Here is a 922746-nt window from a genome sequence, read left to right on the forward strand (position 1 = left end):
GCGCGGGCGACTTGGTGGTCTTGGCCGGTGCCGGACGGGGGGCGGCCGGCTTGTCCTGGGCGCTCGGACGCGGTTCGGCGGCAACGTCTTTCGCGGTCGCCTTCGCGGCCGGGGCGGCGGCGGGCTCGGCGCGGCCCGCCGCTCGCACGGGGGCGGGGCTCGCGGGGGTCGCGGTCGACGGCTGGGTCACGGGGGGTTCCTTCCTCGGCGCCGGCTTCGACCGGCCCGACGCGGCGGCCTGCCGCTCGCGCGGCGGCTTGGTCAGGGTCACTTCGACGGGGGAGAACGACAGCGCGTCCTTGGAGCCGGTGGGCCGCACCTGCAGGAAGTCGCCCTCGGCCGGATCGCCCAGCGCCACAACCTTGCCCGAGCGGCCTTCGGGCACGCCCACCGCGGCGGAGGTGAACCACACCATCGGCGGACGGCCTGCGGCGATCTCGGCGGCGATGTGCTCGATCTCGCTGTCCGACAACGGCTTGGGTTTGGTGCGGGAGGACGGCATGGGGAGCTCCGGACGATCATCGGGGGACGACTGCGTGCCCCAGATGATGCCGCACGCCACCGACACCACGCACAGGCGGCGGGGGCCACCGGCGCGGGCGGCCCTGGCGCGGCACTCAGAAACGCTGTTAACTTATTGCCTACGTCACAATCGGACGAGGACGAACCGCTTTGATGCACGCACTGCAACTGACCGGCCCCGGCAGGCTCGAACTGCGCACGGTTCCGGTGCCCGGGATCGGCCCCACCGACGTGCTGCTGCGCGTCGGCGCCGCAGGTATCTGCCACTCCGACCTCTACGTCCTCGGCCTGCCGTTCCCGCTGCGGGAGGAGCCGCTCACCCTCGGCCACGAGATCGCGGGCACGGTCGAAGCGGTCGGCGCCGAGGTGGACGGCCCGCGGCCGGGCGACCGCGGCGTGGTCTATCTGTGCTGGTCGTGCGGGGTGTGCCGAGAGTGCATCCGTGGCAACGAGAATGTCTGCCTCGCCGCGGGCCGGTCGGCGATGCCGCCCTGCCCCGGACTCGGGCCCGACGGCGGCATGGCCGAATACGTCCGCGTTCCGGCGCGTGCGTTCGTGCCGATCGGCGAACTGGATTTCCTGCAGGCCGCTCCGCTCGCCGACGCCGCGCTCACCAGCTACCACGCGATCGCGGGGGCGCGCGACCACCTGCTGCCCGGTGCGACCGCCGTCGTCATCGGCATCGGCGGGCTGGGGCACGTGGCGGTGCAGATCCTGGCCGCCACCACCGCGGTGCGCATCATCGCGGTCGACGTGAGCGAGGACAAGCTCTTCCTGGCCGCCCACTACGGAGCCGACGAGGGCCTGGTGATCGGCGCGGACACCGCGGCGCGGATTCTCGAACGCACCGGCGGCCGGGGCGCGGAAGCGGTGTTCGACTTCGTCGGCGTCGACGAGACCGCCCGCCTGGCGGTGGAGACCGTCGCCCCCAACGGCGCCTACCGGATGGTGGGACTCGGCGGCGGTGCGCCGGAGCTCACCGCGGGCCCGGCCGGCGGGCCCGGCTGGCCGTGGGGCGCCTCGGTGCGCAAGTCCTACGGCGGCACCCGCTCGGACCTCGTGGAGTCCATCGCCCTGGCGCAGGCGGGCAAGCTGCGGGTCGAGGTCGAGCCGTACGAACTGGCCGACGGCCGCGAGGCGCTCGACCGGCTCGACCGCGGCCTGGTCCGTGGCCGGGCGGTACTCGTGCCATGACAGTGGAAGGACGGGGATGACCACATCCGTTGACCGGCAAGCGCTTCGGGCCGAGGCCGTCCGGCGGCTCACCGCGGCGGGCGCGCCCTTCGAGACGACGGTCGAGGAGGTGCTCGGCGCACCGGTCACGGTCTTCCGGCACCGCAAGCCCGCGCTCCGCGCGCTGCTGGCCGAATCCGCGCGGCTGGGTGAGCGCGAGTATCTCGTCGACGGCGAGCGGCGCATCACCTACGCCGCGCACCTGGCCGCCGTCGCCGCACTGGCCGAGGGCTTGCGCACCCGGTTCGGCATCGCGGCGGGCGACCGCGTCGGCATCCTCGCCGCCAACAGCGCGGAGTGGGTGCAGGCGTTCTGGGCCTGCCAGTGCCTCGGGGCGATCGCCGTGGGCTACAACGCGTGGTGGATGCCCCGCGAGATCGACTACGGCCTGGCCCACACCGCGCCGAAGGTGCTGATCGCCGACGACCGGCGGATCGAGCGGCTCGCACAGGTCGAGCACACCGTCCCCGTGCTGTCGATCGAGCAGCAGCTGCCCGCGCTGATCGCCGAGTTCGCCGGGGCCGCGCTGCCGGAAACCCCGGTCGCCGAAGACGATCCGGCCGTGATCCTCTACACCAGCGGCACCAGCGGCAGGCCCAAGGGCGCCACGCATTCGCACCGCAACCTGCTCGCCGTGGTCGACCAGCACCGCTTCAACGACGCGGTGGCCGCCGCCTGCGCCGGCCGCACCGACGACGGTGGCCCCAAGGGCCGCCGCTTCCTGCTCACCTCCCCGCTGTTCCACATCGCCAGCCTGCACAACCTGGTGCTGCCACGGCTGGCCACCGGCGACACCGCCGTCGTCTACCGTGGCGGTTTCGACGGCGAGCGGGTGCTGAGCCTGATCGAGCGGGAGCGCATCACCAACTGGGGCGCCATGCCGACGATGATCCACCGGCTGCTCGACGCCGACGTGGAATGCCACGACCTGTCCTCCCTGGCCGCGCTGTCGCTGAACTCGGCACCGTCCTCGGCCGCCTTGCAGGAGGCGCTGCGCGACCGCGTCCCGGCCGCGCGCACCGCGCTCACCACCAGTTACGGTATGACCGAATGCAGTACGGCCGCCACCCTGGCCACCCCGGCCGAGCTGGCGGAGTTCCCGGACACGGTGGGCAGGCCGATCATCGGCGTGGAGTTGAGCATCCGGGACGCCGAGGGTGAACCGGTGGCCGACGGCGTCGAGGGCGAGGTGTGGGTGCGCAGCGCCTACGTCATGCTCGGCTACTGGAACGATCCCGCCGCCACCGCCGCCGCGCTCACCCCGGACCGCTGGCTGCGCACCGGCGACCTCGGCGTGTGCACCGACGGCAGGCTCCGATTGTCCGGCAGGCGGTCGGATCTCATCCTGCGCGGTGGCGAGAACATCTACCCCACCGAGGTCGAGCACTGTCTCGACGAGCATCCCGCGGTTCGCGAATGCGCGGTGCTCGGGCTACCCGATCCCGACCTTGGCCAGCGGGTGGGCGCCGTGGTGGTGGTCGAGGACGAGGCCGCCACCGATCCCGGGCAGCTACGGGCCTTCACCGCCGAGCGGCTGGCGTACTACAAGGTGCCCGCCGACTGGCGGATCACCACCGAACCGCTGCCCCGCAACGCCACCGGCAAGGTGATGCGCGCCGGCCTGGCCGACCTGTTTCCCGACGGGTGAGGACGGAAAACTCGTGTACGACACCATCATCAAGGGCGGACGCTGGTTCGACGGCACCGGCGCGGCCTCGGCGATCCGGCATCTGGGCATCCGGGACGGCCGGGTCGTCACGGTGTCGGCGGCCCCGCTCGACGAACAGGGCTGCACACGGGTGATCGATGCGACCGACCGGTGGGTGCTGCCCGGCATGATCGACATCCACACCCACTACGACGTCGAAGTGCTCGGCAGTCCGCAGCTGAGCGAGTCGCTGCGGCACGGCATCACCACGGTGCTGCTCGGCTCGTGTTCGATCTCCACCGTGCATGTCGGCCCGGAGACCGCGGGCGACCTGTTCGGGCGGGTGGAGGCGATCCCGCGCAGGCACGTCATCGACGCGGTCGCGCGGGGCAAGAGCTGGAGCAGCGCCCACGAGTACGCGCAGGCGCTCGAGGAGCTGCCGCTCGGGCCGAATGTGGCGGCGTTCATCGGGCATTCGGACATGCGCGCGGCCGCGATGGGGCTGGACCGGGCCACCCGCGCGGGCGTGCGGCCGGATGGCGCGGAGCTGGACACGATGGCGCGCTGGCTGACCGAGGCGCTGGACGCGGGCTTCGTCGGCATGTCCTCCCAGCAGTTGCGCTTCGACAAGCTCGACGGGCAGTACTGCCGTTCCCGCACGCTGCCGTCCACGTTCGCCACCGCACGGGAACGCCGCAGGCTGGGTGACATTCTGCGGGCGCGGGGCCGGGTGTTGCAGGGCGGCCCGGACGCCTCGCGCCCGCACACGGTGGTGACGATGGCGGCCGCCACCCTCGGCCTGTTCCGCGCGCCGCTGAAGGTCAGCCTGCTCTCCGCGGCCGACCTGAAGGCCCTTCCCGCGGTGATCCACCTGTTCTCGCTGCTGGCCCGCACCCTGAACCTGCTGGGCGGGAACTTCCGCTGGCAGCACCTGCCGGTGCCGTTCGAGGTGTACGCCGACGGCATCGACCTGGTGATCTTCGAAGAGTTCGGGGCGGGCGCGGCCGCCATGCACTTGGCCGATCAGGTCGAGCGGCGCCGGGACATGCTCGCCGACCCGGACTACCGGCGCCGCTTCCGCCGCGACTACGACCGCAGGTTCGGCCCGCGGGTGTGGCACCGCGACTTCTTCGACGCCGAGATCGTCGACTGCCCGGATCAACGCGTGATCGGCAAGACCTTCGGCCAGGTGGGTCTCGACCGCGGCGGCCTGCATCCCGTGGACGCCTTCCTCGACCTGGTGGTCGAGCACGGCGACAAGGTGCGCTGGCGCACCACCATCTCCAACCACCGGCCGCACGTGCTCGACCGCCTCGCCGCGCATCCGGGTGTGCACCTGGGCTTCTCCGACGCGGGCGCGCACCTGCGCAACATGGCCTTCTACAACTTCGGGCTGCGGTTCCTGCGCCGGGTGCACGAGGCCGAGCGGGCGGGCCGGCCGTTCCTGTCGCTGGAACGCGCGGTGCACCGGATGACCGGCGAGCTGGCCGACTGGTACGGCCTGGACGCCGGGCACCTGCGCCAGGGCGACCGCGCCGACGTCGTTGTCATCGATCCGGCGCACCTGGACGCCGAACTCGACCGATACGCCGAGGCGCCGGTGGCGCAGTACGACAACCTCTCGCGCATGGTCAACCGCAACGACGCCGCGGTGACGGCGGTGCTGGTCGGTGGCGAGTTCGTCTTCGGCGAGGGCAGGGCCGGGGACTCGGTGGGGGTCACGCGCACCGGCCGGTTCCTGCGCGCCCGCTGAGTTCGGCTCCTCGACCGGCACGGTGGCGCGCATCGCCCCGGTGTTTGGGTACCCCGGTCACGGGAACCCGCCCGAATAAGCCATCGAGGAAAGGGTTGACGTCCATGTTGCTGCGCCGACTTGCCCGACCACTGCTGGCGACCGCCTTCGTCGCCGACGGGGTCGACACGCTCATGAATCCCGAACCGCGCGCCAAGGCCGCGGCCGCGCTGCCCGCCGAGGTCGCGAGCAGGCTGCCCGCCGACCCGGACACCGTCATCAAGGTCAACGCCGTCGCGCAGGTCTCGGGCGGCGTGCTGCTGGCCCTGGGCAAAGCACCCCGGCTCGCCTCGATCGTGCTGGCCGCGTCCGTGCTGCCCGCCACGGTCACCCAGCAGAACTTCTGGGCCGAGCCCGACCCGGACAAGAAGCTCGCCAAGCGCACCGCCTTCCTCAAGGACGTGAGCCTGCTGGGCGGACTGCTGATCGCCAGCGCCGACACCGCGGGTAAGCCGTCGCTGGGCTGGCGGGGCAAGCGCGCCGCGCGCAACGCCGCCGCGACCGTCTCGGCGGCGTTGCCGTTCGGCGCGGCCGCGAGCGACGGCACCGGCGAGGCGCTGCGCCAGCACGCGCAGGAGGCCGCCGAGCGGGCCAAGGAACTCGGCACCGTGGCCGCCGCCAAGGGGTCCGAGCTGGCCGAGACCGTGCAGACGCACGGGCCGGAGTGGGCGGCCACCGCCAAAGAACGCAGCGCCGCCCTCGCCGCGGCCGCCAAGGAACGGGCGGTGCCGCTGGCCGCCGCCGCCAAGGAGCGCACCGCGCCGCTGGCCCTGACCGCCAAGGAACGCAGCGCCGTCCTGGCCGAGCGCGCCAAGGAACGCGGCACGCCGCTGGCGCTCACCGCCAAGGAACGCAGCGCCGTGCTCGCCGAACGGGCGAAGGAACGCGGTGCGGAGCTGGCCGACACCGCGCGGGTGCGCGGCGCCGAACTGGCCGAACTCGCGAAGGAACGCGGCGACGAGTTCGCCGACGTGGCCAAGCACCGCGGCGCGGAGTGGGCCGACCTCGCCAAGCACCGCGGCGCGGAATTCGGTGACGTGGCCAAGCACCGCGGCGTCGAATGGGCCGAGGCGGCGCGCGCCCAGCGGGCCGAACTGGCGGCCGCCGCGCGCAAGAAGGTCGAGAAGCAGCAGCAGCCCAAGCGCTGGTTCCGCTAGGAAAGGCCGGTCCCCGGTTGCGGCGCTCGCGCCGGGGTAACCGTCGGCCATGACACAGACGCACGAGGAACTCACCGACATCGTCACCTCCGCCGACGGCGCGGCCTCCCGTCTCGTCCCGGCCGCCGACCAGGAGATCGCCGAGGCCGTGCACCTGGCCAGGACGGCGCAGCCGGAGTGGGCCGCGGTCGCACCGGCCGACCGCGGCGCCGCGCTGCACGCCGCCGCCGCGGCACTGCGCGACCGGGCCGACACGCTCGCCCAAGTGGTGCACGAGGAGACCGGCAGGCCGGTGGCGAGCGCGCTCGAGGGCATCGGCGCGGGCGCGGGCACCCTGGTGCAGTACGCCGAACTCGGCCCGGTGCATCGCGGCAAGACGCTCCAGGGCCCCTCGGACGCCACCGATTTCATGATCCACGAGCCCCGCGGTGTGGTGGTGGCGCTGACGCCGTGGAACGATCCGGTCGCCATCGCGTGCGGGTTGCTCGGTGCCGCGCTGGTCACCGGCAACACCGTGCTGCACAAGCCGAGCGAACGCTGCCCGCGCACCGGCGAGTTGCTCGGGCAGATCCTCGCGGAGTGCTTCCCGCGCGATGTCGTGCAGACGATCACCGGCGACGGCCGGGTGGGCGCGGTGCTGGCGGGCGCGCCGGTCGACGTCGTCGCCCACGTCGGCGGCACGGCGACCGGCCGCGCGGTGGCCGCGGCGGCCGCCCGCACCGGGGCGAAGGTGCTGCTGGAGAACGGCGGCAACGACCCGCTGATCGTGGACGCCGACGTGGATCCCGCCTGGGCGGCCGAGCAGGCCGCGCTCGGCGCATTCGCCAACGCGGGCCAGATCTGCGTCTCGGTCGAGCGAATCTACGTGGTGGAGACGATCGCGCGGGAATTCCTCGCCGCGTTGTGCGACCAGGCCCGGCGGTGGAACAGCGACCCGCAACCACTGGTGGACGAGGCCCAGCGCGATCTCGTGCATGCCCACGTCCGCGACGCGGTCGAGCACGGCGCGCAGGTGCTGGTCGGTGGGACCGTCCCCGACGGACCCGGTGCCTACTACCCCGCGACCGTCCTGTCCGACTGCACCCGCGGGATGCGGGTGTTGCGGGAGGAGACCTTCGGCCCGGTGGCGCCGGTGCGCACGGTCCCCGATTTCGCGACCGCGTTGGCCGAGGCCCGCGACGACGAACACGGGCTCGCCGCGACCGTGCTGACCGGGTCGATGGCCAACGCGCAGCGGGCCTGGCGGGCGTTGCCGGTCGGCACCGTCAAGATCAACGCGGTGTTCGGCGGCGCGCCGGGCGGTGCCGCGCAACCGCGCGGGCGCTCCGGCGCCGGATTCGGTTACGGCCCGGAACTATTGGACGAGATGACCACGGTGAAGGTTGTGCACTGGCAGGCGCCGCCGGAGCGGCGGACGTCCTGACCTCCTCAGTGCTCACCGTTTTCGGCACGGCGGTCACCGGTTTTCGGCACGGCGGGCCGGGCGCGCAGATGCGCCCGCTCGCCCTGCTTGCCGAACAAGCTCAGGAACTCCACCGGCCGGTCGTCCGCGGCGCCGAACCAATGCGGCACCCTGGTATCGAATTCGGCGGCCTCGCCCGGCTCCAGCACCAGATCGTGCTCGCCGAGGATCAACCGCAGCCGCCCGTTGAGCACGTAGAGCCACTCGTAGCCCTCGTGTGTCTTCGGGTCGGGGGTGCGGCGGGTGTCCGGCGGGATGATCAGCTTGTAGGCCTGGATACCGCCCGGGCGGCGGGTCAGCGGCAGCATCGTCATGCCGTTGCGGGTGACCGGACGCAGGTGGACGCGGGGATCGCCGGTGGGCGGGGCGTCGACGAGTTCGTCGAGGGTCACGCCGTGCGCGCGGGCCAGCGGCAGCAGCAGTTCCAGGGTGGGTCGCCGTGCGCCGGACTCGAGCCGCGACAGCGTGCTCACCGAGATCCCGGTGGCGGCGGAGAGCTCGCCGAGGGTGGTCTCGCGCTGTTTACGCAGCGCGCGCAGCCGCGGGCCGACCGCCTCGAGCGCCTGATCCATGTCGTCGTCCACGCACCCCAGTTTGCCATACCGGCAAATTGCTTTGCCGATAATGCCGGAGCTGGGGCACAGTGTCCGGCGAGGAGGTGGTCATGATGACCGAAGAGTCGACCGAATACGACGTGGTGGTGATCGGCGGCGCGGCCGCGGGATTGAGCGGCGCGCTGACGCTCGCCCGTGCCCGGCGCTCGGTGCTGGTGATCGATGCCGGCGAGCCCCGCAACAGCCCGGCCGAGGGCGTGCACGCCCTGTTCGGCATGGACGGTATCGCCCCCGCGGAACTGCTCGCGCGGGGCCGGGCGGAGGTCGCCCGCTACGGCGGCGAGCTGGCCGACGGCGAGGTGGTGAGCGCCCGGCGCTCCGGCGACGGGTTCGAGGTGCGCACGGCCGCGGGCCGCACCGTGCGGGCCAGGCGGTTGCTGGTGACGACCGGCCTGGTCGACGAGTTGCCACCGATCCCGGGGCTGCGCGCCCGTTGGGGCCGCGACCTGGTGCACTGCCCGTACTGCCACGGCTGGGAGGTGCGCGACGAGCCGATCGGCGTGATCGCCAGCGGACCGAACTCGATCCACCAGGCCCTGCTGTTCCGGCAGTGGAGCCCCGACATCGTCTACTTCACCCACACCGCCGAACCGCCGTCCGCGGAGAAGGCCGAGGAACTCGCCGCCCGCGACATCCGGGTGGTGCCCGGCGAGATCACCGGCGTCGTGGTCACCGACGACCGGATCACCGGCGTCCGGCTGTCCGACGGTTCCGTCGTCGAGCGGACCACACTCACCGTGGCGCCGCGCATGATCGCGCGCGCCGGATTCCTGGCCGAACTCGGCCTGCACCCGGTCGAGCACCAGTCCGGGATGGGCATGCACATCCCGTCGGACCCGGTCGGCGCGACCGACGTGCCCGGCGTGTGGGTGGCGGGCAACGTCACCGAATTGTCCGCGCAGGTCGGTGGGGCCGCCGCGGCGGGCACCATCGCGGCCGCGCACATCAACGCCGATCTGGTCGCCGCCGACACCGCGGCCGCGGTCGAGGCCAGGAGGGTCGGGGTCTGACCGCCGCGCGCCGCGTCCGGAGACGGGACCGATCCGGACCGGGCGCGGCGCCGAATGTGAGATGGGCGCACACCCCGATCCCAGCCACGGCGGGGTGACGCCCGGTTGGGGTGCGACAGCACCACCGGGGCGAGGCGCAGCGATGCTCTCGCCCCGGCGGTGTCTCGCCGGACTATGCTGTCCGGACATGCGGCGGAGACCGAGCCCGCTCGAGCGGACTCACCCGAGAGCGAACACACATCGGCGTGACGCGAAATACGGTGCCGCGCAGCGACATCTGGGGTACGACTATCGCCGAACTCCGACGGTGCGCACCGTCGTTCCCCGCCGCCAGAATGTGAGCCCACCCGTGGACCTCGAGCCCCACGACCGCACCGCCGCATCCGATCTCCGTCTCGCGCGCGACGTCCGCTGCGCCCGGCTACGCCGTCTGTTGCGCACCACGATCGGCCTGTCCCAGGAATCGGTGGACCTGCTCACCAGCATGGCCGACCGGTTACGCGCCGCCGAGGGAGCGTTGCCCGACCCCGCGTACTACTGACTCACCCGCGCCGCACCACCGCCCCCGCGAGGTCGCAGAGGCGGTGTGCCCGTGCGGTTTCGGCGGGCGTGAAGGGCTCGTCCGGCCGGACGAAACACAGGGTGGCGTCCGCGTGCACCACCTCGAGCCGGGCCTCCGCCGCGACCGGCGGTCCGTGATCGGCGCCCGGCGCCAGATACCGGGCACCCAGGAGTTCGGCGAGCGCCAGGGGCAACTCGTCCGGATCGGCGGCCACGCGCGCGGCGATGCCCAGCGCCTTGGTCTGGCCGTCGACGAGAGTCAACGGCGAGGCGGGCCACACCCGCACCCCGGCGCCGCCGGCCTGCCGCACCGCCCCGGTGAGCGCCTGCGCGGTCAGGCCGTCGGGGGCCGACACCACGAGTTCGTCCAGCACACCGGATTCCAGCCGATGCACATGTACGGCCAGAATGTTGACCGCGTGGTCGGCCAGTCGCGCGGTGAGCGCTTCGAGCCGGCCCGGTCGGTCGTCGAGCCGCACCCGGATGCGCCACAGCGCGGGCGCACGTCCCACCGCGTCGCGGACGCGCAACTGCGGGCCGTGCAACCACCGGCCGAGCAGTCGCATGGCAGAGGGCTCGACCACCCAGATCACCAGGACGGTCGTGGTGACCGTCAGCGTCAGCACGGTCAGCAGATACTGGTCGGCCACATGCCCCGACCATCGCGACCGGTCGTTTCCATCCGCGTGTCCGCTCGTAACAGCCGCGTGACAGACCCGCACACCCCCGCTGACCTGCGGTGATTATCCGGTGAATGCGGCCACGGCCGGGGCAGGTCCGTCGGGTGCACCACACCCGCTCGCGGCCGGCGGCACCGCGTGCTATCCGCGCGTGCGTGATTGAACGAGAGAGACTTTCGCGCACGGCTGCTACCGTGAGAGCGTCGCCGAGCGGGAAAACACTCCGCTGCAACGGAGTTGGCTCGGCGACGCCCCGTTCGCGGGGCAGTTCCTGGTGGCACGAACAGGGGGGCCACCGCGTAGTCCGCTCGATCGTTGGGAGACGACTCCTTGACCAACCCACCGTCGCTCGCCGCCGTCGCCGAGGACACCGGGGGCTGCCCGGTGCGCCACGGCTCCCCCATCGACACCGACGGCCCGCGCGTCCCGCTGTACACCCCCGAATTCGCCGCCGACCCGCACCGCTTCTACCGTGAGATGCGCCGCGACTACGGCTCGCTGGCCCCGATCGAACTCTCCCCCGGCGTGCCCGCCACGCTCGTCGTCGGCTACGACACCGCGGTCCGAATCCTCAACGACCCCGAGCATTTTCCGGCGGATCCGCGCGTCTGGCAGCGCGACATCCCCGCCGACTGCCCGGTGCGGCCGATGATGGAGTGGTATCCGAACGCCCTGCGCAACAGCGGTATGACGCACCTGCGCTACCGCCAGGCCTATACCGCCGCCATCGACGGCATCGACCTGCACTCGCTGCACACCACCGTCGAGCGGATCGCGGTGCCGCTGATCAACGAGTTCTGCACCACCGGCTCGGCGGATCTGGTGTCCCAGTACGCCTTTCCGCTGGTGTTCGAGGTGCTCAACCAGATGGTCGGCTGCTCGACCGAACTCGGCCAGCGGGTCGCCACCGGGATGGCCGCCCTGTTCGACACCGTCAACGCGGCGTGGGGCATGCAGACGCTCAGCGAAGCGCTGATGGAGTTGATCCACCTGCGCCGCGCCGAACCCGGTGACGACGTCACCTCGCGGCTGGCCCACCACCCGGCCGAGTTGAACGACGAGGAGATGCTCTCCCAGCTGATCAGCTTCTACGGCGCGGGCATCGAGCCGCAGACCAACCTGATCGTCAACACCCTGCTGCTCATGCTCACCGACGACCGGTTCGGCGGCAGCATGCTCGGCGGCGCCCTGTCCACCCGCGACGCGCTCGACGAGGTGCTCTTCAACGACCCGCCGATCTCCAACTTCTGCACCAGCTATCCGCGCCAGCCCATCCTCATCGACAACACCTGGTTGCCCGCCCACCAGCCGGTGCTGATCGGCCTGGCCGCGGCGAACACCGATCCCGCGGTGCGCGGCGGGGACCGCACCGGCAACCGCTCGCACCTGGCGTGGGGCGCGGGCCCGCACGCCTGCCCCGCGAGGTCGGTCGCCTACCTGGTGGTGCAGGAGGCGATCGATCAACTGCTCGACGCGCTGCCCGAACTGAAGCTGGCGGTGCCCACCACCGAATTGACCTGGCGCCCGGGCCCGTTCCACCGCGCCCTGGCCGCGCTCCCGGTCGTCTTCCCGGAATCACCTCGTTTGCCCATGAACCAAGGAGCGTTCCCCCGTGGCTGACCCGACACTCGAACCGATCGCGCTGGACCTCACCGGCGCCGACATCCAGGGCGAGTCCGCACGCATCCGCGCCCGTGGCCCCGTCGCGCTGGTGGCCCTGCCCGGCGGCGTGCCCGCCTGGTCGGTGACCGACGCGGCGGTGCTCAAGAGCCTGCTCGCCGACCCCCGGGTGTCGAAGGACCCGCGCCAGCACTGGGCGGCCTTCCGCAACGGCGAGATCACCGAGGAATGGCCGCTGCTGCCGTGGGTGGCGGTGGACAACATGTTCACCGCCTACGGCCGCGAGCACCGCAGGCTGCGCAACCTCGTCGCGCCGGCGTTCACCCACCGCCGCACCACCGCGCTGCGTCCGCGCATCGAACAGCTCACCACCGAACTGCTCGACGCGCTGGCCGCGACCCCGCCCGGCACGCCCGCCGATCTGCGCGAGGGTTTCGCCTACCCGGTGCCGATCCAGGTGATCACCGAGATGATGGGCGTGCCCGACCATCTCGGACCCGGCCTGCGCCGCTGCGTCGACGGCTTCTTCGACACCTCCTTCGGCCCCGAGGAAGCCCAGGCCAACTACGCCGAGATGTACCGGCTGGTCAGCGAACTCGTCGCCTACCGGGCCGAGCACCCGGGCGAGGACGTCACCAGCGTGCTGATCTCCACCCGCGACGAGGACGGCTCACGGCTCACCGAGAAGGAACTCGTCGACACCCTCATGCTGGTGATCAACGCCGGCCACGAGACCACGGTGAACCTGCTCGATCAGGCCATCTTCGCGTTGCTCACCCATCCCGAGCAGCGGGCCGACGTGCTCGCGGGCCGGGTGAGCTGGGAGGAGGTGATCGAGGAGGCGCTGCGCTACGAGGCGCCGGTGGCACACCTGCCGCTGCGCTACGCCGTCGAGGACATCGAGATCGGCGAGCACACCATCGGCAAGGGCGAGGCCATCCTCGCCTCGTACGCCGCCGCCGGCCGCGACCCGAAGGTGCACGGCGAGACCGCCGACCGCTTCGACATCCACCGGGCCAAGAAGGACCACGTCTCCTTCGGCCACGGCGCCCACCACTGCATCGGCGCTCCGCTGGCCCGCCTGGAGGCCGCCATCGCCCTGCCCGCGCTGTTCACCCGCTTCCCCGAGCTGCGCCTGGCCCAGGATCCCGCCACCCTGAAACCGGTCGGCAGCTTCGTCTCCAACGGCCACCAGACGTTGCCGGTGTATCTGCATCCGGAGTCCGCGGGGAACTGAGGGGCCGGCCCGGGTCGGTGCGGCCGCCGCGGTGACGAGCACGGGCTCGTCACCGCGGCGCCGCTCACCCGGCGAGCGGCGTCGTCAGATCACGAAGGGGATCAGGGCTTTCCGGTTCCGGGGATAGTCGGCGAACTTCTCCCGGTACCAGCGGTGGGTCGCGAACGCGCGGGGGACGAGGTTGCCCGCGGTGATCAAGAAGATGACCACGCCCGCCAGCGACCATGTCAGCAGGGCGAAACCGGCCCAGGCGACGAGTTCACCCAGATAGGCGGGGCTGCTGACGAACCGGAACCCGCCGCCGTAGGGGATGCGGTACTCGGCGGCGCCGGGGTCGCGCTTGTCGCGCAGGTTGCGCACGATCGACTCGGAGCGCACGAGCAGGGCGAAGCCGCACAGGTAGACGGCGAGCCCGATCAGGAAGCGCGGATCGGTCAACCACTCGGTGCCGTACTGGTGCTTGTAGTCGTGGCTGAAGAAGGCGCCGTTGAGGTAGCCGTGCAGGCTGGTGACGAACATGCCCGCGGCCAGCACCGAGACGTTGAAGGTGCTGCGCTTGCCCGGCACCTGACGAATCGCCAGCGGGAAGAACCAGCCCCGATTGGCGTAGTGCAGCAACCAGATTCCGGCGAGGACGAGCGGCACGGGCTCGAATCGGTCGGGACCGGTCAGAAAGAACACCGCGAACACGACGGTGGCGGGCAGCTCCATCAGCCACCAGCCCAACTTCGGGGAGAGATTGAAGCCGAGCGAGGCCGGCGCGAATCGGCCGTACGGGCTCTGCGCGAACAGCCCGCCGACGATCACGAACGCGGCGAACGCGAAGCCGATCGTGAGCACGGTGTCGTAGCCGGTGTTGCCGGTGTACCAGTCCATCGTGGTCCTTCGTCGCACTGAAATTAGAACATGTTCTACCATGGGCGGTGCCGGGCCACAGCCCCGCGAGCGATGACGACCACCGAGGAGCCCCATGCCGCCGGAGCCGACCGCCGCCGACCTGCTGGCCGCCGTGCAGGCCTCGCCGCGCGCCGTGCTGGCCCACGACAAGACCGCCTGGGTGCGGCTGTTCACGCCGGACGCGGCGGTCAACGATCCGGTCGGCGCCGACCCGCACATCGGCACCCGCGCGATCGAGCGTTTCTACGACACCTTCATCGGACCGAACACGATCGTCTTCCACGTCGAGCGCGACCTGATCGCCGGCCGGACCGTGGTGCGCGATCTCGCCATCGAGACCACCATGTCGACCGGCGCGACGGTGCTGGTTCCGATGCACCTGCGCTACGACCTCATCGACGCGGACGGACAGTGGCGGATCGCCCGCCTGGCCGCGCACTGGGAACTCGCCACCATGGTGCTGCGACTGCTGCGCACCGGCCTGCCCGGCCTCGGCGCCGCCGCGAAACTGGGCCCGCAGCTGGTACGCAACCAGGGCATCGGCGGCGCGTTGGGCATGGCCAAGGCCTTCACCGGCGTCGGCCGCGCGGGCAAGTCGGTGACCAGCAGGCTCTTCGCCGCCGCGGCCGACACCGACATCGCGCACGTGCGCGAACTGCTCGGCGATCGCGCCACCATCACCCTGCCCGCCCACCAGCGGGTGACGGTGGAGGAGTTCACCAACCGCTGCCGCAACATCCGCTGGGACAAGATGATCGCGGCCGGGCGGTGGGTGACCACGTCGGTGGAGATCGGCTCGGCACGCGGGGTCGCGATGATCGAATTCGCCCCGAAGGCACCGCGGATCGTCCGACTGGAGATCTTCCTCGACAGCGAGGTCTGAACCCGGGAACCCGGGACGGCGCCTCGCTCGTTGGCTTCCTCGTCTCGACTGAGGGAGGTTCGACTGTGCAGGCATATTCGGTGGACGGCATCCGCTACGACATCATCGGCGACGGCACACCCCTGGTGCTCGTCCACGGCGGCTCGGGGCGACGGCAGTGGTTCGATCCCATGACGCCACTGCTCGAGCGCGATGCGCGCATGCTGCGGGTGGATCTCCCCGGCCACGGAGACTCCGCGCCGACCCCGGGCCACTACCGGCTGGAGGAGTCCGCGGCGGCACTGCACCGGGTGCTCGACCACGCGGGATGGGAGCGATGCGTGGTCTTCGGGCATTCGCACGGCGCGCACGTCGCGGCCGTGCTGGCCGCCGACCATCCCGACCGGGTGGCCGGGCTGGTCATCGGCGACGCCCCGTTCGATCGCGAGCGGATGCGCGCACACCATCGCGCCACCGCGCCGATGAATCGGGCGTGGCGCGCGCTCACCGGCGCCGCGCGGCCCCAGGCGCACACCCTCGCCGGGTTCCTCGCGCTGGAGATCGCCGGACCGGGCAGTCCGTCCATCGAGGACGTGTTCGGCCGCGAGCACCCCTACGTCCGGGAGATGGTCGCGAGTCTGCGGCACCACGACGGCGACTTCCTCGACGCCGTCCTCGACCGGTTCGACGACACCTACCACCGCCTCGACGACGCCCTGCTGCGCGCGGTGACCTGCCCGGTCGTGCTGCTCGCCGCCGACCCGGCCGCGGGCGGGCTGGTCGGCGACGCGGACATCGCCTACGTGACCGACCGGGCCGCGGGGGCGCGGGTGCACCGGTTGTCCGGCGTCGGCCACGGACTCCAGTTGCAGGACCCGCGGCAGGTCGCCGAGGCGCTGCGCGACCACGTGCGGCCTGCGCGGTAGGACCTCGCGGGTACGACCCTGCGGGTAAGACACCGCGGGTGAGACACCGCGGCAGGACAGCGAAAAGGCCCGGAACCTGAGTTCCGGGCCTTTCGTAGTAGCGGGGACAGGATTTGAACCTGCGACCTCTGGGTTATGAGCCCAGCGAGCTACCGAGCTGCTCCACCCCGCGTCGGTGAACACCACATTACACACGGATACGCACAGAAGGCAAATCGCTGACCGAGCGGCGCGGGGAGGCGACGAGCGGCCGCGCGCGGGGCGGCACCCGGAGGCGCCGGATCGGGGCGAATCAGCAGGTCGCCTTCGCGGCACCGCCGCTCGACCCGGACAGAACAGCCATTTCACCCCGGCCCAGAGCTGCCCCCGGCCACCCCCGGAGTCCGAGAAGGGCGGAATAAACGTGACCGGTGTCACCATTTCGGAGTGATCTCCTGCACATAACGGGCAGATAACAAGATCGCGCATGTTCTCCGATTCCATGCATTCACCTGCCCGAACAGCAATTACCCGGCCATTCGTTTCAGACAATTATCGCAGTTATCAAGATGTGATCTATCGAGATTGCTTCGTTACCGTCGTGCAGCGGCCCGGATCAACCGAGACGGGCACGAACTCGGATCGTCGAACGCCGACACCCTGCCCCGCGGTCCGAGGATCCCCGACGACCCGGGGGCAGGGACCGGCGAACACCTGCCGGGCAGGCGGGCGCGGGGAGGGATCCACAACCATGACGCAGAACCGGAAGATCAGCACTCGCGCCCTCGGCTTCGTGGCTGCCACGGGCGCCCTCGTTGCCATCCCGTTCGGACTGTCCACCGCCACCGCCTCGGCCGCCACCCACAACTGGGACGGCGTCGCGCAGTGTGAGAGCGGCGGCAACTGGGGCATCAACACCGGCAACGGCTACTACGGCGGCCTGCAGTTCTCGCACAGCACCTGGGTCGCCAACGGCGGCACCGGTTACGCCCACCAGGCCAGCAAGGAAGAGCAGATCCGGGTCGCCGAGAACGTCCTGCAGACCCAGGGTGTCGGCGCCTGGCCGGTGTGCGGTCAGTACCTGACCGCGGGCACCTCCGCCGACGTCGCGCCCGAGCCCGCCCCCGAGCCCGAGGCGCAGCCGGAGCCCGCCCTGCCGATCCCGGCTCCCGAGAACAGCCGCGAGGTCTTCGAGCAGGTCAAGAGCGCCGGCGCCGATCTGGCCCGCCAGTACGGCGTCGAGGGCCAGTACCAGCAGCTGCTCGAGCAGCACAGCGTGCTCATCGACTCGCTGGGTCGCTGACGCATCGGTCGCACCGACGACAACGGCGCCGCCGTCCCGAGGGACGACGGCGCCGTCTGCGTCTACCGACCTACCTGCCCGCGTCCTGGTAGGTCTTGACCGCGGCCTCGAGTTCTTCCAGTGCCTTGCCGAAGTCCTGGAAGTTGCCGCTGCGCATGGCGTTGCGCACGGCCTCGATCTTGCGGTCGAGTTCCGCGGCGGCCGCGTCCTTGGCCGCCGAACCGGTGGGCGGCGGCGTGGTCTGCGGTTGCGGTGTGCCGCCGTCGGCGGGCGGCTGCGTGCTGTCGACCACCGGCGGCGCGGTGCCCGGTTGCGGCCGGGTCGCCGGATCACCGCCGAACGGCGTCGCCAGCGAACCCGCGCCGGGCAGCACCTGGTTCAGCGCCTCGGCCAATGTCGAGGCATAGCCGACCTTCACGCTGCCGGCCTGGTCGCGGTAGCTCACCAGCACGCGCAGCAACTGCGGGAAGGTGGCGGTGTTCGGGCCGGTGTTGCGCTCGTTGTAGAACGGCTCGACGTAGAGGATGCCGCCGTCGGCTATCGGCAAGGTCAGCAGGTTGCCGTATCTGATCTTGTTCGAGTTGGACAGCAGCGTCTTCTCCTGCGAGACCTGCGGCGCCGTCGTCATCGTGTTCTGCGTCTGCTGCGGACCCTGGGTCTGGGTGTCGGTGGGCAGCCGCAGGATCGTGAACTTGCCGTAGTCGTCGGGATCGGAACGCACCGAGATGTAGGCCGAGAGGAACTGGCGGTTGTAGCCGACCATCGCGCTGGTCAGGTTGAAGACCGGTCGATTGGTCTTCGGATCGCCCAGCAGCACGTAGTACGGCGGCTGGTTGAAGCTGCCGCCCTCGATGGTGGGATCGCTGGGCACCGACCAGAACGCGTTGTTGGTGAAGAACTCACGCGGGTTGTCCACGTGGTACTTGGTCAGCATCTCGCGCTGGACCTTGAACAGGTCCTCCGGGTAGCGGAAGTGCGCGCGCAGTTCCGGGCTGATCTCGCTCTCCGGCTTCACCGCGCCCGGGAACACCCCGCGCCAGGCCTTCAGCACCGGATCGGTGGAGTCGACCTCGTAGAGGGTGACGGTGCCGTCGTAGGCGTCGACGGTCGCCTTCACCGAGTTGCGGATGTAGCTGACCTCCTTGCGGGGCAGCAACCGGCCGGTCTTCTTGTCGATGCTGTCCTCGACCGCGCCCTCCAGCGAGGTCTTCTGCGCGTACGGGTAGTTGTCGAGAGTGGTGTAGGCATCGACGATCCACACGATGCGCTCGTCGACCACCGCCGGGTAGGCGTTGCCGTCGGTGGTCAGCCACGGCGCCACCTTCTGCACGCGCTCGCGCGGGCTGCGGTTGAAGATGATCTTCGAATCGTCGCCGATCGCCGAGGAGAACAGGATGTTGCGCTCGGCGTACTTGGCGGCGAAGGCCAAGCGGTTGAACCAGTTGCCGATCGGGACGCCGCCCTTGCCGGTGTAGGTGTACTGGGCGGTGTCGGAATCGTATTCGCGCGGCGCCTGGCCGTCGGCGCCGCCGACGATCGCGTAGTCCGGGTCGGACTGGGAGATGAGCTCGCCGAAGTAGATACGCGGCTGCTCGACCGGGATCCGCTGGCGGTCCTTCGGCGTGAACAGGTCGCTCACCAGGAAGATCGGGTAACCGCTGTCGGACGAGCCACCCGCGGCCACGTCCTCGGACTGCGGCTTGTTGACCCGGTTGGCCGGAGCGGCGACGAAGCCGTTGCCGTGGGTGTAGACGGTGTGCTTGTTGATCCAGTCGGTCTGGTTGCCGGTCAGCGCCGCGGGCGAGAGCTCGCGGGCGGCGACGATGTAGTCCTGCAGGTTGCCGTCGAGGTTGTACCGGTCGATGTCGAGCGACTCCGGGAACCCGTAGAAGTTCTTCAGCTGTCGCAGCTGGGTGAACGTGGGCGAGAGGATGTTCGGATCGAGCAGACGGGCGTTGCCGATGGTGGCGGCGTCGACCGGGACGTCGAGCGGGTTCTTGTCGCTCTCGCCCTTGTAGTCCTTGTACTCGATCTTGTCGGAGGTGATGCCGAACGCCTGCCGGGTCGCGGCGATGTTGCGCTCGATGTACTCCGACTCCTTGTCCGCGGCGTTCGGGCGCACCGAGAACTGCTCGACCACCAGCGGATACACCGCGCCGACCAGCACCGAGGACAGCACCAGCAGCGCCGCGGCCATCGCGGGCACGCGCAGATCGCGCAGCACCACACCGGCGAAGAAGGCCACCGCGCAGATCACCGCGATCGCCAACAGGATCAGCTTGGCGGGCAGCACCGCGTTGATGTCGGTGAACGAGCCGCCGTAGAAGGTGGGCTCCTTGCGCGAGCTGGAGAGCAGGTCGTAGCGGTCGAACCAGTACGCGACCGCCTTGAGCAGCACGAACAGTCCGGCGATCACCGCGAGCTGGATGCGGGCGGGCCGGGTGAGCGTGCCCTCGCGGCCGCTGAGCCGCAGCCCGCCGAAGATGTAGTGGGTCACCAGGCTGGCGAAGAACGCGATCACCACGGCGACGAACATCCAGTTCAGGACCATCCGGTAGAACGGCAGGTCGAAGGCGTAGAAGCCGACGTCGAGGTGGAACTGCGGATCCTGCTCGCCGAAGTCGCCGCCGTTGAGGAATAGCTGCACCGTCACCCAGTTGGACTGCGCGACCAGGCCGGCCAGCAGGCCGAGCAGCACCGGGATGCCGATGCCGAAGGTCTTGAGCCTGCTCATCACGGTCGTCCGGTAGCGGGCGATCGGGTCGTTCGGCCCGGCCATCGGCACGAACACCGGCCGGGTCCGGTACGCCAGCAGCAGCGCCAGCCACACCGTCGCGCCGACGAACAGCGCCACCGCGGCGAACAGGATGATCCGGGTGACCACGACGGTGAGGAAGACCTCGCGGAAACCGACCTCGCCGAACCACAGCCAGTTGGTGTAGGCGTCGGTGAACCGCGGGCCGAGCAACAACAACGCCGCGAGGACGACAGCCGCCACCAGCAGCACGCGGCTGCGTCGCGACAGCGAAGGTAAGCCGGATGGGGGCCGCATGCCCACGATGCCACTCTCCAAGGTCCGGCGGCGCCCGCACCGATACCGGCGGGGACACCGCAGTCCGACGTTGCGGTAGGTCCTTGCGGACCGTCCGCGCCCACTCTACGGAAAAACGGACATCGGTACGTCGTGCGGGTCACGACCGGCACGTCGGCGTCTCGGTTGCGCGGCTCCGCGGCCGCCGGCCGGCCGGGAGTGCAAGGATGGCCGGGTGACCGCAGATCTGCACGCCGAACTCGTTCTGTCCCGTGCCGTCCGTGAGGTGGCGGAGTTCGCCGACGCCGAGGGCTGGGGCCGACCGCCGCAGATGTTCGCGCTGGTCCCCACCGCCGACCTGGTGGCTGCCGAGCCGAACCTGCTCGACGAGCTCGACCAGGGCAACGAACTGACCCCGATCGCGCAGGAGCCGCTGCCCGCCGACATCACCGGCGGGTCGATGGCCCTCGACGAGTTCCTGGCGACGACCACCTGGCCGCCCGCGGTGCGCGGCTGCGTGCTGGTGCAGGAGATCGTGGTGCTGCCGCCGGATGCGGAGAGCACCCTCGACGACGCGCTGGCCCCGCTGCTGGCCGACCACGACGCGGCCGACGCCGCCGCCCGCGCCGCGGCCGAGGCGCATCCGCAGCGGCGGGAGGCGCGGCTGTTCGCCGCGGTGTTGCGCGAGGGCACCTCGCTGTCGCTGCTGCAACTGCGTCCCGACGACGACGCCGACGACTTCGGCGACCTCGAGCTGCGCACCTACCCCAACCTGGCGCCGAACGTCATCGAGGCACTCCACCACACACTCGACTGAGCGGTCAGCGGCCGGAGGCGGTAGCGCAGCGTCACCACGCAGGCTGCCCGCTCAGGCGACGAACGACACAGCCTGAGCGGTCAGCGGCCGGAGGCGGCAGCGCAGCGTCAGCCGCAGGTCGGCGCTTCCCCTCCACTGCCGAGGGCGGCCAGCGACTGCACGGCGCCGTCGAGGGTCTCCACCTTCACCAGCCGCAGCCCGTCCGGGATGCGCTGCCGTGCCTCGTTGCAGTTGGCCGCGGGCACCAGGAAGGCTTCCGCGCCCGCCTCGCGCGCGGCCATCATCTTGTACTGGATGCCGCCGATCGGGCCGACCTTGCCGTCCTGCTCGATGGTGCCGGTGCCCGCGATGAACTTGCCGCCGCCGAGTTCGCCGGGGCTGAGTTTGTCGATCAGCGCGAGGCTGAACATCAGGCCGGCCGAGGGGCCGCCGATGTCGGCCAGGTTGAAGGTCACGTCCATCGGCGGCCGGGCGCCCTCGCCCGGGGTGACGCCGAGGAAGCCCTTGCTCGCGTCGTCCGGGCGGGCGGCCAGCGTGACGGTGGCGGTCTGCTCGGCGTCGTCGCGGCGGAACACCACGGTCAGCGGCGTGCCGGGGGGCTGCGAGGAGACGGCGTTCACCACGTCCTGCGGCGAGGTGACCGGCGCCCCGTTGATGCTCACGAACTCGTCGCCGGGCCGCAGCACGTCCTTGGCCGGGCCCTCCTCGCCCACCTGGCGTACCAGCACGACCGTGGGCAGCCGCAGGTAGTGCAGCGCCGCGACTTCGGCGGCGCCCTCGGAGTCCTTGAACTCCTGCTCGTTGGAGCGGTCGATCTCCTCACGCGGGACTCCGGGCGGGTACACCTCGGCCCGCGGGACGATGCCGTGCCTGCCGCTGGCCCAGAAGCCGAACGCCTCGAACAGGTTGAGCCCGTCGCGCACCGACACGGTGGTCATGTTCAGGTGTCCGGTGGTCGGGTCCAGCTCGGCGCCGCTCACCTCCACGACCTGCTTGCCGTCGAACTCGCCCAGGGTGTCGAAGGTGGGCCCGGGCCCGAGCGCGACGAAAGGCACCGTGAACACGGTGCCGAGGACACCGAGCACCAGCACCGGGACGAGGGCGGCCAGCAACGTGAGGATCCGACGATTCACCCCGCCCACCCTAAAGGTTTCGCTGTCCGCGTAACGGCCCGGCACGGCCCCGGATACGTGCCCGTCCCAGCGCACACGTCGCCGCGGCCCGCGTAACGTTGGGAGTATGAGTGACTACCCGTTCGGATTCTCGAACCGCGACGATGACGACGACGCGCGCAAGCGCGGCGGCGAAGAACCGATCGGTCCCGGGGCGAACAATCCGTTCGGCTTCATCGTCGGCGGTCCCGGCGGCGCCGGTTTCGATCCCGCGCAGCTGGGTCAGATGCTGACCTCCCTCGGTCAGATGCTCAGCGGCATGGGGGCGCCGGGCGGTGCGCAGTCGGGGCCGGTGAACTACGACGTGGCCAAGCGGCTGGCCCGCCAGCAGCTCGGTTCCGCGACCGGGCCGGTGTCGCAGGGCTCGGCGAAGGCGGTCGCCGACGCCGCGCACCTGGCGGAGCTGTGGCTCGACGGCGCGACCACGCTGCCCGCGGGTGCGGCGAAGACCGTGGCGTGGACGCCGGTCGACTGGATCGAGCAGACGCTGTCGACCTGGAAGCGTCTCTGCGACCCGGTCGCCGAGCAGGTCTCGACCATGTGGACCGCGCAGCTGCCGGCGGAGGCGCGCGAGTTCGCCGCCCCGATGGTGGGCATGCTCGGCCAGATGGGCGGGCTGGCGTTCGGCTCGCAGCTGGGGCAGGCGCTCGGCCAGCTGGCCAAGGAGGTGCTCACCTCCACCGACATCGGCCTGCCGCTGGGTCCCGCGGGCACCGCGGCGCTGCTGCCGTCGGCGATCTCGGAGTTCAGTGCCGGGCTCGAGCAGCCGGAGAGCGAGATCCTGGTGTTCCTGGCCGCGCGGGAGGCCGCCCACCAGCGGCTGTTCGCGCACGTGCCGTGGCTGCGCCAGCAGGTGCTCGGCGCGGTGGAGGACTACGCGCGCGGCATCAAGATGGATTTCTCCGCGTTGGAGGAGGCCGCCCAGAGCATCGATCCGATGTCGCTGACCGATCCCTCGAAGCTGGAGGAGCTGCTGGCGCAGGGCACCTTCGAGCCGCAGACCACGCCGGAGCAGAAGCAGGCGCTGGAACGGCTGGAGACACTGCTGGCGCTCATCGAGGGCTGGGTGCAGGTGGTGGTCGGCGAGGCCGTGGGCGACCGGCTGCCCGGGGCGGGCGCGCTGGCCGAGACGCTGCGCAGGCGCCGCGCCACCGGCGGACCGGCCGAGCAGACCTTCGCGACGCTCGTCGGCCTGGAGTTGCGCCCGCGCAAGTTGCGCGAGGCCGCGGAGCTGTGGCGCAGGCTGACCTCCGATGCGGGCGTGGAGAAGCGCGACGGTGTGTGGGCGCATCCGGACCTGCTGCCCGACTCCGACGACCTCGACTCCCCGGCCGGGTTCATCGATTCGGTGATCGGCGGCGGCGCGACCGCCTTCGACGATCCGCTCGCGCAGCTGGCCGAGACCGAGGCGCGCGAACGCGCCGAACGCGAGGGCGGCGCCGACTCTCCGGAGACCGGCGAGGACACCGGCAAGTCCTGATCCGCTGTCCTGTGCACAAGCCGAAACCCTGTGGATAACCAGGGTTTTCGGAACGGTTCGCGGCATCGGCGTTGCGCATACTGCTGGGCATGACGCTGACGACGACCCGCCCGCTCGGCCCGATGCTGCACCCGCGCGTGACGGTGCTGGTGCGCCCCTCCGGTGTGGTGCAACTCGGGTGGGATCCCGAGCGCGCGCTGCTGCTCGACCCGCCCGGGCTCGACACCGCCGCCGTACTCGGCTTCCTGCGATTGCTGGACGGATTGCGGACCCGGCCCGAAATCCTGTGGGAGGCCGAGCGCGGCGGCATCGCCGCCGAGCGCGCCGGTGCCCTGCTCGACGAGATCGATGCCGCCGGGCTGTTGCGCGCGCCGCGCGAGCGGCCCCGTGACGTCCGAATCGTGCGTGTGCACGGCCTCGGACCGCTTTCCGACGCCGTCACCGCCGGCCTGCGCGGCCTCGGTGTGCGCGCGGCACGCTCCCGCGGCTACCGGCCCGAGAAACCGGCGGGCGGAACGCACGCCGATCTGGTGGTGCTCACCGACACCGTCGTCGTCGATCCCCGCCTGGTCGCCGATCTGGTGATCCATCGCGTTCCGCACATCCACGTGCGGGTGCGCGACGGCAAGGGCATCGTCGGCCCGCTCGTGCTGCCCGGCGCGACCAGCTGTCTGCGCTGCGCCGACCTCACCAAGGCGGACTACGACCCGGACTGGCCACACCTGGCGGCCCAGCTGCTCGACCGGGTCGGGCACGCCTCCCCCGCGGCCGTCGCCGCCACGGCCGCGCTGGCGCTGGGCGAACTGGAGGCGATCGTGGAGGGCTCGGCCCGCCGCGCCCCCGCCACCCTGGACGCGACCCTGGAACTGGACCTCGACACCTATCAGCTGCATCACCGCCCGTGGGACCCGCACCCACGCTGCGGCTGCCGCCGGTTGCGGCTACTGGCGGCGACGTGAGCGGGGCGCCCCGCGCCGGCAATCCCTCCGCCCGGGTGTTGGCGGCGGATTCGCGTTTCGCTTCTTGCGCGAGGCGCTGGTCGGGCATCTGGTCCGAGGGATCGCGCGATGGTGTGACGTGGCCGACGTGACCGAACGGACAGCCCCGTGTGCCGGGAAAAACTCCGGATTGTCGTGGCAGAGCCGGGGGTGCGTCCGCCATGATGGGGTGGTGTCAGAGATCGCGCGCCGTGGCTCGTCCCGAAACGCCAAGTTAGCCAAGATTCCGCTCGGTATCGCCGGACGAGCCGCCGTCGGCTTCGGCCGGAGGCTGGCCGGTGGCGATCGGACCGAGATCAACGCTCAGCTCAACCAGAAGGCCGCCGAGCAGCTGTTCACCGTGCTCGGTGAGCTCAAGGGCGGTGCGATGAAGTTCGGCCAGGCGCTGAGCGTGATGGAAGCTGCGGTGCCCGAGGAATTCGGTGAGCACTACCGCGACGCGTTGACCAAGTTACAGGCCGCCGCGCCGCCGATGCCCGCCGCGACCGTGCACCGGGTGCTGGATCAGCAGCTGGGCACGCAGTGGCGGCAGCGGTTCCGCTCCTTCGACGACACGCCCGCCGCGTCCGCGAGTATCGGGCAGGTGCACAAGGCGGTGTGGTCGGACGGCCGCACCGTCGCCGTGAAGGTGCAGTATCCGGGTGCCGACGACGCGTTGCGCGCCGATCTGAAGACGCTGTCGCGGATGACCGGCCTGATCTCCTCGGTGATCCCCGGCGCGGACGTCAAGCCGATCCTCGCCGAGATCACCGAGCGCACCGAGGAAGAACTCGACTACCGCAACGAGGCCGCCAATCAGCGCGCCTTCGCCAAGGCCTACGACGGGCACCCCGAGATCGTGATCCCGAAGGTCGTGGCCAGCGCCCCGAAGGTGATCGTCAGCGAATGGCTCGACGGCACACCGGTGTCGGCGATCATCAAGGCGGGCCAGGCCGATCCGGCCGGCACCAGAGACCTGCGGAACCGGGTCGCGCTGCTGATGGGGCGTTTCCACTTCTCCGCGCCCGAGGCGGTCGGCCTGCTGCACGCCGACCCGCATCCCGGCAACTTCATGATGCTGCCCGACGACAAGCTGGCCGTCATCGATTTCGGTGCCTGCGCACCGCTGCCGAACGGCTTTCCCGAGGTGCTCGGGCAGATGCTGGCGATGGCCGTCGAGGAGGACTACGACGGGCTGACCCGGTTGATGAAGGAGAACGGCTGGGTGAGCCCGGGCCGCACCGTCACCGAGCAGGAGATCGCCGACTATCTGCGCCCGTTCTCCGACCCGATCCGCACCGACTCGTTCCATTTCACCCGCCGGTGGATGCAGCGGGTCGCGGGCAAGGCCACCGACTTCTCCAGTGCGGAGATGAAAACGGCTCGCGCACTGCAACTTCCCGCAGATTACGTGATGATCTTCCGTGTCCTCGGCGGCTCCGTCGGCATCCTGGCCCAGCTCGACGCCGAGATCCCGTTCATGCAGCTGGCCTACACCTGGCTGCCGGGCCTGCGCGAACACCGCTCGGCCAGCTGAGGTTTCGAGCACGCAGTCGAGCCGCTCACCGGGAAACAGGGGTGAGCGGCTCGTCTGCTTTCGCGTAGCTGGGCCGGGCGGTCCGGGGTGGACGGCCGGGCCGCAGTGCACGGAGGGAGGGGCGACATGCCCGGCCTCACGCCGGGACCGCCACCTTGCGGGGCCTGCCCCGGGGGCGCTTGCGCGCGATCACGACGCCCTGGTCGAAGATCTCGCCGCCCCAGACACCCCACGGCTCACGCCGGTCGATGGCCGCGCTCAGGCAGCCCTTGCGGATGGGACAGGACGCGCACAGCGCCTTGGCCTGCTCCAACTGGACCGGGCTCTCGGCGAACCACAGGTCGGGGTCCTCGACACGGCACGGCAGCACCGTCGCGATGTCACGGGCGGGGGTCTTCCCGGCCACGGTTCGGCATGTCACGTCAGCAGTGGCGGAGGTCATTCGCTCTGCGGTGAACACGTCGTTCTCCTTCAGCTCGTTTGCAGCGGTCGTTCTCGTCGGGCGAAACCGGTGCCTGCCGGCTGAAGGGCCGAAACAGAAAAATGGCCACGGTTTCGCGTCGTGCGATCCGTGGCCGGGAGGTCGGGGCGTTCCCCTACCTATGTCGACATCTGTGTCGACTCCTGATCACGGACGCGGGATGGTCGGCATTGCGCAGGCGTGCCGAAATGGGTGCGGCGACACCGGCTGCTGCCTCGGCAACGGCCGGTCGCCAGCCTGCGGCGGGCTTGTCCACAGCGATCACGCCGAACGCGTGCATCTCGGACAGACCGGTCCCCTGCTGCGCGCCGAAACGGTGCGCGACAAAGCGCGGGGAGGCCGCGACAGGGCTGTACACCGCAACGCCATTGACAGCGAATTCGGTGATGCCGTTCATCGTCGAGCCTCCCTTCCGTACTGGTCGCCGATCGTGGATCAGGTGTCGAAACTGGCGCGCCGGAATACCCTCCCGGTGCGTGAAACCACCATATGCGTTGTCCGCGAAACCGACAACCTATTTTCTACCTGCGGTTTTGTGATCCCGACCGTACTCGCGACGCCACGATCGCCAGTACCTCGGCTCCGTAGTCGACGATCTTCTTCGCGCCGATGCCCGCGATACCGGCCAGTGCCCGGTCGTCGGCGGGCAGTTGCTCGGCGATCGCGGTGAGGGTGGTGTCGGTGAACACGACGAACTCCCGCACCCCCAGTTCGCCGGCCTTCTCGGCGCGCCATTCCCGCAGCGCGGCCAGCAGGTCCGCGTCCACCTCGGCCGGGCAGCGGCGGCACCGGCCGAGCATGGTCGCGTAGGTGCCGATCAGCGGCTTCGCGCACACGCGGCAGCGCGGGCGGTTCACCTCGGAGGGCCGCATGGCGGGCGCGGCCACGCGCGAGGCGGGCGAGTCGTCCGGGACCAGGCCGTTGAGGAAGCGCGACCGCCTGCGCGAGCGTCGGCCGCCCTCGGTGCGGGACAGCGACCAGGACAGCCGCAGGTACTCCCGCGCCCGCGTGACACCGACGTAGAGCAGCCTGCGCTCCTCCTCGAGGGCGGCGACATCGGCGACCGAGCCGTCGTCGGCGAGCACGTGCGCGATCGGCAGCGTGCCGTCGGTGAGACCGACCAGGAACACCGCATCCCATTCCAGGCCCTTGGCGGCGTGCAGCGAGGCCAGCGTGACACCCTGCACCGTCGGTGGATGCCTGGCCTCGGCGCGGGCGGCCAGCTCACGGAGCAGGCCGGTCAGGTCGAGCGCCGCGTCGTGGGCGACCAGTTCCTCGGTGAGGGTCACCAGGGCCGTCAGCGATGCCCAGCGCTCCCTGGCCTGCGCGCCCGCCGGTTCGGTGGCGGTGAGCCCGACCGGGGCCAGTGCCGCGCGCACCAACCGCACCAGGGCCGCACCCGTGCGCGCCTCGTCGGGCAGATCGTCGCGAGACGCGGCCTGCCGCAGCGCCCCGAGCGCCTGCCGCACCTCGGCACGCTGGTAGAAGCCTTCGCCGCCGCGCACCTGGAACGGGATGCCGCGTTCGGTCAGTGCCTGTTCGTAGGCCTCCGACTGCGCGTTGATCCGGTACAGCACCGCGATCTCCGCGGGCGGGGTGCCCGCCGCGACGAGCCGCTCGATCTTCGCGGCGACCGCGGCGGCCTCGGCGGGGGCGTCGTCGTATTCGGCGAACTCCGGTTCCGGCCCGTCGGGGCGCTGGCCGACCAGTTGCAGCCGGGTACCGGCGATGCGGCCGCGGGCCGCGCCGATGACGCGGTTGGCCAGCGAGACCACCTGCGGGGTGGAGCGATAGTCGCGCTCGAGCCGCACCACCGTGGCGTCCGGGAAGCGGCGGGAGAAGTCGAGCAGGTAGGACGGGGTGGCGCCGGTGAAGGAGTAGATCGTCTGGTTCGCGTCGCCGACGACGGTGAGGTCGTCGCGCTCGCCCAGCCAGGCGTCGAGTACCCGCTGTTGCAGCGGGGTGACGTCCTGGTATTCGTCGACGACGAAACTGCGGTACCGACCGCGGAATTCGTCGGCGACGGCGGGGAAGTCCTCCAGCGCCGCGGCGGTGTGCAGGAGCAGGTCGTCGAAGTCGAGCAGCAGGCCCTCGGGTGTGGTCTTCAGCGATTCGTAGGCGGTGTAGACCGCGGCGATGCGCCCGGCGTCGTAGGGGATGTCGCGGTGGTGGGCGGCGGCCGCGGCCGGATAGTCCTCGGGGGCGACGAGGGAGGACTTCGCCCACTCGATCTCGGTGAGCAGATCGCGCACGCTCTCGGTGGCCGTGGACAGGCCGACGCGGTGCGCGGCCTGGGCGACCACCGGGAACTTGGCCTCGAGCAGCCGCCACGGCACCTCGCCGACGACCTGCGGCCAGAAGTACTTGAGCTGACGCAACGCGGCGGCGTGGAAGGTGCGCGCCTGCACCTGGTTGGCGGCGCCGCCCAGGCCGAGCGCGCGCAGCCTGCCCCGCAACTCCCCCGCCGCCCGTGCGGTGAAGGTGACCGCCAGCACCTGATCGGCCTTCACGTGGCCTGCCTCGACCAGGTGCGCGATGCGGTAGGTGATGGTCCTGGTCTTGCCGGTACCCGCGCCGGCCAGCACACACACCGGCCCGCGCGGTGCGCGGACCGCGGCGGCCTGCTCGGGGTCCAGGGCGGCGAGATCGAGGGCGGGCACGGTCACCATCATGGCAGTCCGCCCCGACACCACCGGGGCGGCGGGATGTGGAACAGGACCGGACCACAGCGCGTTGTATCGGCTGTGACCGATGTGAACCCCGCCGTGACGATGTACTCCACCACCTGGTGCGGCTACTGCCGCAGGCTCAAGAAGCAGCTGGAGGAGTCGGGCATCAGCTATGTGGAGATCGATATCGAGCAGGATCCGGCCTCGGCCGAATTCGTCGGCAGCGTGAACAACGGCAACCACGTGGTGCCGACCGTGAAGTTCGCCGACGGTTCGACCGCGACCAATCCCTCGCTGGCCGCGGTGAAGGAGAAGCTCGCCGCCCTCGGCTGACCCATCGGAGCCACCTCGACCGATCCCGCGCCGCGCCGCGCGGGATCGGCCGTGTCGGCGGCCGTCCACCGCGGGCGGCTCAGTCCAGCGCCGCCCAGGATTCGACGATGGTGCGGGCGATGGAGATCGAGCCGGGCAGCAGCAGCCGCGCGCCCTCCCGTTTCGCGCTCCAGTCCCCCAGCTCGAGCGCCTCGCGCACCTCGGCGCGGGTGAACCAGTGCGCCTCGGCGATCTCCCCGTCGGAGAACACCAGCTCCTGCTCCGGGTCGCCCACCGCGGCGAATCCGAGCATCAGCGAGCGCGGGAACGGCCACGGCTGGCTGCCCAGGTAGTGGATGTCGCGCACATCGATGCCGACCTCCTCGCGCACCTCGCGCTCGACGCAGCGTTCCAGCGACTCGCCGACCTCCACGAACCCGGCCAGCAGCGAGAACATGCCCGCGGGCCAGACGGCCTGGCGCCCGAGCAACACCCGGTCACCGCCGTCGTGGATCAGGCAGATCACCGCCGGATCGATGCGCGGGAATTCCTCCTGCCCGGCTTCGGTCAACCGCGACCAGCCGCCCCGCGACACCGTCGTGACGGTGCCGTCGTGCGCGCTGTAGGCCGCCTTGTCGTGCCAGTTCAGCAGGGCGAGCGCGGTCGCGAGCACGCCCGCGGTGAAGTCGTCGAGTTCCAGCGCCGCGACCCGCAGATCGGTCAGCGGGCCGGACAGCTCGTCGGCGCGCACCGCCCACAGGTGCCTGCCCTCGGTGACGCCGAGGAACACCGCGGCGGGGTGCGGCTCGGCCGCGAATTCGACCGCCGGATCGAGGACGAGCGCCCCGTCGGCGAACCGGACCCGCCCGCGCTTGTCCACCCGCAGCAGCAGCGCTTCGGCCCAGCCCTCCTTCAGCGCGCGTTCGTCGGAGCGCAGCGTCTCCGCCCGATCCCCGGCGAAACGCGACAGCACGGGCACACCGTTGAGTTGGAACGACACGCCTAGAGACTACTTCCGTCCGGAGACGAACGCCCCGGCGTGTGTCATTTGCCCGCGCGGCGGATGTAGAGCAGCTTGTCGCCGGCCTCGATGGCGTCGACCTCGGGCTCACCGACGCGGATCAGTTCGCCACCGCGCACCACGCCGAGCACGATGTCACGCAGGTGCCGGGGCGAGCCGCCGACCTCGCTCGGTTCCACCTCGCGCTCGGCGACGGCGAAACCGGCCTCCGGCGTGAGCAGATCCTCCATCATCTCCACCACCGTCGGGGTGGTGGTGGCGATGCCGAGCAACCGGCCCGCGGTCTCGGAGGACACCACCACCGAGTCGGCGCCGGACTGGCGCAGCAGGTGGATGTTCTCCGCCTCGCGGATGGCGACGACGATCTTGGCGGTCTTGTTCAGCTCCCGCGCGGTCAGGGTGACCAGCACCGCGGTGTCGTCGCGGTTGGCGGCCACGATCACCGAGGCCGCGTTCTGCACGCTGGCCAGCCGCAGCACGTCGGATTGGGTGGCCGAGCCGTGCACCGTCACCAGGCCCGCGTTGGCGGCGGCCTCCAACGCGATCGGGTCGGTGTCGACGACCACGATGTCGGCGGGCTGCACGCCGTCGCCGACCATGGCATCGATCGCGGTGCGGCCCTTGGTGCCGTAGCCGACGACCACCGTGTGATTACGCACGCTGCGCCTCCAACGCTGAATCTTGAACGCCTGCCGGGACCGCTCGGTGAGCACGCTGATGGTGGTACCGACGAGCACGATGAGGAACAGAATCCGCAGCGGGGTGATGACGATGATGTTCACCAGTCGCGCCTGCGGCGAGGCCGGGGTGATGTCGCCGTAACCGGTCGTCGACAGCGAGACCGTGGCGTAGTAGAAGGCGTCGAGGAACGACAACTCGTCGCCGGTGTTGTCCCGGTAGCCGTCGCGGCCGATGTAGACCACCAGGGCCGCGCCGAACAGCAGCAGGACGGCGGCGATGATCCGCCTGGTCAGCGAAACCCACGGGCTCACCGCACCTTCCGGGATACGCAGCACGCCCACCAGCGTGAAGTCGGGGCGGCTGGTGAGGCCGGCCCGGCTGCGGTCCACGAAATCACCCAGCATGGCACTCACCCGCGGTCATCGGCGCCACGCACCGTCGTCCACGGCACTGTTCTCCCTCCGGCACACGACCGGAGCCTACCGGGTCGGGCCGAGGGGGAAGGGACTCGACGCGAACACCGGGTGAATGGGAAGGTGACTGCTCATGACAGACCATTCGATTCCGTCCGGCGACGGCCGCGGGCCCGCGCTCACCCTGGCGGCGATCCTCTTCGGGGCGGGCGTCATGCATTTCGTCCGGCCGGGCTTCTTCGACGCGATCGTGCCGCGCGCCCTGCCCGGGCGCGCCCGCGACTACACCTACGCCTCCGGGGTCGCCGAACTCGGCGTGGCCGCCGCCCTCGCGGTGCCGCGGACCCGCCGGCTCGGCGGCAGGCTGGCCGCGATGCTGTTCGTGGCCGTGTTCCCGGCCAACGTGCAGATGGCCGTGGACGTGCTCGGCAACGAGAAGGCGCCGCGGGCATTGAAGATCGGCAGCCTGGTGCGGCTGCCGTTGCAGTGGCCGCTGGTCGCCGCGGCCCGCCGGGTCGCGCGCGGCTGAGCCGTCACTCCCCCTAGCGGGGCGGGGCGGCGGCCCGGATGAGTTCGGCGAGTTCGTCCGGGCCGGGCAGGTCCTCGGGCGCGATGGTGCGGCCGCTGCGCACGTAGTGGAACGCGGCGTCGACCCGGTGCAGCATCGCCTGCTCGTCGCCGCCGGTCCTGGCCGCCATCAACCGCGCCCAGGCCAGCCGGTAGATGGCCAGCTGCATGGCGACCGCGGGTTCGTCGCCGGGGTCGGGCTCGGCGCCGGTCTTCCAGTCCACCACCACCCAGCGGCCGTCCGGCTCGGCGAACACCGCGTCCATCCGGCCGCGGATCACGGTACCGGCGATGGAGGTCTCGAACGGGACCTCCACATCGATCGGGCTGCGGTGCGCCCAGGCGGAATTCAGGAACGCGTCCTGCATGCGCGCCAGCTCGGCGTCCGCGGCGGCCTCCCCGGGATCCGGCTCGCCCGCGCCGGGCAACTCGTCGAAGCCGAGCAGGCGGGTGCCCGAGAACCAGCGCTGCACCCACGCGTGGAAGGCGGTGCCGCGCCGCGCCAGCGGGTTCGGCGGATACGGCAGCGGCCTGCGCAGCCGCCGCGCCAGCTTCGCCGGATCGGCGCGCAACTCCACCAGCGCGGTCGCCGGGAGCTGCCCGGGCAGTTCCACCTCGCGGGCCGCCCGCGCGGTCGCCTCGTGCTCGGCCAGCAGAGCGTCCACGTCGGCGGCCCAGCCCTCGGGGTCGTCGGGATCGGTGGGCACGTCGGTGACGACCGGGTCGAGGTCGGGTGACTGCGGTTGCGGCACACCGTCGTTCGGCGCCGATGGGAGCGCGCCGTTCGTGTCGGTAGGGGGCGGTACCGTCGGCGTATGACGGGGCGCGGGGCGGGGCACAGCGGGGGCATGGGGCACAGCGGGAGCACGGGGCCCGGTGGGCGCACGGAGTTCGGCGAGGGCGGCGCGGACGAGGGCGGCGCCCTGTTCCACCGGGTCGCGGCGAGGGCCGAGGGGGTCGCGCGGCCATTCGGCGGTGGCCGGGTTGTCGGCGAAGGGGTTCACGGCGTCGACCGGCGGTGGGTCGTCCCAGCGGGCGATCTCGACGGCGCCGTGGGCGGGGCCGTCGGGGGTTTCCGCGGCGCTCTTCAGCTCGAGCAGGAAGTCGGAGGGGCCCTTCGGGTCGCCGGTCTCGGCCCAGTGGTGCGCCGAAACCAGCAGCACGCGTTCGGTTCTGGTGAGGGCGACGTAGAACAGGCGGCGTTCCTCGTCGATCCGGCGGCGCTCGAGGGCCGCCTTGTGCGCGGCGAGCGCACGTTCCAGGTCGGCGCGGTCGTAGAGATCGGTGAGGTCGAGCACCGGCACGCCCTCGGCGGCGTCCTCGGCCACCCGGTCGCCGCGCAGCGCGGTGGGCAGTTCGGGCAGCGCGCCGAGCCAGGTGGCGCCCGCCGTGCCGGAGGGGAACACGCGCCGCACCACGTGCGGGACGGCGACGATCTCCCATTCCAGCCCTTTGGCGGCGTGCACGGTGAGCACCTGCACCCGGTCCTTGGCGACCTCCACCTCGCCGGGCTTGAGCCCGTTCTCCACCGATTCGGCCGCGGTCAGGAAGGCGAGCAGTCCGCCCAGCGAGGCGCCGGGGTCGGCGGCGTAGCCCGCGACGACCTCGGCGAAGGCGTCCAGATGCTCGCGGCCCGCGCCCGCGCCGAGCACGGCGCGGCGCGCCTGGGTCTCCACGCCGACGCCGATCGTGCGTTCCACATCGGCGACCAGTTCGGTCAGTGGCTGGCCGCTGCGCTCGCGCAGGGCGGCCAGTTCGCGGCCGAGTGCCTCGATGCGCTGATAGCCGGCGGCCGAATAGTTCTCCGCCGGACCGGGATCGGCGATGGCGTCGGCCAGCCCGGCCTGCTCGACCGGCTCGGGCGCCACCTCGCGCAACGCGGCCTCCAGCGCGGCGCCGTCGGTGATCTCGGCGCCCACGGCGGTGTCGGTGCGCACGACCGACAGTTCCCTGGCCCGCCGGGACAGGGCGGCCAGATCGGCGACGCCGATCCGCCAGCGGGCACCGGTGAGCACCCGCAGCGCGGCGCTGCCCGCCGCCGGTTCGGCGATCAGTCGCAGCGTGGCGACGATGTCGGCGACCTCGGGCGTGGCGAGCAGACCGCCGAGTCCGACGATCTCGACCGGCAGACCCCGCTCGCGCAACGCCTCGGCCAGCGGCGCGGCGTCGGCGTTACGCCGCACCAGCACGGCCGAGGTGGGCGGCGGCTCGCCCGCCGCGCGCCGGGCCGCCCATTCGGCGGCGATCCGCTCGGCCACCCACCCGCGTTCGTCCACCACGGTCTCGGTGAGTGCCAGTGCCACCACACCCGGTTCGGCACCGGGTTTGGCGCGCAGCGCGTCGACGGTGGCGCCACCGGCCTCGCGTGCCGCCTGCCGCAGCGGCTCGGCCACCAGGTTGGCCAGCGCCAGCGCTTCCGGCGGGTTCCGCCAGCTCGTCAACAACGGCAGGATCGGCGCGGGAACACCTGGCGCACAGGGGAAGTCGGTCGCGAACCGGGGCAGGTTGGCCGCCGAGGCGCCGCGCCAGCCGTAGATCGACTGCATCGGATCGCCCACCGCGGTCACCGCCGGCCGGGGCGCGCGCCCACCGGCCGTCCCCTCGGGATCGCCGGCGGCACCGCCGAACAGCGCCGCCAACAGCACCCGTTGCGCGTGGCCGGTGTCCTGGTACTCGTCCAGGAGCACCAGCCGGAACCGGCCACGCTCGGTCTGGGCGACCTCGGGATGCTCGGCGGCCAGCCGCGCCGCCAGCGACATCTGCGCGCCGAAGTCCAGCGCCCCGCGCCGGCGCAGGGCATCGTTCAGCGCGCGGACCAGCGGCAGCAACGCGACGCGCTCGTGCTGCACGCGCACGATGTCGCGCAACGCCTTGCTCGGCCCGCCGCGCTGCCGCGGTCCGGCGGGCAGGGTGTTGATCAATTTCTCCAGTTCGGCGTGCGCTTCGGCGAGTTCTTCCGGCTCCACCAGATGTTCGGCCAGCTGACCGGAGAGCGCGAGCACGGCCTCGGTCACCGAGACCGGCGTGCGTTCGGTGTCCAGGTCGCCGTCCCAGTTCCGCACCACCTGGTGCGCGAGCTGCCACAGCTGGGTCTCGGTGAGCAGCGTCGCCGAGGGTTCCACCGGCAGCAGCAGGCCGTGTTCGCTCAGCAGGCGGCCGGCGTAGGAGTGGTAGGTACTGATCTCCGGTTCGGCGCCGGCCAGTTGCGCGCGCAGCTCACCGCCGGAGTCGAGCTCGCGCAGCAGCGCCGATCCGGCCAGCCGGGCCAGCCGGGTGCGGATGCGGGCGGTGAGCTGCTGCGCGGCCTTGCGGGTGAAGGTGAGGCCGAGCACCTGCTCGGGCAGCACCAGCCGGTTGGCGACCATCCACACCACCCGCGCGGCCATCGTCTCGGTCTTGCCCGCGCCCGCGCCCGCGACCACCAGGGTCGGGCCGGGCGGCGCGGCGATCACGGCGGCCTGCTCGTCGGTGGGCGGCGGCAGGCCGAGCGCGTCGGCGATGCGGTGCGGCGAGACGGTCATTCGTCGGTCACCTGCCGGCCCGCGTCCTGCACCGGGCAGCAGCCCGCGACGGCGCAGTGCCGGCAGCCGTCGTTGCGCATGGCCAGGTAGCTGGGGCCGCGGGTGGCCGCGGCAGCCTGGTGGATGGTGTCGCGCCAGCTGTCGAGCGCCGCCGCGTCGAGCGGGTCCTGCATGCGCTGGGTGGCGCCCTCCTTGGTGTGCGGTTTGGCGACGTAGACCAGCCGCGCGCCGCCGGGTTCGCCCTCGGGGTCGAGTGCGCCCGAGGCGGCCGCGACCTGGTAGGTGGCCAGCTGGGCATGGTCGGCGGCCGCCTGCTTGCTGATCGGGTTCTTGCCGGTCTTGACGTCGACGATGACGAACCGGCCGAACTCGTCGCGTTCGAGCCGGTCGATACGGCCGCGGATGCGCACCGGCCGGTCGTCCTCGCTGCGCGCGGGCAGCACGCAGTCCACCGGCACCTCGACCCCGGCCTGGGTGAGTTCGCCGCGGGTGTTGCGGACCCAGGCCAGGAAGGTCTCCAGCATGGCCTCGGTGCGGCGGCGTTCCTGACGCGAATGCCAGCCGTCGCCGGGATCGATGGCGCGCCATGCCTTGTCCAGCGCCGCGCGCACCTGCGCCTCGGGCACCCGCCCGGCCAGCGCCTGCACCAGCGTGTGCACCAGACTGCCCTTCACCGCGTGCGGGTTGTCGCCGTCGGTGCCGCCGTGCCGCTCGAGGGCCCACCGCAGCGGGCAGGTGCGCAGTTGCTCGACGGTGGACGGGGACAGGGCGACGACGGCGTCGTCCTCCTCGGACCACAGCGGGTCCGCACAGCTCAGTTCGGCGGTGCCGTACCACTCCTCGGGCGCGGTGCCGCGCACACCGGCGTCGGCGAGGCGGGCCAGCTGGAAGGCCGCGCGGCGCCTGCGTTCCGGGTCGGCGGTGGGATCGCAGACCGCGCCGCGCAATTCGGCGACCAGCGAATGCATGACCAGGGCGCGGCCGGGGTCGACGACCGGCAGGACGCCCGGTTCGCCGTCCTCGTCGTGGCCGAGCAGTTCGGCCAGGAACCGGGAGGGCACCAGATCCCGGTCGCCGGTGACCGATTCCACCGCGGTCACCAGCAGCGAGCGCCGGGCCCGGCTGCACGCGACCAGCAGCAACCTGCGTTCCTCGGCCAGGATCGGCGCCGACCGGCTGACGTGCTCGCCCGCCCCGCCGACCCCGGCCAGGAGATCCACCAGATCCTCGGTGTGCAGCAGGGTGCCGCGCGGACGGGGGTTGGGCCAGATGCCCTCCTGCACGCCCGCCACGGCCACCACGTCCCATTCGCGTCCGGCCGCCGCGTGAGCGCTGAGCAGCGCCACTTCCTCACCGGGGGTGGTCAGCGGGCGGGTGTCGTGCGGAATCTCCTGCTGGGACAGGTATTCCACGAATCCCTCGATGCCCGCGCGCGGGAGCCGGTCCACATACGCGGCGGCCGCGTCGAACAAGCCGACGGCCGCGTCGAGATCACGGTCGGCCTGCATCCCCACCGCACCGCCGCGTTCGGACTGCGCCACCCAGCGGCGCTCCAGCCGGGAGGCGGTCCACAGCGCCCACAGCACGTCTTCGAGACCCGCGCCGCGCCGCCGGGCCGCGCGCGCCCGGTCGAGCGCGCGCAGCACCCGGCGCAGCGGCGCGGACTCGACCTCGGTGAGACCGTCGAGCAGTGCCGGGTCGGCAACCCCGACGAGCAGGCCGCGCAGCACCTCGGCGGAGGACTGGTCGATGAGCCCGCGGTGATCGTCGGCGGCGGGCCCGGCCGGGGCGGGGTCGTCGGTGGAGGCGATGCGTCCGCCCGCCTGCTGCCAGGCCGCGCTGTCGTCGGCGACCTCGGCGACTTCCAGCCCCCACTCCAGATCGGTGTCGCGCCAGTCGCTTTCGTCGGTGAGCAGATCGGGACGGGCGTCGGCGAGGCCGTCCGCGCCGTCGACCTCCGACCCGCCGGCCGCACCGCCGCCGTCCTCGCCGTCCCACCCGTCAGCCGCGCCGGGCACGCCGCCATCCCACCCGTCGGCCGGCCCGGCCGCGCCGTCGACCTCCGACCCGTCGACCACCCTGACCACGCCGCCGTCCCGCCCGTCGGCCATGCCGGCCACCCCGGCCGCGCCGCCCATGTCCGGTCCGCCGGCCACGCCGCCCGATGGAACCGGGGGCGCGCTCGTGTACCCGTCCGCATCCGGCTCTGCCGGAGTTTCGGCGCGCCGCCGCGCATCCGCGCCGGCGGAACCCCCTGTCGACTCCGGCAATTCGAACAGCGCCGTCTGCCCGGTCGCGCCGGACGCGAGCCCGGATCCCGCGGCCCCCCGCGATCGTTCCCGGGCCAGCACCGTGCGCCGGATCCCGCGCCGCAACCGGCGCAGGCTGATCTGATCCGCGCCGCCCAGCGGTCCGGCGAGCAGGTCGAGCGCGTCGTCGGCGGTGAAAAGCGTTGCGCTGCCCGCGCGTTCGCCGGCCAGCAGCGCCCGCAACGCCAGCAGCAGCCACGCCGCCCCGCGGCGCCGGGCGAGCGGCACGTCGATGGCCGGCTGATGCACCGGCACCCCGGCGGCCAGCAGCGCCCGGCGCAGCGGCGCGAGCGAGAGCGGCACCGAGCGCACGATCACCGCCATCCGCGACCACGGCACCCCGCCGGTGAGGTGCGCCCGGCGCAGGTGGTCGGCGATGAGGGCCGCTTCCTTGGCGGGGGTGGCCAGCACCCGCACCCGCACGGCGACACCGTCACCGCCGCCGGACTCCGCCGCCACCGCGGGCCGATGCGGCGCGGCGCCGGGCAGTTTCGCGGCGATCCTGGCGGCGGCCAGCCGCACCGACGGTCCGCTGCGGTGGTTCTCGCGCAGCACCACCCGCCGGTCCGCGGGCGCGCCGGGGTCGGCGGCGAACCGGGCGTCGGCGCCGCGGAAGGTGAACACGGCCTGGTCGGGGTCGCCCGCGACGACGGCGGTGTGCGCGGCGGCGCCGACCACCCTGATCAGGGTGGCCGCCTGCGGATCGAGGTGCTGGGCGTCGTCGACGAACAGGTAGCGGATCCTGGCCCGTTCGGCCGCGAGCAGTTCCGCGTCGGTGGCCAGCGCGTCCAGGCAGGCGCCGAGGAGTTCGGCGGCGTCGAGGGCGGGCGCGGTCGCCTCGGGTGCCTCCACACCGACCGACCAGCGCAACAGCAGCGCCTGTTCGTATCGCAGCAGGAACCGGCCCGCCGCCACCCATTCGGGCCGGTCGTGCTCGCGCCCTAACCGCTCCAGATCCTCCGGGCCCAGCCCGCGCTCGGTGGCGCGCAGCATGAGATCGCGCAACTGCTGGGCGAATCCGTCCAGGCCGAGTGCGGCGTGCAGGCGCTGCGGCCACAAGCCGGTGGCGCCCTCGGCGATGTCGGCGAGGTCACCGCGCAGCATCTCGCGCAGCACGGCATCCTGCTCGGCACCGGTCAGCAAACGCGGCGGCGGGTTGCCGTGCGCACTCGCGTGCCTGCGCAGCACCGAGAAAGCGTAGGAGTGCAGGGTGCGCACCAACGGTTCGGTGGTGGCGCCGGGCACACCGCCGGTCGGGCCGTCGTGCCCGGCCAGCCGCACCGTGACGGCGTCGCGCAGGTCGGCCGCCGCCTGCTTGGAGTGGGTGAGGACCAGCACCGACGCCGGGTCGGCGCCCGCCGCGATCCGGCCCGCGGCCAGGTCGACCAGCAACGCCGTCTTGCCGGTGCCCGGTCCGCCGAGCACCTGCCAGGGCCGCCAGCGGGGCCGGGCGGGCGGCGGGCCGGCGATCGCGGCGAGCAGCGGGCGCACCTCGGCGCCCCAGAGCCGGGCCCTGGGTGCTGTGACGTTCCGGCGAACCAGTCGCACCGCGCTATCCGATCGCACCACGCGGGCTATTGCAACAGACCGGGCCGACACGATCGCCGGCACGGCCCACCGGCGGTCGCCCCGGTCACCACCGGGCCGAGCCCCGCCGCGCGCCGGCGGACACAATGGTTCGCGTGTCGACCCTTCACGTTCACCGCTTCGGGCCACCGGACGCGCCGGTGGTGCTCGCCCTGCACGGCCTGACCGGACACGGCGCCCGCTGGGCGGCGCTCGCCGAGGAACACCTGCCCGACGTGCGGATCATCGCCCCCGACCTGCGCGGTCACGGACGCTCCACCGCGCTGCCGCCGTGGGATTTCGAGACCGTCGTGGCCGATCTGGCCGAACTGCTGCGGGCCGAGACGGACGAGCCCGTCCTCGTCGCCGGCCACTCCTTCGGCGGCGCGACCGGCGTGCACCTGGCCGCGCGCCATCCCGACCTCGTCCGCGCGCTCGTGCTGCTCGACCCGGCGATCGCGATCCAGCCCGACCGGCTCGCCGGCATCGCCCAGCGCACCCTCGACGAACCCGACTATCCCGACGTGGCCGCCGCCCGCCGCGACAAGCTGGCCAGCGCCTGGCACGACGTGGCACCGCGGCTGCTGGACGCCGAACTCGACGAGCACCTGGTGCCCACGCGTCCTGGCCGGGTCGGCTGGCGGCTGAGCCTGCCCGCGGTCACCTCGTACTGGGGTCAGCTGGCGCGACCGTTCGTGCTGCCGCCCGCGGGCCTGCCCACGGTGCTGGTGCAGGCGATGCTGGTGCAGCCGCCGTTCGTCACCCCGGCCTTCCGCGCGGCACTGGCCGAGCGGCTCGGGCCCGCGTTGACCATCCACGAGTTCGACTGCGACCACATGGTTCCGCTGGCCCGTCCCGCCGAGACCGCGGCCCTGATCCGCGGGCTGCTCTGAATGCCCACCTCCGAGGCGCAGATCGAGCGGGTGCGCGAGCTGGTCGCGAGCGTCCCGACGGGCCGCGTGGTGACCTACGGCGACCTGGCCGCCGCGGCTGGGCTCTCCACCCCGCGGACGGTCGGCTGGATCATGCGCACCGACGCCGCCGACCTGCCCTGGCACCGGGTGGTCGGCGCGGGCGGCAAGCCCGCGGCGCACCTGGCGCACCGGCAATTGGGCCTGCTCGTCGCCGAGGGCGTCCCGGTCCGGGACGGCCGCGTCGACCTGCGCGCGGCCCGGTTCCCCCTCGAGTGACCCGTTCTCGAAACGCGGACCGGGCGCTACCGTGGAGTGATGTCGGTTCGAGTGGCGGGTGTGGCCTTCGACGCGCGGCAGCCGCGTCGGCTGGCCGGATTCTGGGCCGAATTGCTCGGCTGGACAGTCCTGCTGGACCGGCCCGGCCTGGTGGAGGTGGCCGCGCCGGACCCGGCCGGGGTGGATCTCGCGCTGACGTTCCTGGCCGCCGAGCGCCCCGTGGACCCGGGCAAGAACCGCATCCACGTCGACCTGGTGAGCCGCTCGCGCGCCCATCAGGAGCTGCAGGTGGACCGGGCGTTGGCGCTGGGCGCGCGGCGCGTGGACATCGGACAGGGTGCGGTGCCGTGGACGGTGCTCGCCGATCCCGAGGGCAACGTGTTCTGTGTGCTGGAGCCGCGCGAGCAGTTCGTCGACACCGGCGCGGTGGCCGCGATCGTCGTCGACACCGTGAATCCGGTTGGGCTCGCGGAGTTCTGGGCCACGGCCTGCGGCTGGCCGGTGCGCTACCGCAGCTCCGCGACGGTGGCGCTGCGCGCCGCGACCGACCTCGGTGCCTGGCTGGCCTTCGTCCGCGGCGACGACGCGCACGGCCGCGGCAGTCGGGTGCACCTGGACCTGGCCGCCTTCGCCGACGACCACGAGGCCGAGCTCGACCGGCTCCGCGCCGCGGGTGCCACCGCGGTGATCCCCGCCCCGCGGGCGCCGCACGCCGTTCTCGCCGATCCCGAGCACAACGAGTTCTGTCTGCTGCGCGCCGCCGCCGACTACACGGGCGTATGACGCAGCGCTCGGCGCCGCGACGGCCGATAGCATGGGCCACCATGTCGTGCTACGCGCCGGAGCAGTCCCGGTGACACCCGCGGACGCGATCGTGCTGGCGGGCGGGCGCGCCAGCCGGATGGGCGGCGTGGACAAGCCCGGCCTGATGGTCGGTGGCCGCTCGATGCTCGAGGCGGCGCTCGCGGCCGTCGCCGGGTGCGCGGCGCGGGTGGTGGTCGGGCCGCACCGCCCCGGCCTGGATCCGGATATCCGCCAGGTACGTGAGTCACCGCCGGGCTCGGGGCCGGTGGCCGCGATCGAGGCGGGGCTGCGGGCACTGGCGGACTCGGCGGCGCCGCTGGTTGTCGTGCTCGCCGCCGACATGCCCTTCCTCACCGGCGCGACCGTCGCCGAATTGCTGCGCGTCGCAGCCGATTCCGATGCGCAGGCGGTGTTCGCCGCCGACCGTTCCGGGCGGCCGCAGTATCTCGCCGGGGTGTGGCGGCGCCCGGCCCTGCGCGCCGCGCTCGACGGCCTCGACTCGGTGGTGAACCAGCCGATGAAGGCGCTGGTGCCCGCGGGCAGCGTGACCGTCGAACTCGACGGCGTGACCGACTGCGACACCGAGGACGAGGTGCGGCGGGCCCGCGTGCGGGCGGGCGAACCGCTCGACCTGGCGCAGGCCCGGGCCGCGCTGCGGGCGGAACTGACCGCGCTGCCCGTCCACCGCGGTGTGCTGCGCGACGCGCGGGGCGCCGCGCTGGCCGAGCCGCTGACCGCTGCCGAGGCGCTGCCACGCTTCGACGTCTCCGCGATGGACGGGTACGCGGTCGCCGGGGATGGGCCGTGGCGCCTGCGCCGCGACATCGGCTTCGCGGGCGGGCAGCGGCCCGCGGGGTTGCGGCCCGGCGAGGCCGTGCGCATCGCCACCGGTGCGCACGTGCCGGAGGGCACCGACCGGGTGGTGCGCGACGAGTTCGCCGAGCTGTCCCCCGACCAGCTGCTGCACCGGCTGCCCGACACCCCGCTGCGCGAGGACATCCGCCGCCGCGGCGAGGACCGCGAGGTCGGCGACCCGGTCGCTCCGGCGGGCACCCCGGTCACCCTCGCGCTGGTGTCGGCCGCCGCGAGCGTGGAGGTCACCGAGGCCGCCGTGCGCGGGCCGGTGCGCGCCCGGATCGTGATGACCGGCGACGAGATCCGCAGCGCGGGCCCGCTGCGCGCCGGACAGACCCGTGACTCGATCGGGCCGGTCCTGCCCGATCTGCTCGCCGCCTGCGGCGTGCGCACCGTCGACCTGGTGCACCTGCGCGACACCCCGAACGGTTTCGACGAGGTGCTGGCCGCCGCGGACGACTGCGATCTGCTGGTGGTGGTCGGCGCGACCGGGCGCGGCGCGGCCGACCAGCTGCGCGGTGCGCTGGACCGGGCGGACGCGACGATCGTGGTGCCGCGCCTGCGGATGCGCCCGGGCGGATCCACCATCGTCGCCGAAACAAATTCCGGCACAACAGTTCTCGGGCTGCCCGGGAATCCGTTCGCCGCCGTGGCGACCGCACTGGCGCTGACCCCCGCGCTCGTCGCCGCCCGCACCGGGGCGCAGCCGCCGCGGCCGCTGCTCGTTCCGCTCGCCAACGCGGCCGCGGTCGCCGCACCCGTCACCCGCGTCGTGCCCGCGCGCGCCGCCGAGGGCGGCTGGCTCGGCGACGCCGCGGTGCGCACCGCCCATCTCGGCGGCCTGATCGATCGCGACGGATTGGCCGTCGTCCCGCCCGGCGCCCGCGACGGTGATCCGGTGGAGATCCTGCCCCTGCCCCGCTGATGCCCGGTTGCCGTCCCGAACGGCCGGGTCGCTAGGCTGTGGCCGGTGATGCGCCCGATCGATGACAGTTCGCTGACCTGGGATGACGGTGCCCTGGTCACCGTCGACCAGCGCGGCCTGCCGCACGAGGCGCGCCCGTTGCGCCTGCGCACCGCCGATCAGATCATCGACGCGATCAAGACGCTCGCGATCCGCGGCGCCCCCGCCATCGGTATCGCGGGCGCTTTCGCGGTGGTGCTGGCCACCCGCGCGCACACCCGCGACGGCATCGTCGACGTGGCCGCCGTGCGGGCCGAGGCCGACCGGATCGCCGCCGCCCGCCCGACCGCGGTCAACCTCGCCTGGGCGGTGGACCGGGTGCGCCCGCGCATCGCCGAAGGCGCCGACGCGGTGCTCGCCGAGACCCTCGACATGCTCGCCGAGGACGGCCGGGTCAACCGGGCGGCCGCCACCCACGCCGCCGACCTGGTGCAGCGCCTGTGCGGACCACGCCCGCTGCGCGTGCTCACCCACTGCAACACCGGCCGGCTCGCCACCAGCGCCTTCGGCACCGCCATCGGCGCGCTGCGGGTGCTGGCCGAACGCGGAGCGATCGAGGAGGTGCTCGTCGACGAGACCCGCCCGCTGCTCCAGGGCGCCCGCCTGACCACCTGGGAGCTGGCCGAGGCGGGTATCCCGCACCGGCTCACCATCGATTCCGCGGCGGCCTGGGCCATGGCGACCGGGCTGGTGGACTGCGTACTGGTGGGCGCCGACCGGGTGACCGCGCGCGGCGACGTGGCGAACAAGATCGGCACCTATGCCGTCGCGTTGGCCGCGCACCGGCACGGGATTCCGTTCGTCGTGGTCGCCCCCGAGTCGACCCGCGACCCGGCGACGGCGAGCTGGCGCGACATCGTGGTGGAGGAACGCGCCGCGGAGGAGGTCACCGCGTTCGCGGGCACCGCCACCGCGCCGGTCGGCACGGCCGCGTTCAACCCGGCCTTCGACGTCACTCCCGCCGACCTGGTCACCGCGGTGGTCACCGAGCACGGCGTCGTGCACGGCACGGTCGCGGCGGAACCGGGCGCGCGGATCGCCGCCACCGCCCGTGAGCTCTACGCGCGCGGCTGGATGCCGGGCACGGCGGGCAATCTGTCCGTGCGCACCGGCGACACCGCCGTGGTGACCGCCAGCGGCCTGGCCAAAGGCGAACTGTCGGCGACCGACATGGTGCGGGTGGCGATCGCCGATTCGACGCCGTTGCCCGGTCAGGACCGCAGACCGTCCGCCGAGACCTCCATCCACACCGCCGTCTACCGCGCCACCGGCGCCGCGGCCGTGGTGCATGTGCACTCGCCGTTCGCGACCGCACTGGCGACCAGGGCCGGCGCCGCCGACGAGGTACGCGTCCTCCGGATCACCGACTACGAACTCATCAAGGGTCTGGGCGGCACCGATCGCACCGCGATCGACCTGGCGATCTTCCCCAACTGGCGGGACGTGCCGCGCATCGCCGCCGACATCGAGCGCCGACTCGCCGAACATCCCGGCGCGCCGCCTGTGTTGTGTATCGCCGGGCACGGCATCACCACCTGGGGGGAGAATCTGACCCAGGCACGTGATCGCGCCGAGTGTCTGGAGGCCCTGTGCGAGTTGGTACTTCGCACGGGCCGAGAGCACGCGTTCGCCCCGCAGACCCACGTACTCGAGATGGGACCGACATGACCCTGTTGCAGGTGATGGCCGCCGACGACGCCGCCCGGGTGCGGCTGCGCACGACCGAGGAGGCCGCCGTCGCGGCGGAACTGGCCGCGCACGGCATCACGTTCGACCGCTGGCCGGTGCTCGACGACGCCGCCGCGCTGTCCTCCGACGACCTGCTCGCCCACTACGCCGACCGGATCGCCGCGCTGAACGCCGACGGCCGCTACCGTCACATCGACGTCGCCCGCATCCACCCCGACGACGCGGACCCGCAGTGGCCGCAGACCGCGCGGGCCGCGCGCACCAAGTTCCTCGACGAGCACCGGCACGCCGAGGACGAGGTGCGCTTCTTCGCCGCCGGTCGCGGGTGCTTCTACCTGCACCTCGGCGCCGAGGTGTTGGCCGTGGTGTGCGAGGGCGGCGACCTGATGTCGGTGCCGGCGGGCACGCTGCACTGGTTCGACATGGGCGAGCGCCCCGACTTCATCGCCGTGCGGTTCTTCGAGGAGGCCGACGGCTGGGTCGGCGACTTCACCGGCGACCGCATCAGCGCGGGCTTCCCCACCCTCGACGACCTGCTCACCGCGCCGTGACCACCGCGATCGTTCTCGACATCGAGGGCACCACCAGCCCCACCAGCGCGGTCCGCGAGGATCTCTACGGGTACACCCGGGCCAGGCTGCCCGAGTGGCTGGCGCGGCACCGCGACGACGCGGCCGCGCCGATCCTGGCCGCGACCCGGGAGCTGGCCGGACGGCCCGACGCCGATACCGACGAGGTCGCCCGGATCCTGCGGGAGTGGCTGGGTTCCGACGTCAAGGCCGAGCCGTTGAAGGAGGCGCAGGGCCTGATCTGTCACGAGGGCTTCGCCACCGGGGCGCTGCACGGCGAGTTCTTCCCCGACGTGCCGCCCGCGTTGCGCGCCTGGCACGCCGCCGGGCACCGCCTCTACGTGTACTCCTCGGGTTCGCTTCGCAATCAGCGGGATTGGTTCGCCCATGCCCGCGGCGGCGAGCTGGGCTCGTTGATCAGCGCGCATTTCGACCTGACGACGGCGGGCCCGAAGCGCGAGGCGGGGTCGTATCGGCGCATCGCCGAGGCGCTCGGGGTCGAGGCCGGGCAGCTGCTGTTCCTGTCCGACCATGCCGACGAACTCGACGCCGCGGTGGCGGCGGGCTGGTCGGCCGTGGGGGTCCACCGGCCGGGCGAACCCAACCCGCCGCGACCACCGCACCGCTGGATCGGCTCCTTCGACGAGCTCGACCTCGCGCGGACGCCCGTGTCCTGACGCGCCTAGGCGCCGAACACGCGGGCCTGGGGCAGCACCGCGCCGAGGCGGCCGGCGGGTACGGCGTCGAAGATCCGGCGGGCCTGCACCGCCGCCGGGTTGGTGGACCACGGTGCCAGTGCCGTGGTGAACATCAGCTCGCACCACGACAGCGCGGGCACGTCGCCCGCGGCGAGGGTGGCGATGAGCGACATCTCGGTGTCGTGGCCTGCCCACGCCGCGATCAGCCACGACGCGTCGAGCCTGCCGAGGAATTCCTCGGCGTCGTCGGGCGGGCCGTGCGGGGTGTCGACCGCCAGGTGCACGGTCGCCGCGATCGCGTGGCGCATCTTGGCGTCGATGCCGACGGCGTCGTGCAGGAGCAGCGCCTCGAGCGCCGAACGCAGTTCCATGCTCGCGTCCTGCTCGACCGGTCCGGCGCCCTCACCTGAAGTGCGGATCATGGGAAACGCCTCCTTCGGTTCATCGTTCGCATACGGGTAGCTGTCCACCGCCCGCAGATGCCTGCCCAGCCGCCCGTCCGGCGCCTCCGCGTCCACCAGATTCACCAGCGCGCCCGGATTCCAATCGAGGCTGCCGAAGACCTGGCACCAGTCCAGGGCCGGGTTGTCCTCGGAGATCACCAGGTCCAGGACCAGGCCGGACATGGCGGCCGCACAGGCCAGGGTGACGGTGTCGACGTCGGGATCGGTCAGCACCAGGTGTAGCGTCGCCTCGCTGTGCCCCGCGTCGGCGCGGGCGCGGCCGGCCAGCCAGACCGCGCGCGCCGCGGCGGCCATGGTGCCGGCGAACCGGTCCCCGTGCGGGTGGTCGGCGTCGCTGTCCAGGAACGGGCCGTACCAGAGGGCGCGGCCCTCGTCGCCGCAGACCGCGAAGGTGCCGTTGGTGCAGTCGGCGGCCGCCGCGAGCGAGATGTGGGGTACCAATCCGATGTCATCGACCATGAAGCACTCACTCCCCGCAATGTTCGCGCAATCCGTCGCCGCCCCCGGTGCCGATCCCCTGCGCTGCCGCCCAATTCCCGGTGCCGGCGATAAACGGATCGAATACGTTTCGTTGCCTGATGTCCAGTTGATCCATTCGATCTCGCGTGCCCTGCGAAGTACTTACACCGGCCAGTGCAACTGCCCGCGGGGCGCGGCACGCATCCGGTTCCGCATTTCTCCGGCAACGCATTTCGTCACCATATCCGCCGGGACAGCGAAGCATCGTGACATTCGTGCGATCCGCGCCCGGGTTTCCTGTGATCCGGCACGGAAACCGCCTCTGTGCTGCGCAATTGCCGGGTAACGAATAGGTATCGGAACGGCGGCGGGGGCTAACCCGCCGCGGCGGGATGCGGGGCGCCGGTGTTCGGGCAGGCGTTGCGGATGCCGAGGAAGAACTGCACCCGGCCGGGATGGCTGCCCGAATCCAGCCGGAACATCTGCACGGCGAGGGTGAAGCACTCGCCGGTCCGTACGTCACGCAGGTGCATGTCCGGGCTGTCGCGACCGTAGACGGTGCCGCCCGCGGCCCAGATGGCGCGGAACTCCGGGAACCGGCCGAGGTCGGCCAGCAGGTCGGCGGACCACCGCGTGTCCCCGGACTGCCCGATGAGGCCGCGCAACCATTCCACCGTCAGCACCGCTTCCCGCTGCCATTCGACCAGTACCTGCCGGGAGATCTCGTTGCCGAACAGCCAGTGCAGGATGTTCACGTCCTCGGCCAGGCCGGGAAAGGTGGCCGCGTAGGTGTCGTTGCAATACAAGAGGTTCCAGCGGGTGTCGAGGTAGGCGGCGGGGTTCGGCTCGTGCACGGCCAGGCCCGCCCTGGTGGCCTCGCCGATGTCGGCGCGCAGCTCCTCGACGCTGGGGTAGGCGTCCTCGGACAGGCCGGCCAGGTCGTAGAGGTGCCTGCGTTCGGCGGCGGTGAGCGGGCTGATCCGATCCAGGTAGCCGACCAGCGCTTCCACCACCGCCTTGGTGGGGTGCTCACGGTCGCCGCCCTCCAGGTGGGTGATGTAGCTGGCGCTCACCCCGGCCGCGAATGCCAGCTTTTCCCGGGAAATACGGCGCTCGTCACGCAGCTTGCGCAGCAGGCCGCCGAAGCTCGGCGGGCGCAGCAGATCTCCGGGTCCGGCGTCGATCGACTTGTGTGCCACAGCAATCCGCTCCTCGAGGACCGTAGACGTATCGTGTTGTGCGTTGCTCCACCCGGCAGGCCCGCCGCGCGACGGGAATCGCGGCCACTCGAATCAGACGGGTATCGGACGAATGCCCATGAACGGGGATTTTAACTGATTGATCTCCAAAATATTCGGCAGCAATTAGCCAAATCAGCAAACTCTCGGCAATGCTCCCCGAACGAATGGGACCGGCGGACACGGATATACGAACGGGCGGCTCACGCGGACGCCCGGGAGCGGTCGGCGCACCGTGCACCGTCTCGTCGCGCCCCTCCGCGACGACTCCCGCGTCCCGCACCCAACGCTCCTGAGCCGAACCGAACAGTCCTCGATCTACGCGCCGCTCACCCTACCGTAGCGGCCGGTGGAGAGCTATTACCCAGCCGTTTTCGAAACAGAGCCATTACCAGCGAAATTCAGCCGACAACCCGTACCGTGGGGCGAGTGGCAACTTCGGCGCGGAAACGACGCGACCGGATCGCGTGCGCACTCGCGTGCGTCTACTCGGCGGCGAGGGCGCGGGCCAGGACACCCGCGCGGCGGGCCGGTCGCGGCGGCGAGCGCGGGTCTTCCCGGTGCCCGCACACCGTCGGGTGAACACGCGGCGAACTTCCCGTCGCGGTGCGCCCGGCCACAGCGGGTGTCCCGAGCCGACCGCCCGGATTGTGTTAACGATTGTAAAGTGCCCGAGAAGCCCCGGTTTCCAAAGCTTCACCGGATCGGGGCGCCGGGTACCGCACCCGCCCCGGACAACCCCGTTCCCCGGCGATAACCGCAGGTCGCGCCCCACCCGGTGCGAGCGGCGCCGCCGGGCCCGGTGACCACGACGTTGCCGCGATCTCACAGCTCACCCGCGCCCCGAGCGCGGTGTGAGAGATTCGTTTGGACGCGCCTGCCGCCCTCCTTACAGTCGGTGCAACCACCCGATCTCACCGCTCGAAGGGGGCGTCGTGGTTCATTCGCGCACTTCACATTCGGCATCCGCGGACCGGGTGCCGTCGCGCCCGGCCGACGCGGGCGATGCCCTGCTCCGGCTGGGCCGGTACTTCCAGCGCGGTGAGGTGTCGGCGGATCAACGCTCCCTGCACAAGGTCGGCGGCCGCGCCGCCGACGAGTTCTACCGCGACCGCTGGGCACACGACAAGGTGGTGCGGTCCACCCACGGCGTGAACTGCACCGGCTCGTGCTCGTGGAAGATCTACGTCAAGGACGGCGTGATCACCTGGGAGTCGCAGCAGACCGACTATCCCTCGGTGGGCGCCGACAAGCCGGAGTACGAGCCGCGCGGCTGCCCCCGGGGCGCGTCGTTCTCCTGGTACACCTATTCCCCTGCCCGCGTGCGCTACCCGTACGTGCGCGGCACGCTGCTCGAGCTCTATCGCGAGGCCAAGGAGCGGCTCAAGGACCCGGTCCTGGCCTGGGCCGACGTGGTCGAGGACCCGGAGAAGGCGGCGCGCTACAAATCCGCGCGCGGCAAGGGCGGTTTCGTGCGCGCCGAGTGGTGGGAGGCGGCCGAGATCGCCGCCGCCGCCCACGTGCACACGATCAAGAAGTACGGACCGGACCGGGTGGCCGGTTTCTCGCCGATTCCGGCCATGTCGATGGTGAGCCACGCGGTCGGGGCGCGGTTCATCTCGCTGCTCGGCGGCTCGATGCTGTCGTTCTACGACTGGTACGCCGATCTGCCGGTGGCCTCGCCGCAGGTGTTCGGCGACCAGACCGACGTGCCGGAATCGGCGGACTGGTTCGACGCCGGATACCTGATCATGTGGGGCTCCAACGTCCCGGTGACCCGCACCCCGGACGCGCACTACATGACCGAGGCGCGCTACCGGGGCCAGAAGGTGGTGGTGGTCTCCCCGGACTATGCCGACAACACCAAGTTCGCCGACGAGTGGGTCGCGGCCCGCCCCGGAACCGATGCCGCCCTTGCCATGTCGATGGGGCACGTGATCCTGCGGGAGTTCTTCGTCGAGCGCGCCACCCCGCGGTTCCTCGACTACGTCACCCGCTACACCGACCTGCCCTACCTGGTCTGCCTCGACGACCCGCGGGGCTGGGACGCCGAAGGGAACTACCACCACGACGGCGCGCTGGCGGGCAAGTTCCTCACCGCCGCCGATCTGGGCCGCGCCGACGACAACGCCGCGCACAAGCCGGTGCTGCTCGACGCCGACGGCATGCCGGTGGTGCCCAACGGTTCGCTGGGCCACCGCTTCACCGAATCCGACGCGGGCCGGTGGAACCTCGACCTCGAGGGCGTCGAACCGCTGCTGACCCTGTACGGCCGCGCCGAAGCCGAACCGGTCGCGGTCCGACTGCCGCGCTACGACGCCGACCAGCCGGGCGTGCTGGTGCGCGGCGTGCCGACGGTGACCGTCGCGGGGCGGCGGGTGACCACGGTGTTCGATCTGTTGCTCGCCCAATACGGCGTGGGCCGCGCGGGTCTGCCCGGCGACTGGCCGACCGGTTACGACGACGCCACCGCCCCCTACACCCCGGCCTGGCAGGAGACCATCACCGGTGTCCCGGCCGTGCAGGCCGCGCGCATCGCCCGCGAATTCGCCGACAACGCCGAACGCTCCGGCGGCCGGTCGATGATCCTGATGGGCGCAGGCACCAACCACTGGTTCCACTCCGACCAGATCTACCGCGCGTTCTTCACCCTGACACTGCTCACCGGCTGCCAGGGCGTCAACGGCGGCGGCTGGGCGCACTACGTCGGGCAGGAGAAGTGCCGTCCGGTGACCGGCTGGGCGACGCTGGCCTTCGGTCTGGACTGGCAGCGGCCGCCGCGCCAGATGCAGGGCACGGTGTTCTGGTACCTGACCAACGACCAGTGGCGCTACGACCCGTTCACCGCCGAATCGTTCGCCTCGCCGCTGGGCACGGGCCGCTTCGCCGGGCGCACCGCCGCCGACAACATCGCGCTGGCCAGCCGGCTGGGCTGGATGCCGAGCTACCCGACCTTCGACCGCAACCCGCTCGACCTGGCCGACGAGGCCGAGGCGAAGGGCGTGGCCGCCGCCGATCACGTGGTGGCCGAACTGAAGGCGCAGAACCTGCGTTTCGCCTGCGAGGACCCCGACGCCCCGGAGAACTTCCCGCGCTGTCTGACGGTGTGGCGCGCCAATCTGCTCGGCTCCTCCGGCAAGGGCAACGAGTACTTCCACCGTCACCTGCTCGGCGCGGACGCCAACCTGCAGACCACCGACGCCACCGGCGTGCGCCCGCAGGAACTGGTCTGGCGCGAGCAGGCCGCCACCGGCAAGCTGGATCTGCTGCTGAGCCTAGATTTCCGGATGACCAGCACCACGCTGTTCTCCGACATCGTGCTCCCCGCGGCCACCTGGTACGAGAAGCACGATCTGTCCTCCACCGACATGCACCCGTTCGTGCACGCCTTCTCGCCGGCGATCTCCCCGCCGTGGGAGGCCAAGACCGATTTCGAGGCGTTCCACCGGATCGCGCGCGGGTTCTCCTGGATGGCCGAGAAGCACCTGGGGGTGCGCAAGGACATCGTCGCGGTGCCGTTGCAACACGACTCGCCCGACGCGCTCGCCCAGGCCGGTGGCCGCGTGCTCGACTGGAAAGCCGGCGAGTGCGAGCCGATTCCGGGCAAGACCATGCCGAAGCTGGTGGTGGTCGAGCGCGACTACCCGAAACTGGCCGAGAAGATGGCCGCGCTCGGCCCGCTGGTCGAGCAGCTGGGCCTGACGACCAAGGGCGTCACGACGCTGCCCGACGCCGAGGTGGAGTACCTGGCCGGGGTGAACGGCACCGTGGTGTCGGGGGTGGCGCGGGGCCGCCCCTCGCTGGCCAAGGACACCCACGCCGCCGAGGCGATCCTGGCGCTGTCGGGCACCACCAACGGCCGGCTCGCGGTCGAGGGCTTCCACGCCCTCGAGCGGCGCACCGGCACTCGGCTCGCCGATCTGGCCGCCGAGGCCGAGGGGAAGCGGATCACCTTCGCCGACACCCAGGCCCGGCCGGTGCCGGTGATCACCTCCCCGGAGTGGTCGGGCAGCGAAACCGGCGGCCGGCGGTACTCACCGTTCACCATCAACACCGAACGGCTCAAGCCCTGGCACACCCTCACCGGCCGCCAGCACTTCTACCTCGACCACGACTGGATGATCGAACTCGGCGAGCAGCTGCCGATCTTCCGGCCGCCGCTGGACATGACCGCGCTGTTCCGGGAGCCCGGCGTCGGGGAGGTCTCCGAACGCGGTGTGACGGTGCGCTATCTGACCCCGCACTCCAAGTGGTCCATCCACTCCGCCTACCAGGACAACCTGCACATGCTGACGCTCTCGCGCGGCGGGCAGACGATCTGGATGTCGGACCGGGACGCGGCCAAGATCGGCGTGCGCGACAACGACTGGATCGAGGCGGTCAACCGCAACGGCGTCGTGGTCGCCCGCGCGATCGTCTCGCACCGCATGCCCGAGGGCACCGTGTTCATGTATCACGCCCAGGACCGCGCGGTGGACGTGCCGCGCATCGAGGGCACCGACCCGAGCGGATTCGACTGGCCCACGCCCACCGAGCGGGTCGGCAAGGGCAAGCGCGGCGGCATCCACAACGCGCTGACCCGGATCATGATCAAGCCCTCCCATCTCATCGGCGGTTACGCCCAACAGTCCTTCGCGCTGAACTACCACGGACCCACCGGTAATCAGCGCGACGAGGTGACGACCATTCGCCGCCGGTCCCAGGAAGTGGAGTACTGACATGCGCGTCATGGCACAGCTGGCGATGGTGATGAACCTCGACAAGTGCATCGGCTGCCACACCTGCTCGGTCACCTGCAAACAGGCCTGGACCAATCGCGGCGGCACCGAGTACGTCTGGTTCAACAACGTCGAGACCCGGCCCGGGCAGGGCTATCCCCGGCAGTACCAGGACCAGGAGAAATGGAAGGGCGGCTGGACGCTCACCAAGCGCGGCAAGCTCACCCTGAAATCCGGGTCGCGGATGAAGCGGTTGCTCAACATCTTCGCCAACCCCGATCTGCCCACGGTGTCGGACTACTACGACCCGTGGAGCTACGAGTACGACAACCTGCTGTCCGCCCCGCCCACCGACACCACCCCGGTGGCGCGGCCCAAGTCGCTGATCACCGGCGCGGACACCCAGGTGACCTGGGGCGCCAACTGGGACGACGACCTGGGTTCGGGCCCGGAGCAGGTGGGCCGCGACCCGCTGCTGAACCGGCTGTCCGAGCAGGTGAAACTCGAGTTCGAGCAGACCTTCATGTTCTACCTGCCGCGCATCTGCGAGCACTGCCTCAACCCCTCGTGCGCGGCCTCGTGCCCCTCCGGCGCGATCTACAAGCGCGCCGAGGACGGCATCGTGCTCGTCGACCAGGACGCCTGCCGCGGTTGGCGCCAGTGCGTCACCGGCTGCCCGTACAAGAAGATCTACTTCAACCACAAGACCGGCAAGGCCGAGAAGTGCACCTTCTGCTACCCGCGGGTGGAGGTCGGCATCCCGACGGTGTGCTCGGAGACCTGCGTGGGCAGGTTGCGCTACATCGGCGTGATGCTCTACGACGCGGACAAGGTGCTCGAGGCCGCTTCCGTCACCGACACCGCCGACCTGTACCCGGCGCAGCTGGGTGTGTTCCTCAACCCGCACGACCCGCGCGTGATCGCCGAGGCGGAGCGGGCCGGTATCTCACCGGATTGGCTTCAGGCCGCGCAGGATTCGCCGGTCTACCGGCTGATCGTCGACTACCAGATCGCGCTGCCGCTGCATCCGGAGTACCGGACCATGCCGATGGTCTGGTACGTGCCGCCGCTGTCGCCGGTGGTGGACGTGCTCACCGAGACCGGCCACGACGGTGAGGACGCGCGCAACCTGTTCGGCGCGATCGACGCACTGCGCATCCCGGTGGAGTACCTGGCCGAACTGTTCACCGCCGGTGAGGTGGGTCCGGTGCGGGCGGCGTTGCAGCGACTGGCGGGCATGCGCTCGTTCATGCGCTCGGTGAACCTCGGCGAGGAGCCCGATCCGGCGATCGCGCCGTCGGTGCGGCTGGAGCCGGAGGAGATCGAGGCGCTGTACCGGCTGCTGGCCATCGCCAAGTACGAGGACCGGTACGTCATTCCGCAGGGCGCCACCGCGCGCGCCCACGAACTGGACTCACTGGCCACCGGGTGCAGCCTCGACACCGACGGCGGGCCGGGGATGACCGCCTTCGACCAGATGGTGGAGAAGTTCCATCTCACCGACACCAACGAGGCCGCGCCCGCGGGCAAGTCGGGGCGGATCAACCTGTTGAACTGGGACGGCAAGAGCACCGCGGGGCTGGTGCCCTCGCCGAACGGTTCGGCGGACGGGCACGGCAGCGCCGCCGGGCACGGGGTCGGTGGCGGCAACGGCGCCGCCGCCGGCTCCGCCGCGCACTCCCCCGACGTGACGGGAGCGCCGTCGTGAGCCTGCTGAAACTGCGCCGCAGGCCCGAGCCCGCGGTGGCGATGTCCGAGCGCGATCGGCGGTTGGTCTGGCGGCTGGCCGCGCTCGCGCTCGACTATCCCGGCCCGCCGCTGCTCGGACTGCTCGACGAATTGACCGCAGCGGCAACGGAATTGCCCGATCCGGTGCGCGGTCCGTTGGACGCGCTGCTCACCCACCTGCGGGTGACGCCGCCGCTGGACCTGGCCGCCGACTACGTCGCGACCTTCGACCTGCGCAAGCGCGCCAGCCTGCACCTGACCTTCTACGCCTACGGCGACACCCGCAAGCGCGGCATGGCGCTGCTGCGCTTCAAGCACGCCTACCGGCACGCCGGGGTGGAACCGGGCGAGCAGGAGCTGCCCGATCACCTGCCGGTGCTGCTCGAATTCGCCGCCACCGTCGACCCGGTCGGCGGCGAGCGGCTGCTCGGCGAGCACGTACCGGTGCTGGAACTGCTGCGACTGTCGTTGTCCGACAACGGTTCGCCCTATGCGGGCGCGCTGGGCGCGGTGCTGGCGACCCTGCCGCCGCCGACCACCGCCGACCGGCGGCGCATCGCCGAACTCGCCGCGCAGGGCCCACCGGAGGAGGAGGTGGGGCTCGAACCCTTCGCGATGGACCCCACCCTGTTCACGCACTCGGAAGGCCGCCGATGAACGCCAGCCCCAACCTGCCCGCCGAACTGTGGCTGATTCTGCCCTACATCGCGATCACCTCGTTCGTGCTCGGCCACATCTGGCGTTACCGCAACGACCAGTTCGGCTGGACCACCCGTTCCTCGCAGATCTACGAGTCGCGGCTGCTGCGGCTGGGCAGTCCGCTGTTCCACTTCGGCATGCTCGGTGTGTTCTTCGGGCACGTGCTCGGCGTGCTGATCCCGGCGTCGTGGACGAGTGCGGTGGGGATCTCCGAGCACACCTACCACGTCATCGCCGTGGGGGCCGGATCGATCGCGGGCGCGGCGGTGCTGGCCGGAGTGGCGATCCTGCTGTACCGGCGGGTCACCGTGCCCGCCGTGCGCAAGGCCACCACCACCAACGACAAGGTGATGTACGTCCTGCTGGCCGCCGCCCTGGTCACCGGCCTGCTCAACACCTGGGGCAGCAACCTGCTGTGGGGCACCTACGACTACCGCGCCACCGTCTCCCCCTGGTTCCGCAGCCTGTTCACCCTCGACCCGCAACCCGAGCTCATGGTCGACACGCCCTGGACCTTCCAGCTGCACGGCCTGGTCGTCCTCGCCCTGGTCGCCGTCTGGCCCTACACCCGCCTGGTGCACATGTTCAGCGCCCCCGTCGGCTACCTCACCCGCCCCTACATCGTCTACCGAGCCAAGGAGACCAACGCCCCCGACACCCGCCGCTACGCGCGGGCCTGGGACGCCCCGGTGACCCCGGAGCACTGGCGCTGAACCATCGGTGGGCCCCGCCGAAACCCGACGGAGCCCACCGATGTTCACCCCTCGGCCGCGTCCTGGAGGGTTTTCAGGTCGATCTTGGTCATGGTGCGCAGGGCGGTGGCGACGGCGGGGGCGCCGGGGCCGGACAGGAGGGTGGGGAGGGCGGCGGGGACGACCTGCCAGTGCATGCCGTAGCGGTCGACGAGCCAGCCGCAGGGGCCGGGGGCGCCGCCGTCGGTGAGCGCGTCCCAGAGGCGGTCGACCTCCTCCTGCGTGTCGACCACGATCTGCAGGGACGCGGCGTCGGTCTGGGGGTGGCCGGGGCCGCCGTTCATGAAGGTGACCGGGTGCCCGTCCAGTTCCAGGGTGACGATGAAGGCCGAGCCGTCGGGATTGCGGGTCACGTCGATGACGCGCGAGCCGGGGATCAGCCCGACGTAGGTGTCGGCCGCCTGCTCGGCCTGCGAGTCGAACCAGAAGAAGGTGGTGACGCTCATGATGTCGCTCCTCGTGTCAGGGTGGGTGGGCGTTGCCGCCCGTGCTGTCACCCTTCGGTCGGAGCCACCACCGGCCCCTCGACACATCTCCGCGATTTTTTTCCGGCGATCGTCTCGCGGCTACTTCGGGGGCAGGGATCGCGCGTAGAACACGCCGCGGTCGACCCAGGCCCGCAGGGCCGCGTCGGTGTCGACGGCGGCGGGCGCGACCCGCAGCCAGCCACGCATCTCGCGCCCGCCCATCACCATCGGCATGACGCGCCGGTCGTCGAGGAGGCGCTCCCCCTCGGCGGGGTCGACCCGCACCAGCAGACCGCCGTCATGGCTGGCCGCGACCGCGAGGTTGCCGCCGACGAGGAAGGCCAGACCGCCGAACATGCGCTTCTCGGCCAGGGCGGGCGTGCCCGCGAGCACGGCGCGCAGCCGCTCGGCGAGGTCGGGATCGAAAGGCATGGGAGTCCTCGCGCGGTGTGGTCAGGCGCCGATGGCGGCGGCGAACATCGGCCAGGAGTCGTGCAGGTCGTCCTGCCAGTACGGCCACGAATGGGTGCCGGGACGCAGCGCGAGCGTGGCGGGGATGGCCAGGCTGGTGAGGCGGTCGACCAGCGGGCGGGTGCAGCCGCCGATCACCGTCTCCATCAGGCCACCGACGACCATGCGGTCGAGCAGGTCGATCGGGTTGCCGTCGATGCCGGGCGCGGTGAGGGTTTCGTGCCTGCCCGGTCGGCCGTCACCCGCGGAGACGTAGATGGCCAGTCCGCGCAGTTCTTCCGCGCGCAGCACCGGGTCGTGGGCGGCCCACAGCGGGCTGTCGGGGCCGCCCCACATGTTGGTGGCGTTGGCGCCGAACACGGCGAGTTCGGCGTAGATGAGGGCGCGACCGGCGGGGTCGCTGGTGCGGGCACAGCCGCTGTAGGCGCCGACCGCCTGGTAGCGGCCGGGGGCGTCGAGCGCCAGGTTCAGCGCGGAGGTGGCCGACATCGACAGTCCGGCAACGGCATTGCGGCCGGTCATACCGAACCGCTGTTCCAGCAACGGCGGCAGCTCGGCGGTGAGGAAGGTGCTCCACTTGTTGCGGCCGAGCACCGGGTCGTCGGCGACCCAGTCGGTGTAGTAGCTGGCGCGGCCGCCCATCGGCACGATCACGTTGACGTTCTTGTCGGCGAAGAACGCGGCCACATCGGTGCGGTTCATCCACGGGCCGCCGTCCTCGCCGCCGTCGACCGCATTGAGCAGGTAGAGGGCGGGTGCGCCGGGACCGGGGTGCGACATCCACAGGGTGATCGGGCGGTTCATCGCCGCCGAATGCACCACGACCTCGAGCTGCCTGCCGCCCAGGGGGCGCACGTCGAGGATGGCCGAGCCGGGCGCGGCGGCGGCCGTGGGTGCGGTGAGGAGGGCGGCGCACAGCGCCAGGACAGCAATCGAACAGCTCACGAGCCGACGCATGCCACCAGTCTCGCGCACCGGCAGACGGTGTGTCCGGCTTTCGTCATCGCCGCTCGTCGGCTCGGCGTGTCAGAGCGCGGGCCCGTCGGGGCGCTCGTCGCGCGCGGCCAGGGTCAGGGCGTGATCGAGCCGGGGCCGCAGGGATTCGGCGTGCGGCACCGCGACCCGCAGCCGGGCCCAGTCGGGGCAGGATTTTCGCCGCGGCGCCAGCACCGACAGCCGCCTGCCCGCCACGGTCACCTCGCATGCCGCGCCCGAGGCCACCCGGCGCGCGACGGTGCGCGCGTGATCGCGCAGTATTCGCTCCCGTGCCCGCTCCGGCACGCGCTCCCGCTCGGCCATGTCTCCGAGGGTAGTCCGCGCCGCGCCGGAAAGGGGCGAACCGCGAGGAGAATTCAGCGCACCCGCACCGCGACGGATTCGGCCGCGGCAGTGCGGTAGCGCTCGGCCAGCAACCGGACGACGGCGGGATGCACGCCGATCGGCGCCGCCACACCGTCCGCGCCCGCCTCGTGCAGGCGCTGCTGGAACAGCCCGTGCGCCAGCAGATAGGAGGCGACGAACACCCGGTCGGCGCCCGAATCGCGAAGATCGGCAACCACTTCCGGGACCCGCGGCGCGCCGGTGGCCACGTAACCGATCCGCACCGGCGCGTGCAGCTGCTCGGCCAGCAGCGCGGCCGCGCGGCGCACGTCGGCCCGCGCGCGCGGATCGGAGGATCCGGCCGCCGCGACGACGACCGCGTCGCCGGGCCGCCAGCCGGCCGCCCGCACGCGCAGCGCCATGATCCGGGCCAGCGCGGGATCGGGCCCCATCGCCGGGGTCACCGTCGCGGCCGGATGCGCGCTCTCCGCCACTTCCCGCGGAACGTCCTGGTAGACGTGATAACCCGAGGCCAGGAAGGCCGGAATCACCACGGCGGGCGTGCCCGGCGCGGTGGCGCGCAGGTCGCGCAGCACCTCGGCGGGCGAAGGGCCGAGCACGTCGACGAACGCGGTGCGCACCACCGGTCCGCGCAGCTCCCGCGAGACCGCCTCGGCGAGCGCGGCGATCATCTCGACCCCCCGGGTGCTCCTGGTGCCGTGCGCGACCAGCACCAGGGCGGGCGCGTTCACCACGACCCCAACGGCTGCGCGTACCGCGCCGACCGCAGCGGGGTGCCCACCGACGGGGTGCGAGCGGGCGCGCGCGGCGGCACGGCGTTGTCGTCGGCGCAGTCGGCGGTGTCGAGCGCCAGCCGGTAGCCGCGCTTGACCACGGTCTGGATCGCCTTGGGCGTGCCGAGTCCGGCGCGCAGGCGGGCGATGGCGGTCTCCACCGCGTGCGTGTCCTCACCGCCGCCGGGCAGCGCGGCGAGCAGGTCTTCGCGCGAGACCACGCGGCCGGGCTGGCGGGCCAGCGAGCGCATCAACGCCATCGGGGCAGGCGCGAGCTGGCGCACCTGTCCGTCGACGACCACGCACCCACCGCGCACACTGATGGTGTGTCCGGCGGCCTGGATGCGGTTGGCGCGGCGCGGCAGTTCCTCGGCCACATGGCGGGCCAGCGCGCCCAGCCGGGCCCGGCCGGGCATGGAGGTCGGCACGCCGAGTTCTTCCAGCGGCGCGGCGGTGATCGGGCCGACGCACGCGGGCAGCACCCGGGTGCGCAGGGCGTGCAGCACGCCTTCCAGCAGCCCGGTTTCCTTGGCGCGCATCAGCATCGAGGCCACCGCGGGCGCGCTGGTGAAGGTCACGCAGTCCAGGCTCGCGGTGACGATCGCCTCGATCAGCTGATCCATCGGACCCTGGTCGGCGGGCGGAATCCAGCGGTACACCGGCACCGGCACCACATCGGCGCCGGCGCAGCGCAACACCTCGCAGAAGTCGGGCACCGGCTCCCATTCGGTGGTGGCCCCGTGCAACTGCACCGCGATCCGCACCCCCTCCACGCCTTCGGCGAGCAGGTGGTCGAGTACCTCGGCGGAGGATTCCGAGGCCGGCGACCACTCCTCGCGCAGTTCGGCGGCCCGGATGGCGCCCTTGGCCTTCGGGCCGCGGGCCAGCAACCTGGTCCCGGCCAGGGTGCCGCGCAGGTCCTCGGCCAGCCCCCAACCCTCGGCGGCCTCCATCCAGCCGCGGAAACCGATGCCGGTGGTGGCCACGGCGATCTGCGGCGGTTCGGCGACCAACGTGCGGGTGACCCGCTCGAGTTCGGTGTCGTCGGCCAGCGGAATGATGCGGATGGCCGGTGCGGACACGATGGTCGCGCCCCGCCGGGTCAACAGGGTGGCGAATTCCTCGGCGCGCCGCGCCGCCGTGATGCCGACGGTGAATCCGGCGAGGGGGGCGCCCGCGTCGATAGTGCTCATAGGTGGTTCATCCGTCCGAGGATTCGAGCGCGACCGGCTCGTTGGATACCGAGACGATGCCGTCGTCGACGCGCACCGCATACACCGGCAGCGCCGCCGATTCGTCGTCAAGGCAGTGCCCGTCGAGCAACGAGAACGCCTGCTTGAGCAGTGGCGAGGCGACGACGGGCACACCGCCGCGATCGCCGACTATCCCGCGCGACATCACCGCCGCGCGGCCGAACGGATCGATGTTGCCGACGGCGTAGAGCGTGCCGTCGGGCAGCAGGAACAGCGCGGCCTGCCGTCCGCCGCGCAGCAGCACCGCGACACCGCGGCCGGGGATCAGGAAATCGAGTCGGCAGGCTTGCGTCCAACCGGTGGCCGTGGCGGGCGAGATGCTGGGTGTGTCGATTACGGTCATCGGGTTCCTCCTCCGAACGCCTGGTTCATTGGTACCGGCGTCCTGTTTCCGCGTCGTTAAGCCGTTATTTCGCCTGCGCGGCTGTGACGGATTCCACGCGGGGCGCCACCTCCGGCATGCCGAGCAGCACCGGCACCTTGCGCTCACCGCTGTCGTCGAAGGCGATGGTCGGGTCGGCCTCCTCCGGCGCGTTGACGAAGGAGACGAAGCGGGCGAGCTTCTCCTCGTCCTCGAGCACCGCGGCCCATTCGTCCTTGTACCCCTCGACGTGGCGGGCCATCGCCGCCTCCAGCTCGTCGGCGATGCCGAGGCTGTCCTCGCAGATCACCTGCTTCAGGTAGTCGATGCCGCCCTCGAGCGCCTCCTGCCAGGGCGCCGTGCGCTGCAGCCGGTCGGCGGTGCGGATGTAGAACATCAGGTAGCGGTCGATGTAGCGGATCAGCGTCTCGTCGTCGAGTTCGCCGGCCAGCAGCACCGCGTGCTTGGGGGTCAGGCCACCGTTGCCGCCGACGTAGAGGTTCCAGCCGTTCTCGGTGGCGATCACGCCGACGTCCTTGCCGCGGGCCTCGGCGCATTCGCGGGCGCAGCCCGACACCGCCAGCTTCAGCTTGTGCGGGGAACGCAGTCCGCGGTAACGCTTTTCGAGCAGCACCGCCATGCCCACCGAGTCCTGCTGGCCGTAGCGGCACCAGGTGGAGCCCACGCAGCTCTTCACGGTGCGCAACGACTTGCCGTAGGCGTGGCCGGATTCCATGCCCGCGTCCACCAGCCGCTGCCAGATCCGCGGCAGCTGCTCCACCCGCGCCCCGAACAGGTCGATGCGCTGGCCGCCGGTGACCTTGACGTAGAGGCCGAACTCCTTGGCCACCTCGCCGATGGTGATCAGCTGCTCGGCGGTGACCTCGCCGCCGGGCATCCGAGGCACCACCGAGTAGGTGCCGTTCTTCTGCAGGTTGGCCAGGAAGTGGTCGTTGGTGTCCTGTAGCGCGGCCATCTCGCCGTCGAGGATGTGATCGCTCGAGGTCGAGGCCAGGATGGAGGCCACGGTCGGCTTGCAGATGTCGCAGCCGCTGCCCTTGCCGTACTTGGCGATCAGGCCGGAGAAGGTGCGGATGCCGGTCACCTGGACGATCTGGAACAGTTCGGCGCGCGACTGTTCGAAGTGCTCGCACAGCGCCTTGGACATCGCCACGCCGGACTGCTCGAGCAGCTTCTTCAGCATCGGCACGCAGCCGCCGCAGGAGGTGCCCGCGGTGGTGCAGCTCTTGATCGCGGGGATGTCGCAGGCGCCCTCGGCGATCGCGCCGCAGATCGCGCCCTTGGAGACGTTGTTGCAGGAGCAGATCTGCGCGTCGTCGGGCAGCGCGTCGGCGCCCAGTTCCGCGCCGGCGGGCGAGATCAGCGCCGCCGGTGCGGCGGGCAGCGGGCGGCCGACGAGCGGGCGCAGCGCGGCGTACTGGCTGGCGTCGCCGACCAGGATGCCGCCCAGCAGGGTCGTGGCGTCGTCGGAGACGACGAGCTTGGCGTAGGTGCCCTTGGCGGCGTCGTGCAGCACCACCGAGAGCGCGCCCTCGGTGACACCGTGCGCGTCGCCGAAGCTGGCCACGTCCACGCCCATCAGCTTGAGCTTGGTGGACATGTCGGCGCCCGGGAATTCGCCCCGGCCGCCCAGCAGGCGGTCGGCGACGATCTCGGCGGTGGTGTAGCCGGGGGCGACCAAGCCGTAGCAGGTGCCCTCGACCGCGGCGCATTCGCCGACGGCCCAGATGTTCGGGTCGGAGGTCTGCAGCGACAGGTCGGTGACGATGCCGCCGCGCGGGCCGACCTCGAGCCCGGCTTCGCGGGCGATCCGGTCGTTGGGGCGGATGCCCGCGGAGAACACCACCATCGAGGCATCGATGGTGGAGTCGTCGGACAGCGTCAGCCGCAGCGTGCCGTCCTCGGCGCGCTCGATGGACTGCGTGCCCACGCCGGTGTGCACGGTCAGGCCGAGATCGGTCACCAGGCGCTCGAGGATGGCGCCGCCGCCCTCGTCGACCTGGGCGGGCATCAGGCGGTTGTTGTATTCGACGACGTGCGGGGTCATCCCGAGCAGCTTGAGCGCGTTGGCCGCCTCCAGGCCGAGCAGGCCACCGCCGATGACCACGCCGTGCGCACCGGGCCCGGCCGCCTCGGCGGTGGCGCGGATGCCGTCCAGGTCGTCGATGGTGCGGTAGACGAAGCAGCCGTCGAGGTCGTGGCCGGGCACCGGCGGGACGAAGGCGTAGGAGCCGGTGGCCAGCACCAGCGCGTCGTAGCCGATGGTCTCGCCGGTGGAGGTGGTGACCTTGCGCGCCTGCCGGTCGATGGCCTCGGCGCGCTGGCCGAGCCGCAGCTCCACCAGGTCGTCACCGGCGTAGTCGTTGCCGGGCAGCGCCAGCGCGGCCGGGTCCCAGGCGCCGACGTAGGACGAGAGCCCGACCCGGTCGTAGGCGGGCAGCCGTTCCTCGCTCAGGATCACGACCTGCCAGGTGCCGGACTCGTCGCGGGAGCGAAGCGCCTCGACGAAGCGGTGCCCGACCATGCCGTGGCCGACGACCACCACGGTCTTGCGCTCGGTGGTTGCGGGGTTCATGTGGACCTCCCAGGAATGGATGCGGGCGTCAGGCGCGGGCCGACGGGACGGACGAGGTGGCGGGAACGGCCTGTTCGGCGCGGCGAACGAGGGCCTCGGCCTCGACGACCACATCGTCGTCGGCCACCGAGCGCAGGCTCGGACGGCGCAGGAAGACCAGCCAGGTGACCGCGGCGCACACCACGTAGAAGGCCAGGAAGACCCAGAACGCGGTGGTGGCCGAGTTGGTCGAGGCGTAGGAGGAGCGCAGGACCAGGTTGATGCCGACCCCGCCGAGCGCCCCGATGGCGCCGACGAAACCGATCAGCGCGCCGGAGGTGTTCTGCGACCAGGCGGCGCGATCGGCGGGGCTCAGGTCGAGGCTGCGCGACTTGGCGTCGAACACCGAAGGGATGATCTTGGTGACCGCGCCGTTGCCGATGCCCGAGAGCACGAACAGGGCGACGAAACCGATCACGAGCACCGCCATCACCGCGCCGCCTGCGACGCCGCCGTTGCCGTCGGCCACAGTGCTGGCCCCGATCACCAGCGCGGCCGCGGCCATCATCGCGCCGAAGGTGACCAGCGCGACGCGGCTGCCGCCGATCCGGTCGGCCCACTTGCCGCCGTAGGGGCGGGCCAGCGAGCCGAGCAGCGGGCCGATGAAGGCGATCTGGGCGGCGTGCAGCGCGGCCTGTGCGGCGGTGTCGCCACCGGCCTTGAAGCTGATCTGCAGGATCTGGCCGAAGGCGAAGCTGTAGCCGATGAACGATCCGAACGTGCCGATGTAGAGGAACGCGATCGCCCAGGACTGCGGCACCTTCAGCGCGGTCACCATGTCGGACAGGTCGGCCTTCTGGTTGCGCAGGTTGTCCATGTACAGCGCGGCGCCCAGGCCGGTGATCGCGATCAGCACCAGGTAGATCGCGCAGATCAGGCTGGCGTACTCGTTGCCGAGGGTGGCGATGACCAGCAGGCCGATCAGCTGGATGACCGGCACGCCGATGTTGCCGCCGCCGGCGTTCAGCCCGAGCGCCCAGCCCTTGAGCCGCTGCGGGTAGAAGGCGTTGATGTTGGTCATCGACGAGGCGAAGTTGCCGCCACCGACACCGGCGAAGGCCGCCACCACCAGGAAGGTGGTGTACGAGGTGCCGGGCTGGTTGATGAAGTACAGCGTCAGCAGCGTGGGCGCCAGCAGCAGCAAGGCCGAGAAGACGGTCCAGTTGCGGCCACCGAAGCGGGCGGTGGCGACGGTGTAGGGAATGCGCAGCACCGCACCGACCAGGGTCGGCACCGCCATCAGGAAGAACTTGCCCGCCGCGTCGATGCCGTACTTCTCGGCGGGCATGAACAGCACCATCACCGACCAAATCGACCAGATCGAGAATCCGACGTGCTCGGCGAAGACCGACCAGATCAGGTTGCGCCGGGCGATGTGCTTGCCACCGGCCTCCCATGCCTCGACGTCTTCGGCATCCCAGTGCTCGATGTTGCGGTTACGCGTCAGCGTGCTCAACAAGGGCCTCCCAAAATCGGTTGGCCCCAACGGTAGGGAGCGGGTATTGCCGAAATGCTGCCGTACATGACGGCCGAATCAACGGTTGCTCACCCGCGACGGCGCGCTCGGGTGAGTTCGGCGCCGATGTTTCGCCCGTGTGACACAGCGGTTTTCAGCGCGTCACGAACGGGCGCGAACCGCGGTCGCGCGGCTGTGAGTGTGACCTGGACAGCATGCGCGCTCGGGCACGGCCGCGCAACCGCTGTGCGCGGTCGCGCGGCCCGCGGGGTTCTTCAGGTGCGCAACGGCTCAGTGCCAGGTGTCCTCGAGCATGCGCGGCTTGCACGCCTGCCAGGCGCCGGCCAGCAGCACCAGGACCGCCACGGTGAGCATCCCGAAGGGCGCGAGCCAGCCGCCGGTGGCGGTGTGCAACATGCCGAACAGCAGCGGGCCGACGCAGGCGACCGCGTACCCGACGCCCTGGGTGAACCCGGACAGCGCCGCCGAGCCCTGCGGCGTCTTGGTGCGCATGTTGATCAGCGTCAGCGCCATCGGGAAGGTGCTGGGTCCGAGTCCGAGGATCACCACCCAGAGCACGGGCGCGCCCATCGGCGCCACCAGCAGACCGGTGAAGGCGATGAGGAACAGCGCCGCACAGCCCACCACCACGGGGAACGGGTTGGCCAGCCGCGCCACCACGGTCGGCGCCGAGAGCGCGGCGACGAGGCCGACGAGCGCGAACAGCGCCACCATCGTGCCGCCGAAGGCATCACCGGCGCCCGCGTCGGCGAGCACGCGCGGCAGCCACGCGAACACCGCGTAGGTGGTCAGCGAGGTCATGCCGAACATGCCCGCCATGCCCCAGGCCACCGGCGAGCGCCACACCCGCCCGGGCGCGGGCCCGCCTGCCGGCAGGGCCGTGGTGTCGGCGACGTCGTGGCCCTTGCGGCCGCGCAGCACCCCGAGCCAGGGCAGCGCGGCGGCGAAGCCGAGCAGGGCCCACAGCCCGATGGAGATCCGCCAGCCGTGCGAATCGGCCACGGGGACCGCGATCAGCGCGGGCACCACGGTGCCGATCTGCACCATGGTGATGTAGAGCGAGCTGAGCACCGCGAGCCGGTCCGGGAAGTAGCGCTTGACCAGGGGCGGGATCACCACGTTGCCGATGCCCATGCCACCGAGGGCCACCGCGGAGAAGACCAGCAGCCCGGCGGTGCTGCTCATCAGCGCGCGCACGAGCATGCCCGCGCCGGCCAGCAGCATGGCGATCAGGGCGGTGCGCTCCAGGCCGATGCGGCGCACGAGCGCCGGGGTGAGCAGGCCCGAGACGGCGAACATGGCGGTGGGGATCATGCCGAAGACGCCGACGACCGCGGTCGAATAGCCGATCTCCGCGCCGATGCGCTCGGCGAGCGGACTGAACGCGGTGACCGCGACACGCAGTACCGAGGCCGACATCACGATCGCGGCCAGCACCAGCAGGCGGCCTTCGAGCAGGGCGCGCTTGCGTTCGCGGGTGGTGTCGGGGGTCGCGGTGTCCGGAGAGTAGGTCGCTGTCACCGAGAAATCATAGGATGACCGGACGACAAGAGCAAGCTGGTCGTTCCGGGCTGTACCCTGTTCCAGTGCAACCCGTTCGGCGCACCAGCCTCATCGCCCAGGTAACAGAACAGCTGCGTGCCGAGATTCGTTCCGGCCGTTGGCCGATCGGCTCGCGCATTCCCACCGAGCCCGAGCTCACCGAGCTCACCGGTACCGGCCGCAACACCGTGCGCGAGGCCGTCCAGGCCCTGGTGCACGCGGGCATGCTCGAACGCCGCCAGGGCTCGGGCACCTACGTCATCGCCGCCTCCGAGGTCGGCGGCACGCTCGGCAAGTACTTCGCCGACGCCGAGGAACGCGACGTCCTCGAGCTGCGACTGGCCCTGGACACCACCGCCGCCGCACTCGCCGCCCGCCGCCGCGACGAGGCCGACATCACCGCCCTGCGCACGCTGCTCGACGAACGCAGCGGCCAGGCCTGGGACGAGGACAACCACCCCGCGATCACCGCCGACGTGGAACTGCACCGCGCCATCGTGGTCGCCAGCCACAACGCGGTGTACCTCGAGTTCTACGACTCGCTGCTGCCCACCATCGAGCAAGTGATCCGTTCGCGCACGTCCCGATCCGACGCCTCCTACGATGCCGAGCACCGCGAACTCGTCCAGGCCGTGATCGACGGCGACGCCGACCGCGCCGCGCAGGCGGCGCGCTGCTTTCTCGCCGGACTGATCGCCGAGTACCCCGACCGCTGAATGCCGACCGGTCCCGCGGTGCGGCACCGACGTAACCAACCGGTCACCGAGCGCGCGCCCGCGATGTGAGTGGGAATTGCCGGGAACGCAATCGAAGGCCACGGGCCCGCAACAACCGGCTTCTACCGTCGACTCGACCGATCACGAGGCGTCGAGAGGAAGCCGATGACCGCCACAGCCGCAGCCACCGGCCGGCAGCCGGGCACACCGGTGTTCACGCACCACACGCGCGGACGCTGGCTCGAACACTGGGAGCCGGACAATCCCGAATTCTGGGAAGCCGGCGGAAAGCGCACCGCGCGAAAGAATCTCGCCTTCTCGGTGTTCGCCGAGAACCTGGGCTTCAGTGTCTGGGTCATCTGGGGCACCGTCGTCACCAGCATGGGCGCGGCGGGCTTCCCGTTCCTGGCCGGACTCGGCCAGGGCAACCCGGTCGCGGTGAGCAACGCACTGCTGCTCACCTCGACACCGACGTTGGTCGGCGCGGCCCTGCGCATTCCCTACACCTTCGCCATCCCACGGTTCGGCGGCCGCGCCTTCACCGCGTTCAGCGCGGCGATGCTGCTGGTACCGACCCTGGGCCTGGCCTGGTTCGTCAACCAGCCGGGCACCCCGATGTGGGTGTTCATGGTGCTGGCGGCGCTGGCGGGATTCGGCGGCGGCAACTTCTCCTCGTCGATGGCCAACATCTCGTTCTTCTTCCCCGAGGGCAAGAAGGGCGCGGCGCTCGGAATCAACGCCGCCGGAGGCAATCTCGGCGTCGCGCAGACCCAGCTGGTGCTGCCGCTGCTGATCACCCTCGGCACCCACCTCACCGCGAAGGACCCCGCCGGCTACCGTTTCGGCATCACGCTCTCGGTGCTGGTGTGGGTGCCGTTCATCCTGATCGCCACGGTCGGCGCGCTGCGCTACATGGACAGCATCGCCACCGCGAAATCCGATGGGAAGTCCTACAAGCTCGCGCTGACCAACCGGCACACCTGGGTGATGTCGTTCCTCTACATCGGCACCTTCGGCTCGTTCATCGGCTTCTCCTTCGCCTTCCCGACGCTGATCAAGGCCAACTTCCCGAGCCTGGCCGGAATCGGCTGGATCACCACGCTGGGCAACCTCGCCTTCCTCGGCGCGCTGGTCGGCTCGTTCAGCCGTCCGTTCGGCGGCTGGATCTCCGACAAGGTGGGCGGGGCACGGATCACCGTGTTCGTCTTCGGCGGCATGGCGGTCGCGGTGGCCGCGATCATGGCGGCACTGGAGCTGAAGAGCTTCCCGCTCTACCTGATCGCCTTCCTGGTGCTGTTCGTGCTCACCGGCATCGGCAACGGCTCGACCTACCGGATGATCCCGTCCATCTTCAGCGCCGAGTCCAAGAAGTACGCCGCCGAACACGGCATCGACCCGGCCGACGCGGCGGCCTCGGCCAAGCGGCAGGCGGGCGCGGCGATCGGCGTGATCGGAGCGATCGGCGCCTCCGGCGGCTACCTGCTCCAGCAGGCACTGCGGTTGTCCAACATCAACTTCGGCAGCATGGCGCCCGCGTTCTGGGCCTACGCCGCGGCGTTCCTGGTGATGGCCGGGGTGACCTGGTTCTACTACCTGCGCTCGTCGTTCGCGATCGGCCGGTTCACCTCGCTGGCCTACGCCAACGTATGACCTCTCATCAGGCTCGACGGCCGCCGCTCGGCTCCGGACGCGCGGCGGCCTTCGGGCATTCCGGGGCGCCGGACGTCAGAGCAGGAAGCGCACCATGTCCGCGGTGCGCGCCAGGCCGGGGAAGGCCTGCGGCGTCGACCGCGGATGCAACGCGTGCACCGCGAGCCGGAACATGACCGCCCGCAACAACATCTGCGGCCACTCCGGCAGGTCCGACCACCGCTCGAGCAGACCGTCGTCGGCCCCGCCCCAGGACAGCGCGTCGACCACCACCACGCCCGCCGCCCACGCGGCCGGACGCCAGTAGGGGGTGATGTCGGTCAGTCCCGGCGTCGCCGCACCCTCGAACAGCACGGTGCCGAACAGATCACCGTGCACCAGCTGCGCGGGACTGCGCACCGGCTTGCGCAGGGTGGCCAGCTGACCGATCAACTCCAGGCTGCGGTGCCCGTCCGGGGAGGTCGGCGTGGCCATCCCGCCCGCGCGCAGGGTGCGCAACGGCACCTGCTCCCAGGCGGCGCGGTCGGCGGCGACGAAGATGTCCACATCCACCCAGGGCGCGATGGGTGGCTGTACCAGGAACCGCGGGCGCTCCAACCGCGCGGTGGCCTGGTGCAGGCGCAGCGACACCGACACCACCTCGTCGTGGCGGGGTTCCGGGCTGCCCGCCAGATAGGTGTCGGCACGCCAGCCCGACACCACGTACCGGCCGTCGGTGGCCCGCACGGGCCGGGCCAGCCGCACGCCGTCCACCCGCAACGTCTCGCGCACCCGGGCCGACCACGCCGCCCTGGCGTGATCGGCGACCGGGGACAGCACCACGTCACCGCAGCGCCAGCCACCGTCCCAGTCGCCGAGATAGCTCGGCGTCACCTCGCGCAGACCGAACGTGGCGCGCACGTGCTCGGGAGGTTCCACAGAAGTCACAACCGGTACGGTAACGCCGCTCCGGTGCCCGATTCGGGCGCCGCGCCGAGACGCAGCGTCCGCGATCGGCCGAGGTACAGGGCCGTGCCGGGCGACTCAGTAAACCGGCAGCGACGGGTCGATCTGGTTGGCCCAGGCCACGATTCCGCCCTGCACGTGCGTGGCGTCGGTGAAGCCGGCGTTCTTGAGCACCGCCAATGCCTCCGCGGACCGGATGCCGGTCTTGCAGTGCAGCACGATCGGCCGGTTCTGCGGCAGTTCGGACAGCGCCTCCCCGGACAGGATGCGGTCCTTGGGGATCAGCTTCGCGCCCTCGATGTGCACGATGTCCCACTCCACCGGCTCGCGCACGTCGATCAGCTCGATCTCCTTGCCCGCGTCCAGCAGCTCCTTGAGCTCGCGGGCGGTGATGGTCGAGCCGGCCGCGGCGGCCTGGCCTTCCTCCGACACCACGCCGCAGAACGCCTCGTAGTCGATCAGCTCGGTGATCGGCTGCCGGTCCGGGTCGCGGCGCAGCTTGATGGTGCGGTAGGTCATGTCCAGTGCGTCGTAGACCATCAGCCGGCCCAGCAGCGGGTCGCCGATGCCGGTGATCAGCTTGATCGCCTCGGTCACCATGATCGAACCGATGGACGCGCACAGCACGCCGAGCACGCCGCCCTCGGCGCAGGAGGGCACCATGCCGGGCGGCGGGGCCTCCGGGTACAGGTCGCGGTAGTTGATGCCGCGCCCGTCCGGGGCGTCCTCCCAGAACACCGAGACCTGGCCCTCGAACCGGTAGATCGAGCCCCACACGTAGGGCTTGCCCGCCAGCACGGCGGCGTCGTTGACCAGGTACCGGGTGGCGAAGTTGTCGGTGCCGTCCAGGATCAGGTCGTACTCACGGAACAGTTCGACGGCGTTCTCCGGCTCCAGCCGGATCTTGTGCAGCCGCACGTCGACGCCGGAGTTGATCTCCAGGATGGAATCGCGCGCGCTGTCGGCCTTGGGACGGCCGATGTCGGACTCACCGTGGATGATCTGGCGCTGCAGGTTGGAGGAATCGACCTCGTCGAACTCCACGATGCCCAGCGTGCCGACACCCGCGGCGGCCAGGTACAGCAGCGCGGGCGAACCCAGCCCGCCTGCGCCGATCACCAGCACCTTCGCGTTCTTCAAACGCTTCTGCCCGTCCACCCCGACGTCCGGGATGATCAGGTGACGGCTGTAGCGGGCGATCTCGTCCTTGCTCAGTTCCGCGGCCGGCTCGACCAGTGGCGGCAGGGACTTCGATGATGACACGTCCAGGACTCCTCGAATCGAATTGGCCGAATCCCGATGTGCAACGTCGAGACGCGCGCCGTTCTTCCCCAGTATGGTCGCGCACCGCGGGCGAGGTCAGCCGCGCGGGTACGGCCAGGGATTGAACCGGCAGCGTTTGCCGTCCATCGGCACCACGCCGTCGGGGTCGAGGGCGGCGATCGCGTTGTTGTCGGTGCCGAAGGTCTGCTGCATCATGATCGGCGCCAGCCCGCCGTCGGTCTCGCACGGCTGGTGCTGGTGGTAGCCGATGGCGTGGCCGACCTCGTGGTTGATCAGGTACTGGCGGTAGGAGCCGATGTCGCCCTCGAAGGCCAGCGCCCCGCGCACCCAGCGCGCTTCCGACAGCACCACCCGGTCCAGGTCGGCGTTGTAGCACGAGGAATCGATGGGGATCTCGAAGCCGCAGGCGGTGCGGGTGGTCTGGCGCGAGGTGAGCGAAATGCGGAAATCCGGGTTGCCCGCATCGATGCGGCGGAAGGCGAACTTGGGGTCGTGTGCCCAGCTCTTCGGGTTGGCCAGGGTGCTGTCCACCATCGTGGCCACCGCGGCGTCGCCGCCGAAGCCGGTGGTGTCCACGCCGTCCTCGATCTCCACGGTGTAGGTGAAGTGGTATTCGGTGCCCGCGCCCACCTCCGGGCTGGTCCCGGGAACGACCCGCCAGGTGCCCGCGCCGCTCTCGGTGAACGGGCCGCCGTCGGGCAGCGCGCCGGTGGGCAGATCGGTGGGGAACTTCCCGTCCCCCGGCGGCGCACCGATGACACCGCCGCCGACCGCGGGCGGGCTCAGCTGGCCGAAGCCGGGCACCACGCTGCCGCCCACGCCGTCCGGGCCGCCGCGCACCGCGTCGACGCCCACCAGCACGGTCACCGCCAACAGCACCGGCAGCGCGTAGGCGCGCCAGCCGTAGGTGGAGACGAACCGTCCGAAGGCACTCTGCTTCTTGGCCGCGCGATCCGGGCGCGGGCCGCGACGGTGCTCGTCGGCGGCGGTGGGGTCCCAGCGGGCGCGCAACGGCTGATGGGAGCGGTCCGGGCGCTGGTAGAGGCCGAGCGGGTCGTAGACCTGGACCTGCTCGCGTCCGCGCGCGTCCTTGCGCGGGTCGTTCGTGCGCGGATCCCTCGTATGCGGGCCGTCGGTGCGCGGGCCGTCGGTGCGCGGCCACGGTTCGGTCGAGGAGCTCGGCGATCGGCCGTTGCGGGCGGCCGCGCCCGGCCGCGATGCCGCACCCGCCGTCGTCACAGGGTCGGACACCACGGAACCGGACGTGCCGGTGCCGGCGGGGCGGTGCGCATCGCGCCCGCCGCCGGACGGTCTTTCCGGTCGGTCGGTCACGAACACCAGGTTCTCACAGTGCGCAACCCGGACAAGTCGGCGCACACCACTGCGCCCGGGGCACTGCGAGATATCTCACCGCGTGGATCACATCGCGCACCCGGGTCGGCGGCGACGGCGCAAGCGGGTATCGTGCAGTGGATACCCGGTGTACAACCCCTGTCTTGCCCCGGGGAATCGACTGGGAGAGCGAACATATGACCGACCTCGTGGACCGGATGACGGCACGCAGACTGTCGTCCGATGCCCTGCCACCGGCCAAACGCGGCACCCGGCTGCCGCGCGACGAACGGCGGCAGCAGCTACTCCATGCGGCGAGCGAGGTCTTCGTGCTCCGCGGCTACCACGCCGCGGGCATGGACGAGATCTCCCAGGTCGCCGGGGTCAGCAAGCCGGTGCTCTACCAGCACTTCACCAGCAAGCTCGAGCTCTACATCGCGGTGCTGCAGAACTACGTCGACATGCTGGTGTCGAGCGTGCGCCAGGCGCTGCGCTCCACCACCGACAACCGGCAGCGGGTGCGCGCGGCCGTGCAGGCCTACTTCGACTTCGTCGACAACGAGATGCAGGGCTTCCGGCTGGTGTTCGAATCCGACCTCACCAGCGAGCCGCAGGTGCAGCGCCGGGTCGAGCAGGCCACCGAGGCGTGCGTGGACGCGGTGTTCGATCTGGTCGCGCACGACTCCGGTCTCGATCCCTACCGCGCCCGCATCCTCGCCGTCGGCCTGGTCGGCGCCAGCCAGTTCACCGCGCGCTACTGGCTGGAGGCGGATCGGCCGATCCCGAAGGAGGAGGCGGTCGACACCACCGTCGCGCTCGCCTGGGGCGGCCTGTCGCACGTGCCGCTACAGGCGGACGGGTCCGACCGGCGGCACTGAACGCCCACCCCACGAAACGAGCCCTCGACGTTCCGGTTCCGGAACATCGAGGGCTCGGTGGTTTTCGACAGTCAGACGGCGGCGAAGCCCACCCGGCCGACGGTCGAGGTGCCGATCTCCACATAGGCGACCTTGGCGGCCTGGATCAGGAACTTGCGCCCCTTGTCGTCGGAGAGCTTCACGACGCCAGTCGAGCCGCTCAGTGCCTCGGACACCAGGGCCTCGACCTCGTCGGGCGTCTGCGAGCTGGTGATCACGAGCTCGCGGGGGCTATCCGAAATACCGATCTTGACCTCCACGGCCAACCTCCGAACCTTGAGTTCTGTGCTGTCCGGACCAGGCTAGTGCAGCGTGTGTCCGGCCCGGCACACCGACCGCTGCGCTCTGAGCGAACCCGGCGCCGCTCAGATGCCGAGCACCGCCATGCGCTGGGCGTGGCTGGCCTGCATGCGCTCGAACAACGCGGCGATGCCGTTGAGATCGCCGGTCGCGGTGAGCACCAGTTCGGTGAGCTCGTCGCGCTGGGCCATCACGTACTGCGCCTGGGTGATCGCCTCACCGAGCAGGCGCCTGCCCCACAGGGTGAGCCGGTCACGCTCGGAACGGTTGTCGCGGACCGCCCGGCGCACCTCCTCGACCACGAACTCCGAGTGGCTGGTCTCGGCCAGCACGTCGCGCACCACCGCGGTGACCTCGGGGGTGAGCGCGCCCGCGATCTCGGTGTAGAAGTCCGCTGCGATCCCGTCGCCGACGTAGAACTTCACCATCGACTCGAGCCAGGTCGAGGGATCGGTGGAGGCGTGGTAGTCGTCCAGGGCTCGCACGAACGGCGCCATCGCGTCGAACACGTCCACCCCGCGCTCGGCCATCGCCTGCTGCAGGGTCCGGAAGTGCGCCATCTCCGCCGCGGCCATCTCCGCCACCGCGACCTTGCCGCGCAGCGTCGGCGAGAGCTTGGCTTCCTCCGCGAGCCGGTAGAAGGCCGAGATCTCACCGTAGGCGAGCACCGCGAACAGTTCGGTCACGCCGGGATGTTCGGCGGGAATGGCCGGACTCGCGGACTGCTGCGACGACGAGACACCGACCGCTGCGGATGACTGTGCTCCCATGTCGCCAAGAGTAGCGGCGCGCGAAGGTCAGCGCGGGTCAGGACACCGATTCGCGCACGGCGGCCGCCTCGGTGAGGAACTCGTCCAGGTAGGTCCAGGTGGTCTCGCGGGCGGTTTCGCCGGTGAGGATGCCCAGGTGGCTGCCCGGCGCCGTCTCGTAGCGCACGAACGCCGCGCCGGTGAGGGTGCGGGTGCCCGCTTCGACCGCCGGTGCCGGGGTGATCACGTCGGCGGGCCCGCCGACCAGCAGCACCGGCGCCGTCACCGCCGCCAGCGCGATCTCGCGTCCGCCCAAGCGCAGCACGCCGCGGCCGATGTCGTTGTTCAGGATCAGCCTGCCCCACAGCTGCCCGTAGAACCGGCCGGGATAGCCGGGCATCTGCGCCATGAAGCGGTCGATGGACTCCATCTTGGCCAGTGCCTCGGTGCGGGCGATGTTGCTCGCGACGAACAGCGGCCGGGTCAGTTCCCGGTTCCACGCGGTCACCCGGTAGGCGGCCCGGGTCAGCGGCGCGGGGATGCCGCCCGCGGCGCGGACCGCGGTGGAGACGGCCAGTCCGCCGTCCAGCTTGGCGACCGCGCGCACCTGCGGCATGCCGGTCATCCGGTCGTAGTCGAGCGGCGAGCCGACCGCGGTGATCGAGCCGATCGGCAGCTGCGGATGCGCGGCGGCGGTGAGCAGGGCCAGGGTGCCGCCGAGCGACCAGCCCACCAGGTCGACGGCGGCGCCGTCCCGATCGGCGCTGGTGCGCAGCACGGCCTCGGGCAGGATGTCGTTGATCCAGTCCTCGAAACCCATCCGGCGGTCGGCGAAGGTGATCTCGCCGTAGTCGACCACGTACGGCGTGCGGCCGGTGCCGAGCAGGAAGCGCGCCAGGCTCTGGTCGGGGCGCAGGTCGAAGCAGGAGGCGGGGGCGGCCAGCGGCGGCACCAGCAGGACCGGGTCGGTGCCCTCGGCCGCGGCGCCGTCGCGGGCTTCGTCGCGCTCGAAACGGCGCAGCTCCCGGTGTGGGGCGTCCCAGAGGACGGTGGACCGGGTCGGTTCGGGTGCTTCCACCCCGGGACCGAAGGTCAGCGCCCAGGCGTTGCGGGCGGCGAGGGTGAGAGTGTCTGCGAGGCTCACGGCAAGAATCTCTCACAACCCGCTACCGAGGGTTACAGCAAGCCCCCGTCCCGGCGGTGTCGCGGACCGGCCGCCGTGGTCGCGCGGCGCGGCCGAAACGGTCTGTCGCACACCGGAAATCGAGGACACATCAGCCGGGGCGGAACTTTTGCGGGGAAATGACCGGACCGGGAATTCGGGCGGAGCACATTATCACGCTACAATCAAGGTGGACAACGGAGAATTTCGCTCCCGCGCCCACCTCGAAGAGCACGCCGGGACGGCGGTCCGCACACGGATGACCGCCCGGTCGCACCAGGTGGCCGGACCGCTGCGTTGTCCGGAAATGTGCGCGCACCAGATCCGCATCACCCCCGCGCCGCGCCGATTGCTCAGGGCCGACAATGCCCGCGCAGCTGCCGTCCACCACGGCACGCGAGTACATCCGGCAGCGGCCCCGGTGAGTATCACAGGCGGATACGTGGTCGTCGTGGACCGACCGGTCCGCCCCACGCCTCGTGCGCGCGTGACGCGATGACGAGGAAAGGCACGACCCTGAGCAAGATCACCATCGAGCAGGAACCCGGTCTGACGGACACGATGCTGACCGCCGAACTGGACACGACTCACACTCCCCCGACTTTCGCCGAATTGGGGGTCCGCGACGAAATCGTGCGCGCGCTCGCCGAGATCGGCATCGAACGCACTTTCGCGATTCAGGAACTCACCCTGCCGCTGGCGCTGGCCGGCGAGGACCTCATCGGCCAGGCCCGCACCGGCATGGGCAAGACCTTCGGTTTCGGCGTGCCGCTGCTGCACCGCATCGCCACCGCCGACTCCGGCACCACGCCCCTGGACGGCACCCCGCGCGCGCTGGTGATCGTGCCGACCCGGGAGCTGTGCATCCAGGTCACCGACGATCTGGTGCGAGCGGGCAAGTACCTGCGCAACCACAAGGGCGCGCTGAAGGTGACCGCCATCTACGGCGGCCGGCCCTACGACTCCCAGATCGCCGCGCTGCGCGAGGGCGTCGACGTGGTCGTCGGCACGCCCGGCCGCCTGCTCGATCTGGCCAAGCAGAACCACCTCATCCTCGGCAAGATCGGCGTGCTGGTGCTCGACGAGGCCGACGAGATGCTGGATCTGGGCTTCCTGCCCGATATCGAGCGCATCCTCACCATGGTCCCGGCCAAGCGACAGACCATGCTGTTCTCGGCCACCATGCCGGGCCCGATCATCACCCTGGCCCGCACGTTCCTCACCCGCCCGACCCACATCCGGGCCGAGGAGCCGCACGATTCGGCCGTGCACGACCGCACCGCGCAGTTCGTCTACCGGGCGCACGCGCTGGACAAGGCCGAACTGATCGCACGCGTGCTGCAGGCCGAGGGGCGCGGCGCCACCATGATCTTCACCCGCACCAAACGCACCGCCCAGAAGGTGGCCGACGACCTGGCCGAGCGCGGTTTCGCCGTCGGCGCCGTGCACGGCGATCTCGGGCAGGTGCAGCGCGAGAAGGCGCTGGACAAGTTCCGCAAGGGCGTCATCGACGTGCTCGTCGCGACCGATGTCGCCGCGCGCGGCATCGACATCGACGACGTCACCCACGTCATCAACTACCAGTGCCCCGAGGACGAGAAGACCTACGTCCACCGCATCGGCCGCACCGGCCGCGCGGGCCGCACCGGCGTCGCGGTGACCCTCATCGACTGGGACGAGCTCAATCGCTGGGCCGCCATCGACGCCGCCCTCGGCCTCGGCATCCCGGAACCGGTCGAGACGTATTCGCGCTCCCCGCACCTGTTTTCGGATCTGGGCATTCCCGAAGGGGTCACCGGCACGGTCCGCCGCGCCGCCCCGGCACGCACCGCGGACGAGACCGTCGCCGAGCGTCCGGCCCGCACCCCGCGCAAGCGCAACCGCAGGCGCACGCTGCGCGGCAAGCCGATCGATGCGACGCAGAACGGTGGCGCACCGGACGGTGTGTCCCCGAACGGTGCCGCCGAGAACGGTGAACCGCAGGACGAGACCCCGGCGGTAGCGGACGCGGCCCCGACACCGTCGCAGAGCCAGGAGCACGGCGGCGGCGAAGATGGTTCGTCGTCGCGGCGCAAGCGCAGGCGTCGGCGGCGCGGGTCGTCGTCCGAAGCGAACGCCGTTGTGCAGCAGGGCGATTCGACCGCCGCCTCGGCGGCCGGCGATACCGGCCGGGCCCCGACGGAGACCACCCCGGTCACCGCGGCCGACGAGGCGGGCACCACCGCGACCTCCGCCGGCCTCGATACGGAACCGACGGTCGCCGAGCCCACGGGGGCGACGGAACGTCCCGCCCGACGCCGGACCCGGAAGGGCACCGCGACGGCCGACGACAGCCGCCCGGCCGACTCGGCCGAAGGCGCCGCCACCGACCCCACCGCTGCGGTTGCCGCAGCCACCGCGGAGGAAGCAACCGGCGCGCCCGCGGCTCCCCGCCGCCGCACCCGCACCCGCGCGGCCACCGTCACCGCAGGCACGGCCGACGCGACCGCACCCGAGGCGGGCACCGCGACAACGGTCGACGCCGGCACCATCGCGGCCCCGGCGGCCACCGGCAGTGCCGCGGCTCCAGCCGACAGCGGCAGCGGCACGGCATCCGCCGACAGCGCCCCGGCAGCGGGTGACATCGGCACCGCTCCGGCGGCGGGTGACATCGGCACCGCTCCGGCGGCGACCGAGGCCGCTCCCCGCCGACGCACGCGCAAGGCAGCCACGGCCGCCTCGGCCGACGCCGCCTCGAACGACTCCGGCACGCCCGATGCCGCCTCGGCAACGGGGAGCACCGGCGCAGCGGCGACATCGAGCGAGGAAGCACCGGCACCGCGCCGACGCACCCGCAAGGCCACCTCGGCGACTCCGGCCGCGGACACGACCACCGGGGCCGCGGCCTCGGCCTCGGACCCGGTGCACGCCGGTGACGCGGCGGCGCCGAGCGAGGAAGCACCCGCACCGCGCCGACGCACGCGCAAGGCGGCCACCGAAGACGCCGTCGCGGCCACGGCCACCGCTGATACCGGCGAAGCGGCGACATCGAGCGAGGAAGCACCGGCACCCCGGCGACGCACCCGCAAGGCCACCACCGCAACTCCGGCCGCGGCCACCGCGACCGACGAGGTCTCGGCGACAGCGGCCGCGAGCACCGGCGAAGCGGCGGCACCGAGCGAGGAAGCACCGGCACCCCGCCGACGCACCCGCACGGCCACCACCGCACCGGCCGATGTGACCGCTGCCCAAGCGGCAGGCACATCGACGGCCGACGTGACCGCCCCGACGGCGAGCACTGCGGCTGATGGCGGAGCGGCAAGCAGCGCGGCCGCCGCTCCGGCGGATACCGCCTCCGCCGACGCGGCACCGGCCCCGCGGCGCCGCGCCACTCGGAAGTCGGCCGCCGCGACGGCCGAGACCGGTGCCGCGACCGTCTCGACCGCCGACCCCGCGGCCGCGACGGTTGATACCCCGGCGTCCGGGCAGGTTTCCGCCGATGACGCGACGGCAACCACCGACGCCGAACCGGCACCACGCCGCCGCACCCGGAAGACCGCCACCACGACCGCCGACACCGAAGCGACGGCAACCACCGACGCCGAACCGGCACCACGCCGCCGCACCCGGAAGGCCACTACCACCACCACGACCGCCGACGCCGAAGCGACGGCAACCACCGCCGACGCCACGCCACGCCGCCGGACGCGGAAGACGGCTGACACCGAGGCGACGGAGTCGGCGGAGGGCGCTGCCCCACGGCGGCGGACCCGCACGGCCGGCGAGCCCGAATCGGGTGCGCAGCCCGCTCCGAAGCGGACCAGGAAGAAGGCGGCGGGCGAGCAGCAGGTGGAGGTGACGGCGGGGTCGTCGGCTTCGGCGTAGCTCGCCGGATCCGCTAGTCTCGCAGTCGTGCTCGCACCCGAGCGGCGAACGCGCGCCGACATCATCGCCGCCGTCGCCATCGCCGTCGCGGTGGCGCTGGCGGGGGTCGTCGTGTGGGCGCGGGGCGACGCCACCGGCACCGAGTCGGTGACGGCGTCCCAGCCCGCGACCACCCCGCCCGCCGCCGAGCAACTGCCCGCCGCGCTGCGGGAGCTGTGGCACGCCCCCGACGACGCGACCGGCCGCGCCCTGGTGGCGGGCGGCACGGTGGTCACGGCGGCGGACGGCACGGTGACCGGTCGCGATCCGGCGACCGGCGCCGAGGTGTGGCGGTATCGCCGCGACATGCCGTTGTGTGGGGTGGAGTCGCAGTTCGGCATGGTCGTGGCCGTGTACCGCGACCAGCGCGGGTGCAGCCAGGCGACGATGCTGGCCGGCGACAGCGGTGCGCGCCGCACCGCCCGCAGCAGCTACATGGACGACAGCGTGCGCCTGTCGGTGGACGGCACCTATGTGCTCGCCCAGGGCGATCGACGGCTCGAGGTGTGGCGTTCCGATCTGGTCCGTACCTTGGAGTACGGCTACGTGGACGCGCCGGTGAATGTGAAAACCCAGCCGCGCAAGGATTGTTCGCTGCTGTCCGCGGCGTCGAGTTCCTCCCGGCTGGCGGTGCTGGAACGCTGCCCGGAAGACGCGGGCGCGCGGCTGACGGTGTTGAATCCGGCACCGAAGGACAACACCGTGCCCGAGGAGTACGGCTCGCGGGTGCTCACCGGCGCCGACGCGGACGCACCTGGCACGCGCGTGATCGCGGTGTCGGACACCAAGATCGTGCTGTATCAGCCGGGCGCCACGCTCGGCGCCGACACCGTGCCGCCGCGGCTGTCGATCTTCGACGGCAGCGGCAATCCCCTACTCGTGCACCAGCTTTCGGCTCCGCTGAGTGAGCACGCACAGGCCGTCCGGATCGGCTCGGCCTATCTGGTGTTCACCGGCACCGAGGTGTTGGCCCTGCAGGCGGGCTCCCTGCAGCCGATGTGGACGGTGCCGGGTGCGCTGGGCACCCCGGCCTCGATGGCGGGACGGTTGCTCATTCCGGTGGCGGACGCGATCGTCGCCGTCGATCCCGGCACCGGGGCGGAACTGGCGCGCCTGCCGGTCGAGCGCCCCGGTTACGACAACTCCCCCATCTCGCTCGCCGTCCTCGGCACCACCGTGCTCGAACAGCGCGGCACGACCATGTATGCACTCGGCTGACGCCGGGCACGGGTGCCGCCGCCCGGCCGCGACCGGCGGGTGATCATGATGGAGGGCATGCCAACACGAGAGAACGCCCGGCTGGTGCTGCTGCGGCACGGCGAGACCGAGTGGTCGGCGCTGGGCCGGCACACCGGCCGCACCGACCTGCCGCTGACCGAGCGCGGGGAGGCGCAGGCCAGGGCCGCCGGAGCGTTGCTGGCGCGCCTGGACCTGCTGGATCCGTTCGTGCTGACCAGTCCCCGCCTGCGCGCGGTCCGCACCGCCGAACTCGTCGGCTTCGGCGGCAGCCCGATCGACGACGATCTGGCCGAATGGGACTACGGCGACTACGAGGGCCGCACCAGCGCGGAGATCCAGCGCACCGATCCGGGATGGACCATCTGGACCGGCACCGTTCCCGGCGGTGAGACCCGCGCGCAGGTGCGGGCCAGGGCCGATCGGGTGCTGGCCGCCGTCGATGCCGTGCTGCCGGAGCGCGATGTGCTGCTGATCGGCCACGGCCATTTCTCCCGCAGCCTCATCGCGCGCTGGGCGGAGTTCGACGTCGTCGAGGGCCGCCGCTTCGCGATGAACACCGCCGCGCTGAGTGTGCTGGGCTTCCACCACGACGCCAGGGCCGTCCTCGCGCACAACTGGATTCCGACCACCGAGGGAGCCGCCCCGTGACCGCCGCGCAGATCCGCCGCGCCACCCCCGCCGACGTGCCCGACCTGGTCCGGCTCGTGCACGACCTCGCCGAGTACGAGCGCGCCCGGCACGAGTGCACGCTCACCACCGAGCAGCTGCACACCGCGCTGTTCGGTCCGGCGCCCGCGCTGTTCGCGCACGTGGCCGAGGACGGCGGCCGGGTGGTCGGTTGCGCGATCTGGTTTCTCAACTTCTCCACCTGGGACGGCGTGCACGGCATCTACCTGGAAGATCTGTACGTCGAGCCGGGCACGCGCGGGCAGGGCCTCGGCAAGGCGCTGATCGCCGCGCTCGCCAAGGAGGCGGTGGACAACGGCTACAGCCGGGTGGCGTGGTCGGTGCTGACCTGGAACACGCCCTCGATCGAGTTCTACCGGTCCCTGGGCGCCCAGGAGCAGCACGAGTGGGTGGGCTACCGGCTCTCCGGCCCCGAACTCGCCGCGCTCGCCGCGACCGCCTGACCGCCGTGCAGCTCACCCCGGTCACCCTGCCCACGACCGCCGAGGAGGCCATGGCGGTGCAGGACGACCTGCGCGCACGGGTGGTGGCGGCGAACCCGCGCCCGCCCGTCTTCGCCACCGTGGCCGGGGTGGATTCGGCCTACGACGACGCGGCGGGCCTCGTCGCGACCGCCGTGGTGGTGCTCGACACGGCCACGCTGGAGCCGATCGAGTCGGCCGTCGCGCACGGCCCGGTGCGGTTCCCGTACGTGCCGGGCCTGCTCGCCTTCCGCGAACTGCCCACCACCCTGTCGGCCCTCGAACAGTTGCGCACCACACCCGACCTGCTGGTCTGCGACGCGCAGGGACTGGCCCATCCGCGCCGCTTCGGGCTGGCCTGTCACGTCGGTGTGCGCACCGGCCTGCCGACCATCGGAGTGGCGAAGAACGCCTGGGGTGCGTGGACCGAACCGGGCCGGCGGCGCGGCGACGCCGCCGAGCTCGTGCTCGACGGCGAGGTCGTCGGGCTCGCGCTGCGCACCCGCGACGACGTCAAGCCGGTGTTCGTCTCGGTCGGCCACCACATCGACCTGCCCACCGCGCGGGAGCAGGTCCTCGCGCTCACGCCCCGGTATCGCCAGCCGGAGACCACCCGGCAGGCGGACCGGCTGTGCCGCGCGGCGCTGCGGGCGGCGACGGGCGGCTAGCCGGTGCCGTCGGCGCCGCCGTAGTCCTGCGCCATCCACCGGTTCGACGGCGGCGCGAACAGCAGCACCAACGCGCCGACGACCACGACGCCGAGCAGGCTCCCCCACAGCGGCTGATGCGAGTCCGTCAGCAGCGACCACACCACCGGTAGCAGCAGGACCTGCGCGATCACCGCGATCGCGCGACCCCAGCGGTGCCCGAGCAGCAGGCCCACGCCCGCGGCCAGCACCGCGCCGCCGAGGATGCCGAACCAGGCCGCGGTGCCGTAACCGCTGGCCTGGGACTGATCGTGGCCGAGCAGGCCGCGCACCACCAGGACGATCGCCACGGCCACCGCGACGCCGCCCTCCAGCGCCACCAACGCCCCCGCGCCGCGCACCGTGGCCGGTGTCACGTCCGCCGAAATCTCACCTTTGCCGCTGTCCGCCACGCGGCCAAGCCTACGATGTCCGGCGCCGCCGACCGGTCCGCGGGCCGTCGGCCGGATGCCCGGCGCGGCCGTACCCGCAACTAGGCTGCCTGGCGTGCGCACGCTGCTGATCGTCAACCCGAACGCCACCTCCACCACCCCGGCCACGCGCGACCTGCTCGCCCACGCGCTGGAGAGCCGCACCCAGTTGACCGTCGCGCACACCCAGCACCGCGGCCACGCCGCCGAACTCGCCCAGTGGGCCTCCACCAACCAGCTGGACCTGATCGTCGTGCACGGCGGCGACGGGACGGTCAACGAGACCATCAACGGCTTCCTGCCGCTGCCCGCGCTCGACGACGACCAGATCTGGCGGCCGCGCCTCGGCGTGATCCCCGGCGGCTCGGCCAACGTCTTCGCCCGCGCCCTCGGCATCTCCCCCGATCCGGTCACCGCGACCAACCAGCTGATCGACCTGCTGACCCTCGACCGCGACCGCCGCATCGGCCTCGGGTTGGCCGACGACCGATGGTTCACCTTCAGCGCGGGCGTCGGCCTGGACGCCGACGTGTGCGAGGCCATCGACGCCAGCCGCGCCAAAGGCCACGCCGCGACTCCCGCACGCTATCTTCGAACAACAGTTCGACAATTCTTCCGCGCCCGGAGACATGCGCCACAGGCCCGAATCGAAATTCCCGGACACGATCCGGTCGACGACGTGCATTACGCCTTCGTGACGAACACCAATCCCTGGACCTATCTGAACTCCACGCCGGTGCGCACCAATCCCGGCACCACGTTCGAGTCCGGCCTCGGCGTGTTCGCCATGCGGTCGATGGCACTGGCCCCGACCCTGTTCGTGGCCGGGCAACTGCTGGCCCCCGAGGGAAACCCACACTCCCGCAAATTGTTTCGCGAGGACGACGTCCCGGCGGTGCATATCGAGGCCAAGGAGCCGATCGGCCTGCAAATCGACGGCGACTTCATCGGGAAACGCAACGTGGTGGATTTCACCGCCGTCCCCGGGGTACTCGACGTGGTGGCCCCGCGGCCACGCGAGTGACCTCGCAAGTGTGAAAAAAGTCCCGGTTGTGCTGCACGAACCGGGCGGAGCGAGTACAAAGGAGCGGGCGGGAACCCCATGCGGGGACCCCGATCGCGTGAGCTTCCCCACGGTGCACCGGAAACCTATTGACATCTACGGTGTTCGTGAAAGCATTCACAAGCAACCGTGCGGAAACATTCAGGTCGCACAAGTAAACGATCCACAAACGACAGGCGCCCCTTGCGGCGCCCAGCAAAGGAGCAGAGGAATGGACTGGCGCCACAAGGCCATCTGTCGCGACGAGGACCCCGAACTGTTCTTCCCGGTGGGAAACAGTGGTCCGGCGCTCGCGCAGATTGCCGATGCCAAGCTGGTCTGCGCTCGCTGCCCCGTCACCGCCGACTGCCTGTCCTGGGCCCTGAAGTCCGGACAAGACGCGGGCGTCTGGGGTGGAATGAGCGAGGACGAGCGCAGGGCGCTCAAGCGGCGTAACGCCCGCACCCGCACCCGCACCGTCGTCTGAGCCGACGACACGGAGCTACCGGGCCGGTGGTGGAGGCCCGGTAGCGCGATAGAGCCCGGCACTCGCGTACGAAGTGCCGGGCTGTTGTATGTCAGTGCCCGTTTCTAGCGGCCCGATCGGCGGCCGAGGGGGACCCGCAGGACCGCGTCGGTGCCGACATCGGCACCGGGGTGCAGGCCGATGGAACCGCCCAGTTCCGCGGTGACCAGCGTGCGCACGATCTGCAGGCCCAGGCGGTCGGAGGCCTCCAGGCTGAAGCCCGGCGGCAGGCCACGCCCGTCGTCGCTGATGATCACGTCCAGCCAGCGGGCCGACCGCTCCGAGCGAATCGTCACGGTACCGGTCTGGCCGGAGTCGAAGGCGTGCTCGATCGCGTTCTGCACCAGCTCGGTGAGCACCATGACCAGCGGGGTCGCCCGCTCGGCGGAGAAGACGCCCAGTGAACCCGCGCGGCGCACCTTGATGCGGGTGGTGTGCACGGTGGCGACATCGGCCATGATCGGCAGCAGCCGGTCGACGACCTCGTCGAGATCGACCTCCTCGTCCACCGACATCGACAGCATCTCGTGCACCGACGCGATCGAGGTCACCCGGCGCACCGACTCGGTGAGCGCGACCTGGGCCTCCTCGTTCTCGGTGCGCCTGGCCTGTAGCCGCAGCAGCGCGGCGACCGTCTGCAGATTGTTCTTGACCCGGTGGTGGATCTCGCGGATCGTCGCGTCCTTCGACAGCAGTGCCCGGTCGCGCCGCTTCACCTCGGTGACGTCACGGACCAGCACGGCGGCGCCGGCCAGCTTGCCGTGCGGGCGCAGCACCAGGGTGCGCAGCAGCACGGTCGCCCCGCGCGCCTCCACCTCCATGCGGCGCCCGGTCCGCCCGGCCAGCGCGGCCTGGATGTCGCCGACCACTTCCTGGGCGTCGAAGGGATCGGTGATGAGCGAGCGGGTGGTCTCGGCCAGATCCTGCCCGGCCAGATCGCTCTGCAGCCCCATCCGGTGATAGGCCGACAGCGCGTTCGGGCTGGCGTAGACGACGATGCCCTCGGTGTCCAGCCGGATGAACCCGTCCCCCGCGCGCGGGCTGGAATGGGTCGCCGCCCGGTCCTCCGGCGTGGGGAAGGTGCCCTCGGCGATCATCTGGCACAGGTCGTCGGCGCAGGCGACGTAGGCGATCTCCAGCGTGCTGCGCACCCGGGACCGCTGCATGTCGGTGTCGCGGGAGAGCACCGCGATCACGTTGTCGCCGCACCGCACCGGCACCGCCTCGCGCACCGCGTGCACCGGGTGCGGGTGGTAGACCCCGGTCGCCTCCCCCGCGCTGTCGGCGCGCACCACCTTGCCGGTGAGCAGTGCCTCGAACACCTGCGGATGGTCCGCGCGCGAGGCCACGGTGCCCACCATGTCCTCGACGTGCACGGTCGCGGCGGTGGTCGGGCGGCACTGGGCGACACAGACGATGTCCGCCCCGTCCTCCACCGGTCCCGCACCGACCCACAGCAGCAGATCGGCGAAGGACAGGTCCGCGAGCAGCTGCCAGTCGCCCACCACCCGTTGCAGGTGGTCCACGGCCAGGCCGGGTAGGTCGGTGTGCTCGGCGAGGAGTTCGCTCAGTGTCGCCACGTGGGTCTACCGCCCCGCGTGCTAGGAGATGACGGCGATCAGGTCGCCCGCTTGCAGCACCTGGCCCGGCTCGACCTCGACGGCGGTGACCTCGCCGCCGACCTCGGCGATCACCGGAATCTCCATCTTCATGGACTCCAGCAGGATCAGCGTCTGATCCTGTTCGACCTTGTCGCCGACCGCGACCTCCACGGTCAGCACCGTGGACACCATCTCCGCGCGCACTTCCTCAGCCATGACACCCCATTCGAATCGGTTCGCCTAGTATCCGCCGACGGTACAGCCAACCACACATGAAACAATGGGCTTCAATCAGAGAGGAGATACCGATGGGTAAGCGCGGACGGAAGAAGCGCAGTCGCAAGGGAAACGCAGCCAACCACGGCAAGCGGCCCAACGCCTGAGCACGCCGGCGGCCGGATCTCGGCCGTTGCCGGTATCGATACCGAGCGGCACGCCTCTCCCCCGGAGAAGGCGTGCCGCTCGGTTCGGTTCGGGGGCGCTCAGGCCTCGGTGGTCTCGATGCCGGTGATCGTCACCGACCTGCGGATCTCGATCTTGAGCCGATCGCGCAGCGAATCGGGGGCCTTGTCACCGCCGCACTTGCGGCTGAGCAGGCTCTTGAGCTTCTCCTCGATGCCGTAGGCCTCGATGCACGGCGAGCAGTGGTCCATGTGGTGCTGCAGCCGGGCCCGGGTGGCGTCGTCGCATTCGCCGTCGAGCATCAGCCACACGTCGGCCAGCACGGCCGTGCAGTCCAGCTCCATATCGGGGTCGCGCTCGACACTCACTGCTTGACCTCCTGGCGCTCACTGCGGTTGAACCCCCGTTCGCGCGCCACGTCGGCGAGCAAACCCTTGAGTTGCTTGCGGCCGCGGTGCAGCCGGGACATCACCGTACCGATGGGCGTGCCCATGATCTCGGCGATCTCCTTGTAGGGGAAACCTTCCACGTCGGCGTAGTACACCGCCATCCGGAACTCTTCGGGCAGTTCCTGCAGCGCCGCCTTGATGTCGTCGTCGGGCAGCGCGTCCAGCGCCTCCACCTCGGCCGAGCGCAGGCCGGTGGAGGTGTGCTCGGCGGTCGCGGCCAGCTGCCAGTCGGTGATCTCGTCGGTCGGGTACTGGGCGGGCTGGCGCTGCTTCTTGCGGTAGGAGTTGATGTAGGTGTTGGTCAGGATCCGGTAGAGCCAGGCACGCAGGTTGGTGCCCTCCTTGAAGGACTTGAAGCCCTGGAACGCCTTGACGTAGGTCTCCTGGACCAGGTCCTCGGCGTCGGCCGGGTTCCTGGTCATGCGCAGCGCAGCGCCGTAGAGCTGGTCGAGCAGCGGGAGCGCGTCACGCTCGAACCGCTGCGCCAGCTCGGCTTCGTCGACGGGGGTGCCGGCCGTCTCGGCGTCCGCCGTGCCGGCGTCGGACACCACGTCATCGTCGCTCGTCACACCTGTCCCTTCGATCGGCGTCCTTGCCAAATCTACCGGCAAGTCACCATCGAGCGGGAACCCGGCGTCCGTCGGTGACACCGCGGTCCACAGCGGGCGCTCGTCGAGCAGTACCGACACCGGCATCTCCTTCGCATCGTCCAACGGTTTCCGGCACGATTCCGGGCGGTCCCGGCGCCGCGGCCGTATCGCATGCAACATGATCGGTCCGCGCGGTGTTCCCGAAACCCGGACGGCGGCCGCCGAGACCGAAAGGCGGACGTGGTCGCGTCGCGTACCGCCCCTCGCGCGTGCGCGCGGCGGAAAACGAGTTGCGGCGGACGCGCGGCGCGCCCCTAAGGTGTCGGCATGGCAGGCGCGTCGACCCCCGCGATCCGCACGCTGACCAAGGCCGGTGTGGCCCATCGCGTGCACTCCTACAAGCACGATCCGCGCGCGGAGTCCTTCGGCACCGAGGCGGTGGACGCGCTGGCCGCCGACCTCGGCGTCGAGCCCGCGCAGATCTTCAAGACCCTGGTCCTCGAACTGTCCACCGGAACGCTCGCGGTGGCCGTGCTCCCGGTGCCGCAGACCCTCTCGCTCAAGGCCGCGGCCGCCGCGCTGGGGGCACCGAAGGCGAGCATGGCCGACCGGGCCAAGGCCGAGCGCAGCACCGGCTACGTGCTGGGCGGCATCTCCCCGCTCGGCCAGCGCAAGGCCCTGCCGACCGTGATCGACGAGTCCGCGCTGCGGTGGGACCGGGTGCTGTGCAGCGCGGGCAGGCGCGGCCTGGAGATCGAACTGGCACCCGCCGAGCTGGTGCGCCTCACCGAGGCGGTGACCGCGCCGGTCACCGCCTGACCGACGGCGCCAGGCACCGCCGCACCCGTGCGTCCCCGCGCAGGCGAATCGCCGCGCGACACGCCGCGCGGACGCGACGTGCCCGCCTCGGTGTGCGTTACTGATTCCGCGGTAACCCAGCATGGTCCGAGTCGTCCGACCCGAGGATGTGATGCGAATGTCCGCCCGTCTGTCCCGCCGTTCGCGGCGCGCGCTCGTCGTTCCTGCTCTCGCCGCGGCTCTCGCGCTGGCCCCGGTCGCCGCGCCCTCGGCCCTGGCCGTGCCGGGTGGCCCCGCGGCGGTCCCGGTGGACATGCCCTTCGACGGTCAGGGTGCCGACGACGCCCCCGGCGGCACCGACCGGGCCGAGGACGAGCGGGCGCGCAAGGCCGAGGATCTGGGCGGCGCGGTGGTGACCGAGGTGATCGACCTGGTGACCGGCGTGGTCAAGTGCGGACTCAATCTCGCCACCGAATCGGTGCCCTGCCCGCTGTAGCCGCACCCGGCCGGGCGGTCACAACAGGCTGATCTGCCCGGCCGGCTCCGCCGCGGGCTCGTCGACCGGCGCCAGCAGTTCGGGTCCGTTGTTCTTCACGCTGTTCACCAGCGGCGACACCGGCCGCGCGACGATGTCGCGCACGACGTCCTCCCCCGGCGTCGCCAGCAGTTCGGCGGGGGCGGGGTGATCGGGGTCGAGCCAGGCGTCCCAGTGCGCGCGCGGCATCGGCAGCGGCATCCGGTCGTGGATGCGGGCGAGGTCGCCGACCGCGTCGGTGGTGAGGATGGTGCACGACAGCAGCGGCTCGCTCGCAGGCTGCGCGCGATCGCGCCACACCGACCACAGACCCGCCATGTACAGCCGCCCGCCGTTGGCGTCGGTCATGAAGTAGGGGCGCTTGACGACCTTCTTCCCGCCCGCCGGGTCCGGCTCGACCAGCCACTCGTACCAGCCGTCCATCGGGACCAGGCAGCGCCGGTACTTCACCGCGTCGCGGAACGACGGCGTGCTCGCCGCCTTGTCGGCGCGCGCGTTGAACAGCGGTTTGCCCTTCGCGGGCACGCCGGGCTCAGCCGCCTTCGTCCACGCCGGGATCAGGCCCCAGCGCATCCGCCGGATCCGCAGGGTCGGGTCGTCGTCGGGGTGCTCGCGGTCGTGCCGGGACACGATGGTCAGCACCCGGTTCGTCGGCGCGACGTTGTAGTTGGCGAAATCGCCTGTCGGCGTGGCTCCGTCGCCGCCGGTCTCGTCGATCGCGTCCAGTTCGACCGCGAGCCGGGCCGGGTTCGTCGTGGTCGCATATCGTCCGCACATATTTCCGATAGTGGCACCTCCCACCGACAGCCGCGAGGACAATGGAGGGATAGTGGGTGACCTGGTGAGAGTTTTGCCTTAGCATTCTCTCAACGGATGGGCTGCAGATCACACCCTTCCGCTCCGGCACGCGCACCGACCGGCCAACGCACGAGGCAAGAGGAGAGCCCCCACGTGACAACCACCGAGACCGCCCCAGCCGCCCCCGACACGACGCTGAAGTCGGTGAACCCGGCCACGGGCGAGGTCATCGCCACCTACCCGATCGCCGACGAGGACGCGGTGCGCGCGGCCGTCGCCAAAGCCCGCGAGGCCGCCGAGGTGTGGGGCGCGCTGAGCTTCGACGAGCGTCGCAAGCACTTGCTGCGCTGGTCGAGCCGGCTCGTCGCCGATGCCGAGGAGTTCACCGAGCTCATCCACAAGGAGAACGGCAAGCCGCGCGACGACGCCTTCCTCGAGCTGATGCTGGCGCTCGAGCACATCGCCTGGGCCGCCAAGAACGCCAAGAAGGTGCTCGGGCCCAAGAAGATCGCCCCCGGCGCGCTGATGTCGAACTTCGCCGCCCGCCTGGAGAGCCGCCCGCTCGGCGTGGTCGGCGTGATCGGTCCGTGGAACTACCCGGTCTACACCCCGAACGGTTCCATCGGCTACGCGCTGGCCGCGGGCAACGCCGTGGTGTTCAAGCCGAGCGAGTACTCCACCGGCATCGGCAACTTCCTGGCCGAGGCGTTCAAGAAGGCCAATCCCGAGCTGCCCGAGGGCGTGTTCGAGACGATCAACGGCTACGGCGCCACCGGTGCCGCGCTGGTGAAATCCGGGGTGGACAAGATCGCCTTCACCGGCTCCACCGCCACCGGCAAGCGGATCATGGCCGCCGCCGCGGAGAACCTGACCCCGGTGCTGCTCGAGTGCGGCGGCAAGGACGCGGTCATCGTCGCACCCGACGCCGACGTGAAGGCCGCCGCCGACGCCATCGCGTGGGGCGCCACCGGCAACAGCGGCCAGACCTGCGCCGGTGTCGAGCGCGTCTACGTGCACAACTCCGTCAAGGACCAGCTGGTCTCCGAGGTCACCCGCATCCTGCGCGACGTCAAGCCCGGCTCGGACGACAAGGCCGCCTACGGCCCGATGACGATGCCGAGCCAGATCGACATCGTGCGCCGCCACATCGAGGACGCGCTGCAGAAGGGCGGCAAGGCCGTGCTCGGCGGCCCCGACTCGATCAAGGGCCCGTTCATCGAACCGGTCGTGCTGGTGGACGTGGACGAGAACTCCGAGGCCGTCACCGAGGAGACCTTCGGCCCCACCATCACCATCACCGGGGTGAACTCGGTGGACGAGGCCGTCGAGCTGGCCAACAAGTCCAAGTACGGCCTGTCCTCGTCGGTGTACTCCAAGAAACAGGGCCTCGAGATCGCCCGCAAGCTGAAGGTGGGCGCCACGTCGGTCAACTCGGTGCTCGGCTTCGCCGCCATCCCCGGCCTGCCCTTCGGCGGCGTCGGCGATTCCGGCATCGGCCGCATCCACGGCGAGCCCGGCCTGCGCGAGTTCGCCCGGCCGCACTCGATCGCGATCCAGAAGTTCACCATCCCCGGCATGGCACTGCTGAGCTACTCGCGCACCGACTCCACCATGAAGCTGCTGCGCAAGATGGTCCCGTTCCTGCACGGACGCAACAAGTAGCCCCCCGAACCCGGCGAGGCGCACCCCGCCTCGCCACCGACGCACGGCACCGATGACGCGGGGTCGGTGCCGTGCGTCGAATGGGCCACAGTTCGCATCCGCCCGCGTGTCCGACGATGCGATGGGCGAAGATGGACCCCGTGACTCATTGGCCAGCGCCCCACGTCGATGTCCCTGTACACGCGACCGTGACCCTGCCCGGGTCCAAATCGATCACCAACCGCGCGCTGATCCTGGCCGCGCTGGCCGACGGCCCCTCCACCATCACCGGGGCACTGCGCAGCCGCGACACCGACCTCATGATCGCGGGCCTGCGCGCGCTCGGCACCGAGATCACCGGCGAGGCCGACACCCTGACCGTCACCCCCGCGGCGCTCGGTGGCGGCACCGTCGACTGCGGTCTGGCCGGCACCGTGATGCGTTTCCTGCCGCCGGTCGCGACCCTGGCCACCGGCTCGGTCGCGTTCGACGGCGATCTGCAGGCCCGGCTGCGCCCGCTGCGCACCATCCTGGACGCGCTGCGCGGGCTCGGCGCCGACATCGACGGCGACACACTGCCGTTCACCGTGCACGGCAAGGGCGGGCTGCGCGGCGGCACCGTCACCATCGACGCCTCCGGCTCGTCCCAGTTCGTCTCCGGCCTGCTGCTGTCGGCGGCCCGGTTCGCCGACGGCCTCACCGTGCACCACGAGGGCAACCCGCTGCCGTCGCTGCCGCACATCGAGATGACCGTGGAGATGCTGCGCCGCGCCGACGTCCGGGTCGAGGCGCCCGAGAACCCGCGCGCGGAGCAGACCTGGGTCGTGCATCCCGGTGAGATCCGCGCGGTGGACTGGGAGGTCGAGCCCGACCTGTCCAACGCGACGCCGTTCCTGGCCGCCGCGGCCGTCACCGGCGGCTCGGTGAGCATCCCGCACTGGCCGCGGCTGACCACCCAGCCCGGTGACGTCATCCGCGAGATCCTGGTGCGCATGGGCGCCGAGGCGCGCATCTTCGACGGCGTCCTGACCGTGCACGGGCCGGATCGGCTGGCGGGCATCGACATCGACCTGCACGACGTCGGCGAGCTGACCCCCACGGTGGCCGCGCTGGCCGCCCTCGCCGACTCGCCCTCGCGGCTGCGCGGCATCGCGCACCTGCGCGGTCACGAGACCGACCGGCTGGCCGCGCTCTCCACCGAGATCAACCGGCTCGGCGGCAAGGTCACCGAGACCGAGGACGGGCTGGAGATCGTGCCCGCGCCCCTGCACGGCGGCACCTGGCACTCCTACGCCGACCACCGGATGGCCACCGCGGGCGCGATTCTCGGACTGGCCGTCGAGGGCATCGAGATCGAGGACATCGGCACCACCGCGAAGACGCTGCCGAACTTCGTCGAGCTGTGGGAGGAGATGCTGGCGGCCACGGACGAGGGCGGAGCCGCACACTGAGCCGCCCACGCCGTTCCGCCGCAGGCTACGACGAATCCGACGTGCGGGTTCGACCGGGCCGAGCCTCGCGTCCACGCACCAAGATCCGCCCGCAGCACACCGACGCGCAACAGGCGATGGTGGTGTCGGTGGACCGCGGCCGCTGGGGCTGCGTGCTCGACGGCGACCCGCAGCGGCGGATCGTGGCCATGCGCGCCAGGGAGCTCGGCCGCACCCCGATCGTGGTGGGCGACCAGGTGGACGTGGTGGGCGACCTCAGCGGCCGACCCGACACGCTGGCCCGCATCGTCCGGGTGGCCGAGCGGCAGACCGTGCTGCGCCGCACGGCCGACGACACCGACCCCTTCGAGCGGGTGGTGGTCGCCAATGCCGAGCAGCTGTTCATCGTCGTCGCACTGGCCGATCCGCCGCCACGCACCGGTTTCGTCGAGCGGGCGATGGTCGCGGCGTACGTGGGCGGCCTGCACCCGGTGCTGTGCCTGACCAAACGTGATCTCGTCGCCGACTCCGCCTTCGCCGAGGCCTTCGACGACCTGGATCTGACCATCGTGCACGGCGGCATCGACGATCCGCTCGAGCCGGTGCTCGACCTGCTCACCGACCGCCTCACCGCCTTCATCGGCCATTCCGGGGTGGGCAAGTCGACGCTGGTGAACCGCCTGGTGCCCGACGCCGACCGCGCCGTCGGCGAGGTGTCGGGGGTGGGCAAGGGCAAACACACCTCCACCCAGTCGGTCGCGCTGCCGCTGCCCGGTGGCGGCTGGGTGATCGACACCCCCGGCGTGCGGTCCTTCGGTCTGGCCCACATCACCCCCGACGACGTGATCGCCGCGTTCAGCGACCTGGCCGAGGCGATCGAGGACTGCCCGCGCGGCTGTACCCATCTCGGGCCGCCCACCGACCCGGAGTGCGCCCTCGATCAGCTGCCCGGCAAGGAGCGCCGGGTGGCCGCCATCCGGCTGCTGCTGGTCGCGTTGAACTCCAACGACCCGTGGTGAGCGCGGCTCGCCGCGTCCGCCGAGTGTTCGAGACCGTCCCGTATATCCCGGCCTGCCGGACCCGGTGGAGGTGTCGCGCGGCGAGTCCGGACCCGGAGTTCGCGCACCCCCGAAAGCTGCCGCGGGTGCGGCGGGAAACCCTTCGCGACGAGCGCGGATGCCGCTAGCGTTCACGCCCGGCGCCCGCGGTCTCGGGCCGCTCACCGACGAGTGACCGCGGGAGCCGGCGCGACGCGCGTCGCCGCCGCGCCCGCCCCGCTCGCTCGCCCAGCAGTCGGAAGGACCCATGCGCACGCATCTCGTCACCCTCGGCGTCATCCTCACCCTCGCCGGCGGCACCGCCTACGCCCTCGCCGCTCCCGACCTACCTTCGGCCGCAGCCAATTCCGCCGCCCGCAGCGCCACCGACATCCAGTTCCTGCGGGAGAGCTTCTTCGACGACGAACCGGCGGAGGTGCAGAACGCCGCCATCAAGCTCGCCCGCAGCCAGTGCGCCTACCTCGACACCGCGGGCAACAGCCCGGCCGATCACCGCTATCTCACCGAAAGCGCCGTCGGCACAGTCGAATACCCGCACCTGTTCCTCGATGCCGCGATCCGCGCCTACTGCCCGCACAACCGCCTCTGAGCCCGGAAGGACGCTCCCGTGACCGATCCGCAGCAGCCCCGGCAGCCAGGGCCCGTGCCGAAGGGCACGGTGCCCGCGGCCGTCGAGTTCCACGATTCGGCCTTCTCCGGTGGCGTCCGGGTGGCGTCGCGGTGACGGGATCTTCCTCACCGCCGGTCGCGCCGCGGTGTGAGACAGCGCACTTTTCAGACCGACCGGTGCGTAAGGGGGTGGAGGCGGGGAGGAAGATCGCCCGCATGGCTGTCTTGGACGAGAAGCTGCACGAGGTCTACGAGGAGATCCTGCGGCGCAACCCCGGCGAGATCGAGTTCCATCAAGCCGCCTTCGAGGTACTGGAAAGCCTCGGCCCGGTCGTGGCCAAGCACCCCGAGTACACCGACGGCGCCGTCCTGCGGCGGTTGTGCGAGCCCGAGCGCCAGATCATCTTCCGCGTGCCCTGGGTCGACGACCAGGGGCGCGTGCAGATCAACCGCGGTTTCCGGGTGGAGTTCAACTCCGCCCTCGGTCCGTACAAGGGCGGCCTGCGCTTCCATCCCAGCGTCTACCTGGGCATCGTGAAGTTCCTCGGCTTCGAGCAGATCTTCAAGAACTCGCTCACCGGCATGCCGATCGGCGGCGGCAAGGGCGGGTCCGACTTCGACCCCAAGGGCCGCTCCGACGGCGAGGTCATGCGCTTCTGTCAGTCGTTCATGACCGAGCTGTACCGTCACATCGGCGAATACACCGACGTGCCCGCCGGCGACATCGGGGTCGGCGGCCGCGAGATCGGCTACCTGTTCGGCCAGTACAAGCGCATCACCAACCGCTACGAATCCGGCGTGCTCACCGGCAAGGGCCTGACCTGGGGCGGCTCCCAGGTGCGCCCGGAAGCCACCGGCTACGGCACCGTGTTCTTCGTCGACGAGATCCTGCGCTCGCGCGGTGACAGCTTCGAGGGCAAGAAGGTGGTGGTGTCCGGCTCGGGCAACGTCGCCGTCTTCGCGATCGAGAAGGTCGAACAACTCGGCGGCACCGTGGTGGCGTGCTCCGATTCCGGCGGCTACGTCGTCGACGACAAAGGCATCGACCTCGACCTGCTCAAGGACCTCAAGCAGGTCCGCCGCGGCCGCATGTGCGACTACGTCGAGGAACGCGGCGGCACCGCCCGCTACGTGGAGAACCAGTCCGTCTGGGACGTGCCCTGCGACATCGCCCTGCCGTGCGCGACCCAGAACGAGCTCGACGGCGAGGCCGCGGCCACCCTGATCCGCAACGGTGTCCGCATCGTCGCCGAGGGCGCCAACATGCCCTGCACCCCCGAGGCCGCGCGCGCCTTCACCGAGGCCGGTGTCACCTTCGCCCCCGGCAAGGCCGTCAACGCGGGCGGCGTCGCCACCAGCGCCCTGGAGATGCAGCAGAACGCCTCCCGCGACTCCTGGTCGTTCGAGCACACCGAGGAACGCCTCGCCGAGATCATGCGCGGCATCCACGACCGCTGCCTGGAAACCGCCGACGAATACGGCTCCCCCGGCAGCTACACCGCGGGCGCCAACATCGCCGGCTTCACCCGCGTCGCCGACGCCATGCTGGCCCTGGGCATCATCTGACCCCGGCTGATCCCCTGCCCCACCACGAGGCAGGGGATCACCCGCCGCCACAGCCCGAATTACTTGCGGGTCAACAGATTTGCACCCGCTTCCCGCCGTGATGCGGTATACCCTTCGCATGCCGCGCACAGTATCCATGCTCCCCGACCATCGGCTGGGCGCGTGCGCCCTGGTCGACCTGGAGACGAGCGGCCTCGCTCCCACAGTCCACCGGGCGTTGTCGGTCACCGTGATCACCGTCGAGGACACCGGCGTGGTCTCGGGTGAATTCCACACCCTGCTCGACCCCGGTTGCGACCCGGGTCCGGTCCACATTCACGGACTCACGCCCGAACGACTCTCCGGCGCCCCGAAGTTCGAGGACGTGCAGCAGACCCTGGAGTCACTACTGCGCGACCGCTTGCTGATCGCACACAACGCCGGTTTCGACTACGGCTTCCTCGACCAGGAGTTCCGCCGGTGCGGCGGCAAACTGCCGGTGTCGCGCCGGATGTGCACCCTCGCGCTCGCCCGCCGGGTCGCGCCCCCAACTCCGGATCGGCGCCTCGCCAGCCTCGCAGCACACTACGGGGTGGTCCAGCGCCGCTCCCACGATTCCCTCGATGACACGCGGGTGCTCGTCGGCGTGCTGCACGGTCTTCTCGGAGACGCCCGGCGAATGGGGATCGACCCGCCGGTCCTCCCCTGCTCACCCGCGCGCGCGACCACCGTCCGCTACCACCGCGCCCGCGTCGGCCCCAAGCCGCCTTGCCCCTACGTGAATCCGGAGCGCTTCGAGCCCGGGAAGCCTCTCGTCCAGGGCATGCAGGTGGCGATCACCGGCTCTACCCGCCGCACCCGTGCAGAACTCGTCGCGTGCGGTGATGAAGCCGGACTCAACATGGTCGGCTCGGTCAGCCGCCGCACCAGTCTGCTGGTTACCAACCAGCCTCTCGGCTCGTCCGCCAAGGCCCGCCGCGCAACAGAGCACGGCACGCCGACCATCGATGAAGAGGAGTTCGTTCGACTGCTGAGCGCCGTGCAACCCGGCGACACCGCTGCGCCCGTCACCCGAGCTCGATCGGCCCCACGCAGGACGCCGCCGACTGCGCCGGGACCACTGGCGGGCCGCCGCATTCTGGTCGTCGGCGGCGCGCACGAGGAAGCGGCGCTGGCGCGCACAAGGATCGGCGAACTGGGCGGGTCGGCCGCGGTCAACCTGTCCGCTACCGTCACCGATATCCTCGCGCTGGCCAACGCGACATCGGACCGGCGGTTCCCGAGAATCCTCGAACTCGGACTCCCCATTCACGGACCCGAGCTGTTCACCGCGAACGGGACCGCGTCGGTCGGACGCCTCGACGATCCCCAGAACTTGGTGCGCGGTCAGGTCATCGATCTTCCGATCGAAACCTCGGGTCATGAGTGGACGTTCCAGTTCTCGTGGTCCCAGAGCGTCACCCGGGAGGTCGACCTCGTCGCCTTCGTTCTCGGCGAATCGGACCGCGTTTCTGCCGACGAGGATTTCGTCTTCTACAACCAACCGCAGAACGAGTGCGTCCTCCTCACCACCGACGGCCCGAACGAGCAGCTGATCACGCTTCGTCTCGACGCCGTCCCCGGTCACTGCCGCCGCATCGTCCTCGCGGCTGCCCTGGACGAGGCCGAGGCCACTTTCGCCGACCTGGGTCCCATAGAAGTCGAAGCAGCCCCGGGCCCCGATGCTGCCCCGATCGCCCGAACAACGCTCGATGCGGCGACGACCGAGCGCACACTTCTCTTGCTCGAGGTCTACCTGCGCGGCGAAGCGTGGCGCCTGCGGTCGGTCGGCCAGGGCTACGACACCGGTCTCGCCGCACTGGCTACCCGCTTCGGCGTCGACGTGGAGAACTGACCGGACACATCTCCTCGCACATGAAACCACTACGGCGACCCGGGGCACACACGGGCAGCGTCATGATGGACCCGACCGCCATGTCGTCCGCTCAAGGCGACGCGCTCAGAGTCGCTTCGACAGGTCGACGCGACCGGGCAGAAGCATCGGAAGATCGGTCGTCCAGACAATCTTGCGCTTTTCCGCGCGCACGACTCGACTTCCAGTAGCCAGGTCGTGAAGCGCCCGTCGGCCGTTGACCGGCATCGCAGCCAGGATCAGACTCAGCAGCAGGCTCAGGAGACCGACGAGAGCGATCGTGTCGAGCGCGCCGGACTCGGGAATGCTTCCGGACAGGGAAAAGAACACGAACGGCAAGAAGATGATCAGCATCCGCGCGGTAGCCGCCCGGAGGGAGAGCTGCGGGCGCGCCCACTCGCCGGCTGGTACCACACGAAGTCCGAGCAGCCCCTTGCCCAAGGTCTGCCCGCCCCGTCGAGCACGCGGAGACCCTCGGTACGGACCGCGCCGGAGCACACAGTTCGGGTCAACCACCGTCCCCCGAGCGCTTTTCGATGAGGACTTCTATGCCGTCGAGCAGGCGTTCGAGGCCGAACTCGAATGCCTCGTCGGTCCAGAACCGGCCGTTGCGGGCGGATTGCGCGGCGAGTCCGATGCGCTGCGCCAAGGGGAACGGGTCACCCTCGGCGATCGGCTCGAGTGTCGGCATGACCTCCTGCCACCACTGCGCGTCGTCGAGGCCGGTCGCGTCGCGTTCACGCCGTAGCGAGTTCTCGATCCGGGTCATGCCCGCCACGTGGAGCAACAGCTGCGTGAGGACTTGATCCTTTTCGACGTCGCTGAGCGGCGTCGCCTCGAGCGGGGCGAGTTCGTGATCGCGCTTGCGCAACTCGTGGGGTCCCATGAGCGAACGAACGACCTGGAGTTCGTGCAACCAGGGGTGCGCGAGACCGAGGGCCCGATTCGCGTGCGCGACCTCGGTCAACCCCGGCCGCCACGCCAGCCGTCCGGGCCGCTTGTCCGACGGGTACATGTCGCGGTAGGCGCGGTCGACGACGAGCGCGACGAGGTCGTCCTTGTTGCCGAACGTATAGGTCGCCATCGTCCGCACGCCGAGCCGATTCGCCACGGCGCGCATCGAAAGCCCTTCCGCGCCTTGCTCATCCAGAATCGCCGTCGCGGCCGCGACGAAATCCGCGATCGTCGCGCCGGAGCGGCCGACCCGCGTCGCGTCCTCGCCCCAGAGCAGCGCCAGCGTCCTGTCGAATCGCACGTTGTCGAACACCTCCGCGTTGACAGTAGCCGAGCCGAAACGATACGGTGTATCGATACATTGTATCGTTTTGGGAGTTCGCATGGAAGCAACCCACAGTCCCGCCTACCGCCTCGCCCGCACCGGGCAGGTCGACCTCGACGCCCCCGCCGTAGCGGCGGGGACGATCGACATCGCCGCACCACGAGCGCGGGTGTGGCAGACACTCGCCGACGTCCGGAAGTGGCCGGACATCCGCGGTGACATCTCCCATGTCGCCACCACCGGCCCCGCGGCCACCGCGCGCTCCTTCACCTGGCACGCCGACGGCGCCCCGGTCGTCTCGACCTTCGCCGTGGTCGAGCCGCCCACCCGACTCACCTGGACCACACACGACGCAGACCACGCGGGATTCTCGGCAATCGCGGTCTACGAGTTCGACGAGATCGACGCCGGCCACACCCGCATCCGCTGCCAGGAATCCATGGACGCCACCGCCATCGGCCTCCCCCTCGACAACGAAACACTGACCGGCCTCATCCAGTCCTGGCTCGACGGACTGAAATCGCTCATCGAACAGCGAGCTGCTATGGAGCCGGATAGCGGGTCAGCCGAATACGGAGTTCAGTAGCAGGGCGGTCATATTCTGCTGAACCACCTCGACGTTGGCCGGTGCCGCCGCAGCCCCAGCACGACACCCAGGTGCCCACTTCGTAGTGGCCTCCGCTGCCGCCGCAGCGGGGGCACGGGGCAATGCGGAGTAGCAGTGCGGTGATTCGCATCATCGGTGGTCCCCTCCCTCGGAGCGATCGTGGCTCCGGGAGGATGCTCCCACGGCGGCGGTGTGTTGTCCCGCCGGGTGCGGCACGAGAGGACGCACGGCCCCATCGCGGGGACCTGCCTGTGGCGCGCCGGTGGCCGGAAGACTCTTGCGGGAGGCACCGGTGACACCGGCGCCTCCCGACCCCTCGAAGTCGTTGCTAGAGCGCGTGATTGGCGACGAAGACCGCGGCGGGCGCGAGTTCGTCGCGCAGGTGGCACAGCTTCGCCCAGTCCTCGCCGTCGAACATGCGGCCGCTGTCGACGCGGTTCTCGGTGAAGGTGGGGATGAGGTTGTGCCGGGACCAGGGGGCCATCGCCCGGACGACCGCGAAGGCGGCGGCGCGGCCCGCGACCGCGGCCTGCGGGGTGGGGGCCACGGCCACGCAGAGCAGGCCGTAGGTGCCGGGGATGTGGGAGAGGGCCCCGCCGTCGACGGCGGGGCGGGCGAGGGCGCCGCCGATGTGGCGGAGTTCGGCGAACATCAGTCCGTGGGTGGTGCCGTCGCCGACGTGGTCGAGCAGGGCGGTGACGGCGGCGGTGTCGAGGTCGCCGAGAACGCTGTGGTCGCCGACGGTGGGCGTGGGGGCGGGCGGGTCCATGTGGACCTGTAGGAGCGCGTCGGCGGGAATGCGGCCGAAGGTGTCGAGTTCGGGGGCGAGGGCGCGCAGCGGGGCGAGCAGTTCGGCGGCGTGCTCGTCGGTGGCCAGGATCGCGCCGTCGACGATGACGACGTCGCGACCGGACAGGAACGGCGGGAGTTCGGGCAGCGGCGGGAAACTCATCACCCGCAACGCGGTGGTCACCGATTCGGGCGCGGTCTCGGTCCACGCCACCCAGGCGGGCACGACGTCGGCGGCGCGGGCGCGGTCCCACAGCAGCATGCCCGCGAACACGTCGGGGTAGGGCAGCAGCTCGAGTTCGAGGGCGACGACGACGCCGAAGTTGCCGCCGCCACCGCGCACGGCCCAGAACAGATCCGGGTTCTGTCGCGCGGAGGCGTGGACGAGGGTGCCGTCGGGGCCGACGATGTCGAGCGAGCGGACGGAGTTCACGGCCAGGCCGTGGGCGCGGCCGTAGAAGGACAGGCCGCCGCCGAGGACGTAGCCCGCGACCGCGACATCGGGGGCGCTGCCGTGCAGGGCGGTGAGACCGTGCGGTGCGGTGGCGGCCAGGACGTCCTGCCACAGGGTGCCGCCGAGGACGCGGGCGGTGCGGGCGGCCGGGTCCACGGTCACCCCGGTGAGTTCGGAAAGCCGCAGCAGCACGACGTCGTCCATCGAGCGCTCGCTCAGCGCGCCCGCGCCGTGCCCGGTGCTCTGCGGCGCCACCCGCAGGCCCGCGGCGACGGCGGCGCGTACCACGGCCGCCACCTCCTCGGCCGTGCGGGGGACGGCGACGGCGGCGGGGCGCTGGTCGACGGCGGCGTTCCAGGGCATGCGGGCGGCGTCGTAACCGGGGTCGCCGGGCAGGTGCAGGGTGCATTGTGCGCGCAAGGGTTCGAGGGTGACGGTCATCGGAGGGCCTTTCGGTCGGTGGGGATCCAGCAGGTTCGGACGGGGCCGGTGGGCGGCGGGTCGATGCGGCGGAGCCGGTCGACGGCGAGGAAGCCGTGGCGCAGCGCGGGATTCATCGCGTCGAAGGGCGGCACCTGGGAGGCGTGCGCGCGGATCGCGCGTTCCCGCAACGGCAGCAGGTCGGCGACGTCGACGACGTGGGTGATGTCGGCGTCGGGGGTGCCGTAGCGGTCGTCGCCGGTGAATTCGGTCATCAGCGAGCGCGCCAGGCAGAACAGGTAGGTGGCTGCCGGGCGGTGCGTCGCGATGTCGAGCGCGGCGAGGGTGGCGTCCCGCATGGCGGCGTGGTCGCGGTGACCGTCGCTCGCGTCGAGGGTGACGACCACGTCGGGGCGGATCTCGTCGAGGTAGCCGGCGACGCGGTTCGCGAGCTCGGCCGGATCGGCGGCGGCGAGCGCGCCGGGGGCGGGTGCACCGTCGGGGCCGGAGTCGCGGTAGCCGAGCACCTCGACCCGGTCGACGCCGAGCAGGGCGCAGGCGGTGCGCAGTTCGTGCTCGCGGACGGCGGGGAGTTCGGCGCGGGTGAGGCCGGAGCCGGGCGCGGGTTCGCCCAGTTCGCCGCGGGTCGCGCAGACGACCGTGCTGCGCAGGCCGCGCCGGGTGGCGTGGGCGAGAACCGAGCCGCAGCCGAACGCCTCGTCGTCGGGGTGCGCGACCACGACGAGCAGGTGGGGAGCGGGGGAAGTCATGGCGACAACACTGCGGGCCACGCCCTCACTCCGCCCATCCCCGCGGACGGGGGAATCACGGCCCGGCGGTTCTGGGCCCCCGCCCACCCAGACATCTGGGATGGTGCGCGGGCGGGCCGGGGCGCACAATCGGTGCATGGCTCGAGGACTGACGGCGGCGCGGGTGCGACAGGATGTCGACGTGGTCGCGCGCGCCGGCCTCGACCTCGACACCTTTCTGGAGGAGGCGGTGGCCTCGGTGGCGCGGGCGGTGCCGTGGGTGAGCGCCTGCATCGCCACCCACGACCCGGTCACGCACATGCTCACCAGCGCCAGGAAGTACGGCGACCTGCGCGACAAGAACAGCCACGACCACGAGTTCGGGCTCATCGAGTACGGCACCGTGGAGCCCACCGCGTTCACGGAGCTGGCTCGCGCCGAGGTGCCCGCGGCGGGTGTGTCGCTGATGACCAACGGTGTGGTCGAGCGCTCCGGCCGGATGGCGAGCTTCATGAAGCCGCGGTTCGGGTTCGCCGACGAAGCGCGGCTGGCGTTCCGGGACGGACGCGACGTGTGGGGCGCGATGGCGCTGTTCCGCGGCGCGGACGACGCACCGTTCGACGAGGCCGAGGTGGATTTCCTCGCCTCGCTGGCGGCCCCGTTCGCGCACGGGGTGCGCACCGGGATGCTCTCGCGGCTGGCCGAATGCCGCCCGCCCACCACCGTCACCGGCCCGGCGGTGGTGATCGTCGGTCCCGACGACCAGATCGCGCAGATGAGCCTGGGCGCCGAACAGCGCCTGGCCGACCTCGACCTGGGTGTCGCGGGTGGCGATCCGCTGGCGCCGGTGGCGGCCCTGATCGGCGCGGCCCGGCGCTACGGCCGCGGAGAGACGACGGTGCCGCCGCGGTGCCGGTTACGCACCGGCAGCGGAATGTGGCTGGTGCTGCACGCCGGGCCGCTGATCTCCCGCGACGGCAGGCAGGGCGAGGTGGTGATCACCATCGAGGAGGCCAGGCCGCCGGAGATCGTGTCGATCGTCGTCGCCGCCTACGGCCTGTCCCCGCGCGAACGTGACGTCGTGCAACTGGTCCTCCAGGGCGTGGACACCAAGGAGATCGCCGCGACCCTGCACCTGTCGACCTATACCGTGCAGGACCATTTGAAGTCGGTGTTCGACAAGGCGAACGTGCGGTCGCGCCGCGAACTCATCTCGCGGGTCTACTTCGACCAGTACGTGCCGCGCATGGGCGCGGAACTCACCCCGACGGGCTGGTTCGTCGGAGCCGAGCACGTGGCGATCCACCGAGCCGGCGCCTGATTCGGCCGACGACCGCGCGGTCCTCGGCGCGGCGCCCGGACCCGCCGACGATCTCCTTCGGACGGGACATACCGGGCGCCACCGCTGCCCGACCTCCGAGCACCCGGCACGAGCGAAGGCGCCCGGGAAACTCCCGGGCGCCTTCGGACGATTACCGCGTCAGTGCTTGCGGCGGGACTTCGGGCCGCGCTTGCCCTTGCCCTCGGCGCGGGCGGCCTCACGACGTTCGCGCCGGGTGCCCGCGGCGGCCGGGGTGCCGCCGCCGTACTCCTCGGCGTCGCTGTGCACGGACGCCCGCCCGCCCTCGTCGGGACCGATGTAGTTCAGTCCGCGGGGTGCCTGGTCGGTGATGCCCTTGGCCAGCAGCGGGGCCGGCGCCGCGGGGGCCGGCGCCGGGACGGCGGCACCGACCGGCGAACGCAGGCCGGGGTCGACGGACACGCCGGTGGGCTGGGGCTGCTGCACCTCGACCTGGAGGTTGAACAGGAAGCCGACCGACTCCTCCTTCAAGCCGTCGAGCATCGCGGTGAACATGTCGAAGCCCTCGCGCTGGTACTCGACGAGCGGGTCGCGCTGCGCCATCGCGCGCAGGCCGATGCCCTCCTTGAGGTAGTCCATCTCGTAGAGGTGCTCGCGCCACTTGCGGTCGAGCACCGAGAGCAGCACCTGGCGTTCGAGGTTGCGCATCGAGCCCTCACCGGCCAGCCCGTCGATCTCCTGCTCACGCTTGGCGTAGGCGGAGTGGGCGTCCTCGAGCAGGGCTTCGCGCAGTTCCTCGCGGCTCAGGTCGCGCGGTTCGCCGTCGAGTTCGCCGGTCAGTTCGCGATAGTCCAGGCTCACCGGGTACAGCGTCTTCAGCGCGGTCCACAGCTTCTCGAGGTCCCAGTCCTCCACGTAGCCTTCGGCGGTGGCGCCGTCGACGTAGGCGGTGATCACATCGGTGATCATGTTCTGGACCTGGCCCTCCATGTCCTCACCGCGCAGGATCCGGTTGCGCTCGCCGTAGATGACGGTGCGCTGCTGATTCATCACCTCGTCGTACTTGAGGACGTTCTTGCGGATCTCGAAGTTCTGCTGCTCGACCTGGGTCTGCGCGCTCTTGATCGCCTTGGAGACCATCTTGGCCTCGATCGGCACGTCGTCGGGCAGGTTCAGCCGGGTCATGATCGCCTCGAGCGCGGCGCCGTTGAAGCGGCGCATCAGCTCGTCGCCCAGCGACAGGTAGAACCGGGACTCACCGGGGTCGCCCTGGCGGCCGGAGCGGCCGCGCAGCTGGTTGTCGATGCGGCGCGACTCGTGGCGCTCGGTGCCGAGCACGTAGAGGCCGCCCGCCTCGCGCACGGTGTCGGCGTCGGCGGCCGTCTGGGCCTTGACCTGCTCGAGCGTCGGCAGCCAGGCGGCCTCGTACTCCTCCGGCGTCTCCACCGGGTCCAGGCCCTGCTTGCGCAGCAGGATGTCGGCGATGATGTCGGGGTTGCCGCCGAGCACGATGTCGGTACCGCGGCCGGCCATGTTGGTGGCGACCGTCACCGCGCCCGGGCGGCCCGCCTCGGCGATGATCTGGGCTTCCTGCTCGTGGAACTTCGCGTTCAGCACGCTGTGCGGGATCCCGCGCCGGGTGAACTGCTTGGACAGGTACTCCGAGCGCTCGACGCTGGTGGTGCCGATCAGCACCGGCTGGCCCTTCTCGTGCCGTTCGGCGACATCGTCGACGACGGCGTTGAACTTGGCCTCTTCGGTCTTGTAGATCAGGTCCGACTGGTCGACGCGGATCATCGGCTTGTTCGTCGGGATCGGGACCACGCCGAGGTTGTAGATCTGGTGCAGCTCGGCGGCCTCGGTCTCGGCGGTGCCGGTCATGCCGGAGAGCTTGTCGTAGAGGCGGAAGTAGTTCTGCAGGGTGATCGTGGCCAGCGTCTGGTTCTCCGGCTGGATCTCCACGCCTTCCTTGGCCTCGATGGCCTGGTGCATGCCCTCGTTGTAGCGGCGGCCCACCAGGATGCGGCCGGTGAACTCGTCGACGATGATGACCTCGCCGTCGCGGACGATGTAGTCCTTGTCGCGCTGGTAGAGCTCCTTGGCCTTGATGGCGTTGTTCAGGTAGCTCACCAGCGGCGAGTTGGCGGCCTCGTAGAGGTTGTCGATGCCGAGCTGGTCCTCGACGAACTCCACACCCGCCTCGTGCACGCCGATGGTGCGCTTCTTGATGTCGACCTCGTAGTGCACGTCCTTCTTCAGCAGCGGGGCGATCCGCGCGAACTCGGCGTACCACTTGGAGGAGGCATCGGCGGGGCCGGAGATGATCAGCGGCGTCCTGGCCTCGTCGATGAGGATGGAGTCGACCTCGTCGACCACGGCGAAGTTGTGGCCGCGCTGCACCAGGTCGTCCAGCGAATGCGCCATGTTGTCGCGCAGGTAGTCGAAGCCGAACTCGTTGTTGGTGCCGTAGGTGATGTCGGCGGCGTAGGCGACGCGGCGCTGCGGCGGGGTCATGCCGCCGAGGATCACCCCGACCTCGAGGCCGAGGAAGCGGTGCACGCGGCCCATCCACTCGGCGTCGCGCTTGGCCAGGTAGTCGTTGACGGTCACCACGTGCACGCCGTCGCCGGAGAGCGCGTTGAGGTAGGCGGGCAGCACACAGGTCAGGGTCTTGCCCTCACCGGTCTTCATCTCGGCGATGTTGCCCAGGTGCAGCGCGGCGCCACCCATGACCTGGACCTTGTAGTGCTTCTGGTTGAGCACCCGCCAGGACGCCTCCCTGGCCACGGCGAAGGCCTCGAGCAGCAGGTCGTCGAGGGTCTCACCGTCGGCGTAACGCTGCTTGAACTCGTCGGTCTTCGCGCGGAGTTCGGCGTCGGTGAGCTGCTCGTAGTCCGAGCCGAGCGCGAGGACCTCGTCGGCGAGATGGGCGAGCCGCTTGACCGTGCGACCCTCACCAATCCGTAGCAACCTCGTCAGTGTCAGCGCAGGCACGGGTCTTTTCAGTCCTCTGGTCGGTGTGTCAACTTGGCCCCCCTACAGGTCTCCGCCGGGCACGGCGGAATCCGCAGCACGGGTTCATCGTAGTCGCGTCGCCGCGCCGGGCGCGGGTGACCAGCGTCGACCACGCGGGCGGCCCGTTTCTCACCGTACCCTCGGTGGGCGTGGGACGCGCCGGACCGGGGCTCGCCCGGCGGTCCGGCCGATCGCGCGCAGTGCTATGCAGGCGGGTGCTCGCTGTGATCGAATCGGAGCATCATGCCACCACAGCGGGCCCTGGTGACGGTGTACGCGGTGACGGTGTGCGCGGATCAGGCGTGGCACGGCATCGGAAGGAGCATCGGGCAGCGTGATCACGAGACTGACGCCGCAGGACGCGGCGTTCTACCGGCTCGAGTCGAGCAGCAATCCGATCCACATCGGCTCCCTCGCGATCCTCGCCAGCCCCGAATCCGGCGACGACCTCGACTACGACCGCCTGGTCGACCTGGTGGAGAGCAGACTCCCGCTGGTCCCCCGCTACCGGCGCAAGGTGCGGGAGGTGCCGCTGGCGCTGGGCAGGCCGGTGTGGGTGGAGGACAGCCGCTTCGACATCACCTATCACATCCGCCGCTCCGCGCTGCCGAGCCCGGGCACCGAGGAGCAGCTGCACGAGCTGGTGGCCCGCCTGGCGTCGCGCCCGCTGGACCAGAGCAGGCCGCTGTGGGAGATGTACCTGATCGAGGGCCTGGCCGGTGGCCGCAGCGCGATCTTCACCAAGAGCCATTCGGCACTGGTCGACGGCGACGAGGCGCTCGAGATCGGGCACGTCATCCTCGACACCAGCCCCTCGCCGCGCGAGCTGGCCGATTTCGCCTGGGAGCCACCGCGCGAACCCACCGACATGGAGTTGCTGCTCGGCGCGCTGTCGCGGCTGGCCGCCAAACCGCGCGAGGCGGTGACGGTGGTCCGCGAGTCGAGCGCGCAGGCGTTCGCGATGGTCGGCGCGGCGGGCCGGGCGGTGGACTCGGTCGTCTCGGCGGTGCGTTCGGTGGCCGCGGGCGCACCACACAGCCCGCTCAACGCACCCACCTCGCGGCACCGCCGCTTCGATGTGGCGCGCACCGATCTGGCCGACCACCGCAGCATCCGCAAGCGGTTCGACTGCTCGATCAACGACGTCATCCTGGCGGTGGTGACCGGCGCGCTGCGCAATTGGCTGCTCTCGCGCGGCGAGGGCCTGCTGGAATCGAGCACGCTGCGCGCGGTGGTGCCGATGTCGGTCTATGTCGACGACGACGGAGCCGACCGCGTCGCCCCGGCCAGCGAGGTGTCCTCGTTCCTCATCGACCTGCCGGTCGGCGAGCCGAATCCGGTGATGCGGCTGTCGCACATCTCGCACGCCACCGAGGCCAACGGCAGGCACCACCGCGGGGTGCGCGCCCGCACCCTGGTGCACCTGGCCGGATTCGCACCAGCGAGCCTGCATGCGATGAGTGTGCGGGCGGCGAGTACGTTCGCAGAGCACACGTTCAATCTGGTGATCACCAACGCACCGGGTCCGCAGCAGCCGATGTACATCGGCGGCGCGCGGATGCTGGAGATGTATCCGGTGTCGCCACTGCTGCGCAATCAGGCCTCGAGCATCGGGATCACGTCCTACGACGGACGCGTCTTCTACGGGCTCAACGGTGATCGCGACGCGATGGCCGACATCGGCGTACTGGCCGCCGCGGTGCACGAATCCTTGGAGGAGATGCTCGGTGCCTGCGCCTGAGAAGAACACCCTGCGCGTCTACCTGCCCGCGACGGTGCCGATGCTGCGCCGCCTGGTCACCGAGCGCGAGATCTTCCCGTTCGGCGGCACCGCCTTCGCCGTCACCCCGGCGCTGCGCGAGGCCTACGCCTCCGGTGACGACGAGGAACTGGCCGAGGTGGCGATGGGCGAGGCCGCGCGGGCCGCGCTGCGCCTGCTGGCCGCCGAGCGCGAGGACGCCGCCGAGGCGCCCGAGGACGGGTCCGGCGACGCCCCCGGCAGCCCGGTGTACCGGCGCGCGGTGGTGGCCGCGGACGTGACCGGGGCCAAGCTGCGCCCGGACCTGGACGACGCGGTGGTCAAGCTCGCCGGCCCGGTCGGTTACGACCGGATCGCCTCGGTCCACGTCGACCTGGCCGAGGCCGAGCCGGCGGTGGCCAAGGCCGTCGATGTGATCGATGCCGCGGATCTGGGCGACCCCGACGCGGAGTTCGTGCTGGGTGACGCCGAGGACCACCAGTTGGCCTGGTACGCACCCCAGGAGCTGCCGTTCCTGTTGGACCTGCTCTGAACGGGACCGTGTAGCTGCTGCGAACGACCACAACGCCGCGTAACCTACGATGCCGTAACCTGGCTGGAGACGGGGCCGACGACGAGCGGCTGGACGAACAGAAAGACGAAACGGCACCGATGGTCCTGAAGAATGTCCGTGACTGGCTGGAGGCTCCGGCGGCGAGTGTCGCCGAGCGCGGAGGTCGGCTCAACGTGTTGCGCGGCGCCGTCGCGCGGGTGACCACGCCGCTGCTGCCCGACGACTACCTGCACCTGGCCAATCCGTTGTGGTCGGCGCGCGAGCTGCGCGGTCGCATCATCGACGTGCGCAAGGAGACCGCGGACTCGGCCACCATCGTGATCAAGCCGGGGTGGGGTTTCGACTTCAAGTACCAGCCCGGCCAGTACATCGGCATCGGTCTGCTGGTGGACGGGCGCTGGCACTGGCGGTCGTACTCGCTGACCTGCCCGCCGGACTGGAGCTCGCCCGAGCACGGTGGCAAGAAGGTCATCTCCATCGCGGTGAAGGCGATGCCCGAGGGCTTCCTGTCCAGCCACCTGGTCGGCGGTGTCGCACCGGGCACCATCGTGCGGTTGCAGGCGCCCCAGGGCGGCTTCGTGATGCCCTCCCCGCCGCCGCCCAAGGTGCTCTTCCTCACCGCAGGGAGCGGCATCACCCCGGTGATGTCGATGCTGCGCGCGATGGACCGGCGCGGTGGCATGCCCGACGTGGTGCACCTGCATTCCGCGCGCACCGAGCAGGACGTGATGTTCGGCGCCGAGTTGCGCGCCCTGCACGAGCGCCGGCCCGGCTTCACCTCGCACCTGCACCTGACCGGCGAGCACGGCAAGTTCGCGCTCGCCGACCTGGACACGAAGTTCCCGGACTGGCGCGAGCGCGAGACCTGGGCGTGCGGCCCCGCGGGGCTGCTCGACGAGATCGAACAGCACTGGCAGGCCGCCGGCCTCTCGGATCGGCTGCACGTGGAGCGGTTCGAGGTGGAACGCTCGGCGGTCGGCGAGGGCGGCACGGTGACCTTCGGCAAGACCGGGCGCAGCATCGAGGTGGACGGTGCGACCAGCCTGCTGGAGGCGGGCGAGCAGGTGGGCGTGCAGATGCCGTTCGGCTGCCGCATGGGCATCTGCCAGACCTGCGTGGTGACAGTGGCTTCCGGGCACGCGCGCGATCTGCGCAACGGCGAGGAGCGCCGCGAGGGCGACAAGGTGCAGACCTGCATCTCCGCCGCGGCCGGTGACTGCACCCTCGACGTCTGAGCGGCGCGTACCCTCGACAGCAACGTCCAGCCACAGAAGGGACTGGCGGTGGCCATCACCGATATCCAGGCATTTTCCCACCTCACCGACGCCGACATCGAGGCGCTCGGGCACGAACTCGACTCCGTGCGCCGCTCGATCGAGCTCTCGCGCGGCGAGCGTGACGCGAAGTACATCCGCCGCACCATCGCGGCCCAGCGCGGTCTGGAGGTGGCCGGTCGCGCGGTGCTCTTCGGCAGCCGCAACCGGTGGGCCTGGCTCACCGGCACCGCCCTGCTCTCGGTCGCCAAGATCATCGAGAACATGGAGCTGGGCCACAACGTCAGCCACGGCCAGTGGGACTGGATGAACGACCCCGAAATCCATTCCACCACTTGGGAATGGGACATGACGGGCCCGTCGGCGCAGTGGCGGCGCGCGCACAACTACTCCCACCACACCTACACCAACGTCCTGGGCAAGGACGAGGATCTCGGCTTCGGCATCCTGCGGATGACCAGGGACGAGCCGTGGCGCCCGATCCACCTGGTGCAGCCGCTGGCCAACCTGGTGCTGGCGGCCACCTTCGAGTGGGGCATCGCGCTGCACGACTGGAGCATCGAGAAGGTTCTGACCGGGACCCCGCCGTGGGAACTGCGCTCCAAGCCCAATCGTGATTTCGCGCGCAAGATCGGCCGCCAGGTCGCCAAGGATTTCGTGATCTACCCCGCGCTCACCGGCCCGGCCTGGAAGTCGACGCTGAAGGCGAACGCCACCGCCAACCTGATCCGCAACCTGTGGGCCTACGCGGTGATCTTCTGCGGCCATTTCCCCGACGGCGCGGAGAAATTCACCATCGAACAGCTCGAGGACGAGACACCCGCCGAGTGGTATCTGCGCCAGATGCTCGGCAGTGCCAATTTCAAGGCGGGCCCGGCGATGGCGTTCATGAGCGGCAATCTCTGCTATCAGATCGAGCACCACCTGTTCCCCGATCTGCCGAGCAACCGGTACCCGGAGATCGCCGAGCGGGTGCGCGAGTTGTGCGACAAATACGACCTGCCCTACACCACCGGCTCGCTGGGCAAGCAGTACCTGCTGGCCTTCCGCACCATCCACAAGCTGGCCCTGCCGGACCGCTTCCTCAAGCGCACCGCCGACGATGCCCCGGAGACCTCCTCCGAGCGCAAGTTCATCGGAATCACGTTGCCGCACACCGAGCGATGGGGCGAGCACAACCGGCTGATCACCGATCCGGTGACCGGCAAGCGGCGCGGCCTGCGCTCGGCACTGCACGAGGCGAAGATCGCCCTCGAGGAGAAGGCGCGCCACGAGAAAGAGGTGTTGCGCGAGGCCAAGCGGGCACTGAAGGACAAGGCCGCTCACGAGCGCGCGGCGCTGCGCGAGGCGGGCACCGCGCTGCGCGACAAGGCACGCGAGGAGCAGGCGACGCGCCGGGCGAATCGGCGCGGGCGCGGCCGGATCCGCCTGGGCGGCTTCGGGATGCGCGGCCGCCCGGCCTGAATTATCATTCGCCGATCACAATCGCAATGCGGGATTTACCACAGACGTCACAACCTACGGTCTCGTAACTTACGGTAGTGTAACCGGCATGGCGATCTCGGATGTCAAGGAGTACGCACACCTCACCGAGGCCGATGTGGAGGCCCTCGGTGCGGAGTTCGACGCGATCCGACGGGAAATCGAGAGTTCACGCGGCGAATCGGACGCGCGCTACATCCGCAATGTCATCAGGCTGCAGCGCGGCCTCGAGATCAGCGGTCGCGCCATCCTTTTCGCCAGTCCCTTCCGTCCGGCGTGGCTCGCCGGAACCGCCCTGCTCGGCGTGGCCAAGATCATCGAGAACATGGAGATCGGCCACAATGTCATGCACGGGCAGTGGGACTGGATGAACGATCCGGAGATCCACTCGACCTCGTGGGAGTGGGACAACACCGGCCCGTCCAAGCACTGGAAGCACACCCACAACTACCTGCACCACAAGTACACCAACGTCCTCGGCATGGACGACGACATCGGCTACGGGCTGCTGCGGGTCACCCGCGATCAGCGGTGGAAGCCGTTCAACCTCGGCAACCCGGTCTACAACCTGATCCTGCAGCTGATGTTCGAATACGGCGTGGCCATCCAGCATCTGGAGCTGGGCAAGCTGGCCGCCGGGCGCTACAAGCCGGGCACGCCCGAGCGCGCGGAGTTCGAGCGCAAGCGCCGCGAGGTGATCAACAAGGTCGGCAAGCAGGTCCTCAAGGACTACGTGATCTTCCCGGCGCTCACCGGCCCGGCCTGGAAATCGACGCTCACGGCGAACCTGGCCGCCAACATGATTCGCAACGTCTGGTCCAACGCGGTGATCTTCTGCGGCCACTTCCCCGACGGCGCGGAGAAGTTCACCAAGGAGGACATCGACAACGAGACGCAGGCCCAGTGGTACCTGCGCCAGATGCTCGGCAGCGCCAACATCTCCGGCGGTCCGCTCATGCACTTCATGACCGGCAACCTCAGCCACCAGATCGAGCACCACCTGTTCCCGGACCTGCCGAGCAACCGGTACGCCGATATCGCGGTGCGGGTGCGCGAGCTGTGCGACAAGTACGACCTGCCCTACACCACCGGCTCGCTGCCGGTGCAGTACTTCAAGGCCTGGCGCACCATCCTGAAGCTCTCGCTGCCGAACAAGTACCTGCGTCACACCGCCGACGACGCCCCCGAGACCGCCTCGGAACGCCGGTTCGGCGGCAACACCACCCCGACGATCGACCCGGTCACCGGCAAGCGCCGCGGCCTGCGCACGGCGCTCGCCCAGGGCAAGCGGCGGCTGCGCCGCCGCGCGGTCACCGCCTGAGCCGGGTCAGCGCCCGGAGCCGGCAGCGCACGCGTCACCACGCAGGGCGCCCCGGCTCAGGCCGATCCGACACCGCCTGAGCCGGGTCAGCGCCCGGAGCCGGCAGCGCACGCGTCACCACGCAGGGCGCCGGTGCCGACCGGCGGTCCGCTTCGCCGGTCGGCCTGGTTGACTGGCAGCCGTGAGTGCGGATCAGGTCAGCGTCTACGACGCCATCGCGCGGCGGCGGGACGTGCGGGCGGAATTCACCGGGGAACTCGTCGACGACGCGGTGCTGTGGCGGATACTCGAGGCCGCGCATCGGGCGCCGAGCGTCGGCAATTCCCAGCCGTGGGATTTCGTGGTGGTGCGCGAGCCTGCCACGCTGCGGCGCTTCGCCGATCATGTCGCCGAGAAGCGGGCGGAGTTCCGCGCCGCGCTGCCGCCCGAGCGCGCGGCCACGTTCGATCCGATCAAGATCGAGGGCATCGTGGAGAGCGGCACCGGTGTGGTGGTCAGCTACGACCACGACCGCGGCGGCCCGCAGGTGCTCGGCCGCGCCACCGTGCCCGAGACCGGCCTGTTCTCCACCGTCCTGGCCATCGAGAACCTGTGGCTGGCCGCCACCGCCGAGGGCGTCGGCGTGGGCTGGGTGTCGTTCTACGATCCGGCGTTCCTGGCCGAGCTGGTCGGGCTGCCCGCGGACATCCGGCCGGTGGCCTGGCTGTGCGTCGGGCCGGTGCACGAGTTCCAGACCGTGCCGGATCTCGAGCGGTTCGGCTGGCGGGCCGGACGGCCGCTGGCCGAGGCGGTGCACCGGGAGAGCTTCGGCGGCGCACCGGCCACCCGAGCCTGACCCGACGGCCGCGGCCGTGCGGCGGTCCGGTGGCGTGCGTGCTACGCCCGGCCCGCCGCCCCGCTCGCCCGGACCGGCTCAGACGCGTTCCAGTACCGCCGAGGCGCCGATGCCGCCCGCCGCGCAGATGCCGAGCAGTGCGGTCTGCTTGTCGGAGCGGGCGAGTTCGTTGGCCATGGTGGTGACCATCCGCGCACCGGTCGCCCCGAACGGATGGCCCAGCGAGACCGAGCCGCCGTGCACGTTGAGCTTGTCGATGTCGACTTCGCCGACGGCGGTGTCGCGGTCCAGGCGGGTCTTGGCCCACTCGTCGCTGGCGAGGGCGCTCAGCACCGACAGCGTCTGCGCGGCGAACGCCTCGTGGATGTCGACCAGGTCCACGTCGGCCAGCGTCATGCCCGCTGCGTCCAAGGCCCGGGGCATCGAGATCGCGGGGCCGATGAGCACTTGGTCGGCGGGATCGACGCTGACATAGCTCCAGGACCGGAAGGCGGCCAACGGGCGGTAGCCGAGGGCGCGGGCACGTTCCTCGCTCATCAGCAGCACCGCCGAGGCGCCGTCGGTGAGGGGGCTGGCATTGCCCGCGGTGACGGTGCCGCCCTCGGCGAAGACCGGCTTCAACCGGGCCAGCTTCTCGACGCTGGTATCGGCGCGCACCAGCCCGTCGCGGCTGATCTCGGCGCCGTCGGGGGTGCGCACCCGCAGCACCTCGTCGTCGAAGCGGCCGGATTCGATCGCGGCGGCGGCCCGATGGTGCGAGCGCGCGGCGAACTCGTCCTGTTCGGCGCGGCCGATGCCGTGGATGCGGGCCATCTTCTCGGCGGACTCCCCCATCACCTCGCCGGTGGTGCGTTCGGCGATGCGCGGCCTGCTCGGCAGGATGTCGGTGAACGGCGCCAGCTGCGCGGCCGCCGACAGATAGTCCTTGAGCTTGGGCTTGCCGAGCGCGATCGGCGCCCCGGCGTGCACCAGCTTCTGCGGCAGCTTGATCTCGGCGTTGGAGGTGGAATCGCTGCCGCCGGCGATCATCACGTCGTATTCGCCGCGTTCGATGGCGGCGGCCGCGGTGGTGACAGCCTGGAGTCCGGACGCGCACGCCCGCGTGACGGTGTGCCCCTCGCAGCCGGGGTCGAGCTTCAGGTCCAGGGCGATCTCGCGCGCGATGTTGGGCGCGGCGCTGGGCAGGATCACCCCGCCCCAGACGATCGCCTGCACCTGGTCGCCGGGCAGTGCGGTGCGCTCGAGCAGGCCGCGCACGGCGGCGTCGGCGAGCGCGATCGAGTCCATCTTCGTGAAGTCGGTGAAGGCGCGCACGAACGGGGTGCGCGCACCCGCCACGATCACGGCGCGCCGAGAGGCGGTGGAAGCCATCGGAATTCCCTTTCCCACATCGAACAGCTCCCCCTGAACTTACTCTGAAGTAAGAAGCGCGGCCAGGGTTTGCCCGGAACCCGGACATGCGACCGGCCCGCCGCCGGGTGGCGGACGGGCCGGAGGGGCGAGCGACCGGGCGACTAGGCGAGTCGGATCAGGCCGTAGTCGAAGGCGTGCCGCCGGTAGACGACGGACGGCCGGTCGGTCTCCTTGTCGTGGAAGAGGAAGAAATCGTGCCCGACGAGCTCCATCTGGTAGAGGGCGTCGTCGACGGTCATCGGGGTCGCCGAGTGGACCTTGGTGCGCACGATGTGGCCGGGGCCCTGGTACTCGGGCTCGGCGGGCTCGAACTCCCGCTCCTCGTCGTGCCGGTGCGCCGGCTCGGAGCCGTTGCGCGCGAACAGCGTCTCGTCGACGAGGTCCGCGGTGGCCTCGGCGACCGAGACCGGGGTCTTCTCCCCGTAGTGCACGCGGCGGCGGTCCTTGGTGCGGCGCAACCGGCTCTCCACCTTGGCCGTCACCGACTCGAGTGCGGCGTAGAAATTGTCCGCGCACGCCTCGGCGCGTACGACCGGGCCCTTGCCCCGAGCGGTGATCTCCACCCGCTGGCACGCCTTACGCTGGCGGCGGTTGCGTTCGTGGAAGAGTTCGACGTCGAAGATGAAGATCGTCGGATCGAACCGCTCGAGCCGAGACAACTTGTCGGCCACGTGAATTCGGAAATGGTCGGGTACCTCGACATTGCGGCCTTTCACCACAACCTCGGCGCGGGTGGCCCGTGGCCGCTCCGCGGCCTCCTCGGGCACCGAAGGATCTGTCACTGAAGGTCGTGAAGAAGTCGTCACGCGTACCTCCCGGATCTGGCCGCACAGACCTTTTCGCGTGCGGCGGGGTTGAGCCGTGCCGAGCTGAACCGATTCCGGCGAACACGGGCACCCGAGGTGCTGATGCGGGCTCCTTCCTGCCCGTCGACGCCGGGAAATCACACGGCACGAAGTTTCCGAGGCGCCACCTCCAAACTCCCGGTTCGGGTGTGTGACCGCGACGGTAGTACGACCGCGAGCCGTCCGCCACTGTTCACGCAAATTTCCCCGAGTCAAGCAGCACACGTCACCAAAATGGCCCGCACGGGCAGGCCTGAACACTCGAGCGCGCGCACCGACTCCGCGGCCGTCGCGCCCGTGGTCAGCACGTCGTCGACCACCACTACCTCGGCATTCGCGGCCGATCGGGCCGCGCCCGGTGCCGCACGCGACACCCATATCCGGCCGCGCAGGTTGTGCCTGCGCTCACCCGGCGACAGGCCGACCGAATCCTGTACACCACGCCACACCCGCAACACAGGAACGAGCTGGCAACCATCCAGCGATCAAACGGCAACCGCCGCCGTGCGCACCACCGGATCACCACCACGCCTGCGTGCCGCGGCCCGGCGGCTGGGCGCGGGCACCAGCAGCAACGGCACGCCCGGTGTCCGCAACCGGCGCAGGGCACCCGCCATGGCATGTCCCAGCGGCGCGGCGAGATCGGTGCGGCCACGTTCCTTGAGCGCCAGGACGGCCCGCCGCGCCGGCCCGGCATATCGCGTCACGGCCCAGCACGGCACGCCCGGATCGGTGCGGGGACGCAGCCTCAGCGGCGGTCCGGCCAGCGCGGTCGCGCACGCATCGCACCACGGCGTGCCGGGACGCCCGCAACCGCCACACGCCACCGGCAGGACCAGATCGAGGAGGGTTCGCATGGGCACCAGCGTGCCCGGAACGGCGGTTGCCCGCGCTGCGCCACGACCGTGTTGTGCACAGTTCGGCCGTTGTCCACAGCCGCGCGCACGGCGGAATCAGCCGGGCAGGACGGGTGCGGCGTCGGTGCCGACGAGGCCGGGCATCTCGGTCCAGTAGTGCAGTTCGCTGGTGGTGTTGCTGGTCAGTTCGAGCACGCCGCGGGAATCGGCCACGTACTGGGCACCGGGCGCGGCGGTGATCACCCGCACCGGCGGTGTGAGATTCTGCGAGGTGACCGGCGTCCATTCCGAGCCGTCGATCAGCACCGTCGAGACCGGGTCGATGTTGCCCTCGCGCGCGATGAGCAGGGTGTCGCCGCCGATCCAGCTCAGCGACGTCGCCTTGGTGCTCAGGCCGACCGCCACCGGCACCGGGGCGGTGAGCGCGTAACCGCCGTCCGGCCGCCGTTCCACCACCGCCACATAGACCTTGCCGTCGGCGATCAGCGCCGCGCGCACGCCGGTGCGGGAGATGCGCAACTCGGTGATGGGCAGCCGCAGAGCCGGTCCGGCCGGATCCGCGGTCAGGCCGGAGATGTCGACGCCCTGCACCGACACCGTGCCGGTGGCGCGATCGTTGACGGCCCGGATCACCCGGTCACCGTCGATCACCGCCCAGGCGGCACTGCCGTCACCGGTCCACGACGGGCGGGTGATGCTACCGCCCTCGGCGACCGGGAAGGCGGGACCGCCGTAGGTGCCGACCATCAGGGTGCGCGGCGGTTCCGGCGCGGGGCGGCCCGCATCGGCCACCGCGGCGACGAGCTGACCGTCCGGCGAGAGCGCGGCGGACTGCAGGTTGTTCACCGACCCGAAGTAGCCCGGCGTCTCCACCACGCCGCTGTCGGTCACCTGAGTCAGCGCGCCATCGCGCAGCGCGTGTAGGCCGATCCGGTTCTGCGCCTGCACCGAGGGGCTCAGGTACTGCACGTCGGCGGCCGACCAGCCGTTGGTGGCGTAGCGCTCGTCCAGCGGCCTGCCGTCGGCCAGCAGCATGTAGGGTCCGGGGATGTCGGCCTGGGCCAGGGTGAGCACCACCTGGCCGGCGAGCAGTTCCTTGTCGCGCTGGCTCAGTGCCGCCGCACCCGCGAAGTCCAGTCGCACGCCGCCGAGGCCGACGCCCACATCGTCCGGGTCGCCGTTGGCCTTGGTGATCGGTCCGCGCAAGGCCACGGGCGCGGCCAGCTGGTTGCGCACCACGGCGCCGATGGCGCCGTGCGGCCCCTCCGACAGCAGCGACAGCAGGCGCTGGGTGAGCTGATTCTTGGGCACCGACAGCCAGCGCAGGTCCGGTACCGCGGTGTTGCCGGACGGGTCGGCGAAGTACAGCACGTAGCGCCGGTAGGACTTGGTGAACGCGGTGATGTCCATGACGACGCCGTCGGGCAGTTCGGCGATCCGCCACTCCCCGTCGACCTTGACCATCTCGATCTTGTTCTCGAGGGTCGGCTCGTTGACCGCGCGGTAGGCGCCGTCGGCGGACAGTTCGGCCATCCGCTGCGCCCGGATGCGATAGGTGGCCCGGTCACCGTCGCGGGATTCGAGCAGCGTGTCGGGCTTCTCCACGATGGTGGTGCTGGTCGAGTCGTCCCACTGCGCCGAGGCCGCGGGCGTCATGTACTGGCGCGCGGCCAGGTGCCGGTTGGTCGGGTCGGCCGTGGCCTGCAGGAAATCGCGCAACAGCAGATCGGGATCGCGGCCGGCGATGGGCGGGGTGGGGCCCTCGCTGGTCGGCTCGCGATCGATGGTGCCCAGCGCCTGCGGCGCCGACGACTCGGGCAGGCTCGCGCACCCGGTGAGCACCAGCAGCACCGCGACCAGCGCCGCGGTGAGGCCGGTGGATCCGGACAACCTGGCAGCACGCATCGTCATGACTGTTCGTCTCCCGGTTCGGTGAGCACCGCGCCGCCGGTGCCGCCGGAATCCGGCTCGGCCGCGGGCGCTCCGGACACGGCGGCGGAGCCCGCTCCGTCGGCGGGCCCCGGCTCGGTGCGCAGCACCGGCATCGTGGGGGCGTCGCCGTCCACGGCCTCGGGTTCGGCCGGGCGCGGCGGCGCGGCCTTGCGCACCGCGGGCTCCAGCGGCAGCGGGCTCGGTCCCATCTTGCGCCCGCGCACCAGCGGCAACGTCAACCGGAAGCTGGCCCCGACACCCGGCTCGCCCCACGCCTCCAGCCTGCCGTCGTGCAGGTTCGCGTCCTCCACACTGATCGACAGACCGAGACCGGTGCCGCCGGAGCGGCGCATGCGGGAGGGGTCCGAGCGCCAGAACCGGTTGAAGACCAGCTTCTCCTCGCCCGGACGCAGCCCGACGCCCTGGTCGCGCACCACGAACGCGACCGCGTTGGCCTCGCTGTCCCCGCGCATCCGGATCAGGACCGGCTTGCCTTCGCTGTGGTCGATGGCGTTGGCGAGCAGATTGCGCAGCACGCGTTCGACACGGCGCGGATCGACCTCGGCGACCAGCGGCTCCTCCGGCAGGTCGATGACGACCTCCACGCCGGCCTCCTTGGCCAGATGCCGCACCGTGGAGATGGCGGCCCGCGCGCACATCCGCACGTCCAGCGACTCCACCTGCAACTCCGCCACGCCCGCGTCGTGGCGGCTGATCTCGAGCAGGTCGTTGAGCAGCCCTTCGAACCGGTCCAGCTCGGTCACCAGCAGTTCCGCGCTGCGCGCCAGCGCCGGATCGAGGTCCTCGCTGGAGCCGTGGATCAGGTCGGCGGCCATGCGCACCGTGGTCAACGGCGTCCGCAGTTCGTGGCTGACGTCGGAGGTGAACCGGCGTTGCAGGTTGCCGAATTCCTCGAGCTGGGTGATCTGGTTCGACAGGCTCTCGGCCATCTCGTTGAACGCCTGCGCCAGCCGCGCCATGTCGTCCTCACCGCGCACCAGCATGCGTTCCTTGAGGCGACCGTCGGCGAAGCGGCTGGCGATCCGCGCCGCCGACCGGATGGGCAGCACCACCTGCCGGGTGACCAGCGCGGTGATCGCCGCCAGCAGCACGAGCAGGACCAGCCCGCCGATCATCATCGTGCCCCGCATCAGCGCCAGGCTGCGCTCCTCGTTGACCAGCGGGAAGACGAGGTAGATCTCCAAGGTGGGGATCTCCGCGCTCGGGCTGCCGATGATGAGCGCGCGTCCGTGATAGCCGTCCGGGTCGGCGACCGTGGCGAACTGGTAGCTGACCTGATTGCGCTGCACGAACCGGCGCAGTTCCTCGGGCACCTCCTGAATCGGCCCGGTGGCGATCTGCTGCTGCGGCGTGCCGCCGACCATGCTCAGCGCGGAATCGAAACTGCCCGCGGCACCCGTGGAACGGCCGGAGCCGCCGCGATTGGACAGCGCGCTGCGCGCGTCGGCCAGCCGCTGCTGCTGGGTGCCGAGGTCGTGCACACCGGCCAGCTGGCTCTCCACCGTGTTGCGCGCCCGGCCCATCTCCTCGACCGCGGCGTTGATCTTGGCGTCCAGCAGCCGGTCGGTGATCTGGCTCGTCAGCACCACCCCGAGGATCGTGATGACGATCAGCGAAAGCGTCAGCGTCGAGACGATGACGCGCAGTTGCAGCGAACGGCGCCACAGGTGGCCCAGCGCGGTGCCCAGATCCTTGAACCAGACACCGACGGGCGCCAGCGACCGCTCCAGACGGGGAATCGTCCCGCTCGGCTCGGCAACGCGGGAGGCCGCGCTGCCCTGCTCGCCGCCGGGACGCTCCGCATCCCCATCGGTCACGGCGGTCCGGCCTTGTAGCCGACCCCCCGAACGGTCAGCACGATCTCAGGATTCTCCGGGTCCTTCTCCACCTTCGCGCGCAGCCGCTGCACGTGCACGTTCACCAACCGGGTGTCCGCGGCGTGCCGGTAGCCCCACACCTGCTCGAGCAGCACCTCGCGGGTGAACACCTGGCGCGGCTTGCGGGCCAGCGCCACCAGCAGATCGAACTCGAGCGGCGTCAGCGAGATCTGCTGGCCGCCGCGGGTCACCTTGTGCGCGGGCACGTCGATGACGATGTCGGCGATCGAGAGCAGCTCCGCGGGCTCCTCCTCGGTGCGGCGCAGCCGGGCGCGCACGCGGGCTACGAGTTCCTTCGGCTTGAAGGGCTTGACGATGTAGTCGTCGGCGCCGGACTCGAGCCCGAGCACGACGTCGACGGTGTCCGTCTTCGCCGTCAGCATGACGATCGGAACGCCGGAATCGGCCCGCAGCACCCGGCACACGTCGATGCCGTTCATGCCGGGCAGCATCAGGTCCAGCAGGACCAGATCGGGGCGGATCTCGCGGACCGCCGCCAGGGCCTGTGTGCCGTCGCCGACCACGTGCGGGTCGAACCCTTCCCCGCGCAGGACGATCGTGAGCATCTCCGCGAGTGCCATATCGTCGTCGACGACCAGAATCTTCGGCTTCATAGTTACTATGTTGTCATCTCCCAGGCGAGGATCGGGCCGCCACGCCAAACACCGCGGCGAACCCGCTGCGGATCCAACCCTAGCGGCCGATCAGCTCGGCGAGCCGCCCGGCCAGGGCCGCGGGCTCGTCACCGGAGCGATACCGCCACCACGGCCCGTGCCAGTTGCGTTCGGCCAGCTCACGGTACACCGCGAGGGTGCGCCGCTGTAGCCCGCCGTCGCGCTCGTAGGCGTCCAGCGGCCGGTCGGCGTCGAGTTCGGTGCGCCTGCGCGCGCGTTCGGCCGCGACCTCGGTGTCCACGTCCAGCAGCAGCTGCACATCCGGCTCGGGCAGGCCGAACCGGCCGAACTCCAGATCCGCTGTCCAGCCGACGATCTCGCCCGTGGCCGACTGGTGCAGCCGGGCGGCGTTGTAGGCGGCGTTGGAGGCGACGTAGCGGTCGAGGATGACGATGTCGTTGTCGGCCAACGCCTTCGACAGCTCGTCGCGGGCCTCGGCGCGGTCCAGCGCGAACAGCAGCGCCATCGCGTACACCGAGGACGCCAGATCACCGTGTGCGCCGTGCAGCGCCTCCGCGGCCAGGTCGGCGTGCACCGATCGGCCGTAGCGCGGGAAGCCGAGCGTCGCCGCCCCCACTCCCCGCGCGCCCAGCGCGGCGACGACGGCGTCGGTCAGCGTGCGCTTCCCGGCGCCGTCGAGTCCCTCCAACGCGATGAGCAGGCCCATCAGTAGCGGTAGTGCTCCGGCTTGTACGGGCCCTCCACGTCCACGCCGATGTACTCGGCCTGGTCCTTGGTGAGCTTGGTCAGGGTGCCGCCGAGCGCCTCGACGTGGATGCGGGCGACCTTCTCGTCCAGGTGCTTGGGCAGCCGGTAGACCTCGTTGTCGTACTCCTCCGGCTTGGTCCACAGCTCGATCTGGGCGATCACCTGGTTGGAGAAGCTGTTGGACATCACGAACGAGGGGTGCCCGGTGGCGTTGCCCAGGTTGAGCAGGCGGCCCTCGGAGAGCACGATGATCGACTTGCCGCTCTCACCGAAGGTCCACAGGTCGACCTGCGGCTTGATGGTGAGTCTCGTTGCGCCGGAACGCTCCAGCGCGGCCATGTCGATCTCGTTGTCGAAGTGGCCGATGTTGCCCAGGATGGCCTGGTCCTTCATCGCCTTCATGTGGTCGAGGGTGATGATGTCCTTGTTGCCGGTCGCGGTGATCACGATGTCGGCTTCGCCGATGGCCTGCTCGACGGTGACCACGTCGTAGCCGTCCATCAGCGCCTGCAGCGCGTTGATCGGGTCGATCTCGGTGACCTGCACCCGGGCGCCCTGTCCGGCAAGCGATTCCGCGCAGCCCTTGCCCACGTCGCCGTAACCGCAGATGAGCACCTTCTTGCCGCCGATGAGCACATCGGTGCCGCGGTTGATGCCGTCGATGAGGGAGTGGCGGGTGCCGTACTTGTTGTCGAACTTGCTCTTGGTGACCGAGTCGTTGACGTTGATCGCCGGGAACACCAGCTCGCCGGCCGCCGCGAACTGGTAGAGCCGCAGCACGCCGGTGGTGGTCTCCTCGGTGACGCCGCGCACGCTCTCGGCGATGGCGGTCCACTTGCCGCGGTCGGTCTCGAAGCGCTCGCGCAGCAGGTTCAGGAAGACCTTGTACTCGGCGGAGTGGTCGGCGTCCTCCGGCGGCACCACACCGGCCTTCTCGAACTGGGCGCCGCGCAGCACCAGCATGGTGGCGTCGCCACCGTCGTCGAGGATCATGTTGGCGGGCTCGCCCGGCCAGGTGAGCATCTGCTCGGCCGCCCACCAGTACTCCTCGAGGGTCTCGCCCTTCCACGCGAACACCGACACGCCCTTCGGCTCCTCGACGGTGCCGTGCGGGCCGACGACGACCGCGGCCGCGGCGTGGTCCTGGGTGGAGAAGATGTTGCAGGAGGCCCAGCGCACCTGCGCACCGAGCGCGGTGAGGGTCTCGATGAGCACCGCGGTCTGCACGGTCATGTGCAGCGAGCCGGAGATGCGGGCGCCCTTCAGCGGCTGCACGTCGGCGTATTCGCGGCGCAGCGCCATCAGGCCGGGCATCTCGTGCTCGGCCAGCCGGATCTCCTTGCGGCCGAACTCGGCCAGCGTCAGATCCGCCACCTTGTAGTCGATGCCGTTGCGGACATCGGGGGTCGGGGACGTGCGAGCGGGAAGTTCTGAGGTCGTCATATGCCTCTCCTGGTTCGGCTGTTCGCAAGCAAGGCTAGTCGCCTCGGCGGCGCCGGTGGACATGCGGGAGCCACCCGCGCGCTCAGGCGGGCAGGCCGTTGGCGGCGAGGATTCTGGCGCGCTTGCGGGGCACGATGTTGGCGCGGGTGATGTCACCGCCGTAGTGGGCCAGCACCCGGTGATCCATGACCGCCCGCCACAGCGGCGGGATCGCGGCGAAGACGATCATGCTCGCATACCCCGCCGGCAACTGCGGAGCTACATCACAGCTGCGCAGCGTCTGATAGCGACGACCCGGGTTTGCGTGATGATCGCTGTGGCGTTGCAGATGGAACAGGAAGATGTTGGTCACCAGCCGGTCACTGTTCCAACTGTCCCGCGGCGAACACCGCGCCCACCGCCCATCGGGGCGACGCTCCCGCAGCAGCCCGTAGTGCTCGACATAGTTGACCGTCTCCAACAACGCCGCACCGATCACCGCCTGCAACACCAACCAGCCCAGGATGTGCCAGCCGAAGACCAGCATCAACCCACCGAACAGCACCACCGTCATCGACCAGGCCTGCAGGATGTGATTGTGCGGGCTCCACCACCGCTTGCCCTTACGCGCCAACCGCTCGGACTCCAACGCCACCGCCGACCGGAAACCACCGGCCACACTACGCGGCAGGAACTCATACAACGACTCACCCAACCGCGCACTGGCCGGATCATCAGGAGTGGCCACCCGCACATGATGACCACGGTTGTGCTCGACGAAGAAATGACCATACGCCGACTGCGCCAACGCGATCTTGGCCAACCACCGCTCCAGATGCTCGACCCGATGCCCCAGCTCGTGCGCAGCGTTGATACCGATACCGCTGACCAGCCCCAACGTCGTCGCCAACCCCAGCTTGTCGACAAAACTCAGCTCGTCACCGGCCCACATCGCCGCCGCGATCACCAACCCGATCAACTGCACCGGCAAGAACAGATACGTACACCACCGGTAGTAGCGATCGTTGGACAACAACTCGTAGTCCTCATCCCGCGGATTCGTGCCATCCTCCCCCACCAGCCAATCCAGAACCGGAATGATCACCAACACGATGATCGGCCCGACCCACCACAACACCTCCCACCCCGTCCGCAACACCAGCTGCGACGGCAGCAACGCACTGGCCGGGGCGATCAACCCCAGAACCCACAGGTGGCGTTTGGGATCGGGCACTGTCGCCGATTTGCCATCCGTTTGCACGTTTGCCCCGCTAAAAAGAACCACTGACTCCGATGTATGAAAATACTTACAGGGTCAAGGGGCGTTACACCGCTCCCAGCCGTTGAAACGTGGCCACGGTTACATTCCGCACGGTTGGTATGTCAAATCCGCGTTCTGTGATCGAGTGCACGGCATCCGGCCAGCAAACCCTGATGGGCGGTCGGAGAAACCCCTAGCGCACTCCCCTGGCGGCGAGGATGCCCTCCACATAGGGGGCCAGCAACTCGGCGAGCTCGGCGGGCGCGTTGCGGCCGGGTCCGGGGGGATTCGGGATGTAGCTCAACGCGATGCGCACCAGCGCGTGCGCGACCACCTGGGACTGCGCCGCCGTCGCCGCGACCCAGCTGTGCTCGAAGACCGCCGCGAGCCGGTCGGTGGCGTGCTCGACCAGCGGACCCGCGTCGAGGGTGATCAGCCGCAGCAGGTCCGGCTTGGCCTCACCGGCCAGCAGCGAGCGCACCAGCGGGTCGGCCGCCGAATCGAGGAAGAAGCCGGACAGGCCCTCGCGAAAGGCGGCCCTGGCGTCGCCGACGTTGCCCGTCACCGCCGCGCGCACGTGATCGACCAGATCGTCGGCGAGGCGCAGCGCGTAGGCCTGGGCCAGCCCGGCGCGCGATCCGAACTCGTTGTAGAGCGTCTGCCTGCTCACCCCCGCCCGGCCCGCCACGTCGGCCAGGGTGATCTTGGCCCAGTCCCGCTCGGTGAGCAGGCCGCGCATGGCGTCCAGGATCGAGGCGCGCAACAGTTCGCGCGCCGCCTCCTGGTACGGCATGCGCGGCTCGGGGGCGCTGCGGCCTGCGCTCGGCATACCCGCGAGCGTGGCACGGGCGCCCTGCGCAGTCAAAACGTCACGACCGTTCGATCTCGACCATGAAGAAATCCGACTTCGCCGCACCGCAATCCGGGCAGGTCCAATCGTCGGGGATGTCGTCCCAGCGGGTGCCGGGCGCGATGCCGTCCTCGGGCCAGCCCTCGGCTTCGTCGTACTCGAAGCCGCACTGAACGCATTGGTAGAGCTTGTATTCGGTCATCGGGTCACTCCCACCGGTTCGAAATCGATCTTCTCGCGCACCCCGCAGTCCGGGCAGCACCAGTCGTCCGGCACCGCCGACCACGGCGTGCCGGCCGGAAAACCTTCGTGCGGTTCACCGTTCGTCTCGTCGTAGACGTAGTCGCACACCGGGCAGCGGTAGGCGCTCATGACCGCGCCCCGTCCGGTGCGCCGTAGCGGGCCAGCACCGCGGCACGCTTGCGCGGGTGGATGCTGGCGCGGGTGATGTCGCCGTCGTAGTGCGCGAGCACCCGCTTGTCCATCACCTTGCGCCACAGCGGCGGCACGTAGGCGAGCATGATCATGCTGGCGTAGCCGCTCGGCAGGTTCGGCGCGCCCTCCCAGCTGCGCAGGGTCTGGTACCGCCTCGTCGGGTAGGCGTGATGATCGCTGTGGCGCTGCAGGTGGTACAGGAAGATGTTGGTGACCAGGTGGTCGCTGTTCCAGCTGTGCACCGGTGCCGGGCGCTCGTAGCGGCCCGAGGCGGTGTGCTGGCGCAGCAGACCGTAGTGCTCGAGGTAGTTGACCGCCTCCAGCAGGCTGAAGCCGACCACCGCCTGCAGGATCAGATACGGCAGCAGCTCCAGACCGAACACCGCAAGCAGGGCGGCGTACAGCACCGCCGACATCAGCCAGGCGGAGAGCACCTCGTTGCGCAACGTCCACGGCCCGGAGCCCAGCCGCTCGAGCCGGGTCTGCTCCAGCCGCCACGCCGACTTCAGGCTGCCCCACACCGTGCGCGGCCAGAACTCCCAGAACGTCTCGCCCACCCGGGAACTCGCCGGATCCTCCGGCGTCGCGACGCGCACGTGGTGACCGCGGTTGTGCTCGATGTAGAAGTGCCCGTAGAACGATTGGGCCAGCGCGATTCTCGACAGCCAGCGCTCCAGATCGACCTTCTTGTGGCCGAGTTCGTGCGCGGTGTTGATGCCGATCCCGCCGATCATGCCCACGGTGATCGCCAGTCCGATCTTGTCGGCCACGTGCAGCCCGCCATCGATGCCGAGCCAGCTCAGGTCGCCCGCGGTGATCAGGTAGCAGGCCGTGATCAATCCCGCGTACTGGAACGGCAGGTACAGGTAGGTGAGATAGCGGTAGTACTTGTCGTTCTCCAGGTACTCCATCACCTCGTCGGGCGGGTTGTCGCCGTCGGGCCCGAAGAAGATGTCGGCCACCGGAATGATCAGGTAGACCAGGATCGGCCCGAGCCAGAACGGCACATGCGCCGCCCCGTGCCAGCCGATCTCGTTGAGCGCCCAGATCAGCGGCAGCCCGATCGTGAACAGCCCGGTCGGCGCGAACAGCCCCCACAGCCACAGATAGCGCTTGCGGTCCCGCCAGGCGGGCACCTGCACCGACCGCCCCGCCGCGTCCGTATTCGTCGACATCGTCGTCGTCTCCCATCAGTGTGACGCATGCAACACCTTCGATTGGACAATAGGGCCAGCGTTGTCGTCTGTCTAGACAAATCAGCCGATTTGTAAAGCTGTTACCCGGGCGGGGCTCCGACACCAGCCCGTGACGCACCCCGGAAATGCCGTCGAGCCCCGTACCGGACCCCGCCCAGCCTGAGCGCGCGGGCCGGCCGCCCGAGGCGAGCGCGCAGCGTGACCCGACGTCGCGATCGATTCATCGCTGCCGCTGGAGCCGACGGAACGGGCGTCGACCCTGGTGCTGGACGAGTTCGAGGCCGCGGTGGGCGCGGCGGGGCGGACCTTCGAGCCGCACCGGGCGGTGTTCGAGGCCGAGACGACAGCACCCGGGCAGGGGCCGCGGGGATACCGCGGCGCCCGCCCGGGCAGCGGTCAGCGCAGCAGGACGTCGGCGTTCGGGGGGAGGGCGTCGGTCGGCCACCAGCGCAGGTCGGTGGACTCGTGGCTGCGGACCGGGACGGCGCCGGGTGGGGCGGTCAGACGGAAGAGGAGGTCGAGGTGGCGGGTGGGACGGCCGAGGGAACAGGTGATGGGGTGGGCCTGGGCGCCGTAGAGGCCGGGCTCGAGGTGCAGTCCGGCGACGCCGGACTCCTCGGTGGCCTCGCGCAATGCCGCGGCCGCCACCGTCGCGTCCGGCTCCTCGCAGTGCCCGCCGAGCTGGATCCAGCGGCCGACCCGCGGGTGCAGGGTCAACAGCACCTCCCGGCCGTCGTGCGAGAACACCACCGCCGAGGCGGTGATGTGGCCGGGGGCGTGCTCCCGCAGACACCCGCGCGGCGCCGAGCCCAGAAAGGCGAGCATCGCCTCGCGCACCGACCGCTCGGGTCCCGTCGGCGGCGACCAGCTCTCCAGCAGGGCGGTGGCGGAGGCGTGCAGCGATTCCGCGCTCACCGTTCGACCAGCCCGTCGCCGGGATCGCGCGGCGGACGAGGTGCGAGCTCTTCGGTCGGGTAGCCGACCGCGATGGCGCCCAAGGGGTTCCAGTCCGCGGGAAGGTCCAGCTCGGCGCGGGTGACCTCGGGGGCGAAGATGGTCGATCCGATCCAGCAGCTGCCCACGCCCTCGGTGGCGAGTGCGACGAGCAGTCCCTGCACGGCGGCGCCGACCGCGACAGTGAACATGGTGGTTTCGGCCGCCTGCCTGCGCTCGTCCGGGTAGGAGTGCGCGCCGTCGGGCACGCAGCACGGGATGAGCACCTCGGGGGCGTCGAACAGGATGCGGCCGCGCCCGACCCGCCGTTCGATCCGTTCCGGGTCGAGTCCGTCGGCGCGCAGGTCGGCACGCCACTTGTCGGCCATCGCGGCGAGCAGCCGCTGCCGTCGCTGCGCGTCGCGCACCCACACGAACCGCACCGGGCGGGTGTGGTGCGGGGCGGGCGCGGTCAGTGCGACCGACACGGCGGCGCGGATCGTGTCGGGCTCGACCGGGGTGTCGGCGAAGGTCCGCACCGAGCGGCGCAGCAGCACCGCTTCGCGCCTGCCGCGCTCGACGGCCTCGGCGGTGCCCAGCCAGAACAGGTCCTCCTCGCCGGCGCGCACCAGATCGGCGGCGGTGGAACCGTCCTCCTGCGTCGGCAGTCCGCGCACCACCGCCACCGGAACGCCGCGCAACTTGCCCTTCACCAGGTCGGCGGCGGCGGCCAGTTCGTCGGCGACGGCGACCTGGGTGACGTGCAGTTCGTTGCCCTGTCCGTCGACCGCCCCGGCATAGTCGTGCAGCACGCGCAGGCCGGCGGCGCCGATCGCGGCGTCGGTCTGGCCGTTGCGCCAGGCCCGGCCCATCGTGTCGGTGACGACCACCGCCACCCGCACGCCGAGCCGCTCGGCCAGGCCCGCGCGCAGCGCCGCGGCGCTGGCGTCGGGATCGGCGGGCAGCAGCACCAATTCGTCCTTCTCGACGTTGGATCCGTCGACACCGGAGGCCGCCTGCACGATGCCGAGCTTGTTCTCGGTGATGAGGGTGCGGCCCTTGCGCGCCAGCACCCGCACGGCCTCCTGCTCGACCAGCGCCCGGCGCACGGCGTCGCGTTCCTCGGGGTCCACCGGTGCGGGCACGACCCTGCCCTCGGCCTTGGCGATGATCTTGCTGGTGACCACGAGGATGTCGCCGTCGGCCAGCCAGGGCGCGGCGGCGGCGATCCGCTCGGCCACGTCGTCGCCGGGACGGAACTCGGGGAGGCCGGTGACGGGCAGGATCCGCAACCCCTCGAGACTCACGCCCGCGTGGTCGCCGGGCGCGCTCACCACTTCACCCCCGCGAGATCCAGGGCCTCCCCGACGATTTCGGCGGTGGTCGGCGGGTCGGTCATGAGCAGCGGCACGCTGCGCACCTCGACGCCGGGCACCTCGGCGGTGTCGGTGGTGTGGATCAGCCAGCCGTCCAGGATGCCGGTGGCCGAGCGTGCGCCGTAGTGCCTGCCGACCGCCTCGGCGGTGGTCTCGACTCCGATCACGGACAGGCACTCGTCGGCCATGCCGCGCAACGGCTTTCCGTCGATCACGCCGGACACGCCGATCACCTTCGCCCGGGTGGTCCGCAGCGCGCCCCTGATGCCGGGCACGGCGAGGATCGCGCCGATGCTGACCACGGGGTTCGAGGGGGCCAGCAACACCGCATCGGCGGTCTCTATGAGATCGATCACATTCGGCGCAGGTTTTGCTTCATCCGCTCCGATTGTGGCGAATCCATGAGTTTCGACGTTTGCGCGGTACCGCACCCACCACTCCTGAAAATGGATCGCGCGGCGTTCGCCAGGGTTCTCCGGATCAGTCACAACAACATGCGTTTCACACCTGTCGTCGGTTGCCGGGATCAGTTTCACGCCAGGTTGCCAGCGGTTGCACAGTGCTTCGGTCACGGCCGACAGGGGGTAACCCGCTCGCAACATTTCCGTGCGAATGAGGTGGGTGGCGATATCGCGGTCCCCCAACCCGAACCAGTCCGGCTTGGCGTGGTATGCGGCGAGCTCCTCCTTGGCGTGCCAGGTCTCGCCGACCCGGCCCCAGCCGCGCTCGGTATCGATGCCGCCACCGAGGGTATACATGCAGGTATCCAGGTCGGGACAGATTCGGAGGCCGTGCATCCAGACGTCGTCTCCGACGTTCACGATCGCCGAGACCTCGGCGTCGGGCAGCAGTTCTCGCACGCCCTGCAGGAAGCGCGCGCCGCCGACGCCGCCGACGAGCACGACGATCCGGGGGCCCGCTGCGGGCGCGATGTCCGCGTGTTGTCCAGTCACATCCGCACAGCCTATGCGTTGGCGCGGCGGCGCTCCCGCAGCAGCATATTTGCTGCTCATTTGCTATTCTGCGTCTCCAGCGCCACGCAGAAAACGGTCCCGGATAGTAACGGAATAGCGACGGCGGCTTGACCATCGATACATCCGGCGTGTCTAATCACAGACATGTCATTCCGAGTTCGCGCGAGAGTGCAAGGCGCGAACGGATTTTCGAACAGATGTTCGCATCGGGGTGACGTGCTCGGGGATGTCCGCGGGACAACGTCGCGGGGTAGGGCCGTCGGTGTGCGTGTTGGTCCGACGGAAAGAAGCATTCTGCGCTAACACACAGTGAGGAGGCGGAGCGATGACCGGAGACATGGTCGCGCGAACCGATTCCACAGCAGGCGCAGCACGTGGCGTCTGCGCAGACATCGGCCGCGAACACGACGGGGGTGAGGCGGTGTCGGCTCCTCGACTGAGCCTGGTGGTCACGGGCTTTGACGAGTTGTTCGAATCCATCGAAGAGCAGTGGCAGGAGCGTGCCCTGTGCGCGCAGACCGATCCGGAGGCGTTCTTCCCCGAGAAGGGCGGCTCGACGCGGGAGGCGAAACGGATCTGCATGGGCTGCGAGGTGCGCGACGAATGCCTGGAGTACGCGCTCGCACACGACGAGCGTTTCGGAATCTGGGGCGGGCTCTCCGAACGGGAGCGCCGTCGCCTCAAGCGTGGCATCAGCTGACCCGCGCGGCCGGCTGACGGAGGACGACGTGGCACCTCGCACCGACCTCGATACCGGGGTCGGTGCGAGTTCACCTAGATTTCAGTCATGGCACGTTCTCGCAATCGACGACCGCCGACCGCCCGGTCGGTGATCCGCCGCGGCCGCGGTGTGCGCGGTCCGATGCTCCCGCCGACCGTGCCCGCCTGGCGCACCCGCGGCCAACAGTTCGACCGCCTCGTCCTCGAGGCCTTCGCGCCCATCGATTCGCGCTGGCACGACCGGCTGACCAAGCTCGACATCGCCGTCGACGACGTGCCGAAAATCCGCCCGCTGCATCCGGATTCGGTCTCCTGGCCGGACGAGGTGGTCGCCGACGGGCCGGTACCGCTCTCGCGGCTGGTGCCCGCCGGGCTCGACCGCCACGGCGCCGCCACCCGCGCCAGGATCGTGCTGTTCCGCAAACCGCTGGAACTCCGCGCCGGGGATCCGGACGATCTGGTCGATCTGCTGCGCGAGGTCCTCATCCAGCAGGTCGCGACCTACCTCGGGGTCGACCCGGACATCATCGACCCGGACTCGGCGTAACGGGATGGTCACCGCCACCCGGCCCCGCGTGTCTGTGCACATCCTGAGGATCGGCGCGATACTCTCATCCGCGTGATCCCCATGCGTCGTTGCTGCCGACCCGGCTGCAAGAATCCGGCCGTCGCGACGCTCACGTATGTGTACTCCGACTCGACGGCAGTGGTCGGGCCGCTGGCGACGGTGGCCGAGCCGCATTCCTGGGACCTGTGCGAGACCCACGCGTCGCGCATCACCGCGCCCAAGGGCTGGGAACTGGTCCGCCACGAGGGTGGTTTCTCCACCAGTCCCGACGACGACGATCTGACCGCGCTGGCCGAGGCCGTGCGCGAGGCCGGGCTGCGGCGGCGTCCGCCCGAGGCCGACCAGCGTGGTTACCGGGAGTACGTACCGCCGCCGCAGCGGACCACCCGCACGGGGCGTCGTGGGCATCTGCGCGTGCTGCCCGACCCGCCGAGCTGACCCCGCCACGGCTGGGGTGGGCAGTGGTCCGGCCTGTGGTGCGGGCACATTAGGGTGTGGGGCATGACTGTCGCCCGCTCTGCCGAGTTCGTGAACGCGGTGATCAAGGCCTACGACGTTCGTGGTGTGGTCGGTGACCAGATCGACGCGCGGTTCGTCGAGGACGTGGGGGCCTCCTTCGCGCGGTTGATGCGCGGCGAGGGCGCGACCCGGGTGGTTGTCGGGCACGACATGCGCGAGTCCTCCCCCGAGCTGGCGGCGGCCTTCGCCGAGGGGGTCACCGCGCAGGGCCTCGACGTGGTGCACATCGGGCTGGCCTCCACCGACGAGTTGTACTTCGCCTCGGGCCGATTGGGCTGTCCGGGCGCGATGTTCACCGCCAGCCACAACCCGGCCCGGTACAACGGCATCAAGCTGTGCCGGGCCAACGCGCTGCCGGTCGGGCAGGACACCGGCCTGGCCACCATCAAGGACGAACTCGTCGCGGGTGTGCCCGGCCACGACGGCGCGCGCGGCACCACGAGCACGATCGACCTGCTCGACGACTACGCCACCTTCCTGCGGGAGCTGGTGAACCTCACCGACATCCGCCCGCTCACCATCGCGGTCGACGCGGGCAACGGGATGGGCGGGCACACCGTGCCCGCGGTGCTCGGCGCGCTGCCGCAGGTGACCATCGTGCCGCTGTACTTCGAGCTCGACGGCAGCTTCCCCAATCACGAGGCCAATCCGCTCGATCCGAAGAACCTGGTCGACCTGCAGAAGCTGGTGCGCGAGTCCGGCGCGGACATCGGCCTGGCCTTCGACGGCGACGCCGACCGCTGCTTCGTGGTGGACGAGAACGGCGAGCCGGTCTCCCCCTCGGCGATCACCGCGCTGGTGGCCGAGCGCGAACTCGCCAAGGAGCCGGGCGCCACCATCATCCACAACCTGATCACCTCGCGGGCGGTGCCGGAGCTGGTGCGCTCGCTGGGCGGCACGCCGGTGCGCACCCGCGTCGGGCACTCCTTCATCAAGCAGCAGATGGCCGCCACCGGCGCGGTGTTCGGCGGCGAGCACTCCGCGCACTACTACTTCCGCGATTTCTGGGGCGCCGATTCGGGCATGCTGGCCGCGCTGCACGTGCTGGCCGCCCTCGGCGAGAAGGACCGCCCCGTCTCCGAGCTGATGGCGGCCTACAGCGCGTACGCGGCCTCGGGCGAGATCAACTCCACGGTGGACGACGCGCAGGCCCGCACCGCCGCCGTGCTCGACGCGTTCGCCGACCGCGCCACGTCGGTGGACCGCCTCGACGGGGTGACCGTGCAGCTGGCCGACGACGCCTGGTTCAATCTGCGCGCCTCCAACACCGAGCCGTTGCTGCGGCTCAACGTGGAGGCCAGGTCGGCCGAGGAAGTAGACGCACTCGTGACCGAGATTCTGACCATCGTGCGCTCCTGACTGGGATAGTGGAACTACGACGGAGTGGAATCACACGTTCGGGATTCGACCGGGCGCGGCCGTGCCCGCGACCGGATTCCGAGCGTCGGCCGCTCCCGGCTGGAATAGTGGAAACACAGACAGAGGATTCGCCCGACCAGGGCTGGGTGTGGACGATCCGGACGCAGCGCGATGAGGGGAGGTGGGACGCCCGATGATCGCTGGGACACCGGTGCTCGACCTCGACGATGCCGCTTCACTCGAGGCGGCCGACAGCGGCGGCGCATTGCGCTCGGCCGCCTCGGGCGGTGCGCAGGTGCGTGCCACCGCCGCGGCCGTCGGTGAGAACGCGCTCGCCAGGCTCGCCGATCTGCGACCACGCAGCGTGGTCTTCGTGTCCGGTTCGGGCCGGGCGGCGCGCGCGGCCGGACTGCTGATGATGGCGCTGGGCGACCGGGCCGGGCTGCCCGTCGTGCACGCGGCCGGGTTGCCGCCCTGGGTGGGCCCGTTGGACGTGGTGCTGGTGGCCGGCGACGACGCGGGCGATCCGCGGCTGATCGACGCGGTGGACCGAGCGCTGCGCCGCGGCGCCGAGGTCGTGGTGGCCGCGCCGAACGAGGGACCGTTGCGGATGGCGGCGGCCGGCCGGGCCGCGCTGCTGGAACCGCGGGTGCCGGTGCTCGACCACAATCGCCTGCTGCGCTTCCTCGCCGCGGGCATCGCGGTGCTGCGCATGGTCGACCCCGCCCGCAGCGGCGCCGCCGTGCCGGAGCTGACGGCGCTGGCCGACATGCTCGACGCCGAGGCGCTGCGCGACGCGCCGCAGAACGAGGTCTTCCACAATCCGGCCAAGACGCTGGCCGCGCGCATGCAGCAGCGCGGCCTGGTACTGGTCGGCGACTCCCCCGCCGCCGCCGAACTGGCCGACCACGCCGCCGAGGTGCTGTTGCAGGCCGCGGGGCGGGTGGCGAGTTCGGCCGATCTCGCCGAAGCGGTGGCCGCGGGTCCGCAGCTGACCGCGGCCGCGGGCGAACAGGCGCCGGACTTCGATCCGCTGTTCCACGACGAGGAACTCGACGGTCCGGCACCGGTCGACCGGATCCGGGTCTTCGTGCTGAGCACCGACCCGGACCAGACCGCCGCCCGCCGCAGGCTCGCCGTGTTCGGCACCGGCGGGCTGGTCGACGCCGATCTGGTGACCGCCGACATCGACCTGCTGCGGTCCGCGCTGACCGATCCGGCCGCGCTCACACCGCAACCGGAGGACCGCACCGCGACCGGCGACCACGGCACCGAGCTCGAACAGCTGGCCGTGCTCGCCCTGCGTCTCGAGATGGCCGCCGCCTACCTGCGCCTGATCGGCGGGCACGGCACGGCCGACGCGACGCCGGACTACCGCTCCGACGACTACCGGGACGAGGACTACACCAGCGCCGACCAGTACGACGGGGGACGTTTCTAGTGCACGAACTCGTTGGTGCGCTGCGTTCCTATGCCTGGGGTTCGCGCACCGCGCTCGCCGAGCTGTGCGGCAGGCCGGTGCCGTCGGCCCATCCCGAGGCCGAACTGTGGTTCGGCGCGCACCCGGCCGACCCCGCGTATGTGACGCTCGCCGAGGGCACCACCAAATCGCTGCTGGATCTGGTGGCCGCCGATCCCGAACGCGAACTCGGCGCCGCCGGTGCGCAATTCGGCGACAAGCTGCCCTTCCTGCTGAAGATCCTCGCCGCCGAGGAACCGCTGTCGCTGCAGGCGCACCCCTCCGCCGAGCAGGCGCGCGCCGGGTTCGAGCGGGAGAACCGCGCCGGGGTCCCGCTCGACTCGCCGATGCGCAACTACCGCGACGACAACCACAAGCCGGAGCTGGTGGTGGCGTTGGACCGCTTCGAGGCGCTGGCCGGGTTCCGGGCGCCGGAGCGCACCGTCGAGCTGTTCCGGGCGCTGGCGGTTCCCGAGCTCGAGCAGTACGCCGATCTGCTCGCCGCCCAACCGGATTCGGCGGGACTGCGGACGCTGTTCACCACCTGGATCACCCTGCCGCAGCCGGTGCTGGCGACGCTGTTGCCCGCGGTGCTGGACGGCTGCGTGCGCTATCTGTCCGGCAAGGGCAAGCGTCCGTTCGTGGCGGAGGCGCGCACCGCGCTCGAACTGGCCGAGGTCTATCCGGGCGATGCGGGCGTGCTGGCGGCGCTGCTGCTGAACCGGCTCACCCTGGAACCGGGCCAGGCGCTGTTCCTCGACGCCGGCAACCTGCACGCCTATCTGCGCGGTGTCGGCGTGGAGATCATGGCCAACTCCGACAACGTGCTGCGCGGCGGGCTCACCCCCAAGCACGTGGACGTGCCGGAACTGTTGCGCATCCTGGACTTCGAGCCGATCGAGCTGCCGGTGGTGTTGCCGGAGCCGGGCGGCGACGGCTCGGTGCACTACCGCACCCCGGCCCCGGAATTCGCGCTGCGACGCTTCGACCTGGTCGAAGGGGCGGGTCAGGTGCCGCTCACCGACGCCGGGCCCGGCATCGTGCTGTGCACCGCGGGCACGGTGCTGCTGCGGCACGGCGACGACGAGCTGACCGTGGGCCGCGGCTCGGCGGCGTGGATCTCCGCCGCCGACAGCGACATCCGCGCCCGGGCCGTGGACGGACCCGCCCAGGTGTTCTGCGCCTGCGTCGGCGGCGGGGCCTGAGCCGCCCGCACTCGGACAACGCCGCCGCGACAGGCTAAGTTAGCCGGGTTCGGTGAAACGAGAGAGGACATCCACGACATGTCTGCTGGTGGCGGCAAGAAGGCGATCCTCGCCGCGTTGACGGCCAACGCGGGTATCGCGACCGCGAAGTTCATCGGCGCGGCGATCACCGGGTCGGCCTCGATGCTGGCCGAGGCGGTGCACTCGGTGGCCGACACCTCCAACCAGGGCCTGCTGCTGTTCGGCCAGGCGCGCGCGGCGAAGGAAGCCGACGAGCTGCACCAGTTCGGGTACGGGCGCAGCCGCTACTTCTATTCGTTCGTGGTGGCGCTGGTGCTGTTCACCCTCGGCTCGATCTACGCGATCTACGAGGGCATCCACAAGATCCAGCATCCCGAGGACCTGACCTCGCCCATCGTCGCCATCGTGATCCTGCTGATCGCGATCGGCCTGGAGACGTTCAGCTTCGTCACCGCGATCCGGGAATCCCGCCCGCTCAAGGGCCGGGCGAGCTGGTGGCGGTTCATCCGCAACTCGCGCAGCCCCGAGCTGCCGGTGGTGCTGCTCGAGGACCTGGGCGCCCTCGTCGGCCTGATCCTGGCCTTCCTCGGCGTCGGCCTGACCATGGTCACCGGCGACGCGATCTTCGACGGCATCGGCACCCTGTGCATCGGTGTGCTGCTCGGCATCATCGCGATCATCCTCATCATCGAGATGCACAGCCTGCTCATCGGTGAGGGGGCGACCGCCGAGGAGGACCGCGCGATCCGTGCCGCACTGGTCGACGGCGAACGCATCGACCGCGTCATCCACCTCAAGACCCAGTACCTGGGACCGGAGGAGATCCTGGTGGCCGCGAAGATCGGCATCGTGCCGGACATGGACATCGCCGCGGTCGCCGCCGCCATCGACGGCGCCGAGGCGCGGGTGCGCGCGGCGGTGCCCGCGGCCAGGATCATCTACCTCGAGCCCGACCTCTACCGCACGCCCGTCGCCTGAGCGGGAGCGGGTCAGCGGCCGGCGATTTCAGCACCGCCTGAGCGGGTCAGCGGCCGGAGGCGGCAGCGCAGCATCACCACGCAGCCCGCCCCGCCCAGGCGAAATCCAACACAGCCTGAGCGGGTCAGCGGCCGAAGGCGGCGCGCTCAGGTGCGCACCGCGGTGCCGAGGAGTTCCAGTGGGTCGGTGGTGATGTCGAACTCGCGGCGCAGGACGTGCCGGGCGGCGTTGAGGCCGTTCATGCCGTGCACGCCCGGACCGGGCGGGGTGGCGGAGGAGCAGAGGTAGGCGCCGGTCAGCGGTGTGGCGTAGGGATTCCACCGGGGGGCGGGGCGGAACAGGACCTGCGGGAGGATCATCGCGCCCGCGGAGATGTCGCCGCCGACGTAGTTGGCGTTGTGGGTGGGCAGTTCGGCGGCGGTGCGGGTGTTGTGCGCGAGGATCAGGTCGCGGAAGCCGGGGGCGAACCGCTCGACCTGGGCGATCACCGCGTCGGTGACGTCGAGGTCCGAGCCGTGCGGTACGTGCGCGTAGGTGTAGAAGGTGTATCTGCCCGCGGGAGCGCGGGAATCGTCGACCACGCCGGGCTGGATGGCCAGTACGTAGGGGCGTTCGGCGTGCCTGCCCGAGGCGACCGCGCCCTCGGCGGCCATCGCCTCGGCCCGGCTGCCGACCAGGTGCAGGGTTCCTGCCTGGGCGCAGTCCGGGGCAGCCCACGGCACCGGGCCCGACAACGCGAAGTCGACCTTGCAGGCGGCGCCGCCGTAACGGAATCGGCGCAGCCGCCTGGCATATCCGGCGGGTAGCCGGTCCTGCGCGAGTCGCAGCAGTTCGGCGGGCGAGGTGTCGAGCACGATCGCGCGGGCGCCGCCGAACTCGTCGAGGGAGTCCACCCGGTGACCGGTGTGCACGCTGCCGCCGAGGCGTTCGAGTTCGGCGATCAGGGCGTCGGCGATGGCCTGGCTGCCGCCGCGCGGGATCACCCAGCCCGCCGCGTGCGCCAGGGTGCCCAGCAGGACGCCCGCGCCGACGGCGGGTAGCGCGCGCGGTGAGGTGATCGCGTGGGTGGCGACGCCGGTGAGCAGCGCGGGCGCGACGTCGCCACGGAAACGCAGATTCCACAGCGGCGAGCCCTGTTCCAGCAGACGCAGGCCGAACCGGACCGCGGTCGGCAGGTCCGGCGGCAGATGCCGCAGGTCGGACATGGCCACGCCGACCACGCCCGGCCAGTCGCGCACCAGCGGCTCGAAGAACGAACGCCAGGCGGGACCGTCGGGCCCGAGGTCGGCGACGGTGCGGTCGAGGTCGCGCCAGGCGACGCCGGCCCGGCCGCCGTCGAGCGGATGGGCGTAGGAGGCCGGGGGCGCCAGCAGTTCCACCCCGTGCGCGGCGAGGTCGAAGGCACGGAAGAACGGGGACGCCGACGCCATCGGATGGGCTCCGGCGCAGACGTCGTGGTGGAAGCCGGGCAGTGTCAGCTCGGCCGTGCTGCATCCGCCGCCCGCGGTCGCCGCCGCCTCGAACACCTCCACCGACAGCCCCGCCGACGCGAGAACCACCGCCGCCGCGAGACCGTTCGGCCCGGAACCCACCACCGCCACATCCGCCATGCCACCCACGGTAGGCGGCCGGGCACGTCCCGGCCACGACGCGCCGGGATCGCCTCGCTCAGGCGGCCGTCGCGTGCTCGCGTCGCGGCCACCGCGGGTGCGCCGCATCGATCTCGGTCGAACGGCTCGCCGCGACGTAGACGTGGGTGTGCTGGACGTAGCGGTCGTTCACCCGGATCGCGTCGGCGAGCAGCGCGGGGTCGACGGTGCCCGCCTCGTGCAGGTGGGTCAGCTCGGCCGGGTCGTGCCGCGGCCAGAGCCGGGCGGCGAGGACGGCGGCGCCGCTGGCGATCACGGCCAGCGTCAGCCAGGTGGTGGTGAGCCCGGCGGTGGTCGACAACCACCCGGTGAGCGGGTAGGTGAACAGCGAGGCCAGGTGCGAGAGCGAGAACTGCGCGGCGAAGAGGGCGGGGCGGTCGGCGGGCCGGGCCGAGCGGCGCAGCACCTGCCCGGTGGGCGTGAGCACCGCCGCGGTTCCCGCGCCGACGAGCGCCCAGACCGCGAGTGCCGCGCCCCACCGCCAGGTCCCGCTCCCGGCCGCCGACAGCGCGACGGCGGCGGCCAGGCCGGTCACCAGGACGCCCGCCCCGGCCAGCAGCACCGGGCGGGCGCCGCGCCGGTCGAGGACGCGGGGCAGCAGCAGGGCGGCGAGCATGGTGCCGAATCCGTTGGCCGCCAACAGCACCGCCACGTCGGCCTGGTCGCCGCCGAGGGTGTCACGGGCGTAGTTGACGGTGTTGACCATGACCACCGACCCCGCCGCGGCCACCACGACATTCAGGGCGAGCAGTCCGCGCAGGCGCGGTGTGGCGAGGAAGATCCGGGCGCCCGAGGCCAGGCGGGCGCCGAAACCCGCCGCGGTGGCGGCCTTCGCGTCCGGGATCCGGGTGCCGAGCACGAGCGCGGCCGAGATCGCGAAGCCGACCGCGGTGCCGAGGAACAGCCAGTGGAATCCGATGACGGCCAGGGCGGCCGCGGCCAGCAGCGGGCTCAGCAGTGTCTCCATGGTCGCGGCGAGCTGCGCGGCCGACAGCGCCCTGGTGTAGTCGCGTTCGTCGGGCAGGATGTCGGGGATCACGGCCTGGTAGGTGGGGGTGAACGCGGCCGAGGCGGTCTGCAGCACCGCGATCAGGACGTAGATCTGCCAGACCTGGTCGACGAAGGGCAGCGCGGGCACGACCGCGGCGCGGATCATGTTGAGCGCGACCAGGAACGACCGCCGCGGCAGCCGGTGGGCCACGGCGCCTGCGACCGGGGCGACCGTCACGTAGACCAGCATCTTGACCGTGAGCGCGGTGCCGAGCACGACGGCGGCGTCGGCGCCGGCGAGTTCGTAGGCGAGCAGACCGAGCGCCACGGTGGTCGATCCGGTGCCGAACAGGGCGGAGATCTGGGCGGCGAACAGTCGGCGGTAGTCGCGGTGGGTGAACAGTGCGGCGAACATGGTTGCTCCTCGACCGGCGTGGGGTGGGCGGCTCGGGCGGGCATCCGGGTGGGCTGCCCGCCCGAGTCCGGCTCATTCGGGTTGTGGCGCGGCGGCTTTCGCGGGGCTGGAGAGGGTGGCCGCGGCCACTGCCGCGCCGACCAGGGCGATGGCGGCGGCGCCGAGGAAGGCCGCGGAGAAGCCGTCGGTCAGCCGGGGCAGGTCACCGAGCCGGTCGGCGCCGAACGCCGTGGCGACGGCGGTCATCGCGGCCAGCCCGAGCGCCGAGCCGATCTGGTAGCTGACGTTGACCAGGCCCGAGGCCAGGCCGCCCTCCTCCGGCCGGGCCGCGCCGATGGCGATGCCGAGCGAGGGGATGAAGGCCAGCGACATGCCACCGGCGGCAACGAGCGAGGCGGGCAGGACGTCGATCCAGAAGGTGCCGGTCGGGCGGATCAGCGACATGATGCCCAGGCCGAGTCCGAGCACCGCCAGGCCGGTCACGATCATCGGCTTCGCACCGAACCGCTGCATCGCCCGCGGTGCGAGCACGATCATGCCGAGCATGATCAGGGTCGTCATCGGCAGCAGCGCCGCGCCCGAGGGGAAGGCGCTGTAGCCGAGCACCTGCTGCAGGTACAGGTTCAGGAAGAACCACATCGGCACCCATGCGGCGCCGAGCAGCAGCTGGGCGAGGTTGGCGGCGGCGAGGTCGGGTGCGCGGAAGATGCGCAGCGGCATCAGCGGTTCGGTGCGGCGCGACTGCAGTGCCACGAACCCGGCGAGCAGCGCGGCGGCCACCGCGAGCACGCCCCAGGTCTGCCCCGACGCCCAACCCACCTCGGGCGCGCGGACGATGCCGTAGACGGCGGCGGCCAGGCCCGCGGTGGCGGTGACGGCGCCGAGCAGGTCGAGCGAGCCGGAGCGGGCCGGGGCGGCGGGCATCAGCGCGGGTGCCGCGAGCAACGCCAGCACGGCGATCGGGATGTTGATGTAGAACACCCAGGGCCAGCTGATGTATTCGGTGATGACACCGCCGAGGAACACGCCCGCGGTGCCGCCCGCGGGTGCCGCGGCACCGTAGATCGCCAGCGCCTTGGTCAGTTCCTGCGGCGAGGACCCGAACAGCATCATCAGCAGGGTCAGCGCCGACGGTGCGATCATGGCCGCGCCCGCGCCCTGGATCGCCCGGCCCGCCAGTTCGACGCCGACGGTGCCCGCCGCGCCGGCCAGCACCGAACCGACCAACAGCACCACCCAGCCCGCGGCGAATACGCGGCGGGCGCCGAACAGGTCCGAGAGCCTGCCGCCGAGCAGCAGCAGGCCGCCGAAGGCGATGACGTAGGCGTTGAACACCCAGGTCAGGTTCTCCTGCGAGAAGCCGAGATCGGCCTGCATGCGGGGCAGGGCGATCCCGATGATAGAGGTGTCCATGATGACCATGAACTGGGCGGTGGCGATCACCGCGAGAGCCCACCACTTCCGAGTGGTGGTGGTGTGTACCTGCGTACTCATGACAATGTCCGTCCTATTTACCTTACCCCGGTAGGGTATTTGCCTATGCAGCGGTCGGCCCGGTGATTTCCGGTTACCGGATCAGCGCGGGGTGGCGAGGGTGAAAGCGGCTGTGCGGACGACGCCTTCGTGCTGGAAGTCGAGGAACAGCCGGTAGGTTCCCCGGCCGGGCACCACGGTGCGGAAGCCGATCTCGGGGCCCGCCGGGGTGCTGCCGTCACCCGGCTCGCCGGTCGGGTGGACGTGCACGTAGGCGAGATCGCCCGCGCGCAGGACCACCAGGTGGCCGTAGGCGCCGAGGTAGGGGTCCAGGTCGGTGACCGGCGCGCCGCCCTTGCCGACCGTGAGGGTCAGCGTGCGCCCTTCGCCCGCGGCGAGTTCGCCGTCGAGGGTGACGGCGTAGCCGTCCACGTGGGCGGTGCGCTCGGGCGCGGGCAGCGGTAGCGGATCGTAGTGTCCCGCGACCGCGAGGTCGGCGCCCAAGGTAATGGTGCGGCCGAGGGCGCGCGGCTCGATGTCGATGAAGACCCGGTAGGCGCCGGGCTGGATCGGATCGATCCGGACGGTCCAGTCGCCCCGCTCGTCGCGCACCGGGTGCACGTGCTGGAAGCCGGTCAGTTCGCGGCGGGCGAGGATGAGGTGCAGCTCGCGCTCGTGAATGGGGGCGAAGTCGGTGACCGCGGCGCCGTCCGGGCCGAGGATGCGGAACCGCAGCTCGGCCTCCCCCGCCGCGAGGATGGGCGCGTCGAGCTCGAGCGTGTAGCCGGCCTCGGTGATCTGTAAACCGCCGGGGGCGGCGGCATGCTCGGCGTGGCCCTCGATCCGCGGGTCGACCGCGTGCGCGGCGTGACCGGCGGCGGCGTGGTCGGCGTGGTGGTGCGCGTGCGCGGTGGCGTTCATGGCGACTCTCCTCGGTTCGTTGTCCGTTCGACTCCCGAGAGAGTAATACCCCCTGGGGGTATACGCAACAGGGGAAGTGGACCCGAGGCCGCCACGGCCGGTACCGCGAGAACAGCCGAAGGGCCCGTGGATCGTCCACGGGCCCTTCGGTCTGGCTCGGTCAGGCCGAGACCAGCTGCTTGGGAGCGGGTTCGGCGGTGGTCTCGGCCGGACGGTCCCCGGCGTGGTCGTCGACCATCACGCTCTCGTCGAAGGGCAGCTTCCGGTCGAGCACGGCGGCGACGCGGTCGGCGTCCACGGTCTTGGTCCAGGTGCCGATCAGCAGGGTGGCCACCGCGTTGCCGGAGAAGTTGGTCAGCGCCCGGGCCTCGGACATGAACCGGTCGATCCCGACGATCAGGCCCACGCCGTCGAGCAGTTCGGGACGGTGGCTCTGCAGGCCGCCCGCCAGCGTGGCCAGCCCGGCGCCGGTGACGCCCGCCGCGCCCTTGGACGCCACGATCATGAACACCAGCAGGCCCAGCTGCTCGCCCAGACCCAGCGGGTTGCCCATCGCGTCGGCGATGAAGATCGAGGCCATGGTCAGGTAGATCGCGGTGCCGTCGAGGTTGAACGAGTAGCCGGTGGGCACCACCACGCCGACGGTGGTGCGCTGCACGCCGAGGTGTTCCATCTTGGCGATCAGCCGCGGCAGCGCCGACTCCGACGACGAGGTGCCGACGATGAGCAGGTATTCCCTGGCCAGGTAGCGCGCCAGCTTGAAGATCGACACCCCGGAGACCACCCGCACCAGCACGCCGAGCACGCCGAAGACGAACACCAGGCAGGTCAGGTAGAAGGCGACCATCAGGGTGCCCAGTTGCAGCACCGCGTCCAGACCGGTCTTGCCGACGACGTTGGCGATCGCGCCGAACGCGCCCACCGGCGCCAGCCACAGGATCATCGACAGGATGCGGAAGACCAGCTTCTGCAACACGCTCACCCCGCGCAGCACCGGCTCGCCCGCACTGCCCATCGCCTGCACCGCGAAACCGACCAGCAGCGCGACGAACAGCGCCTGCAGCACGCTGCCCGCGGTGAGCGAGGACAGCAGCGAGGTGGGCACGATGCCGTGGATGAAGTCCCAGGTACCGCCCGCACCGTGCGCCTGGTCGGCATAGGAGGCGCCCGCCCCGGCGTGCTCGGCGATGTTCATGCCGGTGCCCGGGTCGAGCAGGTTGCCGACGACCAGGCCGATGCCCAGCGCCACCGTCGACATGGCCAGGAAGTAGCCGAGCGCCAGGCCGCCGACTCGGCCGACGGTCGCGGCGGTGCGCACCGAGCCGATGCCGAGCACGATCGTGCAGAAGATGACCGGGGCGATCATCATCTTGATCAGGTCGACGAACAGTGTGCCCAGCGGCGCCAGCGAGACGCCGACCCCGGGCGCCAGCCAGCCGACCAGGATGCCCGCGGCGACGGCCACGAGCACGGCCAGATACAACCAGTGGGTGCGGTCGCGCCGCCGGGTGGGGGTGGGGTCGCTCATCGTCGTCTCCTCGCAGTGATGCCGAACTGCCTGCCGTCGAGGCCTCGTGTGGAGAATGATTGCCGCAGGCGTGACGCCGGTCACTGTTTGGTACATAACGTTCAGCGGAGGTTGCGGTGCGACGAGTCCGGTCGACACTCGCCGGACAGGCCTTCCTGCTCCAGCTGGTGGTGCTGTCCCTGGTGATCGGCGGCCTCGCGGTGCTCGCGGTGTTCGACGCCCGCCGCAGCAGCGACGCCACCATCGAACAGCGCGTGACCGACGTGGCGGTGAGCGTCGCGGCCGCGCCCTCCACCCGCGCCGCCGTCGCCGCGCCCGACCCGACCGCGCTGCTGCAACCGGTCACCGAGGAGATCCGGCGGCGCACCGGGATGGACTTCATCGTGGTGATGGCGCCGGACCGCACCCGCTACACCCACACCGACCCGGCCCGGATCGGGCTGCCGTTCAGCGGCACCATCGACCGCGCGCTGGCCGGGGAGACCTTCACCGAGACCTACACCGGCACCCTCGGGCCCTCCATCCGTGCCGTCACGCCGGTGCGCGACGGCGACCGGGTGGTCGCGCTCGTCTCGGCCGGGGTGACCCGCGACCGCATCGCCGACCAGGTGGCCCGGCGGGTGCCGACGATTCTCGCCGTGGCGGCGGCGGGCCTGCTGGTCGCGGCCGCGGGATCGTTGCTGCTGGCGCGGCGACTGCGCAGGCAGACCCTGGGCCTGGCGCCCGACGAGCTGCGGGTGATGTACGAACACCACGACGCCGTCCTGCATTCGATCCACGAGGGCCTGGTGGTCTTCGGCCCGGGTCAGCGCGCCGAGGTGGTCAACGACGAGGCGCGCAGGCTGCTCGACCTGCCCGACGGCGTGGTACGCCGCGCCGACCTGCCGCCCTCGCTGCGCGCGCTCGGCACCGGTGTGGTGCGCGACGAGACGCACGTGACCGCCGACCGCGTGCTGCTGGTCAACCAGGACGTGGTGACCTCGCAGGGCCGCCCGCTGGGCACCGTGCTGACCCTGCGCGACCACACCGAATTGCGCGGCGTGGTGGGCGAACTCGCCTCGGTGCGCGGTTTCGCCGAATCGCTGCGGGCCCAAGCACACGAGGCCGCCAACCGGCTGCACACCGTGGTCACCATGGTCGAGCTGGGTCGTCACCGGGAGGCCGTCGAATTCGCCACCGCCGAGCTGGAACTCTCGCAGGCGTTGATCGACCGGCTGACCGGCGCGCTCGGCGATCCGGCACTGGTCGCGCTGCTGCTCGGCAAGGTGGACCAAGCCGCCGAACGCGGGGTGGAACTCACCGTCGCCGAGGACACCGCACTGGACTCGCTCGCCCCGCTCACCCCCGGTGAAGCGGTGACCCTGCTGGGCAACCTCATCGACAACGCCATCGACGCCGCCGCCGACAGCGCCGACGCCTGGGTGGAGGTCTCGCTGCGCCGCGACGAACCGGGCGCGCAGCTGCACGTGCGGGTCGGCGACAGCGGGCCGGGGCTGTCGGCCGAGGATTTCGCGCGCGCGGCCGAACGCGGCTACACCACCAAGGACGACCACCACGGCCTCGGACTGGCCCTGGTGCACCGGCTGGTGACCCGCCACGGCGGCACGATCACCGCCGAGCGCAGCCCGGAAAGCACGGTGACGGTGCGCATTCCGTATGGTGGCCCGTCGTGATCCGGGTGCTCATCGTGGAGGACGAACCACTGATCGCCGAGGCACACCGCGCCTACGTCGGCCGGGTGCCCGGGTTCACCGCGGTCGCGGTGGCGGGCAGCGGCCGCGAGGCCATGCGGGCCGCCGCCGACGCGGCGGCCGGCGGCACACCGATCGACCTGGTGCTGCTCGACCTCGGGCTGCCCGACAGCACCGGGCTGGAGCTGGCCACGGCCCTGTCGACGCTGCCCGCCGCCCCCGACATCATCGCGATCACCTCGGCCAGGGACCTGGCGATGGTGCGCGCCGCGGTCGCCAGCGGTGTGGTGCTGTATCTGCTCAAGCCGTTCACCTTCGCGGCCTTCCGCGACAAGCTCGAACGCTACCTGGAGTTCCGCGCGGCCCTGCCCGCGGGCGAGACCGCGGTCTCCCAGCAAGACATCGATCGGGCGCTCAACGCGCTGCGCACCCCGGACCAGCGCGCGAGCGCGCCGAAAGGCGTCGCACCACAGACCCTGGCGGAGATCTCCCGGGTGGTCCGCGACGCCACCGCCGATGGCGTCACCGCGGCCGAAACGGCCACCGCCGTGGGCGTTTCCCGCATCACCGCGTGGCGGTATCTGGAGAAGCTCGCCGAGGACGGGCTGGTGACCCGCCGGTCGGAATACGGTCGCGCGGGCCGGCCGAAGACGCGTTACGTGTGGAAACGCTAGACGTCGGTGGAGAAGCGGATGCCGCCGTCGGGGATCTCCACGCCGGGCCAGATCCGGGCACCGCGCAGCAGCTCGCAGCGGGCGCCGACGTTGGCGCCGTCGCCGATCACCGCGTCGCGGACCAGCGCGCGCGGACCGATGCGCGCGCCGAAGCCGATGATGGACCGCTCGACGGTGGCACCGGCCTCCACGCACGCGCCGTCGAAGATCACCGCGCCGTCCAGCCGCGCGCCCGCGCCGATCTCCGCACCACGGCCGACCACCGTGCCGCCGATCAACAGCGCGCCCGGCGCGACCCCCGCGCCGGGATGCACCAGCGATTCGCCGCGCTGACCCGGCAGCGCGGGCGAGGGCGCGATCCCGCGCACCAGGTCGGCCGAGCCGCGCACGAAGTCCTCGGGAGTACCCATGTCGCGCCAGTAGGAGGTGTCCACGTGCCCCTGCACGCGGGCGCCCTCGGCCAGCAGCGCCGGAAACACCTCGCGTTCCACCGACACCGGCCTGCCCGCGGGGATCTTCTCGATGTACTCGCGGCGGAAGACGTAGCAACCGGCGTTGATCTGGTCGGTCGGCGGGTCCTGGGTCTTCTCCAGGAACGCGGTGACGCGCCCCTCCTCGTCGGTGGGCACGCAGCCGAACGCGCGCGGGTCGCTCACCCGCACCAGGTGCAGGGTGACGTCGGCGCCGGTGCTGTGGTGGGTGTCGAGCACCGCGCCCAGGTCGGTGCCGCCGAGCACGTCGCCGTTGAACACCATGACCGTGTCGTGGCGCAGCTTGGGCAGCACGTTGCGGATGCCGCCGCCGGTGCCGAGCGGCTCGGACTCGGTGACGTATTCGATCTCGAGACCCAGATCGGAGCCGTCGCCGAAGTGTTCCTCGAACACCTCCGCCTTGAAGGCGGTGCCCAGCACCACGTGCGTGATACCGGCCTCGGCGATGCGCGCCAGCAGGTGCGTCAGGAACGGCAGGCCCGCCGTCGGCAGCATCGGCTTGGGCGCCGACAGGGTGAGCGGACGCAGCCGCGTCCCCTGACCGCCGACCAGAATCACGGCGTCGGTGCCTTGCTGTCCTGCCATCGTTGTTCCCCTGTTCACACTGGTACTACCGACCGCGCTCGCGCGCTTGCTGGCGCAGCGCAGATCGAACCGCAAGACGGGAGCGGATCGCAAGTCCGGCCCGCAACGCCAGCCGCAGCGGCGCCTGCCACCAGTGCGGATGCCGGTCGGCCTGGAAGCGATAGGCGCTGGCGTGGTGTGCGGGCAGCATCCGTTCCGGATGGCGTCCCGCGGCATGTCCCTTGGCGTGGGTCACCTCGGCGGCGGGCACGAACACGTTGTGCCAGCCCGCCCGGCCCAGCCGGTCGCCGAAGTCGACGTCCTCCATGTACATGAAGTAGCGGGAGTCGAAGCCGTCGATCGAGTCGAAGGCGGCCCGGCGCACCAGCAGGCACGAGCCCGACAACCAGCCGACGGCGCGCTCGGCGAGTTCCTCGTGCTCCTGCCGGTAGCGCCGCGTCCACGGGTTGCCCGGCCACACCGCCCCCAGGATCGCGTGTCCGGCACCGTCGAGCAGGCCGGGCACCGCGCGTGCGGAGGGGTAGACGCTGCCGTCCGGTTCACGCACCAGCGGGCCGAGCGCGCCCGCGCGTGGCCAACGGGCGGCGGCCGCGAGCAGGATGTCGATGGCGCCCGCACCCCAGCGGATGTCCGGGTTGGCGATGACGACGAACTCGATCCCGGGGTCGAGCTCGGCGACCGCCCGGTTGATCGCGGCGCCGTAGCCGATGTTGCCGCCGGTGCGCAGCAGCCGCACGTTCGCCGACGCCTCGGCCACCGATTCCGGCACGCCGTCGACCGAGCCGTTGTCGGCCAGGATCACCTGCGGCGTCGCGCTGGTCGCGGCGGCCAGCGTGGTGACGAAGTGCTCGAGGTGCTCCCCCGGTGAATAGGTCACCGTGACCACGGCCAGGCCACCGGAGGCGGCGGAATCGGAAACGCTCACGACAGCCCAGCGTAGGTGTCGGTTCAGCGGTTGCCCAACGCCTCGTGCAGCGCCGCCCGCCAGGGTCGCAGCGGGGTCAGACCGGCCGCGACCCAGGCCCGGTTCGACAGCACCGAGTAGGCCGGCCGCGGCGCGGGCCGCGGGAAGGCCGAGGACGCGCACGGCCGCACCCGCTCGGGATCGGCGCCGATCTCGGCGAACACCGCCCGCGCCAGCTCGAACCAGCTCGCCGTCCCGGCGTTGGTGGCGTGCAGCAGCGGCGGCGCCGCCGGGGTGGCGGCGAGTTCGAGCAGGCCCGCGGCCAGGTCGGCGGCGTAGGTGGGCGAGCCGATCTGGTCGTCGACCACGACGACGGTGGGACGTTCGGCGGCGAAGCGGCGCATGGTGGCGACGAAATCGCCCCGGTCGCCGGTGTAGACCCAGGCGGTGCGCACCACGTGCGCGGCGGGGGCCAGGTCGAGCACCGCCCGCTCCCCCGCCAGCTTGGATCGCCCGTACACCGAGGCCGGGGCGGTCGGATCCGTGGGTTCGTACGGGTCGGTGTGGGTACCCCCGAAGACGTAGTCGGTGGACAGATGGATGAGCCGGGCGCCCGCGCGTGCGCAGGCCGACGCCAGCACGGCCGGACCGGTCCCGTTGACGGCGAAGGCGGCGTCGGGTTCGGTCTCGGCCTTGTCGACGGCGGTGTAGGCGGCGCAGTTGATCACCACATCCCCCGGGTGGACGACGGCGCGGACGGCGTCGGCGTCGGTGATGTCGAGGTGCGCGCGGTCGTATCCGCGCGCGTGCGGGGCCAGGCGCATCAGGTGGCGGCCGACCTGCCCGGCCGCGCCGGTGACGACGAGACGGGCGGGCGAACGGTGCGGTACGGCGTCGGTCACGGCCGCAAGTCTGGCACGCCGGTACACGTGCGGGTGCGGTCGATGACGGTAGCCGTTGGTTAGCCTGGAGCCACGAATCCGCCCCGGGGCGGGGAAGGGACCCGGGGGTGACGGCGGGAGGCGGGGGCGTCCCGGGGGCGTAGTCGGGTAGTCGAGAGGATGCGCAGTGCCACGCAGAAGGGAACCGGTGCCGTCGCGGCCGTCCGGGGGCGGGCCGACCGGCCTGCGACCCGTGCGGATCGCCGTCGCGGCGGTGGCGGCGATGGTGTTCGTGGTCACCGGCTTCGCCTGGCACAGCGTCGACGCGCTGATCGGCAACATCGAACGCATCGATGACCTCGGCCTCGGCGGCGCCCGCGACGGCGCGGTGGACATCCTGCTGGTCGGCGTGGACAGCCGCACCGACGCGCACGGCGACCCGCTGTCGGAGGACGAGAAGGCGATGCTGCACGCCGGTGACGAGGTGGGCACCAACACCGACACCATCGTGCTGGTCCGGGTGCCCAACGACGGCAGCTCCGCCACCGCGATCTCGCTGCCGCGCGACTCCTACGTCGACATCCCCGGTCTGGGCAAGGGCAAGATCAACAGCGCCTACGGCGTGACGAAGGAGACCGAGCGGTTGAAGCTGCTCGATCAGGGGGTGTCCGAGGCGGAGGCCGAGAAGCGCTCCACCAGAGCGGGCCGCCAGGCGCTGATCAAGACCGTGGCCGACCTCACCGGCATCACCGTCGACCACTACGCCGAGGTCAGCCTGCTCGGCTTCGTGCTGCTGACCGACGCGGTGGGTGGGGTCGAGGTGTGCCTGAACAATCCGGTGGACGAATGGATGTCGGGCGCGCGGTTCCCGGCCGGCCGGCAGCGGCTGGACGGCCCGCAGGCGCTGAGCTTCGTGCGCCAGCGCCACGACCTGCCGCGCGGCGACCTGGACCGGATCGTGCGCCAGCAGGTGTTCATGGCCCAGCTGGTCAACCAGGTGCTCAGCGCCAAGACGCTCAGCAACCCGAACAAACTCAACGAACTCAGCGACGCGGTCGGGCGCACGGTGGTGCTCGACGAGAACTGGGACGTGCTGGCCTTCCTGCAACAGCTGCGCGACCTGTCCGGCGGTCAGGTGAAGTTCGAGACGATCCCGGTGGCCGACCTCAACGGCATGACCAGCAACGGCGAGTCCGTGGTGCGGGTCGAACCGAAGGAGGTGAAGTCCTACGTCGCCGGGCTGGTCGGCGAGGATGCCGACGAGCCGCAGTCCCCGCGGGTGGACCCGTCGACGGTGACGGTGGACGTGTTCAACGCCAGCTCGGTGGGCGGCCTGGCGGGTCAGGTGTCGCAGGCGCTGGCGGGCAAGGGTTTTCAGCCGGGCCGGGTGGGCAACTATTCGGGTGCGGGCGTCACCGGTTCCCGGGTGCTCGCGGCGGACACCTCGAATCCGGGTGCCGAGGCGGTCGCCGAGGCGCTCGGCGGGCTGACGGTCGTCGCCGACTCCTCGATGTCTCCGGACGCGGTGAGCGTGGTGCTGGCGAGCGACTATTCTGGCCCGGGCTCGGCCGCGGGATCACTGTTCGACTTCTCCGGAACGTCGACCTCCGCGACGCCCGTCCCGCCCGCCCCACCGATCGACGCAGGCCAGAACGGACCGAAATGCGTGAACTGACCCAGACCATGACGCTCACCGAGGCGCTGCTGGACCCGATCCTCAGCCGCGACCCCGCGGCGCCGCGCATCACCTACTACGACGACGCCACCGGCGCCAGGATCGAGCTGTCCGGGGCGACCCTGGCGAACTGGGCGGCCAAGACCGCCAACCTGATTCGCGACGAGTTCGGCCTCACCGCGGGCGCGCGGGTCGCGGTGCTGCTGCCCGCGCACTGGCAGACCGCCGCGGTGCTGCTCGGCTGCTGGTGGGCCGGTGTCGAAGTGGTGCTGCGCCCGGATCCCGACGCCGAGCTGGCGCTGGTCGCCGCCGACCGGATCGACGAGGCCGACGGCATCCCCGAGGTCGCCGCGCTGTCACTGGACCCGATGGGCGCGCCGGTGCGCGACCTGCCGATCGGCGTCACCGACTTCGCCACCTCGGTGCGGGTGCACGGCGACCAGTTCCTGCCGCGCGGCGTCGGCGCCGCCCTGGACGGGATGCCGGTGGCCGACGTGGTCGCCGCGGCTCGCAAGGCCGCGCTGCGCCAGGGCATCGGCGAGGGCGACCGGGTGCTGTCGAGCCTGCCGTGGGAGACCGCGGCCGAGCTGATCGACGGCCTGCTCGCGACCCTGGCCGCCGGCGCGGGGCTGGTGCAGGTGGTGAATCCCGACCCGGCGCAACGACCGCGGCGAGTGGAGACCGAGCGAATCACGGTGCAACTCGCCTGAGCGGGTCAGCGGCCGAAGGCGGCAGCGCAGCATCACCACGTAGGCCGCCCCGCTCAGGCGAAATCGGACACCGCCCTGAGCTCCTACTCGGGTAGGAGCGCGGGTCCGACCCGGGGCCGTTTCGCTACCGGCCCGCGATCCGTACCGTGGTGTCCATCACACGACGACGGGTGGGTGGGATATGAGGCTGCGGTACTGGTTCCGATGGCTGTCCGCGCAAGGCGCGCCGCGACTGGTCCTGCGCACGCAGGCGCGCCGGGGTGATCCGTTCGCCCGGCTGGTGGGCGGGCGCGAGGGCATCGAGGACCCCTATCCGCTGATCGAGCAGTTGCGCGGCGACGGCGGCCCGGTGCGCACGCCGCTGTCGTGGGCCGCCTTCGACCACGAGTTGTGCCGCGCGATCCTGCGCGACAACCGGTTCGGGGTCCGCTCCCCGCAGAGCTTCACCGCGTTCGAGCCGTTGAAGCGGCTGGCGGCCCGGTCGCCGCTGCCGCCCAACCCGGTCGAGCCGCCCTCGATGCTGGTGATCGATCCGCCCGAGCACACCGCGATGCGCAAACCGGTGGCGGCCGCGTTCACCCCGCGCGCGATCGGCAGGCTGCGGAACCGGGTGGCGAGCGTGACCACCGAGCTGCTGGACGCGCTCCCCTCGCACGGCTCGGTCGATCTGGTGGCCGCCTACGCCTCGCAGGTGCCGATCGCGATCATCTCCGAGATGCTCGGCTTCCCCGACGCCGACCGGCAGATGTTCCTCGGCTGGGGCGACCGGATGACGCCGCTGCTCGACATCGGCATCCCGTGGCGGGCGCACAAGCGGGCGCTGCTGGCGATGGAGGTGATGAACGACTACCTCGACCGGCACATCGCCCGGCTGCGCCGCGAACCGGGCGACGACATCCTCAGCGCCCTGGTGACCGCGGGCGACCTCGACGACCACGCGCTGAAGGCCTCGGCCAGCCTGCTGATGGGCGCCGGCTTCGAGACCACGGTCAACCTCATCGGCAACGGCGTGGTCCAGTTGCTCGCCCACCCCGACCAGCTGGCCCGGCTGCGGGAGGAACCCGACCTGTGGCCCAACGCCGTCGAGGAGATCCTGCGGATCGATTCACCGGTGCAGAGCACCGCGCGCACGGCGCTGACCGATGTGGAACTCGACGGCGCCCTGCTGCGCCGCGGGCACACGGTGGTGCTGTCGTTGGCCGGGGCCAACCGGGATCCGAAGGTGTTCGCCGACCCGGAGCGCTTCGATGTGGCGCGGCCCAACGCCAAGGACCACCTGTCGTTCAGCAGCGGCATCCACGTCTGCCTGGGCGCCAGCCTGGCCAGGATGGAGGGCGTCTACGCGCTGCGGGCACTGTTCGAGCGGTTCCCGGATCTCGCGCTGGCCGAGCCGCCGCACCGCCGCGCGCTGTTCACCCTGCACGGCTACGAACGGATGCCGGTGCACCTGGGCAAGCGCGCGGCCGCGCGGGAGATGAGCCCGCTCAGCTGAAGCCGACCGCCTGGTCGCCCCAGGCCGTGTGCAGGTCGCGGTCGGGGTCGTCGACCACCCGGTCGATGGCGTCGATGAGCAGAGTGTGGCGGGTGTCCCGGTCGTAGGGCGGCCAGTGCTTGGATCCGTCCAGCGCGGCCGGGACGCCGTGGCGGGCGAAGGCCAGCCAGCGCCGCATCATCCGGCCCGACACCTCGGTGGCCTGCTTGCGCCCGCCGAGCCAGAAGGTGGGGTCGTGGTTGAGCGTGCCGAAATTGCCGAACACATACGGCAATTCGGTGGCGTGCCCGGCGCCCACGCGAGCCGCCCGCAGCATCGGGGTGGCGTGGTCGAACCGGTAGACCCAGGTCATCGAGTGGGTGCAGTGGCCGTCGGCGACCCAGTGCGCGGGCATGCGGAAGGCGGCGTCGGTCGACATCGCCAGCGCCCCACGGGCCTTGCCCAGGTCCGGGTAGGCGGAGGCGATCTCGGCCACCCGCTCGGGCGACATGTCCGGATGACTCTCGGCGACGTCGCGCAGCATGATGGTCACCGCTTCCGGGGTGACCGGCATGATCGGCGAGCGGAACAGCCGGAACAGCGAGGCCTCGTCCTTGTTGGTGCCGATGATCAGCGGCACCCGGTGCGAGCGGCCCTGTTGGAAGCGGGTGATCGGGTAGTCGGGCAGCAGCTCCCCGTCGACCACCGGCGCGGCCGCCAACCGGCCGGGTTCCCTGAGCGGCACCTCGTCGAAGAGCACGCCCGCCGCCTGCACCAGCCGCTCGATGGGCAGCTCACCCACCTCGGCTGCGCGGTCCGGTGACAGGTCCAGCAGCTCGAGGAAACGGTGGGCGACCAGTTCGGCGCGTTGCCTGCCGAACACGGTGGTGGCGGGCGGGCTCTGCGCGATGGCCTTGTGGAACAGGCCGGCCGCGGCGGGCGCGGTCAGCAGCGCGGTCACGCACCCGGCGCCGGAGGACTCGCCGAACAGGGTGACGTTGTCCGGGTCACCGCCGAACGCCGCGATGTTCTCCCGCACCCATTCCAGCGCCCGGATCTGGTCGTGCAGACCGAGGTTCGGGGTGCAGCCGTCCACCACCGAGGAGAGGTCGAGGAAGCCGAGGACGCCGATGCGGTAGTTGACCGTGACCACCACCGCATCGCCGGTCTCGGCGAGCTTGCGGCCGTCGTAGATCTTCTGCGCGGCGGTGCCGAGGCAGTAGGCGCCGCCGTGCAACCACACCAGCACCGGGCGCGGTTCCTCGGGTTCCCGCGGCTCGGTGGGCGCCCAGACGTTCAGCCACAGACAGTCCTCGCCCATGCGCAGCTCGGAGTCGACCGGAACCATCGTGCCCATCGTCTGCGGCGCGATGTCGCCGAACCGTACGCAGTCGCGCACGCCGTCCCACGGTTCGGGTGGCTCGGCGGGCCGGAACCGGCGGGGACCGGTCACCGGGGCGGCGTAGGGGATGCTGCGCCAGACCGCGATCGGCCCGTCCATGACGCCGCGGACCCGGCCGTGGGTGGTGTGGGCGACCGGCCCCGCGTCGTCGATCTCGACGGTGGTGTCGTATCGGGTGGTCATGGCCGCACCTCCTGGTCGTGTCCGCGGTGCCTCCGCGACCCGTCGGAAGTGCGCCACGTCCTCGGGGTCGGCACTGGTGGTCCTCTTTCGAGAGTACGTCCGGTTACGGACATCAACCGTTACCCCGCATCCGGCGCGCTACCGCAGGCCGGTCCGGCCCGCTACCCTGTGGCCGTGCCGAACTACAGCTTTCGTTGCCGCAGCTGCGGCGACACCTTCGAGGTGAACCGCCCGATGGCGCAGTCCGGCGACCCCGCCAGCTGCCCCGCCGGGCACGACGACACGGTCAAGCTGCTGACCACCTTCGCGACTGTGGGCAAGGCCACCGGCCCCGCCCAGGCCGCCCCCGCCGCGCCGGCCGGGGGCGGGTGCTGCGGCGGCGGGTGCTGCGCCTAGTCGGAGCCTGATCCGCTCACGTGGCGGTCGGCGTGGCCGAGGTCACGGTCCGGCGCGACCCGGTCGCGCACGCGCTGCTTGAGCACGGTGATCTCGGGGAAGCCGCCGTCGGCCTTGCGCTCCCACACCTGCTCGCCGTCGACGGTGATCCGGAAGACCCCGCCCGTACCGGGCACGAGCGCGACCTCGGTCAGGTCGGTGCCGAAGGTGCTGAGCAGTTCCTGCGCCATCCAGCTCGCGCGCAACATCCAGCGGCACTGCGTGCAGTACTCGATCGCCACCCGTGACATGCTCGCCGACGCTACCGAATCGGCGAACGGTACGCCGGGGCGGTCCTCGGTGCCGGTCAGTCCTCGATGTCGCCGTCGAGGTACCGCCACTGCCCGTCCTCGCGGGCGAACCGGCTCACCTCGTGCAATTCGCCGCGGCCCTCATCGGTGCGGTAGTGGGCGACGAACTCGACCACGCCGGTGTCGTCGAAGGGGCCGCCGCGCTCGGTGCGCACGATCTCCAGGAAGCGCCAGCGCAGGCCGTGGTCGAGGGAGAGTCGTTTCGGCCGGGTCCGCGAATGCCAGGAGCGCAGCAGATAGTCCGCGTCGCCGACCGCGAAGGCGACATAGCGCGAGCGCATCAGCGCCTCGGCCGTGGCCGCCTGCCGCTGCCCGGCCAGGACCGGGCCGCAGCAACGATCGAACGGCTCACCGTGGCGGCAGGGACAGCTCGAGGGCGCGCTCATACCGCGATTCTCACACCGGCCGCGCCCGGGAGTGGCACCGCGGGGCCAGCGGGGTATTTCGCACCGAAATTCGGCGGGGACTTGACGACGGCCCACCCGCAATGACAATATCGAAGTGGGAAGACACCGAATTCCGGTGTTTATTTTTTCTTGCCTCTCGACATTCGTCGTTTCCCCGTGTAATTTGGGACCTCGCGCTCCGCGTCGCGTGCTGTCCGACTCTCGAGATATGAAAGACCGTGGAACACGGGCTGCGTCCGGCCCCGTTGTTTTCACCGGTGTTGTCGAGTCGTGTCCGAGACGGTGTCCCCCCGCGGTGTGCCTTTGGAATACCCGGCCACAGACCAGAGCACCGCGACCGCCCGCAGCAACGGGCGGCATACGGTGCTGGAAGGACGCATCGTGACAGTCTCGAGTCGGACCGAGTCCCCGCTCGCCGCGCCCGGAGTCCCGGGTGCGCCCCGGCGGCTCTCGTTCGCCAGAATCCGCGAACCCCTGGCGGTTCCGGGCCTGCTGGACATCCAGACCGAATCGTTCGGGTGGCTGATCGGCGCACCCGACTGGTGTGCCCGCGCGGCAGCCCGCGGGACGGAACCGGTCGCCGGGCTGGCCGAGGTGCTCGCCGAGATCAGCCCCATCGAGGACTTCGCGGGCACGATGTCGCTGACGTTGTCCGATCCGCGGTTCGAGGAGGTCAAGGCCTCCGTCGAGGAGTGCAAGGACAAGGATCTGACCTATGCCGCGCCGTGGTTCGTCACGGCGGAATTCGTGAACAACAACACCGGCGAGATCAAGAGCCAGACCGTTTTCATGGGTGATTTCCCGATGATGACCGCGCACGGGACATTCGTCGTCAACGGCACCGAACGGGTGGTCGTGTCGCAACTGGTGCGCTCGCCGGGTGTGTACTTCGACCACGCGATCGACAAGGGTTCGGAGAAGGACGTGCACAGTGCGCGGGTGATCCCGTCGCGCGGTGCCTGGCTGGAGTTCGACGTCGACAAGCGCGACACCCTGGGCGTGCGCATCGACCGCAAGCGCCGTCAGCCGGTGACGGTGCTGCTCAAGGCGCTGGGCTGGAGTGCGGAGCGAATCGCCGAGCGATTCGGGTTCGCCCCGCTGATCATGGCCTCGCTGGCCAAGGACAACGTGGCGGGCACCGACGACGCCCTGCTCGAGATCCATCGCAAGCTGCGTCCCGGCGAGCCGCCGACCAAGGAGTCGGCGCAGAACCTGCTGGCGAATCTGTTCTTCACGGAGAAGCGCTACGACCTGGCGCGGGTGGGCCGTTACAAGATCGACAAGAAGCTCGGGCTGCGCGCTCCGGGGGCACCGCGGGTGCTCACCGAGGACGACATCGCGGCCACCATCGAGTACCTGGTGCGCCTGCACGCCGGTGACAAGACGATGATCGCGCCCGGCGGGGTCGAGGTGCCGGTGGAGGTCGACGACATCGACCATTTCGGTAACCGCCGGGTGCGCACCGTGGGTGAGCTGATCCAGAACCAGATCCGCGTGGGTCTGTCCCGGATGGAACGGGTGGTGCGGGAGCGCATGACCACCCAGGACGTCGAGGCGATCACGCCGCAGTCGCTGATGAACATCCGGCCGGTGGTCGCGGCGATGAAGGAGTTCTTCGGCACCTCGCAGCTGTCGCAGTTCATGGACCAGCGCAACCCGCTGGCGAGCCTGACCAACAAGCGGCGGCTGTCCGCGCTCGGGCCGGGCGGGCTCTCGCGCGAACGGGCCGGCCTGGAGGTCCGCGACGTGCACTACAGCCACTACGGCCGGATGTGCCCGATCGAGACGCCGGAGGGGCCGAACATCGGCCTGATGGGGTACCTGTCGGTGTACGCGCGGGTCAACCCGTTCGGTTTCGTCGAGACCCCCTACCGGCGGGTGGTGGACGGCCGGGTCACCGACGAGGTCGATTACCTCACCGCCGACGAGGAGGACCGGCACGTGGTGGCCCAGGCGAACGAACCGCTGGACGCCGAGGGCCGCTTCCTGGCCGCGCGCATCCCGGTGCGCCGGAAGAACTCCGAGGTGGAACTCGTCGATTCCGCCGCGGTGGATTACATGGATGTGTCGCCGCGGCAGATGGTGTCGGTGGCGACGGCGATGATTCCGTTCCTCGAGCATGATGATGCCAACCGTGCGCTGATGGGTGCGAATATGCAGCGTCAGGCGGTGCCGTTGATTCGGTCGGAGGCGCCGATCGTGGGTACCGGTATGGAGCTGCGTGCGGCGGTGGATGCCGGTGATGTGGTGGTGAACGAGAAGGCCGGTGTGGTCGAGGAGGTTTCGGCCGATTACGTCACGGTGATGGCCGATGACGGGACTCGTAAGTCGTATCGGATGCGGAAGTTCAACCGGTCGAACCAGGGGACGTGTTCGAATCAGCGGCCGATCGTGGACGAGGGTCAGCGGGTCGAGGCCGGGCAGGTGTTGGCTGATGGGCCGTGCACCGAGAACGGTGAGATGGCGCTGGGTAAGAACCTGTTGGTGGCGATCATGCCGTGGGAGGGGCACAACTACGAGGACGCGATCATCTTGTCCCAGCGGTTGGTGGAGCAGGATGTGTTGACCTCGATCCATATCGAGGAGCACGAGATCGATGCTCGTGACACCAAGCTCGGTGCCGAGGAGATCACTCGCGACATTCCGAATGTCTCCGATGAGGTGTTGGCGGATCTGGACGAGCGTGGCATCGTGCGGATCGGTGCGGAGGTGCGTGATGGTGACATCCTGGTCGGTAAGGTCACGCCCAAGGGTGAGACCGAGCTGACGCCGGAGGAGCGGTTGCTGCGGGCGATCTTCGGGGAGAAGGCGCGTGAGGTGCGTGATACCTCGTTGAAGGTGCCCCACGGTGAGTCGGGCAAGGTCATCGGGATCCGGGTGTTCTCCCGGGAGGACGATGACGATCTGCCGCCCGGTGTCAACGAGTTGGTGCGGGTGTATGTGGCGCAGAAGCGCAAGATCCAAGACGGTGACAAGCTGGCCGGTCGGCACGGGAACAAGGGTGTGATCGGCAAGATCCTGCCCACCGAGGACATGCCGTTCCTGCCCGATGGCACCCCGGTCGACATCATCCTCAACACCCACGGTGTGCCGCGGCGGATGAACATCGGCCAGATCCTGGAAACCCACCTCGGCTGGATCGGCAAAGCCGGCTGGGACATTCGCACCGTGGACGGACAACGGCCGGACTGGGCGGCGCGCCTACCCGACGAGCTGCTCGCGGCGGAGCCCGGAACGAACCTGGCCACCCCCGTGTTCGACGGTGTGCGGGAAGAGGAGCTCACCGGGCTGCTCGGCGCGACCCGGCCCAACCGCGACGGTGACGTGCTGGTGGGCCCGGACGGGAAGGCGACCCTGTTCGACGGGCGTTCCGGCGAGCCGTTCCCGTACCCGATCGCCGTGGGCTATATGTACATCCTGAAGCTGCACCACCTGGTCGACGACAAGATCCACGCGCGCTCCACCGGCCCGTACTCGATGATCACCCAGCAGCCGCTCGGCGGTAAGGCCCAGTTCGGTGGCCAGCGCTTCGGTGAGATGGAGTGCTGGGCGATGCAGGCCTACGGCGCGGCCTACACCCTACAGGAACTGCTCACGATCAAGTCCGACGACGTCGTCGGCCGCGTGAAGGTCTACGAGGCGATCGTCAAGGGCGAGAACATTCCGGAACCCGGTGTGCCGGAATCGTTCAAGGTGTTGTTGAAGGAACTCCAGGCACTGTGCCTCAACGTCGAGGTGCTGTCCGCCGGTGCCGCGGTCGAACTGGCGCACGGGGTCGACGACGATCACGAGCGGACGGCCGCGAACCTGGGCATCAACCTGTCCCGCGCCGAATCCATCACGGAGACCGAGCTGTCCGGGTGACGGTCCCGAGGACCTGGCCACGGCGGCGCCGCACGGCGGCGGCCGAGTCAGTCCAGTTCCCTACGTACCCAGGCGAATTCGGGTGCGCGACCGGTCGTGGCCAGCTCGGCCGCGAGGTCGGCGGTCTGCTCCCGCCAGCGGCGCAGGTCCGCGACGGCCGGGGCGAGGTCGTAGTCGTGATGGTGGGCCGCGCGTGACAGCGCGGCCCACAGGGCCCCCACCCGGGCGGCGGTGGCGGGGGTCGCGTACACCCGCAGGGCCAGCAACTGGGCCCGCATCGGACAGCGCACGAGGTCGGGGGCGACCCGGCGCCACAGGTCGTCGACGGCCTGCTCGAGCGCGAGGCGCAGGATCCAGGCGGTCGCGCGCGACCACACGCCACCCGCGTCCGACACCTCCCCGTCGAGCAACCGGTCCACCGCCGCCAACCGTTGCGCGACCGTCGGCCGGGGCGCACGCGCGCGGCGGGGCCGGCGGCGCGGCCGGTGCCCGAACTGGTCGCTCATCGGCGCAACCAGGCGATGAAGCGCTCGGTGTCGGCGATCAGCGCGCGCATGCCGCGGTCGATGGGGACGTGCGCGCCCGCGGTCACATCGCGCAGGGCCTCCACCAACCACCGGCCGTCCCGGGCCAGGTGCTTGTTGAGGTGGTCGACGTTGTAGTCGACGCCCATCACCGCCAGCGCCACCATCGCGCGGGTGGTGTGCGCGCCCGCCACGTGCCGCTCCACCGTGCGATGGTCGAGCCCGGCGGCGAGCAGCTCGCGCCGGGCCCTGGCCAGCGCGGCCGCCTCCACCGCGGACCGGCAGCAGGTGGCGACGAGTTCGTCGGCGATCGCGGGCGGCAGCTGCGGGGTGCGCACCAGCGAGCGGGCGTCGTCGAGGTAGCGGCGCACCGGGTCGCCGACGGTGCGCACCTCGACCACCGAGCGTTCCCGGCGCTGGACCTCGAGCACGTGGGCGTCGAGTTCCATCCGGCGCACCGCCTCGGCCAGCCGCTCGTCGTGGGTGAACACCACCACCTGTCTGGTACGGGCGACGGTGGCGAGCACGGTGGCCAGGCCGTCGACCTTCGCCGGGTCCATCGCCTGTACCGGATCGTCGATCATGACGAACCGGAACGGACTGTCGGCCACGGTGGCGCGCGGCAGGAACAGCGACAGGCCGAGTGCGTGCAGTTCGCCCTGGCTCATCACGCCGAGCGCGGCGCCGTCGACCTCGTCCACGGTCACGTCGAGCAGCACCCGCCGTGCGCTGCCCGCGTTGCCCTGCAAGCGGATTCCCCCCAGCTCCACGTTGCTCTGCTGGCGCAGGGTCTGCCACACCCAGCGCGCCTGCGTCTCGAGCGGCGCCATCCGCTCGTCGCGCAGCTCGGCGGTGATCCCCTTGAGCCACTCCTCGGCGCGCCGCAGCGTGCGCAACTCCCCCGCCCGCGCCGACACCTCCCGCGCGAGATCCAGCCACGCCGCCAGCCGCGGCGTCAACGGCGCCCAGACCCCCTCCACCCGCTCGAGTTCCTTGACGGTTCGATTGCGCAAGGCCGCCAGTTCGTCGGCCAGCTGCGTGTACGCGCCGAGCAGCTCCTCGGCCAGGGCCAGGGCCGCCGTCGCCGAGGGACGCGCTCGATCCGGCCACCCCTCGCCGGCGGCCGGGACACCGGCCCACCGCCGCCACGCGCGCAGCGCGGCGGTGGTGTCGACGGTGAGTGGGACGGCGGGGCCCGGGACGAGCTCGGGTGGCGGCGGTTCGGGCAGGGCGCGGGCCGCGCGCAGAGCGGCGCGCAGGTCGGCGTAGGCGGCGAGCAGCGGCGCGCACCGGGTGGACAGGGTCGCGAGGGTCTCGTCGGTGGCCGCGGCCCAGTCGGCGTCGAGGGCGCCCTGCCCGCAGACCGGGCACGGGCACCCGCGCGCGGCGCCGACGTGGTCCCGGGCGCGGCGCAGCAGCTCCGCCGTGCGCAGGTCGGCTTCGGCCGCGGGCGTGGACAGGCCGAGGACGGTGCGCGCGCAGGCGGTGAGGCGGTCGGTCACCGCGGCGACCGCCGCGGCGCTCGGCACGGTCAGCGCCACGATGGCGCGCAGGTCGGCGGCGCCGTCGGCGCCGGGCGCCCCGCCGCGCACCTCCCGGTCCACCGCCGCCAGGTCCGGGCGCTCGGTGTCGAGCAGGGCCAGGAGCCGGGCGGCGCGGTCGTCGGCGACCGCGGCGAGATCGGTGCGCAGCTCGAGGCGCTGCTGCCTGCACTGTTTGACGGCGCGTTCCTGCTCCAGCCTGCGCCCGCGCAGGCGGGTGTGCGCGGCGATGAGATCGTCGAGGCCGAGGAGCTGGTGCAGCGCGTCGAACAGGTCGCTCGGTTTGCCGTCGACCAGCGCTCCGAGCTCGCTGTAGGACAGGAAGGGCCGGTAGAGCTCGAGCACCGGCGCCCACCCGTCGGCGTCGAACTCGGCCGGGTCGCCGTCGGCGCCGCGCATCACCCAGCGCGCCTCGTGCAGTTCGGCCCGCGCGGTCCACTCCTTCACCACCACGGGAGCGGATTCGGCTGCGCCGGTGAGCAATTCGAGTTCGATCCGAGGATTCGCGCCGTCGTGCAGATTGCGCCAGCCCTCCCGCCACGCCGCCGAGCGGCCGTCCCATCGGCGATTTCCGCCGGTCAACGCCAGTTCCGCGGCCTCGGCGAAGCTCGACTTACCGCATCCGTTGCGCCCCACCACCAGGGTCAGGCCGGGCCCGGGCCGCAGGGCCAGTTCGGTTTCCGCGCCGATGCCGCGGAAACCACGCACCCGGATCGCGCGCAGGAACACATCCGACAGCCCACCGACGGCGGGCTCGGGCGGCGGATCGGTCGCGCCCAGCGCATCCAGCACCGCGGCGCGGACATCGGGCGGAACGGCCGGATCGTCGGCGATCCGGCGCGCGACCATCGCGGCCGGAGCCGTGCCCGCCACGCGCTTCCAGCCCACGCGCCGATCCCCCTCCACCGCATCGCCGGACGCGCCCCCCGCGCGCCCGGCGTCTGTTGTCGAAAACCGAGCGAAACGGTACCCGATCCGGCGGGTTCCGCCCACCGGTCACCGGCGGCGACGAATACACGCGAACCTGCCCGCGGGGATCGCTATGGTCATCGAAGCGGTGCCGCGGCGCCCACCCGTGGCCCGAAACGATGTCCACCCCTCGACCGACCCCGGCGGGCGGCTCGACGCGTAGCACCCGTTGGGGTGGTCCGGCGGAGCCGAACAGGACAGAATGCCAGACCGGGTGTTCCGGCGCAAGATCAGAATCGGCCCGAATCCGCGCCGGGCACAGCGAATTCCGTGGGCGGCCGCCGGTGCTGTCGGTGAGCTCGGGTAGAAATCGAGGCGAGGAGGAACGAACGGACGAGATGAACGCACCGTGGCCCGAAGAACGGGTGAGCGCTGTCGCGCCGGATGCCGCCGCGCTGTCCGCCGCCCGCGGGCTCGCCGACCGCTGGCGCGACACCGGCTGGTCGCAGGCACTGGTGTGGGGCCGGTGCCGGGGCAGTTCCGCCACGCCCTACACCACGGTGGTCGACGTGTCCGGCCCGTCGTACCGGTGCGACTGCCCGAGCCGCAAGGTGCCGTGCAAGCACGCGTTGTCGCTGCTGCTGCGCTGGTCGCAGGGCGCGGTACCGGAGGTCGCGCAGGCGCCCGAGTTCGCGCTCGCCGCGCAGCCCGCGGTCCGCGCACCCCGGTCGGCGAAGACCGGCACCCCGGATCCGGCGACCGCGGCCCAGCGCAGGCAGCGGGTGACGGCGGGGCTGGAGGAACTCGACATCTGGCTCGCCGACCAGGTACGCACCGGGCTGGCCCAGGCCGACCGCTCCTATGGCGCGTTCGAGGCGATCGCGGCCCGGATGGTCGACGCGCAGGCACCCGCCGTCGCGTCCCGGCTGCGCCGTCTGGCGGGCACCGCGCGCGCCGACGCCGACTGGCCGCGCCGCGTGCTCGCCGAGTACGCGGCGCTGCACCTGCTGGTCGCCGCCCACCGCAGGCTCGACGAACTGCCCGAGGGGCTGCGCGCCGCCGTCCGCACCCACATCGGCTATCCGATGCCGGCCGAGCGGGTGCGGGCCGAACCGGCCGTGCGCGACCGATGGATGACCCTCGGCACCCGGGTCAGCGAGGAAGACCGCCTGCACACCCGGCGCACCTGGCTGCTGGGCAGGCGCACGCGCCGGTGGGCGCAGCTGGTCGAGCACAGTTTCGGCGCGCCCACCTTCCCGGTGACCGCACCGCCGCCCGGGCTGATGGTCGAGGCGGACGTGCACTTCTACCCCGGCGCCGCGCCGCTGCGGGTGCTGTGGGGCGCGCGGCACGGCACCGAGGAGCCGTTCACCACACTGCCCGCCCCCGACGAGACCGGCGGCTGCCGCGCGGCGCTCGCCGACTACGCCGCCGCGCTGGCCGCCGATCCGTGGCTGCGTTCGTGGCCGGTGCTGGTACGCGAGGTCGTCCCGGTGGCCGAGGAGGACGTGCGCGCGGTGGTGGACAGCACCGGCGCCGCGCTGCCGCTGGTGGATTTCGCGCGGCCCTGGCGGCTGCTCGGCATCTCCGGCGGCCATCCGGTGACGGTGGTCGGGGAATGGACACCGGACGGGCTGATCCCGATCTCGGTGTTCGCCCTGGGCGAGATCCATGCCGCCGACGACGCCGACGCACCGCCCGAACCGCTGCGGGTCACCGAGACCGCGCCCGCACCCGACGACCTCACCTCGGTCGCCCTGCTCGGCACCGCCCGGCGGGCGCCGGATCCGGCGAGCCTGCCCGCACCGGTGGCCGCCGTGGCCGCCCGGCTCACCGTCGATCCGCCGCTGACCGTGCTGGAGTCGGCCGCGCTGCGCGAGGTCTACCACCGGGCGGGCCGCCTGCCCGGCACCGCGACCCCACCCGCGCCCGCCCCGGACGATCCGCGCCCCCTGCTGCCCCGCCGCGCCGCGCAGCGGCTGTCGGACATGCTGCGGGCGCGTTCACCGTTCCTGCCCGAGTGGTTCGCCGCCGCCGCACCGCACGACTACCGCGCACCGGAGGCACTGTCGGCGCAGCTGCTCGAGGTCGCCATGGTCGACCCGGGCCTGCGCGGGCCGCTGTTGCGGCTGGCCGGTACCCGGGGCCGGTGGCTGGCGCGGCGGAATCCGGCGTGGCGGGAGCTGCCGGGCACCGAGCCGGACCACACCGACGCGAGCGCGGACACCTGGTTGTTCGGCACGCAGGCCCGCCGCCGCGCCTGGCTCGCCGACCTGCGCCGCCGGGACCCCGCCGCGGCGCTGGACCGGCTGAGCGCGGCATGGCCGAAGGAACCGGGATCGAGCCGGGCCGACCTGCTGGCCATCCTCGCCGACGGTCTGGCCGAGCGCGACGAGCCGCTGCTCGAGTCCGCGCTGGACGACCGTCGCGCGGAGGTCCGCCGCACCGCCGTCGGACTGCTGACCCGCCTCCCCTCGTCCCGGTTCGCGGGGCGGATGCGGGCCCGGGCCGCCGCCTGGGTGCGGGTCGCGGACACCCGCCTGGACATCCGGGTGCCCGAGGATCTCGACGACGCCGCCCGCCGCGACGGCATCACCGACCGCACCGTCGAATTCAGCTACCGCTGGAACGGCGTGCCCGACGTCGGCGCGGGCCGGCTGCGCCAGGTCGTTGCCGCGACGCCGCTGAGCCACTGGACCGACCTGTTCGACGACCCGCGCGCGGCGCTGCGCGTGACGGTGGCCGACCGCTACCGGCAGCCACTGTTCGACGGCTGGCTGGATGCCGCCCTGCACCAGCGCGACCCGGACTGGGCGGCGGCGCTGTTCGCCGGCGGCGTGCCCTCCGACACCGCGCTGCTGCGCCGCCGCGAGCTGTTCGCGCTGCTGCCCCCGGGGGGATCGGGTCCGGCACCTGCAACGGCTGGACAGCTCCTGGCTCTCCGAACTCGAGGCGCTGCTGCCCGCGATGGAGCACCCGTGGCCGCGCGCCCTGGGCGAGCACGTGATCCTGTTGTTGCTGGAGCGGGCCCGGATCGCGGCCCAGGGCGGCGGCGCGCACGGCACCGGTCCCGCCGCGCACCGGTCGCTGCTCACCGCGGCGGCCACCCACCTGCCGGTGGATCTGACCGGCGCCCTCGCGTCGGCGGCGGGCCGCTGCGCCGACCCGTCCTGGCAGCGGGCGTTCGACCAGCTCGCCGACGACCTCACCCACCGCTCGATGATGCTCGAGGAGTTGCAGTGACCACCACCGACCCGGCGCCGGAGCTGTTGCGCCCGCACGCCGAACAGGCCTACGCCGCGGAGCTGAGCGCGCTGGCCGCGGCCGACGACCGTCCCCGCCCGCCCTCCTGGCGGCTCTCGCCGTGGGCGGTGGTCACCTACCTGCTCGGCGGCACCCTCGACGACGGCACCGTCATCACCCCGAAGTACGTCGGCCCGCGCCGGTTGATGGAGGTCGCGGTGGCGACCCTGGCCACCGACCGCGCGCTGCTGCTGCTCGGCGTGCCCGGCACCGCCAAAACCTGGGTGTCGGAACACCTTTCGGCGGCCATCTCGGGCACCTCCACCCTGCTCGTGCAGGGCACCTCCGGCACGGCGGAGGAGGCCGTGCGCTACGGCTGGAACTACGCGCGGCTGCTGGCCGAGGGCCCGACCGAAGGGGCGCTGGTGCCCTCCCCCGTGCTGACGGCCATGCGGCTCGGCGCGCTGGCCCGCATCGAGGAACTCACCCGCATCCCCTCCGACGTGCAGGACGCGCTCATCACGGTGCTGTCGGAGAAGACACTGCCCATCCCCGAGCTCGGCACCGAGGTGCAGGCCGCCAAGGGCTTCAACGTGATCGCCACGGCCAACGACCGTGACCGCGGCGTGCACGAACTGTCCTCCGCGCTGCGCCGCCGCTTCAACACCGTGGTGCTGCCGCTGCCCGCCGACGAGGACGACGAGGTCGCCATCGTCGCGCGCCGCGTCGAACAGCTCGGCGCCGCACTGGAATTGCCCGCGGTGCCCGCCGCGGCCGAGGAGGTGCGGCGGGTGGTGCGGGTGTTCCGCGAGTTGCGCTCGGGCATCACCGCCGACGGCCGCACCAAACTCAAGTCGCCCTCGGGCACGCTGTCCACCGCCGAGGCGATCTCGGTGCTCACCAACGGCATCGCGCTGTCCACCCACTTCGGCGACGGCGTGCTGCGCCCCACCGACATCGCGGGCGCGCTGCTCGGCGCGGTCGTCAAGGACCCGGTCGCCGACACCGCGGTGTGGACCGAATACCTCGAGGCCGTGGTGCGGGAGCGGCCCGACTGGGCGGACTTCTATCGCGCGTGCCGCGAGGTCACCGGTTAGGCCGATGCGAAACACTGTGCCGGACCGCGCGACCGCCGTCACCGAGGTGTTCGGCATCCGCCACCACGGGCCGGGCTCGGCGCGTTCGCTGCGCACTGCGCTGGAACAGTTCGCGCCCGACCACATCCTCATCGAAGGCCCCGCCGACGCCGACCCGCTCACCGCCTTCGTCGCCTCCGCCGACCTGCGCCCGCCGGTGGCGCTGCTGGCCTACGTACCGGACCGGCCCGACCGCGCCGCGTTCTGGCCGTACGCGGTGTTCTCCCCGGAATGGCAGGCGCTCGACCACGCGATGCGGCACGAGGTGCCGGTGGGCTTCTGCGATCTGCCCGCGACCGCGGTGCTGGCCGCCGACCACGAGCCGGGCGACCGCGACGACCCGCTGGCCGAGCTGGCCGCCGCGGGCGGCTACGACGACGCCGAACGCTGGTGGGACGCCGTCGTCGAATCCACCTCCGACGCCGCCATTTTCGGTGCCCTGACCGAGGCGATGGGCGCGCTGCGCGACACCGCCCACATCGACGAGCACACCCTGCGCCGCGAGGCCTACATGCGGCAGGCGATGCGCAAGGCGCTCAAGGGCGGCGCGCGGCGGCTCGCGGTGGTATGCGGGGCCTGGCACGCCCCGGCGCTGGCCGGGCCGCTCGGCCCCGCCGCCCCGGATGCCCGGCTGCTCAAGGGCATGCCGAAGATCAAGGCCACGCTCACCTGGGTGCCGTGGACGCATTCGCGACTGGCCACGGCCTCCGGCTACGGCGCGGGCATCGACTCCCCCGGCTGGTACCACCACCTGTTCACCACCCCCGAGCAGCCGATCGCGCGGTGGCTGACCAGGGTGGCCGGGGTGTTGCGGGCGCACGACCTGCCGGTGTCGAGCGCGCACGTCATCGAGGCCGTCCGGCTGGCGCAGACGCTGGCCACGCTGCGCGACCGGCCGCTGGCCGGACTGTCGGAGGTCACCGAGGCGGTGCGGTCGGTGATGTGCGGCGGCGACGAGACGATGGTGCGGGTGGTGACCGCCGAACTCGTCGTCGGCGAGGCGCTGGGCACCGTCCCCGACGACACCCCGACGGTGCCGCTGGACGCCGACCTGCGCGCCACCGCCCGGCGGCTGCGGCTCAAACAGGAACCCACCGCCCGCACCGTCGACCTGGACCTGCGCAAGGAGCGCGAACGCGAACGCTCCCAGCTGCTGCACCGGCTGGCCCTGCTCGGAATCGGCTGGGGCACCCGCACCACCGGCGACGTGCGCGGCACCGGCACCTTCCGCGAGACGTGGACGCTGCGCTGGCGCCCGGAATTCGCGGTCGCGGTGATCGAGGCGTCGCGCTGGGGCACGACGATCCGCACCGCGGCCGCGGCGAAGGTGCTCGACGCCGCCGCGGCCCCGGACCGCACCCTCGCCGACCTCACCGAAGCCTTGGAGCAGGCGCTGCCGGCCGATCTCGCCGACGCCCTGCCCGGCCTGATCGACCGGCTCGCCACGGTCGCCGCCCTGGACCACGACGTCACCCATCTGCTGGCCGCGCTGCCCGGCCTGGTGCGCACGCTGCGCTACGGCGACGTGCGCGGCACCGACACCAAGGCGCTGGCCGGGGTGGCCGACGGCCTGCTGGTACGCGCCTGCGCGGGGCTGCCGGGCGCGGTCACCGGCCTGGACACCGAGGCCGCCGAGCAGCTGCGCGGCCTGCTCGACGCCGCCCACCTGGCCATCCACACCCGCGACGACGCCGCCGCCACCGACACCTGGCTGGCGGCACTGGCGCGGCTGGCCGACCGCGACGACGTGCACGGCGCCCTGGTCGGACGGGCCGTGCGGCTGCTCACCGACGCGGGCCGGATCGCCGCGGACGCGGCCGCCACCCGGCTGGCCGCGGCGCTCTCGGTCGGCAACACCGCCGCCCAGAAGGCCGCCTGGATCGACGGTTTCCTCGGCGGGCGCGGGCTGCTGCTGGTGCACGACCGCGACCTGCTCGCCCTCATCGACGGCTGGCTGCGCGGGCTCGACGACGAGCAGTTCCTGGAAACCCTGCCGGTGCTGCGGCGCACCTTCGGCGCCTTCGAATCCGGCGAGCGCCGCGCCATCGGCAACGCGGTGCGCGACACCGCCCCCGTCCGCGTGGCCGCCGCGACCGTCGACCCCGAGCGCGGCCGCCGCGCCCTGCGCACGGTCGCCGACATCCTGGGAGTCCCGTCATGACCGCACCCGACGAGCACGACGAATCCGCTTCGCGCCGCTGGCGTCTGGTGCTCGGCGCGGCCGCCGAGCCGGAACTCGGCGGGCTCGGGTCCGCCGACGACGTCGCCGTGGACCGCGCCCTCGGCGCGCTCTACAACACCGGCGACGAGCAGGGCGCCGGACCGCGCGCGGGCGGACTCGGCGGGTCGGCGCCGCGGGTGGCGCGCTGGCTCGGCGACATCCGCACCTATTTCCCGTCCACCGTGGTGGAGGTGCTGCAGCGCGACGCGATCGACCGCCTGCACCTCACCGAACTGCTGCTGGAACCGGAGCTGCTGGCCGCGGTCGAGCCGGACGTGCACCTGGTGGGCACCCTGCTGAGCCTGAACCGGGTGATGCCGGAAACCACCAAGGCGACCGCGCGGGCGGTGGTGGAACAGGTGGTGCGCCGTATCGAGGAACGGATCGCGACACACACCCGTACCGCGGTCGGCGGCGCGCTCAACCGGGCCGCCCGGGTCGCCCGGCCGAAGCTGCGCGACATCGACTGGGATCGCACCATCCGCCGCAATCTCGCCCACTACCTGCCCGAACACCGGACGGTCGTGCCGGAGCGGCTGGTCGGCTACGGCCGCAACAGCCAGGCGGTGCGCCGGGAAGTGGTGCTCGCGGTCGACCAGTCCGGGTCGATGGCCGCGAGTGTGGTGTACGCCTCGGTGTTCGGCGCGGTGCTGGCCTCGCTGCGGTCGCTGCGCACCTCGCTGGTCGTCTTCGACACCGAGGTCGTCGATCTCACCGACCTGCTCACCGATCCGGTGGACGTGCTGTTCGGTACCCAGCTCGGCGGCGGCACCGACATCAACCGGGCCATCGCCTACTGCCAGTCGCTGATCACCCGCCCCGCCGACACCCTGTTCGTGCTCATCTCCGACCTCTACGAGGGTGGTATCCGCGCCGAGATGCTGCGCCGCATGAACGCCCTGCGCGACGCCGGCGTGCAGGTGGTAGTCCTGCTCGCGCTCAGCGACGACGGCGCCCCCTCCTTCGACCACGACAACGCCGCCGCCCTGGCCGGACTCGGCATCCCCGCCTTCGCCTGCACCCCGGACAAGTTCCCGGATCTGCTGGCGGTGGCGCTCGATCGCGGGGACGTGCACGCCTGGGCCGATGCCAATGCCGGACGGGCGGACCGGCGACCGGGATAGCCACGGGTGTCCTGCGTCGGGGGATGTTCGTCGTTTCGGTCACTTCGGGGTGGCGGTCGCCATACGATGGCAATCGATCCGCAATCATCCGGATCAGTCCCGGTCGAGGTATGGGGACCGACCATCAGCCCCCTGAACGGCAGCCGACGCCGGGACGGCGGTGCCGCCGGTCCCCCTCACACCGGCGGCACCGCCACTCGAACCGGGACGCCGCTCGACGACGGCGGCGCGTTCGCGTCCACACCGCATCTGGAGAGGTGATCGACCGATGGATCTGCCGCGCCCGGTGGGCGCCGTCGACCATGCCCGGACGGCGGCCCCGCGCCGCACGGGCACCGGACGCACGGCCGGGCCGGTGTGCGGAGGCAGCCGATGGTGGACGCTGGCCCGGTCCGGCGAGCAGGTGCTGCTGTGCTGCGACGAGCGCGTGGTCGGTGTGGAACTGCCCGCCGGGCTGGCGCCGCGCGCCGAGCGCTATCTGGCGCGTAACCGGCTCACCGGCCCGGTACTCGAATTCGGCCCCGCCGGGCCTGCGCGTCCCGGCGGCGGCGCCGCGCCCGTGCGCCGCATCCACCTCGCGGTGGTCTCGGCGCGAACCTCGTTGGCGCTGGGCGCATTACAGGCCGCCGGTGCCCGCATCCACGCCGACGGCGCCGAACTCGGCCCGATCGCCGACCTGATCGACCCGGGCGCCGCCTGGGCGGCGGCGCTCGACGAGACGGGCGCGTTGCCCGCCGTGGTCGCCCTCGCCGCTGCCGTGCGCGCCGTGGGTGGCCGCGCGCGTGATCTCACCGCCGCGCACGCGACCTGATCACAGGTCCGCGATCGCGGCGAGCGGTGGCGTGCGGGCCGCACGGATGCCCGGCCACAGCGCGGCCAGCACGCCCACGATCGCGGACGCGACGAGCACCGCGACCAGCTGACCCCACGGCACCGCGATCTGGTCGATGCCGAAATCGCGCAGCGTGCGCAGGAATCCGACGCCGATGCCGAGCCCGAGCAGCACGCCGACGATGGCGCCGAACACCGCGATCAGCACCGACTCGAGGTAGATGGTGCGCCGGATCTGCGCCCGCATCGCGCCCACCGCGCGCAGCATGCCGATCTCGCGGCGCCGCTCGACCACCGACAGCGCCAGCGTGTTGATGATGCCGAGGATCGCGATCACCACGGCCAGTGCCAGCAGGCCGTAGAGGATCGCCAGCAGGGTGTTGATCTGCTGGCCCTGCGCGCCCTTGAACTGTTCGCGGTCCTGCACCTGCACCACCGCGAACTGGGCGGTGGCGTTCTCCAGGTCGGTGCGCAGCGCGGCCAGGTCGGCGCCGGGGGCGGCGTTGACGAGCACGAAGAAGTTGCTGCGGAACGACGGCGGCGTGACCTCCTCGAAGATGGTCGGGGAGACCACCAGGTCACCGAGCAACGGGGTGTCGCGGAAGACGCCCGCGACGGTGACCGGCACCTTCTGGTTGCGGTCCAGCCCGGTCAGCTCGACCTGCTGCCCCGCGCGCCAGCCGTGCTCGTCGGCCTCGTCCGCCGAGATCAGGATGTCGCGCTCCCCCAACGTTCCGGTACCGCTGAGGATCTCGTAGTTCAGCGCGCGATCCATCGGCCCGTCGGGCGCCACCCCGGCCATCCGGTCGTCGCCGACCTGCACCGCGACACCGCGGAAGCCGACCACCTCGGCGGCGGCGGGCACCTCGGCCCGCACCGCGTCCGGCACACCGAGCGGCAGCCCGATCAGCTGCGACTGCTGCGGACCGGCGAGCACGTAGTCCGACACCACGCCCTTGTCCACCAGCACACCGACGCTGGCCTTCGCCGAGGCACCGAGCATGCCGATCGCCGAGACCAGCATCAGGCCGAGGGTGAGCGCGAAGGCGGTGGCGGCGGTGCGGCGCGGGTTGCGCACGGCGTTGTTGCGCGCCATCCGCCCCACCGTGCCGAAGGGCCGCACCAGCACCCCGAGCCCGCCCAGCACCGGACGCGACAGCGCGGGCGAGGCCAGCAGGACCGCCAGGATCAACCCGAGCGCACCGACACCGACGGTCGCGGCGGCGCTGCCACCGGTCGAGCGCGCGCCGAGCACCACCAGCACCACGCCGAGCACGGCCAGCACACCACCGGCGAGCGTGCGCAGCCGCAGCGAGTCGCCCGCGCTGGCGAACTCCTCGCGCATCGCCTCCACCGGTGGGATCCGGGCGGCCCGCCGGGCGGGGGCGTAGGCGCTGATCACGGTGACGGCCAGGCCGACCAGCAGCGCGACCAGCACCGTGCGCGGCAGCACCGCCATCGACCCGGTGGGCAGGCCCAGGTCGAAGGCGTTGAGCAGCGCGGACAGCCCGAACGCCAACCCGATGCCCGCGGCGAGGCCGATCACGCTGCCGATCACGCCGATCACCAGCGCCTCGGCCACCACCGAGCCGCCCACCTGCCGTCTGCTCGCGCCCACCGCCCGCAGCAACGCCAGCTCCCGCAGCCGCTGGGCCACGATCATCGAGAAGGTGTTGTAGATGATGAAGGTGCCCACGATCAGGGCGATCGCACCGAAGGCGAGCAGGAAGTAGTTGATGAAGTTGAGCGCCTCGGAGATCTGCGATTTCAGGTCCTCGCGGACCTGCTCACCGTTCTGCACCTTGAACGTGGGCAGCGCGGCGGCGATGCGGTCGCGCAGGTCGTCGGCGTTCACGCCCTCGGCGGCGGCGATGTCGATGTAGGCGACATGGGTGCCGTCGGTGAACAACTCGCGGGCCTGGGCGTCGTCGAACAGCACGCCGATGAAACCGCCGGTGTCGGCGGGCACCTCGTAGATGCCGGTCACGGTCACGTCGAGCACGGGCTGCCGCTGGGTGCTCTGCGAGGGGATGAGGATCTTCGTGCGGTCGCCGACGTGCAGGCCCGCCCGTTCGGCGCCGCCGGTGTTGATGGCGACTTCGCCCGGGCGGCTGGGCGGCACGCCCGCCACGAACGTCTCGGCGTCGGCCACCGCGCGCTCGGGCGGGATGTAGGACTCGCCCATGCTCGGCGCGCCGCCGGTCTGCACCGGCTTCTTGCCCTCGGGGTCGAGCAGCACCAGCGGCCCGTTGACGCTCGGCGCCACCGCCCGCACGCCCTCGGTCCGGCTCACCTGATCCACCACACCGAGGGGGACACCGAACGACTGCATCTGTTTCGGGCTCACCCGCACGTCCACGCCTTTGGCCTCGTCGGCGAAGATGCCGTCGAAGGTGCGCTGGAGGGTGTCGGTGAACACGAACGAGCCGGCGATGAAGGCGGTGCCGAGCACCACCGACAGCAGGGTCAGCGCCAGCCGCACCTTGTGCGCGGCCAGGTTGCGCAAGGCCACCTTGCGCATCGGACGGGCCGCCATCACACCGTCTCCAGTGCCTTCATCCGATCGAGCACGGATTCGGCGGTGGGCCCGCGCAATTCGTCCACGATGCGGCCGTCGGCGAGGAACACCACCCGGTCGGCGTAGGCGGCGGCGTGCGGTTCGTGCGTGACCATGACGACGGTCTGGCCGAATTCGTCCACGGCCGCGCGCAGGATCGACAGCACCTCGGCGCTGGAACGGGAATCGAGGTTGCCGGTCGGCTCGTCGCCGAAGATGATGTCCGGCTTGCCTGCCAGCGCCCGCGCGCACGCGACGCGCTGCTGCTGGCCACCGGAGAGCTCGCTGGGGCGATGGGTGAGCCGGTCGCCGAGACCGAGCCGCTTGATCACCGTCGCCAGCCACTCCTGGTCCGTTTTGCGGCCGGCGATGTCGAGCGGGAGCGTGATGTTCTCCAGCGCGGTGAGTGTCGGCACCAGATTGAACGCCTGGAACACGAAGCCGATCCGGTCCCGGCGCAACATCGTCATCTGCTTGTCGGTCAGCTCGGTGAGATCGGTGTCGCCGATGCGCACCGTCCCCGAGGTGGCGCTGTCCAATCCCGCCAGGCAGTGCATCAGCGTCGACTTGCCCGACCCGGACGGGCCCATGATGGCGGTGAACTCGCCCTTGGCGAATTCGGCGGAGATCCCGTCCAACGCCCTGACCTGCGTGTCCGCCGACCCGTACACCTTGGTCAGGTCGATGGCGCGGGCCGCGACCGCCGCTGCTGGAGAAGTCATGTCCACCAGTCTGTCGTCCCGGCCCGCGCCGCGCCATCGGGGAATTCCCGGAACCGTGCCCGGCGCGGGTACGCCGGGCGGCGGGGGCGCGGCCGCCCGGCGCCGACCTCCGCTCAGGCGAACGGCCAGCGGGCCAGCCGATCGGCCGCGCGAGCCGCATACGGCCGCGCGCCCGACGTCCTGGCCCGCTGCTCGGCGGCACGCACTTCGTCGGCGGCGCCGGGCAGCCCGAGCAGGGCGCGCACGGTGCCGCGGTAGAGGCCCGACGGGCCGAGACAGACCAGGCCGGGCCACTGCACCAGCAGGGTGTCGGACCAGCCGCGGGTCAGTGGTTCGAGCGCGGCGGCGAACCCGGCCACCCGGGCGCGCTCGTCCGGCGCGCGCTGCCCGACCGCGAGCAGCGCCTCGGTCAACAGCGGCACCCGCACGGCCACGCGCGGGCCGTGCAGCCTGCCCGGCAACGCCAGGATCGATTCGACCGCCGCCAGCGCCCGGCGGTGGTCGCCGGCCTCGGCGGCGGCCAGCGCGACCACCAGCGCGAAATCCTCGTCGAAATCCTCGGCCATGCGGTCGACATCGGCCAGCACCTCGGCGAGCCTGCCGCGGTGCCACAGCTCGATCGAGCTGCTGGTCAGCATGGACGCCTCCGCCAGCAGCCGGGCGCGCTCGTCCACCGCGCCGAGATCGGCGGCGAAACGCGCCATCAGCGTGCGGGATTCGGCGTAGTCGCCGCGCAGGACGGCCAGCATCACCTGCCACCACAGCTGGGTGGCGGCCAGGTCGGTGCCGCCACCGTCGGCGAGCCGGGCGAACTCGGCCGAGAGCCGGCGCACCAGCCGCAGGTCACCGGATTCCAGCGCGCACACCCGCCGCAGATGCAGGGCGGTGGCGCGGGCCATCCGGTCGTGCCCGGCCAGGTCCTCTAGCTCCTCGGCGATCTTGCGCCGGTCGGCCACCGTCGCCGGGTCCCACAGGCAGAGGAATTCCGCGAGCAGCACCTGCGGCCACGACCTGCTGCCCGGCGCACTGCGGGCCCGCGCCTCGGCGAGCGCGTCGAGATCACCGTCGCTGCCGTGGATCGCGCGATCGGCGGCCTCGATCGCCTGCACCTGCGCGACGACATCGGTGTCGAGGTCGTGCCGGTGCGCCAGCACCTGCGCACGCAGCGACGACGAACCGGCCTGCACCACACCGTATCCGGAGAAGTACCCGCCGACACCGTGCGGCGCGGCCAGCAGCGCGGTGCGGGCCAGCGCGGGCCAGTCCGCGCGGTCGGCGCAGTGGCGGCCTGCGCGGTCGAAACAGGCGGCGGCCGCGTCGTAGTGGCCGAGCCGGTGGTGCGCCCGGCCTCGCAGCAGGTCCAGGTCGATGGCCAGGGCCACGTCGGCGGGGTCGGCGTGCCGGGCGCCGCGTTCGGCGAGATCGACGCATTCGCCCGGGGAGTCGCGGCGCAGGGCGTCGCGGGCCGCGTCGAGGCAGGCGCGGGCGGCGGCCGGGTCGCGTCCGCCGAGGGCGGCGGCACTGCGGTGCAGCGCCCGGGCCGACAACGCCTCCGGGCGCAACTCGGCCAGGACATCGGCGGCGCGCCCGTGCAGGTCGGCCCGGCGCCGGTCGCCGAGGGCGGCGAGCACGGCGGCGCGCAACAGGTCGTGGCCGAAGGTGACGTGGGCGTCGCGGACCACCGCGATGCGGGCGGCGACGAGCTCGGCCAAGTGTGCGTCGAAAAGGCCGCTGTCCGACTCTTTTCCGGCAGCGGCGAGCAGACCGAGCGGGGTGTCCGGGCCGAGGACGGCGAGCAGTTCGGCCAGTGCGCGGGCCTCGGGCGAGACGGTGCGCAGTTTGGCGGCGGCGATCTCGGCGGCGGCCGCGGCGTCGAGCGGACGGCCGGCCCGGACCAGGTCGCCGAGCTGGGCGGCGACGAAGGGACTGCCCGCGCTGAGCGCCACGATCCGGTCCCGGGCGGCGGGGTCGGTGGACCCGATGGCCGCGGTGACGAGATCGGCGACGGCCGCGTCCGGAAGCGGGCCGAGCTCGACGGTGACATGGGTTCCGGCCGACCGCAGCACTCGCAGCGCCGTCTCGACCTCGTCGGGGTAGGGCCCGGGGCGCAGGGTGAGCAGCAGCAGGACGGGGTGGGCGCGCAGGGTCCGCATGGCCGCCGCGATCAGCCGGAGCGAATCGGCGTCGGCCCACTGCAGATCGTCGACGACCGCGACCGCGCGGCCGGCCTCGCGCACCACCTCGGCGAACAGAGCGGCCAGGTCGCGGGCGGTCGGCGCGTCGGGGACCGCGTGCCCGGCGAGCGCCGCCTGATCGAGCCACGGCGTCAGCACCGGGACCGCGGGCGCACCGCGCACCCCCGCGGTGACGAAGGCGCGGTGGCCGTGCCTGCGCAGCGCATCCTCGACCAGGGCGGTCTTTCCGATGCCCGCCGGGCCGTGCACGGTCACGACGGTCAGCCCGTGCCGGGCGCGTTCGTCGGCGCGGTCGAGCAGGGCCGCCGCCTCGGCGCGGCCGACGAGCAGAGACGGCGCGGCGACGGGCGCGGCGGTCGCGGGCGCGCGGCGCAGTTGCTCCTCGACGCGCACCGTGGCGGGTTCGGGGTCGAGGCCGAGATCCTCCCGCAACCGACCGCGCAATCCGACCAGCACCTCCAGCGCCTCGGCGGTCCGGCCACAGCCGCGCAGCGCCAGGGCCAGCAGCCTGCCCAGCCCTTCGCGGTACGGATGGCGCCGATGCTCGTCGGTGAGCACCGTGACCGCGTGCCGCTCCCGGCCCAGCACCATCAGCCCTTCGGCGCACAGTTCCACCAGTTCCGCGCGCAGCTGCGTGAGCCGGGCCCGCTCGGGGGCCAACTCGGCGATGTCGGCGACGTCGGCCAGCGGTTCACCGCGCCACAGCGCCAACGCCCGCTCCAGCAGCGCGACGGTGCGCGCGACGTCGCCGTCGGCGTGGGCGGCCCTGGCGTCCCTGGTCAGCACGTCGAGCAGGTCGAGGTCGGTACCGGAACCGTCGCAGCGCAACACGTAGCCGTTCGGGCCGGTCTCGATCCGCACGTCCGGCAGCGGCCGCAGCGCGCGGCGCAGCCGCGCCACATAGCCCTGGAGGGTGACCAGCGCGCTGGCGGGCGGGTGACCGCGCCAGAGGAGTTCGCACAGGTGGTCGGCGCTGCGGGTGGTGCGTTCGGCGGCGAGGATCACCAGCAGGTCGGCGTGCTTGCGCGCGGGCACGGGTATCGGGGTGCCGTCCGGACCGCGTACCTCGAGCGGTCCGAGCACCGCGATGGTGGGTCGGTCGCCGGACCCGCCGCGCACCAGCGTCACACCAGCGCCCTCGTCGACGCTGACCTCATGACACACACTCGAGCACTCCTGCCAACCCCGGCCGCCGCCCCGACCGTCGCCGCCGGCCCCTCTCGCGAGACTGTACTGCGCCTGTGCGGTGCGGCGCTGGCCATCGGCGGTGTCCTGTGCATCGCCGGCGGCACCCTGCACCCCATCGTCGACGGCAAGGGCCATTCGGTCGAAGCCCTCACCAGCCCCGGCACCCCGATCGCGCAGAGCCTGCTCGCGCTCGGCACGGTGGGCCTGATCCTCGGCCTGCCCGGCATGTACGCATGGATGCGGCCGCGCCTCGGCACCGCCGGGTTCGTCGGCATCGTGCTGTACCTGCTCGGCAATGTCACCACGGCCGCGGGGCACCTGGCGATCGAACTGTTCGTCGCGCACCCGCTGGCCGAAGACCCCGCCACCGCGCACCTGATCGCCGACAACGACAACATGGTCGACACCACCGCGTTTCTCGTCTTCAACCAGGGCGGCGGCCTGGTCATGCTGCTCGGCATGGCGCTGTTGGGCGTGAGCATGCTGCGCAACCACACGGTGCCCCGCTGGATCGCGGTGCTGACCCTGATCGGCATGGTCGCCTTCTTCCTGCCCATGCCCGCGGTGCAGCATCTCACCGGCTTCGTCTGGGAATCCCCGCGCGGCATCGCCGTCGCCGCCATCGGCCTGCTGATGCTGCGGCACCCGGCCGGGCTCCCCCGCCGGCGGGAGTCCGCGTGATCGGTCGCCGGCCGTGTCGGCCGGACCTACCGCAGGATCATCAGCGCCGATTTCTCGATGCGGTCGGCGATCTGGGAGTAGGAGCCGTAGCCCATCCCCGCGCGGACGAGGGCGCCCGCGTAGAGCAGTTCGAGGGATTCGACGACGTCGGGGTCCGGATCGGGGCCGAGGGCGCGCAGGATGCGTTTGCGGATCTCGGCGCCGATCCGGTCGCGCAGGTGGGCGACGTCGGGGTCGCGGCCGAGCAGGGCGCTGGTGACCGCCCCCGAGAGTTCCTGTTCGTCGGCGACGAGCAGGGCGATGTTGCGCAACTCGGCGATCACCCGCGCCACCGGGTCGTCGGAGTCGCTGGCCGGGGAGGGCGAGGCCACCAGCCTGCGCCAGAAGATCTCCGCGACCAGATGTTCCTTGGAGGAGAAATAGGTGTAGGCGGTCGCGGTGCCCACCCCGGCCGCCGCGGCGACCAGCCGGATCGTCATCCCCGCGAATCCCTCGCGGGACAGCACCTCCACCGCCGCCCTGGTCAGCTTGTCGACGGTATCGGCCTGCTTGCCGCTGAGCCGCCGCCTGGTCGCCTCGACCGCCCTGGATTCTCCTTCGGACATGTGTCCAGACAGTATCAGGCGGTGATCAATTCTTGGCGGCGGCGACACCCGCTCGGCGGCCGTAGAAGCTGCCGTCGCCCAGGGAAGCACCGCTGACGTAGCCGCCCGCGGCCAGACCGGAGGTGCAGCGGCCCGCGGCGAACAGACCGGGGATCGGCTCGCCGGACACGTGCAGGACCCGCGAGTCCAGGTCGGTGCGCAGGCCGCCGAGGGTGAAGCCCGCGGTGAAGTTGCGCATGTCGAAGCCGGCGAGCGGACCGCGCAGCGGACGCACCCACTGCGGCTTCTTGCCGAGCAACGGGTCGGCGCCGTCGGCGGCGTGCCGGTTGTAGGTGTCGACGGTGGCTTGCAGCGCGCCCGCGGGCAGGCCCATCTCCGCCTCCAGCTCCTCGACCGATTCGGCGGCCCAGGTCGGCGGCTGCCGGAAGAACGGCGTCGCGGTGACGGTGCCCAGCGCTTCCTCGTAGGACTGCTCGTCGATCACCAGGAAGGCCTGGTTGTCCTGTTGGATCAGGGTGGCCTGGCCGATCCGGCCCGGGTAGGTGTCCTCGGGGATGTAGCGCTGGCCGCGGCCGTTGACGAGGATGCCGCGGGCCAGCAGCTGCGGGTCGGCGAAGAAGGCGACCTCGGTGGCGTCCATGTGGGCGAGGTCGGCGCCGAGCGCCTGGGCGATGCGGATGCCGATACCGTCGTGTTCCTCGATGGCGGCGGCCGGGCGCCCGATCAGCCGCGGCGCGAACCCCTCGACCATCGCGTCGGCGTAGGCGAAGCTGCCGGTCGCCAGCACGACCCCGCGCTCGGCGCGCACGAAGATCTCGGAGCCGAACTGCGTGGCGGCGATGCCGACGACCCGGCCGTCGTCGTCGACGATCAGCCGGCGGATCCTGGTGTCGTAGCGCACCTGCACGCCGAGCGATTCCGCGGTGTCGGCCAAGGGCTTCATCAGCATGTATCCGCCGCCGCGCTGGCCGATCCGCTTGTCGGAGTACTGCGGCACATGCCCACGCGGCGCGGGCGGCACGAGGGTGTTGAACGGCGCGGCGTTCTCACCGCCGGAATACATCAGCCCCTCGTCGTGCGGCGGCTCCCAGCCCGGCTCGCCCCAGAACTCGGCCTTGAACGGCACCCCGCACGACACCAGCCAGTTGTAGTGCTCCACCGAACCGCGGCAGTAGTCGGCGATCTTGGCCTTGTCCACCCCGGGACCGAGGGCGGCCACCAGGAACTTCTCCATGTTCTCCGGGGTGTCCTCGAAGCCGAGCTCCTGCTGCAACGGGGTGCCGCCGCCGAGATAGACGAAGCCGCCCGCCATCGCGGCCGCACCACCCCAGCCGCCGGTCCGCTCGAGGATCAGCACGCTCGCCCCGGCGCGCGCGGCCTCGATGGCGGCGCACACTCCCGCGATGCCGTATCCGGCGATCACGACGTCGGCGGTGGCGCCCCACTCGGTGACCTCGGCGGCACGCAGCGGACGAATGGACTTGGCATCGGGCATGGTTGCTTCCTCGGGGTCGTCGTGAATCGGTCAGCTCTGCGCCGCGGTCGCGGCCTTGCGCCAGCGCGCGACCACGCCGCCGATGCGCATGTCGAGCTTGGTGCCGCGCGGCCAGCCGGTGTAGTGGCACAGGAAGATCGCGATCTCGTGCAGCTGCGCTTCGGTGAGTTCGCCCGCCTCGAGCGCGGCGCGCATCTGCTCGGCGGCGTCGTCGATGCGGTCGAGCTGGGTGAAGGCGCCGAGCAGCAGCAGCCGGCGATCGCGCGCGCTCAGTTCGTCGACGTCGTTGTCGCTCACGGTGTCCGCCTTTCCGCGACGGCGCCGGGGCCGACGCCGAGTCCCGCGCCCAGGTCGCGCAGGGCGAGCCGGGCCAGCGGCAGGTCCAATCCCAGCCGCTCGCCGAGTCCCAGCGCCAATCCCAGATCTTTCTCCCCCAGGTCCCGCACGTGGGCCAGAATCGGCGACCAGAAATCGCCGTCCGCGATCGGCCCGGTGCGCTCGCGCAACATGATCGCGCCCGGCCCGCCGGTCACCGCGTCGGAGTGCCGTACCACCTTGCCGAGCGCGGTGATGTCGAGTCCGGCCGCTTCGGCCAGCCGCTGCGCCTCGGTGGCGGCGGTGAAGGCGACGAAGTGCAGCAGGTTGCGCGCCAGCTTCATCCGCGTGCCCGCACCCACCGGTCCGGCGTGCACGACCAGGTCGGCGAAGCAGCCGAACGGCTCGCGGACCCGCTCGAACGCCGTCTCGGTGCCACCGACCATCACCGCGAGCCTGCCGCTGTTCGCCCCCGGCGCCCCGCCGCTGACCGGCGCGTCGACCAAGGCCACCGCGCGCTCGGCACACACGGCCGCCAGGTCCTCGGCGGTGCTGTCGGCGATCGTGGCATGCACGGCGATCACCGTGCCGGGCCGCGCCGTGCTGAGCACCCCGTCCGGACCGGTGACGACCGCGCGTACCTGGGCGTCGTCGAGCACCGCGACCGAGACGATCTCGGCGCGCTCGGCCACCGCGGCCGCCGAATCCGCCGCCTCGGCGCCGGCGTCGGTGAACGGCGCCACCGCCTCGGCGCGCGTGTCGCAGACGGTGAGCCCGCCCGGCCAGGCCAGCAGCCGCTGCGCCATGGGCGCGCCCATGTTGCCCAATCCGATGAATCCGACCCGGATGTCGCTCATGACCGGATGATCTGTCCGCCGTCGATGTTGAAGATCTGCCCGGTCACCCACGATGCCTCGTCGGAGAGCAGGTAGAGGCAGGCCCCGACGAGGTCCTGCGGCGTGCCCATCCGCTTGAGCGGCAGCCGCTTCACCATGTCGGCCACGATGCTGCCGGGGGTGACGGTCTTGGTGGCGTCGGTGTCGATGGGCCCGGGCGCGATGGCGTTGACGCGGATGTTGCTGCCGCCGAGTTCGACCGCGAGTTGCTGGGTGAGGCTGTTGAGGCCCGCCTTGGCCACACCGTAGAACCCGGAGTAGACCCAGGCCGCGGTGGAGGACTGGTTCACGATCGAGCCGCCCGACCGCTGCATGTGCGGGTACACCGCCCGGGTCACGTTGAGTGCGCCGTCCATGTTCACCGACATGAACTTCTTGTAGTAGTCCCAGGGCACGGTGATGAGCAGGTCCAGCTTCATGTCGCCGTAGATGGCGGCGTTGTTGACCAGGTGGTCGATACGGCCGAAGCGCTGCATCGTGGTCTCGGCCAGCGCGGTGGCGGAATCGGGATCGGCGACGTCGACCTCGCAGAACACCGCGCTGCCGCCGGAGGCGGTGATCTCGGCGGCGACGGTCTTGCCCGCGTCGATGTTGCGGTCGGCCACGACCACGTCGGCGCCCTCGGCGGCGAGCGCGGCGGCATAGGCCGCGCCGATCCCCTGCGCGGCGCCGGTGACGACGGCGGTTCGGTCGGTGAAACGCCCCATGGTGGGCTCCTCGGAAGTCGTTGGGTGGGAAGGGTTCAGACCGCGGTGGCGATCAGCTTGGTCTCCAGGTATTCCTCGAAGCCCGCAGTGCCCATCTCGCGGCCGATGCCGGACTGCTTGTAGCCGCCGAACGGCACGTCGGCGCTGTACCAGATGCCGCCGTTGACGCCGAGCGTGCCGGTGCGGACCCGCTCGGCCACGGCGGTGATCCGCGCGGGATCGGTGCCGTAGATGGAACCGGACAGGCCGTAGGGCGAGTCGTTGGCGATGGCGACGGCCTCGTCGTCGCCCTCGTAGCCGATCACCACCAGCACCGGGCCGAAGATCTCCTCGCGCGCCACGGTGGCGGTGTTGTCCAGTCCGGCGATCAGGGTGGGTTCGACGTAGTAGCCGCGCTCGCGCTCGGCGGGCCTGCCGCCGCCGACCACGATCCGGCCGCCCTCGGCGCGGGCGATGTCGATGTAGTGCAGCACCCGGTTGCGCTGGCGCGCGGAGATCAGCGGGCCGCACACGGTGCGAGGGTCCGCGGGGTCACCGGGCCGGATGCCGCCCATCGTGGCGGCGGCCAGCTGCACCGCCTCGTCGTAGCGGGCGCGCGGCACCAGCAGTCTGGTGCTCAGCGCACAGCCCTGGCCCGCGTGCACGCACACCGAGAACGCCGCCATCGAGACCGCCGCCGCCAGGTCGGCGTCGTCGAGCACGATGAACGCCGACTTGCCGCCCAGCTCGAGGAAGGTCTTCTTGACGGTGGCGGCCGCCGTGGCCATGACCGTGCGACCGGTGGCGGTGGAACCGGTGAAGCTGACCATGTCGACCCGCGGGTCCGCGCACAGCTGGCTGCCCAGCTGATGATCGGCGGAGGTGACGATGTTGACCACGCCGGGCGGGATGTCGGTCTCCTCGGCGATGATCGGGCCGAGCACGCCCGCGCACCAGGGGGTGTCGGGCGCGGGTTTGAGCACCACGGTGTTGCCCGCGGCCAGTGCCGGGCCCAGCTTGGCGAAGGTGATCTGGTGCGGGAAGTTCCACGGCGTGATCGCCCCGACCACGCCGACCGCCTCGCGCCGCACCCGACGGTGGGTCGGGATGCCCATCGGGCTGGCGGTGCCGAGGTCGGTCTCCCACGCGTAGGAGGCGGCCAGGCCGGTGGGAAAGGCCAGGTCGGCGACCGGCCCCTCCAACTGGGGTCCGCTGGTGAGCATCACCGGCGCCCCCGCCTCCGCCACGGTGACCGCACGCACCTGTTCGACCCGCTGCTGCAGTGCGGTGCGCAACTGCTCGAGGCAGCGCACCCGGAACGCGTGATCGCGCGACCAGCTGGTCCGGTCGAACGCGGTCCTGGCCGCCTCGATGGCGGCGTCCATGTCCGCGCCCGAGCCGTTGGCCGCGGTACCGATCGCCTCCTCGGTCGCGGGGTTCACCGTCGCGAACTCGCCCGCACCGCCGGGCAGGAGTTTGCCGTCGATGAACAGGCGCGTGCCGTCGGTGGGCAGAAGTCCGCTCATGGTCGCTCCGTTGCTGTCTGGACAGGTGTACGGAATATAGTCCAGGTGGTTACGCCGTCGCAAGAACATGTTTCACTATTGCCGCCTTCCGCGCAGGACAGCTGTGCGATGATCGCGGTGAAATCGGTTGCCATACGCCGCCGTCCCGGTCACCGGACGGGCGCGCACGACGACGACCGAACGGCCGGTGACCAGCTTGCGAGCACCCCACCTCCGGAGAGAGCCGATGACCACCACCGAGTCCACCGCCACGCTGCCGCCGCGGATCACCCCCGCACTGCTCACCCGCCTCACCGCGCGTGTGTGCGCGGGCGACGGCGCCGACGCCCGTGCACCGTTCCAGCTGATCGAGGTCTACACCGGCGCGCGGGTCGGCGAGCTGCCGCAGTCGCGGCCCGCCGACGTCGCCGCCGCCTTCGCCACCGCCCGCGCCGCGCAACGGGACTGGGCCGTCACCCCGCTGCGCCGGCGCCTCGCGGTGTTCGCCCGCGCGCACGAACTCATCCTCACCGAACGCGAGACCATCGCCGACCTCATCCAGATCGGCTGCGGCAAGACCCGCCGCATGGCGTTCGAGGAATCCTGCGACGTGCCGATGGTGATCAGCCACTACCTCAGGACCGCGCGCCGGGTGCTGAAACCGCGCAGGCACGGCGGGCCGATGCCGCTGCTGAGCACCTCGATCGAAGAACACCGGCCCAAGGGCGTGGTCGGGGTGATCTCGCCGTGGAACTTCCCGTTCGCCCTCGCGCTCTCCGACGCCGTCGCCGCGCTGGTGGCGGGCAACGGGATCGTGCTCAAACCCGACAACAAGACCGCACTGTGCGCGCTGTTCGGCGTCGAGCTGCTGCACCGGGCCGGGCTGCCGGAGGGGTTGTTCCAGGTGGTGTGCGGCGAGGGTCCCGACATCGGCGGCGACCTGATCGACCACAGCGATTTCGTCATGTTCACCGGGTCCACCGCCACCGGCAGGGTGGTCGGCGAGCGCGCAGGCCGCAACCTCATCGGGTGCAGCCTGGAACTCGGCGGCAAGAACCCGATGCTGGTACTCGACGACGCCGATCTGGACGCGGTGCTGCCCAGCGCGCTGTTCGCGGTGTTCGCCAACTCCGGCCAGGCCTGCATGCACATCGAACGGATCTACGTGCACGAGCGGCTGCACAACGAATTCCTGCGCCGCTTCACCGAGGCCGCCGCGGAGTTGGGCGCCAAGGCGGGCGCGCGCTACGACTACACACCGGAATTCGGTTCGCTGGTCTCCCCGGAGCACCTGGCCAGGGTCGCCGCGCACGTGGACGAGGCCCGCGCCCAGGGCGCCACCGTGCACACCGGCGGACGGGCCCGCCCCGACCTCGGCCCGGCCTTCTACGAACCGACCGTGCTCACCGGCGTCACGCCGGACATGGCGATCGCGCGCAGCGAGACCTTCGGGCCGGTCGTCAGCGTCTACCGGTTCTCGACCGAGCAGGAGGCCGTCGCGGCGGCCAACGACACCGACTACGGACTCAACGCCAGCGTGTGGAGCCGCGACCGGGCCAGGGCGCTGCGCATCGCCGAGCGGCTGGCCGCGGGCAACATCAACGTCAACGACGGCTTCGTCACCAGCTACGCGGCCAAGGCCACGCCCTCGGGCGGGGTCAAACAGTCCGGCATCGGCGCCCGCCACGGCGACCAGGGCCTGCTGAAGTACACCGACACCGTCAACGTCGGTGTGCTGAAGAGCCAGGTGATGACCGCGCGGGCGCAGCTGCCCTACCCGAAACAGATCGCCTCCACGCTGACCAGCCTGCGGCTCATGCGCCGCACCCGGCTGCGCTGATCCGGTACCGTGGCCGAAATGAGCATTCGCGACATCCCGCTGCGTACCCTCTCCGGCGCGGACACCACCCTGGCCGAGCTGGTCGGCGACAAGGCGGTGCTGCTGGTCAACGTCGCCTCGAAATGCGGTCTGACGCCGCAGTATTCCGGCCTGGTCGAGCTGCACCGCAGCTACGGCGAGCGCGGTTTCAGCGTGGTCGGCGTGCCGTGCAACCAGTTCATGGGCCAGGAGCCGGGCACGGCCGAGGAGATCGAGCAGTTCTGCTCGACCACCTACGGGGTGGACTTCCCGCTGCTGGAGAAGACCGAGGTCAACGGCGAGAACCGGCACCCGCTCTACGCGGAGCTGACCCAGGTCGCCGACGCCGAGGGCACCGCGGGCGACATCCAGTGGAACTTCGAGAAGTTCCTCATCGACCGCGACGGCAAGGTGGCGGGCCGGTTCCGGCCGCGCACCGAACCGCAGGACCCGGCGCTCGTCGCGGCCCTCGAAGGGGTGTTGTAGCCGATCAGCTCAACGGTGCGGCATGCCACCAGGCCAGGAATTCCTCCCTGGTGGCGATGAATCCGACGCTGTAGAGCAGAAAGCGCGCACGCTTGTCGTCGCCGGTGAACTGGGTGACCATGCGCGGGCGCAGGCTCGACGGGGAATCGTCGAGCAGATAGTTGGTGTAGACGGCCTTGTCGCCGTGCCGGGCGGTGGACCTGGTGTGCGCGGGTAGCGTCGCCAGGACCGCCGTCGCGGCCTCGGCGTCGTCGTAGACGAACAGCTCGTAGTTGGCCTTGTTGCCGTCGCTGCCGCCGAAGCAGTACCAGTAGGCGCGGAAGGCGCCGAAATCCGGTGCGGTGGAGTCCATCGCGTTCGAGGCCCCGGCGCCGCGGGAGAAACACGTGGTGCCGTTGTGGCCGGGACCGACATGCATGAGGGCGCGCTTGTCCACCTCGGGCGTCATGCCGGGGAACGCCTTGGTCACCGCGGCCAGATCCGCGGCGTGGGGCTCGTCGTCCTCGTCGTCCTTGCCCGGGGCCGGACCGGGCATCGCGGTGCTCGGCAGCACGGGCGCGGTGGTCTGGCGCGCCTGCGGCACACCGGCATCGGAACCACGGTCGATGGCGACGACCACGGCGGCCACGAGCACCAGCGCCACGACCGCGATCCCCAGCAGCGCGGCGACGGGCGCGCGGGAGCGCCCCGACCCGGGCGGAACATAGACGACCGGTGGGACGTCCGACGGCGCCGGTCCGTGCGGCCCGCCCCGGAAGGCCGCGGCGCTCGGCTGGGCGAGCGGCGTCGCGGCGGGCGGGGTGGCCGGCTGCGGCCGACCCGGGAGCAGGGCGCGCCAGGCGGCGTCGACGAACTCCAGGCAGGTGGCGAAGCGGTCCCGGGGGTCCTTGGCGAGAGCGCGCGCCAGCACCGCGTCGATGGCGGCGGGCAGGCCGGGGCGGAGTTCGGCGGCGGCGGGCGGCGGCCGGTGCAGGTGCCCGCCGATGACGGCGACCGGGTTGTCGGCGGCGAACGGGACGGTGCCGGTCAACAGGCGGAACAGGGTGCAGGCCAGCGAGTACTGGTCGCTGCGGTGGTCGAGCGGCGCGCCGGAGAGCTGTTCGGGCGAAGCGAAGGCCAGGGTGGCGGTGAAGGTGCCGGTCCGGGTGAGGTGGCCGGTGTCGTCGCGCAGCCGGGCGATGCCGAAATCGGTGAGATACACCCGCTCCCCCACCCCGGGTTCGGCCCGTTCGAGCAGGATGTTCGCGGGTTTCACATCCCGGTGCAGCACCCCGCGGGCGTGCGCGAAGTCCAGCGCCTTGGCGGTCTCCCCGACGATCTGCACCGCGCGCCACGGCGGCAGCGTCGCCACGTCCAGCGCGGCCGCGTCGGTGCCGTCGATGTAGCGCATGGAGATCCACAGCTGCTCGTCCTCGACCCCGCGATCGAACACGGTGACGATGTTCGGGTGATCGAGCTGGGCGACCAGATCGGCCTCCCGCTCGAACCTCGCCCGGATCTCGGTGTCGTGGAACAACTCCCGGTTCAACAGCTTCAACGCCGTCCACCGGGGCAGGCGCGGGTGGCGCGCCAGGTACACCGATCCCATGCCACCGCGGCCGAGCAGCCGCTCGATGGTGTACCCGGCGAAGACCGATCCCTGCTCGAGCATCGGTCAGTTCAGCGGGGCCGACCGCCACCAGCGCAGCACCTCGTCGATGGTGCCGACGATGCCGTCGGTGTACATCAGGAACTGCGCGCGGTCGGGCTCCCCGGTGAAGACGGTGACCATCTTCGGGCCGTTGTCGTCGAACTTGTAGTTCGTGTAGGTCTTGCCGCCGTTGGTGTCGGTGGACTTCTGCGCGTCGGCGGGCAGGTTGTTCAGCGCCGCCTGCGCGTCGGCCGCGGACTTGTAGACGTAGATCGTGAAGAACGGGTCCTCGTTGTTGCCGCCGCCGAAGCAGTCCCACTGATAGGCCCAGGCACCGAAATCCGGCGTGCCCTCGGTCGGCACCGACGGCCGGTCCGGGGAGTACGCGCCGCAGGTGGCGCCGTTGTAGCCGGTGTCGCCATCGGCCTCGGCGGGCACCATCCGCGGGAACTCGTTGCTGATCGCGGCGGCGTCGGCGGCGACCGGACGCACGGTGGTGCTGACGCTGGTACCGGTGTCGGAGGCGCTGGTGTCGTCACCGGCGAGCGCGCCGATGATGCCGAGGGTCACCAGGATCAGCACGACCACGCCGATCGCGAGCGCCACGATCAGGCCGGTGTTGGACTTGCCCGGGGGACGCCCGGCCGCGGTGGCGCCGGCGAACCCGTAGGAACCCGGCGGGGTGTACTGGGGGGCACCGTGCCGGGGCATGGCGGAGGTGCCGTGGCCGCCGGTCATCGGGTGCTGGCCGCTGGTCGGCTGGCCGTGGTTCACCGGATACGGCGCGCCGGTCATCGGACCGGCGGTCATCGGAGCGCCCGTCATCGGACCGGCGACCTGGTGCGGGCCGGAGGAGACCGGGATGGGCGGGCCGGTCACCGGCCGCCCGCCCGCCAGCGGCATCGACGGCGAACTCTGCCCGCTCAGCGCGGCCTGCGCGGCGGCGGCGAACTCCGAGCAGGAATCGAAGCGGTCCTCCGGGCGCTTGGCCATCGCCTTGGCCAGCACGCCGTCCAGGGCGTACGGCAGGCCCGGCCGCGCGCTGCTCAGCGCGGGCGGCGGCGCCTGGAGATGGCCCTGGATCACCTGCGCCGGATTGGTGGCCGCGAACGGTCCGCTGCCGGTGAACAGCCAGAACAGCGAGCACGCCAGCGAGTACTGGTCGCTGCGGTGATCCAGGCTCGCGCCGGTGAGCTGTTCGGGCGAGGCGTAGGCGAGCGTGGCGGTGAAGGTGCCGGTCTGGGTGAGGTGGCCGGTGTCGTCCCGCAGCCGGGCGATGCCGAAGTCGGTGAGATACACCCGTTCACCGCGGCCGCCGGTGGAGCGGGCGAGCAGGATGTTGGCCGGTTTCACGTCGCGGTGCAGCACACCCATGCTGTGCGCGTAATCCAGCGCGTCGGCGGTCTCCTTGACGATCTGCACCGCGCGGGCGGGCGGCAGCGTCTGCGGGTCGACCGAGGCGGCGTCCACACCGTCGATGTACTGCATGGAGATCCACAGCTGCTCGTCCTCGAGACCGCGGTCGTAGACGGTGACGATGTTGGGGTGGTCGAGCCGGGCGACCAGATCCGCCTCCCGTTCGAATCGCGCCCGCACCTCCTTGTCGTTGAACATCTCCCGGTTCAACAGCTTCAGTGCCGTCATCCGCGGCAGCCGCGGATGTTTCGCCAGGTACACCGAACCCATGCCACCGCGGCCGAGTTGCCGCTCGATGACATAGCCGGCGAAAACCTCACCGCTGGCCAGCATGTCTGCTCCAATTCCCGCCCAGCCCGGGACCCACCGGGAGGCGTACGAAAACATCGAAACCATAGCAGTCGTCGGGCGCCGGCTCGGCCGCTCGACGGGCGAGGTCGGGACAGGCACGGCGGTGTGCGCGAGCTAGGGCGGCGGGCGCGGATCACCGGTGGCCGGACCGGTCGCGCCGCCGGTGGCCGGGGCGGGCGGACGGCCGCGCCGGACCCGATCCGGCAACGCGATGACGATCGGCCGCGGGGAGCGCCCCGAGGACCGGGCCGCCGCCCCGGCCGCCGTGGCCGGGCGCGCGGTGGGCGGATGACCCGGGCGCGACAGGTCGACGGACCCGGTCGACGGACCGGGCTGGACCCGATGCTCCGACCCCGACAGCGGCGACCGCCCCGGCACCGGACCCGGTGCGTGCACCGTGGGATGGGGTGCGGAGGAGTATCCGGGGTGCGCGACACTCGGGCCCGGCCCGGGATCACCACCCGCACCGGCGGGCTGTCCCGGCGGCTGCGGACCCGCGGGCTGCCCGGGCAGCGGTGGCAGACCTGTCGGCTGCGAACCCGCGAAACCCCCCGGTGGCTGTCCATGACCCGTCGGCGGCGAACCCACGGCGTACCCGGGCGGCTGGGCCTGGCCCGGCTGCGCGCTCCCGGTGTATCCGCCCGGCGCCGGGGCGGTCGGCGGCGTACCCGGCGCATGGCCGTGTCCCGGCGGCGGGTAGCCGGTCGGCTGCCGGCCCTGGCCGTAGCCGGGCGGTGTCGGCTGGTGGATCGGGTACGGGCCGTACCCGGTGGCCGCGGGCCGGCGCGGATAGGGGCCCCCGGTGCCCGGGGGCGGGACGGCACCGGGCGGCAGGTGCGGCGGGCGGCCTGCCGGGTGGGGAGCTGTCGGGCGCGGCGGAACGGAATAGGCCGGGCCCGCGGCGGGCCCGGAGAGGTAGGGCGCCTGCGGGATCGGCGGACCGGCGGGTCGCTGCGCCACGGCCAGGGCGTGGCGGGCGGCCCCGGCGAATTCGGCGCAGGAGGCGAAGCGGTCCGCCGGGCGTTTGGCCATGGCGCGGGCCAGCACGGCGTCGAGCGCGGGCGGCAGGGCGGGGTTCAGCGCGCGGGCCGAGGGCGGCGGACCGAACAGGTGGCCGTTGAGCACCACGGCGGGGTTGGCGCCGGGGAACGGGACGCTGCCGGTGAGCAGCCAGAACAGCGTGCAGGCCAGCGAGTACTGGTCGGCGCGGTGGTCGAGGGTGTGCCCGCTCAGCTGTTCGGGCGCGGCGTAGGCCAGCGTCGCGGTGATGGTGTCACCGGAGGCGAGCGTGGTGTCGGCGTCGCGCACCCCGGCGATGCCGAAGTCGGTGAGCAGCACCCGCTCCGGCTGGCCGATGGGCGCCTTGGCCAGCAGGATGTTGGCCGGTTTGACGTCGCGGTGCAGCACCCCGTTGGCGTGCGCGAAATCCAGCGCGGCGGCCACCTCACCGATGATCTGCACCGCCCGCCCCGGCGCCAGCACGTCGATGTCGGCGGCGGCGGCATCGGAGCCGGGCACGAACTGCATGGAGATCCACAGCTGTTCGTCCTCGGCGCCGCGGTCGTAGACGGTGACGATGTTCGGATGGTCGAGCTGGGCGACCAGATCGGCCTCGCGCTCGAACCGCCCCCGGATCTCGGCGTCGGTGTAGAGCTCGCGCGCCAGCAGTTTCAGCGCCGTGAGCCGCGGCAACCGCGGATGCCTGGCCAGATACACCGTGCCCATGCCACCCTGCCCCAGCACGCGCTTGATCTCGTACCCGGCAAAGGTGTCGCCCGTACGCAACACAGTGGAATTCACCCCCCGTCGAGGTCGAAGCACGCGATCCTACCGATGTATCTCGCCGGAGCGCGCGGGTGCAACAGTCCCTCGAATTGTCGGCCATCGCGGGCCGCGGCGCGCCGGGTCCGGGACGATCGGCACCGCGACCGGGCTGTCGGTGCGAGTCGTTACGCTGACCGCATGCGCATTGGAGCACACGTCCGGCTCGACAGCGATCCCATCGGCTTCGGCGAGAAACTCGGCGCCGACGTCATCCAGATGTTCGTCGTCGACCCGCAGAGCTGGGACAAACCCGTGCCGCACCCGCGGACCGAGGAGATCCTGGCCAGCCCGATCGATGTGGTGGTGCACTCCTCGTATCAGATCAACGTCGCCAGCCTGAACAACCGGCTGCGGATGCCCTCGCGCAACGCCGTGGCCCAGCAGGCGAAAGCGGCGGCCGACCTCGGCGCCTTCGGATTGGTGGTGCACGGCGGGCACGTGCGCTCCGACGCCGAGATCGAGACCGGTATCGACAACTGGCGCAAGCTGTTCCAGCGCCAGGAGGACAAGGGCGGCTTCGCGGTGCCGATCCTCATCGAGAACACCGCGGGCGGCAACCACGCGATGGCCAGGCACTTCGACATGATCGGCCGCCTGTGGGACGCGGTCGGCGAGTACGGCGCCGGCTTCTGCCTGGACACCTGCCACGCCTGGGCGGGCGGTGAGGACCTGGTCGGGGTGGTCGAGCGGATCAAGGGCATCACCGGCCGCATCGATCTGGTGCACCTGAACTCCTCGCGCGACGAGTTCAACTCCGGCGCCGACCGGCACGCCAACTTCGCCGACGGCACCATCGACCCGCAGTTGCTGGCCGAGGTGTGCCGCACCGCGGGCGCGCCGGTGGTGCTGGAGACCCCCGCCGAAGGGGTCGCCGACGACCTGGCCTACCTGCGCGAGCACGTCGGGTGAGACGCCCGGCACCCCGGCCGTCGCGGGCGGCGCGCGGGCGATGGTCCACACTGGTGGCCATGAGAAGACAGCCCGGCCGGGCGGCGGCACGATGAGGCGGCGGCGCAAGGAACGGCGGCGGCCGAGCGGGCGCGACCGGTGGGAGCTGCGCGCGCCGGGCCACGTCCGCCCGACCGTGCACCCCAATCCCGCGGGTGCGAATCAGAAGTCCTGGGCCGGGGTCATGTGCGTCCCGCCGCAGGCCAGGGAGGAGCAGGGGCGATGAGCGGCCAGGCGGTGCTGCGCGATGTGACGCTGCGCGACGGACTGCAGCTCACCGGCAAACCGCTGCCGACGGCCCGCAAGATCGAGATCGTGCGCGCCCTGCTCGCCCTCGGCGTGCCGGAACTCGAGATCGGCTCGATGGCCCGGCCCGACCTGGTGCCCCCGATGGCCGACACCCTCGACCTGGTCGCGGCGCTGACCCCGGCGGAGCTGGCCCGCTGCTGGGTCTGGGTCGCGACCCCGCGGCACGTCGAGAAGGCCGCCGCCGCGGGCGTGCGCAACTTCCAGTACTGCTTCTCGGTGTCGGACGCGCACAACCGGGCCAACATCGGCCGCGACACCGAGACCAGCGTGGCCGCCATGCCCGACGCGCTGCGGCTGGCCGAACGGGTGGGCGGTCGCGTCCAGCTGTGCCTGGCCACCAGCTTCACCTGCCCGTTCGACGGCGACATCGACCCGGAGCGGGTGCTGGCCATCGCCGCCGACCCGCGCACCGACGGCGCGACCGACATCGTGCTCGCCGACACGCTCGGCCAGGCCCATCCCGCGCAGGTCCGCTCGCTGGTCACCGCGGTACGCGAGCACTCCCCGGCCCGCCGCATCGTCTTCCACGGGCACGACACCTGGGGAATGGGCGTGGCGAACACGCTGGCCGCGATCGAGGCGGGCGCGACGATGGTGGACGGCTCGCTCGGCGGCCTCGGTGGCTGCCCCTTCGCCCCCGGCGCGAGCGGCAACACCTCCACCGAGGACATCTTGTTCGCCACCCGGCCCGGTTGGCTCACCCCGGCCGCGCTGGCGGAGCTTGTCGACCTCGCCGGTGGCCTGCTGACCGACCTGGACGAGCCGAACCGCTCCCGCACCGCCGAGGGCGCGCGCACCGAATCCACCCCGTTCGCCTGGACCACCCGCGTCGCGACAGGCCGGCCGGTTCAGTCGAACACGTAGGTGGCGAAGTCCCGCACCGGGAGGTACCCCACCCGCGGATAGATCCGGTTCGGCACCGGGTCGTCGAGGTCGGTGAACAGGCAGACCCCGCTTCCGCGCTCGGCCAGCAGCACCGAGACGTGCGCGGTGAGCGCCGCGGCATAGCCGTGCCCGCGGGCGTGCGGCGGGGTGTAGACGGGCGCGATGCGCGACCAGCCGTCGGTGGGCGCCTGATGGGCGACCAGCGCGACCCGCTCGCCGTCGTGCTCCCACAGCCACCAGCGCCCCGACCCGATCCGCGCTGCCAGTTCCGCGCGGTCCGGCAACGGCCCCGACATGCCGACCTCGGTCCGGAACGCCGCGAGCCACTCCGCGCACAACGCCACGTCGGCCGGTCCCGCGCGCCGTGGCGCACCGGGGACACCGACCGGTCGGCGCGGTGCGCCCAGCCGGTACAGGCGCAACCGCCGCTCCAGGCGATACCCGCCCCCGCACACCCCGACCCAGTGCCGGGCGAAGGCGAGCGCGTCCTCGGCGGCGCCTTCGACACCGTCGTTGTCCGGCACGGCGGCGAGCACGGCCTCGGCGACGGGTCCGATCGCCACGGACGGCATGGCACCGAGGTAGGCGTGGTAGCCCGGGGTGTGCATCGCGACCCCGACGACGGTGCCGTCGTCGGCACGCACCGTGAGGAACAGCGGGCCCGGCCGGCCAGGAGCGGCCCCGGCCGCGGCGGCAGTGCCGATCACGGTGTGCCGCAGCGGATCCTCGGCCAGCAGCGGACCCGCGGCGGCCCGGAACGCGGTGGCGTCGGCGGTCGTCTCGATGCGCACGCCGCCAGGCTAATCGGCGGATGCCGCTGGGACATCGGCTTTTTCGCCGCTGACCCGCTCAGGCGGTGTGGGATGCGCCCGAGCGGGGCGGCCTACGTGGTGACGCTGCGCTACCGCCTCCGGCCGCTGACCCGCTCAGGCGGTGCCCGATTTCGCCTGAGCGGGGCGGCCTACGTGGTGACGCTGCGCTACCGCCTCCGGCCGCTGACCCGCTCAGGCGGTGTCCGATTTCGCCTGAGCGGGGCGGCCTACGTGGTGACGCTGCGCTACCGCCTCCGGCCGCTGACCCGCTCAGGCGGTGTCCGATTTCGCCTGAGCGGGGCGGCCTACGTGGTGACGCTGCGCTACCGCCTCCGGCCGCTGACCCGCTCAGGCGGTTTCGGCGGCGATCGCGCGGTCGGCGCGGATCTTGAGCAGGACGAGCCCGGCCGTGCAGGCCAGGATCAGCCCGGCGACGGTGATCTCGACGTGCAGGCTCGCGATGCCGAGGACCGCGCCGACCAGGCCGCCCAGGAAGAACAGCCAGGCCAAGGTTTTCGACACGATCGTGGATGTCGCGCGGGCGGGTCGGCCGGCGGATTCCGGTGCGTGGGTCACGGGTTCCTGCGTCGGTGCGGGCGCAGGGGTCTCGGCGACCGGATCTGCGGCGGACAACCGAGATGCCGAGTAAGCTCCCATCATCAACTCCTCGATGACGCCGTGCGGGTAGTGCCTGTCGCGCATGGGGCTCAGCGCGCCTTCGTCCAAGTTCTGGCGTCTCACGCGTAACTTCGATCACTCACGCTACGACCACGTGGCGTCGCCCACCACGACACGTGCCCGCGACACGCCGACGAAATCATTCCGTGATGTGGAGTGTCAACATTTCAAAATTGCTGTTCGCGGGCCGTTCCGCCGCCTCCCGCGTGGCTTCCATGGCGGACCTGCATTACTGTGAGGCACTCGAGAGACGCACGAGGAGTAAGCCCCGATGGAGAGCAGCAGGACCAAGCTCGCCGGTCCGGCCATCGCCGTAGGCGCGGTCTCCCTGGGTCTGATCGTCATCGGGTCCTGCGGCATCGGCAGGCAGGACACCTACGTGCCGCCGCCCCCGCTCAAGGAGGGTCCGGCGGCCGCCGCGGTGGTGCACGACGGTTCCAGCGTCACGGCCTCGCCCGTGCTCATCCCCCCGTCCCCCACCTGGCAGGTCGCGCCGAACGGGCCGCCGCGCAGGCCACCCGGCTACCGCACGATGACGACGACGCCCGAGGACGACACCGCGACCGGCTACACCCGGCCGCCGCGCACCACCACCGAGCGCCCGGACGCACCACCCGTGGATCAGGACGAACCACCGACCACCACCCGCACCAGAACCCTGTCGGCCACGCCGACGACCACCGCCGAGGACGAGGAGGAGACGACGACCAGGCGGCCCGTCGTCACCCGCACCGAACCGGTCACCCGCACCGAATCACCCGACGAGACCGAGTGACCGGACACGCGACGGGCGGCGGCACGCTCGCGCGCACCGCCGCCCGGATCGCCCGCCGCTAGAGCTCGACCAGGTCGTATCCGCTGGTCGCCGTCCGCAGCACGGTCAGATGCTCGAGCTCGCCGCCGAGCGTGCGACCGATCGCGGTGAGCCGGGCGACGTAGTGGCCGACCGGGTACTCGGCGGTGACGCCGATACCGCCGTGCATCTGGATCGCCTCCTGCCCGACGTGGCGGGCGGCCTTGGCCACCTGGAGCCGGGCGCGGGAGATGATCACCGGGTCGACCACCCCGTCGGCGACCGCCGCGGTGAGGTACAGGCTCATGCTGCGCGCCAGCTCCAGCGAGACGTACATGTTCGCCGCCCGCTGGGTCAGGGTCTGGAACTTCGACAGCGTGACGCCGAACTGCTTACGGGTGCCGAGGTATTCGGTGGTCAGCCGCAGCGCCTCCGCCATCGCGCCGACCGATTCGGCACACAACCCCGCGTGCGCGTACCCCAGCGCCTCGCGGATCGCGGCGGCCGCGTCGGCGCCCGGCTCGCCGAGCAGTTCGGCGGGCGCGGACGCGAATTCGAACTGCGCGCCGCGACGGCTGTCGACGGTGCGGTAGGCCGTCCTGGTGACGCCCGCGCCGTCGGGCGCGACGAGGAACAGACCGACGCCGCCGCCGGGCAGCACCGCGCTGACGATCACGCGATCGGCGCAATCACCGTGCGGCACCGGGTTCTTCACGCCGGTCAGCGTGTAGCCGTCGCCGGACTGTTCGGCCCGGGTCGACAGGTCGGTGGCGGGCCAGCGCACCCCGGGCTCGTCGTGCGCGAAGGCCAGCAGCTGTTCCCCGCCCGCGACGGCGGGCAGGATCTGCGCGCGCTGGGCGTCGGTGCCGAGAGCCGCCACCAGGGTGCCGGGTACCACGACCGCGTCCAGCAGCGGCTCGGGCGCGAGCCTGCGCCCGATCTCCTCGAGCACCACCAGCGTCTCGACCGCGGTCGCGCCCGCGCCGCCGAACTCCTCGGCGAAACCGAGGCCGAGCACCCCGAGTTCGGCGAGCTGGCGCCACACGTCGCGGCTCCAGCCCAGCTCGGTGTCGGTCACCTTCAGCCGGGTCTCCGGGTCGTAGGTGCGGGCCAGCAGATCGCGCACGGTGTCGCGCAGCATGACCTGTTCATCGGTGAGATCGAAATCCATGACCTGGCCTCACAATCCGAGGATCGTGGAGGCGATGATGGTGCGCTGCACCTCGTTCGAGCCTCCGTAGATGGTGGTCTTGCGGTAGTTGAGGTAGCCGGGGCCGCTGCGCTGCGCCCAGCCGGGCGAGGCGATGCCCTCGGCGCCGACCGGGATCGCGTCGGCCCCCGCGATGTCGAGCAACAGCTCGGTGGCGGCCTGCTGTAGTTCCGAACCGCGCAGTTTGAGCACCGAGGAGGCCGGGTTGGGCTTGCCGTCCGAGGAGTTGGAGACCACGCGCAACTGGGTCAGCTCCAGCGCGATCAGTTCGTTCTCCAGTTCGGCGATCCTGGCCGCGAACACCGGATCCTCGAGCAGCGTGCCGGAACCGGACTTCACCTGGCGCGCGTACTCCTTGGCCACGCCGATCTTGACCTTGGTGCGGCCGACGCCGGTGATGCCGGTGCGCTCGTTGCCGAGCAGGAACTTCGCGTAGGTCCAGCCCATGTTCTCCTCGCCGACGAGCTGGTCGGCGGGCACCCGGACGTTCTCGAAGAACACCTCGTTGACCTCGTAACCGCCGTCGATCAGCTTGATCGGGCGGATGGTCACGCCGGGGCTCTTGACGTCGAAGAGCAGGAAGGAGATGCCCGCCTGCTTCTTGGGCGCGTTCGGATCGGTGCGCACCAGGCAGAAGATCCAGTCGGCGTGCTGGGCCAGCGTGGTCCAGATCTTCTGGCCGTTGACGATGTAGGAGTCGCCGTCGCGCACGGCGGTGGTGCGCAGCGAGGCCAGATCGGAGCCCGCGTCGGGCTCGGAGAAGCCCTGGCACCACCAGATGTCGAGGGCCGCGGTCGGCGGCAGGAATCGCTCCTTGAGCTCCTGCGAGCCGAAGTGCGCGATCACCGGGCCGACCATCTGGGCGTTGAACGTCAGCGGCTCGGGCACCGAGGCGAGCTGCATCTCGTCCTGCCAGATGTGGCGCTGCATGGGGGTCCAGTCCTTGCCGCCCCACTCGACCGGCCAGTTCGGCACGGCCAGCCCGTGGTCGTTGAGGATCTTGTGCGCGGTCACGATGTCCTCGCGGGACAGTTCCTTGCCGTGCTTGACGCGCTCACGGATCTCGGCGGGGATCTGGGTGCGGTAGAACTGCCGCAATTCGTCGCGGAAGGCCACCTCGTCAGGGGACAGGGATATTTTCATACGCAGCTCCCGTTGTGTCTCGTACGTCCGAGTAGAACCTACCCCTCGGTAATCCGGCACTGTCGAGTGGATCACATCACGTGTACCCGATGGGGCAAGACACCACCGATGGCTCCGCGGATCGGGGCCAATCGGACACAAAGGACAGCGCCCGGCGCGGCGGCACCGGCCCTCAGCTGGTACGTTGCGACCGAAGGTCGGGCAAGCCAGAGATCTATCGAGGAGTTCAATCGGTGAACGGCAGAACCATCGCACGCGCCGCGGCGGCCGCCCTCACGATCGGCCTGGGCGCGGCCGTCCCCCTCGCGCCCGCGAACGCCGTGCCGGACACCGCCGCGCCCGACAGCGTCGTCGACGCCGCGATCGCTCAGCTCACCGAACGCGCGGGCGAGGACGCCACCGCCCGCGAGGGCGTCGGCGCGCTGGCGAAGTACACCGAGTTGGTCGACGTGGCCCAGCTGCGCGACATCGCGGGGGCATGGGCGCCGTTCGCCTACGCCGCGCCGACCTTCGGGTGCGGCAGCAACGGTCCGATCACCACGATCGTCGCCGCGGCCACCACCTACGGCAACGCTCCCGACCAGGCGGCCAACCCCGAACCGGGCACGCTGCGGTTCAGCGCGACCCCCGCTCATTCCGGCGCGCCCCTGTCCTCTGGCCTGGTGGTGGCGTGGGTGAACGTCAACAACGGGCGCAGCGGCATCGACGCCCTCGACGACCGCACCGAGTACGGGCTGCCGTCGCTGTCCAAGACCGTCGCCAGCGGACCGGGCACCGTCATCGCCTCGATGTGGGGGGTGATCGGCTACCCCGGCGCGCACTGTGTGATGACCCCGACTGTGGGCACTTTCACTGTCCCGGACGCTCCCGCGCCGCCGGCTCCGGCCGAGCCCGCGCCGCTGCCCGCACCGGCACCGGCCGCCCCCGCACCGGCTCCGGCCTAGTCAACGGTGGTTACCCGCCGGTCACCCCGGTGACCGGGGCTGGAGTGTAATCGGTTCTGCGCCGAAATGGTGAAGTACCCTGAGGCGCAGAACTTTTGGCACTATCGACGCATGGTTTTCTTCGACGGCGCGCGCGGCCGGATGCACTATCGGCGGTGGCCGGTCGACTCTCCCCTGGCGGTCACGGTGCTGCTGCACGGGCTCGGTCAGCACAGCGGGCACTATCACCGATTCGCCAGGACACTGCGCGCCGTCGACGTGGAGGTGTGGGGGCTGGACTTCGCCGGACACGGCCTGAGCGAGGGCGATCCGGAGCAGCCGGGCACCCTGGCCGAGCTGGTGGCCGACGCGACCGCGCTGGTGGAGCGGGTGCACGCCGCGCATCCCGACCGCCCGCTGCTGCTGATGGGGCATTCGCTGGGGGCGGTGACCGCGCTGGGCATGTTGGGCGCGGCGGTGCCGGACACCACCAGCGAATCCGATCTCAACGCGGTGGAGGCCAGCTACCCGCTGACACCGAGCCTGCCGGTCGCGTGGCTGGCCGGGCTGGTGCTCTCCGGCGTGCCGCGCCGCGCGCTCGGCGGCGGTGCACCCGGTGCGCCGGGAACGCCGCTGCCCGCGCAGCTGCCGGTCCTGGCGGTACACGGGGTGGAGGACCGGCGCGCGCCGGTCGAGGGCATCCGGGGCTGGACGGCACGCCACGAATCGGTAGATTTGCGGGAGTACGCCGAGGCCGGGCACGATCTGCTGCACGAACCCGTGCAGACGCGCGTCGCCGCCGACATCGCGGAGTGGATGCGGGCGATCGTGGCGGCGGAGGCGGTCGTGGGGTCGGGGCGACGGCACTGATCCCGGCGTGAGAGGGGCGTGGGGGAACCCGCGCGGCGGCACGACGAAGTAAGGGGGACGATGCGGTGCGGCCACAGGTGGCGGCCCTGGCCCAGGCGGCCGAGCAGGGCTCACTCCGGATCGACGGTGTACTGATCGCCGAGGGCGCGCACGAGCGGTGCGCGCGCCGCTACGAGCAGTTGGCCGAGCAGGTGGAGGCGCAGCTTGCCGTGCTCGCCCCGGCCCGGTCGCTGCCCGGCTTCGGCGGCTTCGACTCGGGCGCGATGCTGCGCAGCGGGTTCGAGGACAAGGCCGGTGCGGCGCTGCGGCAGTTGCGCGAGTACGCCACGGCGGCACGGGAATTGGCGGCGGTGTTCCGCGCCGCCGCGGCCGCCTACACCGCCGCCGACACCGGACTCGCCGCTGCCGTGCGGGCGGTGGACCCGGCCGAACCGCAGCAGCATCCGGCGGTGGCCGGTGCGTGAACTCCCCTACCAGGCGCACCGCGCCCCGCACACCCGCACCGATCCGGCGTACGCGCCGCGGGCCGAGGTGTTCGACAGCCTCGAGCACGACGAGATCCACCGCAAGGTGCAACTGCTCGACCCCGCGGTGCTGAACGCGGGCGGGCAGGCCTGGCAGGCGAGCGCCACCGGGCTCGGCGAGGCGGTGGCGCAGGCGCACACCGAGATCCGCGCCGCGATCGCCGACGGCTGGCGCGGCGCGGCCGCCGAGACCGCGGCCGCCGCGGTGCTCGCCTTCGAACAGCGTGGCCAGCAGCTCGCCGACGTGTTCGGTGCGGTGGCCCAGCGGCTCACCGCGGCCGCCGAGGCGGCGGAGACGCTGCGCTCGGCCGTCGGGGAGCCCGCCCGCGCGCGTCCGGACCTCGCCGCCGCGCTGCTCGATCCCGCCCAGGCGACCGCCAACATCGCCACCCAGAAGGCCGCGGAGAACGACCGGCAGGACGTCGTGCGGGTGATGGACACCATCTACACCGGGGCGTTCCTGGCGAGCGGCACCGATGTGCCCGCCTTCCCGGACGACGCCGACACCGGGTTGCCCGGTGTGCCGGTGGCGGCGCCCTCCGCGGGGGCGCCGAGCCACACCGCGACCGGCGGCGAGAGTGTCACCGCGCAGTCGCTCACCGGGACGACGGCGACCGGCGGCGACCGGCCGGCCCAGTCCACGCCGCCCGCACCCGCCACCCCCGGTCCGGCGACGTCCGCGCAGCCGACCGGCGCCGGTGTTCCCGTCCCGGGTTCCGTGACCGCCGGCGGTGGCGCTCCCGCGACGACGACCAGCACGTCCACGGCAACGGCTGCCGTCTCTGCCCCGACCGCCCCGGTGGCGCCCACCGGCGTGACGCCCCAGCGGCCGCCGACCGGTGCCGAGGCGACCACGCCCGGCGCGACCGCCGTCCCCGCCGGGGCCGGACCCGCCGCCACACGGCGCAAACGCGACGACCACTCCACCTCGTCGACCGGCGAAGCCGGCACCGCGGCGACCGGACACGTCACCGGCTCCACCGCGACCGGGACGGCGCCGGGCGACGAACCGTCCACCGCGCGCGAGCACGAGCGCACCTCCGAGCAGGTGACCGGCGCGGGCGCGGGCGCCATCGGAGGCCTCATCGGTGGTGCGGCGCTGGCGGCCGGTGACACCGCGCGCACCGGCTCGTCGGTGGCGGCCAACGCCGCGCGGGCCGAGCGACACGACGACCGCGAGGACGACGACGAATTCCGCTGGGAGGACGACGACTTCGACTTCGGTGACGAACCGTCCGGCGAGCCGGACGCCGACGCGCTGATCGGGGAACTGGATCCGGCGGCGCCGCCGGTGGTCGGCGAATGGACCGAGCGGGAGTGAACTGGACGCTGGCCCCCGACGAGTTCGCCGCGGCGTGGGCGCGGGCGGACGGCGACCGCATTCCGTATCCGCTGGCGGTGCGATCCGCGGCGGGCGATGCCGCCGAGCACGCCGCGCGGCAGGCCGAACTGGCGCGGTGGTGCGACCGGGTGGTGGATGCCGACATGGCGGCGGCGCTGCGCGTGCTGGCCCGGCCCACGGTGCTGGTGGAGGTCTACGGCGAGCACGGATCCGGCGACGCCGGGGCCGCCGGGCCCGAGCCCGAGCACTGGCCGCCCGCCATCGCGCCGGTGTCCGACGAGCCCGCCCCGGTCGCCGCGGGCGAGACCAGGCCCGTGCGAGTCCTCGGCGCGGCCTCCGGGAATGTCGCCGTCGTGGCCGCCCAGCGGCCCGGCCCGGACGCGACCCGGGGCGGTCCGGTACGGCTCTACGTCGGCGGTCCGGCGAACCTGGCCGCTCGCGTGGTCTCGGTGCTGCCGGAGAACCGCCCGGGCACGGGTGAGCGGCTCGGCGCACCTCTCGCGCGGGTCAAGGAGGACAGCCGCGACCTGGTGACCGTGCCGGTCTCGGGACCGACGACCCCGGCTCGCATCCGCCGCCTGCTCAACCGCCCGCGCCGGGGCATCGGGCAGATCGTGGTGTCGGCCCGCCGGGGCGACCGGCTGCGGCCGTTCGGGGTGCTGTGCTGGATCGACGTCGACGGCGACGGCCGGTACGCGGTGCGCACCGGCACGGACGTGCACGTCACCCCGGTCACCGCGGAGACGTTCGCGGCCCAGCTGCGGCCGATGGTGGATGCGGCCGAGCAGGCGGCCGCCCGCGCCGAACAGTGGTGATCGGCTACAGCAACGCGGTGACCTCGGTGTCGGCGAGTTGATGGAAATCCCGGTAGGCGGCCCCGACCCCGCCCAGGTCCTCCGGCACCCACGGGCACACGACCTCGTCGGCCTCCACGGACACCCGGGCCAGCGCCTCCGCCGAGGACACCGGCACCGCCACCACCAGCCGCCGCGGCCGGTGCGAGCGCACCACCCGGCAGGCCGCCGCCACGGTGGCCCCGGTGGCCATGCCGTCGTCGACGACGATCACCGTGCGGCCGGTCGTCGACAGCGGCTCGCGGTCGCCGCGCCATGCGCGGGCACGCCGCGCGAGTTCCGCGGTCTCGGCCCGTTCGACCTCGGCGAGCTGACCGGGTCGCACCCCGGTGTGGTACAGCACATCGTCGTTGAGAACCCGGATGCCGCCTTCGCCGAGCGCGCCCATCGCCAACTCCGGCTGCCAGGGCACCCCGAGCTTGCGGACCAGCAGGATGTCCAGATCGCCGCCGAGCGCCGCCCGCACCGCCGCCGCCACCGGCACACCGCCGCGGGGCAACCCGAGCACCAGCGGGACCGCCTCGCGCAGGTGCTCGAGTTCGGCGGCCAGCACCCGACCGGCCGCGGTGCGATCGGCGTAGCTCATCTCCCCTCGAACGCTACTCCGCTGCGCGCGCGGTGACCGCGAATCGGCGCAGCGCCAGGCTCGGGTTGCGGGTACGCACCGCGGCCAGGTGCTCCAGGTCGACGGTGGCGGTGAGCACCCCCGGCGCGTCGCCGAGTTCGGCCAGCACCGCGCCCGCCGGGTCGACGATCATCGACGCGCCCGAGCCGAGCGGGGCGGCCTGGTCGGCGGCGGCGACGTAGACGGTGTTCTCGATCGCCCTGGCCCGCAGCAGCGTGGTCCACTGGTCGACCTTGGCCGGTCCGGGAATCCACTGCGCGGGCACGGCCAGCACGTGCGCACCCGCCGCGGCGATGCGCCGGAAACCCTCCGGGAACCGCAGATCGAAACAGGTCTGCAAGCCGATGGTGACACCGTCGACGGTGAACAGCGCGGGCTCGATGATCGGGCCCGCTTCGATGACGTCGGACTCGCGATGCCCGAACGCGTCGTAGAGGTGCACCTTCCGGTAGATCGCGATCCGCTCGCCCGCCGGACCGGTCACCACGAGGGTGTTGCGGATGCGCTCCTCGCCCGGCTGGCCGGTCTCCACCATGCCCGCCACCAGGTACACCCCGGCATCGCGGGCGAGGTCGGCCAGTCCGGTGGCGAACGGCCCGTCCAGCGGCTGGGCGACGGCCACCACCCGCTCGTCGAGCTTGCGCACCGCGTACATCGCGTACTCCGGGGCGATCACCACCCGGGCGCCGTGGCGCGCGGCCTCCTCGACGTGCTCGCGCAGCGTCGCGAGGTTCGCCGCGGGCTCGACGCCCGGGGTGAACTGGACGACCGCGATCTCCACCGCCGGCTCGCGCCGGTCCCGTTTCTGCGCACCGTGCTCGAGTTGCATAGGTCTCACCGTATTGGCCCGGTGACCCGGGAGGCCACCGGCAGGCAGTAAACTCCTGGTCAATGAGCACCAATCAGGTCGACAGCGTTCCTGGCGACGACGACAGGGACTCGGGCGGAGCCGAATCCGGTTCCGGCTCGGCCGGCCCGTCCTTCGCCGACTTGGGCATCGATGACCGCATCCTGCGGGCGATCGCCGATGTCGGTTACGAATCCCCCTCGCCGATCCAGGCGGCGACCATTCCCCCACTGCTCGACGGCGCCGACGTCGTCGGCCTGGCGCAGACCGGCACCGGTAAGACCGCCGCGTTCGCCATCCCCATCCTGATGGGCCTCGAAGTGACCGGCAGGCAGCCGCGCGCGCTCGTGCTCGCACCGACCCGGGAACTGGCCATCCAGGTCGCCGAGGCGTTCGGCCGCTACGCCGCGCACATGCCCGGCCTGCATGTGCTGCCGATCTACGGCGGCCAGAGCTACGGCGTGCAGCTGTCCGGGCTGCGCCGCGGCGCGCACGTCGTGGTCGGTACGCCCGGCCGGGTGATCGATCACCTGGAGAAGGGCACCCTCGACCTGTCCCAGCTGCAGTACCTGGTGCTGGACGAGGCCGACGAGATGCTGAAGATGGGCTTCCAGGAAGACGTCGAGCGCATCCTCGCCGACACCCCGCGCGAGAAGCAGGTGGCCCTGTTCTCGGCCACCATGCCCGCGGCGATCCGGAAGATCTCCAAGCAGTACCTGCGCGAGCCGGTCGAGATCACCGTCAAGGCCAAGACCCAGACCAACACCAACATCACCCAGCGCTGGGTGCAGGTGTCGCATCAGCGGAAACTCGACGCGCTCACCCGGGTGCTCGAGGTGGAGCCGTTCGAGGCGATGATCATCTTCGTCCGCACCAAGCAGGGCACCGAGGAACTCGCCGAGAAGCTGCGCGCCCGCGGATTCTCCGCGGCGGCCATCAACGGCGACATCGCGCAGAACCAGCGCGAGCGCACCATCGGCCAGCTCAAGTCCGGCGCGCTGGACATCCTGGTCGCCACCGACGTCGCCGCGCGCGGCCTGGACGTCGACCGCATCTCGCACGTGGTCAACTACGACATCCCACACGACACCGAGTCCTACGTGCACCGCATCGGCCGCACCGGCCGCGCCGGGCGCAGCGGGCAGGCGTTGCTGTTCGTCGCCCCGCGCGAGCGGCATCTGCTCAAGGCCATCGAGCGCGCCACCCGGCATCCGCTCGAGGAGATGCAGCTGCCCAGCGTGGAGGACGTGAACGCGCAGCGGGTCAGCAAGTTCGGCGACGCCATCACCGAGAATCTGTCCTCGGCGAACCTGCCGCTGTTCCGCAAGCTCATCGAGGACTACGAGCGCGAGCACAACATTCCGCTCGTCGACATCGCGGCCGCGCTGGCCGTGGGCTCCTACGACGGCGACAACTTCTTCATGGAGGCCGAACCGGAACCCGAACGGCGCGAACGTGTTCCGCGGGAGCGGCCGGCCCGGCGGTTCGACGAGGAACGCGGCGGCGGCTCGCACCATCGGGCCACCGGCACCGAACTGGCCACCTACCGGATCAGCGTCGGCAAGCGGCACCGGGTGGTGCCGGGCGCGATCGTCGGCGCCATCGCCAACGAGGGTGGCCTGCGGCGCAGCGATTTCGGGCACATCAGCATCCGGCCCGACCACAGCCTGGTCGAACTGCCCGCGCAGCTGCCCCCCGAAACGCTGGAGGCGTTGCGGCGCACCAGGATCAGCGGCGTCCTCATCCAGTTGCAGCTGGACCAGGGACCGCCCGCGCAGCGCGCGTTCAGCCGCGGGCCGCGGCGCGACCGGGACGCGGGCAAACGACCGGAGCGACGCAAGCCCCGATCCTGAACGGGCGAGACGCCCAGGTCACGCTGCGCTACCGCCTCCGGCCGCTGACCCGGTCAGGCGGTGCCATTTGCGCCCGACCGGGGCGGCCTCCGTGGTCACGCTGCGCTACCGCCTCCGGCCGCTGACCCGGTCGGGCGGTGTACCATTCGCCCGAGCGGGGCGCCCCGGCGCGTCGGCCGCTGGTGTCCCGGTAGCCAACGGGAGGGGCGCGTTTGTTCGTGTTCGGTGATCGTGTCGTGTGCACCGCCGCCGACCTGGTGCGCACGGCGCGGTGCGAATTCGCGCTGCTGCGTGCCCTGGACGCCGAACTCGGCGCCGTCGACGGTCCGGTGGCCGACAGCGCCGCCGCCGTCGCGCCGGACGATCGGCTGCACGAGCGGATGCGGGCCCGGCACGGCGCCGCGATCGTCGACATTCCCCGGACCGACGGCGTAGCCGGGCATTCGGAGGACCCGGCGGCGGCGGATCTGCTGCGCGCGGCGCACGCGGCGACGGTGCGGGCGGTGCGCGCGGGCGCGACGGTGATCCGTGGCGCGGCGGTCTTCGACGGTGGGTTCGCGGCGCGGTGCGATTACCTGGTCCGCGAAGGACATTCGGCGGTGCTGCACGCGGTCGCGCCGACGCCGCGGGCGCGGTTGACCGCCCTGCTCGAACTGGCCGGCTGCGCCGCGATCCTGGTCGAATCCGGCCTTCTGCCCGACCCGGCCGCCGCGCGGCAGGCCCGCGCCGACGCGCCGACGATCACCCTCGTGATCCACTGCGGCGGCGACGCGTCCACCCACTCCTACCCGGCGGCCGCCGCCGTGTACCGGGAACGGCGGCGCCGGGTCGCGGCGATCCTGGAGGACAAGCTCGCCGAGCTGTTGCCGGTGCAGTGGGGCGATCCGCGCTACCTCGCCTGCGGGCAGTGCGCGACCTGCCGTCCCGCGCTGACCGCGGCACGGGACCTGTTGCTGGTGGCGGGCATGTCCCGGCCCGCCCGTGCCCGGCTGCGGGCCGCCGGCGTGCACACCGTGGATCGGCTGGCGACCGCCACCGAGGTGCCCGGCCTGTCACCGCGCACGGTGACGGCGCTGCGCAGGCAGGCCGAGATGCAGACCCGGGCCGAAACCGCGGGCGGGCCCGCCTATGCCCTGCTCGATGCCGACGCGCTCGCCGCCCTGCCGCCCGCCGCACCCGGCGACCTGGCGCTGACCGTCGACCTCGACCCCGACGGTCTGCCCCGCCGCGTCGAACTCGGCGATGCGGACGGCGTGCTGCTCGCCGTCGACGGCCCGTTCGGTACCGCCGCCGCGGACACCCGCACCGCCGTCACCCGCGTCCTCGAACGGGCCGCCGCGCATCTGCGCGAACACCCCGGCGCCCACCTCTACCACTACACCGGCGCGGTCCGCGCCACCCTGCTTCGGTACGCGGGCGGCCCCGCCGACGAGGAGATCCTCGACGAGCTCCTGCGGGCCGGCGCGCTGGTCGACCTCTACCCCATCGTCCGCAACGCCCTGCTGATCGGCGCGGGGTCGTACCGCCTCGACAGTGTGCGTGCTCTCCTGCCGGGCGCGTCCACCGGCATCGAGACGGTGCTGCGCCTGCCGCCGTGGCTGCGCGGCCTGGCGCCGCGGGCGCGGGCCGATGCGGCGAGCGCCGCGGCCCAACCCGATTCCTGGTACGCCCCGCCGCGTTCGGCGGCCGACCCGGCGCCGCCGCGGCCGTCCTCGCTCGAGGCCGCGCTCACCGAATACGCGGCGGGCCAAGGCGATCCACAGCATCCCGCCGGTGTGATGGCGGCCGTCCTCGGCTATCAGCGCCGGGAGCGGCGCGCGTCGAGCTGGGCGCACGCCGACCGGCTGACCCATCCGGTGCACGAGTGGGCCGACGCCCCCGGCGTGCTCATCGCCGAATGGGGTGCGGTGGACACGAAGTGGCATCGCAGCCCCGACCACACCACCATGCGCCGGTTCCTGACCTTGACCGGCCGGATCGGGGCGGGCGGCGGCGTGGGCGGAGCGAGCGGCGTCGGCCCGGCCGCGAGCGGCCCGCTGGCGCCGGGCACCCGGGTGCACACCTTCTACGACCGGCCGGTCGCGCTGGGCAGGCGCGCCACCGCCACGGCCGTCGTGCTCGGCTGCGCGGTGGACGCCGACTTCGACGACACCGTGCGGCTGGAGGAGATCCTGCCCGAGGGCTGGGAGCCGGTCGACGAGTTGCCGACCGCGATCGCGCCGGGTGTCCCGGAGTGGGACGAGCACATCGAGGCCGCCGTCGAAGCGCAGGCCCAGCGCCTGCTGATGACCCTGCCCGACCTGCCCACCGGCGCCTTCTTCGACATCCTCGCCCGCCGCGCTCCCCGCCTCCGGAACGGCGGGCCGCTGCCGCCGGTGCACGGCGACCACGCCGCCGCCCTCACCGCCGCGGTCGCCGACCTGGACGGCTCCTATCTCGCGGTGCAGGGCCCGTCCGGCACCGGCAAGACCTCGACCACCGCGCGGACCGTCGCGCGGATGGTGACCGGGCGGCACTGGCGGGTCGGGGTGGTGGCCCAGTCGCACGCGACGGTGGAGAGCATGTTCGACGCGATCGTCGCCGCCGGGGTGCTGCCGGAGCTGGTCGGCAAGGCCGACGCCGTCTCGGTCGCGCCGGAGTGGGTGGTCATCGACGCCGACCGCTACCCCCGCTTCCTCGACAACGCGGTCAACGGCTGCGTGATCGGCGGTCTACCGAGCGATTTCGCCGACAGTCGCCGGGTGCCCGCCGGCGGCCTGGATCTGCTGGTGATCGCCGATGCGGGCCGCTTCCCGCTCGCCGAGGTGGCCGCGGTCGCCGGCACCGCGCGCAACCTGCTGCTGCTCGGCGACCCGCAGCCGGCCACCCCGCGCGCCGCCCATCCGGCCGCGGCCGCGGAGTCGGTGCTCGGCTGGCTGTCGGAGGGACGCGACACCGTGCCCGCCCACCTCGGCTACTTCCTCGACAGCACCTGGCGCATGCACCCGCGGGTGTGTGAGCCGCTGGCGCGGCTGTATTACGACGGCAGGCTCGCCGCGAACGAAACCGTCACCACCGCACGGCAACTCGACGGAGTGACACCGGGCATCGAGACGGTCACCGTGACCCATCGCGGCGACTCCACCGAGTCGGTGGCCGAGGCCCGCGAGGTCGTCCGGCAGGTGCGCGGGTTGCTCGGACGCCCGTGGACGGCGGGCGGCGCGACCAGGCGGCTGCACCCGCACGACCTGTTCGTGGTCGCCCCCTACGATGCCCAGGTCGGCCGGATCCGCACCCTGTTGGCGCGGGCCAAGATCGACGACGTGCTGGTGGGCACCGTCGACCGGTTCCGCGGCCGGGAGGCCGCCGTCGTGCTGGTCTCCATGACCACCTCGGCACCGGAGGACGCCCCGCACGGGACGGCGGCCCTGTTCTCCCCCGGATTGATCCGCGCCGCCGTCGGTCGCGCGATGTGGAAGGCGATCGTCATCCGCTCGCCGCTGCTGACCAGCTACCTGCCGGACACGCCCGAGGAACTCACCGACCTCGCGCGCTTCCTGCGGCTGGGCTGATCAGCCGAAGTTCCTGCGGCTGGGCTGATCAGCCGAAGTTCTTGCCCTCGCCGCGATAGGTGGGCACGGTGGTGCGCGTGCCGTCGGCCTCCACCAGGTGCAGGTCGTCGAAGCGCTCGCACAGTTCGCCCGCCTTGGCGTGCCGGAACCAGACCCGGTCCCCGATGCGCAGCTCGCTCGCTCCCGACAGCGGCGTCTGCACCTCACCGGCGCCCTCGGTACCGATCAACCGCAATCCCTTGGGCCACACCGGTTTCGGTACCCGGGAGGCGCCCGCTGGACCGGAGGCGATGTACCCGCCGGCGAACACGGTGGCGATGCTCGGCGCCGGCCTGCGCAGCACCGAGGTCGCGAAGAACAGCGCGGGGCGCGGGGTGAAGGAGCGGTAGTGGTCGAACAGGGTCGGCACATACAGGCCCGACCCGGCGGTCACCTCGGTGACCTGCGTGTCGCCCACGCTGACCTCGATGGAGCCGGTGCCGCCGCTGTTGACGATCTCGAGCGGGCCGACCACCGACCGCACCGCGTCGAGCACCGCGGCGCGGCGGCGGCCGATCTCGGCCGCGGAGGCCTTCTTGACCAGCCGCACCGCGGGGTTGCGGTCCGGCAGGCCCGCGATCTGCGCCTCGTAGGTCATCACGCCGACCACGTCGAAGTTCGCGGCACGCGCCGCGCGGGCGAGGTCGGCGGCCTGTTCGGGGGTGCGCACGGGCGAGCGGCGCACGCCCAGGTGCAGCGGGCCCAGCCGCAGCGAGGCGTCCACGTCCAGGCAGACCCGCGGACGGACCCGGTCGGTGCCCATCGCCGCGCGGGCCAGCTCGAGCTGGGCGACGTCGTCGACCATCAGGGTGATCGCGCGTAGGGCGGACTCGTCGGCCGCGAGTGCGGCCAGCGCGGCGCGGTCGACGCTCGGATAGCCCAGCAGCACGTCCCCGGCCCCGAGACCGGCCAGCCAGAGTGCCTCGCGCAGCGAATAGGACATGATCCCGGCGAAGCCGCCGGATCGGGTGAGGCCGGCGCCGAGCACGGTCTCCAGGACGGCCCGGCAGCGGACGGATTTCGCGGCCACCCGGATCGGGGTGCCGTGGGCGCGCCGCTCGAGGTCGGCGGCGTTGGCCCGCAGGGTCGGCAGATCGAGGGCAGCCAGCGGCGGATCGAGGTCGGCGGTGGCCGCGTGCAGACCGGGGATCGGCGTGGTCTCGCTCACGCCTTCCACTCAACCACCTAACTGGTCAAACGTCCAGCATCGCCGGCGCGCGCGATCGGGCGCGCGCGGGCTCAGGCGGACCTGAACGGCGCTCAGATTTCGACGGCGCGCGAGGTCAGGCCGCTCACCAGATCGTCGAGCACCACCAGCGTGGTCTCGTCGTCACAGCAGGCCAGCCAGCGCAGCATCGTGCCCTGCAACATGGACACGCAATAGGCGGCGATCGCGTCGACCGGCTCGAGCCACTGGGTGCCGGACAGGTCCGCGCACAGCTCGAGGAAGGTGACGATCTCGGCATCCATGCGATGGAAGGTGGTGGCCGCGACCGGGTCGGGCACGCACTCGGAGCTGACCTCCCAGCGCTCGCGGATCGTCTTCACCGTCGACTCGTAGGCCCGGATCTGCTGGTACGGGGCCTGCTTGATCTGCGGCCAATGGGCCGAGACGCCCGCGTGAAGCAGCACCCGCAGTGCCCGCACTCCGGTGTGATCGAGCGACGCGGCCGCCTTTTCGACCGCCTCGCAGATGGTCGGCCGCAACCGACCCTCTACAGTTTCTCCACGTGCGCTCAACGACGACTCTCCCTCGGCGAAAGAACTCGCGCACCTGCGTCGGCGCGACTCGCTGAACTTGGCGGACTGTCCGGGAATCCCCAGGCTGCCCGGTCCAACGTTCATCAATGGTAGAGGGTTTCCAGGATTTGAGAACGGGTAAGCGACTAACTTTCGGACTGCAAGATTGTTTTGTTACCCGACCGGGACTCCACCGCGACGTTGCGACGGCCCCGCAAAATCCCCGTTGGCGGCGGCGACTTCGGACCCTCTCGAACCGAGATCCACGCCTTGATCCACCTTACGGACACCTTTCGGCAAATCGCCCGGCTGTGGCGGATCGCACATCCGAGCCGGGCAAATCGGTCGATCGAGCGCACCGCGGCGGCCCGCCGCGCACACCCCGCGCCCGTTAGCCTGAACCGGTGACTTCCCCGCCTCCGGCCGACCAGTTCCACCTCTCCGGCACGTTCAACTTCCGCGACACCGGCGGCCTGCGCACGGTCGACGGCGCCAAGGTCCGCCCCGGCGTCCTGCTGCGCTCGGCTCAGCTCAGCGGCCTGGACGACCGCGGCCACGCGACCCTGCGCGAGCTGCGCGTCACCGATGTGCACGACCTGCGCGGACTGCGCGAGATCGACCACATCGGCCACGACAACCTGCCCGCCGACGTGCGCCTGCGGGTGACCCCGTTCGACTCGCGCATGGGCGAGGCGCCGCCGCACGACTCCGGCGACACCGACGCGTTCACCCACATGCTCGAGGTCTACCGGGCCTTCCCCGCCCTGCCCGAGGCCAACGCGGCCATCGTCGAACTCGCCGAGTCGATCGTGCGCGGCGACGGCGCGGTGCTCGTGCACTGCGCCGCTGGCAAGGACCGCACCGGCTGGGCGGTGGCGACGCTGCTGCGCGCGGTGGGCGTCAGCGAGGAGGACGTGCTCGCCGACTACCTGCGCAGCAACGAGGCGGTGCCCGCGCTGCGCGCCATGCTCACCGCCACGATGGGGCCGGGCGCCGAGCCCTCGCCCGACCTGCTGGGCGTCCGGGAGGAGTACCTGCGCATCGGCACCGAATCGGTGCGCGAACTGCACGGCGACCACGACAGCTTCCTCGCCGCCGCGGGCCTGGACGCGCGGCTGCGGGAACGGCTGCGCGAACGGCTGCTCGAGTAGCGCCTACGCGGTGGCCCGGTACACCAGCCCGTCGGGGGCGATGCGTACCTGGTCGCCGGTGTGGAACCAGCCGCCGGTGAACCGGTCGGCGGTCGATTCCGGGTCGTTCCAGTACCGGCGGCTGACATTCGGGCCGCGGCACAGCAGTTCCCCGTAGCCGGTGTCGGCACGCGGCCCGCACAGCGCCAGTTCCGTTCCGCCGAACGGGAATCCGAGCACGGTCGCGGTGGCGGTGTCGGTGGCGGCGGTGTCTACGGCGGTGGCGGTGCGGTCGGCGTCGGTGACGTCGAGGGCGAGACCGATACCACTGGTCTCGGTGGCGCCCCACACCGACCAGTGCCGGGCGGCGGGGAACAGCTCACGCAGCGCGGCCGGCAGCTCCGGGCGCGGCGCGCGGCGGCGTTCGGCGCGCTGACCGGCACTGCTGACCCGCAGGACACCGTCGGTGCGCACCCCGTCGGCGCGCAGTTCGGTGAGAGTGGGCAACAAACCCGCGAAGATCTCCGGCGTGGCCGAGACCATGTCGACCCGCTCGGCGACGAGCGCCCGGGCGAGCCCGGCCCGGTCCGGCGCGAGCACCACCGTGCCGCCGACGGCGAACGTGGGCAGCAACTGGTCGACGCAGCCACCGGCCTCCGACAGCGGCAACAGCACCAGATTGCGCACGCCGTCGGTGGGCAGATCCAGCGCGGCGACCACCGAACGCACCGCCGACAGCAGGTTCTCGTTGGTGAGTTCGACCCCCTTGGGCTCGGGGGTCTCGCCGGTGTAGCAGAGCACCGCGAGATCGCCCAGTGCGGCGCCGTCGTCGATGAACGCCGCGCCGTCGGGCAGGCGGGTCCCGGTGCCGAGCACGAAATCGACCGCGCTGTCGGCGATCACGCGCTCGGCGATGCCCGGCGCGAGCCCGTCGGGCACCAGCACCGGCACCGCGCCGCTGAGCAGCGCGCCCAGGAACGCCTGCACCCACCGCACCCCGGCGGGCATCCGAATCGCGACCCGGTCGCCGTAGCCGATGCCGTGCTCCTGCAGGCCACCGGCGATCCGCGAGGCCGAATGCCACATCTCGCGATAGGTGAGCCGGGGCCCGCCCGGCTCCACCACCGCTTCCCGGGCGGCGAAGGCATGCACCTGCAGGTCGAGCAGCTCGGTGAGCGCCGGGGTGAGGTTGCCGTACCGGAGCACGCCGTCGGCGCCGCGCGCCAGCGGGTTGTCGCACAGGCGCGCACGGGTGAGGGGATATTCGACGACCAACTGCTGCGACATTCGTCCTCCGCGTGCCTAGAGCCAGCAGGCCCCTGCACTATATGACGCGGATCACAATCGCGCGGTGTTGTTGTCGGACTGTGTCCCTCCGGCGGGTCCCCGTCAGCGGCCGGTGTAGGTCGCCTTGCCCGGCCCGTTCTCCAGGAAGCTGCGCACGCCGCCGCGCAGGTCCTCGGTGTCGAACAGCACGCCGGAGACCTTCGGGGTCACCGCGTCGGCGTGCGCGACGCCGCCGGAGCGCCACGCCTCGATGATCTGCTTGGTCGCCGCGTGCGCGCGCGTCGGGCCGTCGGCCAGCTTGTGCGCCAGCGCCCGCGCGGCCGGGTCCAGATCGTCGTGCACGTAGTTGACCACGCCCCAGTCGGCCATCGTGGCGGCGTCGTAGAGGTCGGCGGTCATCACGAACTCGCGCGCGCGGCCCGAGCCCGCCCGCTCGGCCAACCGCTGCGGCCCGCCCATCGAGGGGGTCAGCCCGACCACGGTCTCCACCAGACCGAACTTGGCCTTGGGCGCGGCCAGAATGATGTCGCAGGCCAGCGCGATCTCGAACGCGGCGGTGAGGGTGAGCCCGTGCGCGGCGAACAACACCGGGCACGGCAGCGCCTCGATGGGATGGATGATCTCGTCGAACAGCCGCTGCCACAGCGCGGCGCCCTGCTCGGTGCTCAGCCCGTCGAACACATGCACGTCGACACCACCGGAGACGACCTTGCCCTCCGCGCGCAACAGCACCGCCCGCGGCGGCGCGGCGGTCAGCGCCGCGATGTCGGCGACCAGGCCGTCGAACATGGCCTGGTCGAACAGGTTCAGCGGCGGGTTGGCCAGGGTCAGGATCGCGACCTCGGCACCGGCCTCGGTGGTCTCACGGTCCAATCGGGTCGCCTTGTTCTCGCTCATTGCAGCAGCCTAAGCGGTGCGTCTGCGACACTGGGAGAGTGAGCGAGGCGGAAACACGAAGCTCGTCGGCGGCACCGGGCTCTTCGGAAGCACCGGGCTCTTCGGAAGCACCGGGCTCTGCGGAAGCACCGGGCTCTGCGGAAGCACAGGGCTCGCCGGGAACCCAGAACGGCTCCTATGTCGAGCCGGGCGAGTTCAAGCGCGACACCAACTACATCACCACCCGGATCACCGCCGACGGACGTGACGGTTATCCGGTCGAGCCCGGCCGATACCGGCTGGTCGCCGCGCGGGCGTGCCCGTGGGCCAACCGGACGCTGATCGTGCGCAGGCTGCTCGGGCTCGAGGACGTGCTCTCCCTCGGCCTGTGCGGCCCCACCCACGACAAGTACAGCTGGACCTTCGATCTCGACCCCGGCGGCGTGGACCCGGTGCTCGGCATCCCCCGGCTGCGCGATGCCTACCTGGCCCGCTTCCCCGACTACCCGCGCGGCATCACCGTGCCCGCCGTCGTGGACGTGCCGACCGGCCAGGTGGTCACCAACGACTACGCGCAGATCACCCTGGACTTCTCGACCGAGTGGACGGCCTACCACCGACCCGGCGCCCCCGACCTCTATCCGGAGCGGCTGCGCGCGGAGATCGACGAGGTCGCCGACGTCATCTTCCGCGACGTGAACAACGGCGTGTACCGCTGCGGCTTCGCCGGGGCGCAGGACGCCTACGAGCGGGCCTACGACCGGCTCTTCGCCCGGCTGGACTGGCTGTCGGAGCGGCTGGCGGACCAGCGCTACCTGGTCGGTGACACCATCACCGAGGCCGACGTGCGGCTGTTCACCACCCTGGTCCGGTTCGACCCGGTGTACCACGGCCACTTCAAGTGCAACCGGCAGAAGCTGAGCGAGATGCCGGTGCTGTGGGCCTACGCGCGCGACCTGTTCCAGACCCCCGGCTTCGGCGACACGATCGACTTCGATCAGATCAAGACGCACTACTACGTGGTGCACGCCGACATCAACCCGACCAGGGTGGTGCCCAAGGGCCCGGATCTGTCCGGCTGGCTCACCCCGCATGGCCGGGAAGCGTTGGGCGGCAGGCCCTTCGGCGACGGCACACCGCCGCCCCCGCCCAAACCGGACGAGCGCGTCCCGGCGCTGCCTGCGCCCGCCTGAGGCGGCTGTTTCGTCGTCGCCGGACCCGGGAACCCGGCCCGCGGCACGGTTCGTTGCCGTGTTGGGCCGACGCGTGTTCGGTGCCATAGAGTTCAGCCGAGGCCGAGTTCAGCCGAGGCCGAGACGAAGGGGTGTCATGAAGCACGGCGCGTTCGAGAAGACCGTGATCAGCTTGCTGGAGAACGGTGCCAAGCTGCAGGGCCCGGCGGTGGACAAGTACATCGAGCGCATCCGTCGCGCGCACCCCGAGGAGTCCCCGGCCCAGATCATCGACCGCATCGAGCGGCAGTTCCTGCTCGCGGTCACCGGCAGCGGCACCGCGGCGGGCGCGACCGCGGCCATGCCCGGCGTCGGCACGGTGGCCTCGCTGGCCACCATCACCGCCGAGACCGCGTTCTTCCTGGAGGCCAGCGCGCTCTACACGCTGGCGGTGGCCGCCGTGCACGGCATCGCCCCCGAGGCCAAGGAACAGCGCCGCGCACTGGTGCTCGCGGTGGTGCTCGGCGACAGTGGCATGCAGATCGTGGAGCGCTCGGTCGGGCGGTCCGCGCAGAACTGGGGCACGCTGATGGCCAACCGGATCCCCGGCCTGTCGGGGATGAACGACTCGCTGATGAAGCGCTTCGTCGTCCGGTTCCTCACCAAGCGCATGGCGCTGATGGCGGGCAAGGTGATCCCGATGGGCATCGGCGCGGTGATCGGCGGTGTCGGCAACCGGGCCCTGGGCCGCACCACCGTGGACAACGCCCGCAAGGCCTTCGGCCCGCCGCCCGCCACCTGGCCCGCGCACCGGCCACGCGTGATCGAGGCCGACCCGCTGCCCGCGATCGATCCGACGAAGCCGGGTCCGCCGCGATGACGGCGAAGCCGCCCGCGATCACCGTCCGCGCGCTAGCCAAACGCTACGAGAGCGGGATCGGTGTCGAGGACGTCAGCTTCACCGTCGCCCCGGGTACCGTCACCGCACTGGTCGGACCGGCCGGTTCCGGGAAGACCACGGTGTTGCGGGTGCTGCTCGGTCTCGTCGAACCGACCGGGGGGACGGCCACGGTGCACGGGGCAGGCTCGGTCGGCGCGGTGCTCACCCCGCGGGGACTGCATCCGGGCCGGGCGGCACGCGAGCATCTGGCGGTCTACGCCGCCGCGGCGGGCGTCGGGCGCGACCGGGTCGCCGACGTGCTCGAGACCGTGGGGCTGAGCGACGTGGCCCGGGTGCGCGCCGGTGACCTCTCCCCCGGCCGGCAGACCCGGCTGGCGCTGGCCACCGCGCTGCTGACCGATCCGCGGGTGCTGCTGCTCGACGACCCGACCGATGGGCTCGACCACACCGAGCGGGGCTGGCTGCACGACTTCCTGCGCAGGCACGCCCGCCGCGGCGGCAGCGCGGTGGTTACCGGCGCGAGCCTGGCGGCGGTGGTGGCGACGGCCGATCAGCTGGTGGTGCTCAGCGAGGGCTCAGCGGTGTACCAGGGCACGCCCGCCGCGCTGCGGCGCAGCAACCCCGACCGGCTGGTCGTGGCGGCCGGGGTGCCGGTCGCGCTGGCGACGGCACTGGCCGCGCGCGGCCACACCGACGCGGTGATCCGGCCCGACGGGCGGCTCGCCGTCGCCGAGGCCACCGAGGCGCAGATCCGCGACGCCGCGCGCGCCGCGGGGGTCCGCATCGACAGCATCGTCGCCGACCCGATCCACCCGGACCGGGTGCTCGCCTCGCTCACCAGACCGCGGGTGCGGCCCCCGGCCCCGAGCACGTTCGTACCACCCCCGCCCCAGCCCACGCCCTACGGAATCCCGCGATGACGCCGCTGCCCACGGACCTGATCCCACCCGTCACCTCCGAGGTCCGCAAGGTCGCCACGCTGCGCTGGTGCCTGCTGCTGGCCGCGCTGCTGCCCGCTGTCGGGCTCGTCGCGAGCGCGGTCACCGCGGGCATGGCCGGGCCGCTCGACCCGCGCGGCCAGCCGGTCACCGGTGCCGCCACCCTCGGCCTCTACCTGGCGATCCTGGCCACCGTGCTGGGCGCGGGCGCGTTCGGCGCGGCCACCGCGGGCGGTGAGTTCCGGTACGGCTCGATACCGCTGACTGCGGTGTTCATCGCCGACCGGGATCGGCTGATGGCCGCGAAACTGCTCGTCGCGGGCGTCGCCGCGCTGGCGGTGGCGCTGCTGACCGAACTCGTCGCCGTCGCCTGCCTGTTCGGTTTCGGGCGCGGGAAGTTCGAGTTCGGCGCGCGCCTGGTCGCGGTGTTCGGGGCCGGGTTGTTCGCCGCGGTGTGCTGGGCGCTGATCGGGGTGGGGCTCGGCGTGCTGCTGCGCCAATCCACCGGTGCGGTGGCGCTGCTGCTGGGCTGGCTGCTGGTGTTCGAGCCGCTGGTGTGGCTGGTGGCCGAGGGCATGGGCATCGGTGGCCTCGCGGTGCTGCTGCCCGGCTCGGCCACCGTCGGCACCGTGTTCGTCGGCTCCTTCGACGACAGCGGACTGTTCGCACCCACCCCCGCCGCGCTCGTGGTGCTGCTGCTGTGGACCATCGCCGTCGGCGCGGCGGGCTGGTGGCGCCTACGCGAACGCGATCTCTGACCGCCACCCCCGACCGTCTCGCCCCGGTGTGGCCGGGGGAACAGCCGACCTGTCGGCGGACATGATTACCGTCGGATGCGGTGGTTGTGTGTGGAACGGGACGGTGAGAGCGTGAGCGGGCGGCGTACGGCGGGCTGGATCAGGCGGCTGTGGGCCGAATGCCTGCGCCATCCCGGCACGCTCGCGGGCATCGGCGGCGCCATCCTGGCCGGCGCGCTGGTGGAGGTGAGCGCGCCGCTGCTCACCAAACGCGCCCTGGACGCGGCCGGTGTCGGCGACACCGGCGTCATCGGCACGGTCGCGCTGCTGCTGGCGGTGCTGGCCGCGGGCCGGTTCGTCGCCGCCTTCGGCCGCCGGTTGCTGGCCGGGCGGCTCTCCCTCGACGTGCAACACGGCCTGCGGGTGCGGGTGCTCGGCGCGCTGCAACGGCTCGACGGCGCCGGGCAGGACGCGCTGCGCACCGGTCAGGTGGTGTCGCGGTCGATCACCGACCTGCAACTGGTGCAGGGCCTGCTGGCGATGGTGCCGCTCTCCGGCATGGCGCTGCTGCAATTCGTGCTCGCCGCCGCGGTGATGCTGTGGCTCTCGCCGCCGCTGGCGGTGGCGGCGCTGCTGGTGGTGCCCGGCATCGCGGCGGTGGTGTACCGGATGCGGCCGCGGTTGTTCGCGGCCACCTGGTCGGCGCAGCAGCGCGCCGCCGATCTGGCCCAGCACGTCGAGGAGACGGTGACCGGCGTGCGGGTGGTGAAGGGCTTCGGGCAGGAAGCCAGGATGGTCGACGTGCTCGAACGGCACGCGCGCCGGCTGTACGCCGAACGGATGCGCGCGGCCCGGATCGATTCGCGGTTCGCGCCGGTGGTGGCGGCCGTCCCGCAGGCCGGACTGGTCGCGGTGATCGCCTTCGGCGGTTGGCTGGCACTGCACGGCACGATCGGCGTCGGCACCTTCCTCGCCTTCGCCGCCTATGTCGCGACGATGACCTCGGCGGCGCGCGCGATGTCCTCGGTGGTGATCCTGGCCCAGCTGACCAGGGCCGCCGCCGAGCGCGTCTACCAGGTGATCGACACCGCCCCGGTGCTCACCGACCCGCCCGAACCCGTCCCGTTGCCGGCGGGCCCGCTCGGCGTCGAGATCGAGGGGCTGAGCTTCGGCTTCGAGCCGGACCGGCCGATCCTGCGCGACTTCGACCTCACCGTGCGCCCCGGCGAGACGGTCGCGATCATCGGGCCCGCCGGGTCCGGCAAGACCACGCTGTCGCTGCTGCTGCCGCGCTTCTACGCCCCCGACGCCGGCCACATCCGGCTCGTCGGCGCGGACGGCACCCAGCGCGTGGACCTGGCCGACGTGCGCGCCGCCGACCTGCGCGCCGCGGTCGGCGTGGTCTTCGACGACCCGTTCCTGTTCTCCGACACCATCGCCGCCAACATCGCGCTCGGCCGACCCGACGCCACCGACAGCGAGATCAGGCAGGCCGCCGAGCTCGCCGCCGCCGACGAGTTCATCGGCGAACTGCCCGACGGCTACGACACCGTGGTCGGCGAGCGCGGTCTCACCCTGTCCGGCGGTCAGCGCCAGCGCATCGCCCTGGCCAGGGTGCTGCTGGCCCGCCCGCGCATCCTCGTGCTCGACGACGCCACCTCCGCGGTGGACGCGGTGACCGAGGCGGCCATCTTCGACACCCTGCCCGACCGGGGCGGGCGCACCACGATCATCCTGGCGCACCGCGAGTCGACGCTGGCGCACGCCGACCGGGTGATCCGGCTGCCCGCCGCGCCGCGCGCGCTGCCCGCCCCCGACCCGGCCGGACCGGTGCCGTTGCGCAAGACGGTCGGGAAACCGGGCGGTGGCTTCGGGCGGGCCGCGGCCGCCGACATCGCCGAGACGCCGGAGCTGCGCCGCACCATCGAGAAGCTCCCGCCCGCCACCGAGGCGCCCGGCCTCGACGACGCGCGCCTGCGCACCCCCGATCCCGGCTTCCGCCTGGCCCGGCTGCTGCGCCCGGTGCGGGCACTCGTCGGCGCCGTCGTCGCGCTGCTGGCCCTCGACGCCGTGCTCGGTGTCGCCTTCCCGCCGCTGGTGCGCTATGCCATCGACACCGGTGTGGGCACCGGTGACTCCGGCGCCCTGGTGCGCGCCGCGGTCCTCGGCACGCTGCTGGTGGGCGCCGGGCTGCTGGTCGGCGCGGTCACCATCGTGCTCACCGCCCGCACCGGCGAGCGGGTGCTCTACGGCCTGCGGGTGCGCAGCTACGCGCATCTGCAACGGCTCGGGCTCGACTACTACGAGCGGGAACTGTCCGGCCGGATCATGACCAGGATGACCACCGACGTCGACGCGCTGTCGAGCTTCCTGCAGACCGGTGTCGCCACCACCCTGATCGGGCTGCTGACGGTGGTCGGCATCGCGGTGGCGCTGCTGGTGATCGACTTCTCGCTGGCGCTGGTGGTGCTGGCCGCCGTGCCGCCGCTGATCCTGGCGACGGTGCTGTTCCGCCGGGTCTCCTCCACCGCGTACTCGATCTCGCGCGAGCACGTGTCCGCGGTGAACGCCGACTTCCAGGAGAACGTCACCGGTCTGCGGGCCGTGCAGGCCAACCGGCACGAGCCGGTCGCGGCCCGCCGGTTCGCCGAGTACTCCCGGCGCTACCGCAACTCCCGGATGCGGGCGCAGCGGGCGATCGCGCTGTACTTTGCGTTCGTGGTGGCCTGGGCGGATCTGGCGCTGGCCGCGGTGGTGTTCGTCGGCGCCCGCGAGGTGGCCACCGGCGCGACGACGGCGGGCACGCTGGTGGCGTTCGTGCTCTACCTCGAACTGCTGTTCGGCCCGATCACCCAGCTCTCCCAGGTCTTCGACGGCTACCAGCAGGCCCGGGTCGGTTTGCGCCGCATCGGCGACCTGCTGCGGACCCCGTCGTCGATCGCCGCCGACCCGCCCGACGCCGTCCCGATCACCGACGGCCTGCGCGGTCAGGTCGCGGTCGATCACGTGCGGTTCCGCTATCCGGGCACCGACACCCCCGCGCTGGACGACGTCGCGCTCGACATCCCGCCCGGTTCCACGCTCGCCCTGGTGGGCCCGACCGGCGCGGGCAAGTCCACCATCGTCAAGCTGCTGGCCCGCCTCTACGACCTGCCGCGCGACCCCGGCGGTGGGCGTATCGCGGTGGACGGGGTGGACCTGCGCGACTACCGGCTGCGCGACTACCGCGCCCGGCTGGGCATCGTGCCGCAGGAAGCTCACCTGTTCACCGGCGACGTGGCGAGCAACATCGCTTTCGGGAAACCGTCCGCGAGCGAGGACGAGATCGCCGCGGCGGTCGCGGCGGTCGGCGCGACCGAGATGATCGAGTCGTTGCCGCAGGGGCTGCGGCAGCCGGTGGGCGAACGCGGGCGCGGCCTGTCGGCCGGGCAACGTCAGCTCATCGCGCTGGCCAGGGCCGAGCTGGTGCGCCCGGATCTGCTGCTGCTCGACGAGGCCACCGCCACGCTGGATCCGGAGACCGAGGCGTCGGTGCTGGTGGCGAGCGCGTCGGTGGCGCGGGGCCGCACCACGGTGGTGGTCGCGCACCGATTGGCCACCGCCGCCCGCGCCGACGCCATCGCCGTGGTGGAGCGTGGCCGCATCGTCGAGCACGGCACCCACGAGCAGTTGCTGGCCGGTGGCGGAACCTACGCGCGACTGTGGTCGGCCGGGTCCGCGACGGTGGTCGGCGAGCCGTCCGCGTAAGGGTGAGGCGGACGACACACCGCGGCGCGGAGGGAATAAGGTCGATGCCGGACGGGTCGAACACACACGGGTTCGGTTTCCGGCGGGTGGTGGTGACACCGCCGATTTGCTGCTGGGCATATCCTCGACAGAGGGCGCATCGGCGCGCATCCGCCGATCCCCGTGCCGGGCACGTCACAAACGTCGCAGCGCGAAGAACGAAATGAGGCGAACACCTGCTGTGAGCAGCTCAACTTCCCAGTTCGGTCAGAACCAGTGGCTGGTCGACGAGATGTATCAGAAGTTCAAGCAAGATCCATCTTCGGTCGACGAAAGTTGGCACGAATTCCTCGCCGACTACACCCCTGACACCACCACCGACGCCAGCGACAACGGGCAGCAGCCGCCCGCGCCGACGACCGCCTCTCCGCCCGGCCAGGCCCCCGCGCGACCCGCGGCCGCCCCGTCGGCTCCCGCCTCGCAGCAGGCCGCTCCCGCGCAGTCCACCGCCAAGCCCCAGCAGCCCGCCGCCAAGCCGCAGCAGCCCGCCGCCAAGCCGCAGCAGCCCGCCGCCAAGCCGCAGCAGGCCGCCCCGAAGGCCACCGAGAGCAAGGCCACCGAGAGCAAGGCCGCCGCCCCGAAGGCCACCGCCGCCAAGGGCACCGCGCGCACGCCGCAGACCACCCCCGCGCCGACCTCCAACGCCGCGCCGACCTCCGGCGGACCCAAGTCCGCCGAGGCCGCCGACGAGTCGAAGGTGCTGCGCGGCGCCGCCGCGGCGGTCGCGAAGAACATGTCGGCCTCGCTGAGCATCCCCACCGCCACCTCGGTGCGTGCCATCCCGGCCAAGCTGATGATCGACAACCGCCTGGTCATCAACAACCACCTGGCCCGCACCCGCGGCGGCAAGATCTCCTTCACCCACCTGCTCGGCTACGCCATCGTGCAGGCGGTCAAGGCGTTCCCGAACATGAACCGCCACTTCGCCGAGATCGACGGCAAGCCGCACGCGGTCACCCCCGCGCACACCAACCTGGGCCTGGCCATCGACCTGCCCGGCAAGGACGGCAGCCGCTCGCTGGTCGTGGCCGCCATCAAGGGCGCCGAGGAGATGACCTTCGCCCAGTTCCACTCCGCCTACGAGGACATCGTGCGGCGGGCGCGCGAGGGCAAGCTCACCACCGAGGACTTCTCCGGCGTCACCATCTCGCTCACCAACCCGGGCACCATCGGCACCGTGCACTCGGTGCCGCGGCTGATGCCCGGCCAGGGCGCCATCATCGGTGCGGGCGCGATGGAGTACCCGGCCGAATTCCAGGGCATGAGCGATGAACGGATCGCCGACATCGGCGTCGGCAAGCTCATGACGCTGACCTCGACCTACGACCACCGCATCATCCAGGGCGCGGAGTCCGGCGACTTCCTGCGCACCATCCACCAGCTGCTGATCTCCGACGAGTTCTACGACGAGATCTTCCACGGCCTCGGGGTGCCCTACGAGCCGGTGCGCTGGCGCAAGGACATCAAGGAGCGCGGCGTCGACAAGAGCACCCGCGTGCTCGAGATGATCTCGGCCTACCGCAACCGCGGTCACCTGATGGCCGACACCGACCCGCTGCACCTGGTCAAGGACAAGTTCCGCAGCCACCCCGACCTCGACGTCACCCAGCACGGGCTGACCCTGTGGGACCTCGACCGCGAGTTCAACGTGGGCGGCTTCCACGGCCAGGAGCGCATGAAGCTGCGCGACGTGCTCTCGGTGCTGCGCGACGCGTACTGCCGCCACGTCGGCGTGGAGTACATGCACATCCTCGATCCCGAGCAGCTGCAGTGGATCCAGGAGCGCGTCGAGCAGAAGCACGTCAAGCCGACCGTCGCACAGCAGAAGTACATCCTGAACCGGCTCAACGCCGCCGAGGCGTTCGAGACCTTCCTGCAGACCAAGTACGTCGGCCAGAAGCGTTTCTCGCTGGAGGGCGCCGAGTCGGTCATCCCGATGATGGACGCCGTCATCGACCAGTGCGCCGAGCACGCCCTCGACGAGGTCGTCATCGGCATGCCGCACCGCGGCCGGCTCAACGTGCTGGCCAACATCGTCGGCAAGCCCTACTCGAAGATCTTCACCGAGTTCGAGGGCAACATGAACCCGGCCGCCACGCACGGCTCGGGCGACGTGAAGTACCACCTCGGCGCCGAGGGCAACTACCTGCAGATGTTCGGCGACAACGAGATCAAGGTCTCGCTGACCGCCAACCCCTCGCACCTCGAGGCGGTCGACCCGGTGCTCGAGGGCCTGGTGCGCGCCAAGCAGGATCTGCTGGACAAGGGCGACGGCCCCGAGGGCTTCTCGGTCGTGCCGCTGATGCTGCACGGTGACGCCGCGTTCGCCGGTCAGGGCGTGGTCGCCGAGACGCTGAACCTCTCCGGCCTGCGCGGATACCGCACCGGCGGCACCATCCACATCGTGGTGAACAACCAGATCGGCTTCACCACCGCCCCGGAGAACAGCCGCTCCACCGAGTACTCCACCGACATCGCGAAGTTCATCGGCGCGCCGATCTTCCACGTCAACGGCGACGACCCGGAGGCGTGCGACTGGGTCGCGCGCCTGGCGGTCGACTTCCGGCAGAAGTTCCGCAAGGACGTGGTCATCGACCTCATCTGCTACCGCCGCCGCGGGCACAACGAGGGCGACGACCCGTCGATGACCCAGCCGTACATGTACGACGTCATCGACACCAAGCGCTCGGTGCGCAAGAGCTACACCGAGAGCCTGATCGGCCGCGGCGACATCTCGCTCAAGGAGGCCGAGGACGCGCTGCGCGACTACCAGGGCCAGCTGGAACGGGTGTTCAACGAAGTCCGCGAACTGGAGAAATACCCACCGGGCCCGAGCGAATCGGTCGAAGACGACCAGCGGGTGCCCGGCACCGTGCACACCGCGGTGGACAAGTCGGTGCTGCAGCGCATCGGTGACGCGTTCATCAACGTGCCCGAGGGCTTCAACGTGCACCCGCGCGTGAAGCCGGTGCTGGAGAAGCGCCGCGAGATGGCCTACGAGGGCAAGATCGACTGGGCCTTCGCCGAGCTGCTCGCCTTCGGCACGCTCATCGACGAGGGCCGGGCCGTGCGCCTGACCGGCCAGGACTCCCGTCGTGGCACGTTCACCCAGCGGCACGCGGTGATCATCGACCGCAAGACCGCCGCGGAGTACACCCCGCTGCACAACATCGGCAGCGCCAACCCGGGCTGGTTCGCCGTGCACGACTCGGCGCTGAGCGAGTTCGCCGCCGTCGGTTTCGAGTACGGCTACTCGCTGGGCAACCCGGATGCGCTGGTGCTGTGGGAGGCGCAGTTCGGCGACTTCGTCAACGGCGCGCAGTCGATCATCGACGAGTTCATCTCCTCCGGTGAGGCCAAGTGGGGCCAGCTCTCCGACGTCGTGCTGCTGCTGCCGCACGGCCACGAGGGGCAGGGCCCGGACCACACCTCCGGTCGCATCGAACGCTTCCTGCAGCTGTGCGCGGAGGGGTCGATGACGGTCGCGGTGCCGTCCACCCCGGCCAACTACTTCCACCTGCTGCGCCGGCACGCGCTCGACGGCATCCGCCGTCCGCTCATCGTCTTCACCCCGAAGTCGATGCTGCGCAACAAGGCCGTGGTCTCGGATCTGAAGGACTTCACCGAGTCCAAGTTCCGGTCGGTGTTCGACGAGCCCGCCTACGAGCAGGGCATCGGCGACCGCAGCAAGGTCAAGCGCATCCTGCTGACCAGCGGCAAGCTCTACTACGAGCTGGCCGCGGAGAAGGCCAAGCAGAAGCGCGAGGACGTGGCGATCGTGCGCGTCGAGCAGCTCTACCCGGTGCCGAAGTTCCGCATCAACGAGGCGCTGGGCGGCTACCCGAACGCGACCGACATCGCCTGGGTCCAGGAGGAGCCCGCCAACCAGGGCGCCTGGCCGTTCTTCGGCCTCAACCTGCCCGAGATGCTCCCCGACCGCCTGGGCAAGCTGCGCCGCATCTCCCGCCGCGCCATGTCGGCCCCGTCCTCGGGTTCGTCGAAGGTGCACGCCGTCGAGCAGGCGGAGATCATCGCCGAAGCCTTCGAGCCGACCAGCTAATTCCGCATCGCGACGCGCCGGGGCCGGGCAGCACGCACGCTGCCCGGCCCCGCGCCGTCGGCGGGGTCCTCGGGCAGGTTGGAGATCGAGACCGCGGGGGCCGGAATCCTCGTGCGCGTGATGGCGGATGAGGCGCGGTTCAGCGCGCAACCATTCGACGCGCGAAGCTCGAGCAGTCGCGCTTCCGCCGGGGACAGGCACCGCAGCAGAGCTGAACCCCTGAGGCTACGGAAGACCGACGGTGGTCGACCTGTGGACGAAGCCGGACGGCTGCCCCTGGACCGGTATAGCGTGGGTGGCGCGATGCCCACCGGCGTCGCGTGGTTCGGCGAGAGGGTGCGGGTGTCCGAGACGGGGTTGTCGTTCGTGACGATGGGGCTGGGGTGGGACCCGGCCGACCGGAGCCGCTGGTTGCGCGGGCGACGCGAGATCGATCTCAACGCCGCGGCGTTGCTGTTCGCGGGGGACGCGCTGGCGGATGTGGTGTACCACGAACAGTTGTCCTCCCAGGACGGTGCGGTGCGCCTGCTCGGCGACAGCACCAACGGTGAGGGCGACGGGGACAACGAGATCATCACCCTCGACCTCACCCGCATCGCCCCCGCGGTGACCACGGTGGTGCTCCTGGTGACCTCCTACACCGGCCAGACCCTGGATGAGGTACGAAACTCCTTCTGCCGCTTGGTGAACGGCGAGACCGGCACCGAATTCGCCCACTACGTCCTGGGAGATCCAGCGCACGGTTTCCTGGTGGGCACCCTCGACCGCACCGAAACCGGTTGGGCCTACCACGAAATCGCCGCCGCGATCGACGCCGAACACCCGGCCGAAGCCGTCCCGCACCTGGCCGCCCACCTGCACTGAGCGTCACGCCCGCAGTGCCGCCGCCAGTTGTGGTTCGAGGGCTGCGGCGAGGTTGAGCAGGGAGTCGACGAGTAGGTCGATGAGTTGTTCGCGGGGAATGGGTTCGGTGCGCAGCCAGGTGAGGGTGGTCTCCTCGACGAAGGCGATCCAGCCGCGCATGCCGAGCAGCAGGCGGGGGCGGTCGGGCTCGGCGACCTCGATCGGGGCCTCGGTGAGGATGAGCTGGACGATGGCGTCGCGGGTGGATTCGACCAGCGGGCCGAGGTCGGGGTTGACGCTGGTGGGTCCGCGCAGCAGTGCCAGGTACGAGGTGCGGTTCTGGCTGACGTAGTCGACGTAGCGCTCGATGGAGTCGCGCACCATGTCGGTGATGCCGAGCGTCCGGTCGGGGGTCACGCGCTCGAGCAGTTCGGCGTTGGCGTGGCGGACGATGGCGAGCTGGAAGTCCTGTTTGGTCGGGAAGTAGTGGAACAGCAGGCCGCGGGAGATGCCCGCTTCGGCGGCGATCTCGCTGACGGAGATGTCCTCGATGGCGCGCTCGCCGAGCATCCGCGCCCCGAGCGCGATCAACTGCTTGCGGCGCTCCTCGGGGGTGAGCCGGGTTCGTTTCGCGGTTCCGCCGGGGCTGCTGCTCTTCACGGTACTCATGTTACTGAACGTCGTTCAATACTGTTGACTCCTGCTCAATAGCGCCGTAATCTGGGTTACATGAGTCGCAAGGTTACAGACAATGCTGTCGGCGACCGGCCCACCCGCCACGCCAAGACGATCATCATCGGCAGCGGGTTCGCCGGATTGGGCCTGGCCATCCGCCTCAGGCAACAGGGCCGCACCGACTACCTGGTCCTGGAGCGCGGCAGCGATGTCGGCGGCACCTGGCGGGACAACACCTATCCGGGTGCGGCCTGCGACGTGCCCTCGCACCTGTACTCGTACTCCTTCGCGCTGAACCCGGACTGGTCGCGCTCGTTCTCCCGCCAGGGCGAGATCCAGCAGTACATCCGCTCGGTGGCCGAGAAGTACCAGGTGCTCGACAAGCACATCTTCGACTGCGACGTCACCGGCGCCCGCTGGAACGCCGAGACCGCGCAGTGGGAGATCGCCACCAGCCAGGGCTCCTTCACCGCCGACACCGTGGTCTCCGCGGTCGGCGCGCTGTGCGAGCCCGCGCTGCCCGATATCAAGGGCATCAACACCTTCGACGGCGAGATCTTCCACTCCGCCCGTTGGAACCACAGCGCCGACCTCACCGGCAAGCGGGTGGCCATCATCGGCACCGGCGCCTCGGCCATCCAGATCGTGCCCGCCATCGCGCCGCAGGTGGGCCACCTCGACGTCTATCAGCGCACCGCGCCGTGGCTGCTACCGCGCTTCGATCGGCCCTACACCTTGCCGGAACGACTGGCGTTCAAGCACATTCCCGGCGTGCAGCGACTCTCCCGCGCCGCGATCTACGCCGCGCGCGAGACCCAGGTGGTCGGCCTCGCCAAGTTCCCGCCGCTCATGCAGGCCTTCGAGCTGATCTCGAAAGCCAAGCTGCGCTACGAGATCAGCGATCCGGAGCTGCGCCGCAAGGCCACCCCGAACTACCGCATCGGCTGCAAGCGCATGCTGATCTCCAACGACTACTACCCGGCGCTGGACCGCGACAACGTCGACCTGATCACCGACGGCATCGCCGAGATCCGCCCGCACTCGATCGTCACCAAGGACGGCACCGAGCGCGAGATCGACGCGCTCATCGTGGCCACCGGCTTCCACGTCACCGATTCGCCGACCTACGAGACCATCGTCGGCAAGGACGGCCGCACACTGAGCGAGGTGTTCGACGACATCGGCCAGCAGGGTTACAAGGGCTCGGCCGTGGCGAACTTCCCCAACATGTTCTTCCTGCTCGGCCCGAACGTCGGCCTGGGCCACACCTCGATGGTGTACATGATCGAATCGCAGATCAACTACATCGCCGACGCGCTGGCCACCGTCGACCGCCTCGGCCTGCGCACCGTCGAGGTGCGCCGCGAGGTGCAGGACGAATACAACCGCGAACTGCAGGCCAAGCTGAGCAAGTCGGTGTGGAACACCGGCGGCTGCGCCAGCTGGTACCTGGACAAGCACGGCAACAACACCACGTTGTGGCCCGATTTCACCTTCCGGTTCCGTAGTCTGACAAGGAAATTCGACGTGTCGGCCTACGCGACCAGCACCACCCCCGACAAGAACACCGCCCCGGAGCCGACCACCGCGCCCGCCGAACTGAAAGTTGTGTGACCGTGAGCAACGACGCTTACTTCAAGGACAAGGTCTGTGTGATCACCGGCGCGGGTTCCGGCATCGGCCGGGCCCTGGCCGAGAACCTGGCCCGGCGCGGCGCGCGCCTGGCGCTGTCCGACATCGACACCGAGGGTCTGGCCGAGACCGTGCGTCGCTGTGAACAACTCGGCGCGCAGGTGAAGTCGGACCGGGTGAACGTGGCCGAGCGCGAGGCCGTGCTGCTCTACGCCGACGCGGTGAAGGCGCACTTCGGCGTGGTCCACCAGATCTACAACAACGCGGGCATCGCCCACCACGGCGACGTGATCAAGTCCGAGTTCAAGGACATCGAGCGGATCATGGACGTCGACTTCTGGGGTGTCGTCAACGGCACCAAGGCGTTCCTGCCGATGCTCATCGAGTCCGGCGACGGCCACGTGGTCAACGTGTCCAGCCTGTTCGGGCTCATCGCCGTGCCCGGCCAGGCCGCCTACAACTCGGCCAAGTTCGCGGTGCGCGGCTTCACCGAGGCGCTGCGCCAGGAGATGCTGGTCGGCAAGCTGCCGGTCAAGGTCACCTGCGTGCACCCGGGCGGCATCAAGACCGCCGTGGCGCGCAACGCCACCTACGCCGAGGGCATCGACGAGAAGTCGGCGGCCTCGATGTTCGACAAGAAGCTCGCCATCCACACCCCGGAGATGGCCGCGCAGACGATCGTCAACGGCGTGCGCAAGGGGCATGGCCGGGTGCTGATCGGCTGGGAGGCCAAGCTGCTCGATCTGTTCGTGCGCGTCACCGCCTCGGGCTACCAGCGCATCGCGGCCGCGGTCAGCGGCCCCTACCTGCCCTGACCCGAGTCCGGTTGCCGAGCGAGAGCGAACGACCTTGCGCGATCTGAACATTCCGCTGCCCGTCCTGCGGGCGGCGATCAATCCCCTGTTCCGGGTGATGCTCAACGCCCGCCTGCCGTTCACCGTGCAGCGCACCCTGATGGACGCGGCCTCCCGCATCCAGTTCGTGCCCGCGGGCACGACGGTGCGCCGCACCCGGCTCGGCGGCAGGCCGGCCGAGCAGCTGACCGCCGGGCGCGCCGAGCCCACCACCGCCGTGCTCTACCTGCACGGCGGTGGTTACGCCGTGGGATCGATGGCCACGCATCGCTCGCTGGCGGCGCGGCTGGCGCACGAGACGGGCGCGGCGGTGTTCCTGCTGGACTACCGGCTGGCGCCGGAGCATCCCTTCCCCGCCGCGCTCGACGACGCGGTGGCGGCCTTCGACGAGCTGGTCGCCGCCGGGTACGCGCCCGAGTCGATCGCCATCGCCGGTGACTCGGCGGGCGGTGGGCTGAGCCTGGCGACCGCGCAGCGCCTGCTGGCCGAGCAGAACCGCCGCCCGGCCGCGCTGGGGCTGATCGCGCCCTGGACGGACCCGACCGGCACCCCGGCGCGCGAGCGCGATCTCGTGGTGAGCAGGCCGTGGGCACTCGCCTGCGCGGCCGCCTACCTCGGCGACGGCGATCCTGGCGTGCCCGGATACGCGCCGCTGCGCGCGTCCATGCACGGGCTGCCGCCCACCTATGTGCAGGCCGATATCGATGAACTGCTGCATGAGCAGTGCGTAGAGTTGGTGCAGGCATTGCGCGACGCGGGCGTGCACGTGCGGTTCACCGAGAGCCGTGGGCTGTGGCACGTCGCGCAGCTGCAGGCGTCGCTGGCGGCGCCGGCGGCCGCGGCGGTGCGCGAATTGTCGGAGTTCCTGCGTGAGGCACTGCAACCGGTGGACATGCGCCACCTGGGTTGATCCGCTGCCGGGATTCGGCGGCCGGACTGACACCCCGGATCAAGGTGTCGTAGATTACTGGCGAGTAAACACACGTGGAAGGGCACTGATGCGAGAGTTCGAAGTCCCGGCTTCCTACACAATCCCGGATGACGCGAACAATTCCGACAACGTCTTCCGCCATGCCGAACAGTCGCCGAACGCCGTGCTGTTCAACGTGCCGAACGGCAGTGGTGGCTGGAAGGACGTCACGGCGTCGCAGTTCGCGAAGACCGTCACCGGTGTGGCGAAGGGCCTGATCGCCGCGGGCATCGAACTCGGCGACCGCGTGGCCATCATGGCACCGACCCGCTACGAGTGGCAGGTGCTCGACTTCGCCGTCTGGGCCGCCGGTGGCTGCACCGTCGCCATCTACGACAGCTCCTCCGCCGAGCAGGCCAAGTGGATCCTGCAGGACTCCGCCACCAAGCTGCTGGTGGTCGACAGCGACAAGCACCGCGCCGTGATCGACGAGATCGAGACCGGCGCGCTGCCCGACCTCGCCGAGATCGTGCAGATCGACAAGGGCGCCGTCGACGACCTGATCGAGCGCGGCAAGGACCTCGACGACCAGGTCGTACACGAGCGGCGCAAGCAGGTCGGCGCGAGCTCGCCCGCCACCCTGATCTACACCTCGGGCACCACCGGGCGGCCCAAGGGCGTCATGCTCTCGCACGCCAACCTGTGGGCGGAGTCCACCGCCGATCGCATCGCCCTGGGCAAGTACGTCACCGAGGGCAAGAAGACCCTCATGTTCCTGCCGCTGGCGCACGTGTTCGCCCGCGCGGTGGCGCTGGCGGCCTTCGACGCCAAGGTGATCGTCGCCCACACCTCCGACTGGACCACGCTGGTGGACCAGTTCGGCGCGTTCAAGCCGCACTTCATCCTCTCGGTGCCGCGCGTGTTCGAGAAGGTGTTCAACGGCGCCAAGCAGAAGGCGCACGACGGCGGCAAGGGCAAGATCTTCGACGCCGCCGCCGCGACCGCGATCGAGTACAGCGAGGCGCTCGACAACGGCGGCCCCGGCCTGGTGCTCAAGCTCAAGCACGCCCTGTTCGACAAGCTGGTCTACAGCAAGCTCAAGACCGCGCTGGGCGGGCAGTGCGAGGCGGCCGTCTCCGGCGGCGGCCCGCTGGGCGCGCGGCTCGGCCACTTCTTCCGCGGCGTCGGCGTGACGATCTACGAAGGCTACGGCCTGACCGAAACCACGGCCGCGTTCAGCGTGAACACCCCCGAGCACATCCGGGTCGGCTCGGTCGGCCGCCCGATCGAGGGCCACGCCGCCAAGATCGCCGAGGACGGCGAGCTGCTGCTGCGCGGCCCGGTGGTGTTCAACGGCTACTGGGGCAACGAGGCCGCCACCGAGGAGGCATTCGCCGACGGCTGGTTCAAGACCGGTGACCTGGGCGCGATCGACGCCGACGGGTTCATCACGATCACCGGCCGCAAGAAGGAGATCATCGTCACCGCGGGCGGCAAGAACGTCTCCCCCGCGCTGCTCGAGGACTCGCTGCGCGCGCATCCGCTGATCAGCCAGGTGATGGTGGTCGGCGACGGCCAGCCGTTCATCGGCGCGCTGATCACCCTCGACCCGGAGGCGCTGCCGGGATGGAAGGAACGGCACGGCCTGGCCGCGGACACCGCGATCGAGACGGTCGTCGAGCATCCCGAACTGGTCGCCGAGATCGATGCCGCGGTGGCCGAGACCAACAAGAAGGTCTCGCACGCCGAACAGATCAAGAAGCACCGCATCCTGACCGTGGACTGGACCCAGGAAGGCGGCGAGCTGACCCCCAAGATGTCGCTCAAGCGCGCGGTGGTCATGAAGCAGTACGCGGCCGAGGTGGAGAAGATCTACGCCTGAGCAGCCGAGGTAGGGCTTGGTCGGCCGGCGGGGCCGGGGCGGCAGTAGGCTCGCGGCATGGTACTGCGGTGGCGGATCGCCGCCGGGCTGGTGAGCGCGGGGCTGGCGCTCGCCCTGGCCGAACTCCTCGCGGCCCTGCTGCGGCCGGGTAGCGCCCCGCCCTACGTACTGGGCGCCGCGGTGGTCGACCACACCCCGGACGGGCTGCGCGAGTGGGCGATCCAGACCTTCGGCACCGCCGACAAGGCCGTGCTGTTCCTCGTCATGGGCGCGGTCGCGGTCCTGCTCGCCGGGGTCGCGGGCGCCGTCGAACGCGACCGACGGACGTTCGGCTCGGCGCTGTTCGCGCTGTTCGGCGCGGTCGCGGCGGTGCTCGCCGCCGACCGGTACGGTCTGCTCGCCGCGGTGCCGACGCTGCTGGGCGTGGGCGCCGGGATCGGGGCGTTGCGCTCGTTCGCGCGGCGGATCGACGCGGCAGCCGCGGCCGGAGCCGGCGCGCGCGGCGCGGAGACCGGGCAGCACAGGCCGGGCGCGTCGGCGTCTCGGCGCCGGCCGGACGAGCAGGTGCCCGATGTGCGACACCCCACCGGCCCGGTGGACGACACCCGCGGCGAGGCAGGATCACAGCCGCGCCGGACACCCGCCGCACAGACCGGGAGCAGCGACACCGGCCTCCCGGGACCATCGCGCGACGAGACGCACCGACCCGATCCGGCCCCCGGCCGACTCCCGCGTCGTACGCCTGCGCCGGAGTCCCAGCCGAGGGCGGCGGGCACCTGGAGAGAATCGCGCGGGACGCGGCACGAGCGGGGTCTCGCAGCCGCCGACCGCCGAGAACTGTTGCGCGGCCTGGTCATCGCCGGTGGTGCGGCGGTGGCGGCGGGCGCGGCGGGCCGGGTGCTCGCGGTGCGGCGGGGGGATGTGACGCAGGAACGGGCGGCGGTGCAGCTGCCCGCGCCGGGTGAGCCGCCGGTGGCGATCGACCCGGCGGCCGATCTGCGGGTGCCCGGACTGACCCCGTACCTGACGAGCGCCGACGACTTCTACCGCATCGACACCGCCCTGGTGTTGCCGCAGGTGTCGGTGCGGGATTGGTCGTTGCGGATCCACGGGCTGGTCGAACGCGAGATCCGGATCGGCTGGGACGACCTGGCCCGGCGCACCGCGGTGGAACGGCTGGTCACGCTGACCTGCGTGTCCAATCCGGTCGGCGGCGACCTGGTCGGCAACGCGCTGTGGCGGGGGTATCGCCTCGACGAACTGCTGGCCGAGGCGGGCCCGCTGCCCGAGGCCGACATGGTGCTCTCGCGCAGCAAGGACGGCTGGACGGCGGGCACGCCCCTGGCCGTGCTGACCGACGGACGCGACGCGCTGCTGGCGATCGGCATGAACGGCGAACCGCTGCCGGTGCGGCACGGCTACCCGGCCCGGTTGGTGGTGCCCGGCCTCTACGGATACGTCTCGGCGACCAAGTGGGTGACCGAACTGGAGGTCACCCGGTTCGATCGCGCCACCGCGTACTGGACCCGCCGCGGCTGGTCGGCCCTCGGCCCGATCAAAACCGGCACCCGCATCGACACCCCCGGCCCGCGCTCGCGCCCGAGCCCCGGCCCGGTGCCGGTCGCCGGTGTCGCGTGGGCACAGCACCGCGGCATCGCGGCGGTCGAGGTGCAGGTCGACGGCGGGCCCTGGCAGCAGGCCCGCCTGTCCGCCGAGCAATCGGTGGACACCTGGCGGCAGTGGGTCTACGACTGGGACGCCACGCCCGGACCGCACACCCTGCGCGCCCGCGCCACCGACGGCACCGGCGCGGTCCAGACCGCCGAGGTCGCCGACGTCCTGCCGGACGGCGCGACCGGTTATCCGAGCGTCACCGTGCGGGTGAGCTGACCACCGCCGCGCCGGTCAGGCGGAGACGGCGTCCGCGGCGGTGGGCTGATCGGCCGTGGTGCGCGGGCCGTGGCCGATGAACAGCGCCGAGGCAAGCACGCCGATGAGCAGGACGGCGGCGGGCAGGATCATCGATTCCGACAGCGCCGCGCTGAATTCGTCGAGCACATGCGGCGGGATCGGGCCCTGACCGACGCCGCCTTCGGCGACCCGGCCGCCGCCGAGCCCGTGCGCCGACATCCGGGACGCGATCAACGCGCTGATCGCCGCGCTGCCGAGCACCGAACCGACCTGGCGGGTGGTGTTGTAGATGCCCGAGCCCGCGCCCGCCTGCTGCACCGGCAGGTTGTGCGTCGCGGTGGCCGCCAGCGGACCCCAGATGCAGGCGTTGGCGAAACCGGCGAAGCCCGCCGACACCAGGAACAGGACCAGCTCCGAATCCGGCGTCATGATCGCCGCCCACCAGAAGATCACCGCGGCGAACAACGCGAACCCGATGGTGGGCAGGATGCGCGGCGCGAGCCGGTCGGCGAAGCGGCCGAGGACCGGCGCCGCGAAACCGGTGACGACCGCCATCGGCGCCAGCACCAGCGCCGACTTGGTCGGCGACATGTCGCGCACCGCCTGGAGGTAGAAGTAGACCGGCACCATCAACCCGGTCACGGCCGCGCCCATGGCGGCGATGGCGATGTTGGACAGCGCGAAGTTGCGGACCCGGAACAGTCCGAGCGGGACCAGTGGCTCGCCGGTGTTGCGCGCCTGGTTGACCACGAACAGCCCCAGCACCACGATGCCCGCGGCGATCAGCAGCCAGATGCGCACCGACCAGTCGTAGGTGTTGCCCTCCTGGATGCCGAACACCAGCAGGAACATGCCGAGTCCGCTGTGCACGACGCCGGGGATGTCGAACTTGTGCTCGTGGGTGGGCAGGGCGGGCACCAGCCACACCGCCAGCGCGAAGGCGAGCACGCCGACCGGCACGTTGACGATGAAGATCCACTCCCAGCTCAGGCCGTCCACCAGCACGCCGCCGAGGATCGGCCCGACCAGGGTGGCCAGGCCCGCGACGCCGCCCCAGAGCCCCATCGCGGCGCCGCGCTTGTCCGGCGGGAAGGTGCGGGTGATCACCGCCATCGTCTGCGGGGTCATCAGCGCCGCGCCGAGGCCCTGCACGGCGCGCGCGGCGATCAGCATCTCGATGCTGTTCGACATGCCGCACCACAGCGAGGCAGCGGTGAACACGGCCAGACCGGCCAGGTAGATGTTCTTGGGGCCGAAGCGGTCACCGAGGCGGCCGGTGATGAGCAGCGGCACGGCGTAGGTGAGCAGGTAGGCGCTGGTCACCCAGATGACCTGGGAGATGTCGGCGCCGAGGTCGGTCATGATCGCCGGGTTGGCGACCGCGACGATGGTCATGTCCAACAGGATCATGAAGAAGCCGACGACCAGCGCGAACAGCGCCAGCCACGGATTGCGTTGGGTCGACACGGAAATGCTTCCTATCTGGGGGCGATCGGGACGATCGAGGGGGATGGCGGCTGGGCGGCGTGCGCGCGGCGCGGCGCCGGGGGCGGGTCGGCCTCGTCGCCGTCCCACGGGGTGGCCGGCGCGGGCGTGCGGCGCGCGCCGGTCGGCTCGAACTCCTCCCAGGCCGGCTCGCCCGCGGCGAGCTCGGCGGTGAAGCCGGCCAGCCAGTCCCGCTGCGCCCGCACGGTCGCGCGCAGGTACGGCAGGACGAGCCAGTAGCGCCGGGCGATGCCCTTGCGCTCGGCCCAGGCGATCATCGCGTCCAGATCGGCCAGGTCGTGGTCGAGGTGGGCGATGCGCTCACCCAGCAGGGCGAGCACCTCCTCGGCGGGCAGGTTGTGTGCCTCGGCGAGGGCGAGCGGGAACTCGGGGTACTCGGGCACCGGGGCACGCAGGATGTCGGTGATCCGGTCGCGCAGCGCGGCGCGGCCCCGCGGAGTGATGCGATAGGTGGTGCGCTCGGGACGGTTGCCCGCACGGTCCACGCCCTCGGCGCGCACCAGTTCCTGATCGGCCAACCGCGCCACCGTGTGGTAGAGCGAGCCGGGGCGGACCTTGACCAGCATGTCCTCCCGGCGCTCGATCAGCGTCTGATACATCTCGTAGGGATGCATGGGCCGCTCCTCGAGCAGCGCGAGCACCGAGACCGCCAGTGCGGTCGGCTTGCCGCGCCCCTGCCCCATTCTCGCCACCTTCCGTCTCGTCCGCGCCGGATGCGCCACCGATCATTCCGCGGTCCACCGACATACTCCACACGAAATACTCCACGTGGAATATACGGCGACGGTGGATGCGGCGACAAGGGGACTGACTGTGATCCGGGCCTCGCGCCCCGGCGGCGATGCGTCGATCAGAGTCCGTGCGCGTCGAGCCACTGGCGGGCCGACTCGGCAGGGGCGCTGCCGGTGCCGACGGCGCGGACCAGCTCGACGAGTTCCGCGGTGGTCAGCTCACCCGCGACGTAGTTGAGTTTCCGCGTCCGCTGGTCGTCGAGCACGCCCTTGCGCAGCAGGGGGACGACGTTCTCCGCGCGCACCGCGAAGTCCTCGTCCGCGAGCACGGTCAGTCCCTCGGCGGCGGGGACGAGTTCGGGCGGGCCGGTCAGGACGCCGACGCCGACCACGCCGGCGCGCAACGCCTGCACCAGCGCCTCCGGTGACGGGAAGGAGGTGACGGCGGCGAACTCGCACCCCGCCACCCGGATCGCGGCGCCGGGGGGCAGCAGGCCGGGCACCGTCGCGACACCGGCCGTGGTCGCCGGGCAGCGCGGGATCAGCGCGCGCACCGAGTCGAGGCCGTCACGACGAGCCGCCACCGGCTCGACGAGCAGGCGGGGGCGCAGGTCGGCGCTCTCGGCCGGGTCGGCGACCACCAATCCCTCGGGCAGGGAACGATTCAGCGCGGTGCCGACCTCGGCCGGAGTCGTGGCCTGCGCGGTGCCGTCGAACGCCGCGAGCAGCGCACCGGTGTGCTCGCCGACCAGTCCGACGGCGCCCGCGTCCAGTGCGGCCAGCGTGCCCGCCCGGTCCCCCAGTCCGGTCTGCACCCGCACCGGCAGGCCGGTGCGGGCGAGCGCGCCCGCGTAGATCTCGGCCAGCACCCGGGATTCGGCGCTGTCCCCCGCGCCGACCACGAACACCGGTTCGTCCTCGGCGCTCCCGCACGACACCGCGAACACCGCCAGCGCGGCGACGAGCATCCGGGCGAGCACCCGCCGCGGCGCGGTGGAAGGCATACGGCGACACCAACTCTCCGTAGTCGGGAACGGCCAAGGACCCGCCCGGCCGGGGACGGGCTCGTGCAGAATCTACCGCCGCCCGGCCCGGACAGCACCGAGGCGCCTCGCTCACCATCGAGCGGGGCGCCTCGTTCCGTGCGTATTCAGCTGTTACGCAACGCCTTCCGCACGAGCGGCGGCCGCGACGGCCTCGGCCACGGCCGGGGCGACCCGCGGGTCGAGCGGGCTGGGCACGATCTTGTCCGGGCCGAGCTCGTCGGCGACCACACCGAGGATGGCCTCCGCGGCGGCGATCTTCATGCCCTCGGTGATGCGGCGCGCGCCCGCGTCGAGCGCGCCCTTGAACACGCCGGGGAACGCGAGCACGTTGTTGATCTGGTTCGGGAAGTCGCTGCGCCCGGTGGCCACGATGGCCGCGTACTTGCGCGCCACCTCGGGGTGGATCTCCGGGTCCGGGTTGGACATCGCGAACACGATCGACTCCGGCGCCATCGAAGCGATCAGCTCCTCGGCGATCAGGCCCGCCGACAGGCCGAGGAACACGTCCGCGCCCGCGAGTGCCTCGGCGGCGCCGCCGACCAGCCCGCGCGGGTTGGTGCGCGCGGCCAGCTCGGCCTTGACCGCGTTGAGGTCACCGCGCTCACGGCTGAGGATGCCCTTGGAGTCCAGCACCGTCACGTCGGCGACACCGGCGGCCAGCAGGATGTTGGTGCACGCGACACCCGCCGCGCCCGCGCCCGACACCACGACCTTGAGGCCCTCGATGCTGCGGCCCTGCACCTTGGCCGCGCCGTTGAGGGCGGCCAGCACCACGATCGCGGTGCCGTGCTGGTCGTCGTGCATGACCGGGCAGTCGAGGGCTTCGATGACCCGCTTCTCGATCTCGAAGCAGCGCGGCGCGGAGATGTCCTCCAGGTTCACCGCACCGAAGCTGGGGCGCAGCCGGATCAGGGTCTCGACGATCTCGTCGACGTCCTTGGTGTCCAGCACGATCGGGATCGAGTCCAGCCCGGCGAACTTCTTGAACAGCGCGGCCTTGCCCTCCATCACCGGCAGCGAGGCGCGCGGGCCGATGTCACCGAGGCCGAGCACCGCGGTGCCGTCGCTGACGACGACGACCAGTCGGTCGGTCCAGGTGTAGCGCTTGGCGAGCGCCTCGTCCTGCGCGATCGCGCGGCTGACCTGCGCGACGCCGGGGGTGTAGGCGATGGACAGGTCGCGCTGTGTCTCCAGCGGTGCGGAGAGTTCGACCGAGAGCTTGCCCCCGAGGTGTCCGGCGAAAATTTCGTCGTGGGTGATTTCGGACAAACTCGCGGTGGCATTCGGTGCGTCAGTCACAGGTGACACGATTTCACTCCTGCTCGGGTCGGGCTCAACCGGGGGACGGTTACCGCCGGGTAGTTGATTTGTGATGCTTGTTACCGCTCATCGGGCGCGCCGACCGGGACGTTTCGTCGTCGCGAACCGCACGAAAAATCGGTCACGGGAAATGTCGAGAGGTGGCGCTGCACTGATCGCGGAGCGGGAGCCGGACGGGTGGGTCCGGACGGAACAGACAGGGTGATCCTCGCTGCGACGGTACGTCGGGCGGCGGGGTCACCGGGATTCACGAACCCGGCGGTGGCGTAGGTACGGAATCCGCAACATTCTGCCAGCCGAGCAGACGACTTGCCAAACCGGTGTGTCGGATCCCGGTTGCTCGCCATGCTTGGAGCCTAGAACCGCGGAATTACCTCCGGGTTAGGGGAAACTCGCCGCCGCCGCAGGCGCACCGGTGAGCTGTCACAACGGCACCGCGCCGCCGGGCGTGAGGCCGGGGCCGCTCGACCCGCGCACGCGCGCCGAACGCGGGGTGGTGCTGCCCCGGCCGCGACCGGTCTCGCGCGCGGCGGGCGGGCGCTCGCGCTCGACCCGGATCTCGTCGAGTCCGCCGACCAGCAGCCGGACCCGCCAGTCCGGCGCGGCGCCCGGATGATCGGTCCTGCGGTGCATCCCCCGGCTCTCGGTGCGCGCGAGCGCGGCGTGGTCGGCCCAGCGCGCGACGGCCAGCAGCGCGGCGGCCTCGCGGGCGCGGACCCGCCCGTGCCCGTACCCGCCGAGTTCGAAGCGGGCGCCCGGCCACAGCGCGTCGAGTTCGGCGATGCTGTCACGCAGGCTGTCGGCGCTGCGCAGATAGCTGCGCCGCAAGGGCAGCGTGTGCTCCTGCACCAGGCCGACCACGGCGCGCGGATCCAGGTTCGCCCGGGCGGCCAGCCCGGCGCCGGGCACGGGGAACGCCGCGGCGGGGATGCCGCGGCCGCGCGCGTATCCGGCCGCCGCCGCGCCCGCCCACGCGCCGGAGGCGATGGCCCAGGCGGCGTGGTGGCCGCCCGATCCGCTCACCGCGCCGCTGATCTGTTCCCGGTCGGCGACGTCGCCCGCGGCATAGAGCCCCGCCACCGTGGTCGCGCAGTCGGCGCCGGTGAGGCGCAGGCCACCGGTACCGCGCACGGTGCCCTCCAGCACCGCGCGCACCGGCACCCGGCCCGCCGCGTCGATGAGGCCGAGGCGTTCGAGCCGTTCGCGGGTGGCGACGAGCAGCCCGGCGGGCAGCGCGTAGACCCGCCTGCCGTCGGCCAGGGCGGCCAGCGCCGCGGACCGGTGCCCGGCGAGCGGCGCGCCGTCCTCGTCCACCAGGGTGGCCGACCGCAACGCCGGTTGCAGCGCCCGCGCCGACCGCAGCACCGGCCCGGCCGGATGCGCGGCCACGGCCAGGCCGTAGCCGCAGGAGAACTCCATGCCCGACAGCCGCGCCCCCGCCTCGGCCGCCATCAGCAGCCCCTCGCCGGTAGCGCCCGCGGTGCCCGCCGCGCCGGAGCCGAACGCGCAGCCGCCGATGGCCAGGACCACCGCCCCCGCGCGGGCGGTCCACGGCCGGCACCGGTCGCCGGTGCGCACGCCCGCCGCGCCGGCGACCACGCCGTCGCGGTCGGTCAGCAGGTGCAGGGCCGGATGACGGTCGAGCACCCGCACGCCGAGCAGCCGCAGCGTGCGTCGCAGCAACCGCAGGTAGCGGGCGCCGTCCAGGTGTGCGAGGGCGGGCGTCGCGGAACGCCGCGCGCCGGGCACCCGGTATCCCCATCGGGTCAATTCCGTTGTCCGACGGTATGTTTCGTCGAGCACGCGATGCATCCAGGTGGGATCGCCGAGGCCGCCGCCGTGCAGCAGGGTGCGCCGCACCGCCTCCTCGCGACCGGGACCGGGCGGCAGGTTCCACAGCGTGTGCACACCCTCGGCAGCCGGACCGCTGCCCGCGCACCGCGCCTTGTCGACGAGCACCACCGCGGCACCGCTCGCCGCCGCCGAGAGGGCCGCCCAGATCCCGGCGGGGCCACCGCCCAGGACCAGCACGTCCGTCTCGATATCGGTCATGATCGAAATGTTCGGCCACAATTCACCGGGCCGCAACCATTATCGAACTGTCAACTCCACCACTGTGTCCACAGCAATAATGCCGCGACCGCGAAAACGATCGTGCTCGCGAAAAAGGCACGCACGCCGGTGGTTCTGTCCGAAAACAATTGCGCCGCCACGGCGACGATCGCGACCACGATGTGCCACCGCACCGATTCGGCTCCGGGGCCGGGAAATCCGCGTTGCCCGCCGATCACCGACGCCCCGACCACCACCAGCGCCAGCAGCACCGTACCCGCCGCGACCACCCCGCTGAGCGCGCGGACCGGTCTCACGAGACGACCACCGGCACACCCGTCGCCCGCGCCACCAACCGCTCGAACTGCTCGGGGTCGGTGGTGAATTCACCGAGCCGGATGGTCTTGTTGGTGCCGTGGTAGTCCGAGGACCCGGTGGTGATCAGGTCCAGTTCGGCGGCGAGGTCGGTCAGCAGCGCCCGATCGGCGGCCGAGTGGTCCGGGTGGTCGATCTCGAGACCGCCGAGCCCGAGCCCGGCCAGTTCGCGGATGTCGTCGAGTGCCAGCAGGCGGCCGCGCTTGCGGGCCCTGGTGTGCGCGAGCACGCTGACGCCGCCCGCCGCCGCGATCATCCGCACCGCGCGGTGCAGCGGCGTGTCGGCCTTCTCGGCGTAGTAGCGGCCGTGCGGGGCGAGCAGGTCGGTAAAGGCCGCATCCACCGTCGGCACCACCCCCGCGGCGACCAGCGCCCTGGCCAGATGTGGGCGGCCTGCCGAGGGACCGGCCGAGGCCAGCACCGCGTCCGGGTCGATCGGCAGTCCGTCGGCGGCCATCCGTTCGGCCATCGCCCGCAGCCGCTCGACCCGCTCGGCCCGCAGCCGCTCCCGCTCCTCGGCGAAGGACCGGTCGGCCGGATCGAACAGGTAGGCCAGCAGGTGCACCGGCACCGGCCAGCCGTCCTCACCCAGCCCGATGCACGACATCTCCATCCCGCGCACCAGCGTCATGCCCTGCGGCAGCGCCGCGACGGCCTCCGCCCAGCCGGAGGTGGTGTCGTGGTCGGTGATCGCCACGACGTCGAGCCCGGCCGCGGCGGCGTGGCGCACGAGTTCGGCCGGTGTGTCGGTGCCGTCGGAGGCGGTCGAGTGGGTATGCAGGTCGATGCGCACGCATCCAGTCTTACAGTGCATGATCATCGGCCCGCACCCCCGGCCGACGTAGCATCGTCGGCGTGCCCTCCCTCCCGTCGTTCCGTGGCCCCGGCCGCCCACCCGCGCCGCTGCCGCGCATCCCGGTGCCGACCGCGCGCGCCATCGTCGACTGCGGGGTCTACGTGGACGGCGCCCGCATCCCCGGCCGCTTCTCCCACGCCGAGGCGTTGGCCGAGGTGCGCGCACGCGGCACCGGTTTCGTGTGGATCGGCCTGCACGACCCGGACGAGGCGCAGATGGGCGACATCGCCGCGACCTTCGGCCTGCATCCGCTGGCGGTGGAGGACGCCGTGCATGCCCACCAGCGCCCCAAACTGGAGCGCTACGACGACACCCTGTTCCTGGTGCTGCGCACGGTCAGCTATGTCCCGCACGAGATGAACAGCATCAGCGAGATCGTGGAGACCGGCGACATCATGGTCTTCGCCGCCGCCGATTTCGTGATCACCGTCCGGCACGGCGAGCACACCGGTCTCGCGGGCGTACGCCGCGACCTGGAATCCCGGCCGCAGCAGCTCGCGTTGGGGCCGGGCGCGGTCTTGCACGCGGTGGCCGACCACGTCGTGGACGCCTACATCGATGTGGCGGCACTGGTGGAGAACGACATCGACGAGATGGAGGAGGCCGTCTTCACCCCGCGGGACCAGGTGACCATCGAAACCATCTATCAGCTCAAGCGCGAGGTGGTGGAGCTGCGCCGGGCGGTGAACCCGCTCCAGGCGCCGTTGCAGCAACTCGCGGAGAAGACCGATCTGCCGCTGCCCAAGGAAGTGCGCCGCTACCTGCGCGACGTGCTCGACCACCACATACTCGTCGCCGAGCGGATCGCCGACTTCGACGAATCACTGAGCGAACTCGTCAGCGCGGCGCTGGCCAAGATCAGCGTTCAGCAGAACACCGACATGCGCAAGATCTCGGCCTGGGTCGCGATCGCGGCGGTGCCGACGATGATCGCGGGCATCTACGGCATGAACTTCGAGCACATGCCGGAGTTGAAGCAGACCTGGGGCTATCCGGCGGTGTGGATCGTGATCCTGAGCGTCTGCGGCGCGCTGTATGTCACCTTCCACCGCAACAACTGGCTCTAGAGCGAGGCCGCGCCCCGGTTCGGGTCGCGCACGTCGATACCGGCCTCGGCCCAGGCGTCGCGCAGTGCCTGCGCACCGCGGACCCGCACCCACGCCGCCTCCGTGGCCGTCACCGGGGTGACCGCGAGGCAGCGCACCGGATCGGCGGGCTCGGGCAGCACCACGTCGGGCACCGCGCTCTCGCCCAGCAGGGCGGCGGTGAACACCGAGCCCTGCCACATCGGTTCGCCGAGATCGAGCAGCGCGTCGGGCTGCAGCACCACACCCTCCACCGCCGGGCTGGCCACCAGCACACCCAGTGACTTCGGCAGGCCGGGCAGCGCACTCGCCCGCAGCGTCAGCACCAGTTCGGCCCGCGGCCCGCGCACCGGGTCGGCGACGAGATCGGCCGGGTCGCCCATCGGATGACGCGCGCCGCCCAGCGTCACGTAGTGCACGAGATCCCCGTCGGGGATTCGCAGGATGTCGATCGGCTCCAGGCCGAGGAAGGTGACCGACGCCGAGTCCACGCGCGCGCCGTCCACGCCGAAGTGGTCCAGCACCGCGGTGCGGACCCGCTCGAGCACGTCCATCGATCAGATCGCCAACCGGGCCAGCATGTCCCGCGCCTGCTCGGCGGTCTTCGGGTTGCACAGCACGTCGTAGCGCCCGGCCACCAGCTGCATGCTGGACGCGAAATCGCGCTGCCCCCTGGTCGCGGCGTACGGGATCGAGGTGGAGATGACGCCGAAGATGATGCCGCCGACCAGGCCCACCGCCAGCGGGCCGAGGGCGCCGCCGGTGGTGAACAGGCTCAGCAGCAGGCCGAGGAACAGGCCGAGCCACGCGCCCGAGACCACGCCCCCGCCGATCACCTTGGCCCAGGTGAGCCGGTACAGCACCCGCTCGACCTGCATCAGGTCCACACCGACGATGGTGACGTCCTGGACCGGGAACTGGTTGTCGGCCAGGTAGTCCACCGCCCGCTGCGCCTCGGCGTAGGTGGGGTAGGACCCGACCGGCCAGCCCGACGGCGGGGTGGGCAGACCCGTCGCCCGCGGGTTGTTCGCGTTCCCCAGTGGGTTCGTCATAGGTCCATTATGGGCGCAGGCCCGTCGCCCGCGGTGGTGCAGGCGGTGATCGGGGTGTCCGATTCAGTCACGGGGCGGGGTGAACGCGGTGGTGCGCCGCATCCCGGCCGCGCGCCCCTTCTCCGCGATGACGGCCGCCATCTTGGCGCTCGCCTCGTCGATCATCTCCTCGCCGAGCATCACCGCGCCGCGGGCACCGCCCGCGCCGGAGGTGTAGTAGGCGTAGGCCTCGAGGATCTCCTCGGCGCGGTCGTAATCGGCCTGGCGCGGGCTGAAGATCTCGTTGGCGGCCTCGATCTGGGTGGGGTGCAGCACCCATTTGCCGTCGAAGCCGAGCGCGGCGGTGCGGCCGGCGGCGCGGCGGAAGCCGTCGAGATCGCGGATCTGCAGGTACGGCCCGTCGATCGCCTGCAACCCGTGCGCCCGGGCGGTGAGCAGGATGGTCATCAGGATGTGGTGGTAGGCGTCGCCGGTGTCGTAGCCCTCCGGCTGCTCGCCGACCACCAGCGTGCGCATGTTGATGCTGGCCATGAAATCGGCGGGCCCGAAGACCAGCGCCTGCACGCGCGGGCTCGCGGTGGCGATCTCGTCGATGTTGCGCAGGCCGAGGGCGTTCTCCAGCTGCGGTTCGATGCCGATGCGGCCGACCTCGAGCCCGCAGGTGCGCTCGAGCTGGCTCAACAGCAGATCCAGCGCCCGCACCTGACCGGCGTCGGTGACCTTGGGCAGCAGGACGGCATCGAGCGCCGCGCCCGCGCCCTCCACCACGGTGATGACGTCGCTGTAGGTCCACTGGGTGGTCCAGTCGTTGACCCGCACCACCCGCAGCTGCTCGCCCCAGCCCGGCTCGTTCAGCGCCGCCACGATGTTGGCCCGCGCCGCGGCCTTGGCGACCGGCGCGACGGCATCCTCCAGATCGAGGAACACCTCGTCGACGGGCAGTCCCTTGGCCTTCTCGATCATCTTCGGATTGCTGCCTGGCACGGCCAGGACCGAGCGGCGTGGCTTCATAAACCCTCCTGTGTCACGGCGACCACCGGCCCGCAAACCTCTAGCCTGGCAAGCATGGCAGCTACCAGGGTGTACGTCGCCAGGCTTGCCGGCCTGGTGGTGCTGGGACCGGACGGCGAGTCTATCGGCCGGGTGCGCGACGTCGTCGTCGCCGTCCGCTACGACCGCCAGCAACCCCGCGTACACGGCCTCGTCGTCGAATTGCCGAGCAGGCGCCGCATTTTCGTGCCGATGTTGCGGGTCACCTCGATCGAGCCGGGCATGATCACGCTCAACACCGGCACGGTGAGCCTGCGCCGGTTCCAGCAACGTCCCGGCGAAATGCTCGCGCTGGCACAGATCGTCGACTCCAAGGTGCGCGTCGACGACCCGGATCTGCCCGACCTCACCGGCGTCGACGTGTTCGTCGTCGACCTGGGCATCGAACGGACCCGCACCAGGGACTGGGTGGTGTCGCGGGTCGCGGTGCGCGGGCACCGCAGGATCGGGCGCAGGCGCGCGGTGCACGTGGTGGACTGGCAGGCGGTCACCGGTCTCACGCCCTACGAGCTGGGCAGGCCGGGGCAGGACGTCACCCAGTTGCTCGGCCAGTTCGAGGGGCTGCGCGCGGCCGACGTCGCGCACCTGTTGCGCGAGCTGCCGGAGAAGCGCCGCATCGAGGTCGCCGAGGCGCTCGACGACGAGCGCTTGGCCGACGTGGTGCAGGAGCTGCCCGACGACGACCAGGTCGACCTGCTCGGCCACCTCGAGGTGCGCCGGGCCGCCGACGTGCTCGAGGCGATGGATCCCGACGACGCGGCCGACCTGCTCGGCGAGCTGCCCACCGGGGAACGGGAATCGCTGCTGGCGCTGATGGACCCGGAGGAGTCCGAGCCGGTGCGCAGGCTGCTCGAGCACTCCCCCGACACCGCGGGCGGCCTGATGACCACTCGCCCGGTGGTGCTGACGCCCGCCACCACGGTGGCCGAGGCGCTGGCCCGGGTGCGCAATCCGGATCTCACCCCGGCGCTGGCCTCGATCGTGTTCGTGGTGCGCCCGCCGACGGCCACCCCCACCGGCCGGTACCTGGGCTGCGTGCACATCCAGCAGTTGCTGCGCGAGCCGCCCGCGCACCTGGTGGGCGGGCTGCTCGACACCGACCTGACCCCGCTGCGCCCGGACGCGACGCTCTCGGCGGTGACCCGGTACCTGGCCACCTACAACCTGGTGTGCGGCCCCGTCGTGGACGAGGAGAATCACCTGCTCGGCGCGGTGAGTGTGGACGACGTGCTCGATCACCTGCTGCCGGAGGACTGGCGGGAACAGGAACAGCGGGAGGGGGTGGCGACCCGGTGACCGACAAGACGCCGGTCGCGCGCCAGCGGCTCGAGACCCCGATGCAGAACCGCTTCCGGTTCGACTGGGACGCCGAGGCACTGGCGCGTAGCAGCGAGCGGGTGGCCCGATTCCTCGGCACCGGGCGCTATCTGGCGATCCAGACCGTGGTGGTGGTCGTGTGGATCGCGCTCAACGTGTTCGTGGTGGCGTTGCGCTGGGATCCCTACCCCTTCATCCTGCTGAATCTGGCCTTCTCCACCCAGGCCGCCTACGCCGCGCCGCTGATCCTGCTCGCCCAGAACCGCCAGGACAACCGCGACCGGGTGGCGCTGGAAGAGGACCGGATGCGGGCCGCGCAGACCAAGGCCGACACCGAGTTCCTGGCCAGGGAGCTGGCCGCGCTGCGGATCGCGGTGGGTGATGTGGCGACGCGCGACTATCTACGCCGCGAACTCGACGAGGTCCGTGAGATGCTCGACCGGATCGAAGCGGCCACCGTGGGAGACGATTCCGGTTCACGCGGCGGCAAGGCGGGTAAAGGGAATCGGAAGAAGGGTTCCGGCGGGAAGCAAGCAACAGTTCAGCTTCCCTCGCAGGCGCCCGAGGAATGAACGGAAACGCCCGACAACATACTGACTCCTGGGTAACCTGGAGTCCGTTGTCCGAAGCGCGCCGGGACGGCGGTCTCGTCCGGCCCGCTCCCACGACATAGAGGAATGGTGTGGCCGAATGCGTGTTTCTGCTCCGATAACCATGTCGGCCCTTGTCGTCGCCGGTCTGGTCGCCTCCGGTTCGGCGGCGCACAGCACCACGGCGAGCGAGCCGCCCAAGGCGCCGGAGGCGCTGCTGGCCGCCTCGACCGGCACCACCGGTGGCGGTGGCGCGGGCACCGGAAATCCGGACTCCCCTTCGGCGACCACGGTTGGCCTCTTGCCGGTCACCCCGGACAGTCCCCGCAAACTTCGAGCTATGACGCCGCCCGCCGACGGGCTGCCGCCGTTCGGCGGCACGGTCCCGCTGCGCGACATCGCCCTGCCGAACACCGGGGGCGTGCTCGGCATCCCGGAGATCGTGCTGGCCGCCTACCGCAATGCCGAACTGGCCCTGGCCTCCTCGATGCCCGGCTGCGGACTGAGCTGGAACCTGCTCGCCGGCATCGGCCGCATCGAATCCGCACACGCGAGCGGTGGCCGCACCGACGCCGCGGGCACCACCGTCTCGCCGATCTTCGGTCCCGCGCTGGACGGCACGCTGCCCGGCAACGAGATCATCAAGGCCGCCGACGGCGGCTACGTCCGGGCCGTCGGCCCCATGCAGTTCCTGCCCAGCACCTGGTCGCTGTACTCCGCCGACGGCAACGGCGACGGCGTCGCCGACCCGCACAACGTGTTCGACGCCTCGCTGGCCGCTGGCAAATACCTCTGCTCAGGGGGCCTGAACCTGCGTGATCCGCAGCAGGAACTGCGCGCGGTGCTGCGCTACAACAACTCGATGGCCTACGCCGCCGACGTGCTGAGCTGGTCGGCGGCCTACCGCACCGGCGGCACCCCGCGCCAGGTCACCGTCGACCCGAACCTCGTCCCGCCGGGCTCGGCGCCGGTCGTCGCGGCCGGTCCCGCTCCGGACATGACCGCCGTCGACACGACCATCCCGTCGACCACCGTGCCGGACAAGCCGACCGAACTGCCGCCGGGCACCACCGTCACCCCCGGTCCGACGCCGCAGGAGACGATGATCCACATCCCGGGCCTGCCGCCGATCCCGTGCGGCATCTTCTGCCCGCCGCCCAAGCCGGTGGATCCCTGTGTGCAGGCCGCGGTTCCGGCCCCGATGCCGGCGCCCGGCGCGCCCGCGCAGCCGATCGCGCCCGCGCGGGAGTTCGGCACCGCCGAGGGCGAGGCGGCACCGGCCGCACCGGTGCAGCCGGGCAAGCCCGCGCCGCCGGACCCCGCCTGCGCCCTGCCGCAGCAGCCGGAGGCCGCGCCGCAGCTCGCCCAGACTCCGCCACCGCCTGCCCCGCCGGTCGAACAGACGCCAGCCCCGGAACCGGCGACGACACCCGAGGCACCGGCCGAACCTGCGCCTGCCGCCCCGACGCCCCCGCCTCCGCCCGGGATCACCCTGCCGTTCGGGATCGTGATCCCGCTGCCGCCCGCCCCCGCGCCGCCGCCCGCCTGAGCGGGTCCGGCGGCCGACGGCCGAGGCGCGCAGGCAGCGCCCGGACGCGAGTCCCTTCCGTGACCCAAACCTGGTGACACATCACGAAGGCGTAACAAAAAGGTCTCGGATGCGGTAATCTCTCCTTCGTTCACGAAGGAGGCTCGCCCGACCCACCGCGCATCGGTTTCCGAATCGCGTTGTGTCGCATGAGCTTCCCCTGCCGTGTCGTTGGAGGAGGGTCACCACACCGTGGGGCGTCACCGTAAGCAATCCCCCGCGCCGGTCCGGCGCGGCTCCGTCATCGCACTCACCGGATTGGTCCCCGCGGGACTGGTCGCCTGCGCCGCGGCATCGAACCTCGACAGCGGCGAGCAGCCCGCGGTCGCGCCGCTCGCCGACGGTCAGGACGTGCTCGGCGCCGCCACCGCCGATCCCGACGAGCACCTCACCCACGCACTCGCCGCCCAGCACACCGCCACCCCGCCGGTCGTGAAAAGCGTTGCGCTGTCGAGTGATCGAGCGCCTGCCGACCTGCCCGCGGGGCCGTTGGGCATGCCCGGCATCGCCGAGGCGGCCTACCGCAACGCCGAGGAGAAACTGCACGCGGAGAACCCGCAGTGCCACATGCCCTGGACCATGCTGGCCGGTATCGGCCGGGTGGAGTCCACGCACGCGTTCGGCGGCAAGGCCGACGCCGACGGCAACCCGATCAAGCCGGTCTACGGCCCGGTGCTCGACGGCTCGCTCGCGGGCAACAACGTCATCCACGACAGCGACAACGGCGCGCTCGACGGACTCGACGGCTACGACCGCGCGGTCGGCCCGATGCAGTTCCTGCCCGAGACCTGGCAGCGCTACGCCGCCGACGGCAACGGTGACGGCATCGCCGACCCGCAGAACCTCTTCGACGCGGCGCTGACCGCGGGCAAGTACCTGTGCGACGGCAATCTGGATATGCGCGATCTCTCCCAGCAGAGCCGCGCCATCCTGCGCTACAACAACTCGATGGCCTACGTCGCGAATGTCATGGCGTGGGAGAGCGCCTACGCCACGGGGGTCGCACCGCAGCCCGCGCAGTTGCCCCGAATCTGAGACGCCTAAAATTTCCGTCATGCCAGTGGTAACGGAATCGGACGTGCGGGGCGCGCTCGCGAAGGTCGACGACCCGGAGATCCGCAAGCCGATCACCGAACTGGGCATGGTGAAAAGCGTCGCGATCGACGCCGACAGCAATGTCCATGTCGAGGTCTACCTGACGACGGCGGGTTGCCCGCTGCGCACCGAGATCACCCAGCGGGTGACCAAGGCGGTGGCCGACGTCCCCGGCGTCGGCGCGGTCTCGGTCGACCTCGACGTGATGGACGACGCGCAGCGCACCGAGCTGCGCAAACAGTTGCGCGGCGACTCGGCCGACCCGGTGATCCCGTTCGCCCAGCCCGGCTCGCTCACCCGCGTGTACGCGGTGGCCTCCGGCAAGGGCGGGGTGGGCAAGTCCAGCGTCACCGTCAACCTGGCGGCGGCGATGGCGGCGCGCGGGCTCTCGGTGGGCGTGCTCGACGCCGACATCTACGGCCACTCGGTGCCGCGCATGCTCGGCACCGACGCCCGCCCCACCCAGGTGGAGCGGATGATCATGCCGCCGATCGCGCACGAGGTGAAGGTCATCTCGATCGCGATGTTCACCCAGGGCAACACGCCCGTGGTGTGGCGCGGCCCGATGCTGCACCGGGCGCTGCAGCAGTTCTTGGCCGACGTGTTCTGGGGCGATCTCGACATCCTGCTGCTCGACCTGCCGCCGGGTACCGGCGACGTCGCGATCTCCATCGCCCAGCTGATTCCCAACGCCGAGATCCTGGTGGTCACCACCCCGCAGGCCGCGGCGGCCGAGGTCGCCGAGCGCGCGGGCTCGATCGCGTTGCAGACCCGCCAGCGCATCGCGGGCGTGGTGGAGAACATGTCGTGGCTGGACCTGCCCGACGGCACCCGGATGGAGCTCTACGGCTCCGGCGGCGGGCAACAGGTGGCCGACAGCCTGACCCGCGCGGTCGGCGCGAACGTCCCGCTGCTCGGGCAGATCCCGCTCGAGCAGGGCCTGCGCGAGGCCGGTGACGAGGGCACCCCGATCGTGCTGCGCGATCCGGACAGCCCCGCCGCGACGGCGCTGCGCGAGGTGGCCGACAAGCTGGCGGTGCGCAGGCGCGGCCTGGCGGGCATGTCGCTGGGCATCGACACCACCCGGCACCTGTAGCGCGCCATGCTGACGCTGCTGGGGTACGTGCTGATCGTCGGCGTGGTCGCCGCGGTGCTGTTCCTGCTGGCGAGCGTGGTCTTCGGGCGGGGCGAGGAGCTCGGTCCGCTGCCCGAGGGCACCACCGCCACCGTGCTGCCCGCCGAGGGCATCACCGGCGCCGATGTGCGCGCGCTGCGGTTCCAGCAGGTGGTGCGCGGCTACAAGGCGGGCGAGGTGGACTGGGCGCTGGCCCGGCTGGCCGCCCGCATCGACGAACTCCAGGCCGAGCTCGCCGCGGCGCGCGAAGCGGCGGCCGGGCAGACCGCGAACCCGGTCACCACGCCGCCGGCGGTGCCGGACCGGGCCGAGCCCGCCTGGCCCGCGCCCAACGGCCGGGACCGTTCGTGACCGTCGACGACGGGCGCATCCGCTGCCCCTGGTCGCTGGCCTCCGAGCCCTATCGCGACTACCACGACTTCGAGTGGGGTGCTCCGCTGCGCGGGGTGGACGCGATGTTCGAGCGAGTGTGCCTGGAAGCGTTCCAGTCGGGCCTGGCGTGGATCACCATCCTGCGCAAGCGGGAGGGTTTCCGCCGCGCGTTCGCCGGCTTCGCCGTCGAGCGGGTCGCCGAGTTCGGTCCCGCCGATGTGGACCGGCTGCTCGCCGACCCCGGCATCGTGCGCAACCGCGCCAAGATCGACGCCGCGATCGCCAACGCCCGTGCGACGCTGGCGCTGGACGTGCCCCTCGACGAGCTGGTGTGGTCGTTCGCGCCGCCGCCGCGCCCGCGGCCGCGCAGCCTGGCCGACGTGCCCGCGACCAGTGCCGAATCCGTCGCTCTGGCAAAAGAATTGAAGCGGCGCGGCTTTCGGTTCGTCGGCCCGACCACCGCATACGCACTGATGCAGGCGACCGGAATGGTCGACGATCACCTGGCCGACTGCTGGGTCGGCAGCACCGCGCACCGGGACGCCACCGCGATCACATTTCGAACTCAGGTATCCGTCCCGAACGGCGATAGGGAAGAATAGGACAGGTGTAGCTCACCAAATGCCGGTGGGCTACCTGGTTGGTGACAACTGTAGTTCCAAGAAAGTGCGCAGAAAACCGCGCAGATCTGGAGGGAGCAGAGGATGGCGGCCATGAAGCCCCGCACCGGGGACGGTCCCCTCGAGGCAACCAAAGAAGGGCGTGGAATCGTCATGCGGGTTCCACTCGAGGGTGGCGGGCGTCTGGTCGTCGAGCTCACGCCGGATGAAGCCGCTGCGCTGGGTGACGAACTGAAGAGTGTCACCAGCTAGTACCTCGGCCCTGGCCGATGTGGCCTGTCTGCTGGCCTGCCCCGAATGTGGGCAGGCCTTGCAGGTTCAGGAGCGGGCGCTGCGGTGCGCCCGCGGCCACAGTTTCGACATCGCCAAACAGGGATACGTCGGCCTGCTCACCGGTGCCTCGACCAAGATGACCGGTGACACGGCGGACATGTTGGACGCCCGCGCTGCCTTTCAGCGCGGGGGCCATTTCACGCCCATCGCCGACGCGGTGGCGGCGGCGCTCCCCACGGGTGCCGCGACGCTGCTCGAGGTCGGCGCGGGCACCGGGTACTACCTCGCCCGTGCACTCGACGCCGTGCCGCGCGCCACCGGCATCGCGCTCGACGTCGCCAAACCGGCGGCGCGGCGCTGCGCCCGCGCGCACCCGCGGGCGGCGGCCGTGCTGGCCGACGCCTGGCGGGGGCTGCCGGTGCGCGACGGCGTGCTCGACGCGGTGCTCACGGTGTTCGCGCCGCGCAATCCGGCCGAGGCGGCGCGGGTGCTGGCGCCGGACGGGCGCTACCTCGTGGTGACGCCGACACCGGCTCATCTGCGCGAAGTCGTCGGCCCGCTCGGCATGGTCGGGGTCGACCCGGACAAGGACCGCCGCGTCGCGACGGCGATGGCGGGGCATTTCGACCCGGCCGAGCGCGTGGTGGTCGAGTACCCGATGGCGCTGGGCCGTGCGGACATCGCGCAGCTGGTGGGGATGGGCCCGTCCGCGCACCATCGCGACGACACCGACGCCGCGCGCCTGGCGGCGCTGCCCGACCGGATGAGCGTCACCGCCTCGGTCACCCTCGCGGTCTATCGGCCGCGGCACTGATCACGCGGCACTGATCAGCGGGCCCGCTCACGCCTTCCGGACGTGCTCGTACACCTCGATCGTGCGGGCGGCGATCCGGGTCCAGTCGAAGTCCGCGATCGCCCGTGCCCGCCCGGCCTCGCCGTAACGGGCGGCCAGCGCCGGGTCGCCCGCGACCGCGTTGACGGCCTCGGCCAGCCCGCGTTCGTACTCCTCGGCGGCGAGCGCGTCGTAGTGCACCAGCCGCCCCGTCACGCCGTCGTCGACGACCTCGGGGATGCCGCCCACGTCGGACGCGACCACGGCGGTCGCGCAGGCCATCGCCTCCAGGTTCACGATGCCGAGCGGCTCGTACACCGACGGGCACACGAACACCGCCGCCGCCGCCAGGATCTGCCGGATCTGCTCGATGGGCAACATCTGCTGCACCCAGAAGACGTTCTCGCGCCCGGCCCGCAGCCGCTCCACCGCCGCGGCGGTCTCGGCGGCCAGCTCCGGGGTGTCCGGCGCGCCCGCGCACAGCACGACCTGGATGTCGGGATCGAAGTTCCTGGCCGCCGCGAGCAGGTGGCCCACCCCCTTCTGCCGGGTGATCCGCCCGACGAAGGCGACGATCGGCAGGTCCGGCCGCACCCCCAGTTCCTCGAGGACCGGGCGCTCGCCCGGCACCGGCGCGCCCGGATGCCAGAGGGTGGGGTCGATGCCGTTGTGCACCACGTGGACCCGGTCGGGGTCGATGGCCGGGTAGGCGTCGAGGACGTCGTGGCGCATGCCCTCGCTCACCGCGATCACCGCGTCGGCGTGCTCCATGGCGTTGCGCTCCGACCACGACGAGATCCGGTAGCCGCCGCCGAGTTGTTCGGCCTTCCAGGGTCTGCGCGGTTCGAGGGAGTGGGCGGTGAGCACGTGCGGGATGCCGTAGAGCGTCGCCGCCAGATGCCCGGCCAGGCCGGTGTACCAGGTGTGCGAGTGCACCACATCGACCTCGCCCGCCGCGTCGGCCATGCGGAGCTGGGCCGAGAGCATCCGGACCGCGGCATTGGCTCCGGCCAGGGCCGGATCCGGTTCGTGGACCACGGCATCGGCACGCGGGGCACCCATGCAGTGCACGGTCACCTCGCTCAGGGTGCGCAGCCGCGCGGTCAGTTCGGTGACGTGGACACCCGCGCCGCCGTAGACCTCGGGGGGATATTCGCGGGTGAGCATCGCGACGCGCAACCGCTCCCGGGACTCGCCCGTCTCGCCGGATCCCGCCGCCGAGCGCCCGTCGTCCGTGCCGAAACTCACCGGTCCAAACTAGACGCTGCACCCGCGACGGGCCACCCGCGCCCCGCCGACACTGTAGTTTGGGCAGTGTGAGGAGCCAGCCGCACGTACTCGGGATCGTGCTCGCCGGTGGCGAGGGAAAACGCCTCTTTCCGCTCACGGCTGACCGGGCGAAGCCGGCCGTCCCCTTCGGCGGCGCGTACCGCCTCATCGATTTCGTGCTGAGCAATCTCGTCAACGCGGGCTATCTACGGCTGTGCGTGCTCACCCAGTACAAGTCGCATTCGCTGGACCGCCACATCTCGCAGACCTGGCGACTGTCCGGCTTCGCCGGTGAGTACATCACCCCGGTGCCCGCGCAGCAGCGCCTCGGCCCGCGCTGGTACACCGGCAGCGCGGACGCGATCATGCAGTCGCTGAATCTCATCTACGACGAGGACCCCGATTACATCGTCGTTTTCGGCGCGGATCACGTGTACCGGATGGACCCCGAGCAGATGGTCTCCCACCACATCGATTCCGGGGCGGGTGTCACCGTGGCGGGCATCCGGGTGCCGCGCAGCGAGGCCAGCGCGTTCGGCTGCATCGACTCCGACGAGTCCGGTCGCATCACGCAGTTCCTGGAGAAGCCCGCGCACCCGCCCGGCACCCCGGACGACCCGAACATGACCTTCGCCTCCATGGGCAACTACGTGTTCACCACCAAGGTGCTGGTCGACTCGATCCGCGCGGACGCCGAGAACTCCGATTCCGACCACGACATGGGCGGCGACATCATCCCCGCGCTGGTGGAGGCGGGCGAGGCGGGGGTCTACGACTTCGCCGACAACCAGGTGCCGGGCGCCACCGACCGCGACCACGGCTACTGGCGCGACGTCGGCACCATCGACGCCTTCTACGACGCCCACATGGATCTGGTGTCGGTGCACCCGGTGTTCAACCTCTACAACAAACACTGGCCCATCCGCGGCGCCGCGGAGAACCTGCCGCCCGCCAAGTTCGCGCAGGGCGGGCTGGCCCAGGAGTGCATCGTCGGCTCGGGCAGCATCCTGTCGGCGGCCACGGTGCGCAACTCGGTGCTCAGCTCCAACGTCGTGGTCGACGACGGCGCCACCGTGGAGGGCAGCGTGCTCATGCCCGGTGTGCGCATCGGCCGCGGCGCGGTGGTGCGCCGGGCCATCCTCGACAAGAACGTGGTGGTCGGCGAGGGCGAGATCATCGGCGTCGATCTCGACCGCGACCGCGAGCGGTTCGCCGTGAGCAACGGCGGTGTCGTCACCGTCGGCAAGGGCGTCTGGGTCTGAGTCGGGCCGACGCCCGGCGGCCGTGCGGACCATGCGTCCCGGGCGCGGTCAGGGCGCCGGGGTGGCCGGACAGAACGGTTCGCACGGGCCCGGGGTACGCGGCGCGGTGGTCGCCGGGTCGTCGCCGTCGAAATCCGCGGTGACCACCAGCGCGGCCAGCACGATCGCCGCCAGCAGCAGCAGCGCGAACACCACTGTGGCGCCGCCCCATTCGACGCGGCGGCGGTCGTCGTCGTTGTCGAGGAAGAACACGGACCCGTCCCTTCCGTGGGCCGCCGCCGCATCGGCTCACTGCGGGGGTGGCGGAGTCCCGGTGCAGAAAGGTTCGCACGGGCCGCTGGTCGGCACCACCTTCGCCGGCCCGGTGTCGAAATCGGCATTGCTGACCCAGACCAGCACACCGATCGCCACCAGCACGGCCAGCAGGAAGAAACCCACGCCGACCAGCAGCCAATTGACCGTGCTCTTTTCCTTCGCCACATCGGTGACATGGCCGTAATAGATGATTTCGGACGCCCGATTCCACATCATCGCCGCCGCTCCTCTCGAATTCTGCGCGGCGCCGGGAATTCCCGGGCACCACACGCGATCCGAGGAACGCCGAGGCGTCCCGGCCCGGCTCGTCGTCGGATACCCGGCGACCTCCCGGCGAATCAGCGTGGGTGAGATGAACGGTGCCACAGGGCAATTCGCCGCGCGAGCGGGGACAGTCGCGCGCGCTCCGAGAATCCGCGTGGGCGACGAGAACTCGCGTCGGCGCAGAACCGCGGCGCAGGATTCAGCCGCGTGAGGCGCAGAGCAGGCCGTCGCCCACGGGAATCAGCACGCAGGTCAGCCGCGGGTCCTCGGCGATGGCGCGGGTGGCCGAGCGCACCGCCTGGGTGACCGCGTCGCGCTGGGTGGGATCGGGCACCCGGCCGCCCAGCAACGCGTTGTGCAGGATGATCGCACCGCCCTCGCGGAGCAGCCGGACGCCCTGGGCCACGTACTCGGGATGTTCCAGCGGCGCGGCGTCGACGAAGACCAGATCGTAGGCGCCGTCGGCCAGCCGCGGCAGCACGTCGAGGGCGCGGCCGTTGATCAACCTGGTGCGCGCGGGTGGGATGTCGGCGGCCCGGAAGGCCTCCTTGGCCGCGCGCTGATGCTCGGGTTCGGAATCGATCGTGGTCAGCGTCCCGTCCTCGCGCATGCCGTCCAGCAGCCACAATCCGCTGATGCCCGCGCCGGTGCCGACCTCGACGACCGCCCGTGCGCCGAGCAGCTGGGCGTACATGCTGAGCAGGGCGCCGACCGAGGGCGGCACGGGTGCCGCACCGAGTTCGGTGGCCCGCTCGCGCGCGCTGACGAGGATCTCGTCCTCCACGACGGATTCCTCCACGTAGGCGAGATTTCGCTCCAGGTTCGATGCCACGGGTATGAGGCTAATGGGACGGACGCGCGATCGGCGTCACGACAACAGCAAACCGGTGCCGCCGGTTTTCTCAGCTGTCCCTCAGTATCTCCATATCCAGGGCATATCGGGACAGGAAAGAGTGGACCCAGGCAAGACCAGACGACCGCGGACACCGGCGGCGGGAACAACGGCACACCCGATGTTCGTTGTAAGCCGTACGCGACGGTTCGAGATCCGGACCGCAGCGGGAGCCGCGTGTTTACGGTCCCGAGTAGGAGGTAGCCCCATCCACATGGTCAAGGGTTCGTTCGCGACACTACCGGGGCACGAGGCGGCCGAGGCAGCCGCTGCCGGTGTGCCCACCATCCCGGCCGACTATACGGTGCCGACCGCCACCACCCCGATCGACGACGAACCGGCCGCTTCCGACGCCGACCCTGCCACCGCCGACCTTGCCACCGCCGAGGAACTCTCCGGCACCGCCGCCTTCGACGCGACGGGTGACCGCTCGGTCATGCCCTCCTGGGACGAACTGGTCCGCGAGCACGCCGACCGGGTCTACCGGCTGGCCTACCGCCTCTCCGGCGACGCGCAGGACGCCGAGGACCTCACCCAGGAAACCTTCATCCGGGTGTTCCGCTCGCTGTCGAACTACCAGCCCGGCACCTTCGAGGGCTGGCTGCACCGCATCACCACCAACCTGTTCCTGGACATGGTGCGCAGGCGCAACCGGATCAGGATGGAGGCGCTGCCCGAGGACTACGACCGGGTGCCCGCCGAGGGTCCCGGCCCCGAGCAGGTCTACCACGACGCCCGGCTCGACCCCGACCTGCAGTCCGCGCTGGACTCGCTGGCGCCGGAGTTCCGCGCCGCCGTCGTGCTCTGCGACATCGAGGGCCTGTCCTACGAGGAGATCGGCGCGACGCTCGGCGTCAAGCTGGGCACCGTGCGCAGCCGGATCCACCGCGGCCGCCAGGCACTGCGCGAGTACCTTGCGCATAATGGATCGCAGCAGCGGTACACCGCTGACGCGAACATCGGGTGACCGCCGGAATCGGTCGGCACCCGTCCGGTGGACGACGGTCGGAAGGTGAGCACCGTATGAGTGGCGAGTCCAGCACGTCCGGTCGCGCGCGCGGCGCGGGCCGTCCGGGCCAGGGCAGGCCCCCGCGATTCGCTCCGACCGAGCATCTGGCCAGCGAAGCCGTCGTCGCCTACGTCGACGGCGAACTCCGCATGAACGCCTACCTGCGCGCGGCCCAGCACATCTCCGTGTGCCCGGAGTGCGCGGCCGAGGTCGAGGCGCAGCAGCAGGCGCGTATCGCGTTGCGGCAGTCCGGCCCGATCGCGGTGCCGCGCAGCCTGCACGACAGCCTCTCGCGCATCCCGCTCGCCGAACTGCCCGGCCCGGTCGAGAACTCCGGCCCCCGGCAGGCCGGGAATGCCCGCCACGAGGCAGTTTTCGGTTTTCTCCCCGATTCGTTCACCGCGACCCGGTGGACCACCTGGTGGCGCAAGTAGAGTTTGGCGCGTGACCACCGAATCGCAGCACAACGGACCTGTGTCGGACACGCGAACCGCTGCCGGCGACACCTCCGATTCGGCGGCTGACAGGGGGAACCTGAGGCCGCCGGACGCGCCCGTGCTGGGGCCGCGGCCGGTCTATCGCCCCCACGTCGACTCACACACCGCGCACGCCTTCCGCCGCCCGGCCGGCCAGCGCGGCTCCTTCGCCGAGCGACCACCCGCCCCGCAGACCGGCGATCAGGCGGGCGACCGGCTGACCCAGAACCGCCCGCCGGACGCGGTGCTCGCCGAGGCCTTCGGTCGTCCCGAGGGCTCCGACGAACTGCTCCAGCGCGACCCCGATGCCGCCGACGCCGCCCCGGCGCCCCCGGCTCCCGCCGACCCGTGGCGCGATCCGAACTCCGGTGCCCGCCTCGGCGCGCCCGCGGTGGCCACCCCGCAGCCCGAGCCGCTGCCCGCCTCCCGCAAGCTGACCGCCCGGGAAGTGCTGTTCGGCGCCCGGGTGGCGCCCAAGGCGCTGGCACTGCTGGCCGCGGTCGCCCTGGCCATCGGTGTGGTCGGCGGACTGGTCGGCAGGCTCACCGCCGAGACGAGCACCAACCTCACCTCGCGCAAGGTCACCCTGGAGCAGACCGAGAGCACCGACCAGCCGCACGGCCAGATCGCCCAGGTGGCCAACGCCGTGCTGCCCTCGGTGGTCTCCATCCGCACCACGGTCGGCGAGAACGGCTCGACCGGCTCCGGCGTGGTCATCGACGGCGCGGGCTACATCGTCACCAACAACCACGTGATCTCGATGGCCGCGCAGGACAAGAGCGGCCGGGCGAGCATCCAGGTCACCTTCTCCGACGGCAGCCGGGTGCCCGCGAACATCGTCGGGCGCGACCCGAAGACCGATCTGGCCGTGCTCAAGGTGGATGTGAAAAACCTCACCGTGGCCCGGCTCGGCCGCTCCGACGACGTGCAGGTCGGCGACGACGTGCTCGCCATCGGCTCGCCGCTCGGCCTGAGCAAGACCGTGACCTCCGGCATCGTCAGCGCACTGCACCGGCCGGTGAAGCTCTCCGGCGAGGGCAGCGACACCAACGCCGTGATCGACGCGGTGCAGACCGACGCCTCGATCAACCCGGGCAACTCCGGCGGTGCGCTGGTGGACATGGACGGCCAGGTCATCGGCATCAACTCCGCCATCCGCAGCGAGACGGGCGGCTCGGTCGGCCTCGGGTTCGCCATTCCGGTGGACACCATGACCGAGGTCGCGCAGAGCCTGATCCGGGACGGGGTCATGCACCACCCGATGATCGGGCTCTCGGCGCGCACCAAGACGGTCGCCAACGAGGTGATGAGCGGCGCCGCGGTGGCCGACGTGGCGCCCGGCGGGCCCGCGGACAAGGCGGGCATCGTGGAGGGCGACGTCATCGTGAAGGTGGGTGACCGGGAGGTCACCGGGCCCGAGGAGCTGACGGTGGCGGTGCAGGCGCGCGAGATCGGCGAAACGGTGACGGTGACCCTGATCCGCGACGGCAGGCAGGTGGACGTGCCTGTGACGTTGGAATCCGACTGACACGGCCGCCGAATCCCCAGGTAGCCTGGTTTCGTGTTCAGCAACATCGGCTGGGGCGAGATGATGATCCTGCTCGTCGCCGCGCTCGTGATCCTCGGCCCGGAGCGTCTGCCCGGGGCCGTGCGCTGGACCACGCGCAGCCTGCGCCAGCTCCGCGACTACGCCAGCGGCGCGACCGCACAGCTCAAGGAGGAGCTCGGCCCGGAGTTCGACGATCTGCGCAAGCCGCTGGCCGAACTCAACGAGCTGCGCGGGATGACGCCGCGCGGTCTGGTCACCAAGCACCTGCTCAACGGCGACGACACGGTGCTGCGCGATCTGGAGAAGGCGGTCCCCACCACGGCCGATCTCTACGGCACGAACAGCGGGATGCCGGACTTCCCGAAGCCGAAAATGGAAAAACCTTTGGCGCGCAACGAGCATCCCCCGATCGACACCGACGCCACGTGAGTCACAGGTCCTCGGCGTGTCACGCGCGGCACGCCGAGTGATCGCCAAACCGACTGGGCTGTAGGAAAGTACGGCCGTCAAGCCGGATTTACGCCGTCGGCTGTCGAGCTGTCTAAACTTCGGACATGTCGGCCGATGACGTGGCGCGGGTCTTCGCGATCGAGGACAAGGTCGAAAGACTCAAGGCGGCCACCGAGGGGGTGGCGGCTGCGCAGCAGACGATCAACGAACTCACCAGAATTCGCCGTGCGGTGATCAGGGAACTGCACGCCGAAGGCTGGACCTTCGCCAGAATCGGTGCGGCCGCCGGACTTTCCCGCGCCCGCATCCACCAGGTGAGCACCCAGGGCCCCGCACCAGAGGGCCTGTTCTTCGGGCACGGCGCGCTGACCGTGCTCACCCCGGAGGCCCGTGCCGGTCGCCTGCCCGGCGCCCCCGACCCGACCGCGGCCGACCGGCTCGCCGAACTGTTGCGGGAGTTGGGCTTTCCCGCCACCATCGAGTACTTCGCGCCGGGCCGCCCGGTCGACCTCAATCGCGACGGTGTGATCGTGCTCGGCGGACCGGAGCTCTCCCCCACCCTGCGCCGGTTCGTCGCCGCCGATCCGCGCCTGCGGCGCACCGTGGCCCGGCCCGGCGATTCGCGCCGCGCCATCGAGGACCGCGCCGCCCGCCGGGTCTACCGGCCCGCCGGACCGGAACCGCACGACATCGCCTACCTGGCCCGATTGCCGCGCCCCGACGGCCGGGGCAGCTGCCTCATCATCGACGGATTGCACCCGCCCGGTTCGCTCGGCGCGGTGCGTCTGCTCGCCACCCGCCTGGCCGGCTTGCACGAACGCGCCGAGCACCACCTGTTCTCGGTGCTCATCGCGGTGCGCTACGACCGCTCGACCGGCGAACCCGTCGACGCCGACCTGCTCACCCCCGTCTACCGGCACCTGGGCGACCCCCGCCCGAACGGCCAGCGGCCCCGTTGACCGATCGGTAACTGGAAACCGTCCGAAGGCAGGGTTTTTCGTGCGCTCACCGCCGTTGTGTTCCTGCTCACGCCACCCCTGAACTCGCGACACCCCGCACGGTGCTTAGATTGCCGACAGATAACTATCCTCGGATAGGGTGGACACCGGACTCTGCGAATCCGGCGTCCGCACTCGGCATCCGCCACGACGGCGCGGCGGCAGACACTGCGGGAAGGCGACGATGAACCTCATCGTGATCGTGGGCATCGCGGTCTTCGTGGCCGCCTTCGTCGGCGTCGTCGTCGGCGTGATCCGTCGCACCGAGGGGCCGGGACCGCAGATCACCGTCGCCGAACTCCAGGCCAGATTGGCGGAGGAGGCTCGCTCGCCCGGGCACACCGGGGAGATCCCGCAGGTCGCGCGGACGGCGGAGGACGGCACGCCGGCGCAGGAGCCCGGCCGCGCCATGGACGCGGCGGCCGAGCGGGTGGACGGCGGTTCGCGTTCCGAGACCCGCGAGGCGGACACCGCCGGAGCTGCCGCTGTCGCGACGACCCCGCAACCCGACCCGGACCCGGCAAGCCGCCGGCCCACCGCGAGCGCGACCACCCCGCAATCCGCAGCGAACCCGGCGAAGCCGATGTCGGCCGCGAAACCGAGCCCGCAGAACACCGGCGGCGGTGCGGCCGCGGCCCCGGCCCCACGGAACACCGGCGGTGACGCGGCCGCGGACCCGGCCCCGCCGAACACCGGCGGCGCCGCGGCGAGCGAGAACGATCCCGCAGACGACGGTGGTGCCCGCAAGCCGGCCGAACGCGAATCCGCCGCCGGCTGACGACTCGCCCCGGCGCAGGCCGGGCACCGGAAACCCGTGCGGCGCCGGCGACTTCCCGCGGCGCACGGCGACCAGAACCCACTGGTTCGAGCAACGATTCCGCGTCGCACCGACCCGAAAATCCAGCGCGGCCCATCGATTTGCCGCGACGGCGGCCGCCGCGCTGGATAGCATCACAGCATCGGTTGGTCGGGGCGGGACGGCCGGTCGGAAGGGGTGGTTGCCGTGCGGGAGATGGTGGAACGGCTGCTCGAGCTGGTGCCGCGCGGACCGACGGTGCTGGCCCGGGTGGTGGGCACGAGCGGGCCGGGGCCGCGCGAGCCGGGGGCGGCGATGATGCTCGGCCCCGACGGCACCGTGTTCGGCTCCCTGTCCGGCGGCTGTGTCGAGGCCGCGGTGGTCGCGGCCGCGCAGCCGGTGATCGCGGGTGGTCCGGCGACCCTCGAGCGCTTCGGATACGTGCGGGAGGACGCCGTCGAGGTCGGGTTGCCGTGCGGTGGCGAACTCCGCGTCTTCGTGGAACGGGTCGACAGCTCCCGCCTGCCGGTACTCGAACGCCTGCGCCGGGCCCTGGCCGCGGGCGAACCGGTGGTCCTGGCGACGACGCTCGACGCCGACGCGGCATGGAGCGTGCTCGACGATGGCGAACCCGGCGACGGGCTCCGGCACGAGGCCGCCGCGCTGCTGGCCGAGGGCCGTAGTGCCGTCGCCGCGGCGGCGCCCGTCTTCCTGCACGTCGCGCCCGCTCCGCCACGCATGATCGTCAGCGGGGCCAACGACTTCGCCCGCGCGCTCACCGGCGTCGGCGGCCGACTGGGCTACCGGGTGACCCTGGTCGATGCCAGGGCGGCCTTCGCCCAGCCCGCCCGGTTCCCCGCCGCACACGAGGTGGTCGTGGACTGGCCGCACCGATATCTGGCGGCCGAGCAGGCGGCCGGACGGATCGATGCCCGCACGGTGGTGTGTGTGCTCGGCCACGACGCCAAGTTCGATGTGCCGATGCTGCGGACCGCGCTGACCCTGCCCGGCGTGGGGTTCGTCGGCGCGCTCGCCTCCCGGCGCACCCACGCCGCACGGCTGGCCCGGCTGCGCGAGGACGGACTCGACGAGGCCACGCTGGCCCGCCTGCACAGCCCCCTCGGCCTGGACCTCAACGCGCGTACACCGGAGGAGACGGCGATATCCATCGTCGCGCAGATCCTGGCCGAACGCTCGGGAGCCACGGGCCGGGCGCTGGACCGAATGAGCGGCCCCATCCACCGCTGACCCGCTCAGGCTGTGTCCAATTCCGCCCGAGCGGGACGCCCTACGCGGCCACACTCCGCTCCCACTCCGGGCGCTGACCCGCTCAGGCTGTACCCGATTCCGCCCGAGCGAGACGCCCTACGCGGCCACACTCCGCTCCCCCTCCGGGCGCTGACCCGCTCAGGCGGCGGCGCGGGTGGGGCGGAGGGTGTTCATCGGGGGGCGGTCGGTCAGGGAGACCTCGGTGCTGCGGGCGGTGAAGGTGTCGTCCACCAGCGGGAACTGGGTGAGCGCCGCGCCGGAGTCGACGACGCCGCTGCGGCCGAGCACGGTGCCCAGGATCTGCCTGCTCATCACCCCGAGGTCGGACAGCGGCCGGTTGCGGTGGGTTCGCACACCCAGGTTGACCTGGCCGATGGCCGACAGGCCGAGCCGGTCGTAGGTGTCGAGCAGCAGCCCGATCTCCACGCCGTAGCCGGGAGCGAACGGCACGGAGGTAAGCAGTTCCCTGGTGCCCGCGTATTCGCCGCCGAGCGGTTGCAGCACCGCGCACAGTTCCGGCCGCAGGGCGGCCAGCAGCGGCCGCGCGACCAGTTCGGTGACCCGGCCGCCGCCGTGCGCCTCCACCGCCGAGCCCTGCCGCAGCGGGCGCCGGTAGTAGGCCTTGACCAGGTGCATGTCCTCGACCAGCAGCAGCGGGCCGAGCAGCTTGGGCACGAAGGCCGGGTCGGGGTCGATGAGATCGGAGTCGACGAAGGCGATCAGGTCGCCGCTGGTGACGGCCAGCGAACGCCACAGCACCTCGCCCTTGCCCGGCACCGGGTCGAGTTCGGGGACCGCCTGCTCCCGGGTGACGACCTCGGCGCCGGCCGCGCGCGCCCGTTCGGCGGTGGCGTCGGTGGAACCGGAGTCGAGCACCACCAGTTCGTCGACCAGTGTGCCCACCAGCGGGCGGATGCTGGCGACGACGTCGGCGACGGTGCGCTCCTCGTTCAGGGCGGGCAGCACCACCGACACGGTGCGCCCGTTCTTGGCGGCGATCAGCTCCTCGACCGCCCATTCGGGGTTGTCCCAGGTATTCGTGCTCGCCCAGGCGGACTCGCGGTGTTGGATTTTCATACCAGACCTCGCAGGGTTCGTGCGGGGGGCCGGATGCCCTGGATCGCGGCGATCATGTCCACCACCCGCCGCGTGTGCGCGACCTCGTGAACGCGGAAGACCCGGGCGCCCGCGGCGGCGGACCACGCCGTTGCTGCCAATGTGCCCTCCAGTCGTTCGGAAAGACCGACACCTAGAGTCTCCCCGATGAAGTCCTTGTTGCTCAGCGCCATCAGGACCGGCCACCCGCTGTTTACAAGAACGTCCAATCCCCGCAACAGTTCGAGCCCGTGATAGGTGTTCTTGCCGAAATCGTGGGTCGGATCGATGAGGATCGAGTCCGTGCGCACGCCCGCCGCGGCCGCCCGCTCGGCGGCGGCCACGACGGTCTCGGTGACCTCGGCCACCACGTCGGCGTAGCGGACGCGGTGCGGGCGGGTGCGCGGAACGGCGCCGCCGGTGTGGCTGCACACGATGCCTGCACCGTGTTCGGCGGCCACCCGCACCAGTTCCGGGTCGGCGCCGGCCCAGGTGTCGTTGATCAGGTCGGCGCCCTCGGCCACGGCGGCCCGCGCGACCTCCGAACGCCAGGTGTCGACGCTGATCAGCAGGTCGGGATAGGCGGCGCGGATGGCGGCCACGAACGGCACCACCCGCCGCGTCTCCTCGGCGGCGTCGACCTCGCTGCCCGGGCCCGCCTTCACCCCGCCGATGTCCACCAGGTCGGCGCCCTCGGCGACCGCGCGGTCGACGGCGGCCATCGCGGCCTCGTCGGTGAAGGTGGCGCCGCGGTCGTAGAACGAGTCCGGGGTGCGGTTGACGATGGCCATCACCAGCGCCCGGTCCGTCGCGACCGGCTTGCCGCACAGGGTGGGCAGCGGCGCTGCGGGCGGGCTGAACATGACCACGACTGTACCGAGGGCCCCGATCAGTTCTTCGGCGCGCGCCCGGCCGCCACCTCGGCGGGGTAGTCGTCGTAGGCGGGCACGTAGCCGTCGGTCCGTCCGGCCAGCACGTACAGCTCGCTGTGCTCGTCCGGCTGGTAGCCCTGCTTGCGCAGTTCCACCTTGCGGCTCTTGAAGGTCGAGGTCTGCTCCAGCTCGGGCACGACCCGCACGAACAGCGGCACCGCGTAGGAGGGCAACTGCTCGTAGGCGACCCGGGCGAGCCCGCGGCCGTCGAACTCGGCGTCCGGGTGCAGGGTCACCGCCGCCATGCCGGCCTTGCCGTCGGTGCCGGGCACGTCGACACCGAACACCACGGCCTCGGCGATCGAATCGTGGTGGGCCAGTGCGTTCTCCACCTCGGTGGTGGCGACGTTCTCGCCCTTCCAGCGGAAGGTGTCGCCGAGCCGGTCGACGAAGGCGATGTGCCACCAGCCCTGATCGCGCACCAGGTCACCGGTGTCGAACCAGACGTCGCCGGGGCGGAAGGCATCCCGGACCAGTTTGGCCTCGGTGGCCTCGCGGTCGGTGTAGCCGTCGAAGGGCTGCCTGCCGGTGACCTTGGCCAGCAGCAGGCCGACGCCGCCGGAGCGCACCCGGCGCAACCTGCCGTCGGGGCCGCGGCGCGGGGCGCCGGTCTCCTCGTCGTACTCCACGATCGCGTAGGGCAGCGGCCCGAACCCGGCGGTGTGGCTCACCCCGAACGCGTTGACGAAGGCGATGGGCGCCTCACTGGCGCTGTAGAACTCGACCACCCGGTCGATGCCGAAGCGGGTGGTGAACTCGTCCCACAGCTGCGGGCGCAGCCCGTTGCCGACGGCCAGCCGCACCCGGTGCTGCCGGTCGGTCGGCCGCGGCGGCTGGTTCAGCAGGTACCGGCACAGTTCCCCGATGTAGATGAACGCCGTGGCGCGTTCGCGGATCACCTCGTCCCAGAACGCGGACGCCGAGAACCGCCTGCCCAGTGCGTAGGTCGCGCCGGCGGCAAGCACCGCGGAGAGGGCGACGGTGAGGGCGTTGTTGTGGTACAGCGGCAGGCAGCAGTACATGACGTCGTCGCCGCGCAAGCGGATTCCGAGACCGCCGAGGCCGTGCATGCTCTTGGCCCAGCGGTGATGGGTCATCACGCTGGCCTTGGGCAGGCCGGTGGTGCCCGAGGTGAAGATGAGGAAAGCCCGTTCGCGCGCGGTGATCTCGGCGCAGACCGCCGGATCGCTCGCCTCGGCGCCGCGGGCGGCCTCGTGCAGTTCCTCGGCGGCCAGGACGTTCGGCAGCGGCTCGGGCAGCGACTCGAGCGCCTCCCGGCATTCGGCGCCGACCACGTTCAGCACGCTGTCGAGCAGGCCGAAGCTGTGCGCGAGCACCTTCTCGCGCTGGTTGTGGTTGAGCAGGCCGACGGTGGCGCCGAGCTTCACCGTCGCCAGCACCACGAACAGCGTCTCGGGCCGGTTGGTCATCAGTACCCCGACCACGTCGCCGCGGCCGACCCCGCGCCCGGACAGCACCGCCGCGTACCGGTTCACCTCGGCATTGGCCTCCCGGTAGGTGTAGGCGGCGCCCTCGAAGCGCAGGAAGACGCGGTGCGGGTGCCGGTGCGCGGTGCGCTGGAAGAACAGCCCGACCGATGCCTTGGCGCCGGGCCCGGTGAGCATGCCGAGGGCGTTGCGCGCCATGACCGGGGCGTCGAGGGCCATGCCGGGCAGGGCACGGGCGAGATCGAGCAGGCCGACCGTGGTGCGGGTCTGGGTGGTCACGTCTGTGGTCTCCTCGGGGTGTGCCGTTGTCTGCTGCTCATCCGGATTCCCTCAGGACGCCGCGGCACTCCCCCGTTCGGCCCGGCACAGTGCGGCGAAGGCGCTGTCGAGGTCGTCGGCGACGGTGATCCGCTTGCGCGCCGCCGGGGCGACCAGCATGCGCTCGGCGAGTTCGTCGAGCCAGCGGAACAGGCCGGTGTAGAAGCCGTCGTGGTTGAGCACGACGACCGGCTTGTCGTGCTGGCCGAGGTAGCCACCGGTCCAGGTCTCGAAGAACTCCTCGAGGGTGCCGATCCCGCCCGGCAGGGTGAGGAAGGCGTCGGCACGGTCCTCCATGATCTGTTTGCGCTGGCGCATGGTGTCGGTGACGATCAGCTCGTCGGCGTCGACGTCGGCGACTTCCTTGTGCACCAGGTGTTTCGGGATCACGCCGACGGTGTTGGCGCCGCCCGCGCGGGCCGCGGTGGCGACCGCGCCCATCATCGAGACGTTGCCGCCGCCGGAGACGAGTTGCCAGCCGCGACGGGCGATCTCGGCGCCGACGCGGGTCGCCAGCGCGAGCTGTTCGGTGTCGGTGGTGCTGGCCGAGCAGTAGACGCAGACCGCGAACGGTGCGCGAGTCACCACTGATCCTCCGTTCCGTAGGTGTCCAGCTCGGCGCGCTGCTCGGCGGCGCGCACGATGATGTCGACCACCTCGTCGACGTGGTCGGTCACGTGCAGCAGATCGATGTCGCCGGGCGAGATCTTGCCGAAACCCTCCAGGGAGCCGCGCATCCAATCCACCAGGCCCGCCCAGTAGGAGCTGCCGAACAGGATGATCGGGAATCGGGTGATCTTGCCGGTCTGCACCAGGGTGAGCGCCTCGAACAGTTCGTCGAGTGTGCCGAAGCCGCCCGGCAGGCAGACGAACGCCTCGGAGTACTTCACGAACATCGTCTTGCGGACGAAGAAGTAGCGGAAGTTGATGCCCAGGTCCACCCAGTCGTTGAGGCTCTGCTCGAAGGGCAGTTCGATGCCGAGGCCGATCGAGTAGCCGCCGGCCTCGCTGGCGCCGCGGTTGGCGGCCTCCATCGCACCCGGGCCGCCGCCGGTGATCACCGCGAAGCCGGCCCGCGCCAGCGCCGCGCCGATGGCGTAACCGGCCTCGTACTCGGGGTGGTCGACCGGGGTGCGCGCCGACCCGAAGACGGTCACCGCGTGCGGCAGTTCGGCCAGCGCGCCGAAGCCCTCCACGAACTCGGCCTGGATGCGCAGCACCCGCCAGGGGTCGGTGTGCACCCAGTCGCCGTCGGCCCTGGTGTCGAGCAGGTTGCGGTCGGCGGTACGCACGCCGGGCTTGCGGTCCCGGCGGAACATGATCGGGCCACGGAACTTGGCGGTCGGCTTCGGTTTGGCGGCTGCCCGGTTGCGCGGTTCGGCGCCTACCTCGTTCTCGGGGACATCGATCGACATGCTTTCACGCTACCGGTCCGGTGCCACCGCACTCGGCCGCGGCGGTGAACGCCGAACGGATGCTCGGTGACGCTCAGACCGCGCCGGTGAGGTAGGCGCGCAGCATCGCGGTGACCGCGGTGATCTGCGCGGTCGGCACATGCTCGTCGCGCTTGTGCGCCAGGTTCGGGTCGCCGGGACCGAAGTTCACCGCGGGGATGCCGCGGGCGGCGAAACGCGACACGTCGGTCCAGCCGTACTTGGCCCGCACCCCGCCGCCGCCGTGCGCGTTCACCGACTCGATGAGCGCCTTCGCCGCGGGCGCGGTGAGGCCGGGCAGCGCGCCCGGTGCGGCGTCGGTCACCTCGAACTCCACCTCCAGCCCGGCGAACACCTCGCGCACGTGGGCGATCGCCTGGTCCAGGTCACGGTCGGGGGCGAAGCGGAAGTTGACGTCCACCTCGGCGACATCGGGGATCACGTTGCCGGCCACCCCGCCGCGCACCGCCACCGCGGACAGTCCTTCGCGGTACACGCAGCCGTCGATGTCGACCTGCCTGGCCCGGTAGTCGGCCAGCCGCGCCAGCACCGGCGCCAGCCGGTGGATCGCGTTGTCGCCCATCCAGGCCCGTGCCGAATGCGCCCGCACGCCCGCGGTGCGCAGCCGCGCCCGCAGCGTGCCCTGGCAGCCCGCCTCGATCCAGCCGCCGGAGGGTTCGCCGAGCACGGCCAGGTCACCGTCGAGCCATTCGGGCAGGTCGCGTTCGATGTGGCCGAGGCCGTTGTACTCGGCGGCGATCTCCTCGCCGTCGTAGAAGATCAAGGTGAGGTCGTGCACGGGGTCGGTCACCGTCGCGGCCAGGTGCAGGAACACCGCGTCGCCGGACTTCATGTCGACGGTGCCGCAGCCGTGCAGCAGCTGCTCACCGTCGGGGCCGGTGCCGAAGCGGCTCGGCACGTTGTCGGCGATCGGCACGGTGTCCAGGTGCCCGGCCAGGATCACCCGGGTCGGCAGGCCGCGCTGGGTGCGGGCGAGCACGACGTTGCCGTGCCGCAGCACCTCGAACCCGGTGGTCTGCTCCCGCAGTGCCCGTTCCACGACATCCGCGATGGCGCGCTCGTCCAGTGAGACGCTGGGGATGTCGACGAGGGCGGCGGTGAGGGCGATGGGATCGGCGGACAGGTCGATGGTCACCGGGCCAGCCTACGACCGCGAGGTAGCCCACCACGGGCGCCGGGCGGGTGGGTAACCTCTGACGACGTGAGCACTCAGGGAGCAACAGCAGTCGGCATCGCCAACGTGACCACGGACGGCACCGTCCTGGACACCTGGTACCCGAGCCCGGAACTCGGCACGTTCACCGAGACCGGCACCGAGCGCCTCACCGAGGCGCCCGAGGGCTACGCCGCGCTGCTCGGTGTGGACGAGGCCCGCGGCGTCGAGGTCGTCGCGGTGCGCACCACCATCGCCGACCTGAGCGCCGCGCCGGTCGACGCGCACGACGTCTACCTGCGCCTGCACCTGCTCTCGCACCGCCTGGTCAAGCCGCACGAGGTGAGCCTGGAGGGCCAGTTCGGCCTGCTCGCCAACGTGGTGTGGACCAACCACGGCCCGGCCGCCGTGGACGGCTTCGAACAGACCCGGCTGAAGCTGCGCGCCCGCGGCCCGGTGACCGTCTACAGCGTGGACAAGTTCCCCCGCATGGTCGACTACGTCGTGCCCGCGGGCGTGCGCATCGGCGACGCCGACCGGGTCCGGCTCGGCGCCCACCTCGCCGCGGGCACCACGGTCATGCACGAGGGCTTCGTCAACTTCAACGCGGGCACGCTGGGCGCCTCGATGGTCGAGGGCCGCATCTCGGCCGGTGTCGTGGTGGGCGACGGTTCCGACATCGGCGGCGGCGCCTCCACCATGGGCACGCTCTCCGGCGGCGGCACCACCGTCATCTCGATCGGCGAGCGGTCCCTGCTCGGCGCCAACTCCGGCCTCGGCATCCCGCTGGGCAACGACTGCGTCGTCGAGGCGGGCCTCTACCTGACCGCGGGCACCAAGGTGACCACCGCCGACGGGCAGGTCGTCAAGGCCGCCGACCTCAGCGGCCGCGACAACCTGCTGTTCCGCCGCAACTCCACCACGGGCGCGGTCGAGGTGGTGCACCGCAAGGGCACCGGCATCGAACTCAACGAGGACCTGCACGCCCACAACTGAGTCCGTGCCCGCCGGTGCTCAGCCACCGGCGGTCAGGGCCTTCTTCTGGACCTTGCCCATCGCGTTGCGCGGCAGCGAGTCGACCACCCGCACCTCGCGGGGGCGTTTGTGCACCGAGAGCTGGTCGGCCACATGGCCGATCAGCGCCGTCGGCAGGTCGTCCTGGTCGTGCCCGGCCCGCGCGACGACGAAGGCGACCACCCGCTGGCCCAGGTCGTCGTCGGCGAGGCCGACCACGGCCGCCTCCGCCACCGCGGGGTGGCCGAGCAGGGCGGTCTCCACCTCGCCCGCGCCGATGCGGTAGCCGCCGGACTTGATGAGGTCGACGGACTCGCGGCCGACGATGCGGTGGAATCCGTCCGGGTCGATGGCGGCGACGTCGCCGGTGCTGAACCACCCGTCCTCGGTCCAGCTCGCGGCGGTGGCGTCGGGGCGGCCCAGGTAGCCGTCGAAGAGCATCGGGCCGCGCACCTGCAGGCCGCCGATGCTCTCGCCGTCGTGCGGCACCGGCGCGCCGGACTCGTCCCGCAAGCGGGTCTGCACGCCGCGCACCGGCACGCCCACCCAGCCGGGCCTGCGTTCACCGTCGGCCCGGGTGGACAGGGTGATCATGGTCTCGCTCATGCCGTAGCGCTCGACCGGCGCGTGGCCGGTGAGTTCGCGCAGCCGCTCGAACACCGGCACCGGCAGCGGCGCCGACCCCGAGACCAGCAGGCGCGCATCCCGCAGCGCGCGGGCCGATTCCGGATCCTCCACGATGCGCGACCACACCGTCGGCACCCCGAAGTACAGCGTGCCCTTCGCCTCGGCGTAGGCCCGCGGGGTCGGCTTGCCGGTGTGCACCAGCGGGCTGCCCACCCGCAGGGGGCCGAGCACCCCGAGCACCAGCCCGTGCACGTGGAACAGCGGAAGCCCGTGCACGAGGGTGTCGTTCGCGGTCCACTCCCACGCCTCGGCCAGCGCGTCCAGGCCCGCGGCGATGGCGCGACGGCTGAGCACCACGCCCTTGGGCGGGCCGGTGGTGCCGGAGGTGTAGAGCACGAAAGCCGGTGCGGCAGGGTCGGGTTCGGGATAGGTGTGCCAGGAGCGGGCGTGCACCCGGACCGGGATCACCGGCAGATCGGTGTCGTCCGGTGCGTCGCCGAGCCATGCCTGTGCGCCGGAATCGGCCAGGATGTGGGCGAGTTCGGCCGCGCCGGAATCGGGCGGCACCGGCACCACCGTGACACCGGCGAGCAGGCTGCCGACCACCGCGAGCACGGTGCGCACCGTCGGGCGGGCCAGCACCGCCACCCGCTCCGCGCGCGCCACTCGTTCGGCCACCGAGGTGGCCGCACCGAGCAGATCGCTGCGCGAGAGGGTCACGCCGTCGATGGTGACGGCGTCGGGGATGTCGGCGCCCGCGGCGACCGCGGCGGGATTCAGGGAACTGAGCAGCAGGGGTGCACCGAACGCCATGGGGTCAACCTACTGCGCGGGGCCGCGGCGGCCGCCGTCTCCCCCGTCGCGTCACGAATCGGACGAGGCCCGCTGGCGACTGTTGACACGCCTGCGACACGGTGAGAGCGTCGAAGCATATCCCTCTCAACGACGAGAACGGGGCCGTGATGACCAGCCCGTTGCGCACGCCAGCCCGGCACGAGCCGCCCGCCTACTACATCCGCGACCACCTCGACGGCTCGGCCGCCTTCTTCGGCGCGGCCGCCAACGTCATCATGCAGTTGAGCCTGCCGCCCGTCGGCTACGGCGTGCTCGAGAGCACCGTGGACAGCGGCAAGATCATGCTGCACCCGATCAAACGCACCCGCACCACGCTCACCTACCTCGCCGTGGCCATGCTCGGCAGCGACGACGAGCGCGCCGCCTACCGGGCCGCGGTCGACACCGCGCACCGCGCCGTCCGCTCGGGCCCGGACAGCCCCGTCCGCTACAACGCCTTCGACCGCGAACTGCAACTCTGGGTCGCGGCCTGCCTGTACTGGGGCGCGCGCGACCTGTACGAGCGGATGCACGGCCCGATGGACCCCGGCACCGCCGACAGCTTCTACCGCGCCGCCGAACGGCTCGGCACCACCCTGCAGATGCACCCCGCCCAGTGGCCGCCCGACCGCGCCGCCTTCGACACCTACTGGCGCGAGCACCTGGCCACCACCCGCATCGACCCGCCCGTGCGGGAGTACTTCTGGGACCTGGTGAACCTGAAGATGTTCCCGCGCCCGGTGCGACTCGCCGTCGCCCCGTTCCACCGCTGGATGGTCGCCGGACTGCTCCCCGAACGCCTGCGCGAGCAGATGGGCATGCGCTGGAGTCCCCGCGACGACCGCCGCCTCGCCCGCCTGCTGACCACCGTCGGCGCGGTCGAGGACCGGCTGCCCCGCCCCGTGAAGACCTTCCCCGTCAACGCGTTCCTCTGGGACATGCGGCTGCGCCGCCGCCTGGGCTTGCCCCTGGTGTGAATGGATCCGGCCGCACCCGGGAGGTTTGAAACCGGCGTACCCGGTGATTACCGGTGCATCAGCGAGCCAGCCGGAGGTGCGCCGTGCGGAACCGGACGATGGTGGCCGCGCTCGTCGCGGGGACGTGGCTGACGGTCACGGCGGGGTTCGCCGCGGCCGAGCCGGCCGAGGACACCGAGCAGGTGCCGCCGCGGACCGCGATCTCGGTGCGCACCGACATCGGGATGACCTGGGGCACCGGCAACGAGCACGAGCGGCGCGGGGCGCTCTCGCTGGCCAAGCTCTACCTGGTCGACTACGCGCTGCGGCACGGGGACGGGTCGGCGCAGGATCTGGAACTCGGCGAGCGGATGATCCGCTACTCCGACGACGGCGCCGCGAGCACGCTGGCCGCGAAGTACCCGGGTGCGATCGAGGCGATCGCGGCCGAATACGGCCTCACCGAGACCGCGGGCGCGGACTGGACGACATCCAGCACCAGCACCGCCGACGTCGCGACCTTCCTGGCCGCCAAGACCCGGACCGACCCGGCCTCCCCGATCCTGGGCTGGATGGCCACCGCCGCGCCGACGGCCGCCGACGGCACCCCGCAGGACTGGGGCACCGCGCAGATCCCCGGCGTGCTCGGCACCAAGTGGGGCTGGTCGGATTTCGGTGTGCCCGAGGTAGCTTCGGCCTCCTTCGGCCCCGGATTCACCGTCGCCGCCCACACCTACGGCAGCCCGGACGAGCAGACCGCCGACGTCCTCGGCGCGCTGGTCGAGCTGCCGACGCTGCTCACGGGGCCTTGACCTCGGCCTGCGGCACCCGGAACGACACCACGACGTGGTCGCGGGCGAACCGGCGCGCCTGTTCGTCGTCGCCGAGCGGGATGACCGTCTGCGGGGTGAGCGCCATCGAGACCGCGGTGCGGGCGATCATCTCGGCCAGCGGTTCGGGATCGTAGGCGGGCAGTTTGCCCTCGTCCTGGAGCCGGCGGATGAACTCCGAGAGGTAGTCGCGGCCGAGCTCGATGATCGGGGCGCCGCGCACGGTGAGGAAGGGCAGCACCAGTTCGGGCTCGGTGGCCAGCAGACGATGCACCAGCTGGTTCTCGCGCAGCCCCTTGAGGAAGGCGACGAACAGCTCCACGATCTGGTCCTCGGCACCCGCGTCCCGGTCGACCTGGCGGGCCAGCACCTCGTCGACCCCGGTGATGAAGTCGCGGGTCTGGCGTAGCGCGACGGCCTCGATGAGATCGTTCTTGCTGGCGAAGCGCCGGTAGAGGGTGGCGAGGGAGAGCCCGCAGCGGCGCGCGACCTCCACCATGCTGGTCCGCTTGATGCCGAAGTCGAGGAACGCCAGCAGGGCCGCGTCCAGGACGCGGCTCTGATTGGTGTCCTCGGGGCCGCTGTTGCGGACCAGCGGGAGCAGTTTGGTCAACCTCGCCATGTCTTCCTCACCTCATCCGCCTGCGCGAAACGATGACACTGCCAGCATCGCATACCGTCAGCGTCCGCCCGGCCGTTGACAGCGGCGACGGCCGATGAGAAGGTTCACCGACATTCCTCTCATTCCGCCGCCATCATCTCCTTTGACAGGGGACCGTTGCAGTGAGAGTCTGAGGTGAGAATCTTCTCATCCTCTCACAGACGGAAAGACGAGGACGACGATGAGCGCGCCCCTTCGTGCAACGACGCCCGAACCGACGCCGAGCAGCCGCTACGGTACCGGCGAGGACTTCCACATGGAAGAGTTCTGGAGCGGCATCGCCGCCTTCCTCGGCGGTACCGCCAATGTGATCATGCAGCTCAGCCACCCCCCGGTCGCCTACGGCGTGCTGGAGAGCACGGTCGACTCCGGCAAGGTGACGCTGCACCCGTTCAAGCGGCTGCGCACCACCCTCACTTACCTCGCCGTCGCCATGATGGGCACCGACGCCGAGCGCGAGGCCTACCGCGAGGCCGTCAACACCTCGCACCGCAGCGTCCGCTCCACCTCCGAGAGCCCGGTCAAGTACAACGCCTTCGACCCGAAGCTGCAGTTGTGGGTGGCGGCCTGCCTGTTCTACGGCATCCTCGACACCGAGGAGCGCCTGCACGGCCCGCTCGACGACGCCACGGCCGACGCCCTCTACGCCTACTCCGCCCGACTGGGCACCACCCTGCAGATGCGCCCGGAGATGTGGCCCGCCGACCGGCAGGCGTTCCAGGAGTACTGGACGGCCGAGCTCGCGACCAAGTCCATCGACGCGCGCACCCGCGCCTACTTCGACGGCCTCATCGACTTGAGGATGCTGCCGCTGCCGCTGCGTCTCAACGCGCCGTTCCACCGGTTCGTCGTCACCGGCCTGCTGCCGCAACATCTGCGCGACGAGATGGGCATGACCTGGTCGCCGATGCGCGAGCACGCGCTGCGACTGCTGCTGCTCGTGATCGGCGCGGTGCACCGGCGGCTGCCGCGGGCGCTGCGCCTGTTCCCGATGAACTTCTACCTGTGGGACCTGCGCAGGCGCCTGCGGGCGGGCAAACCGCTGGTCTGACTAGGTCCGCATGTGCGGGTAGCGGTGGTCGGTGGGCGGTGCGAACGTCTCCTTGACGGTGCGCGGCGCCACCCAGCGCAGCAGGTTCAGCGGTGAGCCCGCCTTGTCGTCGGTGCCCGAGGCCCGGGCGCCGCCGAAGGGCTGCTGGCCGACCACCGCGCCGGTGGGCTTGTCGTTGATGTAGAAATTGCCCGCCGCGAAACGCAGTGCGGTGCACGCCTGTTCGACGGCCTTGCGGTCCTGGGCGAACACCGCGCCGGTGAGCGCGTAGGGCGCGGCCGACTCCACCTCGGCGAGGATCGCGGAATAGGCGCCGGGCTCGCCGTCGTCGTAGACGTGCACCGACAGGATCGGGCCGAAGTACTCGGTGCGGAACGATTCGTCGGCCGGGTCGTCGCAGACGAGCACCGTGGGCCGCACGAACCAGCCGTCGGTGTCGTCGTAGGTGCCGCCGACGGCGACGGTCACCCCCGCCGACCTGGCCCGCTCGATCGCGGCCACGTTCTTGTCGTAGGCCCGCCGATCGATCAGCGCCCCACCGAAATTCGACAGGTCCGCGATATCGCCGTAACGCAACTCCTCCACGGTGGCCAGGAACTGCTCCCCCATCTCCCGCCACACCGAACGGGCGATGTAGGCGCGGGAGGCGGCCGAACACTTCTGGCCCTGGTACTCGTAGGCGCCGCGGATCAGCGCCGTGCTCAGCGCCGCCGGGTCGGCCGAGGGGTGCGCGAGAACGAAGTCCTTCCCGCCGGTCTCTCCCACCAGCCGCGGATAGCCGTGGTAGCGGCCGATGTTCGCGCCCACTTCCTGCCACAGGTACTGGAAGGTCGCGGTGGAGCCGGTGAAGTGGATGCCGGCCAGCCGTGGATCGGCCAGCGCGATCTCCGAGAGCTGCACCCCGTCGCCGGTGACCATGTTGATCACGCCCGGCGGCAGGCCTGCGGCCTCGAGCAGGCGCATCGTGTAGTAGGCCGACAGGGTCTGGGTGGGCGAGGGCTTCCACACCACGGTGTTGCCCATCAGCGCGGGCGCGGTCGGCAGGTTGCCCGCGATGGCGGTGAAGTTGAACGGCGTGATCGCGTACACGAACCCTTCCAGCGGCCGGTACTCCATCCGGTTCCACACCCCGGGCGAGGACTGCGGTTGCTTGGCCAGGATCTCGCGGGCGAAGGCGACGTTGAACCGCCAGAAATCGACCAGCTCGCACGGCGCGTCGATCTCGGCCTGCGCGACCGATTTGGACTGGCCGAGCATGGTCGCCGCGGCCAGCGTCTCCCGCCACGGCCCGGCCAGCAGGTCGGCCGCGCGCAGGAACACCGCCGCGCGGTCGTCGAAGGGCAGCGACCGCCAGTCCGGGGCCGCCGCGAGCGCCGCATCGATGGCGGCTTGGGCTTCGGAGTGGGTGGTATCGGTGTAGGTCCCCAGCACCAGGTCGTGCCGGTGCGGCGCGCGGATGTCGTGCCGCTCCCCGATCCCCGGCCGATGCTTGCCGCCCACCACCAGGGGCACATCGAGGGTTTCGGCGGAGATCTCCGACAGCCGCGCCAGCAACCGCTCCCGCTCCGGACTCCCGGGAGCGTAGGAATGCACCGGCTCGTTGGCGGGCGTAGGGACAACTGTGACAGCGTCCATAACCAAGGCTAGCCCGAACCCCGGCCGCACCGCCGCATTACGCGCCCGCTCGGAACGGCCGACCAGCGGTCGCGCGTCCCGTCGAACGTGCGCGGCCGCGTCGGCGGATGCGACCGGCCCCGGCGCGGCCGATGTGGCGGAGTCGGCGTTGTCCGAGGACACTGGGGAAACAGCACTCGACGAGTCCCAGGAGTACATGCGATGCCAACCAACGGACCTTTCGGCATCGACCCGGAAGACTTCGAACGCGCACTACGCGAAGCGGGCACCGAGCTGCGCGACCTGCTCGGCAAAGCCGGCGTCTATCTCGATCGGGTGGATCACGCGAGCGTCGCCGGGCTCACGTCGCTGCTGGCACAGTTCGTCCCACCGCGGCCGGCGCGGCCACCGGAACCCGAGGGTGAGATCACCGGTGAGAGCGGCAGCGGAGTATGGGTGATCTACCGCCTCGACGACGGCGGCGAAGCCAGGGTCGACCAGGTCTTCCCGAGCGAACTCGAGGCCCTACGCGCACATCGCGACAACACCGACGAGCGCCGACGGGTGCGATTTCTGCCCTACGGCGTGCCGGCGAGCGTGCTGGACGCACCCTGAGACGACCGGAGCACTGTCACCCTCACAGGCATGGACCTGACAACCACGACGCGGCACGTGGCACGGACACTCGTGCCGTCAGTTCGTGGTCAGGCGGGCGACCGCGGCGGCGATCCGTTCGTCGGTGGCGGTGAGGGCGATGCGCACGTGCTCGCCGGAGGCCGGGCCGTAGAAGTCGCCGGGGGCGGCGAGGATGCCGCGCTCGGCGAGCCAGTCCAGCGTGGTGCGGGCGTTCTCGCCGCGGGTGGACCACAGGTACAGGCCCGCCTCGGAGTGGTCGATGCGGAAACCGGCGCCGGTCAGCGCGGCGCGCAGCTGCTCGCGGCGCACCCGGTAACGCTCGCGCTGCTGAGCCTCGTGGGTGTCGTCGGCCAGCGCGGCGGTCATCGCGGCCTGGATCGGGAAGGGCACCATCATGCCGGAGTGCTTGCGCACCTCGAGCAGCTCGGCCACCAGTTCCGGATCACCGGCGACGAACCCGGCACGGTAGCTGGCCAGGTTGGAGGTCTTCGACAGCGAATGGATCGCGAGCAGGCCGGTGTGATCGCCGTCGCACACCTGCGGATCCAGGATCGACAGGGCGCGCGCGTCCCAGGACAGGCCGAGGTAGCACTCGTCGGAGGCGACGACGGCGCCGCGCTCGCGGGCGAAGGCCACCACCTTGCGCAGATGCTCGACACCCAGCACGCGCCCGGTCGGGTTCGACGGGGAGTTGAGGTAGATCAGTGCGGGCGACTGCGGCCCGAGCCGGGTCAGTCCGTCCGCGCGCAGGATCTGCGCGCCCGCCAGCAGCGCGCCCACCTCGTAGGTCGGGTAGGCGATCTCCGGGATGACCACCAGGTCGGCCGGGCCGACGCCGAGCAGCCGCGGCAGCCCGGCGATCAACTCCTTGGTGCCGATGACGGGCAGCACCGCCGCCGGGTCCACGCCGGTCACGCCGTAGCGCCGTTTGAGCGCGTCCACCGCGGCGGCGCGCAGTTCGGGGGTGCCGTGGGTGGTCGGATACCCCGGCACCTCCGCGACGGAGTCGAGCGCCGTGCGGATCACCGGGGCGACCGGGTCGACCGGCGTGCCCACCGACAGATCGACGATCCCGCCGGGGTGGGCCGCCGCCTTCGCCTTCACCGCGGCGATGGTGTCCCACGGAAAATCGGGTAGCAGACTGCTGACCCGGCCACGCGATACCACCGGTGGTCTCACTCCCCCATCGGGGGAAGTTCCTTGATGAACGGCGGGTCGTAGTCGACCTTGCCGACCTTCGTCGCGCCGCCCGGGGAACCCAGCTCGTCGAAGAAGTCCACGTTGGCGTTCACGTAGCCACTCCACTGGTCCGGGGTGTCGTCTTCGTAGAAGATCGCCTCCACCGGGCACACCGGCTCACATGCACCACAGTCCACGCATTCGTCGGGATGGATGTACAGCATGCGGCCACCCTCGTAGATGCAGTCCACGGGGCATTCCTCGATGCATGCCTTGTCCTTCACGTCAACGCACGGTTCAGCGATGATGTACGGCACTGCCGTTCTCCTAGTCTGTCCTCACCTGCGGGGATGATCCGCCACGCGAAACCCTATCCCGAGCACCCACGTTACTCCGGGTCAGCCTGCCCTAACTCACCCGGATTCACGTGGGTCGCTTCGGTTCAGCCGACCGGCACGATCGGCGCGGGCCGCCGGTCCACCCGGCCGTAGACGGTGGTGCGTTCGCGCACCGGCCTGCCGATGCCCTCGGCGATCTCGGCCAGCTCGGCCACGGTCTTCGCCGAACCGTGCTGTGACCCGGCCATGCGCGAGATGGTCTCCTCCATCAGCGTGCCGCCCAGATCGTTGGCGCCACCCTGCAACATCACCCGGGTACCCGCGATGCCCAGCTTGACCCAGCTGGTCTGGATGTTGTCGATGCGCCCGTGCAGCATGATCCGCGCCAGCGCGTGGGCGGCCCGGTTGTCGCGGATGGTCGGGCCGGGCCGGGCCGCGCCCGCCAGATACAGCGGCGCGCTCTGGTGCACGAACGGCAGCAGCACGAATTCGGTGAAACCGCCTGTCTCGTCCTGGATTCCGCGCAGCACGCGCAGATGGCCGACCCAGTGGCTCGGATTGTCCACGTGCCCGTACATCATCGTCGAGCTGGACCGCAGCCCGACACGGTGCGCGGTGGTGATCACCTCGATCCAGGCCGAGCTGGGCAGCTTGCCCTTGGTGAGCACCCAGCGCACCTCGTCGTCGAGGATCTCGGCGGCGGTGCCCGGGATGGTGTCCAGGCCCGCCTCCTTGAGCGCGGTCAGCCAGTCGGCGATGCTCTCGCCGCCGCGGGAGGCGCCGTTGACGATCTCCATCGGGCTGAAGGCGTGCACGTGCATCGAGGGCACCCGCCGCTTCACCGCCCGCACCAGATCCGCGTACCCGGTCACCGGCAGGTCGGGGTCGATGCCGCCCTGCATGCAGACCTCGGTGGCGCCGTCGACGTAGGCCTCCCAGGCGCGGTCGGCGACCTCCTCGGTGGACAGCGTGAACGCGTCGGCGTCGCCCTTGCGCTGGGCGAACGCGCAGAACCGGCAACCGGTGTAACAGATGTTGGTGAAGTTGATGTTGCGGTTGACGACATAGGTCACGTCGTCGCCGACGGTGTCCCGGCGCAACTGGTCGGCCAACGCGGCGACCGCGTCGAGTTCGGCACCGTCGGCGGTGGCCAGCGCCAGGTATTGATCGTCGGAGAGCCCCGCCGGGTCGCGTTCGGCGGCGCGCAGCGCGGCGAGCACGTCGGAGTCCAGCCGTTCGGGCGCGTTCACGGCCAGGTCGCGGACCTGCTCGCGGATGGTGTCCCAGTCGCCGAAGGCGCCGACCACGTCCTGTCCGAGGGCGGCGTCGCTGCGCGCCTCGGTGTTGCGGCCCTCGGTGTCGATGGCGGTGTTGAGGTCGGTGCGGCCCGCCGACTCCCACGACTCGTCCGGCTCCTGCCAGGGCAGACCCACCGGCAGCGCGTCGGCCTTCGCCAGGCCGGTCACCGGGTCGGTGAGCGCGGCGACGTGGGCGCCGATGCGCGGGTCGATCCACGGATTGCCCGCCCGCACGTACTTCGGGTGCGCCGAGGTGCGCTCGACCAGGGTGAAGCCGCTGGCCGCGGTGAGCTCGCGCAGGGTGTCCAGGTTCGGCCACGGCCGCTCCGGGTTCACGTGGTCCGGCGTCACCGGGGAGACCCCACCCCAGTCGTCGATGCCCGCCTCGATCAGCGCCAGGCACTCCTGCCGGGAGACGAGGTTCGGCGGCGCCTGCACCGGCACGTCCGGCCCGAGCAGCAGGCGGGTGACGGCGATGGTGGCCCGGAACTCGTCGAAGCCTGCGTCGGGGGCATCGCGCATGGCGGTGTCGTCCTTGGCGCGGAAGTTCTGGACGATCACCTCCTGGATGTGCCCGAAGGCCTTGTGCTGCTTGCGGATCGCCATGATCGACTCGGCCCGCTCGGTGAGCGTCTCGCCGATGCCGACCAGGATGCCGGTGGTGTAGGGCACCGAGAGCCTGCCCGCGTCGGTGATGGCGCGCAGCCGCACCGCCGGGTCCTTGTCGGGGCTGCCGTGGTGGCACTGCCCCTTCTCGGTGAACAGCCGGGTGGCGGTGGTCTCGAGCATCATGCCCATCGACTGGGCGACCGGCTTGAGCCGCGCGATCTCCGCCCAGCTCATCACGCCGGGGTTGAGGTGGGGCAGCAGGCCGGTTTCCTCGAGCACCAGGATCGAGACGGCGCGCAGGTAGTCCAGCGTGGAGTCGTAGCCGCGTTCGTCGAGCCACTGCGCGGCCTCCGGCCAGCGGTCCTCGGGCCGGTCGCCGAGGGTGAACAGCGCCTCCTTGCAGCCGAGGGCGGCGCCGCGGCGGGCGATGTCGAGCACCTCGTCGGGCTCGAGGAACATGCCCTTGCCCTCGGCCCGCAGCTTGCCCGGCACCGTGACGAAGGTGCAGTAGTGACAGCGGTCCCGGCACAGCCGGGTCAGCGGGATGAAGACGTTGCGCGAATAGGTGATGGTGCCGGGCCGGCCCGCCGACTCGAGCCCGGCGTCGCGTACCCGCGCGGCGCTGCGGCACAGGTCGGCCAGGTCGTCGCCGCGGGCGTGCAGCAGCACGACGGCTTCGTCGAGATTGAGGCTCACCCCGTCGCGGGCCCGGCGCAACGCCCGGCGCATCGCCGACGGGGAGGGCGGAGCGGGCGGGACGTTCGGGGTCGCTAGCTCGGTCACGCCCTCGATCATGCGCTAACCATCCTGGACTGTCTCCCTCCAGTGCGTCCGACCGAGCCTAGCGGTGCCGATCCCCGGGGTGGGGGCGGCGCTCACGACCGGCCGGTCACGGACTCGTCGTGAGCGTTCACAACCTCGCCGCCGCGTGGCCTATTCCACCCGTGTGGGCGACCCGCCGGTTTCCGGCCTCGTGCGACGATGACAGGCATGTCGCAGCCGCGCACGATCATGGCCGATCCGGCCTGGCGTCCCAGCCCACGGGCGAAACTGCTCTGGACCGCGCAATCGGTGCTCGGGTGGGTGATCCCGTTCGTCGCGTTGATCGTCTGGGCGGCCGTCGATTCGGAGCGGCGCACACTGCAGGTGCTCGCGCTCTGCGCCGGGCTGGCGCTGGCGGTGTTCAGCGCGCTGGTCGTCCCGTGGTGGCGCTACGCGGTGCACCGCTGGGAGATCACCGACGAGGCCGTCTACACCCGGGTCGGCTGGCTCTCCCAGGAGAGCCGGGTCGCGCCCATCTCGCGGGTGCAGACGGTCGACATCGAACGCGGACCGCTCGAGCGGCTGCTCGGCCTGGCCACCGTCACCGTCACGACCGCCTCCTCCGCCGGGGCGGTCACCATCACCGGTCTGGATCTGCCGGTGGCCGAGGAGACGGTGCGCAGGCTCACCGAGATCGCCGCGCGCCACCGCGGGGACGCGACGTGAACGCACCGCAGACCGATCGGCCGTGGTCGCGGTTGGATCGGCGAATGCTGTTGGTGCATCCGGTGAACGAGGTCGCCAAGTTCATCCCGGTGCTGATCGGTTCGGTCATCCTCGGCACGAGCAGCGGCAACCACGGCTGGAGCCTGGTGCCGCTGGCGCTGATCGTCGGATACGCGCTGAGCCGCTGGTTCACCACCACCTACCGGGTCGGGCCGACGCATGTCGAGTTGCGCACCGGGCTGCTGCAACGCCGCACGCTGTCGGTGCCGCGGTCGCGCATCCGCTCGGTCGACATCGAAGCCGACCTGCTGCACCGGGTGCTCGGGCTGGCCGTGGTGGTCGTCGGCACCGGGCAGGCCGCCGACAGCGGCGAGAAGTTCCGGCTCGACTCGCTGGCCGCCGGAACCGCACCCGCGTTGCGCGCCGAACTGCTCGCGCACACCGCCGAACAGCTTCCCGCCGAAGGTGATTCGGCCGTGCCGACGACCCGCGCGCCGCAGGGCCGCGAGATCGGGCACTGGCAGCCCGCCTGGGTGCGGTACGCGCCGCTGTCGCTGACCGGATTCGCCGTCGTCGCGCCGATCGTCGGCCTGGCCTTCCAGTTCGGCCTCGGCGAGGTGGTGATCACCTCCGAGACCGCGCACGCGGTGGAGGGCCGCGCCGTCGCCGTCGTCGTGCTGATCGGACTCGCGGTGCTGGCCTGCGTGGTCGTGCTGGTCAGCCTGGCCGCCTGCGCCCGCTACCTGAGCACCTATTTCGGCCTGCGGGTGCTCGACACCGGCCGCACCCTGCACCTGAGCCACGGGCTGTTCACCACCCGCCAGATCACCCTGGACCTGGCCCGATTCCGCGGCGCCACCGTGAACGAGCCGCTGCTGCTGCGGCTGGCGGGCGCGGCCGAACTCGAAGCCATCATGGTGGGCGAGAACCCGCGCCAGAAGATCCTGCCGCAGGCGCCGCGCGCGGCGGTCGAACGCACCCTGGCCGAACTGCTGGGCAGCAGGCACCTGTCGACGGTGTCGGCCGAGACGCCCGCTGCGCTGGCGAAAACGCCCGCACCGGAGGTGGCATCGCCCGGCACGGCGCAGTTGTCGGCGCCGCTCACCCCGCACGGCCCCGTGGCCCGCCGCCGTCGCTACGTGCGCGCGATCGCTCCGGTCGCCGGACTGGCGGCGGCGCTGTTCGCCCTGCCGACCTTCGGCTGGGCGGCCGGGGCCTGGTGGTGGCTGGTGCCCGCCGTGCTCTTCCTCCTCGCGCTGGCCTTGGCGGAGGATCGGTATCGCGGGCTCGGGCACACCGTGCTCCCCCGCTCCGGTACCGGCCCGGCCTGGCTCATCACCCGATCCGGTTCCCTCGACCGCGACCGCGACTGCCTCGAAGCGCCGGGCATCATCGGCTGGACGGTGCGCCAGACCTTCTGGCAACGCCGGGCCGGGATCGCCACCGTGGTCGCCGCCACGGCGGCCGGCAAGAAGGCCTACCAGGTCGTCGACGTCCCGCTCGCCCGGGCGTGGGCGATCATCGAGGCCGCGACACCGGGCGCGCTCGGGAGCCGAGACGATCCGACCCACGTCGAGGGAACCGCGCCGGGCCGGTCGAGGTCGGGACCGGGCGGAGCCATTGCGCGGAACCCGGGCTGACGAAGCGGGTTCGCGCGCCGGCGACGACCGATGCCGTCGCCGAGCGGCACCCTCACGCGCTCAACGCCCCGCGACCCCCGTCGCCCGCTGGAACACGTAGATCAGCGGCGCGCCCACACCGCAGACGAGCAGCAGCAGGGTCGGCCATTCGCTCATGAGCACCAGGTCGCCGCCGGGCCCGGGGAACGTGCACACCAGGAACCCGAGCGTCCACGCCATCACCGGCAGCATCGCCACCCGGACGCTGTCGGTGAGCGTGCGCATGGCCGCCACCAGCGCGATGTTGACGACCGCGGCGAGCACCGCCGTGATCGGCACCGGGACCGCTCCCGACCCCGGCTGCGCCGCCAGCGGCGCCGCGACCAGCTCAGGTCCCGCGCCGGCCAGCTGCGAACTGCCCAGGTAGATCGGCAGATACAGCACTTCGACCGCGAGTGTGAACAGCGCCGCCAGGATCAACACCACCATCGTGCCCACGCGGGCGATCGCGCCGATGCGGGTGGGTTCGGCCTGCGCATCGGCGCGCGTGTCGAGGGCCGTCACGGCACCGGCGGGTAGCCGAGCAGCGTCAACAGATGGCTCTGCATGTCGACGAACGCGTAGAGCACCGACATGTACAGCTCGTGCTGCTGCTGCGCGCTCGGGCGCAGGCTGTCGACGAAGGCCACGATGGCGTTCTGGAGATCCCAGTTGTACACGTCATGGAGTCTAGGCGGCGTCGCCGTCCAGCCCGGCGAACAGATCGTGTTCGCGCCCGTCCGGCCCGGCGGGACCGCGCCTGCCGCGCACCAGCACGTAGTGCTCCTCGGGCAGCACCGGCTGGGCGATGTTGTTCGACAGCGCGAACTCCCGGCCCGAGGGCGCGACGGTGATCTGGGTGGCGTGCGCGCGCAGCGCGGCCCGCTTGGCCGCCAGCACCTCCGCGACGTCGACGGTGGTGGTGACGGTGTCGCTGGCGACGCAGGCCAGCTCGTCCGCCGCGGGCAGCCGCCAGCCGCGCGGCAGTGCGCCCGGCAGGCCCGCGGCCGTGCGCCGGGCGAGTGCCTCGGTGTGCAGGCGCAGCATGTCGGCGTCGGTGACGGTCCAGTAGAACTTCGGCACGTCCCAGCCGCGCTCGGCGGCCGCCCGCACCGCCTCGGTGGTCACCCGGTGCGCGCGGATGTGGTCGGGATGGCCGTAGCCGCCGTTCGGGTCGTACCCCACCACCACCCGCGGCCGCAGGTCGAGCAGCACCTCGACGAGTGCCTCGACCGCCTCCGGACCGGAGTTGACGAAGGCGCGCGGATGCTCGGCCGACGGGGTGCCCGCCATCCCCGAGTCGCGCCACCGCCCGGCACCGCCGAGGAACCGCGGCGGTCCGGCGTCCAACGCGTCGAGCGCCCTGGTGAGTTCGAGGATGCGGTAGCCGCCCAGCTGGTCGGCCCGATCCGCGGCCAGCTGCGCCCACTGCTCGCCGATGACCTCGCCCTCTTCGCCGAGCGTGCAGGTCACCACGGTCACCGGGACGCCGCGGGCGCGGTAGCGGGCGATGGTGCCACCGGTGGTGATGGTCTCGTCGTCGGGGTGCGCGTGCACCAGCAGCAGCCCGCCGGTCGCCGTACTCACGGGATCCTCCGCCACATCGCCGCGTCCCCGAAGATGCCGACCTGGATCGCTCCGTTCAGCGCGGCGCCGTCGACGCCGGGCCCGGCGGCGGCCACCAGGTTGTCCTGCACGATCGGCAGCACCGTCGACAGGCCCCACAGCGCCGGTTCCGCGTCGGCGAGCACCTTGGGCACATCGATGCCGCGCAGGGCCGCGTCGATGGCGGGCTGCAACGCCACGTCGCACAGTCCGGACAGATTGCTCGGCGCCCGGCGCGCCGCCTCCAGCACCGCCTCCGCCTCGCCGTCCGGCACCGGCGCGCCGCTGGGCGGGCAGCCGTACCGCGAGGCCAGCACGGTGGCCGGATCACCGCCGGCGACCTCCCAGCCGACGACGGCGTCCACGCCGCCGTCGACCAGTTCCTTGCCGTAGAGCGCGTCGGCGGTGAGCGTGCGCACGCTCGCATCGATGCCCGCGCTGCGCAGTTGGTCGGCGGCGGTGCTGGCGACGGCGTGCGCGGTGGCATCGCCCACCACGGCCCCGATCCGCACCGCCAGCGACCGGCCGTCACGGGCCAGCGGACGCGGCTGCGGCGCGGGTGAGGTCGGCGAGACCGCCTGCGGCGGCTCCGGCGCCCGCGCGAACCCGGCCTCGGCCAGCAGCGCGAACGCCTCCTCCGGGCTCGGCCGCGGCGGCTGGGTGGGGGTGTAGCCGGGGTCGGAGGGCGAGAGGATCTGGGCGCGTACCGGTTCCACCCAGCCGCCGGTCTGCGCGCCCACCGTCGCCAGCAGCGCCGGATCGAGCAGCGCCAGCACGCCGCGACGCACCCGCGGGTCGGCCAGGTCCGGGTTGCGGCCGTTGAGCACCAGCTGCAACGTGCGCGACTGCGGCATGATCGCGGTCCGCACCGACGGGATCGCCGCCAGCTGCGCCTGGGTGGCGACGCCACCGTGCACCAGCGCCATCTGGGCGTCGCCGGTGCGCAGCGAGTCGGCCAGCTGCGCGGGAGTCCCGCCGCGCCGCAACAGGATCTGGTCCGGCGCGGCCGGGGTGCCCCAGTAGCGGTCGTTGCGTTCGAGCAGGATCTCGTCGCGGCCGGGGTCCACCGACTTGATCGAGAAGTTGCCGCCGGAGACCGGAATGCCCTCGGCCAGCCCGTTGACGAACCCGCCCGGCTGGTCCTTGATCAGGTGCGAGGGCAGCAGGTTGGCGAACAGTTCCCGCCACGCCGGATACGGCTGGGTCAGCACGACCGTCACCGTCTTGCCGCCGCCGGAGGAGCTGACATCGGAGATCAGCCGGTAGGCCGCCGAATCCACCACCCCGGGCTGGGTGATCATCTGCTGCCACAGGAACCGGAAGTCCTCCGCGGCGATGGGTGCGCCGTCGGACCAGTTGGCCTGGTTGCGCAGCGTGTAGGTGATGGTGAACGGCTCCTGCGCGGTGACCTCGGCCGCCGTCACCAGCGCCGTGTCCGGCACCCACTGCGTCGCACCCGGTACCGCCGGATCCGGCACCGGGCGGAACGGGCTGGGCAGCACCATGGCGCTGACCGCCGAGGTGGCGGGCGACTGATCGGCGCGCAGATGCGGGTTGAACCCGATGCCGATGTCGTCGATCGCCACCACGACGGTGTTCTTGCCCGGTTTGGCCGGTGTCGTCTTCGGGCTGTCGGTGCTCTCGATCGGCGGGGGCGGATTCGCGGTGCATCCGGCCACCACCAGGACGGAGGCCGCCAGCAGGATCTGCAGCACGCGCAGCATCGCGCGTCGTCTCGCCCCCGAATTCACGTCCCGCACTCTACAACGCGGCCCGGTCCCGTGCCTTCCGCCGCGACAGCTCGCGGGCGCGCTCATTGGCGTTGAGGATGACCTTGCGCACCCGCACCACGTCGGGGCCGACCTCGACGCACTCGTCGGCCGCGCAGAACTCCAGCGCGCCTTCCAGATCCAGCACCAGCGGCCGCGCCAGGGTCTCGAGCACGTCACCGGTGGAGGAGCGCATGTTGGTCAGCTTCTTCTCGCGGGTGACGTTGATGTCGAGGTCTTCCGCGCGCGGGTTGATGCCGACGACCATGCCCTCGTAGGTCTCCGCGCCCGGCTCCACGAAGAAGGTGCCGCGGTCGGCCAGCTGCAACATCGCGTAGGCGGTGACGCTGCCCGCGCGGTCGGACACCAGCGAGCCGGTGTGCCGGGAGCGGATCTCGCCCGCCCACGGCGCGTAGCCGTGCGCGACGGCGTTGGCGATGCCGGTGCCGCGGGTCTCGGTGAGGAAGTCGGTGCGGAAGCCGATCAGGCCGCGCGAGGGCACGATGAACTCCATCCGCACCCAGCCGTGACCCTGATTGGTCATCTGCACCATCTTGCCCTTGCGGGCGGCCAGCAGCTGGGTGACCGCGCCCAGGTGCTCCTCGGGCACGTCGATGGTCAGTTCCTCGAACGGCTCGTGCACCTTGCCGTCGACCATCCGGGTGACCACCTGCGGCTTGCCGACGGTGAGCTCGAAGCCTTCCCGGCGCATGGTCTCCACCAGGATCGCCAGCGCCAGCTCACCGCGGCCCTGCACCTCCCAGGTGTCGGGGCGGTCGGTGTTGAGCACCCGCAGCGAGACGTTGCCGACCAGCTCCTGGTCCAGGCGCGCCTTGAGCAGCCGGGCGGTGAGCTTGGTGCCGCCGTTGCGGCCGGCCAGCGGCGAGGTGTTGATGCCGATGGTCACCGAGATGGCGGGCTCGTCGACGGTGATGCGGGGCAGCGCGACCGGGTTGTCCGGGTCGGCGAGGGTGTCGCCGATCATGATGTCCGGGATGCCCGCCACGGCGACGATGTCGCCGGCCTCGGCCTCCTCCGCCGGGTTGCGCTCCACGCCGACGGTGGCGAGCAGCTCGGTGATCTTCACCGTCTTGGTGCCCTCGGCACTCATCCACGCCACGTTCTGACCCTTCTTCAGGGTGCCGTTGTGGATGCGGACCAGCGCCAGCCTGCCCAGGAACGGCGAGGCGTCGAGGTTGGTGACATGGGCCTGCAGCGGCGCCTGCGCGTCGCCCTTGGGCGCGGGCACGTGCTTCAGCAGCACGTCGAACAGCGCGTCCAGGTTCGGGGCGTCGGGGGCGTTGCCGTTCTCGGGGCGCTCGGTGGAGGCCTTGCCCTCGCGGCCGGAGGCGTAGAGGACCGGCAGGTCCAGGGCCAGCTCGGCGGCTTCGGCGGCCTCGTCGTCGAGGTCGGAGGCCAGGTCGAGCAGCAGATCGTGGCTCTCCTCGACGACCTCGGCGATGCGGGCGTCGGGGCGGTCGGTCTTGTTGACCACCAGGATCACCGGCAGCGAGGCGGCCAGCGCCTTGCGCAGCACGAAGCGGGTCTGCGGCAGCGGCCCCTCGGAGGCGTCCACGAGCAGCACGACGCCGTCGACCATGGACAGGCCGCGCTCGACCTCGCCGCCGAAATCGGCGTGCCCCGGGGTGTCGATGACGTTGATGACGGTGACCGAGCCGTCCGGGTGGTGCCGGTGCACCGCGGTGTTCTTGGCGAGAATGGTGATGCCCTTCTCGCGCTCGAGATCACCGGAGTCCATCACCCGGTCGACGGGTTCGGCGCGTTCGGCGAAGGCGCCGGACTGGCGGAGCATGGCGTCGACAAGTGTCGTCTTACCGTGGTCGACGTGCGCCACGATGGCGACGTTGCGAAAATCGCGTGCAGACGACACGCTGGATCCTCCTGCTGATAGGTATTGGTGCCGGCCGACCCCTGCAAACAGGTGGAGAATGAAAACTCACCGGGCATCGCGGCCATCGCACACACTACCGGCAATCCGAGGGCCCGTATTCCCCAGCCACGAGTTAGGTTACGCTAACCAATATGGGCAAGGTCAAGGCGAAGAAGGTTTCCAGCCTCAAACCGAAGAAGAAGTGCTGCCGTAAGAAGACGCGCTGCGTGAAATGCCCTGTCGTCATCATGCGGATGAAGAAGGCCGAGGCCGCGGGCGTGTGCGGCAAGGATCTGAAGAAGGCGCTCAAGCAGGCACGCGCGGCATAGGCCCGCGCGGCGATGGGCCGGTGTCTCCCGCCTCGATCGGGTAGTACCGGTACATGACCACCGAGCTGCTCTCCGACGAACAGATCGCCACCGCGCTGCAGGACCTGCCCGACTGGACGCGCTCCGGCGACGAGATCTCCCGCACCGTGCAGGCCGAGTCCTTCCCCGCCGCCATCGCCCTGGTCGACCGGGTCGCCGAGGCCGCCGAGCGGGCCGGTCACCACCCCGACATCGACATCCGCTGGCGCACCGTCACCTTCACCTTGTCCACCCATTCCGCCGGCGGACTCACCGACCGCGACATCGATCTCGCCCGGCAGATCGACGAACTCGCGCGCTAGTCAGCGCAGCCCGGCCCGCTCCGGCTCGGGCGCGGTGGCCCGCGCGCGCCTGCCCGCCACGATCACCCAGACGTAGCAGGCCAGCACGCCGAGCACGTCCACCGCACCCAGCCAGGACAGCAGGCCGGGCCGGGAGATCTCCCAGATCGTCGGCTGGAAGAACGACAGCACCCACGGCACGCCGACCAGCATGGTCAGCAGCCAGTAACCGGCCAGCACCCGCGCGCCCGGCGCCTGCCGCAGTGGCCCGTACACCAGCCACAGCACCAGCGGCAGCAACCACACCCAGTGGTGCGACCACGAGATCGGCGAGACCAGCAGCCCGAACAGCTGCACCACGAGCAGCGTGCCGAGCAAGTCGTCGGGGCCGAGCGCCCGCCACGCGAAGAACGCCGGCACCGCGACCAGCAGCACCGCCGCGATCCAGATCGGCCCGGTCTCCACGTCGTAGCCGAGGATCCGGCTCAGCGTCCCGCGCAGCGACTGATTCCACACCGAGGCCACCGGTCCGATGCGGTCCGCGTCGCCGAGCAGGGTGCCGAAGTAGCGGGTGGCCTCGTGATTGTTGAGCAGATAGCTGATCGCCACGGTGCCGCCGAAGGCCACCGCGGAGAACACCGCGGCGCCCCAGCGCCTGCGCGCCACGAAGTACAGCCCCGTGATCGCCGGCGTCAGCTTGATACCGGCGATCAGCCCGACGAGCCCGCCGGAGACCCACCAGCGCGAGCTGCGCACCGCGAGCATCGCCCCGAGCACCAGGAAGACGTTCACCTGCCCGTAGTCCAGGGTGGTGCGCACCGGCTCCAGCCACACCCCGACCGCCGTCCAGGCCACCGTCGCGGTGCGCCAGCCCGGCTCGCGCAACCGCTCGCGACCGAGCAGCAACTCCAGCGAGATCCGCACCACCCCGTACAGCGCGGCCACGGTGGCCAGCAGCCAGCCGACCGCGATGACGGTGAAGGGCAGGAAGTGCAGCGGCGAGAACACCAGCGCGGCGAACGGCGGATACGTGAAGGGCAGCGGGAAGTCGGGCGTCTTCTCCGCATAGGTGAAGTCGTAGAGCCGGTCGGTGAGCACCGAGGCCGAGCCGTCCACGTAGACGTGCAGGTCGACCAGATTCATCCCGTTGTCGGACAACAGCATCCACAGCAGCCGGGCCAGCACCGAGAGGCCGAGCAACGCCAGCGCCGTTCGCAGGGGGGCAGCGGCCGGACGTGCGTCCGTCCGAGCGCTCTCTCGGTTCAAATCGCAGGCTTTCGGAGGTGGTGTGCGGGTCGCCGGCGCGGCCGGGGGTGTTTCGGAGTGTTCGGCGCACGCGAGCCGAAGGTGATGACTAGATTAACCGGAGTGCCGCGCACGGCAGTCGGTGGACCGGCGCCATCGGCGTCGGCACACCGGTAACGTTTGCATCAACTTTCACTCCAGTAACATCGAATCGCAGTACTGTCTGGTAACACTGATCGTCCACAGCACCAACAAAGGACTACGGCGGCTGTACAAGCCGGTCCCCATGTCCTTAGAGTGACCCCCGATACCAACGGGTCCGCTCCCGTTGACCAGATGTACCCGAGGTAAGGACGGCTAGACCAGTGCTTCGCACCCGAGGATCGCGGATCGCCTTGACCGCACTCGCCCTGGCGGCGAGCGCTTCGCTCGCCATGCCGACCGCAGTAGCGGCACCGGCCCCCGCTCCCGCCGCCGTTCCGAACAGCGTCCCGATGGTGCCCGAGGGTGTGCCGGTCGACGCGATCGCCGCGCTGACCCCCGCCATCGTCGGCGCCATCGCGGGTCCGGCCGACATCGCCGAGGGCCCGCAGGCGGGCATCCTCGCCCAGGCGCGCACCCTGCTCGCGACGCTGAACCTGCCCCCGCAGATCAAGGCGACGCTCGAGCGGATCATCACCTTCCTCGACGGCAGCGGCGGCGGTGGCCCCGACCTGCCCGAGGACGGCCCCGCCATCGCGCAGTTCCTCTACCCGACCATCGGCAAGGGCTGCATCGGCGATTCCAGCGACTCGGTCGGCACCGCCCTCGCCGTGCCCGGCCCGGCCCAGCTGCCGCCGCCCGGCCCGGCCGCGGGGCAGACCGGTTTCGTGTTCACCGCGCTCGGCACCAAGTCGCCGACCCCCGTACAGAACCCGCCGATGACGGTGCAGTGGCTCAACCTCGACACCCGTCAGTCGGGCGTCGTGCCGCTCACCGACGAGGCCAAGATCAACCCGGACGGCCCGGCCACCCTGTCGGCCATCGTGGACACCGGCCGCGGCCGGATCGTGGCGGTCGTCGGCGGTTCGCTGACCACCCAGGCACCCGACGCCGCGCCGCGCACCTGCTCGTTCCTGCCGACCCTCGGCTTCTTCACCGTCGCCTGAGCGTCCGGCCGACACCACCGAGCATTCGAGGCCCGGTCGCCGATTCCGGCGGCCGGGCTTCGTCGTTCCCCGACACGCACGGCGATGCCGCGAACCCCTCCGGGGCACGCGCGACTGTGGTAGACCGGGAGCATGGCGACTGTCGAACTCACGGCACGCACGACCCGCTCGATCCGGAGCAGGCGCTCTCGCCGCTCGATCCTGTCCATCCGTTCGGAGGGCTCGATCCTCTCGATCGGCTCGGCCTATTCGATCCTGTCCATCGGCAGCGTGGGCTCGGTGCTGTCGATCGGGTCGATCGGCTCGTTCGGGTCGATCATCTCCACCAGCTCGTTCGCGAGTCTGGGTTCCGCGTTCTCGGGCCTGTCACGCTGGTCGCTGTTCTCCTGGCGCGGCGATCACGAGGCGCCGGACTCGCGCCCGAGCCTGCGGGTGGTGCCCGACGACGAGCCGGACCTGCGGATCACCCCCGCCGCGCACTGTCAGACCTAGCTCCACTGCCCGTACTGGGGCTTCAGGATGTCGTTGACGTCGACGCCGATGCCGTCGACAGTGCGCTTGTCGATCTCGAACTGGTGCAGGTGGGCGCCGGGATGCACGAAACCCTTGGGCGTTCCCCAGTTGTGCTGCCAGTACCAGGCGCCGAGTCCGGCGACCCGCGCCAGTTCGATGGTGGGCGCGTTGGCGTAGACGCCGACGTTCTGCTTGCCCAGCACGGTCTGCCAGCCGACCAGGTAGGGCGCGATCATGGTGGCGAATTCCACCGGGGTGGGGTTGTCGTCGATGGAGGCGTAGATCGGGGAGTCGTCGGGGCCGCCCGCGGCCAGGTGCAGTTCCAGACCGCGCTCGGCGTGCTTCTTGCCCGCTTCGAGTCCGCCGCGCCAGTCCGCGGTCGGTCCCTTGCCGAATTGGTAGCAGCTGACGATGCTCAGGCCCTGCTCCCGCAGCGCCTCGACCTCTCCGGCGAGCAGCGGTTTGCCCGCCATCCATTCCGCGCCGGGCCGCCGGTCGGAGACGTAGCGGATGACCCCCGCATGGCCGGCCTCGCGAATGGCCGCGGCCGAGGGCACGCCCGCGGCGTAGTCGAGCAGTGTGCCGTAGCGGGGCGCGGCGGCGGCGGGGGTGGCGGAGGCGGTGACGCCCAGGGCGGCCGCGGCGGCGGAGTAGGCGAACAGGGCGCGCCGGGACATCCGATGAGAACGCATTCGCAGGGCTCCTTCGACGAATTCCCCCGGACCGACATGCAGCGTGCCCGGCGCACCTTCCCCAGGTCGATCTGCGCGCCGGGAGCCTCGAACGTGATCACATTTCACCACATTCACACTGGAACCGCTAGGCCCCAGGAACACCACTGATCCCACTGATCACAGCGCGCGTTCACACCAGGCTGTCGATGCGGGCGGCGACGTCGATGATGCGCCCCTCCCCACGCGCGAGTTCCTGCCGCACCACGGCGAGCACCTGGGCGATCACCTGCTTCTTGATACCGGCCAGCGCGCCCAGCGTCGCGGCCCGCACGCCGTGCGCCTTGAATCGCAAGCGCAGATCCTCCGGTTCGGGGGGAGTCACGTCGATCACCACCCGCAGCGGGTCCGCGGCGCGGGCGGTCAGTTCGAGCGGGATCTCGACGTCGGCGCGGTAGCGGTTGGCCTTGAACACCTCCACGGTGATGTCGAGCCCGACCGGCAGCAGCAGGCCGAATCGGCGCGGCGTCACCGCCTCGCGTTCGCTCAACAGTGGCGTGCCGATCGCGCCGCGCACGGTCACCGTCGCGCGGTCGCGCGGCCCGGTGCGCAGCGGCCCGATCTCGATCGGCCGGCCCGCCATCCGGCCGACCACCTCCTCGATCCGCTGCCGGGTGACCACCCGCTCGAAGAAGCGGTGACCGAATTCGCCGTAGTCGATCCAGTCGAAGTGCTCCCGGCCCCGGTGTTCGGAGCGCGTGCCCGCCACCATCGCCTCGATATCGAAGACCCGCCCGCGCCGCGCCGCCGGTTCGGCGAGGATGGCGTTGACCCGATTGGCGACCTCGCGCTGCACCAGGCCCGCGATCGGGTCCAGCATCCACTCCCAGGCGGAGTCGACGGCGGAGGCGCGCAGCACGAAGCTCACGTTCTCGGCGGCGATGGGTGGCACGTCGATGACGATGAGCACCGGCTCGGCGGTGCGGGCATGCAAGGTCAGGTCGATCTCCACGATCGCCTCCAACCGCAACGGCTTGCCGCCCAGCAGGATCTTCAGCGCCAACGTCACCGGGACGGTGACGTGGAAGACGAGATTGCGTTCGTGGCGGGACACCGCGGGCGTGCCGACCTTGCCTTCGGCGAGGAAGCCCGCCATTCCGCCGGGCGCCAGGTTCACCGGCCCGATGCTGACGCCCTGGCCCACCATGCCCGACACGGCGGCGATGATGCGGTCCTCGGTCACCGCGTGGGTGACGAACCGCTCGCCGAACTGCGCGTACTCGATCCAGCCCGGTTCCTGCGGGCCTTCCTCACTCGGCTGCATCAGCTCTCGCCAACCCTCACCTCTCCACGGACATCCGACACGCTACGCGACGGGGATTTCGGGAGAACGGCACGATCGGCGGAACCCTGTCCTGCCGATGAGGGGAGAGCAGGACAGGGTCCCTGTCGACAGCGCTGCCGGGCACTGTCGATTCCATAGTACGGCGAGGTCACCCGCGGACCCGCGCCCGCACCGGCCATTTCAGCTGAACAACAATGATTTTCAGAATCGTCCGTAGCCGACCACATCCCGCACGTCCGCGAGGCGGAAGCGGTGCACCGCCACCCGGTCGAACTCGTTGCCGCCGATGGTCGTCACCTCCCCGTCGGCGGCGGCGAGCACGATGTTGGTGTGCTGGCCGAACTGGCTCGACGGGCCGTAGAGCAGCACGTCGCCGGTGCGCGGCCGGTAGCCGTCGGTGGCGGGGACGAATCGGCCGACGCTCTCGTAGTACTCCTGGAGCGTATACACCCCGGGAATGCGCCACGAGCCGGAGTTCGGGTTGGCCAGCGGGCGGCCGGCTTCGCGCATGGTCCAGCTGACGAAGTCGGCGCACCAGGACTCGCGCACCCCCTCGGCATACGCCGTCCCCGGCCGTGGGTCGGCGAATTCCCGCTCCAGCACGGCGAGCAGCGCGCGCTGATCGGGGTCGAGCACGGTGTGGTCGATCGCGGGGAAGGCGCTCAGCCGTTCGCCCACCACGGCCGGTTCACCGCCCTGCCACCAGCGCACCCCGACCACCGCGAGCCCGGCCACCACCGCCAGCGCCAGCGCGGCCACCAGCCACCGCCCGGCCTTGGTTCCCGAGTGTCGTACCGTCATCCCCCACCTCCACGCCGCCGTCTTCTCCTCTATAGACGCGCGGGGCGGCGATCCGGTTCCCGTCATCGGGCGATCCGGCGAGCACGGGATCGGCCGGAATTAGAGTGGTGTGGGTGAGTGCAACCCGCCGCGCCAACCGAGGTCCGAGCGCCGCCGCGGGCAACCGCGCCGCGCTGATCGCCGCGGCACGAGAAGTCTTCGCCACCAACGGTTTCGACGCACCACTGAGCCTCATCGCCCGCACCGCCGGGGTCGGGCAGGGCGTGCTCTACCGGCACTTCCCCACCAGGGCGGCGCTCGCGCTGGCCGTGTTCGAGGAGAACCTGACCGAGGTCGAGACGCTGGCCGCCGATCCGGGTACCACCGTGGCGGATGTGCTGGCCGTCATCGTCGATCAGGTCACCGCCTCGGCCGCCTTCATCGCGATGCTGGATCCGACCAGCGACGATCCGCGCGTATTGGAGCCCGCCTGTCGCCTGCTGACCCTGCTCGACACCAAGCTCGCCGACCCGGCGCAGCGCGGCGGCATCCGCGCCGGGCTGGGCGCCACCGATCTCGTGCTCGCGGTCGCCATGCTGGCCGCGGTGCTGGCGCGCACCGACGTCGCATCCCGGCAGACCACCGCCGAGCACGCGTGGGCACTGCTGCTGCACGGGCTGCTGGACTGATCGAACCCGTCGGGCCATCCGCCCGAGGTCGAGGCGTCGCTCGTTAACCTCCCGCGCGCCGCGCGCGATCCGGATGCAGGCCCGCGCCGGGCGTTCCCGGCCGGACGAGCATCGACGGAAGGACGCCCCGTGACCACCATTCCCGCACCGCCACTCGACGCCGACCGATTCGCCGAGCGCATGCTCACCGCCGCGCTGGGTGCGGTCGACCTGCTCGCGGTCCACCTCGGCGACCGGATGGGCTGGTACCGCGCGCTCGCCGAGCACGGTCCGGCCGACCCGGCCGAACTCGTGGCCCGCGCGGGCGGCGGACCACGGTATGCCCGGGAATGGCTGGAGCAGCAGGCCGCCGCGGGCATCCTGACCCACCTGGACGGCCGGTTCGCCCTGCCCGCGGGCGTGGCGGAGGTGCTCACCGACCGGGACAGCCTGAATTACCTGGCGCCGCTGGCACGGATGTTCGCCGCCGCGGCCGTCCAGCTGCCCGCGCTGCTCGACGCGTACCGCACCGGCGGCGGGGTGAGCTGGGCGGAGTTCGGCACCGACATGCGCGAGGCGCAGTCGGACATGAATCGCCCCTGGTTCCGGCAGCGGCTGGCCGCCGCTTTGGGCGAGGTCACCACGATGACAGACCTGCTGAGCAGGCCGGGCGCGCGCGTCGCCGACGTCGGATTCGGCGGGGGCTGGTCGAGCATCGCCCTCGCCCAAGCCTTCCCGGAGCTGATCGTCGACGGTTTCGACGTCGACGGACCCTCGGTGCGGATGGCGACCGAGCACGCCGCCGCGGCGGGCGTCGGCGACCGGGTGCGGTTCCACCTCGCCGACGCCGCCACGGCACTCACGGAACACGCTTACGACGCCGTCTTCGCCTTCGAGTGCCTGCACGACATGCCGCATCCCGTGCGGGTGTTGGAGGGGATGCGCCGGGCGTTGCGCCCGGGTGGGGCGGCGATCGTCATGGACGAGGCCGTCGCCGCCACCTTCGACGCGCCCGCGAGCGACATCGACCGGCTGATGTACGGGTTCAGCCTGCTGATCTGCCTGCCCGACGGCCTCTCGCACCCCGGCTCCGCGGGCACCGGCACGGTGATGCGCTACGACACCCTGCGCCGTTACGCGCGCGAGGCCGGTTTCGCGGAGGTGGAGATCCTGCCGATCGAGGATTTCGGCTTCTGGCGTTTCTACCGCCTGTCGGCGTGAGCGCTACCGGTGAGCACTAGATCTCGAGATCTTCTTCGATCCCCTTGAGCCGGTGCCGGGCCAGCGCCAGGTTGGCCCGGCCGCGATCGAGCGCGAGGTAGAGGAACAGGCCCTTGGACTTGCGCCCGGTCATGGGCCGGATGATGTGGTACTGGCCGGAGAGGGTGATGAGGATGTCCTCGATCTCGTCGCTGAGGCCGAGCTGGTCCATGGTGCGCATCTTCGCGCGCATCACCTCGGTGTTGCCCGCCGCGGCGATCTGCAGGTCCAGCGATTTGGAGCTGCCGAGCATGCCGAGCGCCATGCCGGAGTTGTAGTCGACCACCGCGGCACCCACGGCCCCGTCGATCACCATCATGTCCTTGAGGGCCAGATCCATATTGGTCATTTCCGTTCCTTTCAATCTGTTTTCGTCGGCTGCTTGTGTCTCGGCCCGTTCGCCAGCACGGCCAAGTGGTCGGCGATGGCGCGGGCCACCGGCCGCGACTCCAGGTGGAGGCGACCGACGTTCACCGCGGAGTCCGCGAGCACGGTCAGCGACGCCCAGCCCGCGGTGTAGATGACGACGTAGCCACCGGTGCCGTGCACCACGACCTCGTCGAAGCCGCCCCCGTGCGCGGTGGTGGCCAGGCGATACGACAGCGCAAGGTGCGAGGCGGTCAGCGCCGCCATGCCGTCGGGCTCGATGTGGCCCGGCAGATCGTGTGTGATGAGCAACCCGTCACCCGACGCCACCAGGGCGCCGGTCAGCCGTGGGACGCGTTCACGCAGCGCCTTCAGCTCCGCCAGCACCACCGCGTACGGTTCGGGTCCGGACATCGCCACCTTGGTCAACCTTCCCATCCAATCGCCGAGCAGTTTCTTCCGCGCGGTCACGCAAGCTCCTCCAATGCCGCCCGCACGCGGACGAGCACGTTCACATCCACCGGCTCCCATCGGTCCGGGCCGGGAGCGGGTACCGGCTGCCGCACCCGACGTCGAAGTGGTGGCGGCGGTGCGGATTTCGGTCCGATCGGGCTGTCGGCGGCGGTGTCCGGTGCGGTCCGGGCGCGGCGAGAGTCGCCGCCGGGCAGCCGCACGCGCGGTGGGGCATGACGGGCGGCCTCCATCGCCGCCGCGACGGCGTTCCGGACCGTCTCCTCGGCGGCCCGCTCGGCGGCGACCGGGGACAGTGCCGTCGCGCGGGACGAGCCCGGATTCGTCCGGACCCGATCGATCGAGTGCCGTCCGGTGGACCGCTCGGTGCCCCGGCCCGGCGACTGCTCACCGCTGACCTGCCCGCCAGGCCGGAGCTCCGGCCCGGCATCGGCGGATGCCGTTTCCGATCGCGCCCCGGGAGCTTCGAGTAGTCCCGCGGCGGTCAGCTCGCGCACCGCCGCGAGACACCCGTAGGTCGTGCGCCCGAGATCCCGCGCGATGTCGGTGATGCTGCGGCGGGCGTCGGCGGCCGCGAGCACCTCCACCTGTCCCGCGGTGAGCACCACCCGGCGGCGGTGCACCCGGCGCACCGGGACCACCGGCACCCGGTCGACCAGTTCGGCGGGCCACGGCCCCGACTCCGGATCACCGCGCCGGGCACACTCGCGCACCAGTTCGCGCGGCCGCACATGGCAGACCCCGGCCAGCCAGTGCGGGGGCGCGGGCCGGAACTCCGGTTCCGCGGTCGAGGCGAGCAGGAAATAGGCGGCGTCGTAAACCGACAGCAGCGCAAGGGTTTCCAGTTGTGGTTGCGCCAGCACCCGGCTCGGATCGCCCGCCCCCGCCCGCTGCCAGTCCTCCGGAGTGGCGACGCCCGCCGCCACCACCAGCCGGTCCAGCCCGGTGGCGCGACGGCAGTGGGCCGAGGCGATGACCCCGTCGGCGAGGTGGAATTCGCCGTCCCCCGCCCGCAACACGCCGGTGCGTCCCTCCTGTTCCAGTCGGCGCAGCGCGACGGCGAGGTCAGCGCTCATCGTCGCCCTCGACGAATCGGGTGAGAATCGTCGTCAGCTGATAGCGCGCGAGCCCCAGATTCCCGGTAGCCTCGTCACACACCACGTGCACGAAGATTCGCCCGTCGAAATCCCCGTTGACCAGATACAACAGGTGATATCCGCTGCTGCCGCACACGATGATCTCGCACACGTCGTCGCCGCCCGGCCCGCTCGCCAGCGCCGGACAGCCCAGCACCGCCCGCACCACATCCGTTGTGCCCGCGGCGTCTTCGTGCTGATCCACCAGATCGTGCCGACCCGCCGCCGCGATCGCCAGACCGCTCGCACCATCCACCATCGTCACGCTGCGCGCACCGGGAATGTCCATGATGCGTTTCAGGCAGCCGTCAATACCGAGCACCGCGTCACCGCTTGTCATCCGAGGATTTGCCCCCGCTTGTCGCACAAGGGCTTACAGGTGCCAGACGCTACACACGGCGGGCGAAAGTTGCACGGCGAACGCCAGGAAAATCTGAGCGATCACGCGTTTTCCCCGCTCGCGCAACAAACTATACCTAGCGGTATTTAAACCGGGTGGTATTCCATACCTTTCGGTGTTGTTTGCGGGCGGGTTCGCCGAGCACAGATTGAAAGTTTCACAATGCACGATCCAGCGGTGCTCGGCGAGACGTCGGCACATATCACAAGCCGGCAACAACGAATAGGGTACTTATTCCCTACCGCACCACCGGGGAGCTCCCGTACTCGCGAACGCCGTCGTCCAGGAGCGAGCCGCCCCTGGTGAGCGGACGATCGGCCGCACTCCGTCGCACAGCACCTCCCCACCCCCCGCACCCGGTCACGGCGCGCCCTCGTAGGCGGGTCGGCCCGACCAGATCAGTACCCGGACACCATTTCCACGCCCCGAGAATTGTGGGCACACAATCGTTTGTCCGGGCTGCCGGGCGGCTGTTCTCAGCCCCCGATCCGCCGCTCACACTCCACGAAATCCACGCCGGATTCCAGGCAGTCGTTCAGCCCACTCTGGACATCCCCACTGGTCGGCGGCTCCCCGCACAGCACGCCACACCGTTGATAATTCGGCACGATCGACCCGTCCGGCCAACGGCATACATCGGTGCAGGAATATCCCCGTTGATTCGGATCGAACGCCATGGGCCGGGGACTGTACGACCAGACGAAGGCATCGGTCTGAAAGACCTGCACGCAATAAACTGTGCGACCGTTCGCCACGTGCCCCACCCCGCCATGATCCCGGCAGTACGCGTTCAACTCGACCAGCGGACCGGGCGGCCCCTGCACCGGCGCCGCAGACCCACTGCCCGGTGACGCCCCGGCCACCCCGAGGGCGGTCGCGGCGAACGCGGTGATCGCGGCACCGCAGATCAGCAGCTGACGAACGATTCGGTATCGGCTTGTCGCCATGGCGACTCCTATCGACTCCGTAGCTGATCGATTGCGCCCGTCCGGCGCAACCGAGGTACCGATCCGGCCCCGACACCGATTCCGCCATTAGAACAGAACCACAACCCCGTAATTCGAAGAACCAAGCAGTAGCCAACGCACGCGGTCAGGAAGGGGCTCGAGATGCACGCGCTCGGTTGGATCGATCCGTCATCGCCGATATCGGCGTGGGATGCCGCGCAGGTGCGGCGGATCGCCCGACGGTTGGGATATGCGCTGCACTGGGCCGATCCATCGGTCCAAGCCGCCCGCACGAGCGGGCGGCACGTCCTCGAAGATCACAACTGAACGCCGAGCCAGCTGGCGAAGCTCGAAACGCTGTTCTTCTGTCGACGCTGAGCTGCAGCGATTCCGAAAACAGTCTCACGGACGCTCGGGTGCATTCTCGTCTGTTGGGGCGCGACCCGGCGCGCCCGGTTGAGGGCATCCAATGCGAGGTCGGGTTTCCCGGTGAGCAGCCAGGCGCGTGCAACGTCCTGCCAGTGATGGCCGATCCGGGGACGTGCCACCACAGCGTCCGGAATCACCAGTGACGCGCCTTCACGGGCAGCTCGTCCGGGATCGCCGGAATCCAGGGCGACTGCCGTGGTGTGGATACCGACATTCACCGGCCCGAAAAGAGTTCCGTACAAGCTGGTTTCGCTACGCATGGGCGCAGCGAGGCGACGCGCTTCGCGCAAGTGTTCCTCGGCCACGTCGGGACGGAAACCCCGGGCGGCAATGACCGCGCCGGTCAGATGGGCGGACCCGCGCAAAGCCCGCTCTCCCGCGCCGTCACCGTGCACACTGTCGAGCGCACGTTCGATCAGATCCAGGCTGACAACGTGCTGGTCCAAGTACATCAACCGTCTAGCGCGCTTGACGAGCGCTTGAGTCCGGTAGAGAGGGTCGTCGCCGCGTTCGGCAGCATGATCGAGGCGGTCGAGGACCGTGGGACCGAAGCCTGCCAGGTTGTATTGCAGCGTCGACCGGTCCACGGCGGCCCACGCCTGCGCGAGCATCGTCCACACCCTGGTGGTGTCCCTGGTTTCCCGCAGCGCTCCGTGCAGTTGGCGGATCAGCTCGGGCAGCCGCGCCAACGCATCCCGGCCCCGGTCCTGCAGATACGCCTGGTCGACCTCGTCGAGCTCCCTTTGCAGTTCGTCGAGCGGCGCGGGCTCGAGTGCGGCCAGGTAGGGCCCCTCCGTGAGGATCGCGCGTAGCTCCGTCACGCCTTCCAGCGGTCCGTCGGTCTCGATCAGATCCCGGTAGGGCTCGCCGGTCAGCCGCTCGGGTTCGACGCGCAGGACCCTTGCAGCGGCGGCCAGAAAGGCGGGGCTCGCAGGTTCCCGGCCTTGCTCGACCGCCTTCACCAAACCGAGCGAATAGTTTGCACGACTTGCGAGTTGGCGCTGTGTGAGGCCGGCGAGCTTTCGCTCCGCCGCGACGCGCTGACCGGCGTGGAGAGCACCCATGCATCCACGATAGGCGGACTGGCCCCGGCTTGGCCCTTCATCGATGAACAGCCCACGAATCTAGGGCGGTACCGCCGCCGGTTCGATTGCGGTTCTCCGGCTGGGATCGGTTACGCCACTGCGAGGGGACGGAGGGGATCAGGTGCACGCGTTGGGATGGATAGATCCGTCATCACCGACACCGGAATGGGATGCGGCCCAGGTGCGGCGGGTTGCTCGTCGATTGGGTTACCCGCTCAGATGGGCCGATCCTTCCTCTGTCCTGGGTCTGGCGGAACAAGTCGAGGCGTCCGGCGCCGATGCCGTGATCCTGCCGTCCTCCGCCCACGTCGACGCGATCACGTTGGACCGCCTGCTGGCCGTGGCCGACGTCGAATGCGCCGCTCCCCGGGTGTCATTCGCTCGATGGACGCTCTTCGGCGGGCTGCACCGGTGACGGGCGCACAACTCGGCCTCGTGTTCGTGATCGCTGTGCCGCTGGCGGTTGTGCTCGCGATGATCTTCTGGCCGTCGGACTACGGGGATTAGCCGAATGCCCATCGACGGGTCATCAGGCGGGCGGCGACGGCCTGGTCAGTTCGCCCGGAGTGCGCACGGCTACCTCGCGACCCTATGTGCTCGGCGGCAACAACCGCACGGTCTGAACAACGTGCGCGCAGAGCTCACCGCTCGCGTCGCGCACCTCGACGGTCACGACGACCTGCCGGGCGCTCACCCGCATCGGGACCGCCGTGGCGGTGGCGGAATCGGTGATCGGGCGCAGGAAGTGGGTGGTCGAGTCGGCCGTCGCAGGCGCCACGCCGGGGCTGCCGTTCAAGGCCGCGCACACGGCGGCGGTGGCGTCGGCCAGTCCCATCACCGCTCCCCCGTGCAGTCCGCCGCCGGTGGTCGAGAGCGCCGCGGAGTGCGCCAACCGAGCGACCACCCGGTCCGGCGCGATCCGATCGAAGCGCACTCCCAGGGTGCGCACGTATGGCGCGAATGCGTAGATGTCCTCCGCGGTCACGGTCATGATCGAATCCCTTCTAGATAACCCTCTCTAGAGAGGTGACTCTAGAGCGTGGTGCCCAGTAGTGTCCAGGCATGGCCCGCCTGGTTCACGACACCGACCACATCCTGGACACCGCCGCCCGACTGCTCCGCGACACCGGACCGGCCGGGGTGACCGTCAGCGCGGTGGTCCGGGCGGCCGGGGTGTCGAGCGGTTCGGTCTATCACCGCTTCCCCGACCGCGCGGCCCTGCTCGGCGCGCTGTGGACGCGCACCCTCGCCCGCTATCACACCGCGGCCTATCCCCTGTTCGACGGCGACCCGGTCGAGGCGGCAACAGCGCTGGCCGAGTACACCGTGCGCTGGTGCGCGGACAACCCACTCGACGCACACGTCCTGCTCACGGGCGCGGCACGGTTCGGCGCCGACGCGTGGCCCGAGGCCGTGCGGGCGGAACGCGAGGCCGAGAACGAACGATGGAACGCCGCGATCCGCGACCTGGTCCGCCGGCTCTGCGACCGGACCGGACGCAGCCGCACCGCCGTACTGCTGGCAGCGGTGGACCTGCCGACCGCCGCGGTCCGCCGCTACCTCGTGTCGGGAACTCCCATCCCCGACGACCTGCCCGCCGTCACGGCGCAAACCGTGCGCGGCGCGCTGAATTGACCCGAGCGACCACGGCGGGCGCACCTCGGGTACGGCGAACTCGACGGGACGATGAGTTCACCCGACCCACCCCGTCTACACCGGGAACGACGAAATCGTGACCCGACCCCCAGCCGGGCACGCCCGCACGAACTGGAGGTCATCGCCCCGTGCCGAAGGACAACTCCCGCGCCCGCCTCTGGACCCTGGCACACGCCGAACGCGCCGCGCTGGCCGACGACCTGGCCACCCTCACCGACGACCAGTGGGCGCACCAAACCCTGTGCGGCCGCTGGACCGTCGAGGAAGTCGTCGCCCACCTCACCGCCGCCGCGAGCACCGGCCGCTTCCGCTGGATCGCCAGCGTCCTGTCCGCCCGCTTCGACTTCGACAAACACAACGACCGCCGCCTGGCCGAAAACCGCGGTGCCACACCGGCTGAAACCCTCGCGCGCTTCCGGTCGATCATTCCCAGCACCACCGCCGCCTCCGGGCACACCGCCGCCTGGCTCGGCGAAGTGGTCGTGCACGCCCAGGACATCCGGCAACCACTCGGCCTGACCACCGCGCCGTCGGTGGAAGCGGCCACCGACGTAGCCCGCTTCTTCGCCACCACGAATTTCACCGTGCCGAGCAAGAAGAGCATCGAAGGGTTGCGGCTGGAGGCCACCGACGGACCGTTCGCCACGGGAACGGGCCCGCTCGTCACGGGGACCACGGTCGCGTTGGTGATGGTCATGGCGGGGCGGGTCAGCTACTGCGACGACCTCGGCGGGGCGGGTGTGACCACTCTGCGAGATCGTGTTGCCGCAGCGGCAGCGTCAGCGAAAACCGAACGTGCATCGAACCTGTCAGCGCCGCCCTCGGACTGACCGCACTTCACCAACAGCAATGTCAGTAACCCTGATGTTAGTAACGTTGGTGTTAGTAACGTTGGTGTTAGTAAGTCGGCTGACGGCCTTGCGCGGGCCGACACCGGGAGGGTCGAGTCAGCGAGCCCGATACCGCAGATACGCCATGCCGTTGTCGAAAATCCGGTGCTCGACGAGCGTCACGTCGAGATGAACGCCGTCGGGCAGGGCACGCACACCGCCGCCGACCAGTTTCGGCACCACGAAGAACCGGAACTCCTCGACCAGCCCCGCCCGAATGGCCTCGGCGGCGGTCGTCGGCCCGAAGATCTCGACCACCCCCGGCGCGGCGTCGACGATCCGTCGCAGCTCATCCAGGCTCAGGTGGGGCACGAGGCGATCGCGATCGGAACCGAGTTCTCCGCGGGTCAACGTCGTCGACACGGCGACCTTCTCGATCCCCCGCCACCGCCGGGCGAACTCCCGCTCGGCCGCCGGCCGGTCCTCGTCGTCGGGATAGGTCTCCCAGTACTGCATCAGCCCGTAGGTCTTGCGGCCCAGCACCTCGGTCGACACCTCGCCCATCCGATCGACATGGACCGCGAAGACCTCATCGCTCGGACCCGACCAGTTGAAGTCACCGGTCGCGTCGTTGACATAGCCGTCGAGGGAGATGGTTGCGACAAAGATCAGAGTTCCCATGGGACTACTGACGCCCGCCGGCCGGAGAACTCATCGGTGCCGGATCGCCGCGTCGGGAACCTTGCGCACCCGGGCCGTCACCGCGGTGACCGGCTGTCCTTCCCGGTTTTCGATACGCAGCGGCGCGACGGGGCTGCCGTCCCGATCCACCAGGACCGAGCGCGGTTCGTTCGCCACGAAGGCGTGGCGCTCACCCCACTGCCGTAACGCCACGATGGCGGCGAAGAGGTCTTGACCTGCTTCGGTGAGGGCGTAGGTGTGCCGCTTGCCGCCGGGCGGCGTGCTGGTGGTGAGGATGCCGTTGTCGACCAATCGGCGCAGTCGATCCGACAGGATGTTCCGGGCGATCCCGAGCCGCTGCTGGAACTCGGTGAAGGTTCCCGCGCCGTCCATGGCGTCGCGCACGATCAGCAGGCTCCACCGATCACCCACGAGATCGATGGTGCGCGCCACGGGGCAGGTGGGATCGGTCCACTCCCGCGCAGTAGGCACCACGGCCATCAGCCCTCCATTGGTTGCAATTCGAAACCATTATGCCCTACCGTCGAATGGTTGCATTTTGCCACCGATTCGAAGGGCACGGTGACCGAAGTGGCGGGAACGCAGCGATTCGTCTTGGCGTTGGTCTGCGCCGTCGCGGTGTCGACGGTCTACGCGGTGCAGCCGGTGCTGGCGGCGGTCGGAGCCGACTTGGCGGTCGCGCACGAGACGCTGGGTGTGCTGGCCGCCGCCGGTCAGGTCGGCTACTTCATCGGCCTCGTCCTGCTCACTCCGCTCGGCGACGTGATGAATCGGCGTCGGCTCATCAGCACGCATCTGGTACTGACCGGCGGGGGCGCCGCGGTCGTCGCCGCCGCCCCGAACAGTGTCGTGGCCGTGGCCGGATTGGCGATCGCGGGGCTGTTCGCGGTCGTTGTCCAGGTGACCGTCGCCTATGCCGCGGCCGTGTCCGCACCGAGCGAGCGAGGGCGCACCATCGGCGCCATCACCTCCGGTGTGGTGCTCGGCATCCTGGGCGTTCGCGTCCTGGCAGGCGTGCTGGGCGACACGGTCGGCTGGCGCGTCGGCTACGCCCTGCTCGCCCTGTCGTGCGCGGTCCTCGCCTACACCGTCCACGCCACACTCGACCCGGATCACAGAACGCCCGGCCGGCGATACCGGCAGGTGGTCGGCTCGATGGTGCGACTCGCGAGCACCGACCGGCTGTTCCTGAGCCGAGGGCTGATCGCCTTCTTCCTGTTCGCATCCTTCGGCACCCTGTGGAGCGGGCTCGCCCTCCCGCTCGGCGCGGAGCCGTGGAACCTCGGCACCACGCAGATCGGCATGTTCGGCTTGGCCGGTTTGGCCGGAGCGCTCGGCGCGGCCCGCGCCGGCCGATGGGCAGACTCAGGTCACGCGCAGGCGAGCACCGGGTGCGCACTCGCACTGCTCACCGCGTCCTGGGCGCTCACCGCCCGGATCGAAGGAACGCTGTGGCTGCTCGTCCTCGGCGTCATCCTGCTCGACTTCGCCGTCCAAACAGTCCATGTCAGCAGCCAACATTTGCTGACCACCGCCCATCCCGACCGCGCCACCGCCGTCATCGGGGCGTACATGGCGTTCTACTCCCTCGGATCCGCCCTGGGCGCGATCACCACGACCTGGGCATACAGCGCGTGGGGCTGGGCGGCGTCGTGCTGGCTCGGCGCGGGCTATGCGGCGTCGGGGCTGCTCCTGTGGGCAATCGCCCGATTCACCGCACCATCGGACTACACGTTGAAGCGGAACTCCACGACGTCGCCGTCGGCCATGACGTAGTCCTTACCTTCCATCCGCACCTTGCCCGCGGCCTTGGCGGCCGCCATCGACCCCGCCTCGACCAGGTCGTCGAACGCCACGATCTCGGCCTTGATGAAGCCGCGCTCGAAGTCGGTGTGGATGACGCCTGCGGCCTTCGGGGCGGTGTCGCCCTGGTGGATGGTCCACGCCCGCGCTTCCTTGGGCCCGGCGGTCAGGTAGGTCTGCAGGCCGAGGGTGTGGAAGCCGGCACGGGCGAGGGCGTGCAGGCCCGGTTCGGTCTGGCCGATGGATTCGAGCAGTTCGGCGGCGGATTCGTCGTCGAGTTCGAGGAGCTCGGCTTCCACCTTGGCGTCGAGGAACACCGCGTCGGCGGGGGCCACGGAGGCCTTCAGCGACTCCTTGCGTGCCTCGTCGGTGAGCACGGACTCGTCGGCGTTGAAGACGTACAGGAACGGCTTGATGGTCAGCAGCGACAGTTCCTTGAGCAGGTCGGTGTCGACCTCGTTCCGGGCGGCGAACAGGGTCTTTCCGCTGTTGAGGATCTCCTGGGCGGCCTTGGCGGCGTCGGCGACGGGCTTGCGGTCCTTCTTGACCTTGGCTTCCTTGTCGAGACGGACGACGGCCTTCTCCAGGGTCTGCAGGTCGGCGAGGATGAGCTCGGTTTCGATGACCTCGATGTCGGCGGCGGGGTCGACGCGGCCGTCGACGTGCACCACGTCGTCGTCGGCGAACACGCGCACCACCTGGCAGATGGCGTCGGCTTCGCGGATGTTGGCGAGGAACTTGTTGCCCAGGCCCGCGCCCTCGGAGGCGCCCTTGACGATGCCGGCGATGTCGACGAACGACACGGCGGCGGGCACGATGCGCTCGGAGCCGAAGATCTCGGCCAGCTTCTCCAGCCTCGGGTCCGGCAGCGGGACCACGCCGACGTTGGGTTCGATGGTCGCGAACGGGTAGTTCGCGGCCAGCACGTCGTTCTTGGTCAGCGCGTTGAACAGCGTCGACTTTCCGACGTTGGGCAGGCCGACGATTCCGAGGGTGAGACTCACAGGTCGGAAAGTCTACGCGCCGGGCCGCGGGCGCCGAGCGGCGCCGTCGCTCGTGCCGGTCGGTGGGCGGGCGTAGCGTGAACGCATGGAGCCGACCACCGAGGTGGTGACCGCGCGGCCCGCCCCCGCGCTGGCGGGATTCATCGATCACTACACCGGCTACCGGATGACCGGGTACCCGCCCGGCCTGCACCGGGGGCTGCCGTCGCGGCACCTCACCTTCATCGTCGCCATCGGCCCGACCATCGACGTGATCGAGCAGACCGACCGCACCCAGAGCCCGGGCGACTACCGCTGCGTGCTCAGCGGACTCCAGGCGAGCGCGGCGGCGATCGCGCACAACGGGCACCAAGAGGGTGTCGGGATCGAGTTGACCCCGCTGGGGTGCCGGGTGCTGTTCGGGCTGCCCGCGGGAGCGCTGTGGAACACGACGCTGGAATGCGCGGAGATCGCGGGACCGGCCGCGGACGAGTTGTGGGAGCGGTTGCAGGGGCCCGCGTCGTGGCGGGAGCGGTTCGCGGTGTGCGACGAGGTGCTGACCAGGCTCGCCTGCCCGGACCGGCTGGTGGTGCCGGAGCTGGCGTGGGCCTGGCGGGCGGTGGTCGACAGCGGCGGCGCGGTGCACGTGGGCGCGTTGGCCGAGCGGATCGGGTGGAGCCGCCAGCATCTCACCCGGCGGTTCGCCACGGAGTTCGGCCTCGGCCCGAAGCTGGCCGCGCGCATCACCCGCTTCGAGCGAGCCAGGCGGATGCTGGAGCGCACGCCGTCGTTCGTGACGATCGCCCAGGTCGCGGCGGCCTGCGGCTACTACGACCAGGCACACCTGAACCGTGATTTCGCCGAACTGGCCGGGTGCAGCCCGACCACGTGGCTGGCGCAGGAGGTTCCATCCGTCCAAGACGAGAACACCGCGCGCGGATGACCCTGGAGTCATGACCGATTCGACGACCACTCCGGCAGCAACCCGCACCCGCACCGCCGTCTGGCCGTGCCTGACCTTCCGCGATGCCAACGCCATGAGCGCGTTCCTGGTGAACGCCTTCGGCTTCGAGCAGACCGCCGCCTACACCCGCGCCGACGACCCCTCGATCGTCGAGCACGGCGAACTGCGCTGGCCGCTCGGCGGCGGCGTCATGTACGGCTCGGCGGGCAAGGACGACTCCGTCTTCGGACAGCGCACACCGGGCAACGACTCGATCTACCTCGTCTGCGACGACCCCGACGGGCTGTTCGCCCGCGCCACCGCCGCCGGCGCCGAGGTGGTGCTCGGGCTCCGCGACGAGGACTACGGATCGCGCGGCTTCACCGTGCGCGACCCGGAGGGCAACATCTGGAGTTTCGGCACCTACTGGGGCGACTGAGCGCCGGGGCCGGGGCACCACCCGGCCCCGCACAACGCTGCGGCGACGATGCCCCCAAACCGCTCAGCGCGCCCGGACCATCCGATACGTTGTCATCTGTTTCATGTCCTGCGTCACCAGGAGTAGCAGATGGCGACAATCGAATATCTGCGGACCGACCCCGACCTGCCCCCGGTGGGTGTGGTCGACCGATCCCCCATGACCCCGGCCAAGAAGGCCGTCCTCGCCGGGATCGCGATACTCGGCGCCGTCGCCTGGTCGATCCTCGCCCTCGCGCGCGGCGAGAACGTCAACGCGGTGTGGATCGTCATCGCGGCGGTGTGTACGTATGTGATCGCCTACCGCCTCTACGCGCGGTTCATCGAATGGAAGATCACCAAGCCGCGCGACGACCTCGCCACCCCGGCCGAAATCCTGGAGAACGGCAAGGATTTCATGCCGATGGACCGCCGCGTCCTCTACGGCCACCACTTCGCGGCCATCGCGGGCGCGGGCCCGCTGGTCGGTCCGGTGCTGGCGGCGCAGATGGGGTATCTGCCCGGCACCATCTGGATCGTGGTCGGCGTCTGCCTGGCCGGTGCGGTGCAGGACTACCTGGTGCTGTGGGCTTCGACGAAACGGCGCGGGCGCAGCCTCGGGCAGATGGCGCGCGACGAGCTCGGCGTGGTCGGCGGTGTCGCGGCCATCGCCGCGATCATCGTGATCATGATGATCCTGCTGGCGGTGCTGGCGCTGGTCGTCGTGAACGCGCTCGGCGAGAGCCCGTGGGGTGTGTTCTCCATCGCCATGACCATCCCCATCGCCCTGTTCATGGGCATCTACCTGCGGTTCCTGCGGCCGGGCAAGGTGGGCGAGGTGTCGGTGATCGGCATCGCGCTGCTGCTGCTGGCCATCGTCGCCGGTGGCTGGGTGTCGGAAACCGACTGGGGCACCGACTGGTTCACGCTCTCGCGCACCACCATCGCCTGGCTGCTGATCGGCTACGGCTTCCTCGCCTCGGTGCTGCCGGTGTGGCTGCTGCTGGCGCCGCGCGACTACCTGTCGACGTTCATGAAGATCGGCACCATCGGCCTGCTGGCCATCGGCATCCTGGTCACCATGCCGGTGCTGAAGGCGCCCGCGATCTCCGAATTCGCCACCAGCGGTACCGGTCCCGCCTTCGCGGGCAGCCTGTTCCCGTTCCTGTTCATCACCATCGCCTGCGGCGCGCTCTCGGGCTTCCACGCGCTGATCTCCTCCGGCACCACTCCCAAACTGCTGGAGAAGGAATCGCACGCGAAGATGATCGGCTACGGCGGCATGCTGATGGAGTCGTTCGTCGCGGTGATGGCCATCATCACCGCCACCATCATCGACCAGCACCTCTACTTCGGCATGAACGCGCCGCTCGGGCTCACCGGCGGCACCCCCGAGAAGGCGGCCCAATACACCAACTCGCTCGGCCTGTCCGGTCCGCCCGCCACCGCGGAGACCTTCGCGGGAGCGGCCGCCGACGTCGGTGAGAACTCCATCATCTCCCGCACCGGCGGCGCGCCGACCCTGGCCGTCGGCATCTCCGAGGTGTTCCACCGCTTCCTCGGCGGGGAGAGCATGAAGTCGTTCTGGTACCACTTCGCGATCATGTTCGAGGCGCTGTTCATCCTCACCACCATCGACGCGGGCACCCGCGTCGCGCGGTTCATGGTCTCGGACGCGTTGGGCAACTTCGGTGGTCCGCTGCGCAAGTTCAAGGACCCGTCGTGGCGGGTGGGCGCCTGGGTCTGCTCGGTGGTCGTGGTCGCCGCGTGGGGCTCGATCCTGCTGATGGGCGTGAACGATCCGCTGGGCGGCATCAACGCCCTCTACCCGCTGTTCGGCATCGCCAACCAGCTGCTGGCCGCGGTGGCGTTGACCGTCGTGCTGACCATCATCGTGAAGAAGGGCCTGGTGAAATGGGCCTGGATTCCCGGCATCCCGCTGGTGTGGGATCTGCTGGTGACGATGACGGCCTCCTGGCAGAAGATCTTCTCCGCCGACCCGAAGGTCGGCTACTGGAAGCAGCACAGCCTGTGCCAGCAGGCGCAGGAGGCGGGCACACTCTGCCTGACGGCCAAGACGCCGCAGGAGGTGGACGTGGTGGTGCGCAACACCTTCATCCAGGGCACGCTCTCGATCGTGTTCGCGGTGCTGGTGCTGGTGGTGGCCGTCGTCGGCACCATCGTGTGCCTGCGGGCCTGGCGGGCCGGGGAGAGTCCGACCACCGAGTCGCCGGAGGAACCGTCGAAGATCTTCGCGCCCAGCGGCTTCATCGCCACCCCCGCCGAGCGGGAGGTGCAGAAGGAGTGGGACGCGCTGATCGCGGCGGGCAAGGTGCGCGCGCCCGGCGCGGCGCACCAGGCACCCGACAAGGCGGAATCGAGGGCGTGATGGGCGCGGGGCAGCGGCTGCGCGACGGGGTGCGCGCGGTGCTCTGGTGGTGTGATTCGGTGGTCGGCGGGCAGGACTACCAGCGCTACGTCGCGCACCTGCGCCGCAGGCACCCGGATCTGCCGGTCCCCAGCGAACGGGAGTACTGGCGCACCCGGCACGCCGAGGCCGAGCGCAATCCGGCCAGCCGCTGCTGCTGAGCGCGTAGGCGTCGAGCGCGGGGGTCGTCGCGTCCGATTTCCGCTAGCACCGCCGTCGGGCAGGTGCGATCGTGGACTGCGTGACGATCACCGCGCTGGATTTCGAACGCTGCTATCGAGCGGTCTCCACCAGGGACTCCCGCTTCGACGGCCAGTTCTTCACGGCGGTGCGCACCACGGGGATCTACTGTCGGCCGTCCTGCCCGGCGATCACCCCCAAGCGCGCCAACGTGACGTTCCTGCCGACCGCCGCGGCCGCGCAGCAGGCGGGCTACCGCGCCTGCCGCCGCTGCCTGCCCGATGCCGCGCCGGGCTCCCCGCTGTGGAACACCCGCGCCGACCTGGCCGCGCGGGCGATGCGGCTGATCGGCGACGGCGTGATCGAACGCGGCGGCGTGCCCGCGCTGGCGGCGGCACTGGGCTACTCCCAGCGGCAGCTGACCCGGGTGCTGACCACCGAACTCGGCGCGGGCCCGCTGGCGTTGGCGCGCGCCCACCGCGCCCACACCGCGCGGCTGCTGATCCAGACCACCGACATGCCGATGTCGGATGTCGCGTTCGCGGCCGGATTCGCCAGCATCCGCCAGTTCAACGACACGGTGCGCGAGGTGTTCGCCGTCAGCCCGACGGTGATGCGCGCCGAGGCCAAGCGGTCCCGGCGCAGCGCACCGGCCACCAACGGCACGCTGACGCTGCGGCTGCCGTTCCGGGAACCGCTGGACCGCGCCTGGCTGGAGTGGTTCCTGAGCGCGCACGCGGCACCCGGCATGGAGTCGTGGGCGGACGGCACCTACACCCGCGCCCTGCGGACACCGCACGGGCACGCGATCGTGCGGCTGGGGTTCGGCGACGACCATGTGCGGGCCCAACTCGCGCTGCACGACATGCGCGATCTGGCGCCGACGGTGGCGCGGGTGCGGCACCTGCTCGACCTCGATGCCGACCCGATGGGGATCGACGAAGTGCTGGGGGTCGCGCCGGGCATCCGGGTGCCCGGCTGCCTGGAACCGGCGGAGTTGTTGCTGCGCACCATGATCGGGCAGCAGATCTCGGTGGGTGCGGCGGCCACGCACACCGCGCGGCTGGTGGCGGCGCTGGGCGAGCCCGTGGACGGGGCCGCGCTGCGACTGTTCCCCACCGCCGCCACCCTCGCCGAACACGGCGCCGACGTGCTCACCGGACCCGCCCGCCGGGTGCGGTCGATCGTGCGGGCCGCCGACGCCGTCGCCTCCGGTGAACTGGCGTTGCATCAGGGCCGCACGGCCACCGACCTGCGAGCCGACCTGTTGGCGCTCGACGGCGTCGGCCCCTGGACCGCCGACTACGTCACCATGCGGTTGCTCGCCGACCCCGACATCCTGCTCAGCACCGACCTGGTCGTCCGGCAGGGCGCCGACCTGCTCGGCCTCGACCTCACCGACACCGCCCGCTGGGCGCCGTGGCGGTCCTACCTGTCCATGCACCTGTGGAAGACCGCGCTGGCAGCCCGCGTTCCCGGCCGCCGCGCGGGCTGACCCGAACTCCCGACGAAAGCGAGCCTCTCCCATGTCCATCACCACAGCCGACTACGCCATCACCGACACCCCCATCGGTCCGTTCACCGCACTCGCCGATCGCGACGGCGCCGTCCTGGCCGCGGGCTGGACCGCCGACCCGGCGGAGCTGCGCCTGCTCGTGCATCCGGCGCTGCGCCCCGCCGAGCTGCGCGAACGCGACGACCTCGGCGCGATCACCCGCGCGGTGCTGGCCTACCACCGCGGCGACACCGCCGCGATCGACCCGGTGCCCGTCCGCCAGCGCTCCGGGGAATTCCTCACCCACGCCTGGGACGTCCTGCGCAAGATCCCCGCCGGCGACCCGGTGACCTACACCGAGTTCGCCGCCCTCGCCGGACGCCCCGCCGCCACCCGCGCCGCCGCCAACGCCTGCGCCCGCAACGCCGCCGCCCTGTTCGTCCCGTGCCACCGGGTCCTGCGGATCGGCGGTGCGCTGGGCGGCTTCCGGTGGGGACTGCCCGCCAAGCGGTGGCTGCTCGACCACGAGGCCCGCGGCCGACGGTGAGAACGTTCCCGGCGCGGCGTCAGGCGACCGTCGTCTCCAGCCGCGAACCGTCACGTCCGCGGATGACGTGCAAGCGGCTGGGGATGCGCTGGCGCATCTCGTCCACGTGGCTGACGATGCCGACCACCCGGCCGCCCGCCCGCAGTTCGTCGAGGACGCCCATGACGGCGTCCAGAGTGTCGGCGTCGAGGCTGCCGAAACCCTCGTCGATGAACAGGGTGTCCAGCACGACGCCGCCGGATTCGGCGGCGACGGTGTCGGCCAGGCCGAGGGCCAGCGCCAGGGAGGCCATGAAGGTCTCGCCGCCGGACAGGGTCTTGGCCGGGCGGACCGCGCCGGTGTAGTCGTCCCGAATGTCCAGGCCCAACCCGCCGCGGCGGCCACGCGGGCCCGCCTTGTCGGAATGCACGAATTCGTAACGCCCGCCCGACATCCTGCGCAACCGCACCGAGCCGGCGAGCGCGACCTCCTCGAGCCGGGCCGCCAGCACATAGGAGCGCAGCGACATGCGGCGGTTGTTCTCGCCGCGCCCGGCGACCACGTCGGCGAGGCGGTCGAGTTCGTCGTAGGCGCGTTGCAGCGGGGCGAGGCGGTCGACCTCGGTCCACAGCTGGGTGCCGAGTTCCTCGAGCAGTTGCACCCGCCTGCCCGCCTCCGCCTTGGCCGCCACCGCGGCGTTCGAGCGCTGCTGCGCGTGGGCCAGCGCCTGCTCGACCGCGACCAGGTCGCCCGGTTCGGCCGCGGCGGCGGCCTGGATCTCCGGCTCGGCCAAGACCGCTTCGGCGGCGGCGCGGGCGCGGTCGGCGGCGGTCAGTTCGGCCTCGATCTCGTCCTGCCGCGGCCGGGGCCGGGCGGCCGCGTTCACCACGCGGGCGAACGCGGTGAGCCGGGCGACCTCGTCCTCGGGCACCTCATCCGGCACGAACCCCGCCGCGGCGGCGAGGTTTTCGACGCGCTTGGCGACCACGGTGACGTGCTGGCGGGCCGTGGCGACGGCGGCGCGGGCCCGGAGCAACACGGTCGCGGTGTCGATGAGCGCTTCCAGGCGCGTGCGCCGTCGCTCGACATCGGTGTCCGCGCCCGCGGCCCGGCGCAGGCTTTCCGTCGCCCGGGCCAGGCGATCCTCGGTGGCGGCGATCCGGGCGGCCACGGCGCTGCGCCGGGCCTCGGCCGCGCGCAGGTCGTCGTGGCTGCGGGCCTCCTCGCCACGCAACCGGTCCAGCTCCGCCTGGGCGGCCTCGCGCTGCGCCGCCGTGTCGGCCGCATCCTCGTAGCGGGCAGTGGCCGAGCGCAGCGCGGCGGCCAGCTCGACGCGGTCGGTGTCGCCGCCCCGGGCGATGAGCGCTTCGATCTCGCGCTCCAATCCCGCGATGCGGGTGCCGATCTCGTCGCGGCGCTGCTCGGCCGCCCGTTCGGCGGCGACGGCGGCGTCCTCGGCCTCTTTCGACACCGCGCGGTCGGCGGGTTCGGCCGGGGCGGGATGCTCGTGCGACCCACACACCGCGCAGGGCTGCCCGTCGACCAGCGCGCCCGCCAGCTCGGCGGCCATCCCCGCCAGTCGCCGCTCCCGCACCTCGAGCACCTGCTCGCGCGCGTCGTTGTGCGCGGCGCGGGCCGTCTCGAATTCCACGCGGGTCGCGTCCAGCGCGGTGCGGCGCTTGGCCAGCTCCACCGCGGCGGTCGCGGCGGATTGCAGACGTTCGCACTCGGCGGCCAGTGCGGGCAGCGCGGCGGCCGCGTCACCCGCTTCCCGCAACCGGCGGTCCGCGGCGGTGATCGACTCCGGCAGGGCCGCCCGGCGCTCGATCAGTTCCGCGGTCCGACGTGCCAGGTCGCCGTCCTCGGCCCGCAGGTTCGCCAGCTCGGCCGTCGATTCGGCGGCGATCGTCGCGTCGGCGCGGACGGCGTCCAGTGCGCCGATCAGGGTGCTCCACCGGCGCACCGCGGCGTCGAGGTCGGCGTCGTCGCGCAGGTGGGGGTCGGTGGTCTCCGAGCCCGCCGCCGCACGCCCCGCCGCGGCGACCTCCGGCTCCTGAGAGCCGAGATCCGAAGCCATGCCGATGGTTTCGGCGACGGGCGCGCCTTCGCGTGATGAATCCCGCGCAACCGAACCGTCATCCGAGACCAGCAGGTCGGCGCGGAGGTCGGCGGCCTCGGGGACGGCGAGCGCGGTGGCGAGCGCTCGGGCGGCCGTGCGGGCTTCGTTCTCGCGGTGGCGCGATTCCATGACGGCGGCGCGGGCTTCGTCGATGGCTTCGGTGACCGGCTGGGCGCGGCGGGCGGCCTCGAGTTCGGCTCGGCGGGCGCCACGCTGATCGGCGGTGGCGTGGTAGCGGGTGAGCTGGTCGTGGGCGGCGGCCATCCGGCGGCGCAGGTCGTCGAGGGTGCGCAGTTCCTCGGCTTCCTTGCGCAGATGGGCGCATTCCTGTTCGCGCGCTGCGGCGTCGGCGGTGGCGGCGGCCAGCTCGTCCCGGGCGGTGGCGAGCAGTTCCTGGGACCAGTCCACGCACTCGAGCACCCCGACCGATTCGGTGACGCTCAACCCCGCCGCGCCGCGGATCTGGGCGATCAGCCGCTCGATGCCCTGCTTGCGCTGTTCGAGATCGGCGGCCGACGCGCGGCGCCGCTCGGCCAGCCACTGTTCGGCCACACCGAAACGGCGGGTATCGAACAGCTTTTCCAGCAGCTTCTCGCGGTCTTCGTTCTCCGCGCGCAGGAACCGCGCGAAATCGCCCTGCGGCAGCAGCACCACCTGGAAGAACTGGTCGGCGCTCATGCCGAGCAGCCGCACGATCTCCTCACCGATATCGGGGATGCGGGACAGGTTCTCCCCGCGCCCGTCCAGCCACTCCAACGTCGCCTTCGGCTGCTCGGTGCGCATGCCGCTGCCGCGCAGCTTGGGCCGCTCGAACTCCGGCGAGCGGGTCAGCCGCAGCCGCCGGCCACCCAACGTCGCCTCCAGCACCACCCGCGGCGGCGTCTGCGCGGGCGCGTGGTCGGAATGCAGTCGTTTGCTCTCCCCGCGCGCGCCGGGCACCCGCCCGTACAGCGCGAACGCGATGGCGTCGAGCACGGTGGTCTTGCCCGCGCCGGTCTGGCCGTGCAACAGGAACAGCCCGTCGGCGCCGAGCGCGTCGAAATCGACCACCGTCGGCCGCGCGAACGGGCCGAACGCCGTCATCTCCAGCCGATGCAGCCTCATCCGGCCACCTCACCCACCCCCGACTCCCTCACGCCGACAATTCCTCGGCCGCATCCGATCCGGCGAGCACCGCGGCACCCTCCGGCTCGGTGACGCCCGCGGCCAACGCCCGCTCCAGCCACCGCAATTCCGCCGTCGACGGCTCACCCCGCACATCGGTGAGAAAACTGCGCGCGACCTCCGCGTCATCGCGCCCGCGCACCCGCTCCCGATAATGCAGCACCGAATCGGCGTCCGGCCGAACCCATTCCACGTGGACCGCGTGCGGGAACCGGTTCCGCAGCCGGCGCATCGCGTCGATCGGGCGCGCCGTATCGGTCAACGTCGCCGACACGTAGTGCGCCACCGCGTCCTCGTGCGCCGGATCGGACAGCAACTCCTCGAGCGTGCCGGTCAACCGGCTCAAACCCCGCACCACCGGCAGATCCCGACGCCGCACCTCGGCCACCCCCGACTCGTCCAGATCAATGATCCACACCGCCTTGCGGTGCGACGCCTCCCCGAACGAATACGGCAGCGGCGAACCCGAATACCGCACCGACGCCGACAACGTCTGCGGCGAATGCAGATGCCCGAGCGCCACGTAGTCGACACCGTCGAACGCCGACAACGGCACCGTCTCCACGCCGCCCACCGAAATCGAGCGCTCCGACCCCGTCGCCGCCCCACCGACCACGAACGCGTGCGCGAGTACCACCGACCGCACTCCCGGTCTGCCCGCCAGATCCGCCCGCACCCGATCCATCACCACATCCAGCACCTCGGCGTGCGAGCGAGCCCGCGGCACACCCAACTCCCCGCGCACCACCTCCGGCTCCAGATACGGAATGCCGTAGAAGGCCACCTCACCCGCATCGTCACGCAACACGATCGGCCGGTCCGCCTCCGCCAACCGCGTCCGCAGATACAACCCGCCCGCCGCCGCGAAACTCGCCCCCGCCCCGAGCCGAGCAGGCGAATCGTGATTGCCCGACGTCGCCACGATCACCGCACCCGCGGCCCTGATCGCCTCCAAACCCCTGGTGCACACCGCGATCGCGTCCGCACTGGGAATCGAGCGGTCGTAGACGTCACCCGGCACCACCACCACGTCCACCGACTCCTCGGCCACCAGCTCCGCGATCGCCGCCAGCGAGCGCGCCTGATCGACGAGCAGATCGACGCCGTGAAACGTCCGGCCCACATGCCAATCCGAGGTGTGCAGCAGCCGCATGGTTCGACACCGTAAGCCCTCCCACCGACAGGGTTCGATTTGCCCTCCTTCGTCGGGCGGGTCGCGGCTGTGTCTTCTTGCCGCTCCTTCGTCGCGGCGGGTCGCGGCCCCCTGGTGTCTCGCGTGGGGGAGCCCGCGGCTTGCTCCTTCGTCGCTTGCGCCGCGGGCTCCCCCACGCGAGACGGGCCGCGACCTTTGTGTGTTGTCTCTCGCTTCGCTCGAAACGGAGGTATTCCGTTTAGGTGGGAGGTGGGTGGGGGCGAGTGCAACCAGGCCCCATCGGCGCTGGATGACCCGGACGGCCCAGAGGCCGGGCGGTGCGACGGCTGGGCGGGGCGGAGGCCGGGCGGCCCCACAGGCTGGACGGGGGCGGAGGCGGGACAACCCGAACGCTGGACGGCCCACAGACTCGCCGGAGGCCCGGGCCGGACGACCCGAACGCTGGACAGCCCACAGACCCGCCGAAGGCCCAGACCGGACAACCCGAACGCTGGACAGCGCACAGACTCGCCAGGGGCCCAGGCCGGACAACCCGAACGCGGACGGTGGCGGAGGCCGGGTGATCCGGAGGCCGGACGGCGTGGAGGGTGTACGGGGCCGAGTCGGGCGTGGTGGGCTCGGTGCGCTGTGAGCTTGCTTTCGGGGGTTGTGGAAGTGCGGTGCCGGGCTCGAGTCAGCGGCGACGGGCGACGCCGGCGCAGCCCGGCAAGGGCGTGCTGGCCGTGCCCCACCGGCGTGAGGGCAGGACACCATCGCGGTTCGAGCGAAGCGAGAGGCGGCACATAATGGTCGCCGCGACGAAGGAGCGGCAAAACAAGCCCAGCGCGGCAGATCGACGGCACAAAAGCAACACAGTTAGGGTCTTTGTGTGGCTGCTTCCCAACGTGTGCGATCCCGGGTGCCCGCGCTGCAGCGCTCGATCCTGCCGACGGTGCCGGGTGTGCCGGCATGGTCGGCTGTCCTGATCGCGATCGGCTGCACGCTCCTGGGCTTCCTGCTCGACGCGCGCGGCGACGCCGTCGACCTGACTTCCACGTTCGCGGTGCTCTATGTCGTCGGCTGCGTGGCGGCGGTGCTTGCGGTGCGGATGCGGGGGTTGTTCACCACTTTGGTGTTGCCGCCGTTGCTGTTGTTCGTCGCGGTGCCGCTGGCGTATCAGCAGCTCAGCGGGGGTGGGTCGACCGGACTGAAGGACATCCTGCTCAATCTGGCGATTCCGCTGGTGAACCGCTTCCCGACGATGATGCTGGCCACCGTGCTGGTGCTGTTGATCGGTGGCTACCGGATCGTGAGCTATCGCAGGGAGACCGGTGCCGGCCATCGCGACGAGGTGAAGCGGGCGACCAGTTGGGGACGCACGCCGGCCCCGAAGAAGAAGCCTGCCCGGAAGGCGCCCGAGCCGGTGTCGGCGCGGAAGAAGGTCAGGCGACCGCGTCCCGAGGTCGATGAGCCCGAGACGGACAAGTACGAGGCGCCCCTACTGGGCAGGCGCCCGCCGCGCGATGTCGCGGACGTGCCGCCGCGGGTCAACGGCAGGCCGCCGCGGGAGGGCAGGCCGCCGGTGCGGGGTGCGGCGCGGCCGGCGGCGGCGATGTCGCGCGCCGAGGCGGAGGCCGCTCCGCGGCCGCGGGCGCGCGGCGCGGTGCCGCCGCATCCCCAGCCGAATGTCCGGTACCGCGATCGCGAGCCGGGACGCCCGCAGCGGCGTAAGCCGGAGAGCCTGTGACGACGACGGCCGCCCCGCGGGATGCGGGGCGGCCGTTCGAGCGGATGGGCAGGGTCAGCGGCGCGTGGTGCGCAGTTCCCGCGGCAGGGCGAAGACCAGGGTCTCGTTGGCGGTGGTGACCGGCTGCACGTCGGCGTATCCGTGCTCGGCCAGCATGTCCAGCACGCCGCGCACCAGGATCTCCGGCACCGAGGCGCCCGAGGTGATGCCGATGGTGCGCACGCCCTCCAGCCAGGCCGGATCGACCTCGCGGGCGTAGTCGACCAGGTGGGCGGCCTTGGCGCCGGCGTTGAGCGCGACCTCGACCAGGCGCACCGAGTTCGAGGAGTTGCGCGAGCCGACCACGATCACGAGATCGCATTCGGGGGCCATCGCCTTCACCGCGACCTGGCGGTTCTGGGTGGCGTAGCAGATGTCGTCGCTGGGCGGGTCCTGGAGCGAGGGGAAGCGCTCGCGCAGCCGCTGCACGGTCTCCATCGTCTCGTCGACGCTCAGGGTGGTCTGGGACAGCCAGATCACCTTGTTCTCGTCGCGCACCCGCACGCGGTCCACCGCGTCGGGTCCGTCGACGAGCTGCACGTGCTCGGGCGCCTCACCGGCGGTGCCTTCGACCTCCTCGTGGCCTTCGTGGCCGATCAGCAGGATGTCGTAGTCGTCGCGGGCGAAGCGCTTGGCCTCCTGGTGCACCTTGGTGACCAGCGGACAGGTCGCGTCGATGGTGTGCAGGTTGCGGGCGGCGGCGGCCTCGTGCACCGCGGGTGAGACGCCGTGCGCGGAGAACACGACGACCGCGCCCTCGGGCACCTCGGCGGTGTCGTCGACGAAGACGACGCCGCGCTCGCGCAGGGTCTCCACCACGTGCCGGTTGTGCACGATCTCCTTGCGCACGTAGATCGGCGCGCCGTGCTTCTCCAGCGCCTTCTCCACGGTCTCGACGGCGCGGTCGACGCCCGCGCAGTAGCCGCGTGGCTCGGCGAGCAGCACGCGCTTGGCGGTGTCGGCGTCGACTGTCGCGGTGCCCGCGGAGCGGGCGATTCCGACGTTCAAGGGGATGGCCGAAGACATGCCCACAGCTTACGTGTGCATCCGGTGCCGGGTCGTCCGGCGGCGGTGCGGTCTTTGCAGATCACAGCCCATCGGGCAGGCTAGGAGCATGTTTCGACCACCGTTCCTGGCCCGGGTGGCCGCCGGCGCCGCCGTCTATGCCCTGGAAGAAACCCGTCGGCTACCGACCGCCGCGATGAACTTCCCGATCACCGCGATCAGCCAGATCCTGCAGACCAGCATGCACGTCCAGCAGTTCGTGACCAGCCTCGCTCTCAAGGGTGACGCGGTCTTCGACCGACTGTCCCATACCACGCAGGAACAGCCGGAATGGGCGACCTTCGACGAGGACCTCACCGATCAGCAAACCGGCGGCAATGAGTTCGCCGCCTGGGCCAGCCGTTTCGACCTCTACACCGCCGACGAGCCCGCCAGCGGTAACGGCCATCACAACGGCAGCGATTCCACCGCGCAGCGGGCCGGGTCCGACGAGCAGCCCGCGACCGCCGTCGATACCGCGGACGCGCCGTCGGAATCCGAAGAACCCCAGCTCAGCGTTGTCCCCGAGGCCGAAGTTGTCGAGGCCGAAGCGCCCGAGCCCGAGGCGGCCGAGCCCGAGGTGGACGAGCCCGAGGTCGCCAAGCGGTACGACTACGCGACCATGACGCTGGCGCAGCTGCGGGCCCGCCTGCGCATGCTGACGGTGGAAGATCTGCAGGCTCTGCTCGACTACGAGCAGCGGACCCAGGCCAGGGCGGCGTTCGTGACGATGCTCACCAACCGGATCGCCACCGTCCAGGCCCAGTGACACCCGGCCGGGCGCGCCGTGGACCGGCCGTGCGGCGTATCGGTCGGTCCCGGCGCGTATACCTGTGCGCATGACACAGGACGGTTCGGCGCCCGCCAACTCCGCCGAGCACCCGTGGCCGGTGCGCTCGGTGTCGGTCAAGGTGATGCAGTGGATCGATCGCCTGGGCAGCATCTGGGTGGAGGGCCAGATCACCCAGATCAACCTGCGCCCCGGCGCCCGCACCGCGTTCCTGGTGCTGCGCGATCCGTCCGCCGACATGTCGTTGCAGGTCACCTGTGATCCCGAACTCATCCGCCGCAGCCCGGTGCCGTTGCAGGAGGGCAGCCGCGTCGTCGTCTACGGCAAGCTGGTGTTCTTCCCGGCCCGCGGCAGCATCTCGCTGCGGGTGCTGGAGATCCGGCCGGTGGGCGTCGGGGAGCTACTGGCCCGGATCGAGCGGCTGAAGGCACTGCTGGCCGCCGAGGGCTTGTTCGACGAGCGGCTCAAACGGCCGATCCCGTTCCTGCCGAAGGTGGTCGGGCTGATCACCGGCCGCGGCGGCGCAGCCGAGCACGATGTGCTCACCGTCGCGAGGAACCGGTGGCCCGCGGTGCGTTTCGAGGTGCGCAACACCGCGGTGCAGGGGCCGACCGCGGTGCCGCAGATCCTGTCCGCGCTGGCCGAACTCGACCGGCATCCCGAGGTCGAGGTGATCGTGCTCGCCCGCGGCGGCGGCAGCGTGGAGGACCTGCTGCCCTTCTCCGACGAGGCGCTGTGCCGGGCCATCGTCGCCGCGACCACCCCCATCGTCAGCGCGATCGGCCACGAACCGGACAACCCGCTGTCGGACTACGTCGCCGACCTGCGCGCGGCCACCCCCACCGACGCGGCGAAGCGCGTGGTGCCCGACGCCGCCGCCGAACTCGCCCTCGTGCGCGAGCTGCGCGCCCGCTCGGCGGCGGCCCTGCGCGGCTGGGTGGACCGGGAGGCCAGGGCGCTGGCGCAACTGCGCTCGCGCCCGGTGCTGGCCGACCCGCTGCGCGAGATCGACCGGCGCGCCACCGAGATCGAACGGCTGCGCGCCGACGCCAGGCGCTGCGTGCGGCATCTGATCCGCACCGAATCCACCGCGACCGCGCACCTGCGGGAAAAGCTCACGGCGGTGGGTCCGGCCGCCACCCTGGCCCGCGGTTACGCTGTGGTGCAACGGGTCACCGGCCCGGAGCGGCACGTGGTGCGCAGCATCGCCGACTCGCCCGCGGGCAGCCAGCTGCGCATCCGCGTCGCCGACGGCGCGGTCTCCGCGGCCGCGCTCGGCACCACCGCCGCGGGCACCCGCACCGCCGACGACACAGGAGGGAACTGACCTTGGCCGACTCGGACAAGGACGAGCTGGCCGAGATCGCCGGCTTCGGCTACGAACGCGCCCGCGACGAACTGGTCAACGTCGTGAAGATGCTCGAACAGGGCGGCATGGATCTGGACGAGTCGCTGGCGCTGTGGGAGCGCGGCGAGGCGCTGGCCAACCGGTGTGAGGAGCATCTGGCCGGGGCGCGTAAACGGGTCGAGGACGCGCTCGCCCGATCCGAATCCGACGAGTCCTGAATCCGGCGAGTCCGAGCCGAGTCCCCCGGTCCCGGCCGGCGGGCGTCAGCGGGCGAGCGGCTGCGCGGCGGTGACCGCCCGCGCGAGCGTGGTGAACGCCGCCTCGTCGCCCGCGCCCGTGATCAGCACCCGCACGTCGCCGAAGTCGGCGATCCAGGCGGTTTCCTCGGTCGGTTCGGCGTAGACGATCCACTTCTGCTCGCCGATCTGCTGGGCTCCGCCGGCGTAGCGGGAGCCGAGCACGAAGCGGGCCAGCGATTCCTCGGTGGCGCTGCTCTGCGTCAAACGCATGTAGGTGCCCTGCTCGGTGATGTAGCCAACCGTGCTGACCGGGCCGCCGCCCTCGCCGGTGATGGTGTCGCGGCTGCCGGAGTTCGACGTCCACGAGTCGGGCACCTCGGGGTTGCGGATCGGGAACGGCAGCGAGCGCGCGTCCGACTGCAGTGCCGCGTCGACGTCGAAGTGGGGGATCTGTCCCTGTGTCGGTCCCTGCGCGGAGAAGCTGCACTGGCTGGCCAGTCCGGCGAAGACCACGGCGATCAGCACGAGCGGGATCAGCGAGAAGAACAGATCCCGGTAGTCGTGCAGGATGCGTGGCTTTTGGTAGGACACGCTCCCAGTATCCACATCCGCGGGCCGGCCCCGGGCACGCACCCCGGCCGCCCGGAGGGGTGCACGGACCGGCGGCCATGTAATGAGACAATTGTCCGGTAACACACAACCCGAGGAGGCACCCCGCTATGACGGCATCTTCGCCAGCACCCAGCCGCCGCGAGGCCCCGGACCGCAACCTTGCGCTCGAGCTCGTCCGCGTCACCGAGGCGGGCGCGATGGCCGCGGGCCGCTGGGTCGGTCGCGGTGACAAGGAGGGTGGCGACGGTGCCGCCGTCGACGCGATGCGGCAGCTGGTCAGCTCGGTGTCCATGCGCGGCATCGTGGTGATCGGCGAGGGCGAGAAGGACGAGGCGCCCATGCTGTACAACGGCGAGGCGGTCGGTGACGGCACCGGGCCCGAGGTCGACTTCGCGGTCGACCCGATCGACGGCACCACGCTGATGTCGAAGGGCTCGCCGGGCGCCATCTCGGTGCTCGCGGTCGCCGAGCGCGGCGCGATGTTCGACCCCTCGGCCGTGTTCTACATGCACAAGATCGCCGTCGGCCCGGAGGCCGCCGATGTGATCGACATCTCCGCCCCCATCGGCGAGAACATCCGCCGGGTGGCGAAGGCGAAGAGCCTGAGCGTCTCCGACGTGACCGTGTGCATCCTGGATCGTCCCCGCCACGCGGAGCTGATCCAGCAGGTCCGCGACGCGGGCGCGCGCATCCGCCTCATCTCCGACGGCGACGTGGCCGGCGCCATCTCCACCGCGCGGCCGGAGTCGGGCACCGACATCCTGGTCGGCATCGGCGGCACACCCGAGGGCATCATCGCCGCGGCCGCGCTGCGCTGTATGGGCGGCGCGCTGCAGGGCATGCTGGCGCCCAAGGACGACGAGGAGCGGCAGAAGGCCATCGACGCCGGGCACGACCTGGACCGCGTGCTCAGCACCGAGGATCTCGTCTCCGGCGACAACGTCTTCTTCTGCGCCACCGGCGTCACCGACGGCGACCTGCTGCGCGGCGTCCGCTACTACGGCGGCGGCGCCTCCACCCAGTCGATCGTGATGCGCTCCAAGTCGGGCACCGTGCGCATGATCGACGCCTACCACCGCCTCACCAAGCTGCGCGAGTACTCCTCGGTGGACTTCCACGGCGACGAGGACGCGGTTCCGCCGCTGCCCTGACCCGTGCGTACACGGCGGCCGCGTCCGGCTCCCCGGGCGCGGCCGCTGTCGTGTGTCGTGGCCCATTCCGGCGTGCGTGGCGGCCCCACGCGTCGGACTCGCGGCATAGGGTCGAAACCATGACCGAGGAGACGCAGTACCGCATCGAACACGACACCATGGGCGAGGTACGGGTCCCGGCGCACGCGTTGTGGCGGGCGCAGACCCAGCGGGCCGTGGAGAACTTCCCGATCAGCGGCCGCGGTCTCGAGCGCGCGCAGATCCGCGCGCTCGGACTGCTCAAGGCCGCCTGCGCGAAGGTGAACAAGGATCTGGGCCTGCTCGATCCCGTCAAGGCCGACGCCATCATCGCCGCGGCCACCGAGATCGCCGAGGGCAAGCACGACGACCAGTTCCCCATCGACGTCTTCCAGACCGGTTCGGGCACCAGCTCCAACATGAACGCCAACGAGGTGATCGCCTCCATCGCCGCCGCCAACGGTGTGCAGGTGCACCCGAACGACGACGTCAACATGTCGCAGTCGTCCAACGACACCTTCCCCACCGCCACCCACGTGGCCGCCACCGAAGGCGTCATCAAGGATCTCGTGCCCGCCCTGGAACACCTGCGGCTGGCGTTGCTGGACAAGGCGACCGAATGGCGCACCGTCGTCAAGTCCGGCCGCACCCATCTGATGGACGCGGTGCCGGTGACCCTCGGCCAGGAATTCGGCGGCTACACCCGCCAGATCGCCGCGGGCATCGACCGCCTGATGGCCACCCTCCCCCGCCTCGGCGAACTCCCCATCGGCGGCACCGCGGTCGGCACCGGCCTCAACGCGCCTGCCGGGTTCGGCGCGAAAGTCGTTGCCGAGCTGGTGAAGTCGACCGACATCGACGCCCTCTCCGAGGCCACCGACCACTTCGAGGCCCAAGCCGCCCGCGACGGTCTGGTCGAACTCTCCGGCGCCCTGCGCACCGTGGCGGTCAGCCTCACCAAGATCGCCAACGACATCCGCTGGATGGGCTCCGGCCCGCTCACCGGCCTGGCCGAACTCCAGCTGCCCGATCTGCAGCCCGGCAGCTCGATCATGCCCGGCAAGGTCAACCCGGTGCTGCCCGAGGCGGTCACCCAGGTCGCCGCCCAGGTGATCGGCAACGACGCCACCGTCGCCTTCTCCGGCGCGAGCGGCGCGTTCGAACTCAACGTCTACATCCCGGTGATGGCCCGCAACGTGCTCGAGTCGATCCGCCTGCTGGCCAACGTCTCCCGCCTGTTCGCCGACAAGTGCATCCGCGGCCTCACCGCCGACGTCGACCGCCTGCGCACCCTCGCCGAATCCTCCCCCTCCATCGTCACCCCCCTCAACTCCGCCATCGGCTACGAGGAGGCCGCCGCGGTGGCGAAGGAGGCGTTGAAGGAGAAGAAGACGATCCGCCAGACCGTCATCGACCGCGGGCTGATCGGCGAGAAGCTGACCGAGGAGGAGCTGGACCGACGGCTGGACGTGCTGTCGATGACGAAGGTGAACGAAGCGGAATAGGGCGCGACGCGTGGAACGACCGGTAACCATCCGGTCGTCCCGTCCCAGGTCGGCGAGCCGGTTTCAGCCCAGGATGGCTTCATGTCCCGTCCGAGGATCGAGGAACCGGACCTCCCCGAGTACATGACCTGGGAGGAGCTGGAACAGCTCCCGGCCGAGATCGCTGACCAGATCGAATTGTGGGACGGCCGGGTCATGTGGGTCCGACGCGGCCCGGCCGAACACCAGATGTTCACCGTCCGCATGCGCAACGAGATCGAACGTTGTGCGCGCAAGAGCATGTCGGAGCACCCGGAAACCTGCTGGAAGGTCAACGTGGAGACGAATGTCTTCCTCGGCACCAGCGGCAAATCCGACTTCCTGACGCCCGACTTCCTGGTGCACCGGTGCCTGGGTGCACCGTTCCAGGACGTTCGCGCCGCGGACACCCTGCTGGTCGGTGAGGTGTTGTCGCCCGCCGACACGCACACCGATATCGAGGCGAAAAAGGGCCGCTATGCCGGGGCCGGTATTCCCTGGTACTGGGAAGTGGCGATCGCACGGACGGCGAGCGCGATCGCGACGGTGCGGGCGTATGTCCTCGAGACCGGACACGGCCGGATTCCCGAGGGCGTGCGCCCGCTGCGTCCGGCCAACTACCTGCTGGTCGGCGAATGGGCGCCGGGTGACGCGGCGGGTGTGCGGATCGAATTCCCTTTCCCGATCGACATCCCCTGGCCGGAACTCGAATACTGAACGCCTCCGTTCGGCAGGCTCCCGGCGGCCAGGGATGAGCCACCGGACGCCGAGGCCGTGCGGAACGCTACCGGGCGAATTTCGCGAATTCGGGCGCTGTGGTGTTGACAGCTGTTCACAACGGATTCCACTGCCCGCGAGAGCATTTGGGTAACGGCCATGAGGCGTAGCGTGGCCGTATGGGGTCTGAGATCGATGGCGCCGCCTTGCGTGCCGCGCGCGAGGCCGCAGGTGTCTCGCTGTCGGTGCCGGCCGGGCGTCGGGTGGGGGCCGGGCTCGCCGCGGCGATGGAGCGGCGGGTGGCCCAGCTTCGGCGGTTGGACGACGAGGTCGGGTCGGGCGCGCTGTACCCGCTGGTGGCGGGTGAGTTGTCCAGAGCGAAATCCCTTGTCTGCGAAGCAACCTACGGACCGGAGGTGGGACGGCGTCTCTTCACGGCCGTGGCCGAACTCTGCCAACTCGCCGGATGGGTGGCCTCGGATGCGGGTAGGTACGGCGAGGCGCAGCGGACCTACCTGGAGGGTGTGTCGGCGGCCGGCCGAGCCGGTGCGCGCACCCTCGCCGCCCAACTGCTCTCGTCCCTGAGCTACCAGATCGCCAACGTGGGCGATCCCGCCGACGCGCTGCTTCTGGCGCGGACCGCGGTCGCCGGTGCCGAGGGGGCGACACCGGCGGTGCGTGCGCTGCTGCTCGAACGAGTCGCGTGGGCGGCGGCGCGAGCCCGTGACACGGCCGCCACCCGACGCGCCTTGGACGCCGTGGACGACGCCTTCGATCACCGCGGCACGGAACCTGACCCGGACTGGGTCTACTGGCTGAACCGAGACGAGATCGACGTCATGGCGGGCCGCTGCCACGTCGAGCTGGGCGATCCCGTGCGGGCCGAACCGCTGCTGGCGCGCGTGATCGAGCGGTATCCGGCCCATCACGAGCGGGAGCGGGCGCTCTATCGCACGTGGCTGGCGGAGGCGCTCGCACGCGCGGGCAGGCTCGCCGACGCGCGCGAGGTGCTCGCCCTGATACCCGGCCAGATCGACTCCGACCGGGTGCGGCGACGGCTCGCAGTGCTGGTCGGGCTGATGACGGGCCGAGCGTCGGCCGTCACTGTGCCCACAGCCGGGCACACGGCAGGGGCGGCAGGTCCGCGCTGACGTGGTCGTCGACCGTCACGATCAGGTCCAGTCGCGTGCGCCTGGCGATCTCGGCGGCCACATCCCTGGCCTGTTCCGCGCACGCCTGGAAGTCGAGGACGAGAGTGCCGAGCACGATCCGGATATGGCGCATCGCCGGGCGCGGCGGCGGAGGTGCCCACGGCTGACCGTCGGGGGGACGGCGTGCGATGACGTCCATGCGAATACCTCCGTCGCGGGCGCCCCCGGCCCGGCGCGATTTCACCGCACGTCGCCGGAGACGTGCGACGAGGTCGCCTCAGAACCGGATAACGCAATCGACGGTACGAACCGCGGCGGCGGCGCGGCACCCTCCCGCCCGAATACTGGTACTTCTGACGAAATATGGCCCCCTGCCCAGTGAGATCGGGTCATCACCTCCGCAGCCTTCGGTTCGGGACTGCCGGTGCGCGAAGGGCAGCGGTGGGCGGCCAGGGCGAGCAGCAGTTGGAGGACGGTGGCCACCTACACCACCCCAACGGACTTGACCGACCACCGCGCGCGCCTCGGCCGAGATGTTTCGGGACAGCGGATGCGCGTCGATCACTTCTCCCGATCAACGGAATCGGCACTGTCGAACAGCTCGATCGCCTCTTACCGTTGCCCGGCGCCGCCCCGAGAGAGGACCCAGATTCATGTCCGACCGTTCCGACCACCAGGCCATCATCGATGTGCTGAACCAGTACAGCTACGCACTCGACACTCGCGACTGGCCGAAGCTAGAGAACGTATTCCACCCGAACGCCACCGGCGACTACGGCGGTTTCCGGGCCGAAGGTCGGGCCACCCTCATCCAGACCATCTCCGGATACCTCGACCCCTGCGGGCCCTCACAGCACCTGCTGGGGAACTACCACGTGACCATTGATGGCGATGAGGCGGTCTCGAGCTGCTACGTCCGTGTAGTGCACGTCGGCCAAGGTGAGCGCGCCGACCTCCAGCCCTACGAGTCGATCGGGACCTATCACGATCGCCTACAGCGCACTTCCGATGGCTGGAGGATCACGCACCGGCGTTTCGACGTCCGAATCGAGCTGGGCGACATCGGCGTTCTCGGAGCACCGAAGAGCTGAGCGTTGCCGGGCGCACCGATGACCGCTCCGCCAGATGTCGATCGGGCGTTGGGGCCGGGCTTTCAGGTCAGGGGTCCCCGAACTCGATCTGTGCGCACCGGCAACCACCCGGACGCGACCAGTGGACACCTCGGCTTCCGCCGCGCACGAGATCGAGCGGTCATCACGGCAGAACCTGCCGTGATGACCGCACCGTAAACGAACGGGCGGGGCCTCAGTAGCCTGGGCCGGCGAGCAGACCACCGTCGACAAGGACTTCACTACCCGTGCAGTAGCTGGCGGCATCGGAGGCGAGGAACACCACCACATGGGTCACCTCGGCGGCCCGTCCCCATCGCGCGATGGGCAGCGACGGCACGAACGGTTTGTCCGGATCGAGATCGGGCGCGAACTCGGTGTTCATCGGGGTGACGATCCCACCGGGATGGACCGAGTTCACCCGGATGTTACGGGCACCCAGCTCGCGAGCGGCCACCTTCGTCAATCCACGGATGCCGAATTTGCTGGCGGCGTAGGCGGACAGACCGGCGGCACCGGCGTATCCCTCGACAGACGACATGTTCACGATCGACCCGCCGTCCGACATGACCGGCGCCGCCGCCCGGATCCCGAGCCAGGCGCTGGTGAGGTTGGTGTCCAGGATCAGGCGGAACTCATCGAGCGACTGCTCGCAGATGGGAGCGAACCGGTTGATGCCCGCATTGTTGACCAGGATGTCGAGCTTGCCGAACCGGTCGATCGTCGCGGCGACGACCTCGGACCATTCCGATTCACTGGTGACATCGTGGTGCAGGTAATGCGCGTCATCACCCAACTCGGCGGCCAGCGCCTCGCCCTCCTCGTCACGCACATCGCCGAACACCACCCGGGCCCCTTCGGCGACGAACTGCCGCGCGTGCTCGGCACCCATTCCGCGGGCGCCGCCGGTGATCAGGGCCACCTTGCCGTCCAGTACACCCATCTTCGTCCCTGCCTTTCCTCGCCTGGACGGGACCGTATGCGCGCTGGGCCAACGTATGAGTCCCCTTTCCCAATGAACGGAATATGGCGCGCTTCACCACCGGTTTGCGCATTCGAGCGCAGTGATGGGGTGCCGTCTGTGCCCTGCTCGGCGGAGACCTGGAGGTCACACGCGGTGCGCTGCTGCTGGGTGCGGGCACGGCGGCTGCGCTTGGCCGGTGGCCCACAGTGTCGCGAAATCGTCGCTGCGCGTGGCGAGTCCCGCAATCAGGTTGGCGAGTTCGGCGTACCACGTCTGGCTCCAGCCGGACAGCCCCGACCACCGGCTCGAGATGTACACCCCGGCAACCGGACATCCGCGGACGCACTGCGACTCCTCACCCAGCGGGTGTCGCGAGACATCCTGTGCGGTAGAGGAATTCGCTGAGTCTTCCGCCTGGGTCGTACTCGTCGGCGACCGTGCCACATTCCGCTGGGCACGCGGCGCCCGGGCATTGTGCAAACTCGGCGACCTCGAATGGCCGCGATGGTCGGCGGCATCGTCGCTCGCTGGTCGGCGCGGGCGACAGGGCTGGAACGGTCCGTGCGCCCGTGACATCGGCAGACAGAGCACCACATCACCGGCCCCCGGCGTTGTCCTCACCGATTACCGGCGGGACCGTCGCCGGCGGGTCCCCGAGTAGTTCCTTTTCGTGGCGGTTGCGGTGGGACACGGAGGCAGGGTGCGAGCGGTGGCGGCGGGCCGTTGGGAGGGTGAGGCCGACGTTGCCGGTACGGGTCGGGGGCGCCGGGCATAGCGGGGTCCGGCGGTGGGGGCGAGGCGGCGGCGGTGCGTCGTCGGCGCCCAGCGCCGGGGGCAACACCTTTCTCGGCTTGCCGAGAAGTTCGGTCCCGTGGTCGGTGGTTCGCAGGTAGTCGGGTAGCCGGCGGTCCGCGCGGGACTGGTCCGCGGGCGGCGGGAACGTCAGGACACCGGTGTGGAGGGGGTGGTCGGCGGCCGGAGGGCGGGGCGGGGTGGTGGGATTCTGCCGGCGGGCGTCGGACGCGTCGGTGGGATGGGCAGGAACCGGCATGGGTGCACCCGATGGCGCATCCGTGGCACCAGGGGCGGTGGGTGGGACACCGGAATTCGCGGGGCCACCGGAATTCGCGGAGACAGCGGGGACGCCGAGCACAGGGGGCAGGCCGGCCACGGCGGGTACCGCGGGCATCGCAGGCACAGCGGGCAGGCCGGGCACAGCTGGCACCGCAGGCACAGCGGGTGGGCCGGCCACGGCTGGCATCGCAGGCACAGCGGGTCGGGCGGGCACCAAAGGCACATTGGGCACAGCGGGCAGGCCGGGCATAGCAGGCACAGTGGGACCAGTCGGCAGGGCGGGCAGGCCGGCCACGGTGGCGGCGGATGTGCCCGCCGCCACTACTGCGCCCGGAGCGGTCCCGGCCCGATCGGCATCGAGGACAAGTGCGCCCTCGCCGGGGCGGACAGGACAGGGTGACCCGTCGACGACCTCGCCCTGGTGGGCCAGGGTGCCCGCCCCGGTCGGACGGGTTGCGTCGGCCCACTCTCCCGCCGGGGCGCCGCCACCCTGCATCGAACCGGAGCCCGTCGGTTCCTGCCCCGTTGGAACGCGATCCGGCACCCGGTCGGGCGACGCGACCGGGTCCGAGACCACGCCCGGCCGCGCAACCCCGTCCGACACCACACCCGACTGCACAACCTCGTCCGACACCACACCCAGCCGCGCAACCTGGCCCGACACCGCACCCGATTGCGCATCCAGGCCCCACACCCGTCGCGGCGAGCCGGCCCGATCCGACACCCCACCCGACGAGACACCTCGATCTGTCACCAGTCCGGGGGATGCCGCACCCCCACCTCTCCCCGGGGCCGGACGATCCTCCACGCCACCGTCGCGCGCACCGGTGCCCGGACCATCCGTAGCGGCGGCGCTCGAACCGCCCGCGATGGGCAACTCACCGGCCGCGACAACCCCGATTCCTCCCGCGAAGAATGCACCGACACCCTCCGCGTGAGACGCGCCTACCCCGGCAACCTCGCCGGAGTCGGTCATCGGCAGTTCCGGAAACGACCTCGCGATCTCCGCGTACGCCCGCACATACAACTCCCCCATGTCGATCCGCGCCTGTTCCTCCGCACGCTGACGCTCCCGCGCGTCTGCGCTGTCATCACCGACCTCGGGTATCGCCGCGCGGAAGCGGGCGGCTGCCTCGGACGCGGCCCGGACCGCCTCCGACTGCGCCCCCACCGCTGTGACCAGTGCGTCGAGCCGGGCGAGATAGTCGTGCGCCCACCGGCGCGCGGCCGCCGCGGCGGCGCCCTCCCAGTGATCCGTGAACACCCGGCGCGCGACCCCGGCGAACCGGTCCGCTGCCGTGGCGACCAGCGCTGCCACCGCGGACCAGGTGTCGGCCGCGTGCGCCACCTCCGCGGGCCGTAGCTGGCCGGCCGCCGTCCTGATCCGAGCGTGGGTGAAACTGTGCGGGTTCTCCGCCCCCGCGAAACCTGCCGTGCCCATCGCGTCCCCCTCGCGTCGCAGTTGATCGATATAGACGCGACATGCCGCCCGACGGTTCCCGCGGATTTTCCGGCCGCGGAACCTGCCGGAACACCGCGTCGGGGGCCTACAGTCGAGGCATGTCCGAAGAAGTCGAACTGCGGCAGGACGCGGTCACCACGGTGCGCGAGTTCTTCGCGGCGATGGAGCTGGGCGCGGTGGGTGAGGCGCTGGAGCTGCTGGATCCGCAGGTGGTGTGGAAGAACACCTCGTTGCCGGATCTGCGGGGGGCGCGGGCGCACGCGGTGTTGCGCGGGCTGAACCGGCCCTGGGTCGGGTTCGCGGCCGAGATGCACCACATCGCCGCCGACGGGGACGTGGTGCTCACCGATCGCACCGACATCCTCCGGTTCGGGCCGGTGCGGATCGCGTTCTGGGTGATGGGCACCTTCGAACTGCGCGACGGCCGAATCGTGCTGTGGCACGACCACTTCAGCTGGGAGAACGTCCTGCGCGGCACGGCCGTGGGCCTGGTCCGCGCGCTGCTGCCGGGACGCTGAGGGGTCGCGCCGGGGGTGCTCGGCGCTGTCGGGTCAGGAGTGCTCGGCCAGGTACTGGATGTAGAAGGGGCGCAGTTGGTCGGCCACCGCGCCGTCACCGGCGTGGATGTAGTCGTCGATCAACGGCAGCACGTATTTGATGTCGGCCTCGCTCTCGCCGACATTGCCCGCGGCGGCCTCGGCGGCGGGGATGCGGGTGAGCAGATCCCACAGGTATTTGACGTCGCCGTGCCGCACGGCCGTCTTGACCGCGCGGTCGTGCAGTTCCTTCGACGACAGCTTCTCGAGGTCCTCGTAACCGGCCATGTCCGCGACTCTAACCGGCGCCGCCGACCGCCGCCGCGAGTTCTTCGGCACAGCCCCGATGAGCTGCGCGTTAACGGGAACTTCACCGACACGCCTACCCGATCGCCGAGCGCGCACCGGGCACCGGCCTGTAGCGTCGGTGGTGCGGACCGCGTCGGTGTGGTTCGTACGGGAGGTCCTGACCGTGACTGAGCTACTCAGTTCGAGGGGGCCGGCACCCGGCCCTCGTGGCCGCGACTGACATCGCGCCATCAGGACGGACCGGTCCAGCGAGATCGTTCGCGCGGGTGCCGGGCGAACGCAAAAGGAGCCCACCGTGACTGCTGCACGCTCCGTTTCCGCCTCCTCGGCGACCTCCCATTCCACCGGCACCGGGAAGACCGCCGCTGTCTCGTCCGACTCCAAGGGGGCCCGCTCCTCGCACTCCCAGGCATCCGCCAAGACCTTCGTCATCGACACCTCGGTCCTGCTCTCCGACCCGTGGGCCTTCACCCGGTTCGGCGAACACCACGTGGTGCTTCCGCTGGTCGTGATCAGCGAGCTCGAAGGCAAACGGCATCACCACGAACTGGGCTGGTTCGCCCGGGAAGCCTTGCGCAACCTGGACGATCTGCGTCTGCTGCACGGTCGCCTCGACCAGCAGGTGCCGATCGGGACCGAGGGCGGAACGTTGCAGGTGGAACTCAATCACACCGATCCGTCGGTCCTTCCGGTCGGCTTCCGCACCGAGACCAACGACTCCCGCATCCTGGCCTGCGCGCTGAACCTGGCCGCGGAGGGACGCCGGGTCGTCATGGTGTCCAAGGACATTCCGCTGCGCGTCAAGGCCGGCGCGGTCGGCCTGCACGCCGACGGGTACCACGCCCAGGACGTGGTGACCTCCGGCTGGTCGGGCATGGTGGAGCTGGATGTGGCGTCGAGCCAGATCGACCAGCTCTACGCCGAGTCCGTCATCGACCTGGACGCGGCCCGGGAACTGCCCTGCCACACCGGGATTCGGCTGCTCGGCGGCAGTTCGAGCGCGCTCGGCCGGGTGACACCGGACAAGCGGGTGCAGCTGGTGCGCGAACGCGAAGCCTTCGGGTTGCACGGCCGTTCCGCCGAGCAGCGCATCGCGCTCGATCTGCTGTTGGACGAGAGCGTCGGCATCGTGTCCCTCGGCGGCAAGGCGGGCACCGGCAAGTCCGCGCTCGCGCTCACCGCGGGGCTGGAGGCGGTGCTGGAGCGGCGCACCCAGCGCAAGGTGGTCGTCTTCCGGCCGCTCTACGCGGTGGGCGGGCAGGAGCTGGGCTATCTGCCCGGCAGCGAGAGCGAGAAGATGGGCCCGTGGGCGCAGGCGGTGTTCGACACCCTCGACGGCCTGGCCTCCCCCGAGGTGATGGAGGAGGTGCTCAGCCGCGACATGCTGGAAGTGTTGCCGCTGACCCACATCCGCGGCCGCTCGCTGCACGACTCGTTCGTGATCGTCGACGAGGCGCAGTCGCTGGAGCGCAACGTGCTGCTCACGGTGCTGAGCCGGCTGGGGTCGGGCTCGCGGGTGGTGCTCACCCACGACGTCGCCCAGCGCGACAACCTGCGGGTCGGCAGGCACGACGGTGTCGCCGCGGTGATCGAAAAGCTCAAGGGACACCCGCTTTTCGCGCACATCACGCTCACCCGCAGCGAGCGGTCGCCGATCGCGGCGCTGGTCACGGAAATGCTCGAGGAATACGGGCCGAACGCCTGAAACGGGCAAACTTCCAGAGTGTGTTTCATTCCATATTCGGACGGGTAATATCCGCCGAGTTACCTGTTCGGTACAGATTCGGCGTGTCACAGCGTGATTCGCCGGATCGTTGCCGAGTTTCGGCCTAGGCTACGCGCGGCGTCGGCAGGGACGCCGCGCGTAGCAACACGAGAGGGGATGGAATGCACCACCACGCTCGACGTTCGGCTGGATTCATCGCGGCATTGGCGGCAGGCACGCTCATCGTGGCGGGCTGCACCGACGACAGCGACAACGACAACGCGGCGGCCACCGCCACCACCGGTCCGATGGCGACCATGACCACCACCGCGGGCGCGGACGAGACGACCACCGGGGCCGAGGGTGGCACGACCACCGGCACCGCGGGCGCCACGACCTCCCCGGGCGGCGAGGACTCCGAGGCGGGTGAGCAGACCAGGATGGCCACGCCCGACGGCACCGAGGTCACCGTCTCGGGCGACATCTACGACAAGTACATGGCGGTGGGCGGGCCGAGCAGCCCGCTGGGCGCACCGTTGCAGGCCGAGGAGGCCGGCCCCAACGGCGGCAAGTACCAGGACTTCGTCGGCGGCACCATCTACGAGCCCGCCGAAGGTGAGCCGCACATCGTGTGGGGCGAGATCCGCAAGGCGTGGGAGGCCAACGGCGGCGCGAACGGCGAACTCGGCTACCCCACCTCCGACGAGACCGATATCCCCGGCGGCAAGCAGAGCACCTTCACCGGCGGCACCATCACCTGGGTGAACGGGCAGACCAACGTCACCATGCGGTAGTGACCGGTCACGAAACGCCCGGGCGCGCGCTGCGGCGCGGCCCGGGCTTTTCACTGTTTGTCGACCGTCCGCCCCACGGGTTTTCCCGCAGCGGCTAGGTTGTCGGTGTGCAAACACTCTTGACCGATCGCGAGTTGTTGGATTCGCTCGCCGACGAGGTGGAACTGAATCTGCATCGTCATGTCGCCGCCGCCGACGAGTGGCAGCCGCACGACTACGTGCCCTGGGACGACGGACGGAATTTCGCGTTCCTCGGCGGTGAGGACTGGGATCCGGCCCAGTCCTCGCTGGGCGAGGTCACCGCGCTCGCGCTCACGGTGAGCGTGCTGATCGCCGACAACCTACCCTCCTACCATCGCGAACTCGGCAAGTACCTGCGCAAGGGCCCGTGGTGGCGCTGGGTGGGCCGCTGGACCGCCGAGGAGAACCGGCACGAGATCCTCATCCGCAACTACCTGATGGTGACCAGGGCGGTGGATCCGGTGGATCTGGAACGTGCCCGGATGGCGCACATGACCGCGGGCTTCCGCCGTCCGCCGCTGCACCTGCTCGACGTGCTGGCCAACGCGGCGTTCGAGGAGAAGGCCTCGGCGGTGCGGCACCACACGATCGCCGCGATGGACGAGAACCCGATGGTCACCGCGATCGCCGAGCGCATCGCCGTCGACGACGAGCTGCAGTCGGTGTTCTTCGCCGAACTGGTCTCGGCGGCCTTCGCACTCGTCCCCGATCAGACCATGCGGGCGGTCGCCGACCGGGTCGCGGCGTTCGAGGTGCCGCGGGTCGACCTGCCCGACGGCCGGTCCAGCGACGCGGTGCTGGCCGAGGCGGGCATCTACGACCGCGCGGCCGAGAACGAGAAGGTGTTCGCGCCGCTGCTGCGCACCTGGAACGTCTTCGGGCGCACGGATCTCGGCGATGCGGGCGAGCAGGCTCGCGCCGAACTCGAGCACCTGCGGGCCCTCGCCTCCTGACGGGCCTTCCACCGACGACGAACGGCCGGGTCACATCCCTCGGACGAGGGGTGCGGACCCGGCCGTTCGCGTTGTCGAGCTGCCCGAGCGGGGCGGCAGTGGCGCCGCCCGGCCTCGGACGGCGGTCGTCGGTGCGTGCTCAGCCGAGCAGGTGCCAATCCTCCAGGCCCTGGTAGAGCGGCACGCGCTGGGCCAGCGCGCGCACCCGACCGCGCAGCGTCTCCGCATCGGAGCCGCCCGCCAGCGCGGTGGCGATGATGTCGGCGACCTCGGTGAACTCGGCGTCGCCGAAACCGCGGGTGGCCAGGGCGGCGGTGCCGATCCGCAGACCGGAGGTGACCATCGGCGGCCGGGGGTCGAACGGCACGGCGTTGCGGTTGACGGTGATGCCGATCTCGTGCAGCAGGTCCTCGCCCTGCTGACCGTCGAGCTGGGAGTTGCGCAGATCGACCAGCACCAGGTGCACGTCGGTGCCGCCGGTGAGCACGCTGATGCCCTTGTCGGCGACGTCGGCGCCGGTGAGCCGCTCGGCCAGGATCTTCGCGCCCGACAGGGTGCGCTGCTGGCGGTCGCGGAACTCCTCGGTGCCCGCGATCTTGAAGGCCACCGCCTTGGCCGCGATCGCGTGCATGAGCGGACCGCCCTGCTGTCCGGGGAAGACCGCGCTGTTGATCTTCTTGGCGAACTCCTGCTTGGCCAGGATCAGGCCGGAGCGGGGACCGCCGAGGGTCTTGTGCACGGTGGAGGAGACGACATCGGCGTAGGGCACCGGCGAGGGGTGCAGGCCCGCGGCGACGAGACCGGCGAAGTGTGCCATGTCCACCCACAGGTAGGCACCCACCTCGTCGGCGATCGCGCGGAAGGCGGCGAAGTCCTGGTGACGCGGGTAGGCCGACCAGCCCGCGACGATCACCTTCGGCTTGGCGCCGAGCGCGATCGTGCGCACCTCGTCCATGTCGACGCGGTGGTCTTCCTTGCTCACCCCGTAGGAGTGCACCTCGTAGAGCTTGCCGGAGAAGTTCAGCCGCATGCCGTGGGTGAGGTGGCCGCCGTGCGCGAGGTCGAGGCCGAGCAGCCGGTCGCCGGGATCCATCAGCGACATCAGCACCGCCGCGTTGGCCTGCGCGCCGGAATGCGGCTGCACGTTGGCGAATTCGGCGCCGAACAGTTCCTTGGCGCGCTCGCGCGCCAGGTTCTCGACGACGTCGACGTTCTCGCAACCGCCGTAGTAGCGACGCCCCGGGTAACCCTCGGCGTACTTGTTGGTCAGCACGCTGCCCTGGGCCTGCAGCACCGCGCGCGGCACGAAGTTCTCCGAGGCGATCATCTCGAGAGTGTCGCGCTCGCGGGCGAGTTCGCCTGCCATCGCGGCCGCGAGCTCGGGATCGAGCTCACCGAGAGACTGGGTATTGACAGAGGCGGTCGTCTGCGTCACGGCCTCAGTCTATGGGGGCGCCGGTGGCGTGCGGCGCACGGGGTTACCGGCCCGGCCCCGCCGTCTCCGCGGCCAGCAGCGCGCGCAGATTCTCCGCCACCTCGTCGAGCGGGCGGATCGACTTGCTCGCCCTGGCCAGCACGATCGCGCCCTCGACCGAGCTGAAGGCGAACCCCGCCAGCGACCGCGCCCGGTCCGCGGGGATGCCGGTGCCGGCCAGCGCGGCGGCGAGCTTGCCGGTCCAGTCGGCGAAGGCGTCGGCGGCGGCGGCCTGCACGCCGGGCTCGGATTCGGCCAGTGCCGCGCCGACCACCGGGCAGCCCGCGGTGAACTCGCTGGACTCCAGCAGCCGCTTGCCCCAGGCCACCAGTGCGGTCACCCAGTCGGCGGGCGTCCCGGTCGCCGTCACCCGCTCCAGGTAGGCGGACAGGCGCCCGGCGGCGACCCGGGTGGACACCTCGACCAGTTCGCTCTTGCCCGCCGGGAAGTGCTGGTAGAGCGAGTTGCGCGAGGTGCCGGTGCGTTCGAGCAGGGCGGCGAGTCCGGCGCCCTGCACGCCCTGCTCGCGCACCAGGGCGATGGTGCCTTCGATCAGCCGGTCGCGCGGTCCCACGGTCATCCGCCGTCCTCCTCCGCCGTGCCGGGCGCTTGCGTGAACCGATCGGTCCATGTTGCAATCATCGCAGATGTGGACCGATCGGTTCACCGAAAGGACGTGACTGCCATGACTTCCTCCGTCGATCTCGCCGGCCTGTCCGGCCTTGACCTGCTGCGCACGGCCATGACCATGCCGGACCGCCCGCCGTTCATCGGCGACCTGCTCGGCATGGAGGTCGACGAGATCGAACACGGCCGCGTGGTCTTCGCGGTGCGGACCCGCCAGGACTTCGCCAACCCGCTCGGCACCACCCACGGCGGGATCTGCGCCACCCTGCTGGACTCGGTGATGGGCTGCGCGGTGCACACCACCCTCGAGGCCGGGGTGGGCTACACGACTCTCGAACTCAAGATCAACTACATCCGGGCGGCCCCGACCGACGGTCGCCGGCTCACCGCCACCGGCACCACCATCCACGTGGGCCGCACCACCGCCACCGCCGAAGGACGGGTCGTCGACGAGGACGGCAGGCTGGTCGCGCACGGCACCACGACCTGCGTCATCTTCCGCTGACCGGTAACACCGGGCCCGCCCGCCACGGTTGACCGGGTGACCGACTCCCCACCGAGAAGAGGCGCCATGCTGCACCCGGTCTCCGTGCCGAACAACCCCGTCGAAGCGCTGCTACGGCAGCTGTCCCTGCTGCTGTGCGGCCTGTCGTCCGGCGAAGGCTGCGCCGTCATCCAGTAGGACGCCGGACCCCCGACCACGACCTCAGACCGAGGCGCTCAGTTCCCGCCGCACCGCCGCGGGCGTGAGCGGCTCGTCGAGCAGCCTGCGGAACCGCTCGCCGCGTTCGGCCGGGTCGCCCGCGCGGTCGAGCCAGTCGCCGAGCAGCCGGTAACCCTCGACGTAGGTGCTGATGTATGCCCGCCACAGCGGCGAGGACAGGAAGCGCAGCTGCTGGCGCGCGCGGTCGGGCGTCACCAGGCTCCAGCGCTGCAGGAACTCCGCGACTTCGCGTTCGTCCCGGCGCCGGTCGTGCAGCAGCAGCGCGGCGTCCTGGCGCACCGACAGCAGCTGCGCCGAGGCCTGCGCCAGCCGCTCGGCCCGCTCCCCGTCGAAGCGCAACCCCAGATCCGCGTAGATCTCCTGCGCCCACCGGCCCCAGCCCGGGCCCACGATCGAGCGCAGCGCCAGGTCGGCCAGCCCCTCGGCCATCAGGCACTGCGGGGTGTTGACCAGGAACAGCGTCTGCTCGGCCTGTCCGGCCGCCACCAGCCCGGCCTCCTTGCGGCAGTGCTCGGTGTGATGGCCGGGGTAGGACTCGTGCGCGATCAGATGCGGCAGGTTCGCCATGTGCTGTTTGAGATCGGAGTTGATCGCGACCCGGGAGTGGAAGTTGCCCAGGTAGTAGTTGAAGCCGGACCAGGGCTTGTCCCCCACCACCTCGTAGGTGACGTGCTCGTGGTCGGGCAGCGGGTAGCGCTCGCGCACCTTCTCCCGCAGCGCGCTGGAGAACGCCTCCACGCAGGCCGAAAGCCGTTCCGGGGAAATCTCGTCGGCGCGGCGGTGGGCGGCGATGCGTTCGGCCAGCATGCCGTCCCCGGCCAGCACCTCGTCCATGCGGCGGTGCGCGTCCAGGTAGTCCTCGACGTTGCCGGGGGCGATCTCGACGTCGAAATAGGCGCGCACCTCGTCGACGAATCCGATGTCGTCGCCGGCGAATTTCCGTCCCGAGCATTCCAGCGCGCGCAGATGCGCGTCGAGGAATTCGACCCGCTCGGCGGGCAGGCCGGAATCCGGTAGGGCGGCGCGCAATTCGGCGGCGCGGCGGGCCAGCTCACGCGGCTGCGGCGCGGGCGCGTTCGCCACCTCGCGGCGCAGCGCGGGGTCACCGGTGTAGGCGTCGACGAAGCCTTCCTCGAGCCGGTCGAAGGCCAGGCCGAGGCGCAGATATTCGGTCACGAGCGGATGCGCATCCATGTCCGCGACCCTACTGCGCGCGGCACCGCCCTGTCCGCCGGTGTACCAGCGGTTACCAACCGGTAGCGGTACCCCCTGTTTCCCGTCCCGATACCCGGGAGGACAATCCGATCATGCGGCGAGAGCTGGTCCGGATGTCACAGTGCCGACCCGGCATGTGTGCGTGTTTGCCGAAACGGAGCGTCGGGTAAGTGGCACGAATGAGCGAGCCGAGCCCCTATGTGGAATTCGATCGCAAGCAGTGGCGAACACTGCGCAAATCGACTCCCCTGGTGCTCACCGAGGAAGAGCTGATCGGCCTGCGCGGTCTCGGCGAACAGATCGACCTCGAGGAGGTCGCCGAGGTCTACCTCCCTCTCGCTCGACTGATCCACCTCCAGGTCGCCGCGCGGCAGCGCCTGTTCGCGGCCACCGCCACCTTCCTCGGGGAGAAACACCCGGATCGGCAGGTGCCCTTCGTGATCGGCGTGGCGGGCAGTGTGGCGGTCGGCAAATCGACCACCGCGCGCGTGCTGCAAGCCCTGCTCGCGCGCTGGGAGCACCATCCGCGTGTGGATTTGGTCACAACGGATGGATTCCTCTATCCCACCGCCGAACTCACCCGCCGCGGCATCATGCACCGCAAAGGATTCCCGGAGAGCTACGATCGCCGCAAACTGCTGCGGTTCGTCACCGAGGTGAAATCCGGCGCCGAGGAGGTGTGCGCACCGGTCTATTCGCACATCTCCTACGACATCGTGCCGGGCAAGCTGCACTGTGTCCGCCAGCCCGACATTCTCATCGTCGAGGGACTCAATGTGCTGCAGACCGGTCCGCGGTTGATGGTCTCGGATCTGTTCGACTTCTCCATCTATGTCGACGCGCGTATCGAAGACATCGAGAAGTGGTATGTGCAACGCTTTCTCGCGCTGCGCAAGACCGCGTTCGCCGATCCCGACGCGCACTTCCACCACTATGCGAGCCTGACCGACGAGCAGGCCACGCTCGCCGCGCAGGAGATCTGGAACTCGACCAACCGGCCGAATCTGGTGGAGAACATCCTGCCGACCCGCCCGCGCGCGACGCTGGTGCTGCGCAAGGACGCCGACCACAGCATCAACCGGTTGCGCCTGCGCAAGCTCTGACCGCCGCCCGGCCGCGGCGCGGAAGGCGCTGCCTCACACGCCGAATCGCCGGTGCCGTGCCGCGTAGTCGCGCAGGGCGCGCAGGAAGTCCACGCGCCGGAACTCCGGCCAGTACACCTCGGTGAACCAGATCTCGGAGTAGGCGCTCTGCCACAGCAGGAAACCCGAGAGCCGCTGCTCGCCGGAGGTGCGGATGACCAGGTCCGGGTCGGGCTGGCCGGAGGTGTACAGGTGCTGGCCGATGGCGTTGACGGTGATCGACTGCACCAGGTCCTCGCCGGTCTCCCCGGCCGCGATCTCCTGGCGCACCAGCGAGCGGACCGCGTCGGCGATCTCCTGGCGCCCGCCGTAGCCGACCGCCACGTTGACGTGCACGCCGCGCCTGCCCTCGGTCTGCTCGGCGGCGGTGCGCATGCGTTTGGCGATCAGTTCGGGGAAGCCGTCGAGCGAGCCGACGATGCGCACGCTCCAGTCGCGCTCGGGCGCGGACAGTTCCTCGACCACGTCGGTGATGACCTCGAAGAGGGTCTCGAGCTCCTCCGGGTCGCGCTGCAGGTTCTCCGTCGAGAGCAGGTAGACGGTGACCATCTCGATGCCCGCCTGCGAGCACCATTCGACCAGTTCGGCGATCTTCAGCGCACCCACCCGGTGCCCGTGGCTGACGTCGGTGAAACCGTTCTCCCGGGCCCAGCGTCGGTTACCGTCGCACATCACCGCCACATGGCGGGGATGTTGTCTGCCGGCCAGCTGCTTGACCAGCCGGGCCTCGTAGATGCGGTACGGCAGGCCACGCACCCGGTTCCGAAACTCCACGGCGACCAACAGTACGCCTCGTCACTGTGAAACCGGCAGCGACTGCGTTACCCCGTGGAGGAGTGGTTACCCGCCCAAACCTACGGTACCGTAGGTTACTCACCGGTCTCCAGGAGGTACGTCCGTGTCCGAAGCAACCGGGGCCGCCGACGCCGCCCTCGAGGCGGCCTCACCGGCCGAGGCGCTCGACGCGCTGGTGAAACCGCGGATGCGCGGCTGGATCCACACCTGGGCACTCGCCGTCGCCGCGGTCGCCGTGGCGGTACTGGTGGCCACCGCGGCCACCGTCTCCGCCACCGCCGGGTGGTCCACGCTGATCTACGGCGTGACCGTGTGCGGACTGTTCGGCATCAGCGCGGTCTACCACCGCGTCACCTGGCGCACCCCGCGCACCCGAATCCGCATGAAACGCGCCGATCATTCGATGATCTTCCTGTTCATCGCCGGAAGTTACACCCCGTTCGCGCTGCTCGGCCTGCCCGGGCGCACCGGTCAGGTGCTGCTCGCGGTGGTGTGGGCGGGCGCGCTGGCCGGGGTGGCGCTCAAGCTGCTGTGGCCGACCGCGCCGCGCTGGGTGGGGGTGCCGCTGTACCTGCTGCTCGGCTGGGCCATCGTGCCCGTCGCCGGGCAGCTGCACGGCGCCGTCGGCTGGGTGCCGCTGCTCCTGCTGCTCGCCGGCGGCCTGATGTACAGCGGTGGCGCGATCCTCTACGCCACCAAGTGGCCGAACCCGTGGCCGGAGGTGTTCGGCCACCACGAGTTCTTCCACGCCGCGACCGTGCTGGCCGCGCTGTGCCACTACGTGGCGATCTGGCTCGTCGTCCTGGGCTAGCGGGGTGCGCGGCGATTAAGCTGCTGAGTCGTGTCCCCCGTGTCCCGCACGCCGCGTCGACGGCGAACGACCCGAGCAGGTGTGCTCCGGTCGTGATCGCCAAGCTCGTCGTCTGGGCGCTCAAGGCCCGGTGGGGGCTGGCCGCAGTGGTCATCACCGCGAACATGACCGGCCTCGCGGTCATCGTCACGCAGCTGTGGCTCAGCGGCTTCCTCGGCAGGCTCGGCCCCGACTGGCGGCACACCCTGACGATGGTCGCCGTCTACCCGATCATCGGTCTGCTCATCGGCGTCGGCCTGGCCGTCCGCGACCGCAACGTCTACTTCCGGTGGCTCAACGAGGCGCGCAAACCCACCCCGGAGGAGGCTCGCAAGGTCCTGCGGCTGCCGATCGCGATCACGGCCAGGGCACTGGCGCTGTGGATCCCCGGCGTGATCATCGCGACCTCGATGTTCTCCCAGTTCACCCCGCACAACAACACGGCGGTGACGGCGGCGCTGTTCACCCTGGGCGCCTTCGAATCCGCCGCCGTGACCTTCCTCATCGTGGACCGGCTGATCCGCCCGACCATCCCGGTGGTGGCGCGGGTGCTCGGCGCAACCATGCACTGGAGTTCCTCGGTGCTGGTGCGGGTGGTGGTCACCTGGGCGGTCTCCGGGGCCATGCCGCTGGTCATGCTGATCGTGGTGCTGGCCGACCCGGCCGCCGGCGCGCCCGACCGCATCCGCACCGCGATCTACCTCTCCGGTGTCGGCATCGCCGTGGGCGCGCTGGCCACCACCTTCCTGGCGCGCTCGGTCGCCACGCCGATGCGGACGCTGCGGCTCGCACTCGACCGCATCAGCAAGGGCGAGACCGACGTGCGGGTGCCGGTCGGCAGTGCCAGCGAGGTGGGCCGGTTGGAGCACTCGGTGAACGAGCTGGCCGCCAACCTGCGCGAGCGCGACCGGATGCGCGACGTCTTCGGCAGGCATGTCGGCGCCGAGGTGGCCGAACGCGCGCTGGCGGGCGGGCTGGACCTCACCGGGGACGTGCGGGTGGTCTCCGCGCTGTTCGTGGATGTGACCGGGTCGGTGGCGCTGTCGACGGAGCTGGCGCCGCAGGAGTTCGTCGCCAAGCTCAACCGGCTGCTCTCGATCGTGGTGGCCGCGACCGAGGACAACAACGGCCTGGTCAACAAGTTCGAGGGCGACGCGGCGCTGTGCATCTTCGGCGCGCCGATCGCGCTGCGCGACAACGCCACTCCCGCGCTGCGGGCGGCCCGGCGGATCCGGGACGAGGTGACCGCGATCGGCGAACTCGACATCGGCATCGGCGTGGCCCGCGGGCAGGTGTTCGCCGGTGACGTGGGCACCGACACCCGGCTCGAGTACACCGTGATCGGAGACGCGGTGAACGAGGCGGCGCGCCTGACCGCCGAGGCCAAGCGGGTGCCACGGCGAATCCTGGTCAGCCGCGCGCTGATCGAGGCCGCCGCCCCGCACGAACGGGTGAAGTGGACCGCCTACCGGCACATCCTGCTGCGCGGCATGCCGGTGCCCACCGCGACCTGGACCGACATCGAGACGCCCGCCCGGCCGTCGCCTTGCGAGGACCGGTGGAAGACCACGGGCGACGGCGCGGAGTCGGGTACCGGCCACGGCTCACGGCGCCTGCCGATGAGCGGGATGACCGAGATCCGCGCCGCCACCCCGCAGCACGAGCAGCCCGACGGGCCGCCCTGACGGCGGGCTCCCGCGCCGGCGCCGACGGGCGCACTCAGACGCGGGCGAGAGCCTCCCGCAGCGCCTTCTCGTCGGTCACCGGCAGATCGCAGACCGAGCCCCGGCAGACGTAGGCGGCGGCCGCTCCCGAGACCGGCGCGCGATCGGCCAGCAGCGGCGCCGAACCGCTCTCGCCGGCGAGGATCACCGATCCGCCCGGCGCGGCCCGCCGTGCGGTGCCGAGCAGGGCCTCGGCGGCCGACGACCGCTCGGCGGGCACCGCGACCGCCACCTGGATCGGCCCGCGCACCGCCGCCTCGGCCACCGCAAGCCACTGCCCGGCCGAGCGCGGGGCCCTGGCCAGCACCAGCGCACCGCGGGTGAGGGTCTGTTCGGCCGCCTCCCGGTAACGCACGGCGCGCTCCGGGTCGGCCAGCGCGGCGGCGGTGAGCAACGCCTCGGCCAGCGCGGAGGCACCCGCCGGGGTGGCGCCGTCGATCGGATCGCGCGGGCGGGCCACCAGCGTCTCGGCGTCGTCGGCGGTGTCGAACCAGTTGCCCGGCGCCTCCGGGTCGGCGAAATGGGCGATGGCGCTGTCGAGCACCACCTGGGCCGGTTCGAGCCAATCCGCCTGGCCGGTGGCCTGATACAGCGCCAGCAGGCCGGTGACCAGCCACGCGTAGTCCTCCAGCACACCGGGTGAGGTGCCCGCGGTGCCGCCGAGCGAGGCGCGCCGCACCCGCCCGTCGCGGACGTGCTCGGCCAGCAGGAAGCGGGCACAGGCGGCGGCCGCCTCGATCCAGGCGGGCTCGCCCAGCGCCGCGCCCCCTTCGGCCAGCGCGGTGATCGCCATCCCGTTCCAGGCGGTGACCACCTTGTCGTCGCGGGCGGGTTGCGGGCGCCGGTCGCGGGCGGCCCGCAGTACCGCGCGGACGCGCTCGAACCGCTCCGGATCGTCGGGCTCGGCCCGCCGGGTCAGCACCGAGGTGCCCTGCTCGAAAGTGCCCGCCGTCGTCACCCCGAAGACCTCGGCGGCCCACGCGCCGTCCTGCGGGCCGAGTTCGGCGACGAGTTCGGCGGGGGTCCACACGTAGGTGGCGCCCTCGACGCCGGGACCGTCCGGCTCCAGGTGGGTGTCGGCGTCCAACGCGGAGGCGAAGCCGCCGTGCTCGGTGCCCAGATCGTCGAGCAGGAAGCCCGCCGTCTCCCGGGCGACCCGCGCCGCCAGATCGGACCGGTCCGGCACCGTGCGGCGGGCCAGGTGGGCATAGGCGCGCAGCAGCTGCGCGTTGTCGTAGAGCATCTTCTCGAAGTGCGGCACCAGCCAGCGCTCGTCCACCGAGTACCGGGCGAAGCCGCCGCGCAACTGGTCGTAGATGCCGCCGCGGGCCATCGCCTCGGCCGTGCGGCTCACCACGCCGTACACGGCCGGGTCGCGGGTGCGTTCCCAGCTGCGCAGCAGGCCCTCGAGCAGCGCCGACGGCGGGAACTTCGGCGCGCCGCCGAACCCGCCGTGCTCGCGGTCCTCCTCGCGTACCACCGCCGCCACCGCGTGATCGAGCAGCTCCGGGGCGATCCGCAGCTCCCCCTCCGGCAAGCCGGAACTCTGCGCCCGCAGCGCCTCGGCCACCTGAGCGGAGGCGCGGTCCACCTCGTCGCGCCGGTTACGCCAGGTGTCGGTGACGGCGGTGAGCAGCTGGGTGAACGACGGCATGCCGCCGCGCGGGGTCTTCGGGTAGTAGGTGCCGCAGTAGAACGGCTCGCCGTCGGGGGTGAGGAAGCAGGTCATCGGCCAGCCGCCCTGCCCGGTCATGGCGACCGTGGCGTTCATGTACACCGCGTCGAGATCGGGCCGTTCCTCCCGGTCGACCTTCACGCACACGAAGTTCTCGTTCATCAGCGCGGCGGTCGCGGGGTCGGCGAACGACTCGTGCGCCATCACATGGCACCAGTGGCAGGAGGCGTAGCCGATCGACAGCAGGATCGGCACGTCGCGTTCCTTGGCGGCGGCCAGTGCGGCGGGCTCCCACTCCCACCAGTGCACCGGGTTGTCCGCGTGCTGGCGCAGATACGGCGACGTCGCGGCGGCCAATCGATTCATGGTTCCAGCCTTCCACACCCGCGCGGAAACGGGTCAGGACACAGAGTGCCCGGCGACCGCCGATCCACGCGGCCGCCGTGCCGGTCCCCGGGCCGGCTGCTACCGGGTGCGCCGGCCGGTCACCACTTCCGGCCGGTGTAGGCGAGCAGCTTGCGGTGCGCGGGCGCGTCGTCCTCGACCGGCAGCTCCGCACCGAAAGCGCCCAGCGCCCGGTAGGGGTCGATGCCGTGGTAGGCCAGCATCGTCTCCAGCAGGTGCGCGCACATCTCCTCGTCGACGAGGTCCACCCGGTCCACCGCCACCGCGACGTCGAGGCCGTGCACCACGAGTTCGGTGAGGTGCACCAGCGCCGCCGCGGGCGCGGGCACCGGGCCGATCGGTAGGTGCAGGGTGGCGGTCGGCACGTCGGGACGGCGCCAGGCCGCGCGATCGATCTCCGCCGCCGCGGCGTAGGCGGCCTGCGGGTCCGAACCCAGCCAGCCCTGCGCGGTGCCCGCACCGGAGTCGTTGTCGCTCAGCTTCGCCGCGAAGGTGTGCATACCGCCGACGAGATGGTTCAGCACCGTGCGCACGTCCCAGTCGGCGCACGGTGTCGGTGCGGTGAGCCGGTCGTCGTCCACCGCGGCGACGATCGCGGCGGTGGTGTCCAGAGCGGAATCGATCCGGCCGAGCACAGTGTCCATGGGCGTCCTTCGGTCGTGCGGAGGGCGGCGGCGGTCGAGCGGCGGCGCCGGTCGAGCGGGCCCGCCCGTTCGAGTGGCAGCATCTAACCACGGGCGGGCGACCGGCGACAGGTGCCGCGACGAGCGTGGTGGCGGGTCGAAAAGGCTTGCGGCGCACCGTTGTGCGCCGTCAGCAGGGGAATCAGCCGCGGTCGGGCTTCGGCGAGCGATCGGTGCCGGTGTCGGGTTCGGCGGTGTCCTCCAGGCGCACCGCTCCGGGGTCGGTGCCCTCGTCGGCGGCCTGATCCGGCTCGGGATGCTCGGGTTCGAAGGTGGGCGGCAGGTTCTTCAGGTGCCGGTTCATCGACCGCACCAGCAGGAAGGTGCCCACCAGCAGGAGTAGCACGATGGCCAGCCCCAGCGGCGACGCCTTTCCGAACTCGGGCCCGGTCGGCGTGCCCGGTGTCTGCGCGAGAAGCTCGAGAATCACCGCTGCGCGTCCTCGATACCGGCGAACAGGTCGGTCTCCGGGATGGAGGTGCGCACCCGGGTCTTGGCCAGCTCGAACTCCTCGGTCGGCCACAGCCGCTGCTGCATCTCCAACGGGATGGCGAAGAACGCGCCGTTGGGATCGATCTGGGTGGCGTGCGCCCGCAGGGCGTCGTCGCGCTGCGGGAAGTACTTGCCGCACTCGATCTGGGTGGTCACCCGGCCCATGATGTCGCCGCGGTCACCCGCCCGTTCCTTGATCCGGTCCAGCCAGCCCTGCAGCGGGAACTGCTGCCCGAGCCGCTCGTACTCCTCGGCGAACACCTCGAGGCGGCGCCTGCTGAAGCCGTGGTCGTAGTAGAGCTTGAGCGGCGTCCACGGCTCACCGGCGTCCGGGAACCGCTCCGGATCGCCCGCGGCCTCGAACGCCGCGACCGACACCTCGTGGCAGCGGATGTGGTCCGGATGCGGGTAGCCGCCGGTCTCGTCGTAGGTGGTCATCACGTGCGGCTTGAACTCGCGCACGACGCGCACCAGCGCCTCGGTGGCCTCCTCCAGCGGGACCAGCGCGAAGCAGCCCTCCGGCAGCGGGGGCAACGGGTCGCCCTCGGGCAGGCCGGAGTCGACGAAGCCGAGCCAGGTGTGGCGCACGCCGAGCGCGCGGGCGGCCGCGGCCATCTCTTCGCGGCGGATCTCGTGGATCCGCTCGAGCACACCCGGGGTGTCCATCGCCGGGTTGAGGATGCTGCCGCGTTCGCCGCCGGTCAACGTCACGACCAGGACCTCATGGCCCTCGTCGGCGTATCGGGCGGTCGTCGCGGCACCCTTGCTCGATTCGTCGTCCGGGTGGGCGTGCACCGCCATGAGGCGAAGGCCACTCACGTCTCGTTCACCATCGCTCTCGGTCGCGGGTGTCTGGTCTTCGTTACCTATAGTTCCATTCGAGTCTCCGTTGTTCCGACCTACCCCCCGGGAGCGAGCCGTCATGAGCGATCCGGTGCCGACCAGCGTCACCGCGCGTCCCGCCGATCGCTACGGCACCCGCCCGCGCGGCCCGCGCCGGTGGCTGGCCCCCGTCCTGGCATCGGTGGTGCTCGCCGCCGGTCTCGTCGTCGCCTACCTGGGCTTCCAGAAGTACGGCCCGGACGAGATCCAGGCCGAACAGCTCGGCTACACCGTCGTCGACGACTCCACGGTCTCGCTGCGGTTCAAGCTGACGCGCGCGCACCCGGACCGCGCGGTGGTGTGCTTCGTGCGCGCGATGGACCGCGACACCGCCGAGGTTGGCAGGCGCGAGGTGCTCGTCCCCGGCTCCGAGCACGGCACGCTGGAACTCACCACCACCATCCGCACCTCGACCCGGGCCGCGTCGGGCACGGTCTACGGCTGCAGCGAGGACGTTCCGGCCTATCTCCGGGTCGGCTGAACCGGCGCCGCGGACCCGCGAAATCGCCGGCCGACCGGGCAAAAATAACTTCCTACCTGCATATTTTCGATTCATGCTAAAATAGCGTGATACACGGTTCCGTGCCTCGGAGCCGTGTTTGCTGCATTGGCGGCCGGCGCAACGCGGTCACGGGTTCACGGGTTCATCCGAGACCGGGCCTGGCGGGGTAGGAAGGACCACCCCCGGGTATTGCTCCAGCCGCCTGCTGGTGCATGTCCACCTTCGGGTGGGTAATGCCCCGGTTATCAGGGAATCCCGGCGCGCCGGGAACAACTACGAGGGAGTGATCGAGATGACCGAGACGAATGTGACCTGGCTGACCCAGGAGTCGCACGACAGGCTCAAGAGCGAACTCGACGCGCTCATCGCCAACCGTCCGGTCATCGCCGCGGAGATCAACGAGCGTCGCGAAGAAGGCGACCTCAAGGAGAACGGCGGATACCACGCCGCGCGCGAGGAGCAGGGCCAGCAGGAAGCCCGCATTCGTCAGCTGCAGGAGCTGCTGAACAACGCCAAGGTCGGCGTCGCGCCGACCAAGTCCGGCGTCGCGCTCCCCGGCTCGGTCGTGAAGGTCTACTACGACGGTGACGAGAACGACACCGAGACGTTCCTCATCGCCACCCGCGAGGAGGGCCTCGGCCACTCGGACCTCGAGACCTATTCGCCCAACTCCCCGCTCGGCGGTGCCCTGATCGATGCGAAGGTCGGCGAGACGCGCGAATACACGCTGCCCAACGGCAACACCATGAAGGTGACCCTGGTCAGCGCGGAGCCCTACCACGGCTGATCCGTCACAGCCCCCGAACCCGGCCCGTACGCAAGCGGCCGCACTCGGTGTCGAGTGCGGCCGCTTCGTCATCTCCGTGGTCCCCTACTTCGCCAGCGCCTGCTCGACGTCGGCGAGCAGATCCGCGGCGTCCTCGATGCCGACCGACAGCCGCACCAGGTCCGCGGGCACTTCGAGCTGGGAGCCCGCGGTGGAGGCGTGCGTCATCGCGCCGGGGTGTTCGATCAGCGACTCGACCCCGCCCAGCGATTCGGCGAGGGTGAAGATCTTCGTCCGCGAGCAGAAGTCCAGTGCCGCGTCCCGGCCGCCGTGCAACCGGACCGAGATCATGCCGCCGAAACGACGCATCTGCTTGTCGGCGACGGCGTGGCCGGGATGCTCCGGCAGGCCCGGGTAGATCACCGTGGACACCGCCGGATGCTTCGCCAGGAAACCGGCGATGGCCTCGGCGTTGTCGCAGTGCCGCTCCATCCGCACGGCCAGTGTCTTGGTGCCGCGCATGGTGAGGTAGGCGTCGAACGGGCCGGGCACCGCGCCCGCGCCGTTCTGCAGGAAGGCGAAGGCCGCGTCCAGCTCCGGATCGTTGGTGATCAGCGCGCCGCCCACCACGTCGGAGTGCCCGCCCAGGTACTTGGTGGTCGAGTGCACGACCACGTCGGCGCCGAGCACCAGCGGCTGCTGCAGATACGGGGTCGCGAAGGTGTTGTCCACCACCAGCTTCGCGCCCGCGGCGTGCGCGATCTCGGCGAGGGCCGGGATGTCGCCGATGCTCAGCAGCGGATTGGTCGGCGTCTCCACCCACACCAGCTTGGTGTTGGGGCGGATGGCCGCGCGCATGGCGTCGGTGTCGAAGACGTGGGCCGGGGTGTGCTCGATGCCCCACTGGCTGAAGACCTTGTCGATCAGCCGGAAGGTGCCGCCGTAGGCGTCGTCGGGGATGACGATGTGGTCGCCGGGGCGCAGGGTGGCGCGCAGCACGCAGTCGGTGGCGGCCATGCCGGAGGCGAAGGCCCGGCCGTGCGCGCCCGATTCGAGGGCGGCCAGGTTGGCCTCCAGGGCGCTGCGGGTCGGGTTGCCGGTCCGGGCGTACTCGAAACCACCGCGCAGGCCGCCGACACCGTCCTGGGCGAACGTCGAGCTCGCGTAGATCGGCACGTTCACCGCGCCGGTCTGGGGATCGGGATCGAATCCGGCGTGCACGGCCCTGGTGGAGAATCCCAGCTCGCTCATGCGACCAGCCTAGAGGGCGGCCATCGGCGCCCGACGGCGGAGGGGCCACTCTAGGCTCGGGGCATGGTGACGGTGGAGGAACTCTTCGCGATCGACAGCCTGCTCGACGACGAGGAACGCGAGATCAGGAAGACCGTGGCGGCGTTCGCCGCGCAGCGGCTGCGCCCGCACGTGGCCGACTGGTTCGAGGCCGGGACCTTCCCGGCGCGCGAAATCGCGCCCGCGCTCGGTGAGCTCGGCCTGCTCGGCATGCACCTCGAGGGTTACGGCTGCCCCGGCCTGTCGGCGACCGCCTACGGGCTGGCCTGCCACGAGCTGGAAGCGGTGGATTCCGGCCTGCGCAGCATGGTCTCGGTGCAGGGCTCGCTGGCCATGTCGGCGATCCACAAGTTCGGCTCGGAGGAGCAGAAGCAGCGGTGGCTGCCGTCGATGGCCGCGGGCGAGGCGCTGGGCTGTTTCGGCCTCACCGAACCCGATTTCGGCTCCAACCCGGGCGGCATGCGCACCAGGGCGGTGCGCGACGGCTCGGACTGGGTGCTGAACGGCTCGAAGATGTGGATCACCAACGGCTCGGTCGCCGATGTGGCGGTGGTCTGGGCCTACGCCGTCGAGGGTGGGGACGCCAAGCCGGTGGTGCGCGGATTCCTGGTGCCCACGGACACACCGGGCTTCACCGCCCGGGAAATGCGCCGCAAGCTCTCGCTGCGCGCCTCGATCACCGCCGAACTGGATCTGGACGAGGTGCGCCTGCCCGCCGACGCGGTGCTGCCCGGGTCGAACGGGCTGGCCGCGCCGCTGGCGTGCCTGAGCGAAGCCCGCTTCGGCATCGTGTTCGGCGCGCTGGGCGCGGCCGCCGACTGCCTGGCCGCCACCATCGACTACGCCCGCTCCCGTGAGGTGTTCGACAAGCCGCTGGCCGCCTACCAGCTCACCCAGGCCAAGATCGCCGACATGGCGCTGGAGTACGGCAAGGGCATGCTGCTCGCGCTGCACCTGGGCCGGGCCAAGGACGCGGGCCGGATCACCGCCGAGCAGATCAGCGCGGGCAAGCTCAACAGCACCAGGACGGCGATCGCCATCGCCCGTGAATGCCGCACCGTCCTGGGGGCCAACGGCATCACCCTCGACTATCCGGTGCTGCGCCATGCCAACAACCTGGAGTCGGTGCTCACCTACGAAGGGACCTCGGAGGTGCACCAGCTGGTGCTCGGCCGCGCCCTGACCGACGCGAATGCCTTTCGCTGACAAACTCTTTCGACATCGGGTTTGCCGGCTAGCCGGAGACCACCGCGAACGCAATCGGTGAAATATCACAGTTCGATAAATGCGCGCCGATTGCTAGCATGTCCGAGTGTTTCTGCTAGGCCCCGCGTTGCTCGAAGTGTCGGCGCGCCGCATGTTGAACCGCCTGCACCGCTCGCACGGGGCACCGGCACTGGCCGCCGCGGCGGCGTACCCGGCCGTCTCGGCGGCACTGGATCAGCACGCCGCGGCCGTCCGCGACATCCTCGAATTCGGGGTGGACGACGCCCACCGCGTACCCGTGCCGGTCCTGCTCGCCGGGTACGCCCGCGGCCTGCTCGACCACTGCGGCGCCACCGTCGCCACCGTGCTCTCCGGCGCCACCCCGATGACCGGTGAAGCCCCGGCCGACCCCGCCGCCTGGCTCGACGCGGACTGGCTGCAACTGCGCCTGGCGAGCATCTGCCTGCACGCCCGCCCCGCCGCTCGGTGAGAACCGGGCACCCTCCCCGCGAGTAGCCCGACCAGTCGGCCGACGGCCGTGCGCACGGCTCGACAGCCCGACCGCGACCGCACAGCGGGCCGGTCGGGTCGCGGGGCTACTCCGCCGGCGCGGCGCCGACCTCGCCGTCGAGGGTCAGCACGACCAGCGGCATGGGCCGGTCGATCTTGGACTGGAAGTCCGCCAGCAGGGGGTTTTCGGCCAGCACCCAGGCCGCGAACTCGTCGTACTCCGCGCCTTCGAGCACCCTGCCGGTCGCCCGGTAGGTCTTGTCCCGGAGCTCGACGGTGACCTGCGGATTCGCCTTGATGTTGTGCCACCAGTCCGGGTACTTGTCCTCGACGAACGAGCTCACGTACATGGTCTCGCCCCGGTACAGCGGCCCCAGCGGCGTCGTGTGCCGTTTGCCGCTCTTCGCTCCCGTGGTGGTGAGCAGGATGAGATCCCCACCCGCGTAGGCACCGCCCACCTTGCCGGAGTTCTCCCGGAACTCCTTGATCACATCGTCGTTCCAGCCCGCGATGCCGGCGTCCTCGTCCCACGCCTGGTTCCACGGCGCGTCGGGATCGTCGTAGTCGGTGATGTCGTGCTGACCGGTGGTCGCTTCGGATTCGCTCATGAGTCGAGTCTGCGCGGCATACCGGTCACTTTCCGGCCGCAATCGACAACGTCCGCCGCGAAGTTTCGCGGCGGACGTGGTTTCGATGTCGAGGTGCCCTAGCGGCGATCGCCTTCGTCGCCGTACCGGGTGTAGCCACCGCCCTGCGGATACTCACCGCCCTGGCCGTAGCCCTGCTGGTAGCCGCCCTGGGCGCCGCCCTGCGGGTACTCGGTGCCCTGCGGGTAGGCGCCACCCTGGGGGTAGCCGCCGCCCTGCTGCGGGTAGCCGCCCTGCTGCTGCTGGTAGCCGCCGGTCTGCGGGTAACCCGCACCCGACGTGGCCTCCTGCCACTGCTCCTGGTTGCGGGCGGCCTGCTGGTCGACGTACTCCTGCTCGCGCGCGATGTCCTCGCGGCCGCGCTGGTAGGCCTGCGCCTGGCCGCGCATCGCGGGCATGTCCTGCTCGAGGCCGTTGAGCCAGTTCTCCCACCGCTGCTGCATCGGCCGGATGAGACCGCCGCCGACGCCGACGATCAGGATGCCGCCGATGGTGGCGAGCACGGTGACCAGGATCGGGGTGGTGACCGAGGTGGCGACGCCGATCTGGTTCAGCGCGGCGATGATGCCGACGCCCCAGATGAACACCGCGGCCAGCTTGCCCAGCAGCGAGCCGTAGGACAGGCCACCGAGCATGTTGGTGACCATCTCGCGCACGGCATGGGCGATCGCGCCCGCGACCACGATGATGACGATCGCGACCGCGGCCCTCGGCAGCCAGGCGACGATGCCGTTGAGCATGGTGCTGATCGGGTTCGGGCCGAAGACGCCGAAGCCCAGCTGCAGCGCGATCAGCAGGATCGCGTAGTAGGCGAGCTTCGCCAGCAGGTCGGAGGCATCGTATTTGCTCTTGTCGAGCATCGTCTTGACCCCGCCGCGCTCGACCAGCCGGTCGAAACCGACCCGTTCGAGCACTTTGTTCACGATGGTCGCCACGGCTTTCGCGATGATCCAACCCACCAGGAGGATGACCAGGAAGCCGACCAGCTTGGGGACGAACGTCGCCACCGAACTCCACGCGTCCGATAGCCCCTGCTGGAAATCGATAGCCAAACTGGAGGTGTTCACGGCCCTTCCCTTCGCTATCCGGTCCGCGCCAGGGCAGTTTGCCGAGGCGATTCCTACGGCGGGTTGTACCCGACTGATGCTGGGCTAACCCTCGGATTGCGAACAATTAGCCGAAATCAGTAGTAGTATTTCCGCGCGGAATTCACCGTCCGGAATGGAAAGGGCCGTCGAGCCTCAGTGGCCGACGCTGCCGGTGCTGAGGAAACCGAGCAGATCGTGCCGGGTGATGACGCCGACCGGCTTGCCGTCCTCGACCACCATCAGCGCGTCGGTGTCCGACAGCGCCTTGGTCGCCGCCGAGATCGGCTCGCCGGAACCGATCAGCGGGAACGACGGGCTCATGTGCTGGGCCACCGAATCGGTGAGATGCGCGCGGCCCTCGAACACCGCCGAGAGCAGGTCGCGCTCGGTGACGCTGCCCTGCACCTCGCCCGCCATCACCGGCGGCTCGGCACCGACCACCGGCATCTGCGAGACGCCGTATTCGCGCAGGATCTCGATCGCGTCGCGCAACGTCTCCGACGGGTGGGTGTGCACCAGGTCGGGCAGCTCGCCGGACTTACCGCGCAGCACGTCACCCACCAGCGGCTCGGGGCTGCCGTCCAGGCGGGTGCGCAGGAAGCCGTAGGAGCTCATCCACTGGTCGTTGAAGATCTTCGACAGGTAGCCACGGCCGCCGTCGGGCAGCAACACGACCACCACGGCGTCCGGATCCCGCCGCGCGACCTCGATCGCGGCCACCACGGCCATGCCGCAGGAGCCGCCGACCAGCAGGCCCTCCTCCCGGGCCAGCCTGCGGGTCATCTCGAAGGAGTCGGCGTCGGAGACGGCGATGATCTCGTCCGGCACGGCCGGGTCGTAGGCGGAGGGCCAGAAGTCCTCGCCGACGCCCTCCACCAGGTAGGGCCTGCCGCTGCCGCCGGAGTAGACCGAGCCCTCCGGGTCGGCGCCGATGACGCGCACCTTCCCGCCGGAGACCTCCTTGAGGTAGCGGCCCGCGCCGGTGATGGTGCCGCCGGTGCCGACGCCCGCGACGAAGTGGGTCACCCGGCCGTCGGTGTCGCGCCAGATCTCCGGGCCGGTGGTCTCGTAGTGGCTCTCCGGGCCGCCCGGGTTGGAGTACTGGTCGGGCTTCCACGCACCGTCGATCTCGCGGACGAGCCGATCGGAGACGCTGTAGTAGCTGTCCGGGTGATCCGGCGGGACCGCGGTCGGGCAGACCACGACCTCGGCGCCGTAGGCGCGCAGCACGTTGCGCTTGTCCTCGGAGACCTTGTCCGGGCAGACGAACACGCACTTGTAGCCGCGCTGCTGCGCCACCAGCGCGAGACCCACGCCGGTGTTGCCGGAGGTCGGCTCGACAATGGTGCCGCCCGGCTTCAGCTGGCCGGACTTCTCCGCGGCGTCGATCATCTTCACCGCGATCCGGTCCTTCGAGCTGCCGCCGGGGTTGAGGTACTCGATCTTGGCGGCGACCAGGCCCGCGTTCGGGCCGACGACATTGTTGAGCCGGACCAGGGGCGTGTTGCCGATGAGGTCCACGACGTGATCCGCGATGCGCATAGCCCCATCGTTGCAGAAGGCCCCGCTGTGAGTTCGCGCACGTCGCCTCAGCGGGTCGGCACGACACCCCGCGGCGGCGCGCCGGAGGCCGGGCGCGTGCAGGCGTACCCGTTCTAGGATCGGCAACCATGAGGCAGACCCACAGGGCCCGGATCGCCGCCGTGCTCGCCGGTGCCGCGGCGAGCGTGGTGCTCGGATCGGGCGCGCAGGCCGAGGCCGAGACCATTCCGTTCCCCGACGTGCCGACGATGGCGCGCGGCGGGCTGTGCTGGACCAGCGTCCAGACCTGGGCCGACACCGATCCGCAGTGGCCGGGGCGGGCGGTGCTCAACATGCGCGCGACCCCGGTCGGCGGCATCGGGCCCGGCAGGTACCCGTTCGCCCCGCTGTGCGAGGTCCGGGCCACGGCGGCGTGGCGCAATCTCGACACCGGCGCGACGGGCGCCTTCGACAACATCGTCGTCACCGGCATCTACGGCAGCATCCAGTACGCGCTGTTCCAGGACACCGGGCCCGGCCGGGTGGAGGTCACCGTGACCACCGACGCGCCGAGCATCCCGGCGAAGGGGCTGTTCGTCGTTCCCGCCTGACCGGCGTTCGCGGCCCCGCCGCGGCCACCTTCGGCCCGTAAAATCGGGCGGCGTGGGAGCACCTCGGATCAACAGGCGTACCGCCGCGGTGACGGGTGCCGCGACGTTGCTGGCCGGCTCCGGGGCGGGCACCGCCTCCTGGCTGGCGTACCGGATGCTGATGGCGCAGGCGGGTATCGCCCGCGGCGTGATCGGCCGGGACACCTCGAAACCGCCGGAGGCGGACGGCATCTACACCGCGGGGTGCGTCGAGCCCGAGCCGTGGCGCACCGGCGGGCAGTTCGACCTGCACCTGATGATCTTCGGCGACTCGACCGCCGCCGGGGTGGGCTGCCTGACCGCCGAGGGCGTGCCGGGCGTGCGCATCGCCCGCGCCCTGGCCGAGGCCACCGGACAGCGAATCCGGTTGAGCACCAAGGCCATTTCCGGCGCCACCTCCAAGGGACTGGCCGGCCAGGTGGACGCCATGTTCGTGGCGGGACCGCCGCCGGACGCCGCCGTGGTGTTCATCGGCGCCAACGACATCACCAAGAAGCACTCCATCAGCGCCTCCGCGCGCCGGCTCGGCGCCGCGGTGGCCCGGCTGCACCGGGCGGGCAGCGTGGTGGTGGTCGGCACCTGCCCGGACCTGGGCACCGTGTCGGCGATCCCGCAGCCGCTGCGCACCATCGTGCACAACTGGAGCGCCCGCCTGGCCAAGGCACAGTTCGCCGCCACCACTGCCGCGGGCGGCCATCCGGTGCCGCTGTCGGATCTGGGCCCGGAGTTCCTGCACGCCCCGGACCGGATGTTCTCCGCCGACGGCTTCCACCCCTCGGCCGACGGCTATCAGCTGGCGGCCGCGCGCATCCTGCCCACCCTGCTCATGGCGCTCGAGGGTCGCGGGGTCGACACCGACCACGGACCAGGGCCGACCCTGCGCGGGCTCGCCGCCCGGTTGCGGGCGCTCATCGCGCAGAAATCCGGTGTGCCGGCGGCGTCGCCGAACGGCCGGGCCGACATTCCCTCCGCCGGACCCGTTCGGTACACATAGTGGAGCCGGTAACAAACTGAGCAGTAAGACCAAAGGAGCCCTCATGCCAGAGGCAGTTATCGTTTCGACCGCACGCTCTCCCATCGGTCGTGCCCGCAAGGGCTCGCTGGTCGACATGCGTCCCGACGATCTGGCCACCCAGATCGTGCGCGCCGCACTGGACAAGGTTCCCGCGCTCGACCCCACCCAGATCGACGACCTGATCCTCGGCTGCGGCTCGCCCGCGGGTGAGCAGGGCTTCAACATCGCCCGCAACGTCGCGGTCATGCTCGGCTACGACACCCTGCCCGGCACCACCGTGCACCGCTACTGTGCCTCGTCCCTGCAGTCGACCAGGATGGCCTTCCACGCCATCAAGGCGGGCGAGGGACACGCCTTCATCTCCGCGGGCGTGGAGACGGTGTCGCGCTACGTGCACGGCTCGGCCGACAGCTGGCCGAACACCCAGAACCCGATCTTCGCCGACGCGCAGGCGCGCACGGCCAAGGCCGCCGAGGGCGGCGCGGGCATCTGGCACGACCCGCGCGAGGACGGCCTGCTGCCCGACGTCTACATCGCGATGGGCCAGACCGCCGAGAACGTCGCCAGCTTCACCGGCATCACCCGCGAGGACCAGGACCGCTGGGGCGTGCGTTCGCAGAACCGCGCGGAGGAGGCCATCGACAACGGCTTCTTCGAGCGCGAGATCACCCCGGTCACGCTGCCCGACGGCACGGTCGTCAGCAAGGACGACGGGCCGCGCGCCGGCGTCACCTACGAGGCCGTCTCCCAGCTCAAGCCGGTCTTCCGGCCGGACGGCACCGTCACCGCGGGCAACTGCTGCCCGCTCAACGACGGTGCGGCCGCGCTGGTGATCATGAGCGACGTGCGCGCCAAGGAGTTGGGCCTGACCCCGCTGGCCCGCATCGTGTCCACCGGCGTGTCCGGCCTGTCGCCGGAGATCATGGGCCTCGGCCCGATCGAGTCGGTCAAGAACGCGCTGGCGCTGGCGAACATGAGCGTCGACGACATCGACCTGTTCGAGATCAACGAGGCCTTCGCGGTGCAGGTGCTCGGCTCGGCCCGCGAGCTGAAGATCGACGAGGACAAGCTCAACGTCTCCGGCGGCGCGATCGCGCTCGGCCACCCGTTCGGCATGACCGGCGCCCGCATCACCGCGACGCTGATCAACAACCTGCAGACCTACGACAAGCAGTTCGGCGTCGAGACGATGTGCGTCGGCGGCGGCCAGGGCATGGCGATGGTGCTCGAGCGCCTGAGCTGAGCGCTCCCCCGGTTACGACGAAGGGCGGCCACCGGAACTCCGGTGGCCGCCCTCTGTCGTCGCGCCCGCGGCGCCGCGGACTAGTCGTTCTGGAAGTAGCTCAGCAGTCGCAGGATCTCGACGTACAGCCACACCAGGGTGACGGTCAGGCCGAGCGCCACGCCCCAGGCCGCCTTCTCCGGCGCCTGCGCGCGGATCAGCTGGTCGGCGGCGTCGAAGTCGAGCAGGAAGCTGAACGCGGCGATGGCGATGCAGACCAGGCTGAACACGATGGCGAGCGCGCCGCCGTCACGCAGACCGAAGCCGCCGTCGGTGAAGAAGCTGGCGATCAGGTTGCCCAGCATCAGCACCACGACGCCGATGGTGGCGCCGACGATCATGCGGGTGAAGCGCGGCGTCACGCGGATGGCACCGGTCTTGTAGACCACGAGCATGCCGGCGAACACACCGAAGGTGCCCAGCACCGCCTGGGCGATCAGGCCGCTGCCACCGACACCGCCGAAGCTGACATCGGTGAACATGAACGACAGCGCACCGAGGAACAGCCCCTCGGCGACCGCGTAGGACAGCACGATGACCGGGTTGTCCATCTTGTTGGCGAAGGTCGCCACCAGCACCAGCACCAGGCCGACCAGGCCGCCGACGATCACGAACAGCGGGGCGAGGCCGGTGTTGGCCGAGGTGAGCGCGTAGGCGACGATCGCCGAGATCGCCAGCACACCCAGCGTGATGCCGGTCTTGGTGACCACGTCGTCGATGGTCATCGCCCGGGTGGTGGTGGGCGGCGCGGGCTGCTGGTACGGCTGCTGCTGGTACTGGCCGTACTGGTTGGGGTACTGGTGACCGAACTGCTGCCCGAACTGTCCGGCACCCGCCACGCCCGATCCGAAGTTGGCGTAGCCACCGCCCTCTTGCTTCGGGAGGTTCTTGAATATCGGATTGCTGGATGTGCGCACCGTGAGTGCCTTTCTGGAGTCGTTGCGGCTGTCTGATCGAGCTGGCGCTCGAGCTCCAACTTGTTCTGTTCAACGTGCGGCTCCGCCGCCGAGTTCCCACAGGAACCACGAGGCGGACATTTCGGACTCTACCGTTGCCGGACGTCGTGCAGCCCACGCACCGACCGAGTCACCGTGAACTTCCGGTTGCGCCCGACCACGTCGGTCCGGCCGACCATCCGCTCCACCACACCCCGGTAGTCGAGGTGTGAGTTGTACACCGTCCACAATTCCCCACCCGGCCGCAGAACGCGACCCGTCTCCGCGAACATCTTGATCGCGGCCCCGGTGTGCACCGCCGCGCCGACGTGGAAGGGCGGGTTACACAGCACCAGATCGGCGCTGTTGTCCGGGGCCGAGGACATCGCGTCGTCCCGGACCACCCGCACCCGGTCGGCGACGGCGTTGGCGGCGGCGGTGGCCTCCGCGGAGGCGACCGCGGCGGCGGACTGGTCGGTGCCGACCACGCGCAGGCCCGGCCGTGCCTTCGCCAGCGCGACCGCGAGGATGCCGGTGCCGCAGCCCAGATCGATGGCATCGCGGGCGTCGGGCTTCATCAGCTTGAGATGTTCGAGCAGGAAGCGGGTGCCGATGTCGAGTCGCGGACCGGAGAAGGCCGCGCCGTGCGCGACCACCTCCAGATCGATCTCGTCCAGCCGCTCCCGAACCGGGAACGGCGGCGCCCCCACCGGTTTGGGTCCCGAGGCCAGCAGCGTCCGCGACTTCTGCCTGCCCCGGCTGGCCCTGACCTCGGCGAACGACTCGCCGAGCACGTCGTTCATCGTCTTGGTCAGGTACTTGTCCCGGCCACCGGCGATCACCTGCACGGCGGGGTCGGCGTACCGGGCGATGGCGTCGGCCACCTCGGACAGTCCGGCCAGCGCCCGGGGCAGCCGCAGCAGCACCACGGTCGCGTCGGCGAGCAGTGCCTCGGTGAGCGGCTGGGGCACGTAGCGGTCGGTCAGGCCCACCGCGCGTGCGTTGTTGGCCAGGGCCAGCTCACCGGTGAGCAGGTCCTGGTGCACGCGCACCTCGCGCAGGTCGTGGCGGGCGATCGCGCCGAGCGTGAGCGCGCCGTAGCTGTCGCCGATCACCGCGACACGCCCGCTGCCCGCTGCCTCGATGGCGTCGGCGGCCACGTCGAGGATCAGCCGGTCGGCGGCGTCGACGGCATAGAGGTTGACCGCCTCCACGTCCGGATACCGCCGCAGGCGACCGAGTACGTCCTCCACATCGTGCACGGCTCAAGTGTGCTAGATCGTTGCCACGGCGATCACGACCACCCCCGCCGGAGACGATTAACATCAGCCTCATGCGCAACAGACTGGCAGTGCTGGTGGCGGTGGCCGCGGCGGTACTCGTGGGCTGCGACGACGCCGGACCGGCCGCCACGCCCCGCACCACCACGACGACGGTGGCGGGCACCCTGGCCGAGGCACCCGCGCCCGCACCCGTCGACGCCCAGCCCAAGCGCGGCACCGCCTCGCCGGACGCGGCACTCACCGTCGCGGGCATCCGGATCGGCCGCCAGCCCGGCTTCGACCGCATCGTCTTCGACCTCGGCGGCAAGGGCACGCCCGGCTGGACCGTCGAGTACACCGATCGCGCCGTACAGGACGGCAGCGGACGCGAACTCGACATCCCCGGTCGGTCGGTGCTCGAGGTGCGCATCACCGGCTCGGCCTACCCGTTCGACAGCGGCGTCTCCCCCTACGCAGGCCCCGATCCGGCCACCGACCCGGACGTGCCGGGCATCGCCGTCGCCACGCCGTTGGTGTTCGAGGGCGTCACCCAGTCCTTCATCGGTGTCGACGGCGACCGCCCCGCCTTCTCGGTGAGCGCGCTGAGCGGCCCCACCCGGCTGGTCATCGACATCGCCTCCTCCTGAGCGCGGCACGAACTCCGATATCGGTTGATCAACGAAGCCCCTGTCCGGCCTGCCGGTCGGCACGACACCGAGTAACGTCGGAAGGTCCGGCGCCCCACCTGTTTCCTCCCGGCCGGACGGAACGAACGGAAGGGCGAGAAGGACATGCGACGACTCGAACGCACCGGCCTGATCGCGGCGGTCGCGGCCACCGCGAGCGGTCTGCTGCTCATCGGCGCCTGCTCGCAACAGATCGCAGGCCGGGCCCAGGTCGACCAGACCGAGCTGGCCGCCTACGCCTCCGAGGTGGCCGCCTCCTCCGCGGCCGCGTCGTCCTCGCGGGCGGCCGCGATCGAGCGCGCGGCCGGCGCGGCCTGTGACGCCTTCGCCGCCGCCAACGACACCTCGGTCGACACCTTCAACGCCTACATCGACGCGGGCAACAACAACGCTCCCGACGCCGAACCCAAGGCGGACGCGGCCGTGCGGGCCCTGCGCGACGGCGCCCGCAGCGTCGACCAGAAGCTCACCCGGGACGTGCCCGCCGCGGTCGCCGAGCCGCTGCGCGCCTACCGCGACGACACCAACGCCCTGGCCGACACGCTCGAACGCCGCGCCGACGTGGACACCCTCAACGCCGCGATCGACAAGTTCAACGCCACCAAGGACGGCGCGCGCGACGCCTGCCGCGCCTACTGACCGGGCTCACCAGCTCAGCGCGCGCACCCGCTCGCGCAGATCGAACCGCCGCGCCGCGCCGAGCACCTCGGCCAGGAACGCCCCCGGCTGCGGCAACTCGTAGCCCGGCGGCCACAGCCAACGCCGTTCGTCGCCCGGCCCGGTGCCCGATTCGCTGAGCAGCGGCAGTGCGATCTCCTCCGCCCGCGCCGGGATCCGCACCCCCACCTCGCCGAGGATCACCTGCTGGGCGGGCGAGATGCCGGGCACGCCGTCGACGAGGAACACCCAGCGGCCCGCCTTCGGGTCGGCGAACACCGGCCCGGCCAGCTGGGCGGGCTGTAGCAGGTTCTGCACGACACTGCCGACCGGTTCGGGCATGGTCACCACCCCGACGGTGCCGACCTGTAGCACCACCTGACGCCCGGTCAGTGTGACCGGGAACCCGTAGGTCTCCCGGTAGGTCAGAAAACTGTGCCGCGCCGCCATCGTCGCCCCTCGCTCGGATCGATTGGTGATCTGTACCACACTCATCGTGTGCTTCGATCGTGAACGGCGCGGGGTCGCCCGGCAACGGCTCGCCCCATCAATCGGACAATCACCAGTGAACTCGCGCCGAGGCGGGGACATCACACAACGCCGTACCCCTGATTGGCGGCGCCGATCACGGGTACGCACCCGGCATGGAGATACTCGTGATCATCGGAATCGCCGTGCTGGTCGGTGCGGTGATCCTGTCTCGCAAAGCCAAGGGGCAGCGGCCGAACGAGCCCGAGACCCCCGGCAACGACGGGGAGTAGCGCGATGTCGATGGATCCCGATCCCGCCCGCACCCCGGACCTCGAACCCGGCGGCGGTGTCCGGCCCGGCGACACTCCACCGGACACCCCGCAGACCTCGGGGCTGTCCGCACCGGAACCGCGGACGAGCAAGCACTTCCCGCCCACCGGTGTCGCCGCGGTCGCGGTGATGGTCCTGCTGGTGGCGGTGTTCGTCGCGGTCGCCGTCGCCCTCATCGTCTCGATGTTCTGACCCACCACCGCGCGTTCCGACCCGCGCGTTCCGCTGGCGCGGGTGGTCGATCCCACAGGAGGGAGCCGCAGGCGCGCCGCTAAGATACAACTTGTGTCTAAGACGTATTCATCGGCGGAGCACGCCTACCGCGCGGTCAAGGAGCGCATCCTCAGCGGCGGACTGACCGGCGGAGAGCTGATCAGCGAGGGCGAGATCGCCGCCGAACTCGGTACGTCGCGCACCCCGGTGCGCGAGGCCTTCCTGCGCCTCGAGACCGAGGGCTGGATGAAGCTCTACCCCAAGCGCGGCGCGCTGGTCGTGCCGGTGCCCCCGGACGAGGCCGAGCACGTCGTGCACGCCCGCTACGTGGTGGAAACTGCCGCCGCACGGTCCGTCGCGGCAGCCCGGCCGGGCGGCCTGGCCGACGCGCTGCGGGCGAACATCGAGCGCCAACGCGACCTCGCGCGCGACGGCGACCTCGAGGGCCTGGCACTGGCCGACACCGACTTCCACCGCGGATACGTCGTCGCGGCGGGCAACCCGCTGCTCACCGGCTTCTACGATTCGCTGCGCGAGCGGCAGCGCCGGATGAACAGCCTGGCATTGCGCCGCGGACCGCTCGACAGCGCGCAGATCATCGACCAGCACGCCCGGCTGGCCGAACTCCTCACCGCCGGCGACGTCGAGGGGTTCGCCGCCGCCCTGGTCGAGCACCTGTCCGGGGTGCACCAGCTGGAAATGCGGGGTCTGTGATGACCACCGCCGTGCTCACCGAGCCGGTCGCCCGGCCCCAACCGCACACCAGGGCCTGGTGGGGCGTGGCCGCCGCCGTCTTCGCCATCGCCTGGGGCGGCAACGAGTTCACCCCGCTGCTGGTGCTCTACAAGGCCGACGGCTTGAACACCACCGCCGTCGACCTGCTGCTGTTCTACTACGTGCTCGGCATCGTGCCCGCGCTGCTGATCGACGGCCCGCTCTCGGACCGCTACGGCAGACGCGCGCTGCTGCTGCCCGCACCGCTGATCGCCGCGCTCGGTTCGCTGTTGCTGGCCTCGGGCGCCGATCTGGTGCCGCTGCTGGCGGCGGGCCGGGTGCTCTCCGGCGTCGCGCTCGGCCTGGCGATGGCGGTCGGCGGCAGCTGGCTCAAGGAACTCTCCCCGCCCGGCACCGGTCCCCGCCGCTCGGCGATGAGCCTGACCGGCGGTTTCGCCCTCGGCGCCGGGGTGGCGGGCGTGCTCGCCCAGTGGGGCCCGCTGCCGCATACGTTGCCCTACCTGATCAACGTGGCCCTGTGCCTGGCGGCGACCGGGTGGCTGATCTCGGCGCCGGAGACCGTGCCGCGCCAGCAGCATCCGGGCCGGCTGCGCGACGACCTGAAGATCCCCGCCGCCGGTCATCACCGCTTCGTGCGCGTCGCGCTGCCCACCGCGCTGTGGCTGTTCGCCTGCGGCGCCACCGCCTACGCCGTGCTGCCGACGCTGATGGCCGCCCGTCTGCCCGGCGCGCCGATCGCGTTCTCGGCCCTGGTCACCGTGGTCACCCTCGGCTGCGGTTTCGCCATCCAGTCCGTCGCGCGCCGCATCGACCGGCCCGGCACGGCGCGGGCCGCCGTGGTGGGCCTGACGCTGGTCACCGGCGGCATGGTGCTGGCCGCGTACGCCGTGGGCGCGCTGACGCTGTGGGCGGCGCTGCTCACCGCTGTCGTGCTGGGCTCGGGTTACGGCATCGCGCTGGTCGCGGGGCTACAGGAGGTCGAGCGCCTGGCCCGGCCGGACGACCTGGCCGGGCTCACCGCCGTCTTCTACTCGGTCAGCTACCTCGGGTTCGGCCTGCCCGCGCTGCTGTCGTTCCTGCACGACGCCACCGGCCTGGGCTACCCGGTGATGTATCTCGGACTGGCTGCGCTGGCCGGCTGCTGCCTGGCCGTGGTGACGCGCAACTACCGCGACCGCACCGCCGCCGTTTCGTAACGTTCCCGGCCTCGCCCCGATGTGCTTGGCAAGTCGATCGAGCCGAGGGGCGGGCGCCTTGAAACCAGCCAAATACGTTGCGACACTGTGGATCACACTTTTGCTGTGCGCGGTAGCCGGTACTTTCGGGGGCACCGCGCAGGCGGCGGAGTGGAAGCACTGCGCGCCGCCGCAGGGCAGGCAGTTCGAGACCGCCACCCCGGAGGAGGTCGGCCTCGACCCGGCCGCCCTGCAGAAGGTGAGCGAGCTGGTCGCCAACCCGACGCGCTTGAACTTCAAGATCTTCCGCAACGGCTGCCTGGTGGTCACCGGCCCGGCCAACGAGCGCACCGGCGCATTGCCGTGGAATCTGTGGAGTGCCACCAAGAGCGTGGTGTCGCTGGTGGCGGGCATCGCCGCCGACGAGGGCAAGCTGGACCTCGACGCCCCGATCGGCGAGTACCTGCCCGCCGGACTCGGCGACGAGGCGCACCGGGCCATCCTGGTGCGCAATCTGCTCACCGAGTCCTCCGGTATCGACGTCGCGATCATCGCCGAAGGCGTCACCGGTGTCACCGGCCTGGACGCCAACGTCGTCGCACAGGCACTGGGCACCCCCATCGAGGCACCGCAGGGCACCAAGTACGGCTACAGCCAGCGCGGGGTCGACCTGCTCGCCTACGTCGTCGCGCAGGCCGTCGGCGAGGACCTGCAGGACTACGCTCAGCGCACCCTGTTCGACCCGCTCGGCATCGACCGCGCCGACTACCACTGGGCCCGCGACCGCAGCGGCAACACCTACGGCCACGCCCACCTGGTTCTCGCCCCCGACGATTTCGCCAAGCTCGGCCTGCTGGTCGCCGACCGGGGCCGCTGGGGTGACCGTCAAGTCGTGTCCGCCGCGTACCTGGCACGCGCGAGCGAGCCCTCACCCGCGATGAAGTGCTGGGGCTTCCTGTTCGTGGTCAACGGCCCCGGCTGCGGTTCGGAGTTCGCCGGGCTACCGGCCGACGCGGTGAAGATGTCGGGCATGCTGCGCCAGGACAACTACATCGTCCCCAGCCTGGACCTCGTGGTGAGCTGGACCGGCGTCACCGTCCCCGGCAGCGCGGTCAGCTACCCGCACGACGTGCTGCGCGCGATCGGCGCCGCGTTCCGCGACCCGGTGCTGCCCGACCCCGGCCCGTACGTGCCACAGCCGGACGTGAGCCTGTCCGACCCGCGCATGTCCGACCCGACCGCCACCTTCGCCGCGCTCGGCCTCGGGCCCTACGCCTACCCCGGCTGTGACCCGGTGGTGTGCCTGGGCAAACCGCTGCCGCCGCCGTTCTCCGACTGGCCGAGCGGCTGCATCATCCTCGGCTGCTTCACCCCGCGCCCGGGCGACTGAGCTTCACAGGTCGAACACCCGCTCGGCCGGGTCGATCCGGCCGAACCGCCCGGAGATCCGCGCGACCAGGCGCCACGGCCGGTCCCCGTCGGTCCTGGCCTTGCCGCTGGTCAGGACCGCACCGGCCAGCCCACGCGCGGGATCGGCCCAGCCGTACTGGGTGGTGAGCCCGCTGCGCCCGAAATGCGCTTCGGTGTGCGCACCGAACTTCGACCGCCGCCCACCGAGCTCGTAGCCCGCGCGGCTCACCCGCCCGGCCACCCCCGGCAGCCACGGCGCGGGCCGCACCGCCGCGCGCACGGTCTCCGGCCGCATCACCCGGACACCGTCCAATTCCCCGCCGCGCGCGAGGATTTCGTAGAAGCGGGACAGTTCGGCGGCCGTGGTGACCAGATTGCCCGAGGGCAGCTCCGCGGTGAGGAAGTCCCGCAGCGCCTGCGCCGACACCGCGCCGTCCATCCGTCCGCCCAGCGCCCGCCGCGCCAGATACACCGACACCTTCGACGCGGCCGGGCCGGTCTTCACGCTCGGCACCACCCGGTCGACGTCCTGCGCCGCCACCCCGAAGTTGTTCCAGCGGAAGCCCAACGGCGTCAACACCCGCTCGGCGAGGTGGTCACGCATCCGCTTGCCCGTCGCGGAGCGCACCAGCGCCCGCTGGATCAGGCCACCGGTCAGCGCGTGGTAGACCCGGAAACGGCCCGGCGGCCAACTCGGCTTCAGATCGGCCAGCGCCCGCAACGCCAGCTCCTCGTCCACCACCAGCTCCGAGCCCCGATAGGGCGGGGTGACGAACGGGATGCCTGCCGAATGCGAGAGCACATCCGCGATGGTGATCCGCTCCTTGCCGTTCGCGGCGAACCCCGGCAGGTAGTCGGCCACCCGGTCGCCGGGGGCGAAGGCGCCCTGCTCCATGAGCATCGCCATCACCGCCGCCGCCACCCCCTTGGCCGTGGAGAACCCGCAGAACGGCATGTCGGTGGTGATCAGGACTTTCTCGGCGTCGGGCCCGTCCTTCGGCGCGTTCCCCCAGCCGTGCCCGATCGCCCGATTCAGCACCACCCTGCCCTGTCGGCGCAGGCAGATCTGGATGGCGGGCGTGGTGCCCATCCGGTACCAGTCCTGCACCGCGGCCCACACCGCGGCCACGTCGGCGTGGGTGAGCCCGGCATCGGCGGGGTCGTCCTCGGGTCCGAAACAGGTCACCGAGTCGAGATCCGCGGCGACCGAGATCAAGGCGGGAGCATTCACCTGCGCCAGCCTAGCGAGGGCGGATGTGCGCACCGGCGGAGTCGGCTGAGGGTTTCGTGAGCGGGGTTTCGTGAGCGGGGTTCGGTGAGCGCACGTTTCCGGAAGCGGGGCCTGCCGTGCGCCGTGATGCTCACAGCACCGGGAACACCCGCCGCTCCCGGACTCGGCGCAGGCGCACCGTTCGCCCCGCCGTGCCGCGATCAACCATCAACCGGAAGGACGCCCCGGACGTGTACCTCCTCACCTCGGCCCTGCTGCTCGTCGTAGGCGCGATCCACCTCGCCCCCGGCATCGTCGCCCTGTCTCCGCACCGCGCCCGCGACCTCTACGGCACCGCCGCCACCGATCCCGACCTCGCGCTGCTGCTCCGGCACCGCGCCGTCCTGCTCGCGCTGGTCGGCGCCGGCCTGATGTACGCGGCGTTCACCCCCTCCGTGCGACCGGCGATGATCCTCGCCGGCTTCCTCAGCATGCTGTCCTTCCTCGCCTTCGCCGCCCGCGACCGCGGAAACCTCGGCCCCCGCACCCGCCGCGTCGCCCGCATCGACCTCGCGGCGACCGTGCTGCTGCTACTCGCCGGAGGACTCGTCGCCGCGACCTGACACCGACCAATCCTGTTCCGGCGCACGGTTATAGGCATCGATCACCGACTTCGCGGTGGACGGATTCCGCAACACCAACTCCCACGGCCCGGAATTGATCTCGAAGTCCTTCCCGAATCCGACCCACTTCCCCGCCATCCGCCTGCCGGTCAACTCGATCAACAGCTGGATCGCCCCGTGGTACCGAGCCCCGCCGTAGTACCCGTCGGAGGCCGTGCGCTCACTCCACGTGCCCGTCGCGACATGGCCGTCGACGGTCAGGTCCATCTCCATCGCCGAGTGTGCCGATCCCGGGAGGCTGCGAACAGTGAGGCGATCGTCGTGCTGCAGGACGACCACATGGTGTGCCGCCGTGAACGTCGCGTCACGCCCGCTCGAGTAGTATTCGTACCGCGAAAGCCACACGCCCGCATAATTTCCGGGCAGGCGCGATCGGGTGGCGCTCGTCGCGCGCTGCTCGGCCGCGACTTCCCCGATCGCCGAATCCACCTCGTGGCTGCCGTCCTGTGCTCCGGACAGGTCACGCCCCGCCATCACCGCACCGAAACCGAGCGTCTCGATCGGCAATCCCATCACCCGCTCCAGGGCTCGCGCGTGCGCCGGACGCGGATGCACGGTGTGCCCCGCCTCCCACCGCTGCACGAGACGCTTTGTGGCACTGGGACACCCGCCGCGCGCAAAGCCCGGGCCAGGTCGTCCTGGCTCATGAGACGCGCATTCCTAGCCGCTCGCAGCGCGGTGTTCGGCGTGGCACCCATGCGGGCAACAGTAGCCGTTTCGACGCCGAAATGTCGCCCTCAATGCGTGCGAATCGACGCCGGATTCGTCGTCGTGGCAGTCGTTTCGGTAGCAGAGGCTGAAAGCCGACCCGACCGCCTTCGAGGGGAGACAACTTTGTTCGGCAAGCCGCCCGCCATCGCCTACCTGCGCCGCGACATCTCCGGTGTTCGTCAGCAATGGCATGAGAACGCCCTGCGCGGCACCGCGCTGCGTCTCGGCTACAACCTGCGCAAAACCATCGTGCTCGGCCCTGGCTCAGTAAATCCGACGGCGGACCTCGTCGCCGTCGTGCACCGCCTCCGAGTCGAGGCCGTGTTCGTCCCGGGTCTCGAACACTTCGATGCGGTGGTGCCCCGTGAGCTGGTCGCCATCGCCGACGTCATCACCGTCTGGCAGCCGCGGACATTCGCCCGCTGGTCGAGCGGCCGCCTGCCCGACAACCTCTGACCAGGGGACATCCTCCTACTCGTGTTCCCCTCGACGGGAGAGGTCCGCTGCGGAAAGATCGGTGCATGCCGAGCGATCGCGCCCTCAAACTGCAGAACACCGTTCACCGCGGACTACTGGCCATTTCCGGCGGCCGGATCGGCCGGAGCATGGCCGGCATGCCGACCCTCGAACTCACGACGATCGGCCGCAAGACCGGCCGCAAACACAGCGTCCTGCTCACCGCCCCCATCGTCGACGGCGACACCCTGGTCGTCGTCGCCTCCCGCGGCGGCGACCCCACCCACCCCGCCTGGTTCCTCAACCTGCGTGACAACCCCTCCGTCGAGGTCTCGGTCCAGCAGGGCCCGACGACGAAGATGACCGCCCACATCGCGACCCCGGAGGAACGCGCCGAACTCTGGCCGAGAGTCGTCGCCGCCGCGAAGTTCTACGAGGGATATCAGCGCAAGACCACCCGCGAGATCCCCTTGGTGCTCCTGAAGCCGTAGTTTCGGCGGGTCGGTCCCGGCCAGCGCGCGGGGCAGCCGAGCCGCTCGGTCACAAGCGCTTACTCCGTGCCCCACTGTGACTCGAACCCAGACTGAACGGATTTTAGGTTCGATCACCGGCATCGTTGCAGGTCACGGGACCGTTGGTTGACGTGGGCACTGTGAGCCGACCTGGGAAAACGGCGGTTTGGACCGTTGGCGCGATTGGCTGAGGTTGGGTCAACTGCGGACTGAATGCGGACCCATCCAGGCGGGCGAGACTCGAACCCGAATCCTTTGATACTTGCCGACGTAACGAGCGCGGACTCCATTGCGACGAACAACGTCGACTGCATGGACAAAGGAGGACAAGCGCAATGAGTGATGAGGCTGAGCTGTGGCGCCACCATTTTGGTCAGATCAGGTTCTTCGTCCAGGTTGCACGGGACAACCTGGAGGCATCTCCTTACTCGAAGGGCGTAGCCGAGCGAACAACCAAGGAGGGCCTGAAGGAGGGGGTGTTTCCCCATCTCTTAGAGGAGCGCGACCGGAAGGCGATCTACAGCTCCCGACTGAAGGAGATCGTCCAGCCAGTCCTCGATGCAGTGATAGCGTTCCTAAACTCTCCGTTTACGACCCCAAAACTGCTGGTGGATAGCCTGAACGACATCGATTCGCTCGCGGGCACGGCGATCGCCGCGATCGACAGTATGCCTGACGATGAAGAGGTCGAGCAGGTCATCGAGGAGTTCGAGACTCGATACGTCGCAACTTTGGCTACTGCCTTGTCGGCGCACAGGACGCTGGCACAAGTGCTAGCGGCCCGTCGGCCCACAGACGGTGAGTACTTCGATGTGGGCAAGTACGCCTTCACGAAGACTGCTGGACCCGGCAGAATCCATGTGGCCGACCTCAACAATGCGATGGACAGTGGCATGAACTCGGTATCCATGAAGCGCGGTTGGGTTACATACGAACGGTTCCCCCCGATCCAGATCATGACGTACGGGCAGTGGTTCGCTTACATCCAGGCGATCTGGGACGAGTGGTATCGGCCGCGGCTGGCCGATGCATACTCTCGGCGCCTCGGTGAAAACTTCGTGAAGAGCGACATCAAGAGCCAGTTCATGGCGGAGCTGAACAAGATTCGAAATGATGTGATTCACAACAGATCACGGGTCAAGCAGAGCGCCAACAACAAGATTCTGAACTGGGCCAACAGCGACGGCCTCGTCGGGATGACGACCGAACGGATGGTCGGACTGCGAACGATGTTCCCTCGTGCAGACCTCCTGACGGCGCCAGTCCACGGCGACGCCCCGAAGTCGCAAAACATGCCGTGGACCGCCGACGTGCAGCTAATCGATTCGGTGAAAAAGCGCCTAGCCGACCTGGGCCTGACCAAACGCCAAATGAAGGACATAGGAGACGAGATGATAGCGCTGTGGCTTGCAGCGCATCCTGCTCCGGATGGCTCTTCGGGGTCCTGAGATCGGTCGCAATCGCGCACTCGTTGCATGCGTTGCCACCAAGCGCCCTGGCCGCCGTGCATGCGACGAGTGAAAGCGAAAGGTCGCCGGGCTCAATCCCGGCCTGGCACCGTATCCTCATGGCCTATCACCTGGTCAGGGCGATTTTCCATGTTCGGTTTCCGTCGGCTGAGGGGGGCCCAGAATTGACCGGCGGATACCACCGAGATCCGGTCGAAGGTGCACGTATGCTGCACGCGGACTCACCACGGGTTGGCCCTGCTGGGTGGTGGCGTGCGCATAGGTGGGGCTGGCTACCTGCCTGCCCCGATAGGGCCTGCCCTTCTCGCGTAGAGGCTCCGGGGTCAAGGGTGGCGATAGCCATCAGCGGAGCTGACGCCGTAGGCGCCCTTGACGCTGGAGGGGCGCGGGAACCAATGCAGGCCACCAGTACCTCACCAAGTCGGTCGCCGAGATTCTGACCGCAGACAGCACCCGGGTGGCGGTGCATTACGACCGCCTGGAGGAGGAGTTGAAGCATACTCCGTGCTCCCCGACCTGGGAGTGTGGCTGCGGTTCGGGATCGTTCCGAAGGGCGCCAAGGCCAAGATGGTGCCCGGCCAGTGCAAGGGCTAAGCCCATCGCCGCGACACCCTCGGCCTGCCCGGCCAGCGCGTGCTGGCGTCGAACCTGTGGACCGGCAAGTCCGTGGCCGACCAGAAAGCCGACCGCGCCGAGTTAGTTTCAAGCTCGGCCCGCGCCGGCGGGTGTGGCGCAAGTCGGTAGTGCTGGCCTGGATCGCCGAGCAGGAGCCGCTGACCGGCACGAGCGAGGTTGCCTGATGGGCACTCGACGCAAGCCGCGGTCCGGGATCGAGGATCGCTGGTATCCCACGGTCGTCGTGACCGACCCGGTGACCGGCACGAAGTCGAAGAAGAAGGTCAAGTCCGCGGAGCGGTTCGGGAAGGGCAAGCGGTGGCGTGCCCGCTACGTCGACCCGAACGGGGTCGAGCGCCCGCTAGTCCTTCGACATCGAGGTCGAGGCTCAGTGCTGGCTCGACAGCGACGTGACGACAAAGGTCGTGACTGGGACATGGGACGATCCTGATCGCAGCGGAGTCCTGTTCTCGGCGGTCGCGGAGAAGTGGTTCGCAACGAAGAAGCTCCGGAAGCCGAAGGCCGTCGCCGGGGGTACCGCTCGCTGCTCGATACCCTCGTGCTCCCCGCGTGGGGCTCGAAACCATTGCGAGACATCTAGTTCGAGGATGTGCAGGCGTGGGTGGTGGTGTTGTCGGAGTCCGGCGGCTACCGGTTCAAGGGCAAGGGCTTGTCGGCGTCGCGGGTCGTGCAGGCGTACCAGGTGCTCGACCAGGTGTTGCGGTTTGCGATCAAGGCGAAGCGGCTGGCGGTGAATCCGGCCGAGGGATATCGACCTGCCGCAGATTTCGCCGGGCGAGAAGCGGTACTTGACACATGCGCAGGTGCGGCAGTTGGCGTTGGCGGCTGGCCGATTCCAGACGCTGGTGTTCACGCTCGCCTACACCGGAATCCGCTACGAAGAACCACACCACTCGGCCGGTGTCGATCCCGCTGTTTCTGACCGAGCGATTGGCCGTCCTGCTGGATGAGGGTGCGCCGAGCGAGCGGGTGTTCGAAGGTCGCGACGGCGGATTCCTGTCGCTGGGTCAGTTCCGGTGGGCGTTCGATCAGGCGGTGACAGCGACGGGCCTGACCGGGATGGTGCCCACGGGCTGCGTCACACTGCGGCGTCACTGGCGATCAGCGCGGGAGCGAACATCAAGGTTGTGCAGAAGATGCTCGGACACAAGGCCGCGACGCTGACGCTGGACCTCTACGGGCACCTGTTCGATGACGACATGGACCCGGTCGCGGACGCGACGAACCGCGGTGCACTCGAAGCTGCTGCGGACTGCCTGCGGACCGACAGGACGGACAGAGTGCCCAATGGTGATCAGAACCGGGCGCAACCTGCGTGAACGCGGTGCCCCCAGTGGGACTCGAACCCACACTTGGCGGATTTTAAGTCCGCTGCCTCTGCCAATTGGGCTATAGGGGCGTTCGGGTCAGACTACCGAGTCGTACGGCTGTACCGGAATCCGGCGGGCGCGGGGCGGGTGGTGCGGGAACGGTCCGCACCACCCGCGCGGGGCGGCGCGTTCACTCCTTGCGGAGGCTGACTTCCTCCTTGCCGAGCAACGAGTTCCGGCGGCTGTAGGCGAAGTAGATGATCAGGCCCAGCGCCATCCAGATGATGAAGCGGATCCAGGTTTCGACGGTGAGGTTGACCATCAGCCACAGGCAGGCGAGGACGGCCAGGATGGGGACGAGCGGGACCAGCGGGACGCGGAAGCCGCGGGGCAGGTCGGGGCGGGTGCGGCGCAGGATGATGACGCCGATGGCGACGAGGACGAACGCGAACAGGGTGCCGATGTTCACCATTTCCTCGAGCGCGCCCATGTCGACGAATCCGGCGAGCACGGCGCAGGCGACGCCGACGATGATGGTGAGCCGCACCGGGGTGCCGTGGCGGCCGGTGTGGGCGAGCGGGCGCGGGAGCAGGCCGTCGCGGGACATGGCGAACAGCACGCGGGTCTGGCCGAGGTAGAGCACCATGACCACGGTGGTGAGACCGGCCAGGGCGCCGACGGCGATGATCTTCTCCGCCCAGGTGACGCCGTGCAGCCCGAAGGCGGTGGCCAGGGTGGCGTTCTCGCCGGAGAGTTCGGTGTAGGAGACCATGCCGGTGAGCACCAGGGAGACGGCGACGTAGAGCACGGTCACCACGGCCAGCGAGCCGAGGATGCCGCGGGGCACGTTGCGCTGCGGGTTCTTGGTCTCCTCGGCGGTGGTGGCGACCACGTCGAAGCCGATGAACGCGAAGAACACCAGGCTGGCGGCGGCGAGCAGGCCGTACCAGCCGAAAGTGCTGTTGCCGGCGCCGGTCAGGTAGGAGAACAGCGACTGGTGGATGCCCTCGCCGCCCTGGCCTGCCTCCGACGGCGGGATGTAGGGCGAGAGGTTGTCGGTGTCGAAGTAGGCGAGGCCGACGGCGATCACCAGCGCGATCACCGCGAGCTTGATCGCGACCGCGATGGCCGAGACGCGTGAGGAGAGCTTGGTGCCCATCGCCAGCAGCACACACAGCACAGCGATGAGAAGCACCGCGCCCCAGTCGAAGTCGAGCCCGCCGAGGTCGACGATCGGGGTGATGTTCAGTACCTCGCCGAGGTACTGCGACCAGCCCTTGGACACCACCGATACCGCGAGGGCGAATTCCAGGAACAGGTCCCAGCCGATGATCCAGGCGGCCAGCTCGCCGAAGGTGGCGTAGGAGAAGGTGTAGGCGCTCCCCGCGACCGGCACGGTGGAGGCGAACTCGGCGTAGCAGAGCGCGGTGAGACCGCAGGCGATGGCGGCGAAGACGAAGGCCAGCGAGACCGAGGGGCCCGCGACGTTGCCCGCGGTGCGCGCGGTGAGGGTGAAGATGCCGGCGCCCACGACGACCGCGACACCGAAGATCGTCAGATCCCAGGCGGTCAGGTCCTTGCGCAGCTTGGAATCGGGTTCGTCGGTGTCGCGGATCGATTGCTCGACCGACTTGGTGCGTAGCAGGCTGCTACGGCGGCGCGGACTCGAGATCGCCATCTGGTCACTCCTTCTGCTAATGGACGCCGGCCATGTAACGGCTGATCCACGGACCGAGGGCCGCAACGATCAGGCCGATCACAATAGCGACGGCACCGGTGACGCCGAAATAGACCGCCTCGTGCTGCGGATCGTAGAAACGAGCGAGGACACCGGACATAGACGTACCAATACCCACGGAGAAGAAATACAACGCCATCATCTGGGCGCGGAACGCCTCGGGCGCCAGCTGGGTGGTGACGGCCAGTCCGATCGGGGACAGCAGCAGCTCGGAGATCGCGAAACCGGCCAGTACCAGCAGCACGAGCACGGCCGGAACTCCGCCGTCGGAGAACCCGGCCAGCGGCATGAACAGCAGGAACGAGGCGCCCATGCCGATCACGCCGAGCGCGAACTTGCGCGGGGTGGAGGGCGCTCGATTGCCCAGCCGCGTCCACAGCAGCGCGAACAACGGCGAGAGCACGATGATCCACACCGGTTCCACCGAGCCGATCCAGTTGCTGGGCGCGGTCCAGCCGAAGATGCTCCAGTTCATCCGCTCGTCGGAGTAGACGGCCAGCACCGTGAAGATCTGCTGGAACAGGCTCCAGAACACCGCGTTGGCGAGGAACAGCGGCAGGAACGCGCGCACCCGGCTGCGCTCGATCGGGGTGACCTTCGCGCTGGTGAGCATGACCAGGAAGTAGGCGGCCGAGGCGACCACGATGACGCCGGTGGTCACCTCCGGCAGGTTGTCGAGGGTGACCCAGCCGACCGCCCAGGTGAGCGCGACCACCGCGGCCGCGCCCGCCACCGCCGCCAGGATCGGGCCGTAGGCGCGGCGCGGCAGCGGGTTGGGCACGGTCTTGCCCGCGGTGCCGAGGTTGCGCCGGAAGATCACGTACTGGGCCAGGCCGAGGGTCATGCCGACGGCGGCCGCGCCGAAACCGAAATGGAAGCCCCAGTGGGTCTGCAACACGCCGGTGAGCAGCGGGCCGGTGAAGGCGCCGAGGTTGATACCGAGGTAGAAGAGGGTGAAGCCGCCGTCGATGCGGGCGTCGTCGGCGGGATAGAGGGTGCCGAGCAGGGAGGAGGCGTTGGCCTTGAGGGCGCCGCTGCCCAGCGCGACCAGCGTCAAGCCGACGCCGACGCCGGTCAGTCCGGGCAGCACGGCCAGCGCGAGATGCCCGGCGACCACCACGACGCCGCCGTAGAACACGGTGCGCTCCATGCCGAGCAGCCGGTCGGCGACCCAGCCGCCGAGCACGGTGGACAGGTAGACCAGACCGCCGTAGGCGCCGACGATGCCGACGCCGGTCTCCTGCGCGAGCCCTAGCCCGCCCTCGGTCACCGAGTAGTAGAGGTAGTACCCGAGGATCGTGAGCATGCCGTAGAAGGAGAACCGTTCCCACAGCTCCACACCGAACAGGTTGGTCAGCCCGATCGGATGGCCGAACAGCGTCCGGCCCGGGATCGGTGGATCGGATTCCACGACGTGCGACATGAGCAGACCTTGACACATTCCGCTACCGCGTGGCGAACAACTCGCCGGATTCGTCGGCCGCCCACCGGCGCGGGTTTCGGTCCGCGCAGGCGGGGAAAGTCGGGGGCGAGAACGGGACGAAGGGACAGGCCATGAGCGACGCGGAGATCATCGTGCCCGCCGACATCGAGCGCGCCTTCGCGGTGCTCAGCGACGGCTGGCTGTATGCCGGGTGGGTGGTCGGCGCCTCCCACATCCGGGACGTGGATCCGGACTGGCCCGCGGTGGGCTCCCGCATCCACCACAGTGTCGGACCGTGGCCGTTCACCGCCAAGGACGTCACCGTGGTGCGGGCCGCCGAGCCGCCCCGGCGCCTCGAACTCGAGGCCCGGCTGTGGCCGGTCGGCTCGGCGCACATCATCCTGGAGCTGACCGCGACCGGGCCCGAGACCACCCGCATCGTCATGCGCGAACACGCCATGCGCGGGCCGGGCACACTGCTGCCGAACTCGCTGCAGCACGCCGCCATCAAACCGCGCAACCAGGAGTCGTTGGCGCGGCTGTGCCATCTGATCGTCGGACGGGCACGCACCCGCGATTGACCGGGGTGAACGCCGACACAGCCGGGTAGACCCGCGCCGGCCGGGGTATTCGCCGGTCATGATCGAGATCGGGAAGACGGGGCTGTCCAGGTTGCCGGAACCGCGCGGGGAGCTGTCGGCCGCCGTCGTCGACGCGTTGCGCGGCGAACCGGGCTCGGCCCTACCGCGGGTGGGCGACTCCGTCGATCCCTACGGCGAGGACCTGCACCTGGCCCTGCACACCTGCTACGAGCTGCACTATTACGGCTTCGACGGCGTGCATCCCGGCTGGGAATGGGACCCGGGTCTGCTCGGCTTCCGCGCCGGATTGGAACGGCCCTACCTGGCGGCGCTGCGGGCGGACGTGCCCGGCGGCGCGGACCTCGGCGGCGAACTCGAGCAGCTGCTGGTCGAGCCGATCGACGGGGCCGGGGTGAGCCGCTATCTGCGCGACGAGGGCCGGTGGTGGCAGGTGCAGGAGTACTTCGTGCACCGCTCGATCTATCACCACAAGGAAGCCGATCCCTATGTGTGGGCGATCCCGCGGCTGCGGGGCCAGGCCAAGGCCTCGCTGGTCGCGGTGGAGTTCGACGAGTACGGCGGCGGCCACGGTGACCGCGTGCACGCCCGGCTCTACGCCGACCTGATGGCGGGCGCCGGACTCGACGACGGCTACCTGCACTACCTGGAGCACGTGCCGGCGCCGATGCTGGCGATCGTGAACATGATGTCGCTGTTCGGACTGCACCGGGAGCTGCGCGGCGCGCTGGTGGGCCATTTCGCCGACGTGGAGATCACTTCCCCGCCCGGATCGCGGCGGATGGTGGAGGCCTTGGACGCCTTCGGCGCCGACCCGGCCTGCGTGCGGTTCTACGCCGAGCACGTCGAAGCCGACGCCGTGCACGAACAGGTGATGCGCCGCGACGTGATCGGCTCGCTGGTCCGCGAGGAACCCGCGCTCACCGAATCGGTGGTCTTCGGCATCCAGGTGACGAACCTGCTCGAAGATCGCTTCGCCACCCAGGTACTCGACAACTGGACGGCAGGCCGCAGTTCGCTCCGCAAGGAATTGCCGGTCCCCGCCTGAGCGGGTCAGCGGCCGGAGGCGGTAGCGCAGCGTCACCACGCAGGCCGGTTCACTCCGGCGCCGGCCGTACCCGTTTGCGGTGGCTGGTGTCGCACAGCGGATAGGTCTTGCTGCGACGGCACATGCACAGGGCGACCAGGAAGCGGTCGCAGGTGATCACCTCGCCCGCGGGCGAGACCAGTTCGACCGGTCCTTCCACCAGCGCGGGGCCGTCGTCGGTGTAGGTGATGCGCCGCCGCTCCGGTTCCGCGCGGACCACCCGGCGATCCGTCACCGATCCGGTCCCGGCACGGTCGTTTTCGGTGTGTGCGTCAGCGTTCGATGCGGTCGGCACGGATGACCACCAGTTCCTCGTGACGTTGGCCGGGCGCGATCAGCCCGACCGATTCGAGCCAGGCGGCGCGCTCGCGCAGCACCGGCCCGAACGGGATGATGTGGCGGGCGACGGTGGAGGCCTTCAAGCCGTTGTCACGCAGCCGCCGCAGCGACGTCTCCTCGCCGCACAGCTCGGAGTGCACGATCAACGCGACGCCACGCGGGGCGAGTAGCCGCGGCAGGTGGTCACAGAGCCGGTCCAGCACCGCGCGGCCGTCGTGGCCGGCGTCCCAGGCGCGGTCGGCGCCGCGGGCGGGGTGCGGGTCCGCGCACGGCACGTACGGCGGGTTGGCCAGCACCACATCGAAGGTCCGCTCCCCCAGCACGGCCGCGAAATCACCGCGCAGCAGTTCGATGGGGAGCCCGCGCAGGCGGCTGTTCAACCAGGCGGTGGCGACGGCGCGGCGGGACAGGTCGACCGCGGTGACGGACTCGGCGCCCGCCTCGGCGGCGGCGATGGCCAGCGCCCCGGTCCCGGTGCACGAATCGAGGACGCGCGGCCGCTGCGGCAGGGTGGCCGCGGTGGCCGCCTCGGCCAGCAGCCGGGTGTCGGTTTGCGGACGGTAGACGCCCGGGGCTCGGAGGAGTCGCACGAGGCGGGAATACCTCGATCATCTCGACCGAAACGAACGCCGGCGTTCCGGCGGCGGATCAGGCGATGGACAGGGCGATACCGTCGAGGATGTCGTGCTCGCTGACGACCAGTTCGGTGATGCCGGCCCGGCGGGACAGCTCCTCGGCGAGCAGCTCGGTGATCACCGCGCCGCCGCCGATGACGTCCACCCGGCCCGGATGCATGGGCCCCAGCGCGGCGCGTTCGTCGTGGGTCATCGCGATGAGCCGGTCGCAGGCGGCGCGCACCCGGTCCAGCGGCAGCGCGGTGAGGTGGATGCGGGCGGGGTCGTACTCGGGCAGGTCGAGCGCGACCGCGGCCAGCGTGGTCATGGTGCCCGCGACCCCGACCCAGGTGTGCGCGCGGCTGACCGGGACGCGGACGAACGCCTCGGCGAGTCGCTCGGCGGCGAACTGCCTGGCTTCGGCGATCTGCTCTCGGGTGGGCGGGTCGTCGTGCAGGCAACGTTCGGTGATCCGCACGCAGCCGATGTCGGCGGAGAACGCGGCCTCGACGCCGTTCGCGTCACCGAAGACCAGCTCGGTCGAACCGCCGCCGAGATCGACCACGACGAACGGCCCGGCGCTGCCGCTCAGCTCGCCCACCGCGCCGGTGAACGACAGGCGGGCTTCCTCGTCACCGCTGATGACCTCGGCTTCGGCGCCGGGGACCGCCCGGCCCAGTTCGGCGCGCGCCATCGCGAAGAAGTCGGCGCGGTTGGCGGCGTCGCGGGTCGCGGAGGTGGCGACCATGCGGACCCGCGCGACACCCGTCTCGCGCATGATGTCGACGTAGTCGGCCAGCGCCGCCCTGGTGCGTTCGATGGCGTCGGGGTGCAGCGCGCCGGTAGCGTCGACGCCCTGGCCCAGGCGCACGATCCGCATCTCGCGGTGTACGTCGGCCAGCCGTCCGTCGGGTCGCACATCGGCGATCAGCAACCGGATGGAGTTGGTGCCGCAGTCGACCGCGGCGACCCGATCACTCATGTGCTGCTCCGCCTTTCGGCTCGTAGGTCGGCCAGTCGGCCGGAACGACGGTGCCGCGCAACCCGTGCTCGGCGGCCAGCGCGACGGCCTCGTCACCGAGCGGGTTCACCCCGGGCCCCTTGGCCAGCGAATGCGCGATGAGCACGTGCAGGCATTTCACCCGCTCGGGCATCCCGCCGCCGGTGAAATCGGTGCCGAGCGGTTCGATCGCGTCGCGCTCGGCCAGGTAGCTCTCGTGTGCGGCCCGGTAGGCGGCGGCCAGCTCCGGATCCCGGGCCAGCCGTTCGGTCATCTCCCGCATCACCCCGGCCGACTCCTGCCTGCTCGCCTCGGCGGTCAGGCGCGGGTCGGTGAGGTAGTACAGCGTCGGGAACGGGGTGCCGTCGGGCAGTCGCGGCGCGGTCTTCACCACCGCGGGCACGCCGTCGGGCGTGCGGTAGGCGATGGCGAGCACGCCGCGCGGGGTGCGGCCGAGTTGTTCGGCGACGATCTCGAGATCACGGTCGGTCGGTGCGCTCACCGTGGTCCTTCCGGTGCGGGCTGGGGCGGTGCGGTGGGCGTGGGGACGGCGGACGGCGGGGTGGCCGGTTCGGCGGGCGGCGGCTGGGCGATGGTGCGCCACAGGTCGGTGTACCAGGGATCCGGGGTCCTGGACTGGGTCGGGCCGGACGGGCGTGGTGGTGCCTCGATGCCGGGCACCTGCACGATGTAGGGCGTCTCGCCGGGCATCACCAACCGCAGCCGGTCCTTGGCCTCGGACCGGATGAACGCCGGGTCCTCCTGCTGGGCACGGCGATCGCGCAGCCGGGCCAGATCGGCCTCGAGCTCGCGACGCTCCTGAGCCAGCTGCGCCGCCTCGGCACGCTGACTGAAGTAGGTGCGCATCGGCACCGACAGGGTGAGCGCGAGCGCGCAGATCACCACCGCGAGGATGACGGCCTTGCCGGTGGACAGGCCGAGCACGGTGCGCTCGGTCTTGTCCTTGGCCTCGCCGCGGCGGACCGCGATCTTGCGGGGTTCGGCGCGCTTCTTGTCCCCGGACTCGACCCGCCTGCGCGGGCGGGCCGCGGCGGGCCGGGCGGCCGCTTCCGCGTCGGCGCCCGCCCGCGGTCGCGACCGGGCCGCGCGCGACGTGCGGCGGTCACCGCGTCCTGCCGGACTGGTACCGCGCGCGCGTCGCTCCGTCATGGATCTCCTCGCCTCACCCTTCGAACACGAGCCTTACCCGTCGAACACGAAGCGCGGGAACGCCACGTCGCCGGCGTACCGCGCGGAATCGCCGAGCGCGTCCTCGATGCGCAGCAGCTGGTTGTACTTGGCGACACGCTCGCTGCGCGCGGGGGCGCCGGTCTTGATCTGGCCGCTGCCCACGGCGACGGCCAGGTCGGCGATGGTGGTGTCCTCGGTCTCGCCCGAGCGGTGCGACATCATCGTCTTGTAGCCGTTGCGGTGCGCGAGCTCGACGGCGTCGAGGGTCTCGGTGAGGGTGCCGATCTGGTTGACCTTCACCAGCAGCGCGTTGGCCGCGCCCTTGGCGATGCCGTCCTCGAGCCGCTCGGGGTTGGTGACGAACAGGTCGTCGCCGACCAGCTGGATCTTGTCGCCGATCTGGTCGGTGAGCGCGACCCAGCCGTCCCAGTCGTCCTCCGAGAGCGGGTCCTCGATGGAGACCAGCGGGTAGGCGCCGAGCAGTTCGCTGTAGAACTGCGCCATCTCCTCGGCCGAGCGGACGGTGCCCTCGAACTTGTAGCCGCTGCCGGAGGTGTAGAACTCGGTGGCCGCGACGTCCAGCGCGAGCGCGACGTCACTGCCCAGCTTCAGGCCGGTCTTGGCGATGGCCTGGGCGATCAGGTCCAGCGCCTCGCGGGTGCCCGCCACGTCGGGGGCGAAGCCGCCCTCGTCACCGAGGCCGGTGGACAGGCCCTTGGACTTCAGCACCGCCTTGAGCGCGTGGTAGACCTCCGCGCCCCAGCGCAGCGACTCCTTGAAGGTGGGCGCGCCGATCGGGGCGACCATGAACTCCTGCACGTCCACCCCGGTGTCGGCGTGCGCCCCGCCGTTGAGGATGTTCATCATCGGCACCGGAAGCACGTGCGCGTTCGGGCCGCCCAGGTAGCGGAACAGCTCGAGGCCCGAGGACTCCGCGGCCGCGCGCGCCACCGCGAGCGAGACGCCGAGCAGGGCGTTGGCGCCGAGGCGGGACTTGTCGGGGGTGCCGTCCAGGTCCAGCAGCACCTGGTCGACGGTGCGCTGCTCGACCGCGTCCAGGCCGATCACCGCGGGCGCGATCTCGTCGAGGACACCCTCGACGGCCTTGAGCACACCCTTGCCGTTGTAGCGGTCGCCCCCGTCGCGCAGTTCGACGGCCTCGTGCTCACCGGTGGAGGCACCCGACGGCACGGCGGCCCGGGTGAGGGTGCCGTCGTCGAGGGCGATCTCGACCTCGACGGTGGGGTTTCCGCGGGAATCCAGGATTTCGCGCGCTCCGACCTGTTCGATGATGGCCACGAAAACGACTCTCCTTCGGCTGCTGGCACGGTGGGTCTGACGGTTGGGCCGTGCGGTGCCGAGCCTAGCGTCCCCGCCGCGTCCGAGGTAACCGGCACTCCGGGCGGCCTGTCACACCCGCCGGCCCACGCTGTAGGCGGCCGCGCGGTGCCGGACGGTGTGGAGATAGCTGGTCGACTGGTTGTAGGTGAGCAGCGCCTGCTGCCAGCCCTCCCGGGAGGTGAGGTCGCCGCCGCTGGCGCACAGGTACCGGGCGGCGGTGAGCGCGGCGTCGTCGATGCTCTGCGGGTCGAGCACCCCGTCACCGTTGGCGTCGACACCCCAGCGCTGCCAGGTCTCGGGAATGAACTGCAGCGGTCCGACCGCGCGGTCGTGCTCGGGGTCGCCGTCGAGCGCGCCGCCGTCGGTGTCGCGGATGACCGCCACGCCCGGCGAGCCGTCCAGCGCCACGCCGATGATGGGCGGGCGCACCACGCCGTCGGCGTGCAGATCGGATTCGCGGTGGGTGCCGTGCTTGCTCTCCACACTGGCGATGCCCGCCAGCGTGGTCCAGGCGATGCCGCAGCCGGGCCGGGAGCGCGCCATCACCGCGGCCGCGTAGCCGTAGGCCTCGAGTGCGACGGTGGGGATGCCGAGCGTGCCGGACTGTGTTTCGGCCCAGTCGCGCAGTTGCAGGGCGGCGCGGCCGGGCGCGTCCACGTCGATGACGGGCAACGGGGCCCCGGGGCCGGGCGGGATGCCCTCGGGAATGGGTGGCAGGTCCTGTCCGAGACCGCACCCGGCGACGACCAGGGTCACCAGCGCGGCGGCCAGGACGCCGGTTCTCTTCGACAACACCACTCCATCATCCAGACGCCGCCGCGTAACCCGGCTTGACGGCGCCGCGCCGCCGACGCGACCCGCGCCTGCGCCCCCGAAAAGCGCTCTCACCGGCGACGGAAGCTCTAGCCTGTCATGCGATTCGGCTATTTTTCCCCGACTCGCTTAGGTAAGGCTTGCTTAAGTCGGTCTGACCGGATAGCTTCGCAGTTCGATTCGCCCCCACCGCTTTTCGATCCGATGCGAAGAAGGGAATCCCTGGTGAAAAGCGTTCTCCCGGAACGTAAGACGCTTCACCCACTGGACATCGAACACCGTGAACTCCCCGCGGCCGCCGCGCGGGCCGTGCGCGAGCTGGCCGACGAGATATCTACCACACTGGCGCGCCTGCCCGGCCCGGCACGGCACACCACGACCCTGACCGACCCGGCGCTGCTCGAGCTGATCGACGCGCGCGCGGGCGAACTGCCCGACGCGGTACGCCACGCCGTGCGCCCGCCCGAGGGCGACGCGGGCGCCGCGGTGCTGCGTCGCCTCCCGCTCACCGACGCGGAATTGGGCCCCACACCGGCGAATTGGCGCGCGGCGGCGCGCAGTGCCGCCGCGGATCCGCACTCGGCGTCGTTACGTCTCGACCTGGCCGTGCTGCTGCTCGCCCGGTGCGCGGGCGAGCCGTTCGGCTGGGTGGGCCAGCAGGACGGCAGGCTGGTCAACAACATCGTGCCGAGCCCCGGCCACGAATTCGAACAGTCCGGGGCCAGCAGCGCCACGCTGCTCAGCCCGCACACCGAGGACGCGTTCCACCCCGAGCGCGCGAATCTGCTGATGCTCGCGTGCCTGCGCAACGTCGACGCGGTCGGCACCACGGTGTCCTCGATCCGCCGGGTGGACCTCGACCCCGCCGATCGCGCGCTGCTGACCACACCGACGCTGCCGATCCTGCCGGACGTCTCCTACGGCGACGGGCACGAGCGGCACACCGCCGTACCGCTACCGACCATCTGGGACGCGGCCGAAAACACCGGAGCCGCATCGTTTCCCACGCTGCGCTACGACCCCGCCTACACTCCGCTCGACGACGCCGACCCGGCCTTCCGGCTCGCCTACGCCCGCCTGGGTGCGGAGCTGGAACGGGTCTGCGTCACCGTGGCGCTGGCGCCCGGCGAAATGCTGTTGGTGGACAACGATGTCGCGGTGCACGGTCGGGTACCGTTCACCGCGCGGTACGACGGCACCGATCGCTGGCTCAAGCGGGTGAACATCCGCCTGCCCGAACGACGGCGCCGGGCCGCCGAAGCCGACGAGAATGGGTACGGGCAGCGCACAGTCGCCCCGTTCCGGAAACGGATCGGCCGAGCGGGAGCAGAGCGGGAAACGACACCTGATGAACGAGGACGCCGTGAACACTCGTGACCGGAGCACGCCGCTGCGCGTGCTCAGCCGCAGCGATCTCGCCGACGTGCCGATCACGCCGGGCGAGGTGGTGCGCGCCGTGGAGGACGCGTATCTCGCCTTCGCCGCGGGCGATTCGGACAATCCGCGCAAGCTCAGCGTGGCCAATCCGGACGGCTGGTCGGTCGCCTACGCCATGCTGGGCCGCGACGGCCGGCGCCGGGTGGTCGCCATGAAGACCAGCTACAAGTTCGACCCCGGCCACGACCGCAGCACCAAGCGCTACTACACCACCATCACGCTCTACGACGACACCACCGGCGCACCCATCGCGATGATGGACTGCGCGCGCGTCGGCGCGCTGCGCACCCCGGCGGTGTCGGCGCTGCTGGTGCGCGAGACGATGCGCCGCGGCGCGGAGAGCGTGCTGCTCATCGGCACCGGCACCCAGGGCCGTAACGCGCTGCCGCACCTGCTGGCGGCCAATCCGCAGCTGCGCAAGCTGATGGTCTACGGCACGCACGCCGAGGGGCTGGCGGCCGTGCACCGGCACCTGGCCGAGCACAACCCGCACGCGCTGCTCGAGACCGTCGAGGATCCACGTGCCGCGGCGGCGGGCGCGGACGTGGTGCTGGCGACCGCGGGCCCCGGCACCGAGGTCGCCCTCGAATCCGCCGATCTGGCACCGGGTTCCACCGTCGTCCTGGTCGGCTACGGCCTGGCGCCCTCGACCCTGGTCGAGGCCGACCGCGTGGTGGCCACCAGCGCCGAGCAGATGCGGCTGACCGGCACCGACATGGCCGGGCCGGACGGCACACTGCGCGGTGTGGACGCCGAACTGCCGCACATTCTCACCCGGCGCGCGGTGGGCAGGCGCTCGGACGAGGAGAAGATCTTCGTCTACAACAGCGGTCTGGTGCTCACCGACATCGCCGTCGCCCACGCCCTCGCCGAACGCGCCATCGCCGAGGGCCGCGGCACGGAGGTGCCACTGTGGGATTAGGGCACGGAGGTGCCGCTGTGGGAACAGAGGTGGGCGTGGACCTGCCCGGAGCGGGCGAGATGGTGCTGTTCGAGGTCGACCCGGCCGCATACGTCCCGCGGGCGGCCGACGAGAGCGCCGAGGCGCCCGCGGACGTCGCGCCCGCACCGGCGCTGCCCGACGAGACCGTGCCCCTGCCGATCCCGGGCTGGCCGGAACGGCCGGGCGACGACGCCTCGATCGCCGCCGTGCCCATGCCCGCGCACCTGGGCGACTGGGAGCGGCGGGTGCTGGCGGACCCGGACCTGTTGGCCGACATCGCCTTCGCCGTCGGCACGCCGTTCCATCTGCTCGCCCCGGCGCGGGTGCGGGCCAACATCGCCGCGTTCCAGGACGCCTTCACCACGGCCGGGGTCGACGGATACGTCTACTACGGCAAGAAGGCGAACAAGGCCGTCTGCGTCGCGCGGGCGTGCGCGGAACAGGGCGCGGGCGTGGACGTGGCCAGCGTCGGCGAGCTGACCGCGGCGCTGGCCCAGGGCGTGCGCGGCCCGGAGCTGATGGTCACCGGACCGGCGAAATCCGACGAGTTGCTGTGGCTGGCCACCCGGCACGGCGCGGTGGTCGCCGTCGACGCCGTCGACGAACTCGAGCGGATGGTCGCCGCCGGATTCGACACCCGGGTGCTGCTGCGCGTGCTACCACCGGCATCGGACAGCCGCTTCGGCATGACCGACGAGGAACTGGACCGGGCGCTCACCCTGCTCGCCGGCACCCGGATCCGGTTGGCCGGATTCAGCTTCCACCTCGGCGGGTACGAGGCGAGCGCCCGCGCCGAGCTGGCGGCCGTCCTGGTCGAGCGGTGTGTACGCGCCCGCGCCGAGGGCCACGCCGCCGACACCATCTCCATCGGCGGCGGTTTCGGTGTCGACTACGTCCCGGCGCAGGCGTGGGCGGCGTTCACCGCGGCGGCCGGGCCCGCCTGGTTCCACGCGGGCAAGAGCTTCGACTCCTACTACCCCTACCACTTCCCCGTTCCCGGCGCCGCCATGCTCGCGGAGATCCTGCGTCACGGTGGCCTCGCGGAGTTGCTGCGCGGCAACGGCATCCGGCTCGCGATCGAGCCGGGCCGCGCGCTGCTCGACCGGGCGGGCTGCACCGTGTTCGGCGTGCGCGGCGCCAAGACCCGCCACGCGCACGGGCGGCCGTACCGGCTGCTGACCGTCGACGGCACCAGCCTGAGCCTGTCCGAGCAGTGGTTCGCCAGCGAATACCTGCCCGACCCGCTGCTGTGGCCCACCCGCCCCGGTGCGCCCACCCCCACCTGCGTGGGCGCCACCAGTTGCCTGGAGTCGGACATGCTCAGCTGGCGGCGCATCCCCCTGCCGCGCGCCGCCGAACCCGGCGACCTGCTCGTCTACCCGAATACCGCCGGGTACCAGATGGATTCCAACGAATCCGCCTTCCACGAACTACCGATCCCGCCGAAGGTCGTACTGCACGAGACCGACGGCGGCCGACTGCGCTGGGCCCTGGACACCCGCTGACGCGCCGTCACCCCACCATCCACACCACCACGCGGGCCCCGGTACGCGCGCCGGACGGCCGTGCCGCGGCCCGCCCCCGTACCCGAGGAGACCACCCATGCTCGTCACCCGTGTGACGGATCTGATCGGCCGCACGCCACTGTTCGAACTCGCCACCACCGACACCGGCACCCGCCTGCTGCTCAAGCTGGAGCAGTTCAACCCCACCGGCGCCGCCAAGATCCGGATGGCGCGCGAAATGGTGCTCGACGCGGAGCGGCGCGGTTTGCTGGAGGTTGGCGGGCATATCATCGAGTCCACGTCCGGCAATACCGGGCTCGGCCTCGCGGTGGTTGCCGCCGAACGTGGGTATCGCTTCACCGCGGTGGTCGATCACCACGCCTGTAAGGACAAACTGCGCGCGATGGCAGCGATGGGTGCGGAACTGGTGTACGTCGCCGACGAGGGTGACGACGGATTGGCGACCTCGGCACGGGAGGACCTGGCCGAGGCGATGGCGGCCGAATGCGGGGGGTACTTCACCGAGCAGCACGACAACGACGCCAACGCGGTCGGCTACTACCCGGTCGCCGAAGAATTGCTGGAAGATGTCGAGCGGGTCGACATCCTGCTGTCGGCGGTGGGCACCGGCGGCTCGCTCTTCGGCACCGCGACCCGGCTGCGCCAGCTCGGCTGCCCGCCGCATGTGATCGGGGTGGAGCCGGTGGGCTCGATCGCCTTCGGCGGCCCGGGCGGCCCGTACTGGCAGTCCGGCACCGGCACGCCGCCCGGCGCCACCATCGGCACCGCCGTCGACTACTCGCTGCTCGACGAGGGCGTGAAGGTGTCCGACACCGATGCCTTCGCCACCGCGCGCGCCGTCGCGGCCGAACTCGGGCTCATGCTCGGCGGCTCCGCGGGCGGCTCGGTGTATGTCGGCCTGGAGCGGCTCGAGCAGTTCCCGCCCGGGTCGACGGTGGTCACCATCGTGTGCGACGGCGGGGAGAAGTACCTCGACACCGTCTTCGACGACGACTGGATGCGCGCGCGTGACCTGCTCGCCCCGGCCGTCGAGGACCGCGTGCGCGAGCATCTGCGCCGGTACGCACCCGCCGCCCGCCGCCCCGCCCTGGCCCACGCGCGATGATCACCCCGCCGTATCGCCCTGCGCACACCGAGGTGCAGCCATGACTCCGTTCGGTCCGGACACGCGCAGGCTGGCCGCGCTGGCCACGCCGATCGCGCTGACCCAGCTGGCCCAGATCGCCGTGTCGACCACCAACATCGCGCTCATGGGCACCCTCGGGGTCGGCGCGGTCGCCGCGGGCGGACTGGCACTGGTGCTGTTCAACCAGATCCGCACGATGTGCGTGGGGCTGGTCACCGGCACCGGTAACCAGGTGGCGGCCGCGGTGAGCGCCGCGGACAAACGAGGTGACTCGCCCGCGGGCGAGGTGCGCGAGATCGTGCGCGCCAGCTTCCTCGTCGCCACCCTGGCCGGACTCCTCGGCGGTGCGGTGCTGATCGGGCTCGGCTGGTCCCTGCAATGGCTGGGCCAGGACGCGAGCGTGCTCGCCGAGGCGCGCCCGTTGCTGGTCGCGCTCGCCCCCGGCCTGCTGCCGTGCCTGTGGTTCCAGGTGCTGCGGCAGTACACCGTCGGCATGCAGCGACCGCAGGCCCTGCTGCTGGTGACGCTGGCATCGATCGCGCTGAACCTGGTGCTCGCGCTGGCCTTCATCCACGGCTGGGCGGGTGCGCCCGCACTGGGGCTCACCGGCGTCGGCGTGGCGACCTCGCTGGTCTTCCTGATCACCTTCGGTGTCTTCTGGGCGATGGTGCGCCACGACGAGCGGCTCGGGGCGATGCTGTCGGTCCGGCCGTGGCCGGTGCGCGGGCGCACGGTCCTCGCCGAGCTGCGTCTCGGCACGCCGATCGCGTTGACCTACGGCTCCGAGGCCGGGATGTTCTCGGTACTCGCGCTGGTCATGGGCAGCCTCGGACCCGCGGCGCTGGCCGCGCACAACGTCGTCTACCAGATCATCTACATCGTGTTCCAGGTCGCGATCGGCCTCTCGCACGGCGCCTCGATCCTGGTCAGCCACGCCGTCGCCCGCGACGAACACGCGCACGCCCGCCACGTCGCGTGGCTCGCGCTGCGCTACGCGGGTGTGGTGGCGGCGGTGACGGGTGCGCTGTACGTGCTGGCGCCGCAGCTGGTGCTGCGCCCGTTCTTGGACCCGGCCGACACGGCGACCCTCGACATCGCCCGGGTGCTGCTGCTGATCGGCATCGTCCTGCAGTTCTTCGACGCCGCCCAGAACATCGGTACCGGGCTGCTGCGCGGGCTGAAGGAGACCGGTGCCGGGTTCCGGCTGTCGCTGATCGGGTATTGGCTCGTCGGTCTGCCCACCGCGCTGGTGCTGGCGCTGCCGGTCGGCCTCGGCGCACCGGGCGTGTGGTGGGGGCTGACCGCGGGCCTGGCCGCGACGGCGATCCTCATGGTGCGCCGGTATTTCGTCCTGCTCGACGGCCTGGCCCTCCCGCGGCCGCGGCCGCTGCCGCAGACCGTGGGCACCGCCTGAGCGCGGTGCCCACGGACTCGGCGGTCTAGACGTTGACCCCGTAGTCGCGGGCGATGCCGGCCAGGCCCGAGGCGTAGCCCTGGCCGATGGCGCGGAACTTCCACTCGCCGCCGTGCCGGTACAGCTCGCCGAAGATCATCGCGGTCTCGGTGGAGGCGTCCTCGGTCAGGTCGTAGCGGGCCAGCTCGGCGCCGGTCTGCTGATCGACGACCCGGATGAAGGCGTTGCGGATCTGGCCGAAGGACTGCCCGCGCGCGTCGGCGTCGTGGATCGACACGGCGAAGAAGATGTTGGTGATCGTCGGCGGCGTGGCGGCCAGATCGACGTTGACCACCTCGTCGTCACCCTCGCCCTCGCCGGTGAGGTTGTCGCCGGTGTGCTCGATGGTGCCCTCCGGCGAGCGCAGGTTGTTGTAGAAGACGAAGTGCTGGTCGGACAGCACCTTCAGGTTCGGCCCGCACGCCAGCGCGCTGGCGTCGAGGTCGTAGTCCGCACCGGTGGTGGTACGGACGTCCCAGCCGAGTCCGACCGCGACCTTCGTCAGGTTCGGCGCCTGCTTGGACAGCGAGACGTTGCCGCCCTTGGCGAGTGTGACGCTCATGATCCCCTTCCGTTCGGCGCACGGCGGCGCCGCCTCTCTCGTTGTGTGCGGGTCAGTTCGGGTGCTCGGCCCAGTCGCGCAGCGTCGCCACGCGGCCCTTCAACGCGTTCAACTCGGACTCGTCGAGCACGGTGCGCTGGATGCCCTGCGCGACCGCGAACGCGGACTGGCGGTGATCGTCGATCACCGCGACATCGATCTGGACGGCGACGTAGTCCGGCGCCCCCGGCATCTCCTCGGCGATCACCTTCGCGGTGCCGCGCGCGCACAGCGCCACGTCGCCGCCGCCCAGGATCAGCAGCGCCACGTCCGGGCGCTGCCGCAACCGTGCCAGTGAACCGCGGTCGGACTTCAGGCTGATCAGGATGCGTCGATCGCCCGCGCGCACCGGCCACGAGACCGGGATGGCATGGGGCGCAGGGTCGGTCGTGACGAGCACGGCGATGGTCTCCTGCGGCCACTGCGGTAGCACGTCGAGCTCGGGATGATCAGCTGTCAACTTCGTCACCTCGCGGATCTCGTGCGCGGCGGGCTGTGCCGCGCCCCTGCCAGTCTAAGGTGCTGGCGCACATGCCCGCTGGTGCAACGGTGGTCCCCGTCGCCCGCTCCGGCCGCCCGCGCCGCCCTGCTACGCCCCGGTAGGGTCCGATTGACGGAATCTCGCCACGGGGGCATCATTCCTATGCAACGTCCTGTTCACCAGGCGTTCTTCGTTTCGCCGGCCGATGACTGTCCGGCCCTGCGTGCTGTTCCACGGTCGCGCTCGGTCGCCACCTCGGAACCGCGCTCTCCTGTTGACGACGCGTGACGCGTCCGGTGCGTGAGTGAGGTGAGAACGAAATGGTTTACCACTCGTCCCGAGTTCGGCGGATCACGACGTTCCGGCACTACGGCACCGCTCCCCACGTCTGACTCCGCACCGCACCGGGCCGGACCGCACCGCGGTGACGCATCGGCGTCGCCGCGGCGGTCGCCCGACTCCCGGTGCGGTGAGAGCGAGGTGCGGGCAAATTCTCTCGGACAGCGAACGTGTGGAGGCAGACATGGATACCGGCATGGGTGGAATGGATTTCGGCACCGTGGACGCGGTCGCCGGGCAGGTGGCGGGCAACCTCGCCGTCTCCGAGGCGACGATCGCCGACCTGGGTTATCTGCGGGCGCAGCTCGCCGCGGCCGAGGTGCCGTTCCTGCTGGTGCGCGACCGCGACCACCGGCTGGTGCTGGCCGCCGACGCGGCCCATCGCGCGATGGTCCGGCGGGTCACCTCGGCCGCGGCCGCGGCCGGTTTCGTCTGCACGCAGCCGCAGCCCGACGTCGTCCGGCTCGGCCGCGACCGCGACCCGGCCCACCACGTGGAGCTGGAGCTGTGGGAGTACCACGGCGACACGGTCGAATGCCCGCGCCCGAACGCGTTGACCCGCACCGTCTTCGACCTGGCCGACGTGGAGTTCACCGAGGTCCGGCTGTTCGACCGCAGCTGGCCGACGCTGGCGCAGATGTTCGCCCCGCAGCCCACCGACGTCGGCTTCGACATCGACATCGTCTTCTCCTGGGTGGACGGCTCCGACCCCGAGTTCCGCGCCCGCCGGGCCGGGATGATGGCGCAGGTCGTGGTCGGCGAGGGCGACGACGCCGACGCCCGCATCCGCCAGATCGACGAACTGAAGTACGCGCTGCGCTCGGTGCACAAGAACGCGCCGTGGATCCGACGGATCTTCATCGCCACCGACTCCCCCGCACCCGCCTGGCTGGCCGAGCACCCCAAGGTCACCATCGTGCGCGCGATCGACCACTTCAGCGACACCTCCGGGCTGCCCACCTTCAACTCGCACGCGGTGGAGAGCCAGCTCCAGCACATCGAGGGGCTCAGCGAGCACTTCCTGTACTCCAACGACGACATGTTCTTCGCCCGCCCGGTGCGGCCGTCGATGTTCTTCACCCCGGCCGGCATCAGCCGCTTCATCGAGGCCGACGTGCGGATCGGCCCCGGCCGCAACAACGAGCGCCGCAGCGGCTACGAGAACGCCGCCCGGGTGAACCGGGCACTGCTGGCCGAGCGGTTCGGGCACGTCATCACCCGCCACCTCGAGCACACGCCGGTGCCGCTGCGCCGCAGCGTGCTGCGGGAGATGGAGGAGGAGTTCGCCGCCGACTTCGCCCGCACCAGGACCAGCCGCTTCCGCGCGGCCACCGACATCTCGGTCACCAACTCGCTCTACCACTACTACGCGCTGCTCACCGGCCGCGCGGTGCCGCAGGAAGCCGCGCGGGTGGCCTACGTCGACACCACCAGCCGGGCGGGGCTCGCGGTGCTCGACGACATCGCCGCACACCGCGACCTCGATTTCTTCTGCCTCAACGACGGCAGCTTCCCGGAGATCTCCGAGTCCGAGCGGGTGCGCGAGGTGTCGCGGTTCCTCGCCGGCTACTTCCCGGACCCGGCGCCCTGGGAACGGGTCAGCGCACCGTCTCGTCGTCCGCTTCCGGAGTCGACTGCCGGCGCCGCATGACGTGCGGGATACGGGCCGCGGGCGGGATCACGATGCCCTCCGCGGCCAGCCGCGCCGCGGCCTCGTCCGGCGTGGCCGGGGAACCGACCGTCGGGCCCGCGTCGATGGGCACCACCGAGTGCACCACGGTGTCCGGGTAGACGTGGACGAAGTTGAACGCCTGCGCACCGTCGCGGCCGCGGATGCCGCCCTCGGCGACGGCCAGATCCTGGGTGTAGCAGCTGGAGGAGGCCACCGACACCGGGATGCCCGCGAAGGTGGCGTAGGTGGAGAAGTGCACGTGCCCGGCCAGGATGGCGCGCACGTCGGTGCCGTCGAGCACGTCGGCCAGCCTGCGCTGGTCGCGTAGCTCCACGGTCACCGCCAGGTCGAGCACGCACGGCACCGGCGGGTGGTGCATGGCCAGGATGCTGCCGAACGGCGCGGGCTCGGCGAGCACCTCGCGCAACCACGCCAGCTGCTCGTCGCTGATCTCGCCGTAGTGGTGGCCGGGCACCGAGGTGTCCAGCACCACCAGCCGCAGCCCGTCGATCATGTGCACCCGGTCGAACGGCTGCCCGGAGGAGCGCTCGTCGAGCAGGTGCCTGCGCAGCGTGCCGCGGTCGTCGTGGTTGCCCATCACCCACACCACCGGCGCGCCCAGATCCTCGGCGAACGGCTCCACCAGCGCGCGCAGCTTGTCGTAGGCGCCCGGCTCGCCGCGATCGGCGAGATCCCCGGTGAACACGATCGCCGTCGGCCTGATCCGGCTCGCGGTGGCGTGCTCGAGCAGCTGGCTCAGCCGCCGCTCGGCGTCCACGTCGCCGTACAGATCCCCGTCACCGGCGACGAGGTGGGTATCACTGAAATGGAACAGAACATGATCCGGACGCGGATACTCCGCGACTCTGCTGATCGGCACCGGACCGAACACCCCTCCCGGCAGAACGACCGCCATCGACTTCGGAGTTCGACGCCAGAATATCGAACCCCTATCGACGGAGTTCCCCCGCGCGGGTGACGACACGCTTGCGAGCGGGTGAGGGTTCGGTGTCGGCGCCGGTCGGCCCGGCCCGCACCCGCCCGCCACCTGGCGTTGCGACGCGACCGGGGCGGTTGTAGCGTGGCGGCGTCCGGGCACGGGAGACCCGGACAGGTCGCTGCCGTCGCGCAGCCACACGAGGGGGATCACCGATGCCATCCAGCCACATCGCCGACACCGCCGCATCGTCGGCACCGTCGGCACCGTCGCCACGGAGAACCACATGACCACCGGTGACCGCCCCGCGGCCGCCTTCGCGCCGCCGCCCAAATCCGCTCTGGTCCGCGTCGAGCTCGGCGCCGACCGCCTGCCCACGCGCATCGAACTGAGCCGTAACTGGAAGAACGCCTTCGAGCCGCCCGAGTACGGGCGCTCGATCATGGACGCTTACGAGTACGCGCTGTACGAGTACGCGGCGCATCTTGTCGCCACGAACAGCCGTCCCCGGAAGGTGCGACCCGACCTGCGCGAGGCCGCCCCGCTGCTGCTGCAACAACGCACCTACGAGGACTACAACGCGACCTACGCCCGGATCTACGGCGTCGCCACCTACACGATGCACGGTCCCGACCTGACCGAGTACGACGAGCCGACGCTGACGGTCAGGGCGACCGCGCATCGCCTGCAATCGGTCACGATGGATTTCGCCTGGGCGGCGCGGACGGAGTCGAACGTCATCGCGCAGGACATCCTGGACTGCTGCGACAAGGTGCGGGCCGCCGTGCCGCGTTTCGTCCACGACGTCTACCTGGACCGGGAATCCGACGAGCAGCTGATGGCACGGCTCGTCCGGCACGAACACCATCTGCTGCGAAACGAGATCTGATGGCTGATCTGAAAGTCGAACTGGACCGGCTGCGCAGTGCTTCGCGGTCGTGGAGCACCGAGGTCGCCACCGGCCTACGCAATGCCGCCACCTCGATCGACGAATTGAAGTACTCGGCGATCCAATTCGGGTTGTTCCTCGGCGCCTGGCAGTCGTATTCGGCCGCCGCGGTATACGTGCAGGACCGGCTGCGAGAGGGTGGCACTGAGGCCGATGAGGTCGCGGCGGCACTGCTGAAAGTGGCCGACACCTACGAGCAGCAACAGGCCGGGCAGAGCCGGGCGACCACCGAGCTGACCGGGGACATGGAGTTCACGATCTGATGGGCGATCCCGTTTCCAAGACCGACCTGGACAAGATCGTCGAAGACTTCAACGCCAAGTCCGACGAATGGCGCAAGAAGCCCGACGAACTCAACGATGCCTTCGACAAGCTCAAGTGGGCCTGGCCGCAGATGTATTGGCTGAAGACCGACGAGCGCGACCGGATCCAGGAGAACCTGAAGAAACTGTTCGACAAGATCGAGGAAGCGGCCGAGGGTATCGCGGCACCGTTCCTGTTCATCGAATACGCGGCCAAATGGCAGACGGTGGGCAACGCGGTGGGCGCGGTGAACGGCCAGCAGAACAGGCCGGAGATCAGCCTGGAGGGCCACTGGGACGGAGCTGCCTACAAGCGGTTCTCGGCCTCGCGCACGGCGCAGAGCACCGCGATGACCACCACGTCGGACATCGCGCAGAAGATCCACACCGAGCTGCTGAACCTCGCCGCCGAAGGCCGGGCCTTCTACAAGGGCTTCGTGGATCGTTGGACGGTGCTGATCGCCGAAGCGGCGGTGGCCATCGCCGAGATCGCCTCCGTCGTCGAGGCCTTCTGGGGTGTAGACCGCCTGGCCGGTGTGATCACCGCCGCGGTCGACCACGCAACCCAGACGATCACCAGTTTCCTCGAACTGCAGTCGAAGGTGGTGATCGCCTCGAACGAGCTGCGGAACATCATCATGCATCCGCCGGCCTTCCCGCTGGGCGCCGACGGGCAGGATCACTGGCCCAGTTCGGTCTCGACGGACTTCGAATCGCCCGCCGACTGGAAGCTCGACGAGGGATGAGCGCCCGGGTGCGGATCGGGGCGGCGTTGATCGCCGCCGTGGCGTCGGCCACGGTGGTGGCGGGGTGCGGTAACGGGGAGCCCGCGCGGTTCGGTGGGGTGCCGCAGTCCTGTGCGCGGTTGCTCGCACCGGCGGTCGCGGAGATCCGGGCGTTCGCGGGCGCGCTGTACACCGAGGGCGATTTCGAGCAGCCGCAGACCGCGGCGGCGACGGACCCCGACCGTCCGTCTCGGGCCTGCGGGGGCGCCTATCCGCAGCGGCCGGTCGCCGCGCCCGCGCCGGGGGCGGCACTGAGCCGGATCGTGAGCGTGGTGTTCGCCGTCCAACGCGGTGACGACCCGGTCGCCGGGGCGGCGAAGTATCTCGACGTGGCGGCGGGCAGTGCCGAGGGCGTGCGCGGCCGCGAAGTCGGCGACGAGTCCTATTCCGGGACACCGCCGTTCGCGGAGACCGGCGCCGTGCAGATCGGGTTCCGGGTGAGCAATGCCGTCGTCACCGTGTCGGTGGTGGGCACCGACGCGGCGCTTCGCGAGGGCGGGGCGCCGGAGCCGGTCCCGACTGCCGAGCTGAGCACCGTCGCCACCGGCATCGCGCGGACGCTGGCCGCCGACCTGGACTCGGTGCTACCGGGCTGACCGCGGGTTCAGTTCGGCCAGTACCGCCGCCAGTCCGCCTCGGCCAGCGGCGCCCGCGCCCCGCGCTCGGCTTCGGCGGCGTCCTCGGCCGCGCGAATCCGTGCGGCGAAGGCCAGCGTGTCCTTGCGCAACCGTTCCTCGGCGCTCTCCGGCCCACCGAGGTGGACCACGCGCAGTTCGCCGGGCACCAGGTCGTCGGGCAGCCCCGCGGCGCGGCTGCGCGCGACGACCTTCTCGGCGAGGGCGAGGGCGGGCTGCGCCGGCGCGATCCCGTCGAGGCAGGAGCGGCGGGTCTTCTCCGCGGACTTGCGCTCCTGCCAGGCGCGTTCCTGCGCGGCGATCTTCTCCTCCCGCGACGCGCCGGGGTCGATGGCGGCTCCGACCAGGTGCGGGCTGCGGTTCACCAGCTTGGCGACCAGCGCGGCGGCGACGTCGTGCACGGTGAATTCGCCCGCGGCCTCGGCGATCCGGGAGTGGAACAGCACCTGCAACAGCAGATCGCCCAGTTCCTCCTTGATGGTCTCGGTGTCGCCGTGGCCGATGGCGTCGAGCAGTTCGTAGGTTTCCTCGAGCAGGTACGGGCGCAGCGAGTCGTGGGTCTGGGTGACCTCCCAGCCGCCGAAGCTCCACAGCCGGTCCATCACCTCGACGGCGCCCGCGAGCCCCGCGGACACCAGGTCGACGTCGGCGCGTTCGGTGCTCATCGGTGCGCCGTGGCCTCGGTCGCCACCGTCAGGTCCACCGCGCCCTGCGCCTTGCCGTCCAGTGCCAGCAGCAGATCGGCGACGAACTGGAGCAGCTGCACATCGCGCACCCGCTCGGCGCCCACGCTGTCCTCCACCCGCGGCAGCGGCAGCTGGACCACACCGCTGGCCGCCTTGTAGCCGGCGCTCGGGTAGAGCCGCTTGAGGCGCAGCTGCTTGGAGTCGGGCAGGTTCAGCAGCGGGGAGATCTTCAGCGTGGTCCCGGTGACCGCGATCTCGGTGATGCCGTATTCGCGGGCCAGCAGCCGCAGCTTGGCCACCGACACCAGCCTGCCGACCTCCACCGGCAGCGGCCCGTAGCGGTCGACGAGTTCCTCCACCACCGACGCCAGCGCCGAATCGTCCTGCGCGGCGGCCAGTTTGCGGTAGGCCTCCAGCCGCAGCCGGTCGCTGGCGACGTAGTCGGGCGGGATGTGCGCGTCGACGGGCAGGTCGATGCGTACCTCCTTGACCTCCTCGGTGGTGATCGGCTTGCCGTCGGCGGCGGCCCGGTAGGCCTCCACCGCCTCGCCGACCAGCCGGACGTAGAGGTCGAACCCGACACCGGCGACATGGCCGGACTGTTCGGCGCCGAGCACGTTGCCCGCGCCGCGGATCTCGAGGTCCTTCATCGCCACGGCCATGCCCGCGCCCAGATCGGAGTTCTGCGCGATGGTGGCCAGCCGGTCGTAGGCGGTCTCGGTGAGCGGCTTCTCCGGCGGGTAGAGGAAGTAGGCGTAGCCGCGTTCCCGCGACCGGCCGACCCGGCCGCGCAGCTGGTGCAGCTGGGACAGGCCGAGGGTGTCGGCGCGCTCCACGATGAGGGTGTTGGCGTTGGAGATGTCCAGGCCGGTCTCGATGATGGTGGTGCAGACCAGCACGTCGTATTCGCGCTGCCAGAAACCCTGCACGGTGCGCTCGAGGGTGTCCTCGTTCATCTGCCCGTGGGCGACCACCACCCGCGCCTCCGGCACCAGATCGCGAATCCGCTTGGCCGCCTTGTCGATCGAGGACACTCGGTTGTGCACGTAGAACACCTGGCCGTCGCGCAGCAGCTCACGGCGGATCGCGGCGGTGACCTGCTTGTCGTTGTAGGCGCCGACGTAGGTGAGCACCGGGTGACGTTCCTCGGGCGGGGTGAGGATGGTCGACATCTCGCGGATACCGGCCAGGCTCATCTCCAGGGTGCGCGGGATCGGCGTCGCCGACATGGTCAGCACGTCGACGTGGGTGCGCAGCGCCTTGATGTGTTCCTTGTGCTCGACGCCGAAGCGCTGCTCCTCGTCCACGATGACCAGGCCGAGGTCCTTCCAGCGCACACCGGTCTGCAGCAGGCGGTGGGTGCCGACGACGATGTCGACGCTGCCGTCGGCCATGCCCTCGAGCACCGCGCGCGATTCGGCCGGGTCGGTGAAGCGGGACAGGCCCTTCACCGTGACCGGGAAACCGGCGACCCGCTCGGTGAAGGTCTGCAGATGCTGCTGGGCCAGCAGCGTGGTCGGCACCAGCACGACCACCTGCTTGCCGTCCTGGACGGCCTTGAACGCCGCGCGCACCGCGATCTCGGTCTTGCCGTAGCCGACGTCGCCGCACACCACGCGGTCCATCGGCACCGGCTTCTCCATGTCCGCCTTGACCTCGGCGATGGCGGTCATCTGGTCGACGGTCTCGGTGAAGGCGAAGGCGTCCTCCATCTCCTTCTGCCACGGAGTGTCCGGGCCGAAGGCGTGGCCGGGGGCGGCCTGGCGGGCGGCGTAGAGCTGCACCAGCTCACCGGCGATCTCGCGAACCGCCTTGCGCGCCTTGCGTTTGGTGTTGGCCCAGTCCGACCCGCCCAGTTTGGACAGGCTCGGCATCTCGCCGCCGACGTAGCGGGAGAGCTGGTCCAGCGACTCCATCGGCACGAACAGCCGGTCGCCCGGCTGGCCGCGCTTGCTCGGCGCGTACTCGATGACCAGGTACTCCCGGCGCGCGCCACCCACGGTGCGCTCGATCATCTCCACGAACCGGCCGATGCCGTGCTGGTCGTGCACCACCATGTCGCCGGCGCTCAGCGCCAGCGGATCGACCTGGTTGCGGCGCTTGGCGGGCAGCCGCTTGCCCTCCCCGGGCGCGGTGACGCGGTTGCCGGTCAGATCCGATTCGGCGACCACCACCAGGGCGGCGTCGGCAAAGACCACGCCGTCGTGCAGGGTGCCGCACAGCACGCCGACCACGCCCGGTGCCGGCTCGGCGCCCGCCGTCAGCGCGGTGGCCGGTACCTCCGCGTCGGCCAGCCGTTCGAGCACGCGCTGCGCGGTGCCGTGTCCGGCGACCACCACCACGGCGCGGCCGCCGGTGGTGACGTGCGCGCGCAGCGACGCGAAGATGGTCGCCACCAGCTCGTCGGAGCCGCGCGCGGTCGGCGCCTGCTGCAGCGGCAGCACCACCTCGGCCGGGTCACCGGAGGCCAGCGGGCTCAGCGTCCACCAGGCCAGCCCGTGCCGGTCGGCGTCCTCGCGGATCTGCGGCAGCGCGCGGTAGGAGGAGGCGGCCAGGTCCAGGCCGTTGCCGCCCAGCGGCGCGTCGGCGCCGAAGGAGGCGGCCGTCCAGGAGGCCTCCAGGAACTCCGCGCCGGTGCGCACCAGGTCGGCGGCACGGGTGCGGATCTTCTCCGGATCGCACAGCAGCACGTGCGTGCCCGCCGCGAGCTGCTCGGTGAGCAGGGTCAGCTCGCCGGGTTGCAGTACCGGCAGCAGCGCCTCCATGCCCTCCACGGGGATGCCCTCGGCGAGCTTGTCCAGCATCTCCACCAGCGCCGCGTCGGCGGCGTTGGCCGCGGCGACCTGGGCGGCGCGCTCGCGCACCGGCGCGGTGAGCAGCAGCTCCCGGCAGGGCGTGGCGACCACGGTGTCGATCTCGATCTCGGGCAGCGAGCGCTGGTCGGCCACCGCGAACGCGCGCACCTGGGTGACCTCGTCACCCCAGAACTCGACACGTACCGGGTGGTCGGCGGTGGGCGGGAACAGGTCGAGGATGCCGCCGCGCACCGCGAACTCGCCGCGCTTGCCGACCATGTCGACCCGGGTGTAGGCGAACTCGACCAGCCGGGTCAGCAGGTCGTCGAAGTCCAGTTCGGCGCCCTCGCGCAGCACGATCGGTTCGATGTCGCCCAGACCCGCCGCCATCGGCTGCATCAGCGACCGCACGGTGGTCACCACCACCCGCAGCGGCACCGGGAAGACCGGATCGTCCGGGTGCGCGAGCCTGCGCAGCACCGCGAGCCTGCGGCCGACGGTGTCGGCGCTCGGCGAGAGCCGCTCGTGCGGCAGCGTCTCCCAGGACGGGAACTGGGCCACCGAATCGCCCAGGATCTCGGTCAGCTCGACGGTCAGGTCGTCGGCCTCGCGCCCGGTGGCCGTCACCACCACGACCGGCCGCTTCCCGGCCACCGTCGCGGCCACGAACGACCGGGCCGCCGCCGGCGCCACCATGTCGACCGTGGTGGTGCCGACCAGGTCGGCGACGGTCCGCAGCGCGGCATCGGCACCGGCCACCGCGGCCAGTCCCGCGAGCGGTGGACGAGAGGAGGACATCGAGGACTCCTGAACTCAGGGCGGGCGCATGGACAGCCAACCGAGTCTAATCACCGCCCCCGGCCCCCTTGCCACCCCGCTCCCCCACCGTCCGCGTCGCACGCGGCGTCTCCGCGCCTACCCGGCCTGCGGGTCCGCGGCGGCTCAGGGGACGTAGCGCCGCAACCGTCGCGCGGCGAATTCCCGGAAGTACGACAGCTTCTCGGCCGGAACCAGGGCGGGCAGCAGGTAGTGCCATGCCCGTTCCATCCGGGTGGCCATCTGGTCGATCGATTCGGTGCCGACCGCGACGATGTGCACACCGGCGGTCACCTCGTGCAGCAGCAGCCCGACCACCTCCGGGTCGAGATCGGGCTCGAGGTCGCCCTGGGCGATGGCCCGCTCGGCGAGCAGCCGGTAGGTCTCGCCCCAGGTCTTGGAGATGTTGTCGCCCTGCGCGCCCCGGTAGTCGCCGATCTGGTGGGTGAGCTTGAGCATCGCGCCCACCATCGGGTCGTTCATGGACAGATCGGCCACGACGTAGGTGATGCCGATGCAGGCTTCCAGCGCGGGCACCCGGGGATCGAAGAATCCCTGGCAGGAGCTGATCAGCCGCTCGTTGCCCTGGTCGACGACCGCGCGGGCCAGTTCTTCCTTCGAGCCGAAGTGAAAGTACAAGGCGCCCTTGGTGACATTGGACTGCGCGATGATCTCGCTGAGGCTCGCGTTCGCGTAACCCAAGCGCAGAAAGACATCGGCAGCGCCCGCCAGGACGGAATCGCGGGTGATCTCCGCGCGCGCTTGCCTAGCCATCAGATCCGCCTGTCATTCCTGAAACCAGCCATCCTGAAGTAGACCGACATCCCGAAGTAGACCGACATACCGCCCGAACAGCACCCAGAGGATGGGTGAACCGTACCACCAGGTGAACGCCCGACGACCAATTCGAGCATCCGTCCGGACCCACATCGCAATTCGCTGGTTATCACCGTCCGGTCAGTCCGCCGCCGCTCCGGTGGGCCATTCGGAACTGAGCCCGGGGTCGGCCTCGAGGTGGCTCAGACCGTTCCAGCACAGGTTCACCAGGTGCGCGGCCACCACTTCCTTCGACGGGACCCGCACGTCGAGCCACCAGGTCGCGGCGGTGGAGACCATGCCGACGAGTGCCTGAGCGTAGAGGGTGGCCAGGCTGGTGTCGAAACCGCGGCGGCCGAAATCACCGGCCAGGATGTGCGCGACCTGGTTGACGGCCTCGTTGAGCAGGCTCGAGTAGCGGCTCTCCTCGGCGGTGGCGGTGGCGGCCTGGTCCCGCACCAGGATGCGGAAGCCGTCGGTGCGTTCCTCGATATAGGTGAGCAGCGCCAGCGCCACCTGCTCTAGCCGCACCCGGGACCGGTTCTGGGTGAGCGAGGAGGTGATCATGTCCAGCAGCATCGACATCTCGCGGTCCACGACCACCGCGTAGAGGCCCTCCTTGCCGCCGAAGTGTTCGTACACCACGGGTTTGGACACCTGGGCCCGCTGCGCGATCTCCTCGATGGAGGTCGCGTCGTAGCCCCGCTCGGCGAACAGGGCGCGGCCGATCTCGATGAGTTGCTGACGCCGTTGGGTCCCTGTCATCCGCGGTCGGGACACCCGGTGCGGCTCACCCGAAGACACTCGTCCCCTCTTTTCGCGTCCGGTGGCCGACCGGCGGGCTCGCCGGTCCTGGCTGCCCGTCGACACTACCGCCCCCACCGAGGTGTCCCCGGCCGCCCCGCCGGGTACTCCACGCTCCGTGCGGCGGTTCGACGCGGGGCGGGTTCTCGTGCGAGTATTCATCCCGTGCCGAGGCACAGCGGCGGGTACGCCAGCATCCGCCGGTGTGACGGTCCGCCGTGGTGTAATGGCAGCACCTCTGATTTTGGTTCAGATAGTTCAGGTTCGAGTCCTGGCGGCGGAGCACACCGGCACCGTGACTATCGTTGGCCCCGCACATCGCTGACCAAGCACACGCAAGCACGATGACAGGCAGCCGAGGGAGATCCATGCCACAGCAGACCGCCGTCGTCGTTCTCGCCGCCGGAGCCGGGACGCGAATGCGGTCGAAGACCCCCAAAGTGCTGCATTCGCTTGCCGGTCGGAGCATGCTCGCCCACGCGCTGCATGCCGCGAACGAGATCGACCCGACCCATCTGATCACGGTGGTCGGCCACGACCGGGAACAGGTCGGCGCCGCGGTCGCCGCGGTCGCCGGGGAACTGGGCCGCGAGATCGTCCCCGCCCTACAGGAACAGCAGCTCGGCACCGGCCACGCCGTGCAGTGCGCGCTGCGGGCGCTGCCCGCCGACTTCGCCGGTGACCTGCTGGTCACCTCGGCCGACGTGCCGCTGCTGGACGGACACACCCTGGGCGCCCTGCTCGACGAGCACCGCAGCTACCAGGAGCGGTCCGCGGTGACCGTGCTGACCTTCGTTCCCGACGACCCCAACGGCTACGGGCGCATCGTCCGCGACGCCGACGGCCAGGTGGTGGAGATCGTCGAACACGCCGACGCCACCCCGGAGCAGGCCGCCATCACCGAGGTCAACTCGGGTGTCTACGCCTTCGACGCCACCGTCCTGCGCGCCATGATCGGCCGGTTGTCCACCGCCAACGCCCAGCACGAGCTGTACCTGACCGACGTGCTGCGCCTGGCGCGCGAGGCCGGGCATCCGGTGCACGGCGCGCGGCTGCTGGACGCGGCCAAGGTGACCGGCGTCAACGACCGGGTGCAGCTGTCGATCGCGACCCGCACGATGAACCGCTACATCCTCGAGCGCCACATGCGCGCCGGGGTCACCATCATCGACCCGGCCTCCACCTGGGTGGACGCCGGTGTGCGCATCGGCAGGGACGCCGTGCTCCGCCCCGGCGTGCAGTTGCTCGGCAGCACCGTGATCGGTGAGGACGCCGAGATCGGCCCGGACAGCACCCTCACCGACGTGCGGGTCGGCGACGGCGCCAAGGTGGTGCGCACGCACGGCGAGGGCGCCACCATCGGCCCGAACGCCTCCGTCGGGCCGTTCGCCTACCTGCGCCCCGGCACCATCCTCGGCGAGGCGGGCAAGCTCGGCGCGTTCGTCGAGACCAAGAACGCCGACATCGGCGCGCACTCGAAGGTGCCGCACCTGACCTACGTCGGCGACGCCACCATCGGTGAGCACAGCAACATCGGCGCGTCCAGTGTGTTCGTCAACTACGACGGGGTGAAGAAACACCACACCGTGGTCGGTTCGCACGTGCGCACCGGCAGCGACACGATGTTCGTCGCGCCGGTGACCGTGGGTGACGGCGCGTATACGGCAGCGGGTACTGTACTGCGCAGAAACGTTCCGCCCGGTGCGCTCGCGGTGTCGGGTGGGCCGCAGAAGAACATCGAGAACTGGGTGCAGCGGCACCGGCCGGGAACCGCGGCGGCGACCGCGGCGGCGCAGGCCCTCGCGGCCGACGAGAAGTCGAGTCAGGCAACAGAGCAAAAGGATGGCGAACAGTAGTGACCGCATCATGGATCGAGAACCAGAAGAACCTGATGCTCTTCTCCGGACGCGCCCATCCTGAGCTGGCCGAGCAGGTCGCCAAGGAACTCGACGTCCACGTCACCCCGCAGACCGCCCGCGATTTCGCCAACGGTGAGACCTTCGTGCGGTTCGAGGAGTCGGTGCGCGGCTCGGACGCCTTCGTGCTGCAGAGCTTCCCCGCCCCGGTGAACCAGCACCTGATGGAACAGCTCATCATGATCGACGCGCTCAAGCGCGGTTCGGCCAAGCGGATCACCGCGGTGCTGCCGTTCTACCCCTACGGCCGGCAGGACAAGAAGCACCGCGGCCGCGAGCCCATCTCCGCCCGCCTGGTCGCCGACCTGCTCAAGACCGCGGGCGCGGACCGCATCATCACCGTCGACCTGCACACCGACCAGATCCAGGGCTTCTTCGACGGTCCGGTCGATCACATGCACGCGCTGTTCCAGCTCTCCGAGCACGTGCGGTCGAACTACAGCATGGAGAACATCACCGTCGTCTCCCCCGACGCCGGTCGCGTGAAGGTGGCCGAGAAGTGGGCCAACGCCCTCGAGGGCGCGCCGGTGGCGTTCATCCACAAGACCCGCGACCCGCTGGTGCCCAACCAGGTGAAGTCGCACCGTCCGGTCGGTGACGTCGACGGGCGCACCTGCATCCTGATCGACGACATGATCGACACCGGCGGCACCATCGCCGAGGCCGTGCGGGTGCTGCGCGAGGCGGGCGCGGGCGACGTGGTCATCGCCGCCACCCACGGTGTGCTGTCCTCGCCGGCCGCCGAGCGGCTGGCCGCCTGCGGCGCCCGCGAGGTCGTGGTCACCAACACCCTGCCGATCACCGAGGACAAGAAGTTCCCGCAGCTGACGGTGCTGTCCATCGCGCCGCTGCTGGCCCGCACCATCCGCGAGGTCTTCGAGAACGGTTCGGTCACCGGGCTTTTCAACGGCAACGCCTGAGCCGTCGCTCGTTCGGCCGCTCCCAGCGTTCTGGGATGGGCACGCGGCTCGTCCGCGTGGTACGCATGGGAGAGCCGAATCCATGTGTCCGGAGTTCCCGGCTCGTATCCTCCGCCCGGCGGCTACCCGGGGCCGCGGTTCGGTCCCGCCGCCGCGCCGCCGCCCGGTCCGTTCGGTCGCCCGGGGCCGGGTACCTACCCGTCACCGGTGTACACGCCACCCGGCAGGCTCGGCCCGGCCGGGTACGAGCCGACGCAGACGCAGATCTACTCGATCATCAGCTTCTCGTGCGTCGCGGCCGGGCTGGCGTCGGTGTTCCTGTTCTGTGGTTTTCCGATCCTGGTCATCGGACCGGTGGGGATCACCCTCGGCGTGCTCGGGCAGCGCCGGGGTGAATCGCTGGGCATGGCCGCCACCATCGCCAACATCGTGGTGTTCGCCTTGCTGTTGGTGCTGCTGATCTTCCTGGCGGGCAGCTTCGGTCTGGCGTTCTGGTCGAGCTGATCCGTCCGCGAATCCCCGGCGCCGGTTCCGCACGCCGCGACGCCGACGCGACGATACTGGGGTTCATGAGCCGTGAACCACTGGACCGGGACATGGGCGACGACGAGCAGGCCGACGAGATCCGGGCCTACCAGCACGGGATCGAGGATCGGCCCGCCGACGAGCGCATCCGCTACCGGGAGAACGACGACGACGGCAGGCTCGGCATCGACGCCGAACTCCGCGAGGAGTGGAGTCCCCGCGCTCAGCGCGCCGAGGACGCCGAGGAGGACGAGCGCCCCGCCGAAGTGCAGGCGGTGGAGATCGTCGACGACTCCGATCTCTGATCCGTCGTCGTCTGCGCCGGGCCCGGGGCGCGGTCCGGCGGTACAGAAGCGTGTGAGGTGGTACCCGCAGCGTTGGTGAGGCCGACACGACCAGGAGGGCGTCGATGACCAATCCGAAGAACCCCGACGATCCGCAGCAGCCGCCGAAGGACAGCGGTTCGACCGGCGGCGCCTCCCCCGCGGGCGGCCCCCCACCGGCCGATGACCCGACGGGCGGCGCGTCCGGCGCCGACACCCCCGCCACGCCCGGGTCGGCCCCGCCGCCCAACCGGCCCAGCTGGGGCGAACCCACCGAGACCACCTCGTATCCGAGCGAGATCCCGCCGTACCCGGGCGGCGGCGCGCACTACCCCGCCGGCGACCCGACCTACGGCACCGCGCCCGGCGCCGGCTATCCGGGCCAGGGTGGCGGGCAGCCCGGTCCGGGCGGGTACCCGCCCCCGCCCGGTCCGGACCAGGGCGGCCATCCGGCGTACCCGCCGCAGTACCAGACCTACGGCACCGACGAGCCGGAGCAGCATCAGGGCCCGCAGACCATGTCCATCGTGGGGTTCGTGTGCGCGGCGGTCGCGCTGTTCTTCTGCCCGATCCTGTTCGGCCCGGTCGGCATCGTGCTCGGCGTGATCGGGCACGGCAAGGGGGAACGGCTGGGCAAGTGGGCCGCGATCGCCTCCGCCGTGGCATTGGTCGTCGGTCTCGTCGCCGGGTTGGCGTTCTTCAACACCGACATGATGCCCGACCAGAGCTGACCCGGACCGTCGCCGTAAGGTCGGCGCATGGCTGGATTCGGTGGTTTCCCGCTGGCGGGACTGGATTTCTACGAGGACCTGGAGGCCGACAACTCCAAGGCGTTCTGGACCGCGCACAAACACGACTACGAGCAGGCGGTGCGCGAGCCGATGACGGCGCTGACCGCCGAACTCGAGGACGATTTCGGCCCGGCGAAGATCTTCCGCCCCTATCGCGACGTCCGCTTCGCCAAGGACAAGTCACCCTACAAGACCGCCCAGGGCGCGGTGGTCGGAACCGCCCCGGGCGTCGGCTGGTACGTGCAGATCGGGGCGCCGGGCCTGTTCGTCGGCGGCGGCTTCTACAGCGGGTCGGGTGAGCAGGTGGCGCTGCTGCGCCGCGCGATCGACGACGACGTCCGCGGTGCCGAGCTCGAGTCCGTGCTCGCCGCCGTGACCGACGCCGGCTTCACCGTCGGCGGCGAGGTGCTCAAGACCAAGCCCAAGGGCTACGACGCCGACCATCCGCGGATCGCCCTGCTGCGGCACAAATCGCTGACCTGCTCGCGCGAGTTCGGCGCACCCGACTGGCTGCCCACGCCACGCGCCGCCGACGAGGTGCGCGCGGCCTGGGAAGCCTTGCGACCGCTGGTGGAGTGGCTCACGGCCGTGGTCGGGCCGGCCAACGCGTGAGTGGGTGAGCCGTCTCGTTCACACCCGCGTCGCGAGTACCAGCGCGAACCGCTCGTCGGGGTCGGTCCACACCTGCTCGGCACGGAATCCGGCGGCCGCCAGCTCGGCCGACAGGCCGGGGACGCGGAACTTGGCGGAGATCTCGGTGCGCATCTGCTCACCGCGGGCGAACGACACCGTGAGCCCGAGGTCGGCGACGGTGACCGTCATGTCGCGGGTCGCCGCCAGCCGCATCTCGATCCACTCGTGCTCGGCGTCCCACAGCGCGACGTGCGCGAAGTCCTCGGGCACGAAGTCGGCGCGCAGCCGGTGGTTGAGCACATGCAGCACGTTGCGGTTGAACTCGGCGGTGACGCCGGCGGCGTCGTCGTAGGCGGGCACGAGCACGGCCGGGTCGATCACCAGGCCCGCGCCGAGCAGCAGCCGCTCCCCCGGTTCGAGCACGTCGTGGATGCCGGTCAGGAATTCGGCGCGTTCGGCGGGGACGAGATTGCCGATGGTGCCGCCGAGGAAGGCGATCATCCGCCTGCCGCCGCTCGGCAGGTTGTGCAGCGTGTCGGTGAAGTCGCTGACCACCCCGTGCACGGCCAGGCCGGGGAAGTCGGCGGCCACCTCCGCCGCCGCGGCTCGCAGCGCCGCCGAGGACACGTCCTGCGGCACGTAGGTGCGCAGCGGTCCGGCGCCGGTGAGCGCGTGCAGCAGCAGCCGGGTCTTGGCCGCCGAGCCTGCCCCGAGTTCCACCAGGATCTCGGCCTGCGCGAGCCGGGCGATCTCGTCGACGACGCGCTCGAGCAGTGCCCGCTCGGTGCGGGTCGGGTAGTACTCGGGCAGCTCGGTGATCCGTTCGAACAGCTCACTACCGCGGGCATCGTAGAACCACTTGGGCGGCAACGTTTTCGGCTGTGCGGTGAGGCCGCGTTCGGCGTCGGCGCGCAACGCGGCGGTGAGATCGGCGTCGGTGAGGTGCACTTCCAGGGTCGGTGCGGTCATGCGAGCGGCCTTTCGGTGTGCGCGGCGGGGACGCCGGTGAGTGGTTCGACGGCGAGCCGGCCCGGCTCCGCCCGGACCAGGCAGTGATCGGGGATCGGCTGCCAGCGCGGGTCGTCGTCGTAGGGCTCGGAGGACAGGATCGCGAACTCGTCGGTGACCAGCGCCGACAGCGAGTGGTAGACGGTGGTGGCGAGCAGCCGGGTGCCGTCGCAGAGCAGGAAGTTCAGCCGCGCGGCCGGTTCGTGCCGCAGCACCGCTTCGACCAGCAGCCGCACGGCGGTCTCGGGGTCGTCGCCGTACCCGCCGGATTCGGCGGAGGTGATCAGGTCGGCCAGCAGCACCCACAGCGTCGCGGCGTCGGTCGCCGCCTCGGCGTCGAGCAGGCGAGCCGTCTCGAACAGCCGCGTCGCCCCCGAACGGGTCGCCGCCACGTCCAGGTCGGCGGAGACCGCGCTGAGCACCTGCCGCCAGCGCGGCACCACACCGTTGTGGCTGAATGCCCAGCGGCCGGTGGTGAACGGTGCGCAGGCGCTGCGCTCGATGGGCATACCGACCGTCGCCGACCGCACCGAACCCAGTACGGCCGGGGAGACCAGCTGGCCGAGCACCTCGGTCACCGCCGGGTCGCTCCAGATCGGTTCCCGGTTGCGATAGCGGCTCACGGCCACGCCGTCGGTGGCGGGGCGCCACCACGCCGCGCCGAAACCGTCGGCGTTGATGGTGCCGCCGCCGCGCATCTCCCGCGGCGCCCAGGACTGCTCGCGCAGCGAATGCGTGCCCCGGGTGAGCAGTTCGCCGACGGCGACCGGCGCACCCACGTAGCCGAGATGACGGCACATCAGCGTTCGTCCGCTCGCAGGTCGCGCGCGAGCCGGAATCCGGCGAAGATCTGCCTGCGGATCGGGTGGTCCCAGTTGCGGAAGGTGCCGCGGCAGGCGACCGGGTCGGTGCCGAACGAGCCGCCGCGCAGCACCCGGTAGTCACCACCGAAGAAGACCTCGGAGTACTCGCGGTAGGGGAAGGCGCGGAAGCCGGGGTAGGGATCGAAGCCCGAGGACGTCCACTCCCAGACATCGCCGATCAGCTGGTGCGCGCCGGTGGCGGAGACGCCCGCGGGATAGGCGCCGACCTCGGCGGGCTCGAGGTGACGTTGCCCGAGATTGGCTCTGGTGTCGTCGGGTTCGTCCTCGCCCCACGGGTAGCGGCGCGAGCCGCCGGTCGCCGGATCGAACCGCGCCGCCTTCTCCCATTCGGCCTCGGTGGGCAGTCGTTTGCCCGCCCACCTGGCATACGCCTCCGCCTCGAACCAGCACACGTGCACCACCGGCTGCCGCGGCCGCACCGGCGACAGCACGCCGAACACCCGGCGCCACCATCGCCCGTCACCGTCGCGCTCCCAGAACCGGGGCGCGGTGAGACCGGCCGAGACCCGGTGCGCCCAGCCGCGTTCGGACCACAGCTCGGGCCGTTCGTAGCCGCCGTCCTCGAGGAACGCGAGGTACTGCTCGTTGGTCACCGGCGCGGCGTCGATGGCGAAGGCGGGCACGTGCACCGGGTGCGCGGGCCGTTCGTTGTCCAGCGCCCACGGGTCGGCGGAGGTGCCCATGGTGAATTCGCCGCCGGGGACGATCACCTCGCCGCTCACCCGGACGCGGGCGGGCGGCGGCGCGGCGGCCGACAGCACCGGCTCGCCGGCGCGCAGTTGGTGGGTGGCCAGCATGGTCTCGTCGTGTTGCTGTTCGTGCTGGGCGATCATGCCGAAGGCGAAGCCGTCCTCGATCAGCCTGCTGCCGCGCAGCGCGCTGCGCTCGAGCACGTCCCACACCTTCTCCCGCACCGTGCCGACGTAACCGCGGGCTTCGGCGGGATTCAGCAACGGCAGGGCCGGGCGGTCCTTGCGCGCGTGTTTGAACGCGTCGTAGAGCTCGTCGATGTCGGCGCGCACCGGCTCACGCCCACCCACATCGCGCACCAGCCACAGCTCCTCCTGATTGCCGATGTGCGCGAGATCCCAGACCAGCGGGCTCATCAGCGGCGAGTGCTGGGCGACGAGATCGGCCTCGTCGACGGCCGCGGTGAGGGCCGTGGTGCGGGCTCGGGCGGTGGTGAGCACCTCGGCGATCCGCTCGCGCAGCCGGTCGGTGGCGGAATGGTCGGAGGGGGCGAAGGACTTCGTCACGGTAACGCTCTCCCGGGGAGAAGGGTCGCGAGCGGGCTCGCGGCGGATCGGTCGGCGGGACGGTCGGTCAGGAATGCACGCGCGCGGGCTCCTCGGTGGGGGTGCGCCCGGCCCGGCAGCGGCGCGCGGCGCGGTCGAGCTCGGCGCCCGCCTCGGGCGTGCGGGCATGCGCGGCCGCCAGGTCGAGCAGTTCGGCGGCGACGGTGCGCACGACGCCGTCGGCGAGCCCGCAGCGCGCGGCCTGGGACCACTGGTCGGCCAGCGGCGCGGCCAGCGCGGTCGCCTCGGCGACCACGGCCGGGTGCGCGAGCAGGGCGTCGAAGGTGTGGATCGGCACCGTCCAGTCCTCCCCCGGCTGGGCGTCGAGGTAGCGCACCTCGAGATGCCCGGACGGGCGGACCGGCGGGAACAAGGTGGTCAGGTGGTAGGCGAGATCGGCAGGATCGGGGCGGCGGCCGATCTCGTCGTCCAGCGCGCCCGCCATCCAGTCGGCGAAGGTCGCGCCCGGCGGCGCGGTCCAGTTCTCGCCCGGGTCACCGGCGCAGGTCGTCGTGTCGTCGACCGAGCGCACGCACAACAGCGGCACGTCCAGCGCCCACCGCGCGTAGCCGGTGATCGGGTCCGCCCAGTCCGCGACCGGTGGCCGGGTGCGCAGGGTGTCCAGGCGCAGCCAGGTCCGCATCCGCTGGGAGGCCCACCGCCCCGGCGGCGCGCCGCGCAGCGCCGGTGAGCAGGCGAACGCGGCGACCAGTGCGGGGCCCATCGTGTACAGGGCGGTCCAGCGGGCCCGGACCTCGGCGGGGTCGGTCCCGGCGTCCACGCTGACCTGCGTGGCGGCCGTATTGCACATCATCAGCTTGCCGAACGGGCCGATGCCGGCGAAGGACTGCTCCATCGCCCGGTATCGGGGCGAGCGGAGCAGGCGTTTGGCGCGGCGGTCGGCGTCGGCGGCGAGGGCGAGCGGCCGGATCGCGGCGGCGGCCAGCATCTCGCGCAGCACGATCGCGTCTTCGCGCAGGCGGGCGCACAGTTCGGCGGCCTCGGCATACGGCGCGCTGGACAATTCGATCTGACCACCGGGTTCGACGGTGATCCTGCTGCCGCCGGGCAGCGGCAGCGCGGGCGAGTCGGGGGCGATGGACCGCGGGGCGTGCGGTCCGAGGGCGGCGGCGAGGGCGGACAGTTGCGGACGTGGTGCCGCGACGGTGGCGGACGCCGACGGCCCACCCTGCACGGTGAGCCACTCGAGTTCGGCGCCGATCAGCGCGGGTGGCCCGAGCTTGAAACACACGCCGCCGACGAAGGCCTCGGCGGCCGCGCGGGAGGACAACGTCGCGGGATCGACCCGGCCGGTGGACCCCTGCTGTTCGAGTGTGACCGCCATGCAAGCCTCCGCTGCCATGCAAGCCTCCGCTGCCCGAGGAACTCGACCCAAACCAGCGTAGCGATCGATACCGACAAGAAAACGGCGCGAAGCCGAACTCCGCACCCCGATAAGGTCGTCTGCATGCTGGACGACACACGCGTGCGGGCCGACACCCCCGGGCTGGCCGCCGACCCCGACCTGGTCTTCCTCGACAGCGCCGGCTCCTCGCTCCCGCCGCGGGTGGTGCTGGACACCCAGGTCGCGCACCTGCGCCGGGAAACCGAGATCGGCGGCTACCGCGCCGCCGCCGAACGCCTCGACGACCTGGCCGGGGTGAAGACCGCGATCGGCGAGCTGATCAACGCCGCCCCGGATTGCGTGGCGCTCAGCGACAGCGCCAGCCGCGCCTGGGCGGACTTCTTCTACTCGGTGCCGCTGCGTCCCGGCGACCGCGTGCTGATCAGCGGCGCCGACTACGCCAGCAACGCGATCGCCGCGCTGCAGCGAGCCCGCGCCACCGGCGCCGTCGTGGAGCAGATCCCCAGCGACGACACCGGCCAGCTGGACCTGGACGCGCTGGAGCGGATGGTCGACGAGCGGGTCGCGCTGGTCTCACTGCTGCATGTGCCGACCAACGGTGGGCTGGTGAACCCCGCCGCCGAGGCGACGAAGATCGCGCACTCGGCGGGCGCGATGGTGCTGCTGGACGCCTGCCAGTCGGCCGGGCAGCTGCCCCTCGACGTCGCCGAGCTCGGTGTCGACGCGCTCTCGGCGACCGGCCGCAAGTGGTTGCGCGGCCCGCGCGGCACCGGATTCCTCTATGTCCGACCGGAATTGGCGACGACGATGGAACCGCAGCGGCTGGACCTGCACAGCGCCGCCTGGACCGGCCCGCAGGACTACGAACTCGCACCCGACGCCCGCCGCTTCGAATTCTGGGAGTGCGATGTCGCCGCCCGGCTCGGCCTGGGTGCGGCGGTGCGCTACCTGCTCGACCTCGGCCCGGCCGACGTGTACGCCGCGATCGCCGAGCGGGCCGGGCACCTGCGCGAGGCGTTCGCCGCGCTGCCGCGGGTCACGGTGCGCGACAACGGCGTCCGTCGCGGCGGCATCGTCTCCTTCACCGTCGACGGCGTGCCCGCCACCGAGGTGCGCGACCGGCTGGCCGCCCAGAACATCACCGTCACCGTGAGCTTCGCCGGGTCCACGTTGCTGGACATGAGCGCCCGCGGGCTCGACGCCGTGGTGCGCGCCTCGCCGCACTGCTTCGTCGGCTTCGACGAGCTGGACCGGTTCGTCCGCGCGGTCGCGGAGCTGTAGATGTCGCAGCGGGAACTGGTCGTGCTCGGCACCGCGAGCCAGGTGCCGACCAGGCAGCGCAATCACAACGGCTACCTGCTGCGCTGGGGACGCGAGGGCGTGCTGTTCGATCCGGGCGAGGGCACCCAGCGGCAGATGGCCTTCGCCGGCGTGGCCGCCACCGACATCACCCGCATCGCCCTGACCCACTTCCACGGCGACCACTGTCTCGGTCTGCCCGGCATCGTGCAGCGCATCAACCTCGACCGCGTCGCACACCCCGTCGACGCCTACTATCCGGCCTCCGGCCAGGAGTACTTCGACCGGCTGTGCTCGGCCAGCTCGTTCTACCGCCGAGTCGACCTGCGCACGCATCCGATCGCCGGGCCCGGCCCGCTGGACGCACCCGACGCCCCGTTCACGATCGAAGCCGTCGCGCTCTCGCACCCCGTCGAAGCGTTCGGGTACCGGTTGACCGAACCCGCCGGGGTGCGCATGCTGCCCGACCGGCTCGCCGCGCTCGGCATCCGCGGACCCCGCATCGGCGAGTTGCAACGCACCGGCAGTCTGCTGGTCGACGGCCGCACGGTGACCGTCGCCGAGGTCAGCGAGCCGCGTCCCGGCCAGAGTTTCGCCTTCGTCATGGACACCCGCCTGTGCCCCGGCGTCGCGGAGCTGGCCGCCGGCGTCGACATGCTCGTCATCGAGGCCACCTTCCTCGACGCCGACGCCCACCTGGCCGAGGAATACGGCCACCTCACCGCGGGCCAGGCCGCCCGCGTCGCCGCCGACGCCGACGTCCGCACCCTCGTGCTGACCCACTTCTCCCAGCGCTACCGCACCCTCGACGACCACCGCGCCGAAGCCGAAAAACACTTCTCCGGCGAGGTCGTGGTCGCCGAAGACCTCCACCGAATCCCCCTTCCCCCACGGCGGTGATGCCACCGACCGGGACTCACCGGCGCGGCGGACCCTGGAACGCCGACCTCGCGGTGTCCGGCTCCGCCTCGCCGGGATTCCGACGGAACCAGGCGATCGGGCCGATCAGGGGGAGGAACCAGACGGCGAGGAGCCAGGCGAGGCGGTGGCTCGGGAGTGGCCGAAGCTCCGCCTCCCGCGCCGCCGGCCTCGACGCCGCCGACCTCCGGTGCCGCTGGTACGCCCCGGTCCGGGCCTGGTTCCCCACAGCCGATCGCCGGTCCCGCGATTGGATCGGGTGGAAAAGGGTTAACGCCGGAGGGTGGGGGCGGGATAGTTGGGCAGGGTTGATTCGCGGCCCCACGGCGTGGAGGAGTCCGACGTTGAGCAGGTTCACCGAGGAGATGTACGCGACCGCCCGGACCTCCGCGCGCGGGCTGGTGACGGGCGAGCCGGACGCGCCGGTGCGGCAGACGTGGGGTGAGATCCATCGGATCGCGCGGTGCATGGCCGGTGCGCTCGCCGAGGCGGGGATCGGGCACGGCGACGCGGTGGGGGTACTGGCCGGGATGCCGGTCGACATCGCGCCGGCCTGTCAGGCGGTGTGGATGCGCGGCGGGTCGATCACGATGCTGCACCAGCCCACCCCGCGGACCGATCTGGTGGTGTGGGCCCGCGACACCGAGACGGTGTTGCGCATGATCGAAGCGCGGGCGGTGGTGCTCGGTGCCCCGTTCGAGGCGGCCGAACCGCTGCTGCGCGAGCGCGGCATCACGGTGGTGCGCATCGACCGCATGCGCGAGGGCGCCGACACCGATCCGCTGCCCACCACCGAGGACGACGTCGCGTTGCAGCAGCTGACCTCGGGCTCGACCGGCTCGCCGAAGGCGGTGCGGATCACGCACGGCAACTTCTACGTCAACGCCTACGCCATGTTCGACCGGGTGAAGTTCCAGCTCGACAGCGATGTGATGATCAGCTGGCTGCCGCTGTTCCACGACATGGGCATGGTCGGATTCCTCAGCGTGCCCATGCAATTCGGCGCCGAGGTGGTGTGCGTGACGCCGTTGGACTTCCTGCGCAGGCCGCTGCTGTGGGCCGAGCTGATCAGCAAGTATCGCGGGACCGTCACGGCCGCACCCAATTTCGCGTACTCACTGCTGGCGCGACGGTTGCAGCAGGCCGAGGAAGGCTCGCTGGATCTGAGCAGCGTTCGCTACATGTGGAACGGCGCCGAACCGGTGGATCCGGACACCATGGAGGCACTGGCGGTGGCGGGCAAGCGATTCGGGCTCAGCCCGCTGGCGCTGACGCCGGTCTACGGGATGGCCGAGACGACACTGGCCGTCTCCATCCCCGACCCGGACCGGGGCCAGGTGCTCGATCTGGTCGACGCCGACCTGCTCGAGGCGCTCGGTAAGGCGGTGCCGGTCACCCCGCACGGCCACCACGGCACGATCCGCAGGCTGCCGACGCTCGGCTACCTCGTCGACGAGCTGGAGGGGCGGGTGGTCGACGCCGACCGCCAGCCGTTACCGACCCGCTCGGTCGGGGTGATCGAACTGCGCGGGCCCGCGGTCACCGCCGGGTACGTCACGGTCGACGGGTTCCGGCCCGCCCAGGACGCCGACGGCTGGCTCGACACCGGCGACATCGGCTACTTCACCGAGGAGGGGCTGGTGGTGGTCTGCGGCCGGATCAAGGACGTGATCATCATGGGCGGCCGCAACATCTTCCCCACCGACATCGAGCGCGCCGCCATGCGGGTGTCCGGGGTGCGGCCGGGCAACGCGGTGGCGGTGCGGCTGGACGCCGGACAGAAGCGGGAGAGCTTCGCCGTGGTGGTCGAATCCAACGATCACCAGAACGCCGAGGCGGTGAAGCGGATGGAGCGCGACATCGCGCACGCGGTGTTCGCCGAGGTGGGCGTGCGGCCGCGCACGGTCGCGGTGCTGGGGCCGGGCGCGCTGCCGAAGACCTCCTCGGGCAAGTTGCGCCGCGCCGCCACCGCCGCGCACCTGCGATGAATCCGCCGGGCGCGGACCGTCTACTCCGGTGACCGCTGTTGCCCGGAAGGAGGCCGCCGTGCCCGACACCGAACCGACCGTCCACCTGGATCCGCGTTTCAGCAGCCCGGACGCCACGCCGCCGACCTGGTCGGCCGTGCGCGACGCGCTCGACGCGGCCGCGCTGTTCTGGCTGTCCACGGTGCGCCGGGACGGGCGGCCGCACGTCGTTCCGCTGCCCGCGGTGCTGCACGACGGCGCCCTGCACTTCTGCACCGGCGAGCAGGAACAGAAGGCGGTGAACCTGGCGGCCGACCCGCGCTGCGCGCTGAGTCACGGCAACGGCCGCGACGACGAGGGCCTCGACGTCGTGGTCGAGGGCACCGCCGTCCCCGTCACCGACCGCGCCCGCCTGGAGACGCTGGCACAGCTGTGGAAGACGAAGCTGGACTGGGATTTCGAAGCCACCGACCGCGGCTTCCGCGAGGTCCACGGCAGCGGCGAGGCGGTGGTCTTCGCGCTCACCCCGGTCAAGGTGCTGGCCTTCGCCAAGGGCGAGTCCTACAGCCAGACCGCTTACCGGTTCTGAAAGCCGGTGCGGCTCAGGACAACTCCCGGCTCAGGACAACTCCCGACTCGGCGACAACTCCCGACTCGGCGCGGTCCCGGGTCGGCGCGGTCCCGGCCCACGCGGTCGGTGGCTCAGTGCAGTTGGTTCTGCGCGGCCTCGAGACCGACGCGCAGCAGCAGCTCCACCGCGTCGGCGGCCTGCTCCACGATCACCGGCACCTCGTTGCGCTCGGCGGCCGCGAACGGCTTGAGCACGAAGTCGGCCGGGTCCTGCCGACCCGGGGGGCGGCCGATGCCGATGCGGGTGCGCAGGTAGTCCTTGGTGGTGAGCGCGCTGGAGATGGAGCGCAGTCCGTTGTGACCGCCCTCGCCGCCGCCGCGCTTGAGCCGCACGGCACCGAACGGCAGATCCAGTTCGTCATGCACGACGATGACCTCGGTCGGCGGCACCGAGAAGAACCGGGCCAGCGCCGCGACCGGCCGACCGGACAGGTTCATGTAGGAACGCGGCTTGGCGATGAGCACCTGCCGCCCGTCCAGCCGGGCCTGCAGCAGGTCCGCGCCGGATTTCTTGTGCACGGCAAAACGGTCGCCGACGCGCTCGGCGAGCACGTCGGCGACCAGAAAACCGACATTGTGCCGGGTGCGCTCGTATTCCGAGCCCGGGTTACCCAGGCCGACCACGAGCGCGGGCCCGGTCGAAGGACCGGTCATCGGCGAGTTATTCGGCGCTCTCGCCCTCGCCCTCGGCCGCTTCCTCACCCGGGGCGGGCTCGGCGGCGGGCGCGGCGATCACGTTGACGACCAGCAGCTCGGGGTCGCTCGCCAGGGTGACACCCTGCGGCAGCGCGATCGAGCCCGCGGTGATCTGGGTGCCGATCTCGGCGTCCTCGACGGAGACCTCGATGGCCTCGGGCAGGTTCAGCGCCTCGGCCTCGATGGAGATGGTGGTGGCTTCCTGGGTGACCAGGGTGCCGGGGGCGGCATCGCCGGTGACGGTGACCGCGACGTCGGCGGTGACCTTCTCGCCACGCTTGACGATCAGCAGGTCGGCGTGCTCGATGTAGCGGCGGATCGGGTGCACGACAACCGACTTGGTGAGCGCCAGCTGCTTCTTGCCCTCGATGTCGAGGTTCAGCACCGCGTTGGTGCCGTGCTCACGCAGGATGGCGGCGAAGGCCTGGGCGTTCAGCGACAGGTGCTGCGGCTCGGACTGGTGGCCGTACAGCACGGCGGGCACGTTGCCCGCGCGGCGGGTGCGGCGCGCGGCGCCCTTGCCGAACTCGGTACGGACGGACGCTTCGAGAAGGTTGGCGTCGGACATGACTGGATCTACTCCTACGGCTCTTCCGGGCTGTCAACGGTGCCCAACAGGGTGGGTGGCGCCCTGTGTGGTGGGGTTGGTCTACTCGTCGGGGCGAAGACCGAACGAGGACGGCCGGAAGCCGCGCCGCGTCGATCACGGTGTCGCATCACACGTCTGTTGCGTCACACGTCTGGAGGACACCCTCGCCGAGACAACCCGAACACCATACCTCGAGGTCAGCACCCGGCTTGAATCGGGTGGTCAGCGCCCTGCGGCCGTCGCGGCCGCCACCCGGCACCGGTCGCGACCGGCCGCGCCGCGTACGCTGGAGCGGTTGCCCGTTCCCCTCGCCGTGCGAAAGGCTCCCCATCGTGACCGCCCCCGAAGACGTCGTCGCGCCCACCCCCCGCGGGCTGCCCGCCGAGGTCGCCCGGCGCCGCACCTTCGCGGTCATCTCCCACCCGGACGCGGGTAAGTCGACGCTCACCGAGGCCCTCGCCCTGCACGCGCGGATGATCTCGGAAGCGGGCGCCATCCACGGCAAGGCGGGGCGCAAGTCGACGGTCTCGGACTGGATGGAGATGGAGAAGGCGCGCGGCATCTCCGTCAGCTCCACCGCGCTGCAGTTCAACTACCGCGCCGCGGGCAGCGACGTCGACAGTGTCATCAACCTGGTCGACACCCCCGGCCACTCCGACTTCTCCGAAGACACCTACCGGGTGCTCACCGCGGTCGACGCCGCGGTCATGCTCATCGACGCCGCCAAGGGCCTCGAGCCGCAGACCCTCAAGCTCTTCCAGGTCTGCCGCCACCGCGGCATCCCGGTCATCACCGTCATCAACAAGTGGGACCGGCCCGGCCGCGCCCCGCTGGAACTGCTCGACGAGATCGAGGAGCGCATCGGCCTCACCCCGACGCCGCTGTTCCTGCCGGTCGGCATCGCGGGCGACTTCCGCGGACTGCTGCGTCGCGGACCCGAGGGCGCGCCGGTCGAATACATCCACTTCACCCGCACCGCGGGCGGCGCCACCATCGCGCCCGAGGACTCGCTGACCCCCGAGCAGGCGCAGGAGCGCGAGGGCGAGGCATGGACCACCGCGGCCGAGGAGAGCGAGCTGCTCTCGGCCACCGGCCAGGACCACGACCAGGAGCTGTTCCTGGCCGGACAGACCTCCCCGGTCATCTACGCCTCGGCGATGCTGAACTTCGGTGTCCGCCAGCTGCTCGAGACCCTGGTGACCTTCGCGCCGCCGCCCGGCCCGCGCAAGGACGTCGACGGGGTGCCGCGCCAGACCACCGACCCGTTCAGCGCGGTGGTGTTCAAGGTGCAGGCGGGCATGGACACCGCACACCGCGACCGGCTGGCCTTCATGCGCATCGTCTCCGGCGAGTTCGAGCGCGGCATGGTCGTCACGCACGCCCAGACCGGACGTCCCTTCGCCACCAAGTACGCGCTGACGGTGTTCGGCCGCGAGCGCTCCACCGTGGACACCGCCTACCCCGGCGACGTGGTCGGCCTGGTGAACGCCACCGCCCTGGCGCCCGGTCACACGCTCTACGTCGAGAAGAAGGTCGAGTTCCCGCCGATCCCCTCCTTCGCTCCCGAGCACTTCGCGGTGCTGCGCGCCCAGAGCGCGGGCAAGTACAAGCAGTTCCGCAAGGCCATCGACCAGCTCGACTCCGAGGGCGTGGTGCAGGTGTTGCGCAACGACATCCGCGGTGACGCCGCGCCGGTGCTGGCGGCCGTCGGCCCGATGCAGTTCGAGGTGGTCACCGCGCGGATGCTGGCCGAGTTCAACGTCGAGACCACGATGGAACACCTCGGCTACTCGCTGGCCCGCCGCACCGACGCCGCCTCGGCCGACGAGCTGGGCCGCCAGCGCGGGGTCGAGGTGTTCACCCGCAGCGACGGCGCACTGCTCGCGCTGTTCAGCGACAAGTGGCGGTTGCAGTACATCGAGAAGGAACACCCGAACCTGACCCTCGAACCGCTGGTCGCCGCCGCGGACTGAACCGCCCCTGGATCGCCCGTCAGGCGCTGTCGGGTTCGCGGTAGGCCTGGGCCGCGGCGCCGGGTTCGCGTTCGACGGAGGCGATGCCGTCCTCGCGGGCGATGAGGCCCCAGCGGCTCGAGGTCAGACGCAGGCTGGGCAGGTCGCTGAGCGAGAGCACCACCTCGTAGGTGCGTTCGTAGCCGGTGTGGGCGATCCGCCACCGGCCGTCGTCGCAGCGCACGTAGCGGTCGGAGTAGTAGGCCGCGCCGCGCAGCAGCATGTTGTGCTCCGGGATGAGGACGGTGTCGGCCAGGTACCAGGTGCCGGTGGCGGTGTCGCCGTCGACATCGATCTCGGGGTGATCGCAGCGGTGCTCGGTGATGACGTGCGGCCCGAGCGTGTTGCGCAGGAAGGCCAGAAATGCCTCCCGGGATTCGAATTGCAGGTATTCGCTGTAGGTCGCGGTGGCCTCGGGAACCATCGTGTCGGCGAACTCGTCCCAGGATTTGGTGTCGAGGGTGCGCAGGTAACGGAATTTGAGCCGGTTGATGGCCGTGACATCGTCCATGGCCGGTCCCCCTCGCGCGCGCGACCCCTTCGCCTCCCCTTGATTACCACGGGCGAACAGGTCGGAAACCACGCGAGGATCGAGTGGATCGGCCCGGCCGCGCGCGGCGTCGTCGCGATCCGGGCGCTCCGCCGTGGCGGATTCGGCGCTCGAATCGGCACGCTCCTGCTCGCCGCTGCGCTCCTGCATACCTTTCACGATCCCATCGTGGGAGCGCGGCACCGAGAAATTTTCCAGATCTGTATCAGATCGCTATCACCCGCGGACCGGAAACCGGCCGGAAAATCACTGCCCGAGGGTGAAGCAGGTGTGGCAGAAATCCTCGCCGAACTCGGTCAGCCGGAAACTCTTGCGCACGATCTTGGGTGCGCGGCCCGCCTTCTTCAGCGCCGCCTCCACCACCGGCTGCACCTCGAGCACCATGTACCGGCTCAGCACCACCGGGTCCTCGGAGGTGCGGGTCAGGCCGAGGCGGTTGAGGTTGATGAGGTACGAGCGGGCGCGGTCGGGGTAGCGCACGCCGGCCTGCTCGGGCACCGAGGTCAGATCGCCCTGCACCAGCTCCGAGCCGATGCCGAGCGGGCGGTTGGTGCGCACGTCGACCGAGGGTTGCGGGCCGTTGAGCGCCATGAACCGCAGGATGCGCGCCTCGTCGGGGGCGAGTTCGTCGAGGATGCGGTCGTAGGCCGGGTGCACGTCCTCGGTGAAGTAGACGTCGGCCGAGCGGGCCAGCAGGGCGTCGCCGCGCCTGCGCAGTTCCTCGGAGGTGGCCGAGCGCAGGTAGGAGCCCACCGGGATGGCCTGCTGGTTCGGCCCGGTCGGGGTGGGCACGTAGCTGACGATCTCGCGCACCGACCCCTCGGTGACACCGAGCGCGCTGCGGGCGATCGAGCGCAGCGCGTTGCCGGTGCGCTCGGCGATGTCGGCCGAGGACTCACCGTCGAGGGCGGCCTTGGTGAGCTCCTTGGTCACCTCCAGCGACGTGTTGACCGCCCACTGGCTCCCGCGCACGGCCGTGCCCGCGGCCAGCCCGGCGGCGCGGAACACGCCGCGGATCAGCCGGGCCTCGTTGCTGATCTGCCGCTGTTCGACGTCCGAACTGCGTTCGACCGAGCGGGAACCGGCCCGGGCCACGTCCTGTCCGGTCCTGTCGTCTGCCACGTCTACTCCGAAGTATCGCCAAGTGAACGAATCCGCCCACAGATTATTGCCCGACGGCACGGCGTCGCGAACCCCGACCGTTCGCATCCGAACCGGACATTACCCTGTGCAGCGGCCCGTCGATCTCCCGACACCGGGGGACGGCGCACAATGCGGCCGGTTTGCCGGGCTGGTGCTACTTTGATGTCCCGGTGAGGCGGCGGTCACCGGTTTTCGGCAGGAGGGTGTCGTGTTGGAGAGCGTTTTCGGTGTTCACCCGACCATCCTGCTCGAACTTCTGACGATTCCGCTTTTCACTGGCGTCATCGGTTACATCACCAACTGGACCGGTGTGCTGATGTTGTTCCGCCCGCTGTCCTTCCACGGCGTGCACGTGCCCGGCCTGCGGGCGCTGTACCCGTTCCTGCCCAAGCGCATCCAGGTGCTGCCGTTGCTCAGCTACGACGGCAGGTTCGGCTGGCAGGGCATCGTGCCCTCGCGGGCGGACAAGATGGCCAGCATCGCCGTCGACAAAGGGCTGTCCAAACTCGGCAGCGTCGCGGACTTCTATCGCGAGCTCGACCCGGACAAGCTCGCCGAACACCTGGCGACCATCGCCGACGCGCAGATCACCGACATCGTCGAGGAGATCCTGCGGCGCGAGCATCCGCAACTCTGGTACAACCTGCCCAGCCAGGTGCGCGAGATGGTGCACGCGCGGGTGCGCCAGCAACTGCCGGACATCCTGCGCGAACTCACCGACGAACTCGGCAAGAACATCGATCAACTCATCGATGTCAAGCAGATGGTGATCCGGTATTTCCAGGCCCGCCCGCATCTGCTCAACACCCTGTTCCAGGTGCTCGGCGCCAAGGAACTGCGTTTCATGCAGAACTTCGGCTTCTATTTCGGCGCGCCGATGGGTGTGGTGCTGGTGGCGGTGCTGCACCTGACCGGCTGGTCGAGCTGGGTGGTGCTGCCGATCGGCGGGGTGATCATCGGCTGGGTGGTCAACTGGATCGGCATCAACATGATCTTCGCCCCGGCCTACCCGAAGTGGTGGTGCCCGTGGCGGCAGGGCCTGCTGATCAAGCGCCAGCCCGAGATCACCGCCGGCTACGCCGAACTCGTCTCCACCCAGGTGATGACGGTCGCCAACATCGGCGACGAACTGCTCAACGGCCCGCGGTCGGACCGCACCCTGCAGATGCTCGAGGACACCCTGCGCCCGGCCGCCGACCGCGCGCTCGGCCCGGCCCGGCCCGCGGTGAAGTTCATGCTCGGCAGCCGCGAGTACGACTCGCTGCAGCAGACGCTGACCAGCGAGGCGATGTCGATCGCACCGATCGCGTTCGCCGACCCGGACTTCAACGTGCAGCAGGGCAAACAGATCAACGACTACATCGCCAAACAGATGTCGGCGCTGGCTCCCCCGGACTTCGTGGATATGTTGCGATCGGCCATCAAACAGGACGAATGGCTGCTTTTCGTGCATGGCGGCGCATTGGGCCTGCTGGCCGGATACGCTCATATCCTGATCTTCGGAACGGGAGTGGCGACGACATGGCTATGACGGAATCATCCGACGAGGACCATACTCCGTCGAAGGAGCTCGCCCCGTGGCCGCTGGCCGAGGACGCCCCGGCCGGGCGCTCGCGTCGCGCGCCGATCTCCCCGGTCCGCACCGTCCGCGCCGCGGGCGGCGTCGCCAAGGTCGCCCTGACCGCGGCCGGTGAGGTCACCGCGTGGACCGTCGACACCGCGCTCGGCGTCACCGGCACCGTCGTGAAGGGATCGATGGCCGGCCTGCCGCCGCGCGAGGTGCTCGCCGAGGCCGAAGCCGAGGTGCGCGACGCCGTCCGCCGGGCGCTGCGGTTGCCCGCCGCCGCCGACGCCGCCGATCCGGCGCTGCCCACCCTGCGCGAACAGGGCGCCGCGCTGCTGCGGCTGTCGGCCAGCCCGACCCAGGAACAATCCGAGACGCACCCGGCCTTCGCGGGCATCCTCGCCGAACTCACCCCCGACGAGGCCCGCGTCCTGCGCCTGCTCTACCGCGACGGGCCGCAGCCCGCGATGGACATCCGCGCCGGGCGGCGCGGCCTGCGCAGCGAACGGCGGGTGGAGGGCGCGAGCGTCATCGGCGAGCACGCCGGGGTGCGCTTCCCCAACCGGGTACCGCAGTACCTGACCAACCTGCGCAGGCTCGGCCTGATCGAACTGGCCGCGGAACCGGTCGACAACCCGCACCGCTACCAGCTGATCGAAGCGCAGGCCGCGGTGCGGGAACTGTTGAAGCGCTCCGGTTTCGGCACCAAGGTCAGCTACCGCAGCATCGTGCTCACCTCGTTCGGCAGCGACTTCGTGCGCACCTGCCTGCCGGTCGTCGCGCCGGGCGAGCAGGCCGAGACCAGCTAGCCCCGCTCAGGGGGTGTCCTCGGCCAGTTCCAGCCAGCGTTCCTCGGCGGCGTCCTTGTCCGTCAGCACCTGTTTGAGTTCGGCGCCGAGGGTCACCAGCTTGTCCGGATCGGTGGCGGCATCGGCCAGCGCCGCGTGCAACTGCTGCTCGCGCTGGGTGAGCTTGTCGATGGTGCGCTCGAGTTTGGCCAGTTCCTTGCGCGCGGCGCGGTAGGCGGCGGCGTCGGTGGTCGGCGCCTCGCTCGCCGATCTGGTCTGGCTCGCCGGCCGCGCGGCATTCGCGGCCCGCTTGCGCAGGTACTCCTCGATACCGCCGGGCAGGTTGGTGAGCTTGCCGTCGCCGAACAACGCCCAGGTGGAGTCGCAGATGCGCTCGATCAGGTAGCGGTCGTGACTGATGACCACCAGCGTGCCCGCCCAGTTGTCGAGCAGATCCTCCAGCTGCTGCAGGGTGTCGATGTCGAGGTCGTTGGTCGGCTCGTCGAGCAGCAGCACGTTCGGCTCCGACATCAGGATGCGGGTGAGCTGGAGCCTGCGCCGCTCGCCACCGGAGAGGTCGCCGACCGGGGTGCGCTGGCGAGCCGGGCTGAACCCGAGCCGCTCGGCCAGCTGCCCGGCCGAGATCTCCTTGTCGCCCAACATGATCCGCTGCGCGACCTGCTGCACGGCCTCGAGCACCCGCAGGTCGGTGGGCAGGTCGTCGAGTTCCTGGCGCAGCCAGCCGATGCGGACGGTCTGGCCCTGGATGCGCGTGCCCGCGCGGGGCTCGACGTCTCCGGCCAGCGCGCGCAACAGGGTGGTCTTGCCCGAGCCGTTGACGCCGACCAGGCCGACCCGCTCCCCCGGCGCCAGCCGCCAGGTGAGGTCGCGCACCAGCTCGCGCCCGTCGGGCGTGGTGAGGGTGGCGTCCTCGAGTTCGATCACCACCCGGCCCAGCCGTTTGCGGGCGAAGGCGGCCAGGCTGACGCTGTCGCGTGGCGGCGGGACGTCGGCGATCAGCGCCTCGGCCGCCTCCACCCGGTAGCGCGGCTTGGAGGTGCGCGCCTGCGGGCCGCGGCGCAGCCAAGCCAGTTCCTTGCGGGCGAGGTTGCGCCGGCGCGCCTCGGTGGCGTCGGCCTGGCGCGCCCGCTCGGCGCGGGCGAAGATCCAGTCGCCGTAACCGCCCTCGTAGCTCTCCACCTTGCCGCCGACGACCTCCCAGGTGCGGGTGGCGACGGTGTCGAGGAACCAGCGGTCGTGGGTCACCACGACCAGGGCGCTGCGGCGCTCGAGCAGATGCCGGGCCAACCACTGCACCCCCTCGACGTCGAGGTGGTTGGTCGGCTCGTCGAGCACCAGCAGATCCAGGTCGCGCACCAGCGCGGCGGCCAGCGCGACGCGGCGCCGCTCCCCGCCGGAGAGATTGGTCACCGGGGTGTCGTGGCCGAGATCCTGGATGCCGATGCCCTCGAGCACCGCGCGGATGCGCGCGTCGGCGGCCCACTCGTGCTCGGCCAGTTCGCCGCCCGCCGCGTCGTCGGTGAGACCCGCCAGCACCACCTGGCCGACGGTGGCGCCGTCCGGCAGCACGCCGCGCTGGGTGACCACCGCCATCCGCAGCCCACCCAGCCTGCTCACCCGCCCCGAGTCGGGTTCCTCCAGGCCGGTCAGGACCTCGAGCAGCGTCGTCTTGCCGCCGCCGTTGAGGCCGACCACGCCGATCCGCTCGCCGGCGTGCACGCCGAGCGAGACGTTGTCGAGGAGCGGGGTGATCCCGAAGCTCTTGGAGACCTGTTCGAGATTGATCAGGTTGGACATGGATCCTTCCGACATACCGGTGCCGCGGGCCCGGCAGGGCCCCGAGCCAGGGTACCGAGGCGGGGTCGGGGGCCGGTTCGTCGGACCTGGTCAGCTCTCCGGATCGATGACGCGCGCGCCGGGCACCGGCCCGCTCGCGGTGCGCACGCTGCGGGCCACGCCCGCCCCGGCCAGCTCCGCCGCGACCGCGACGGCGGCGTCCGCGCTCTCGCACAGGAACGCACAGGTGGGTCCGGAGCCGGAGACCAGCCCGGCCAGCGCGCCCGCGGTGACGCCCGCGCGCAGCGTACGGCGCAGCTCGGGCTTCAACGAGACCGCCGCGGCCTGTAGGTCGTTGCCGAGCAGCGGCGCGAGCTGGGCGGGGTCGCCGGAGGCCAGCGCCTGCATCAGGGCCTGCGGGTCGCCGAGGCGCGGCGGGTCGCCGTGCTCGCGCAGCCGGTCGAGTTCGGCGAACACCGCCGGGGTGGACAGCCCGCCCTTGGCGAAGGCGAGCACCCAGTGAAAGGTGTTGCGCGACAGCACCGGAAGCAATCGCTCGCCCCGGCCGGTGCCCAGCGCGGTGCCGCCGTGCAGGGCGAAGGGCACGTCGCTGCCGAGTTCGGCGGCGAGCGCGGACAATTCGTCACGGCCCAGGCCCATGTCCCACAGCTCGTTGAGGCCGACCAGCGCGGCGGCGGCGTCGGCGCTGCCGCCCGCCATCCCGCCCGCCACCGGGATGCCCTTGTCGATGACGATCTCCACCAGTGGCGCCCGCCCGACCAGGTGGGCCAACCGCACCGCGGCCTTCCACACCAGATTTGTGCGATCGGTGGGCACCTCGGCGGCGCCCTCGCCGTTCACCTTCACCGTGAGCGCCGAGGCGGGCGAGATCCGCAGGTCGTCGCCGAGGGACAGCGCCTGGAACACCGTGGTCAGGTCGTGGTAGCCGTCGGGGCGCAGGTCGCCGACACCGAGGTGCAGGTTCACCTTCGAGGGCGCGCGCACGAGAACCGGACTGGGCACAACTGACAGCACGAGGCCCAAGCCTATCCGCTGGCCCCGACACCCGCCGGGCTCACGAGCGGCCGGGACGGCGGTGTCCGCCGCGTCCCGATGCGCGCACCGCCTTGCGTACCATACCCCCCAAGGGTATGTTCGTGGTGTCGGCGGACATCGGATCCGCCGCTGTCCCACGAACCGGAGGAGTCGCCACCATGACCACCACCACCTACACCGTCAAGGGCATGACCTGCGGCCACTGCGCGAGTGCGGTCGAGACGGAGATCGGCAAGATCGACGCGGTCACGTCCGTCCAGGTGGACCTGAAGGGCGGCGCCGTGCGCGTGGAGAGCACCGCGCCGCTGGCCGATGCCGATGTCGTCGCCGCCGTGGACGAAGCGGGGTACGAGGTCGTCCTCTGAGGGCAGCCTGCGGGTCGTCCGCGGCGGACGACCACACCGGCGGCGGCCGCCGGGTTCGTTCGGCGGACCCGGCGCCGCCGCCGCGACACCGATCGCTCGACGGCCCGGGCGAATACCGTTGTCCTCCTGGACAACGCGCGGTCAGGCCTGCGCCGCCAGCCGCACATAGGCGGCGGTGTCGAGCGTCTCGCCCCGGGCCGTCGGATCGATCCCCGCGGCCAGCAGCCGCCGTTCGGCCTCGGCGGGACTGCCCGCCCAGCCCGCCAGCGCCGCGCGCAGCGTCTTGCGCCGCTGCGCGAAGGCCGCATCGATGATCTCGAAGACCCGGCGGCGGTGCTGCTCGTCCATCGGCCACGGCGGCTCGACGTAGCGCTCCACCCGCACCAGTCCCGATTCCACCCGCGGCACCGGCCAGAAAACCTGCGTGCCCACCGCACCGGCCCGCCGCACCGTGCCGAAGAATCCGGCCTTCACGCTGGGCACACCGTAGACCCGGCTGCCCGGCTCGGCAGCCAGCCGGTCGGCCACCTCGGCCTGCACCATCACCAGCGCCGTACGCAGGCCGGGCAACTCGGCCAGCAGATGCAACAGCACCGGCACGGCCACGTTGTAGGGCAGATTGGCCACCAGCGCGGTCGGGCTCGCGGGCAGGTCGGCTGCCCGCACCCGCAGCGCGTCGTCCCGCACCACCCGCAACCGCCCCGCCAACGCGGGCGCGCGATCGGCCACCGTGCGCGGGAGATGCTCGGCGAGCACCGGATCGATCTCGACGGCCACCACCGAATCGACCACGTCGAGCAGGGCCAGCGTCAGCGAACCGAGGCCGGGACCGACCTCCAGCACCGTGTCGGCGCGGCCGACGCCCGCCGCGGTGACGATGCGGCGCACCGTGTTCGCGTCGTGGACGAAGTTCTGCCCGAGCTGCTTGGTCGGCCGCACGCCGAACCGCTCGGCCAGCGCCCGCACCTCGGCGGGCCCGAGCAACGCGGCATCGCCGCGGGCGGTGACATCGGCTTCGGACACCGGACGAACCTACCAATCCGCCGGACCGCGCGGCCCGGCACGGGCACGGAACGGGGCGCCACCCCCGACGGATGGCGCCCCGCTGCGGCCTCCGTGGTCACGCTCCGCTACCGCCTCCGGCCGCGATCAGCTCAGGCCCAGCCTGCTGGTGCAGGCGGGCCAGGCTCCCCAGCCCTGGCGGGCGCGGGTGACCTCGGCGATGGCGATCTGTTCCTCGCGGGTCGCCAGGTCGGCGCGCGGGGCGTAGCGCAGGCCGCCCTGCCGTTCCCAGGTGCTCTGGTCGAACTGGATGCCGCCGTAGTAGCCGTTGCCGGTGTTGATGGCCCAGTTGCCGTTGGATTCGCACTGCGCCAGCGCGTCCCAGATCGCGCCGTCACGCACCGGGGGCACCTCGGTGCCCGGCTTGGCGCCCTTGCGGACGGTCTTGGGCTGGGCCGGCACCTTCACCACCGACTCGACCGGCGTGCGCTCCACCTCCGCACCGTTGACCTTGGTGATCGAGAAGGTCACGTCGTGCACACCCGGCACGCCCTCGCTCTCCACCACGGTGCGGCTCATGTTCATCGTCGGATCCTCGATGACGTTCTCCGGCGGATCCAGCGGCAGTGTCTCGGTGAGCTTTTCGACGCGCTTGCGGGTGACCACCACACGCAGGCCGTCCGCGAGCGGGGTGTCCGGGGCGGGTTCGACGGTGTCCTGCTCGACCAGCGGCACACCGGCGACGGAGAGGAATTCCCCGACGGTCGGCGCGGCGAGGCGCACGTCCACCGGAGCGCCCGCGCCGTCGAGCAGCGAGACGGTGCGCGGCGTGGCCACGGTCAGCGCGGCGCCGCTGAGCGGCAGCGGCTTGTCCCGGCCGGGCGAGACGTAGGCGTCGGCGGGCAGCTTCAACTGCTCGAGCGCCTCGCCCGCGGTGAGACCGGTGGTCCAGACCTTGCGCACGGCGCCGTCCACGGTGAGCGCCACCTCGCGCGCCCGGTTCAGCACGATCGTGGCGCCGTCGACCACGGCCGCCCCGAGGCCGGGACGGACCAGATCGCGGTCGGTCACCTCGAAGCCCGCGGCGCGCAGCACACCCGCCACGTTGCGGGACATGGTGGTCTGCACCGTCTGCTGGCCGTCCACCACCACGGTGACCGTCTTGCGGTTCACGATGGCCATGGAAGCGCCCACGATCAGCGTCAGCAGCAACGCCGCCACCGCCGCGTACAGCAGCGGCGAGCGTGACCGGTTGATCTTCGCGATGGGGGACATGGTCACAGAACCATAACGAGGCGGGCACGGCGGAACAACCGCGGGCGCGCGATCAGCGGCGTTCCACATCACGATTCGATATCGACCGCCCTGCTAGAGGACATCTATCGAGGCGAGAAGTGACCTGAGACACACTTACGTTTTCCGACCTGCGGGGTCGGGTAACAACCGCGCGCGCAATCCCCGTCAGATGCCGTACACCCGCCGCGCGTTGGCGGTGGTGATCTTCGCCAGCTCGACCGGATCCTGTCCGCGCAGCTCGGCCAGCGCACGGACGGTGTAGGGCAGGCAGTACGGCTCGTTGGGGGCGCCGCGGAACGGGTGCGGGGTGAGGTACGGCGCGTCGGTCTCCACCAGGATCTGACCGTCCGGCACCACCGTGGCCGCCTCCCGCAACTCGTGGGCGTTCTTGAAGCTGACCGTTCCGGAGAAGCTCAGGATGTAGCCCTCGTCCACGCACGACAGCGCCATGTTCGTGTCGGAGGAGAAGCAGTGGAAGATCACCGTCGGCGGCGCGCCCTCGTCCAGCAGCACGGTGAGCAGGTCGTGGTCGGCTTCCCGGTTGTGGATCATCAGCGGCTTGCGCACCCGTTTGGCCAGGTCGATGTGCCAGCGGAAGGCCTCGATCTGGGTCTCGACGTCGGCGCAGCCCTCCAGCTTGCCCGGCCAGTAGTAGTCCAGGCCGGTCTCGCCGACGGCCACCGTGCGCGGGTCGGCCGCCAGCCGCTCCAGTTCCGCCTGCGCGGCAGTGTCCAGCGCATCGGCCCGGGTCGGGTGCAGCGCGACCGCGGCGAACACGCGCGGGTCGGCGTGCGCGGCCCGCACCGCCCACTGCGCGGCGGCGAGGTCGTCGGCGACGGTCACGACCTGCCCGACGCCGACCGAGGCCGCGCGGTCGAGGATCTCCGCCGTCGACGCGGCATCGGTCGCGCCGCAGGCGTCCAGGTGGGTGTGGGCGTCGACCAGCGGCGCGAGCGGCTCGGGTAGGTCCGGCGCCGGACGTCGGGCACTCACGAACGATCACCTCCGCGTGTCATCGCACACGCGCCGGTGGAATGGGACAGCACAGGCACGAGCATTACAGTAGACAGCACCATGAGCGCGGACGCACCAGCCTTCTACGTCACCACGGCCATCGCCTACCCGAACGGCGCGCCGCACATCGGGCATGCCTACGAGTACATCTCGGCGGACGCCATCGCCCGGTTCAAGCGGCTCGACGGCTACGACGTGTTCTTCATGACCGGCACCGACGAGCACGGTCAGAAGATGCAACAGGCCGCCGCCGCCGAGGGCATCCCGGTCCAGGACCTGGCCGCACGCAACTCCGACGTGTTCGAGCGGCTCGACAAGGCCCTCGACGTCTCCTACGACCGCTTCATCCGCACCACCGACGCCGACCATCGGGCGGCCAGCGTGGCGATCTGGGAGCGGATGCTCGCCAACGGTGACATCTACCTGGACAACTACGCGGGCTGGTACTCGGTGCGCGACGAAGCGTTCTACACCGAGGAGGAGACCACGCTGCTCGAGGACGGCAGCCGCATCTCCACCGAGACCAAGACGCCGGTCACCTGGACCGAGGAGTCGAACTTCTTCTTCCGGCTCTCCAAGTACCAGGACCGGCTGCTGGCCCACTACGAGGAGCACCCGGAGTTCATCGCGCCCGCCACCCGGCGCAACGAGATCGTCAGCTACGTCAAGGCGGGGCTGAAGGATCTGTCCATCTCGCGCACCACCTTCGACTGGGGCGTGCCGGTGCCCGGCCACCCCGACCACGTCATGTACGTGTGGGTGGACGCGCTCACCAATTACCTGACGGGCGTGGGCTTCCCGGACACCGATTCCCCGGCGTTCCGCAAGTTCTGGCCCGCCGACGTGCACATCATCGGCAAGGACATCACCCGCTTCCACACGGTGTACTGGCCCGCCTTCCTGATGTCGGCCGGCGTGCCGCTGCCCAAGCGGGTCTTCGTGCACGGCTTCCTGTACAACAAGGGCGAGAAGATGTCGAAGTCGGTCGGCAACGTGGTCGACCCGCTCGAACTCGTCGACGAGTACGGCCTGGACGCGGTGCGCTTCTTCCTGCTGCGGGAGATCTCCTACGGCCAGGACGGCAGCTACAGCCACGACGCGATCGTCGCCCGCATCAACGCCGACCTGGCCAACGAATTCGGCAACCTGGTGCAGCGCAGCCTGACGATGGTGCACAAGAACTGCGACGCCGCGGTGCCGACGCCTGGCGAGTTCACCGCGGAGGACCGGGCGCTGCTCGATCGCGCGGCCGGCCTGCTGGACCGCTGCCGCGCCGAATTCGACGCCCAGCAGATGCATCTGGCGCTGGAAGCGATCTGGCTGACCCTCGGCGAGACCAACCGGTACTTCTCCGCGCAGCAGCCGTGGGCGTTGCGCAAGTCCGGCACCGAGGCGGATCTGGCCAGGATGGCGACCGTGCTCTATGTGACGCTCGAGGTCGTGCGCATCGTCGCGATCCTGGTGCAGCCGGTGATGCCGGGCTCGGCGGGCCGCATTCTGGACCTGCTCGCCCAGCAGGGCCGCACCTTCGCCGACCTGGCCACCCCGCTCACGCCCGGCACCCCGCTGCCCGCGCCCGAGCCGGTCTTCCCGCGCTACGTCGAACCCAAGGAGTGAGTGCCCGCCGCCCGTGGGACGTCATTTCCACCGGGCGAGCAGGCGTTCGGCCTCCTTGGCCAGCGCGGCCTGCAGGAAGGGCCCGAAGCTGATCCTGGCCACGCCCTGCGCGGCCAGCTCGGCCTTGTCGGAGACGTCGGGCAGGCCGATGGCGTTGACCGGCAACGGCAGCTCCGCGGTGAGCCTGCGCATATCGGCGTCGGAGTGCCTGCCGACCGGGTAGAGCACGTCGGCGCCCGCCGCGGCGGCCAGCCTCAGCCGCTCGATCGCGCGGTCCACCCGGTCGGCGTCGTCGCCGTCGCCGCGCAGGAACAGGTCGGTGCGCGCGTTGACGACCACGTGCACGCCCGCGGCGTCGGCGAATTCGCGCAGTCCGCGCACGAAGTCGGCGTGTTCCTCGGCGCCGCGCAGCCTGCGGCCCTCGCCGTGCACGGTGTCCTCGATGTTGAGCCCGACCGCGCCCGCCTCCAACAGCCCGTCGATGAGCTGGGCGGGCGCGAGGCCGTAGCCGGATTCGATGTCGACCGAGACCGGCACGTCGGTGGCGGTGGTGACCTGGCGGACCCGGCCGAGCAGTTCGGTGAAGGTCATGCCCTCGCCGTCGGGGCGGCCCAGCGAGTCGGCGACCGGGTGGCTGCCCATCGTGAGCGCCGAGAAACCCGCGGCGACAGCGACGTTCGCCGACCACGCGTCCCACACCGTCGGCAACACGACGGGGTCGCCGGGCCGGTGCAGGGCGAGCAGGGTCTTGGCCTTGTTCTCCAGAGTGGTCATGACTCGATCATGGTCGCCGCCCGGGCCCGCCGCACCCTGACACGCGCCCGGATCAGCAGGACGCCTGTTTCGTGGTGCAGTTGAGGTGGGTGTCGAGGACGCGAGCGCCCGGTCCTTGTTCGCCGAGCCGGTCGTGTTCGTTGACCAGCTTGCAGGTGCCCAGCGACAGACAGCCGCAGCCGATGCAGCCGGTGAGGTTGTCCCGCAGGCGGATCAGCTGCTCGATCCGGTCGTCGAGGTCGGCGCGCCACGCGGTGGACACGGTCTCCCAGTCGCGGCGGGTGGGCGTGCGTCCCTCGGGCAGCCGGTCGAGCGCGGCCTTGATCTCGCTGAGCGGAATTCCCACGCGTTGCGAGATGCGGATGAAGGCGACCCGGCGCAACGTCTCGCGGGCGTAGCGGCGTTGGTTGCCACTGGTCCGGCGGCTGGAGATCAGCCCCTCGCGCTCGTAGAAGTGCAGGGCGGACACGGCGACTCCGCTGCGCTCGGACAGTTGGCCCGGGGTCAGTTCCTTGGCACGCCAGTCGGCTGTCGACATCACACTCCTTCGTTCCGGCTGAACCATACTTCAGGTTAGGGTCACCTCGGAGCGTTTCGTACACATGCGCATGTGTGTGTCTTTCCGGCGGCGGGCGATCCGCCGCCGCGATCGTTCCCGGCCACGAATTCCGTGCCCGGCGGGCCCGGGCGAACTACGGTCGGAGCATGGACCACGGCTGGACGAACGCGGGTGGGTACGGCGTCACCTCCGAGGTGGGCGTGCTGCGCACGGTGCTGCTGCACCGGCCGGGTGGCGAACTGCGCAGGCTCACCCCGCGCAACAACGACCAGCTGCTGTTCGACGGCATCCCCTGGGTCGAGCGGGCGCAGCAGGAGCACGACATCTTCGCGGGGCTGCTGCGCGAGCGCGGCGTCGAGGTGCTACTGCTGGCCGATCTGCTGGCCGAGACGCTCGACGTCAGCGGCGCGGCCCGGATCCAGGGCATCTCCGCGGCCGTCGACGCCCGCAGGCTCGGGCACACCCTCGCCGACGAGCTCGCGGCCTTCCTGCGTGGCGTGGCCGCCCGGGAACTGGCCGAGATCCTGATGGCGGGCATGACCTTCGACGAACTGCCGTTCGGCCCGGACGGCACCTCCCTGGTCCGGCGGATGCACCACGGCGGCGACTTCGTCATCGACCCGCTGCCGAACCTGCTGTTCACCCGCGACTCGTCGTTCTGGGTCGGCCCGCGGGTGGCGATCACCTCGCTGGCCCTGCCCGCCCGGATGCGCGAGACCTCGCTCACCGACCTCATCTACGCCTTCCACCCGCGCTTCCTCGGCGTGCGCCGCGCCTACGAGTCGCACACCGCGCCGATCGAGGGCGGCGACGTGCTGCTGCTCGGTCCCGGTGTGGTCGCGGTCGGGGTCGGTGAGCGGACCAGTCCGGCGGGCGCGGAAGCCTTGGCGCGCAGCCTGTTCGACGACGGCCTCGCGCACACCGTGCTGGTGGTACCGATCGCGCAGAGCCGGGCGACCATGCACCTGGACACCGTGTGCACGATGGTCGACACCGACGCGGTGGTGATGTACCCGGCGCTGCGCGACGAACTGACGGCGTTCACCATCCGCCGCGACGAGGACTACGGCGGGCGCGAGGACCAGGGCGGGGTCACCATGAGCGGACCCGACCCCTTCCTGCCCGCCGCCGCCGAGGCGATGGGCATCGGCAAGCTGCGGGTCATCGACACCGGGCTCGACGTGGTCACCGCCGAGCGCGAGCAGTGGGACGACGGCAACAACACGCTGGCGCTGGCGCCGGGCGTCGTCGTCGCCTACGAGCGCAACGAGATGACCAACGCACGGCTGCGCGATGCGGGCGTCGAGGTGCTCACCATCCCCGGCTCCGAACTCGGCTCCGGCCGCGGCGGCCCGCGCTGCCTGTCCTGTCCCCTGTCCCGCGACACCATCTGAGCTGCCCGTGCTGAGCGTCACCATCGATCCCACATCCGCCGAACCACCCTACGAACAGCTGCGGCTGGCCGTCCTCGCCCGGGTCCGCTCCGGTGAACTCACCGCGGGCACCAAGATCCCGACCGTACGGGCACTGGCCGCCGAACTCGGGCTGGCGCCGAACACCGTCGCCCGCGCCTACCGGGAACTCGAGGCCGACGGCGTGCTGGAAACCCGGGGCAGGCAGGGCTCGTTCATCGCCTCCTCGGGCGACCCCACCCGCGATGCCGCCGGGCGGGCGGCCGCGGCCTACCTCGCGGCGATCCGCAGGCTCGGCCTCGACGACGAGGACGCGCTGCACTACCTGCGGGCCGCCCTTGGCCGCCCCAGCGGGTCGGCACCCGGTGATGAACGCCGCGGCTAGCGCCAGCTGGGCAGCCAGAGCCGGACGTGCCACTCGTCCGGGGTGATCGCCATGGCCGACATGATCGGCCAGAACCACACGAACGCGGCCACCACCAGGCCCAGATACAGGCAGACCGCGAGCAGGCCCAGGCTGTGCCGTTCATCGGGCAGGGCGAAGGCGTGCGGGTCGGCGACGCGGCGCGGAGCCGCGCGGGCGGGGCCGATCACGTCGCCGAGCATCAGCGCCACCGCCATCATCAGGAACGGGGCCAGCGGCACCGCGTAGAAGTAGTACATCTGCCGGTCCAGGGTGAGGAACCAGGGCAACAGCGCGGCGGCGTATCCGGTGAGCACCGCGGCATAGCGCCAGTCACGGCGCACCACGCTGCGCCACAGCGCCCAGGCCAGCACCGGCAGCGCGATCCACCAGATCGCCGGATTGCCGATCAGCATCACGGCCTTCACGCACTGGCCGGGCTCGCACCCGTTGACGTTGTCGGCGTAGTAGTACAGCATCGGGCGCAAGCCCATCGGCCAGGTCCACGGCTTGGACTCCCACGGATGATGGTTGCCCGCCGAATTCGTCAGGCCCTCGTGGAAGTGCAGTGATTCGCCGCTGTAGAACCACAGCGAGCGCAGCGCGTCGGGCAGGAACGACCACCGCCCGTCCGTGCCGATCTGGTTGCCGACGGCGTGCCGGTAGACGCCGGTCTCGCTGGCGAACCAGGCCCAGTAGGTCGCCAGGTACACCCCGAGCGGGACCACCACCAGCGCATACAGCGCCGGACCCACATCACGCAGCGCGGTGCCCCGCCACGGGCTCGGCACCCCGTAGGCCCGCCGCGCGGCCAGGTCGAAACAGACGCTGAGGATGCCGAACGCCGCGACGAAATACAGGCCCGACCATTTCGTCCCGCACGCCAGCCCCAGCAGCACGCCCGCACCGAACCGCCACCAGCGCACGCCCAGCCGCGGCCCCCACGCCGTGAGCGCGGCCCGGCCCTCGGCGTCGGCGCGGGCCAGCCGGGCCCGCACGTCGTCGCGGTCGACGATCAGACAGCCGAACGCGGCGGTGAGGAACAACGCCATGAAGATGTCCAGCATCCCGATGCGCGAGGACACATACAGCAGGCCGTCGGCGATCATCAGGATGCCCGCGATCGCGCCGATCAGTGTCGAGCGGGTCATCCTGCGCACGATCCGGATGACAAGCAGCACCAGCAACGTGCCCGCCAGCGCCGCGGTGAACCGCCACCCCCAGCCGTTGTAGCCGAACAGGAACTCGCCGATGGCGATCATCTGTTTGCCGACCGGCGGATGGACCACCAGCCCGTAGCCGGGGTTGTCCTCCACGCCGCCGCCGGTGAGCATCTGCCAGGCCTGCGGGGCGTAATGCTTCTCGTCGAAGACCGGGGTGCCCGCGTCGGTCGGGTAGTTCAGCGCGCTGAACCTCGTCACCGCCGCGAGTGCGGTGAGTACCAGCGTGACCAGCCAGCCGCGCAACCGGTCGGTCGGGCCGAAATCCGGTGTCGGGCGGAGCGGGGCGGGGCTCGACCAGGTGGCCACGGCCCCGGGTGCGGTCGCGCGGTCGGTCACCTGGGTCACGACCCCGATCGTATGCGGTCGGGGTGTCCGCGCGTCGTCCGGCGCTCGGGCGGAGTCACCCGTTCGCGGTACTCGTCGGCCCGATTAGGCTGGCGGTGATCCAGCGACGACGGCGAGACAGGAGCCCGGTGACAGGCGAGTCCGATCCCAGCGGCCCGACCACCGGGCGGCTGGTGCTCGCGGCCACCCCGATGGGCGACATCGGCGATGCGTCGCAACGCCTACGCGACGCACTGACCACCGCCGACGTCGTCGCCGCCGAGGACACCCGCCGCACCAGGGCGCTGGCCAAGGCGCTCGGTGTCGAGATCACCGGCCGGGTCGTCAGCTTCTACGACCATGTCGAGAACGCCCGCATCCCCGCGCTGCTCGACGACATCGCGGCGGGCCGCACCGTCCTGCTCGTCACCGACGCCGGCATGCCCTCGGTCAGCGACCCCGGCTATCGGATGGTCGCCGCCTGCGTCGACCGCGACCTCCCGGTCACCTGCCTGCCCGGCCCCTCCGCCGTGACCACCGCGCTCGCGCTGTCCGCGCTCCCGGTCGAACGGTTCTGCTTCGACGGCTTCCCACCCCGCAAATCCGGCGCCCGCCGCGCATGGCTGCGCACCCTGCGCACCGAACCCCGCGCCTGCGTCTTCTTCGAAGCACCCCATCGCCTCGCCGACTGCCTCGCCGACGCCGTCGAGGTCCTCGGCCCCGACCGCCGCGCCGCTGTCTGCCGCGAACTCACCAAAACCTACGAGGAAGTCGTGCGCGGCACCCTCGCCGACCTGGCGACCTGGGCCGTCGACGGCGCCCGCGGCGAAATCACCGTCGTCCTCGCAGGCGCCACCCCCACCGCCACCGACCCCACCACCCTCGTCCCCGAGGTCGAAGCCCTCGTCGAAGACGGCCTCCGGTTGAAAGACGCCTGCGCCCAGGTGAGTTCCGCCACGGGCGTGTCCCGGCGAGAGCTCTACGACGCGGTCTTGAGCGCCCGCACCGAGGGGTGAGCTTCGCGCCGGAGGCGGGTCCGTCACATCATGGCGCAGCGTCCCGGATGTCGGGGCCGACGTACTCCGCGGCCGGCGGACACAGGTACTCGACGCTCGCACCCGCCACGATCTTCACCGGGCGAGGAGGTTCAGCATTGCGGATACCGCTCGTCCCCAGGTGAATTGTTCGGCGCGGTGGCGGGCGGCGCGGCGGCGGGTGGCCGGGGGGCGGGCGAGGATGTCGGTGACGGCGGTGGCGAAGGCGGCGGGGTCGTCGTCGGCGATGGCGCCGCAGTCGGCGGTGACGATGTCGGCGAGGGCCGAGGAGCGGCTGGCGACGACGGGGGTGCCCGCGGCGAGGGCTTCGAGGGCGGCCAGGCCGAAGGTTTCGTGCGGGCCGGGGGCGAGGGAGACGTCGGCGGTGGCGAGCAGGGTGGCGACCCGGTGGCGGTCGGAGATGAAGCCGGTGAAGTGGACGGCGGGCCTGCCGTCGGGCAGGGCGGGCACGCTGCGGGCGCGTTTCTCCAGCGCGTCGCGGCGAGGTCCGTCGCCGGCGACGACCAGGCGGACCGGTGCACCGGCCCGGTTGAGTTCGCCGACGGCCTCGATGCTGCGGTCGACGCGTTTCTCCACCGACAGCCGTCCGCAGTGCACCAGCAGCGGGTGGCCGGGTGCGGCGAGGTCGGCGCGCAGGCGGCCGTCGCGGCGGCGGGGGCTGAACAGGTCGAGGTCGACGCCCAGCGGCACCAGTTCCACGTTCGGCGCGCCGATGCGGCGGAATTCGGCGCGGGCGAATTCGGTGGTGCACACGACGATGTCGTAGTCGGCGGCGGTGCGGCGGTTGGCGATGTCGGCGCAGCGGCGGGCCAGCGGGCCGGGCAGTACCTGGCCGAGCAGCCGGTCGAGGCGTTCGTGGGAGATCATCACGCCGGCCACGTCGCGGCGGCGGGCCCAGCGGCCGAAGCCGCGCAGGGTGAGCCGGTCGGAGACCTCGAGCACGTCGGGCCGCAGGCCGGTGAGCACGTCGGCGACGCGGCGCGGATCGGCGGCGCGGTAGCCGCCGGTCCACGGGATGGGCAGGGCGGGCAGGGTGATCCGCACGGCGCCGCCGGGCAACACCTCTTCGCGCCTGCGCGGTCCCGGCACGATCAGCACCACCTCGTGCCCGGCGGCGACGTACCCGGCGCCCAGGTGGTGCAGCGCGGTTCGCAACCCACCCGAGCGGGGGCCGTAGAAGTTGGCCAGCTGCACGATGCGCACTCCGCCGATGGTGGCGGGCACCGGAACCCAGCCGGGCAACGCCCGGTGAACAGTCGGGAAAGAACGCGGGAAGCGGCGGTCAGCGCTTGGCGACGCCGCGGACCGCGCGCGGCAGGTCGAGGTCGAGCGGGATGCGCCCGGTCACCAGATGCGCCTCCACTTCGTCGGCGGGCATGGGGCGGGCGATGAGGAACCCTTGGGCGCGATAGCAACCCAGGCCGACCAGGGTGCGGGCCGCGACGGCGGTCTCCACGCCCTCGCCGACCACACCGAGACCGAACGAGCCGGCCAGGCCGATGATGGACTTCACGATGGCCAGGTCGTCGGTGCTGGCGCCGAGCCGCTGCACGAATCCGCGGTCGATCTTCACCGCGTCGACCGGCAGCGCCTTGAGGTGGGAGAGCGAGCTGTAGCCGGTGCCGAAGTCGTCGATGGCGATCTGCACCCCCATCCGCTTGAGTCCGCGCAGGGTGACCTGGGTGCGCGCGAGATCCTGCACGACGACGTGTTCGGTGATCTCCAGGCAGACCGAGCTGCCGTCGATGCCGAACAACCGCAGGATGTCCTCGATCCGCTCGACGAAATCCAGGCTCACCAGCTGCACCGGTGAGACGTTGATCCGCATCACGGTGTTGGCGGCCAGCCCACGCCTGCGCCACTCCGCGAACTGGGCGCAGGCGGTGCGGATCACCCAGCGGCCCAGTTCCCCGGCCAGGTTGGTGGCCTCGGCGACGGTGACGAACGCGGCGGGCGGCAGCATGCCCCGGGTGGGGTGCATCCAGCGCACCAGCGCCTCGAGCGCCACGATCCGGCCGGTGCGCAGATCCACCTCGGGCTGGTAGTGCAGCAGCAGGGAGCCGTCGGACACCGCGCCGCGCAGGTTCAGCTCCACGTCGTCCTGGAGTTCGAACTGGGCACGCATCGCGTCGGTGAACACCGCGACGCCGTTGCCGCCGCCGGATTTGGCCGACAGCAGCGCGTGGTCGGCGCGGCGCAGCACGTCGGCCACCGTCGTCTGGCCCGGAATGCCCACGGCGACACCGACACTCGCGCCGCGGCTGACCGATTCCCCGCCGACGGTCACGCGCCGCCCGATCAACTGCTGCAACCGGGTGGCCTCGAGTTCGGCCGCGACGGCGTCCATCGGCTTGGCGGGCACGATGACGAATTCGTCGCCGCCGAGCCGGGCGATCATGTCGTTGGGGTCCAGGTTCTCGCGCAGCCGGGAGGACAGCGTGCGGATGAAGTTGTCGCCCGCGGTGTGACCGAGGAAGTCGTTGAGGGCCTTGAGCCGGTCCAGGTCGAGGAAGAACGCGGCCACCGGGCCGGGGCTGCCGGGCCGCAGCCGGTCCTCCATGTATTCGAGCAGGGCCCGGCGGTTGGCCAGGCCGGTGAGGTCGTCGTGCAGGGCGATGTAGCGCAACCGTTCCTCGGCCACCACCCTGGCCTGCACCTGGGCGAACAGCGCGGCGATGGCCTTGAGCACGTTGAGTTCGCGGGTGCTCCAGCTGCGGTCGCCCTCCTTGATGAAGCCGAGCACGCCGGTGGACTCCCCGCGCGAGACCAGCGGCACGCAGGCCATCGCCACCTTCGGAATTCCCGAGGATTTACGGATGGTCTCCTGGTAGTCGGCCGAATCGTGGCCGGGCCGGACGATGATCGGCTCGGTGGCGTGCTCGAGTTCCCGGAAGACCGAGTCGGCGTCGGCGAAGCGGACCACGCGCAGCGGATCGGGGTCGGGGACGTCGGCGCGGTGCGGCCATTCGGCGACCAGCACGGTGGTGCGGTTCTCCCGGTTGGTGTGGCGCAGGTAGCTGAAGTCGACGTCGAAATGCTCGACCAGCTTGGCCAGCACCCGTTCGCTCGACGCCACCATGGTGGTGGCGTCGACGCCCATCAACTCGGAGGCGACTTGCGTCACCAGTGAGTCGAGCGTTCGCCGAGGCACCTTGTCTCCGATCGTGCTAGCTGCCCTGGCCCGCACCCGGCGCTGGTAACCGCCTGCTGCGGACCGTGGCTGCTGCCGCGTAGCTCAGACGAAGCACCAACGCCATGATCTCATGCCCTGGCACTCCCAGCAGGTCCAGGAAACGGCCCTGAAGTGACGTTAGTGTATCCGCGAAATCCTCTGAAATCGCGGTCAGCTCCTCGGCGCGGTGTGCGTAGAGGAACACCGGCGACACCGGTTGTACGGCCAGCCCTCGTCGTCCGGCCTCCAGCCACACCCGTTCCAGGGCCGCGCCTGCCCGGGCGTAGTCGCTCAGCGAGGCCGCGTCGCGGCCGCCCTCGCAGGGCAGGGTGACCGCGACCAGCGCCGAACTCGACAGCACCCGGTCCCTGGTCAGTTCGCCGAGCGCGCGGCCGCCGGACCATTCGCGCAGCCGGTCCATCACATCGGACCGGGCCGCGATGCGGAGTTTGGCGTGCTCGTCGGGTGCCAGTTCCATGCTGCGCAGGTCGATGCCGTCGCGCAGATCCTCGCCGGGGCCGCGCAGTTCCTCGAACATCTCCTGGTGCAGGCGCGGGGTGAGGAAGCGGGCCCGATCGGAGCCGCCGAGCAGTTCGGCGGCCTCGGCCAGCGCCGCGCGGTCGGTCAGGGTGTGCAGCCGCCCGCCCGCCGCGCGCGCGGCGGCCGCCAGGGCGGCGAGCACGCCGTCACGGATGGGCGCGCCGGTGCCGAGCCTGCGGTTGGTCGCCCTGGTGAGCGCGGCGGGATAGTCCCGCGCCAACAGCTGGTCGCTGCCCGCGCCGAAGCGCAGGACCGCCGTGAGCGGGGCGCTCTCGTCCTCGATCAGGCGGTGCTCGCCGAGCAGGCCGTGCGCGGCGGCGGCCGCCCTGGCGTTGTGCAGGGCGGCGCCGATCGCGACCGCGCTGCCGCGGTAGCCGATGTCCATGGCCGAGGAGCGTCCCGGATCCAGCGCGATGCGCAGCTCTTCGTCGGTCAGGTGCAGCGTCCACGGCTGCACGTTGCCGCCCGAGGGCGCGCGCTGCGCGGTGCCCGCCACCTTGGCGCGCGGCGGGCCGGGCGGGAGCAGGCCGGGTTCGGGTCCGTCGTCCCACACCAGATCCTCGACCGGGGCGGGTTCGGCGAGCCCGTCGAGCGCGCGCTCGAGGTCGACCCGGGTGCGGCCGGAGGACAGTTTGAGGCCGAGCCCGATCCGGCGCACCGCGGTGGCCGCGATCGCCGCGCCGAGTTGCACGTCACCGCCGAGCTGCGGCCAGGTGGTCACGGTCTCGTCGATCTCGGCGAGGCTGGCCGCCATCCGGGCGGACAGCTCGCCGGGGTCGAGGATCCGCATGACGTGCGGCGCCTTCTCTTTCGTGGTCAGGCCGCGCAGGTCGGCGGCGGTGGTGGCGCCGAGCAGTCCGTGGAAGGGCGGGCGATCGGGTTCCAGGTCGTAGCGTTCGACGTCGAACAGGCCGCGGTCGCTGGTGTCCATGAGCAGCGGCAGCCGGTGTCGGCGCGCGCCCTCGCGCACGGCGAATTTCACGTCGAGGGAATCGCACTCCTCGAGCACCAGGGTGAGCCCGTGCAGGAATTCGTCGACGCTGCCGTCCTCGACACCGCAGGTCATGACCTCGACGGGCAGGTAGGGGTCGAGTTCGGCGATGCGGCGCGCGGTGACCACCGCCTTGTTCACGCCGATGTCGAACAGGGTGCCCGGCACCCGGTTGAGGTTGGACAGTTCGATGTCGTCGAAATCGGCCAGCCGCAGCAGCCCGCAGGAGCCCTCCAGTGCGAGCGTGTGCGCGATGGCATGTCCGACGCTCTGGCCGACGATGCCGACCTTCATCCGGCCGAGGGCGGCCTGTTCGGCGCGGGTGAGCTTGTTGCGGTTGCGGTCGAGCCGGACCGCGCGGAAGGTGCGCGGGCCGGGCAGGCCGACCAGCACCCGCCGCCAGGGGTAGTAGACCCAGCGGTCCGATTCGGGCCCCTCCGGTGGATCGCACACCTTCGCCAGCTCCGCCCGCAGCGGGTCGCGCAGGTCGAGGATGCGGATCGACCGGGTGGTGCGCAGCCGGGCCAGCGCGGCGGCGTCGTCGGCGGCGTGCTCGTCGAGGATCAGTGGCCGGTGCTCGGCGCCTTGGTCGGCCTCGTCGGTCATCGCGCCGCCCCGCCCTTCGTCGCGAGCACCGGCCGCGGCACGCCCCACGCGCGCAGCGCGGCGCGCTCGATCATGGTGAGCGCGCTCTGCGACCGGGTCGCGTGCAGGCGGTAGGAGGTGGTGTCCCACCAGAGCGGGACGGTGCGGTAGCGCTCGTCCGGGTACGGCACCGGGGCGATCTCGCCGGCGACGCGGCCGCCGCTGGAGCGATACAGCGCGATGCTGTGTTCGGCCGTGGTCGCGAAACCCCACCGCGCGCCGAGCAACCAGGCGGAGTGCACGACGCAGCGGGCCACCGCCGCACCCAGATGCGGCCGGTGCGCGGCCTCGCGGGACACCCAGACGGCCTTGGCCTCGACCACGCCCTCACCGATGCGGTCGCCGATCATGGTGCGCAGCGCGGCTTCTCCCGGCCTGCCGGTCCAGGCGCCGAGGCCGTGCGCCTCGGCGGCGCTGCGGTAGGGGCCCTGCGCGCGCAGTCCCGCGACGATCGCGCCCTCGGGATCGACCGCGGCGAAGAACAGCGACGTGGATCGCCCGTCGGTCACCCGGTCGTATTCGAGTGCCGATTCCACGCCGTACTGCCGATACACCTGCAATGCTCCGCCGAGGTAGCGCCGCCACAGATCCGGATGGGCATCCGGAGTAGTCACATGGAAGACGTAACCGGATTGCATGTCGCGAAACCGCAACACCTCGGTCTCACGTGCGCCCCCGGCGCCGACTGCGACCGTCTCGACAGTCATGGTGTTCCTACTCCGTTGTCACCGCTGACCGTGCCCGACCCGGGCTCGGCCGTACCCACTCTCCCCCGTCGCCGACATCGGGAGAGTTGCCAACGGCAGTATCCGTCATCTCACAGGAATTCACCAGGAATCTGGTTACTTCGGCGGAAACTCTTCGCACGACCCGACAAATCTGCAGGTCAAGCCGATGAAATCGGCTGGACATGACAGAACCTGAAGACCAGTCGGTTCATGGACAGTTAACGCTGAGCTAATCAGACGAGGATGGAGATGTAGAGTTCCACCTGGTCGCGGCCCCGCCACACCTCGATCTCCTCCCGGTAGGCCCGGGTGATCTCGGCGGACGCGGTGGCGTCGTCGACCTGGGCCCACACATCCTCCACCGGATCGTGATAGTCGCCGTTGGGCGCGAACCGCGCGTACACCCCCTTGGGTACCCGCACGAGCAGATCACCCACCGGGACCAGGCCGGGCTCGGCGTACTCGAAGCACACCATCGCGTTGTAGTTGCCCGCGGGATCGGGCACGTACACGGTGTACATCAGCTCCTCGCCCGCGTCCCGGTCACGCAGCCGGTCCTTGAGGAACTCGATCAGATCGCTGTTGCTGACCTTGAAGCTCGGCCGCACCCGCGGTACCACCAGCCCGCCGTAGATCGCCTCGCCGCGGACCGCGATCGTGTAGGTCATCGTGGATCGACCGCCAGGTACAGCTCGATCTTGTAGGCGTGCGGATAGCACTCGAAATCTCCGGTGTAGGTGCGCTTGATCTGCTTGTGTTCCTCGGCGTAGGCGATCTGCGTCCACAGGTCGGTCATCACCTGCGGGAAGTTCCCCACCGAGGAGAACCGCGCGTAGCTGCCGCGCGGCAGGCGCGCCACCAGATGACCCCGCGTGACCTCGTCGAACGACCGGCACTGATAGCCGACGATCTGGGTGTTGTAGGTGCCGAGCTCACCGGTGTAGTCGGTGTAGGCGCTGGCCAGCGGCCCGCCGAGCTCCTGGTGCAGCACCGCCGCCCAGGCCGCCTCGAGGTCGTGGTCACGCAGTTCCCCGAGCGCGCGTTTCGGACTGCGGACGGGCAAACCGGCGACCCATGTTTCGTCCCGCTCGACGATTTCAAACTGCATGGAAAAACTCTCTCGAGGTGCATCCGCGAGCGCACCCGCATCCGGTCGGCTGGAACCGCCATGCTACCAACTCGATCATGATGCGTCCGGGCACATGTCCGCACCCTTGTCCCCGGCCACGGCCGCGCTGAACTGGACGAATGTCCTGAAATGCGGCCCGCGCGGCGCGGCCCGGCGATCGGCTCGTCCGCTGCGGTGTCCCCTTGTCCGCGCGCGGCCTCCCGTCCCTCCCGCCCGCGCTGGCGAACGCTCGGCTATCGATGCGGGAACCCGGCGGGCAACACCGGAGTCATCATCGAGCGATCCGGATCAGGCAGGTGGCGAAGCGCGGCAACCCTTTCGGCAGCCGCACGCAGTACAACTCGACGAGCTGCCAGCCGCGGCGCACCGTCAGCAGCCGGACCCGGATCCGCACCTCGTCGCGCCGGTGCTCGCTCAGGTCACGCAGCGCCTCCAGATACCGGGCCAGATCGTCCGGGTGCACCAGATGCGTGGTCGCCAGGGAGAATTCCCGTCCGTCCGGCGCCGGATCGAGCTCACGCGAGGCCGGGTGGTGACGCCAGGCGATACCGGCCGGCGGCGGGGTGAGCCATTCGATGATCTGCAGGCTCTGCAGGTCGATCAGCGCGGTCGCCCCGTCGAGCAGGGCGGCGGCCGCGTCGTGATGATAGGTCGGCGGCACCAGGCCGGGCGCGCGCGCCGATTCGATCTGCAACAGCACCGCCCGCAGTGCGCTCGTGCCGTGCGGACGGAAGAACCCGAACACGCGCGTCGTCCGGTCGTCGGGCGTGCGGACCTGCATCGACCCCTGCCAGAACACCCCCGGCCGCGGGTCGAGCGCCGCGCTCATCAGCCGGTCGCGGCCCTCGCATTCGATGATCCTGGACAGGAACCAGGCGCCGTGCAGCAGTGGATGCCCGGGTGGCAGCACCGGCCCGCCCGCACCGCTGCTGCGCACCGTCCACTGCGGCCCGTCCCAGACGAAGACGTCCACCGCGGGCGGCTCCGGCGGCGTCACCCGGGCAGCCGCGGCCCACAGCTGCACCGCGAGCGGCGCCCCGTCCGGGCCCGGCACCGGAATGGCGAGCACGCGGTGGTCCTCACCGCGCACCGGAACCTCGCGGCCGATGGGGCGGGCCGCTTCGATCGCCCGCCCGACCACTGAAACGGCCACCGCGGCGAGTGAATTCGGCCGGATCGCCCGGGTCAGCGAGCGCGTGCGCGCCGGCCCGTCCTCGGGCACGTGCCGGATCCCCTTGTCCGGCTCGGCGGTGTCGACCACGAACCACATGTGCGTCCCCCCTCGGCGCGTCGATGCACCGCCGCGCTCCGCCGACGACGGGACCCGGTCCCACCCCGCCCCCGCCGGCCCGGCGCGTCCGGTGCTGCTTCCCGGGTGAGCCTAGCGCCGCCGGTGAACACGCGCGTACCCGAGGCAGCTCGCATCCGCGTGGCGATCCCGCTATCGGCCGCTGACCGGGCGATCTCCGCGCGACTCGACGCGGCGAGTCCATTCGGCGAACTCATCGTTACCGACCATAGTGGAGGGTGATGGATACCGAGAGCACGTCTACACCGAGACCCGACGCGCGCCTGATCGGCATCGGCGTCGCCGCCGTGGCCGCCGTCCTGATCTGGGCGGCGGTCGACCAGACCGGCTTCGGCCGGGCCTCCGACACCGCGCTGCAGTGGGTGCTGGACAACTTCGAATGGCTGTTCGTCATCGCCGCCGACCTGTTCCTGGTGCTGTGTGTGGTGATCGCGGTGAAGTTCGGCCGCATCCGGCTCGGCGCGGACGACGAGGAACCCGAGTTCGGCAATCTGGCCTGGATCGCGATGATGTTCAGCGCGGGCATGGGCATCGGCCTGATGTTCTTCGGCGTCGGGGAACCGTTGCAGCACTTCGTCTCCCCGCCGCCGTCGATGGACGTCGCTGCCAAGAGCACGGCCGCGGCCAATGTGGCCATGCAGTTCTCGCTGTTCCACTGGACGCTGACGCCGTGGGCGATCTACGGCATCGTCGGGCTGGCCCTGGCCTACGCGACCTTCCGCAAACGCCGCGGCAACCGGCTGTCCTCGGCGTTCGTGCCGCTCATCGGCGAGCGGCGGGCCCGCGGCTGGATCGGGCAGGCGGTCGACCTGCTCGCGGTGTTCGCGACCGTCTTCGGCACCGCCACCAGCCTCGGGCTCGGCGCGCTGCAGGTTGCCAAGGGCCTCAACCTCACCCTCGGCACGCCCGACACGGTGACCGTCCAGCTGATCATCATCATCGCCCTCGGCGCGGCGTTCGTGACCTCGGCGTTCTCCGGTCTGCACCGCGGCGTCAAGTGGCTGTCCACGATCAACGTCGGGCTGGCGGCACTGCTGATGCTGTTCGTGTTCGTGCTCGGGCCCACCGTCTACATCCTCGACACCATCCCGCCCGCGGTCGGGAACTACCTGGCGAACCTGCTGCAATTGGCGACCAGGACCAGCGCCAACGCCGACCCGGAGTGGATGGGCGCCTGGACCGTCTTCTACTGGGCGTGGTGGCTGTCCTGGGCGCCGTTCGTCGGCACCTTCCTCGCCCGCATCTCGCGCGGGCGCACGATCCGGGAGTTCCTGGTCGGGGTGCTGCTGGTGCCCAGCGGCGTGACCGTGGTGTGGTTCTGCGTGATGGGCGGCACCGCGATCCGGCTGACCACCACCGGGGTGGCCGATCTCGGCGCGATCGCCGCCGACGCGGAAGCCTCGCTGTTCGGCATGCTCGAGGCGCTGCCGCTGGGCACCATCACCTCCTGGGTGTCGATGATCCTGGTGATGACCTACTTCGTGACCAGCGCCGATTCCGCCTCGCTGGTGATGGGCTCGCTGACCAGCCGCGGGTCGCTGCATCCGCCGTCGTGGCTGGTGGTGCTGTGGGGCACGTTGATGTCGGCGGTCGCGGCCGTGCTGCTGCTCGAAGGCGGACTGGCCTCGCTGCAGGCGGCCACGATCCTGGTGGCGCTACCGTTCGTGCTGGTGATGCTCGCCCTGTGCTGGGCGCTGTGGCGGGAACTGAGCAAGGACCCCGGCGCGGGCCTGATCAGCAGGCCGCCGCTGCACGGCCTCCGGGACGCCGTGCGCGCGATGGTCGGCGAGGCGATCGAGGAGCGCCAGCCGGGCAGGCTGTCGCTGCGCAAGGCCCGGCGCGCGGAGACACCGCGCTGATCCGGCCGACGTCACCGCGTCACGAGGTCCGTCACCACCAGCCGAGGATCGGGCCGAGCCTGCGGCCCAGTTCCGGCGCCATCGACCGCGAATAGCTGGCGGTGAGGTGGTGCTCGTCGTGGTAGATGAGGATGTTGCCCTCCACCACCGGGCAGATGTCGACCTCGCAGACGGCGTCGGAGAGGTCGAGCGGGAAGACGTTCGGAAACGACGTCGCCGGTTCCTCGGCCGGGTTGACCGGGTCGAGCGCGTCGGCCCGGCGCATGCCGCAGCTGTAGCGGTCGCCGTTCTGGGCCAGGCAGTCGATGGCGCGGTAGCGCACCCCGTCGCGGCGCAGCCACGGGGTGTCACGCATGGCCAGCACGTTGAGGCCGTGTTCGGACAGCCGCGTCCACACCGCCAGGTAGTCGGCGGGGGTCTCGTCGCCGGTCTTGTCCCGCGGACGGGTGCCGGTGGTGAACACCCACTCCGGCCGGTCCACGCCGAGCCGGTCGATCACCTCGGCCGACCAGTCCCGGCAGTCCGGGATGGCCTGCCCCTTGTACGACACCTCCTCGGCGACGGTCAGCGGGCAGCCCATCTTGAGGTAGACCGCGATCCGGAAGCCGTGCTCGCGTCCGAGCAGGTCGAGCGCGGGCACCCAGTGCTCGGCGTGGGAACTGCCCACCACCGCGATGGTCCGCTCGGCGGCGGTGTCGCCGTAGTCGCAGGTGATCACCTCGCGGGTGTCCCAATCGGCGATGCAGCCGTCGTGGGTGGGGTAGGCGGCGTCGGCCGGGGCCTCGAACACGGTGGGCCGCATGTCCGCGCGGGGCGTGTGCGCGCCGCCGACCAGCGCTTCGGCACCGGGATAGCGGATCGGATCGAGTTCGGAGACCGGGCGCGGCGGCAGCAGACCGGCCACCACCTGCGCGGTGACGGCGAGCGCGAGCAGGCTCACGCCGAGCGCCAGCACCACGTGACGCCCGGTCTGCGCGCGCGGCGGCCGGGCCGGGGCGGGGGCGCGCAGCGGCTGCTCGACGTAGCGGTGGGTCAGGTAGGCCAGCACCAGCGAGCCGGCCAGCACCACCACACCGCCCTCCACGCCGATGGTGGGGGTGCCGCGCTCGGCGAGCAGGAAGATCAGCAACGGCCAGTGCCACAGATACAGCGCGTAGGCCAGTTCACCGAGCCGCACCATCGGCGCGGCGGCCAGCAGCCGGTTCGGCAACGGCAGCGCCCCGGTCGCGAGATTCTGCCCGGCCAGGATCAACGCCAGCGTCGCGCCGACCGGGATCAGCGCGGCGGGGCCGGGGAAGCGCGCGGCGCCGTCGACGATCCAGCCGCACGCCAGCACCAGTGTCGCCCCGGCGAGCGCCAGCAGCACCCGCAGCACCCGGGGCAGCGACAGCGCGGGCAACGCGACCGCGATCAGCGCGCCCGCCAGCAGCTCCCAGGCGCGCGCGAAGCTGTCGTAGTAGTTCCAGCCCTGGTGCAGTCCCACCCCGCGCGCCGCGTACCCGAACGAGGCCGCCGCCAGCACGGCCAGCACCAGCGCGACCGCGGGGCGCAGCGCCGCGGGCCTGCCCACCGTCCGGCACACCCACACCAGCGCGGCGATGCCGAGCAACGTCGCCACATAGAACTGGCCCTGCAACGACATCGACCACAGGTGCTGCAGCGGGCTCACCGACGGATCGGCCGCGAGGTAATCCGACCAGGACAGCGCCAGGTGCCAGTTCTGGTAGTACAGCAGCGAGGCCAGCGTCTGGGACGCCAGATCCGTCCACTGGGTGTAGGGCCTGGTCAGCACGCCGACCACGGCGACGGTGACCAGGACGACCACCAGCGCGGGCAGCAGGCGCCTGCCCAGCCGGGCCGCCGTCGCCCGCAGCGCGACCCCCTCCCCCGTCTCGGCCCGCCGCAGCAGTGACCCGGTGAAGAAGAAGCCGGCGAGCACCAGGAACACGTCGACGCCGCCGGACACCCGGCCCATCCAGATGTGGAAGATCACCACCAGCGCGATGGCGATACCGCGCAACCCGTCCAGGTCGCTGCGATAGGTGCTGGTGCGCGCCGTGGTGCCGGACGCGGTGCGCCCGCGAACCGCCGGCGACTCCTCCGGCGTCCTCACGCCGCCGCCGCGCCCCGCCGCGCGGGGACGCCCCGGCGCGCGACGACGGTGTCTCCGGGGCAGACGAGCGGTGAACGTGACATGACAACCCTCTTATCACGTCGCGCCGACGCCGGTCCAACTACGATCGAACTCGGCTCGATCTCGTTCATCCGCTCGGCGCTCTCGCTACGAATCGGTTCCACAGGTCCTCCCTTCCTGGAATGAGGTAGCCCATGGGCACATCCAGCAAGCCCGCAGCTCCGTATCGCTCGTTCATCCTCCGCCCGGCCACCGTCCTGCTGGGCGGAGCCGTGTGCGCGGCCGTCGTCGGGACCGGTCCCGCCCTGGCCGACCCGGCCCCGCCGCCGATCCAGGTGCCGGTCATCCACGCTGTCGGGCAGGTGCCCGGCGCGCCGCCGGGCGGGCTCGCCGAGCTGGTCGACGCGGCACTCGGCCTGCTGGCGCCCCCGCCCCTCGCACCACCCGCGCCCCTCGCACCACCCCCGCCCGGCGTGCCCGCGCCCCTCGCGGCCCTGCCTGCCCCGGCGGCCGAGCCGATGCCCGCGCTGCCGATGCCCGCGCTCGGGGCCGGGCCGGTCGAGGCCGTCGCCCCACCCGAAGTCTTCGGGGCAGCCACGCCTGCCCCGGCGGCGGCCCCCGTTCCGGCCGACACCGACCCCGGCCTCGTTCCCGTCGCCGACAGCGCGGCGCCGCAGACCGATCGGGTCCGGATCGGCCGGGTCGAGCTCGATCGTCCCGGCGCTCTCCCGCCCGAACAGGCCGCCCAGATCAACGCGGGTGCGGCCGGATTGGAAGACGGCTTGTCGGATGTGCTCGACAGCACCGGCTTCGAGCCGCGGCGCTCGGATCAGATCGCCGCACACGTGGTCGGCGACGCGGCGATCGGCGCGGCGATCGGTGGCGTCGCGATCGCGCCGGTGGCGGCCGGTGTGGGCGCGCTCGTCGGCGGCGGCATCGGCTTCCTGTTCGGCATCCCGTTCCTGCCGACCGGTCTGGTCGTCGGGCCGGTGGTGGGGGCGACGCTGGTCTACTCCATGATCACCGTGCCCGCCATCGTGACCGGCGCCGTCATCGGGGCGGGTGTCGGTGCGGTCGAGGGCGCGAACGCGCCGCTGCCGCCGGAGCCGCCGGCGAGCTGACCCGCTCGCCTCATCCACGGGTTGCCTCGCTCCGAATCAGATCCGATAGGTCGTCCTCCCTTCGGAATGAGGTAGCCCATGGGCAAACATCGCACGCCCACCGCTCCACACCGTTCGTTCGTCCTGCGTCCCGCCACCGTCCTGCTCGGCGGGGCGATGTGTGTGGCGGTGGTCGGGACCACGCCGGCACTGGCCGACGACCAGCCGTTCACCGCGCCGATCGCGCAGTTGCCCGTCGGCCCGGTCGACGGCGGCGCGCCACTGCGCGCGATCCCGTTCGCCGCGGCCGGTTTCGGCGCGCCGGTGGCCGGACCGCAGGCCGCCGCCGCACCGGTCGCCGACCCGGTCGCTCCGGCGGTCGTGCCCGCGGCGACCGCGATCGACGAGCCGGTGCCGCCCGCGCCCGCCGCGCCGCCGGTCGCGAACGACATCACGATCGGCAGTGTCTCGATCCCGCGCCCGGACTTCGTCCCGGCGGAGACCGCCGCCCAGATCAACCAGGGCTCGGCGGACGTGGAGAACGGGCTGTCGACCATGCTCGACAGCACCGGCATGGATCCGGCCCGCTCGGACGTGATCGCCGAACGGGTGATCGGTGACGCGGCGATCGGCGCGGTCGTCGCCAACACGGTGGCCTCGCCCATCTCCAGCGCCGGCGCGATGGTCGGCGCCGCGGCCGGGTTCATCGCGGGCATTCCGTTCCTGCCCGCCGGCCTGGTCGTGATGCCGGTGATCGGCGCAGTGCTCGGCTACGCGTTCGTCGCCGCACCCGCGGTCGCGGTGGGTGCGCTGATCGGCGCGGGCGTCGGCGCGATCGAGGGCTCGCTGGTCCCGGTGGAGTCCGCTCCCGCCGCGCAGTAGGACCGCCGCCCGGGCGGTCAGCGGTCGGAGACGGCCCGGTGGGCGAGCAGGAACGAGCCCATCGCCGCGGCCACCGCACGCGGCTGGTCGAGCATCGACAGGACATACGCGTCATCGATCTCGACCAGCCGCGCGTCGGGGATCAACTCGGCCAGCCCGCGGCCGTGCTCGCGCGGCATCACTTTCCCCGCGGACGACCACAGGATCAACGCGGGCCCGGAAAAGCGCCGGAGCGCTTCGGTGTTCGCGATCAGCTCACGCTGGTGGAACCCGCTCCGCGCGTAGGCGAGCAGGTCGCGCCGGATGCCCGGATCGCGCAGCCCCGGCTCGGTCCACCCGCGCACCAGTTCGTCGGACACCCCGCCGCGCGCCATCCACCCGAACAACAGCGGTGAGCGCCGCAACCACGGAGTCCGCAACTGCCGCAACGCCAATGGCACGCCGCCGGGCACGCGCGTGGCGATCACGGCCATCCGGCCCGGCAATCCGGGCGGAAAGTTGCCGAAGGCTTCGCAGGGCAGTGCGATGAGGCCACCGACCCGTTCGTCGAGGCCGTACGCGGTGAGGAACAGCGCACCGCCCCAATCGCTGTGCACCAGGGTCACGTCGCGCAGGTCGAGGGCGACCAGGAAGTCCGCGACCAGGCGGTTGAGTCCGTGCAGGCTCAGGTCGGCGCCGGGGCGCAGCGGTTCGGGATGCGCGCCGAGCGGCAGGTCGGGCAGGACGTAGCGGAATCCGGTGGGCAGCAGGTCGAGCACCTCGTCCCACACGGTGTGGTTCATGAGCAGGCCGTGCAGCAGGACGACGGGCGGCCCGTCCCCCCGCTCCACATAGTGCAGCCTGCCCGCGGCGAGTTCGACGGTCGGCATCCCGAGCCTCCATTCGAGCGATCGCTCTAGAGTATTTGCTCTAGTCTGGAACCGTGGCCGAGCAGATGTCAACCGGGAAGATGTCGAGCAGCACGCGGGAACGCCTGGTCACCGCGATGACCGAGCAGCTGCGGGTGCGGGGGTACCACGGCACCAGCGTCAAACAGATCACCGTCGCCGCCGCCGCGCCGATGGGCTCGCTCTACCACCACTTCCCCGAGGGCAAGCCCCAGCTGGCCGCCGCCGCCCTGCGCGAGTCCGGCGCGGCCTACCTGCAGCTGATCCCACTGCTGATGGACGAGCACGCCGACCTGCGCGACGCCGTCCCGGCCGCGTTCGCCGCCGCGGCCGACCAGATCGAGCAGACCGGCTGGATCAACATGTGCCCGGTCGGCACCGTGGCCGGCGAGATCGCCGACAGCGAGCCCGGCCTGCGTGCGGTGACGGCCGAGGTGATCGGCTCCTGGGTCGCCGAGGGGGCCGCGTACTTCCAGCGCCGCGGGCTGCCGGAGGCGCACGCCCGGGAACTGATCCTGGCGATCCTGGCCGCGCTGGAAGGCGCGTTCATCCTGTGCCGGGCGTTGCGCAGCACCGAGCCGCTGCGGGCGGCGGGCGCGACCCTGGCGACCCGGGTGGCCGAGATGACGGCCGGGAACCGGCGGAGATGACCGAGCCCGGTGACCCCGCCCGTCGGCGGAGTCACCGGCATCGCGACGCGGCGGGTGTCAGCCGGGCACGGTGACCGGATCCACCACCCGGCCGAAATCCAGCTTCACCAGCCGGTCGGCGCGGTCGAAGTACCGGTCGTCGTGGGTGATGACGATGACCGTCTTCCCGCGCCGCTTGAGCCCGTCGAGGATCTCCCGGTAGAACACCTCGCGGAACTTCGGTTCCTGATCGGCCGCCCACTCGTCGAACACGTAGATCGGCCGGTCCTCCAGCAGTGCCGTCAGCAGCGCGAGCCGCTTGCGCTGACCCTGCGACAGCGCCACGGTCGAGAGCTTCCCGTCCCGCACCGTCACCTTGTCGTCGAGCCGCAACTCGCGCAGGTACCGCCGCACCTCGTCGTCGACACCAGGGCCGTCGAACCCGAGGTACTCCTCGAAGAGGTGGAAGTCGGTGAACACCGCCGAGGTGTTCTGCCGGAACCACTCGATGTTCTGGTGATCGATCGGCTCGCCGTTGAGCCGCACCGTGCCCGCGCGCGGCACATACAGTCCGGTGATCAGCTTGGCCAGCGTGGATTTGCCGCTGCCGTTGCCGCCGACCACGAAGGTGATCTGCCCCGGCTCGAACACCAGATCCACCGGGCCGAGCCGGAAGCCGGCCTCGTCCTCGGCGCCGGGCGGCGGCGGTCCGAGCGGCACCGGTCTGCCGTCGGCGCCCGCGTGGCTGACCGTGCGATGACCGTTCACGTCGGGCGGACCCTGCGGCGGCAGCCCGCCGGCGCCGGGCGGCGGCAGCGGCGGCCTGCCGCCGGGATGCGGTCCGGGCGGGCCCGGCGGGAACTGCGGCGGCGCGTCCTGCCGGTAGCTGTACTCCACCCCGGCGAGCTCGAGCCGCGCCGACTCGACGGCGGGACGCTGCGCGTAGGGCAGCTGCTCCTCGTCGTGCATGGTCTCCAGCGACAGGTTCATCGCGCGGATCTTGGCCAGCGCCACGTCGCCGCGCAGCAGGTCCGGGATGCGGTGCATGAAGTTCTGCATCGGCATCGCCAGGAACGTGGTCACCAGGACGTAGCCGATCATCACCTCGCGCGGCAGGTCCATCGCGGCGGCCACCGCGAACAGGATCAGCGCCATCGTCGCCAGTTGCAGCAGCTGGCCGAGCCCCTGGGCCACCGAGAACTTCGAGCCGGCGTCGACGTTCTGCGTGCGCAGGTCGCGGGCGGCGCCGAGCAGGTGCCGGTCCATGAAGTCGCGGCGCCTGCCGCGGTGCAGCTTGAGTTCCTTGATCCCCAGGGTGACCGACTGGAACGAACGCAGCAGCGCGTCCTCGTTCTCCCTGGCGTCACGGTAGATGCGCCGCACCCGGCCGAGGAACAGCTCGACGCAGGCGACCCCGAGCAGCGTGCCCGCGATGGTGATCGCGAAGATCGGTCCGGAGACCATCGCGAGGTAGACGAAGCAGCCGATGATGGTCGCCACGTCGATGCAGATCGCCGGAATCGCCGTCACCGCCTGGGAGAGCGCCCGCACGTCCTCGGTGAGGGTGGCCACCAGGCGGTGCGTGCCGAGCCGTTCCAGATGCTCGAGCGGCGCGGCCACCACGCTCGAACTCAGGTCGGCCCGCAGCCGGTAGATGGCGTCCTGCGCCAACCGGATCAGCAGCACCTGCGACAGCAGGCCGCTGACCAGCACCACCAGCCCGGTGAGCGCGAACTGCGCCAGGGTGACCCGCGGATGCGGCGCGGGCGAGACCACCCCGTTGATCAGGGTGACCAGATAGGTGTTCGCCGCACCGCACACCAGGCCAGCGGCGACGACCGCGGCGATGCGCGCCCAGGAGATCGATACGAGAAATCGGAGGAGTTGCATGATGGCCTCAGCGACGAATGATGTCGAAGATCAGGCCCTCGAGCGTGACCCCGGGCGCGAAGGAGAACGCCACACCCGTCGAGATGGGTTCGGCGGTCGCGGACTGCGCGATCATCTGCTCCAGCACGAAGATCAGCGAGACCGAGAGCATGTTGCCGTGCCGGGCCAGCACGTCCCAGCTCGGCGCCGCCTGCTCGGACGAAAGCCCCAGCGAGCGCACCGATTCCTCGATGATCTTCGGTCCGCCCGGGTGGATCGCCCACAGATCGATGTCGCTCTTGCGCAGACCGTTGCGCGCCAGCACTTCCCGCACCACCGGGTCGACCCCGCGGTAGATGTACCGCGGCAGGTTCTCCGACAATTCGCAGGTGATGCCGTTGTGGTTGACCCCGAGCACGATGCCGTCCTCGGCGGCGTCGAACAGGTGGCTGAAGCTGTCGCGCACCACGACCCGGCCCGGCGCCAGCGGCTGCCTGGCCTGACTCGCGCCGAGCACCACCGCGCCGCATCCGTCGCCGAAGAGGCTGTGGATGATCACGTCGTTGACATCGTCGGCGAAGACGGCGTTCACCGAGCTCAACTCGAGGCACACGACCAGCGCCTTCTTGTCCGGATGCGCGCGCACATAGTCGACGCCGGTGCGAATGCCGTTCATGGCGGCCGCGCACCCCATGAAGTTCACGACCACCCGCCCCACGGTCGGCGCGAGTCCGAGCTCCCGCAGCACCGCGACGTCCACGCCGGGAGCGATGAAACCGGTGCTGGTGACGAACACCAGCAGCCCGATGTCGGCGGCCGCCGCGCCGGAGTCGGCGAGCGCGCGGCCCGCGACGTCCACCGCCAGCGGTGCGGCGTGCCGGTAGAAGAGGTTCATCCGCTCCCGCAGCGTGCCGGGCTGCCTGCTGAAGGACCGGAATTCGGGCGCGGTCGGGTCGACCGCCATCCGCCGGGTCTCGATCCTGGTCTTCTCGTAGACCCGGGCGATGCGGGCGCGCTGGGCCGGATCGGTGAACAGGGCGGCGACCCGTTCGGCCGCCTCGGCCTGGTCCACGATCTGCGCGGGTGAGCCGGTCGCGATGCCCTCGACCACGCCGATGGTGACCGGCGGCGCCGGCGGCATCGGGGTGTGTGCGTGGCCGAGGTCGGGATGGATGCGCTGACGGGGCTCGGTGGCGGGACGGGCGCCGCCCTCGTCGACGGTGATGGACATGGTGGTTGTTTCCCTTCGAGGAATGGCGGTCGGCGGCGCTGCCTCCGGACGGTGCGTCGGTGAGCGGTGATGGAATCGGTTCAGACGGTGCCGATCCCGGTGAAGCCCTGGACCGTGTAGGTCGCGCAGGTCTTCAGCGCCGTCGGTGAGAAGTGCTCGCGTACGAAGCCCCAGTTCTTCTCCTCGGCCTCCCGGGAGGGAGCCAACAGGTAGGTGCTTATCTGCTTCGGGAAGCGATCGGTGAAAAAGCTCTTGGCGGGCAGCCATTCGACGCCGAACTTCGCCGCCTCCTCGCGGAGGATGTCCTCGGTGGCGATGTTGGCGAATCCGCTGCGCTGATACGGCAATACGTGATGCACCCGGTGCGAGCTCAGGCCCGCGGCCAGGAAGCAGTCGACGTAGCGGTTGCCGATCACGGTGAGGTCGTAGGCCTGCTCGATCTGGTTGATCGCCCAGTCCTCGGTGTCGGATTTCGGCAGCTCGTCGGTCTCCACCTCGAAGTCGTGGCTGGCCACCACCAGGAAGGTGCTGATCCACAGGGTGATCACGAATTGCAGTGCCCAGGCCCAGAAGTCGCCCGCGAGGGTGAACACGATCAGTTCGCCCAGCAGCAGCGCACGCATACCGAACGAGCCGATGAAGTGCGGCAGCGCGCCGCGCATGCTGCCGTACATCTCCTTCACCCCCACCTTGCGGGTGAGCCGGACGACATCGAGCAGCCGGATGGTCATGCCGGTGACGGTGTGCCCGAACTTGTGCAGCGTGTGCACCGGGATCCGGTACAGCCGCGGCACCTGCATCATCATCGTGAAGACATTCTTCTTGATGTCGACTTCACTCTGGGTGTGCGGGTGATGCAGCAGCGCGTGCCCGTCGGCGGTCACGAAAGCCAGTGCGACATAGTTGATGTCGAAGGCGTTCGTGTAGATCTTGTTCATGCCCTTCTGGGCGCGATGGATCGCGTAGTGCCCGAATCCGGCGAGCGAGCTGCGCAGCAGCACCATCGCCAGCACGAACACCGGCAGCGGCAGCCACGCCGGTTCGGCCAACCGCACGCCCTGCACCGCGAAGTAGGCGATCGCGAGCACCACGACCACGGCGTCGAAGATCCGGTCCATCCGCTTCATGCGGGCGGCCACCTCGGGATCCTTCAACCGTGCCTTGACCTTGTGCAGCAGGTCGTCCTTGTTGTCGAAGCGGTACTTCGGGGTGTCGCGCCAGCTGTCGAAACCCTCCTTGAACAGGAAGTCGGGCGCGTTGTTCTTGGGATGGATGTCCTCGGGCAGTGCCTCGCGGTTCAGCGAATACCGTTCGAGCATGCGCTCGATGCGCTCGGGATCCTTGTGGTAGGAGCCGATGATCGAGGTGATGTCACGATTCTTGGTGCGGCCGATGAAGAACTCGCCGCCGGGATGCTTGGCGATCCAGTCGCTCAGGTCGTAGGCTCTGCCGTTGTACACCCACACGTTCGAGACAGGCGGTCTGCCGGGAGGTCCAGGGGGCCGACGGAAGTCCCGCTCCTCGACCTCCGGGCGGTCACTTGTCGTCATCTCATTCCTCCGAGTCTGAACGGCGTCTGTCGAGTGCCGATCAGGGTTACCGGCGCTGTCGTCGAATCCGAATGGTTCCGGTGGCGCCTTGGACTTCACTGAACAATCTCTTAAGCGGCGGGCCGGGCCGGCCGTCCGCGGGTCCGCGGCGGGCAGGGGCCACCGGGCGCGGCCGGGACCGGCCGCGGCGGCGGGGCGCCGACGCACGCGAATTGCGTTGGGGTGATGTGTTCTCCGCGCGAAGATGCGCGTCAGACGACGCCGGTCCGGCAGCGCGAAGGGCGTGTCCCCCCTCGCGCTCCCGGACCGGTCGACGCGGTGCCTGCGGTCGCCGTCAGCCCTGCGGCTTGACGACGTTGACCGGCTCCGCCCACTTCGACAGGGTCACCTCGACGGTGCCCTGATCCTTGGTGACCAGTGCGCGCACCAGGTTCGGGCCGTCACCCGGCGAGGCCGCCTGCGACGGCAGCACCGAGGCCGAGGTCGACGGCGGCGGTACGTCGGCGATCCACAGCGTGATCGGCAGTGTGCCCGCGTTCTCCCCGACGCGCGGGACGATCGGGTCGATCACCGAGGCGTCGATGGTGCCGGTGACCTTGACGACGTTGGTGCCCTCGATGGTCTCCCGGCCTTCGGCCTTCGGGTTCTGCACCTGGGCGATCACGTTCGCCAGGCCCTTGTCCTTGTCCAGGATCACGCCCGGGTCGTAGACCTTCTCGGCCGGGCCGACCGGCGCGTAGTTGGTGCTGTTGACCGCGGTGTAGAGGGTCTTGTCGACCACGATGAACTTCGTGTCGACGAACGGCGCGTCCGGCGCGGTCCTGACCTTGGCCTCCCCCATGGCCTGGCCTGCACCCTGCGGCTGGTTGGTCACGTCCGCCGACACGGTCTCCACCGGCAGGTTCGGGATGTTGTTCACATCCAGATCCAGGTGGACCGACTGCAGCGTCTGCGTCGTACGCGCGGATTCCTGCACGATCTGCGCGGCATCGGGCAGCGGCCCGGTGGCCGGCGCGGACGCGGTGTCGGCGCCGTCGTCCGAGGACGAGCACCCCGCCACCAGCGCGGTGATCAGGGTCGCCGCCAGCAGCGCCGGAGCAGCCCCGGCCAGCCGCGGACGGCGCGGTCGAATACGGTGCAAGGCACGGCCTTGCCTGGTCAGGTCGATCACGAGATGTACCCCCGGATTGTTTCCGTGGCGCCGGAGTACGACGCCGTTGTACAGGGCAGCGGCGCTGCCCCGCACAGAGTATGCAGCACACCCGGGCGATCGCGCGCGATCGGCGAGAACTCGGGCGCTCGGGGGGAGGTTAGGGGGAAGATCGGACCGGGCGGCAGCACGGTCATTCGGGTAGCGTCGACAGCTTCCGTGTCAGGTCGACAAGAAACTCCGCGATCTTGCGGGTGCGCTCGCCATCGAGGACCAAGATGCCGTCTGTGGTCCGCACCCCGGCCTGTGGAACCCTTATCTGGGCGTTCCAATCCCCGACCCGCGTCGCGAAGCGCGCGGACATCACAGGGTCGTCCGGGTACCTCTGGATCCAGACCAAATGACCGAATTCGGTGGTCTCCACGAAACCCTCGGCACCTTCGGTTGGGTCCGGGTCGTTCGGCACCCTGCGTGCCTGCCAACCCGCAGTCTTGTCCTCGCCCAGCAGCACAACGCACACTCCCCCCGACGAGACGTCGGCCTCCGGCCCCCTCGACGAACTCCACGACACATCAACGACGCGCAATTCATCGCGAAAGAAGCTGACGAGAGTCTCGCAGAGTTGCACCTGTGTCATCGAAGGAGCACCCGCGGAAGTGGCGGTCACCCCGGGCGCCGAGGGTGTTGACGGGGTTACGGAGCAGCCCGTTCCGAAGACGAGCACGCCGGCCACACCGACCGTCAGGAACCACTTCCTCACTGCGCGACCACCACCGGCGCAGGCCCCAACTCCCAATCCGACTTGTCACCGTCGTGGCCAGTCGCATCGCCGATAGCGTTCTTGATCCCTTCGAGCCCTGGACCGTAGGAGCCCTTCACGCCAGCAGGCCACCTATTACCAGGAAGGCCACTTTGATAGCCCTCATTCTGCTCGATCCGATTGCTCTCGATCATCATTGTCGCCGCCCCGTCCGCCACCTGGGAGTCCCCCGCTGATCCACAGGTGCGACATGATGTGTCGGCTCCCAGGGCGGCGCCGGCTCCCGAGGGGCATAGGAACGCGGCGGGGGCATCGAGGAAGGCTTGGATGAGACAGCTGGGTGCTTCCTGACGATCGGCTCGTCGTCCCAGAATTCGTCCGAATCATCGTAGCGATTGAAGAACCCGGGATTCGTCACCAGCCCACCCCAATTCTGCTACTACCGCTGGCATCCAGCACGGCCATGTACCGCGAAATCTGCATCGCCCCCCTACCGATCCGAATACGGCTACCGCGTCCCCACACAACAGACTCACCGAAGTATCGGCAGCCTGTCAAACCGAGCATGCTCCGCCCGCTCCGGGAGCCTCGCCACCCGCCGGAGGACGTGTGTGGCAGCATCGGCCAGAAACAGGACTCGCCACCTGACGAGGTGGCGAGTCGTGAGAACCAGATGGTGGACCTTGCGGGGGAACTTACTCGAGCCGGGTAGACCTTCGTGACGCCTTCACTGACCTGGGCAAACGGATTGATCCTGGCGGGCAGCGCCAGCCGCGGCCGACCTCGAACGAAAGTTCTGGACGACGCAAGAATGGCGTGTTGATCAGGCGACTGCGGTCGTCGCCGGGTACGAGGCGGGGGCGTCGTCGAACCAGTTGATGGTCGATCACCAGTTGGCCAAGGGGACGGTGCTGAAGATCTTGCGGGAGGGTGGGGTGACGATCAGGCCACGAGGTAGTCAACCCGCTCAATGAGCCGGGGGAACCTCACCTACAACCACCGAAAGGACCACCAACCGGGCGTGGAACCCGGCAGCCAACCTACTCACACGGGCCACCCAGCCACACCCACCAACCCAGGCACGATGGAAAACACCAATCCGAAACCGACACACCCCGCCCGGGACCGGGCGGAAAACGAGGTTAGGGGATGATCGGACCGGGCGGCACCACCGTCATTCGGGTAGCGTCGACAGCTCTTGCGTCAACTCGGTGAGGAACTCCACGACTTTCCGGACTGTTGCGTCATCGAGGATCAAGCTGCCGTTGACGGTCACCACCCCTGACTGTGGGACTCTGATCTGTCCATTCCAATCGCCGACCCGTGTGGCGAAGCGCGCGTCCAGTACGGGGTCTGCGGGATTCATGCGAATCCACACCGGGTGACCGAATTTCGTGGTACCAACAAAGTTCTCGAAGCCTTCGGTGGGATCGGGATCGTTCGGCGCTCGGCGTGCTTCCCATGCCGCAGACTGGCCCTCGCCCAACAGGACGGTGCACACTCCGCCGGCGGAGACGTCGGCCTCCGGCCCCCTCAATGAGCTCGCGGACACGTCGACCGCACCCAATTCGCCACGGAAGAAGCCGAGCACCCTGTCGCACAGTTGCCCCTGTGTCATCGCGGGTATGGGCGTAGTCGAAATCGTGAACGCCGGGGGTGCGGACCGGATGTCCGAGCATCCCGTCGCGAGAGCGATCAGTCCGGCCGCTCCGACGATCATGAGGCGTTTCCTCACTGTGCGACCACCACCGGCGCCGGCCCCAACACCCAATCGGATTTGTCGCCGTCCTGGGTCGTCCCATCGCCGATCGCGTTCTTGATTCCATCGAGCCCATTGCCATAGGCACCCTTGACGCCGGGTGGCCACCGGTTGTCCGGAAGACCCCGCTGGTACCCCTCGTTCTGCTCGATCCTGTTGCTTTCGATCATCATCGTAGCTGCACTGTCCGCCATTGATCCTATAGTGCCTACAATGAATGTCCTCGCCGCCTCCGTCACGTTGGCCAATTCTACATAGATCACCAGTTCAGCCTTCGCGACCTCTTCCAGACTCCTCGCAATTTCCTCGAACGCTTCGATCAATGACCCCAACGCCAATTTTTGCGTGTTCCGCATTCCACCATACCGACTGGCAGCGTCCCTTTACCGGGGAATCTCTGTGCTCCACGGTTTGCGATCAGAGCCCCCGTCATCCGGGAAGCAACGACATCCTTTGCGTCAAGTCGACGAGGAACTCCACGATCTTCCGAACGGTTTCATCATCGAGGACCAAAGTGCCGCCGACGGTCCGCACTCCGGACTGCGGAACCCTTATCTGTCCGTTCCACTCCCCCACCCGCGTCGCGAAGTCCGCGAATCTCGTCACCGATACCGGCTTCAGGCGCATCCACACTGGATGACCGAACTTGGTTGTCCCCACGTAGTCCTCGATGCCTTCGGTGGGATCCGGTTCGCTGGGCGCGCGCCGCGACTGCCAGACGGCGGGCTCACCCCCTAACAGCACCGTGCAAACTCCCCCCGACGAGACGTCGGCATCCGGACCTCGCACCGAACTTGTCGTCCGCACGTCCATCGCGCCCAACCCGTAACGGAAGAAGTCGGCAACCGTGTCGCACAGTTGCGCCTGCGACATGGAGGGCACGGGCGTGGCAATCGTCGAAACGGTTGGCGTTGAGGGTGTGGACTGGATGTCGGAGCACCCGGTCGCAAGAGCAATTACTCCGGACACTCCTACAGCCGTGAGAATCATCCTCATTGCGCGACCACCACCGGCGCCGGACCCAACTCCCAGTCGGACTTGTCTCCGTCGTCGGCCGTCGCGTCGCCGATCGCGTTCTCTATTCCATCGAGCCCGTTGCCATATGCGCCCTTTACGCCGGGTGGCCACTTGTTATCAGACTCGTCCGGATCATCGTAGTGATTGAAGAACCCGGGATTCGTCACCAGCCCACCCCACTTCTGCTACTACCGCTGGCATCCAGCACGGCCATGTACCGCGAAATCTGCATCGCCCCCCCTACCGATCCGAACACGGCTACCCCGTCCGCGCACAACAGACTCACCGAAGTATCGGCAGCCTGTCAAACCGAGCGTGCTCCGCCCGCTCCGGGAGCCTCGCCACCCGCCGGAGGACGTGCTTGGCAGCATCGGCCAGAAACAGGACTCGCCACCTGACGAGGTGGCGAGTCGTTGAGAATCAGATGGTGGAGGTTAGGGGACCTTACTCGAACATAAAAGACCAGGTCAGGGCGCTGGAAGAGCTCCGCGAGAAGCTTCCCAGCCTCGATACCCCCGAGCCGACCGTGATCAAGCGCGACCGACCTCGCCGGGCCCGGCAACTCCGTGCCGATCAAGTCGAGCAGTTGATCACTGACTACCGGTCCGGCGCGACGGTGTACGAACTCGGTGACCGGTTCGGCATCGAGCGGCGGACGGTCAGCAACATCCTCCACCGGCACGGCGTGCCGATGCGCCGCCGCGGCCTCTCGCCTGAGCAGGTCGACGACGCCATCCACCTCTACAAGCTCGGCTGGTCCCTGGCGCGAGTCGGCGACCACTTCGGCGTCAACCACACCACCGTGCTGAATAAGCTGCGTGAACGCGGCATCCCCACCCGAGACACCCACGGGCGTCCGCGCGTCGAAGCAGGTGGTGCTCGATGACCAGGCGTGCAGTTGTGTCGACGCGATCAGGCTCGGAGAGGGCTGCTGTGGTTCAAGCCGTCACCGTGATCATGGGCATCGTCGTTGGCCTCACTTTTCTCTTCGGCTTCGGCAACGTCCTCAACCTTGCGCTCCGGCTCGGCGTGCCCGCCTGGGTCGCGCCACTGGTGGCTCCCGCTGTTGATCTTTCGATCCTCGGGCTGCTGCTCGGCACACGGCACCTGGCGCTCGCCGGTGCATCCCCGGAGGTGCTGCGGCCTGCTCGTCGGCTGCTGATCTTCGCAAGCGTGGTCACGCTCGCGTTGAACGTGGCAGAGCCTCTGGTCGCAGGCGAGTTTGGTAAGGCGGCCTTCGACGCGGTAGGGCCACTCCTCCTGATCGGCTGGTCGGAGGTCGGCCCTGGCCTATTGCAGGCGATCGGCGCAACGAGTCATGTGCCAGCCGCACGCGAAGGCGATCGGCCTGAGCCGGCTGTCCCTGTGGACTCGGATGACGGTGCGCCGGAGACGGGGCCCGAACTCGACGAGGACGTCCCGCAGCAAGGTGGCGAGCGACCAGTCGTTGGGCGGACACCGGAAGCGCTCTTGGCGCAGGCACGGCGAGAAGACGCGGCGCACCGTGCTGCTCACCAGAAGCCGATCTCCGCGGACACGCTTCGTGTACGGCTTGGGATTGGCGCGACTCGGGCGCGGCGGCTTGTCAAGGCTGTCCGCGAGGAGTACCAAGCCGAGGTCGCAGGGGGTCCGGTCGACGCGGGCGCTGGGGATGCGGCGAGGGGTGTGCCGACGGCCTTGGCGGCGTGACGTGAGCGGCGGTGCTCGCCAGCGTGGCCGGTTGCCCCGGCCGTGGAAGGATCGTTCGGTGAGCACGAGCGGGGCCAGGCGCCTGCCCCGCTCCGGGTGATTGGTTGGAGAGCAGGATGATCAGCGGCGATGGGCGGCCTGATCCGTACCAGGCGTTCCAGCGCGGGCGTCTCGCCGTCGACCAGCACATGTCGAAGGTGCTCCAGGCCGAGGACATGTGGGCAGAGGAAACCGCGACGGACATCCTGCTGACGGAAGCATTTCCCGATGTCCGGTACTGGAAGTTCACCAAGCGGCAAGAGAGCGCCGTGGGCGCCGACTGGTTGTGGTGGTGGATCGACACGACCGGGACCAGCTTCGGACTGCTGACCCAGGCCAAGATCCTGAAGCGCCGCGGTACCGGCTGGCACGTCGACTTCGGCTACCGCCGCAGGAAGACCGAGCCCGCGCAGATCGACAAGCTCCTCGTCTCATCCATGACGTTCAGCGTCCCGGCTGCTCACGTCCTGTACTGCGGTACGCCCGCATACCGTGCGGGCCTCGCCTGCGGACTGACGCATCACGATGGCGCCAACTGCCGCGACCGGGAGCGGGCCGGGGTGTCGATCGTGCCCAGCATCATCCCGCACTACCTGATGCCGCGGGTGCGTGACAACGTCGCGGTCGAGGCGTTTCACTGGTCGTTGCCACTTGAGGACGTCGCTGACCCCGGCCGCTCACAGCCACCGTTGCCTCCCCTAGCGGCTGTTCACCCGGACATCGCCGAGTTCATGCGCCGTCCGCAGCTCGGCGCCCGGCGGGTCGCCAAGACCATGCTGGAAGCCGTGCACTCCATCCGCATGGGACAGTTCTCAGCGGCGCTGTCGGAAGACGCAGACGACGGCGTTGAAGACGCAGTGTTCACTCACCTACCGAGTGATCGCGGCCACTTCGGCGTGCCCTACCTGGCGCACGTCCTCGGCGGGCTACGTCACCGACCTCCGGCCTATGTCCAAGACCTGCTCGCTGGCCGGACCCCGCCAACGTGGGTTACCGACGCTGTCGCCGGGATCGTGGTCATTCACGATCCCGAACCAGCGATCCAGCACCTCGCCACACCTGCAGGAGACGGCAGGATGCACCCACAACGGCACCTTGCGGTTGTCCATTCCGATGATCGCGAACAGTTGCCGCCTGCGGCCGTGGCCCGGTCGAACTCAGGATGACGGCGGTGAAGGCCGGGTCAGCGCGAGGGGAACAAGCTCGCCACGTCGTCCACGGTGATGATCTTCCCGAGGGTTGGGGAGAGCAGTTTGCCCAGCCAGCCGTCAGGCGGCAGTGTGGCCTCGATCTTCGTGCGAGCCTCGCCGCGGGCTTCGGCGTTGCCGTCGCCGCAGAGCGCTGCGTACTGCTGAAGGCGGTCGGCCAGCAGGTTGTAGAGCCGGACGGCGGCGTCGTGATTGATGAGGGTGATCCTGTCGCGGGCTGCCTCGGCGGCGTCGCTCTGGACGGTGGTGGCCGGGGTGAGCAAGCAGCCGTAGACCCGTGTCTTGGCTGCGCGCTTGGTCTCGACTTCGATCTGGCCGAGCAGCTGGTTGACGTCTCCGCGGGACACCGGGTGCGGTTCGCCGGTCTTGACCTCCCAAACGCGACGTTCGCCGCGCTTGACGGTTGACCAGGTCCACCGGCAGTCGGTGGCGCTTTGTTCGGTCTTGGGCGGTCGTTCTCCACTGGCTCCGACCAGACGTGCGAGCACCTTGAGGCCGTCGCATTGCTGATCGTGGCTGCCGGCGAGCAGGGTGCGCCCGTCGGAGAGTGCGCGGTCGAGCCGGCCTCCGGCTTCACGACGCCATTCATCCCACACGAGGAAGAGGCGGTCGGTGTCGTCAGCGGTGCGCTCGTGTCCCTTGAGGTCGGCGACCGTGCGGCCCAACCGGCGGAACCACGCGGTGCGAGGCCCGTTGGTGGTGGCGTCTTCGAGGGCGGTGCGCGCGGCGGCGAGGTCCTCGTTCCGTCCGCGGTCGAACAGTGCGTGGGCTTGGACGTAGCGCCAGAACGCGGCGTGCTCGGTCTCTCCGGCGGATGCGAGCAGGTCCGCGGCTTCGCGTGCTCGCTCAGCAGCGCGGCCGTGGTCGCCGATCCACAGGTCGGTGGCCGCCGACACCTCAGCGTCGGCGCTAGCGACCTCACCGCTGCCGCCGGTGCTACGTCCTGGGCGTGGCCGTCGCCGCGGCGTTGCCTGCTTGACGGGTTCGGTGGGGCCGGACGGTTGGGCCACCTGCCAGAACGCCCGGCAGGCGTCGGTCGTGGCGACCGAGCCCTGGTCGTAGAGTTCGAGCGCGGCGCGAACGATCGGCTGTGTGCCTTCGGGAATGGACGCGCGAACCGCTGGGTCGGCGAGGATCTGGGCGAACGTCGGGTCGAGTCCCAGGTACAGCGAGCGGTCGGTCGCGGTGCGATTGGCCCGGCCGAGAGCCTGGGTGACTCGTTGTCCGACACGGTGCCGCATGAAGGTCGCGTCACCGAGGTAGGCGACCACGAACCGCTCGAACTCGCTGCTGGCCTGCGGGACCGTGGTGATGATCACCAGCTTGCAGATGTCGCCGGGGAAGTCGAGCCCGTCATAGCGGCCCGCAGTGATCAACTGCCCCTGGGGAGCGCGGCTCCAGCCGTCGACTGCGGTGTCGTCGCCGGCCCGGAGGCGGTAGACGGGATGGCCGAGCCCACCGAGGATCGCTTGCAGTGTGTCCGCTTCGCTGTGGCTGGCGCACAGCCAGGCCGCCTTCCCACCGGCTGCCTGGACTTGTTCGAGTGCCCAGCTGAGCACGCCGAGGTCGAGTGCCTGCTCGGACGAGGGGTTCAACGCGAACATGCGCTCGCCGGTGCTGCCGGAAAGCAGCGGCTGCTCGGTCTCCAGCCGGGTGACCCGGCCGCCGCCGATGCGGCGTTGCAGGTCGTCCATCGAACCGAGGGTCGCCGAGAGATAGATCCGCTGCTTGGCCTGGCTGTACCCCGCGTTCAGCGCCGTCGGCGGGTGGTAGGGGCGGATCTCGATTCCGGACGGCCCGACAAGCACGCCGCAGTGGGTGAGGTGCTCACGGACCTTCGGCCACACCCACTTGATCTCGTCCCGGAGCTTCTTGACCTCTGCCTTGATCTCGTCCGACTCGTCCTTGAGCGCGAGGTCGGCGACCAGCGGCGACGCCTCGATCGCGTCCCGCGACGCTGTGGCGATCGCCGCCCAGTCGCTGAACGACAGCAGCTCGGGCGGGGTGCCCGGCCGAGCGGTGCCATCGCGCATCGCCTGCAGTCCGGCGTATGCGTCGGTGTGCGCGACGACAAGATCACAGATCGTTCGATACAGGACGCGAGCAGGGCCAGGCTTGTCGGGGATGCGCAGGGTCTGTAGCCCGCTGAGCGGCTGTTCCGCTAGATGGGCGTCGTCGAAGATGACCAGGTCGGCGGGTTTCGGAACGGGCCTGCTGTTGAAGTAGACCCAATAGTTCATCACGCCCACCGCCTGGGCCTGGTGGTAGTCGTCGAGCTTGGCGCCGCCGTAGTCCTTCGCGGCGAACCGGACGACCTCCAGGCCCAACTTGGTGGCTTCGTCCTCAACCCGCTCTGCCAGCTGGCGGGTGCCGGTCAGGTAAGCAACCGACATTCCCTGGTCGAGGGCGTAGTCGGCGATCAACAGCGCCAACAGGGTCTTCCCCTCACCGGTCGGCATTTCGATCGCCACGTCCGGTGTCGTGAGGTGGTGAGCCGCGTAGGCGGCCAGTACCTGCCTCTGACCAGGCCGAAGCTCCTTGAACGTGGTCGACTGGAATCCGGCAAGCCGTTCGTCGAAGTCGGGTACTGCCGCCGGTTCCGCCACCGCTCACTCCTCCATCCGTAGGGCATGAACTCTACGGCGCGGGGCGCATGCTCGATCGAGCTATTTCGGTTCTCGCAGCACCGAGAACGGCAGCAACTGGTCGACCAGGTGCAGCTTCTCTCGGCGGCCATCGGCGTAGCTGATCTCGTAGTTGACCACTCCGAGCCAGTTGCCATCGACGCTGGGAAAGCGTCCGTGGAGCCGGCCTTGCACCTTGCCCGTCAGATCCAGGCCAGTCACGATGACGTGTCGAGGGGCATCGGGCGGGCGAGGGAACAGGTCGTCCAGCAGGACCCAGACGCTGGTGAGCACGGGCCTTCGGCCGTGAACGTCGTCGCCTTCCCAGGTGGTGAACGGGCTATTGATCACGTTGGCCACCCGCCGACGACGGTGTTGTCCTCGCTCGACGGAGGACGAGGTCGCGATAGGTCTCCTCGTCCAGTTCAGCGCGGTCGGGAGTCGGGCCATTGGTAGTCAGCCGCCAGCAATGATCAGCACCCTCGGCAGCGCAAGCCGGACAGCTGATATGGACCTCGCCATCGTGCACAACCGCCCGATACTCGGATGGAGGGAGCGTGTGCAAGCCGAGCTTGCACCTGGCCGGCAGGAGCGCCACGGGCCTGCCGGAGCTGTCGCGCCCGTATGCCAGCCTGCCGTCCGGTTGAGCAGTTCGGAGTAGCCGCGGGTCCATGACCAGCAACGTACCATCTCTTCGCACATACGTTCGAGTGTGTCGGACGGTGTCCGGTTGAGGTCTAGGAGCGTCCTCGGCGGTTGCGTCGGAGGCGAGGAGTGCGGTGACGTCCGGTGACTCTCGCGGCGCTCGGAACGAATCCCGCGGAGACTGTCGTGATGTAGGTATGACCCAGATCGACGAGCGGACCGGTCAGCGCACGGAGCAGCGAACGGCGGAGGATGAGGTGAGCGAGGATCGCGAGCCGACTGCGGCCGAGGTGCTGGCGTGGCGGCGCGATGACGTGTTCCTCCCCGAGGCCGAGGCCACTCCGGAGGAGTTCCCATCCCTGCGGAACATCTCAGCCGGATTCATCTTCGGCGGCGTCGTCCGCCCGCGCGAACCGGCTCCGCCGGAGTACGCGACGCTCCCGATGTCCCACACCTCGGACCGGGACTTCGTCGCACTCGCGCAGTGGAACATGCTGTGGGAAGCGGCCCAGTTCCGGCGGCGCTTCTTCGACTTGGACGACCTGCCGAAGCCGATGGCGAAGATCGCCGATCTCGGCGACGTCAATGTCACATTCGTGCCCCGGACGCGGGCGCGGTACTTCGAGTACGCGCCGCTGTTCCACCTGCTGCCCAAGCGCATCCTGGACATGTTCGGACTCCCGCTGTTGCGTGGCGGCCAGTGGCCGTTCATGGCCGACTGGGCCGGCATCGACGACTTCCTGCCGACCGATTTCGAAGCCCGGCTCGCCCGCGCCTGGGCGTGGACGGTCTGGCCGCACCTGATGTCGGGGTCGAAGATGAAGGCGTTCTCAGCCGACGACCCGATCCGGCTGCTGGCCCACAACCTCGACTTCTGGGTGCCCGCGGTCACCGCCACGATCCAAGACCGGCTGCGGGACTTCCCCGAGGTCGACAAGGGCAAGACGCCCGGCCCGGTCCTCCTGGAGGACGGCAGCGTGCTCGCCGGGGCCATCGCCGGCAACCCGCGGATGGGCGGGCCCGTGTGGTTCGGCGAGGACGACGCCCACGACGCCGTGGTCGAGACCGTGGAAGCCGCCGACCGGACCGGCCAGCTCCGCGGCATCCTGGACGCCGTCCGCTCCCACCGCATCGAGGACGACTTCTCCAGCCACTGGTCGTACGCACGCGAAGACTTCGAACGCAAGCTGCACGGCAAACGACGCAAGGTCACGGTGAAGTTCGTCGAGTTGACCGACACCATCCCGGTCCAAGGGCCGGAGAGCGAGGTGCTGGACAACCTGGTCACCAACGACTTCCTCACACTGCTGGACGCCCGGAACCGGCAGATCGTCGTGCTGCTCAACAGCGGCGTGACCAGGAAGACCGAGATCGCGGACGTGCTCGGGTACGCCAACCACAGCGCCGTCTCGAAGCGCCTAGCGCAGATCCGCCGGGCCGCCGAGGCGCACTTCGACGAGAACTGAGCCAGCCGGTCGTAGTAACTATCCGTCTGCGCCGTGTGGTCGGTTCGGCTCCGGGTGGTCGGAGAGTTGGTCGGCAACCAGTGCGATGAGCTCTTCCAGGGACTGAGGCCCGGTCGTTCCAAACGTAGCCCCGGCAATGACCGGTTCGTCAGGGCGTTCGGTGGGGGCGAACAGGGACGGCAGCGGCGGCCACCTCAGCGTGGCTAGCAGCATGGCGATGTCTGGAGCGCTGGTTAATCCGGGCTCGATGTCTTCGCACCGCCGCAGAACCGCATTCAGCTCCGCGATGACTGGCCCCAGAGCCATTCGATCATGGCCTGCGAGCACCTCGCCAGTGTCAGGGTCGATGGCGCGGAACGGGGCTGGCTGCCGCACGAACTCCGCATCCGCCAGGTCTGTCCACGACTGTGGGATGCGCTGGTCGCGGACAAGGTCGTCGATGCGTTCGTCGAAGTGATCGGCGGAGTCCCGGACCTTCCTGTCCCGGAGGGCCGAGGTGTCGCTGATCATCAGCTCTGTCCGCAGTCGGTCGGCGCGGAAGCGACGCCAACGGGACTTGGGATCCGCTCCATCGGCCCTGACGGGCCACAACAGCTTGCTGATGATGGCGGACGCGGTGAGGAACGACTGGACCGCAGGCCACGCCTCGGAACGCCGCTGCGGATCCCGGCTGAGAATGAGAGCCTGTTGCACCGCGGCCAAGGCGTAACTCGCCTGCCGCACGATCTCGGCGACGTAGAACCGCCGGGCTCCCGATGCCCAGCGCAGCTCCCAGTCGTCGCTCACTCGATCATTGTGTCCCGTCAACGACGTAGGCGTTGGCCATCCAGGCCAGGCAGGAGCCGACCGTCATGTTCCCCGCCGCTCCCTCGACGTAGGTCCCGGTAGCGGGTGACGGCGTGTGCGCCCGGAGTCCGTACCCACAGTGGAGCGCCGATGAGGATGCGTTCGACGTCTGGGCTGATGCCGCCGTCGCGGTCAAAGGTCCACCGGTCTTTGTCGAGCACGACGTCGCTGTAGATCTGCGCGAACCACTCGGATTCAGTCGCGTGGCCGAGCGTGAAGCCCCGCGTCCAGGGCTTGTCCTCGTGTTCGTCCCAGGTTCCGGTCACGCCCTGCTCGGTCGCGATCTTCAGGGCTTCGACCGCGATGGACTCTGGGTCGTCCCACTGTGAATTGTTGATCGTGCCGCGGCTCCGGATGTACAGAGCAATCGCCCGAGCTGCGGAGGACGACCATCCTTCCGGTGGCTTGTCGGAGCCGCCGACGTAGTCGGCGGTGTTCTCAAGGCTGCCGAACAGGCACACATCGACGCGGACGCCAGTGCTGCTGCGAGTGCTGACGTACATCACGACGCCTTGTCGCTTCTCAATACCGCCCGTGAACTGGGCGAACTCGACACGGCCGACGCCCTTGGCGAACACCGCCGGCGGCGGGGTGACGAAGTCCTCGACTGCGAGGTCTCCGATCGCCGTTTCGATTCGACGTGCGACCTCAGCACGGTCGAGCGTGCGCGCCTCCTGCGCAAATTCGAGCCCACCGATCAAGGGAATCGACGCCGTCTTGGCCTTCCAACTCACGCGCCGTTCGAGGGCGATGCCGTTTGCCGACGCGATGTCCCGGATACGGCGATCCGACCAGTAGGCGTAACTCCGGATCACACCGAGCTCGCCCATGAGCAGGCCCTCCAAGCGCCGTTCGTCGAAGCGGTCCCGTCAGGGCCAGCACGTTCGAAGCCTACCTATCCGCCCTCCCACTCAACCGGGTGAACCATGCCGCCGCTGCTGTCGAGCTCACGTGTGGTGTCGCCTCATTGGCGCCTCACCAGCGCCTCGCCGCCGCTCTGGTTCAGATCTTGATACAGCCGTCTAATCGCCCACACGAATCGACCCAGCCGGTTCGACTGGTGCTGGTGCGCCGCAGGTCACGGCAGGTGGGTCGACCAGACGCACGGTGAGTCGGCTCGTGATGGCGAGACGGGGTGGGAGAACGTCACGGTGATGGCGACGCATGAGAGCGCGTCAGGTCTTGAACAACAGGTAGACCCCGACGCGCCGTCGCTGTTCCGGATCTACGACTACCTGCTCGGTGGTGGGCACAACTTCGCGTCCGACCGCGCCGTGGCCGACAAGATCACCACGCTGGTGCCTGGGTATGACGTATTCGTCCGCGAGAGCCGCGCCTTCGTCCGCCGCGCAGTCCTTCACATGCTCACGGCCGGAATCGAGCAGTTCCTCGACCTGGGTGCGGGCATGTTCAGCGCCCACCCCGTGCACCATCTCGCCCAGGCTGAACGTCCTGACGTCCGCGTCGTCTACGTCGATCGCGACCCCATAGCCATCGCCGGTCTCGGTCTGATCGTCCATGCGGACGATCCGAGCACCGGGGTGATCGAGGCCGACCTGCGGCACGTTGACGAGGTGCTCGACCATGCCGTGACCACTCGGCTGCTCGATCTGACTCGCCCGGTGGGCGTGGTGGCCGGGTCGGTGTTGCATTGCCTGCCCGACGCCGAGGATCCGGCCGCCGCATTGGCCAGGTACCACGAGCGGCTGGCACCCGGCTCGCTGTTGGCCGCCTCACACGCCGACGGCATCGTCCTCGGGCTGGAATCGGCCGGTGCGATCGAGGACTGTCTCGCCAGGGCCGGGATCACGCTCGTCCACCGAAGCCGGCGGCAGTTCGCCGACCTGCTGGGACCGTGGCAACCACACCCGGACGGCGTGGCGCCGATCGGCTTGTGGCGACCGGACGGGCTCACCCTGCCCGTACGCGAGTGCCTGTGGGGCAACGCCGTGCTCGCCGACCGCCGTCCCGAGCCCGCGGAGCGCGCATGAACAAGGCCGAGCACATCAACACCGTGTCCGGATCGGCCCACGGCCAGGTGCTGCAAGCCCGCACGGTAACCGCCGACACCATCGTCCTGCACGCTCCCGAGCACCGAGTGCCGGTTCCCCGGCAGCTTCCGCCGCCCGCGCACACCTGGGTCGACCGCGCAGATGAATTGGAGCGGCTGGACCGTCTGCTCACCACGGCGGGCCCGACCCGCGTGGTGGTGACCGGCCTGGGCGGGGTCGGCAAGACCGGCTTGGCGGTGCGCTGGCTCGACGGACACCACGAGCGCCACCCCGACGGCGTGCTGCACGTGGACCTCAACGGCTGGAGCGGCCACCCGCCACCGGCCACCGCGCAGGTCCTCGCCGGATGGCTCCGCGCGCTCGGCGTCGCCGCCGACGACCTGCCGGGCGAGGTGGCCGAGCTGGTCGCGCTGTACCGAACGGTCACCTCGGACAAGGCGGTGGCCATGCTGGTCGACAACGCCCGTTCCGCCGAGCAGGTGCAGCCCCTGGTACCTGCCACGGCGCGCGGCACGATCCTGGTCACCAGCCCCAATCGGCTCGCCGAGCTGGCCATCGCGGGCTTCCGCCACCTCGACCTCGACTGCTTCCCCGCCGCCACCGGCGCCGCGCTCCTGACCGGCCTCCTCGACGAGGATCGACAGCCCATCGGCGAGGAGCTGCTGCACGCGCTGGCCATCCGCTGTCACGGGCATCCGCTGGCCCTAACCATCGCCGGAGCCCATCTCGCCGCCTACCCCCGGCGCGACCCGGCGCGCCTGATCACCCGGCTGACCCACCTCGCCGAGGCGTCCACTGGCGCTTTGGACCCGCACGAGCTGTCCGTTGAAGGAGTGCTGCAGATGAGTTACGAGGACCTAGACGCCACCACCGCCCGGCTCTACCGCGGTCTGGCCGAGCATCCCGGCGTCGAGTTCACAGCCGAGCCGCTCGCCGCCGGGCTCGACGTGCCGGTCACCGACGTCGGCCGCGGGCTCGGGCGGCTGGTGGAGGCGAACCTCGTCACCGAGTCCGGGGACGAGCGCTACCGGCTGCACGACGTCCTGCGTGAGCACGTGCGAGCCCTGGCAGGCCAGGATGACCAGGCCAAGCGGCTGGCGGTGCGCCGCCGGATGATCGAGTGGTACCTGCGGCGCGGGGCGGCGGCCGACAAGATCATCAATCCTTTCCCTCGCCGGTTCAGCCCCGTCTACACCGATCTGGACACCGGCATGTTCGCCGACGCGAAGGCCGCCCTGGACTGGGCCGAGACCGAACGCGCCAACCTTCTCGCCGCTCAACAGGACGCCGCCGACCAGGGCTGGACGGAGCTGGTGTACCAGTTCGGCGAGGTCCTGTGGAACCCGCTGCGACCCAACTACACCGCCGGTGAGTTGGTGAGCTCGCAGTTCCTCGGGGCTAATGCCGCCGCCGACGCCGGGCACATCCTGGAGGTCGTCTGCCGCACCCGCCAGGGCTTCGGCGAGACCAACCTCGGCCACCACGAGGCCGCAGTCGCCATCTGCACGATCGCCGTCGAGCTGGCCGCCGAAGTCGGTGACCCGTGGCTGCACTCCGGCGCGCTGTCCACCCGCGCCCGCGCCCACCTCAAGGCCGACGACCCGCACGCCGCCCTCCCGGACCTCGAACATGCCCTGGAAGTCGCCGAGGGGATGAACGACGCCCGCAGCATCGCGCTGCGACACCGACGCCTCGGCGAAACCGCCCTGCACCCCAAGATCGCCGACGCCCAGCTCGCACTCCACCACCTGCGGCTGGCGGCGAGCATGTTCACCGGCATCGGCGATGACATCGGCCACGCCCGCACCGTCCTGCACTTGGCGCGGGCCCTGACCCTGAACGGGCAAGCCGCCGAGGCAGTGTCGGAGCTGGCCGAGATCGAGCAGGCCGTGCGCGACTACGGCTCGGTCGGCTACCTGGCCGACCTATGCACTGTGCTCGGCGAGGTCCACGCCGCGCTCGGCGACACCGCCGAGGCCCACCGCTGCTACAGCCAGGCCATCGACTACTACACCGCCGCCGGCCCCGGCGCCGACAAGAGCAAGGCCACCGTCATCGCCCGGCGCGACGCCCTCGACTCCGACCAACCGACCGCCTGAATGCGAAGAGGAGCGAACGACATGGCAGCACACACCACGGTCAAGGGAAAGCGGATCACCGGCGAGGCCCGCATCAAGATGGCTGCTGACCTGAAGAAGAAGTACGAAAAGGGCGCCAGCATCCGTGCACTGGCCGAGGCCACCGACCGCTCGTACGGCTTCGTGCACCGAATCCTGACCGAGTCCGGCGTGGTGCTGCGTGGACGCGGCGGCGCTACCCGGACCAAAACCAAAGCCCCATAGCCAAGCGACAGCGGGCACGAGAACGGCTCGCGACACCAGCCATCCGATACGCGAGCGGAGATCATGATGCCCAGACGCGTCTTGCGGGGCTACCGCCTGGGAACGCCCACTGGCGAACCGGATCGCGATGCGCGGCCGGCGCCGCGGATTCAAGTCCGCTTCGCGTGCCGAAGAGGACACGAGTTCACTGTGCCGTTCTCGACAGACGCCGAGATACCCGCCGTCTGGAGGTGCCCGCGACACGGCGTCGAACATTGCCTCCGCATCAATGAAGACTCCGACTGGCAACCTCCCAAGGGAAAGCCCCCACGCAACGCACTACGTCATGCTCTTGGAACGACGCAGCATCGTCGATCTTGAAGACCTCGTCGACCAGGCGCTGGCGGGCATCCTCCTGCAGCGCCGATCGCCTTACGGTCGCGTGCCCATCGGCGACCGAACCTACGGTTTCCGATTCGAGCCATGACCGCCGGCCGAGAAGGCGTAACAGGCAGGCCAGCTCTGATCTGATGTTTCGAGCCGACTACCTCGGAGCATGCGACGTATCGAGCCCGAGGGCGCCTCGCCTCATCATCGACGTGCAGGTCGCGGTCTACGGCTTGGGCTGGCCGGTGCCGGAGTTACGAGCCGGTGAGCCGCGCAGTTCCGTGACACGCTCGCGGAATGGCGCGCCGACCGGCCCGCGCAAATTGTCGTCTGCCACCGTCGTGGGACAACCACGTTGCCAGTCATGGGACCAGCGACAGCGGTAATCTACCGAGAGAAACGTGTTCCAGATCTGCGTCGCGGAGCGATCATGGCGATGGCGACCGAATGTCCTGTAATGCCGATGTGCGGTCGAACGGTGGATGACCGATTCCGATTGTTTGCGCAGTGACCTTGATGCCGCTGGCACAGGCCACTGAGCGACGCGATCAACACGGCAGTGTCTCTATGGATGGGTCGGCGATGAGACGGCCGAGAGTGGCCCGACCCGACACGGACGCCAGCGCTGCACCTGCGGTAACAACGGCTCGATCCGCCGCCATCGACCTCCCTCCGGATAATGGAGCCATGGAACGGCCGATCGATTTCTCGCGCGACCGCCGCATGCTGTGCGGGATCTGCGCCCACGAGTGGCTGGTCGGACTCGATTGGATCGACCGCTGGGAGCAAGGTAGAGAGGTGTGCCCTGGGTGCGGAACGACGTGCGAACACGAAAACGCTCCCCGGGTGACGGTCAATCCCGACGATCTTGCGCTCGACGCCGACAAGATCGCACAGTTCGCCTGGTACCACACGACCACGGTGCCGGACTGGCCGACGAGGGACTTCGACCCGGCGGCCGATCTCACGCCCGAGACACGAAGAGTGATGGGCGGCGCGAAGCGGGTCGCCGCGTGGGCCGCGCGCCAGCGCGGGAAAGCCCTCCATGTCGGCACATACGAGTCCGCGGTCCACAACATGCTGAGGCGGATGCGCGACCAAGCTGACCGCGGCAGCCAGTTCTACCTGTACCGCGTTCTTCTGGTGCCGTCCGTCGTTGTGCGGGAGGGCTGGCTCATAGACCCCAGCGACTTCATGGGTGACGTAGTTCTCGACGAGGTCTGCCCTCCAGGCGTGGACGTCGCCCGCTACCTCAACTATCACGAGGACCCCGGCGGACTCTCACTCGCCCTGGGACGGAGCGCGATCGCCAGCGTCCAGCAGGTCGCCGTACCGCTCCCTGACGCCTGCGACGACGATTGGGTGCGAGAAGCCGCCACGGCTCTCGATGGCACCTCCGACACCCCTGTCCCGGCCACCGACAGGCTTAGTCGATTCATTCGGCCGTCGTCTCCGCAAGCTCTCCTGCGTCGCGAGCTCGGTGCGGCTCTGGCCGGCAAGCTGCCGGTGAACCTCCAGGACCAGTTCGCGTCCGCCGCTGCGTTCGACGAGGGCAACAACCCGATGCAATGGGCTCGTCGGACGAGCTGTCTGTTCGATCTGATCGTGAATCCGCTACGCACGCTGGCCGAACTCGACCGGCAAGAGCGCCGCACGGTCTGAGAATCCACCGCGGTTGCTGCTGCCGCCCAGCACTGACTGTGTTCACAGGTGAAGTTCGGCCGCTGGCCCGCACTATCAAGATCAGCAGCCAGATTCCGGGCCGCCTGAACGTCCGCTCATAGCCGCTGACCGGCCATCCGGGAACACAGCGTCCGCCAATCGCCATCGCGATAACCTGTTCCAGTTCTGCACCGCTGTCGGTGGTCCCATGACTGGCCACGTGGTGGTCCCACGGCCGTGGCAGACGACACAAATGCCGACCCACGGACACCTCTTTGTGTTCGCAGTTTCCTTCGCTATGCCCCCAGGTGTTCATACACATGTTTGCGCGATACGGGCCGCGCCAGTACCGGTGGCGATAGTGAGGCGAGCTGCGGCTTTCGTCCGACGTGTCGTGGTCGGCGTTGTCGTCTCCGTCGTGGGGAGGCAGGTCTTCAGTCCTGAACCGCGGGTGTACCCGGACGACGTTCACGGCGCTCGTCGCGATGATGCCGGCTCGGGCGTCGCCTCGGGTCACTGATCGCGGAGCTGCAATCACATCGGTCTGGGTCAGCGGTTTCTTGACTTTGTGGTCGAGCAATTGCCATAGGCCGTAGACGGTCTGGACCCACCCGGCGCAGTGGTTCGCGTCGGGTTCGGGGAGCAGTTCACCGAATTGAAGGGTCGCGGTGAAGGTAGCGAGTACCGGCATCGGGCTCATCCGGGCCGAGACCGAGCGGACATGGTCGGCGAAGTAGCCCGCGCTGTAGCGGGTCTTTGTCGCTGCCCACTGGGCGACGAACGTGTCCGGGGGCAGGCCGGTCCAGTGGGGCGGCCGATTTGGGGTGTAGAACGACAGTTGGACCCGGTCCTCGTGCGGCGGTGGCAGGTGTGACCAGCTAATGGCGACGATTGGGGCCTCGACGTAACCGGAGACGTCGTAGAGCCAGGGGGCTGGTATCCATCCTGAGCCTGGCAGGTCTTGCGCACGCGCGGCGTCATAGAGGGCGCCGCCGATGCAGCTCTCGAACAGCATGAAGCCGGTCATGCTGGGCATTCGGTCCGAGCGGGCGGGTTCGGTGGACGGGGTGGACGAGTAGGTCACGGCCATCTCGATCGCCTCGTGGTCGACCCACGTCAGGCTCGCGTTCTGGAGGCGGTCGGCTTCATCGCGGGCGTATCGACGCACTTCCCGGCCCTCGCTCTCCGCCGCGGCGGCTCGGGCGACCTGGCCTGTACGTCCTTGCTGGGCGCCCTCGGCCGCGATGTTGGCGTAGTGCTCGTGAAGCCGCCGGCGGAGGAAGGGAAGCTGCTCGGAAGACGGAGCGACCCACGGCGCGGGCTGGAAGATCGAAGCGTCCGGGATCGGGTCGGGAATCTTGAGGCCATCGGTTGCCGGGTGCATGAAACGGACTCCAGCCAAGGTCGCGGCGGCGCTGGTCACAGGCGGCGCAGTGCTTGCAGCACGCGGTCGAGAAGCGCCAGGTGCTCGTCGTCGGGCCGCGGTCCCTCCAGCGCGGCCCGCCGCGCGGCGGCTCGTTCCTCGTCGAGGTCGAGCGGAACCGCGGACGGCCCCGTGGCGGGCAGTTGTCCAAGGCTGGGGAGGTACTCGGTGAGTGGTCCGTTGTCGGCATGGCGGCACGCGGCTTTACCGTGGACAGCATCGAACGGCAGTTCGGGGGTTTCCGGCGAGCAGCGAGGACTCGGCAGGATCACCATCGCGTCCGCCTTCGTGTCCGGCTCCTCACTGTGGTTCACTGCTCTGCGGCAAACTGGTCGGACTCATGACGGGTTCGTGTCGGTCGCCATCGGGCCAAAAACGGGTGCCACGCAGGACGTGCAGGAAGGGCAGCAACTCCTCGCGAAGTCCTGGCGTGGTGGCAATCGCGCACCGGGAACGAGTGGTGTGTGGGCTGGCGTCGGCATCCAGGACGAGGGCTCCGGCCTCTCGGGCGATGACGGCCCCGGCCGCGGTGTCCCACGTCCGGTTGCCGAGCAGGACGCAGGCATCAAGGGTGCCGTCGGCGACCCAGACGAGGTCAAGTGCGGACGAGCCGTAACGGCGAAGCCCTTGTGCTCGTGCCGTGAGTTCCCGGTCCACAGTGGAGCAGAGCACGTCTCGTAGCGCAGTGTCCTGGCCGCTGCCATAGTCGCTGAACCCGATCAGGGCTCGATCGAGCGACTCAGTGCCCGAGGCGGCGATTGGTTCTCCGTCGCGGTAAGCGCCCTGCCCGTCGGTCGCCCAGTAGCGGTGTCCGAGAAAGGGAAGCGCTGTGACGCCGAGGATGGGGCGGTGGTTGTGCACGAGCCCGAGCGCGATCGCGCACAAGGGACTGCCGTGGTGGTGGTTGATCGTGCCGTCGATGGGATCGAGAACCCAGTACGTCTCCTGGTTGCCAACCGAGCCGGTTTCCTCTCCGAGGAACCCGATTTCGGTGCGTCCATCGGCAATCAACCGTTGGCGGACCACGTGTTCGACGTCCTCGTCCACTTCGGACACAGGGTCGCGGTCGCCCTTGTACCGGATCGAGCGAGGACGGTGGCTGAGGACATGCTCGACCGCAAGATCGATCGCGGCCTGTGCCGCGGGCAGGGCAGCGGTGAGGTCGGGTGCCGACAGCATGGTTCCTTCGGTTCTTCGGGCGCGCCCGGCTCACGTAGCTGCGCCAAATGGACCGGGCCGTGGACGGTGAGGGTCAGGAGTAGTGCGGCCACCACGGGTGTTCGACAGTCAGCGCGTCGCTTCGCAGTCGTTCCGCGATGACCGCGGGGCGCAGCTCGACTTGGTGGAGGTCCGCTTGGGTGAGCCACCGCAGTTCGTGTTCGCTGGACCGGGCGGCTTCGGGGCCAGCGAGAGTCACGTCGAACAGCAGGGCCAGTTCGTAGAGGGCAGGCCCGTTCGGTGAGGTGTGATCGCGCAGTTCCACGGTGGCACAGAAGTCGAGGTAGGCGAGGTCGACGTCGGTCTGTTCCCGCACGGAGCGCCGCAGGGCGTCCTCAACGGATTCACCTGGTTGTACTCGACCGCCGGGTAGCCGGAAGGCGCTGGCGTCCCGGTCTCGGACGAGCAGGAGACGCTCCTCGTGCCCGACGAGGCCGTATGCCCCGACAAGCGGACCGAGAGCTGGAGTGGTGGTGGAGGTCATCATGGTGCTCTCACGATCGACGGACAGGACGATAACCGAGGTGACGCCTCAAAGAGGCCAACGTGGTGGTGCTCATCGCACAACCGGGGTTCGTAGACGGCAGTGTTCAACTGGGTCTCGCGGACCAGGACCCGCTCGACCCGCGCACCGTCGGCGCGTGCAAGTCCGATCAGCGTGCTCTCGGCGACTCGGCCCAGCAGTACCGCCACTGCCTCCACCGTGGGCCACGGCAGCCCGTATCCGAATTCTTCGGCATGGTCGGCCGGTTGCTCGGCCCCGAAGCGGAACACCCGGTTGCCTTCGGCGACCAGCGGCGCGATCAGCCGATCGCGGACGCCGAGCATCGTGGCGTGGTCGAGGTGCTCGTTCACTCCCGCGAGTCGTCCAGCAACGTCTCGCCCACGTCGAACACAACCGCGGTCACCATGCTCCTACTCCTACGTCACGTGCAGACACCGCGCGACAGCGAGGGCCCTTCGGCCGCCCAACTCACTGACATCCGTGTCCGCGGCGACCGCCGGTTTGTCCGCTTCCCGGTTGACCACGTCGACGCAGCCCGAACAGCGAGCAGGCCGAGCCTCGACCTAACGGCGATTGGTGTGAGAGAGCGCGTCAGTTGGCCAGTCCGGTGCTCAGCTGTCGGCCAGGACTCGATCACTTGTGGCGACCGTAGCCGTGAGCGCGCTTCGCGGCTACTTAACGTGATGCTCATGGTCGGGTTCGGCCAAGAAGCGATCAGTCTTGTCGGTCAGTCGTGCGTAGCTGTGTAGAGATTCCGCACGCTCTGGCCCATGCACGAATAAACTTTCCAGCCGAAAGCATCGTCGATTCTGCCCATTCGGCGCCGAGTGCGTCCCTGTGTGCAATGCCAAGCGATAGTGGAGAAAGGCCGGGATTTGACTCCAGCGCAGCAAACGCCTCGCGCATGCCCCGCTGCCGTTCTACGATCTCGCGGAGTCGTCCCGGCTCCACCGCGCCGTGCGAAAACACGCTGTTGCCCGACAGAACGATACGCTCGCCCTCATCGGTATCCACCAAGCCGAGTGCGGTTAGGTCGCGGACTGCGGTCGCAAATCCGTTCTTGGAAGGGCGGGTGTGCCCGGCTGGATCAGAGAGATGCAGCAGGAGCTGCAGGGCGGGCCCAGGGTTTGCGCCAGGGAAAGGGCTCCGCACCCGGACAGGTACTGCTCCGCTCAAGAGTCGACCAAGGGGTTCGCTATCGCTTTCCGTCATCCTTGTCATGCCGTTTGCTAGAAGCCGCACTAGACCGGCATATTCCATCCATTGACAGAAAGAGCGAGCATATGTAACCCAACTATCACTTTTCGCCGCCACGGCCCTGAATTCGGCAGCAAGAACAGCTGCAAACTGTGGAATTGAGACGATGTCCTCGCGGGTGAGCATATCGGCAGCAAGCTTGTACATCTTATGTCTACGCAGTGCCTGAGAAACGCGCGCCCTAATAGCTTCTTCCCTATCGGGGGAATCGAGCAGGTCCGGCTCAAGCGTGACGCGGTTCGACTCTGCACTCAGCACGCCGAATTGCCGAAGCTCACGAGAGTAGTTAAAGACAACTGTTGCTGTCGTATCCAACCTCGCAGCTGCATCTGGGACTGAAACGCTACCACCTTCGGCAACAACCACGCGCAACAGGCGGCCGGCCCCGAGAGGGGCGTAGCGGACGACGTATGAGTCCTCGATCGCCACGCTGCCGTTATTAAGATAGTCACGGAAGGTATCCCAGTAGACGTCGATAGTATGACCGACCTGCACTACCAAACGTTGATGAAGCAGGCTATCCAGAACGGCGCCAGTGGCCACATCGTAGTCAAGATCGGATATCGCGACTGGTGCCGCCTGAGCAACGGTTCGGAGAACGGCTTGCTCACTTGGGCTCAACCGGGCAAGGTCACTTTCGAACAGGCCGCGGGCGTTCAGTGCCTGCTTAGCGAGATCGTCTTGCGTGACGCCGCGATCAACCTCGGCGAGTATATGGGCGCCGAACTTCTTGAAGAGCCACGGGAGGCCCTGTGAATTGTACTCGCGAAGCCTTTGTCGCAGATCGCGATTGAGCTTACTGCCGAGCGACTTCTCAAGTCGTCGCAGAAGGGCCTCGACCTCGCGTGGCCCGAACGGTTCAAGGATGGAAACTAGGGATGCGTCACGTATATCATTTCGCAGCCCAAATGGGTACCCCTCGGTCCATGCAACCACGTCAGTCTTCCAGGAAAAGCTGATCGTCAACGGCGCATTTATTTCGCGGATCAGAAATGCGAGATCGCGGAACTCTCGGGTAAGATCCGAGTCTCGAAAAACATTCTCAAATTGATCAAAAGCGAGAAAGATTGGCCGGGCGGGAGATGTCCAGGTGGCACGCTTGAGAGTCTCCACGATGCTCTGCAGACTGCTGAACGCAGCCTGGGGCGGCAACTCAAGAACCTTTCTCTCGACCGCCTTCCGAATAATGCGTTCCATTGCGGCGGGAACGAATTCGGATCGCTCCGCCGTTCTTGAGTCGATAACGATGCCGACGCCGCCTGCCTTCTCGATCCCCTTCTGCAGATGCAGAACTAGCGAACTCTTACCCCAGCCGGATTTGGCATTAATTACTATTGAACCAGCCGTGTCGCGATCCCTGAGCTTTTCAAGTAGCGACTGCGCGAGGATTTTCCGGCCGATGAAGAATTCGGGTGCCGCTGGAAGTTGGTACTCGAAATCAGACGTGCTGCCCTGGACCTCGACAATTTTGGGCAAGGATGGGACGCGAATCGGCACCGCTCCCGCTTCATGGCCTGCGCGAACAACCGGAAGGCCCTTTGATAGATGTCGCTCGATTAGGCGAACAACAGGAGCCGGAACATCTTGCGTCCGCGTCCATGTCACCCACCTGGACGCTCGGCGAGTTTGAGAGTCAAGTTCACAGGCGGCCAGGACGACGCCATGCTCGGTAACGATGACGGTCGGGTCTGATCGAATCTCTGGCCCTTCGTCCCAACTTGGCAGAACATTTGCCGCCTGCAGTAGTTGGCAAATCTCATAAGAGCCGAGGTATCGAAAGCCGGGCAACTTTGCTTGAGCTGCGTCGGCTTTCTCCTTCGCTTCGGGAGTCAAACGAGGGAGCGCAATGAAGAGTCCGTGAATCCGGTCATCATCGGCTCGGGCTAGAGCGAACTTCCCTAGAAAGGATGTCAACAAGGGGACCCGCACATTGGAGCTGTAGGCTTTGCACTCACAAATCAGCTGCTCGTTGGTAACGGTGTGACGGGCCTGGACGTCCAGCTCGATACCTTCGCTGGTGAAGTTTAGATTTTCAGGGTGGGGATCGCCGTATCCCTGCGTCGCAAGAAGCTTTGCGATAAACATCTCGAAGAGGTGACCGCGCCTGTTAGATATCTCGCTCGTCGATGAGCCCTCCGCGAGAACAACGACGGCGGCCGTGTCAACGGTGATCTGATCCACGGATGCAGGGTACGCGCTGGTGCTGTCAGCTGGGAGTTCACGTGTTTGGCTCCCGCGCGGACGTTGCAGCCCGGAGCACCCAGCCCGGCTTGAGCTCCGACTGGCCAACAGCCGCGCTCAATTGGGCCAACTGAAGCGCCGGTCACAGCTGAGGCCAGCGTTAGGTCACCCTGGTCAGGTCGCCGTAGGTGAGGACGAACCTGCTGTGGGTCTTGTCGATGGCGGAGCCGGCCAGTTCGCTGTCCGGAGTACCAGCCGGATAGACGATGAGCGATGGCGTGTGCCGGTTCCGTTCGGGCGCCCAGGATCGGATCTCCTCGCAGAGGTACTCGGTTACCTCGGCGGCGGCCGGGCCATGACCGATCGCGCCCAGTTCCCAGCACACCTCGTCGCCGGATTCCAGTCGCCGGGCAGTGAGGTAGACCAGCGTGTCGCCGTCGACCAGCGCCATGCGCCACCATCCCCTTACGGGGTCGCACACCTCGGGTGGGACGTCGGCGTGAACCTTGATCCGGCACACGCGAGGGTCGGTCACGGTCAGGCGGAGCCAGAGCCCGTCATGCGACTCGTTCCTGCCGAGCGTCGTTCCGGACCAGGCGGTGACACGCGGCTGGTCGAGCACCCCACGCAGCGCATCGAGGTCCACGGCCTGATCGCGGTCCCAGTGGAGCGTGACCAGTTCGTCGGTGGTGATCGCGCCGCTGAGTTCGCCCTCGTCGTCGCCGACCAGGTACACGAAGCCGCACAGGTGGAGCGAATCGGACACCAGACGGCCATCGGTGTAGGTGAAGGCGACGCTGCGTCCCTGGCCGCGCCACCGCAGTTCCCTATTGAAGGTGGGTGTTGATCCACTTCGGGAGGGATGGTGGCGTGGCGGGTTGGCGTGTTCTGGGTGTCGCGGGATGCGGTGCAGCTGCCACAGGAGATTAGCGAGCACCTGCGGCGCACGGTCACGATGGGCGGCGCGGGCAGCGGCGTGCGGTTCGACCGTGGCGAGTTCGTCATGCGAGTCGTCCAGCGGGACCGCGCCGACGAGCCGGCGGCGGTGTACCGGGCACGGGTGGTGTTCGAGGTGTTCCGCGAAGCCACGACCGGCGGCGTGGTCGACAAGGTGTGCGAGGCATTGCCGGCCGATGTGCGGGAGTTGGTCGATGCGGGCAGCATCGGGCCGCTGAACTGAGCCGGAGGACCCAGCTCAGCGGCCGGTGTGCCCGCTGTTGCCTGGGAACGCTGTCGGCACGCGCTGCCTCCTGCGGGTGCTATCGGGGTGTCTGCTGGTGGAAGGTCAGCTTCCAGCCGTCGGTGCGGCGCACGTAGACGCTGCTCGTCAGGGCGGTGTAGGTGGGTGCGTCGTCTCGGTGGGCGGTCGCTTCGTAGGTCACGATCGCGGTGTCGTTGGTGGGGTGGAGCACTTGTGGGTCGCGCAGCTGGTAGGCGGACCAGGGTGGGCCGGACAGCGAGTCCAGGATCGCCGTCCGGTTGTCTAGCACGAGGCCACCGGGTAGGAGCATGACCGCGGTGTGGTCGAGGATGTGCTCGTAGAACCGTCGCGCCGTCTCTGGGGTGGACGACAGGGCCTGCCAGCCCTGTTCTTCGAGGTCGATCACCTCGTCGCCGGTGGTCGAGATCATTTTGGTCCTCCTGTCCCGGCGATGGCCCCCTGTTGAGTGAGCCAGTTCTGGAGGGCGTGCGCGGGTTGAGCGCCGACCATCCGGCCGCGTTCGGTGCCGTTGCTCATCAGGATGAGGGTGGGGATACCGCGGACCTGGAGTCGCTGGGCGGTGCGGGGCGCGTGGTCGGCGTTGACCTTGACGACTTTGAGCCGTCCGGCCTGGTCGCGGGCGAGTTGATCGATGACCGGGGCCATCGTGCGGCAGGGGCCGCACCAGGGCGCCCAGATGTCCACGAGGACGGGCAGTGTGCCGTGCTGGACGGCGGGTTCGAAGTTGGTGTCGTCGGCGTCGACCAGCCAGGGCAGGTCGGTCTTGCACGCCCCGCAGCGGGGATGGCCGGCTGCCGCAACCGGAGTCCGGTTGCGGCGCCCGCACCGAGGGCACGGTGTGATCGCCCCGGTTACAGCAGTCCGTGTCGTGTCAGTGCCCATTGCAGCTCCTGGATGGTGGGTTGTTCCAGCCACTGGCCGCCGATGTAGACGACGGGGTTGCGGATGTCTCCGCCGGCCAGCCAGCGCAGTCGTTGCCTGGCTTGGGGGTTGAGGTCCAGGTCGACGTACTGGTAGGGCACGCCGGCGCGGTCCAGCAGGCGGCGCACCATCTGGGTGATGCCACACCAGCGGTTTCCGTACACGACGACCGCGGCGGGCGCGACCGTGCCGACGGTGCGGGCGGCGCGGTTGATCGGGGCGACCATCGGGATCGTCATTGTCGTCACCTCCTCGACAGGTCACAGGTTCGTCAGGTCGTGGGGTTCGCGCGACGCGGGTTGCTGGGCGACCTGGTCGAGCGCGTCGAACAGTTCGTAGATGTCCGGGATGTGGTCCACCTGTGGCGAGACGTGCGCGTAGCGGATGACCCCGTCGGCGTCGACGAGGTAGAGCGCGCGTTCGCTGAACCCGTCGGACTCGCGCCAGACCTGGTAGCGGCGGGCGACCTCACCCTTGGGGTGGAAGTCCGCGAGCAGCGGGAAGGTGATGCCGCGCACGGCCGCCCAGGCGCCGTGGCTGTAGAGGGAGTCCGCGGAGATGCCAAGCACGGTCACACCCCGGCTGGCGAACTCCGGCAGCTCCTGCTGGTAGAGCTCCAACTGTCGACTGCACCCATGGCTCCAGTCCAGCGGGTAGAACACGAGCAGGACCGGGTGCCCGCGGAAATCGGCGAGGCTCACCGGCCGGTTCTTCGCGTCTGGCAACGTGAAATCGGGTGCTCGGGTGCCTACCGCCAGGCCAGTGGACTCGCGGGCGCCCTGCATCGGGGGCGCGCTGCGGTGCAAGTTCGCGACGTCTTCCAGCGTCACGCCCTGCGTGGTGATGCCGTCGGGCGCCTGGTGCCCCACGGCCTGTGTCTCCCCCGTCACGGGGACGTGCTGCACGATTTCCTGGGTGATCGCGTGCAGCACCGACAGTGCCTCGGTCACCGGGGAGTCCGCGTCCAGACGGTCACCGAGGTCGGCGAACCGCTGCTCCAGTTCGTGCAGCCGATCCCAGCCACGAGCGGGAATCATGATCCTCACCTCCCTGACAAAGATTCGGGTGGCGCGGCGCCGGTCGGCGCGAGCCTCATCGGCGAAGCAGCGTCATGGCCAGAGACAGCACGACGGACACCAACAGCATGGACGTGAGTGGCATGTAGACGCGGACGTTCTCGCCGATGAGGCGGATGTCGCCCGGGAGACGATCGAACCACGACAGCCCACCGGTCCACGCGAGCACGCCGACAACGGCGAGCACCAGTCCCGCCGCCACCACGTACGGCCCGATATTCGTGCCCATCGTGGATCTCTCCTCCCACCGCTTCCCGATGTTCCCCACCAACAGAACAGAGCCAGTCGTCGTGCGCGGCCAAATACCGCGCACGACGACCGGCTCGTAAGAGACGGGACGGTCGGCACTTCACCCGTGCTGCCGCGTCGACAGGACGCCGGGCGGCTCGCGCCCAGGCCGCCGGAAAGGGTCAGGGGCGCCCAGGCGTCGATGACCGCGTCACCACGTGCACTGAGGTGAGCGCCGAATTATCACCGCGGAGCGGCGACCAGGGGTCAGGCGTTGATCGCCTGGCGTTCCCCGGTGCCGCTGGTGATGGCGATCTTGCGCGGCTTGGCCTCCTCGGCGACCGGGATGCGCAGGGTCAGGACCCCGGCGTCGTAGCTGGCCTGGATGTTGCCGGTGTCGAGGGTGTCACCCAGGAACAGCTGCCGGCTGAACGTGCCGGTCGGCCGCTCACTGATGATCGTCTCGACCTTCTCGCCGTTCTCGTCGATGACCGTGGTGCGCTGCGCCTTGACCGTCAGCACATTGTTCTGCACATCGACATCGATGGACTCTGGGCTCACGCCGGGCAGGTCGAAGTGCACCACGAACTCATCGCCGGAGCGGTAGGCATCCATCGGCATGACCGCCGACCGCGACAGGCCGCCGCCGAAACCACTGCCGAACCACTGCTGGCTCAACCGGTCCAGCGCCTGGAACGGATCAGTACGCATCAGCATGGCGTTCTCCTCCTTCCCTTCGTCGTGTCCGTGTGCTCGCGTCGCGGACAACCGCGTCGCGTCAGCACCATCACGTCGCTGACATCCCTAGCAACGCACTACTCCTGACCTATGTTCCCTATGCGATGTAGTTCACGCGTCGATCTATTGCTAAATGGATTGAAGTATGAAGGTGCAGTTCAAGGATGGTGTGACGGCAGTGCTGGAACGGCCTGTCGACTCGGGAATCAGACGCAAGAGCACATCAGCACCGCGGACCGTCCTGATTTGGCAGGGCCGCACGGTTGACCGGCGGCGCGCACTTGCTGTCCTGCCGAGCCTGGGCAGGTGTGACGGTGTGCGCCTGCGTGGACAGGTGGCCAGGCGGTGGTCAGACATGCGGGGTGGGTTGTGCGGTGAGTGCGAGAGCATAGGTGGGGTGGAGATCTACCCAGCGTCGCGTCGACGACTTGGAGGGACCGGCGCACGCGACTGGCTGCCGCGCTGCGCACCACCCAGCAGCTGCTCGCCGAAGCGGTCGGTGGACAACCGGAGTGCTGGCTGACGACGATCACCGCCTCGTCGGGGATCACGCGCTGGTGACGTGCGCGACGAACCGGGTGGCGAGGTCACGCAGCTTGATGTTGTCGCGCTGGGATTGCTCGACCAGCAGGGTGAATGCCTGGTCGGCGTCGATCCGCCTGACCGCCATGAGGATGCCTTTGGCCTGGTCGATCACCGCCCGGCTCTCCAGCGCGGTCCGCAAGTGCGCGGCGGTGCGGCGGGCGTGTTGGTAGCGGTGGTAGACGCGCAGGGCCGCCGTGACGGCGCTGGTGTAGAGGTCGAGCAGTTTCTCGTCCAGTTCGGCGAAGCCGTGAGCGTGGGTGCTGTAGCAGTTCACCGCGCCGGCGTGCCCGTCGTCGATGACGATCGGCGCGGACAGGAAGCTTGCGAATCCTGCCTCGGTGGCGTCGCGGGCGAAGTCCGGCCAGCGGTCACGGGCCTGGGCGATCGACACGCGCACCAGCGCGCCTGATCGCGCGGCGTCGAGGCAGGGTCCGTGTCCGAGGGCGTACTGGTCACCGTCGAGGCCGGCGACGACGTCGCTGGTCGTGGCCGCGGTCCGGGCGTTGCCATCGTCGAGCAGGGTCACGGTCGCTTCGTCCACGCCCGGTATGGCCTTGGTGACCTGGGCGCACACCTGCTGCAGCAAGACGGTGAAGTCGTCCACGCTGCCCAACGCCGCAGTCAGGCTTTCCAGCGCGCCGGTGACCTCGTCCAGCACCTGTGGCCACATCTCGTCCCGTGCGCGGTCCATGATTGCCTCTCGTCGGCTGCCGGGCGCCGCAACGCCTGACTACCTCGGGTATCCCGTCAGGCCGCCCGTTACCCATGAACCCTGGGGTGCATCCGGTGCGCCAGCGCAGTCGATGCCACATGACCTGCGGGAACCGGTGGTGACACGCCTGCCGGGCATCAAGTCGCGGACCCGGTGAAAGTCGGTGCGGAGGCGGTCAGTCGCGCGGTCAGTGGAGGTGGCGGCGGACGGGGCCGACTCGCAGGTCGGGTTGGCTGCGCGCACCGGGGCGGTGGATCCGCACGGGAATGGAGATGGGCTCTCGACATGGTGACGGGGCGGGATGGTCGCGGTCGTCGGTCGCGCGTCGGCGTGGATCGCGCAACTCGGCGTAGGCGGCGAGCACCTCGGTCAGGCGGGCCGGATCGGTGGGTGCGTGCGCGGCGTCGGGGTGCAGGTGGCGCACCAGTGCCCGGTAGGCCGCGGCGATCTCGCTCGGCGTCGCCTCCCGCGAGACGCCGAGTACTTCGTACGGGTCGGGTACCGGTGACGGTGACATGGTCATCCGCTCCGTCAGGGATGGTCGGTCCTGCTCGCCGTTCCCGTGGTGTCCTCGGGCACGGTGTTCTCGGGCACGGTGTGCAGGTGGCTGACGGCGGTGTAGACCTCGCGGGCGGCACCTTCCGCCTCGTCCAGCGCGTGGCGCAGCGCGGCCAGTTCCCGGCAGGTGCGGGCGACGTGCTCGGCGGGGTCGACGTCGTCGTCGGCACGCAGCCGATACCGCTCGGGATAGCCGCCGACCTGCGGTGCCAGCGCTGCGGCCAGGTCACCCAACGCGCCTAGCAGATAGATCAGCTGCCAGGTCTCCTCGCGCAGGCCGGCAGGGCCGGGCCCGTGGCCGGCTGTCACGCGGCCTACCGCGTGCTGCACGGCCTCGGTCACCCTCGTCAGCGCGACGGCCAGCGACGCGCCGGGCGGTGATCCTGAAAGAGTGCGGGAACGGGGCATCGCACGTTGCTCCCGTCGATCACGGCCAGGACTGGTCGTCGGCGGGCTCGTCGGGCAGCGGCACGACGCGCCGCTGATCGGCCACGTCGGCCGGGTCGGCCTCGACCACGTCGATCGGCTCGGTGAGCGGGTCCGCGCCGGACTCGTCCTCCAGGTCGGGTCGGGCGGGGCGCAGCTGGTCGGCCACGTCGTTCCAGGGCTTGTCCAGGCTCATCGTCATTCCTCCCCTTGCGGCGTCTTCCCGTCGCGGTTGGTACCGGCCAGGTCGTCCAGGGCGGGGGCGAGCAGCAGTGCGCCGGTGGTCAGGCAGCCGTGCAGTGCCCGCAGATCGGCGTGGATCTCGTTGCTGACCTGCGGGCCGTGCCGCTCGGCGAGGGCCGGGGTGCGGTCCATCAGGGTCTGCACCAGGTCGGCCAGGGTGGTGGTGACCTCGTGCGTGCCGGTGATGACCGCGGACACCTCGGCCGCGCCAGGGAAACCGGTGCGCAGGGCGGTGGCGGTGTCGGCGAGCCGCCGCCGGGCATCGGCCAGCGCCCCGTCGATCCGCGTCCCGCCGACGCGCGCGACCTCGGTCCGCGCTGCGTCGATCGGCGCCGCGCCGTCATGCCTGGTGTCGGTCATCGGTTCCCTCCTTTCCCGCACCTCGTCGGCTTCCCCCGGCACGGCCCCGGAAACACCCCGCCGACGGGGCGCGTCGGCGGGGCCGGCGAGGGCGTGCGGGTCAGGCGTTGACCTGCTTGCGGTCGCTGCCGGCGCTGATGGCGATCTTGCGGGGCTTGGCCTTCTCAGCCACCGGGATTCGCAGCGTCAGCACACCGGCCTCATAGCCGGCCTGGATGTGCTCGGCGTCCAGAGCCTCGCCCAGGAACAGCTGCCGGCTGAACACGCCGCGGGGCCGCTCGGCGACCTGGTACTCCACGTGCTCCTTGGTCTGGCCGGGGCGTTCGGCCTTGACGGTCAGCACGTTCTGCTCGACGTTCACCTCGATCGAGTCCGGGCTGACGCCGGGCAGGTCGAATGCGACCACGTACTCGTCCCCGGTGCGGTAGGCGTCCATCGGCATCGCCGCGGGACGGGCCGCGGTTCCGTTGGCGCCGAAGAACTGCTGGGTCAGCCGGTCGAGCTCGCGGAACGGGTCGGTACGCATCAACATGTCACAGTCTCCTTCCACACCATCAGGTTGTCGATCAGGTCAGTTCCGATCGGACGGGGCTGCATCCCCGCCGCTCATTCTTGCTAACGGTCCGCTCAGCTTTTCTGTTCCCGTGACCACAACTTCGGCGACGACGGCGAGGGAACCTGGGGGTGCCCGGACGCGCCGAAGCCCGCCCTGGCGATGCAGTGGCGGGCCTCGCGGATTCACATGATCGAGGAAGGCTGGACGCTGTCCCCAGCGACGACCGTGACCGGTGCTGGCCGTGGCGGGTCGGTAGGTGCGTCACGAGACGCGGTGCTGGCATTGCTCACCGGTGTGCCAGCCAACGACGAGAGCCGGCTGCCACGGGCAGGTTCACGTGATGGTGCCCCGGTACGGTCGTGCCGTTATCACCTCCTTACGTGTTCGCTGGTGCTGCGATCCGGGAAGAGGGTCCGCGCGGTCGGCGCGGCGTCGCACAGCGGCGGCGGAGGAGACCGTTCGCGAGCTCCGACTCGCCGCGCGGTCCGCGCGAGATCACCGCTGACAGCATGGGACAGCGGGTCGCGGCGCGACGACGCCTCGTCGCCGCGGTGGCGACGGGTGGGCGCTGGTCCTGGTGGCCGGTCGTGCGGCGGGAGAGGCCGCGTCGCGGAGGAGCCGAAGTTGGCGGCGACGATCGCGTCGAACTCCGCGCGCACCCACGCGGGCTCCGCGCAGATCAGGTCGGCGAAGCGAGCCGGCCCGACCTCCAGGGGCCACGCGAGGTCGCTTCCCGCCGTGCGGGCGATGCTCGTGCCATCCATCTCGATCACTCCCCAGCTGTGTGTCCACCAGGTTCTGACCGATACTTTTCTTATAGTGAGTACTGTAGATTATGTCAAGGCGCCACTGGAGGTACCGTGGTTCGGAGAGTGTCGGGTGAGGGTCAGGTCGACCCGTGGTGTCCGTGGGAGGCCCGCTCGTGACCAGTACTGATCTGCGCGATCTCGATGATGTCGACTATCCGGCGTACACCACCGGGCAGGCCGCGATGATGCTCGGTGTGCAGCAGGCGTTCCTGCGCAGCCTGGACACCGCTGGGCTGGTGCGTCCGCAGCGTTCCGGTGGTGGGCACCGCCGCTACAGCCGCCGCCAGCTGCACCTCGCCGCGCGCATCCGGGGTCTGCTCGACGACGGCCACGGGATCGTCGCGAGCGCCCGGATTATCGCGCTGGAAGACGAACTCGCCGCCGCACACGCCCAGATCGCCGAGTTGCGCAGCCGGCTGGACACCGCGACGCAACCCTGATCGCCCGGCACGTTCAGTCACGGCTCCGCATCGGCTCAGTCCGCGCCGGTGCGGGGATCAACGGCAGCGCGCGTAGAAGGAGAGGGCCCGCCGGTGTGCCCCGGCCAGCGTGTCGAGCTGGTCGGCGGTGAGCGAGGTCGTGATGCCCTCGTCGGTCTCCTCGCCCATGATCGCGATGCTGCCGCGCCAGACCCGCGGCGCGCAGCTCAGCGAGATCAGCACGGCCGAGCCGACCGGATTGGGCGGGTGGACTCGCGGCAGGTGATCGGCCGCGTCGGCCACTTTGGCGCGCATCCCGCCGGCCAGCGGCACGCCGTTGACGGCGCCGCCGTCGGGATCGACCTGGTCGCGTACCGCGGTCCACAGTTCGTGCTGGTAGGGCTCACCCCACTCGTCTGGCCCCGTGTCGCCGACCGCCTCGCGCACCATCAACAGGCCCTCGGGTGTGATCACGGCGTAGCGCACGGTCGGGCCTGGCACCTGCTCGGCGCCCGCGCACCCGATGATGAGGTGATCCCGTGGTGGGGGTGTGCCGTGCGCACCGCCAGCGACCTGGTTGCTGCGGGTGATGGCGCGCACGCGGCCACCCTACGGTCGGCGGACCACAATGGCCGCGGCCCGACGGCGGACTCAACCCGAACGAGTGAACCGTGACCGCTCCACCCCAGGGTCGGCGCGATCGTGCACCACCGGTCGCCGCGCATCGCTCGGATGCATCAGCCGGAGGTCGGTGGCCGCCGACGCTCTCTCAGCAACCCAGGGGGCGGCTTAGGGTCTGGGAGCCTGCAGCGCCTCGTCGACCGTGTGGTAGAGCGCCAGGACGTCGTCGAGGCCGGTGACCTCGATGGGCCTGATGACGGGACGGTTCGCGTCGACCACGACCGGCAGCGATGCGTGCCGCCGTCCCGCGTGCCGGGTGGCCTGCAGCAGCACGGTCAGTCCGGCGGAGTCCAGGAACGTGACCGCGGTCAGATCCAGGATGCCGGGGCCGCGGCCGGCCTCCCGATCGAGGCACTCGATGATCGCCGCGGCCAGGTGCGGCGCGGTGTCCAGGTCGACCTCGCCGGTCACCTCGATCACCAGGGTGCCGTCGTCGGCCTCTCGGTGCGAGCGGATGCTCAACTCCACCGGCGGCGGTTGCTCGCTGGGAGGGGTCACGTCGGCACGTGGGAGGTGTCGGTGAGGGCGGGCCAGGATGCCGAGGTGAGCGAGCCGCCACTACGGGGTTCGGTGCCTCGCGCGCGTGCCACCGCCAGATGCCGGGACGCACCGTTATGTCCTGCGCCGTCCAGGGCCAGCTCGGCCCACACCGTCTTGCCACCGGCGCGGTGCTGCACGCCCCAGGCCGACGCCAGCCGGTCGACCAGCAGCAGGCCGCGTCCCCCCGAGTGATCCGGCGGACGGATCCGGGGCAGCCCGCTCGCGGTGTCGTCGACCTCGATCCGCAGCCGCCGACCATGATGGATCAGCGTGGCGCGGCAGGTGCGCCGGGGCGCACCATGTCGGTGCGCGTTGCTGACCAGCTCATCGGCCACCAGAACGGCGTCCTCGACGACCACGCCGCCGTGGTCGGCCACCAAGCCGCGGACCAGCCGACGCACGTGCTTGGTCGGTGTCGTATCGAGGTCGCAGCTCACGCCGGGCGCTGTCGAGGTGCTGCCTGCCGTCTCCCACGCCTGGGTGGACATGGCACCACACCACCTTCGTCCGAGAACACTCTCCACGGCGAAGAGTCATCCCCGGAGATACCCGACGGTTCACCACAGCAAACCTGAGCGGTGTCCACGCTAGGTGCCGTGTCGTTCCCTGGGCCGACTTCCACTCGACCAGCTCACTGACCCAGCGGCGCCCAGGCACGGCGTGGGCGGTGTTTCCATCGCAACCCAGCGGCGTGCCCGGCAACGCTGCCAGGTGACGAGGCGATCCGCGAGTCGGTTGCGCGCTGGAGTGGGCTCGCACTCGCCGGACAGCCTGATGGCGATGAGGTTGCATCCCCTCACCACGGTCTATGGATGTTGTGTCGTCGCGCGCCTGGTGGAGTTCGGGTTGCGCGTGCCGCCTGGTCGTGTCAGGGGCCGTGGCCTTCTGAACCTGGCTCGCCGCCGTCCGGGGTCGGTGGTTGTTCGCGCCGGACGCGGCCGTTGCCTGCGGGATATGACGGTGCGGCCAGGGCCTGGGCACGGCTGGGGTGGACGTCGAACGTGGTGGTCAGGTCGAGCAGGGTCAGCGGCAGGAGTACGGGCCGGTGGGTGGCGACGACCCGGAACGCGATCCGGTGCTGGTGTGCGTCTTCGCGGGCCTGCAGGAGCGCGGTGATGCCGGCGGCGCCCAGGAACCGCACGTCGGTGAGGTCCGTGACGAGCACGGTGTGCTCGGTGCTGGTCAGGGCGTGGCTGAGCCGGGTCCGCAGGTGGGGCGCGGTGAGCAGGTCTAGCTCGCCGTGGACCTCTGCGAGCAGCGCGGTGGGTGTGGGGCTGCTCAGCGCAACCCGGAACGCGGGACACGTGCCGTGGCCGGCGGGCGTGTGGTCCGGGTGGTCGGGCTCGCCGGCGGCGGGTGGCCGAATGAGGCGGTCGGTCATGACACGCCCCAGGGAGGTCGGCTGGGACGTCCCGGCGGCAGCGGGTGGGCAGGGGACACGGCCAGACCTCCGTCTCGCGATGCGGCGGAGGGGACGCCGGCCGTGGCCCGCGCCGGAGTCGTGCGGTGCGCGAGCCGTCGCAGGTGCGGATGGGCCTGGTTGTCCTGCTCCACCTGAGTGGGTTTGCAGCACGTCCCGGCTGACTGCACAACCGCGGCTGACCGACATGCTAGTGACGGCGCTGCCCGCTTGCCAGAGGGCGAGGGACTTCGGGGAGGTGGTGGGCTGGACGGTTGCGGCCGGCGCGGGCGGTGCCGAGACTTGGGGTCGTCGGGGGCGACCTCGATACTTCGGTACGGTCATCGACGGTCGGTGTTCAGCAGCGCAGCATCGGATGCGATGAAGGTCGCCTCCGGCGCTCCCGCGGCAGGCCGGGGTGAGCCCGCGTGACCGTGGCCGTTGCCGCGACAAAGGGGTTTGTGCGCATGACCGGCGAAACCGAGCTGCTGACCATCGCCCAGGAGCTGGCCGAGGTGTCGCGGCTGGTCGAGGACGACGACGTGACGGGCGCGCTGGGGCGCTTCGCCGAGCGGGTGCTGCGCACCGTGCCGGGCTGCGCGGCGGTCACCGTCACCGTGACCGGCGCGCGGGCCGAGCAAGCGGACGTGGTGGCGGCATGCGCGACGCCGGGTGCAGCGGTGCCCGCGCAGGACCTGCTGACCGGCGACGGGCCGCTCGTGGGCGCGTTGCGGTATCGCGAGCCCCGCCGGGTGGACGACACGCGCACCGATCAGCGGTGGCCGCGGTTCAGTGCGCACCTGGCCGAACAGGGCTATCGCAGTGTCCTGGTGTTGCCGGTGCCGACCCGCCATCGCGGCGGATCGGGCGGGTCGGCGGTGCTGACGGTGTTCTCCGATGAGCCGCACCGATTCGACGAGACCGTCCACGATGTCGCGCTGCTGCTGACGGTGCACGCCGGCGTGGTGTTCGACAACGCGCAGCTGTTCCACGACAGCCGCCGCCTGGTGGACCAGCTCAAGGTGGCGCTGGAGACCCGGCAGACGATCGGGCAGGCCCAGGGCCTGCTGATGCGCCACTTCGGCTGCGACGCCAATGGCGGGTTCCACTTGCTCAAGGGAGCCTCGCAGAACACCAACACCAAACTCCGGGACGTCGCCGAGACGCTGGTTGCCGCCCACGAACAGGACACCTTCGCCAGCGCCCTGGCCAAGTTCCGGCTTGACGCCACCACAGCGGGAGCCGCGACGAGCTAGCAGCCCGGTTTCTCACAGCCACAGCCGCGCCCGCGCCACCGACCCCCGGCCCTGCTGGGCGGGGCAGGTGGCGCGGGCATTGCCTGTGGACTGCCGGGGGACGGTCACTTGCCGGTGATCGCGATGCGGCGCGGCTTGGCCGCCTCGGTCTTGGGCACGCGGACGGTCAGCACGCCCTCGTCGAGGGTGGCCTCGATCTTGTCGGCGTTCACGTCCTGCGGCAGCGTCACCCGGTAGGCGAACTGGCCGGTGCGGCGGGTGCGGTGCCGGAACCAGCCCTGTCGCTCCTTCTGTTTGACCTCACCGTTGATGGCCAGCTCGGTGCCGACCACGTCGATGGTGATGTCGTCCCGCTTGATGCCGGGCAGGTCGACCTCGACCAGGTAGGCGTCCTCGGTCTCGGTCACGTCGGCCAGCGGCGCCCAGGCCCGCACACCCTCGTCGAGGCGGCCGGCCACCGAGTCCATCCAGCGGCCCATCTGGCTGTAGAGGTCCTCAAACTCCCGGAACGGGTCCCAGTGCCGCAGCGAGCTCGACGATCGCACAGCAGGAAGCGTCATGGCTCTCACCTCCACAACTTGATCACGTGTCGATACCGCGTCCGCCAGAGCCTGCCGCCCCGGCGGCCGGACACCCATGACGACGAACCTGAGCCGCCACTTGTTCCCGAAGTTGAGCCTGACAGACTCAAGATTTGTGTGATGTGAGTCACAAACACGGGTGGTGTCGGGAACACGGGATGGAGTCGTGCACGTCTTGTTGGGTGAACGACGGCCAACTCATCCCGCTCTGCTCGCGGACGCCAGGATGGGAGGTGGTGTTCGGGATGGCGAGTGCACCGACGTTCGTAACGACGCCCGCGCCGAGCACCGGGCACGGCGCCCCGCCAGCGCGCACCGGCACCAACCGGCGTATGCCCCAGGCGTGGACGCCTGACTGCCCGACCCGTGCCAGCGGGGTGCCCGCCGGGCGCGTGCTGGCCGACTCCGGCGACGGCGTGTGGATTCTGCGTCCGAACGCGGAGCAGGCCGAGCGCCTGTGCCGGCACCTGCCCGGCTGGCTGGCCCGGCTGCGCACCGGCGGCGCCCGGCAGGTCGTGATCGACCTGCACCGGGTCCGGCGCCTGGACTTCACCGGGTTCGGGCTGCTGCTGCGCCTGCTGCGCGACGTACTCGGAGTTCCGGTGGTGATCACCGAGGCGGCCGGACACGTCGCGGCGACGTTGAGCCAGCTCGACCTGCTCGCCGACGCCCGGCTGGTGCCGGCCCCGCATCGACCACCCCGGACCAGCGCTCCCGCCGCGCCCTGCACGCCACGCCGACTGCGTGGTGAGCGGGTGCTCCATCCCGGCAGTGCGGCGCACGGCAGCAAAACCAGGCGCACGGCGCGCAGCGGGCACGGCGACCGACACCGGCACCGCAGCCCCGCGGCATCACGCTAGGCGCAGCATCCGCACCAGCCGACAGGTGAACCCCGTCGACCTGTCGGCGGCGGTGACCGCGGACCCGGTTAGTGCGAGCCGCGGCGGGTATGCGGGTGGTTGGCCGGTGATTTCTCTCCCGCTACGCGCGGCATGCGTGTGGTGGCGCTCGTGGCCGGAGAGGCCCCATGGAAGGCGACTTGACAACAACAGGAACAACAGGGAGGCGGAAGCAATGGCTCGATTGGCTCAGGTGACCAGCTCCCGTAACCGGGAGGTCGTGGCGGGTTTCGACAACTACGCCGACGCGGAACGCGCGGTGGACTCGTTGTCCGACAAGGGTTTCCCGGTCGAGCACACCACCATCAGCGGCGTAGGGCTGCGCATGGTGGAAGACGTGCTCGGGCGGCTGACGTATCCGAAGGCGGCCGGGCTGGGTGCCCTCAACGGGCTGTGGATCGGGCTGCTGTTCGGCGTGTTCCTGGCGCTGTTCACCACCAACGCGGTCGCGTGGTTCGCGGTGATCTTGTGGGCGCTGCTGTGGGGCGCGGTGGTCGGCGCCGTGGCGGCCCTGATCTGGCACGCGCTCTCCGGTGGCCGCCGGGACTTCCTCTCGGCCAGCCAGCTGATCGCCGACCGCTACGAGGTGCTGGTCGACCCCGCGCACGCCGAACGCGCCCGCGAACTGCTGCAGACCAGCCAGTCCTGATCACGTGAGGGGAGGCGCTTCTCATGGCTAAGGCAGTCGGTATCGACCTGGGAACCACCAACTCGGTGATCGCCACCGTGGAGGGCGGCCAGCCGACCGTGATCCCGAACAGCGAGGGCAGCCGCACCACCCCGTCGGTCGTGGCGTACACCGACCAGGGCGAGCGGCTGGTCGGGCAGCTCGCGCGCCGCCAGGCGATCCTGAACCCGAAAGGCACCATCGCGTCGGCGAAGCGGTTCATCGGCCGTCGGTTCGAGGAGGTGGCCACCGAACGGGACACGGTGTCCTATGAGGTGGTGTCCGGCCCGAACGGCGCGGCACGGTTCGATGTGCGTAGCAAGCAGGTCGCGCCGGAGGAGATCTCTGCGGCGGTGCTGCGCAAGCTGGTCGACGACGCGTCGAAGTACCTGGGCGAGAAGGTCACCGAAGCGGTGATCACGGTGCCGGCGTACTTCAACGACGCCCAGCGGCAGGCGACCAAGGACGCCGGCAAGATCGCCGGGCTGAACGTGCTGCGGATCATCAACGAGCCGACCGCGGCGGCGCTGGCCTACGGGCTGGACAAGAAGAAGAACGAGACCGTGCTGGTGTTCGACCTGGGCGGCGGCACCTTCGATGTCAGCCTGCTCGACGTCGGCGACGGGGTCGTGGAGGTCCGCGCCACCGCCGGCGACACGCACCTGGGCGGTGACGATTTCGACCGGCGGATCGTGGACTGGCTGGCCGAGGAGTTCCGCAAGGACTACGGCATCGACCTGCGCAAGGATCCGCAGGCGCTGCAGCGGCTGTACGAGGCGGCGGAGAAGGCGAAGGTCGAGCTGTCCTCGGTGTCCCAGACCACGATCAACCTGCCGTTCATCACCGCCGACGCCGGCGGGCCGAAGCACCTGAACACCACGCTGATGCGGTCGAAGTTCGACCAGCTCACCGCGGACTTGGTGGAGCGCTGCATGGGCCCGGTGCAGCAGGCGATGGCGGATGCGAAGGTGACCGCGAACGACATCGACGAGGTGATCCTGGTCGGCGGTTCGACCCGGATCCCGGCGGTGCAGCAGCTGGTGCGCCGGTTGACCGGCGGCAAGGACCCGAACATGACGGTCAACCCGGACGAGGTCGTCGCGCTTGGCGCGGCGCTGCAGTCCGCGGTGATCAAGGGCGAGATGTCCGACGTCCTGCTGCTCGACGTCACTCCGCTGTCGCTCGGTGTGGAGACCCTGGGCGGGGTGATGACCAAGGTGATCGAGCGCAACACCACCATTCCGGCGCGGCGTAGCGAGGTGTTCTCCACCGCGGAGGACAACCAGAACGCCGTGGATGTGGTGGTGCTGCAGGGTGAGCGGGAACGCGCGGCGGACAACCGGGTGCTGGGCCGGTTCCGGTTGGAGAACATCCGGCCCGCCCCGCGTGGGGTGCCGCAGGTCGAGGTCACCTTCGACCTCGACGCCAACGGCATCCTCAACGTCTCCGCCAAGGACAAGGACACCGGCGCCGAACAGACCATCACCATCAGCGAAAGCTCCAACCTCGACCAGAGTGAGGTCGAGCGGATGGTCGCCGACGCCGAACGGCACCGCGGCGAGGACGCCAAGATCCGCGAGCGCGTCGACGCCCGCAACACCCTGGACACCATCGCCTACCAGGTCGAGAAGCGCCTCGGTGAGTTGGGTGACGCCGCGCCCGCGCACGAGAAGGCCCGCGCGGAGCTACTCATCGGCGACGCTCACCAGGCCGTCAAGGACGACACCGTCGGTATCGAGCGGCTGCGGGAGCTGACTTCGGAGCTGCAGCAGCTGTTCTACGGCCTGGATACCGCGGCCGGAGGCACCGCCGGCAATCAGGCCGGTGGCGGCGCCCGGCGGGACGGCGGCGGTGATGACGTGATCGACGCCGAGTTCACCAGCGAGTGAGAGGAGGGCACGCCATGGCCGAGGACCGCATCCGCTCCGGCCCCGGCGAGCACCTCGACCCCGGCGGCCGAGCGACGGTCGGCGAGCAGCAGCCGCGGGAGGAGCGGTTCGTGCGGGAGCGGGCCGAGCCGCCCGCTCCCGAAACCGACCCGGCCGCCCCGGCCGACCAGGCCGAGCCCGAGGACGAGGTGGCTCGGCTGCGGGCACAAGTGGCCGAGCTGGAAGACCGGTGGCGGCGTACCGCCGCGGAGCTGGACAACCTGCGCAAGCGGGTAGCCCGAGACAGCGAACGGCAACGCCTTGACGAGCGCGGCCGGGTGGCCGCGGCCTGGCTGCCGGTCGTGGACAACCTCGACCTCGCCCTGACCCACGCCGACGCCGACCCCGGCTCGATCGTGCAGGGCATCCGCGCGGTCCGCGACCAGGCCCTGACGGTGCTGGCCGGACTGGGCTACCCACGCCGCGACGACCACGGCGTGGCGTTCGACCCGACCCGGCACGAGGCCGTGTCCACCCGCGCGGACACCGAGGCCAAGCCCGGCACCGTGGTCGAGGTACTGCGCCCCGGCTACGGTGACGCCGACCGGCAACTACGTCCGGCGACGGTCGTGGTCGCCGCCCGCGCCGCCGATGACGGATCCCGAGACGAGCGGGACAGGGGGTGACGCTCGGTGGCTCGTGACTTCTACGAGGCGCTGGGGGTGTCGCGCACCGCCAGTCAGGAGGAGATCCAGCGCGCCTACCGCACGCTGGCGCGCAAGTACCACCCGGACGTGAACAAGCAACCGGGGGCCGAGGATCGGTTCAAGGAGGTCTCCGAGGCGTACCAGGTGCTCTCCGATCCGGAGACGCGGCGCCGCTACGACGCGTTCGGGCCGGACTTCCGGCAGGTGCCCGAGGGCGTCGACCCCGAGACCTGGCAGCGCGCCCGCGCCGGCACCGGCGCGCGGTCCGGTTCCGGTGGTGAGCGGGTCTGGGTGAACACCGGGCCCGGCGGAGGGTTCGGCGGGTCGCCGTTCAGTGCCGGGTTCGGCGGCGAGTTCGATGTCGAGGACCTGTTCGGCAGCATCTTCGGCCAGCGCACCGCCCGCGCCCGCGGGCAGTCCGTGCGGGGCGCGGACCAGGAGGCCGAACTCGAATTGACTGTCGAGGAGGCATACCGGGGCGGGCAGCGTTCGCTGACCCTGCCCGGCCCCGACGGGCCGCGCACGCTGCGGGTGACCATTCCCGCCGGGGTGACCGACGGGCAGCGGATCCGGCTGGCCGGGCAAGGCGGCCAGGGCATCGGCAACGCCGCGGCAGCGGGCGACCTGTATCTGGTGGTGCGGCTGACACCGCACCCGCGCTACCGCGTCGACGGACGAGACCTGACCGTCGATCTGCCGTTGGCGCCATGGGAAGCCGCATTGGGCGCGACGGTCGCGGTGGACACCCCCGGCGGGCAGACCAAGGTGAAGGTCCCGGCGGGTACCTCCAGCGGCCGGCGGTTGCGGCTGCGCGGACAGGGCATGCCCCACCCGCGCGGCCAGGCCGGTGACCTCTACGCCGAGGCGCGGATCGTGGTACCCGACCGGCTTACCGACGCCGAGCGCCGGCTGTTCGCCGAACTGGCCACAGCCTCGACCTTCGACCCCCGCGGCACGTCGGCGAGGAGGCGGTCATGACCGACAGTTCGATCCCAGGTGCCCCGATGAGCTATGCGTTGATCCGCTACCAGCGCGATCCCGACCACAACCGGCGTGGGTGGCTGGACCTGGAATCCTTCGCCCGCGCCACCGGCACCCACCCGGACCTGGTGACCCGGTTCGTCGCGCTCGGGTTGCTCGACCCAGAGCGAGACCGGGCCGGGGCGCTGTGGTTCGCCCCGGACCAGCTGGCGAGGCTGGCCCGCATGCAGCGACTGCGCGCCGCGTTCTCGGTCAACTACGCCGCTCTGGGGCTGGTGCTGGATCTGCTGGACCGGGTCGACCAGCTGGAACGCGCGCTGCGCCGTAGTCAACGACAACCGTGGAGGTGACCCGTGGACAAGACCGACCCTTTGACCCAGAAATCCCGGCAGGCACTGCACGACGCCCAGACGAAGGCGGTGCGCTTCGGCCACACCGAGGTCGACGGTGAGCACCTGCTGCTGGCGCTGCTGGACGACCCGGACGGACTCGTGCCGCGGCTGCTGGCCCAGGCCCAGGCGGACCCGGACACGCTGCGCACCGCGCTGGAGACCGAACTGGGACGCCGTCCCAAGGTGTCCGGGCCCGGCGCCGCACCGGGGCAGATCTTCCTCACCCAGCGGCTGGTCCGGCTGCTCGACACCGCCGAGCGCGAGGCCAAGCGGCTCAAAGACGAGTACGTCTCCGTCGAACACCTGGTGATCGCGCTGATCGAGGAAGGGACCACCACCGCCGCGGGCCGGCTGCTGCACGAGCACGGCCTGACCCGCGACCGGTTCCTGCAGGCGCTGACCGCGATCCGCGGCAACCAGCGGGTCACCTCCGCGATGCCCGAGGTCGCCTACGAAGCGCTGGACAAGTACGGCCGCGACCTCGTCGCCGACGCCGCCGCAGGCAAGCTCGACCCGGTCATCGGGCGTGATGCTGAGATCCGCCGCGTGGTGCAGATCCTGTCCCGCAAGACCAAGAACAACCCGGTCCTCATCGGCGACCCCGGCGTCGGCAAGACCGCCATCGTCGAGGGCCTCGCGCAACGCATCCACCGCGGCGACGTGCCCGAAGGGTTGCGCGACAAGACCGTCTTCGCCCTCGACATGGGCTCTCTGGTCGCCGGCGCGAAGTACCGCGGCGAGTTCGAGGAGCGGCTCAAGGCCGTGCTCAACGAGGTGAAAGCCGCCGAGGGCCGGATCCTGCTGTTCGTCGACGAACTGCACACCGTCGTCGGTGCCGGCGCCGCGGAAGGGGCGATGGACGCCGGGAACATGCTCAAACCGATGCTGGCCCGCGGCGAGCTGCACATGATCGGCGCCACCACGGTCGACGAGTACCGCAAGCACATCGAGAAAGACGCCGCCCTGGAACGCCGCTTCCAGCCCGTGCTCGTGGACGAACCGGACGAGGCCGACGCGATCTCGATCCTGCGTGGGTTGCGGGAGCGGCTGGAGATCTTCCACGGCGTGAAGATCCAGGACAGCGCCCTGGTCGCCGCCGTGACCTTGAGCCACCGCTACATTTCCGACCGGTTCCTGCCGGACAAGGCCATCGACCTGGTCGACGAGGCTTGCGCGATGCTGCGCACCGAAATCGACTCGATGCCGGCCGAACTCGACGAGCTGACCCGGCGGGTGATGCGCCTGGAGATCGAGGAAGCGGCGCTGGCGAAGGAAACCGACCCGGCCAGCCAGTCCCGGCTCACGGAGTTGCGCAAGGAGTTGGCCGACCTGCGCGCCGAAGCCGACGCCATGCGGGCGCAGTGGGAGGCCGAACGTGCCGCGCTGCGCAAGGTGCAGTCGCTGCGGCAGGAGATCGACCAGGTGCGCCATGACGCCGAGCTGGCCGAACGCGACTACGACCTCAACCGTGCCGCCGAACTGCGTCACGGCAGGCTGCCCGAGCTGGAACGCCGCCTGGACGCCGAGGAACAGCAGCTGACGGCCAAGCAGGGCAGGCAGCGGTTGTTGCGTGAAGTCGTCACCGCGGACGAAATCGCGGCGATCGTGTCGCGCTGGACAGGCATCCCCGTGTCCCGCCTGCAAGAAGGCGAACGCGACAAACTCTTGCGGCTGGACGAAATCCTGCACCAGCGAGTGGTCGGCCAGGACGAGGCCGTGCAACTGGTCGCGGACGCGATCATCCGCGCCCGGTCCGGCATCAAGGACCCGCGCCGCCCGATCGGGTCGTTCGTCTTCCTCGGCCCCACCGGCGTCGGCAAGACCGAACTCGCCAAAACCCTTGCAGCGGCGCTATTCGACACCGCCGACAACATGGTGCGCCTGGACATGAGCGAGTACCAGGAACGCCACACCGTCTCCCGCCTGGTCGGCGCCCCACCCGGCTACGTCGGCTACGAGGAGGGCGGCCAGCTCACCGAAGCGGTGCGCCGCAAGCCGTACTCGGTCGTGTTGTTCGACGAGATCGAGAAGGCCCACACCGACGTGTTCAACACGCTGCTGCAGGTCCTCGACGACGGCCGGCTCACCGACGCCCAGGGCCGCACCGTCGACTTCCGCAACACGGTCATCATCATGACCTCCAACATCGGCTCGGAATATCTGCTGGAGGGCGCGACGGCGGGCGGGGAGATCAAACCGGAGGCGCGGGAGCGGGTGATGGCGGCGTTGCGCGGGCACTTCCGGCCCGAGTTCCTCAACCGGATCGACGACATCGTGCTGTTCAAACCGCTGACCGAGGCCGAGATCGAGCGCATCGTCGAGCTGATGACCGACGAGCTGCGCGGCCGGCTCGCCGAACGCCGGATGACCCTCCATCTGTCCGACCCGGCGCGGCATTTCATCGCCCAGCAAGGGTTCGATCCGGTCTACGGCGCCCGACCGCTGCGCCGGTTCATCGCCCGCGAGGTCGAAACCCGCATCGGCCGCGCCCTGCTCGGCGGCGACGTGCACGACGGCGCCACCATCCACATCGGACTATCCGACGGTGGGCTGACGGTCAGCTTCGACAACCCCAACACCGGCCCGAGCCAGGACCCGGCCGACCGAGTAGCCGCCGGCACCGGGTCATAACCCACAACACCAGACGACAACGGGAGGTGAATCCTCATGGTGCGGCGCTACACCAACGCGCTCAAGACCGCGCTGCTGCTCGGTGTGCTCACCGCGCTCATCCTCACCATCGGCTACGCGCTCGGCGGCAGCACCGGACTCATCGTGGCCACCGTGCTGTCGCTGGTGATGAACGGGGCCGCCTACTTCTACTCCGACACGATCGCGTTGCACGCCATGGCCGCCCGCCCGGTCAACGAAGCGCAGGCACCCGAGCTGCATGCGATGGTGCGCGAGCTGGCCACCAGTGCCGGCCAGCCGATGCCGCGGCTGTATGTCAGCCCCATCGCCCAGCCCAACGCGTTCGCCACCGGCCGCAGTCCCCGCCACGCCGCGGTCTGCGTTACCGACGGCATCCTGCGTCTGCTCACCCCACGCGAGCTGCGCGCGGTCCTGGGCCACGAACTGTCCCACGTGTACAACCGGGACATCCTCACCTCCAGCGTCGCCGCCGCCCTGGCCGGGATCCTCACCAGCCTGGCCAACCTCGCCCTGTTCCTGCCCATCGGCTCGTCCACCGAGGACGACGACGGACCCCACCCGGTGGCCGCGCTGCTGATGCTGATCCTCGCCCCCGTCGCGGCCGGGCTGATCCAGCTCGCCATCAGCCGCAGCCGCGAATACCAAGCCGATGTCGACGGCGCGGATCTCTCCGGCGACCCGCTCGCTCTAGCAAGCGCCCTGCAGAAGATCGACCAGTGGACACGGCGGCTGCCGCTGCCCGCCGACGCTCCACACGCCGCCTACGCCCACCTCATGATCGCTCACCCGCTCAGCGACGACGGGGTGGCGGCGCTGTTCAGCACCCACCCGCCGACCGCCGAGCGCATCCGCCGCCTGCGGCAGCTAGCCAGCCAGGTAGCGGCCGGCCCGTCGGGTCCAGCGCGCCCCGCGCCCCGGTCGAGTTGGGCGGGTGCACTGGCCCCCACGATGAGGAGCCTCGCGCGATGAACAGCACAGTTAGCCCTCGAACGGCGCGGATCTGCGGTGCAGTCGCGGCGGCGGCCATTGCGCTGTCAGCCTGCACGACCGGATCGAGCAATCCCGCCCAGCCGAACGCCACCACCACCACCCCGGCCCCCGCGGGGCCAGAGGCCGGGTACGCCGACGTGGTCGACCGGGTCAGCCCCAGCGTGGTCACCGTCCAGGCAGGCCAGGACCTGGGCAGCGGGGTCGTCCTGCGCCCGGACGTCGTGGTCACCAACCAGCACGTCGTGGGAACCCAGCGAGAGGTCACCATCGCCTACGCCGACGGCGCCCGCTCACCCGGCACCGTCCTGGCCACCGACACCATCACCGACCTCGCCGTCGTGCGCACCGACCGCAAGAACCTGCCCGTGCCGCAGTACCGCAACGACCTGCCCCGGCCCGGTGAACGAGCCCTGGCCATCGGCAGCCCCCTGGGCTTCGAGAACTCGGTCACCGCCGGCATCATCTCCGGGCTGCACCGCGAGATCCCCGGATCCGCCGGCCAAACCCAGTCCCTTGTGGACCTCATTCAAACCGACGCCTCGATCTCCCCCGGCAACTCCGGCGGTGCACTGCTCGACACGCAAGGCCGGGTCGTGGGCATCAACGAGGCATACATCCCACCCGCCGCAGGGGCGGTGTCTCTCGGGTTCGCCATCCCCTCAGCCACCGTCACCGACATCGCCGACCAGCTGCTCACCAAGGGCACCGCGACCCACCCCTACCTCGGGATCTCACTCGGCCGGCTCACCCCCGACATCCAACAAAAACTCGGCGTACACACCGACCACGGCGCACTCGTCCTCGGCATCGACCAAAGCGGTCCCGCCGCCGCCAGCGGCATCCGCACCGGCGACGTCATCACCGAATTCGCCGGCACACCAATCCGCAGCGTCGAGGACCTCCTGGCTGCCCTCCGACACACCCAGCCAGGACAGAAGGTGCCGGCCACCCTCATCCGCGCAGACACATCCCAATCCGTCACCCTGACCATCGGCTCGCGCACCGGCTGAGCACCCTCAGCACCCACGTTAATCGGTCCGAGCGGCGGCTGGGAACGCCACCACCGCCCGACGAAACGGTTCAACACGCTGACTTGACAGGGAAGCGCAGCGGGGCGACCAGCCGTCCTCCGGGCGCGAGCTGTTGCCACCACTGCGCGGGAATGTCCCACGGCGAGACGGTGGCGATCATGCGGTCGTACGGGGCGTGGTCGGGATAGCCGAGCCCACCATCGCCGGTGATCACATGCACGTCGCCGTAGCCGGTGGCGGTCAGGGCCCGCTTGGCTTTCGCGGTGACGTCCGGGTCGATGTCGATCGTGGTCACCAGGTCCGCGCGGCCGGTCAACTGGGCAAGCAGGCAGGCGTTGTAGCCAGTTCCCGCGCCGATTTCCAGGATGCGGTTGCCGGGTTGGACGTGAAGCTGGTCGAGCATCGCCGCGACCAGCCACGGCGCCGACGCGCAGGACAACGACCGGCCATCCTGGAACCGGTGGGTGATCACCGCCTGCCACGGGTCGTAGGCAGTGGCCAGTGGGGCGTCGGGCACGAACTCATGACGTGGTGTGTCCAGCAGGACCCGCGCGACCTCACTGAGCTGCGCGTATCCCGACTTGCGGACCTTGGCGACCATCTCCGCGCGCAGCGACCCCGGCGACACGGTGGTGGTATCGGTGCCCATCGCTTCCCTTCTAGTTCAACGATCAACTATGTGGACGGCCATGGTCAGCATGGCCCGGTTACGACGCATCCAGATATGAGACAGGGCGGACACCCTGGGTTGTTCGGGCAGAAATGCTCTCGACAGAGCGCGCCGCTAAGGCAGCACCTCCCTCTCGGCGCAGCCCGAGGTAGTCAACTGCGAATGGGCCATGTCATCAAGCGCGTTCGGGCAGTGCCGTGGAGGCGCGGTTGAGGCGTCACCAAGCTTGACCTGCATGAATATCGCGACTCGTCGCTGACGATTCCACCATTCGGGGCATCCAACCTCCGGGTCGTTCCTTCACAGGCCAGGACACGGCGGGCCTTGTCCCCCTGCAATGTCCGGGTCGGCTGCGACGTCGGCTTAGGCTGGGTCAGGTGATTGACCAGTTGACCGTGGAAGCGGCGGTCGCGGACGCTCGCCTTGCCGCGATGGAGTTCGATGACGCCCAGACGTGGCTCCACGCCCACCAGTCGCTGCTGAAGCCGCTCGCGGCCGAGGTCTGGGTCACCGACCCGACGTACAGCCACGTCTTGCTGGTACGGCACCGCGTGCGCGGATGGGTGCCGCCTGGCGGCAAGGTCGAGCCAGGCGAGACGCCGCGGGCAGCCGCAGCTCGTGAACTCGTGGAGGAGGCCGGCGTAGCGGGCGAGCTGCTGCCTATGCCGGCCGCGGTGGCTGTCCGCTCCTTCCGCGCCGACTGGGCGCCGACGCTGAGCCTGTCCTACGGCGCCGTCGTCGACCGCGACGTGCCGCTCGGCGGGGAGACTGGGCAGCCATCGAGGTGGGTTGACCTGGACGAGACGTGGGAGAGCGTGTTCCCCGAGGACCGCGAACGTATCCGCGCGTACGTACGCCGATTGGCAGCGGGGAACGTGGTGGGGGCGCGCTGAGACCCGTCGCCGGTGCACGGTCAGAGGACCTTGTCGATCAGACTCAGGATGTCGTCGGGCAGCGTCACCAGTTGGAGCTCGTGCAGGAATCGAACCCACACCGGCTCCAAGCCGGGCTTCGCGGTGAACTGCTCCTCGCTCAGCTGCCCTTCGGCGTAGGCCGCGGTGCGGTGCGCGTGCTGCTGGAGCTGGTCTTGGTGCAGCCATCGGGGTGCGCGCACCTCTTGGGCAGAGGGTCGGATCGGGCCAGAGGTCTGGGCCCGATAGATCCACCACTGATGGCCCACGCGGTCGCTGGTCGGTCGGCGGCAGTGGTTGGGCCGCCATGCGGTCAGCAGCAGGTGAAGTGAGGTGACGGTCAGGCCGACTTCCTCGGCGACCTCAATGCGGGCGGCTTGCTCGGGGCCTCCGTGCTGGTCGACATGACCAGCGACCGGCGCGATCCCCGCAGGGGGCCTCGCGCGTTCGAAGACCAGCAGCCCGTCCGGTGAGGAGATGAGCACGCCGACGGCCGCGTGGTCGCAGTACTTGATCCTGCTGCCGTGGCTACTGGTCGGTGGCGGGGCGGTCAACGTAGTTCCCTGGGTCGCTGTGCGACAACCACGAGCCAGCTCGTCACGGTAGGCGTGTCGGGCGTGGTCAGCGAGTACGCCTTGTCGAGGATGTCCATCCGCTGAGCGTGGGTGAAGTCCCCGTCGGGTCGAGCGAAGACCGGAATCGACAACCACGCCTTCTTCTCGGCCATCGTGCTGCGCTGGGCGACGACCTCGGTGTCGAGCACGGTCAGTCCGGCGACCGACAGGTGGTCGGCAATCGTGTCCAGTGGCAGCTTCGGAGCTGGCTCGGCGGCTGGAGGCGGGGCGTAGCCGTGGTCACGGGCCGCGACCTGACGGATCAAGGTGTTCAGCGAGGGGCCGGTGCGCACATTGGTCTCGTCGGGGTGGCGGACGCCGGCAAAGCCGCCGCCGACGTTGAACACGAACCGGCCGCCGGGTCGTAGGACCTGGTGGACGGCGGCGAACACCTGTGGCACGTCGGTCTTCCAGATCGCGGAGTTGCACACCACCGCGTCTGCCGCGCCGGGAACGTGGCCGACCAGATCTTCGGCTGGTGCGGTGACCCAGCTCAGGCGTGGGTCGGCCAGGGTGCGTCGGCCAACGCGCTGCATGGCAGCGGCGTTGTCCAGGGAGACGACCTGGGCGTCGATCGGCACGAGTTCGAGGATTGCCTCCGCGGTCGCGCCGGCTCCGCCGCAGAGGTCGACCACCAGCCGGCTGTCGGTGAGATCGGCGCGGCGAGCAAGGTCCCGGCTGGTGGCCGAATACATGGGGAAGGCACGGGTGAAGGCGGCGTACGCCTCGGCAGTGGTGTCCTCGTCCCAGCCGAGAAGGGCGTCCAGTGGTGCCATCGCGGGTACCTCGCTTCAGGGCGCAGGCCAGGCTCGTTGCGGACGGACGCGACGAGCCGGGGTCGGTTAGAAGAGGGAGTTCTGGAAGGCGGCGGCGGGCGAGGTGAACGGGCCGAGCGTGATGCGGCGACCCTTGAGGGTGCCGAGGTCGAGCACGTAGTCCACTTCGTCGTCACCGTCCAGGGCGGCCAGCACCTGGGTGCCGACGCACGAGACGACGGTGAAGCCGTGCTCACCGTCGCGCAGATCGTGTGGGTACAGCATCCGTACGCCGTCGGCGACGCGCATTCGGTCGCCTTCGGCAGGAGGAGTCCACGTCTCCAGCATTGCCGGAGTGTTCATCGCTGCGAGCGCGTCCGCGGCGCGGGAGACGTGACGGTCGTGGGTCGCGCTCGCGGTGGACAGGTCGGTCAGATTGGCCAGCGCCTTGAGCTTGGTCGAGGCCCGGATGGTCTGGGGCACCTGCAGGCCGCGGGTGATGGCGTCTTCGAGGTGGCGTACGGCGCGGCCGTCGGCGCTCTTGGTCAGATAGGTCGCGATCAGGGCGCCTTGTTCGTCGAGGCGGGATTGCCTGCGTGGTTCGGCTGCAGTGCCGACCTTGGTGGCGCCGTCGGCGAAGGTGGCGAGGTAGAGCCAGTGCGGCTGGTCCATGTACTGGCGCAGGGCCGCGGGGACGTTGCCGTCCTGGTGGAACTGGTGGGCGAAGCGGAACTCGTCCTGGCGCAAGCACCGAGCGCACTGGTCGCCCTGCTCGGTCGGCGCGCGGTCGGGACACGCGAGGGCCTCGACGCGCACCGTGTCGGCGAACTGGTACCGGCCGGTGCACCACCGGCCGGTACCGACCGCAAAACCGAGTCGCTGGTTCATGATCTCGGCGTAGACCAGCGGCCCGTCGGGCAGCGGGGCCAGCAGCAGCCGGGGATTTCCTGTCGCCCAGGTGATGCCGTGGCACACGTACTCGCCGCCGGTTGGTCGGGTCGCTGGCATGGTGCGTTCCTCGTGATGACTGTTGGCGGGGTCAGATGGCGAGCTGGAGGCGGTCGGCGAGCGCTTCGGCAGCGGTCTTGAAGACCGCGTCGCGGTCCATGTCGGTCACGTCCATCGACAGCCATCCGCCGCGCTGCTCGTGCTCGCGCAGCTTCGCGAGAACGGTGTCCTGGTAGCGGATGAAGTCCTCGTCCGCGCCGCCGGAGTGGCCGGTTTCCAGGGAGCTGAATTCGCCCTTGCGGGCGAGCGCGTCGCGGGCGCTGATGCGCAGGAAGAACACCAGGTCGGGTTCGGTGAGGTGGGCGAAGACCTGCTCGGCCAGGCTGGTGGAGACGTCGGGATTCACCGCGTAGCGAGCGAGGATCTTGTGGTGGGCGTTGTCGAGGATCACGTGGGTTCCGGCGGCGAGGGCGGGCTGGATGACGAGTTTGTCCTGGAGGGTGTACCAGGCGGCCAGCGCCAGCAGCCAGTAGTGATCGCCGCACGCCTGGGCGACGCGCGCGTCGCGGCGATAGACCAATGCGTTGAGCCTGTCGACGTAGGCGGACAACTCGGCGTCCATCGGGACTTCGGTGCTGTGCTTGCCGATCAGGATCGTTTCGTGGCCGGCCTCGTTGAGCGCTTGGTGCAGGCGGGTGGCGAGGGTGGACTTGCCCGCGCCGTCGATGCCGACGACCGTGATCTCGCGCCCGCGCGCAGGGTTGAAAAGTGGTGCTGCGTTCGTCATGTTGGTGCGCTCCAAGGGATCAGATCGGCCGGGCGGCCAGTCGGTTGGCGACGATGTCTTGAATCTGTCTAATTAGGACGGTGCGCCGCCGGACAACGTCGCTGTGACGCTCGTTGGACAAGTCCGCGGGGTAGTGGCGAGCAAGGTTGTTGGAAATGACATGCAGGTAGCCGAAATCGATCCCGGCGTCGCGTGCTGCAACTCCCATAGGGCCGATCTCGGGATCGACGAATGCGTGCTCGGCGTGCTCGGTCAGCCAGTCCCTGTTCTCCAGCAGGATCGAGGGTGACGTGACGTGGATGCCGGTGTGCACGCCTGGTTGGGCGGTGGCGAAGTCGCCGAAGAAGTCAGGCCACGCCACGAGGGGGACTGATGCAGGATTCGGTGACAGGTTCGGTCACGCGGCCTGACTGGCCGGTGGGGTCATGATTACTTCGTATTCGACGGGCGTCAAACGCCCGAGGCCGGTCTGCCGGCGCCGCCGGTGGTAGGTGCGTTCGATCCAGGTGACGATCGCGATGCGCAACTCCTCACGCGTGGACCAGGATCGGCGGTCCAGGACGTTGCGCTGCAAGAGCGCGAAGAAGCTTTCCATCGCGGCGTTGTCACCGGCCGCGCCTACCCTGCCCATCGACCCTGTCATGCCGTGACGAGTCAAGGCGTGCACGAACTTCCGGCTTCGAAATTGCGACCCGCGGTCGCTGTGAAGCACACATCCGGCAACGTCGCCGCGCCGGGCGACAGCATTGTTGAGTGCCCGGACCGCAAGCACCGACTTCATGCGGGAGTCGATGGAATACCCGACGATCCGGTTGGAGAACACGTCCTTCACTGCGCAGATGTAGAGCTTGCCCTCACCGGTCCAATGTTCGGAAATGTCCGATAGCCACAGCTGGTTCGGGCATCGGCGGTGAAGTTGCGGCGGACCAGGTCCTCGTGCACCGGCGGGCCCGGTCTGCCCTTCCCGCCGCGCTTCTTGCCGAACACGCTCCACCAACCTCGTGCCGAGCAGATCCGCCACGCGGTGCGATCGGCCATCGGCTCGCCCGCGGCCCGAGCCTCGTCAGCGAGAAACCGGTACCCGAACTCCGGATCGTCACGGTGAGCATCGAACAGCGCGTTCGCTCGATACGCCTCGTCGAGTTCGGCAGTCGTAACCGGTTCGGCGAGCCACCGGTAGTAGGGCTGGCGGGCCAGCCCCAACACCCGGCACGTCACCGCGACGGGAATCCCGTCGTCGGCCAGCTCACGGACGAGCGGGTAGGTCATTTTCCCGGCAGATTCGCCTGCGCAAAATAGGCGGCGGCTCGTTTGAGAACCTCGTTCTCCTGCTCCAGCAGCCGAATCCGGCGCCTGGCTTCCCGAAGCTCCGCCGCCTCGCTTGAGGTCATGCCCGGTTTCACACCATCGTCGACATCGGTTTGCCGCATCCATTTCGACAGCGTCATCGGGTGGATCCCGAAATCCGCGGCGACCTGCTCCAACGTCACCCCGTCATCACGGTTGCGAGCCACCCGGACGACATCGTCACGGAACTCGCGGGGATAAGGCTTGGGCACAGCGACATCCTTCCAGCCCACCCGAAGGCAAGCCACATCAGGTGTCACCTACCCCTGCAGCAGCCCCTCCAGCCGTCGGATGCCCCTGCGCCCACCACCCGCGCGGTGATCTACACGCGCGTGGCCTCGCTCGGACGGGCCGAGACCGACCACAGCGTCACGGCCCAGCGTGCGGCATGCCTGCGCAAGGCCAGGGAACTGGGCGTCTGGCTCATCGACGAGTACGTCGACCCAAACGCTCGACTCTGGCGACGGCCGAAACGCCAACTGTTCCGACGCATGCTCGCGCGGTTCCGCAGCCGGTGAGAAACAGCAACCCGGCCACGAATTCGCCGCTCGCCGGAAGCGCGCGATCCAGCCGCCAGGACCCACTCGCCGGCTGCACGGTCCCCCGTCCAAGCCGTCCTCAGAAGGAGGTGTCATGACCAGCGCTTATGCCGACTTCATCGACGAACTGCAGCAGGATGTCACCATCCCCATCCAGCCGCCGACGGACGACCTTGCCCCCGGCACTCGCGCAGTGATCTACCTGCGCGTGTCCTCGACCGGGCAAGTCCGGACCGACTACAACCCGGAAGGCATATCCATTCCGGCCCAACGGGAAGCGTGCCTTCGCAAGGCGCGAGACCTCGGCGTCACGGTCATCGACGAGTACGTCGAACCCGGACGTTCGGGAACGGAGATGACCAAACGCGAAGCATTCCAACAGATGCTGGCGCGGGTCCGCAGCCAGGGCGACGTCGACGTCATCATCATCTACCAGCTCTCGCGCATGGCACGGAACCGCTACGACGACGCGATCGTCATGGCAGACCTGCGCAAGCGCGGCGTCACCCTGGTCTCGGCCACCGAAGCCATCGACGACACCCCGGTCGGCCAGCTGATGCACGGCATCCTGGCCACCTTCAACGAATACCAATCCCGCCAGTCCGGTGCCGACATCGCCTACAAGATGGGCCAGAAGGCCCGCAACGGCGGCACCCTCGGCCGCGCGAAGCTCGGCTACCTCAACCACATCGACCACTCCGACGGCCGCGTGATCCGCACGATCATCGTCGACCCCGAACGAGCGCCCTTTGTCCAGCTGGGTTTCGAGCTCTTCGCCACCGGCGACTACACGCAAGAAGAGCTAGCTGACGAGCTCTACGACCGCGGCCTCCGCACCAGGGCCACCCGGCGACACCCAGCCAAGAAGATCTCCGAGAACAAGATTTCGCAAATGCTGCGCGATCGCTACTACCTCGGATACGTCGAGTACGACGGCGAAGAAATCCAAGGGCGACACGAGCCCCTCATCGACGAGGACCTCTTCGACACCGTCCAGGAGATCCTCGAATCGCGCATGACGGCACAAGAACGCCGTCGCGTCCACCACCACTACCTCAAGGGATCGCTCTTCTGTGGACGCTGCCAACGCGACGGCATCAAGCGGCGGATGATCATCCAACGGACCATCAACTCGAAGGGCGCGGAGTACCTGTACTTCTTCTGCCGCGGCCGGCAAAAGGGGCTGTGCCAAGCACCCCACGTCAACGTCACACTCGTCGAGGACGCGGTTGAGCGCCACTACTCCGCGATTCGCTTCAGCCAGCCGTTCATCGCTGACATGCGCGACCAGATCGATGCCGTGCTCGGCGAGCAGGAAAAGTCCGCACGCCTGCTGCGCAAGCAAATCACCACACAGCTCAAGGAACTCGACACGAAGGAGGAGAACTTGATCGACCTCGCCGCCGACAGCACGCTGCCTCGGACCAAGGTCAAGGAGAAGCTGCGCGACATCGCCCGCGAGCGCCGCCGGCTGGAGGAGCGCCTCGACACAGCCAACGCCGACCTCACCGACAGCGCCCAGCTCGTCAACGCCAGCCTTGCCCTCCTCGAACAGCCCGACCAGCCGTACCGACGCTGCAACGACCAACAGCGCCGCCTCCTCAACCAGGCGATCTTCCACGCCCTCTACATCGAGGACGACAAGATCACAGACGGTGAGCTCCGTGAACCCTTCGGCGAACTCCACGCCATCCAAGGTCAGCGGACCGCCGCACCCAACGCGGAGGACACAAACAAAAGGACCACCCGCAACGCGGGTGGTCCTTGCACGCCGTCAAGCGTCACGGTCCTACTTCGTGGCCTTCATTCAGGCACTTGTTCTAGTAAGACCCCTAGGGTGGAGCTAAGAGGACGTCTTACGTGGGTGTAATTCGTTGTCCGGCATGATGTGACCCGTGGTCGACAGGCTTGCTCAACGGCTGGTCCCGGATGCGTTGTGGGACATCGTGAAACCGCTGCTCCCCGAGTTCACGCCGAGACCTCAGGGCGGCGGGACAGCTCCGGCGGACGAGCGAGCGGTCTTCACTGCGGTGGTGTTCGTATTGACCAGCGGTTGCGCTTGGAGGCATCTGCCGCCGTCATTCGGTGTGAGCGTTCCGACCGCACATCGCCGGTTCATGGTGTGGGCTGATGCCGGGGTATTCGAGGCGTTGCATCGGGCGATCCTCGACCGGCTCGGCCTCGCCGGCGATCTCGATTGGAGCGCGGCGATCCTGGACGCGGCGAGTGTGCGAGCGAAAAAAGGGGATCGCTGACCGGCCGCAGCCCGGTCGACCGTGGCAAGAAAGGATCCAAGATCCACGTCATTTCGGACGCGAACGGGATACCGCTGGTCACCGGTGTTTCTGCCGGGAACACCCACGACTCGGTGATGCTCGCCCCGATGGTCGAATCGATTCCGCGGGTGCGCTCGCAGCGCGGCCCTCGTCGCGGCAAGCCCGCCAAACTGCGGGCGGACAAGGGTTACGACTTCGATGTCCATCGCCGGTGGCTGCGTGCTCGCGGGATCGTGCCTCGGATCGCTCGTCGTGGGATCGAGGATCCCACGAGGCTGGGTAAGCACCGTTGGAAGATCGAACGGACCATTGCATGGTTGACCGGATACCGGCGCTTGACGATCCGCTACGAACGACACGGCCGCCTCTTCGCAGCATTTCTACAACTCGCCGCAGCGCTGACCTGCTACAAGAAACTCACCACGTAAGACGTCCTCTAAGGGGACTCGAACCCCTGACCCCCACAAAGAGGTTCATAAGACTCATCGACCGGGCGCGGTATCGACGTTCGGCATCGACCCCAGCGACCGGTCCCTGCGATGGCAACGCAGACGGGCACACCAGCACGCGGCAATCCGGGCAATTACGTCCAGCCACAACAGAATACAGCGTCCCAGTGAGAAACTACCGCCGGGACCCTACCGCACGGGCCCCGGGGCGAACCAGCCGGAAGCTACCGCAACAACGAACACTCGCCCCTCGATGACCTGTCGTCAGACGTCAAGTCGACCCGTAAACCACACAGCGGCCGGCCGGCTACGCCCAAGACGACGCACGACACCTCAACAGACGGCCGACCAGGGAAAAGCTACACGACCGGCGATGCGCATTCGACTCCACGAGCATCGCCCTCCCCCGATAGACACCTGACGCCGACGCCACCTCGACAACGAAAGCGCGGGGTAACCGCGGGGCTTGCTCAAGTCTGCGCCCACCTTTGAGCCTGTGGGCCACACCTCGAGCAGCACTCGCCACCTACGCCCCGTTCCTGCGGCAGTTCTTCGAAATCCTTGCAGACCGCGCTGTACTTCTCGGAATCTCGTTCGGCCGCCCGGACCGTGACCACCCGGCCAACAGTTACCAACGCGTCGCGCCGAACTCGACCAGATCGTGCAGTGGTGAACCGCGTGAACTGCGGCTGCGTTGTCGATCGCCGCTTGTGGAGGCGGATTCGGTTGGCGGTGCGGACCGGTGTTCGTGCCGCCGACGATTGCGAGCACGGTGTCAGGAGCGGTCCGATTTTCCGCCGTAGCGGAGGCCAGAAGGTCGCGCCCATCGTCCAGCAGGAACAGTCCCTCGGACATAAGACAACCGTCCCCAGGGTCACGGTAAGACCTCGGTGACCGACCCACGAGTTGACCGGATGCCACCTCCGCTTTATGCTCGAATTTCATACGGAGGTCGCATCCGTTTTGAATGGCAGCAGTATCACCGGAGGTAGGAGGGCACATGAACGTCAGTGAGCAACGGGGGCGCAAGCCCCGCGCGGACGTCCAGCGCAACCGCGCGGCTCTGCTGGAGACCGCGCAGCGTCACTTCCTCCAGCATGGGGTCGGCACCTCCCTGGAGGCGGTGGCCAAGGAGGCGGGCGTCGGGCCCGGCACCCTGTACCGGCACTTCCCCACCCGGGAAGCGCTGCTGGCGGCCGTTCTGCAGACACGCTCCGAGGAGCTGGTGGCCCGCCGAGCGGACATCGAACAGTTGGGCGATGCCGGCGAGGCGTTGGAACTGTGGCTACGGGCAATGGAGGAGTACTTCAGCGCCTTCAGCGGGCTCCCGGACCCGCTCATGGCCGCGGCCCAGGAGCAGGACCCGGACAATCCGCTCACCATTCCTTGCGACATCTTCATCGCCGCCACCGACAAATACGTGGAAGCAGCCCAGAGCACGGGACAGGTACGCGCGTCGGTGCGTGGCTACGACCTGTTCCTCGCAGCCTGTTCCATTGCCTGGATCAAGGGCAACGGCGCCGACGAGGAATCACTCGACCGGCTCCGCACCCTCCTCGCGAGCGGCTACCGCCAGCGGGACGAGAAGGCGTAAAACGCCGGGCCCCGCGCTCAGGCTCGAGCCGCCGACGTCCGGGACCGCAGTTTTCATCAAGGAGGATTTATGAGTCATTCGCCAAGGGTTTGGCCCGCCGACGCTCGCCGCATTGTGGCGCAGGGTGATCTCGGCTACCTCGAGGGCGCCCGGTGGCACCGCGGGGCGCTCTGGTTCTCGGATATGACCCGGTGCAAGATCAGTCGCCTCTCCCCTGGCGAGCCACCCGAGGATATCGCCGATGTACCCGGGCGCCCCTCGGGTCTCGGGTTCGGCCCCGATGGGACACCGATGGTTGTTTCCATCGACGACGGACGGCTGCTGCGCGTGGGAAGTAGTGGGCTCGAGGAACTCGCCGATCTCGCGCCGGTCGCGTTCCATCCCAACGATATGGCAGTGGACCGGGAGGGCCGCGCATATATCGGCCCGCAGGGCTTTCCCTTCGGAACCGATCCCGTCGGCGTGAGTTTGATCATCCGCCATCCCGACGGCCGGATCGACACGGGCGGCGAGGACCTGATATTCCCAACGGCATCGCGATCTCCGGCGACGGGCGCACCCTGGTCGTCGCAGAATCGTTCCGGGCACCACGTACCAGGCTCACCGCGTTCACCGTGACCGACGACGGTGCGCTGACCGACCAGCGAGTGTTCGCCGAATTCGGGTCAACGGACACCGAGTCCATCGATGGCATCGGCATCGACAGTGAGGGTGCGGTGTGGGCGGCCTTCCCATGGATCGGTGAATTCCGGCGTGTCCGCGAAGGCGGCGAGGTCACCGACGTCATCCGGATCGAACCCGACGCCGCGTATCCCGACGGCGGCACATTCGCCGTGGACGCGATCCTCGGCGGACCGGAGATGCGGACCCTCTACCTGCTCATCTCGGATACAAGCCCCGAGCGCCTCGTCAACGGCTTCGATACCACGGGCCGGATCGAAGCCATCGAGGTCGAGGTGGCGGGAATCCGGGACTGACGGCAACGCATGCGTCGGCGCGATCGTCTCCGCGACAGCGTCCCGGAGCGTTTCGCGCCCTCCCGGCTACTGCCATCTCGCAGCCCATCGTGGAGATGAATCGCGCCCCGCCCGCCGCCGACCGACCCCGCTGGTACGTCACGTACACCCAACACGTCACATACACGAACACGAAGAGCGCGCAGTCCCCACACTTCGACCGGGTGGTCGTGCCGTGCCGCGGTCTGCAAGCAGCCTGCCGGTACCTGCAAAGTGCGTGCCACACCCGGCCCTTACGACGGCTGTCGCCTTGGAGCAGACAGCATTGTGCCCGGCCGCCCTGTCGGCGACTGCGCGCCTTGGAAAGGAAACGCCTTGTCCGGCACAGCGTCCCTCTTCACCGACCTCGTACGCTCCCGGCGCTCCCCCCGCAAGTTCCTGCCCGCCCCGCTTTCCCCGGCGGACATCCGCGGCGTGCTCGAAGACGCGCAGACGGCCCCTTCGAACAGCAATACCCAGCCGTGGACCGTGCATGTTGTCTCGGGCGCGGAGCGCGACGCGCTCGCCGAGGAACTGCTTCAGGCCGACACGGAGGGACGCACCTCCCCGGATTTCACCGATGGCTACGGCGACGGCATCTATCTCGAGCGGGCGCAGGCCCTGGCCGCGAGCTACTACGGATCCCTCGGCGTCGCGCGCACGGATCTCGAAGGCAGGAGGGCGGCGGTCCGCGAAAACCTGGAGTTCTTCGGGGCTCCCCATGTCGCTTTCCTGTTCATGCCAGCCCTGGGCGACGGGGTGCGGACGGCCGGTGACATCGGTATGTACGCGCAGAACTTCCTGCTCTCGCTGGCATCCCGGGGGTTCGCCGGTATTCCGCAGACCATGCTCGGGATCTATGCCGATACCGTCCGCGAGTTCCTGGATGTTCGTGAGGATCTCAAGCTGCTGTTCGGTATCTCCTTCGGCACGGCCGACCCTGCGGGGCCGGTGAATCCGTTCGGTAGGACACGCATCCTGCTCCAGCAGAGTGTGATCCTGCACGGCACTCCCGGCGTCCTCGAAGGTCAATAGTCCGTCAGCCCACAGATGCCCCCGGCGCGTGGATCCGGGCCGCCACACGGCCGGCCCGGATCCGGAGCCCGCGCTCACTTCGGTCCACACGCGCGGCATCCGTCTCGGGTTCCTCCCGCCGGCAGATCGCACCACTTGACAATTCGGAGGCTGCCTCCGTATTCTTGGGAGTCCACGGAGGCACCCTCCGTTTCCATTGCCTCGTTGGGAGGAGCTTCCCAATGAAGTTGTCAACCTCGGAAGTTGATTTCCGATGACGGGATCAGGCTGCCACCGCGACGGGTGGCAGCGGTTGGTAGGGCCGTTTCTCGCGGATGAGTGCCCACAGCACGTTGACGCGGCGGCGGACCAGGGCGAGGACGGCTTGGGTGTGTTTTTTGCCCTCGCCGCGTTTCCTGTCGTAGGTGCGCGATTCGGGGCTGCAGCTGATCGAGATCATCGCCGACTGGTAGAAGACACGGTTGAGTCCGCGGTGATATCGCTTGGGGCGGTGCAGGTTTCCGCGTATTCGACCGGAATCCCAGGCAGCGGGTGCGAGCCCGGCAAATCCGGCGAGTCGGTCCGGGGTCCCGAAGTAGTCCATGTCACCGCCGGTGGCAGCGAGGAATTCCGCGCCGAGCAAGGTGCCGATGCCGGGCAGGCTGATGATCACTTCGGCGAGTTCGTGGCGGTGAAATCGGCCCTCGATGAGCTTGTCGGCTTCTTTGATTCGCTCGTTGAGGGCCATCACCTCCTCGGCCAGCGCCGCGACCATCGACGCGGTCAGCGCTTCGCCGGGCAAGCGGGTGTGCTGGCGGGCCGCGGCCTCGATCGCTGCGGCGGCGACCTTGCCGGGATTTCTCACTTTTCTGGTCGACAACCAGGTTTCGAGTCGGGACGCACCTGTTCTGCGCAGAGCGGCAGGGGTTTGATAGCCGGTCAGCAGAGTCAGCGGTCCGACCAGGGTGAGGTTGTCGAACGCGCGGTCCAACGCGGGAAAGATCCCGCTGAGCAGGCCACGCAGCCGGTTGATCGCGCGGGTTCGGTCGGCCACCAGGTCAGCGCGGCGGGTGGTGAGCAGCTTCAGCTCGATGGTGACTTCGTCACCGGGGCGCAGCGGATGCAGATCGCGGCGCATCCGTGCTTGATCAGCGATGATCGCGGCGTCGCGGGCGTCGGTCTTGCCTTCGCCCCGGTAGCCGCCGGCGACCCGGTTCAGCGTTCGGCCGGGGATATACAGCAGCTGCTGATCGCGTTCGACCAGCAGCCCGATCAGCAGCGCCGCACCGCCATCGGGCAGGTCCACCGCCCAGACCGTGTCCTGGCCCAGCTCCCGAACCTCGTCGATGAGTTTTACCAGCTCGGGTTCATCGTTGGCTATTCGCCGCGACAGCAGTCGTTTGCCGTCGGTGTTGATGACCACGCAATGGTGGCCGGTCTTCCCGATGTCCACACCAGCCCAGATCTGGGCCATGCCCGCCTCCATCAGCTCGTTGGAACCTCACGCCACAGACGACCGCGCCGACGTTGCCCTACACAGCGATTCGCTCGCACATCCCAATATGCGGCCGGGTCGTCACGGGGAACCGGGCGGCCAAGCTCCTGGAGCCACACGCGGCACAACCATGTAAGCCACACCCGATTCCCCTGGGCCTCAGGGACTTTACGACCCGCCCCTACGACCTACTCAGAAAGGTAGGGCAACCATGACAAGCCGGCAGATGATCCTGGGCATGCAGTTCAGCGGCGGCTACGGGGCCGAGCCCGGGGCCTGGCGGCTGCCGGGTGCGAACCTGAACAGCTACACGGACATGGACCAGTTCGTCCGCTACGCGCAGGCCGCCGAACGCGGCAAGGTGCAACTGTTGTTCATTGCCGACACCCCGGTCCTGGATATGGACCTCACCCACCACGCACCGCGCCAGGCGATCGAGCCGCTGCTGCTGCTGACCGTCCTCGCGCGGGAGACCGAGCGGATCGGCCTGGTCACCACCGCCTCCACCACTTTCAACGAGCCCTACAACCTCGCCCGCCAGTTCAAGGCCTTGGATGTGATCAGCCACGGCCGAGCCGGCTGGAACGCGGTGACCACCTCCGATCCCGCTGCCGCGGCGAACTTCGGCAGCGAGGTCCCGCCGCGCGCGGAGAAGTACGAGCGCGCCCACGAGGTCATCCAGATCGTGCAGGCGTTGTGGGGCAGCTGGGAGAAGGACGCCTTGCTGCTCGACGTCGAGAACAAGCGTTACGCCGATATGGACAGGATCCGGCCGGTCAACCTGCGGGGCCGCCACGTCGCCTCCCGCGGCCCGCTGCCCATCCCCCCGTCCGAACAGGGTCAGCCGGTCATCTTCCAGGCGGGCGGCGGCGGTTACGGCCTCGAGATCGCGGGCCGCTACGCCAGTGGCGTGTACGCCAACCCGTACAGCATCGAGGATGCCCGGGCTCAGCGCCAGGCCCTGCGGGACGCCGCCGAGCGCGCCGGACGCGACCCGGACGAGGTGAAAATGCTCGCCGGCTTCATGCCGACCATCGCCGGCTCCCGCGCTGCCGCTCTGGAGCGACGACGCTTCCTGGACGAGGTCGTCGACCTGGACCAGCGCGTCCGTTATCTCGGGGCCATGATCGGCCTCCGGCTCGGCCCCGAACAACTCGACCAGCCGCTCACCGTGCAGCAGCTGGCCGCCGCGGTGCCCAGTCCGCGCGACCCGCGCTCCGGCCGCGCCCTGGAAGTGGCCCGGGAAGGCTGGACGCTGCGCGATGTCATCGCCCACGGTGTGATCGACTATCACCCCGTGGTCGCCGGTACCGCCACCGACGTGGCCGAGCACATGCAGGAGTGGTTCGAGGCCGGGGCCTGTGACGGCTTCTCGATCGCCCTCGACGCCTTCCACGACGGCTTCGACGCCTTCGTCGACCAGGTCGTCCCGATCCTGCAGGAACGTGGCCTGTTCCACGAGGACTACGAAGGATCCACCCTGCGCGAGAACCTCGGCGCCCACGCGCAATACGGCCTCGACCCGCGCCTCACCGAGCCGGCCTGAGCATGACCACCCCACCGGCGAGGCGGGCGCGGACGGCCCGTGGCCCCTCATCTACCCACGAGCGCTCCTTCGGTACGCACACCACGCGGGCCGCCTGACCACAGGACGCCACAGAACACATCTCCCGCGACCTTCATCGGGGCCGGCAGCAAGGAAACCAACCATGAAACGCTCATTCGCCCAATTTCCCGACGTCACTTCCGGCAGCGACCAGGCGCAGCACGGCGGACCATTCGCGCCGCCCCGGGAGGACCCCCGCATGGTTCACGCTCCGCTGGCCACCGACCATGGCACCTTCCGTAGTGACGAACCGCCCCAGGGCGCCGCCGCGGTGTCCACATCGGCCATATCGGCCTCCCCCGCCGCCACAACTCCCACAGCGAGCGGGCTCGTCCCCGTCCTCGCCTTCAGCGGCATCGTCGTCGCCGTCATGCAGACACTACTCGTCCCCGTCATCGCCGACCTCCCCCGACTGCTGGACACCACAACGTCCAACGCCGCCTGGGTGATCACCGCGACCCTGCTGTCCAGCGCCGTCGCCACTCCGGTCATGGGACGCCTCGGCGACCTCTACGGCAAGCGCCGCTTCGTCCTCGTCAGCCTCGCACTGATGGTGCTGGGGCTCGCTGATCTCCGGATTCACCTCCGACCTCGTGCCGATGGTCCTGGGCCGCGCCATACAGGGCTTCGCATTGGGCGCCATCCCGCTAGGCATCGGCATCATCCGGGACGAATTACCGCCCGAACGGCACGGATCGGCAATGGCGCCTGATAAGCAGCTCGCTCGGCGTCGGGGGCGCGCTCGCCATACCGCTGGCCGCGGTCGTCGCCCAGAACCTCGACTGGCACTGGCTGTTCTTCGGCGCCGCCACCCTCGGCGCGGCAGCCATGGCAACGATCTTCGCCGTCGTCCCCGAGAGCGCGCAGCGCGCCCCCGGCCGCTTCGACGTGATCGGCGCGCTCGGACTCGCCCTCGGCCTCGTCGCCCTGCTGCTGCCCATCTCCAAGGGCGCCGACTGGGGCTGGACAAGCACCACCACGCTCGGACTCTTCGCCGCCACCGTCGTGATCTTCGCGCTGTGGGTCCTCTTCGAACTGCGCACCGAGCACCCGCTGCTGAACCTGCGCACGGCGTCGCGCCGCCAGGTCCTCCTGACCAACCTGGCCGCGATCACCGCCGGCCTCGCGTTCTTCGCGGTGACACTCGTCCTGCCGCAACTACTGCAGCTTCCCGAGTCCACCGGGTACGGGTTGGGGATGTCCATGATCGTCACCGGCCTCTGCGCTGCCCATATGGGTCTCGCGATGATGATCGCCGCCCCGCTCGCCGCCCGGCTCTCGGCCGCGCGCGGGCCGAAGGTCACCCTGATGACAGGGCTCGCACTGCTCGCCGTCGCATATCTCGCGGGCACCATGCTGCTGGGTGCGGTGTGGCAGATCGTGATCGTCGCCGTCCTCGCGGGCAGCGGCGTCGGCACCGCCTACGCGGCAATGCCCGCCCTCATCCTCGGCGCCGTCGACCCGTCGGAATCGGGCGCGGCCAACGGACTGAACTCACTGATGCGCGCCATCGGCACGGCGATGTCCAGCGCCGTCGTCGGCGTGGTCCTCGCCGGCACGGCTCAACACGTAGAGAACACCGAGATACCCACGCTGGACGGCTTCCGCATCTCATTCCTGATCGCCGCGGGTGCAGCGCTCCTGAATCTCGTCCTGGCAGCACTTTCTCTCCCCCTGCCGCCGGCGAGGCCGGCAACCCATATCCCTCATAGTTCAGAGAAAGCAAGGTCTGTTCCTGATGCGCACCAAGAAGAAGTTTCTTATCGCGGCTGCGGCCGCCATCACAGTTGCGGCACTCGCCGGCAGTAACGTCGGATGCGCTGAAACGGCGGACGGTGCTGCCCGCAAGATCACCGGCACACTGCCCGACGGATCCACCTATCTGTTCGAGGTGCCGGCCAACTGGAACGGCACCGTGCTGCTCTTCTCCCATGGCTACAACCCCGGACCGTCGAACCCCGCCCAGAACGCCAACTCGGCCGAGGTGAGCAGCATACTGCTCGCTGACGGGTATGCCCTCGCCGGTGGGTCCTACCCCGGCCTCGGGTGGCAGACGCCCAACGCGCTGGGCGACCAGATCGCCACGTTCGACGAATTCGCCGCGCAGGTCGCGTCGCCTTGAACCGTCCTGGATGCGGTGGAGACCCTAGTTCAGGCCACCTCGGCCGAGATGGTCTGTTGATGGTAGAGGTGTTCGTATTCGACCGGTGGCCGGTATCCGATCGCGGAATGTAGCCGTTGGGTGTTGTACCAGTGCACCCATGATGCGGTTTCCCGTTCGAGCTCGGCCCGCCCCGAGAACGTGGTGTGCCGGTCGATCAACTCGGTTTTGTAGAGCCCGATCGCCGATTCCATGAGCGCGTTATCGAGCGCATCTCCCACGCTGCCTATGGATCCGGCGATTCCCGAATCCCGTAATGCCTCGGTGAAGGCCAGCGACGTATATTGCGACCCCGCATCGGAATGATGTATCAATCCTGTTGCGGTGAAACGGAAAGCGGTTCTACGGCGGGTGAACAACGCCTGTTCGAGCACCGAGATAACCAACGGTGTCGTCTTCGACGACATAACCCGCCAGCCCAAGATCCGTCGCGAATACACGTCCACGCAGAACGCGGTGTAACAGAACCCGGCCAGAGTCCAGCAGTAGGTGAAATCGGCAACCCGCCATTGATCTGGACGCATCGGCGTCGACCAGGCGCGCCCGATCAGGTCCGGATGCCGCGGCGTCGACGCGGGCCCGGGTTCGGTGGTTCTCGTGGTCCGTCACCCGCGCACAACCCCGTCTATCCCGGTCAGCCGCATCAGCCGCGCTACCTGGTCGCGGCCGATATTGTGACCGGCGCGGCGGGCGGTGTGCCAGAGTTTGCGCACCCCGTACAGGCCCCGATTCGCGCTCCACAGGTCGAACGACACGTTCGCGGTGTGAGCATCGGCCCAGGTGGCGTCGCTGATACCGCACTGTTTGGCGGCATAGTAGGTGGACGGGGCGATCTTGAGCCCGTGCTCGGTCAGCACGCGGCAGATCGGGTCAACCCCGAAGCAACCCTTGTGGTCGTCGATGTAGTCGACGATCACCGCAGTCGGCGGTCGACCTCCGCCGCCGCGAAAAACGCACTCGCTGTCCGCAAAAGCTCGTTCGCCCTGCGCAATTCGACTACTTCACGCCGCAGAGCCCTCAACTCCGCATACTCCGATTCCGCCGCGGCCGCCGGCCCGGTCTCGCCCTGCTCGGCGCGGGTGACCCAGTTCCGCAGAGTCGCCGGGTTGATATCCAGCAGCGCACCGACATGCCGGCGCGCACCGGCCATCGAGTCACCGTGCTCGCGGATCCGATCCTGATACATCCTCACCGCCCGAGCGCGGGTTTCCTCGTCGAACTTCCGTGGTGCCGCCATGGCTGACAGTCTCCCTTGCTAAATCAGGAGTCTCCAGCCAGTCCAGGACGGTTCACGTCGTCGGCCCGGTCCCGGGCCACCGCCTGGGGCTACCCCATCCCCCACAGGCGCACTTCACCACCGGTCTCGAAGCCGTAGCGGATGTACCTGTCTGCAGACAAGCTGGTTCAGAGTGAGTTGGCGGCGGCGGCGAGAAGATCTGCCAAGGTTTCCTCCAACTCTGGCAGCACGGCGGCATGCCGGGCTACCTGAACCGAGCGTCGCGATGGGGTTTCATCGGAGACGGCGATTTGGGCGAGCCTCGTCCAAGACTGTGCGGCCAGCCGTGCTGCGCGTGCGGCCGCGTGAACCTTCGGATTGCGCGTGTAATCGGCGAGATCGACGCACCCTTGAGCGATGAGGCGTCGAAACAGACCGCCTCCGGTACCCGCTTTTTCGATGAAGGCAGCGAGTGACCTGAGCACAGCCTCGAGGTCTTCGTCTCCGAAGATGTCGGGCCAACTGGAGACGTCTTCAGCGAAGCGGCGAACGCCGTCGAGCCCGGTGCCGGAGACACCGTTCGAGGCCGGCGCGGCAATCGAACTGGGGCCCCCATGTTTCAGGGTTGCCGCCGATTGTTCGAGCGCTGCGGCAGCCATGGACGGGAGGTCAGGCACGTCGGACGGCCAATCGACTATGTACGTGGCGTGGCGTGTGGGTGTCGGGAACCCCGTGGAGGCTCGTGCCCGTGCCAATGCGTCATACGACACCGTCTGGATCTCATCGCGGTCGTTGTCGACGATATACGCGTCGCGAGCCTCGTCATCATAGCCGACGATAACGATGTCGTGGCGGCTCATGCGCAGTCGTACCCGCAGGTATGGGAGTTCAGCGATGTCGGCCCAGACCATGACGGGCCGTCCGGAGTCCAGTTCGGTCCTCACCCATTTCCAACCGAGGTCGGGATCCTCGGTCTGACGTAGTTCGGTCTTCGCACCGAGGCGCCTCAACAGGTCGACCTCCAAATCCCCACCACGCCCCACCAGGTATATCGGAGGATTGATCGCATCGGCGCGCAGGTAAGCGAAATCGAGTGCGCCGCCGAGTGTGAACACGAGTCCTTCGCTCAGCTCGCCGTCCCAGCCAAGCCCGGCCCAGGACATAAGATCGCGCAACGCACCCGAACCACAATGGCCGCCCTTCAGGTGCGGGTAAGGCTGGATCAGCATCCGGTGACCACCTTCAGACTCGACAGCCCGCGAAAGGACAACCCCGTACGCCAGCGAGGTTGTTCGACGAGCCTAAGACCGGGAAAACGCGCCGTGAGGAGTGGGAACAGTACGGCTCCTTCGAGCCGCGCCAACGGCGCGCCAAGACAAAAGTGAATGCCGGCACCGAACGATAGCGGCGGGGTCCCGGTTCGGGTGATATCGAGGCTATCGGGGTCGCAGAATCGGTCCGGGTCTCGGTTGGCCGCCCCGAGCAAGGTCAATACAACCTGGCCAGGATCCAGGTCGACTCCTGCCACCCGTGTTGGCTCGAGCACCGTGCGCCCATTGGTCTGGACCGGCGAGTCGTAACGCAACAATTCTTCGACGGCGTTGCTCGCCAGATCGGGCCTGGCCCGCAATAGGTCCATTTGGCTGGGATGGGCGAGCAGTGCAGCAACGCCGTTACCGATGAGGTTTGTGGTGGTTTCGAACCCTGCCGCGAACAACAGTATCGCGGTGCCAACGCATTCGTCGTCGTCCAAGACGTCGTCGCCATGCGCCACGGCGAGACGGCTGAGCAGGTCGTCGTCCGGGTGGGCGCGTTTGGCCGCCAGGAGGTCTGTGAAGTACGTTGCGAGTTGGTCTTCCGCTTCACACGCGGCAGTCAGCGCCGCGGCGTCCGCGCTGGGCTCGAGCGAGGCGACCAGGGCGCGTACCAGAGGAGCGGCCACGGCTCGATCGGTCACTGGCACTCCAAGAAGATCGCCTATTACATTCACGGGCAGCGGGAGGGCGAGATCGCTGATGATATCGGCGGAACCCTGGTCCTCGATGACATCGATCAGATCACGGATCTGCGTGACAACGCGGCCTCGCAACTCGTCGATGTGCCGAGGGGTGAAAACGTCAGCGACCAGCCGACGCAGCCGGTGGTGGTCAGGCGGGTTGCGGAACAGCATGGTGCGCCGGAATCGATGCATAGCCTGACGTTGCAACTCTTCGGGAATCTCCGACAAGCCGAATCCCAGCGACTCGTCGGCCTTGCCGAGGCTACGGTTACGGAGCGCAGCTGCGCAGTCGTCGTAGCGACTCAGTACCAGGGCCCCCGATCGCGTGACAAGCACGGGCTGAGTCTCGCGCAAGCGTCGGAACGCCTCGTAGGGGCCGGCTGAGCCGTGATCGGTCAGCAAGACGTCGAGGAGTAGTTCCCTCTCAGTTGGTCCAGCAGTCACGCCTGCCTCCGAGCCTTCGCCCGCGACTGCAGGAAGTGTTCGGCCTCGACCACGATGAACACGGCGGTTGCCGTAGTGACCGAGCGCCCTTCTAGATCCTCCATCCTGGCCGCGAGATTCAACTTACGGCCATGCCGCGACCGTACCTCGGCGTGCAGCGTGTAGGGGGTATCGAGCAGTACCGGGGCGAGATAATCCATGTCGAGATTCCGGGTCACGGCGAGTTCGCCGACCGTGTACAGCAAGAAGCCGAACAGGTCGTCGATGACGGTCGCCACCGCGCCACCGTGCGCGATCCCCGGCGCTCCGACATGACGCTGGTCGAAAAGATGGTGAGCAACGACGCCGCCCTCGCAACGCCGCACCGATAGGGAATGTCCGTGCGGGTTGGCCGGCCCACAACCAAGACAGTCGGGATGGTGCGGCGGCAACTCTGGCGATCCGGATTCCAGGAGCCGGAACGAGCGCACCCAGTCCTCCACGCCTGGGTCAGACAACCTACTGACCGCATCCGAAGCCTTGTCCATGGCCAGACCTCTCTGTCGACTAACGCGCGCCCAACATCAGACTCGAGCAGGACCGCGATACAACTACATTGGAGACAATCAGAACCATTTTGTCAACAATTGATCAGATCTCCGCTGCTTGTCGCGCATAGCTCGCGATCAAGCAACGCGCGGACATGACGAAGTGTCCGGGAGTTTGTCCACTCATGAACAAAACCCACGTTCTGTTACCATCCGAGGGGTGGTGGAAGAATCGGTGAGGCTGTCGTTCAGGCGACACCTCCGCGAGGCAGCAATCCGCGCCGCCCGCGCCCTGACGGTCGAGAAGGGCTGGGAACGTGTACGATTCGGCGAGGTAGCCGGTCTGATCGGAGTATCACGCGCCACGCTGTATCGAGAGTTCGGCGACAAGCAAGGGCTTGGAGATGCACTCGTTCTGCACGAAGCGGAGCAATTCCTGACCGGGATCGAGGATTTGCTTGCTTCCAACCGCAGCGCGTTGCCTGAATCGATCCGAGCGATAGTTCGCTACACGCTCGACGAGGCTGCAACCAGCCCCTTACTCAAAGCCGTCCTGACTACACCCGGTAGCGGCCCGCGCGATGAAACCGGCGTCCTCCCCCTGTTGACAACCTCTGCCTCCATGCTTCAACTCGCGTCCGAGCGACTGGTCACCGCGTTCCTCCACCACTACCCCACCATCGACGCCAATGACGTGGCCGACGCAGTCGATGCGCTCATTCGATTGACGATCAGCCATCTCGTACTACCGGCCAGCGACAGCGCCGAAACGGCACGCCGGATCTCCGAGATTGCCCTACGTTATCTCGGGGTGGGCTCTGCGGGTCTCAGACCAGATGCCTCAGCTGCATGCCACAACGCGGTACCGAGCCATTGAAGCAGCGGTACCCTCGTTTCCCCTGATTCCACAGCAGCTGGTTCAACGACAAGTAGGCGGCGACGTTCTCGAAACGTAGCTCGGACTCGGCCGGAGGAACGTCGAGCGCGAAGTGGTCGCCAGCGGTTGCGGGCGGTCTGAACCAAGTTCGCGTCGGATCCATCGATTCGGGTCCGCAGGTTCGCACGAAAGCAATCCCGAAAAATGACACATGAGCTGTCATGCACAAGCCGGGCAAGCCCAACCAGCTGCTGCGTTGGGTAGAGCAGCACCGACGACGCTGACGCACCGAGCAATCGATGCGGACCAGGCCGATCGGCGGTCGTCCCGCCCACCGGCGATGGCGCGAAAACGGCATTGCTCACGGGTCTTTTGCCCCGCGGGGATGCAATCCGGCAGTGTCACCGCGCTATGGCAGATAAGCTCATCCCGCGTCGTCTTCGACCGGCGTTTGGCTCGAATTCGCTCAGCTAAGCCTCGATCAGTCCAATATTCTCAATCCGCAAAGTCGAATCCGGGTCTATCCGGATTCCACGAGCTCGCGCCGAGGAATCGATAATCCCCCAAATGATTGCGCTGAGATGCTCGACGAAAGCCTTTCTCGGCATAGCCGAGGTCGGATCGGATTGCGAGTTTATCCACCAATCCGTCGCGGAGAGGCTCGCCCCTACGATCGACTGCACCACCAAGTCTATGCCCGACGTGTCAGCCCCAGCGGTGTCCAAAACCGTGACGAAATGACCCGCAATGAAACCTGCCAGTTCACGTGCGTTCTCAAGAGCTGGATCCGATCCCGATGAATTGTCGCTAAAATGACTACGAACGAGAAACTGGAAGACGTTCTTGTGCTCGTCGACCAGCTGCGCGTATTGCTCGACGAGCTGATTCATCACACTTCGAATCGGATCGGATCCGAAATCAACGGTAGCAAGCACATTCGACCACATGAGTTCCTTCGCACGTTCGATAACAGCTGCACGAAGGCCCAGTTTGTCCTTGAAGTGGCGATACAGCTTGGGTTTTGTCGCACCCGCCTCCCGAGCGATGTCGTCCATGCTCGCGTCCGGACCGTACTTGCCGAAGGCACGGTACGCTGCGTCGACCAGTTCTGCTCGAACCAGGACCCGGTGCTCTTCCCATCGGCTCGAGCGTGCGTCAATTCGCCGAACCACCGAGCTACCGACCTCCCGAATCCGCTTTTGTGCGCCCGCCATCTGGCCGAGTATACGCTATCGGACAAGTGACCGATAGCGCGGGCGGCAATTGCGCGCTGGATCGGGCGAGCATGAACGCCGTTACGGGGCCTGCGCGAACGCATGGTCAGTCGAATGTCACAGTCACCGAATTGGTGGCGGGTACCGACTGGCATGCCAGCCGATCACCTTCCTCGATATCATCATCATCGAGTACCTCGTTTACTCTCATCTCTATATCGCCGTCGATAACCTTGCACACACATGCACCGCATCCGCCTTCCCGGCAGGAATACGGAGGCGAGTACCCCTCGTTCAACAAGACCTCGACGAGGGTCAAATCTTTCGGCCATTCCAGCTCGGCGCGATCACCATCGAGATATACTACTAGACGGGCTTGTTCGTTCGTCATTGATTCCTTGACGTAGTTCTCCACGTCGAAGGGATCGGAGTGCAGAGATTGGAATACTTCTCGGTGTAGGTTCCGGTGCTGCACGCCGGCTTCGCGCGCCGCGTCTACCACCAAATCCATGAACGCCGCCGGCCCACACAAGAAATACATCCGATTTCGGTACTCACGGCAGATTTCAAGGATTGCGCTTCGGTCCGGTAGCCCACGCTCGCTCTCCAGCCACTCGATGAGAGTCAGTCGCTCGGGAAACTGCTTGGCGAGGTAACGGAGGTCTTCACCGAAGATGACGCTCTCGGCATGCTGGTTGGCATAGAAGAGAACGAGATGGCCGCCACCTTCGAGCAGAGCCGACTTGACGATGGATAACACCGGGGTGATTCCGCTACCAGCTGCGAACAGAACCATGTCCGCATCCAGGTCTTTCGGTGTGAAGTGCCCGGTGGGCGGCAGAACGGTTACCTCAGCTCCAACCTTGATGTTGTCGCACAGCCAGTTAGATCCGTACCCGCCCTCCGTGCGTTTCACTGTGACAGCTAGCGAGTCGTCTGCATGCGGGGAACTCGAGAGCGAATAGCATCTGGCCACATATTCCCCGTCGCCGGCTCCGGGAATACGCAACGTAAGAAACTGCCCGGGGTCGTAGGCAAATACGCCCAATTGCTGCTCGGGCACCTCGAACCAAATGGACACCGCATCCGCTGTTTCCTGCACTACACGGGAGACCGTGAGTTCACATGGCATGCTCATCTTCCAGGATATTCCTTCTCTATTATTCCGGCCCGTGGCCCAGATTCAACTGTCGCGCTTGACAAGGCCGTAACGACGGCCGATCGCATAGCCGACACGGGCCAGCGGCGCGTTCAGGTCCTGATACCTCGGCCCCACCGCGCGGGCGACGAAATCGAAACCCAGGGCATCGGGTCCGATAAGGACTCGAGGTTTGTTCCGTCGCACGCCCTTCAGGATCGTTTCGGCGGCGCTTTCCGGAGTGGTGAGCGCAATACGATCGAAACCGGCGACAATCTTCTCCTGATCACCCATCGCGCCGACACCTCGAGCTCCGCGCACAATATTTGTGCGAACACCACCCGGATGCACGCATGTTACACCCACCGGTAGCCGGTTAATTCGCATCTCCTGGCGCAACGCCTCGGTAAAGCCTCGGACGGCGAATTTGGAAGCATTATATGCGCTCTGACTGGGAATGGCCATCAGTCCGAAGACACTCGACACGTTGACAACATGGCCGTCGCCCGAGTCGATCAGATCCGGAAGAAATAGTTTCGTGCCGTTCACGACTCCCCAGAAATTGATCGACATCAACCATTCGAAGTCGATCCATTGCATATCCAGTATGTCGGCGCCGAGTGCGACCCCGGCATTGTTGATTACCATACTGACCGAACCGAAGTCGCTGAGGACCTGACGACGATATTCCGTGAATGCGCTACGATCGGCCACATCGAGCTGATAGTGCTGGCATTCGACACCCAGCGCGGTACACATGGAGGCGGTTTCGCGGGCCCGTTCGCCGTCGATGTCGGCAATGGCCAGCCGCGCGCCCTCGCCGGCGAGTCGAATTGCAACTGCACGGCCGATTCCTGAACCTGCCCCGGTTACCGAGACGACTCGGTCGCTGAACTCTCTCATCTCGGCAAGCTACCCTTCTTGATCGAATTCGGAAGGAGGTCGCCGCTTCGATCACCTGTCGACTCGCCGACCAACGCGAAATCAGAGTCCGCGACATTGCGGGTACGCCGCCAATACTGCCAGGTGAAACCTGGCCAGACCGTCCGATTGACACCCTGTGCATCGAGGTACCAACTGGTGCACCCCCCGCTGCTCCAGACCCCGTTCACCAATTTCCGCTGGATGTCCGAGTTGAATTCCCGCTGAACGGGTTCACGCACCTCGAGCGCAGCTGCGCCACGTTGCTTCGCGAGCCGAATCGCGCCGATGATGTACCTGATCTGGCATTCGATCATGAATACCACCGAGTTGTGACCGAGCCCGGTGTTGGGGCCGAGCAGGAAGAACAAGTTCGGGAAACCTGCGGTGGTGATGCCGAGATGGGTTTGAATCCCTTCGTCCGACCATACGGAGGAGAGTTCACGACCGGACGCACCCTTGAGCCGGAGGTGGTCGAACCCGTCGGTTACGTGGAAACCGGTGGCATAGATGATCACGTCGACCGGACGCTTGTCACCGGACTGGGATATGATGGCGTCCTCGGTGATCTCGGCGATCCCGTCGGTGATGACGGATGTAGTGGGCCGATTCAGCGCTGGGTAGTAGTCACTGGAACCGAGGATTCTTTTGCACCCGATGCGATACGTGGGGGTGAGCTTCTTGCGCAGCGCGGGATCATCAATTCCCCGCGCTATGTTCCACTTTGCGACACTCTCGAGCGGACGCATGAAATTGATATGTCCGTTCAGTCCTATCGACAGTGACTCCGCTGACCAGTAGATGGCAGTCCGGAGGGCTTTGGCGAGGATCGGCGCCCTCGTGAGCAGGGCTTGGATCGCCTTCGGGACCTTGACGTTCCTACGGGGCAGTACCCACGCCGGCGTCCGCTGGTATAGATGCAGTTCATCGGCTACCTTGGCAATTTCCGGAACGAATTGGATTGCGCTCGCACCCGTCCCGATAACAGCGACCTTCTTGCCATCCAGTGTGCAGTCATGATCCCACTGCGCCGAGTGAAATGCTGCACCAGCGAACTTCTTCTGCCCCTTGATCTGGGGGATATTCGGTATATGGAGTGCGCCTACGCCTGAAACCAGGAATCGGGCAACGTACTCGTTGCCGTCGGAGGTCGTAACATGCCACGCGGAATCACCAGGATCCCAGTATCCGGATTGCAAGGCCCGCCCGAAATGCGTGCGGCTATAGAGATCGTACTTGCGTGCGAGACTCAGGAGATACTGCTGAATTTCATCCTGTCCTGCCCACAAGTGACTCCAATCCGGCTTGGGCTCGAAAGAGTACGAGTACATGTGAGAAGGGACGTCGCAGGCACAGCCCGGATATGTATTGTCGCGCCAGGTTCCGCCGATTTCGGAATCCTTCTCGATTATCAAGAAGTCATTCATTCCCGATTTCAGCAGTTGAATCGCCATTCCCATGCCGGAGAATCCGCTCCCGACGATGAGGACCTCTGTTGTGTGCACCCTCTCGCTCGCTGCACGACCTCCCGAACCATTGGTCTTTCCCGTGTATTTGGCAGAACGGTTATTACTCATCGATTTCCTCTGGACGTTGGCTCACGTGCGGTACAGGTGGCCACAAATTTTCGATAGCTACTCAGCTACTGCGGATATGTCGGACCGGCGGCAGGACCGAGGAGTTCGCGGGATTCGACGAGTGCCCGCCGCAACATATCACGGCGCGACTTGCGCTCAGCAATATGCGTGGTGCTGTTCACGCCGGTCCGAGTCTGTTCACCGCCGGGCGATATCGTCGGGCAGGCTCCTCGTCAGGCGCCAAAGGAACATGGTGAAGCGACCTTCCATCATTCCTGCCTCATCGAAGAATCGGATCATCGGCTCGGACATGAACTGCAGGTTCTCCCGGTAGTGCGGGCCGAATTGGCAAGCGAGGAACCCCCGCAGAGGATGCACGCCGACAGCACGGTACAGCTTGGGATTGATCAAGATCGGGTAGGACAGGTTCGCGACAACTGCGAGGACGCCGCGGTGCCATGCCCGCGAGATCCGGCCTCGCGACCGCATACCCTCGACAAGCTCGGAGCGCGCGAACGTGATGTGGCGGGCCTCCTCGAGCACGTGAATTTTCATCAACTGCCGGACCTGCGGTTGTAGGCGTTCGTCGTTCATCGCTTCACGCTGTGCCCGATCGAGAATCTCCTCGATCAGCAAGGTCGCGCCCTGGATCGAGGGCCCGAGCGGGACGAAATGCAGGATCTTCGCCAGCGACAGAAACCCCGGCGGAAGCTTGTAGGGCGGGATCCCCGTTTTGGCGATCAGACGCGCGAACATTGTGGAATGGCGGCTCTCGTCGCCAACCTCGGCAAGTGCGTATAGGGCCTTGTTGTCGACGAGATCACCCGTCGTGTTCAGCCGTAGCAACGCCATACTCAGCAAATTCTCGGCGTAGATCCCGAAGCTGAGGATGCTCACCAACTCATGTTTGCCCAGGTCGATCTTCTGTTCCTCGGAAAGCCGGTTCCACAGACCGGTGCCGTAGAGGGACAGGCGATGCTCGGGGAACCACGCCTTATCCGGCAACCACGGACTATCCCAGTCGATGTCGACTTCGGCGTCGTAGAACTTCTCTACGGAAGTCTTGAGCAGTCGTCCGGCCGATCGTTGCAGGTCAATGGGTCGCCGACCGCTCACGCGCGCCATACCGTCGGTGGTTACGGCAATCTGCCCGTTGGTCTCGGCCCTGACGTCACTGGTCGTCATCTGTCGCTCCTTTGAGACTCGATCGATGACTCTGCATCGATACATCCAGTCCGGATCAACGTCCGGTGGCAGTAACCCGGTATCCGCTCAAGAGTGCAATACGGGCAGTAGCGGATACTTTGGGTATGAGGTAACTTTGACCCCGGCGGCGCGGCTTGTCAAGGGCCGGCCCCGATCCCGACGCCGGGCTACTTGGCCCCAGTGCCGGGCGATCCGATCGCTGGCGTCGACTATCGACCAAACGGAGGAGTTCACAGTGAAGTCTCAGAGTCCGCACGATGCCTCTGACTACATCGGGCCGGCCACAGTGGTGATCGCAACCGACGACGTCGAGGTGCAAGTCGAACTGCGCGGCTATTTCCAACCCATCGACGGCCGCTTCAGCTGGTACGGGCGCATCCGCCAGAACGACGAACTCGACAATCTGTTAGGGGGACGCCGACGTTCCGTGCTGATCCGGACCAGTACGGGCGAGGCGCCGGCGACCATCGGCGATCGTGACTTCTGGGGCCGCTATCGAGTTCAGGGCAGAGGACGACCGCCCTATCACGTGCCGACGACGCTGGAGGAAGTAGAAGCTACGCAAAGCTGAGCCGTAGGACCTACGCGAATGCCGACGACGCCCCGAAGGGACCAGGATACCGACATGATCAGCTTTGGAGACCGGCTTCGCGACCGCAACTCCGCGGCTTGGACGCTGGCCATAACCTGTGCCGCAGTAGCATTGGTTGTTGCGGCCATGGCAGCGCTGTACACCGCTCTGCCTGCCCTTGCGCTCGACATCGGCGCAGATCAAAATGCTCTCACATGGATCGTCGACGGATACACGCTGGTCCTCGCCTGCTTGGTTTTGCCCGCTGGCGCGATCGGCGATCGGTATGGGCGCCGACGCGTTCTAATCGTCGGCCTGGCGGTCTTCGCGGCCGCTTCAGTTGTGCCTGTATTTCTCGATACTCCTGCGGCACTCATTGCCTCCCGGGCCTTGGCGGGCGCAGGAGCAGCTTTCGTCATGCCGGCGACCCTCTCGCTTCTGACAAGCAACCTCCCAGTGGAGAAGCGGTCGTACGCGGTCGGAGTCTGGGCCGGGATCGCCGGCTCGGGTGGCGTGATCGGCATGGTGGGATCCGGTCTGCTTCTTACCCAGTGGTCGTGGCATTCGATCTTCGTCGGTCTGACCGTCGTCGCACTACTACTGCTGGTTCTGGCCTTCACCGTGCCTGATTCACAGGACGCCGAACTCCCGCCGTTCGATCTTTTCGGCATGTTCTGGGTCGTGCTCGCCATCGGCACGTCGGTGTTCGCGGTCATCGAGGGTCCGTCGCGCGGCTGGACGGATGTCCGGGTTCTTGTCGCAGGTGCGGCGGGAGTAATCGGCACCGTGGCATTTATCCTCACCGAGGTGCGTGCCGAGCACCCGCTACTGGACGTGAGCCTGTTCCGCCGCCGGGGCTTCTCGAGCGGCGCGCTATCGATAACCATCCAGTTCCTCGTGACTTTCGGTGTGATGTACCTACTGGTACAGCACTTCCAGCTCATCCTCGGGTTCGATGCCCTCGGCTCGGCGCTGGCGCTGGCGCCGATGGTCGTTCCGCTTATCGTGATGTCACTCGTGTCGCCGGCAATCGCTGCATGGGCGGGATTGCGGGTGACGACAGCGACCGGTCTTCTGACCATCGCCGTCGGCTTACTCGCCATCCTTCGCCTCGACACCGGTTCGTCGTACTTCGACGTTCTCTGGCCCCTGTTGATCATGAGCGCCGGGCTGGGCTTGTCGGCCGCCCCCGCGACCAACGCGATCATGCTCGACACACCGTTGGAGAAGCACGGGGTATCCGCTGCGGTCAACGACGCGACTCGCGAAGTCGGCGCGGCCATCGGCATTGCCGTCTCCGGTAGCATTTTGTCCGCGAGCTATACTTCGAGGATCAACGAGGTGCTGGACCGCCTTCCCGAGCCCGCGCGCGCTCCGGTCCGCAGTTCCCTGGCCGGTGCCCTCGAAGTCGCTGAGCGTGCCGGTAATGTAGGAAGGCCTCTCGCCGACTATGCGAAGGATGCCTTTTGGAGTGGGGTGGAACATTCGGCGCTCGCGCTGGCAGCGATCACCATAGCCGGGGTTCTGATCCTCGTCCCACTTTCCCCTCCACGAAAAGCCGCCGAAAGCGGTATCCGACGGCGCCGCCGACGTCACCTCCCCTGGCCTACACACGCCGCTCGAACCAGTCGATCGGATGCCCACGCCAATGACCGATCGATGGCATCAGTGCGGCGAACACTCGATCCATAGTCAGTTGCGTTGTCCCCCATGCATCGCATAGCGGCCCGTAGGTCGAATGGGCAGTGTCTGATCATCGAGGATAGGTAGGTTCAAGTGGTGCGCGCTTTGCGAATTCGTCTGACCTGACCCGATGACATTTGGTCCGGCGGCTGTGAGAGCATTGCCGCCCACGTAGTGGGCAGGAACGCTCGATGACTATGGCGACACGAAAAGGGCACACACCTCCACAGGCCGTGCGCAAGCTGAGCAAGGCCGTCCACCTGCTGGGCGAGAATAAGGAAGTCGCCGTCACTGCAGATCACCATGGCCACCTACTAACGGTGGCGCAACCAGTTCGGCGGGCTGAAGGCCGGCGACGGCAAACGGTTGAAGGGCCCCGAACGCGAACACTCCACTCTGAAAAGTCTTCTCGGCGAGGCGAAGCTAGAGAAAGCTGCATTGAACGAGATCGCCAAGGGAACCTTCTAGACCCGGAACGCCGGCGGGCGGCCGTGGCGCACCTGGTGCGGGTGCTCGGGGTCCGCGAAAGGTTCGCCTGCCGGTTACCGGCGAACATCGAAGTACACAACGGCGCGTTCGAACCACCGACACCAACGCACATCCCGATGCGGCTTTGCGTGAATGGCTGCGTGCCTGGACGAAACCCATCCACGGCAAGGATTCCGCCGCGCCTACCACGGCGCCCGCAGCGAGTGCTGGACAGTCAATCACAAGAAAATCCAACGCCTCTGGCGCGACGAGGGATTACGAGGGCCGCTGCGGCGCCGAAACGCCTGGAAACCACCACCACGACGGAGGCAAAGGGCACCCAACCGTGTATGGGCAGTGGACTTCCGATTCGATGCCAGCGACGACGCACGCCCAGTCCAGATCGTCTCCATCGTCGATGAAACACACCCGCGAATGCTTGGGCCGGCTGGTGGAACGATCGATCACCGCCGACGGACTCATCAACGAATCGCTGTCGATCGCAACTACCCCGCCGCCCTGCGCTGCGGCAACAGACCAATTTCGCGTGCCAGGCGACTGGGCGGCGGAACGGGTCTGCTCAGCGTTCGTCACACTAGCCGACCCTGCCGCAACGGCTACATTGAATGGTTCAGCCGCCGCCGACGCGACGAATGCCCCAACATCAACAGCTTCTGGTCGTTGGCCCAAGCCCGCGTCGTGATCAGCGACTGGAAGGAAGAATACAATCACCGCCGAAGAGATTCCGGCCTGGGCTGCAACGCCCCAGCCGGATACGCTACAACCCTGCATCCCCTACAACTGGTTCTCACACGCGGCGGACCGACTACCGGGTCCCGTCACCGCTCAGGATACTCCGACCCGGTCGGCGCAGAACTGGTTGCAGGGCAACCGAAATCATCTCCCGACCGTTGTCCAACCTAGAACCGGGGCGGCGGACCGATGATGGTGACCAGCATGTTCTGTAGCTCGGTACCTGCCGCCGGGCACAACCTTGAACAACAGCTTCGCCGAGACGTTCGACAACAAGGTTGCGAACCCGCGCGCCGGGCCGCAACCGCTGAAACAGCCAGCTGGAACCCGCATTGAAATCGGTGGCTTCAAAGCCGACCATAACTAGCGGCACCGGCAGCCGGCGCTGGACTATACGACATCGGCCCCAGCGCGCTGCGGCTGCACCCACTACCCTGACAGTCATCATCCGGCTGTTGAGAAAGGGCGTTCCGCGGTTCCCGGACCGATATCAAGCTCTGATAGCGAACTATTCGCCTATCGTTACCCTCAGCGTATGACGAATGTTAATGCCGCTATGCGACGGTTGCTTCGCGTATGCGCGCTTCCCGAGTCAATCCGAGGAGATGGACGGCCACCTCACCGCTGCGTTCGTAGGGCAGGTAGTGCCCAGCCTTTTCGAAGATGACCAAATGACTCCCTGGAATACGATGCCGAAGCGCACGCGAGTGATGAACGGGGGTCAGGCGGTCACGAGACCCGACCAGCACGACGACGGGACAGCTGAATCTGCCCAGCACGCCGTAACGCTTGTGAGAGAGTATCGAACGGGTCAGCTCCGCGACATTGCGAGAATTGCTCTTCGCGAGCTGCAGCACAGCACGGTTCATATCGTGCCGACGAGGACGCGCTCCGAATAGGATGCCTCGTGTCGACTGCCGCATCAGGAAAAGCGGCCGGGAAGGAATCCTGATATAGGGTAGCGCCTCCAGACCCAGCATTATCAGCCTTCGCCAGAATTTGCTGCGCAGCATATTTCCCAGAATATCGCCCGCCCCTGTCGACACCAACGCGACGCCGAGGATTCTCGGTCCGAGCACCTCACTGTGACGTTCAGCCAAGGCCATGAGAGTCATCCCTCCCATCGAATGACCACCCAATACGACCGGACCCGTAGGCACAGTTTCCGAAAGAATAGTCGCAAGATCGTCCGCAAGAATCTCGAGGCTGGCCGGAGCCGACTCCGAATCCCCGTGTCCCCGATGGTCGTAGGTGACGACGCGAATAGTCGGGTCCGCAGCGATCACAAGCTGAGCAACGTCCTCCCAACTCTCGTGCGACAACGCGAGTCCATGGGTCAAGACCATAGTCACTCGCGGGGTCTGCGAGCCCCATTCGGTGATCTGCAATGTCGGACCGTCGTCCCGTGTGAGAGCGAGTCGGCGGCAGGGAACACCCGCGCTGGAAATCGAAGTCATTATTCCAAGCTCCTCAACGTCGAAAAACCCCGGTGACTATTTGGCCGGGAGTGCCGAGTCGACACCACCGACATCTGTTACCTTCCAATCCAGATTCTTGTCAACTGTTACGGTATAGGTAACAGTCGTTTGCGCACCCTCCGGTATCTGCGCACTCTTCGATGTCACATTCAGGAACACATTGACGACATAGACACCCGATCGTTCGGAGCGCACTGTCGCCGCGATGGGAACTCCACTAGAACTCCACTTCAGTGGCAGCACAATTTCTTTCAGCTGCGGAGCAGTGGCATCGAACTTGTTTGCAAGAACGGGCGAGACGTTGGACTTCAAACCACGAACCCACTGGTCGAAATTCTGATAGTCGATATTCGAGGCTCCGACTGCATACTCAGACGCTACTTCTTCGGCGCGCTTCTCCGCGGCTACGACAGCGTCCCGATCTTTCAACTCGCTCCTAGCCGAGAGCCACAACGGAATCGAAACGGCCACCGCGACAACAAGGAGGGCTACTGCGGTTCCCAAGGCCAGAGAACGCAGGCTTATCGAGAACGACCTCTCCGACCCGCGTGCGCTCGAGCCACCCTTGACCGACGTCCGAGGCACACCCGCGTCAACCGGCTTTTCTTCCGCAGCTTCGCGGTCAGTATCATGAGAATCTTCTGTGGGCATAATCAGCTCCGGTGTCTCTCGTTCTTTCACATCTATTTGACGGCGATCCGCATTCGCAAAGCACCGTCCCCCGTGACACTGAGTGCACGATCTATCAGGTCGCTTATGTTGATTTGCGCCATGGAGTTCGACGCGCTTTCCGCCAGTGGCTGTACCGCCGGGACCAGATCACGAAGATCGGGGCCGATCTCATTGATGTAAGACGTCACTTTATCAAGGAAGGGAATAAGTCCGTTTCCTTCGATATAGTCCCCGGGCATATTGCCGATTCGAGACAGTCGCGCCAGAGAGTCCGCGATGAGTGCGCCCCACGCTCCGGCTTCCTCCCACAGAGGGCCGGCGGCGGTCATCGACTCCTCGGCCCACTCCATATCAGCACCCATTGTTTGCAAATTCGTCAAGATATTACGGATTTCGGGTGACCTACTCAGAATCGTTTCCGAAAGCAGCGTTGTCGATGCCGCCAGACGCGGCATCACGGCTTCCGTTCCCGACAACGTCTGATCCAAGGTCTTGACGATATTGCTGATCGCCTGTGGGTTCAGTTGCTCGACCAGATGGGTGACAGTATGCGCCACATCAGGTATCGAGCGGGGTAGAACCACTTCAACCGCGTCGATACGCTGACCGTCGGCCAGGTAGGGCCCGGCATCAGTATCCGGTACGAACTCGATATAGGGCTCCCCCAACCCCGAAAGGTCCTCAACAGTAGCGCTGCCGGTCGCAGGAACCCTGTACTTGGGATCGAGACCCAGCACCAATTCGACACCACGCTCGGCCTTGTCGATAGAGTCGATCTCTCCTACCTTCACTCCTCTCAACAGGACCGGGGAACCGGGTAGCAAACTCCCGGTCCTCGGCAGAGCCATGGTCACAACAGTCCTGCCAGAAAACCAATCAACTCGAAGCACACCGAATGCTAGGTATGCGGTGCCCAAGACCAGCACGATTCCGATCGACACCAGGGATAGCACGGAACTCGACTTCATCGAACCACTCCGATCATCCGCAGCGACGCAAGAATACTGTCTATCCGATCGTCGTCCGATATGGGGCCGACGCCTTCAATGCCTACAATATCAACCTTCGGACCGCGCTCAACAAATGGAATAACCTTTTCGCGCAAAATGGCCACGGCTTTGTTCAAATTCGAGGGGGCGTTCAGATCAAGCGGGCGGCGAGTGAACAATAGCGGCACGAAGGCACGTGCGGCCTCATTGCCCGATTGCGCCAGGGGGCCGACCCACCGGAGAGATTCTGTGAGCAATTTGAATCCGTCGTACAACGTGATCAACCCGATCATGGAAGTCATCGAAGCAGCGGCCTGACTCACCCCCGACTCGGTCAGCAAATACTCCAGTTCAGGGGTTCTACGCTGCACCACGTCCGTGTTCGCGCGCAGACCGTTCAGCATTGCGTCGACGGCATCCAGGTGGTTGGCCAGGTCAATGATATCCGCACCGACTACCTCGGATATCGAAGCAGTCTGCCGAGTGTCGATCGGCAGCACCCCGTTCACGCGGTTCATTATCTCCTGAGCCTGTTGAATCCCTCCTCCTTGGACGAAGGTCGCGAGTACGTTCATGGTGTCCTCAACCTGCAGCAGCGGCTTCGTCTTGTCCAATCCGATGGTGGCGCCCGGGGGAAGGGCATCCTGCGTGCCGGTCGGCGGAGTCATCAGCGCGATGGAGACATCGCCAAGTATCGTCGGCTGGCGGAGTTCAGCGGTGGTGCCGACCGGCAATCGAACCGACGCCATCAGGTCGACATCGACGGCAACATACCCGTCGTGGTCCTCGCCCGCGTCGACCAGTGACACATCGCGCACGACCCCTGCTCGCAGACCATCGACTGTAACCTTCGCTCGCGCTGGCAGATTCAAGGCGTCAGCGAACAGAATCCGGATACCGTACCGGTCTCCAGAAATTCCGGTCCCCGGAACGGGAACCTCCGCGGGATCGAATCCACATCCGGGAACTATGCACACCATTGCCACCGCGGCCGCAGCGATGAACCGACCACCACGCTCACGAGCAGATCGCGCCCATACGACTCGTCGCAGAACCATCACCGCGCACCTGCCGTCCCGAATATCAACGGAAGAACCGAAACCTTCTCCAACTCGTTCTCAGCGGACTTGCAGCTACCTGGCACGACACGCTCGATGGCCGCGCATACCCGCTCTGCGTCCGCCGGCGGCAGCTGAGCCACCGGCGCCGCGTAAGTCAGGATCGGTGAACCACCCTCCTGCGCCGTCGCCCTCTGAAAAGCCTGCACCAGCGGTGGCGTCAGGTCGATTATTTCTTGTACCGAGCCGATATTCGCACGGGCGAGACGCGCTAATGGGACTGTCGCGTTCAACGCTTCGAGAATTTGGTCACCAAACATTGAAGTAATCTCGTTCAACCATGGCACAATGATCCGCAACGAATCGATAATCGACACGGTGCGCTCAAAGATGCCATGATCGATCACTTCGAGACCTGGAGCCAGACGAGTGATCATGGCCTTGATATCGCCCCATCCGCCGGCCATGCTGTCCGATAATGATCGCAGTGAGTCGATAAGCGCACCGATATGCCCGATAGCAGCATTGGGGGAATTGAGAGCACGACCCAACTTGAGGATCGTATCATTCATTTCAGGTCCTGTTCCGGATAATGCGGCATCTAAGGCCGCGAGCTCATCCGCAAGCCTTTCACGCTGTGTCGAATCATTTCCATCGGTGATCTCTGCAGCGAGGTTGCCCAGCGCATTCATAGTCTGCGACATGCTCTTTGGCGTCAGTGTACGGGTAATGCACTGTCCAGAATCCCATTCATGCTCGGCTTCGCTGTCATCGAGTAATGCAAGCGATCGGTCCGCGACGATTGTGTCGGATACGGTGGTAGCTGACACCTGACCGCGGGGCGAATGGCTTACCTCTACCTCGAATTCGACACGGACCATGTCACCATGAGGTTCGATACGCGTCACCGAGCCGACTCTGACCCCTCGCATGGTGACATGGTTCCCGGCGTACAAGCCGATTGCATCCGGCATATTCGCGCAATAGCTACGCATCCTCTTGGGAGGCTCGATGATCACGAAGTATCCGACGATCAGAATTGCACATACGACCGCGACACCGAGAACGGACATGAGACCCCGGGACGCCAAGAGCTTATTCATCGTCAGCACTCCTTTCCGGGGACCGGAATACACACCGACGGTACCTGGACAACTGTCGCGGATTGGTCGACCACGAGCCCATCCTTCGACGACGCGATCGGCTGGAGCCGCGCCAGTAGGTCGCGCGTATTCGTGACAACCTGTCCCATTTCTTCACCCAGACGTTCCAGCTCAGGGATGACGTCGGCCAGGGCTCGCGCAACGGATTGCAACCTGGATCGATACGCCGGCTCGAGGCCCGCGATACGCGCGAGAAGCTCGTCCATCAGCCGGACGGCTTCGTAGATCTCGGCCTTTTTGTCGAGGCCCACTGTCTCCATCAGATTGACGCTGTCGATCATTCCGCCGAGTGTCGCCTTCGACTCGTTGATCGCGCCGAGATACTCGTCCGCCATCGCGAGCGTGTCCGAAATGTCACGGTTCTGGCGGTCGAGGATGTCGACCAGAGATCCGAATGCCTCTGTTGCTCGGCGAATGCCGGACGGTCCACTGGCAATCGCAGCGTTCATGTTCGTCAAATTCTGCCGCAACGTATCGCCATCGATATCATCGATCGGCCGAATCGCGTCCTCAAAAGTCCGACCCAAGCTGTACGGAAGATGGACCCTCTCGGCGGGAATGGACGAGTGTAACGCAGAATTCCCCGCCGGCGTCACCGCGAGGTAGCGGCCGCCGATCAGTGTCAGCATACGGATATCGAGACTCGTCTGGTCACCGATGAAGATGTCGCTGTCGACGGTGAAGCTCATTCGAACGTTCCTTCGGCTCAGCTCGATGGACTTCACCGCACCAACCGGCACACCCGCGATTCGGACGTCATCGCCAACCTTGACCGAGCCCACTTCCGGCATTTCCGCCCAGTATGTGGACTCGTCGAAAGGTACTACGTAGACTACTACGCTCGCCGTCAAGACCGCTCCCATCACTGCGGCCCCGACGGCAGCCCAGCGCAATTCTCGGTCCATGCTTCGAAGGGGAGCACTCACCGTCTGCAACGCGGTACCCCCGCGAACACGGAATAGCTTACTGATCACCGCTCGCATATCGAGATCCTTTGCCCACTGATCAACACATGTAACGGCGCCGGAACTTCGGCGTTGCCGTTCGAGCAGTTACGATTGATGACCGGTCCATCGGCGGGAACCCACGCATTCAGTGTCTCGAGAACGGCCGGCAGCTTCCGCAGCACCTCGACCGCCTGTTCCGGGTCCGGAAATACTGCCCCCAACAGGGCATCGGCATCGGCGTTAGGTCCGGCCGTCAAGCCGAAGGCCTCGAGAAGGCCGTTCAATGGCGCGATCACGTCTGGTGCCATGAGGGCGAATTCGACAATTCCATCCACCTTGCTACGCAACGTGGACACAACCGAGGCCAGCTCCGAGACAAGTCGGACGAGATGCGAGGATCGGCCACCGATATGGTCGGATATCTCTTTGAGATTTCCGACCAGAACGGTGACTACCGCTTGCCTGTCCAGCGCATAGTTGGACAAGGCTTCGATAGAGTCGAGGACGGAACCGACGCCCGCTCCGTCTCCCTCGATGACAGCGATCATGTTCTCTGCGAACTTGTTCACCGCTTCGGGCGACAGCTCTGCGAGTACCGGTTGTAAGCCGTTGAATAAATCCGTAATGTCGAACGACGGGATCGTGTTGGCAATATCGATCTTATGTCCGGCCGTCAACTCCGCTGTGGTCGGCGATGATTGTTGAACATCGAGATATCGCTGTCCTACGAGGTTCTGATAGCGAATCGCCAGCACAGTGTTCTCGTAGATCGGGTGATTGCGCTGGACCGCAAATCCAACCACCGCTCGACCACTGGCATCCAAGGTAATCGATCGTACCTCGCCAACTCGAAGACCATCCATACGGACATCGTCGCCGGCCTTGAGGCCGTTCGCGTCGACGAATTCAGCCGAGAATTCTACCACGTCTCCAGATACGGGGCGTTGCACCGTCTGAACGATGATCGCGAGCAGCACAGTGATCACGACGGCAGACACGATAAGTTTTGCGCTGGTCGCCAGAAAACTTCGCTGTCTTGTCATCGGCCACCTCCGATGTTGGATGTCGGCGGAAGACCCGGCAAGAACGCGGTGAACGCTGGAACCATATCGAGAACCAACTCGATGTTCAGAATCGGACCGTCTGGAGTCGACGTGAATGATCGGTCTAGACGTGATAGGAGTTCAGTGAGCTGCATGCTCGAGGCGCCGGGGGTAGGTACCATTTTAGTTGCCGTTGACAGAACCGGAGCGAGCATAGCCGCATAGTCCGACAGATGACCCTGAGCCGCGAATAGAGTTTCCGCCAGCCCAGGAAAGAACTCCCGACCTACAGTATTGACTGTCGAATCGAACAGCTCACGATCTGTATTCAAGATCTCGATCGTGGTGAGCCGATTTATGAGGCCGACCGTACCGTCGATCATCGATGCAGTCCCGACTAGCATGGAACCGTATTGGTCCAGCAGCTGCGATATCGGCATCGTCTGGGTTTCAGCAATGTTCCGGCTGGATACAACGATTGCCTCCATGAGAGGTGTGAATTGCCGGGCTATTGTCGCGCCCCGTGTCAGGATCTCGGTCAATTCCGGGACGAGAATGTCTCCAGTTGCTTGAGCTACGCTGCGGATGAGAACACCCATCGTTGCGTCTCGTTGCCGGTCGGCTCGCGGCCCCGTCAAATCGACGATACTGCCATCCCGTAATGGAGCCCCACCATCACCTGGTTTCAGCGCAATTTCACTGATGCCGAACAAGTTCGATGGCGAGTAGTCGACGAACAGCCCGTCCGTGAGACCTGCCGATTCGGCGCTTTCCAGTCTGAGAATCAATTGTTTCGCCCCATCGTCCGATTCGATCGCCGAAACATCACCTATCTCGATACCGTCGAATCGAACGGGTGTTCCGACGGTGATTCCGTCGCCGATGGACTCGGTACGCAGCAGTACCACTATTCGATTATCATCCTGTAGGGCCATCACAACAGTCCAGGTCAAGGCTACTACGATCACTGTGATCACGGCGAGAACACCCAGCATGACCGATGACCGCTTCGATGTCGACACACCCGGCATTTCATAGCGAGACATCGTTTCTCACCCCGTAAATTCGATGGAGGAGTTGACGCCCCACAGGAGGAGGGTCAACACCATATCCAAACCGATGATTGCCACGAAGCTTGCTCGGACAGCACGTCCAGATGCGATTCCGACGCCTTCTGGCCCACCAACGGCGAAGAACCCATGATAGCTATGGATAAGAATCACAGCCGTCCCGAATACGAGAACCTTTATCACCGAGGCCGTCACATCCCAGCCGCTGATGAATTGATAAAAATAGTGATCGTAGACACCGGCGGCTTGGCCATGAAGTTGCACGATCACCGCGCGACAAGCGGCATAACTCAGGATCAAGGCGATCAAGAATGTCGGAATGATTGCCACGGCCCCGGCGATGACCCGGGTGGTCACAACGAACGGTATCGATCGCAGTCCAAGCGACTCGAGTGCATCGATCTCCTCGGAGATCCGCATAGCGCCGATTTGGGCCGTAATACGGCATCCGGCTTGTGCGGCGAACCCGACGCCCGCAGCAATCGGTGCAAGTTCCCGTGTATTGGCAAAGGCCGAAACGATGCCGGTCACCGGCCCCATGCTGATCAGGTTGAGAGTGGTGAAGGACTCTACACCGACCGAGCCTCCGATCACCAGACCGAGTACCACCAGCATCGGCACAGTTCCACCGCCGACGATAATGGACCCTTGGCCCCATGTCATATCCGTGATCACGCGCATAGTCTCGGCTCGATATCGCCTGATCGTGAACGGGATCGCGGACAGCGCCTCCCAAACGAACGCGAGTACGAAACCGATCGACTCCAGGGGCGCGATGCGCGCTCCGAACGGCGCTATTCTTCTCCTGAGCCTCGCCAGCCGAGGTGGAGTAACCTTTACCTCCGACATCTAGGCCAGCCTCGTCGGAAGGAACATCGACACCAGCTGAGTAATTATGAGGTTCGTGATGGCGATGGAAACTACGGAGAGAACTACAGCCGCGTTCACGCCATCCGCCACTCCGCGCGGACCGCCTTTTGCCTCGAGCCCCCGCTGGCACGCGATCACGACCACGATGAATCCGAACAGCACGGACTTGGCTATCGAGACACCGATGTCCGCGACAACGGTGAAAGAGCCGAACGTTCCCCAGTAGCTGCCGGGGGTCACTCCCTGGGGGCCGATTGCGACCGCATATCCAGCTATCACGCCCGTGAAGATGATCAAGATATTGAGCATCGGCGCGACGAAAACCATCGCCACCATCCGAGGAATAACGAGTCGGTGCAAGGGGCTGATGCCCATCGTTCGCATGGCATCGATTTCTTCGCGAATGTTACGTGCACCCAGATCCGCCGCGATTGCGGCCGCTCCGGCCGCACCCAGCAGCAGCCCTGTTGCCATGGGGGCGCCCTGTTTGATCACACCCAATCCACCAGCGGCACCGAGCAGGGAGTCCGCCCCGATTTGATGAATCAAGTTTCCGACCTGGACGGAAACGATGACACCGAAAGGCACGGCCATCAGGATGGCCGGAATCGCAGTAACGGTGATCAGATACCAAGCTTGATTCAGTGCCTCTCGCCACTGGAATCTCAAACGAACGATATCGCTTACTGCTCCCGCAGCCGACTCAGAAGCCATCTGCGTCGACCGGCCAAAAGTTCTGAGCGCCGACACTACGGTTTCGGAAAAGTTTTCCCTGAGCAACCTCGTCGACGTCGATAGCGCGCTACGTTCAGGCATTACCACAGATTCCCGTCCTAACCAAGAGTATCGCTCCGCAACGCAACTGGCGCGCCCGCTAGGAAAGTGTCGACGATCCGGCATAGCTCGTTCTCCGAATGATCGGAATGGCTTCGCCGGTATGACGTACCTCGTCGGGTCATTATCGAGCGCACCCTGCTCACGGCACCTCCTTGTGCACTACTGCAAGTACCAGACACTCTGGGTATGAGTATGTGGTGCTGCTCACGCAGTGTCAATAGAGGATTTCGATCGATCCCGGGACGCGCGAGCGACCCTCTGGCAACCGAGCGATATCGCCCCGGCGAAAGTCGGCCGATAGCAACCGCGACGTGCGACGACACCATCCACATGAGCAGTCTCGCCCATCTACGGCCGAGGAAAGTGCGGTTGTGGTGCAGGGGCGGTTGGCAGGCATCGGCCACCGAAGATACTCCCTCGGTCACTACTCCGGCTGCACTTTGCTCCGCTTCCGTCGCTGGGTGGCGCCGTTTCGCACTGCCTGCTTCGGCATTGCCAGTCCACCCATAAGCCCTGATCGACGGGAATGATCGCGACCAGGCAGCTCCGGCAGATGAACCGCCCGGGTGTGGTGCCCACGCATTTCGGCGGAATGAAAGCGGTCTCTGCGAGGCTCGGAGCGACCCGTAAGCCCTGCGCAATTGGGTGCGCCGCGCCGCGGTCGACACCGGCGGCGCCGAAGGCGTGTCGACGGAGGCAGCGAGGGAGATTTGCCAGCTGCACCGCACGAATAGGGAATCCGAGGAACGATCGGAATCCGCGAAGCGGCAACATCTTTCTTCGTGCGACTAGCGGCCGCGATAGCAGTGGCTGATCGTGCGCGGCAAGAAGGTCGGCATGACCAAACCGAACCAGGCCGCGTCGAGAGCGACCGACCTGGCGGACCGGCAGTTTCGGGTTCTGGCGCAGAACACGCGGCTCATGGCCGATTCACCTACATCCGCCTGATCACCGATGTTCGTCTACCGCGTTCGTCGTCGATGCCTACGCCGGCTGCGTCCTCGGCTCGGAATGCTCGACCAGCGAAGACGCCACGTTTGCGGAGAAGGCGATCCGGCCCGCGGTCGCTCTGCGGGCTCGCGAAGGTCTTCCGGTCGGTGGAGCGATACATCATTCCGATGTGAGGTCTCGATACACCGCAGTAAAACTCGTGGAAGCACTGGCGGTCTCGGATCTCCGACGGTCGATCGGGTCGGTCGGGTCGGTCGGTGACGCCTACGCCAACGCGTAGGCAGCAACCACGATGCGGTTCCACACAACCGACGCGATCCCCAGCGATTCCTGTTTCGGCGCCGATCCGCTCACCCGGCTCGACGACGTCGAGCTCCTCAGCGAGGACTGAGTCGGCTGGTTAAGTCCCGAATCGTGCACTGCTGGGGCTGCAACCATCGGCCGAACACGAGACGGGCTGCTATGCACTGAACGTCGCGCAATCGGCTGGGGTTGGGCAAAACCGGTGCATCGAAGCAAGAGCGGGTCAGCCACCGCTGAGCCGGCCTACGCCCCACGCACTGCCGCGTAGCCATCACCCAACAGACCGTGGCCTCAGGCCGAGCCGGCGAGCAACAGTTCGTCCCGGTTGATGTGGAGTTGCTGCGTGATTGCCCGCTTACTGAATACGAAGTCGCGGGGGCGGTTGATACAGTCGGCGGCAACGAGCTCGCCGGCGCGGAGGTAAAAGCAGGTGAAGTCGCGGTCCCCGGATGGGTCCCCGCTGAGGACGACTTCGTCGTATCCGGTGTTGAGGCCGGCGATCTGGAGCTTGAGATCGTATTGATCCGACCAGAACCACGGAAGCGCCGCTATCTTCCTGGACTTCCCGTTGATGGTCGCGGCTGCGACCTTGGCCTGCTCGCTGGCGCTCGGCACCGACTCCAGGCGTATACGGCGGCCATAACGGGCCATCCGGTGACTGGCGCAGTCCCCAGCCGCGACGATATCGGGGTCCCAACGCTCGCAGGGAGGCGGCCGTCTCCAGTCCGATGTAGCCGCCGCCGACGATCACGGCCCGCCGCCCGGGGCGGGCAGCGGCTCGGATCATCTCGACATCGGCGGCGGTGCGTAGGTAGTAGACCCCTGCCAGATCGGCGCCCGAGGTGGCGAGCCGACGAGGGCGGGCACCAGTGCACAGCGCGAGCTTGTCATAGGGCAATGCGTCGCCAGTGCTCAGTGCGAGGCGACCAGCCGATCGATCGATCGCCTCTACTGTCGCATCCACGAGTTTGATTCCCTGCTTGCGATAGAATTCCGCGCTGCGGATCGCGAGCTCGTCAATTGTGCTCTTCCCGGCCAGATAGGCTTTCGACAGCGGAGGGCGTTGATAGGGTAGAGTCGGCTCCTCACCGATGAGGACGACCTCGCCCGTCCACCCATCCTGGCGCAGACTGGCCGCGAGTTGGACTCCACCATGGCCGGCCCCGACGATGAGAGCTCGCTGTACACTCATACGTCTGCCTTCGGAGTGAGGCGGACCATCATCTTGCTGATGCCCCGCACGAAGTTGGACTGCACGTACTCGGGCTCCCCCACGACCTCGATATTCTCGAAGCGAGGAAGCAGCTCCTCCCAGAGGATCCGAAGCTGCAGCTCGGCCAGCCGGTTGCCCATGCAGCGGTGGACGCCGAAGCCGAAAGCGATATGGTTGCGGGCGTTGGACCGGTCGATTATGAACTCGTCCGGTCGTTCGAACACGCGCTCGTCGCGATTGCCCGAGGCATACCACATCACCACTTTGTCGCCCTTGCGGATGAACTGGCCGTTCAGAATTGTGTCTGCCTTGGCGATCCGGCGCATGTAGGCCAGCGGAGTTTGCCACCGGATGATCTCCGAGACCATATTGGGGATCAAGCCCGGGTTCGCCTTCACCTTATCGAACTGGTCAGGGAAGCGGTTGAGTGCAAGCACACCGCCGCTCATCGAGTTCCGGGTCGTGTCGTTGCCACCGACGATCAGCAACAAGAGGTTGCCCAAGAACTCCATCGGGCGGTCGATCAGATTTTTGGTGTTCTCGTTACCCTGCAACATGGTGATCATGACCCGTCCCCCATGGATGCGACCAGCCGGAATTAGAGTCTCGTTGGCCCTGATCAGGGGTTAGAAGGGACTATGGGAACCATGGCTGGACGGAAACGGCATTCCGCGGAGGACATCGTGCGCAAGCTGCGGCGCGCCGATGAACTGGCCGCGGAAGGCTTGACCGGCGAGCAAATCGCCGCTGACCTGGGAGTCTCGGCGGCGACACTCTATAACTGGCGTCGCCAGTACGGCGGCATGGACACCGACGCCGCCAAAGAACTCAAGGAACTGCGGGAACAGAACGCCCGATTGAAGCGGCTACTCGCCGACGCGGAACTGGAGAAAGACGCGCTGCGCGAGATTTCGAAGGGAAAATTCTAGGCCCAGCGGCCAAGCGCCGCGCCGTGGACATGCTCAGCGAGGTCATGGGCATGTCGCAACGGTTCGCGTGCAAGGTCGTTGGGCTCGCTCGGTCGACATACCGCCGGTGCCCTGCCACGCAAACACCGGCAGACCCCGACGCCGGGACGCGGGCGTGGCTGCGGAATTATGCGGCCAAGAACCCGTGTCATGGGTTCCGCCGGGCCTGGGCAGTGCTGCGGTTCGACGAAGGCCACCGGATGAACATCAAGAAAGTCCACCGGCTCTGGCGGGAAGAAGGTTTGCAGGTGCGGGCGCATCACCCGCGTAAACGGGCCGGCACCTCGTCGGTGCCGGCGGTGGATGCGGATGCGCCGAACGTGGTGTGGGCGCTGGATTTCCAGTTCGACTCTACCGTCGACGGGCGGGTGGTGAAGATCGCGTCGATGATCGACGAGCACACCCGCGAATCCCTACTGCACCTGGTCGAGCGGTCGATCACCGGCGAGCATCTGGTCGCCGAACTCGAGCGGGTCTTCGCCGTCCACGGGGCGCCGAAGGTGCTGCGCCTGGACAACGGGCCGGAAATGATTTCGGCAGCACTGCAAACATTTTGCCGAGACCGGGTCGGGATCTCGTATATTCCGCCGGGTACCCCCTGGAACAACGGGTACGTGGAATCGTTCAACCGGCGCCTGCGCGTGGAATGCCTCAACCGCAACCACTGGACCAGCCTGCTCGAAGCGAGGGTGGTGATCGCGGATTTCAAGCACGAGCACAACCACCGGCACCGGCATTCGGCGCTGGGCTACCGCACCCCGGCCGAGTACGCTGCGGCCTGCACCCACACCCACCACCCCGTGGGCTGCGACATCAACTGAACACCGACCGAACGACACCGACTCTGAAACCGGGTGGTCGCGTTATCGGGGACTGGCCAAATTATCAATCCTGGACGAAACTACATAATTAAACTCCGGCAAAAGTTTGCCCTAACCTCCCCGATTCGCAAATACAACGGATCTCGAATCGACGACCGTCAGGGAATGTAACACCCTCTGTCGAATCATAATAATATCGATCGCGAAAATACCGTGACGTCGAGAATAAGGAATCTCCATGGTGAGCGCGTACGTAGGCCCGGGGAACGATGCGGATGACGACTTGGCATCCGAACTCCCATCACTGCCAGCACCTTTGAAGGCGGGCGACCGTGCTGTCATCTACCTACGTGTCTCATCGCCGGGGCAGTTCAAGACAGACTACGACCCGGAAGGCATATCGATTCCCGCTCAACGTGTCGCCTGCCAGAACAAGGCAAATCAACTCGGCCTGACCATCGTCGACGAATACATCGAGCCTGGCCGGAGTGCGACCGAAATGTCGAAACGAGTCGAGTTCCAAAAACTGCTCGCTCGAATTCGAAACCATCAAGACGTCGACTACGTCATCGTCTACAAACTGTCTCGTATGGCCCGAAACCGGTTCGACGACGCCATCGTCATGGCCGACCTCCGCAAGCGAAACGTCACCCTGGTCTCCGCCACTGAATCCATCGACGACTCGCCGGTCGGCCAGCTCATGCACGGCATCCTCGCCACCTTCAACGAGTACCAGTCCCGCGAGTCCGGCGCCGACATCTCCTACAAGATGGGCCAGAAAGCCCGCAACGGCGGCACACTCGGCCGCGCCCGGCTCGGGTACCTCAACATCTTCGACCGATTCGACGGCCGCGAGATCCGCACCATCGGCGTCGACCCCGAACGCGCACCGCTCGTCCAGCTCGCGTTCCAGCTGTACGCCACCGGCGACTACACCCTCGACGAACTATCCGAGGAACTCTACGACCGCGGACTGCGCACCCGACCGACCCACCGCCACCCCGCCCAACGAGTATCCAAAAACAAGCTCTCGACGATGCTGCGCGACCGCTACTACCTCGGCTACGTCATCTACAAGGGCGAGGAGATGCAGGGCCGACACGAGCCGCTGATCGACGAGAACCTCTTCGACAACGTCCAAGAGATCCTCGAATCCCGGACCAACGCCCACGAACGCCGACGCGTCCACCACCACTACCTCAAAGGGTCACTGTTCTGCGGACGCTGCCAGCGGACCGGGACCGTCGGGCGGATGATCATCCAGCGAACAACCAACCGACACGGCAACGAATACCTCTACTTCTTCTGCCGCAACAAACAGAAGGGCACCTGCAACGCGCCACACATCAACGTCGCCCTTGTCGAAGACGCCGTCGAGGCGCACTACGCGACGATCCGATTCCGCAGCGACTTCATCACCAGCATCCGCAACCAGATCGCCGAAGCCATCAACGCTCAAGAGACCGCCGACCGACTCCTCCAGAAACAACTGACCACCGAACTGCAGGCACTCGACGCCCAGGAAGAGAACCTCATCGACCTGGCAGCCGACGCCACCCTTCCGCAGCCCAAGATCAAAGCCAAACTCCGCGACATCGCCCACCAACGGCGACGACTGACCGAACGCCTGGCAACAACGACCGAAGACCTGTCATCCAGCGCCCGACTCATCGACGCCGCGCTCACACTGCTGGAGAACCCCCAAGAACTGTATCGCCGCTGCAACGAACACCAGCGCCGCCTGTTCAATCAGGCAATCTTCCAACAGCTCTACATCGACGACGAGCAGATCAACGGCCACCGCCTGCACGAACCCTTCGGACAGCTACACGCCGCCCAACGGGCACAAGCAGGAACATGCGGCGCAACCCGGCACAAGACAAGCCGGGATGCTCCTGAATCAGGCAACTCCCGAATGAAGGGAGGAGTAGGGGTCCTACTCCAGGGCGTTCATTCAGCCCCGGGTTCTAGTAGTGACCCTATGGTGGAGCTAAGGGGAATCGAACCCCTGACCTTCTCGATGCGAACGAGACGCGCTACCAACTGCGCTATAGCCCCGTGCGGTTCCGGGGAACCGCGCTGTGACACTGTATCAGGCGGGCGGCCCGGATACCGAATCGCCCGCCTGAGCTGGGGTTATTCGCCGACTGCCCGGCGCATGTCGGTGCCGGTGCGGTGGCGCAGGGCGCGCGCGGCGGCGGGGTCGAAGGCCTCCAGGTGTTCGAAGAGGGGGTCTTCGTCGTCGACGTCGAGCAGGCTGGAGCGGCGGCGGAGGGCGCGGGCGGTGGCGCGGTCCATGCCGCCGCGGGCGATGGCGTGCTCGTCCTCGTCGTCCTCGTGGTCGTCGGCCTGCTCGGGCACCGGCTCGCCGCGGCGGCGGGCCAGCCGGGCGGCGCGGCGCCTGCGGATCTCCTCTTCCATGCGCACCTGCTTGCGCAGGTAGGCCAGGTAGGTGGCCAGCACGACGACCGAGAGGCCACACGCCCACCAGAACAGCGGCGTGAGGATCAACGCGAGCGCGCCGGACATGATCGCGGTGAGCAACAGGGCCAGCACCGCGCGCTGCCGGAAGGTGTAGCGGGCGGCGCGGGCGATCGCGTCGGCTTCGGGGTCGTAGCCGCCGCGTCCCCGCCGGGTCGGCACGAAGTCCGGCTCGTCCTCGTCGGCGGAATCCTCGGCGTGGTCGAACCCGGCTCGATCTTCGCCTGCCTGATCGAACTGGGCGTCGTACTCGGCCGCCGGTTCGGGCGCGCGGACCGGCACGGCCGACCTGGCGGGTGGAATCCGGGCGGTGACGCGTTCGCGGCGCGGGCGCGGCTCGTCCTCGTGTCCGGGGGCTGCGTGGTCGTCGGCGGTGGCGTCCTCGTCGGTGTCGTCCTCGTCGGAGGCCGCCCGACCGTCCTCGCCGGACGACTCGGCGCGGGTCCGGCCGCCCCCGGTCTCATCGGCGGCCGGTTCGTCGTCGGAATCGGCCGGGACGCGGGCTTTCTCGCCGTCCTGCGTCTTTTCCGCGATCTCCGCGTCGGCGGAATCATCGGCGTCCGCGTCGATTTCGCCGTCCCGCTCGCCGCGGGCGCGGCGCGACGCGTCGGCGTCCGGCGAATCCGGTTCCCGCGGTGCGGAATCGGCGATGTCGGAGTCGGACGGCGTACCGCCGTGTCCGGCTTCGTCGGACGTGCCGGTCACGGCGTCGTCGTCGGTATCGGTGATTTTCTCGTCGGCCGGTGTGCTCATCCGGTCCTCCGCATCATCGCTGTGGAAACGCTTTCTCCGCGCTCGGTTCGGTCGATAGCGCAGGCGCCGTTTGGAACCGCCGCGGTGCAATACCCGGGTCGCGAGCGCGGCGTCGGTCGTCTGCCGGATCCTCGGATGCCGGTCGGCGAGAATCGGGAACAGGACGAAGACCCAGAGCACGACCAGGCCGATCCACAAGATCGAATTCGGCATCAGGTCATCACCTCCGTCCCCACCTGTCCGTCCTTTCGGCCCGTGTGCGGGCTGATCTGTTCACGATGCCGTCGCGGGCGGACGGCACACCTCCGACGTCGGTAGGTTAATTCGGCGACGCGCCCGAGTCGGGCAGGCGCGCCGTGCACACAGGCCACACCTGTCACAATGCCACCAATCATCCGCCGGTGTTCACTCCGCGTCTTCGATTCAGGCTTCCGGTTCAGGGTTCGGGGCTCGAGCGGTCGGTGTTCGGTGCTGGATTCAGGGCAGGATCACCCGGCCGGCGCGGGCCATCCGCTCGATGACCGGCGTCGCGAGCTCCTCGACGGTGATGCCGACCAGCAGATGATCGCGCCAGGCGCCGTCCACGTCGAGATAGCGCCGCAGCAGTCCTTCCTCGCGGAAGCCGACGTTGCGCAGCACGGCCTGGCTGGCCAGGTTCTCCGGCCGCACGGTGGCCTCCACCCGGTGCAGTCCCACCGGTCCGAAACAATGGTCGAGCCCCAACGCGAGCGCGGCCGTCGCGACGCCCTGCCCGCTGAGGTCCTTGGCCACCCAGTAGCCGATCCACGCCGAGCGCAGCGCGCCGCGCACGATGTTGCCGACCGTCAGCTGTCCGGCGAACGCGCCGTCGACCTCGATGGCGAACGGGATCATGGCCCCGCGCCGTGCCTCGGCCTTCAGGCTCGACCACAACGAGGGCCAGTTCGACGCGTGGTTACGCGCCTCCCAGGTGCCGCGCCCGGTCGGTTCCCAGGGCTCGAGGTGCTCGCGGTCGCGCAACCGGATGCGGCTCCAGGCAGCCGCGTCGCGCAACCGCACCGGCCGCAGGGTGATCTGTCCGGCCGCGACGCGCACCGGGCCGAGTCGGGCGGGCCATCCGGGGTGCTGCGTCGCCCGGAACACGTTCATGCTCTCCACGGTTCAGCCGCGTTGGGAGAGAAACGCGACCTGCACTTCGTCGCCGGTCCTGATCTCGGTGTCGTCGGGATCGACGATGATCAGACTGTTCGCCTCGGCCAGGGTGGCCAGCAGGTGCGAGGAACCCGCCGCGCCGCCGAGCGGCTGCACCAGGTATTCACCGGTCGACTCGTCGCGCATCAACTGCGCGCGCAGGTAGCCCTTGCGACCGGCCATCGAGCTGATCGGGGTGATCGTCCTGGCCCGGATGACGCGGCGCATGGGGTGCCTGCGGCCGAGCGCGATGCGGATGAGCGGGCGCACCATCACCTCGAAGACCACCAGCGCGCCCACCGGGTTGGCGGGCAGCAGGAAGGTCGGCACCTCGTCGCGGCCGAGCCGCCCGAAGCCCTGCACCGACCCGGGATGCATGGCGACCCGCGCGATCTCGAGTTCCCCCAGGCCCTCGAGCGCCTCGCGGACCTGTTCGGAGGCCCAGCCGCCGACCGCGCCCGCGATCACCACGACCTCCGAGCGCACCAGCTGGCCCTCGACCACGTCGCGCAGCCGGCGCGGATCGGTGCTGACGATGCCGACCCGGTTCACGTCGGCGCCCGCATCCCTGGCCGCGGCGGCCAGCGCATAGGAGTTGACGTCGTAGACCTGGCCGGGGCCGGGGGTGCGGTCGATGTCGATGAGCTCGCCGCCGACGGCGATCACCGACAGCCGCGGGCGCGGATGCACCAGCACCTTGTCCTGGCCGACGGCGGCCAGCAGACCCACCTGGGCCGGGCCGATGATCGTGCCTGCCCGCACCGCCACGTCACCGGGCTGCACGTCGTCGCCGATGCGGCGCACGTAGTCGCCCGAACGCACCGGCTCGAACACCTTGATCCTGGCCCGGCCGCCGTCGGTGAAGTCCAGCGGCAGCACCGCGTCGGCGAGGGTGGGCAGCGGGGCGCCGGTGTCCACCCGCACGGTCTGGCGCGGTTGCAGCCGGATCGGCTGGCGCGAGCCCGCCACGACCTCCCCCACCACCGGCAGGGTGAGGTCGACGAGTTCGCCGTCCTCGTCGCGGATGTCGGACCCCGCGGCCGCGACATCGACACTGCGCACCGCGTAACCGTCGATCGCGGCCTGGTCGAAACCGGGCAGCGGGCGCTCGGTGACCACGTCCTCGGCGCACAGCAGGCCCTGGGCCTCGGAGATCGCGACGCGGACCGGCCGTGGTGCGACCGCCGCCGCGGTCACCTTGATCTGCTGATCCTCAACCGAGCGCATCCAGCCCTTCCTGATCCTCTCCGCTACCTGTCCGCGATCACCTGTCCCGGACGGGCCGCGTTCGCCTGCACCATTGGTACCCGACGGTGCACGGCTGGCGAAAACGGCGCACGACTCCTACTCGTAGGTCGTCAGCTGCGGATCCCAGTCCGAACTCAGGCGATGCTGCAGCCACTCCCGCAGGGCGGGGCCGTATTCTTCCCGTTCCAACGCGAAATCGACCGCAGCTCGAAGATAGCCGCCGGGGTTGCCCAAATCGTGGCGCGACCCACGGTGGACGACCACATGGACCGGATGTCCTTCCTCGATCAGCAGCGCGATGGCGTCGGTGAGCTGCAACTCGCCGCCCGCGCCCGGCTCGATCCGGCGCAGCGCGTCGAAGATCGCCCGGTCGAGCAGGTAGCGGCCGGCCGCGGCGTAGGTGGAGGGGGCGTCGGCGAGGGCGGGCTTCTCCACCATGCCCTTGACCCGCAGCACGTTCGGGTTGGCGGCGTCGGGCACCGGTGCGACATCGAACACACCGTAAGAACTCACCTGGTCCTTGGGCACGTCGATGGCGCACAGCACGGTGCCGCCGCGTTTGCGGCGCACCCGGCTCATCACGTCCAGGACGCCGCAGGGCAGCACCAGGTCGTCGGGCAGCAGCACGGCGACGGCGTCCTCGTCGTCGTCGAGCGCCTGCTCGGCCTGGGCCACCGCGTGCCCGAGCCCGAGCGGCTCCTCCTGCACGACGGAGGTGACGTCCAGCAGGGCGGGCGCCTTGCGCACCTTCTCCAGGAGCTGGAACTTCCCACGCTCGGCCAGCGTGCTCTCCAGCACCAGATCCTCGACGAAATGCGCGACGACGCCGTCCTTGCCGGGCGAGGTCACGATCACCAGTCGCTGCGCGCCGGAATCGGCGGCTTCGGTGGCGACGAGCTCGATGCCGGGGGTGTCGACCACCGGCAGCAATTCCTTGGGCACCGTCTTCGTCGCGGGCAGGAACCGGGTTCCCAGGCCCGCTGCCGGCACCACCGCCGTGCGGAAGCACGACACGACCCCGTCGGACTGTCCGGCCTTTGCTGTCATACGCATACCCTATCCATCCATCACACCGCCCGAACTCCGTCGCGCACGGCTCGGCTGCGGGTGAGCTTATGGTGATCCCCATGGAGATGCCCGGTGAGCGCGATAAACATGCATGGCGCCGGGAAATTCTGGCGCGCCGGTCGGCGCTGTCCGCCGCCGAACACGCCGCCGAGGCCGCGGCGCTCGCGCGAGGCGTGCGTGCGCTGGCGGTCGGCGAATGGGTGTGCGCGTATGTGCCGGTGCGCGGAGAACCGGGTTCCACGGCGTTGCTGGAGGAGTTGCGGGCCGCAGGCGCGCGAATTCTGCTGCCGGTCACCGGGGCGCCCGGGGCGCTGGACTGGGCCGAATACACCGGGGTGGCCGGGCTGCGTGCGGCGCGCTTCGGATTGCTCGAACCGGCGGGGCCGGTGCTCGGGCCCGAGGTCGTCGCCCGGGCCGAGGTGATCCTGGTGCCCGCGCTGGCGGTGGACCGGCGCGGGGTGCGGCTCGGCCGCGGCGCGGGCTACTACGACCGGACGCTGGGCTCGGCCCGCCCGGGCGCGCGGCTGGTGGCGGTGGTGCGGGACGAGGAGTTCGTGGACCGGCTGCCGGAGGAGGCGCACGACCTGCGGGTGGGCTGGGTGCTCACCCCCGGCGGCGGCCTGCGCGCGCTGGACGGGAGCGAGGAATGACACACCGACTGGCGACGTTGGCACTGTCGGCGGTAGAGTGCTAGATCGACGAACCCTGCGGAGGATCCTGTGCCAACTTACTCGTACGCGTGCACCCAGTGTGACAACCGCTTCGACATCGTTCAGTCGTTCTCCGACGATGCGCTGACCGTGTGTGAGAAGTGCTCCGGCAAGCTGCGCAAGCTGTTCAACTCGGTCGGCATCGTGTTCAAGGGCAGCGGTTTCTACCGCACCGACAGCCGCGGCGGATCCTCGACCGCGAGCGAGCCCGCGAAGTCCGACAGCGGGTCGTCGAGCTCCGAGTCGAGCTCGTCGTCGAGCAGCGCTTCCTCGTCGACCTCGACCAGCGCCGCCGTCGCCGGCTGACGCGTTCTCCCCAGCCGCCGAGTTGTCCCCACCCGGCGGTTCGCCCGGCGCACGCGGCCGGATCGCGGCGATAGCGTGCCCGCATGGATCGATTGTTCGCCGACCTCGGGCGCGGCGGTGGGCTGCGTTTCGCGTTGTCCAACCGGCCGTCCTGGGTGGATGCCACCCTCGCCCGCCGCATCCTCGCCGGTGCCCTGGTCGCGGTGGCCGTCGTGCTGCAGCTGCGCGGTGATCCCGGCGCGGCCCGGATTCCCGTGGTCGTGGCGGCCCGCGAGCTACCGCCGGGCACCGTGTTGGCGGCCGCCGACCTGACCCTCGCACCGCACGAAGCGGGCAGCCTCCCCACCGGCGCGGTCCGCGACCCCGCCGTCCTGACCGGCGCGACCCTCACCGCCGCGATGCACCCCGGCGAGGTGTTCACCGACCTGCGCGTGGTCGGCCCGCGCCTGGCCGAGGTGGCGGCGAGCACGCCGGATGCCAGGATCGTGCCGATCCGATTGGCCGACACCGCCGTTGCCGAGATCCTGCGCGCGGGCGACCGGGTGGATGTCATCGGCGGCGAGACCGACGACGACAGCGGCACCCGGCCCGTGCGGACGCTGGCCGCCGATGCGGCGGTGGTGCTGGTCTCCGAGCCCACCGAGCGCGGCCGCGCCGAGCGGGTGGTGCTGGTCGCCATGGACGCCGAGCACGCGGTGGCCGTCGCGGCAGCCTCGCTGCACACCGCGCTCACGGTGGTATTTCATTGATTGTTCGCGCGGCGGCAGGGAATTCGCCGGGCAATAGCTGAGCATCTGAACTAGCATCCCGGGATACGGCGACCCGATTCGCCGGGCGCGACCGTCAGCTCCATCCCGAAGAGGAGATATCGGCATGCTCAAGGGTTTCAAGGATTTTCTGTTCCGTGGAAATGTCGTCGACCTGGCGGTCGCGGTGGTCATCGGCACCGCGTTCGTGGCGATCGTCACGGCGTTCACCAATGGAATCATCAATCCGCTGCTCGCGGTATTCGGCGGAGAAGACGAACTCGGCTTGGGTTTCCGGCTGGTTGCCGACAAGCCCGCGACATTCATCGCGATCGGTCCGGTGATCACCGCCGCGATCAACTTCGTGATCGTCGCCGCCGTCCTGTATTTCGTGCTGGTGCTGCCCGCGACGCAGATGAAGAAGCGCTTCGGCGGCGAGGTCGAGGAACCCTTGAGCGATACCGAACTGCTCGTCCAGATCCGCGATCTGCTCGCCGCCGGGCAGGAGAGCGCGGGCGGCCGTCACGAATTCTGAAGCCGCGCCGAGCGGTTCCAGGCTTCCCATGACGAACGGGCCCGTCACCGAGGGTGACGGGCCCGTTCCATGTGTCCTACCGGATCAGCCGAGGCTGAACGGCTGGCCCCACAGGGTCACCACCGACATCACGTTGTCGGTCTCGACCTTGACCTTCACGAAGGACCGCGCCTGGGCGTAGCCCGCGCAGCCCGACAGACCGATGGTCGAATCGGCCCAGGTGACCGAGCCGCTGTTGCCCTTGAACTTGTTGTTCGTGGCGTGATCCTCGTTGCCGTAGTCGTCCGGGACCTCACGGTCGAGGATGTAGAACGACGCGGCCTGGCCGGGGCCGAGCGACAACGAGCCGCCGGACTCGGCGCCCACGCCACCGGTCACGGTCTCACCGCTCCAGTCGGCCGAGCCTTCCACGCCGCCCTCGACGCCGCCGCCGCTGATGTTGACCTGGCAGCCCACCACGTAACCGGGGTAGATCTTGCCGCCGACATCCTCGCCGCCGCCGCTGATCTCGACCTGCGCGCTACCGGACACCCACGCGTTGCGGTGCACCGGGGTGGAGCCCATCGACGGGCTGATGGTCGCCGACTCGCCCACCAGACGCACGGTCACCACCGTGCCGTCGGACAGGGTCTTGGTGATCTCGCCGCCGGGCAGCGGAACGAAGGTGTCGGCGTTGGCGGCGCCGGTGGAGAACAGGCCCATGGCAACCGCGGTGGCGGCACCAACGCCCGCCACCCGCGCCAGGTTCTTACGGTTGATCATGTGTTTCATACCCTTCGAGGGTTGAATCGCTCACGCGATTGGAGGTTCGTGAAGTTCGTGGAAGGTCAGCCGATGCTGAACGGCATGCCGTAGAGCGTGGTCTTCGAGTAGTGGTCGCCGATGATCTCGACCACGGTGTAGGACCGCGCCTGGGCGTAGCCCGCGCAACCCTGGATCTCGATCTCCACGTCCTGGTACTCGACGGAGTACACGCCGGGCTTCAGGATGTCCTTGTAATCGATCTGGACGAACTTCACCTCGCCGGGACCCAGGTCCAGGCCGATCGAACCACCGATCGAACCGCCGTTGAGGTCGATACCGCCGGCCAAGCCCGCGGAGATGGCGTCGTCACCGATGCTGACCTGGCAACCGACGATGTAGCCGGTGTTCAGCTGGGACGCGCCGTGGGTCGACGAGTTGTTGGAGCCGGGGTTGCCGGTGGGCCCGTTGTTCGGACCGACCTCGCCTTCCGGGGTCACCGTGACATCGGCCGACGCGTTTCCGGAGACCCAGACGACGCGGCCGGCGCCGTTGGCCGCCATCGACGGCGACACGATGGCGTGCTCACCGGTGCGGGTGACAGTGACGCCCGGTCCCACCTTCTGGCCGTCCGGCAACGGCACGAAGGTGTCGGCGTTGGCAGCACCGGTCGAAAGCAGGCCCATGGCCACGGCCGCGGCCGCGCCGACGCCCGCGGCGCGGACGCCGTGGCGCAGGCCCTTGGTGCGGTTCTCGCTCATACTTCCCCTCATCAGGTTCAAACAGTCGACCTCGACCATCGAGGTGGACGGGTGGTCCTCTCAGGCCCAGCCCAGTGTGTCGCCCATTTGTTGCCGGTGCGTAACCGGTTGTTATTTCGGCGCTACGTCGGGCCGGGTCGAGGGGGACCCGAGCCAGCGCTCACCGCCGCAGACCACTGCGATGGCCCGCGGTTGAACGGCCGGTGAGCGGGATGGCTCGAGCCGAACATTAAACGTTGGGTTACGGTGCGGCAACGTCAATCGAACAAGTGGGTGCCTGTGATCTGACTCACAAGAAGCAACATGCCGATATCGCTTGACGTGCATAAATGCAGCACAAAGTCGTTCACTGACTCATGAGGGGCAGTGCGAGACTCGTCACGTGACCGGCACACGGCTCCGCGGGAAGGGTCGATGACCAAGATCACAGCGGGGTGGGCCGCCCGGTGCGGGACGAACGAAGTCGAGTTCAGGAGTGATGCGGCGGCACCTGCGAACGCCACCAGTCGTCGCCACGGTCGCGATCGGCCGGGTCGTCGTCGCGCTCGTCGCGCGTGGTGTCGGGCAGGGTCTCGCCGAAGATCCGCGCCAGCCGCGCGGCGTCCCTCGCCCGGCGCTCCGCCGGGCGAGGGGTATCGGAATCGCCGGGCTGCGGAGTCACTCCGCCAAACCGGACAGCTCGCCGATCACCTTGCTGGCGAGCGGCGAGAGGGTGGCCATGCCGTCCCGGATGGCGGCACGGGTACCGGGCAGGTTCACCACCAGGGTCGAGCCGGACACGCCGGCCAGGCCACGGGAGAGCCCGGCGTCGAGCGAACCGGCGACGCGGCCGGAGGAGCGCAGCGCCTCGGAGATGCCGGGCAGTTCGCGGTCGAGCACCTGTGCCGTCGCCTCGGGGGTCACATCGCGCGGCGACATCCCGGTGCCGCCGACCGAGATCACCAGATCGACGCCGCCGATCACCGCGGTGTTGAGCGCGTTGCGGATCTCCACCTCGTCGGCCTGCACGGTCACCGACGCGTCGACCAGGAAGCCCGCCTCGGTGAGCAGTTCGGTGACCAGCGGGCCGAGCGAGTCCACACCACCGTGGGCGGTCCGGTCGTCCACGACCACCACCAGGGCGCGCCCCGCGACAGGAGCATCGATATCCATAGTGCTCACCGTAGCGCCTGCGTCGAGCAAGTCGGCGGCAGCGCTGGACAATTCCGGGTCGAGGCCGTCGACCGAGATCAGCCGCACCCGGTCGAGCCGGGTCGGGCGCATCATCGGCCACCGTCCCCGGGCGCGCCGGTGAGGGTGACCTCGACCGTCTTCGGATTGTTGCCGTTCTCGTCGGTATAGGTGACCTTCACCTTGTCTCCTGGTTGATGGGATCGGACGGCGGCGATGAGTGCCTCGCCGGAATCGATGACGCGGTCGTCGAGTTTGGTGATGATCGCGCCGGCCGGGATGCCCGCCGCCGCGGCGGGCCCGCCCGGCGTGGCTTCCAGCACCAGCGCGGCGGTGTCCTGCGGGCGCAGCTTGATACCGATCTGCGCGTAGGTGGCCTGGCCGGTCTTGATCAACTCGTCGGCCACCCGGCGGGCCTGATCGACCGGGATCGCGAAGCCCAGGCCGATCGAACCGCTCTGCTGGCCGCCGAGTTCGCCCGCGCCGAGGGTGGCGATGGCGGTGTTGATGCCGATCAGTTTGCCCTCGTAGTCCACCAGCGCGCCACCGGAATTGCCGGGATTGATGGCGGCGTCGGTCTGGATGGCGTCGATCACCGGCTGCGGAGCGTTCGGATTCTGGGTGCCCTCACCGCTGGTGGAGACCGGGCGATTGAGCGCGGAGACGATACCGGTGGTCACCGTGCCCGCCAGGCCGAGCGGCGAGCCGATGGCGATGACCGGCTGGCCGACCTGCAGGCTCGCCGAGGTGCCCAGCTCGATCGGGGTGAGATCGGTTCGGCCCTGCGCCTTGATCACCGCCAGGTCCGAGACCGGGTCGGCGCCCACCACGGTGGCGGGCGCGGTGGAGCCATCGGCGAAGTGGACTTCCATGCGGGCGCCGGTGCCGCCGCCGGAGGCCACGTGGTTGTTGGTGAGGATCAGTCCGTCCGAGGACAGCACCACCCCGGAGCCCTCCCCCTCGGCGCGATTGCTGGCGACCTTGATCATCACCACGCTCGGCAATACCTTCTGCGCGACCGCCTGGGTCGACCCGGCCGGGGCGTTGGAGACATTGCTGACGCTGGGTTTCGGCGCGTCGAGCGCGTTGGTGACCGGGGCCCTGCCGTCGTCGGAACGGGTGACCACCGCGCCCACCGCGCCGCCGACGCCGCCGCTGACCAGGGCCAAGGCCACCGCGGCGGCGACCAGGCCGGTCCGCGCCGGACGCGCGGGCGCCTGCGGTGGCGGAGTGGCGGCAGGCATGCCCGGATGCGGTCCGGAGAACGGCTGGGTCGGGTAGTGCCCGTGCGGATGCTGCGGGTTCGCGTGCTGCGGCGCGGCCTGGAAATCCTCGGTCATGACTACTCGTTTCTCCTCACGTCCACCGTCGAGCCTGGCCGGGTCGGCTTAGAGCGGACTGAGACCGTGCTTTCAGTTTTCCGAGAGGTGAGTGCCCGGCGGATCACACGTCAATCCCGGCCGTCATTCCCGCTGGTCCAGGCCAGGACCGGGGGCACCCGTCTCACCGGGTAACACGATACGAATGCAGGCGCCACCGCGGTCGGAGGTGTCGATGGTGATGGTGCCGCCGTGTTTGGTCACCACCTGCTTGACGATCGCCAGGCCGAGCCCCGATCCCGGCATCGACCGGGAGGCGGTGGTGCGGTAGAAGCGCTCGAACACCAGCTCGCGCTCCTCGGGCGGGATACCGGGACCGGCGTCGTCCACGGTGAGCTCGAGCAGCCCGCGGCCGGTCTCGCGCATGCGCACCCCGACCTGCTCCCCCGCCGGGCTCCACTTCGCGGCGTTGTCGAGCACGTTGAGGATCGCGCGTTCGAGCGCGGCGTCGTGGCCGTAGACGAACCAGGGCCGCAGTTCCGCCACGAATTCCACATCGGCGCGACGGCGCCGGGCGCGCTCCAGCGCGCGTTCGGCCACCTCACCGAGGTCGACCCGGTCGTAGACCGTCTCCGGCGCGTCCTCGCGCGCCAGGTCGACCAGGTCACCGACCAGGGTGGACAGTTCTTCGATCTGGGCGACCACGTCCGCGCGCAGTTCGGCCATGTCCTGCTCGGGCAGTTGCGGCGCGCCGGGGCGGCTGGAGGCGATGAGCAGTTCCATGTTGGTGCGCAACGAGGTCAGCGGGGTGCGCAGTTCGTGTCCCGCGTCGGCGACGAGCCTGCGCTGGCGGTCGCGGGATTCGGCGAGCGCCCGCAGCATGGTGTTGAAACTCTCGGTCAACCGCGCCAATTCGTCGTCACCGGTCACCGGGATCGGGGTGAGGTCGTCGGTGCGCGCGATGCGTTCGGTGGCTGCGGTGAGCCGGGCGATCGGACGCAGGCCGGTGCGGCCCACCGCGGTGCCCGCCGCGGCCGCGAGGACCACGCCGCAGCCGCCCACCACGAACAACAGCCAGGCCAGCCGGTCGAGCACCTCCCTGGTCGGTTCGAGCCGCTGCGAGATGACCAGCGTGGCGCCGGAGTTGGTGTGCACGGCCAGCACCCGCTGGCTGCTCACCGTGCGCAGCGAGGAGGCGAGCTGCCCGTCGGCGACCGCGAGTTCCTGTTCGCCCACCGGCGGAATGGTCTGCTGCGGGGGCATGTAGGACTTGTGGTCGGCGAAGATCAGCGCCACGCCGACATCGTTGGAGTACAGCCCGGCCAGGATGATCGATTGGAAACCCAGGCTGTCGAAATTGTTGTCGATCATGGTTGCGGCGCGGGCGCGCAGCTGCTCGTCGACATCGGCGTAGAGCGCCCTGGCCACCATCGCGTAGGCGGCGATCGAGGTGACCGCCACCGCGATCGCCACCACCGAGGCGGCCAGCAGGGTGACCCGCCAGCGCAGCGACACCGAACTGGTCAGGGGCATCGGCGGACGCATCGGCGGCGGTTCGACCGGCCGGCCGACCGGGGCGACGGCGGGCCGCCGGGGCGCGCTTCGTGCCATCGCGCGCCTACGGCGGGGTCTCGCGCAGCACGTACCCGACGCCGCGCACGGTGTGGATCAGCCGCGGCTCGCCCTCGGCCTCGGTCTTACGTCGCAGGTAGCCGATGTAGACCTCGAGCGCGTTACCCGAGGTGGGGAAGTCGTAGCCCCACACCTCCTCGAGAATGCGGCTACGGGTCAGCACCCGGCGCGGGTTGGCCATCAGCATCTCGAGCAGGGAGAACTCGGTGCGGGTCAGGCTGATCGCGCGGTCGCCGCGGGAGACCTCGCGGGTGACCGGGTCCAGCGACAGGTCGGCGAAGCGCAACGTCTCGGAGGTGTCACCCGGATCGGGCGCGCGACGGCGCAACAGGGCACGCAGCCGGGCCAGCAATTCTTCCAGCGCGAATGGCTTGGGCAGATAATCGTCGGCGCCCGCGTCGAGCCCGGCAACCCTTTCGGAAACCGAATCCCGCGCCGTCAAAACCAGAATCGGAAGATCGTCACCGGTACTGCGCAAACGCCGGCAAACCTCCAGCCCGTCCAGACGCGGCATCATGACATCCAGCACGAGCGCGTCCGGCCGCTGCGCGGTGGCTTTCTCCAGTGCGTCGACCCCGTCCACGGCGAGGTCCACGGTGTAGCCGTTGAAGGTCAACGACCGGCGCAGCGATTCCCGGACGGCGCGATCGTCGTCGACTACCAGAATGCGCATGCGACCAGTTTGACCGCATCGACTGAGAGGCGACTGAGAGGCCGCGCGCGACACGCCGCGAAGTCCCCGCTACCGGCGACACGCCGAGCCACGCGCGGTGACCAGCGTCTTTCCCGGCACCCGGAAGACGGGTGTGCACGAGCTTCCGCCGTTTCGCCACGAAACCCGTTCGCGGCGGCCATATTAGAATAATCGGGCCGCATGCCCCAGATTGCCGTTACACAGCCAGCACGGTATGTTCCCTGCGGTAAAAACAAGACCTCGAGTTGGTTCTCAGCGGGTTGGTTCCCTGACTTATGTTGAACAGCCACTAACCATCCCGGGGAACCCGCGCGGAGTGGAGGCGACGGAAGCGGATGGATGCAGCACCGCGTTCCCGGCAATTCAGCCTGTCGAACTGGCCCGTCACCCGCAAGGTCGGGATCGTGCTCCTGCTCCCTGTGGTGCTGGCGTCGACGTTCGCGGTGCTGCGGATCAACGACGAGTTACGCACGATCGCCGATCTCGACGCGGCCACCGACCAGGCCAGGATCATCCGGCCGATGCTCGAATTCGCGTCGGCGACCGAGCAACTCGCGGTGGTGACGGCGACGGTCTGGGAGAACGACGAGGGCGCGGTCGACCGGGCGGGTACCCGGTTCGATCAGGCCGCCGTCGATCTGCAGACGGTGCTGCGGTCCGGCGGCGCGCCCGAGGACGTCATCAACGAACTGGACGAAGCGGTCACCACCGGCCGCACCATGCGCAACAGCCTGCGCAGCAGTTCGCCGGTGAGCATCGGACAGCAGGCCGACCAGGTGGCCGCCCACATCGGTAACGCCATCGCGCGCTCGACCTCGCTGGAGGAGATCAGCATCCAGCGCTACTTCCTGCAGCTCGGCGTGACCACCAACGCGCGCAGGCTGCTGACTCAGCAGTACCTGCTGATCGGTTCACCGGGCGCCGAACGCAACCCGGCCGTCCGCCCGACGGTGCTCACCACCGCCGGTGGTGAGCTGGTGCTGCTCAGCCAGTACGCGCAGTTGCAGCCCGCCTCGGCGCTCAACGCCAACATCCTCATCGACGCGGTCAACGTGCGCCTCGGCGCCTTCGCCCAGAACATCGAGAATCCGGCGAGCAGCCAGCCGGTCATCGATTCGCTGCGGACCAGTGTCAAGGCCTACGACGAGAGCACGCTGAGCCTGGTCGACGCGATCGACAACAGGCTGGCCGACCGGACCGCCGACGTGCGCGGCGTGGTGCTGCGCGACATCGCGATCGTGGTGACCACCCTGCTCGCGGGTCTGGCCCTCGCGCTGGCGGTGGCCCGCTCGCTGGTGCTGCCGATCCGCCGCCTGCGGCACGGCGCTCTGCAGGTCGCGCACGTCGACCTGCCCAACGAGCTCGAGGTGGTGCGCTCCGGCGGCGCCACCCCGGAGCCGACCCGGGTCGACGTGCACACCACCGAGGAGATCGGCCAGCTGGCCCGCGCCGTCGACGACATCCACGGCGCCGCGTTGCACCTGGCGGCCGAGCAGGCCCGCCTGCGCCTGCAGATCGGCAGCATGTTCGAGACCCTCTCGCGACGCAGCCAGTCGCTGGTCGAGCAGCAGCTCTCGCTCATCGAGGAGCTCGAGCACGACGAGGACGACTCACAGCGCCTGCAGAGCCTGTTCCGGCTGGACCACCTGGCCACCCGCGTGCGCCGTAACGGCGACAACCTGCTGGTGCTGGCCGGTACCGCACTGCGCCGCGGCCACCTGCCGCCGGTGCCGCTGTCGGACATGCTGTGGAGCGCGGTCTCGCAGGTCGAGGACTACCAGCGGGTGGAGATCGGCGCAGCGCCCGACGGCGTGGTGCCCGGCGAGCCCGCCGTCGACATCGAGCACCTGCTCGCCGAGCTCATCGACAACGCGCTGCGCTACTCGCCGCCGACCACCTCGGTCGCGGTCTCGGTGGCGCGCTCCGTCGACGGCGGCTACCTGATCGAGATCATCGACCGCGGCCTCGGCATGTCGGCCGAGGACCTGCAGACGGTCAACAGCCACCTCGCCTCCGGCGGTGAGGTCACCGTCGAAACGGCCCGCCGGATGGGTCTGTTCGTCGTCGGCCGCCTGGCCAAGCGGCACAACATCACCGTCAACCTGCGCCGCACCTCGGCCATGACCCAGCAACCCGGCATCACCGCGAGCGTGCACCTGCCCGGTTCGCTGGTGACCGCGGTGCCGCCCAACGACAAGCATCCGCAGGAGCTGCTCGCGCCGCCGCCGATGCCCGAGCCGTCCTACGACGCTCCGAGCCAGCCGACGCCGCCGCGCATCCTGGTGCCGGTGCCGAGCCCGGCGCTGCCCGAGCACACCTCCTCCTTCGAATTGAGCGGCTCGGGACTGCCGCAGCGCCGTCCGGCCATCCGGGTCGCGCCCGCGCCCGAGCGCGAGGCGGGCAGGCCGGGTACCGAGGCGCCCGAACCCGCGCCGGGCAGGCCGCTCGATCCGCCCGCGCACACCGGATCGTTCCCGGCCGAGCCGACCAAGGTCGACGTGTGGGCCGAGGCCGAGCCGGACGCCTACGAGGCCGCGGGCTACGAGCCGGCCGAACCCGCCCAGCCCGCGCAGACCACGATGACCGGGCTGCGGCCGGTCAACGCCGAATCGCCGACGCCGATCTATCAGCGCATGGTCTCGGAGTGGCTGGTGGAGCCGGCCTCCTCCGGGTCCGAGGGCGAGGGCGGCGGCTGGTCGTCCCCCGGCGACATCGGGTGGGCCGCCGCGGCCGAGGCCAGCAAGCCTCAGGTCTCCGGCCGCACCAACGGTGGCTTGCCGATCCGCCGTCCCGGCGCGCAACTCGTGCCCGGCGGCCTTGCTCCGACCAACGAATCGAACGCGCGCGATCCTGAAGAGATCCGCAATAGTTTGACAAGGCATCTCAGCGGGGTCCGCAGTGGGCGGGCCGACGCCCAGTACAACGACGGAGGGCTCGAGTGACCGAGAAACCAAGCACCACAACGGACGAGAACCTGAACTGGCTGGTCACCCGCTTCACCAGGGACGTGCCCGGGGTCACCCACGCGGTGTTGGTTTCCGCCGACGGTTTGCTCCAGGCGACCAGTCCGCATCTGCCGCCCGACCGCGCCGAGCAGCTGGCCGCCGTGACCGCGGGTCTGGCCAGCCTCTCCACCGGCGCGGCGCAACTGTTCAACGGCGGCAAGGTGATGCAGTCCATCGTGGACATGCAGCGCGGGTACCTGCTCGTGATGACCGTCGGCAACGGCTCGCACCTGGCGGTGCTGGCCAACAAGACCCACGACATCGGGCGCATCGGCTACGAGATGGCGCTGCTGGTGGACCGGGTCGGCTCGGTGGTCCAGGCGACCGCGCGCAGCGCGGTCTGAGCGTGGCATGTCGACTCCATCCGGCGGGGGGCCGGGCACGCCACCTACCCGAGTTCGCCCGTATGCGCTGACCTCGGGACGGACCGAACCCGCGGTCGACCTTCCCCTGGAGGCGGTCATCGAGACCATCTCCTACACTGCCCATCTCGAATGGCCGGTCGGCGATATCCGTACCGATATCGTCCGATTGGGCACCGCACGCCTTTCGGTCGCCGAGATCACGGCCAAACTGCAGCGTCCGCTCGGTCTGGTGCGCGTCGTGATCGGTGATCTCGTCGTCGCTGGAACGCTGCGTGTGCATTGGACCCTGAGTGACCAGGCGAGCTATGACGAGCGCCTGTCCCTGATGGAGAGGACTTTGCGTGGACTCCGCGCCCTATAACACCAAGCCGTACGGCGGCTCGGCGCCGATGGACAACCGCACCGCCTCGACCAAGATCGTTGTCGCCGGTGGTTTCGGCGCGGGCAAGACCACCTTCGTCGGCGCGGTCTCGGAGATCGTGCCGCTGCGGACCGAAGCCATGGTGACGGGCTTCTCCGACGGCATCGACGACCTCGCCGCGACGCCCGGCAAGGAGACCACCACGGTCGCCATGGATTTCGGCCGCATCATGCTGCCGGGCAACCTGACGCTGTACCTGTTCGGCACGCCGGGGCAGCGCCGGTTCTGGTTCATGTGGGACGACCTGATCCGCGGCGCGATCGGCGCGGTGGTGCTGGTGGACACCCGCCGCATCGAGGACAGCTTCGCCGCCGTCGACTTCTTCGAGGCGCGCGGGCTGCCGTTCCTCATCGCGGTCAACCGTTTTCCCGATTCGCCGCGGTTCCCGGTGGCGGAACTGCGCGAGGCGCTGTCGGTGCGGCCGATCGTCCCCATCGTCGACATCGACGCGCGCAACGCGACCGAGGTGCGTCAGTCGCTGGCCGCGGTCACCGAATACGCGATCCAGCGGCTGGCCGCCGAACAGCGGGAACAGCCCGTCGGACAGGTGTGAGGGTGCTGCCGCGGTGAGCTACTTCTCCATGGGGTACTGGGTGCTCGGCCTCGCGGCCGTGGTCTCGATGGTCGGCGCCCTGGTCGGGCTGGTCTGCGTCCGCCAGTCGACGGAGTCGGTGACCGCGAAGTTCCGCCTGGTGTGGCTCGCCGCCGCCGCGGTCTCGATCGGCGGGATCGGGACGTGGCTGGCGATCTTCGTGTCGATGCTCGGCGTCGCGCCCGGCGACGGCGGGCAGATCCGGTACGAGGTCGCGCGCCTGGTCGTGGCGGGGGTGATCGCGGTGTCGTCGACGTTGGCGGCGCTGCTCGTGCTCGGCGGCCGTCCGCTGGTGCCGCGCCTGGCCGGCGCGGGACTGATCATGGGTGTCGGCATGAGCGCGATGTTGTTCGTCGCGATGGCAGGCATCCACGTCCAGGGTGTGGTGCGCACGGCGTGGTGGTCGATCACGGTGGCCGCCGTGCTCGCGATCGGCACCGCCACCGCGACGCTGTGGTTCCTGCTGCAGCGCAGGCCCGTCAGTGTGCTGGTCGCCGCCGCGGTGTTGTACGCGGTCGGCATGCTCGGCATGCACTACGTGCGGCTGGCCGGGGTGAGCGTCGAGCTCGAGCCCGGTTCGGTGCCGCCACCCGGTGAGGATCTGTTCGCCTTCCTGGTGCCGATGTTCGTCCTGGGGATGCTCTCGCTGGCCGTGCCGATCACGGCGGTGCTGGTGACCCCAGACCGGCGGGCCCAGCCCGCGGCCGCCCCGGCGACCCGGGCCGTGCCGTCCGGCGCGCCCGCGCCGTCGGGCCCCGGCATGCCGTCCGGACCGGGCGGGCACGATCGCGCGTTCGACGCGGGCGAGACGATGGTGATCGGCGCGCCGCGGTTCTGAACCGTCGCGCCGGGTGAGGGAAGGACCGGACGTGACGCCGGAACAGGATGCGATGCTGCGCGATGTCCTCACGCAGCTCCGCGGGCCGAGCCTGGCGGGCTGGCCGCAGTTGGGCACCGACGCCGAGGGCAGGGCGCGCACCCTGGTGGACGGGTTGGCCGTGGCGCTGCGCCGGGTGGACGAGCTGGCGACCGAGACCGCTCGGTTGCGCGCGGAGGTGCACGATCTGCGTACCGAGATCAGCGAATTGGAGGCCACGTCGGCGGAATTGACCGCGCAGTTGCGCGGGCAGGCGCAGCGGCGGCTGCCGTGGCCGCTGTCACTGATCGAGGAGTCGGTGGAGTCGATCGCCGCCCGCCTGGAAGCGCTGCTGCCGGAGGCGGATCGACGCGAGCCGGGGCGCGGGACCGCACGCTCGAGTCGCGGCCCGGAAGATGCGGGGTGAGGCGGGGTTTCGCGGCGATGGGCCGCTGGCGGATCGCCGGCACGCGCCCGGCGGCGGATGCTTGGCGATGAGCGGGTTCTCCCGGAACCGGGAGAACCCGCCCTCGATGGATGAGGGTACCTCGGATCGGCCCGGAAATCACTACTTTTTCGGCTCGAAAAACCCACCCGCAGCACGGGTTTCGCCGGTCAGCTAGCGACCGGCAAGCGGTCGGGCCGTAATTCTTCCATGTGATCTGTCTCACGACAATTGCCAGTGGTTTGCCACGCCGTTCACCCTGCCCGGCACGGGCAACCGGGTTATCGTCGGCTGGCCGGATGCGCTCGGTTTTCTCCGGCACCGCAGCAGTCAGGTTCGTTCCCTAAGGAGTTCGCATGGCCGTCAACGTGGTGCTCGACAAGGCTCTCGACAAGGCGTACGAGAACAAGCCGCTCGCGGAGATCCTGTCCGCGCCGCCCTCGGCGCTGGCCGGCTTCACCGAGGCGCACGACAAGGTGTTCGCCGAACTGAAGATCAAGACCATCGCCGACCTGGGCAACAACAAGTACTTTCGGCTCGCCGCCGCGCTGACCGATCTGGCCAAGCTCGAGGGCTGAACCGACGAGTGGGGTGGGCCCGGCGGACCCACCCCACTCCCCCTCATTCGTCGTCGACTGCCATTCGCCGTCGGCTGCCATTCGTCGCCGACTGCCATTCGCCGTCGGCTGCTCAGAGCCGCTCGGGATCGATCAGACCCCGCCGGATCGCCGCGACCAGCCGCCGCGGCACCTTGCGCGGCACGCCCGCGACGGTCACCTCGACCAGATCCGGCGCCTTCGCCTTCCATTGGCTGCGCCTGCTGCGCGTGTTCGACCTCGACATCCGCCGCTTCGGAACCGCCATCTCAGCCCTCCTGTCCGCCGCGCACCCGGCGGCCGTACTTGCGGTTGAACTTCTCCACCCGACCCTGGGTGTCCAGCAGGCGCTGGGCGCCGGTCCAGAACGGATGCGAGTCCGCGGTCACGTCCACCACCAGCAGGGGGTAGGTGTTGCCGTCGGTCCACTCCACGGTGCGCTCGCTCGTCGCGGTCGATCTGGTGAGGAAGCGCTTGCCGGTGCTCGAGTCCTCGAACACCACGGGGTGGTAGTCGGGGTGGATGCCCGCCTTCATTGTCCTTCTCCTGTCCGGCCTTTCGGCCACGCGATGTCCTCGATCGGTTCCCCCGGGTCGGCGCACGGTTCCTCGTGCCACTCGCCGAACGGGTCCTCCCAGCGGGCGACCCGCTCGGGTGCCCGGTCCACCAGGCGCAGTTCGTCGTCCTCGACCAGGGCCCAGTGCAGTGCGCGGCGGATCTCGGCGGGGTCGGCCTCGTGGGCCAGGATCACCAGCGAGATGTGCCGGTCGCCGAACCGCTCGTCCCAGCCGAGCGCGGCCAGCGCGCGGCGGGTCGGGTCGGCCCGCTCGTAGTCCTCAGCGCTCATCGCGGCCAGCCACGGACCGGCACCGCCGACCCGCAGGCCGCCACCGGCCGACTCCAACCACACCACCTCGTCGGGTTGGGTGGCCAGCCACAACCTGCCGCGGGCGGTCACCACGCCCTCGAGCAGCACGTCGAGGGCGTCGTGCAGCCGGGCCGGGTGGAACGGCCTGCTCGCGGCGAACTCCACCAGCGTCACGCCGTGCTCGGTGAGCAGCGAGGGCTGTCCACGCAGCAGCGGTGCGTGCGCGTCGAAGACCCGGCCGCGCCGCGAGTGCGCGGGGATCCGCGTGAGCAGCGCCTCGATCTCGGCGGCGGTGATCGCGTCGGGCGAGTCGACCCACGTCACCGGCGCCTCGGGAACCAGCCGGGCGAGCACGGCGGTGAGCCGGTCGTGCTCGATCGGATCGGATGCCTGGCCGAGCGCGACGAGGGCGTCGGCGAAGTCGACCTGTCCGACCGCGACCTGGGCGACGGTACGGTCGTCGTCGGCGGTGGCCAGGCCGCGCTCGGCGAGGGTTTCCTCACCGGTCGCGTCGGCGAGCCAGGACGCGGCGTCGACGCAGGTGAGCACCGCCTCGATGCGGACGTCGCGGGCCGCAGGCCCGTCCACCCGGCCGACCACCCCGGTGACGACGACATCCTCGATGGCCTGGCAGACCGCCTCGGCCTCGAAGGCCGGATCCAGTTCGAGCACGATCCGGTGCACCGACTCGCGGGCGGCCAGCGTGCACAGCAGCGGGAGCAGGTCGGCGCGCAGGGTGCAGGACACACAGCCGTGCGCCAACTCGAGCACCGTCTCGGTGGTGGCGAGGACGGTGCGCAGGGTGCGGCGCACGACGCCCTCGCGCAGGTCTTCGAGGTGATGCCGGACGACGACGGCGCCCTCGGCATGTGCCAGCGCCGCGGCCGCCCGGTCGACCGCGGCGCTCGCGCGGCCGGGCAGGCCGGCCACGAGCAGGACCGGCGTCCGCCGGTCGGGCCGGGGCGGGAGTGGAGCGGGATCAGGCAGCACCACCGGAACCCCTTTCGATAACGATTGTCATTTGCTCGGGCATAACGGTACAGTCTCCGGCGTTCATTGTCGAAAACGATTGTCATCAACAGGAGGAGGCCGGGGCCATGTCCGCCCACTGCCAGGTCACCGGGCGCAAGCCCGGCTTCGGCAAGTCCGTCTCGCACTCCCACGTGCGGACCAACCGCCGCTGGGATCCCAACATCCAGCGCAAGACCTACTACCTGCCCAGCGAAGGCCGGCGCATCACGCTGACGGTCTCCGCGAAGGGCATCAAGACCATCGACCGGGACGGGATCGAGGCCGTGGTGGCGCGGCTACGGGCCCGCGGCGAGAAGATCTAGGAGGAGCGCCCCATGGCGTCGAAATCCACCGAATTGCGCCCCATCGTCAAGCTGAAGTCGACGGCGGGCACCGGGTACACCTACGTCACCCGCAAGAACCGGCGCAACGATCCGGACCGGATGGTGCTGCGCAAGTACGACCCGGTCGTGCGCAAGCACGTCGACTTCCGCGAGGAGCGCTGAGTGGCAAAGAAATCCAAGGTCGCCCGGAACGAGCAGCGCAAGCAGATCGTGGCCCGCTACGCCGCGCGCCGGGCCGAACTCAAGGAACTGATCCGCAAGCCGAGCACGCCCGAGGCGGACCGGGCCGCCGCCCAGGCGGCACTGCAGCGACTGCCGCGCGATGCCAGTCCGGTACGATTGCGCAATCGGGACGCCGCGGACGGACGTCCGCGCGGTCACCTCCGGAAGTTCGGCCTCTCCCGTGTGCGTGTGCGCGAGATGGCCCACCGCGGAGAACTTCCCGGTGTGCACAAATCGAGCTGGTAAGACCACCGATACCGCAAGAAGGAACCCCTGATATGGCAGTCAAGCGAGCACCGTCGAAGAAGGTCCGCGCCGAGCAGGCCCGCCGCCCGAAGAAGAACCCGCTCATCGCCGCGGGGATCGAGACGGTGGACTACAAGGACGTCAACCTGCTGCGCACCTTCATCTCCGATCGCGGCAAGATCCGCAGCAGGCGCGTCACCGGCCTGACCCCGCAGCAGCAGCGGCAGGTCGCCGTCGCGGTGAAGAACGCCCGCGAGATGGCACTGCTGCCGTTCACCAGCCGCTGACCGACGGCGGGCACGCTTCCCGAGGGCGGGTTCCTGGTCCACCGACCAGGAACCCGCCCTCGTCGCGTTCGACGCCCCCAACCCGTGCGCCCAGACCCGGAAAACAGGGGCTGACCGGCTATTTCTCGGCGAGCACTCCGCCTTCCCGTACCGAATTGTTCGCCATCCACCGGGCCCGAAAGCCCAGGTCCGAGGTTGCCGGTTCAAGTGAACAATCGCGTACGCAATTTTGCGACTGACGAGTAGGTTCGGTTATGTCAATACCGCATCAAAAAACGTGACCTTCATCACTCACCGCTGTTATGCTGGCGTTATAGCCGTGTGATCTCATCCCGGTTTTGGAGGACGGTGATAAGTTGATTCACACGTGATTCACTTCATAAATCTCAGGGGGGTGAGCAATATGACGGCAACGAGCAGCGAGACCGCTACGCGAGCCGGGATGCTCATGATCGGATCATATAGGCCACACCGGGTCATTTCCAATTCCGATCTCGCTCCCCACCTGGGTGTCGACGACGAGTGGATTCGCACCCGCACCGGAATCACCGAACGGCGTTTCGCCGGCCCGGAGGAAACGGTCGTGACGATGGCGGTGCGCGCCGCCGACAGCGCGCTCACCGCCGCCGGCGTGGCCGCCACCGAGGTGGACGTGCTCATGCTCGCCACCTCGACCCATCTGAACCAGACACCAGCGGCCGCCCCGATCGTCGCCGCCGAGCTCGGGTGCTCGGGTCCGGCCGCCTTCGACATCTCCGCGGGCTGCTCGGGCCTGGCCCACGGCGTCGGCCAGGCCGCCGCGCTGATCAACGCGGGCCAGGCCGACACGATACTGGTGATCGGTTCGGAAAAGCTCAGCCATGTCGTGGATCCCGACGAGCGCGCGGTCGCGCCGATCTTCGGCGACGGTGCGGGCGCGGTGCTCATCGGGCGCACCGAGTCGGGCCACATCCGCAAGACCGTCTGGGGCAGCGACGGTCGACAGGCCCGGTTGATCCGCCAGGAACCGACCTGGGAACAGCAACGCGCGGCACCGGCCGACACCCCCACCCCCATGCTGCGCATGGAGGGCACCGAGGTGTTCCGCTGGGCCACCGCCGCCGTGCCACAGATCGTCGAGGAGATCGCCGCCGCGGGCGGTGTCGGTCTCGACGAGATCGAGGTGTTCATTCCGCACCAGGCCAATCTGCGCATCATCGACGGTGTCGTGCGCAAATTGGGCTGGCGCGACGATTCGGTGGTGGTGGCCGACGATGTGCGGCGCGCCGGAAACACGTCCGCCGCGGCACTGCCGCTGGCGATCGACGACCTGATCTCCTCGGGTCGAGCCAAGCCGGGACAACTCGCTCTGCAGGTTTCCTTCGGAGCGGGTCTGTCGTACGCGGGACAGGTATTCGAATTGCCCCGCGTCGCCTGAAGCCGGATTCTGTCGCTGTTCGAAGGTTGTACTCATGAGCGTTTCTTTCTCCAGTTACGACGAACCCCTCGGGCCCCGGGCCACCCGGTATTTCGGAGAGGGTTATCGAAAAGTAGGCCCGGAATTGGCGGACCTGCGTCTCGGCAATTCCGCTCGCCCCGGCGCAAAGCACACGGCAATGGCTCGGCTCGAATATCCGGCGGCCTGGTCGACCAAAAAACACCGGGAACTCGTGCCGCACGTCAGCAGCGTCGACACCGTCATGCTGGCCACCGCGCTGTGCGACGCCGCGGTGACCCGCGCCCGCGGGCTGCGGCCGGAGGAGGCGGCGCGGATGTGGGTCAGCCACGGCACCGTGCGTGCCGGCGCCGCCCCACACGAGGACCTCGACCACATCCCGGTGCAAGCCGAGATCACCGCGGTCACCGAGGAGGCGAGCGAGGCCGAGACCACCTTCAAGTTCACCGTCGGCAATCTCGCGGGCACCCTGACCCTGGTGCATCCGCTCGGCACCGGTTCGGCCGAACCCGGCGAGCAGATCGACCACCTCGACAGCCTCGCCGACCTCTACGGCCCGGCGCCGCACTACTACCTGACGGGTGTCAAGGACCACACCCTGACGGCCACGGACCTGATCGTCGACGACGACGCCACCCGGATCACCAGCAGGCAGACCGTGCGTCCCGGCGCCGAGGGCGGCTACGTCGGCGCCGAGTCGGCCTACTGGAACTCGGTCTCCCCGATCGACGCGATCGTCGGCGCGGCCCAGCTCTCGCAGATCCTGCTCTACCGGATGGACTCGCTGGATCGCACCAACAGCGACACCCTGTGGATGCGCAAGCTGGAGTTCTTCTGCGAGCCGCCGCACCGGTCCAGCGCGACCGACTTCGACGGCACGGTGGAGATCCGGCGCACCTCCACGATCGATCGCGGCGGGCAGCGGTGGCGCAGCGCGGACCTGCTGATCAAGGAGTTCCAGGGCGTGACCGGGTCGTGCCTGCTGGCCCATCGGCTCCCCGACTGATGGCGGCCGTGGACGACCTACCGCCGGTCCGGCTCGCCGTCACCGGCGCGCCGGGCACCGGCCGCCACACCGTGTGCACCGCCCTCGCCCTCGCCACCGGCCTCGACTGCGCCACCGTCTCCGCCGAGCTGACCGCGCCCCGGAGCGGACGGCGGCTCGGCGACACCGTCGAGGCCACCGTGCGCGGCTTCGAACAGCGGGTGGACACCGAGACCAGGATGCCCGGCGGCTTCGTCTCCGACGGCTCGGTGCTGCACGAGTGGGCGATGGCCGAAGCGCTGCGGCAGACCAGGCGGCTGCGGCATTGGGTGCTCAATCCCCGTGATCTGCCGTACCGTATCTTCGAACAGCGCTTCCTGCTCGCGCATCACCGCATCGTCATCCGACGCGCGAACGACACCTACGACGGTGTCGTTCATCTGCGTCTGCCCGACGACGCGGGCGCCGGCGACGACGGTGCCCTGCGCGCGGTCGTCGATCGGTTGCTGCTGGCGACGTTGCACGAATCGGCACTGCCGTATCTGGTGATCGGCGGCTCGATCGAGCAGATCGTCGCGCAGGTGGCCGGGATGTACCAACTGCCGCAACGCATTCCGGTCGGCGATGCGGTGTCCGCAGCGTTGCGGGCCGCCTGAGCAGTCGCCACCGGGCCGAACTCCGAAGGGAATGTCCATGGCAACCGTAGGTGCCGAGACCGCGACCCGACGGTCCGCCGGCGCGATATGGACCCTGGTGGTCGTCGCGCTCGCCACCTTCATGCTCATGCTCGACCTCACGGTCGTCAACGTCGCACTGCCCGACATCCGCGCCGCCTTCGGTTCGTCGTTCTCGGCGTTGCAGTGGATCCTGGACGCCTACGCACTCGGCCTGGCCGCGGTGCTGCTCGCGGCGGGTTCGCTGGCCGACCGGCTCGGCCGCAAGCGGGTTTTCGACGCCGGCCTGGTGATCTTCGTGCTGTCGTCGCTGGCGTGCGGGCTGGCGCCCAACGATCTGGTGCTGATCGTGGCCCGGTTCGTGCAGGGCCTGGGCGGGGCCATCCTGTTCGCGGTCGGGCCCGCGCTGCTCGGACACGAATTCCGTGGCAAGGACCGGGGAATGGCGTTCGGCGTGTTCGGCGGCGTCACCGGGCTGGCCATCGCGTTCGGTCCGCTGATCGGCGGCGGGCTCACCGAGACCGCGGGCTGGCGCTGGATCTTCCTCATCAACGTGCCCGTCACGATCGCCGCGCTGGTGATCGGCTATCTGAAGGTGCGCGAATCCCGCAGCGACACACCGCCTCCGGTGGACTGGCCGGGCATGATCACCTTCTCGGCCGGCCTGTTCTTCCTCGTGCTCGGTTTCATGCGCGGCGAACAGGACGGCTGGACCAGCCTCACCATCATCGGCTGCTTCGCGCTGGCCGTCGTGCTGCTCGCGGTCTTCACCCGGTTGCAGATCACCCGGCCGGGCCGGGCGATGTTCGACCTGTCGCTGTTCGGCAGCCGCACCTTCAACGGCCTGTCGGCGGTGACGGCATTGTGCGCGCTCACCGTGATGCCCGCCCTGTTCCTGCTCATCTCCTATGTGCAGAACATGCTGGGTTATTCGGCGTTCGCCAGCGGCCTGCGGTTCCTGCCGTTGACCCTGCTGCTGTTCGTGGCGGCGGCGGTGGCGGGCAGCCTGGTGACCAAGCTCCCGCCCGCCGTGCTGGTGGGTGTGTCGCAGTTGCTCATCGCGGGCGGTCTGCTCGCCGTGGTGCTGGTGGACGTGGATTCGGCGTGGACGGCGCTGATTCCGGCGATGATCCTGATCGGTCTGGGCATGGGTGTGTTCAACCCGCCCCGCGCGGCGTTCTCGATCGCGGTCACCACTCCCGACAAGTCCGGCATGGCTTCCGGCATCAACGAGACCTTCCAGCAAGCCGGTGTGGCGATCGGCATCGCCGCCGTCGGCGCGTTCTTCCAGAACCGGGTGGCCGGTGCGTTCACCGAGACCGACACCGCGCGGCGGGTTTTCGGCGAGCAGGTGGACACCGCCGGTGATGCCGTCGCCGCCGCGGGCCCCTCGGCGGTGCTGGATGGCCTGCCCGCCTCGGTGAGCGGCGCCGTGCGCGCCGCGGCCGAAACCGCCTTCGTCGACGGCCTGCGCACCGCGATGGTGCTGGCCGCCGTGCTCGCCGCGGTCTCGGGCGTCATCGCCTTCTGCACGATGCGCCGTTCGGATCTCGACCCGGCGGCACTCGAGAACCCCGGCGTCCCGGCCGACGCCGCCTCCGCCGACGTGCCCACCACGCCGATGCCGGTGCGGATGGCCAAGCATCCCGGTGCGGTGGCCGCCGCCCAGCGCGCGGCGCAGATCATCGCCGAGGCGAAGGCCGAGGCGCAACGGGTGATCGGTATCGACAACGCGGGCGACACGGGCCGCACGGCCACGGACGCCAGGACCGCGGGGAAGCCCGACCTCGGGAAGGGCACCCGACGCACCGGCGCCGCCGACCGCGCCGGCACGGCCGGCCGCACCACCGCCGCGTCCCGGACCCGGACCACCGACGTGGACGGCGCCGCCGAACCGCGGGCGCGGCGGGGACGGGCGAGCTCCGGGAACGGTGCCGGTAATGGCGCCGAGCTGCGGCCGGGCGCACGGAAGTCGGCCTCCCCCGGCGAACCGGCCGGCCGTTCGTCGGCATCGGCATCGGCATCGGCATCGGCGGAGCGCACCCGGTCCGGTGGCCCGCGCAGCGGCAACGCCGGACAGCCGAACCGCACCACCGGCACGGATACCGAGCACACCCGCCAGACGACCCGACGTACCCGGGAATCGGCGCGGACGACCGGCAGCAGGACGACCGCGGGTGACGCGACCCGCGCGGCCGAATCGGCCACTGCCAACGAGCCCAACACGCCGACCCGGTCGACCAACGGCACCCGGACCGCGCGGTCGAGCAGCAATCCCGCGCGGACCACACCAGCGGGCGACCCCACGGCCGCCGACGCCGGTGCGGCGCGTTCGCGCAGCGGCGCCGCGCCCGCCGCACGACCCGACACCAGGACCGCGCCCACCACCACCCCGGCGACGCGACCCGGCAACGGAACGGCGACCACAACCACGCCCACGACGCGCCCCGGCGACGGCACCGCGACCACGCCCACAACGCGACCCGGCGACGGCACCGCGACCACGCCCACGACACGGACCGACGACGGCCCCGCGGTCGAACCGGGCGAGCCCTCGGCCGCGACGACCGCCGCGCGCACAACACGATCCGGCGACGGCGCCGCCCCGCGCCCCACCCGGCAGGCCGACGACACCGCAGACACCAGGCGACCGGGCGACGCCGCTACGACCGGCGGCGCACCCACGGCACGGCGGACCAACGCCACCGATGCCCAGCGCACGGCCGGCACGGGTAGCGAGCGTGTGGCCGACTCGACTCCCACCGGGTCCGGCAGCACCCCCGCCGAGTCGGCCGCCGAGACGGCGGGGACCGGCCCGGCCGGTGCAACCGCTGAGTCGGATTCCACGGCGGACGGCAACGGTGGCGTGGGCCAGCGGTCGCGTTCGACCGGTGGGAACGGCGCCACCGGTGGGCGGCATGCCCGCACCAGCGGCACCACGGACCGGCCACGCGCCACGGTCGGCGGCCCGTCGGCCGCCGATCGGAAGTCGGCGCGCATGACGGGCGACCGCGGTGCCCGGGAGCCGCAGAAGACCGCCGCGCCCGAGAACCGCGGCAACTCGGGCCGTTTCGCGCCGAGCGCCGCGCGCGCCGAGTCCGCGACAGAGCAGCCACGCGCCGAGACCGACAGCGCACCGGTCGCCGGGCGCGCGGCGCAGACGGCCGCCGCCACCGGAACTCCGGCGCCGCGAACAACCGCACCACGCACCTCCGGTGGTGCCGGGCGGCACGCGCGCGCCACCCGCACCCGTACCACCGCCGGGAAGCAGTCGGGCAAGGACGGTGACAACACCGCCGACCTAGGAACCTCGCCGGACGACAACCAGACCCCGGCCGGGACGACCGCCGAAGCACCGAAGCACATCGCGCCCGGCCAGACCGCGGCCAATCAGGCAGCGCCCAACCAGCCAGCGCCCGACCAGCCAGCGCCCGGCCAGGTAGAGAGTGCGTCCGCCACGCCGAAGGACGCCTCCCACGCCGGATCGACAGCGCCGTCGACGCCCGCCGCCGCACCGGGCACCGCCTCGGTCACTCCCGCGGACGCCACCGCCGAGTCGCCCGCCGTCGCGACAACGGCACCGACGACCGGCACGAAGCGCACCCGGACCAGGCGCACCACCCGGGGCAGTTCGACCACCGCCGCGAAGGCAGCCGCGACGGCGGAGCAGGTCCCCGCGACCGCCGGGACTCCCGCGGACTCCGCGACACCCGCCGAAACGACCGCGCCGGCCCCGCAACCCGCACCCGAGCAACCCGCGGCACCCGCGAAATCGTCGGCGTCGACGAAACCCTCGCCGTCCGCCGCGAAATCGACCCCCACCAAATCGGCCCCCACCAAATCGGCCGCCACCAAATCGACCCCCACCAAATCGGGCGCGGCCAAATCCACCACCCCCAAGGCGACCGCCGCGAAATCCACTGCCCGGAAACGGCCCGCCGCGAAATCGACCGGTGCCGATTCGGCGACCGGCGCGAAATCGTCCACCGCACAGAAATCGACGCGATCGACGCGGGCTCGGTCGGACGACACCGGGAGTGCGCCGGAGAACTGAATTCTGCGGCGCGGGCACAGAGCAAGGATCGGAGCACCCATGTATCTCGTCGGCGGCCGTCGATGCGACACCATCAAACTCGCGATATCGGGCACCTACGGCGTCGGCAAGAGCACCACGACCGAAACGCTCTCGATCGCGACCGGCATTCCCCGCACCCACGCGCTGACGTCGCGTGAGCTGCTCATCGATCTCGCGCCGGGAAAGACGGTGATGGAGCTCAACTCGATCGAGCTGCTGCAACTCGGAACTCGCCGGTTCGAGGAGCGGGTCGCCAACGAGTCGTGCGACGGTTCGTTCATCTCCGACGGATCGGTGGTGCACGAGTGGGTGTACGGCACCGCGCGGATGGCGGTGGGGATCAATCCGGGCGCCGGGTTCCTGCTGCGCTCGATCAAGACACTGGCCGGGGTGGGCCGCAAGGCGCCGCTGCTCGAGTACACCGACATCATCGGCGACATCGTCAAGGAACGCGCGCGCAGGCTCTACGACGCGTATGTGCATCTGCCGGTGGAGTTTCCGATGAAGACCGACGGGCACCGGCCGGTGTCCGAGCCGTTCCGCAAGCTGTCCGACGACACCCTGCTCGAGGTGGTCGCCGATCTCGGCCTGCCCTACGAGGTGGTCGGCGGCACGGTGCACGAGCGGGTCACCCGCATCATCGAGCTGTTCGATCTGCCCACCGTGATGTCGGTGGAGGACGCCATCGCCGAAGGCGAACGACGGGTGGCCGCCGCGACGGCGGTGCTGGAACAGGACGACCGGTTCAAGGCGGCGCAGCGGCAGAAATCGCTGTGGCGCAAGATCTCCTACGCCATGCGGTACTGAGGGTGGACAGCGGCAGGGCCTCCGGGAAATCCCCGGAGGCCCTGCCGGTTTCACGCTGTCGCGCGGCCGCGGATCACGGAATGGTCAGCACCTGACCGGGGTTGATCGCGTCCGGGTTCGGGATGCCGCTGGCGTCGGCGATCTCCTGGTAGCGGTTGCCGTCGCCGTAGAAGCGCTCGGCGATCGCCCACAGGGTGTCGCCCGGCTCCACGGTGTAGGTGCGCGGCTGCGGCGCGGGCGGCGGCGGGGGCACGTCCTCGACCGGCGCGGCGGCGGGCGCCTGCTCGGCCTGCTGTTCCGGGGCGGGCAGCGGGTTGTCGGTGTTGGTGCCCGACGCCCACAGCGCGGCGCCGTCGGTGCCGTACAGCACGACGTTGCGGTCGGCCTGCACGACCAGGCGATCGGCGCTCTTGCCGTTGGTCTCGGTGGACCACGCGGCGTCGGCACCCTTGTAGAGCACGAAGTTGCCGTCGTGCTGCAGGACGGCCTTGTCGACGCCCTGATCGTGGGTCTGGGTGGCCCACACGACGTTTCCGCCGGGCTCGGACAGCACGAGGTTGCCGTCCGGCTGCAGGGTCAGGGTGTAGGCACCTCCGGTCAGGGACTGACCGAGTCCGAGTTCTTCGCCTACGCGCAGCGTGTCGCCCACGTTGTTCCTTTCGAAGATTTTCTGTGCACAGCATCCGACTTGCGATGCGAGCCGAAAGCCCATGGCCCGCACCGAACGCAGAATCTACAGTCCGCGCCCGCCACCGGGAGGCATTACGCGCAGGGTTCGCGGAATGTTCACTGTGGGGGCCGTCACGCGCCGGGACTAGGGTTGAGGCATGTATCGCAGGTCGAGCCGCCGCCTTGCCGTTGTCGTCGCCGTCGCGCTCATCGGCCCGCTCGCCGCGAGTTGCGGCGAGGAGAACGACACCGCACCCCAGGACACCGCGACCAGCGCCGTGACGAGCACCGCGCAGACACCCACCGAGGCGCCCGACGCGCCGCCGGGAACGACCTTCACCCCGGACCCGACGATCGTCGACGCCCACCCGATCCCGTTCACCTCCTGGACGCGACTGGCCCCGGATCGGCTGGCCGTGCATTTCCAGACCGGCACGCCGGAGTGCTACGGCATCGACGTCACCACCACCGAGACCGACAGCGCCGTGACCATCGAACTGCGCTCGGGCCGGCTCGCCGAGGCCGCCGATCGGATGTGCGTGATGATCGCGGTCTTCGGCACGGTGGAGGTGCAGCTGGACGCGCCGCTGGGCGCACGGCAGGTGCTCAGCGCGGTCTGATCGGCGGCACCATCCCGGGAGACGACGAGAGGCGGGCCCGTACGCCGGACCCGCCTCTCGTCGCGAGGGACTCAGTGCGCGAAGTGCCGCGACCCCGTCAGGTAGAGCGTCACGCCCGCCTCGCGGGCGAGATCGATCGTCTCCTGGTCCCGCACCGAACCGCCGGGCTGCACGATGGCGCGCACACCGGCCTGGATCAGCTGCTGGGGACCGTCCGGGAACGGGAAGAAGGCATCCGAGGCGGCCACCGAGCCCTTGGCCCGGTCACCGGCGCGGCGCACCGCCAGCTGCACCGCGTCCACCCGGTTCACCTGGCCCATGCCCACGCCCACCGACGCGCCGTCGCTGGCCAGCAGGATCGCGTTGGACTTCACCGCGCGGCACGCCCGCCACGCGAACGCCAGATCGGCGAGGGTCTGCTCGTCGGCGGCCGTACCGGCCACCAGCGTCCAGTTGGCCGGATCGTCGCCCTCGGCGTCGAGGATGTCGCGCTGTTGCAGCAGCGCGCCGCCGCTGATCGGGCGCAGCTCCACACCGGCGCGCTGCGGCGGCTCGGCGATCAGGATGCGCACGTTCTTCTTGCGCTGCAGCACCTCCACCGCGCCGTCGGCGTAGGACGGGGCGACGATCACCTCGGTGAAGATGTCGGCGACCTGCTCGGCCATCTCCACGGTGACCTCGCGATTGGCCGCGATGACGCCGCCGAACGCGCTCACCGGATCGCAGGCGTGCGCCTTGCGGTGCGCCTCGGCGATGTCCGCGCCGATCGCGATACCGCAGGGGTTGGCGTGCTTGATGATCGCGACGGCCGGGGCCTCGTGGTCGTAGGCGGCGCGCCAGGCGGCGTCGGCATCGGTGTAGTTGTTGTACGACATCTCCTTGCCGTGCAACTGCTGCGCCTGCGCCAGCCCCGGGCTGCCGTCGTTGCTGGTGTACAGCGCCGCCGACTGGTGCGGGTTCTCGCCGTAGCGCAGTACCGCCGCGCGCTCCCAGCTGCCGCCGATCCAGGCCGGGTACGGGGTGCTCGGCGGCTGGTCGGCCACACTCGGGGCGAGCACACCGGTCAGCCAGCTCGCCACCGCCACGTCGTAGCCGGCGGTGTGTTGGAAAGCCTTGGCCGCCAACGCGGTCCGCTGCGCCAGCGTGAACCCGCCGGCGCGCACCGCGGCCAGCACGTCGTCGTAGTCGCCCGCGTCCACGACGACGGCGACCGACGGGTGGTTCTTCGCCGCGGCGCGCACCATCGACGGGCCACCGATATCGATCTGCTCCACGCACTCGTCCGGGCTCGCGCCACTGGCCACCGTCTGGGTGAACGGGTAGAGGTTCACCACCACCAGTTGGAACGCCTCGACGCCGAGCTCGGTGAGCTGGTCGAGATGCTCGGGCTTGCGGGTGTCGGCGAGGATGCCCGCGTGCACCCGCGGGTGCAGTGTCTTGACCCGGCCGTCGAGGGTCTCCGGGAAGCCGGTCAGCTCCTCGACCTTGGTCACCGGAATGCCCGCGTCGGCGATCCGGCCCGCGGTGGAGCCGGTCGAGACCAGTTCCACACCCGCGGCGTGCAGACCGGTCGCGAGCTCGACGAGCCCGGTCTTGTCGTAGACGCTCACCAGCGCCCTGCGAATCGGCTTACGTTCACTCACCGGAGCACCCGCTCATCTGGAATTACTGCCTTTCGTCCGTCGGAGACAATGCCTCGCGTGGCGACGGCGGCCACGACCTCGGTCAGCAGCCGTCGCTCGACAACCTTGATGCGCTCGTGCAGGGTGGCCTCGTCGTCGTCGGGCAGTACCGGCACGGGTTCCTGCGCCAGGATCGGGCCGGTGTCGACACCGGAATCGACCAGATGCACCGTCGAGCCGGTGACCCGCACCCCGTAGGCGAGCGCGTCGCGCACGCCGTGCGCGCCGGGAAAGGACGGCAGCAGCGCGGGATGGGTGTTGATGATTCGTCCGCCGAAACGGTCCATGAACGCGGGGCCGAGAATCTTCATGAAACCGGCCGACACCACCAGGTCGGGGCGATACGCGGCGACGGCTTCGGTGAGCGCGGTGTCCCAGGCGCCGCGATCGGGGAAGTCCTTCAGCGCCACCCGGAAATGCGGGACGCCCGCGGCCTCGGCGTGCTCGGTGGCCGCGCACACCCGGTCCACGCCGACGGCGACGATCTCGGCCGGGTAGCCGGGCGCGCTCGCCGCGTCGAGCAGGGCGCGCAGCAGCGACCCGGTGCCCGAGGCGAGCACGACGACGGTGGCCGGTGCGTTCGACGGGGGCGATACCGTCGGCACCCACTGGGCGTGCGAGGACGTCAGCGCTCTACTCCTGCGTGTCGATCGGACGGCGGGGACATCACCGCCGGTGATCAGCCTAGCGGTGCCCGCTTCGCCCGAGCGGAGCGCCCTGCGCGCACACGATCCGTTCCGGCCGCCGGGTGCGGCGGCACTCAGCGGTCGGTCTCGGATTCCACCACTTCGGCGTCCACGATGTCGGCGTCGTGGTCGCGGCGCGGTCCGGCGAGCGCGGCGGGCTCGTCGACGAGTTCGCCCTCGAGGGTCTCGGAATCGTCGGCGGCGAACCGGTCCCGGCGATCGCGGTCGTCGTGGTGGCCGTCCTCGCCGGAGTCGTCGTCCGCCGCACGGGCATCGTCGTCGTACTGATCGTCGTCCGCGTAGTACTCGCCGTCGTCGTGGTCGTCGTAGTGCTCGTCCTCGTAGTGCTCGTCCTCGTAGCGGTCGTCCTCGTAGCGGTCGTCCTCGTAGCGGTCGTCGCCGTAGTAGTCGTGCTCGTCGTCGTAATAGTCGTCGTGCTCGTCCGCGTGGCCGTGGTGGTCACCGCCGGCGGTCGCGGTCCGGCCGGGGAACAACCGCGCGGCGGTCAACCCGATCCACCCGGTCACCGCGAGCCAGCCGAAACCGGCCGCCGCCAGGATCGGCAGGTCCAGCCCGACGTGCCCGAAACCACCCAGCTCGCCACCGGCCAGGACGGCCGCGACGAGCAGCAGCACGGTGGTCACCGCCGCCGAGGTGAGCGTGGCCCAGGGTGCGCGGATCTCGTCCCGGGTCAGCCGGGCCAGATCGAGGCCACCCAGGACACCGACCGCGGCGGGTACCACCAGCAACAGCGCCCACCACCCGGCGGCCGGGCCCATCGGCATCGCCGCCAGCACCGGCACCGCCGGGACCGGACCGCCGACCACGGAGAACAGGCCGACCGAGGCCGTGCCGAACTCGGCGGTGGCGCCGAGCAACACGCCGAGGGCGCCGATCACGACGTTGGGCAGGTAGAGCACCGACAGCACGGTCAGCCCCAGCACACCCCATCCGTCGCCCGCACCGCTGTAGATGTCGCCGATGGTCGAGTAATGCGCGAACAACGAGATCACGGTGACCGCGGCGGCGCAGGCCAGCAGCCGCACCAGCGAGCGCCCGGCGCCCCGGATGCCGGACACCGCCCACGGCGGCAACCGCAGGGTGTCGACCACCCGCGGCAGTTCTCGGCTCGCGATCCCCGCGCCCGCGGCCAGCAGGTGCAGTCCGAGCACCCAGGCGAACGCGGCCAGCGTGTTCGGGGGCCGCACCGGCAGCACGCCGGAGGCGTCGGTGACCACGGCCAGGCAGACCGCGGTCACCAGCAGCGGACCGCCCAGCGCCGCGCCGAGCAGCCAGGCCAGGTCGGTGCGGGTGCCGTTGGGCACCGCGGCCCTGGCACATTCGCGGGCGGCGGCCCAGAGCAGCACCGCGGTCGGCAGCAGCGGCAACAGACCGAGCGTCGTCTTGCCGACCTCCAGCGGAACCTGGTGCATGCCGAGCCAGCTCGCCGCGATCGCGGCCGACGTGCCGGTCATCGCGCCACCGGAGGTCAGCAGGGTCGACACGACGAGCACGGTGACCACCAGCAGCGCCAGCGCCGCGGGCCGCGCCGCGACGAACAGCAGCACCCTGGCCCGCTCGGGCGTCAGCGACAGGAAACCCGGCTCCTCGGTGGCAGGCCCGCTACGCACGGCGGGCTCCGGCTCCGCAGGCGATTCCCCGGTCCAGCGGACGAGCGAGTTTCTGGGGGAGCTCATGGAGATTCAGCGTGACAGCCTTCGCGACGGGATCGGGGCAGGCGCGCCGCGAGCACCCGCCCTGGTTCGGGCCGGGTGCTCGCGGAGGAAGAACGAACTACTTGTTGTCGTCGTTGGGCCGGAACGCCTGGGTGGCGTCGGCGGCCGGGTCGGCGCTCTTCTCACCGCCGAACGGCTGCCCCTGCTGCTGCCCCGCCTGCTGGCCGGGCTGCGCCGGCTGCTGCTGGGCTTGGCCGTACCCCTGCTGGCCGTACTGCTGACCGGCCTGGCCACCGAAGTGCTGGGTGGCACTCTCGTCCGGACGGGGCTGCGCGCCGCTCGCGTAGGGCGAAGACTGTTGCGGCGCACCATAACCCGGCTGCTGACCGTAGGACTGGCCGGGCTGCTGACCGTACCCGGGCTGCTGGCCGTAGGGCGACTGGCCCGGCTGGCTCTGGCCGTAGGGCTGCTGGGGCTGCTGGTACTGGGGGCCGGTGCCGTAGCCCGGCTGCTGGCCGTAGGACGGCTGCTGGCTCTGGCCGTACGGCGACTGCTGGCCGTAACCGGGCTGCTGGCCGTACGAGGGGGCACCGTAGCCGCCCTGCTGGCCGTAGCCACCCTGCTGCGGAGCCTGCGGTGCCGCCGGTTTCGGCGCAGGCGGCTTGAGGATACCCGCGGCGAACAGCACCGCGGCGACCGCGAGCGCGGTCTGCACCAGCGCCAGGAACAGCACCACCCAGAAGCCGAACGCGGCGCCCGCGCCCTCGGGCAGCGAGAAGGACTGGAACAGCAGCGCGAGGAAGCCCGCCGCCGACGCCGCGGCGGCCGCGCCCTTCCAGTCCTGGCCGGGCAGGATCGACAGCGCCGCCAGCAGACCGCCGAGCAGCAGCATCGCCAGCAGGCCGGCCAGGCCGAGCGTGGCGAACGCGTTGATCGAATCGCCGGTCACCCGCGCACCGGTCATCGGGTTGGTGGCTTGCGGCTCCACGAACGGCAGGAAGCCGAGCAGGAAGTTGATCACGCCGAGCGCGGCGACGCCGACCACCAGGAAGAACGGCAACCCCTTCGCCGCGGGAGCCGCCGCGGAACCGGTCGCGCTCGCGCCGGTGCCGCCACCGGTCGACTGGCCGGAACCGGATGGTGCGGAGGGCGTCGCGGGTGTGTTGTACCCGGAGCCCCCGGTCGGGTATGACATGTCGTCGTCTCCTAGGTCGAGTCGTTAACTTCGGCTGGATTGCTTCTGACGCTACTGCACGCGCCCGCCCCGGTCATCCTCGACCGAACAGCGCCGTTCGGGCGCGATCGGCGCCGCCGCCCCGCCGAAGACGAAGGCCGCCTTCCGTATCGATCGGAAGGCGGCCTTCGGCACGTGCTGGTCGGATCAGGCGGTGATGGACGCCTTCTCCAGGATCTCGCGCGCGAGCGCGGCGGTCTCGGACGGCGTCTTGCCGACCTTGACGCCCGCGGCCTCGAGCGCGTCCTTCTTGGCCTGGGCGGTGCCCGAGGAGCCCGACACGATGGCGCCCGCGTGGCCCATGGTCTTGCCCTCCGGAGCGGTGAAGCCCGCGACGTAGCCGACCACCGGCTTGGTGACGTTGGCCTTGATGTAGGCCGCGGCCCGCTCCTCGGCGTCGCCGCCGATCTCGCCGATCATGACGATGAGCTTGGTCTCGGGGTCCTTCTCGAACGCCTCGATGGCGTCGATGTGGGTGGTGCCGATGACCGGGTCGCCGCCGATGCCGATGGAGGTCGAGAAGCCGAAATCGCGCAGCTCGTACATCATCTGGTAGGTCAGCGTGCCCGACTTGGACACCAGGCCGATCGGGCCCTTGCCGGTGATGTTGGCCGGGGTGATGCCGACCAGCGACTCGCCGGGGGTGATGATGCCCGGGCAGTTGGGGCCGATGATCCGGGTCTTGTTGCCCTTCTCGACGTTGTATGCCCACGCGTAGGCGGTGTCCTGCACGGGGATGCCCTCGGTGATGACCACCAGCAGCGGGATCTCCGCGTCGATGGCCTCGATGATGGCGTCCTTGGCGAACTTCGGCGGCACGAACGCGATGGAGACGTCGGCGCCGGTCTCCTTGATGGCCTCGGCGACGGTGCCGAAGACCGGCAGCTCGACGGCGTTGCCGTCCTTGTCGGTGTGCGAGACGGTGGTGCCCGCCTTGCGCGCGTTGACGCCGCCGACGATCTTGGTGCCCGCCTTGAGCATCAGCGCGGTGTGCTTGGTGCCTTCACCGCCGGTGATGCCCTGGACGATGACCTTGGAGTCCTTGTTCAGGAAGATTGACATGTCGTGTGGTCCCTTGCTCGGCCGTCGTTAGCGGGCGGCTGCCAGTTCGGCGGCCTTGTCGGCGCCTTCGTCCATTGTCTGCGCCAGCGTCACCAGCGGGTGCGCGGCCTCGACGAGGATCTTGCGGCCCTCGTCGACCTTGTTGCCGTCCAGCCGCACGACCAGCGGCTTGTTCGCCTCGTCGCCCAGGATCTCGAGCGCCTTGACGATGCCGTTGGCGACCGCGTCACACGCGGTGATGCCACCGAACACGTTCACGAACACGCTCTTGACCTGCGCGTCGTTGAGGATGACGTCGAGCCCGGCCGCCATCACCTCGGCCGAGGCGCCGCCACCGATGTCGAGGAAGTTGGCCGGCTTCACGCCGCCGTGGTTCTCACCGGCGTAGGCGACCACGTCCAGGGTCGACATGACCAGGCCGGCGCCGTTGCCGATGATGCCGACCTCGCCGTCGAGCTTGACGTAGTTGAGGTCGTTCTCCTTGGCCTTGAGCTCGAGCGGGTCGGTGGCGTCGACGTCCGCGAACTCGTCGTGCTCGGGGTGCCGGAAGCCGGCGTTCTCGTCCAGGGTGACCTTGCCGTCGAGGGCGAGGATCTCGTCCTGGGGGGTGCGCACCAGCGGGTTGACCTCCACCAGGGTCGCGTCCTCGGCAACGAAGACCTCCCACAGCTTCTGGATGGTCACGGCCGCGGCGTCGAGCACCTCGGCGGGCAGGTGGCCCTGCTCGGCGATCGAGCGGGCGAAGGCCAGATCGACGCCCTTGACGGCGTCGACGGGCACCTTGGCCAGGCGCTCGGGCTTGGTCGCGGCGACCTCCTCGATCTCCATGCCGCCCTCGACCGAGCACATGGCCAGGTAGGTGCGGTTGGCGCGGTCGAGCAGGAAGGAGATGTAGTACTCCTCGGCGATGTCCTTCGCCTCGGCGACCAGGATCTTCTTGGTGATGTGTCCCTTGATGTCCAGGCCGAGGATGTTCTGCGCGTGGGTGAACGCGTCCTCCGGCGTCGCGGCGTACTTCACGCCACCGGCCTTACCGCGGCCACCGACCTTGACCTGGGACTTGATCATCACCGGCTTGCCGATTTCCGCCGCGATCGCGCGGGCGTCCTCGGCCGTGTCCGTGACGCGGCCCTCGGACGAAGGCACTCCGTGCTTAACGAAGAGCTCCTTCGCCTGATATTCGAAGAGATCCATGTACTCACCGTCTCGTCTGCGTTGCTATGACAACGTCTTTGTTGGCGGCCCGACGTCGGAAGCGGGTCGGGTCGGACTCTAACCAGTCACATGGAGGGCCAATCGGCCACGTTCATCCTAAGTGGCGCAGGTCACGCGCAGACGGCGGGGATCGATAAAACCGCTGGCCAACACTACTGGCGAGTAGGTTCCGCTCGGCGGGGCGGCTCCGCCGGAAGGCGGTGCGCGACCACCGGAACCGCGGGGAACCCATTCTCACTTCGGTGCCCGATTCACGGTGAACTATTCCGCGACGTTACCGTGATGAATCTCACATGTTTGGACAGAAGGGGCGCACCGCTTGCGGGCGACGCAATCGCTTCGTTACCGTCATGCGGTCGATGTCACAACTAGGTCACGACTCCCCTGTTCCAGAGGATGAGGAGGACGGCAAGCCTTGATGCAGCACAATGCTCCGCAACTGGTGAGCCGTTCGATCGCGACACCCCCGACATCGTTCACCTGCCGTGTCGTCGGCACCGTGACCAACTCCCGCTTCACGATGTGGCACCGCCGATGAATCACCGCTCCACCCTCGCGCCCGGTCATCGTCCGCGCACCGGTCATCGTTATCGCGACGACGATCAGCCCTTCGCTCCCGCCACGGAGTCCTACGCGGAGTCGTCCTACGCGGAGTCCGGGTATCGCTTCGCCGCTCCCGCCGCGGCCGCCACCGCCGCCGGATTCGGCGCGCAGGTCGAGCCCGAGCCGCACGCCGCCTGGCACGACGGGTCCGCCTGGACCGCCCGCGACGAGCAGGCCGCGTGGAACCAGGGCGACTGGCACCAGGGTGAGCAGCCCGCGTGGAGCCAGGACGACCGGGCCGCATGGCATCAGCAGGAGTGGGATCAGCAGTCCGCCTGGACCGAGCAGGATTCGTGGAGCAGGCAGGACTCGTGGAACCAGCAGGCGTCCTGGTCCGACGGCGGCGCCTGGGGCGGCGAGCGGACCCGGTCGGCCGCCGACGCGACGATCGCCGACGCGACCGCCGCTACCGAGTCCGACCCGAGCCAGTGGCAGGGCGCCTGCGACAACAACGCCTGGGCACAACAGCCGGCGCAGTGGACGCCCGGCGGCGAGGAACCCTGGACCGGGAACGACTGGTCCGGCGAGCCGGCCGACGAGTGGACCGGCGACCGTGACCAGCGGTGGACGGCCGACGACGAGGCCGACGCGTCCTGGGACGAGCCCGAGAGCCCGGCGGCCCCCGCCGTCATCCCCGCCCGCGCGGGCAGCCGCCGCGGCGGTGCGCACCGCATGCCCGCGCCGCCCACCGCGCTCAAGGGCCGCGCCGCCGTCGTCGCGGTCGCCGCGGGCGCGGTCGTCGCCGCGGGCCAGGCCGCGATGGCCTCGCCGCAGCAGCCTTCGCAGACCATCGACTACGAGGCCGCGGGCCAGATCCACGAGATCGCCGCGCAGTCCATGAGCCTCGAGGACCCCACCGCCTCGCCCGATTCGCCGCAGGTGCTCAACGTCTCCTCGCCCGCGAACATCGGCCAGTTCGGCGACATGCTTGAAAAGGGCCGCAAGTACGCCGAGGAGCTGGCCGCCGCCGAGGCCGCCAAGCTGCGCCCGCTCTTCGCCAAGTTCGCCGCGGGCAACTTCACCTCCGGCTTCGGCGCCCGCTGGGGCGTCCAGCATCTCGGCATCGATGTCGCCGCGCCCATCGGCACCCCGATCTACGCCGTCGCCGACGGCACCGTGATCGAAGCGGGCCCCGCCTCCGGATTCGGCATGTGGGTCCGGCTGCTGCACGACGACGGCACGGTCACCGTCTACGGCCACATCGACACCGCCACCGTGTCCGCGGGCGAGCGGGTGCTCGCCGGTGACCAGATCGCCACCGTCGGCAACCGCGGCTTCTCCACCGGTCCGCACGTGCACTTCGAGGTGTGGCTCAACGGCAGCGACAAGGTCGATCCCGTGCCGTGGCTGGCCACTCGCGGCATCAGCCTCGGCCCGCAGCGCGACTGACCACCCCGCCCCGGGGTGACCGACGGCACGCTTCCCGGCGCTCACGCCCGGCAGTAGCGTCGCCTCATGGCTCGTACAACGACGTACACCCAGTTCCTCGCCGCCCCACCGGAAGCCGTCTGGGCGGTGGTCGGTGACCCGGGCCGCTGGCCGCACTGGCATCCGGGGATCACCTCGGTGGTGCTGCACGGCCCGGCGGAACCGGGCACGACCGGCGACTGCGCGCCGAGTGGGCGGTTGCTCGGCCCGCTGCACCGCAGGACCGCCGAGCCGTTCACGATCACCGAACTCACCCCGGGCCGCGCGATCACCATCGACCAGCCGGATCCCCTTGGCCGCGTGCGGATCTCGTGGCGGCTGCGGCCGTCCGGCGCGGGCACGGAGCTGACCCAGGAACTCACCTGCACCGGCCCCTTCGCCGCCCCCGCCCGGGCCGTACTCGGCCGGGTTCTGGAGGGCGACCTGCGGGTGAGTTTCGCCCGGCTGGCCCGGCTCGTCGGGATCGAGCCCGGCCCCGACGCCTTGACGGTCGTGATCGCCGGCGGCACCGGTTCCCTGGGTCGCCACCTGGCCGCCGACCTCACCTGCCGCGCGGTGCGCGTGGTCGTGCTCACTCGCACGCCCGACCCCCGGCTGCCGTTCGAGCAGCAGCGCTGGGACGGTGAGACCGTCGGCGAATGGGCTGCGGCGCTGGACAATCCGGGCCCGACCGCGGTCGTCAACCTCGCCGGCCAGCTCGTCGACTGCCGTCCCACCCCGGCCAACATCGCGGTGCTGCGCGACAGCAGGGTGCGGCCCACCCGCGCGCTGGTCGAGGCCGCCGCGTCGCTGGATCGTCCGCTCGCGCACTGGGTGCAGGCGAGCACGACGGCGATCTGGTCGGACGCGGGCGAGACCCGCTGCACGGAGAGCACGCCGCTGCCGATCGGGCTCCCGCAGATGACCGGGGTGGCGCGGCCCTGGGAGGACGCCCTCACCGGCGCGAACACCCGCCACCACGTCGTGCTGCGCACGTCCGTCGTGCTCGACCCGCAGGCGCCCGCGCTGCGCATGCTGTGCCGGTTGACCTCGGCGGGCCTGGGCGGGCGGATCGGCTCGGGCGAGCAGTGGTTCAGCTGGATCCATCTTGCGGACTGGCTCGCCGTCGTCCGTGCCGCGCTGGGACTCGACCCCGACGTCACGCTTCCGAGCGGGATCGTGGTGGCGGCCACCGATTTCCCGGTGCGCAACCGCGACCTCATGGCGGCGTTGCGGCGGCACCTGCGCCGCCCGCCCGCGCCGCCGACGCCCGCCGCGGTGCTGCGCCTGGGCGCGCTCGTGCTGCGCACCGATCCGGCACTGGGACTGACCGGCAGGCACGCCACCTCGACGGTGCTGCGGGAGGCGGGTTACCGCTTCCGCTACCCGTGCCTGGACGATGCCCTGCGCGACCTGCTGCCGCAGCGGACACGCGCCTGCTGATCGCCCGTGCCCCGGCTACGGCGCCGCGGCGATCGCCAGACCGATCAGCGTGACCACCTTGGCCACCTCGAGCGCGATGTAGTAGTAGTGCGCCGTCGAGCGCGGCAGCTCCTCCCCCGCCAGCACCCGATCCGACCGTCGCGACAGCGGTGGGCGGACCACCAGGATCTGCACCGCCAGCACCGCCACCGCGACACCCAGCCACACCCACACCGCCGTGGCGGGGCCCAGCACCAGGCAGGCGAGCACGAGCAGCACCGCCAGCACCGCCTCGACGGTGTTCAGCGCCTTGAACACGATCCGCCCGATGCCGAGCCCCAGCGGGACGGTGATGCCGGGGGCGCGGAACTTCAGGGGCGCCTCGAGGAACGAGATGGCGACCACCATGCCGAGCCAGAGCATCGGAAGGAACCACACCAGGTGCTGTGCGAGGCTTTCCACGGCCCCGACGCTACCCAGCCCGTCAGAGCTTGACCAGGGTCCGGCTGTACTGCGGGATGAGCCGGATCTTGCCCGCCGTGCCGAAATCGATCGTGACGGTGGCCAGCGGCCCGAACCCGTCGGCGGCGACCACCCGGCCCAGCCCGTACTTGTCGTCGCTGACCCGGTCGCCCACGGCGAGCACCAGATTGGTGTTGTTGCGGCTCGCCCCGCCCGGCGCCGGCCGGCGCGGACCGCGGTCGCGCACCCCGGGACGCGGCTCGGACCAGCCGTCACCGCGGGTCCAGTCCCGCTCCAGCCCCTCGTCGCCGCCACGCTTACGGATGCCGCGGGTGGCGGGCGAAGGCTCCAGCCTGCGCCACTCGATCAGGTGGTCGGGAATCTCCTGCAGGAACCGCGATTCCGGGTTCGACACCGGCTGGCCCCAGCCGGAGCGGACCACCGCCCGGGTCAGATACAGCCGCTGCCTGGCCCGGGTGATGCCGACGTAGGCGAGCCTGCGTTCCTCGGCCAGCTCGGTGGGATCGCCCAGCGCGCGCATGTGCGGGAACTGCCCGTCCTCCCAGCCGGTCACGAAGACCACCGGGAACTCCAGGCCCTTGGCGGTGTGCAGGGTCATCATGGTGACCACCCCGGCGCCCTCGTCGGGGATCTGGTCGGTGTCGGCGACCAGCGAGACCCGCTCGAGGAAGGCCGCCAGCGAGCCGGGATCGGGTTCGCCCTCGGCCTGTTCGGGCAGGATGCCCTCCTCGCGGGCGGCGACCGCGTTGTTGTAGGCCTCGGAGCTGAATTCCCGTGCCACGCTGACCAGTTCGTTCAGGTTGTCGAGCCGGGCGCCGTCCTGCGGATCGTCGGAGGCTTCCAGTTCGGCGCGGTAGCCGGTGCGGTCGAGCACCGCTTCCACCACGTTGCCGACGTCGGGGAAGTCGGCGTCGGCCTGCTCACCGGCGGCCCGGATCTCTTCGAGCAGGTCGAGGAACCCGGCGATGGCGCGCTGGGCACGGGTGTTGAGCAGTGCCACCTTGCCCTCGGCGGCGTCGCGCAGCGCGGCGGCGAAGCCGATGCCGCGCTGTTCGGCGTGCACCGCGACGCAGGCTTCGGCCCGGTCACCGATGCCGCGGCGCGGGGTGTTGAGAATGCGGCGCAGGCTGACCGCGTCGTCGGGGTTCTCCAGCACCCGCAGGTAGGCCACGATGTCGCGGACCTCCTTGCGCTCGTAGAAGCGCACGCCGCCGACCACCTTGTACGGCAGCCCCATGCGGATGAAGATCTCCTCCAGCGCACGGGAGTTGTTGTTGGTGCGATAGAACACCGCGACGTCGCCGTAGTTCGCCTCGCCCTGGTCGACCAGGCGATCGATCTCCCTGGCGACGAAGGAGGCCTCGTCGTGCTCGTTGTCGGCGACGTAGCCGACGATCAGGTCGCCCTCGCCCGAATCGGTCCACAGCCGCTTCTCGCGCCTGCCCTCGTTGCGGGCGATCACCGCGTTGGCGGCGGACAGGATGTTCTGGGTGGAGCGATAGTTCTGCTCGAGCAGAATGGTCTCCGCGTCGGGGAAATCGCGCTCGAATTCCTCGATGTTGCGGATCGTCGCCCCGCGGAAGGCGTAGATCGACTGGTCGGCGTCGCCCACCACGCACAGTTCGCTCGGCGGCACCGCGTCCTCGGTGTCGTCCGCCGCGCTGTGATGTCCGACGAGTTCGCGCACCAGCACGTACTGCGCGTGGTTGGTGTCCTGGTACTCGTCGACCAGCACGTGCCGGAACCGGCGGCGGTAGTACTCGGCGACCTGCGGGTGGTTCTGCAACAGGGCGACGGTCTCGCCGATCAGGTCGTCGAAATCCAGCGCGTTCGCCGCGCGCAGCCTGCGCTGGTATTCGGTGTAGACGCGGGCCACCAGGCCGGGCAACTCGGATTCGTCGGACTCGGCGTCGGCGCTAGCCTGCTCCGGGCCGATCAGCTCGTTCTTGAGATTGGAGATGGCCGTGGCCAGCAGCCGCGCGGAGTATTTCTTGGTGTCGATATCCAGATCGCGGCTGATCATGGTCAGCAATCGCCGCGAATCGTCGGCGTCGTAGATGGAGAAATTGGAATTCAGGCCGGGCAGCAGCGCCGCCTGCATGCGCAGGATCCGCACGCAACTGGAATGGAAGGTCGACACCCACATGGTGGCCGCGCGCGGGCCGACCAGCCCCGTGACGCGCTCCCGCATCTCCGCGGCGGCCTTGTTGGTGAAGGTGATCGCCAGGATCTGGCCGGGCGAGACGTCCCGTGCGGCGAGCAGGTAGGCGATGCGCCGGGTGAGCACCGCGGTCTTGCCCGAGCCCGCGCCCGCGACGATCAACAGCGGCGAGCCCGCGTGGACCACCGCCGCCCGCTGCTGCGGGTTGAGGCCGTCGAGCAGGCGCTCGACCTGTTCGGCCCGCTGCCGATCGCGGTCGGCGCGGCGTCGGGCCTGGTCGTCGGCGCGCTGCTGTGCTTGCTCGGCCAGCGAACGGCCGGCCGGCGTCGTCTGGGGAGCCGTCGTCTGGGGAACCACCGTCATGTCCATTGCCCATCCACGCTACCGGCGCCCACCGACAGGGGCGAAGCCCCCGCCATCACATGTTTTGCATCGCTCAGGACCCGTGGCAGACTGGCCACATGATCAGTCTCGCCGCGACGCATCCGAGTCGGCTACCCGCCGGATATCGTGTTCGCGGAACCTGTAGCTGAGATCGCACTTCTGGGGGGACTATGGAAGGCCCACCAGGTCTGTTTCACGGTGAAAGAACCGGACGGTAACGCGCGGCGCGCACCCACCGATCCACGTTCTGACACGAGGAGATGAATATGAGCAGCACCCCTGCCACGACCACCGGGTCCGACGCGGCACTGCCGCAGACCGAGGCGGAGATCGACAAGCTCCGTAAGGAGATCGACCAGCTCGACGCCGAAATCCTCGCCGCCATCAAGCGACGCACCGAGATCTCCCGGCTGATCGGCCGCACCCGGATGGCCTCCGGCGGCCCGCGCCTGGTCCACAGCCGCGAGATGAAGGTGCTGGAGCGCTTCAGCGAGCTGGGCCAGGAGGGCCACACCCTCGCCATGCTGCTGCTGCGTCTCGGGCGGGGCAGGCTGGGCCGCTAGTCCGACCGAGGGGGGACGAACGCCGCGCAGTGCCGGCAACCGGACTGCGCGACGTTCCGCGCGGGGGGACCGCTGCTCATCGCCAGATCACCGCTCACGGGCGGGGTAGCCGCTCACAGGGCGATGTACTTCGTCGACAGGTACTCCTCGATGCCTTCGAAGCCGCCCTCCCTGCCGAAGCCGGATTCCTTGACGCCGCCGAAGGGCGCGGCCGGGTCGGAGATGACTCCTCGGTTGATGCCGACCATGCCCGATTCCAGCCCCTCGGCCACCCGCAGCGCGCGGTCCAGGTCACGGGTGTAGATGTAGCTGACCAGGCCGAATCGGGTGTCGTTGGCGGCGGCCAGGCCCTGTTCCTCGGTGTCGAAGGTGACCACGGGCGCGACCGGACCGAAGACCTCCTCGTTCAGGATCCGTGCCCGGTCCGGGACGTCGCTGAGCACGGTCGCCGGATAGAACCAGCCGGGGCCGCCCGGCGCCTCGCCGCCGAGCCGCACCCGGGCGCCCGCCGACACCGCGTCGTCCACCAGCTCGGTGACGGTGGCCAGCTGGTCGGCGTTGACGAGCGGCCCCAGCGTGGTCTCCGGGTCGGTGCCCGGCCCGAGCCGCACCGAACTGCGCATCGCCTCCACCAGCTTGTCGGTGAACTCCTCGGCCACCCCGCGCTGCACGTGGAAGCGGTTGGCGGCCGTGCACGCCTCGCCGCCGTTGCGCAGTTTCGCCAGCATCGCGCCCTGTACGGCGGCGTCGACGTCGGCGTCGTCGAACACCACGAACGGGGCGTTGCCGCCGAGTTCCATCGACGTGCGCAGCAGCTTGTTCGCCGACTGCTCGACCAGCTTCTTGCCGACCTCGGTGGAGCCGGTGAAGGTGAGCTTGCGCAGCCGGGGATCGTCGAGCAGCGGCTTGGTGACCGCGCTCGAATGCTTGGTCGTGATCACCGAGAGCACGCCGTCGGGCAGGCCCGCCTCGCTGCACAGCCTGGCCAGCAACAGCATGGTCAGCGGCGTCTCGGAAGCGGGTTTGACGATCATCGTGCAGCCCGCGGCCAGCGCGGGGCCGATCTTGCGCGTGCCCATCGCCAGCGGGAAGTTCCACGGGGTGATCGCCAGGCACGGGCCGACCGGCTGCTTGTGCACGATGATCCGGCCGGTCCCCGACGGCGCGTGCTGGTAGCGGCCGTGCACGCGCACGGCCTCCTCGCTGAACCAGCGGAAGAACTCCGCGCCGTAGCGCACCTCGTTGCGGCTCTCCCCCAGCGCCTTGCCCATCTCCAGGGTCATCAGCAGGGCGAAGTCCTCGGCGCGGGCGGTGATCGCGTCGAACACCGCGCGCAGGATCTCCCCGCGGGTGCGCGCGGGCGTGGCGGCCCATTCGTCCTGCACGGCCACCGCCGCGTCGAGGGCGCGCACCGCGTCCTCGGGGGTCGCGTCGGCGACGTGGGTGAGCACCTCACCGGTGGACGGATCGTGCACGGGGAAGGTGGCGCCACCGGTGGCATCGACGGGCCCGCCGATCCACAGTTGCGTCGGGACGGATTCGAGTAGTTCGGGTACGGACACCATGTCGCCAGCGTAGACAGCAGCGGCGGCCGCGGCAGGCAGGTCGGCGAGCTGCGTTGCCCGTGCACGCCGCCGCGCCGGTGAGTACCCTCGCGGACGTGAGCAGCGACATCACCGCATCGGCGGCATGGCGGAAACTGCACGATCATCACGGCGCCCTCGCCCAGCGGCACCTGAGAGAGATCTTCGCCGAGGACCCGGAGCGCGGACGTGAGCTGACCCTCCAGGTCGCCGACCTGCACATCGACTACAGCAAACATCGCGCGACCCGCGAAACCCTGCAACTGCTGGTCGAATTGGCGCGCGAGGCCGGAGTGGAGGCCCACCGCGACGCGATGTTCGCGGGCGAGCACATCAACACCTCCGAGGACCGTGCCGTCGGCCATGTCGCGCTCCGGCTGCCTGCCGGCCGGACCATGACCATCGACGGCGCCGACGCGGGCGCCCAGGTCCACGAAGTCCTGCGCCGGATGGGCGAATTCACCGACGCGCTGCGCTCGGGGCAGTGGCGGGGCGCGACCGGCGAACGCATCGAGACCGTGGTCAACATCGGCATCGGCGGCTCCGACCTCGGCCCGGTGATGGTGCACCAGGCGCTGCGCCACTACGCCGACGCCGGGATCGCCGCCCGGTTCGTCTCCAACGTCGACCCGGCCGACCTGGTCGCCGAGCTCGCCGGCCTGAATCCGGCGACCACGCTGTTCATCGTCGCCTCCAAGACCTTCTCCACCCTCGAGACCCTCACCAACGCCACCGCCGCCCGCCGCTGGCTGGTCGCCGCGCTCGGCGAGGACGCGGTCGCCAAGCATTTCGTGGCGGTGTCCACCAATGCCGAGCGGGTGTCGGCCTTCGGCATCGACACCGCCAACATGTTCGGCTTCTGGGACTGGGTCGGCGGCCGCTACTCGGTGGATTCGGCGATCGGCCTGTCGGTGATGGCCACCATCGGCAAGGAGCGCTTCGCGGAGTTCCTGGCCGGAATGCACGCCGTGGACACGCATTTCGCGACCGCGCCGCTCGAGGCCAACGCCCCGGTGCTGCTCGGCCTGCTCGGCATCTGGTACGCGAACTTCTTCGGCGCGGAATCACGTGCGGTACTGCCGTATTCCAACGATCTCGCGCGCTTCCCGGCCTATCTGCAACAGTTGACGATGGAGTCCAACGGCAAGTCGGTGCGCGCCGACGGCACCCCCGTCACCACCGCCACCGGCGAGATCTTCTGGGGCGAGCCGGGCACCAACGGCCAGCACGCCTTCTACCAGCTGCTGCACCAGGGCACCCGACTGATCCCCGCCGACTTCATCGGCTTCGCCCGCCCCACCGACGACCTGCCGACCGCCGACGGCACCGGCAGCATGCACGACGTGCTGATGAGCAACCTGTTCGCCCAGACCAAGGTGCTCGCCTTCGGCAAAACGGCCGAGGAGATCGCCGCCGAGGGCACCGCACCGAACCTGGTGCCGCACAAGGTGATGCCCGGCAACCGCCCGAGCACCACCATCCTCGCCCCGCAACTGACCCCCGCGGTGGTCGGCCAGCTGATCGCGCTCTACGAACACCAGGTCTTCGTGGAGGGCGTCATCTGGGGCATCGACAGTTTCGACCAGTGGGGTGTGGAACTCGGCAAACAGCAGGCGCTGGCGCTGGCGCCGCTGCTCACCGCCGCCGAGGACCCCGCCCCGCAGGACGACTCCTCCACCGACGCACTGATCCGCTGGTACCGGGCCCACCGCTGACCGTCATTCGCGCGGCCGGTCGGCATCGAGCCTGCGCATGATCGTCGTGGTCATCACCGCGAGCAGCGTGCCGATGACCACGAGGTCGAACACGATCTGCACCATCACCGCGACCCGCGCGGCCTGCCCGACCGCGTGGATGTCGCCGAAGCCGACCGTGCCGAGGGTGACGATCGTGTAGTAGAGCGCGTCGGTGCGCGTCTCCAGTCCCGCGAACTGCCCCGGATCGTGCACCTCGAGCCGGTAGTAGAACAGCGCGAAGAACACGATCACCACCACGAGCACCAGCAGGATGCCGTCGACCTGCCGCCCCGGCCCCTCCGGCGCGGCGAGGTAGCGCCGCAGCTGGCGTGCCGCCAGCCAGACCGTCCCGCCGAGCCCGGCCAGGAACGCGACCAGCCCGAACACCCGGGTGAGCACCGGGGTGTCGGTGCCCCAATCCAGCGGCAGGCCGTAGTACAGCAGCAGCGCACAGAGCAGGGCCGCGCCGTTGCGCAGCACGCGGGCGCGGGTGCGGGTCGAGGTCATTCGTTCATGATCTGCCTTTGCCGGCACCGATCGGTGGTGTACGCGCCGGATTCCGCCGGTCAGGCGCGGACGTAGCGGCCGTCGCGTTCCCGGAGCACCAGATCGGCGCGCCGCCGGGTCCCGGCGACGAGACAAGCGTTGCGCAGGTCGCTGTCGGTCACCTTGCGGTGCGCGGCCGCGGGCGAGCGCCCGCCGTCGAGGTGGCGCCGGATCAGCCGGGGGGTGAGGACGCTCGGGTCGGCGTCGAGATACCAGCAGGCGTCGAGGAGGTTGCGGACCTCGTGCCAGGCGCCGAGCGCGGGATCGTCCACGAGGAGGTAGTTGCCCTCGGTGACGGCGATGCGTTCGGTCGTGAACACGACGCCCGCGGGAGTGGGCTCGTCGAGGGCACGGTCGAAGGTCGGCCACGTGACTTCGTGGCCGAGCGGAGTGTCCCGCAGGCGCTCCAGGTTCGCCACGTAGCCGGCGCTGTCGAAGGTGTCCGGCTCGCCCTTGTTCGGCAGCCTGCCCATTTCCCGCAGGCAGACGTTGGGGAGGTGGTAGCCGTCCATCGGGGCTTCGGCGGCGATGTTCTCACCGGCCAGCTCGTTCAGCTCGTGGCACAGGGCTTTCGCGAAAGTCGATTTCCCCGCGCCGGGTGGGCCGGCGATGCCGAGCAGGTAGCGGCGGTCGAGCCGCTGCGCTCGGGCCGACACATCGCGTGCCAGCGCAGCCGGTGAGATCTCGTCGTCGCCCACGGCGTCAGCGTATCGAGAGATTCGGGCTTCACATGGTTCTCACACCATCGCCCTCGAAAACGCCGCCCTCGAAACCTCGACCAGGGGCAGGAACCGGGGACCGGCGACCGCGATCAGGCCGGGAAACCACGGCGGTGTGAAGGCCGGCCCGAGCACGTCCGACCACGGCCGGTGGAACACCGCACGTCGTATATGTTGACAGTGTCGTCGATTCGGGGAGGGGACATGCACATCACCGCCACCGCCGCCCGCACCTCCATTGCCGTTGCCACGCTTCTCGGCGTGCTCACCGGCTGCGGAACCATCGATATCGGCGGCAGCCGGCCCGGCACGCCGACCGCGGCAGAGCCCGCGATGGACAACCTGCTCGACCCCTGCACCGACATCCGCGACGAATGGCTCATCGAGCTCGGGCTCGACCCGTCCACCGAACGCAACATCGTCAACCCGGACAAGGTCTCGTCGTGGCGGATCTGCGGGTGGGAACCGTCGGTCTTCAGCTACCGCATGGACCTGCTGTCGACCAGCCACACCATCGAGGACACTCGCAAGAATCCCAATGTCGAGATCATTCGCGAGATAACCATCGGAGGTCGGCAGGGACTCGTGAACAGGAACAAGATCGAAGGCGGTCGATCCTGCTACGTCAATTTGCCCGCCGAGCAAGGCATGTTCGCAATCGCGGTCGGCTGGTTCGATGACCGACCGATCCAGGAAGCGTGCAATCTCGCGATCGAACATGCCACCACCCTCGAACCGCACCTACCCAAGTAATCGAGCCTCTACTGGGGGACGGCATGGCCGACACGGAATCACACCTGAAGACCTGGCAGAACTTCAAAGAGCAGAGCATCAACGGCCAGTTCAAGCTCGACACCGAAATAGGCCGGGCCTTGTACAACCGATGCGAAGAGCTCCGGCAACAATTGCTGCGCATCAGGCAGGACGTGGAAGGAGTACGTTACCTTTCCGGCTACGGCGGCCTCCCGTCCGCCAACGAACTGCGAGTGAAGTTCGAGCAGAAGGCGACCGGCGGCGCACCCCACGATCCCAACGACAACGCCCTCGCCCGCATCGACCAGCACATCGAGATCGTCACCACCATGCGCGACGCCTACCTGGCCGCGATCGGCCGACTCCAGGCAGTAGACGAGGAGTCCAGCCGCACGCTGACCGCCCAGGGCGACGAAATCAACTGACCGTCAGCGCATTCCCCGAACTCGCACCAGACCGCCCTCGTACCAGCGGCCCGCCACCGACCCCACAGGTAGCCGGCGAGATCAGCCCCTCACTCCACGAATGCGCGCTCGATGATCGATTCGGTGTCGACCCCGGTCGGCAGTGTCCCGAACGCGATTCCCCAGTCATCCCCCAATCGGGTGGCGCAGAAGGCGTCGGCCACCGCGCGGTGTCCGTGCCGCACCAGCTGGGCGCCTTGCAGGACCAGGGCCATGAGTTCGACCACGCGCCGGGCCCGGTATTCGATGTCGGACAGGTCGGCGAGTTCCTTGCCGACGCGGTCGATGGCGTCGTCGAGGCGGGGGTTGTCGCCGCGGGCCTTGTTCACCTCGTCGAAGTAGGCCTGGACGGTGTCGGGTTGGCGGCCCATGGCGCGCAGGGCGTCTAGGGCGGCGACGTTGCCGGAGCCTTCCCAGATCGACATCAGCGGGGACTCGCGGTAGAGCCGGGGCATGCCGGATTCTTCGGCGTAGCCGTTGCCGCCGAGGCATTCGAGGGCTTCGGCGGTGAGCATGGGGGCGCGCTTGCACACCCAGTACTTGGTGACCGCGAGGGCGATGCGGCGCAGGTTCGCTTCGGCGGGGTCGTGGGCGGCGCGATCGGTGGCGCCGGCCAGCCGCATCATGACGGTGGTGGCGGCGTCGGATTCGATCACCAGGTCGGCGAGGACGTTGCGCATGGCGGGCTGGTCGATCAGCTTCGCGCCGAACGCTTCCCGGTGCCGGGCGTGGTGCACGGCGTGGACGGTCGCCTGGCGCATGTTGGTGGCCGAACCGATGACGCAGTCCAGGCGGGTCATGTTGACCATCTCGATGATGGTCTTCACGCCGTGGCCTTCGGGACCGACGAGCCAGCCGGTGGCGTTCTCGTATTCGATCTCCGACGAGGCGTTGGACTTGTTGCCGAGCTTGTCCTTGAGGCGCTGGATGCGGATGGGGTTGCGGGTGCCGTCGGGCAGCACGCGCGGCAGCAGGAAGCAGGACAGGCCGCCGGGGGCTTGCGCCAGGGTGAGGAACATGTCCGACATCGGCGCGGAGGTGAACCACTTGTGGCCGACGATGCGGTAGGTGCCGTCGGGCTGCGGTGTCGCGGTGGTGGTGTTGGCGCGCACGTCGGAGCCGCCCTGCTTCTCCGTCATCGACATGCCCGCGATGAGTCCGGCCTTGCCGGTGGGCTCGCGCAGGCCGAAATCGTAGACGCGGGAGCCGAGCAGCGGCTCGTACTTCGCGGCCAGCTCGGGGTTGTGGCGCAGGGCGGGCACGGCGGCGTAGGTCATCGAGATGGGACACATGTGACCGGCGTCGGCGGCGCCCCAGGTGTAGAACTTGGCGGCGCGGGCGACGTGCGCGCCGGGGCGTTCGTCGAGCCAGGGGGCGGCGTGCAGGCCGTGGCCGACGGCGACCGTCATGAGTTCGTGCCAGTACGGGTGGAATTCGACTTCGTCGATGCGATGGCCGTAGCGGTCGTGGGTGTGCAGGACCGGCGGGTACTCGTTGGCGAGCCTGCCCCACTCCTGCGCGCGCTCACCGCCGGCGAGCGCGCCGAGTTCGCGCACCTCGGCCTCGGCCCAGCCCGCGCCCTCGCGGTGCAGGCCCTCGAGCAGCGCGGGATTGCGCGAGACGTCGAAGGGCACGATGTTCGGGACCTGGTTGAAGACCTCATGAGTCTGCATCGGACACTCCTGTTTCCGGCGCGGTCGTGGCCGCGCGAGCCCGCTCCGGCACACCGAGTGCGCGCCGGGCGAAGGTGACGAGTTGGGGCACGACGGATTCGCTGTGCGGGGCGTCGGCCAGCGGGCCGACGAGCACCTCACCGATCGCGCCGACCAGGGCGGCGGCGGTGGTGCGGGCGTCCTGGCCGGGAAGCTCGCCGGCGGCGACGCCGTCGGACACGGCGGCGGCGAACGCGTCGGCGAAGGCGCGGCGGAAGCGCAGGCGCTCGGCGTCGACCACCGCGTCGACCGGTTCGGCCAGCAGCACGTAGGCCAGTTTCGGGTTCTTCAGGGCGCGGCCGGCGAAGGTCTCCACCGCGGCGACCACCCGCTCGACGGCGCCGCCCTCGGCCGCGGCGGCGGCGACCGCGTCCACCTCGCGGGCGACCACGGCCCGGAACACGGCGGTGACCAGCTCGGCCTTGCCGGCGAAGTGCTTGTAGACGGTGCCGGTGGCCACGCCGGCGTTGGCCGCGACCGCCGCCATCGACAGTCCCGCGAAGCCCGCCTCCGACAGCACCCTGGTCGCGGCCTGCACGATCTGGCCGGCCTGGGCGTCGAGCCTGGCCTGCACGGCGGGGGTTCTGCGATACGGCACACAAGAAGTGAATCACGGCTTCACTTCTTCACGCAAGGGGTCGTGCGGGACGGGTCCGCGCGGTTATCGTCGACGGGATGAGCCGGAGCGAGGACGTCGAACGGGGTGCCATGAGCGTGCGGGTGGAGAAGAACGGGCCGGTCACCACGGTGATCCTGGATCGCCCGCAGGCGCGCAACGCCGTGGACGGGCCGACCGCCGCCGCGCTGGCCGCGGCCTTCCGCGAGTTCGACGCCGACCCCGAGGCCGCCGCGGCGGTGCTGTGGGGCGCGGGCGGAACGTTCTGCGCGGGGGCGGATCTCAAATCGCTCGGGACGGAACGATCCAATCGGGCCGAGGAGGACGGGGACGGGCCGATGGGGCCGACCCGGATGGTGTTGAGCAAGCCGGTCATCGCGGCGATCTCCGGCTATGCCGTGGCGGGCGGGCTGGAGCTGGCGCTCTGGTGCGATCTGCGGGTGGCCGAGGAGGACAGCACGCTCGGGGTGTTCTGCCGCCGCTGGGGTGTGCCGCTGATCGACGGCGGCACCGTGCGGCTGCCCCGGCTGATCGGCGCGAGCCGCGCGATGGATCTGGTGCTCACCGGTCGCGCCGTCGACGCCGCGGAAGCACTGGCGATGGGCCTGGTCAATCGGGTGGTGCCGGCCGGGCAGGCGCGCACGGCCGCCGAGCAGCTGGCCGCCGAGCTGGCCGCGCTCCCGCAGACCTGCCTGCGCTCGGATCGGATGTCGTTGCTGGAACAGCAGGGCATGGACGAACAGGACGCGCTGCGCAACGAGTTCCGGCACGGGCTGCGAGCCCTGGCCGACGGTGCACTGGAGGGGGCACAGCGCTTCGCCGCGGGCGCGGGCAGGCACGGCGCGCGGGCGTGAGGTCCGCGCGGCTCGGCGTCGTCGACGAGATCTTCCTGCGAACCCATCGCGGGATGGGCACTCCCATTGCGCTGCAAGGACTCTGGCGCACCGCCGACCCGGTCGACCCTGTCCTGCTGGAGCGGGTGCACGCGGCGCTGGCCGTGGGCGAGCTGGGGCGGCGCGTGGTCCGTCCGCGGGTGCCGGGGGCCCGCCGGGGTTGGCGACGAAATGTGCGCGCCCATCCGCTCGTGCTGGAACCGCGTCCCGTCGCGGACCTGCTCGGATGGGCCGACGGGCAGGGGTTCGACCTGGACCCGGAGTTCGGGCCGGGTTGGCGGTTGGCGGCCGCGCCGCTGCCCGACGGCGGCACCGTCGTGGCGTTGACCTGCTCGCACGCGTTGGCGGACGCGCGGGGGCTGGTGATCGCGGTGGACCGGGCGCTGGCGCGGGCACATGTCCCGGCGGACGGGAACGACCTGGGCGCGGCGCCCGCGACCCCGAGCAGCAGCCGCGCGGACACCGCCGACGCGGCGGCGGAGTGGGCCGACGCGCTGCATCAGTGGACGACGGTCATCGGCGGGACGGCCCGCGCGGCACTGTCGGCGCTGCGACCGGGCCGGCGGGGCGCACCGAGCGGCGACCGGCATCGGGGCGGCGCACCGCAGCAGTGCCGGTCGGACACGGGAAACGTGGTGGCACACGCGGCGCACAGCGTGGTCGCCGCCGTCGACGCCGCGACGTGGGACCGGGTGGCCGCGGAAACGGGCGGGACGGCCAACAGCCTGTTCATCCACCTCGTCGCCCAGGTGCTCTTGGCCTCCGGCTTTCCCCGCGACGAGCTGACGGCGAGCCTGCCCGTGGACACGCGCGACGAGCCACGCGTCGCCAACGATCTGGCGATGACCTCGATCGTCGTGCGTCGCTCCGATACCCCGGCATCCGTGCGGGCGAAGGCGCGCGCCGCCTACGAGCGCCGAATGACGGCACCGGCCGGCCTGCCGGAGGAGATCCTCCAGGTGGTGCCGGACCGGGTCGCGCACGCGATGGCGCGCGGCGCCGGTGAACGCGACATCCTGTGCTCCAACATCGGCGACCTGCCCGACTCGCTGCTGACGCTCGGCGAAAGCCGGTGCACCGGTGTGGCGGCGCGCGCCATCCACCCCGGGCTGGACGCGCGCACCCGGCCGCGCACCCGCCTGTCCGGTTACCTGTGCCGGATCGGCGGCGACTACACGCTGTGTCTGGTCGCCCTCGACCCACCGGGGATCGATTCCCCGGCGGCCCTGCGCGACGCAGCGGTGCGGGTCGGCGCGGAACTCCGCCTACCGCTGCGCTTCTGGTGAGCCACCGGGCCGGCCCGCTCACCCCACCGCCACCGCCCCGCGCCCGAGCACGGACGGTGGCACCGGCACCCCCGCCGCCAGATCCGCGCTCGGTACCGGTGCGTCGAACACCTGCCGCATCGGCAGCACCCCGGCCCACACGCCACCCGCGGCGATGTCGTCCGCGTCGTCGCGTGGATCGCCGGTGCGCACCTTCACCGACGCCTCGGTGAGATCCACGGCCAGGACGAGGGTGGCGGCCATCTCCTTGCGGCTCGGCGGACGCACCCGGTCCCAGGAGCCGGGCGCGGTGTGCTCGACGATGCGGCGCAACGCGTCCAGGCGCGCCGCGTGGTCGGTCACCTCGACGGCGCGGCCACGGATCACCGCCGAGCGGTAGTTGGCCGAGAAATGCATGGCCGAACGGGCGTAGACGACACCGTCGACGTGGGTGACGGCGACCGACACCTCGGCGTCGCGGGCGGCGCGCAGGTTGCCCGCGCCGGTCGAGCCGTGCAGGTAGAGGAAGGCGCCGTCGTGGCCGTAGACGGTCGGTAGCACCAGCGGACTGCCGTCGAGCACGACACCGAGGTGGCAGACGAACCCGGCGTCGAGCACCGCGTCGAGAGCGGCGCGGTCGGCACGGGCGCGATCCTTCAGCCGGGTGGGTGTGCTGCGCGGGGTAGGTGAGAGCGGCGGGCGGGCGGTGGCGTCCATGCACCCAGCATGGGCGCGCGAGTGGCATGATCGAAGGGCCAATTCCGCATTACTTCGACAGGCCAATCGAGGGAACGTGCTCGACGAGTTGCCGATCGTCCTCGACCGCGAGAGCCCGCGGCCGCTGGCCGTGCAGGTGGCCGACGCCCTGCGCGCCGCCGCCACCGGCGGCCTGCTGCGCGCGGGCGACCGGCTGCCGTCCACCAGGGCGCTGGCCCAGCGGCTCGCGATCAGCCGCAGCGTGACCGCCGCGGCCTACGAGCAGTTGCACGCGGAGGGCTGGATCGACGGGCGCCGCGGCTCGGGCACCTATCTGACCACGGCCCCGGCCGCCGCACCGGCGCGTCGCGACGGCTCGACCACCGGCACGCGACCGGGCCGCCGCTACGACTTCGCACCCGGCGCGCCCTGCGTCGACGCACTCGACCGGGCGGCGTGGCGGCGCGCGTGGCGGGCGGCGGCGGACCATCCGCCCCTCGTGCGCAAGGACCGCGCGGGCGACCCGGCCTACCGGGCGGCGGTGGCCGACCATCTGCTGCGGCACCGCGGGCTGGTGGCGGGCGCGGACACCGTGGTGCTGGCCACCGCGGGCACCAGCGCGGCGGTCGGCGAACTCGCGGCGGCGCTGCTGCGGCCCGGTGACGCCGTCGCCGTGGAGAACCCCGGCTATCAGCGGGCGATCGGCGCGTTCCGCGCGGCGGGGGTTCGGGTGTGCCCGGTGCCGGTGGACGACCACGGTCTGCGCGTGGACCTGATTCCGGCGGGGGTGCGCGCGGTGTATTGCACGCCGGCCCACCAGTTTCCGCTCGGCGCGCGGATGCCCGCGGCGCGGCGGGTGCAGCTGATCGAACATGCCCGGCGCACCGGCGCGCTGGTCGTCGAGGACGACTACGACGGCGAACTCCGCTACGACACCGCACCGCTGCCGCTGCTCGCCGCGCTCGCGCCGGACGTGGTGGTGCATCTGGGCACCACGAGCAAGATCCTGTCCCCGACGCTGGGCGTGGGCTGGCTGGTCGCCGCGCCGGCCGTCGCCGCCGCGGTGCTCGCGCACCGGGAGCGTACGGGCACCTCGCCGAGCCCGGCGGGGCAGGCGATGCTGGCCGAGTTCGCCCGGCACGGCGACCTCGCCCGGCATCTGCGCCGCCTGCGCCGTACCGTCGCGCCGCGCCGCGAACTCGTGGTCACCGCGCTGCGCGAGCGGGGGCTCACCGTCGTCGGCGACGACGCGGGCTCGCACGTGGTGGTGCCGCTGCCCGACGCGGCCGCCGAACGCGCCGCCGTGCGCGCGGGCGCGGCCGCCGGCCTGGGTTTCGACCCGCTCGGGCAGCACCATCTCGACGGCGCGCACCAGCCCGACGGCGGCGAGCGCACCTACGGCATCCCGCTCGGCTACACCGCGCTGGCCTGGGCCGACCTGGTCACGGCCGTGCCGATGGCGGCGAAATGCCTGGCCGACGCCGCCGCCGAGGGCCCTGCCGGGAGGCCGACACCGCCGTAGCATGGTCTGCATGACCGAACAGGACATCCTGGCACGCATCAAGCAACTGGTCGACGACGAGCACACGTTGCGCGCGAAGGCGACCGCGGGCGAGGTGGACCCGGTGACCGAACGCAAGCGACTGGCCGAGCTGGAAGTGATGCTCGACCAGTGCTGGGATCTGCTGCGTCAGCGGCGCGCCCGGATCGATGCGGGCGACTCGCCGGATGACGCGCAGGTCAATTCGCCCCGCCAGGTCGAGGGCTATCTGCAGTGACCGCACCGGCTCCCGCCGCCGAATACGACGTCATCGTGATCGGCGGTGGGCCCGCCGGGGAGAACGCCGCCGCCTACGCCATCGCGGGCAGTGACCGCACCGCCGCGATCGTGGAACGCGAGCTCGTCGGCGGCGAATGTTCCTACTGGGCGTGTATGCCCAGCAAGGCCCTGCTGCGGCCCGGCCATGTGCTGGCCGCCGCCCGGGCGCTGCCCGGCGTGCGGGCCGAGGGCCTCGACGTCGCGGCCGTGCTGCGCCGCCGCGACGCGATCGTGCACGACCACGACGACTCCGGCCAGGTGGACTGGGCGCGCCAGAACCGGATCGAGGTGATCCGCGGCGCCGGGCGGCTGGCAGGCGAACGGCTCGTCGAGGTCGACGGCCGCCGCTACCGGGCCCGGCACGCGGTGGTGCTGGCGACCGGCACGAAAGCCAATGTCCCGGATACGCCGGGCCTGCGCGATGCGCTGCCGTGGACCTCGCGCGACGCCACCAACCTGCACGAGGTGCCCGGCCGGGTGGCGATCATCGGCGGCGGCGTGGTCGCCTGCGAGGCGGCGACCTGGCTGCGCGCCCTCGGCGCCGAGGTGACGCTGCTGGTGCGGGGCAAGGCGCTGCTCACCGGGACCGAGCCGTTCGCGGGCGAGCGGGTGGCCGAGGCGTTGGGCGCGGCGGGGGTCACGGTGCGGTTCGGCACCGAACCCGAACGGGTAGCGCGCGAACACCCCCGCGACACGGGCGAGGGACACGTGCACGGCGGTCCGGTCACCCTGCACCTGCGCGGCGGCGAGACGCTGGCCGTGGACGAGGTCGTCGTCGCCGCGGGCCGCGGCCCCGCCACCGCAGGCCTCGGGCTCGACCGGGTGGGGCTGCCGGAGGGATACGTCGAGGTCGACGACCAGCTCACCGCGACCGGCGTCGCCGGGAACTGGCTCTACGCCGTCGGGGACGTCAACCATCGCGCCGCCCTCACGCACATGGGCAAATACCAGGCCAGGATCTGCGGTGACGTGATCGCCGCGCGTGCCGAAGGCCGTCCGCTCACCGGCGCCCGCTACACCGCCTCCGCCGACCACGGGCAGGTGACGCAGGTGGTGTTCACCGACCCCGAGGTGGCCGCGGTCGGGCTCACCGAGGCGGCGGCGCGCGAGCAGGGGCTGACCGTGCGGGCCGTGGAACTCGACATCGCGGTGGCCGGGTCGGCGCTGGCGCGCGACGACTACCGCGGGCGCGCCAAACTGGTGGTCGACGCCGAGGCCGGGGTTCCGGTCGGCGCGACCTTCGTCGGACCCGGCGTCGGTGAACTGCTGCACGCGGCGACCGTCGCGGTGGTGGGGCGGGTGCCGATGGAGACGCTGTGGCACGCGGTGCCGGCATATCCGACGGTCAGCGAGATCTGGTTGCGTCTGTCGGAGGCCTACCGGGGCTAGTTACGATCGACCGATGGTGGCAACGATCGACATCACGACCGCCGACGGGGTCGTCCGCGGTCGCCGCGGACGCCGGGTGCTGCGCTGGCGGGCCCTGCCCTACGCGGCGCCACCGGTGGGCGAGCTGCGCTTCCGCGCCCCGCAACCGGTGCAGCCCTGGTCGGGCGTGCGGGACGCGACCGAGTTCGCCTCGGCGTCGTTCCAGCATCGCGGCGGTGCCCGTATCGGCGCGCGCACCTATCAGCCGACCAGCGAGGATTCGCTGACACTGAATGTCATCGTGCCCGCGACCCCGGCGATCACCCCGCGTCCGGTGATGGTGTTCATCCACGGCGGCGGTTACGTGATGGGCACCTCCGCGCTCGGCCTGTACTCCGGCGCGCGACTGGCGCTGCGCGGCGACGTGGTGGTCGTGACGCTGAACTACCGGCTCGGCGCCTTCGGCTACGTCGACTTCAGCGAATTCGCCACGCCCGCAAGGCCGTTCGACAACAACCTCGGCCTGCGCGACCAGGTGGCGGCACTGGAGTGGGTGCGGCGCAACATCGCCGCGTTCGGCGGCGACCCGGACAACGTCACCATCTTCGGCGAATCCGCCGGTGCGCACGCCGTGCTCGCACTGTTGGCCACCCCCGCCGCGCACGGTCTCTTCCATCGCGGCATCGCCCAGAGCCCGCCCGCGGACTGGGGCCTGAGCGCCGCGGACGCCGCCGAATTCGCCCGCCGCCTGGTCGAGCGCCTCGGCATCGACCCCGCCGATGCGGCACGTGCCCTCACCGACCTGCCCGCCAACGACATCCGCCGCGCCGCCGACCGCGCGATGGCCGCCGCCGGACGCCAGCGTCCCGGCTTCTTCCCCATCTGCCCGGTCGCCGACGGCGACTACCTGCCGCAGGCGCCCGTCGACGCCATCGCGGCGGGCACTGCCGCGGCCGTGCCGCTGATCATCGGCACCTGCCGCGACGAAGGCCAGCTCTTCGCCCGCTTCGCCGACTACCTGCCCACCAATCCCGACCGGCTGCACCGCATCCTGTCCGCCGAGGGCGACGAGGTCGAAAAGCGGGTCGTGGCGGCCTATCCCGGCTACCCGGGGGCGCGGGCCGCGGTGCGGATGGGTGGCGACTACGTGTTCTGGCGTCCCTCGGTGGAGGTGATGGAGGGCCACAGCAGGCACGCCCCCACCTACGCCTACCGCTACGACTACGCCCCCCGGGCACTGCAACTCGCCGGGATCGGGGCCACCCACGCCACCGACCTCATCCCGGTCTTCGGCGCCGCCGACACCCCGCTCGGACGCGCGCTCACCGCGGCGGGCGGTGCCCGGGGCCTGGCCGCCGTGACCCGGCAGTTCCAGGACAACTGGCTGGCCTTCGCCCGCACCGGCACGCCACTGCCGTCCTGGCCGGAGTACACCGAGGAGAACCGGCTCACCCTGATCATCGACGACCCCACCCGGGTGATCGGCGATCCGGACCGCGAGCGACGACTGGCGTGGTCGGGCGTCAGGGTGCCGACCCTGACCTGATCGGCGCCCGCCTGCTCACCCGCTCAGGCCACGCTCGGTCCAGCGGCCGCTGAGTTCGACTCGACCGCCCAGCGCACGCAACCCGCTCACTTGAGCAGCCGCGACATGCGCCGGTCGGCGAGCACCTTCCCGCCGGTCTGGCAGGTGGGGCAGTACTGGAACGACCGTTCGGCGTAGGAGACCTCGCGCACGGTGTCCCCGCACACCGGGCAGGGCTGGCCGGTGCGGGCGTGCACCCGCATGCCCGAGCGTTTCTCGCCCTTGAGCCGGGCCGCGTCCTGCCCCACCGAGCGCTGCACCGCGTCGGTGAGCACGGCGCGCATCGCCGCGTAGAGTTCGGCGATCTTCTCGGCGGGCAGGGTCTTGGTGTTGGCGAACGGCGAGATCTTGGCGGTGTGCAGGATCTCGTCGGAGTAGGCGTTGCCGATGCCCGCGAGCAGCGCCTGATCCACCAGCGCGGTCTTGAGCCGCTGCGAGGTGCCGTGCAGGAGTTCGGCGAACTGGGGTTCGCTCACCTCGAGCGCGTCGGGCCCGAGCCGGGCGATACCGGGGACCAGCTTGGGATCGTCGACCACGTAGACGGCCAGACGCTTTTTCGTGCCCGCCTCGGTGAGGTCGAACGCGGGTGTGGCGCCCTCGGGGGTGAAGAAGTGCACCCGCAGCGCCAGCGGGCTCTTGCCGCCGGGCTTGGGTGGATTCGGGTTGGGTTCGTCGATCCAGCGCAGCCAGCCGCCGCGGGACAGATGCGTGATCAGCCACAGCCCCGAACAGTCCATGCCGAGGAACTTGCCCCAGCGTGCCGCGCCGCTGACGTCGCGGCCGGACAGCCCGGTGACCGGCGGGTCGAAGGTCTTCACCGCGCTCAGCGCGGCCACATCGACTCGCCCCACCACCGCGCCGACGGCGTGTTCGCGCAGGAACTGGGCCAGCGCCTCCACTTCGGGTAGCTCGGGCACATCGCCAGGCTACCCGGCCGCACCGACATTCCCCGGGGTACGACGCAGCAGGTAGATGTCCATGATCCAGCCCTTGCGGTCCCGCAGCCGCGCCCGGACCGCGGCGATGCGCTCCCCCACCTCGCGCAGCGGCCCCGCGATCAACGTCTCGTCCGGCATGCCGAGATAGGCGCCCCACCAGATGTGCACGTCCGGCTCGGCGACGGTGGTGAACGAGCACTCCCCGTCGAGCATCACCAGCGTCGAGCCCGGCCCGAGACCTTCCTCGCGCAGCTTGCGGCCGGTGGTGATGTGCACCGGCTCGCCGATGTCGTGCAGCACGATGCGATGCCGGGCCGCCAGCGCCTGCGCGCTGGTGATGCCGGGGATCACCTCGTAGTCGAAGCGCATCGCGCCGCGCGCGAGCACCCGCTCGACCATGCGCAGGGTGCTGTCGTAGAGGGACGGGTCGCCCCAGACCAGGATGCCGCCCACCCCGCCGGTTTCCGCGAACGCCTGTTCCAGCAGCAGCGAGCGCCGCTCGTGCCAGTCCTCGACCACCCCGCGATAGTCGTCCGGTGTGCGATCGCGCGGCGGATCCGGGATCGGCACCACCCGGTAGGGCCGGTCCACGTGCGCGTGCAGGATCGCGGTCCGCAGCTCGGCCAGCTCGCGCTTCTGCTCGCCCTTGCCGATCACGAAGAACACCTCGACCTGCCGCATGGCCGCGACGGCCTGCATCGTCACCTGGCCGGGGTCGCCGGCGCCGATGCCGATCACGTAGAGCTTGCGCATTCGCCCGAGCATGCCAGGATCACCGGCGGGCGCCGGGCGCGGCCCGACTAAGCTGCCAGGCGTGGCGACGGACAGGCAATACGAGGACCTCCTGCGGCTCGTGCTCGACACCGGCACGGCCAAGGGCGACCGCACCGGCACCGGAACCCGCAGCATCTTCGGGCACCAGCTGCGCTACGACCTGTCCGCGGGATTCCCGCTGATCACCACCAAGAAAGTGCACCTGAAGTCGATCGTCTACGAGCTGCTGTGGTTCCTGCGCGGCGACTCCAACGTGGGCTGGCTGCGCGAGCACGGGGTGACCATCTGGGACGAATGGGCCGACCCGCGGGGCGAGCTGGGCCCGGTGTACGGCGTGCAGTGGCGGTCGTGGCCCACCCCGGACGGCACCCACATCGACCAGATCTCCCAGGTGTTGCAGACCCTGCGCACCGACCCGGACTCGCGGCGGATGATCGTCTCGGCGTGGAATGTGGCCGAACTCGACCGGATGGCGCTGGCGCCCTGCCACGCGTTCTTCCAGTTCTACGTGGCCGACGGCAAGCTGTCCTGCCAGCTCTACCAGCGCAGCGCGGACCTGTTCCTGGGGGTGCCGTTCAACATCGCCAGTTACGCGCTGCTCACCCACATGGTGGCCCAGCAGACCGAGCTCGAGCCCGGTGAGTTCATCTGGACCGGCGGTGACTGCCACATCTACGACAACCACGTCGAGCAGGTCACCGAGCAGCTCGGCCGCGAGCCCTATCCGTTCCCGCGGCTCGAATTGCGCCCGGCGCCCAGCTTGTTCGACTACCGCTTCGAGGACGTCACGGTGACCGACTATCGGCATCACCCGGCGATCAAAGCTCCGGTGGCGGTGTGAACACGATCGTCTCCACCCGCACCATCGGCTTGATCTGGGCGCAGACCACCGACGGCGTCATCGGTTTCGAGAACACCATCCCGTGGCGGGTGCCCGAGGACATGGCGAATTTCCGCACCGTCACCTGGGGGCACCCGGTGATCATGGGCCGCCGCACCTGGGATTCGCTGCCGCCGAAATTCCGGCCGCTGGCCGGGCGCCGCAACGTCGTGGTCACCCGGCAGCCGGACTGGTCGGCGCCGGGCGCCGAGCGCGCGGGCTCGCTCACCGAGGCGCTGGCGCTCACCGAGCCGGAGTCGGTGTGGATCGCGGGCGGTGCGCAGATCTACGAGACCGCAATGGATTTCGCGACCGAGCTGCTGGTCACCGAGGTGCAGGTCAGCGTGCAGGGCGACGCGCACGCCCCGGTCATCGGGGCCCAGTGGCGATTGGCCGAGGCCGGGCCCGAGCGCACCTCGACCACCGGCCTGAAATTCCGCATCAACCGTTACGTCCGCCGCACCCGCAGCTGACCGGCGGCCGACACGCGTACGGCCACCGCGGCGGGCAAACGCCGCCCGCGGCCCGGGCAAGTCGGGCATACTCCAGGTGTATGCGGCGGCGGGAAGAGATCCTGTCTCAGCCCGACCGGTTCCGCCCGCCCGCCGCGCCGGTGGCACCAGCCCGGCCGCCGGCGAGATGTGGACGCGAAAGGCAGTCTCATGGACAAGAAATCGCTGACCGCGGTCGCCCGCCAGCAACTGAAGCTGGCCGCCACCGCCTCGAGCGGACGCAGTTCGCAGACCATCTACGGCGGACACGCCCAGTCGCTGCGCCAGACCGTGGTGGCCCTCACCGAAGGCCAGAGCCTGGCCGAGCACGACAACCTCGGCGACGCCACGATCTATGTGCTCAGCGGGACGTTGGTGCTGATCAGCGGCGCGAACGAGTGGAAGGGCTCGGCCGGTGACCTGATCGTGGTGCCCAAGGCCAGGCACAGCGTGAAGGCGACCGAGGACGTGGTCTTCCTGCTGACCGTCGCCAAGTAGCCTCTAGGCTGTTGCTCATGGGTGAGCCGCAGCCGATTCTCGAACCGCTCACGCCCGCCGCGATCTTCCTCGTCGCGACCATCGACGAGGGCGGCGAGGCGATCGTGCGCGACCTGCTCGAGGATCTGCCCGGCCTGCGCCGCTCGGTCGGCTTCCGTATCCCCGGTGCGAACCTGAGCTGCGTGACCTCGATCGGCTCGCAGGCGTGGGACCGGCTGTTCACCGGGCCGCGACCGGCCGAACTGCACGTGCTGCGCGAGTTCGTCGGCGCCAAGCACCGCGCCCCCTCCACGCCCGGCGACCTGCTGTTCCACATCCGCGCCGAGGTGCACGACGCCTGCTTCGAGCTGGCGATGGCGATCGGCGACCGGCTGGCCGGCGCGGCGACCATCGTCGACGAGACGGTCGGCTTCCGGTACTTCGAACAGCGCGACCTGCTCGGCTTCGTGGACGGCACGGAGAACCCCGAGGGCGCGGCCGCCGCGGCGGCGACGCTGGTGGGCCAGGAGGACCCGGACTTCGCGGGCGGCAGCTACGTCGTGGTGCAGAAGTACCTGCATCCCCTCGACGAGTGGCGGGCGCTGTCGGTGGAGGAGCAGGAACGCATCATCGGACGCACCAAGCTCGACGACTTCGAACTGCCCGACGACGTGAAACCGGCCGACTCGCACGTCGCGGTGAACACCGTGGTCGACCCCGACGGCACCGAACGCCAGATCACCCGCGCCAACATGCCCTTCGGCAGCGTCCGCGAGGGCCGATTCGGGACCTACTACATCGCCTACGCCGCCACTCCCACCGTCACCGAGACCATGCTCTCGCGCATGTTCGAGGGCACCGAGGAGGCGGCCTACGACCGCATCCTGGATTTCTCGGTCGCCGTCACCGGCACCCTGTTCTTCGCCCCGCCGCTGGACTTCTTCGACGACCTGCCCGATCCGCCCACGGCCGCCGCGGCCGTCGACGACGACGCGGAGGCCGCCGCCGCGGTGGCATCGGAACTGCGCGTCCTCGGCGACGGCTCACTCGGTATCGGCACATTGAAAAGGAGCACGCTGTGAACAACCTCCATCGCGAACTGGCGCCGATCACCTCCGAGGCATGGGCGGCGATCGAGGAGGAGGCCGGGCGCACGTTCAAGCGGCACATCGCGGGCCGCCGCGTGGTCGATGTCGCCGGGCCGCACGGAGTGGACTTCTCGGCGGTCGGGCTGGGCCGGACCACCGGCATCGCGGCGCCCGACGAGGGCGTCCAGGCGCGGCAGCGGGTGGTGGCGCCACTGGTGGAACTGCGCGTGCCGTTCACCCTCTCCCGCGAGGAACTCGACAACGTCGAACGTGGCGCGAAGGACACCGATCTGGACGCGGTGAAGGAGGCCGCGCGCCGCATCGCCTTCGCCGAGGACCGGGCGATCTTCGAGGGCTACCCCGCGGCGGGCATCACCGGCATCCGCGCCGCCGGGTCCAACGCGCCCATCACCGTCCCCGACGACGCGCGGCTGGTGCCCGAGGCCATCACCCAGGCGCTCACCGCGCTGCGGCTGGCCGGTGTGGACGGCCCGTACTCGGTGCTGCTCAGCGCCGAGCTCTACACCGAGGTCAGCGAGACCTCCGACCACGGCTACCCGATCCGCACCCACATCGAGCGCCTGATCCCGGACGGGGAGATCATCTGGGCTCCCGCCATCGACGGCGCGTTCGTGCTCACCACCCGAGGCGGCGACTACGAGCTCACCCTCGGCCAGGACGTCTCCATCGGCTACCTCTCGCACGACGCCGACACCGTGCGACTGTACTTCCAGCAGACCATGCAGTTCCTCGTCCACACCGCGGAGGCCGCCGTCGCCCTGCGCCGGTGACGCGCTCCCCAGGAGAAACGCCGTGCTCGCCGGCAGCGGGTGGGCGGTGAGCAGGAGGTACGGATGACGGTGCGGGCCGGGGTGGTACCGACCCCGCGGGCGGCGGTGTACGCGGGCGCCGGGCTGGCCGTGCTGGTGGCGGTGACGCTCGGCGTGGTGGCCGTGTTCGGCTGGAACCGGGTGTTCACCGGGCTGCTGGTCGGGATCGTCGCCGGGGTGGCGGTGCTGGTGGCGCTGTTCCGGCGGGACGCGGTGGTGCTCACCGACCAGGCCATCGAGCTGCGCACCCCGCTGACGCACGAGACCGTGGGCTGGGACCGGGTGCGCGCGGCGCGGTTCGCGCTCGACGAGCGGGCGCGGTGGTCGCTGGCGCTGGATCTGGCGGGCGGGGACGAACGGCACGGCGAGCTGGTATTGCTGTCGATACCCCCGGTGGTGCGCCCGGTGTCCGGCGCCTACGACATGCGCAAGCGCGAGCAGGTGCACGAGATCCGGGAGTTCCTGCGGCGCAAACGCGTTCCGGTGACGGTGCTACCGGAGATCGCGGGTGCGCTCAGCGAGTTCTGGAAGATCGCGCCGCCGACACGCTGACGCCCGCGTCCGTCGCAGGCCTGCGGCGCGTCGCGCACGGTCTCGGTGTTCCGGCGTGACGGGCCCGAGCCTCTCGTATACGTTGACTGCTGTGTCGATGATGAAGGGCGCCAACGTGGCGGTGCCGATGTCCGCGGTCCGCATCGAGCTGGGGTGGCAGTCGGGTCCGGGTGTGCCGGATGCCGACGCGTCCGCACTGTTGCTGGTCGGCGGCAAGGTCCGTTCCGACAACGATTTCGTGTTCTACAACCAGCCCGCGCATCCCTCCGGCGCGGTCCGCCACGAGGGCAAGCGGCAGGGCCCGACGGTGCTCGACGTGCTGTCGGTGAACCTGGCCGGTGTGGAACCCCAGGTCGAGACGATCGTGATCGCCGCGTCGGCCGACGGCGGCACCTTCGGCCAGTTCCAGGGACTGTACGTGCGGGTGCTGGACGCGGCGAACGGTGCCGAGGTGGCCCGCTTCGACAGCACCGGCGCGAGCACCGAGACCGCCTTCGTACTCGGCGAGCTGTACCGCAGGCAGGGCGCGTGGAAGTTCCGCGCCGTCGGCCAGGGCTACGACTCCGGATTGGCCGGTCTGGCCACCGATTTCGGTATCTCCGTCGACGATGCCCCCGCCGCCGCACCGCAGCAGCAATTCACCCCACCGCCACCGCCGCAGCAGCAGTTCACCCCACCACCACCGCCGCAGCAATTCACGCCACCACCGCCCCCGCAGCAATTCACGCCACCGCCGCCCCCGCAGCAGCAATTCACCCCGCCACCACCCCGCAGCAGCAGTTCACCCCACCGCCCACGCAGCAGTTCCCGCAGGGCCAGCAGCCGTACCCGCCACAGCACCAGGGTTATCCGGCCCCGCCGCAATACGGGCAGCCGCCGACCGGTGGCTTCCCCCCGCCGCCGGTACAACCGCCCGTCCAGCAGCCGCCCGCGCAGCCCGCGACCGGTGGCGCGCCGGTGAACCTCGGCAAGATCTCGCTGACCAAGGAATCCCCGTCGGTCTCGCTCACCAAGCAGGGCGCGACCGGTGGCACCATGCGGATCAACCTCAACTGGACCAGCCAGAACCAGCAGCGCACCGGTCTGTTCGGCAGGCGCCGCGGCGGCGGTCTCGATCTGGACCTGAGCTGCTTCTTCGAACTCGCCGACGGCCGGATCGGCTCGGTGCGCGCGCTCGATCGCTCCTTCGGCGCCCTCGACCGCCCGCCGTTCATCCGGCTGGACCAGGACGACCGCACCGGATCCAGCGCGACCGGTGAGAACCTCGACATCAACCTGGACTACACCGCCCAGTTCCGCCGGATCCTGGTGTTCACCTCGATCTACGAGGGCGCCAACGATTTCCGCGGCGTGCACGCCACCGCCACGCTGTATCCGTTGAACTGCCCGCCGATCGAGATGACCCTCGACGGCTGCACCGACGACTCCCGGGATGCCGTGCTCGCGCACATCGAGAACATCAACGGCGAGTTGGTGGTTCGCCGCGAAGGCACCTTCATCCGCCCGCCCGCGGGGCGTCCGGGTGCGGGCATCATCGAGATCGCGCGGCTCTACAACTGGGATTTCGGCTTCAAGGCCGGTCGCGGGAAGGACTGACCGCCCACCGCTGTCCCGTCGTCGATCTCACCAGCCGAAAAGTTCGGCGAGATCGATGGATTCGTCGTCCCAGCGCTGCTCGATCCGCATCCGTTCGGATTCGGGCAGCTCGGGCGACCACCCGCAGCGGCGCCAGAAGTTCTCCCGGTGTTCGTCGGTCATCCGCATCGGCTCGCTCACGGTGATTCCTCCTGCTCGGCACCGTATTCCGGGCCGATTGTGCCGGGCGGGCCGAGCCGACACGCCATGGAGAACGCCGCCGTACACACAGCGTTCCGGAGGCCGTCAGTCCGGCCGCAATCCGCGCAGCACGATCTGCGCGCCGCCGCGGAACTCCTCGTCCGGCGCGATCCGCAGTGCCGTCCGGGCGGTCGCGGTGAGGTGCGGATAGTCCGCCTCCGGGAGTTCGGCGATCACGGCGGTACCGCGCCCGCGCACCGAGGCGTAGTGCTCGTTCTGCAGGAAGCCGAGCAGGAACGCCACCAGGGTGCGCTGGGCGATCACCCGCTCGGCGCCGTCGAAGCCTGCCTCGGTGAGCACCCCGAGCATCGCCTCCATCCAGCGCAGGCTGGTCGGCGAGGACTGCCGGTGCGCCAGCAGCAGCGGCACCGTCTCCGGGTGCGCGGCGACGGCCACCCGTAACCGGTCGAGCAGCAGGATCACCCGTTCCCGCCACGGCGTGTCCGCAGGCACGCGCACGTCGACGGACTCGAACAGGCTGTCCACGATCAACCGTTCGAGCCCGTCGCGATCGGGCACGTAGCGGTACAGCGCCATCGTCGCCATGCCGAGTTCCTTGGCGACGGCGCGCATGGTGAGCGTCGACAAACCGTCGCGATCGATCACCGCGAGGGCGGCGCGCACGAGATCGGCGCCGGTCAGGGAGCGAGGACGGGGCACGGATTGACAGCGTACAAGATACGCGCATACTGGTCGTAAGCGTACGAAGTACACCTACGAGGAGTCGCCATGTCCCTGCTCGGCACCGTGCCCGGGCGCACGCTGGACACCGTCACCGGTGATCAGGTGCCCGTCCCCGATCCGACCCGCCTGATCCACCTGCAGTTCCGCCGCTTCGCGGGCTGCCCCGTATGCCACCTGCACCTGCGCTCGTTCGTCACCCGTGCCGACGAGGTCGCGGTTGCGGGTGTCCGCGAAGTGGTCGTGTTCCATTCGGCAGCCGCGGAACTGCGCAAATACACCGATGATCTCCCGTTCGCGGTCGTCGCCGACCCCGGCCGCGCGCTCTACCGCGAATTCGGTGTCGAGACCGCGCCGCGCGCCGTCCTCGACCCGCGCGCCTGGCCCACCATCCTGCGGGCCGTCGCCCACGCCGCCCTCGCCACCCTGCGCGGCCGCCCCGCTCCCCCGCTGCGCCCGGACGGCGGCAGCCTCGGCCTGCCCGCCGACTTCCTCATCGCCCCCGACGGCCGCGTCCTGGCATCCCACCACGGCGTCCACGCCGACGACCAATGGTCGGTCGACGAACTCCTGGCCCGGGTCACCGCACCCGAACCGACACCCTGAGCCGCTCACGACCGCCGTGCCGTCACCACACCGCAACGAGAAGAGGCCGCCATGATGACCGTCGAATTGTTCCTGTCCCCCACGGTTCCCGCCACCGTCGATGCCGAGTTGGCCGAGCGGCTACTACGGACACTCACCACCGAAGACGGTGCACCCGAACAGGTGCTGGGCAAGGCGCGCGAACTCACGCACGTGGTCGTGCACCGTCCGGCCGCGTGGGCCACGGGCGGTCCCGGCGACCGGCCGCGCTATCTGGCCCGGGTGACCGCGCCGGGCGCGTGGGTCAACAGTCCCGAGTTCGGCGCGCACATCGTCTCCGCACTCACCAGCACGATCGCCGGCACCGAACCCGACCCGGCGCGGCTGGCCCGGGAGCCGCACTGTGTCGTCCAGATCGTCGGCCTGCGCGAGCACGCACTGGGTGTGCTGGGTGCGCCGGTGACGAGCGGTGAGATCGTGCGCATGATGACGCGGGAGTTCCGGGATTCCGGGGTCACCGTCGAGGCGCCCGAGGGGTATGCGGTCGACCCGGTCTGCGGGATGACGGTGGAGATCGCCTCGGCGCGGATCCGGCTGACCCACGACGGCGTCGAGCACTACTTCTGTGCGCCCGGCTGCCGGAAGGTCTTCGCCGAGGACCTCGCCCCCGCCGACTGAACCGGCCGGGAAAGACCGTGGGCCGCTGTCGAATCCGACAGCGGCCCACGTCCGTGCTACTCCGCGGTGATCACCCGGACACCGTCGTCGGCGGCCTCCGTGGCCTCGCCCGGTGCGACGAACCAGTGCGTGACCTCGCCCTCGGCCAGGTCGTCGGCGACCGAGCCGGTCGGCAGCACCGAGAGCGCGCCCGCGACCGAGGTCGCGAGGAACTCGGCGAGTGCCGCCCGTCCGGCGGCGGCGGTGGTGAAGGTCGTCGACTCGTAGTCGATGTCCTCGCTGCGCCGGAGGCGGTCACCCAGATCGAGCGCCTCCTCCTGGTTCAGCGTGACGGGCGCGCCGTCGACCAGCTCCACGAACGCCGGATGCTCCGCACCGAGCGGGCGGACCCGGTCGGCGTAGGACACCGGGTGGCCGGGCGCGGCGGCGATCTCGTCGCGCACCTGCTGCTCGCCCGACACCACCCACCGGATCGCGTCGCCGGACCGCGGCTCGGCGGTGATGCCGTAGCCCGCGCCCGCGGCGGCGAGCTGTCCGGCGTCGAGGCCGGCGGCGAACAGGCAGGCCGCACCGGCCTTCTGCACCGCCCAGACCGCCACCACCGAGTCCACCGAACGCGGCAGCGCCACCGCGACCACGTCGCCCGGTCCGACTCCTCGCCCGATCAGCACCCGGGCGAGCTGCGAGGACCGCCGGTCCAGCACGTGGTAGGCGATCTCCTGGTCGCCGTCCAACAGCGCGGGCGCCTCCGGATCGGCTTCGACCACCTCGGCGAGCACCTTGGCGACCGTGCGGGCACCGAGCCGGTTGGGCTCCGGCGCGTGCCCGGCCAGGCCGTGATCGCCCAGCAGGGCGGCGCGTTCGGACTCGTCGAGGATGTCGATCTCGCCCACCGCCGCGACCGGGTCGCCGAGCAGCGCGTCGAGCACGCGCAGCAGGCGCCGGGCCAGCGTGCGGACCTCGTCCTCGGTGAACCTGCTGGTCAGGTACTCCAGGGTGATCTCGAGGCTGCTCTCCAGCAGTACCTGCAGCGTCAGCGGGTAGTGCGTGGAGTTGCTGACGCCGACACCGGTGACCGACATGCCGTCGATCGAGCTGGCCTCGGCGATCGCGGCCCGGTCGACCGGGTACGACTCGAAGACGTACAGGGTGTCGAACTGCGAACCGGGGCCGGCCACCCGCTGGATGTCGGGCAGGCCCACGTAGTGGTGATCGAGCAGATCCGCCTGTTCCCGCTGCATCCGGCGCAGCTGGTCGCCGATGGTGGCGTGCTCGTCGATGCGCATGCGCACCGGCAGGGTGTTGATGAACAGGCCCACCATCGTCTCCACGCCGGGCAGCTCGGCCGGGCGACCCGAGACGGTGGTGCCGAACACCACGTCCGAGCGGCCGACCAGCCTGCCGACCAGGATGCCCCACGCCGCCGACACCAGCGTGTTGACCGTGATGCCCAGCTCCGCGCAGTGCTTGGTGAGCTGACGCGTCCGCTCGGCGTCGAGTTCCACGACCACCTTGCCGGTCTGGTACTCCTCGGTCGCCCTGGCCTGCGGCGCGAGCTCGGTCGGCTCGGTCAGGCCCTCGAACGCCTCGGCCCAGGTCCGCAGGGACGCCTGCGGATCCCGTTCGGCCAGCCATTCGAGGAAGGTGCGGTAGGAGGCCACCGGCGGCAGCGCGGACACGTCACCGTGCACCGCGTACAGCACCAGCAGATCCTGCATGAGCAGCGGCATCGACCAGCCGTCCAACAGCACGTGGTGCGTGGTGATGGACAGGTGCCACTCGTCCGCGCCGGTGCGGTACAGGGTGTAGCGCACCAGCGGCGGGGTGGCCATGTCGAACCGATCGGCCTGATCGGCGGCCAGCTGCTTGCGCAGCGCGTCCAGGCGGCGGTCCTCCGGCACGTCGCGCAGGTCGACCTCGCGCCACGGCACCTCGACCCGGTCCAGCACCACCTGCACGGCCTGGCCGTCGGAGTCGGCGACGAAGGCGGTGCGCAGGTTCGGGTACCGGTCCAGGATCGCCTGTGCCGAGGCGTGCAGTCGCTCGGCGTCCACGCTGCCGCTGAGGTCGACCACGGCCTGCATGGTGTAGACGTCGACGGTGGCCGTGCTCATCAGCGCGTGGAAGAGCAGACCCGACTGCAGCGGCGTCAGCGGCCACACCTCGGTCATGCCGGGGTAGGTCCGCTCCCACAGCTCGATGTCGGTCTGGCCGACCCGCACCAGCGGCATGTCGGACGGGGTGTGCCCGCCCGCGTCCGGCCGCCCGGCGTGCTCGGCCAGCGCGCCCAGCGCCGCGGCCCACAGCTCGGTCAGCTCGCGCACCCGATCGGCGTCGAGCACGCCGGCCGGGAAGGCGAACGTCGCGGCCAACCGCGGCCCGTGCGCGGATTCCAGTACCACGGCGTCGATGTCGAGGACGCCCGCGGCGGGCAGCTCACCCGCGCGCACCTCGGCGACCTCGGCGTGCACCGGCCCGTGGAAGTGGAAGCCGACCTGGCCGACCTCGGGCAGGCCGAGCAGCCCGTGCCCGATGCCGTGGTCCGGCACCGCCAGCAGCTGCTCCTTGACCGCCTTGACCAGCGCGCCGAGGGCGGGGCCACCGGCGAACGCGTCGTCGAGGTCGATGCCGGACAGCTCGATCCGCGCCGGGAAGGCGGTGTCGATCCAGCCGACCGTGCGGGCCAGCGTGGCCCCCAGCGCGGCGCCCGCGGCGCGGCCGTCGGCGTCCAGGCGCAGCAGTGCCGCCGTGCCCTCGCCGCGCCAGCGCACCAGCGCCAGCGCCAGCGCGGCGACGAGTGCGTCGCGGGCCGAGCCGCGGTAGAGCGCGGGCACCGTGTCCAGCACCGCGGTACCGATCTCGGCGGGCGTCTCGACCCGGATCCGCTCGACCGTGGCGGCCGTGTCGATCGCGGGATCGAAGGCCCTGGCCCCGAGCAGCGGGTCCGGGGTGGCCGCGACCTCCTGCCAGAACGGCAGCTCGGCCGCGCGGTCCAGCTCGGCCGCACGGTGCGCCCAACGCCGCAGGGTGGTGCCGGTCTCGGGCAGCTCCAGCGGCGCGTCCACGCCGAGGCGTTCGACCGCCTCGGTGAGCTCGGCGCCGAGGATCCGCCACGACGGCCCGTCGACCACGAAACGGTGTGCCACGACGAGCAGTTCGTCGGTGCGGTCGTCCTCGAAGGTGAACAGCACGAACTGCGTCATCACGCCGGCGGCCGGATCGAGGCGATCCACCGCCGCGGCCTGCTCGGCCGCGCGCAGCCGGGCGAGGTCGGCGCCGCGCGCGACGCGCACCTCCCGTACCAGCGGCTCCACCTCGATGCGCGCCGGCGCCTCGAACACCGGGCCGCCGTCGGTCTCGCGCACACGGGTGCGCAGTGCGTCGTGGCGGTCCAGGATCACCGCGAGCGCGTCGAGCAGCGTCCACCAGTCCAGCGCCTGCGGCATGGCCAGCACCGTCGCCTGCGCCAGGCCGCGGTAGCGGTCCTGCGCCAGCAGCGCGGCCATCGGCGGCGCCACCGGGATCTCGCCGACGCCGCCGCCGGGCAGCTCGCGCAGCTCGGTGTCGGCGGCACCGCTGAGGGTGGCCACCGCGGCCAGCGCCGCCACGCTGCGCTGGTCGAACACGTCGCGGACGCTGAACGCCACACCGGCGGCCTTGGCCCGCGCGACCAGCTGGATGGACAGGATGCTGTTGCCGCCGAGAGCGAAGAAGTCGTCGTCGGCGCCGATCCTGGTGTCCCCCGCGCCGTCGACGCCGAGGACGTCGGCGAACACCTCGGCCACGATCCGCTCGGCCGGGGTCACCGGCGCACGGTAGGCGGCCTGCTCGAAGCTCGGCTCCGGCAGCGCGTTGCGGTCCAGCTTGCCGTTCGCGTTGAGCGGCAGGGCGTCCAGCACCACGAAGGCGCCGGGCACCATGTAGGACGGCAGTTCGGCGGTCAGCGCCGACTGCAGCGCCCGGGTGTCGAGGTCGGCGTCGTGCGCCGCGGGCACCACGTAGGCGACCAGGCGATCGCCCAGGTTCGGATCGGTGTGCGCGAGCACCGCGGCCGCCGACACCGAATCCTGGCGCAGCAGCGCCGCTTCGATCTCGCCGAGCTCGATGCGGAAGCCGCGGATCTTCACCTGGAAGTCGGTGCGGCCCCGGTACTCCAGCTCGCCGTCGGCGGTCCACGCCACCAGGTCACCGGTGCGGTACATGCGTGTGCCCGCGACACCGAACGGGTCGGCGACGAAGCGGTCGGCGGTCAGGTCCGGCCGCGCGAAGTACCCGCGGGCCAGCTGCGCGCCCGCCAGGTACAGCTCACCGGCGACGCCCACCGGTACCGGCCGCAGCCGCGAATCGAGCACGTACACCTGGCTGTTCCACTCCGGCGCACCGATGGACACCGAGACCGTGTCGTCGTCGTCCACCCGGTGGCTGGTGATCGACACCGCCGCCTCGGTCGGGCCGTACAGGTTGTACAGCTCGGCGGTGTTATTCCTGCGGAACCGCTGCGCGGTGGCCGCAGGCAGCGCCTCACCGATGGCCAGGATGCGCCGCAGTGTGTCGGGCATCCGGTCACCGGCGTCGGTGAGCAGCGCGTCGAGCATCGAGGGCACCACGTGCAGGGTGGTCACCCCGGTCTCGCCCATCAGCGCGTTCAGGTAGGCCGGGTCGCGGTGACCGTCGGCGGTCGCCACGATCAGGCGGCCACCACTGACCGCCGCCGACCAGAACTCCCACACCGACAGGTCGAAGGTGGCCGCCGTCTTGAGCAGCACCACGTTGTCGGTACCGAGCCCGAATTCGGCCGTCTTCCAGAACAACTGGTTGGCGATGGCGCCGTGCGGCACCGCCACGCCCTTCGGCACACCGGTGGAACCGGAGGTGAAGATGACGTAGGCGGTGTTGGCCGCGGCCAGCGGGCGCACCCGCTCGGCCGCCGCGATCGGCGTCGCCGCGTAGCCGGACAGGTCCAGCTCGTCGAGGATCACCGTCGGCGCCGCATCGGTGGTGAAACCGTCGCGGGCGGTGGTGAGGACGCAGACCGGCGCCGCCGTGTCCAGGATGTAGCCGACGCGCTCGGCAGGCTGATCCGGGTCCACCGGCACGTACGCCGCGCCCGCCTTGGCGACCGCGTACATCGCGATCACCAGGTCGGCGGAGCGACGGATCGCCAGCGCCACCCGGTCCTCGGTGCCCACGCCCTGTCCGATCAGGTGCCGCGCCAGGCGGTTGACCCGCGCGTCCAGCTCGGCGTAGGTCAGCGTGACCCGCTCGCCCTCCACCACGTCGGCCACCAGGGCCACCGTGTCCGGGTCGACCGCCGCCACCGCGGCGTCCAGCAGCGACACCAGCGTCGCCGTGCGGTCGACCTCGTGCGCGGTGTCGTTCCAGGTGCGCAGGATCTGCTCGGCCTCGTCGGCGCCGAGCAGGTCGATGTCACCCACCGGCACCGACTGGTCGGCGACCACGGTGTCGAGCACCCGCAGGAACCGGTCCACGAAACCGCGCACCGTCGACTCGTCGAACAAGTCGGTGGCGTAACCGAATTCGGCCACGATCTCGGCCGGGGTGCCGTCCTCGGCGTACCGGTCGAACACGGTGACGTGCAGGTCGGTCTTGGCCAGCTGGGCGCCGAAGTCGACCGCACTCACCGAGAGACCGGGCAGCTCGAACGCCGTCTCGGCCAGGTTCTGGAACGACAGGCCCATCTGGAACAGCGGGTTGCGCGCGGTCGAGCGCACCGGGTTGAGCACCTCGACCAGCCGCTCGAACGGCACGTCCGCGTGGGCGAACGCCTGCAGGTCGCGCTCGCGCACCTCGGCGAGCAGATCGGTGAACGCGTCGCCGGGGCGCACCTGGGTGCGGAAGACCAGCGTGTTGACGAACATGCCGATCATGTCGTCGAGTTCGCGCTCGCCGCGCCCGGCGATCGGGGTGCCGACGGCGATGTCGTCGGTGCCCGACAGCCGCGCCAGCAGCACCGCCAACGCCGCGTGCACGACCATGAACAGCGAGGCGTTGTTGGCGCGGGCCACCTCGTGCAGCCGGGCGTGCAGCGCCGGGTCGATCTCGAACCGCACCGCGCTGCCGCGGAAGGACTGCACCGGCGGACGTGGCCGGTCGGCGGGCAGCTCGAGCTGGTCGGGCAGCCCGGCCAGCGCCGACTTCCAGTAGGCCACCTGCTGGGCGGCCACCGACTCCGGATCGTCCTCGGTGCCGAGCACCTCGCGCTGCCACAGCGCGTAGTCGGCGTACTGCACCGGCAGCGGCGCCCACTGCGGCGCCTCACCGGCGGCCCGCGCCATGTACGCGGTCATCAGGTCGCGCGCCAGCGGACCCATGGACGCGCCGTCGGCCGAGACGTGGTGGGCGACGAAGGCGATCACGTGCTGCTCGGGGGCGGTCACGTGCTGCGCGGGCGCGGCGGAGTCCGCGATCCGGAACAGCGCCACCTTCAACGGCACCTCGGCGGTGACGTCGAACGTGGTGAGCACGAAGTCGATCACCGTGGCGATCAGCTCCGACTCGGTGATCTCCACCGGCCGCAGCGACGGGGTGGCCTGCCCGGCGGGCAGCACCACCTGCACCGGCTCGCCGTCCACGGTCGGGTACACGGTGCGCAGCACCTCGTGGCGGGCGAAGATGTCGGCCACGGCGCGTTCGAGCGCGGACACGTCCAGCGCGCCGGTGAGCCGCACCGCGAACGGCACGTTGTCCACGGCCGAGGCGCTCGGATCGAACTGGTTGAGGAACCAGTACCGGGCCTGGGCGGGCGAGAGCGGGATCCGCTCCGGGCGCGGACCCGCGACCAGCGCGGGCCGGGCCCGGCCGGTGCCGGTCTTGCGCTCGGCGCGCGCCGCCAGCGCCTCCACCGTGGACGCCTCGAACAGATCGCGCACCGCCAACTGGGTGTCGAGCGCCTTGCCGAGACGCGCGGTGACCTGGGTGGCCACCAGCGAGTTGCCGCCGAGGGCGAAGAAGTCGTCGTCGGCGCCGACCCGCTCCAGGCCGAGCACGTCGGCGAACACACCCGCGACGATCTCCTCGATCGGCGTGGCCGGAGCGCGGAACTCCTTGCTGCTGAACACCGGTTCGGGCAGCGCCTTGCGATCCAGCTTGCCGGAGGCGTTGAGCGGGAAGGCGTCGAGCACGACGATCGCGGCCGGGACCATGTAGGCGGGCAGGGTCTGCGACACCGCGGCCAGCAGCGCGTTCTGCTCGGCCACCTGGCCCGGGCGCGGCACCACGTAGGCCACCAGCTGGTCGCCCAGCGAGGACGGCACCACCAGCGCGACGGCCTGGCTGATCGCGGGCTGCGCCAGCAGCGCGGTCTCGATCTCGCCCAGCTCGATGCGCTGGCCGCGGAACTTCACCTGGAAGTCGGTGCGGCCGATGTACTCGAGCCGGTGCGGCAGGTCACCGGACGCGGCCCGCCAGACCACCAGGTCACCGGTGCGGTACATCCGCTGCCCCGCCACGAACGGGTTCGCCACGAAGCGGTCCGCGCTGAGGTCGGGGCGCGCCACGTAGCCGCGCGCCAGCTGCTCACCGGCCAGGTACAGCTCGCCGGCGACGCCGTCGGGCACCGGCCGCAACCGCGAATCCAGCACGTACACACCGACGTTCCACTGCGGCAGGCCGATCGGCACGGTGCGCTCGTCGCGCCCGCGCGCGGGCCAATAGGTCACCGACACCGCGGCCTCGGTGGGGCCGTAGAGGTTGTGCAGCACCGCGTCCGACACCTGGTACCAGGCGTTGACGGTCTCCGGCGGCAGCGCCTCACCGATGACGAACACGTCGCGCAGCGTCGGCACCGAGCCGGTCGCCAGGTTCGCGGCGAAGACGCTGAGCATCGAGGGCACGAAGTCGGTGACCGTGACGCCGTGGCGGGCGATCATGTCGGCCACGTAGGCCGGGTCGCGGTGGCCGTCGTGGGTGGCGACCACCAGTTTCGCGCCCGCCCGCAACGGCATGAAGTAACCCCACAGCGAAACGTCGAACGTCGTCGCCGTCTTCTGCAGATACACATCCCCCGGACCCATCGGATACTCCGACAGCATCCACTCGATCTGATTGTCGATCGCCCCGTGCGAGACCGCCACACCCTTCGGACGACCCGTCGAACCCGACGTGAAGATCACATACGCCGGATTGTCCCGACGCACCGGACGCACCAACTCCGCCGCCTCGACCGGCGCGGCCGAGTAGCCCGCCAGATCGACGGTGTCGAGCAGCACCAGATCGGTGCCCGCGGGCACCGGCACCGCATCCGCCGTGGTGGACAGCACGCAGGCCGGTTGCGCGGTGTCGAGGATGTGCGCGATGCGCTCGGCCGGATGATCCGGATCGAGCGGCACGTACGCGCCACCGGCGGTGACGATCGCGTACATACCCACGACCAGGTCCAGCGACCGCCGCACGGCCAGACCGACCAGCGACTCCGCGCCGACACCGCGCGCGATGAGCAGCCGGGCCAGCCGGTTGACCCGCTCGTCGAATTCGCGGTAGGTCAACTCGGCGCCCTCGTAGGACAGCGCCACCGCGTCGGCGTGCGCGGCCACCGCGCGACGGTAGCCGTCCAGCAGCAGCGCGGGTGCCAGCGGGTGCGCGGTGTCGTTGCGGCCCGCGACCAGCTCGCGCCGCTCGGCGGCGTCGAGCAGTTCCAGATCGCCCACGGCGGTGTCCGGCGCGGCGATCACCGCGTCGAGCAGCCGCAGGAAGCGCTGCGCGAAGCCCTCGGCCGTGGCGCGGTCGAACAGGTCGGCGGCGTAGGTCAGCACACCGGCGACACCGATCGGCGCGCCCTGCTCGTCGTACTGATCGGTGAGGATCAGGTGCAGGTCGAACTGCGACATCCTGGTGTCGAAGTCGACGCCCGAGACGGTCAGGCCGGGCAGCTCCAGCGCGGTCTGGGTCTGGTTCTGGAACGACAGACCCACCTGGAACAGCGGGTGCCGCGCGGTCGACCGGGCCGGATTGAGCACCTCGACCAGCCGCTCGAACGGCACGTCCGCGTGCGCGAACGCCTGGATGTCGATCTCGCGCTGGCGGGCCAGCAGCACATCGAACGGCTCACCCGGTGCGACCCGGCTGCGGAACACCAGCGTGTTGATGAACGTGCCGATCAGGTCGTTCAGCGCCGCCTCGCCGCGGCCCGCGATCGGGGTGCCGATCGCGATGTCGTCGGCGCCGGACAGGCGCGACAGCAGCACCGCGAGCGCGGTGTGCACGACCATGAACAGCGTGGCGCTCTCGGCCTGGCCCACCGCGATCAGCTTGCGGTGGGTCTCGGCGTCGATGCGCACCGGCACCGCGCCGCCGCGGAACGACTGCGTCGCCGGACGCGGGCGGTCGGCGGGCAGGTCGAGCTGTTCGGGCAGGTCGGCCAGCGCGGTCTTCCAGTAGGCGAGCTGTCCGGCCATCAGCGAGGTGGGATCGTCCTCGCTGCCCAGCAGCTCGCGCTGCCAGATGCTGTAGTCGGCGTACTGCACCGGCAGCGGCGACCAGTTCGGCGCCTCGCCCATGCTGCGCGCGACGTAGGCGGTCATCAGATCACGCACCAGCGGCGCGAACGACGAACCGTCACCGGCGATGTGGTGCACGACCATCGCGATCACGTACTCGGGCACCTCGCCCGCGTCGGTGATCTCGAACAAGGTCACCCGCACCGGCACCTGATCGGTGACGTCGAACGGCTGCCCGACCAGTTCCACCACGGCGTTCTCGATCTCGGCCGCGGCGATCGCGCGGGTCGCCAGCGGCACCTGCGCCTGCGCGGGCGACAGGATCAGCTGCACCGGGTCGCCGTCGACCGCCGGGTAGACGGTGCGCAGCACCTCGTGCCTGCCGATCAGGTCGGCGATGGCGGTGCGCAACGCGGTCACGTCGAGCTCGCCGGTCAAGCGCACGGCCATCGGCACGTTGTACGCCGCGGACTGGGTGTCGAACCGGTTGAGGAACCACATCCGCTGCTGGGCCAGCGACAGCGGGATGCGCTCGGGCCGCGGGCGGGCGGTCAGTGCCAGCCTGCCGGTCCCGGCCTGCTGCTCCACCCGCACCGCCAGCGCGGCCACGGTCGGCGCCTCGAACAGCAACCGGACCGGGACGCGGGTGTTGAGCGCCGCGCCGAGTCGCGAGGCGACCTGCGTCGCCAGCAGCGAGTTGCCGCCCCAGGCGAAGAAATCGTCGTCCAGGCCGATCCGCGCACCGCCCGCACTCTGGTCGAGGCCGAGCACCTCGGCGAAGGTGGTGGCCACGATCTGCTCGATCGGGGTGGTCGGCGCCCGGAACACCGCCTTCTCGAAGGTGGGTTCGGGCAGCGCCTTGCGGTCGAGCTTGCCGTTGACGTTCAGCGGCAGCTCGTCGAGCTGCATGAACACCGACGGCACCATGTAGGACGGGATCTCCGCCGACAGCGCGGTCTGCAGCGCGAAGGTGTCGATCTCGCCCGGGGTCGCGGGCACCACGTAGGCGACCAGGCGGTCGCCCAGGTTCGGATCGGTGTGCGCGAGCACCGCGGCCGCGGCCACGGCATCCTGCTTCAGCAGCGCGGACTCGATCTCGCCGAGCTCGATGCGGAAGCCGCGGATCTTCACCTGGAAGTCGGTGCGGCCCCGGTAGTCGAGTTCGCCGTCGGCGGTCCAGGCCACCAGGTCACCGGTGCGGTACATCCGCTCGCCCACCGCGAACGGGTTGGCGACGAAGCGGTCGGCGGTGAGGTCGGGGCGGCTGAAGTACCCGCGCGCCAGCTGCGCGCCGGCCAGGTACAGCTCGCCGGACACTCCCACCGGCACCGGGCGCAGTCGCGAATCCAGCACGTACACCTGGCTGTTCCACTGCGGCACACCGATGGACACCGCCACGGTGTCGTCGTCGTCCACCTCGTGGGTGGTGATCGAGACCGCGGCCTCGGTCGGGCCGTAGAGGTTGAACAGCCCGGCGCGGTTGGCCGCGCGGAACCGCTGCGCGGTGGCCGCGGGCAGTGCCTCACCGATGGCCAGGATGCGCCGCAGCGACTCGGGCATCCGGTCGCCGGACTCGATCAGCAGCGCGTCCAGCATCGAGGGCACCACGTACAGCGTGGTCACCCCGGTGTCGCGCATCAGCGCGTTCAGGTAGGCCGGGTCGCGGTGACCGTCGGCGGTCGCCACGACCAGGCGGCCACCGCTCACCACCGCCGACCAGAACTCCCACACCGAGACGTCGAAGGTGGCCGCCGTCTTGAGCAGCACCACGTCGTCGGCGCCGAGCGCGAATTCCTCTGCGATGTAGCACAACTGGTTGGCCACGGCGCCGTGCGGCACCGCCACGCCCTTCGGCCTGCCGGTCGAACCGGAGGTGAAGATGACGTAGGCGGTGGTGGCGGGCAGCAGCGCACCGTTGCGATCGGCGTCGGTGATCGGCGCCGCCGACACCGCGCTCAGGTCGAGCGCGTCGACGGCGACGATCTCACCCACCTCGGTCTCGAACGCGTCGGCCGTGGTGGTGAGCACCACGGCGGGCGCGGCGGTCTCGAGGATGTAGCCGACCCGCTCGGCGGGCTGGTCGGGGTCGATCGGCACGTACGCCGCGCCGGCCCGCGACACCGCGTACAGCGCCACGACCAGATCCAGCGAACGGCGCATGGCCAGCGCCACCCGGTCCTCGGTGCGCACGCCGCGCGCGATCAGGTGCCGCGCCAGGCGGTTCACCCGCGCGTCCAGTTCGGCGAAGGTCAGCTCGACCCGGCCCTGCGCGGTATCGACGACCACGGCCACCGCGGCCGGATCGGCGGCGGCGAGCGCCGCGTCGAACAGCGACACCAGGGTCGCGGCCGGATCGACCGGGTGCGCGGTGTCGTTCCAGGACCGCAGGATCCGCTCGGCTTCCTCGGGCGCCAGCAGGTCGATCTCACCGACCGGCACGTCCATGTCGGCCACGACCGTCTCGAGCACGCGCACGAAGCGGTCGGCGAAGCCCTGCACCGTGGCCTCGTCGAACAGGTCGGTGGCGTAGCTGAAATCGGTGACGATCTCCGCCGGCGTGCCGTCCTCGTCGTAGAGGTCGTACAGCGTGACGGTCAGGTCGGTCTTGGCCAGCTGCGCGCCGACGTCGACCGCGCTCACCTGCAGGCCCGGCAGGGCCAGCGTGGTCTCGGCCAGGTTCTGGAAGGACAGGCCCACCTGGAACAGCGGGTTGCGCGCGGTCGAACGCACCGGGTTGAGCACCTCGACCAGCCGCTCGAACGGCACGTCGGCGTTGGCGAAGGCCTCCAGGTCGCGCTCGCGCACCTCGGCGAGCAGGTCGGCGAACCGGTCGCCGGGCTCCACCTGGGTGCGGAAGACCAGCGTGTTGACGAACATGCCGATCAGATCGTCGAGCTCGCGCTCACCGCGCCCGGCGATCGGGGTGCCGACCGCGATGTCGTCGGTGCCCGACAGCCGGGCCAGCAGCACCGCGAGGGCGGTGTGCACGACCATGAACAGCGAGGCGTTGTTCGCGCGCGCCAGCTCGTGCAGGCGGGCGTGCAGTTCCGGCGTGATGTCGAAACGCACGGCCTTGCCGTGGAACGACTGCGCGGGCGGGCGCGGCCGGTCCGAGGGCAGGTCGAGCTGATCGGGCAACCCGGCCAGCGCCGACTTCCAGTACGCCACCTGGCGCGCGGCCACCGAGTCGGGATCGTCCTCGGAGCCGAGCACCTCGCGCTGCCACAGCGCGTAGTCGGCGTACTGCACCGGCAGCGGCGTCCACTGCGGCGCCTCACCGGCCACGCGGGCCACGTAGGCCGCCATCAGGTCGCGCGCCAGCGGGCCCATCGAGGAGCCGTCGGCCGCGACGTGGTGCACCACGAAGGCCACCACGTGCTCGTCGGGCCGGATGCGGAACAGCGTGACCGCCAACGGCACCTCGGTGGTGACGTCGAAGGTGGTCATCGAGAACGCGATGACCCGCTGCACCAGCTCGGACTCGTCGATGTCGACCGGCTCCAGCCGGGGGCGCACCACCGGCAGGATCACCTGGTGCGGGCCCTCGGGCGAGCTCGGGTAGGTGGTGCGCAGCACCTCGTGCCGGGCGAACACGTCACCGATGGCCTGCTCGAGCGCCGCCACGTCCAGCGCGCCGGACAGCCGCACCGCGAGCGGGATGTTGTCCACCGCGGAGGTGGCGGTGTCGAACTGGTTGAGGAACCAGTACCGCTGCTGCGCGGGCGAGAGCGGGATGCGCTCGGGCCGGGTGCCCCCGGTCAGTTCCGGCCGGGTCCGGCCGCTGCCCGCGATGGACTCGGCGCGCGCGGCCAGCGCCGCGACGGTGGAGGCGTCGAACAGGTCGCGCACCGCCAGCTGGGTGTCGAGCGCCTTGCCCAGCCGGGCGATCACCTGGGTGGCCAGCAGCGAGTTGCCGCCGAGGGCGAAGAAGTCGTCGTCCAGACCGACCCGGGCCACGCCGAGCACGTCGCCGAAGGTGCCCGCCACGATCTCCTCGACCGGGGTCGACGGCGCGCGGAACACCTTGGCCTCGAACACCGGCGCGGGCAGCGCCTTGCGGTCCAGCTTGCCGGAGGCGTTGAGCGGGAACGCGTCGAGCACCACGAAGGCCGAGGGCACCATGTAGCCCGGCAGCGCGCCGGCGAGCTCGCCGCGCACGGCCTCGATGTCGATCGAGCGGCCCGCCGCCGCGATGACGTAGGCGACCAGCTGGTCGCCCAGCCGCTCGTCCGAGCGCACCACGACCACCGCCTGCGCGATGGAATCCAGTGCGGTGAGCGCGGATTCGATCTCGCCGAGCTCGATCCGCAGACCGCGCAGCTTCACCTGGAAGTCGGTGCGGCCCAGGTACTCCAGCTCACCCTCGGCCGTCCACGCCACCAGGTCACCGGTGCGGTACATCCGCTGCCCGTCGCCGAACGGATCGGCCACGAACCGATCCGCGGTCAGATCCGGCCGCGCCACATACCCGCGCGCCAGCTGGACGCCCGCCAGATACAGCTCACCCGCGACACCCACCGGCACCGGGTGCAGGCGCGAATCCAGCACGTGCACCCGGGTGTTGAACACCGGCGCACCGATCGGCACCGACACCGTGTCGGCGTCGACGACCTCGTGATAGGTCACGTCGACCGCGGCTTCGGTCGGCCCGTACAGGTTGTGCAGGCGGGCGCCGGTCAGCTCGCGCAGCCGCTGCGCGGTGACCGCAGGCAGTGCCTCACCGGAGGCGAAGACGTTGCGCAGGCTGGTGCACTCGGCCGCGCGGTCCTCGGCGACGAACACCGACATCATCGACGGCACGAAGTGCGCGGTGGTGATGCGCTGCCCGGTGATCAGCTCGACCAGGTACGCCGGGTCGCGGTGGCCGTCCGGCTTGGCGACCACCAGGCGCGCGCCGACCTGCAAGGGCCAGAAGAACTCCCACACCGACACGTCGAAGGTCGCGGGGGTCTTCTGCAGCACCACGTCGGTGCGATCCAGGCCGTACTCCGACTGCATCCACACCAGGCGGTTGACGATCGCCGCGTGGGTGACCGCCACGCCCTTCGGCCTGCCGGTGGAGCCGGAGGTGAAGATGACGTAGGCGGTGTTGGACGGCCGCAGCGGTGCGCGGCGCTCGGCGTCGGTGAGCGGGGTGTCGGCGTAGCCGTCCAGATCGAGGCGGTCGATCTCGACGGTGGGCACCGTGCCCGCGTCGAACTCGTCACCGGAGGTGGTGAGCACGCACACCGGCGCGGCCACGTCCAGCACGTAGGCGATGCGCTCGGCCGGGTGGTCCGGATCCAGCGGCACGTAGGCGCCGCCGGCGGCGCTCACGGCGTACATGCCGATCACCAGCTCCAGCGAGCGGCGCATGCCGAGCGCCACCATCGACTCCGGGCCGACGCCCAGCTCGGCCAGGTGGCGGGCCAGCGTGTGCACCCGGGCGGCGAACTCGCCGTAGGACAGACTCGTCCCCTCGAAGGTGAGCGCGACCGTCTCCGGGGTGCGCGCGGCCTGCGCCTCGAACATCGAGACCAGGGTGGCCTCGGTGTCGACCGGGCGGTCCGTGGCGTTCCAGCGGGCCAGCCGGGCGTGCTCGGCCGGGTCGAGCAGTTCCACGTCGCCGACCGCCACGCGGGCGTCGGCGGCCACCGCGGACAGCATCCGCACCAGCCGCTCGGCGAACGAGGCGACCGTCGGCGCGTCGAACATGTCGGCGGCATAGGCGATCTCGGCCGTGGTGCCGTCGGCGCCGGTGTGGAAGTTCAGGTGCAGATCGAACTTCGCGGTCACCACGTCCAGCGGCAGGCCGGAGACCTCGAGGCCGGGCAGCTCGAAGGTGGTCTCGCCGGTGTTCTGGAACGACAGCATCACCTGGAACAGCGGATGCCGGGCCTGCGAGCGGGCCGGGTTGAGCAGTTCCACCAGCCGCTCGAACGGCAGGTCGGCGTGGCCGAAGGCGGCCAGGTCGGTCTCGCGGATCCGGGTCAGCAGGTCGGTGAACGACTCGGCGGGATCGACCGCACTGCGCAGCACCAGCGTGTTGACGAACATGCCGATGGCGTCGTCGAGGGCGGCCTCGCCGCGGCCGGCGACGACGGTGCCCACGGCGATGTCGTCGCTGCCGGACAGGCGCGCCAGCAGCGCGGCGAACGCCGCGTGCACGACCATGAACAGGCTCGCGCCGTGCGCGCGGCCCAGCTCGTCCAGCTCGGCGACCAGCGCGTCGTCCAAGCCGAACTCGTAGACGCCGCCCCGGTTGGACGCGACCGCGGGCCGCTTGCGGTCCGCGGGCAGATCCAGCTGATCGGGCAGGCCCGCCAGCTGACGCGACCAGTAGGCCACCTGCTCGGAGATCAGCGAATCCGGGTCGTCCTCGGAGCCGAGCACGTCGCGCTGCCAGATCGCGTAGTCGGCGTACTGCACCGGCAGCGGCGCCCAACCCGGCGCCTCACCGCGCGAACGCGCGGCGTAGGCGACCATCACGTCCCTGGCCAGCGGGCCGACCGACCAGCCGTCGCCGGACACGTGATGCACCACGAAGACCAGCACGTGGGTCGGCGGCTGCGAGCCGTCCATCGATCCGGCCACCCGGAACAGCGCGGCGCGCACCGGCACCGACTGGGTGACGTCGAAGCCGGTGAGCACCAGCTCGCGCACCCGCTCGGTGAGTTCGGCCTCCTCGACCACGATCGGGTGCAGATCCAGGGTGTGGCTGCCCGCGGGCAGGATCACCTGCACGCCCTGGCCGTCGGCGGTCTCCGGGTAGACGGTGCGCAGCACCTCGTGCCGGTCGATCACGTCGGCCACGGCCTGGCGCAACGCCTCGATGTCCAGCTCGCCGACCATGCGCACGGCCAGCGGGATGTTGTTCACCGCGGTGGCGCTGTCGAAGCGGTTGAGGAACCACATGCGCTGCTGGGCCAGCGAGAGCGGAATCCGCTCCGGCCGCGGGCCCGCCACCAGCGCCCGGCGCCTGCCGGTGCCGACCTGGTCGGCGGTGCGGGCGGCCAGCGCGGCCACCGTCGGCGCCTCGAACAGTTCACGTACCGCGAGACCGGCGTCGACCGCCTCGTTGATGCGGGCCACCACCCGGGTCGCCAGCAGCGAGTTGCCGCCGAGGGCGAAGAAGTCGTCGTCGAGACCGACCTCGTCGACGCCGAGCAGTTCGGCGAACACCCGGGCCACGGCCTGCTCGATCGGGGTGCTCGGGGCACGGAAGGTCGCCGTGGAGACGAACTCCGGCTCCGGCAGCGCCCGCCGGTCGAGCTTGCCGTTCGGGGTCAGCGGCAGCGTGTCGAGTACGACGATCGCGTCCGGGACCATGTACGCGGTCAGGAACTGCGCCACCTGCTCGCGCACCGCGACCGGGTCGACCGCGGCGCCGGTGTCGGGCACGACGTAGCCGACCAGCCGGTCACCGGCGTGCTCGTCGGCGCGCACCATGACCACGGCCTGGCGCACGCCGTCGCACTGCTCGAGCGCGGCCTCGATCTCGCCGAGCTCGATGCGGAAGCCGCGCAGCTGCACCTGCTGGTCGCTGCGGCCCGCGTACTCGAGGTTCGCCGCGCCGCCGAAGCCGACCCAGCGGCCGACGTCGCCGGAACGGTACATGCGGGAACCGGGGGCACCGAACGGGTTGGCGACGAACCGGGACGCGGTGAGGCCGGGGCGGCCGAGGTAGCCGCGGGCCAGCTGCTCGCCGGTCACGTAGATCTCGCCCGCGACGCCGACCGGCGCGGGCGCCAGCCGCTCGTCGAGCACGTAGGCCGACAGGCCGGGCAGGGCGCGCCCGATCACGCTGGCCGGGTTGTCCACGACCTGCTCGTCCAGCGACAGGAACGACACGTGCACCGTGGTCTCGGTGATGCCGTACATGTTCACCAGGCGCGGCGCGTCGGCCGGATGGCGCTCGTACCAACGGCGCAGCTGGCGCAGATCCAGCGCCTCACCGCCGAAGACGATGTAGCGCAACGCGAACTCGCCCGCGTCGGCGGCCGCGCTCGCGGCGCGGTCGGCCTCGACCAGCTGGTAGAACGCCGACGGGGTCTGGTTGAGCACCGTCACCCGCTCGCGCACCAGCAGCTCGCGGAACAGTTCCGGCGAGCGCGAGGTGAGGTAGTCGACCACCACCACCGAGCCGCCGTAGGCCAGCGCGCACCACAGCTCCCACACCGAGAAGTCGAAGGCGTAGGAGTGGAACAGCGTCCACACGTCGGATTCGTCGAATCCGAACAGCGGCTGGGTGTTGGCGAACAGCTGCACCGCGTCGCGGTGGGTCACGCCGACGCCCTTGGGCACACCGGTGGAGCCGGAGGTGTAGATGACGTAGGCGAGGTTGTCCGGGCGCAGCGGCGCACGCCGGTCGGCGTCGGTCACCGGGGCGTCCGAGCCGGCCGTCGCGGCCTGCTCGAGCAGCACGACCGGAACGTCGACCGCAGGCACGGCGTCGGCGTCGGCCTCGGTGGTCAGCACGCAGACCGGTGCCGCGTCGGTGAGCATGAACTCGAGCCGCTGCACCGGGTAGGTGGTGTCCACCGGCACGTAGGCGGCGCCGGTCAGCAGCACCGCGTACAGCGCGACCGGCAGGTGCTCGGTGCGCGAAACCGCAACGGCGACTCGGGATTCCGGCCCGACACCACGGTCGATCAGGGTGCGGGCGATGCGGTTCGCGCGGCGCTGCATCTCGCCGAAGGACAGGGTGGTGTCGCCGAAGCGGATCGCGTCGGCGTCGGGCCTGCGCGCGGCCTGCGCCGCGATCAGGTCCACCATGGTGACCTCGGGCACCTCGACGCCCGGGGTGTTCCAGGCGCGCAGCACCAGATCGCGCTCGCCCGGGGCGAGCAGGTCGATGTCGCCGACGACCGCGCTCGCGTTCGCGGTGACCGCGGCCATGATCCGCTGCAACCGGTCGGCGAACTCGCGGATCGTCGACTCGTCGAACAGGTCGGTGGCGTAACTGAATTCGGCGGCCATGCCCGCGGCCGCGCCGTCGGCGCCGACCTTCTCCTCCAGCGTCAGCTGTAGGTCGAACTTGGCCAGCGGCACCGCCATGTCGACGGGCGAGACGGTCAGGCCGGGCAGTTCCAGTTCGGCCGGGCCGGTGTTCTGGAAGGTCAGCGCGACCTGGAACAGCGGGTGCCGTCCCGGCGAGCGGACCGGGTCGAGCACCTCGACGAGCCGCTCGAACGGCACGTCGGCGTGCCCGAAGGCGTCCACGTCCACGCGGCGCACGGTGCGCAGCAGGTCGTCGAAGGCCACGCCCGGATCGATCTCGGTGCGCAGCACCAGCGTGTTGACGAACATGCCGATCAGGTCGTCGAGCGCGCGTTCACCACGGCCCGCGATGGGGGTGCCGATGGCGATGTCGCGGGTGCCCGACAGCCGGGCCAGCAGCACCGCCAGCGCGGCGTGCACGACCATGAACAGCGTCGAGTTGTGCTCGGCGGCCAGGCCGCGCAGCCCCGCGTGCACCTCGGGGTCGACGGTGAAGCCGACGGTGGCGCCGCGGTTGGAGGCGACGGCCGGACGCGGCCGGTCGGTCGGCAGGTCCAGCTGCTCGACCAGGCCGCCGAGTTCGCGCTGCCAGAACGCGATCTGGCGGGCGATCAGCGACTCCGGGTCGTCCTCGGCGCCGAGCACGTCGCGCTGCCACAGCGCGTAGTCGGCGTACTGGATCTCCAGCGGCCGCCACGCGGGCTCGTCGCCCTCGACGCGGGCGCTGTAGGCGATCATCACATCGCGGGTCAGCGGGCCCATCGAGAACCCGTCGGCCGAGATGTGGTGCACCACCAGCGCGAGCACGTGCTCGGTGGGGCTGATCTCGAACAGCCTGGCCCGGAACGGCACCTCGGCGGTGACGTCGAAGGCGGTCAGCACCAGGTCGGCGATCCGCTCGGGCAGCTCGGCCTCGGTGATCTCGATCGGCGCGAGGTCGGGGATCACCTGTGCGGTCGGCACCACCTGCTGATAGCCGACGCCGCCGATCTCCGGGTAGTAGGTGCGCAGCGATTCGTGCCTGGCGAGCACGTCGGCGACGGCGACCTGCAGCGCCTGCCGGTCCAGCAGACCGGACAGTCGCACCGCGGCGGGGATGTTGTCCGCGGCCGCGGCGAGGTTGTGCTCGCCGCCGCCGGTGCCGATGTTGAAGCGGTTGAGGAACCACATGCGCTGCTGCGCCAGCGAGAGCGGCACCCGCTCGGGCCTGCGCTGCGGCACCAGGGCGGCCCGCGCACCGGCGCCCGCGCCGGTCTCGGCGCGGGCGGCCAGCGCCGCGACCGTGGACGCCTCGAACAGCTCGCGCACGCCGAGTTCGGTCTCCAGCGCCGCCGACAGCCGCGCGGCGACCTGGGTGGCGCTGAGCGAGTTGCCACCCAGGGCGAAGAAGTCGTCGTCGAGGCCGACCCGTTCGACGCCGAGCACATCGGCGAAGGTGCGGGCCACGATCTCCTCGACGGGGGTGGTCGGGGCGCGGAACACCGCGGCCTCGAACACCGGCGCGGGCAGCGCCTTGCGGTCCAGCTTGCCGGAGGCGTTGAGCGGGAAGGCGTCCAGCGCCATCACCAGGGCCGGGACCATGTAGGCGGGCAGCTGCCTGCCCAGGTCCTCGCGCACCAGGTCGCTGTCGACCTGCGCGCCCGGGGCGGGCACGACGTAGGCCACCAGCTGGTCACCGGTGCGCTGGTCGCCGCGGACCACGACGACCGCCTGCGCGATCTCCTCCAGCGCGGTGAGCGCGGATTCGATCTCGCCGAGCTCGATCCGCAGACCCCGCAGCTTCACCTGGAAGTCGGTGCGGCCCAGGTACTCGAGCTCACCCTCGGCCGTCCACGCCACCAGGTCGCCGGTGCGGTACATCCGCTGCCCGTCGCCGAACGGATCGGCCACGAACCGATCCGCGGTCAGATCCGGCCGCGCCACGTAGCCACGGGCCAGCTGAGCACCCGCCAGATACAGCTCACCCGCGACACCCACCGGGGCGGGCCGCAGCCGGGCGTCGAGCACGTAGACCTGCGTGTTGAACACCGGTGCGCCGATCGGCACCGTGTCGATGTCGGCGTCGGTGACGCGGTGGTAGGTGACGTCGACCGCGGCCTCGGTGGGGCCGTACAGGTTGTGCAGTTCGGCCCCGGTCAGCTCGCGCAGCCGGTGCGCGGGCTTGGGCGGCAGCGCCTCACCGGAGGCGAACACCATCCGCAGCGCGTCGCAGCGGGCCGCCGCGGCGTCGGCGACGAACACCGCCAGCATCGACGGCACGAAGTGGGTGACGGTGACCCGCTCGGCCGAGATGACCTCGGCCAGATAGGCCGGATCGCGGTGCCCGTCCGGCTTGGCGACCACCAGGCGCGCGCCGACCTGCAAGGGCCAGAAGAACTCCCACACCGACACGTCGAAGGTCGCCGGGGTCTTCTGCAACACCGCGTCGGCGGCGGTCAGGCCGTACTCGGCCTGCATCCACACCAGGCGGTTGACGATCGCGGCATGGCTGACCGCGACACCCTTCGGGCGGCCGGTCGAACCGGAAGTGAAGATCACGTAGGCGGTGTTCTCCGGCCGTAGCGGCATCCGCCGTTCGGCGTCGGTGACCGGTGCCTCGGACAGCCCATCCAGGTCGAGCAGGTCGATGCGCACCTGCGCGGTGTCGATCGGCAGATCGTCGCCGGAGGTGAGCACACAGACCGGATCGGCCGTGGCGAGGATGTACTCGGTGCGCTCGGCCGGGTGATCGGGGTCGAGCGGCACGTACGCGCCACCGGCCACCGACACCGCGTACATGCCGACCACCAGGTCGATCGAGCGGCGCATGCCCAGTGCCACATACGATTCCGGGCCGACGCCGCGCTGGATCAGCCAGCGCGCCAGCCGGTGCACGCGAGCGGCGAACTCGGCGTAGGACAGACCTGTCCCCTCGAACGTGAGCGCGGGCGCGTCCGGGGTCCGCGCGACCTGCGCCTCGAACATCGAGACCAGCGTCAGCGCGGAGGTGCCGGCGAGCTCGCCGAGCAGCGCGGCGGGCTCGATCGGGTGCGCGGTGGCGTTCCAGCCGGAGACCACCAGGTCGCGTTCGGTCGCGTCGAGCAGGTCGATGTCACCCACCGCGACGGCCGGGTCGGCGGTGATGGTGGTGAGCACCCGCACCAGCCGGTCGGCGATGCGGCGCACGGTCGGCTCGTCGAACAGGTCGCGCAGGTAGCCCGCGCGGATCCGCAGGCGCGAATCCAGTTGCGCGATCAGCGTCAGCGGGTAGTGGGTGGCGTCGGCGGCCTCGATGCCCGCCACGGCCATGCCGTCGATGTCGGCGGCCTGGGCCTGGATGCCCTCGGCGTCGACCGGGTAGGACTCGAACACCACGAGGGTGTCGAACAGCGCGCCCACCCCGGCGGCGGACTGGATGTCGGCCAGGCCCACGTAGTGGTGGTCGAGCAGGTCGGCCTGCTCGCCCTGCACCCGGGTGAGCAGCTCGCGCGCCGACTCGGCGGCGTCGAACCGGACCCGCACGGGCACGGTGTTGATGAACAGGCCCACCATCGACTCGACGCCGGCCAGCTGCGCGGGACGGCCCGACACGGTGGTGCCGAACAGCACGTCCTCGCTGCCCGCCATGCGGCCGACCAGGATGCCCCAGGCCACCTGGAGCACCGTGTTCGGCGTGACGCCCAGCGAGCTCGCCAGCTCGGTGAGCCGCGCGGTGGCGGCCTCGTCCAGGTCGAACAGGTACTCCCCGGACAGGGCGGTGATCTCGCGACCGGCGTCGGCCCTGGCCAGCAGGGTCGGCTCGGTGACCCCGCGCAGCGCATCCCGCCAGGCGGCCAGCGACGCGGCGGTGTCCTGCTGGGCCGCCCACTCCAGGAAGTGGCGGTAGCTGCGCACCGCGGGCAGCGCCGCGGCGTCGGCGTGGGTGGCGTAGAGCATGAGCAGGTCGCGCATCAGCAGCGGCATCGACCAGCCGTCGAGCAGGATGTGGTGGTTGGACACCACGAACTCCCAGCGCTGCTCGCCGACCCGGATCAGGGTGAAGCGGATCAGCGGCGGGGCGGCCAGGTCGAACCGGTGCATCCGGTCGGCCTCGATCAGGTCCTCCGCCGCGCCGGTGTCGCGGCGATCGTGCTCGGACCAGTTCACCCGGACCCCGTCCAGCACCACCTGCACGGCGTTGCCGTCGTGGTCGGTGAGGAACGCGGTGCGCAGGTTCTCGTAGCGGTCCAGCACCGCCTGGGCGGCCGCGCGCAGGCGCGCCGGGTCGACGTGCCCGGTCAGCGTCAGCACCGCCTGGGCGGTGTAGACGTCCACCGAGCCCGCGGCCAGGCGGGCGTGGAAGAGCAGGCCCGACTGCAGCGCCGAGAGCGGCCACACGTCGGTGAGCGTCGGGAAGCGCCGTTCCCAGTCCTCGATGTCGCGCTGGGTGGCGCGCACCAGGGCGAAGTCGGACGGGGTGTGCCCGCCCGCCTCGGCCGAATTCGCGTGCCGGGCCACCGCTTCCAGCGCGGTGGTCCACAGCTGCGCGAACTCGCGCACCTCGGCCTCGCTCAGCAGCGTGGCCGGGTAGCCGATGTTGGCGGTGAGCTTGTCGCCCACCACGATCGCGTTGACGTCCAGCGGCGCCATCGCGGGCATGTCGGCGTCGTAGGCGCCGCCGAGCGCGCCCAGTTCCGGCGCGGGGGTCCAGCCGAAGCCGCGCAGTGCCTCGGGCACGTCGCCCTCGGACACCCGGCCCAGGTAGTTGAAGCTGATCTGGCCGGGCAGCTGCGCGGGCAGCTCACCCGCGGTCCTGGCGTTGAGGTAGCGCAGCAGGCCGTACCCGATGCCCTTGTCGGGCACCGAGAGCAGCTGCTCCTTGACCGCCTTGACGGCCTTGCCGACCGCGGGCCCGCCGGCCAGCGCGGCGTCGAGGTCGACACCGGACAGGTCGAAGCGGACCGGGAAGATCGCGGTGAACCAGCCGACCGTGCGCGAGAGGTCGGCACCGGGCACCACGTCCTCCTCGCGGCCGTGGCCCTCGAGACGGATCAGCAGCGAGTCCTGGTGCGCGGCGCCGGTGCGGCGGGCCCGCCACTGCGCGGTCGCCAGCGCCAGCGCGGTGAGCAGACCGTCGTTGACGCCGCCGTGGAACAGCGCCGGGACCGTGGTGAGCAGGGCCTTGGTGACCTCGGGCGACACCTCGACGGCGACCTTCTCGATCGCGCCGGAGACGTCCACCGCCGGGTCCATCGGACGCTCGGTGAGCAACGGGTCGGTGGCGCCCGCGACGGTGCGCCAGTAGTCCAGTTCGGCGACCCGCTCGGGGCGCTCGGCCTCGGTGGCCAGCGCGTGCGCCCAGGCCCGCATCGAGGTGGCCGGGGCGACCAGCTCGGGCTGCTGTCCGGCCGAGAGTTGGCCCCAGGCGGTGACGAAGTCCGGCACCAGGATGCGCCAGGACACGCCGTCGACCACCAGGTGGTGGGCGAGCACGAGCAGCCTGCCCATCCGCTGCGGGGTCGCCGGGTCCAGCCACACGAACCGGATCGCCGTGCCCGCGGCCGGATCGAGCCGGTCGAGCGCGGAATCCAATGCCGCCGAGGCGATCTCGACCAGCCGGTCGTCGTCGGCGTCGGCCGGGATCTCGACCCGCTCGACGAGTGCGTCGACGTCGACGGTGCCCGGCGCGGCGGTCTCGACCACCCAGTCGGTGCCGTCGTGGTACAGCCGTGCCCGCAGCATGTCGTGGCGGTCGATCACCGCGCCGACGGTGCTGACGATGCCCGCGCGGTCGATGCCGGCGGGCAGTTCCAGCGCGACGGTCTGGTTGAACCGCCCGAACGAACCGGGCCGCTCGGCCATGAACCGCACCACCGGGGTGAGCGGCATCGGGCCGACACCACCGCCCGGCGGCTCGGCCAGCGCCGAGACCGCGGGCGCGGCGGCGTCGCCGGTCTCGGCGACCGCGGCCAGCCCGGCGACGGTCTTCTGCTCGAACACGTGCCGCGGGGTGAACACCACGCCGCGCGCCTTCGCCCGCGAGACCAGCTGGATGGAGACGATGCTGTCGCCGCCGAGGGCGAAGAACGAGTCGTCGACACCGACCCGCTCGACGCCGAGCACCTCGGCGAACACCTCGGCGATGGTCTGCTCGAGCGGCGTGCGCGGCGCACGGAACACGACCTCGGTCGCGAACACCGGCTCCGGCAGCGCCTTGCGGTCCAGCTTGCCCACCGGGGTCAGCGGCACCCGGTCGATCACCATGATCGACGAGGGCACCATGTAGGCGGGCAGGCGCTGCTCGACGTGGCCGGTCAGCGTCGGCACGTCGATCGAATGACCCGGCGCGGCGACCACATACGACACCAGCACGGTCGCGCCTGCGGCGTTGTCGTGGCCGACGGTGACCGCGAAGTCGACCGACTCGTGCGAGGCCAGCGCGGCGTCGATCTCGCCCAGCTCGATACGGAAGCCACGGACCTTCACCTGGAAGTCGGAGCGGCCCACGTATTCCACTTCGCCGGTGCGGGTCCAGCGGACCACGTCACCGGTGCGGTACATGCGCTCACCCGGCACGTACGGGTTGGCGACGAACCGGTCGGCGGTCAGGCCGGGGCGGGCGTGGTAGCCGCGCGCCAGCTGGATGCCCGACAGGTACAGCTCACCCGCGACACCCACCGGCACCGGCCGCAGCCGGTTGTCCAGGATCAACGAGCGCATGCCGCGGATCGGGCCACCGATGGTGACCAGCTCGCCCGGCACCAGCGCGTCGCTGATGTTGGTCATGATCGTGGTCTCGGTGGGGCCGTACCCGTTGTGGAAGGCCCTGATCCGGCCGGTGTCGCCCAGCGGCACCGCCCATTTCGCGACCAGTTCCGGCGGGCAGGCCTCACCGCCGGCCACCAGCACCCGCAGGGTGTCCAGGCCGGTCGGGTCGAAGGTGGCCAGCGCGGCCGGGGTGATGAAGGCGTGCGTGACCCGCTCGCGGCGGATCAGCTCGGACAGTTCCTCACCGCCGTAGACGCCCGGCGGCACCACGACCAGCGCACCGCCCGCGCCGAGCGCGAGCAGCAGTTCGAGGATCGAGGCGTCGAAGCTCGGCGACGCGAAATGCAGTGCGCGGGTGTCGGAGTCGATGTCGTAGCGCTGCACCTGCTCGGCCCGGAAGTTCGCCAGGCCCGCGTGGGTCACCACGACGCCCTTGGGCACACCGGTGGAACCGGAGGTGTAGATGACATAGGCGGGCTGCTCGGGCCGGGTCGGGCGGACCCGCTCGGCCTCGGTGATCGGGCCGCCGTCGAAGGCGTCCAGATCCAGCTCCTCCAGCACCAGCCAGCGCGTCGAATCCGGCAGGCCGTCGAGCACGGCGGCCACGGTCAGGCCGACCGGCGAGCCGGAGTCGGTGACCATGTGCGCGATGCGCTCGGCCGGGTAGTTGGGGTCGACCGGCACGAACGCCGCACCGGTCTTGGCGACCGCCCAGGCCGCGAACACCGAATCCGCCGAACGCGGCACACCGACCGCGACCAGGTCCTCGGCGCCGATGCCCTCGGCGATGAGCAGCCGGGCCAGCCGGTTGGAGCGCTCGTCCAGCTCGGCGTAGGACAGACTCGTCCCCTCGAACACCACCGCGGGCGCCTGCGGGTCGCGCGCGGCGGCCTCGGCCAGCAGCTCGGGCAGGGTGCGCGGCGGCACCGCGGGGGCGCCCGTGCGCGCGACCAGATCGGCCTGTTCGGCAGGCTCGAGCACGTCGATCGCGCCGACCGGCAGGGCCGGGTCGGCCGCGATCGCGGCCAGCACCCGCTGCCAGCGCCGCACGATCTCGTCGGCGGTGGCGGCGTCGAACAGCTCGGTGGCGTAGGTCAGCGCCAGCGTCATACCCGCGGCCGCGTTCTCCGACAAGGTGAACTGCAGGTCGAAACGGGCGACGTTCTCCTCGAGATCGAGCGCCTGCACCGACAGCCCGGGCAGTTCCAGGGTGGTGCGGTCGAGGTTCTGGAAGGCCAGCATCACCTGGAACAGCGGGTTGCGCGCCTGCGAACGCTCCGGCGCGAGCAGCTCCACGAGCCGTTCGAACGGCACGTCGGCGTTGCCGTAGGCGTCCAGGTCGGTGCGGCGGACCCGGTCGAGCAGCGCGGTGAACGGCTCGGCCTCGTCGATGCCGGTGCGCAGCACCAGCGTGTTGACGAACATGCCGACCAGCTCGTCGAGCACGGCCTCACCGCGTCCGGCGATCGGGGTGCCGACGGTGATGTCGTCGGAGCCGGACAGCCGGGCCAGCAGCACGGCCAGCGCGCCGTGCATGACCATGAACAGCGACGCGCCGTGCCGGCGCGCGACGTCGTCGAGCGCCCGGATCAGCTCGGCGGGCAGTTCGGCCGACAGCGTGGCGCCGCGGTGCGAGGCCACCGCCGGGCGCGGCCGGTCGGTGGGCAGGGTCAGCTCGTCGGGCACCCCGGCGAGCGCGCGCTGCCAGTACGCCACCTGGCGCGCCAGCAGCGATTCCGGATCGTCCTCGGCGCCGAGGACCTCGCGCTGCCACAGCGCGAAGTCGGCGTACTGCACCGGCAGCGGCGCCCAGCCGGGCACCGCCCCCTGGGTGCGGGCGCCGTAGGCGGTCATCACGTCGCGGGTCAGCGGACCCATCGAGAAGCCGTCGGCGGCGATGTGGTGCACCACCACCACGAGCACGTGCTCGTCGGTGCCGGACACCGCGTAGAGGCGGGTGCGCAACGGCACCTCCTCGGCCACGTCGAAGCCGGTGCCGACGAACTCGGTCACCGTCTCGAGCAGCTCGTCGGCGGCGACGGCCACCGGACGCAGGTCGATCTCGATCTGCTCGGCCGGAACCACCACCTGCACCGGCGTGCCGCCGTGCTCGGGGTAGCGGGTGCGCAGCGATTCGTGCCTGCGCACCACGTCGGCCAGCGCCAGCCGCAGCGCGGGCACGTCCAGCGCGCCGGTCAGCCGGATGGCGATCGGCAGGTTGTAGGCCGCCGAGGAGGTGTCGTACTTGTTCAGGAACCACATGCGCTGCTGCGCGTAGGACAGCGGCACCAGCTCGCCCGCGGCGCGCGGACGCGCGGCCAGGCGCGCGACCGCCGGCCCGCCGGTGTGCGATTCCACCCGCGCGGCGAGCGCTTCCACGGTGGAGGCCTCGAACAGGGTGCGCACCGGGACCGTGGTGCCCAGCGCCGCGCCGATGCGGGCGGCGACCCGGGTGGCGATCAGCGAGTTGCCGCCCAGTTCGAAGAAGTCGTCGTCGACGCCGACCCGCGGCACGTCGAGCACCTCGGCGAAGACGGCGGCGACCGCCTCCTGCACCGGGGTGACCGGCGCGCGGAATGCCTTGGCCTGCACCGCGGGCGCGGGCAGGGCACGGCGGTCCAGCTTGCCGTTGACGGTCAGCGGGATCCACTCCAGCCGCACCAGCGCCGAGGGCACCATGTAGGACGGCAGCTGCTCGGCCGCGCCGGAGCGCACCGCGTCGAGGTCCGGGGTGACCCCGGGCTCGGCCACGACATAGGCGACGATCCGCTGGTCGCCCGGCTGGTCCTCGCGCACGATCACCGCGGCCTGCGCGATGCCCGGCTGCGCCAGCACGGCGGCCTCGATCTCGCCCAGCTCGATGCGGAAACCGCGCACCTTCACCTGGTCGTCGGCGCGGCCCAGGTACTCGAGCTCGCCGAAGCGGTTCCAGCGCGCCAGGTCACCGGAGCGGTAGAGCCGCTCCCCCGCCTCGCCCAGCGGGTTCGCCACGAACCGGGCGGCGGTCAGGTCGGGGCGGCCCAGGTAGCCGCGCGCCAGCTGCGGGCCGGCCACATACATCTCACCGGCGACGCCCACCGGCACCGGCCGCAGCCGGTTGTCCAGCACGTACACCCGCAGGCCCGCGATCGCGCGGCCCACGATGCTGCCCGACGCGGACGCGATCGTCGCCGCGTCCAGCGCCCGGTAGGACACGTGCACCGTGGTCTCGGTGATGCCGTACATGTTCACCAGCACCGGCGAGGCATCACCGTGCCGGGCGACCCAGTCCGACAGGCGGCGCAGCTCCAGCGCCTCACCGCCGAACACCACATAGCGCAGCGACAGCGGCGCGGCGCCGGGCGCGGCGGTGCGGTCGGCCTCGGCCAGCTGGTAGAACGCCGACGGCGTCTGGTTGAGCACCGTCACCCGTTCGGCGCGCAACAGCTCGAGGAACTGCTCGGGCGAGCGCGAGGTGTAGTAGTCCACCACCACGACCGTGCCGCCGAACGACAGCGGACCCCACAGCTCCCACACCGAGAAGTCGAAGGCGTAGGAGTGGAACAGCGTCCACACGTCCTGCGGCCCGAACCCGAAGTCGCGGTCGGTGTTCGCCAGCAGCCGCACCACGTTGCGGTGCGCGACGGCGACGCCCTTCGGACGGCCGGTCGACCCGGAGGTGTAGATGACGTAGGCGACGTTGTCCGGCGAGAGCGGCGCGAGCCGGTCCGCGTCGGTGATCGGCGCGTCGTCGGCATCCGCCATGTCGCCGGTCTCGACCCCGAAGCCGTCGACGGTGATCACCGGCAGCCCGGCCGGGATCTCGGCCTCGACGGTGGAGTCCAGCACGACGCCCGCCGGGCGCGCGTCGGCGAGCACGTAGGCGATGCGCTCGGCCGGGTAGGCCGGATCGATCGGCACGTAACCCGCACCGGTCTTCACGACCGCCAGCAGCGCGACCACCAGGTCCAGCGAGCGCGGCAGCAACACCGCGACCAGCTTCTCCGGACCCGCGCCGTCCTCGATCAGCCTGCGCGCCAACACGTTCGCGCGCCGGTCCAGCTCGGCGTAGGTCAGCGCGTCGGCGCCGAACTTCGCCGCGACCTGCTCCGGATGCGCGGCGGCCATCTCGTCGAACAGCGACACCAGGGTGGCGTCGGCGAACCGCGCGGCGCCGCCGTCGGCGCCCGCGGACACCCAGCGCTGCGCGACGTCGAGCCGCTCGGGCTCGCCGAGCAGGTCGATGTCGCCCACCACGACGGCGGGGTCCTCGGCGACGCTGCGCAGGATGCGCACCAGCCGGTCGGCGAAGGCGGCCACCGTCTCGGGATCGAACAGTTCGGTGGCGTAGTTCCACGACATCGCCAGCGCGCCGCCCGCGGCCTCGCCGACGGTCAGCTGCACGTCGAACTTCGCCGTCCCCGCGTCGAAATCGACGATGTCGAGGTCGAGGCCGGGCAGCGAGACGGTGCCCGCTTCGGTGGCCGAGGCCGCCTCGAAGGTCAGGCCGACCTGGAACAGCGGGTGGTGGGCCTGCGAGCGGGCCGGACTGAGCACGTCGACCAGCCGCTCGAACGGTACGTCGGCGTGCGCGAACGCGGCCAGGTCGGTACGGCGCACCTGCTCGAGCAGGTCGCTGAACTTCGCGCCGAGGTCGATCTCGTTGCGCAGCACCAGGGTGTTTACGAACATGCCGACCAGGTCGTCGAGCGCGCGTTCGCCGCGGCCCGCGATCGGGGTGCCGATCGCGATGTCGGTGCTGTTGGACAGGCGCGCGGCCCAGGTCGCCAGGGCGGCGTGCACGACCATGAACAGGGTGACCCCGTGCGCGCGGGCGACGTCCTCGAGCGCGCGGTGCAGCTGCGCGTCCACGGTGAAGTGGTGCAGCGCACCGGCATTGGAGGCCACCTCGGGCCGCGGCCGGTCGGCGGGCAGCTCGATCTGATCGGGCAGATCGCGCAGCTGCTCGGTCCAGTAGGCGATCTGGGCGGCAGCCACCGATTCCGGGTCGTCCTCGGCGCCGAGCACGCCGCGCTGCCACAGCGTGTAGTCGGCGTACTGCACCTCGAGCGGTGCCCAGTTCGGCGCCTCGCCACCGACACGCTCGGTGTAGGCGACGACGATGTCGCGCAGCAGCGGCCGCAGCGAGAAGCCGTCGGCGCTGATGTGGTGCATGACCAGCACCAGCAGGTTGCTGCGCTCGTCGAGGGTGAGCAGGGTGGCGCGGAACGGGATCTCCGCGGTCACGTCGAACCACGTGCTCGCCAGCTCCACCACGCGCCGCGGCGCCTCGGACGCGGGCACCCATTCGGTGACCAGGTCCACGGGCGCTTCGTCGGCGGGCAGCACGCGCTGGTAGCCCTCGCCGTCGACCTCGGGGTAGACGGTGCGCAGGGTCTCGTGGCGGGCGACCACGTCGCGGATCGCGGCCTGCAGGGCGGCGGCGTCGAGCGCGCCGGTCAACCGGACCGCGACCGGGATGTTGTTGACCCCGGTGCGGTTGTCGAACCGGTTGAGGAACCACATCCGCTGCTGGGCGGGCGAGAGCGGCACCAGCTGCGCGGTCTGCCCGTCGGGCAGCGGCACCGGCGCGGGTCGCTCCTGGGCGGTCAGCGGTGCGCGACCGCCCTGTCCGGTGGCCGACTCCACCTTCGCGGCCAGCGCGGCCACGGTGGACGCCTCGAACAGGGTGCGCAGCGGGATCTGGGTGTCCAGCGCGGCGCCGAGGCGGGCGGCGAGCTGAGTGGCGACCAGCGAGTTGCCGCCCAGGGCGAAGAAATCGTCGTCCAGGCCGACGCGGTCGATGCCGAGCACGTCACCGAAGGCGCTGGCGACGATCTGCTGCACCGGGGTGACCGGCGCCTGGAAGGTCTTGGCCTCGAAGGTGGGCTCGGGCAGCGCCTTGCGGTCCAGCTTGCCGGAGGCGTTGAGCGGGAACGCGTCGAGCACCACGAAGGCCGCGGGCACCATGTAGGCGGGCAGCTGCGTCGACAGCGCCGCCTTCACCGCGTCCACGTCGATGGTGTAGTTCGGCTCGGCGATCAGGTAGGCGACCAGCTGATCGCCGGTGCGCTCGTCGTGGCGGACCACGACCACCGACTGGGAGACTGCGGGCAGCGCGGTGAGCGCGCCCTCGATCTCGCCGAGTTCGATGCGCAGGCCGCGCAGCTTCACCTGGAAGTCGGTGCGGCCCAGGTACTCCAGCTCGCCGTCGGCCGTCCAGGCCACCAGGTCACCGGTGCGGTACATGCGCACGCCGTGCCCGAACGGGTCGGCGACGAAGCGCTCGGTGGTCAGATCCGGGCGGGTGACGTAGCCGTAGGCCAGCTGCGCGCCGGCCAGGTACAGCTCGCCGGGCACGCCGACCGGCACCGGCCGCAGGCGCGAATCCAGCACGTACACCTGGGTGTTGAACACCGGGGCGCCGATCGGCACGGTCACCGTGTCGGCGTCGGTGACCTCGTGGAAGGTCACCTCGACGCCGGCCTCGGTCGGCCCGTACAGGTTGTGCAGGCGGGCGCCGGTCAGCTCGCGCAGCCGCTGCGCGGTGACCGCGGGCAGGCCCTCACCGGAGGCGAAGACGTTGCGCAGGCCGATGCATTCGGCGGCGCGGGGCTCCACCACGAACAGCGACATCATCGAGGGCACGAAGTGCGCGGTGGTGATGTGCTCGTCGATGATCAGCTGCGCCAGGTAGGCCGGGTCGCGGTGGCCGTCGGGCTTGGCGATCACCAGGCGCGCGCCGACCTGCAAGGGCCAGAAGAACTCCCACACCGACACGTCGAAGGTGGCGGGGGTCTTCTGCAGCACGACGTCGTCGGCAGCCAGCCCGTACTGGGCGTGGCCCCAGACCAGGCGGTTGACAATCGCCGCGTGGCTCACCGCAACGCCCTTGGGGCGGCCGGTGGAACCCGAGGTGAAGATGACGTAGGCGGTGTTGCCGGTGCGCAGCGGCCGGTGCCGGTCGGCGTCGGTGAGCGGCGCGTCGGAGTAGCCGGACAGGTCGAGCCGGTCGATGCGGACCTGCCGCGACAGCGTGACGTCGAGGTCGGACCCGGAGGTCAGCACGCAGACCGGTCCCGCGGTCTCGAGGATGTGCTCGATGCGTTCGGCCGGGTTGTCCGGATCGATGGGCACGTAGGCGCCACCGGCGGCGCTGATCGCGTACATGCCGACCAGCAGATCCAGAGAGCGCCGGATTCCCAGCGCGACATACGATTCCGGGCCGACGCCGTTGTCCTTGAGCCAGCGCGCCAGCCGGTGCACCCGGCTCGCGAACTCGGCATAGGTCAGACTGGTCCCCTCGAAGGTGAGCGCGACCGCGTCGGGGGTGCGGGCGACCTGGGCCTCGAACAGCGCGACCAGGGTCGCCGCGGAGTCGCCCACCGGCGAGGTGAGCGCGGCGTCGACGGCGAATTCGGTGTCGTTCCAGCGCCGCAGCACCAGTTCGCGTTCGGCGGTGTCGAGCAGTTCGATGTCGCCGACGGCGGCGGTGGGGGCGGCGGCGACGCCGTGCAGCACCCGCAGGAAGCGGGCGGCGAAGGCGTCGGCGTAGCCGGCGTCGAACAGGTCGGTGGCGTAGACCAGTTCGGCGTCCATCTCGGCCTCGGCGCCGGGGATCTCGCTCAGCGTCAGCTGCAGGTCGAACTTCGCCGTCGGCGGGTCGATGCCCAGTTCCTCGACGGTCAGACCGGGCAGTTCCAGCGAGGTGCGGCCGAGGTTCTGGAACGACAGCATCACCTGGAACAGCGGGTGCCGCGCCTGGGACCGGGCCGGGTTGAGCACCTCCACCAGCCGCTCGAACGGCACGTCGGCGTGCGCGAAGGCGGCCAGGTCGCGCTCGCGGACCTGCGCGAGCAGATCGGTGAACGGGGTGGCGGTGTCCACCTGGGTGCGCAGCACCAGGGTGTTGACGAACATGCCGACCAGGTCGTCGAGCGCCTGCTCGCCACGACCCGCGACCGGGATGCCGATGGCGATGTCGTCGGCGCCGGACAGCCGCGACAGCAGCGTCGCGAAGGCGCCGTGCACGACCATGAACAGGGTGGTGCCGTTGGCGTGCGCGACGCGGTTGAGCCTGTCGATCAGCTCGCCGGGCACGCGGAAGCGGTGGGTGCCCGCCCGGTAGGAGGCCACGTTCGGGCGCGGCTTGTGCACCAGGCGCAGTTCGTCGGGCAGGTCGGCCAGCGCGGTGCGCCAGTAGTCGAGCTGCTGGGCGATGAGGGAGGTCGGGTCCTCCTCGTCGCCGAGCGTCTCGCGCTGCCACAGCGCGAAGTCGATGTACTGCACGTCCAGCGGCGACCAGCCCGGCTCGGTGTTGCCGGTGCGCGCCACGTAGGCGGTCATCAGGTCGCGCACCAGCGGCCGCATGGAGAAGCCGTCGGCGGCGATGTGGTGCACCACGAGCGCGAGCACGTAGTCGCGTTCGCCGAGTTCGTAGATGCGCAGGCGCACCGGCGGTTCGGCGGTGACGTCGAAGCCCGCGTTCACGAAGTCGTAGAGCCGGCCGAGCAGGTCCTGCTCGGCGGTCTCGACCACGTCGACCTCCGGAATCGCCCGGGCGGCGGGCAGCACCCGCTGGTAGGCGACGCCCTCGTGTGAGGGGTACACGGTGCGCAGGGTCTCGTGGCGAGCGACCACGTCGGCGACGGCGCCGCGCAGCGCGGCCACGTCGAGCAGGCCGCGCAGCCGCACCGCGGCCGGGATGTTGTAGGTGCTCGCCGCTCCGCCCGCGTCGGGCCCGGTGTCGAAGCGGTTGAGGAACCACATGCGCTGCTGGGCCAGCGACAGCGGCGGATGCTCGGGCCTGCCGACGGCCGTGAGTGCCTGGCGCACACCGGTTCCGGCGTGCGATTCGACCCGCGCGGCGAGGGCGCCGACGGTCGGCGCCTCGAACAGCGTGCGCACACCGACCTCGGTGTCGAGCGCCTTGCTGAGCCGGGCGGCGACCTGGGTGGCGACCAGCGAGTTGCCGCCGAGGGCGAAGAAGTCGTCGTCCACGCCGAGGCGTTCCACGCCGAGCAGGTCGGCGAAGATGTCGGCGACGATCTCCTCGATGGGGGTCGAGGGCGCGCGGAAGGTCTTGGCCTCGAAGACGGGGGCGGGGAGGGCCTTGCGGTCCAACTTGCCCGACGCGTTCGTCGGGAACGCATCCAACACCACAATCGCCGCAGGCACCATGTACCCCGGCAACACCGCCGACAACCCAGCCCGCACCGCAGCCACATCCACCGACGCATCCGACCCCGCCACCACATAACCCACCAGCTGATCACCGGCATGCGGATCCGAACGCACCACCACCACCGACTGAGCAACACCCGGCTGCGCCGACAACGCCGCCTCGATCTCACCCAACTCGATCCGCAGACCACGCAACTTCACCTGGAAGTCCGTACGCCCCAAATACTCCAACTCACCGGACTTCGTCCACGCCACCAGATCACCGGTGCGATACAACCGCGAACCCACACCACCGAACGGATTCGCCACAAACCGATCCGCCGTCAAATCCGGCCGACCCAAATACCCCAACGCCAGCTGATCACCAGCCAGATACAACTCACCCGCAACACCCGGCGCCACCGGATGCAACCGCGCATCCAACACGAACACCCGCGTGTTCCACACCGGACGACCGATCGGCACCGACACCACATCCGCAGCCGTCACCTCGTGATAAGTGACATCCACCGCAGCCTCGGTCGGACCATACAAATTATGCAACCGCGCACCGGTCAACTCACACAACCGCCGCGCCGTCGCCGCAGGCAACGCCTCACCCGACGCGAACACCTGCCGCAACCGCGGCGCGGGCAGCGGCGAATCACCGTTGTCGTTGCCGAGGGTGGAGACGAACACCGCCAGCATCGACGGCACGAAATGCGCGGTGGTGATGCCCTGTTCGGCGATGATCTGAGCCAGGTACACCGGATCGCGATGGCCGTCCGGCTTCGCGACCACCAACCGGGCGCCGGTCTGCAACGGCCAGAAGAACTCCCACACCGACACGTCGAAGGTCGCCGGGGTCTTCTGCAACACCGCGTCCTCGGCACCGATCGGGTACTGCGCCTGCATCCACAGCAGCCGGTTCACGATCGCGGCATGACCGACCGCCACACCCTTCGGGCGGCCCGTCGAGCCGGAGGTGAAGATGACGTAGGCGGTGTTGCCGGGGCGCAGCGGCGCCGGCCGCTCGGCATCGGTGATCGGCGCGCCGCTGGTCGCGGCGTCGGCGGGCAGATCCTCCACGAACAGCGTCGGCACCGCGTCCGCGACCACGTCGGCGAAGTTGTCGCGGCGGGTGGTCAGCACCAGCGCGGGCCGGGCGGTGTCGAGGATGTGGTTGATGCGGTCGGCGGGCTGATCCGGGTCGAGCGGCACGTACGCGCCACCGGCCTGCAGCACCGCGTACATCGCCACGACCAGCTCGGTCGAACGACGGATGCCCAACGCCACCAACGATTCCGGGCCGACACCCGCGGCCATCAGGTCGCGGGCCACCCGGGCGGACCGCTCGCGCAGCTCGCGGTAGGTCAGCTGCTCGTCGGCGTAGACCAGCGCGACCGCGTCGGGGGTCGCCTCGACCTGGGCGTAGAACAGCGACACCAGCGTTGCCGCGGGCACCTCGTGCGCGGTGTCGTTCCAGTCGACGAGCACCCGGGCGTGCTCCTCTGGCGCGAGCAGATCGATGTCGCCGATCGGCACGTCCGGGTCGGCCACCACGGCCGCCAGCACCCGGTCCAGGCGGCGCGCGAACGCCGCGACCGTTGGCTCCTCGAAAAGATCGAGGGCATAGGAGAACTCGGCCGACATGCCCGCGGGCTCGCCGCGCTCGTCCTGCGCCTCCTGCAGGGTCAGCTGCAGGTCGAACTTGGCCAGCCCGGCGTCGTAATCGATGCCGCTGACCGACAGGCCGGGCAGCTGCAGGGTGGCCTGCTTGGTGTTCTGGAACGCCAGCATCACCTGGAACAGCGGATGCCTGGCCTGCGAACGAGCCGGGTTGAGCACCTCGACCAGCCGCTCGAACGGCACGTCGGCGTGCGCGAACGCCTGCAGGTCGGTCTCGCGGGCCTGGTTCAGCAGGTCGGCGAAGCTCGCCGAGCCCGACACCTCGGTGCGCAGCACCAGGGTGTTGACGAACATGCCGATCAGGTCGTCGAGGGCGGCCTCACCGCGGCCGGCGACCGGGGTGCCGATGGCGATGTCCGAGGTGCCGCTCGCGCGGGCCAGCAGCACAGCCAGCGCGCTGTGCATGACCATGAACAGCGAGGCGTTGTAGCGCCTGCCCAGCTCGACCAGCGCGCGCTGGGTCTCCTCGGAGATCACGAACGGGTAGGTGCCGCCCCGGTAGGAGGCGGCCGCCGGACGCGGATGGTCGGCGGGCAGGACCAGTTCGTCGGGCAGGTCCGCCAGTTGGCGGGTCCAGTACCGGATCTGGCTCGAGATCAGCGACTGCGGGTCGTCCTCGGAGCCGAGCACCTCGCGCTGCCACAGCGCGTAATCGGCGTACTGCACCGGGAGTTCGGTCCAGGCCGGCGCCTCCCAGGAGGTGCGCGCGGCGTAGGCCAGCATCACGTCGCGGGCCAGCGGCACCATCGACCAGCCGTCGGCGGAGATGTGGTGCACGACCATGCCGAGCACGTACTCCGACTCGCTGATCTCGAACAGGCGCGCGTGCAACGGCACTTCGCTGGTGACGTCGAAGGCCACCGACGCCAGGTCGACCAGGTGGTCGATCAGCGTCTCCTCGGTGACCCGGTAGGGGGTGAGGTCGGGCACGATCTGGGCGGCGTCGAGCACCACCTGCACCGGGCCGTGTTCGGTCTCGGGGAAGACCGTGCGCAGCGACTCGTGCCGGTCGATGACGTCGATGACGGCGACCTGTAGCGCGGCGATGTCCAGATCGCCGGACAGTCGCATGGCGACCGGGATGTTGTAGGCGACGTTGGAGCCGTCGAAGCGGTTGAGGAACCACATGCGCTGCTGCGACAGCGACAGCGGCACCTGCTCGGGCCGGTCCTTGGCGACCAGCGCCTTGCGGGCGCCGTCACCGGCCTGCGACTCCACCCGCGCGGCCAGCGCCGCCACGGTGCTGGCCTCGAACAGCATCCGCACCGGGACGCGGGTGTCCAGCGCGATGCCGAGGCGGGAGGCGACCTGGGTGGCGATCAGCGAGTTGCCGCCCAGATCGAAGAAGTCGTCGTCCACGCCGACCCGCGGCAGGCCGAGCACCTCGCCGAAGATCTGAGCGACGATCTCCTCGATCGGGGTGGTGGGAGCGCGGAATTCGCGCACCTCGAACACCGGCGCGGGCAGCGCCTTGCGGTCCAGCTTGCCCGAGGCGTTGAGCGGGAACTCCGGCAGCGCCACCACGACCGAGGGCACCATGTAGGCGGGCAGCCTGCGCCGCAGCGCGGTCTTGACCTCCTCGGTGTCGATCTCGCCCGCGCCCACCACGTAGGCGACGAGCTGATCGCCTGCGACGGTGTCGATCACCAGCACCACGGCCTGGTTGATCGCGGGCTGCTCGAGCAGCGCCGCCTCGATCTCGCCGAGCTCGATGCGCTGGCCGCGGAACTTCACCTGGAAGTCGGTGCGGCCGATGTACTCGAGCACCCCGAACTCGCTGTGCGCGTTGCGGTTCCAGCGCACCAGGTCACCGGTTCGGTAGAGCCGCTCGCCGGGCGCGCCGAACGGGTCGGCGACGAACCGCTCGGCGGTCAGGTCGGGCCTGCCGTGGTAGCCGCGCGCGATCTGCGCGCCGCCCAGATACAGCTCACCCGCGACACCGGCGGGCACCGGGCGCAGCGCCTCGTCGAGGACGTAGGCGCGCGCGTTCCACACCGGGCGGCCGATCGGCACCGCGCCGCCGCCGTTGTCGATCACCCGCCACGAGGTGGCGTTGACGGTGAACTCGGTGGGGCCGTACAGGTTGACCACCGTGGCCGGGCTGAGCCTGCGGAACAGCGCCACCGTGGAGGAGGTCAATGCCTCGCCGCCGACGAAGATCGCGCGCAGCGAGCTGCATTCGGCCGCGGGCGCGGTGGAGGCGAACACCGACAGCAGCGACGGCACGAACGAGGTCATGGTGACCTGGTGCCGCCAGATCACCTCGGACTGGTAGAGCGGGTCGCGGTGGCCGTCGGGCGCCGCCACGATCACCTGGGCGCCCACGATCAGCGTGGCGAACAGCTCCCACACCGAGGCGTCAAAGGTGAACGGCGTCTTGTGCAGCACCACGTCGGTCTCGTCGAGACCGCTCTCGGCGATCTTCCACGCCATCTGGTTGACCATCGCGGCATGGGTGACCGCCACGCCCTTCGGACGGCCGGTGGAGCCGGAGGTGTAGAGCACGTAGGCGGTGTTCTCCGGGCGCACCACGCCGCGCCGTTCGGCCGGGTCGATCGGGCCGTCGGGGTAACCGTCCAGGTCGAGGGTGTCGACGTGCAGCACCGGGCAGTCGCCGCCGGTCACGTCGTCGCCGGAGGTGGTCAGCAGCACCACCGGGCGCGAGCTGGCCAGCACGTACTCGGTGCGCTCGGCCGGGTGATCGGGGTCGATCGGCACGTAGCCGCCGCCCGCGGCCACCGCCGCGTACACCGCGACCAGCATGTCCAACGAACGCCGGATGCCGACCGCGACCAGGGTGTCGGGGCCGACGCCCTCCTCGATCAGCTTGCGCGCCAGCCGATTCACTCGCGCGGCGAACTCGCCGTAGGTCAACGCGGCCGCCGGGCCGTACTCGCCCTCGGAGCGTTCGCCCGGATCGAAGAGCAGCGCGGTGGCATGGGCGCGCCTGCGCGCGGTCGCGTCGAACAGCTCGATCACCGTGGTGACCGGCGGCACCTCGTGTGCGGTGCGGTTCCAGCCGGTCAGCACCGTCTCGCGCTCGGCGGCATCGAGGATCTCGATGTCGCGGACCGCCGTGCTCGCCTCGCGCGTGACCGCGCGCAGCACCCGCAGGAATCGGTGGTTGAACTCCTCGACCGTGGCCCGGTCGAACAAATCGGTCGCGTAGGACAGCACCGCCGAGATGCCCGCGGGCGCACCGGTGCTCGCGCGCTGCTCGGTCAGCGTCCACAGCAGGTCGAACTTGGCGATGGGCACCTCGACCTCGGCGGCGCTCACCGTCAGGCCGGGCAGCTCCAGGGTGCCGTGCGCCATCTCCTGGAACGACAGCATCACCTGGAACAGCGGGTGCCGCGCCTGCGAGCGGGTCGGGTTGAGCACCTCGACCAACCGCTCGAACGGCACGTCGGCGTGCGCGAACGCCTGCAGATCGGTTTCCCTGGTGCGAGCGAGGAATTCGGTGAACGGCTGGCCACCGTCGACGTCCGAGCGCAACACCAGGGTGTTGACGAACATGCCGATCAGGTCGTCGAGCGCCTGCTCGCCGCGGCCCGCGATCGGGGTGCCGATGGCGACGTCGGTGGTGCCCGACAGCCTGCCCATCAGCACCGCCAGCGCGGCGTGCACAACCATGAACAGGCTCACGCCCTGGGCGCGGGCCAGCTGCGCCAGCTCCGCGTGCAGTTCGGCGTCGATCTCGAAATGCGTGGTGGCGCCGCGGAAGCTCTGCACCGGCGGACGCGGGCGGTCGGTGGGCAGCTCGAGCTGATCGGGCAGCCCGGCCAGCTGCCGCCGCCAGTAGGCGATCTGACGCGCGGCCATCGACTCCGGATCGGACTCCGAGCCGAGCAGCTCCCGCTGCCAGATGCTGTAGTCCTGGTACTGCACCGGCAGCGGCGCCCACTGCGGCGCCTCGCCCGCGGCGCGGGCCAGGTAGGCGGCCGCGACGTCACGCGAGAGCGGGCCGAAGGAGAAGCCGTCGGCGGCGATGTGGTGCACCACGAAGGCGACCGCGTGATCGGGGGTGCCGTTGGTGGACCCGCCGGTCACCCGGAAGATCCGCACCCGGATCGGCAGCTCGCGCGCCACGTCGAACCCGGTGGCCGCGAATTCGGCCAGGGTGGCGGGCAGTTCGCTCTCGTCGATCGACTGCACGGCGATCGCCAGGTTGATCTCGTCGTCCGGGATCACCTGCTGGTAGCCGCCGTCCCCGGACTCGGGGAAGATCGTGCGCAGCGACTCCTGGCGCGCCATCACGTCGTTTAGCGCGGCCTTCAACGCCGCGATGTCGACGTTGCCGCGCAACCGGACCACGAACGGCAGGTTGTAGGTCGGCGCGGTCGGGTCGAACTGGTTGATGAACCACATCCGCTGTTGCGCGAGCGACAACGGCACCCGGTCCGGCAGTTCCTGGGCGACCAGCGGCGGGCGACCGCCCTCGGCCGGCGCGGCGTGCTCGGCGCGCGCGGCGATACCGGCCACGGTGGGCGTCTCGAACAGTGCGCGCACCCCGATCTGGGTGCCGAACGCGGCGCCGATGCGGGCCACCACCTGGGTGGCGACCAGCGAGTTGCCGCCCAGGTCGAAGAAGTTGTCGTCGATGCCGACCCGGTCCTGGCTGAGCACGTCGGCGAAGATGTTCGCCACGATCTGCTCGGCCTGGGTGCGCGGGGCGCGGTAGCCGGCGTCGGCGGCGAACACCGGTTCCGGCAGCGCCTTGCGGTCGAGCTTGCCGGAGGTGTTGAGCGGGAACGCGTCCAGCACCATCACCGAGGCGGGCACCATGTAGCTGGGCAGGTGCTCGGCGGCGAAGCGGGTCAGCTCCAGCGGGTCGATGCTCTGGCCGGGGGCGGGCACCACGTACGCGACCAGCTGCTGGCCGGTGGCGGTGTCCACGACGAGCACCGCGGACTGGCTGACCGCCGGATGGGCCAGCGTGACGGTCTCGATCTCGCCGAGCTCGATCCGCTGACCGCGGAACTTCACCTGGAAGTCGGTGCGGCCGATGTACTCCAGCGTGCCCGCGGCGTTCCAGCGCACCAGGTCGCCGGTGCGGTACATGCGCGAGCCCGCCGGACCGAACGGGTTGGCGACGAACCGGTCCGAGGTGAGGTCGGGCCTGCCGCGGTAGCCGCGGGCCAGCTGCCGACCGCCCAGGTACAGCTCGCCGGGAGCGCCGATCGCGGCCGGGCGCAGCCGCGAATCCAGCACGTACACCTCGACGTTCCACTCCGGGATGCCGATCGGCACGGTGACGGTGTCGGCCGCGGTGGCCTCCCAGTACGTCACCGAGACGGCGGCCTCCGTGGGGCCGTAGAGGTTGTGCAGGCCCGCGCCGTCGGCGGTGAGCGCGCGGAACTGCGCGGCCGTCTCCGGCGGCAGCGCCTCACCGATGACGAACACCGCGCGCAGGCTCTGCACCTGCGCCGGGGTGGCGTGCGCGACGAACACCGTCAGCATCGACGGCACGAAGTCGGTGACGGTCACCCGGTGGCGGGCGATCATGTCGGCGACGTAGAGCGGATCACGGTGCCCGTCGGGCGCGGCGATCACCAGTTTCGCGCCCACCATCAACGGCAGGAAGTAGCCCCACAGCGAGACGTCGAAGGTGGTCGCGGTCTTCTGCAGGTACACGTCGTCCGCGGTCAGCCGGTACTCGTCGAGCATCCACAGCTGCTGGTTGACGATCGCGTGATGGGTCACGGCCACGCCCTTGGGGCGGCCGGTGGAACCCGAGGTGTAGATGACGTAGGCGGTGTTCTCCGGGCGCAGCGGGGCGCGCCGGTCGGCGTCGGTCAGCGGCTGCGGCGAGTACGCCGACACGTCCAGGGTGTCGATCTCGACGCGGCGCACCGACTCCGGTAGTTCGAGCTCGTCACCGGAAACGGTCAGCACACACACCGGGTCGGCCGAGGACAGGATGTAGGCGGTGCGCTCGGCCGGATGGTCCGGGTCGATCGGCACATACGCGCCGCCCGCCTTCAGCACCGCGTGCATGCCGATCACCAGCTCGAGCGAGCGGCGCATGCCGAGGGCCACCAGCGATTCCGGGCCGACGCCGTCGGCGATCAGGAACCGGGCCAGGCGGTTGACGCGCTCGTCGAACTCGGCGTAGGTCAGCGTCGCGCCCTCGAAGTCCAGCGCGATGCGGTCGGGCGTGCGCGGAATCTGCGCGTCCAGCAGGGCGACCAGCGTGGTGTCCGGCACGTCCTGGGCGGAGTCGTTCCACTCCACCAGGGTCCGCTCGCGCTCGGCGGCGGTGACCACCGGCAGCTCCCACACCTTCGCCGCGGCGTCGGCGGCCAGGAAGCGGTCGAAGAACTCCAGGAAACGGCCGTGATGGGCGGCGGCCTCCTCGGCGCTGTAGAGGTTCGGGTTGGTCTCGAAGTCGATGTGCGAACGGCTGCCCGCCACCGACTGGTAGAAGTTGACGCCCAGGTCCTCGATGCTGCCGGTGGACAGCACGTGCAGCTGACCGACCATCGGGCCGAGGGTCATCTCGCTGTGGAACAGCATGATGTTGACCCACGGGCCGAAAAACTCGGTGGTCACCACACCGTCACCGGCGGCGTCGCGGCGGATGTCCTCGTGCCGGTACCGCTGGTGGCGCAGCGCGCCCGAGACCTCGACCTGCACGGACTTGAGCAGCTCGGCCACGGTGGTGTCGTGGGCGACGCGCAGACGCAGCGGCACGATGTTGGACACCGCGCCGCCGGAGCGGCGCATGGCCGCGGTGGTGCGCGCCGTCACCGGCAGGCTCAGGATCACGTCCTCGGCGCCGGTCATCTGCGCCAGGTAGGTGGCGAACGCCGCGATGAGCAGGCCCGCCGGGGAATTGTCGTGGCGGGCGACGGCCTCGGTCAGCAGGGCGTCCTGCTCGGGGCTCAACGCCGCGCTGGTGACCCCGTTGACCGGCGCGGGCGGAGCGGAGCGCCCGGCCAGGCTGGAGCCTTCCTCCAGGCCCGCGACGCGCTCGGCCCAGTGCTGCTTGTCGGATTCGAAACGGGAGCTGTCGCGGTAGGCGATCTCCGACTCGTAGAGGGTCTTCAGGTCGGTCGCCTTGGCCGGGCTCGGCTCGGTGCCGGTGACCTCGGCGGTGTAGAGCTCGGCGATCCGGTTCATGAAGGTCATCGCGCCGAAGCCGTCGAGCGCGATGTGATGCGCGCGCGAGTACCAGAACCAGCGCGAGTCGGCCAGGCGCAGCGCGGCCGCGCGGATCAGCCGGTCGGCGACGATGTCGAGCGGGCGGCTGTACTCCGCGCGCATCCACTCGGCCGCGGCCGCCTCGGGGTCCTCGGCGTCGCGCAGGTCGACGTACTCGAGGGTCGCGTCGAGGGTGAAGTCGACCGTCTGGAACGGCTCACCGTCGCGCTCGACGATCTTCAGGAAGCCGGAGCCCATCTCCCGGGCAGCGGCGGCGCTGGCACGCTCGAGCGCGTCGACATCCAGGTCACCCCGGAGGTCGACGTACTGGGCGATGTTGATCGGCACCTGCGGATCGACGTGCTGGGCATACCAGATACCCAGCTGCGCGGGCGACAGTGGGAAGTACTCGCCACCAGCTTCGCCGTTCCCGCCGATATCCAGCCGGTCCAACCGTAACCTCGCTTCCGGAACACCACGCAAGCGCTCCCCGACGACACCCGGACGCCGACGCGCACGACTGAGATCGTGGCGCCTGCGTCCCGGTTTCAGTTCTCGAACAAATCAGGCAAAAAAGTTCACTGGCACTATCTGTCTGTGGCCGCCGCTGTTACATCGGCCCGACTGTGCTCGCTACCCACCGACCGGCCGAGCCGGGACGTTCGTTGCTGATCACCGGACCAATCTACCGTCGCCGCAGGCACCCGACCAACCAAGATCCATAGTCCCAGTGCATCACACCAGGCAGAACGGGGCGGCACCCTTCCGGCAAACCCCTGTCACCCATCTCACATCCTGGACACCGCAGGTCATCGGCCCGGCCCGGATCAGGGGGTGAGATGTCGCTCACGGGCCGGGTCGTACAGGTGTGAGGTGGTGCAGGCGACGCCCGGGGTGAGGGCCCGCCCGACCAGGATCACCGCCGCCTGCCGCAGCCCCGCCGCCTCCACCCGGTCGGCGATGTCGGCGAGAGTGCCGCGCAGCACCAGTTCCTCGGGCTGACTGGCCCGGTAAACCACCGCGACCGGACAGTCGGCGCCGTAATGCGCGGCCAGCTCGGCGGCCAGCTCCCTGGTCCGCGTGATCGCCAGATGCAGCACGAGGGTGGCGCCGGTGCGCGCGAACTCCCCCAGCGCCTCGGACTCGGGCATCGCCGTCGACCGGCGCTGCGTACGGGTCAGCACCACCGACTGCACCACTTCGGGAACGGTCAGCTCGGTCCCCAGCAACGCCGCCGCCGCCGCATAGGCGGGCACACCGGGCGTGACATCCCACGGCACACCGTGCGCGTCCAGCCGCCGGGTCTGCTCGGTCAGCGCCGAGTACACCGACGGATCACCCGAACACAACCGAGCCACATCCTTGCCCGCGCCGTGCGCCCGCACCAGATGCGCGGTGATCTGGTCCAGATCCAGATGCTGGGTGTCGATCAACTCGGTCTCCGGCGCACAGTGCGCCAGCACCGCCGGATCGAGATAGGTCCCCGCGTAGAGACAGACAGGACTCGTGCGCAGCAGATTCACCGCACGCACGGTCAGCAGGTCCGCCGCGCCCGGCCCGGCCCCGATGAAATGCACGGTCATGGGGGTGAGTGTAGGGATCTCCGGCTGTCCGGGCTGCGGTGGTCATGGGTCGTCGCCGGACCAGGCACGTGGGGCGTGGTCGGTCTCTCACGCGCCCCGTGGGAAGATCGCCGGCAACTGAAATGGGATCCCGCAGGATCGGCGACGTACGATGACGGCGGCCTGTCCGTCTTGTCCTTCAGCGAGGTACAGCGGTGGAAAGTGAATGAAAACGGGGTTGGGGGCTGAGAACTCGCAGGTCAGGAAGTGTGCTCCCCGCGCACGCGGGGATGAGCCCGCCTGCGCGTTCGGTGACAGGTCGGCCAGCGCGTGCTCCCCGCGCACGCGGGGATGAGCCCCCTCCCGGAAGCGCGTGCACGCCGCCGCCGCTGTGCTCCCCGCGCACGCGGGGATGAGCCCGTCACCAGAGCTAACGGGGCGGTCCGGGTGGTGGTCACCGACGGGAGGGACCGGATTCGGCGCGGTGGGGTCCTCCCGAATCAGGCGGTGGCGTCGAAGTGCGCTATCACCTTGGTCGGGCGCAATCGCACGACCAACTCACCGGGCACCGCGTTGCGCCGACCGAACTCCTCGGCCCGCTCGGCGCCCATGTAGCGCCCGCCCAGCGCGGTGGCGGTGCGCAGCAGCTCGTCCGGATCCTCGGAGAGCGTGACCCGTCCCTGCACCTGGACCGAGGCATACGGCGGCTCTTCCAGGTCGACACACAGCGCCACCCGATCGTCGCGCGCGAACGCCTTGCCCTTCGCCGTGTCGCGGCCGGTGTTGAATACGATCTCGTCGCCCTCGACGAGGTACCAGATCGGTGTGACCACAGGTCTGCCGTCCGACGCGACGAAGGCGATCTTGCCCGTCCGCGTCCCGTGATCGAGGAACTCGCGCACCTTGGGATCCGACAATGAGGTCATGCCGCCACCCTAAGCGGTCTGCGCACGACACGAGCGGAACAGCGAGCGCGGGTGGCCATGCTGTCCTGGTGACTCGGTGACAGGCCGCGCACTGCGAATCAAGTCAGTCCGATCGGCGGCGGCGAAGCGCATTCCTGACGAGCTCGCGCGCGCGGTCACCCGTCACTGCCTGTCGCGCCAGCGTCTCGAAGGCACGTGCGTACAGCGCGATCTCGCGGGGCTGGGTGATCCTCAGCTCCGCGGTGATGGCCTCCACCATCACCAGGCGGTCGTCGAAGATGAAGAAGTTGGTGGCGGGAGTCAGCCATTGCGCATCCGACGGGACGATGCCCAGCAGCAGGCGAGGCAGTCCCATGACAGCCAGCAGACGATCCAGCTGGCCGACCATCACGTCGTTGTTCCCGACAGTCGTCGACAACGACTGTTCAGCGATCAGGATGTGGAACCGATGGTCGCCACGGTAGAGGACCTTCTGCTGTTCCAGCCGCTTCGAGACGCCCCGGTCGACGTCGTCGGGTATCCGGTAGAACTGGGTCACTCGACGGAGGACCGCCTCGGCATACTCGGCGGTCTGGAGGATGCCGGGGACCAGCACCGGTTCGTACACGCGCATGAACCTGGTCTGTTCGGCAAGCGTCACCGACTGCTGTTGTCGCCGCCCGGTGCCCGTGTGTAGGAGGCGCTTGTACTCGAGGTAGGCGGACTCGAGGCTGCGGACCGTGGCGACCAGGTCGGGAAGCTGGTCTTCGGCACCGGTGTGGGCACAGTAGGCGCGCAGGTCAGCCTCGGAGGGGCTGCGGTCTCCGGTTTCGATCTTGGATACCTTGGACTCGTGCCAGCCCGCCAAGGCGGCGAGCCGACGTCCCGTCAGTCCGGCGTCTCTCCGGAGTTCCCGCAGCCGCTTGCCGAGCGCTTCCCGTTGTTCGTGGACCGAGCCGGTCACAGCGCCGCGTGCGCGAACTCGGCGTAGGGGGTCGCGATATCCCACAACCGTTCTCGCACCGACCGGCAGTAGTGGACAATGCGCCGGTCGTCGGTCACCGCCACGCCCGCACCGGCACCGTGGACGTCGACCAGGTTGAATGCGACCAACGAGCCGTCCAGGAGCCACCAATCGTCTGCCGGTAGTTCTCCCGCGAGATGCCTGGGGACATACCGGATGTCCTCTCCCGCCCGCTCGTTCTCCTGCGTGATGGAGAGCAGCCAGCGGTGGTAGTCGGGCAGCGGCACGGTGACGACTCGAACGCGGGAAACGGCAACGCCTCGATCGGTGGCAGCGCGCATGAGGTCGAGCCACGGCTGGAACCATGCGTAGTCGTCGTCTCGGCGACCGGCGAGAAACCGCGCCAGGTGGGGGTTCTCGTCGTCCACGTCGTAGGCATCGCGGGTCTCCAGATGGAACGCAGTGCTCTCAGCCTGTCGAAACAGCTCCCAGAACGCCTGACCTTGCAGCAATCGCACCGTAGAACTCCCTTTCTAGCTTCGGCACCTCGATCACCATCTCGTCTTCGGCGAGGACGAGATGCGCCAGTGCCTCAGCATCGTTGACGGGATGCCCGGAGAGAGTGAACGTACCCCGGCCGGTGTCGGTCATCGTCGCCCCGACGAACGTATCGGGCTCGACGAAGCCGAGCAGGAGATGCGGGATCTCGACTCGTCCCGCCTGCCCGGTCTGCCAGCCCTGCACCAGATATGTGTTGCGATCCGTGGCGTACAGCGACGGGCACTGCCCCTGCCCGGAGCCACCCTTACCGAGAAACTTCAAGCGCATGACCTGACTCCTCCCCAGGAGTGTGACCCCTTGTGACACCCCCACGGCAATCCTGCACCACGTGAACCCGAAACTTCCCCTGTTCAGCGAAGTCACGTCAAGTTCTGTCAAGGTCCTGGCCTGCGGCCCTTTCTGGCTCTTACCGTCTCAACAGGCACTCGGCACCGGAGAGTCTCCTCCCGGTGCCGAGTGCTCGCCAAGGTTCCCACCGTGCCGAGGAAGGCGACCGTGCGCCAGTACTACGTCAAGGTTCACTGCTGTAGGTCTCGTTGGCTCATCCACGTACCGGCCGTGGACCGGTGGACGGTTACGGACGACAAACGCGCCATCGAGCCGACCGCCCGGGAAATGATCGCTACGACGACCGGCAGGCCCCGCGATTCGTTCGATATCGACCTTGCGACCGGGCGGGCAATCGGTTCGGTCGATGAATTCGCACCCATCGGCCCGACACTCCAACGTTGGCACCCCAACCCTGAACGAGACCGCCCAGGGCGAGGCCCTACGGTCGACACATCGCAAGTCTCGGTCGGCCGGCGGCAGGGGAAGGATCGGCAGTGAACGACGACGTCGACGCAAACGCGCAGGACGACCCGGAGTGGGTCGTGTGGTCGAGCAACCAGCACACCGCCGATGCGATAGATCGCCTGTTCACCGAAACGCTGCCGAGGGTTCCGATCGGCGGGGAACGAGGATGGACGACTCCCGCAGGCGAGCCTGTGGGCCCGATGCCCCAGGGAGTCGACAGGTACAGCGACGAAATGGCCCTGTACTGGATCTCGGATGTTTTCGATTTCTTCCTGCCCGACGAAGACGCGTTGTACGAGCCCGCCCGAGCCGAGGTCGTGACCCAGTTCGTTTGCTACATAGGCGAGTATTTCATTCGGCATTGCGAGGGCCGATGGATCAACGAACCCGGCGAAAAGGTGCTGTACCGATTCGGTCCGACGATTCGGTACGACTGGACCGGAATCGTCGACAACCCGGAAGATTTGCTGTTCAGCGCAGTCGAGGAGGGCGACTTCCGATGTGTCACCTCCGAGTGGTTTTCGCGGACGATCGACTACGCCGAGGCTCATGGAACCGCGCACGAGGGTCTCGATATTCGGCGGAAGCATCGACGGGATTGATCGGAGTCCCGGGGGGATGTCGCAAGAGGAGGAATTCCGGCGCCGAGCCGTCGCACAGGCTCGCCGTCAACAGCGCGAAGCGTCCGAACGCGCACGCAGATCGCAGGACATCGGTCGCGAATTTCACTATGGCATAGCCGAATTGCGCGGCGAGACTTGCGCGAACGGCTGGCTGCACGAACAACCGGTAACGGTGGAACCGGGCCGGACTCGCGTGCACGACGCGGTCAAGGTCAACACGCAGGGCGGACGTGACTTCGTCGAGTACAAGTGCGGTAGACGGGTCGGCGGCGCGTTCCATATGGACCAGATGGCCAAGGATCGGAGAGTTCTCGAGTGTGATGAGCACGCACGCGGCACCTGGGTGCTCCTGAAAGGTTCCGCCGACGTCGAAGCCCGCCGGGAACTCGACCAGATGGTGCAGGACTTTCCTGGTCGATTCCGAGTCGTGGAGGTCACCCGGGAGTTGGCGGCGAAGGCCCGGGATGTGGGGATGCGCTTGGAGCGAGGCCGGCATCAGATGGAGCTGGTCGACTCGGGCAAACTTCGGCGTCTGCAACGGATCAAGGAGCGCCGCGAGAAACTCCAGGAGAAGGAACGCACCCGCGACGCTGCCCGCCAGGCGGTCGAACGAGCGGATCGCGAGCGTCGAACTCACGAAGCCGACCGGCGACAGCGCGACGCCGCCGACCGGTTGGCCGCCAGTGCTCGCCGGGAACGGGCCGCCAACGCGCGAGGCGAGAGGCTTCCGATGACCGGGCGAGAGGTCCGAGACATCCTCGTCGTCACATTTCCGATGCCGCCGGTCCCGATCTCGCCGCAGCGCGAGCGTCCATCAGCGGGCTCCGCAAGCCTGACCAGGGCTCGCGAGAGGGCCGATAGAGAACGCGGCCTCAGCCGCGAACGCTGAGGGCACGGGCGCGGGGCTGGACCGGAGGGTCAGCTCACCCCCACCAGCGCCGCCAACGCCATTTCGCGTAGGGCCGGTCGGACGCGCTCCGCGTCGGAGGCGGTGGCGCTGTGCGGGGTTGAGTTCATCAGTCCGAACACCGCGTGGGCCCGTACGCGGGCTTCGCCTTCGGACAGCTGTGGGTGGACCCGCTGTAGCGCGTCCACCCACAGTTCGACGTATTGCCGCTGGGTGCGGCGGACGCGGCGGCGGGCGTCGTCGGGCATCTGGTCCAGGTCGCGGTCCTGGATGCGGATGAGTTCGGGCTCGCCGAGGGCGAAGTCGAGGTGGAAGTCGACGAGTCCGGCGATGACCGATCGCGGGTCTCCGCCATCGTGGTCGGCGAGCACGGCCCGGCCGCCGTCGAGGAGGCGTTCACTGACGCCGACCAGGAGTTCCACCAGCAGCGCTTCCTTGCTGGGGAAGTGCCGGTAGACCGCGGGGCCGCTGATGCCGACGGCCGCGCCGAGGTCGTCGAGCCGGACGCCGAGGAAGCCGCGGTCGGCGATGAGGCGCGCGCCGGCCTCGAGCAGCCTGCGGCGCCGCTCGGCTTTCAACTGCTCACGGCGGGTGCCTTCGGACGCCTCGGTGCCGACCACGCGCACACCCCTCTCCCACACGCCCCTGACCCGGGCCTGGACAACTCAGTTAATCAAGATTAACCTGAATCTCAGTTATCGGCGACTAACTGGATCGGCCGGATCGGCCGCTCCACCTCCATTCGAGAAGCGAGGCGGGATGACGATCACCCAGGACGTCGGCAACCGCGCGGCGCATCAGGCGCTCACCGCGGAACTGCGCGAACGCCTGGCCGCCGCGGCGCTCGGCGGGCCGGAGAAGGCCCGCGAGCGGCACGTGGCGCGCGGCAAACTGCTGCCACGGCAGCGCGTGGACCAACTGCTCGACCCCGGCAGCCCGTTCCTGGAGCTGTCGCCGCTGGCGGCCACCGGGATGTACGGCGACGAGTGCCCGGGGGCGGGCATCATCACCGGCATCGGACGGGTGTCCGGGCGCGAATGCGTGATCGTGGCCAACGACGCGACGGTCAAGGGCGGCACCTACTACCCGATGACGGTCAAGAAGCATCTGCGCGCGCAGGAAGTGGCGTTGCAGAACAACCTGCCGTGCATCTACCTGGTCGATTCGGGCGGCGCGTTCCTGCCGCGCCAGGACGAGGTGTTCCCCGACCGCGAGCACTTCGGCCGCATCTTCTACAACCAGGCCACCATGAGCGCGGCGGGCATCGCGCAGATCGCCGCCGTGCTCGGCTCGTGCACGGCAGGCGGCGCGTACGTGCCCGCGATGAGCGACGAGGCGGTGATCGTGCGCAACCAGGGCACGATCTTCCTCGGCGGTCCGCCGCTGGTGAAGGCGGCGACCGGCGAGGTGGTCACGGCCGAGGAACTCGGTGGCGGCGAACTGCATTCGCGCACCTCCGGTGTCACCGACCACCTGGCCGAGGACGACCAGGACGCGCTGCGCATCGTGCGCCGCATCGTGGCCACCCTGGGCCCGCGCCCGCAGGCCCCTTGGGAGGTGCTGCCCACGATCGAGCCCGCCGCGCCCACCGAGGAGCTCTACGACGTGGTGCCGGTGGACCTGCGCACGCCCTACGACGTGCGCGAGGTGATCGAGCGCCTGGTCGACGGCGCACCGGGCGGCGAGTCCGGTTTCCACGAGTTCAAGGCCGAGTACGGCAAGACGCTGGTCACCGGGTTCGCGCGCATCCACGGCCATCCGGTGGGCATCGTCGCCAACAACGGCGTGCTGTTCGCCGAATCCGCCATGAAGGGCGCGCATTTCATCGAGCTGTGCGACAAGCGCAGCATCCCGCTGCTGTTCCTGCAGAACATCACCGGCTTCATGGTCGGGCGTGACTACGAGGCGGGCGGCATCGCCAAGCACGGCGCCAAGATGGTGACCGCGGTGGCGTGCGCGCGGGTGCCGAAGCTGACGGTGGTGATCGGCGGCTCCTACGGCGCGGGCAACTACTCCATGTGCGGGCGCGCGTATTCGCCGCGCTTCCTGTGGATGTGGCCGAACGCGCGGATCTCGGTGATGGGCGGCGAGCAGGCCGCCTCGGTGCTGGCGACCGTGCGCGGCGACCAGCTCGACAGCAGCGGCAACCCGTGGTCGGCCGAGGACGAGGAGAAGTTCAAGGCCCCGATCCGCGAACAGTACGAGCACCAGGGCAACCCCTACTACTCCACCGCACGACTGTGGGACGACGGCGTCATCGACCCCGCCGACACCAGAACGGTGCTCGGCCTCGCACTCTCGGTGTGCGGGCAGGCGCCGCTGGAACCGGTCTCCTACGGCGTCTTCCGGATGTGAGCGCGATGATGATGAACAACTCCCACCCCATCGGCTTCGACACCGTGCTGGTCGCCAACCGCGGCGAGATCGCGGTGCGGGTCATCCGCACGCTGCGCGCGCTCGGCGTGCGCTCGGTCGCCGTCTACAGCGACGCCGACGCCGGTGCGCGGCACGTGCGCGAGGCCGACGTCGCGGTGCGGCTCGGACCCGCCCCCGCCCGCGAGAGCTACCTCGACATCGACAAGGTGGTCGACGCCGCGGTGCGCACCGGGGCACAGGCCGTGCATCCGGGCTACGGATTCCTCTCCGAGAACGCCGCCTTCGCGACCGCGCTGGACAAGGCGGGCATCGTCTTCCTCGGCCCGCCCGCGCGGGCGATCGAGATCATGGGCGACAAGATCGCGGCGAAGAACACCGTCTCGGCCTTCGGCGTGCCGGTGGTGCCCGGCATCGCCGAGCCCGGCCTCAGCGACGACGACCTGATCGCCGCGGCCGCCGAGGTCGGCTATCCCGTGCTGGTGAAGCCCTCCGCGGGCGGCGGCGGCAAGGGCATGCGCCGCGTCGACGACCCCGCCGACCTGCCCGCCGCCCTGGTGAGCGCCCGGCGCGAGGCGGGGGCGGCCTTCGGCGACGACACGCTGTTCCTGGAGCGTTTCGTCACCAATCCGCGCCACATCGAGGTGCAGGTGCTGGCCGACCGGCACGGCAACGTCCTGCACCTGGGCGAACGCGAGTGCAGCCTGCAACGCAGGCACCAGAAGGTGATCGAGGAGGCGCCCTCGCCGCTGCTGGACGCCGAGACCCGCGCGCGCATCGGCGCGGCGGCCTGCGACACCGCGCGCAGCGTCGACTACGTGGGAGCGGGCACGGTGGAGTTCATCGTCTCGGCCGACCGGCCCGACGAGTTCTTCTTCATGGAGATGAACACCCGCCTCCAGGTGGAGCATCCGGTGACCGAGATGGTGACCGGGGTGGACCTGGTGGAGTGCCAGGTGCGGATCGCAGCCGGGCAGCAGCTGGGCGTGGACCAGGGGCAGATCCGGCTCACCGGGCACGCCGTGGAGGCCCGGGTGTACGCCGAGGACCCGGGGCGCGGCTTCCTGCCCACCGGCGGCACCGTGCTCGACCTGCGCGAGCCGGAAGGGCCGGGGGTGCGGGTGGATTCGGGCCTGCGGGTGGGCACGGTGGTCGGCAGCGACTACGACCCGATGCTGTCGAAGGTGATCGCGCACGGCCCGGACCGCGCGTCCGCGCTGGCGAGCCTGGATCGCGCACTCGCCGACACGGTGCTGCTCGGTGTCACGAGCAACATCGAGTTCCTGCGGTTCCTGCTCGCCGATGACGACGTGGCCGCCGGCAGGCTCGACACCGGTCTGCTCGACCGCCGCGTCGGTGACTTCACCCCGGCGCCCGCCACCGACGAGGCGTTCGTCGCGGCCGCGGCCTACCACTGGCTGGGCCTGTTCCCGCAGGAGCAGGGTGGTCCGCGTGGTGACGCCGCGCTGTCGTCGGCCCGGGATCTGTGGGCGGTGCCGACCGGCTGGCGGGTCGGCGAACACGCGCCGATCCCGATCCGGCTGGCCGCCGACGACCGGACCGAGCACGTCTACCTGACCGGCCTGCCGGGGGACGGGCGGGTGCGGGTCGGCGACGGCGAGAACCGAGCGGTGCGTGCCGAATTCACGGCGACCGCGCCGGGCCGCGGCCTGCTGGCCCTCACCCTCGACGGGGTGCGGCAGACCTACCGGGTGGCCGAGCACGCCGATGCGCTGTGGGTGGCCGGACCGGGCTGGGTCACCATGCTGCGCGCGGTGGCCGAGGCGAGCGTGCGCGGCGGTGACGAGCACGTGGGCGACGCCGAGATCCGCAGTCCCATGCCGGGCGCGGTGATCGCCGTCCCGGCCGCCACCGGCAGCGTGGTCGCCGCGGGCGCGCCGGTGGTGGTGGTCGAGGCCATGAAGATGGAGCACACCCTCACCGCCCCGGTCGCGGGCACCGTCGAGATCCTGGTCGAACCGGGCACCCAGGTGCGGTTGGACCAGCCGCTGGCCCGCATCACCGCCGCCGACGCGGCCGAACCCGAAACCGACAGAGCAGAAGGACTTTCCGCATGACCGACTTCCTGTCCACCGGCACACTGCCCGAGGACTACCGCGATCTGGCCCTGACGGTGCGGGACTTCGCCCAGCAGGTCGTCGCACCGGTCGCCGCCGAACACGATGCCGCGCACACCTTCCCGTACGAGGTGGTGGCGGGCATGGCCGACATGGGCCTGTTCGGCCTGCCGTTCCCGGAGGAGTACGGCGGCATGGGCGGTGACTACTTCGCGCTGTGCCTGGCGCTCGAGGAGCTGGGCAAGGTCGATCAGAGCGTGGCGATCACGCTGGAGGCGGGCGTCTCGCTCGGCGCGATGCCGGTCTACCGCTTCGGCAACGACAAGCAGAAGCAGGAGTGGCTGCCGCAGCTGACCAGCGGCCGCGCGCTGGCCGCCTTCGGCCTCACCGAGCCGGACGCGGGTAGCGACGCGAGCGGCACCAGGACCACCGCGGTCGCCGACGGCGAGGACTGGGTCATCAACGGCCGCAAGCAGTTCATCACCAACTCCGGCACCGACATCACCAAGCTCGTGACGGTGACCGCGGTGACCGGCAGCCAGGACGGCCGCAAGGAGATCTCCACCATCCTGGTGCCCACCGACACCCCCGGCTTCGTCGCCGAGCCCGCCTACAACAAGGTCGGCTGGAACGCCTCCGACACCCACCCGCTCTCTTTCACCGACGTGCGGGTGCCGCAGGAGAACCTGCTCGGCGAGCGCGGCCGCGGCTATGCCAACTTCCTGCGCATCCTCGACGAGGGCCGCATCGCCATCGCGGCGCTCTCGGTGGGCGCGGCGCAGGGCTGCGTGGACGAGAGCGTGCGCTACGCCAAGGAGCGGCTGGCCTTCGGCAAACCGATCGGCAGCTACCAGGCCGTCGCGTTCAAGATCGCCCGCATGGAGGCGCGCGCGCACGCGGCCCGGGCCGCCTACTACGACGCCGCCGCGCTGATGCTGGCGGGCAAGCCGTTCAAGAAGCAGGCCTCCATCGCCAAGCTGGTCGCCAGCGAGGCGGCGATGGACAACGCGCGCGATGCCACCCAGATCTTCGGCGGCAACGGCTTCATGAACGAATACGCTGTGGCCAGGCACTATCGCGACAGCAAGATCCTGGAAATCGGTGAGGGCACGACGGAGGTGCAGCTGATGCTGATCGGACGGGAGCTGGGCCTGTGAGCACCGAGCACACCGGTAGCGAACCGCGCAGGATCGTGCAGCGCGGGCTGTGGTTCGAGGAGTTCGAGACCGACGTGGTCTATGAGCACCGGCCGGGGCGCACCATTACCGAAGCCGACAACGTGCTGTTCACCACGCTGACGATGAACACCCAGGCGCTGCACCTGGACGCCGCGTTCAGCGACGCGCTGCCGCCGTTCAACAAGCGGCTGGTGAACTCGATGTTCACGCTGTCCACGCTGGTGGGGCTCTCGGTCGCGCAGCTGACCCAGGGCACCATCGTGGCCAACCTGGGCTTCTCCGACATCGCCTTCCCCAAGCCGCTGTTCCACGGCGACACGATCTACGCCGAGACGGTGGTGACCGACAAGCGGGAGTCCAAGTCGCGGCCCGGCGAGGGCATCGTCACCTTCGCCCACACCGCCCGCAATCAGCACGGCGAGGTGGTCGCCACGGCCACCCGCAAGACCCTGGTCCGGCTGCGGCCGGCGGCGTCGTGACCGCGGCGACGAGCTGGCAGCCGCCCGGCCCGGCCTGGCTGTTCTGCCCGGCCGACCGGCCCGAGCGCTACGCCAAGGCCGCCGCCGCGGCCGACGTGGTGATCCTCGATCTCGAGGACGGGGTGGCACCGGCGGACAAGGCGGCGGCCCGCACCGCGCTGGTGTCGACGCCGCTGGACCCCGAGCGCACCGTGGTGCGGGTGAACGCGGTGGGCACCGACGAGCACGCACTCGATCTGCTGGCGCTGGCGGACACCCGCTACCGGCGGGTGATGCTGCCCAAGACCGAATCGGCCGAACAGCTCTCCGGGCTGGCCGACTACGAGGTGATCGCGCTGATCGAATCGCCGCTGGGTGCGCTGGCCGTGGGCCGGGCGGTGCTGGCGCGCAACGCGATCGGCGTGATGTGGGGTGCGGAGGATCTGGTCGCGGGACTGGGTGGCACGGGAAGCAGGCACGCCGACGGCTCCTACCGGGACGTCGCGCGGCACGTGCGCTCGACGTCGCTGCTGGCGGCCAAGGCCTACGGCAAGCTCGCGCTCGACTCGGTCTACCTCGACATCGCCGACCTGGACGGCCTGCGCGCCGAAGCCGAGGACGCGGTGGCGGTCGGTTTCGACGTGAAGGTCGCCATCCACCCCAGCCAGGTGCCGGTGATCCGGGCCGCATACGCGCCGGCGCCGGCGGAGATCGACTGGGCGCGGCGGGTACTGGCGGCGGTGCCGGACAATCGGGGTGTGTTCGCCTTCGAGGGCAGGATGGTCGACGGTCCGGTGCTGCGGCACGCCGAACAGATCCTGCGCCGCGCGGGCCAGGACTGAACAGCACCAGGGAGGAGATTCGCGGTGCAACCACAGTGGGTGCCCACCGAGCAGGACGTCGCCGAGGCCAGGATCACCGATTTCGCCCGGTTCGCCGCCGCGCGCAGCGGCTCGGCGGCACCGGACTACCGGGCGCTGTGGCAGTGGTCGGTGCGGGATCTGCCCGGGTTCTGGCGGGCCGTCTGGGACTATTTCGAACTCGGTGAGGTCGCCGGTGACGTGCTGGCGACGGCCGACATGCCGGGCGCGCAGTGGTTTCCCGGCACCCGAGTGAACTATGTCGATCAGGTGGTGCGGCAGGCGCGCACCGACCGGCCCGCCATCCTGGCCGCGAGCGAGGACGCGCCGGTGCGCGAGGTGTCGTGGGCCGAATTGATCGACAGCACCGCGGCGTTCGCCCGCACCCTGCGGTCGCTGGGGGTGCGGCCCGGCGACCGGGTGGTCGGCTACCTGCCCAACATTCCCGAGGCGGTGATCGCCTTCCTCGCCACCGCGAGCATCGGGGCGGTGTGGAGCGCGTGCGGGCAGGACTACTCCCCCAAGGCGGCGCTGGACCGGCTCGGCCAGCTGGAGCCGACCGTGCTGGTGACCGCCGACGGTTACCGCTTCGGCGGCAAGGCGCACGAAAAGAGCGCCGACATCGCGGCGCTGCGCGCGGGCCTGCCGACCCTGCGGGCCACGGTGGTGGTGGAGCGCCTGGGCGCGGCGGTGCCCGAAGCCACCAGCTGGGCCGACGCCGTCGCCGACACCGACAACGCGGCCCCGCTCATCCAGACCGAGCCGGTCGACTTCGACCATCCGCTGTGGATCGTGTTCTCCTCCGGCACCACCGGGCTGCCCAAGGGCATCGTGCACGGGCACGGCGGCGTGCTGCTCGAGCATCTCAAGGCGGTCGCGCTGCAATCGGACATCGGTCCCGCGGACACCTTCTTCTGGTACACCAGCCCCAGCTGGATGATGTGGAACTTCCAGGTGGCCGGGCTGCTCACCGGGTCGACCATCGTCACCTACGACGGCAGCCCCACCCATCCCGGCCCGGACGGGCTGTGGCGGCTGGCCGCCGAGCTGGGCGTGACCGTGCTCGGCACCAGCCCCGGCTACGTGCTGGCCTGCATCAAGGCGGGCGCGGTGCCGCGCACCGAGCACGACCTGTCGGCGCTGCGGCTGGTCGGTATCACCGGGTCGGCGCTGCCGCCGTCCTCGGCGCTGTGGCTGCGCGACAACGTCGGCGAGCACGTGCCGGTGGCCTCGATCAGCGGCGGCACCGACGTGGTGTCGGCGTTCCTCGGGTGGGCCCGCACGGTGCCGGTGTGGCCGGGTGAGCTGTCGGTGCCCTACCTCGGTGTGGCGCTGGACGCCTACGACGAGTCGGGGCGGCCGGTGCGCGGCGAGGTCGGCGAGCTGGTGGTCACCGCGCCGATGCCGTCGATGCCGGTGTCCTTCTGGCGCGACGAGGACGGCAAGCGCTACCACGACGCCTACTTCGACATGTTCCCCGGCGTGTGGCGGCACGGTGACTGGATCACCATCACCGACCACGGCAGCGTCATCGTGCACGGCCGCTCCGACTCCACGCTGAACCGGCACGGCATCCGGATGGGCAGCGCCGACATCTACCAGGCGGTGGAGGGCCTGCCCGAGATCGCCGAGGCGCTGGTGATCGGGGTGGAACAATCCGACGGCGGCTACTGGATGCCGCTGTTCGTGCTGCTCGCCCCGGGCGCGGAGCTGACCGAGGACCTCGTGGCCCGCATCCGCGAGACCATCCGCACCGAGGTCTCCCCGCGGCACGTGCCCGACGAGATCCTGCTCGCGCCCGGCATTCCGCACACCCGCACCGGCAAGAAGCTCGAGGTGCCGATCAAGAAGCTGTTGCAGGGCGCCGAGCCGGGCGCGGTGGTGGAGCGCAGTGCGGTCGACAATCCGGACCTGCTGGACTGGTACGCCGCGGTCCGCCCGGCGGGGCGCTGAGCGGGCTCAGGCCCGGCCGCGCGCTGAGCGGGCTCAGCCGATCCGGGCCCGCACCCGGCGCAGCGCGCCCCGCCACAGGGCCAGCTGGGCGCCGGTGACCGTGCGCACCAGCTCGCCCGCCGTCAACGCGCGCATCAACTTCGCCTGATCGGCCATGGACGCCCGTCGCACCGCCGAGGACGCCTTGCTCGGATGACCCGCGTCCACCGGCGGGCGCGGGTCGTACTCGATGTCGAGCTGCACGGTGCGGGCCCGGTCGGCGCCGTGGATCTCGGCGACCAGCCACAGCGCCATGTCGATGCCCGCCGAGACGCCCGCGGCGGTGACGATCCGCGCGTCCGCGCGCACCACCCGCTCCTGTTTGCGCGGCTGGGCGCCGAGCAGGCCGAGCGCGGACTGGGCGGCCCAGTGGGTGGTGGCTGGTTTGCCGTCGAGCAGTCCGGCGGCGGCGAGCACCAGGGCGCCGGTGCACACCGAGGTGGTCCATTCGGCGGTGCGGTGCGCCGCGCGCAACCAGTCCAGCACCGCCGTGTCCGCGGCGACGGCGGTGGCCGCGGGCCCGCCGGGCACGACGACGATCTGCGGGGCGGGAGTCTCGGCGAAGGTGTGGGTGACGCCGAGCGCGAGCACGCCGCTGTCGGTGATCACCGGGCCGACCTCGTGGCCGACGAAGCGGATCTCGGTGTCGGGCGCGAAGCGCAGCACCTCGTAGGGCCCGATGGCATCCAACGCGGTCATCCCCGGATACAGCACGATCGCCACCTGTCGGGCGGGCACGGCGCACCCCCTTCGTCGAACCGGTGGACAGACCGTAGCACCGGCCCGGAGCACACGGGGGTGGCACAGGCCCGACCTGGACAAATCCGCCGGATGTCCGGGTCGTTACGATGAAGGGCATGAGTGTCGACAACCGCCGCACGGCGCGAAACGTGGTCGACGGCGACTCGGCACCCCGTGAGATCCGGCGCAGGCCGAAGAACCGCCGCGCCCAGATCGCCGCGGCCTCGGCCGCCGCGTTCGGCGCCCTGGGCTACCACGGTGTCAGCATGGAGGACATCGCCTCGGGTCTTGGCATCAGCTCCGCGGCGCTGTATCGGCACTATCCCAGCAAGTACGCGCTGTTCCGCGAGGAGCTGTTGCGGGTCGGCCAGGCGCTCACCGAATCGGTCCGGCTCCCCGAGGAAGCCGCCGACCGGGACCCGGAGCACCGCCTGCGCCATCTGCTGGAGGCCCTGATCGGCGCGGCCATCGACAACCGGCCCACCCTGACGCTGGTGCGCTGGGAGGTGCGCTACCTCGACGAGCAGGATCAGCAGACCCTCGCCGACCAGCAACACACCGTGCTCGAGGCGATCGGCGCCGAACTGCGCGCGCTGCGACCGGAACTGACCGCCGACGACACGCGCGTGTTGCGGGCGGCCATCCTCAGCGTGGTCACCAGCATCGCCGACCACCACGCCGCGATGCCTGCCAAGGCGCTGGTGCGGTTGCTCTCCTCGGCCTGCCTGGCGTTGGCGCACGCCGACCTGCCGCCGGCCTCGGCCGAGTCGGAGGAGGCGCCGCCGGTGGAGATCCCCGACTCGTTCAAGCACGAGCTGTTGCTGCGCAAGGCCGTCGAGCTGTTCCACGACCGCGGCTACCCGAACGTCAGCGTGGAGGAGATCGCCGGTGCGGCGGGGCTTTCGGCGGCCTCGGCGGTCTACCGCTTCTATCGCGGCAAGAGCGACCTGCTCGCGGCCGCCTTCCGCCGCGCCGCCGACCGGGTCTCCGCGGCGATCGGTCCCGCGGTGGCCGCGGCGCCGAATCCCGAAGCGGCGATGAGCATTCTGATCGAACGGTTCGTGGCCGGATCGTTCGCCGAGCGCGAGCTCACCTTCGTCTACTACACCGAGTTCCAGCACGTGCCCGCCGAGGAACGCACTGTGCTGCGTAACATCCAGCGGCTCAACGTGGAGGAGTGGAGCAAGCTCGTGCGCGACGTGCGGACCGAACTGTCCCCCGCCGAAGCGCGTTTCCTGGTGCACGCGGCCTTCGCGCTCGTCGTCGACCTGGGCCGGGCATTCGGCAGCGACCCCGTCGCCGGGCAGCAGCGGGTGCGCACGGCGATGGAGATCGTGCTGTTCGGCCGTCCCGTCACCGCCCGGTGAACCGGTCCGCCGGAATCCGCTGGATGTTAACGGGTATTCCCACCCTGGTCCTTATCATCGGCCACATGAGCAGCAGCGTTACCGGCTTTTTGTGACCTTTCGTTCAGTTCGCGTCGGGGCGCAGGAACAGGCCGTTCCCAAGCATCTGTTTGGGATAACATGCCGGAATGGACGCGCACAAACGCCGCACCACACGCGGCTCGGCAGGCGGCGATCCCGTCACCGGGCGAGTGGTCCGCAAACGTCCGCGGGATCGGCGTGCGCAGATCGCGGCCGCGTCCGCGGAGGCCTTCGGAGCGCTCGGCTACCACGGGGTGAGCATGGAGGACATCGCCTCCCGCCTCGACATCAGTTCCACCGCGCTCTACCGCCACTACCCCAGCAAATACGCGCTGTTCCGGGAGGAGGCGCTGCGCTTGAGCGCGCTGTGCGAGCAGGCCGTCCACCTGCCCGAGCACCTTCTCGACGCGCCCGCGCAACAACGGCTCGCGCACATTCTCGACGCGCTGGTCGACCGGTCCATCACCGATCGCCGCGGAGCGTCGTTGCTGCGCTGGCAGTCCCGCTACCTGCGGCCCGAGGACTACCGGGTGCTCATCGGGCAACTCGGCGACGTCTACGCGATGCTGCGCTCCCTGCTGGCCGACAGCCGCCCCGAGCTGTCCCGGGCGGACCGGGCGGTACTGGCGACCTCGGTGCTCAGTGTGATCGGCAGCATCTCCGATCACCACGTGTCGATTCCGGTGCGCGCCTTGGCGAAGCTGCTGCGTTCGGCTTCGGATGCCGTGCTCGCCTGTGAGCTGCCGCCGATCGGCGAGCGCACCGCGGCGCACACCCCCTCGGAAGTGCCGTTGACCTTCAAACACGAACTGCTGCTGAAACGTTCGATCGAGCTGTTCCACGAGCGCGGCTACCCGAACGTGAGCGTGGAGGACATCGCCAATGCCGCGGGGTTACCGGCGTCCTCGGCGGTCTACCGGTTCTACCGCAGCAAGGGCGACATCCTGGCCGCGGCGTTCCGGCGGGCGGCCGATCGGGTCTCGGCGGCCATCGGTCCCGCGATCGCCGGCGCCGACGGCCCCGAGCAGGCCCTGGTGACGTTGATCGAGCTGTATGTCGCGGGCTCGTTCGCCGAGCGGGAGCTGACCTTCGTCTACTACGCCGAGATCAGCAACGTGCCGCCGGAGGACCGGACGGTGCTGCGGAACATCCAGCGGCTCAACGTGGAGGAGTGGGCCAAGCTGGTGGTCGGGGTGCGCCCGGAGCTCTCCCCCGCCGAGGCGCGCGTGCTGGTGCACGCCGCGCTCGCGCAGGTCGTCGACATCGGCCAGTGGCTGGGGCCGGACAACCCGATCTGCTCGCAGGCCCGGGTGATCCACCTGATGCAGGTCATCCTGTTCGGCCGCCCGGCCACCGCCTGAGCGCGGTCGGCAGGGGCGGCGGCCGCGCCGCGTCACTCCGTGGACCGGGTGCGGCGGCGCGGCGTCACTGCTGGGGGACCGAGGCCAGCGGCGAGTTGACGTGGTTGACCAGCCAGCGGCCGTCGGTCTTCTCCATCCGCATGATCATCGACAGCTGCCCGGGCGAAGGTTTGCCCTGGGTGCCGACGCTGGTGATGGTCTGGCCGATGACGACGATCGCTTCGGCGGAGGTCTCGTCGCCGGTCTTGATCGCGCACTGCACGTCGTCGGCCTTGGACACCACCTCGCCCTGGGTGAGCACCTCGCGCAGTTCCCTGCTGGTGTCGTCGAACTGCTTGCGCCAGTCGCCGGTCGCGCCGTCGAGCACCTTGGCGAAATAGGCGTCGAGGTTCTTCGCGTCGTAGTCGGCCAGCACCGGCGCGTAGGCGCAGGCGGCCTGCCTGGCCTCCTCGTGCGCGGCCAGCAGGCCCTCGTGTTCGCTGTTCTGGCTGGAGAACCAGCCCGCCGCGCCGACCGACGCGCCGACCAGCACCGCGACCGCCGCACCGGCGGTGACGGTGCGGGCACGGCCTGCGGGCCATCGCAGCTTCGCCGCGAATCCCGGTGCGGCGGCGGCTGTTCCGGGATCGTCGGTGGAGTCTCGGGCCGCCGCCGGCTCCGTCTTGTCGAGCGTGACCGCCTTGTCGTCGGTCGCGTCCTTGCCCGCCGAGGTCGCGGCCGAGCCGGTCGTCGCGCCCGCCCCCTCGGCCGGTTCCGCGGCGTCGCGGTCCGGCTCGGGAGTGGCGGCCTTGTCGACGTCGTTGTCACTCATGGCAGTTCGGTTCCTTGTCTCCGGCGTGGCGCGGGCCTACCGGGGTGTGGGTGCGGGCTGGGACATCTCGTCGCCGGTCACGCCGGGGGGCGGGCCGGAGCCGTTGTCGGGCACGTTCGGCCGTGGCGCGTTGGCCGAGCCGCGGATCTGCAACGCCGGATCGTCGGTGACGCAGTAGTTGTAGAGCCGCACCCTGCTGTCGGTGGCGGCGACCACCGGGATCTTCGGGACGGTGGGGTAATCGCAGGTCGGGCGGGGCCACGGGTCGACGAGGGTGTGGTAGGCGCCGTCGTGCGCGGGCACGCCGATGGCGGCCGAGCCGGCCCGCAGTGCCGGGAACAGCGCCTCGATGGCGGGCTGGCGCAGCTTCGCCGCGCGGGTGATGGCCACGAAATTGGTGGTCAGGTTGGTGATCGGGTCCTCGGTGTCGGCGATGAAGCCGCCGACGGTGGCCAGCTGGCCGGGCGCGAGGTCGAGGAAACGGCGCAGTTCCTGGTCGGCGGCGGTGAGCTGCTCGAACAGCGCGCCCGCGCCGGTGGTCAAGGTGGTCAGGTCGGGCTGCGCGTGCGAGGTGGTGTCGGCGATGATCTCGAGGTTCTCGATCAGTTGCCTGGTCTGTGGCAGCAGCTCGTCCAGTCCGGCCATCGCGCGGCTGATGCCGGAGATCATGTTGCGCAACCGGTCCGGGCCGCCGGCCAGCGCCTTGTCCAGTTCGTCGATGATGACGTTCAACCGGGCCGGGTTCATGCCGCCGATCAGCCCGCTCATGTTGTCGAGCACCGAGGGCACGGTCACCGGCGTGGTGGTGCGGGCCACCTCCACCACGTCGCCGTCGCGCAGGTAGGGGCCGCTGTCGGCGTCCGGGCGGAAGTCGAGGTACTGCTCGCCCGCGGCGGACAGGCGCCCGACCGCCACGGTGCCGCCGACCGGGATCTTGGCCCAGGACTGGATCTCGGCCTCGGCGACGATGCCGACCTCGGCCACCCGGACCTCGGCCACCCGGCCCACCCGGCTGCCGCGGAAGGTGACGTCGTTGTTCGCCAGCAGTCCGCCGGAGTTCCTCAGTTCCACGGTCACCGTGTAGGTGTCGGGCAGCGGGTTGATGCGCAGCACGGCCAGCCCGAGGTAGGCCGACCCGGCCAGCAGCACCGCGACCAGGCCCAGGTTGGCGATCGCCACCCGGCGGCGCACCAGGTAGTTCCACAGCGGGATGTTCATCGGCCGCCCTCCTGTCGCGGCGGGCTGGTGAGCCTGCCGATCACCTTCTCGATGACCTGCGCGAGACTGCCGATGAACAGCGGCACGTCGTTCAGTTCGGGCGGACGGCTACCGGACGGGTCGGTGAGCGCGCCGATGCTCAGGTACGACACGGTGGCCGCCACCGACAGCGCCTCACCCTCGAACGACGCCGCGATCGATGGATAGAGCTGCTCGTAGCGTTGCAGCATCTGGCCCAGGTCGTCGCCCATGGCGGTGAATCCGCCCATCAGCTTCTGGATGCTGTCGAACAGGCTCACGAAATCGCCGCCGGTGGTCTCGGTGAAGTCGCCGAGCGCGGCCATCGTCACCGACACCTTGCCGATCAACGCGGAGATGTCGCGGTTGTTCTCCGCGACCAGGCCGAGCAGCGCCGGGAACGTGTCGGCGGCTTCGCCGAGTTCGGCTTTGCGCGCGGCCATTTCACCGGTGAGCACAGTGAGCCCGTGCAACACGCTGTCGATGTCGGCGGTGCGCTGGTTCAGCGCCGTGATCGCGGCGCCGAGCTCGTTGAGCAGGTGCGCCAGTTGCGGTGCGCGCCCGGCGAACATCGAGTTCATCTCGGAGGTGATCTTGGCGGCCTGGTTGAGGCCGCCGCCGTTGAGCAGCATGGAGATCGAGACCATCAGCTGCTCCACGGACGCGCCCGCCGAGGTCAGATCGGTGCCGATGGTGTCGCCGGGCTGGAGCACGGGCGCGTTCGGGTCGTGCTCGGGCAGGGTCATCGCCACGAAGATGTCGCCGAGCGGCGTGGCTTGGCGCAGTTCGGCGGTGGTGCCGCGCGGCAGCCGGATGTCCTCGCGGATCTCGAGTTCCACGTCGGCGAGGAAGTTGGTGGTGCTGATCTCCTCGACCACACCGATGTCGGTGCCGCCGATCTTGACGTGAGCGCGTTCGGGCAGGTTGAGCGCGTCGTCGAAGACGACGTGGATGGTGTAGCCCGGTCCGCCGATGCCCGGTTTCGGCAGCGGCACGTTGTCCACGGTCACCGCGCAGCCGGTGGTGCCGGCCAGCACAGCCAGGCTCAGCGCCGCGGCGGCGATGCGCGCGGCCCTCATTTGGTGAGCCCCAGCAGTGCGGCGGTTAGGCCGAAGTCCGGCCCCATGTCCATGATCCTGCCGGTGCGGCACCCGTCCAAGCGCATCTGCACGCGCTCGCAGAACAGGGCGAGCGCCTCGCCGTCGAGCACCGCCTTGTCCAGCAGGCCGTGCAACCGGATCGCCCGGTGCTCGAAACTGGTGGCGTTGGCGAGGTTTTCGAAGAACAGCGGGGTCACGTCCACGATCTCGGTGAGCTGGCGGGCATTGGCGCGCATCTGCTCGGTGATGGCGACGAAGCGGGTCAGCGCGCCGGCCAGCTGGTCCTGGTTCTGGCCGACCACGGCGGAGGTGTTGGCGACGAAGTCGTTGAGCTGGGTCAGCACCGCGTGCAGACCGGGGGCCTGCTCCCCCATCAGCTGCACCAGTTCGGTGAGCCTGCCGCTGAAATCGCGCACGGTCTGATCGTTGGCGGCGATGACCTGGGTGATCTCGTTGAGCTTGATGATGGTGTTGGAGATCTGGTCCTTGTTGGCGAAGGTCACCTCGAACGCGCCGGCCAGTTCGTCGAGCGTCTCGCGCAGCCGGTCGCCGTTGCCGTCGAGCAGCGGGAACAGCACCCGGCTGGCCATCGGGCCCTCCTGGTTGTCCCCCTTCAACGCGGCGCCGAGCTGGTCGAAGTTCTCCAGGATGCGGTCCAGCTCGACCGGCACGCGGGTACGGGCCAGCGGGATGTGGTCGCCGTCGGCCAGCGTCGGACCGTCGCCGGTGTAGGCGGGGGCAAGTTCGACGTGCCGGTTGGTGATCAGCTGCGGCGACACCAGCGCCGCCATCGCGTCGGCGGGCACCTGAACGTCTTTGTCCAGCGACATCGTCACCTGGACGTAGCTGCCCTTGGGGGTGACGGTGTCCACCCGCCCGACGGCCACGCCGAGCACCGCGACCTCGTTGCCCGCGTACAGCCCGGCGACGTTCTCGAAATCGGCGCTGATGCGCAGCTTTTCGCCGAGGTATTCCTCCGGCAGGCCGGCGATGCTGTCGGGTAGCAGGGAACATCCCGACGCGACGGCGGCGGTCAGGCACAGCGTCGCGAGTTTCGCCGCGAGCCCGAGTCGGTGGATCAGTCTCTTCATCAGTTGCACCCCGGAATCGCTTGCGCGAAGCACAGCCAGTTGTCGGGTAGGACCCACGGCGCCCACACCTCGCCGTAGGGGCCGTTGCCGAGCGCGTTGTTGAACTGCCGCACGGCCACGGGCATGACCTCGTAGAGCCGGTCGAGGTTCTCCTTGTTCTTCTGCAGGCCCTCGGTCATCGTGTTCAGGTCGTGGATGAGCGGTCCCAGCTGGCCGTTGTTCTCGATGCCCATTTCCTGCAGCAGCGCCGAGAGCGCGGCGACGTTGTCGAGCAGCTGCTTCAGCAGCTGCTGCCGTTGCGCCACGGCGTTGCCGATCGCCTCGCCGCGGGTGAGCAGCAGCAGCACGGAGTTCTGGTTGTCGGCCACCAGCGCCGAGACCTCGTCCATGCTCTTCAGCAGCTTGTCGACCTCGTCGCGGCGATCGTTGATGACCTCGGCGAGCGCGCCGATGCTGTCCAGCGCGGCCACGGTGAGCTGCGGCGAGTCACCCATCTGGGCGTCGAGCACGTCCAGGGCCTGGCGCAGCTTCTCCGGGTCGATGCGCTCGATGCGCTCGAAGGAGGACTTGTACTGGGTGTCCTGGATGACCTTGCCCAGGTTGTAGGGCACCGAGGTGTTCTCCAGCGGGATGGTGTCGCCGGGCAGGCCGTTGCCGTCACCGGGGACCAGCTCGACATGCAACCTGCCGAGGATGGTGGACATCTTGATGGCCGCCCGCGCGTTGGCGCCCAGGCGCAGATCGCGGCGCACCCGCAGGTCGACGACGACCTTGTCGCCGGCCAGGCGCACCGCGCGTACCGCGCCGACCTCGATACCGGACACGTCCACGGTGGCACCCGGACGCAACCCGGCGGCCTGGGCGAATTCGGCATGGATGGTCTTGTCCGACACCCTCGCCTGTTTGACGATGCTGGAGCCGACGAGCAGCAGCACCACCGTCGCGGCCGCGGCGAGGCCGAGCCAGAGGAAGCGGTTGGCCCCGAACCGGGGCAGGGGCAGTCGCGCCATCAGCGGCACACCTCCGAATGCGAGTTGCCGCCGACCTGGGAGAACAGGCCCGGGGGCAGGACGACACCCCACAGCGAGACGTCCAGGCTGCAGAAGTAGGCGTTGCCGTAGGCGCCGTAGCTGGTGAAGCGGGCCAGCGAGGTCAGCAGCCCGGGCACCTCGACCGCGGCGCGGTCCAGTGCGGCGCCGTTGAGCAGCAGCAGTGCCACACCGGTGGTCGCCTCGTTCTGCGCCCGCGCCATGTCCGGCTTGACCTGCTGGAGCAGGCCGACCAGCGAATCGGTGGAGGTCGCGACCTGATCGACCGAGGACTTGAGCAGCTCACCCTCGGCGTAGAGGGCCTCGACCAGCGCCTTGGACTGGGTGATGAGGGTTTCCAGTTCGGTGCTGCGATTGGCCAGGCCGGAGATCACCGAACTCAGGTTGGCGATCACCTGCCCGAGGATCTCGTCGCGCTGACCGAAGGTGGCCGCCAGGTCGGCGGCCTGCATGATCAGCGTCGACAGCGACACGTTGTCGCCCTGCAACGCCTGGACCAACGTCTCCGACAGCGAGTTCACCTGGTCGGGTTGCAGCACCGAGAACAGCGGCTCGAACCCCGACAACAACGCCGACACGTCGAAGGACGGCTCGGTGCGCTCGACCGGGATGTGCCCGCCGGGTGCGAGCGGCTCCCCCTCCCCCTCGCCGGGCACCAGCGCGATGTAGCGCTGGCCGATCAGGTTCTGGTAGCGCACCAGGGCTTTCGTGGTGGTGGTCAGCCGTTGCTTGTGCTCGATGCGGAAGTCGATGCGGGCCAGGTACCCCTCGTCGAAGTCGATCTTGTCGACCCGGCCCACCCGGACGCCCGCCATGCGGACGTCGTCACCGACACGAACCCCCATCACGTCGGTGAATGTCGCCGAGTAGGAATGGGTGTCCCCGGGCACCGAGCGTTGCAGGGTGGACCAGATCGTGTAGGTCAGCACGATCGCCAGGACGGCGAAGAGGCTGAACCCGGCCAGCGCCTTTCCGGATTTCACGCTCACGCACCCCCTTCCGCGGGGACCTCTTCGTACATCGTCACTTCGCCGCCGGCCAACACCGGTGTCAGCAGCAGCAGCTGCGCGGCCGTCGGCCGGCCGCCGACCACCGCCGCCACCCCGGCGTAGCCGCGGCCCGAGGCGATCGGGCGCATCGTGCTCGCGGGCTCGGTGGTGCCGGGATCGCCTGCGGGAACGGTGATTCCGGGGATCGCGGGCAGGCCGGGAATGGCCGGCAGACCCGGGATGGTGGGAATCGCCGACGGTGCGGTGGTGGTGCCCGGCGCCCCCGGCACGCCGGGCACCACCACCGTCGGAGCCGGGCCCGCCGCGTCCAGCCAGCGCGGCATCAGCTGCGGCGGGTATTCCTGCGCGGGCGCCTCGGTGGGCACCGTCGGACCGCCGCACCGCGGACCGGCCAGCTCGCCGTAGCGCGGGCAGTCCTCGGCGGTGTACTGCTGGAACGGGGTGAAGCTGACGTCCATCTTCCAGACCATCTGCTTCTTCGGCCCCCAGGTGAACACCTCGGCCATCTTCGCGAGCGTGTCGTTGAGGTTGCGCGCGGTGTAGGGGATGGCATCGGGATCCTCGGCCAGGCCGCCGAACAGCTGGTCCAGGCCGGGCACCAGTTCCTTGGCGGCGTTCGGATTCCGCGCGAACAGGCTGTTGACCGAGTCGATGGTGCTGGAGGCGTTGGCCAGCAGCGCCACCAGATTGGCCCGGCGCTCGGTCAATGTCCGTGCGGCCGTGACCGATTCGGTGAGCACGCCGACCAGCTCCGGCGCCGACCGGCTCAGCGCTGTGGTGGCGGCCCCCAGATCGCCGAGCAGTTCCCCGATGCCGGGGATCGCCCTGACCTCGGTGACCCACCGGTCCAGCCGCTCCACCGTCGATCCCGGCACGCGGGCGGCCGGATCGAGGGCGGCGGCCAGGGTGGCCAGTACCCGGCCCAGCTTCTCGGGCTGGATGTTCTCCAGCACGTCGCGCAGGGTGGTGAGGGTGGTCTGCAACTGCGTCGTCTCGGCGCTGGTGTCCTCCGGGATGGTCGCGCCCGCGGTGAGCGTGGCACCCGCGGAGCCGTTGTCCACCAGCTCGATCGCGGTCACACCGAAGATGTTGTTGGGGATCACGCGCGCGGTGACACTGGCCGGGATGGTCGGCGCGACCTCGGGCTTCAGGTGGATCCGGGCGAGCTGGCGTTCGCCCTTGGCGACCACCTCGACGTCGTCGACCATGCCCACGACCATGCCGCGGAACTTCACGTCGGCCCGGGTGGGCAGGCCGTCGCCGGTGCTGGTCAGCTCGGCGGTGACCGGCACCTCGTCCTCGAAGTAGCCGTTGTAGCGCAGCATGAGCAGGCCGAGCACCAGCAGGGTGGCCAGGATCATCGCGAGCCCGGCCAGGGAGAGTTGGCGCGCGGTCGGGCCGCGGCCACTGGGATCGAGAAGCATTGATTCCCCCTATCCCGAGATCCGGAAGCCGGGGTCGATGCCCCAGATGGCCAGTGTCAGGAACAGATTCGCGAAGACCATCACGACGATCACCATCTTGATCGCGCGCCCGGCGGCCACCCCGACCCCTTCGGGCCCGCCGGTGGCGACATAGCCGTGGTAGCACTGGATGAAGGTCGCCAGCAGCACGAAGATCACGACCTTGAGCAGCGAGAAGAACACGTCCGTGCCGATGAGGAACTGGAAGAAGTAGTGGTCGTAGGTGCCCGCCGAGGTGCCACCCAGGAACAGCACCGACAGCTTCGTCGCCAGGTACGCCGTCGCCAGGCCGATGGTGTAGAGCGGGACGATCGTCAGTGTCGCGGCGATCATCCGCGTGCTGACCAGGTACGGCAGCGGCCGGATCGCGATCGACTCCAGCGCGTCGATCTCCTCCGAGATCCGCATCGAGCCCAGCTGTGCGGTGAACCGGCAGCCTGCCTGGATGGCGAAGGCCAGCGTGGCCAGGATCGGCGCGAGTTCACGGGTGGTCGCGAACCCGGAGATGGCGCCGGTGAGCGGACCCATCGTGAGCAGGTTGAGCGCGTTGAACGACTCCATGCCCACGGTGATGCCGCCGAAGGCGCACAGGATGACCACGACGCCGATGGTGCCGCCGCCCACCACCAGCGAGCCGTTGCCCCAGCCCACGTCGGCGGTGAGCCGCAGCACCTCCTTGCGGTAGTGCCTGAGCACGAACGGGACGGCACCCAGTGCCTGGAAGAACGTGATGGCCTGGTGCCCGAGCCGCTGGTTGGCCTGGTAGGGCACGGCGACCGCGGCGCCGACGACCCGCACGGGCCGCAGGGCGGGCGGCGTGTATTTCGAACCCACCTCAGATCACCTTCGTGGGGAACAGCGTGTTGTACAGCTGGGTGAGAATGATGTTGGTGGCGAACAACATCAGCGCCGAGGTGACCACCGCGGAGTTCACCGCGTTGGCCACCCCGCCCGGGCCGCCCTTGGCGTGCAGGCCGATGTCGCAGGCGATGATCGCGGTGAGCGCACCGAAGATCGCCGCCTTGACCAGCGCCACGATCAGGTCGCTCGCCACCGCGAAGGACGCGAAGGAGCCGATGAACGACCCGGGCGTGCCGGACTGGGCGTAGACGTTGAACATGTAGGCCGTCGCGAAGCCGGCGAAGACGATGAACCCGCACAGCAGCATGCTCACCAGCACCGCCGCCACCAGGCGCGGCGCGACCAGTCTGCGCACCGGGTTCACCCCCATCACCATCATGGCGTCGATCTCCTCACGGATGGTGCGCGAGCCGAGATCGGCGCAGATGGCCGAACCGACCGCGCCGGCGATCATCAGCGAGGTGACCAGAGGCGCGCCCTGGCGGATGATGCCGAGGCCGGCGACCGCGCCGATGAACGTCGTCGCGCCGACCTGGTTGACCAGCGCGCCGACCTGGATGGACACCACCACCGCGATCGGGATGGCGACGAACACCGTCGGCGCCGCCGAGACGTTCGACATGAACGCGCACTGCCGGATGAACTCGTGGTAAGGGAACCGCCGCGCGGCCAGCGCGCGGAACAGTTCGATCACCGCGTCCCGGCCGAGCGTGACCTGGCGACCGAGGGTCTCCAGCGACTGCTGGGGGTGGCGTCGCCACAGACCCTTCAGATCGTCGACGGCGCGTTCGAGATCGGTTCGCGCCGTGGGGCTTTCCGTGATTGTCACGCTGCCCGAGTCCTTTCTGGGCGTTCTCTTCGCTCGCTCGCCTGCCGATAGCGGCTCTCCCCGGCGAGGGCGCGGAGCGTGTGAAGTGTTACACAGCCTGGCCGTGCACCACAAGTTCTATGTGAATAGATATTCTGTCTTGTATTGCCGTTGATCCCCATGCGGCGGTATCGCCGATCACACCGGATAAGTGGCCTTGATCAGCGGATATCGTCCGAATCCAGGGTGAATTCCGGACGCGACTCCGGAACCAACGAGTGATGCACGTTCATCATCGTTTCACACTGTGACGCGCACCGACCCGCGCCGGTTCACGCTGGATTGCTCAGATACTGCTGCAAGGCGAGCATGCCGAGACCGAGCGCGGCCACCCCCGCCGCCGCGGTGCCGAGCACGGCCAGCCAGAGCGCCAGGCGCAGTACCGGATTGACCTTCATCCGCCCGCCCAGGATCTTCACGCCGATGACCAGGATGTCGATGAGCCAGACCAGCGCCATCATGTCATGCACACATTCGCGAAGGTGAGCACCGGCCAGAACACGATCGATCCGAGGAACGACACGATCACATCGACGCCGTGCATGTCCCGCAGATGCGAGGTGTGCGTCAACGTCCAGACGACCCCGACCAGACCGTAGGGGATGCCGAGGATGATCAGGGTGCCGAGGAACTCGGATACCTTCATCTCGTAGCTGAATATTCGATCCAGCCTCTTGAGCATGTACGTCGCTTCCTTTCTGCCGGCGACCGCGCGCGGCCCGGTGTGGCGCGGCTCCGGCGTGGTGGCGCCGGGCCCGCACCGGTGGCACCCGGTCCGGTATCCGCCGGTATGTTACGCACGATTCATCGGTTTACGGAAGCGCTGGGGGCAAATCCGTCGCGGCCGGTACGCCGCCGACCGACCAGCGCGGATCGATCGGCCGAGTTCCGCGCCGGGGCGAGATAAGTTATTGATGATTCTCGTTCTGAATCCGAGGACCAACGGCCTGTTGCCTGACAGAATCATCGGTAACATAATGACCAGGGGCCGACGCCGACCGTGCCGGTCCGGAGGAAGGACGCTCATGACCGCAGTCGCTGCGCCGGATCACCGGCACGGATCCACGCCCCTGACCACGGAGCAGACGCGCATCCACATCCCCACCGCGCACCGGCCGTTCACCAAGCGCCCCCTGAAACTGCGTGACGCACTGGACTTCTGGTCGTTCGCGGGCGCCGCGGCCAATGTCGCGATGCAGATGTCGCACCCCGGGGTCGGTTACGGCGTGGCCGAGAGCAAGGTGGACTCGGGCGCGCTGATGAAGCACCCGTGGAAGCGGGCCCGCACCACCACCACCTATCTCGCGGTGGCCATCCTCGGCACCGACGAGGAACGCCGGGCCTACCGCGAGGCGGTGGACGCCGTGCACCGGCACGTGCGCTCCGAGCCCGGCGCGAAGGTCAAGTACAACGCCTTCGACCGCCACCTCCAGTTGTGGGTCGCGGCCTGTCTCTACATCGGCTTCGAGGACACCTACCAGCTGCTGTCGGGCAAGATGAGCGACGAGCAGGCGGAGGCCTTCTACGCCTCGTCCTCGACGCTGGGCACCACGCTGCAGGTCACCGAGGACATGTGGCCGGCCACCCGCGCCGAGTTCGACGCCTACTGGAACAAGGCGTGCGAGCAGGCCGTGCTCGACGACCACGTGCGCGCCTACATCGACGATCTGCTGAACCTGCGGATGATCCACTGGTCGCTGCGGCTACCGTTCCGCAACCTGCTGAAGTTCCTCACCACCGGCTTCCTGGCGCCCTACTTCCGCGAACAGATGGGGTTGGAATGGACCGCCGCCGACCAGCGGCGATTCGAGCATCTGTTCCTGTTCGTCGGCTTCGTCAACCGGTTCATCCCGCGCTTCGTCCGGCACGGCGGCAGCCATCTGCTGATGGCCGATCTGAAACGCCGCAAAAGGCGGGGCAAGAACTTAGTCTGAGGCAATGCCCGATACGCCTGCCCGGGGCGGCCGCCATGGTGACGCTCCGCTGCCGCCTGCGGCCGCTGACCCGGCTCAGGCGGGGCGCATCGTCGACATGGAACGCACGATCGCCGCGCCGATCGACGAGGTGTTCGACTGGATGACCGACGCGACGAACTATCCGCGGGTGCCCGCCGTGCGTCGCGTCACCCTCGTCCGCCCCGGCGACACCCACGGGCACGGGGCGGGCGCCATCCGCATCGTCAACACCCCGCTGCTGCGGATGACCGAGGAGATCGTCGAGTACCGGCGTCCGACGCTGATGCGCTACCGCATCACCCGCTCGGCACCGCCGCTGCGGCACGACGAGGGCTACATGGCCTTCCGCGAAGTTCCCGGCGGCACCCGCGTCCGGTGGTACTCCCGGTTCGAAGTCGACAGCCCGTTCGCCCGGGGCCCCCTCACCCTGCTGATGGTCCCGCTCATCGCCGCCGGCTTCCGGCTGGCTCTGGACACCTGCGCCAAGGAAGTCCGCAGCACCAAGAAGGTCTAGCCGCCGCGGTTTACGGCGTGCGGGCACCAATTGCGGTCGCCTCCGGCGGATTTCGAGTGCGCCGGCACGTTCGACCGGCATTCGGTCGACACCACAGTCCACCGGCCTTCCTATACAGATCGGATAGAAATATCGCGCATCTGCTGACCTATATGCGCAGCTGTTACAGCGAAATCTGTCCTTGTTGCAGACCTGCCGTCGTTCCGGTTTTCTCACTCGCGTTCAGCGACCAGGGCGGAGCCGGAGTGGGCGACGCGTCGAGCAGGAGGCAAGCGGATGACCGAGACGATCACCGTGACCGAGGTGAGTGGTGTCGAGACGGCAACGGCGGGTGCGGCCCTCGTGGACGGCCTGCTCGACCACGGCGTGGACACCGTCTTCGGCATCCCCGGGGTGCAGACCTACGAACTGTTCGAAGCACTCGGGCGGGCCGGCGATCGGATCGAGTTGATCAGCGCATGACACGAGCAGGCGTGCGCGTACATGGCGATGGGATACGCCCAGTCCACCGGCCGGCTGGGCGTCTGCTCCGTGGTGCCCGGGCCGGGCATCCTCAACGCGGCGGCGGGTCTGCTGACCGCGCGCGGCACCAACTCGCCGGTGCTCTGCCTCACCGGGGAGATCCCCACCGACTTCATGGGCAAGGGCTTCGGGCACCTGCACGAGATGCCCGACCAATTGACGACGCTGCGCAGCTTCGTCAAGTCCGCGGACAACGTGCTGCATCCGTCCGAGGCCAAACAGGTTCTGGCGCGGGCGATCCGCGCTGCCCGTGAGGGGCGGCCCGGACCGGCGGTGGTGGCGACCCCCTGGAACGTGCTGACCCAGTCGGCGCCGGTCGCCCCGGCCGTCCCCCTCGACATCGTGCAGCCCGCGGTCGATCCGTCCGCGGTCGCCGCGGCGGCCGAGCTGATCGCCACCGCACGCCACCCGATGATCCTGGTGGGTGGTGGCGCTCGCGGTGCGGTCGCCGAGATCAACGCGCTCGCTGCCGTGTTGCAGGCGCCGGTCGTCGCCCATCGCAGCGGCAAGGGCATCGTGGACGAGGCCGCACCGCTCGGCTTCACCTGCGCCGAAGGCTTCGCCCGCTGGCTCGACTGCGATCTGGTGCTCACCATCGGCACCCGCGCCGAACTCCTCTGGTTCCGCTGGCCGAAGAAGCCCGCGGCGGTGCCGAGCATCAACATCGATATCGATCCGACCGGTCACACGCGCCTACAACCGACCGTCGCGATCACCGCCGACGCCGCAGCCGCGACCGCGGCACTGCTCGACGCCCTGGTAGCCGCCGGTGTCCACCGCCCCGATCGCACCGCCGAGTTCACCGAACTGAAGGCCGCGATCCGCGCCGAGATCGATGCGTACCTGCAACCCCATCGCGACTACCTGGCCGCGATCCGCCGCGCGCTGCCGGGCGACGGTTTCTTCGTCGAGGAGGTCTCCCAGATCGGCTTCGCCTCGTACTTCTCGTTTCCGGTGTCCGCGCCACGGCAGTTCGTCACCTGCGGGTATCAGGGCAACCTCGGCTACGGCTTCCCCACCGCGCTCGGGGTGAAGGCCGCGCACCGGGATCGCGCGGTGGTCGCGGTGTCCGGCGACGGCGGATTCCAGTTCGGCATCCAGGAACTCGCGACCGCCGTTCAGCACCGGCTCGGGGTCGCCGTCGTGGTGTTCGACAATGCCGCCTTCGGCAACGTCAAGGCGGACCAGGAGCGCATCTACGGCCGCGCCGTCGGGTCGGAGCTGCGGAATCCGGATTTCGTCGCGGTCGCGCGGGCCTATGGGGCGCACGGCTGCCGGGTGGACGCACCCGAGGATCTGGAGCGGGCCGTCGCCGCGGCGGTCGATCGCGACCTGCCGTCGGTGATCGTCGTCCCCATGCCGCTGGAGCCCGGTGTGGCGCCCTGGCGCTATCTCATGCCCGATCTGCCGCCGGGCAGCTACGCCCCGTAGGCGGGCGCGCCCGCCGGCATCCGCTCAGGTCGGGGGCATGGGGAGCGGGATGGTGACGCCGAAGGGCAGTTCGATGCTCGGGGTGTGCGGGGTCGCTGGGGGCGGGGCGGGGGCTTCGGCCTCGGGCGTGGTGAGCTCCAGGGGCGCGGCGGGGCCGTAGGTCTGCTCGGGGAGGTCGGCGGGGACGGACGGTTCGGGCTCGGGGTCCGGGACGAGGGGTTCGCCCGGCCCCGCGCAGAGCAGACCGCAGGAGACGGCGCCGATACCGGGGAGGGTGATCAGCGTGGGTTGCTCGCGGCGCGGGATTTCGGTGGGTGCCATCGGTTCCAAGGTGAGCGGGCGGTCGCCGGTCGGGGACTGGGCGAGGATGCCGGGGCCGTCGACGGCGCGGGGCGCGCCGGGGGTACTCGACGGCGGAACGCGATCGGGAGCGACGGTGACCGGGGTGGGAGCGCCGCCGGTGCGGTAGGCCGCCGACCAGCTCAACACGTCGGCGGCATAGGAGGCGGAATTGTTGTAGCGCAGCACCGCTCGCAGTTCCTGCTGCGGATCACGCAGGTTAAGGCCCCCGGAGCAGAGGTATTTGCCCGCGGCCAGCGAGGCGTCGAACACGTTGTGCGGGTCGGCGACGCCGTCGCCGTTGCCGTCGGCGGAGTACAGCGACCAGGTGCTGGGCAGGAACTGCATGGGACCGACGGCCCGGACGTAGCCGCCGTCGGCGGCCTCGATGATCTCGTTGCCGGGCAGTGTGCCGTCCAGCGCGGGACCGAAGATCGGCGAGACGGTGGTGCCCGCGGCGTCGGTGCGGCCACCGCTCGCGTGCGCGGATTCGATGCGGCCGATGCCGGCGAGCAGGTGCCAGCTCAGTCCGCAGCCGGGCATCGAGGAGGCCAGGGCCAGTTCGGCATTGCGGTAGGCGGCCAGCACGATCTCCGGAATGCCCAGGACCCCACCGCTTCTGGGTAGCGCGATCTCGCGCAGCGGCACCGCGACCGCGGCGTCGGCGGGTGGGGTGATGCTGCGCAGCGCGCGCGGCGTGTCCGACGCGACGGTCAACAGGCCGACGGTGCGGTCGGCGGCGGGCACGAACTCGGCGGGCGGCTCCACCGGTTCGGCGGGCGCCTGCGCACCCTGCGCGGTGGAGCCCGCCATGAGGAGCCCGGCGGTGAGCAGTGCCGAGGCAGTGAGTGGAGCAGATGTACGCATGACCCCCGACCAATCCCGTCCCGCACGGAACCGGGCCCGATTCGAGGGGCACCGTTCGGGACGACGTCGTCCGATGCGCCACGACGTGCCCCGATGACATCGTCGCACCGCAGGTGACTGTGAGAACAGTCATTAACATACAGGATGTTCCCGCAAGTAGCGAAGCATTGATTCGCGGAATCTCTACTCACTTATAGGCAGGCGGGGGCTGGTGTGAGCCGCTCCGGGCACCTCGGACCGGAAACGCCGCCGCCGCGCCGGTGGGACACACGGCGCGGCGGCGGGGGCCTGCGGGGTCGCTGGGCGGGTCAGCGTTCGGTGGTGGCGGCGATGAGCGAGTTGGGGCGCATGTCGAGCCAGTGGCGCTCGACGTAGTCCAGGCACGCGGTGCGGGTGCCCGGCCCGTGGGCGATGGTCCAGCCGGTGGGCACGGCCGCGAACACCGGCCAGAGCGAGTGTTCGCCCTCCTCGTTGGTCAGCACGTAGAACTGGGCGGTGTCGTCGTCGAACGGGTTGGTCATGGCATCACCTTCCGTGGGTGTGGTTGTCGATCATGCGCGGTCGGAGTCGGCCCAGACCGTGGTCAACACGTGGCCGATGCGGGCGAGGGCGGTGTCGGAGGTCATCCGCCAGTGCGTGGCGGCGACGGCGTGGTTGTGCACGGTGCCGTCGACGGCCTCGGCCCAGCCCGCCGCGCCGCCCGCACCGGTGGGGTCGTCGTGGGCGGCGGTGAAATACAGCAGCGTGCCCTTGTAGCGGCGCGGCCGGTAGCGGGCGATGAGGTCGAGCGAGCGCGCACCCTCGGCCAGCAGCCGGCTCAGCCGCTCGGCGCCGAAGGAGGCGAACGGCTCGGGCAGGTCGGCGATCAGCTCGGCGAGCCGAGCCGAATCCAGTTGCGCCGGATCGAATTCGGCGTCCAGGACGGCCGCGTGGTCGCCGAGCAACCCGCCGAGCAGGTCGGCCACCGGCACGGTCGAGACCGCGACGGGTTCGACCAGGCGCGGGCTGTCCATCATCGCCAGCGTGGCGACCCGCTGTCCCTCGTCCTGCAGCTGCACCGCGACGGCGTGCGCGAGCACGCCGCCGAGCGACCAGCCCAGCAGGTGATACGGGCCCTCCGGCTGCACCGCGCGGATCTCGCGAACGTAGCGGCGCGCCCACTCCTCGATCGAATCCGGCAGCGGCGCCGCCGAATTCAGCACCGGAGACTGCAGGCCGTAGAGATCGCGGTCGGGCTCGAGGTGCGCGGCCAGCCCGGCGAACGACCATGCCACGCCACCGGCGGGATGCACACAGAACAGCGGTGGCCTGCTGCCGCCACGGCGCAGCGGCAGCAGCACGTCGAAGGCGGCGTCGGCCTCGACCCGGCCCCGGCCGGCACGCGCCCGGTCGAGCTGATCGACGATCCCGGCGGGGGTGGGTGCGGCGAACAGCCAGATCACCGGCACGGGTTCGGCCAGCCGTGCGGCCAACCGGGTGGCGAGCCGGGTCGCCAGCAGCGAATTGCCGCCGCGTTCGAAGAAGTTGTCGTCCAGGCCGACCCGTTCCACCCCGAGCGCCTCGGCGAAGGCGGCGCACACCGCGGTCTCCAGCTCGGTCTCCGGCGCGCGATACTCGCGTGCGCGCAGGTCCGGCCGCGGCAGTGCGGCGCGGTCGAGTTTGCCGTTGGCGGTCAGCGGCAGCGCGTCGAGCCGCACCAGCGCCGCGGGCACCATGTAGCCGGGCAACGTCCCGGCCAGCGCGGCACGCAGGTCCTCGGTGTCGACCGGCGTGCGGGTGGTGACGTAGCCGACCAGCATCGCCTCGGCACCGCCCGCGCCGTGCGCACCGCCCGTGCCGTGCGCACCACCTGCGCCGTGCGCGAGGACGACGGCCTCGGCCACGGCCGGATGGGCGCGCAGCGCGTGCTCGATCTCGGCGAGTTCGATGCGATACCCGCGCACCTTGACCTGGAAGTCGCGGCGCTGCACGAAGACCAGCTGGCCCTCGACGGTCCAGCGCACCAGGTCGCCGGTGCGGTAGAGCCGCTCCCCCGGTGCACCGAACGGGTCGGCGACGAACCGTTCGGCGGTGAGGTCGGGCCTGCGATGGTAGCCGCGGGCCAGCTGCGCACCACCCAGATACAGCTCGCCGACCACGCCGGTGGGCACCGGGTGCAGCCGGTCGTCGAGGACGTAGACCCGGGTACCCGCCTCGGGGGCGCCGATGGGAGCGATCGCCCCGTGCTCGTCGGCGCCGGTGCGGTAGCGGGTCACCGAGACGGTCGCCTCGGTCGGGCCGTACAAGTTGTCCAGCCTCGCCTGGGTCGATTCGCCGGTGCGCCGGACGGTGTCGGTGGGCAGCGCCTCGCCGATCACCAGCAGCCTGCGCAGCGCCGCGGGCAGACCGCGCTCCCCGGCCACCTCGGTGAGCATCGCCAACTGGGCGGGCACCAGTGTCACGGTGGTGACGGCGGCGTAGGTGAGCAGGTCGAGCAGGCCCTGCGGGTCACGGTGCGCACCTTCGGGGGCGAGCACCAGTCGCGCTCCGGTGCGCGGCGCCCACCAGAACTCCCACACCGACAGGTCGAAGGCGGCCGAGGTGTGCAGCAGCACGGCGTCGTCGGCGCCGAGCCCGTACTCGGACTGCATCCACTCCAGCTGATGGGTCACCGCCGCCTGCGGCACCACCACGCCCTTGGGCGCACCGGTGGAACCGGAGGTGAAGATGACGTAGGCGGTGTCCGCCGGGTGCACCGGGCGCACCAGTTCGTAGGGGCGCACCGGGTGCGCGGGCACATCGGTGCCGATCCCGGCGATGTCGAGCACGATCTCGAGCCCGGACACCCGCTCGGGCAGCATCGGCGCGCGCGTGGACACCAGCACCAGCTCCGGGTCGGCGGCCGCCAGCACGGCGGTGGTGCGTTCGAGCGGATGGGCGGGGTCCAGCGGCACGTACCCCGCCCCCGCGGTGAGCACCGCGTACATGGCGACCAGCAGCTCGGTGCTGGGCGGAATCGCCAGTGCCACGAGGGATTCCGGCCCGACACCGCGACCGATCAGCACCCGGGCCAGCCGGTTGACGGCCGCCGCGAACTCGCCGTAGGTGAGGCTGCGGTCGCCCTCGACCACGGCGATGTGCTGCGGCGTGCGCGCGGCCTGGGCATGGAATCCGGCGGCCAGGGCGCCGGTGGCACAGGTGCGGTCCGGCTGGTTCCAGGTGCGCAGCACCCGCTCGGTCTCGGCGGCGTCGAGCAACGGCAGGTCACCCACCGGGAGATCCGGCGCGGCGCAGACCGCGGCCAGCAGGCGTTGCAACCGTCCGGCGAATCCGGCGACGGTGGCCTCGTCGAACAGGGCCGTCGCGTAGGTCAGCGCGGCGGCCAGCCCGCGCGGCGTGCCGTCGGTGTCGGAGCGGTCGTTCACCACCAGGTGCAGGTCGAATTGGGACACCTCGGTGTCGACCTCGACCGGGCTCGCGGTGATCCCGTCCAGTTCCAGGTCGGCGTCGGCCTGGTTGTGGAAGGAGAAGCCCACCTGGAACAGCGGATGCCGCGCGGTGGAGCGCTCCGGGTTGACCACCTCGACCAGCCGCTCGAACGGCACGTCGGCGTGCGCGAAGGCGGCCAGGTCGGCGGCCCGCACCCGGTCGAGCAGCGCGGTGAACGACGCGCCCGGCTCGACCTCGGTGCGCAGCACCAGCGTGTTGACGAACATGCCGACCACGTCGTCCAGTTCGGCGGCGCCGCGCCCGGCGACCGGGGTGCCCACCGCGATGTCGGTGGTGCCCGACAACCGGGCCAGCAGCACCGCGAACGCCGCGTGCACCACCATGAACGGGGTCGCGCCGTGCGCGCGGGCCAGCTCGACCAGGCGGGCGTGGGTGGCGGCGTCGACGGTGAAGTCGACGTGCCTGCCCCGGGTGGAGGCCACCGCGGGACGCGGCCGGTCGGTGGGCAGCGGCAGTTCGGCGGGCAGCCCGGCCAGGGTGTCGAGCCAGAACCGCAGCTGCCGGGCGATCAGCGAATCCGGATCGTCCTCCGCGCCGAGGACGTCGCGCTGCCAGATCGCGTAGTCGGCGTACTGCACCGGCAGCGGCGCCCAGTCCGGTGCCAGGCCGCGCTTGCGCGCGGCGTAGGCGACCATCACGTCGCGGGCCAGTGGCACCAGCGAGGACCCGTCGGCGGCGATGTGGTGCATCACGACGACGAGCACGTGCTCGCGCGCGGGAACCGCGCCCGCGTCCGGGTCGGCGTCGGCGACCGGCCGGAACAGCGTGGCCCGCACCGGCGGCGCCGCCGTCACGTCGAAGCCCGCGCTCACGAAATCCACGACGGCCGTGCGCAGGTCGTCGAGGGCGACCGGAATCGCGGTGAGCGAGGGCGCGTCCGCGCGCCGCACCGGCAGCACCACCTGCACGGGAGCGCCGTCCTGCTCGGGGTAGACGGTGCGCAGCACCTCGTGCCTGGCCACCACGTCGGCCACCGCGGCGCCGAGCGCGGCCACGTCCAGCTCACCGGTCAACCGCACCGCCAGCGGAATGTTGTACGCGGTGGACTGGTGGTCGAAGCGGTTGAGGAACCACATGCGCTGCTGCGCGAGCGACAGCGGCACCGGGCCGTCGTGCTCGCGCGCGACCAGGCGCGGGCCGTGTGCCGACCCCGCGCCGGCCAGCGCGTCCGCCAGGGCCGCGACGGTGGCGTGTTCGAACACGGTCCGCACGCCGACGGTGACCGACAGCGCCGCACCCAGGCGGGCGGCGAGCTGTGTCGCGGTCAGCGAGTTGCCGCCGCGGGCGAAGAAGTCGTCGTCGAGGCCGACCCGGTCGGCGGGCAAGCCCAGCACCTCGGCGAACACCGCGGCCACCGCTCGCTGCGCCGACGTCTCGGGCGCGCGGAAGGTCGCGGCACGGAAGTGCGGCGCGGGCAGAGCCGCCCGGTCGAGCTTGCCCACCGGGGTGAGCGGCAGGTGGTCGAGCACCGTCACCGCGGCGGGCACCATGTAGGGCGGCAGCGCGCGGGCGGCGTGCGCGAGCAGAGCCGCGGTGTCCACGATCTCGCCCTGCGCCGCAACGACATACGACACCAGCGCGACGTCCTCGTCGGCCACGGCGTGTCCGACGGTGACGGCGGCGCGCACGCTCGGATGGGCGGCCAGCACCGTATCGATCTCGCCGAGTTCGATGCGCAGGCCGCGCACCTTCACCTGATGGTCGCCGCGGCCCAGGTACCGCAGCGCACCGTCGGCGGTCCAGCACGCCAGGTCACCGGTGCGGTAGAGCCTGCCGCCGGCGGGACCGTGCGGGTCGGCGACAAAACGCCCGGCGGTCAGCCCGGGACGGGCGTGGTAGCCGCGGGCCAGGCCGTGCCCGCGCAGGTACAGCTCCCCCGGCACCCCGGCGGGCACCGGCCGCAACCGGGCGTCCAGCACCACCGCGGACATGCCGGCCAGCGGCACACCGAGTTCGACGGGCCGGTCCGGCCGCAGCGGCGGGGAGACCGTGGCGACGATGGTGGTCTCGGTGGGCCCGTAGCCGTTGAACACCGCACGCCCATCACGCGCCCAAGCGGCCACGGTCTCGGTACCGAACGCCTCGCCGCCGATGATCAGATGGGTGAAGTCCGGTAGCCGGGCCGGGTCGAGGGTGCGCAGCACCGAGGGCGTGATGAACGCGTGGCTGACCCGCTCCCGCGCCATCAGCTCGGTCAGTTCGGCACCGGCGAAGACCTCCGGCGGCGCGATCACGAGGGTGCCCGCCGCCACCACGGCCAGCAGCAGCTCCAGCATCGACGCGTCGAAACTCGGTGAGGCGACGCCGAGCACGCGGGTGCGCGCGGTGACGTCGTAGCGGTCGCGCTGGGTGTAGGCGACCCCGGCGATGCCGTTGTGGGTGACCAGCGCGCCCTTGGGCAGTCCGGTGGAGCCGGAGGTGTAGATCATCCACGCGGCGTCGTCGGTGCGCACCGGGCGCACCAGTTCGCCGGGTGACACCGGCGCGGCGCTGGTGTGCCGCAGCCGCGCCGCGGTGGTGGCGGCATCGAGCACCAGCCATTCGGTGTCGCCGGGCAGTCCGGCGCGGGCGCGCTCGACCGTGAGCCCGAGCGCGGCGCCGGAATCGGTGAGCATGTGGGCGATGCGCTCGGCCGGGTAGGTCGGGTCGACCGGGACGAACGCGGCGCCGGTCTTGGCGACCGCCCACAGCGCGAGCTGGTACTCCGCCGAGCGGGGGATGGCGAGGGCGACGATGTCCTCCGCGCCGATGCCCTGCCCGATCAGCATGCGCGCCAGCCGCGAGGACTGCTCGTCCAGCGCGCGGTAGGTGAGCTGACGGTCGCCGCAGACGACGGCGATGCCGTCGGGGTTCGCCGCCGCGGCGGTGACCAGCATCGTCGCGAGCGTGTCCGGCCGCACCGGCGGCCCGGAGCGGCCGAGCAGGGCCGCGCGCTCGCCGGGGGCGAGCAGTTCGGCATCGCCGATCGGCCGGTCGGGCGCGGCGGTGAGGGCGCCGAGCAGTCTGCCGAAGCGGCGCAGCAGCGCGGCGGCGGTGGCGGCGTCGAACAGGTCGGTGGCGTATTCGAGTTCGAGAGCCAGGTGCCCGTCGGCGTCCGGGGTGTCGGCGACGCCGAACTGTAGATCGAACCGCGCGACGGTTTCGGCGAACTCCACCGGCGCGAGTTCCAGGCCGGGCACGGCGACGGTGTCGGTGCCGAGGTTCTGGTAGTTGAGCACGACCGTGAACAGCGGGTGCCTGGCCGGGTCGGCGGGCACGCCGAGGTCATCGACGATGCGCTCGAACGGCACGGTGGCGTGCGAGAACGCCTGCAGAGCGGTGGTTTTCGACTCCTCGATCAACGCGTCGAAGCTGCGGCCGGGTTCGGGTCGGCTGCGCAGTGTCAGGGTGTTGACGAACATGCCGACCAGGTCGTCCAGCGCGGCGGCGCCGCGCCCGGCGACCGGGGTGCCCACCGCGACGTCGGTCGCGCCGGACAACCGGGCCAGCAGCACCGCCAAGGCGGCGTGCACCACCATGAACGGGGTCGCCTCGTGCCGCTGCGCCAGGGCGCGGATGCGGGCGGCGACCGGTGCCCCGAGCCGGGCCCGTACCGTCGCGCCGCGCTTGGAGGCCACCGCGGGGCGGGGGCGATCGGTGGGCAGCGCCAGGTCGTCGGGCAGCCCGCGCAACTGCTCGCGCCAGTAGGCGAGTTCGCGGTCGGCGGCCGCGTCGGCCGCCGCCGACTGCCACAGTGCGTAGTCGGCGTACTGGGCGTGCAGTGGCGGCCAGGCGGGTTCGGTGCGCAGCGCCCGCGACATGTAGGCGACCAGCAGATCGCGCAGCAGCGGGCGCATCGAGAACCCGTCCGCGGCGAGGTGATGCAGCACCGCCACCAGGACGCGGCTGGTCGCGCTCTCCCGCAACAGCACGGCGCGCACCGGTACCTCGGCGGTGACGTCGAAGCCGCCGGCGAGGAATTCGGCGATCCGTGCGTCCACCCGCGCGGGGTCGACGGCTTCGATCGCCAGCCGGACAGGGGCGTCCTCGGCGGGGAGCACCACCTGGTGTCCGACACCGTCGGCGTCGGCCGGGTAGACCGTGCGCAGCGCCTCGTGCCGGGCGACCACGTCGGCGAAGGCGGCGGTGAGCCAGTTCTCGTCGAGTTCGCCGGTGATCCGCAGGGCGACGGGGATGTTGTGCGCGGGCGACTCCGGATCGAGGCGGTTGAGGAACCACATGCCGCGCTGCACCGGCGCCAGCGGCAGCACCGGCGGCCGGGGGCCGGCGACCAGCGGCACGACCGCCTCGGCGTCCGCGCCGGCGGTGAGCGCCGCGGCGAGGCCGCGCACGGTCGGCTCCTCGAACAGCAGCCGTACCGGGATGCGCCTGCCCAGCCGCTCCCCCAGCCGGGCGAGCACGCGGGTGGCGCTGAGGGAGTTGCCGCCGAGGTCGAAGAAGCTGTCGTCGACGCCGGGCCGGTCGACGCCGAGCACGCTCGCGAAGGCCGCGGCGACCAGCCGTTCGGCCGGGGTCACGGGGGCGCGGTAGGCGGCCCCGTCGAACACCGGTTCCGGCAGCGCGGCCCGGTCGAGCTTGCCGGAGACGTTGAGCGGGAACTCGTCGAGGGCCAGCAGCGCGCCGGGCACCATGTAGGCGGGCAGTGCCTCGTGCGCGGCCGCGCGGGCCCGCGCCAGCACCGCGTCGTGGTCGTCGGCGGCCTCCGGCGCGACGAGCAGGTAGCCGACCAGGTGCTCGCCGAGCACCCGCGCGGCGGCCCCCGCCACCCCGGGCACGGCCGCCAGCACGGCCTCGATCTCCCCGAGCTCGATGCGCTGGCCGCGGAACTTCACCTGGAAGTCGGTGCGGCCCAGGTAGACCAGTTCGGCGGTGTCGCCGCGGGTTTCCCAGCGCACCAGGTCACCGGTGCGGTACATGCGCTCCCCGGCCGCGCCGAACGGGTTGGCCACGAAACGGTCGGCGGTGAGCGCGGGCCTGCCGTGATAGCCACGGGCCAGCTGCACGCCCGCCAGGTACAGCTCCCCCGCCACGCCGGGCAGGGTCGGCCGCAGCCGCGAATCCAGCACGTAGACCCGGCTGTTCCACTCCGGGTTGCCGATCGGCGCGACGGCGCGGCCGGTCTCGCCGGTGACCTCGCGGTGGGTGATGCTGACCGCGGCCTCGGTCGGGCCGTACAGATTGTGCACGGCGGCGGAACTGATCGCGGTGAACGCGCGCACGGTCTCCCCCGGCAGCGCCTCGCCGATGACGAACACCATCCGCAGCGCCGCCAGCGCGGCCGCCCGCCCCGACTCGGCCACGTGCCCGGCGAACACGGCGAGCATGGTCGGCACGAAGTCGGTGACGGTCACGCCGTAGGCGCCCATCACCTCGGCGAGATAGCCGGGGTCGCGGTGCCCGTCGGGGGAGGCGAGCACGACCGTCGCGCCCACCCGCAGCGGCAGGAAATAGCCCCACAGCGAGACGTCGAAGGTGGTGGCCGTCTTCTGCAGATACACATCGCCGGAGTCGAGCCGGTAGCGCGACTGCATCCAGGTGATCTGGTTGACGATGGCGGCGTGGGACACGCTCACGCCCTTGGGTTTTCCGGTGGACCCGGAGGTGAACAGCACGTAGGCCGGGTTGTCCGGGTGCAGTGGGCCGCGGCGTTCCTCGGCGGCGACGGGGTCGTCGGCGTAGCCGTCGAGCGCGACGGTGTCCACCGCCACCACCGGGCCGTCGTAGTCGAGCGCCACATCGGCGGTGACCAGCAGCGCGGCGGGTGCGGCGGTGTCCAGGACGTGCGCGATGCGCAGCGGTGGATGGTCCGGATCGATCGGGACGTAGGCGCCACCGGCCTTGAGCACCGCGTACATCGCGACCACCAGGTCGGTGGAGCGCCGGATGGCCAGTGCCACCAGCGATTCCGGTCCGACGCCGAGGCCGATGAGGTGGCGGGCCAGCTGGTTGCCGCGCCGGTCGAGTTCGCCGTAGCTGAGCACGGCGGCGGCGGAGCCGTCGTCGGGGACGTGGATCACCGCCGGGTCGTCGGGGGTGGCGGCGGCCTGGAGCTCGAACTCGTCGAGCAGCAGTTCGGCCAGCGGCGTGGTGTGGGCGGAATCGTTCCATTCGGTGACCACCCGGTGCAGCTCGCCGGGGCCGAACAGGTCGATGTCACCGACCGGGACGTGCTGGTCGGCCACCACCGCGCCGAGCAGGCGCAGGAACCGGTCGGCGACACCGCGCACGGTGGATTCGTCGAACAGGTCGGTGGCGTAGGTGAACCGCAGCGTCTCCCCGGCGACGGTCACTTGCAGGTCGAAACGCGAGACCTCGTGCTCCACCGGATGTTCGGTGACGACGACGCCCGGCAGCTCGAGCTGGACGGGAGCGAGGTTCTGGAAGAACAGCGCCACCTGGAACAGCGGGTGCCTGGACTCCGAGCGCGGCGGGTCGAGCACCTCGACCAGCCGCTCGAACGGCACATCGGCGTGGGCGAAGGCGTCCAGGTCGCGCTCGCGGATCCGGCGCAACACGGCGTCGAAGGTGTCGGCGCCGGGCACGGCGGTGCGCAGGACCAGGGTGTTGACGAACATGCCGACCAGGTCGTCGAGGCCGCGAGCACCGCGTCCGGCGATCGGGGCGCCGACGGTGATGTCGGCGGTGCCGGAGAGCCGGGCGAGCAGCACCGCCAGCGCGGCGTGCACCACCATGAACGGGGTGGCCTCGTAGCGGGCGGCGACGGCGTCGACCCCCGCGCGCAGCTCGTCGGGCAGCGGCACGCACACGCTCGCCGCCCGGTGCGAGGCGACGGCCGGGCGCGGCCGGTCGGCGGGCAGGTCGAGCTGGGCGGGCAGGCCGCGCAGCGTCTCCTGCCAGTAGCCGAGCTGGACGGCGGCCGGCGAGTCCGGGTCGTCCTCGGCGCCGAGCAGTTCCCGCTGCCACAGCGCGTAATCGGCGTAGTGCACGCGCAGTTCCGGCCAGTCCGGGCCGGTTCCGGTCAGCTGCGCGGTGTAGGCGGCGGCCAGGTCGCGGGCCAGCGGACCCATCGAGAAGCCGTCGGCGGCGATGTGGTGGACCACCAGTGCCAGCAGGTGCTCGCGCGCGCCGAGCCGGGCCAGGCCGATGCGCAGCGGCACCTCGGCGGTGACGTCGAACGGTGTCGCGACGAACTCGGTGAGCGCGGCGGCCGGGTCGGCGCCGTCGAGGTCGATGATCTCGGGCACCCGGCCGGGCGGGAGGATCTGCTGGTGGCCGATACCGTCGCGGTCCGGATAGCGGGTGCGCAGCGTCTCGTGCCGGTCGACGACCGCCGCGACGGCCGCGGTGAGGGCCGCGCGGTCCAGCTCGCCGGTGAAGCGGATGGCCACCGGGATGTTGTGGACGGTCTCGGTGGGATCGAACCGGTTGAGGAACCACATCCGCTGCTGGGCGGGCGAGAGCGGCACATGCTCGGGACGCGGGCGCGGCGCCAGGGCGGGTTTGCGCGGTGTCGCGGCGAATTCGGCGGCGCGCGCGGCGAATCCGGCGACCGTGGGCGCGTCGAAGAGCAGGCGCACCGGAAGGTCGGCGGCCAAATCGGCGCCGAGGCGGGCGACGGCGCGGGTGGCGCTGAGCGAGTTGCCGCCCGACGCGAAGAAGTCGTCGTCCGCGCCGATGTCCGCGCGGCCGAGCACGTCGGCGAAGACGGCCGCCACCAGGCGTTCGGTCTCGGTCTCGGGGGCGCGGTAGCGGGCGGACTCGAACACCGGGTCGGGCAGTGCGGCCCGGTCGAGTTTGCCGGAGGAGTTGACCGGCAGCTCGTCGAGCACGACGAACGCGGCGGGCACCATGTAGGCGGGCAGCCGGGCCGCCAGCGCCGCGCGGACCGCGTCGAGGTCGGGGTCCGTGGCGACGAGGTAGCCGACGAGGGTGTCTTCGCCGCCCGCGGTACCGCGGACCAGGACCGCTGCCTGCTCGATGCCGGGCAGCGCGGTGAGCGCGGTCTCGATCTCGCCGAGTTCGATGCGCAGGCCGCGCAGCTTCACCTGGAAGTCGGTGCGGCCCAGGTATTCCAGCTCCCCGTCGCGGTTCCAGCGCACCAGGTCGCCGGTGCGGTACATGCGATCGCCCGGCTCGCCGAACGGGTCGGCCACGAAACGTTCGGCGGTCAGGTCGGGCCGGGCGACGTAGCCGAGCGCCAGTTGGGCCCCGGCGAGGTAGAGCTCGCCGGGCACGCCCACCGGTACCGGGCGCAGCCGGGCGTCCAGCACCAGCAGGCGGGTGTTGAACACCGGCCTACCGATAGGCACAGCACCGGTGTCGGCGTCGGTGACCTCGTGGAAGGTGACGTCGACGGCGGCTTCGGTCGGCCCGTACAGGTTGTGCACCCGGGCGCCGAGGACGCGGCGGGCGCGCTGGGCGATCGGGGCGGGCAGCGCCTCGCCGGAGGCGAACACCCGCCGCAGGCCCGTGCGGTCGGCGGCGGGCTCGGCGAGGAACACCGCCAGCATCGAGGGCACGAAATGCACGGTGGTGACGCGCTCGTCGACGATCAGCCGCGCCAGGTAGGCCGGGTCGCGGTGGCCGTCGGGCCTGGCGACCACCAGGCGCGCGCCGACCTGCAAGGGCCAGAAGAACTCCCACACCGACACGTCGAAGGTGGCGGGGGTCTTCTGCAGCACGACGTCGTCGGGACGCAGGCCGTAGCGGTCCTGCATCCACACCAACCGGTTGACGATGGCGGCGTGCGCGACCGCCACACCCTTCGGGCGGCCGGTGGAGCCGGAGGTGAACAGGACGTAGGCCGGGTGGCCGGGCCGCAGCGGGGCGCGGCGTTCGGCGTCCCGGATCGGGCCGTCGGCGAACCGGCTCAGCTCCAGCCGGTCGACACGCACCTGCGGCGCGGTGCCGACGGGCAGGTCCGCACCCGCGGTGAGCACGCAGACCGGGCGGGCCGTGCGCAGCACGTACGCGACGCGCTCGGCCGGATGCTCCGGATCGATCGGCACGTAGGCGCCACCGGCCAGGGTGACCGCGTACATGCCGACCACCAGGTCCACCGAGCGCCGCATGCCCAGCGCCACCGCGCTGCCCGGCGCGACACCCTGGGTGACCAGCCACCGCGCCAATCGCCGCGCGCGGGCGGCGAACTCGGCGTAGGACAGACTCGTCCCCTCGAAGGTCAGCGCGATCGCGTCGGGGGTGCGGCGCACCTGCCGCTCGAACAGCGAGGCCAGGGTGTCGTCGGGGGCGGCGACCGGGTGGGCGGTGTCGTTCCAGTGCCGCAGCACCAGTGCGCGTTCGCCGGTGGCGAGGAGGTCGAGGTCGCCGACCGGGCGGGCCGGGTCGGCCACCGCCGCCGACAGCAGCCGGATCAGGCGCTCGGCGAAGGACGCGACGGTCGCCTCGTCGAACAGGTCGGTGGCGTACCGCAGCACCGCGCGCACGGCGGTGCCCGCCTCGGTGCCGAGTTCGGCCAGTTCCAGGGCGAGATCGAACTGGGCGATGCCGCTGTCGAGCGGGTACGGCGCCACCTCGAGACCGGGCAGCCGCAGCACGGTGTCGTCGCGGTGCTCGTAGGTGAGCAGCGCCTGCACGATCGGGGCGTGCGCCTGCGAGCGCACCGGGTTCAGGTCCTCGACGAGCCGCTCGAACGGCAGGTCGGCATTGGCGAAGGCGCGCACGTCGATCTCGCGCACCCGGTGCAGCAGTTCGGCGAAGCTCTGCCCCGCGGGTACCGGTGTGCGCAGCACGACCGTGTTGACGAACATGCCGACCAGGTCGTCGAGTGCCGCCTCGGCCCGGCCGGCGACCGGGGTGCCGATCGCCACGTCCGCGGTGCCCGCCAGCCGGGCCAGCAGGACCGCGTAGGCAGCGTGCACCACCATGAACGGCGAGACGCCGTGGCGGCGGGCGGTGTCGGCGATCGCGGCGGTGAGCTCGGTGGAGAGCGCGAACTCGACGGTCGCGCCGCGGCCGGAGGCCACCGGGGGCCGCGGGCGGTCGGCGGGAAGCTCGAGCACCGGGGCGAGTCCGGCGAGTTCGGCGCGCCAGTGCGCGGATTGGCGGGCCAGCACCGAGGCGGGATCGTCGGGGTCACCGAGTGTTTCGCGCTGCCAGAGCGCGAAGTCGGCGTACTGCACCGGCAGCGGTGCCCAGCCCGGCGCGGCGCCGGCCGCGCGGGCGGCGTAGGCGGTCATCAGGTCGCGGGCCAGCGGCGCGGTCGAGACGCCGTCGGCGGCGATGTGATGGACCACGACGGCGAGCACGTGCTCGTCCGCGGCGAGCCGGAACAGCCTGGCGCGCACCGGAAGTTCGGTGCGCAGGTCGAACCCGTCGGCCAGGAAGCCGAGTACGGCGGTGGCCGGATCGCCCTCGACGCGGACCGGATCGAGGTCCGGCGCCGGGCCCGGTGCCCGCACGACCTGGTGCGGGCCCTCGGCATCGGCCGGGAACACGGTGCGCAGGGATTCGTGGCGCGCCGTCACGTCGGCGAGGGCCGTGCCCAGCGCGGGCACGTCGAGCGCGCCGGTGAGCCGGATGGTGAGCGGGATGTTGTACACCGGCGACTCGGGGTCGAGCCGGTTCAGCAGCCAGATGCGGGTCTGCGCCGCCGACAGCGGGATGCGCTGCGGACGCGGCCGGGCGGCCAGCGGGGCCCGCGACGGCGCGCCCGCCGCCGCGCGCACCCGCTCGGCCAGCTGCGCCACCGTGGGCGCTTCGAAGACCTCCCGCACCGACAGGTCCACGCCGAGCGCGCTGGCCGCGCGGGCGACCAGGCGCATGGCCAGCAGCGAGTTGCCGCCCAGGGCGAAGAAGTCGTCGTCGGCGCCGACCCGCACACCGCCGCCGAGCAGATCGGCGATCAGGGTGGCCAGCACCGTCTCGGCGCCCTCGCGAGGCGCCCGATACGCGGTCGTGGCGGCGGTGAACTCCGGCCGCGGCAGCGCCGCGCGGTCCAGTTTGCCCACCGTGGTCAGCGGCATCTCCGCCAGCACGACCAGGTGCGCGGGCACCATGTACCCGGGCAGCCGGTCACGCAGGACGTCCAGCACCGCCGCCGCCGACAGATCGTCACCGCTGACATACCCGACCAGCGCGTCGCGCCCGGCCGAGTCGGCGACCACCCGCACCGCGGCGTTCGCGACGCCGGGTACCGCGGCCAGCGCCGCCTCGATCTCCCCGAGCTCGATCCGCTGTCCGCGCAGCTTCACCTGGAAGTCGTTGCGGCCCAGGTAGATCAGATCGCCGTCGCGGTTCCAGCGCACCAGGTCGCCGGTGCGGTACATCAGGCTGCCCGGTACGCCGAACGGGTCGGCGACGAACCGTTCGGCGGTCGGTCCCGGCCGGCGGTGGTAGCCGCGGGCGAGCTGGTCACCGGCCAGGTACAGCTCGCCCGGCACCCCGATCGGCACCGGCCGCAACCGCGTGTCGAGCACGTAGACCCTGGTGTTCCAGCACGGCCGCCCGATCGCCACGTCGCGGCCCTGCGCCACGTCGGCGTCGGTGAACTCGTGGTAGACCGCCGAGATCGCGGCCTCGGTGGGGCCGTAGGCGTTGTGTACCGCGCCGTCGAACACTGCGCGCAGGGCGGTGAGCAGGTCGGGGGTCAGCGCCTCGCCGCCGCAGTGCAGGTGCCGGAACGACGCGAGCGCGTCGCCCATGCCCTCGGCGATCAGCGCGGCCAGCACCGAAGGCACGTATTCGGCGATGGTGATGCGGTGCTCGCGCAGCAGGTCGGCGAAGGCGGCCAGGTCCAGGTGCGCGCCGGGCGCGGCGATCACCAGCGGCGCGCCGACGGCGACCGGCAGGAAGCACTCCCAGACCGAGACGTCGAAGGTCAACGGCGCGCGCTGCAGGATGCGGTCCGCGCCGGTCACCTGGTAGCGGTGCTCCAGCCAGCGCAGCTGGTTCATGATGGCGCGGTGGGTCACCGCGACGCCCTTGGGCCGCCCGGTGGAGCCGGAGGTGAACAGCACGTAGGCGGTGTTGTCCGGGCGCAGGGCGGCGGTGCGGTCGGCGTCGGTGACCGGCCGGGCCGGTGCGTCGGCGAGGTCGAGGTCGGCCATTTGCAGGACGGGGACCCCGAGCGGTGGCAGGTCCGCGCCCGCTGGTACGAGCACCAGGGCCGGCTGCGCGGATTCGACGATGTGGGCCAGTCGGTCGGCCGGGTGCGCGGGGTCCAGCGGCAGGTAGGCGCCGCCCGCGCGCACGATCGCGTACATCGCGACCAGCATGTCCAGGCCCCGGTGCGCGACCAGGCCGACGACGCGCTCGGGCCCCACTCCCGCGCCGATGAGGTAATGGGCCAACCGGTTCACCCGCTCGGCGAGTTCGGTGTAGGTGCGGGTGTCGGCGCCGACGGTGACCGCGTGACCGTCTGGATCGGCGGCCACCCGGGTGGTGAGCAGGTCGTCGAGGGTTTCGGCGGGCAGCCGGTGTGCGGTGGCGTTGCGGTCGGCCAGCAGCATGCCGCGTTCGGCCACCGACATCAGTTCGACATCGCCGACGACGGTCCTGGCGTCGCGCACCATCGCCCGCAGCACGCGTTCGAAACCGGCCAGGAAACCGGTCACGGTCGGCTCGTCGAACAGGTCGAGCGCGTAGTGCAGGTACACGTCGATGCCGGCCGGTGCGCCCTCGGCGTCGTAGCGGTCGGTGAGCGTCCAGTCCAGATCCACCTGGATGGGCGCCGGGCCGACCTCGAGCGCGGTGATCTCGAGGCGGTGCAGCCGCACCTGCGGCGCGGCCTGGTTCTGTAGCGTCAACGCCACCTGGTACAGCGGCGAATGCGCTTGCGAGCGCACCGGATTGAGCGCGTCGACGAGCTGTTCGAAGGGGACGAGGGCGTGGTCGAAGGCGGCCAGGTCGGTGTCGCGCACGGTGTCGATCAGCTCGGCGAGCGGGGCGTCGGGGCGGACCCGGGTGCGCAGCACGAGAGTGTTGACGAACATGCCGACCAGCTCGTCGAGCGCGGCGTCGCCGCGCCCGGCCACCGGGGCGCCGAGCACCACGTCGTCGGTGACGGCGAGCCTGCTCAGCAACGCGGCCAGGGCGGCGTGCAGCACCATGAACGGTGTCGCCCGGTGCGCGGCGGCGAGTTCCACGATGCCGCAGTGCAGGGCGGCGTCGAGGTGTCCGGTGACCGCGCCGCCCCGGCCGGTGGCGACCGCGGGGCGCGGCCGGTCGACGGGCAGGGTGAGCACGTCCGGCAGTCCGGCCAGCTGCTCGGTCCAGTACCGCAGCTGGCCGGCGAGCACCGAGCCGGGCTCGTCGGGGGCGCCGAGGGCGCGGCGCTGCCAGCAGGCGTAGTCGGCGTACTGCACCGGCAGCGGCGCCCAGGCGGGGGCGACGCCCGCGCAGCGCGCCACGTAGGCGGCGGCCAGGTCGCGGGTCAGCGGGGCGAAGGACCAGCCGTCGGCGGCGATGTGGTGCACGACGAACAGCAGCACGTGTTCGGGACCGCGCGCGTCGCGCACCTCGAGCAGCTTCACCCGCACCGGCACCTCGGCGGTGACGTCGAAGGGCGTGCTCGCGGCGGCGGCGACGAGTTCGGGTAGTTCCGCGGCGCGCACGGGCCGGGCGACCAGGTCGACCAGGCGGGTGCCCGCGGGCAACACCACCTGGTGGGCGGCGCCGTCCTGTTCGGGGTAGAGGGTGCGCAGCGTCTCGTGGCGGGCGATCACGTCGGCGATGGCGGCATCCAGCGCGGGCACGTTCAGCGCACCGGACAGGCGCAGCGCGAACGGGATCTGGTAGCCGCCGCCACGGTTGTCGAACCGGTTGAGGAACCACATGCGCTGCTGGGCGATGGACAGCGGGACCGGGTCCAGCCGCGCGCCGCCGGTCAGCGGCGGCAGGTCGGGCGCGGCGGATTCCGCCGGTGCACCGACGACGCGGGCGAGTTCGGCGACGGTGGGGGCGTCGAACACCGCGCGCACCGGCACCGGCACACCGCGGGCGGTGGTGAGGCGGGCGGCGAGCTGGGTGGCGATCAGCGAGTTGCCGCCGAGGGCGAAGAAATCGTCGCCCGCGCCGACCGCGGGGTGGCCGAGCAGGTCGGCGAAGATCCCGGCGACGAGGGTTTCGGCGGCTCCGGTGGGCGGGCGGAAATCCGTGGCGACGGGTGCGGGGGCGGGCAGGGCGGCGCGGTCCAGTTTGCCGGAGACGTTGAGCGGCAAGGCATCCAACGCGACGTAGACACCGGGCACCATGTACCCGGGCAGGCGCCGGGCCAGTTCCGCGCGCAGCCCCTCGGCCGGGACCGGTTCGGCGCCCACCACATAGGCCACCAATCGCGGGCCGGTGCCGTGATCGTCGCGCACCAGCACCGCGGCCTGCTCGACGCCGGGCACCGCAAGCAGGGCGGTCTCGATCTCGCCGAGTTCGATGCGCAGGCCGCGCAGCTTCACCTGGAAGTCGGTGCGGCCCAGGTATGCCAGTTCCCCGTCGCGGTTCCAGCGCACCAGATCGCCGGTGCGGTACATGCGATCGCCCGGCTCGCCGAACGGGTCGGCCACGAACCGGTCGCCGGTGAGGTCGGCGCGGCCGAGGTAGCCGCGCGCCAGCTGCGACCCGGCCAGGTACAGCTCGCCGGGCACCCCGACGGGCACCGGCCGCAGGCGGGCGTCGAGCACGTAGACCCGGGTGTTCCACACCGGCCTGCCCATCGGCACGGTGTCGGTGTCGGCGTCGGTGACCTCGTGGCAGGTCACCTCGACGGCGGCTTCGGTGGGACCGTACAGGTTGTGCACGCGGGCGCCGGTGAGTTCGCGGGCCCGCTGCGCGGTGGCGGCGGGCAGCGCTTCGCCCGAGCACAGCAGGTGCCGCAACCGGGTGTCGCCCGACGCCGCCTCGGCCAGGAACACCGCGAGCATCGACGGCACGAAATGCGCGACGGTGACGCCCTCGGCGCGGATCACCTCGGCCAGGTAGCGCGGATCTCGGTGGCCGTCCGGGGTGGCCAGCACCAAGCGGGCGCCGACCTGGAGCGGCCAGAAGAACTCCGGCACCGAGACGTCGAAGGTCACCGGTGTCTTCTGCAACAGCACGTCGTCGGGCCGCAACGCGATGTAGGCCTCCTGCATCCAGCGCAGCCGGTTGACGACGGCGGCGTGCGCGACGGCCACTCCCTTGGGTCGCCCGGTGGAGCCGGAGGTGAACAGGACGTAGGCGGTGTGCGCGGCCCGCAGCGGTGCGCGGCGCTCGGCGTCGCCGACCGGGGTGGTGGGGTAGCGCTCCAGATCCAGCCGGTCGATGCGGATCTGCGCGACCGGCAGATCCAGGTCGGTGCCCGCGGTGAGCACGGCGACCGGGATGGCGGTGTCGAGGATGTGGCGGGTCCGCTCGGCCGGGTGGTCGGGGTCCAGCGGCAGGTAGCCGCCGCCGGCCACGGTGACCGCGTACATGCCGACCACCAGGTCGATCGACCGGCGCATGCCCAGAGCCACCAGGGCGTCCGGGCCGACGCCCTGGCCGATGAGCCAGCGGGCGAGCCGGTTCACCCGGGCCGCGAACTCGGCGTAGGTGAGCGTCACGCCGTCGGCGGTGAGAGCGGGCCGGTCCGGGGTGCGGGCCGCCTGGCGGGCGAACAGGTCGGCGAGGGTGCCGTCCTGGGCCAGGGCGTGCGCGGTGTCGTTCCAGCGGTGCAGGACGAGGGCCCGTTCCTCGGCGTCGAGCAGCTCGACCGCGCCGACGGCGGTGTCGGGAGCGGTGGCCGCGGCGCCGAGCACGCGGGTGAACCGGGCGGCGAGCGTGGCGGCGGTGGCGGGGTCGAACAGGTCGGTGGCGTAGCGCAGGCTGCCGGACAGGCCGCCGCTTGGCTGTTCGGTGAGCACCAGGTGCAGATCGAACTTGGCGCCGTTGTCGGGCACCGGCAGTGTCTCGACCCGCACACCGGGCAGTGCGAACGCCGCGCTGGGCTGGTCGGCCGCGCCGAAGCTCAGCATCACCTGGAACAGCGGGTGCGCACCGCCGGAGCGGTCGGTCACCAGGGCGTCGACGAGCTGTTCGAAAGGCAGTTCGGGGTGGGCGAAGGCGGCCAGGTCGACCTCGCGCACCTGCGCGACCACCTCGGCGAGCGTGGCGTCGAGCCGGATGGGCGTGCGCAGCACCAGCGTGTTGACGAACATGCCGACCAGCGCGTCGAGGGCGCGATCGCCCCGGCCGCCGACCGGGGTGCCGACCACGATGTCGTCGGTGCCGGACAGCCGGGCCAGGGTGGCGGCGAAGGCGGCGTGCACCACCATGAACAGGGTGGCGCCACTGCGGGCGGCCAGTGCGCGCAGTCCCTCGGTGGCCGCGGCATCGAGGGCGAGGTCGACGGCGGCGCCGCGCAGGGTCGGGTGCGCGGGGCGGGGGCGGTCGGTGGGCAGCGGCAGCTGCGCGGGCGCGCCGTCGAGGGTGGCGCGCCAGAAGTCGAGCTGGTCGGCGGCGAGGTCGCCGGGGCGGTCGGGGGAACCGAGCAGTTCGTGCTGCCAGAGGCTGTAATCGGCGTACTGCACCGGCAGTTCCGCCCAGTCCGGGGCGGCACCGGCGTGCCTGGCCCGGTAGGCGCGCATCAGGTCGGCGACCAGCGGGGCCGCCGACAGGGCGTCGGCGGCGATGTGGTGCACCACGAACACCAGCACGTATTCCGCTTGCTCCGTGGGATTTTCGCGTTCGATGCCGAGCAGGGCGATCCGGGCGGGCAGTTCGGTGGTGACGTCGAAGCCGGCGCGCACCAGCGACGCGACGGCATCGTCGAGCTCGTCCGGGGTCACCGGGATCAGGTCCAGCGCGGGTCCGACCTCGGCGGCGGGCAGCACCGCCTGACAGGGGCCGCGCTCGTCCTGCGGGAAGACGGTGCGCAGGCTCTCGTGCCTGCCGAGCACGTCGCCCACCGCGTGTTCGAGCGCGGGGATGTCGAGCTCACCGGTGAGCCGCAGCACCACCGGCAGGTTGTAGACGCTGTCGGCGCCGTCCTGGGTCTCCACCCGGTTGAGGAACCACAGCCGCTGCTGGGCCGGGGACAACGGGATCCGGTCCGGGCGGGCGCGGCGGGCCAGGACGGGCCGGTCGGCCGCCGACCCGGCGAGCGGGCGGATCGCGTCGGCGAAGGCCGCCACCGTCGGCGCCTCGAACAGCGTCCGCACCGGCACCCGGGCGTCCAGTGCCGTCCCCACCCGCGCCGTCACCTGGGTGGCGTCGAGCGAACTGCCGCCGAGGGCGAAGAAGTCGTCGTCGAGTCCGGCGCGCTCGGCGCCGAGCACCTCGGCGAACACCTCGGCCACCAGCCGCTGCACCCGATCGACGGGAGCGCGGAAGACGCCCGCGCGCAACACCGGTGCGGGCAGCGCCCGCCGATCCAGCTTCCCGCTGGTGTTGAGCGGGAACTCGGCCAGCTCCACCAGGGCGGTCGGCACCATGTAGGCGGGCAGGCGGCGGGTCAGCGCGGCGCGCAGCCGGTCGGTGTCCACCTCCGCGCCGGGTGCGGCGACCACGTAGCCGACCAGGTGCTCGCCCGGCTCGCCGGACCCCTGCTCGCGTGACCACAGCACCGCCGCGGCCTGCCCCACCTCCGGTTCGGCCAGCAGCGCGGTCTCGATCTCGGCGAGCTCGATGCGCTGACCGCGGAACTTCACCTGGAAATCGACGCGGCCCAGGTAGATCAGCTCGCCGTCCGGGCTCCACCGCACCAGATCGCCGGTGCGGTACATGCGTTCGCCGCCGCGGCCGAACGGGTTGGCGACGAATCGGTCGGCGGTGAGGTCGACGCGGCCATGGTAGCCGCGGGCCAGCTGATCGCCGGCCAGGTACAGCTCACCGGGTACGCCGATCGGCGCCGGATGCAGCCGCGCGTCCAGCACATAGACCTGCGAGTTCCACTCCGGTTCCCCGATGGGCACCAGCGGGCCGTCGGCCGCGGTGACCTCCCGGTAGGTGATGGAGACCGCGGCCTCGGTCGGGCCGTACAGGTTGTGCAGCCCGGCATCGCAGACGGCGTGGAAGGCGGCCACCGTCTCCGGCGGCAGCGCCTCGCCGATGACGAAGACCTCACGCAGCGAGTCGAGCTCACCGCGCCGGGCGTGCGCGGCGAACACCGCGAGCATCGAGGGCACGAAGTCGGTGAGCGTGACCTGGTCGGCGGCGATCGTCTCGGCCAGGTAGCGCGGATCGCGGTGTCCGTCCGGCGCGGCCAGCCGCAGGGTGGCGCCCGCGCGCAGCGGCAGGAAGTAGCCCCACAGCGAGACGTCGAAGGTGGCGGCGGTCTTCTGCAGGTACACATCTCCCGGCCGCACGCGGTACTCGGCGTGCATCCAGGCCAGCTGGTTGACGATGGCCCGGTGGCTCACCGACACGCCCTTGGGCTTGCCGGTGGAGCCGGAGGTGAAGATCACGTAGGCGGGGTTGTCCGGGTGCAGCGGGGCGCGTTCGTGGTCGGCGATCCGGGTCGGCGCGTACCCGGACAGGTCGAGTTCGTCGACCCGGTGCACCGGCACGCCGGCGGGCAGCGCGGCCGGGGCGACACCGGCCGCCGCGGTGGTCAGCACGACCCGCGGCGCGGCCGTCGCGAGGATGTGTCCCACCCGCTCGGCCGGATGCGCCGGATCCACCGGCACGTACGCACCGCCGGCGCGCAGCACCGCGTACATCGCCACCACCAGCTCGACGCCGCGCGGCATGGCCAGCACCACCAGCGATTCGGGGCCGACGCCGGCCGCGATGAGCAGCCGCGCCAGCCGGTTGGCGCGCGCGGACAGTTCGGCGTAGGTGAGGGTTTCGCCGTCGTCGGCGCGCACCGCGATCGCGTCGGGGGTGCGGCGGACCTGGATGTCGAAGCCGTCGTGCAGGAATCGTTCGGCCACCTTGTGACCGCTGGCGTTCCAGCTGTCCACCACGTAGTCGCGTTCACCCGCGTCGAGCACGTCGATGTCGCCGAGCACGCGATCGGGATCGGCGAGTGCCGCGCGCAACAGCCGGTCGAACTTGGCGGCGAACTCGGCCACCGTCGCCGCGTCGAACAGGTCGGAGGCGTAGGTGAATTCGGCGCGGTAGCCGCCCGCGTCGTCCAACGGCTCGGACAGGGTCAGTTGCAGGTCGAATTTGGCGAAGCCGGGATCGAAGTCGAGTTGTTCGACGCGCAGGCCCGGCAGCGCGAGCGCGACCGGGCCGATGTTCTGCATGAACAACGCCACCTGGAACAGCGGATGCCTGCCCCGGGAGCGGGCCGGGTTGAGGGCCTCCACGAGTTGTTCGAAGGGGATGTCACGGTGGGCGAAGGCGCGCAGGTCCCGGTCGCGGGCGTGCGCGACCAGCTCGGCGAAGGTGGCGGCCGGGCGCACCTCGGTGCGCAGCACCAGGGTGTTGACGAACATGCCCACCACGTCGTCGAGCAGCGCCTCGCCCCGCCCGGCCACCGGCGTGCCCACGGCGATGTCGGCGGTGCCGGACAGCCGCGCCAGCAGCGCCGCCAGCGCGGCGTGCACCACCATGAACGGCGTCGCGCCGTAGCGCGCCGCGACCCGGTCGATGTCGGCCCGCAGGCCCGCGTCGAGGGCGAAGGCGTGCGAGGCGCCCCGGTAGGTGGACACCGCGGGCCGGGGCCGGTCGGTGGGCAGATCCAACTGGGCGGGCAGCTCGACGAGTTCGGCGCGCCAGAAGTCCAGTTGGCGGGCCAGCGCGGACTCCGGGTCCTGCGCATCGCCGAGCACGCGCTGCTGCCACAGCGCGTAGTCGGCGTACTGCACCGGCAACGGCGCCCAGTCCGGTGCGTGCCCGTCGCGCCGGGCGGCGTAGGCGGTGACCAGGTCGCGCACCAGCACACCCATCGAGACGCCGTCGGCGGCGATGTGATGGACGACGAACACCAGCGTGTGGTCCTCGGGTCCGCAGCGCAGCAGCCGGACCCGCATCGGGATCTCCTCGGCCACATCGAATCCCTGGATGGCGATGGCCTGCACGGTTTCGACGAGTTCGGACTCGGCGACGGCACCGGGCGCCAACGCGGGCACCGGGTGCACGGGGCGGATCACCTGCACCGGGCCGGTCTCGGTCTGCGGGTAGACGGTGCGCAGGATCTCGTGCCTGGCCACCAGGTCCGACATGGCCGCGGCGAGCGCGGCCGCGTCGAGCGGGCCGCGCAGGCGCAGCGCGACGGGGATGTTGTCCACCGCGCCCGCGGCCGGGTCGCGGCCGGAGTCGGTGCCGAGCCGGTTGAGGAACCACATGCGCCGCTGGGCCGGCGAGAGCGGAATGTGCTCCGGGCGCGGCTGCGCGGTGAGCGGCGGGCGCGCCTCGGCGGTGCCCGACAGGGCGGCCAGGGCCGCGACCGTCGGACGGTCGAAGAAGTCGCGCACGTCGATGGTGACGCCGAGGGCGGCCGCCACCCGGGCGATGGCGCGGGTGGCCAGCAGGGAGTTGCCGCCGAGGGCGAAGAAGTTGTCGTCGGCGCCGACCCGGTCCACCCCGAGCAGTTCGGCGAACACCGCCGCGACCGCGTGTTCGGCCGCCGTCTCCGGTTCCCGGTATTCCCCTGCGGCCGCGCCGAAGTCGGGCTCGGGCAACGCGGCGCGATCGAGCTTGCCGTTGGCGTTCACCGGCAGCTCGTCGAGCACCTGCACCAGTGCGGGCACCATGTACTCGGGCAGGTGCTCGCGCGCCACCGCGAGCACCGCGGCGGGATCGACGGGGCCGCCCGCGGGCACCACATAGCCGACGAGGTGATCGCCGCCCGCGTGCTGCCGCACCACCACCGCGGCCTGGGCGACCTGCTGCGAGCGCAGCAGCGCCGCCTCCACCTCGCCGAGTTCGATGCGCAGCCCGCGCAGCTTGACCTGGAAGTCGATGCGACCCAGGTACTCCAGTTCCAGCGGTCCGCCGTCGGCGCCCCCGCCCCAGCGCACCAGGTCGCCGGTGCGGTACATGCGCTCCCCCGGCGCGCCGTGCGGGTTGGCCACGAACCGTTCCGCGGTCAGGCCGGGCCGCGCGACGTACCCGCGGGCGAGTTGCACGCCCGCCAGGTACAGCTCGCCCACCACGCCGGTGGGCACCGGGCGCAGGCTCTCGTCCAGGACCAGCAGTTCGTTGTCGTCGGCGACGGTGCCGATCGGCACCGTGACGGTGTCGGCGGCGGTGACCTCGTGCGCGGTCACGTCGACGGTGGCCTCGGTGGGGCCGTAGGTGTTCTGCAGCGTCGCGCCGCTGACGTCGCGCAGAGCGGCCGCCGTGGCCGCGGGCAGCGCCTCACCCGAGGCGACGACCATGCGCAGCGCGTCGAGCGTGACGCCGCTGCTCGCCAGTTCGGCGACGAACATCGCCAGCATGGAGGGCACGAAATGCGCGATGGTGACGCCTCGTTCGGCCAGGAAGCGCACCAGGTAGGCGGGATCGCGGTGGCCGTCGGGCCGCGCGATGGCCAGCCGGGCACCGACCTGGAGCGGCCAGAAGAACTCCCACACCGACACGTCGAAGGTGAACGGGGTCTTCTGGATCACCACGTCGTCGGGCCGCATCGGGTGCAGTCGCTGGCGCCAGCGCAGGTTCGCCATCACCGAGCGGTGCGAGACCGCAACGCCCTTGGGCCGTCCGGTGGACCCGGAGGTGAAGATGACGTAGGCGACGGTGTCGGGGTGCGGGCCGGGCAGCGGCGCGAGCTCGGGCTCGGCCGCGGGCGGGGCCGCCTCGAACTCGTCGATGCGCAGCACCCGCGCATCGCCCAGTCCGGCGGGTTCGTCGGCGGTGGTGGTGAGCACCAGGACCGGGGCAGCGGTGTCGAGCACGTAGGCGATCCGCTCGGCCGGGTGCTCGGGGTCGATCGGCACGTAACCGCCACCCGCCTTGTGGATGGCGTACATGCCGACCATCAGTTCGATCGATCGCCGCGCCGCCAGGCCGACCAGGGTCTCCGGGCCGACGCCGCATCGCACCAGGTGCCTGGCCAGTGCCTCGGCGCGGGCGTCGAATTCGGCGTAGGTGAGGGTGATGTCCTCGAACTCGAGCGCGATCGCGTCGGGAGTGCGCCGTACCTGCTCGGCGAACTCGGTCACCAGGGTCTCCACCGGGGCGAAGGAGACCGGCAGCAGCGGGTCGGCGGCGACCAGGGCGTCGTCGAGCAGCTGCTCGAGGACCTCGCCGAGCGCGCCCTCGCCCGCCTCCACCAGGCTGGGCAGCAGGCCGGAGACCACCACCGAGATCAACGCGTCCTGGCTGAGCGCGCCGCCCATCGCGGCGCCGAGGGTGCCGACCTCGGCGGCCAGGGCGGCGTAGCCGATCGCGGTGTCGCCGGTGCGCAGGGCCACCCGGTCGGGTTCCAGATCGGCGACGGTCTCGATCAGTCGCGGCAGATCCGCGAGACCGTAGGCGCGGCGTAGTGCGGCATGGCGTGCGGTGGCGGGGCGGTTGCCGAGTCCACGGGAGGTGAGCGATTCTGCTTGGGACATCAGCTGTTCCTTTCGGAGACCACGGTCTGGGTCTCGGCGAGGAGGGTGTGCAGCGCGGCGGCGAGACCGGTGCCGCCGAGCGCGGTGAGGATGCCGGGGACCAACCCGGCGAGAGCGACGTTGATGAGCGCTTCGGGTGAGGCGGCGGCGCCCATCGCCGTGGCGACGCCGGCCAGCTTGTCCTGGAGTTGGGCGTAGGTGACCCGATGCTCGCCGTGCGCGAACGCGACGGCCGTCGGCGCGAGCTGCGCCGCGGTGGCGATCAGTGCCGGGAGGTCCGCCAGGGTGGCGGGGGTGGTGTTCCGCTCGGCGTCGGTGCGGATGTCGATGGCGCGCACGGCGATCGACGGGTCGGCGGCGACGGCGGCCAGCACCAGCAGCAGCCGGTCGGCGTAGCCGCGCACGGTGTCGGCGTCGAGGATGTCCAGGGCGTAGCCCAGGCGCAGGGTCAGCCCGGCGCGACCGCCGTCGGCGTCGAACCGCTCGATACCGGTGACCTGGAGATCGAACTTCGCCTCCGCGGGCGCCGGATCGATCACCTCGACGGCCAGTCCGGGCAGTTCGACGGTGCCCGGTGGCATGTTCTGGAAGGTGAACATCACCTGGAACAGCGGGGTGTAGGCGCTGGACCTGGTGCGGCCGAGCGCGTCCACCACCTGCTCGAACGGCACGTCGGCGTGCGAGAGCGCGCCGAGCATGCGCCTGCTCGCCTGCGCGAGCAGGTCGGCGAACCCGGCCTTGGCCTCGATCTCGGTGCGCAGCACCACCGTGTTGACGAACATGCCGACCAGGTCGTCGAGTTCGCGTTCGCCGCGCCCGGCCACCGGCACGCCCACGCAGATGTCGGTGCCGCCGGAGAGCTTGGCCAGCAGCACGGCCAGCGCGCTGTGCAGCACGGTGAACAGGGTGGTGCCGTGGGTGCGCGCCACCCGGTCGAGTGCGCCGGTCAGTTCGGCGTCGACCGTCACCTCCACGCTCGCCCCGCGCATGTCGCGATGCGGGGGCCGGGGACGATCGGTGGGCAGTGCCAGCAACTCCGGCGCGCTCGCCAGCTCGCCCCGCCAGTACGCCAGCTGGGCCGCCGCCGCGCTGTCGGGGGCATCCGGTGCGCCGAGCAGGTCGTGCTGCCACACGCTGTAGTCGGCGTAGGTGATCGCCAGTGGCGCCCAGCCCGGTGCGTGCCCGGCCGCGCGCTCGGCGTAGGCGCGCATCAGGTCGCGGGTGAGCGGGAGGACCGAGTAGCCGTCGGCGCTGATGTGGTGCACCACCACGACGAGGACGTGCTCGGTGCTGGTGGACGACGGCCCGTCGTGCCCTCCGCCGTGCTCGTCGGCGCAGGCGAACAGGGCGATGCGCGCGGGCGGCGCGGCCGCGACGTCGAACCCGCGCGAGACGAATTCCGCCAGCCGCACGGGCAATTCGTCGGCGCGCACCGGGACGGGCGTGAGGTCCGGCGCGAGCGCCGCGACCGGCAGGACTTCCTGGACCGGTCCCTCGGGGCCGTCCGGGTAGCGGGTGCGCAGGGTCGCGTGCCGGTCCAGGACGTCACGCACGGCCGCGGTGAGGGCGGCGTGGTCGAGGTCGCCGGTGAGGCGCAGCGCGGCGGGGATGTTGTAGGCCGCCGAATCCGGGGCCAGCCGGTTGACCACCCACATGCGCTGCTGGGCGGGCGCCAGCGGCACCGGCGCGGTGCCGGTGCGGCGCACCAGCGGCGGCCTGGCCGCGCCGTCGAGCGCGTCGAGGCGGCGGGCCAGCGCCTCCACCGTCGGCGCCTCGAAGACCGCGGCGACCGGCACCCGCACACCCCGCGCGGCGCCGAGCCGGGCCGCGAGTTTCGTGGCCAGCAGCGAGTTCCCGCCGAGGTCGAAGAAGTCGGACTCGGCGCCGACCCGCTCGGGGGGAATCCCCACCACCTCGGCGAAGGTCGCCGCCACCAACCGCTGCACCGGTCCCCGCGGTTCCCGGAACGCACCCTCGGCGAAGACCGGCTCGGGCAACCGCGCCCGGTCCACCTTGCCGTTGCCGGTGAGCGGCAACGCGGGCAACGCCATCACCGCCGCGGGCACCATGTACCCGGGCAGCCGCTCCCGCAACTCGGCCCGCAGTTCGGCGCCGATCCGGGTCGTCGCGCTCACCGCGTCGTCCTCGCGCTCCGTGGCATCGGCGGCCGGGGCGCCGTCGTTCGATGACCCGCTCGTCGCGCTCGACAGCACGCCGTCCACCGCCGCGTAGGCCACCAACCGCGCGCCGGCCGCGCCGTCGGTCCGGGCGAGCGCGACGGCGGCCCGCACACCGGGCAGCGCGAGCAACGCGGATTCGATGTCACCGAGTTCGATGCGGAAGCCGCCGATCTTGACCTGGAAATCGGCGCGTTCGAGGTACTCGAGCGAGCCGTCGGCGCGACGGCGGACGATGTCGCCGGTGCGGTACATGCGGGCGCCGCGATCGAAGGGGTCGGCGACGAAGCGGCCCGCGGTCAGCGCGGGCGCGGCCTGGTATCCCCGGGCCAGCTGCGCGCCCGCCAGGTACAGCTCGCCGGCCACGCCGACCGGAACCGGCCGCATGCGCCGGTCGAGCACGTGCAGGCGGCTGTTCCAGGCGGGGGTGCCGATCGGCACCGTGTGCCGCGGCCGCTCCCGCACCTCGTGGGCGGTGATCGAGACCGCCGCCTCGGTCGGCCCGTACAGGTTGTGCAGCGCCGCGCCGGTGCCCGCGGCGCGGTCGAGGAAGTCGGCGGCGACGGCGGGCGGCAGCGCCTCACCGATGGCGAGCACGTGCCGCAGGGCGCCGGGCAGGCCGGCGGTGGCACCGAGCAGCATGGCCAGCATCGAGGGCACCGTGCACAGCAGCGTGATCGCGTGCCGGTCGAGCAGGTCGCGCAGCCGGTCCGGGTCGCGCTCGTCGCCGGGCGCGGTGACCACGAGCCGCCCACCCGAGAGCAGCGGCCCCCAGAACTCCCACACCGACAGGTCGAAGGTCGCGGGCGTCTTGAGCAGGCAGGCGTCCGCGGACCCGAGCCCGAATTCCGCACACAGCCAGCGGATCTGGTTCGCCACGGCGGTGTGCGGCACCGCCACCCCCTTGGGCCGTCCGGTCGAGCCGGAGGTGAAGATCACGTAGGCCGGATGCTCGGGACGCAGCGGGCGCACCCGTTCCTCGTCACGGATCGGATCGTCCGGCAGCGCCGCGCCGCCGTCGATGTCGAGCACCGGCAGGGCGGTGTCGAACGGCAGGTCCCCCGTCGCGAGCACGCAGACCGGGGCCGCGGTGTCGAGGATGTGGGCGATCCGCTCGGCCGGATGGTCCGGGTCGACGGGCACGTACGCACCACCGGCGCGCACGACGGCGTGCATCGCGACCACCAGTGCCACCGAGCGGCGCAGGGCGAGCACCACGGTCTGCTCCGGGCCGACGCCCGCGCGGATCAGCCGCCGGGCCAGGCGATTCGCGGCCGCGTCGAACTCACGGTAGGTGAGGGTGCGGCCCTGGTGCGCGTCCAGCATCGCGACCGCGTCCGGGGTGGCCGCGGCCTGGCGGGCACCGAGGTCGGCGAGGGTGGCTGCGGGCAGCGGATGCGCGGTGGCGTTCCAGGTGCCGAGCAGCTCGCGGCCCGCGGGGCCGAGCAGGTCCAGATCGCCGACCACGACCTGCGGCTGCCGGACCACCTCGGCCAGCACCCGGTGCAGCTGATCGGCGAAGCGCCGTGCGGTGCTCGCCTCGAACAGGTCGGTGGCGTAGCCGAGGACCAGCTCGACGCCCTGCGGGGCGCCGCCGCTGCCGTACCGGTCGACGGCGAACAGGTGCAGATCGAATTGCGCCACCCCGCTGTCGAATTCGATCTCCTCGACGGTGAGTCCCGGCAGCTCCAGCGTGCCGCGCTCGTGGTTCTGGAAGGAGAACCCGACCTGGAACAGCGGATGCCGGGCCGTGGAGCGGGCCGGGTCGAGCACCTCGACCAGCCGCTCGAACGGCACGTCGGCGTGTGCGAAAGCGGCCAGGTCGGCGGCCCGTGCCCGGTCGAGCAGTGCGGTGAACGGCGCGCCGGCGTCGACGACCGTGCGCAGCACCAGGGTGTTGACGAACATGCCGATCACGTCGTCGAGTTCGGCGGCGCCACGTCCGGCGACCGGGGTGCCCACGGCGATGTCCGCGGTGCCCGACAACCGGGCCAGCAGGGCGGCGAAGGCGGCGTGCACCACCATGAACAGGGTCGCGCCGTGGGCCCGGCCCAGTGCCACCAGCCCGGCGTGCAGCCGGGCGTCGACCGCGACGGAGACGGTGTCGCCGCGCAGGCTCTGCGTGGCCGGGCGCGGGCGGTCGGTCGGCAGCGCGAGCTGATCGGGCAGTCCGGCCAGCGCCCGCGTCCAGTAGCCGATCTGCTCGGCGGCCCGCGACGCCGGGTCGCTTTCGTCGCCGAGCACCGCGCGCTGCCACAGCGCGTAGTCGGCGTACTGCACGGCAGGCGGCTGCCAGCACGGCGCCGAGTCGGCCACCCGGGCGGTGTAGGCGGTCATCAGGTCGCGCACGAACGGGACGATCGAGGAGCCGTCGGCGGCGATGTGGTGCAGCGCGCCGACGAGCACGTGCTCGGTCTCGGCCACCCGCAGCAGCCGCAGCCGCACCGGCACCTCTGCGGTGACGTCGAAGGGGGCGTGCACCAGTTCCCGGATGCGTTGCGGCAGCTCCGATTCCGTGACGGTCTCGGCGTCCGGCAGCGCCGGGCCCGCGGGCAGGATCTCCTGGACGGGCTCGCCGTCCACCTCGGGATAGCGGGTCCGCAGTGCTTCGTGGCGGGCGACCAGGTCGTCGAGCGCGGCCCGCAGCGCGGCCGGGTCGAGCGCGCCGCGCAGCCGCAGTGCCACCGGAATGGTGTAGGCGGTCGAGGCCGCGTCGTAGCGGTTGAGGAACCACATCCGCTGCTGCGCCGGTGAGAGCGGCAGGCGGGCCGGGCGTGCGCCCGCCACCAGTGGCGGGCGGGTCGCCGCCGCCGCGGCTTCCACGGCCGCGGCCAGCTCGGCGACTCGCGGCGCCTCGAACAACGTGCGCACCGACACCTGCCGGTCCAGGGCGGTGCCGATCCGGGCCGCCGCCTTGGCCGCGAGCAGCGAACTGCCGCCGAGGGCGAAGAAGTCGTCGTCGGCGCCGACCCGCTGGTCGGTCAGGCCGAGCACCTCGGCGTAGACCCCGGCCACGATCTCCTCGACCAGGGTGGCCGGCGCGCGGTAGGCGGTGGCGGTGAACACCGGCGCGGGCAGCGCCGCCCGGTCCAGTTTGCCGTTGACGGTCAACGGAATCCGGTCGATCTCCACCAGCGCGGCGGGCACCATGTGCTCGGGCAGGGTGCGGCGCACCCGCTCCCGCAGCGCGGCGGTGTCCACCGGCCCGGCGGTGACCAGGTAGCCGACGATCCTGGCCTCGTCGACCAGGTCGCTGCGCACCACCACGGCGGCCTCGGTGACCTCGGGCTCGGCCAGCAACGCCGCCTCGATCTCGCCGAGTTCGATGCGGAAGCCGCGCAGGTTCACCTGCTGGTCGGCGCGGCCGAGGTATTCCAGCTCTCCGGTGGCGGTCCAGCGCGCCAGGTCGCCGGAGCGGTAGGCGCGCGCACCCGCCGGGCCGTAGGGATCGGCCACGAAGCGGCCTGCCGTGAGCCCCGGCCTGCCGAGGTAACCGCGCGCCAGCTGTCCGCCGGAGACGTAGATCTCGCCCGGCACTCCCACCGGCACCGGCCGCAGCCGGGTGTCGAGCACCCGCACGGTCAAGCCGGGGATGGCGCCGCCGATGACGCTGGCCGCGCCGGTGCCCGCGTCGATCGCCCGGTGCGAGACGTGCACGGTGGTCTCGGTGATGCCGTACATGTTCACCAGGCGCGGTGCGTCCGGGTAGCGGCGCAGCCAGCCGCCGAGGCGTTGCGGCTCCAGCGCCTCACCGCCGAAGATCACCCAGCGCAGCGCGTACTCGGCGGGCTCGGCCGCGGTGTCGGCGGCCACGAGCTGGTAGAACGCCGAGGGGGTCTGGTCGAGCACGGTCACCCGTTCGCGCACGAGCAGTTCGCGGAACTGCTCGGGCGAGCGGGAGGTGAAGTAGTCGACGACCACCACGCTGCCGCCGTGCAGCAGCGCGCCCCACAGCTCCCACACCGAGAAGTCGAAGGCGTAGGAGTGGAACATCGTCCACACGTCGTGCGGTCCGAAACCGAACAGCTCGCGGGTGTTGTCCAGCAGCCGCACGACGTTGCGGTGCGGTATCACCACGCCCTTGGGCCTGCCGGTGGAGCCGGAGGTGTAGATGACGTAGGCGGTGTGCTCGGGCCGCAGGGGCGCGCGCCGGTCGGCGTCGGTGAGCAGGGTCGAGGCGTAGTAGCGGGGGTCGGCGTCGCGTTCGACGTCGAGCACCGGGCCGCCGAACCAGTCGCGGGCCAGCGCGGTGCCGGGCGCGGTCAGGGCGCAGATCGGCCGGGCGTCGTCGATCATGTACTCGATGCGGTCGGCCGGGTAGTCCGGGTCGATCGGCAGGTAGCCGCCGCCCGCCTTGAGCACGGCGAGCAGGGCGACGACCAGCTCGGCCGAGCGCGGCAACGCCACCGCCACCAGGGTTTCCGGCCCGACGCCCGCGGCGACGAGCCGCCGTGCCAGCCGGTTGGACCTGGCGTCGAGTTCGCCGTAGCTGAGCGTGGTCGCCGCGGCGCGCACCGCGGTCGCCGCCGGGTCGCGGCGCGCGGCGGCGGCGAACCGGTCCGGCAGCGTCCGGTCGCCCGCGGCGCGGTCGCGGCCGGTGGCGGCCCAGTCGTGCAGGGTGCGGTACTGCTCCTCGGCGGAGAGCAGTTGGATGTCGCCGACGACCACGGTGGCGTCGGCGGCGACGGCGGCGAGCACCTGGGTGAATCGCCGGGCCAGCACGGCCACCGAGTCGGCGTCGAAAAGGTCGGTGGCGTAGGTGATCTCGATGTCCATGCCGTCGGCGCGGCCGTCGGAGTCGTCGGCGGAGGCGTTCTCGAGCACGCTGAACTGCAGGTCGAACTCGGCGGCGACGGCGTCCAGCGGCAGCGGGCACACCCGCAGGCCGGGCAGTTCCAGCGGGGGCACGGTGAAGTTCTGCATCGTCAGGGCCACCTGGAACAGCGGGTGCCGGTTGCGGGCCCGGGCCGGGGCCAGCACCTCCACCAGCCGTTCGAAGGGCAGGTCCGGGTGCGAGAGCGCGTCGAGGTCGCGGCGGCGGGTCTCGTCCAGGACGGCCTCGAACCGGTCCCGCGGGTCGATGTGGCTGCGCAGCACCAGGGTGTTGACGAACATGCCGACCACGCCGTCGAGGCCCTGGTCGCCGCGGCCCGCGACCGGGGTGCCGATGGCGATGTCCGCGGTACCGGAGAGCCGGGCCAGCAGCACCGCGAGCGCGGCGTGCACGGTGGCGAACAGGGTGGTGTCGCGTTTGCGGGCCAGTTCGCGCAGTTCGCTGTGCAGGTCGGCGTCGATCCGCAGCCGGTGGGTGGCGCCGCGGTGGCTGGCCACCGCGGGCCGCGGCCGGTCGGTGGGCAGGTCGAGCTGCTCGGGCAGCCCGTCCAGCGCGGCGCGCCAGAAGGCGAGTTCGCGGTGGGCGCGGGAGCCGGGGTCGGCGTCGTCGCCGAGGAGTTCGGCCTGCCAGAGCGCGTAGTCGGCGTACTGCACCGGCAGCGGCGTCCACGCCGGTGCCACGCCGGCGCGGCGGGCGGTGTACGCGGTCATCAGATCCGCGGCCAGCGGGCCGAGCGAGAAGCCGTCGGCGCCGATGTGGTGCAGGACCACCAGCACCACGTGCTCGTCCGGCGCGAGCGCGAAAAGGTCGGCGCGCAGCGGCGTTTCGACGGTGAGGTCGAACGGTTCGGCGATCCGGGCGGCGAGCCGGGCGGGCAGGGCGTCGGCCGTGACCGCGACGGGCCGCAGATCGAACCGCTGCTCTCCCGCGGGCCGCACGACCTGGTAGGGGCCCGCCACGTCGGCGGGGTGGACGGTGCGCAGCGATTCGTGCCGGGTGACGACGTCGTGCAGGGCCGCGGTGAGCGCGGCCGCGTCGAGCTCGCCGGTCAACCGCAGCGCGACCGGGATGTTGCTCACCGCGTCGCCCGGGCCGTCGGCGAGGAAACGGTTGAGGAACCAGATGCGCTGCTGGGCGGCCGAGAGCGGAATCCGGTCCGGACGCGGCCGGGCCGTCAGCGCCGGGCGGGCGCCGCTGCCGCACAGCGGTGCCACCCGCGCGGCCAGACCTTCGACGGTGGGCGCGTCGAACAGCGCGCGCACCGGCACCTGGGCGTCCAGCGCCGCGCCCAGCCGCGCGACCACCCGGGTGGCGGTGAGGCTGTTGCCGCCGAGGGCGAAGAAGTCGTCGTCCAGGCCGACCCGCTCGGCGCCGAGCAGGTCGGCGAACACGGCCGCCACCTGCCGCTGCACGGCGGTCACCGGCGCGCGGTAGGCGGCGGCCGCGAAGACGGGCGCGGGCAGGGCCGTGCGGTCCAGCTTGCCCGAGGCGTTGAGCGGGAAGGCGTCCAGCAGCACGAACGCCGCGGGCACCAGGTAGGCGGGTAGTCGCCGGGCCAGCGCCACGCGCACCGCGTCCGGATCGACCGGCCCCGCCGGGATCAGGTACGCCACCAGGTGCTCGTCGCGGGCGACGACGACCGCCTGGTCGACGCCGTCGAGTTCGGTCAGCGCGGCTTCGATCTCGCCCGGCTCGATCCGCATTCCGCGCACCTTCACCTGGAAGTCGGTGCGGCCCAGGTATTCCAGCTCACCGGCCGCCGACCAGCGCACCCGGTCGCCGGTGCGGTACATCCGCGCGCCCGGTGCGAACGGATCGGCGACGAACCGGTCGGCGGTGAGGTCGGGTCGCCCGGCGTACCCGCGCGCCAATTGCACACCGGCCAGATACAGTTCGCCGGGCACCCCGGCGGGCACCGGACGCAGCCGGTCGTCGAGCACGTAGACGCGGGTGTTGGCGACCGGCGACCCGATCGGCACGCTCTGCGTGTCGGCGTCGGTGACCTCGTGGTGGGTGACGTCCACGGCGGCCTCGGTCGGCCCGTAGAGGTTGTGCACCGCGGCGCCGGTGAGCGCGCGCAACCGGTGCGCGGGCGCGGGTGGCAGCGCCTCGCCCGAACAGAACACCGCACGCAGCGAACCGCACTGTGCGGCAGCCGGTTCCGCGACGAAGACGGCCAGCATCGCGGGCACGAAGTGGGCGACGGTGACCGCCTCGGCGGCGATCAGCTCGGCCAGATACCGCGGGTCGCGGTGGCCGTCGGGCCGGGCCAGCACCAGGCGGGCGCCCACCTGCAACGGCCAGAAGAACTCCCACACCGACACGTCGAAGGTCACCGGCGTCTTCTGCAACACCACGTCGCGCGCGTCGATCCGGTACTCGTCCTGCATCCAGCGCAGCCGGTTGACGATGGCGGCGTGCTCGATCGTCACGCCCTTGGGCCGCCCGGTCGAGCCCGAGGTGAACAGGACGTAGGCGGGGTGCGCAGGCCGCAGCGGGGCGCGGCGATCGGCATCGGTGAGCGGGGTGTCCGGGTAGCCGGTGGTGTCGAGCAGGTCGAGGTCGAGCACGGCGGGGCCCGTGACCTCGAGCCCGTCGCGACCGCGGGTCAGCACGCAGACCGGGCGGGCCGTGTCGAGGATGTGGGCCAGCCGCTCGGCCGGATGGGCGGGGTCGAGCGGCACGTACGCGCCGCCCGCGGCCAGCACCGCGTACATGCCGACGACCAACTCGATCGACCGGTGCATGCCGAGGCCGACCGTGCGCTCCGGTCCGACGCCGTGTGCGACGAGCAACCAGGCCAGCCGGTGTACCCGCGCCGCGAACTCCCGGTAGGTCAGGTGTTCGTCCTCGAACACCACCGCCACGGCGTCGGGGGTGCGTTCGACCTGCTCCTCGAACAGGCCGATCAGGGTGGCGGCGGGGCCGAGCGGGCGCGCGGTGGCGTTGCGCTCGCGCAGCAGCACCGTGCGCTCGGCGGCGGTGAGCAGGTCGATCGCGCCGAGCCGCACATCCGGGTCGGCGCACACCGCGTCCAGGACCAGCCGCCACCGGGTGGCGAGGGAGGCGACGGTGGCCTCGTCGAACAGGTCGGTGGCGTAGGTGAACACCGCGTCCATGCCGTCGGCGGTCTCGGTCAGGCTCAGCTGGAGATCGAATTCGGCTATCGCGTGGTCGAGTTCGAGGGGTGCGATGTTCATCCCCGCCAGGTCGACGGGGGCGGCGGGTGCGGTGTTGTTCAGATCGAGCATCACCTGGAACAGCGGGTGCCGGGCGGCCGAGCGCCGTGGCTCCAGCGCCTCCACCAGCCGCTCGAACGGGACGTCGGCGTGTTCGAAGGCGCGCAGGTCGGTCTCGCGCACGGCCGCGACCAGCTGCGCGAAGGCCAGATCCGGCCGCACCTCGGTGCGCAGCACCAGGGTGTTGACGAACATGCCGACCAGCTCGTCGAGCGCGGCCTCGCCACGCCCGGCGACCGGGGTGCCGACCACGATGTCGCGGCTGCCCGACAGCGCGGCCAGCACCGTCGCGAACGCGGCGTGCAGCACCATGAACAGCGAGGAATCGGTGGCGTCGGCGAGCGCGCGCAGCTCCGCCACCGTCGACGCGGGCAGTGCGCAGCGGTGGCGCGCACCGTGACCGGAGGCTTCGGCCGGGCGCGGGCGGTCGGTGGGCAGCTCGAGCAGGTCGGGCAGGCCGGCGAGTTCGGCGGACCAGAAGGCCAGCTGCGCGGCGGGCAGCGAGTTCGGGTCATCGGCCGTGCCGAGCAGCTCCCGCTGCCACAGCGTGTAATCGGCGTACTGCACCGGCAGCGGCGCCCAGTCCGGTGCGGTACCGGCGCGCCGGGAATCGTAGGCGCGCAGCAGGTCCCGGGTGAGCGGCGCGACCGACCAGCCGTCGGCGGCGATGTGGTGCAACCCGACCACGAGCACGTGCTCCTCGGCGGCCACGCGCAGCAGGTGCAACCGCAGCGGCGGATGGGCGGTCACGTCGAAGGGCCGGGCGGCCAGCTCCCGTACCCGGGCCTCGACCGCGTCGGCGGCGAGATCTTCGCGCTCCAGCGCGACGCCGGAGTCCTCGACCGAGCAGATCTGCTGGTACCCGCCTCCGTCGGCCTCCGGATAGCGGGTGCGCAGGATCTCGTGCCGGGCGACCAGATCGGTCACCGCCGCCGCCAGCGCGGTGACGTCGAGCGGGCCGGTGATCCGCAGGGCGGCGGTGAGGTTGTTCGCGGTCGAGTCCGCGTCGAACCGGTTGAGGAACCACATGCGCTGCTGGGCGTAGGACAGCGGCACGCGCGGTGGCCGGGGCCGGGCCCGCAGCGGCGCGCGGGCGCCGGAACCCACCCCGTCGGCCAGCAGCGCGGCCAGGCCCGCGACGCTCGGCGCTTCGAACACCGCGCGCACCGGCACCGTCATGTCCAGCGCGGCGCCGAGGCGCGCCACCAGCCGGGTGGCGATCAGGGAGTTACCGCCCAGTTCGAAGAAGTCGTCGTCGCGGCCGACGCCGGGCTCGGCGCGCACCCCGAGCACCTCGGCGTAGGTGGCGGCCACCGTCCGCTCCACGTCGGTGGCCGGCGCGCGGTAGGCGCGCACACCGAATTCGGGAGCGGGCAGGGCGGCCCGGTCGAGTTTGCCGTTGGGGGTCAGCGGCAGCGTGTCGAGCACGGTGATCGCGGCGGGCACCAGGTGCGGGGCCAGCCGGGCCCGGAGCCCGGCCTTCAGGTCTCCGGCATCCAGGGGGTGCCCGCCGCTGGGCACCACGTACGCGGCGAGCTGGTCACCGCGCGCGGGATCGCGGTGCACGGTGACCACCGCGTGTGCGACCCCCGGCCGCGCCGCCAAGGCCGCCTCGATCTCGCCGAGTTCGATGCGGAAGCCGCGCACCTTCACCTGGGCGTCGTTGCGGCCCAGGTACTCCAGCTCCCGACCGCCCGAGGCGAGCGTCCAGCGCACCAGGTCGCCGGTGCGGTACATCCGCTCCCCCGGCGCCCACGGGCACGCCACGAACCGCTCGGCCGTGGTGGCGCGCCTGCCGTGATAGCCGCGGGCCAGCTGCGCGCCCGCCACGTACAGCTCGCCCGCAACGCCGACCGGCACGGGACGCAGCCGCTCGTCGAGCACCCACTCGCGCACCCCGCGCAGCGGACGGCCGATGGTGACCGGCCTGCCCGGCTCCAGCCGGTCGCTGATGTCCACGGCGACGGTCGCCTCGGTGGGGCCGTAGGCGTCGACGAGCCTGCGTCCGGCCGCGTGCCAGCGCCGCACCAGCTCCGGCGGGCAGGCCTCGCCACCGGCCACCAGCACCCGCAGGTCCGGCACCTCGGCCGGGTCGATGGTCAGCGCGCCCGAGGGCGTCATGATCGAGTGTGTCACCCGTTGCGCGGCCAGCAGCTCCACCAGCTCCCGGCCGAAGCGCGCCTCCTCGGGTGCGATGACGAGGGTGGCCGCGGAGTCGAACGCCATCAGCAGCTCGGCCACGGTGATGTCGAACGACGGGGAACCGACGTGCAACACCCGCGCGGTCGCGTCGATCGGGTAACGCGCGGTCTGCTCGGCCGCGAAACCGGCCACGCCCGCCTGGGTCACCAGCACGCCCTTCGGGGTGCCGGTGGACCCGGAGGTGTAGATGACGTAGGCCAGGTTGTGCGGGCGCAGCGGCCGTACCCGCTCCGCGTCGCGCACCGGCTCGCCGCCGAAACGCGCGCATTCGAAGCCGAATTCGACGTCGTCGAGCACCAGCCAGTGCGGTTGGCCGGGCAGGTCGGCGCGCACCGCGCCCACCGTGAGCCCGAGCACCGCGCCGCTGTCGCGCAGCATGTGCTCGATCCGTTCGGCCGGGTAGGCCGGGTCGACGGGCACCCAGGCCGCGCCCGCCTTGGCGATCGCCCACACCGCGGTGACGAACTCCGGCGAGCGCGGTACGCCGACGGCGACCACGTCGTCGGGGCCGACCCCGCGGGCCATCAGCGCCCTGGCCAGCCGCGCGGAGGTCTGGTCGAGTTCGCGGTAGGTCAGCTCGCGGTCGCCGCCGACGATCGCGACCCGCTCCGGAGCCGTGGCGGCGGCCGCGGCGAACAGGTCGGGCAGCAGCGTGGTGGCGGCGGCCGGGCCCGCCCAGCGGGTGGTCAGCGCGGCGTACTCGGCGCCGTCCAGCAGCGGCAACGCGCCCACCGGCAGGTCCGGACCGGCGGTGGCCGCGGCGAGCAACCGGACGAAGCGCGCGGCCGTGGCCGCGACCGTCGCCGCGTCGAAAAGCGCGGTGGCGTAGGTGAATTCCGCGGTGATCCCCGCCGGTGCCGGACCTTCCCCGCGACCGGCACCGGCGAAGCGTTCGGTGACCTCGACCGCGAGGTCGAACTTGGTCACCCCGGTCTCCACCGTACTCGTCCGGACCGCGACCCCGGGCAGTGCGACGGCCAGATCGCCGGTCACCGCCGCGGACAGCGCCACCTGGAACACCGGGTGCCTGGCCAGCGAACGGGCCGGGCGCAGCACCTCCACCAACTGCTCGAACGGCACGTCGGCGTGGGCGAAAGCGGCCAGGTCGTGCTCGCGGACCGCGCGCAGCAGCGTGTGGAAGGGCGCGGACCGGTCCACCGGGGTGCGCAGCGGCACCGTGTTGACGAACATGCCCACCAGTGCGTCCAGCCCCGCGGCATCGCGGCCGCCGACCGGCGCGCCGATCACCACGTCGTCGACCCCGGACAGGCGCGCCAGCAGCACCGCCAGCGCCGCGTGCAGCACCATGAAGACGGTTGCGCCTTCCTCGCGTGCGAGTTCGGTGATGCGGGTGTGCAATTCGGCGGGGATGTCGATCCGGTACGTGGCGCCCGCGCCGTCGGCGATCGCGGGGCGCGGCCGGTCGGCGGGCAGCTCGAGGTGATCGGGTGCGCCGTCGAGGGCGGCGGTCCAGAAGGCCAGCTGCCGCGCGGCGAGCGAGCCGGGATCGGCGGGGTCGCCCAGCCGCTCGCGCTGCCACAGGGCGTAGTCGGCGTATTGCAGCGGCAGCGGCGCCCACTGCGGCGCGCCGCCGTCCCGGCGCGCGGCGTAGGCGGTGGCGGTGTCGGCGGCCAGCACCGGCAGCGAGAGCCCGTCGGCGGCGATGTGGTGCAGCACGAGCGCGAGCGCGTACTCGTCCGATCCGAGCCGGAACAGCATGGCCCGCAACGGTATTTCGGTCTCCAGCTGGAACGGACTGGCGGCGAAGACCCGCACCGCCGCGGTCAACTCCGCCGCTTCGACCGGTTCGACGGGCAGCTCGACGGTCGTCGCCGGCAGGATCTGCTGATGGGCGGCGCCGTCGGCGTCGACGGGGAACACCGTGCGCAGCATCTCGTGCCGGTCCAGCACGTCGGCCAGCGCCGCCCGCAGGGCGGCCACCTCCAGGGCGCCGTCCAGGCGCAGCAGCACGGGCATGTGGTAGCGGGGGTCGTCGCGTTCCAGGCGGCTCAGGAACCAGATCCGCTGCTGAGCCGGTGACAGTGGAACCAGCGGCGGCCGCGGCACCACCCGCAGCTGACGGTGCGTGCCGCCGCCGGTTCCACCCGCTCGCTCGATCAGCTCGGCGAGATCGCGCACCGTCGTCGCGGTGAACATCTCCCGGACCCCGAGCGAGCAGTTCAGGTCGGCGGAGAGCCGGGCCGCCACCTGCGTGGCCACCAGGCTGTTGCCGCCGAGGGCGAAGAAGTCGTCGTCGCGGCCCACCCGCTCGCGGCCGAGCACCTCGCCGAACACCCGCGCCACGGCCCGCTCCACCGGGGTGGCGGGCGCGGCGTAGGCGACGACGGTGCGGGCGGGCGCGGGCAGGGCGGCGCGGTCGAGCTTGCCGGAGGCGTTGACCGGCAGCTCGTCGAGTACCACGTAGGCCGCGGGCACCATGTAGGCGGGCAGCGCGCGCAGCGCGGCGGCGCGCAGCTGCTCGGCGCCCACCGCGTCGGGCTCGGCCGCCACCACGTAGGCCACCAGCTGTTCGCCCAGGGCCGGGCTCCCCACGTCGTCGCGCACGAGCACCACCGCCCGCACGACGCCGTCGACCCCGGCCAGCACCGCCTCGATCTCGCCGAGCTCGATGCGCAGTCCGCGCAGCTTGACCTGGAAGTCGGTGCGGCCCAGGTACTCCAGCTCGCCCGAGGTGTTCCAGCGGACCAGATCGCCGGTGCGGTACATGCGGGTGCCCGCCGGTCCGAACGGGTCGGCGACGAACCGCTCGGCGCTCAGGCCGGGCCGGGCGACATAACCCCGGGCGAGCTGTACCCCCGACAGATACAGCTCACCCGGAGCCCCGACCGGTACCGGCCGCAGCCGTGAGTCGAGCACGTGGAGCCGGGTGTTGAACACCGGCGCACCGATGGGCACAGCACCGGTGTCGGCGTCGGTCACCTCGTGGAAGGTGACGTCGACCGCGGCCTCGGTGGGTCCGTAGAGGTTGTGCAGCCGGGCGCCGGTGAGCAGCCGCAGCCGCTGGGCCGTCGCCGCGGGCAGCGCCTCGCCGGAGGCGAACACCCGCCGCAGCGTGCCCGCGCGGGCGATGTCCTGCCCCGCCAGGAACGCCTCCAGCATGGACGGCACGAAATGCGCGGTGGTGACCCCGTAGTCGTCGATGACCCGGCGCAGGTAGGCGGGGTCGCGGTGGCCGTCGGGCGCGGCGAGCACCAGCTCGGCCCCGACCTGCAACGGCCAGAAGAACTCCCACACCGATACGTCGAAGGTCGCCGGGGTCTTCTGCAACACCACCTCGCCGGGACCGAGCCGGTAGGTCTGCTGCATCCACACCAGCCGGTTGACGATCGCCTCGTGCGTGACGGCCACGCCCTTGGGCGCGCCGGTCGAGCCGGAGGTGAAGATGACATAGGCCGGGTTCCGTGGCCGCAGCGGACGACGTCGCTCCCGGTCCCACACCGGGCCGTCCGGGTGGGCGGACAGGTCGAGATCGTCCAGGTGCACCACCGGGGCGTCGGCGGAGAGCCGGGTCTCGCCCGCGGTGAGCACGCAGGCGGGCGCGGCCGTGGCCAGGATGTGCGCGGTGCGCTCGGCCGGGTGATCGGGGTCGAGCGGCACGTAGGCGCCGCCCGCGCTCAGCACCGCGTACATCGCGATCACCAGGTCGGGTGAGCGCCGCATGTGCAGCGCCACCAGGGTCTCCGGTCCGACGCCGAGGCCGATCAGGTGGCGGGCCAGCCGGTCCACCCGTCCGGCCAGCTCCCGGTAGGTCAGCACGGTCGGGGGCGCACCGGCGAACCGCAGCGCCACCGCGTCCGGTGTGCGCGCCACCTGCGCGGCGAACATCGACACCAGCGTGGGCGGCGCGGTCTCGGAGGCGCCCGGGCGGGCCGGCCCGCACACCGACGCCGCACCGCCGACCGCCGATCCACCCGCGCGCACCGGCGTGAGCAGCGCCCGCACGTCGACGTCGGTGGCGTTCCAGATCCGGGTGCTGACCTCGAACTCCAGCTCCGAGGTCACCGGCACGGCGCCCAGTGCCGTCTCCGGGCCCGCGTCGGCCAGCCGGTCCAGATAGCCGAGGAAGCGGGCGTGGTGCCGGGCCAGCTCGTCGGTGCTGTAGAGGTTCGGGTTCGCCTCGAAATCGACGTGCACGCTGTCGCGTTCGCCGTAGTAGACGTTCATGCTCAGGTCCTCGACGGGACCGGTGGACAGCACGTGGTAGCGACCCGTGGTGGTGCCCAGGGTCAGGTCGCGCCCGAACAGCATGATGTTGGCCAGCGGCCCGAACAGCGCCCGGTGCGCGGGCCTGCCGTCGTGCTCGGCGTCGCGGCGGATGTCCTCGTGCCGGTAGCGCTGGTGGCGCAGCGCCCCGGCCAGCTCCACCCGGGTGGCGCGCAGCAGCTCGGCCCAGCGCACCTCGCCGACCGGCAGCCGCAGCGGCACGATATTGGACATCATGCCGGTCGAGCGCCGCATGGCCGCGGTGGTCCGTGCGGTCACCGGCAGGCTCAGCACCACGTCGGGCCGGTCGGTGAGGCGGCCGAGGTAGCCGCCGAATGCCGCGATCAGCACCGTGGCGATGGTCGAATCCTGGTCGGCGGCAACGGTATTCATGCGCTCGACCAGGGCTTGCGGCAGTGCCCGCCCGACCACGAGGTTGCTCGCCGCGCGCGGCGCGACCCGCCCGTCCAGGCTGGTCACGCCGTCCAGTCCGGCCACCCGGGACGCCCAGTGCGCGCGGTCGGCCGCGAACCGGCTGCTGTCGCGGTAGGCCTGCTCGGCGGCGACCAGTTCCGGCAGCGGCGCCGGACGCACCGGGGCGGGCTCGGTGCCGTGCACCCGCGCGGTGTAGCGCTCGGCGACGCGCTGGGTGTTCACCAGCGCGCCGTAGCCGTCCAGCACGATGTGGTGCGCCCGCAGGTACCAGAACCAGCGCCGGGTGCCGACGCGCAGGATCGCGCCGCGGGTCAGCCGATCGCGCAGCAGGTCCAGCGGGGCGGCGGCGTCCGCGCGCATCCATTCGTGCGCGGCGGCGACCGGGTCGGCGTGCTCGCGCAGGTCCAGCACGGTCAGTTCCCGGGACAGGGTGGGGTCGACCACCTGGTGGGGCACGCCGTCGATCTCGCACAACCGCACGAACCCGGAGCCGTAGTCGAGCGCGGCCTCGGCCGAAACCTCTTGCAGCAGATCGACATCCAGGTCGCCGCGCAGATCGACGTACTGGGCGACGGTGATCGGCACCTGCGGGTCGAGCAGCTGGGCGTACCAGACGCCGGTCTGCGCCGGGGAGAGCGGGAACGGGGCCGCCGGCGACATCGGATCGGCGGCGTATTCGTCGGGCCGCACGCTGAACCCACCCAACTCCGTACCGTGCACCAGAGCCTCCTCGATCGGCGAAAGAACCACTGCCGAACCCGTTTCGGGCAGCACGAGACCGGCCCCGTACCTGGCCGCGACGGCCCGGTACGCGGAAGGTGCGCCACCACAGGCGGATTCGATGAGAGCGCGAACGGCGACGACGTCACCCGCGCACAGATTGCGTGAACGAAACGGTGGCCCGGTCGGACCACCACCGCGGCGGAGAAATGCTCCGCACCCGGGTTTGGCCTAGCTTGTGATCGTTCCTCCCACGTCGCTGCCGGCTCGCGACGAGCGCGGCGAAAGTGTTCCCTGCGTCACACGTACTTGGTGTGCATTGCGAACACTAGGCGGTGAGTCAATAAAAAGGAACCGGTTCCGCTAAAAACTTCTGGGCAACTGACCAGATGGTCTTACGGGGTAGAAAACCCGGGCACAGCGCTAGGCACGCGACGCCGATCGGCCGCGTGTGTGAGCTACCACACTGTCGGGTGTGCAGACTATGAGCCGGAACGTTGCATCCGCGTTGCATCGGCGCCCAGTCGGCGGTCGAGCACCCGGATCTTGGCCTCGATCTGCGCATACAGCGGCGAATCGCGATCGACCGAGGCGCGATAGGCGGCCCAGGCGGCGGCGTCGTCCCGCCCTTCCGGCCCGGCCGTCCACCGGCGCAACACCGCGCTGTCGCCGGAGCCGAGGACCGCGGCGCGCAGTCGCACCCGCAGTTCGTCACGAATGTCGGCGATCCCCGGCGCACTCGACCGGGGCAGCACCGGACCGGCGTAGAGGCGTAATGCGGATTCGACATCACCGGTGTCCAGCGCCGCGCGCAGGGCGTCGACATCGGTTGCGACCGGCACGCGCAGACGGTAGGGCCGCGAGCCGACCACACTGGGGCCGACCACCGTCCGCAGGCGCGACATGGCCGCGCGGATGGTGCCGTTGTCCAGGTCGGTGTCGTCGAGCAGCAGGGCGAGATGGTCGGCGCCGAGTCCCTCGGGATGTTCGGCGAGCAGCAGCAGGATCTCGGCGTGCCGCTGCGACAGCGGCACCCGATCGCCGTCGACCGTCAGTTGCGGCTGACCGAGACCCAGCACCTCGAGCGACAGCGCTCGCGACTCCGGCGGCGCAGGCTCCCGTTTGCCGCCACCGGATCGCATGGCGGTGAGCAGCAGGTCCATCTCCGCCGCCGTCGCGGTCGCCTTGACCAGCGCGAGAATCTCCGGTTTGGCCACCCGCACGCCACCGGCGATCATCAGCACGCCGACGAGCCTGCCGTCGGGATCGTGCACGGGCGCGGCGGCGCCGGTGATCTGGTGCATGCGATGCAGGAAGTGCTCGGGGCCGTGGATCCAGGTCGCCCGGCCGGTGCGCACCACCAGGCCGACGGCGTTGGTGCCGATGCGGCGTTCGCTCAGATCGTCGCCCGCGCGCAGGCCGACCTCGGCCGCGGCGGCGACCCGGTCGGGATTGCCGTGCACCGACAGCACCCGGCCGAACTGGTCGGCGACGGCGACGATCAGGCCGCTGCGCGCGGCGTCCTGGACGAGGAGTTTGTCGATCAGCGGCATCAGCGCGGCCAACGGGTGCGCGTCGCGGTAGCGGTGCAGATCGGCACCGCGCAGCCCGCGATCACTGAGCACATCCATCGGGTCGACGCCGCTGCGCAGGCTGCGCAGCCAGGATTCCAGCACCAGCGGGCGCAGCAGTCCGGCCAGCTGCGAGAGCTGTTCACCGCCCGCGCTGAGATATCCATGGGCTTGTGCGGCATAGGCTTCCAGTGCGCCGAGTTGCGTGCCGGGCTCGACGCCGTGCCGTGGGGGCCGCCCACCTGCAAGATTGCTGACCATTTGCCTTTCTTTCCGCCCCAAACTGTACCGGCGCGTTTTCCCCGGCGAGGGGTGGATGTTCGGTTTGTCCGACAGGTCACATCGGCTCCATACCTTCGCGAATTGTGACCTATTTGTCTTTCAGAACTCTCCGTCGCGCAGGAACTCGGCGGCGCGCTCGGCGAGCATGACGGCGCTGGCCTGCGGTCCACGGCTCAGCGGCACCGGGACGATGGACAGGTCGACCACGGCCAGCCCGGCCACCCCGTGTACCCGGCACTGCGCGTCGACCACCGCCGCGGGATCCTCGGGCCCGCCCATCCGGCAGGTGCCCGACAGGTGCTGGGAGGTGGCGAGGCACGCCCGCAGCCACGCCGCCGTCCGCTCCCCCGCCGCCGGTGGCGCGACGGTACTCGGCCGGGCGCCGGGCACCGCGGCGAGCAGATCGGTGGCAAGCACCGCGGCCGCGCGCAACCGATCCCGGTCGGCCGCCGCGGACAGGTACCGGTGTTCGAGGACCGGCGGCTGGGCGGGATCGGCCGACCGCAACCGCAACTCGCCCGCGGCCAGCGGTCGCATCAGGGCCACCCCGAGACGATACGTGTCCGGCGTGAAAGACACCGTGTACGGCCGTATTTCGATGTCGTCCAGGTCGAGCACGTATTCCAGCGGCACGGTCGGCGGCCGATCCGGTTCCGGTTCCAGCCGGTACTCCACGCCGATCTCGGGATGGTCGGTGCACCAGCTGCCGACCGGGGCGGCCTGCACCGGCGTGATCCCGAGTGCGCGGAGCTGCGCGGGCGGCCCGATGCCCGAACGCAGCAGCAGCGCAGCCGATTCCACCGCACCCGCGCACAGCACGATCCGATCGGCCCACGCCGTCTCCGTGGCCCGGCCGCGCCGGTACTCGACACCCACCGCGCGCCCGCGCCGGAACAGGATGCGCGAGACCGGAACCTCACCGTCCACCCGCAGATTCGGTCGCGTCGCGGCGGGCAGCAGGTAGGCGGCCGCGGTGCCGACCCGGCGGCCGTCGGCGACATTGCACGGCACCTTCGCCAGCCCCGTCGGCGGTCCGGCATCGGGGAGGCCGTTGAGGTCGGCGCGCTCGCCGAACCCGGCCGCTCGCACGGCGTCGGCGAACAGACGGCTCACCGGGACCCCGGTCGCGGTGCGGCGCACCGGGATCAGGCCGTGCGCGCCGTGGCCGGGCCGGTCGCCGAAATCCAGGTCGCGTTCGCTGCGCTCGTACGCGGGTAGCACGGCGTCGAAGTCCCAGAGCGGTCCCGCGATCCGGCTCCAGGCCGCGAAGTCCGCCGCGCGGGCACGCCCGAAGTAGCTGCCGTTCACCGAACTCGAGCCGCCGAGCACCCGTCCGCGCACCAGCTGCCCGACCACGGCGGCGGCCGCGCCCGCACCGTCGTCGAGGGTCGAGGTGTAGCGCCACAGCCACGGCGCGGCCGGATCGATGGGCATGCGGCCGGCGTCGCGCAGGGCGGCGGGCCACCGCTGCGGTTCCAGCCACACCGGGCCCGCCTCGAGCACTCGGACGGTGTGCGCGGGGTCCTCGCTCAACCGGGCGGCGAGCACGCAACCGGCGGTGCCACCGCCGACGATCAGGGTGTCCGTCACCGCCGCCCGCCGTCCTCAGCGCCGCGAGAAGGCCGGCCGCAGCGCGTCGAGGCTGCGCGCCCGCGCCGCCCCCACCCACAGCCCGGTGCCGTAGGCGAGATCGTCGAGCCGCTTGTAGACCAGATAGCGCACCGGGTCGAGCCCGCCCGCGTCGCGATGGGTGAACCAGTCGGCCAGTCCGTCGGCCACCGCCATCGTCACCGCGATGCGCCGCACCCGCCGCGAAACCAGCACGGCCAGCAGGGTGATCGGCCAGTAGTGCCGGCACATCGCCGAGGCGATGCGCCACAGTCCGGCGAAGAACCCGCGCGCGAGATAGAGCGCGGCGATCCTGGTCGGGTTGTCCAGCCCGGCGAACACCCGCCGCAACCGCACCAGCGCGGTCGCCAGGGCCACCAGCCCACCGAGCAGTCCCCACCGGGTCAGCGTCGCGAAGAGCACCGCCGCCAGTGCCGTCCAGTACGGCAGCGACAGCGGCGAGACCGCCGCCGGGCCGTGCCTGCGGGCCAGCGGCGCGGCCCCGGTGCCGTAGAACATCTTCCGGCCGAACCAGGCGCGGAAGGCGGCCCGGTGGTCGTGCGCGACGTGCGCGGCGGGCTCGTAGCGCAACCGCCTGCCCGCCCGCTCCAGCCGCCAGCACAGGTCCACGTCCTCGGCCACCCGCATCGACTCGTCGAAGCCGCCCACGGCCAGCAACGCCTGACGCCGCACCAGCATCGCCGCGCTCGGCACGTAGGACACCGGCCCGCGCGAGTGCACCGCCGCCTCGCGCCTGCCGAGATCGAGCGAGGAGCGGGTGTGTTCGTAGCGCGCCAGGGCGTTCGATTCGGCGTCGAGCGCGACGATGCGCGGGGCCACCAGCGCGACCTCGGGATCGCTGAAGTGTCCGAGCATCACCTCGAGCCAGCCGCTGCGCGGCACCACGTCCGAATCCAGGAACGCCACGAATTCGGTTGTCGCCGCGCGCAGTCCGGCGTTGCGCGCGGCGGCCGGGCCGTGCGCGGTGTCGTGCCGCAGTACCGTCACGCGGCAGCGGGTGCCGCGGGTCTCCGGAATGCGCACCGGCTGGTCGGAGCCGTCGTCGACGACGATGACGTGGTGGCCGCGCAACACCGCCAGCATCCTGGCCAGGCCCTCGGGGTTGTTGTGCAGCGGGACGACGACGGTGACGTCGTCGGTGGAGGGCAGCAGGCGCGGGCGCGGGTTGGCGACGCCGGAGTCGAGCAGCCGCCGGGCGACGACGGCGGACTTCGGTCCGGTGACCTCGAGGTACCCGTCGCCGATCATCTCGGCGGCCTCCGGCGCCAGGCGCAACACCCTGGCGGGCGTCCCGCCGATCAGGATGCGGTTGCCGGAGTATGCGCGTACCCGTGGATCGATCCGTACCCCGAAGCCGTCGGGCAATCGATCGTGGCGCATTCCTGGCATGCTAGGCAATCTCCGGCCCGCGGGCAGCATCGGTGCGCGAAATCGACCGGAAACGACAGGAATCGCCAGGACACCCGGGTCGTCCGGTGGGTACGGCGTGTTGCCGCCGGTCCGCCGGGCCCCGGCGCGAGCCGGGCCGCAACGGGAGGGCAACCGGCGCACTGCCCTGGGCCGGGGATACCGCCTCTAGACTTCGGATGTACAGCAGCGGAACGGATCGTGACGGGCGACACATGCCCGCGGTGGTAGAGGTGGCATGGGAGTCGGACGAATGCAGGCCAACGGGGGCGGCAGCACGCTGTCGGAGTCCGAGATCGTCGAGGCAGCCCTGCGCGTGGTTCGGGAGGACGGTGTGGAGAAGCTGTCCATGCGCCGGCTCTCCCGGGAGCTGGGCGTCTCGCCGATGGCGCCGTACTACTACGTCGCCGACAAGCGCGAGCTGCTCGACCTGGTCGCCAGCGCCGCGCTGACCGGCGTGCGCACCCCGCCGCGCGAGTCCGGCCCCTGGCAGCAGCGGCTGCGTGAACTGGTGGATCAGATCGATGAGAAACTGCGCAGGCACCCCGGCCTCGGCGACATCCTCATCGAGCAGATGCTGGGTAAGCAGCTCGACCTGATCGCGGCCATCATGGGCATCCTGGCCGATGCCGGCTTCGGCGACCGGGACGTGCTCGCCGCCTACGCGACCGTGCACACCTATCTGTTCGGCCGCAGGCGGGTGAACCCGCGCGATCCGGCGCAGCTGAGCGAGGTGGAGTTGCCCGAGGTCGTCGCACGGGCCACCGCCTACATGCCCGACCTGCGCGGGAAGTACGTCTACGACTTCGGCATGGAGGTGCTGATCGCCGGACTGGAGGCGCGGCTTGTCGCACGGGCCGACCGCGACGTACGATGAAATTGAAACACGTTCTAGTTTTCGCGTTCGAGAGGACGACATGACCACCGTCGAAGTTCCACACGGTTCTCGTTCGGCAGTCCTGCGGGTCGCCGCGGTGATCGCCGAGACGGCCGACAGCTGCTCGCTGGTCTTCGACGTGCCCGAGGATCTCACCGAGAAGTTCGCCTACCGGCCCGGCCAGTTCCTGACCCTCCGAATCCCCAGTGACCTCACCGGATCGGTGGCACGCTGCTATTCGCTGGCCAGCTCGCCCTACACCGACGACAAGCCCAAGGTGACGGTCAAGCGCACCGAGGGCGGCTACGGCTCCAACTGGGTCTGCGACAACGTCAAGCCCGGCGACCAGCTCGAGGTGTTGCCGCCCTCGGGCGTGTTCACGCCAAGGGATCTGGACGAGAACCTGTTGCTGTTCGGGGCCGGTAGCGGTATCACGCCGGTGATGTCGATCCTCAAATCGGCGCTCGCGCGCGGCACCGGCAAGATCGTGCTGGTCTACGCCAACCGCGACGCCGAGACCGTCATCTTCGCCGACGAGCTGCGCGAACTGGCCGCCAAGCACCCCCAGCGGCTCACCGTGATCCACTGGCTGGAGCCGCTGCAGGGCCTGCCCACCGCCGACGCGCTCGCGAGCCTGACCGCGCCGTACGCGAGCTACGAAGCGTTCATGTGCGGCCCCAAACCGTTCATGGATCTGGTGCACGACGCGCTGGCCCGGCTCGGGGTGCCGCGCAACCGCACCCACGCCGAGGTCTTCAATTCGCTGGCCGGTGACCCGTTCGCCGACCAGGCCCCCGTCGAGGTGAGCGACGAGGAGGCCGCCGACGCCGCCACCGTCGAGGTGGAACTCGACGGCGAGGTGCACGAGCTGAGCTGGCCGCGCAAGCAGACCCTGGTCGACATCATGCTCGCCAAGGGCATCGACGTGCCCTACTCCTGCCAGGAGGGCGAGTGCGGATCGTGTGCCTGCACCGTGCTCGAGGGTGAGGTCGCGATGGAGAACGCCGAGATCCTCGACCCGGAGGACATCGCCAACGGCTACATCCTCGGCTGCCAGGCGCGCCCGGTCACCGATCGGCTCCGCATCCAGTTCTGAGCGGCGCCCGGCTTCCGGCCCGCGCGGCGCCCGGCATCGGCCCCGCCGCGGCGCTCAGCGCATCGCCCGGTACGCCGCGCGGCGCTCGGCGTCGAGATGCTCGGTGGCGTAGGACAGCGCGGTGCGGCCCAGCCGGGCCGCGTGCCGGTCCAGGAAACCGGTGAGCAGCGCGGGGTCGATACGTTTGCCGACCTCGCGCAGCATCCAGCCGACGGCCTTCTGGATCAGGTCGCGGCGGTCGTCCAGCAGCCGCTCGCACAGCGCGAAGGTGGTCGAGGCGTCGCCTGCCTTGATGAAGGCGAAGGTGCTCAGCAACGCGACCCGCCGCTCCCACAGCGAATCGGCGGCCGCCAGCTCGGCGAGCAGATCGCGCGGCTTGTCGAGCAGCCAGGCGCCGAGCACGTATTCGGCCGAGGAGTCGACCAGATCCCAGTTGTTCACCCGGCCGCGCCGCACCGCGGCCAGGTACCGCTCCACCATCTCCCGCTGCGCGTCGGCCATTTCCCGCTGCGCGTCGGGGTCGCTGGGGCGCGCCTTGCCCGCGCGGGCGTACCGCAGGTTCAGGATCAGCAATCCGGCCAGGCGCTCCTCGTGCACGGCGCTGTCGAGCAGGGCGTCGATCTCGTCCAGCGGCAGGTCGGCGAAACGCTTGGCGACCGCCCGGGTAGCGGGCACCCGCACGCCGAGAAAGACGTCGCCCTCGCCGTATTCACCCGGCCCGGTCTTGAAGAAGCGCTGCAGATGCACGGCGTCCGCGGGATCGGCCACCTCGGCCAGCGCGGCGCGGACCTGCTCGGCGGTGGACTCCGATGGACTCATCGCGGACCTCCTCGACACGCATCTCGCGCAAGGCTAACCGGCGGGCGGCCGCCGACCGCGGTGTCAGGGCTGGGCGCCGAGGATGCGTCCCGGTTCATAGGCGGCGGCGCTGGGGGGCAGCGTGCCCGGCCTGCCGCTGTTGAGGACGCGGACCACGCCCTCCCCGGTGGTCGGCCTGCCGAGCCCCTCCATCTTGCGGATGGTCTGCGCCGCAACGGCCTGCGCACTGTCGAACAGCCGCACCCCCGCGGGCAGCGCGGCGACGATGGCGTCGACGACCAGCGGATAGTGCGTGCAGCCCAGAACCACGCCCTCGGTGCCCGCCGGGGTCTGCGCGGCCGCGCGGGCGATCGCGTCGGTGGCCGCGGTGAGGTCACCGCGGTCGATGGCGTCGGCGAGGCCGTGGCAGGCCACCCCGACCACCTCGGCGTCACCACCGAACTTCTCGATCAGCTCCGCCTGATAGCGGCTGGCCGTGGTCGCGGCCGTCGCCCACACCGCCACCCGGCGGCAGGCCGCGGCGGCGGGCTTGATCGCGGGCACCGTGCCGATCACCGGCACCTCGGGCCCGACCTCGGCGCGTACCTGCTCGAGCGCGGTCACGCTGGCGGTGTTGCAGGGCAGCACGATCACCTCGGCCCCGGCGGCGATGGAGGTACGCGCCGCCGCCACCACCCGCTCGATCGTCCACTGCTCCGGCTTGGGCCCCCAGGGCGCGCCGTCGGGGTCCAGTTGCAGCAGCAGATCCACATCCGGGCGCAGCTTGCGCAGCCACGCGGCCGTTGGCAGCAGCCCCAGACCCGAGTCGATGAGCGCGACGATCACATCGACCACCGTATTACAGGGCCCCGCGGCCACGAATTCGCCCGAGCGGGGTCGCCGGCGTGACGCCCCACGCGGGCACGCGAATCGGTCTCCGCGGTGCTCGGCTCAGGTGGTGGCCAGCAGATCGGCCACCGGAGCGCCCGCGGCCACCTTGGCGCGGGCCTTCATGACCTGCGCCGTCATGCCCGCGCCGACCACCGCGGTGAGGGCGCCCGCGCGCGAGTAGTACGCGAGGAACTTGCGGCCGTCGTCGGCCGCCACCGAGACGTCGTCGTCGGCGCTCGGGGTGCCGAGCGCCTGGATCTTCACGTCGTACTGATCGCTCCAGAAGTACGGCACCCGCGCGGCCGTCGGCGGTTCGGCGCCGAGCAGCGCACAGGCCACCAGCTTGGCCTGCTCCCCCGCGTTGGTCCAGTGCTCGACCCGCTGCTGTGCGCCGGTCTCGTGCCGCCAGGCCGCCACGTCGCCGACCGCCCAGACCCGCTCGACCGACGTGCGGCCCACCTCGTCGGCCAGTACGCCACCGCCGGCCGCCTGCTCGGCCAGAGCGATACCGGAATCGGCCAGCCACTCGACGGCGGGCCGCGAGCCCACCCCCAGGACGACCAGGTCGGCGCGCACCTCCGCGCCGTCGGAGAGCAGCGCCCCACGCACCCGGCCCCGGTCGTCGGACAGCAGGGTCCGCACCCCGGTGCCGCAGCGCAGGTCGACCCCCTCGGCGCGGTGCATGCGCGCGACCAGCCCGCCGACCTGTTCGCCGAGCACCGAGGCCAACGGAGTCGGCTGCGGCTCGACCAGCACCACGTCCAGCCCGCGCGCCCGGAAGCTGGCCGCCACCTCGCAGCCGATGAAGCCCGCGCCGATCACCAGAGCCGCTGTGGCGGAAGCTGATTCGTCGCGCAACGCGGTGGCGTCGGCATGGTCGCGCAACACGTGCACGCCGGCCGGCGTCGGCAGCCCGGGAAGTGTGCGGGGCCGCAGGCCGGTCGCGATGACGAGATGGTCGTAGGCGAGCGCGGAGCCGTCCGCGAGCAGGACCCGGCGGGTGGCGGTGTCCACTCCGGTCGCGGTGGTGCCCAGCCGCAGCTCGATGCGCTTGTCGGTGAAGAACTCGGCCGGGCGCAACGTGGTGTCGTCGGTCTCGCCGCGCACGAACTGCTTCGACAGCGGCGGGCGGTCGTAGGGCAGGCGCGCCTCGTCGCCCAGCAGCACGAGGTCGCCCTCGTACCCGGCGCGGCGCAGTTCCTCGGCGGTCCGCAGTCCGGCCAGCCCGGCTCCCACGATGACGATCGGCGCGCTCATTGCGGTGGTCCCTTCCCTCGGCGACATCTCACCCTAGCAAGCGCTTGGTCGATCGTGGGACCGCTCCTTTTCCGAGCGCGATGCACCCGGTGCGGGCGTATCACACTTCGCCGCGCAATCGTATCCATCCCGATATCGACCGGGCGGTCAATCAGGTCTATACCGAGGTCAGGACCATTGTTCTCTCGCAGGAGGCACACCATGTTCACCGAGAGTCGCGCACAGGACCTGCTCGCGGTCGTGCTCGGCGCCTTCACCGCACTCTCGCCGCTGTGGCTCGACACCAGCGACCGGGCCATGTGGACGCTGATCGTGCTCGGCGTGCTCATCGCCCTCACCGGCCTGGCGCAGATGGCCCGGCCCGCGATGGCGATGGCCGACTACGCGATGGCGTTGTTCGGCGCGCTGCTGTTCCTCTCGCCGTGGGCGATGGACTTCACCGAGTTCCGTGGCGCATCCTGGACCGCATGGGTGGTCGGGGTCGTCACGGTGGTGGTCGCGATCGCGGCGTTGCCCGCGGTCACCGGACGCATGCATCGCACCGCCGTGCACCACTGACCCCGAGGCGGCCGAAGGTGGTCGGCGGACCGCCACGGAGGACGCCGTGACGCGCACGCAGCACCCCGCCCGGACCGGGCGCCGCCGCAGCGCCAAGCTCGACGGCGACGCCCGCGAACTCATCCTGGACGCCGCCGAACAGCTCTTCGCCGCCAAAGGATTCGACGCCACCCCGACCGCCGCCATCGCGGCGGTCGCGGGTGTGCCGAAGGGCTTGGTCTTCTACTACTTCCCCACCAAGGACGCGATCCTGTCGGCGCTGATGGCCGAGCGGGTGCCCGCCCACCCGGTGCCCGACATCGGCGCGGTGGTCGCCCCCGGCGACCCGGCCGCCAGCCTGCTCAACCTCGACACCGCGCTGAACCTGCGCGAGCACCACTCCTCGGTGCTGCGCGTGATCATGTGGCGCGAGGCCGACACCCATCCCGACGTGCGCGCCCAACTGCGGCGCCTGCGCGACCACCTGCTCGACGTGACGGCGCGGGTACTGCAGGCCAGCGCGCCGCAACCGGTGCGGCCGGGCACGGTTCGCGCCTGCGCGGCCGCCTGGGTCTCGGCGATGTTCGCCATCGCCAGCACCGACCGGCTGCACGCGCTCGACGGCGTGGCCCTGCCCACCAGCGAGGAACTGCTCGGGGTGGCGAAGGTGGTGGCGGCGGGGATGACCCAGCTCGGCTGATCCGGCAGGCGGCCGGCCCGGGCCATCCCTCAGTGGTCCGATCCCTCAGTGGTCGAGGAAGGCGAGTACCTCGGCCGCGAACCGCGGATGCCGCACCGCGCCCATGTGGCCCGCGCCGGGCACGATCACCAGCCGGGAGTCGGGGATGCCGTCGGCGGTCCGGCGGAAGGCCTCCGGCGAGTAGAACTCGTCGCGCTCGCCGCCGATCACCAGCGTGGGCGCGGTGATCGCGGCCAGCCGGTCGGTCACGTCGAAGGCGTCCTCGGCGCGGACGAACGCCAGTGTGTCGGCGGGATTGCGGGGCCGGGCGAGCGGGTCGAGCAACCACATCACCGCGGCGTTGATCCTGGCCCGCACGGTTCGCGGCTCGGGTTCCATGTGGTGCAGGGCGCGCTTACCCGCCGCGGCGGCCTCGGCGTACCGCAGCTGCGCCACCCGGGCCCGTTCCTCCAGCCGCGACGCCGAGGCGGCCACGACCAGCCTGCGCACCACGTCGGGGTGGTCGGCGGCCAGTTGCAGCGCCACCGACCCGCCGGAGGAGATGCCCAGCACGTCCACCGGGGCACTGAACTCGGTGCGCAGCGCGGCGGCGTGATCGTCGGCGATCTCGGCCATCGTGGTGCCCGACGGCATGTCCGGCGCTCGGTTCACCGCATAGACCCGCCGATGCGCGGCCAGCGGCGCCAGCGCCGCGATCTCCGCCCTGGCCATCAGCCCCGCCGGATTGGCGTGGTCGGGAGTGAACCAGCGCAGGAACACCAACGGCGGCCCCGATCCCAGCGCTCGGTAGGGCAGGCCGAGCGGCAGAGTCCCCTCGACGATGTCGAGATCGGCCGCACGGGACGAGGTGCGCATCGGTCCTCCCGAAGGTTCGGCACTCGCGGGCCCGTCCAGTGTCGCACTCGGGTCGGTCACCGCGGGCCGGTCCGGCAACATTGCAGCAATCGGCAGTGGACCGAAATCAGGACGGCCCCCGGAAACGCCGAACGGCGCCGCCCCTTGCGGAGCGGCGCCGTGGCAGATCGTGATTTCAGGAAATCACTTGATGATCTTGGTGACGCGGCCGGCACCGACGGTGCGGCCACCCTCGCGGATCGCGAAGCGCAGGCCCTCTTCCATGGCGACCGGCTGGATCAGCTTGACGCTCATCTCGGTGTTGTCGCCCGGCATGACCATCTCGGTGCCCTCGGGGAGGGTCACGACGCCGGTCACGTCGGTGGTGCGGAAGTAGAACTGCGGACGGTAGTTGTTGAAGAACGGGGTGTGGCGGCCGCCCTCGTCCTTCGACAGGATGTACGCCTGGCCCTCGAACTCGGTGTGCGGGGTGGTGGTGCCCGGCTTGATGACGACCTGGCCGCGCTCCACGTCCTCGCGCTTGATGCCACGGATCAGCAGGCCGACGTTGTCGCCCGCCTGGCCCTGGTCGAGCAGCTTGCGGAACATCTCGATACCGGTGACCGTGGTCTTGGTGGTCTCCGGACGGATGCCGGTGATCTCCACTTCCTCGTTCACGTTGATGATGCCGCGCTCGACACGACCGGTGACGACGGTGCCACGGCCGGTGATGGTGAAGACGTCCTCGATCGGCATGAGGAACGGCTTGTCGGTCTCACGCACCGGGTCCGGGATGGACTCGTCGACGGCGTCCATCAGGTCCTCGACGGACTTGACCCACTTGGGGTCGCCCTCGAGGGCCTTCAGGCCGGACACGCGCACGACGGGGGCTTCCTCGTCGAACTCCTGGGCGGCCAGCAGCTCGCGGACCTCCATCTCGACGAGCTCGAGGATCTCCTCGTCGTCGACCATGTCGGCCTTGTTCAGGGCGACCAGGATGTAGGGCACGCCGACCTGGCGGGCCAGCAGCACGTGCTCGCGGGTCTGCGGCATCGGGCCGTCGGTCGCGGCGACCACCAGGATGGCGCCGTCCATCTGCGCCGCACCGGTGATCATGTTCTTGATGTAGTCGGCGTGACCCGGCGCGTCGACGTGGGCGTAATGGCGCTTCTCGGTCTGGTACTCGACGTGCGAGATGTTGATCGTGATGCCACGCGCCTTCTCTTCGGGCGCCTTGTCGATCTGATCGAACGCGAAGCTCTGGTTCAGATCCGGGTACTTGTCAGCCAGCACCTTGGTGATCGCCGCGGTCAGCGTGGTCTTGCCGTGGTCGACGTGACCGATGGTGCCGATGTTGACGTGCGGCTTCGTCCGCTCGAACTTCGCCTTCGCCACTGTTTTGTCCTCCTGGACTGTGTTGGTTCCTGCAGTTGCAGCAGTGCGGGGGGTCATCCCTGCGGATGCAGGGAAATTTCGGGTCGTACAGAGCGCCCGGGAGTTTCCGAGGCAAGTGTGCCACCTGCCCCGGAAGGGATCACTCCCCGGTCGCCTTGGCGATGATCTCCTTCGACACGTTGGCCGGAACCTCCGCGTACGAATCGAACACCATGGAGTAGTTCGCCCGGCCCTGGGTCTTCGACCGCAGGTCACCGATGTAACCGAACATCTCCGAGAGCGGAACCAGCGCCTTGACGACACGGGCACCACTGCGTTCCTCCATGGCCTGGATCTGACCACGGCGGGAGTTCAAGTCGCCGATCACGTCGCCCATGTAATCCTCGGGCGTGATGACCTCGACCGCCATCATCGGCTCGAGGATCACCGGACCGGCCTTGCGGGCCGCTTCCTTCAGGGCCTGCGCGCCGGCGATCTTGAACGCCATTTCCGACGAGTCCACGTCGTGGTAGGCGCCGTCCAGCAGCGTGACCTTCAGGTTGACCAGCGGATAACCGGCGAGCACACCGTACTGCATCGCGTCCTGGGCACCGGCGTCGACCGAAGGGATGTACTCCTTCGGCACGCGGCCACCGGTGACCTTGTTCTCGAACTCGTAGTGCGCGCCGTCCTCGCCCACGAACGGCTCGAGGGCGATGATGACCTTCGCGAACTGACCCGAGCCACCCGTCTGCTTCTTGTGGGTGTACTCGAGCTTCTCGACCGTCTTGGTGATGGTCTCGCGGTAGGCCACCTGGGGCTTGCCGACGTTCGCCTCGACCTTGAACTCGCGCTTCATGCGGTCGACAAGGATGTCGAGGTGCAGCTCGCCCATGCCACCGATGACCGTCTGACCGGTCTCGGGGTCGAGCTTGACCGAGAAGGTGGGATCCTCTTCGGCCAGCTTCTGGATCGCGGTGCCCAGCTTCTCCTGGTCGGACTTGGTCTTCGGCTCGATCGAGACCTCGATGACCGGGTCCGGGAAGGTCATGGACTCCAGCACGATCTGGTTCTGGGGATCGCACAGGGTGTCACCGGTGGTGGTGTCCTTGAGGCCGATCACCGCGTAGATGTGGCCCGCGGAGACCTCGGGAACCGGGTTCTCCTTGTTGGCGTGCATCTGGAACAGCTTGCCCAGACGCTCCTTCTTGCCCTTGGTCGCGTTGATGACCTGGGCGCCGGAGTCGACCTTGCCCGAGTACACCCGGATGTAGGTCAGCTTGCCGAAGAAGGGGTGCACCGCGATCTTGAACGCCAGCGCCGCGAAGGGCTCGTCGGCACTCGGACGACGGTTGATGACCTCGTCCTCCTTGCCGGGGACGTGGCCTTCGACGTTCTCGACGTCCAGCGGCGAAGGCAGGTAGTCGATGACGGCGTCGAGCATGGGCTGCACGCCCTTGTTCTTGAACGCCGAGCCGCAGAGCACGGGGTAGGCCTCGGAGTTGACCGTCATCTTGCGGATGGCGCCCTTGATCTCATCGATCGTGAGCTCCTCGCCGCCGAAGAACTTGTCCAGCAGCGCCTCGTCGGACTCCGCGACAGCCTCGAGCAGCTCCTGACGGTACTGCTCGGCCTTCTCGGCCAGATCGGCCGGGATTTCCTTGACCTCGTACTTCTCACCGAGCTTGGTCTCGCCGGTCCACACCTTGGCGTTCATCTCGACCAGGTCGACGACGCCCTCGAAGGTGTCCTCCGCGCCGATGGGCAGCTGGATGACCAGCGGACGCGCGCCGAGGCGGTCCTTGATGGTCTGCACCGTGAAGTAGAAGTCGGCGCCGAGCTTGTCCATCTTGTTGACGAAGCAGATGCGCGGCACGTCGTACTTGTCGGCCTGGCGCCACACCTGCTCGGACTGCGGCTCCACGCCTTCCTTGCCATCGAAGACCGCGACCGCGCCGTCGAGCACGCGCAGCGACCGCTCCACCTCGACGGTGAAGTCCACGTGGCCGGGGGTGTCGATGATGTTGATCTGGTTCTGGTTCCAGAAACAGGTCACCGCGGCGGAGGTGATGGTGATGCCGCGCTCCTGCTCCTGCTCCATCCAGTCGGTGGTCGACGCGCCGTCGTGCGTCTCACCGATCTTGTAGTTGACACCCGTGTAGAAGAGGATGCGTTCGGTAGTGGTGGTCTTACCGGCATCGATGTGGGCCATGATGCCGATGTTGCGGACCTTCTTCAGGTCGGTGAGCACGTCCTGTGCCACGGAAATCTTCCCCGCTCTGCTCTGTAAGCGATAGCTAGTTGGGATCTTGCGTTCGGAGACCCTGGTCGGGTCCTCACTATGTCAACGCCGGAAGGGGCACCGAAGTGCCCTCCTTCCGACCGTGAGGCCTTCCGGCGCCGACACGAGCGACGGGCCGGGCGGCGATCACCAGCGGTAGTGCGCGAAGGCCCGGTTGGATTCGGCCATCTTGTGGGTGTCCTCGCGCCGCTTCACCGAGGCGCCGAGGCCGTTGCTGGCGTCGAGCAGTTCGTTGGCGAGACGCTCGACCATGGTCTTCTCACGACGCGCACGGGCGAAGTTGACCAGCCAGCGCAGCGCGAGGGTGTTGGCACGGCCGGGACGCACCTCGACCGGCACCTGGTAGGTGGCGCCACCGACGCGGCGGGGCTTCACCTCAAGGGAGGGCTTGACGTTGTCGAGCGCGCGCTTGAGGGTGACGACCGGATCGGTGCCGGTCTTCTCGCGCGCCTGCTCCAGCGCACCGTAGACGATGCGCTCCGCGGTGGACTTCTTGCCGTCGAGCAGGATCTTGTTGACCAGCTGCGTGACCAGCGGCGACCCGTAGACCGGGTCGTTGATCAACGGACGCTTGGGAGCGGGGCCCTTGCGCGGCATATCAGCTCTTCTCCTTCTTGGCGCCGTAGCGGCTGCGGGCCTGCTTGCGGTTCTTCACACCCTGGGTGTCGAGGGAGCCGCGGATGATCTTGTAACGCACACCGGGGAGGTCCTTCACACGACCGCCACGGACGAGCACCATCGAGTGCTCCTGCAGGTTGTGGCCTTCGCCGGGGATGTACGCCGTGACCTCGACCTGGCTGGTCAGGCGAACACGCGCGACCTTGCGCAGCGCGGAGTTCGGCTTCTTCGGGGTCGTGGTGTACACGCGGGTGCACACGCCACGACGCTGCGGGCTCCCCTTGAGGGCCGCGGTCTTGGTCTTGGCGACCTTGTCACGGCGACCCTTGCGGACCAGCTGGTTGATGGTTGGCATAGACCGGCTTTCCTTGTTGATTAACGCGGTGTCGGGAACTTCATGGCTGGTTTTCGAGCTGTACTCGCACGTCCAACCACGTTTCTCGCGTCCCGAGGTCGGGCGTGTCGTGCGCGGGCTAGGACCCTTGATCCGGGCACGCCGGAGAGGTCAGCCGCTCTCGCTGGCCTACGTCTACGCACGAACTTGCCCGCATGCTTCCGGGCACAGCGATCCACGATACCCGCGGCCTGCGCAGATGGTCAAAGCGGGGGTCCGGCGGGCGGGGAATCACCTGGCCAGATTCAGCGTCAGCTCCAACAGCGTCTTGGCCGCGCCGCACGGGTCGGGGTGCGCGGACCCGGCGCGGTAGTTGATCCACCAGCCCACCACCCCGGTGTCGGCCGCCGAGGCGGTCACCCCACAGGAGTCCGGATCCCCGGGTCGACGCACCTGCAGGCCCCGCCTGCCCTGCACGGTGATGGTCTCGGTGCTGTAGCCGAGCTTGTCGGCGGTGATCTTCTCGTTGTTGAGCGAGCCGATCTCGTACCAGTTCAGCGTGACCATCGCCAGCCCGCCCGGCGCGTCCTCCACATCCCACATGCAGACCGCGCCGTTGAACGAGCCGTTGACGTACCTGGCGTCGCCGACCGCTTCACCGATCTTCGCCGGCTCGACCACGTCGCATTCGCGGAGCAGCTTGTCGAAGTTGGTGTTGATCTCCTGGCTGCCGCCGGCCGGAAAGGCCGCGCCCTCGACGGTGCGCCCGCACCCGGCCACCATCGCGACCAGCGCCAGCACGGCGCCGCTCAGCGCCGCCGCCCGGCGGCCGGGAACCCTGCGCATCAACGCCCCACCCCTCACTTCAACCGCGCCACGGTGAGTTCGGCCAACTTCCTGGTCTTGTCACATGGGTTGTCCAACGGCCCGAAGAACCCGTACGACATCGACCACTCGAAGAAGTCGTCGTCGAGCTGCACGGCGAGATCGCAGACCGCGCCGCTCGGGTCGAGCGCCGCGAAGCCCGGCCTACCGCCCACCTCGATCGCATCCGGTGCCCGCCCGACGTTGGACACCCACGCCTTCTCCCGCTCGATCGGGCTGCCCCGATAGGAGGCGAAGGTGACACTCGGCGAACCGATGCCCGCGGACTGGTAGTTGCAGCCCACCGAGTTCTTGAACACCTGCGACAGCGTGCCCAGGCCCGCGATGTCGCGTACCTCGTCGTCGGTGACGTGCCCGCACTCGCCGACGAACGGCCCGAGCGAGGCCACCTTCGGCGGCGGGCGCAACGGGGTGTCGGAGCCGGAATCGCCCCCCGAACCGCACGCCGACAACGTCAGGACCAGGGCGAGACCTGTGATGAGCGCCGACGGGATCCGCATGCCAGGCACTCTACCGGGGTTCGCGCAGCACCTCCGGGGTCTCGCCGGCGCCGCGACGAGCGACGTTGCGGCGCTACAGGTTTCCCCGGGCCGCCTGTTCTCGCTCGATGGCCTCGAAGAGGGCTTTGAAGTTGCCCTTGCCGAAACCGAGGGAACCGTGGCGTTCGATGAGTTCGAAGAACACCGTGGGGCGGTCGCCGATCGGCTTGGTGAAGATCTGCAGCAGGTAACCGTCCTCGTCGCGGTCGACCAGGATGCCGCGGCGGCGCAGTTCCTCGACCGGGACACGGACCCGGCCGATGCGGGCGCGCAGGTCGGGGTCCTGGTAGTAGGCGTCGGGGGTGGCGAGGAACTCCACGCCCTCGGCGCGCATCGCGTCCACGGTGGCGAGGATGTCGCCGGTGGCCAGGGCGATGTGCTGGACACCGGGCCCGCGGTGGAATTCGAGGAACTCGTCGATCTGGGAGCGGCGCCGGCCGGGCGCGGGTTCGTTGAGCGGGAACTTCACCCGGTGGTTGCCGTTGGCGACGACCTTGCTCATCAGCGCCGAGTACTCGGTGGCGATGTCGTCGCCGACGAACTCGGCCATGTTCGTGAAGCCCATGACCCGGCGATAGAACTCCACCCAGTGGTCCATCATGCCCAGTTCGACATTGCCGACCACGTGGTCGATGGCCTGGAACAGCCGAGCGGGCCTGCCGGGGCGGGGCCGGAATCCCGAGCGCCGCGGCACGAAGCCGGGCCGGTAGGGGCCGTCGTAGCCGGAGCGGTCCACCAGTGTGTGCCTGGTCGCGCCGTAGGCGGCCAGGGTCGCGGTGCGGACGATACCGTACTCGTCGCGCTCGTCGTGCGGTTCGGCCAGCACGCGCGCGCCCTGCCCGCGCGCCCAGCGCACACAGCGGTCCACATCGGGCACCTCCAGCGCGATGTCGAGCACGCCGTCGCCGTGGCGGCGATGATGCTCGGCCAGGCGGCTGTCGGGGTCGACCGCACCCTGGACCACGAAACGCGCTGCGCCACTGCGCAACACGAACGCCTTGTGATCACGTACACCGGTCTCCGGCCCGGCGTAGGCCTCCAGCCGCATGCCGAGCGCCGATTCCAGGAAGTGGGCGGTCTGGGTCGCGTTGCCGACGACCCAGACCAGCGCGTCCCAGCCGATCACCGGGAACGGGTCGATGCTCACGTCGTGGTCGACCAGCCCGACGAGATCGCGCAACTCGCCGTCGGTCGGCAGATTCTCGAGGGTCATGGTCCAAGGAAATCCCGGCGGTGTGACCTGGGCAACAGCGCCGCCGCCGGGTGCACAGTCTGGCGAAATCGGCCAGGAACAACCCCGATGAGCTGTGCAGATTGCCTAGCATGGGGACATCGACTCATCGCGCCCGAGGAGGCAGCCGTGTCCCGTACCCCGGCGAGACTGGACGAACTGGATCTGGCCATCCTCACCGCGATGCACGAGCACCAGAAGGCCGGGATCCTGGAGCTGTCCCGGCGCACCAGGGTGGCCAGGGCGACGGTGCAGTCGCGGATCTCGCGAATGGAGGAGGCCGGGGTGATCGCCTCCTACGATCCCCAGATCGACGTCACCGCGGCCGGATTCGACGTGCAGGCCTTCGTCACGCTGGAGATCGCCCAGGGCGCGCTCGACACCCTCGCCGCCGAACTCGACGCGATCCCCGGCGTCCTGGAGGCCTACGCCACCACCGGCACCGGCGACGTGCTGTGCCGCATCGGCGCCGACTCGCACGCGGGACTCCAGGCGGTGTTGCTGAGCATCGACCGGACCAGTTCGGTCGTGCGCTCGCACAGCGTCATCGTGCTGTCCACGGTGGTCCCGCGCCGCACCCTGCCACTGCTGCGCACCCTGACCCCCACCACGACCAGCAAAGCGCCCGCCTATCGCGACCCGCACTGAGTTCCGGGACGGTCCGGATCAGGGCCGCACATCCGCGCCGACGCCGAGAATCTCCACGCTCGGCGTCAGCTCGGGCTCGAGAAAGGCCAGCAGCGCGGCCGCCTCGGCGGCCACCTGCTCGCGCTCGGCCGCCGTCCAGGCACGCGCAGGCACGATGCGCAGCCGCGCCCGCCCGGCCCGCGGGAAGACCTTGTACACCCCCGCCACGAAACCGTCGACCAGCACCGGCGACAGCATCGTGGCGTAGGAGCGCAGAGCCGCGGCCGCGCCCTCCGGCACGATCCGCGCCCGGTCCTGGTGGCTGAGCAGGGCGTTGTCGTACCAGCCGAGCAGCCGGACCGGAGCCGGACGGTCCGGGTCGGCCAGTGGCGCGTCGGCGAGGTCGTAGAGGGTGCGACCGCGCTCGTCGGTGTAGGTGCGCAGACGGTCACCCAGCGCGGTCACCGCCGCGCGCCAACCCGGCAGCTTCGACCAGGTCTGCATGTCACCGGTGCTCGCCGGGCCGAACGCGCGCAGGTAGCGCACGGCCAGCTCGGTCAACGGGTAGCCCGGTTCCAGCGCCGCCCCCAGCCACGGCTGCACCCGCGACCACACCGGCCTGCTGTTGTCCTTCCAGCGCCCGCGCGGCGGGGTCTGTAGCACCGGCAGCTGATACAGCCAGGTCTGCACGACCGCGCCCGGATCGCGATCGGGATACCGCTGCGCGGCGCGTTCCCGCAGCACGGCGGCGGGCACCGGGTCGTCGCCGAGCACCCGCTCGCCGTCGGCGCGCACCCGCTCGGGATCGAGGCCGACCATCGCGCCGTAGTTGAAGCCCTTGCGGAACGGGATCTTCTCCAGTTCCGGCTGGATCATCGGCGCGATGCGCAGCGCGTCGGCCGCGGTCAGCAGATGGATGGTGCCGCGCATCGCCGTGATCCGCACCAGGGTGCGTTCGGTGAGCCCGACCGACACCGAAGCCGGATCGAAATCCGCTGTGCGACTCCACAATCCGACGAACGGCGGGGTGACGTCCTGCGCCTGCAGGCCGACCAGGTGCTCGCACATCCGCGGCACCGACAGCTCCGACCGCGCCAGCAGATGCTGGCGCTCGAGCAGGGTGCGGTTGAGCACCCTGGCCGACAGCGGCACGTCAGCGGACCGTCACGACCACCTTGCCGGTGGCGGTGCGATTGTCCAGCGAGGCGACCGCCTCGGCGGCCCGGTCCAGCGGGTACAGCACCGGCTGCGGCGGCGCGATCGCACCCGAGGCCAACAGCGGCTCCACCTCGGCCCACTGCTCGGCCAGGTAACCGGGGTGCGACATCACCCATTCGCCCCACGCCGCGCCGACCACCTCGACGTTCTTCAACAGCAGGCGGTTCACCTTCACCGTCGGGATCTCACCGGCGGTGAAGCCGACGACCAGCAGGCGGCCCGCCGAGGCCAGCGAGCGAATGCTGTCGGTGAACCGGTCCCCACCCACCGGGTCGAGCACGATGTCCACCCCGCGCCCGCCGGTCAGTTCCTTCACCGCCGCCAGCCAGCCCTCGGTGAGCACCACGTCGGTGGCGCCGTTGGCCTTGGCGACCTCGGCCTTCTCGGGCGTGCTCACCACCGCGACCACCCGGCTCGCCCCGAGCGCGGCGGCCATCCGCAGCGTCGAGGTGCCGATGCCGCCCGCGGCGCCGTGCACCAGCACCGTCTCCCCCGGCGCGAGCCTGCCGCGGTTGCGCAGGCAGAAGTGCACGGTCAGGTCGTTGAACAGAATGCCTGCGCCCGCCTCCATCGAGATGTTGTCCGGCAGCTTGAACACCATTTCCGCCGGGGTCACCGCGACCTCGGCGATGGCGTTGCCGAGCATGGTCAGCGCCAGCACCCGGTCGCCGGGGCGCACATGCGCGCCCTCGGGTGCCTCGCGCACCACGCCCGCCACCTCGCCGCCCACCACGAACGGCAGCTCCGGCTTCATCTGGTAGAGCCCGCGGGTCATCAGCACGTCGGGGAACGCCACGCCGGCGGCATGCACATCGATGACCACACCGCCGGGGAAGGCGGCGGGTTCGGGGATGTCGACGATCTCGACCGCTTCCGGTCCTTCCAACCTGCTGACCTGAGCTGCGCGCATGGGCCGACCTCTCTGTCCGATTCGACGACATCGGTCGTCGTCGATGACACCGTGACCAACATAACGGGCAGGCTGTGGATACTGCTCGGCGCACAGTCCACAGGCGTCCCGACGGCCCCTGTCCTGGGCCCTGATTTTGTTATGCTTGCTCGGCTTTCAGGGACGGGGAGAAGGGGGATTTTCCATGACCGAAGGGGCGCAGAACGCCGGGTTGCAGGTGAACCCGGCCGCGCTGCAGACGTTCGCGACCAACCTGGGTGCCGAGGCGGGGGAACTCACCGGCCTCGGCGCGGGCACCGCGTTCAGCACCGCGGTCGGCGCGCTGCCCGGCACCGACTTCGGCGCCGTCGCCCAGCAGTCCGCCGACGTGGTGAACCGCTGCCTGGCGCGGATGGGGGAACGGCTCACCACCGTCGCCGACAGCATGCGCACCGCCGCGGGCAGCTACGAGATGGCCGAGGCCGATTTCACCCGCGCGCTCACCACCATCGGGCTGCAGCTGCCATGACCCTCACCGTCGACGACGTCGCCGCCTGGCAGCCCGAGCAGCTCACCGCGGCAGCCGACCACGCCAAGGCCGTGTACGAGGGCATCGACCGCATCGTGGGCAAGGCCCTCACCGACACCCAGGCACTCACCGACACCAATGCCTGGTCCGGCGTCGCGGGCGCGGCCGCCCGCACCCGGATGGACACCGAGAAATCCCGCGCCTCCGCCGTGGGCGCCGCGCTGACCGCCCTGGAGACCGCCTATCGCACCCAGGTCGGCGCGCTGAGCGCCTGCAAGGACAAGGTGGTGCGACTGCGCACCACCTTCCTCGACGAGCCGCCGGTGGGCTTCGAGGTCGCCGCCGACGGGCTGGTCACCGCCGCGGCCCGCATCCAGCGGCTGCGGGACAACGCCGGTGACACCGACGTCACGACCCTCGTTCTCGCCGAGGAGGCCGCCGCGGCCCAGCGCACCCTCGACCTGCGTCTGGCCCTCAAAGCGGCCGAGGACGCCGCCACGGCCGCCCGCACCGCGGTCGCCACCGCCAACACCGCCGTCGAACAAGCCTTCGCCGCCCTCGGCGACCCGAAACTCGGCGTCCCGGCCCAGGGCAGCGACACCTCGACCACCCCGGCCGCCGCCCCCGTCGCGGGCACACCCCCCGCCCAGGAGCGGCCGAGCTACGCCATGTCGGGCAGTGGTGGGGGGTCGGGGAGTTCGGGGTACTCGGGCGGGTCCGGATATTCGGGAACGTCGGGTTCTCTTGGCGGGCAGAGCTCCAGTGCCCCCACGGGTCCGTTGCCCACGGGCGACGTGGCGAAGTGGATCGAGGACGCGAAGAAGATCCTCATCGAGATGGGATACAAGCCCGAGGAGATCGACGAACGCGCCATCGCGATGATCATCCAGCACGAATCCGGCGGCAACCCGTATGCCGAGAACCGCTGGGACAGCAATTGGCTGGCCGGCCACCCTTCCAAGGGAATCATGCAGACGATCGACAGCACCTTCAACGCATACAAAGCGCCGGGTCACGACGATATCTGGAATCCTGTGGACAACATCGTCGCCGCTGTTCGGTACTCGATCGACCGGTACGGCTCGCTGTCGAACGTGCCCGGCGTGGCGGCGGTGAATCAGGGCGGTGCCTATCAGGGCTACTGACGCACTCGGCGCTCGGACGCCGGGTGTTCCCGGGGAAACCGCCGTCCTCACCCGCCGCGGCTGGCTCCGGCCCGATCAGCTGCGGCTCGGCGAAGAGACACTGGGTTTCGATCCCACTACGCGCACTACGGGCTGGCCATACCCGCGACGGCTTCACCCGCATCACCCAGGTCGATGGCGAGCTGCAGAATGCGATCCAGCTCGTGGTCTTCCTCGCCGGGCACCGTCCGACCTATTCCCGCCTGCGCGCCGCCGAGCGCGGTTTCCGTCCCTCCGGGAACATCGGTATCGCGCGGGCGCACTCAGCGCCTTCGATGTTCCATGACAGGCGGGCGTGCCGGCGGGAGCCGGTCTGGTGGGTGGCGACCGAACGGGGATCGTGGACGGCCCGGCAGGGACGCATCATCACGTTGGCCGGCGCCGGGAACGCACCGACGGTCCTGGGACCACCTCGGGTGACCGCGCGGTTGCCGGCCGGAGCGAAGGGCGCGGGTGCTGCCCGAGCTGCGGGTACACCTGAGTACAGTCGGCTCGACGCGAGGGTGTGACGTACGCCCCGTAAAGTCGTCTCTCAACAGCACCGCAAGAAGACCGCGGCACAACGTGCAGCGCGAGGAGCACCAGTGTCACTCGATCAGCCACTCGCCCCGCTTCCCGAGGAGGGCATGGGCTTTGTTTCGGCGTGGCCCGTCCGGGCTGGCGATGTGGATCCGTACAACCGGCTGCGTTTCGACGCGGTCGCGAGGTACCTGCAGGATATCGCCTGGGAAGAGTTACATCAGACCTTCCTGCATCGCTCGGATCCGAACTGGATCGTGCGGCGCACGGTGGTCGACGTCATCCGGCCGGTGCTGTGGCCGGACGACGTGCGGTTGCTGCGCTGGTGCTCGAGCATGTCCACCCGGTGGACGAACATGCGGGTGCGGATCACCAGCGGCAACGGCGGCCTGATCGAGACCGAGGGTTTCTGGATCAACATCAGCGAATCGACCGGCATGCCGGCCAGGATCAGCGACGAGGGCCTGTCCTACCTGGCCAAGACCACCGACGAGCACCGGCTGCGCTGGCGCCCGTACCTGACCGACGCGACCCCGCCGGAATCGGACACCGACCTGCCGTTCCCGGTCCGCGCCACCGACATCGACCAGTACAACCACGTGAACAACGCCTGTTACTGGCAGGCGGTCGAGCAGTTCCTCGTCGAGTACCCCAAGCTGGTCGCCGGGCCGCATCGGGCCGTGATCGAGTACGTCGCCCCCGTGCTGGCCAGGCAGCACATCAGTGTGCGCAGCCGGTACGAACCCGGCGACCGGACCGGCAGGCCGCAGCTGCGGCTGTGGTTCGTGGTCGGCGGCACGACGACGACCGTCGTGCGCATCATGCCGCTACCCGGCTGACCGGCCGGCACCCACACGAGCGGCGGACGCCCTCGTGGCCGCCCGCCGCCCGTCGATCCGTTCAGCCGCGCGCGGCCTTCAGCAGGTCCTCGCGCGTGGTGAACTTGACCCGCGGCCGTCCCGCGGACTTGCCCGCGGTCTTCTCCGCCTCATCGATGCTCTTCCAGCCCTGCCGGTCGACCAGGTCGGCCTGCCGTTCGGCGACCAGCGTCTGCAGTGCCGCGCGGTCTGCGCCGGGTGCGGCGAGTTTGCCCGCCATGAAGTCGGCGATGAGCTGTTCGACGGTCTCCTGCGAGTCGGTGCGGTTGGAGCCGATGACACCGCGCGGACCGCGCTTGATCCAGCCGCTGACATACACGCCGGTCAACGGTTCGCCGTCGGCGCCGAGCACGCGGCCCGCCGCGTTGGGCACCACGCCGCGCTGCTCGTCGAAGGGCAGTTCGCCCACCGGCTCGCCCTTGTAGCCGATCGAGCGCAGCACCAGCGACGCGTCGAGCCGGTCGGTCTCGCCGGTGGCCCGGGCGACCAGCTGTCCGCCCTCCTCGACCAGCTCGTTGCGCACGAATTCGATGCCCTCGACCCGGTCGCTGCCGGTGAGCGCGGTCGGCGAGGCCAGGTAGCGGAAGACGATGCGCTTGTTGGCCGGGTCGGGAGTGGTGGCGGCGTACTCCTGGGCGAGGGTGTACTTCAGCCGCAGCGACGGCTCGGCGTCGGGGTCGTCGAGCAGCGCCTGGCTGACCGGGTCGAGCACCAGCTCGGCGTCCTCGACGACCACGTCGACGCCCTTCAGGTGCGCGAGCGCCATGAACTCCGGCGTGGTGTAGGCGGCCTGCAGCGGTCCGCGGCGGCCGAGCACCACGACCTCGCGGATGTTGCTCGCCCGCAACGCCGCCAGCGCGTGGTCGGCAATGTCGGTCTTGGCGAGCTCGTCGGGGTCGACGGTGAGCACGCGGGCCACGTCGAGGGCGACGTTGCCGTTGCCGACGATCACGGCGCGCTCGCCCGACAGATCGAAGGTGCGGTCGGCGAAATCGGGATGGCCGTTGTACCAGGCCACGAACTCGGTCGCGGAGTGGCTGCCGGGCAGGTCCTCGCCGGGGATGTTCATCCGGCGGTCCGAGGCGGCGCCGACGGCGTAGATCACCGCGTGGTGGTGGGCGAGCAGTTCCTCGTGCGAGATGTGCGTGCCCACCTCGACGTTGAGGTAGTACTGCAGGGTGTCGCGGCGGAAGGCCGACTCGAACATGCGCGAGACGGTCTTGGTGCCGGGGTGGTCCGGGGCGACGCCCGCGCGCACCAGGCCCCACGGGGTGGGCAGCCGGTCGAACATCTCGACCTCGACATCGCAGCGGCGCAGCAGTTCCTCGGCGGCGTAGCAGGCGGCCGGCCCGGCGCCGACGATCGCGACCCGCAGCGTGCCGAGTTCCTTGGGCGGGCGCACCGGCGCCACGATCGGATCGAAGTTCGGTTCGAGCGGATGACGCTGGAAGTAGGCGGCGTTGACGTCGCGGAACCGCGCGAGCGAGGCCGTCAGGTCGTCCTCGGAGAAGATGGCCTCCACCGGGCACGCGTCCACGCAGGCACCGCAGTCGATGCAGGTGTCCGGGTCGATGTAGAGCATTTCGGTCGTCGCGAACTCCGGCTGGTCCGGGGTGGGGCGAATGCAGTCGACCGGGCACTCGGAGACGCAGCTCGCGTCGTTGCAACAACGCTGCGTGATTACGTAGGCCATAGTGTGCAGATCCTCGAAACGTACGTGGGCTGGCGCCACCCGCGGGTCGGTGGACAGGCATCACAGTGGGCGGATAGCGATATGTGACGCCGCTTTCAGTGTGCCTCGAGAGTGGCGTGTGCCTCTCGCCGGAACGCCTACCTGACTACCACACGCCGTGTGTCGCGGTGAATTCGACCACAGCGTGTGCGGCGTGCCGGGGACGGAATACCGTGTCGGCATGGCGCGGACCCTGATCCTCATGCGGCACGGCAAATCCGGCTATCCCGCGGGCGTCGACGATCACGACCGCCCGCTGGCCCCGCGCGGGCAGCGCGAGGCGGGCCTGGCCGGTGAGTGGCTGCGCGCGACCCAGCCCCCGATCGACGCGGTGCGCTGCTCGACCGCCACGCGGACCAGGCAGACGCTGACGGCCACCGGGGTCGGCGCACCCGTGGTCTTTGAACGCGGCATCTACGAGGCCTCGCCGCGCACGCTCATCGAGCTGATCCAGCTCTCCGACGACGACGTGCGGACCCTGCTGCTGATCGGTCACGCTCCGGGCATGCCGTGGACGGCCTGGGAGTTGGCGGGCAACCGGGACTCGGCCGCCGCGGTGGAGCTGAGCCGCAAGTTCCCCACCTCGGCCCTGGCGGTGCTCACCTTCGACCGGCCGTGGTCGCAGGTCGACGAGGGCGCGGGCGAACTGGTGACCTTCCACATTCCGCGCTGACACGCACGGACCCACTGATACTCGAAAGGCATCGAATGTGTCAGTGGTCACTGCCATGCTCGGGTGATGGATTGGAAAATCGAGCTGGTAGCCATCCCGGTCACCGATGTGGACCGGGCCAAGGAGTTCTACACCCGGATCGGCTTCCACGCCGATCACGACCAGTCGCCCACCCCGGACATCCGTTTCGTGCAGCTCACCCCGCCGGGTTCGGCGTGCTCGATCTGCATCGGCCGCGGCATCACCGAGGCGACGCCGGGCAGCGTCGAGGGCGTGCAGATGGTGGTCGACAGCGCCGAGGAGGCGTACCGCCGGTTGCGCGCGGCGGGCGTCGACGCCACGCCCGTCGAGGACATGGGCTGGGGCCTGTTCACGTTCTTCAGCGATCCGGACGGCAACAAGTGGGCGGTCCAGCAGTTGCCGAAGTACGACTGATCCGCTCGGCGCGGTCGGCCGAGCGGGCGCCCGTCTAGCATCGGGGCATGACGCCGGACGCGACGCCCGACCGTGTGGGGGTGGACAGGCAGACTCCCGCCGTGTACCGAGCCCAGACGGCCGTGGCCGCGCAGGTGCGCATCGCGGCCGGAGCCGCCGGGCTGGACCGCAGGCTGGTCGAGCTGGTGAACCTGCGGGTCTCCCAGATCAACGGCTGCACGCACTGCTTGGACACCCACTATCGCGCGGCCGTGCGGGCCGGGGCCACCGAGCAGGAGCTCGCGGTGCTGGCCGCGTGGCGCCGCGGCGGGCCGTTCTCCGCGTTCGACCGCGCGGCACTCGGGCTGGCGGAGGTCACGGCGACGCTGCCGGAGGAATCGCTGCTCGAGCGTGAGTACGCTCGAGCACGTCAGCACTTGTCCGACGACCAGATCTCGGTGATCGTCTGGATCGCCACCACGATCGGCGCGTTCAACCGCGTGTCGATCCTGAGCAAGCACCCGGTGCGGGCGCGTAAGGAGAACGCCGACATGACCGATACCGCGGAAACCACGGTCACCCGCAATGCGGACAAGAGCCGCTACGACATCTTCTACGGGGGCGAGCTCGCCGGTTTCGCCGAGTACGTCGAGCGCGGCGAGGACACCGATTTCGTGCACACCGAGATCGACAAGGCCTTCGGCGGCAAGGGCCTGGGCACCGTCCTGGCCGAGCGGGCGCTCGACGACACGGTCGCGCGTGGGCGCACCATCATCGCGCACTGCCCGTTCATCAAGGCGTTCATCGACAAGCACCCGAAGTACGACCCGCACGTGGTGGGCAAGGGCATCCAGCGGTGAGCGATCTGGATCCGCATCCGGACGAGGCGGTGTGCGCCCCGGCGCCCGGTCCCGGCCCGGTGGCCGAGCTGTATCCGGCGCGTGAGGTGCCGCTGGGCGGGGTGCGCGGCGTGTACGTGGAACGCGTACTGCCACAACGGGATCTGCCGACCGTGGGCGCCTGGTGTTTCCTCGATCATTTCGGCGCACCGACCGTCACCAAGACCGACGCCCCGCCGGACATCGATCCGCACCCGCACATCGGGCTGCAGACGGTCACCTGGCCGTTCCAGGGCCGGATCCGGCACCGTGATTCGGTGGGCTCGGACGTGGTGATCAATCCCGGCCAGCTCAATCTGATGACCTCGGGTGTCGGCATCGCGCATTCGGAGTACTACGACACCGAGGCCCCCGCCAGTCACGGCCTGCAGCTGTGGATCGCGCTGCCGCGCGAGAGCACCGGGGTGGCACCGCATTTCGAGCAGCACCGCGACCTGCCGGTGTACGAGGCCGCCGGCGTGCGCGCCGTCGTGTTGATCGGCACGCTGGCCGGGCTCACCTCCCCGGCCCGGGCCTACACGCCGATCGTGGGCGCGGACATGCGGGTCGCGGCGGGCGCCGAGGTGAGCATCCCGGTCGACCCGTCCTTCGAGCACGCGCTGCTGGTGATCGAGGGCGAGGTGACGGTCGCGGACACCTCGCTGAAACCCGGCCCGCTGCTGTATCTGGGCACCGATCGCCGCGAGCTGCGGTTGAGCAGCGGCCCCGGCGCGCACGTGGCGCTGATCGGCGGCGAGCCGTTCGGCGAGGAACTGGTGATGTGGTGGAACTTCGTGGGCCGCACCCACGAGGAGATCGTGGCGGCCCGCACCCAGTGGGAGCGCCACGACGTCGGCCGGTTCCCCGACATCGCCGGTCACCGTCCCGAGCAGCGCATTCCGGCGCCGCCGCTGCCCCCGCTGCATCTGAAACCGCGCAAGCGCAGGCTGGGCGCGGCCCGCGAGTGACCGCGACGGCGCCGGAAACGGCTGTGGCTCGGGTTGATCGGTGGCTCAAGCCGATCGGGCCAGCAGGGCGTCCAGCGCGCGGTAGCTGGCCTCCAGCCCCTCCGACATCCCCGACTCGAACATGCCGTCGCGTTCGAACGGGGTGTGGAACTGGCTGTCGGTGACCACTTTGGTGCGCCCGTCACCGAGGTCGACGAAGGTGGTGCTGTCGATCGCGACGTGCGCGGGCATACCGTCCCATTCGAAGGACTGCACGATGCGCTCGCGCGGGGTGATCTCGCGGAACCGGCCTTCGAAGCCGTGCGCCTCGCCGTCGGCGTGCTCGACGAAGCGGTAGTGCCCGCCCTTGCGGAACTCCCATCGTTCGACGTCGAGGGTGTTGCCCCGGCCCCACCACTGGACCAGCTGCTCGATGCGGCTGTACGCCTCCCAGACCCGCTCGACCGGGGCGTTGAAGATCCGCTCCACGTGGATCTCCCGATCGCCGCTCTTGGTGACGGTGGCTTCGTTGGTTGTCGTGCTCATCTGTCCCGCTCCGTTCGTTCGAGGAATTCACCGAGACGGTCCATCCGCGCTTCCACCATCCGCCGGTAGCCCTGCAGCCACGCCAGCTCACGGTCGAAGACGTTCGCACCGAGCCGGCAGTACCTGACCCGGCCGCGCTTCTCGGTGTCGATCATGCCCGCCTCCTCCAGCAGTCGCAGGTGCTTCTTCATGCCCGTGAGGGTCATGTCGAACTGCTCGGCCAGCTCGGAGACGGTCGCGGGCCCGCGGGCGAGGCGCTCGAGGATCCCACGCCGGGTGGGATCCGCGAGTGCCCCGAACGAGGCGTCGAGGAAGTCATACTGAACCATCTAGTTCAGTATCGGATATGAGGCGGACCACGTCAACCCCTCGCGCGCGGTTGCTCCCGACATCCGCTCGCGCCCGGTAGGTTGACCGAAGATCTCCGGACTTTCCGGACAACGGCACGACAGGAAGACTTGCGATGCGTCTGAGCGCGACGACGATGCTGGCCGTGGTGGCCATCGGTCTGGCGGCGGGTACCGCCGACGCCCACCCCCATCCCGCCCCCGACCATTCGGCCCCGATCACCGCCGACACCCCACCCCATCTGCACGGCAGCGTCGCGGGACTGGACTACGTCGTCGCGGTGAGCGAGGACCGGCGGACGACCGTGGCCGATCTGCCCGGTGGCCGCTTCGACCTGGTCCACGACGGCCGGGTGGTCACCGTCACCGGACCCGACGGGGAGATCCTGGCCGCCCTGCCGATGCTCGTGCGCGTCGCGGATCGCGCGGTCGAGCTGACCCCGACGGTGAGCGAGGGCGGCACCCGGCTGACCCTCACCCCGGCCGCGGGCGCGTCGGCACCGCTGCGTGACGTCAGCTCCCAGGACCGGTTCTGGGACGAGGTGAACCGGGCGATGCCGCAGATCCAGGCCGGCGCGGGGATCGGCGCGGTGATCGGCTTCCTGCTCGGCTTCCCGCTCGGGCTGTTCGTCTTCGACTTCATCACCGTGCCGCTCGGCACCGTGATCGGCGCGGCGGTCGGCGCGTTCGCCGGGCTCTACGCCGGTGGTGGACAACCCGCCGTGGATGCCGCGATCGCGTATCTGACCGGCCAGCCCTGAGTCACGACCAGCGCCGATCCAGAAATCCGAAACAAACCCTCGTCACACTGGCGCAAATGTGACTATGCTGCTGTTCCGATTGCGCTCACGCATCGAACCGGGCTTCCGGAACACCACGCACCGGATCCCAGAGATCCGCCTAGCAAGAGGACCTGCAGCATGTTCAGCTTCATCGCCCTGATCGACTCTGCCACCGCGAACTCGGTCGACTCCACCATGATCATCACCAACTTCCTCAACGCGTTCGTCACCGGTTCCGCGGGCTCGCAGAGCAACAACGGCGGCGTGGCTGTCTGACCACCAGCTCCGCGAACAGCAGAACGGCCCCCGCTCCGGATCGGAGCGGGGGCCGTTCGGTCGTTCGGACGCGGGTCAGCGGTAGTCGCTGAACCCGTAGTCGTCCAGCGGCACCGCGGCGCCGGTGGAGGAGCCGAAGCTGTCCGGGCTGTAGTAGGTGTCGTCGTAGGACGGCACCGCGTACGCCGCGGCACGCGCCTCCTCGGTCGGCTGAACCTGGATGTTGCGGTAGCGGTTGATGCCGGTACCGGCCGGGATCAGCTTGCCGATGATCACGTTCTCCTTCAGACCGATGAGCTTGTCGGAGCGGCAGTTGATCGCCGCGTCCGTCAGGACCCTGGTGGTCTCCTGGAACGACGCCGCCGACAGCCACGAATCGGTGGCCAGCGACGCCTTGGTGATACCCATCAGCACCGGACGACCCGAGGCGGGCTCGCCGCCCTCGGCCACGACCCGGCGGTTGGCGGCCTCGAACTCGGCACGCTCGGTGAGCGAGCCGGGCAGGAACTCCGTCGAACCCGAGTCGATGATCGTCACGCGACGCAGCATCTGGCGCACGATGACCTCGATGTGCTTGTCGTGGATCGACACACCCTGGCTCCGGTAGACCTCCTGGACCTCGTGGACCAGGTGGACCTGAACCTGACGGGGGCCCATCACGCGCAGCACCTCGTGCGGATCGGCCGCGCCCTCCAGCAGCTGCTGGCCGACCTCGACGTGGTCGCCGTCGGACAGCAGTCGCTCGGTGCCGTCGTCGTGCTTGAACACGCGCAGGCGCTGACGCTTGGAGAGCTTGTCGTAGACGACTTCCTCGCCACCGTCATCCGGGATGATGGTGATCTTGTAGAAGCGGTCGTCGTCCTCGAGCCGCACGCGGCCCGAGACCTCCGCGATCGGGGCCTTGCCCTTGGGCACGCGGGCCTCGAACAGCTCCTGCACACGCGGCAGACCACCGGTGATGTCGTCACCGGCGACACCACCCTGGTGGAAGGTACGCATGGTCAGCTGGGTACCGGGCTCACCGATGGACTGGGCGGCGACGATGCCGACGGCCTCGCCGATGTCGACCAGCTTGCCGGTGGCCATCGAGCGGCCGTAGCAGGTCGCGCAGACGCCGGTGCCGGTGGTGCAGGTCAGCACGGAGCGGACCTTCACCTCGGTGATGCCCGCCTCGAGCAGCGCCTCCAGCGCCGGGTCGCCCAGATCGGCGCCCTTGGCCACGATGACGTTGCCGTTCGCGTCGACCGCGTCCGCGGCCAGGGTCCTGGCGTAGGTCGAGGTCTCCACGTGCGGGTCGCGGATGATCGAGCCGTCGGGCTGCTTCTCCGCGATCGGCACCACGATGCCGCGCTCGGTGCCGCAGTCGTGCTCGCGCACGATCACGTCCTGCGAGACGTCCACCAGACGACGGGTCAGGTAGCCCGAGTCGGCGGTACGCAGCGCGGTGTCGGCCAGACCCTTACGCGCGCCGTGGGTGTTGATGAAGTACTCCAGAACCGTCAGGCCCTCACGGAAGGAGGACTTGATCGGCCGCGGGATGAACTCACCCTTCGGGTTCGTCACCAGGCCCTTCATACCGGCGAGGGTACGGGTCTGGGTGAAGTTACCCGTGGCGCCCGAGTCGACGATCGTGATGATCGGGTTGTCGGCCGGGTAGTGCGCGCGCAGCGCCTTACCGACCTCTTCGGTCGCCTCCTGCCAGATCTTGACCAGGGCGTTGTTGCGCTCCTGGTGATCGAGCGCACCACGCTGGTACTTCTTCTCGATCTGATCCGACTGCGCCTCGTAGCGCTCCATGATCTCCGCCTTCTCCGGCGGCACGAGCACGTCGGACATGGAGACGGTGACACCCGAACGCGTGGCCCAGTAGAAGCCGGCGTCCTTGAGCTTGTCGACGGTCTGGGCGACCACGATCATCGGGTACCGCTCGGCGAGATCGTTGATGATCGTCGCCTGCCGCTTCTTCGGCATCGGCTCGTTGATGAACGGGTAGTCCGCGGGCAGCAGTTCGTTGAACAGCACCCGGCCCAGCGTGGTCTCGGTGGTCCACGCGTCGCCGCGCTGCCAGCCCTCGGGGAACAGCTCCGCCTCGACGTCCTTGGGCGGACGCTGGTCGGTCAGGCGGACCTTGATCTTCGAGCGCACGGTCAGCTCGCCGCGGTCGACGGCCATCTGCGCCTCGGCGGGCGAGGAGTAGACGCCGAACTCCGGGGCGTCCGCGGTGGCCGGACGGTACTCGCCCTTGGCGCCCTCTTCCAGGCGGGTCAGGTAGTACAGGCCGGTCACCATGTCCAGACGCGGCATGGCCAGCGGGCGGCCGGACGCCGGGGACAGGATGTTGTTCGACGACAGCATCAGGATGCGCGCCTCGGCCTGCGCCTCCGCCGACAGCGGCAGGTGCACGGCCATCTGGTCACCGTCGAAGTCGGCGTTGAACGCTTCACAGACCAGCGGGTGCAGCTGGATGGCCTTGCCTTCCACCAGCTGCGGCTCGAAGGCCTGGATACCCAGGCGGTGCAGGGTGGGCGCGCGGTTGAGCAGCACCGGGTGCTCGGCGATGACCTCTTCGAGGACGTCCCACACCTGCGGGCGCTGCCGCTCCACCATCCGCTTGGCGGACTTGATGTTCTGCGCGTGGTTCAGGTCGACCAGGCGCTTCATCACGAACGGCTTGAACAGCTCGAGCGCCATCAGCTTGGGCAGACCGCACTGGTGCAGCTTGAGCTGCGGGCCGACGACGATGACGGAACGGCCCGAGTAGTCGACACGCTTGCCGAGCAGGTTCTGGCGGAACCGGCCCTGCTTGCCCTTGAGCAGATCCGACAGCGACTTGAGCGGACGGTTGCCCGGTCCGGTGACCGGACGGCCGCGGCGGCCGTTGTCGAACAGCGCGTCCACCGACTCCTGCAGCATCCGCTTCTCGTTGTTGACGATGATCTCGGGCGCGCCGAGGTCGATCAGTCGCTTGAGGCGGTTGTTGCGGTTGATGACGCGGCGGTACAGGTCGTTCAGGTCGGAGGTGGCGAAGCGGCCACCGTCGAGCTGGACCATCGGGCGCAGTTCCGGCGGGATCACCGGAACGGCGTCGAGCACCATGCCCATCGGCGAGTTGCCGTTGGCCTGGAAGGCCGCGACGACCTTGAGCCGCTTGAGCGCGCGCAGCTTCTTCTGGCCCTTGCCGGTGCGGATGGTCTCGCGCAGCGACTCGGCCTCGGCGTCGATGTCGAAGTTCTCCATCAGCTTCTGGATGGACTCCGCACCCATGGCGCCGGTGAAGTACTCGCCGTAGCGGTCGGTGAGCTCGCGGTAGAGCACCTCGTCCACGATGAGCTGCTTGGGGGCCAGCTTGGTGAAGGTGTTCCAGATCTCGTCGAGCCGGTCCAGCTCACGCTGGGCGCGGTCGCGGATCTGGCGCATCTCGCGCTCGCCGCCGTCCTTGACCTTGCGGCGCACGTCGGACTTGGCGCCCTCGGCCTCCAGCTCGGCCAGGTCGGCCTCGAGCTTCTGCGCGCGGGCCTCGAGGTCGGCGTCGCGCTGGTCGGCGACGGCCTTCTTCTCGACCTCCATCTCCGCCTCGAGGGTGGAGAGCTCGTTGTGGCGCAGCTCCTCGTCGACCGAGGTGATGACGTAGGCGGCGAAGTAGATGATCTTCTCGAGATCCTTCGGCGCCAGGTCCAGCAGGTAGCCCAGGCGCGACGGGACGCCCTTGAAGTACCAGATGTGGGTGACGGGGGCGGCCAGCTCGATGTGGCCCATCCGCTCACGACGCACCTTGGCGCGGGTCACCTCGACGCCACAGCGCTCACAGATGATGCCCTTGAAGCGCACGCGCTTGTACTTGCCGCAGTAGCACTCCCAGTCCCGGGTGGGACCGAAGATCTTCTCGCAGAACAAGCCGTCCTTCTCCGGCTTGAGCGTGCGGTAGTTGATGGTCTCCGGCTTCTTCACCTCGCCGTAGGACCACTGGCGGATGTCGTCGGCGGTGGCCAGGCCGATCCGGAGTTCATCGAAGAAGTTGACGTCTAGCACGTAACTTCCTTTCCCCTGTGCGGGTCGAATTCGAGCAAAAGTTCACTAGTGAGGTTCGGGCGGAAACCCGGCCGAGCACTCGTATCGAGCGCGGGAGGGCGGATGCGCGGTTCTCGCATCCGCCCCGACCGCCTAGTTCGCCAAATCGTCGACAGTGGCCGCTTCGTTCCTGGACAGGTTGATGCCCAGGTTCGCCGCGGCGCGCTCCAGGTCCTCGTCCTCGCCTTCGCGCAACTCGATCGCGGCGCCGTCGGACGACAGCACCTCGACGTTGAGGCACAGCGACTGGAGTTCCTTGAGGAGCACCTTGAACGACTCCGGAATGCCCGGCTCCGGAATGTTCTCGCCCTTGACGATCGCCTCGTAGACCTTCACGCGGCCGACGACGTCGTCGGACTTGATCGTGAGCAGTTCCTGCAGGGTGTAGGCCGCGCCGTAGGCCTGCATCGCCCAGCACTCCATCTCACCGAAGCGCTGGCCACCGAACTGGGCCTTACCACCGAGCGGCTGCTGGGTGATCATCGAGTACGGGCCGGTGGAGCGAGCGTGGATCTTGTCGTCGACCAGGTGGTGCAGCTTCAGGATGTACATGTAGCCCACCGCCACCGGGTACGGGAACGGCTCACCGGAACGACCGTCGAACAGCACGGCCTTGCCGTTGTCGTCGACCATCCGCTCGCCGTCACGGTTGGGCAGCGTCGAGCCCAGCAGACCCGTCAGCTCCTCCTCGCGGGCACCGTCGAACACCGGAGTCGCGATGTTGGAGTCCGCGGGGGCCTCCCACATCTCCTCCGGCAGATCCTTGGCCCACTCGGGGTTGCCCTCGACCTTCCAGCCGGCTTTGCCGATCCAGCCGAGGTGGGTTTCCAGGATCTGGCCGATGTTCATCCGCCGCGGCACACCGTGGGTGTTGAGGATGATGTCGACCGGGGTGCCATCGGGCAGGAACGGCATGTCCTCGGTAGGCAGGATCTTGCCGATCACACCCTTGTTCCCGTGCCGACCGGCCAGCTTGTCACCGTCTTGGATCTTGCGCTTCTGCGCCACATACACCCGCACCAACTCGTTGACACCGGGCGGCAGATCGTCATCGTCCTCCCGAGAGAACACCCGGATCCCGATGACCTTGCCCGACTCACCGTGGGGCACCTTCAACGAGGTATCACGCACCTCACGCGCCTTCTCCCCGAAGATCGCCCGCAGCAACCGCTCCTCCGGCGTCAGCTCGGTCTCACCCTTGGGCGTGACCTTACCGACCAGGATGTCACCATCACGCACCTCCGCACCGATCCGCACGATGCCACGCTCGTCCAGATCCGCCAACACCTCATCGGAGACATTCGGAATGTCGCGAGTGATCTCCTCGGCACCGAGCTTGGTGTCACGAGCATCGATCTCGTGCTCCTCGATATGGATCGAGGTCAACACATCCTGCTCCACCAACCGCTGGGACAAGATGATCGCGTCCTCGTAGTTGTGCCCTCCCACGGCATGATCGCCACCAACAGGTTCTTACCCAGCGCCATCTCACCGTTCTCGGTGCACGGCCCATCAGCCAACACCTGCCCGGCCTCGACCCGCTGACCCTCGTCCACGATCGGCCGCTGATTCGAACACGTCCCCTGGTTCGACCGGTTGAACTTCCGCATCCGATACGACTTACGAGTCCCGTCATCGGCCATCACCGTGACGTAATCGGCCGAAACCTCCTCGACCACACCGGCCTTCTCGTTCACCACCACATCACCGGCATCCACCGCCGCACGCAGCTCCATACCGGTACCCACGATCGGCGCCTCCGACCGAATCAACGGCACCGCCTGACGCTGCATATTCGCACCCATCAGCGCACGGTTGGCATCATCATGCTCGAGGAACGGAATCATCGCCGTCGCCACCGACACCATCTGCCGCGGCGACACATCCATGAAGTCGACCTCGGTCGCGGCGACGTACTCCATCTCCTCGTTGCCGCGGCGGCACAGCACGCGGTCCTCGAGGAAACGGCCGTCGGGGCCGACCGGCGAGTTGGCCTGGGCCCGGACGTGCCGGTCCTCCTCGTCGGCGGTGAGGTAGACGACCTCGTCGGTGACCCGGCCGTCGACGACCTTGCGGTACGGGGTCTCGATGAAGCCGAACGGGTTGACCCGCGCGTACACCGACAGCGAACCGATCAGGCCGATGTTCGGGCCTTCCGGGGTCTCGATCGGGCACATGCGGCCATAGTGCGAGGGGTGCACGTCGCGCACTTCCAGGCCGGCGCGCTCACGGGACAGACCGCCGGGGCCCAGCGCCGAGAGGCGGCGCTTGTGGGTCAGGCCCGAGAGCGGGTTGTTCTGGTCCATGAACTGCGACAGCTGCGAGGTGCCGAAGAACTCCTTGATCGCGGCCACGACCGGCCGGATGTTGATCAGGGTCTGCGGCGTGATGGCCTCGACGTCCTGGGTGGTCATGCGCTCACGCACGACGCGCTCCATGCGCGAGAGGCCGACCCGGATCTGGTTCTGGATCAGCTCGCCGACGGTGCGCAGGCGACGGTTGCCGAAGTGGTCGATGTCGTCGACCTCGACGGGCACCTCGACGCCGCCGGGGGCGGTCATCGTCTTGTCACCGGCGTGCAGGCGCACCAGGTACTCGATGGTGGTGACGATGTCTTCCTTCGTCAGCACCGAACCGGTGACCGGCTCGCCCACGTGGATGCCGAGCTTCTTGTTGATCTTGTAGCGGCCGACGCGCGCCAGGTCGTAGCGCTTCTCCTTGAAGAACAGATTCTCCAGCAGGGTCTGCGCCGACTCCTTGGTCGGCGGCTCGCCCGGACGCAGCTTGCGGTAGATGTCGAGCAGCGCCTCGTCCTGGCCGGCGGTGTTGTCCTTCTCCAGGGTGGACATCATGATCTCGGAGAAGCCGAAGCGCTCGGCGATCTCCTCGGTGGTCCAGCCCAGCGCCTTGAGCAGCACGGTGACCGGCTGACGGCGCTTGCGGTCGATGCGCACGCCCACGGTGTCGCGCTTGTCGACGTCGAACTCCAGCCACGCGCCGCGCGACGGGATCACGCGCACGCTGTGCAGGTCCTTCTCGGTGCCCTTGTCGATGCTGTGATCGAAGTACACACCCGGCGAACGCACCAGCTGCGAGACGACCACGCGCTCGGTGCCGTTGATGATGAACGTGCCCTTGTCGGTCATCATCGGGAAATCACCCATGAAGACCGTCTGGCTCTTGATCTCACCGGTGTTGTTGTTGATGAACTCCGCGGTGACGAACAGCGGCGCCGCGTAGGTCATGTCCTTTTCTTTGCACTCGTCGATCGAGGCCTTGACCTCTTCGAAGCGAGGATCGGAGAAGGACAGGGACATGGAGCCGGAGAAGTCCTCGATGGGCGAGAGCTCCTCGAGCACCTCCTCCAGTCCACCGACCAGCCCGACGTCGCCGCGAGCGGCAGCCCGCTCACGCCATTCCGGCGAGCCGATCAACCAGGCGAACGATTCCGTTTGTAGATCGAGAAGACCGGGCACCTCCAAGGGCTCACGAATCTTCGCGAAAGACACCCGCTTCGGGGCTCCGGGGATTCCGGCAACTGCCTTGGTCTGGGTGGAGACTGCCAAGATGCGTCCTTCCAGCACCTCACGCGCGTCGCGTGGTGGTCCGCGACCGTCGCTTGCTTCTGCTACGAATTCCGCTGGTCACGACCCGAACGAAACTCGAACAGGCAACAACGGAAGTAACACCGGAAGGTGGAACTCACGTGTGCGAATCGAGGTATGGACAGGAGGCAGCCAGCGCAACGTCCAAACTTACACCCCTGACCACGGATGTGTCAAAGTACCATCCGTGTGATGTCACACAGCGGTGGCGCGCCGACACGTGTCCGACCCACACCTCCGCACCCGGGACGCTGGCTGCGCCGGGAGCCACGGAGCCGCTGGGACCACCTGTGACAGCTGCCGCTGTTGTGAATAGCGTGACGTGTCGGGCGAAACTCGTCAAGTGGCAGGCCCGGCGGCGGCCCGCCGAGAACCGCTGGGCCAGTACAAGATCACTGGTCGACGATGTCGGCGGCCAGCCAGCGCCCGTCGACCTTGCGCATCCGCAGCACCACCGGGCCCGCGACGCTCTGCTGCGCGACACCGTCCTTGGTGGCGCTGACCACCAGGTTCACCAGCAACTCGGCGCGGTCCTCGGTGAGCATCGTCACCCCGACCGGTTCCGGCTTGGCATCGGCGCTGGTCTGCGCCTGTTTGATGGCCTCGATGGTGGTGCCGGCGAACTTGTCCAGGTCCTCGGCCATCTTGTCGGTGACCACCTGGCGAACCTTGTCCTGGTAGCCGTCGATGTCGGCGATGTCGTAGCCGTAGATCGTGCGCAGCGCGTTGTCGGCGGCGGCGCGCACCTCCTCGGTGGCCGCGCCGTCGACGAAGGCGGCGTTCGAGTCGTTCACCCCCGGCCGCAGCGCGGCCACCGCGGCGAACGCGGCCAGCACGGCGGCGGCCACCACCGCGGCCGCGACCGTCGTCCAGCTCGCCCCGAACCGTTGCCGGGACGGGGTGGGCTCGGTTCGCGCTGCCGCCGACTTGTCCAACCGGACGGCCGCCGGGCGGCTCGCCGGCTCCTGTCCGCGGGTGGTGCGCCGCCGGGTGGGCCGGACCCGGGCGGGGCGACCGGCTGCCTGCTCCGACGCGCCGCGGGCGGGCGGGGTGCCCGCGCTCCGGCGACCGGTATCGGCGGAACGGCGGGCGGCGTCGGTGTCCGGGGTGGGGCGGCCGCGCGGGTCCGACGCCCGACGCCGGGTGGCGTCCGAGCCGGAGTCGGCGGCGGGCTTGCGCTTGGGGGTGACGCGGTTGACCGGCCTGCGCTCGTTCATCGGTTCCCCTCCTGCGCGGGTTCGGTCGGCGCCGGTTGCCCGGGCTCATCGGCGCCGGGCTGATCCTGCGCGCCGGGCTGATCCTGCGGGCCGGGGCCGCTGAGCAGCACCGGCTGACTCAGCGAGGCGACCTGCTCGGCCTTCCACACCTCGCCGTCCTTGGCCATCGACAGGCTCCAGGTGTAGCGGTAGTCGGAGGGGGCCCGGTCCGGCTTGGTCTCGGTCACCTGGAGCACGACCAGGGCGGTGGCGTGGTCGCGTTCGCCGGTGAGTTCGGTCAGCGCCGCACCCAGCACCTTGGCCGACATCCCCACCCCGGCCTGGGTCGCCATCTGCTCGGACTGCGCGCGGTTCTTCTCCGCCGATTCGAGGATCGCCCCGGTCATCGAGGAGCGGGCCAGCGCCAGCGAGCCCGGAACGTCGTCGATGTTCATCGAGGTCATGTTGATCGCGGCCTGCCGGGCGGCGTCGAGGGCGCTGTCGCGGGCATCGGCCCGCGCGCCGTCGACGAACGCCGCGCGGGCCCAGCCGACGCCGAACCAGAGGGCGGCGGCGAGCGCGGCGACGAGCGCCGCCACCGCCAGGGCCGTCACCAGGGCGGGCGGGCGGGTGGCGCCGTCGTCCGGGGCGCGCTCCTGCTCCGCGCCGTCCGCCGCCTGCGCCTCCGTCGGCGGCGCGGCCACCTCGGCGGGCTGCGGCGCGGCGTCCTCGGGCGTGACCGGTTCCTTGGACTGCTCACTCACGAGGGGACACCCTAACGTCGTCGCTGCCGGTCACCGCTTCGGCGTGACCCCGAGCAGGGTCGCCAGCTGCACGGCCACCGGGTTCAGGTTCAGCTTGTCCGGATCGGTCTTGGGCTTGCCGTCCCACGGTTGCGGGACGCTCGGGTCGGCGAGTTCGGCCCGCTCACCGCCGCGTACGGCGGTCGGATTACCGAACGGCACGGTGCATTTCGCGTCCTTGTTGAACGGGAACTCGTCGCGGGTGTCGTCGAAGTCGGGGTCGGCCGCCTTCATCTCCTCCAGGATGCGCTGCGTCCCCTCGTAGCCTACGGTGCAGGCGGGCGGGTTGTTCACCTCGAGCACCAGGCCGAAGTGGCTGGTCCCGTCGCCGGGCGCGGTCGCCGAGGCGCCCAGCGACAGCTGCGGCAGCATCTGCAGCAGGGGGCGCAGGGCGTAGAACTTCGGCGAGATCTCCTTCAGCAGTGTGCGCAGGTGGGTGAGGTCCTCGGTGAGCGCGCCGCCGCTCTCGGCGAGCAGCGCGTCGAGCTGCGCGCCCGCGTCGGTGCCGGTGCCGATGAGCCTGCGCACCGCGGGATCGCTGGCCTTCAGTTGCAGCGTCAGCCGGTCCAGCCCGTCGCTGAAACGGCGGATCGCCTCGCCCTGCTCGGCCTGCGTCGCCAGCGCCAGCCGACCGTCGCGGATGAGCTGGATGGTCTGCGGCAGCGTGTCGTGGAAGGTCGCGGTGAACTCGTTGAGCGAGCGGAGGAACACCTGCAGGTCCTCGCCCTTGCCGTCGAGGGCCTTGCCGAGCTCGGTGACGGTGGTGTTGAGCGCGGCCAGGTCCACCGTGCGGGTGAACTCGTCCACGCTGGCGACCAGCTGCTCGACCGCGACGGGTGTGGTCGCGCCGTCGATGACCGAGCCCTCCCGCAGGTAGGGCGCACCGTCGCTGTCGGGCTGGAGATCGAGGTACTGCTCGCCGATGGCCGAGCGGTTGGCCACCACGGCCTTGGCCGAGGCCGGGATCTTCGGCGCCCCGTTGTCGATGTCGAGGATCATGCGCACGCCGTCGTCGGTGAGGGCGAGGTCGCCGACCCGGCCGACCGGCACGCCGCGGTAGGTCACCTCCGCGCCCTTGTACAGGCCGCCGGTCTGCTGGGCGGTGACCTCCACGCGGTACTGGCCGAAGCCGAGCATGTGGTCGACCCGGATGTACTTCCCGCCGACGAACAGCACGCCCACCACCGCGAGCACGACGAAGATCACCAGCTGTACGCGCACCAGCCTGCTCATCGCGGCGCACCCCCTTCGGTCGCGGGCGGCCGCACCCCGAACTGTTCGAGGATCGGGCCGAGCGGATCGGGCAGCGCGGGCGCGCCGGGCAGCGGCACCGCGGCCATCGTCGGCGGCAGCGGCAGCAGCGAGACCGTCGGCCAGCCGGGCCGCGGGCCGTTGCCGTTGTAGTACGGGTTGCTCGGATCGACGTTCACCGGCGGGCCGTAGGGCGGCGGCATGTACACCGGGTCGCCCTTGCCGACGCCGAGGTTGCTCAACGTGGTGCCGATCTGCAGGTCCACCGACAGCCAGGTGTTGACCTGCCCGCCGAAGGTGCTCTCCAGTGCCGCGTCGGGGAACGGATAGGTCGGCACCAGCGGCAGCGCGGTGACCAGGTCCGGCGCGGACCGGGCGAGTTCCTGCAGGGTCGGGCGCAGCGCGCTCAGGTCGCGGATCAGGTCGTCCTTGGCGGTGTCGAGCACGTCGAACCCGGCCTGCCCGACCCGGTCGAGCTGGGTGAGCAGCGAGATCAGCTGCGGCCGTTGCTCTTCCAGGATCCGGATACCCTCGGGCAGTTCGTCGATGATCTTGGCGATCTGCTCGGTCTGTCCGCTCACCCGGCTGCTGAGCGTCGCCAGTCCGTCGATGGCGCGGGTGATGTCCTCGACCTGTTCGTTCAATCCGCCGATGAGTGTGTTCGCCTGTTCGAGCAGCGAGCGGGTGCGCTCCTCGCGGCCGCCGAGCGCCTTGTTCACCTCGGTGATGATCGGCTGCAACTGCGCGACCCCGCCGCCGTTGAGCAGCAGCGACATCGCGCCGAGCACCTGCTCGACCTCGGTGGCGTGCCTGGTGCGCTCGACCGGGATGACCGCCCCGTCGCCCAGCCGCGCCGAGCCGGCGTCGCCCTCCGGCGGCGCGGACAGTTCGATGAACTTCTCACCGAGCAGATTCGACTGGCGCACCTCGGCCCTGGCATCGGCGGGCAGGTCGACCGACCCGTTGACGATGGTGCGCACAGTGGCGGTCCAGCCGTCCTCGGCCAGGCCGATCTCCTCGACCCGGCCCACCGGCACGCCCTCCACCTTCACCGCCGACTGCGGCACCAGGTCGAGCACGTCGTCGAAGCGGATGTCGATGCGGATGGGGTGCTCCCCCAGGTCCGCGCCACCGGGCAGCGGCACGCTGTAGATGCCGTCGGCCGAGCACGAACCGACCAGCGCGGCGGTCGCGGCGATCGCGACGGCGGCGAGCATCCTCGTGGCGGGCAAGCGCATACGCATCACCGGTCTCCCTGCTCGGAGGGCGGCAGCTGATCCGAGGGCGTGCCGGGCACGGTGCCGGGCACCGGCGCCCGCTGCTGGTTCTCACCGCTGAGGATGCCGAACGGCAGGATCAGCGTGGGCGTCTGCACACCGGCGGTGATCTGGTCGGTGATCTCCTTGCAGTGGTCGAGCACCGGCCGCATCTGCCTGCCCAGCGCCTCGAAGCGCGGATCGCCCGGCATGAGTTTGCCGAGGTCGAGCATCTTGCACACGATGCCGAAGGGGTCCTGCAGATCGGTGAGGTTGGGGCGCATGTCGAGCGTGCCCGATTCGGCGTTGTGGATGTTGATCAGGTTGCTCAGCGCGACCGGCAGCACCGGCAGCGCGGCGGCGAGGTCGTCGCTCTGCTCGGCGAGGGTCCGGGTGAGGGTGGTCAGCGCGGTGGCGTTCTGCTCGACGAGCGCGCGATTGTCGTCGACGAAGCGGGCCACATCGCCCAGCGCCACCGAGAGCAGTTGCAGCGCCTCGCCGAGATTCTGGCGTTCGTCGGCCAGGAAGCTCGCCAGGTCGGCCAGTTGCGCGTTGAACTGGCGCACCTGGGCATCGTTGGTGGCCAGCATGCTCACGAAGGTCTGCAGGTGCTTGACCGTCTCGAAGATGTCGCCGCGCGCCTCGGACAGGTACCTGGCCGCGCCGGAGAGCTGGGTGATGCTCTCGGCCAGCGCCGCACCGTTGCCGGCGAGGTTGGCCGCCGAGGTGCGCACCAGCTCGTTGACCGCGCCTTCCCGGTTGGCGCCGTCGGGGCCGAGCGCCTCGGACAGTTCGGTGATGCTGTTGTAGAGCTGATCCACCTCGACCGGCGTGACGGTGCGCTCGCGCGGAATGGTGCCGTTGCGGTCCATCTTCGGCCCGCCGGTGTAGACCGGGGTGAGCTGGATGTAGCGGTCGGCGACCACCGACGGCGTGATCTGCGCGGCCTGCGCGTCGGCGGGCACGTCGTAGTCGCCGTCCACCGCCAGCACGACCTTCACCTGATCGCCCTGCGGCTCCACCGATTCCACCGAGCCCACCGGCACACCGAGGATCCGCACGTCCGAACCCTCGTAGATGCCGACCGAACGGTCGAAGTAGGCGGTGATCCTGGTGGTGGTCCAGCGGTCGAGGCCCCACCACAGCACACCGGCGGCCACCACGGCGACCGCGACCACCAGCGCGATCGCGACCCGCGCGCCGCGCCTGCCCTGCACTCCGGCGGCCACGTCAGTTACCTCCCAGTTCACGGACCGGATCGCGGTAGCCCGGGATGTCCGGCAGACCGGGCGGTACCAGGTTGACGATCACCGCGTCGAACCAGCGCCCGGTACCGAGCACGTTGGCGTAGAGGCCGTAGAACGGCGCGGCCAGCTCCAGGGTCTTGGAGATGTTGGCCTGGTTGTCGTTGAGCATCTCGATCGCGCCGCGCAGGTTGGTCAGTGCCGGACCGATCTGGGCCTCGTTGTCGGCCACCAGCGCGCTCAGCTCGGCGGCCACCGTCCTGGCGCCGGTGAGCAGCTGGTGGATCGCCTGCTGCCGGATGTTGAGCTCGGTGAGCAGCTGACCGCCGTTGGCGAGCAGCCGCTCGAACTCGGCGTTGCGCTCGGCCAGTACCTCGGTGGTCTGCCGGGTCGCGGAGAACAGTCGCTTCAGTTCCTCGTCGCGCTTGGCCAGCGTCTCCGAGAGCCGGGCGATGCCGTCGATGGAGCCGCGGATCTCCGGCGGCGTGGTCTCGAACGCCTCCGAGAGCACCCGCATGCTGGTGGCCAGCTGGGCCGTGTCGATCTGGTCGATGGTCTTGGCCGCGTCGGAGAAGGCGTCGATCACGTCGTAGGGAGAAACCGTGCGCGAGAGCGGGATCCGGGTGCCGGGGTCGAGCGGCTCGGAACCCCGCGGGTCCAGCGCCAGGTACTTCTGCCCCAGCACGGTCTTGATCTGGATGGAGGCCGTGGTCTCGTTGCCGATCCAGGTGTCGCTGGTGCGGAAGTCCACCAGCACGCGGTCGCCGGCCAGGCGCACGTCGGCGACCGAACCCACCTTCACGCCCGCGACGCGGACCTCGTTGCCCTTCTTCAACCCGGCCGCCTCGGAGAACTCGGCGGTGTACTTCACCCCGGCGCCGATGAAGGGCAGCCGGTCGACGAAGAACGCCGACATCGTCACCAGCAGCACCAGCACCAGGCCGAGCACGCCGAGGAACGCCGGACTGCGGCGGCCGAGCAGGATGCGGTCGTCCATCAGCGGGCCCTCCCCTCGCAGCGCGGCGCGGCGTTGGTGTAGATCGGCTGGTTCACCGTCGGCATGTTCGCGGGCAGATTCAGCTGCGGTGCGTCGGCGACACCGGGACCGACCACGATGTCGATACCGCACAGGTAGAACTGGAACCACGAGCCGTAACTGGCCGCGCGCCCGAGCTTCTCCATCTTCAGCGGCAGATTCGCCAGCGCCTCGTTCACCTCGCCGGAGCGGCTGTTCAGTTCGCCGGTCAGCTGGGACAGGCCCGCGATCGAGCCCTGCAGCGTGGGACGGGTCGGCACGAGCAGATCCGCGGTGGCCTCGGCCAGATTGCCCAGCGAACTCACCGAACGCCCGATCGTGTCCCGCTCGGCGGCCAGCCCCGACACCAGTGCCTCGGTGTTGACGATGAGCTGGTCGAACTGGTCGTCGCGCTGGTTCACCGCCTCCAGCACCGCGGTCAGATTGCGCACCAGTTCACCGATCACGGCGTCCTTGTCGGCGATCTTGTTGGTGAGGCTCGCGGTGCTCACCACGAGGTCGTGGATCGTGCCCTGCTCACCCTGGAAGACCTGGATGATCTCGTAGGACAGCTTGTTCACGTCCTCGGCGGTCAGCGTGCGGAACAACGGCCGGAAACCGTTGAACAACGTGGTCAGGTTCAGCGCGGGCCGGGTGCGCTCGAGCGGGATGGTCGCGCCCTCGTTGAGCTTGCGGCCCTGCTCGCCCGCGCCCTGCTCCAGCGCGATGTAGCGCTGGCCGACCAGGTTGCGGTAGCGGATGGTCGCGGTGGTGGACGCGGGCAGCCAGTCCCGGTCGGTGAGCTCGAATTTCACCTCGGCCAGGCGCTTGTCCACGATCGCCACGTCGGTCACCTTGCCGACCCGCACACCCGCGATGCGCACCTCGTCGCCGGGGTTGAGCGCGGTGACGTCGGTGAACCTGGCCTTGAACTCGGTGCCGCCACCGGTGTAGTTGGCGATCGAGAGCGCGAGCACGGTGGTGACGAACAGGGTCACCGCCACGAACACGGCCAGCTTGGTCAGCGGCCCGCCCAGGCCGCGCAACGTCTCCTTCATCGCAGGCTCACCTCGCTGCCGCGGAACGCGGGCGCACCGACCCTGGTCAGCCAGCCCGGTACCGCGTCGGGGGAAACACCGTGCGCCGCACCGTAGATCGCGCCGAGCGACTGCTGTTCGCCCGGCGAGCCGGCCAGCGTCGGCACCTGCGCCGGGTACACCCCGAACTGCGGCGGCGCGAGCTTGCCGGTGTCCTGGTCACCCGGGTAGCGGGTGGGCGGCTGGTACGAGCCGTCGTTGCCGGAGCCGCCGGTGTACTGGCCGGGGTCGACACCGAGCGGGTACTCGGCCAGGCACCACGGGCCGCGGGTGTCCAGCCAGCGCGGCTCGTCCTGGTTGGGCAGGTAGCGGCCACGGGTGTTGGTCAGCTCGATGGTGACCCGGGAGCCGGGCCGGTCGGTCCCCTTGCCGAAGATCTCGTCGATCCGGGGCTTCATCTTCGCGAAATTGGCCATGGCACAGGCGTAGGTCGGCGAGTAGGTGGCCAGCAGTTCCAGTGCGGGCCGCGAGTCGGCGGCCACGTCGATGATGTTGTCGCGGTTGGCCGCCAGGAAGTCGGCGGTGCGGGTCGAGGCGGGAGTCAGCGTCGCGTACAGGGCGTCGATGTCGGAGCGCCGCTGCACGATGGTGGCATTGGTGGTGCGCAGGTTGTCCAGCGCGGTCACCAGCTGCGGGGCGGCGTCGGAGTAGATCGCGGCGGTTTCGGCGAAGCTGCGCAGCCCCTCCTGCAACTCCGGCAGCACGCCGTTGACGTCGCGGAAGATGGTGTCGAGCTTGTCGATGCTCTCGCCGAGCATCGCGCCCTGCCCGGCCAGCGCCTGCGACAGCGCGCCGAGGGTGGCGGCCAGGTCCTGCGGCGGGATCGCCTGCAGCAGCGGGAGCAGGTCGTCGAGCAGCTTGCTGATCTCGATCGCGTTGCCGCTGCGGTCCTGATGCAGGGTCACCCCGTCGCGCAGCCGCTGCGGGCTCGGGTCCGCCGGGATCACCAGGTCGACGTAGCGCTCGCCGAACAGGGTCTTGGGCAACAGTCGCGCGGTGGCATTGGCCGGGATCTGCTCGGCCTTGTCGGGGTCGATGGCCAGCTGCAACACCACGTCGCCGTCGCCCGCGCGGCTGGAGCGGACCTCGCCGACGGTCACCCCGCGCACCTTCACATCGGCGTTGCGGGTCAGCGCGTTGCCCACGCTGTCGGTGATCAGCTCGACCTCGACCGAACGGGTGAACTGCTTGTTGTAGATCGCGACGGTCGTCCACAGGAACAGCGCCACGACCACGAAGAAGACCAGTCCGAGCACGCGCACGCGCAGCTTCTCGGTGGCCCGCCAGGTCTGCCTCATGCGCTCACCCCGCCACCCGGACCGTGGTCGTCGTGCCCCAGATGGCCAGCGACAGGAAGAAATCCAGCACGTTGACCAGCACGATCGCCGCGCGCACCGCCCGGCCGACCGCGACGCCGACGCCCGCGGGGCCGCCGGTGGCGGTGAAGCCGTAGTAGCAGTGCACCAGGATGATCACGAACGCGAACACCAGCACCTTGAGGAACGAATAGAGCACGTCCTCCGGTGGCAGGAACAGGCTGAAGTAGTGGTCGTAGGACCCGCTGGACTGGCCGTTGAACCAGATGCTGATCGAGCGCGAGGCGAAGTACGCGCCGAGCAGGCCGACGATGTAGAGCGGGATCACCGCGAGGAAGCCCGCGATCACCCGGGTGGTCACCAGGAACGGCACCCCGGGCACCGCCATCACCTCGAGCGCGTCGATCTCCTCGGAGATCCGCATCGCGCCCAGTTGCGCGGTGAACCCGCAGCCGACCGTGGCCGAGAGCGCCAATGCCGCCACCAGCGGGGCGATCTCGCGGGTGTTGATGTAGGCGGTGAGGAAGCCGGTGAGCACCGAGCTGCCGATCGCGTCGAGCGCCTTGAAGCCCTGCAGGCCGACCACGACGCCGACCGAACCGGACATGAAGACGATGACGCCGATGGTGCCGCCGATCACCGCGAGCGCGCCGGAACCGAAGGTCACCTCGGCCAGCAGCCGCATGACCTCCTTGCGGTAATGCACCGCCGCGCGGGGGATCCAGGCGATCGCGCGGGCGTAGAACGACATCTGCTCGCCCGCGCGGTCCACCACGTTCAGCGGTGCACGCGCGATCTCACCGGCCCGGCGGACGGTCTTGGCGAGGGCCGGGTTGCGATAGGTGGTTGCCATCGATCAGGAACCCTTGGCCGGGACGACCTGCAGGTACACCAACGTCAAGATCAGATTGACGAAGAAGAGCACCAGGAACGTGATCACCACGGACTGGTTCACTGCGTCACCGACTCCTTTCGGACCCCCCTTGGGATGCAACCCCTTGTAGGCCGCGATGACCCCCGCCAGCAGCCCGAAGATGGCCGCCTTGATCTCCCCGATCCACAGGTCGGGCAGTTGGGCCAGCGCGGAGAACGAGGACAGGTACGCGCCCGGGGTGCCGCCTTGCAGCAGCACGTTGAAGAAGTAGCCGCCGGCGATGCCGACCACCGACACCAGGCCGTTGAGCAGCACCGCGACCAGCGTCATGCCCAGCACCCGCGGCACGACCAGGCGGGCGATCGGGTCGACACCGAGCACCTCCATCGCGTCGATCTCCTCGCGGATGGTGCGCGAGCCGAGGTCCGCGGCCACCGCCGACCCGGCAGCGCCCGCGATGATCAGCGCGGTCACCACCGGCGCGGCCTGCTGCACGGTGGCGAGCACGCTGGTCGCGCCGGTGTAGGACTCCGCGCCGAGCTGCTTGATCAACGAGCCGGTCTGCAACGCCACCACCGCGCCGAACGGGATGGCCACCAGGGCACTGGGCAGGATGGAAACGCTCGCGATGAACCAGCTCTGCTCGATGAACTCACGCCACTGGAACGGGCGGCGGAACATCTTGCGCAGCACGTCCACGAACAGCGCGAACACGTTGCCCGCCTGCGCAAACCCCGACTCCAGCGGTGTGCGCAGACGCGCCAAAGTCGAATTCACGTGGCGTATGTTACCCGTTGGTCAGGTTCTGCGGCGCAGTGGTCTGGAACGCGTTTCCCCCGGAGTCGCCGGTGTAGGCGGGCAGTACCTGGGTGTCGTCGTTTTCGTTCAGCGATTCGCGGATGGCGGCCTGGGCGGCCGGTGGCAGGGTGTGCATGATCTCGCGCACCCGCGCCCGCCGCCGTTCCACCGCCTGCCGCACCGGCATGCCCGGCGTCGCCCGCATCTGCGGGATGATGCCCTCGACCTCCTCGGCACCGCCGTGATGATGACCGGCATCGACCATGGCCTGCTCGCGGGCCATCTGCGCCTCGTCCTTCTCCTCCGACATACCGATCGGACCGATCATGCGACCGTTGAGGAACTGCTTGACCACCGGCTCCTCCGAGGTCAACAACACCTCACGCGGACCGAACATCACCAACTGACGCCGGAACAACATCCCGATGTTGTCGGGCACCGTCCGCGCCAGGTTGATGTTGTGGGTCACGATCAGGATCGTCGCATCGATCTGGGCGTTGATATCGATCAACAACTGCGACAGATACGAGGTACGCACCGGATCCAGACCCGAGTCCGGCTCGTCGACCAGAATGATCTGCGGATCCAACACCAACGCCCGCGCCAACCCCGCCCGCTTGCGCATACCACCGGAGATCTCCCCCGGCAGCTTGCCCTCCGCACCCAACAGACCGGTCAGCTCGAGCTTCTCCATCACGATCTTGCGGATCTCGGACTCGCTCTTCTTGGTGTGCTCGCGCAACGGGAAGGCCACATTGTCGAACAAGTTCATCGACCCGAACAGCGCACCGTCCTGGAACAGCACACCGAACAACTTGCGGATCTCGTAGAGCTCCTTGTTCGAACACGTCGTGATATCGGTGTCACCGATGTAGATCGACCCACGCTCCGGCCGCAGCAACCCGATCAACGACTTCAAAAACACCGACTTACCCGTACCCGAGGGACCCAGCAGGGCGCTCACCTCACCAGCGGGCAGCGTCAGCGAAACATCCTGCCAAATACGCTGCGAACCGAAGGACTTCGTCACACCCTCGGTCCTGACCTCGACGCCCACGCAAACCTCCACAATTACTCGGCGAGCCCCCCACCGGGTGCACCGTGACGATCGGTGCGTCACGTCACAGTGGGTTCGGTCACTCTAACTCATCGATGAGACGGGCACACCCCTACCTGACCGAAGAGTAACCCGGTGTCTCGAACCGTTTCGCACCCCACCCCGGCACAGCCCCGGAAAATGCCGAACGGGCGGCCCCGAAATGGGACCGCCCGTTCGCGTAATTCGGTGGAATTACTTGACGGAGACCTTGGCGCCGGCCTCTTCCAGCTTCGCCTTGGCGGCGTCGGCGGCGTCCTTGGCGACCTTCTCCAGGATCGGCTTCGGGGCACCCTCGACCAGGTCCTTGGCTTCCTTCAGGCCCAGGCCGGAGACGATCTCGCGGACCACCTTGATGACCTGGATCTTCTTGTCGCCGGCACCCTCGAGGATGACGTCGAACTCGTCCTGCTCCTCGGCGGCCTCGGCCGGCGCAGCGGCGCCACCGGCGGCGGCGACGGCGACCGGGGCAGCCGCGGTGACCTCGAACTTCTCCTCGAACTTCTTCACGAAGTCCGACAGCTCGAGCAGGGTCATGTTGCCGAAGGTCTCGAGCAGTTCGTCAACGTTGGCCATTGTTGTTTCCTTTCGATTTAAAAGTATGGGGGTGGTGTTTAATGGCCGGAATTACTCCGCGCCGCCTTCGGCCCGCTTCTTCTCCTCGAGCGCGGCGGCCAGGCGGGCCACCTGCGACGCGGGAGCGTTGAACAGGCCTGCGGCCTTCGCCAGGTTGCCCTTCAGCGCGCCGGCCAGCTTGGCCAGCAGAACCTCGCGGGTCTCCAGGTCGGCGATCTGCTCCACCTCGGCGACGGACAGCGCGGCGCCGTCCATGTAGCCGCCCTTGATGATGAGCGCCTTGTTTTCCTTCGCGAAGGTCTTGAGCGCCTTGGCCGCGTTGACCGGCTCACCCTTGATGAAGGTGATCGCGGTGGGGCCGACGAACAGGTCGTCCAGACCCTCCACGCCCGCCTCGGCGGCGGCCCGCTTGACCAGGGTGTTCTTGGCGACGGAGTACGTGGCCTCGGCGCCGAGCGCACGCCGCAGCTCGGTGAGCTTGCCGACCGACAGGCCACGGTATTCCGTGACCACGGTGGCCGTCGAGCTCTTGAACTGCTCCGCGATCTCCGCGACCGCGGTGACCTTCTCAGCCTTTGCCATACTTCGCCTCCTCTCTGATGGTCGGTTCGTGTGTCCCCCTACCGAGCACCGCGCGAGAAAGCTCGTGAACAACACGAACGCCCCGGACGCAGAGCGTTCCGGGGCGCATCAGAAAGACCTACACGAGCGCATGCGCTCGAATGGGGCTCCCAGCCTCGGCTCTCCCTGCGTGGGCCGCCGGCGCGATGCCGGACCTTCGGCCGAACCCGTGCGGGATCGGCGACCAACGGTCTTCGGTAGAACGGATTGGGTAGCGATCGAACTTGTCGATAACTGTCGACCAGAGTAGCCGAAGCCGCCCCTATCTGCCAAAACGCCCCCTCCCCTGGCCGGCTCGCTGTGACCGACGACACTTCCACCGGCGCGATGTGAGCGATATTGCGACAGAAAGGTGTTACCTCGAGTGACACCTACATGGTTGGCTGCCGTTATGACCATCACCACAGTCGATCCACCAGTGCTGTTGGAGCGGCGTCATCGGCGCTTCCTCGCTCTCGCGGTGATCTGCCTGGCCGAACTCCTCGTCGTCCTGGACAACACCATCGTCAACGTGGCGCTGCCCTCCATCGGGGTGGAACTGGCCACCGGCGTCAGCGGCCTGCAATGGGTCGTCGACGCCTACACCCTCACCTTCGCGGGCCTGCTGTTGGCCTTCGGCAACCTCGGCGACCGTTACGGGCGCCGCCGGGTCATGCTGGTCGGCCTCGCGGGCGTGGCCGTCATGTCGATCGCCGGGGCCCTGTCGGACTCGATGACCACGGTGATCGCCGCGCGGGCCGCGATGGGCGTGTTCGCCGCCGCGGTCTTCCCCGCCACCCTGGCGTTGATCATCAACATCTTCACCGACCGCCGCGAGCGGGCGCTGGCCATCGCCGCGTGGACCGCCATGGCCGGATTCGCCATCGCCATCGGGCCGATCTCCGGCGGCTATCTGCTCGAACACTTCTCCTGGCATTCGGTCTTCTGGATCAACGTCCCGGTGGCCCTGCTCGCCCTGGTGGCGGCGTGGCTGCTGGTGCCCGAATCGCGAGCCGCGCAGGTGGGCAGGCTCGATCTGCCCGGCATCGCGCTGTCCATCGCGGGGATCACCCTGCTGGTGTGGGCCATCATCGAAGGACCGCACTACGGCTGGCTCTCGGTGACGACGCTGGGCACCGGCACCCTCGGGGTCGCCCTGCTCGCCGCGTTCGTGTGGTGGGAGGCGCGCACGGCCGCGCCGATCCTGGACATGCGCCTGTTCCGTATCCGCCGGTTCTCGCTGCCCGCCCTGGCCATCGCCACCGGGTACTTCTCGATGTTCGGCTTCCTGTTCCTGATCACCCAGTACTTCCAGGGCGTGCGCGAGTACACGCCGCTCGAATTCGGCATCGCCTCGCTGCCGTTCGCGTTCTCCGTGGCCATCGGAGCGCCGGTCGCCACGCTGCTCGCGCAGCGGCTCGGCACCACCGCGGTCGTCGTGTTCGGGCTCGTGCTGACCGCGGTGGGGCTCTACCTCGGCGGGCAGGTCACCGTCGACAGCGGCTACGTCACCGACGTGCTGCCCGCGATGGTGTCGATGGCGCTCGGCCTGGCCATCGTGCAGGGCCCGGCGACCGAATCGATCATGGCCTCGTTGCCGTTGGACGAGGCGGGCGCGGGTTCGGCGGTCAACGACACCACCCGCGAGGTGGGCGGCACGCTCGGTGTCGCGGTGCTCGGCTCGATCGTGGCCTCGTACTACACCACCCGGGTGTCGCCGCTGCTGGACCGGGTGCCGACGACCCTGATGAGCGAGGACCAGAAGAGCCTGGTGCGCGCGAGCCCGCTCAGCGTGCTCGAGATCCGCAAGCGGGAACTGCCCGCGTTCCTGGAATCCCAGCGCGAGAACCTCATCCTCGCCATGAAGACCGCGGCCCTGCAGGGCTCGCACGCCGCCTCGCTGGTCGCCGCGGGCGCGGTGCTGGTCTGCGCGGTGGTGGTCGCGATCTTCCTGCCGTGGCGGCCCGCGGGCGGTGACTCGGTCCTGCTCGCCTGGCGTGAGCGCGACGACGGCTGAACGGGCCCGGAAACGCCGTGAGGGTGGGAACGCTGCTCGCGTTCCCACCCTCACGGACGGCTTTCAGGGGCTACCTGGCGCTCACGCGTCCTCGTCGAGGAGGTTGCGGGTGCGGTTCGGGTCCACCGGGATGCCCGGTCCGGTGTTCGTCGAGACCGTCACCTTCTTGACGTAGCGGCCCTTGGCGGTCGACGGCTTGGCACGCAGGATCTCGTCCAGCGCGGCGCCGTAGTTCTCCACCAGCTTCGCCTCGTCGAAGGAGGCCTTGCCGATGACGAAGTGCAGGTTGGCCTGCTTGTCGACACGGAAGTTGATCTTGCCGCCCTTGATGTCGCTGACGGCCTTGGCCACGTCGGTGGTGACCGTGCCGGTCTTCGGGTTCGGCATCAGACCGCGCGGGCCCAGGACACGCGCGATGCGGCCGACCTTGGCCATCTGATCCGGGGTGGCGATGGCGGCGTCGAAGTCCAGCCAGCCGCCCTGGATGCGCTCGATCAGGTCCTCCGCGCCCACCGCGTCGGCGCCCGCCGCCTCGGCCTCGGCCGCCTTCTCACCGGCCGCGAACACGATGACGCGGGCGGTCTTACCGGTGCCGTGCGGCAGGTTCACGGTGCCGCGGACCATCTGGTCGGCCTTGCGGGGGTCCACACCCAGCCGCACCGCGACCTCGACGGTCGCGTCGGTCTTGGTGGTGGCGGTCTCCTTGGCCAGCCGCGCGGCGGCCAGCGGGGAGTAGAGCTTGGTGCGGTCGACCTTCTCGGCCGCGGCGAGGTACGCCTTGCTTCGTTTTGCCATGATTGTCTGTCCTTCGTGGTTCAGAAGTGGTTTGCCGGGTCTGGCCGACCCTCCCACCGAATTCCGGGCTTACGCCTCGACGGTGATACCCATCGAGCGCGCGGTGCCCGCGATGATCTTCGCGGCCTGGTCGATGTCGTTGGCGTTGAGATCTTCCATCTTGGTCTTGGCGATCTCGCGCACCTGGTCCATCGTGACCTTCGCGACCTTGTTGCGGTGCGGCTCGGCCGAGCCCTTCTGCACGCCGGCGGCCTTGAGCAGCAGCTTGGCGGCGGGGGGCGTCTTCAGCTTGAAGTCGAAGGTCCGGTCCTCGTACACCGAGATCTCGACCGGGATGACGTTGCCACGCTGCGACTCGGTCGCGGCGTTGTACGCCTTGCAGAACTCCATGATGTTGACGCCGTGCTGGCCGAGGGCGGGACCCACCGGCGGAGCCGGGTTCGCCTGGCCGGCCTGGATCTGAAGCTTGATGATCCCGGCGAGCTTCTTCTTCTTGGGGGGCATCTTTCTTTCCTAGGGTGTTGGTGTCCTTGCTCTTTGCAAGCCCTGGGGAATTCGAACCCGCGGCGCGGGCCGAATCATCCCGTCGCCGGTCCTGGGAACCGCGACGGAAGCAACTAGATCTTCGCGACCTGGGTGAAGGCCAGCTCGACCGGGGTCTCGCGTCCGAAGATCGAGACGAGCACCTTGAGCTTCTGCTGCTCGGCGTTCACCTCGGAGATGCTGGCGGGCAGGGTCGCGAACGGACCGTCCATCACCGTCACCGACTCGCCGACCTCGAAGTCGACCTCGATGGCCGGCTTCGGCGCGACATCGGTGCTGGTCTCGGTGCTCGCGGCAGCCGCGGCGGCGGGCGCCTTCTTCTGCTGCGAGGCGGGCACCAGGAACTTCACCACGTCGTCGATCGACAGCGGGGACGGCCGCGAGGTGGCGCCGACGAAACCGGTCACACCGGGGGTGTTGCGCACCGCGCCCCACGACTCGTCGTTGAGTTCCATCCGGACCAGGATGTAGCCGGGCAGCACCTTGCGGTTGACGTTCTTGCGCTGGCCGTTCTTGATCTCGGTGACCTCTTCGGTCGGCACCTCGACCTGGAAGATGTAGTCCTCGAGATCGAGGTTCTGCACGCGGGTCTCGAGGTTGGCCTTCACCTTGTTCTCGTACCCGGCGTAGGAGTGGATGACGTACCAGTCGCCGGGGGCGCGCCGCAGCGCGGCCTTCATCTCGGCGACCGGGTCGGCCGGCTCGGCGTCGACGGGGGCAGCGGGCGCGGATTCCTCGACCACAGACTCTTCGGCCACAGACTCTTCGACGGCCGCGGTGTCCTCCACCTCGTCGCGGGCGGGCTCGGCCACCGCGTCGTCGACCGGGAACTCGTCGTTGGTGTCGTTCTCCGGGGTGCTCACTGGGGCACTCGCTTCCTGTGTCGTCACGTACATCCTCTGCGTGCCGGGGCCGGGCGCGGCGGGAATGTTCCGCCGGTCCGCCCCGGGATCGGCTACCGGCGTCGGCGCCTTCCTCCCAACCGAACGGCCTCTAGCCGAACAGCCAGTTGACACCCTTGATGAACGCCAGATCCAACCCGCTGATGAACGCGACCATGAAGACCACGAACACCAGAACAACGCTCGTATAGGTGACCATCTGCTTCCGGTTCGGCCAGATCACCTTGCGCAGTTCCGCGATGACCTCACGCAGGAACTTGATCAGGCGCTTGAACGGATTGCCCGTTCCTTCGCGCGTGGCCTTGCCGGCAGTCTTTCCCGCCTTCTTCGACGGCCGGTCGATCGTGGCGACCGCGCCCGTGTCGGCCGAGGAGGACGAGACGGAGCGGGTCCGCCGAGCGGAACGCTTGCCGCTCGGCCGACTCACCGCGGCGGTGCCATCGCCGTCGTCGGCCGCATGCGCGCCGTGGCGAGTGTCCCGCTCGTCGCTCACGTCGATCCTCTCTCGTCGCTGGCATCAGGGCAGGGGCGACAGGACTTGAACCTGCAACCTGCGGTTTTGGAGACCGCTGCTCTGCCAGTTGAGCTACGCCCCTTCGGTTGGACTGCTGGAACCTCGTCCAACCACCGTTCGATATTCAGTTGTGCGTTCTTCGGTTGTTCCGGGGCACCGGCGCTGCTGCTGCACACAACACGCGCGCTGCTTCGGCGTTGCCGGCTCCCGCAGGAACCAGCCCCACAGAGCAGCGCGCAACGGCTGGTGACCCCAGAAACCCGAGTGTACGTTACCGACCGGCGCAATAGCCAATCAGGGCCACTCGTCCAGGTCAGGACAGCTGCACCGTCGCCGTGGCCCGGCCGAAGATCTTCTTGCCCGCCGACTTGGCGACGATCGCCACCACCGCGGTGCGGGTCTCGGGATCCATCGACTTCACCTTGCCGGTGTACTCGACCTCGGCCGCCGCGTCGGCGGGCACGAACACGGGGCTGGTGAAGCGCACGTTGTACTCCTTCACCGCGCCGGGGTCGCCCAGCCACGAGGTGACGAAGCCGCCGCCCAGGCCCATCGTGAGCATGCCGTGCGCGACCACGTCGTCGAGGCCGACGAGCTTGACCACCTCGTCGCTCCAGTGGATCGGGTTCGCGTCACCGGAGACACCGGCGTAGTTCACCAGGTCGCCACGGGTCAGCCGCACCACGCGCGTGGGCAGCTCGTCGCCGACCGAGACGCTGTCGAAGGCCAGGGCATGCTTGCTCGGCGTGACCTCGGGCACCGAGACCACCGGCGCGGACGCGGAGACGATCGGCGCCTCGGTGCGCGGGTGGTGATCCGGCTCCTCCGGGCCGATGCCGTGCATGAGCACGTTGTGCACCGCGTCGGTGAGATTCGGGTCGATGTCGGCGCCGCTGCGGCCCACCAGCGTGGTGTAGGTGGTGAGCACCAGCTCGTCGTTCTGGGCGGTGACGATGTTCTTGGTGACGATGATGTCGCCGCCGAACGCCTGCCGGAACGAGTGCAGGTACACATCACAGGTCAGCTGGTCGCCGACCTTGATCGGCCGGTGGAACTCCAGGATCTGGTCGGTCTGCATGATCTGGCTCAGGTCGTAGCCGGTGACGACCGTCTCGAACAGCTTGCGCTGGGCCAGGATCCCGACCAGGGAGATGAAGGTGAGCGGAGCCACCAGGCCGTCGTAGCCGTACTCCTGGGCGACGTCCTCGTCCCAGTGCACCGGGTGGTAGTCCTGGACGGCGCGGGCGTACTCGCGGACCTTCTCGCGGCCGACCTCGTAGTAGTCGTCGACGCGGTAGTGGTGGCCGACCATCGCCGCCGCGTGCGCCGCGGCGTCGAACTCCGCCTCGCTCGCCTGGACGGCTTCGTCTGTGCCGGTGTTCATTGTCACGGGAGGACTGTACCTATCTGACCCCCGGGCAGGGGGTCGGCCGGGGCGTACACCGAGGAGAGCCCACCGCAGATAGCGCTCAGGGCCGGACGATGTCGTCCGGCCCTGGCCATCACGCGGTGGATGTCACGCGTGCGAGAGATCAGCGGGATTCGCGATGCGCCCGGTGGGTGCCGCAGTTCGGGCAGAACTTCTTCAGCTCCAGCCGATCCGGGTCGTTACGCCGGTTCTTCTTCGTGATGTAGTTGCGGTGCTTGCACTGCTCGCAGGCCAAGGTGATCTTTGGCCGGACATCGGTGGACTTCGCGGCCACGACTATGCCTTCTTTCCGGTCGACCTGATTAATCAGTATGGGTAGCGATGGCCGGACTCGAACCGGCGACACAACGATTATGAGTCGTTTGCTCTACCGCCTGAGCTACACCGCCATTGCGCGGTCTTGCCAGCGGCGACGCCGCGGCGAGGTTGCCGAGTCGGACACCACCGGCAATCCGGCGAGCCCCCTAACGGAATCGAACCGTTGACCTTTTCCTTACCATGGAAACGCTCTGCCGACTGAGCTAAGGGGGCATGACTACATCCGCTCCGATGTCGCTCGCTCATCACTGACTCGCGACCCCGGGGCGGTGAAGCCTTGAACGAGATTACACACTGGCCGCCGAGACTTCCAAATTGGCTGGTCAGCGCGGGCTTTTCGGCGTCTCTGCCCGACTTCGCCGTCCGTCGGGGGTCCCTCTCGGCCGTTCGCGCACACCGCGGCGCCGAGCCGGTGGCAGACCGGCCGACCGCCCCAACGAAAACGAGCCCCACATGCGGTTCTCCGCATCTGAGGCTCGTTTTCGATATGGGTGGCAGGTGTAGGATTCGAACCTACGTAGGCTTTCACCGACAGATTTACAGTCTGCTCCCATTGGCCGCTCGGGCAACCTGCCGTTCACCGTTCGGGTGCGGAGAGCAGAATACAACGTACCCCCGTCCGAAATGCAAACCGGCTGGCAGGCGGCATGGCGGCGCGGCCACGCGCGGGCGAGGGGAGTAGAACTGTCCGGGTAGTGTGCCGACGTTGCCCGTGTCCGCGGCCCCGGTGGGCGGTGCGGACCCGTGAGCCGTCGGATCCGTGAGGAACAGGAGCGCAGTGTGGCCGATTCGTCTTTCGATGTCGTCAGCAAGGTCGACCGGCAGGAGGTCGACAACGCCCTGCATCAGGCGGAGAAGGAGCTGAACACCCGCTACGACTTCCGCGGCACCGGGGCGAAGATCGAATGGTCCGGCGAGGACAAGATCGTGCTGACGGCCGAGGCGGAGGAGCGCGTGAAGGCCGCGCTCGAGGTGTTCAAGGAGAAGCTCATCCGCCGCGACATCTCGCTGAAGGCGTTCGACGCCGGCGAGCCGGTCGCCTCCGGCAAGACCTACAAGATCACCGGCACCCTGGTGCAGGGCATCGACGCCGAGCACGCGAAGAAGATCAGCAAGAAGATCCGCGACGAGGGCCCCAAGGGCGTCAAGGCCCAGATCCAGGGCGACGAGCTGCGGGTGAGCAGCAAGAAGCGCGACGACCTACAGGCGGTCATCGCGCTGCTCAAGAGCGAGGACTTCGGGATCGCCCTGCAGTTCGTGAACTACCGGTAGCCGCCGGACCGCCCGCCCGCCATCTCCTCGAGCCGGGCGATCCGCTCGGCCATCGGCGGGTGCGTGGAGAACAGCCGGGCGGCCCGCTCGCCCGCGCGGAACGGATTGGCGATCATCAGGTGCGACTGCGCGGTCAGCTGCGGTTCCGGCGGCAGCGGCGCGGCCTGGGTGCCGCGTTCGAGCTTGCGCAGCGCGGAGGCGAGCGCGAGCGGGTCACCGGTGAGTTCGGCGCCGGAGCGGTCCGCCTCGTACTCCCGCGAGCGCGAGACCGCGAGCTTCACCAGGGTGGCGGCGATCGGGCCGAGCAACGAGACCAACAACACACCCAGCATGTTGGGGCCCTCGCCGTTGCCGCGGCCACCGAAGGCGCCGGCGAAGAACGCGAGATTCGCCAGGCCGGAGACCACGGCGGCCAGCGCGCCCGCGATCGAGGAGATCAGGATGTCGCGGTTGTAGACGTGCGAGAGCTCGTGCCCGAGCACGGCGCGCAGCTCACGCTCGTCGAGGATCTGCAGGATGCCGCTGGTGCAGCAGACCGCGGCGTGGCGCGGGTTACGCCCGGTGGCGAACGCGTTGGGCGCGTTCGTGGGGCTGATGTAGAGCCGCGGCATGGGCTGGCGCGCGGCGGTCGCGAGTTCCCGCACGATCCGGTACATCACCGGCGCCTCGAGTTCGCTGACCGGTAGCGCGTGCATCGCGCGCAGGGCGATGCGGTCGCTGTTGAAATAGGCCCACGCGTTCATCCCGACGGCCAGCAGGATCGCGACGACGAGAATCGTGGTGTTGCGGAACATGGCCCCGGCGAAGACGATCAACGCCGAGAGCCCGACCATCAGGCCGAACGTCTTGAGACCGTTCGCGTAACCGCGCCCGTGCATACGCCTCCCTGCCCACTCCCCCGTCCGTCGATCGTTGACATACCGACAACGAACCGGAAGTCACCGGAGTTCCGGGCGCCGACCCGGCTCAGGCTGTGCTGGCCGGCCCGAGCCGGGGCGCCCTCCGTGGTCACACTGCGCTGCCGCCTCCGGGCGCTGACCCGCTCAGGCCGTGCCCGACCGGCCCGAGCCGGGGCCGCCCTCCGTGGTCACACTGCGCTGCCGCCTCCGGGCGCTGACCCCGCTCAGCCGACGCGTTCGATGGTGTAGCGGACCAGTTGCTCGAGGGCGTCGTTGGCCGGGCCGGAGGGCAGCGCGGCCAGTTCCGCGTAGGCCTGATCGGCGTAGGACTGCAGCTTCTCCTTGGCCAGCACCATGCCCTGGGAGCGGCCGAGCAGCTCGAGTGCCTCGGCCACCTCGTCGTCGCTGTGCAGCGGATGGTCGAGCAGGGTGCGCAGGCGGTCGGCCTCGGCGCCTTCCTCGCGCAACGCGTAGAGCACCGGCAGGGTGTGCACGCCCTCGCGCAGGTCGGTGCCGGGCGTCTTGCCGGACTGCTCGGAGGCCGAGGAGATGTCGATGATGTCGTCGGAGATCTGGAAGGCGGTGCCGACCGCGTCGCCGAGCCGGGCCAGCCGCTCGATGTGCGCGGTGTCGGCGCCGGAGAAGGTGCCGCCGAACCGGCCCGCGGCCGCGATCAGCGAGCCCGTCTTCTCCCAGACCACGCGCAGGTAGTGCTCGACGGGGTCCTGGGACTCGCGCGCGCCCATCGTCTCGCGCATCTGGCCGGTGACCAGTTCGGCGAAGGTCTCGGCGATGATGCGCACCGCGTCGGGGCCCAGCGTGGAGGTGAGCCGGGAGGCGTGCGCGAACAGGTAGTCGCCGGCCAGGATGGCGATGTTGTTGCCCCAGCGGGAGTTCACGCTCGGGGCGCCGCGGCGCATGGTCGCCTCGTCCATCACATCGTCGTGGTAGAGGGTGGCCAGGTGCACCAGTTCCACGACGGTGCCCGCGGTGATCAGCGCCGGGTCGGTGGGGCGCGGGCCGAGCTGACCGGTGAGGATGGTGAACAGCGGGCGGAACCGCTTGCCGCCGGCCTTGGCCAGGTGCAGGGCCGCGTCCTGGAGGAAGTCCTCGCCATCGGAGAGTTCGGCGATCAGCAGCTTCTCGACCTCTTCGAGGCCGTTGCGCACGGTCGCGGCGAGCTCGGCGTCACCGAGTTCGACCCCGGCCACCACCGTGCTCGAGCCACTCACTGCCGAGCCACTCACTGCCGATGTGCTCATCTCGTCTCCCAGCGCCGCGTCCGACCCCACGGTAGAGAACCTAGCGTGTCCGGCACACTTTTCCACACGCGGCGACGGCCTGGTCGGGCGGCGTGCCACTATGGATCGCATGGCTTCGGAGGATGGCTTGCCCGATCGCGTCGAGGTGCTCGTGGTCGGTGCGGGCCCGGCCGGTTCGGCGGCGGCGGCCTGGGCGGCGCGCGCGGGCCGCGACGTCCTGCTCACCGACGCGGCGGTGTTTCCCCGGGACAAGACCTGCGGTGACGGCCTCACGCCCCGCGCGACCAAGGAATTGGAGCTGCTCGGGCTCGGCGGCTGGCTGCGCGCGCACACGGTGAACCACGGCCTGCGGATGACCGGTTTCGGCCGCGAGGCGCTGCTGCCCTGGCCGGGCGGGTCGTTCCCCTCCTATGGAAGTGCCGTCGCGCGCACCGAACTCGACGACAAGCTGCGCGAGACGGCCGTGAAATCCGGCGCCACGATGTTGGACGGCACCAAGGCGCTCGAGGTGGTGCGCGCGGGCGAGCGGGTGAGCGGTGTGACGTTCGAGACCGCGACCGGCCCGCGCACGGTCGGCTGCGACGTGCTGGTGGTCGCCGACGGCGTGCGCTCCCCGATCGGCAAGCAGCTCGGCCGGGTCTGGCACCGCCGCTTCGCCTACGGCACCGCCGCGCGGGCCTACATCCGCTCCGGCCGCAGCGACGATCAGTGGATCACCTCGCACCTCGAGTTGCGCGATGCCGACGGCGCGCTGGTGCCCGGGTACGGCTGGGTGTTCCCGTTGGGCAACGGCGAGGTGAACATCGGTGTCGGCTCGCTGGCCACCGAGCGGCGGCCCTCCCACGTCGCGCTGAAATCGCTGCTGCGGCACTACACCTCGCAGCGGTACGCGGAATGGCAGTTCGAGGGCGAGCCGCGGGCGGTGGCCTCGGCGCTGCTGCCGATGGGCGGCGCGGTCTCGAACGTGGCCGGGCGCAACTGGGTGCTGGTGGGCGATGCCGCGGGCTGTGTGAACCCGCTCAACGGCGAGGGCATCGACTACGGCCTCGAGGGCGGACACATGCTGGCCGGGATCCTCGACGCCGACGACTTCACGCACCTGTGGCCGCAACTGCTGCGAGACCGCTACGGCCGCACCTTCTCGGTGGCCCGCCGGATCGCCGGCCTGGCGACCCACCCACGCATGGTGCCCACCGGCGGCCCGCCGGTGATGCGCTCGAAGTTCTTGCAGCGCACCGCCGTCCGGGTGATGGGCAACCTGGTCACCGACGAGGACGTCGACCTGACCGCGCGGGCCTGGCGCACCGCGGGCAGGCTGTCGATGCGCGCCGACGATCCGGCGCCGTTCGCCTAGGGACGCCGTGCCCCGCCCGAGCGGACTGCCCCCGCTGTATCTGCTCCCCCACCTGCGCCGGGCGCGGGACCTGATCGACCGGCAGTACGACCGGCCGTTGAATCTCGACGAACTGTCCCGCGCCGCGGGCATTTCCAAATATCACTTCCTGCGTGCCTTCGCCGCCGTGTACGGCATGACGCCGGGCGCGTATCTGGCCGAGCGGCGCGTCGAGCGGGCACAGGATTTGCTGCGCGCGACCAACCTCACCGTCACCGAGGTGTGCATGCTGGTCGGCTACCACAGCCTTGGCTCGTTCAGCAGCAAGTTCCGCCAGCTCGTCGGCATGACGCCCGCGCAGTACCAGGCGAAGTTCGCCCACGGCGCACCACACATCCCCGGTTGCTACGTCTTCATGCACGGCCTGTCCGACCGGGTGACGCCGCGGGCGGGCAACTCCGCAATTTCGGAGAAGCCCGGCCCGGCGCCGCCGCCCTAGCCTGGGCTCATGACGACGATCTCCAACATTTCCCTGGTCACCGTGTACGTCACCGATCAGGACGAAGCCAAGCGGTGGTACATCGACAAGCTCGGCTTCGTCGAGGCCAGCGACGTGACCCTCGGCGAGAACGGTTTCCGCTGGGTGACCGTGGCCCACCCCGACCACCCCGAACTCGAGGTGACCCTGATGGTGCCCGGCCCGCCGCAGGATCCCCAGCTGGCCGAGGCCACCCGGCGGGCCCTGGCCGACGGCACGCACGGCGCGCTCGGCCTGCGCACACCCGACTGCCAGAAGGCGTTCGAGGAACTCACCGCCAAGGGCGTCGAGTTCGTCCAGCCGCCCGCGGAGCGGCCCTACGGCACCGAGGCGATCATCCGCGACAACTCCGGCAACTGGCTGGTGCTGGTGGAGCGGCGGGAGTTCGATCCGAACGTCGCGGGCTGACGCCGCCGGGTCAGGATCTGGTCTGGGCACACCACTGTTCGAAGAACTTGCGTTCGCTGCCGAGCACACGGTGCAGCAACTGTTCGGCCAGCGGTTCGATGGCGCGTCCGACCAGGGGGACCTTGACCTCGAGCGAACCGTCGACCTCGATCTCACTGCCCTGCGCGGTACCGCGCAACCGCTGGATGCCCGCCATGGTGGCGGTGATGCCGCTGGTGGTGACCCGGAAATCGCCCTCGGCGGCACCGCCGGTGAGCGGGCGCCAGTCGTCGGTGCGGTCGAACACGAGCTCGCCGGAGAGGACCTTGCTCACCAGGGCGGGGATCTTGTCCCGGCGGGCTCGTTCGGTCATGTGGATGCGGGCGGTACCCGGCCCGCCGGGATGGGAGATGTCCAGCGTCGCGGTGGACGCCTCGGCGAAACGCGCCTGCCAGGCGTCGTCGCTGGTGAGTGCCCGGTGCAGATCTTCGACCGGAACGCTGTACGGCACGGTGAAGCGGAATTTTCGGGACATGGCCGCCACCGTAGCCGAGCCCCTCGGTAGCCTGTGGCCGTGTCGGAAACCAGCCAGTCCGAAATGCGGACGACCCGGCTGCGGCGGGCCAGGATCGGCGTGCTCACCGCGGCGACCGTGGTCAGCGTCCTCATGGTGCTGCTGGTGTTCGCGGCCTGGCGCAACGACTATCTGATCAGTTCGGACAAGGGCGTCACCACCGCCGAGGTGCTCTCGGCGGGCAGGCTGCGCTCGGCGGTGATGTATGTGACCCCGGACGGGGAGACGCACAACCCGAAGGTCGGCGTGCTGTATCCGACCAACCTCACCGCGGGCGAGCGCATCAACGTCGAGTACAGCCGCAGCGATCCGGATCTGGTGCGGGTGGCCGGGCGCGACGTGCGGGTGGCCATCCAGCCCGCCCTGTCGGTGATCGTGGTGGCCTGGCTGCTGGCGTTGCCGGTGTGGTGGCTGCTGGTGCGGGCGGGCAGGCGCGAACCCGTGGCGGTCGACTGAGCTGGGCCGACGGCGAGGAGTTCGCCGGAACTTTCCGCAGCCTTCACGTCGGTGTGGCGCGGTGGCGCGGCGCGCGGGTCACCCTGGAGTCGTGCGCGTAGCCATCGTTTCGGAGTCGTTCCTGCCGAACATGAACGGCGTGGTCAACTCCGTGCTCCGGGTGCTCGACCACCTGTCCCGGCACGGCCACCAGGCGCTGGTGATCGCGCCGGACACCCCGCGCGGCCTGCCCCCGGCCCCGCGCGAGCACGGCGGGGTGCCGGTGTACCGGGTGCCCGCGGTGATGGTGCCGAAGATCAGTTCGCTGCCGGTGGGGCTGCCGCAGCCGGGCATCACCGATGTGATCGCCGATTTCGACGCCGATGTGGTGCACCTGGCCTCCCCGTTCCTGCTCGGCGCCGGTGGTCTGGCGGCCGCGCTGCGGCTGGATCTGCCGACGGTCGCGGTGTACCAGACCGACGTGGCCGGGTTCGCGCAGAGCTACGGTCTCGGGTTGGCCGGGCGGGCGGCCTGGGGCTGGACCCGGCGCATCCACCTGCGCGCCACCCGCACGCTGGCGCCCTCGCGCGCGGCGGCGGCGGATCTGGCCGCGCACGGCATTCCGCGGGTGTACCGCTGGGGGCGGGGCGTGGACATCGCCCGCTTCACCCCGTCGGCGCGCAGCGCCGCCCTGCGCGAGCGGTGGCGCGGCGGCAGCGACCGGCTGCTGGTCGGTTTCGTCGGTAGGCTGGCGCCGGAGAAGCACGTGGAACGGCTCGCGGTGCTGGCCGACGATCCTGGCCTGCGGCTGGTGATCGTCGGCGACGGCCCCGAGCGCGCCCGGCTCGCGCGGTTGATGCCCGACGCGGTGTTCACCGGCGAGCTCGGCGGGCAGGAACTGGCCACCGCCTACGCGAGCCTGGACGTGATGGTGCACGCCGGAGAGCACGAGACCTTCTGCCAGGGCGTGCAGGAGGCACTGGCCAGCGGCGTGCCGGTGATCGGCCCCGACGCGGGCGGGCCGCGCGATCTGATCGCGCACTGCCGCAACGGCTATCTGCTGCCGGTGGATCGTTTCGAGGAGCTGCTGCCCAGCGCGGTGGCGGCCCTGCGCGATCCGGGGGCGCGGGCCCGCTGTGGCGCGGCGGCCCGCAAGTCGGTGCTGCACCGCACCTGGCCCGCGATCTGCACCGAACTCACGGATCACTACGCGGCGGTCACCGGCATCGACAACCGGTTGTGGCGTACGGCATGACCGAGTTGTCGCGGCGCGCGCGTCGCGGCCACTAGTGTCGAGGACGTGGCGAGAACAGAGCAGCGGGAGTCGTTTCGGGCGTCGCTGGACAAGCAACCGCACGAGGTCGCGTCGATGTTCGACGGGGTCGCCGAGCGCTACGACCTCACCAACACCGTGATCTCGATGGGCCAGGACCGGTATTGGCGGTGGGCCACCCGTAAGGCGCTGGCGTTGCGGCCGGGCGAGCGGGTGCTCGATCTGGCGGCGGGCACCGGGGTGTCCACGGTCGAGTTCGCCAAGTCCGGCGCGTGGTGCGTGGCCGCGGATTTCTCCAAGGGGATGCTCGCGGCGGGCAGTTTCCGCGAGGTGCCGATGGTGGCAGGTGACGCGATGGCGCTGCCGTTCGCCGACGAGAGCTTCGACGCGGTGGCCATCTCCTACGGCCTGCGCAATGTGGCCGACCCGGATCTGGCGATGCGGGAGATGCTGCGGGTGACCAAACCCGGCGGGCGGCTCGTGATCGCGGAGTTCTCCACCCCGGTGATCCCGGTGTTCCGCACCGTGTACATGGAGTACCTGATGAAGGCGCTGCCGCGGGTGGCGCGGGCGGTCAGCAGCAACCCGGACGCCTACGTGTACCTGGCCGAGTCGGTCCGGGCGTGGCCGAACCAGCGGCAGCTGGCGATGCGGATGGCGGCGGCGGGCTGGTCGTCGGTGCAGTGGCGCAACCTCAGCGGCGGCGTGGTGGCGCTGCACCGCGGCTATCGACTGGGCTGACGGTGAGCCCGGCCACACCTCACGGCCCGTAATCGGCGCGGTGAGGGCGATTGTGATCTGCCGATAACGCGGGGTAAATCCGGCGCAATCGGCGATCCGCATGATCGAGGGCATGTCGGACGCACCCACCAGCCCCGCTCCGGGCACCGCCCGCACGGCGTGCTCGTACTGCGGCGTGGGGTGCGGCATCAGCGTGCAGACCACGGTGCAGGGCGGCGACGGCGTCGCGGGTGCGGGCAAGCGCGTGCTCGCCAAGGTCGGCGGGGATCCGCGGCACCCGGCGAACGCCGGCCGGCTCTGCACCAAGGGCGCCACGCACCTGGAGCTGATGCGCGCGCCCGGCCGCATGGAGACCGCCTACCGCCGCCCGCAACGCGACCAGGTCCCGGTCCCGATCCCGGTCGACGAGGCCGTGCACGAAGTCGCCGACCGGTTGCGGGCCATCCTCGACGAGCACGGGCCCGACGCGATCGCGCTCTACGTCTCCGGGCAGATGTCGCTGGAGGCGCAGTACCTGGCGACCAAACTGGCCAAGGGCTTCCTGCGCACCAAGCACATCGAGGCGAACTCGCGGCTGTGCATGGCCTCGGCCGGGACCGGTTACAAACAGTCGCTCGGCGCCGACGGCCCGCCCGGCTCCTACGACGACATCGACCACGCCGATCTGTTCTTCGTGATCGGCGCGAACATGGCCGACTGCCATCCGATCCTGTTCCTGCGCATGGCCGACCGGTTGAAGGCGGGCGCCAAGCTGATCGTGGTGGACCCGCGGCGCACCGCGACCGCCGACCGGGCCGACCTGTTCCTGCAACTGCGGCCGGGCACCGATCTCGCGCTGCTCAACGGACTGCTGCACCTGCTGGTGGCCGACGGCGCGATCGATGCGGAGTTCATCGCCGAGCACACCGAGGGCTGGGCGGCGATGCCGGAGTTCCTGGCCGACTACCCGCCCGCCCGGGTCGCCGCGATCACCGGCCTGGCCGAGGACGATCTGCGGACCGCGGCCCGCTGGATCGCCGAGGCGGGCGAGTGGATGTCGCTGTGGACGATGGGCCTGAACCAGTCCACGCACGGCACCTGGAGCACCAACGCCCTGTGCAACCTGCACCTGGCCACCGGCGCGATCTGCCGGCCCGGCTCGGGTCCGTTCTCGCTGACCGGCCAGCCGAACGCGATGGGCGGGCGCGAGATGGGGTACATGGGGCCGGGCCTGCCCGGCCAGCGCTCGCTGCTCTCGGCGGCGGACCGGGCGTTCGTGGAATCGGCGTGGGGGCTGGCGCCGGGCAGCCTGCGCGCCGAATCCGGACCGGGCACGATCGAGATGTTCCGGAGCATGGCCGCGGGCGAGATCAAGGCGGCCTGGATCATCTGCACCAATCCGGTCGCCTCGGTGGCCAACCGCAAGACCGTGATCGCGGGTCTGGAAGCGGCCGAGCTGGTGATCACCCAGGACGCCTACACCGACACCGCCACCAACGCCTACGCCGACGTGCTGCTACCGGCCACGCTGTGGGCCGAAGCCGACGCGGTGATGGTGAATTCCGAGCGCAACGTCACCCTGATGCCGCGGTGCGTTGACCCGGTGGGCGAGGCCCGGCCGGACTGGTTGCTCATCGCGCAGGTCGCCACCGCGATGGGTTTCCCCGGCTTCGAGTACGGCTCGAGCGCCGAGGTGTTCGCCGAGATCACCGGTTTCGCCAACCCGGCCACCGGCTACGACCTGCGCGGCATGAGCTACCCGGCGTTGGCCGAGGGCCCGATGCAGTGGCCGTGCCCCGACCCGGCCCGGCGGCGCAATCCGATCCGCTACCGCAACGACGGCGTGAGCCAGGAGCTGTTCGTCGACGAGCACGGGCACCGGCCCCGGCTGGCCTTCCCCACCCCGAGCAGGCGCGCGGTGTTCTGGCCGCGCCCCCACCTGGACCCGGCCGAACTGCCCGACGACGACTATCCGTTCGTGCTGAACACCGGCCGCCTGCAACACCAGTGGCACACCATGACCAAGACCGGCCGCATCGGCAAGCTCACCAGACTCGACGGCGAGCCGTTCGTCGAGGTGCACCCCGAGGACGCCGAACGGCTCGGGGTGCGGCCCGGCGACCAGCTCGAGATCGCCTCGCGGCGTGGGCGGGCGGTGTTGCCCGCGAGGATCAGCGACCGGGTGCGGCCCGGCGGCTGCTTCGCGCCGTTCCACTGGAACGACGAGCAGGGCGAGTACCTGACCATCAACGCCGTCACCAACGACGCGGTCGACCCGGATTCCTGGCAGCCGGAGTTCAAGCAGTGCGCGGTGGCGTTGCGGCGGGTCGCGCCGGTGCCGCGGGCGGACGAGCCACGTCCCGAGGCCGCGGCGCCGCAGCATCCGCTGGTCGCGCTGCTGGGCCTGGACGCGGCGGCGACGCCGACGTTGTCGGAGACCGAGCGGATCTACCTGGGCGGGTATCTGGCCGCGCTGCAATCGATTCCGGTGACCGGGCAGCCGGTGCTGCCGGACTCCGCGCCGATCGCCGGGGCGAGCCGGGTGTGGATCGACGGGCTGTTGGCGGGCATGTACTCGCGGGCCGCGGTGGCTGCCGATGGCCCCGTACCGGCGGCGAAGCCGGTGACCGTGCTGTGGGCGTCGCAGACCGGCAACGCCGAGGATCTGGCCGCGGCGGTGGCGCAGCGATTGAGCGGGGCGGGTTTCGCGCCCCGGCTGCTCGACATGAATTCCTGCGCGTTGGACGCGCTCGACGGTGACGTGCTGATCGTCACCAGCACCTTCGGCGACGGCGGACCCCCGGACAACGGCGCGGACTTCTGGGACCGGCTCGAAGGCTCGGCCACGCGGTTCCCCGAATTGCGTTATGCCGTGTTCGCCCTGGGTGATTCGGCCTACGACGACTTCTGCGGCCACGGCCGCAAGATCGACCGGCTGCTGGCCGAGCGCGGAGCGCGGCGGCTGCTCGAGCGGGTGGATTGCGAACCCGACTACGCGGAGCGGGCGCAGCGGTGGCTCGACGAGATCGTCGCCGTGTTGGGGCAGGGCGGCGGCGTACCGGGAGGGGCCGCATCCGGCACCCGGTGGGCAGGTCCGCCCGGTGCCGACGGTGTGGCGGACGGTGTCGCAGGCGGCGCGACGGCCACCGCCACCGCGGTGCTCACCAAGCCCGCCCGGCAGGCCGCGCCGTTCACCCGCAACGCCCCCGTTGCCGCCCCGCTGATCCGCAACGAGGTTCTCTCGCATCCGGATTCGGTCAAGGAAGTGCGTCGGGTCGGTTTCGACCTGCGTGATCTGGGCGTGTCCTACGAGACCGGCGATTCGCTCGGTGTGTGGCCGTCGAACTGCCCCGATCTGGTGGCCGAATGGCTGGCCGCCACCGGACTGGACGGCGGTCGCGGCATCGAGATCGACGGGCGGGAGCTGCCGCTGGCCGAGGCGCTGCGCACGCACTACGACATCACCCGGGTGAGCCACGACCTGCTGACCTTCGTGGCCGAGCGCAACCCGAGCCAGCAGCTCGCGAAGCTGCTGCGCCGCGACAACCGCAACGAACTCGACGGCTACCTGTGGGACCGGCAGGCCGTGGACGTGCTGCGCGACTTCCCGGTGCGCGCCGACCTGATCGAGTGGCAGGGCGTGCTGACAAAGCTCCAGCCACGCCAGTACTCGATCTCGTCGAGCCCGCTGGTCGACCCGCACGAGGTGCAGCTGACCGTCGGCGTGGTGCGCTACGGCGAGTCCGGGCGACGCGGCGGGGTGTGCTCGACCTTCCTCGCCGACCGGGCCGGTACCCGGGTGCCGATCTTCCTGCAACGGGCACCGCACTTCCGGCCACCGCTCGACCCGGCCGCGCCGATGATCATGGTCGGCCCCGGCACCGGCATCGCGCCGTTCCGCGGGTTCCTGCACGAGCGGCGCGCGCTCGGCGCCACCGGGCGGAACTGGCTGTTCTTCGGCGATCAGCACGCGGCGCAGAACTTCTACTACCGCGCCGAACTCGAGGACATGTTCCGCACCGGCTTCCTCACCCGGCTCGACCTGGCGTTCTCCCGGGACCAGCGGGAGCGGATCTACGTGCAGCACCGCATGATCGAGCACGGCGCCGAACTGTGGGCATGGCTGTGCGAGGGCGCGCACCTGTACGTGTGCGGCGACGCCGCGCGCATGGCCAAGGACGTCGACGAGACGCTGCTGGCCATCGCCCGCATCCACGGCAAGCTCGACGAGGACGGGGCGCTGGCCTTCCGCAAACAACTCGTCGCGGAGAAACGCTACGTCCGCGACGTCTACTGACCCACGGGTGGATTCAGCCGCGCGAAGTCCGGCAGCCGGTGGTACGGGTAGTACGGGTAGGGCGGGGTGACGGCGCCGGCCTCCGACAAGCGGGCGAGGTGGTCGGGATCGAGCTGCCAGCCCACCGCACCCAGGTTCTGCCGCAGCTGGTGTTCGTCGCGGGCGCCGACCAGCACGGTGGCCACCGACGGGCGGGTGAGCAGCCAGTTGAGCGCGATCTGCGGCACGGTGCGGCCGGTCTCGGCGGCGATGTCGTCGAGCACGTCGACCACTCGGTAGAGCAGTTCGTCGTCGACGGGCGGCCCGGCCTGGGCGGTGCGATGCAGCCGGCTGCCCGCCGGCAGCGGCGCACCGCGGCGGATGCGGCCGGTGAGCCTGCCCCAGCCCAGCGGACTCCACACCACCGCGCCCACGCCTTGGTCGAGGCCCAGCGGCATGAGCTCCCATTCGTAGTCGCGGCCGACCAGCGAGTAGTAGACCTGGTGGGCGACATAGCGCGGATAGCCGCATTCCTCGGCGGCCGCCAGCGACTTCATCAGCTGCCAACCGGCGAAGTTGGACGCACCGACGTAGCGGATCTTGCCGGCGCGCACCAGATCGTCGAGCGTGGCCAGCACCTCGATGACGGGGGTGCGCGCGTCGAAGGCGTGCAGCTGGAACAGGTCGATGTGTTCGACGCCGAGCCGCCGCAGCGAGCCCTCCACGGCCGCGATCAGGCGGGCCCGGCCGGAACCGGCCTCGTTCGGGCCCGGGCCGGTCGGCAGGCTCGCCTTGGTGGAGATGAGCACGCGGTCGCGCCTGCCCTTGATCGCGGCGCCGAGCACCTGCTCGGAGGCGCCGTCGGAGTAGACGTCGGCGGTGTCGAACATCGTGATGCCCGCGTCCAGGCAGATGTCGACCAGCCGCCTGGCCTCGGCCACATCGGTGTCGCCCCAGGCGCCGAACAGTTCGCCGCGCCCACCGAACGTGCCCGCCCCGAAGCTCAGTGCGGGGACCTCGAGACCCGAGGCGCCCAGTCGCCGGTACTCCATGATTCCTCCCTAAAGGGACTGTAGTTCCATTAACACCTCGGACTGTACGCCCTTTCGCCAGCAAATGGAACTGGAGTACCGTTATGGTGTGGATGACCACCGGACCGACGACCTGCCGCCCGGCTCGGTGCGGCCCGGCGGGCGTACCGCCCGGGTGCGCGCCGCGGTGTTGCGCGCGGCGGGCGACCTACTCGCCGAGCACGGCTTCGCCGGCCTCGATCTCACCGAGGTCGCCACGCGCGCCGGGGTCGGCAAGACCACCGTCTACCGGCGCTGGGGCACCCCGACCGCCGTGGTCGCCGATCTGCTCGCCGACATGGCCGAACAGTCCGTGCCACGCGCCGACACGGGCTCGCTGCGCGGCGACCTCGTCGCCAACGCGCGGCTGGTCGCGCGCACCCTCACCGACCCGCGGCAGGGCAGGCTCTTCCGCGCCGTCATCGCCGCCGCGACCTGCGATTCCGGCGCCGCCAACGCGCTGCACCGCTTCTACGACGTCCGGCTCACCGAATGGGGCACGTGCGTGGACGACGCCGTGCGGCGAGGGGAGGCGCCGCCGGGCACCGACCCGCGCGCGGTGCTCGCGGCGGTGTCGGCGCCGCTCTACTACCGACTGCTCGCCAGCGGGGACCCGATCGACGACGCGGCCGCGGTGGCCGCGGCCGAGGCGGCGGTCGCGGCCGTCACCGCGGGCGTGTTCGTCTCCTGACGCAGGCCCTATGCGGGCCAGCGCGGCGAACGACCCGTCTTGGACAGGATGCGGTGCAGCGGCGGGGCGTCCGCCGGCACCGGCATGGTCGGGCCGAAGAGGCCGGGCACGCCCTCGGACGGCACGCCGTCGAGCATCTCCAGCAGCACCGCCGCGTGGGCGTCGGCGCAGTCGAACGGCTGCCCGGTGGCGCGGGCCAGATCCCAGCCGTGCACCACCACCTCGTCGAGTGCCACGACCGCCATCGCGGCGGCGTCGTCGGTGACACCGCCCGCCTCGGTCCTGCCGTCCCAGGCGGCCGGTTCCTGCCAGGCCGCGGCGAGCGCCTTCAGCCGCGCGGCGATGCGGGTGCGCCAGTCGGCGGGCAGCTGCGGGTCCGCGGGGATGTCGGCGGGCCCGGACCGGCCGACCGACTCCTTGGTGGCTGCCTGGCGGAACGCCTCGGCCAAGCCGTCGACGTGCACCAGCAGCGCGCGCACGGTGGTGTCCGCGCACGGCGTCGGCGCGTCGAGCTGGTCGTCGCGGATACCGGCGACCACCGACGCCAGCGCGGTGGTGGCGGGTTCCAAGTCGAAGCGGGGCTGCATGCGGGTCCTCCCGGGCGACGGTGCGGTTCATCGATGCAGACGATGCGGGCGCCGCGGAATCATCGGCCGGGAGACGCGCGCCACGCGGCGGTTGCCGGGGTTGCGGCGCGGGAGCATGCTCGAACTGCCGGACTGTTGAGGGCCCGTCGTCGGGGTACCCCGCGGCGACAGGCCGGGCAACGGCTCCGGCGGCAGACAGGATCGGAGAGGAGCGCACGATGGTCGATCGCAGCACGTCTCGCGCGGTGCACGAGGTTCCGGTGCAGGAGGTTTCCGAGGCCGACCTCGCCGAACAGGCCACCCCCGCCTACCCCGACCCGGAGGATCCCGAGGTGACCGTCGAGGATCCGCACCCCACGGCGGTGGGGCGCGAGGTCTGGGAGGCCGACCCCGCCGACGTCCTCGAACAGTCGATCCCGGTGCCGATGGACGACGAGGACCGCGAGGTCGAGTAGTCCCGGTCCGCAGCCTGGGGGCTTCAGCCTCAGGGAGCGATCTTGGCGCGCACGGTGGCGTGCAGTTCCCGGAGGCTGGAGCGCTCGGTGATCACCTCGAGCACGCGCAGGCCGTGCGCGTCACCGGCCAGTTCCGCGGCGAGTTCGGCCGGGTCCACCTGGCGGTGCGGGATGCGATAGGCCGCGCACAGCGCCGCCAGATCCATCCCGTGCGGGGTGCCGAACACGCGCTCGAACACGCCCGCGTACTGCGGGTCGCCCTGTTCGAGCAGTTCGAAGATGCCGCCACCGTCGTCGTTGGCGACGACGATGGTCAGATCGGCGGGGCGCGGTTCGCCGCGCCCGATCAGCAGCCCGGCCGCGTCGTGCAGGAAGGTCAGGTCACCGATCAGGGCGATGGTGCGGCCGGGGTGGGCGAGGGCGGCGCCGACCGCGGTGGAGACCGTGCCGTCGATGCCGGCCACGCCGCGGTTGGACAGCACCCGCACCCCCGGCCGCGGGGTGGCCACCAGTGCCGCGTCGCGCACCGGGTTGGAAGCGCCGAGCAGCAGCTGATCGCCTTCGCGCAGCGCATCCATCACCACCGCGGCCACGTGCAGGCCGGTCGGCTTGGGATGCCCGGCCAGTTCGGCGCGGACCACCTGGCGGGCCTTGTCGTCGAGTTCACGGCAGTGCGCCAGCCACTCCGGCCGCGGGGCGCCCGAGGTGACCGCCCTGGTGCCGGTGCCGACGACGTTGCCGGACACGTCGGGCCAGCGCGGGCCGGTGGTGAGGGCGTAGACCGTGACCGCCGGGTCGGCCAGCAGGCGCGACACCTGCCGGTGCAGGGTGGGGCGGCCGGTGATGATCGCCTGGCGCGGGGTGAGCAGCGGCAGCGCCAGCGGATGCAGGGCCGGGCCGTGCATGGGCGCGGTGGGTTCGGCGACCGTGGGCAGATGCGCGAGTTCGGGACGCAGACCCGCGCCGTGCCCGGACACGACGACCGTGTCCGGGGTCAGGTCGATCTCGAGCGGCACGTCGAGGGTGGCGTACTGGGTAGCCGTCCACGGCGCGCCGCCCGCCCGGCCCGCGGGCTCGGCTTCGCCCTCGGCGAGGTCGGGCACCAGCGGCTCGCGCAGCGGGATGTCGAAGTGCACCGGCCCGGCGTTGCCCGAGCGGGTGCCGCGGGCCGCGGCCAGCACCCGGCACACCGCCGAACGCCACACGCTGTTCTGCTGGTCGTAGGAGCCCGCACCCGCACCGTCGGCTTCGGCGAGGCCGAGGGAGATGGTGGCCCGCACCTGGCTGCCGAACAGGCCGAGCTGTTCCACCGTCTGGTTGGCGCCGGTGCCGAGCATCTCGTAGGGCCGGTTGGCGCTCAACACGATCAGCGGCACCCGCGCGTAATTGGCCTCCAGCACCGCCGGTCCGAGATTCGCGACGGCGGTGCCCGAGGTCATCACCACCGGCACCGGCGCACCCGCCGAGATCGCCAGGCCGATCGCCAGGAATCCGGCCGTGCGCTCATCGATGCGCATGTGCAGCCGCAGCCGCCCCGCCGCGTCGGCGGCCTGCAACGCGAACGCCAGCGGCGCGTTGCGCGACCCCGGGCACAGCACCACGTCGCGGACGCCGCCGCGAACCAGTTCGTCGACGACAACTCGGGCCTGCGCAGTTGACGGGTTCACGCCTCCAGCCTGTCAGATCGACCCGCCCCGAGCGCGGTCACCCTGGTCACACAGACCGCGGCAGTCGGCCCGCCGAGGGCCGGCCGCCGTGGTCTCCGGCGCGGTCAGTCCTGCGGTGCGACGCGGATGAGGTTGCCGTCCGGATCGGCGACGACGAAGGTGCGCCCGAACGGTTCGTCGTGCGGCTCCTGCACCACGGTGACGCCCTTGGCCTGCCACTCCCGGAACTTCGCGTCCACCTCGGCGCCGTCGGGCAGCGCCAGGCACACCTCGGAGGTGCGCGGCGTGGCGGGCGAGAGACCGTCGAACCGGCCCGACCACAGCGCCAGATCGGCGCCGGGGCCGAGGTCGAAGGTGATGTAGCCGGGCGTCTCGAAATCGGGCTTCATGTCCAGCAGGTCGCCGTAGAAGCGGGCGGACGCGGCGGTGTCGTTGACGTAGACGAGGAAGACGATCGATGCCGTCATGGCGGTCCTTTCCAGGATCGGTTGCTGTTGCCCCGCCACTGTCGGGCAGATACCCGACACATTCCGGCGTGATTTCCCGACACACTGCAACGGTGACGCCCGACCGCTTCTTCGCCCTGTTGCTCGCCCTGCGCCCCGGACGACCGCTCACCACCGAGCACCTGGCCGACCAGCTGGGCGTCTCGGTGCGTACCGTGCTGCGCGATCTGAACTGGCTGCGCGACGCGGGTTTTCCGCTCGTGGTGCAGCGCGGCCGCCACGGCGGGGTGACGCTGCTGCCCGGCGGTCCGTTCGACATCGCGCGACTGACCCCGGCCGACCGCGACCACTTGGCCCTCGCCGGCCTGGACGACGCCCAGCGCGCCGCCCTTGGCGTCGCGGCCGAGGGCGAGCGCGTCCGGCGGAAGATGCGGCTGGGCCCCCGCCGCTCCCCCGACGGCCTGCTTCCGTTGAGCGCGGTCGTCGTCCCGGACAGCCGTCCGTGGTCCGCGCACGAGCCGCCACCGGACAGTTCCCCGGCCGCCCTGGTCCACGACGTGCGCCGCGGCGTCCGCCTACGCATCCGGTACCGGCACTCCCACGAAGACCGTCCCCGCTGGCGCGTCGTCGATCCCTACGGACTGCTCGCCAAAGCCGGAACCTGGTACCTGGTGGCCGACCACGACCGCCGCCCCCACCTCTACCGCCTGGACCGCGTGACATCCTGGCGCGCGCTCGATTCCCCGCGCCGGCTACGCCCCGGCGCCACCCTCGCCGACGTGGCGGCGGACCTGGTCGAGACCTGGAAGGACACCCACACCTACCGCGTGGAAGCCGACATCGACCCCGCCCAACTCCCCCGCGCCAGCCGAATCCTCGGCCATCGGCTCACACCCCACCCCGGCGCACCGGGCGGGCGAATCCCCGTCACCATCGCCCTGCGCACCCCCGAGGACATCCGAATCCTCTTGCAATTCGGCAGCAGCCTCACCGTCACCGCCCCACCGCAAGCCCGCACCCGACTACGCGAACTGGGCACGGAGATAGCGCAGCTCTATTCCTCCCCGGGAACACGACCGGATTCCACGCCCCCGCGCGGATCCGAAACCCCCTGATCGACAACGCCCGCCCGGGCCGACAGCATGATGCCGCCCCGCACGAGCTCCCCCCTTGGAAAACGGCGGCTTTCGAGCACAGCGAGAAACCAACCGAGTGGTCGCGGCCCGTCTCGCGTTCGAGACACGAGGGGGCCGCGACCCGCCGCGCCGAAGGCGCGGCAAACTACACAGCGTGGCGCTGAACCAGGTCGCCCACGCGCGGCAGCGCCTCGATGACGTTCTTCTTGGCCGAGGAACGCATCGAGTTGTACACCTTCTGCAGCGCCGGGCGGCTCGAGGCCTGGGCGCGCGCATCGGTGACGGCCAGCAGGGCCTCGGCGACCTCGTCGGACTTGGCGACGAGCAGGTCGGCGAAGCGGCCCTGGCCACCCGCGGCCTTGAATTCCTGCCAGAACGGCTCCAGCTGCTCGAGCAGCTTGGGAGCCAGCGACTCCAGGGCGTCCGGCACGATCGAGGGGCTGATCTTGTTCACAGCCGCGTAGCCGCCCTTGACGGCCAGGCCCGACGCACCACCCTTGTCCGACACCTCGGCGTCCAGAACCTCCTTGGCTTCGGCAAGGAAGGCCGAGCGCTTCGCGTCGTCGAGCAGGGATTCAGACAGTGCTGCAACCACTTTGAGGGTCCTCCGGATCGATGTCGATGAACGAGCGCACGCCACTATACGCACCGGCGCACGCGCGCACGCGAGGCCGACCCGGCTATCGGGCCGCAGCCGACCCGATCACGGCTGCCAGGGCAGCAGCTGCACCATCAGCGCTTCCGAGTCGGCGAGCAATTCGCCCTGCTCATCGCGCAATTCGGCGGTGACGAAGGTCTTTCGGCCCTCGACTCGATCCACCCGGCCGGTGACGGTCAACGGCGTCTCCAACGGTGTGATCTTGCGGTAGTTCACATGGAGGAAGGCGGTGCGGCTGATCGGCCTGCCGGAGTAGTGCACGATCATCCCGAACAGGTCGTCGAACAGCAGCGGGAGCACGCCGCCGTGCGCTGCGCCGTTGCCGCCCAGGTGGAATCGGCGGAACACGCCGGTCATGGTGATGCCGTCGGGCCCGGCCTCGAGCACGGTCCACGGCAGCATCAGCAGGCTGCCGCGACCGGGCAGGTCGACGGCGCGCCCGGCCGGGGAGTGCATTTCCGGGGCGCGGTAGGGCTCGAGCAGGTCGATCATCTCGCGGGCCTTGGCGAGGGCGGCGCCGTACACCTCGTCGGGGGCGTCGGCGGAGACGGCCAGATCCTGCAGGGTGCGCATCGCTTCGACGAAGGGACCGAAGTTCGGGCCGACCTGCGCGGGGGCCACCTTGGGGAAGCCGCCGTGCGATTCGTACCGGTCCGGGTCGATGGCGCTGGTGTCGATGCGCGGGCGGATCGCCGTCCCGGCGCCGTTGGCCGTTCCTTCGGCGTGCGCGCCGTCCGGAACAGGTTTCACTTCCTCGCTCATACCTGCACGGTATCGCGCGGCTTTACACCGTCAAGTCGACGGGGCGGCCGGTGGCCCTCGGTCTGGCGGAATCCGACGGGGCGATAATGCCCGCGTGACGTTCAAAAGCGAGCTGTGGCGCCCCGTCCCCGGGTTCGAGGACCTGACCGACATCACCTATCACCGGCATATCGAACAGGGCACGGTGCGGGTGGCGTTCGACCGGCCGGAAGTGCGCAACGCCTTCCGCCCGCACACGGTCGACGAGCTGTACCGGGCGCTCGACCACGCGCGGATGACCTCCGACGTCGGCGCGGTGCTGCTCACCGGCAACGGCCCCAGCCCCAAGGACGGCGGCTGGGCGTTCTGCTCCGGCGGCGACCAGCGCATCCGCGGCCGCAGCGGCTACCAGTACGCCAGCGGCGAGACCGCCGAAACCGTCGACCCGGCGCGCGCGGGCCGCCTGCACATCCTCGAGGTGCAGCGACTGATCCGGTTCATGCCCAAGGTGGTGATCGCCCTGGTCAACGGCTGGGCCGCGGGCGGCGGCCACAGCCTGCACGTGGTGTGCGACCTGACCCTGGCCAGCCGCGAGCACGCCCGGTTCAAGCAGACCGACGCCGACGTCGGCAGCTTCGACGGCGGCTACGGCAGCGCCTACCTGGCCAAGATGGTCGGCCAGAAATTCGCCCGCGAGATCTTCTTCCTCGGCCGCCCCTACACCGCCGAGGAAATGCACCGGATGGGCGCGGTCAACAAAGTCGTCGACCACGACCGCCTCGAGGACGAGGCCCTGGAATGGACGGCCGACATCAACGGCAAGTCCCCCCAAGCGCAGCGCATGCTCAAATACGCCTTCAACCTCCTCGACGACGGCCTCGTCGGCCAGCAATTGTTCGCCGGCGAGGCGACCCGCATGGCATACATGACCGACGAAGCCGTCGAAGGCCGCGACGCCTTCCTGGAAAAGCGCGCCCCGGATTGGACGCCCTACCCCTGGTATTTCTGACAGCACCGACCGGGTGATCCATCCCAGGAACCGCACTCATCGCTGCCCGTGCGTGGTTGCCCAGCGGGCGAAACTCAGGCGGGGGTGGAGGGTTTCGACGTCGGCGATGCTCATGATCGCGTTCAGCTGGATCATGTCGAGGTGGGCCGGGGACGGGGTGAGCACGGCGTCGACGTCGGCGGAGCGGATCTGATCGATCAGCGGGAGGACGGAGGGGCGGGGCCAGTACAGGCGGTAGCCGAGGTGGCGGGCCAGGCGTCGGATCGCGGCCTTGTCCCCCTCCGGCCACCGGCTGACCTCGAGTGCGATCCACCCGAACGCGGTGGGGTGTGCGCGCAAGACCGTCTCCCTCCCTCGAGCCGTCACTGATGACACCGGGTTGGCGCGCCGGACGGAAAGGCGGCTGCGACAACACCGGGCGGGTGCCGGGAAGGACGCTACGAGCCAGCACGCGACGGATCTGTCCTCGGAGGACAGGCGCCGCGGAGCGGACGGCTCACGGTCGGAGGGGCGGCGACTCGGGGGCGATGCCCAGACGCCAGGCCAGACCGCGCAACTCGCGCCCGGCGGCGTCGCGTCGAGCGGAGCGCAGCTTGCCCGCCACGGCGTCGCGAACGAAGATGTCACTTCGGACTTGCTGTGGCGCAAGTGATTCCGCCTTGACCAGAAGCTCCACACCGCGGTCCTGGTAACGCGGTTCCGCGAGCAGCGCGCACCCGGCCTCGGCGTAGTAGTTGGCCCGGCGCGACGGTGACGGAATGGCGTCGACGGCGACATGGGCGGCGCGTTGCACGGCAGCGACGCCGTCGCCCAACTCCAAGCCGATCGACGCGCGCCACACATCGACATTCGTCCGCCCGAACCAGAGGCGGCCGAAGGCGCCGATCTCCTCGTCCAGCCGTGCGGCGACCGACGCGGCTTCGGCCAGGTGGGTTTCCGCGGTGGAACGGTCGCGCTGTACGGCGGCGGCCAATGCCGCGGACAGGTGGATCATGCCGTAGGCCTGGGCCACCTCCGGATCGCCGAGGTGGCTGCCGATCCGGTCGGCCGTGGCGATGGATCGCCGGTACTGCTGTTCGCGCGACATGGCGCCGGAGACGATGCCGCGCAGCCAGGACGCGAACCCGATCCACGCCGGTGCCGCCAGTTCCTCCGCGCACGACTGGGCCGCCTTCACCATCATGATCGGCAGTCCGCGCACCCCGAGCCGCTTGGCGGTGGTCGCCAGTGGGTAGTAGCAACGGATCAGTCCGACCAGCACCTGCGGCCGCAGATCCGGGCGGCGCACGTAGGCCGCGTGCAATTCGATCAGCAGGCGTGGCGCCAACGCGCAGACCGCCGCGTAATCGGTGGCTTCGCGGAGCTTCTCGGCCTTCGCCAGATCGGCCTCGAGCGCGGGCCACTCGCGCAGCCCGCCGCCCGGGTCCTCACCGAGTTCGCAGATCTCCAGGGCACTCTCGATCGCGAGCAGGCCGGCATGCGCCTCCGACGTCATCGCACCGCCGGGCTCCCACGGCTGGCCGTTGAACTCCGACGGCGCGACGCGCAGCGCCTGTGCGATGTGCTCCAGGGTCCGGCGGTTGGTGAGGGCTTGCTCACCACGTTCGAGACGGCCGAGATAGCCGTAGGAGATTCCGGCCAGACCGGCGGCGGCCGTCAAACTCAATCCCCTCCAGAGCCGGATTTCGCGCACGCGCCGACCCACCTCGTTCGGGGGAATCTCGTTCATCCGGCCCCACCCCTCCGCGCATCGGATCCGTCCAGCCCAGGGTAGACCGGCCCACGCACCCGCGACCGCCGCTTCTCCACAGGCCGTCCGTCCGACACGGCAACTGTCCACAATGCCGGGAGCCTTGCGCCCCGAGACCCCGGATTCCTGGTACTTCTGAGCATGCGGGACTTCCGCGACCGACACCGCGCGACCACACCGAAGGGATCCGCGAATGGACATTCTCAGCAGCCGAGTGATCCTGCGCCCGAAGGACTACGCCACCACGCTCGCCTTCTACCGCGACGTGCTGGAGCTGGCGGTGGCCAGGGAGTATCCGGGCGGCACGGTGTTCTTCGCCGGGCAGTCGCTGGTGGAGGTGGCCGCGCACGGCGGCTCGGGCCGGGCGAACAGCTTCGAGGGGGCGCTGTGGTTGCAGGTGCGCGACGCGGGCGCGGCCTCGGTGGAGCTCGCGCTCAAGGGGGTGCCGATCGACCGGGCGCCGCAACAGGAGCCGTGGGGGCTGATCGAGATGTGGATCAAAGATCCGGACGGTGTGCCGATCGTGCTGGTCGAGGTGCCGCCGGAACACCCGATCCGGCGGGATTCGCGCTGGTCGGAGCCCTGAGTGCGGGCGGAAGCGCCGGTCGGGCGGCGGCTGCCGAGTTGCCAAGCGCCTACCCGGCGAGGACCATTACGGCGTAGCGGCACCCGGCCGTCGATGCCCGGGACCCGCAGTCCCCGTCCTGTCCGACGAGTGAATCGCAGTCTCGATGCCTGGCTCCGCGCACCCCGTGACGTTCCGACCCACCCGTTCCGCGCGCGGCCGTGCGCCCATGACACGATCCCTATCGTGAGGCCCTGCTGCGAGCGAACCATGAGCTGGAACGAGGTCGCGTCGTGAGCAACACCCTGCGAACGCTGCCGATGCCCACCGGATCAGGCGTCGGGGATGTGCTCCCGCATCTGCGCGAGGCGATGGAGGGCAACGGCCCGGCGTGGCTGCCCATCCCCACCACCGATCGGCGCGAGGCCCGCCGCCTGGCCGACGCGTTGCGCCCCGGCGACCCGATCGACGACGACGTGGCCCTGGTGGTCACCACCTCCGGCACGACCGGCGTGCCCAAGGGCGCGATGCTCAGTTCCTCGGCACTACGAGCCAGCGGCACCGCCACCCATGACCGGCTGGGCGGGCCGGGCACCTGGTTGCTGGCGCTGCCCACCCATCACATCGCCGGTCTGCAAGTGCTGATGCGCAGCATCCTGGCCGGAACCGAGCCGGCGGTGCTCGACGTCTCCGGCGGCTTCCTGCCCGAGGCGCTGGCCGGGGCGATCTCCGGCATGCGTGGCGAGCGCCGCTACACCTCGCTGGTGCCGACCCAGCTGATCAAGGCGATCGAGGAGCCCGAGGCCGCCGCGGCACTGGCCGACCTGGACGCGGTGCTGGTGGGCGGCGCCGCCACGCCGGCGCCGGTGTACGAGCGGGCCAGGGAACTCGGCATCAACGTGGTGCGCACCTACGGCATGAGCGAGACCTGCGGCGGCTGCGTCTACGACGGTGTGCCGCTGGCGGGCACCCTGGTGCGGATCGAGGACGGCCGGGTGGTGCTCGGCGGGCCGATGATCGCCAAGGGCTATCGCGGCCAGCCCGACCATCCCGCCTTCGCCGAACCCGGCTGGTTCCGCACCGAGGACGCGGGCACCTACGACAACGGCGTCCTCCAGGTCACCGGTCGTCTCGACGAAGCCATCACCACCGGCGGCCTGCTGGTGATCCCGCAGGTGGTCGAGGCCGTGCTCGTCACCCACCCGGCGATCAGCGAATGCGTGGTGCTCGGGCTGCCCGACGAGCGGCTCGGTCAACGGGTGGCGGTCGCGGTGGTGCCCGCCGAGGGCGCCCGGCCGACGCTCGAGGAACTGCGCGAGCACGTGGTGCGCGAACTCGACGCCATCGCCGCGCCGCGCGAGCTGGCGATCCTCGACGAACTGCCGCTGCACGGACCCGGCAAGCCGAACCGCAACAAGCTGCGCGAACTGCTGCTCACCCGCTCGCACACCTGATCGGCGGTCGGCGCAAGCGCGACGCCATCGCGGTGCAAGCCCCGTGCAAGCGGGGCCGCGCACAGTCGTTGTCATGACATCACCAACCGCCATGACTTCACCGACCGCAGTACCCGCCGTCGAGGCGGACCGCCTGGTCAAGGTGTTCGGACAGCAGCGGGCCGTGGACGGCGTCAGCCTGACCGTGCCGCAGGGTGCGGTCTACGGCGTGCTCGGACCGAACGGGGCGGGCAAGACCACCACCATCCGCATGCTCTCGACCCTGCTGCGCCCCGACGGCGGCAGCGCCAGGATCTTCGGCCACGACGTGGTCGCCGAGCCCACCGCGGTGCGCTCGCTGCTCGGGCTCACCGGCCAGTACGCCTCGGTGGACGAGGATCTCACCGCCGTGGAGAACCTGGTGATCTTCGCCAGGCTGCTCGGCCTGCCCCGTGCCGCGGCCCGCACCCGCGCCGCCGACCTGCTCGAGGAGTTCGACCTCACCGAGGCGGCGAACAAGCCGTTGAAGAACTTCTCCGGCGGTATGCGCCGCAGGCTCGACCTGGCCGCCAGCCTGATCTCCACCCCGCCGCTGCTGTTCCTCGACGAGCCCACCACCGGCCTGGACCCGCGCACCCGCGCCCAGATGTGGGACACCATCCGCAGACTCGTCGCCGACGGCGCGACCGTGCTGCTGACCACCCAGTACCTCGACGAAGCCGATCAGCTGGCCGACCGGATCGCGGTGATCGACCGCGGCCGGGTGATCGCCGACGGCACCGCCGACGAACTGAAGGCCAGCATCGGCGGGTCGTCCCTGCACCTCACCCTGGCCGACCGGGCACTGCTCGAGCAGGCGCGCCGCGTGATCGGCGAACTGCTCGGCGTGGAGGCGCAGATCACGCCGGAGGCGGGCAGGCTCACCGCGCCGCTGCGCGAGGCGGGCCTCACCACCGACCTGCTGATCCGGCTGCGCGAACACGACATCGCCATCGACGAGATCTCGGTCAGCAAACCGAGCCTCGACGAAGTCTTCCTCACCATCACCGGCCACCCGGCCGACGACGACACCGAACGGAGCGCGGCATGACCACCGCCACCGCCACCCGCACCGCGGCCACCGCCACCGCACCCACCCGAACTCCCCGGGCCGACAACCACATCGGCCTGCGCCGCACCCTGGCCGCCTCGTTCACGATGGCCTATCGCGGTGTGCTCAAGATCAAACACAAACCGGAGCAGCTCTTCGACGTCACGGTGCAGCCGATCCTGTTCACCGCACTGTTCACCTACATCTTCGGCGGCGCGATCTCCGGGAACGTGCACGACTACCTGCCCATCCTGATCCCCGGCATCCTCGTGCAGACGGTGGTGCTCACCTCCGTGGTGACCGGCACCCAGCTGCGTGAGGACATGGACAAGGGCGTGTTCGACCGCTTCAAATCCCTGCCGATCGCCCGCATCTCGGCGCTGGCCGGAGCGCTGATCGCCGACATGGTGCGCTACGGCATCGCCACCGCGCTCACCGTGGTGGTCGGTCTGTGCCTGGGGTACCGGCCGGGCGGCGGCGCGGCCGGCGTGCTGGCCGCGTCGCTGGTGATCGTGCTGTGCTCGTTCGCCATCAGCTGGATCTGGGCGCTGGTCGGGGTCACCGGCAAGAGCGCGGCGTCCGTGCAGGGCATCTCGATGATGGTGATGTTCCCGCTGACGTTCATGTCCGGCGCGTTCGCCCCGGTGCAGACCATGCCCGGCTGGATGCAGGCGATCAACCACGCCAACCCGGTCTACTACATGGTCAACGCCTGTCGTGAACTGATGAACGACAACTTCTACGGCAGCAACCTGGCCTGGTCGCTGATCGGCTCCGCCGCGGTCATCGTGATCTTCGCGCCGCTGACCGTGCGGGCCTACATGCGCCGCGCCTGAGCGTCGGGCCGGGATCGCGCGTCGCGGTCCCGGCCTACGCCGTCGGCCACCGGGAAGCTCGCCCGGAGCAGCTCGATGATGCGGTGCGCGGCGGCGAGCCTGCCGGTGACCGCGCCCGCGCGCACCGCCGCGTCGAAGCGGTCGGCGCCGACCCGCGGGGTGTGCAGGTCGATGTGGCGGCGCAGCGTCATCGACGGATAGTCCTGGCGGGCCACGGCGCGGGCGGCGAGCACGAGCAGTTCCAGGCCGGTCGCCGAGGACGGGTCGAGTGCCAGCAGCCACGACCCGATCGCGCAGGCCGCCGACCCGACCTGCGGCAGGTCGTAGAACTGGGCGAGCCGGACCGCGGCGCCCGCGGCCACCTGATCGGCCAGTGTCGCGGCCCGGTCCGCCCGCCCGTGCAGGACGTGCGCACCGATCGCGGCGGCGGCCAGCATCAACCCGCCCGGCCCCGGCACCAGGTTGTCCTGCGGCCAGCCGAGCAGATCCAGGGCGCGGTGGTAGTAGCGCAAGCCCGCATCGACATCGCCTTGGGCCAACCGCAATTCGGCGACGGCCGCGGCGACCGCGGAGAGCCGGTGGTTGCGCAGGATGCCGGGATCGTCGACGGGCGCGGGATGGGACCGGTCGGCCCCCTCGAACGCGAACTCCAGTTCCCGCGCGCCCTCGTGCGGCCTGCCGTCGGCGATCAACGCCACCGCGAGGAAGCTGCGGATCTCCATGATCTCCTCGTGCGCGCCGAGCAACCGCAGCAGTTCGACCGCCCGGCGGTAGTGCCGCACCGATTCGGCGTAGTGAGCGGTCTGCCCGCCGAGCTGGCCCAGGTGCTGGCACACCAGCGCGGTGCCCCACGGATCGCGGTCGCGGAGCAGTTCGAGCGCCCGTTGCGCGTCGCGGGTGGACCCGTGCACCAGGCCGGCGTTCTCGCGCAGGTTCGCTCTGGCCACCAGCGCCGCGATGCGCACGTCGGGGTCCGGCGAGCGGGCTCCCTCGGCCAGCAGCCGGGGCAGGCGCCGGCCGGACAGGTCGGCGCAGGCGAGTTCGCCGAGCAGGCGCAGGCTCGGATCGAGGTCGCGCGCGCGGCGCAGCAACCGCCGGATCCGCATGCGGGTGGCGAGGAACGGACGTGCTTCGGCGCTGATGTAGACGGTGTGCACCGCGATCAACAGGCAGGCCAACATGTGCAGGTCGGCGTCGATACCGGCCGGATCGTCGCCCTCGGGCAGGCAGTCGAGCACGCGCGGCGCCCACGCGAGCAGATCCAAATGCGCGCCGCGCATCATCCACAGCAGTCCCGCGACCGGGAACACCCGGTACGCCGTCGCGCCGTCACCGCGGTCGGCCGCCGCGCGCAGCACCGCGACCAGGTTGTCGACCTCCTCGGCGACCGAATGCACCGTGGCCAGCTGCTCGGCGGCCCGGTAGCGGCGCAGGGCGTCGCGGGCGTAGCTGCGCCCCCACGCGGCCATGCGGGCGACGACCAGGTCGGCCTCCTCGGCCCCGAGCTGTTCCTCACCGAACTCGCGAACCGTCTCCAGCATCCGATACCGCACGCCCGTGCCCTCGGCCCCCTCGAGCACGGTCAGCAGCGACTGGCTCACCAACCCTTCGATGGCCTCCGCGGCGTCCGGTCCGCCCGCCACGATCTCGGCGGCCGCGAGCGTGAAACCGGCCGGGAAGCGGCACATCCGGCGCAGCGCGCGCTGCTGGGGTTCGTCGAGCAGGTTCCAGCTCCAGGCGATCACCGCGTGCAGGGTGCGGTGACGTTCCGGCGAGGTGCGGTCACCGGAACGCAGCAGCGCGAAGCGGTGTTCGAGGCGGCGCTCGATCTCCTCGACGCTCATGGTGCGGGTGCGCGCCGCCGCGAGTTCGATGGCCAGCGGCAGTCCGTCGAGCATCGCGCACAGCCGCGCGACCACTTCGGGGTCGAGGCGAACCGTGGGCCGCACCGCCCTGGCACGCGCGGCGAACAATTCGGTCGCGGGCGAACCGGCCGGGTCGATCGCCAACGGGTCCAGGGGATAGACGGTTTCGGCGGTGATGGCCAGCGGCGCCCGGCTGGTGGTGACGACGGTCAGGTGCTCACAGGCGCCGATCAGATCGGCGACCACCGCGGCGACCGCGTCCACCAGGTGTTCACAGTTGTCCAGGATCAGCAGGATCGGCCGGGCGGCCAACGCCTCGCGCAGCCGCCGCCCGAAGTCGACGCGGCCCGGGCGCAGCAGGCCGCCCGGCTCGCGCACCACCTCGCCGAGACCGAGAGTCGCGCTGATCGCGGCCTCCACCTCGACGCGGGCGTCGGCACCAGGGCCGGAACGCACCGACGCCAACTCCACCAGCACCACCGGCTCGCGGCGGGTCATCCGCGCGCCCAGTTCGTTGGCGATCCGGGTCTTCCCGGTGCCGCCGGGGCCGAGCACCGTCACCACCCGTGCCTGCTCGACCAGCCCGAGCAGCGCCGTGAGGTCGGCTTCTCGCCCGAGCAACGGGTTCGGGGCGGCGCGCAGGCCGATGGCGGGATGGGTGCCCGGGGTAGTCGGCGCGCCACCGCCGGCCGCCGCTCGCTCGTGCCCGGCATCCCGCGCCGGTCCGGCCGAAGCCGCGGGCGGGACCGGAACTACGGGCTCACCACGCAGGATCGCGGTGTTCATCGCGACCAGCGCGGGGCCGGGATCGGCGCCGAGTTCGTCGGCGAGACGGGCGCGGAAGGCGGCGAACGATTCCAGGGCCTCGGTCGGGCGACCGGTGGCGGCGAGCAGGCGCAGCAGGGCCAGCTGGGCGGGCTCGCTCAGCGGGTCCGCCGCCGCGGCGCGCCGGGCGATTCGCAGCGCGGCCTCGGTGTCGCCGTCGGCTTCGCGCAGGGTCAGCTCCACCGCGTCGAGGTCGACGGCGAGGGCACCGGCGGCGGTGCGCAGGTCATCGGTGACGGGGCCGGGTGGCAGGTCGGCGGCGGGCTCCCCGCGCCACAGGGCGCGGGCGGCGGAAACGGCGGCGAGGCCGGCGGCCACGTCGCCCGCCGAACCGTTCGCACCGCGGACGTGCTGGCGGGCCAGGGCGAGCAGTTCCCCCGCCCGGGCGAGGTCGACCTGCGCCGGCCGCAGCAGCAGTCGATATCCGGCGGGCCCGGCCTCCACGGCACCGTCGGGCAGGGCGGCGCGCAGCCGGGAGACCTGCGTGTGCAGGGCGTTCATCGGGGCACGCGGCGGGCTGTCGCCCCAGACGTCCTCGATCAGCGACGTCGCACCGCGGTGCCGGCCGGGCCGCAGCGCCAGCGCGGTGAGCAGCAGCCGGGCGCGCACCCCCGGCACCGGCACGAGCGCGGCGTCGCGTCGCAGCGCGACCTCGCCGAGCAGACCTACGACGATCGCCTCGTCGCCCGACGAGGTGAGGGTGGGGGCCGGGCCGGCGAGGCCGCGCTGGTGTGCACACATGCCATCCGTCATCGTAGGTGAGAGCCACCGCCGATTCCCCGCGCATTTTCCCGCCGTAACCGGCGGCACTGCGCCTAGCCTGGCCGCATGGGTGAGTTCGAAGTGGTGCGCCACACCGTGATCTCGGCGCAACCGGAACAGGTGCACGCGCTGATCGCCGATCTGCGCCGGTGGCGCGAGTGGTCCCCGTGGGAGGACCTCGATCCGGCGCTGCGGCGCGAATACTCCGGGCCCGAGTCCGGCCCGGGCGCCCGGTACTCCTGGCAGGGCAATCGCAAGGCGGGCGCGGGGACGATGGAGATCGTCACCGACACCGGCCGTGAAGTGGGGGTGCGGCTCGAGTTCCGCAAGCCGATGCGCGCCACGAACGACGTCACCTTCACCCTCGCGCCGGTCGGCACCACCAGCACCGAGGTGGCGTGGCGGATGCGTGGCGAGCGGAGCGGTCTGGGGGCCGTGTTCGCCGCGGTGATCCCGATGGACCGGCTGATCGGTAAGGATTTCGAGAAGGGACTGGCCAGGCTGCGAGTCGCCGCCGAATCGGGCGCCTGACCGCGGCGTCATCCCGCGGGCGTCACCCCGCGGGCGGCACCGCGCGGGAATCCGGCACGGCTCGGGCCGCGCGCACGGCATAGGCTGCGTGCATGGCAACAGCTGCGCAATGGCTCGAGGGCGCCCGGCCCCGCACCCTGCCGAACGCGATCGCCCCGGTGATCGCCGGAACCGGCGCGGCGGCCGCGCTGGATGCCGTCGTCTGGTGGAAAGCTGTACTCGCCCTGCTGGTTTCGCTGGCCCTCATCGTCGGGGTGAACTACGCCAACGACTACTCCGACGGCGTGCGCGGCACCGACGACGAGCGCGTCGGGCCGCTGCGCCTGGTCGGCTCCCGGCTGGCCTCGCCCGCCGCGGTCAAGAACGCGGCGATCCTGAGCCTGGCGCTCGGCGCGGCGCTCGGGCTGGTGCTTGCCCTGACCACGGCCTGGTGGCTGCTGCTGATCGGCGCGGTCTGCCTGGCCGGGGCCTGGTTCTACACCGGCGGCAGCAAACCGTACGGCTACAGCGGATTCGGCGAGATCGCCGTCTTCGTCTTCTTCGGGTTGATCGCGGTGCTGGGCACGCAGTTCGTGCAGGCCGAGCGCATCGACTGGGTGGGCGTGGCGCTCGCCGTCGGCGTCGGCGCCTTCTCCAGCGCGGTGCTGGTCGCGAACAACCTGCGCGACATCCCCACCGACACCGCGACCGGAAAGACCACGCTGGCGGTCAAACTCGGCGACGCCCGCACCCGCACACTGCACCTGGTGCTGCTGCTGATCCCGTTCGTGATCACGCTGCTGCTGGTGCTGCGCACCCCCTTGGCGCTGCTCGGCCTGCTCGCCGCGCCGCTGGCGATCCGCGCCAACGCGCCGGTGCGCACGGGCGGCCATGGCCTGGAACTCATTCCGGCGCTCCGTGATTCCGGTCTCGCCCTGCTGGCCTGGTCGGTGCTCGGCGCGCTCGCGCTCGCGCTGGGCTGACTCGGGTACGGCTCAGTCGTTGTCGGGCACCAGGGCGCCCAGTACCCAGTTCACGATCGAGACGATGATGCCGCCGAACACCGCCGCCCAGAAGCCGTTGACCTCGAGCCCGTAGCCGTTGGTGTCGGCCAGCTCGGTCAGTTTCGCGGTGAGCCACAGCATCAGGGCGTTGATCACCAGCAGGAACAGGCCGAGGGTGAGCAGGATCAGCGGCAGCGACAGCAGTTTCACCACCGGTTTCACCAACGCGTTGACGAGGGTGAACACCGCGGCGATCACCAGCACGACGACGATCCTGGCGCCGGTGCCGTCTTCGGCGGGGCTGAGGATCTCGATCCCGCTCACCCAGGCGGCGGCCAGCCACAGGGCGACCGCGTTGATGACCAACCGAATCACAAGCTGCATGCGCCCATGCTAAGCGGCACCGCAGCGTGCGGGGCGGCGGCGAAACGCGTCGCTCACGCCGCGCGCTGCCGGTCCAGCAGCTCGTGCACGCGGGGACGCAACGACTCGACGCGGGCCGCACCGCCGAACAACCGCTCCGTGGTGGCGTTGGGCGCGCGCAGGATGCCGAGCAGGACGTGGCCGGATTCGATGCCACGGTCCTTGCGCGCCAGGGCCTCCCGCAACGCCAGTTCGAGCACCTTCTTCGCCTCCTTGGTGAAGGGAATGTGCCCGCCGGTCCAGCGTCGGCGCTGCGGCTCGGGGGCCGCGCGGTCGAGAGCGTCCTCGCCGAACTCCGCGGCCAGCGTCTCGCGTACCGCGTCGAGGTCGATGCCGATCGAGCGCAGCGCCGCGGCGTCCTCGGGGCCGAGCGGGTCGCCGGCCGCGTCGGCGGCGAGGGTGCGCCGCACGCCGTCGCGGGTGAGCCCGGCCTCGGCGAGCAGCTCGCGCAGCCCGGGCTCGCCCTGGTCGAGCAGGCCGAGCAGCAGGTGCTCCACCTCGATGCGCGGGGAACGCAGTTCCCTGGCCTCCTCCTGGGCGACGACGACGGCCGTCCGGGCCGAGCGAGTGAATCGTTCGAACATCAGCGGGTGCCTTTCCGGTTGTATTTCTGGTGGACCGCCTGCTTGCTGACCTCGAGCGCGTCGGCGATGGCCTGCCAGGACCAGCCCTGATCGCGGGCGTTGGCCACCTGGATCGCCTCCAGTCGTTCGAGCAGTCGGCGCAGGGCGCGCACCGCGCGGAGCCCGGTCGCGGGATCCGGGCTGCCCGCCGCGGCTGCCAGAGTGGTCGCTTCCGTCATGCGTCAATTTTCGTTGACATTCACGGCAGATGTCAAGAAAAATTGACATTGCGAGCGCGCGGCGACCCCGCCGTCATCGAGAGTGGGACAGTCAGCCCTTCCAGAGGCCGGTGGCGTGGAACTCCTCCAGCACCGCCGTGGGCTCGGCCAGGCTCAACCCCTGGGCCGCCACCCACGCGTCGTCGTAGTACGTGCCGGCGTAGCGGTCACCGCCGTCGCACAGCAGCGTCACCACGCTGCCGGAGCGGCCCTCGGCCAGCATTTCGGCGATCAGGCCGAACACCCCCCACAGGTTGGTGCCGGTCGAGCCGCCGACCCGCCGCCCCAGCACCCGGCCGGCATGGCGCATGGCCGCGATCGAGGCCGCGTCGGGCACCTCGATCATCCGGTCGACCACCTGCCCCACGAACGACGGCTCCACCCGCGGACGGCCGATGCCCTCGATGCGCGACGGCATCCCGGTCTGATAGCCCGCGTCACCGGTCTCGTAGCCGCCGTAGAAGGCGGAGTTCTCCGGGTCGACCACCGCCAGCTTGGTGGCGTGCCTGCGATAGCGGATGTAGCGGCCGATGGTGGCGCTGGTTCCGCCGGTGCCCGCGCCCACCACGATCCATTCCGGCACCGGATGGGTCTCCAGCCGCAGCTGGTGGTAGATGCTCTCGGCGATGTTGTTGTTGCCGCGCCAGTCGGTGGCCCGTTCGGCGTGGGTGAACTGGTCCATGTAGTGCCCGCCGCACTCGGCCGCCAGCCGCGCGGCCTCGGTGTACATCTCCGGCGGGCGTCGCACGAAGTGACAGCGGCCGCCCTGGGCCTCGATCAGCGCGATCTTCTGCGGCGAGGTATTCGCCGGCATCACCGCGACGAAATCGAGTCCGAGCAGCTTGGCGAAATACGCCTCACTCACCGCCGTCGACCCCGAGGACGCCTCCACGATCGTGGTGCCCTCGGTGACCCAGCCGTTGCAGATCGCGTACAGGAACAGCGAGCGGGCCAGCCGGTGCTTCAGGCTGCCGGTGATGTGGGTGGACTCGTCCTTGAGGTACAGCTGGATGTTCCACGCCGCGGGCAGCGGGTAGCGGAGCAGATGGGTGTCGGCGCTGCGCTGGGCGTCGGCGTCGATCAGGCGCACCGCGTTGTCCACCCAGTCGCGCGCGACGCTGCGGTCGCAGAACTTCACCGCCCCGCCCCGGTCACGGCGCGCCGTCGCCTTCGCCGCGCAGCCGCGCCCGCAGCTGGGCCTTGTCCTGCCTGCGCTTGGCGTCGACGGCCGCGATGTCGGCGTTCACCCGCGCCCGCAGGCCCTTGAACAGGGTCAGCGACAGCGGCATCGCGATGATCAGCGCGAACAGAATCGCCACCACCAACGGCACCTGGACATCCACGAGCTGGGCCACCAGCACGATCACCACCGTGATCACGGCCACCAGCACCAGCCTGGCCAGGGTGTACAGCGCCAGGTTGATCGCCAGGCTGCGTCCGACGCGCGGACTCCCGGCGGGCCGCGCACTCTCCGATCCAGTGGATTCGCTCACCTGAACCAGGGTAGGCCACGGGTTAGCCGCGTCCGAGTTGCCCGGGTCCGGCCACCTCGAACGGGCATCCGATTTGTCCATTACTTCGCCTTTACCAACTGTAGGTGGTTCGAGTACCTAGGGGTTCGGGTGCGACGATGGCGCCATCTGATGAGGGAACTGTCGAGAACGGAGAGGTTTGCTATGAGTGCGATCACCGTCGGCGGCCAGGACACCTTGCTGACCCCGGGCCAAGTGGCCGCCCTGTTCCACGTCGATCCCAAGACCGTCACCCGCTGGGCGCACGCGGGCCGCCTCGGGTCGCTGCGCACTCCCGGTGGACATCGCCGCTTCCGCGAGTCCGAGGTCATGCAGTTGCTGAAGTCGCTCACCACCGAGGCGGGCACTCCCGAGCGCTGAGCGGGCTCGATTCTCGCGGTCCACGCTGGGCGTGGACCGCGTACGGGGCTACCCTCGGTGGCAGGAGGTGAGCCACGTGACGTACCTGTTGGCCCTCATCGCTGTGGTCGCGGTGGCAGTGCTGTGTTGGAAGGCGTTCGGCCCCGGAAAGCCCGCCGATCCCGCCCCGCCGCCCCCGCATCGCCGCCCGGTGCTCGGCCCCGACGACGACCCGGATTTCCTCTGGCGGATCTCCCGCAAGCAGCACCCCGACACCGAGGGCAATCCCGACCGCTGACCCACCCACCGCTGACCACGTACTCGGTCACGTGACGATCACCGGCATGGCACCCGCGATTCCGGGTAGCCGGTGAACGGCCCGCAAATTGTGGGCCGCGCTCGAGAAAGAGATCGCCACGATGAACGAGATGTGTATGCAGATGATGGCCATGCTCCGGAACATGTGGAACATGATGTTCCCGAACATGCCCATGATGTAGTGACAGATCCCGCCGTGCGGGGCCCGAGTCGGGGCCAGGGCCCGCACCATCCTCGAGCAGTGCACCCGCCCCCGCCGTTCGGTCTTCCTAGGTGAGTCCCGCGTAGCTGTGCAGGCCGCTGATCACCAGGTTGATGATGAACAGGTTGAAGAGCATGGCGACGAAGGCGGCCACGTTGATCCAGGCGGCCTTGGTGTCGCGCCAGCCGGAGGTGGCGCGGGCGTGCAGGTAGGCGGCGTAGAGGACCCAGGCGATGAAGGAGCAGGTCTCCTTGGGGTCCCAGCCCCAGAAGCGGCCCCAGGCGGCCTCGGCCCAGATGGCGCCCAGGATGACGCCGGCGCCGAACAACGGGAAGCCGATGATCGTGGTGCGGTAGGCGAGCCGGTCCAGGGTGCGGGCGTCGGGCAGGCGCTTGGCGATCGCGCCGAGGACGTTGCCCGACTCCTGCCCCTCGGGCTGGCGGATCCGGTACAGGAACAGCAGGCTGGCCACACCCGAGACCAGGAACACGCCACTGCCGACGCTGACGATGGTCACGTGCAGCGGCAGCCAGAACGAGCGCAGCGCGGGCACCACCGGCGCGGCGTCGGCGTAGAGCACGGTGCCCGCCAGGAACATCAGGATCAGCACCGGCACGAGCAGGAACACCCACATCGAGCGGTAGCGCTGCTCGCGCAGCAGTCCGAAGCCGACCAGCACCGCGGCCGCACAGGCCATGGTGACGAACTCGTACATGTTGCCCAGCGGGAACCGGTCGGTGGCGAAGCCACGCAACACGATCGAGGCCACGTGCAGCACGAAGCCGACGACGAGCACCGAGAACGCCATGTTGCCCAGTCGCTCGGACAGCGGCCTGGCCGCCGGTTCCACCAGCTTGCCGGGCCCGGTCGGCCGCTCTCCCCCGCCGCCGGCGGTGACCAGTTCGCGCTCGCCGACCTTGCGCACCTGGGCCGAGGAGTACTGCCAGATCAGCAGCCCGAGCACCAGGGTGTACACGATCAGCGCGGTCTTGAAGGCGAGATCGCTGTACTGGGCGAGGGTGTCGTCGATCGGCATCGTCAGTCTCCCGTGGTGTCGGCCCCGGTGCGGGCCGCCGTGTCGGTGTCCGGTTCGAGCAGGCGCGCGCGCAGCCGGTCGAACTCGGCGCCCCAGCCCGCCTGGTCGGTCCTGGCCAGACCGCCCATCTCTACTACGGTGTGTCGTTGGTCCACGGTACCGGCATCGTCGCGGGCGGGGTAGACCCGGATCCAGATACGGCGCCGCTTCACCAGCAGCGAGACCAGCAGGCCCGCCATCATCGTCAGCGCGCTCACCAGCACCCACTGCTGCGCCGGGTCGTGCGATACCTGCAGGTTCACGAACTCCTTCGCGCCGTCGAAGGTGACCTTCGTGCCGTTGGGCAGGGTGGTCGACTCGCCGGGGCGCAGGTTCACCCTGGCTTCCTTGGCGAGCCTGCCCTGCCGGACCAGTTCCTGGTCCAGCGCGAACAACGACTGCGGCCTGCCGGTGTCCAAGCCGGTGTCGCCGCGATAGATGTCGACCGCGACGGCCGGGTCGTCCATCCGCGGGAACACCGAGGTGAGTAGGCTGCCGTGCAGCATGGCGGTCGGCGCGAACAGGCCCTCGATGGCGATCTGGTTCCGGCGGCGCTCCTCGTCGGTGGCGTACATGCCGCCGGGCGGGTCGATGCGCAGCACGCCGCTGGACAGGAAGGTGCGCGCGTCGTCGGGCCGCCACTGGATGGTCTCGGTCCTGGTCTGCCCGTCCGGGAAGGTGACGGTGAAGGTCGGCGCGTAGCCGTGACCCTGCAGGTAGAGCCGGTCGCCCTCGACGCGCAGCGGATGGTTCACCTTCAAGGTGGTCTCGCGCCAGGTGCCGGTGCGCAGGTCGTCCCCGGCCTGGTAGGCGATATTGGAAGTGAACATCTCGGCCTGGCCGGTGTCGAGGTAGTCGGCACGGAAGTCCTTGACCCGCACGCAGATCGGGGTCATACCGGTGCCGTCGTTGACGTTGCCCGCGCGGAAGGAGTCGAACACCGCGGGCGAGGTGGTGCAGAAGCCGGGCCCGTCGTCGGCGATGACGATGACGCTGCCCTCGTAACCGAACAGCTTGCCGACCGCGATCGACACCAGCAGCCCGACCAGCGCCAGGTGGAAGACCAGGTTGCCGAATTCGCGGAAGTAGCCCTTCTCCGCCGACACGGTGAGCTCGCCCTCGCGACCGCCCTCCCGCACCTCGGTGCGCCAGCCACGCAACTGGGTGCGGGCATGGTCGATCACCTGCTGCGGCGTGCGCGCCGAACGGTCCTCGTGATGGTGCGGCAGCCGCGCCAGATTGCGCGGCGCCCGCACCGGCGGGGTGCGCAGCGCGCGGTAGTGGTCCAGCGAGCGCGGCAGGATGCAGCCCACCAGGGAGATGAACAGCAGCACGTAGATCGCGGTGAACCAGAAGCTGCCGAACACGTCGAACAACTCGAACCGGTCCATCCACGGCCCGAGCGTCGGCCGGTCGGCGATGTACTGCTCGACCTTCTGCTCGTTGAGACTGCGCTGGGGCAGCAGCGCGCCGGGAATGGCGGCCAACGCCAGCAGGAACAGCAGCACCAGCGCGGTGCGCATGCTGGTGAGGCCGCGCCAGGTGTTGCGCACCAGCGCCCAGGCGCGCCCGGGGAGCGACTGGCGGGGCGGGGTCCGGGGGGCGGGGTCGGCGGCGGGCTGTTCGGTCACGGTCATATCGGCAGGGTCACCTCGGAGACGAACGCGTCGCGCACCCAGCCGACGAACTGGTCCCAGGCTCCGGTGACCAGCGCGATCCCGACCGCGACGAGCAGCAGGCCGCCGATGATCTGGATGGTGCGCGAGTTGCGGCGCAACCACCCGACGCCGCGCAGCGCGCCCGCCGAGCCGAAGGCCAGGACGATGAACGGCAGCCCGAGACCGAGGCAGTAGGCCACGATCAGGGCGACGCCGCGAACCGCGGTGGTGCCCTCGGTGCCCGCGGCCACCGCCATCACCCCCGACAGCGTCGGGCCGAGGCACGGCGTCCAGCCCAGGGCGAACACGCCGCCGAGCAGCGGCGCGCCCACGATGCCGGTGAGCCTGCGCGGCGCCATCCGGGTGTCGCGCTGCAACGCCGGGATCAGGCCGAGGAACGCCAGGCCCATCACGATCGTCACCACACCGCCGACCCGTTGCAGCAGGTCGCGATTGACGTTGAGGGTCTGGATGAGTCCGAACACCGTCGCGGTGGCGAGCACGAAGACCACGGTGAACCCGGCGACGAAGAGGCCGGCCGCACCGGCGACACGCAATTTCGCCGCGCGGTCGGCGGTGGTGACGGTGGCGACCCGCCCCTCGGCCGCCTCCGCCGCGGTGGCGGGCGGCGCCTCCGCGCCGACCAGTCCGGCCAGATAGGACAGGTAGCCCGGCACGAGCGGCACCACGCACGGCGAGGCGAAGGACACCAGCCCCGCCAGCACGCAGGCGCCGAGCGCGAGCAGCACCGGGCCGGTGGCCGCGGTCTGCTGGAACGATTCCCCCACCCCGGCGAGCACGGTCACTGCCTGCCCTCCTCGGCGATGCGCTGCACGACCGGTTGCAGGTCCTCGGCGAGCAGGGTGCGCAGGAACACCGCGGCGACCCGGTGCTCGCGATCGAGCACCAGCGTGGTGGGGATGACGCTGGTCGGGAAGTTGCCGCCCAACGCGAGCAGGGTGCGCATGGCCGGGTCGTAGATCGAGGGGTAGCCGACCTTGTTGTCGGTGACGAAGTCGCGCGCCTTGTCCTGCTGGAAATCGCGCACGTTGATGCCGAGGAAGACCACCCCGGAGTCCCTGGTCGCCTCGTAGACCCGCTCGAGCGCGGGGGCTTCGGCCCGGCACGGCCCGCACCACTGGCCCCAGATGTTGAGCACCACGACCTGGCCGGGGTGGTCGGCGACCGAGATCGTCTTCCCGTCGGTCATCAGGTCGGGGCCGGACAACTCACCGATGGTGCCGCGCGCGGCGGGCGGATCGTAGAAGATGTCGGTCTTGCCGCCCGGCGAGACGAATTCGAAGGTGCCGCCGGTGGCGACCGCGTCGGTCCCGGTGGAGCAGCCCGCCAGCCCGGCGACCAGCGCCACGCACGCGAGCAGAGCCGCCACGACCCGCACCGGCCGCGCGGACCGGTGCGCCGGGAACGACGCGGGGCGTCTCATGCGCCGTGCACCGTGGGATCCGACCCGCCCGCGGGCTCGGAGTAGACGATGTCGACCAGGGTGTCGCCGCGGTAGACCAGCGAGGTCAGCGAGGCCAGCGAGCACTGCCGGGTGCGCGGGTCGTGCCAGAGCCGCTGGCCCTGCAGGAACCGGCGCAGCGTCCAGACCGGCAGCTGGTGCGAGACCAGGACCGCCTCGTGGCCCGCCGCCTCCACCCGCGCCTTGTTCACCGCGGCCAGCATCCGGTGCGCGATCTGCAGGTAGGGCTCGCCCCAGGACGGGGTGAACGGATCGCGCAGCTTCCACCAGTGCCGCGGCTTGCGCAGTGCGCCGTCGCCCACCGACACGCGCAGGCCCTCGAAGGTGTTGCCCGCCTCGATGAGGTTCTCGTCGGTGCGCACGAGCAGCCCGTGCTGCGCGGCGATCGGCTCGGCGGTCTCCTGCGCGCGCTGCAGCGGCGAGGCGATCACCAGGGCGATGTCGTGATCGGCCAGCGCCCGCGCGACCGCGCCCGCCTGGGCCCGGCCGGTGACCGAGAGCCCGAAGCCGGGCAGCCGGCCGTAGAGGATGCCGTTGGGGTTGTGCACCTCGCCGTGCCGCAGCACATGCACGATGGTCTCGACCTCGTCGTCGGCATCGAGCGAATCAGCCTGCGGCGCACGGGTTTCGGTGTGCGCCACGGTGGCGCGCGCGGCCCGGTCGGCGGCCGGCGAATCGGCATCGGCAGCGGCGGAGCCCCTGGCTTCGGCCTCACTGAACGGGGCATCGATGGTCGGGAAACCGGCCTCGGTCTCCTCGGCGCTCGCCGACTGCGCGGCGGCGGGCGCGTCGGGTGCCACCGCCTGCTCGGCGGCGGGCGCGTCCGGCGGCGCGGCCTGCTCGGCGACGGTGGGCGCGGGCCGGTCCGGATCGAACCCCGGCTCTGCTTCGGTCGCCGACGGCACGGGGACGGCCGAATCCGCGGCGGGGGCCGCTGTCGCGTCGGCGGCGGGCGGGGCGACGGTCAGGTCGGCGGTGGTGTCGGCGGCAGGGTTGTCGGCCTCGAGTGGTTCGCGGCGCTCGGCGGGCTGGTCGTGGTCGGGACTCACGCGCGGGATCCTTCGGGGGTGGCGGCCGCGGCCGCGCGAGCGGCGGCGGGCAGGGCTGCGGCGATACGGGCGAATGCGTCCTCGTCGAGCGCCGCGGAGACGAACCACGCCTCGAACGCGCTCGGCGGCGCGTACACACCGCCGTCGAGCAGCGCGTGGAAGAAGGCGGGGAAACGCCAGGTCTGGCTGGCCTTGGCGGTGGCGTAGTCGGTGACCGGGCGGTCGCTGAAGAACACGCTCACCATATTGCCCGCGAACTGGACCTGGTGCTCGACCCCGGCCGCGGTGAGCGCCTCGGTGAGCAGTCCGCCGAGCCGCTCGGCGTTGCGATCCAGCGCGGCGTAGACCGCGTCGTCGGCGGCGCGCAGCGTGGCCAGGCCCGCGGCGACGGCCACCGGGTTACCCGACAGCGTGCCCGCCTGGTACACCGGCCCGAGCGGAGCCAGCTGGTTCATCACCTCGGCGCGTCCGCCGAACGCGGCGGCGGGCAGTCCACCGCTCATCACCTTGCCGAAGGTGTACAGGTCACCCGCCACGCCCTCGCGGCCGTACCAGCCCGAGCGGCTGACCCGGAAGCCCGTCATCACCTCGTCCATGATCAACAGGGCGCCGTGGTTCTCGGTGAGTTCGCGCAGGCCCGCGTTGAAACCGGGCAGTGGTGCGACCGCGCCCATGTTGCCCGCGGCGGCCTCGGTGATGACGCAGGCGATCTCGCCGGGGTTGGCCTCGAAGGCCGCGGCGACGGCGTCCAGGTCGTTGTAGGGCAGCACGATCGTGTCGGCCGCCTGGGCGCCGGTGACGCCGGGCGAGGTCGGTAGCCCGAGGGTCGCCACACCCGAACCCGCGTCGGCGAGCAGCGCGTCCACGTGCCCGTGGTAGCAGCCGGCGAACTTGATGATCTTGGTGCGGCCGGTGAAACCGCGGGCCAGCCGGACCGCGCTCATGGTGGCTTCGGTGCCGGAGTTGACCAGCCGGACGCGGTCCACCGGGGCGACCCGCGCCACGATGTGCTCGGCCAGCTCCACCTCGGCCTCGGTCGGCGCACCGAAGGACAGGCCGCCGGTGGCCGCCTGCCGCACCGCGTCGACCACCGCGGGGTGCGCGTGCCCGAGAATCATCGGGCCCCACGAACACACCAGGTCGACATACTCGTTGCCGTCGGCGTCGGTGAGGGTGTAGCCGTCGGCCGAGGCGATGAAGCGGGGGGTGCCGCCGACCGATCGGAAGGCCCGCACCGGCGAGTTGACGCCGCCGGGGATCACCTGGGCGGCCCGGTCGAAGAGCCGGGCCGAAGCCGCCGCCGAGGCATGGGTCGCGCGCGGAGAAGCACTCACGGCCTCCAGTGTCGCAGCCCGCCGGACAGCCGTCGACGACAGGGTGTAGGAGAGGTGACCCTCACCGCAGCGACGCGCCGGGTGGCCGTTTCCGCCGATTCCGGTCGCCGAACGTTTGCCGATGCGTAATCTCGATGCGTCACGCAGCTCGCGCATCGGGAGGGTTCACATGCGGTACGCACTCGTCGGCTCGATCGCGCTGGCCGTCACGGCCGCCGGCGCCTGGCTGGGCGCGGGCACCGCCGCGGCCGCCGATCCCCTTCTCGACCTCGGCGAGGGCCGCATCGGCGTCCAGCTGAACCACGACGAGACCGTCGCGCTGGCCGGTGGGCCGGTGCCCGCGGTGGTCTCCATGGTGGTGCCGCTGAACCGGATGGGCGCGGGCCTGCACCCGGAGACCCGGCTGTGGCGCGACGAGAACGGTTCCGTGCACGCCTCGCTGCGGCAGGTGATCGCCGAGAGTGCCCGCCACCCCGACGGCACGGTGTCGATCTACCTCAACGCGCCGGGCACCCGTAACGGCCGGGTGCTCGACGTGTACCAGAACTGGACGCGATAGCCGCGGCGCGCTGTTTCCGAGTCCCGGCTAGGTCTGGAGGCAGGGCAGTTCGGCCGAGATCGTCTGCAGCGCGCACAGGAGGCCGTTGACCGCTCCGGCCGAACCGGTTTCGGGCACCAGCGTCGCGACGGGGCTCGGCTCGAGCGGCAGTCCGGCGGGCTCGGCCGCGGCGGGACCCGCCACCGTGCCGAGGGCGGCGACGGCGGCGGCAGCGAGGCCGAGCCGGATGATCGGGGACGTCACGATGGGCACCTCTCGTCGACATCGGTGGGCCACGGCAGGTTCCGGTCCACCGTCCTGCCGATCAGGGTAGGCGCATCGGCCGGGATCTGAGGCGCGATTGCTTCACTGTCTAGGTCAGGCCGGTGCAGAACCCCGCCGACCCGGTGGAGACCAGGCAGGCCAGCGGCTCGGGCAGCAGGTGCAGCAGCGGGGCGGGGACCGTGGGCAACAGGACGACGTTCACGACGGGTGGGATTCCCGCGCGGGCCCGCGTGAAACAGGCTGGGTGTCAGCGGTTTCGGCTCCCCAGCACGCGCGCCAGCGCGTCGATCACACACAGTCCGGCCACCGCGACGAGGAACACCGCAAGGATCAGCCACGGTCCCGCATAGCGGCTGGACTCGAATCCGGGAATGTCCCCGACCGGCAGGAACGCGGTGCTCACCACGCCGCGCTGCCATGCCGCCACGAGCCCGACCAGGCACAGCACCGCCACGACGGTCTCCGCCGCCGCGAGGAATACGTCCCGCCTCATCCGTGCCCTCCGTCCTCGTGCTCGTCCGGCTGCGCCATCGTGTCGGTTCCCGGCCGGTCGGCGCTACCGGCCTGCTCGACCAGGGCGCCGGTGAGCGCGGCCCGCAACCCGCGATGATCGCGCGCCCACGCCTGCACCATGCCACCCTCGCGCAGGCGAAGCCCGATTCCCTTGCGCCGCCGTGGCACTCCGGTGAGTTCACCGAGCGCCCGCGCCGATTCCCATTCCTCGTCGTCCCAGGAATCCTCGTCGCGCTCGGGCAGCACCTCGTCGATCGCGGCCAGCGGCAGGGTCTCGGTGCCCTGGCGCAGGGCCGCGGGGGTGAGTTCGACACTCACATGCGTGCGCGCGGCATAGACCTGCAACGCCACGAAAGCCGCGACGAGCACCGCGCAGAAAACGAGTGCGAACCAGTGCACCGGACCACCGGTCACCAGCTCCAGCACGAGAATCACCAGGCAGAGCACCGGCCCGTAGGCCACGGCGCGCCAGCGCGCTCCCGGTTCGGTGAACAGGACGGGCTCGGCAGCCCCCTCGGTCATGCCGGCATGTCCATCGACGACTTCGCTCAGCCGGCCAGCCCCGGCAGCAGCAGCACGGCCACGGTGACCAATCCGAACAGGATCAGCAGGCTGAGAACGACCACGTCTTTCCGAATGCTCTGCGGCTGCTGGATCACCACTCGCATCGATGCCTCCGATCTCCCGGAGGCAGCTGGACACCGTGTTCTCGCAACGCTAGACAACGCATGACCACCGACCACCGGTTCCCATGTCTCCTGTGACAACTCTCACCATACATGTCCCGGTCGGCGGGACAAACTCGGCGATGAGGCCGTCACCGGTTTACCTTCGGTTCACAGAGAAGTACCCATTCGCGGCGGGCCGATAACCCAGAAACAGCGCACCGGCGGCCAGCACACCCTGCAGAACGCCCGCCGCACCGGCCACGAAGGCCGCCGCGCCGGTACCGCCGCTCACCGCGAACAGCGCGGTGAGCAGGTCGAACAACAGCAGGATGCCGCCGATCGTCAGCACCACCCGCGCCCAGGACCGGCCGCGGCCGAATTGGTGGGCCACGGCGGCGGTCACGGCCAGCAAGCCCAGCCCGGCCACGATGGTGAACACGATGATGATCGAGACCGCCAGCTGGGCGGCGGCGAGCGGGGCGTTCGGGTCGGAGGCCCGGGCGGCGTCGAGGATGCCGCGCTCGAGTTCGGCGCGCCGGTCGAGCAGCGCGAGCACCCCGGCGATCACGCGCACCAGGCCGACCGCGACCACGCCCCACCACAGCTGGGTCGCGATGCGCACCTCTTCCGGTGCGGGGGCAGGCTCCGCGGGCGGACCGAGAGGGCTGGGCGGATACCTCACGACAGCCAGTGCGCGGCCTCGGTCGCCCAGTAGGTCAGCACGATGTCCGCGCCCGCCCGGCGAATGCCGACCAGCGACTCCAGCACGGCGGCGCGCCGGTCGATCCAGCCCCGCTCGGCGGCGGCGGTGATCATCGAGTACTCCCCCGAGATCTGGTAGGCCGCCACCGGCACCGGGGAACGGTCGGCGACCTCGCGCAGGATGTCCAGGTACGACATGGCGGGCTTGACCATCACGATGTCGGCGCCCTCGGCCAGGTCCAGATCCAGCTCGTGCATCGACTCGCGGCGATTGGCCGGGTCCTGCTGGTAGGTGCGGCGGTCCCCCTGGAGCGAGGACGACACCGCTTCCCGGAACGGCCCGTAGAAGGCCGAGGAGTATTTGGCGGCGTAGGCGAGGATGCCGGTGTCGGTGCGACCGACCGCGTCCAGACCGCGGCGGATCGCGCCCACCTGGCCGTCCATCATGCCGCTGGTGCCGAGCAGGTCTGCCCCGGCCTCGGCCTGCGCGAGCGCCATGTCCACATAGCGGTGCAGGGTGGCGTCGTTGTCGACGTGGCCGTCGGCGGCGAGCACCCCGCAGTGGCCGTGGTCGGTGAACTCGTCGAGACAGGTGTCGGCCATGATCACGGTGGCGTCGCCGACCTCCTCGGCCAGCGCGCGCAGCCCGCGGTTCAGGATGCCGTCCGGGTCGCTGGCCTGGCTGCCCGCCGGGTCCTTGTCCTCCGGCCGTGGCACGCCGAACAGCATCAGACCGCCGACCCCCGCCGAGACCGCCTCCGTGGCTGCCTTGCGCAACGAATCCATCGAGTGCTGCTGCACGCCGGGCATCGACCCGATCTCACGCGGTTCGTCCAACCCGTCGGCGACGAACATGGGCAGCACCAAATGGCGTGGCTCCACTGTGGTTTCGGCCACCAGGCGACGCAACGCGGGGGTACGGCGCAACCGCCGTGGGCGGTCCATTCCGGTCATATTCGCACCATACGCCTGCGGAAAACGGACGTCGCGCCGGCCTCGGGGATGCTCCGGAACGCCCGATTCGCCCGCGCGGCCGTTCCCCGCCGCCAGCCGCGAACGGTGGCCCGAAGCGAATCCGGGGCCGAGCCGCGCTCGGTCGGCCCGCGCACCGTTGCGCAGCCGACGGCAACCCTTCCGCAACACGAATTCCCTTGCGCCACCGCCGTTTCTGTCGGTGGTCACCGCTAGAATCGACAGTGTGTTCGACCGGGAATCGTCCGCATCCCGGTCGCGAGGGGAGGATTCAGGTGCCCGCTACCGCAACCGCGCACAACCCGTCCACCGGCCGCAGGAACGAGCCGATCACGCCCTACCACCCGCTGCGCCGCCGTCCGCTGCCGCCCGGCAAGCCGCGCAGCTGGTACGTCAGGCACAACCGGCGGCTCAAGGCGATGCGGTTGAGCATCGCCCTGCTCGACTCCGGCGTCTACCTGCCCAGCCAGGCCGGCAACGAGCGCATCAGGGAGACAGCACGACTCGTCGGCATCCGCCCACCCTCGGACGCCACCTGCCGCATGGTCCGCACCCTGCTGCGCTACAGCCGCTGATTCGCTACCGGCTGCGACGGCTCTTCTTGCGCGGCGGGGGCAGCAGGCCCTCGGCGCGCAGCCGGGCGGCGTGCTCGGCCAGTGCCTCGACCAGCGGGCCCACCTGGGCGACCTCGGGCTGCACGTCGACCCGCAGACCGAATTCCACGGCGGTCTCGGCGGTCTTGGGCCCGATGCACGCCACGATGGTGCGCGCGTGCGGCTTGCCCGCGATACCGACGAGGTTCCGCACGGTGGACGAGGAGGTGAACAGGACCGCGTCGAAACCGCCGGTCTTGATCATCTCGCGGGTCTCGGCGGGCGGCGGCGAGGCGCGCACCGTCCGGTACGCGGTCACGTCGTCGATCTCCCAGCCGCGGTCGCGCAGCCCTTCGGCCAGCGTCTCGGTGGCGATGTCCGCGCGCGGCAGCAGCACCCGGTTGACGGGGTCGAACACGTCGTCGTAGGGCGGGAAGTCGGCCAGCAGGCCCTCGGACGACTGCTCACCGGAGGGCACCAGTTCGGGGTTGATGCCGAACGAGCGCACCTTGTCCGCGGTGGCCTCGCCGACGCAGGCGATCTTCACACCGGAGAACGCGCGCGCGTCCAGGCCGAACTCGGCGAACTTCTCCCACACCGCGCGCACGGCGTTGGTGGAGGTGAAGACCACCCACTGGTAGCGCCCGTCGACCAGGCCCTTCACCGCGCGCTCCATCTGGGCGGGACTGCGCGGCGGCTCGACGGCGATGGTGGGCACCTCCATCGGGATGGCGCCGTGGGTGACCAGCCGCTCGCTCATCTCGGCGGCCTGATCCTTGGTGCGCGGCACCAGCACGGTCCAGCCGTAGAGCGCCCGCGACTCCCACCACGACATCTTCGACCGCGAGGCGACGACCTTGCCGATGGTCACCACCAGCGGGCCGACCAGCTCGGAGGCCGCGCTGTTGAGGGTCGCCAGCGTCGCCTCGATGGTGCGCTGCTGACGGGTGGTGCCGCGCACGGTCACCGCGACCGGGGTCTGCGGCGCCATGCCGTGCTCGACCAGCGCGCTCGCGGTCTCGGCGAGGTGGCCGGAGGTGGCGTGCAGGACCAGCGGGCCGGGCGCGGCGGCCAGCGCGGCCCAGTCGACCTCGCCGCGCACATCGGCCTCGGTGTGGCCGGAGCCGAGCGCGATGCCCGCGTAGCTGGGCACGGCCGAACCGTTCGGCAGGCCGGGCAGCACCTCGAAGACCATGTGCGAGCGGGTGACCGCGGTGACCTCGGTGATCACCGAATCGGTGGTGAGCGGATCACCGGCGACGACGCGCACCACGTCGTGACCGCCCCGCGCCTCGGCGATCAGGGTCTTGGCGACCTCGGCGGGCTCGCCGAGGGCGGGCCGCACATCGACCGGGCTGGTGCCGTCCTCGTTCGGCTCCACCGCCGTGCCGATCAGCGCGAGCACACCCTTGTCCACGTCGGGATCGGTGAAGGCCAGTGTCGCTCGGCCGAGCACCTCCCGCGCGCGCACGGTGAGCAGCGCCGGGTCCCCGGGACCCGACCCGACGAACAGGATCCGACCGGGGTGCTTCTTGGTGGCTCGGCTCATTGGGGGTTCTCCATCGGACTGGGATTGCTGAGGTCTGTCTCTGGCGGGCGCACCGCGCCGGTCCCGGAGCGCGCGCCCGGCTCCGTGGCCGCCACCTCGACGAGCAGCTCGCGCGCGCCGAGTTCCAGCAGTTCGCGGGCCAGCGCGCGGCCGAGCTCGGCCGCCCGCTCCGGATCGCCGACCACCGAGGCGCGCAGCACCTCCGAGCCGTCCACCGCGGCGGCGCAGCCGCGCAGCGAGAGCTCCTCGACGATCCTGCCGTCGTCGTCGAGCGATTCGACGACCTCGGCCAGCGCGCCGACGGGGGCGGTGCAGCCGGCCTCCAGTTCGGCGAGCAACGCGCGCTCGGCCACCACCGCGGCTCTGGTCGCCGCGTCGTCGAGCTCGGCCAGCGCCTCGATGAGGGCGGCGTCCTCGCTGCGGCACTCCACCGCGAGCGCGCCCTGGGCGGGCGCGGGCAGCATCTGCACGGGTTCGAGCGCCTCGGTGATCACCGCGGTCCGCCCGATCCTGGACAGGCCCGCGCGGGCCACCACGACGGCGTCCAGCTCACCGTCGGTGACCCGGGCGAGTCTGCTGTCGAGGTTGCCGCGCAGCGGCACGATGTCCAGGCCGAGCCCGAGCGCGCGCAGCTGAGCCACCCGGCGCGGGGCCGAGGTGCCGACCTTCGCGCCCGCGGGCAGTTCACCGAGCACCAGGCCGTCCCGGGCGACCAGCGCGTCGCGCGGGTCCTCGCGCGGGGGGATCGCGGCGATGACGAACCGCGGGTCCGGCGCGGTCGGCAGGTCCTTGTAGGAGTGCACCGCGAGGTCGATGGTGCCCGCCGCGAGTTCGTCGCGCAGCGCCGAGGTGAACACCCCGACGCCGATCTTCTGCACCGGGTCCGACGACATGTCGCCGGGCGTTTTGACCACCACCAGTTCGGCCGGGCGGCCGGCCGCGATGAGCGCATCGCGGACCGTGCCCGCCTGGGTCATCGCCAGCAGGCTGCCGCGGGTGCCGATCCGCAACGGCGTACCCGTCGCCGCGGCGCCCACGTTGCCCTGTTCCTGCGCGACGATCATGCCGGCTTTCCCTCCTCGCCGAGGTGCTGCTCGAAATCCAGGCGGTGGCCCGGGGTGAAGTCGTCGGCCAGTCCGGCCGTACGATCGGGGCCGATCGCGGTGATCTCCATCGGCGCCGCGACCGCCTGCGCCGCACCCGGCTTGAGCTCGAACAGCTCGCGCAGGGCCTCGGCGTAGCTGTCGCCGCCCGGGGTGGAGGCCAGCTGCTTGACCCGCACGGTCGGCGCGTGCAGCAGCTTGTCGACCACGCGGCGCACGGTGCGCGCGACCTCGTCGCGTTCCGGCTCGGCCAGGCCGGGCAGCCGCGAATCCAGCCGCAGCAGTTCGGCTTCCACCACTTCGGCGGCACGCTGCCGCAGCGCGGCCACGGTCGGGGTCACCTCGGCCATCCGCTGGCCGGCCAGGTACTTGGCGAGTTCTTCGGCGACGATCGAGCGCGCGGCGGCGGTGTCGTCGGCGGCCGCGCCGGCCGCCGGATCGCGCTGCAGGGACTCGATGTCGATCACCGCGACACCGGGCAGCCCGGCGACGGCGGGTTCCACGTCACGCGGCAGGCCGAGGTCGCAGAACACCAGCGGCCGGTCACCGGCCGGGAATTCGGCGCGGTCCCGGTCGGCCAGCGCACGATGGGTGTCGGCCAGGGTCACCACGGCGCCGACGGCGCCGGTACAGGAGAGCACCACGTCCGCGGCCGACATCGCCTCGTGCAGGCGGTCGAGTTCCAGCGCCGAGGACTCCACCCCGTAGGAGGCCGCGGTCTCGGCCAGCCTGCGCGCGCGCTCGATGGTCCGGTTGACCACGATGATGCGGCCGATCCCGGCGCGCGCCAGGTGCGCGACCGACAGCCCGCCCATCGCGCCGGCGCCGACCACGACGGCGGTACGTCCGGCCAGGTCACCGAGCACCTGCCCGGCGCGGCCCAGCGCGACCGAGACCACCGACGCGCCCGCGCGGTCGATGCCGGTCTCCGAATGCACCCGCTTGCCGACCCGCAGCGCGTGCTGGGCCAGCTCGTGCAGGGTGCGGCCGACGGCCTGCTGGGCGTCGGCGGTGGCGTAGGCGCCGCGGATCTGGCTGAGCACCTGCTGCTCGCCGACCACCATCGAGTCCAGCCCGCTGGCCACCGCGAACAGGTGCTCGGCGGCGGCCTCGCTGTAGCGGACGTAGGCGTGCTTGGTCAGGTCGGGCATGGCGAGCCCGGAATGCCTGGTGAGCAGTTCACCCACCTCGGCGAGACCGCCGTGGAAGGCGTCGACGACCGCGTAGACCTCCACGCGGTTGCAGGTCGAGACGATCATGGCCTCCGAGATGTGGCTGGAGGCGAGCATCTTGTCGATCAGCTTGGGTCGGTCGGCGTCGGTGATCGCTACTTTCTCGAGCACCGAGACGGGGGCGCTGCGATGCGAGACCCCGACGAGAAGAACGCTCATGGTGTGACCACCGATCCCTTGCTGGTTGGCTCCATTGCCGTGTGCGAGGTAGCCGCGTGTGCGGCGGAACGCTGGATGGCCGCGGGCGCGGCCGGGGTGTGCCCGCCGGGTACCCGGCGGGCGATGCGCCCCGAGGAGGCCGCTTCGGGCAGCGGCTCGGGCTCGGCATTGCGCGCCCGCTCGAAGGACAGCAACTGCATCTCCACGGCCAGGTCCACCCGGCGCACCTCTACGGTGGGCGGGGCGCTCAGGCCGAGGGCGGCGAAGCTCAGGATGGACTGCAGCCCGGCGGCGACCAGCTGGTCGCACACGCCCTGGGCGGCCTCGTCGGGCACCGCGAGCACCGCGATGGTGGGGTGCAGTTCGGCGACGTCGGCGGCCAGCCGCGCGATGTCGCGCACCACCAGTCCGGCCACCGACCGGCCGATGACGGCGGGATCGTTGTCGTAGATGCCGACGACGGTGAAGCCGCGCCGCCGGAAACCGCCGTAACCGACCAGGGCGCGGCCCAGATTTCCCGCGCCGATGAGGATCACGCGGTGTCCGTCGGACAGTCCGAGCACGTCCTCGATCCTGGCCCGCAACTTGGCCACGTCATAGCCGACACCCCGGACGCCGTTGGGCCCGAGGAACGACAGATCCTTGCGCAGCTTGGCCGAATTGACACCCGCCGCGACAGCGAGTTCCTCACTCGATACGATGAGCACACCGTCGTCGGCGAGCATGGCGAGGACCCGCAGATAGGCGGCCAGCCGCGCCACCGTGGCCTGCGGAATGTCCTTCTGCACAGCGCGCAGAGCCCCGCCGGAGACGCCACCTGGCGTCTCATGCTGCTCTGTCACGTCGTCGGCTCCTCGCTGCCGAACCTGCGCACAGGCAGGCCCGGTACGTCGCTCGACCTCCGGCCCGGGCGCACGCGCCCCGGTACCCTGGTCGATTTTGTCGGATTTCATGGCGGCTCCGCAGCCTCGGCATGCGGGTCGCGTGCCACCACCGTAACCGCTTGTGAAGCCATGCACAAAGTCGGTGAAATTGGCCTCATTTTCCGCCGCGACCAGCACGGCATCGAAAACGGACTACGATCGCGCCCGCTCAGCGCCCCAGATCGGCGCGCAACCGCGCCTCGTCGACGTCGAAATAACTGTGCTCGTTGCCATCCAGCAACACCACCGGCAGCCGGTCGCCGTACTCGGCGCGCAGGCCGGGGTCGGTCGCGGCGGCCTCGTCGACGTCCACCGTGCCGGGCTCGATATCGAAATCGGCACAGATCGCGCGCAGTTGCTCGAGTGCGGTGGCACACATTCCGCAGCCCGCCCGCGTCAGCAATGTCACAGTGTGAGCCGGGCCCGATCCGCCGCGCCGCGAGCCGTTTTCCGTGGAATCTGTCATGGCGGCTATTAAATCGTGGGCGACGAGGATTCGGCGCTAGTGTGGACGTGGTTCGCGCGGACGGGCGGAGGTTGTGGTGCCGGAACGATCGAAGGTGGACAGGACGGGTTTCATCGCCGGCCGGTTCGGCGAGTTTCCGGTGCGGTGGAACCTGGGTCCGCTGGGGCAGGGCCTACAGGACCAGCTCGCGCGCATCGCGCGGAGCCCCTTCGGCCCCAGCGAGGAGGAGCTACGCGCCAACCTCGCGGGTGAGGCCAGTGCCGACGCGGCGCTCTCGCTGCACGAATCCGAGCTGGAGGACCACACCGCCGAGGTGCCGCGCGATCTCACCGCGGCGGCGTTCTTCGACGTGGACAACACGATGGTGCAGGGCGCCTCGATCGTGCACTTCGCCCGCGGGCTGGCCGCGCGCAAGTACTTCAAGACCTCCGATCTGCTCGATGTCGCCTGGAAGCAGGTGAAGTTCCGGGTCACCGGTAAGGAGAGCAGCACCGACATGGCCTCCGGCAAGGAGAAGGCGCTGGCCTTCATCGCCGGGCGCTCCACCGCCGAACTGGCGGCGCTCGGTGAGGAGATCTACGACGAGATCATCGCCGACAAGATCTGGCCGGGCACCAGGGCGCTGGCCCAGATGCATCTCGACGCCGGCCAGCAGGTGTGGCTGGTGACGGCGACGCCGGTGGAGCTGGCGCAGGTGATCGCCAAGCGGCTCGGGCTGACCGGCGCGCTCGGCACGGTCGCCGAGAGCGTGGACGGCAAGTTCACCGGGCGCCTGGTCGGCGACATCCTGCACGGCCTCGGCAAGGCCCATGCCGTGCGTGCGCTGGCCATCCGGGAGGGCTTGAACCTCAAGCGCTGCACGGCCTACTCCGACAGCCACAACGACGTACCGATGCTCTCGCTGGTCGGTACCGCGGTGGCGATCAACCCCGACGCCGACCTGCGCGAGGTGGCCAAGAACCGGGGCTGGGAGATCCGGGATTTCCGCACCGGCCGCAAGGCCGCCAAGATCGGCGTACCGACCGCGCTCGCACTGGGTGCCGCGGGCGGCGCGGTGGCGGCGGCGGTGACCCGCCGCCGGGAGAACCTGTAGCGCGCCCTACCCGGTGAACGGGTTGCGGCGCTTGGTCAGCAGTTTGTAGAGCGTCTGCTGGATGGTCTCGCGGACCTGGTCGGTGACCTCGAACATGGTCATCGGATCGTCGGCGGCCTCCGGCTCGTAGGCCGTGGTGGGGATCGGCTCGCCGAATTCGATGTACCACTTCGACGGCAGCGGGACCGCGCCGAGCAGGCCGAGATGCGGGAAGGTCGGCGTCACCGGGAAGTAGGGCAGGCCGAGCAGCCGAGCCAGCGGCTTGATGTCGGCCAGCTTGGGATAGATCTCCTCCGAGCCGACGATCGAGCACGGGATGATCGGCACGCCGGTGCGCACCGCGGCGGCGACGAAGCCGCCCCGGCCGAAGCGCTGCAGCTTGTAGCGGTCGGCGTAGCTCTTGCCTACGCCCTTGAAGCCCTCGGGAAACACTCCGGTGAGCTCACCGGAACGCAGCAGCCGTTCGGCGTCCTCGCGGCAGGCCAGGGTGTGGCCCGCCTTGCGGGCGAGCACGCCGAGCACCGGGAGTTCGAAGATCAGATCGGCGGCCAGCAGCCGCAACGCGCGGTGCGCGACATGCCGGTCGTGCACGGCCAGCTGGAGCATCAGCCCGTCCACCGGCACGGTGCCCGCGTGATTCGCCACGATGAGCGCGCCGCCGGTGGCCGGGATGTTCTCGATGCCGCGGACCTCGACCCGGAACCAGTGCTCGGCCAGCGGACGCAGCGCCGGCAGCAGGACGTTCTCCAGCAGGTCGGCGTCGAAGCCGAATTCGTCGACCCGGTAGTCGCCGGCGAGCCTGCGGCGGGCGAACTCGGCGGTGGCGCTGATCTGCTTGCCGAGCTTCCCGCGCACGAGGTCGCCCAGCGACTGCGGCACCGGCGGTTCGCTCGCGGCGCGACGCTCGAGCAGGGAGGTGACGCGGCCCGCGGGTGCGCCGGGCGGCGGCTCGGGCCAGCGCCGGGCGGCCGGACGCGGCCGGGTCTCGGCGGTCACGTCGTGCAGGTGGATGACTTTGGCAACGTCGTTCATGTGTGTGCTCCCGTACCGGCCCCGAGCAGGCCGAGCAGTTTGTGTTCTGCGGCATCGATCCAGCGCGGATCGATGACGGGTCGCAGCGCTGCGCCCCCGATGAAGTCGTCGAACGCCTGAACGGTCGTCCACCGCGGCTCGAACCCGAGTTCGGTCCGCATGCGGGTGGTGTCCAGGCCACACCCGAAATGGAAGTAGTCGAGCTGTTCGGCACTGAAGTCACGCATCACCGTTTCCATCAGCGCGCGCCCCGCGGTGCGGAACACGGCGAACGGAAGCGGTAGTTCCAGTCTGCCCGAACGACGCACGGCTTGGGAGAGCGTGAGCGCGCCGTCGCCCGCGACGTTGTAGGTGCCGCCGCGGGCGGTGCGGGCGGCGTGCGCCAGAGCCGCGACCGCGTCCTGCTCGTGCAGCAGCTGCATCCTGGCATCGCGGCCGAAGACCGTCGGCGCGACCGGCCAGCGCAGGTACTGCACGCCACGGCGGGCCAGCCGCGGCCCCACCGTGGGCGCCAGGCGGAGAATGGCGGCGCCGATATCGGGACGGCGCCGGGCCATGCCGCGTACGAATCCCTCGATTTCGATCATGTCGCGCGCGAACCACCCGCTCGGCGGCTTACGCGCACTCATTTCCTCGGTGAATTTCGCCGGATCCTTCGGACTGCAGCCGTACACCGCCGAACTCGAGCGAACGACCACTCTACGAACCGACGGGGTTTTCTGGCAGACGGCGAACAGTTGCATGGCGCCGAGGACGTTGAGATCTTTCATCACCGCGCGGCCACCGGGCGACGGCGGACGGGACAGCACCGCGGTATGCACCACAGTGTCCACCTCGTTGCCTCCGATCACCTTGCGGATCAACGGATTCCGAATATCGGCGCGCACGAATTCGGCGCGCCCCATGCGGCGTTGCAGCTCGCGGCCCGGCGTCATGGTGTCCACCGCGATGATACGTTCCACCGCCGGGTCCTGGGCGAGTTCGGCGACGACGTGCCCGCCGAAGAATCGGCTCGCACCGGTGACCAGCACCACCTTGGGTGCGTGTGCGTCCCTCGCTTCAGAACCCACGTGCGAATCCCACCTGCCAGGCCCCCGGTTGATTATTCGTCACAAGAGTAACCGCTGAACTCCGCGATCGCGGAGAGTATTTACGAGGATCTAACGATGACTTCAGTCACCGGATACACAGCGGTTTCAAACCGAAATATTTCAAAAAGCGAGGCCCGCCACCGTGATCGGTGACGGGCCTCGCTTCGCGGTGATCGCGCAGGCTCACTTGCCGAGTTTGCGCCGCTGGACACGCGTGCGGCGAAGCAGCTTGCGGTGCTTCTTCTTCGACATGCGCTTGCGGCGCTTCTTGATCACAGAACCCATAGGGTGTCCTCGCGTTCTCTCTACTCGGCGCGCACGCGGTGACGTACGCCTAGCTGATTTCGGCGCCCGCGCCGCCGGACACCACGAACTGGCGCCGCAGGCAGGCGGACACGAACCGAGGTTTCATCCTACCGGTAGCCCCACCCGCCTCGGCCGCGGGGAGGACCGTGGCTCACCCGGCGTCGAAGTAGGACGTCTCCAGGTAGTCGTGGACGGCTTTGGCATGGACGCGGAAGGACCGGCCGACGCGCACCGCGGGCAGCTCGCCCGAGTGCACCAAGCGGTAGACGGTCATCTTCGACACCCGCATCAGATTGGCCACCTCGGCGACGGTGAGGAACTGGGTACCACCGCCGAGCACGGACTGGCCCGGCGAACCGGGACCGTTCTGCGCCCGGGAGCCGCCGCGGCCGCCGGACGGGCCCGGCGTTCCTGGTGACGATCCCGAGCTGTTTCCAGACATCTTGTTCGAAGACATCATTGCACCATCGACCTCCGGCACGTCCGCGCCGCCGGCTTCCCCACCGGCGGAACAGACACGCACGTGCTCCTTGAAGCTTAGCGGGACCAGTGGGATTACTGCGACGGGTGTGAGAAATCAGCCGCTCACGCCGGATTCATACCGTGGTCACTCCGCCGACGCGCCCTGTTCGGCCGAACGCTCCTTCGCCGCGTGCAAAGCCTCCAGGAATGCCGAGCGTACTCCTGCGCGCTCGAGCTCGCGAAGGGCCGCCGCGGTGGTGCCGGCGGGCGAGGTCACCGCGGCGCGCAATTCCACCGCGCTCTGCTCGGCCTCGTCCAGCAACGCGGCCGAGCCGACCATCGTCTGCACCACCAGATCGGTCGCGATGTCGCGGGACAGGCCGAGGCTGACGGCCGCATCGATCATGGCCTCGACGACCAGGAAGAAATAGGCGGGACCGGAGCCGGACACCGCGGTCACCGCGTCCATCTGCGACTCCGCGACCGTGACCACCTTGCCGACCGTGCCGAGCACCTCGGTGACCAGCTCGAGCTGGCTCGGCTTGGTGTAGCGGCCCGGCGCGAGCACGATCATGCCCTGCCCGACCAGCATCGGGGTGTTCGGCATGACCCGCACGACCGGGAACCCGGCGGGCATCTTGGCCTCCAGCCGGGCGGTCGGCACACCCGCGGCCAGCGAGACCAGCACCTGGTCGAGGTCGCCCGCGTTCAGCTCGGCCTTGCCCAACTGGGTCAGCACGGTGTCGACATCGCCGGGCTTCACCGCGATCACCAGCAGGTCGGCGCCGATGGCGGCATCGGCGACCTCCCCGGTGACCCGCACCCCGAATCGGCTCGCCACCAGCTCGGCCCGGTCCTGGTGGGTCTCGACGACCACCAGGTCCTTGCTCGCCCGGCCGGATTCGAGCAGCCCGGCGATCAACGCCTCCCCGATCCGGCCTCCACCGATCACCGCAATTCTCGTCATGGCCCTAAAGGCTAGCCTCGTCCGTCCCTCGGCTGTGGCAGCAGTGCGAGTTGCCTGCTCTGGGCGACCACCGCGCCGGTGCTGTCGAGCACGAGCTGGTCACAATCGAACATGCGTGCACCCACCTCCTGGGTGGTGGCGACGACGCGCAGCCAGCCCGGCGCCGGCCTGCGCCGCAGGTAGGTGGTCATCTGCACGGTCGGGGCCCAGCCGAAGTGGCCGAGGTTCATCGGCACCGGCGGGCTCATGTCGGCGGCCATCATGGCGAAGTAGGCGGCCACGTCGGGATCGCGCTGGTCGCCCTCGAACGGCCGGATCCACATCCGCAGCCGGGGCACGCCCTGTTCGCCGTCGAGGAAGCGGGCCCACTCCCGATCCAGCGCGAGGTCGGCGCCCTTGGCGACGTTGACGACCTTGCCCAGCGGCGAGCCCTCGTATTCCATCGCCCCGGCGGGCGGCTCGACCGGCATGTCGTCGTGGCGGTGGGCGAACCGTGGTTCGGCGTCGTCGAGCCTGCCGAAGGTGAAGGCGGTGCGCACCTTCGCCGTATCGTTCTGCGTCAGCGTGACGTCGACCAGGCAGATCTGGCGGCCGATCTTGCGGGTGCGCACCTCGTAGCCGACCTCGCCCGGCTCCGGCGCGCCCAGGAAGTCCGAGCTCGCGGCGATGGGGGCCATCCCGGCCGGCGCCGATCCGTCCGCGCGCAGCCAGGCGGTGGCCGCGGCGGCGCTGGCGGCCACCATCGTGCCGCCGTGCACCTTGGGGCCGATGGTCCACACGGGGTCGATGACACCGCGGTAGCGCCCGGCGTCCGGGGTCGGGCCGGGCAGCACGGTCAGCGCGCAGACCGCGGCGAACGGGGCGTCGGTCGCGGTGGACCGGTCGAGGTCACCGCTCACGTCGGTCGTCATCGTCACTCCTTCGTCGCCTCGCGGGCCGGCGCGGCAGCGCGCGGGCCGTTCGTACAGCGTAGAACGACGGTTGCGCCGACCTCGTGGCGCCCGTGGGAGCTACTGCGAGTTCGCCTGGACCGAGGCCGGGCTCGGTGCGGGCGCGACGCCGTTGAGGTGCTCGCGGGCGAAGGCGAGGGTGCGGCGCAGCATGGCCGCGCGCTCGGTGGTGCTGCGCGCGTTCTGGGTGTTGATCTCGGCGACGGCGTGCCCGGCGAATCCGCTGCGCACCAGGTGCGCGCACACCTCGGCGCAGGGCTGGCTGCCGGTGCCGGGAATCAGGTGCTCGTCGTGCGCGGCGCCGCGGCCGTCGGCCAGATGCAGATGCGCCAGTCCCGCCCCCATCCTGGCGGCCAGCGCCAGCGGATCGGCGCCCGCGGTGGCCGTGTGCGACAGGTCGAGGGTGTAGTGCTGGAAGCCGGTGTCGGTCGGGTCGTAGGAGGGGCTGAACGCGGTCAGTCCCCAGCCGGGGCCGCCGCGGCGCGCCAACCGCCGCGCGGCCTTCTCACCGCGGCCGAACAACGTGTCGGCGCGCATGGGAAACATGTTCTCCACCGCGACGATCACCCGGTGGTGCTCCTCGAGTTCGGCGACCTGGTCGGCGAAGCCCTCGGCGTAGCGGCGCTGCCAGCGGAACGGCGGATGCACCACGACCGTGTCGGCGCCGAGCGCCTCGGCGGTGTGCACGCTGCGTTCGAGTTTGGCGATCGGGTCCGCGCCCCACACCCGCTGCGAGATGAGCAGGCACGGCGCGTGCACGGCCAGCACCGGCACGTCGTAGCGGCGCGCGTAACTCTGCACGGTCGCGATGCTCTGGCTGGCCGGCTCGGCCCAGACCATCAATTCCACGCCGTCGTAGCCCAATTCGGCCGCATACCGGAAGGCGGCCTCGGTGTTCTGCGGGTAGACCGAGGCGGTCGACAGTCCGACCAGGATGTCGCGCCGGGAGGTGCCCACCCGGGTCCGATCCGACTGCCCGATGTGCCCCACGACCAACGCTCCCCTGATCAGTTCGTACTGAGTAGAAATGCCAGCGGCCCGAGCGTGACGAAGATGCCGACCACCACCGCGATGACGGTGCTGAGGATGTCGTCGGTGCGGCGCAGGATGCGCACCAGCGCCACCAACCCGAGGATGACGATCATCGCCAGGGCCAGCGCGACCCACGGCAGCATCTCCCACATCCGCTCGAAGCCCTTGAACATCAGCATGCCGGCGACGGCGGCCCCGGTGCTCTGCGCGCCGAGGATCATCCACTGGCGACGGTTGGCGTCGTGCTCGGCGTCGCGCGCCTTGCCACGGGTGCCCGCCCGGGCGGCACCCGCCGCCGGAGCCCGGCTCTTCAGCCCCGGGAACCGCTGCGGCGTGGCCGATTTCACCCGCGCGGCCAGGCCCGACAACGCCGGCTTGCGGCGCGGCGCGGCGTCGTCGTCGGCGAGGTCGTCGTCGGCCAGGTCGTCGTCGGTCAGGTCGTCGTCGAAGTCCTCGTCGGCCAGGTCGTCGTCGAAATCGTCGTCCTCGTCGGCGAACGGACCGTAGACGTCGGTGAGGTGTTCGTCGGCGAACTCCGCACCGCCGAAGTCGTCCGCGAGATCCGCATCGAACTCGCCGTCGCGGTCGCGGGCGGGTGCCCGGCCGGCGCGGCGGGCCGCCTCGGCGCGCTCGACGCCGTCGCGCAGCAGGTCGCCCGCGACGGTGGAGCCGGAGACGAGTTGCTGGTCCTGGCTGGCCAGGCTCCACGCGGCGGTGGGGAGGCCACCCGATTCGGGCGCCCGCTCCGGCGGCGGAGCGGCGGGCGCCGGGGCGGGTGGCTTGTGCCTGCGGGCGGACCAGGCGGGCAGCGCGCCGCGGTCGCGAGCCGGTGGCGGCAGCGGCTCGGCGGGCTGTGGTGCGGGGCCCGGGCGCGGCGGCATCGGCGAGAGGGGCGCGGGGCCGGGTCGGGATCGGGGACGGGCGGGGCCCAGGCGGCGGTGGGCGGGCCGGGCTCCTGACCGACCTCGACGTGGGTCTCCTCGGCGGCCTCGGCGGCACGGCGGCGCGCGGCGCGGCTCATCCGGCCGCTGTCGGGGCGCGCGGCCGGCTCCGGTGGTGCGGGTGGTGCGGTTGGTGCGGGTGGTGCGATTGGTGCGGCTGGTTCGATAGGAGCCGCGCTCGCGCCGAACGACGCCGGGTCGAAGCCGGCGGTGGGACGGCCGACGATCATCGTGACGTTGTCGTCGGGATCGAGCTTGTGCCTGCGGCCGCCGCGCGAGGGTCGCGCGGGCTCCTCGGGCGCCGGCTCGCTCGCGGCGGGGGCGCCGTGCCGCGATCCGGTGGGCTCCGAGGGCGGCGCGAGCGGGTTGTAGCGGGTGATCGGGCCCGAAATCGGCGAGTGCGTGGGCAGTTCCGTCGCGGGCTCGGGCGGGGCGAACGAATCACGCTCGGGCGCGGGCGAATCGAAGCTCGACGGGACGAAGCCGCCGGAATCGAAGGCCACGGGCCCGGCGGACGCTTCGTCGTCGGCGGCCGAGTGCGCCGAATGCGAACCGCCCTCGCGGATCACCGGCAGGTCACCGGTCAGCTCGGCCACCGAGATGCCGCGCCCGGCGCGCCGCCGCCTGCCCCCACCGGAGGCCGCCTCGCGGCCGTTGCGGGCGAGCAGCTCCGCGACCGAGAGCTGCTTGGATTCCTCGCTCATGACGACACCGTTTCGATCGGGTCGGACAACGCGGCCGCACCACCGGGCCGGGGCAGGCCGCCGCCCACCGCGCCCGGCATGGCTGCCGCTCGTGGTCCACCGCTCATATCGGTATCCAGTTTGCGCAGGATCAGCCCTTCCCGCAGCGCCCACGGGCAAATTTCGAGGGTGTCCAACGACAGCGCTCGCATACTCGCCTCCGCGACCAGTGCGCCGGCCACCAACTGCTGTGACCGATCCGAACTCACGCCTTCCAATTCTGCCCGGTCCGCGGCGGTCATCCGGGAGATGAACGCGATCAGCTGCCGCAGGCCGGAGCTGGTCAGTGTACGTCGAACACGCGGGCCCGCGCCCGAGGGCGCCGCGCCGGTCAGCCTGGCCAGCGAGCGGAACGTCTTGGACGTGCCGACGGCCAGGTCGGGTTTGCCCGCGTCGAGCAGTTGTTTGGCGGGCGCGACGAGTTCGGCGTCGAGCCAATCGCGCAGCACCGCGACGCGGCGCTTGCCCGGCGGGTCCTCGCGCAGCCACTGCCGGGTGAGCCTGCCCGCGCCGAGCTGCAGCGACAACGCGACATCGGGTTCCTCGTCGCCGCCGTTGCTCATCTCCAGCGAGCCACCGCCGATGTCGATGTTGAGGATGCGCCCGGCGCTCCAGCCGTACCAGCGGCGCACGGCCAGGAACGTCAGCCGCGCCTCGTCGACACCGCTGAGCACCTGCAGGTCCACCCCGGTCTCGGCGCGCACCCGCCCGAGCACCTCCTCGGAGTTCGCGGCCTCGCGCAGCGCCGAGGTGGCGAACGGCATCAGCTCCACGCACTGCGAGGTCTCGGCGATACTGGCGAACTCGGCGACCGTGGAGATCAGCCGCTCCGCGCCCTGGGTGGTGATGCGCCCCTCGTCGTCCATGTTCTCCGACAGGCGCAACGTGGCCTTGGTGGAGCTCATCGGCATGGGGTGCCCACCCCGGTGGGCGTCCACCACGAGCAGGTGGACGGTATTGCTTCCGACGTCGAGTACCCCTAGCCGCACATGAACACGGTACTGGGTCGACCAGCACTTACGAGTGGGCGAGGTGAACTGTTAGCGTCGAATGCTGTGACGGTAGGCGCAGCGGCGGACAGCCGGACCCGGCCCCGACCAGCAGGCAAGATCGACCCCGCCCCCGAGGTGGATCTGGACTTTCCTCGCGAATGGATCGAATTCCTCGACCCGGCGAACGACGAGCATCTGATCGTCGCCGACCTGACCTGGCTGCTCTCCCGCTGGACCTGCGTCTTCGGCACACCCGCCTGTCAGGGCATCATCGCCGACCGCCCCGACGACGGCTGCTGCTCGCACGGGGCGTTCCTCTCCGACGAGGAGGACCAGGAACGCCTGCGCGCCGCTGTGAAAATGCTCACACCGCAGGACTGGCAGCTCATGGACCAGGCCCGCAACGCCAAGGGCCGGGTGACCAAGAAGGGCTATCTCGAGCTCGACGAACTCGATGACGAGCCCGCGCTCCGCACCCGCCGCCACGAGGGCGCGTGCATCTTCCTCAACCGGCCGGGCTTCGCGGGCGGGGTCGGCTGCGCCCTGCACACGATGGCGCTGCGCCGCGGCCTGCCGCCGCACACCGTCAAGCCGGACGTGTGCTGGCAATTGCCGATCCGGCGCACCCAGGAGTGGGTGGACCGGCCCGACGGGGTGCAGATCCTGCGCACCGTGGTGACCGAGTACGACCGGCGCGGCTGGGGCCCCGGCGGCGAGGATCTGGACTGGTACTGCTCCGGCTCCCCGGACGCGCATGTCGGCGCCCGGCCGGTCTGGCAGTCCTACGCACCCGAACTCACCGAACTGCTCGGCGCGCCCGCCTACGAGGAACTGGCCAGGCACTGCCGCAGGCGGGAGGGGCTCGGCCTGATCGCCGTGCATCCGGCGACCGTACACGCCGCTCGCGCCGCCGAGCACGGCTGATACCAGGCGTTTCACCCGGCCGACGAGGTTTCGGGAGATTTTGCGAAACGACGACATTTCACAGTGACGGTCATTTACTGTGCGCTTGCCCACACCCTGCGTGGGCAGCACAGGAGACGAACATCATGAGCATCACCACACAGCGCGGACTCGGCCGGATCGGCTCGACCGTCGCCGGGCTCACGGCCGCGACGGCGATCGTCGTGTTCGCCGCGCCCCACGCCAACGCCACCGTCGACTCGGTCACCGTGTCGGGGGCGACGCACCAACTCGGCCAGACCTACACCCTGAAGGCGAAGCTGAGCGGCGCGAGCATCGGCCTGCTCGTGTACTGGACCGACAACGGACAGGACATCAGCGGACCGAAGGTGCCGTGGCCGGTCGGCGAATCCTCCATCGAGTGGACCCCGACCACCCCGGGCCAGCACCTGATCACCGCATCCCAGGGCGGCAGCACGAAAACCGTCGTGGTGAACGTCATCGATCCGAACGCCCCCGACCCCGACCCCGATCCCGACCCGGGCACCGATCCCGGCTCCGGCAGCAGCGCCGGCTCCGGCGGGCTCGGCGACCTGCTCGGCGGCCTCGCGGGCAGCAGCTAGGAGGCGGACATGACACGCACCGCACGCACCGCCGCGGCGCTGTTCGCCGCCGCGGCCGCGACCGTCCTGGTGGCGCCCTCGGCGCACGCCTCCGTGCAGTCGCTCGCGGTCGAGGGCAGCACCCACGTCGTCGGCGGCACCTACACCCTCACCGCCCAGGTCGGCGGCGCCTCCGGCGGTCTGCTGGTCTACTTCAGCGACAACGGCGAGTTCATCGGAGCGCCCACGGTGCCGTGGCCGCCCGGCAGCGCGACCATCGACTGGCAGCCCAGCACCCCGGGCAGGCACATCCTGACCGCCGAACAGGGCGGCAGCACCCAGTCGATCGTCGTGGAGGTCGAGGAGGCCGCGTCCCCGGGCAGCGGCAGCGGCAGCGGCGGATCCGGCACCGGCAGCGCACTGCTGCGCGGCCTGCTGTCCGGCAGCAGCAGCGGCAGCTGAACCGGCGGCCTGCGCGGGTCGGTGCCGTGACCCGCGCAGGCACCAGGACACCTCCCGGCAATCCCCCGGACACCACCGTGCGATTGGATTGCCGCATGAAGAAAGCCCTGACCGTCGCGTCGCTGCTGATCGGCGCCGCGCTGGCCGGCACCGGCCTCGCACACGCCGAGCCCGCCGCCGACCCCACCCAGTTCTCGGACGTCACCGCCACCTTCGTGGCCGCGACCGACCCCGCGGCGCTCACCGCCAAGGCGGACGGCAAGAACGTCGTCATGAGCCCCTACGGCGTCAGCCGCACCATCGCCTGCCGCGGCAACGGCACCACCGTGCCGCTCTACGACTGCATGCAGGAAGACGACCTGGGCTGGATCACCCTGCGCCTCACCGACGTTCCCGGCATCGGCCCCACCTGGATCTACCTGCCCTGAACCACGCGAACGGCAGACAGCACGACGGCCCCGGTCGATGGACCGGGGCCGTCGTCGGCCATACCCGCTGACCCGCTCACGCTTCGAGCTTGTACCCCAGGCCGCGGACGGTGACCAGGTGCTCCGGCTTGGCGGGGTCGGCTTCGATCTTCGAGCGCAGTCGCTTGACGTGCACGTCGAGGGTCTTGGTGTCGCCGACGTAGTCCGCGCCCCACACCCGATCGATCAGCTGGCCGCGGGTCAGCACCCGGCCGGAGTTGCGCAGCAGGTACTCGAGCAGGTCGAACTCCTTGAGCGGCAACGTCACCGGTTTGCCGTTCACCATCACGGTGTGCCGGTCGACGTCCATCCGCACCGGACCGGCTTCGAGCACGCCGCTCTCGCCGTTGCCGTCGAGCTCGTCGCCCGCGCCGCGGCGCAGCACGGCCCGGATGCGGGCGATCAGCTCCCGCGCCGAGTACGGCTTGGTGACGTAGTCGTCGGCACCCAGCTCGAGGCCGACCACCTTGTCGATCTCGCTGTCGCGCGCGGTCACCATGATGACCGGTACCCCGCTGCGGGTGCGCAGCTGCTTGCAGACATCCGTGCCGCTCATGCCCGGCAGCATGAGATCGAGCAGCACGATGTCGGCGCCGGAGCGGTCGAATTCGGCCAGCGCCGACGGACCGTCGCCCACCACGGTGACCTCGAAGCCCTCCTTGCGCAGCAGGAACGCGAGCGGATCGGCCAGCGACTCCTCATCCTCGACGATCAGAACACTCGTCATCTGCGTGCCTCCACACCATTGGGTCTGCCCGGCCCCGAGGGACGCGAGCCGTTTTCCTTCGTGCTCACCACGGCGCCGTCCGCGTCGACGTCGTCGTCGCCGCTGTCGGCCTCGAGGTGGGCGGGTATTCGCAGGGTGAACGTCGAACCGGTGCCCAATTTGCTCCACAGGGTGATCTCACCGTTGTGGTTGGCCGCCACGTGCTTGACGATAGCGAGGCCGAGACCGGTACCACCGGTGGCACGCGAGCGCGCCTTGTCGGAACGGAAGAACCGTTCGAACACCCGCTCCTGGTCTTCCTTGGCGATGCCGATGCCGCGGTCGGTGACCGCCATCGCGACGTACTTGCCGCGCAACGACCGGCTCACCGAGACGTGCGAGCCGGGCGGCGAATAGGCGATCGCGTTCTCGACCAGGTTCGACAGTGCGGTGACGAGCAGTGTCTCGTCACCGAGGACCTCGAGGCCGCTTGGCCGGTCGGTGCTCACGGTGATGCCCGCGGCCTCCGCGGCCGTGCGCGAGCGGTCCACCGCCTGCATCACCACGGTGTCGACGTCGACGACCTCGAGTTCGGGCAGCTTCTCCGCGCCCTGCAACCGGGACAGCGCGATCAGCTCGGTCACCATCTTGCCGAGCCTGCGCGACTCGCCGAGCACGCGCTGGCCGAAATGGCGCACCGCCTCGGGGTCGTCCGCCGATTCCAGCAATGCCTCCGCGAGCAGGCTCATCGCGCCCACCGGCGTCTTGAGCTCGTGGCTGACGTTGGCGACGAAATCGCGGCGGGTGGCCTCCATCCGGGCCTGCTCGGAATCGTCGTCGGCGAACAGGACCGTGAAGCCGGTCTCCTCCTGCGACAGCGGCCGCGCGACACCGCGCACGGCGATGCGGCTGCGGCCGGGCAGCGGGTTCTTCGCGGTGAGGTCGAACTCGGCGGACTCGCCGGTGGCCAGCACCTTCTCCACCGCCGCCCAGGCGCGCTCGTCGAGCAGCCGATTGCGGACCAGACCGAGTTCCTCGGCGCGCGGGTTCACCAGCACCACGTCGCGGTACTGGTCGACCACCGCGATACCGCTCTCGGAAGCGAGCACGATCAGGTCGAGCACCTGGCTCATGGTGAGCCCGGAATCGGCCTGCCGACGGGCGGCCTGCCGTGCGTTCACGTACGGGATGAGCAAGCCGCCGACGGCCAGTCCGACGACAGCCGCGAGGACTGCCAACAACACGGCCTGCGGAACGCTCACACCTGAATCGTACGGTCGCCGACCGCGTGACCAACGCCGGGTTCGCGAAGTTCCACGCAGGTCACAGGCCATTCCTGTCCTGTTGGGCAGGTGTTTACCCGCCGTTCGCCACGCGGGCGGCGGCCCGGCGTGTCGGTCGAAACGCAGACGGCGCCGCCGGATTCGGCGGCGCCGTCGCGGTTACCAGCCGGGGTTGCCGCGGACCGGGATGTTCACGAAACTGGGCCGCTCCGGGTCCAGCTGTAGGTGCTGCGGCTTCAGCCCGGTGTCGACGAGCATGGGCAGGATCGGCAGGCCCTTCGGGAAGTTGCCCGCGTACACGTCCACCCGCAGCCGGTGGCCCGGTTGCAGTACCGCCTCGGTGGCGGGCAGCGCGATGTCGAGGGTGGTCGGCTCGCCCGGGATCACCGGCAGCCGGTCCTCCAGGGAGGCCAACGGCCGCGGGTCGGTGTAGTCGCCGTTGGCGGAGCGGCTGCTGCGCGACTCGTCGATCGACCGCAACGAGGCCATCAACTGGCCCGAGGACAGCACCGTGGAGCGGCCGTCGGGCGCGACGTCGTTGACGGTCACCGACCAGTAGCCGTCGGCGGCGTCCTGCACCGTGTTCAACCGCACCGCGATCGGCCCGGAGATGACGGTCGGCTCGGCCACCGGCGCACTGGTGAAGGTGAGGCCGTTGGTCTCCTGGATCCGCGAATCGGCACCGCAGGCGTCGATGGCGGCGAGCACGCCCGCGGTGGCCTGGCCCGCGTCGTTCGAGCACAGGCCGGTCAGGCCCGGCGCGACGGTGAGGCGCTGGGTGCTGCCGTCCTGCTCGGCCAGCAGCGAGCCGTCGTACACGCTGCGCGCGGTACCGCTCGGCGCTCCCGACAGGTACATGCGCCGATGCTCGGCGCCCTCCGCGCCCTCGGCCGAGTCGCCGAAGCCGTTCTGGGTGATCCAGCCACCGCCCTGCTGGCGCAGCGTGACCGGACCGTAGCGATCGATCCCGTTGTCGATGTCCTTGAGCCAGCGGTCGAACCACGCCCGCTGCAGCACGTCCAGCCGGGGTGGCAGACCGGGCTCGGCGTATTCGTTGCCGGAGTTCAGGTGGTAGGTGTTGCCCATCAACAGCTGCTTGTGCCCGGGCGGCGCCGAGATCTGGTTGTAGATCTGGGACTCGGAGTAGGTGAACAGGTCGTGCCAGCCACCGACGACGAAGGTCGGGATGGTGATCCGGCTCGGATCACCCAGCCACGCCTTGCGTTCGGGGCTGCCGTCGGTGAGCATGCTGCGCACCCGCGGGTCCAGATCCTCGAGCCGGGTCTTGCTGTAGGCGTTGAGGAACACGTCCATGTAGGTCAGTGGCGAGTCCATGCGGTCGGTGAGCCACTGCTGGTCGAAGTTGCCGGTGACCAGGGACTGCACGTCCGGCACCCACTTGAGGGTGTTGATCGCGGTCAGCCACAGCGGGATGAAGTTGAACCCGAAGCCGCCGCCGGGCGCGAGCACGTCGGTGACGAGGTCGCTGCCCGGCACGATCGGGAAGATGGCCTGTAGCGCGGGCGGCGCCTTCTCCGCCGCCTGCACCTGGTTGATGGCGGAGTAGGAGATGCCGCTCATGCCGATCCGGCCGTTGGACCACGGCTGGCGGGCCGCCCAGTCGATCACCTCGACGGTGTCCTGCTGCTCGCGGTCGCGCAGCATGTCCCATTCGCCCTGCGAGAAGCCGGTGCCGCGGACGTCGACGACCAGCTGGGTGTAGCCGCTGCGGACCAGGCTGCGGTCGACGGCGAAGTTGCGCAGCTGGCCGCCCCCGAATGCCTTGGTGAGATCGGTGACGCCGGAGAACGGCGTGCCGGTCATGTCGATCTCGCGGAACAGCCCGATCATCGCGTCCGACAGGCCGGGCACCGAGCCCGCGTGGTCGGCGAGGTTGGACACCAGCTTGGTGTACGGCGTCATGTTGACCACCGTCGGCGTCGCGACGGGGACCGGATTACCGAGCACGTCGGCCGGGCGGTACAGGTTCGCCTTCAGCACCGTGCCGTCGCTCATGGTGATCGGAACATCCCAGGTGATGTGGATGTTCGGGAACTGCTGCGGCCCGTCGTGGGTCGCGGCCCATGCCTGGCCCGCCGCGCCACCGTCGGGCCCGGTGGGCAGCGGCGCGGCGGTGGCGCCGGAGCCGAGGAACGGCAGGAACAGGGCAGCGGCGAGGCCCGCCACGGTGACCCGGAACGCTCTTCTCATCGCGAGTGGTCCACCTCTCCTTTGAAATGGGACAGCGGAATTCTTGCACACTTACTCGCCGGTAAGAAGACGTGACCCACCACAGTGTGGACAACCCGTGCCCTGTGGACAACAGCTCGACACACGGGCCTGAACACACGTGGGGCCCGGCGGAATCCGCCGGGCCCCACGCGCGAACGACGAGTTACTTACCGCCCTGGCTCGCGACCGCGGCCGCGCCGGCGGCCGCCGCCTCCGGGTCCAGGTACTCGCGGGGGCGCACCGGACGCAGGTTCTCGTCCAGTTCGTAGCGCAGCGGAATGCCGGTCGGGATGTTCAGACCGGCGATCTCCTCGTCGGAGATCTGGTCGAGGTGCTTGACCAGCGCGCGCAGCGAGTTGCCGTGCGCGGCGATCAGCACGGTCTTGCCCGCCAGCAGATCCTTGGAGATGGTCGACTCCCAGTAGGGGACCATCCGGTTCACCACGTCGAGCAGGCACTCGGTCTTGGGGATGTCGATGCCCGCGTAACGGGCGTCGCCCTCCTGGCTGTACTCGTTGCCCGCCTCGATGGGCGGCGGCGGGGTGTCGTAGCTGCGCCGCCACAGCATGAACTGCTCCTCGCCGTACTTGTCGCGGATCTGGGCCTTGTTCTTGCCCTGCAGCTCGCCGTAGTGCCGCTCGTTGAGCCGCCAGTCCCGCACGACCGGGATCCAGTGCCGGTCGGCGGCGTCGAGGGCGATGTTGGCGGTGGAGATGGCCCGGCGCAGCAGCGAGGTGTAGACGATGTCGGGCAGGATCCCGTGCTCGGCGAGCAGCTCACCGGCCCGCTTGCCCTCGGCCACGCCCTTGTCGGTGAGGTGCACGTCCACCCAGCCGGTGAACAGGTTCAGGGCGTTCCATTCGCTCTCGCCGTGGCGCAGCAGCACGAGGGTGTACGTCATGCCGCGTAGTGTAACGACGCCGCGGCGACTCAGCCGCGGCCGCCCAGCGCCGTCAGCAGGCCCGCCCCCACCAGCGTGGCCTGCTCGCCGAGTTCGGAGGGCACCACCCGCAGATCGCCGAGGAACTCGATGCGGGCGTGCGCGCCGAGGGCTTCCTGCAGCGGCCGCCACAGCGGCTCGCCGGACTGGGCGAAACCACCGCCGACCACCACCAGGTCCACGTCCAGCAGCGCGGCCGCCGACGAGATGACCTGTCCCAGCGCGATTCCGGCGCGCCGCAGGGCGGCCTTGGCGATCCGGTCACCGGCCTGCGCGGCGGCCGCCAGTTCGACGCCGTCGCTGCCGGTCCAGCCCCGCTCCCGAGCCCAGCGCACCGCCGAGGGTCCGCTCGCCACGGCCTCCACGCAGCCGACACCGCCGCACGCGCACGGATCGGTGCTCCCCGGCACGATCATGTGCCCGATGTGCCCGGCGTTGCCGGTGTGCCCGACCGCGACCATGCCGCCGACGATGATCCCGCCCCCGATTCCGGAGGACACCGTCATGGCGAGCGCGTCCGGGGTCTCCCGCGCCGCGCCGAAGTGCCGCTCGGCCAGCGCGAGGCACACCCCGTCGATGGCCATCCGCACCGAGGCGCCGGGGAACAGCTCGCGCACCGCGTCGACCAGGGCGAATCCCTCGCGCCACTCGGGGATGTTGAGCGGGGTGGTGATCCCGGCGGGCGCGTCCACCGGGCCGCACGACCCGATCCCGACGACCGCCACCTCGTGGCCGTTGGCGGCCGCGAGCAGCAGTCCGGACACCGCCTCCCACACGCCGCTCTCGGGCACCCGGATCCGGCCCACCTCGTGGGTCACCCCGTCGGCGCCGACCAGCCCCACCGCGATCTTGGTGGCGCCGATGTCCAGTGCGAGAACCGTCATCTGCCCAAAACCCCCAACTGCCCAGGCAGCACCGGACCGCCGCGCACGGCGGCGGCCCGGTGCGTGCATGTTCGTGTCGGGCGGTAACGCTACGTGGTTGCCGCGCCGCGGGTGGCGTCAGGTGCCCGAGCTCACTCGTCCTCGGCGGTGTCCACCAGATGCTCGAAGGCGCGCAGGTTCTTCAGCGATTCCCCGCGCGAGACCCGCCACTTCCATTCCCGCCGAATGGATTCGGCGAAACCGAGTTCGAGCAGCACGTTGAAGTCGGCGTCCACCGCCTCGAGCACCTGCCCGAAAACGCGGTCGAGTTCGTCGGGGGTCACCGCGTGCGTGGCGATGCGGCCGACCAGATAGATGTCGCCCACCCGGTCCAGCGTGTAGGCCACCCCGTAGAGCCTGCGGTTGCGGCGCAGCAGGAATTTGTAGACGCCCTCGAAGTTCTCGTCGGGCTTGCGGCAGACGAAGGACTCGATCCGCACGCCGTGCTTGCCGACGGTGAGCATCACCGTGGTCTTGAGCTTGCGCTCACCGGGCAGCACGACGACGAAGACGTCGTCGCCGGGCCGGGTGTACTCGATCTCGCGCTCGCGCAGGGTCCGGTCGATGACCTCCGCGGTGTCGGTGATCTCGCTCATCGGCGCACTCCCATCCGGCGCCGCCACAGCGCCCGCGATCTGGCCTGGTTCGGCGTCATCCGGCCCGCGCCGACGCCGGCGCGCGCACCGTGGAATTCCCAGAGCGCGGCGGAATAACTCTCCAGCAGTCCTTCGGCGGTGTGCGCCCAGGAGAAGCCCGCGGCGTGCGCGACCGCACGAAGACCCATGCGGCGCAACCGGTCCCGATCGCCGAGCAGCGCACCGAGGGCGTCGGCCCAGTCGGCGGTCTCGTGCCCGCGCACCAGCAGACCGGTCGCACCGTCGCGCACGGCGGTGCTCAGCCCGCCGACGTCGGCGGCCAGCACCGGAGTGCCGCTGGCCTGCGCCTCGATGGCGACCAGGCCGAAGGACTCGCTGTAGCTGGGCACCGCGACCAGGTCGGCGGCGCGATACACCTGCACCAGCCGTTCGGGCGGCTGCGGCGGCAGGAAGGTGACCCGCTCGCTGATACCGAGTTCGGCGGCCAGTTCGATCAGCGCGTCCGGCCGCTGCAACCCGGAGCCGGACGGGCCGCCGACGATCAACACCCGCAGGGCGCGGCCGGGGTCGCGGCGCAGCAACTCCGCCGCCGCGCGAACCAGCACGTCGGGTGCCTTCAGCGGCTGGATGCGGCCGACGAATGCCACGATCGGCTCCCCCGGCGCCAGGCCGAGTTCGGCGCGGGCGGCCGCGCGGTCGCCGGGGCGGTAGCGGGTCAGGTCGGCGCCGGGCGGTACCACGTCGATGCGGTCGCGGTCGGCGCCGTACAACTCGACGAGCTGGCGCGCCTCCTCGGCGGTGTTGGCCACCATCCGGTCGGCCTCGGCGATGATCTGTTTCTCGCCGATCTCGCGGCTCACCGGCTCGGGGGCGTCGCCCTCGGCGAGCGCGGCGTTCTTCACCGCGGCCAGCGTGTGCGCGGTGTGCACCAGCGGCACGCGCCAGCGGTCCCGGGTCAGCCAGCCGACCTGGCCGGACAGCCAGTAGTGCGAATGCACCAGGTCGTAGTAGCCGGGCAGTTGCCTGGCCTCCTGCCGCAGCACCTCCGCGGTGAACGGGCACAGTTGGGTGGGCAGGTCCTGCTTGTCGAGTCCCTCGAACGGACCGGCGACCACGTTGCGCACCAGCACGCCCGGGGCCGCCTCCTGCACCGGCGGGATGTGCGAGGCGGTGGCCCGGGTGAAGATCTCCACTTCGATGCCGCGCTGGGCCAGCTCGACAGCCGTACGCAGCACGTAGACGTTCATCCCGCCCGCGTCACCGGTGCCCGGCTGGGCCAGCGGGGAGGTGTGCACCGACAACACCGCGATCCGGTTCGGCCGTTGGTCCACACGCTGACTCACACCATCCATAGTGCACGCCCACTTCCACGCTCGATTGCCCCGCCACCGGGCGAGTGACCGCTATCACACAGCGTTGCCCGCGGGCTACAGCCCGTCGACGAACTCGCGGACTTCGGCCACGAACCGGGCTCGATCCTCGATGAACAGGCCGTGCTGGGCGCCCTCCCAGAACGAGGTGCGGGCCGTCGGCACGGTCTCGGCGACGTAGCGGCCGTTGGCGAGGGGAACCACCGGATCGGCGGTGCCGTGCAGTACCAGCACCGGGACGTCGAGGGCGCGCAGCGTCTCGGTGTTGTCGACGGTGCGGTAGAACAGCGCCTTGCGCACCGCGGGCGGGGTGGACAGGCTCATGCCGAACAGCCGCTGTGCGTCGACGCCCTTGTCGGTGCCCTCGCCGGTGTTGGCGTTGCCGAAGGCCATGAACCCGCGCACCGCCTTGCCGGGGCTCTCGTCGAACACTCCGGGGATGGCCTGCCGCAGCGCCGAGCCCATCTCCGCGCCCGGCACGTCCACCCCGATGTTGGCCATCGAGCCGGTGTAGATCACCCCGGCGACCGCGTCGGTGCCGTGGGCGGTGAGGTAGTCGCTGATCACGATGCCGCCGTAGGACCAGCCCAGCAGCACCGCCGGGGTGCCGGCCGCCTCCGCGGCGAGCACGGCCGCGACGTCGGCGGCCCAGTTCTTCGGATCGTCGTAGCCGGAGTCCGGAATGTCGGAGTAGCCGTGGCCGCGCAGGTCCATGGCGATCACCCGGTAGTGCCGGGCCAGCTCGTCGGCGGCGGCGCCCCAGCAGGTCAGGTCGGCCGACCAGCCGTGCACGAGCAGCAGCGGGCGTGCGCCCTCCGGCCCGTTCACCCGATAGACGATCCTGGTGCCATCCGCGCTGACCGCGTCCCGTGTAGCCATGCACCGCATGCTAGGTGCCGTGGGCACGGACCTAGGATCGAGGGCCATGAGCACTCGCACCGCCGTCGTCACGGGAGCAAGTTCCGGCATCGGGGAGGCCACCGCGCGGCAGCTCGCCGCCGACGGCTACCACGTCTACGTCGGCGCGCGCCGGATGGACCGGCTGCGGACGCTGGCCGAGGAGATCGGTGGCACGGCACTGGAACTCGACGTCACCTCCGAGGATTCGGTGCGCGCGTTCACCGATGCGGTCGAGCGGGTGGACGTGCTGGTCAACAACGCCGGTGGCGCGAAGGGCCTGGCGCCGGTGGCCGAGGCCGACCTCGACGACTGGCGGTGGATGTGGGAGACCAACGTGCTCGGCACCCTGCGGGTCACCAAGGCGTTGCTGCCCAAGCTCATCGACTCCGGCGACGGCCTGATCGTCACCATCACCTCGGTGGCCGCCTTCCACGCCTACGACAACGGCTCCGGCTACACCTCCGCCAAGCACGCCCAGGCCGTGCTGCACCGCACGTTGCGCGGCGAGCTGCTGGGGCAGCCGGTGCGGCTCACCGAGATCGCGCCCGGCGCGGTGGAAACCGAGTTCTCGCTGGTGCGCTTCGACGGTGACGCCGAGCGCGCGGCCAAGGTCTACGAGGGCATCGACCCGCTGGTCGCCGCCGACATCGCCGAGATCGTCGGCTTCGTCGCCTCGCGGCCGCCGCACGTGAACCTGGACCAGATCATCGTCAAGCCGCGCGACCAGGCCGATCCCGGCCGCTTCGCCCGCCGCGGCTGATCCCGGCCGGGAGACTGGTGCCATGACCGAGGAAATCGTGGACGTCTCCGTCACCGCCGAATCCGCCGAGTGGCTGGCGGAATTCACCCGCGGACTGGTGCGGGACCGGTTGGCGGCGTGCGGCAACATCGTCAGCGGCGTGCGCTCCATCTATCGCTGGGAGGGCGCGCTCTGCGACGACAGCGAGGCGCTGGTGGTGTTGCACACCCGCCGCAGCCTGGTGCCCGCCATCCTGGACCGGGCCCGCGCCGAGCACCCGGCCACCACGCCGCAGGTGCTCGCCGTGCCGGTCGTCGAGGCCCACCCGGGATACCGGCAGTGGGTGCTGGACTCGACCGCGCGACCCGACGCCTGAGCCGCGCGGTCAGCGCGGCGGGCCCGGGGTGACCGGTGTCGCCGAGACCACCGGGGCCGCCGAGCCGTCGAGCGCCGACATGGTCCGCCAGGTGTCCCAATCGATGGTCCAGTCGTAAAGGTCGCCGTCGGCGGCGGACAGCGCGATGGACGTACCGGTCACCTCCACCGGGTCGCCGTACAACGCGGTCGGGAAGTAGGCCTGCGCGTCCTCGGGCGAGAGGTTGATGCAGCCGTTGGTGACGTTGGCCGAGCCCTGCGCGGCCAGCGAGGCCGGGTTGGCGTGGATGAACTCCCCGTTGTTGGAGATCCGCACCGCCCAGCGCTCCCGCACGTTCTCGTAGTAGGGCGGGTTGGACATGAGGAAGTCCTCGTACTTCTCGGTGACCACGTGGATGCCCGAGCGGGTGACGTTGCGCGCCTCGTTGCCCTCGCCGTAGCTGGCCGGGAAGTCGAAGATCACCTCGCCGTCGCGGACCACCTGCATCCGGTGGCTCGGCGCGTGCGCCCGCACGATCTGGCTGCGGCCGATGGTGAAGTCGGTGGTCAGGTCGGCGGCGCCGTAGTTGCCCCCGCCCAGGTCCAGTCCGTAGAGCCGCGCCGCGACGTGCACGGTGGTGCCGGGCGTCCAGTACTGCTTCGGCCGCCAGTGCGCGCGGGAACCGCCGTTGTCGTCGGGGAACCAGGCCCAGGCGCCCTCGGTCGGCGGGTTCGTGGTGACCGTCAGCGCCTTCTCGACGGCCGCCTTGTCCTGCACCGCGCCCTGGAATTGCAGGATGATCGGCGCCGCGATGCCGACCTCCTGGCCGTCGCCGATGTTGACCGTCGCCGGCTGGGTGTTCGCCGGGGTGAGGGTGGTGAAGCTGCCCTCGATCGGCACCGGGGCGCCGTCGGTGCCGACCGCGGTGCCCGACCAGGTGTAGGTGGCGCCGTAGCCGAGCGGTTCGGTGATCCGGAACGAGCGGTGGTCGGCGGCGAGCTCGCCCGCCACCTGCTTGCCCGCGGCGTTGGTCAGCGCGACCTGGGCGATGGTGCCGTCCTCGACCCGCACCGAGACCGGGGCCACCGGATTCACCTCGGTCGCGCCGTCACCCGGGTCCATGGTGACCTCGGCGACGGGACCGCGGGCGCCGCCGTTGTCGTCGCCGGAGCGGTCGATCGTGCAGCCCGCGAGCAGCGCGAGCACGGCGAGCAGTGCCGCCACGACGGCGGCCGGTCGGGTCAACGGGCGGTAGCTCACGTCTGTCGAATCTACGCGCGGGGCGGGCCGCGCGGCCGCACGCGCGGCGCGCCCCGCCGGGTTCGGGTGGCGCGCCGTCTACAGCCGCACGCCGACGGTGACCGGTTCGGGTTCGAGCCGGATGCCGAAGCGCTCGGCGACACCGTCGCGCACAGCGCGGGCCAGCGCGACCACGTCGGCGGCCCGGGCGGTACCCCGATTGGTCAGCGCCAGAGTGTGTTTCGTGGACAGCCGGGCGGGCGCCTCCGCACCGGGCCAGCCCTTGCCGAAGCCGGCGCGCTCGATCAGCCAGCCCGCCGAGAGCTTGACACCGTCCGCGGCCGGATAGGTGGGAATCGTGACCTCACCCACATGGGCGTGGATCGCGGCGCGTACCTGCTCGATCCGGTCGGCGGGCACCACCGGGTTGGTGAAGAACGAGCCCGCGCTCCACGTGTCGTGATCGGCCGGATCGAGCACCATGCCCTTGCCCGCGCGCAACCGCAGCACGGCCTCGCGCACGGCGGCCGCGGGCCGCGACTCGCCCTCGTCCGCCGCCAGCGCCGCGGCCAGCTCCCGGTAGCGCAGCGGCGCGCTGCTGCCGTCCGGGCGCAGCGCGAACTCGACGGCGAGCACCACGGCCGCGTCGCTGTGCTTGAGCACGCTGGTGCGGTAGCCGAAGCCGAGTTCACCGGGACCGGCCCAACGGATCTCGCCGGTGGCCCGGTCCAGCAGCCGCACCCGGCGCAACAGCTCGGCGACCTCCACGCCGTAGGCGCCGACGTTCTGCACCGGCGTCGCACCCGCGGAACCGGGAATGCCGGACAGGCATTCCAGCCCGCCGAGACCCGCCGCGACGGTGGCGGCCACCACCGCGTCCCAGTCGGCGCCCGCCTCGGCGAGCACGCCGTCGGCGCCGAGCTCCACCCCGCTGGTCGCGACCCGCACCACGACACCGTCGAAACCGTCGTCACCGACCAGCAGATTCGAGCCGCCCGCGAGCAGCAGCACCGGCACACCGGCGGCGTCGAGCGCCCGCACGGTCGCCACCAGGGCTTCGGTGGTACCGCATTCGGCGAGCACGGCGGGGCCGCCGACGCGCAACGTGGTCAGCTCCGCCAATCGCACCGCCTCGCGGACCGTCGCGCCGGTGCCGGCGAGCAGCTCGCGCACCTCGTCGCCGGTCACCGCGCGGCCCGGCACCACCCGTGAAATTCGCACGCCCCAGACGGTAGCGTGTCCAGTCATGGCGACACCCTTGGCGTTCACGGCCCGCTACACCCATCCCGTCTCCGCCGTGCGCGCGGCCTTCTCCGACGAGCAGTACTGGAAGGACCGTATCGCCGAGGTCGGCGGTCCCAACGCGCGCCTGGAATCGGTCACCGTCGAGGGCGATACCGCCCGCATCCACATGGTGCAGGCCATCGCCGCCGAACTGCTGCCGCCCGCCGTCACCGCCGTGCGGCCCGGCGACCTGATCATCCCCCGCACCGAGACCTGGACCGGCACCACGGGCGCGTTCGAGGCCCGCGTGGAGAACGCCCCCGCCCAGATGAGCGGCGCGGTGGCCCTCTCCGGCGACGACACCTCGGCCACGGCCGTGGTGGACGGCACCATCGAGGTCAAGGTCCCGCTGTTCGGCGGCAAGATCGAAGCCGCCATCAACGAACACCTGCTCGAGCTGCTGCGCGCCGAGGAGGAGTTCACCAACACCTGGCTCGCCGGGCGCTAGCCCGGGCGAAAAAGGCACCCCCTAACGTTAAGACCCATGGCACGTCGTCTGGACTACTCCGCCCGCTACCCCTTGCACACCACCGCGGAGTTGTATGAGGCCCTGTCCTCCCGGGACTACTGGGAGGCGCGGGTGGAGAAGATGCGCGAGCTGACCCCCGGCAACGAGGTGGTCAGCCTCGACGTCGACGAATCGGGCATCCGGGTCGAGCTGCGTCACATCCTGCCGCGCGAGATGCTGCCGGAGATCGCGCAGACGGTGATGCGCAAGGACATGGTCATCACCCGCAAGGAGAGCTGGGGCCCCTTCGACGCCGCGGAGTCGGTGGGCAAGTACTCGGCCTCGATCCCGGCCGGCCCCGGCAGCCTGGGCGGCACGATCAAGCTGTTCCCCACCGAGACCGGCTGCACCATGCGGTTCTCCTCGGAAGCCAAGGTCTACATCCCGATGGTGGGTCCCCGGCTGGAACAACTGATGCTGGTGAATCTGGTCGACCTGTTCCGCGGGGAAGCCGAGGAGACCGTGCGGTGGCTGGACGAGCGCAAGCCGGCCGGCTGACCCCTCCGATAGGCACCATCACCCGCGGCACCACCGGCATCAACCGGCTGCGACGCAGCGATCGCTGGCTCGTGCACGACGACCTCGTGCGCGCGACCCTGCTCGCCGCCGCGGACCCGCTGGTGGTCGATCTCGGGTACGGCGCGAGCCCCTGGACCACCTTCGAGCTCGCCGGGCGGTTGCGCGCGGTGCGGTCCGACGTGCGGCTGGTCGGCCTGGAGATCGATCCGGCACGGGTGGTGCCGGGCCGGGACGGAGTCTCGTTCGCGCGCGGCGGTTTCGAGCTGGCCGGGCTGCGGCCGGTGCTGGTGCGCGCGTTCAACGTGTTGCGCCAGTACCCGGAGGCCGAGGTGGCCGGCGCGTGGGCGACGGTGACGGCCAATCTCGCGCCGGGCGGGCTGCTGGTGGACGGCACCTGCGACGAACTCGGCCGTCGCTGTGCCTGGGTGTTGCTCGACCGCGACGGCCCGCTGTCGCTGACGCTGGCCTGGGATCCGTTCACCGTGGCCAGACCGTCGGATCTGGCCGAGCGGCTGCCCAAGGCGCTGATCCACCGCAATGTGGCGGGCGAGCAGGTGCACGCCCTGCTCGCCGCCGCCGACCGGGCCTGGTCGCGCGCGGCGCCGATGGCGCCGTTCGGCCCGCGAGTGCGCTGGCGCGCGGCCGCGGAATTGTTGCGGGATCAGGGTTTTCCGGTGCGCGAGTACCGCAGGCGGATGCGCGACAACGTGCTGTCGGTGCCGTGGTCGGCGGTGGCGCCGCGCTGATCACACCCCGTCCAGCGCACGGCGCACACGGGCGGCCGAGCGGAGCTCGAGAGTGCTTGCGGCGGTGGCGATCTCGTCGTGGGTGCAGCGCCCGATGACGACGGCGTCGCGAACCACCTCGTCGAGGGCGGCCTGGCCGATGTCGGTCTCGGCGAGATCGACGACGGTGCGCACCGGGGTGGTGACCAGGAACGCGCCCGCCGACTCCAGATCGGCGGCGGGCAGGGCGCGGCGCAGCACCACCAGCCGCGGCGTCACCGGCGGCCGGCCCGCGCCCACCGACAGGTGCAGGAACCGGGGGCGCAGCCGGCCGAGCCCGTGCAGATCGGCCGCGCTGTGGTGGGAGACGGCGACCGCGCCGTCGAACCAGGCCGACCACATCGCGTACTCGTCGAGCGGGCCTTCCGGCCATTCGGACAGGCGCAGGATGCCGACGCCCGCGCGCCGGACCGTCCCTTCGGCGAGGGCGGCGCGGACCCGCGCCTCACATCCGGCGCGCAGCACCTGCCGGGTGGTGAAGAATCCGGCGTGTCGACCGGCGAGTCGCCGCAGCACCCGCCACCGTCGATCGACGGATCCGGGTGCGCTGCCCCGCGCCTCACCAGCCATGACACTCAGGCTACGCTGGAATTCTGTGTCACATGTCACATTCGCATCCCTCACCCCGACCTCAGAGCCGCCACAGAAACGTGCGGAAGAATCTCCGTCATGACTACCTCACCCCCCGCCGCACCGCGCGTCAGCAGGCGCACCCTGGTGATCGCGCTGGCTGTCGTCGCCACGCTGCTGGTCACGGCGCTGGTCGCCGGTGAGGCATACGCCCGCCACGCGGTCTCCAAGTGCATCAGCAGCCAGTTCGAGCAGGAGATGGGCTCGAAGATCGACGTCGGGTTCGGCGCCAAGCCGCTGCTGATCACCTGGCTGGACGGCAAGGTCTCCTCGGTGACCGTGGACAGCAAGGACGACAAGTTCGGCCCCGCCGTCGGCATGAACGTGCACGCCACCTTCCGCGACGTGGAGGTCGCCGACAACGGCAAGGGCGGCACGGTGGGCAGCTCCGAGGCCGATGTCACCTGGAGCAACGACGGCATCGAGCAGACCCTGGCCGGCATGGTCAGCGGGGTGCGGTCGTCGGCGGCGTCGGACGTCATCACCCTCGACGTGCTCGGCGGCCTGGCCCAGCTCCAGGTCCGCCCGCAGGTGCGCGACGGCGCGGTGGACGTGCAGACCATGTCCGCCGAGGTACTGGGCATCGGCTTGCCGACCGACCTGGTCGCGGGCATCGTCGACGTCTTCACCGAGAGCCTGCAGAGCTATCCGATGGGCTTGCGCGCCACCGAGATCGAGGTCACCGACAACGGGATCGACGTGCACCTGGCCGGTGGTCGCACCGAACTCCAGAGCACCGGCAGCAGCGACGTCCGCTGCTGAGCGGATGCGGTCAGGAGGGGAAACCGTCCAGCACCGCCGCCGACTTGGACAGCCCGAGCCGGGTGGCGCCCGCCGCGAGCAGTTCGGCGGCCGCCGCCGCGGTGCGGATGCCACCGCTGGCCTTGATGCCGAGCCTGCCGCCCACCGTCTCGGCCATCAGCCGCACCGCGTGCACGCTCGCCCCGCCCGCGGGATGAAAACCGGTCGAGGTCTTGACGAAATCGGCGCCCGCGCGTTCGGCGACGCGGCAGACCTCCACGATCGCCTCGTCCGAGAGCGCCGCCGATTCGATGATCACCTTGAGCACCGCGCGATCCGAGATCGCCTCGCGCACGGTCACGATGTCGGCGAGCACCGCGCTGTATTCGCCCGCGCGGGCGGCGCCCACGTCGATCACCATGTCGACCTCGGCCGCGCCCTGGTCCACCGCCAGCCGCGCCTCGGCCCCCTTGACCAGCGAATGATGTTTGCCCGAGGGGAATCCCGCGACGGTGGCCACGACCAGTCCGGGCGCGCGCACCGGCAGCATCGACGGCGAGACGCAGACGGCGTACACGCCGAGGTCGCGCGCCTCGGCCACCAGCGCGGCGACGTCGTCGTCGGTGGCCTCGGGCGCCAGCAGCGTGTGGTCGATGCGAGCGGCCACCTCGGCCCTGGTCGGCAACGCGGTTTCTGCCATGCTGCGCAGTCTGGCACACCGTCTGCGCGGTCCGGCACGCCGTATGCGAAGCTCGGCACACCGCACGTGAAGCGCGGCACACCACCGAATTGCGTTGCCAGGCCGGTGGTGCGTCCCGCAGACTGCCTACGCATCGGTGGTTTCGCGTGCATGGCCAACTTCGTTCGGGAGGAGACGACACCGTGCTGATCCGACGCGAACGCGCCGCGGATGCCGCCGCCATCGCGCAGGTGCATCGCAGCGCCTTCGCCACGGCCCCCGGGTCCGCGAACCTGCCGGAACCGCCCGAAGTGGCGCTGGTCGAGCGGCTGCGCCGCGACCCCGGCTGGATCGCGACGCTCTCCCTGGTCGCGGTGGAGCACGACGACGTGGTCGGCCACGTCTGCCTCACCAGGGCCGCGGTCGGCCCGTTCCCCGCCCTCGGCCTCGGCCCGCTCGGCGTGCGCGCCGACCACCAGGGCCGCGGGGTCGGCTCGGCGCTCATGCACGCCGCGCTCGGCGCCGCCGACGCGCTGGACGAGTCGCTGATCGGTTTGCTGGGCAGCCTGGAGTACTACCCCCGGTTCGGCTTCGTGCCGGCGGCGCGACTGGGCATCGCGCCGGACGAGCCCGAATGGGCCTCGCACTTCCAGGTGCGGCCGCTGACCGCCTTCGAGCCGCAGATCGCCGGCGAATTCCATTACGCGGAGCCCTTTTACGAATTGTGAGCGGCACGGACCCGGGCACCCGGCCGGTGCGCGGCGGTGGCCTGTGAGAATGGGCTCATGAGTCCCGCCGTGCCCAGTCAGGAAGATCGTCGCTACGTGCTCACCCTGGGATGCCCGGACCGTCCGGGCATCATCGCCAGGATCACGTCCTTCATCGCCGAATTCGGCGGGTCGATCTCCGAGGCCGGGTACCACTCCGACGAGGACACCGGCTGGTTCTTCACCCGCCAGGCGATCAAGGCCGCGACGGTGCCCTTCGAGCTCGACGAGCTGCGCGAGCGCTTCGCCGAGGTGGCCGCGGAGCTCAGCCCGGAGACCGAATGGCAGGTGCACGACTCCGGCGCGCGCAGGCGCGCGGTGCTGTTGGTCAGCCGCGACGGGCACTGCCTGCACGACCTGCTGGGCCGGGCCGCCTCGGGGGAACTGCCCGCCACCATCGAGGCGGTGATCGGCAACCATCCCGATCTGGCCGCGATGACCGAGGCGCACGGGGTGAAGTTCCACCACGTGCCCTTCCCGAAGGACCCCGCCGAGCGCGGTCCGGCCTTCGAGCAGGTGCGGGAACTGGTCGACGCGCACGATCCGCACGCGGTGGTGCTGGCCCGGTTCATGCAGGTGCTGCCGCCGCAGCTGTGCGAGCACTGGGCCGGCCGCGCCATCAACATCCACCACAGCTTCCTGCCCTCGTTCGTCGGGGCCAGGCCCTACCACCAGGCGTTCGCCCGCGGAGTGAAGCTGATCGGGGCCACCTGCCACTACGTGACGCCCGAACTGGACGCCGGGCCGATCATCGAGCAGGACGTGATCCGCATCGACCACGCCGACCAGGTGCGCGACATGGTGCGGCAGGGCCGCGACATCGAGCGGGTGGTACTGGCCCGTGGCCTGCGCTGGCATCTGGAGGGGCGGGTGCTGGTGCACGGCCGCCGCACCGTGGTCTTCTCCTGAAGACGGCCTCAGCCGACGGCTGCGACAACCTCAGCCGACGGCTGCGACAACCTCAACCGACGGCTTCGGCGCGCCTGCTGTGCACCGAGTCCAGCACGCGCGCCAGTTCGTCGTTGAAACGCTCGAACATCTCGACATTGCCCAGGTGGCCGGTCTCGAACACCGCGTAGCGGTCCAGGCTGCCCACCGACTCGAGCATTTCGGCGATCAGTTCGGAGTGCACCGGCGGCGTCAAATCGTCGAACGACCCGGCCAGCACGGTGGTGGGCACCACCAGGTTGCGGGCCGCCTCGCCGAGGTCCATCACCGCGAGCAGCTTGCCGAACTCCGCGCGCACCGCGGCCGGGCACGAGCGCACGATCGCCATGCCGAAATCGACCCGGTCGCTGTCGCAGGCCAGGCACATCACCTGGCGGGCGAACAGCCAGCGCACCGGCCGCACGGGCGGGAAGACGATCGGGGTGCCGAGGCCGACCTTGCCGACGGCCAGCGGCAGCGACACACCGGTGCGCTTGAACCGCATCGGCCGGTTGAAGAACGGCACCACCGTGGTGGTGTCGACCAGGCCGTGCGGGGCGGTATTGGTGAGCAGCACCGCGTGCGCGCGGCGGGTGACCTCGCCGGGGTTGCGCGCCGCCCAGGCCTGCAAGGTCATGCCGCCGAGGCTGTGCCCGACGAGGACCGCCTTCTCCCCCGCGGGCACCGCGGCGTCGAGCACGGCCGCGAGGTCGTCGGCGAGCAGGTCCATCGTCAGGGGCGCGGTGCCGCGTTCGCTCTCGCCGTGGCCGCGCTGGTCGTAGGCGACCACCCGGTAGTTCCCGGCGAAGGCGTTGATCTGCGGGTTCCAGTATTCGATGGCGCAGGTCCAGCCGTGCACGAGCACGATGGTCGGCGCGCCCGCGGGACCGTAGGCGTGCACGCGCAGCCGGGCGCCGTCCGGGCGGGTCACGGGGATGACCTCGCGCTGGGCGGTCGGCGGATTCAGCGCCGTGGTCGGGTAGGTGCGCGCCCGCAGGTTCGCGCGGTGCGCGGTGAGCAGCTCCGCGATCTTGGCCGGGAGCTGCGCCAGGACGGCAGGCAGCTGTGCACGCATCGGACACTCCTTTGTGTTACTGCTAGATACAGTAACGCCGATGCGCGGGAGATTCCAGTGCCTGCGCGCGCTACCAGCGCGGTCCGCGCTGCACCTCGTCCACCTTCGGTCGCACATCGGCCAGGTAGATGCCGGTCGCGATGATCGAGACGAAGGCCAGCAGGCCGAGACCACCCGCCGAGAGCAGCAACAACAGCACGGCGACACCCAGGATCGCCAGCCAGATGGGTTTGGTCTGCTTGTCAACAGCGGTGAACGCGTCCGGGCGCTGCCGGATGGCGTGGATCAGCGCGAAGATCGTCGCGCCGAGCGCGGCGAGCCACAGCACGAGCAGAATCAGGCCGGTCAACCCGTTCACCGTTTGCACTCCCCCATGATACGAAAACCGCCCCCGCGCAGCAGCGTGCGCGAGGGCGGTCGGAAAACCCGGTCCGGGCTGCCGGACGCGATCAGACGTTCTTCGGGGCGGCCTTCTTCGCCGGGGCGGCCTTCTTGGCCGGCGCCTTCTTCGCGGCGGGGGCGGCCTTCTTGGCCGGGGCGGGGGTGGTCTCGGTGGTCACCTCGACGACCTCGGCGTCGACGACCGGCGCCGCGGTGGCGGTGGCCTCGGGAGCGCTCTCCTCCGCCTTGGCCGGACGGCCCAGCAGGCCGTTCACCCGGCCGACAACCTCCTCGGCGCGCGAGGCGGCGTCCTTGTAGAGGCTCTCCACGCGCTCGATCTGATCCTCGACCAGGTGGTTGGCACGCAGCCGCTCCACGGTCTCCTCACCGCGCACGGCGAGGTCGGAGTAGAGGTCGAGCACCTTGGCGTAGTACTCCTCGGCCAGCTTGCGCAGTTCCTCGGCGGTGAACTTCTCGCGCAGCTCGGCGAGCTCGTCCGGCAGCTCGGTGGGCAGGCCGGCCAGCCGCTCGCGCAGCGACTCGAACTGGGCCTGCACATCGGCGGGCACGTGGGCGAAGCGCTCGCGCGCCTCCTCGACCCGGCCGGAGACGTCGGTGGTGGTGGCCTTCTCGCGCACCTGGGTGACGACGTCGAGGGCCGCCGTGTAAACGGCGTCCCCGGCGCCGACCGCGGCGAGCAGAGGCTTGGTGACGGTGGCGGTCTTCTCGGTCATGGTTGTTCGCTCTCCTGGCGTGGCGGAGTGTCGGTTGTCTCGTTCTCGCCGTTTTCTCGACGGAACGATTCGTAGATGTCCAGCAGCACCTGCTTCTGCCGCTCCGTGATGGAGGTGTCGGCAAGCAGGGCGTCCCGGACCGGACCGTGCGGCCGCTGCTCGAGATAGCCGGCCCGTACGTACAAGACCTCCGAGGACACCCGCAGCGCTTTCGCGATCTGCGCGAGTACCTCCGCGGACGGGTTGCGCAATCCCCGCTCGATCTGGCTGAGATACGGATTGCTCACCCCCGCCAGGGCGGCGAGTTGACGCAACGAGACTTGCGCAGCTTCCCGCTGTGCCCTGATGAAACCTCCGATGTCGTGCGCCGCGTTCGCCACGCGGCCCTCGGGATGGTCAGCCATCACTCACCTTCTGGCGGTTGTACGAGAACGAGTCTAGGTCAGGGTGCTAGCTCTTGCAAGCACTGTGTTAGCAGAAATTCCGGGGGCTACCGCCCGCGCCGGCTCAGCCGGGGAACAACAAATGCGAGACGGTGTAGATCACCAGCCCGGCCAGCGCGCCGACCACCGTGCCGTTGATCCTGATGAACTGCAGATCCCGTCCCACCTGCAATTCGATCTTCTTGCTCGCCTCCTCGGCGTCCCACTTGGCGACCGTGTCGGTGACCAGCGTGGTGATCTCGCCGGCGTAGTTGGCGACCAGATAGCGCACGCCGCGATCGATCCAGCCGTCGACCTTGGCGCGCATCTCGGCGTCGTCGCGCAAGCGCTCGCCCAGTTGCTGGACGTTCTCACCGACCTTACGCCGCAGTGTGCTGTTCGGATCGTCGGCCGATTCCAGGATCAGCCGCTTGGCCGCCCGCCAGGTGGCCTCGGCCAGGCCGGTGATCTCCTCGCGGCCCATCACCTGCGCCTTGACCCGCTCGGCCTTCTTGATCATCGCGTCGTCGAATTGCAGGTCGCGGGCGAATTCCTCGAGGAACCGGTTGGCGGCCAGGCGCACCTCGTGCTCGGGGTCGGAGCGCACCTTCCAGGTGAATTCGACCAATTCCCGATAGATCTTTTCCGACAACAGAATGTTGACGAATTTCGGCGCCCATTGCGGCGCCTGCTCCATGACCACCTTGTCGACGATTTCCTGGCTGCCCAGCGCCCACTGGTGCGCGCGCTCGGCAAGCAGGTCCAGCAACGCCAGCTGGCGGTTGTCGGCGATCAGTTCCGCGAGCACCCGACCGATCGGCGGACCCCACAGCGGCTCGGCGATGCGCTTGACGATCGTGTTGTCGATGATCTGCTCGACGTCCTCGTCGCGCAGCACCCCGACCACGGCGCGCAGGATCGTCGAACTCTCCTGCGCCACCCGCGCGGCGTGCCCCGGATCGGCCATCCAGCGGCCGACGCGCAACGACACCTCGGCCGAGTTCACCTTCGCCGACACCACCTCCGGTGCGAGGAAGTTGGTGCCGACGAAGCTGCCGAGACTGGCGCCGAGCTGATCCTTCTTCTTCCGGATGATGGCGGTGTGCGGGATCGGCAGGCCGAGCGGATGCCGGAACAACGCCGTGACCGCGAACCAGTCCGCCAGCGCGCCGACCATGCCCGCCTCGGCGGCGGCGCGCACGTAGCCGACCCACTCACCGCCGCCGCCGCGCGACTCCAGCCAGCGGCACAGCAGGTAGATCGCCGTCGCCGCGGCGAGCAGGCCGGTCGCCAGCGTCTTCATCTTGCGCAGGTCACGGCGCTTGGCCGTCTCGTCGACGAAGAATCCCGTCGGCGCGGCGGGGGTCACCGCCGGCGCGGGCGGCGCCGCGATCTCGGGGGCGGTGAGGTTGCCGGGAGCTTTCTCCATGTCCTCCATTCTGCTGTGCCATAAGCTGTAGGCCGACCCACCCGACACGACCCCCCACCCCAACGACCAAGGAGCCTGCCCTGTCCACCGAAGACCTTGTCGACATCGGTGAGCGCGCCGAGCGACCGGCTGCGGTGCGCACCGGCCGGGTGGACGGCCGCAAACGCCGCTGGCGCCAGCACAAGATCGACCGGCGCGAAGAACTCGTCGACGGCACTTTGGCGGCTGTCCGCACGCGCGGCGCCACCGCGGGCATGGACGAGATCGCCGCCCAGATCGGCGTCTCCAAGACCGTCCTCTACCGGTACTTCGCCGACAAGCACGACCTGGTCCACGCGACCATGCAGCGCTTCATCGAGACGACCCTGATGCCCCGGGTCTACGGCGCCATCAGCGTCGACGCCGACGAGTTCCAGCTGACCCGCTCGGCGCTGGCCGCCTACGTCGTCACCGTCGACGAGGACCCCGAGGTCTACCGGTTCATCATGGGCAACGGTTCGGACGCCTCCTCGCTGGCGGAGTTCGAGAAGCTGTTCGCCGATGTGGTCTCGGCGGTGATCATCGACCGCGCCGGCTCGCGCGGCATCGACACCAAGGGCTCCCAGCTGTGGTCGTATGTGCTGGTCGGCGGTATCCAGCTGGCCACGCACTGGTGGACCACGGACAAGTCGATGGATCGCGAAGAGGTCATCGACTACCTGACGATGATGGCCTGGAGCGCGATCGAGGGCATGGCCCGCGCCGGCGGCTCGCGGGAGATCTTCAACACCCAGCAGCACGTGCTGCCCACCCCGGAGACCGAGTCGCCCGCCTGACCGGCCCGGGTCGACATCGCGCTGTCGGCGGTTAGTCTGAACGCGGGTGGTGCGCCCGGGGGGCGGACCGGATCACCGTGGATCGCGTCGGCACCGATGGAGGTACCTCGATGGCGAAGCAAGTGCCGACCTCGCGGCTTGCTCGCGGAACCAAATTGGGCGCGGTCGCGGCCGGATCGGTGCTGCGCACCCAGCGCACCCGGTTGTCCATGCGCGGACGCTCGGAGGCGGTGCGCGCGAAGATGGCCGAGGAGTCCATGATCCGCACCACCGAGCAGGTGGTCGCGGTGCTGGGCACCATGAAGGGCGTGGCGATGAAGCTGGGCCAGATGATGTCGGTGCTCGACCTGGACCTGGTGCCCGAAGCCCATCGCGAACGCTTCCAGCAACGGTTGGCCGTCCTGCGCAACGCCGCGCCGACGGTGCCCTTCGAGGGCATGCGCCGGGTGGTCGAGGAGGATTTCGGCGCCCCGCTGGACACGGTGTTCGCCGAGTTCGAGCCGGAGCCGATCGCGGCGGCCTCGATCGGGCAGGTCTACCGCGCCCGGCTGCACGACGGCCGGGTGGTCGCGGTGAAGGTGCAGTATCCGGGCATCGACGCCGCCGTGCGCGCGGACCTGAAGAACCTGACGATGTTCCGCAAGGTGCTGCAATCGGCGATGCCGTGGGTGACCCCCGCGGTGCTCGACGAGCTACGCCTCAACATCGAAAGCGAACTCGACTACCGCGCCGAGGCGCAGACCCAGGCCGAGCTGGCCGAGCTCTACGCCGACCATCCGTTCATCGTGGTGCCCGGCACGCTGCTCGAGCTGAGCACCACCCGGGTGCTGGTCTCGGAGTATCTGCCCGGCCGCGGTTTCGACGAGATCCGCGGCCTGCCCGACGCCGACCGCAACCGCATCGGCGAGATCATCTACCGCTTCTATGTCGGGTCGCTGTTCGAGTTCGCCGAGTTCTGCGGTGACCCGCATCCAGGCAATGTGCTGCTGCTCGACGACGGCCGGGTCGGCTTCCTCGACTTCGGCCTGTTCAACCGGATGGACCCGGCACACGTGCGTTTCGAGATCACCTGCCTGCGCGCGGCGGCCGAGGAACGCGCCGAAGATCTGCGGCAGTTGATGATCCAGCGCGGTGTCATCGATTCGCCGGAGGAGATCGGTGCCGAGGAGTGCCTCGAGTACGTGCTGGCCGCGTCCGAATGGTGTCTGGTGGACGAGGAACTCACCATCACCCCGGAGCTGGCCAGCGGCGCGTTCCTGCTCGCGGTCGACCCGCGCGCGAGCGAGTTCGCCGGGATGAAGCAGCAGAATCTGCCCCCGGAGCACCTGTTCTCCCGGCGCGCGGACTTCCTCACCTTCGGCATGCTCGGCCAGCTGCACACCACCGCGAACTGGCATCGCATCGCGCGGGAATGGCTCTACGACGAGGACCCCGTCACCGAGCTGGGCCGCGCGCACCGGCAGTGGCTGGCGCAGCGCACACCGCCCAAACCCGCCCGCGCCCGCAAGAAGACCGCCACCCGGCGCTGAATCCCGCACCGCATCGACTACCACCGTCCCGGCCACCGGTCGTGACGCTCAGGAGTGACGGACCACATGACAGACACCCGCGATTTCGATCTCACCGTGTTCGGCGCGACCGGCTTCGTCGGCAAGCTCACCGCCGAATACCTGCTCGACGCCGCACCCGAGGGCGCGCGGATCGCGCTGGCCGGGCGCTCGGCCGACAAGCTGGCGAAGGTGCGCGAGGAACTGGGCCCGCGCGCGGCGAACTGGGAACTCGTCGTCGCCGATTCCACCGACCAGGCCGCGCTCGACGCGCTGGCCGCCCGCACCACGGCCGTGATCACCACGGTGGGCCCCTACCTGCGCTACGGCATGCCGCTGGTGCGCGCCTGCGCCGAAGCGGGCACGCACTACGCCGATCTCACCGGTGAGCCGCTGTTCATCCGCGAGGCCATCGACGCCCATCACGACCGGGCCGTCGAGACCGGCGCGAAGATCGTCAACTCCTGCGGTTACGACTCGGTGCCCTCCGACCTGAGCGTCTACCAGCTCTACCGGAGTTCGGTGGCGGACAACACCGGTGAGCTGACCGACGTCACGCTGGTCGCTTCGCTCAAGGGCGGCGTCAGCGGCGGCACCATCGATTCCGGCCGGGCCATGATGGAGGCGGTGGCCGCGGATTCGTCCAAGGCCGCGGTGCTCGCGCACCCGTACTCGCTGAGCCCCGACAAGTCGATGGATCCCGACGTGGGCCGGCAGTCCGATCAGGCGCTGGAGCGGGCGAGCAACATCGACCCGAGCCTGGACGGCTGGGTCGGCACCTTCGTGATGGCCGCGCACAACACCAAGATCGTCCGCCGCACCAACGGCCTGCTCGGCTGGGTGTACGGCAAGAACTTCCGGTACCGCGAGGTGATGAGCGCGGGGTCCTCGCGGCTGTCCCCGGTGATCGCGACCGTCATGAGCGGCGGCATCGTGGCGGGCCTGGCCGCGGGCGCGGTGCTCTCGCGGGCGCGGGCGGGCCGCAAGCTGCTGGACACGGTGCTGCCCAAGCCGGGCACCGGCCCCAGCGAGGAGAGCAGGCGCTCGGGCTGGTTCACCATGAAGACCTTCGCGCGCACCACCTCCGGCGCCAAGTACGTGGCGACCTTCGCGGGCAAGGGCGATCCCGGCTACCAGGCCACCGCGGTGATGCTCGGCCAGTCCGGACTCTGCCTGGCCTTCGACGAATTGCCCGAGCTGGCGGGCATTCTCACCCCCGCGGCCGCCATGGGCGACGCGCTCACCGAGCGGCTGCGGGCCGCGGGCATGACGATCGAGGTGGCGCGCGCCTGACCCGGCCGGCACGTGCGGCCCGTCACAGTTGGGCCCCAAGCCGATCCGCGTCGCCCTGACCTGCCGCTAGAGTGCGGATCGGTAGGGCGGTGAGTGGACCGAGCGCAAGGGGGGTGAGCCCGTGGCGGTACCGGATACCGGTCAGGGCGTGGCCAGGGGGCTGTACGCGGCGGCGGTGGACGAGCGTTTCGAACTCGCCGAGGACGTCGCGGTGAATCTGGCCGCCGCCTGCGACAAGCTGGTCGAGGACCTGGGCGCGGCGCTGACCGCGAGCGAGGCCGCCGCCGCGGTGAGCGGGTTCCCCGAGCTGCCGACGGGCCGCGCGCTGGCCGCCGGCTTCGCCGCCAAGGGCGGGCAGTTGCGCGCCACGGTGGCGGCGTTCCAGGAGACGGCGCTGCTGTTCAAGGCCGCCTACCTCGCCGCGGGGCACCGGCTCGCCGAGGCCGAAGCCGCCCACCGCGCCGCGCTGCACGCCGTCGCCGACTACCTGGATCAGCGATGAGCGCCGTCGCCGCGCTCCGGGTGCGGTGAACCGTGGTGGACGCCGCGGCCAGGGCCGCCGCCGAGGAGATGCTGGCGCGCGGACGCGCGCTCGCGAACGCCGCCGAAACCTCCGGCGCCGGAACCGATCCCGCCTACGCGCCGGAGCGGGAACGCTTCGCCGCCTACACCCACGCCGAGATCTGGGAGCGGGTGCGCGAGGCGCTCGATCCCGCCGCGCTCGGGGAGACCGCCGAGGCGTGGCGGATCGGCGCGGACACGATCGGTGCGGCGTTCCAGTCCTTCGCCGACGCCACCGCCCGTGAATTCGCCCGCTGGTCGGGCCGTTCCGGCGAGGCGGCCGCCCAGGCCACCCGCTCCTTCGTCACCCTCGGCATGGACGCGCACGACGTGTGCCGCGCCGTGCAGCGCCTGATGGAGCTCAACCGTGATGTGGCCCAGACGATCCGGGCCGCCGTCCCCGCGCCGCCGCACTATCTGCCGCTGCCCGATCCGGTCGCCGAGGCGGTGCACGGCGGCCGCCGCCGGATGGAACACGACCGCGCCGCGGCCGAGCTCGAGGCCGACGTGCGCGACATCATGACCTACGTCTACACCCCCACCATGCCCGCCACCGGCGACAGCGTGCCCCGGTTCACACCGCCCGGGGCGGGCCCGACGGGTGGGAGCGGCGTACGGTGAGATGGGTCCTCACCCCGGACGAGTTCACCCATGTCTGGGAAAGCGAAACCAACCTGGATCGGCGGCCGTACCCGGTGAACATGGTGCCCGCCTCGCTGGTGCGCACCGAATCCGAGTACGAGGCGCTGCGCCTGCACCAACGCTTCGCCCGGCAGGCCGATCCGGACCTGGCCGCCGCGCTGATGCTGTGCGCGCGCACCGACGCCACCACCATCACCGTGTCCGGGGAGCGGTATCGCACCGACAACGGCACCGGCGACCGGGTGCTCGCCTTCGCCGCCGTCGTGCACCATCACGCGAGCATCCTGGTGGCCACCCCGGAGAAGATGACCGTGCTGATGTGCCACGCCCGCACCGTCGGCGCCCGGCTGGTGCAGGTGATCGGCTCGGCCCGGCCCGGGCGGCTCGGACCGCTGCGCGAACCCCAGGACCGCGTGCTCGGCGAACCGAGCGGCGGCGACGACGGCGCCGAACGGTTCCGGCAGACGCTGCGCAAACCGCTCGACGGCCGCGGGTTCATCACGGTGACCGTGGACCCGGAGAACCCGATGTCGCCGCCGACCCGGCACCGCAGCTGGCTCGACGTCAGCGGCGACGGCCGCTACCTGCTCACCACCGCCCACGATCTGGTTCTGGCGCCCGCCTCGGACGAGGACTTCGCCGTGCATCTGCTGCGTCTGGCGCAGATTCGGTGACCACCGTGGTAGTTGTGGACGATGGCGCAGAACTGGACCATCCCCGCGACCGAGGCGTTGCGTGCCGACGGCGTGCGGATCGCCGACCTGGACACCTCGGCCACGCCCGGCTTCGACGGTGACAAGACCCAGGGGCAGGACCTGCTGACCGAACGCACCGCGGTGCTGTCGGACCTGCAGGAGAAGCTCTACGCCAACGGCCGATCCGGCGACAAGCGCAGTGTGCTGCTGGTGTTGCAGGGCATGGACACCGCGGGCAAGGGCGGCATCGTGCGGCACGTGATCGGCTCGGTCGACCCGCAGGGCGTCGACCACGCCGCCTTCGGCGTGCCGACGCCGGAGGAGAAGCGCCACCACTACCTGTGGCGCATCCGCAAGGCGTTGCCGCGCGGCGGTCAGCTCGGGGTCTTCGACCGCTCGCACTACGAGGACGTGCTCGTGGTGCGGGTGCACGACCTGGTGCCGCGCGCGGAGTGGGAGCCGCGCTACGACGAGATCAACCACTTCGAGCGCGAGCTCACCGACGAGGGCATCACCCTGGTGAAGGTGGCGATGTTCGTCTCGCTCGACGAGCAGAAGCGGCGGCTGCGCGAACGTCTCGAACGCCCGGACAAGTATTGGAAGTTCAATCCCGCCGACATCGACGAACGCGCCTACTGGCCCGCCTACCAGGAGGCCTACCAGGCGATGCTGGACCGCACCCACACCGGCCACGCCCCCTGGTACGTCATCCCCGCCGACCGCAAGTGGTACGCCCGCCTCGCCGTCACCGAACTGCTCATCGACGCACTGTCCACGTTCCAGCTGGACTGGCCGCCCGCCCAGTTCGACGTCGCCGAACAACTGCGCCGCCTCGACCGGGCGTGAGGATTCAGATCCGGCGCAGAACCGAGACGACCTTGCCGAGGATGACCGCCTCGTCGCCGTCGATCACCTCGTAGGCGGGGTTGCGGGGTTCCAGCAGGACGTGGCCGTTGCGGCGGCGAAAGACCTTGACGGTGGCCTCCTCGCCGATCATGGCGGCCACGATGTCGCCCGAGTTCGCCTCCCGCTGACTGCGCACCACGACGGTGTCGCCGTCGCAGATGGCGGCGTCGATCATGGAGTCGCCGCGCACGCGCAGCGCGAACACGGTGCCGCGGCCGACCAGTTCGCGCGGCAGGGTGAGCAGGTCGTCGGTGTGTTCCTCGGCCAGGATCGGTGCGCCCGCGGCGATGTCGCCCACCACCGGCACGGTCACCGCGTCCTCGCTGGGCGCCGCGGCGGCCGTGCCGTGCAGGAACAGCCGCACATCGATCGGCCGCGCCACCCCCTTCCCCCGCCGCAGGAACCCGCGCTCCTCGAGGCTGCGCAGATGCCGGGCGACCGACGACATCGAGCGCAGACCGACCGCCGCACCGATCTGCCGGGTGCTCGGCGCGTACCCGTGCTCGACCACCCAGTCCCGGATGACCTCCAGGATCCGCCGCTGCCGCACCGGCAGCGCCGAGGTGTCGAGATGCTCGAAGTCGTAGTCGGTCACCCGGGAGATGTTAGGCGGGTGCGGTGGACCGGCACGAGTCAGCGGCCGGTCAGGTCGCGGGTGTCTGGGTGCCGATGAGGTCGAACAGTTCGGTGGTGACGCGCTCGGGGAGTTCGATGCCCGGGAAGTGGGTGTGGCCGTCGAGGCGGGTGTAGCTGAACCAGGGGTGGGTGCGGCGGAATTCGGCGTGCACGGCGTCGTACTCGGCCGACTCGGGGTGGGAGTAGACGTGGCGGACGGGGCGCGGTTCGGTGAACTTGTCCAGCCGGCCCATCGGGGAACCCCAGGTGGCGTAGGCGGTTTCGATGACGCGGCCGGAGCGGGCCCACATGTCGAAGCCGTGACCGCCGGCCTCGTAGCGCACGTGGTCGAGCACGGCCTGGTCGGTGCTGCCTGCCAGCCAGCTGTCGAGCAGGCCGCGCTGGGCGGCCCGCCAGGTCCGCTCGTCCTGCAGCGCGCGCAGGCCGGCGGCGAATTCCGGCGGCGGCGGGGTCATGATCAGGTCCATCAGCAGCAGCGCGGGCACGCGGTCGGCGCCGAGGGTGTCGGCGATGTCCATGGCCGCCCACCCGCCGTGCGCGTGTGAGAGCGGCACGAAACGCTCGACCTCCAGAGCGTCGAGCAGGCCGATGGTGTCGGAGACCTGTTCGGCGACACCGAAATCGCCGACGAGGGTGCGGTCGATGCCGTGGCCGCGCCAGCACACTCGGATCACCCGGTGGTGCGGGCGCAGATGCGGCAGCATGCGGTCGAAGGCGCGGTGGTCGTGGCCCCAGCCGGGCAGCAGCACGATGGCCGGACGATCCGGGGCATATCCCTGATCGTCGAAGCCGATCTCGACGTCGTTGATCCGATAGGTGTTGAGCATGGTGTTCTCCTGTTTCTCGGGATGCGTCAGGACGAGGCCGGACGCAGGCGGGTGGCGGCCAACTGGGTGTCGGCGAAGCCGGAGGTGCGGCCGAGCAGCCCCATCAGCGGGTCGCGCACCGCGTCGGGCACGGTGTTGAGCAGGCGCATCCGGTAGGAGGTGCGCTGGGTGCGTTCCACGCCGGGACGCTGCTCGCGTTCCCAGATGGTCAGCGCCGCGGGGAGGTCGAGGCCGGGCCGGGCGAGGGTGGCGGCGAGGGAGACGGCGTTGGTCATCGCGGTGCCGCCGCCCTGTCCGAGGTAGGGCGGCTGGGCGTGCGCCGCGTCGCCGAGGAACGCCACCCGCCCGCACGACCACGACCGCAGGCGGATGAACTCGAAGGTGTCCCAGCGGATCGGGATGCCGTCGGTGCTGTCCAGCAGGTCCCCCAGTCCGGGGAAGCTGCGCCGCCAGGACGCGAGGTCGAGGCGGGTGCCGGTGGTGGCGGGGTCGTCGGCGTCGGAGACGAGCGCCAGGTAGACGTGCTCGGGGGTGCAGGGGGTGTAGAGCAGCCGGCGTCGGCCCTGGAAGTACTCCAGGTGCTTGGGCAGGTCGTCGGCGGGCAGGTAGTCCCCGGCGGGCACCATGAGCCGGGCCGCGCCCTGGCGCATGCGCACCCGGCGGTGGGTCAGGCCGAGCCCGTCACGCAGCCGGGAGTGCACGCCGTCGGCGGCCACGACCAGGTCCGCGGTGCTGGTGCGGCCGTCGTCGAAGGTGACGGTGCCGTCGGGTGCGGCGGCGACGGCGCGGGATTCGGTGATCAGGTCCACGCCCGCCCGTTCGGCGGCCCGCACCAGCGCGGCGATCAGCCGGTCGCGCAGCAGGGTGTAGCAGCGGGGCCCGCCGGGACCGTTGATGTCGATCCGGTAGAGGGTGCGGCCGCTGCGGGAGCGGGCCTCCACCGCCGGACCGATGTGCGCGCCCGCGGTGGCCTCGTCGTAGGCGTCGATGGCCGCCAGGGCGGACAACCCGTTGTCCCACACGTAGATTCCCGCGCCGACGGCGCGAATGGCGGGCTGCCGTTCGTGCAACCGGACCCGCCAGCCCGCCAGGGCCAGTGCGGTCGCCGCGCTGAGCCCGCCGATACCGCCGCCGATCACGTCCGCATGCCGTCGGTTCACGGCCGGTTCCTTTCTGCCTTCGCTCAGGGGAGCTGTCGAACGGCACGTGATCCGTGCCGGTGGGCCGGCCAGTCGGCGACGGCGCCGGTGCGCACGAATTCGCCCCAGCTGCGCCGGGTACGGGCACCCAGCTCGTCGAGCTCGGCCGGGGTCGTCGGGCGCACCATCGGGGCAGCACGCCAGTCGTCGGGGTCGCCGAACAGCAGGGGCAGTTCGATGCAGTGGCAGGCACCGAGCGGGCTGCCGGGATGCAGTGCGCCGACGCGGTAGCAGCGCGCCACCGCACCTGCGTCGGTGAGCAGGTCGGCGAAGCGGAACACACCGTCCTCGAAGGCCTTTCGGCCGACCACCCGTTCGGCCAGCGTCACCACGCGCGGTCCGGCGACCGGTATCCGCCGGACCCGCCCGAACACCGGGTGCGGCCCGCCGAAGAACGCGCGCATCTCCGCGGCCGTGCAGCCCACCAGGGCCGGGACGGGGGCGGCGCGCACCGCGGCCGCCCATTGCGCGCGCCCCGGCAGGACGTCGGTCTCCTCGACGGGCAGGAACGGCGGCGCGGCGTTCAGGCCGCCCGGTCCGGCCCGGCGGATCGCGGTGCGGGCTTGGGCGGCAAGCAGTTCCGGCACCGGTGCGCTGCGCGGATCGGTGCCGAGTTCGGCCAGGAACACGGCGGCGGCACGCTCGGCCGCGGCGGCGTCGTGGAATCCGATACCGAAGGGCGCGCTCTGCACGATCGCCTGCGCGAACAGACCGCGCGCCCGCGGCATACCGACCATCGCCGCCACGCATTGACCGCCCGCCGACTGGCCCGCCACGGTGACCCGCGCGGGGTCGCCGCCGAACGCGCGGATGTTCTCGCGCACCCACCCCAGCGCGGCGAGCTGGTCGAGCAGGCCGAGATTGCCCTCGGACACACCCGCCGCGCGCAGCCAGCCCAGCACACCGAGCCGGTAGGACACCGAGACGACGACGATGCCCGTCTCCCGCACCAGCCGGTCGGCGTCGTAGAGATTCCATTCGCCGCCGCCGGAGAGGTAGGCGCCGCCGTGCAGCCAGACCAGCACCGCGGACCCACCGGGCGGCGGCTGCACCGGCGCGGTGACGGTCAGCCGCAGGCAGTCCTCGGACTGCTCGAACGGCGCGGGCGCACCCATCACCGCTTCCAGCCGGGAGGGCAGCTGGGGCGCGCTCGGCCCGCGGGTGCTCGCGTCGATCACGCCGTCGTGCGCGGGCTCCGGCTCCGGTGCGGCGAACCGTTCGGCCCGCGCGTACCTGATGCCCCGGAACGTCCGCACGCCGTCCGCGACGACGCCGCGCCAGCCTCCCGAGGGCGCTTCGACCACGTTGTCCATGCCACTCCCGCCTCTAACGCAAGTCGACTTGCGATGCCCCTTCACGCTAGAACCCCCTGGGCAATAACGCAAGAGGTCTTGCGATAATTGAGGCATGACGTCCTCCACCCCCCAGCTCCGCGGCGCGCGGCTGCGCCGCGCCGTCCTCGACGCGACGCTGGCGCGCATCGAATCCGCCGGTATCGAGCAGGTGCGGGTCGCCGATGTCGCCGCCGACGCGGGCGTGCACGAGACCTCGATCTACCGCCGCTGGAAAACCCTGCCCAAACTGCTGCTCGACGCGCTGCTCTCGCGCATCGACACGGAGATCCCGATCGCCGACAGCGGCTCCGCCCGCGCCGACCTGGAAGCCTTCCTCGCCGACCTGATCCGCTTCGCCGAGACCCCGTCGGGCGCCGCACTGATCCGCGGCACCGCCATCGTCGGCGCCGACCCCGAGGTCGCCGAAGCCAGGCGGGAGTTCTGGGTGCGCCGGCTCTCGGCGTCGGAGGAGATCGTCCGGCGCGGCATCGCCCGGGGCGAACTCGCCGCGACCGCCGACCCGCGACTGATCATGCTCGCGCTCGGCGGCCTGGTGCACCTGCAAGTGACCCACCTCGGCGGCGAAATCCCGGCGACCTGGCCGCGCGAAGCCGTCGGCCTGGTGCTCGACGGCGCACGCGTCCGCTGAGCCGGACGCCACATTTTCGGAAACTCTCAGGTTGACCCGCGATGATGGGCGCCGTGCCCGGCCGCCCGGCGCCCACCCGCGCCACTACCATCGGGGCGGCAGGTCGAACCGTCAGGCGAGGGAAAGGCGTGGTGAACGCACGGTGAGCAACAATCCGGGCCGGAGGAATCCGCTGCTGGAGGCGGAACGCGCCGACCGCAAGCGCAAGATCGCGATCCAGGCGGGCGTGGCGGCCGTGCTGATCGGCCTCGTCGCCGCCATCGGCATCGGCATCGCGGTCAAGAAGGCCGAGCGCGACGATCCCGGCCCGACACCGGCCATCGCCGCCCAGACCGGCGCCGCGGTCACCGGCTCGATCACCGACAGCGGCGCGGTGCGCATCGGCAAGCCCGACGCCACCGTCACCGTGCGGGTGGTGGCCGACCTGCAGTGCCCGGCGTGCAAGAACTTCGAAGCGACCTACGGGCAGCTGCTCGAGGACGCGGTGAACAACGGCACCGCCGCCGTGGAGTACAACGTGATCTCCTTCCTGGACCGCGCCTCGACCAACGAGTACTCGAGCCGCGCCGCCAACGCCGCCTACTGCGTGGCCGAGCAGGACCCGGCCAAGTTCCAGACCTGGCTGAAGACCATGTTCGCCCAGCAGCCCGCCGAGGGCGGCGCCGGTCACACCGACGACCAACTGATCGAGATCGCCCGCGAGGTCGGCTACACCGACGCCGTCGCGGGCTGCATCCAGGACCGCACCTACGCCAAGTACGTGACGTCGAAGACCCAGGCCGTGTTCGGTGAGGGCGTGCAGTCCACCCCGACGGTCTTCGTCAACGGCCAGCAGGTGCAGCCCAACGGCCTCGAGCAGGCCATCGCCGCGGCGGCCGCGGGCCGGTGATCGCGGCTCCGCCCAGGTCCGCGTGGCTGCTGCTGGTCTGCGGCCTCGCGGGCTGGATCGCGTCGGTGACCCTCACCGTCGAGCGGTACAAGCTGTTCCTCGATCCCGACTACCGGCCCTCGTGCAGCCTCAACCCGGTGCTGTCCTGCGGTTCGGTGATGGTCACCGATCAGGCGGCGGTGTTCGGCTTCCCCAACCCGCTGATGGGCATCGCGGGCTTCTCCGTGGTGGTGACGCTGGCCGTGCTCGCGGTCGCCGGGGTCGCGCTGCCGCGCTGGATCTGGGGCGGGCTGTGGCTGGGCGCGGTGCTCGGCACCGTCTTCGTGTGCTGGCTGATCTTCCAGAGCCTCTACCGGATCAACGCGCTGTGCCCGTACTGCATGGTGGTCTGGGCGGTGATCACCCCGCTGCTCGCCGTCGTCACCGACCAGCTCTGGGGCCGCGCGAGCGGCCCCCTCGGCGTGCTGGCCGAATGGCGGTGGACCCTGGTCGCCCTGTTCTACGCGGTGGTCCTGCTGCTGGTGTTCCTGCGCTTCCAGGACTACTGGCTGAGCCTGGTGTGAGGCTCAGTTCGGCGTGCCGAGGCCCAGTTCCACGGTGACCGTGCGCTCCACCCCGTCGGCGCCGAGCACGCCGAGGCGCACGGTCTCCCCCGGCCTGCGCCGGTCGATGGCCGTGCGCAGCACTCGGGCCGAGCCGATCGGGCGGCCGTCGATCGAGACGATCACCTCGCCGTCGGCGAGACCGGCGGCGTAGGCGGGCAGGCCGTAGAGGGCCACGTCGATGCGGGCGCCACTGGGGCTGGCGTCGGAGATGAGCACGCCGAGGGTCGCGGTCGGGCCGATGTGCACGGTGTCGGTGGGGATGCCGGACCGGATCTGGCGCACCACCCGCATGGCGGTGTCGATGGGCACCGCGTAGCCGTTCGGCCGTTCCAGTTCGGCCGCCGCCTCCCCCGACGACGCGGTGACGACGCCGACCACCGCGCCCTGCCAGTCGACCAGTGCGCCCCCGGACTGCCCGGAGCTGACCGGGGCGGCCACCTCCACCATCCCGCGCAACGCCTTCCGCGACAGATCCGCGGCGTTGAGCGCCACGATGGTGCTGTTGAGCGCGGTGACCAGGCCGGGTGTCGCGGTCGGCGGGCCGCCGGTGCCACCGGCGTTACCCAGGGCCAGCACCTCGTCACGCACCCGCACGCTCGACGAACTGCCCAGCCGGGCGGTCGGCAGGCCGTTCGCCCCCGGCAGCGACAGCAGGGCGATGTCGGCGGTCGAGTCGTAGCCGAGCACGGTCGCGCGATACTCGGCGCCGGTCGCCTGCGTGGTGACCACGACCTGCTCGGCGCCTTTCACCACGTGATGGCTGGTGAGCACCTGCCCGTCGGCGGTCAGCACGATGCCGGTCCCGGCCGCGCCCTGGCCGAGCGGGCGGGTCCGGGTGCTGATGTTCACCAGCGCCGGCGTCACCTCGGCCGCGACGGCAGCCTGGTCGAGCGGCGGATTCGGCGGCCGGACCGTCGGCGCGGCCGTGGTCCCGGTGTCTCCGAACGGCCATCCGGGCAGCTCACCGCGGAAACCGAGGAACCCGGCCAGGGCGAGCACGGCCGCCACCAGCAGCGCGGACCATCGGCCGCCGCTGCCGCGCGGTTCGTCCTGCATGCGCCCTCCACCCTCACCTGGCCCGACGGCCGTGACGAATCCCATTGTGGCGGCCGGGGACGGCGATCGGTTGGCAATCCGGCGCATGCGACGGTAGGCATGTATTCATGAGCACCGCTGCCGCCGCCTATGCCGTGTCCGCCGCCGACGGATCCTTCGAGAAGGTCACCATCGCCCGGAGGGAGCTCGGGCCGCACGACGTGCTGATCGATGTGAAGTACGCGGGCATCTGCCACTCCGACATCCACACCGCCCGTGACGAGTGGGGTGGCACCCGCTACCCGTGCGTGCCCGGCCACGAGATCGCGGGCCTCGTCGCCGCGGTCGGCTCGGCGGTCACGAAATACCGGCCCGGCGACCGGGTGGGTGTCGGCTGCATGGTCGACTCGTGCGGTCAGTGCCCGCCGTGCCTGGCCGACGAGGAGCAGTACTGCCTGCGCGGCGCCACCATGACCTACAACACCCCGGTGCCCGAGGAGGTGCAGCCCGGCGGGCACACCCTGGGCGGCTACTCCACCCAGGTCGTCGTCACCGAGAACTTCGTGGTCCGCATCCCCGAGGGCATCGGCCTCGACGTCGCGGCGCCGCTGCTGTGCGCGGGCGTGACGCTGTTCTCGCCGCTGCGGCACTGGCAGGCCGGGCCGGGCAAGCGCGTCGCCATCGTCGGGATGGGCGGGCTCGGCCACATCGGGGTGAAGCTGGCCGCCGCGATGGGCGCCGAGGTCACCGTGCTCAGCCATTCGCTGAGCAAGCAGGAGGACGGCAAGCGCTTCGGCGCGCACCACTACTACGCCACCGGCGACAAGCAGACCTTCCGCGATCTGCGCAACCGGTTCGACCTGATCATCAACACCGTCTCGGCCGACCTGCCCGTCGACAGCTACATGCGCCTGCTGCGCCTGGACGGCACCCTGGTGATCCTCGGCCTGCCCGAGAACCCGCTCAGCGTGCGGCCTTTCACCCTCGCCAATTACCGCCGCTCACTGGCCGGTTCGATGATCGGCGGCATCGCCCAGACCCAGGAGATGCTGAACTTCTGCGCCGAGCACGGCATCGGCGCCGAGATCGAGCTCATCTCCGCCGACGAGATCGACAACGCCTACGACCGGGTGGTCGCCAGCGACGTGCGGTACCGCTTCGTGATCGACGCCGCCACCATGTAGCCGCGGCGCGGTGTGAGCGGGGGCGCGGCCGCGTCGCTACGTTGGTGCTGTGGCCGCCGACGACGAATCGACCGAGGAGAACGCCCCCGCACCGCAGGAAGCGGTGGTGACCGCCGAATTGAGCGCGGGACCGCCGCCGTGGCTGCTGCGGGCCTTCCTGCTCGCGGCGGCGACCGTCAGCGGGCTGGTGCTCGGCTTCTGGGTGTTGCAGCGCCTGCAAGGGCTGCTCACCGTGCTGATGATCTCGCTGTTCCTGGCCTTCGCGATCGAGCCGGCGGTGAACTGGCTGGCCGCGCGCGGCATGCGGCGCGGGCCCGCGACCGGGCTGGTGTTCCTGGGCCTGGTGGCGGTCGTCGTCGCGTTCTTCGGCGCGCTCGGCGCGCTGCTGGTCGATCAGGTGACCACGCTGGTGCAGAACGCACCCGACTACGCCGACCAGGTGGTCGACTGGATCAACCGGACCTTCCGCACCCAGCTCTCGGGGGAGGACATCGAGAAGTACGCCACCGAATGGAGCGACAAGCTCGAGGGCTACCTCGTCGGCTTCGCCGGAAACGCCTGGGGCATCGGCACGGCCGCGGTCGGCGCGCTGTTCCAGGCACTCGGCGTGCTGCTGTTCACCTTCTACTTCGCCGCCGACGGGCCGCGCTTCCGCAACGCGGTCTGCTCGCTGCTGCCGCTGCGCAGGCAGGTGCACGTGCTGCGGGCCTGGGACATCGCCGTGGAGAAGACCGGCGGCTACATCTACTCGCGCGGCCTGCTCGCGCTGTGCTCGGCGATCGCCCACTACGCCGCGTTGCGGGTGCTCGGGGTGCCCTCGGCGCTGGCGCTGGCGCTGTGGGTCGGCGTGGTGTCGCAGTTCATTCCGACCGTCGGCACCTATCTCGCCGGTGCGATCCCGATCGTCGTGGCCCTCGTCCACGATCCGGGCTCGGCGCTGTGGTTGCTCGGATTCATCGTCCTCTACCAGCAATTCGAGAACTACGTGCTGCAACCGCGCATCACCGCCACCACCCTGGACATGCACCCCGCCGTGGCGTTCGGCGCGGTACTCGCCGGTGCCGCCCTGCTCGGCGCCACCGGCGCCCTGCTCGCCATCCCCGTCACCGCCACCGTCCAGGCCTTCGCCGGCGCCTACGTCCGCCGATACGAAGTCCGCACCGACCTCGACACCACCCCGCCCCCACCCGCCCCACGCCCGAAGAAGCCGCGGAACTGGGCCCGCCAGTTGACCATCCGCTTCACCGGCACCGACTCCCCCGGCCGCACCTCCCCCTGACGCGACGAGCGGGCCGCCTCTCCGTGGAGAGACGGCCCGCTCGCCGGAGCGTCTGCGGAATCAGTCCGTGGCCTGCACCCGCCTGCGGATGCGGCGGGCGGCGGCGACCATGTTGCGCAGGGAGGGCTCGAGCTGCCAGTAGTGGCGGGTCTTGAGACCACCGTCGGGGTTGGCCCACAGGCGTTCCGGGGTGACGGCTTCGGCGGCGGCGGAGAGCAGCTCGTCGAGTTCGTCGATGTCGGGGATGCGGGCCGAGCGGCTCTCGTAGACGCCGGGACCGACGCCGTGGCTGAGGCCGTGGCCGCCCGCGGCGTCCTCCTTGAGCGCCTTGAGCACCCACTCGATGGAGCGGGTGGCCACGATCGCGGTGACGTCGGCGTCGAGTTCCTCGATCGCGTCCACCACCTCGGTGCGCCCGGAATAGCCGATGTGCGTGTGGATCTGGGTGTCCGGGCGCACGCCGGAGGTGGCCAGCCGGAACGCGCCGACCGCCCAGCGCAGGTACTCGGCGCGGCCCTCGGCGCGCAGCGGCAGCATCTCGCGGATGGCGGGCTCGTCGACCTGGATGATCGCGATGCCGGCCTTCTCCAGATCCACCACCTCGTCACGGATGGCCAGCGCCACCTGGTCGGCGGTCTCGTAGAGCGGCTGGTCCTGGCGCACGAACGAGCGCGCGATCATGGTGACCGGTCCGGTGACGATGCCCTTGACCGGCTTGTCGGTCAGCGACTGGGCGTAGGTGATCCAGTCGACCGACATCGGCGCCGGGCGCGAGACGTCACCGTAGATGATCGGCGGCCGCACACACCGCGAGCCGTACACCTGCACCCAGCCGAAGTGGGTGGTGGCGAAGCCGTCGAGCAGTTCGGCGAAGTACTGCACCATGTCGTTGCGCTCGTGCTCGCCGTGCACCAGCACGTCCAGGCCGATGTCCTCCTGCAACCGGATGGTGGCCTCGATCTCGGCTTCGATCCGCTTGCGGTACTCCTCGTAGGACAGCCGTCCCTGGTCGAGGTCGTAGCGGGCCTGGCGGATCTTGCCGGTCTGCGGGAACGAGCCCAGCGTGGTGGCGGGCACCGGCGGCAGGTTCAGCCTGGCCTGCTGGGCGGCGCGCCGCTCGGCGTAGGGCTCGCGCGAGCGCATGTCCGGGGTGATGGAGTACACCCGCTGGCGCACCGCGTGCTTCTGCTTGAAGTGCACCTCGCGCGGACGCTTGCGCCACTTGTCCGACGGCCCCTCGGTGAGCGCCTTGGCCAGCGAGACCACCTCGCCCACCTTCTGTTTGGCGAAGGCGAGCCGGTCGGCGACGTTGCCCTCGAGGTCGTACTCGACGAGCAGGTCGTAGGGCACGTGCAGCAGCGTGCAGCCGGTGGAGACCACCAGGTCCGGGCAGACCTTGGCGAGTTCGTTGAGGTATTCGAGCGTCACGTACCGGTCGGCGCGCCAGACGTTGCGGCCGCTGATCACGCCCGCGTACAGCCGCTTGCGGCGGATGCCGGGCACCTTGGCCAGCTCGTCGGGGTCGATGCGGTGGCTGGCCAGGTCGAGGCCGATCGCCTCGACGCCGGTGCCCGCCAGGATGGTCAGCGCCTCGCCGAAATCGCCGTACTGGCCGGTGACCAGGATGCGGGGACGCAGCGGCGCCTTGGACAGCCGCTGGTAGGCGCGCTCGAAGGCGGCCAGCTCGGCCTCGCTGCGCTCGCTGGTGTAGGCGGGCTCGTCGAGCTGCACGCAGGTGGCGCCGCGCTTGGCGAGGATCTCGAACAGTTCCTCGTACACCGGCAGCAGCTTGTCGAGCAGGCTCAGCGTGTCGAACTCGGCCTCGCCCGGCTGGTCACCGGCCTTGGACAGCAGCAGCAGCGAAGCGGGTCCGAGCACGACCGGGCGCAGTTCGATGCCCTGCGCCATCGCGCGGTCGAATTCGTCGAGCAGCGCCTCGGGGTGCAGCGAGAACTCGGTGTCGGGCGCGAGCTCGGGCTGGCGGTAGTGGTAGTTGGTGTTGATGTAGCGCACCAGCTCGAGCGGGGGCAGGTCCGGCCGCCCGCGCGCCATCAGGAAGTAGAAGTCCAGCGGATCCATCACGTCCTGGTAGGGCTGGAAGCGCTTGGGCACCGCGCCGAACATCAGCGCGTTGTCCAGGACGTGGTCGTAGAAGGAGAAGGTGTTGCCGGGCACCTGGGTCAGGCCGGTGGCGGCCAGCTCGTTGAACTGGCGCTCCTGGATGTCGCGGCCGACCTCGAGCAGTTCCTCCCGCGAGAGCGACCCGCGCCAGTAGGACTCGAGCGCGCGCTTGAGTTCCCGGTGCGGCCCGATCCTGGGGTAGCCCAGAATGCTCGACCCGTAGCCCTCGGTGACGTTGACCATGCGCGGGAACTCCCTTTCGATCGGCTGCGTGCCCGCCGCCGGGCGGCCGCGCGCAGCGCTGCGCTCTCGTCTTTGCAGCTTATGTCGGCCGCCGCGGGGAGCACCGCGAAGCACCGGTGCGAAACACCCCGCTACCGCGCCGTGCAGTAACGGGGTGTGCGCAACCCCGGGGACCGGAAGGTGGTTACTTGTTGTACTGGTAGAAGCCCGCGCCGGTCTTCTTGCCGAGCAGGCCCGCCTCGACCATGCGCATCAGCAGCGGCGGGGCCGAGTACAGCGGTTCCTTGAACTCGGCGTACATGGAGTCGGCGATGGACTTGACGGTGTCGAGGCCGACCAGGTCGGTCAGCGCGAGCGGGCCCATCGGGTGGGCGCAGCCGAGCACCATCGCCTTGTCGACGTCTTCCTTGGTGGCGAAACCGGATTCGACCATCCGGATCGCCGAGAGCAGGTAGGGCACCAGCAGCGCGTTGACCACGAACCCGGAGCGGTCGGCCGAGCGCACGACCTGCTTGCCCAGCACGTCACCGGCGAACGCCTCGGCCCGCGCGGACACCGCTTCGCTGGTCTTGAGCGTGGTCACCAGCTCGACCAGCGGCAGCACCGGCACCGGGTTGAAGAAGTGCATGCCGACCACGCGCTCGGGATTGGCGGTGGCGACGGCGATCTTCATGATCGGAATGGAGGAGGTGTTGGAGGCCAGCACCGCGTTCGGGTCGGTGACGACCTTGTCCAGCTCGGCGAAGATCGAGGTCTTGACCTCCTCGTTCTCCAGCACGGCCTCGACCACCAGCTGGCGGTCGGCGAAATCGCCGAGATCGGAGGTGAAGCGCAGCCGCCAGGCGGCCTGCTCGCGCTCGCGCTCGGTGATCTTGCCGCTGCTGACGCCACGATCCAGCGAACGCAGGATGCGGGCGCGGCCTGCGGCGGCCAGTTCCCTGGTCTGTTCGTAGACGAGCACGTCGACGTGTGCACGCGCGCACACTTCCGCGATTCCGGCGCCCATCTGTCCGGCGCCGATGACTCCGACGCGCTGAATCTTCTCGCTGCTCACGTCCCGCTCCTGCTGTTCTGGTCTGGCTTGCGGTGGCTGGTTCTGGTCCAAGGTATAGGGATGCCCTCCCTCGCCGGGGCTGTTCAGCGAGGGAGGGCGGTACACCCCTACCGGCGTAGGGGACTAGCGGAAAACCCGGTAGTCACCGGCCGTTTCGGCTCAGTGGAACTGACCCTCTTCGGTGGAGCCCTTCAGCGCGGCCGTCGAGGTGTTCGGGTCGACGGTGGTGGCGATGGCGTCGAAGTAGCCCGCGCCGACCTCGCGCTGGTGCTTGATGGCGGTGAAGCCACGCTCCTCGGCGGCCTTGAACTCGCGGTTCTGCAGGTCGACGAAGGCGGTCATGCCCTCGCGGGCGTAGCCGTAGGCCAGGTCGAACATGCCGTAGTTGAGCGAGTGGAAGCCCGCCAGGGTGATGAACTGGAACTTGAAGCCCATCGCGCCCAGCTCCTTCTGGAACTTGGCGATGGTGCTGTCGTCCAGGTGCGCCGACCAGTTGAACGACGGCGAGCAGTTGTAGGCCAGCAGCTGGTCCGGGAACTCGCTGCGCACGGCCTCGGAGAACTTCTTGGCCAGCTCGAGGTCCGGGGTGCCGGTCTCCATCCAGATCAGGTCCGCGTAGGGCGCGTAGGCCTTGGCGCGGGCGATGCAGGGCTCGATGCCGTTCTTGACCTGGTAAAAGCCCTCGGAGGTGCGCTCACCGGTGATGAACGGGCGGTCGCGCTCGTCCACGTCGGAGGTGATCAGGGTGGCGGCCTCGGCATCGGTGCGGGCGATGACGACGGTCGGCACACCGGCCACGTCGGCGGCCAGACGCGCGGAGGTCAGGGTGCGGATGTGCTGCTGGGTGGGGATGAGCACCTTGCCGCCCAGGTGGCCGCACTTCTTCTCCGAGGCCAGCTGGTCTTCCCAGTGCGAGCCGGCGACACCGGCGGCGATCATGGCCTTCTGCAGCTCGTAGACGTTGAGCGCGCCACCGAAGCCCGCCTCACCGTCGGCCACGATCGGGGCCAGCCAGTTCTCGACGGAGGTGTCGCCCTCGATCTTGGCGATCTCGTCGGCGCGCAGCAGCGCGTTGTTGATGCGGCGGACCACGGCCGGAACCGAGTTGGCCGGGTACAGCGACTGGTCGGGGTAGGTGTGACCCGAGAGGTTCGCGTCACCGGCGACCTGCCAGCCGGACAGGTAGATGGCCTTCAGGCCGGCGCGGACCTGCTGCACGGCCTGGTTGCCGGTGAGGGCGCCCAGCGAGTTGATGTAGTCCTCGTTGTTGACGAGGTCCCACAGGATCTCCGAGCCGCGACGGGCGAGGGTGTGCTCCTCGACGACGTTGCCCTGAAGCGCAACCACCTGCTCGGCGGTGTAGTTACGGGTGACGCCCTTCCAGCGAGGGTTGGTGTCCCAATCCTTCTGGATCTCCTCAGCGGTCTTCGGGGTGCCGGTGGTCGACATCTCTGACTCCACTTCCTTGGTCGGTCGGTGCCGCGAGGCCGAGCGTGACGCTCGAACTGCTGGAGCGGCGTTTTGCAGGCTTGCTATGCCTTCGGGGTGTACTTCCACACGATGGCACACCAGGAAATAGCCGTCTACCTGTTGCAAATGCGAATTCCAGCTAGCTTTCACCCCCGGCTTGCAAAGTTTGCAAAATTAGCCTGCGGATTGCACGCGTGTAACCTACCGGCGGGTAGCGCTGACCTCGGGTTTTACCGTAACGCCCGTACTGTTTTCCGTCACCAACTGACGGCGCGCCAACACGCCGACAGTCCGCATTTGTGATCGGTTTCACAAGAGGGGGCGACTGCCCGCGCTGTGGCCCGTGCCACGAAGCCGCCGACAGGGCAGCCAGGGCCAATACATAAATACATACGCATGTTAGTATGCTTTCCAGTTGGGCGGCAGCCGGGCAATGCGAAGTGGCGTCGGCCGATGGTGTCGGTGCCGATGGAGAAGGAGGTCACGGTGGGACACGGACACGATCACGGGGTGGC

796 protein-coding genes, 8 tRNA genes, 15 pseudogenes, 1 CRISPR repeat array and 1 other annotated feature (2 of these 821 running past the window's edge) are annotated in these 922746 nt (G+C 70.5%); of the genes and pseudogenes, 373 read left to right on the forward strand and 446 right to left on the reverse strand.

From position 1 onward, the window contains the following. Positions 1-502: the 5' portion of a DUF6319 family protein gene (locus tag CRM89_RS15980; RefSeq protein ID WP_172964523.1), read on the reverse strand. It extends 272 nt beyond the left edge of the window; only the first 502 of its 774 coding nucleotides appear in the window; it begins with the start codon at positions 500-502; its stop codon lies off the left edge, out of view. Between the two features lie 173 nt (positions 503-675). On the opposite strand from CRM89_RS15980, the gene CRM89_RS15985 reads away from it, so the two are divergent. The 5 genes from CRM89_RS15985 (at position 676) to CRM89_RS16005 (ending at position 7775) form a co-directional block, all read left to right on the forward strand. Beyond that, positions 676-1716, forward strand: a complete 1041-nt coding sequence (locus tag CRM89_RS15985) for an NAD(P)-dependent alcohol dehydrogenase (RefSeq protein ID WP_041560358.1) — start codon at positions 676-678, stop codon at positions 1714-1716. Positions 1717-1732: 16 nt separating this feature from the next. After that, positions 1733-3403, forward strand: coding sequence for a class I adenylate-forming enzyme family protein (locus tag CRM89_RS15990; protein WP_098084770.1), 1671 nt, complete (start codon positions 1733-1735; stop codon positions 3401-3403). Positions 3404-3416: 13 nt separating this feature from the next. Further along, positions 3417-5156 (forward strand): amidohydrolase family protein, encoded by a 1740-nt coding sequence (locus CRM89_RS15995; protein WP_098084772.1) that lies wholly within the window; start codon positions 3417-3419, stop codon positions 5154-5156. A 104-nt stretch (positions 5157-5260) separates the two neighbouring features. Next, the gene (locus CRM89_RS16000; protein ID WP_011211046.1) at positions 5261-6352 is read left to right on the forward strand and encodes a DoxX family protein; all 1092 of its coding nucleotides are present in this window, start codon (positions 5261-5263) and stop codon (positions 6350-6352) included. 49 nt (positions 6353-6401) lie between these two features. Continuing rightward, positions 6402-7775, forward strand: a complete 1374-nt coding sequence (locus CRM89_RS16005; RefSeq protein ID WP_060594650.1) for an aldehyde dehydrogenase — start codon at positions 6402-6404, stop codon at positions 7773-7775. A gap of 5 nt (positions 7776-7780) precedes the next feature. Here CRM89_RS16005 and CRM89_RS16010 read toward each other — a convergent pair whose 3' ends face one another. Then, positions 7781-8386, reverse strand: a complete 606-nt coding sequence (locus CRM89_RS16010; protein ID WP_011211048.1) for a helix-turn-helix domain-containing protein — start codon at positions 8384-8386, stop codon at positions 7781-7783. Positions 8387-8481: 95 nt separating this feature from the next. Between CRM89_RS16010 and CRM89_RS16015 the strand changes: the two genes are divergently transcribed. Together CRM89_RS16015 and CRM89_RS16020 are read left to right on the forward strand one after the other, a co-directional pair. Then, a complete protein-coding gene (locus tag CRM89_RS16015; RefSeq protein ID WP_098087016.1) occupies positions 8482-9438 on the forward strand; it encodes an NAD(P)/FAD-dependent oxidoreductase in 957 nt (318 codons plus the stop codon). A 349-nt stretch (positions 9439-9787) separates the two neighbouring features. Continuing rightward, on the forward strand, positions 9788-9979 hold the full coding sequence (locus tag CRM89_RS16020) for a hypothetical protein (RefSeq protein WP_060594649.1): 192 nt from the start codon (positions 9788-9790) through the stop codon (positions 9977-9979). A gap of 1 nt (position 9980) precedes the next feature. Here CRM89_RS16020 and CRM89_RS16025 read toward each other — a convergent pair whose 3' ends face one another. Beyond that, the gene (locus tag CRM89_RS16025; protein ID WP_253805095.1) at positions 9981-10649 is read right to left on the reverse strand and encodes an ACT domain-containing protein; all 669 of its coding nucleotides are present in this window, start codon (positions 10647-10649) and stop codon (positions 9981-9983) included. A 360-nt stretch (positions 10650-11009) separates the two neighbouring features. Between CRM89_RS16025 and CRM89_RS16030 the strand changes: the two genes are divergently transcribed. Together CRM89_RS16030 and CRM89_RS16035 are read left to right on the forward strand one after the other, a co-directional pair. Next, positions 11010-12299, forward strand: coding sequence for a cytochrome P450 (locus CRM89_RS16030; RefSeq protein WP_172456824.1), 1290 nt, complete (start codon positions 11010-11012; stop codon positions 12297-12299). Further along, entirely contained in the window at positions 12292-13536 is a 1245-nt protein-coding gene (locus CRM89_RS16035; RefSeq protein WP_060594647.1) for a cytochrome P450, read from the forward strand. The genes CRM89_RS16030 and CRM89_RS16035 overlap by 8 nt, the downstream gene beginning before the upstream one ends. 84 nt (positions 13537-13620) lie before the next feature. Here the strand turns inward: CRM89_RS16035 and CRM89_RS16040 are convergent, their stop codons facing one another. After that, positions 13621-14412 carry a methyltransferase gene (locus CRM89_RS16040; RefSeq protein WP_060594646.1) on the reverse strand — a complete coding sequence of 264 codons (792 nt, stop codon included), beginning with the start codon at positions 14410-14412 and terminating at the stop codon, positions 13621-13623. Between the two features lie 94 nt (positions 14413-14506). Between CRM89_RS16040 and CRM89_RS16045 the strand changes: the two genes are divergently transcribed. After that, positions 14507-15316 (forward strand): nuclear transport factor 2 family protein, encoded by an 810-nt coding sequence (locus CRM89_RS16045; RefSeq protein WP_098084777.1) that lies wholly within the window; start codon positions 14507-14509, stop codon positions 15314-15316. Positions 15317-15381: 65 nt separating this feature from the next. Beyond that, a complete protein-coding gene (locus CRM89_RS16050) occupies positions 15382-16221 on the forward strand; it encodes an alpha/beta fold hydrolase (protein WP_172964524.1) in 840 nt (279 codons plus the stop codon). Between the two features lie 98 nt (positions 16222-16319). Here the strand turns inward: CRM89_RS16050 and CRM89_RS16055 are convergent. After that, positions 16320-16393: transfer RNA gene (locus tag CRM89_RS16055), tRNA-Met, on the reverse strand. Positions 16394-16951: 558 nt separating this feature from the next. Here CRM89_RS16055 and CRM89_RS16060 point away from each other — a divergent pair. Continuing rightward, complete coding sequence (locus CRM89_RS16060) at positions 16952-17503, forward strand: transglycosylase family protein (RefSeq protein ID WP_098084782.1); 552 nt, start codon at positions 16952-16954, stop codon at positions 17501-17503. 70 nt (positions 17504-17573) lie between these two features. Here CRM89_RS16060 and CRM89_RS16065 read toward each other — a convergent pair whose 3' ends face one another. Beyond that, the gene (locus CRM89_RS16065; protein ID WP_098084785.1) at positions 17574-20561 is read right to left on the reverse strand and encodes a UPF0182 family protein; all 2988 of its coding nucleotides are present in this window, start codon (positions 20559-20561) and stop codon (positions 17574-17576) included. 208 nt (positions 20562-20769) lie between these two features. Here CRM89_RS16065 and CRM89_RS16070 point away from each other — a divergent pair, with 208 nt between their 5' ends. Next, positions 20770-21351 carry a PPA1309 family protein gene (locus CRM89_RS16070; protein ID WP_041560363.1) on the forward strand — a complete coding sequence of 194 codons (582 nt, stop codon included), beginning with the start codon at positions 20770-20772 and terminating at the stop codon, positions 21349-21351. Positions 21352-21458: 107 nt separating this feature from the next. On the opposite strand, the gene CRM89_RS16075 is transcribed toward CRM89_RS16070, so the two are convergent. Beyond that, a complete protein-coding gene (locus tag CRM89_RS16075) occupies positions 21459-22484 on the reverse strand; it encodes a PDZ domain-containing protein (protein WP_098084787.1) in 1026 nt (341 codons plus the stop codon). A 106-nt stretch (positions 22485-22590) separates the two neighbouring features. Between CRM89_RS16075 and CRM89_RS16080 the strand changes: the two genes are divergently transcribed. From CRM89_RS16080 to CRM89_RS16090, 3 genes are all read left to right on the forward strand, one after another. Next, positions 22591-24003: a zinc-dependent metalloprotease gene (locus tag CRM89_RS16080; protein WP_060594641.1), complete on the forward strand. Its 1413-nt coding sequence runs from the start codon at positions 22591-22593 to the stop codon at positions 24001-24003. Positions 24004-24092: 89 nt separating this feature from the next. Continuing rightward, the gene (locus CRM89_RS16085) at positions 24093-24962 is read left to right on the forward strand and encodes a TOMM precursor leader peptide-binding protein (RefSeq protein ID WP_060594640.1); all 870 of its coding nucleotides are present in this window, start codon (positions 24093-24095) and stop codon (positions 24960-24962) included. Positions 24963-25170: 208 nt separating this feature from the next. Beyond that, on the forward strand, positions 25171-26517 hold the full coding sequence (locus CRM89_RS16090) for an AarF/ABC1/UbiB kinase family protein (RefSeq protein ID WP_098084789.1): 1347 nt from the start codon (positions 25171-25173) through the stop codon (positions 26515-26517). A 136-nt stretch (positions 26518-26653) separates the two neighbouring features. Here CRM89_RS16090 and CRM89_RS16095 read toward each other — a convergent pair whose 3' ends face one another. From CRM89_RS16095 to CRM89_RS16100, 3 genes are all read right to left on the reverse strand, one after another. After that, positions 26654-26959: a WhiB family transcriptional regulator gene (locus CRM89_RS16095; RefSeq protein ID WP_011211067.1), complete on the reverse strand. Its 306-nt coding sequence runs from the start codon at positions 26957-26959 to the stop codon at positions 26654-26656. A gap of 154 nt (positions 26960-27113) precedes the next feature. Next, complete coding sequence (locus CRM89_RS30455) at positions 27114-27395, reverse strand: hypothetical protein (protein WP_127516233.1); 282 nt, start codon at positions 27393-27395, stop codon at positions 27114-27116. A 124-nt stretch (positions 27396-27519) separates the two neighbouring features. Then, positions 27520-29670, reverse strand: a complete 2151-nt coding sequence (locus tag CRM89_RS16100; RefSeq protein WP_086846768.1) for an ATP-dependent DNA helicase UvrD2 — start codon at positions 29668-29670, stop codon at positions 27520-27522. Positions 29671-29769: 99 nt separating this feature from the next. Here CRM89_RS16100 and CRM89_RS16105 point away from each other — a divergent pair, with 99 nt between their 5' ends. Then, the gene (locus CRM89_RS16105) at positions 29770-30000 is read left to right on the forward strand and encodes a mycoredoxin (RefSeq protein ID WP_041561313.1); all 231 of its coding nucleotides are present in this window, start codon (positions 29770-29772) and stop codon (positions 29998-30000) included. A gap of 79 nt (positions 30001-30079) precedes the next feature. Here the strand turns inward: CRM89_RS16105 and nudC are convergent, their stop codons facing one another. Both nudC and CRM89_RS16115 read right to left on the reverse strand, forming a co-directional pair. Next, the gene (nudC, locus tag CRM89_RS16110) at positions 30080-30979 is read right to left on the reverse strand and encodes an NAD(+) diphosphatase (protein WP_086846764.1); all 900 of its coding nucleotides are present in this window, start codon (positions 30977-30979) and stop codon (positions 30080-30082) included. A 44-nt stretch (positions 30980-31023) separates the two neighbouring features. After that, entirely contained in the window at positions 31024-32085 is a 1062-nt protein-coding gene (locus tag CRM89_RS16115) for a TrkA family potassium uptake protein (RefSeq protein WP_011211071.1), read from the reverse strand. A 142-nt stretch (positions 32086-32227) separates the two neighbouring features. Here CRM89_RS16115 and CRM89_RS16120 point away from each other — a divergent pair, with 142 nt between their 5' ends. Continuing rightward, positions 32228-32623, forward strand: coding sequence for a hypothetical protein (locus tag CRM89_RS16120; RefSeq protein WP_098084792.1), 396 nt, complete (start codon positions 32228-32230; stop codon positions 32621-32623). A gap of 13 nt (positions 32624-32636) precedes the next feature. Here the strand turns inward: CRM89_RS16120 and CRM89_RS16125 are convergent, their stop codons facing one another. Together CRM89_RS16125 and CRM89_RS16130 are read right to left on the reverse strand one after the other, a co-directional pair. Continuing rightward, complete coding sequence (locus tag CRM89_RS16125; RefSeq protein WP_098084795.1) at positions 32637-36182, reverse strand: ATP-dependent helicase; 3546 nt, start codon at positions 36180-36182, stop codon at positions 32637-32639. Continuing rightward, positions 36179-40039 carry an ATP-dependent DNA helicase gene (locus CRM89_RS16130; protein ID WP_229434777.1) on the reverse strand — a complete coding sequence of 1287 codons (3861 nt, stop codon included), beginning with the start codon at positions 40037-40039 and terminating at the stop codon, positions 36179-36181. Before CRM89_RS16130 ends, CRM89_RS16125 begins: the two co-directional genes overlap by 4 nt. 125 nt (positions 40040-40164) lie before the next feature. Here CRM89_RS16130 and CRM89_RS16135 point away from each other — a divergent pair, with 125 nt between their 5' ends. The 7 genes from CRM89_RS16135 to mtnC are packed head-to-tail and all read left to right on the forward strand — an operon-like array spanning position 40165 to position 46805. Beyond that, positions 40165-40950 (forward strand): alpha/beta fold hydrolase, encoded by a 786-nt coding sequence (locus CRM89_RS16135; RefSeq protein WP_098084797.1) that lies wholly within the window; start codon positions 40165-40167, stop codon positions 40948-40950. Then, a complete protein-coding gene (locus CRM89_RS16140; protein WP_098084800.1) occupies positions 40951-41247 on the forward strand; it encodes an MGMT family protein in 297 nt (98 codons plus the stop codon). It begins immediately after the preceding gene. A gap of 39 nt (positions 41248-41286) precedes the next feature. Next, entirely contained in the window at positions 41287-42030 is a 744-nt protein-coding gene (locus CRM89_RS16145) for a VOC family protein (protein WP_086838605.1), read from the forward strand. A gap of 31 nt (positions 42031-42061) precedes the next feature. Continuing rightward, positions 42062-43831, forward strand: coding sequence for an NTP transferase domain-containing protein (locus CRM89_RS16150; RefSeq protein ID WP_098084803.1), 1770 nt, complete (start codon positions 42062-42064; stop codon positions 43829-43831). Positions 43832-43879: 48 nt separating this feature from the next. Then, positions 43880-45538 (forward strand): S-methyl-5-thioribose-1-phosphate isomerase, encoded by a 1659-nt coding sequence (mtnA, locus tag CRM89_RS16155; protein ID WP_098084805.1) that lies wholly within the window; start codon positions 43880-43882, stop codon positions 45536-45538. Then, a complete protein-coding gene (locus CRM89_RS16160) occupies positions 45535-46110 on the forward strand; it encodes an acireductone dioxygenase (protein ID WP_060594632.1) in 576 nt (191 codons plus the stop codon). The genes mtnA and CRM89_RS16160 overlap by 4 nt, the downstream gene beginning before the upstream one ends. Beyond that, positions 46107-46805 (forward strand): acireductone synthase, encoded by a 699-nt coding sequence (gene mtnC, locus CRM89_RS16165; RefSeq protein WP_098084808.1) that lies wholly within the window; start codon positions 46107-46109, stop codon positions 46803-46805. The genes CRM89_RS16160 and mtnC overlap by 4 nt, the downstream gene beginning before the upstream one ends. Positions 46806-46810: 5 nt before the next feature. On the opposite strand, the gene CRM89_RS16170 is transcribed toward mtnC, so the two are convergent. Together CRM89_RS16170 and CRM89_RS16175 are read right to left on the reverse strand one after the other, a co-directional pair. Next, positions 46811-47749 carry a hypothetical protein gene (locus tag CRM89_RS16170; RefSeq protein WP_060594630.1) on the reverse strand — a complete coding sequence of 313 codons (939 nt, stop codon included), beginning with the start codon at positions 47747-47749 and terminating at the stop codon, positions 46811-46813. 374 nt (positions 47750-48123) lie between these two features. Next, the gene (locus tag CRM89_RS16175; RefSeq protein WP_060594629.1) at positions 48124-48948 is read right to left on the reverse strand and encodes a helix-turn-helix transcriptional regulator; all 825 of its coding nucleotides are present in this window, start codon (positions 48946-48948) and stop codon (positions 48124-48126) included. 1016 nt (positions 48949-49964) lie between these two features. Between CRM89_RS16175 and CRM89_RS16180 the strand changes: the two genes are divergently transcribed. Genes CRM89_RS16180 through narI form a run of 4 tightly spaced genes read left to right on the forward strand, consistent with a single transcriptional unit; the run spans position 49965 to position 56845 of the window. After that, positions 49965-53705, forward strand: a complete 3741-nt coding sequence (locus CRM89_RS16180; protein ID WP_098084810.1) for a nitrate reductase subunit alpha — start codon at positions 49965-49967, stop codon at positions 53703-53705. A 1-nt stretch (position 53706) separates the two neighbouring features. Beyond that, entirely contained in the window at positions 53707-55413 is a 1707-nt protein-coding gene (narH, locus tag CRM89_RS16185) for a nitrate reductase subunit beta (RefSeq protein ID WP_086838596.1), read from the forward strand. Beyond that, positions 55410-56090 (forward strand): nitrate reductase molybdenum cofactor assembly chaperone, encoded by a 681-nt coding sequence (narJ, locus tag CRM89_RS16190; protein ID WP_098084813.1) that lies wholly within the window; start codon positions 55410-55412, stop codon positions 56088-56090. Before narH ends, narJ begins: the two co-directional genes overlap by 4 nt. Next, positions 56087-56845, forward strand: coding sequence for a respiratory nitrate reductase subunit gamma (gene narI / locus CRM89_RS16195; protein ID WP_011211087.1), 759 nt, complete (start codon positions 56087-56089; stop codon positions 56843-56845). The genes narJ and narI overlap by 4 nt, the downstream gene beginning before the upstream one ends. A gap of 44 nt (positions 56846-56889) precedes the next feature. Here narI and CRM89_RS16200 read toward each other — a convergent pair whose 3' ends face one another. The 10 genes from CRM89_RS16200 to CRM89_RS16245 form a co-directional block, all read right to left on the reverse strand. Further along, positions 56890-57330, reverse strand: a complete 441-nt coding sequence (locus tag CRM89_RS16200) for a VOC family protein (RefSeq protein WP_060594625.1) — start codon at positions 57328-57330, stop codon at positions 56890-56892. 120 nt (positions 57331-57450) lie between these two features. Further along, on the reverse strand, positions 57451-57783 hold the full coding sequence (locus tag CRM89_RS16205) for a TfoX/Sxy family protein (RefSeq protein WP_060594624.1): 333 nt from the start codon (positions 57781-57783) through the stop codon (positions 57451-57453). Positions 57784-57804: 21 nt separating this feature from the next. After that, positions 57805-58779, reverse strand: a complete 975-nt coding sequence (locus CRM89_RS16210; RefSeq protein ID WP_060594623.1) for an alpha/beta hydrolase family protein — start codon at positions 58777-58779, stop codon at positions 57805-57807. A gap of 69 nt (positions 58780-58848) precedes the next feature. Beyond that, entirely contained in the window at positions 58849-59121 is a 273-nt protein-coding gene (locus CRM89_RS16215; protein ID WP_060594622.1) for a hypothetical protein, read from the reverse strand. Positions 59122-59174: 53 nt separating this feature from the next. After that, positions 59175-59894: a sirohydrochlorin chelatase gene (locus tag CRM89_RS16220; protein ID WP_060595159.1), complete on the reverse strand. Its 720-nt coding sequence runs from the start codon at positions 59892-59894 to the stop codon at positions 59175-59177. Continuing rightward, a complete protein-coding gene (locus CRM89_RS16225; RefSeq protein WP_060594621.1) occupies positions 59891-61129 on the reverse strand; it encodes a uroporphyrinogen-III synthase in 1239 nt (412 codons plus the stop codon). The genes CRM89_RS16220 and CRM89_RS16225 overlap by 4 nt, the downstream gene beginning before the upstream one ends. A 7-nt stretch (positions 61130-61136) precedes the next feature. Beyond that, positions 61137-61532, reverse strand: coding sequence for a nitrite reductase small subunit NirD (nirD, locus tag CRM89_RS16230; RefSeq protein WP_011211095.1), 396 nt, complete (start codon positions 61530-61532; stop codon positions 61137-61139). Positions 61533-61596: 64 nt separating this feature from the next. After that, positions 61597-64146 carry a nitrite reductase large subunit NirB gene (gene nirB / locus CRM89_RS16235; protein WP_060594620.1) on the reverse strand — a complete coding sequence of 850 codons (2550 nt, stop codon included), beginning with the start codon at positions 64144-64146 and terminating at the stop codon, positions 61597-61599. A gap of 28 nt (positions 64147-64174) precedes the next feature. Then, complete coding sequence (locus CRM89_RS16240) at positions 64175-65644, reverse strand: NarK/NasA family nitrate transporter (protein ID WP_098084816.1); 1470 nt, start codon at positions 65642-65644, stop codon at positions 64175-64177. 288 nt (positions 65645-65932) lie between these two features. Then, the gene (locus tag CRM89_RS16245; protein WP_060594619.1) at positions 65933-67183 is read right to left on the reverse strand and encodes an MFS transporter; all 1251 of its coding nucleotides are present in this window, start codon (positions 67181-67183) and stop codon (positions 65933-65935) included. A gap of 65 nt (positions 67184-67248) precedes the next feature. On the opposite strand from CRM89_RS16245, the gene CRM89_RS16250 reads away from it, so the two are divergent. Together CRM89_RS16250 and CRM89_RS16255 are read left to right on the forward strand one after the other, a co-directional pair. Beyond that, positions 67249-67920, forward strand: coding sequence for a FadR/GntR family transcriptional regulator (locus CRM89_RS16250; RefSeq protein ID WP_060594618.1), 672 nt, complete (start codon positions 67249-67251; stop codon positions 67918-67920). A 165-nt stretch (positions 67921-68085) separates the two neighbouring features. Beyond that, on the forward strand, positions 68086-69570 hold the full coding sequence (locus CRM89_RS16255; protein ID WP_060594617.1) for an MFS transporter: 1485 nt from the start codon (positions 68086-68088) through the stop codon (positions 69568-69570). A gap of 75 nt (positions 69571-69645) precedes the next feature. On the opposite strand, the gene CRM89_RS16260 is transcribed toward CRM89_RS16255, so the two are convergent. The 3 genes from CRM89_RS16260 to CRM89_RS16270 form a co-directional block, all read right to left on the reverse strand. Then, the gene (locus CRM89_RS16260; RefSeq protein ID WP_060594616.1) at positions 69646-70497 is read right to left on the reverse strand and encodes a TIGR02569 family protein; all 852 of its coding nucleotides are present in this window, start codon (positions 70495-70497) and stop codon (positions 69646-69648) included. Positions 70498-70593: 96 nt separating this feature from the next. Continuing rightward, on the reverse strand, positions 70594-71778 hold the full coding sequence (gene moeZ, locus CRM89_RS16265; protein ID WP_060594615.1) for an adenylyltransferase/sulfurtransferase MoeZ: 1185 nt from the start codon (positions 71776-71778) through the stop codon (positions 70594-70596). 96 nt (positions 71779-71874) lie between these two features. Beyond that, positions 71875-72810 (reverse strand): DUF3152 domain-containing protein, encoded by a 936-nt coding sequence (locus CRM89_RS16270; RefSeq protein ID WP_086838750.1) that lies wholly within the window; start codon positions 72808-72810, stop codon positions 71875-71877. A gap of 518 nt (positions 72811-73328) precedes the next feature. On the opposite strand from CRM89_RS16270, the gene CRM89_RS16275 reads away from it, so the two are divergent. Further along, positions 73329-74009, forward strand: coding sequence for a TetR/AcrR family transcriptional regulator (locus CRM89_RS16275; protein WP_011211104.1), 681 nt, complete (start codon positions 73329-73331; stop codon positions 74007-74009). A 71-nt stretch (positions 74010-74080) separates the two neighbouring features. Here CRM89_RS16275 and CRM89_RS16280 read toward each other — a convergent pair whose 3' ends face one another. The 3 genes from CRM89_RS16280 to CRM89_RS16290 all read right to left on the reverse strand — a co-directional run bounded on the left by CRM89_RS16280 (position 74081) and on the right by CRM89_RS16290 (position 76241). Then, the gene (locus CRM89_RS16280) at positions 74081-74308 is read right to left on the reverse strand and encodes a DUF3107 domain-containing protein (protein WP_011211105.1); all 228 of its coding nucleotides are present in this window, start codon (positions 74306-74308) and stop codon (positions 74081-74083) included. A 105-nt stretch (positions 74309-74413) separates the two neighbouring features. Continuing rightward, a complete protein-coding gene (locus CRM89_RS16285; RefSeq protein ID WP_041560369.1) occupies positions 74414-75118 on the reverse strand; it encodes a ferritin-like fold-containing protein in 705 nt (234 codons plus the stop codon). A gap of 37 nt (positions 75119-75155) precedes the next feature. After that, positions 75156-76241 carry an alpha/beta fold hydrolase gene (locus CRM89_RS16290; RefSeq protein WP_098084819.1) on the reverse strand — a complete coding sequence of 362 codons (1086 nt, stop codon included), beginning with the start codon at positions 76239-76241 and terminating at the stop codon, positions 75156-75158. Between the two features lie 513 nt (positions 76242-76754). Here CRM89_RS16290 and CRM89_RS31355 point away from each other — a divergent pair. The 5 genes and pseudogenes from CRM89_RS31355 to CRM89_RS16315 form a co-directional block, all read left to right on the forward strand. Next, positions 76755-78416: pseudogene (locus CRM89_RS31355) on the forward strand (DEAD/DEAH box helicase); the annotation flags it as partial. Positions 78417-80150: 1734 nt separating this feature from the next. Next, positions 80151-81380, forward strand: a complete 1230-nt coding sequence (locus tag CRM89_RS16300) for a PQQ-binding-like beta-propeller repeat protein (protein ID WP_098084822.1) — start codon at positions 80151-80153, stop codon at positions 81378-81380. A 57-nt stretch (positions 81381-81437) separates the two neighbouring features. Then, a complete protein-coding gene (locus CRM89_RS16305; RefSeq protein ID WP_228803073.1) occupies positions 81438-82049 on the forward strand; it encodes an acid phosphatase in 612 nt (203 codons plus the stop codon). Next, complete coding sequence (locus CRM89_RS16310; protein WP_011211111.1) at positions 82046-82531, forward strand: GNAT family N-acetyltransferase; 486 nt, start codon at positions 82046-82048, stop codon at positions 82529-82531. Before CRM89_RS16305 ends, CRM89_RS16310 begins: the two co-directional genes overlap by 4 nt. A gap of 5 nt (positions 82532-82536) precedes the next feature. Further along, a complete protein-coding gene (locus CRM89_RS16315; RefSeq protein ID WP_086841806.1) occupies positions 82537-83217 on the forward strand; it encodes an endonuclease V in 681 nt (226 codons plus the stop codon). Here the strand turns inward: CRM89_RS16315 and CRM89_RS16320 are convergent. After that, a complete protein-coding gene (locus CRM89_RS16320) occupies positions 83214-83648 on the reverse strand; it encodes a hypothetical protein (RefSeq protein WP_011211113.1) in 435 nt (144 codons plus the stop codon). The genes CRM89_RS16315 and CRM89_RS16320 overlap by 4 nt on opposite strands. A gap of 94 nt (positions 83649-83742) precedes the next feature. Here CRM89_RS16320 and CRM89_RS16325 point away from each other — a divergent pair, with 94 nt between their 5' ends. After that, positions 83743-84690: a diacylglycerol kinase family protein gene (locus CRM89_RS16325; RefSeq protein WP_060594610.1), complete on the forward strand. Its 948-nt coding sequence runs from the start codon at positions 83743-83745 to the stop codon at positions 84688-84690. A 250-nt stretch (positions 84691-84940) separates the two neighbouring features. Next, a complete protein-coding gene (locus CRM89_RS16330) occupies positions 84941-85195 on the forward strand; it encodes a WhiB family transcriptional regulator (protein ID WP_011211115.1) in 255 nt (84 codons plus the stop codon). Between the two features lie 104 nt (positions 85196-85299). Here CRM89_RS16330 and CRM89_RS16335 read toward each other — a convergent pair whose 3' ends face one another. After that, positions 85300-86814 (reverse strand): sensor histidine kinase, encoded by a 1515-nt coding sequence (locus CRM89_RS16335; RefSeq protein ID WP_011211116.1) that lies wholly within the window; start codon positions 86812-86814, stop codon positions 85300-85302. Positions 86815-86835: 21 nt separating this feature from the next. After that, entirely contained in the window at positions 86836-87051 is a 216-nt protein-coding gene (locus CRM89_RS16340) for a biotin/lipoyl-binding carrier protein (protein WP_041560372.1), read from the reverse strand. Between the two features lie 92 nt (positions 87052-87143). Between CRM89_RS16340 and CRM89_RS32280 the strand changes: the two genes are divergently transcribed. Continuing rightward, positions 87144-87218, forward strand: coding sequence for a 50S ribosomal protein bL37 (locus tag CRM89_RS32280; protein ID WP_022597109.1), 75 nt, complete (start codon positions 87144-87146; stop codon positions 87216-87218). Positions 87219-87317: 99 nt separating this feature from the next. Here the strand turns inward: CRM89_RS32280 and rsrA are convergent, their stop codons facing one another. Both rsrA and CRM89_RS16350 read right to left on the reverse strand, forming a co-directional pair. Beyond that, positions 87318-87581 carry a mycothiol system anti-sigma-R factor gene (rsrA, locus tag CRM89_RS16345; protein WP_041560373.1) on the reverse strand — a complete coding sequence of 88 codons (264 nt, stop codon included), beginning with the start codon at positions 87579-87581 and terminating at the stop codon, positions 87318-87320. Between the two features lie 20 nt (positions 87582-87601). After that, on the reverse strand, positions 87602-88255 hold the full coding sequence (locus CRM89_RS16350; RefSeq protein ID WP_076573796.1) for a sigma-70 family RNA polymerase sigma factor: 654 nt from the start codon (positions 88253-88255) through the stop codon (positions 87602-87604). A 348-nt stretch (positions 88256-88603) separates the two neighbouring features. On the opposite strand from CRM89_RS16350, the gene ybaK reads away from it, so the two are divergent. Both ybaK and CRM89_RS16360 read left to right on the forward strand, forming a co-directional pair. After that, the gene (gene ybaK, locus CRM89_RS16355) at positions 88604-89095 is read left to right on the forward strand and encodes a Cys-tRNA(Pro) deacylase (RefSeq protein ID WP_086841801.1); all 492 of its coding nucleotides are present in this window, start codon (positions 88604-88606) and stop codon (positions 89093-89095) included. A 157-nt stretch (positions 89096-89252) separates the two neighbouring features. Continuing rightward, entirely contained in the window at positions 89253-89570 is a 318-nt protein-coding gene (locus tag CRM89_RS16360) for a hypothetical protein (RefSeq protein ID WP_041560374.1), read from the forward strand. Positions 89571-89588: 18 nt separating this feature from the next. Here CRM89_RS16360 and CRM89_RS16365 read toward each other — a convergent pair whose 3' ends face one another. After that, positions 89589-90386, reverse strand: a complete 798-nt coding sequence (locus CRM89_RS16365; RefSeq protein WP_098084825.1) for an SOS response-associated peptidase — start codon at positions 90384-90386, stop codon at positions 89589-89591. A gap of 174 nt (positions 90387-90560) precedes the next feature. On the opposite strand from CRM89_RS16365, the gene CRM89_RS16370 reads away from it, so the two are divergent. The 6 genes from CRM89_RS16370 to CRM89_RS16395 all read left to right on the forward strand — a co-directional run bounded on the left by CRM89_RS16370 (position 90561) and on the right by CRM89_RS16395 (position 98584). Next, entirely contained in the window at positions 90561-92069 is a 1509-nt protein-coding gene (locus CRM89_RS16370) for an aldehyde dehydrogenase family protein (RefSeq protein ID WP_060594607.1), read from the forward strand. A 116-nt stretch (positions 92070-92185) separates the two neighbouring features. Then, positions 92186-93499, forward strand: coding sequence for a 3-phosphoshikimate 1-carboxyvinyltransferase (aroA, locus tag CRM89_RS16375; RefSeq protein WP_011211124.1), 1314 nt, complete (start codon positions 92186-92188; stop codon positions 93497-93499). Continuing rightward, positions 93496-94497 (forward strand): ribosome small subunit-dependent GTPase A, encoded by a 1002-nt coding sequence (gene rsgA / locus CRM89_RS16380; protein WP_228791206.1) that lies wholly within the window; start codon positions 93496-93498, stop codon positions 94495-94497. Before aroA ends, rsgA begins: the two co-directional genes overlap by 4 nt. Before the next feature lie 286 nt (positions 94498-94783). Next, entirely contained in the window at positions 94784-95125 is a 342-nt protein-coding gene (locus CRM89_RS16385; protein WP_098084828.1) for a DUF732 domain-containing protein, read from the forward strand. Between the two features lie 236 nt (positions 95126-95361). Beyond that, entirely contained in the window at positions 95362-96711 is a 1350-nt protein-coding gene (gene gdhA, locus CRM89_RS16390) for an NADP-specific glutamate dehydrogenase (protein WP_041560377.1), read from the forward strand. Between the two features lie 118 nt (positions 96712-96829). Continuing rightward, positions 96830-98584, forward strand: coding sequence for an exonuclease domain-containing protein (locus tag CRM89_RS16395; protein WP_098084830.1), 1755 nt, complete (start codon positions 96830-96832; stop codon positions 98582-98584). A 105-nt stretch (positions 98585-98689) separates the two neighbouring features. Here CRM89_RS16395 and CRM89_RS16400 read toward each other — a convergent pair whose 3' ends face one another. Beyond that, complete coding sequence (locus CRM89_RS16400; RefSeq protein WP_098084832.1) at positions 98690-99118, reverse strand: RDD family protein; 429 nt, start codon at positions 99116-99118, stop codon at positions 98690-98692. After that, positions 99111-99857 (reverse strand): TetR/AcrR family transcriptional regulator, encoded by a 747-nt coding sequence (locus CRM89_RS16405; RefSeq protein ID WP_172964528.1) that lies wholly within the window; start codon positions 99855-99857, stop codon positions 99111-99113. The genes CRM89_RS16400 and CRM89_RS16405 overlap by 8 nt, the downstream gene beginning before the upstream one ends. An 82-nt stretch (positions 99858-99939) precedes the next feature. On the opposite strand from CRM89_RS16405, the gene CRM89_RS16410 reads away from it, so the two are divergent. Next, positions 99940-100467, forward strand: a complete 528-nt coding sequence (locus tag CRM89_RS16410; protein ID WP_098084838.1) for an SRPBCC family protein — start codon at positions 99940-99942, stop codon at positions 100465-100467. Positions 100468-100816: 349 nt separating this feature from the next. Here the strand turns inward: CRM89_RS16410 and CRM89_RS16415 are convergent, their stop codons facing one another. Then, positions 100817-102172 (reverse strand): FAD-binding oxidoreductase, encoded by a 1356-nt coding sequence (locus tag CRM89_RS16415; RefSeq protein WP_098084841.1) that lies wholly within the window; start codon positions 102170-102172, stop codon positions 100817-100819. Next, positions 102169-102921, reverse strand: coding sequence for a PIG-L deacetylase family protein (locus CRM89_RS16420; RefSeq protein ID WP_172964529.1), 753 nt, complete (start codon positions 102919-102921; stop codon positions 102169-102171). Before CRM89_RS16420 ends, CRM89_RS16415 begins: the two co-directional genes overlap by 4 nt. A gap of 136 nt (positions 102922-103057) precedes the next feature. On the opposite strand from CRM89_RS16420, the gene CRM89_RS16425 reads away from it, so the two are divergent. Beyond that, positions 103058-104221 (forward strand): helix-turn-helix transcriptional regulator, encoded by a 1164-nt coding sequence (locus CRM89_RS16425; RefSeq protein ID WP_098084846.1) that lies wholly within the window; start codon positions 103058-103060, stop codon positions 104219-104221. Positions 104222-104380: 159 nt separating this feature from the next. Here CRM89_RS16425 and secA read toward each other — a convergent pair whose 3' ends face one another. After that, positions 104381-107194, reverse strand: a complete 2814-nt coding sequence (gene secA / locus CRM89_RS16430; RefSeq protein ID WP_098084849.1) for a preprotein translocase subunit SecA — start codon at positions 107192-107194, stop codon at positions 104381-104383. A gap of 355 nt (positions 107195-107549) precedes the next feature. Between secA and CRM89_RS16435 the strand changes: the two genes are divergently transcribed. The 6 genes from CRM89_RS16435 (at position 107550) to bluB (ending at position 114439) form a co-directional block, all read left to right on the forward strand. Further along, the gene (locus CRM89_RS16435; RefSeq protein WP_011211135.1) at positions 107550-108956 is read left to right on the forward strand and encodes a wax ester/triacylglycerol synthase family O-acyltransferase; all 1407 of its coding nucleotides are present in this window, start codon (positions 107550-107552) and stop codon (positions 108954-108956) included. Between the two features lie 40 nt (positions 108957-108996). Beyond that, a complete protein-coding gene (locus CRM89_RS16440; protein ID WP_011211136.1) occupies positions 108997-109506 on the forward strand; it encodes a hypothetical protein in 510 nt (169 codons plus the stop codon). 119 nt (positions 109507-109625) lie between these two features. Further along, entirely contained in the window at positions 109626-110762 is a 1137-nt protein-coding gene (locus CRM89_RS16445; RefSeq protein ID WP_011211137.1) for a ferredoxin reductase, read from the forward strand. A 48-nt stretch (positions 110763-110810) separates the two neighbouring features. Further along, positions 110811-112265, forward strand: coding sequence for a fatty acid desaturase (locus CRM89_RS16450; protein ID WP_011211138.1), 1455 nt, complete (start codon positions 110811-110813; stop codon positions 112263-112265). An 88-nt stretch (positions 112266-112353) separates the two neighbouring features. Further along, complete coding sequence (locus tag CRM89_RS16455) at positions 112354-113604, forward strand: fatty acid desaturase (RefSeq protein ID WP_060594590.1); 1251 nt, start codon at positions 112354-112356, stop codon at positions 113602-113604. Positions 113605-113785: 181 nt separating this feature from the next. Next, on the forward strand, positions 113786-114439 hold the full coding sequence (bluB, locus tag CRM89_RS16460) for a 5,6-dimethylbenzimidazole synthase (protein ID WP_098084851.1): 654 nt from the start codon (positions 113786-113788) through the stop codon (positions 114437-114439). Positions 114440-114517: 78 nt separating this feature from the next. Here the strand turns inward: bluB and CRM89_RS16465 are convergent, their stop codons facing one another. From CRM89_RS16465 to cofD, 16 genes and pseudogenes are all read right to left on the reverse strand, one after another. Further along, a complete protein-coding gene (locus tag CRM89_RS16465) occupies positions 114518-115810 on the reverse strand; it encodes an acetyl-CoA C-acyltransferase (RefSeq protein WP_098084854.1) in 1293 nt (430 codons plus the stop codon). 143 nt (positions 115811-115953) lie between these two features. After that, a complete protein-coding gene (gene hpf, locus CRM89_RS16470; RefSeq protein WP_011211142.1) occupies positions 115954-116658 on the reverse strand; it encodes a ribosome hibernation-promoting factor, HPF/YfiA family in 705 nt (234 codons plus the stop codon). Between the two features lie 251 nt (positions 116659-116909). After that, a pseudogene (locus CRM89_RS16475) lies at positions 116910-117554 on the reverse strand (ComF family protein). 96 nt (positions 117555-117650) lie between these two features. Continuing rightward, positions 117651-119465, reverse strand: a complete 1815-nt coding sequence (gene lpqB / locus CRM89_RS16480; RefSeq protein ID WP_060594587.1) for an MtrAB system accessory lipoprotein LpqB — start codon at positions 119463-119465, stop codon at positions 117651-117653. After that, positions 119462-121246 (reverse strand): MtrAB system histidine kinase MtrB, encoded by a 1785-nt coding sequence (gene mtrB / locus CRM89_RS16485; RefSeq protein WP_371392064.1) that lies wholly within the window; start codon positions 121244-121246, stop codon positions 119462-119464. The genes lpqB and mtrB overlap by 4 nt, the downstream gene beginning before the upstream one ends. A 74-nt stretch (positions 121247-121320) precedes the next feature. Then, positions 121321-121998, reverse strand: coding sequence for an MtrAB system response regulator MtrA (gene mtrA / locus CRM89_RS16490; RefSeq protein WP_011211146.1), 678 nt, complete (start codon positions 121996-121998; stop codon positions 121321-121323). Positions 121999-122077: 79 nt separating this feature from the next. Continuing rightward, positions 122078-122725, reverse strand: a complete 648-nt coding sequence (locus tag CRM89_RS16495) for a dTMP kinase (protein WP_172964530.1) — start codon at positions 122723-122725, stop codon at positions 122078-122080. Next, positions 122725-124209, reverse strand: coding sequence for an adenosylhomocysteinase (gene ahcY, locus CRM89_RS16500; protein WP_011211148.1), 1485 nt, complete (start codon positions 124207-124209; stop codon positions 122725-122727). Before ahcY ends, CRM89_RS16495 begins: the two co-directional genes overlap by 1 nt. Before the next feature lie 82 nt (positions 124210-124291). Further along, a complete protein-coding gene (locus CRM89_RS16505) occupies positions 124292-125473 on the reverse strand; it encodes an alkane 1-monooxygenase (RefSeq protein WP_098084860.1) in 1182 nt (393 codons plus the stop codon). A gap of 169 nt (positions 125474-125642) precedes the next feature. Beyond that, entirely contained in the window at positions 125643-126278 is a 636-nt protein-coding gene (locus CRM89_RS16510) for a TetR/AcrR family transcriptional regulator (protein ID WP_011211150.1), read from the reverse strand. 40 nt (positions 126279-126318) lie between these two features. Then, complete coding sequence (locus CRM89_RS16515) at positions 126319-126501, reverse strand: rubredoxin (RefSeq protein ID WP_011211151.1); 183 nt, start codon at positions 126499-126501, stop codon at positions 126319-126321. Continuing rightward, complete coding sequence (locus CRM89_RS16520) at positions 126498-126671, reverse strand: rubredoxin (RefSeq protein ID WP_011211152.1); 174 nt, start codon at positions 126669-126671, stop codon at positions 126498-126500. Before CRM89_RS16520 ends, CRM89_RS16515 begins: the two co-directional genes overlap by 4 nt. Then, positions 126668-127909: an alkane 1-monooxygenase gene (locus CRM89_RS16525; protein WP_098084863.1), complete on the reverse strand. Its 1242-nt coding sequence runs from the start codon at positions 127907-127909 to the stop codon at positions 126668-126670. Before CRM89_RS16525 ends, CRM89_RS16520 begins: the two co-directional genes overlap by 4 nt. Positions 127910-128326: 417 nt before the next feature. Then, the gene (locus CRM89_RS16530) at positions 128327-128845 is read right to left on the reverse strand and encodes an NUDIX hydrolase (protein WP_098084866.1); all 519 of its coding nucleotides are present in this window, start codon (positions 128843-128845) and stop codon (positions 128327-128329) included. Continuing rightward, complete coding sequence (locus CRM89_RS16535; RefSeq protein WP_098084868.1) at positions 128842-130200, reverse strand: coenzyme F420-0:L-glutamate ligase; 1359 nt, start codon at positions 130198-130200, stop codon at positions 128842-128844. Before CRM89_RS16535 ends, CRM89_RS16530 begins: the two co-directional genes overlap by 4 nt. Continuing rightward, positions 130194-131252 carry a 2-phospho-L-lactate transferase gene (cofD, locus tag CRM89_RS16540; protein WP_195039542.1) on the reverse strand — a complete coding sequence of 353 codons (1059 nt, stop codon included), beginning with the start codon at positions 131250-131252 and terminating at the stop codon, positions 130194-130196. The genes CRM89_RS16535 and cofD overlap by 7 nt, the downstream gene beginning before the upstream one ends. 403 nt (positions 131253-131655) lie before the next feature. Between cofD and CRM89_RS16545 the strand changes: the two genes are divergently transcribed. The 7 genes from CRM89_RS16545 to CRM89_RS16575 all read left to right on the forward strand — a co-directional run bounded on the left by CRM89_RS16545 (position 131656) and on the right by CRM89_RS16575 (position 138042). Further along, positions 131656-131913, forward strand: a complete 258-nt coding sequence (locus CRM89_RS16545) for a WhiB family transcriptional regulator (protein ID WP_371392066.1) — start codon at positions 131656-131658, stop codon at positions 131911-131913. 87 nt (positions 131914-132000) lie between these two features. Beyond that, positions 132001-132480 (forward strand): metallopeptidase family protein, encoded by a 480-nt coding sequence (locus CRM89_RS16550; protein WP_011211158.1) that lies wholly within the window; start codon positions 132001-132003, stop codon positions 132478-132480. 81 nt (positions 132481-132561) lie between these two features. Then, entirely contained in the window at positions 132562-132939 is a 378-nt protein-coding gene (locus tag CRM89_RS16555) for a DUF3499 domain-containing protein (RefSeq protein ID WP_098084871.1), read from the forward strand. Between the two features lie 63 nt (positions 132940-133002). Next, on the forward strand, positions 133003-134379 hold the full coding sequence (locus tag CRM89_RS16560) for a phosphomannomutase/phosphoglucomutase (protein ID WP_011211160.1): 1377 nt from the start codon (positions 133003-133005) through the stop codon (positions 134377-134379). A 193-nt stretch (positions 134380-134572) separates the two neighbouring features. After that, positions 134573-135820: a hypothetical protein gene (locus CRM89_RS16565; protein WP_060594578.1), complete on the forward strand. Its 1248-nt coding sequence runs from the start codon at positions 134573-134575 to the stop codon at positions 135818-135820. Next, positions 135820-137043 carry a mannose-6-phosphate isomerase, class I gene (gene manA / locus CRM89_RS16570; protein ID WP_098084873.1) on the forward strand — a complete coding sequence of 408 codons (1224 nt, stop codon included), beginning with the start codon at positions 135820-135822 and terminating at the stop codon, positions 137041-137043. Before CRM89_RS16565 ends, manA begins: the two co-directional genes overlap by 1 nt. A 78-nt stretch (positions 137044-137121) precedes the next feature. Further along, a complete protein-coding gene (locus CRM89_RS16575) occupies positions 137122-138042 on the forward strand; it encodes a cation diffusion facilitator family transporter (RefSeq protein ID WP_060594576.1) in 921 nt (306 codons plus the stop codon). 146 nt (positions 138043-138188) lie between these two features. Here the strand turns inward: CRM89_RS16575 and CRM89_RS16580 are convergent, their stop codons facing one another. The 5 genes from CRM89_RS16580 to CRM89_RS16600 all read right to left on the reverse strand — a co-directional run bounded on the left by CRM89_RS16580 (position 138189) and on the right by CRM89_RS16600 (position 145018). Further along, positions 138189-139652: an NAD(P)/FAD-dependent oxidoreductase gene (locus CRM89_RS16580; protein ID WP_098084876.1), complete on the reverse strand. Its 1464-nt coding sequence runs from the start codon at positions 139650-139652 to the stop codon at positions 138189-138191. Between the two features lie 58 nt (positions 139653-139710). Further along, positions 139711-141096, reverse strand: coding sequence for an MFS transporter (locus CRM89_RS16585; RefSeq protein WP_098084878.1), 1386 nt, complete (start codon positions 141094-141096; stop codon positions 139711-139713). Between the two features lie 72 nt (positions 141097-141168). Continuing rightward, a complete protein-coding gene (locus tag CRM89_RS16590) occupies positions 141169-142590 on the reverse strand; it encodes an MFS transporter (protein ID WP_098084881.1) in 1422 nt (473 codons plus the stop codon). Between the two features lie 81 nt (positions 142591-142671). Further along, positions 142672-143490 (reverse strand): hypothetical protein, encoded by an 819-nt coding sequence (locus CRM89_RS16595; RefSeq protein ID WP_098084884.1) that lies wholly within the window; start codon positions 143488-143490, stop codon positions 142672-142674. Between the two features lie 160 nt (positions 143491-143650). Further along, positions 143651-145018 (reverse strand): C4-dicarboxylate transporter DctA, encoded by a 1368-nt coding sequence (locus CRM89_RS16600; protein ID WP_011211168.1) that lies wholly within the window; start codon positions 145016-145018, stop codon positions 143651-143653. Positions 145019-145134: 116 nt separating this feature from the next. Here CRM89_RS16600 and CRM89_RS16605 point away from each other — a divergent pair, with 116 nt between their 5' ends. Continuing rightward, entirely contained in the window at positions 145135-146691 is a 1557-nt protein-coding gene (locus CRM89_RS16605; RefSeq protein ID WP_098084886.1) for an ATP-binding protein, read from the forward strand. Continuing rightward, positions 146688-147383: a response regulator gene (locus CRM89_RS16610; RefSeq protein WP_086848314.1), complete on the forward strand. Its 696-nt coding sequence runs from the start codon at positions 146688-146690 to the stop codon at positions 147381-147383. Before CRM89_RS16605 ends, CRM89_RS16610 begins: the two co-directional genes overlap by 4 nt. Here CRM89_RS16610 and CRM89_RS16615 read toward each other — a convergent pair. The 3 genes from CRM89_RS16615 to rfbD are packed head-to-tail and all read right to left on the reverse strand — an operon-like array spanning position 147380 to position 150265. Next, the gene (locus CRM89_RS16615; protein WP_011211171.1) at positions 147380-148459 is read right to left on the reverse strand and encodes a sugar phosphate nucleotidyltransferase; all 1080 of its coding nucleotides are present in this window, start codon (positions 148457-148459) and stop codon (positions 147380-147382) included. The two genes, CRM89_RS16610 and CRM89_RS16615, sit on opposite strands and share 4 nt — an antisense overlap. A 25-nt stretch (positions 148460-148484) precedes the next feature. Then, positions 148485-149384, reverse strand: coding sequence for a glycosyltransferase family 2 protein (locus tag CRM89_RS16620; RefSeq protein WP_076574229.1), 900 nt, complete (start codon positions 149382-149384; stop codon positions 148485-148487). Positions 149385-149407: 23 nt separating this feature from the next. Beyond that, positions 149408-150265 (reverse strand): dTDP-4-dehydrorhamnose reductase, encoded by an 858-nt coding sequence (rfbD, locus tag CRM89_RS16625; RefSeq protein ID WP_098084888.1) that lies wholly within the window; start codon positions 150263-150265, stop codon positions 149408-149410. Between the two features lie 262 nt (positions 150266-150527). Here rfbD and CRM89_RS16630 point away from each other — a divergent pair, with 262 nt between their 5' ends. The 3 genes from CRM89_RS16630 to CRM89_RS16640 all read left to right on the forward strand — a co-directional run bounded on the left by CRM89_RS16630 (position 150528) and on the right by CRM89_RS16640 (position 154121). After that, a complete protein-coding gene (locus CRM89_RS16630) occupies positions 150528-151919 on the forward strand; it encodes an LCP family protein (RefSeq protein ID WP_041561329.1) in 1392 nt (463 codons plus the stop codon). Beyond that, positions 151907-152629: a TIGR03089 family protein gene (locus CRM89_RS16635; RefSeq protein WP_041560380.1), complete on the forward strand. Its 723-nt coding sequence runs from the start codon at positions 151907-151909 to the stop codon at positions 152627-152629. Before CRM89_RS16630 ends, CRM89_RS16635 begins: the two co-directional genes overlap by 13 nt. A gap of 181 nt (positions 152630-152810) precedes the next feature. After that, positions 152811-154121 (forward strand): cytochrome P450, encoded by a 1311-nt coding sequence (locus tag CRM89_RS16640; protein ID WP_098084891.1) that lies wholly within the window; start codon positions 152811-152813, stop codon positions 154119-154121. Here the strand turns inward: CRM89_RS16640 and CRM89_RS16645 are convergent. Then, positions 154114-155685: a carboxylesterase/lipase family protein gene (locus tag CRM89_RS16645; RefSeq protein ID WP_076574233.1), complete on the reverse strand. Its 1572-nt coding sequence runs from the start codon at positions 155683-155685 to the stop codon at positions 154114-154116. The genes CRM89_RS16640 and CRM89_RS16645 overlap by 8 nt on opposite strands. Before the next feature lie 174 nt (positions 155686-155859). Here CRM89_RS16645 and CRM89_RS16650 point away from each other — a divergent pair, with 174 nt between their 5' ends. Then, complete coding sequence (locus tag CRM89_RS16650) at positions 155860-156081, forward strand: zinc ribbon domain-containing protein (protein ID WP_011211178.1); 222 nt, start codon at positions 155860-155862, stop codon at positions 156079-156081. Here the strand turns inward: CRM89_RS16650 and CRM89_RS16655 are convergent. Further along, positions 156078-156371 (reverse strand): SelT/SelW/SelH family protein, encoded by a 294-nt coding sequence (locus tag CRM89_RS16655; RefSeq protein WP_011211179.1) that lies wholly within the window; start codon positions 156369-156371, stop codon positions 156078-156080. The two genes, CRM89_RS16650 and CRM89_RS16655, sit on opposite strands and share 4 nt — an antisense overlap. Positions 156372-156427: 56 nt before the next feature. Next, complete coding sequence (locus CRM89_RS16660; protein WP_086850076.1) at positions 156428-156817, reverse strand: YchJ family protein; 390 nt, start codon at positions 156815-156817, stop codon at positions 156428-156430. Positions 156818-157201: 384 nt separating this feature from the next. Between CRM89_RS16660 and CRM89_RS16665 the strand changes: the two genes are divergently transcribed. Beyond that, complete coding sequence (locus tag CRM89_RS16665; RefSeq protein WP_098087021.1) at positions 157202-160702, forward strand: DNA-directed RNA polymerase subunit beta; 3501 nt, start codon at positions 157202-157204, stop codon at positions 160700-160702. A 47-nt stretch (positions 160703-160749) separates the two neighbouring features. Here the strand turns inward: CRM89_RS16665 and CRM89_RS16670 are convergent, their stop codons facing one another. Together CRM89_RS16670 and CRM89_RS16675 are read right to left on the reverse strand one after the other, a co-directional pair. Beyond that, entirely contained in the window at positions 160750-161208 is a 459-nt protein-coding gene (locus CRM89_RS16670; RefSeq protein ID WP_060594568.1) for a hypothetical protein, read from the reverse strand. Continuing rightward, a complete protein-coding gene (locus CRM89_RS16675) occupies positions 161205-163655 on the reverse strand; it encodes an ATP-binding protein (protein WP_229434779.1) in 2451 nt (816 codons plus the stop codon). Before CRM89_RS16675 ends, CRM89_RS16670 begins: the two co-directional genes overlap by 4 nt. Positions 163656-164074: 419 nt before the next feature. Between CRM89_RS16675 and CRM89_RS16680 the strand changes: the two are divergent. From CRM89_RS16680 to CRM89_RS16700, 5 genes and pseudogenes are all read left to right on the forward strand, one after another. Further along, positions 164075-166312, forward strand: a pseudogene (locus CRM89_RS16680) (DUF5691 domain-containing protein); the annotation flags it as partial. A gap of 603 nt (positions 166313-166915) precedes the next feature. Continuing rightward, positions 166916-168016 carry an AAA family ATPase gene (locus CRM89_RS16685; protein ID WP_060594565.1) on the forward strand — a complete coding sequence of 367 codons (1101 nt, stop codon included), beginning with the start codon at positions 166916-166918 and terminating at the stop codon, positions 168014-168016. 4 nt (positions 168017-168020) lie between these two features. Then, the gene (locus tag CRM89_RS16690; RefSeq protein ID WP_098084895.1) at positions 168021-170216 is read left to right on the forward strand and encodes a DUF5682 family protein; all 2196 of its coding nucleotides are present in this window, start codon (positions 168021-168023) and stop codon (positions 170214-170216) included. Further along, the gene (locus CRM89_RS16695; protein WP_098084897.1) at positions 170213-171400 is read left to right on the forward strand and encodes a VWA domain-containing protein; all 1188 of its coding nucleotides are present in this window, start codon (positions 170213-170215) and stop codon (positions 171398-171400) included. The genes CRM89_RS16690 and CRM89_RS16695 overlap by 4 nt, the downstream gene beginning before the upstream one ends. A gap of 268 nt (positions 171401-171668) precedes the next feature. Further along, complete coding sequence (locus CRM89_RS16700; protein WP_098084900.1) at positions 171669-172211, forward strand: hypothetical protein; 543 nt, start codon at positions 171669-171671, stop codon at positions 172209-172211. Here CRM89_RS16700 and CRM89_RS16705 read toward each other — a convergent pair whose 3' ends face one another. The 3 genes from CRM89_RS16705 to CRM89_RS16715 all read right to left on the reverse strand — a co-directional run bounded on the left by CRM89_RS16705 (position 172212) and on the right by CRM89_RS16715 (position 178869). Then, the gene (locus CRM89_RS16705; RefSeq protein WP_098084902.1) at positions 172212-174767 is read right to left on the reverse strand and encodes an ABC transporter permease; all 2556 of its coding nucleotides are present in this window, start codon (positions 174765-174767) and stop codon (positions 172212-172214) included. Then, the gene (locus CRM89_RS16710; protein ID WP_172964531.1) at positions 174767-175510 is read right to left on the reverse strand and encodes an ABC transporter ATP-binding protein; all 744 of its coding nucleotides are present in this window, start codon (positions 175508-175510) and stop codon (positions 174767-174769) included. Before CRM89_RS16710 ends, CRM89_RS16705 begins: the two co-directional genes overlap by 1 nt. A gap of 113 nt (positions 175511-175623) precedes the next feature. Then, the gene (locus tag CRM89_RS16715; RefSeq protein ID WP_127516235.1) at positions 175624-178869 is read right to left on the reverse strand and encodes a BTAD domain-containing putative transcriptional regulator; all 3246 of its coding nucleotides are present in this window, start codon (positions 178867-178869) and stop codon (positions 175624-175626) included. Between CRM89_RS16715 and CRM89_RS16720 the strand changes: the two genes are divergently transcribed. Next, entirely contained in the window at positions 178861-179574 is a 714-nt protein-coding gene (locus CRM89_RS16720; protein WP_060594559.1) for a hypothetical protein, read from the forward strand. The two genes, CRM89_RS16715 and CRM89_RS16720, sit on opposite strands and share 9 nt — an antisense overlap. 26 nt (positions 179575-179600) lie before the next feature. Here CRM89_RS16720 and CRM89_RS16725 read toward each other — a convergent pair whose 3' ends face one another. From CRM89_RS16725 to CRM89_RS16750, 6 genes and pseudogenes are all read right to left on the reverse strand, one after another. Continuing rightward, positions 179601-180179 (reverse strand): TetR/AcrR family transcriptional regulator, encoded by a 579-nt coding sequence (locus tag CRM89_RS16725; protein ID WP_011211193.1) that lies wholly within the window; start codon positions 180177-180179, stop codon positions 179601-179603. Between the two features lie 25 nt (positions 180180-180204). Next, the gene (locus CRM89_RS16730; RefSeq protein WP_098084907.1) at positions 180205-181674 is read right to left on the reverse strand and encodes an FAD-dependent oxidoreductase; all 1470 of its coding nucleotides are present in this window, start codon (positions 181672-181674) and stop codon (positions 180205-180207) included. A gap of 30 nt (positions 181675-181704) precedes the next feature. Continuing rightward, positions 181705-181947: pseudogene (locus tag CRM89_RS16735) on the reverse strand (carboxymuconolactone decarboxylase family protein); the annotation flags it as partial. Between the two features lie 20 nt (positions 181948-181967). After that, positions 181968-182846: an NAD(P)-dependent oxidoreductase gene (locus CRM89_RS16740; RefSeq protein ID WP_098084910.1), complete on the reverse strand. Its 879-nt coding sequence runs from the start codon at positions 182844-182846 to the stop codon at positions 181968-181970. Continuing rightward, positions 182843-183592, reverse strand: a complete 750-nt coding sequence (locus tag CRM89_RS16745) for an SDR family oxidoreductase (protein WP_011211197.1) — start codon at positions 183590-183592, stop codon at positions 182843-182845. The genes CRM89_RS16740 and CRM89_RS16745 overlap by 4 nt, the downstream gene beginning before the upstream one ends. 35 nt (positions 183593-183627) lie before the next feature. Further along, positions 183628-185097: an aldehyde dehydrogenase gene (locus CRM89_RS16750; RefSeq protein WP_098084913.1), complete on the reverse strand. Its 1470-nt coding sequence runs from the start codon at positions 185095-185097 to the stop codon at positions 183628-183630. 226 nt (positions 185098-185323) lie between these two features. On the opposite strand from CRM89_RS16750, the gene CRM89_RS16755 reads away from it, so the two are divergent. Next, complete coding sequence (locus tag CRM89_RS16755; protein WP_098084915.1) at positions 185324-186916, forward strand: succinic semialdehyde dehydrogenase; 1593 nt, start codon at positions 185324-185326, stop codon at positions 186914-186916. 18 nt (positions 186917-186934) lie between these two features. Beyond that, positions 186935-187420, forward strand: a complete 486-nt coding sequence (locus CRM89_RS16760) for a glutathione peroxidase (RefSeq protein ID WP_041560383.1) — start codon at positions 186935-186937, stop codon at positions 187418-187420. A 4-nt stretch (positions 187421-187424) separates the two neighbouring features. Here the strand turns inward: CRM89_RS16760 and CRM89_RS16765 are convergent, their stop codons facing one another. The 3 genes from CRM89_RS16765 to CRM89_RS16775 all read right to left on the reverse strand — a co-directional run bounded on the left by CRM89_RS16765 (position 187425) and on the right by CRM89_RS16775 (position 192605). After that, positions 187425-189071 (reverse strand): serine/threonine-protein kinase, encoded by a 1647-nt coding sequence (locus CRM89_RS16765; protein ID WP_098084917.1) that lies wholly within the window; start codon positions 189069-189071, stop codon positions 187425-187427. A 3-nt stretch (positions 189072-189074) separates the two neighbouring features. Beyond that, positions 189075-190799 carry a serine/threonine-protein kinase gene (locus CRM89_RS16770; RefSeq protein WP_098084920.1) on the reverse strand — a complete coding sequence of 575 codons (1725 nt, stop codon included), beginning with the start codon at positions 190797-190799 and terminating at the stop codon, positions 189075-189077. A gap of 132 nt (positions 190800-190931) precedes the next feature. Beyond that, complete coding sequence (locus CRM89_RS16775; RefSeq protein WP_098084923.1) at positions 190932-192605, reverse strand: serine/threonine-protein kinase; 1674 nt, start codon at positions 192603-192605, stop codon at positions 190932-190934. A 174-nt stretch (positions 192606-192779) separates the two neighbouring features. Between CRM89_RS16775 and CRM89_RS16780 the strand changes: the two genes are divergently transcribed. Then, positions 192780-193550, forward strand: coding sequence for a deoxyribonuclease IV (locus CRM89_RS16780; RefSeq protein WP_060594551.1), 771 nt, complete (start codon positions 192780-192782; stop codon positions 193548-193550). Positions 193551-193811: 261 nt separating this feature from the next. After that, positions 193812-194762 carry a hydroxymethylglutaryl-CoA lyase gene (locus tag CRM89_RS16785; RefSeq protein WP_098084925.1) on the forward strand — a complete coding sequence of 317 codons (951 nt, stop codon included), beginning with the start codon at positions 193812-193814 and terminating at the stop codon, positions 194760-194762. Here the strand turns inward: CRM89_RS16785 and CRM89_RS16790 are convergent. Together CRM89_RS16790 and CRM89_RS31005 are read right to left on the reverse strand one after the other, a co-directional pair. Next, positions 194747-195574 carry a GNAT family N-acetyltransferase gene (locus CRM89_RS16790; RefSeq protein WP_098084928.1) on the reverse strand — a complete coding sequence of 276 codons (828 nt, stop codon included), beginning with the start codon at positions 195572-195574 and terminating at the stop codon, positions 194747-194749. The two genes, CRM89_RS16785 and CRM89_RS16790, sit on opposite strands and share 16 nt — an antisense overlap. A gap of 369 nt (positions 195575-195943) precedes the next feature. Then, positions 195944-196117: a hypothetical protein gene (locus CRM89_RS31005; protein WP_172964411.1), complete on the reverse strand. Its 174-nt coding sequence runs from the start codon at positions 196115-196117 to the stop codon at positions 195944-195946. Between the two features lie 427 nt (positions 196118-196544). Between CRM89_RS31005 and CRM89_RS31010 the strand changes: the two genes are divergently transcribed. Further along, positions 196545-197048, forward strand: a complete 504-nt coding sequence (locus CRM89_RS31010) for a hypothetical protein (RefSeq protein ID WP_060594547.1) — start codon at positions 196545-196547, stop codon at positions 197046-197048. Positions 197049-197106: 58 nt separating this feature from the next. On the opposite strand, the gene CRM89_RS16805 is transcribed toward CRM89_RS31010, so the two are convergent. Beyond that, complete coding sequence (locus CRM89_RS16805; protein WP_098084934.1) at positions 197107-198237, reverse strand: acyl-CoA dehydrogenase family protein; 1131 nt, start codon at positions 198235-198237, stop codon at positions 197107-197109. A gap of 9 nt (positions 198238-198246) precedes the next feature. Next, the gene (locus tag CRM89_RS16810) at positions 198247-199419 is read right to left on the reverse strand and encodes an acyl-CoA dehydrogenase family protein (RefSeq protein WP_011211210.1); all 1173 of its coding nucleotides are present in this window, start codon (positions 199417-199419) and stop codon (positions 198247-198249) included. Between the two features lie 233 nt (positions 199420-199652). Between CRM89_RS16810 and CRM89_RS16815 the strand changes: the two genes are divergently transcribed. The 5 genes from CRM89_RS16815 (at position 199653) to CRM89_RS16835 (ending at position 203893) form a co-directional block, all read left to right on the forward strand. Next, on the forward strand, positions 199653-200363 hold the full coding sequence (locus tag CRM89_RS16815) for a hypothetical protein (RefSeq protein WP_060594545.1): 711 nt from the start codon (positions 199653-199655) through the stop codon (positions 200361-200363). Between the two features lie 111 nt (positions 200364-200474). Continuing rightward, on the forward strand, positions 200475-201212 hold the full coding sequence (locus CRM89_RS16820) for an alpha/beta hydrolase (RefSeq protein ID WP_098084937.1): 738 nt from the start codon (positions 200475-200477) through the stop codon (positions 201210-201212). A gap of 65 nt (positions 201213-201277) precedes the next feature. Further along, positions 201278-201676 (forward strand): hypothetical protein, encoded by a 399-nt coding sequence (locus CRM89_RS16825; protein ID WP_011211213.1) that lies wholly within the window; start codon positions 201278-201280, stop codon positions 201674-201676. Next, positions 201669-203057, forward strand: coding sequence for a hypothetical protein (locus tag CRM89_RS16830; protein ID WP_098084939.1), 1389 nt, complete (start codon positions 201669-201671; stop codon positions 203055-203057). Before CRM89_RS16825 ends, CRM89_RS16830 begins: the two co-directional genes overlap by 8 nt. Then, entirely contained in the window at positions 203039-203893 is an 855-nt protein-coding gene (locus CRM89_RS16835) for an ESX secretion-associated protein EspG (protein WP_228788269.1), read from the forward strand. Before CRM89_RS16830 ends, CRM89_RS16835 begins: the two co-directional genes overlap by 19 nt. A gap of 4 nt (positions 203894-203897) precedes the next feature. On the opposite strand, the gene CRM89_RS16840 is transcribed toward CRM89_RS16835, so the two are convergent. Both CRM89_RS16840 and CRM89_RS16845 read right to left on the reverse strand, forming a co-directional pair. After that, positions 203898-204518 (reverse strand): phosphoribosyltransferase, encoded by a 621-nt coding sequence (locus tag CRM89_RS16840; RefSeq protein ID WP_060594542.1) that lies wholly within the window; start codon positions 204516-204518, stop codon positions 203898-203900. 13 nt (positions 204519-204531) lie between these two features. After that, complete coding sequence (locus tag CRM89_RS16845) at positions 204532-205386, reverse strand: carbon-nitrogen hydrolase family protein (protein WP_086842129.1); 855 nt, start codon at positions 205384-205386, stop codon at positions 204532-204534. Between the two features lie 62 nt (positions 205387-205448). On the opposite strand from CRM89_RS16845, the gene CRM89_RS16850 reads away from it, so the two are divergent. Continuing rightward, positions 205449-207257 (forward strand): DEAD/DEAH box helicase, encoded by a 1809-nt coding sequence (locus tag CRM89_RS16850; protein WP_170916177.1) that lies wholly within the window; start codon positions 205449-205451, stop codon positions 207255-207257. Between the two features lie 218 nt (positions 207258-207475). Beyond that, a complete protein-coding gene (locus CRM89_RS16855; RefSeq protein ID WP_229434780.1) occupies positions 207476-210808 on the forward strand; it encodes a bifunctional RecB family nuclease/DEAD/DEAH box helicase in 3333 nt (1110 codons plus the stop codon). 28 nt (positions 210809-210836) lie between these two features. Here the strand turns inward: CRM89_RS16855 and CRM89_RS16860 are convergent, their stop codons facing one another. Continuing rightward, positions 210837-212024, reverse strand: coding sequence for an alanine racemase (locus tag CRM89_RS16860; RefSeq protein WP_086842125.1), 1188 nt, complete (start codon positions 212022-212024; stop codon positions 210837-210839). Positions 212025-212107: 83 nt separating this feature from the next. Beyond that, positions 212108-212587 (reverse strand): TetR family transcriptional regulator, encoded by a 480-nt coding sequence (locus CRM89_RS16865; protein WP_228795679.1) that lies wholly within the window; start codon positions 212585-212587, stop codon positions 212108-212110. A gap of 404 nt (positions 212588-212991) precedes the next feature. Between CRM89_RS16865 and CRM89_RS16870 the strand changes: the two genes are divergently transcribed. Continuing rightward, a complete protein-coding gene (locus CRM89_RS16870) occupies positions 212992-213738 on the forward strand; it encodes a tyrosine-protein phosphatase (RefSeq protein ID WP_098084945.1) in 747 nt (248 codons plus the stop codon). Positions 213739-213741: 3 nt separating this feature from the next. Here the strand turns inward: CRM89_RS16870 and CRM89_RS16875 are convergent, their stop codons facing one another. Both CRM89_RS16875 and CRM89_RS16880 read right to left on the reverse strand, forming a co-directional pair. Next, on the reverse strand, positions 213742-215004 hold the full coding sequence (locus tag CRM89_RS16875; RefSeq protein WP_086842123.1) for a class I adenylate-forming enzyme family protein: 1263 nt from the start codon (positions 215002-215004) through the stop codon (positions 213742-213744). 102 nt (positions 215005-215106) lie between these two features. Then, the gene (locus CRM89_RS16880) at positions 215107-215901 is read right to left on the reverse strand and encodes an enoyl-CoA hydratase/isomerase family protein (RefSeq protein WP_086842121.1); all 795 of its coding nucleotides are present in this window, start codon (positions 215899-215901) and stop codon (positions 215107-215109) included. 215 nt (positions 215902-216116) lie between these two features. Here CRM89_RS16880 and CRM89_RS16885 point away from each other — a divergent pair, with 215 nt between their 5' ends. The 7 genes from CRM89_RS16885 (at position 216117) to CRM89_RS16915 (ending at position 228338) form a co-directional block, all read left to right on the forward strand. After that, positions 216117-217073, forward strand: coding sequence for a glutathione S-transferase family protein (locus CRM89_RS16885; RefSeq protein ID WP_229435084.1), 957 nt, complete (start codon positions 216117-216119; stop codon positions 217071-217073). Between the two features lie 136 nt (positions 217074-217209). Continuing rightward, positions 217210-217932, forward strand: a complete 723-nt coding sequence (locus tag CRM89_RS16890; RefSeq protein WP_011211226.1) for a hypothetical protein — start codon at positions 217210-217212, stop codon at positions 217930-217932. Continuing rightward, positions 217929-218873: an ABC transporter ATP-binding protein gene (locus CRM89_RS16895; RefSeq protein ID WP_086842117.1), complete on the forward strand. Its 945-nt coding sequence runs from the start codon at positions 217929-217931 to the stop codon at positions 218871-218873. The genes CRM89_RS16890 and CRM89_RS16895 overlap by 4 nt, the downstream gene beginning before the upstream one ends. Further along, on the forward strand, positions 218870-219649 hold the full coding sequence (locus tag CRM89_RS16900; protein WP_086842115.1) for an ABC transporter permease: 780 nt from the start codon (positions 218870-218872) through the stop codon (positions 219647-219649). The genes CRM89_RS16895 and CRM89_RS16900 overlap by 4 nt, the downstream gene beginning before the upstream one ends. Before the next feature lie 75 nt (positions 219650-219724). After that, the gene (locus tag CRM89_RS16905) at positions 219725-223375 is read left to right on the forward strand and encodes an ABC transporter ATP-binding protein (protein WP_098084951.1); all 3651 of its coding nucleotides are present in this window, start codon (positions 219725-219727) and stop codon (positions 223373-223375) included. A gap of 202 nt (positions 223376-223577) precedes the next feature. Continuing rightward, the gene (locus tag CRM89_RS16910) at positions 223578-227474 is read left to right on the forward strand and encodes a multifunctional oxoglutarate decarboxylase/oxoglutarate dehydrogenase thiamine pyrophosphate-binding subunit/dihydrolipoyllysine-residue succinyltransferase subunit (protein ID WP_172964532.1); all 3897 of its coding nucleotides are present in this window, start codon (positions 223578-223580) and stop codon (positions 227472-227474) included. 303 nt (positions 227475-227777) lie between these two features. Next, entirely contained in the window at positions 227778-228338 is a 561-nt protein-coding gene (locus CRM89_RS16915; RefSeq protein ID WP_228795684.1) for a TerD family protein, read from the forward strand. A gap of 3 nt (positions 228339-228341) precedes the next feature. Here CRM89_RS16915 and CRM89_RS16920 read toward each other — a convergent pair whose 3' ends face one another. Beyond that, positions 228342-228986, reverse strand: a complete 645-nt coding sequence (locus CRM89_RS16920) for a TetR/AcrR family transcriptional regulator (RefSeq protein ID WP_098084958.1) — start codon at positions 228984-228986, stop codon at positions 228342-228344. A gap of 60 nt (positions 228987-229046) precedes the next feature. Between CRM89_RS16920 and CRM89_RS16925 the strand changes: the two genes are divergently transcribed. From CRM89_RS16925 to CRM89_RS16945, 5 genes are all read left to right on the forward strand, one after another. Beyond that, on the forward strand, positions 229047-230606 hold the full coding sequence (locus CRM89_RS16925; RefSeq protein ID WP_098084961.1) for an NAD(P)/FAD-dependent oxidoreductase: 1560 nt from the start codon (positions 229047-229049) through the stop codon (positions 230604-230606). Positions 230607-230608: 2 nt separating this feature from the next. Beyond that, positions 230609-231439 carry an SDR family oxidoreductase gene (locus CRM89_RS16930; RefSeq protein WP_041561343.1) on the forward strand — a complete coding sequence of 277 codons (831 nt, stop codon included), beginning with the start codon at positions 230609-230611 and terminating at the stop codon, positions 231437-231439. A 34-nt stretch (positions 231440-231473) separates the two neighbouring features. Further along, positions 231474-232388, forward strand: a complete 915-nt coding sequence (locus tag CRM89_RS16935) for an alpha/beta hydrolase (RefSeq protein ID WP_060594530.1) — start codon at positions 231474-231476, stop codon at positions 232386-232388. Positions 232389-232476: 88 nt separating this feature from the next. Beyond that, complete coding sequence (locus CRM89_RS16940; protein ID WP_011211239.1) at positions 232477-234270, forward strand: long-chain fatty acid--CoA ligase; 1794 nt, start codon at positions 232477-232479, stop codon at positions 234268-234270. Between the two features lie 57 nt (positions 234271-234327). Beyond that, positions 234328-236160: a sulfite oxidase gene (locus CRM89_RS16945; protein ID WP_098084964.1), complete on the forward strand. Its 1833-nt coding sequence runs from the start codon at positions 234328-234330 to the stop codon at positions 236158-236160. A 15-nt stretch (positions 236161-236175) separates the two neighbouring features. Here the strand turns inward: CRM89_RS16945 and CRM89_RS16950 are convergent, their stop codons facing one another. The 7 genes from CRM89_RS16950 to CRM89_RS16980 all read right to left on the reverse strand — a co-directional run bounded on the left by CRM89_RS16950 (position 236176) and on the right by CRM89_RS16980 (position 244004). After that, positions 236176-237648 carry a DHA2 family efflux MFS transporter permease subunit gene (locus CRM89_RS16950; RefSeq protein ID WP_098084967.1) on the reverse strand — a complete coding sequence of 491 codons (1473 nt, stop codon included), beginning with the start codon at positions 237646-237648 and terminating at the stop codon, positions 236176-236178. An 11-nt stretch (positions 237649-237659) separates the two neighbouring features. Further along, positions 237660-238370 (reverse strand): PadR family transcriptional regulator, encoded by a 711-nt coding sequence (locus tag CRM89_RS16955; RefSeq protein ID WP_098084970.1) that lies wholly within the window; start codon positions 238368-238370, stop codon positions 237660-237662. Positions 238371-238537: 167 nt separating this feature from the next. Continuing rightward, positions 238538-239422 (reverse strand): glycine betaine ABC transporter substrate-binding protein, encoded by an 885-nt coding sequence (locus CRM89_RS16960; protein ID WP_098084972.1) that lies wholly within the window; start codon positions 239420-239422, stop codon positions 238538-238540. 153 nt (positions 239423-239575) lie between these two features. Next, a complete protein-coding gene (locus CRM89_RS16965) occupies positions 239576-240772 on the reverse strand; it encodes an NADP-dependent malic enzyme (protein ID WP_060594527.1) in 1197 nt (398 codons plus the stop codon). 435 nt (positions 240773-241207) lie between these two features. Then, on the reverse strand, positions 241208-242836 hold the full coding sequence (locus CRM89_RS16970; protein ID WP_172964533.1) for an FAD-binding protein: 1629 nt from the start codon (positions 242834-242836) through the stop codon (positions 241208-241210). A gap of 50 nt (positions 242837-242886) precedes the next feature. Further along, complete coding sequence (locus CRM89_RS16975) at positions 242887-243108, reverse strand: hypothetical protein (RefSeq protein WP_229434781.1); 222 nt, start codon at positions 243106-243108, stop codon at positions 242887-242889. A gap of 41 nt (positions 243109-243149) precedes the next feature. Further along, positions 243150-244004, reverse strand: coding sequence for a PHP domain-containing protein (locus CRM89_RS16980; RefSeq protein ID WP_060594525.1), 855 nt, complete (start codon positions 244002-244004; stop codon positions 243150-243152). 62 nt (positions 244005-244066) lie between these two features. Here CRM89_RS16980 and corA point away from each other — a divergent pair, with 62 nt between their 5' ends. Then, positions 244067-245134 (forward strand): magnesium/cobalt transporter CorA, encoded by a 1068-nt coding sequence (corA, locus tag CRM89_RS16985; protein ID WP_060594524.1) that lies wholly within the window; start codon positions 244067-244069, stop codon positions 245132-245134. Here corA and CRM89_RS16990 read toward each other — a convergent pair. The 3 genes from CRM89_RS16990 to CRM89_RS17000 all read right to left on the reverse strand — a co-directional run bounded on the left by CRM89_RS16990 (position 245131) and on the right by CRM89_RS17000 (position 247215). Continuing rightward, positions 245131-245706 carry a suppressor of fused domain protein gene (locus CRM89_RS16990; protein WP_011211249.1) on the reverse strand — a complete coding sequence of 192 codons (576 nt, stop codon included), beginning with the start codon at positions 245704-245706 and terminating at the stop codon, positions 245131-245133. The genes corA and CRM89_RS16990 overlap by 4 nt on opposite strands. A gap of 3 nt (positions 245707-245709) precedes the next feature. Continuing rightward, positions 245710-246204, reverse strand: coding sequence for a general stress protein (locus CRM89_RS16995; RefSeq protein WP_011211250.1), 495 nt, complete (start codon positions 246202-246204; stop codon positions 245710-245712). A 63-nt stretch (positions 246205-246267) separates the two neighbouring features. Then, positions 246268-247215 (reverse strand): CoA ester lyase, encoded by a 948-nt coding sequence (locus tag CRM89_RS17000; RefSeq protein WP_098084976.1) that lies wholly within the window; start codon positions 247213-247215, stop codon positions 246268-246270. 54 nt (positions 247216-247269) lie between these two features. Here CRM89_RS17000 and CRM89_RS17005 point away from each other — a divergent pair, with 54 nt between their 5' ends. The 9 genes from CRM89_RS17005 (at position 247270) to CRM89_RS17045 (ending at position 255058) form a co-directional block, all read left to right on the forward strand. Further along, on the forward strand, positions 247270-248550 hold the full coding sequence (locus CRM89_RS17005) for a magnesium transporter MgtE N-terminal domain-containing protein (RefSeq protein WP_060594522.1): 1281 nt from the start codon (positions 247270-247272) through the stop codon (positions 248548-248550). A 41-nt stretch (positions 248551-248591) separates the two neighbouring features. Then, positions 248592-249143 (forward strand): DUF1003 domain-containing protein, encoded by a 552-nt coding sequence (locus CRM89_RS17010; protein WP_220276515.1) that lies wholly within the window; start codon positions 248592-248594, stop codon positions 249141-249143. Between the two features lie 142 nt (positions 249144-249285). Next, positions 249286-250710, forward strand: a complete 1425-nt coding sequence (locus CRM89_RS32125) for a lytic transglycosylase domain-containing protein (protein ID WP_267465904.1) — start codon at positions 249286-249288, stop codon at positions 250708-250710. Between the two features lie 231 nt (positions 250711-250941). Continuing rightward, positions 250942-251784 (forward strand): lytic transglycosylase domain-containing protein, encoded by an 843-nt coding sequence (locus CRM89_RS17020; RefSeq protein WP_041561348.1) that lies wholly within the window; start codon positions 250942-250944, stop codon positions 251782-251784. A gap of 19 nt (positions 251785-251803) precedes the next feature. After that, positions 251804-252940 carry an Mrp/NBP35 family ATP-binding protein gene (locus CRM89_RS17025; protein WP_011211256.1) on the forward strand — a complete coding sequence of 379 codons (1137 nt, stop codon included), beginning with the start codon at positions 251804-251806 and terminating at the stop codon, positions 252938-252940. Between the two features lie 6 nt (positions 252941-252946). Further along, positions 252947-253330 (forward strand): DivIVA domain-containing protein, encoded by a 384-nt coding sequence (locus CRM89_RS17030; RefSeq protein ID WP_060594519.1) that lies wholly within the window; start codon positions 252947-252949, stop codon positions 253328-253330. Then, positions 253327-253953, forward strand: coding sequence for a DNA-3-methyladenine glycosylase I (locus CRM89_RS17035; RefSeq protein WP_098084985.1), 627 nt, complete (start codon positions 253327-253329; stop codon positions 253951-253953). Before CRM89_RS17030 ends, CRM89_RS17035 begins: the two co-directional genes overlap by 4 nt. Positions 253954-254055: 102 nt before the next feature. Beyond that, the gene (locus CRM89_RS17040; protein WP_011211259.1) at positions 254056-254223 is read left to right on the forward strand and encodes a DUF3117 domain-containing protein; all 168 of its coding nucleotides are present in this window, start codon (positions 254056-254058) and stop codon (positions 254221-254223) included. After that, positions 254210-255058 (forward strand): putative RNA methyltransferase, encoded by an 849-nt coding sequence (locus CRM89_RS17045; protein ID WP_098084988.1) that lies wholly within the window; start codon positions 254210-254212, stop codon positions 255056-255058. Before CRM89_RS17040 ends, CRM89_RS17045 begins: the two co-directional genes overlap by 14 nt. Positions 255059-255085: 27 nt before the next feature. Here the strand turns inward: CRM89_RS17045 and glgA are convergent, their stop codons facing one another. Continuing rightward, positions 255086-256255, reverse strand: coding sequence for a glycogen synthase (gene glgA, locus CRM89_RS17050; protein ID WP_098087024.1), 1170 nt, complete (start codon positions 256253-256255; stop codon positions 255086-255088). A 137-nt stretch (positions 256256-256392) separates the two neighbouring features. Between glgA and glgC the strand changes: the two genes are divergently transcribed. Beyond that, on the forward strand, positions 256393-257607 hold the full coding sequence (glgC, locus tag CRM89_RS17055; RefSeq protein ID WP_011211262.1) for a glucose-1-phosphate adenylyltransferase: 1215 nt from the start codon (positions 256393-256395) through the stop codon (positions 257605-257607). Positions 257608-257655: 48 nt separating this feature from the next. Here the strand turns inward: glgC and CRM89_RS17060 are convergent, their stop codons facing one another. The 3 genes from CRM89_RS17060 to CRM89_RS17070 all read right to left on the reverse strand — a co-directional run bounded on the left by CRM89_RS17060 (position 257656) and on the right by CRM89_RS17070 (position 259018). Continuing rightward, a complete protein-coding gene (locus tag CRM89_RS17060) occupies positions 257656-257859 on the reverse strand; it encodes a hypothetical protein (protein WP_041560390.1) in 204 nt (67 codons plus the stop codon). A gap of 36 nt (positions 257860-257895) precedes the next feature. Continuing rightward, on the reverse strand, positions 257896-258288 hold the full coding sequence (locus CRM89_RS30460) for a hypothetical protein (RefSeq protein WP_127516237.1): 393 nt from the start codon (positions 258286-258288) through the stop codon (positions 257896-257898). A gap of 97 nt (positions 258289-258385) precedes the next feature. Then, positions 258386-259018, reverse strand: coding sequence for an O-methyltransferase (locus CRM89_RS17070; RefSeq protein ID WP_011211264.1), 633 nt, complete (start codon positions 259016-259018; stop codon positions 258386-258388). Between the two features lie 274 nt (positions 259019-259292). On the opposite strand from CRM89_RS17070, the gene sigE reads away from it, so the two are divergent. The 7 genes from sigE to CRM89_RS17105 all read left to right on the forward strand — a co-directional run bounded on the left by sigE (position 259293) and on the right by CRM89_RS17105 (position 265604). Next, on the forward strand, positions 259293-260045 hold the full coding sequence (gene sigE, locus CRM89_RS17075; RefSeq protein WP_228822019.1) for an RNA polymerase sigma factor SigE: 753 nt from the start codon (positions 259293-259295) through the stop codon (positions 260043-260045). A gap of 56 nt (positions 260046-260101) precedes the next feature. Further along, positions 260102-260521: a hypothetical protein gene (locus tag CRM89_RS17080; protein WP_086842297.1), complete on the forward strand. Its 420-nt coding sequence runs from the start codon at positions 260102-260104 to the stop codon at positions 260519-260521. 10 nt (positions 260522-260531) lie between these two features. After that, positions 260532-262091 (forward strand): S1C family serine protease, encoded by a 1560-nt coding sequence (locus tag CRM89_RS17085; protein ID WP_011211267.1) that lies wholly within the window; start codon positions 260532-260534, stop codon positions 262089-262091. A gap of 33 nt (positions 262092-262124) precedes the next feature. Beyond that, positions 262125-262541, forward strand: coding sequence for a Sec-independent protein translocase protein TatB (tatB, locus tag CRM89_RS17090; RefSeq protein WP_011211268.1), 417 nt, complete (start codon positions 262125-262127; stop codon positions 262539-262541). 125 nt (positions 262542-262666) lie between these two features. Next, complete coding sequence (locus CRM89_RS17095) at positions 262667-263521, forward strand: hypothetical protein (RefSeq protein ID WP_098084990.1); 855 nt, start codon at positions 262667-262669, stop codon at positions 263519-263521. A 223-nt stretch (positions 263522-263744) separates the two neighbouring features. Then, positions 263745-264338 (forward strand): hypothetical protein, encoded by a 594-nt coding sequence (locus CRM89_RS17100; RefSeq protein WP_098084993.1) that lies wholly within the window; start codon positions 263745-263747, stop codon positions 264336-264338. Between the two features lie 225 nt (positions 264339-264563). Continuing rightward, positions 264564-265604, forward strand: a complete 1041-nt coding sequence (locus CRM89_RS17105) for an XdhC family protein (RefSeq protein ID WP_172964534.1) — start codon at positions 264564-264566, stop codon at positions 265602-265604. Positions 265605-265763: 159 nt separating this feature from the next. Here CRM89_RS17105 and CRM89_RS17110 read toward each other — a convergent pair whose 3' ends face one another. The 6 genes from CRM89_RS17110 to dapE all read right to left on the reverse strand — a co-directional run bounded on the left by CRM89_RS17110 (position 265764) and on the right by dapE (position 272007). Then, positions 265764-266702 carry a glucosyl-3-phosphoglycerate synthase gene (locus CRM89_RS17110; RefSeq protein WP_011211272.1) on the reverse strand — a complete coding sequence of 313 codons (939 nt, stop codon included), beginning with the start codon at positions 266700-266702 and terminating at the stop codon, positions 265764-265766. Further along, positions 266699-267583: a dihydropteroate synthase gene (gene folP, locus CRM89_RS17115; protein WP_098087026.1), complete on the reverse strand. Its 885-nt coding sequence runs from the start codon at positions 267581-267583 to the stop codon at positions 266699-266701. Before folP ends, CRM89_RS17110 begins: the two co-directional genes overlap by 4 nt. Before the next feature lie 26 nt (positions 267584-267609). After that, complete coding sequence (locus tag CRM89_RS17120) at positions 267610-269319, reverse strand: long-chain-acyl-CoA synthetase (protein ID WP_228822027.1); 1710 nt, start codon at positions 269317-269319, stop codon at positions 267610-267612. Positions 269320-269430: 111 nt separating this feature from the next. Further along, complete coding sequence (locus tag CRM89_RS17125) at positions 269431-270003, reverse strand: TIGR00730 family Rossman fold protein (protein WP_082668859.1); 573 nt, start codon at positions 270001-270003, stop codon at positions 269431-269433. Beyond that, entirely contained in the window at positions 270000-270737 is a 738-nt protein-coding gene (locus tag CRM89_RS17130; RefSeq protein WP_253805129.1) for a TIGR00730 family Rossman fold protein, read from the reverse strand. The genes CRM89_RS17125 and CRM89_RS17130 overlap by 4 nt, the downstream gene beginning before the upstream one ends. Before the next feature lie 169 nt (positions 270738-270906). Then, entirely contained in the window at positions 270907-272007 is a 1101-nt protein-coding gene (dapE, locus tag CRM89_RS17135; RefSeq protein ID WP_098085005.1) for a succinyl-diaminopimelate desuccinylase, read from the reverse strand. A 66-nt stretch (positions 272008-272073) separates the two neighbouring features. On the opposite strand from dapE, the gene dapD reads away from it, so the two are divergent. Next, positions 272074-273021 (forward strand): 2,3,4,5-tetrahydropyridine-2,6-dicarboxylate N-succinyltransferase, encoded by a 948-nt coding sequence (dapD, locus tag CRM89_RS17140; protein ID WP_011211278.1) that lies wholly within the window; start codon positions 272074-272076, stop codon positions 273019-273021. A gap of 18 nt (positions 273022-273039) precedes the next feature. On the opposite strand, the gene CRM89_RS17145 is transcribed toward dapD, so the two are convergent. After that, positions 273040-274479, reverse strand: a complete 1440-nt coding sequence (locus CRM89_RS17145) for an acyl-CoA synthetase (protein ID WP_172964535.1) — start codon at positions 274477-274479, stop codon at positions 273040-273042. Between the two features lie 149 nt (positions 274480-274628). Between CRM89_RS17145 and CRM89_RS17150 the strand changes: the two genes are divergently transcribed. Together CRM89_RS17150 and CRM89_RS17155 are read left to right on the forward strand one after the other, a co-directional pair. Then, positions 274629-275477 carry an oxygenase MpaB family protein gene (locus CRM89_RS17150; RefSeq protein ID WP_172964536.1) on the forward strand — a complete coding sequence of 283 codons (849 nt, stop codon included), beginning with the start codon at positions 274629-274631 and terminating at the stop codon, positions 275475-275477. Between the two features lie 83 nt (positions 275478-275560). After that, positions 275561-276268, forward strand: coding sequence for a hypothetical protein (locus CRM89_RS17155; protein WP_371391995.1), 708 nt, complete (start codon positions 275561-275563; stop codon positions 276266-276268). Here the strand turns inward: CRM89_RS17155 and CRM89_RS17160 are convergent. Further along, positions 276255-276908 (reverse strand): TetR/AcrR family transcriptional regulator, encoded by a 654-nt coding sequence (locus CRM89_RS17160; protein WP_011211282.1) that lies wholly within the window; start codon positions 276906-276908, stop codon positions 276255-276257. The two genes, CRM89_RS17155 and CRM89_RS17160, sit on opposite strands and share 14 nt — an antisense overlap. Positions 276909-277128: 220 nt before the next feature. Between CRM89_RS17160 and CRM89_RS17165 the strand changes: the two genes are divergently transcribed. After that, positions 277129-277998 (forward strand): oxygenase MpaB family protein, encoded by an 870-nt coding sequence (locus tag CRM89_RS17165; protein WP_060594506.1) that lies wholly within the window; start codon positions 277129-277131, stop codon positions 277996-277998. Here CRM89_RS17165 and pruA read toward each other — a convergent pair whose 3' ends face one another. Next, on the reverse strand, positions 277999-279633 hold the full coding sequence (pruA, locus tag CRM89_RS17170) for an L-glutamate gamma-semialdehyde dehydrogenase (protein ID WP_098085014.1): 1635 nt from the start codon (positions 279631-279633) through the stop codon (positions 277999-278001). Positions 279634-279834: 201 nt separating this feature from the next. Here pruA and CRM89_RS17175 point away from each other — a divergent pair, with 201 nt between their 5' ends. After that, positions 279835-280227 carry a hypothetical protein gene (locus tag CRM89_RS17175; RefSeq protein ID WP_098085017.1) on the forward strand — a complete coding sequence of 131 codons (393 nt, stop codon included), beginning with the start codon at positions 279835-279837 and terminating at the stop codon, positions 280225-280227. 78 nt (positions 280228-280305) lie between these two features. On the opposite strand, the gene dapC is transcribed toward CRM89_RS17175, so the two are convergent. The 3 genes from dapC to CRM89_RS17190 all read right to left on the reverse strand — a co-directional run bounded on the left by dapC (position 280306) and on the right by CRM89_RS17190 (position 284467). Continuing rightward, complete coding sequence (gene dapC / locus CRM89_RS17180; protein WP_098085019.1) at positions 280306-281415, reverse strand: succinyldiaminopimelate transaminase; 1110 nt, start codon at positions 281413-281415, stop codon at positions 280306-280308. Positions 281416-281423: 8 nt separating this feature from the next. Then, the gene (gene fdxA / locus CRM89_RS17185; protein WP_011211287.1) at positions 281424-281744 is read right to left on the reverse strand and encodes a ferredoxin; all 321 of its coding nucleotides are present in this window, start codon (positions 281742-281744) and stop codon (positions 281424-281426) included. A gap of 125 nt (positions 281745-281869) precedes the next feature. After that, the gene (locus CRM89_RS17190; RefSeq protein ID WP_098085022.1) at positions 281870-284467 is read right to left on the reverse strand and encodes a bifunctional FO biosynthesis protein CofGH; all 2598 of its coding nucleotides are present in this window, start codon (positions 284465-284467) and stop codon (positions 281870-281872) included. 195 nt (positions 284468-284662) lie between these two features. On the opposite strand from CRM89_RS17190, the gene CRM89_RS17195 reads away from it, so the two are divergent. Together CRM89_RS17195 and CRM89_RS17200 are read left to right on the forward strand one after the other, a co-directional pair. Beyond that, positions 284663-285160 carry a PH domain-containing protein gene (locus CRM89_RS17195; RefSeq protein WP_099421941.1) on the forward strand — a complete coding sequence of 166 codons (498 nt, stop codon included), beginning with the start codon at positions 284663-284665 and terminating at the stop codon, positions 285158-285160. Between the two features lie 44 nt (positions 285161-285204). Further along, the gene (locus tag CRM89_RS17200) at positions 285205-286800 is read left to right on the forward strand and encodes a PH domain-containing protein (protein WP_228822020.1); all 1596 of its coding nucleotides are present in this window, start codon (positions 285205-285207) and stop codon (positions 286798-286800) included. A gap of 60 nt (positions 286801-286860) precedes the next feature. Here CRM89_RS17200 and CRM89_RS17205 read toward each other — a convergent pair whose 3' ends face one another. The 5 genes from CRM89_RS17205 to typA are packed head-to-tail and all read right to left on the reverse strand — an operon-like array spanning position 286861 to position 292083. Next, complete coding sequence (locus CRM89_RS17205; RefSeq protein WP_098085028.1) at positions 286861-287343, reverse strand: hypothetical protein; 483 nt, start codon at positions 287341-287343, stop codon at positions 286861-286863. Continuing rightward, positions 287340-287498, reverse strand: coding sequence for a hypothetical protein (locus tag CRM89_RS31015; RefSeq protein ID WP_011211292.1), 159 nt, complete (start codon positions 287496-287498; stop codon positions 287340-287342). The genes CRM89_RS17205 and CRM89_RS31015 overlap by 4 nt, the downstream gene beginning before the upstream one ends. Positions 287499-287508: 10 nt before the next feature. After that, positions 287509-288405, reverse strand: a complete 897-nt coding sequence (mshB, locus tag CRM89_RS17210; RefSeq protein ID WP_060595139.1) for an N-acetyl-1-D-myo-inositol-2-amino-2-deoxy-alpha-D-glucopyranoside deacetylase — start codon at positions 288403-288405, stop codon at positions 287509-287511. Further along, entirely contained in the window at positions 288402-290147 is a 1746-nt protein-coding gene (locus CRM89_RS17215; protein WP_041560398.1) for an ABC transporter family substrate-binding protein, read from the reverse strand. The genes mshB and CRM89_RS17215 overlap by 4 nt, the downstream gene beginning before the upstream one ends. Positions 290148-290184: 37 nt before the next feature. After that, positions 290185-292083, reverse strand: a complete 1899-nt coding sequence (typA, locus tag CRM89_RS17220) for a translational GTPase TypA (protein ID WP_011211295.1) — start codon at positions 292081-292083, stop codon at positions 290185-290187. 152 nt (positions 292084-292235) lie between these two features. On the opposite strand from typA, the gene CRM89_RS31020 reads away from it, so the two are divergent. Together CRM89_RS31020 and CRM89_RS17230 are read left to right on the forward strand one after the other, a co-directional pair. Beyond that, the gene (locus tag CRM89_RS31020; protein ID WP_011211296.1) at positions 292236-292412 is read left to right on the forward strand and encodes a hypothetical protein; all 177 of its coding nucleotides are present in this window, start codon (positions 292236-292238) and stop codon (positions 292410-292412) included. 53 nt (positions 292413-292465) lie between these two features. Then, a complete protein-coding gene (locus CRM89_RS17230; RefSeq protein WP_098085030.1) occupies positions 292466-292753 on the forward strand; it encodes a 4a-hydroxytetrahydrobiopterin dehydratase in 288 nt (95 codons plus the stop codon). Here the strand turns inward: CRM89_RS17230 and CRM89_RS17235 are convergent, their stop codons facing one another. Continuing rightward, a complete protein-coding gene (locus CRM89_RS17235) occupies positions 292754-293998 on the reverse strand; it encodes a mannosyltransferase (protein ID WP_060594498.1) in 1245 nt (414 codons plus the stop codon). 344 nt (positions 293999-294342) lie between these two features. Between CRM89_RS17235 and CRM89_RS17240 the strand changes: the two genes are divergently transcribed. Together CRM89_RS17240 and CRM89_RS17245 are read left to right on the forward strand one after the other, a co-directional pair. Next, the gene (locus CRM89_RS17240) at positions 294343-295125 is read left to right on the forward strand and encodes a hypothetical protein (RefSeq protein WP_041560399.1); all 783 of its coding nucleotides are present in this window, start codon (positions 294343-294345) and stop codon (positions 295123-295125) included. A 132-nt stretch (positions 295126-295257) separates the two neighbouring features. Continuing rightward, complete coding sequence (locus CRM89_RS17245; RefSeq protein ID WP_011211300.1) at positions 295258-295617, forward strand: hypothetical protein; 360 nt, start codon at positions 295258-295260, stop codon at positions 295615-295617. Here CRM89_RS17245 and CRM89_RS17250 read toward each other — a convergent pair. From CRM89_RS17250 to CRM89_RS17260, 3 genes are all read right to left on the reverse strand, one after another. Then, entirely contained in the window at positions 295614-296330 is a 717-nt protein-coding gene (locus CRM89_RS17250) for a DUF1906 domain-containing protein (RefSeq protein WP_098085033.1), read from the reverse strand. The genes CRM89_RS17245 and CRM89_RS17250 overlap by 4 nt on opposite strands. 172 nt (positions 296331-296502) lie before the next feature. Next, on the reverse strand, positions 296503-297633 hold the full coding sequence (locus CRM89_RS17255) for a hypothetical protein (RefSeq protein ID WP_098085036.1): 1131 nt from the start codon (positions 297631-297633) through the stop codon (positions 296503-296505). Between the two features lie 222 nt (positions 297634-297855). Further along, a complete protein-coding gene (locus CRM89_RS17260; protein ID WP_098085038.1) occupies positions 297856-298455 on the reverse strand; it encodes a CHAP domain-containing protein in 600 nt (199 codons plus the stop codon). A gap of 113 nt (positions 298456-298568) precedes the next feature. Between CRM89_RS17260 and CRM89_RS17265 the strand changes: the two genes are divergently transcribed. Both CRM89_RS17265 and CRM89_RS17270 read left to right on the forward strand, forming a co-directional pair. Next, entirely contained in the window at positions 298569-299123 is a 555-nt protein-coding gene (locus CRM89_RS17265) for a TetR/AcrR family transcriptional regulator (protein WP_011211304.1), read from the forward strand. A 138-nt stretch (positions 299124-299261) separates the two neighbouring features. Then, positions 299262-300323, forward strand: a complete 1062-nt coding sequence (locus tag CRM89_RS17270; protein ID WP_371392067.1) for a class I SAM-dependent methyltransferase — start codon at positions 299262-299264, stop codon at positions 300321-300323. A gap of 16 nt (positions 300324-300339) precedes the next feature. Here the strand turns inward: CRM89_RS17270 and CRM89_RS17275 are convergent, their stop codons facing one another. The 5 genes from CRM89_RS17275 to CRM89_RS30465 all read right to left on the reverse strand — a co-directional run bounded on the left by CRM89_RS17275 (position 300340) and on the right by CRM89_RS30465 (position 303682). Next, on the reverse strand, positions 300340-300711 hold the full coding sequence (locus CRM89_RS17275; protein ID WP_011211306.1) for a hypothetical protein: 372 nt from the start codon (positions 300709-300711) through the stop codon (positions 300340-300342). A gap of 11 nt (positions 300712-300722) precedes the next feature. Continuing rightward, positions 300723-301199 (reverse strand): roadblock/LC7 domain-containing protein, encoded by a 477-nt coding sequence (locus tag CRM89_RS17280; RefSeq protein ID WP_229434782.1) that lies wholly within the window; start codon positions 301197-301199, stop codon positions 300723-300725. After that, entirely contained in the window at positions 301196-302275 is a 1080-nt protein-coding gene (locus tag CRM89_RS17285; RefSeq protein WP_098085041.1) for a hypothetical protein, read from the reverse strand. The genes CRM89_RS17280 and CRM89_RS17285 overlap by 4 nt, the downstream gene beginning before the upstream one ends. After that, the gene (locus CRM89_RS17290) at positions 302265-302675 is read right to left on the reverse strand and encodes a hypothetical protein (RefSeq protein ID WP_228787939.1); all 411 of its coding nucleotides are present in this window, start codon (positions 302673-302675) and stop codon (positions 302265-302267) included. Before CRM89_RS17290 ends, CRM89_RS17285 begins: the two co-directional genes overlap by 11 nt. 536 nt (positions 302676-303211) lie before the next feature. Continuing rightward, complete coding sequence (locus tag CRM89_RS30465) at positions 303212-303682, reverse strand: hypothetical protein (RefSeq protein ID WP_060594494.1); 471 nt, start codon at positions 303680-303682, stop codon at positions 303212-303214. Positions 303683-303844: 162 nt separating this feature from the next. Between CRM89_RS30465 and CRM89_RS31025 the strand changes: the two genes are divergently transcribed. Further along, entirely contained in the window at positions 303845-304009 is a 165-nt protein-coding gene (locus tag CRM89_RS31025; RefSeq protein ID WP_172964537.1) for a hypothetical protein, read from the forward strand. On the opposite strand, the gene CRM89_RS17295 is transcribed toward CRM89_RS31025, so the two are convergent. Further along, positions 304000-305175: a helix-turn-helix transcriptional regulator gene (locus CRM89_RS17295; RefSeq protein ID WP_098085043.1), complete on the reverse strand. Its 1176-nt coding sequence runs from the start codon at positions 305173-305175 to the stop codon at positions 304000-304002. The genes CRM89_RS31025 and CRM89_RS17295 overlap by 10 nt on opposite strands. Before the next feature lie 142 nt (positions 305176-305317). Here CRM89_RS17295 and CRM89_RS17300 point away from each other — a divergent pair, with 142 nt between their 5' ends. Further along, on the forward strand, positions 305318-305611 hold the full coding sequence (locus CRM89_RS17300; protein WP_098085046.1) for a hypothetical protein: 294 nt from the start codon (positions 305318-305320) through the stop codon (positions 305609-305611). A 174-nt stretch (positions 305612-305785) separates the two neighbouring features. On the opposite strand, the gene CRM89_RS17305 is transcribed toward CRM89_RS17300, so the two are convergent. Continuing rightward, positions 305786-306187, reverse strand: coding sequence for a PaaI family thioesterase (locus CRM89_RS17305; RefSeq protein WP_098085047.1), 402 nt, complete (start codon positions 306185-306187; stop codon positions 305786-305788). Between the two features lie 71 nt (positions 306188-306258). Between CRM89_RS17305 and CRM89_RS17310 the strand changes: the two genes are divergently transcribed. After that, a complete protein-coding gene (locus CRM89_RS17310; RefSeq protein ID WP_098085050.1) occupies positions 306259-306831 on the forward strand; it encodes a TetR/AcrR family transcriptional regulator in 573 nt (190 codons plus the stop codon). 149 nt (positions 306832-306980) lie between these two features. Then, positions 306981-307682, forward strand: coding sequence for a maleylpyruvate isomerase family mycothiol-dependent enzyme (locus tag CRM89_RS17315; protein ID WP_098085053.1), 702 nt, complete (start codon positions 306981-306983; stop codon positions 307680-307682). Positions 307683-307799: 117 nt separating this feature from the next. Here CRM89_RS17315 and CRM89_RS17320 read toward each other — a convergent pair whose 3' ends face one another. Beyond that, positions 307800-308363 carry a dihydrofolate reductase family protein gene (locus tag CRM89_RS17320; protein ID WP_060594486.1) on the reverse strand — a complete coding sequence of 188 codons (564 nt, stop codon included), beginning with the start codon at positions 308361-308363 and terminating at the stop codon, positions 307800-307802. 30 nt (positions 308364-308393) lie between these two features. After that, positions 308394-308864, reverse strand: coding sequence for a helix-turn-helix domain-containing protein (locus CRM89_RS17325; protein ID WP_041560401.1), 471 nt, complete (start codon positions 308862-308864; stop codon positions 308394-308396). 51 nt (positions 308865-308915) lie between these two features. Here CRM89_RS17325 and CRM89_RS17330 point away from each other — a divergent pair, with 51 nt between their 5' ends. Beyond that, a complete protein-coding gene (locus CRM89_RS17330; RefSeq protein ID WP_228787921.1) occupies positions 308916-310160 on the forward strand; it encodes an MFS transporter in 1245 nt (414 codons plus the stop codon). Here the strand turns inward: CRM89_RS17330 and ychF are convergent. After that, the gene (gene ychF / locus CRM89_RS17335; protein WP_098085055.1) at positions 310112-311191 is read right to left on the reverse strand and encodes a redox-regulated ATPase YchF; all 1080 of its coding nucleotides are present in this window, start codon (positions 311189-311191) and stop codon (positions 310112-310114) included. The two genes, CRM89_RS17330 and ychF, sit on opposite strands and share 49 nt — an antisense overlap. 85 nt (positions 311192-311276) lie before the next feature. On the opposite strand from ychF, the gene CRM89_RS17340 reads away from it, so the two are divergent. From CRM89_RS17340 to CRM89_RS17365, 6 genes are all read left to right on the forward strand, one after another. Next, positions 311277-312113 (forward strand): helix-turn-helix domain-containing protein, encoded by an 837-nt coding sequence (locus CRM89_RS17340; RefSeq protein WP_098085057.1) that lies wholly within the window; start codon positions 311277-311279, stop codon positions 312111-312113. Between the two features lie 10 nt (positions 312114-312123). Further along, on the forward strand, positions 312124-312552 hold the full coding sequence (locus CRM89_RS17345; protein ID WP_060594473.1) for a VOC family protein: 429 nt from the start codon (positions 312124-312126) through the stop codon (positions 312550-312552). A gap of 129 nt (positions 312553-312681) precedes the next feature. Beyond that, positions 312682-314958, forward strand: a complete 2277-nt coding sequence (locus CRM89_RS17350; RefSeq protein WP_098085060.1) for a carbon starvation CstA family protein — start codon at positions 312682-312684, stop codon at positions 314956-314958. After that, positions 314958-315158, forward strand: coding sequence for a YbdD/YjiX family protein (locus CRM89_RS17355; RefSeq protein ID WP_041560402.1), 201 nt, complete (start codon positions 314958-314960; stop codon positions 315156-315158). Before CRM89_RS17350 ends, CRM89_RS17355 begins: the two co-directional genes overlap by 1 nt. Before the next feature lie 71 nt (positions 315159-315229). Then, positions 315230-316672 (forward strand): AlkA N-terminal domain-containing protein, encoded by a 1443-nt coding sequence (locus tag CRM89_RS17360; RefSeq protein ID WP_098085063.1) that lies wholly within the window; start codon positions 315230-315232, stop codon positions 316670-316672. Between the two features lie 31 nt (positions 316673-316703). Further along, positions 316704-317219: a methylated-DNA--[protein]-cysteine S-methyltransferase gene (locus CRM89_RS17365; protein WP_098085065.1), complete on the forward strand. Its 516-nt coding sequence runs from the start codon at positions 316704-316706 to the stop codon at positions 317217-317219. Between the two features lie 19 nt (positions 317220-317238). Here the strand turns inward: CRM89_RS17365 and CRM89_RS17370 are convergent, their stop codons facing one another. Both CRM89_RS17370 and CRM89_RS17375 read right to left on the reverse strand, forming a co-directional pair. After that, complete coding sequence (locus tag CRM89_RS17370) at positions 317239-320421, reverse strand: AAA family ATPase (protein WP_098085068.1); 3183 nt, start codon at positions 320419-320421, stop codon at positions 317239-317241. Positions 320422-320449: 28 nt separating this feature from the next. Continuing rightward, a complete protein-coding gene (locus CRM89_RS17375) occupies positions 320450-321634 on the reverse strand; it encodes an exonuclease SbcCD subunit D (protein ID WP_011211329.1) in 1185 nt (394 codons plus the stop codon). Positions 321635-322502: 868 nt separating this feature from the next. Between CRM89_RS17375 and CRM89_RS17380 the strand changes: the two genes are divergently transcribed. Further along, the gene (locus CRM89_RS17380; protein ID WP_098085071.1) at positions 322503-323360 is read left to right on the forward strand and encodes a DUF6542 domain-containing protein; all 858 of its coding nucleotides are present in this window, start codon (positions 322503-322505) and stop codon (positions 323358-323360) included. 54 nt (positions 323361-323414) lie between these two features. Here CRM89_RS17380 and CRM89_RS17385 read toward each other — a convergent pair whose 3' ends face one another. Then, complete coding sequence (locus CRM89_RS17385; RefSeq protein ID WP_011211331.1) at positions 323415-324425, reverse strand: 4-hydroxy-3-methylbut-2-enyl diphosphate reductase; 1011 nt, start codon at positions 324423-324425, stop codon at positions 323415-323417. 88 nt (positions 324426-324513) lie between these two features. On the opposite strand from CRM89_RS17385, the gene CRM89_RS17390 reads away from it, so the two are divergent. From CRM89_RS17390 to CRM89_RS17400, 3 genes are all read left to right on the forward strand, one after another. Next, on the forward strand, positions 324514-325212 hold the full coding sequence (locus CRM89_RS17390) for a lipid droplet-associated protein (protein WP_098085074.1): 699 nt from the start codon (positions 324514-324516) through the stop codon (positions 325210-325212). A 70-nt stretch (positions 325213-325282) separates the two neighbouring features. Next, entirely contained in the window at positions 325283-326560 is a 1278-nt protein-coding gene (xseA, locus tag CRM89_RS17395; RefSeq protein WP_086844246.1) for an exodeoxyribonuclease VII large subunit, read from the forward strand. A 2-nt stretch (positions 326561-326562) separates the two neighbouring features. Further along, positions 326563-326799, forward strand: a complete 237-nt coding sequence (locus tag CRM89_RS17400) for an exodeoxyribonuclease VII small subunit (RefSeq protein ID WP_172964538.1) — start codon at positions 326563-326565, stop codon at positions 326797-326799. A gap of 45 nt (positions 326800-326844) precedes the next feature. On the opposite strand, the gene CRM89_RS17405 is transcribed toward CRM89_RS17400, so the two are convergent. Continuing rightward, the gene (locus CRM89_RS17405) at positions 326845-327411 is read right to left on the reverse strand and encodes a DUF4245 domain-containing protein (RefSeq protein WP_098085077.1); all 567 of its coding nucleotides are present in this window, start codon (positions 327409-327411) and stop codon (positions 326845-326847) included. 128 nt (positions 327412-327539) lie between these two features. On the opposite strand from CRM89_RS17405, the gene glpX reads away from it, so the two are divergent. From glpX to CRM89_RS31755, 4 genes are all read left to right on the forward strand, one after another. Continuing rightward, positions 327540-328583 carry a class II fructose-bisphosphatase gene (gene glpX, locus CRM89_RS17410; RefSeq protein WP_011211336.1) on the forward strand — a complete coding sequence of 348 codons (1044 nt, stop codon included), beginning with the start codon at positions 327540-327542 and terminating at the stop codon, positions 328581-328583. A 119-nt stretch (positions 328584-328702) separates the two neighbouring features. Continuing rightward, positions 328703-330106, forward strand: coding sequence for a class II fumarate hydratase (locus tag CRM89_RS17415; RefSeq protein WP_011211337.1), 1404 nt, complete (start codon positions 328703-328705; stop codon positions 330104-330106). Between the two features lie 81 nt (positions 330107-330187). Next, positions 330188-330841 carry a Uma2 family endonuclease gene (locus tag CRM89_RS17420; RefSeq protein WP_098085080.1) on the forward strand — a complete coding sequence of 218 codons (654 nt, stop codon included), beginning with the start codon at positions 330188-330190 and terminating at the stop codon, positions 330839-330841. A gap of 179 nt (positions 330842-331020) precedes the next feature. Beyond that, positions 331021-331992 carry a tol-pal system YbgF family protein gene (locus CRM89_RS31755; RefSeq protein WP_228822021.1) on the forward strand — a complete coding sequence of 324 codons (972 nt, stop codon included), beginning with the start codon at positions 331021-331023 and terminating at the stop codon, positions 331990-331992. Here CRM89_RS31755 and CRM89_RS17430 read toward each other — a convergent pair. Then, complete coding sequence (locus CRM89_RS17430; protein ID WP_011211340.1) at positions 331943-332191, reverse strand: hypothetical protein; 249 nt, start codon at positions 332189-332191, stop codon at positions 331943-331945. The two genes, CRM89_RS31755 and CRM89_RS17430, sit on opposite strands and share 50 nt — an antisense overlap. A gap of 454 nt (positions 332192-332645) precedes the next feature. On the opposite strand from CRM89_RS17430, the gene CRM89_RS17435 reads away from it, so the two are divergent. After that, positions 332646-333083, forward strand: a complete 438-nt coding sequence (locus CRM89_RS17435; protein WP_098085082.1) for a nuclear transport factor 2 family protein — start codon at positions 332646-332648, stop codon at positions 333081-333083. A gap of 214 nt (positions 333084-333297) precedes the next feature. Here CRM89_RS17435 and CRM89_RS17440 read toward each other — a convergent pair whose 3' ends face one another. Both CRM89_RS17440 and CRM89_RS31360 read right to left on the reverse strand, forming a co-directional pair. Next, a complete protein-coding gene (locus CRM89_RS17440) occupies positions 333298-334044 on the reverse strand; it encodes a glucose 1-dehydrogenase (protein ID WP_098085085.1) in 747 nt (248 codons plus the stop codon). Positions 334045-334660: 616 nt separating this feature from the next. Beyond that, on the reverse strand, positions 334661-336580 hold the full coding sequence (locus tag CRM89_RS31360) for a hypothetical protein (protein WP_127516239.1): 1920 nt from the start codon (positions 336578-336580) through the stop codon (positions 334661-334663). A 119-nt stretch (positions 336581-336699) separates the two neighbouring features. Between CRM89_RS31360 and CRM89_RS17445 the strand changes: the two genes are divergently transcribed. Then, complete coding sequence (locus CRM89_RS17445) at positions 336700-337119, forward strand: limonene-1,2-epoxide hydrolase family protein (protein WP_060594459.1); 420 nt, start codon at positions 336700-336702, stop codon at positions 337117-337119. 33 nt (positions 337120-337152) lie between these two features. Here the strand turns inward: CRM89_RS17445 and CRM89_RS17450 are convergent, their stop codons facing one another. Continuing rightward, a complete protein-coding gene (locus CRM89_RS17450) occupies positions 337153-337425 on the reverse strand; it encodes a hypothetical protein (RefSeq protein ID WP_011211345.1) in 273 nt (90 codons plus the stop codon). 451 nt (positions 337426-337876) lie between these two features. On the opposite strand from CRM89_RS17450, the gene CRM89_RS17455 reads away from it, so the two are divergent. The 3 genes from CRM89_RS17455 to CRM89_RS17465 all read left to right on the forward strand — a co-directional run bounded on the left by CRM89_RS17455 (position 337877) and on the right by CRM89_RS17465 (position 340919). Continuing rightward, positions 337877-339151 carry a PhoH family protein gene (locus CRM89_RS17455; protein ID WP_371392068.1) on the forward strand — a complete coding sequence of 425 codons (1275 nt, stop codon included), beginning with the start codon at positions 337877-337879 and terminating at the stop codon, positions 339149-339151. Between the two features lie 182 nt (positions 339152-339333). Next, positions 339334-339945, forward strand: coding sequence for an LGFP repeat-containing protein (locus CRM89_RS17460; protein WP_098085089.1), 612 nt, complete (start codon positions 339334-339336; stop codon positions 339943-339945). Positions 339946-340052: 107 nt separating this feature from the next. Then, a complete protein-coding gene (locus CRM89_RS17465) occupies positions 340053-340919 on the forward strand; it encodes an acyl-ACP desaturase (protein WP_098085092.1) in 867 nt (288 codons plus the stop codon). A 139-nt stretch (positions 340920-341058) separates the two neighbouring features. On the opposite strand, the gene glyA is transcribed toward CRM89_RS17465, so the two are convergent. After that, positions 341059-342354, reverse strand: coding sequence for a serine hydroxymethyltransferase (gene glyA / locus CRM89_RS17470; RefSeq protein ID WP_011211349.1), 1296 nt, complete (start codon positions 342352-342354; stop codon positions 341059-341061). 43 nt (positions 342355-342397) lie between these two features. Further along, positions 342398-342973: a TetR/AcrR family transcriptional regulator gene (locus CRM89_RS17475; RefSeq protein WP_098085094.1), complete on the reverse strand. Its 576-nt coding sequence runs from the start codon at positions 342971-342973 to the stop codon at positions 342398-342400. Between the two features lie 105 nt (positions 342974-343078). Here CRM89_RS17475 and CRM89_RS17480 point away from each other — a divergent pair, with 105 nt between their 5' ends. Together CRM89_RS17480 and CRM89_RS31035 are read left to right on the forward strand one after the other, a co-directional pair. Further along, positions 343079-343525 (forward strand): PaaI family thioesterase, encoded by a 447-nt coding sequence (locus CRM89_RS17480; RefSeq protein WP_041560406.1) that lies wholly within the window; start codon positions 343079-343081, stop codon positions 343523-343525. A gap of 36 nt (positions 343526-343561) precedes the next feature. Next, a complete protein-coding gene (locus tag CRM89_RS31035; RefSeq protein WP_170986819.1) occupies positions 343562-343702 on the forward strand; it encodes a hypothetical protein in 141 nt (46 codons plus the stop codon). 24 nt (positions 343703-343726) lie between these two features. On the opposite strand, the gene CRM89_RS17485 is transcribed toward CRM89_RS31035, so the two are convergent. Beyond that, positions 343727-344938: a DUF885 domain-containing protein gene (locus CRM89_RS17485; protein ID WP_098085096.1), complete on the reverse strand. Its 1212-nt coding sequence runs from the start codon at positions 344936-344938 to the stop codon at positions 343727-343729. Between the two features lie 191 nt (positions 344939-345129). Here CRM89_RS17485 and coaA point away from each other — a divergent pair, with 191 nt between their 5' ends. Beyond that, positions 345130-346062, forward strand: a complete 933-nt coding sequence (gene coaA / locus CRM89_RS17490; RefSeq protein WP_011211353.1) for a type I pantothenate kinase — start codon at positions 345130-345132, stop codon at positions 346060-346062. 33 nt (positions 346063-346095) lie between these two features. Here coaA and CRM89_RS17495 read toward each other — a convergent pair whose 3' ends face one another. Further along, a complete protein-coding gene (locus CRM89_RS17495) occupies positions 346096-346884 on the reverse strand; it encodes an isoprenyl transferase (RefSeq protein ID WP_011211354.1) in 789 nt (262 codons plus the stop codon). Positions 346885-347083: 199 nt separating this feature from the next. On the opposite strand from CRM89_RS17495, the gene CRM89_RS17500 reads away from it, so the two are divergent. Continuing rightward, the gene (locus CRM89_RS17500) at positions 347084-347707 is read left to right on the forward strand and encodes a hemolysin III family protein (protein WP_050768336.1); all 624 of its coding nucleotides are present in this window, start codon (positions 347084-347086) and stop codon (positions 347705-347707) included. A 92-nt stretch (positions 347708-347799) separates the two neighbouring features. Continuing rightward, on the forward strand, positions 347800-349431 hold the full coding sequence (locus tag CRM89_RS17505) for an adenylate/guanylate cyclase domain-containing protein (RefSeq protein WP_011211356.1): 1632 nt from the start codon (positions 347800-347802) through the stop codon (positions 349429-349431). Between the two features lie 34 nt (positions 349432-349465). Here CRM89_RS17505 and CRM89_RS17510 read toward each other — a convergent pair whose 3' ends face one another. The 4 genes from CRM89_RS17510 to mca all read right to left on the reverse strand — a co-directional run bounded on the left by CRM89_RS17510 (position 349466) and on the right by mca (position 353544). Next, positions 349466-351511 (reverse strand): thioredoxin domain-containing protein, encoded by a 2046-nt coding sequence (locus tag CRM89_RS17510; RefSeq protein ID WP_098085099.1) that lies wholly within the window; start codon positions 351509-351511, stop codon positions 349466-349468. A gap of 119 nt (positions 351512-351630) precedes the next feature. Continuing rightward, the gene (locus CRM89_RS17515) at positions 351631-352194 is read right to left on the reverse strand and encodes a TIGR03086 family metal-binding protein (protein ID WP_086845529.1); all 564 of its coding nucleotides are present in this window, start codon (positions 352192-352194) and stop codon (positions 351631-351633) included. Between the two features lie 181 nt (positions 352195-352375). Further along, a complete protein-coding gene (locus CRM89_RS17520) occupies positions 352376-352663 on the reverse strand; it encodes a hypothetical protein (protein WP_011211359.1) in 288 nt (95 codons plus the stop codon). Beyond that, a complete protein-coding gene (gene mca, locus CRM89_RS17525) occupies positions 352660-353544 on the reverse strand; it encodes a mycothiol conjugate amidase Mca (RefSeq protein WP_011211360.1) in 885 nt (294 codons plus the stop codon). Before mca ends, CRM89_RS17520 begins: the two co-directional genes overlap by 4 nt. A gap of 103 nt (positions 353545-353647) precedes the next feature. Between mca and CRM89_RS17530 the strand changes: the two genes are divergently transcribed. Beyond that, the gene (locus CRM89_RS17530; RefSeq protein ID WP_060594452.1) at positions 353648-354088 is read left to right on the forward strand and encodes a DUF4307 domain-containing protein; all 441 of its coding nucleotides are present in this window, start codon (positions 353648-353650) and stop codon (positions 354086-354088) included. 313 nt (positions 354089-354401) lie between these two features. Next, entirely contained in the window at positions 354402-354896 is a 495-nt protein-coding gene (gene greA / locus CRM89_RS17535) for a transcription elongation factor GreA (RefSeq protein ID WP_011211362.1), read from the forward strand. An 84-nt stretch (positions 354897-354980) separates the two neighbouring features. Here the strand turns inward: greA and CRM89_RS17540 are convergent, their stop codons facing one another. After that, a complete protein-coding gene (locus CRM89_RS17540) occupies positions 354981-356126 on the reverse strand; it encodes a cystathionine gamma-synthase (RefSeq protein ID WP_098085102.1) in 1146 nt (381 codons plus the stop codon). Between the two features lie 63 nt (positions 356127-356189). On the opposite strand from CRM89_RS17540, the gene CRM89_RS17545 reads away from it, so the two are divergent. Together CRM89_RS17545 and CRM89_RS17550 are read left to right on the forward strand one after the other, a co-directional pair. Next, positions 356190-357371: an acyl-CoA dehydrogenase family protein gene (locus tag CRM89_RS17545; RefSeq protein WP_060594450.1), complete on the forward strand. Its 1182-nt coding sequence runs from the start codon at positions 356190-356192 to the stop codon at positions 357369-357371. Positions 357372-357477: 106 nt separating this feature from the next. Continuing rightward, the gene (locus tag CRM89_RS17550) at positions 357478-357861 is read left to right on the forward strand and encodes a DUF6401 family natural product biosynthesis protein (protein WP_011211365.1); all 384 of its coding nucleotides are present in this window, start codon (positions 357478-357480) and stop codon (positions 357859-357861) included. A gap of 106 nt (positions 357862-357967) precedes the next feature. Here CRM89_RS17550 and CRM89_RS17555 read toward each other — a convergent pair whose 3' ends face one another. From CRM89_RS17555 to CRM89_RS17565, 3 genes are all read right to left on the reverse strand, one after another. After that, entirely contained in the window at positions 357968-358489 is a 522-nt protein-coding gene (locus tag CRM89_RS17555) for a nitroreductase/quinone reductase family protein (protein ID WP_098085104.1), read from the reverse strand. A gap of 98 nt (positions 358490-358587) precedes the next feature. Beyond that, positions 358588-359595: a hypothetical protein gene (locus CRM89_RS17560; RefSeq protein WP_098085106.1), complete on the reverse strand. Its 1008-nt coding sequence runs from the start codon at positions 359593-359595 to the stop codon at positions 358588-358590. A gap of 174 nt (positions 359596-359769) precedes the next feature. Next, the gene (locus CRM89_RS17565) at positions 359770-361158 is read right to left on the reverse strand and encodes a cystathionine beta-synthase (protein ID WP_011211368.1); all 1389 of its coding nucleotides are present in this window, start codon (positions 361156-361158) and stop codon (positions 359770-359772) included. A 128-nt stretch (positions 361159-361286) separates the two neighbouring features. Between CRM89_RS17565 and CRM89_RS17570 the strand changes: the two genes are divergently transcribed. Genes CRM89_RS17570 through CRM89_RS17580 form a run of 3 tightly spaced genes read left to right on the forward strand, consistent with a single transcriptional unit; the run spans position 361287 to position 364045 of the window. Further along, complete coding sequence (locus CRM89_RS17570; RefSeq protein ID WP_098085109.1) at positions 361287-361748, forward strand: hypothetical protein; 462 nt, start codon at positions 361287-361289, stop codon at positions 361746-361748. A gap of 52 nt (positions 361749-361800) precedes the next feature. After that, positions 361801-362781 carry an SGNH/GDSL hydrolase family protein gene (locus CRM89_RS17575; protein WP_011211370.1) on the forward strand — a complete coding sequence of 327 codons (981 nt, stop codon included), beginning with the start codon at positions 361801-361803 and terminating at the stop codon, positions 362779-362781. 43 nt (positions 362782-362824) lie between these two features. Next, entirely contained in the window at positions 362825-364045 is a 1221-nt protein-coding gene (locus CRM89_RS17580; RefSeq protein WP_098085112.1) for an acetyl-CoA C-acetyltransferase, read from the forward strand. Positions 364046-364125: 80 nt separating this feature from the next. Here CRM89_RS17580 and CRM89_RS17585 read toward each other — a convergent pair whose 3' ends face one another. Together CRM89_RS17585 and CRM89_RS17590 are read right to left on the reverse strand one after the other, a co-directional pair. Continuing rightward, positions 364126-365001 carry a Bax inhibitor-1/YccA family protein gene (locus CRM89_RS17585; protein ID WP_060594444.1) on the reverse strand — a complete coding sequence of 292 codons (876 nt, stop codon included), beginning with the start codon at positions 364999-365001 and terminating at the stop codon, positions 364126-364128. A 128-nt stretch (positions 365002-365129) separates the two neighbouring features. Further along, on the reverse strand, positions 365130-366281 hold the full coding sequence (locus CRM89_RS17590) for a class I SAM-dependent methyltransferase (protein ID WP_098085114.1): 1152 nt from the start codon (positions 366279-366281) through the stop codon (positions 365130-365132). A gap of 71 nt (positions 366282-366352) precedes the next feature. On the opposite strand from CRM89_RS17590, the gene CRM89_RS17595 reads away from it, so the two are divergent. After that, positions 366353-366928 (forward strand): hypothetical protein, encoded by a 576-nt coding sequence (locus tag CRM89_RS17595; protein ID WP_170986820.1) that lies wholly within the window; start codon positions 366353-366355, stop codon positions 366926-366928. A gap of 144 nt (positions 366929-367072) precedes the next feature. Continuing rightward, entirely contained in the window at positions 367073-367606 is a 534-nt protein-coding gene (locus CRM89_RS17600) for a hypothetical protein (RefSeq protein WP_098085117.1), read from the forward strand. Between the two features lie 6 nt (positions 367607-367612). Here the strand turns inward: CRM89_RS17600 and CRM89_RS17605 are convergent, their stop codons facing one another. Then, complete coding sequence (locus tag CRM89_RS17605; RefSeq protein ID WP_127516241.1) at positions 367613-368119, reverse strand: hypothetical protein; 507 nt, start codon at positions 368117-368119, stop codon at positions 367613-367615. A 270-nt stretch (positions 368120-368389) separates the two neighbouring features. On the opposite strand from CRM89_RS17605, the gene CRM89_RS17610 reads away from it, so the two are divergent. The 4 genes from CRM89_RS17610 (at position 368390) to CRM89_RS17625 (ending at position 371938) form a co-directional block, all read left to right on the forward strand. After that, complete coding sequence (locus CRM89_RS17610) at positions 368390-368617, forward strand: DUF6480 family protein (RefSeq protein WP_011211377.1); 228 nt, start codon at positions 368390-368392, stop codon at positions 368615-368617. A gap of 93 nt (positions 368618-368710) precedes the next feature. Then, a complete protein-coding gene (locus CRM89_RS17615) occupies positions 368711-369352 on the forward strand; it encodes a GntR family transcriptional regulator (protein ID WP_098085120.1) in 642 nt (213 codons plus the stop codon). Beyond that, the gene (locus tag CRM89_RS17620; RefSeq protein ID WP_228803144.1) at positions 369352-370569 is read left to right on the forward strand and encodes an MFS transporter; all 1218 of its coding nucleotides are present in this window, start codon (positions 369352-369354) and stop codon (positions 370567-370569) included. The genes CRM89_RS17615 and CRM89_RS17620 overlap by 1 nt, the downstream gene beginning before the upstream one ends. A gap of 100 nt (positions 370570-370669) precedes the next feature. Next, entirely contained in the window at positions 370670-371938 is a 1269-nt protein-coding gene (locus CRM89_RS17625) for a serine hydrolase (RefSeq protein ID WP_228792428.1), read from the forward strand. Between the two features lie 3 nt (positions 371939-371941). Here CRM89_RS17625 and CRM89_RS17630 read toward each other — a convergent pair whose 3' ends face one another. Beyond that, on the reverse strand, positions 371942-373189 hold the full coding sequence (locus CRM89_RS17630; protein ID WP_098085125.1) for a serine hydrolase: 1248 nt from the start codon (positions 373187-373189) through the stop codon (positions 371942-371944). 191 nt (positions 373190-373380) lie between these two features. Between CRM89_RS17630 and CRM89_RS17635 the strand changes: the two genes are divergently transcribed. Further along, complete coding sequence (locus tag CRM89_RS17635) at positions 373381-373791, forward strand: phosphopantetheine adenylyltransferase (RefSeq protein WP_098085127.1); 411 nt, start codon at positions 373381-373383, stop codon at positions 373789-373791. Here the strand turns inward: CRM89_RS17635 and CRM89_RS17640 are convergent. Then, the gene (locus CRM89_RS17640) at positions 373759-374433 is read right to left on the reverse strand and encodes an XRE family transcriptional regulator (RefSeq protein WP_229434785.1); all 675 of its coding nucleotides are present in this window, start codon (positions 374431-374433) and stop codon (positions 373759-373761) included. The genes CRM89_RS17635 and CRM89_RS17640 overlap by 33 nt on opposite strands. A 162-nt stretch (positions 374434-374595) precedes the next feature. Here CRM89_RS17640 and CRM89_RS17645 point away from each other — a divergent pair, with 162 nt between their 5' ends. From CRM89_RS17645 to CRM89_RS31760, 4 genes are all read left to right on the forward strand, one after another. Beyond that, on the forward strand, positions 374596-375018 hold the full coding sequence (locus CRM89_RS17645; RefSeq protein WP_228821087.1) for a hypothetical protein: 423 nt from the start codon (positions 374596-374598) through the stop codon (positions 375016-375018). A 65-nt stretch (positions 375019-375083) separates the two neighbouring features. Beyond that, complete coding sequence (locus CRM89_RS17650; protein ID WP_098085133.1) at positions 375084-375509, forward strand: nitroreductase/quinone reductase family protein; 426 nt, start codon at positions 375084-375086, stop codon at positions 375507-375509. 356 nt (positions 375510-375865) lie between these two features. Further along, on the forward strand, positions 375866-376978 hold the full coding sequence (locus CRM89_RS17655) for a hypothetical protein (protein WP_098085135.1): 1113 nt from the start codon (positions 375866-375868) through the stop codon (positions 376976-376978). A 1673-nt stretch (positions 376979-378651) separates the two neighbouring features. Next, positions 378652-378954, forward strand: a complete 303-nt coding sequence (locus CRM89_RS31760; RefSeq protein WP_229434786.1) for a tyrosine-type recombinase/integrase — start codon at positions 378652-378654, stop codon at positions 378952-378954. Between the two features lie 6 nt (positions 378955-378960). Here CRM89_RS31760 and CRM89_RS17665 read toward each other — a convergent pair. The 3 genes from CRM89_RS17665 to CRM89_RS17675 all read right to left on the reverse strand — a co-directional run bounded on the left by CRM89_RS17665 (position 378961) and on the right by CRM89_RS17675 (position 382106). Next, positions 378961-379034, reverse strand: a tRNA-Leu gene (locus CRM89_RS17665). A gap of 101 nt (positions 379035-379135) precedes the next feature. After that, positions 379136-380623 carry an amino acid permease gene (locus tag CRM89_RS17670; RefSeq protein WP_011211385.1) on the reverse strand — a complete coding sequence of 496 codons (1488 nt, stop codon included), beginning with the start codon at positions 380621-380623 and terminating at the stop codon, positions 379136-379138. Between the two features lie 16 nt (positions 380624-380639). After that, on the reverse strand, positions 380640-382106 hold the full coding sequence (locus CRM89_RS17675) for a peptide MFS transporter (RefSeq protein ID WP_098085138.1): 1467 nt from the start codon (positions 382104-382106) through the stop codon (positions 380640-380642). Between the two features lie 131 nt (positions 382107-382237). Between CRM89_RS17675 and CRM89_RS17680 the strand changes: the two genes are divergently transcribed. After that, positions 382238-382687: an SRPBCC family protein gene (locus CRM89_RS17680; RefSeq protein WP_041560411.1), complete on the forward strand. Its 450-nt coding sequence runs from the start codon at positions 382238-382240 to the stop codon at positions 382685-382687. Between the two features lie 58 nt (positions 382688-382745). Then, positions 382746-383753, forward strand: a complete 1008-nt coding sequence (locus CRM89_RS17685; protein ID WP_098085141.1) for an iron-containing redox enzyme family protein — start codon at positions 382746-382748, stop codon at positions 383751-383753. Between the two features lie 49 nt (positions 383754-383802). Here the strand turns inward: CRM89_RS17685 and CRM89_RS17690 are convergent, their stop codons facing one another. From CRM89_RS17690 to CRM89_RS17720, 7 genes are all read right to left on the reverse strand, one after another. Beyond that, the gene (locus CRM89_RS17690) at positions 383803-384012 is read right to left on the reverse strand and encodes a CDGSH iron-sulfur domain-containing protein (protein WP_060595136.1); all 210 of its coding nucleotides are present in this window, start codon (positions 384010-384012) and stop codon (positions 383803-383805) included. 52 nt (positions 384013-384064) lie between these two features. Next, positions 384065-384721: a HemK2/MTQ2 family protein methyltransferase gene (locus CRM89_RS17695; protein ID WP_060594429.1), complete on the reverse strand. Its 657-nt coding sequence runs from the start codon at positions 384719-384721 to the stop codon at positions 384065-384067. 58 nt (positions 384722-384779) lie between these two features. Continuing rightward, positions 384780-385727 (reverse strand): Ppx/GppA phosphatase family protein, encoded by a 948-nt coding sequence (locus CRM89_RS17700; protein ID WP_060594428.1) that lies wholly within the window; start codon positions 385725-385727, stop codon positions 384780-384782. Further along, on the reverse strand, positions 385720-386247 hold the full coding sequence (locus CRM89_RS17705) for a DUF501 domain-containing protein (protein WP_011211392.1): 528 nt from the start codon (positions 386245-386247) through the stop codon (positions 385720-385722). Before CRM89_RS17705 ends, CRM89_RS17700 begins: the two co-directional genes overlap by 8 nt. Then, on the reverse strand, positions 386244-386915 hold the full coding sequence (locus CRM89_RS17710; protein ID WP_060594427.1) for a septum formation initiator family protein: 672 nt from the start codon (positions 386913-386915) through the stop codon (positions 386244-386246). Before CRM89_RS17710 ends, CRM89_RS17705 begins: the two co-directional genes overlap by 4 nt. A gap of 33 nt (positions 386916-386948) precedes the next feature. Beyond that, entirely contained in the window at positions 386949-388235 is a 1287-nt protein-coding gene (gene eno / locus CRM89_RS17715; protein ID WP_011211394.1) for a phosphopyruvate hydratase, read from the reverse strand. Between the two features lie 111 nt (positions 388236-388346). After that, positions 388347-389069, reverse strand: coding sequence for a lytic transglycosylase domain-containing protein (locus CRM89_RS17720; protein ID WP_082668857.1), 723 nt, complete (start codon positions 389067-389069; stop codon positions 388347-388349). Between the two features lie 246 nt (positions 389070-389315). Between CRM89_RS17720 and CRM89_RS17725 the strand changes: the two genes are divergently transcribed. The 5 genes from CRM89_RS17725 to CRM89_RS17745 all read left to right on the forward strand — a co-directional run bounded on the left by CRM89_RS17725 (position 389316) and on the right by CRM89_RS17745 (position 395536). Beyond that, entirely contained in the window at positions 389316-390467 is a 1152-nt protein-coding gene (locus CRM89_RS17725; RefSeq protein WP_098085144.1) for a TauD/TfdA family dioxygenase, read from the forward strand. Then, the gene (locus CRM89_RS17730; RefSeq protein WP_170916175.1) at positions 390439-391449 is read left to right on the forward strand and encodes an ornithine cyclodeaminase family protein; all 1011 of its coding nucleotides are present in this window, start codon (positions 390439-390441) and stop codon (positions 391447-391449) included. The genes CRM89_RS17725 and CRM89_RS17730 overlap by 29 nt, the downstream gene beginning before the upstream one ends. A 59-nt stretch (positions 391450-391508) precedes the next feature. Then, positions 391509-392975 (forward strand): alanine racemase, encoded by a 1467-nt coding sequence (locus CRM89_RS17735; protein ID WP_098087031.1) that lies wholly within the window; start codon positions 391509-391511, stop codon positions 392973-392975. A gap of 97 nt (positions 392976-393072) precedes the next feature. Continuing rightward, positions 393073-394101 carry a PLP-dependent cysteine synthase family protein gene (locus CRM89_RS17740; protein WP_011211399.1) on the forward strand — a complete coding sequence of 343 codons (1029 nt, stop codon included), beginning with the start codon at positions 393073-393075 and terminating at the stop codon, positions 394099-394101. A 40-nt stretch (positions 394102-394141) separates the two neighbouring features. Beyond that, positions 394142-395536, forward strand: a complete 1395-nt coding sequence (locus CRM89_RS17745) for an MATE family efflux transporter (RefSeq protein WP_098085146.1) — start codon at positions 394142-394144, stop codon at positions 395534-395536. 25 nt (positions 395537-395561) lie between these two features. Here CRM89_RS17745 and CRM89_RS17750 read toward each other — a convergent pair whose 3' ends face one another. Further along, complete coding sequence (locus CRM89_RS17750; protein ID WP_011211401.1) at positions 395562-396137, reverse strand: TerD family protein; 576 nt, start codon at positions 396135-396137, stop codon at positions 395562-395564. A 52-nt stretch (positions 396138-396189) separates the two neighbouring features. Continuing rightward, on the reverse strand, positions 396190-396645 hold the full coding sequence (locus CRM89_RS17755; RefSeq protein WP_098085149.1) for a hypothetical protein: 456 nt from the start codon (positions 396643-396645) through the stop codon (positions 396190-396192). Between the two features lie 535 nt (positions 396646-397180). Between CRM89_RS17755 and CRM89_RS17760 the strand changes: the two genes are divergently transcribed. After that, positions 397181-398647 (forward strand): stealth family protein, encoded by a 1467-nt coding sequence (locus CRM89_RS17760; protein ID WP_371391996.1) that lies wholly within the window; start codon positions 397181-397183, stop codon positions 398645-398647. Here CRM89_RS17760 and CRM89_RS17765 read toward each other — a convergent pair. After that, on the reverse strand, positions 398595-399584 hold the full coding sequence (locus tag CRM89_RS17765; RefSeq protein ID WP_050768166.1) for a phosphodiesterase: 990 nt from the start codon (positions 399582-399584) through the stop codon (positions 398595-398597). The two genes, CRM89_RS17760 and CRM89_RS17765, sit on opposite strands and share 53 nt — an antisense overlap. 307 nt (positions 399585-399891) lie before the next feature. Between CRM89_RS17765 and CRM89_RS17770 the strand changes: the two genes are divergently transcribed. From CRM89_RS17770 to CRM89_RS17785, 4 genes are read left to right on the forward strand one after another with little or no spacing between them, the layout of a single operon-like run. Continuing rightward, a complete protein-coding gene (locus tag CRM89_RS17770) occupies positions 399892-400494 on the forward strand; it encodes a hypothetical protein (RefSeq protein WP_060594423.1) in 603 nt (200 codons plus the stop codon). Then, complete coding sequence (locus tag CRM89_RS17775; protein ID WP_060594422.1) at positions 400494-400817, forward strand: hypothetical protein; 324 nt, start codon at positions 400494-400496, stop codon at positions 400815-400817. The genes CRM89_RS17770 and CRM89_RS17775 overlap by 1 nt, the downstream gene beginning before the upstream one ends. Further along, positions 400817-401602: a hypothetical protein gene (locus CRM89_RS17780; RefSeq protein ID WP_011211407.1), complete on the forward strand. Its 786-nt coding sequence runs from the start codon at positions 400817-400819 to the stop codon at positions 401600-401602. The genes CRM89_RS17775 and CRM89_RS17780 overlap by 1 nt, the downstream gene beginning before the upstream one ends. Beyond that, complete coding sequence (locus CRM89_RS17785) at positions 401599-402237, forward strand: hypothetical protein (protein ID WP_098085153.1); 639 nt, start codon at positions 401599-401601, stop codon at positions 402235-402237. The genes CRM89_RS17780 and CRM89_RS17785 overlap by 4 nt, the downstream gene beginning before the upstream one ends. Before the next feature lie 8 nt (positions 402238-402245). Here the strand turns inward: CRM89_RS17785 and CRM89_RS17790 are convergent, their stop codons facing one another. The 4 genes from CRM89_RS17790 to CRM89_RS17805 all read right to left on the reverse strand — a co-directional run bounded on the left by CRM89_RS17790 (position 402246) and on the right by CRM89_RS17805 (position 408154). Continuing rightward, on the reverse strand, positions 402246-402941 hold the full coding sequence (locus CRM89_RS17790) for a MazG family protein (protein WP_098085155.1): 696 nt from the start codon (positions 402939-402941) through the stop codon (positions 402246-402248). Beyond that, positions 402938-406555: a transcription-repair coupling factor gene (gene mfd, locus CRM89_RS17795; protein WP_060594419.1), complete on the reverse strand. Its 3618-nt coding sequence runs from the start codon at positions 406553-406555 to the stop codon at positions 402938-402940. The genes CRM89_RS17790 and mfd overlap by 4 nt, the downstream gene beginning before the upstream one ends. Positions 406556-406699: 144 nt before the next feature. Next, positions 406700-407347: a TetR/AcrR family transcriptional regulator gene (locus tag CRM89_RS17800; protein ID WP_011211411.1), complete on the reverse strand. Its 648-nt coding sequence runs from the start codon at positions 407345-407347 to the stop codon at positions 406700-406702. A gap of 183 nt (positions 407348-407530) precedes the next feature. Continuing rightward, positions 407531-408154, reverse strand: coding sequence for a TetR/AcrR family transcriptional regulator (locus CRM89_RS17805; RefSeq protein ID WP_011211412.1), 624 nt, complete (start codon positions 408152-408154; stop codon positions 407531-407533). A gap of 251 nt (positions 408155-408405) precedes the next feature. On the opposite strand from CRM89_RS17805, the gene CRM89_RS17810 reads away from it, so the two are divergent. The 7 genes from CRM89_RS17810 to CRM89_RS17840 all read left to right on the forward strand — a co-directional run bounded on the left by CRM89_RS17810 (position 408406) and on the right by CRM89_RS17840 (position 413280). Then, positions 408406-408476: transfer RNA gene (locus CRM89_RS17810), tRNA-Gln, on the forward strand. Positions 408477-408561: 85 nt separating this feature from the next. Further along, entirely contained in the window at positions 408562-410049 is a 1488-nt protein-coding gene (gene glmU, locus CRM89_RS17815) for a bifunctional UDP-N-acetylglucosamine diphosphorylase/glucosamine-1-phosphate N-acetyltransferase GlmU (RefSeq protein ID WP_011211413.1), read from the forward strand. Further along, complete coding sequence (locus tag CRM89_RS17820; RefSeq protein WP_011211414.1) at positions 410049-411029, forward strand: ribose-phosphate diphosphokinase; 981 nt, start codon at positions 410049-410051, stop codon at positions 411027-411029. The genes glmU and CRM89_RS17820 overlap by 1 nt, the downstream gene beginning before the upstream one ends. A gap of 207 nt (positions 411030-411236) precedes the next feature. After that, positions 411237-411533, forward strand: coding sequence for a hypothetical protein (locus tag CRM89_RS17825; RefSeq protein WP_060594418.1), 297 nt, complete (start codon positions 411237-411239; stop codon positions 411531-411533). Positions 411534-411598: 65 nt separating this feature from the next. Next, positions 411599-411859, forward strand: coding sequence for a hypothetical protein (locus CRM89_RS17830; RefSeq protein ID WP_060594417.1), 261 nt, complete (start codon positions 411599-411601; stop codon positions 411857-411859). Positions 411860-411963: 104 nt separating this feature from the next. Beyond that, positions 411964-412608 (forward strand): DUF4190 domain-containing protein, encoded by a 645-nt coding sequence (locus CRM89_RS17835; RefSeq protein ID WP_098085156.1) that lies wholly within the window; start codon positions 411964-411966, stop codon positions 412606-412608. Positions 412609-412635: 27 nt separating this feature from the next. Next, the gene (locus CRM89_RS17840) at positions 412636-413280 is read left to right on the forward strand and encodes a DUF2461 domain-containing protein (protein ID WP_098085158.1); all 645 of its coding nucleotides are present in this window, start codon (positions 412636-412638) and stop codon (positions 413278-413280) included. Between the two features lie 18 nt (positions 413281-413298). On the opposite strand, the gene egtD is transcribed toward CRM89_RS17840, so the two are convergent. The 4 genes from egtD to egtA form a co-directional block, all read right to left on the reverse strand. After that, complete coding sequence (gene egtD / locus CRM89_RS17845) at positions 413299-414270, reverse strand: L-histidine N(alpha)-methyltransferase (RefSeq protein ID WP_098085161.1); 972 nt, start codon at positions 414268-414270, stop codon at positions 413299-413301. Then, positions 414267-415109, reverse strand: a complete 843-nt coding sequence (gene egtC / locus CRM89_RS17850; RefSeq protein WP_098085163.1) for an ergothioneine biosynthesis protein EgtC — start codon at positions 415107-415109, stop codon at positions 414267-414269. Before egtC ends, egtD begins: the two co-directional genes overlap by 4 nt. Then, positions 415109-416449 carry an ergothioneine biosynthesis protein EgtB gene (gene egtB / locus CRM89_RS17855; protein ID WP_098085167.1) on the reverse strand — a complete coding sequence of 447 codons (1341 nt, stop codon included), beginning with the start codon at positions 416447-416449 and terminating at the stop codon, positions 415109-415111. Before egtB ends, egtC begins: the two co-directional genes overlap by 1 nt. A gap of 67 nt (positions 416450-416516) precedes the next feature. Continuing rightward, the gene (egtA, locus tag CRM89_RS17860) at positions 416517-417833 is read right to left on the reverse strand and encodes an ergothioneine biosynthesis glutamate--cysteine ligase EgtA (RefSeq protein WP_098085169.1); all 1317 of its coding nucleotides are present in this window, start codon (positions 417831-417833) and stop codon (positions 416517-416519) included. Between the two features lie 123 nt (positions 417834-417956). Between egtA and CRM89_RS17865 the strand changes: the two genes are divergently transcribed. After that, complete coding sequence (locus tag CRM89_RS17865) at positions 417957-419135, forward strand: aminotransferase class V-fold PLP-dependent enzyme (RefSeq protein ID WP_098085173.1); 1179 nt, start codon at positions 417957-417959, stop codon at positions 419133-419135. Continuing rightward, on the forward strand, positions 419136-420053 hold the full coding sequence (locus CRM89_RS17870; RefSeq protein WP_086843317.1) for a ribonuclease Z: 918 nt from the start codon (positions 419136-419138) through the stop codon (positions 420051-420053). A 16-nt stretch (positions 420054-420069) separates the two neighbouring features. Here the strand turns inward: CRM89_RS17870 and CRM89_RS32285 are convergent, their stop codons facing one another. Then, on the reverse strand, positions 420070-420429 hold the full coding sequence (locus CRM89_RS32285; protein ID WP_170986822.1) for a PLD nuclease N-terminal domain-containing protein: 360 nt from the start codon (positions 420427-420429) through the stop codon (positions 420070-420072). Between CRM89_RS32285 and CRM89_RS17880 the strand changes: the two genes are divergently transcribed. Further along, positions 420416-422059, forward strand: coding sequence for a fatty acyl-AMP ligase (locus CRM89_RS17880; protein WP_011211426.1), 1644 nt, complete (start codon positions 420416-420418; stop codon positions 422057-422059). The two genes, CRM89_RS32285 and CRM89_RS17880, sit on opposite strands and share 14 nt — an antisense overlap. A 58-nt stretch (positions 422060-422117) precedes the next feature. After that, the gene (locus CRM89_RS17885) at positions 422118-422627 is read left to right on the forward strand and encodes a pyridoxamine 5'-phosphate oxidase family protein (RefSeq protein WP_060594410.1); all 510 of its coding nucleotides are present in this window, start codon (positions 422118-422120) and stop codon (positions 422625-422627) included. A gap of 113 nt (positions 422628-422740) precedes the next feature. On the opposite strand, the gene pth is transcribed toward CRM89_RS17885, so the two are convergent. Then, complete coding sequence (pth, locus tag CRM89_RS17890) at positions 422741-423322, reverse strand: aminoacyl-tRNA hydrolase (protein WP_098085176.1); 582 nt, start codon at positions 423320-423322, stop codon at positions 422741-422743. A 7-nt stretch (positions 423323-423329) separates the two neighbouring features. Continuing rightward, positions 423330-423932, reverse strand: coding sequence for a 50S ribosomal protein L25/general stress protein Ctc (locus tag CRM89_RS17895; RefSeq protein ID WP_060594408.1), 603 nt, complete (start codon positions 423930-423932; stop codon positions 423330-423332). A 353-nt stretch (positions 423933-424285) separates the two neighbouring features. On the opposite strand from CRM89_RS17895, the gene CRM89_RS17900 reads away from it, so the two are divergent. After that, on the forward strand, positions 424286-425926 hold the full coding sequence (locus CRM89_RS17900; protein WP_060594407.1) for a peptide chain release factor 3: 1641 nt from the start codon (positions 424286-424288) through the stop codon (positions 425924-425926). A 19-nt stretch (positions 425927-425945) separates the two neighbouring features. On the opposite strand, the gene CRM89_RS17905 is transcribed toward CRM89_RS17900, so the two are convergent. Together CRM89_RS17905 and CRM89_RS31765 are read right to left on the reverse strand one after the other, a co-directional pair. Then, entirely contained in the window at positions 425946-426476 is a 531-nt protein-coding gene (locus tag CRM89_RS17905; protein ID WP_011211431.1) for a nuclear transport factor 2 family protein, read from the reverse strand. A 285-nt stretch (positions 426477-426761) separates the two neighbouring features. Further along, positions 426762-427637, reverse strand: coding sequence for an Abi-alpha family protein (locus CRM89_RS31765; protein WP_011211432.1), 876 nt, complete (start codon positions 427635-427637; stop codon positions 426762-426764). 229 nt (positions 427638-427866) lie between these two features. On the opposite strand from CRM89_RS31765, the gene CRM89_RS17915 reads away from it, so the two are divergent. After that, a complete protein-coding gene (locus CRM89_RS17915) occupies positions 427867-429189 on the forward strand; it encodes a hypothetical protein (protein WP_050768168.1) in 1323 nt (440 codons plus the stop codon). Further along, complete coding sequence (locus CRM89_RS17920; protein ID WP_011211434.1) at positions 429186-430031, forward strand: Abi-alpha family protein; 846 nt, start codon at positions 429186-429188, stop codon at positions 430029-430031. Before CRM89_RS17915 ends, CRM89_RS17920 begins: the two co-directional genes overlap by 4 nt. A gap of 6 nt (positions 430032-430037) precedes the next feature. Here CRM89_RS17920 and CRM89_RS17925 read toward each other — a convergent pair whose 3' ends face one another. Continuing rightward, entirely contained in the window at positions 430038-431828 is a 1791-nt protein-coding gene (locus CRM89_RS17925) for an ABC-F family ATP-binding cassette domain-containing protein (RefSeq protein WP_098085179.1), read from the reverse strand. Positions 431829-431918: 90 nt separating this feature from the next. After that, positions 431919-432842: a 4-(cytidine 5'-diphospho)-2-C-methyl-D-erythritol kinase gene (locus CRM89_RS17930; protein WP_011211436.1), complete on the reverse strand. Its 924-nt coding sequence runs from the start codon at positions 432840-432842 to the stop codon at positions 431919-431921. A 179-nt stretch (positions 432843-433021) separates the two neighbouring features. Between CRM89_RS17930 and CRM89_RS17935 the strand changes: the two genes are divergently transcribed. Continuing rightward, positions 433022-433228, forward strand: coding sequence for a cation transporter (locus tag CRM89_RS17935; RefSeq protein ID WP_041560412.1), 207 nt, complete (start codon positions 433022-433024; stop codon positions 433226-433228). A gap of 141 nt (positions 433229-433369) precedes the next feature. Here the strand turns inward: CRM89_RS17935 and rsmA are convergent, their stop codons facing one another. From rsmA to CRM89_RS17950, 3 genes are all read right to left on the reverse strand, one after another. Continuing rightward, positions 433370-434251, reverse strand: coding sequence for a 16S rRNA (adenine(1518)-N(6)/adenine(1519)-N(6))-dimethyltransferase RsmA (rsmA, locus tag CRM89_RS17940; protein WP_011211438.1), 882 nt, complete (start codon positions 434249-434251; stop codon positions 433370-433372). 126 nt (positions 434252-434377) lie between these two features. Continuing rightward, positions 434378-435505 (reverse strand): resuscitation-promoting factor, encoded by a 1128-nt coding sequence (locus CRM89_RS17945; protein ID WP_060594403.1) that lies wholly within the window; start codon positions 435503-435505, stop codon positions 434378-434380. 186 nt (positions 435506-435691) lie between these two features. After that, positions 435692-436519: a TatD family hydrolase gene (locus CRM89_RS17950; RefSeq protein WP_011211440.1), complete on the reverse strand. Its 828-nt coding sequence runs from the start codon at positions 436517-436519 to the stop codon at positions 435692-435694. Between the two features lie 81 nt (positions 436520-436600). On the opposite strand from CRM89_RS17950, the gene metG reads away from it, so the two are divergent. After that, a complete protein-coding gene (gene metG, locus CRM89_RS17955; protein ID WP_098085181.1) occupies positions 436601-438157 on the forward strand; it encodes a methionine--tRNA ligase in 1557 nt (518 codons plus the stop codon). Positions 438158-438178: 21 nt separating this feature from the next. Here the strand turns inward: metG and CRM89_RS17960 are convergent, their stop codons facing one another. Next, complete coding sequence (locus CRM89_RS17960; protein ID WP_060594401.1) at positions 438179-438931, reverse strand: isocitrate lyase/phosphoenolpyruvate mutase family protein; 753 nt, start codon at positions 438929-438931, stop codon at positions 438179-438181. A gap of 52 nt (positions 438932-438983) precedes the next feature. After that, positions 438984-439469: a redox-sensitive transcriptional activator SoxR gene (gene soxR, locus CRM89_RS17965; protein ID WP_041560413.1), complete on the reverse strand. Its 486-nt coding sequence runs from the start codon at positions 439467-439469 to the stop codon at positions 438984-438986. Between the two features lie 167 nt (positions 439470-439636). Between soxR and arcA the strand changes: the two genes are divergently transcribed. Both arcA and CRM89_RS17975 read left to right on the forward strand, forming a co-directional pair. Then, complete coding sequence (gene arcA, locus CRM89_RS17970) at positions 439637-440884, forward strand: arginine deiminase (RefSeq protein WP_011211444.1); 1248 nt, start codon at positions 439637-439639, stop codon at positions 440882-440884. Positions 440885-440891: 7 nt separating this feature from the next. Next, positions 440892-441287: a GntR family transcriptional regulator gene (locus tag CRM89_RS17975; RefSeq protein ID WP_098085184.1), complete on the forward strand. Its 396-nt coding sequence runs from the start codon at positions 440892-440894 to the stop codon at positions 441285-441287. Here the strand turns inward: CRM89_RS17975 and CRM89_RS17980 are convergent. Then, complete coding sequence (locus CRM89_RS17980) at positions 441284-442873, reverse strand: dolichyl-phosphate-mannose--protein mannosyltransferase (RefSeq protein ID WP_098085186.1); 1590 nt, start codon at positions 442871-442873, stop codon at positions 441284-441286. The genes CRM89_RS17975 and CRM89_RS17980 overlap by 4 nt on opposite strands. A gap of 191 nt (positions 442874-443064) precedes the next feature. Between CRM89_RS17980 and rsmI the strand changes: the two genes are divergently transcribed. Further along, the gene (gene rsmI, locus CRM89_RS17985) at positions 443065-443868 is read left to right on the forward strand and encodes a 16S rRNA (cytidine(1402)-2'-O)-methyltransferase (RefSeq protein ID WP_041561376.1); all 804 of its coding nucleotides are present in this window, start codon (positions 443065-443067) and stop codon (positions 443866-443868) included. 114 nt (positions 443869-443982) lie between these two features. Here rsmI and CRM89_RS17990 read toward each other — a convergent pair whose 3' ends face one another. From CRM89_RS17990 to CRM89_RS18020, 7 genes are all read right to left on the reverse strand, one after another. Continuing rightward, entirely contained in the window at positions 443983-445110 is a 1128-nt protein-coding gene (locus CRM89_RS17990; protein ID WP_098087033.1) for a glycosyltransferase, read from the reverse strand. A 79-nt stretch (positions 445111-445189) separates the two neighbouring features. After that, positions 445190-447031 (reverse strand): bifunctional diguanylate cyclase/phosphodiesterase, encoded by a 1842-nt coding sequence (locus CRM89_RS17995; protein WP_170916174.1) that lies wholly within the window; start codon positions 447029-447031, stop codon positions 445190-445192. A gap of 43 nt (positions 447032-447074) precedes the next feature. Continuing rightward, positions 447075-449216 carry an Rv1355c family protein gene (locus CRM89_RS18000; RefSeq protein ID WP_098087034.1) on the reverse strand — a complete coding sequence of 714 codons (2142 nt, stop codon included), beginning with the start codon at positions 449214-449216 and terminating at the stop codon, positions 447075-447077. Further along, entirely contained in the window at positions 449213-449962 is a 750-nt protein-coding gene (locus CRM89_RS18005; protein WP_195027681.1) for a hypothetical protein, read from the reverse strand. Before CRM89_RS18005 ends, CRM89_RS18000 begins: the two co-directional genes overlap by 4 nt. 254 nt (positions 449963-450216) lie before the next feature. Then, a complete protein-coding gene (locus tag CRM89_RS18010; RefSeq protein WP_011211454.1) occupies positions 450217-450651 on the reverse strand; it encodes an effector binding domain-containing protein in 435 nt (144 codons plus the stop codon). Continuing rightward, a complete protein-coding gene (locus CRM89_RS18015) occupies positions 450648-451091 on the reverse strand; it encodes a GyrI-like domain-containing protein (RefSeq protein WP_011211455.1) in 444 nt (147 codons plus the stop codon). The genes CRM89_RS18010 and CRM89_RS18015 overlap by 4 nt, the downstream gene beginning before the upstream one ends. A gap of 292 nt (positions 451092-451383) precedes the next feature. Then, a complete protein-coding gene (locus tag CRM89_RS18020) occupies positions 451384-452382 on the reverse strand; it encodes a GAF domain-containing protein (protein WP_098085191.1) in 999 nt (332 codons plus the stop codon). A gap of 260 nt (positions 452383-452642) precedes the next feature. Here CRM89_RS18020 and CRM89_RS18025 point away from each other — a divergent pair, with 260 nt between their 5' ends. Continuing rightward, entirely contained in the window at positions 452643-454280 is a 1638-nt protein-coding gene (locus CRM89_RS18025) for a BCCT family transporter (protein ID WP_060594396.1), read from the forward strand. A gap of 31 nt (positions 454281-454311) precedes the next feature. Here the strand turns inward: CRM89_RS18025 and CRM89_RS18030 are convergent, their stop codons facing one another. Next, positions 454312-456393, reverse strand: coding sequence for an acyltransferase family protein (locus CRM89_RS18030; RefSeq protein WP_098085194.1), 2082 nt, complete (start codon positions 456391-456393; stop codon positions 454312-454314). A 215-nt stretch (positions 456394-456608) separates the two neighbouring features. Between CRM89_RS18030 and CRM89_RS18035 the strand changes: the two genes are divergently transcribed. Together CRM89_RS18035 and CRM89_RS18040 are read left to right on the forward strand one after the other, a co-directional pair. Further along, positions 456609-457535: a hypothetical protein gene (locus CRM89_RS18035; RefSeq protein ID WP_098085197.1), complete on the forward strand. Its 927-nt coding sequence runs from the start codon at positions 456609-456611 to the stop codon at positions 457533-457535. A gap of 78 nt (positions 457536-457613) precedes the next feature. Next, the gene (locus tag CRM89_RS18040) at positions 457614-458396 is read left to right on the forward strand and encodes a hypothetical protein (protein WP_011211460.1); all 783 of its coding nucleotides are present in this window, start codon (positions 457614-457616) and stop codon (positions 458394-458396) included. Positions 458397-458413: 17 nt separating this feature from the next. On the opposite strand, the gene CRM89_RS18045 is transcribed toward CRM89_RS18040, so the two are convergent. Next, the gene (locus CRM89_RS18045) at positions 458414-459265 is read right to left on the reverse strand and encodes an alpha/beta fold hydrolase (RefSeq protein WP_098085199.1); all 852 of its coding nucleotides are present in this window, start codon (positions 459263-459265) and stop codon (positions 458414-458416) included. An 80-nt stretch (positions 459266-459345) separates the two neighbouring features. On the opposite strand from CRM89_RS18045, the gene CRM89_RS18050 reads away from it, so the two are divergent. Then, positions 459346-459933: a TetR/AcrR family transcriptional regulator gene (locus tag CRM89_RS18050; RefSeq protein WP_041561380.1), complete on the forward strand. Its 588-nt coding sequence runs from the start codon at positions 459346-459348 to the stop codon at positions 459931-459933. 57 nt (positions 459934-459990) lie between these two features. Here the strand turns inward: CRM89_RS18050 and CRM89_RS18055 are convergent, their stop codons facing one another. The 6 genes from CRM89_RS18055 to CRM89_RS30480 all read right to left on the reverse strand — a co-directional run bounded on the left by CRM89_RS18055 (position 459991) and on the right by CRM89_RS30480 (position 466669). Beyond that, positions 459991-461802: an ATP-binding cassette domain-containing protein gene (locus CRM89_RS18055; protein WP_098085202.1), complete on the reverse strand. Its 1812-nt coding sequence runs from the start codon at positions 461800-461802 to the stop codon at positions 459991-459993. Positions 461803-461809: 7 nt separating this feature from the next. Further along, positions 461810-462922, reverse strand: coding sequence for a type III polyketide synthase (locus tag CRM89_RS18060; protein ID WP_172964631.1), 1113 nt, complete (start codon positions 462920-462922; stop codon positions 461810-461812). A gap of 170 nt (positions 462923-463092) precedes the next feature. Next, positions 463093-464562: a fatty acid desaturase gene (locus CRM89_RS18065; RefSeq protein ID WP_060594389.1), complete on the reverse strand. Its 1470-nt coding sequence runs from the start codon at positions 464560-464562 to the stop codon at positions 463093-463095. Positions 464563-464896: 334 nt separating this feature from the next. After that, positions 464897-465733 (reverse strand): LppX_LprAFG lipoprotein, encoded by an 837-nt coding sequence (locus CRM89_RS18070; protein ID WP_280195684.1) that lies wholly within the window; start codon positions 465731-465733, stop codon positions 464897-464899. Positions 465734-465905: 172 nt separating this feature from the next. Further along, positions 465906-466349: a hypothetical protein gene (locus tag CRM89_RS18075; RefSeq protein ID WP_228822022.1), complete on the reverse strand. Its 444-nt coding sequence runs from the start codon at positions 466347-466349 to the stop codon at positions 465906-465908. A 119-nt stretch (positions 466350-466468) separates the two neighbouring features. Beyond that, positions 466469-466669, reverse strand: a complete 201-nt coding sequence (locus tag CRM89_RS30480; RefSeq protein WP_127516245.1) for a hypothetical protein — start codon at positions 466667-466669, stop codon at positions 466469-466471. A gap of 612 nt (positions 466670-467281) precedes the next feature. Between CRM89_RS30480 and CRM89_RS32290 the strand changes: the two are divergent. Beyond that, a pseudogene (locus CRM89_RS32290) lies at positions 467282-467446 on the forward strand (helix-turn-helix domain-containing protein); the annotation flags it as partial. Positions 467447-467646: 200 nt separating this feature from the next. On the opposite strand, the gene CRM89_RS18080 reads toward CRM89_RS32290, so the two are convergent. The 4 genes from CRM89_RS18080 to CRM89_RS30485 all read right to left on the reverse strand — a co-directional run bounded on the left by CRM89_RS18080 (position 467647) and on the right by CRM89_RS30485 (position 469415). Next, on the reverse strand, positions 467647-468192 hold the full coding sequence (locus CRM89_RS18080) for a hypothetical protein (RefSeq protein WP_228822023.1): 546 nt from the start codon (positions 468190-468192) through the stop codon (positions 467647-467649). 11 nt (positions 468193-468203) lie between these two features. Continuing rightward, complete coding sequence (locus CRM89_RS18085) at positions 468204-468554, reverse strand: hypothetical protein (protein WP_127516247.1); 351 nt, start codon at positions 468552-468554, stop codon at positions 468204-468206. Between the two features lie 106 nt (positions 468555-468660). Beyond that, positions 468661-469104, reverse strand: coding sequence for a hypothetical protein (locus CRM89_RS18090; RefSeq protein WP_041560418.1), 444 nt, complete (start codon positions 469102-469104; stop codon positions 468661-468663). A 119-nt stretch (positions 469105-469223) separates the two neighbouring features. Continuing rightward, on the reverse strand, positions 469224-469415 hold the full coding sequence (locus CRM89_RS30485; RefSeq protein ID WP_127516249.1) for a hypothetical protein: 192 nt from the start codon (positions 469413-469415) through the stop codon (positions 469224-469226). A 257-nt stretch (positions 469416-469672) separates the two neighbouring features. Between CRM89_RS30485 and CRM89_RS18095 the strand changes: the two genes are divergently transcribed. The 3 genes from CRM89_RS18095 (at position 469673) to CRM89_RS18105 (ending at position 472142) form a co-directional block, all read left to right on the forward strand. Continuing rightward, positions 469673-470134: a hypothetical protein gene (locus CRM89_RS18095; RefSeq protein WP_216641978.1), complete on the forward strand. Its 462-nt coding sequence runs from the start codon at positions 469673-469675 to the stop codon at positions 470132-470134. A gap of 47 nt (positions 470135-470181) precedes the next feature. After that, positions 470182-470937, forward strand: a complete 756-nt coding sequence (locus CRM89_RS31050) for a hypothetical protein (RefSeq protein ID WP_216641979.1) — start codon at positions 470182-470184, stop codon at positions 470935-470937. 116 nt (positions 470938-471053) lie between these two features. Next, complete coding sequence (locus CRM89_RS18105; protein WP_098085221.1) at positions 471054-472142, forward strand: hypothetical protein; 1089 nt, start codon at positions 471054-471056, stop codon at positions 472140-472142. 17 nt (positions 472143-472159) lie between these two features. Here CRM89_RS18105 and CRM89_RS18110 read toward each other — a convergent pair whose 3' ends face one another. Together CRM89_RS18110 and CRM89_RS18115 are read right to left on the reverse strand one after the other, a co-directional pair. Beyond that, entirely contained in the window at positions 472160-474790 is a 2631-nt protein-coding gene (locus CRM89_RS18110; protein WP_098085224.1) for a DEAD/DEAH box helicase family protein, read from the reverse strand. Positions 474791-474850: 60 nt separating this feature from the next. Then, positions 474851-475168: a hypothetical protein gene (locus CRM89_RS18115; protein WP_216641980.1), complete on the reverse strand. Its 318-nt coding sequence runs from the start codon at positions 475166-475168 to the stop codon at positions 474851-474853. Between the two features lie 542 nt (positions 475169-475710). On the opposite strand from CRM89_RS18115, the gene CRM89_RS18120 reads away from it, so the two are divergent. Next, on the forward strand, positions 475711-476919 hold the full coding sequence (locus CRM89_RS18120; RefSeq protein ID WP_098087037.1) for a hypothetical protein: 1209 nt from the start codon (positions 475711-475713) through the stop codon (positions 476917-476919). A gap of 18 nt (positions 476920-476937) precedes the next feature. Here the strand turns inward: CRM89_RS18120 and CRM89_RS18125 are convergent, their stop codons facing one another. Continuing rightward, a complete protein-coding gene (locus CRM89_RS18125; protein WP_098085227.1) occupies positions 476938-477705 on the reverse strand; it encodes a hypothetical protein in 768 nt (255 codons plus the stop codon). Positions 477706-477722: 17 nt separating this feature from the next. Continuing rightward, positions 477723-478595: a hypothetical protein gene (locus CRM89_RS18130; protein WP_127516251.1), complete on the reverse strand. Its 873-nt coding sequence runs from the start codon at positions 478593-478595 to the stop codon at positions 477723-477725. 324 nt (positions 478596-478919) lie between these two features. Here CRM89_RS18130 and CRM89_RS18135 point away from each other — a divergent pair, with 324 nt between their 5' ends. From CRM89_RS18135 to CRM89_RS18155, 6 genes and pseudogenes are all read left to right on the forward strand, one after another. After that, positions 478920-479756, forward strand: a complete 837-nt coding sequence (locus CRM89_RS18135; protein ID WP_098085232.1) for an SAM-dependent methyltransferase — start codon at positions 478920-478922, stop codon at positions 479754-479756. Beyond that, positions 479753-481876 (forward strand): hypothetical protein, encoded by a 2124-nt coding sequence (locus CRM89_RS18140; protein WP_098085235.1) that lies wholly within the window; start codon positions 479753-479755, stop codon positions 481874-481876. Before CRM89_RS18135 ends, CRM89_RS18140 begins: the two co-directional genes overlap by 4 nt. Positions 481877-481897: 21 nt before the next feature. After that, positions 481898-482119: a helix-turn-helix domain-containing protein gene (locus tag CRM89_RS18145; RefSeq protein ID WP_098085238.1), complete on the forward strand. Its 222-nt coding sequence runs from the start codon at positions 481898-481900 to the stop codon at positions 482117-482119. 66 nt (positions 482120-482185) lie between these two features. Next, positions 482186-482444: pseudogene (locus tag CRM89_RS32295) on the forward strand (RNA polymerase-binding protein RbpA); the annotation flags it as partial. Then, complete coding sequence (locus tag CRM89_RS32300; RefSeq protein WP_371392077.1) at positions 482445-482585, forward strand: hypothetical protein; 141 nt, start codon at positions 482445-482447, stop codon at positions 482583-482585. A 587-nt stretch (positions 482586-483172) separates the two neighbouring features. Beyond that, complete coding sequence (locus tag CRM89_RS18155; protein ID WP_098085241.1) at positions 483173-484147, forward strand: hypothetical protein; 975 nt, start codon at positions 483173-483175, stop codon at positions 484145-484147. A 1419-nt stretch (positions 484148-485566) separates the two neighbouring features. Here the strand turns inward: CRM89_RS18155 and CRM89_RS18160 are convergent. The 6 genes from CRM89_RS18160 to CRM89_RS18185 all read right to left on the reverse strand — a co-directional run bounded on the left by CRM89_RS18160 (position 485567) and on the right by CRM89_RS18185 (position 491497). After that, positions 485567-485845 carry a hypothetical protein gene (locus tag CRM89_RS18160; protein WP_127516253.1) on the reverse strand — a complete coding sequence of 93 codons (279 nt, stop codon included), beginning with the start codon at positions 485843-485845 and terminating at the stop codon, positions 485567-485569. A 25-nt stretch (positions 485846-485870) separates the two neighbouring features. Then, positions 485871-486749, reverse strand: coding sequence for an inositol monophosphatase family protein (locus CRM89_RS18165; RefSeq protein WP_098085246.1), 879 nt, complete (start codon positions 486747-486749; stop codon positions 485871-485873). Between the two features lie 73 nt (positions 486750-486822). Further along, positions 486823-487275, reverse strand: coding sequence for an NUDIX domain-containing protein (locus tag CRM89_RS18170; RefSeq protein ID WP_098085249.1), 453 nt, complete (start codon positions 487273-487275; stop codon positions 486823-486825). Then, positions 487272-487643 carry a hypothetical protein gene (locus tag CRM89_RS18175; protein ID WP_098085252.1) on the reverse strand — a complete coding sequence of 124 codons (372 nt, stop codon included), beginning with the start codon at positions 487641-487643 and terminating at the stop codon, positions 487272-487274. The genes CRM89_RS18170 and CRM89_RS18175 overlap by 4 nt, the downstream gene beginning before the upstream one ends. A 364-nt stretch (positions 487644-488007) precedes the next feature. Continuing rightward, on the reverse strand, positions 488008-490731 hold the full coding sequence (locus CRM89_RS18180; RefSeq protein ID WP_098085255.1) for a restriction endonuclease: 2724 nt from the start codon (positions 490729-490731) through the stop codon (positions 488008-488010). Positions 490732-490891: 160 nt separating this feature from the next. Continuing rightward, entirely contained in the window at positions 490892-491497 is a 606-nt protein-coding gene (locus CRM89_RS18185; RefSeq protein WP_098085258.1) for a hypothetical protein, read from the reverse strand. A 96-nt stretch (positions 491498-491593) separates the two neighbouring features. Between CRM89_RS18185 and CRM89_RS18190 the strand changes: the two genes are divergently transcribed. Beyond that, positions 491594-491911 (forward strand): DUF2267 domain-containing protein, encoded by a 318-nt coding sequence (locus tag CRM89_RS18190; protein WP_050998041.1) that lies wholly within the window; start codon positions 491594-491596, stop codon positions 491909-491911. Between the two features lie 79 nt (positions 491912-491990). On the opposite strand, the gene CRM89_RS18195 is transcribed toward CRM89_RS18190, so the two are convergent. From CRM89_RS18195 to CRM89_RS18250, 12 genes are all read right to left on the reverse strand, one after another. Further along, positions 491991-492362, reverse strand: coding sequence for a nuclear transport factor 2 family protein (locus CRM89_RS18195; RefSeq protein ID WP_098085261.1), 372 nt, complete (start codon positions 492360-492362; stop codon positions 491991-491993). Next, a complete protein-coding gene (gene trxA, locus CRM89_RS18200; RefSeq protein ID WP_098085263.1) occupies positions 492359-492835 on the reverse strand; it encodes a thioredoxin in 477 nt (158 codons plus the stop codon). The genes CRM89_RS18195 and trxA overlap by 4 nt, the downstream gene beginning before the upstream one ends. Next, positions 492805-493113 (reverse strand): glutaredoxin, encoded by a 309-nt coding sequence (locus tag CRM89_RS18205; RefSeq protein ID WP_098085266.1) that lies wholly within the window; start codon positions 493111-493113, stop codon positions 492805-492807. Before CRM89_RS18205 ends, trxA begins: the two co-directional genes overlap by 31 nt. Before the next feature lie 21 nt (positions 493114-493134). Next, positions 493135-493911 (reverse strand): redoxin domain-containing protein, encoded by a 777-nt coding sequence (locus CRM89_RS18210; protein ID WP_098085268.1) that lies wholly within the window; start codon positions 493909-493911, stop codon positions 493135-493137. A gap of 55 nt (positions 493912-493966) precedes the next feature. Beyond that, entirely contained in the window at positions 493967-494179 is a 213-nt protein-coding gene (locus tag CRM89_RS18215; RefSeq protein WP_098087038.1) for a DUF2905 domain-containing protein, read from the reverse strand. A gap of 266 nt (positions 494180-494445) precedes the next feature. Next, positions 494446-494895 carry an Hsp20/alpha crystallin family protein gene (locus CRM89_RS18220; RefSeq protein WP_098085272.1) on the reverse strand — a complete coding sequence of 150 codons (450 nt, stop codon included), beginning with the start codon at positions 494893-494895 and terminating at the stop codon, positions 494446-494448. Positions 494896-495463: 568 nt separating this feature from the next. Continuing rightward, on the reverse strand, positions 495464-496192 hold the full coding sequence (locus tag CRM89_RS18225; protein ID WP_098085274.1) for a GAF and ANTAR domain-containing protein: 729 nt from the start codon (positions 496190-496192) through the stop codon (positions 495464-495466). Between the two features lie 208 nt (positions 496193-496400). Further along, the gene (locus CRM89_RS18230) at positions 496401-496736 is read right to left on the reverse strand and encodes a J domain-containing protein (protein WP_228809437.1); all 336 of its coding nucleotides are present in this window, start codon (positions 496734-496736) and stop codon (positions 496401-496403) included. 8 nt (positions 496737-496744) lie between these two features. Continuing rightward, complete coding sequence (locus tag CRM89_RS18235; protein WP_146770616.1) at positions 496745-497179, reverse strand: hypothetical protein; 435 nt, start codon at positions 497177-497179, stop codon at positions 496745-496747. A gap of 19 nt (positions 497180-497198) precedes the next feature. Beyond that, positions 497199-497393 carry a hypothetical protein gene (locus CRM89_RS18240; protein WP_098085278.1) on the reverse strand — a complete coding sequence of 65 codons (195 nt, stop codon included), beginning with the start codon at positions 497391-497393 and terminating at the stop codon, positions 497199-497201. Positions 497394-497395: 2 nt separating this feature from the next. Next, a complete protein-coding gene (locus CRM89_RS18245) occupies positions 497396-497800 on the reverse strand; it encodes a hypothetical protein (RefSeq protein WP_098085281.1) in 405 nt (134 codons plus the stop codon). Between the two features lie 100 nt (positions 497801-497900). Then, positions 497901-498332, reverse strand: a complete 432-nt coding sequence (locus CRM89_RS18250) for an Hsp20/alpha crystallin family protein (RefSeq protein ID WP_098085284.1) — start codon at positions 498330-498332, stop codon at positions 497901-497903. Positions 498333-499278: 946 nt separating this feature from the next. Between CRM89_RS18250 and CRM89_RS18260 the strand changes: the two genes are divergently transcribed. Continuing rightward, positions 499279-499605 carry a MerR family transcriptional regulator gene (locus CRM89_RS18260; RefSeq protein ID WP_098087040.1) on the forward strand — a complete coding sequence of 109 codons (327 nt, stop codon included), beginning with the start codon at positions 499279-499281 and terminating at the stop codon, positions 499603-499605. A 57-nt stretch (positions 499606-499662) separates the two neighbouring features. Here CRM89_RS18260 and CRM89_RS18265 read toward each other — a convergent pair whose 3' ends face one another. The 4 genes from CRM89_RS18265 to CRM89_RS31055 form a co-directional block, all read right to left on the reverse strand. Then, positions 499663-500184, reverse strand: a complete 522-nt coding sequence (locus tag CRM89_RS18265; protein WP_098085288.1) for a hypothetical protein — start codon at positions 500182-500184, stop codon at positions 499663-499665. A 189-nt stretch (positions 500185-500373) separates the two neighbouring features. Further along, positions 500374-500763, reverse strand: a complete 390-nt coding sequence (locus tag CRM89_RS18270; protein ID WP_229434787.1) for an STAS domain-containing protein — start codon at positions 500761-500763, stop codon at positions 500374-500376. Continuing rightward, the gene (locus tag CRM89_RS18275; RefSeq protein WP_194999834.1) at positions 500760-501293 is read right to left on the reverse strand and encodes an ATP-binding protein; all 534 of its coding nucleotides are present in this window, start codon (positions 501291-501293) and stop codon (positions 500760-500762) included. Before CRM89_RS18275 ends, CRM89_RS18270 begins: the two co-directional genes overlap by 4 nt. Before the next feature lie 380 nt (positions 501294-501673). Continuing rightward, on the reverse strand, positions 501674-502186 hold the full coding sequence (locus tag CRM89_RS31055; RefSeq protein ID WP_158242447.1) for an STAS domain-containing protein: 513 nt from the start codon (positions 502184-502186) through the stop codon (positions 501674-501676). 452 nt (positions 502187-502638) lie between these two features. Between CRM89_RS31055 and CRM89_RS18285 the strand changes: the two genes are divergently transcribed. After that, positions 502639-503460 (forward strand): GAF and ANTAR domain-containing protein, encoded by an 822-nt coding sequence (locus CRM89_RS18285; protein WP_098087042.1) that lies wholly within the window; start codon positions 502639-502641, stop codon positions 503458-503460. Positions 503461-503564: 104 nt separating this feature from the next. Here the strand turns inward: CRM89_RS18285 and CRM89_RS18290 are convergent, their stop codons facing one another. Next, entirely contained in the window at positions 503565-504020 is a 456-nt protein-coding gene (locus tag CRM89_RS18290; protein WP_098085294.1) for an Hsp20/alpha crystallin family protein, read from the reverse strand. A gap of 353 nt (positions 504021-504373) precedes the next feature. Between CRM89_RS18290 and CRM89_RS18295 the strand changes: the two genes are divergently transcribed. The 9 genes from CRM89_RS18295 to CRM89_RS18335 all read left to right on the forward strand — a co-directional run bounded on the left by CRM89_RS18295 (position 504374) and on the right by CRM89_RS18335 (position 514207). Continuing rightward, entirely contained in the window at positions 504374-504901 is a 528-nt protein-coding gene (locus CRM89_RS18295; RefSeq protein ID WP_194999835.1) for an STAS domain-containing protein, read from the forward strand. A 214-nt stretch (positions 504902-505115) separates the two neighbouring features. After that, positions 505116-505589, forward strand: a complete 474-nt coding sequence (locus CRM89_RS18300) for a general stress protein (protein ID WP_098085299.1) — start codon at positions 505116-505118, stop codon at positions 505587-505589. A 23-nt stretch (positions 505590-505612) separates the two neighbouring features. Continuing rightward, positions 505613-507496: a molecular chaperone DnaK gene (dnaK, locus tag CRM89_RS18305; protein WP_098085302.1), complete on the forward strand. Its 1884-nt coding sequence runs from the start codon at positions 505613-505615 to the stop codon at positions 507494-507496. Between the two features lie 14 nt (positions 507497-507510). Beyond that, the gene (locus CRM89_RS18310; protein ID WP_098085305.1) at positions 507511-508161 is read left to right on the forward strand and encodes a nucleotide exchange factor GrpE; all 651 of its coding nucleotides are present in this window, start codon (positions 507511-507513) and stop codon (positions 508159-508161) included. Between the two features lie 6 nt (positions 508162-508167). Next, positions 508168-509160 carry a DnaJ C-terminal domain-containing protein gene (locus CRM89_RS18315; protein ID WP_098085307.1) on the forward strand — a complete coding sequence of 331 codons (993 nt, stop codon included), beginning with the start codon at positions 508168-508170 and terminating at the stop codon, positions 509158-509160. Further along, positions 509157-509513 carry a chaperone modulator CbpM gene (locus CRM89_RS18320; RefSeq protein ID WP_098085310.1) on the forward strand — a complete coding sequence of 119 codons (357 nt, stop codon included), beginning with the start codon at positions 509157-509159 and terminating at the stop codon, positions 509511-509513. The genes CRM89_RS18315 and CRM89_RS18320 overlap by 4 nt, the downstream gene beginning before the upstream one ends. Before the next feature lie 3 nt (positions 509514-509516). Then, positions 509517-512186 (forward strand): ATP-dependent chaperone ClpB, encoded by a 2670-nt coding sequence (gene clpB / locus CRM89_RS18325; protein WP_098085313.1) that lies wholly within the window; start codon positions 509517-509519, stop codon positions 512184-512186. A gap of 36 nt (positions 512187-512222) precedes the next feature. Then, entirely contained in the window at positions 512223-513176 is a 954-nt protein-coding gene (locus tag CRM89_RS18330) for a M48 family metalloprotease (RefSeq protein ID WP_098085316.1), read from the forward strand. Continuing rightward, on the forward strand, positions 513173-514207 hold the full coding sequence (locus tag CRM89_RS18335; RefSeq protein WP_172964541.1) for a S1C family serine protease: 1035 nt from the start codon (positions 513173-513175) through the stop codon (positions 514205-514207). Before CRM89_RS18330 ends, CRM89_RS18335 begins: the two co-directional genes overlap by 4 nt. 70 nt (positions 514208-514277) lie before the next feature. Here the strand turns inward: CRM89_RS18335 and CRM89_RS18340 are convergent, their stop codons facing one another. Beyond that, positions 514278-514877: a methyltransferase domain-containing protein gene (locus CRM89_RS18340; protein ID WP_098085319.1), complete on the reverse strand. Its 600-nt coding sequence runs from the start codon at positions 514875-514877 to the stop codon at positions 514278-514280. A 398-nt stretch (positions 514878-515275) separates the two neighbouring features. Between CRM89_RS18340 and CRM89_RS31770 the strand changes: the two genes are divergently transcribed. Further along, on the forward strand, positions 515276-515791 hold the full coding sequence (locus CRM89_RS31770; RefSeq protein WP_269467510.1) for an NUDIX domain-containing protein: 516 nt from the start codon (positions 515276-515278) through the stop codon (positions 515789-515791). A gap of 20 nt (positions 515792-515811) precedes the next feature. Here CRM89_RS31770 and CRM89_RS18350 read toward each other — a convergent pair whose 3' ends face one another. The 7 genes from CRM89_RS18350 to CRM89_RS31780 all read right to left on the reverse strand — a co-directional run bounded on the left by CRM89_RS18350 (position 515812) and on the right by CRM89_RS31780 (position 520472). Further along, on the reverse strand, positions 515812-516363 hold the full coding sequence (locus tag CRM89_RS18350; RefSeq protein WP_098085322.1) for an NUDIX hydrolase: 552 nt from the start codon (positions 516361-516363) through the stop codon (positions 515812-515814). Beyond that, on the reverse strand, positions 516360-517199 hold the full coding sequence (locus tag CRM89_RS18355) for a trans-aconitate 2-methyltransferase (protein ID WP_098085325.1): 840 nt from the start codon (positions 517197-517199) through the stop codon (positions 516360-516362). The genes CRM89_RS18350 and CRM89_RS18355 overlap by 4 nt, the downstream gene beginning before the upstream one ends. A gap of 66 nt (positions 517200-517265) precedes the next feature. Continuing rightward, on the reverse strand, positions 517266-518186 hold the full coding sequence (locus CRM89_RS18360) for a DUF2797 domain-containing protein (RefSeq protein ID WP_098085328.1): 921 nt from the start codon (positions 518184-518186) through the stop codon (positions 517266-517268). A gap of 31 nt (positions 518187-518217) precedes the next feature. Next, positions 518218-518913, reverse strand: a complete 696-nt coding sequence (locus CRM89_RS18365; protein WP_098087045.1) for an AAA family ATPase — start codon at positions 518911-518913, stop codon at positions 518218-518220. Positions 518914-518932: 19 nt separating this feature from the next. After that, positions 518933-519274 (reverse strand): hypothetical protein, encoded by a 342-nt coding sequence (locus CRM89_RS18370; protein ID WP_194999906.1) that lies wholly within the window; start codon positions 519272-519274, stop codon positions 518933-518935. A gap of 36 nt (positions 519275-519310) precedes the next feature. Continuing rightward, positions 519311-519934 carry an IS3 family transposase gene (locus CRM89_RS31775; RefSeq protein WP_371391998.1) on the reverse strand — a complete coding sequence of 208 codons (624 nt, stop codon included), beginning with the start codon at positions 519932-519934 and terminating at the stop codon, positions 519311-519313. Between the two features lie 244 nt (positions 519935-520178). Then, positions 520179-520472, reverse strand: a complete 294-nt coding sequence (locus tag CRM89_RS31780; RefSeq protein WP_060595099.1) for a transposase — start codon at positions 520470-520472, stop codon at positions 520179-520181. Positions 520473-520577: 105 nt separating this feature from the next. Between CRM89_RS31780 and CRM89_RS18380 the strand changes: the two genes are divergently transcribed. The 6 genes and pseudogenes from CRM89_RS18380 (at position 520578) to CRM89_RS18410 (ending at position 527148) form a co-directional block, all read left to right on the forward strand. Next, positions 520578-520778: a hypothetical protein gene (locus tag CRM89_RS18380; protein WP_098085331.1), complete on the forward strand. Its 201-nt coding sequence runs from the start codon at positions 520578-520580 to the stop codon at positions 520776-520778. 115 nt (positions 520779-520893) lie between these two features. Then, the gene (locus CRM89_RS18385; protein WP_098085334.1) at positions 520894-522669 is read left to right on the forward strand and encodes a recombinase family protein; all 1776 of its coding nucleotides are present in this window, start codon (positions 520894-520896) and stop codon (positions 522667-522669) included. Between the two features lie 25 nt (positions 522670-522694). After that, positions 522695-523503, forward strand: a protein-coding gene (locus CRM89_RS18390) for an IS5 family transposase (protein ID WP_098085337.1) whose coding sequence is annotated in 2 segments (ribosomal slippage) — positions 522695-523042 and positions 523045-523503 — 807 coding nt in all. Because the reading frame shifts where the segments join, the coding sequence is not laid out codon by codon here. 1021 nt (positions 523504-524524) lie between these two features. Continuing rightward, positions 524525-525118: a TetR/AcrR family transcriptional regulator gene (locus CRM89_RS18395; RefSeq protein WP_043737852.1), complete on the forward strand. Its 594-nt coding sequence runs from the start codon at positions 524525-524527 to the stop codon at positions 525116-525118. A gap of 183 nt (positions 525119-525301) precedes the next feature. Continuing rightward, positions 525302-526095 (forward strand): annotated as a pseudogene (locus CRM89_RS31785) (SMP-30/gluconolactonase/LRE family protein). A gap of 354 nt (positions 526096-526449) precedes the next feature. Beyond that, the gene (locus CRM89_RS18410; RefSeq protein WP_043737850.1) at positions 526450-527148 is read left to right on the forward strand and encodes a nitroreductase; all 699 of its coding nucleotides are present in this window, start codon (positions 526450-526452) and stop codon (positions 527146-527148) included. A 262-nt stretch (positions 527149-527410) separates the two neighbouring features. On the opposite strand, the gene CRM89_RS18415 is transcribed toward CRM89_RS18410, so the two are convergent. Continuing rightward, the gene (locus CRM89_RS18415) at positions 527411-528601 is read right to left on the reverse strand and encodes an IS110 family transposase (protein WP_043737874.1); all 1191 of its coding nucleotides are present in this window, start codon (positions 528599-528601) and stop codon (positions 527411-527413) included. A 232-nt stretch (positions 528602-528833) separates the two neighbouring features. Between CRM89_RS18415 and CRM89_RS18420 the strand changes: the two genes are divergently transcribed. The 3 genes and pseudogenes from CRM89_RS18420 (at position 528834) to CRM89_RS30490 (ending at position 532350) form a co-directional block, all read left to right on the forward strand. Then, entirely contained in the window at positions 528834-530168 is a 1335-nt protein-coding gene (locus CRM89_RS18420; protein WP_043737848.1) for an NtaA/DmoA family FMN-dependent monooxygenase, read from the forward strand. Positions 530169-530598: 430 nt separating this feature from the next. After that, a pseudogene (locus CRM89_RS18425) lies at positions 530599-531941 on the forward strand (MFS transporter); the annotation flags it as partial. A 25-nt stretch (positions 531942-531966) separates the two neighbouring features. After that, on the forward strand, positions 531967-532350 hold the full coding sequence (locus CRM89_RS30490) for a hypothetical protein (protein ID WP_127516259.1): 384 nt from the start codon (positions 531967-531969) through the stop codon (positions 532348-532350). A 29-nt stretch (positions 532351-532379) separates the two neighbouring features. On the opposite strand, the pseudogene CRM89_RS18435 reads toward CRM89_RS30490, so the two are convergent. The 4 genes and pseudogenes from CRM89_RS18435 to CRM89_RS18450 all read right to left on the reverse strand — a co-directional run bounded on the left by CRM89_RS18435 (position 532380) and on the right by CRM89_RS18450 (position 536575). Further along, positions 532380-533626: pseudogene (locus tag CRM89_RS18435) on the reverse strand (IS3 family transposase). Then, positions 533214-533345: a sequence feature (AL1L pseudoknot), on the reverse strand. It overlaps the preceding pseudogene by 132 nt. Positions 533627-533793: 167 nt before the next feature. Next, positions 533794-534834, reverse strand: a complete 1041-nt coding sequence (locus CRM89_RS18440; protein ID WP_043737843.1) for a BtrH N-terminal domain-containing protein — start codon at positions 534832-534834, stop codon at positions 533794-533796. Beyond that, positions 534828-535940: a cytochrome P450 gene (locus CRM89_RS18445; protein ID WP_253805096.1), complete on the reverse strand. Its 1113-nt coding sequence runs from the start codon at positions 535938-535940 to the stop codon at positions 534828-534830. The genes CRM89_RS18440 and CRM89_RS18445 overlap by 7 nt, the downstream gene beginning before the upstream one ends. Before the next feature lie 104 nt (positions 535941-536044). Next, positions 536045-536575, reverse strand: a complete 531-nt coding sequence (locus tag CRM89_RS18450; RefSeq protein WP_048833156.1) for a PaaI family thioesterase — start codon at positions 536573-536575, stop codon at positions 536045-536047. 220 nt (positions 536576-536795) lie between these two features. Between CRM89_RS18450 and CRM89_RS18455 the strand changes: the two genes are divergently transcribed. After that, complete coding sequence (locus CRM89_RS18455; protein ID WP_171048474.1) at positions 536796-537452, forward strand: TetR/AcrR family transcriptional regulator; 657 nt, start codon at positions 536796-536798, stop codon at positions 537450-537452. Between the two features lie 470 nt (positions 537453-537922). Here the strand turns inward: CRM89_RS18455 and CRM89_RS18460 are convergent, their stop codons facing one another. From CRM89_RS18460 to CRM89_RS18480, 5 genes are all read right to left on the reverse strand, one after another. Beyond that, positions 537923-538666: a TetR/AcrR family transcriptional regulator gene (locus CRM89_RS18460; protein ID WP_014349818.1), complete on the reverse strand. Its 744-nt coding sequence runs from the start codon at positions 538664-538666 to the stop codon at positions 537923-537925. A gap of 106 nt (positions 538667-538772) precedes the next feature. Further along, positions 538773-539804: a ferredoxin--NADP reductase gene (locus tag CRM89_RS18465; protein ID WP_014349817.1), complete on the reverse strand. Its 1032-nt coding sequence runs from the start codon at positions 539802-539804 to the stop codon at positions 538773-538775. 45 nt (positions 539805-539849) lie between these two features. After that, a complete protein-coding gene (locus CRM89_RS18470; RefSeq protein WP_014349816.1) occupies positions 539850-540707 on the reverse strand; it encodes an SDR family oxidoreductase in 858 nt (285 codons plus the stop codon). Further along, positions 540704-542302 carry an NAD(P)/FAD-dependent oxidoreductase gene (locus CRM89_RS18475; protein WP_081597586.1) on the reverse strand — a complete coding sequence of 533 codons (1599 nt, stop codon included), beginning with the start codon at positions 542300-542302 and terminating at the stop codon, positions 540704-540706. Before CRM89_RS18475 ends, CRM89_RS18470 begins: the two co-directional genes overlap by 4 nt. A gap of 198 nt (positions 542303-542500) precedes the next feature. Further along, positions 542501-543487 carry a diiron oxygenase gene (locus CRM89_RS18480; RefSeq protein ID WP_014349814.1) on the reverse strand — a complete coding sequence of 329 codons (987 nt, stop codon included), beginning with the start codon at positions 543485-543487 and terminating at the stop codon, positions 542501-542503. Positions 543488-543743: 256 nt separating this feature from the next. Between CRM89_RS18480 and CRM89_RS31790 the strand changes: the two genes are divergently transcribed. The 3 genes and pseudogenes from CRM89_RS31790 to CRM89_RS18495 all read left to right on the forward strand — a co-directional run. After that, on the forward strand, positions 543744-544079 hold the full coding sequence (locus CRM89_RS31790; RefSeq protein ID WP_014349813.1) for a DUF4873 domain-containing protein: 336 nt from the start codon (positions 543744-543746) through the stop codon (positions 544077-544079). 54 nt (positions 544080-544133) lie between these two features. Further along, on the forward strand, positions 544134-545771 hold the full coding sequence (locus CRM89_RS18490) for an MFS transporter (protein ID WP_054811359.1): 1638 nt from the start codon (positions 544134-544136) through the stop codon (positions 545769-545771). Between the two features lie 182 nt (positions 545772-545953). Beyond that, positions 545954-547010: pseudogene (locus CRM89_RS18495) on the forward strand (integrase core domain-containing protein); the annotation flags it as partial. 527 nt (positions 547011-547537) lie between these two features. Here CRM89_RS18495 and CRM89_RS18500 read toward each other — a convergent pair. The 10 genes from CRM89_RS18500 to CRM89_RS18545 all read right to left on the reverse strand — a co-directional run bounded on the left by CRM89_RS18500 (position 547538) and on the right by CRM89_RS18545 (position 557089). Beyond that, positions 547538-548371, reverse strand: a complete 834-nt coding sequence (locus CRM89_RS18500; RefSeq protein WP_158682527.1) for an alpha/beta fold hydrolase — start codon at positions 548369-548371, stop codon at positions 547538-547540. A 105-nt stretch (positions 548372-548476) separates the two neighbouring features. Continuing rightward, positions 548477-549112, reverse strand: a complete 636-nt coding sequence (locus tag CRM89_RS18505) for a hypothetical protein (RefSeq protein ID WP_178128354.1) — start codon at positions 549110-549112, stop codon at positions 548477-548479. 32 nt (positions 549113-549144) lie between these two features. Next, positions 549145-550101, reverse strand: coding sequence for an MlaD family protein (locus CRM89_RS18510; protein ID WP_014349808.1), 957 nt, complete (start codon positions 550099-550101; stop codon positions 549145-549147). Further along, entirely contained in the window at positions 550098-551180 is a 1083-nt protein-coding gene (locus CRM89_RS18515) for an MlaD family protein (RefSeq protein ID WP_217439867.1), read from the reverse strand. The genes CRM89_RS18510 and CRM89_RS18515 overlap by 4 nt, the downstream gene beginning before the upstream one ends. Then, entirely contained in the window at positions 551180-552283 is a 1104-nt protein-coding gene (locus tag CRM89_RS18520; protein ID WP_127516261.1) for an MlaD family protein, read from the reverse strand. Before CRM89_RS18520 ends, CRM89_RS18515 begins: the two co-directional genes overlap by 1 nt. 2 nt (positions 552284-552285) lie before the next feature. After that, positions 552286-553248: an MlaD family protein gene (locus CRM89_RS18525; RefSeq protein WP_048833144.1), complete on the reverse strand. Its 963-nt coding sequence runs from the start codon at positions 553246-553248 to the stop codon at positions 552286-552288. A 65-nt stretch (positions 553249-553313) separates the two neighbouring features. Further along, on the reverse strand, positions 553314-554333 hold the full coding sequence (locus CRM89_RS18530; protein ID WP_014349805.1) for an MlaD family protein: 1020 nt from the start codon (positions 554331-554333) through the stop codon (positions 553314-553316). Then, a complete protein-coding gene (locus CRM89_RS18535; protein WP_081505339.1) occupies positions 554330-555379 on the reverse strand; it encodes an MlaD family protein in 1050 nt (349 codons plus the stop codon). Before CRM89_RS18535 ends, CRM89_RS18530 begins: the two co-directional genes overlap by 4 nt. Before the next feature lie 6 nt (positions 555380-555385). Continuing rightward, positions 555386-556252, reverse strand: coding sequence for an ABC transporter permease (locus tag CRM89_RS18540; RefSeq protein ID WP_036542649.1), 867 nt, complete (start codon positions 556250-556252; stop codon positions 555386-555388). After that, entirely contained in the window at positions 556253-557089 is an 837-nt protein-coding gene (locus CRM89_RS18545; protein ID WP_036542646.1) for an ABC transporter permease, read from the reverse strand. It lies immediately after the preceding gene. Between the two features lie 837 nt (positions 557090-557926). Between CRM89_RS18545 and CRM89_RS32035 the strand changes: the two genes are divergently transcribed. After that, entirely contained in the window at positions 557927-558058 is a 132-nt protein-coding gene (locus tag CRM89_RS32035; protein ID WP_255220970.1) for a hypothetical protein, read from the forward strand. A 597-nt stretch (positions 558059-558655) separates the two neighbouring features. On the opposite strand, the pseudogene CRM89_RS18550 reads toward CRM89_RS32035, so the two are convergent. Next, positions 558656-559556: pseudogene (locus CRM89_RS18550) on the reverse strand (NAD(P)/FAD-dependent oxidoreductase). After that, positions 559553-560143 (reverse strand): annotated as a pseudogene (locus CRM89_RS18555) (cytochrome P450); the annotation flags it as partial. The pseudogenes CRM89_RS18550 and CRM89_RS18555, both read right to left, overlap by 4 nt. An 81-nt stretch (positions 560144-560224) precedes the next feature. Between CRM89_RS18555 and CRM89_RS18560 the strand changes: the two are divergent. Both CRM89_RS18560 and CRM89_RS32305 read left to right on the forward strand, forming a co-directional pair. Next, a protein-coding gene (locus tag CRM89_RS18560; RefSeq protein ID WP_086007605.1) for an IS3 family transposase occupies positions 560225-561366 on the forward strand; the annotation gives its coding sequence in 2 pieces (ribosomal slippage) (positions 560225-560492 and positions 560492-561366; 1143 coding nt in all). 238 nt (positions 561367-561604) lie between these two features. Continuing rightward, positions 561605-562693 (forward strand): annotated as a pseudogene (locus tag CRM89_RS32305) (recombinase family protein); the annotation flags it as partial. Here the strand turns inward: CRM89_RS32305 and CRM89_RS31800 are convergent. The 7 genes from CRM89_RS31800 to CRM89_RS18590 all read right to left on the reverse strand — a co-directional run bounded on the left by CRM89_RS31800 (position 562574) and on the right by CRM89_RS18590 (position 568065). Further along, a complete protein-coding gene (locus tag CRM89_RS31800) occupies positions 562574-562969 on the reverse strand; it encodes a hypothetical protein (protein ID WP_054814856.1) in 396 nt (131 codons plus the stop codon). The pseudogene CRM89_RS32305 and the gene CRM89_RS31800 overlap by 120 nt on opposite strands. A gap of 48 nt (positions 562970-563017) precedes the next feature. Next, entirely contained in the window at positions 563018-563167 is a 150-nt protein-coding gene (locus tag CRM89_RS31390; RefSeq protein WP_195061857.1) for a hypothetical protein, read from the reverse strand. A 181-nt stretch (positions 563168-563348) separates the two neighbouring features. Next, positions 563349-563424: transfer RNA gene (locus CRM89_RS18570), tRNA-Ala, on the reverse strand. 78 nt (positions 563425-563502) lie between these two features. Continuing rightward, positions 563503-564600: a gephyrin-like molybdotransferase receptor GlpR gene (gene glpR, locus CRM89_RS18575; protein WP_172964542.1), complete on the reverse strand. Its 1098-nt coding sequence runs from the start codon at positions 564598-564600 to the stop codon at positions 563503-563505. Positions 564601-565077: 477 nt separating this feature from the next. Beyond that, positions 565078-565728 carry a GNAT family N-acetyltransferase gene (locus tag CRM89_RS18580; protein ID WP_011211486.1) on the reverse strand — a complete coding sequence of 217 codons (651 nt, stop codon included), beginning with the start codon at positions 565726-565728 and terminating at the stop codon, positions 565078-565080. Between the two features lie 12 nt (positions 565729-565740). Further along, positions 565741-566997 (reverse strand): gephyrin-like molybdotransferase Glp, encoded by a 1257-nt coding sequence (gene glp / locus CRM89_RS18585; protein WP_011211487.1) that lies wholly within the window; start codon positions 566995-566997, stop codon positions 565741-565743. Between the two features lie 117 nt (positions 566998-567114). Then, positions 567115-568065, reverse strand: coding sequence for a UTP--glucose-1-phosphate uridylyltransferase (locus CRM89_RS18590; protein WP_041560426.1), 951 nt, complete (start codon positions 568063-568065; stop codon positions 567115-567117). An 80-nt stretch (positions 568066-568145) separates the two neighbouring features. Here CRM89_RS18590 and CRM89_RS18595 point away from each other — a divergent pair, with 80 nt between their 5' ends. The 4 genes from CRM89_RS18595 to mscL all read left to right on the forward strand — a co-directional run bounded on the left by CRM89_RS18595 (position 568146) and on the right by mscL (position 570383). Then, entirely contained in the window at positions 568146-568736 is a 591-nt protein-coding gene (locus CRM89_RS18595; RefSeq protein WP_371392001.1) for a 5-formyltetrahydrofolate cyclo-ligase, read from the forward strand. Between the two features lie 69 nt (positions 568737-568805). Continuing rightward, positions 568806-569102, forward strand: coding sequence for an FmdB family zinc ribbon protein (locus tag CRM89_RS18600; protein WP_011211490.1), 297 nt, complete (start codon positions 568806-568808; stop codon positions 569100-569102). An 83-nt stretch (positions 569103-569185) separates the two neighbouring features. Beyond that, on the forward strand, positions 569186-569851 hold the full coding sequence (locus CRM89_RS18605; RefSeq protein WP_098085349.1) for an SAF domain-containing protein: 666 nt from the start codon (positions 569186-569188) through the stop codon (positions 569849-569851). Positions 569852-569975: 124 nt separating this feature from the next. Then, a complete protein-coding gene (mscL, locus tag CRM89_RS18610; protein ID WP_060594374.1) occupies positions 569976-570383 on the forward strand; it encodes a large conductance mechanosensitive channel protein MscL in 408 nt (135 codons plus the stop codon). A gap of 84 nt (positions 570384-570467) precedes the next feature. Here the strand turns inward: mscL and CRM89_RS18615 are convergent, their stop codons facing one another. The 7 genes from CRM89_RS18615 to CRM89_RS18645 form a co-directional block, all read right to left on the reverse strand. Continuing rightward, the gene (locus tag CRM89_RS18615; RefSeq protein ID WP_098087047.1) at positions 570468-571145 is read right to left on the reverse strand and encodes an MspA family porin; all 678 of its coding nucleotides are present in this window, start codon (positions 571143-571145) and stop codon (positions 570468-570470) included. A gap of 65 nt (positions 571146-571210) precedes the next feature. Continuing rightward, entirely contained in the window at positions 571211-571885 is a 675-nt protein-coding gene (locus tag CRM89_RS18620; protein WP_041560427.1) for an MspA family porin, read from the reverse strand. A 469-nt stretch (positions 571886-572354) separates the two neighbouring features. After that, positions 572355-572546 (reverse strand): hypothetical protein, encoded by a 192-nt coding sequence (locus CRM89_RS18625; protein WP_098085352.1) that lies wholly within the window; start codon positions 572544-572546, stop codon positions 572355-572357. Continuing rightward, entirely contained in the window at positions 572543-573037 is a 495-nt protein-coding gene (locus CRM89_RS18630; protein ID WP_179946657.1) for a molybdenum cofactor biosynthesis protein B, read from the reverse strand. The genes CRM89_RS18625 and CRM89_RS18630 overlap by 4 nt, the downstream gene beginning before the upstream one ends. 110 nt (positions 573038-573147) lie before the next feature. Next, positions 573148-574395 (reverse strand): S1C family serine protease, encoded by a 1248-nt coding sequence (locus CRM89_RS18635; protein ID WP_011211497.1) that lies wholly within the window; start codon positions 574393-574395, stop codon positions 573148-573150. Between the two features lie 123 nt (positions 574396-574518). Continuing rightward, positions 574519-575985 (reverse strand): HAMP domain-containing sensor histidine kinase, encoded by a 1467-nt coding sequence (locus CRM89_RS18640; RefSeq protein ID WP_060594372.1) that lies wholly within the window; start codon positions 575983-575985, stop codon positions 574519-574521. Positions 575986-575992: 7 nt separating this feature from the next. Then, positions 575993-576679: a response regulator transcription factor gene (locus CRM89_RS18645; RefSeq protein ID WP_011211499.1), complete on the reverse strand. Its 687-nt coding sequence runs from the start codon at positions 576677-576679 to the stop codon at positions 575993-575995. Between the two features lie 356 nt (positions 576680-577035). On the opposite strand from CRM89_RS18645, the gene CRM89_RS18650 reads away from it, so the two are divergent. The 7 genes from CRM89_RS18650 (at position 577036) to CRM89_RS18680 (ending at position 582962) form a co-directional block, all read left to right on the forward strand. Beyond that, complete coding sequence (locus CRM89_RS18650; RefSeq protein ID WP_098085354.1) at positions 577036-579642, forward strand: ATP-binding protein; 2607 nt, start codon at positions 577036-577038, stop codon at positions 579640-579642. Beyond that, positions 579639-580049, forward strand: coding sequence for a roadblock/LC7 domain-containing protein (locus CRM89_RS18655; RefSeq protein WP_011211501.1), 411 nt, complete (start codon positions 579639-579641; stop codon positions 580047-580049). The genes CRM89_RS18650 and CRM89_RS18655 overlap by 4 nt, the downstream gene beginning before the upstream one ends. Positions 580050-580056: 7 nt before the next feature. Continuing rightward, positions 580057-580431 (forward strand): DUF742 domain-containing protein, encoded by a 375-nt coding sequence (locus CRM89_RS18660; RefSeq protein WP_011211502.1) that lies wholly within the window; start codon positions 580057-580059, stop codon positions 580429-580431. Between the two features lie 28 nt (positions 580432-580459). Next, on the forward strand, positions 580460-581044 hold the full coding sequence (locus CRM89_RS18665) for an ATP/GTP-binding protein (protein ID WP_011211503.1): 585 nt from the start codon (positions 580460-580462) through the stop codon (positions 581042-581044). Between the two features lie 13 nt (positions 581045-581057). Further along, entirely contained in the window at positions 581058-581921 is an 864-nt protein-coding gene (locus CRM89_RS18670; protein ID WP_098085357.1) for an MHYT domain-containing protein, read from the forward strand. Positions 581922-581952: 31 nt separating this feature from the next. Next, the gene (locus CRM89_RS18675) at positions 581953-582366 is read left to right on the forward strand and encodes a hypothetical protein (RefSeq protein ID WP_060594369.1); all 414 of its coding nucleotides are present in this window, start codon (positions 581953-581955) and stop codon (positions 582364-582366) included. 374 nt (positions 582367-582740) lie between these two features. Then, a complete protein-coding gene (locus CRM89_RS18680; protein WP_060594368.1) occupies positions 582741-582962 on the forward strand; it encodes a hypothetical protein in 222 nt (73 codons plus the stop codon). Positions 582963-583074: 112 nt separating this feature from the next. Here CRM89_RS18680 and rpmF read toward each other — a convergent pair whose 3' ends face one another. From rpmF to mrf, 3 genes are read right to left on the reverse strand one after another with little or no spacing between them, the layout of a single operon-like run. Then, the gene (gene rpmF, locus CRM89_RS18685; protein ID WP_011211507.1) at positions 583075-583248 is read right to left on the reverse strand and encodes a 50S ribosomal protein L32; all 174 of its coding nucleotides are present in this window, start codon (positions 583246-583248) and stop codon (positions 583075-583077) included. A gap of 1 nt (position 583249) precedes the next feature. After that, positions 583250-583516 carry a type B 50S ribosomal protein L31 gene (locus CRM89_RS18690; RefSeq protein ID WP_011211508.1) on the reverse strand — a complete coding sequence of 89 codons (267 nt, stop codon included), beginning with the start codon at positions 583514-583516 and terminating at the stop codon, positions 583250-583252. Further along, positions 583513-584838, reverse strand: a complete 1326-nt coding sequence (gene mrf / locus CRM89_RS18695; protein ID WP_098087048.1) for a ribosome hibernation factor-recruiting GTPase MRF — start codon at positions 584836-584838, stop codon at positions 583513-583515. Before mrf ends, CRM89_RS18690 begins: the two co-directional genes overlap by 4 nt. Positions 584839-584945: 107 nt before the next feature. Between mrf and rpmB the strand changes: the two genes are divergently transcribed. The 9 genes from rpmB to CRM89_RS18740 all read left to right on the forward strand — a co-directional run bounded on the left by rpmB (position 584946) and on the right by CRM89_RS18740 (position 593934). Further along, on the forward strand, positions 584946-585182 hold the full coding sequence (gene rpmB, locus CRM89_RS18700) for a 50S ribosomal protein L28 (RefSeq protein ID WP_011211510.1): 237 nt from the start codon (positions 584946-584948) through the stop codon (positions 585180-585182). A gap of 12 nt (positions 585183-585194) precedes the next feature. Next, entirely contained in the window at positions 585195-585365 is a 171-nt protein-coding gene (rpmG, locus tag CRM89_RS18705) for a 50S ribosomal protein L33 (RefSeq protein ID WP_011211511.1), read from the forward strand. Next, on the forward strand, positions 585366-585671 hold the full coding sequence (gene rpsN, locus CRM89_RS18710) for a 30S ribosomal protein S14 (RefSeq protein ID WP_011211512.1): 306 nt from the start codon (positions 585366-585368) through the stop codon (positions 585669-585671). Between the two features lie 32 nt (positions 585672-585703). After that, the gene (gene rpsR / locus CRM89_RS18715; RefSeq protein WP_011211513.1) at positions 585704-585958 is read left to right on the forward strand and encodes a 30S ribosomal protein S18; all 255 of its coding nucleotides are present in this window, start codon (positions 585704-585706) and stop codon (positions 585956-585958) included. A gap of 442 nt (positions 585959-586400) precedes the next feature. After that, positions 586401-587375, forward strand: coding sequence for a beta-ketoacyl-ACP synthase 3 (locus tag CRM89_RS18720; protein ID WP_256385966.1), 975 nt, complete (start codon positions 586401-586403; stop codon positions 587373-587375). 34 nt (positions 587376-587409) lie between these two features. Next, positions 587410-588399 (forward strand): AvrD family protein, encoded by a 990-nt coding sequence (locus CRM89_RS18725; protein ID WP_060594365.1) that lies wholly within the window; start codon positions 587410-587412, stop codon positions 588397-588399. Continuing rightward, complete coding sequence (locus tag CRM89_RS18730; protein ID WP_011211516.1) at positions 588399-589034, forward strand: hypothetical protein; 636 nt, start codon at positions 588399-588401, stop codon at positions 589032-589034. Before CRM89_RS18725 ends, CRM89_RS18730 begins: the two co-directional genes overlap by 1 nt. 37 nt (positions 589035-589071) lie before the next feature. After that, the gene (locus CRM89_RS31395) at positions 589072-593106 is read left to right on the forward strand and encodes a DHA2 family efflux MFS transporter permease subunit (protein ID WP_216641981.1); all 4035 of its coding nucleotides are present in this window, start codon (positions 589072-589074) and stop codon (positions 593104-593106) included. Positions 593107-593145: 39 nt separating this feature from the next. Further along, positions 593146-593934 (forward strand): AAA family ATPase, encoded by a 789-nt coding sequence (locus tag CRM89_RS18740; RefSeq protein WP_011211518.1) that lies wholly within the window; start codon positions 593146-593148, stop codon positions 593932-593934. 73 nt (positions 593935-594007) lie between these two features. On the opposite strand, the gene CRM89_RS18745 is transcribed toward CRM89_RS18740, so the two are convergent. Next, the gene (locus CRM89_RS18745; protein ID WP_041560429.1) at positions 594008-594583 is read right to left on the reverse strand and encodes a LysM peptidoglycan-binding domain-containing protein; all 576 of its coding nucleotides are present in this window, start codon (positions 594581-594583) and stop codon (positions 594008-594010) included. A gap of 178 nt (positions 594584-594761) precedes the next feature. Here CRM89_RS18745 and CRM89_RS18750 point away from each other — a divergent pair, with 178 nt between their 5' ends. Continuing rightward, positions 594762-595223 carry a hypothetical protein gene (locus tag CRM89_RS18750; protein WP_011211520.1) on the forward strand — a complete coding sequence of 154 codons (462 nt, stop codon included), beginning with the start codon at positions 594762-594764 and terminating at the stop codon, positions 595221-595223. A 71-nt stretch (positions 595224-595294) separates the two neighbouring features. Here CRM89_RS18750 and purH read toward each other — a convergent pair whose 3' ends face one another. The 6 genes from purH to sucC form a co-directional block, all read right to left on the reverse strand. After that, positions 595295-596866, reverse strand: coding sequence for a bifunctional phosphoribosylaminoimidazolecarboxamide formyltransferase/IMP cyclohydrolase (gene purH, locus CRM89_RS18755; RefSeq protein ID WP_011211521.1), 1572 nt, complete (start codon positions 596864-596866; stop codon positions 595295-595297). Further along, positions 596863-597510 carry a phosphoribosylglycinamide formyltransferase gene (gene purN, locus CRM89_RS18760; RefSeq protein ID WP_011211522.1) on the reverse strand — a complete coding sequence of 216 codons (648 nt, stop codon included), beginning with the start codon at positions 597508-597510 and terminating at the stop codon, positions 596863-596865. The genes purH and purN overlap by 4 nt, the downstream gene beginning before the upstream one ends. A gap of 155 nt (positions 597511-597665) precedes the next feature. Further along, positions 597666-599288: a DUF6350 family protein gene (locus tag CRM89_RS18765; RefSeq protein WP_098085360.1), complete on the reverse strand. Its 1623-nt coding sequence runs from the start codon at positions 599286-599288 to the stop codon at positions 597666-597668. Between the two features lie 97 nt (positions 599289-599385). Then, positions 599386-600462, reverse strand: a complete 1077-nt coding sequence (locus CRM89_RS18770; RefSeq protein WP_098085362.1) for a DUF5336 domain-containing protein — start codon at positions 600460-600462, stop codon at positions 599386-599388. Between the two features lie 186 nt (positions 600463-600648). Then, complete coding sequence (gene sucD / locus CRM89_RS18775) at positions 600649-601563, reverse strand: succinate--CoA ligase subunit alpha (RefSeq protein WP_011211525.1); 915 nt, start codon at positions 601561-601563, stop codon at positions 600649-600651. Positions 601564-601590: 27 nt separating this feature from the next. After that, positions 601591-602757: an ADP-forming succinate--CoA ligase subunit beta gene (gene sucC / locus CRM89_RS18780; RefSeq protein ID WP_011211526.1), complete on the reverse strand. Its 1167-nt coding sequence runs from the start codon at positions 602755-602757 to the stop codon at positions 601591-601593. Between the two features lie 1011 nt (positions 602758-603768). On the opposite strand from sucC, the gene CRM89_RS18785 reads away from it, so the two are divergent. After that, the gene (locus CRM89_RS18785) at positions 603769-604770 is read left to right on the forward strand and encodes a M23 family metallopeptidase (RefSeq protein WP_229435088.1); all 1002 of its coding nucleotides are present in this window, start codon (positions 603769-603771) and stop codon (positions 604768-604770) included. Between the two features lie 66 nt (positions 604771-604836). Then, positions 604837-606231, forward strand: coding sequence for a DUF1731 domain-containing protein (locus tag CRM89_RS18790; RefSeq protein WP_098085367.1), 1395 nt, complete (start codon positions 604837-604839; stop codon positions 606229-606231). 15 nt (positions 606232-606246) lie between these two features. On the opposite strand, the gene CRM89_RS18795 is transcribed toward CRM89_RS18790, so the two are convergent. Continuing rightward, positions 606247-606633 carry a hypothetical protein gene (locus CRM89_RS18795; RefSeq protein WP_220275925.1) on the reverse strand — a complete coding sequence of 129 codons (387 nt, stop codon included), beginning with the start codon at positions 606631-606633 and terminating at the stop codon, positions 606247-606249. 61 nt (positions 606634-606694) lie between these two features. Next, positions 606695-609223 (reverse strand): DNA helicase PcrA, encoded by a 2529-nt coding sequence (pcrA, locus tag CRM89_RS18800; protein WP_060594357.1) that lies wholly within the window; start codon positions 609221-609223, stop codon positions 606695-606697. Between the two features lie 275 nt (positions 609224-609498). On the opposite strand from pcrA, the gene CRM89_RS18805 reads away from it, so the two are divergent. After that, positions 609499-609801, forward strand: a complete 303-nt coding sequence (locus tag CRM89_RS18805) for a chorismate mutase (protein WP_011211531.1) — start codon at positions 609499-609501, stop codon at positions 609799-609801. Between the two features lie 113 nt (positions 609802-609914). On the opposite strand, the gene CRM89_RS18810 is transcribed toward CRM89_RS18805, so the two are convergent. Then, positions 609915-611366, reverse strand: a complete 1452-nt coding sequence (locus CRM89_RS18810; protein ID WP_098085370.1) for an NAD-dependent succinate-semialdehyde dehydrogenase — start codon at positions 611364-611366, stop codon at positions 609915-609917. A 95-nt stretch (positions 611367-611461) separates the two neighbouring features. On the opposite strand from CRM89_RS18810, the gene pgi reads away from it, so the two are divergent. Further along, entirely contained in the window at positions 611462-613099 is a 1638-nt protein-coding gene (pgi, locus tag CRM89_RS18815; protein ID WP_098087050.1) for a glucose-6-phosphate isomerase, read from the forward strand. Positions 613100-613102: 3 nt separating this feature from the next. Here the strand turns inward: pgi and CRM89_RS18820 are convergent, their stop codons facing one another. Together CRM89_RS18820 and CRM89_RS18825 are read right to left on the reverse strand one after the other, a co-directional pair. Next, complete coding sequence (locus CRM89_RS18820; RefSeq protein ID WP_011211534.1) at positions 613103-613627, reverse strand: potassium channel family protein; 525 nt, start codon at positions 613625-613627, stop codon at positions 613103-613105. A gap of 59 nt (positions 613628-613686) precedes the next feature. Next, entirely contained in the window at positions 613687-614364 is a 678-nt protein-coding gene (locus CRM89_RS18825; RefSeq protein ID WP_098085372.1) for a nucleoside/nucleotide kinase family protein, read from the reverse strand. 225 nt (positions 614365-614589) lie between these two features. Here CRM89_RS18825 and CRM89_RS18830 point away from each other — a divergent pair, with 225 nt between their 5' ends. Together CRM89_RS18830 and CRM89_RS18835 are read left to right on the forward strand one after the other, a co-directional pair. Then, a complete protein-coding gene (locus CRM89_RS18830) occupies positions 614590-615138 on the forward strand; it encodes a DUF3558 domain-containing protein (RefSeq protein ID WP_172964543.1) in 549 nt (182 codons plus the stop codon). 23 nt (positions 615139-615161) lie between these two features. After that, entirely contained in the window at positions 615162-615563 is a 402-nt protein-coding gene (locus CRM89_RS18835) for a hypothetical protein (RefSeq protein ID WP_098085378.1), read from the forward strand. An 89-nt stretch (positions 615564-615652) separates the two neighbouring features. Here CRM89_RS18835 and CRM89_RS18840 read toward each other — a convergent pair whose 3' ends face one another. Then, positions 615653-617275 (reverse strand): acyl-CoA dehydrogenase family protein, encoded by a 1623-nt coding sequence (locus CRM89_RS18840; RefSeq protein WP_098085380.1) that lies wholly within the window; start codon positions 617273-617275, stop codon positions 615653-615655. Continuing rightward, on the reverse strand, positions 617262-617912 hold the full coding sequence (locus tag CRM89_RS18845; RefSeq protein ID WP_098085383.1) for a TetR/AcrR family transcriptional regulator: 651 nt from the start codon (positions 617910-617912) through the stop codon (positions 617262-617264). The genes CRM89_RS18840 and CRM89_RS18845 overlap by 14 nt, the downstream gene beginning before the upstream one ends. Positions 617913-618022: 110 nt before the next feature. On the opposite strand from CRM89_RS18845, the gene CRM89_RS18850 reads away from it, so the two are divergent. After that, positions 618023-618784, forward strand: a complete 762-nt coding sequence (locus CRM89_RS18850) for a crotonase/enoyl-CoA hydratase family protein (RefSeq protein ID WP_060595118.1) — start codon at positions 618023-618025, stop codon at positions 618782-618784. A gap of 53 nt (positions 618785-618837) precedes the next feature. Then, the gene (locus CRM89_RS18855) at positions 618838-620109 is read left to right on the forward strand and encodes a hypothetical protein (RefSeq protein ID WP_098087051.1); all 1272 of its coding nucleotides are present in this window, start codon (positions 618838-618840) and stop codon (positions 620107-620109) included. 18 nt (positions 620110-620127) lie between these two features. On the opposite strand, the gene CRM89_RS18860 is transcribed toward CRM89_RS18855, so the two are convergent. Further along, on the reverse strand, positions 620128-620805 hold the full coding sequence (locus CRM89_RS18860) for a pyridoxamine 5'-phosphate oxidase family protein (protein ID WP_098085385.1): 678 nt from the start codon (positions 620803-620805) through the stop codon (positions 620128-620130). Positions 620806-620881: 76 nt separating this feature from the next. Between CRM89_RS18860 and CRM89_RS18865 the strand changes: the two genes are divergently transcribed. The 4 genes from CRM89_RS18865 to CRM89_RS18880 are packed head-to-tail and all read left to right on the forward strand — an operon-like array spanning position 620882 to position 625517. Then, on the forward strand, positions 620882-622306 hold the full coding sequence (locus tag CRM89_RS18865) for a PLP-dependent aminotransferase family protein (RefSeq protein WP_098085387.1): 1425 nt from the start codon (positions 620882-620884) through the stop codon (positions 622304-622306). A 10-nt stretch (positions 622307-622316) separates the two neighbouring features. Continuing rightward, positions 622317-622562 (forward strand): DUF2630 family protein, encoded by a 246-nt coding sequence (locus tag CRM89_RS18870; RefSeq protein ID WP_098087052.1) that lies wholly within the window; start codon positions 622317-622319, stop codon positions 622560-622562. Further along, positions 622559-623992 carry an NAD(P)/FAD-dependent oxidoreductase gene (locus CRM89_RS18875; RefSeq protein WP_060594337.1) on the forward strand — a complete coding sequence of 478 codons (1434 nt, stop codon included), beginning with the start codon at positions 622559-622561 and terminating at the stop codon, positions 623990-623992. Before CRM89_RS18870 ends, CRM89_RS18875 begins: the two co-directional genes overlap by 4 nt. 13 nt (positions 623993-624005) lie before the next feature. Then, positions 624006-625517: a carboxylesterase/lipase family protein gene (locus CRM89_RS18880; protein ID WP_011211554.1), complete on the forward strand. Its 1512-nt coding sequence runs from the start codon at positions 624006-624008 to the stop codon at positions 625515-625517. An 86-nt stretch (positions 625518-625603) separates the two neighbouring features. On the opposite strand, the gene CRM89_RS18885 is transcribed toward CRM89_RS18880, so the two are convergent. Both CRM89_RS18885 and cobF read right to left on the reverse strand, forming a co-directional pair. Further along, complete coding sequence (locus tag CRM89_RS18885) at positions 625604-626473, reverse strand: Fpg/Nei family DNA glycosylase (protein ID WP_098085390.1); 870 nt, start codon at positions 626471-626473, stop codon at positions 625604-625606. A 9-nt stretch (positions 626474-626482) separates the two neighbouring features. Next, positions 626483-627247, reverse strand: coding sequence for a precorrin-6A synthase (deacetylating) (gene cobF / locus CRM89_RS18890; RefSeq protein ID WP_060594335.1), 765 nt, complete (start codon positions 627245-627247; stop codon positions 626483-626485). Between the two features lie 61 nt (positions 627248-627308). Here cobF and CRM89_RS18895 point away from each other — a divergent pair, with 61 nt between their 5' ends. The 8 genes from CRM89_RS18895 to CRM89_RS31405 all read left to right on the forward strand — a co-directional run bounded on the left by CRM89_RS18895 (position 627309) and on the right by CRM89_RS31405 (position 633182). Continuing rightward, positions 627309-628109, forward strand: coding sequence for a thymidylate synthase (locus CRM89_RS18895; protein ID WP_086845592.1), 801 nt, complete (start codon positions 627309-627311; stop codon positions 628107-628109). Then, complete coding sequence (locus CRM89_RS18900; RefSeq protein WP_011211558.1) at positions 628106-628621, forward strand: dihydrofolate reductase; 516 nt, start codon at positions 628106-628108, stop codon at positions 628619-628621. Before CRM89_RS18895 ends, CRM89_RS18900 begins: the two co-directional genes overlap by 4 nt. A gap of 189 nt (positions 628622-628810) precedes the next feature. Next, complete coding sequence (locus CRM89_RS18905) at positions 628811-629137, forward strand: cupin domain-containing protein (RefSeq protein ID WP_011211559.1); 327 nt, start codon at positions 628811-628813, stop codon at positions 629135-629137. 17 nt (positions 629138-629154) lie between these two features. Beyond that, positions 629155-630198, forward strand: a complete 1044-nt coding sequence (locus CRM89_RS18910) for a Dyp-type peroxidase (protein WP_011211560.1) — start codon at positions 629155-629157, stop codon at positions 630196-630198. Then, entirely contained in the window at positions 630195-630995 is an 801-nt protein-coding gene (locus CRM89_RS18915; protein WP_011211561.1) for a family 1 encapsulin nanocompartment shell protein, read from the forward strand. The genes CRM89_RS18910 and CRM89_RS18915 overlap by 4 nt, the downstream gene beginning before the upstream one ends. A gap of 63 nt (positions 630996-631058) precedes the next feature. Further along, entirely contained in the window at positions 631059-631586 is a 528-nt protein-coding gene (locus CRM89_RS18920; protein ID WP_011211562.1) for a hypothetical protein, read from the forward strand. Between the two features lie 97 nt (positions 631587-631683). Continuing rightward, a complete protein-coding gene (locus CRM89_RS31805; protein WP_253805134.1) occupies positions 631684-632547 on the forward strand; it encodes a TerD family protein in 864 nt (287 codons plus the stop codon). Continuing rightward, positions 632544-633182 (forward strand): Tellurium resistance, encoded by a 639-nt coding sequence (locus tag CRM89_RS31405; protein ID WP_216641982.1) that lies wholly within the window; start codon positions 632544-632546, stop codon positions 633180-633182. Before CRM89_RS31805 ends, CRM89_RS31405 begins: the two co-directional genes overlap by 4 nt. Before the next feature lie 27 nt (positions 633183-633209). Here CRM89_RS31405 and CRM89_RS31060 read toward each other — a convergent pair whose 3' ends face one another. Together CRM89_RS31060 and CRM89_RS18930 are read right to left on the reverse strand one after the other, a co-directional pair. Then, the gene (locus CRM89_RS31060; RefSeq protein ID WP_157838454.1) at positions 633210-633362 is read right to left on the reverse strand and encodes a hypothetical protein; all 153 of its coding nucleotides are present in this window, start codon (positions 633360-633362) and stop codon (positions 633210-633212) included. A 105-nt stretch (positions 633363-633467) separates the two neighbouring features. Further along, positions 633468-634082 (reverse strand): TetR/AcrR family transcriptional regulator, encoded by a 615-nt coding sequence (locus tag CRM89_RS18930; protein WP_098085393.1) that lies wholly within the window; start codon positions 634080-634082, stop codon positions 633468-633470. Between the two features lie 69 nt (positions 634083-634151). Between CRM89_RS18930 and CRM89_RS18935 the strand changes: the two genes are divergently transcribed. Further along, the gene (locus tag CRM89_RS18935; RefSeq protein ID WP_098085395.1) at positions 634152-634709 is read left to right on the forward strand and encodes a peroxiredoxin-like family protein; all 558 of its coding nucleotides are present in this window, start codon (positions 634152-634154) and stop codon (positions 634707-634709) included. A 51-nt stretch (positions 634710-634760) separates the two neighbouring features. Then, positions 634761-635366, forward strand: coding sequence for a YHS domain-containing protein (locus CRM89_RS18940; protein ID WP_098085398.1), 606 nt, complete (start codon positions 634761-634763; stop codon positions 635364-635366). A 56-nt stretch (positions 635367-635422) separates the two neighbouring features. Here the strand turns inward: CRM89_RS18940 and CRM89_RS18945 are convergent, their stop codons facing one another. From CRM89_RS18945 to CRM89_RS18970, 6 genes are all read right to left on the reverse strand, one after another. Then, a complete protein-coding gene (locus CRM89_RS18945) occupies positions 635423-678952 on the reverse strand; it encodes a non-ribosomal peptide synthetase (RefSeq protein WP_098085401.1) in 43530 nt (14509 codons plus the stop codon). 374 nt (positions 678953-679326) lie between these two features. After that, the gene (gene cobM / locus CRM89_RS18950; protein ID WP_098085404.1) at positions 679327-680082 is read right to left on the reverse strand and encodes a precorrin-4 C(11)-methyltransferase; all 756 of its coding nucleotides are present in this window, start codon (positions 680080-680082) and stop codon (positions 679327-679329) included. 246 nt (positions 680083-680328) lie between these two features. Next, positions 680329-680481: direct repeats of the CRISPR family, unit length 29 nt; unit sequence GTGCTCCCCGCGCACGCGGGGATGAGCCC. Between the two features lie 80 nt (positions 680482-680561). Next, positions 680562-680987 (reverse strand): PPOX class F420-dependent oxidoreductase, encoded by a 426-nt coding sequence (locus tag CRM89_RS18955; RefSeq protein WP_098085406.1) that lies wholly within the window; start codon positions 680985-680987, stop codon positions 680562-680564. A 103-nt stretch (positions 680988-681090) separates the two neighbouring features. Beyond that, positions 681091-681930 carry a helix-turn-helix transcriptional regulator gene (locus tag CRM89_RS18960; protein ID WP_098085409.1) on the reverse strand — a complete coding sequence of 280 codons (840 nt, stop codon included), beginning with the start codon at positions 681928-681930 and terminating at the stop codon, positions 681091-681093. Next, complete coding sequence (locus CRM89_RS18965; protein ID WP_098085412.1) at positions 681927-682448, reverse strand: DUF6879 family protein; 522 nt, start codon at positions 682446-682448, stop codon at positions 681927-681929. Before CRM89_RS18965 ends, CRM89_RS18960 begins: the two co-directional genes overlap by 4 nt. Continuing rightward, positions 682399-682758, reverse strand: a complete 360-nt coding sequence (locus CRM89_RS18970; RefSeq protein ID WP_098087053.1) for a hypothetical protein — start codon at positions 682756-682758, stop codon at positions 682399-682401. Before CRM89_RS18970 ends, CRM89_RS18965 begins: the two co-directional genes overlap by 50 nt. Before the next feature lie 557 nt (positions 682759-683315). On the opposite strand from CRM89_RS18970, the gene CRM89_RS18975 reads away from it, so the two are divergent. Then, positions 683316-683888, forward strand: coding sequence for a hypothetical protein (locus CRM89_RS18975; RefSeq protein WP_098085415.1), 573 nt, complete (start codon positions 683316-683318; stop codon positions 683886-683888). A 16-nt stretch (positions 683889-683904) separates the two neighbouring features. Further along, on the forward strand, positions 683905-684798 hold the full coding sequence (locus CRM89_RS18980; RefSeq protein WP_127516263.1) for a hypothetical protein: 894 nt from the start codon (positions 683905-683907) through the stop codon (positions 684796-684798). A gap of 29 nt (positions 684799-684827) precedes the next feature. On the opposite strand, the gene CRM89_RS18985 is transcribed toward CRM89_RS18980, so the two are convergent. Next, the gene (locus tag CRM89_RS18985) at positions 684828-685436 is read right to left on the reverse strand and encodes a TetR/AcrR family transcriptional regulator (protein ID WP_050768340.1); all 609 of its coding nucleotides are present in this window, start codon (positions 685434-685436) and stop codon (positions 684828-684830) included. 139 nt (positions 685437-685575) lie between these two features. Here CRM89_RS18985 and CRM89_RS18990 point away from each other — a divergent pair, with 139 nt between their 5' ends. From CRM89_RS18990 to CRM89_RS19015, 6 genes are read left to right on the forward strand one after another with little or no spacing between them, the layout of a single operon-like run. After that, positions 685576-687171, forward strand: a complete 1596-nt coding sequence (locus CRM89_RS18990) for a carboxyl transferase domain-containing protein (RefSeq protein ID WP_011211571.1) — start codon at positions 685576-685578, stop codon at positions 687169-687171. Positions 687172-687179: 8 nt separating this feature from the next. Next, the gene (locus CRM89_RS18995; RefSeq protein WP_098087054.1) at positions 687180-689267 is read left to right on the forward strand and encodes an acetyl/propionyl/methylcrotonyl-CoA carboxylase subunit alpha; all 2088 of its coding nucleotides are present in this window, start codon (positions 687180-687182) and stop codon (positions 689265-689267) included. Then, positions 689264-690424: an acyl-CoA dehydrogenase family protein gene (locus CRM89_RS19000; protein WP_011211573.1), complete on the forward strand. Its 1161-nt coding sequence runs from the start codon at positions 689264-689266 to the stop codon at positions 690422-690424. Before CRM89_RS18995 ends, CRM89_RS19000 begins: the two co-directional genes overlap by 4 nt. Then, a complete protein-coding gene (locus CRM89_RS19005; protein WP_060594323.1) occupies positions 690421-690924 on the forward strand; it encodes a MaoC family dehydratase in 504 nt (167 codons plus the stop codon). Before CRM89_RS19000 ends, CRM89_RS19005 begins: the two co-directional genes overlap by 4 nt. Continuing rightward, positions 690921-691745 carry a CoA ester lyase gene (locus tag CRM89_RS19010; RefSeq protein ID WP_011211575.1) on the forward strand — a complete coding sequence of 275 codons (825 nt, stop codon included), beginning with the start codon at positions 690921-690923 and terminating at the stop codon, positions 691743-691745. Before CRM89_RS19005 ends, CRM89_RS19010 begins: the two co-directional genes overlap by 4 nt. Positions 691746-691769: 24 nt before the next feature. Further along, complete coding sequence (locus CRM89_RS19015) at positions 691770-693716, forward strand: acetoacetate--CoA ligase (RefSeq protein ID WP_098085420.1); 1947 nt, start codon at positions 691770-691772, stop codon at positions 693714-693716. Positions 693717-693749: 33 nt separating this feature from the next. On the opposite strand, the gene CRM89_RS19020 is transcribed toward CRM89_RS19015, so the two are convergent. Then, positions 693750-694493, reverse strand: a complete 744-nt coding sequence (locus CRM89_RS19020) for a DJ-1/PfpI family protein (protein WP_256385945.1) — start codon at positions 694491-694493, stop codon at positions 693750-693752. A 119-nt stretch (positions 694494-694612) separates the two neighbouring features. On the opposite strand from CRM89_RS19020, the gene CRM89_RS19025 reads away from it, so the two are divergent. Then, positions 694613-695863: a TetR/AcrR family transcriptional regulator gene (locus CRM89_RS19025; protein ID WP_098087055.1), complete on the forward strand. Its 1251-nt coding sequence runs from the start codon at positions 694613-694615 to the stop codon at positions 695861-695863. Positions 695864-696030: 167 nt separating this feature from the next. Continuing rightward, positions 696031-697284 carry a TetR/AcrR family transcriptional regulator gene (locus CRM89_RS19030; RefSeq protein ID WP_086841690.1) on the forward strand — a complete coding sequence of 418 codons (1254 nt, stop codon included), beginning with the start codon at positions 696031-696033 and terminating at the stop codon, positions 697282-697284. 64 nt (positions 697285-697348) lie between these two features. Here the strand turns inward: CRM89_RS19030 and CRM89_RS31810 are convergent, their stop codons facing one another. From CRM89_RS31810 to CRM89_RS19085, 11 genes are all read right to left on the reverse strand, one after another. Continuing rightward, a complete protein-coding gene (locus CRM89_RS31810; protein ID WP_228822128.1) occupies positions 697349-698095 on the reverse strand; it encodes a hypothetical protein in 747 nt (248 codons plus the stop codon). A gap of 36 nt (positions 698096-698131) precedes the next feature. Continuing rightward, positions 698132-699313 (reverse strand): MCE family protein, encoded by a 1182-nt coding sequence (locus tag CRM89_RS19040; protein ID WP_086841692.1) that lies wholly within the window; start codon positions 699311-699313, stop codon positions 698132-698134. Then, complete coding sequence (locus tag CRM89_RS19045) at positions 699310-700410, reverse strand: MCE family protein (protein ID WP_060594319.1); 1101 nt, start codon at positions 700408-700410, stop codon at positions 699310-699312. The genes CRM89_RS19040 and CRM89_RS19045 overlap by 4 nt, the downstream gene beginning before the upstream one ends. Beyond that, on the reverse strand, positions 700407-701522 hold the full coding sequence (locus CRM89_RS19050) for an MCE family protein (RefSeq protein WP_098085423.1): 1116 nt from the start codon (positions 701520-701522) through the stop codon (positions 700407-700409). Before CRM89_RS19050 ends, CRM89_RS19045 begins: the two co-directional genes overlap by 4 nt. Continuing rightward, positions 701522-702532 (reverse strand): MCE family protein, encoded by a 1011-nt coding sequence (locus CRM89_RS19055; RefSeq protein WP_041561402.1) that lies wholly within the window; start codon positions 702530-702532, stop codon positions 701522-701524. Before CRM89_RS19055 ends, CRM89_RS19050 begins: the two co-directional genes overlap by 1 nt. After that, positions 702532-703554 carry an MlaD family protein gene (locus tag CRM89_RS19060; protein ID WP_106427577.1) on the reverse strand — a complete coding sequence of 341 codons (1023 nt, stop codon included), beginning with the start codon at positions 703552-703554 and terminating at the stop codon, positions 702532-702534. Before CRM89_RS19060 ends, CRM89_RS19055 begins: the two co-directional genes overlap by 1 nt. Positions 703555-703556: 2 nt before the next feature. After that, positions 703557-705005 (reverse strand): MlaD family protein, encoded by a 1449-nt coding sequence (locus CRM89_RS19065; RefSeq protein WP_098085426.1) that lies wholly within the window; start codon positions 705003-705005, stop codon positions 703557-703559. Between the two features lie 9 nt (positions 705006-705014). Then, positions 705015-705878, reverse strand: coding sequence for an ABC transporter permease (locus CRM89_RS19070; protein ID WP_086841699.1), 864 nt, complete (start codon positions 705876-705878; stop codon positions 705015-705017). Position 705879: 1 nt separating this feature from the next. Further along, positions 705880-706734 carry an ABC transporter permease gene (locus CRM89_RS19075; protein ID WP_098085429.1) on the reverse strand — a complete coding sequence of 285 codons (855 nt, stop codon included), beginning with the start codon at positions 706732-706734 and terminating at the stop codon, positions 705880-705882. 311 nt (positions 706735-707045) lie between these two features. Further along, positions 707046-707234 (reverse strand): hypothetical protein, encoded by a 189-nt coding sequence (locus CRM89_RS19080; RefSeq protein ID WP_098087056.1) that lies wholly within the window; start codon positions 707232-707234, stop codon positions 707046-707048. Further along, positions 707231-707455 carry a hypothetical protein gene (locus tag CRM89_RS19085; RefSeq protein WP_011211590.1) on the reverse strand — a complete coding sequence of 75 codons (225 nt, stop codon included), beginning with the start codon at positions 707453-707455 and terminating at the stop codon, positions 707231-707233. The genes CRM89_RS19080 and CRM89_RS19085 overlap by 4 nt, the downstream gene beginning before the upstream one ends. Before the next feature lie 343 nt (positions 707456-707798). On the opposite strand from CRM89_RS19085, the gene CRM89_RS19090 reads away from it, so the two are divergent. The 3 genes and pseudogenes from CRM89_RS19090 (at position 707799) to CRM89_RS19100 (ending at position 711195) form a co-directional block, all read left to right on the forward strand. Continuing rightward, on the forward strand, positions 707799-708707 hold the full coding sequence (locus tag CRM89_RS19090) for an oxygenase MpaB family protein (RefSeq protein WP_060594314.1): 909 nt from the start codon (positions 707799-707801) through the stop codon (positions 708705-708707). A gap of 97 nt (positions 708708-708804) precedes the next feature. Beyond that, a complete protein-coding gene (locus CRM89_RS19095; RefSeq protein ID WP_228786733.1) occupies positions 708805-709242 on the forward strand; it encodes an SRPBCC family protein in 438 nt (145 codons plus the stop codon). Between the two features lie 276 nt (positions 709243-709518). Next, positions 709519-711195 (forward strand): annotated as a pseudogene (locus CRM89_RS19100) (thiamine pyrophosphate-dependent enzyme). Positions 711196-711219: 24 nt separating this feature from the next. Here the strand turns inward: CRM89_RS19100 and CRM89_RS19105 are convergent. The 7 genes from CRM89_RS19105 to mftF all read right to left on the reverse strand — a co-directional run bounded on the left by CRM89_RS19105 (position 711220) and on the right by mftF (position 760962). Next, positions 711220-712401, reverse strand: coding sequence for a lytic transglycosylase domain-containing protein (locus CRM89_RS19105; RefSeq protein WP_170986827.1), 1182 nt, complete (start codon positions 712399-712401; stop codon positions 711220-711222). A 308-nt stretch (positions 712402-712709) separates the two neighbouring features. Beyond that, complete coding sequence (locus CRM89_RS19110) at positions 712710-712922, reverse strand: MbtH family protein (RefSeq protein ID WP_011211595.1); 213 nt, start codon at positions 712920-712922, stop codon at positions 712710-712712. Between the two features lie 30 nt (positions 712923-712952). Beyond that, the gene (locus tag CRM89_RS19115; RefSeq protein ID WP_098085435.1) at positions 712953-738269 is read right to left on the reverse strand and encodes a non-ribosomal peptide synthetase; all 25317 of its coding nucleotides are present in this window, start codon (positions 738267-738269) and stop codon (positions 712953-712955) included. Beyond that, a complete protein-coding gene (locus CRM89_RS19120; protein WP_229434792.1) occupies positions 738269-756100 on the reverse strand; it encodes a non-ribosomal peptide synthase/polyketide synthase in 17832 nt (5943 codons plus the stop codon). Before CRM89_RS19120 ends, CRM89_RS19115 begins: the two co-directional genes overlap by 1 nt. Positions 756101-756582: 482 nt before the next feature. After that, positions 756583-757932, reverse strand: coding sequence for a GAF domain-containing protein (locus tag CRM89_RS19125; protein ID WP_011211598.1), 1350 nt, complete (start codon positions 757930-757932; stop codon positions 756583-756585). Between the two features lie 120 nt (positions 757933-758052). Next, a complete protein-coding gene (mftG, locus tag CRM89_RS19130; RefSeq protein WP_098085440.1) occupies positions 758053-759543 on the reverse strand; it encodes a mycofactocin system GMC family oxidoreductase MftG in 1491 nt (496 codons plus the stop codon). Between the two features lie 15 nt (positions 759544-759558). Continuing rightward, entirely contained in the window at positions 759559-760962 is a 1404-nt protein-coding gene (gene mftF / locus CRM89_RS19135) for a mycofactocin biosynthesis glycosyltransferase MftF (RefSeq protein ID WP_098085443.1), read from the reverse strand. Between the two features lie 265 nt (positions 760963-761227). On the opposite strand from mftF, the gene mftR2 reads away from it, so the two are divergent. Beyond that, complete coding sequence (mftR2, locus tag CRM89_RS19140; protein WP_228786735.1) at positions 761228-761866, forward strand: mycofactocin system transcriptional regulator MftR2; 639 nt, start codon at positions 761228-761230, stop codon at positions 761864-761866. 40 nt (positions 761867-761906) lie between these two features. Further along, positions 761907-762962, forward strand: coding sequence for a ferredoxin--NADP reductase (locus tag CRM89_RS19145; protein ID WP_011211602.1), 1056 nt, complete (start codon positions 761907-761909; stop codon positions 762960-762962). A 54-nt stretch (positions 762963-763016) separates the two neighbouring features. On the opposite strand, the gene CRM89_RS19150 is transcribed toward CRM89_RS19145, so the two are convergent. The 3 genes from CRM89_RS19150 to CRM89_RS19160 all read right to left on the reverse strand — a co-directional run bounded on the left by CRM89_RS19150 (position 763017) and on the right by CRM89_RS19160 (position 765908). Further along, on the reverse strand, positions 763017-763781 hold the full coding sequence (locus CRM89_RS19150; protein WP_098085446.1) for a DNA alkylation repair protein: 765 nt from the start codon (positions 763779-763781) through the stop codon (positions 763017-763019). Positions 763782-763844: 63 nt separating this feature from the next. Further along, on the reverse strand, positions 763845-764606 hold the full coding sequence (locus CRM89_RS19155) for a glutamate racemase (protein ID WP_060594298.1): 762 nt from the start codon (positions 764604-764606) through the stop codon (positions 763845-763847). Positions 764607-764711: 105 nt separating this feature from the next. Then, complete coding sequence (locus CRM89_RS19160; RefSeq protein WP_041560438.1) at positions 764712-765908, reverse strand: NAD(P)/FAD-dependent oxidoreductase; 1197 nt, start codon at positions 765906-765908, stop codon at positions 764712-764714. Between the two features lie 201 nt (positions 765909-766109). Here CRM89_RS19160 and CRM89_RS19165 point away from each other — a divergent pair, with 201 nt between their 5' ends. Together CRM89_RS19165 and CRM89_RS19170 are read left to right on the forward strand one after the other, a co-directional pair. Then, entirely contained in the window at positions 766110-766466 is a 357-nt protein-coding gene (locus tag CRM89_RS19165) for an SPW repeat protein (RefSeq protein ID WP_011211606.1), read from the forward strand. Positions 766467-766512: 46 nt separating this feature from the next. Then, positions 766513-767145: a TetR/AcrR family transcriptional regulator gene (locus CRM89_RS19170; RefSeq protein WP_011211607.1), complete on the forward strand. Its 633-nt coding sequence runs from the start codon at positions 766513-766515 to the stop codon at positions 767143-767145. Between the two features lie 45 nt (positions 767146-767190). Here the strand turns inward: CRM89_RS19170 and CRM89_RS19175 are convergent, their stop codons facing one another. The 8 genes from CRM89_RS19175 to hppD all read right to left on the reverse strand — a co-directional run bounded on the left by CRM89_RS19175 (position 767191) and on the right by hppD (position 775244). Further along, positions 767191-768000, reverse strand: coding sequence for an alpha/beta fold hydrolase (locus CRM89_RS19175; protein WP_060594296.1), 810 nt, complete (start codon positions 767998-768000; stop codon positions 767191-767193). A gap of 183 nt (positions 768001-768183) precedes the next feature. After that, the gene (tuf, locus tag CRM89_RS19180; RefSeq protein ID WP_011211609.1) at positions 768184-769374 is read right to left on the reverse strand and encodes an elongation factor Tu; all 1191 of its coding nucleotides are present in this window, start codon (positions 769372-769374) and stop codon (positions 768184-768186) included. A gap of 139 nt (positions 769375-769513) precedes the next feature. Beyond that, complete coding sequence (gene fusA / locus CRM89_RS19185) at positions 769514-771616, reverse strand: elongation factor G (RefSeq protein ID WP_011211610.1); 2103 nt, start codon at positions 771614-771616, stop codon at positions 769514-769516. A 165-nt stretch (positions 771617-771781) separates the two neighbouring features. Continuing rightward, positions 771782-772252, reverse strand: coding sequence for a 30S ribosomal protein S7 (gene rpsG, locus CRM89_RS19190; protein ID WP_011211611.1), 471 nt, complete (start codon positions 772250-772252; stop codon positions 771782-771784). Position 772253: 1 nt separating this feature from the next. Beyond that, complete coding sequence (rpsL, locus tag CRM89_RS19195; RefSeq protein ID WP_011211612.1) at positions 772254-772628, reverse strand: 30S ribosomal protein S12; 375 nt, start codon at positions 772626-772628, stop codon at positions 772254-772256. A 270-nt stretch (positions 772629-772898) separates the two neighbouring features. Continuing rightward, positions 772899-773453, reverse strand: coding sequence for a DUF3558 domain-containing protein (locus CRM89_RS19200; RefSeq protein ID WP_060594295.1), 555 nt, complete (start codon positions 773451-773453; stop codon positions 772899-772901). A gap of 14 nt (positions 773454-773467) precedes the next feature. Next, positions 773468-773992 (reverse strand): DUF3558 domain-containing protein, encoded by a 525-nt coding sequence (locus CRM89_RS19205; protein ID WP_041560440.1) that lies wholly within the window; start codon positions 773990-773992, stop codon positions 773468-773470. Between the two features lie 73 nt (positions 773993-774065). Beyond that, complete coding sequence (gene hppD / locus CRM89_RS19210) at positions 774066-775244, reverse strand: 4-hydroxyphenylpyruvate dioxygenase (RefSeq protein WP_098085448.1); 1179 nt, start codon at positions 775242-775244, stop codon at positions 774066-774068. A 147-nt stretch (positions 775245-775391) separates the two neighbouring features. On the opposite strand from hppD, the gene CRM89_RS19215 reads away from it, so the two are divergent. Beyond that, complete coding sequence (locus CRM89_RS19215; RefSeq protein ID WP_011211616.1) at positions 775392-775910, forward strand: Lrp/AsnC family transcriptional regulator; 519 nt, start codon at positions 775392-775394, stop codon at positions 775908-775910. 18 nt (positions 775911-775928) lie between these two features. On the opposite strand, the gene CRM89_RS19220 is transcribed toward CRM89_RS19215, so the two are convergent. Together CRM89_RS19220 and CRM89_RS19225 are read right to left on the reverse strand one after the other, a co-directional pair. Further along, positions 775929-777041, reverse strand: a complete 1113-nt coding sequence (locus tag CRM89_RS19220) for a winged helix DNA-binding domain-containing protein (RefSeq protein ID WP_098085451.1) — start codon at positions 777039-777041, stop codon at positions 775929-775931. A 1-nt stretch (position 777042) separates the two neighbouring features. Next, positions 777043-778017 (reverse strand): NADPH:quinone oxidoreductase family protein, encoded by a 975-nt coding sequence (locus CRM89_RS19225; protein WP_060594288.1) that lies wholly within the window; start codon positions 778015-778017, stop codon positions 777043-777045. 184 nt (positions 778018-778201) lie between these two features. Between CRM89_RS19225 and CRM89_RS19230 the strand changes: the two genes are divergently transcribed. From CRM89_RS19230 to CRM89_RS19240, 3 genes are all read left to right on the forward strand, one after another. Further along, a complete protein-coding gene (locus CRM89_RS19230) occupies positions 778202-778525 on the forward strand; it encodes a type VII secretion target (RefSeq protein WP_098085453.1) in 324 nt (107 codons plus the stop codon). Further along, positions 778522-779670 (forward strand): transglycosylase SLT domain-containing protein, encoded by a 1149-nt coding sequence (locus CRM89_RS19235; RefSeq protein ID WP_098085456.1) that lies wholly within the window; start codon positions 778522-778524, stop codon positions 779668-779670. The genes CRM89_RS19230 and CRM89_RS19235 overlap by 4 nt, the downstream gene beginning before the upstream one ends. A gap of 623 nt (positions 779671-780293) precedes the next feature. Then, the gene (locus tag CRM89_RS19240) at positions 780294-781067 is read left to right on the forward strand and encodes an acyl-[acyl-carrier-protein] thioesterase (protein WP_041560441.1); all 774 of its coding nucleotides are present in this window, start codon (positions 780294-780296) and stop codon (positions 781065-781067) included. A gap of 61 nt (positions 781068-781128) precedes the next feature. On the opposite strand, the gene CRM89_RS19245 is transcribed toward CRM89_RS19240, so the two are convergent. Beyond that, positions 781129-782799 (reverse strand): FAD-dependent oxidoreductase, encoded by a 1671-nt coding sequence (locus tag CRM89_RS19245; protein ID WP_011211623.1) that lies wholly within the window; start codon positions 782797-782799, stop codon positions 781129-781131. Between the two features lie 220 nt (positions 782800-783019). Between CRM89_RS19245 and CRM89_RS19250 the strand changes: the two genes are divergently transcribed. The 4 genes from CRM89_RS19250 (at position 783020) to CRM89_RS19265 (ending at position 785771) form a co-directional block, all read left to right on the forward strand. Continuing rightward, positions 783020-783511 (forward strand): histidine phosphatase family protein, encoded by a 492-nt coding sequence (locus tag CRM89_RS19250; protein ID WP_098087057.1) that lies wholly within the window; start codon positions 783020-783022, stop codon positions 783509-783511. A 66-nt stretch (positions 783512-783577) separates the two neighbouring features. Further along, entirely contained in the window at positions 783578-783946 is a 369-nt protein-coding gene (locus CRM89_RS19255; RefSeq protein WP_011211625.1) for a VOC family protein, read from the forward strand. 47 nt (positions 783947-783993) lie between these two features. Next, complete coding sequence (locus CRM89_RS19260; RefSeq protein WP_098085458.1) at positions 783994-784785, forward strand: GNAT family N-acetyltransferase; 792 nt, start codon at positions 783994-783996, stop codon at positions 784783-784785. After that, the gene (locus tag CRM89_RS19265; RefSeq protein WP_098085461.1) at positions 784782-785771 is read left to right on the forward strand and encodes a pirin family protein; all 990 of its coding nucleotides are present in this window, start codon (positions 784782-784784) and stop codon (positions 785769-785771) included. The genes CRM89_RS19260 and CRM89_RS19265 overlap by 4 nt, the downstream gene beginning before the upstream one ends. A 45-nt stretch (positions 785772-785816) precedes the next feature. Here CRM89_RS19265 and CRM89_RS19270 read toward each other — a convergent pair whose 3' ends face one another. Next, entirely contained in the window at positions 785817-786296 is a 480-nt protein-coding gene (locus tag CRM89_RS19270) for an SRPBCC family protein (RefSeq protein ID WP_011211628.1), read from the reverse strand. Beyond that, positions 786293-786625 (reverse strand): helix-turn-helix transcriptional regulator, encoded by a 333-nt coding sequence (locus CRM89_RS19275; protein WP_011211629.1) that lies wholly within the window; start codon positions 786623-786625, stop codon positions 786293-786295. The genes CRM89_RS19270 and CRM89_RS19275 overlap by 4 nt, the downstream gene beginning before the upstream one ends. 134 nt (positions 786626-786759) lie before the next feature. On the opposite strand from CRM89_RS19275, the gene CRM89_RS19280 reads away from it, so the two are divergent. Further along, the gene (locus CRM89_RS19280; protein WP_098085464.1) at positions 786760-787404 is read left to right on the forward strand and encodes a hypothetical protein; all 645 of its coding nucleotides are present in this window, start codon (positions 786760-786762) and stop codon (positions 787402-787404) included. A gap of 159 nt (positions 787405-787563) precedes the next feature. Continuing rightward, complete coding sequence (locus tag CRM89_RS31065) at positions 787564-787701, forward strand: hypothetical protein (protein WP_157838455.1); 138 nt, start codon at positions 787564-787566, stop codon at positions 787699-787701. 75 nt (positions 787702-787776) lie between these two features. On the opposite strand, the gene CRM89_RS19285 is transcribed toward CRM89_RS31065, so the two are convergent. From CRM89_RS19285 to rplJ, 15 genes and pseudogenes are all read right to left on the reverse strand, one after another. Continuing rightward, positions 787777-791730, reverse strand: a complete 3954-nt coding sequence (locus CRM89_RS19285; protein ID WP_011211632.1) for a DNA-directed RNA polymerase subunit beta' — start codon at positions 791728-791730, stop codon at positions 787777-787779. A gap of 132 nt (positions 791731-791862) precedes the next feature. Continuing rightward, a pseudogene (locus CRM89_RS19290) lies at positions 791863-795353 on the reverse strand (DNA-directed RNA polymerase subunit beta). A gap of 413 nt (positions 795354-795766) precedes the next feature. Beyond that, entirely contained in the window at positions 795767-796591 is an 825-nt protein-coding gene (locus CRM89_RS19295) for a hypothetical protein (RefSeq protein WP_098085467.1), read from the reverse strand. Continuing rightward, positions 796588-797334 carry a hypothetical protein gene (locus CRM89_RS19300; protein WP_098085469.1) on the reverse strand — a complete coding sequence of 249 codons (747 nt, stop codon included), beginning with the start codon at positions 797332-797334 and terminating at the stop codon, positions 796588-796590. Before CRM89_RS19300 ends, CRM89_RS19295 begins: the two co-directional genes overlap by 4 nt. Before the next feature lie 30 nt (positions 797335-797364). Then, positions 797365-798606, reverse strand: coding sequence for an MCE family protein (locus CRM89_RS19305; protein WP_011211636.1), 1242 nt, complete (start codon positions 798604-798606; stop codon positions 797365-797367). After that, entirely contained in the window at positions 798603-799868 is a 1266-nt protein-coding gene (locus tag CRM89_RS19310; protein ID WP_011211637.1) for an MCE family protein, read from the reverse strand. The genes CRM89_RS19305 and CRM89_RS19310 overlap by 4 nt, the downstream gene beginning before the upstream one ends. Further along, positions 799868-801109: an MCE family protein gene (locus CRM89_RS19315; RefSeq protein WP_011211638.1), complete on the reverse strand. Its 1242-nt coding sequence runs from the start codon at positions 801107-801109 to the stop codon at positions 799868-799870. The genes CRM89_RS19310 and CRM89_RS19315 overlap by 1 nt, the downstream gene beginning before the upstream one ends. A gap of 1 nt (position 801110) precedes the next feature. Further along, positions 801111-802121: an MCE family protein gene (locus CRM89_RS19320; RefSeq protein WP_011211639.1), complete on the reverse strand. Its 1011-nt coding sequence runs from the start codon at positions 802119-802121 to the stop codon at positions 801111-801113. Further along, on the reverse strand, positions 802121-803197 hold the full coding sequence (locus CRM89_RS19325; protein ID WP_011211640.1) for an MCE family protein: 1077 nt from the start codon (positions 803195-803197) through the stop codon (positions 802121-802123). The genes CRM89_RS19320 and CRM89_RS19325 overlap by 1 nt, the downstream gene beginning before the upstream one ends. Beyond that, complete coding sequence (locus CRM89_RS19330) at positions 803194-804534, reverse strand: MCE family protein (protein WP_060594269.1); 1341 nt, start codon at positions 804532-804534, stop codon at positions 803194-803196. Before CRM89_RS19330 ends, CRM89_RS19325 begins: the two co-directional genes overlap by 4 nt. A gap of 4 nt (positions 804535-804538) precedes the next feature. Then, positions 804539-805405, reverse strand: coding sequence for an ABC transporter permease (locus CRM89_RS19335; RefSeq protein WP_011211642.1), 867 nt, complete (start codon positions 805403-805405; stop codon positions 804539-804541). A 3-nt stretch (positions 805406-805408) separates the two neighbouring features. Further along, the gene (locus CRM89_RS19340) at positions 805409-806107 is read right to left on the reverse strand and encodes an ABC transporter permease (RefSeq protein WP_228787894.1); all 699 of its coding nucleotides are present in this window, start codon (positions 806105-806107) and stop codon (positions 805409-805411) included. A gap of 106 nt (positions 806108-806213) precedes the next feature. Beyond that, complete coding sequence (locus CRM89_RS19345) at positions 806214-807281, reverse strand: ABC transporter ATP-binding protein (RefSeq protein WP_060594266.1); 1068 nt, start codon at positions 807279-807281, stop codon at positions 806214-806216. A 234-nt stretch (positions 807282-807515) separates the two neighbouring features. Further along, positions 807516-807896 (reverse strand): 50S ribosomal protein L7/L12, encoded by a 381-nt coding sequence (rplL, locus tag CRM89_RS19350; protein WP_011211645.1) that lies wholly within the window; start codon positions 807894-807896, stop codon positions 807516-807518. 51 nt (positions 807897-807947) lie between these two features. Further along, positions 807948-808478, reverse strand: coding sequence for a 50S ribosomal protein L10 (gene rplJ / locus CRM89_RS19355; RefSeq protein ID WP_011211646.1), 531 nt, complete (start codon positions 808476-808478; stop codon positions 807948-807950). 430 nt (positions 808479-808908) lie between these two features. On the opposite strand from rplJ, the gene CRM89_RS19360 reads away from it, so the two are divergent. Continuing rightward, entirely contained in the window at positions 808909-810513 is a 1605-nt protein-coding gene (locus CRM89_RS19360; RefSeq protein ID WP_011211647.1) for an MFS transporter, read from the forward strand. An 81-nt stretch (positions 810514-810594) separates the two neighbouring features. Here the strand turns inward: CRM89_RS19360 and rplA are convergent, their stop codons facing one another. The 10 genes from rplA to CRM89_RS19410 form a co-directional block, all read right to left on the reverse strand. Further along, on the reverse strand, positions 810595-811308 hold the full coding sequence (rplA, locus tag CRM89_RS19365; RefSeq protein WP_011211648.1) for a 50S ribosomal protein L1: 714 nt from the start codon (positions 811306-811308) through the stop codon (positions 810595-810597). A gap of 69 nt (positions 811309-811377) precedes the next feature. Next, positions 811378-811812 (reverse strand): 50S ribosomal protein L11, encoded by a 435-nt coding sequence (rplK, locus tag CRM89_RS19370; RefSeq protein WP_011211649.1) that lies wholly within the window; start codon positions 811810-811812, stop codon positions 811378-811380. Positions 811813-811925: 113 nt separating this feature from the next. Further along, positions 811926-812714, reverse strand: coding sequence for a transcription termination/antitermination protein NusG (gene nusG, locus CRM89_RS19375; protein ID WP_041560443.1), 789 nt, complete (start codon positions 812712-812714; stop codon positions 811926-811928). 130 nt (positions 812715-812844) lie between these two features. After that, positions 812845-813246, reverse strand: coding sequence for a preprotein translocase subunit SecE (gene secE, locus CRM89_RS19380; protein WP_011211651.1), 402 nt, complete (start codon positions 813244-813246; stop codon positions 812845-812847). Positions 813247-813276: 30 nt separating this feature from the next. Further along, positions 813277-813349, reverse strand: a tRNA-Trp gene (locus CRM89_RS19385). A gap of 231 nt (positions 813350-813580) precedes the next feature. Further along, positions 813581-814651, reverse strand: a complete 1071-nt coding sequence (locus tag CRM89_RS19390; RefSeq protein ID WP_060594262.1) for a fused (3R)-hydroxyacyl-ACP dehydratase subunits HadA/HadB — start codon at positions 814649-814651, stop codon at positions 813581-813583. A 148-nt stretch (positions 814652-814799) separates the two neighbouring features. Further along, positions 814800-814970, reverse strand: a complete 171-nt coding sequence (rpmG, locus tag CRM89_RS19395) for a 50S ribosomal protein L33 (protein ID WP_011211653.1) — start codon at positions 814968-814970, stop codon at positions 814800-814802. A gap of 42 nt (positions 814971-815012) precedes the next feature. Continuing rightward, positions 815013-815085 (reverse strand) — tRNA-Met (locus CRM89_RS19400). 69 nt (positions 815086-815154) lie between these two features. After that, a tRNA-Thr gene (locus CRM89_RS19405) sits at positions 815155-815227 on the reverse strand. 279 nt (positions 815228-815506) lie between these two features. Further along, positions 815507-815589 (reverse strand) — tRNA-Tyr (locus CRM89_RS19410). 205 nt (positions 815590-815794) lie between these two features. Between CRM89_RS19410 and CRM89_RS19415 the strand changes: the two genes are divergently transcribed. After that, the gene (locus tag CRM89_RS19415; protein ID WP_011211654.1) at positions 815795-816286 is read left to right on the forward strand and encodes a YajQ family cyclic di-GMP-binding protein; all 492 of its coding nucleotides are present in this window, start codon (positions 815795-815797) and stop codon (positions 816284-816286) included. Here the strand turns inward: CRM89_RS19415 and htpX are convergent. Continuing rightward, complete coding sequence (htpX, locus tag CRM89_RS19420) at positions 816277-817164, reverse strand: zinc metalloprotease HtpX (protein WP_060594260.1); 888 nt, start codon at positions 817162-817164, stop codon at positions 816277-816279. The two genes, CRM89_RS19415 and htpX, sit on opposite strands and share 10 nt — an antisense overlap. 245 nt (positions 817165-817409) lie before the next feature. Continuing rightward, positions 817410-818447, reverse strand: coding sequence for a polyprenyl synthetase family protein (locus tag CRM89_RS19425; RefSeq protein WP_011211656.1), 1038 nt, complete (start codon positions 818445-818447; stop codon positions 817410-817412). A 100-nt stretch (positions 818448-818547) separates the two neighbouring features. Between CRM89_RS19425 and CRM89_RS19430 the strand changes: the two genes are divergently transcribed. Genes CRM89_RS19430 through CRM89_RS19440 form a run of 3 tightly spaced genes read left to right on the forward strand, consistent with a single transcriptional unit; the run spans position 818548 to position 820726 of the window. Then, positions 818548-819801, forward strand: coding sequence for a geranylgeranyl reductase family protein (locus tag CRM89_RS19430; protein ID WP_098085472.1), 1254 nt, complete (start codon positions 818548-818550; stop codon positions 819799-819801). A 7-nt stretch (positions 819802-819808) separates the two neighbouring features. Further along, positions 819809-820279, forward strand: a complete 471-nt coding sequence (locus CRM89_RS19435) for a helix-turn-helix transcriptional regulator (protein WP_170916187.1) — start codon at positions 819809-819811, stop codon at positions 820277-820279. A 9-nt stretch (positions 820280-820288) separates the two neighbouring features. After that, on the forward strand, positions 820289-820726 hold the full coding sequence (locus CRM89_RS19440; protein WP_011211659.1) for a VOC family protein: 438 nt from the start codon (positions 820289-820291) through the stop codon (positions 820724-820726). A gap of 10 nt (positions 820727-820736) precedes the next feature. Here the strand turns inward: CRM89_RS19440 and CRM89_RS19445 are convergent, their stop codons facing one another. Further along, positions 820737-821240, reverse strand: a complete 504-nt coding sequence (locus CRM89_RS19445; protein WP_060594257.1) for a DUF2505 domain-containing protein — start codon at positions 821238-821240, stop codon at positions 820737-820739. A gap of 63 nt (positions 821241-821303) precedes the next feature. Here CRM89_RS19445 and CRM89_RS19450 point away from each other — a divergent pair, with 63 nt between their 5' ends. From CRM89_RS19450 to CRM89_RS19465, 4 genes are all read left to right on the forward strand, one after another. Beyond that, positions 821304-821735, forward strand: a complete 432-nt coding sequence (locus CRM89_RS19450) for a DUF3592 domain-containing protein (protein WP_086844950.1) — start codon at positions 821304-821306, stop codon at positions 821733-821735. Positions 821736-821826: 91 nt separating this feature from the next. Further along, complete coding sequence (locus CRM89_RS19455) at positions 821827-822969, forward strand: glycosyltransferase family 1 protein (RefSeq protein WP_086844947.1); 1143 nt, start codon at positions 821827-821829, stop codon at positions 822967-822969. A gap of 45 nt (positions 822970-823014) precedes the next feature. Then, positions 823015-823728, forward strand: a complete 714-nt coding sequence (locus CRM89_RS19460; protein ID WP_011211663.1) for a demethylmenaquinone methyltransferase — start codon at positions 823015-823017, stop codon at positions 823726-823728. A 112-nt stretch (positions 823729-823840) separates the two neighbouring features. Then, entirely contained in the window at positions 823841-828004 is a 4164-nt protein-coding gene (locus CRM89_RS19465) for a bifunctional nitrate reductase/sulfite reductase flavoprotein subunit alpha (RefSeq protein ID WP_098087058.1), read from the forward strand. On the opposite strand, the gene CRM89_RS19470 is transcribed toward CRM89_RS19465, so the two are convergent. Further along, complete coding sequence (locus tag CRM89_RS19470) at positions 827998-829035, reverse strand: aldo/keto reductase (RefSeq protein ID WP_098085475.1); 1038 nt, start codon at positions 829033-829035, stop codon at positions 827998-828000. The genes CRM89_RS19465 and CRM89_RS19470 overlap by 7 nt on opposite strands. 88 nt (positions 829036-829123) lie before the next feature. On the opposite strand from CRM89_RS19470, the gene CRM89_RS19475 reads away from it, so the two are divergent. After that, positions 829124-829744: a TetR/AcrR family transcriptional regulator gene (locus tag CRM89_RS19475; protein WP_371392011.1), complete on the forward strand. Its 621-nt coding sequence runs from the start codon at positions 829124-829126 to the stop codon at positions 829742-829744. 8 nt (positions 829745-829752) lie between these two features. On the opposite strand, the gene CRM89_RS19480 is transcribed toward CRM89_RS19475, so the two are convergent. Then, complete coding sequence (locus CRM89_RS19480; RefSeq protein ID WP_098085480.1) at positions 829753-830331, reverse strand: TIGR03086 family metal-binding protein; 579 nt, start codon at positions 830329-830331, stop codon at positions 829753-829755. A 218-nt stretch (positions 830332-830549) separates the two neighbouring features. Here CRM89_RS19480 and CRM89_RS19485 point away from each other — a divergent pair, with 218 nt between their 5' ends. Beyond that, positions 830550-830786, forward strand: coding sequence for a hypothetical protein (locus CRM89_RS19485; RefSeq protein WP_011211666.1), 237 nt, complete (start codon positions 830550-830552; stop codon positions 830784-830786). Between the two features lie 29 nt (positions 830787-830815). Here the strand turns inward: CRM89_RS19485 and menD are convergent, their stop codons facing one another. Together menD and CRM89_RS19495 are read right to left on the reverse strand one after the other, a co-directional pair. Then, entirely contained in the window at positions 830816-832453 is a 1638-nt protein-coding gene (gene menD / locus CRM89_RS19490; protein ID WP_098085482.1) for a 2-succinyl-5-enolpyruvyl-6-hydroxy-3-cyclohexene-1-carboxylic-acid synthase, read from the reverse strand. Positions 832454-832557: 104 nt separating this feature from the next. Continuing rightward, positions 832558-832920: a VOC family protein gene (locus tag CRM89_RS19495; RefSeq protein WP_060594246.1), complete on the reverse strand. Its 363-nt coding sequence runs from the start codon at positions 832918-832920 to the stop codon at positions 832558-832560. Between the two features lie 92 nt (positions 832921-833012). Here CRM89_RS19495 and CRM89_RS19500 point away from each other — a divergent pair, with 92 nt between their 5' ends. Further along, positions 833013-834014 (forward strand): YafY family protein, encoded by a 1002-nt coding sequence (locus tag CRM89_RS19500; RefSeq protein ID WP_098085485.1) that lies wholly within the window; start codon positions 833013-833015, stop codon positions 834012-834014. A gap of 166 nt (positions 834015-834180) precedes the next feature. Here the strand turns inward: CRM89_RS19500 and CRM89_RS19505 are convergent, their stop codons facing one another. Together CRM89_RS19505 and CRM89_RS19510 are read right to left on the reverse strand one after the other, a co-directional pair. Continuing rightward, positions 834181-834630 carry a hypothetical protein gene (locus tag CRM89_RS19505; RefSeq protein WP_011211670.1) on the reverse strand — a complete coding sequence of 150 codons (450 nt, stop codon included), beginning with the start codon at positions 834628-834630 and terminating at the stop codon, positions 834181-834183. Positions 834631-834738: 108 nt separating this feature from the next. After that, complete coding sequence (locus CRM89_RS19510) at positions 834739-835455, reverse strand: PaaI family thioesterase (RefSeq protein ID WP_011211671.1); 717 nt, start codon at positions 835453-835455, stop codon at positions 834739-834741. A 94-nt stretch (positions 835456-835549) separates the two neighbouring features. On the opposite strand from CRM89_RS19510, the gene CRM89_RS19515 reads away from it, so the two are divergent. Continuing rightward, positions 835550-836443 (forward strand): 1,4-dihydroxy-2-naphthoyl-CoA synthase, encoded by an 894-nt coding sequence (locus CRM89_RS19515; protein ID WP_011211672.1) that lies wholly within the window; start codon positions 835550-835552, stop codon positions 836441-836443. A gap of 36 nt (positions 836444-836479) precedes the next feature. On the opposite strand, the gene CRM89_RS19520 is transcribed toward CRM89_RS19515, so the two are convergent. Then, positions 836480-836782 (reverse strand): hypothetical protein, encoded by a 303-nt coding sequence (locus CRM89_RS19520; protein WP_011211673.1) that lies wholly within the window; start codon positions 836780-836782, stop codon positions 836480-836482. Between the two features lie 157 nt (positions 836783-836939). Then, a complete protein-coding gene (locus CRM89_RS19525) occupies positions 836940-838172 on the reverse strand; it encodes a helix-turn-helix domain-containing protein (RefSeq protein WP_172964545.1) in 1233 nt (410 codons plus the stop codon). Positions 838173-838386: 214 nt separating this feature from the next. On the opposite strand from CRM89_RS19525, the gene CRM89_RS19530 reads away from it, so the two are divergent. From CRM89_RS19530 to CRM89_RS19545, 4 genes are all read left to right on the forward strand, one after another. Next, positions 838387-838779: a VOC family protein gene (locus CRM89_RS19530; RefSeq protein WP_011211675.1), complete on the forward strand. Its 393-nt coding sequence runs from the start codon at positions 838387-838389 to the stop codon at positions 838777-838779. Between the two features lie 299 nt (positions 838780-839078). After that, positions 839079-840212 (forward strand): o-succinylbenzoate--CoA ligase, encoded by a 1134-nt coding sequence (menE, locus tag CRM89_RS19535; RefSeq protein WP_098087059.1) that lies wholly within the window; start codon positions 839079-839081, stop codon positions 840210-840212. Between the two features lie 91 nt (positions 840213-840303). After that, positions 840304-841281: an ATP-binding cassette domain-containing protein gene (locus tag CRM89_RS19540; RefSeq protein WP_098085491.1), complete on the forward strand. Its 978-nt coding sequence runs from the start codon at positions 840304-840306 to the stop codon at positions 841279-841281. Then, complete coding sequence (locus tag CRM89_RS19545) at positions 841278-842117, forward strand: ABC transporter permease (RefSeq protein WP_098085494.1); 840 nt, start codon at positions 841278-841280, stop codon at positions 842115-842117. Before CRM89_RS19540 ends, CRM89_RS19545 begins: the two co-directional genes overlap by 4 nt. Here CRM89_RS19545 and CRM89_RS19550 read toward each other — a convergent pair. Then, the gene (locus CRM89_RS19550) at positions 842099-845548 is read right to left on the reverse strand and encodes a BTAD domain-containing putative transcriptional regulator (protein WP_228821794.1); all 3450 of its coding nucleotides are present in this window, start codon (positions 845546-845548) and stop codon (positions 842099-842101) included. The two genes, CRM89_RS19545 and CRM89_RS19550, sit on opposite strands and share 19 nt — an antisense overlap. An 87-nt stretch (positions 845549-845635) precedes the next feature. Between CRM89_RS19550 and CRM89_RS19555 the strand changes: the two genes are divergently transcribed. Further along, complete coding sequence (locus CRM89_RS19555; protein WP_060594232.1) at positions 845636-846100, forward strand: SRPBCC family protein; 465 nt, start codon at positions 845636-845638, stop codon at positions 846098-846100. Positions 846101-846192: 92 nt separating this feature from the next. Beyond that, a complete protein-coding gene (locus CRM89_RS19560; RefSeq protein ID WP_098085499.1) occupies positions 846193-847062 on the forward strand; it encodes a 1,4-dihydroxy-2-naphthoate polyprenyltransferase in 870 nt (289 codons plus the stop codon). Between the two features lie 12 nt (positions 847063-847074). On the opposite strand, the gene CRM89_RS19565 is transcribed toward CRM89_RS19560, so the two are convergent. From CRM89_RS19565 to CRM89_RS19585, 5 genes are all read right to left on the reverse strand, one after another. Continuing rightward, positions 847075-847467, reverse strand: a complete 393-nt coding sequence (locus tag CRM89_RS19565) for a phage holin family protein (protein WP_011211682.1) — start codon at positions 847465-847467, stop codon at positions 847075-847077. Positions 847468-847520: 53 nt separating this feature from the next. Then, positions 847521-848090 carry a Clp protease N-terminal domain-containing protein gene (locus CRM89_RS19570; RefSeq protein ID WP_011211683.1) on the reverse strand — a complete coding sequence of 190 codons (570 nt, stop codon included), beginning with the start codon at positions 848088-848090 and terminating at the stop codon, positions 847521-847523. Beyond that, positions 848090-848308 carry a helix-turn-helix domain-containing protein gene (locus tag CRM89_RS19575; RefSeq protein WP_011211684.1) on the reverse strand — a complete coding sequence of 73 codons (219 nt, stop codon included), beginning with the start codon at positions 848306-848308 and terminating at the stop codon, positions 848090-848092. Before CRM89_RS19575 ends, CRM89_RS19570 begins: the two co-directional genes overlap by 1 nt. A 91-nt stretch (positions 848309-848399) precedes the next feature. Beyond that, positions 848400-849485 (reverse strand): PLP-dependent cysteine synthase family protein, encoded by a 1086-nt coding sequence (locus CRM89_RS19580; RefSeq protein WP_060594229.1) that lies wholly within the window; start codon positions 849483-849485, stop codon positions 848400-848402. A 13-nt stretch (positions 849486-849498) separates the two neighbouring features. Continuing rightward, entirely contained in the window at positions 849499-849840 is a 342-nt protein-coding gene (locus CRM89_RS19585) for a DUF4229 domain-containing protein (RefSeq protein ID WP_060594227.1), read from the reverse strand. A gap of 183 nt (positions 849841-850023) precedes the next feature. On the opposite strand from CRM89_RS19585, the gene CRM89_RS19590 reads away from it, so the two are divergent. Both CRM89_RS19590 and CRM89_RS19595 read left to right on the forward strand, forming a co-directional pair. Further along, positions 850024-850239 carry a BldC family transcriptional regulator gene (locus CRM89_RS19590; RefSeq protein ID WP_011211687.1) on the forward strand — a complete coding sequence of 72 codons (216 nt, stop codon included), beginning with the start codon at positions 850024-850026 and terminating at the stop codon, positions 850237-850239. 76 nt (positions 850240-850315) lie between these two features. Next, complete coding sequence (locus CRM89_RS19595) at positions 850316-850516, forward strand: hypothetical protein (RefSeq protein WP_172964546.1); 201 nt, start codon at positions 850316-850318, stop codon at positions 850514-850516. Positions 850517-850543: 27 nt separating this feature from the next. Here the strand turns inward: CRM89_RS19595 and CRM89_RS19600 are convergent, their stop codons facing one another. The 7 genes from CRM89_RS19600 to hemL form a co-directional block, all read right to left on the reverse strand. Further along, positions 850544-850768 carry a hypothetical protein gene (locus CRM89_RS19600; protein WP_062954234.1) on the reverse strand — a complete coding sequence of 75 codons (225 nt, stop codon included), beginning with the start codon at positions 850766-850768 and terminating at the stop codon, positions 850544-850546. 37 nt (positions 850769-850805) lie between these two features. Next, positions 850806-851774 carry a c-type cytochrome biogenesis protein CcsB gene (gene ccsB, locus CRM89_RS19605; RefSeq protein ID WP_011211689.1) on the reverse strand — a complete coding sequence of 323 codons (969 nt, stop codon included), beginning with the start codon at positions 851772-851774 and terminating at the stop codon, positions 850806-850808. 2 nt (positions 851775-851776) lie between these two features. Further along, positions 851777-853450, reverse strand: a complete 1674-nt coding sequence (locus CRM89_RS19610; RefSeq protein ID WP_011211690.1) for a cytochrome c biogenesis protein ResB — start codon at positions 853448-853450, stop codon at positions 851777-851779. Then, positions 853447-854277 (reverse strand): cytochrome c biogenesis CcdA family protein, encoded by an 831-nt coding sequence (locus CRM89_RS19615; RefSeq protein WP_060594224.1) that lies wholly within the window; start codon positions 854275-854277, stop codon positions 853447-853449. Before CRM89_RS19615 ends, CRM89_RS19610 begins: the two co-directional genes overlap by 4 nt. After that, positions 854274-854915 carry a TlpA disulfide reductase family protein gene (locus CRM89_RS19620; RefSeq protein WP_228821795.1) on the reverse strand — a complete coding sequence of 214 codons (642 nt, stop codon included), beginning with the start codon at positions 854913-854915 and terminating at the stop codon, positions 854274-854276. The genes CRM89_RS19615 and CRM89_RS19620 overlap by 4 nt, the downstream gene beginning before the upstream one ends. Continuing rightward, positions 854912-855529 carry a histidine phosphatase family protein gene (locus CRM89_RS19625; RefSeq protein WP_050768344.1) on the reverse strand — a complete coding sequence of 206 codons (618 nt, stop codon included), beginning with the start codon at positions 855527-855529 and terminating at the stop codon, positions 854912-854914. Before CRM89_RS19625 ends, CRM89_RS19620 begins: the two co-directional genes overlap by 4 nt. Before the next feature lie 470 nt (positions 855530-855999). Beyond that, the gene (gene hemL, locus CRM89_RS19630; RefSeq protein ID WP_098085507.1) at positions 856000-857337 is read right to left on the reverse strand and encodes a glutamate-1-semialdehyde 2,1-aminomutase; all 1338 of its coding nucleotides are present in this window, start codon (positions 857335-857337) and stop codon (positions 856000-856002) included. 169 nt (positions 857338-857506) lie between these two features. Here hemL and CRM89_RS19635 point away from each other — a divergent pair, with 169 nt between their 5' ends. Next, positions 857507-857896: a hypothetical protein gene (locus tag CRM89_RS19635; protein WP_041560447.1), complete on the forward strand. Its 390-nt coding sequence runs from the start codon at positions 857507-857509 to the stop codon at positions 857894-857896. 27 nt (positions 857897-857923) lie between these two features. On the opposite strand, the gene CRM89_RS19640 is transcribed toward CRM89_RS19635, so the two are convergent. The 5 genes from CRM89_RS19640 to hemB all read right to left on the reverse strand — a co-directional run bounded on the left by CRM89_RS19640 (position 857924) and on the right by hemB (position 860997). Beyond that, positions 857924-858139, reverse strand: coding sequence for a hypothetical protein (locus CRM89_RS19640; RefSeq protein WP_127516265.1), 216 nt, complete (start codon positions 858137-858139; stop codon positions 857924-857926). Positions 858140-858407: 268 nt separating this feature from the next. Next, a complete protein-coding gene (locus tag CRM89_RS19645) occupies positions 858408-858653 on the reverse strand; it encodes a hypothetical protein (RefSeq protein WP_011211697.1) in 246 nt (81 codons plus the stop codon). Then, the gene (locus tag CRM89_RS19650; protein WP_098085510.1) at positions 858650-859195 is read right to left on the reverse strand and encodes a DUF3093 family protein; all 546 of its coding nucleotides are present in this window, start codon (positions 859193-859195) and stop codon (positions 858650-858652) included. Before CRM89_RS19650 ends, CRM89_RS19645 begins: the two co-directional genes overlap by 4 nt. A 303-nt stretch (positions 859196-859498) precedes the next feature. Beyond that, positions 859499-860023: a hypothetical protein gene (locus CRM89_RS19655; RefSeq protein WP_127516267.1), complete on the reverse strand. Its 525-nt coding sequence runs from the start codon at positions 860021-860023 to the stop codon at positions 859499-859501. Next, positions 860020-860997 (reverse strand): porphobilinogen synthase, encoded by a 978-nt coding sequence (gene hemB / locus CRM89_RS19660; protein WP_011211700.1) that lies wholly within the window; start codon positions 860995-860997, stop codon positions 860020-860022. The genes CRM89_RS19655 and hemB overlap by 4 nt, the downstream gene beginning before the upstream one ends. 293 nt (positions 860998-861290) lie before the next feature. Between hemB and CRM89_RS19665 the strand changes: the two genes are divergently transcribed. After that, entirely contained in the window at positions 861291-861590 is a 300-nt protein-coding gene (locus CRM89_RS19665; RefSeq protein WP_060594215.1) for a hypothetical protein, read from the forward strand. A gap of 4 nt (positions 861591-861594) precedes the next feature. Here the strand turns inward: CRM89_RS19665 and CRM89_RS19670 are convergent, their stop codons facing one another. The 5 genes from CRM89_RS19670 to CRM89_RS19690 form a co-directional block, all read right to left on the reverse strand. Then, the gene (locus CRM89_RS19670; RefSeq protein WP_011211702.1) at positions 861595-863157 is read right to left on the reverse strand and encodes a bifunctional uroporphyrinogen-III C-methyltransferase/uroporphyrinogen-III synthase; all 1563 of its coding nucleotides are present in this window, start codon (positions 863155-863157) and stop codon (positions 861595-861597) included. After that, on the reverse strand, positions 863154-864221 hold the full coding sequence (gene hemC, locus CRM89_RS19675; protein ID WP_050768175.1) for a hydroxymethylbilane synthase: 1068 nt from the start codon (positions 864219-864221) through the stop codon (positions 863154-863156). Before hemC ends, CRM89_RS19670 begins: the two co-directional genes overlap by 4 nt. Beyond that, positions 864218-865651, reverse strand: coding sequence for a glutamyl-tRNA reductase (locus CRM89_RS19680; protein ID WP_098085513.1), 1434 nt, complete (start codon positions 865649-865651; stop codon positions 864218-864220). Before CRM89_RS19680 ends, hemC begins: the two co-directional genes overlap by 4 nt. After that, the gene (locus CRM89_RS19685) at positions 865648-866493 is read right to left on the reverse strand and encodes a redox-sensing transcriptional repressor Rex (protein WP_060594209.1); all 846 of its coding nucleotides are present in this window, start codon (positions 866491-866493) and stop codon (positions 865648-865650) included. The genes CRM89_RS19680 and CRM89_RS19685 overlap by 4 nt, the downstream gene beginning before the upstream one ends. Positions 866494-866743: 250 nt before the next feature. Beyond that, entirely contained in the window at positions 866744-867040 is a 297-nt protein-coding gene (locus tag CRM89_RS19690) for a glutaredoxin family protein (RefSeq protein ID WP_050768176.1), read from the reverse strand. A gap of 94 nt (positions 867041-867134) precedes the next feature. Here CRM89_RS19690 and CRM89_RS19695 point away from each other — a divergent pair, with 94 nt between their 5' ends. Next, entirely contained in the window at positions 867135-868133 is a 999-nt protein-coding gene (locus tag CRM89_RS19695; RefSeq protein ID WP_041561419.1) for an HAD family phosphatase, read from the forward strand. A 6-nt stretch (positions 868134-868139) separates the two neighbouring features. On the opposite strand, the gene CRM89_RS19700 is transcribed toward CRM89_RS19695, so the two are convergent. From CRM89_RS19700 to CRM89_RS19740, 9 genes are all read right to left on the reverse strand, one after another. Next, a complete protein-coding gene (locus CRM89_RS19700) occupies positions 868140-869165 on the reverse strand; it encodes a lysophospholipid acyltransferase family protein (RefSeq protein WP_060594207.1) in 1026 nt (341 codons plus the stop codon). Then, positions 869162-870235 carry an NAD-dependent epimerase/dehydratase family protein gene (locus tag CRM89_RS19705; protein WP_076574009.1) on the reverse strand — a complete coding sequence of 358 codons (1074 nt, stop codon included), beginning with the start codon at positions 870233-870235 and terminating at the stop codon, positions 869162-869164. Before CRM89_RS19705 ends, CRM89_RS19700 begins: the two co-directional genes overlap by 4 nt. A 204-nt stretch (positions 870236-870439) precedes the next feature. Beyond that, positions 870440-870541, reverse strand: coding sequence for a 30S ribosomal protein bS22 (locus CRM89_RS19710; protein WP_003402602.1), 102 nt, complete (start codon positions 870539-870541; stop codon positions 870440-870442). Between the two features lie 172 nt (positions 870542-870713). Next, the gene (locus CRM89_RS32310) at positions 870714-871019 is read right to left on the reverse strand and encodes a helix-turn-helix domain-containing protein (RefSeq protein ID WP_228790710.1); all 306 of its coding nucleotides are present in this window, start codon (positions 871017-871019) and stop codon (positions 870714-870716) included. A 150-nt stretch (positions 871020-871169) separates the two neighbouring features. Next, a complete protein-coding gene (gene proC, locus CRM89_RS19720; protein ID WP_060594203.1) occupies positions 871170-871991 on the reverse strand; it encodes a pyrroline-5-carboxylate reductase in 822 nt (273 codons plus the stop codon). 11 nt (positions 871992-872002) lie between these two features. Further along, positions 872003-872902 (reverse strand): thioesterase family protein, encoded by a 900-nt coding sequence (locus tag CRM89_RS19725; protein ID WP_098085515.1) that lies wholly within the window; start codon positions 872900-872902, stop codon positions 872003-872005. 99 nt (positions 872903-873001) lie between these two features. After that, positions 873002-873898 (reverse strand): sugar phosphate isomerase/epimerase, encoded by an 897-nt coding sequence (locus CRM89_RS19730; RefSeq protein WP_060595105.1) that lies wholly within the window; start codon positions 873896-873898, stop codon positions 873002-873004. A 50-nt stretch (positions 873899-873948) separates the two neighbouring features. Then, positions 873949-874854, reverse strand: a complete 906-nt coding sequence (locus CRM89_RS31815) for a hypothetical protein (protein WP_256385947.1) — start codon at positions 874852-874854, stop codon at positions 873949-873951. 760 nt (positions 874855-875614) lie between these two features. After that, positions 875615-876646: a Ppx/GppA phosphatase family protein gene (locus CRM89_RS19740; RefSeq protein WP_011211715.1), complete on the reverse strand. Its 1032-nt coding sequence runs from the start codon at positions 876644-876646 to the stop codon at positions 875615-875617. A 66-nt stretch (positions 876647-876712) separates the two neighbouring features. On the opposite strand from CRM89_RS19740, the gene CRM89_RS19745 reads away from it, so the two are divergent. From CRM89_RS19745 to CRM89_RS19760, 4 genes are all read left to right on the forward strand, one after another. Beyond that, positions 876713-877573 (forward strand): hypothetical protein, encoded by an 861-nt coding sequence (locus tag CRM89_RS19745; protein WP_229434793.1) that lies wholly within the window; start codon positions 876713-876715, stop codon positions 877571-877573. A 125-nt stretch (positions 877574-877698) separates the two neighbouring features. Further along, a complete protein-coding gene (locus CRM89_RS19750) occupies positions 877699-878175 on the forward strand; it encodes a hypothetical protein (protein ID WP_060594200.1) in 477 nt (158 codons plus the stop codon). 9 nt (positions 878176-878184) lie between these two features. Beyond that, on the forward strand, positions 878185-878616 hold the full coding sequence (locus CRM89_RS19755) for an Ig-like domain-containing protein (RefSeq protein ID WP_060594198.1): 432 nt from the start codon (positions 878185-878187) through the stop codon (positions 878614-878616). Positions 878617-878711: 95 nt separating this feature from the next. Then, a complete protein-coding gene (locus CRM89_RS19760) occupies positions 878712-879044 on the forward strand; it encodes a hypothetical protein (RefSeq protein ID WP_106427581.1) in 333 nt (110 codons plus the stop codon). A gap of 76 nt (positions 879045-879120) precedes the next feature. Here the strand turns inward: CRM89_RS19760 and CRM89_RS19765 are convergent, their stop codons facing one another. From CRM89_RS19765 to CRM89_RS19800, 8 genes are all read right to left on the reverse strand, one after another. Further along, the gene (locus CRM89_RS19765) at positions 879121-879810 is read right to left on the reverse strand and encodes a response regulator transcription factor (protein ID WP_011211720.1); all 690 of its coding nucleotides are present in this window, start codon (positions 879808-879810) and stop codon (positions 879121-879123) included. Next, positions 879807-881051, reverse strand: a complete 1245-nt coding sequence (locus CRM89_RS19770) for a cell wall metabolism sensor histidine kinase WalK (RefSeq protein ID WP_098085518.1) — start codon at positions 881049-881051, stop codon at positions 879807-879809. Before CRM89_RS19770 ends, CRM89_RS19765 begins: the two co-directional genes overlap by 4 nt. Before the next feature lie 180 nt (positions 881052-881231). Beyond that, positions 881232-883283, reverse strand: coding sequence for a CocE/NonD family hydrolase (locus CRM89_RS19775; RefSeq protein ID WP_060594194.1), 2052 nt, complete (start codon positions 883281-883283; stop codon positions 881232-881234). Between the two features lie 184 nt (positions 883284-883467). Then, positions 883468-884205, reverse strand: a complete 738-nt coding sequence (locus CRM89_RS19780) for a phosphoglyceromutase (RefSeq protein ID WP_011211723.1) — start codon at positions 884203-884205, stop codon at positions 883468-883470. A gap of 29 nt (positions 884206-884234) precedes the next feature. Then, a complete protein-coding gene (locus CRM89_RS19785) occupies positions 884235-885128 on the reverse strand; it encodes an ROK family protein (RefSeq protein WP_011211724.1) in 894 nt (297 codons plus the stop codon). A gap of 131 nt (positions 885129-885259) precedes the next feature. After that, positions 885260-885763: a YbjN domain-containing protein gene (locus CRM89_RS19790; protein WP_011211725.1), complete on the reverse strand. Its 504-nt coding sequence runs from the start codon at positions 885761-885763 to the stop codon at positions 885260-885262. Continuing rightward, positions 885760-887115 (reverse strand): D-inositol-3-phosphate glycosyltransferase, encoded by a 1356-nt coding sequence (mshA, locus tag CRM89_RS19795; protein WP_011211726.1) that lies wholly within the window; start codon positions 887113-887115, stop codon positions 885760-885762. Before mshA ends, CRM89_RS19790 begins: the two co-directional genes overlap by 4 nt. Before the next feature lie 75 nt (positions 887116-887190). Beyond that, on the reverse strand, positions 887191-888012 hold the full coding sequence (locus tag CRM89_RS19800) for an alpha/beta fold hydrolase (RefSeq protein ID WP_086842730.1): 822 nt from the start codon (positions 888010-888012) through the stop codon (positions 887191-887193). A 46-nt stretch (positions 888013-888058) separates the two neighbouring features. Here CRM89_RS19800 and CRM89_RS19805 point away from each other — a divergent pair, with 46 nt between their 5' ends. Both CRM89_RS19805 and cutA read left to right on the forward strand, forming a co-directional pair. Beyond that, entirely contained in the window at positions 888059-888793 is a 735-nt protein-coding gene (locus CRM89_RS19805) for an SDR family oxidoreductase (RefSeq protein WP_011211728.1), read from the forward strand. A 22-nt stretch (positions 888794-888815) separates the two neighbouring features. Then, a complete protein-coding gene (gene cutA, locus CRM89_RS19810; RefSeq protein WP_098085521.1) occupies positions 888816-889148 on the forward strand; it encodes a divalent-cation tolerance protein CutA in 333 nt (110 codons plus the stop codon). A 9-nt stretch (positions 889149-889157) separates the two neighbouring features. Here the strand turns inward: cutA and CRM89_RS19815 are convergent, their stop codons facing one another. Both CRM89_RS19815 and CRM89_RS19820 read right to left on the reverse strand, forming a co-directional pair. Beyond that, entirely contained in the window at positions 889158-890387 is a 1230-nt protein-coding gene (locus CRM89_RS19815) for an Ig-like domain-containing protein (RefSeq protein ID WP_098085524.1), read from the reverse strand. 78 nt (positions 890388-890465) lie between these two features. After that, positions 890466-891554: a UDP-N-acetylmuramate dehydrogenase gene (locus tag CRM89_RS19820; protein ID WP_229435092.1), complete on the reverse strand. Its 1089-nt coding sequence runs from the start codon at positions 891552-891554 to the stop codon at positions 890466-890468. A 58-nt stretch (positions 891555-891612) separates the two neighbouring features. Here CRM89_RS19820 and CRM89_RS19825 point away from each other — a divergent pair, with 58 nt between their 5' ends. Genes CRM89_RS19825 through CRM89_RS19835 form a run of 3 tightly spaced genes read left to right on the forward strand, consistent with a single transcriptional unit; the run spans position 891613 to position 893423 of the window. Next, on the forward strand, positions 891613-892098 hold the full coding sequence (locus tag CRM89_RS19825) for a DUF2505 domain-containing protein (protein ID WP_011211732.1): 486 nt from the start codon (positions 891613-891615) through the stop codon (positions 892096-892098). Positions 892099-892134: 36 nt separating this feature from the next. After that, entirely contained in the window at positions 892135-892656 is a 522-nt protein-coding gene (locus CRM89_RS19830) for a DUF2505 domain-containing protein (protein WP_011211733.1), read from the forward strand. Beyond that, on the forward strand, positions 892626-893423 hold the full coding sequence (locus tag CRM89_RS19835) for a hypothetical protein (RefSeq protein ID WP_011211734.1): 798 nt from the start codon (positions 892626-892628) through the stop codon (positions 893421-893423). Before CRM89_RS19830 ends, CRM89_RS19835 begins: the two co-directional genes overlap by 31 nt. Here the strand turns inward: CRM89_RS19835 and CRM89_RS19840 are convergent, their stop codons facing one another. Then, positions 893424-894032, reverse strand: coding sequence for a hypothetical protein (locus tag CRM89_RS19840; RefSeq protein ID WP_060594185.1), 609 nt, complete (start codon positions 894030-894032; stop codon positions 893424-893426). Between the two features lie 99 nt (positions 894033-894131). Here CRM89_RS19840 and CRM89_RS19845 point away from each other — a divergent pair, with 99 nt between their 5' ends. After that, a complete protein-coding gene (locus CRM89_RS19845) occupies positions 894132-894854 on the forward strand; it encodes a DUF2993 domain-containing protein (protein WP_060594183.1) in 723 nt (240 codons plus the stop codon). A gap of 10 nt (positions 894855-894864) precedes the next feature. Here the strand turns inward: CRM89_RS19845 and deoC are convergent, their stop codons facing one another. Next, positions 894865-895533 (reverse strand): deoxyribose-phosphate aldolase, encoded by a 669-nt coding sequence (gene deoC, locus CRM89_RS19850; RefSeq protein WP_011211737.1) that lies wholly within the window; start codon positions 895531-895533, stop codon positions 894865-894867. Between the two features lie 182 nt (positions 895534-895715). Here deoC and CRM89_RS19855 point away from each other — a divergent pair, with 182 nt between their 5' ends. Both CRM89_RS19855 and purU read left to right on the forward strand, forming a co-directional pair. Beyond that, a complete protein-coding gene (locus CRM89_RS19855) occupies positions 895716-896240 on the forward strand; it encodes a GNAT family N-acetyltransferase (protein WP_041560450.1) in 525 nt (174 codons plus the stop codon). Between the two features lie 57 nt (positions 896241-896297). Continuing rightward, complete coding sequence (purU, locus tag CRM89_RS19860; RefSeq protein WP_011211739.1) at positions 896298-897188, forward strand: formyltetrahydrofolate deformylase; 891 nt, start codon at positions 896298-896300, stop codon at positions 897186-897188. Positions 897189-897240: 52 nt separating this feature from the next. Here purU and CRM89_RS19865 read toward each other — a convergent pair whose 3' ends face one another. The 5 genes from CRM89_RS19865 to CRM89_RS19885 all read right to left on the reverse strand — a co-directional run bounded on the left by CRM89_RS19865 (position 897241) and on the right by CRM89_RS19885 (position 901247). Continuing rightward, a complete protein-coding gene (locus tag CRM89_RS19865; RefSeq protein ID WP_098085528.1) occupies positions 897241-898281 on the reverse strand; it encodes an alpha/beta fold hydrolase in 1041 nt (346 codons plus the stop codon). Between the two features lie 70 nt (positions 898282-898351). After that, positions 898352-898648, reverse strand: coding sequence for a DUF2516 family protein (locus tag CRM89_RS19870; RefSeq protein WP_041560451.1), 297 nt, complete (start codon positions 898646-898648; stop codon positions 898352-898354). A gap of 82 nt (positions 898649-898730) precedes the next feature. Further along, positions 898731-899396 carry a hypothetical protein gene (locus CRM89_RS19875; RefSeq protein WP_011211742.1) on the reverse strand — a complete coding sequence of 222 codons (666 nt, stop codon included), beginning with the start codon at positions 899394-899396 and terminating at the stop codon, positions 898731-898733. Beyond that, entirely contained in the window at positions 899393-899800 is a 408-nt protein-coding gene (locus CRM89_RS19880; protein ID WP_041560452.1) for a helix-turn-helix domain-containing protein, read from the reverse strand. Before CRM89_RS19880 ends, CRM89_RS19875 begins: the two co-directional genes overlap by 4 nt. Before the next feature lie 103 nt (positions 899801-899903). Beyond that, positions 899904-901247 (reverse strand): DUF445 domain-containing protein, encoded by a 1344-nt coding sequence (locus tag CRM89_RS19885; protein WP_011211744.1) that lies wholly within the window; start codon positions 901245-901247, stop codon positions 899904-899906. Positions 901248-901381: 134 nt separating this feature from the next. On the opposite strand from CRM89_RS19885, the gene CRM89_RS19890 reads away from it, so the two are divergent. The 7 genes from CRM89_RS19890 (at position 901382) to CRM89_RS19920 (ending at position 907646) form a co-directional block, all read left to right on the forward strand. After that, the gene (locus CRM89_RS19890; protein ID WP_098085530.1) at positions 901382-902062 is read left to right on the forward strand and encodes a TetR/AcrR family transcriptional regulator; all 681 of its coding nucleotides are present in this window, start codon (positions 901382-901384) and stop codon (positions 902060-902062) included. Positions 902063-902172: 110 nt separating this feature from the next. Further along, on the forward strand, positions 902173-903591 hold the full coding sequence (locus tag CRM89_RS19895; RefSeq protein WP_011211746.1) for an AarF/ABC1/UbiB kinase family protein: 1419 nt from the start codon (positions 902173-902175) through the stop codon (positions 903589-903591). Between the two features lie 66 nt (positions 903592-903657). After that, positions 903658-904902 carry a trans-acting enoyl reductase family protein gene (locus CRM89_RS19900; protein ID WP_041560453.1) on the forward strand — a complete coding sequence of 415 codons (1245 nt, stop codon included), beginning with the start codon at positions 903658-903660 and terminating at the stop codon, positions 904900-904902. Positions 904903-905023: 121 nt separating this feature from the next. Beyond that, complete coding sequence (locus CRM89_RS19905; protein ID WP_060594178.1) at positions 905024-905404, forward strand: hypothetical protein; 381 nt, start codon at positions 905024-905026, stop codon at positions 905402-905404. 32 nt (positions 905405-905436) lie between these two features. Continuing rightward, entirely contained in the window at positions 905437-906084 is a 648-nt protein-coding gene (locus CRM89_RS19910; RefSeq protein ID WP_229434794.1) for a hypothetical protein, read from the forward strand. After that, positions 906081-906779 (forward strand): ESX secretion-associated protein EspG, encoded by a 699-nt coding sequence (locus tag CRM89_RS19915; RefSeq protein WP_011211750.1) that lies wholly within the window; start codon positions 906081-906083, stop codon positions 906777-906779. The genes CRM89_RS19910 and CRM89_RS19915 overlap by 4 nt, the downstream gene beginning before the upstream one ends. A 21-nt stretch (positions 906780-906800) precedes the next feature. Further along, positions 906801-907646: a polyphosphate kinase 2 family protein gene (locus tag CRM89_RS19920; protein ID WP_041560454.1), complete on the forward strand. Its 846-nt coding sequence runs from the start codon at positions 906801-906803 to the stop codon at positions 907644-907646. A 4-nt stretch (positions 907647-907650) separates the two neighbouring features. On the opposite strand, the gene lexA is transcribed toward CRM89_RS19920, so the two are convergent. From lexA to CRM89_RS19940, 4 genes are read right to left on the reverse strand one after another with little or no spacing between them, the layout of a single operon-like run. Then, a complete protein-coding gene (gene lexA / locus CRM89_RS19925; RefSeq protein ID WP_098085533.1) occupies positions 907651-908301 on the reverse strand; it encodes a transcriptional repressor LexA in 651 nt (216 codons plus the stop codon). A 49-nt stretch (positions 908302-908350) separates the two neighbouring features. Beyond that, complete coding sequence (locus tag CRM89_RS19930; protein ID WP_086842713.1) at positions 908351-909169, reverse strand: alpha/beta fold hydrolase; 819 nt, start codon at positions 909167-909169, stop codon at positions 908351-908353. 26 nt (positions 909170-909195) lie between these two features. Beyond that, positions 909196-910329 (reverse strand): NAD(P)/FAD-dependent oxidoreductase, encoded by a 1134-nt coding sequence (locus CRM89_RS19935; protein WP_086842710.1) that lies wholly within the window; start codon positions 910327-910329, stop codon positions 909196-909198. 23 nt (positions 910330-910352) lie between these two features. Next, positions 910353-911681, reverse strand: a complete 1329-nt coding sequence (locus CRM89_RS19940; protein ID WP_098085536.1) for a carboxylesterase family protein — start codon at positions 911679-911681, stop codon at positions 910353-910355. 94 nt (positions 911682-911775) lie between these two features. Between CRM89_RS19940 and CRM89_RS19945 the strand changes: the two genes are divergently transcribed. The 3 genes from CRM89_RS19945 (at position 911776) to CRM89_RS19955 (ending at position 913803) form a co-directional block, all read left to right on the forward strand. Continuing rightward, complete coding sequence (locus tag CRM89_RS19945; RefSeq protein ID WP_011211756.1) at positions 911776-912351, forward strand: TetR-like C-terminal domain-containing protein; 576 nt, start codon at positions 911776-911778, stop codon at positions 912349-912351. Between the two features lie 142 nt (positions 912352-912493). Continuing rightward, positions 912494-913240, forward strand: coding sequence for a thioredoxin domain-containing protein (locus tag CRM89_RS19950; protein ID WP_098085538.1), 747 nt, complete (start codon positions 912494-912496; stop codon positions 913238-913240). Beyond that, complete coding sequence (locus tag CRM89_RS19955) at positions 913237-913803, forward strand: vitamin K epoxide reductase family protein (protein ID WP_011211758.1); 567 nt, start codon at positions 913237-913239, stop codon at positions 913801-913803. The genes CRM89_RS19950 and CRM89_RS19955 overlap by 4 nt, the downstream gene beginning before the upstream one ends. A gap of 3 nt (positions 913804-913806) precedes the next feature. Here CRM89_RS19955 and CRM89_RS19960 read toward each other — a convergent pair whose 3' ends face one another. Next, on the reverse strand, positions 913807-914901 hold the full coding sequence (locus CRM89_RS19960; protein ID WP_098085541.1) for a S1C family serine protease: 1095 nt from the start codon (positions 914899-914901) through the stop codon (positions 913807-913809). Between the two features lie 107 nt (positions 914902-915008). Between CRM89_RS19960 and CRM89_RS19965 the strand changes: the two genes are divergently transcribed. Next, entirely contained in the window at positions 915009-916064 is a 1056-nt protein-coding gene (locus tag CRM89_RS19965) for an NAD(P)-dependent alcohol dehydrogenase (RefSeq protein WP_098085543.1), read from the forward strand. A 49-nt stretch (positions 916065-916113) separates the two neighbouring features. Continuing rightward, positions 916114-917343, forward strand: a complete 1230-nt coding sequence (locus tag CRM89_RS19970; RefSeq protein ID WP_229434795.1) for an AI-2E family transporter — start codon at positions 916114-916116, stop codon at positions 917341-917343. Between the two features lie 60 nt (positions 917344-917403). On the opposite strand, the gene metE is transcribed toward CRM89_RS19970, so the two are convergent. The 3 genes from metE to aceA all read right to left on the reverse strand — a co-directional run bounded on the left by metE (position 917404) and on the right by aceA (position 922210). Then, positions 917404-919707, reverse strand: a complete 2304-nt coding sequence (gene metE, locus CRM89_RS19975; protein ID WP_086841350.1) for a 5-methyltetrahydropteroyltriglutamate--homocysteine S-methyltransferase — start codon at positions 919705-919707, stop codon at positions 917404-917406. A gap of 184 nt (positions 919708-919891) precedes the next feature. After that, positions 919892-920761 (reverse strand): 3-hydroxybutyryl-CoA dehydrogenase, encoded by an 870-nt coding sequence (locus CRM89_RS19980; RefSeq protein WP_011211763.1) that lies wholly within the window; start codon positions 920759-920761, stop codon positions 919892-919894. A 159-nt stretch (positions 920762-920920) separates the two neighbouring features. Then, positions 920921-922210 carry an isocitrate lyase gene (gene aceA / locus CRM89_RS19985; RefSeq protein ID WP_011211764.1) on the reverse strand — a complete coding sequence of 430 codons (1290 nt, stop codon included), beginning with the start codon at positions 922208-922210 and terminating at the stop codon, positions 920921-920923. Positions 922211-922717: 507 nt separating this feature from the next. On the opposite strand from aceA, the gene CRM89_RS19990 reads away from it, so the two are divergent. Then, positions 922718-922746: the start of a cation diffusion facilitator family transporter gene (locus CRM89_RS19990; RefSeq protein ID WP_098087064.1), read on the forward strand. The gene runs 895 nt beyond the window's last position; 29 of the gene's 924 nt are visible here — the first part of the coding sequence; the start codon lies at positions 922718-922720; its stop codon lies off the right edge, out of view.

The organism is Nocardia sp. FDAARGOS_372, from assembly GCF_002554515.1.
Lineage (GTDB): Bacteria > Actinomycetota > Actinomycetes > Mycobacteriales > Mycobacteriaceae > Nocardia > Nocardia farcinica.

Coding starts and splice junctions, on each gene's coding strand:
- CRM89_RS15985 (WP_041560358.1), top strand. CDS start 676: ATGCACGCACTGCAACTGACCGGCCCCGGCAGGCTCGAACTGCGCACG.
- CRM89_RS15990 (WP_098084770.1), top strand. CDS start 1,733: ATGACCACATCCGTTGACCGGCAAGCGCTTCGGGCCGAGGCCGTCCGG.
- CRM89_RS16000 (WP_011211046.1), top strand. CDS start 5,261: ATGTTGCTGCGCCGACTTGCCCGACCACTGCTGGCGACCGCCTTCGTC.
- CRM89_RS16005 (WP_060594650.1), top strand. CDS start 6,402: ATGACACAGACGCACGAGGAACTCACCGACATCGTCACCTCCGCCGAC.
- CRM89_RS16010 (WP_011211048.1), bottom strand. CDS start 8,386: ATGGATCAGGCGCTCGAGGCGGTCGGCCCGCGGCTGCGCGCGCTGCGT.
- CRM89_RS16015 (WP_098087016.1), top strand. CDS start 8,482: ATGACCGAAGAGTCGACCGAATACGACGTGGTGGTGATCGGCGGCGCG.
- CRM89_RS16040 (WP_060594646.1), bottom strand. CDS start 14,412: ATGGACTGGTACACCGGCAACACCGGCTACGACACCGTGCTCACGATC.
- CRM89_RS16045 (WP_098084777.1), top strand. CDS start 14,507: ATGCCGCCGGAGCCGACCGCCGCCGACCTGCTGGCCGCCGTGCAGGCC.
- CRM89_RS16060 (WP_098084782.1), top strand. CDS start 16,952: ATGACGCAGAACCGGAAGATCAGCACTCGCGCCCTCGGCTTCGTGGCT.
- CRM89_RS16080 (WP_060594641.1), top strand. CDS start 22,591: ATGAGTGACTACCCGTTCGGATTCTCGAACCGCGACGATGACGACGAC.
- CRM89_RS16085 (WP_060594640.1), top strand. CDS start 24,093: ATGACGCTGACGACGACCCGCCCGCTCGGCCCGATGCTGCACCCGCGC.
- CRM89_RS16095 (WP_011211067.1), bottom strand. CDS start 26,959: ATGACCTCCGCCACTGCTGACGTGACATGCCGAACCGTGGCCGGGAAG.
- CRM89_RS30455 (WP_127516233.1), bottom strand. CDS start 27,395: ATGAACGGCATCACCGAATTCGCTGTCAATGGCGTTGCGGTGTACAGC.
- CRM89_RS16100 (WP_086846768.1), bottom strand. CDS start 29,670: ATGATGGTGACCGTGCCCGCCCTCGATCTCGCCGCCCTGGACCCCGAG.
- CRM89_RS16105 (WP_041561313.1), top strand. CDS start 29,770: ATGTACTCCACCACCTGGTGCGGCTACTGCCGCAGGCTCAAGAAGCAG.
- CRM89_RS16115 (WP_011211071.1), bottom strand. CDS start 32,085: ATGCTGGGTGATTTCGTGGACCGCAGCCGGGCCGGCCTCACCAGCCGC.
- CRM89_RS16120 (WP_098084792.1), top strand. CDS start 32,228: ATGACAGACCATTCGATTCCGTCCGGCGACGGCCGCGGGCCCGCGCTC.
- CRM89_RS16125 (WP_098084795.1), bottom strand. CDS start 36,182: ATGACCGTCTCGCCGCACCGCATCGCCGACGCGCTCGGCCTGCCGCCG.
- CRM89_RS16135 (WP_098084797.1), top strand. CDS start 40,165: ATGGTTCGCGTGTCGACCCTTCACGTTCACCGCTTCGGGCCACCGGAC.
- CRM89_RS16140 (WP_098084800.1), top strand. CDS start 40,951: ATGCCCACCTCCGAGGCGCAGATCGAGCGGGTGCGCGAGCTGGTCGCG.
- CRM89_RS16145 (WP_086838605.1), top strand. CDS start 41,287: ATGTCGGTTCGAGTGGCGGGTGTGGCCTTCGACGCGCGGCAGCCGCGT.
- CRM89_RS16150 (WP_098084803.1), top strand. CDS start 42,062: ATGGGCCACCATGTCGTGCTACGCGCCGGAGCAGTCCCGGTGACACCC.
- mtnA (WP_098084805.1), top strand. CDS start 43,880: ATGCGCCCGATCGATGACAGTTCGCTGACCTGGGATGACGGTGCCCTG.
- CRM89_RS16160 (WP_060594632.1), top strand. CDS start 45,535: ATGACCCTGTTGCAGGTGATGGCCGCCGACGACGCCGCCCGGGTGCGG.
- CRM89_RS16170 (WP_060594630.1), bottom strand. CDS start 47,749: ATGGTCGATGACATCGGATTGGTACCCCACATCTCGCTCGCGGCGGCC.
- narH (WP_086838596.1), top strand. CDS start 53,707: ATGCGCGTCATGGCACAGCTGGCGATGGTGATGAACCTCGACAAGTGC.
- narI (WP_011211087.1), top strand. CDS start 56,087: ATGAACGCCAGCCCCAACCTGCCCGCCGAACTGTGGCTGATTCTGCCC.
- CRM89_RS16200 (WP_060594625.1), bottom strand. CDS start 57,330: ATGAGCGTCACCACCTTCTTCTGGTTCGACTCGCAGGCCGAGCAGGCG.
- CRM89_RS16205 (WP_060594624.1), bottom strand. CDS start 57,783: ATGCCTTTCGATCCCGACCTCGCCGAGCGGCTGCGCGCCGTGCTCGCG.
- CRM89_RS16210 (WP_060594623.1), bottom strand. CDS start 58,779: ATGCGTCGGCTCGTGAGCTGTTCGATTGCTGTCCTGGCGCTGTGCGCC.
- CRM89_RS16215 (WP_060594622.1), bottom strand. CDS start 59,121: ATGGCCGAGCGGGAGCGCGTGCCGGAGCGGGCACGGGAGCGAATACTG.
- CRM89_RS16225 (WP_060594621.1), bottom strand. CDS start 61,129: ATGAGCACTATCGACGCGGGCGCCCCCCTCGCCGGATTCACCGTCGGC.
- nirD (WP_011211095.1), bottom strand. CDS start 61,532: ATGACCGTAATCGACACACCCAGCATCTCGCCCGCCACGGCCACCGGT.
- nirB (WP_060594620.1), bottom strand. CDS start 64,146: ATGAACCCCGCAACCACCGAGCGCAAGACCGTGGTGGTCGTCGGCCAC.
- CRM89_RS16255 (WP_060594617.1), top strand. CDS start 68,086: ATGACCGCCACAGCCGCAGCCACCGGCCGGCAGCCGGGCACACCGGTG.
- CRM89_RS16275 (WP_011211104.1), top strand. CDS start 73,329: ATGACCGACCTCGTGGACCGGATGACGGCACGCAGACTGTCGTCCGAT.
- CRM89_RS16285 (WP_041560369.1), bottom strand. CDS start 75,118: ATGGGAGCACAGTCATCCGCAGCGGTCGGTGTCTCGTCGTCGCAGCAG.
- CRM89_RS16305 (WP_228803073.1), top strand. CDS start 81,438: ATGCCAACACGAGAGAACGCCCGGCTGGTGCTGCTGCGGCACGGCGAG.
- CRM89_RS16330 (WP_011211115.1), top strand. CDS start 84,941: ATGGACTGGCGCCACAAGGCCATCTGTCGCGACGAGGACCCCGAACTG.
- CRM89_RS16340 (WP_041560372.1), bottom strand. CDS start 87,051: ATGGCTGAGGAAGTGCGCGCGGAGATGGTGTCCACGGTGCTGACCGTG.
- rsrA (WP_041560373.1), bottom strand. CDS start 87,581: ATGGAGCTGGACTGCACGGCCGTGCTGGCCGACGTGTGGCTGATGCTC.
- ybaK (WP_086841801.1), top strand. CDS start 88,604: ATGGCAGGCGCGTCGACCCCCGCGATCCGCACGCTGACCAAGGCCGGT.
- CRM89_RS16360 (WP_041560374.1), top strand. CDS start 89,253: ATGTCCGCCCGTCTGTCCCGCCGTTCGCGGCGCGCGCTCGTCGTTCCT.
- CRM89_RS16365 (WP_098084825.1), bottom strand. CDS start 90,386: ATGTGCGGACGATATGCGACCACGACGAACCCGGCCCGGCTCGCGGTC.
- aroA (WP_011211124.1), top strand. CDS start 92,186: ATGCGATGGGCGAAGATGGACCCCGTGACTCATTGGCCAGCGCCCCAC.
- CRM89_RS16385 (WP_098084828.1), top strand. CDS start 94,784: ATGCGCACGCATCTCGTCACCCTCGGCGTCATCCTCACCCTCGCCGGC.
- gdhA (WP_041560377.1), top strand. CDS start 95,362: ATGGCTGTCTTGGACGAGAAGCTGCACGAGGTCTACGAGGAGATCCTG.
- CRM89_RS16395 (WP_098084830.1), top strand. CDS start 96,830: ATGCCGCGCACAGTATCCATGCTCCCCGACCATCGGCTGGGCGCGTGC.
- CRM89_RS16410 (WP_098084838.1), top strand. CDS start 99,940: ATGGAAGCAACCCACAGTCCCGCCTACCGCCTCGCCCGCACCGGGCAG.
- CRM89_RS16415 (WP_098084841.1), bottom strand. CDS start 102,172: ATGACCGTCACCCTCGAACCCTTGCGCGCACAATGCACCCTGCACCTG.
- CRM89_RS16420 (WP_172964529.1), bottom strand. CDS start 102,921: ATGACTTCCCCCGCTCCCCACCTGCTCGTCGTGGTCGCGCACCCCGAC.
- CRM89_RS16425 (WP_098084846.1), top strand. CDS start 103,058: ATGGCTCGAGGACTGACGGCGGCGCGGGTGCGACAGGATGTCGACGTG.
- CRM89_RS16440 (WP_011211136.1), top strand. CDS start 108,997: ATGCTGCGCCGCCTGGTCACCGAGCGCGAGATCTTCCCGTTCGGCGGC.
- CRM89_RS16445 (WP_011211137.1), top strand. CDS start 109,626: ATGGTCCTGAAGAATGTCCGTGACTGGCTGGAGGCTCCGGCGGCGAGT.
- CRM89_RS16455 (WP_060594590.1), top strand. CDS start 112,354: ATGGCGATCTCGGATGTCAAGGAGTACGCACACCTCACCGAGGCCGAT.
- CRM89_RS16465 (WP_098084854.1), bottom strand. CDS start 115,810: ATGGCTTCCACCGCCTCTCGGCGCGCCGTGATCGTGGCGGGTGCGCGC.
- lpqB (WP_060594587.1), bottom strand. CDS start 119,465: ATGACGATGCGTGCTGCCAGGTTGTCCGGATCCACCGGCCTCACCGCG.
- mtrA (WP_011211146.1), bottom strand. CDS start 121,998: ATGAAGCCGAAGATTCTGGTCGTCGACGACGATATGGCACTCGCGGAG.
- CRM89_RS16495 (WP_172964530.1), bottom strand. CDS start 122,725: ATGGGCCTGCTCATCGCGTTGGAGGGACTCGACGGCGCCGGGAAGCGC.
- ahcY (WP_011211148.1), bottom strand. CDS start 124,209: ATGACGACCTCAGAACTTCCCGCTCGCACGTCCCCGACCCCCGATGTC.
- CRM89_RS16510 (WP_011211150.1), bottom strand. CDS start 126,278: ATGCCGAGCGCAGGCCGCAGCGCCCCCGAGCCGCGCATGCCGTACCAG.
- CRM89_RS16515 (WP_011211151.1), bottom strand. CDS start 126,501: ATGACCGAATACAAGCTCTACCAATGCGTTCAGTGCGGCTTCGAGTAC.
- CRM89_RS16520 (WP_011211152.1), bottom strand. CDS start 126,671: ATGAGCGCCTACCGCTGCCCGGTGTGCGACTACGTCTACGACGAGACG.
- CRM89_RS16525 (WP_098084863.1), bottom strand. CDS start 127,909: ATGTCGACGAATACGGACGCGGCGGGGCGGTCGGTGCAGGTGCCCGCC.
- cofD (WP_195039542.1), bottom strand. CDS start 131,252: ATGAGCAGCAAATATGCTGCTGCGGGAGCGCCGCCGCGCCAACGCATA.
- CRM89_RS16550 (WP_011211158.1), top strand. CDS start 132,001: ATGGCACGTTCTCGCAATCGACGACCGCCGACCGCCCGGTCGGTGATC.
- CRM89_RS16555 (WP_098084871.1), top strand. CDS start 132,562: ATGCGTCGTTGCTGCCGACCCGGCTGCAAGAATCCGGCCGTCGCGACG.
- CRM89_RS16560 (WP_011211160.1), top strand. CDS start 133,003: ATGACTGTCGCCCGCTCTGCCGAGTTCGTGAACGCGGTGATCAAGGCC.
- CRM89_RS16565 (WP_060594578.1), top strand. CDS start 134,573: ATGATCGCTGGGACACCGGTGCTCGACCTCGACGATGCCGCTTCACTC.
- CRM89_RS16575 (WP_060594576.1), top strand. CDS start 137,122: ATGTCTGCTGGTGGCGGCAAGAAGGCGATCCTCGCCGCGTTGACGGCC.
- CRM89_RS16580 (WP_098084876.1), bottom strand. CDS start 139,652: ATGGCGGATGTGGCGGTGGTGGGTTCCGGGCCGAACGGTCTCGCGGCG.
- CRM89_RS16585 (WP_098084878.1), bottom strand. CDS start 141,096: ATGTTCGCCGCACTGTTCACCCACCGCGACTACCGCCGACTGTTCGCC.
- CRM89_RS16590 (WP_098084881.1), bottom strand. CDS start 142,590: ATGAGTACGCAGGTACACACCACCACCACTCGGAAGTGGTGGGCTCTC.
- CRM89_RS16595 (WP_098084884.1), bottom strand. CDS start 143,490: ATGAACGCCACCGCGCACGCGCACCACCACGCCGACCACGCCGCCGCC.
- CRM89_RS16600 (WP_011211168.1), bottom strand. CDS start 145,018: ATGAGCGACCCCACCCCCACCCGGCGGCGCGACCGCACCCACTGGTTG.
- CRM89_RS16615 (WP_011211171.1), bottom strand. CDS start 148,459: ATGGCAGGACAGCAAGGCACCGACGCCGTGATTCTGGTCGGCGGTCAG.
- CRM89_RS16630 (WP_041561329.1), top strand. CDS start 150,528: ATGGTGTTCGTGGTCACCGGCTTCGCCTGGCACAGCGTCGACGCGCTG.
- CRM89_RS16635 (WP_041560380.1), top strand. CDS start 151,907: ATGCGTGAACTGACCCAGACCATGACGCTCACCGAGGCGCTGCTGGAC.
- CRM89_RS16640 (WP_098084891.1), top strand. CDS start 152,811: ATGAGGCTGCGGTACTGGTTCCGATGGCTGTCCGCGCAAGGCGCGCCG.
- CRM89_RS16645 (WP_076574233.1), bottom strand. CDS start 155,685: ATGACCACCCGATACGACACCACCGTCGAGATCGACGACGCGGGGCCG.
- CRM89_RS16655 (WP_011211179.1), bottom strand. CDS start 156,371: ATGTCACGGGTGGCGATCGAGTACTGCACGCAGTGCCGCTGGATGTTG.
- CRM89_RS16660 (WP_086850076.1), bottom strand. CDS start 156,817: ATGAGCGCGCCCTCGAGCTGTCCCTGCCGCCACGGTGAGCCGTTCGAT.
- CRM89_RS16670 (WP_060594568.1), bottom strand. CDS start 161,208: ATGAGCGACCAGTTCGGGCACCGGCCGCGCCGCCGGCCCCGCCGCGCG.
- CRM89_RS16690 (WP_098084895.1), top strand. CDS start 168,021: ATGCGAAACACTGTGCCGGACCGCGCGACCGCCGTCACCGAGGTGTTC.
- CRM89_RS16695 (WP_098084897.1), top strand. CDS start 170,213: ATGACCGCACCCGACGAGCACGACGAATCCGCTTCGCGCCGCTGGCGT.
- CRM89_RS16700 (WP_098084900.1), top strand. CDS start 171,669: ATGGATCTGCCGCGCCCGGTGGGCGCCGTCGACCATGCCCGGACGGCG.
- CRM89_RS16705 (WP_098084902.1), bottom strand. CDS start 174,767: ATGGCGGCCCGTCCGATGCGCAAGGTGGCCTTGCGCAACCTGGCCGCG.
- CRM89_RS16710 (WP_172964531.1), bottom strand. CDS start 175,510: ATGACTTCTCCAGCAGCGGCGGTCGCGGCCCGCGCCATCGACCTGACC.
- CRM89_RS16720 (WP_060594559.1), top strand. CDS start 178,861: ATGACACACACTCGAGCACTCCTGCCAACCCCGGCCGCCGCCCCGACC.
- CRM89_RS16725 (WP_011211193.1), bottom strand. CDS start 180,179: ATGTCCGAAGGAGAATCCAGGGCGGTCGAGGCGACCAGGCGGCGGCTC.
- CRM89_RS16730 (WP_098084907.1), bottom strand. CDS start 181,674: ATGCCCGATGCCAAGTCCATTCGTCCGCTGCGTGCCGCCGAGGTCACC.
- CRM89_RS16740 (WP_098084910.1), bottom strand. CDS start 182,846: ATGAGCGACATCCGGGTCGGATTCATCGGATTGGGCAACATGGGCGCG.
- CRM89_RS16745 (WP_011211197.1), bottom strand. CDS start 183,592: ATGGGGCGTTTCACCGACCGAACCGCCGTCGTCACCGGCGCCGCGCAG.
- CRM89_RS16750 (WP_098084913.1), bottom strand. CDS start 185,097: ATGAGCGGACTTCTGCCCACCGACGGCACGCGCCTGTTCATCGACGGC.
- CRM89_RS16755 (WP_098084915.1), top strand. CDS start 185,324: ATGACCACCACCGAGTCCACCGCCACGCTGCCGCCGCGGATCACCCCC.
- CRM89_RS16760 (WP_041560383.1), top strand. CDS start 186,935: ATGAGCATTCGCGACATCCCGCTGCGTACCCTCTCCGGCGCGGACACC.
- CRM89_RS16765 (WP_098084917.1), bottom strand. CDS start 189,071: ATGCTCGAGCAGGGATCGGTCTTCGCCGGGTACACCATCGAGCGGCTG.
- CRM89_RS16770 (WP_098084920.1), bottom strand. CDS start 190,799: ATGCTGGCCAGCGGTGAGGTTTTCGCCGGCTATGTCATCGAGCGGCAA.
- CRM89_RS16780 (WP_060594551.1), top strand. CDS start 192,780: ATGCGCATTGGAGCACACGTCCGGCTCGACAGCGATCCCATCGGCTTC.
- CRM89_RS16785 (WP_098084925.1), top strand. CDS start 193,812: ATGAGCGGCCAGGCGGTGCTGCGCGATGTGACGCTGCGCGACGGACTG.
- CRM89_RS31010 (WP_060594547.1), top strand. CDS start 196,545: ATGGAGAGCAGCAGGACCAAGCTCGCCGGTCCGGCCATCGCCGTAGGC.
- CRM89_RS16805 (WP_098084934.1), bottom strand. CDS start 198,237: ATGGATTTCGATCTCACCGATGAACAGGTCATGCTGCGCGACACCGTG.
- CRM89_RS16810 (WP_011211210.1), bottom strand. CDS start 199,419: ATGAAAATATCCCTGTCCCCTGACGAGGTGGCCTTCCGCGACGAATTG.
- CRM89_RS16820 (WP_098084937.1), top strand. CDS start 200,475: ATGGTTTTCTTCGACGGCGCGCGCGGCCGGATGCACTATCGGCGGTGG.
- CRM89_RS16835 (WP_228788269.1), top strand. CDS start 203,039: ATGGACCGAGCGGGAGTGAACTGGACGCTGGCCCCCGACGAGTTCGCC.
- CRM89_RS16840 (WP_060594542.1), bottom strand. CDS start 204,518: ATGAGCTACGCCGATCGCACCGCGGCCGGTCGGGTGCTGGCCGCCGAA.
- CRM89_RS16845 (WP_086842129.1), bottom strand. CDS start 205,386: ATGCAACTCGAGCACGGTGCGCAGAAACGGGACCGGCGCGAGCCGGCG.
- CRM89_RS16850 (WP_170916177.1), top strand. CDS start 205,449: ATGAGCACCAATCAGGTCGACAGCGTTCCTGGCGACGACGACAGGGAC.
- CRM89_RS16875 (WP_086842123.1), bottom strand. CDS start 215,004: ATGTCGCAGCAGTTGGTCGTCGAATATCCCCTCACCCGTGCGCGCCTG.
- CRM89_RS16880 (WP_086842121.1), bottom strand. CDS start 215,901: ATGAGCGAGAACAAGGCGACCCGATTGGACCGTGAGACCACCGAGGCC.
- CRM89_RS16890 (WP_011211226.1), top strand. CDS start 217,210: ATGAAGCACGGCGCGTTCGAGAAGACCGTGATCAGCTTGCTGGAGAAC.
- CRM89_RS16895 (WP_086842117.1), top strand. CDS start 217,929: ATGACGGCGAAGCCGCCCGCGATCACCGTCCGCGCGCTAGCCAAACGC.
- CRM89_RS16900 (WP_086842115.1), top strand. CDS start 218,870: ATGACGCCGCTGCCCACGGACCTGATCCCACCCGTCACCTCCGAGGTC.
- CRM89_RS16905 (WP_098084951.1), top strand. CDS start 219,725: ATGCGGTGGTTGTGTGTGGAACGGGACGGTGAGAGCGTGAGCGGGCGG.
- CRM89_RS16910 (WP_172964532.1), top strand. CDS start 223,578: ATGAGGCGAACACCTGCTGTGAGCAGCTCAACTTCCCAGTTCGGTCAG.
- CRM89_RS16915 (WP_228795684.1), top strand. CDS start 227,778: ATGCCCACCGGCGTCGCGTGGTTCGGCGAGAGGGTGCGGGTGTCCGAG.
- CRM89_RS16920 (WP_098084958.1), bottom strand. CDS start 228,986: ATGAGTACCGTGAAGAGCAGCAGCCCCGGCGGAACCGCGAAACGAACC.
- CRM89_RS16925 (WP_098084961.1), top strand. CDS start 229,047: ATGAGTCGCAAGGTTACAGACAATGCTGTCGGCGACCGGCCCACCCGC.
- CRM89_RS16940 (WP_011211239.1), top strand. CDS start 232,477: ATGCGAGAGTTCGAAGTCCCGGCTTCCTACACAATCCCGGATGACGCG.
- CRM89_RS16945 (WP_098084964.1), top strand. CDS start 234,328: ATGGTACTGCGGTGGCGGATCGCCGCCGGGCTGGTGAGCGCGGGGCTG.
- CRM89_RS16955 (WP_098084970.1), bottom strand. CDS start 238,370: ATGGGGCAGGGGCGCGGCAAGCCGACCGCACTGGCGGTCTCGGTGCTC.
- CRM89_RS16960 (WP_098084972.1), bottom strand. CDS start 239,422: ATGCCTTCCACCGCGCCGCGGCGGGTGCTCGCCCGGATGCTCGTCGCC.
- CRM89_RS16970 (WP_172964533.1), bottom strand. CDS start 242,836: ATGACCGATATCGAGACGGACGTGCTGGTCCTGGGCGGTGGCCCCGCC.
- CRM89_RS16990 (WP_011211249.1), bottom strand. CDS start 245,706: ATGGACGTGCTCGAGCGGGTCCGCACCGCGGTGCTGGACCACTTCGGC.
- CRM89_RS16995 (WP_011211250.1), bottom strand. CDS start 246,204: ATGACGAACCCACTGGGGAACGCGAACAACCCGCGGGCGACGGGTCTG.
- CRM89_RS17000 (WP_098084976.1), bottom strand. CDS start 247,215: ATGAAGCCACGCCGCTCGGTCCTGGCCGTGCCAGGCAGCAATCCGAAG.
- CRM89_RS17005 (WP_060594522.1), top strand. CDS start 247,270: ATGGCAGCTACCAGGGTGTACGTCGCCAGGCTTGCCGGCCTGGTGGTG.
- CRM89_RS17010 (WP_220276515.1), top strand. CDS start 248,592: ATGCAGAACCGCTTCCGGTTCGACTGGGACGCCGAGGCACTGGCGCGT.
- CRM89_RS32125 (WP_267465904.1), top strand. CDS start 249,286: ATGTCGGCCCTTGTCGTCGCCGGTCTGGTCGCCTCCGGTTCGGCGGCG.
- CRM89_RS17025 (WP_011211256.1), top strand. CDS start 251,804: ATGCCAGTGGTAACGGAATCGGACGTGCGGGGCGCGCTCGCGAAGGTC.
- CRM89_RS17030 (WP_060594519.1), top strand. CDS start 252,947: ATGCTGACGCTGCTGGGGTACGTGCTGATCGTCGGCGTGGTCGCCGCG.
- CRM89_RS17040 (WP_011211259.1), top strand. CDS start 254,056: ATGGCGGCCATGAAGCCCCGCACCGGGGACGGTCCCCTCGAGGCAACC.
- sigE (WP_228822019.1), top strand. CDS start 259,293: ATGGTCAAGGGTTCGTTCGCGACACTACCGGGGCACGAGGCGGCCGAG.
- CRM89_RS17080 (WP_086842297.1), top strand. CDS start 260,102: ATGAGTGGCGAGTCCAGCACGTCCGGTCGCGCGCGCGGCGCGGGCCGT.
- CRM89_RS17095 (WP_098084990.1), top strand. CDS start 262,667: ATGTCGGCCGATGACGTGGCGCGGGTCTTCGCGATCGAGGACAAGGTC.
- CRM89_RS17100 (WP_098084993.1), top strand. CDS start 263,745: ATGAACCTCATCGTGATCGTGGGCATCGCGGTCTTCGTGGCCGCCTTC.
- CRM89_RS17110 (WP_011211272.1), bottom strand. CDS start 266,702: ATGAAAATCCAACACCGCGAGTCCGCCTGGGCGAGCACGAATACCTGG.
- folP (WP_098087026.1), bottom strand. CDS start 267,583: ATGTTCAGCCCGCCCGCAGCGCCGCTGCCCACCCTGTGCGGCAAGCCG.
- CRM89_RS17120 (WP_228822027.1), bottom strand. CDS start 269,319: ATGGCCCTCGACGCCCCGGTCATGGCGCGCAACGCCCTCGGCATGCTC.
- CRM89_RS17130 (WP_253805129.1), bottom strand. CDS start 270,737: ATGTTCCGCCGGGACCGCAAGCCCGGCGTGCGTACCGCCGACCGCAAC.
- CRM89_RS17145 (WP_172964535.1), bottom strand. CDS start 274,479: ATGGCGTTCGGTGCACCCCTGCTGCTCAGTTCCCTGAATCCCGCCGCG.
- CRM89_RS17150 (WP_172964536.1), top strand. CDS start 274,629: ATGACCAGCCCGTTGCGCACGCCAGCCCGGCACGAGCCGCCCGCCTAC.
- CRM89_RS17160 (WP_011211282.1), bottom strand. CDS start 276,908: ATGGCGAGGTTGACCAAACTGCTCCCGCTGGTCCGCAACAGCGGCCCC.
- CRM89_RS17165 (WP_060594506.1), top strand. CDS start 277,129: ATGAGCGCGCCCCTTCGTGCAACGACGCCCGAACCGACGCCGAGCAGC.
- pruA (WP_098085014.1), bottom strand. CDS start 279,633: ATGGACGCTGTCACAGTTGTCCCTACGCCCGCCAACGAGCCGGTGCAT.
- CRM89_RS17175 (WP_098085017.1), top strand. CDS start 279,835: ATGCCAACCAACGGACCTTTCGGCATCGACCCGGAAGACTTCGAACGC.
- CRM89_RS17190 (WP_098085022.1), bottom strand. CDS start 284,467: ATGATCGAGGGCGTGACCGAGCTAGCGACCCCGAACGTCCCGCCCGCT.
- CRM89_RS17195 (WP_099421941.1), top strand. CDS start 284,663: ATGTCGCAGCCGCGCACGATCATGGCCGATCCGGCCTGGCGTCCCAGC.
- CRM89_RS17200 (WP_228822020.1), top strand. CDS start 285,205: ATGCTGTTGGTGCATCCGGTGAACGAGGTCGCCAAGTTCATCCCGGTG.
- CRM89_RS17215 (WP_041560398.1), bottom strand. CDS start 290,147: ATGCTGCGCGTGCTGCAGATCCTGCTGGCGGCCTCCGTCCTGGTGGTG.
- CRM89_RS31020 (WP_011211296.1), top strand. CDS start 292,236: ATGGGCAAGGTCAAGGCGAAGAAGGTTTCCAGCCTCAAACCGAAGAAG.
- CRM89_RS17230 (WP_098085030.1), top strand. CDS start 292,466: ATGACCACCGAGCTGCTCTCCGACGAACAGATCGCCACCGCGCTGCAG.
- CRM89_RS17245 (WP_011211300.1), top strand. CDS start 295,258: ATGGCGACTGTCGAACTCACGGCACGCACGACCCGCTCGATCCGGAGC.
- CRM89_RS17250 (WP_098085033.1), bottom strand. CDS start 296,330: ATGCGTTCTCATCGGATGTCCCGGCGCGCCCTGTTCGCCTACTCCGCC.
- CRM89_RS17255 (WP_098085036.1), bottom strand. CDS start 297,633: ATGCAGCCGAGTGAGGAAGGCCCGCAGGAACCGGGCTGGATCGAGTAC.
- CRM89_RS17260 (WP_098085038.1), bottom strand. CDS start 298,455: ATGACGGTACGACACTCGGGAACCAAGGCCGGGCGGTGGCTGGTGGCC.
- CRM89_RS17275 (WP_011211306.1), bottom strand. CDS start 300,711: ATGACCAATATGGATCTGGCCCTCAAGGACATGATGGTGATCGACGGG.
- CRM89_RS17285 (WP_098085041.1), bottom strand. CDS start 302,275: ATGAGCGCTGACCTCGCCGTCGCGCTGCGCCGACTGGAACAGGAGGGA.
- CRM89_RS17290 (WP_228787939.1), bottom strand. CDS start 302,675: ATGACAAGCGGTGACGCGGTGCTCGGTATTGACGGCTGCCTGAAACGC.
- CRM89_RS30465 (WP_060594494.1), bottom strand. CDS start 303,682: ATGGCGACAAGCCGATACCGAATCGTTCGTCAGCTGCTGATCTGCGGT.
- CRM89_RS31025 (WP_172964537.1), top strand. CDS start 303,845: ATGCACGCGCTCGGTTGGATCGATCCGTCATCGCCGATATCGGCGTGG.
- CRM89_RS17295 (WP_098085043.1), bottom strand. CDS start 305,175: ATGGGTGCTCTCCACGCCGGTCAGCGCGTCGCGGCGGAGCGAAAGCTC.
- CRM89_RS17305 (WP_098085047.1), bottom strand. CDS start 306,187: ATGACCGTGACCGCGGAGGACATCTACGCATTCGCGCCATACGTGCGC.
- CRM89_RS17310 (WP_098085050.1), top strand. CDS start 306,259: ATGGCCCGCCTGGTTCACGACACCGACCACATCCTGGACACCGCCGCC.
- CRM89_RS17320 (WP_060594486.1), bottom strand. CDS start 308,363: ATGGGAACTCTGATCTTTGTCGCAACCATCTCCCTCGACGGCTATGTC.
- CRM89_RS17325 (WP_041560401.1), bottom strand. CDS start 308,864: ATGGCCGTGGTGCCTACTGCGCGGGAGTGGACCGATCCCACCTGCCCC.
- CRM89_RS17340 (WP_098085057.1), top strand. CDS start 311,277: ATGGAGCCGACCACCGAGGTGGTGACCGCGCGGCCCGCCCCCGCGCTG.
- CRM89_RS17345 (WP_060594473.1), top strand. CDS start 312,124: ATGACCGATTCGACGACCACTCCGGCAGCAACCCGCACCCGCACCGCC.
- CRM89_RS17350 (WP_098085060.1), top strand. CDS start 312,682: ATGGCGACAATCGAATATCTGCGGACCGACCCCGACCTGCCCCCGGTG.
- CRM89_RS17355 (WP_041560402.1), top strand. CDS start 314,958: ATGGGCGCGGGGCAGCGGCTGCGCGACGGGGTGCGCGCGGTGCTCTGG.
- CRM89_RS17365 (WP_098085065.1), top strand. CDS start 316,704: ATGTCCATCACCACAGCCGACTACGCCATCACCGACACCCCCATCGGT.
- CRM89_RS17370 (WP_098085068.1), bottom strand. CDS start 320,421: ATGAGGCTGCATCGGCTGGAGATGACGGCGTTCGGCCCGTTCGCGCGG.
- CRM89_RS17375 (WP_011211329.1), bottom strand. CDS start 321,634: ATGCGGCTGCTGCACACCTCGGATTGGCATGTGGGCCGGACGTTTCAC.
- CRM89_RS17385 (WP_011211331.1), bottom strand. CDS start 324,425: ATGTCTTCGGCCATCCCCTTGAACGTCGGAATCGCCCGCTCCGCGGGC.
- CRM89_RS17390 (WP_098085074.1), top strand. CDS start 324,514: ATGTTTCGACCACCGTTCCTGGCCCGGGTGGCCGCCGGCGCCGCCGTC.
- xseA (WP_086844246.1), top strand. CDS start 325,283: ATGACACAGGACGGTTCGGCGCCCGCCAACTCCGCCGAGCACCCGTGG.
- glpX (WP_011211336.1), top strand. CDS start 327,540: ATGACGGCATCTTCGCCAGCACCCAGCCGCCGCGAGGCCCCGGACCGC.
- CRM89_RS17415 (WP_011211337.1), top strand. CDS start 328,703: ATGACCGAGGAGACGCAGTACCGCATCGAACACGACACCATGGGCGAG.
- CRM89_RS17420 (WP_098085080.1), top strand. CDS start 330,188: ATGTCCCGTCCGAGGATCGAGGAACCGGACCTCCCCGAGTACATGACC.
- CRM89_RS31755 (WP_228822021.1), top strand. CDS start 331,021: ATGGGGTCTGAGATCGATGGCGCCGCCTTGCGTGCCGCGCGCGAGGCC.
- CRM89_RS17430 (WP_011211340.1), bottom strand. CDS start 332,191: ATGGACGTCATCGCACGCCGTCCCCCCGACGGTCAGCCGTGGGCACCT.
- CRM89_RS17435 (WP_098085082.1), top strand. CDS start 332,646: ATGTCCGACCGTTCCGACCACCAGGCCATCATCGATGTGCTGAACCAG.
- CRM89_RS17440 (WP_098085085.1), bottom strand. CDS start 334,044: ATGGGTGTACTGGACGGCAAGGTGGCCCTGATCACCGGCGGCGCCCGC.
- CRM89_RS31360 (WP_127516239.1), bottom strand. CDS start 336,580: ATGGGCACGGCAGGTTTCGCGGGGGCGGAGAACCCGCACAGTTTCACC.
- CRM89_RS17445 (WP_060594459.1), top strand. CDS start 336,700: ATGTCCGAAGAAGTCGAACTGCGGCAGGACGCGGTCACCACGGTGCGC.
- CRM89_RS17450 (WP_011211345.1), bottom strand. CDS start 337,425: ATGGCCGGTTACGAGGACCTCGAGAAGCTGTCGTCGAAGGAACTGCAC.
- CRM89_RS17460 (WP_098085089.1), top strand. CDS start 339,334: ATGCACCACCACGCTCGACGTTCGGCTGGATTCATCGCGGCATTGGCG.
- CRM89_RS17475 (WP_098085094.1), bottom strand. CDS start 342,973: ATGACCGTGGGACCGCGCGACCGGCTGATCGAAGGCACCATCGCCCTG.
- CRM89_RS17480 (WP_041560406.1), top strand. CDS start 343,079: ATGACTTCCTCCGTCGATCTCGCCGGCCTGTCCGGCCTTGACCTGCTG.
- CRM89_RS17485 (WP_098085096.1), bottom strand. CDS start 344,938: ATGGATGCGCATCCGCTCGTGACCGAATATCTGCGCCTCGGCCTGGCC.
- CRM89_RS17500 (WP_050768336.1), top strand. CDS start 347,084: ATGCGCGGCTGGATCCACACCTGGGCACTCGCCGTCGCCGCGGTCGCC.
- CRM89_RS17510 (WP_098085099.1), bottom strand. CDS start 351,511: ATGAATCGATTGGCCGCCGCGACGTCGCCGTATCTGCGCCAGCACGCG.
- CRM89_RS17515 (WP_086845529.1), bottom strand. CDS start 352,194: ATGGACACTGTGCTCGGCCGGATCGATTCCGCTCTGGACACCACCGCC.
- CRM89_RS17530 (WP_060594452.1), top strand. CDS start 353,648: ATGAGCGATCCGGTGCCGACCAGCGTCACCGCGCGTCCCGCCGATCGC.
- greA (WP_011211362.1), top strand. CDS start 354,402: ATGACCGAGACGAATGTGACCTGGCTGACCCAGGAGTCGCACGACAGG.
- CRM89_RS17540 (WP_098085102.1), bottom strand. CDS start 356,126: ATGAGCGAGCTGGGATTCTCCACCAGGGCCGTGCACGCCGGATTCGAT.
- CRM89_RS17545 (WP_060594450.1), top strand. CDS start 356,190: ATGGTGACGGTGGAGGAACTCTTCGCGATCGACAGCCTGCTCGACGAC.
- CRM89_RS17555 (WP_098085104.1), bottom strand. CDS start 358,489: ATGAGCGAATCCGAAGCGACCACCGGTCAGCACGACATCACCGACTAC.
- CRM89_RS17565 (WP_011211368.1), bottom strand. CDS start 361,158: ATGCGCATCGCGGATCACGTCGTGGACCTCATCGGCAACACGCCCCTG.
- CRM89_RS17570 (WP_098085109.1), top strand. CDS start 361,287: ATGAGGCAGACCCACAGGGCCCGGATCGCCGCCGTGCTCGCCGGTGCC.
- CRM89_RS17580 (WP_098085112.1), top strand. CDS start 362,825: ATGCCAGAGGCAGTTATCGTTTCGACCGCACGCTCTCCCATCGGTCGT.
- CRM89_RS17595 (WP_170986820.1), top strand. CDS start 366,353: ATGCGCAACAGACTGGCAGTGCTGGTGGCGGTGGCCGCGGCGGTACTC.
- CRM89_RS17600 (WP_098085117.1), top strand. CDS start 367,073: ATGCGACGACTCGAACGCACCGGCCTGATCGCGGCGGTCGCGGCCACC.
- CRM89_RS17605 (WP_127516241.1), bottom strand. CDS start 368,119: ATGAGTGTGGTACAGATCACCAATCGATCCGAGCGAGGGGCGACGATG.
- CRM89_RS17610 (WP_011211377.1), top strand. CDS start 368,390: ATGTCGATGGATCCCGATCCCGCCCGCACCCCGGACCTCGAACCCGGC.
- CRM89_RS17620 (WP_228803144.1), top strand. CDS start 369,352: ATGACCACCGCCGTGCTCACCGAGCCGGTCGCCCGGCCCCAACCGCAC.
- CRM89_RS17650 (WP_098085133.1), top strand. CDS start 375,084: ATGCCGAGCGATCGCGCCCTCAAACTGCAGAACACCGTTCACCGCGGA.
- CRM89_RS17655 (WP_098085135.1), top strand. CDS start 375,866: ATGAGTGATGAGGCTGAGCTGTGGCGCCACCATTTTGGTCAGATCAGG.
- CRM89_RS17670 (WP_011211385.1), bottom strand. CDS start 380,623: ATGGCGATCTCGAGTCCGCGCCGCCGTAGCAGCCTGCTACGCACCAAG.
- CRM89_RS17675 (WP_098085138.1), bottom strand. CDS start 382,106: ATGTCGCACGTCGTGGAATCCGATCCACCGATCCCGGGCCGGACGCTG.
- CRM89_RS17680 (WP_041560411.1), top strand. CDS start 382,238: ATGAGCGACGCGGAGATCATCGTGCCCGCCGACATCGAGCGCGCCTTC.
- CRM89_RS17685 (WP_098085141.1), top strand. CDS start 382,746: ATGATCGAGATCGGGAAGACGGGGCTGTCCAGGTTGCCGGAACCGCGC.
- CRM89_RS17700 (WP_060594428.1), bottom strand. CDS start 385,727: ATGAGTGATCGGGTCGCCGCGGTCGACTGCGGCACCAACTCCATCCGG.
- CRM89_RS17710 (WP_060594427.1), bottom strand. CDS start 386,915: ATGACGGAGCGACGCGCGCGCGGTACCAGTCCGGCAGGACGCGGTGAC.
- CRM89_RS17730 (WP_170916175.1), top strand. CDS start 390,439: ATGAACGAGGACGCCGTGAACACTCGTGACCGGAGCACGCCGCTGCGC.
- CRM89_RS17735 (WP_098087031.1), top strand. CDS start 391,509: ATGGTGCTGTTCGAGGTCGACCCGGCCGCATACGTCCCGCGGGCGGCC.
- CRM89_RS17740 (WP_011211399.1), top strand. CDS start 393,073: ATGCTCGTCACCCGTGTGACGGATCTGATCGGCCGCACGCCACTGTTC.
- CRM89_RS17745 (WP_098085146.1), top strand. CDS start 394,142: ATGACTCCGTTCGGTCCGGACACGCGCAGGCTGGCCGCGCTGGCCACG.
- CRM89_RS17750 (WP_011211401.1), bottom strand. CDS start 396,137: ATGAGCGTCACACTCGCCAAGGGCGGCAACGTCTCGCTGTCCAAGCAG.
- CRM89_RS17760 (WP_371391996.1), top strand. CDS start 397,181: ATGGATACCGGCATGGGTGGAATGGATTTCGGCACCGTGGACGCGGTC.
- CRM89_RS17765 (WP_050768166.1), bottom strand. CDS start 399,584: ATGGCGGTCGTTCTGCCGGGAGGGGTGTTCGGTCCGGTGCCGATCAGC.
- CRM89_RS17770 (WP_060594423.1), top strand. CDS start 399,892: ATGACCACCGGTGACCGCCCCGCGGCCGCCTTCGCGCCGCCGCCCAAA.
- CRM89_RS17775 (WP_060594422.1), top strand. CDS start 400,494: ATGGCTGATCTGAAAGTCGAACTGGACCGGCTGCGCAGTGCTTCGCGG.
- CRM89_RS17780 (WP_011211407.1), top strand. CDS start 400,817: ATGGGCGATCCCGTTTCCAAGACCGACCTGGACAAGATCGTCGAAGAC.
- CRM89_RS17785 (WP_098085153.1), top strand. CDS start 401,599: ATGAGCGCCCGGGTGCGGATCGGGGCGGCGTTGATCGCCGCCGTGGCG.
- CRM89_RS17790 (WP_098085155.1), bottom strand. CDS start 402,941: ATGAGCACCGAACGCGCCGACGTCGACCTGGTGTCCGCGGGGCTCGCG.
- mfd (WP_060594419.1), bottom strand. CDS start 406,555: ATGTCCTCCTCTCGTCCACCGCTCGCGGGACTGGCCGCGGTGGCCGGT.
- CRM89_RS17800 (WP_011211411.1), bottom strand. CDS start 407,347: ATGGCTAGGCAAGCGCGCGCGGAGATCACCCGCGATTCCGTCCTGGCG.
- CRM89_RS17805 (WP_011211412.1), bottom strand. CDS start 408,154: ATGACAGGGACCCAACGGCGTCAGCAACTCATCGAGATCGGCCGCGCC.
- glmU (WP_011211413.1), top strand. CDS start 408,562: ATGCCACAGCAGACCGCCGTCGTCGTTCTCGCCGCCGGAGCCGGGACG.
- CRM89_RS17830 (WP_060594417.1), top strand. CDS start 411,599: ATGAGCCGTGAACCACTGGACCGGGACATGGGCGACGACGAGCAGGCC.
- CRM89_RS17835 (WP_098085156.1), top strand. CDS start 411,964: ATGACCAATCCGAAGAACCCCGACGATCCGCAGCAGCCGCCGAAGGAC.
- CRM89_RS17840 (WP_098085158.1), top strand. CDS start 412,636: ATGGCTGGATTCGGTGGTTTCCCGCTGGCGGGACTGGATTTCTACGAG.
- egtD (WP_098085161.1), bottom strand. CDS start 414,270: ATGACCGCACCGACCCTGGAAGTGCACCTCACCGACGCCGATCTCACC.
- egtC (WP_098085163.1), bottom strand. CDS start 415,109: ATGTGCCGTCATCTCGGCTACGTGGGTGCGCCGGTCGCCGTCGGCGAA.
- egtA (WP_098085169.1), bottom strand. CDS start 417,833: ATGGCGGTCACACTCGAACAGCAGGGGTCCACCGGCCGGGTCGATCCC.
- CRM89_RS17865 (WP_098085173.1), top strand. CDS start 417,957: ATGCTGGACGACACACGCGTGCGGGCCGACACCCCCGGGCTGGCCGCC.
- CRM89_RS17870 (WP_086843317.1), top strand. CDS start 419,136: ATGTCGCAGCGGGAACTGGTCGTGCTCGGCACCGCGAGCCAGGTGCCG.
- pth (WP_098085176.1), bottom strand. CDS start 423,322: ATGACCGGTCCTTCGACCGGGCCCGCGCTCGTGGTCGGCCTGGGTAAC.
- CRM89_RS17895 (WP_060594408.1), bottom strand. CDS start 423,932: ATGTCCGACGCCAACCTTCTCGAAGCGTCCGTCCGTACCGAGTTCGGC.
- CRM89_RS17905 (WP_011211431.1), bottom strand. CDS start 426,476: ATGGACGATGTCACGGCCATCAACCGGCTCAAATTCCGTTACCTGCGC.
- CRM89_RS17920 (WP_011211434.1), top strand. CDS start 429,186: ATGACGGAATCATCCGACGAGGACCATACTCCGTCGAAGGAGCTCGCC.
- CRM89_RS17925 (WP_098085179.1), bottom strand. CDS start 431,828: ATGTCCAACCTGATCAATCTCGAACAGGTCTCCAAGAGCTTCGGGATC.
- CRM89_RS17935 (WP_041560412.1), top strand. CDS start 433,022: ATGACCACCACCACCTACACCGTCAAGGGCATGACCTGCGGCCACTGC.
- CRM89_RS17945 (WP_060594403.1), bottom strand. CDS start 435,505: ATGTCCCCCATCGCGAAGATCAACCGGTCACGCTCGCCGCTGCTGTAC.
- metG (WP_098085181.1), top strand. CDS start 436,601: ATGAGCGCGGACGCACCAGCCTTCTACGTCACCACGGCCATCGCCTAC.
- CRM89_RS17960 (WP_060594401.1), bottom strand. CDS start 438,931: ATGACCACTCTGGAGAACAAGGCCAAGACCCTGCTCGCCCTGCACCGG.
- soxR (WP_041560413.1), bottom strand. CDS start 439,469: ATGTCGACAGCCGACTGGCGTGCCAAGGAACTGACCCCGGGCCAACTG.
- arcA (WP_011211444.1), top strand. CDS start 439,637: ATGGACCACGGCTGGACGAACGCGGGTGGGTACGGCGTCACCTCCGAG.
- rsmI (WP_041561376.1), top strand. CDS start 443,065: ATGGGCGACATCGGCGATGCGTCGCAACGCCTACGCGACGCACTGACC.
- CRM89_RS18000 (WP_098087034.1), bottom strand. CDS start 449,216: ATGACCGACGAGGCCGACCAAGGCGCCGAGCACCGGCCACTGATCCTC.
- CRM89_RS18005 (WP_195027681.1), bottom strand. CDS start 449,962: ATGACTGTCGAGACGGTCGCAGTCGGCGCCGGGGGCGCACGTGAGACC.
- CRM89_RS18010 (WP_011211454.1), bottom strand. CDS start 450,651: ATGACCTACACGATCGCGGTCCGCGGCGAGGCGATCTACGGCGGGCTG.
- CRM89_RS18015 (WP_011211455.1), bottom strand. CDS start 451,091: ATGCAGTTTGAAATCGTCGAGCGGGACGAAACATGGGTCGCCGGTTTG.
- CRM89_RS18020 (WP_098085191.1), bottom strand. CDS start 452,382: ATGTGGTTCGTGGTCGACACCGCCGAGCCGGACAAGGGGATCCGGCAC.
- CRM89_RS18025 (WP_060594396.1), top strand. CDS start 452,643: ATGGATACCGAGAGCACGTCTACACCGAGACCCGACGCGCGCCTGATC.
- CRM89_RS18035 (WP_098085197.1), top strand. CDS start 456,609: ATGGGCACATCCAGCAAGCCCGCAGCTCCGTATCGCTCGTTCATCCTC.
- CRM89_RS18040 (WP_011211460.1), top strand. CDS start 457,614: ATGGGCAAACATCGCACGCCCACCGCTCCACACCGTTCGTTCGTCCTG.
- CRM89_RS18045 (WP_098085199.1), bottom strand. CDS start 459,265: ATGCCGACCGTCGAACTCGCCGCGGGCAGGCTGCACTATGTGGAGCGG.
- CRM89_RS18050 (WP_041561380.1), top strand. CDS start 459,346: ATGTCGAGCAGCACGCGGGAACGCCTGGTCACCGCGATGACCGAGCAG.
- CRM89_RS18055 (WP_098085202.1), bottom strand. CDS start 461,802: ATGCAACTCCTCCGATTTCTCGTATCGATCTCCTGGGCGCGCATCGCC.
- CRM89_RS18060 (WP_172964631.1), bottom strand. CDS start 462,922: ATGCCGCCGGCGCCGCCGGTCACCATCGGCGTGGTCGAGGGCATCGCG.
- CRM89_RS18065 (WP_060594389.1), bottom strand. CDS start 464,562: ATGACGACAAGTGACCGCCCGGAGGTCGAGGAGCGGGACTTCCGTCGG.
- CRM89_RS18075 (WP_228822022.1), bottom strand. CDS start 466,349: ATGACACAGGTGCAACTCTGCGAGACTCTCGTCAGCTTCTTTCGCGAT.
- CRM89_RS30480 (WP_127516245.1), bottom strand. CDS start 466,669: ATGATGATCGAGAGCAATCGGATCGAGCAGAATGAGGGCTATCAAAGT.
- CRM89_RS18080 (WP_228822023.1), bottom strand. CDS start 468,192: ATGATCGTCGGAGCGGCCGGACTGATCGCTCTCGCGACGGGATGCTCG.
- CRM89_RS18090 (WP_041560418.1), bottom strand. CDS start 469,104: ATGTCGCAGGCGCAACTGTGCGACACGGTTGCCGACTTCTTCCGTTAC.
- CRM89_RS18095 (WP_216641978.1), top strand. CDS start 469,673: ATGGTGGAGGTTAGGGGACCTTACTCGAACATAAAAGACCAGGTCAGG.
- CRM89_RS18105 (WP_098085221.1), top strand. CDS start 471,054: ATGATCAGCGGCGATGGGCGGCCTGATCCGTACCAGGCGTTCCAGCGC.
- CRM89_RS18130 (WP_127516251.1), bottom strand. CDS start 478,595: ATGGGCGAGCTCGGTGTGATCCGGAGTTACGCCTACTGGTCGGATCGC.
- CRM89_RS18135 (WP_098085232.1), top strand. CDS start 478,920: ATGGCGACGCATGAGAGCGCGTCAGGTCTTGAACAACAGGTAGACCCC.
- CRM89_RS18140 (WP_098085235.1), top strand. CDS start 479,753: ATGAACAAGGCCGAGCACATCAACACCGTGTCCGGATCGGCCCACGGC.
- CRM89_RS18145 (WP_098085238.1), top strand. CDS start 481,898: ATGGCAGCACACACCACGGTCAAGGGAAAGCGGATCACCGGCGAGGCC.
- CRM89_RS32300 (WP_371392077.1), top strand. CDS start 482,445: ATGCTCTTGGAACGACGCAGCATCGTCGATCTTGAAGACCTCGTCGAC.
- CRM89_RS18155 (WP_098085241.1), top strand. CDS start 483,173: ATGGAACGGCCGATCGATTTCTCGCGCGACCGCCGCATGCTGTGCGGG.
- CRM89_RS18160 (WP_127516253.1), bottom strand. CDS start 485,845: ATGGTGATCCTGCCGAGTCCTCGCTGCTCGCCGGAAACCCCCGAACTG.
- CRM89_RS18165 (WP_098085246.1), bottom strand. CDS start 486,749: ATGCTGTCGGCACCCGACCTCACCGCTGCCCTGCCCGCGGCACAGGCC.
- CRM89_RS18170 (WP_098085249.1), bottom strand. CDS start 487,275: ATGATGACCTCCACCACCACTCCAGCTCTCGGTCCGCTTGTCGGGGCA.
- CRM89_RS18190 (WP_050998041.1), top strand. CDS start 491,594: ATGGTGGCGTGGCGGGTTGGCGTGTTCTGGGTGTCGCGGGATGCGGTG.
- CRM89_RS18195 (WP_098085261.1), bottom strand. CDS start 492,362: ATGATCTCGACCACCGGCGACGAGGTGATCGACCTCGAAGAACAGGGC.
- trxA (WP_098085263.1), bottom strand. CDS start 492,835: ATGGGCACTGACACGACACGGACTGCTGTAACCGGGGCGATCACACCG.
- CRM89_RS18205 (WP_098085266.1), bottom strand. CDS start 493,113: ATGACGATCCCGATGGTCGCCCCGATCAACCGCGCCGCCCGCACCGTC.
- CRM89_RS18210 (WP_098085268.1), bottom strand. CDS start 493,911: ATGATTCCCGCTCGTGGCTGGGATCGGCTGCACGAACTGGAGCAGCGG.
- CRM89_RS18215 (WP_098087038.1), bottom strand. CDS start 494,179: ATGGGCACGAATATCGGGCCGTACGTGGTGGCGGCGGGACTGGTGCTC.
- CRM89_RS18220 (WP_098085272.1), bottom strand. CDS start 494,895: ATGCTGATGCGTACTGATCCGTTCCAGGCGCTGGACCGGTTGAGCCAG.
- CRM89_RS18225 (WP_098085274.1), bottom strand. CDS start 496,192: ATGGACCGCGCACGGGACGAGATGTGGCCACAGGTGCTGGACGAGGTC.
- CRM89_RS18230 (WP_228809437.1), bottom strand. CDS start 496,736: ATGACCATGTCACCGTCACCGGTACCCGACCCGTACGAAGTACTCGGC.
- CRM89_RS18235 (WP_146770616.1), bottom strand. CDS start 497,179: ATGCCCCGTTCCCGCACTCTTTCAGGATCACCGCCCGGCGCGTCGCTG.
- CRM89_RS18240 (WP_098085278.1), bottom strand. CDS start 497,393: ATGAGCCTGGACAAGCCCTGGAACGACGTGGCCGACCAGCTGCGCCCC.
- CRM89_RS18245 (WP_098085281.1), bottom strand. CDS start 497,800: ATGACCGACACCAGGCATGACGGCGCGGCGCCGATCGACGCAGCGCGG.
- CRM89_RS18250 (WP_098085284.1), bottom strand. CDS start 498,332: ATGTTGATGCGTACCGACCCGTTCCGCGAGCTCGACCGGCTGACCCAG.
- CRM89_RS18275 (WP_194999834.1), bottom strand. CDS start 501,293: ATGTCCACCCAGGCGTGGGAGACGGCAGGCAGCACCTCGACAGCGCCC.
- CRM89_RS31055 (WP_158242447.1), bottom strand. CDS start 502,186: ATGACCGACCGCCTCATTCGGCCACCCGCCGCCGGCGAGCCCGACCAC.
- CRM89_RS18290 (WP_098085294.1), bottom strand. CDS start 504,020: ATGACGCTTCCTGCTGTGCGATCGTCGAGCTCGCTGCGGCACTGGGAC.
- CRM89_RS18295 (WP_194999835.1), top strand. CDS start 504,374: ATGCCCCAGGCGTGGACGCCTGACTGCCCGACCCGTGCCAGCGGGGTG.
- CRM89_RS18300 (WP_098085299.1), top strand. CDS start 505,116: ATGGCTCGATTGGCTCAGGTGACCAGCTCCCGTAACCGGGAGGTCGTG.
- dnaK (WP_098085302.1), top strand. CDS start 505,613: ATGGCTAAGGCAGTCGGTATCGACCTGGGAACCACCAACTCGGTGATC.
- CRM89_RS18310 (WP_098085305.1), top strand. CDS start 507,511: ATGGCCGAGGACCGCATCCGCTCCGGCCCCGGCGAGCACCTCGACCCC.
- CRM89_RS18320 (WP_098085310.1), top strand. CDS start 509,157: ATGACCGACAGTTCGATCCCAGGTGCCCCGATGAGCTATGCGTTGATC.
- CRM89_RS18330 (WP_098085316.1), top strand. CDS start 512,223: ATGGTGCGGCGCTACACCAACGCGCTCAAGACCGCGCTGCTGCTCGGT.
- CRM89_RS18335 (WP_172964541.1), top strand. CDS start 513,173: ATGAACAGCACAGTTAGCCCTCGAACGGCGCGGATCTGCGGTGCAGTC.
- CRM89_RS18340 (WP_098085319.1), bottom strand. CDS start 514,877: ATGGGCACCGATACCACCACCGTGTCGCCGGGGTCGCTGCGCGCGGAG.
- CRM89_RS18355 (WP_098085325.1), bottom strand. CDS start 517,199: ATGGCACCACTGGACGCCCTTCTCGGCTGGGACGAGGACACCACTGCC.
- CRM89_RS18360 (WP_098085328.1), bottom strand. CDS start 518,186: ATGCCAGCGACCCGACCAACCGGCGGCGAGTACGTGTGCCACGGCATC.
- CRM89_RS18365 (WP_098087045.1), bottom strand. CDS start 518,913: ATGACGAACGCAGCACCACTTTTCAACCCTGCGCGCGGGCGCGAGATC.
- CRM89_RS18385 (WP_098085334.1), top strand. CDS start 520,894: ATGACCAGCGCTTATGCCGACTTCATCGACGAACTGCAGCAGGATGTC.
- CRM89_RS18395 (WP_043737852.1), top strand. CDS start 524,525: ATGAACGTCAGTGAGCAACGGGGGCGCAAGCCCCGCGCGGACGTCCAG.
- CRM89_RS18415 (WP_043737874.1), bottom strand. CDS start 528,601: ATGGCCCAGATCTGGGCTGGTGTGGACATCGGGAAGACCGGCCACCAT.
- CRM89_RS18420 (WP_043737848.1), top strand. CDS start 528,834: ATGACAAGCCGGCAGATGATCCTGGGCATGCAGTTCAGCGGCGGCTAC.
- CRM89_RS30490 (WP_127516259.1), top strand. CDS start 531,967: ATGCGCACCAAGAAGAAGTTTCTTATCGCGGCTGCGGCCGCCATCACA.
- CRM89_RS18440 (WP_043737843.1), bottom strand. CDS start 534,834: ATGCTGATCCAGCCTTACCCGCACCTGAAGGGCGGCCATTGTGGTTCG.
- CRM89_RS18450 (WP_048833156.1), bottom strand. CDS start 536,575: ATGGACAAGGCTTCGGATGCGGTCAGTAGGTTGTCTGACCCAGGCGTG.
- CRM89_RS18460 (WP_014349818.1), bottom strand. CDS start 538,666: ATGGCGGGCGCACAAAAGCGGATTCGGGAGGTCGGTAGCTCGGTGGTT.
- CRM89_RS18465 (WP_014349817.1), bottom strand. CDS start 539,804: ATGAGCATGCCATGTGAACTCACGGTCTCCCGTGTAGTGCAGGAAACA.
- CRM89_RS18470 (WP_014349816.1), bottom strand. CDS start 540,707: ATGAGAGAGTTCAGCGACCGAGTCGTCTCGGTAACCGGGGCAGGTTCA.
- CRM89_RS18475 (WP_081597586.1), bottom strand. CDS start 542,302: ATGAGTAATAACCGTTCTGCCAAATACACGGGAAAGACCAATGGTTCG.
- CRM89_RS18480 (WP_014349814.1), bottom strand. CDS start 543,487: ATGACGACCAGTGACGTCAGGGCCGAGACCAACGGGCAGATTGCCGTA.
- CRM89_RS18490 (WP_054811359.1), top strand. CDS start 544,134: ATGATCAGCTTTGGAGACCGGCTTCGCGACCGCAACTCCGCGGCTTGG.
- CRM89_RS18505 (WP_178128354.1), bottom strand. CDS start 549,112: ATGCCCACAGAAGATTCTCATGATACTGACCGCGAAGCTGCGGAAGAA.
- CRM89_RS18510 (WP_014349808.1), bottom strand. CDS start 550,101: ATGAAGTCGAGTTCCGTGCTATCCCTGGTGTCGATCGGAATCGTGCTG.
- CRM89_RS18515 (WP_217439867.1), bottom strand. CDS start 551,180: ATGGTTCTGCGACGAGTCGTATGGGCGCGATCTGCTCGTGAGCGTGGT.
- CRM89_RS18520 (WP_127516261.1), bottom strand. CDS start 552,283: ATGAATAAGCTCTTGGCGTCCCGGGGTCTCATGTCCGTTCTCGGTGTC.
- CRM89_RS18525 (WP_048833144.1), bottom strand. CDS start 553,248: ATGGACCGAGAATTGCGCTGGGCTGCCGTCGGGGCCGCAGTGATGGGA.
- CRM89_RS18530 (WP_014349805.1), bottom strand. CDS start 554,333: ATGACAAGACAGCGAAGTTTTCTGGCGACCAGCGCAAAACTTATCGTG.
- CRM89_RS18535 (WP_081505339.1), bottom strand. CDS start 555,379: ATGTCTCGCTATGAAATGCCGGGTGTGTCGACATCGAAGCGGTCATCG.
- CRM89_RS18540 (WP_036542649.1), bottom strand. CDS start 556,252: ATGTCGGAGGTAAAGGTTACTCCACCTCGGCTGGCGAGGCTCAGGAGA.
- CRM89_RS18545 (WP_036542646.1), bottom strand. CDS start 557,089: ATGCCTGAACGTAGCGCGCTATCGACGTCGACGAGGTTGCTCAGGGAA.
- glpR (WP_172964542.1), bottom strand. CDS start 564,600: ATGAGCACACCGGCCGACGAGAAAATCACCGATACCGACGACGACGCC.
- CRM89_RS18580 (WP_011211486.1), bottom strand. CDS start 565,728: ATGAACGTGTTCCGGGCGACGCAGCACCCCGGATGGCCCGCCCGACTC.
- glp (WP_011211487.1), bottom strand. CDS start 566,997: ATGCGCTCGGTTGAGGATCAGCAGATCAAGGTGACCGCGGCGGCGGTC.
- CRM89_RS18590 (WP_041560426.1), bottom strand. CDS start 568,065: ATGACAGCAAAGGCCGGACAGTCCGACGGGGTCGTGTCGTGCTTCCGC.
- CRM89_RS18595 (WP_371392001.1), top strand. CDS start 568,146: ATGGAGATGCCCGGTGAGCGCGATAAACATGCATGGCGCCGGGAAATT.
- CRM89_RS18605 (WP_098085349.1), top strand. CDS start 569,186: ATGGATCGATTGTTCGCCGACCTCGGGCGCGGCGGTGGGCTGCGTTTC.
- mscL (WP_060594374.1), top strand. CDS start 569,976: ATGCTCAAGGGTTTCAAGGATTTTCTGTTCCGTGGAAATGTCGTCGAC.
- CRM89_RS18615 (WP_098087047.1), bottom strand. CDS start 571,145: ATGATCAACCGTAAGAACCTGGCGCGGGTGGCGGGCGTTGGTGCCGCC.
- CRM89_RS18620 (WP_041560427.1), bottom strand. CDS start 571,885: ATGAGCGAGAACCGCACCAAGGGCCTGCGCCACGGCGTCCGCGCCGCG.
- CRM89_RS18630 (WP_179946657.1), bottom strand. CDS start 573,037: ATGGATATCGATGCTCCTGTCGCGGGGCGCGCCCTGGTGGTGGTCGTG.
- CRM89_RS18635 (WP_011211497.1), bottom strand. CDS start 574,395: ATGACCGAGGATTTCCAGGCCGCGCCGCAGCACGCGAACCCGCAGCAT.
- CRM89_RS18640 (WP_060594372.1), bottom strand. CDS start 575,985: ATGGCACGAAGCGCGCCCCGGCGGCCCGCCGTCGCCCCGGTCGGCCGG.
- CRM89_RS18645 (WP_011211499.1), bottom strand. CDS start 576,679: ATGCGCATTCTGGTAGTCGACGACGATCGCGCCGTCCGGGAATCGCTG.
- CRM89_RS18650 (WP_098085354.1), top strand. CDS start 577,036: ATGGATGCAGCACCGCGTTCCCGGCAATTCAGCCTGTCGAACTGGCCC.
- CRM89_RS18660 (WP_011211502.1), top strand. CDS start 580,057: ATGTCGACTCCATCCGGCGGGGGGCCGGGCACGCCACCTACCCGAGTT.
- CRM89_RS18665 (WP_011211503.1), top strand. CDS start 580,460: ATGGACAACCGCACCGCCTCGACCAAGATCGTTGTCGCCGGTGGTTTC.
- CRM89_RS18680 (WP_060594368.1), top strand. CDS start 582,741: ATGGCCGTCAACGTGGTGCTCGACAAGGCTCTCGACAAGGCGTACGAG.
- rpmF (WP_011211507.1), bottom strand. CDS start 583,248: ATGGCGGTTCCGAAGCGGCGGATGTCGAGGTCGAACACGCGCAGCAGG.
- CRM89_RS18690 (WP_011211508.1), bottom strand. CDS start 583,516: ATGAAGGCGGGCATCCACCCCGACTACCACCCCGTGGTGTTCGAGGAC.
- rpmB (WP_011211510.1), top strand. CDS start 584,946: ATGTCCGCCCACTGCCAGGTCACCGGGCGCAAGCCCGGCTTCGGCAAG.
- rpmG (WP_011211511.1), top strand. CDS start 585,195: ATGGCGTCGAAATCCACCGAATTGCGCCCCATCGTCAAGCTGAAGTCG.
- rpsR (WP_011211513.1), top strand. CDS start 585,704: ATGGCAGTCAAGCGAGCACCGTCGAAGAAGGTCCGCGCCGAGCAGGCC.
- CRM89_RS18720 (WP_256385966.1), top strand. CDS start 586,401: ATGCTCATGATCGGATCATATAGGCCACACCGGGTCATTTCCAATTCC.
- CRM89_RS18725 (WP_060594365.1), top strand. CDS start 587,410: ATGAGCGTTTCTTTCTCCAGTTACGACGAACCCCTCGGGCCCCGGGCC.
- CRM89_RS18730 (WP_011211516.1), top strand. CDS start 588,399: ATGGCGGCCGTGGACGACCTACCGCCGGTCCGGCTCGCCGTCACCGGC.
- CRM89_RS31395 (WP_216641981.1), top strand. CDS start 589,072: ATGGCAACCGTAGGTGCCGAGACCGCGACCCGACGGTCCGCCGGCGCG.
- CRM89_RS18740 (WP_011211518.1), top strand. CDS start 593,146: ATGTATCTCGTCGGCGGCCGTCGATGCGACACCATCAAACTCGCGATA.
- CRM89_RS18750 (WP_011211520.1), top strand. CDS start 594,762: ATGTATCGCAGGTCGAGCCGCCGCCTTGCCGTTGTCGTCGCCGTCGCG.
- CRM89_RS18765 (WP_098085360.1), bottom strand. CDS start 599,288: ATGAGCTCCCCCAGAAACTCGCTCGTCCGCTGGACCGGGGAATCGCCT.
- CRM89_RS18770 (WP_098085362.1), bottom strand. CDS start 600,462: ATGTCATACCCGACCGGGGGCTCCGGGTACAACACACCCGCGACGCCC.
- sucD (WP_011211525.1), bottom strand. CDS start 601,563: ATGTCAATCTTCCTGAACAAGGACTCCAAGGTCATCGTCCAGGGCATC.
- sucC (WP_011211526.1), bottom strand. CDS start 602,757: ATGGATCTCTTCGAATATCAGGCGAAGGAGCTCTTCGTTAAGCACGGA.
- CRM89_RS18790 (WP_098085367.1), top strand. CDS start 604,837: ATGGCTCGTACAACGACGTACACCCAGTTCCTCGCCGCCCCACCGGAA.
- CRM89_RS18795 (WP_220275925.1), bottom strand. CDS start 606,633: ATGCTCTGGCTCGGCATGGTGGTCGCCATCTCGTTCCTCGAGGCGCCC.
- pcrA (WP_060594357.1), bottom strand. CDS start 609,223: ATGGACATGACGGTGGTTCCCCAGACGACGGCTCCCCAGACGACGCCG.
- CRM89_RS18805 (WP_011211531.1), top strand. CDS start 609,499: ATGAATATGAGCAGCACCCCTGCCACGACCACCGGGTCCGACGCGGCA.
- CRM89_RS18810 (WP_098085370.1), bottom strand. CDS start 611,366: ATGGTGTCCGTACCCGAACTACTCGAATCCGTCCCGACGCAACTGTGG.
- CRM89_RS18820 (WP_011211534.1), bottom strand. CDS start 613,627: ATGACCTCGACCCGCACCCGCGCCCGCGTGCTGCGCAACGGCGCGGCC.
- CRM89_RS18830 (WP_172964543.1), top strand. CDS start 614,590: ATGCACATCACCGCCACCGCCGCCCGCACCTCCATTGCCGTTGCCACG.
- CRM89_RS18835 (WP_098085378.1), top strand. CDS start 615,162: ATGGCCGACACGGAATCACACCTGAAGACCTGGCAGAACTTCAAAGAG.
- CRM89_RS18840 (WP_098085380.1), bottom strand. CDS start 617,275: ATGCAGACTCATGAGGTCTTCAACCAGGTCCCGAACATCGTGCCCTTC.
- CRM89_RS18850 (WP_060595118.1), top strand. CDS start 618,023: ATGAGCGTGCGGGTGGAGAAGAACGGGCCGGTCACCACGGTGATCCTG.
- CRM89_RS18855 (WP_098087051.1), top strand. CDS start 618,838: ATGGGCACTCCCATTGCGCTGCAAGGACTCTGGCGCACCGCCGACCCG.
- CRM89_RS18860 (WP_098085385.1), bottom strand. CDS start 620,805: ATGGACGCCACCGCCCGCCCGCCGCTCTCACCTACCCCGCGCAGCACA.
- CRM89_RS18870 (WP_098087052.1), top strand. CDS start 622,317: ATGACCGAACAGGACATCCTGGCACGCATCAAGCAACTGGTCGACGAC.
- CRM89_RS18880 (WP_011211554.1), top strand. CDS start 624,006: ATGGTGGCAACGATCGACATCACGACCGCCGACGGGGTCGTCCGCGGT.
- cobF (WP_060594335.1), bottom strand. CDS start 627,247: ATGCGCAAGCTCTACGTGATCGGCATCGGCGCCGGCGACCCCGGCCAG.
- CRM89_RS18905 (WP_011211559.1), top strand. CDS start 628,811: ATGGACAAGAAATCGCTGACCGCGGTCGCCCGCCAGCAACTGAAGCTG.
- CRM89_RS18910 (WP_011211560.1), top strand. CDS start 629,155: ATGGGTGAGCCGCAGCCGATTCTCGAACCGCTCACGCCCGCCGCGATC.
- CRM89_RS18920 (WP_011211562.1), top strand. CDS start 631,059: ATGACGGTGCGGGCCGGGGTGGTACCGACCCCGCGGGCGGCGGTGTAC.
- CRM89_RS31805 (WP_253805134.1), top strand. CDS start 631,684: ATGATGAAGGGCGCCAACGTGGCGGTGCCGATGTCCGCGGTCCGCATC.
- CRM89_RS18935 (WP_098085395.1), top strand. CDS start 634,152: ATGTCCCTGCTCGGCACCGTGCCCGGGCGCACGCTGGACACCGTCACC.
- CRM89_RS18940 (WP_098085398.1), top strand. CDS start 634,761: ATGATGACCGTCGAATTGTTCCTGTCCCCCACGGTTCCCGCCACCGTC.
- cobM (WP_098085404.1), bottom strand. CDS start 680,082: ATGACCGTGCATTTCATCGGGGCCGGGCCGGGCGCGGCGGACCTGCTG.
- CRM89_RS18955 (WP_098085406.1), bottom strand. CDS start 680,987: ATGACCTCATTGTCGGATCCCAAGGTGCGCGAGTTCCTCGATCACGGG.
- CRM89_RS18970 (WP_098087053.1), bottom strand. CDS start 682,758: ATGCGCTTGAAGTTTCTCGGTAAGGGTGGCTCCGGGCAGGGGCAGTGC.
- CRM89_RS18980 (WP_127516263.1), top strand. CDS start 683,905: ATGTCGCAAGAGGAGGAATTCCGGCGCCGAGCCGTCGCACAGGCTCGC.
- CRM89_RS18990 (WP_011211571.1), top strand. CDS start 685,576: ATGACGATCACCCAGGACGTCGGCAACCGCGCGGCGCATCAGGCGCTC.
- CRM89_RS18995 (WP_098087054.1), top strand. CDS start 687,180: ATGATGAACAACTCCCACCCCATCGGCTTCGACACCGTGCTGGTCGCC.
- CRM89_RS19000 (WP_011211573.1), top strand. CDS start 689,264: ATGACCGACTTCCTGTCCACCGGCACACTGCCCGAGGACTACCGCGAT.
- CRM89_RS19025 (WP_098087055.1), top strand. CDS start 694,613: ATGAGTGTCGACAACCGCCGCACGGCGCGAAACGTGGTCGACGGCGAC.
- CRM89_RS19030 (WP_086841690.1), top strand. CDS start 696,031: ATGGACGCGCACAAACGCCGCACCACACGCGGCTCGGCAGGCGGCGAT.
- CRM89_RS31810 (WP_228822128.1), bottom strand. CDS start 698,095: ATGAGTGACAACGACGTCGACAAGGCCGCCACTCCCGAGCCGGACCGC.
- CRM89_RS19040 (WP_086841692.1), bottom strand. CDS start 699,313: ATGAACATCCCGCTGTGGAACTACCTGGTGCGCCGCCGGGTGGCGATC.
- CRM89_RS19045 (WP_060594319.1), bottom strand. CDS start 700,410: ATGAGGGCCGCGCGCATCGCCGCCGCGGCGCTGAGCCTGGCTGTGCTG.
- CRM89_RS19050 (WP_098085423.1), bottom strand. CDS start 701,522: ATGAAGAGACTGATCCACCGACTCGGGCTCGCGGCGAAACTCGCGACG.
- CRM89_RS19055 (WP_041561402.1), bottom strand. CDS start 702,532: ATGGCGCGACTGCCCCTGCCCCGGTTCGGGGCCAACCGCTTCCTCTGG.
- CRM89_RS19065 (WP_098085426.1), bottom strand. CDS start 705,005: ATGCTTCTCGATCCCAGTGGCCGCGGCCCGACCGCGCGCCAACTCTCC.
- CRM89_RS19080 (WP_098087056.1), bottom strand. CDS start 707,234: ATGATGGCGCTGGTCTGGCTCATCGACATCCTGGTCATCGGCGTGAAG.
- CRM89_RS19085 (WP_011211590.1), bottom strand. CDS start 707,455: ATGCTCAAGAGGCTGGATCGAATATTCAGCTACGAGATGAAGGTATCC.
- CRM89_RS19090 (WP_060594314.1), top strand. CDS start 707,799: ATGACCGCAGTCGCTGCGCCGGATCACCGGCACGGATCCACGCCCCTG.
- CRM89_RS19095 (WP_228786733.1), top strand. CDS start 708,805: ATGGAACGCACGATCGCCGCGCCGATCGACGAGGTGTTCGACTGGATG.
- CRM89_RS19105 (WP_170986827.1), bottom strand. CDS start 712,401: ATGCGTACATCTGCTCCACTCACTGCCTCGGCACTGCTCACCGCCGGG.
- CRM89_RS19110 (WP_011211595.1), bottom strand. CDS start 712,922: ATGACCAACCCGTTCGACGACGACACCGCCCAGTTCTACGTGCTGACC.
- CRM89_RS19115 (WP_098085435.1), bottom strand. CDS start 738,269: ATGTCCCAAGCAGAATCGCTCACCTCCCGTGGACTCGGCAACCGCCCC.
- CRM89_RS19125 (WP_011211598.1), bottom strand. CDS start 757,932: ATGGTCAGCAATCTTGCAGGTGGGCGGCCCCCACGGCACGGCGTCGAG.
- mftF (WP_098085443.1), bottom strand. CDS start 760,962: ATGCGCCACGATCGATTGCCCGACGGCTTCGGGGTACGGATCGATCCA.
- mftR2 (WP_228786735.1), top strand. CDS start 761,228: ATGGGAGTCGGACGAATGCAGGCCAACGGGGGCGGCAGCACGCTGTCG.
- CRM89_RS19145 (WP_011211602.1), top strand. CDS start 761,907: ATGACCACCGTCGAAGTTCCACACGGTTCTCGTTCGGCAGTCCTGCGG.
- CRM89_RS19150 (WP_098085446.1), bottom strand. CDS start 763,781: ATGAGTCCATCGGAGTCCACCGCCGAGCAGGTCCGCGCCGCGCTGGCC.
- CRM89_RS19160 (WP_041560438.1), bottom strand. CDS start 765,908: ATGAGCGCGCCGATCGTCATCGTGGGAGCCGGGCTGGCCGGACTGCGG.
- CRM89_RS19165 (WP_011211606.1), top strand. CDS start 766,110: ATGTTCACCGAGAGTCGCGCACAGGACCTGCTCGCGGTCGTGCTCGGC.
- CRM89_RS19175 (WP_060594296.1), bottom strand. CDS start 768,000: ATGCGCACCTCGTCCCGTGCGGCCGATCTCGACATCGTCGAGGGGACT.
- rpsG (WP_011211611.1), bottom strand. CDS start 772,252: ATGCCGCGCAAGGGCCCCGCTCCCAAGCGTCCGTTGATCAACGACCCG.
- rpsL (WP_011211612.1), bottom strand. CDS start 772,628: ATGCCAACCATCAACCAGCTGGTCCGCAAGGGTCGCCGTGACAAGGTC.
- CRM89_RS19200 (WP_060594295.1), bottom strand. CDS start 773,453: ATGCGCAGGGTTCCCGGCCGCCGGGCGGCGGCGCTGAGCGGCGCCGTG.
- CRM89_RS19205 (WP_041560440.1), bottom strand. CDS start 773,992: ATGCGGATCCCGTCGGCGCTCATCACAGGTCTCGCCCTGGTCCTGACG.
- hppD (WP_098085448.1), bottom strand. CDS start 775,244: ATGACCCTCGAGAATCTGCCGACCGACGGCGAGTTGCGCGATCTCGTC.
- CRM89_RS19225 (WP_060594288.1), bottom strand. CDS start 778,017: ATGCGCGCAGCTCAGGTCAGCAGGTTGGAAGGACCGGAAGCGGTCGAG.
- CRM89_RS19230 (WP_098085453.1), top strand. CDS start 778,202: ATGACCGAAGGGGCGCAGAACGCCGGGTTGCAGGTGAACCCGGCCGCG.
- CRM89_RS19235 (WP_098085456.1), top strand. CDS start 778,522: ATGACCCTCACCGTCGACGACGTCGCCGCCTGGCAGCCCGAGCAGCTC.
- CRM89_RS19245 (WP_011211623.1), bottom strand. CDS start 782,799: ATGGCCTACGTAATCACGCAGCGTTGTTGCAACGACGCGAGCTGCGTC.
- CRM89_RS19250 (WP_098087057.1), top strand. CDS start 783,020: ATGGCGCGGACCCTGATCCTCATGCGGCACGGCAAATCCGGCTATCCC.
- CRM89_RS19255 (WP_011211625.1), top strand. CDS start 783,578: ATGGATTGGAAAATCGAGCTGGTAGCCATCCCGGTCACCGATGTGGAC.
- CRM89_RS19260 (WP_098085458.1), top strand. CDS start 783,994: ATGACGCCGGACGCGACGCCCGACCGTGTGGGGGTGGACAGGCAGACT.
- CRM89_RS19270 (WP_011211628.1), bottom strand. CDS start 786,296: ATGAGCACGACAACCAACGAAGCCACCGTCACCAAGAGCGGCGATCGG.
- CRM89_RS19275 (WP_011211629.1), bottom strand. CDS start 786,625: ATGGTTCAGTATGACTTCCTCGACGCCTCGTTCGGGGCACTCGCGGAT.
- CRM89_RS19280 (WP_098085464.1), top strand. CDS start 786,760: ATGCGTCTGAGCGCGACGACGATGCTGGCCGTGGTGGCCATCGGTCTG.
- CRM89_RS31065 (WP_157838455.1), top strand. CDS start 787,564: ATGTTCAGCTTCATCGCCCTGATCGACTCTGCCACCGCGAACTCGGTC.
- CRM89_RS19295 (WP_098085467.1), bottom strand. CDS start 796,591: ATGAACGAGCGCAGGCCGGTCAACCGCGTCACCCCCAAGCGCAAGCCC.
- CRM89_RS19305 (WP_011211636.1), bottom strand. CDS start 798,606: ATGAGCAGGCTGGTGCGCGTACAGCTGGTGATCTTCGTCGTGCTCGCG.
- CRM89_RS19310 (WP_011211637.1), bottom strand. CDS start 799,868: ATGCGTATGCGCTTGCCCGCCACGAGGATGCTCGCCGCCGTCGCGATC.
- CRM89_RS19320 (WP_011211639.1), bottom strand. CDS start 802,121: ATGGACGACCGCATCCTGCTCGGCCGCCGCAGTCCGGCGTTCCTCGGC.
- CRM89_RS19325 (WP_011211640.1), bottom strand. CDS start 803,197: ATGAAGGAGACGTTGCGCGGCCTGGGCGGGCCGCTGACCAAGCTGGCC.
- CRM89_RS19330 (WP_060594269.1), bottom strand. CDS start 804,534: ATGAGGCAGACCTGGCGGGCCACCGAGAAGCTGCGCGTGCGCGTGCTC.
- CRM89_RS19335 (WP_011211642.1), bottom strand. CDS start 805,405: ATGGCAACCACCTATCGCAACCCGGCCCTCGCCAAGACCGTCCGCCGG.
- CRM89_RS19340 (WP_228787894.1), bottom strand. CDS start 806,107: ATGTTCCGCCGCCCGTTCCAGTGGCGTGAGTTCATCGAGCAGAGCTGG.
- rplL (WP_011211645.1), bottom strand. CDS start 807,896: ATGGCCAACGTTGACGAACTGCTCGAGACCTTCGGCAACATGACCCTG.
- rplJ (WP_011211646.1), bottom strand. CDS start 808,478: ATGGCAAAGGCTGAGAAGGTCACCGCGGTCGCGGAGATCGCGGAGCAG.
- CRM89_RS19360 (WP_011211647.1), top strand. CDS start 808,909: ATGACCATCACCACAGTCGATCCACCAGTGCTGTTGGAGCGGCGTCAT.
- rplA (WP_011211648.1), bottom strand. CDS start 811,308: ATGGCAAAACGAAGCAAGGCGTACCTCGCCGCGGCCGAGAAGGTCGAC.
- rplK (WP_011211649.1), bottom strand. CDS start 811,812: ATGCCCCCCAAGAAGAAGAAGCTCGCCGGGATCATCAAGCTTCAGATC.
- CRM89_RS19390 (WP_060594262.1), bottom strand. CDS start 814,651: ATGAACACCGGCACAGACGAAGCCGTCCAGGCGAGCGAGGCGGAGTTC.
- htpX (WP_060594260.1), bottom strand. CDS start 817,164: ATGCACGGGCGCGGTTACGCGAACGGTCTCAAGACGTTCGGCCTGATG.
- CRM89_RS19425 (WP_011211656.1), bottom strand. CDS start 818,447: ATGAGCACATCGGCAGTGAGTGGCTCGGCAGTGAGTGGCTCGAGCACG.
- CRM89_RS19430 (WP_098085472.1), top strand. CDS start 818,548: ATGGATCGCATGGCTTCGGAGGATGGCTTGCCCGATCGCGTCGAGGTG.
- CRM89_RS19440 (WP_011211659.1), top strand. CDS start 820,289: ATGACGACGATCTCCAACATTTCCCTGGTCACCGTGTACGTCACCGAT.
- CRM89_RS19445 (WP_060594257.1), bottom strand. CDS start 821,240: ATGTCCCGAAAATTCCGCTTCACCGTGCCGTACAGCGTTCCGGTCGAA.
- CRM89_RS19450 (WP_086844950.1), top strand. CDS start 821,304: ATGCGGACGACCCGGCTGCGGCGGGCCAGGATCGGCGTGCTCACCGCG.
- CRM89_RS19465 (WP_098087058.1), top strand. CDS start 823,841: ATGTCGGACGCACCCACCAGCCCCGCTCCGGGCACCGCCCGCACGGCG.
- CRM89_RS19470 (WP_098085475.1), bottom strand. CDS start 829,035: ATGGAGTACCGGCGACTGGGCGCCTCGGGTCTCGAGGTCCCCGCACTG.
- CRM89_RS19480 (WP_098085480.1), bottom strand. CDS start 830,331: ATGCAGCCCCGCTTCGACTTGGAACCCGCCACCACCGCGCTGGCGTCG.
- CRM89_RS19485 (WP_011211666.1), top strand. CDS start 830,550: ATGGTCGATCGCAGCACGTCTCGCGCGGTGCACGAGGTTCCGGTGCAG.
- CRM89_RS19495 (WP_060594246.1), bottom strand. CDS start 832,920: ATGACGGCATCGATCGTCTTCCTCGTCTACGTCAACGACACCGCCGCG.
- CRM89_RS19510 (WP_011211671.1), bottom strand. CDS start 835,455: ATGAGCGAGGAAGTGAAACCTGTTCCGGACGGCGCGCACGCCGAAGGA.
- CRM89_RS19525 (WP_172964545.1), bottom strand. CDS start 838,172: ATGAACGAGATTCCCCCGAACGAGGTGGGTCGGCGCGTGCGCGAAATC.
- CRM89_RS19530 (WP_011211675.1), top strand. CDS start 838,387: ATGGACATTCTCAGCAGCCGAGTGATCCTGCGCCCGAAGGACTACGCC.
- menE (WP_098087059.1), top strand. CDS start 839,079: ATGCCCACCGGATCAGGCGTCGGGGATGTGCTCCCGCATCTGCGCGAG.
- CRM89_RS19540 (WP_098085491.1), top strand. CDS start 840,304: ATGACTTCACCGACCGCAGTACCCGCCGTCGAGGCGGACCGCCTGGTC.
- CRM89_RS19545 (WP_098085494.1), top strand. CDS start 841,278: ATGACCACCGCCACCGCCACCCGCACCGCGGCCACCGCCACCGCACCC.
- CRM89_RS19550 (WP_228821794.1), bottom strand. CDS start 845,548: ATGTGTGCACACCAGCGCGGCCTCGCCGGCCCGGCCCCCACCCTCACC.
- CRM89_RS19555 (WP_060594232.1), top strand. CDS start 845,636: ATGGGTGAGTTCGAAGTGGTGCGCCACACCGTGATCTCGGCGCAACCG.
- CRM89_RS19560 (WP_098085499.1), top strand. CDS start 846,193: ATGGCAACAGCTGCGCAATGGCTCGAGGGCGCCCGGCCCCGCACCCTG.
- CRM89_RS19565 (WP_011211682.1), bottom strand. CDS start 847,467: ATGCAGCTTGTGATTCGGTTGGTCATCAACGCGGTCGCCCTGTGGCTG.
- CRM89_RS19570 (WP_011211683.1), bottom strand. CDS start 848,090: ATGTTCGAACGATTCACTCGCTCGGCCCGGACGGCCGTCGTCGTCGCC.
- CRM89_RS19575 (WP_011211684.1), bottom strand. CDS start 848,308: ATGACGGAAGCGACCACTCTGGCAGCCGCGGCGGGCAGCCCGGATCCC.
- CRM89_RS19590 (WP_011211687.1), top strand. CDS start 850,024: ATGAGTGCGATCACCGTCGGCGGCCAGGACACCTTGCTGACCCCGGGC.
- CRM89_RS19600 (WP_062954234.1), bottom strand. CDS start 850,768: ATGGTGCGGGCCCTGGCCCCGACTCGGGCCCCGCACGGCGGGATCTGT.
- ccsB (WP_011211689.1), bottom strand. CDS start 851,774: ATGCCGATCGACGACACCCTCGCCCAGTACAGCGATCTCGCCTTCAAG.
- CRM89_RS19610 (WP_011211690.1), bottom strand. CDS start 853,450: ATGACCGTGACCGAACAGCCCGCCGCCGACCCCGCCCCCCGGACCCCG.
- CRM89_RS19620 (WP_228821795.1), bottom strand. CDS start 854,915: ATGAGACGCCCCGCGTCGTTCCCGGCGCACCGGTCCGCGCGGCCGGTG.
- CRM89_RS19635 (WP_041560447.1), top strand. CDS start 857,507: ATGCGGTACGCACTCGTCGGCTCGATCGCGCTGGCCGTCACGGCCGCC.
- CRM89_RS19645 (WP_011211697.1), bottom strand. CDS start 858,653: ATGAGGCGGGACGTATTCCTCGCGGCGGCGGAGACCGTCGTGGCGGTG.
- CRM89_RS19650 (WP_098085510.1), bottom strand. CDS start 859,195: ATGACCGAGGGGGCTGCCGAGCCCGTCCTGTTCACCGAACCGGGAGCG.
- hemB (WP_011211700.1), bottom strand. CDS start 860,997: ATGACCGGAATGGACCGCCCACGGCGGTTGCGCCGTACCCCCGCGTTG.
- CRM89_RS19670 (WP_011211702.1), bottom strand. CDS start 863,157: ATGAGCCGAGCCACCAAGAAGCACCCCGGTCGGATCCTGTTCGTCGGG.
- hemC (WP_050768175.1), bottom strand. CDS start 864,221: ATGATCGTCGCGCAGGAACAGGGCAACGTGGGCGCCGCGGCGACGGGT.
- CRM89_RS19680 (WP_098085513.1), bottom strand. CDS start 865,651: ATGAGCGTTCTTCTCGTCGGGGTCTCGCATCGCAGCGCCCCCGTCTCG.
- CRM89_RS19690 (WP_050768176.1), bottom strand. CDS start 867,040: ATGACAGATTCCACGGAAAACGGCTCGCGGCGCGGCGGATCGGGCCCG.
- CRM89_RS19700 (WP_060594207.1), bottom strand. CDS start 869,165: ATGAACGACGTTGCCAAAGTCATCCACCTGCACGACGTGACCGCCGAG.
- CRM89_RS19710 (WP_003402602.1), bottom strand. CDS start 870,541: ATGGGTTCTGTGATCAAGAAGCGCCGCAAGCGCATGTCGAAGAAGAAG.
- CRM89_RS32310 (WP_228790710.1), bottom strand. CDS start 871,019: ATGTCTTCGAACAAGATGTCTGGAAACAGCTCGGGATCGTCACCAGGA.
- proC (WP_060594203.1), bottom strand. CDS start 871,991: ATGACGAGAATTGCGGTGATCGGTGGAGGCCGGATCGGGGAGGCGTTG.
- CRM89_RS19725 (WP_098085515.1), bottom strand. CDS start 872,902: ATGACGACCGACGTGAGCGGTGACCTCGACCGGTCCACCGCGACCGAC.
- CRM89_RS31815 (WP_256385947.1), bottom strand. CDS start 874,854: ATGCCGCCGCGCCCGGGCCCCGCACCACAGCCCGCCGAGCCGCTGCCG.
- CRM89_RS19750 (WP_060594200.1), top strand. CDS start 877,699: ATGAGCATCACCACACAGCGCGGACTCGGCCGGATCGGCTCGACCGTC.
- CRM89_RS19755 (WP_060594198.1), top strand. CDS start 878,185: ATGACACGCACCGCACGCACCGCCGCGGCGCTGTTCGCCGCCGCGGCC.
- CRM89_RS19760 (WP_106427581.1), top strand. CDS start 878,712: ATGAAGAAAGCCCTGACCGTCGCGTCGCTGCTGATCGGCGCCGCGCTG.
- CRM89_RS19765 (WP_011211720.1), bottom strand. CDS start 879,810: ATGACGAGTGTTCTGATCGTCGAGGATGAGGAGTCGCTGGCCGATCCG.
- CRM89_RS19775 (WP_060594194.1), bottom strand. CDS start 883,283: ATGAGAAGAGCGTTCCGGGTCACCGTGGCGGGCCTCGCCGCTGCCCTG.
- CRM89_RS19780 (WP_011211723.1), bottom strand. CDS start 884,205: ATGACGTACACCCTCGTGCTGCTGCGCCACGGCGAGAGCGAATGGAAC.
- CRM89_RS19785 (WP_011211724.1), bottom strand. CDS start 885,128: ATGACGGTTCTCGCACTGGACATCGGCGCCACCAAGATCGCGGTGGGG.
- CRM89_RS19790 (WP_011211725.1), bottom strand. CDS start 885,763: ATGAGCGAGATCACCGACACCGCGGAGGTCATCGACCGGACCCTGCGC.
- mshA (WP_011211726.1), bottom strand. CDS start 887,115: ATGGATGGTGTGAGTCAGCGTGTGGACCAACGGCCGAACCGGATCGCG.
- CRM89_RS19800 (WP_086842730.1), bottom strand. CDS start 888,012: ATGGCTACACGGGACGCGGTCAGCGCGGATGGCACCAGGATCGTCTAT.
- CRM89_RS19805 (WP_011211728.1), top strand. CDS start 888,059: ATGAGCACTCGCACCGCCGTCGTCACGGGAGCAAGTTCCGGCATCGGG.
- cutA (WP_098085521.1), top strand. CDS start 888,816: ATGACCGAGGAAATCGTGGACGTCTCCGTCACCGCCGAATCCGCCGAG.
- CRM89_RS19825 (WP_011211732.1), top strand. CDS start 891,613: ATGGCGACACCCTTGGCGTTCACGGCCCGCTACACCCATCCCGTCTCC.
- CRM89_RS19830 (WP_011211733.1), top strand. CDS start 892,135: ATGGCACGTCGTCTGGACTACTCCGCCCGCTACCCCTTGCACACCACC.
- CRM89_RS19840 (WP_060594185.1), bottom strand. CDS start 894,032: ATGGCTGGTGAGGCGCGGGGCAGCGCACCCGGATCCGTCGATCGACGG.
- CRM89_RS19845 (WP_060594183.1), top strand. CDS start 894,132: ATGACTACCTCACCCCCCGCCGCACCGCGCGTCAGCAGGCGCACCCTG.
- deoC (WP_011211737.1), bottom strand. CDS start 895,533: ATGGCAGAAACCGCGTTGCCGACCAGGGCCGAGGTGGCCGCTCGCATC.
- purU (WP_011211739.1), top strand. CDS start 896,298: ATGAGTCCCGCCGTGCCCAGTCAGGAAGATCGTCGCTACGTGCTCACC.
- CRM89_RS19865 (WP_098085528.1), bottom strand. CDS start 898,281: ATGCGTGCACAGCTGCCTGCCGTCCTGGCGCAGCTCCCGGCCAAGATC.
- CRM89_RS19875 (WP_011211742.1), bottom strand. CDS start 899,396: ATGACCGAGAAGACCGCCACCGTCACCAAGCCTCTGCTCGCCGCGGTC.
- CRM89_RS19880 (WP_041560452.1), bottom strand. CDS start 899,800: ATGGCTGACCATCCCGAGGGCCGCGTGGCGAACGCGGCGCACGACATC.
- CRM89_RS19885 (WP_011211744.1), bottom strand. CDS start 901,247: ATGGAGAAAGCTCCCGGCAACCTCACCGCCCCCGAGATCGCGGCGCCG.
- CRM89_RS19895 (WP_011211746.1), top strand. CDS start 902,173: ATGGCGAAGCAAGTGCCGACCTCGCGGCTTGCTCGCGGAACCAAATTG.
- CRM89_RS19900 (WP_041560453.1), top strand. CDS start 903,658: ATGACAGACACCCGCGATTTCGATCTCACCGTGTTCGGCGCGACCGGC.
- CRM89_RS19920 (WP_041560454.1), top strand. CDS start 906,801: ATGGCGCAGAACTGGACCATCCCCGCGACCGAGGCGTTGCGTGCCGAC.
- CRM89_RS19930 (WP_086842713.1), bottom strand. CDS start 909,169: ATGCTCAACACCTATCGGATCAACGACGTCGAGATCGGCTTCGACGAT.
- CRM89_RS19940 (WP_098085536.1), bottom strand. CDS start 911,681: ATGGACAACGTGGTCGAAGCGCCCTCGGGAGGCTGGCGCGGCGTCGTC.
- CRM89_RS19945 (WP_011211756.1), top strand. CDS start 911,776: ATGACGTCCTCCACCCCCCAGCTCCGCGGCGCGCGGCTGCGCCGCGCC.
- CRM89_RS19960 (WP_098085541.1), bottom strand. CDS start 914,901: ATGCAGGACGAACCGCGCGGCAGCGGCGGCCGATGGTCCGCGCTGCTG.
- CRM89_RS19965 (WP_098085543.1), top strand. CDS start 915,009: ATGAGCACCGCTGCCGCCGCCTATGCCGTGTCCGCCGCCGACGGATCC.
- metE (WP_086841350.1), bottom strand. CDS start 919,707: ATGGTCAACGTCACCGAGGGCTACGGGTCGAGCATTCTGGGCTACCCC.
- aceA (WP_011211764.1), bottom strand. CDS start 922,210: ATGTCGACCACCGGCACCCCGAAGACCGCTGAGGAGATCCAGAAGGAT.